This window comes from Paenibacillus sp. FSL P2-0173 (genome assembly GCF_038008045.1).
Classification (GTDB): Bacteria; Bacillota; Bacilli; order Paenibacillales; family Paenibacillaceae; genus Paenibacillus; species Paenibacillus polymyxa_B.
The window spans coordinates 1-729102 of record NZ_JBBOYK010000004.1; the positions used below are offsets into that span (position 1 = coordinate 1).

Consider the following 729102-nt stretch of genomic DNA (forward strand, 5'->3'; position numbering starts at 1 on the left):
GTTGAAACTGACGAGATAAAAATATCTCTTGTTTGATTTTGCGAACAAAATCCGTACTCACTCGTTGTTCAGTTTTCAAAGATCAATCATTTCCGGACATATCAACACCCGGAATATTAATATATCATACTTTGGCGATTCATACTACTGGTAAATAATACCTCACAGGTGATCCTTTGAATTTTTGAAGTCCATCTAAATATTACATCACAGCCTATCTTACGGCCGGATAAATAATATATCATTTAGATTTGCTGATTACTACATGAAAATTACACCAATTAATAACCAAGTTATCAAAATCAGTTCTATTACTTTACTGCTCATACTTTCGAATTTGCTATTCTTCATTTCTACTATATGATGCCTCCCCCTTTCAGTTCCAAAAGGGGGGATTAATATTGAAACGTTCCAATAATAATTTACAAACATTTTGGAACGTGAAATAAACTAATTTAGAACCGTTCCTAAAAGTATACTTTTTAGAACAGGTGAAACTAACAACAGCAGTGCCTGTTTGGCACTGCTGTTCCTTAACTTCTCATTTTTCAATTTCAAAACCGGTTACCCTTCACAAATCACTGCTTGTTTTATTCCTTGCCTCCATAAACTCTTTTTAATTCCTCTTCCTTCATGTTGAACGAATGGATTTCTTCAGGAAATTGTTTGGTTCGCACATCTGCTGCATAGGCCTGAATGGATTCTGATATAGAAGCATCTAGTTTTTGATAAGACTTCACAAACTTGGCCACACGTTCAACACCGTAGCCTAAAATATCATGGTAAACGAGAACTTGAGCATCCACATTCAAGCCAGCTCCGATCCCGATTACAGGTATAGTCAAGGACTTGGCAACCTTTTCAGCCAGCTGCTTCGGCACGCATTCCAACAATAAAGCAAAGGCACCGGCAGCTTCGCACTTTCTCGCATCTTCCAGAAGACGTTGAGCAGATCGGGCATCTTTCCCCTGCACTTTATAGCCACCTAAGACACCGACAGACTGCGGCGTCAGGCCCAAATGGGCACAGACAGGAATTCCGGCTCTCGTCAATGCAGCAATATGTTCGATAACCTCACCGGCTCCTTCCTGTTTTACAGCATGGGCACCGGCTTCTTGGACCAATTGGCCGGCATGGATTAAGGTGTCCTTCACCGTAAGGTGATAACTTAGAAAGGGCATGTCCGCCATAATAAATGTGTTCTTTGCCCCTCGTTTAACTGCTTTAGTATGATGAATCATATCTTCAAGCGTAACCGGGACGGTGGAATCGTAACCCAGTACCACCATCCCGAGAGAATCGCCAACCAAAATGATATCTACGCTACCCTGTTCTGCGTGCTTAGCAGAAGGATAATCATAGGCAGTCAGCACAACGATTTTTTCTTCGCGCTGCTTCATGTTTATAAAATCCACGGTTTGCTTCATGAATATTCTCCTGAAAATGAAGTATTGAAGTTAGGAAGCAAGTTCTTTCTTGGGTAATAGATAAGTCATTATAACGGCCAAAACCAGAAGAAAAATAGCCGCGTAAAATGCGCTGGAATAGCTGTTATGATGAGAATATAGTAACCCTGGAATATATGACCCTAAAGCTGAACCTACCTGATGCCCCAAAAATAACCATCCAATAATGAATCCTACCCGATGTTTGTTGAAATGCTTGGTAACCAGCAGTTGAGTAGGCGCTACTGTTGCAAAATCGACTAATCCAAATACTGCCGCAAATATAAGAAGCAATACCGGTTCGTGACTGACCAGTAAAAGAATTAAAGACAGACTGCGAACACTATAAAGGAAAATCAGCATTCGACGACTGCTCCAGCGATCGGCCAAATATCCTGACAGTATGATGCCGGCAATGTTAAAAGCGGCTAAGATACTGACCGCACTCCCGGTGACTTGAGTTGAGAACCCATGGTCATGTGCGAAAGGAATCAAGTGGGTATCCATTAATCCCGTAGTTGTAAAACCGCAGATGACGAATGGCATAATAATGAACCAAAACTTATAATCGGCAAAAACACTCCATGGGGAAGAATTTTTGTTTTCAGCTACGGTATCGCCTTGTTCATTGACGCCGCCATACGGCGAAAGATTTTTATCAGCAGGTTGATTTCGTAATAAAAAAACAACCACCGGCACGACTAAAAGCAATAAAAACAATCCCAGTACGACAACCGTCCCTCGCCAGCCCATAACTTGAATGAGCAAAAGAGAGCCCGGAACCATGATCATTTGCCCGACTCCGAAACCCGCTTCCACGATCCCCAAAGCAAAACCGCGCTTAGCTGTAAACCATTTCGTCACGATTGCTGCAGCTGCTACATTGGAAGCTCCCCCCTACGCCTAAGGAAACAAAGAAACCATACAATAAAAATAACTGCCATGATTGCTGAGTCATAGCAGTCAATATGACGCTTACTCCGACTAAAGCCGTGCTCCCTATCACAATCATTCTCGCGCCATATCGATCGATTAGTCGTCCCACAACAGGTTGAGAAAGGCCATACACGATAAAACTGACGGTCGAAATCAAAGAAGTCATACTTCGGTCCAGGGAAAATTCGTTCTCCCAAGGAATAATAAATGCGCCAAAAGCCAATCGCACGCCTTGGACAGCAAACAGCGCAAAGAACGTGGCAAATAGTACAATCCATCCATAATGCAATTTCATTTCAGGATACTCCTTTACTCAATACATACGAATAAAAAAGGTCTGAACTGCTATTTTAGTCCGTTCAGGCTTTTTTATAGGTGATCGAGATGCAGTTCAGATGTAGCATAGAGAACTGCTGTACCGCCCATCACGACTCTGTCGCCTTCCAGACGACAATACAAAGTGCCTCCTCTAGGGGACGCCTGCCGAGCCACCAATTCGTTCTTCCCTAATCGTCCTGCCCAGAATGGAATCAAATTACAATGAGCCGAACCGCATACCGGATCTTCGTTGACATTAAGTTTTGGGAAAAAGCTTCGCGAGACAAAGTCGAACTGACTGCCTTGAGATGTCACATTGACCCCTAGCCCATCTGGCAGCTGTTTAAGCTTCGAAAAATCCGGGGTTAACTGACGAACTTGATCCTCGTTTTCTAATAGAAACATCAGATCACGACCTAAATAGGTTTCTATAGGAGTGACTCCGAGCGCATCGACCATATCCTGAGTCAAAGCAAAAGATTCCGGAAGCCGATTCGGGAAATCCAATTCAAACAGATTTTGTTTTTTCAAAACAGTCAGGATCCCGCTTAACGTATGAAAAACAAACCTGTTGCTGTTTGGCTCATAAAACTGAGCGAGAATAAAAGCAGTAGCCAAAGTCCCATGTCCACATAGCTCAATCTCTGCTGCCGGTGTGAACCATCTTAACCGATAATCTTCACCTTCTTTAACAGCGAATGCTGTTTCAGAAAGATTATTTTCGGTTGCGATGCTTTGCATCGTTGCTTCCGGAAGCCATTCTTCCAAAATACATACGCCCGCAGGGTTCCCTTCGAATACCTTTTCCGCAAAAGCATCTACTACATAGTATCTCATCCTTCTCCTCCTTTTTTCGCTAATAACACTTAAAGTGTTATGTTATGATGAAACAATGTAGACATTATAAAGGACTTATATGTATAACAATCAACTAGATGATATAACACTTGAGGTGGTTTCGTATGCACATCTATATTCAGCGAAACAATGGGATTTCAATTACTCGGCAAATTGTGCTGGCCGTGATTGATCAAATTTTATCCGGTTTCCTGCAGGAAGGTGAAAAATTGCCTTCTGTTCGAGTACTCTCCAAGCAGCTTAATGTCAGTTTATTAACAGTAGTCAAAGCATATCGCGAATTAGAGCAGCAAAATTTTCTTTATTCCGTACAAGGCAGCGGGACATTTGTCCGTAAAAAAAACAATGATATTGAGACTGCCTGCATCGAAGAACCATTAACTCAGGACTGGCAATTGTCGGTTCCGGATTATTTACCGCGCTCCCAACTCGCTCAATTTCATCATGTGCCGCAAAAAATTCACTTGGCTTCTTCCATGGTCGATCCCGAATTGCTTCCTAACCGACATTTGAAAACGGCGTTTGAACACTTGATTCAAGAAGATGGAACCTTTTTATCGCGATACGGTCATACTCAGGGCGATCAACAACTTAGGCTCGCTATGCAGCAATATTTAAGCGGTCTAGGCGTTTACACGCAAATTGAAAATTTGTTGGTCACGAACGGTTCGCAGCAAGGAATTGACTTAATTGCTCGAACATTCGTAGGTCCTGGGGACGTTGTGATTCTTGAAGCTCCGACATATCCCGGAGCTATCGATATTTTCCGAAATCGAGGCGTTACGATTCTAACCGTTCCTCTCGACCAAGAAGGAATGCGTTTGGATATTTTGCAGCAATTATTTGATAAACATCATCCTAAACTTATTTATACGATTCCGAATTTTCATAATCCGACCGGTGTCTTAATGAGCCATAAGCGAAGAAGGAAACTTCTGGAAATGGCGCAAAATACACAAACACTTATTATCGAAGACGATCCTTGGGGCGAAATCTATTATGATCAGCACCCCCCTGCTCCAATTAAAAGCATGGATGAATATGGACATGTTATTTATTTAAAAGGATTGAGTAAAATATTGGCACCCGGCTGTAGGATCGGCGTTTTATCGGCTTCAGGTTCTATTTTCAAGCGAGTGTTAGCTGCAAAAGCTAACGCGGATTTAGGTACTCCATTGGTGACTCAAAAAATACTGCTTCCTTTTCTCGAGCCTTCGATTGTAGAAAGTCATATGCAAAACTTAAGAACGACACTGAAAATAAGACGCGATTTAGCGCTTGAAATTCTGTCAGAGCGCTGCCCGAAAGAAGTGTCTTGGATGGTGCCACAAGGAGGACTTAATCTGTGGCTTAGCCTTCCGGAATGGGTACAATCGCATCTTGTTCTAGCAGAAGCCAATAAAAAGGGAATTTCCTTTTTGCCGGGATCCTCCTGCTTCTCTGTTGAACATGAGAATCATCATATCCGATTAAGTTTTTCGTTCGTCAGTCAGGAATTGCTTCGTGAAGGCATAACGACGTTATGCGAAATTTTAGCGGGCATCATTTTAAGTAGAAAAAACTCGCATTCCTCTCCTTATTTTTAAATATCCTTGGGCCGCCTCGAAAAGAAAACACAAAGAAGACTGCCTGAAGCTTACTTCAGCAGTCTTCTTTTATGATCCCACCTATCGGTTTTGTCATGCATCCATAAATCCAGTTTTATCGGCTTCGGTAATAGCTCGAATCACTCGGCAGGGATTACCGGCAGCTATAACATTAGCCGGGATGTTTTTAGTTACGACACTCCCGGAACCAATGATCGAATTGCTACCGATTGAGACTCCAGGATTAATATGAACACCGGCGCCGATCCATACATCGTCTCCTATGGTTACTGGTTTCGCATAACAACCACCATTTCTGCGTTCAACGGCATCTGTTGCATGATTCGCGCAATAGATTCCAACTCGAGGCCCGAACAAAACATCATTACCAATCATAACTTCCGCGCAATCCAAAATCACGCAATCATAATTTGCGAAAAAGTGATTGCCAATCGTAATGTTGAACCCAAATTCACAGCGAAAATCATTCGCAAAATGGACGTCTTCTCCGCATTTCTCTAGCAGCTTGTCTAAGATTTCTTTTCTTTCCTGCTTATCATCGCTGTTATTGTACAGCTTGGTTAATTTAGACGCTTTGTGTCTTGCAGCACTACACGCCTCCGAATAATCGTTGTACATTTCTCCGCTTCTCAATTGCTCTTTTAAAGTCACTCAAGCACTCCCTTTCGTCTGACTTTATACCTAACATTCTTTTTATTATCTAATATTATATGACTTATAATAACTTATATAAAAATAAGGATCAAGTTGCCAAATCTACCACACAACTCGATTCGAGTTAACAATTTAATGTATAATTGGTAAAAACAAGTTAAAGTCAATGCAGCATGGAACAACTTCATCGGTCTCTAACATTACCGGTTTAAGCGTGGCGACTTGCGGAAACGTCATCAAATCTCTTGTACAAACCGGAGAAATCATTGAAGTAGAAATGGTTGAATCTCACGGTGGCCGGCCAGACGTTATAAGTACAATGCCAACCATTCGTATGTTATCTGCTTATATGTGAAAACAGAAGGAGGCCTCCATTCTCTTACGTACAGGATCGTCAACCTTCTGGGCGAGAGTAACGCAAAATTATGATGAAGATCAAACATGCGCGATCGTGACCTTTCCTAAAGATAATTTCCCTGGTTCGGGTTTCATTGTCGACGGATATCTTTTAAAAGGAAACACGGAATAATGCAACCCCAGTTGGTACTTTTATATAGCCTAATGGCGGCAGAGAATGTGAATTTTCATAATATATCCGCGTTGACGACCCGATTGTGTTAGTAAGCCAATAAAGCTTCGGCAATTATGTGCCTTCCAGCATGACGGATCGTTATGATGCGTTTGTTCATCTCGACCGGACCATCTCCCTTCAGCCACTGCCTATCCTTCATCCGGTTGCAACGGATGCTTTATTTTCAGAGTAACAGCTCGCAAGAACCGTCTGTGGGATACAAGGTAGCTGGGTATAGTTTACCGTCAGGCTCCGGATTATAATTATATGACTGGCTCCAATATAAAACAGCGGCAGGCTCGGACTTTATTTTTATCAGTCTGAGCCTGCCGCTGTTTTATTGAACTAACGTGTCCCTTTAATTCAATAAACACTTCCTGATTTTTGGTGAAAAGCGTTAATCTTCTTTTGATGGGCGGTACGTCAATTCAACTGCTCCGAATGTAAGGTCTTGGTATAGACATGCTTAAGAGACATCGTGTTGATGTTATCTGTAAACAAACGCTTTTCACTCATCCGCCGCTTCCAAGCACCAAGATGTTTCTTCCGGGTTGCTCTTAAGGTTCAAAACTTCTTATCACCTCATTATAATACTTTGATTCAAGAGATACCCAATCTATTCACGGATGGTTCTCACCTGTGACAAAACTGTCGGATGCTAGTTGCTAGTTCTTCCGCATGAGTAAGGACAAGCATATGATCAGCTCCTTTGATTTCGGCAAACCTAATCGCAGGTACACGCTTGAAGTGCTCGGCGATATTATACATATCCGGCCATTCTATGGTTCCTTGTATAAATAACGTACTCGTTTGGTTTTATGCTTAGTAATTGAGTTGAAGATACATATTTCCTGTCTTGATGATTAATACAAGTAAATCACGTTTACAAAGGAAAAAAGACAGGCAGAAGATTATAAATTCACTAACAATTTAGGGTAAACATAACCTAATTGAAACCGCCCATCCAATAACCGGATGGGCGGTTTTTACATACTACTTTCCTGCTCCTTTATCACCTGCTCAATCCCCAACAGAATCAGCTTCAAGCCGAACTCAAACGCCCCGTCGGTTCCCATCAGATTGAACAGCCCGTTCGTGAACATCCTCCGAAACAGTCCCACATCCGTCTCGCTCATGGAGTCCAGAAGGCGAATCATCTCCTCACCCGGATGCGCTTTCTGGTCCTTAAAGATAGCGGAGACATTGCGCTCATGCTGATAATCGTCTAGAACGAAATAGAAGACATAGTTCACAAGCGTAGTAACCACTTGCATTTTCTGCTCTTGCTCAAGCGGCGTCGATTCCACGCAGAGCAGCATACGGTTGGTGAACCGGATGATGTCCGGTTCGTGGGGCAGCGTCATCATCATGAGCTGCGTGGAGCAGGGATATCGGCTGAGCACGCTCCGTACCGTTACCGCAAGCCCCGTCAGCTGCTCCTTCCATTCCCCCTCGGAGTGGAACTCTTCCAGAATCATTTTCGATACCTGGTTGGCCAGACGCTGGTAGAGATGCTGTTTGCTCTTGAAGTACCAGTACAGAGAGGGAGCCTGAATCCCTAACCTGTCGGCCAATCGTCTCATGCTTAATTTCTCGATGCCCTCCTCTCCAAGAAGCTCCCACGAGGTTTCCAAAATCTTATCCTCCGAAATCTGAGGTTGCTGCTTTTTCATGTCATCCGCCCTTTTATCTAACAGTGTAAGTTTATGCTTTACAGGTTCATTGGTTCATGATACCATCTAACACTGTAAGGTACAACCTAACAGTGTTAGACTGAAAGGCAAAATAAATAAAGAAAGTAGTGATCCGCATGGATGCAGAAAACCTCCATTACTTTGAAAAAGCACCGGTCGCAAAAGCCGTAGCTCACTTCGCTATACCAATGATGCTAGGCACGTCAATGAGTGTCATTTATTCCATCTTAAATGCCTATTTCCTTGGTACACTGGGCAATACTGCTATGTTAACCGCACTCGCACTAACCTTGCCGTTATTCGCGATCATTATGGCGCTAGGCAACTTGATAGGCATGGGTAGTGGCACATTCATCTCCCGTTTGCTGGGAGAGAAAAAATATGACGATGTGAAGCATGTGTCTTCATTCGCCTTTTACAGCAGTTTAGTTCTCGGTCTTATCGTAATGGCGGTCGGTCTCCCGTTGATCAATCCAATCGTTCATGGCCTGGGAGCAACGTCTGGCTCCTTCGGATTCACGAAGGACTATGTCACGATTATGCTTATTGGCTCACCATTCGTCGTATTATTCTTCACACTGGAGAATATCGTGCGTTCGGAGGGTGCAGCAATCACGTCGATGATCGGTATGATTCTCAGTGTTGTTATAAATATTATTCTCGACGCGTTAGTCATCTTCGTGCTCCATTGGGATGTGATCGGCGTTGCGTCTGCTACGGTCATTTCTAACTTGGTTGCGAGTGCATTCTACGCCTTCCATATGGGATATAAGAGCCAATTCTTAACCGTCTCCGTAAAATGGTTCAAGGCTACCAAGGACATTCTGAGCAATGTATTCAAAATCGGAGTTCCCGTCTTTATTATGAGTATCTTTTTGGGTGCAATGTCGCTCATCTTTAACCATTTTCTTGTCGAATACGGGGATCAGGCCGTAGCGGCTTACGGAATTTCATCACGTTTATTGCAATTTCCTGAGTTTATTCTGATGGGCTTATGCGAGGGAGTCGTGCCGTTGATTGCCTTCTCTTTCACAGCGAATAAATTACGCATGAAGAATACCATTGGATTTACGATCAAAGTGATTGTGGCGTTAGCAGTCGTATTCGGCATTATCGTCTATTTGATTTCCGACCACTTAATTGGTTTATTTACAAATGACTCGCAATTAATTGGAATGGGCAGCTACATTCTACATGTGACGTTCCTATCCTTGTTCATTACAGGAATGACCACATTGTTTACCGGGATCTTCCAAGCATCAGCGCAAGGAACTGCCGCGTTTATTATGTCAATTATTCAAGGGATTACTCTGATTCCTGTGTTGTTTATCGCCAATCAAATGAACGGCTTCCACGGGGTGGTCTGGTCGCTTGTCATTGCGGATGCGGTCGCATTCCTTGTTGGTGCCATCATGTTGTATGTTTTGCGGACCAAATTGCAGCCAGAATTGGATAAGTTAGTACAGTAGAAAACATATAACACCCAAGAAGGCAGGATAAGGACACTCCCCGATCCTGCCTTTTTTAGGTACGTGGACGGGGAATAAGGGCAATTGTCATTTAAAAAAGGAAAATGCCCCCTACCTGCACGATCTTGCTTATTCAGCGCCCCCATCGCCACACTCATCGGAAAGTTCTTACCTCTGAAGATCATCGTTCCCAGCGCAAACTTCGAAACGAGCAAACCCGTGCCTCCTAATCCCTTATATTTCACTTTTCAAACCCTGTTCTAAATTCAAATATTGTTTCCCGTTAGTTGAATCATTTCTGTGATTGATCCACCTTGTAGATTCTTCTGGTAAGCGCCTCGTCATCATCTGTCCATGATATTTGGAGCTGTTTGCGGGTTTTTGAGTGCAGGCAGTAGAATGCCATCGATTAGCGCTGTGAAGAAAGGCTTGTCGAACGGTTTGCGCTGGATGAGTCCGCGAAAGGAAGCCATTGAAGTAATGACCTGGCAAGCCATCTCAATGTCCGCGTGAGCGGGAATTTCACCGCGGACGACGGCTCGGTTCATAAGCTCGCGGTTCACAACAACCCATGGCTCGAAAATCCCGGCTGTTCCTGCTTCGGCAAATTCCGGATGCTGCAAAAAGGAGCCTAGACCCGCTAAGACTCGAAATTTTCGTTCTTCTTCCGCGATCGATTGCGGCTTCAAAAGCACGAGGAGATCTTCGCGCAAGGTTCCTGTATCAGGCAAGCTTTCGAGCTCAAGATGATTTCGATTCATCCAGGCCAAGGCGTTTCGGACTAACTCCGCCTTGGAAGACCAGCGGCGGTAAACCGTCGCCTTCCCAGCCTTTGCTCGAGCCGCGACCATGTCCATTGTCATACCATCGAAACTCGTATCGGCGAGGATGTCGATTGTCGCCTCAAGGATTTTATCATCCCGCGTGTGATCTCGCTTGCGGCCCAATGTTTGCACAGGCTTTTCAGCCACACGGCGTTCCGCTCGATGCAAGGGATCTGAACAAGTCCGTTAATAGGATCACAGGTCAACCTCAAATGGTGCTCCAACGCAACCTCCGCTGCATACTCAATCTGGTCGATACCCATATCAGACAGATCTGCCAGTGCAGCCGATGCCATAGAGCAAGCAGTGCCAACCTCCCCCTGGCAGCCGCATTTAGCACCGCTGATGGAGGCGTTCTGCTTGACCAGATTGCCAATGAGCCCGCCTACTGCCAGAGCCCGGGGGATCTGTTCGTCCGAGACATGCTTCTTTTGCTGCATATAAAGGAGCGCGGCCGGCATGACACCACTGGCCCCACAGGTCGGGGCCGTTACGATTGCACCGGCGGCGGCATTTTGTTCGCTGACCGCGAAAGCATATGCGCTGACAATCCTGTTTTCCCGCGTCTCCGGGCTCTCATCAATATGCCGCTGATTATAAAGAAATTGCGCCTTGCGTTCTCATGGAGACCGCCTTCCAGAATACCTGTGACTGAAAGCCCCTCGTTGACCGAATGCTTCATCGCTTCCCAAATCCCATAGAAAAAATCCCATATCTGTTTGCCTTCACACTGCTCGACGTAATCGCTTAGGCGGATATTGTTATCTTTACAAATTTTACTAATTTATACAAAACTATTCTCCCTATAGACATCGGGCGCCAGCATCTCCTCCCGTCCCTCAATAACGATGTCCCCGCCGCCGATACTTACAGCACGCATGGATGTTGTTTGCCGCCCGTCTTTGTAAGCAAAAAAATCAATGGTATTGGGATGGGGCAGAATAAAATCTGCGTGTGGAACAAATTCAATCTCCGTTGGAAATGGTGACAGTGCTTTAATAATGGCCTTGTCCGTCATATGGCCTTTGCCTGTTTTTGCAAGGGAACCATAAATCAATGCCTTGAATCGTTCGGCATCCTCATTTTCTGATTTGAAGATTCTGGCGGCTTTCTCCGGCCCCATTGTATGGGGGCTGAATGGTCCACTGCCAACCTTATAGAGTTCTGTCAAAGATTTCATAGCACCCTTACATCCTTTCTCAGTTTTCAGTTTTCTTTGGCATAAGATCTTCCTACTGCTTGACCAATATAAACGTTCGGCATCGTTTAAACTATCGCTCGTTCCTCTGAAAACGTTCCTTGATTTTCATCAGCCTCTCAAGAACACCCTCTTCATCAATGGCCATGTCATACAATTGGTGAGTAAGCTGGAGACCTTGATCGTTGGCAAGGGCTTTTTTCCATGTGTGCGACACAATCGAATGAGTAAGATGTCTTACAAAGCGAGGTGCCTGCATGATCATCTCTGCCAGTTCCCACGCACGTGGAAGAAGCTTTTCACGAGGCAGTACCTCACTAACCAGACCGAGGTCTAATGCCGCTTGTGCATTAATATTCATACCCGTGTATGCGCAAAATGCCGCTTTCTTGATTCCCAGTATATTTTGAAGTGCTAAGACGATTCCATCTCCAGGCGGTACACCGCCTAGGTAATGAGCATCGAAAAACTCTGTGCCTTCAGCACAAATGGTAATATCACAAAGCGTTCCCATTTGCCAGTGTGAGCCTGTACCATTGATCACCCCAATTGTGGGGATGTCGATGCAATAGATCATATTTTCAATCATTCTCAACGATTCATGATATAATTCCAGTTTCCGGTTATTCGGCCAATCCATGAATTTTGTTGTCCAGACTTCAGGATTGCCTATTTGCCACAAATCTCCTGTCCCTGTAAGGATCATCACCTCATTTTCAGGGTCACGGCCAACATCTGACCATACATTGCCATATGCAGTTTGGGTCGCCCAGTCAAATTGAAGAGGTCCCCCGCGAGTGTGCATACGCACTTCGAGTATGCCGTCACGGCGAGTCATGAAGAACAAGTCCTTGTACTTCTCCGAATATTTTTCGAATCTTGTAGGTCCCGCCATATCCCTATTGAACTTCGTTGCCCATTAGACGTCCTTGCATCTTCATCAGTCTCTCAAGAGCACCTTCTTCATCAATAGCCATATCGAACATTTGGTGAGCAAGCTGGAACCCTTGATCACTGACCAAGGCTTGTTTCCATGGACGGGATATAATTGAATGTGAGAGATGTCTCGTTGAACGTGGTGCCTGCATGATCATCTCCGCAAGTTCCCAAGCACGTGGAAGGAGCTTTTCGCGGGGGAGGACTTCACTAACTATGCCTAGGTCCAATGCGGTTTGACCATTGATATTCTTGCCAGTGTAAGCGTAATATGCTGCTTTCTTGAAACCTATCATGTTCTGCAGCGTGAGTAACATTCCATCTCCGGGAGGTGTGCCTCCCAGAAAATGAGGATCAAAAAAGTCCGCGTCTTCTGTACAAATAGTAATATCACAGAGAGTTGCGAGTTCACAATGCGTTCCCGGCCCATTGATCGCCCCTATTGTGGGGATGTCAATGCAGAATATCAAATTTTCAAGCAGTCTCAGCGATTCATGATACTGTTCGAGCTTCTTTTGCTTCGGCCAGTCCATAAATTTTGTATTCCAGACATCAGGGTTCCCTATTACCCATTTATCCCCTGTTCCAGAAATGATCATTACCTCGTTTTCAGGGTCACGGCCAATATCTGACCATGCATGGGACCATGCAGTATGGGCTTCCCAAGAATGTTGATACGGCCCTCCGTCGGTGTGCAACCGCACTTCAATTATTCCGTCACGACGGGTCATTAATAGAAAATCTTTGTACTTCACCGAGTACTCTTCAAATTTTGTTGGTCCAATCATACGTCGCTCAGTCATTTCAATTCCTCCTAGTTTTGTTTAGATATTATCTATTACTTTCAAGCCAATCTCTGGCGAAAGCAGCGTATGCCGCAGCCCCTTTATAAAGTACCTCATCCGAGAACATCGTCTTTGGATGGTGCATAGGGTAACCATAACCTTCTTCGGTATTGCCTGCGTTAATAAACACTGAGGTACTTGGCACCGCTTGTGATACAAATGCGAAGTCTTCTGATCCCATTAATTTACCACCGGGTATCAATTGTGTTATACCGATAAAGGAACTGGCGCCAAAAGTGTTGGCAATAGTAGTTCTCATTTGATGGTTCAGCCCGCTTTCCGTTTTCACCTCAGGACAGCCCCTGGTATAAATCACATCCACCTTTGCATGAAAAGTTACTCCAATACCTGCAGAAATTTCGTGGATACGGGTTTCCATTTCATCCCGCAATGCGGCGTTAAATGTGCGTACGCTGCCTTTCATTCTGGCAGTATCGGGAATCACGTTGTTTGTACTTCCACCTTCCATCACTCCAATTGTAAGAACTGCACTCTCCATTGGCGAAATTTCACGGCTTACGATCCCCTGCAGCGCCAGATGAAGATGAGCAGCTACATTTAATGGGTCTACTGCGGCACTAGGCATCGCTCCATGTGCGCCCCTTCCGCGGATGATTACTTCGAACCAATCAGAAGAAGCTGAAATCGCTTCTCCGGCCTCAGGCACTACAAATTGCCCGGCAGGAATTGGCATTCCAGTCAACACGTGAAGCATCATGGCTGCATCCACTTTAGGATTTTCGAGAATCCCATTCTCAAGCATCATCTTTGCCCCGTGCAGAGTCTCTTCACCCGGCTGAAACATAAGCTTAACCGTCCCGCGAAGCTGCTCTTCGTTTGCCTTCAGGATCTCCGCAGCTCCCAACAGCATGGAAGTATGCAAGTCATGACCGCATGCATGCATGTTTCCATTCAACGACGCAAAAGAAATATCCGTTTCTTCTTGAATGGGCAGCCCATCCATATCCGCACGAATAAGAATCACCTTCCCGGCATGTTGTCCGCCGATCGTAACCGTTAGACCTGATTCTCCTACGGGAGTGGGCTTAAGACTCATCGACTCCAACACCTCTTTTACGTAGGCAGTCGTCCTGGGCAAACTTAAATCAAGTTCCGGAATCGCATGCAGATGATGCCTGTACATGACCAATTTTTCCTGCAGCTGATGGGCCATACTCAAAAAGTCTCCAGCTTCTTCAATCACAATGAACATCTCCCAAAACACAAATTGAATGAACGTAAGAACAGAGTAAACATCCCCCCCTTCTTATTTTAAGACTTTTTAAGAACAATTTTATCGTACTTTTAAATTTATTAAATGTAAAGAGAAAATAAGACATTTTAAGAACGCTTTTTTTTGGAGGCTACCGGAACATTGAAATATCACATTTATTGTGATATAACTCTTTTGATTGAACTGTTTATGAAAGGAATCTACCATGAAAATCAAGCTGGGTATTATCACGCCTGAGACCCATATGGACTATTTCCGCGCCATTGAAGAAGAAATGCGGTCGGTATGTCAGTTCCGTTTTCTTACGATCAACAACTTCCGGGAAACAAAAGACATATATCTTAAAAACTTAGGTTCGGTAGATGGATTTGTTATCAGTGGCAGGATGCTTTACGAGTCAATTGATAAGGAATGCTTGGATGAAAAAGTACCTATTCACATTTTGCAGGATAATGAAAACCTTCTATATAGGGAACTTTTCCGGCTACTGGTTACATATCCTGAGCTTGATATATCTAGGATCTATGTGGATTATGCGTATATTATCGATTCTTTCAGTGAATTCCAACAATACCTGACTCATGAGGGAAAGCCCATTAACAACGACGATCTGCTCGAACGGGTGGAAACAATGCTCGAAAACCATATCACTCTGTGGGAAGATAAGAAAATAGACCTGTCCATCACGGCGTTCGGCCACTTTGTTCCAGAACTCAAAAAGCACGGAGTCAGATATATCTTAATCCGGCCCACTTTGGAAAACGTTAAAGAGACCATAAGAGAGATCATCAACGAGATTACCATCCTCAAGCTTAAGAGTCAGAGGGCAGTTGTCGCATGCTTATCGACCAAAACGGCGGAACCGCCATCTGAAGAGCAGCTTCATGAGCTAAAGGTCCTTGTCGGCAGATTTCTGCGCAGCGTGAATCTGGCAGACACGGCCCAAATTTCGGAAGGCTTTGTCAGACTATACACCACCTATGGAAATTTCATGAAAATCACCTCTAACGCGCATAACTGCACCCTGCTGGAGTATCTGGAAGAGCGCATAAGCGACAAGGTGAAGATCGGGTGGGGCTCAGGGCATGAATATTTTCAAGCTAACATTAACGCCACCAAAGCTCACAGACAGGCGGAAGCCTTTACGGGCAGCTGCAGCTTTTTTATAAACGAGGATCAGAAGGTTATCGGCCCAATGCGGAGCATGAATGTCATACAGTTCTCTGAACAGGGGGACCCGGAAATCATCGCGTTAGCCAAAACTATCGGAATAAACAACATTAACTTGCAAAAAATCATGTCCTACGCAGAAATCATGAGAACAAATAAATTATCCTCTGAGGATGTTGCTCAATGCCTGTCCATGACCGTCAGAGGTGCAAACCGTATCCTTAACAAAATTGAAGAAAGTAAATACGTACAAACGGTATTTGAAAAACGAGTCAACAGTAAAGGGCGACCAAAAAAATACTACGAACTGTTGTTTCTCGACAAAGAAGGGCGCAAATTAAGCAGATGACACGCATTGTTACGTTTGCCATTTCGACTTTAAATTAATGGCAAAAAAGGCACATTTTCAAAACTGAAAACGTGCCTTTTTTGCGCTTAATTTACCAAGTCAAATCACTTATGATCGATTCATTTAAACCCTATCTATCAGACAGCTCTCAAAACCCGCTTATCCCGTGAGACAGTCCCAACCGCGCCTGTTCGTTGAACAGCTTGTGGTTGAGTGATTACCACACCGTTACGTCAGAACTCCCACTACTTTGATACCCCTCTGTTGCTAACACCTGGTAAGACCAGCTATTCCCCAGATTCATTCCTTTGCTCGCCCATGCTTTCACGTGGTTGCTGAAAGTGATCGTGGAGTTACCCCCGGTCGGTCTCTTCGACTGTCGAACACTCCAGTACTGAATAAACGTCGTTTTTTCGCCTTCAATGGAAGGGGCGTCGTATCGCATTGTTGTGTAGATGTCATATGTGCCCCCATCACTGGTCACCGTACCTTTATACGTTCCGGTAGGTCGATAAGTCCCCCAGCTATCAACGACATAATATTCGATGAGTGAGTTTTTCGTCCACCCGTAGAGAGCCAAGTATCCATTACCGGACGGCGCCCAGACACCGGCATTGTAGTTAATCGTTCTGTTTGGTGATCCAGTAGTCCAGCCTTTCCCGACAACAAAATTCCCGGTATCCTTCCATGTTACGCTGTAATTACCGCCTGATCCATTAACAGCATTGACCGTCCCACCGCCATCGGTCCAATTTTGCCAATAGTCTGTCGCTGCACTTGAGGTTGTTGCAAACAACCCAAAACTCATGGAAGCTGCAAGAACTACCGTCATCATTTTCTTACTAAAATTAAACATAATCTACCTCCTAAAATTTTTGTGTTTGTCCCATACACCTGCTTGTTAGTTGATTCTGTTTGTAACACATCTCTTATCTGTGCATATCCCGTTTTTTTACTTTTACCTCCCTTATGTGTAAATTATAGAATGATAGCGTTTGCATATAAACCTAGCAAATTAAAGCTTTAACTCTATTATGTTTAGCTCTCTTTGAATTTTATAGAAGCCGTTGAAGGGTAATCGAGTTTCGTAACGTTGGAAGAAGGTCTTCGCTGCTTTTAATTATTCGAGCAATATGCGAATCTATTTTTATGTCGGATTTTTTAGATATTCATCTAATCGGAAACAATATAAGTTCTTGTCCCAAGCTGAAGACAAGAACTTATATCGTTAAAACCAAAAAGCTGCCAATGGCAACTGGGGTCAGTCCCGTCGGTTTCCCATATGGAGTTTTTCCAATGTCAATTTTAAGGAGTGCAATTCAGTATAAAAAAACTGGGGTTTGAGAGCGAAGGCATATTAAAAAAGGACAAAATTCTGTCCGATGGTAATTACCTCAACACAGTTATGATGGGACGACTTAATGAATAATTCCAGCAAAAAACCTCCTGTGAATCATCACGGGAGCTTTTTTTGCTGTGCATGTTATGCCTTTTTACCTGTAACGTTTAGGATTATCTGTCTGATCAAGAATAAAGTCGATACTCACCTTGTGGAAATCTGCCAATTTGATTAAGACCACACTTGGGACGTCCAGATTCCCATTTTCATATCGGGAATAGGTTGTTTGTGAGATACCTAAAAAGTCGGCCATGCTCTGTTGTGTTAAGTCTTTGTCCTCACGTAAATTGCGAATTCTCTTATACACTGCTCATCACCCAAGCAAAGTTTACTCCATGCGAAAACTGCATATTGATTTTTATGCGTTTTTCGCATAAAATTTATTTATCTTCAACTTTACCTTGAAATCTTGAGTTGTCCCTTCATATGCAAAAGCTCTTAATGGGGACAGACGGATTCTCCTAAATTCGTTTTATTAAAGTGTATATTTCCCAACGAAGCATATAACAGAATATTGAAATATAGCTCCTGCGGTCATCATAGAGCTTTATTTTGCATGCTATTCTTTTTACCGGTACAACGTTCAGGATCATCTGTCTGACCAAGAATAAAGTCGATACTTACCTTGTGGAAATCTGCCAATTTGATTAAGACGACACTGGGAACGTCCAAGGTCCCATTTTCATATCGAGAGTAGGTCGTTTGTGAGATATGTAATAATTCAGCCATGGTCTGTTGTGTTAAGTCTTTGTCCTCACGTAAATCGCGAATTCTCTTATACATTGCTCATCACCCAAGCAAAGTTTACTCCATGCGAAAACTGCATATTGATTTTTATGCGTTTTTCGCATAAATTTATTTAAAGAGTATAACAAGTGGAATAAGAACGGAGTGGGCGGAATGGTGCTGTACAAGCGATAGCGTTCGCCTTTGTGGCCGGATTTCAACCTTCTTAGCTTGATTAAGAAATCCGGGCACAACAGCGATGGGAAGCACCATCCGACCGCGTAGTGGCGCCGTATGTACATCTTTAGCTCAACTTATATAAATAATCAGTATTCATAAGGAGGCATGATGAAAATGATTTTGGAGGATATGTATTATGGGAATTGGCGTCCCAGTGAACAGATAAATTCAACCGACCCTGAATCTCAAAAAGTGAATCAAAAAATTAGTGATCTCATGGAGATGTTGAAAAGCAAATTACCAGCAGTCGATTTTGAGTCAATTGAAGTCATGTTTGATTTATTAAGCGAGTCAACTTCCCTGCACTCAGCAGCATTCATTCACGGGTATCGGACGGGGGCATTAACGATGATTGAAGTATTTAACGGGGACAAAGAAATTGTTGACGTAATAGATAAATGATGGAGGAGTTATGGTGGTGAGCCCGTTACGCATGCAGATTGTTCTTCCGATCGCTGTTATCCCTAGATTTCTCCTCAGTAGAATATAAACTTAAAGGTAAAATCCGGGGATAACAAAACGAATGGAGGGGCTCCCTAGCCTCTGCCTGCGCCCCCCAGCGCATTCATCAAGAACTCATAAATTTCCAGTTCGTTGATTTTATCGCCATCGGTCACTATGTTATGCTGAACTTGCAGCCCGTTCTTGAACACGGTGAACATCCGAGCTGTCCTGTCCGCATCGATTGAAACAGGGATAGCTCCATTCTGCTGTCCGACTTCGATCCACGTTTTGGCAGTGAGGATAGATGCTTCATGATAACGTTTCAGAATGCCAGCCACGGCGGGCTTATCCTGTTGGCTGAGTAGATAAATAAAAATCAGGCTGGCAGCGCTGTCCCCACTACCAATGTTACGAAGCCGTTCAGTTAAGGTGTTAAGCGGGGACTTGATTCCTTCTGGTCCTGCGGGAGTCCGGGCGACAGATTCAAAAAAGCGCTGATTGGTTTTCGCCATTCCCGCCTCTAGAATCATACCGAACAATTCATCTTTGCTTTTGACATAATGGTAAATGGCTCCTTTAGTCAGTCCGCTGCGATCCGCAATATCCTGTAGTGTCGTCGCCCGACAGCCTTTCTCCATAATCATCTCTTCGGCAATCTCAAGCAGCTTTTTTAGACTGTCGTTCATTGCTTTGTCTTGCATAATCTTTTACCTCCCGTTTGTCTGTCTTTTTATTCGTTTAATGAAACCTATATTCCACCAGATCGTCAAACCAATAAGCCCGTAGGTGAAGAACGGCGATACGACCAGAAAGGTCGGTATCGACAGCGAATATACCAGCACAACTTTGATGAAGGCTTCCAGCAACAGGCTGAGTCCCCACACCGCCGTTATCAGGCGGAAATTAAAGCGATAGCGCGGAAGTTTCTCCCATTTATCGTTCATCTGTGGATTATGGCCTGTGAATCTTTCGGCAAAATAATAAATTAATGGTCTGCTAAAAAACAGCGAACCTAGAAACACCACCCCCATAATACCAGTCACATAAGACTCCCGCAGCAAAATGAAGCGTTCATCACCGCCCAAGAGAACAGCAACAACACTAAGAATTAGGCCGAGAAAAATGAATCCGGAGAAAGCATCTGCTTTACGGGTCCGTATAAGGCTGTAGATCGAGTCGCATAGCGGTACAAGTGCAGCGATGGACAGAGCTATCAGACTGCTTGTGTGTGGAATTAATAGACGATAAGCCAAATAAGGCAATACGAGGTTGATGATTAACGTAAAGATGATTTCGTTGCGAGATTTATTCATGATCGACTCATCCTCTCATCATTTAAAACCTACCTTCGGTAGGTATCTTTTATTTTACATACCTTCGGTAGGTGTGTAAAGATTAAAAAATATTAATCTCTATCCTATATACCAGTTAAGGATTTCTCCCCCTCACTAAGTTAGCTGTACACGCGCTTAAATCTACATATTGCCCAAATGTGGTTACACAGTTCACATCCCTGCAACTACAAAAAGGGAGATGGCACTGGCCATCTCCCTCTCTTATTCTAACTCCACATTACTTGCTTAAAAACATATTGCTTGCCAGATGGTCAGTGAGCGGAGCGGCAGAATTGTTCTGAAGAAGCGGAGCGTTCGCCTTTATCCCCGGATTTTCACCTTTAAATTTCTATTCCAATGAAAAAATCCGGGGATAACAGCGATCGGAAGAACAATCTACACCCCCAGCGCCTCCCCGACACACACCCAACAAGCAACTATATTTTTAATCCCCCACCCGATTCAAAAACACCTTCGTCCGTTCCAGCTGTGGATTGTTGAAAATCTGCTCTGGTGTACCGGATTCTGCAATTTCTCCATTATCCATAAAAATGACACGATCCGCCACATCTCTCGCAAAGTTCATCTCGTGGGTCACGATGACCATCGTCATATGTTCCTCAGCCAGCTTTTTGATAACCCGCAGCACCTCACCCGTCAGCTCGGGATCAAGGGCCGAGGTCGGCTCGTCGAACAGTAAAATATCAGGGTTCATCATCATTGCCCGGGCAATCGCCACACGCTGCTTCTGTCCTCCCGACAGTCGGGATGGATACGCATCTGCTTTATCTGCCAATCCGACTTTAGCCAGCAACTCAGCGCTTTGGCGACGCAGTTCAGCCTTGCTCACCTTTTTCACCAGCTTCGGAGCCAGCTCCAGATTATCCTGCACCGTCAAGTGAGGGAACAGATTAAAATGCTGAAACACCATGCCCATACCGGTAGTAATGCCCTTAATATCACCTGCCGGAGCGTACTGACCGTTTTCCACCAGTGCTTTATCATGAATGCGGATCGTCCCGCCCGTCACATCTTCCAGGTGCACCAAACTACGGAGCATGGTACTTTTTCCTGAACCTGAAGGACCGATGACGGCTACAACCTCGCCCGCTTTAACGTTAAAGCTCACTCTTTTCAGAACGTCGAGCTTGCCGAACGATTTTTTCAAATCGGTAACTTCTATTGCATTAGTATTCATATCTCGACATTCCTTTTACTCGAATTTAAAACGTTTTTCCAGCGCCCTGAAGAATAGCGTCAGCACCAAAGCTAACAACAAATAAATAACCGCCGCTACAACATAAGGTACAATCGAGAAATCACGGTTTACAGCCGTATTGGCAAAATGCAGCAGTTCCGGTACCGCTACTGCATACAGTAGTGCCGTATCTTTTACCAGTGTTGTCGCCTCATTGGTTACCGCAGGCAAAGCAATCCGTACCATTTGCGGCACAATGACTCTAATCAGCGTCTGCGACTTGCTCAAGCCAAGCACTTGCGAAGCCTCGTATTGCCCTTTATCAATCGACAACATCCCGCCTCTGAAAATTTCTGCAAAATAAGCTGCATAATTCAGTACAAATGCCAGTACCGCAGCCGTTGTCCGGTCCAATACCAGATACTCCCCAATGACAGGCAACATCGGCAGACCAAAACAAAAGAACAATAATTGCAGCAAAAGCGGCGTGCCGCGTATAACATAAATGTACGTATGCATCAGCCAGGCGATTGGCTTAATCCGGCTTTTGGCCAGTAAAGTAACGATAAAACCCAATGGAATAGACAAGATGAGCGTGATGAAAAATAAAATAACCGTCATCTGTGCCCCTTCAAGCATAGGCTTCATAATTCGTAAAATATATTCCATACTCATAACCTTCGACTCCTAAACCCTTAGTTCGATACACTTCGTATTAATTTAATACTTTATCTTCACCAAACCACTTTTTCGAAATTTCAGCAGCTTTTCCGTTCTTGTGCAGCTCATCCAAAGCGGATTGCAGCTGCGTCAACAGCTCTTCATTCCCTTTTTTCACACCGATGCCGTATTCCTCAGGGGCCAGTGATTCATCAAGCAGCTTATACGTCCCTTGTTCCTTCGACATATAGTACTTGGCAACAACTTCATCAATGACCACCGCATCCAGACGTCCGGTTTTCAAGTCTGTCAAAGCGAGAACATTATCCGGGAACTCGGACACTTGCTTCAATTTACTTTTGATCGGATTTGCATCCAATGCATCGGCTGCTGAAGACAGCGTCTGGAGTCCGACCGTTTTGCCCGTCAGATCAGCCAGCTTGGAAAGACTGGAAGTAGTCGGAATGACAATCACCTGACTGTTTTTCAGATATGGCTTCGTGAACAGCACTTTTTCCTTACGCTCATCCGTAATGGTGTATCCATTCCAAATGAGATCAATACGTCCGCTGTTCAGCTCGGATTCTTTGGCAGACCAGTCAATCGGCTGAAATTCCACCTGTTTACCCATTTGTTCCCCGGCCGCTTTCGCATAATCAATATCAAAGCCGGTCAGCTCGTTATTTTCATCTCTAAAGCCCATCGGGGCGAATTTATCATCAATTCCAATAATCAATTTACTGTCATCCTTACCGCCGGAACATCCGGCCAACACGATCATCATCAATCCAATTAACATCGTAAACATGGCTGCTTTTCTCATCTTATTCCCCTCCAACAATGGTGACCCCCGTATCCAAGAACAGGTGGCAAACGCTTTAGTTCGTTAACACGTTATCAGAGTATCATCATAACACACCGCAGGATACTCGTCGAGAGGAATGAGCGGAATCTTAGCCTTATATAAATGGAAAACCTGTGACGAAAATTTGACCGTTGTTCTATAATGTAAAACCTTACCTTGACATGTCACCTAAACCGTCTTATTATTTCCTAGTATTCTTATATACTTTTATTCATTTTAAAATTTCAGCAGCAATAGTATGTAAATCAGCTTGATAGACAGGAGAAATAAAGCCCCATGTACATTTTAAAGCGTCTTTTTACGATGTTCATAACGTTGTGGATTATCGTCACTTTAACGTTTATCATCATGCACATCATTCCGGGTGATCCGTTCTCGAACGATTCCAAAACGATTCCGGAAGCGGTATTGCAAAACATGCGTGCCAGGTACAATCTAGACAAGCCGCTCGCTGTGCAGTATGTGTTGTATCTAAAAAATCTGCTAGTGCTGGATATGGGCCCGTCTATTCAATCGAAAACGACGGACGTCAATATGCTCATCGCCCGAGGTTTTCCACCTTCTGCATTGCTGGGTATTCAATCCATCGTGGTCGCGATTATTGCAGGTATTTCGCTCGGAACACTGGCTGCTCTGCACCATAATCGACCACTGGATTATATCTCGATGTTTATCGCCATTGTTGGTATTTCCGTACCCAGCTTCATATTGGCACCGCTGTTAATCAAGTACGTTGCCGTCCAATGGCACCTTCTTCCGGTCGCCTCATGGGGAACCTGGCAGCATACGGTGCTCCCGTCGCTGGCTCTCGCTGTTTCACCGCTTGCCGTTATCGCCCGCTTTATGCGGACGAGTATGCTGGAAGTTATGCATGAGGAGTACATACGCACTGCCAAAGCAAAAGGGTTGTCCTCTTGGGCAGTAGTCATTCGTCACGGATTACGCAACGCGTTGATTCCGGTGCTGTCCTTTATCGGACCGTTATTCGCTTCCGTTATTACAGGTACCTTTGTCGTTGAAAAAATATTCGCCATTCCCGGCATCGGTAAATACTTCGTAGACAGTATCTTTAACCGGGATTATCCAGTGATTATGGGGACGACCATTTTCTATAGTGCCATTCTGGTCGTTACTTTATTTTTAATTGATATATCCTATCGCCTTGTCGATCCGCGAATCAAATTAGACAGCAAAGGAGATTAACATGAAAGCAGCACCTACTGTCGAAAAGGACAGCCTGTTTAGTCTTGTAGACCGTAGCCAGATCCCCACCCCCACGTTGACCAGACCCAAAGAATCACCCTGGCGGGATCGGCTACGCAGACTTTTTAACAACAAGCTTGCTCTGTTGGGGCTTTCTCTACTTATTATTATTATTGTGCTGGCGATTGTTGGCCCTTCCATGGTTCCTTATGCACCCAGTGATCAATCCCTTTTGAAGACGAATCTTTCTCCTTCGGGAGAGCACTGGTTTGGCACGGATGATCTGGGGAGGGACGTATGGGCACGCACATGGGCCGGGGCTAGAATTTCACTTATGATCGGCTTTGCCGCTGCTGCCATTGATTTGGTGCTTGGCATTCTCGTCGGCTGTGTTGCTGGCTATTGTGCTGGGCACGGTAAAACGGGCGACCGGATCGACAGCATTCTCATGCGTATTATTGAAATTTTGTATAGTATTCCTTATCTGCTGGTCATCATTCTGCTGCTCGTCATTATGAAGCCAGGCCTACTCACGATGATTATTGCATTATCTATTACTGGCTGGGTCGGTATGGCCCGTGTAGTGCGTGGGCAAATCTTACAGCTGAAGCAGCAAGAATATGTGTTAGCAGCCCGTAGCTTGGGGACATCTCATTCACGTATTATCTTCAGACATTTGCTACCGAACGCAGCGGCAATCATTATTGTAAATTTGACGTTCACTATTCCGTCGGCTATTTTTGCCGAATCGTTCCTGAGCTTTCTCGGTCTGGGGATTCAGTCTCCTTCGGCCAGCTGGGGGACGATGGCTAACGATTCCCTTGGCGTTATTTTAAGCGGTCAATGGTGGCGCCTATTCTTCCCCGGGCTGATGATATCGCTCACCATGCTGGCGTTCAATACACTTGGAGACGGGCTTCAGGATGCACTTGACCCGCGCTCACAACATTAACAACAGAGAAATCCAAATTGGACAAGGAGGGGTGTCACCATGATCCGCAGCTTCTCGCCTAACCGCAGGAAAAACGGCAGTTCCTTTATCGAAGTGCGCACACGCGGCATACCTGCGGGAAAGGAGGATGAATAAATCCCGGTACGTATACCTTATTTTTGGCATAACTAATCACAGTAATGGAGGAAAACCACGATGAAAAAAATGCATTGGATGACGATCATCTTACTTTTGGCCGTAACGGCTTTGGCTGGATGCTCTGGTACTTCGGACAAAACAGCAAGCAACGACCCGTCCGCTGCGCCTCAAGCAGATATCCCGCAAGAAATTACTGCCAATCTGGCAGGTGGGGAGCCTTATACGCTAGACCCTGCTTTCGCATCAGATACAACGTCCTACTTTGTGATTGATAACTTGTATGAAGGGCTGTATACATACGATAAGGCCGGTAAAATCGTAGAAGGCGCTGCCAGCAAAGTAGATGTATCTCCTGACGGCAAAACCTACACCTTTACTATCCGTGATGGTGCAAAATGGTCGAATGGTGACCCACTGACAGCTAAGGATTTTGAATACTCCTGGAAACGGGTACTGAATCCGAAAACAGCTGCCTACGATCCTTCTGCCCTCTACTACATCAAAGGTGCCGAAGCGTACAACACAGGCAAAGGTAAAATTGAAGACGTGGGAGTTACAGCCAAAGATGATAAAACTCTTGTAGTTGAGCTGAAATCGCCGCTGAGCTTCTTCCCAACGATCGCAGTGGGTCATGCCTATCTGCCAGTAAACCAATCGGTTGTTGAGAAAAATGACAAATGGGCAGCAGAAGCGGGCACAATTGTCGGCAACGGTGCGTATGTAGCCAAGGAATGGAAACATAACGAGCAAATTACGCTGGCTAAAAACGATCAATTCTGGAACAAAGATGCCATTACGATGGCAACGATTAATTTTAAAATGGTTCAAGACTCCACAACTTATTATCAAATGTATAAAACGGGCGATCTGGATCTGATTTTGAGCCTTCCCGTGGATACACTGGATCAGGAAAAGAGCAACAAGGAATTCCTGTCGCATCCATCTTTCAGTGTGTACACCTATTCTTTTAACGTAAAACAAAAGCCGTTTGACAATAAAAAAATCAGACAGGCCATCGCCTACGCGATTGACCGCGAAGCACTGGCTACCAGCGTAACCAAAGGTGGCGAAACTCCGGCTTACGGCTATGTTCCATACGGAACAACAACGCCATCCGGCAAAGACTTCCGTGATGAAGCACCGAAAAAATACTATGAGTTTGACGCTGCAAAAGCGAAACAATCGCTGGCCGAAGGTCTGAAAGAAGAAGGTTTGACCAAGCTGCCACCGATCACCTTCAAATACAACACTTCGGACAAGCATAAAAAAGTAGCTGAAGCGATTCAGGAAATGCTGAAAACAAACCTGGGTGTTGAAGTGACGCTGGAGAATCAGGAATGGAAAACGTACATTGATACCTTTAAACAGAAGAACTTCCAGATCGCCCGTATGGGCTGGGAAGGAAACTTCCTGGATCCACTCGGCGTATTGGGGCATTATACTTCCAAAAATTCGAACAACTTTACCAACTGGAGCAACCCGGAGTATGACAAACTGATCGAATCCTCAACCTTTGAGCTTGATCCGGCAAAACGCTTTGAACAGCTCCATCAGGCAGAAGACGTATTGATGGAAGATCTGCCGATTATTCCGATCCAGTTCTCTGCGGACACGGCATTAATCAGTCCTAAGATTCAAGGTATCGTATTTGATGCTCGTTCGAACCCAGACCTGCGCTTTGCGAAACGGGTCGAAAAATAATGATTTTACGTTTCGGGATCTCTGCCCTGATTGTCGGTACTTTAGGAATTCTGTACGCCACACCCCATCTCTTGTATGGTCGTGAAAACATGGCTACTGCAAATCTGCTATTCCTGTTGGGGTTGCTGGGCTTGGTGATCGGTGCAATCTTCCACGTTCTGCAAAGCGGTTTTCTAACCCTCTTCCTGCGGGGATTTGCCGACATCAGACAGTTGTTCATTCGTCAATCCAAGGCATTACGAGAGGAAAATGAGCGTTTGCGTTCCGATGAATCTCTGTCAGCCTGGAAAACATCCATGTTCCGCCATCTCAAGGTATACACTTCGGGGTGCGGGACAGGGCTTATCCTTTGCTCGATGATATTAATGGGGATAAGCTAGTTAGGTGTATGAAAGCTTTCTCGCGGTTGGTGGGCGCTGCGCGTGCAGATTGTTCTTCCGATCGCGAACGCTACGCTTCTTCAGAACAATTCTGCCCGCTCCGCTGGCAACCGCCGTAGAGCTTCCATACGTTTTAGAGGTGTGTAAATGAAAAGAGAGAGTTTCGCAAAGCGTTTGCTAGCGGAACTCTCTCTTTTTGCATTTTTTATATTAAACTTTGAAAAGGGCTCATATTACAAGACTTACTAGCCTTAATAAATATGCTTTTCCTTGGCTTCTTGCAGCCATAACGGGAACTCGTTAAGCAATAGTTCGTACAATTCATTGTCTTCCATAGATTCGATATCTTGAATTTGAAAGAAGTTAGCGTTATCTACCACACGGCCTTCTATGTTGTCCAGCTTCTTTAATACGCCAAAATCGGACTCACCCACACCGATAAATTGCCAGAAAATCGGCTCTCCTGACGAATCAATGACTGCGTTATCGATATTATCTCCTTTTCCACGCTTCACACCGCCATCATTAATAAAAATAACAAAGGCCGGATCAGAAGAGGGTTCTTCCTTGGTGTATTTGGCGATGACATCGCGCATCACAGGCGGCTCATCATTGCGACCGAACTTGGGCAAATAATCATTGGACAAAATATGTCTTTCAACATAGTTGTCAACGTCATTTTCGGTAACGGACGGCAAACGTGAAAAACGGTGATCATACACCCATACGTCCAGTACACCATCATCATCCAAAGAACTCGCTACTGCAACAATTCGTTCCAACACCTTTTGAACGGTACCATTTTTGTACAAACTTCTCATAGATCCTGAAATATCGAGCACCAATCCAACTCTCGCAGTCACATTTGTTAGATTCTTTTTAGTCAGTACCAGTTGCGCATTCTTTTTAAGTAAAGAAATACCGCTCATGTTCCCCACGCTCCTCTATGATGTTTGCGTTTGTACGCCTACTCTACCATCTGCGTCGTTCGTCGCCTCTCAGGGGAAAGTCGCTCAATTCTCCGAGTTGGTCATGTGCAGCCTTATAAATGCGAAGAATAGCTTGTACCTTGTTAAAATCATTGTCTTCCGGACCGAATCCTTCCATATACATTTTTTGAATGATGTTTTGGAAGAAATCCATACGCTCGCGGACAGAATCCTGCTCGATTTGCAGTACCTCTTCAAAGCTGTGTGTCTCAGCAAAATCAGACAGCTCATCAAACTCCTGTTCCTGATATCGCTCTCCCCGAGTTTCGGGATTGAGATCAATAGAGGTACGCAGGGTTGACAATAAAATATTTTCGCGCGCCAGCATGACATGAAAATCTTTGTTCTTAAACAGATCCGTAACGATCAGACGGCACATTTCCTTGTTCTGCAGCAGAATCCCGTCAAAAGGATGCAGCGTCCACACACCGTAGTTAAAAAATAAATTAAAATTGAAGTTGCTGCTTCCATACTGATATACAATGTTGATTTTCGATTCGTCGATGATTTCAAATGAAAATTCCAGCATGCATTCTCCTTTGGGATTCCAATATTTAACTCTATCCTATCAGAAAATGCATGATTTTCAATAAAAAATTTTATTTCACAGAATCATTTAACTCCACAATTGAATCTGCTTTTTCGCTGCTGACAGCCACGAGTAAATAGACAATCACACACCCTAAAATAAAGGACATCATACGCTCGCTCTCTCCTTTTGTCATTCGCTTTTTAAGAGTTTATGCACGAGAATGCTATGTATGTTCATCATGTCCTTTATTAGCTACTGCCAAACCAAAAAAGACGCCTTTCGGAGTCATCCGGCGTCTTTTAATAGATTGGGGCTATTATTCTACATTGTCATCAGTTCAAAAACGAGCTTAAACCCTCAGAAGAATTGCTATCCTTCAGTGTTTTGGATGGTTCTTTCCCTTCGATCCCCAAGCGTTGGCTAAGGTTGGCATTGATTGCTGTCATTTTACTTGTGTAATCATGGCAGCTTTCAATAATTTGGCGATTCGATTTTTCAGACAGATCCAAAGCAGATACCAAATCACCAATCGCCTGATTCACAGCCTCCAGTGACATAGAAGGCTTGCTAAGCAGATCTGTCGTTCTCTCGGTCGTCGTTTTGAGAAGCTTCGCATTTTCCTTGAATTGATCTTCAATCGTACGGTTGGTCGCATCGACGGCTGAAATGATTTTATCCTGATCCGCCAGCGCCATCGCGATCATAGCCGATACAGTGATCAGATTCGATGTTTTATCAATCGCATTATTTACAGAATCAATCAGTTTATCATTGTTATCATTAATAATATCCGTTGCTGCAATCGCCTGATTGTATAACAAAATCATTTCTGTCATCGACTGTGTACGAGTAACCACCTTGCGCAATCCCCGCTCCAGATGTGGCTTACGGTTTTCGTTTTCCGGCTTGGCAATCTCGGTCTCAAACAGTTCTTTCAAGCGATTACCAAAGGCAATCTTCGTCTGTAAATTGTAGATTTCTTCAATGGAAGCCTTCTTCAACTGTCTCATGCTGACGATGTTTTCTTCCAGATTATCCTTACCATCTCTCAAGGCAGTAATGATTTTCTCGATGTTCGTCTTCACCGACTGATACTTGTAAATGTAGTTCTTTAACGGGCTTTTACGCAGGAGCTTGCCAAAAAAGCTCACATTTTTGCTCTGCTGGAGCGTTTCGCATTCATCACGCAGCTTTAAGATCATATTGGATACCTCAGCCCGATCACCGGACATGAGGTCGTTTACCGGACGATCCAGCATTTTAAGGGTTTGCCCCGCACGTTCCTGCGTTTTAACCCCCAGCTTACCGATATCATCCATTAAGGTATCCAGGCTCATGACATCGCTTTGTGATACCTTCTGAATCAGCTGTGAAGCCTCCTCAGTCACCTTTTGTTCATCTTCTTTTTTCAATTCAGCCCATGGGGTCGCCATACGCTACCTCCTATTCTGAAAACAACTGTTACCCAAGTCTAATCGTTGTTATTCAGAGCAGCTATACTGCTACTTTTTTATTTTCTCAAAAAATCGCCTACAATTCGGAACTGCTATATCGCTGGTGAATAAGCTCCGCTTTGCTCTGTAATTCCAACAGATCCTTATGCTCCACCGTAGATACAATTACTGATATTTTACTGTCCACATCCCGTAATCCATTTAATAATGTCCTCCGGTTGGTCCGCTTCGCATCGCCGCTGAGCCGAAGAAATGGATTAATCAGTCCGTTCAAATCCTTCAAAATCAATCTCCGAACCGTATGATTCACTTCGCTGTTGTTCAGTTCATGCAAAAGTGGAATGACCCGCTGCAAACGTGCAAATAGAGCCAGCGCCTTCTCGACAATCTCGTTATCAAGCGCATCCTTCTGTCCCTCGGAGATCACCATATCCTCCAGTACCTCCAAATACTCCATCACCTGAGCAAATTCACTGCTCACCTGATCTGGTTGACGTACTTGTCCTGTCATAGACTCCGGTCGAACAGCAGCTTCCTTTTCATGCTGATGTGTCTCAGCGACCTGCTCCTGCACCACCGGAATCACGGAACCGGTCAGATTGGGGCGAGGATGGCGAACAGCCATGATGGCGCTGTATCCTCCCAAACCAATGATCGGAATCGCCAAACACACAAACAGTGGCAACCAAAAACTTAGTAAAAGCGCAATCAGGTAGCTAACCACAGCAATCGTGGCACCCCACATTTTTGACGTCATAGCTTGTACCTCCTGACGTAAACCCTTACCATATTGTAGAAAACAATATTTATGTGTGTCAATGTACGGATTTACGTATGGTGATTGGCTGCTCGATATGACTGGCTAAAATGTCGTATTGCGGATGAAGTGAACCGATCTCATGACCCAAAGCCGATTTCACCGCTAGATAAGGAAAATTGATACCAGACAAACATGATACATGAAGTCCTCCGGACATCCGCGGATTGATCTCTAGCAGCTTGGCATGCTCGCCGTTATATTTTACCTGAATGTTATAATTGTACGGAATGTGATACGCCTCAGCGACCTTCTGTGCCACCTCCAACAGCTCGGGATGCTGCTCCAGCAGCCGTAATCGTCCTCCTGCCTTCCTACGCGGAACTGCCGCTAGCAGCTTTCCGTTCCGGTCAGCCAGGCAGTCAATACTGTATTCGTATCCCTCCAGCAGCTCCATCACCATCAGATTGGGAAATGATTCTGTGGATGACAATACTCGGTGTGCTTCCTCGAACGAAATATGATTCAGCGCATGACCGAACAGTTCCTCCAGCGGATTACGTTCATTGTCGATGATACGAAAGCCCATTCCGCCTTCTGCATTACATGGCTTGAAGCATACCTTATGCCCACGTGCTATTAACGACTCATATGCCTGTTTAAACTGCTCGGCATTGCTGGCAATGGCATAATCGGGAATCGTGACAATGTCCTTTTGACGAATGGATTCATAAAACAAATCCTTTTCCATCAGTTGCTCCAGCAGTTCGGTATCTTGGCATACCATCACTTTTGTCCCAATATCATCGAACAAATAAAGATGCTTGCTAATATCAAGCATATTCCACCGTGGGATAAAGACATCAATTCCGTGCCGCTTGCAAAAATCAGCGCAAAATTGTGCGTACTCCACACCACTGGTGCGAGGCTCTACTTCAGCCACATCACTGGCCTGTAGCGCCATGTGCTGCGGATCTGAGTGTGTCGCATAGATCTCGAACGGAATACCGTCCTCATTGTTACGAATAGCATTCATATAATGATACGCCACTGAAAACCAGCGGTTAAAATACACCTTAACCTTCTTCACAGAGCCACGTCCCCTATCTATTCTGAAAATGAAGTTTGAGCTGCGAATACACTCCGGTGTATTGCATGAACATACGCCATGATTTCGTCCGCTGCATAAACCCCCGACACTTCTGTAAAACGGTAATTGACCTCCAGCTTATCCCGCAGCTGTTCCCGATACAATTCACCATGACGGGGAGCAATCGCATAATCGGCATAGTCCAGCAGACAACGGTCCAGCAAAGAGTCACCGGACGCAACCACAGCCCCTCCATTCGTGAGATTACGGATATGCTCCACGGCTGCCTGTTTATTCACAGCCGCAGGCACCAGATATATCTTACGACCTTGAATGGATACCTCCCAGCCCATTTCACGCATGATTCGTGCCTTCTCCAGCACCTGTTCCAGCGGCATACGATCCCGTTCAATCATGAAAGCATAGAATAACTCGTCGCAAAAGCGTTCGTTTACGACCCAGTCTTCATCCAGCACCTGTCCGAACACCTGACGAGCTTCTTCCACATGAGCACCATCACGGCGTACTTGTTCATGAATACGCCGATTCCACTCTCGATCCACCTCGCCTCCGACGATGATGTTTCCACCATTACTCGTCACGGCATATGCGGGAACCAACTCCGTCTGAAACACAGTGATTCGTCTATACTGTTCTATCGTCCGAGTCGTCACGGGCATAAACATCACATCTTCAGGCAGTGTCTTTAGCAATTGCAGGGCTTGTTCAGAAATAAAAGCCGACGTCGCCCCGTCTATCTGTTCCGCAGGCAACAGACCAGGGGATTCCAGCGGTACGCCAAGCGAACGTTTGGAGTAAATCAGTGTCTGATCCAGATCACTTGCGTAGATCATTCTTGTCCCCCCTTGAGCGGCTTGATAATTCCGCAGCAGGAATAAGTCAATCCTTCAAATACCTCTACAGGCACTCCACGATCCTTTGCCAGCAGCATAATATGCTGAAGATTCGGATTATCTTCGCGGTCAATCAGAATTTTCCACGGCACTCTGCGCAGCAGTACACGAGTCGTCTCCCCCACTCCGGGCTTGACCAAATTGATATCCCGAATACCAAATGCCTGCTGAATCGCCTCAATATCCCGTAAGCCCTGCCATGTCACCGCAGGCGGATTCAATGTCATTTGTTCAGCGTATGCAACGGCCGTTTCAGCCACGTCTTGAAAGTACCCGGATACCGTATCCACAAACGTATTGGACTGATCCACTGACCGCCAGGATTCATAAAATTTGGCTCCATGGAAATCGTCAGGGCCTATGAGATCGTCGCGTAATACCGTCCGACTCATCAAACCTGATACAGTCGAATTCAGACAAGCACTTGGAATCAAATAATCTTCTCGTGTACCAAAGGTTTCCGAACATCTGCCCGGATCGGCCAGCACCGCCAGATCATCATTTAGACGCAACCCGTAATCCGCGTTCATCTCACGACAGGCCTCAATCAATACCTGGCGAATCGCCCCTTTCCCCGTCCATCCATCGACAAACTGAAGTTCAATCCCCAGTCCATGCTGCTGTAAAATGTATAAAATCGCATTCCGGTCAATGCCTTTGCCACGAATAATAGAAATGCTGTAATGCGGCAAGGATACGCCATACTTCCAGTCAATATAACGCTTGATCAGGATACCAATGGGCGTCCCTGCTCTGGCAAGAGAAACAATCGCCGTGTTCAGGCCTCTTTTTCTCACAATCATCTCAGCCACAGAAGCTGCCGCTAATGCAACCTTTTCGGCAGATTGGGCAAGCGTTTCGTGAAACAATGCAATATACTCTGCTGTGGGCTCGTATTCCACTGGCAGCATTTCTGAATAATGGACTCCCGACTGAATCGCCTCTTCACGATCCTCCGTCCCTTTTTCCAACGTAACTCGGCTCAAATCCTTCAATAAAAAAGTGACATCCGAGGCAGGATAACTGCCCAGCGGTTCGGGCGGATGAATGTTCTTCTGCTGTATTTGCTCCATGAGTGCTTGCTTCATATCCGCGCTCCTTTACTCTCCTGACTAGTTAAACCGTTAAAATAAACGACATGCACTTTATCGCAGCCCAGACGGGTCAAAGCCTCCAGCATGGGGTTCATCCGCTCTGGGTCCGACTCCCTTTCCATCAAAACGAATATTTCGTCATACTGACCGGGGTCTACATTATAAATAAAATTGCGTATCGTACTGTCTTCAGGTGATGGATATGTCACGCCACAGGCGACTCCATACCCTTCTTCGCGATGGGGATACACCGGGCTGCGTGTCGTCGATTGAAAATACACATTCAGACCTAACTCTGCTGCAATCCGCATTGGAATGTACATGAATTCGCCTGTGCCCATAACCAGCGTGCGTTGCCCAGAACGAAGTTGGTTCAGTCGTTCAGCTGTACGCGTGATTTCTGCATCCAACGCTGAATTGTCAGCGGATTGTAGACCAAAACGGCCTGTATATTTTAGATAAGGAGCTGTATTGGCGTATCCGTCCGTTGACATGGAACTGTGTACTACCCGCTCAAAACCGGAAGTATCCTTTTCAAAACGGTGGTCAATTATCCCAGAAGCGTCTTTATTAACCTCTGCCATGCTAGTGGCTGCATGTTCTGGGTGCCCAGCCTGTCCAGCATATTCTGCGTGATCCAATATGGGTACTCCCTGTACCTCAATCTTTCCTTTGAGCAAGCTTAAAGGCGTAATCGTAATGCCTAGCTCTGCCTCCAGATCAGTGAAAGCCTGCTCATCGCTGTCTGTCCGCCAATCCAGTAACGAAGCAATCACATACTGTTTACGCGGAAAATGCTCCTGAATATCCCGTATGATATTAAGGGTTGTTTTTCCCGTCGTAATTTCATCATCTACCAGCACAATCGGGCCATCTCCCGCAAAAGCATCTTCATCCAGTGCATAGCAACGATGATCAACAGCGTGCGAATGCTCTTCTTCAAACCGAATAATAGGCCGAAGGCCCGGAATATCCTCGCGCGTCGTATGAATATACGAGGCTCCGTCGTCAAACAACCGATACATGCTGTGTCCCAATGCTGTAGCCGTCTCGGCAAAACCAACAAACTTGATCGGCTCCGTAAAAGCAAAAGCTAGACGTTCATCCATCAGCTTTCGGTAGGCCTCTTTCGCATAGTCCGGGTCAAGAAGTCCTCTCACGGCCTCTCCAATCAGTTCATCCATTTGTTGTCCTGCCTGCGGGACAAGCTCCTTATATAGTAGAATCGCCAGCGCCGCACCACTGAGCAGAGAAGTGTATGGGTTTACCGGAATATGCTTGCCCAGCACCTTGCTGACAAACAAAAACGAACGCTTTTTATTGACCCGTGCCGCCATCGCAAACAGCTTGTCCACAGGAAGGCGGAATGGATTATGCGTCTCCGTAATTTTAACGCTGAACTGCTCCAGGATTGGCAGCAGATGTGTTTTCGTGGTTGGGTAAGAGACTGACAAAATGTTGTTGTTCATGTAACACCCCGTATACTTTTGATCTATTGATAATACGATGAGCCCAATTCAAATGCGGCTTAATTTCATTCATTTTGTTGGCATAGGTACTTTTGAATACACCCAGACTACCGTCGTTACGCTCAACAATTTCAAGTGCATCCATATACTCTTCATGTGTCACCGCATACATGGCCTGTACCGGTTTAATATGGGAGGGATGAATAATCGTTTTGCCGATAATCCCATTCTCTTTGTCCATCATGACTTCTCGAATCAGTCCGTCTACGGCATCTGAGATGAAGTCCATCCGCAAGTGTCTTCCCGGCTTTCCAAGTGCATCTTCGAAAGGAGACACTCTTAATTGAGGTTTAAAGACACGTTCTCGGTGAGAGAAATATTCCCATACAGGACCGGAAATGACATAATTTGAGCCCACGCGTCCAAACAAGTTAATAATATCTGCGATGCAATCCCGAATGACGGCAATTTCATAAATCGTAATATCCGGGCTGCGTCTCAAGCCATACAGACTGGAGAAATCGGTTGCCCCAATTCGTACATTGAGCACATATTCCTGGTACTCGTCTAAAATCTCTTTAATCGACAACAGCTCTTTCCAGCGGGTTTCCCGATAAATAATTTTAGAGCTTTCAAGGATCGGTAATCCGTACAGCACAGGCATGTTGCTTTCGTTTCCTGCCCCTGTATGCATATTTCGATTAAATTCAGCAATGAGTGAAAAATACGCCCGTCCATTATCAGAAGAGAACTTGGGTAAGACAAAGCCCGTGAGCAGCGACAAAGATTCTCCCAAACCGTTCAGCAGTCGTTCCAACTGCTCCACAGAGCGCACACGCACAAATAACAAAGGTAATTGCTGTTCACTCATCATCCCCGTCCGTACATAGGATAATAGTTGAAGCAGCTGCTGTGCCAGCGATTGTTCTGCCTGTCCGACTTGGTGATCCCCTATAGCATCCTCCAAATCCAAAATGACCGTTGTTAGTCCTTCATGTTTTCCATTTTTGATCTCTTCCGCTACCTCCGAGCGGGTAGCAGGCATGTACAAAGCTGCTCCTATTGCATAAGCCAATATACTTTTGGGAGAACGGTTATGAAACTCCAACGGTGGAGTATAAAAGATCGCTTCTACTTCCTCAGAGGTTAAATCATTAAAATATTTCAGGGCCCTTCCCCTCCTCTTGCTCTTTCTTGCCTGACTGAAGCCCTGTGCTTCGGGTATAAAAGAAATCCCCCCTTAGTTTCAGGAGGGATTTCGCTATACTTTGTACATTAAGCCTCTTTGTCGGCCTTTTTCTTTCTTTTCGCCGAGCTGATAACCATTGTGCCTACAAAGACAGCAATCAAAATGCCGAAGAATAAAACCTGCGACATATGAAAGCCAAAAGCAGCAGCCAGCATTTTACCCCCGATAATGGCGATCATAATAAAGGCTGTCTGTTCCAGTTCCGGAAATTTATCAATGAGCTTGAGGAACACTTGAGCAACACCACGCATCATCAGAACGCCGAGAATACCACCCAGGAACAGAACCCATACTTTCTCGCTCACACCGAAAGCAGCAATGACGCTGTCAATACTGAAGGCAATATCCATTAGTTCGACCATTAATACGGTTTTCCAAAAAGAAGTAGGTTTGTTTTTCACTTCTCCATCACCTTCGGACTTGAATAAGCCCTTATAAGCGATATAGAGCAGATAAGCCGCACCCAGTACCTTAATCAGTGTGAACTTAATCAGGAATGTACCCAAGCCGATAGCCAGGAACCTGAATATATACGCACCCAAAATCCCATAAAATAAGGCTCTCTTCTGTTGTTCCTTGGGTAAGTGTTTAACCATAACTGCGAGAACCAAGGCGTTATCCGCCGATAAAAGTCCTTCCAGCAAAATGAGAGTTCCTATAATCCCCCAACTCACTGGATCAGTAAGCGTAGCTACAACATCACTCCATGAAAAGAAATGGCCATAGTTTTCGCTGATATTTTTAAACAAATCATTCAACATGAAAAAAGTGCCTCCGATAATTCAATTTATTTGCTACCCTGCGACCAGCGCATGCCCCAGTTATAGGCCCGATCCAACTCACGATGACCGCCATAGAACTGCACGAGTCTTTCAATGCTGAACGTTTCATCGTTTACATTTTGAATCATGGCAATCGCACACATCCCTTTGCGATTGTCATGTTCATTCATGTGAACGATAATGTCCGGCCCATCCTTCTGGTACAGCGTGACTACCCCGTCCGCTTGTGACCAGTTCGTGACTCCTTCATAGATGAAGGTGAATACCAAAATTCGCTTAATTTCAGAAATTTTAGCACCATTAATGCGAAGATTTTCCCCTGTTTTCACAGAGCCTGTACGGTCGTCGCCATCCAGAGCAATGTACGGGAAGCGATTTAGAGAACCGAAAACTTCCCCGAGCGCCTGCACAACGCCTTTATCTCCGTTCTTCATCTCATACAAGCAGCCCAGATCCAGATCGACACCCTTGGAGCCGCGATTGAAAAAGCCCTTGCTTTGCTGCACCTGATTCCAGTTCAGATTGATCAGGATTTCACCCAATCCGCCTGAGCCTTTTTTCAGGTTGATGGTGTCGCCCTTCTTCTTCAGCTCAATTTTCCGCAGATTCAGATTCACCGGTGTTGCAGATGGCTCTGGCTTCGGAGCAGGTGGTACTGGTGGCGGCGTTGGTGCTGGCCGAGGCGCTGGAGACGGAGGTGTAGGCACTGGCGTGGGAGGAGCCGGACTGTTTTCCACTTCAATCCCAAAATTAACGCACAACGCATCCAATCCACCGGAAAAACCTGCGCCAATCGCGTTGAATTTCCATTCCCCGTTATGTCGATACAGTTCCCCAATGACAATCGCCGTTTCCACTGTAAATCCACTGTCCAAATTAAACCGCAAAACCTCTCCGCTAACCGGATGAGCAAAACGAATGAACCCACCTTGAACCTGTCCAAAATTTTGCCGTTTCTGATCCGCATCATAAATCGTTAGCGTAAACGCAATCTTCTCGATGTTTGCAGGAATTCGCGTCAGATCAAGGGCAAATTGCTTTTTGTCACCGGACTGTTGTCCGTCTGAATAGGTGATAAAGGGCGTGGTCGGATTGTTGTAAAAAATTAAGTCCTCATCGCCCGATACTTTTCCTCCAGGACCCAGCAAAAATGCCGAAGTATCCAGCTCCAGAGACGCTGGGGACTCCCAGCCAATCCCTACGTTGACATGGGTCAGGCCCGGATTTGTTTTCGTCAAATCCGCCTTCTGTCCCTTTACTACGATAACAGCCATGATTGTGTCACCTTTCTGTCCGTTTGTCATGTGTCAGCGTACGCTAATGTAATAGCTTAAAAAGAAAGGGTAGCGCCCTATGGACACCACCCCAAGTGGATATTATTGAGCGTCCAAGCCATAGTTTTTAGCAAGCGCACCCAATCCACCAGCAAAGCCACTACCGATAGCCTGGAATTTCCAGTCTGCATTCTGACGGTAAAATTCACAGAATACGACGGCCGTTTCGGTGGAGAAATCTTCTCCCAAATCGTAGCGCAGCACTTCACGATCCGTTGCCGCATCTACCACACGTACAAAAGCATTGGACACTTGACCAAAGTTTTGCGCGCGTGCCTCGTAATCATAAATGGTAACCGTGATCCCGATACGGTGGATGTTCGCAGGAATCTTCGAGAAATCAACGATGATTTGCTCGTCATCCCCATCGCCCTCACCTGTGCGGTTATCGCCTGTATGAGTAACCGATCCTGCTCCGCCTGTCGGGTTGTTGTAAAATACAAAATCATCCGCAGCTTTGGCTTTACCGTCTTCATAAAGTAGGAAAGCCGAAGCATCCAGGTCAAAGTCCGCGCCACCACTGTATTTATTCGTATCCCATCCAAGACCTACAACGACACGAGTCAAGCCGGGATTCGTTTTGGTCAGATCAATACGCTGTCCTTTGGAAAGGCTAATGGTCATTCCGCATACCTGCTTTCTTTGTATAGATTTTTTACGCCAAACCGTAATCGCGCGTCAATCCTGCAAGACCATCTTGGTAGCCGCTACCAATGGCATTGAACTTCCACTCACCGCTATGACGATACAGTTCGCCTACAACAACGCCTGTTTCGATCGAGAAATCTTCTCCCAGATCAAAGCGGACCAATTCTTCATTGTTTGCTTCGTTTACAATACGAGCGTAAGCACGGGACACTTGTCCAAAGTTTTGGCTGCGTTCTTGTGCTTCATAGATTGTAATCGTAAAAGCGATCTTTTCAACGTTAGCTGGCACGCTACCCAGATCAATTTTAATTTGCTCGTCATCTCCGTCGCCATCACCTGTGCGGTTATCCCCTGTATGAATGACAGAGCCGTTCTCATTTTGTGGGTTATTAAAAAAGACAAAGTTCTTATCGGATTCTACTTTACCTTCCGCATTAGCCAAAAACACGGATACGTCCAAGTCAAAATCTTTACCGCCATCGTATTTGTTTGTGTCCCAACCGAGACCAACTGTGATTTTAGACAAACCTGGATTTGTTTTCGTCAAATCGATTTTTTGACCTTTGGATAAGTTAATTGCCATGAGTAAGAACCCCTTTTCACATTAAGTTTTGTATGAGCAACCTAAAATTACATATAACGCTGAGCCAGCACATCAATATGTACGGCATGGGTTCCTTCACCGATTGCAGCAAACTTCCATTCGTTGTTATGACGATAGAGTTCTCCACAGACCAGTGCGGTCAGCCCTTCATAATTATCAGATAAATTAAACGTCACCAGTTCCTTGGAATTAGCACCATCCAGAATACGGATATACGCTTTCTCGATCATGCCGAAGTCCTGTTTCCGGTTTACGCAATCATATATATTCACAACAACAAGCACTTTGTCGACATTGGCAGGAATACGTGCCAGGTCAATCGCAATTTGTTCATCATCACCGTCGCCTTGTCCGGTCAAATTATCACCGGAATGCACGACAGAGCCACATGGACTTTTTTTATTGTGGAAACACACTACGTTATCTGACTGAGTCAGTTTTCCGTTGGCGTCCAGCAAAATGGCAGAAGCGTCACAATCAATATTGGGTTGCTTCTTGAAGCCAAAAAATCCTTTGGACTGTACAGGGTCCCATCCCAATCCTGCTATAACCTTGGTTAGTCCTGTGTTTCCCTTGGTCAAATCAATTTTCTGGCCCTTGACCAGATTAATTACAGCCACTGATTAACACACCTCCCTTCCGTAAAATTTACAGACTAAATTCAGACGGATTCAAACCAAGCGCGCCGCAAATCTCAGCCACAATTCGCTGCTCATTGGTATCAAAGTCACCATCAGCTGCGCCAATAGCGCTACATACGCCAACGACGAGTCGGCCTACTTCAGGCTTGCCATTCAATTTACCAATCGCCTTCAGTGCTTCCTGTTTACCGATTTGAGGTGAAAATTCAAAGTTCGCTACATAGTGATTGAAACGGTTGATGACCTCACCCATATCAAACACTTTCAATTCTTCACTGATATTTATGTATCCGGCCATTTTTGTTTTCTCTTCCGGACTAATCGTACCGTCAGCAAATGCTACTAACGCACAGCCTGCAACAACAGCTTCCATAAAATCTTTATTCTTAAACTTCTTAACTTGGTCTCCAAGTCCTTTTTTAGTTGTATTCAACCAATTTTTAAATGTACTCATGTTTCCCTCCACAATTACGTATTTGGGTAAAGGTATCCTAGTTAATTTCTTCCTTTACTATAACCTGAATTACGATCTTTTTCTACAATAATATACAAAAATACGGTAAATCCGATCTATTTATTATTGGTATCCTCTCTATCTTTAGCCCTATTTCTACATAAAACCCTCTCTTCCATCATCCATCATTTGGTACCCCAATTGCAAGTCTGTGAAATGGTAGAGTTGATAGAAAGGCACAGCCTTCCAATTTCAACAGAAGCACTGTGCCTTTGACCATAATCCACGGTTTATCCATCTATAAATTTAGTTCTACTTAATTTTCACTTCTCTTTGGATATGTATTCTATCTATTTAATATATCGGTTTTCCGAAAAAATTGGTAACCAAAAAATCTACAGACTTCTCCAGCTAGCGAGTTTACAGTTTCCACCTGCTGCTCACCTGTTCCAGAAAAAAAGACTGTAGATTTTATAGATACTCCTATTCACGCTATTATCGTTCACAGCTCAAGACCTAGTTATAATCCTCCCAATAGCGATACTCCATTTCATTCTCACCTTTGGTGACGATGATCATATTTTCAATATGTCCGGTTTCTTTATTCGTTCGGTAGATCATGGTACGAGTTTCGCCCTCATCGGGTACAGAGAAGAGTACTTTGTCACTGAGCATGCCGCCACCAATGCCGACGACGTGTTCCCCCCACCCGGAGGCTGCGCCAGAACCGATGCCCGAACCTGCCCCACTAACTCCAGCCCCGCGCGACAAAATAAGACCTATTCCATATCCGGTGACGGTCTGGGCCGTTTTACCTAGAGCGTGCTCTCCGGCTGATTGGGTATGCTTTTGGACCCAGTAATCGTATTTATCCGTATTTTGCTCATAACTCACAACATTCCCTTTTTTATCGATAGATATATCCGTTTTGCTTCCGTCTTTACCTGTCAGTTCGGTGACGGCGACAAGGGAATCGGATGTGATCTTGGAGGTCTCTCCTGTATTGTAATCTGTACGGGGAACTGAGTCCTCATATTGCAGCCACAGGACATTCATCTGGTCATGAATTTTCTGCATAACCTGCTTGTCGCCGATGGCCTCGGCGTTTTTCAGCAGTTCCTCATATTGATGATATTTATCCGCGTCTGCCCGATCCCATTTGTCTATGTTTTTGGGCTGTTTGGCAATTTCACCATCATGATCTCCAGCCTCTCCACTGCCTGCCAGCGCTGCGCTAGCGTTCATTGCCGCTGCTAGGGCTGTCCAGAAGCCACGTGTGCTTTCACCATCCGCATTTCTAAACTTCGAAGCGATGCTTTTCAGCTCAATTTCAATGGATTGAACCTTATTTAATACAGAAGAAAGTGTATATTTAGCCGTACGATAGTCATTATAAAAACGATTCCTCTCCATACCATCCCACTGGCTGTGAAGGCGGTTCATTGTGCTATCCAGGCCGTTTAACTGGTTATACAGTGTGCCGTGGGCATTGGCAAATTGGGAGGCCACGCTGTCCAGCTGCTCCGGTGTGACTTGGATTTTTGTCATGGTGATCACATCCCATCTATGAAAATAGGAGATAGAAATTATATTTTACAGTAATCCTTATTTCATATTGTAAGCTATAGAGGTCGGACATTCATGAGGATTTATACGTATTTGTGTATTCAGAAGCAGTTCCTTTGATATAATGAATCCATATGAGTTTATTTCGACAATACATTATTGAAAGTCAGGTGTAGGGACATGTCAGACAAAAAAATTATCTTTTTCGATATCGACGGTACATTACTGGACGATGACAAGAAAATGCCGTTAACGGCAGAAAAGGCCGTCTTTGCTTTGAAAGAGCTGGGACATGAGGTGGCCATCGCAACAGGCCGTGCGCCTTTTATGTTCAAAGATATCCGCGAGCAGTTGGAAATTGACTCCTACGTCAGCTTTAATGGGCAATATGTCGTGCTTCGCGGGGAAGTGGTCGCTACCAATCCGTTGAACAGAGAAGCCTTGCAAGCGATGACCGATCTGGCCCTCACACATAATCATGCTCTCGTATATATGGATCATATGGACATGAAGGCCAATATTCCTAACGATGAGCTTGTGGAGAGATCAGTCCAAACGCTTAAGGCCAAGATTTCAGTTGGATACGACCCGCTCTATTTCCAGGGAAGAGATATTTATCAGACGCTGTTGATGTGTACAGCAGAAGAAGAGCCTTTCTATGAAGCGGTATTCAAGGCGTTTGACTTTGTGCGCTGGCATCCGAGTTCTGTGGACGTTGTTCCTCATGCTGGCTCCAAAGCGAAGGGCATTCGCGAAATTACATCCAGACTGGGCATTGCCGATGAAAATCAATACGCCTTTGGCGATGGCTTAAATGATGTCGAGATGCTGACAGCTATACATAACAGCGTCGCGATGGGCAACGGCTGTGATGAAGCCAAAGCCGCAGCTAAAATGGTCACAAAACGCGCAGATGAAGACGGTATTTTGTACGGACTGCAAAAGCTTGGCTTGTTAAGCTAATAGGATTGCTGATAGACTGGGCATGTTTCGGGAAAAATAAAGTCTGTTTAAAGACTTACATATGAGAAAATAGGAGGTTGTCCTTAAATATGGAGACGGAAGGCTTACGCAATGTCGAACAGCTAGCCATGAAGAAGTACAAAATTTATAAGCAGAGCCTACTCCGGTATTTGGCACGTTCCATGCTGGCGAGTATGTTCATCGGGTTCGGCGTTATTGTAGCCTTCAAGACGGGCAACTTTTTTTACATGGAGCATTCTCCATTCACTTATCCCATGGCGGCACTCACGTTCGGAGCGGCCATCATTCTGATCGCTTACGGCGGCGGGGATTTGTTTACAGGTAACACCTTCTATTACACGTATGCTGCGCTCCGTAAAAAGCTGCGCTGGGGGCAGGTGCTTCGATTATGGGCTGCCAGCTATGGTGGTAATTTGCTGGGTGCAGGGGTATTTGCACTCCTTATTTACTTGACCGGGCTGTTTGACTCCTCCAGCGTGAACAGCTTTCTACTGAACGTGGTTGAGCATAAAATGGAAGCGCCTGCAATGCAGCTATTCTTCCGAGCTATTTTGTGTAATTGGCTGGTCTGTCTTGCCTTTTTTGTTCCAATGTTTATGAAGGAAAATGGCGCAAAGATGTTTGCCATGATGCTGTTTGTGTTCTGCTTTTTCATTTCGGGATATGAGCATAGTGTGGCTAATATGTGTACTTTCGCCATTGCGCTCGTGTTGGATCATCCGGGTACGGTTTCTATCGCTGGTGTGATCCATAATCTCGTTCCGGTTACGCTCGGAAATCTGGTTGGTGGCGTGCTGCTTATGGGGGTTATGTACTATTCGGTGAATCTCCCGTTTTTGGACGAGGAAGAACACTAAAAAAAGAAGCCGTGGGACTTAGGTTCCACGGCTTCTTTGCGTTATTTTAGTAATAGAGCAGATGCTTTCTTGCCTTTTATCCTTCTTGAGCAGGAAAATGGATAAACTCCTCCAACTCCTTGAACAGCTTCTTGGGATTAACATTGTCAGGTACAACCAGAGTTAGCGGCTCATCCAGCTTCAGCACATACATGCCTAAAATGGATTTGGCATCTGCCATGCCGCTTTTGCCATGAATCCAGATGTCATAGGTATAATTCGAAACGATTTGATTGATTTTTTCAATATCCTTCACGTCTTTTACCTTGATGGGTGTCATCATTGCACAGCACTCCCCTGTATTGAATTGGGGCTTACGAAACAAGCCTTAACATCACTTTACCCCATATGAAGCCTGTTGCAAAATCCTAATTTAGAAAATGACATGCGGCGCGGAGCTGATTTTCCAGTAGCTGCCGACCTTTTCAAAATTCACGGTGATTTTCGCATTCGGCTGCTTGGTTTCTGCCGGATAAGGCACGGTTAGCAGGTAGCTGCGCTTCACCGGAGTCATGGTTACCATTTTCGCCGTAGCCCGGCTGAACTCTAGCAAATTGCCACCATCTGCGTTCAACTGAGCTAATCTGCCGTTAACTTCAACGAAAAATTTACCGACAAATTGCTCACTGGCCTGCTTTGTGTAAGCCTGCGTCAGATAGCTGATCAATTTGGTCTTCGTGCCGATGTCCTCGGACAGATAGCGGTAGCTTTTACCGTTCAACTGGAACGACTCACCTACCGGGCTGCCACCACTAATCGCATACTGATAACGAGACTGCGCCTCCAGCACTAGCGGAACCGCACTCTCGTGGTTCAGCTTGTCCAGCTGCGTCGGTTTCACGCTGGTAGCCGCGGCTGCTGGCGCCGAAGTGGACGGCTGTTGCGGCTTAGACGGCTTCACAGTCGACGGTACGGACGGAGCAGCCGCTGGTGCTACCGATGTAGATGGACGCTGTGCTGGTGCAGACGGAGCTACTGGTGTAGCGGCTTTAGCAGAACCTGCGGCTGCAGCCGGGGTAGAGGCGGCTGGAACCGACGGCGCTTGCGCCGGGGCTGGCATCGTAGCCGATGCAGACGCTGCCGGTGCTGGCACCTGGGCCGGGACGGATGCAGCCGGATTGGCCACGCTCGGTTGCGTCGCTTCCGCTGGAGCGGTCACGGCGGGCGCGGCAGCAGCGGCCTGTGCCACGCTCATAAGTGTGGCCGCAATGCATAGTGCGGATAGCTTCGTATTTATTTTCATACTCATATACACCTCCATAATCATATGTCTGCATAAACTGCACACGTTTCTATTATAAGAATTTCGCTTCTCGATTGGGTTGCTAAATTGTTTCTATTTGCCTTTTTTTGTTCATTCTGCACGAAGTTTGTCCGTATTTGCCGGGGACGGCTGTTCTGATTGTTTCAACTGCTTTGCCTCCATCTCTTCCAAGGATAGCGACAGTTGCTTAACAGATCGGTCCAGCTCCTCCAATCTGCGACTCAAAGTGACGAGGATGTATTTTAACAGAATCAGACTTAATGCAGCAGGGAATCCGACATTAGTTACGAGCTCGATCATGCCTTCAGTCGTTAAAGAACTCACAGATTCCGCCTCCTTTTTCATACATATGTTCCATCAATAAGAACTAATGTTCCCATTTTTATGGAAATCATACGTTATCTTTTGGGCTCTCATGACAAAAAGAGCTCCAATTAGCTAGGAGCCCTCTCTGTTTTTGTTCATTCTACCTGCTTTCAGACCACTTTCGAACGACATATCAAGGAGTATATATATTCGGCTGCTGGGGCTTGGACATCCCTTCTCCCAGATAAAACCCGGTGTGCGGCGGCTGATTATAAGCTACGTTCTGCCAGGCAACACTCAGGCGATACACTGGATCATGCATAAGCGTATAGAATCGATGTTCTGACTCGTATGGTGTTGTGTAGATCCGCAGCGCCGAATTATCACTTTTGCGCCAAATGACTTCCTCACGCCAGTCACCGAAGAGATCGGCCTGCAAGGACGGTGTTCCTTTGGTTCCGTTATTGGAACTCGTTCCTGTTGCCGTAAGCAAGTTGGAAGTAGTCGAGTTCGTATAGTTCCACTTGTCTATCTTTCCAGCGCTTGATGAGGTATGATCCAGCAGTTCACGGAGGAGATCCCCATCCCACCAGATGCCAAAATTAATGGAAGACGGTAGCGTGTTGGTGATGAGCTGCCCCTTGGCTGAACGCAAACCAATACCCGGTGCCCACTGCTCGTTCCCTTTGGTCCGCGGGTCAATGTCTGCCGACATGCCTCTTCCGGTATCCTTGCCTGTATTTACGCCCCATAAAATATTTCCATTACGCGGGTCGTACATGGCAGCTCCGTAGGTGGCATTTTTGTCCTCGTTCACCTTGAACACTTCATAACCTGAACGGTCGGGGTCCAGATCGCCAACATGAAGTGCATCTCCATGTCCCATCCCCGTGTTAGCCAGCTTCGCTCCGTTATCGTCTACAACCAGCGAGCCATACACGATCTCATCCTTATCATCTCCATCCACATCCGCCACGCTCAAACTGTGGTTCCCCTGTCCAGCCGTCCCGGCATTGGTGGAGCTGTTGCTGTCAAAGGTCCAGCGTCGGCTCAGGTTTCCGTTCCGCCAATCATATGCGACCAGAACGGTGCGGGTGTAATAACCACGTGCCATCACTATGCTGGGTCTCACGCCATCCAGATAAGCAACCCCGGCGAGAAAACGATCCACACGGTTACCATAATTATCTCCCCAGCTCGATACCGTTCCGCGCGGTGGCACGTAGTCAATCGTACTAAGAGCCTTGCCTGTATCACCTGAGAACACAGTTAGAAACTCAGGACCTTTCAAAATATATCCGCTCGTGTTTCGATAATCAGCCGAAGCGTCCCCAATCTTTACACCTGCACCATCCACTGTGCCGTCTGCTGTTTTACATACGATCTCTGCTTTACCATCTCCATCAAAATCGTAGACGAGAAATTGCGTGTAGTGAGCTCCGGCCCGTATGTTCCGTCCCAGGTCGATCCGCCATTTGCGTGTTCCATCCAGCTCGTAGCCATCCAAAAATACATTTCCCGTATAACCGGATTGCGAATTATCCTTGGCATTGGAAGGGTCCCATTTTAACACAATCTCATACTCGCCATCCCCATCCAGATCCCCTACGCTGGCATCATTGGCATGGTATGTGTAGTTCACATTATCCGGAGTTGTGCCTCCCGCGGGCTGCTGGATCGGAACATCCAGGTAGTTGTTGTTCCATACCTTCACCGCAGGAGAAGCGCCCTGCTCTGCTCCATTGACCACGGCACGAACGGTATACGAAGATGAGGTCGTACCTGCCTTGTCCAAAAAGTTGGTTCTCGATGTAATGGGCGCATCGTTCACCTTGCTTGTCCCTCTGTACAAATTAAAGCCGACCGAATCCGCTTCCGTGCCCAGCAAGCGCCAGCTCACCAGTACACCCTCAGGCACCTTAACAGCGACAGCTCCCCGGCTTAGCTTTTCCATTTGCCTCGTAGAGGCAGCAGAGACCTGGCTATCCATCGGGGTGACCACTCCACTCAACATTACACCGAGACAGAGCAACGCAGTATACCGAAACCTTTTGTTCATCTGAATCATTAGCTCCTTTCATGGTTTGTATTTTCAATAGATTTATTTTATGTGACTGATAAGTTATTGTTATTTAAATTTTATGATAGCGCTTACATAAATGTAAAGGGACGAATACGTCCTTTTTGTTCAAAAATCCGGGCTAATGCTTTAAAAATCAGAGGTCCATGAATAATCGTTCTTCATCCGCAATGCTCTGGATATCCTCCGAGCTGATGCTGATATACTGATAGCCCTCTGCCTGTTGTTTTTTCAATGCAAGTTCTTTCATAAAACGTGGGCTGCCCTCTCCCGCATCCTCATCGTAAACAAGCAATAAACCGTCTGTTTTGCGGAAAAGGAGTTCATCCCGTGCCTTAAGTTGCCATATTCCCTGATAAGGCTGGCGGCTGACTACTCCCACATAGTCAACTTCGGCACAAATCTGCTGAAAATATTCCTTTTTGTCCTCTTTCCATTTTTCTTCCATATTTTGATAAGCCATCATAATAGAGCATTTGAGGTGGGGATATTGCTGTTTTAGTGCAGTAACGACCTCACAGGCCCACAAGTCCACCCCGTATTGGCCGGGGGTAATCACCCATTCCAACCCTTCTTCGACCAGGGGAATAAGCCTGCCTGCAATCGCCTTTTTAATATATGGAATGCCTTCGTGCTTCTGACTGAAAATATTCAGCTCATGGGCACGATAGCCCGAAACAAGCAAGTTTTTCATCTTCTCAACGTCCTTCTCCGATTATCATAAAGGTTATTGTACCACTTCAGAGCAGACCACTAAACACTTCGTTTTTTGGAGGAACGAATTGAATATAACGCAAAAGACGAACCTCTTCCAATTGGGCTGGATCAGGTTCGTCTTTTGGAGTTTGGTATTCATTCATGCTTTTTGGGTGCCTAATGAATTCTTATTATCTATTCTGAGCATAATCCTCACTTGGTATTTTCATTAAAACGACATACAGGCTGGACGTAGTATCTGCGCCGTTGCGATAAGCAAAATGCTCGTCTCCGGTGATATGAATGATATCCCCTTTGACTACCGCCGCTTCCTTATGAATAATGCGTTTGGTGAATTTGTTCTCCTGATATTATTGAAATTGGGTAAGATTATTTTTTTCCATTCCCTATCACTCCTCAGACGATTTTATGCGGACATCTTTAATTCTAATGTTGCTACTAAATATACCGGCATCACTACTTAGCTTGAATGACGGGTAACTAGGGTCTGCCTCAAGCCGCATTCTGCTATCGAACTGCTGCTCCTGCTGCTGATCTACCCAAAAAGAATAAGGCTCAGACTGAACTACTTTATCAGTTGTATTCGGTGTAGTGACAACCAAGATGACGAGTACGCCATTGCATCCACAATCCTCTGTGTCATAAAACAACTTGAACATTCCCGGTCGTCCTGAAAGGGCCAATTCTAGTCTTTCAACGGACAAGGAATCCAATTCTAAATGTATGCTCATGAGATGAATTCTCTCCTTTGTAAATGAGATGTTTGGAGCCGTCAGCTCCATAAAGACTAAATTTTAACTATGTGTTCATTATAGTCATGTTTTCGTATGTGTCTATGTGACTGCACTCACTGCTATCAATGAACTCTTACATAAAAAGGCAACCCGATTACACCGGGTCACCTCCGTCATCTCTCATCTTATCTAAACCAACATTCTAGTCACAACTTCTATCCTTTGTAAAAAGGATTATGACCTGTGCCTTTGCCCGATGGCATCGCCCCAGGCACCCCGTCCGCTTCAAGCAGCGGACGGACAATGAGCTTCACCGGCCATTCCCTGCTCTCGAATACCGCTTGGAACAGCTCGGCCCGGTCAGCTTCGGGAAGCAGCACCACCCGTAGCGCTTCCTTCCACGCCTGCTCGGTGATATCCCATAATTTCGCTTCCGGGATAGGATACACCTCGCTTAGCGCTTCCATAATCGCAGCCAGGTTCACCTGCGTGCCCAGCGACTGCACATAGAAGATCAGCTTGCGGATCGTCTCATTATACAAGCTGTTCGAGTATCCCGGCCTGATATGATAACCTGGGTCCGCAATGCCGTGTTTGTCCAGATACGGCTGATGCAAACGTACGGAATCGTGGTCACGGAATAATAGGCCGTTCACCTGTCCGTCCCGCAGGACCACGCAGCAGTTCTGACCGTGAATTTCGGGTACAACGCCTACCTTGAACAGCCGCATCACCACATCATAGAATAACGCAGTCAGATTGGTATAGAATCCTATAACCTCTTCACTGGTTAACTCTCTGCCCAACAGGTCGGATAACATATGGCGACCTTCCAGCGTCACCCCAAGCGCAGCCATGGGAATAACCTGGACACCTTCTTCCAGCAACTTTGGCGGATAGATGCGAATCTGGGCGGCCAGATGGCGAGGATGATCATCGAACAATCCCATGGATTCCGGCATGTATCCCCACCAATTCCGTTCCTCGCAGAGCCACACTTTACCTGTGAGCGATTCATCGCAGGCCACCGCCTGTCGTAACATCTTCTCTCCAGCCAGACCATTCAGTAGCTTCACCACCGGGAGATAGCGGGCGGCCCCGAGAGACAACACACTGACCGGAAGCTTGAGCATCTGTGTGGATCCTTCCATCGGGGCCATCGAGCGCAGGGACGATGTCGCCTGAACCTCTCCCAATTCAATATCCAGTACAACGATGGTACCGTCCGCGATCTCTCCGTTGAAACGTGGCAAGATGATATGTTCCATCTGCCATGGATGTACTGGCATGGGCATGTATTCTTGCAGATTCAGGCCCTTCCGGGCCAATTCTGCTTCCAGCCTGCTCCGCTGTTCTTCATCCAGTACATCCAGTGTGGACAATCCTTCCTTACATCCCTGTTGTACGGCATCCCAACGCACCGCCACCCATCGCAGCGGGATCTCCTTCCTGAATTCCGCTGCATACCGGGTCACATCCGCTTCTGTGAACCCCACCTTGGCCTTGGAGGTGGGGTGAAATGGACGATCTCGCAGCGCTGCAACCTGCTCTCCCTTGGTAAACCAATCGTAGGCATTGAACGGAACTTGTTCTCTCAGACGTTGTACCTGCTGGAGTCCCAGTGCCAATTGCTCGGTGGCTATTTTCACGCCTGCGAAGAATTCCGCAACCCCGGGATGCGCGTATGCTTCATCCGAAGGCGTCATCCGAAGCACAGCCTGTCCTACGACTGCCGGAGATTCAAGAAGCTTCCAGCCTCCATCCGGTGTCTCTCCATAGACGGGTGAACCTTGTACCCATTGATATCCCTGCCTTTTGCCTGCTTTCACCAGAAACAAAATCCCTTTCTGATGCAGCATAAGCTGTCCACTATGTCTACCTGCCCCATTCTCATCCTGCTTATCCTTACCTGCGACATTGCCGTCGGTTCCGTTCCCCGTTCCCCATCTGCTCTGCGAAGGACCTCCATTACCATCCCCCAGAAACATTCGGCGGAACGGTTCTGGTGAAGTAGAGAGTTCAATGAACGGATGCCCTTCCAGCGGAAGCAATTGCTCGGCCAGAAATGCATTGATCAGATCCTCCATAATCCGGCGCTCAGCGTCTTGCAGACTGGCACGCTTCATCACTGTTGACATGGTTATTGTCCTCCGTCAAATAATGGAATGCCGGGTGCGGATGACCCAGAAAATCATGATGCGAGATGGTCCAGCAATAGGCTCCCGACTTCTCGAATACAACAATATCGCCTACCCGCAGCCGCTCTACTTCCGCATCTGAATGCATACGATCCTTGGGTGTACACAGTTCTCCGACCACGTGAACTTTGTTGTCCCGTACCTCTGGTCTTGCAAACGAATGCCCCCAACGGTCCGTAGACATAATGTGAAACGGATGGTTGTGTCCCCATGATGCGGGCAAACGATTATGATGTGTACCTCCTCTTAACACGGCAAAATGCTGACCATGCGATGTTTTGATGTCCGTAACCTCTGCCGCATAATAACCGTGGTCAGCGACAAGCATGCGACCCGGCTCAAAATACAACTGTATGCCGCGTGAAGCAAGGCGCCCTCTGGCTTCACTGCGCTCAATTAAGGATGTGAACAGGGACCAGTCAAACCCGGGGCTACCATCATATGTGACGCCAAACCCGCCTCCGGCGTTAATTACTTCAAGATGCAGGTCATATGCCTGCTGCCACATCTCCACCTTTTGCAAATACATCTCAATCATCTCGGCATGCAGTCTCGCGTCCACATTGTTCGATAACGAGTGAAAATGAAATCCGCATAAACGCACCAAACCCGCGCCTTCCTCACGAATGACCCGGACTGCTTCTTCCACGCTCTCCTCATCCATGCCAAATGGACTCGGACCGCCGCCCATTACAATCCGGGTCCGCGGCAATGTGCTGCTTCTCAGATTGATCCGCAGCAGAATGCGGACTTCCTGTTCTCTCCTTGTAGCAATGGTGATGACACGCCGCAGTTCCAGCAGGCTCTCCACATGAATGAAACTCACCTGATGCTCGATAGCCTGCTTCAACTCACTCTCCTTTTTCCCTGGACCGCCAAACAGGATTGGAACCTCGCTACTTACACTCCTCACCTTGAGCAACTCACCAATGGAAGCTACCTCGAACCCGTGAACCCAGGGCAGCAAAGCCTCAATAATTCGAGGATCCGGATTAGCCTTTATGGCATAGAATAGCCGCGTGCCTCTGGACAGCGTATGCAGCATGTGACGGACCTGCTCCTGAATACCAACCAGATCGTAAACATAAGCACATACCGGATCTTCACTATCTCTTTGCAGTTCATGGATCATATTCCATACGCTTGATTTCATATCAGTCCACCCGCATTTCCATAGTCATTCCGTTTCTGTTCGTATGCCCGAAAAGCCGTATTCCGGTCATCGCCCAACACGTATATGTATACCCCTCGTTCGGCCCACAACGCCATGCCTTCCTGGCTTCTGGCCACCGTTGCATACGGTACCTGGCACTGCTTCGCGGCTTCGTATAATGCGCCTAGCGCACGCTGCACGTCTGGATGTTCCGTCTGCCACGGTACACCAAGTGATTGCGACAGGTCTGCCGCCCCCTCTAGTACCCAGCTCACCTGGGGATGAGACAGAATGCTCGCACTTTGCCGGACGCCCTCCACACTTTCGATCATCGGTACAACCATCACCTGTTCATTCGCTTCCTGAATATACCCGGTGAGTGGATACTTGCCGAATACCCCCGGTCGCCCACTGTTCAGACTCCGCATGCCAAGCGGATGATAATACGCATGACGAACCGCTTCCTCCACCTGCTCCCGCTGTTCCACATGAGGTATGACGATGCCTTGTGCGCCGCAATCCAATACCTTTAGAATCTCTACTCGCTCTACCTTCGAGATGCGTACCAGCGGGGTCATCCCTGCCAGTTCCGCAGCACGAACCAGCTCTTCCACCGATTCCATATTCGTTGCGGCATGTTCCAGGTCGATAATTACAAAATCATACTCCGCATGTCCAATCATCTCAATGATGACCGGTTGCGGAATGGAGACAAAAAGACCGAACACCGGCTGTTTACGTTCAATTTTCTCCTTCAGCGTGTTGGTTCTCATCTGAGAACGTCCTTCGCCAACTTCAGCGGATTGCTGGCCTTACGGAAATACAGTTCCCCATCCCCATACAGGCGGCGCTTGGTCATCTCTTCAATCAGCGCATCCTCGGCAAAAAGATCAAACCACTCGAACCGTTCCTCGTACTCCGGGTGCTCCCGCTGATAGTCCACAATCGTGGCCGCGCACAGCTGCCAGAACGCTTCTTCCGTCAGACCGAAATTCTCCAGCGTCAGCGCAATATCCGTCATGCAAATAAAAAAGAACGCATCATACGTATAGTCCCGGACTTCCGACACGTCACCCGCGTAGATAAAGGAATACCGATTGAACTTGCGGTGGGTCTCCGGTTCGGGGTGCAGCTTCGGGGCTCGTTCTGGATTCAGCAACTTCTCGGGTACATAGCGGACACCATCATGAAGGTCCTTGATGATGATCCGTTTCGGCAGATCATTTTCCAGCACCAAAATGATATTCTGGGCATGCGATTCCAGCGCGATGCCGTGTGCATAGAGCAGATGAATAATAGGCAGCGATACCGTTCTAACGAGCGCTTCACTCCACTTCTGAATGCCATGATGCTTAACTGCACCCTGGATAAACGGTACCCCGTTCGACTGTACCAGCATAAGTGCATTTAAGGGCCAGGCAGTCTCGCCTTCTTGCAGATGAACAGATACATTTTCACGCCAGATCGCCCCTGTTGTGCCATACGCCCGTCCATACTGGATTGCAGGCAAATTCTCGTACCGGAGCGAGAGTCCCATGATCTCTTTCAGAATGGAAAACTCTTCCCGTTGCAACAACTCATCCTCTCGAATGAGTGCTTCCAGCCAGTCGCTGATTAGCGGTGCATTCTGGGTCGTATGCTGTGCCAAAATGCGTATGCTCGATGTATTGGTAATACTCAGCGACAGCTTGAGATACGGTGCCTTCGAATTCATCCGGTTCGACAGGGAACGAATGGACTGCTGGGCGCGATAGGTTGAGTCCGAAGGGCCGAGAAAAACGATATCTCTGTCCATTCGTTGCCGGGCAAACACCGATTCCAGCTGGTGTTCCCACTGCCACGGATGAACAGGAATGAATATATAGCGTTTACCCTCCGTGTCTTCCGACTGAAGTATCTGATTAAATCGGCTGATATCCTCCTCTGTGAGATGTTGTCTCACCAACTGTTCTGACGTGTAGCCTGTGGAAAGAGCCGTTTGCACAAGTCCTTCTTTCACGGCAATCCAGTATACGGTCACATCCGAGTTAAACTCTGGACCATAGGCAAGATTGTCTTTTAGGGTGAAGCCAAGCCTCGATTTGTAGCTTGGATGGTAGAGATGACCATCGCTCATATGGCTTTCGAGGGCATCATAGTGCAGGTCTTCATCCGGAATCTTCTCAGGCAGCAAAGCCCGGCACTGACTGTCCTTCGCCATCGTCTCCAGCAATTCCTGAATGAAGGCCGTCACATTCGCACCCTCCAGAAGGTTCAGTACCATTTCCTCCAGAAACAGATCCAGATCGGTGCAGGGAACGCCCTCTCTTCGAATCGAGCCCTTCGCCACCTTCACTCGGCCAAATGAAAATTTTCGCTCCGCCTCACAGCTGTATGTCACAGCCTGCCCTGACGTACTCCGCCCCACAGTACACCATTCGTTTTCCCCCACCTTACAGTCAAGGATACCCTCGAACCACATGGCTTCCAGCGCCTGCCGCATGATCCGTTCCTGTACATCCGTGTATACTGCCGTCTTGTGACCTTTCTCAGCCCTGTACCCTATGAACCCCACGCCACTTCACTCCCTATTCGGTTCATTATATTGCTCACCGGCACATACGCCGGGGTCTGACTGATCCCCCTAAGACAGCTCACCAGATTTTGTTTCGCCAGAAAACTGTCCGCGGTCAGCAAATGCTGCACATACACGTTTCCAGTTCGATCCAGTTCCTTCACAAGCACTTCGCGGACCTTTGCCCAGAAATGCTCCTCCGATACGTTCACATCCCTTGCCATCGCATGAATGAGGGAACCCAGATGATTGATAATAAAGTAATAGGATGTCCTCGCCCAAGCCTTGTCCCGTGGATAAAACAACAATCTAGAGGGAGCGGTATCCACCTCATGGATCAGCCCCTCATCGACACTGACTCCTTCCAAGTCACGCACGATAAATGCCTCAGGCATTCCGTCTCTTAGCGTCACGAGAGTATTTTGCAAATGAGCTTCAAAGTGAATGCCTCGCTCTCCGGCCGCTCGTACAATGGGCAGCAAAGACAAGGTCAGATAACGTGCAAACCAGCGCTCGGCTTCAGCACGTACGCCACCCAGCATCGTCATAAGTCGTGATTGCATTCCCGGCAAGGGGGCTTCTACCAGACTCGACAGGACATATGTACATTCCGGGTCAAACTCAATCGGTCTGTATGCGACGGTAAACAGACTCGTTAATTCTCCCTCCTGAAAGTCACAAGTAGCTACACCTGTCTCATAGGCAATCTGCGTATGCTGATCTGCACCGAAGCAATTCTGCTGCTTGATGTACCTGGAGGCGTCCAGCGTCCTTCGCATCTGCTCCGCACTATTGGTGCGAATCATGTTGGTAATCTGCATGTTCAGCGACAGCTTGATATTGCAATTCAGCTCTGGAATATAAACGGTGCGTACCGAGGAGGTCGGGTAGGCCTTCGGCCCGCCGCTGCCCATCGGAATGAGTTTCTTATCCAGAATATACTGCTGGACCTCGGACAAGCCCAACACGTACGCATACTGCCAGGGATGGATAGGCAGTAGTTCATACTCATCCCCATGCTCACCCCACTCTGCTTCCCAAGCTTGTTCCACATGCCCGTGCAGGCTGGCATGCAGATTGATCCTAGTGTAATCATCCACCCATTCCTGCATGTACACATCCTTCCTCACAGCAACGTAACAGAGTTGGAACGAGGTACGCAGTTCTGGGCTGTACATCCGTACGTCGTGTTCGGTGAAGCCTTTGGAGTTTTTCGGAAACGGGTGAAAGGGATGACCATATACCAGAGACTGTTCAGAAGTACAGTAATCATATATGCCAAGTCCAGCAGCCTGCTCGATATACAGCGCAAGATTATTCACGCTGTTATCTACCTTTTCCGCAAAATCACGCACATCAGCCGCATGGGTCAACCTGCCTTGCTCATGCCGGCTGTTTCCATACGCCGTGTCTTCACTCAACTCCCGTGTGATCCAGCGAACCAGGTCCTGATAATGCACCGCTTGCCCGTGCTGTTGTACGCTTCGGTACTCATGCTCTCCCATAGCCGAGTAATACGCTAATTGTCCGGTTATCATCACCCCGCTGGCCTGAAAAGCAACTGCGTACGTCATCGCATTCGGATCAATCCGAATGTCGCCCTCCTTCTCCACCGCAAGCTCCCGGATATAACAATTGAGCAGCAGCTTACAAGAGTGTATATTCGCCTGCTGCTCTGCTTCAGACCTGAGCCTGTTTTCCATCTCGAACAATGTTGCCAACCTTCTTTCGGGTTATAAATAAAACAAGGGACAAGGTCACAGGATGGCACAGCCGAGACCCATACTAATCTCTTTCAGTGCCGCCCATCTGGCCGTATCTGCTGGTGTTCTGACCCGTTGAACCATTAGCAGACTAATCATCCAGAGTACCTACACTGCTGACCAGCAGCGGAATGCTGGATGGATGCCACCGCTTGCGGCGGGCAGGCACGTCCATTCGAATATACCGATCACACCATAGGAGCAAGAACAACGCAAAACGCAAGCGGGCTATTGAGCCAGAACAAGCAATGATTTGCCCTTATTCTGCAATCGACTTTTCGAAATGATGTTCCATCTGAAAAAGATACTCCAGGTACAACCGGACGACATCACGTGTGGTCCCCCCAAAGGGGAAGACATGGTGGGTCAGGTCCGGCAATGCGTTGACTTCCAAAATGCCTCCCTGATCTCCTGTCAGCGGCTGGCGGATATTCTCACAACGGATATCAATGCCAGCCACATCAATCCGGAGGGCTCCTGCGGCCTCAATTGCCATTTGTGCATTGTCAGGAAGAATCGCTTCCGTACAGTCCATATAAAATTCACTGATGTTCCCGGCGGCCGAATTGCGAAGATCATATAGCTCGATCTCCCTTCCTGCCGCAGGTACCTCCTCCAGTGTGATTCCCTGTCCAAGCAGAACCTTTCGCAAAGGCTCTGCGTCTTCATTAATCTTGGGAAAGGCCTCGAACTTCCCTATACTGGTATGCTGGATTCGCTGCTGATTCAACATTCGAATCAACGCCCGGATGGTTGAGGTGCCGTCTCCTTCTACATAGACAGGTCGATACTCATTTACTGCCGCCACTTCCCCGTTAATGACCAGTACCCTGTAATCCACACCCGTTACGAATTGCTGCAGCATGATGCTGTTACTATGGGTACCCGCCCGGGCAATAGCCGCTTCCAGTTCCTCGTTTGTTCGAACGTCCAGTGTCACACCTGCACTGCCGCTTGCGTCCAGCGGCTTCACTACAACGGAACGATGCAGTTTCAGAAACTGCGTTGCCTTGTCACCCATTGCCTCGATAACGATAAACGGCGGCACAGGCATTCCCCGCTCATGCAGTAGCATATTACAAACCTGCTTGTTCTTGGCGAGCAGTCCAGCGATCAAGGGTAGACGATGCGATCTGGTTTTATTAATGACTCTGCGCTTATCCCCATAGGATAATTCCAAAAAATCTTCACATTCTGCGAGAAGTGGCTCGCAGGTCATTCCCATTTCTCTTGCTTTGCTTATGATGAGTCGGTTTTGCAGATTATGAATTCCTTTCGGAAACAATGAAAATCCTCCCCGACCGAATGAAGGCGTTCGCTCCTGGTTGTGCTTTCATCGGATTGATTTGATGGAAATAATATTGATAATGATTATCAGTTTCAAACAAAATCTATTTTATGGCAATTTCAGTCACCTTGTCAATAATAAGCTTTTTAGGAAAAATAAGATGGTTTTTGCAGGGAGAGAATCCCCAAATGAAGGAGTGTTCATGGAACAAAGGGCACAACAAATAAGGCAAGCTCTGAATTTCGTTATGTCATAAGCTTGCCTGTGCTATTCGCTGTATTGAGATGCAATGAAGTATAGGCTGGGGATGTGGATGATGATCATCGGCATTAATGCTTTAATTTGGGGCAGGTTGGGCAGTAATCTTCTGGATCATCTGCAGCGAGATAATAGAAACAACAGGTTTTGCGCACACGAATGGGTGTATCTGAGACAGCTGTTGCCCGCTTGGGCGTGTTAAACTGCTTGAGCGGATTACGGGATTCACCAAAGAGATGTGCAGGTGCATCACGAATTAGATAATGGAAGTCCTCTTCGACACGCTGCTTTTCTTCAGGCGTGGCTCCTTCAGCAAACTTGTTCTCATAGAGCCAGTATACGTAAATGGCCGTGTTCTCCCACAGGACTGAACGTGAAACCCGCGTTGCCTTGGACAGCGATTGCCACACCTTGGCCAGATTACCGGCGAACATCTGTTCAATCACCTGATCTCTCCATACGCCACGCTGATCCGCCTCCGGTGAGGTCGTCTGCCAATTAGTCAGACGAGCCTTGGGGAGCCATGCCTCCCCCTGATAACTGGATTCGATCGTGCCGTTGGCAATCTCATAATTTAGGCCTTTGTTGAAGCGTGACATGGCATAGAGACCCGAAGCCAAAATCAAGTAAGCATACCGTTTAGCAAAGAGAGATACAGTAGCCGTTTCAGAATCCGTCTCAAAGATGCTACTCACCCCTTGCAAATAGTTCAGGCTTTTGGACGGGTCCAGCAAGTCCGTAAATGGCATCGAAAATGTACGATCTGTCGAAGGCTCCCAGGTCAAACGGTATTCGGCAGCCAAGGCCTGCATCTCTCGATCGTCAAGCCAAGTGGCTGTAGCGTGTGGTTTCATTTAACTTCCTTCCCTTCCCGTGCGGAATGCACATTGGTGTGCCAAACAGCGGATCAACCGCAATGTCGCACTCCATCTGGAAGACCGCGCGGACCATGTCCTGCGTAACAATGTCTTCCGGTTTTCCTTCCGCGTAGATGGACTTGTTGTGGACAGCCACGATATGGTGAGCATAGCGACACGCAAGATTCAGATCATGAAGAACCATCACTATGGTGCGCCCCTCCCGTTCATTCAAATCGAACAGCAGATCCAGAATATCAATCTGATGGGTCATATCCAGATAAGTCGTTGGTTCATCCAGCAGCAAGGTCTCTGTTCCCTGTGCGAGTGTCATCGCAATCCAGGCACGCTGGCGTTGTCCGCCGGATAATGCGTCCATGGGCCGATCAGCCAGAGCAGTCAGATGTGTGGATTCCAGCGCGAGCCTGACCATGCGTTCGTCCTCACCGGACCACTGTTTCAGCCAGGTCTGGTGTGGGTACCGTCCTTGCCGAACTAGTTGGTTCACTGTCAGTCCCTCTGGAGCAGAAGGGCCTTGCGGCAGAATGGACATACGTCTTGAAATTTCCTTGGTAGGCAACTTCGCAATCTCCTCGCCATCCAGCAGCACCGAGCCTGAACTGGACTTCAGCAGTCGCGCCATCGTTCGCAGCAAGGTGGACTTTCCGCAACCATTGCTGCCAATCAGGACAGTAGTTTTCCCCTTGGGAATAGTCAGGCTCAGATTCTCAATAATAGGCTCTGCGCCATAGGCGATCGTAAGGTCCTTGGCTTCCAGAATACTCACAGCATTCTCCTCCTCAAAACTGATTTCGATTCTTGAACAACAGATACAGGAAAAACGGTGCTCCTACCCCGGCGGTAAATACCCCTGCCGGAACATCGAGCGGCAGAAATACCGTACGGGCAATCAGATCAGCAGCAAATACAAGCAGGGCACCGACCAGTCCCGAAACGATGAGCATGCTGCCGAACATACGCCCTACCAGCTTCCGGGCAATATGCGGCGCAATCAGACCGACAAAACCAATCGTCCCCGCGACAGCTACAGCACCCCCGGCCAGCAGTACACTGCACAGTAGCAGTGCTGAACGATGACGCTGTACAGTGACCCCCAGCCCGGTGGCTAGATCATCCCCGAATTCCTGTGCGTTCAGACTACGGGCAAACCAGATCGCCAACGGAAGCACGATTACAATCACCGGGATGATCGTTCTGACATCGGCCCACGATGCGCCATACACACTTCCCGTCAGCCAGATATACGCCTGACCAGCCGTATAGAATGGACTAAGGATCAGCATGAAGGTCGTCCCGGCCCCCGTAATGGCTGACACTCCGATTCCGATCAACACCAGTCGAATCGGGCTTACTCCTTTTTTCCAGGCAAGAAGATATATGATGATTGTGGTAATCATCGCCCCCATAATGGCAAACAGCGGCAACAGCTTGATACTGATGGTTCCACCCAGCAGGGTGACAAAACCTACAGCGGCAACGGCAGCTCCTCCCGTTATCCCGATCACATCTGGTGAAGCGAGCGGATTACGGATAATCCCCTGCAATAGGGCACCGGACATGCCCAGTGCTGCACCAACAAGCAACGATAACAGCACACGCGGCAGCCTTAGCGTCAACACGACAAAGTCATGATCGCCTGCGCCCAGACCGAAAATCGTCTGCAGCACATTCAGCGGAGATATGAAATCATTACCCACACTGGTTCCTAGAATGGATGCAATCAATACCAAAACCATACAGATTCCGATGATGAACAGCGATTTGCGCTCCATTTGCAAGGATAACGTATCTTTTTTATTGCGAAAAGTAATCATCTTCCTCATATCTTCGTCCCCCCCTTGCGGGCAATATAGACGAAGAAGGGACCACCAATGAGTGCTGTCATAACGCCAAGCGGAACTTCCTGCGGCATGATGATCAGCCGTGCAACAACATCCGCCGCCAATAACAAAATGGCGCCGCCCAGAATGCAGTAGGGAACAAGCCAGCGGTAGTCGTTGCCAACAAACGCCCGCATGATATGTGGTACAACTAATCCTACCAGACCAATCGAACCGGCCACTGCAACAGAACCTCCGGCCAGCAATACCGTAACGACTCCCATAAGCAGCTTAACCAGTAGAACATTCTGTCCCATGCCTTTGGCGATATCATCACCGGTCAGGAGCAGATTGATCGCCCGGCCCATAAACAGGGATACCACAATGGCAACCGTCATATATGGCAGTACAGGATACAGCATGTCGAGTGTCCGACCGCTCACTGAACCTGCAAGCCAGAACAACACGTCCTGTAATCCCGTTCCATCCAGCACCAGGATTGCCTGCGTGAACGAAGCAAAAAGTGCAGAGATGGCGGTACCCGCCAGCACAATCTTGATGGGAGTCAGACCATCACGACCGATGGACCCAAGCGCGTACACAATCACTGTTGCAATGGTTGCCCCAGCAAAACCAAACCACATCATCGTACTGAGCGAGGACACCGACAGCACCACGATGGCAATAACGATAAAAAAGATGGCGCCCGCATTGATCCCAAACACACTTGGTGAAGCGAGCGGATTACGAGTTAGCGCTTGCATGAGTCCTCCCGCCACCGCCAAACTTGCACCAACAACAGCGGCAATAATTGTGCGTGGTAAACGTTCTGTCAGAAGTACGACATGCTCCACTGAGCTTTCGTCATAGTGTTGTAGTGCATCCACTGCTATTTGAAATGTTATGTGTGTGCGTCCCAGTATCATGCTGGCTACACAGGCGAGTAATAGTAAAATGAATAAGCCGGATAGTCCATACATCTTCGTACTTGCCTTCGTAAAAAGGGGAAACATATTCTCACTCTTTCATTCGTGAAATGCAAAAAGACCTGCCTGCCCATACACTTCGTATACGATGTCCTGGTGCATGGCAGGTCTTGCTCCCATTAATTCAGATTGAACTGCTTGTATAGGTCGTCCAGCATCATGTTGGCCGATGTGTATCCGCCTCCCATGTTCCAGGCCACTTCATCAACCTGTACCAGCTGGTTATTCTTTACCGCATCGAGATTTTTCCAGAGCGGACTGCTGGTCCAATCCTTATAATTCTTCTCAATAGCTTCTGTTTCCGTACCTGAATTGAAGTTGAAGATCATATCTGCGTTCATATCCGGGATGTTCTCTTTCGAAGTCAACTCCACACCCCAGGTGTCTTCATCATGTCCAGGCGGTCTGGTAAATCCAAGCTCTTTCAAAATTTTCCCGGCGTATCCCATATAGAAAATGCGAACCTGATCGGCTCTGAAATTCGTAATAGTCGCTTCAATAGGAAGACGGTCACCCATTTTGCCTTTGAAATCCGCTACCCTTGCATCCCAATCGGCAAGCAACTTGTCCGACTGTTCCTTCATATTCATCGCTTCACCAGCCGTCTTTACCGTCTCTTTCCAGTCAAACAACGTCTCGGTAACTACCGTTGGAGCAATCTGGGACAGTTGATCATAGATATCCTCATGTCTTGTTTTGGTGGCAATGATTAGATCCGGCTTCAACTTGTTGATCTCTTCCAGATTCGGCTGTGATTCCTGACCTACCTGCGTCACGCCATCCAGATCCGCTTTCAAATATTTATATACGGGTTGCTGAACCCAGGATTCCACAACACCCGTTGGCTTCACACCAAGTGCAACAACAACATCATTGGCACCCTGAAACAAGGTTACAATCCTCTTTGGAGTTCCCTTAATTGTCGTTTCACCCATGGCATGTTTGATAACTCTGGTCTGCTCGTCCGCACCACTGCCTACTGTATTGCTCTTATTACCACTTGCAGACTTGCTTGAAGGGTCAGTTGTCCCTGTAGTTCCACCCGAGGCACAACCAGCCAGCACCGATATCATCAGAATAAGTGCTATATAAATATGTAGCTTTTTTGTCAATCCAAACATGTAGTTCAACTCCCCCTTCTCATCCTAATTGATATTAAAAATCATTATCAATTGTATTGTAATTCAGTTGAGTACATTGTTCAAGCATATTGATACTGCTGTGGAAGAACTCCCCGTGCCTCTAGTTTCATGTTGAAAATCTCCTTGTACAGTAAAGGCTTGGATGAATACAAAATGCTCAGTATACAAAAAGGTGTAACCCTCCATAGTTGTTGGGTTACACCTTTATAAGAATTTATGACCTGTCTTCAACAGACAGCGATCGCAGACAAACATACCGATTAAGGTGTATGTCTGCCTACATATTGATAAGTACCTTTCGGGTATGCAATCCACTCATCCTGCTGATTAAAAACGGGTGAGCCACATGATATACCTTGTCTACGAACAAATGTCCCACCTTGAGGAAACAATTGATTCTGCGAATGAGGCTCTCCAATCACATCTACCACAGTTTCATGATATTTCAGTACATATGCGACCGTATTAAATTCACTTGGGTTGTAGAAATGACCCTCTTGATTAAAATAGGCAACATTCGTGACATCCATGAAATCGTAAAAGATGCTGTTTATGATCAGATACGGAATTACTGGATTAACCGGATATAGCGCTATGCTGGATACGTTCATACGGTTCTTGTTTTTCATGAATTGGTGAACCTCCAGCTCATATCCTTCGATTTTATGAGAGAAGTCACATTCTCGGTTGTAAAACAATTGCAGCACGATGCGACCGTCTCCACCATCGACATATTGTGAAAAAAACAAAAGAAATGCCTCCTGTGGTTCCTGATGAACCTGAAATATAGTCGCTCTGCCAGCAACTCCTACGACCTACTTAAGCTGGACTCTTAAAAAATTCTCGAGGGGACAGGAGTCTCCTTGGTGCTACAAAGCATACCGTTTATGGTGTATGAGTGCCGACATATTGATAGGTCCCTTTCGGAAACGCATTCCACTCATCTGGCTGATTATAGGCAGACGATCCGTAGGATATTCCTGGCTTGCGGACGAACGTTCCTCCTTGCGGTGCAAACTGCTCATGCGAATTTGGATTTCCTAATACATCTACCACTTGTCCTTGGTATTTTAAAACATATGCAACGGTATTAAATTCGCTCGGGTTGTAGAAATCGCCCTCATCATTGAAATACCAAGCATTCGTAATATCCATGAAATCATAAAAGATACTGTCGATGATTATATATGGCATGGCAGGATAAAGCGGATTAATCGGTAAAGTGGTAACTTTCATTTGGTTTGTTTTCTTCATCCATTGATGAAACTCAAGTGAGTAACCGTCTGCCCGATGGGAAGGGTCTCCATTCCCGTTATAATGCAATTGCAAAACAATTCTTCCATCCCCGCCATCCACATATTGCGAGAAATATACAGCAGGCGCTTGCTGTGGTTCCTGTTGGACCTGAAATACAGCAGCCCTTCCATCTGCTCCTACTACCCATACCAGTAAAGGTTCGGGAGAAAGGGGGATAGAGGTGCCCATGAGTTCTACAGGACCGAGGAATGTCGATGATGGCGTTCCTCTATATACCAGGAATTTAGATTGTCCTGGGAAATAACTGGATAGATCCACGGTTCTGTGCGGCAAGCCATATTTAACCCCAATCGGAGTGATACCGCCGGAAACCAGCTCCGCGTTGCGTGTATTCAACGTGTATTGAACTGAGCCACCCCGATCATCCGCAGCCGTAATAGTAATTTCAGCAAGGCCGCTGCCTGTACCCGAAGCCAGTGTTAAAATGCTGCCATTAAGCGATGCACTCACCAACGTCGGATCACTGGAGCTGACTGTAAACCGAAGCTCATCCCCATCCTCGTCGTTGAACAGTTGTTGCAGATCATAATCCCTTTGTTGTGTAACTCCGGGGGTCAATACCTGCTCGTTTATAGCCGAAATGACTTGAGGAGCATGATTGAGCTGAGGCATGCTGACGGTAACCGGGAACGTCGCTCCCTCTGCACGTCCGTACTGATCATACACACTGAGTGTTACACTTGTGGTCCCTACACTCACTGGGTTTAGCTGTAGTTTCTGACCATTCATATGGGCCGTAGCAATTCCTGGATCATACGTGTCTGCTGTCACTGACAGGGATGCTAGATCCCAGTTCAACAGGAACGGTGAGAGATCCAGTTCTGATGCAGCATCTCCCAATTGAAGCAACTGCTCAGGAATTGCTGTAATAACTGCATTTTCCAATAGATGAACCTGTAGGTCTGTGCTAATCTCTCCGCCTCTATCGTCTTTAGCCGTGATGGTAATCACGGTATTGCCGCTAGTCAGTCCATGAATGACAAGCTGATCATTTTGAACTGTAGCAGCTGCCACGGCTGGATCAGACGAACTGATTTCATAACGAATCGGATCATGATCCGGGTCAGCAAAGATGGTGGACAGATCCACGGTTCCGTCAGCCTTGCCTAAAATCAGATGTACCGCGTCTGGTGCACGGGTTACTACCGGGCTACTGTTCGGTATAGGCAAAATTGTTACAATCAAGGTAACTGTATCTGTTCCATCCTTGCTGTCGTCTGCCGTCAGGGTAATACTTGCGCTCCCCGCTTGCAGCGACTGCAAAGAAAGCTGATCTCTCGTTATGGCAGTCTGCACGATAGAAGCATCCGAACTGGTCGCTGTGAACACCAGCGGGTCACCATCTACATCCGTAAATATCGTGGAAAGATCCAGCGTCGTATTCGGCTGACCCAATGTGACGGTTAGCGGTTGAGGGTCTTGTCCATGCGGAGCATGGTTAGGAGTGCCCTGAACCGTTAGCTTGAATTCAATCTGCTTTTGGCCTGTGCTGCCATCTTCTCCTTGCTGTCCGTCATTGGCAGTGACATGAACGATCGTACTGCCCGCGCGAAGCGGACTCAAACGCAATTCATCTCCTGTAAGCACCACCGACGCTACAGCAGGATTATCAACAGTAACCTGATACGTTAAGCTAGCATTTTCCGGGTCCTGAACATAGTCGTTCAAATGCAGTACCGAGTCGGACTGTCCCACAGTAAGCGCCTGATCTGGTATATCTGCAGATACAGGATTGCCATTCACGATAATTTTGAAGGTAGACGACACCCTTTTTCCCCGTCCATCATTAGCCGATACACTGATGGATGCTTTTCCGACACTGACCGGCGTAAGCTTTAATGTATTGCCCGATACGGACGCCCGTACGATGCCGGATTGAAGAGAAGCTGCCGAGAAGGTCAAGGTATCCCCATCAGGATCGGTAAAGAATTGGCGCAAATCGTACAATTGTTCACCAGTGCCTTCTGTAATTACACGCTCAACAGAAGCATTTACAACTTCCGGTGAACGGTTAGCACTGCTGGATGAACCAGATGAGCTTCCAGAAGATGAGGACGTGCCTGTTACACTTGCCACAGCTAGGCCCGTAACAGCGTTGGAAGCTACTCCGGTACCCAGTGTGACCGCAGATACCTGTACATTTCCACTCACATTTACTCTAGCTGCCGGGTTGCTGACTTGAATATTTTCAATACTACCTGTAGTTTTCAATTCCAAAGCACCCGTCCCGGTGACGGTCAGCTGCTGGATTGTGCTATTACCTGTCATCTCGACGGATTGGCTGCCAGTTACCTGAACGGTCTGAACCGTTCCCTGAAGATTGACATTTTCCGCCCCTTCATTAACATTCAGCTGCGGCAAGGAAGCATCCGCGCTAACCTCAATGCTTGCGCTGGATTGCACGTTCATGACTGTCGCGCTTGCGGTACCACTGAGTACAACGTGAACGTCCGGCTTTGTGACATCCATTTGCGTCAACGTTGAGCTATCAAATACGACTGTATTGTTATCTCCGCCGTTGATATGCGTCTGTCCCTGTACCTGTACATCCTGTGCATAAAAATCCTGCTGCACCCGGGCATCCACCGTTAACTGCTGTTCCACTTTCAAATGCAGCACCGATGTAAAATCCCCGGCGATCACCAAATCTCCGTTCAGCGTAGAGCCGTGTCCATCCAGCACAACGTTGCCGCTGAACTCCGCTTCGCCGTCACGAGCCGAAGTCCCACTGCTACGAAGCTCCAGCCAAGTAACCTTGTCCACCGTCCGGCCTGTGGCATGGAAACGGATGCCTGCGTTGCGCAGCGCGGCCTGATTATCCGCGTGAAAAATGCCGCGCAGCGGCTCTGCAATGTCATAAGCGATGCCATTGATCCGTATCTGCTTGCCGTCCATTTCCTGGAGCTGCAAAGCACGCTCCTGTGGAAACAAAGCAGATACGAGCAGGCTGGCCGCATCTACGCGGCTTACCGAGTCTTTGGCGTGTAGATTTCCGCCAAATTCACTCATCAGCCCGTCATTCAGCGCCGCCCAAATCATCGGGGTCGCCCACGGGCTGGCGTCCTTCCACGCCGTCGGCAGCGTCTGCGCCGACGGCGAGTCGGTTGTGCTGGCGGGCGTGCCCGCAGACGTACCCGTCCCAGCGGACCTGACCAACAGCGCGACCAGTTCTTGGGCGCTGATCAGGTCATTCGGACGGAAGTGTCCGTTGGCGTCTCCTTGCATCAGCCCGGCCTTACGGGCTGCCTCTATAGCCGGGCGCCCCCAGCTATCGGCGGGCACGTCCGTGAAGGAGGCAGCGCCGTCCAAGTTGCCCGTCGGAAGCTGCAACGCTTTGACTAGCAGCACGGCTAGCTCCTGACGTGTGAGCTTCTGCTCAGGTCTGAGCGTTCCGGCGGGATCGCCTTGGATAATCCCGAGTTCACGGGCTTTTTGTAGTTGTTCCAATTGCTGTGCTGTAAGCTTCTGTACATCCGTCCAGGTGGCAGTATTGTTCCGTGTGGACCCCTTGGATACGGAAGCCGTATCTATCACGGTAGCTTGCTCTGCTCCGGCAGGAAACGAGGGGGTCAGCAGCAGCAAAGCAGCTGCCAGCTGAGCGGTTAACTTCTTATTTTTCATGGTGCAATTCTCTCCCCACCGATAAATGTAATCATGTATTCAAAATCTTAGGATACGTATGTTTTACGGCCGAGGACGACCGATAAAGTCTCCTAAATTAACAGGGTAGTTCGTCCCTTCCACATTCCATTCACCAGATTGATAATGGTCTGGATTACCAATGACCGTACCGCTATTCCGTCCCAAAGCCTGCCCTTGACCAATAACTGCGATATCTATAAGCGTGTTGTTGTAATACAGCTTAAGCGTAACAGGTTCCGCATTGTTATTTTGTAACTGCAGGAAGGTAAAATACCAATCCTCCGATACGAACGAACTCAAATCATTCGCAATAACAAATGTTTGCCCAGGCATAATCACATCCCCGTCATTGGCGTTTATGATAATCGGGTCTGGTTGGTCGGATCGCTCAATCCATATTCTATTTTTCTCCAACGGTCTGTTGGTAGGGTTATACAATTCAATCGCCTGGTCCAGATAATCCGGTTCGCCTTGCCACACGACTTCGGAAATGAACAAGTCTCTTTTCTCAACAATCACTGGAATCGTAAAAGATGTCGTTTCACCACGATTATCATTTGCTGTAATCGTAAGGAACGTCATACCATTACGCAAAGGTTGTATGAAAAGTGCATTCCCTTCTACCTGCCCCCCTGCCACCAATGGATCAGAAGACACCACAGTATAGGTCAGCGTGTCTCCGTCCTCATCAGAGAACATATCATTCAGCTGCAATGTTTGCTGACCATCTCCCGGGTCCAAATATTGAGGTTCAGGCACACGGGTCACTACCGGACGATGATTTACGGGTTGAGGAGCTTCAACTTGGAGCATAAATGAAGTGAAAGAAACGCCCCCACGACCATCATTCGCCGTAATTCCAATCATCGTAATACCAGCATTATGCAGTGTTACAAAGGAATCTTCTCCATTCTCTACCACACTGCCTACTAGGGGGTTGGAGGAAGTTATGGTATACGTCAAGGTGTCGCCATCCTGATCCATAAATAACGAGTCCGGATACAGCATCAGCTTGTCCTGCAACACATTAGCAACTACGATAGGTAAATGAGGTAAAGCCACAGGTATGTGATTCTCAGGCTGCGGATCAGGCAAAGGCGCATTCACCATAGCAGCAAACTGAAGTGAGGCTGTACCTCCCTTGCCGTCATGGGCTGTTATCGTCATTAGACTAATGCCGGCTTGAAGCGGCGTAAGCATAAGCTGATCGCCTGTTACTTCTCCTGTGGCCACTTCTCGCGAAGCCGATTCCACCGTGTAGGTCAGTGCATCGCCATCCTCATCGTTAAACAAGTCAGACAGGCTAATCTGCTTGCCACCTTCATTTAAGAGCAAAGGAATGTCATTTAGGCTGTTGCTCGCGACAGGACTGTGATTAATGTCCTCCTCATAAGTAGAACTGGTCACTGTATAGCTGAAAAACACGCTCGCTTTACCGCCTTTTCCATCCTCTGCCGTAACAAATACCTGTGTGCTTCCTACTGATTTAGGTTTTAGTGTAAGCTGTTGATTTGCCACTTCTGCTTCTGCTACGTATACATCCGAAGTGACCGCATGGTACGACAGTTCATCCTGATCGGCATCGTAAAACACATTTTTCAAATCCACTAGCGTATCTCCAGAACCCAAAATGGCATATTGATCGGCAGGAACGATAGCTGAGACAGGTACATGATTAGATGTTGGCGTTGGATTCGTTGTAGAACTGCCACCGCCACCACCAGATGAACTTTTTTTAGTGCTTGTTGAGGATGTATCCGAAGATGCACCCAACGTGGTATCACGTATAATTTGAGTCTCTGTTCCCCGCTCCGCAAGACGGGTCTGTACAGTCTGTATCCCATTGGCGAGACGTACCTGTGTATCGGCAAAATTCAGTTTAAGCTGCTGCCATACACCACTTCCCTGAATCTGAATAGGCTCATGCGTATCCACGATCATTTCGTTTACGTCTGCATGAATCTCTACATTTTTGGCACCCCGCATCAGGGTTACCTGAGGTAACGTATCACCTTGAATACGCACATAATCTGCTGCAATAGCTAACTTGCCTTTAAATTCTGTCCCTTTGCTATACAAAGTCACCGGTTGTTGGGCTGTACCACTTTGCACAATTTGAAGTGCTGACAGATCAGCTACGTTTCGGTTCGATGCCTGATAGGTCAGGGTAGCCCCTTGAAGCGCCGGCACATTGTCTGCTCCAAACAGTTGCTTCAATTGCTGGCCGATCAAATAGGGCTTTCCATCCATATAGGCGATATCCCCGTCGATACGAGATAGGATTCCCGTCCGTTCACCCGATTGGAATACATTCACCAAAAAGGCTGCGATATCCTGACGTTTTACCTGTACTTTAGAGTCAAACCGATTATCCGGCGTATCCATTAATCCCAGTTTGAGAGCTGCCTCTACGTTGCTTTTGGCCCATGCGCTCACCTGATCCCCATCAGAAATGTCCTGAACATCTCCGCCTTGAACATGGGTTCCTCCAATCGCTCTCACCAGAATGGCTGCCAATTCCTCACGACTCACTGCAGCATCCGGGCGGAAAGCACCTGATTCATCTCCGGTCATTAGACCTGCCGCACGTACAGCTTCTATATAAGAAGCTGCCCAACTCCCCTGCGTATCCTTAAAAGTTACTGCTTTCTCCGTTGCGTCAAGCTTAAGTGCATTAGCCAGCAAAGCTGCCATTTCCTTACGCGTTAACGGTTGATCTGGACGGAAAGAACCATCTGGATAACCCGTGATCAGTCCTTGCTTCACAGCCTCCTGTACCGCCTGTAATGCCTGGGATGACATAGTGGACTGATCTATAAAAGATACTGTACTGGCTTTAGTCACAATCGCTGACGTCTCCCCTTTCGTTTCCGCATGAACAAGCTGGGGCCCCCATGCCATACCTGCCAGCAACGTCACCATCAGCACTTTTTGCCATTCTTTATTCGTTTCTTGATTCATCAGACTCTCCCCCGTGAACGGTTCATTCTTGTTATTAGTGAAAAGATCTTATCATCCGCCTCTGAACCAATTCTGAACAATATTAAAATTTTATCTTTTTCACAGTCTGGACTTTGTAGCAAATGAAAAAAGAGCGCTCAGCCAGATGGGCTAAGCGCTCTAAAACTTCTATAAAACGTTGATGTACATGCCTTGTCAGGAAACCGTAGGATTCCATTGAAAGGTAGCTGCGGACTTGGATGGAAGGGTAGATTTGAAAACCTTATTTCCCTGCCGAACCTTAAATGTCTTTGTGTTCTCTCCCGTATTGGCGGCAATCAGGACAAGCGTACCGTCGGGGTTGCGATAAGCGACCGTTTCGATACTTCCACTATAATGTGTAGAATCAATACGTACCGCACCTGGACGGACAAATTTGCTGGCGTGCCCAATCGCATAGTACTCCACATTTTTCGTAACTGCACCGCTTAACGGGTCGATGGTCACTACACCTCTACAGTTGGCGCAACCCCCATTGGTCGGACCCCCGGACGGGTCAAGTGCGATATTCCAAAAGAGGACATTTTGCGACCAGTTTCGGGGTGCACCAATGATCAGCTTGGACATATCCCAGCTCAAATCATCTCCAAAGCCCGGACTCCACGCTCCCCCACTACATTCTGTCATATATACAGGTTTATCAGGAAAAGCATTATGCACATCTGTCATCGCTGTGGGCTCTCCTTTGTAGCAATGAAAGGCCGTTCCGTGCGTATAGCTTCGAGCCTGTTCATCTCCTAACACGGTCTTGACATATTCGCTCCCTGTTTCCCAGTTATGGTCAAAGGCAATAATGTGAGTAGATAAATGGTTTCGATTTAGGGTCGGGCCCAGATATTGTTTAATAAAATTCGTCTGTTCTGCTGCCCCCATACTCATGCTGGGATACTTGGGCGTAGTGAATTCTGGCTCATTTTGAATGGAAATCGCCTGAATCGGAATTCCCTCGTTCGCATACGCCTGTAGATAACGAACAAAATAGTCAGCATACGCCTGGTAGACACGCGGATCGGTATAGTCCAAATACCAGCCGTTATAAATCTGCTCCCCATATTTCATCCAGGGCGGAGCTGTCCATGGGGTTCCCATAATCTTTAAATCCTGGTTTCTTCTCAAGATTTGCTTCAGCACATCGATCACATCCCGATCCTTGGCGATGGAGAAATGATTCAGCTCATAGTCCTTGCCTGTTGCCACATCGTCATAGGTATAGCTGCCAGGCTGTCCCTGCTCATCTACGGAATAATCTGAGGCTCCAATGGTATGGCGAATATAACTCAGTTGAATGCCACTGGCTGTAAACAAATCATTTAGCAGCTGATCACGCTGATTGGCAGACATGCCATAATTCATCAGGTATGCGGACGAACCGGACACCGCTGCTCCAAACCCTTCCATCGTCTGGTAACGAATATCTGGCTTAATCTCAATCGTCAGTGTATCCGCATTCGCTGCATTTTCTTTACTGTGATCCTTATCCCAACGGATCGGGGTTTGTTGGGTTAGGCGATTCGCCGGATCGGGTGTTGTTAGCCACATGTTGACGTTATTTTCTGCTTTCGGCCCCGGAACATTCCGTATAGCCATACTGGCCAGGACCGCACAGATCAAAATGGCTACTGCAGCTATAAGCAGCCAGATGTCAGTACGTCGTTGCTTTTGGAGTTTCTTCATCTAACGTCCTCCTCTCCCTATCATTAACCTATCCCCATCCTCCCTACTATTTCAGCTTTCACTTGGGTCTCCCTTTGCATACATATGGCAAAAAGAGAGCCGGTGCTTGTGCCCGCGCTCTCTTGAATATAACCATTTTAAAACAAATGTAACGGGATTACTTTTTTGCCTTTTCTGTAGAGGTTGCCGGAATCGTAACACTTCCTGTCAGTCGTAAATCCTGAGAGGAACTGCCCACATAAATGGGCACTTCACCCGCTGGCATAACCCATGCTTTGGACTTTTCATCCCAATATGAGAAAGCTTTCGGGTCGAGCTCAATGCGAACCTTCTTCTCTTGACCCGGCTTTAACTCTACCTTGGACCAGCCTGCCAGTTGACGGGATGGAGTCTCTACGTTTGTCGGAAGCTTACCGTTGTACACCTGTACAACCTCAGCTCCGGCTGTTTTACCCGTGTTCTTCAATTTTAGCGAAACTTCGACGGAACTCGTACGATCGGATTTTTTTCCACTCGCATGCTGTTTTGTTTTCAGATCGCTATATCCGAATGTCGTATAGGATAAACCGTGTCCAAAGGAGAACGCCGGTTGAATACCCGATTTCTCATACCCACGATAGCCTACAAAAATACCATCTGAATAGTCACCTATACCGTTCACACCCGGAAACTTCTCTGGTGAGGACACGGGTGTAGACTGCTCGTTAACCGGGAAGGTTACCGGCAACTTACCCGAAGGATTCACATCCCCGAATAAGACGCGTGCTATAGCATTCCCTTGCTCTTGTCCAGCAAACCATGCTTGTACGATGGAAGGGACTTTGTCCTGCCAGGTATCCATTTGCACGGCTCTGCCGCTCATTTGTACGACAATAGTTTTCGGATTTGCAGCCGCAACCGCACGGATTAGCCGATCCTGATTGTTCGGCAGTTCCATATCGGAACGCTCAACATATCCTTCGCTCTCATACGTACGCGTAACAACAATCGCAACATCCGATTTTTTCGCCAATTTCACAGCGTTGTCAATCAGCTTATCTGACGTATCTGCCGGAGGTTCCCAGCCCAGACGAACCATACCACCGGAATCACGACCATTTGTCGGATAATCAGCGCGGTATTCAATACGTATCTTGTGCTTTTCACCCGCTTTAAGGGAGATGTTCTTCTTCGTAGTGCCAAGCTTTTCACCTTGATTGTCCACGAAAAGCTTATCGTCAAGATAAAGCTTGCTTGATCCCAAACTGGTTAATGACAATGCATAGTCACCATCCTTGGGAGCTGCAATTGCCCCTGTCCAGCGTGCAGATATCAAGCCGTTCAGTGTCGTTGGTGTATTTGGAACTTTAGGGGACTTCGCATTGAAGCCCTGATAATTATAAAATCCAAGGTTCATATTGACTTGGTCATCATTGCGTACAAGAATCGGATTGCCTTCCATCTTGTTATTCTTCCAGTATTCGCCTCGAAGCCCCTGTTCGCCATCTCCATAAGTCGCATATCCAACACTGATATCCTCTTTCTGATCAGATGTAGTCAACAGTGAAGACGGAACAGCCGATGGGCCAGGCATAATGTCTCCTGCAGAGATCGGGTCTGTACCCGGTGCATATTGAACGGTAACACCTTTGCCGACACGATTGCGGATGCCCTCTAACGGACTCACGGTATACGTCGGGTTCACCAACGAACTACCTCCGCCTGCCACAGTGCCGTTATCTGCATCGGGGCCTATCACAGCAATGGACTTGAGTTTATCTTTAGACAACGGTAATGCATTGTTTTTATTTTGAAGCAGTACCATACTTTCCTCAGCCAATTGACGGGCTGTCTTGCCATGGTCACGGGCATCAATTTGATTATTTTGAGCCGGGTGATCGAATAAACCTTTGCTGAACATTTGCACCAAAATGCGCCCAGCCTTATCATCAATCGTTTTTTCACTTACCTTACCATTTTTGACAGCCGCCAGCAGCTGATCTCCCCATTTACCATAAGGGGTCCCCGGTGTTTCCAGGTCCAATCCGCTATTTGCCGATTCGACTGTACTCAGGTTCGCACCGTAATCACTCATCACGAAGCCCTTGAATTGCAGTTCCTTCTTCAAGAGGTCCGTCAAAAGAGTTTTGTTCTCACAAGCAGACTCGCCGTTGACCTTGTTAAAGGAGCACATTGCCCCTCCCAAATCTGCCTCGGCGATGACTTCTTGAAACGGGCGTATGTAAATCTCATGCAACGCACGGTCACTGACTTTGACATTCGTCGTGAAGCGCTCTGTTTCCTGATTATTCATAAGGTAATGTTTCGCAGTCGCCAAAACAGGGTGGCTTTGTATACTTTTGACATAAGCGGTCGCCATTTGCGATTGCAGTAGCGGGTCCTCACCCATAGATTCAAAGTTTCGCGATCCCCATGGAATACGGGCAATATCCATCCCCGGTCCAAGCGCCACATTATGAGTTGTATTAAAAGCCTCGTCTCCAATCAAATCACCATACTGTTTGGCAGCTTGGGTATCCCACGTTGCAGCCAACGCAATTGGAGCAGGCAACGCAGTAGATTGCTTGTCCTGCACATCTGGATTAGCGATGCGCACACCCGCTGGTCCATCTGCCATCGTCAGCGCCGGAATGCCCAACCGCTCCATCGAATTATTATAGAATCCATAGTAATTGTTGACCTTGCCAGTCACCAAATCTATTTTTTCTTCCAGCGTCATTTCCTGCAGCAGCAACGCTGTCCGTTTCTCAGCCGACAGGGCCGTGTTCATCCAAGGCCGATCTGTCTGGCTTCCTGCCGCTCCTGCAATATTCATAGGTCCGATCACAACAGCCGCGATAACTGTCATCATCACCATACGGAACAACCATGTTGATTTCACTTTCACGTTTGTAATTCCTCCTTGATGTTAGATCATGAGGTGAATGCCTATTCAACTCTCACAGGCTTGCAAAGGCTCTCGATCCTGCGAGCTCCGACAAGAATCCAGAGCCACGGGATAAGCAAGCAAGTCAGCAAAAGCCGCAATGGCTCAAGTGACACGTTTACCACCCTACCGTACATTTTCGAAAATTTCATTGAAAGTTTTTGGAAGTACAGCACTAGGACCTTCATTCTTTTTCATGAAAAGAGAGCGTTAACAATTCAGTTAACCGATAATGAAATTACACTTTTGTAACTATTTGATGACGGTTTTTTAACTAATTTTAATCCATAAAAATGATTCATATGTCCCACTCTTGACTTACTCATATGGCGTTACCTAGCGTGCGACCAAAGTCGCTATTTGAGAATTGGAAATACTTATGTATAAGGATTTTGCAAAATCCTGGTATAAAAAACAACGCTCATAAACAAAAAAATTCCAGAGAACCTGAAAGGTCCCTGGAATTAATGTGATTATTCAAACGGATACCGAAGCCCCCATTGTGAACGAATCTGATCCATCAGTTTCATAATTCCTAACGATTCATCTAAAGAAATAGTAGAACTTTCGAGCAAACCTTCGTTCAAGCAACGCCCGACTTCTTCTGCTTCAAAGGCATAGCCTGTAGAGGATCGGTCATCCTGAAAGTTTTGTGCCTCTTCACCGTCCACAACTAAAGTAGCAGATGTGCTGTTCAGGAATGACGGAATGTGGATATAGCCCTTTGTTCCATGGATGTATGCCTCATTCGTCAATCCGAGACGGACTGCCCCGTTAAGCATAGCCGTGCGTCCTTTTCCATAATCCAGCAAGATCGAAAATGTCTCGTCAACGCCTGTCTCCCCGATATGAGCAGTGCTCCATACATGCTCAGGTTCAGGGCCGAAGACCATTGAAGCAAAAGAAACCGGATAAATTCCTGCATCTAATAGAGCACCTCCGCCCAGCTCAGGGTTCAAAAGCCGCCCCTCCGGGTTCCAATCTATTCGAAAACCAAATTCCGCCTTAACCAGCTTTACCTCGCCAATGTGTCCCGCATGTATCCACTCCCGCACTTGGCGAATCGGAGGCAAAAAACGTGTCCACATTGCTTCCATCAGGAATAGCTTACGCTCACGTGCAAAGCCGATCATTTCCTCCAATTCTTTGCTGTTGACGGTGAAGGGTTTCTCACACAAGACTGCTTTGCCCGCCCGAAGAGCCGTCAGAACATTTTCTTTATGAAAAGGATGGGGAGTCCCTACGTAAATAGCATCTACCTCGGGATCTTGTGCTAATTCCTCATAGCTCCCGTAAGCCCTTGATATTTGATGCTTAGCTGCAAATTCGGTAGCGCTTTCAATAGTGCGTGATCCAACAGCATACCCTTCTCCATTCGAAACATGCGCCAAATCCGCCACAAATTGATCTGAGATCCAGCCTGTGCCGACAATTCCCCATTTGATCTTTTTGCTCATACTTGTGTCCCTCCCAGCAATTTGGTTAACGTTACTTGCAACATACCCTTTTATTCTAGCAAACGCCTGTCCTAAACAAAAGAAACATTTGCTAGACGACGGTTTCTTTTGTGACCCAGCAGCATCTTCATTTATACCCATTATTGAATGACGTATCTGTAAAACTTTTTATCCACTTTCATGACTGGAAAACCAATCGGCAATTCTCCTGGAGCTATACTAACAAAGCCGTTCTTCTCATAGAAACGATGAGCTGCTACGAATTGTGGTGTTGTTCCAAGATAGATTTCTTCAATAGACCTTACCCTGGCCCATCCTATGGCATGATGCAATAATTGATTCGAAACATTGAATGTTTTACCTCTATAGTTTTGTTTTACAAACATTTTTCTGAGTGCTGTCTTACGGTTCCCAATATCTAACAAAGCTATAGTCCCTACTACGGTTTCTTCACTAAGAGCTACCCAGAAGTTGCCGTTACCACGCTGATAAAAGTTTTCAATATCAAGCAAATCTGGCTGATCTTCTTTGGTTATGGCGATATTATATTCATCTTTTTGAATATGTAAAATTAAATCGACAACTTGTGATTGATACTCGGTTGAGTACTCTTTTAGAAAGATACTATTAATCATCGTTGTGTTCTCCTATTATCGTCAATTGTTATACTGTTAGATTCTCATCAAACCACAGAGCCTAAAATATTACCCATATCTCCTTATTCGCGCTCGATACACGCTCAATATTAAATAATTCAACCTCCGCAACTAGACTAAGTTTCCACCTACACAGTAGAGGATTTGAAACCATTGTCTAGGTGCGAACGTTGAGTTAATTATGAATCTCTATATATCAGAATTCTATTCTACGCTTGAAGCTGTGTAAGAATTTGCGGGTCCTTGATCTTCTGATCCTCGGCCAACAACACAATTTTGGATAGAATCTCCGCTGTTCTTGGGTCTTCGTCCAGAAACGGCAGGAAGATGCGTCCACGATGCTGCGAATGCACCGGAATAATATGCAGTGCTCCCTTCGCTTGCTTATAGACACCCCCGCTTCCCAGATGCACAGCATATTCGCCAAGAGTCCCATCTACACGTGCATAATTCCCATCCAAGCGTACATTGCTAATTTTCAGCAGGCGAAGTGATTCCTGCACAATCACCCTACGCATTTCAATGGTCGTCAGACTGGCCTCTGGATCAACGCCGCCTACATGGGCAACACTGACGACCAGATCCACGTCCCGCATAACTTCGGAGAACAGAACAGGAGGAACTTCGTCCAACGGTACGCTCTTATACGTTGTCCTATCAAAGAACTGTACTGTCTCCAGCGTAGGAGCCTCGGTATCCGCTGGTGAGAACCAGTCTGCCATGGCATACAGGTTCGCAATCAGATTCTCGGCATAGTACACCTTCTGGAGTCCGTCCTCATAGCTGACTGTCCATTGGCGACCTTTCAATAGGGATACCGTTTTATTCGGCTGTACCTGGTGTCCTGAATATCGACGGGAAACTGTCGCATTTGCACGTTCATCAGCATTCAGCAAGTACAGCTCACGGAACACCTGCTTAAATGGCTGGCGTATCTGGCGGTCGAATAAGTCCTTCTGGAAGTCGCTCCAACGACCACTTTCGAACAAATGAAGGGGATGAGCAATAATCAGCTTGTCCTCTTCTCCTATAGTATGCTGTTCAGCAAAAGGAGCCGTCAATACCAACGTTTCCTCATTAAAATATCCGAGGTGATCATCGGCCTTGAAAACCAGTGTTCGCACCAACGGAGCAAGCACAGGATTACCCAGCAGTCCTCTCAATTCCTTCACCATAAAGGTCGTACCAGACTCCATAGAGCGTTCCAATTCTTTGCGAGCTCTGCGGTACTGATCCACTAGATCTCCTTTAAGCTCCTTCAGCGACGTAACATACTCATCCTTCTTGAAACGAGCCGGAATGGATTTCAGCGTCTTGCCTTTGCTGACAATTTCAATATCTGCCGCTCCTTCAGCATCAATGACGAGCTGCACCGTTGTAGCCTCGTCCAAAGCATGTGGCTCAAAATAAGACCGGAGATCATCCAGCTTACGAGCTTCCATGTCCCATACGAGACGGGTTACATCATCATAACCTGCGTTACGTGCCAAATTCCCGAGTGCAATCCGTGAAACCAGTGCCTCACTGGCCTTACGCTGTGCCCCAAATTTTTTGCTTTGTTCCAGAAACCTCTGGATAAAATCATAACGTTCGCGTACATCTGGTTCAGGCGGCTGAGCAAGTGGAATCAGACTGTAGGTCAGCAAATGGTCTTTGTTTCGCTTGTCCTCCACTGATTTTTCCATTTCACTCCGTTTGAGTTTACCCAGCGTCGCATCCGCAAACAACTGGGATCGACGATGATTGGCTCCAGCTGAAATATACTTGGCACAATCGTACAGCAGATCAAATCGTTCCTCGCCCAACGTCTCATAGGCCTCATGAAACCAGTGAATATCGAAGGCACCATCATTAAAATCTTGCGGAGCAATCGGCGAATAATGGGCTACAATCGTTTCCTTCTCGGCCGAAAAACCTTCATTGATATGTGCATGGAAATACCATGCCGCACTGCGAAGCCCTTCCCAACCGAGATAGTCTGCTACAATCTCAATCCACTGTGGAGCATACATAGCAGCCTCCAGCAGACGTTTATCCGTAATTTTAGTGTTTTTCAGCTTTTCCTTGAGCAATGTGGCATCCTCGCCATCACTCGGATAACATGCTTTGAGCAAGTGGCTGAACGATTCTTTTTTGGTAATACGATCACCGTAGCCGTACACATAACCACGCACAAACGTTTCCTTGTCGAGACCCTCCAGAATACGGATGAAATAATCCATACCTTCAAATTGGCTCAATCCCATAACCTTTGGCGTAGCCTCGGTAGGCAAATCTCCTCGAACCAATTCAACCTCTAACAGTCGATCAATAACCGTGCGACGTATTTCCAAAAATTCATGTTTGCTAGAAATCCATGTATTGCGGGCATTGGTTAAGGAACTCATATGTCTTCTGCTTTCACTACCGGCCAGCAGTTCCCGATAGACTTCCCCTACACCGATCAACCCTTTTTCATATGCTTTGAAATAATCCTCCAGATCCAGCGGAGAATAAAAACGATTTTCCGCTCCTGGCAGTTCTGCGTAGTTCACAAAGGTATGGAAAAAGCGCTTAAAGGACTCACCATCATGAACCTGCCCCTTCTCCAGCGCCACCCACGGGCCGGACAATAGATGGAGCATTCCCATATCCTCTACAGGTCTGTCCTTAGGCACGCCCTGCATTAGTGAATTTAAAGCAAGGTCAATTACGTCAAATGTTTGGTCACCGGATGTGTCCATAAAATAAGCATTAACTAATGTGCTTACCTGATCGGAATAGGTCAGCTCTGCCATCCACTTCTGAACCTCGTTAATCCGATCCAAAGGATACATTTGCTCAGCGAAGTCTTTACGCCATCCTTCCAGCAGCTTGTGCTTGCTTTGTTCTGAATAGTTCATGTTAAAAGAAAAGTATCGATAGTAGCGATCCAGCGTTCGGTCCATAGGCTCCAATCGGTCATAAAAAACAAGCTCCAGCAGTTCACGCGCTTCCATGCCGCTTTCCTGCAAATAACGGTCCCACTCCTCATAGAGAGGATATAAAGACAGTCTAGAATCTACTTCTTCATCGACCTGAACCAGCCGTAGAGGACGAAGGTTCGTCCCAATAAGCAATGTATCTTTGTAGCCCGAATAATACTCCGCAGTATATTCCACATCACGATGATGATGAACAAGCTCATCCAGTCCGCTCAAGAACTGCTTGAGCTTCTCCAATGGACTAACAAAAACATCGGACAATCGAAAATCACCCAGATCAACTTTCTCTTCCAACCAAGCTTCCTTGACATTCGGATCGTACAGGCCAAAACCGTTAGCCCCTGTATAAGCATCCTCCTGTCCCAGCTTGGACAGCAGTTGCTCCTCTTTGGCTGTGGGTTGCTGAATGATATCCGCCAAAGCCCGCAGGCTTTCATACTGTTCGGCACGATCCGGGTCTGCATATATCTTCGTCAATACTTCCAGTCCACCCAATCGTTGCAGCTCCGCCTTAGCACGAAGCAAGCGTTCCAATGAGCCAGCCAGCGGCCCTTCCGATTGTGAGAGCAACACACCAATGACACTTTGTCGCAACGATCCCGTCTTGAGCTTTAATAAGGCTTCCATTTGTTGCATTTCTGGTTCCGACAGCGTCAGCTTACGCGCCTTGGCCACAGCGAACTCACGGATACTCATACTTTTGTCAGACAAACTGGAAAAAATAAAATCACGCTGTACCGTATCCTCAGGGTTTTGCACAAAATGGTTCAACAGTTCGCCACGCAGATTAGGGCTAATCTGTTCCTTTAAGGCTATGATTTCCCCAATCCAGGAAGCGTCCATATCATAACCAGCGAGATACAGCATTTTTTGAATAGGTGCATCTGAGCGGTGATACAGATTTACAAAATCCAGCACCTTGGAGGGCTCGGTGGACTCACCCTTTTTCATATGTACAAACAGGTTATGAAGTCGTTCAAAATCCTTACGCCGCTCCTCTTTGCTCTCCAGCAAAGGAGTGCGCACCACTTTAACAATCCGATCCGCGACCGTCCCGCCTTCTATCCATTCATAAAAATAATTGCTTGTATAGTTCGTCAATATCCAATATTGAAGCTCCGGGTCCGTTTCATCCAGATATTCTCTCGCGATTCCGAGGCGCACATCCTTGTTGTCACTGTTAGACAGTACATAAAGCGCTACGATCTTCTGGTAGGGTGCTCCCTGCTCCATGAGTTTCTGAACCTGTCCATACAGATCACGTTCCTCATGTACTGCAGTAGCCCACAAACTCATATATACTTCATTAGCATTTGAGCTGGTCAGCCATTCTTGGCGCAGTTCACTACGAGTCAATGCTTCATATGCCTGCTCGATCAGTTGACGAACGACCCGCTGGTTGGCGGACTCCAGCCCCATGCCCGTCCATACTGCAAGCGCCCGCACTACCGAGCTGTAACGAATGAAGCCTTGGTCGATGATCACCTTTAACAGATATATTAGAGCCTCCGGGGTTCCTTCATCCATTTGTTCCACGATACTTTGGCGCAATCCCTCCTGGAGCTTGGCGGCTGCCAAGAGCTCGCCGATCATGCGATAATTCTCCTCCTGATGACTCAGGAGCATGCCTTTAATCATATTGCGCGTAAGTAACGCAGCCTGATTATCTCCATAAATAATAGCTTTTAACGCCTCAAGCACCTGTAAATTATCGTTATCCAGCTCATAAGCAATCCAGTCACCAATCGTTTCCTGAATCCGGTAATCCCTGCCTGGTTCATAATCCTTTTTTGTTAAATAATCCATTACAGAGAACCCGATACAGTCCATTCGAATCAACTGCACCATTCTTTTATAAATCCGGGAAGTATGGGCCGTAATATCCGAAGTGCGAAACGGTTTTCGCGCATACCCTGTGCTGTATGGATATTCAGTCACATGCTCTGTTAGATGGGCGAATACATCGCCCGCTGTTTGTCCAATTAGAGCACGTAATACCTCTGTCAGTGGCTTAAACAGCGGTTCTCCGCTTTCTGTCGCCCGTTCTTTTAATATTCGCTGACATTCGTTAAATGGCTCCTCGTTCTCCTGTATGTAATGAAGCTTCCCCAGTTCCACAACATACTGGGCTAACTCCTGTTGTTGTCCATCCAGTTGCGCCGCGCGCTCCTTCAGTGTGGTGAAATATTCTTGCTCATTGTTCTCTTGATGCATATTTCGTTTCCCCCTCTACCATAGGCCTCCAGCCAGCATTGTGAAGCGTATAAATACAATCTCATTCCCATCCTTAAGTGACAAAGGAGCATCCAGTTCAATAATTTCCTCGTCACATACAAAAACTCTGTATAAACCATCTTCAAAAGCCTGCATCGCCGTGTTCACAGCATCCTTAATATCCGGGACACCCTCATTATATATGGAACCGAATCCTACTTTGCCTATCTCGCCTTGTGCCTGAACTTCCTCTCCCGTGAGGAACGGAATCAGCGCGACACTCTCCTGCTTTTCCCGTAGCTTTTGAACATTCAGAGCAACGGTTGCAGTAATCAAATCTCGCAATGTTTCTGGAGCAGGACTCAGTTCTAATTCCTGTCGTGCGAGTGCGGGCTTGCGCTTTCCCAGACTTTTTACAGTTACAAACAGCTTCATGTCGTTCCCCTTCCTTTTTATTCACGCTTTTGGCCCGTTGTCAGCTGAATTTTTTGACCCATATAAAAACACCGTTAACGAAATCGAAAACGAATGTTTGTTCGTATATTTATTTTAATATGTTCCTTATCATTACTCCATCGCCCTTTATGACCAAAATTCGCAGCGGTGTAACACCCTAAAATCTTAAAAAATAAGACTTTATACCCTGTTTTCGATCATTCCTTTCCATATTAAGGATGAAAAAAAGACCTGCACAAGGGAGACCATCTGTTCTTCACAGACTTCCTTCCATTATACAGGTCGTATTTCATCATAAAACGATGTTTCAACATACTTATTTCTGGATTTTGCAAAATTCGATTCCAGTCGCTCCAACGTGCAAGATATAGACGAACTAAACCATTTCGATCTATATCTTATTCATTGGAAGTCGCTTATTGGATTTTTGCAAAATCCTCATTTATTTAAAATGCTGGAACAACGCTGTCCTTGTAATTATCCTCAAAAAATTTACGTACTTCCGGTCCAGTCATTCGCTTTGCCAGCTTTTGAATAGCATCGGAATCTGCATTATCCTTACGCGCTACCAGATTAATGGCAAAGTGCGTATCGTCTTTTTCGGTAATCAGCGCGTCCTTCTTCGGTGTCAGACCGAGCGGCTTGGCATATGCGGGATACATGGCAGCCATGTCCACATCATCCAGTGACCGCGCCAGCATCAACAAATCCACTTCTTTAAACACGAATTTTTTCTTATTCTCAATAATATCAGCCTGTGTAGCATTATAGCCTACGCCTTCTTTAAGCTTGATCAAACCGTTTTGCTCCATCATTACTAAAGAGCGTCCGGTATTGGCCGGGTCATTGGCAATAGCAATGGTCGCACCTTCGGGCAGGTCTTTAATGTTCTTGTATTTTTTGGAGTACGCGCCATAAATGGCATTGTAAATTGGTTTTACCGCTACCAAATCGGACTTGTTGCTTTCATTATATTGTTGCATAAAAGGAGCATGCTGAAAGAAGTTAGCATCCACTTCATGGCTTGCCAATGCGTTATTCGGTTGGATATTGTCTGAAAGCACGACGATTTCCAGATTGACTCCGTCCTGTTTAAGCAGCGGCTTCACGATATCCAGCACATCTGTCATCGGTGGGATTAGCGTTGCTACTTTCAAGGTCACTTCTTTTTGGGAAGTTGCTTCTTTAGACTGTGTTTCTGGAGCAGCCTGCTTTTGACCACCGCATCCGGCAACCAGTAGCATAACGACAGCAAATAGTGTGAGTAGTTTCAAGTTCGTTTTCATGTTGTTTTTCCGACTCATTTGATGAGGAACCTCCAAGTAAATTGTGATTGGGAAGATAAAAATGAGTTACAGTACAGCCGCAGCCGCTTCGCGTGCAGATTGTTCTTCCGATCGCTGTTGAAATGGGATTCTCTCTGATTTATAACACAATTTATAGGTTAGAATCCCATTTCAAAGGCGAACGCTGACGCTTCTCCAGAACAATTCTGTCCGCTCCGCTTTTGAGGTACTGTAAAGTCATTTTTATTTCCCATAGTGGGTGGTGCAAGTGTAGCGAAAAGTTACATTTTTGCCCTATCGCTTGTCGATCCGGCGGGATATGGTGCTTCCGGTGAACTGGATCGTTTGTACGAAAATAATCATGACGACGATGGTGAACGCCATCAAGCCTGTTTCAAAACGCTGGTAACCGTAGCGGATGGCAAAATCGCCTACCCCGCCGCCGCCCACAATGCCCATCACCGTGGAGTAGGAGATGAAGCTAATGGTGGACGTGGTCAAACCCAGTACAAGCCCGGAACGAGCTTCCACGTACAGAAATTTAAAAATAAGCTGGAGGGTGGATGCCCCCATAGAAGTAGCGGCTTCAATTACACCCTTGGGCACCTCAAGCAATGATTGCTCCACCAGCCTCGAATAATAGGCGATGGCCACCACTGACAAGGGAACCGTTGCAGCCATCGTGCCCAGCGCCGTCCCTACGACCAGACGTGTAAATGGAATCATAAACACGACGAGCAGCAAAAACGGGAACGAGCGGATGACATTGACCACACTGTTCAATAAGGTGAACAGCAGTCGATTTTCATATTTTTGCCCTTTGCCGCACAAATACAAAATCGTTCCTGCCGGAAGCCCTAACAGTACAGCTGCTGCGATAGAAATCCCCACCATGATAAACGTCTCCCCGATGGCTTTCCATATCTCTGACTGGTATTGCACAATGATGCTCAGCATTTCATTCATCAGCTTCACCTGCTTCCGCTGTTGAACCTACCGCAGCGTCAACTACACGTTGCGTTGAAAGCAGCTGCCCATCCCGCATTTCTGATACACGGGTACAAATATTGCGTACCACGTCCATATCGTGCGTTACGATTACAATGGTAACTCCCAGTTCCCGGTTGATCTCCCGTAACACGCCCAGAATATCCGCGGTCGTCTGCGGATCAAGCGCCGAGGTCGGCTCATCACACAGCAGCACCGCAGGTCGATTCGCCAGCGCTCTGGCTATCGCCACACGTTGCTTTTGGCCTCCGCTCAGTTGTGCCGGATACTGTTCTGCTTTATCAGCTAAACCGACGAATTGCAGGCATTCGCGCACACGTTCCACTCTCTCTTTTTTCGCGACACCTGCCAGCTCCAACGACATTGCCACATTTCCACTGACCGTCCGATTGTGAACAAGATGATAATGCTGAAAAATCATCCCTATCGATCGCCGCGCTTCACGGAGACGTTTTTCCGGCATGCGAGTCAAATCTTCCCCGTTTACAACCACGTTTCCCTCATCCGGCCTTTCCAATACATTCATCAACCGGAGCAACGTAGACTTACCGGCACCGCTGGCACCTATGATACCGTGAATTTCCCCCTCCTCCACTTGAAGGGACACGGATTGAACCGCATGAAATTGGCCGCTTGAGGTGGTATAATGCTTGCTTACCTGATGCAGCGTAATCATGAAACCTGGCCTCCTGATGATCCATTTCTCAGGGAAAATGTAATAAGCCCGCCAGCCCAGGCGGGTCTGTACGAGCCGTCAATTCCCATTGCATTAATATACCACAGAGCAGAAAACGGGCAAAGCCTTTTGACAACAATTAACGTACATCCCACACCCCCACGTAAGGAAAGCAGATACCGAGTCCCCAAGCCAGCGTAAGCATGATGACAAAATAGAATATGAACACAATATCTACAGCCGAATAGCCAATCGCATAATAATACGTGCGTTTGGTTTCATTGGTAAAACCCTTGGCTTCCATGGCAATAGCAATTCGCTGTGCACGCCGGATACTTTGAGCGAGCAGCGGAATTGCATACCTGCGAAGCGTGGCATACATATTCCATTTGGACACATGCTGATGTAAACCTCGAATACGATGGGCTTGTCTCAATGCCTGGAATTCCTCCACCATCATGGGCATCAACCGCATGGCTGCCAAAAAGCTATACGCATACTTCGGAGAGAGCCTCCATTGCTGCATCAGTGAATAAAAAAGGTCCACTGGACGAGTCGTTAAACCAAACAGCAACCCTACCGCCGCCATACTCAGCGCACGAAAGCCCAGATGTATACCCCGATAAAAGCTTTCCTGCGTAATATGGATCAGGCCCCATGTCCACCAGGTCGTCACCCCTTTGCCGAACATCATCATGCCCGTTGAGGTTGAAATAAACACCAATATAAAGGGAGATCCATACAGCAGCAGCCGCTTCCATGGATGGCCTGACCAGACAAGCAGCAGCAGCATAGCACACGCAACATTAAACATGACATTCGGATCATGAATGACTATAACGACCACAAACAGTATGGAAAACATAACGAGCTTTAGGCCCGGATTCACACGATGCAGCCATGTTTTATGATGGGGAAAGGACAGGTTCATACTGTAGTTCCCCTTTCTGAATCCGCCATATATCGGTACAATATCGATGGACAATTTCTGGGTCATGCGTGACCATCACAATGGCCGTGCCTGCCGCTCTCAGCTGCTCCAACATATCCAGCATGACAAAGGTATTACGCGCATCCTGCCCAAAAGTCGGTTCATCCAGCAGCAGCACTTCCGGCTCACGGATCATAGCCGTAGCAATACTCAACCGCCTTTTTTGGCCCAATGAAAGCTGATACGGATGACGCTCGTCCAGCCGCTCCAGTCCGAACTGTACGAGCATCCGATCGACCCGTTCCCGGCACTGTTCAATGGTGAACAAGCTCTTGGGTAACGAATACTCTAGTTCCTTTCGTACGGTGTGTGCTACGAATTGCAGCTCGGGATTTTGAAACGCGAACCCGATACGCTCTGCCAGTTGTTCCGTACTGCCTGCCTCAATTCCGCGCACGCTATAACGTCCCTGTGTGCGAAGTAAGCGCATCATGGAGAGCAGCAGTGAGCTTTTGCCAGCCCCGTTTTCACCGACCACGCCAATCCAGTCGCCAGGCTTCACCTGCGCATGCTCCACATAAATCACTGAACTTAAACCGCGGAGGCCACTAAAATGTTCCAGCTCCAGCAAATCAATCCCTGTACCATTCCCCGTACCATTCTGCTGTGTCACTGATTCACTCCAACGCGGCGAAGACGATTCACTCCATACTCCCGGGTACCACACGCCATACTCGGACAATGCCTGCCGCTGCCCATGAAATACTTCTTCCGCCCTTCCATCCGCAATGATCTCCCCTTGAGCAGAAAGCACCACAATCCGGTCCACATCATGGACAATTTCATTAATTTTATGCTCCACGATCACCAGTGTCTGGTCTACCGAAATGTTTCGAATGGTATCCCACACCTGTGTAGTACCTTCCTCGTCCAACAAAGCCGTGGGCTCATCCAGAAAAAGCACTTCTGGCTCCATAGCCAGCACAGACGCAATCGCCAGCCGCTGTTTCATTCCCTGTGACATGCTGCCAATGGGCATGTGTATATCATCCGTTGATAGACCAACCTGTATCAGCAGCTCGCGAATACGGGATCGCATCTGCTCACGAGGAACCTGATTATTTTCCAACACAAAAGCCAGTTCCTCGTCTGCATATGACATACAAAACTGCGTATCAGGATCTTGAAATACAATACCTGAGACACTTGGGATTACAGCAGCATCGCATTTCATAGGCACTTCTATCGTGCGTGGAATCAGACCGCTTAACACTTGGAGCAGCGTTGATTTACCGCATCCACTCGGTCCCAGCAACAGCAGCTTTTCCCCCTTGCGGACAGACAAAGACATATTGTGAAAAAGCAGCTCCTGCTCACCGGGGAATTTCAACCGAAGACGGGTGATCGAAGCCACCACATCTTCGGTTGCCTGGCTCATCAATCCAGCCCCTTATAATCTTGTTCCGTTGCGGGTCTCAAACTTCGCGTGACTCCGGTTACCTCCAATGCCCTAGCCAGATAGAACGCGAATACCCCGGCAATCACAATGCTGCCAATCATGCGAAAACCGATATACAAAACATAGTTCCAGGTCGAAAGCTGATCAATATACCCGTAGCTGAAGTCTAAAATCAGAGAAGCGACAGCCGCCCCGGCCGCAGCTAGCGAAGCAACCCACAGGTTTGCGTTCCGATACAGAAAAGCCGCAAAAAATAGCTCCGCTCCCAAGCCTTGCAGCAGGCCATAGTACAAAGTGGACATCCCCCATTCGCTTCCCAAAAAAGCACTGACCGTTGCCGCTGCCACCTCTGCCAAAATTGCAACACCCGGCTTGCGAATGATGAGATAAGCAAACGTGCCTGCCATAAACCACATGCCATACATCAGTTGCTCGGCGTGTAGACCGAATGGTTTCATCAAATCATAGGCAGGTCCCCATATTTTGTAGACTAACCCGAACACAACAGCGATCACAATCGTGACCAAAATATCAGTCAGCTTCAACCCTTTGGACGCTCTTACAGCAGTATTCATTATTGCGTGCTCCCCTTATCCTTATAATTGGCCTCTTGGCCATAAAAAAAAGCTTGTCTGGAGCTGAATCTCCAGGCAAGCTTTATGCGCAGTAAAAGGTGAAGCACCATACAAAACATCATTAGTCGATATGCCTTATATAACCAGTAGTCTAAGCTACTACACTGATACCAAGCCAAAGTCAGGGTCAAGGTAAAATGCTAGGACATACATTGAATCTATCGACAACCGCTAAACAAGCGGCATTCCTGTATAGTGTTCTTGGTTTCTCTACGCTGGCATTACCCAGATCAGATTTCACGGTCAGTGGCAAGGGCCACCCTCTCAGCCTGACTTTCTCAAGCTCCCGACAATGCTTTTTTAATTCACTATAATATATACCACATCTATGGCTTTGACAATCCTATAATCCGAAGAAACGTTTGGCTGTCTCCGTCGTGGCGATTTCAATCTCCATCATGCTTCGGCCTGTACATTCGGCAACCGTAGCAGCAATGTGAGCGAGATACATCGACTCATTACGCCCTTCTTTAGGCTTCACGGGCAAATTACGCGGGGTCAAAAATGGAGCATCCGTTTCAATCATCAGACGGTCCAAGGGAATATCTCTGACCAGTTCACGCAGATGTTTGCCACGCCGTTCGTCGCAAATCCAGCCGGTGATCCCGATATACAGTCCCATTTCTACATACGTATGCAATTCCTGTTCCGTGCCGGTAAAACAATGCACTACCGCTTTATCGACAAGCCCTTGATATTCCCGAAGCATAGCAACAAAATCCTCATGTGCATCTCGTTCATGCAGAAATAACGGCATATTTAGCTCACCCGCCAGTTGGATTTGCTCCCCAAACCATCGGCGCTGCACATCGCGCGGCGAAAAATCACGGTTATAGTCCAATCCGCATTCCCCTATGGATACGACCTGCGGCTGACTCGCCAGCTGGCGGAGCTGCTGAATCGTATCTGCGCTGCAGTCTTTGGCATCATGGGGATGCACGCCAGCTGTCGCATACAGCTTGCCCGGATAACGTGCTGCATACTGAGAAGCCTCCCGACTGCTGCGGACACTGGTCCCGGTAATAATCAGGGGTGAAATTCCTACAGCTGCGGCTCTCTCTACCACCTGTTCCCGATCCGCATGAAACGAACGGTGCATCAAGTTCACGCCAATATCAATTAACGGTGTACCCCTTTCCATCTCAATCCCTCCTTCGCAAACTACAATCTCGGATCAATCGGCTCCGATTCCAGAGATAGCGCGGCAAGGACGCATTCATGAATACGATCTACCGTATCCTTGCGGACAAAACGTTCCACGCCTTCCATACCAAGCGCTCCTTCCATCAGGGCATGACGCTCCTTTTTGTTCGTTCGACGCTGCTTCAGACGCTTTAAATTCTCAGGGGCAAGATAATCCATACCGTAAATGATGTGCAAATACTTCCGGCCTCTCACCTTGATTGCAGGCTGAATCATCTTGTCCCGATTTTTCATCAAAAAGCGTTCCGGCTTGATCACAATCCCTTCATGACCATCCTCTGTCATCTCGTTCCACCAGCGAATGACCTCTTCCTCGCTTGCTTCGTCCGTGATAACGCGATACTCTGTCTCCATAAACAGGGAAGACAGCCCAGCCAGCTCCCGGTTTTGCTCCATATGCCAAATATGAGAATGGTCGAAAAAAGTCTTTCCGCTGTGTGCCAGTGTATGGAACGGTGCAATACGAATTTCATCCAGACCGTCCACATCCCAGCAATATTTTTGAAAAGCCTCTTGAAACGTTACGGCATTCGCGTACTTCTGTTCCATTTCCTCCAACCAGTCTCCAACCTCTCGACCTGCAACCTTCGCCTGCTTCAGCTTGTCTACCAGCTTACTGCGATCCAGCAGGGCTGCCTCCCCCACATGCGCATACTGTGCAGCAATCAGTTCCCTAGCCTTGAGATTCCACGGTACAATTTCCGCATCCAGCAATACAAAATCCGTCTGGTTCCGTTCAAAATATCCAGCAGTCCGTAGATCCACATTCAGCTTCTCCACCACTTGCTTCCCAAGGCTTTGTTCAAAGAAAGCTCTCCCACTCCGACTGTAGATCGCGCCCAATGTCGGGTAGCCTACATATTGAACAGCGGCCTGTTCGTTTTTGAATAACAGTAGAATAGCTCGGCTACCCATATGTTTTTTCTCGGCCACCATCGTTTGTACTCCTTGTCCTCGATAATAAGCTAGCGCCTCACGTGGATGCTCCAGATATCCTTCCTCTGCAGACACCGCTGGAGCAGGGCTCATCGTCGGTGGAATATACACCAGCTCCTCCATGGGTACAGTCACATGTGACACAGTATCTATAGCGGATTTGATCCATTCTCCTTGTACGCGCACTTCGCCATACGATTCCGTCAACACACTGTAACCAGCGATTAGCTTGCGTAAATTCGGCGGGGAAAACCGTTTTCTCTGCCACCGGACAAGTGGGCTATCTGGATCATTCGCATAATTCTCATGTGCCGGAACGCTGACAAATTCCTTTTCCGGATAACGATAAGCGGTCAGCATCCCGCCAAATACCACACCCTGATCAATATTCACCGTCTGGTTCACAAGGGTAGGTTGCGGTCTCGGATCATGTCCCCATACTACTATTTCTCCCGATTCATGGTCTACGAACCAATCCTTGCGGATCGGTGTTCCGTTCGCATCCTGTCCTTCCGTATCTCCATAGCGGCAATAATCAGAAATACGTGCCGACTGTTTGCCAATAAAATGATCCTTAATCCCGGCATGAGCCACGACCACGTGTCGCAATCCATTTCTGCCAAAAATAAGATGAGAGGGTGCATGTAGCAGAAAATCTCTCAACTCGCTTCTAAGCTGTTCCGCCGCTGTCTTGCCCGCTTTTTGTTCATATTGGGCCAGTTCCTCTGCAAATCGTTCATCGCCATGACTGAGAGTCACCTTTCTCCCATCGAGGTAACGGCCGATTTTCCAGCCATGATTGCTGTCAATCATATACGCTAGTCCGGCATCCACGTGCTTTTTCCAGAACTGCACCGCTTGTAACGATTCTGGGCCACGGCTCATCACATCCCCGACAGATACTAGTCTTCTACCATCTGGATGATGGTATAGTCCTTCCGTATCTTCCGTATATCCTAGCCGCTCTATCACTTCCAGCATCTCACGGTAGCACCCATGGATATCACCAATGATGTCAATACCTGAGCCAATCTCATGAAACAGTGGCTGCACACGGCGAACAAAGTTCATTTCTTCTACATCCTTAAGAACATAGCAAGCGTTAAAGCCTTCCTCACGGATACCACGCAGGTTCCGCTTTAACAGCTGTGCCTGCTGCTTGACCCGTTGGCGGCCACGCGGATGCTCCCTGCCTAAATCACGTTCCAGCAGCACAGATTCGGGTACATCCAGTACCAAGGCCATAACAGGAACGTGCGCCTTGGCTGCCAGCTGTACATATTTCTGGCGATCCTCAGCGTACAAATGAGTGGCATCCACAACTGTTAGCTTATTCAAGCGACAGCGCATAGCCAGAATCGTATCCATCGCCTCAAACGCCTTGGCTGACATTTGCTGATACTCATAGAACAGTACGTCGGATTCCAGCCTTGGAAGTCCACTCCAGTCTATAAATTCCGTATCTCCGACCAGCTTGCGAAAATGATCCGAGGATACCACTTCTGTCTCCAGTAGAATCCCTTCGCACACCAGCCTGTCCAATAATGTGGTTTTGCCACTGTTGGAGGCCCCCACCAACACAACCAGTCCAGCATGCGGTAAATGAATCGTACGTTTGGATGAATTGCTCATGCTTCCTTCTGCTCCTTTCTGCGCGTAAATATAGCCATTTGGGTCGGTTGTCCAAAGCCTTCGATCTCTTCTCCGATCCCCTTCAGCGCTACCGAATAAGGAGCTTCCTCAATCCACTGCTCACATTGTTCCTGAAACTCGCTTCTATTCCATTCAAAACGGTGATCGCCATGCCGCAGCTCTTGCTGGTTCATACGATATACCTCATTATATTCACGATTGGGAGTCGTCACGATCAGCACATTTGGCTGATACTCCGTCACAATCGTCTTCATCACCCGGTTCAGACGATGCTCGTCCACGTGCTCAATGACCTCACATAGGATCATCACATCTTTGCCCCGCAATTGTTCATCATAATAAAAGAGAGAGCCCATCATGGGTGTAGGAATGATCGCGTCGGTATGCCTCTCCAGCTTGGCAAAACGCTCCATGGCTCTCACCTGTGCATACGCAGACGGCTCCACCGCCCAAATTTCTTCAATGCCCGTCATTCGGGCCATCCGAGCCGAAAGCTTCCCTTCTCCTGAACCAAAATCTACGATTTTCTGTCTTCGACGCAGCTTGCGAATCACGTCCATAATAGCTTGATACCGCAGCTCATTCAGCCGTACAGTAGGCTGTTGCTTCCCTTCCTCCTGTGGCTGTTCTTGCTGTTGAACCTGTTCGTGCTTATCCTTTTGAGCTTGGACAGTATGTTTTTGAGTATGTTTTTCAATATGTTTTTGAGTACCTATTTCAGCAGAATCTGATTGCTCAAATTGCTCAATCAGATTGGTAAAACGAAGCGTGCGTCGAATGATGAGCTCGCGTAGCGGATGCTCTGGCAGCCAGCCTTCACCGTAACGTCTCAGCTTGTCAAACTCTTCTTCACTAATATAGTAATGCTTATAATTATCCAGCACCGGAATCAACAGCAATAACTGACGCAGCGCATACTGCACCGTCTGGTGGCCACTTAACGTGACATATCTGACGGTGCTTCGATTTTTCAGCTGAAAAGAATAATCTGCTTCCCCTCGTTCTATGGCCACTTGATAGCCCAGCGGAGCGAATAGCCCCTCCACCACTGAATCCGGCAAATCCGAAGCAACAGGCCCAAACGATAACTCCAGCGCAAAAGGGTGCGTCACCCATCCTGCATAATCTTCTTTGGGTTTACCGTTCAGGGCTGTGCCAAGCGAGCCACGAATATAGGTGCAAAATAAGCTGCTAGTTACAAACTCCCGGTCATTAATATATTGTGTAATATCATAGCTGTCCGGACTGTTTTTGACCAAATCAATTGAATCTGGCGAAGCCTGAATGACGATCTCAGCCTCTTCCTCGGTAAAAACAGTGTATACCATGCGTACACGTGCGCCTTTTTCTGTGCGATCATACGTATTGTAAGGATTCTTAGCAAGCAAATGCGAAATCATCCCTGCATTCGTTCCGGTTGCTTTTAGCGTAATGTGCATACTCCACTTCTCCTTCCCAGCTTATGCATTCCATACTTCATTCACCGCAGCGCGGAACAAATCATCCAACTGCTGATCACGTCCACTCTCCATATGCTGAAGCAAGGGCGCCTTTTGTTCAAAATAAGCAATTTGCTGCTGGATAAAATCATTCACCACCGAAAGCCCTGGCTCCATATCCAGTTCCTCGCCCGCTTTTTTACGTTGTAGCAAATGCCCGATCACCTGATAAAGTTCTGTATCTGCCGGAATTAATTCCTCTAGCAAGTCTACGAATTTCATCGGAGGCATGCTGTTGTAACGTTCAATCCAGCCACAGGCCAGCAGTGGGCGCAGTACATAAAAATACTTTTTAATCTTCACCTGTTCTCCTTGCAAATAATCCCGATAGTTCCCCCGCGCCATATTCAGGTAATGGTACACACAGGACTTCGGAGAGAAGGTTAACGGCGATATCGCACGAATCTGGTCAGCCACTGAATACTGCTCCAGATAGGGAATCGGAGATTGCAGCCATTCCAGCAAAGGCGGATTGGACTTGCGAAACAAATGGAGTGCCTTTTTCAAATCCCAGCCGTTCATATCCAGCAAATTGCTGATGGGTCGCTCAATCACATCCCGCTTATCAAAGATAGATAAATACCATTCTACGGGTCTTACATAGATAAATCGTACATCATAGTCACTGTCCTGTGAAGGAAACCCCCATGCCCGACTGCCTGATTCACAGGCGTACACAATGCGCACCTGCTCCGCCTGCTCCAATGCGCGCAGCTCACGCAAAATCGTCTCGCACATTTCCGGTTGAATGAAACCCTGCCCATGCTTCACATCTGTCATGTTGTCCCCTCCCTTATCATTAAAGTATTTCCCGAATCTGTTCTCTAATCGACTCCTCCGTTTCAGCTACCGATAAGCGGCGAAGGCGCTCTGTCGTTTTCTCTCCCCACATCTCATGATGCTTTATTTTGGAAGTCGTGAACATGGTGAAAGTATTACAAAGAAGAGTAATTCCCCTTTTTCCTGTTTCCCTTCCCTGTTAGAATAAAGGGATACTTGCTTTCGGAGAACGGCAACAGAAACGGGGAATGCATCATGGCGAGAGAGAGTTTTGATAAAGAAATTCAATTCCTGCGCATGCTCACACTGACCAGCGGCGCTTATAATCGGCAGCAATTTGCAGACAGACTGGGCATTTCAGTGCATACCTTTGATAAAACAATCCGGCGTCTCAAGGAAATCGTCCAATCCGTACAACAGCAGTTGCCTGAGGACCAGGGACATGATTTTAATGAAATGCTGCGCTTTAATTATTATGAATCCGCTGATCCATTACTACTATTCTTGTTTCGGGCCAAATCGCTCAAAGAATCAGAAAGCGTCCGCTTATCTCTTCTGCTGACAGCGCTACAGTCACAGCCTCTGACCACTATGGAATTGCTGGATGCTTGCTGCAACGGGCTGCCTTCCGACAGTTCGCTGCCGGATGAGAAAACGATTCGTTCCGATCTGAAATATCTGGTCGAAGTCGGCGTGGTTCGCAAGGAACCCGGCGGCAGACCTTATCGCTATGCTGTCCGCAACGATCTGGTGACAGGACTGACGGACGAGGAATTACTGGACTTATATGATTTTGTAGACATTATGGCCAACACCCAGCTTCCCTCTGTTCAGGGATATCTGTTGCGAGATCATCTAAAAAAAGCCATGCGCCGTCAGGCCGGAGATCGGGAGTTGGCCGAACCTTTTTTATATAAATACCACTATTATTCACGCATTCTGGACGAAGCCCATATTCATCCGCTTCTACACGCCATTCGGCAACGTCGCTGTGTAACTTTTTTATATTTTTCGACGTCCAAACGAAGCATGTACGGGTCACAGAACACAAACCCGCTGTTTGAAAAAGAGACGGAGGGCCGTGAACATACCATTCTGCCCCTGCAAGTCATCTATGATCATCAATATGGACGTTGGTATGTTCTGGGTCATGTAGGCGGTAAAGGAATCATGAAGTTTCGTATGGAGGGCATGACTCAATTGGTGGAGGGCAAGCCTGTACCAGAGCAGTTTCATGCCGACCTGCTAGCGGTGTTGGAAGAAAAAATGCGGTACAGCTGGCTTGTTGATACCGGTCGTCCTGTGAAGGTACGGGTACGTTTTTTTAATCCTGAGGGCGCGAAGCGCAACTTTATTCGGGAACGTGTACTGTCACAGGGACAATGGGGTACGATCGCGGAGGAAGAAAGTGAATCCTTTATCTATGAAATCACAGTGAATGGAATCACCGAGATTAAACCGTGGATTCGCAGCTTCGGATCAAGCTGTGAAGTATTGGAGCCTCAGCGGCTGCGTAAGGAATTCAGACAGGAATGGAAGGAGCTGCAAGCCTATTATGAGCCTGTTCGAGAAAATATTTAACTATCAGATCGTCTCTCGGCTGGATGAATCGGGCGCTTTTGCCACCACATCGCAGGAAAGAGTCTGGCTCCAATCTATGCTGACAGACTCGGCAGCAATAGAGGCTTTCACCCCGTCTACGCTTGATAAGCTTCGGCAGATGCTCGCAGACGACGAGCCTCTGGAGGCCGATGGAAGTTTGCGGGAAAAAGCAGGTATCCCTGCTGTCTCCGTATATCATCCGCTTCTGCTCACATTGCGTCCGATCCTACGCTCCCGTTCAGGCATCTGCCTGAGCTACAGGTTGCGCAACGGGCGTATGCATGAACGGATGTCGGGTTTTCCATATAAGCTGGAGTTTTCCATGGTCAAAAAAGAATGGAGCCTGCTGTGGTATAACCGCAGACACCGCGCGCTCATGTCTACCAAGCTGTCTAATATCGTGAACGTCACGGAAGATGAGCTTCTGCCTGAAGAGGCCGAAAAATTCACCCAACGTATACTCGGTATACTGGAGTCGCGAAAAGAACAGGGCATCATCGAAATTATTCCTGTATACAACGGAGAAATGTCCCGTATTTTATATGCTTTTTCCTGCTTTGAAAAAGAAGTCGAATATGTTCAGGAAGCAGATACCTATCGTATTACGCTCACTTTCCAGGCAGACGAATGTGAATATGTACTATCTAAAATCCGTTTCCTTGGCAAACGTGTCAAGGTCGTCCAAGGCTCCCGGCTGATTTCACGAATGAAGGAAACAACGGCCAAGGCCCTTGCACGCTACGAAGAGGAATAGCTACTCAGGCAATATGAGATGCATCCATGTAAATAGGCCCTCCCTCCGTCTGTTAATGAGACGAAGGGAGGGCCTATTAAACTACGGTTCGTATAAACGAAGTCATACACTTACATCCACATACGCCTGCTGTAACAAACGGGTCCGCAGTACGAGTTTATGGCAAGGCTTGTCCGCGCGCACTGACATACAATTCGTACCATTCCTCACGGGTCATCAGCTCACTCTGGCGTTCCGCATCCTGACATGCCTTGATTCGTTCAGGATTGGCGCTGCCAATGACAGGCTGAATCCGTGCCGGATGTTTCATAAGCCAGCCAAGGACGATCGCTTCACGTGTCGTTTCCTTTTCAGAAGCCAGCTTCTGCACCAGCTCTGCCGTCTTAACGACATGCTCAGGCTCCCCTTTCAAAGAACCTCCGCTAAGACGTCCCTGCGCCAGCGGTCCCCAGGCTTGGAGCTGAATATCCTCGGTTTGGCAATATTCCAGCAAACCTTCGCCAAAATGTACATTCGTCCCCGCCTGCTGGTTCACATGTACTGTCTGATCTACAAAATGCAGATGCGCCAGGCTCATTTCCAGCTGATTAGCGATCAGCGGCTCCGTTAGGCTCCGCTCCAGAAAACGAATTTGGCTTACATTCATATTGGAAACGCCAAAATGCCGTACTTTGCCAGACGTCTTAAGCTCGCTGAACGCCTTCGCTACTTCTTCCGGCTCTACCAGCGGATCGGGGCGATGCAGCAGCAGGATGTCCAAATATTCCGTACCCAGACGCTTCAGAATACCATCCACGGACTCCATAATATGTGCATATGAGAAATCAAAACGGCCCGGGAGCGTACCATCCGGCAGAAAAATGCCGCATTTGGACTGAATTACGATTTGTTCACGCAAGCCCGGCTGTCCCTTTAAAACCCGACCGAAAATTTCTTCCGCTTTCCCCATACGATAGATATCCGCATGATCGAACATCGTAATCCCAATGGATTGTGCAGCTTCTACAGCTCTTTCCGCTTCAACGACATGCGCCTGCGTAAACGGTGCATGGCTCCATTCTCCACCAAAAGGCATACAACCGAGCGCCAGCCGACTATCGGAGATTCCACGTTTCTGTAAAGGCATAATCTTCATGCTGCTCCTCCTTCAACCCTCAAAATATTCCCTGCTTTATCCACATATGAATAGTTCGTGAAACCGCTATCACACACCTATTTTACCACTTACTTACGGTCGTGTATCACTTTGGTCCCAATCCACATCTTTTTATCCGAATATCCCCATGCTCAGATAACGCTCTCCGGTATCCGGGGCAATGCAAAGTACCCGTTTGCCTGCTCCCAAACGCCGAGCTTCCTGAATCGCCGTCCATATCGTAGCTCCGCTAGAGGGGCCAACCAGAATCCCTTCCTGGGCAGCAATCGCCCGTGTCATTGCAATCGCATCCTCATCGGAAACCTGCACGATTTCGTCATACACTTCCGTATTCAGCACGGTGGGAACAAAGCCTGGACTGGTGCCAACCAGCTTATGTGGACCGGGTTTTCCTCCAGATAGCACTGGCGAGCCCTTCGGCTCAACTACAACAATCCGCAGATCCGGCAAATGCTGACGCAGCACTTCACCTGTTCCCGTAATGGTACCGCCCGTTCCCGAAGAAGCGACGAACACATCCAGCTTTCCTTCCGTCTGTTCCAAAATTTCAAGTGCTGTGGTCATACGATGGATATCGGGATTTGCCTCATTTTCAAATTGATGCGGGATAAAACTCCCTTCAATTTCAGCCCCCAGTTCGAGTGCCTTGCGAATCGCTCCTGGCATCCGTTCTTCCGCTGGTGTCAGTACGACCTCAGCCCCGTAGGCTTTCAAAATATTGATCCGTTCCTTCGTCATATTCGAAGGCATCACCAAAATTGCACGGTAACCTCGGGCTGCCGCATTCATCGCAAGACCAATTCCCGTGTTGCCACTCGTCGGCTCAATAATGGTGCCTCCCGGCTTTAGATGTCCTGCCTTTTCCGCCTCGGCAATCAGGTTGCCCGCCGCCCGATCTTTAACACTGCCGCTTGGATTAAAATACTCCAGCTTCACATACACTTCCGCATCCTGCGGCCGTGTGAGCCGTTGGAGTCTTACACAAGGTGTATCTCCTATTAAATCTGTAATACTATGTACCACTTTAGGTGCCATTGTTATATCCTCCTTGGATCGTTCCTTACAGCGTCATTTTACGATCTTAATATCATACTACCAAAATAACATACTTGGCTCCTTCCTACCTGTCGCTTTTGTAAATTACATAAAACTTATCAACTTAGTATGTAAAATTCTTGCAAAATGGGTCGCCAGATATCGCCTGTAATGATATACTCGCATTACTATTTTTTCAGGAGGATACAAGACACTTATGAGTAATCAAGAAAATATGACAGCAAATCGCTTCCCCCCCTCCTTGCTATGGTTGACCCTTGGTGCCTTCGCCATCGGCATGACCGAATTCGTCATTATGGGACTTCTGCCCAATGTAGCCCATGATCTTCATGTTACGATTCCGCAAGCCGGGCAGTTAATCACCAGTTACGCGCTTGGTGTGGCCATTGGCGCACCTGTGCTTACCGTATTAACCCATAAGGTACCGCAGAAAAAGCTGCTATGCCTCCTAATGACCATATTCATTTTAGGCAATCTTTTTTCCGTCATTGCTCCCAATTACGAACTTCTGATTGCGGCCCGTATGGCTACTGCATTATCGCACGGAACCTTTTTGGGAGCCGGTTCCCTGATCGCTGCCAGACTGGTTCGTCCTGACAAGCGCGCGGGTGCTATTTCTATGGTGCTGACCGGTTTGACCGTGGCGAACATTATTGGCGTGCCCTTTGGTACCTTTATCGGACAACAGCTCGGCTGGCGTGCTTCCTTTGGAGCCATTGTGGTCATCGGCTTGATTTCTCTCTTTGGTATCATTCGCTACATTCCGGTGATTCATCAGGACAAGCCTTCCAGTCTCAAACAAGAAGTCAAAAGCCTGTTTAATCCAAAAGTGCTGCTGATGCTGCTCACAGGTGCAGTCGGTTGTGGTAGCCTGTTCACTGTCTTTACGTACATTACGCCTTTGCTTACGGATATTAGTGGCTTTGCCGAGCATAGCATTACCTGGATTCTCGTCCTGTTTGGCCTAGGGGTAACGATCGGCAACATCGTTGGCGGCAAGCTCGCAGATTGGAAACTACTTCCATCCCTGATCGCAAACTATGCTGTGCTGGCTATTATTTTGGCCATTCTGACATTTACGCTTCAAAGCAAGGTATTGGCCGTCATCACAGTCTTTATCTGGGGCATTGCTGCGTTCGGCATCATGCCGGGTATTCAGGTTCGCATCATGAATCTGGCCTATGAGGCTCCTTTACTTGCCTCTACCTCCAGCCATTCCGCATTAAATCTGGGCAACGCAGGCGGTGCTTTTATCGGGGGAGTTGTTATTAATCAAATGGGGCTAGCCGCTATTCCATGGGTTGCATCGCTAATCACTGTCGGCGGTCTGCTACTCATGATAGTTAGCTACATTGAGGATCGCAAGACGGCTCATACTGAAGCGATAGCTGAGATACAGTCATAGAATCGTTCAGTTTGTTGGACAGTGTCAGCTATTAACCGGAGAGCAATGAATGGCGGCAAATCTCTAAAAACAGCAGGTTGGAAGTAAACGAATGGTTCATTTTTCATAGATTGAGAGATATTGTCCACTCTCTTCTTCTAAATTCCTCATAGTATGACATTGTAATACAAATTTATGAGGAAAGAAGTGTGTATGATGAGCCTTTTTTTTACAAACAACACGAGTAATACCATCTATGCCGCCTATGCTTATCCTAGTTCCGACTGTCATCCCACCAATTATTCTAAAATGGGCTGGTATCGGATAGAACCTGGTGATACGAGAGAAGTATGGAGCGGTTCTGTCGGGGGAACCACATTCTATTATTATGCTGAAGATCACTCCAATTCGTGGCGTGGTACGTACCGCACACGGCTTCCGAGAAGCACTAGCAGTGATTTTCATTGGTGTTGGAACTATAGCAGCGGATCATCCAGACGAGTGGGGATGCGTAGACTTTCCATTGACTCATCTGTAGACAGTTACACTGTCGAGTTCGGCAGAACCAGCCAACTGTCAACAAAGACAACTCATAAAGCATTACCTTCTAAATCGGAGGACTCCGGCATTCGCAGAATTCCGAGAAGACCGGCTCGCTTTAAAAAAGGAACCCCGGTTCCAGTAAAGTCCAAACGATAAGTCAAAGAACCGAACCGTAACCCGCATGATGGATATTTGAAAAAAAGTGACCACCTTGCGGGTTATTTTTATTTCACTCTGGACATTCAGACGCTTGTTGCAACCACAGTGTTTTGCCTCGCCGTTCAGCTTAACCAATGATCAAAAAAGTCCCGATAGCCCTGCTTCATCACCTGACTTGAAAACTTTTCCATAGCGTATGCCTGATTTTCTGTAGAAACCCGGCGCGGTGAGGCGGCAGCCATATTGACCAGCTCGAACCAGTTTTTCTCATTCCCTGAAAAAGAATGCGTAGAGCTGATATGTCCATAGCAAGGATGCTCTGGCTTCACGACGATTTTACCCATAGCCAGCGCTTCGGTCAGTGGCATCGCGAACGTATCAAATTTGGAGCAGCTCCAATACACCTTTGCCGTGTTCATCAGTGCAAACACCTCATCTTGCGTCAACGCAAATTGAAGTTTAACATTGTCCGGGATATCGTACTTCTTCATACTTTCCCTGTAGCGTTCACCGCCAAATACCATATAGACATCCTTGTCAGGATTATGCCTCGCATACTCCAGCACCAAATCCGGACGTCGGTTCTCCTCATCTCTACCAATCCACATCACCCGGTTCTCTACCACTTGCGAGGGATCAAAATGCTTTTCCACCAGCCGCTCATTAAATCCGATCGGGATGACTGTCACGTCGGTTACGCCAAACTTCGAAGCCATCTCCTGCTTGAGAAAGGCAGTCTGTACGATAGCCTTGTCCACGATCTGATAAAAAGGCTTCATCATCTCGTAGCCTGTAAGTGCCGGATCAGGAAAACTATGCGGAAAAAGCACGCTGTTTTTAAAAAACATGTTCAAATAGGTAAAGCCAGATACCGTATAAATAACGTGCTCAATCTGCTGCTCATGGAGTTGGTCCAGAACGACGTCATAGTTGACCAAGTCGCCCTTTTCGTGCTCATAGCCAGGAAGCCAGTCATGGCTGCTCACATGGCGCTCTGGTGATACAAATACGATGTCCACCCCCAATTCCAACCCGATCTGCTTCAGACGTTCTGCAAAAATACGAGGACCCTGTGCTTCTGCAAATTGTATTTTTCTCATGACCAAACCGACTTTTTTCATGGATTTATTTCCCACCTTCTTTTACTAACTAAATACAGTCTATGTCTTAAGCTACTATCTACATTGTTGGGCTTGTCCCCAATCCATCATTGCTGCACATTGGTTCAAACAGGCTAACGTTTCATCCAACTGGGACTCTAATTGCTCTTTTGACCACTTGTCGCCGTTTCTATGCAGGTTCGTTCGAATCCTTTGCAAATCACTTGTGATTAACAACAGCATCCAGAGCGAAAATACCACCGCAAACATGCCATATTCCAGCATAAATGCCGTTCGATCCACACTTATCCCCAACAGCTCCAGCTGCTCCACGTATGTGTCCAGCATACGAATACGCAATTCGGACGTCATCCGTCGGGGAAACAACGGATGGGACATGTCGATCAGGTGATATACATCCCACAGCGGTGTGTTCAGATGAGCATGCTCCCAATCCAGTACCATAAGCCGTTCCCCGCTCAGCGCATAGTTCCCCGGATGAAGATCACCATGAGACAGTACTAGCTGCTGTGAAAAAGATAAATGCTCCAGCTGTACATACATACGCTGCATCTGTTGCTTAGATAATCCCAGTGAGCTGCAAAGCTTTAACACATCCGGCTTGCGCGTGTATAGCTCGGAAACCATCTCCTGAATGAGTGGCTTCGGTCCCCGCAGCGGCATCCCAGCAAAACGATCCGTCGGCAAAGCATGCCACCATGCAACAAGTCCAACAGCTCGCAATAGAGTTTCGTCTGCGTGTAGATGATGTAACGGACCAAGGTCCTCAAAAACCATCCATTCTCCTCCGCCGTCCGCACCTGTATCAGACCAGGCTAGCAATCGGGGATAGATCGGTGATAACGCAGGAAGCACATGCGCATTCACCCATCTCTCCCGCCCCTCCTGATCATCGTTGGTTAGCGGTTTGAATATATAACTTTCAGAGGAAGACACGTAAAAACGTTCCACATGCCGACCATTCGTACCTGTATATAAAATTTCACGATTCCGCACCAGCGTATCATTCAAGGTGCCGTCAACATTCACATATTGATGAAAAGGATTCATAGCCACCCAACTTTTTTGTATAAAATGTAATAGCACGATCATATCACAGTCCTCGTTCCGAACGAAGTCCAGATCATCTTGGGGTAACTCGCCGTACCAAAAAAGGGGCTTGTCCAATCAGATCCACACGACCTGTTGGACAGCCCCTTATCATATCTCTACTCCTATCTTACTCCGATTAATATTGAGTATTGCCGGACTCGCTCGTATTACTGGATTTAAAGCCTTTGAACAATTGTTTCACATTGTGATAACGAGTGTTCGTAATTTTAGCTTTGCTGTTAGGACCGTCCGATCTCAGAATTGAATCCTTAACGTTGGAAATATCCGAGTTATCCAAAGTCATATTCACTCTGAATGTAGAGCCCCCAAGTTGGCGAACCAGCTTTCCGATATCATCGGCTCTAAAGTTTTTTATGTTAATCGTGCCTTCGGCATTAATTTGGAATACTTTATCGTACGCATGGAACGCTCCACCGCCCGTAATGTTTACCGTGCCTGGCTCTTTAAGCGTCAAGGCATCTTCACCTACATCCTCCCACGTTACGTTGGAAATAGTTCCGTTGCCATACACATGTACACCATCCGCAGCAGGGGCAGCGATGATCACATTTTTCAAAGTTGCATTATTTTCAAGCTTGAAAATAGGCTTTTGAGCCTCTTTCTGGCTTCCGTCTCCCAAGGTATCGGGATCAGCCACTACAGTCTTGCCTTTACCATCGTATACTTCTCCAGCTTTAACAAGTATGGTCTTATGAACGACTTCTGGAGCTGCATGTGCAGAATAATTGCCGACAAATAAAGCGACCAACATTCCTGATAAAGCGATACTGATTCCCTTTTTCAATACTTTAGCTGTGTTTGTTTTCATTTCAATTCATCCCTCTCGTAGATATTTTTTTTATTCTTGTCAATTCTTCGTTGACTAGAGCGCGTAGACCGTATCACCACCTTCGTACAATGAACCCATTGACCGATACACGTCTAAAAGGCGTTATTTAACTATTTGCATATGTATACTTGGTTTTTGGTTCAAAGCAATTTTGTCTCCTAATTAATATAAAGCACAAATTGTAAATAGAGCGATTACATTTACAATTTGCATAACTCTATTATAATCATACTTCCAGTAATTTCAATATATTTTCCGCCAAAATATGTCCTTTTTTTCAATTAAGTACACAATATTGCCTCTTTTATACTTGTACAAGTTTATTTTTTGACAATTTACGCATCAAATTACTGAGTATCTAGTCTCTAATGCGTGCTCTATGTCACTACAATGGTAATCAGAACCTTATTTCGTTCTATACCTCATTTTTGATGTAGTCTATACTATTGAATGACACGTTTGATGAACGTATAATGTATTTAGTGCTTTGAAGCGTCACATCTCAACATTACTGGTGAGAAAAGAGTGGTTATCGTGCAAAACAATAGTGAGATTCCATTAAAAGAACAAAATATTGTGCTCATCGGCTTTATGGGTGTAGGCAAAACAACGATCGGTTCCCATCTAGCGCGCAAGCTGTATCGCGATTTCGTGGATATTGACCAGGAGATTGAACGAGAATACAACATGCCAACAACAGAGATTTTCAAAACTTATGGAGAGAAGCGTTTCCGTGAGATTGAAAAAGAGCATATTTTGAAGCTATGCAGCAACACACGCCTCAAAATCATTTCCGTTGGCGGTGGTGCATTTTTACAGGAAGAGGTGAAGCAAGCTTGTTTGGCTTCATCGATTGTTTTCTTCTTGGATTTAAATTGGGATTCCTGGAAAGATCGGCTCAAGATGCTGATTGACACCCGTCCCAATCTACAAAACAAGACTTTAGGGGAAATTGAGGATCTCTTCCGTTCCAGACAGGACATTTACGCGGTGAATCACTCCAAGATCGATACGGATCAGTTGGATGCGGAAGAAGTCGCAGACTATATTATTCAAACGCTGAATCTAGGTTGGGAGTTGTATGAACCTACTCGGGGATTGAATTAAGAGTTACACAAAAAGGAGGGCTCGCATGCTTACCGCATGGGGGCCTTCCTTTTTGGTTCACTGCGGATATATTACTGACTAGCGAGTAATGCCTATCCATCTTTTAAGAATGGTTATGCAGCACCGTCAATATCTCTCTCAGTTCAGTGACAGGAATCTGCCCCGGTGCGGAAGCTTTCTTAGCAGCACCAAAGGTCAGAGCCGAACCAAACAGTTCTCCGGTCAGGCGGCTCACGACACCTTTCCCCGCCATCGACATCGTAATAATCGGCCGATCTGCATGCTCTTCTGCCATGGTACGCGTGGCATCCAGCAAAGTGAGCACATCGGCTGTATTGGTTGGCATCACTGCTATCTTAGGCAGATCGCCTCCCAATTCCTGCGCCTTACGTAACCGGGACACAATCTCCTCCTTCGACGGCGTCTTATGAAAATCATGATTAGATATAATCACATATACATTATGCTTATGTGCTGCTTCTACCAGCGTCTTCACATCAGCTTCCTCATTAAAAAGCTCTACATCAATAAGTTCGACTTGCCCCGTTTCGGCTACTGTACGGTTCAATTCCACATAACTCGCTGCACTGATTTCCTTTTCTCCGCCTTCCCGAGCGCTACGGAACGTAAATACGAGCGGAACATTTGCTAAAATAGACCGAATTTCATGTAAGGCAGCTTTAACCTTTTCCAGATCCTCCACATGCTCGAAAAAATCGACTCTCCACTCCACGATATCCAGGTCGAGCGTACGTAAATAAGTGGCCTCTTCCTTCAACTGCTCCAACGTTTCTCCCACCATGGGCACACAAATTTTTGGCGCTCCTTCACCGATCAGAACATCTTTCACCTTTACGATTTTAGCCATCTCTATCTCACTCCCAAATTACAGTTTCAAGTCGAACATGTACAATAATTCATAGTATAACGCATTCTGAATAAGCATGCAGATGATTAGGTCCAGTCGTCATTTATTTGGTATCAAGTACGATTTTAGGGGACAATTTGCGACTTGCTGGAAAAACTAAACTGTACCGAAAATTAACAAACACCGCCAGTACGATCCCTAGCACATTCACAATAATAGCTAGCATAAAAACACTCGATATCTGAGAATGTTTCAAAAGAAAGCCTGTAAACACGGGAATGACCGTGTATGACAGCGAGGTTGCTGTATACACAAACCCGGTAATCTGTCCTTTTCGTTGACTAAAAAATTCACTCATTACGGTTAATGTCAGCTGAAGTACACCTGATATTGAAAACCCAATGACGCTCGCACAAATAATGGCCGCAGCCCCTGACTTGAATAAGAGAAGCGCTCCAAAAGCCAAGAGAGAAATACATGGATAAATAAGAATAATGTGAACAGGTTTAACCCATTTTCTTAACACAATTACTAATACAAACACGGAAATCAGTGAACCGACATTGTAATAAACTAATAATCTGAGAGACTCTGATTGGGTCATACCGATAAACTGTTGTCCAAAAGTAGGCAGCCATAACTGCACAATATAAAGCAAAGTCGGTCCGGTAAATCCGAGCAAGATAAGGCATACCCCTTCCTGCCAAAACCGCGGCTTACTCCGATCATTTGCCTCCAATTTTCCCGCTTGCTCAACGCTCGATACAGAAGTATCACCAACTGGCTCCTTGGGTGACTGAACCCGCATGTCTGGGAACTTCATCTTGAACAGGTAAATTGCATTCAAAGCAAATATGAAGGCTGGTAAAAAGAAAGAGAATCCGTAGAAAATGTCGTGATTCATAAAAAAGATAATCATTAACGGTAAAAATGCCGCCCCGATGGATATAAAGCCTCTCACCAACACTGTAGCCGAACCAGAGGATTGGGGGAAAGCTTCGATCAGCGCTGGATAAGTACCTGAATCAAGAAAAGAATTCGCTACGCCTGCCAGCACTGCCAGTACGATCGCCATCTCAAAGCTGGGACTCAGCGGTATACCGACCAAGAATACAGCCATTAGTAGCCCTGCTACCACAATAAACGGCTTACGACCATAACGGTCGGAGAGCACCCCGGATATGTACAGGGTAAACAACCTGCCAAATCCCATCGCAGAAACCAAGAGACTGATGCCCGCCTGATCTGTATGCAAATGCTCTGTTAAAAAGGACATGTGGGACGCCAGCATAATATTAAACATGCCGAACAAAAGATAGTTTACATAAAGGCCTGTCGCCACTGGAAAAGAAGAACGTTTCATCATGAATTCACCTGCTTTTGTAAGTAAGTCTTGTAGTATTAAAAATGTGAATCATTTCACATTACCTGTGTCGATGATGAAGTATAGAACACATTTTAAGATTTATCAAGTTTAAATATTGCGGGACCCCAACCTAGACGCGCTGATGCGTTTTCAGATAAAACTCCTTGCCGTAGCTTAGTGCAAAGTTCCGAAAGTCCACTACTGCCGGGGATAAATATCTATTTTTGATGCTGGCCAGGTAGATAAAACGCTCGTATTCTGGATTTACAATAGGCAATGTTTTGACGTTAAAATAATCTAACGATGAAATTCGAGGCATAACCCCAATTCCGTAATTGACAGACACCAGCCCTGCCATTGCTGTATCCTCTTCAATCTCGCAAATAATCTGTGGCGTGACGCCCGCTTTGACAAACAAATTCTCAATAATGGGCCGAACCCCACTCTTTTTGTTGAAGAAGATCACCGGATAATCCGCTGTATCCTTGAGATCAATTTGGTCTAGAGTCGCCAGTGGATGATCAGGCGAAACAATGACAACCAGTTCCTGCTGAGCCAACGGAATAAACTCCACATCCGGTTCATTTTCCATGTGAGAGCAGAACGCCACATCATAATGTTCCTGCTTCAGCCCCTTGATAATATCGTTCGTATTCCCTTGGTGAAACGAAAAGGAGATATCTTTACGGGCATCTAGAGCTGAAAAGGCCTGAATGATCGCTGGAATGAAGTGTGAGCCTAACGTGTAAATGAACGCCAAATCTATATTTCCATGGCTTGGACTCACTAGCTCCCGTAAATTGTGTTCTCCCTTTTCTAATTCATCCATCGCGTGCTCCACATACTTCAGGAAAAATCGTCCGTATTTGTTTAACCGAATATTTCTCCCCTGCTTCTCGAACAGATGAACTCCCAAATCTTTTTCTAATTCTGAAATCGCATGACTTAAACTGGGCTGAGTAATACATAGTCGCATAGCTGCCTGGGTAAAATGCTCCATCTCTGCAAGTACACGAAAATATTGTAAGTGCTTCAGGTTCATAATTATGTAATCTCCTTCTTTAATTCATATTTTAAATTATAGACCCAAACTATGAAAAACGATAGAAATATGCATTGGATTTATAACAACACTCCTTATATAATAATGACATAGAAAGAATGTGAATAATTTCACTTATTTGTAGGCGTAATGCAATACCGCTGGACGATGCCTACCTAGGCCATTGATCTAAAATTTAAGTTGGGAGTTACACTTATGAAAAATCCTTATATCAGAATGGCAGCAGGGCTTTACATCAACTATTTTCTTCTGGGTATGATCAATGTTATTCTCTCGTCGAATATGAGCTTCCTGACCGTCCAATTGAACACGGATAAAGCAGCCATCGGCTATCTGGTGTCCGCGATTGGGATCGGTAAGCTGCTCGCTCTCGGGGTAGCCGGAAAAATGTCAGACAAATACGGAAGAAAACCACTCATTGTTATTGCATCATTTGCTTATTTAATCTTTCTGATTGGCATTCCGCTTGCACCTAACTATTCGCTGGCATTCGTGTTTGCCATTATCGCAGGGCTTTGCAACTCTATGATGGATTCAGGAACGTATCCTGCATTAATTGAAGGCTTTGGAAAAAAAGCTGGATCTGCAACTGTACTGGTCAAAGCATCCATCTCTATCGGTGCTATTGTGATTCCGTTCATGATTGCATTCTTTATTAATCACGATATGTTCTATGGATATTCCTTCTTTATTCCAGCAGGGATTTATCTGCTGAACGGTATCTTCTTATCGATGACAGCTTTCCCCAACCACAAAGCTGAGGAACAAAAGGCTCCAACCGAGGCTGCTCAATCCACAGATACTTTCCGCAGCGAGCCTAAGTTTTGGCAAGAAGGTTTATCTCTGATTATTATCGGTTTTACTTCTACTGTATTGTTCATGATCGTGCAGCTATGGCTTCCTACCTTTGGACAAGAGGCCCTGGGCATGGACAAAGCCAGTGCCATTAAACTGCTGAGCTACTATAGTATAGGTTCATTGGTTTCCGTTATTTTGTTAGCAGTGGTACTTGGTAAATTCATTAAACCGATTACTGTCATGATTGTATATCCGCTTATTGCCCTACTTTCTTTGTTGGCTTTAATTACATGGCACAATCCTGTCGCTACTTTGATCAGTTCATTCTTGATCGGCTTGTCTACCGCAGGCATATTCCAAATTGCCCTCACGGTTATGACGGAATTTTTCCGCAAGAACAAAGGCACTACGACTTCTCTCGTGAACATAGCAGCCAGTCTTTCGTTCATCCTGATGCCTTTGGCTACCGGGGGCATGTCCAAAAGTTTGGGAATTACCTCGGTATTCATTCTGGATATTGCGATTGCTGTAGTCAGTATTTTGCTGGCCGTGTTTGTTGCTTATCGATATAAAAAAGTATTTCATTAAACTACACAGATTACTTGGAGGCTTATATCATGAAAAATGCTGGACGTATTGACGGAAGAACACAACTAATCGGACTGCTTGCTACACCAATCGGACACTCTTTGTCCCCGGCTATGCATAATCTTGCGTTTGAAAAGCTGGGTCTAAATAACGTGTATATGGCCTTTGAAGTAGGAAATGAACAACTTGAAGAAGTGGTACGGGGGATGCGCGCTCTGAACATACGCGGTTATAACGTGTCTATGCCTAATAAAACAGCTATTCTACAGTATCTTGACGAGCTGGACGACAGCGCTAAATTTACAGGTGCCGTCAACACCGTCGTGAACACAGATGGTAAACTGAAAGGCTACAGTACAGATGGATCTGGTTATGTTCGTAACTTGCGTGAACACGGCATTGACCTGAAAGGTAAGAAAATGACACTTGTCGGCTCTGGCGGCGCAGCTACACCGATTGCTATTGAAGCGGCTCAAGCAGGTCTGGCTGAAATTTCAATCTTTGCCCGTAACGATCAGTTCTTTGCTCGTGCAGAAGAGAATGTCCGTATTATTAATGAAGATATGAAACACGCCCAAGTTAAGGCGAATATCTATCCATTGGAAAATCAAGAACAGCTACGTGAAGAGATCCGCACAAGTCATATTCTCGCTAACGGTACAGGGGTTGGTATGAAACCGTTAGAAGGCAAAAGTGTGATTGAAGATGTGTCCATGCTTCGTTCCGATCTGATCGTAACCGATGTAGTGTACAGCCCAGCTAAATCCAAGCTGATGGAGCAAGCCGAAACCGTAGGTGCAACCGCCATTAACGGTCTGGGCATGATGCTGTGGCAGGGTGCATTGGCCTTCGAACTGTGGACAGGCCAAGAAATGCCAGTCGCTTATATTAAAGAACAGCTTTTTGCTGACAAGCTGTAAACATAAAGCTACTAACAAACGCATCAAGCAATGAATTCCTTCTATTATATACTCATTTATGTACTCAAAAGACTATGCTTGGCAAATGAACACTTCTGCCATGCATAGTCTTTTTATTAATCCTTATAAGGGTCAAATTCATTAGCCCCAGCCATGCATACCCCAATAGGCTTCAGTTCATGCATAACTTCCACGGTCTCAGAATGAGCATCCAGTACCTCGCGCAGTTTACGGTAGACGAACGGGCTTTCATCTGTACCGGCTCCGCGCAGCTCGACACTATAGTTCCGAACGGCCTCCTTCATCTGTACGTCCGTGATTTGTCCACCACTCCGTGTGCGGGTTTTCCAATTCATTTTACCAGCTGCCTGGGTACGACTCATAATACGACCTGCCCCATGAACTGTACTATAGTAGGAATCCCGATTTTCTACCGAATCTTTTCCGCGTACAATCACCGAAATATCGCCCATGCTTCCTCCAATAAAGCCCATCTGGCCAGGTGCCGAGGGAGTAGCGCCTTTACGGACCACAATGGTGTCACGCCCATCATGCTGTTCTTTCCATGCGTAATTATGGTGGTTATGCACAGTAAAGTCCGCTTCGGTCCCCATAATACCAAGCACTTGTTCTATCACATAGTCACGTCCCGCATACGCATAGCGTCCGGCAAGGCGCATCGCACGGTAGTACATATCCCCCAACTCACTGTTCATATCCAGCAGCACAGGCGGCTGATCCATATGTTCTCCCGGCGCCTTTCCGAGAAACTCTCGTCCAGCGGCCAAATTTAGAAACCCACTTGCTGTTTTGTGTCCAAAGCCCCGGCTGCCGAAATGATTGGCAATCCAGACCTGTCCTGTCGCTTCCTCGACGAATACATCAACAAAATGATTACCACTCCCTACTGTACCCAGCTGTTCTCTCGCCAAGGACTTCAGTTTGTCATGTTCTTGTTTCCCAATCGCCGCATATACTGCCCAATCCGGGTCATCGAACAGCTCATGGTCTATCTGAATTGCATTCACACGACCTACGCCAAACGAAATATGACGTGCAACCTCATCCATCACGGCTGAAATACGCGGCATAATATCTGCTGCAAACAGCTTGGTTCTTACCGCCTTATTTCCGCAACCGATATCATACCCGACACCTGAAGGCGAAATTTGTCCGTCATACACCATCACACCGCCAATCGGCTGGCTGTAGCCTTTATGATGATCTGCCATCAGCAGCGCTTGAATCACATTACCGTTTTCGGCACATGTATGAGCTTGAGATAATGCCCCTGGATCAGGTGCTCCCCATACGCGTACTCCATTGATTTCTTGATAAGCCATCGTCGTTTCATCCTCCTGTAAGTCACTCCATGTTTAAACTTGTAAAGTCGTTAATTGCATTATGTACGTTTTACCAGCTTCCGAACAGGGCGTAAGTATTACAAGTACAATAGTAGATATCCCCTAAGAAAATGAAAAAGGATACCCATGCAGCCAACCAGACTGTAGGATATCCTTTTATGATCATTTAGAAACTATTAAATCAATTATACTAATCTTTTTTGATGATTCCGAATTGATCCACAATAAAAGGCTTGGCATCATTTTTGTTTTGATCAATTTCATACGTTACGGCTGTAAGTTTATTTCCGTCTACAGTAATGCCAACAAAATTCTGTACCTGTCCACGTGTTGGTCTACGATTGTCACTCGGATCTGGGCCATATACTGCCGCATGATTCTCTTCAGCTAGTTCAAAGAGATTATAGTACTTATCTCCAAGTTTTTCACTTGGGTTTTTGTAGTAGACTTTGGGGCCAGCGGTTGCTGGGATGACATAGATACTTCCATCTGGATTCACACTATATTCAATCGTCTTTTCATTTAATGTATCTTTTAATTTTGTTGGCGTTGTTGCTTTACCCTCTTGGTTGATTGGTTTCGTACGAGCGTAAATATGATCGTGCCCTTGCACGACAAAGTCGATATCAAGTTCGGCCATTAGTGGAGCGATTTGGTTACGAACTCCATTCTTATCCATGATGTCAGAATCTGTTGCATGATTAGAGGTAGTGTAAGGACCTTTATGAATGTTAACAATGATCCACTTTGCACCTGCCCTTTTTGCTGCTGCCGCATCTTTCTTTAACCATTCGACTTGAGCTTCAGAAAAATTGGCATATTTCTCTGAGTCCTCATTGGAGTTCAGTACGATAAAGTGAGCATTGCTGTAATCATAAGAGTAGTACGCTCCTGTTTTAGTAGCGGAACCAGAAGGTTCGTTAATATTAAAGTGATCATAAAAAGCGTAGTTCTCATCCTCGTGATTACCCGCTGAAGGAACAATGGTTGTATTCAAAAGGCTTTTTTGTGAATGCCCCAGCAGCCAGTTCCACTGCTCTTCTTTGGTACCCGTATCTACGATATCTCCGTTGTGGACTACAAACTGAGCATTTTCTACGGTTTGAAGTGCTTTTTCGAGCGTCTGTGAAGACAATATGGCTTCATCTTCGCTTTTTGCTTGTGTATCAGCTAGATCGATGAAGGTAAATTCACCGCTCTTAGGAGCCGTTTGAAACGTACCTGTTTCGCTCCATATCCCGCGCGCTGCATCACCCACACGATAATAATAAGCTGTGTCCGCTTGAAGACCTGTAGCTACAGCTTTATGGACAAGCTCTTCTGCAGAATTGGTCGATGGAGAGGAAGTGCCTTCAAATGTAAGAGCACTCGTAAAATCAGCTTCAGAAGCCGTTTTCTTGATTACTTGAACAGTGCTGTTCGTGAAAAGTTTTGAAGTATACCAAGTAAATCCTTTGGAGACTTTTGTGTCTCCATAAAATGTAGCTGTAACTTTACTAATCCCTTGATCTGTGTTCCCTGGTGACTCAGCATGGACAGGTAAGGCTGACATGCCAGTAATCAAACCTAGTGCAAGAGCAACAGACATAGATGTTGCTGACCACTTTTGAAACTTCTTAAACATGTGTACACTCCTCTTTGCAGTTAATATGTAAAAGTTATAACTATAATCATAACAATCAAATGTTAATACGTTGTTTTTGGAAATATAGTACTTTGTAAAAATGAGGTTATGAGTGACCTAGCGATTGAGGAGCAATGATAGCAGCTTATAAGAAAATGAAAAAGGATATCCATGCAGCCAAACAGACTGTAGGATATCCTCTTCAACTATAACACTCATATTAGACGGCTCTGCTATGCCATGTGTGGACTTGGCTTACTGTGCCGCTGAATGCGTACGCTTAAAATCTTCCTTCACCGCAACCAGTAGTGTTTCATTCACCAGTAGCTCCAAGCCTGACAAGGCTAACGCCTTGGCTCCAATCACTAAGGCTTCCTCACCCTTCTCAGAGCCAGCCGCTTCCCTGAATTCTACCGTATGAGCGATGAGATCATCCGGACCGATCTTAATGTAAGCATGTGCAGTCGGGATAACATGGCTTACATTTCCCGCATCCGTCGAACCCAGTCCGGCACGAGGGCCACGATCCAGCTGTTCTCCCAGCGCTTCCAGTTCACGACCTACTACCTCATCCAGGGTATCGTTCAGAATGAAATCACGCACTTCATTTTGAAAACGTTCGATTTTCACAGAGGCTCCTGTTGCCAAAGCAGCAGCATCTGCGATATGGCGAACTTTCGTGGAAACCTCCTCTGTGCGCTGCCAAGTACTTGCCCGAATGAAAAAGCGTGCCGACGCATAGTCCGGAATGATATTGGGCGCGTCTCCTCCGTGCGTAATGATGCCATGAATACGCACATCGGTCGGCAGTTGCTGACGCAAAGCATTAATACCGCTGAACAACTGCAGCACTGCATCGAGCGCATTGATTCCCTGCTCTGGTGATCCTGCGGCATGAGCCGCTTTGCCGTAAAAATGAAAATCTAGCGGATCAACTGCCAGACTTGGTGAGGTCAGCCGGGTCACACCAGATGGATGAACCATCAGTGCAGCATCAATCCCTTCGAACAGCCCGTGCTTCACGAAGCTGCCTTTTGCACTGCCATTAGGACCGCCTTCTTCCGCTGGTGTACCGAACACATACACCTCACCTCCCGTTTCGTCGATCACCTGCGCCAAGGCGATGGCTGCTGCCGTGCTTGCGGTTCCGATAATATTGTGGCCACAAGCATGGCCCAGACCGGGCAATGCATCATATTCAGCCAAGTATCCGATTTTCGGACCTGGTCTAGCAGAAGCCTTACGGGCAACAAATCCGGTTTCGTGTCCCGCTACATTCCGAGTTACCTCAAACCCCGCTTGCTCCAAAATGCCCGTCAGTGCCTGGGAAGCCTGAAATTCTTGATTGCCGATTTCGGGATTAGCATGAATAAACCGGCTCGTTTCCGTGTAAAGCTGACGAGAATCCTCAATTTCCTCAATAATCCGCTGTCTATGTGTATCGACCGTATTCGTTGTACTCATCGCAATCTCTCCTCGTTTCGAAAATAGATTAGTATGCTTCCAACCCTACTTCTGTTCAACATTCTTATTTCTTTTGCGCTTTAACATCTGCTACCAGCTTATCCAATGTGGCCTGTAGCTCTTCGGCAGACTGGTCTAGCACGACGTTAGCTCCTTTGGAATCCTGTTTTACCGCCTCGGCTACATCAGCATCATGGTACAAATCCACGATCGTTTTGTAAGTTGCATTATCCTTATCCTCCGCACGGGCAGCAAACACGTTCACATATGGCTTCGCTTCTTCGCTGCTTGCATCATCTTTGTAGATGGCTCCATCCAGCTTGAGCCCGGCATCTGTAGCAACACCGCTGTTCACAGCTGAAGCGGCTACATCAGACAAGACGCGCGGCGTCTGCTGGGCGACAACTGGGACAATCTCCAGCTTTTTAGGATTCCCTTCGATTTCATCCGTGGTCGGATACAGGCCCGCATCCTGCTTCAACTTAATCAGCCCTGCAGACTGGAGAAGTTTTAAAGCCCGTCCCTGATTGGAGGGATCATCCGGTATAGCAATTTTGGAGCCGTCAGGAATATCCGATACGTTTTTGAATTTTTCAGAGTACAGTGCCATCGGAGCGATAATCGTTGCACCAATAGGGACGATATTCACATCATTTTCTACATTAAACTGACTGAGAAAGGCCAAATGTTGAAAGGAGTTCAAATCTACCTCTTTATTGGCGAGCGCCTTATTGGGTAATGTATAATCCGAGAAACTGATCAGCTCAATTTCAATATTTTTGGCCTCTGCTTTCTTCTTGAGCACATCCCAATACGTGTCCTCAGATCCTGAAACCCCGATTTTAACATGTACTTTTTCATTTGCATTTGAGCCCGAACCGTTAGCTGAGCAAGCAGATAGAACCGCTACACTAAGAATAGCCAGTAAACCCAAGCGAAATATTTTTTTCATTTTCATTTCCCCTTTAATCGTTATGTATAATACTCTGTTCCCATTAGCGCCGTAGAAATTTACGAGACAAGTAGTTCCCTGCATATTGGGCGACCTGTACAAAAAGGATCAGCAAAACAATCGTGACAATCATGACCGAAGTATCGAATCGTTGATAACCATAGGTCATTGCCAGGTTCCCAAGGCCTCCTCCGCCCACCGTACCAGCCATGGCAGAGAAATCAATCAAGGCCACGGTAATAAACGTCAACCCTAGAATCAAAGGTCCCAGCGCTTCCCGAATCAACACACCCGTGATGATCTGAAATGGAGTCGCTCCCAGTGCCTTGGCAGCTTCTATCATGCCCGGATCAATGGAGACCAGATTATTTTCCACAATTCTCGCTACAGCAAAGGCCGCTACAATAGTCATTGGGAAAATAGCCGCCGAGGTTCCAATCGTGGTTCCCATGATTAAACGCGTAAACGGGCTAATCGCCACTAAAAAAATGATAAACGGAATCGGGCGAATGATATTAATCAGCAAATTCAGAAACATAAACACAAATTTGTTTTCAAACAAGCTCCCTTTACGTGTCACATACAGTACTAAACCAATCATAAGCCCCAGAATACTGGCAAAAATCAGCGTGACAACAACCATCAAAAGCGTTTCCCCTGTAGCCTCCACTACCTTGAGCCAAAATGTATCCCAATTAACTCTCATGATCGACGACCTCCCTGACCTCCACCGTCGTTCGTAGTTCCTCCACGACCTTGTTAACTTCATTGTCTGCACCGATTAACTCGACAATTAAGCTTCCGAACAGCGCTCCCTGTAGCTCATTAATACTTCCATATACAATGTTGTAATCCAGATTATGCTTCCGTGTCGCTCTAGAAAGCACCGGTTCACTGGTCGCCCCACCCCGAAAAACAAGTCTGTACAATCGGCCAGCGTGATGCTCCCGAATCTTGCTCAGCAGTTTGGGTGAAAGCTGATCATTCAGTACAGAGCGAATAAAATTTTTCGTCGTCTTCGTCTGTGGATTGGCAAATACATCGAACACACTGCCCTGCTCAATCACCCTACCATTCTCCATCACCGCCACACGATCACAAATACTGCGAATCACATTCATTTCATGGGTAATGAGCAAGATCGTAATCTGGTACTCTTCATTTACTTTTTTCAGCAGCCTCAATATATCTTCTGTCGTTTCCGGATCGAGGGCCGAGGTCGCTTCATCACAGATGAGAATATCGGGCGAATTCGCCAGTGCTCTGGCAATGCCGACCCGTTGCTTTTGCCCTCCAGATAACTGCTCCGGATAGGAATCCGCTTTATCCTCCAATCCAACAAATTGCAGCAGTTCCTTAACACGAGCATCTATCTGTGCCTTGGGCAGTTTAGCCAGTTTTAGAGGATAAGCCAGATTCCCATATACAGTACGAGAGTTAAACAAATTAAAGGTTTGGAATACCATCCCGATCCGTCTTCTTAAATTTCTTAGTTCCTTGGGTCGTATCTGAGTAACATCCTGATCATTAACGACAATTCGTCCCTCTGAGGGGCGTTCCAGTAAATTCACAAGCCGCAGCAGCGTACTTTTACCTGCACCGCTAAAGCCAATCACGCCGAAAATTTCTCCTTTTTCAACCGATAACGAAACCTTTTCGAGTGCATTTACCTTACGATTGGGTAAGGTAAATATTTTGCTAACCTGTTCAAACTTTATCAAACTGCTTCCTCCTTACGTCTACAATGTATGTATTCCTCCATCCTATTTAAGTAATCCGGTGGATTTAATCGGATTTACACCCTAAAAAAACTCCCTAATCTTCGTTTGACCGAAAGTGGGATTATTTAACTGTATATTGCATTGTTAACACCTTAAGACAAGAAGGAGAATCTGTCAATAAAAAATGAATATAGCCTTCTGACTCCTGTCATTACAATTGCTTACACTTTTAGGGCTACAAAGCCAAATAAGGCTAACCGTATATTTGCAAAGTTTGCAAAATCGGCAGCCCTTTGTGCATTGTAATCTTGATCATTCCACTGACTAATGTGTAGAAGTATTTTTCAAATCTGCTTCATAACGAAGGCCGAATTGTTGTCTTGCCTCCTCCATCACTTCAGCGACTGTAAGTGAACACTCCAAGGAGTTAATGGAACTGTTGCGTTCACCACTCTTGATCAAATCAATAAATTCCTGAATTTCATAATACATTGGCTCACGCGTCTGAGCTTTGGTCAGATCCTCAATCGTGCCGTCCCGATAATGAATTTTCACCTCATAGGGCTGACTGATTTTGTCGATCACCATCGTTCCATTCTCACCCTGAATTTCAGCAGGCAGATAGGAATCTGTAATTTTGGAATACATGACGGTAGCATCCATATCAGGATACTTCATCACGATACTGCCCTCGCCATCGACACCAGAGGATAAAAGTACACCCACCGCCCGAACCTCCTCAGGTTTGCCGAACAAAGTCACCATAGGATACAAGCAATACACTCCAAGGTCCATCAAGGAACCATTGGAAAAGGCCGGATTAAACGCATTCAATACCTTACCTTGCTTAAAAGCATCAAAGCGTGAGGAGTATTGACAGTAGCTTGCAAAATAACGCCGAACCCGGCCTATTTTATACATATGATCCTTTATTATTTTAAAGTTAGGCATAAGTGTGGATTTAACGGCCTCCATCAGCAGAACATCGTTGTTGCGCGCGGCTTCGATCATGCTCTTCACCTCTGCTGTATTAGACGCAAAAGGTTTCTCACACAACACGTGCTTTCCGTGATTCATACATAAGATCGCCTGCTCCGCATGTAAGGAATTGGGGCTGGCAATATATACGGCATCGACCTGATCACTTGCGGCCATTTGCGCCAGGTCTGTAAAAACCTCCGGCTGGCTGTTATATTTGTCAGCAAAAGCTTTGCCCTTATCCTCTGTGCGTGAGTACACCGCCGTCAGGGAAAATTCGTCCGTCTCCATCGCAGCTTGAATAAACCTCTCTGTTATCCAGTTGGTTCCAACAATACCAAAACGCATCACAGTATCCCATCCTTCCCGTGAGTCATTACAATTCATATGTACCTATTCTCGCATTCCAGCCTAAACTTGTCCACTATACCGTTAGTCATATCTCATGCTTTAACATGTTCATTCGACAAAAAAAGACTGTAGTCTATCAGCATAATTTATACTGATTGTACCACAGTCCCTGTTATTTATTTGGGGTTATATCTCTATTTTTTTGATATTACTTTTCCTACTTCTTCCAAAATGGCATCCATGGAAGCTGGGTCGTGTACATCATATTCATCAATGTTCAGACGCAGTACAGGACAGGCATCAAATTCGTTGATCCAATTGGAATATCTGCGATGCATTTGCTCCCAATAAGAACGCTCGGTCTGGATCTCCATCTCGCGACCGCGCTCCTCAATCCGACTCAGTATGGAGGGCAAACTGCCTTCCAAATAGATCAACACATCAGGGTGCGGGAAAAACGGTGTCATCACCATCGCCTCAAACAGGCTAGTATACGTTTCATAATCGGTAGGGTTCATCGTTCCCTGATCGGCATGCATTTTCGCAAAAATGCCTGTGTCCTCATAAATAGAACGATCCTGCACAAAACCTCCACCAGACAAGAAAATATTCTTTTGTTCCTTGAAGCGTTCCGCGAGAAAATAAATTTGCAAATGAAAGCTCCATCTTTCGAAATCGTGATAAAATTTCTCCAGATAGGGATTATGATCGACCTGCTCCAAAGAGGTTTTAAATCCAAGGCGTCCGGCCAAAGCACCAGTCAGCGTGGATTTACCTACACCCACTGTACCCGCTACCGTAATCAGGGCATTCGCAGGAATGTTGTAATTATTCACTATATAAGCTCCTTTACATCGGAAACAATTTGTTTAAATTGTGCCTGGTTTTCTACAAAATCAATTTCATTCCCGTTCACGGTCAATATACGAGGGGAAGGGGACTGTTCAGCGAGAAACTGAATGCCTTTATCATAATCTATTATTAATTGCTCCAGATAGGCGGGGTCCATCTCCTGTTCAAAAGAGCGTGCACGCTTGCGAATTCTCCCCAGCAAGGTATCCAAATCTGCTTTAATATAAATGATAATGTCTGGCTTAGGCATATCATCCGTGAGCAGATGATAGATTTGACGATATTTTTCGAGCTTCACACCCTTAAGCGTACGTTCAGCAAAAATCAAATTCTTGTAGATATGATAATCAGAAATAACGGGCTGAGCTTTCTCGATATATTGCAGACCAGTATCCTCCAGCTGCTTATACCGATTGCAGAGAAAGAACATTTCCAGCTGAAAACTCCACTCATCTATATTTTGATAAAATTTATCGAGAAATGGGTTCTCCTCGACAATCTCTTTGATTATCGGCAAATGTAGCTCGGTTGAAAGCATCGAAGCCAACGTCGTTTTACCTGCTCCGATTGGCCCTTCAACGGCTATAAATGGGGCTTGTTTCATGCAGTTCTGCTCCTCCTTGTACTCCAGTCCATCCTGTGGACAACTATCCTATTGTATCACAAGGTAGTACGCTAAAGGCATACCAAATCTATGGATAAAACAAAAAAAACAGAGCGCTACATTTTGCTTCGTAGCGTCCCTGTTTCTCACTTAAACCAACCTTTTTCATTAAAACGTGTAATCGCCTCGATCCGGTTACTGACACCCAGCTTATCGAGAATGACTGAAATATAATTGCGCACCGTCCCTGTCGTTAAATACAGTTCACCAGCAATCTCTTTTGTATTCTTTCCGTCAGCAATAAGCGCCAAAACGGTCTTTTCACGCTCTGTTAGCGGGTTGACTTCGGCATAAGCATCATCGACCAGTTCTGGAGCGTAAATACGTCGACCTGCCATAATACTTCGAATGGAGGAAGCCAGCTCTTCACTGGGACTGTCCTTGAGCAGATAACCGTGTGTCCCCGCCTTGATCGCTCGTTCAAAATACCCGGGGCGAGCAAACGTAGTTAAAATCAGTACCTTGCAGTTCAAGGCTTTGAGTTCCTCAGCCGCATCCAATCCGCTCTTAATCGGCATTTCGATGTCCATAATGCATATATCCGGCTGGTGCAGCTTCACCAGTTCTATAGCTTCTTCCCCGTTGCTTGCTTTTCCGACTACTTTCATGTCCTCTTCCAAGTCTAGCAGGGAGGCTAGAGCACCCAGCAGCATACGCTGGTCTTCTGCAATAACAATTCGAATCATGGCCCCACCTCCTCATTCGGCTTTTCAGGGATATTGGGCACTTTAATGACCAAGGTCGTTCCCTGATCTGAGCGCAGCTCCATACATCCGTTCACGAATTCGAGCCTTTCCTTCATTCCTTGCAGGCCATTTCCACGAAGGGTTCCATTTTCTCTCACAGCACCGACTCCATTATCCTGAATCCGAAGAGTTAGTTCCTTACGAGACGGCTCAATAGTGATGGAGCAAGCGGTGGCTCCACTGTGCTTAACCACATTTGTCACTGCTTCCTTCATACACATACTAAGTACATTTTCATTCATTAATGATGTATGCTCCAGCTTCGGGTCGCCCTCCAAGGTCAATTCAATGTGAGCAGCCTTTAAGATCTGCCGAATACGTAACAGCTCATCCTCTAGTCGCATACCTCGCATTTGAGTAACCATTTCCCGCACCTCTTTTAACGCGCTTCTCGCCGTGAGACGAACATCGTTAATTTCAGCATGAGCACGCTCCGGGTACTGATCCATCAGTTTGCCCGCCAAATCGCTCTTCAGCCCGATGAGTGACAGCTTCTGACCTAAGGTATCGTGCAGGTCACGCGCAATTCTTTGCCGTTCCTCCAGCTTAATCAATTCCGATATTTTCTTATTGGCATCCTCTAATTGGACTTGGAGCCGATCGCTTTTGTTGCGATTAAAATTCGTAATCGGAAGGAGAATCACACCGATCAGATTGAGCAGGATAAAAGGAATCTGTTTAATAAAAACGGGATTCTGAGATACAAAACCGTAATTGATCAATCCAATCGTAATAACCATTAAAATGATATACAGCGTCGTAAATGCAGCCTTACTTTTAATATTACCGATCAGATAGGCGATAAATATGGAAAAATACATATAGCTAAACAGCAGTGTCATGGTAATCGATATGGCAATCTGTACACTGGTCCAAAAGTATATGAGCCAGCCTTTTGAGACAAAAGCCAGTACATAACATGCAAAGAATACCAAAATAATAGCAGTACCCAGAATAATATGACTTGTAGATGAAGAGCTAAAGTAGTAAAAGGGCAGGATATAAAAGACGACCCACACATAAGGACTAAGCCCTGTATTTCTTTGGAAAATCTGATACCACTTTTGCATTCTGCCACCCTCTTCTACTTCACATGACTTATATCCCTTATCTTATCATACCACTGTTTCGTCTGCTCGAAAGCACCAAAGGTAAAGCCTTTCCTGTGAACCGCAAATGAACACTTTGATTAGAAGCCGTCCATTTTGCGGGAACTGATCTCAAACTTAAGCCATTCGCTGTACACTCCACCCACTGCACCAGATCGTGCTTTGAAATGGGACTGGTCTATATTTCTGATCAGCTCGTTCATGAATTATACATACCTAACGTTATTAAATTTCTTTTCTATATCTTTAGCAAATTTTCCGCCCTCATCGGCTAAATGTTTTCTCATAAAGAATCCACCAAAACCATTTATCCATGCTGCAAAAGCCAGTAGCCGAGATGGAAAGTCCGCTCCAATCGTACAACTAAATTCGCAAGAGTTGTTATCAACAGGCGTGACCTTCATTTCCCATGGAACTCCAACGATGGCGGGTATCCATCGCCATATATATGCTTCTGTCTTGTCAGAGTAGAAACGCAAATGATCCTTTGTGTGCTCTTTTAATTGATAGTGCTGAACAATCATCTCATTCCCCATATTTTCCACATTAACCATATAGAATTCACCATCTTCAAAATAACTGCCCATTGCCTTGTGAGCTTTTGAAAATGATTCATATTCAGCTGGAGTCATCTCAGTTACCCATTTGTACAAATCCACATTTTTAGCTGCAATCTGCAATTTAAATTTCTTTGTCATTCTCATCTTCATTATCCTTCTTTCCTGTAATTTTTCTTGTGAGTTCATCGTGCCAATTCATAATCATTTGAAAATATTCTTTGCCAAACATCAACGTCGCGTGCTCATATACACCCATCTCATGAACGTGCTTCTCTTCTATCAAGGCAAGCTTGTTATATTCACAGGCGACAGTAGTTTGAAAGCTGGCAATCAAACGAACAACCTCAATGTCGTCAAGATATTTATAGAAGAAAAGCTTACTCAAATACTCATAATTAAAAGGAGAAAAAGTACACGGTGTTTTTAACCATTCTATAAATTCACTCTTCCCTTTTTCCGTAATACCATATGATTTTTTGAATCTGCCTTCCTCTACCACTTCTTCATACTTGATAAGCTCCCCCTTTTCCATTTTTTTCAGCATAGGATATATGCTTCCGAAGCTGGCATCAATAAAGTTGGAAGTGCTTATCGTCATCTTCTGCTTGATTTCATATCCTGTCATATCCTTTTCGCAGAGGAACCCAAGTATTACATAAATCAACATAAAATCTATTCCTTCTTTCCTGACATAGTGAATTATCCTTCTGAAATCAAAGGGAACTTATCTCTGTTTACATGTAGCTAATTTATATATATATAATCGAGATATATCGTTTCGATATATAGAATGTATAGGTTGACAATCGATTTGTCAATAGCGCTTGCTAAAACAAAGAATGAAAGTACTGCATTTTCAATATAAACAAAAAAATCTAAAAGGATGTTATCCCTTTAGATTTCTCAAAGTAAACTGCAATTTTTCAACATCTCTTCAGAAAAGTTTTGTACAAAGTTATTTTCTTTCTGTGCTTACAACAGGTGTAGGGATGGGTTTCGTAACTGCAACACGTTTGCTGAGGAGCGGCCTCACTTGTTTAAAGGTCAAAAAGGTTTTCGTATTTTCATCCCAAAGTCGGAACTTCAAAGATTGCAGACTGCTACTCACTGTGATTGTGGTTGCTTTTTGAAGTAACGGTGTCGCTTCATGCGCTTTTTCCAAATTGTAATTTGGCACTTTAGGACTCAAGTGATGAACGTGATGAAATCCGATATTGCCCGTAATCCATTGCAATACTTTAGGAAGCTTGTAGTAAGAACTGCCTTCTACGGCCGCATTAATATAGCTCCACTCTTCATCGTGCTCAAAATACGAATCCTCAAATTGGTGTTGTACATAGAACAGCCAGATTCCCAACATACCAGATACAAAAAAGATAGGTGCCTGTACGAGAAGGAAGGCCTGCCATCCAATAGCCCATGACAACAGTGCATACAAGGCAACGATGGATATATTCGTCACATAGGTGTTCATTTTTTCCTTGCGTTTGGCTGTCTTGATATTAAAGCGATAGGAAATCAAAAAAGTATAGATCGGACCTAGTCCAAACATAACCCAAGGATTTCGATATATGCGATAGGCCAGCCGTGTCCATGTGGAAGCCTCTGTGTACTCTTCTACCGTAAGCACCCACATGTCACCTGTGCCTCTTTTATCCAGATTACTGCTGGTTGCATGGTGGATTGCGTGACTATTTTTCCATTGGTGATAAGGACAGAGCGTAATAACACCTGTAATCGTTCCCACAATGTCGTTCAGCTTGCGGCTTTTGAAGAAGGATTGATGACCACAATCATGAAAAATAATAAACGTCCGTACCACAAACCCCGATGCAACAATGGCAATTGGAAGTGTCAGCCAGTACGAAACCGACAGACTAAGATAAGCAGCATACCACAATAGGATCAGTGGACCCAAGGTATTGATGAGTTGCAGAACGCTGGATTTTGTGTTTATTTTCTCGTAGGGAGCCATATTTTTTTTCAATTGGGCTAATGGGAGTTGTGTCATACTCATTATGATCCTCCTTTAAAATGACGCCTATACCTTGATCCTGTTAGGCGTACATGTTGATCTAATCTCAGTATAAGGTAAAGCCTCTAGGCGATGTAGTCATAAACGTCAGCTCGGGTATATGACATTTGTCATATAGACAAGTAACACAACCCGTTTTCCAAATGTTCGCGGGTTTCTTTTCTGATGATTATTTGTTAAAATATAAGGTATAATAACGCTGTATGTGACTGGCGAAGTCAGTGGAATGAACCACGAGGGAGCATACAAAAAAAGCGTACCGTTCGCCTGGGAGAAGTATTTGCAGAGGATTCGTCTGTCTTGACGACCTTGTGCAAATACTTTTTTTCGTTTTAAGACCATGACACCCTGTTGATAAATCATGCGATAAATTCAGAGGAGGCTCGGACTATGGCTATAATCATGAAATCCAAAGAAGCAGCAGAGCAAGTATATGCAACGATCCGTTCACAGGTAGAAAAAATGAAGCAGCAAGGACACCGTCCCCATCTGGCGACCCTATTGGTAGAAGGCGATCCGGCATCTGCATACTATGCCCGGACCAAGCAAAAAATAGCGGAGAAGCTGGGCATCTCATTTCATCTCCATACTTTTGATCGTCATGTTAGCGAAGCCGAGCTACTGCACCTGATCGGCAGTCTGAACGATGCATCCCATGTACATGGCATTATGCTGGAACTGCCGCTTCCCCAACATCTTTCTGCCTCCGTTATTAAACAATCCATCGCCCCCTACAAGGATATTGATGGAATAACACCTGATAACAAGCTGGCTACCGTAACAGGTGACGCCGGACTATATCCCGCAACACCTCAAGCCTGTATCGAGCTGCTCAAGCATTACGGTCACACCTTGGCAGGCAAAAATGTCACGCTCGTGGGCATCGGGCAGACAGTGGGACTTCCCCTTTTCCACATGTTGCAAAGAGAAAATGCCACCGTTACCGCCTGTCATGCAGGTACGCGTGATATTGCAGAGCATCTGAGCCATGCAGACATTGCCTTCGTCGCAGTCGGATGCCCTGATGTGATTACGCAGGATATGGTCCATCCCGGTCTGATTCTCGTGGATGCAGGAATTAACGAGACGCTGGAAGGAAAAATCGTGGGTGACGCTGCTTCAAACGTGGGTGAAAAGGTACATGCCATTTCTCCGGTTCCCGGCGGTGTTGGCACCTTAACGACTGCGATTTTGTACAAAAATCTGCTCAAAGCGATACATCTGCAACACTACTCCAGAGAGGTGGTCTATTCATGAGTGAACTGTCGTGGAACAATTCCATCGGACATTTTCTGAAAGAGGCTGCAAGTGCAGCGCCTACCCCCGGCGGAGGAAGTGTATCCGCACTAGCTGCGGCACTAGGCGCGGCTATGACCTCCATGACCGCCAACCTTTCACAAGGAGAAAAATATGCGCACATCCATGAAAAAATCACGGACGTCATTAGCAGCATGGGAAGATTGTCTACACATTGTGAGGAACTAATGGTCGCAGACATCCAATCCTTTGAACAGTACATGACCGCGCTGCGTTTGCCCAAGGAAACAGACGAAGAAAAGCGCTATCGTACCCATTCCCTACAGACAGCGGTGATCGCTGCCATTGAGGTACCCATGCGCCTGCTGGAAGTATGCCGGGACGGATTGTCGCAAGCCTACAACATTGTGGAAATGTCCAATAAAAATGTGATTTCAGATCTTGGCATCGGCGCGATCCTGTTCGAAGCAGCAGCTCAATCTGCCCTGCTTACCGTCGACATTAACCTTGCTTCGCTGAAAGACTTGGATGTCAAATACTCCTATGAGACCAAGACAGCCGCACTCATCCGTGAAATCGGACAAATCAAAGAACAAACCTTGTTGATGGTACGCAGTCGAATAGCGAATTAGTCTGCTCATAACCGTGTTTAACCTGTTCTAAAACATTTCTTCAAAAAAATAACTGATTGGATACAAAAAGAAGATACTATCGAAATTACGACGAAATAGTAAATAAAAAACCAGTCCAAACATGATTCGTGTTGGACTGGTTTTTTATGCTATATACTGCGTGTATTATGCGACTTCCCATCTGTTTTGGACAATTCGTCACAACGCAGAATCTCACACCTATTGTTTAACTTTATTCTCTTTTTCTCTTTCGACCAGCATATCTACGATCATATCAATTTGTCCAGTAATAGCGATTGGATCATAGCGATAATACGTATCAAAATCGTTAAAGAACACTCTATTGTTCTTCACCGCAGGAAGATTCCCCCACACAGCGGACGATTTCAGTTGCTTGAGCGCGTCACCCTTTTTCTCCGGGTCATACGTAGTCAGGAACATATAATCTGCGTCATACTGTGGCAATACCTCCATCGAAAGCTGCACCGTTTGTTCCTTGGAGTTAGCTGTTTTCTTTGGCATATTCAGTTTGAGCGCATTGTACACAGCTTGTCCGCCGCGCCCCGCATTGTCGCCAAAGATCCAAAGTGCGTGCTTGTCCGTCAGCTCATACAGACCGAAAGTTGCCTTTTCGTCAATCACACCTTTAAGACGTGCACGACCTTCAGCGGCCTTTTTATCAAATGCAGCAATAAATTGCTCAGCCTTCTCCTTTTCCCCGGTGATATCTCCGAACAGCTTGACCGTATCATAGATATTAGTCGTCGTACCGTACGGAATGTATAGGGTAGGTGCGATTTTAGACAAAGCCTCATAATTCGTATCCTTCATAACCACGATCAGATCGGGTTTGAGTTCCAGCGTCTTTTCCAAATTGGTCGGATCACCCACCTCTTTGGTTCCTTTTTCCTTCAGCAAATCGGTCAGAAAAGGATTTTGAAACGCAGTCGGCTCCACACCCACCACGTTAGCACCCACGGACAGCAATTCTCCACCGTAAAAATCCGTTACAATGCGCTGTGGCTTAGCAGGAATTTGAATATCCCCTTTAACCGTTTTAAAGCTTCTAGTCTCTCCAGTAGAAGCCGACTCTTGCTTATCTCCTGAAGATGAAGCCGGATTACTTCCATTATTATTTCCGCCGCAAGCGCTGATGAATACAGACAATACAAGTAACATAGCTGTTATCATAAAATACGATTTTCTTTTCAACTGATTAGCCCCCTATATATTGTGAAGATGATCTTCCCGATACACATGATAATGATTATCAATATCGTAAGAAATATATCAAGCGTCGTCCTTACTGTCAACTGAAAAACGAACTTTGCATCATTTCACTTTAAAAATGAAAAGACCTGCCAAAATGATGGCCAGGTCTTCTTTGTGGAGCCGTCTCAAAACCTACACATTGGGGCTAGGTTGCTGAAGGCTGCTTTCTGGTGATCGCTGTTTTGTTTTATATTCTTCTCCCCAATCCTTCATCAGGTTAATAATCGGGATCAGCGTTTTTCCAAATTCAGTTAGAGAGTATTCGACCTTGGGAGGAACCTGTTGGTAGACTTCACGGTGAACGACTCCGTCCTCTTCCAGCTCGCGCAATTGGAGTGTCAGCATACGCTGGGTAATTCCCGGACAGATCCGCCGAAAATCACTAAATCGCTTAGTCCCATACATGAGATGATATAAAATAATTCCTTTCCATTTGCCCCCAATCACGTCCAGCGTGTACTCAACAGGACACGCCTGATCATTTCCAGCGGTACATTCCCCAAAGCCGCCTTTCCGATTGCGCATAGGCTTTTCTCCTCCTTGGTATCATTTTATATACTACAGCACATTAATGTGCGTACTTCAAAAACGATCATGTATATTCTAATATTAAGCATGTTACTTGGTAAGCGTCAATTTTAATCACATCCATAAGGAGTGGAATAACGATGGAAACCTTAACTACTACTAAAGATCAAATCTTATCTGCATACGAGTTCAGACATGCAACGAAGGAATTTGATAGCCATAAGAAAATTAGCGATTCTGACTTCGACTTTATTCTTGAAACAGGCCGTTTATCCCCGAGTTCGTTTGGCTTTGAACCCTGGAAATTTGTTGTCGTTCAGAGTAACGCTATGCGTGAGAAGCTGCTGCCTTACTCTTGGGGGGCCCAAAAACAACTGCCAACAGCCAGCCATTTTGTACTCATCCTCTCTAGACTTCCTGAAGATATGGTAGCCTCATCCGATTATATCAAGAGTATGATGGAGAACGTGCAGCAATTACCAGCTGAAGTGATTCAAGGCAGAGAGAAAGTGTATGATGCCTTTCTAAAGTCAGATTTTGGGCTGGAGGAAAATAAAAGAGCCTTGTTCGAGTGGGGCTGCCGACAAACCTACATCGCACTGGGCAACATGATGACTGCCGCAGCTCAAATCGGCATTGATTCCTGTCCTATCGAAGGTTTTAATAAACAGGAAATCGAACGCATCCTCTCCGAGGAAGGCATTATGGATGCCGAGCATTTCGGTATTTCTTGTATGGTGGCATTTGGATACCGTCTCAACGAACCGCGTGGCAAAACTCGGCGATCTGTAGATCAGGTTATTGAATGGGTGTAAAATCTTTTTTCTAAAACAAAGGGGCGTGCCACAACCATTTCCATGGCTGTTGGGACACCCCCTTTTCATAAAACCTCAAGTCTTAAAAATTCTGTCATTCCAACTTACTGATAATTTACTTCTTCCGCGAAATAGATTTCCTTCAAACGATCCTTTACGCGCTGAATTTCATCTGCTGTTAACGGAGCTGTAGGATGCAGCTTAAAGTTCCTTCCAGTAACATAGCTTACATCTGTGTTCTTATCCAGGTTGTATGGTGTCTTTGGAACCGGTGTGCGGGTATAGTCGGTAAAGTCAATAATGGACCATGCCGCATCTCCATCCTCTTTGGATAAAATAATCCGCTGTGAGGCATTTTCGGTCCACAAATAGCGCAGATTCGCTGGTGAATTATTGGAATCCATAGCCGTCTTAATACCTGAGCCTCTAAACATGAGCGTAAACTCCGTATGATCATTACTCAATCCAGCTACCGATTCATAAATCTGTTTCAGCCCGTCCACGCCCACAATCTCAACCTCACGGTCAACAGGGAAGTGCTTCACAAAGTTTTCCCATATTTGAGACATGTTATGGTTTTTGGCAAGCCAGTTGACATCCAAAATAATGGACATGTAATTTACTGTATTCAAACGTTGATACGGGTTATCTAAATATTGCTGTGCTATATACAGTTGTGGTGCCGCATCCGTTTCCGTCACATATGGATCACCTGGATGGAGAGTCCAGCGTGAAGAATCTTTGGTATAACGCGACCCGATGGGATCAATCGAAATCGAGTTCATAAATACGATACCGCTATTATTTGTAAGCCCCTGTGCCGGAACAATCGGATTATCCTTATGGGACCAGTAAGGCATCAAAGGTGAACCCTCACCATACATGTTGTTCACATTATACTGTGTAGCCGACCACCCCATCGCTGAGGTAATCTTAAAATGATCCTTAAGCCATTGGGCCTGCTCAGGATTCACCGTAAAGCCGGTCAATGATTTAGGCAGATACTTCCGATATTGGTCTGTATCCATACTTTCAAACACCGAAGGTGATCCCAACGAACCAGATTGGTGCAGCTCATTGAGGGCATTATAACGATACATATACAACCACTCGTTCATCTGTGCTTCCCATTCAGGAAGATCAAACAGATTATTCGGATACCCATCCAAAATCCCGACTTCATCGCCATACTGATCCACGTATTCCAAAACCTTTTTAAGCTGCGGACGATTTGATTCCACAAAAATAAATCTATTTTCCATGGCCCACGTCACTTTTAAGTTGGTACCAAAGTGATCCATCAGCAATTGACGCGACTGCTCAATTTGCTCTACCGTGGTCGTACTGCCCGCATCTTTTCCCTGTAGCATCATGGAGATAGCAAAATATTGCTTTTTGCGTGCTCCTGGTACTACAGTTAACTCGGCATCGGATATGAAGTGAATTCCCTGAGAGGGTGATTCAACCTCAATCTTGAATGGAATGACAGAGTTCAATGCAGGAATCAGATGCAGGTTGGCAATATGTCCATCCTCGTCAAATATCCCTCTGGAATCCTCTATACGAAGCTTCAAGTCTGACGGCAATAGACCGGACGGTATGACCTCTCCCTTTGCATTTTGAAATACATAGGGCATGCTCCAGGCTGTAGGGTCTAGAGTAGTGGCCTGTGAAATGGTGTACGTCGCCAAGTATACGGACCTGATTACAGTCGGGTCCTCTACCGGAGGAGTCTTCCCTCTCACGATCAGCTTGGTCTGTGCTTTAAGTACCCGATAAGGTTTAGCAATGGTGACTTCCATCTCTACAGGAATATAACCATCAGCAGCAGGTATATTTTCGGAATGCGCAATTTTCCCATGTTCATCAAATACACCTAATGTATCACTAAATGTGTAGGTGACACTTGTGACGCTAACAGCGGGAATGCTTACCAAGTGCCCTTTATTGTAGAGATCAAAGGACAGCTGATACGAAGGATACGTTTCCGGTTGATTGACCAACTCGGGCGCCTTGATTACTACCTCATCCACCACGAAATCCGACGAATGATCCGGTGGTTCTGACGGAGTCACTGGCGGTATGATTGGTGGTATCACTGGCGGTGTCACTGGTGGTATCACCGGTGGTTTGGGACTAGGTTCTGGTCGTATAATTGGCGGTTCCGGCTTCGGCTCTGTTGGTGTTACCGGAGATACCGGTGGATCGGGTCTTGGACTATGGCTTTTAGGCTCTTCGATCTCCGGATTCGCACGCTGGTGACTGATTTCCGGCGCCAGGTCGACCACGATCTTCCTCGATTCCGTTGGACTGGCTGGCTGATTCGTCATTGCAGTTCCATTTCCTAATGATTCCAGCAAAAGCTTAGCACGTTCTCTCAGACCGTCACCGCCTAGCCATATCCGATATGCTACCAGTGTAGCATCCTGCCGTCTCACAGACTCTTTGGGATGGAAATAATGATTCGTATCCCCCTCGATCAGCTCCAACCGTTCCATCAGCCATACGCTCGTTTGTGCATAGTCTGATATATCAGCCTGATCCACAAAACTAGATCTATCGGAAGCGCGGGTATCTTCAGGAACGCCGAAATACCTGGCATACCACACCGCCATATCCTGACGGGTCATATTATGCTTTGCACCGAATAACTGATCACTAATTCCCTTGGTAATGTTCTCTGCTTGCAAGGTCTGCACATAGGGTAGAGCCCACGGTGACACATCACTAAAAGAAGCAACGCTTTTGTTAACCGAAGTTCGTTTTAAGGTTTTAACGAAAATGCTCGCCCATTCCTGCCTCGAAATAAAATGCACAGGTCGAAAACTACCATCCTGATAACCCGTAACATACCCTTGAGCAGCCATGGCTTCAATTGCATCAGCTGCGTAGGAATGTTCGATATCGTTAAAGACCCTGTCTGCAAAAACAGGCACAGTATGTATACAGAACAACCAAACAGCCAGTAAAGCAGCGATGTACTGCCTAATTTGTTTTAACTTTTTTTCACATTTCATATTATTTGGATCCTTGCACCTCCTTTACGATATAGCATCAGGTCACTTCCACCTGCACTTCTGTTTCAACTCTGAAAATTATCTCTTTTGTTTTCAAACGGATTTCATTTCAATTAACACCAAACTGTATATACTTGAATTATCGGAATAATATCCCTAGGATTGAATAAAGACAGCAAAAAAAGTAGTTATAGATTACGGTTCCATCCGTAAAATTGTCATTATTTTAAAGGCATATATCCCGATCTTTTAAAATGGTTTTCATTGGGAATTAAATTTCCAGCATTTTTTCATTACTAAATTTTCTAATGCGAGCATCACAATAAAAAAGATAACATCATGTATAAAGCACCATACACAATGTTATCTCTTCTTTTGTTTTTATTGGCTATCTCCATCAGCTGTTGATTCTTTGTTGCCAGCACCCTTAAAAACATAATAATAACCTTCTGAAATCCCATCTTGCGGATAAGCTGCAGGATCTTCGCTGGTTACTTGACCTACAAGCTCCTGATTCTTAAACGTGTGAGGACCTTCCTCTATTAGCGCCTCAGCAGACATCCCACTGATAAGTCTTACGGTACTGGACCAGAATGTAACTAAATATATATCGTTAGCATTAAATTGAAAGCGTCCTTCACTGGGTGTCCCCTCATAAAACAGCTCAGACAAAGAAGCCGCTTCTGACCCTCTCATAAAAATTTGAATATCACTAGTTCCATTCCATCTATGAGGAATTCCGCCTCTGGGATTTATATACTCTACAACCTCAGGCTCTTGATCGCGAAGAAAATCAGTAACTGTAAATTTGTACACATCATCCGTTATACTCTCGGTTACAACTCCAGTTGTTTTCCCTGTTTTATAGCCACTGAAATCTCCATACACATTTGGGGTTTGACTTAAAGCTGCAAAAAACCTTTCCTGATCCATATATTCGACTCTTCCAGGTACCGCAGTCAATCTATATGTCTTGACCTCAGTGCCCTTGTACTTATCCCAAGTATATTCTGTAGCTGCATAAGATACTCCACTGTTCCAGCTCACAGATGCCACCATGAGAATACCTATCATCAATAATAATGGCCATTTTTTCAACACCATACCCTCAACCTCTTTCTCAAAGTACACTCAAATCATTATTAGCATTATAGCTTTTCAACAGTTCTATTAACAGTTAAATATTAGAAAAAAGTGTGGATGATTTTTGTCACCTATGAGCTACAAAATTTCCTTGAACAACTGGCAGCCCCTGTCCACTTTACTTTATGATGGATGGGTAGCAGAACATAATAAAGGCATTATGGAGAGAGAATACTGGGGTCTATAACGGCTTTATTCCAAGCTAGGATTTTCGGAAATTTATACGTATTGGTATCAAGTTAAAACATGCATTGAATAAGCTATTTCCCTGTATTCTGCTGATCGGTTGCTGCTTTGAGACGTTTTTCCATTTCCGTAGACACCATAATGTTTAACAGACCCATGAGATTATTTGTCTCATCTCTTGCTTTTCGATAGGCAGCAGTGAAGACTTTTTCATTCGCGGCAGGGTTTTTAATGTCACTTAGTTTCTTCCACTCGGGCTTAACGCGTTGATCGTACATATCGTACAAGCTGATGTCTGTAGGTGTCTGGGCAACAGGCATCATAGACTCAAATTTCGAGGCAACCTTAAAAAATCCCAGCGTATTTTGGACCGATGGACTAGAATAATCATGCGTCCTCATCGCTTCTTCTAAAATATGAAGTCCCTCGCGTGACAAATAGAGCATTTTGACGAGTCCTCTTTCTGTATTAGAGGTTTCCTCCCACTTCTTGTAGGACTCACCTGGAGCAACTCCCTCTGTAAAAAAATTATAAGCTTCATGAATAAATTCATCTGTATTCAGGTGGATGGGTTCTTCTGTATATAAATTCACGACAGAATCACTGTAATTTGCAATGTTTACATGTTTCCCGGTTGGATCGGAAACCCGCCGAATCGGATGATCCTGTACTCGTACCAGCCCATAACGATCTGCAAAGGTAAGAAGCTGCTCCTGCGTCGTATTTAACCCTATTTGTCCTGCTGGCCGATCGGGCTTCGTTGCTTCTTTAGCCACGTCGGAATACGTCTTCCCATTACCTTTTGTAGCTTGGTCTGTAGTATTGCTCACAACACCATCCACACCAGCCTGTTCCGCATTGTCCACCTTGGCATTCTGTGTAGTCGTAGTCGTTGCCGTTGCTGCTCCAGTCGTAGATTCACCTTCAATTTGCTTCTTGGAGTCACCGCATGCAGTCAGCAAAGCAGCTAAACTTATTACAGCAGTCAACAAAATAATATACGCTTTTGCCTTCATTAGTACCTTCCTCATTTCCTTATGTATCATTCTTTATACCTTTGCGGTCTGATTGTAGCCTTCAATAATATGGAATTAATCTTATCAAAAATAAAAATGAGGGAATACTGGACCATACTCCTGATTATCTTCGATGATTCTATAGTAATTCGTTGTTTTCTGAACTAAAGTCGTGGCTCTCAACCTATATAATGGGCAAATTGCCCGTTGACTTTCGGAATACTTGATCCTCGGTACTACTCCTGCCTGTTCAAGTTACATTATAGTTGGTTCCTAGTTTTCAAAAGCCGATCGTGCTGTTTTAAATCAGTAGGTTGTGTAAATCGAATATTACAAACGAAAGCACCTGTAATTCATATAGAAATAGATGAATTACAGGTGCTTTTCTATTAGTTAGTAATGAGACTCCCTATTTTATTATTTTTATGAATATTTTCCGTTCCGGCTTCCAATGCAGTTTTGTAATATGAGCATTTATGTTCAATAACTTCCATTGTTTTTTTAAGTTCTTCCATTTGTGCTTCTACAGTAGCTTTTCGTTCCATAAACATGTCATATCTTTGTTGTAGTGTGGAATCCCCACCAGAACACCAATCAATGAAATTTTTAATTTCTTTGATCGGCATCCCGGTGGATTTTAGACATTCAATTATTTTTAAAGCGTCGATATCGGATTCTTTAAATAATCTTGTTCCGCTAGATGTCCGTTCTACAAAAGGCATAAGTCCCTCCTTGTCGTAGTACCGCAAAGCGTATGCTGTAAGATTCAATTCTTTTGCAACTTCGCTGATAGAATATGTCTTCATCATGTATCTCCTATTCTTAATGACATAGACTTCGAGTTAACTCTATGATATAAGGGGGATTCTATCAAGTTATTTGTAGAATGTCAAAGTCCCCTTATAGGAAAAGTAGAATCAGATGCTATCTAACGAAATATAATTAGCTGTAATGAACCTGAACCTGTACGAGCAGAAATTCCCAAAAGGAATATAAACTTGCGCTTGACTTAGAGTTAACTATAAGGATTAACATTGATTTGCAAGAGAAAAAGTATAAATGGAAATGAATGAAGGGTAACTTCAAGCGACTTCAGCTAGTTTTCAATTTATACCGATATAACTGCATTCTCTTGAAAAATAGAAATAATTGGAGGCTATTTATGATAACTGCTAAAGCGCGAGCTGTCGATGGCCCAGACAAACCGTTTCGATCGGCTGAAATTAAACGACGGGATCTTGTTTCACACGATGTTCTGATTGAAATTAAATATGCCGGCATATGCCATTCTGACATCCACACTGCTCACGGCGAATGGGGGCCAGTGAACTACCCTCTCGTACCTGGACATGAAATTGCAGGGATTGTCACGGAGGTAGGATCTGAGGTTACAAAGTACAGAGTTGGTGACCGGGTAGGGGTTGGCTGTATGGTCGATTCCTGTGGAGAATGTGAGAACTGTCGTAAAGGAGAGGAACAATACTGCCTTAAAGGAAATGTCCCTACCTATGCTGGTGTTGACAAATACGGCGAGCCTACACAAGGCGGATATTCTACCCACATTGTCGTAACTGAGGATTTTGCAGTGAAAATTCCAGATAACATTGAGCTAGACGTGGCTGCTCCATTACTTTGTGCAGGTATTACGACTTATTCACCGTTGAACCGCTGGGGTGCTGGTCCAGATAAGAAAGTGGCCGTTGTGGGAATGGGAGGCCTTGGCCATATGGCTATCAAGATTGCACATGCTATGGGTGCTGAGGTAACCGTTCTATCACAAACATTAAAGAAAAAGGATGATGGCTTGCAATTTGGTGCGGATCACTATTATGCTACAAGCGAACCAGAAACATTTGAAAAGCTTGCTGGGCACTTTGATTTGATTATTAACACGGTAAGTGCTGCCATCGATATGGATGCTTATTTTGCACTACTCAATCTAGATGGAACTTTGGTGAATGTCGGTGCCCCTGGGGAGCCGTTGTCACTAAATGTGATGTCCCTTATCGGACATCGCCGTTCATTTGCTGGTTCAATGATAGGAGGCATCCGTGAGACACAGGAAATGTTGGATTTTTGTGCAAAACACAATATTGTTCCTAAAATTGAAGTGATATCGGCCGACCAGATTGACGAAGCCTACAAACGAGTGTTAGCTTCTGATGTGAAGTATAGATTCGTGATTGACATTAGCACAATGTAAGCTATGTAAATCATAAGTTGTACAAGTGATTTTAATTTTGAAGGTGTCCCCAAAGTATTACTTGGGACACCTTCACTTTATTCTGTGTACCATCCTATTGTCTATTTCCTCTATTTTGTATTTATTTGTAATTCAAAGATTCTACCCTTAGAATATAATACATTAGGAATAAATAGGAAGGGGGAACTTATCTATGTTCAAGAAAATGGATATTTACAGAATCCTCACTTTAATATTTGCTGTAGTTGTTATGATCTCTTCCTCTTTATCACTCGCATACCCAGACACCTATAGGGACTCATACAAAATCGCGCAATTTTTTCTAGGGTTTATATTTTTATTTTCTGGAATTACAGAGTTTAAGGCTAACCGTAAGAGTATAGCAATAATGAACTTCTCAGTTTCCCTTCTCACTTTTTTTGTCTCTATATTTACACTTGTAGTGCGAACAGGCTAACCACACGGTTCTATACCTCAGTAACAACCCTCCCATAGCCCTCTCCCTCGTCATGTAAAAGAAAAGCCGAGCGAACTCAGGATCATCTGAATTGCGCTCGGCAAATGTTACGTATTTAGCAATTTTTTAGTTTTCCTCTAATTCTTCAATTCTCTGCCGCTTTCCTATGCCAAAGACAAAATATCCAATAATGACGATCGCCATGAATGTTGCCCCGACAATCAACGACAAGCGTGTGTCTGGATTAAACCACATTCCAACGATCACCAGCAACAAAAAGATAATGGTAATGTAATTACTGATCGGAAAAAAACGAGATTTAAAGGTGTGATCCTTCATTTCGTCTTTCCACTTTTTCCTGAATTTAAATTGACTGATGGCTAATGCAAACCACGGTACCATGCCTGGAAGAACACTGGCGCTGTAAATATACAGAAACAGTTTGGAATCAGGCATTAAATAGTTAAATAATACCCCTACCAGCAGCAAGGAAATGGTCGTTATTATACTATTTCTAGGGACGCCGCTTGGAGAAACTTTCCCGAAAAACTTGGGAGCTTGTCCGTTCTTAGCCAACGTGTATAACATTCTTCCCGCACTGTAAATACCACTGTTACAACCAGACATCGCAGCTGTAAGTACAACAAAGTTAATGATACCCGCAGCAGCCACAATTCCTACCTTGGCAAAAGTCAGAACAAATGGGCTACCGATCTCGCCTATTTGGTTCCAAGGATAAATCGTAACAATGACAAAGATTGCACCCACGTAGAAAATCAGAATACGCCAGATGATGTTTTTAATGGCTTTTCGCAGTGTCGTTTTTGGATTTTCAGCTTCACCTGCCGTAATACCCACCATTTCTATCCCTTGGTAAGCCGCTGTTACAATACAGAGTGCAAACAGAAACCCTTTCAAACCACCTGCAAAGAAGCCGCCATGGCTGTACAGATTGGATAGACCTATCGGTTGTCCACCGTTACCGAGTCCAAAGAAGATCATCCCCGTACCAACTACTAACATGAAGATAATGGCGACAATTTTAATCATCGCAAACCAAAACTCAAATTCCCCATAAAATTTCACAGCCGCCAAATTGGCCAATGCAATAATAATTACACCTGCCAAAGCCGGCAACCATTGCGGGATATCTGGGAACCAGTAGCCCACATATACCCCAATCGCAGTGACTTCCGCCATCCCTACGGTAACCCATAAAAACCAATAGCTCCAGGCGGTCAAGAAACCGGCTAAAGGGCTGATATATTTATGAGCAAATGTAGCGAATGAGCCTGTCACCGGTTCAAGAATCAGCATTTCCCCCATGATCCGCATGACAAAAAACATAATAATCCCAGCTAAGAGATAAGCCAGCAGCACTGAGGGACCTGCCCATTTTATCGTACTTGCCGATCCCATAAACAAACCGACGCCAATCGTACCTCCAAGCGCAATCAACTCAACGTGCCGTGGCTTTAGCCCTCTCGTTAATTGTTTCGATTCCAAAAGAACGCTCCCCTTCGTATATGTTCATCATCAAACGCTAATGATCCGGAAAACTGTCCCCAAACATTATTAACTTTTCAGACTGACGTGGTCGTGAGTGAACGACAACAAAGTAGTTCCACGATTCGTAAATATACCAGAAAACCACGTCCTATTTACCGTCCAAACCTTACTGTTTCTAAGACCGAGTCCGTAGCATTAGATGCATTGTATGACAAAAAACGCCTAAATACAACTGCTAATTAGCAGACATTTTTATGCATGAAATGGAAAGGAAGGCTATTCATATTTTCTGAACAATGGTCAATTTAATGTAATGCATTAGAGTGCTAAACAAACATATTTCTTCAATGATAAATATCACGATATTAAGTCTATTTGAAATCCCAGATGAAGATATAACTGGTCAATGGATTGATGCAAGTGGCGGATCTCATCTATAAAATTGAAGGGTTCAAAGCCTAGCTAAAGATCAGGCTTTTGAACCCGCTTATTCAATGATGAATGAATATGTATTTATTTGAGATTTTTTATAAAATTTTTCTGATCCTTGGTAAACATATAGCCACGTCGTTCATAGAACCTGTGAGCCTGTATCCGACTTGGGTGAGATAATAGTTTGATCCCAGAAAATCCATGGGACTTTCCCCACTGTTCAAGACGCTCAATCAACATGCTACCTACACCTTGATTTCTATACTTTTCTTTAACAACAAATCCTAGTACATTTACCAAAGATTCAGAAAAAAGTAATTCATATGGGCTTCCATGAATATATCCTAATACCTCGTTATTTTCTTCATAAACAAAGATCATATCTTTTGATTCCTTTGTAATCAATTCAATCTTCTCTTTTACTTTTTCTTCAGGAAATAGATATAGATTGGGGTTAAAATCTTGGTTCAACAAATAAATGTCATGATAATCAGATACCCTAATTTCCCTAACATTTTTTTCTTTCACTTTTGAATACCCCCTATTTTCATCATACGATGCTTTATGTCTAAACTCATTAATCCTCGCAATCTTGACCGTTAAAACAATTCAGCATCCCAATAAATGCTTCAAGTTTGGAATCCTCCCATGTTGAAATACGTTGATAAAACTCATTTTCTTTTTCTTTTAAAGCTTCCAAGGCTTTTCCACGACCATTAGCTGTCAGGGATATCAACACCCCCCGGCGATCCTCAGGATGAGTTTCACTTTTTACATATTCCAATTGCTTAAGCTGAGTAACAAGACGGCTGACAGAGCTTCGATCCATAGCGGTGGATTCTGCCAAAAATGTAGCGCTTGCCGGACCGTACGAAAGAAGACAGCGTACGATCAGAAAAGCCGCAGGTTGTAATGATGGATCGAAAAGTGCCGCAGTTTTTACATTGAGTGCATGTGACGCGCTTATAAGTGCATTAAGTTGTTCACCAAGATTCAGTTCTAATTGCTCTCTTGTAGAATTTGGATGTTGAGTTTTATTATCCATATGTCTCCACCTTATTTAAATTAGTATGAATATATTTGACATATATCAATCAAAATACATATACTTGATATATGTCAATCATATTTTCAACTTTGGTAAGTGTCAAGCAGAAGATCTACAGTATAAAGCATCCACAACCGTAAAGCGTAGACATGAATAAGAATGTAATTAGATCGAGAATTTGGAGGATGATGTATATGTCGACATACCCGATTATTGTAATCACTGGTGCTACTAACGGTCTTGGACAATGGGTAGCAATTGAATTAGCCCAACGCGGAGCACATCTAGTCTTAACAGCCAGAAATGAAAAGCGTGCTGAAACGACTAGAAATATTCTGAGAGACTTGGCGCCAAGTACAAAGGTAGACTTTTTTTTCGGGGACCTGTCTCTTATGAAAGATGTCAAACGTATTGGGGATGAAATTAAAGCTAATTATCCAAAGATTGATGTATTAGTGAACAATGCTGGATTACATGGATTTGAACAGCGAATAACCTCAGAGGGTTTGGCAGAAATGATAGCCGTAAACTATCTTGCCCCGTGGCTGTTAACGCATACACTACTCAATTCACTAATGGAATCCACAAATGCTAGGATCGTCAATGTAGCTTCTGAAGCGTCACGCAACCATGGTGAATTAAAATTACCGGAGGATTTAATAGATACATCTGCATTTACCGCAAGAGGTTCATCTAAGATATACGGAAAGACTAAACTTCTTAATATCATGTTTACAGAAGAACTTGGACGTCAATTGGATGGAACCGGAATCGTAGTTAACGCACTTAATCCAGGCTTTAACGTTACCGGCCTTGGCCGTGAGTTAGGATTTTCTTCGGTACTTGCAAAAATATTGAACGCTTTGCATATCGGAGACCCACGGAGAGGAGCAGAAATTATTATTCGTTTAGCAACAGAATCCCAATATCAAGAAGTGACAGGCGGGTATTTTAATGTTGGTACTGGTAAGCTGATTGTGCCGGCATATCCTGGTGGGGATAGCAAGATGCAACGCCTACTTTGGAGTACTACAACCGAATTATTACGGCAAAAAGGCGTTATGGAATGAAATAGAATCTAAAATCGAACAATGTCCCCCCAACGAATGGTTCATTTTGTAAACTAAATCTCTCTTTTAACCGATAAATACATATGTTGGTTCTGTACTTAAATATCTCCTCCCATCTTTACATATTCAAGTACAAACGTGTATTTTTCTAAAAGGGGGCTTTCTATGAACTATCTAGACGAGCATATACTTAGCCTCAAAGCTAAAATGGTGGATCAGAAGACAGCTAATAACGATAATGTGAAATCCATCCCAGCTCAAACCCAGAAATCGGAACTGGACGGTTCCATGTTTGAAGAAACAAAGCTACTTCATGTTGAAAATGATTATCTCACGTTGGAGCCCATTACAATACTACACGGAGAGATTGGTTTCTACATCCCCAAGTCCTTCACTCCTATGCCAATGGAGCAAGCTATAATCAAATATCCTTCAGAGCATCGACCAAAGGTCATTTATACCTCATCTGAGGAGACCATCAATATCACTTTTAATCCTACAGATACCGCTCTGGAAGCGGAAGAACTGCCTGATTTTGTAGAGCAAATGGCGGATATTTTACGGTCTGTACAACCGATTCGCAACTGGTTAGGTACCGAAATGGTCACCAACTGTTCCGGACTTTCAGTTGGGCAGATTCGTTTTGTGGCGGCGGGGATCGACGGTAATCTATACAACAAAATGCTGCTCTTCATCCATAATGGACGAGTTGTCATAGGTTCCTTTAGCTGTCTGGAGGCAGATCTCGAAGTCTGGTTACCTGTAGCAGAATACTGGGTTCAATCCCTTTCTGTCCTTCCACCCTCCATCTATTCTACAAATGAGAAAGGAATGACTACACCATGAGTCTGGGATACGATCAAATTCAAATTCACCCTTATGAACAAATTGATCTGGAGGAGCTTACCTTAACGAAAAAAATTAACGAGCATACTCGGCTTTATTTTACAGGTATTATCCCCGAAGACTTGCAAGACAGCTATGTGGAAACGACAGAAAAAAATACCATCATTGAAGTCAGTCAACAAGATGAATCTGGCGCAAGCAAACCGCTATTTAGTGGGATTGCCCTCTCGGTCGAGGTAAAAGTCGTGCGAGGTGTGTACTATCTGGAGGTGGAAGCTATTTCCCATACTTACCGGATGGACATGAAGCAGCGTACTCGTTCTTTTCAGTATACGAAAATGACGATTCCTCAAATGCTGGAGCACATAGGTAAGGACTATGAAGGACTGGATGTGATCGACGGGGCTACCGGCGGAGAAGCCATCGGACGGCTTGCCATTCAGTATCAGGAGACAGACTGGGCGTTTTTAAGACGCATAGCCTCCCGTTATCATACGAGTCTGATGCCTGTAGCCCGTTTTGACAGTCCCAAATTTTATTTTGGTATTGAGGACAGCCCTGCACAGGCGATACTGGATCATACCCGTTATACCGTACGTAAGCAATTGCTTCCTTTTCGTTATTTTCAGGAGAATGAGCAAACCCAACTGAGTGAACACGATTTTATTTTTTATGAGGTAGAAACGGATGAGGTACTCGACTTGGGCGCTCAGTTGAATTTTCAGGGGCATAACCTGTATGTGATGGAAGCCTACACCGCCATGAGTCAAGGACTGCTGCGGCATCAGTATGTGTTGGGTTCTTACCAAGGATTTCGGCAAAAAGGCTACTACCAGGATAAGCTGGCAGGAGCCTCATTAAGCGGTATTGTGCTGGACGTACGTCAGGATCAGGTGCGCATTCATCTGGATTGTGATGAACAACAGGACACAAACCAAGCACACTGGTTCAACTATTCTACTGTATACAGTGGCGGTGGCCATACCGGCTGGTACGTCATGCCAGAAAAAGGCGATTCAGTTTCCCTCTATTTCCCCGGTAGTCGGGAAGAAGACGGCGTTGCAGGTAGTGCCGTGAGAAGGGCAGATCGCAAGAGTACGCATAACCATTTTTCCAATCCGCAAATGAAAATATGGCGTACCCCGCATGGCAAGGAAATTCGACTGGGACCGGATGAACTGGTCGTTACAGGTAAGGACGGCGCTATTTATATCAAACTGGACGATAAAGAAGGCATTCATATTGCGAGCAGCAAACAGGTGAATATTACGGCGGGAGGCAATCTCAGCCTGTCTGCGGGAAAGACGATGAGTCTGTCCGCAGGTAGTCAGCTCCGTATGGATTGTAATGGTAGTCATATTGAATTAAGCGGATCGGCGGATATGAAAGGCAGCGAAGTGAAGTCGAATTAAGGATGATTAGACATGGAAAAGCAAACAGATGTGTTAGATCAACAACAAACGGCTCTTCATCAGGCTTGGTCTTTCATTCGCAAAGAATGGGCGTTGACATGTAAATCAACACAAACACAAAGATTACAGCATATAGTAGAACATTTTCGCGCCTTTTGTGAGCTGGTTCGGCAAAAACAACTCACAGGTCGTAAAGGTCATATCGGTTACATCACCTACTCTATGCTGCGCACCACATGGCTTGAACAGAAGCCCGTTTATCTTGTTGAAGCTACGGATGCCTTATGGATGCTTGATGCTGAGCCCGTTCAGTTGGAGTACGATGCAAGTTGGATTTTTCTCTATTGGACTCAATTACGTGAACAACTTGGGGCTGAAACTTTGAAGCAACAAGTCTCCCTTTCCGAACTTGAATTGGAACAGATCATGTTGGAAGCAGCGGGATATCTTCATACGATGATCGTTAGTCTAGTTCGTCAGGCTATGAAGCAAGCAGTCCACCTACCAGAGTTTGAGGCGTTGGATCGTGAAGAAGCTTTTGAGATTCGCGTCGGAGAGTATATGGATCATAGTGTCTCCGTGTATCGGGAAGATCGAAGACCCGTGGATGCAAACATAATAAAGTCTTGGCTGGAGGAAAAAGAAGAATCGGCCTACAGCTACCAAGCACTGTCTCAAGTTCAACTGTCGGATGGAAATTACAGTTCCTTGGATTTTCGCTATACAGTCTTTCGCCAGATCGGGATGCAACAAAGTCAATTGCATCACTGTATCCTCGTAGGCACGGTATGGCAAGAAGCTCAGCTAGATGGAACCGACCTTTCGCACAGCCTGCTTCATGGAGCCGATTTCAGTGGCTGTTCCCTGCAAGAGGCTGTACTGGACGAAGTGATAAGCAATAGCGAATATGGATCGGATGCTTGGCTGGATTGGGAACCGTTAGGATTGGATGGAGTGAATTTTACAAGAGCTAATTTACAGGGAGCTAGTTTTCAACATGCACAGCTTCAAGGAGCTACTTTCCAAGATGCCGCGCTGCAAAGAGCTTTATTTAACAGCGCGGATCTAACAGGTGCCTGCTTTGTAGGAGCCGATGTTACTGACGCTTCGTTTATAGGTGCATGTTTAGTAAACGCTAATTTTACAGGAGCAAAACTACACCGGGTAAGCTTTACAGATGACCAACTAAGCGAAGCCATTGGCCTTGCTGCTATAGAAGCGCCCCTGGCTACACAGATAACAGATGCAGTGAGTAAAGGGGAGTGGATGTCATGAGGTATTACCGACTCATGGTGGACGAGCGCGTAAAGCATCGGGTGGAGACTGCGCCCCTGTCTCCCTTGCAGGTGGAGGATATCCTTTCGGGTCATACCCTTCAGGCGGAGGATACTCCCCTGTTTCTAGCAGTACATACAGATCCACGAACCGTATATCCGGATTTTCTGGAGTTCCCTTTGCCACTGGTTTCAGACTCCATGAAAGCCCTGTTGGAAAAATATATGCCGGAGCTGGAATGGAAGGCCGCTATACTTACCGATTTTCAGAAAGCCAGGCAGGATGTGTACTGGGTACTGCGTCCACCTGTGGTGGATTGTCTTTCCTCACAAACCGAGTGGTATCCCGACCACACCTTGAAGCAATTGGTACTTAAACACGGGAAAATCGAATCCTCTATATTTCGGATTGCCGGCTTGTTGGAAGCACGTATCTATATCAATCTCGCGGTAGCGGAAAGTCTGCTGCGTCGTCCATTTACAGGTGTTCGTGTGCAAAAAGTAGAGATGGCCACAAAGGAGGAATAATCCGTATGGAAGAAGCAAGTGTGCAGCCTGGAACAGGTGCGAAAAAAAGCTATGTCGTGGCAGGTGCGATTTTAAGCTGTAGTTACGGTACACAGCCCACGCGTTTGAAGCGCCCTTTTAGCCATGGGGTGTATGTCAAAAATAAAGCTCAGATGAATATTGGAGATTATGTGCCCGGAGTGAACATAAAATCTTTTGGGAATTGCTCCAGTCCGCTGAATCCGGCTGTGCAAGCCAGTGAGATGGTCGATATTTATGGGGTGAAAAAGGCACCGTGTATTCCTGTCCTTACGATGCCTTGGCTGAACGGAAAAAGCGACATGCGCATCGAAGGCCAGCCTGCTCTTACGCAGAACTGTACGCATCAATGTCTTTATTGCGGACACATACAGATCGAAAATGACGGTCAGGAACTGGATTAATCAGTCGCAACCTACCACTATAAAAACAAAATGCGTTGGTGAGAGATTGGCTATCTTCTCCACCAACGCATAATATAGGTTATCTTCAAATAATTCGCTCCACATCAGGTACCGCAAAAGGTTCGGTAAGGACAGGTGGATTCCTCAGGCAATGTAGAGTAAATTTCCTGTTCGGTAGAGTAGGCATAAGGGTTCGAAAGAACTTCAAGAAGCTTCTCCATCACACGGTAGTCTTCTCGTTCCACCGCAGCTTCTAGTGCTTCTTCTACCCGGTGGTTGCGTGGAATGATTGCAGGATTGCTGCTGCGCATCAGCTGATACGAGGAGGCTTGTGATTCCTGCTGTCTGCCTAGTCTCGCCTGCCATTGCTCGTGCCACTGGGTGAATTCCGCAGCACTGAACAGAACCGTATCCTCCAGCTTGTTCAAAGTTAGGGCACGGAAGGTATTGGTGTAGTCGGCACGATGCTTCTGCATGATACTCAGCAGATCCTCAATAAGAGATTCATCCTCCTGCTCTTCGTTAAAGATCCCCAGCTTCGCCCGCATTCCTGCAAGCCAATGATGGTGAAACATTTTTACAAAATCTGAAATTGCATGCTCAGCCAGTGTGACAGCCTGCTCCCTGTTGTCATGCAGCAGTGGCAAGAGCGTCTCAGCGAATCTCGCGAGATTCCACGCAGCAATATGCGGCTGATTGGCATAAGCATAGCGGCCCTGCCTATCGATGGAACTGAACACCGTCTCAGGATTATAGGTATCCATGAAGGCGCAAGGACCATAATCAATGGTTTCTCCGCTAAGGGTCATATTGTCGGTGTTCATCACCCCATGAATAAAACCAACCAGCTGCCATTTGGCAATCAGCTCGGCTTGACGCTTAATCACTTCCTGAAGCAGTGAAAGGTAATGGTTTTCGTCATTGGCAACTTCCGGATAGTGTCTTTCCAAGGTATAATCAGCCAGAGCACGGAGATCTTGAGACGTGCCCCATGCTGAGACGTATTGAAAGGTTCCGACGCGAAGATGACTGGCAGCCACACGGGTCAGAATGGCTCCGGGCTGCTCGGTTTCCCGGATGATCGACTCACCCGTGGATACGACCGCCAAGCTGCGGGTGGTAGCAATATCCAGCGCATGCATCGCCTCACTGATGATGTATTCGCGAAGCATCGGACCAAGTGCCGCACGGCCGTCACCACCACGGGAGTATGGCGTTCTGCCTGAGCCCTTGAGCTGAATATCAACCCGTTCACCCAAGGGATTGATCTGTTCGCCAAGCAGCAGAGCACGTCCGTCTCCTAACATGTTAAAATGCCCGAATTGATGCCCTGCGTAAGCTTGAGCAAGAGGCATAGCCCCTTCAGGAACCTGGTTACCGGCCAGCTCCGCTACGCCATCATTCCCTTGCAGCGCCGTGCCGTTCAACCCCAGTGATGCTGCCAACGGATGATTAAGAATGATCAGCTTTGGTGAGCGGACAGGAGTTAGGTTGAGCTTTGTAAACAATGATTCCGGCAAACGAGAGTAACTGTTGTCGAAGTTCCACCCTATTTGATCTGCTATTTCTTTTTTCTCCGTCATAGTGGCTCCTTTTCTGCTGCGGTATCTTAGGTTTTCCCATTTTAGTTTTTACTTCTGCCCATTTATTATCCAATTATGAAACATGGAACATACAATATGCTTTTTTATTATAATCGATTATCAAACATTAATTGTATTTGAATACCGAATGGGTCTTCAATAATACCGTAGGCTTGGCTAAACACATTATTAGATAAAGGCACAATAATTTTCACTCGATCATCTGTAATTAAGCTATCATAAAAACGTTTAATTTCTTCTAGGTCAGCACTTTGAATACATAATGAAGTATTATTCCCTACTGTATATTCTTCACTGGGATTCATTGTATCTTCTGCTATCATTACTTTTGTTTTTCCGATGGATAAGACTGAATGAGAAATATAATTTTTATTTTCATCCGTAAGCTGTATGGAGCTGTCACGTTGGGCCATGTCTTGATAGGTAACCAGAAACAATTCCTCTGCGCTGAAGTGTTTTTTGTAAAAATGTATAGCTTCTTTTGCCTTTCCGTTCATGGATAAGAAAATAGCTACTTCTAATGTTGTACTCATGGTATCAATCTCCTTTTATATGTGCTTTTAGTCAGATATCTTATGAATTTGATATATTCCCTTGAACTTATTATCATATAAAAAGGTATCAAAATATGACACCTTTATAAGGAGATTTAGATGAAGAAATCGGAAAGATTAAATGACATGATCAGATACTTAAACAGTCGAGAGTTCTTTAATTTAAATGACCTAATGGATAAATACCATATTTCAAAAAGTACAGCTCTACGTGATATTAGTTCATTGGAACAATTAGGTATGCCTATTTTTTCGGAACATGGCAGACATGGACGATATGGTATCTTAAAAAATAGATTGTTATCCCCCATTATTTTTACAATGGATGAGGTATATGCGCTGTACTTTGCAATGTTGACGTTAGAAGCTTATCAATCCACCCCCTTTCATTTAAGTGTTAATCAACTCAATGAAAAGTTTGAACACTGTCTTTCTAAAATACAAATAAACCAGATTCATAAAATGAAAAAGGTTTTACAATTTGAAACATATCAGCATAATCATGTTAGTCGTTATTTAGATAAAATTCTAACAAGCATTCTTAATGAGAGTACCTGTAAAGTTAAATATGTAAAAAATAATCAGAAAAAAAGTTACTATATTCAATTTTTCAAAATTTCCGCTAAGTTTGGTCAATGGTATGCTACTGGAATAGAGTTACATACGAATAAATATAGAGTTTTCAGATGTGATCGAATAACCTTTATAGAAGATGAGGAGAGCAATTCTCGCTTTTCTATAGATGAACTCCTTAGTCGTTCATTAGAAATGTATCAATCTGAGAAGAGCATTGACTTTGAAGTAGAGATTGTAGAACAAGCCAAGGATATTTTTTATAAAGAACATTATCCTTCTATGAAAATAGAAAATGGTGATAAGACAGTCATTAAGGGATTTTATAATCCTGGAGAAGAGGAGTTTATCGCTCATTATTTTATGAGATATGGTCATTATGTACGATCAGTGAAGCCTGAATCTTTAAAACAGATTATTAAAGATAGAGTTGAGCACCTCTTAAACCACTATCAAAAATTATAAGGTAAAAAGGCTTTTAAGGCAGAATCCAGAAAACTTCACACCCTTTAGGAGATCTTTGGTCTATTTCATTTACATTCTAGTAAAGAAAAGGAACCTGCAAGCTCCTTTTCTTTACTAGCTATGACATTTGAATCATGGCTTCCGTTTGGCGATAACAGCATAGGATACCGTTCTTGTGAATCCAGTTGGATTCCATGCAGTAAATACCCATCTGTCTTCGGCCGCGGAATAATTATTGAGAAGAAACCCTTGTTCATTTCCAGAGAAAGTCCATGCACCGCTAATCAGATTGTAGGCGTTACCGTTAATCGTAGTGCTTCTAAAGCTATTAGGAGAAATAGTGATCGGTGCGAAAGTGAATCGTGCGAACCCATCTCCAAGTTGAGTTACACGAATGGCTTTTTTAAGATTCATAATCACGTGACTATTTTTTTTCAGTTTTTTTCCCAACTTTGCTTCTGTTTTTTTAATTTTCATTAAGGTTGCCTTTCTCAAAGAAATCATCTCCTTAATTGTTTTACTTATAGTTAATGATGGAGTAGATACTTTTGAATGGACAAAATCCCCGGTAAATTGGCTTGATTTTCTGGAGGTGCGGAAACAAAAAGCCCTTCCTTAAAATAAAGGGGGGCTTGATACCGCTACTTCTCATATTTTCCGTTCCTATACCGATTTTGTTAAGCCGATATGGGTGATCATGGTGTCATACGGTTCTAATTCCATGGTTTGTTTGCCATATTCCGTATCAATCGTCGTTCTTTGAAGTTGATCGCTATTGTTAATAACAACCAACATTTTACTTTCTGGATAATAAGCACACTCTGTATATAGGTTATCCGTAATGTACTTCGTTTCATGTAACTCATTGCCTGCAAAGCGAATCAAATTCAGCAGCAACCTTGTATTTTCCCAGCTGAGGAAGGTATATCAACCCTTTAACTTATTATCCCTTCATTAATTGCTTTTTCATATAAAAGATTTAGCACTTTGCTTTGCTTCTCAGATGGAGCCCCTAAAGAACCTACCGCCATTTTTTCTAAGATATCCATCTGTAGTCGTGAAACATTACTGACTGATTGATACTTTATAAAATGTTCAAGCATTTTTGTCCATACCTGTCTCTGCATGTTCACAACAAAGATTTGAACCTCTATACCACTGGTAAGCTTCTTATCTTTCCTTACTTCACGCTTAATATATTTACTCTCTTCCTTTTTAATTAAAAGTGAATTATCTAGTTCTATACCAAGATCAAGCTTCTGTATTCTTTCCCAACATTCACGTTTCTTACACCACTGAGCTATATTCGCAGATCCGCCAGGTGGGACTGTAATGGAATCGTAAACTTCCTTTGTTATTGTATTGATAACAGGTAATAGGTCTTTAGGAAGTTGTTGCTCTTCCCAAATCGAATTAAAGTTAAAGTACCTTCCTGTTTTTTCTACCAGCTGTGACAAATAAGCAATAGTATAGGTAACTGTCTGTGCTCGAAATCCTCCATCATACCACGACGCGTTAGAAATCAATTTCTCTACGTTCTTAAACAGAATAATCCGTGCTACAGCATCTTTGAAATAGCTCTCAGTGATAGCAAGATTATCCTTCTCGAGCCACTCTGTAATATGATCTGCAAAAGAAGCAAAGCTGTACTGCGCCCCCTTGGATACAACATCTGGCTTTCTAAGCCAGGAATTTTCACTTTTAGATAGAAAGGTCTTGTCAATGAGATGAGCTTTTGGATTTTCGAGCTGAAATTTAGTTTTTTCTGCTTTTGTCAGATATGCCTGTTCGTTAAGATATTCTCCCCTTACTCTTTCATAAAACCAATGTGTTCTACGTTGCGATCCTCCTACACTTGGGGCCCACACACGCTGTGAATTGCTCTTCATTTCTTTATGATATGGATTATTAGAAAAAAAGTCAGACTTATTTACTTTATTTTGAGTATTGGCATATTCAGAGACTTTTGATACAAAATCATATTGTTTCTCTTTCTCTTTAACTACTGATAATTTCATTTGAACTATTACTTTAGATACATCTAATTTAGAATTTTTTTTAGCTGCATAGATAGATGATGTAGTTTGTGCACCATTTACAATCTGAAAATCAATAATTTTAGAAATTTCCCCCTTATTATCAAACTCTACTTCACTTGCAGTTGCTGTAATACCATTGTTGTAGGCGAAGAATAGTTCAGGAGTAAATTCAATCGTGTTTCTAATGCCTTTATTCACACCGCCCTTAAACTGCAAGAAAGTTCTAACATTTTGCTCAAACAGCTTTTGCCCGTACTGCTCATATATCCCAACGAGGTCCTCTCCTGTTAAAAAAGACAAAAAGGACTGGTACTCTTGAGAACTAGTTGGAATTTCTAAACATGGTAGTTTTATATTTATTTCAAAACTACTTCCGTTATACTCCGAAAGATAAATTTTATGAATATATTCAATATCAATTACTCTCAAGTCTACTAAAATGCTATCCAGCTCTTCAGAGGGTAGATCTGTCAAAGTTCTCGTCATTTTCCCGTCAGACATTACAACCAGTTTAATCCTACTTATTTTTCCACTATGGGCGTATTGGTGAATATTGTAGGCCATTGAATATGCATCAGATGTTTCTTCCAAGTCTCTATAAAAACCACGAATACTTCTTTGCACAAAAGTTCTAAGTCGATTGAACTTTATTGTGATATGCGTTTTTGTTAGCGTCTCAATACGATCTTCTTGGAAAAAATGATGGACCAAGACAGTAAGAATTTCTCGAGTTTCGTCATAGTCATATCCGTGAACTTCAGTACCTGTCTTTGAATAATCAGCCGCAGTATAATCGCTAGTCAGTTCGCCTATGCTTACTAAAGCTTCACATGTGTTTTCGAAAAAAGCCTGACTTCGCATTAATCCTCTGCTCTCTGCATCGGCAAGAATACTCTGTAAAAAATCCTGATGAAATTCCTCTAAACTGATCACTTCTACTCCCTCATTTCAGAAAGTTATCCAAGCTTATTTCAAACTCTGTGCATCTAGAAAGATCCACAGAATATTTGACTGATGTTATTGAAGCTTTAACATCCTGCGGTATAATCCTTGGAAACTCATCCTTAACGCTGAAGATCCGTTGATTATCCACTATAAAGCTATTTAGTTCTTCTATTAGAGTTTCAGGGGCATATCCATATGCTAAAAGCTTAGATTCAAATAAATCTAAATCGTTATTTGTTCCGTTAATAATTATAATCCGTCTAATATCTGCGGCGATCTCTTCAATTGAAGTTCCATTCTCAGAAGCTGTAAGTGCATACGATGCTAAATATATCGAATCCTTTTCACTGTAGAGCTGTTTCAACGAAGAAATATTCACAGTATCTCCCTTAGAAGTTCTGTACGATTTCACCTCAAGTGCAGCATCATCAAGCAAAAAATCTTGTTTATCAAAATCAGGGCCATTCCATGCTAAAATGGCCTGTTGAACACCTAGCTTTGGGATAACAATGTTCATTAGACAAAAAAGTTCAGAGAATAATCCCATCTGCTGCTCTATGGATAAAGACAAACGCTTATCCTGCTTCAGCAAATGCTGCCAACGTTTGAGTCGAAGTTCAATGGCACTGATCATTTCTTTTCCATTAGGATTATCACGAACTACTTTGATTAGATCGTCACAAAGTGTATGAAAGATCTCCCAATCTTCTTTGTTTTGTAGAATTAAGAAAAAATCAGTTTGGTGAGCCACGGAACTATCTATAATTAATTGAATACCTTTGAGACTAATTTTGTCATCGACAAATTTAACACTGTCTTTCGTTTGAATTCGCAACCCGTAATTACCTTGAGGGCCTATGATCCAAAATAAGTTGTGAGGTGTGTCAGCATCTGCACGTCTTTGGGATTGTTTTTCCATTCCTGTCCAGGGCTTATTCTTGGTTATCATCAAAATCTTCCTCAGTTTCATTTAGTAAGTTTTTAATTGTTACACTATTAATTTTTACCTTTACGGTCCTTTTTCCACTCTCAATGCCCCCTGGGAAGCTGATTCCAAAAGCAGCCAAATCCGATTGAGAGGGAAGATTATTCTCTCCATTTTCTTCCAAACTAATTTCTCCATCCATAATGTGAAGCATGAGAAGGGGTCTCTTGAGTTTGCTTCTAGCTGCTTTTCGATCATTTCCACACTCTTGGCGTTCTTCTTCTGAAAGAGAAATAAATTCAGCACTGCCACTTGAAACCTGCCTATTTCTTACTTCTAAGTGATCAACTTTATGTGTAAATTTACGTCTTTCTTGCTTTGTCTTAATTTTACTTGCGACGAATTCTTTCTCACTGCTACCGTTATACAAAGCAACATCCCATTCTGTTTCCATCTTGCGCACGTATTCCTGAACAAATTCAATAGGCATTCTGGAATTCAAACCAAATTGATCCGAAACTACAACTTCGAAATGATCTAAGAAATATTCAATAACTTCCTTATGGACATTTTTCCAAAGATAGCTTTTAAAAGTATTTTCTGTTTCAATAGAGTCCGACCATTTTTCAGCTCCATACTTATCTTCTAATTGATCGACAAGACTCTTGATTAACTTAAAATTTTTCTTATTTGATATAGGATTGCTAGGAATCCAACTGGTTTCTTTCAAAGTACCATCAAGCTTCATTTCAAAATAAAGATCCTTGCTACTCTTTTGCTTATTCCTAGCCGTAACTTGGAGACCACTATCAGGATGATATTTTACGGATAACCCAAAATCTTCAGGAGTCATTTTAGCCTTTGCCATTCGATTCAGATCATCTACCAAGTCTTCTGTAGCTTCAATAATCAGTCTAAACCTAGTAGCGACTTCTTCAGGCATGTAAATATAACAAAGATCTTCATAATTTGGACGATAACCAAACCATCTTCCCATCTGCATCAACGTATCATAAAACACTGTGCTTCTAATAAAATAACTAATGCTTAAGCCTTCAACCGTATACCCTCTTGATAAACTTGTTCCGCCAATAACAATGGCATTGGTGGCTGTATCGTTCCTATATACCAGCGGAATTTTAGTGTTGTTATGAACTTCTCTTACTATAATAGAACTAACAATATCCACCATGCTATGAAGAACCTTTTTCCACTCAAACTCCAATCCAGAGTACCTTAGTGCGAAAGTATCCTTTAAATCTTGAAGCATCGGATGCTTTGTCTCTACAGCGTCTAATCTTCCATATGCATTCACAGCTTGCTGCATTTTTTCTACGTATTCTTTTATGAGAGAACTGACTCGTTCATGAATCGCTGTAAACCGGGTTACATGTACTAACATGCTGTTATGCTTATCCCCTTGGCCTCTAAGTTTTCTAATCGCTATATTAACGAAAAAATGGCGAACAGCATCATACAAACTATCAGGCAGCTCGCTTATAGGCTCACCTTTTTTATGTGTCATTGGTAGGGATTTAGAATAATCTTTAATTTTCACGATGTTTTTTTGTTTAGGATCTAAGAAAATCTTTGCTGCTCCAAAATAATTGGTCGGTGCTTTAAGGGCATAAATAAAATCCTTGGGAAAAATATCTTTGCCTACATCATCATTTGAAGCTTCATGATCAATAAATATATTGGCATATGGGGTAGCCGTATAAGCTACATAGGCACTCTTATGAAACAAACGCAGGAGCTCTCTGAGCCGCTTATTAATAATCGTAGGATCTTCTTCACTGCTTGTATTAATCGACGCATAATCAGACTCATCATCAATCATAAGCATGGCATGTTTGGCAATTTGTCCTCGATATTGCGTCTTCAGCCAATCAATCACATTTTTTAGAGTATTTGAATTTTTTTTGATGACTAACAGAATAGGCGTGCTGATATTATCAAGGTTAATCCCCTGCTTATTTCTATCTGCATCTCGTTTATTAAAGTCTTGTTCTGCTGTTGTCAAACTGATCGGAAGCATTTCAGATCTCATATCTCCAAGTTTACCCACGCCGACAGGAATGCCTTTGTCTTGTCCAATAAAGGCCTCATTCATACGTACCTGAGTCTGATCTCTTAGATTGTTCATCCCTCCAGCAATGACTACAATAAACTTATACCCTGCATCAGCTGCTTTACAAACCAGTGCTGAATAGTTGCCGGTTTTACCTGACTGTACATGTCCTACTACCATTCCTAATCTTTCAAATGCTTGTATGGAATCGTTCATAGGGTTTTCAATATTGTCCATGACTCTGTCTGTGTCTTCGTCCGTTGTTTTCACGACTTCTGGTGCCATGGAGCGGCTCATATGATCTTTATATCGCTTCCAATAGTATCCACTGCATTCTTGTTTAACTTTTCCTGTCCACCATGTTGTATCTCTCTTCTGCTGTTCTTCACCTTGTACTAGTATGCCTGCCTCCATTCTCACATCAAAGTGAGTTTCCAGCTCACGCTCCATCCGAAGCCAGTCTTCTTTTGAAGGTTCTATCAAATCGGAGACCGACAAGATCATTGAAAACATGGAAATTCCTACTGTAGATATAATCGTTTTAGCATTTTGTATTTCTTCTTTAATTTTATCTTCCGGGAGAACTCCTTCTACATCCTGAAGCTTCTTAAGAATAAAGTTCTTTATTGCCTGATAACTATTAGTGTCCACCCTTTAATAACCCCTCTCGGTTCTTAAATATCTCTGTTTTAAGCAAATCTTTAATAGCATCTTCACTTAACCCTGCTGCTTTTAACTTATCTGCTAATTCTCTAATATCTTCCTCCGTCATAAGTGTCTCCTGTTGCACCTCATAAGGATTCTGCTGCAGTTGCGCTTGAATGGCTTCCAGCGGCAGATAGGCTTGTAGCCCTTTTAGATACATGTCCAGTAGCTGACGGTTTTCTCCAGTTAAATCATCCTGCAGCTTTTCCAGCAGAGGGTGCTCTTGATTCAAAATAAAGCGAAAACCTGAGTCATGAGGAACGAGCTGCCAAAACTTTGTTGTCGTCTTATCTTCAATCTTTTTTCCTCTTCCTGTATAAGGTCTTGAACCTTTTTCTGTAACTTGTCTAATAATTCTTTTAAGATCGTTTTTTATCTCTGGAATTGGACTTGCTGTAGACTTTTTAATATCAATTCCCCAGTATTTGTCCTGCTCATTTGTAATATCAATTTTAATCCTGACAAGCTTATGAGCATCATTTGCTCTATGAAGCCCCCACCAAGTGCCGTAAATAAGTAATCTACGAGATCTATATAAATAGAATCCTTGAGATCTTGTGTACCCTTCATCTGTGGCATACTCTTCGTATTCCTGTTGTGACAATTTAGAATGATGCGGAAGAATATACGGTTGAATAGTAATTGTTGACTTTCCTATTTTTAATTTCTCATTCGTAAGTTGCTGTGTAGCTGGATGATTGATATTAAAAGGATTAAACGGTACTAAAGGATTATTATTGATCTGTATATTAATCGCCTTTTGTTTAGGTCCACCTTCCAAAAACTGATGGAATACAAGCGACAAATGCCTCCTTAAATTCGTGATAACAGAAGATAATTCTGCCTTACTTACGCTATCTATTCCTTGCCATACAATAAGTGTTCCGCTGTCTTGGTTTTTTAGCTTTTTTAACATAGGCAAACTATTTAACTGAGTTAGCGACGGAGCAAGTAGAATCCACTCGTCTGCATCTGAGATATAATCCAGATCCCACTGTCGAACCGAAGTTTTTTTGTTTTTCTTAGAAATTACTGTTAGACGTTTACATTGGGAAAAAGAAGCTGTTTTCAGTCCCAATCCAAACCTGCCTAAGTCAGACTTATTTCTGGCTTCATTGGGATTTTTAGTGCCCAGACGCATAGCTTCAATTAGTTCAGTAGTGGCCATTCCATTGCCATTATCGAGCATACAAAAAATAAGCTCTGGTTCTTCAAACATCTGAATATGTATTTCCGATGCTTGTGCTGCAATACTATTATCCAAAACATCTGCTACAGCTACATCAAATGTATAGCCTACATCCCGTAGCGACACAATAAAGTTCCTGATATTAGGATTTATGACTTCCTTTTTCATATATCCACGCCTTTTCAGTATGCTTTCAAATCATAAAAGTTAATTGATAAATTGTTTATTGCTTATATTAATGGACTAAGGGTTAATTTCACATTACTATATAATCTGCTTATGAGCTGTAATAATGAAAGAAATATCCTTCTATTGGAATACTCTGAAACAATGGTTTGACCAAAATTAAAAAAATTATCCTGGCGCTCTACCAAAAATCCATATCATGTACTCGTAGCCGAATTTTTACTGCAATAAACCCATGTAAGAAAGGTTGAAGAGTTATACAGATCTCCGCTTTCTAGTTTCCCTACTATGCAACAAATTTCTAAGGCTTCAGAATCATGATTGGTTGAAATAATTAGTCCTATTGGTCTAATTTACCGCGCATCTAGAATTAAATCAACTGCTATTCAAATATCTACTAATTTTAATGGAAAAGTACCAGATAAATTTGATACCAATGTCATTAGGTTATTTATAAGATATTTTGATCTCTCTTCTGACAAATCCTTTCCAAGAACCGACAAAATACTAGCCTCGAAAAATAGAACCCTGTATGTTTTCAACTTTGACTTCAAGACAGCGAATTTAGCTGTACTGGACTTTGCTGGGATGGTTTGCACAACGGTCAACCCTAGGTGCAAGAATGCCTTCTAAATGTTCAATGTATTCACTATAATAAAAGATTCCCTACTCAAATAGAGTAGGGAATCTTTTATTATATATCTACAGTTTGAAGCGGTGTAATTACATCTTTTAAAGACTCTACTGGAGAATGCCCTAAATAATAGAGAAGCTGATCTGCTACAGCTCTCCCCAACAGAGGAGGTACTGCATTTCCTACCTGCTGATATTGAGCATCTTTGGCCCCCATAAACACAAAGCTATCTGGAAAAGTTTGTAACCTAGCAGCTTCTCTTATACTTACAGCCCTATTTCTTACAGGATGGATCCACATAGATTTTCTGATATTCAAAACAGTCCCGGAAGGAGTGTTATAGTTCAGCCGCAGATAAACCGTATTTTGTGTTCGCTTCGGATTTGAATACGTATCTTTATAAGAATCATCTAGGTGGTGAAAATTTTGTCCCGGCTGTAGCATCTTAAATCTCTGAAGTGCAGTTTCCCTTGTATCAGTCATAATATGATTTCTAACGTCTCCGATTCCTGCCTGTAAATACTTCAGCAATGGGTTTGCATTTTCAATATTCGCTTTAACTAAAGGCTGATCTTCCTCCATAAGGACCAAAGGCTCTACATTTTCAAGATCCTCAACAGCATCCTTCACAGTATAGAATTGCTCCGTACTTTTAATAATGGGCTCAGGTAGCTTTATCTCTATATTTTCGACTAATTTATTTTTCACACCAACAAGGAACAAACGCTCCCTTTGCTGAGGAGCTCCAAAATTAGCAGAATTCAAAACCAGCTGATCCTCATTAAATTTATAACCTAAGCTTTTAAACTTTGCTTTTAGATAATCTAATACAATATATGTTTGAAGATTTACAAGAACCTCATTGTGTTCTGAGTAAAATTGACCTGCTTTTAACCCGTTAATTTCAATTTCTCCTGCTCGCATGATGATCTGCTGAATAGCTATAACTTCGTTTAGACATGAGAAAACCTCTTCTAATGAACTTTCCTCATTCTGTAATAGATCCTTCAACTGCATCCACTTCTCTTTATACTCTGGACTCCAGTAATACTCATGCAGATCTTCCCAATTACTATAGAAGCTTTTAATCGCGACGCGGGTTTTCTTGAGATAAACTTCTGCTTCTTTTTTCTTACGGTATAAATGATTCAGTTTGGAAAATAGAACTTTATTTCCGACTACATAACTAGGTAGAGAAACCCGTAACGACTCATTTAAAAAAACTAAAAGCTCAGACTTAAGTGTATTAACTTCCCCCAAGGAGACTTTTTCTTCCGATGGTACAAGTCGAAGTTCAGCAACCTCCTGCTCGTCATGTGAAGATAAGAAAAATTTATGCTTATTGGACTTAAGTTCCTTAACATTCTCCATAACAAAACCATCTGGATTAAGCAGTTCAATAGCTTTGACAAATTCTTTTACAAGCTGATTATTGGCAGAGATTAGTGCTGCCTTTTGTCTGTTTGCATTAGAAAAACCTTGGCAGGGGGGACCACCAAAAACAATATTGACTTTTCCTGCCCCCATTCTTCTGCATTCATTAAGAATTTGGTTGTAATCAACACTTCTAATATCACCATACATATTTACGTCAGGGTGATTTGCTAAATAGGTTTGCTGTGCTGATTTATTATTCTCAACGGCTACTGCTATTCGAATCTGGCCGGTTTGTATAAATCCTAAACTTAAGCCACCTGCTCCAGAGAAAAGATCAACAGCTACCAACTTACCACTCATTTCTGTGAACCCTCCTCAATCAAGAACACGCGTTCTCTTTAAAAGCAGCTTACCATACTCACCTACAAAAAACAATCAATTACTTTACAAGGATTCTATTCTACCGCGAAATTGCGTTAATGACCAGCATAGAAAGAGCCTGCCTATTGGCAGACCCTAGCTTTCTTATAGGAGGTTATTAAGCTTTGTTTCAATTAGCACCTCTAATTCTGATCGATCAAGAGCATCTAGAATGGTGACCCCACCAAGCTGGTTAATGTACATCATTAAACTTCTGAAGATATCTCTGCTTACTGCTACACCTTCGATTTTATCTTTCTGATGGATAACAGATAATATAGCTCGAGTGATGTCCCGATTCCCAGAGAATACACGTTCAAGCAAACTTTGAGCAATATCCAACTTGGATAAGAGCATAGCGGTAAGCTCGAAAGGATCTTCCCTCTCTTCATCATAGGACACATAGCCGTACCACCATAGTCGGGCAATTCCGTTACGAACGAGTGCTCTACCTTTATTCGACATAAAAAAATAACGTTCTTTTATCGCATCTTCAGGTTTCTCTTTATTTAAGTAGGATTCTACAGGCCATCTTTTACGCATATAATTCCAAAAAGTTTGATGAGTCAGATGCGTCCACATCCGCTCATCGCAAGCTTGGATTAAAGTTATATCTTTTAATGTTGAATACACCTTTTTAGTATTTTCTAAGTCAAAATGAACAGTTGAGCTTATTGGCATGTGTAGGTCTATATCCTCTACTCGAATCTTTGAAGTGAAACTCCAGGGCTCAGACCCAAAATACTCATCCAACCAAGGAATGTTAGAAGAATAATACGGAATATTATGTTTTATATTTGATTTTATATCGTCTAATGAACTGTCGCTTACATAATGTAAATTCAAACTTTAGCACCTCAATCTTCCTCTAAATTCATTAACGCTGAAAAAGACTGACTAAGTGGATCCCCAATCAGCTTCTGTGCAATTGAGATTGTAGACTCCTGCTCAAAACTGTGAGAACCCAATTCTATCCCAAAATCTTTTAGTCTTAGCAGAATAACCTGATACCACCGGCACTCTTCATAGTCAATATCCGTCTCCTCATGTCTCAGCGTCTCAAGAATGGATACTAGAGCCGGAATAACAATTAACGAAGAAAGGATGGGTTGAAAGCTGGCATTTAAGGAAATAGACTTATAATAATCAAAGTTTTCTTGGGACAATTTGATGATGATCTTATTCCCGGAGGAATCTACTTCAATAGCTTGCGCATCTTCACTACGATTAGGTTGAATGGAGAAAATCGACGGAATTCGCTTTAATGGGTCAATATCTTTTTCAGCAAAAAATGATCTTTCAGCATCAACAGCAAGAATATCCCCCTTCCTTATTTGAAAGCTGTATCCTTCATAGTCAGGGTGAAACTCAGCCAGTTCGTAGCTTTCTAAATCTTCTACAGCTATTATAAATGCACAGATTTGTACTTTCCCTTCAATATCTTGGGCAGAAAGGCTAAAGTTAAAATCATTATCAAAAGAGGAAAATATTTTACGATAACGCGTTGTTTGGCATTCAAAATGAAATGCAAACCTAGCTTTATGATCTTTTATAAGCTGGTTTATCCCTTCACTGCTTGTGACACAGTATGCATTAAAAATATATGAACTGTGAGTTTTAGTATTTTTAAGGGAAGCCTGAAAATCGCTGTTAATAAAGTCATCCGAATTATAAGAAAGTACGGGATGTGGGTACTGTCTTGAACTAATTTGCATAGACAGCCACCTCCAAAGCACAGCGAAGAGGTTCTTTAAGTGTAATAGTTATCACTGTTCGCTCATTCCTATCAAAGCGTACTGGACCGATCTTTACATCATTCTCTATATGCACATTCACCTCAAACTGCTCTGCGGAACGTACCTTAGCCTTTTCTCCTCCGACTTCCCCTATAATATTAACTCCAACATATCCATATCCTCCCTCATTAGACTTAAGAGTCATCTTATATGTCCCTTTACCAGGATCAGTGCAGAAGATTCTGGATTGAGTTATTCGCAAATTTTTATTTACTTTGGGCTGTAATTGTTTTTCCTCTCCTGATACCTCCGATTCAGTATTACTATCTTCGTCCGAATTATCATCATGATTGGAATCGGACGGATCATGTTCTTCAGAATCCTTTTCCCCATTGCTCTGTTCAGTGATATTATCAAAAAAGTCTATTTTATTAATATCAGGGTCTACACCAGAATCAAGGTCGCTTTCTTCTGCCTCTTGTTCGTGGTCATAGCCTGGTAAATCACCTTTACTTGTTATGTTTACAGTATTCGGCTTGCTCTGCTGGTAATTTACTTGAAGCTCAATTTCTTTCGGCTCACTTTTCTCTCCCTCTTCTGCAACTAATGCAGGGGCCGAGCTACTGTCCTCACCTTTGTCAGGGAGATACTCGCTCAGCCCTTCAACATCTAATTCTTCAACGGCATTCCCTAGCGAAATTGATCTAATTTGCTCATTCATCCAACCGTATAATCTTTTTATAATCCCTTTTGCATAATTTGGATCATCATGCCGTTCAGCTTCCCAAGCAGTATGTGTAGGAGGCTCTATCTTCCGAAGAAATTCATTAATCTCATCCCCATCTGCAATTAAGACGCCGGAGAATTTAAATGGAGTTCGGAAGTTGCCTTTATCATAGATCTTCATTCCAGTACTTCTAACCATTGCTACTCTTTTAGGTGCATCTTTTCCGGGAAGTATATACATTCGTATCTCCCCAAAACCTTCAAAGTTAGTGAGTACAAACTTAGATGTATTAGACAACGTATAAGCCTCATAATAAGAATAGGACAGACAGTCTGATTCGCCCTTCGTGTATTGTCCCAGGATACTAGGAATTGTTTCAGCATTAATCTCTGTTTCTCCAACTTTTACTATCAACTTTTGATCCAAGATAGCAACAAAAAAACTTTCTAAAACAGAGCGAATAACCTTGGTCTCCCACTCTTCTTCCGCATTGAATCCCGCTATAAATACATCAGTTCCTGTTTCATCTCTTCTGAAAAATTCATTGATCTGTTCTTGAATAAGTATTGGTTCATTTTTCTCTACTTGTCCGTAATAACCGGTCCCCTGAGTAGGTTCTCCCTTCTCATCATAGTGAGTGACAAGCTTGGCTACACCCTGAAACGCCTCAATGCCATGTTGATCCTTAGTGCTGTAAAAAACGGTCCTGAGGTCTGAGCAGGCAAAAGGGGCATGTTTTCCAATACCAAAGGAACCTCCCGACTTGGAATCTTTGTTTGAGGAGCCAACCGACTTGATTAGATTATGCCATCCTCCGTGATGACCTTGACTTGCCCCAGTTAGTCCGGTTGTATTGTAGTCACTTATTTTCAGAAATTTGATTGTTTCTGCCTGCATAATGTTTAATGCTTGCTCAAAAAAACTGACTGTCTTAGCATTCTCTTTCCAATAATCCAAACTTCGATTTATAACATTGATGAACATATCTTTTCTGGGGAAAGCCGATGCAGGCAGTTCTTTAATTTCAAACTCCACTCTAACAGGTTCGATACTCCCAGAAACTCTAGCATCGCAAGAATTTTGGTTAATCTCTCGGGCGAGTGAATCCCAAGGGTTCCCCTTAAATGTTTCAATACCTGCATCGTTAAAACCAGTAACTTGTCCGTAGTTGTTAGGAGGAAAATTCCAGTTTATCATTATCGCACTCCCTGCTCAATCAAATTTCTTCTGCATTCTGCTGCTAACTTCTGCACCAAGTCAACTGTGACTGCGTTGCCTACCTGCTTATACTGCTTACCTTTGGGCATACTTTTCGGAAAAGAAAAAAAGGAATCTTGAAATCCTTGTAGACGAGCGCATTCAATAGGTGATAGCTTCCTTATTCCCCAATCATCCTTGATCACCGGAACGTTGTGCCCACCTTCCCCCATGTTTGCTGTCAGGGTAAAGGCGGCAGCACTCTTATTCTCTCGTACATAAGCCCTACGCAACAAATAGACGGAGTCATCACTACCTTCCGCTATTTTGTTTGCGAACATTCTGCCGTACTTGCTGTTCAAATCAAAGTAATACTCTTCATCTGCCTTTTCATGTATATCCAGATACGCTCTTACGTCATTAATATCTTCTAAGGCCTTAGGAAAATTGAATGTATTCATTTTGAAGTGCTGCTGTGAGAAGGCAACCATATATAGTCGCTCTCTATTCTGCGGAATATCGGTATGCTCCTTAGTATTCAGAACTACTGCATTACTGCGATGCGAGATCAAGTTTCCTTTCTGATCCAAAGGAATTCTAAACCAGTATCCAGCTCTTTTAATTTCTTCTTCGATTGTATTGATGGTATTTTTGTCATCGTGATAGATCAGATTCTTTACATTTTCCAGCACAAGAATTTTAGGTTTCTGTTCTCCAAACTCCTTAATCAACCGAATTATTTCAAAGAACAACTGTCCTCTAGGATCTTTAAATCCAAGCTTATTACCAGCAAGGGAAAAAGACTGACAAGGAAAGCCGGCAGTTAGAATGTCGACCGGCTCAAGCTCATCCGCTTTTACTGAAAGCTCTTCTACCGATTTTTCGATCAGCCTAGTATCTGGGTAATTATGGCGATACGTCTGCGAAGCATAGCTGTCAAATTCATTTGCCCATACAACATCAAAACCTTCATTCTTGAATGCACGGCAGAATCCACCTATTCCTGCAAAAAGACTTCCTACCGTATATTGACTATGATTTATTAAATCCAAAGATGCCCACTCCAAAACAAGTTAAATTTAATTCTACATTTTTTAAGAACTCGCTTAAATCACAATATAAATTCTACTATATTAATAATAGATGAGAATTATAAAAAATGTAATACATTTGGCGTTCTCTTTTGTCCTTTACTGCCATGAAATCCACAGATAAGTAACTAGTATTTTCCACATCAACTAGATAAACTGTATCTAATTCTGAGTATACGATGATATCACATAGACGATCAGGTAAGGATGTGGTACAGAGATTGCTTCCTTTTCGTAAATATTGCAGCAAAAAGCTCAAGCATCGGCAGGATAGCCTCAAACTTGAGCCTCTTCAATATTATAACTTTGAATCCTTTTCCGTTCCTATACCGATTTTGTTAAGCCGATATGGGTGATCATGGTGTCATACGGTTCTAATTCCATGGTTTGTTTGCCATATTCCGTATCAATCGTCGTTCTTTGAAGTTGATCGCTATTGTTAATAACAACCAACATTTTACTTTCTGGATAATAAGCACACTCTGTATATAGGTTATCCGTAATGTACTTCGTTTCATGTAACTCATTGCCTGCAAAGCGAATCAAATTCAGCAGCAACCTTGTGTTTTCCCAGCTGAATTCGAAAGAAGGAAGGTATATCCCCTTTCCTTTACCAAAGGCATGAGTAGACAGTGTTATCATACCACTCGTTTCTTCCACTACCGCAGCTGACCCATCAGTAAGATAAATGCTATTCTTTGGCGTTATACTGGCTCCTTCAGGCACCAATCCATGCTCATCCCTAACCTCATAAGTCCATCTTCCATGACCTACTCTGGAGCCTGTATCCTCATCCAGTCCAAGAACATGTGCCATTCTGAAAAAGCTGTCGTGACCTTCAACCGCAGAAGGCTGGTTGATGCCAATAAAGGTACCACCCTCATAAACCCATTTCGTCAGTAAGTCCACACACTTGTTGTCATTCCAGTACTCCCCACCACTCCATGCTGAACCAGCAGAGCCGGCATTGATCACTACATCACAATCCTGTAGAATTCCCTGACGGATATCTTCAAAATCAATGAATTGCACTTCAATCGGCAATCCGGATAAAGCCTCATTGACATGAATCAAATCATGCATATACGTTTCATGGAAATGTCCGGACAATGTCCACGATCTCAATTTTCCCCAACTATGCAGAATAGCTACCTTCGTCTTCATGTGATAGGGCTTGCCTTCATGGTGCAGTTCCTTAATTTCTCTGAACTCATTGGCAATCTTTTCGATGTAATCGCAAAAATCCGGGTAAGGCTCTACAAGATGCAAATATCCGCCCAGTCCAATCCGGTCAATAGGCTCCCGCAGCAAGGCGCGCCGAATATTAATCCAATACTTTTTGGCATCCAGCGTGGGGTTCCCCCCTTCCATAAAGGTAGGAAGTCCGCCTAAACCAACCGGAAATAAGTATGGATGCAGCCGAATCTCATGCGTATTCACTTTTACACCTGAGCAAAGTCTCGCCTCGTAACCTGAGAACACACATTTAATCAACCCGTCAAATCCAAACTCTTGAAAACGGTCATTGTAAGGCTCCATACCAACCCAACTGTCATCATAGAAAACATAGGCCAGCTTGTCGTGCCTATGCACAATGTCAATTAATTTCTTGCCAAATTCGATTACAAAATCATTGATAAATGCCATCCAATCCAGCTTGCGCTGCTCAGCCGGGATATGACTGACGCGGTATTTCCCACCATTCACAAAATCCTCGGCAGTCATCGAATACCCGTATTTCTTGGCAAACAGATCAAGCGCTCTTGAACTTACCGTAAAATCGTATGAACCCCAGTCAGAGAACAGATGGCGATTGCGCTCATTACTGCCCCAGATCCAGGCGAAATTATAAAATAAGGAGGTAAACCGAACAACCGTGGTTTCCTTATGATGGAGACACCAATCTTCCATCCAATCCAGCAGATACTTTTGCGTTTCTGCATAGACGGGATCAATCTGCATCAAATGCTCTTTGTCCCAATGATTCGTTGTGTGATTGTACATGGAAATCTCTTCCCAGATCCGGTAGGCCATGAAGCTTACGGTGTATTTATGCCAAGGAACAATTCCGGTAATGACTACATTTCCGGATTCCCTTTCATAATTCCACTGTTCTCTTGGAACTTCCTCCCCGGTCGTTCTGTCAAAAACCTGCCAATAGTTAAACGCCTCTTTGGAATCATTAACTTTGAATTGTTCAGCAAAAAAATCCTCCATCAGATAGATGGATACATAATCTTGTACAGCTACCTTCGGATTTGTAATTAAAAAACACTGCTGCAGCTTGTCAAGATTGTGGGACGCCCACTCGTTATGATCTCTGATGATACAGATTGTCGAATATATGCCGTACCCAGCGTTAATAATCTCGTCGGACAATTGCGTGCCGTCACTATCACGAATGACATCGGCACCCCACCGTTCAGCTAATTTTAGGGTCAGCGCCTCATAACCAGATTCTCCCGGTAGTGTAAAGGCCCCCGTTGTTTGTTTAGACAACTTCGATCCCTCCTAATTCAACATATCGGATAGAAAAGCCAACGCCAAGCCTTGTCCCCAGCCCTGAATCCAGTCTTTTGGAATATTGCGATACCCATCCCGATCTTTCATAACCGCTGTGCCGCCCGACACACCTAGTACCCGTCCGTCCTCGCTAATATGGTTCAAGATGCCGTCCAATGCCTTTTGCACGTATTTGGTATGCAGCGGATTGCCGTTATTGATCATGGCTGCCGCGATTCCGCAAGATGCAGACACCTCCTCGTAGGACTCCTCGTCATCCAGTACCGTCCGCCATAGGCCGTTCTCCGTTTGAACACCCTTTAGTGCCGCCAGTTGATCCCGAAGCGAACACTCCACGTCCATGCACTGCGGATATAAATACCAGTCCTTCAAATGAATTTTAACTTGCGACATGGTATAGGCTCCCCAAGCATTCGCTCTCCCCCAGAAAAATCCGGACATGTGATCCTGCTTGACATTATTGTAGCCATGGTACCAGAAACCGCTACTAGGGTCTTGCAGGTATTTGATATGCCAGTAATATTGGTTTAAGGCGTCCTGGATCATTTCCTCATCCTTTAATTTGGTTCCTACACGGAGCAGAAAAAATGCCGCCATAAACAATGTGTCCGCCCATGCCTGTTCTGGAAAATCATTAGCAACGGATACCGTATGCTGCAGAACATTGTCTCCGAACCTGAGAGCATGGTTCCGAATATAATCCACCTTGCTCATCACAATATCCCAATATTTCTGGTCCCCTGTTTCTTCATACAATGTGATCAGCATATGACCCATGGCACATGTGTTTACCGTCCAATGCGGCAGCCCCAGCTCGATATATTCATCTGCCCATTGCACAAGCATATTCAAATACTCTTTATTTCCAGTTTTTGTATAGGCTCTGGATACCCCATAATAAGCCACACCGCAAGGCCAGTCCCACGTCAAATCCATCGCCATTGTTTTTCTGACGACTTTGTCGATAACTATTAACATCTCTTTCTTGTCATAAGTTAATTGAAGCATCTATGTTCTCCTCTCTTTCGCACACGCCCCCAAAGGCGCTTGAGAGCTGTTCGTCACTGTTTTGAAAACGCTTTACTTATTCCATTGTACGCAGTAAAATAGTCTCCATCTAAGCATATTCGCAACAAAACTGTGCAATTCCAATCATTTATGTGATGATTTTGCAAAAATCCAATAAGCGACTTCCAATAAACAGTATATAGATCGAAATGGTCTAGTTCGTCTATATATTGCACCTTGGAGCGATTGGAATCGAATTTTGCAAAATCCTGATATATATAGGCTGGTTAAAATCAAAGTCATGGGAGTATTGGATATGCCCAGAAAAAAGAAGCCCGTTATAGAATACCGACACTACAGCTTGCCCATAAATTTCCCTGTCTTGCTATTAAGCGGTGAGCGTTGGAAGATTTCCGATATTAAAAGTGAACATCTCCATTTCCATAACCATTTGGAGATTGGTATATGCTATTCGGATAGCGGCATCATGGAGATCAAAGGAGAATCTGTACCCTTCAAAGCTGGCGATGTGACCTTCATCCCCAGGTATCTTCCTCATACCACGTATAGTTCGCCAAATACAGCCAGTCTTTGGTCTTATATCTTTTTTTCGCCAGAGGAGCTCTTTCAACATTCATTTAAAAGTGCTTATAGCAACTTCGAGCCGAATTTGTGGGTAGTGAAGGGTATGAACTGTATATTGAATAAGGAGCAACATCCCAAGGTTTATACACTTGCGACTTCAATCGTAGAGGAATTAAAACAGCAGAATCCTTACTATCAGGAAAGTGCCTACGGCTTATTGCTATCCCTTTACATAGAACTCCTTAGAATTCATTCCAGGAATGAACTGTTGGCAGATCAAGAAACAGAGCATAGCCTGAAAAGCGATTTTGTCATTTCTCCGGTTCTGGAGTACATCACGAAAAACTATATGAACCCCATTACTATGGATTTTTTGGCCGACCTGTGCCATTTAAGTACAACTCATTTTCGAAGAAAATTCCATGAAATTATGGGGACGTCGCCTCTCGATTTCCTAAACAGCACTCGAATCGAAGAGGCCTGCAAGCAGTTAAAAAGCACGGAGGATTCTATTCTTTCGATCTCTGAACAAGTCGGTTTTCACTCCATTTCCAGCTTCAACCGTTGCTTCTCCAGGCTTATGGGAAAGCCGCCCAAAGAATGGCGTAAAGGGGCGCAATCCGAAGCGCAATCCGCGAAAGCGTCTATACTGGAGTTTACGGGGTGGGTTTAATTTTACCAAACGGAATCAAGCAGCTCGTCCACTTCTCGAATTCGGGTCACCGATGGTGTTTGTATAAGATTGCCTTTGACCATGACCATAGCTACATCCGACAAAGCTTTTATGTTGTTCAAAGGGTTTTGCTCCATCACGATTAAATCCGCCTGTTTTCCGACATCAATGCTCCCTGTAAGGTGATCAATGCCTAAGATTTCCGCATTAGATTTTGTTACCCGTTCGATGACCTGACCCGCGTTCAGTTTCGTTTGTCTCATAAAGTGGTCCAGTTCCCGCCAAATATCATAGTGGGTGACGTAGGACATTGCGGCATCCGTTCCAACCCCAATTTTGATATGATGTTCCACAGCCTGTCGCAGTCCCTTCAGCATAGAGTCGTACACAAGCCGGGAATTTTCCTTAACAGTCTCATTCACCTTCGTTAGGCTCGTGTCCAATTTCGCAGCAGGATACGCAGCCTGCATCATAGGAATCAAGGCGGTATAGCCCTTTAATGCCCTAGGATTGTTTTTGTACAGACTTATGATCTCCTCATCCATCTCCGCACCGTGTTCAATGGTATCCACTCCGCCCTTTAGCGCGATTCTAACGCCTTCAGTACTTTCCACATGGGCCGCTACACGCATACCGATTTTATGGGCTTCCTCGCAGATGGCGGCAACCTCTTCCTCCGTCATTTGCAGGCGGCCTGCTTCACCGACCATGTTGGCATCGGTTACCCCGCCAGTCACGCATATTTTGATTAGATCTACTCCGTTTTTCACATTAATTCTTACATTTCTTCTCGCTTCCCATGGCGAATCGCCGATTAAAGCCAAATAGGGTGCCCCATGACCGCCTGTTACGCTCAGAAAATACCCGGACACCAAAAGATTGGGGCCAACAAACCGGTTTGTTTTAATTTCATCTCGGAGCTGTACATCAGTGTAAAAAAATTCACCGACGCTGCGCATCGTGGTTACACCGGAATGCAGTGCCGTCAGAGCATTTTTCTTGACCCGTTTTTTTAACACACTTCGGCCCAGCCTCGTATCCAAAATATAACGGAATGTAAAATTCAGCAGCCCTTCGCTTGCAGACAACGTAAATGGCTTTCCATCTGCAAAAAGATGGACGTGTGCGTTGATGAGGCCGGGCATCACATATTTCCCCGATACATCGATCGTTTGATAATGGCTGGGAATAACCAAATCGCTTGTCTTCCCGATCTCCTGAATCAGCCCGTCTTCGTGAATTAAAATCGTCATCATTTTTTCAACGTCTTTTTTCGCGTCTCCATAAATCACATTGCAGTTCTTAAATGCATAGCCTGTTCCCATCGTTTCTCCCTCCTGCTGCGCTCATGGTGTTTAATAATGAATTACTTATTCATTTTTGGGATAAAAAAATATAGGGACTGTCTTGATGCCAGAAAAATGATAGACCGTCCCGCAAATAATCATTCCTACTTGTCGACATTACTCATTCAAGCTTTTTAGTCCATGCAGCCTGTATAGACTAAGTGCCTCAAAAATCCGTTTCCGGCTATCGGCGCTCATATCCCTCTTCAATAAATCCAAAGTCATATGGATGACATTATTGGCAATGATGTTCAGCAAAATCATATTCTCATCAGTTCCGATTTCATATCTTTTATAATTTTTTTTCAAATAAGGCTTCTTGGTTTCGATCATCAGATCGATCAGTTCTTTTTTTGCATCGCTGTAAATCGTCCCTTTATTTTTTTCGAAAATAATGACGATCTGCATGCTATATTGAGTTAATAGGTTGATTTGTTCCTGAACAATGGCAGATTTTTTTTCGTTATTGGTTTCTTCAAAAAAAGTCTGGTTATCGATATGAATGCTTTCCACTAACACATTCTTCAAATAATCCACTAAAGACGGTGGAACAACCGAATAAAATAACTCTTTTTTATTTTTAAAATAAGTATAAATATTTCCGACAGAAATTTGGATTTCATCCGCAATATCGCTCATTTTAGCATCTACAAAGCCTTTTCGAAAAAATACCTTTAAAGCGGCTGATTCAATTTCTTTTTTCACTTCATCTTTTTTTGCCTGTATGATGAACACCCTCATTCAATAATGAATATACCATTCACTTTTAGTGTAGTTCAGTGGCTTAGAATTGTCAAACGAGAGCAAAACAACAGAAACTTTGACAGTTACGATAGGTGATAATTCCATTGCCGAATATAAAAAAACAGGGAAAAGACATGACGGAAACGGATTTGCCCCGTTCTCCATTCAACCTTTTCCCCGATTTTTTTCAAGTCTCTATCATGGCTTCAGTGAGGACAACCCTGATATGACGTGCCCCCATCAATGAAAGTTATTTATTTTCATAGAGTGCTACGCCGTAGTTCATAAAAATACTGCACAATGGGATGCTTTAACTTCATCTTCCCGGTCATGTTTAAAATTCGCTTTTTTCCTACTCGTCTGTCCACTAAAGCTAGAATATTCAATAAGATATCATTACTCTCTAAGCTTTCATCTATAGAAGTAGTTAAAAACTTATTAGCTACAACATTAAAATTAGACTTGCTTAATGAGGCCTGTGCTGACAAAAGCTCCTTTGCATGCTCTGATATTTTTCTACCTCTTGCAATTACTTGTAGACGATCCTCCGGAACATTCCCATTAGTATCTTTTCTGACCGCTTCAATTTCTTCATTGCTGATAGGAACTTGGATATCTGGATCATTCTTGATTTCCAACTCCGTCTGATACCATTTGATTGGACTAGTGATATCATTCATATTGAGTATGTTCTTCTTATCTACAGTTATATAACAAATTCCAGACTTATCAGGCAAATAACGGTAACTGGTCGCTCGGTATTCGACCCTTCCGTCTAACGCAGGACAGCGGAAGCTCTCCAGTTGTTGCTTCAATTTACTCCAGGACATATACCCTCCTATGTTTTCAATGCCTACTAACAGCCCGTTCCCCAACTTGGCAATTTAATTTCCACGTTACTCTACCTCATCATGTTCCTTGCTTCCAAACTCATCAAGCAATGTACGCACTTCACTTGTTGATTTGGCGTTCATTAAGCTGTTTCTGAGTTCACTTGCCCCTCGGAATCCACGGACATATATTTTGAAGAAGCGGGCGAGAGGGCTGAACGAACGTGGCTCCTGCGCTGAATAATGATCATGGAGATCTAGATGAAGCCGCAGCAGTTCAAGCAATTCCTCACTGCTGTGTTCCTTCGGCTCCTTCTCAAACGCAAATGGATTCTGGAAAATACCACGCCCAATCATAATGCCATCCACACCATATTGCTCAGCGAGCTTCAAGCCGGTCTGACGGTCCGGAATATCTCCGTTAATGGTCAGCAGTGTATCTGGTGCCACCTCATCACGAAGTTTCTTAATCTCCGGAATCAGTTCCCAGTGAGCGTCTACTTTACTCATTTCCTCTCTTGTCCGCAGATGAATGGACAAATTCACAATGTCTTGTTTCAAAATATGGGTCAACCAGTCGCGCCATTCATCTACGGCAGTGAAACCGAGCCTTGTTTTTACACTGACGGGCAGTCCCCCGGCTTTGGCGGCCTGAATGATATCCGCTGCGATTTCGGGACGGCAGATCAGGCCGCTTCCCTTCCCATTCTCCGCTACATTCGCTACAGGACAACCCATATTAATATCGATGCCTTTGAAGCCTTCTTTCGCCATACCGATGCTCATTTCACGGAAATATTCCGGCTTATCTCCCCAGATATGGGCCACCATGGGCTGTTCATCCTCTGTAAAAGTCAAACGCCCGCGTACACTTTTGTTCCCCTCCGGGTGACAATAACTCTCTGTATTCGCAAACTCCGTAAAAAACACATCCGGTCTGGCTGCTTCACTTACGACATGGCGAAACACAACATCCGTCACATCTTCCATCGGTGCCAGTATAAAAAAAGGTCGTGGCAAATCACGCCAAAAATTATTCGTCATATCAAAAACTCCTCTATAAATACCAGGACAAATCTTTGGTCCCAAAATGGTAAAGCTAACCTGTTCATGTCCTTGCTTCTTCTTCACATATAACACGTTTAAGCAACGTAGTTCAAACGGCAGTATATGTTAAGCATAGACATCTAAATGAGTATATCATACCCAAGAGAGGAGCAGACTCCCCAAAAGACTCGCAAAAAAAGGAAGAGCGCCGCCCCTCCTTGCCATCTTCTATAACGTACTGCGCCGCAGTTCATAGTAATACTGCACGGCATAACTTCCCCCAACTTACGCCGTTCCCATGCGAATGGCTTAAAAAAGAGAGCCGAGGAATAATATCCTTGACCCCTTTCGTCAATTTCTACACATGAATACCCAAAATTTTCAGCTGTTCATTGATTCTGGCTTCAAGTTCAGCGATTTCTTGTTTATCTTGCTCTAGTAGCTTATTTACTTTATCAAGGTCAATGACTTGCTCTTCTTCAAACGTATCCACGTAGCGAGGAATATTTAAGTTAAACTCATTTGCTTTGATTTCTTCAAGTGATGCCACATGAGCATATTTATCAACATCTACACGATTTCGGTACGTTTCTATAATCTTATTGATGTTTTTATCAGTAAGTTTGTTTTGATTTTTACCTTTTTCAAACGCCAATACACCTCAACTATTAGTCTTTTCTGACCAATAGTGAACAACACTCCACATGTATCGAGACGATGGAAAGGATATACTTCCAATTCATTTAAATGAATATCATTCAATTGCCTCTATTTTCTTTTTCATCTAAGCTAACATACTCTCTTTTTAGCAAAGAATAATGATATTGATCGTATATCGAACCATCACTAAACCAATAATGCTCTCGATAAGTCCCCTCCAGCTTAAAATGGAATTTTCTATAAATTTTATGGATGCTTGATTACATGCCGCAACCGTTGCATAAATTTTATTCAACTCCAAATCCTTACGTTCAAAAATAGTGCTTATAAATAACTCAAGTAATACATTTGCATGTCCTTGTTTTCTATGTTTTAAAGGCAAGTAATATCCGATCTCGGCACTTTTATTTCGAGAATTATAGTCAAAAAGCTGTATCTTGCCTACACGTTTATTATTGTTACTTTTATCAACTAAGATATATATTAATAGCCCATTCGCAAGTCTCTTCAGTACATTCACTTTATAATTGTTATATGGAGGTAGTTCGTTTATGGGTCGGCAAGTATGTTGCTCTTTTTCGGTTTCAGTAAGACTCCAATCATATAAGTCTGGTAAGTAATCTTCAATATTCCCACTATTTAAAGGTACAAGAACCCATATCATTCTATCACTCCATTATTAAAATTAGATCGATTTTGGTTTAAGTATCTGATTTGGCAACACGAAAAGCATCGTAATGGCAAACCATGTGGCGTATCACCTTATTTCCATATTAGCGCATGTTACACTTCCCTCCCGTATCACCTGCTTCCAAAAATACACATAGTAAATCCCTCAACCAATGGGTCATTCTGTAAACTAAATCTCTCTTTTAACCGATAAATACATATGCTGGGTTGTTTATTAAATATCACCTCTCGTTCCTTTATGCCCAACAAACCTTGTATACATATCTATCTTGAATTTGTACTCATTCGCGGCTTCTATAATTCAGAAGCGAATGCAAGATGACATACTTTACTTGGAAATACCTATCGCATCTAGAAAGGAGTCATGAACTCACTTGAGCGTATTTTCAGATGGGATCGGATATGAAAGCCTACGCTTTTATGGTCCCTTTCAGCCACTACACATTGAACTACTTCAAATAACACGTGCCATCAACGATCATGCCTATTTACACATCAGTGGCATGCTCTCCGAAGAACAGGGAGCGGCTTGTATTGGTCAAAATATGGAGCAAGAGCCGATTGTGATTCGTCAGTTGAATGATCAGGGACAATCGCTGAGAAGGCTGTTCCATGGGATTGTTACACGGATGTCCGTACACTGTGTGCGAGGCGTGTATACATTTGAACTGGAGGCCGCTTCCCATTCATACCAAATGGATATTAAACATAAAAGACGCTCCTATCAAGATATTCACCGCACCTATGATGATCTGGTCACAGCACTGGTTCGAAAATATCAGTACGGAGATGCCATCGATACGGTAAGCCACTATGCCAAACTAGAGACATTTGTTTTACAATATGATGAGACCGATTGGGCGTTTTTAAAACGTCTCGCTTCTCGCTTTGGTTCCGTACTTGTGCCAGAGGTAACCGCAGCCTCGCCCAAGGTTTTCTTCGGGATGCCAGAAGGGAAGCAGCATAAGGTGGAACGAGATGTATTTTATCGTGTTCGAAAAACGTTTCATGAGCTGGATGCGGAAAAGCCCGGAGAACGTGCTGGCTCGTATGTCACCTATATGATCGAAAGCCTGCAATTTTATGCACTAGGCGACCTCATCACGTTACCTATTGGACAAGGCAAAGAGCTGGTCGTGGTTCGAGCCGTGACAACCTTAGCAGATGGCTTACTGCGTACCCGTTACGATCTTCAAGCCGAACAAGATATCCGCTATGCCCGGTATGAAAACAATCAGGCCACCGGAATTTCGCTGACAGGAACAGTGCTCAAGGTACAGCATGATTTTGTACAGCTTCAACTGGACATCGACCCAAAGCAAGATCCTGCCAAAGCCTGCTGGTTCCCTGTAGCAACTCGATATGTAGCTGAAGAACATAGTGGCTGGTACGATATGCCTGAGATCGGGGAACAAGTCGAGTTATATCTGCCTACACATCACGAACAGGATGCCTATGTGACAGATTCATTACGACAACAACGCCACGCGAATGGACAGCCCGATATGAAGGTGTGGCAACACGTGCAAGGAAGCGGCATAGAAATGTCTGAGCAAGAACTGACCCTGTCCACCTCGGATGGATTTTCAATTACACTAAATGAAGATGGTGGCATTACCGTTAACAGTCCGGGGAATGTGCAGATTCAGGGTGGTCATGTGAAGCTCGATGCAGGTGAGGAACTATCACTGGAAGCTGGCACGGCGCTATACTTAAAAGGTGGAGCCAGCAGCATGGTATTGGATGGTGAGACAGACACCAAAGCCCCAGTGATTTATCAAGAAGGTACGGTAAAAGCTCCAGTTTTCGTAGCTGACCTTCCTCCTGTACCTGAGCCTCCATTGATGAGTATTAAAGCCTATGAAGCGGCTCAAACTGCAGCAACAGCCAAAGCTTCATCCAGCAACACTCCTACCGCGAAAGTGACAAGTCCAGTAGCCCTTCAACAGGCCAAAGCCTTGATGGGTACGGTATCTAAGCTTTTAGGCTCCATTCCGGTGATGGGAAAAGTGGCTGGTGCTGTTATAGGAGCACTAAGTGGGCCTGCGGCGGGTGTCATTCTGAAAGCAACCGCAGCGATCCCTGTTCGGAGCAAAGGAACTCCTACAATAGGAGACGGTAAGGGAACCAGAATTCATCCGCTAAAATACTTGGCTGGTTTAACAATGCAGGGACTGGTCAGTCAATACGAGTATGAGCGAGCTCAGGAAGCCTATTATAACAAGTGGATTTTGGGGAAAGTGTTTACAAGTGCTCGTCATGTGTCTCATTCCGGTGGAACATTGGAGCTGGTTCAAAACTTGCTGAAAGAGTCTAAGATGATGGTTCATGCGTATCAGCAGGTTCCTAAAAGTGTTCGTGAAAAATGGATTAGGGATTATATGAAGCAACAACCTCCTCCTCATAAGCCGCTTTCCCCAGAAGAAGAAAAATTACAGAGAGCAAGAAAGTATGCGCAAAGTATTCGTGACTGGGAAGCTAATCGTCCCGAACCCCCTAAAAAAAGCTTTGGCGAGGAAACCACACTCTTTTTCCAGGGCATGGAGGAAACAGTTCAAGCGAACGTTGAAGGCTTGAAGCAGTTAAAAGATGCTCTTATCGAGCATCCTGTGGATACTATAAGTACTATAGTGTCGGGCCAATATGAAGAGGCAAAGGGAGATTTGGTATTTGCTAAAAATTATGTTTTGGATCAGGAAAATGCCAGAGATGAGTATCTCAAAGGTTTAAAAGAAGACGATAAACGGATGTTAGAGAAGGGCCAAAGTTACATGGAGGGTGAGACATTAGCTGGGATGCTAATTAGCTCTCTTCTGGGTAAGGGAAAAATAAAAGGTGGAAAAGGGACACATCATAATTCCAAAGATGTTCCAGAACCAAAACCCCTGAAGCCAACGAATGAACCGAAATCGAGTCTAACTAAAACTGAGGGGACGGGTAAACCTAAAACCAGAATAGATATTATGAATACGGTTCAAGCGACACTGAGTCCTGCTGCGAAGAAAATAAAAGAATTAGACCCGGATGCTAAAGTGGGGTATAGAGGTTCTTTGGCAACAGGCCAGAAAGGCTCACATAAGGGGAACGCGCCATTTGATCCAACGGACTTTGATATTGATGCATTTATTGTCAGTGATAAGCTGGCTTCAAGATTTCGGATTGATGACAAATGGAGGTCAGGGGCAAAAATTAAAGAGGTTGAACAATTACAACGGCAAGCCGATAAAATCCTTAAAGAATCTTTAGATGGTCTAAGGAGAGTGGATAAGAAAGGGAGACCAGACAAGCTTACTTTTCGTATATTTACGCAAGAAGAATATAACCAAAAAATTAAAGCAGGTACTCAAATAATTGATAATGATTAGGAGAAAAATTAATATGAAAAAATACCCTTACTTTACTTGTTCTCTACCAATAGAATCTGAGGAAGATATCTTTGGTGTTGCAAAGATTATTTCAGATAAACTGGTTGGTGGTATTCCATTTGGTGGTTTAGAAGATTACATTTATGAAGAAGTACCGGCAGTATATGTTAATGCCAATATATTGGGTTTTGAGTTAGTTATACAAGGGTATGGAGGTGAGGGTGGATATATACTAGAAGTCAATCCAAGCCCATACACTGAAGGCCCAGATGATGCTGAGAGAGTGACGGTAGAAATAACAAGATACATTGCCTCACTTTTAGAAGGAACGGAAAAAATAAAAATAAAATATGAACAAATTAATGAACAGAACTATATTGAAATTTCTGAATAGTTCATTTTTTTACGATTAAAAAGCTACCCAAAGCTTGTTCCGACTTGAACCTATGAGTCGGAATGGGCTTATTTTGCTTACAAAAACAATGACTTGCCATTCCTCCCCATCAGAGTTAACATACACACACTTCAACCACGGGAGGGAAAATGTACTATGCTAAATTGGCCAGAATGGTTTCTGGAAGCATTACGCCAACGTTTTTATCAATTAGAACACGCCAGAGAACAACAGGCTTCATATTCAACAGAGGACAAAAATCTATTCGCTCAAATTGAGCAACTGAAAAGTAATCAAACTGAAGATATTCAACATCTGCTATCCGAATGGGAAGAAATCATAGGCTATCAGTTAAGCCAAGACAAACAATCCATCTATATGGAAGGAGTAAAAGACGGGATTCGATTGATTCTTCCCGTCATACACCCCACAGTCACTAGTTAGCTTTTGTTCACTTTAGTCTATGATTTTTTTAGTCCAGTATTTAATCTATACTCATTCCACTTTTCAAGGTAAAAACAAAATGCGCTGGTGAGAGAATGGTTATCTTCTCCACCAACGCATTAAATAGTTATCATCAGCAGCTCATAAAAACGGTCAATTTCCGTTCATTGCTTACTATTTTTCTTACGAATCATACCAAATAAAAAAAATAATAATAAAACAGAGAACAAAAATGTATAACCTATTAGCAAGGGTTTTAGATTAGATTCTCCTGTATTGATATATATTCTTCCTACTAGAATAAGAAGCATAATTAATGATAGTCCAAAATTTTCACGGTTATATTTCCTTGTCTTATATTTAATAATTCTATAAATCAGAAAAAATAGTAGCAAGAAAGATACTATTGAGATAATAACGAAAACCATATTTGCATGTCCCCCTTTAAAATAAAATTAGCAAAGGTTTAATATCACCTTTACTAATTTTATTACTCTTCAGCCGAAAATTACATACGTTGAATATAATTATATGCTTGTTTAAGACTTGATCTAGCTTGTGAACGATCATTAACCACACTCCAGTAAGTCCAGAGCCAACTAATCCTACAACTGTTTCCCATGTAACTGCCGCTACACCAAGAGCAATCAAAGTTTGAGCCAAATTATATTTCATACTGGCATGAGAAGTAGCAAAAGCGTTTATGTTACTTATAACTAGGGATGTGTATGGACCTGTGATAGGGACATTTGTTTTGGAAACATGGCTCCCATCTGGTCCCCAACTAGTCCATATTTTAAAATCATTATAACTAAAAAAGTTATATGTTTTATAGTTACCATAGACGATCCTCTGGAACAATTCCCTTGGTATCTTTTCTGACCGCTTCAATTTCTTCTTTGTTGATAGGAACTTGGATATCTGGATCATTCTTAATTTCCTGCTCCGACTGATACCATCTGATCGAGCTCGTTATATCACTCATATTGATTACGTTCTTTTTATCTACAGCAATATAACAAATTCCAGATTTATCAGGTAAATACCGATAACTGGTTGCCCGGTATTCGACCCCTCCATATAACGCAGGACAGAGGAAACTCTCCAGCTGTTGCTTCAATTTGCTCCAGGACATGTATCCTTCTATGTTCTCAAAGCCTACTACCAGTATTTGCGGCTGTCAGGCTTTCTTTTTGAAAGATGAGACAATTTATTTAAATCACTTTGTATCCTACATTCATTTAATCTGTTTTCTGTAGCGCATGGGCCATAAAATCCTTAACCAGCATCGCCACGCACTCCACATGCACCGTATGCGGAAACATATCCACAGGCTGTACTTCCACAGTACTATACCCGCCATCCTCCAATATCCTTAAATCCCGTGCCAATGTGCTTGGATTACACGATACATACACCACGCGCTCTGGCTTCATCTCCAGAATGGTGTCGAGCAGGCGTGGATCACAGCCCTTACGGGGCGGATCGACGACGATAACGTCGGCGGTGATGCCTTGCTCTTTCCATGCAGGAATGACATCTTCGGACGCGCCTACCTCAAATTTCACATTACGCATTTCGTTCAACAGCGCATTACTCCGTGCATCGTCGATGGCTTCTTTGACGATCTCCACCCCGTACACCTGGTCCGCATGCTGAGCGAGGAACAAGGAGATCGTGCCGATGCCGCAATACGCATCAATCACTGTTTCTTTGCCCGTGAGCCCGGCATATTCGACGGTTTTGCTATACAGCACTTCCGTTTGTACGGGATTCACCTGATAAAAGGATCTCGCGGAAATCGCAAACTGGACGTCTCCAATGTAGTCGTAGATCACGTCACGACCCCACAGTACACGAGTCTCGTCGCCAAAAATAACGTTCGTTCGCTTCGTATTCACGTTCTGGCATATGCTTGCCACGTGTGGAATATGCTCACGGATACTCCCGATCCACGCATCAGCGTGCGGAATATCTCGTCCATTCGTGACGAGCACCAGCATCATTTCACCCGTGCGAAAAGCGGTCTTTACAACGACATGGCGCAGTAGCCCACGTCCGGTTTCTTCATTATATGCACTGATGCCCAGCATTCGGCCAATCTCTTTCACACGTGCGACAACTTCGTCATTACGCTCGTCCTGAATGAGACAGGTGTTCATATCCACAATTCGATGGCTGCCGCGTGCGTAGAAGCCGCCGACAAGCCCGCCTTCGGTGACACCAATCGGCACCTGGGCTTTGTTGCGGTATCGCCAAGGCTCACTCATACCGAGTGTAGGATGCACGACTACGCCATGTACACGCGACATGCTGTCGGCATTTCCATCCGTATTCATGGCCGAATCAGAAGTCGTGACTGTATCGGCCTCACCATCTGTATCCGCAGAAGCAGCCAAAACCTGTGCAGTATGCTCACTGGGCTCTGTAGCCACACTCAGCTTCCCGATACGCTCCAGCACATCCACGACATGCTGGCGTTTCCAGCCCAGCTGCGCTTCGTAGCTCATATGCTGGATCTGGCAGCCACCGCATTGATCGTAGATGGCACACGGAGCTGCAATTCGGTCAGGGCTAGCCTGCGCGATATCTAGCAGCTTGGCATACCCATACTGCTTTTTCGTTTTCAGCACCTTTATCCGTACCTTTTCACCCGGTAACGCACCTGGAACGAACAACGTAAAACCCTCGACACGCCCTACACCCTCGCCATCGTGGTTCATGCCGATGATGTCTATCACGGCCTCATCATTCTTTTGCACAGGCAGATCGGTACGCTCTACACTGGATCGGATACGTTTGGAAGCATCCTGACTTCGTCCACCGTTGGAAGAACGACGAGTATCTCGTCCATTTTCCCTTTTCTTCTGAGCCACTTCATTCATATTTCCATTTTTATGTTTGATTTCGGCTTGAAGCAGCCCATTTCCAGCTCTAACCCGAGACTGTTCCGGTTCTCTCTCTCTTGTCGCCTTCATAGTCTTTTTGTGCTGATTTCCTTGAACAGGAGTTGCTGTCGCTGCATTCCGGCGGCTTTTTCCACGTCCGCTACGGTTATTCGTCATGATTGTCACTTCTTTCTGATCTTCTTTTCATACGGTATATACAATACTAACGTCATCCAAGTATACAAACATCAACTCGAAAATGCCGTTACTCCCCACGGAGAACGGCAAGAACCAATATGTTCACAAAAACAACTACCTACTCTGCATTCCGTATACCATATTGCGTTTTCTCCCGGAAACAGAAGCATTTCCTACTTATTTCTCACCGGAAAACATTCAAATGATGAGGTAAATTCCGGAAAGTCGCTGGCAAAGTGCCGCCCAGTTCGCCATCTAGATTAAGCTGGACGTAGCCGGGTGAGGTCACTTCCATGTAATCTGTTTTAAAATAAACAATCTTCTTATCCTGCAAATGCTCACCACGCAGCGCAAGTGTTACCAATCGGATCATTTCCGCCAGATTGCATTTCCGCACAGCGATGACGTCAAGCAGCCCATCATCTATTGTCGCCCCGGGAGCAAGCTTTTCAAACCCGCCCACCGAATTCGTATTCGCAATCAGGAAGAGCATAAACTCGTCGTGGATCACTTCCTGACCCGAAGCCTTGATAATCAGCTCCTGTGGAGCAAGGCTGACCATCTTCTCCATGCCTTTAAAATAATACGCCAACTGGCCAATCATCGTTTTTAGCTTGCTCGGAACTTCATACGTAAGCTCGGTTAAAGTCCCCCCGCCTGCAATGTTGATAAAGTAGCGGTCGTTCGCTTTTCCGATATCCAGTGGCTTCGGATTTTGACGAATAACTAGGTCGCAATAATCCTCCCAGTGCTTGGGGATGCCCAGTGCCCTGGCGAAATCATTCGTCGTCCCCAAAGGAAACACACCCAGGGGCGGGCGGTTTTCTCTTTCAGCCATCCCGTTAATGACCTCATACAATGTACCGTCGCCACCAGCGGCGATAATCATGTCATACCCACGCTCAATGGCCTCTATTGCGGCACGCGTTGCGTCCCCTTCACCCGTAGTTGCATGGCAAGAGGCTTCAATACCACCTTCATCCAGGCGCTGCAAAACATCCGCAAGACGACGCTTCATTTCCTCACGCCCAGAGGTCGGATTATAGATTAATCTAGCTCTTTTCATTCCGTTACGCCACCCGTATATTTAATGATATTTATATTCACATAGCAGTTCATCACATTCAGTCTGTACAAAATATCATCATACTGGAAAAAGACCTCTTTTACAATAAAAGAAGCCAGACTTTGCCCAAATAAGGAAATTTAAGGCTAAGATGACGCTATAGCCGAACTAGACTACCTATGACTTGACCTTGCTTGCTTCTGCACACTTTGCAATAATTCACGAACTTGTCTATCCATCCAGCTTGTGAGCAAAGGATGCGGCAATAAAGGATCTCCTGAATAACGGTATTCGAGCCCTTGCAAGCGTTTAGGAATTATGTGACTTGTAAAATATCCCGAACTCAAAAATAGCGGTGCCACAATAACATCATGACCCCGCTCCTGATTCCAATACGCTGCCTTGTCGTACACACTCTCGGGATTTAGCAAAGCGTGGTCCGTGATGATACCACTCACGCCTTGCACCGTACGGGCCAACGAAGAAATCCCCTGCTCCCAGCGCTGAAAAAAGCCGTTGTGCACACTGCCGTGACCTACGAGTAAAATAACCTCTCTCGCAGGGTCGGCCGACAGCGGGCGAACCTTGTCCCACACCATGCGGGCAACATCTTCTCCATCATCCAGCGGGCTGCCAAAATGTACTCGCGCCTTCATTCGAAACGGCTTCAAATCTGTTTCTTTGTCCGGCGCATCTTTGACACCCAGCGCATAGCTAATCTCATCTACATGCGTACTGCCTGATGACACAAACAAAGGTATAACCAATATATCTGTTACACCCAAGGCTTCCAGATGGTCAATACCATTTTGAATCAATCTTTCTTTAACCGTTTCCAAAAATGAAACCTCTACCGGTATTTCTTCCGGCAAATGGAGCTTTGCAACTGCCTGATCCACCTGTTCCACCCAATAAGGCTCCCTAGAGCCGTGGCTGATTACCAGTATCCCAGGGCTCCGCATTAGCGTCCCAGACGTTCCAAAGTCATTTTATACCCATCATTACCATAGTTCAGGCAACGTTTAACACGTGAAATGGTGGCTGTACTGGCCCCTGTCTCTGCTTCAATCTGATTATATGTGCTGCCTTTGCCTAGCATACGGGCAACCTCTAGACGTTGGGAGAGGGATTGAATTTCATTAATCGTGCACAGATCATCAAAAAATACATAGCACTCTTCCAAATTTTTAAGAGTTAAAATAGCTTCGAACAATTGATCAATACTTTTATCATTAAGCTTCTTAAGCTGCATGGATTATCATCTCCCAAGGTTACGATCTCTCCTCATTGTACCCGAGGAATAGTCGCTTTTTCAAGCATTAACGGTTTCACGCATTACAGAACAACATTATGACCATAGAAACGTACCGTACGAATGCCCAAATCCGCTTTTATACCTGATTTCGGGACACGCGCCTAAACCCACTGTGCGTTTGTAACATACAGTAGAGTATCAACCTGCAAAGGAATGTGATCTCATGCCTGGACACTACTATCATCGGAGGCCGCTACAGCGTTCCCTTTCCGATCCGTATAGTTCATCTCCTTATCCCGGACTCGATCCATACAACGAGGTTCCGCAAGCCGGTTCTTCCGGGCTGGTTCCTTACGAGGCGCCAGCGAGTATTACGGATTCTGCCGTGGTCACACCAGACCCGGTTCCAGCCAAAGGAGGACTGCTTGGGGGTCTTGGCAACCTCAGTAATCTCAACGAAATCAAAGGCTTCATTGACCGTATGGGTGGTATTGATGGAATTGTTGCTACAGTCGGCAAGGTGCAAAAGGTCATGTCCAGTGTGCAGCAATTTGCTCCAATGGCGAAGCTGATTATGGGTTCGCTCCCAGCATTCGGCAAATCCGCGAGCAAAAATTCTGCAACAGATATCACCGAGGAATTGGATGAATACACACCACCACGCCCACGTCGGAAAAAGACGCAGCGCAAAAGCACCACTACCCCACGCAGACGTCCGCGCAAGCGCAAAAGAAAGTAGACTATACTATTTGAACCAGCCTCGGCGCATAAACCAGACCACCATTGCAACACTCAACAAAAACATGAAGAACAGTACGCCAAAATATCCATATTTCCAGCCCAACTCGGGCATATTCGAAAAATTCATACCATAGATTCCTGCAATCAGCGTCAAGGGCATAAAAACGGTCGTAATTACGGTCAGCGTCTTCATAATTGAATTCATGCGATTGGAATTGAGCGATATATAACTGTCCCTCAGGTCGGCTGTCATCTCGCGGTCGGCCTCCAGCATGTCTGTCAGCTTCAATAAATGATCATATATATCGGTAAAATAAGCCATATGGTCTCCTTGGCCCTGCACATGCTGCGAATTCAAAACTCGGTACATCAGATCACGCATGGGTACGATGGTACGGCGCAGCTTGAGCAGCCTGCCACGCAGGTCAAACACCTGCTTCATTAATTCCTCTACGGATTCGCGACCGCCCAAGCCCTCCAGCTCGGCTAATTCATCCTCAATCATAAAAAGGCTCGGAAAATAGTTATCTACCAGCTTGTCCATCACCGTGTAGGCTGCAGCCAGCGGTCCTCGCGACCATATTTTGCGTTCATTCGCATGCTGGACAATCCGCTCCCAGGCTTGATCCAGCTCCTCTAACTCATGATGGTGATATGTAACCAAAAAACGACTGCTAATAAACATATCCACTTCTTCCGCAGCTAACGTATCTACATCAAGCGCATGCACGACCAGAAACTGCACATCCTCGTAATAATCCAATTTGGGACGTTGCAGAACATGCATACAATCCTCCACAGCCAATGGGTGAAAATGAAAATAACTCGTCAGCAGCTCCGTCTCGCGATCTGTAGGCTCGCTAAAATCTACCCACATCCATATATAATCCTCCATGACGATCTGATCCAATGGTTTTCCCACTGTTACCTGATGATCATGACCTATAGCCAATGTACGTATCACCGTACGTCCCCCTCGCTTACACTTCCGTCTGATATGTTATTTATATTTTATATAAGCCAATTAACATTATACAAATCTCAAGTTCTAAATTCCTTTTAATAAAGAAAAGGATATCTCCGGGCCAACATGCCTCCCAAGATATCCTTATAAAATAATCAATTCATTATAATTAAATCTTTTTCACAAACCCCGTGCTTGTCGCTTCATATCCAAACCGTTCCTTTAGCCCAAGCTTCCGCTTCCTGATTTAACGCCTTGCCGATGCCTTTATTACGATGTTTTGAATCCATCACAAAAACGACGATACGCGCGTAATCTTCATCTCGCTCTCTTCCCCTATACTCACTCATTCAAGAGTGAGGCAGGCTCTTTGCACGAAAAGGAGCAATCAGCGAGTCGTAGCGTAGCGGTCCATTTGAATCTGTAGAAGCGGCAGCGTTCGCCTTTGCCTCTGAATTTTCACCTTATAAGGTCTTATACAATCCAAAAATTCAGGGGCAACAGCGATCGAAAGATCAAATGGATCGCGGAGCGTCTCCTCACAACGAGATCCCCGCCTACATCCACAAACCCTGCCTCATTTTTAACCCTCTTACAATACCTTCTCCAAGAAACTAATGGTCCGCTCATTTTTCGGATTACCAAATACCTCTTGTGGCGTTCCTTCTTCTACGATGTAACCACCGTCCATAAACACGACACGGTCGCTTACTTCGCGTGCAAATCCCATCTCATGCGTTACGATCATCATCGTCATGCCTTCACGCGCCAGATCTTTCATTACGCCGAGCACTTCGCCCACCATTTCAGGATCGAGCGCCGAGGTAGGCTCGTCAAACAGCATAATGTCTGGGCTCATTGCCAGCGCACGTGCAATCGCCACACGCTGTTTCTGACCGCCGGAAAGCTGTCCTGGCAGTGCATTTGCCTTATCGGCCAAACCTACACGATCCAGCAGCTTTATCGCCGTTTCCCGCGCCTCTGCCTTGGACTGTTTCCCCAGTTCAGTCGGCGCGAACATAATGTTCTTGAGCACGGTCATATGCGGAAACAGATTGAAATGTTGAAATACCATACCTATATTTTCACGGACTTTGTTAATGTCCACGTTTTTGTCACTCAAGTTGTAGTCATCAACAATGACCTCACCTGCGGTAATTTCTTCAAGCATGTTCATGCAACGCAAAAACGTACTTTTCCCCGAACCAGACGGGCCAATGACACACACAACTTCGCCTTCACGTACTTGCATGTCGATGCCCTTTAGCACTTGATTACTACCATAGCTTTTTTTCAGGTTTTTAACGATAATTTTACCCACGGCGAACTCTCCCTTCAAGACGGTTGGAAATTTTGGTCAGGACTGTAATGACGATAAGATACATCACCGCTACTACCAGCCAAATATCAAAGGATTGGAATGTCCGCGCAATAATGATCTTACCCGATTGGGTCAATTCGACCAAACCGATAACAGACAAAATGGACGTATCCTTCAACGTAATAACCAACTGATTGATAAACGACGGGATCATGATTTTCACAGCTTGTGGCAAAATGATTTTAAGCATAGCCGTCCGATAGGGTAGACCAAGCGAACGAGCTGCTTCCATTTGTCCCGGATCAATGGACTGAATACCACCACGGATAATCTCAGTTACATACGCACCCGCATTCAGGGATAACGTCAATACAGCCGCAACAAAAAGCGGCATTTTGAAATCCAGTGCCTGTGGAATACCAAAGTAAATAAAGAAAGCAAGCACGATCAGCGGAATACCGCGGAATATATCTACGAATACAGTTGCAATACCACGGAACACCTTGTTATGGCTTACTTTCATAAAGCCAAACACCAACCCTAGGATAAAGGCTACGAGTAAAGATACAAGTGTGTACAGCAACGTATTTCCCATGCCCTTAATCAGCGAAGGCAGCGAAGCGGAAATCAGGCCCCAGCGGCTGGTTTCTACAGGCGCCACACCTTTACCCGATCCGCCAAGGTATTTAGCCAAAATTTTATCGTATTCCCCGCTATTGCGCAGATTAACAAGCCCTGCATTAAATTTCTCCAGCAACTCTTGGTTCTTGCCTTGGTTAACAGCAAACCCGTAAGAAGCACCTTTTTCCTTATCTGTTACCAGCTTAAGGCCGTTATTCTGGTTTACACCGTATGCCAGTACCGGATAGTCATCAAAGCAGGCAACCGAATTACCTGTTTTAACTTCATCATACATTTGAGAAGAATCGTCGAACGGTACTGTAGTAAAGCCGTATTTGGCCTTAATGGATTCTGCGAATGTGTAACCTTCCGTTCCTGTTTTGACAGCGACACGCTGTCCTTTCAAGTCCTCATAGCGTTTAACCGTATCATTATCCTTGCGGACCGCCATGACGACGCCTGAATCAAAATAAGGCTCGGAAAAATCAAATTTCCGCTTGCGTTCATCGGTAATACTCATCCCGGCAATGACACCATCCACTTGATTCGTTTCAAGGGCCTGCACTGCCGCGTTAAAGCCAAGGGGCTTAATGGTATATTCAAAATTCTGATCCTTGGCAATAGCTGCCAGCAAATCCATGTCGATACCGACAAATTTACCATCTACATCTTCAAACTCAAAAGGCGCGAACGTTGTATCCGTGCCGATATCATACTTTGTTTTATTTTCTGCATGTGCCACTACACCGAAATTACCGGCCAGGGCAACCACAAAAAACAAACAAATCATGAGTGCTATTAGTTTTCTAGATTTTTGCATAATTTCCTCCAGTCAGTTGAACGGTTCAAAGTTTTCTGTTTATTCTACAGGAGTTATTAAAAATTGACTACTTTGATGTCAGGTATTTTTTGAAAAACGTTTCATGGAACTATCTGGATGTGTGAACTTTGAAGAAGCAGTTTTATCCCAGAATGCCAATAAGCCCCTGCCGCAAAAAGCGGACGGAAGCTTATTGTGTATTCTATAGTGTGTACCTTTTTTTCAAGAAATAATAATGAACTAAAAAAGAATTTTGAAAATCAATCCAGATAACAGTGCAGCAATCGGTATGGTTATCACCCAAGTAATAATAATTCGACCGGCCAGCGACCAGCGCACAGCGGAAAAGCGCTTCGCAGAACCCACACCCAAAATAGCCGAAGTAATGGCATGAGTAGTACTTACGGGCAAATGAAGCAATGTAGCTGTGAAAATAACAGAGGCTCCCGAAATGTCAGCTGCGAATCCGTTAATTGGCTCGATTTTAAAAATCTTGGTTCCCATCGTCTTGATGATTTTCCAGCCCCCGATAGACGTACCCAGCGCCATGGCTGTTGCGGCTGAAATTTTTACCCACATGGGTACTTCCAAATGGTCCTGATACCCCGCCGAAACGAGTGCGAATGTAATAATCCCCATCGCCTTTTGAGCATCATTCGTACCATGCGTGAACGACTGAAGCGCTGCTGTAATGACCTGCATTGTACGAAACCCTTTGTTCACCGTATGCGGACTACGATGAGCGAAGATATATTTTAAAATCATCATCACGATGTAACCGACAACAAAAGCAATCAACGGGGAGAAAATAAGTCCTTCGACAATCCCGATGAAGCCGCTCCAGTTTAATTTATCCGATCCCGCACCTACATACACCGCTCCAGCCAATGCACCAATCAATGCATGAGAAGAGGATGAAGGAATACCGAACCACCAGGTTAAGAGGTTCCAGATAATCGCAGCGATCAGCGTCGCAATGACGATATCAATTCCATTCGTAAGCTTGGTTGGATCAGCGACACTTCCACCAATGGTCTTCGCAACCCCTGTAAACAATATTGCCCCGAGAAAGTTCATGACCGCAGCCATAATAATCGCACGTCGCGGGGTCAATGCACGGGTCGATACCGAAGTTGCAATCGCGTTCGCCGTATCATGAAAACCATTAATAAAATCAAATGCCAGAGCAAGAAAAATAACAATACCCAATACCAATAAACTTGTATCCATGTAAAAGGACTCCCTTACGAGTTACGCATAATGATGGATTCCAGCATATTTGCAACATCCTCGCATGAATCCGTTGTCGTTTCAAGGCGTTCGTACAATTCTTTGCGTTTAATCAGTTCAATAGGGTCAGTTACAGTTGCAAACAGGTTTTTAATGCAAATACGCAACAATTCATCCCCCTGATTTTCCAAATCATTCAGGCGAATAGTGTATTCACGAATGGCCAGCAATTTTTTCTGTGAAAGCAAATGCACAGCTTTCTGAATTTCGTAAGCTGATTGACGCAAAATATCAGCGAACTGCACAATATACTCGTCCGGCTCCGTAATATTGTACATATAAAAACGAGAAGCCGTCGCTTCAAGACCGTCCAACACATCATCCATGGTTGTTGTCAGTTCCATGATGTCGTCGCGTTCCAACGGCGTAATGAAGGTCTTGTTCAGCTCAGTAATAATCGTGTGTGTGTAATCATCACACTTATTTTCATACTTCTTCATTTCATTTGTAAACAAAGTTACATCCTGAAGATTTGAAGTATGTTGGGCAAAATAATCGGCTGCTTGCACGATCGTATCTGCCATATTTTCCAACGTCTCGAAGAATATATCCTTTTTCTTCAATCTCATAACGATTACCCCTTTACGAAAATATCCGCAACCTGTTTCGACTGCAATAGACAACCTTTGCTATCTTATCACACTCATCAATGTTTTTGTAATGTTTGTAAAAGCAAATTTCATGATATACGTATACATTGCCCGACATGGAAGGTCATTATCCGACATTTTTTCCCTAAAAAGGTGTATTTCGCTTTCTAATTTGCTTCTATGGTTACATGTTCCTTTAGTGAAGTATCTGCAGGTACCACATGTATATAGGATGTACCTGGTGTTAACGGGATTTCAACCCCATTTTTCATAAAACGAATCGCATCGCCTGGTGTATGTTGCCACTCAGCCTGTATTAACCGTCCTTGTTGAAACACCATGGCCTCTCCGCTACCGTCCAACTCAACACTTAATCTGCCTACATCATCCAACGTTCGATGTCTAGCGCTCATCACAATGACATTGGCTGCTGAGAGCTGTTGGTTATTATTTTGATCCACATGTGACTTTTCGTTCACAAAACGCTTATATTGTTGATCCGCTGGATCATAGGTATAAGATACCCGATAGCTTTTAAGCAAAAACCGAATTTGTAAAGATGCTGCAGTCTCGTCCACCATAACTGGGGTTTCACCGGATTTGAGGTAAGAATATACTGGAACGTCCGTCTGCTTGGCATACCCTTTACTATCGCTTCCTTTGCGCAGTCTGTTCACGTCTGTGTATAAATTATGTGGAGGACGACGATCTTTGCTTCGCCAGAAGTAAGCCCCTCCATTTGAAATCTCATCCAGATGTTCCTTCCGCTGCTGCTGTAAAATCGCATAGGCATCTGTGCTTCCCCCTGCGTGTATCGGCAACGCACCATAGGTTTCGCCCAGCTCAATCAAATACGGTCGAATGCTACGGACCGGTCCGATCTTTACATCTCCGCCATGACTTTGGAAAAAAGCGACCAGACGGGTAATCCCACCTTCTGCAAGAACTTCATATACCATGTCTGCCTGGCTAAGTCCTGCCTGTGGACGTGCAGCCGGAGCATTGTTGATCATGACAGCGAGCGGTCGCTCCAAAACTGGCTGCTCCACCGGAAGACCGGTGAGCGGAGCTGTAAATGCCGGAATAGACTGCTCCTTCGGCGGTTCAAGTGCCTCCTTCTCTGTTTCTTGCTTGGTCAGTTGGGGAACGGATTCAGATTCACCCGTATTGGACATAGCAGAACAAGACATCAGCGTCATGCATAACAGAGCTGAGGCCATCACACGCAACCAATGATTTCGTTGGGAAATGGGCCCGGACAAGTTCATCCCTCCACTTAGTTATTTTTCTCATTATAAGCTTTATTTCCTGTTTTTGTCTTGATTGAAGCATGACCAATCTATAGAATACTTATCTGAAGACATTAAAATTTAAAAAATATTTAGACTTTGTGATTTTTATCACAAATAACTGTAACTGAACCTACTACAATAAAGGTGTAGCAAAGATGATCATCCCCAACAGAATGAAATACAACCAACATTATAGATTAAGAAAGAGGAGTGGTTTGAATGTTTAACAGCTGGTTACGTGAGAACAAAGTCGCAATGTGGTTGCTGACTGTAGTACGGGTTTATCTAGGGTATGAATGGATGACCCACGGACTTGAAAAGCTGACAGGTGGATTCGATGCAGGCGGGTTTATCTCGGGGGCCATTGCTAAAACAGGTGGAGACCATCCCGCTGTACAAGGCTGGTGGGGATCGTTCCTGGAAGCCTTTGCCCTGCCGAATGTAGGTTTGTTCAACGTCCTGATCCCATTGGGTGAGTTCTTGGTAGGGGTTGGCCTGCTTCTCGGTACATTGACTACACTGGCTGCTTTGATGGCTATGGTTATGAACTTCTCGTTCCTGTTCTCGGGTACAGTAAGCACCAATGCAATCTACCTGCTGTTTGAAATCTTCCTTGTAGTTGCTGGTGCAAATGCCGGAAGAATTGGCTTTGACCGTTGGGTACTGCCCTTCCTGCGTGGACTGTTTCGTAAAAATAAAGATACCTTTCCAGCTGACCCTAGCCGAAAAATAGCTTAAACATCCCAAAATAACCGTTATCCTCCGGGGTAATGGTTATTTTTTTGCGCTGTTATGCTCACAAGGGGTCTTTCAGCTCCTTCTAACTCGAACTCTTTTATCGGATTCATCATCCCCCCAAACGTTTACAAGTTGGATACAACATGGAATGCTCACGATACATTTACCCTATACACTACAGTTACATCAAAGAACGTAATGGAGGGTTATATCATGAAAAAAATTACCAAAGCCTATCTCATGCTCGCAGCCGTAACTTTCACAGTGCAGACTATGGGATTGGGATATACGACATCAGTCAAAGCGGCGACGTCTACTACGACATCTCAGGCAGAAAGTGTACAACTTATCTCCAAGACCTTCGAGCAGCTACTACGCCAACCCGACAAGCTACCTCAGGCATTCACTTATTTGCAAAAGCATATTCAATCCATTCCAGCCTCTCAAGCTACCATCATGGTGCTTCATCTGGAAAATGCGCAGAACCAGCAATTGGATTCCTATGCAAAGACCTTATACCCGGCCTCTGTTCAAACCAAAATAAATCAAATCTATAAACCCGGTGATTCGTTCACAAATGTAATCAGCCGTTCAAGCGATGTGAACCTGAAAAAGTTGCTAACTCAAACAAGAGATGCCGGCTACAAACTTGAAACTGCAGAAGGCATGTACTACCCAGTCATCAACTATGAAAAATATAAAGTCTTCGGGAAGCACACCACGACAGATATCCGCAGCTATATTGACATCATGGCGATGGAATCCGGACAGGCGGCTACCAAGGATGCCGCGCTCCGTATCGGCTATCAACAGTTAGCCGGACGAGTGCTGGCACAGGAGGCATTTTTAAACCAATATCCTCATTCCAACCGTACACAAGCTATAAAAAAATTGCACGATCTGTACTTCTTCTATACTTTCTATGGCACGAACAATACGCCATTATTCGATTATGATACCGGAAAGATTCATCCGAATGCCAAAAAAGGGTATCAATTCGTCGTTCAACGTAATATGGATTCGAAGAGTACCTACATTCAAAAGCTGAAAGCATTTATGACACTATTGGATCAAAATGGAGATCAGCGTACTACGCAGGTATCCACTTGGCTAAAAAAGAACGTGCCTTCTAATTAATCAAAGACGCAAAATACACAAAAGAACTTCCATTCCCACACACCATGTGGATTCGGAAGTTCTTTTTTTACATTTACGTATCACTTTCTTGACCAAAAGCCCAACAATTGAGACTCAACGAGCCAAGGACATACGACTGAAAAAGCTTATGCGCAGAGCGCTCATGATCCGCAGCCCCCATCGCATAAAACAAAGGTGAAAAATGCTCTATTCCATAAGAAGGTACCGCCTGTTTGGCATATGGAGCCTTCTTGTCATATTGGAATAGGTGACGCAAATTCCAGTCTTGGAGCTGCTGTGCAATCCAGTCATCATATTGAACGGCCCAATCGGCTGGCTCACTCGTCTGCTTGAGTGTCCGCAAGTTGTGGACCAATCCGCCGCTACCGATAATCAAAATCCCTTGTTCTCGCAAAGGCGCCAGCATCCGTCCAATCTCGTATTGCTCCTGGGGAGCGCGCCGAGAATCAATGGACAAGGGTACGACCGGTATGTCCGCATCAGGATATATATGCCGCAAAACCACCCATGCTCCATGATCCAGTCCTCGGTTCCGAACCGGCTGGTGGAACAGGTTATGCTGACTGAACAGATGCTCTATCTCCTCATACAGCTTCGGATCGCCTGGTGCAGGGTAATCGATTGAGTACATTTCTTCGGGAAAGCCATAGAAATCGTGCAACGCTGCATGCTGATCATCCGCGCCAATACATTGATCGGGGCTATCCCAATGCGCTGAAAAAATGACAATTCCTTTGGGTCGGGGCAGGCTCGCGCCCAGCTTTGCAAGAAAGCTGGTATATGCGTTATTTTCTACAGCCAGTGTCGGTGAACCATGCGCAACAAAAATTGAGGGTAATGTCATCGCTGCCAACCTCCACACGCCAGTATAGTGTTACTCTTCCATTTTACTCCGGCGGAGGCGCAATTTCCAATACAATCCGTTACACACTGAAATCAGATCATCCAGTGCTGCCAATCCCGTTGAATATTTTCCTGTTCATCCAGCCATTCAAGTGTCCGATCAATGAGCCGTTGCCGCTCTTTACCTGACGAGAAAGTGTGATCCCCCTGGAAAATAATCTCTTTATCACAGCGTCCCTCTGGACGCATCCAGAATATCTTTTGAAACAGAAATGCATAATCCACAGGAATAATATCATCCGAGGTGCCATGAACAACGAGCACATCTCCGTTAAATTTAACGGCCTCCTGGAACGGCTGAAATTGAGCTAACGACTCAAAATAAGCAGGCGTAAACTTATAGCCCAAATAGTCGGCATGACCGGTTTTAACAGACTCATCGTACACGCTTCGCTCCGTAATTTTGACGATGTCGTTGAATGGATAGCCCACTGCTGACCAAAGAACCAGATTTTGTACTCTCTTATCCCGTACGGCTGTGAGAAGGGCAACCGCGCCCCCCAGACTGTGACCGATCAGCGTCACCTTGGTTGGGTCAATGTCCGCACAATTGACGGCGTAATCCAACACGGTACGTGTCTGATTAATCATGGATTCGAGCCCCTGCTTGCCGTATTCACCTGTGCTTTCCCCACAACCGGCAAAATCAAAGCGCAGGACAAAGTATCCCCCTTCGGCCAGTTCACGCGCAGTCTTGACGAATAATCGATCTACTCCGATACGATTGCCCACAAAACCGTGACATATAACAACGAGGGGAACTCGTCTCTGACGCTCTCCCTCATTTGTACGGTTTGGATAATGAATTGTTGCGGCCAGCTCTTCATGTTCAAAGCGAATTCCAATTTGCCGTTCCATCCTGATTCCCCCTGTTTCAAGCTTCACTACACATTTATGAATTCAAGCTCATATAGTAACGTGGAATATCCATCCAGGATATTCATTCACTTTAATTCCGATAAGTTTAATAAGTTTTATAGTAAAGTCAGTCTATCATCGCCCTGCTTCCTTGTCAACCTGTCAGTTCACATCGTTAAAAAAGTAAACAAATAGCGCTCCCCGGTGCGATTCCGGAGAACGCTATACTACACTTATTAGAGTGAATCCACTACATTAAAGTAGACATTCGTTATTCGTAGCTGTTCCTAAACATTTGGTGGGTCTCCGTTCGTCCCTCCCACTCCAGCTTACAAGAGGCGCCGTTATGTTCATCCTCATGCCACAGGCTGCGGTAGTTCTGTGCACCTAGTTCACCTGCAAATTCTGTATCCTCAGCCACTTCAATATCGTCCAGTATACGGTAGGTTGGAGAAGTTCCTTGAACACTCCGGTGACTCACATTTGTAGACGAGGCCACCCCGCTATTCCTGTTCGAAGCGTTTGCTAATCGTTTTTGGACTGAATAATCTGCCTGGTTCTCCAGTTTCATGATGCCACACCCTCTTAACGTTTATATTCAGGTTGCTCTATGTGCTCACCCTGTATCCAGTTTGAGGAGAATGCAGCGGTAATATACATTTTATAGATAAAGTCTTTTGCCATCCGACGCTTCCTCACGTATACTGTCTTTGTTACGAAATGGCGGTTCCATCAGCTAGGGATACGCTCATAAAGCAGGAGGAAGAAATGAATAAAGCAAAAAATTATACGCTTATTGCATGGATTGCCTTGTCTATGTTTTTTTTGACACAGGCAATTATCGGATGGTTTGTCACCTTTACAGGTGGGGATATCAAACCCTTTGAAAAAATCAGCCTATCCACCCTTATCATCATCGCCGCAGGAGCCATTCTACTCGTTGAAGCCCTGATGAATTTTATGGACCGTCCCGAAGAAGGCGAGGAGACACAACAGCCAGACCATGCCCCTGTAAAGCCCCAGATGAATCTCAAATCCATCTTGATGTATGTTGTGTTAGTTGTCGTGATTCTTGTCGCCGGACTGGCACTGCGCAGTGTACTGCCGGTATTCAGGATCTCACCTTGGGTAAATTTAATTCTCGCCGCCATCGGCTTTATTGGACTCAAACCGATTTTTCTGCGTAAAAAGCGTTCATAGCCCGCAATTCTCATTATATGGAGCTGCCTCATTTTGGATCATAGCAGCTCCTTTTCATTTCGATCAGGCAACCGACTTACAGCTTGAGCGTGCGCCAAAAAGCCGTATTCCTGGCCTGCAAGAAGCTGCATGGGGGAATACGGCTTGATATACTTTAAAACTTATTTGGAAAATAGTTGTTCTGCATTATCCAGAGCAATTTTATGTCCCATCGCGGAATAGTCCAGCCAAGGCTGTCCGTCCAACATGTAGACATGCCCTTGCTTCACCGCTTTGAGACCTTGCCATACTGTATTTCCTTCCAGCTGTTTGTATACCTTTTGGGCATCCGCGCCTTTACTGATGATAACAAGGATCGCATCGGCATCATAATCCGGTAAAACCTCTTGGGAAACAACTTGATAAGCCTTGTTGATCTTTTCTACACCCTTGGCTGGCTTCAAACCCAAGTCCTGATACAACAGCGGTCCTACGGGACGCTTCATCCCCATAACACGAACCTCTTTCGCCGTCACACGTACAGCCATAACCGTTCCGTCCCCAATTTTTGAATGAATCAGCTTTTTGACTCGTTCCTTCTGTGTATCATAATCTTTTAGAAATGCGTCTGCCTGTGCTTCATGTTTGACCATAGCAGCTATTTTTTTCAATTGATCCTTCCATGTGCCTTCATCCAGATCAAAAACTTCGGTCGGCGCAATTTTTTCAAACTTGGCCACATCGGTTCCCGAATATTTTTTGTCCAAAAAAATATGATCAGGTTGAAGTTCCAATACCGCTTCCATATCCGGGTCTGTGACAACACCTAGCTTACGGGTACTTTGAAGACGATCTTTTACATGGGGCAGAAAATCCTTCACATCTCCACCAATGACCGAACCAGCCGGAGTAATGCCCAATGCCAGCAGGTTGTTTGTCAAATGAATAGACATCGAAGCAATGCGCGAATCCGCACTAATGGTTGTCTGCGCACTGCCAGCCGCTTTCGTATCGGTAGCCTGTTTGTCGGCTGCTTGTCCGCAAGCGGACAGCATGATCATGCATACAACAAGAGTTGTGACTACCCATGAACGTTTAAAATCAGAACCCTTAAATTTGTGCTTTCTCATGTTACTCTCTCCTATGCTACAGAAACTCTACATTATAATGATCAATATAGAAGGCTTCTGCTTAGTTATTAATTTCAGCGGGTTGCATCATATGATTTCATATGTACCTATTCCTTCTGTCATTTTGTTCGGGACAACAGGAATAAAAAGTACGGAGCTCCTACCACAGCAACCACCACACCTGCGGGAATCGCATTCGGCTGAAACACCGAACGCCCAATCGTGTCTGCGGTGACCAGAATAACGACCCCGACCAAACAGGCTACTGGCAGCAAATGCTGGTACATCGGCCCAACCAGACGGCGAGCCAGATGAGGCGCAATCAGCCCAATAAAACCGATGCCTCCAGCCATGGATACGCTGGCACTGGATAGAGCCACGGCTGCGCCCAGCAGTAATAGACGCTGGCGCTTCACATTTGTGCCGATTCCAGCTGCGGTCTCGTCGCCCAACGACAGATTGTTCAGACTGCGCGTCTGCGACAGAACGTAGGGTAATACAATGACTATCCAAGGCAACAAAGCCGCTGCGTGTATCCAATCCCGGCCCCAAACGCTGCCAGCCAACCAACGTGCAGTAAATGCGTACGTATCCTCATCCAGCCGCAACGACCAATACAGCGTTATGGCGCTAAGACCCGAGGCTACACCGATGCCGGACAAAATCAGACGCACCGGCACGATTCCTCTGCTGCGGTTATAGGACAACAAAACAATTAGCACCGCCGCAATGACACCTCCTGCAAAGGTAAACAAGGGGATCAGAACGGCGGCCGATCCGTCCAGGTCGCGAAAAAAGCTAACGAACATCACCAGTCCCAACGCAGCCCCCGCATGAAGACCGAGCACTCCCGGATCAGCAAGTGCGTTCCGTGACAAGCCTTGCATGACCGCCCCGGCTGCGCCTAGTCCCGCTCCAGCTAGCACCGTTACAGCAATACGTGGCAGACGATATTCGAACAGAACGATATGATCACGTCCGTTGCCACCGCCAAACAACGTATCCAGCACACGTAGCGGTGGAATACGAATCGTTCCGGTATTCAAACCCAAAACAAGGACAGCAAAGCTGATCCCCGCCAATACCAAACAAACGAGCCAAGCCTTTTTCGTTCTTGTGTCCCCAATCCCTAAAGAGCGACTCACTATAAATCCCTCCTTTCCTTACGGGCGAGAAAGAGGAAAAAGGGTACTCCGATAAAAGACACCATAATCCCAATAGCTAGCTCCTCTGGCGGATTTGCCATTCTCGCTCCCAAATCTGCCAGCACCAGTAATACGGCTCCCAATAACGCAGACAGCGGCACGATCTGGCGATAATCCACACCGATTAGCTTGCGAGCGATATGTGGGATAACCAAACCTACAAAGCCGATGGCTCCGGCAGCCGATACAGATAGGCCGGCCAGTACCACTACAGTCAGCAGACCCAAAAGCCGGATACGCCTGAGATTCAACCCAAGGTTTAACGCCACCTCATCGCCCATCGAAATCAGCGAAATGGAACGTGCCAGCCCCATAGACCAGGCGATCACAATAAGCAAAATCGGTGCAAGAATCTCAAGCTGCGACCATTTAATCCCGGCTACGCCACCCGCATACCAGAAGGCTAAATCCTGACTTAGATCAAAATAAATCGCAATCCCCGAAGTCATGGAACCTAACAAGGCAGCCGTCACAGCTCCAGACACCGTCAATCTCATAGGTGTCAATCCTCCCGGTGCAGATGCTCCCAGACCAAATACTAGTAAGGTACTCATCAGCGCCCCCAGGAACGACAATACTATTAACGTCCCATAAGGTAGATTGGGGAAAAAGGCAAAACTCACTGCAACTACAAACATCGCTCCTGCGTTAATGCCCAGCACACCTGTATCTCCCAGCGGGTTTCGTGTAATACCCTGAATCAGAGAGCCTGCCACCGCCAGCGCAGCTCCAATAACAGCTGCACCGAGTACACGCGGTAATCTCAGCTCGTGAATGATCTGATGGGTCATTAGCGAACGATCATAGTGAAATACTGCCGACCACACGGTGCTTACGGTCAAATCCTTGGCTCCGAGAGAAATGGCGGCGAATATGGCCAAAGCCAACAATACAGCCAAAGCTGTGAACAACAACGCCTGCCGAACCCTACCCGTTCGAAGCACTGGACGTGCTGTTATGTCTACTTCAGGAACTGCCCTCTCTGTCAGAGCTGTATGTTTGTCCATGCTGTCTTTGGACTGCATTTGGTGAGGTCACTCCCTCCATACCTGAAAATCATCACGTCTCTTATAACGATAATGATAATTATTATCAACTTGATACATAATAGCATGTTTCTATGACATTGCAAGCCAAAAACTGTTCCCCTTAGGAGGAACAGTTTTTGAATATATCTATATGATTTTACTGCACAAATGACTCCAAACGGTCCTCTCTTTAGTACGTAGGCCAGCCTGCCGAATCCCATTTCAAATCACTAATCAGAAGCTTTGGATTTCCACCATCAGTGGCATCATAGGCATGACGTGCAATCACACTGTTGTTATAGACAGATTGTCCACCCGGTCCCTTCCAACGGTCATTCCCTGCATCCAGTATCGTTCCACCGCCATCCATCAGGCTTTTGCCGCTCTTGTCCACATACGGTCCGGTAATACTAGTAGAGCGACCGTAAATAATCTTATAATTACTGTCTACGCCTTTGCAGCAGTTATCAATGGAAGCAAACAGATAATAATAGCCGTCGCGGTATGTAACATGTGGCGCTTCCAAACCACCAGCCGTACGCTTGGCGATAGAATAGATCTGGCCCGTAGGCTTCATCGTATTTTTATCCAGTCGAGTCACTTTCAAGCCTGAATTCCATGAACCAAAGGAAAGCCACGGGTTACCGGAAGCGTCAATGACGAGATTCGGGTCAATAGCATTATAATCGTTAGCATCCGTCGTACGCAGCACTAGTCCATCATCTCTCCAGCTCCCCGCGCCAATGCTCGTTGCGGAAGCTAGTCCGATAGCCGAGGTCCGGGCACCAAAAGTAGAAATGGAATAGTACAGCCATACCCGTCCATTATACTTTTGAGCATCCGGTGCCCATACATCGTTAGTCTTTTGCTTAGGTACATACGATTTCCACCATGATGGCGGCGACAGGAATATTTGCGGCAATCTGTAAAAATTGCGTCCGTCGTCCGATCTTTGAACCTGTATCCCCTGCCCTGTGGAGAAAATATACCATGCGTTGCCTTCCTTCGTAATGGACGGATCATGCACTGCCACATCGCCAGTTAACGCCCAATGCTCTGCGGATGCAGATGGCATCACTGACAGCATTAAAGCAGCCGAGGTTACGGCAGCAAACGCCGTTCGGGTCAATTTACTCTGTACTGATTTTTTCCATGCTTTCAACATTCTTTCGCACCTCCGAATGAGTATCTTATAATGAAATTCAGGTGACACACCTATTACATTAGTGTTTATACTTATGAAGTTACCCATATATTAACCTATCACATTCAGTTTTGTAAACGCTTTATTTCAAATAAAAAGAAATTCATAAACTACGCATAACAATATACATACGAGGATTTTGCAAAATCCTGATACAAAAAAAAGAGCCCGTAGGCTCCTTTTCAAATTAACATATTAAATAGATTTTCGTTTTTGTTTAGTTCCGTATATTTAAGCCCCTTGCGGTTCATTCGTTCAATTAAAGGAAGATAGTCTTCCTTGTGGAACAGCTCAATGCCGACCAGAGCGGGTCCATTTTCCTTATCATTCTTTTTCGTATATTCAAACCTAGTAATATCGTCGTCCGGTCCAAGCACATCCTGTAGAAACTCACGCAGTGCCCCAGCTCTTTGCGGGAAATTCACCATAAAATAATGCTTCAGTCCTTCGTAAATGAGGGACCGTTCCTTAATCTCCTGCATACGATCTATATCGTTGTTACCACCGCTGACGATACAGACAACCGTTTTGCCTTGAATCTGCTCGCGATACAGATCAAGTGCTGCAACAGGCAGTGAGCCCGCAGGCTCCACAACAATCGCATTTTCATTATACAGCTCCAGAATCGCGGTACATGCTTTACCTTCCGGTACCTTCACAATATCGTCCAAGGTATGCTTACAAATATCGTATGTCAGCTGACCCACACGCTTCACTGCAGCTCCGTCAACAAACTTGTCTATTTGATCCAGTGTAACCACCTTGTGCACACGCATCGCTTCCGTCATCGACGCCGCGCCGAGGGGTTCCACGCCAATTACCTTGGTGGACGGACTCACGGTTTTAACATACGTACCTACGCCTGCCGCCAAACCGCCGCCGCCAATCGTTACGAACACATAGTCCATAGGTGTATCTAGGCTCTCCATCACTTCCATCGCAATCGTACCATTGCCCGCAATAATTTTCGGCTGATCGAACGGATGGATGAAGGTCATTGCCTGCTCGCTGCACACCTTCATGGCCTCGTCATAGGCATCGTCAAACGTGTCTCCGGTCAGAATGACCTCTACACTGTTACCGCCAAAGCGACGAACCTGCTTGACCTTCTGATTGGGCGTTGTACTCGGCATAAATATTTTACCGTGGATACCAAGAGCATTACATGAAAAAGCCACACCTTGCGCATGATTCCCTGCACTCGCACACACGATTCCTTTTTCCATTTGCTCAGGGGTCAAGCTACGGATCATGTTGTAAGCTCCACGGATTTTAAAGGACCGCACGACTTGGAGATCCTCTCTTTTCAGATACACATTACAGTTATATTTGGCCGATAGGACGGCATCCCTCTGTAAAGGTGTACGTACAATCACCTCACGCAGCATATGATGCGCTCGTACAATATCCTCCATGCCAACGGTTGACGCCATGGTCGGGTCAGTTTTCTGGGTTTCTGTTGGTTCCATAGGTTCTCCACGCTCCGCCTGAATATTTCTGTATTTGAGCATTTTGCATAAATCCCAAGAGCGATTTCAAATCAGCAATATACAGATCGAAACGGTTTAGTTCGTCTATATATTGTACTTTTGAGCGTTAGGAATCGAATTATGCAAAGTACTGTATTTGAAATCTTTCAAATATCATACCACGTTTACCCATAGCTTGTGCAGATGATAGTCATGAAAATGAGAATGAAAATCAATCGAATCTAAAAAAAGGCAGACCGGGACAATGCCCGATCAGCCTTTTCTGACGTTGCACATTTCTTGTATTCCATTGCTCTATTTAATACCCTTCCGATTATCCTTTTACTCCGCCTGCCGTCATCCCTTCAATAAAGTAACGCTGGAAGAACAGGAACACGACGAGAATCGGTAAAATAGCCAAAACGGATCCCGCGATCAGCACATCATAATTGTTGCCATATGGCGTCAGCAGACTGGACAGTCCAATTGGCAGTGTCAGCATGTCGTTGGTACGCAATACAATCATCGGCCAGAGGAAGTTATTCCAACTGTTCATCGCCTGCAAAATAGCCATTGCTGCAAATGCAGGCGCCATCAGAGGCATCATAATCCGCACGAAAATGCCATATTCTGAACAGCCGTCAACCCGCGCAGCATCCATGAAGTCCTTGGGAACACCACTCAAATATTGACGGAAGAAAAAGATCGGGATCGGCGCGACGACGAAGGGTAGAATTACGCCCCATACTGTATTAATCAGCTTCATGCCAATCATTAGCTTGTAGAGCGGCAGCATGATAATTTCTACCGGGATCATCATCACGACCAGCACCAGTGTGAAAATCACATTTTTCAATCTAAAACGGTACATCTCCAGACCGTAGCCTACCATCGCGGACAATATCAGACATAACACCGTAAACAAGACGGTAATAACAATACTGTTCCAGTACCATTGAAAATAATCCGTCGTCCCCTGAAAGATGAACGCATAGTTTTTCAAGGACATGATGCCCCACTCCAGCTTAAGATTCAAGCCGTAGCGCAGCAGCTCCGTCGATGGCTTGAACGAGGCAAGCGTCACGGCAAATAGCGGAAACAGGGCAAACCCGGCAAACAGAATGAACAGGACAACGAGCAATGCGGATAACGAGCCTTTTTGTTTCTGAGCCATCGCTTAATCCTCCTTCCGGAACATGCCGAAAAATTTGAGCTGGATCAGGTTCAGCACGAGTGTAAATACAAGCAATACAATGCCTACCGCAGCTCCAAAGCCCATACTGTTCTGCTCCAGACCTTGGCGATAGAGATAGCCAACAATCGTTAAACCAATATCGTTCGGGGAGTTATTTCCGTTCCACAGCATGTAGCTCTCCGTGAACATGGATAACCCCGCATAAATGCTAATCGTAAATACGTAGATCGTCACTGGTTTCAGCATAGGAATCGTAATCCGCCAAAATGAATCGAAACGACTGGCTCCATCAATCTGCGCAGCCTCATACAACTCGGGAGGAATGTTCTGGAGTCCCGACATGTAATACAGCATGTTCACGCCTAACCATCTCCACAAGGCCAGCACGATCAACGCTAAAAAGCCGGTGTTCGCGTTCATTAGCCATTTGTAAGGCTCCAGACCGAATACCCCCAACAGGGAGTTCATCAGCGAACCATCCAATTCCCCGAACATGAGGCGGAAGATCGTTCCTGCTACCACCACTGAGGTTAGTGCAGGGATAAACATCACGGAGCGAAACAACCCTCTGCCCGGCATTTTAGGCGAATTCAGCAATACCGCCAATACCAGCGGCAGAGGAATCAGCACGACCAGGGTAAGGAGCGTGTACAGGACGCTATTCAATATCGCCTTTCCAAACGTAGGATTGATTAAGTCCTTATAATTTTCCAGTCCAACATAAGTTGTTATCCCTGGCAGGACTTCCTGAAAGCTCATAATGACCGTCGATATGACCGGATAGGCAAAAAATAGCGCAAAGGACAGTAAAAATGGAAGGACAAACACATACGGTGCCGTACGGCTGGAATGAATAAAGCGACTCCATCGGCTTCTGGTCGGACGCTGAGGTTGTGGCGGCTGACCTGTCGGTACATTAGCGTTCGTATGAACGGGCGTTGCCATGAATCTCACTCCCTTTCCTGTTGGGGTCTATCTCAGTTCATCTGCCAGCTCATGTAGCACCGTGGCTGGATCTTCGCCATTCTGTAGTGTCCGATAAAGTATTTTATTGCGCACAGCACTGGCGATATCAGGCGTTTTCGGTCCAATATGCACCGCATTGATTTCATCTTTGACTTCGATGAGCGTGTCAAAAATATTCGTTCCGAAATACTCCGTAAATTTATTCTTGGCTTTAGCTTCCGGCAACGTCCACACTTCACTACGGATGGGATCAAAACCTAGCTGCTTCCAGATCTCCACATTCCCTTGCTTGGATAGCTTGGCAAAGGCCAGAAAGCGCATCGCCAGATCCTGGTGCTGCGATTGGTTCGTGACTACTGTTCCGGTTCCACCCATACCCGCTGAGCGAAAACCACCTTTTTCCCACGCTGGCATGGGTCTGATGATAATTTTACCTTTTAGGTCAGGCATGTAATCCGTAAAACGTCCCATATACCACATCGGCATCCATACCGAAGCGGCCCCACCTTTGTTCATAAATCCGTAGTATTCCTCCATGTGATGCCCGCCGCCCGGTGCGGGAATAGCGATTTTGTCTTTTATCATCTGTTGAAGAAACTCGAGTGTTTTAATATTGGTTTCGTTATCCAACGTCAACTCTCCCTTGTCATCCAGAAAATCTGAATTTTGCTGGGAGATCATCGGCCAATAGCTCCATAGGTCATTCGTTTCTAAGGTCGCCATGGGCTTGCCTGTTTTCGCCAGTACTTGCTTGCCTGCAGCAGCATAGTCTGCCCAGGTGACGATGGAATCCGGGTTTACCCCCGCCTGGTCCATAATCTCTTTATTGTAGTACATCACTTCGGCCCCAACGTGGAAGTCAATGCCGTAATATTTACCGTCTTTGCCGTAAATCTGTACTCTGGAAGGCACAATGTTATTGATCTCGGGGTCAATCACCGGATTGAGCGGGACCAGCTGCGGTATGCCTTTGAGGAAATTACCGATCTTGTTCACCTCGATATCCGCGATATCCGGCGCTCCCACCCCCGATTGCAGCGCAATCGACAGCTTACTGTGATGGTTATCATAAGGAAATGTATTCGCTTTCAAATTAATCAATTCATCAGGGTGCTGTTGGTTCCATTGGTCAGCCATTTGCAGAAAAAACTTCTCATGCAGTTCATTGAACGTCCATAATACAAGTTCTGTTCCCGGCCCATCCTTTTCATCGGTCTTGAAAGAACAGCCTTGCAGCAGTCCAGCCATCAAAACCACCGCCATAAGCATCAAAGCCATGCGTTTTCTTCGCAGCAGCATATCCTTCCCCCTTCGCATGATGAAATCCTAATTCGTAAATGATTGCGCTTTCTTTTATTATTTAACATCAACACAAATTAGTTTACAACAACATTATTTATAAAATATTTATTTTCAACGCAGATTAGCGTCTCCTTTGCATTATAGGGGGAAAATGAATTGAATGAGGCTATGATGATTTTTGCATAAAAAAGAGGCCCCACTCGAATTGAAACTCGAAGTTGGGCCTCGCTATTTTAACTACTCTTGGGAATGGGCTGCTTCGTCCTTCACTTCTTCCCGAAATGATCTAATACTTTCTTTACGACGATTATTTTTTTCTTCGATCTGCTTACGCTCCTCGTTGCTGATTTCAGAGGAAAATTCGTTTAGATATCCTTCAGCTTCATGCAGGTTCTGCTGTGTGTTCTGAATACTTTGTTGCAAATGTTCAACATTATCGGCTCGATTATCTGGTTTTGCCATTCGTTTGTCGCCTCCTAATTATGGGGTCGCTCAGTAGAGCGCTAATCCGTAGCTTGATCGCTATCGGATCATTTTATGCACTAAAATGCTCCCCAAACCACTTTCCTGCGGCTTCGGCTTCAGTCCGAGTCAATTGATGACCATTGCGTTCCCAATATGCTTCCACCTGCGCTCCGGCCCCTTCCAATAATGCTTGCAGCTCCTGAGATTCCGAAATTGGAACAATGGGGTCATTCTCACCGGAAGACAAAAATACAGGGATACCATTCAAAGCGGGCAAATCCAGCCCACGCAACGGCACCATTGCATGGTGTAAAATAGCTCCACGTAACGCTTTTGCATCGTGAAAGAGCATGCTGGCGGCTATGTTTGCACCATTGGAGTAGCCAAGAGCCACCACGTTATTACGATCAAAATCGTATTGCTCTGCAGCTGTGTCCACAAATTCGCTCAGTTCTTTGGTGCGAAATACGAGATCCTCAATGTCGAACACTCCTTCTGCCAAACGGCGAAAGAAACGCGGCATCCCATTTTCCAGCACATTTCCTCTCACGCCTAATACAGAAGCTCCCGGTGCTACCATCTCAGCCAAAGGTATCAGGTCTTGTTCGTTCCCGCCTGTACCATGCAACAGCAAAATAACCGGGGCTTGCGGATGATTTCCTTTACGAAATACGTGTTTCATTTATATTTCCTCCTCATTTTTTCTTTAAATTAAGATTCTTATTTTTAGTATAAATTAATTATAGCCAACTTCGCTGCCTTTTACAAACCTAATTAGTCTGATCTACATCTTTTTTCTAAAATGATGCCTTGTTCCATTGACATGTAGTATAGCTCTATTTTACTATGGTGTTAGATATTTAGAATATTATCTAAATATCTAAAGGAGGAAATGTATTTTGAACGATGCCTTCAAAGCTTTGGCTGATCCGACCCGGCGTACAATCTTACAGCTTTTAAAGGAGAAAAGTATGAGCGCAGGTGAAGTGGCTGAACATTTTCAAATTAGTAAGCCCAGCATCTCCCACCATCTCAATATCCTGAAGCAGGCTGGGCTGGTGCTGGATGAACGACAGGGGCAAAACATTATCTACACCCTGCATACAACGGTTGTGGCGGATGTCATCGGTTGGATGTTCAGCATCGCCCACTCCGATACCCCTGCCCAGAAAAATGTGAATCATATCAAGGATACGGAGGGATCTGAATGAAATTTCGAATACATTGGAGCTTTACAGATGTTTTGACGACTTTGATTGCCTTATCACCTGCTATAGGAGCTATATTGATGTACGACCGACTTCCCAATGTTCTAGCCTCGCATTTTGGCTTTGACAATACAGCAGACGGGTATATGAGCAAAAGTGGTTCTATTATCATGCTCGTGCTGTTGGGTCTAGTACCGCTGGTCATTCGATTGGCACGCTACATGGACCCCAACAGAGCTAATTATGAGAAATTTTCAAAAGCCTATGAAGTTACGCGTGCAGGTATTTCTTTGGTTCTGGCTGTAGCTGGATGGGGGATGCTGCTGTATAACCTGAACATACGACTGCAAATGAATACTATAATTTTGGGGGTAATAGGCCTGCTGCTGCTGGTGATGGGTAATTATATGACTCAGGTGCAGCCGAACTATACCTTCGGTATCCGCACTCCGTGGACTCTGTCTAACCCCGAGGTATGGCGTAAAACGCACCGTTTCGGTGGACCTATGATGATGCTCGGTGGTGCTTCGGGTTTGGTGGCGGCATGGGTCGATGGAGTGGCGGGAACGGTCATTTTTCTATCCATGCTGATCATATCCGTCATCTCTCCCATACTCTATTCTCTCTTGTTGTATCGTAAGCTAAACCAGTAAGCAGACAAAGCCAAACCTGAACCTAAAAAAGGAACCTCCCCAATCCACGTAAACGTAGAATTAGGAGGTTCTTTGTACATTTAATCTTAATATTAGAACAGCAGCTTATCGGGATGCGTGCCTACACGCTCATCAAGATGAAGACCATTGATTCGTTCAATATCCTCAGCCGTCAATTCAAAGTCGAATAAATCAGCATTTTCGCGAATACGATGCGCGGTTACAGATTTGGGAATCGTCACAATCCCCCGATCCAGATGCCAACGCAAAATAACCTGCGAAGAGGTTTTACCGTATTTGGCAGCAATCTCAACGATGTCCGCTTGCTCGGTTAATTTCCCCTTCATCAGTGGACTCCACGATTCAAGCTGAATCTGGTGCTCCCGGCAGTATTGATGCAGCTCTTGTTGAGTCAGACGAGGGTGAAGCTCCACTTGGTTGATGACAGGAACCATGTTGCTGTCTTTGAGGAGGTCTTCGAGATGGTGAACTTGGAAGTTACTAACTCCGATAGCGCGTACGCTTCCTTCTTCATACAGTCGTTCGAATGCCTTCCAGGTTTCCTTGTACTTATCCTTGCCAGGCCAATGAATGAGATACAGATCAATGATATCCAGACCCAGCCGCTTACGGCTTTCCTCAAAGGCACGCAGTGTTGAATCGTAGCCTTGATCCTGATTCCATAGCTTGGTGGTTACAAACAGGTTTTCTCTAGCCGCTCCACTATCACGAATGGCTTGTCCAACCAGTTCCTCGTTGCCGTAGATCGCCGCTGTATCAATGTGACGGTAACCGACCTCAATAGCTGTTTTGACCGCTTCGTAGACCTCATTGCCTTCCGCCTTGTAAGTACCGAAACCAAGCCAAGGCATCTGAACTCCGTTATTCAGTACAGTTGTATCCGCAATGTTCCCCATGTCTATTCCTCCTGTTCCTGATTATGAATTATCCAACGGGATGATTACAGTTTAGTTGCATCCTGAAAAGCATTCACTTGAAGCGGAGCAGCCAACAATTCTTTAGCCGCGGCAACAAATGCCTGGAAATGGGCAGAATTATTATGGAAATCTACAGCAGCAGCATCTTTCCACTCTTCAACCATCGTAAATGCGTTGGGATCATTCAGATCCTGCATTAACGTGTAACGTACATTGCCTTCTTCAGCTTGGGATGCGCTGATCAGCCCTTGGGTTTGTTGCAGAAAAGTCTCTCTTTTTTCAGGTAAAACTTTCATATCGGCATGAATAATAATCATATTATGTTCCTCCTCGTATTATGTAACTATTTCTATTATAGACCATTCTTTCGACAGAATAAAAGTGCGGGCGTTTCTGTAATACAGTAAAATGGATCGTATGGGGGAGAAGATCAGCTGATCCGTTCCTCCTATATTTTGTTTAACGGCGGTGAAGGCATGTGCGTTTTCAGACAAAGCTAATGGTATTTATATCTCTTTTAGTACTGGTAGTTACCGGGCTGTTGGGATTATCCTTTCGATATATGATCACCTCCGCTCTATATGATGAAATCGGAGAAAGGGCGCTCACCGTCGCCAATACCCTCGCCGTAGATGCGCAGGTCAGAGACGCTCTGGAGCAGACTGAGACGACGCAATTGCGTTCGCGTATCAACGAGGTCATAAAGCCTGTCCAAGCCAGCAGCGGTGCTGATTTTATTACTATTGCTGATCGTCATCTCATCCGGCAGTGGCATGTAAACCCGGAGCGCATCGGCACGCCTATGATAGACCCCATGAATGATAAGGTACTGCAAGGGCAGTCCTTTATCACTGAATCGACGGGTTCTCTCGGACCGTCAATACGCGCCAAAACAGCCGTTTATGATACGCAAGGTAAGGCCATCGGGCTCGTCTCTGTAGGTTTTTTAATGACAGATGTGCAGCAAAATATTCGTACATACACATATGCATGGCTCTGGTTTATGGTGGGCGCGCTGATGATCGGCATATTGGGAAGCCTGGTTATAGCGCAACGGGTTCGACGCGCACTGCATGGACTGGAGCCAGTGGAGATCGGACGGTTGTACCAGGAAAAGCAAGCCATTATTGAGTCCATCGGCGAAGGAATTATCGCGGTTAATAGTAACGGACAAATCACACTTGCCAATCCACAGGCAGCTCGCTTGATCGGACTCCCCGCGGAAACCTCTATCTACGGATGCGACCTTCGTCACTTGACAGGTGTTCCAGATGTACTGGTTGATATGCTTGTTGCCGATTACACAGTAGAGCATTCAACGATGGGGCCAGATCAGGGACAGGACATATGGAATAAGGAAATTGAGGTCCAGCAGCGAATTGTAGTCGTCAGCCGTGTGCCGATCCAGGATCGTTCCGGTCGCATCATGGGCACAGTTGCCAGTCTGCGTGACAAGACCGAACTGCTCCACATGACACAACAGTTGACAGAGGTCAAAGATTACGCGGAAGTACTTCGATCACAAACACACGAATACGCCAATCGGCTGTATCTCATATCCGGCCTGATTCAGTTGGAGTGTTATGACGAAGCGGTGGACTTTATCACCCAGGAATCAGAGGAATATCGTGTACACAGGCCGATTGGCACAGCTCTCCTAACCGATTCAATCATCGCCAGCCTACTGATCGGTAAGAAGAAACAGGCGCTGGAAAAAGGGGTTTTACTCCATTTTGATATTAAAGGAGCATTCTCAACCCAGTCTCCTACGTTGGAGTGGTCCTTTCTCGCTTCCATAGCCGGAAACCTGCTGGACAATGCCATGGAAGCTGTTGCGATGTCCTCCATCTCTGACGGACAGGTCTGGTTCCGGCTTGAAGAAACGACTGAAGCCATCATCGTCGAAGTTGCGGATAACGGATCGGGAATTTCGGACGATATCCAAGAAAAGCTGTTTGTCAGGGGAGCTTCGACCAAAGCAGATGCAGGACATGGATATGGCCTTGCTCTCGTGCTGGAGTACACTGAACGAATGGGCGGCTCTATTGAAGTGCATGAACGGCCTGGTGGTGGAAGTATTTTTGAGGTATACATTCCTTTACATAGGACAGATATGAGTAATGATGCAAAAGGAGGTTATGCCCATGAATGAGCGGGTTTTATCGGACATTGAGGTTCTTATTATTGAAGACGATCCGCGAATTGCGGAGATTAACCGCCGATTTATTGAAAAGGTGGATGGGTTCACCGTATGTGCAATCGCAACGAACGAATTTGAGGCAAAACTTCAACTGGACGTGCTCCGTCCTCCTCTAGTCGTGCTGGATGTTTATTTTCCTGATACGGATGGTCTAACCCTGCTATCGTTCATCAAGCAACACTATCCGGGTACAGATGTTATTATGCTGACTGCCGCCAAAGAAGCTGAAACAGTGGTACAAGCCGTTCGAGCAGGCGTGTTTGATTTTATCGTAAAGCCGCTTATATTCGAGAGATTGCGTGCGACCTTGGAGGAATATGCCCGATTTCGGCGACAAATCACAACATGGCAAGAGGAACAATCCACAGTCGAACAATCTGAAATTGACAGTTTGCTTCAAAGCGCGGGCACCGGTCGGATGGCGGGGAACGGAGTCGGAGAATTATGGGCCAAAGGCATCGATAAAGTAACTTGCGACAAAGTGCTAGATCTCCTGAATCGACGGGGTGAGGTGACTACAGGTACAGTGGGAATTGAGCTGGGTATGAGCCGTTCTACAGCCAGAAGGTATCTGGAGTATTTAGTGGAAAGTGGCGACGCGCACCACGATCAGGTGTACGGAACCGTCGGCAGACCGGAGCGTATCTATCGGCGACAGCGGAGGGATGCATAAACCACCCAACTCTGATGTCCTGTTACTTCCCCCTCTTCCTATTCATAATTTTATTGAATTTAATTCACTTAATCGATCAAAACGGTTTAAATGACCACATTATTTACGTCCTCCTTCCCGATTGCTAGAATGATCAACAGTTAGTTGATTGATAATGATTATCAGTTTCTCTGATAATCATACTGGAACGGGGGATAACGTATGGCAACACCGAAACAACCACTGCGCACAGGCATGCTGCTTGCAGCGATCCTGGCACTACTGACGGTCATTATGGCGGGATGTGGACGCCAGTCACAAGATAACAGCGCAGTAGCACCTCAAGCAACAGGCGACACTCGAATGATTAAACATGAGATGGGAGAAACCAAGGTTACAGGTACACCCAAAAGAATCGTAACCCTGGAATTCTCTTTTGTCGATGCCACAACCCAACTGGGCGTTACTCCTGTCGGCATAGCTCAGGAAAATGACGATGATATTGATGGGCTGCTCGGTAAGAAAATCAACTTCACACCAGTAGGCACGCGCAAACAGCCAAACCTGGAAACGATTAGCTCCCTGAAGCCGGATTTGATTATTGCCGATCTGAATCGTCATAAAAGCATATACAAAGAACTAAGCGAGATTGCTCCGACCATTGTTCTAAAGAGCCGCAATTCCTCCTATGAACAAAACCTGGCATCCTTCGGTGTCATCGCCGATGCGTTGGGTGAGAAGGAAAAAGGCGAGCAAATTCTCGCTGCGCATAAAGCTACCATGGAAAAGTTAAAAGAAGGCATCAAAGCTGGCGAGTCACGTAGCGTATTGCTAGGGGTATTCCGCTCTGATTCACTATCGGCTCACGGTGCTTCATCCTTTGATGGACAATTGCTGGAGCAAGCAGGTATTCACAATGCCCTTCAAAATACAAGCGAGCCTACCGTCAAGCTGACGCTGGAACAGATTGCACAAGCGGATCCTGATGTGATCTTTTTGGTGGAAGCCGATGAGAAGCTGATTGCGGAATGGAAGCAAAACCCGCTTTGGCAAAACATTACGGCCGTCAAAAAAGGGGAAGTTTACGAAGTGAACCGGGCACTATGGACCCGGTACCGTGGACTCGGCTCAGCCGAGAAAATACTGGAGCAAGCCATTTCGCTTCTGTATCCCGCGCAAAGTAAAGGAGACGGCTCCCGTTGATCGGACAAGTCTCACGCGACCGGCTGAATAAGCCGGTCTTCTTTGCACTTATCGCTGCGTTGCTGGCTGGATTGCTGCTCAGCGTGGCGATTGGCCCAGTCAGGATGGACATCCCCACCATGCTGACTGCGCTGTTCACCGAGCATCCGTCCAAGGATCAGCTCATTGTCTTGACGGTACGCCTACCGCGTGCCGTTATTGGCCTAATCGTCGGGGCGGGGCTCGCCGTGGCCGGAGCCCTGATGCAGGCCATCACACGCAACCCGCTGGCCTCGCCGCAGGTATTCGGGGTCAGCTCAGGCGCTTCGCTGGCTGTCGTGCTGTCCGTCGTGCTGCTGCCGAATATCGGATCGTCCGGCAGCATTTATTTTGCTTTTGCCGGGGCCATCGCAGGCGGCTCCTTCGTATATGCGCTGGCCGGAACGGCGGGCATGACGCCGGTTAAGCTGGCCCTTGCCGGGATGGCCGTGCATCTGTTGCTGGCCTCCATCACCCAGGGACTGCTCGTGTTCAACGAGCAAATATCCGATGTGCTGTATTGGCTCGCCGGAGCCATCGATGGTTCCACTTGGGCCGACACGCGTCTGGTGCTGCCATGGTTCGCCGTGGGTATGATCCTTGCGCTGGCGCTGGCCCCCTCGCTATCTGTGCTGAGCCTCGGGACGGAAGTCGCACAGGGATTGGGACAAAACGTACGTCTTGTCCGTCTACTGGCCTCGGCCTCAGTAATTATGCTGGCAGGCTCTGCCATAGCGGTAGCCGGGTCCATCGGCTTTGTGGGCCTGATGGTGCCGAATATCATCAAGATGTTTACAGGCGACAATTACAAACGGGTCATTCCCCTGTCTGCAATCTGCGGAGCTCTGCTGCTGACATATGCAGACGTGCTTGGACGATTTATTGCATTTCCTTATGAGTCGCCCGTTGGTATTGTAACGGCGCTGGTGGGTGCGCCCTTCTTTTTATATCTGGCGCATAAGAACGGGAGGACTTCACGATGAAAAAACTGTGGATTTTACTCGCACTAATGCTGGGTGTTGCTTTTATAGCTATAGGCGTGGGCAGCACCTACATTACGCCCTCTGAGCTGATCACAGCTCTAACTGACCAGAATGCCTCTTCCTGGTTCATCGTTCACCACTATCGGCTGCCACGTGGTCTGCTGGCCATCATGGCCGGAGCTGGGCTGGCAGTAGCCGGTGTTCTGCTACAAGGCATGATCCGCAACCCGCTAGCCTCGCCAGATGTGGTAGGTGTATCCAAGGGGGCCGGCTTTGCGGCGGTTCTCGTCATCGTACTGCTACCCTCATCCCCAGTGGCGCTGTTGCCTGTAGCGGCCTTTGTCGGTGCCGGACTAGCTGCACTGTTGCTCGTACAGCTTTCGATGAAGGGAGGCATGCGTCCCAATATGCTAGCCTTGACCGGACTGGCGGTGGGCGCTATTTTTCAGGCTGCGACCGATTATATACTGGTCAAGTATCCACTCGAAGCCAGCGACACGCTCACTTGGCTAGCTGGAAGTCTGTGGGGAAAAGGCTGGGACGAAGTGTATGGGCTACTGCCGTGGTTAATCGTGTTGCTGCCTCTCGCCTATACCCTACAGCGTAAGCTCGACATTATGAGCCTAGATGAAGAAAGCTCTGCTGGGCTGGGACTTAGCGTGAAACGCGTGCGTACAGGACTGCTAGCCGTGTCAGTCGCCTTGGCTGCCTCCTGTGTTGCTGCCATCGGCTCCATCGGCTTTATCGGACTGCTGGCTCCGCATCTGGCACGGCGGTTATTTGGGAATCGCCACCGCTATCTATTGCCCGGCTCGGCGATGATCGGCGCCCTGATTCTCGTCCTTGCTGACGCGCTGGGACGAGGTCTGAAGCCGCCGCTCGAAATTCCCGCTGGCATCGTGACAGCCGTCATTGGCGCGCCATATTTTCTGTATCTATTGCTGCGGGAACGCAAACAAAAAGGCAGCGGATAGGATTAGGATAAGAAGTTGCGCAGCGATGCTAAACGCAGTACTATACTTTAGCGTTTAGCATCGCTACCTGTACACCGATACGCCGATTAACTTCTTCTCTAAACGATTCATCATGCAGTAACCTCTTTTTAAAAACATTTATCATTTCAGGAAAGCTGGCATTTGTGCTAGGGTCCAAATCGTTAAAAAAGACAGCTAGCTCTGTCGAATGCCCTTCCTTATCTGTCGCATACATTGCCAGTGTCAAAACGTAAGCCGTGGAGCCTCCTTTTTGCCCAGTATGTTTCAGGAATTGCTGGTTTTCAGGAAGAACCATAAATGGTTCCTCCATGACCTCGGACAATAACTTTTGCTCAGCTTTTGTGAACCCTTGACGGCGGTTCAGCTTACTCATTAAAGAGGCATAATCGGCTGTCGTTGAAGCTATAAAACGATCCGTATTAATACGGTCATAATCCTGATCATACCAGGTCTCAATATCTGCGTTTTTCTTGTAAGAACCACTCACATCACGGCGCAGCTTGTTATGAATCACGCGGGCATATCGGCGAAACTCCGTGTCCGACATCGCCTGAATGGCTTCTTTGGCAGAAATATTATTCTTTGTATTATTCCAATTCTCACCTTGTCTCTCCTTCATCCATTCGTAGGGAATCAAAATGGAGGATACAAACGGATAAATGGGATCATGATTTTGCAGCCCCATTTTGGCTCTCGTCCGATTGATCGCATCCACCCCCAGTTTGTCCATTAAATACTCCGCATTGGCGTTGGAACTAAATTGAATCATCCCCTTGGCGACGTCTCGTACAGATACAGTTTCATTCTGTATCCGCCCTTTAGCCTCCATATTCTGTAGCCACGCCGTATGAGCACCGCCATCCAAACCCGGCAAATAAAACCTTTCCAGCGAAATCAGCTTCACTCTGTCATCCGGGTTGATCTGATCCACCGCCGCTTGCTTGGCATATTCGATCGCAATGATTGTTTTGACGGTGCTCGCCAAAGGCATCATCCGGTTTTCCTCTTGGCCTGCCAGCTTTTTTTCATCTCTCAGAATCGTAATCGAAACTTTTTCTGCATTCTCCTCCACAAAATGAAGTAAACGCGTGGCAGCATCCTGTTCCTTTGTTTCACCCTCAACCTCGGCTGCAATCGCAGTTGTGGGCCGGACGGTATTCGGGGGATTAGCCACTTGATTCTGCATGAAAGATAGTAATCCTGTTGCCACTCCCATAACGATGAGCACTGTAGCCAAAATAGTTGCTACTATGATAAGGCGCTTTCGTTTCACTATAACCTCCCCCTGTATACACTTCATACACAGGTTTATTTTCCCATTTTTATATTTCAATTTCTATTTTAAACGAAAACACAGTACAAAAAGTTTCATTACGTGTCATATTTTCAAATAACATAAAAAAGAGAGCCTCCTGTACATAACACAGGCTGACTCTCTTTCATTACCCTTCGACACTTATGCTGGATAGGGTACTTCGGTTCCATTCAATATGAGGTGCATCCGAATTTCTGCTTTTAAGGAGTCGGATACTGCACAATATTTTTCCTTACCCATCTGAATCGCTTTCCATACGCGGTAATCTGGAATATCTCCATCTACATGGAATGTCAGATCAATCGCTGTAAAGCCTGTCGGCATTTCTTCCTTGCGCGTACCTTCTGCGTCAATATCAATACGAGTAATGTCCGACAAGAAACGATCCAAAATCATTGTGATATCGATCCCCATACATCCTGCCAGACCTGCCAACAGCAGTTCCATGGGAGTCATCCCTTTACCATCACCGCCATAAGCCGCCGTAGCATCCATCCCTACAGAATAACCGGATGGTCCCTCCGAAGTAAACGCGCGTTTGCCGTGCCAAGTTGTAGATACTTTCATGTTCAAAGGCCTTCTTTCCATCTTAATAATCTATGATTTATCCTCGATCTTACTTTAAAATTCGCTGATTTGTCGTAAAAATTTCTGTGTTCTCTCATGCTGGGGAGTGTCAAAAAACACCTGTGGCGCTGCCTCCTCCAAAATGATACCATCTGCCATAAATATAACCTTGTCTGCCACCTCGCGAGCAAATTTCATCTCATGAGTAACGACGACCATCGTCATTCCGTCTTGAGCCAACTCTCGCATAACACCCAGCACTTCCCCTACCAGCTCGGGATCAAGCGCCGATGTCGGCTCGTCGAACAGCATAATCGCCGGGTCCATCGCCAGCGCACGTGCAATGGCTACCCGCTGCTGCTGTCCACCGGACAGACGTGAAGGATGTACATCCTGCTTATCCGATAACCCCACCCGCTCCAACAACCGTTGTCCGATGGACATAGCCTTGTCGCGCGGCATTTTTTTTACTGTCAGCAGTCCTTCAATGACATTGCCGATTGCGGTTTTGTGCGGATACAGATTGAATTGCTGAAACACCATCCCCGTCTGTTTGCGAATATCACGAATGGCTGCTTGGCGGACACGAACGTGAGCCGTAGCATCTACCTCAATCCCATTCACCTCAAACTTGCCGGAAGACAGCTCTTCAAGACCGTTCAGGCAGCGCAGCAAGGTACTTTTACCTGAGCCGCTCGGGCCGAGTAATACGACGATTTCACGAGCGGCAACCTGAAAATCAATGCTTTTCAGAACCTCTACCTGTCCGAATCGTTTACCTAATCCGTTTGTTGTTATCATCATCTATCATCTCCACCTTAATAAGCTCGAGCCAGACGCTTTTCCACCCGCTCCAGTATAGCGGAGAATCCAATGCTCATAATCCAGTACATCAGGCCAATTTCGAGCAGAAACGGCATGTAGAGCAAATACTGTGCCTGTAAAAGCTGTGCCTGTCGCATCAATTCACTGACCCCGATAACCGACACCAGCGACGTTTCTTTAAGCATACCTACAAATGTATTCCCCATCGGTGCAATTGCAATGCGTACCGCCTGAGGAAGAATAATGCGCCACATCGTTTGACCGGGCGACATTCCCGTCGCATAAGCTGCCTCGGTCTGTCCCTGGGGTACGGCTAAAATAGCTCCACGGAACGTCTCCGATAAGTACGCTCCTGTGTTAATACTGAGTGCCAGACAAGCAGCCGTCAGCGATCCGAATGATATGCCATAATCATCCAGTCCATAATAAATGACCGCAATCTGCACCAAAACCGGCGTCCCCCGAATGATCGATACATACATGCGCGCCAGCCATCGAACGGGTCGATTCCCCTTCAACCGGGCCACAGCAACAACCAAACCAATGATTAGGCCAAAAAACATAGAGACAATCGTAATATAAAGCGTATAATAAGCACCCTTTAATAAAAAAGGGACGTTCTCCCACATTAATTCAAGCATCGGTTATATTCCCTTCTTTCAGACGAGTGGCCCCATGTCAGCATAAAAGCCAAGACTGGAGCCAGACGCCTCTAACAGGCTTACGTTATTCTTTTGGCTCCTCGCCAAACCATTTTTTGAAAATTGTTTTGTAAGTGCCGTCTTCCTTCATTTCCTTCAAAGCCTTGTTCAAGGCTTCTTTGAGCTCAGGAGTTTTCTGGTTAATGGCTACACCCGCTTGATCCGATTTAATCGGCTCGCCTACGGCTTTAATTTGGAACCCGTTTTTATCAATAATGGGCTTGAGAGCATACAGATTGTTAATGGTTGCGTCAATACGGCCAGAGTTTAAATCCTTTAAGGAAGTAATGACATCATCATACGTTTTAATCTCAAAATCGCCTACCTTCGGTAGTACTTCATTCCGCAGATAAGATTCATCATTCGTTCCCAAGCCGACACCAATGGTTTTGCCTTTAAAGTCCTCCAGCTTGGTAATATCATTTGTTTTGCTGTTTACGATAATGTTTACATTGTTTGTGATATAAGGTTCTGTGAAGTCAATGGCCTTCTTACGATCCTCTGTGATCGTCACCTGGCTAATCACTGCATCGAATTTTTTCTTTTGCAAACTTGGAACCAGTCCCGAGAATTCTTGTGCCGTGAACTCCGGTTTCACTCCAATCCGCTTCGCCAATTCTTTGGCGATATCCACATCAAATCCATCCAATTCCTTGTTGTCGTTCAAAAAATTGTACGGCGGATAGGTGCCCATCATGCCTACCTTAATTACACCAGCCTTCTTGATTGCTTCGAGCTGGTTACTCGCTGCCACATTACTGCTACCCGCTCCATTACTAGTATTAGAAGCTTCTGGCTTAGTACCGCAAGCGCTCAGCACAAGGCTGAACAATGCCAGAGCCATGAGTATAGTTACCAAGAACCCTTTTTTACGTGTTTTCATGTATCGTTCTCTCCTGTCTGGATGTAAATGATTGAGTTCTTCTATGTGATTTGGCTATATTATTTGTTGCCAACGCCCCATTCATGCGATGTTGCACATCTAGCTTTGACCTAATAGTCCATAAAACTCAAAATTAGCCGCCTCTGCTGCCAATCTTTTAGCAGTTATCTGCGTGATGTGGTCATGTGTTCCCTCTGAACCGAATAGCCAGCGTGTAATGACACCTTCGATCATACTCATGAGTAGTGCCGCCCTTAATTCGACATCCAATTCAGCAGGCAACATGTTCAGCTCGATCGCTCTTTCCATATTGCGCCGGAATGCCTGCTCCATCGCGGCCCTTGTCTCTCGGATACTCTGGCGCACCGGTTCATCGACACCGCTGCCGATCAGCAGCAAACCCATCAGATAGCGGTTCTCCAATGCAAAATCAAATAACCGAACAAACAGCGCCTCCGATGCCTTAACCATATCAGCCAGCGTTCCCGCATCACGGCGATATCCCTGTCCAATCGCTGACAGTAGTTGTTCACGACCGGTAGCGATAATCTCCAGCGCCAGTGCCTCTTTGCTTTTAAAATGCCAATAAAACGTGCCTTGGGCTACTCCCGCCTCTACCACGATATCTGAAATCTTCGTTTGATGGTAACCCTGCTCGGCGAACCGCTTCAATGCTATGTGAAGAAGCTGTGTTCTGCGGTCTGTTTCTTCTCCCGCGTGCTCGGCAGGTTGGTCATTTGAGACGGTCTCGGACTGCTTCGCCTTCCGTGGCTGCATGGGTTTCCTCCTCCCGATTGATCAGTCAGTCAGTTTTGTATTTTTAATCCTATAGGATAAGTATACTTTTGTCAAACGAAAAAAGAGAACCTCCACAGAGGTCCTCTTTATCCTATATATTACTGCTACAGCAATGCTTTTGCCGCAATATCCGTACGGTTTTGTTTACCTTCAAAGGTAATACGATCCGCCTGTTCGTAAGCTTTGTTCCGTGCCCCGGCAATATCACGTCCCAAGCCGACCACACCTAATACACGTCCGCCGTTCGTTACCCACTCACCCTGTTCGTTGATGCCTGTTCCAGCATGGAACACAATGGCTTCGTCTACCTGTTCCAATCCGTGGATAGGTACGCCTTTGGCGTAAGCTGCAGGATAACCTCCGGATGCCAGCACCACGCACACCGCCGCTTCATCCTTCCACTCAATCTCCACCTGATCCAGCGTACCATTTACAGCAGCAAGAAATATATCGAGCAGATCGGATTTTAAACGAGGCAGAACCACTTGAGTTTCCGGATCACCGAAACGTGCATTAAACTCAATGGTCTTTGGCTTGCCGTCCGGCGAAATCATCAATCCAGCAAATAATACACCTCGGAACGGACGCCCTTCAGCAACCATAGCCTTGGCCGTCGGCTTAATAATCGTCTCAATAGCTTCCTCAATAATGGAATTGGCTATGTGAGGCAACGGAGAATACGTACCCATGCCACCTGTATTCGGCCCTTTGTCACCATCAAAAATTGGCTTGTGGTCTTGCGCCGCAGCCATCGGACGAACCGTTTCACCGTCGACAAAGGAGAGAATCGACATTTCCTGACCAGCCAGAAACTCCTCGATCACGACTTGTGCCCCGGCTTCACCAAACACCTTGGCCACCATAATGTCAGAGAGAGCCTTTTCCGCTTCCTCCATCGAGTACGCGACCGTTACCCCTTTGCCTGCCGCCAGTCCGTCTGCCTTGATGACGACTGGGATCGGTTGCTCCTTCAAGTATGCATGTGCTTCCTCGTAAGTATAAAACTTGCGATAGGTTGCTGTCGGAATATGATATTTATGGAGCAAATCCTTCATGAAGATTTTGCTGCCTTCAATTTCAGCTGCATTTTTACGCGGTCCGAATACTGGAATGCCTTTCGCTTCAAAAGCATCCACAATGCCATCTGCCAGCGGATCATCGGGACCAACCACGACAAGTCCTACCTTTTTGGATTCCGCCAGCTCTGTCAGCGCGTCAAAGTCACTCACCGGAATCGGCACGCACTCCGCTAACTGTCCGATACCAGCATTGCCTGGTGCGCAATAGATTTGCCCGGCCTTGGGGCTTTTCTTCAGCGCCCACACAATTGCATGTTCGCGGCCGCCCCCTCCGATAACCAAAATATCCATTCAGGTGTTTCCTCCCGCTCCCATTAGATTGTTCAGGTGAAAATGCTGCTGCATCCTCAACTCATACAAGTTAGTGCTTGAAATGACGTACGCCTGTAAAGACCATGGCAATGCCGTATTCGTTAGCAACCTTGATGGACTCTTCGTCTTTGATGGAGCCGCCCGGCTGAATAACTGCTGTAATGCCTGCTTTAGCTGCCAACTCCAACGTATCGCCCATCGGGAAAAATGCATCGGATGCCAGTACGGCACCTTTTGCTTTGTCACCGGCCTGCTCGATAGCAATCTTGGCCGCACCGACACGGTTCATTTGTCCTGCGCCTACGCCAATGGTCATATTATCTGCCGCCAGTACGATGGCGTTGGATTTCACATGCTTAACAACTTTCCAGCTAAACAAAAGCTGTTTCAGTTCTTCCTCGGATGGTGCCCGCTCCGTTACAACTGTAAGTGCATCCGAGTCTACAGCGTGAATGTCATTTTGCTGAACTACCATGCCGCCTTCAATGGAAGTCACGACGAAACGGCTCTCTGCTTGTTCAGACCGGGAAAGCTCACCCAGATCAAGCAAACGAATATTTTTCTTTTTCGTTAAAATCTCCAATGCTTCTTTCGTAAATCCCGGTGCCAGTACAATTTCCAAAAAGATCTCACTCAGCTTATTCGCTGTATCACCATCAATAATCCGGTTAGCCGCTACGATGCCACCAAAAATCGAGGTTGGATCAGCTGCATACGCCTTGCTGTACGCTTCATAAATACTGCTGCCGATTCCCACACCGCAAGGATTCATATGCTTAACTGCTACTACTGTAGGTTCGCTGAATTCTTTAACGATTTGCAAAGCAGCATTAGCATCATTGATGTTATTGTAAGACAGCTCTTTGCCGTGAAGTTGTTTCGCTGTTGTCAGTGTACCCTTTGCCGCCAATGGCTCACGGTAAAATGCCGCCTGCTGATGCGGATTTTCGCCATAACGCAAATCCTGAATTTTTTCATAGGTTACGGTGTATCGCTCAGGCAACGGCTCGCCTGTCACATTCGACAAATAATCGGATATCAAAGCGTCGTATGACGCCGTATGACGGAAAACTTTTGCGGCCAAACGCTTACGGGTATTCAGTTCCGTATCGCCATCCTTACGGATTTCCTCCAACACTGTGCTATAGTCATCAGCATCGACTACCACACTGACAAAAGCATGATTTTTTGCCGCAGAACGCAGCATCGTTGGACCGCCGATGTCGATATTTTCAATCGCGTCCTCATAAGTTACACCGGGTTTGGCAATCGTTTCCGCAAAAGGATACAGATTCACAACGACCAGATCTATATAACCCAATCCAAGTTCTTTCATCTGACGCTGATGTTCTTCATTATCCCGAACAGCCAGCAAGCCGCTGTGTACCGCAGGGTGGAGTGTTTTAACACGTCCATCCATAATTTCAGGAAAACCCGTTACCTCGGAAATGCCGATGACGGGAATGCCCTCCTTCGACAACAAGCTGCTCGTTCCCCCTGTCGAAACGATCTCCACACCCAATTTGGACAACTCGCGGCAGAATTCCACGATCCCCCGCTTATCCGATACGCTGACGAGCGCTCTTTTAATACTCACCCTGTCTCCTCCTTTAGCTCTTTCAGAATTTTGCAAAATTCTCTTTTATCATTTTATTTCCCGAGAAATATCGGAAAATGCCTGTACAGCATCCTTGATATGACAATGATATGACAAATTACAATCATTCTTAGAGAAGTGAAATCACTTTGCGACCATTTAATTGGATTTTACCTTGGGCCAATTTGCCAACTACCTCTGGATATAGCTGACGTTCCACGGATTGAATGGCTGCGGATAAGGATTCCGCTGTATCATGGTCGTCAACTTCCACGACACGCTGGGCAATAATGGCCCCCGTATCCATGCCCCCGTCCACAAAATGAACGGTGACGCCACTTACCTTGACCCCATAGGTCAATGCCTGTCCAACAGCATCTTTCCCTGGAAATGCCGGAAGTAGTGACGGATGAATATTAATGATTTTTCCTGCGTAGGCATCAACCATGACGCTGGATAGCAAACGCATATAGCCAGCTAACACGATGAGATCAATTGATTTCTGATCCAGTAAAGTCACCAGTTCACGCTCATAGTCTTCTCGAGAAGGATATTCCTTGGGTCGAAAAGTATGGCACGCAATTCCAGCTTTCTGTGCTCTAGCTACGGCAGGAGCCGCAGGCTTGTCACAGATGAGCAATTCTACCGAGGCGCCGCCCAGTTCTTCTCGTGCAGCCGCATCCACCAATGACTGAAAATTCGTCCCCTCGCCTGATGCAAAAACAGCAATCCGGTACTCGTTCATTACACCTCGGCTCCCGTAAAGGTCACGATAGAACTGCCTTCCGTTACTTTTCCGATTACATATGCAGCTTCGCCCTGTTCCTTCAGAACTTCCAGTGCAGTCTGTGCATGCTCTTCGCCTACAACGATTACCATTCCAATTCCCATATTAAAGGTTGTGAACATGTCTTTGTTGGAGATTGCGCCTTTTTCCTGCATGAGCTGGAAGATTGGCAAAATCGGCCAAGTGCCGTATTCTATATCCACATTGACGTGATCCGGTAACACTCTAGGGATATTTTCAATAAAACCGCCACCTGTGATATGCGCCATGCCTTTTACTTTTACCTTGTCCAGCAATGCCAAAACGGATTTCACGTAAATTTTCGTCGGCTCCAGCAGTACATCGCCCAGTTTGCCGTTCAAGCCTTCGATTTCATCATGCAAATCATACCCCTGCTGTTCCAATAACAGCTTGCGAACCAGTGAGAAGCCATTGCTGTGTACTCCGCTGGAGGCCAGTCCGATCACTGTATCTCCGGAAGCAATGGAGCTACCGTTGATGATTTTGCTTTTATCTACAATCCCTACCGTGAATCCGGCAATATCATATTCACCCTCGCTGTACATCCCTGGCATTTCTGCGGTTTCACCGCCGACCAGCGCACAGCCCGATTGATGGCAACCCTCTGCGATTCCAGCGACTATAGCTTCAATTTTCTCGGGTACAACCTTGTCACAAGCGAGGTAATCCAGAAAAAAGAGTGGCTCCGCGCCCCCGACGATAATGTCGTTTACACACATCGCAACCGCGTCAATACCAATGGTGTCATGACGATCCATTGCGAAAGCAAGCTTCAGCTTCGTGCCGACACCATCGGTACCGGAAACGAGTACAGGCTCATCGTACTTATCCTTATTCAGGCCGAACAACGCACCGAATCCGCCCAAGTCCGTCAGCACTTCGGGACGGAAGGTACGTTTAACGTGCTTTTTCATCCGTTCTACTGCTTCATTACCGGCAGCGATATCTACCCCTGCGTTTTTGTATGCTTCGGACATTCATGAACACTCCTTCAAATGATTGACCCTCCTAAGTCCTCCCTAACAGGGAGGATTCCATGGGGCTGCTCCCCCTGGACCCCTCAAGAGTCGGTCAGATGTGTAAGGTTGGGTGCTGCTTGGTGGTTGGTTCGTGCTGTGAGTCGCGTGTTGTCCTTTGTATTCGTGGGCTATACCCGCGAATACAAAGGACACGCTTTAGTGCAAGGCCGCCTATGCAGTGGCGGCGGGGCACGTCCCGGGCTGTTTGCTTCGCAAAGGCGGGGACGTGCCGGTCAAATAAGTGAGCAGCGCCAACGGGCGGCTTACTTATTTGACCATTGAGGCAGGCAGCTTCGCCTTGCCTGCTGTTGAGCTTTGCTTCGCTGGCTCAACCTTATAAGAGCAGGGTGACTTTTTGTGAGTCACCGCTCCGTTAAAAACTCATGGCATGAAATAGTTATGCCATGAGTTTTTAACTGCCTTACCTATCCTCTTCCCCGTGGGAACAGAAGAGGTACAGTCACTGCTGCAAAATGCTGCACACCTGAGGAACGGAGCGGGTGGAAGGATTCTGGAGAAGCGAAGCGTTCGCCTTTGCCGCTGGATTCTAACCCTCTAAGGGTTATTCCAATCCAGGAATCCAGCGGCAACAGCGATCGGAAGAACCTTCCACACGCGGAGTGGCCCCCTCAAAACCGACATCCCCATTCCTGCCATGCACCACTGTGCTTCTTTTGTTCCCTTTTCTCAACAACTACATCCGAACTTTTCTTCACCTTTGAAATCTACCTGAGTCGGGTAATCATTATCGAAACAGGCTAGGCACAAGCCGCCTTTGTAATCCTGTTCGTTATATCCTCCTACAGCGGCAATCAAACCCTCGGCGCTCATAAAGTAGAGCGAATCGGCGTTAATTTCCTCACGAATTTCCTCGACGGTTTTGGACGAAGCGATCAGTTCCCGGCGATCCGGCGTGTCGATGCCATAGAAGCACGGGTTTTTGAAAGGCGGTGAGGTAATACGTACATGTACCTCCAGTGCCCCTGCATCCCGCAGCATATTCACGATTCGACGGGATGTAGTGCCCCGTACGATAGAATCGTCGATCATAATGACTCGTTTACCTTCAACAACACGGCGTACAGCGCTCAGCTTCATTTTCACACCCTGCTCGCGTAGCTCCTGACTCGGCTGAATGAAGGTACGTCCAGTGTATTTATTTTTAATCATACCCAACTCATAAGGAATACCTGTCTGCTCTGCATAACCAATCGCAGCCGAAATACTGGAATCCGGCACTCCTGTCACCAGATCCGCATCGACAAAAGCTTCCAGCGCCATCTGGCTCCCCATTCTTTTGCGTGCAGCATGAAGATTGGAACCATTCAAATCACTGTCAGGACGGGCAAAATAAATATATTCCATCGCGCACAGTGCTTTACGATGCTTGCCTTCACTGTAACGGTCTTCGTGCAGACCATTTTTGTCCAACACCAACAGTTCACCCGGCTCGATATCGCGCAACAGCTCTGCTCCAATCGTTTCCAAAGCACAGGTTTCGGAAGCAAACAAATATGCATCACCTAATCTGCCCATCGTCAACGGACGCAAGCCATTGGGATCAGAAGCGACCAGCAGTTTATCATTGGTCATAATGAGAAAAGCAAATCCTCCGACGATACGCTTCAATGCATCTTTGGCGGCCTCCACCAAATCCTTGGACGATCGTGCGATCAAATGCGCCACTACTTCTGTATCGCTGGTTGTTTGAAAAATAGACCCGCCCTGCTCCAGCTCATGCCGGATTTGCAAAGCATTCACGATATTCCCGTTCGTAGCTACCGCTAGATCCCCATCACGATACTTAAACACCAAAGGCTGTGCATTCGTTAGCTTACTGTCTCCACTTGTCGAGTAGCGCACATGTCCTATGGCAATATCGCCTGTCAGCGAAGCCATCAAATCTTTATTGAATACTTCTTTTACAAGCCCCATTCCACGATGATAATGGAACTCGTCGCCACTGCTCACACAGATGCCCGCACTTTCCTCCCCGCGATGCTGGAGTGCATGCAATCCGTAATATGCTAGGGAAGCGGCATCGGAGTGTCTATATACTCCAAACACGCCGCATTCCTCTTTTAATTTATCAAACAGCCCCTCTTTACCAGAGCCTTCATTATAATAATCTCCAGTCCACAACGTCCGTGCTGTTATTTCATCAGACATGGAATGACATCCTCCCAGATTTGCTTCAAACTGGCGACTGCCTCGTTCAAAGCGGGTTGTCCGTTCACCTCAACTGTCAATTGTGATCCTTCAACTTTTCCTAATACGGTAACTGGCACTTCCAAACCACGCAGATGTGCTTCCAGAGCAGACGCTTTATCCGGCGATGCAGATAACAAAATACGGGATTGAGTTTCGCTAAACAACGCATGGTCAGGACGCAAGCTCGTTTCTACGTTGACCTGTGCTCCCAATCCGCCGCTAATCCCGGATTCTGCAAGCGCTACAGCCAATCCGCCCTCTGCCAAATCATGCGCAGATTGTACCAATCCGGTCTGAATCGCTCCCAGTACCGCAGTCAGCAGTTTTTTCTCTACGTTCAAATCCAGCTCAGGTGGGCGTCCCTCGGATACACCGTGTACGACAGCTTGGAACTCACTGCCTCCCAGCTCGGCCTTCGTTTCCCCCACTAGGAAAATTACATCACCTTCGGCTTTGAAGCCTTGTGTCGTAATATGATCTGTATCATGAACCAGTCCTACCATACCGACAACAGGCGTCGGATAGATGGAGCCTTTGGCATTTTCATTGTACAAGCTGACATTGCCCCCGATAACAGGTGTATCCAGTACACGGCAAGCCTCTGCCATACCGTCCACGGCTTTTTCCATTTGCCAGAAAATATCCGGCTTTTCAGGGTTACCGAAGTTCAGGTTATCCGTAATCGCCAACGGCTCGCCGCCGGAGCATACAATGTTACGCGCTGCTTCGCTAACTGCAATCCGTCCGCCCACCTCTGGATCAAGGTATACATAACGTCCGTTACAATCTGTCGTCATGGCGAGCCCCTTACGAGTTCCGCGCACAGTCACAACAGCTGCATCCGATCCCGGACGAACGGCTGTACTCGTGCGAACCATGTAGTCATACTGCTCGTATACCCATTTCTTACTGGCTACACTTGGTGAAGACAGCACCTTTTTCAACGCACCGTTCAAATCCGTCACTTCAGCGTAACGCAGTGTGTCAATAGCAGCATTTTGCTCATAATAAGCAGGGACTTCGGAAGGCTTGTCATAAATCGGACACTCGTCAACCAGCGCCGTCACTGGCATATCTCCGACCACTTCATTGTGATGGAACAAACGCAAACGACCATCATCCGTCACTTTACCGACCTTGGCACAAATAACACCCCAACGCTCGAAAATTTCCAGTGCCTGTGCTTCATCCTTAGGCTCTACTACGAACAGCATCCGTTCCTGTGATTCGGACAGCATCATTTCATAAGGTGTCATGCCCTCTTCACGCTGCGGTACCTGATCCAGATACAGCTCCAGGCCGTTGCCAGCCTTACTCGCCATCTCCGCGCTGGAGCAGGTAAGTCCTGCGGCACCCATATCCTGAATACCCAGCACAATACCGCTGTCGATCAGTTCCAGACATGATTCCATAACCAGCTTCTCCATAAAAGGATCGCCTACTTGAACCGCAGTCCGGTTCGCTTCAGATTCCTCTGTCAGCTCAACCGATGCGAATGTCGCTCCGTGAATCCCATCACGACCTGTCGGCGGGCCCACATAGAACACCGGGTTACCGACCCCTTTAGCAACACCACGCTGGATTTTATCATGGTCAATCAGTCCGACACACATTGCATTAACGAGCGGATTGCCTTCGTAGCTTTCATCAAATACAACCTCGCCACCTACAGTCGGAATACCGATACAGTTCCCATATCCCGCAATACCAGATACCACATGCTCGAACAAATATTTCACACGGTCGCTCTCCAGCTTCCCAAAACGCAGAGAGTTCAACACCGCGACAGGTCTTGCACCCATGGAGAAAATATCACGGATGATACCGCCTACCCCAGTCGCTGCCCCTTGAAAAGGCTCCACAGCCGACGGATGGTTATGACTTTCGATTTTAAATACAACCGCTTGGTTGTCACCGATATCTACAATGCCTGCGCCCTCGCCGGGTCCCATCAGAACTCGCGGACCGCTCGTTGGAAAACGACGCAGCAACGGCTTAGAGTTTTTGTAAGCACAATGCTCTGACCACATGACACTGAATACGCCAATCTCCGTATAATTCGGCTGACGTCCCATGAATTCACAGATCAACGCATATTCACTGTCCGATACACCCATCTGCTGATACAGTTTATGTTCGGCAACCTGCTCTGCCGTCGGTTCCTTAGCGGACACTTGCTGCGCCATGTCGATCCCTCCAAGCATTCAAAATAGATGTAAACATACGTTTGCCGTCATCCGTTCCGAGCAATGCGTCCACCGCGCGTTCCGGATGAGGCATCATGCCCAGCACGTTTCCTTGTTCATTACAAATCCCTGCGATATCCGTCACGGAACCGTTTGGATTATCTCTATACGTAAATACGATCTGGTTATTCGCCTGCAAGCGAGCCAGCGTCTCATCATCACAGTAATAGTTGCCTTCGCCGTGGGCGATCGGAATGACGATCTCTTCACCAGCAGCGTAATCTTTTGTAAAAGGTGTTTGGTTATTCGCAACCTTCAACACCGTATCATGGCAACGGAACTTCATCGACAGATTACGGCGCAAAGCGCCTGGCAACAGCCCAGCTTCAGTCAGAATTTGAAAACCGTTACAGATACCTAAAATGTATTTCCCCTCAGCAGCCGCTTTGGCTACTTCCTTCATCACCGGAGCAAACCGGGAAATCGCGCCGCAACGCAGGTAATCCCCGTAAGAGAAGCCTCCTGGAACAAGAATACAATCATAAGGCGACAGATCCGTCGCAGTATGCCAAACATAATCGACAGGTTCACCGACCGTGTCCTCTACCGCCTTATAGCAGTCAATATCACAGTTGGAGCCCGGAAAAACCAGAACTGCAAATTTCATGGAATCAGCCCTCCAGTTCGTAGCGGTAGTCTTCAATGACCGTGTTGGCCAACAGCTTTTCGCACATCTCAATGATGCGCTTTTCAGCACTCTCGCGGTCTGTTGTATCCAGATTCAATTCCATATACTTACCAATTCTGACGCTGTCCACTTCTCCGAAACCCATAGAATGCAGTGCGCCTTGCACCGCAACCCCCTGCGGGTCCAAAACGCTTTGCTTAATCGTGACATAGACTGTTGCTTTCATCATGTTCCTTCAGTTCCTCCTCCGAATGAGTGAATCCTTTTGGTTGAATTATGATTACTATTTACTGTGCCGTCAGACGCCGCCAAATATCCGTATATCTTGCAGTTGTTTCTTCTACGACCTCAGCAGGCAACGGATCGGGCTTGCTATTCTTGTCCCAACCGGATGATGCCAAATAGCTTCGTACCGGCTCCTTGTCCATGCTGTCAATCTCAACATCCAGCTCATACTTTTCCTGAGCCCAAAAACGGGATGAATCTGGAGTGAAAATTTCGTCAATCAAAATCACCTTACCGTTAACAAGACCAAACTCAAACTTGCAATCGGCTAAAATAATCCCCCGCTTCTCACAGAAAGCACGTGCAAATTCGTACAACGCCAGGCTTTTTTCTTCAAGCTCGCCTGTCAATTCAACTCCGACCAGCTCTTTCATCTGATGGAGAGAAATGTCCTCGTCGTGTCCAACATCATTTTTTGCAGCCGGTGTAAATAAAGGCTTGGGAAAGCGCTCATTTTTACGTAGCCCCTCTGGCAATGGAATGCCGTTCACCTCACCGTTCTGCTCATACTGACGCCAGCCGCCTCCGGTAATATATCCGCGCACCACACACTCAATGTCGATGCGTTCAGCCTTCAGCGTGACCATGATACGGTCCTTCAGCAACTCTTTATTCTGTTCGTCGATCACATGCCCGAGCTTGTTCACATCGGTGTGCACGACATGGTTTTCCAACAAGTCTTTCGTCTGCTCAAACCAGAAAGCGCTGAGTTTATTCAGCACGTTCCCCTTTTCGGGCACGGGCGGCTCTAACACATAATCAAAAGCCGAAATTCGGTCCGTCACGACAATCAGAAAATGCTCTCCGAGATCATACAGTTCACGCACCTTGCCTTTGTACAAAAGCGGCGCATGGATCAGACCTTCGGCAGTAGACAATGACATTTCATTACACCTCTTTCAAAAGAGTATTACCCCTCCTAAATCAACCTTGCCCCTCCTAAATCCTCCCCTCAGGGAGGACCCCCAGGGCTGCTGCCCTCGGGACTCCCGCAAGGGTTGGCTAGTGAGCAGGGGATGACGGGTTACTGGAGCTACGGTGGAGTGAGCGCGTTCCGCTGGATGAAGGCTTGTTGGCACAAGCCCTCATCCAGCAACGCTTTTACGTTAGTACAGATCGACGTTTTTACGTATTAACAATGTATTAACGCTTCCGACTCTAAGCGACAAGTTTTATGCCGCTTACAGCTCGATCGTGGTTCAGCGTCTACATACCGCCAAACCATTCTGCCCGTGGCCGTAGCTCGGCATGCCGTGCAGCGAGCATTGGGCTTCGCCTGTTGTGCGCATATGCTACGCATGCGCACGGATACGGTGGCTCAAGGCTTCGCTTCTTGAGCCTGCGCGTGCTCGTGAGGACCGCGGGCTGTTTGCTACGCAAATTCGGCAGCCCTCACGAGAACGTTGCCTGCGATAGAAAAGCAGTGGAACACGCTTTTCTATCGTTCTTCGGGGTGGTGCGGCATCTTATGTGCCGCACCACCCCTAGTTCTGCTCCCTCATGAAGGTTGGTGCTGGAAGCAGCGGAACGGACGGAATCGTTCTGGAGAAGCGTAGCGCTTGCCTTTGCCTCTAGATTCCAACCAATATCTGGTCTTATACAATCACAGGAATCCAGTGGCAACAGCAATCGGAAGAATGATCCGTTCGCGCAGCGGCCTCACCACGCTCTTTATACCCTCCCAAGCGCCAACCAACCTTCCCTCCTACTCCCCTAATCCCAGCTTTTTGAAGATCGTATCCACGTTCTTCAGATGCCAGGCTGGGTTGAACGCGTCCTCGATTTCGTCTGCGCTGAGCACGGCAGTAATTTCCGGGGTCGCCTCGACGATTTCGCGGAATTGGCGTTGCTCTTCCCACGCCTGCATAGCACGCGGCTGCACAGTATCGTAAGCTTTTTCACGACTAAAGCCTTTGTCGATCAGCTTGGTCATAATACGACCGGAGAACGGTACGCCGTACGTACGGGCCATATTGCGCTTCATATTTTCAGGGAAGACCGTCAGATTTTTTACGATATTACCAAAACGGTTCAGCATGTAGTTCAACAGCATCGTTGCATCCGGCAGAATGATGCGTTCTACGGAAGAATGCGAAATGTCGCGTTCATGCCACAGGGTTACGTTCTCATACGCCGATACCATATGCCCACGAATCACGCGTGCCAGACCGGAGATGTTTTCACTTCCGATCGGATTGCGTTTATGCGGCATCGCGGAAGATCCTTTTTGACCCTTGGCAAAGGCTTCTTCCACCTCACGGAACTCACTCTTTTGCAGAGCACGGACTTCTGTAGCAAATTTGTCCAACGATGTGGCGATCAACGCCAATGTTGCCATGTATTCGGCATGACGGTCGCGCTGTAGCGTCTGTGTAGAAATCGGTGCAGGCTTGGTACCCAGCTTGCGGCATACAAATTCTTCTACAGCCGGGTCAATGTTGGCATATGTTCCCACTGCACCGGACATTTTACCGTATTGTACTTGGTCAGCCGCAAAACGAAAGCGTTCCAGATTGCGCTTCATTTCCTCGTACCACAATCCCATCTTCAGTCCAAACGTTGTTGGCTCAGCATGTACTCCGTGTGTACGTCCCATCATCGGTGTATGCTTGTAAGCCAATGCCTTTTCCTTCAAAATTTCAATAAAATTCAAGATATCACGTTCCAGGATTTCATTCGCCTGCTTTAACAGGTAGCCCAGTGCCGTATCAACTACGTCTGTGGAAGTCAAACCATAATGTACCCATTTGCGCTCGTCTCCAAGACTTTCGGACACCGTGCGGGTAAAAGCAATGACATCATGTCTTGTCTCCTGCTCAATTTCATAGATCCGTTCAATATCAAAACTTGCATTCTTACGCAGAGCCACAGTATCCTCTTTGGGAATAACTCCTAATTCCGCCCAAGCTTCACAGGCACACAACTCTACTTCCAGCCACGCTTTAAATTTATTTTCTTCCGTCCAAATCGCTCTCATTTCCGGTCTGCTATAGCGTTCGATCATGACTATTTATTCCCCCAAATATTGGTTTGTTCAATCCATTCCAGCGCTTGTTCCGCATCCTGGCACAATAGATTAATATGTCCCATCTTTCGGCCTGGCTTGGCTTCACTTTTTCCATACAAATGCAGCTTGGGTACAACATCCAATCTTTCAGCTTCAACATCCGATTGCGCAAACCGCCGAACCACGCCCTCCAAATGCTCACCTAACACATTGACCATCACGACGGAAGTCAGCAGCTTCGTGCTGCCCAAGGATAAACCGCAAATCGCACGTATGTGCTGCTCGAATTGCGACGTCGCGCATCCCTCCATCGTGTAATGGCCGGAGTTATGCGGTCGTGGTGCCAACTCATTAACGTACAATTGTCCATCTTCGGTGACAAACATCTCCACAGCGAGCAGTCCCACCGCACCCAGCGACTCTGCCACAGCCAGCGCCAACTTGCGTGCTTCCTCCTGGACAGGTTCTGGCACACGCGCAGGCACAATCGACGTGTGCAAAATATTGTTCACGTGAATGTTTTCGGCAGGTGGAAAGGCTTTGGCTTCACCGTTCGTGCTGCGAGCTACAATCACCGAGATTTCGCAGCGAAAACGGATGAACTGTTCCAATACCAGTTCTGCACCGCCTCCTGCCAGTTGTTCGTAGGCAGCCGTGGCTTCCTCCGGTTGGCGAATGACCACTTGTCCCTTGCCATCATAACCACCGACTGCTGTCTTGAGCACACACGGTACACCCAGTTCAGCTACCGCTTGAACCATATCCGCAGGACTGCTGATTTCACGATACGGAGCGACAGGGACACCAGCAGCTTCAATAGAACGCTTCTCTCTCAGACGATGCTGGGTTGTGTACAAAAGACTGCTGCCTTGCGGAACGCTGGATTCCTGTTCCAAAAGTGCAGCCACACCCGCGTCCACATTTTCAAACTCATACGTGATCACATCGCACCGCTCAGCCAGCTCTCTGGCTGCATGCTCATCATCATAGGCAGCGCGGATTTGTTCTGACACCTGTCCACATGGGCTATCCGGTGTAGGGTCCAGTGTCACAAAGCGATATCCTAGATTGGTTCCCGCCAGTACAAGCATTCTTCCTAATTGCCCGCCTCCCAAAAGTCCAATCGTTGTACCAGGAGGTCGGATACGGCCTGTGGGTTCACCTGCCCCATTCATAGCGAGTCACTGCCTTCCAGCACCTCATCACGGATACGGTCGCGTCTCGCCAAAACCCGTTGGCTTATCTTTTCGTCAAAAGCGCCTAATATTTGTGCTGCCAGCAGCCCTGCATTCGTAGCACCTGCCTTACCGATTGCCACAGTGGCAACCGGAATACCACCCGGCATCTGCACAATGGAGAGCAGGGAGTCCAGACCGTTCAGAGCCTTCGACTGAACAGGCACACCAATGACCGGCAAGGATGTCTTCGCAGCCACCATCCCTGGCAGATGCGCAGCCCCACCCGCTCCAGCAATAATGACCTTTAGTCCACGCCCGGCGGCCTCTTCTGCAAAACGAAACATTAAATCCGGTGTACGATGGGCTGAAACTACTTTTTTCTCATATCCGATTTCAAGCTCGTCCAGCACAGCACATGCATGCTGCATGGTGTCCCAGTCTGATGTGCTGCCCATAATGACAGCGACCTGCACTGACATGTCCTTCACTCCCTGTTTATCAATAAGCGCCAAAAATCCGGCACTCGAAAATAACGTTATTTTCAAGACACCGGACTACGAAAAAACAAACGACAGAGCCTCTTAAAGGCATGCCAAAAGCAAGCCTCTTCCACCGCATCCAATGCGGCTTCAGCCGTATGTCTCCCGTAGTCCGGAAATTTAAGGTTTCCAGGTAGAAACTTCCGGGCCATATCCCCGGCATTATACGAGTTAGCATTGTGCCTATTCCATACCCAACGATATTCTTTACAAGTATGATCGTGGTCAGTTTCGGCTCAAACATGTGTACCTTATTAAATTGTACCTAAAGTTCATTTTTTATCGACAATACACTTCCTAGTTTAACAATTCCCTACACCTTATGTCAACTTGAAAACGAACATTATAATAACCATACAATAGAATGTTCGTGTTTAACAAAATCAACACCCTTATATACCCATAGGTCAGGACTATTGTATTACATTTAGCTATCTCTCACCTATCCTGATAACAGCGAGCGCACCGCATTTCACTGACAAAAATAAAAGTCGGCACTCCCTATACAGGCAGTAAACCGACTTTTACTTTTTTATTCAGTTATTTTACGACCAGCACAGGAATACGCGCATGCTGCACCACATTGTGGCTTACGCTACCCAATACGAATTCACGGATACCACCTAAACCGCGGCTACCAATCACAATCACATCGAAGTCATTCTCATTGGCATAATCCAAAATGACTTCGGCTGGCGAACCTTGAATGAGCTCCACCTTGGCATCTACGCCCTGCTCAGCAAGCCGCTTTTTAACTTCATCCGTAGTTTGTTCGGCCAAATCGTAATATTCTTTATTCACCGAAGCTGGAATAGGAGCCAAACCTTCGCCCATAAAAATCCGTGGAAAATCAAATGCTGTTACCACCTCAAGCTGCGAGGACGGTGATGCCTTGACCAATTCAGTCGCCTTCAACAAAGCCTTGTTGGATGCATCCGAACCGTCATAAGCAAGCAATATTTTTGAAAATAGCATAATACGCACCTCTTCCTCATTCAGTTTGTTGATTCCAAAGCCTGAAATATGTAGTCCTGTTGTTCATGCCATGTCATCACTGGATGGCTGGAGTAGTCTTCTCACTCATCATTAAACTTCCCTATGAGAACCTAAACTCCTCCCCTTTACCGTAAAAAATACCCATACAGCAATGCGTTCATGAATAGCAACGCAGGAATACCAAATCTGAAGCTCATATGCCGTGTTTTATGGCGTTTACGGTACATGGCAATTAGCACGCCTAATGCTCCCCCGATCAGGGCCAGGAAAAACAACGTCCGTTCAGGTACACGATCGCGATGTTTACGTGCTCTCTTTTTATCTTCCGACATTACCAGATAGCCTACTGCATTGATAAACAGCAGCCATACCAACAAGCCTGTCTGCAATGTCTCTCCTCCTTTTGCACACCTACCAAGTTCAGGATTAGGCCTTATATAGCGCTCCCCCCTCATTATAACCCCACCCCTTTTACAGAAACAACGCCTCCCCTGACTTGGATAGTGCTTTTGCGGAAATAGTAAGGTGGCATAAGGGCGATCCCCGAGTGCATCTATTTCGTCTTAAAGGAGGGACTACGATGGAAAGCACCCATGAATACGTTGAAAAGCTGCGAGAAAATGCAAAAAAGGCAGAACGCAACCGCAAACGAGGAAAAGGAACTCCCAGCGCCAGCTTGCCGACAAAACAGCATACCAACAATCCTTGATCAAGGAATCTGTATTAAGCTGTATAGCCACGTTATTAACGTATAGTATCAACTTAACCTTGCAGCTTTTCCTGAGAATTGAGTACAAGGTAAACTCCGTTGTTTAGCTTCCACAATAACAGCAAGCAGACTCCTTATGAGATATCTGCTTGTTGTTTTTGCAAATATTTTTTTGAAATCGATTACATTTATAATAAACAAGTTCTAAAGTCATATTCCCTAACATAAGTGTTGACTAAAAACAATTTTACACCCTATAATTCGTGATATTAACGTAATTCGATAAATTATTTGTCAGTTAATCTATCATTAATATTTGAGGTTTAAGATTGGAGAGGAGCTTTATATGACTAACATGAAAAAAATGACGATGATTCCCCTGTTGGCTAGCTTTATTCTCGGAAGTACCTTGTGGAGTGGTGGATTTACCGCCAACGCTGCGGCAGCAGCTACAACCAGCACAACTGCACCTACTTCTGCCACTACAACGTCGGACAAATCCGCAAATCCTCAAACCAATCATTTACCCAATATTAAAATACTTGCCACGGGAGGGACCATTGCAGGATCATCTTCCGTCAATACGGATACGACCGGCTACAAAGCAGGAGCGTTAGGTGTGGAAACTCTGATCAATGCCGTTCCTGAGATGAAAAGTATTGCAAATGTCAGTGGTGAGCAAGTTGTTAATGTAGGTAGCCCCGACGTTAATAATGAGATCCTCTTAAAACTTGCCAAACGTACCAATGAACTGCTTGCCAGAGACGATGTAGACGGCATTGTCATTACACATGGCACAGATACATTAGAAGAAACCGCTTATTTCCTCAATCTTGTTATCAAAAGCGATAAGCCAGTAGTTGTCGTTGGCTCTATGCGTCCAGCTACTGCCATCAGTGCCGATGGTCCCTTCAACCTGTATAATGCAGTGAAAGTCGCCGGGGCTTCGGCCTCTAAAGGTCAGGGTGTACTCGTCCTGCTGAACGACCGTATCGGTGCAGCAAGATATATTACTAAAACAAACACAACAGCAGTCGATACGTTCAAGTCTGTGGAGCAGGGATACCTTGGAGCTGTTGTGGGTGATCAAGTGTACTACTACAACAAATCCACGCACAAGCATACGACTTCTTCTGTATTCGACATCTCTAACCTGACTCAACTGCCGCAAGTAGATATTTTATACGAGTATCAAAACAATGGTCGCTATCTATATGATGCAGCCGTAGCAGCTGGTGCCAAGGGTATTGTCGTAGCTGGTTCCGGTAATGGTTCCTTGTCCAAGACCTCCTCAGAGGGCGCAGAGGCCGCAGGTAAAAAAGGAGTGATCATTGCCCGCTCCAGCCGCGTGGGAAGTGGAGTTGTGTCCCCGTCAACAAAAGACGCGGCATCGAACTTTGTGTCGACCGATTCGCTTAATCCGCAAAAAGCACGGATTTTGCTCATGCTTGCTTTGACCCAAACACACGATGTTAACCAAATTCAATCCTTTTTTAATGAATACTAAAAGCAGTCATCCCAAATCAAATAAATAGATCATCTTTATTATGAAAAAGAAGCAGCGATTACGGTTGACCACCGTAACTGCTGCTTCTTTTTTTTGCGAGACAATTCTAGCATTAGTAACTATTTCATCTGATATCCAATCGTCTTGGTCTTAAACAGTAATTCGTTGTTCCTCCCATGTAGCATCAAGACTGCTGTTTGGGAATCCCATTCAAGCTTGGAGGATATTTCGCTTGCTTCTCTGGATGAGGAGCGATTTCTTCCTCCAGAATACTTGATTTATTTTGCTGATTATTGATTTTAAGCGACTTATGCTTGGGCATAAATACTCACCTCCTCGGATTACCATGCCAAGGAGTGATCGTTTTTATACCGACGTATACCTGCTGATTATGTTGACTACAGCACTTTTGGTCATCCGTTATTTGCCCTGCTTTTGTTCCATCGCTGCTTTTAGCAAATCACCCAAACTGGAGCCAAAAGATTCCTGCTTTTCAAATTGTCTTACTAGCTTTTGCTGTTCCCGTTTGTTTACCCGCTGCTTGTCATTATCCAACGTCTCAGTAATGCCGCAGGGCAGGCATCTTACATATAGCCCTGCCTTGCCCTCTTTCATTTCCATTTTCTTATGACACTGCGGACAACGTCGATTGGACAAACGTTTTTCCCCTGAACGACGGTAACCGCAATCCGCACTTGGACATACAAGGAACTTTCCTTTCTTCCCCTTCTTCTCCAACAGCTTTGTACCACAATCAGGACAATGACTATTCGTCACGTTGTGGGGCTTGTACTCCGCACTGCTATTTTTTACAGTGGAAACCAACTCTTTCGCCATAGCACGAATAGAATTCAAAAACGGTTCCGGTTGTCCTTGACCACGAGCAATCCGTTCCAGCTCCGCTTCCCAACGTGCCGTCAGTTCGGGCGTTCTAAGCTGTGGAGCCGCCAGTTCAATCAGTTGCTTACCTTTCCCTGTGGGATGCATCACGTTCCCCTGACGCTCAATCGTATCCGAGCTGACAAGCTTCTCAATCAGATCGGCACGGGTAGCAGGAGTACCCAGTCCATGCTTTTCCATCTGAGCGAGCAGGGCTGCTTCTGTATACCGCTTCGGCGGCATCGTTCGCCCAGCTCGTACAAGACAACGTTGTAACCGGACTGAATCTCCTTTTTGCAGCTCAGGTAAAATAACGCCTTGTCCATTGTTTTCCCGATCCTCTGCTTCTTCATCATCCATATCATAATGGTTCGCGTCATATACAGCAAGCCATCCGCTATCTTTTACCGTTGTGCCTTTTACCTGAAACGTCTCCTGCTCCACCGTTACTGATACGGCTACAGCATCATAACGTGCAGGTGGATAGAATAGACTGATAAAACGTCGTGCAATCAGATCATACAGTTTACGTTCCTCTGGGCTCAACTGATTAAGCAATAATGTCTGCTCAGTAGGAATAATCGCATGATGATCCGTGACTTTACTGTCATCCACAATTCGCTTTGTGATTGGTAGGTTGTTACGCAATAGCGGACGTGCCAAGGAAGCATATGGACCTACTGCTACACTACTGAGCCTTTCCTTAAGTGTGTCCACCATATCGGATGTCAGATAACGGCTGTCCGTACGTGGATAGGTCACCAGCTTATGCTGTTCATACAGACGCTGAAGCAGATTAGACGTTTGTTTAGCCGAAAAGCCATAGCGCTGATTAGCATCTCTTTGCAGCTCCGTTAAATCATACGCTAGCGGGTGAGGCTCGTTCTTTTCGCTCTTTTTAACACTCGCAACTGTGCCTTTGGCCCCCTCAAGCCTGCGGCGCAAAGCCTCTGCTTGAGTGCGGTCAAACATGCGTGAATCCCCGCTCTCTGCCCGCCAAGTTGCCTGAAAATCGCCGAAATCCGCCGTCAAAGTATCATATTCCTGAGAACGGAATTCGGTAATTTCTTTCTCACGCTCCATAATCATCCCCAGCGTTGGCGTCTGCACTCTTCCAGCCGAAAGTTGGGCGTTATAACGACAAGTCAACGCGCGAGTTACATTGAGACCAATCATCCAGTCTGCTTCAGCTCTACAGCGAGCCGATTCATATAAACGATCAAACTGCTGACCAGGCAATAGCTTTGCAAAACCTGCCTTAATCGCCTTGTCCGTCTGCGAGGAGATCCATAAGCGCCGGAAGGGCTTTTTCCAGTTTGCCATTTGGATGATCCAGCGTGCCAACAATTCTCCTTCACGAGCAGCATCTGTTGCCACGATAAGCTCTCCAATGTCCTGCCGCTTCATGAGCTGCTGCACAGCTTTGAACTGATGGTTACTTTCGCGCAGCACCTTTAACTTTGAACTCTTCGGAAGAATAGGCAGGTCCTCCAAATTCCAGGTCGCATACTTAGAATCGTAATCCTCCGGCTCTGCTAAGCCGACCAAATGTCCCAGTGCCCACGTCACCACGTACTGGGGTCCTTCTATATAACTTTTATGCTTCTCGCGGCTACCCATCACACGTGCAATCTCTCTGGCCACGGACGGTTTTTCTGCCAATACCAATACCTTCATGTTACGCTCCTTTCTCTCATAGTGTTAATTATACCATCCTGCCATCTTACGATAAATTCTAATGCCAACGGCTCTTATTAACATGATCCTACATACTATTGCTATTGCTTCTACATCAGTTAGGATAACTTACAAATCAGGCACACTCCATTTTAATAGCAGACCCGCATAGGTGAGTCCTCCCCCAAAACCATATAACAATACATGTTGTCCATACCGTAAACGTCCATCATCCAAACCACACTGCAAAGCCAACGGGATGGATGCCGCCGATGTATTACCATACAACTCTACGCTGGTCAGCGTTTTTTCCAAAGGTACTGTACTTCTTTCACATATGGACTCGATCATTCTCAAATTAGCGCTATGAGGGACAAACCAGTCAAGATCCTCCCTCTTCATATTTGCCTTATCCAATAATCGTTCGATTCCCGTTGGAACAGAGCGAACAGCCCATTTATAAACCTCGCGTCCATTTTGAGCAATAAATCCATGGTCTTGCAGCTTCTCTCCATCCAAATGATCAGATAATCCCACACGGTAAAGATGCGCTCCCCCTTGCCCATAAGTACCTATATCAGAAGTTAAAAATGATCCTTCATCCTCGTCATATTCAACAAGTGCAACTCCTGCACCATCTCCAAAAAGTATACACGTTGTCCGATCCGTATAATCTGTAATTTTGGACAACGTTTCGGCTCCCACTACTAGCACCTTACGATGCAGACCACTCGTAATAAGGCCATTTGCCAAATGAAGTCCATAGGAAAAACCTGCACATGCTGCACTAATATCCATTGACCCCGTGTTCGGAATATCAAAATGAGCCTGAATACGTGAAGCCGTGCTTGGAAAGTAGTAATCAGGTGTACTAGTCGCTACAATGATCATCTCAACATCGTTTATATTTACGTCATACAGGTTAATCATACGTGTAATAGCTTGTATACATAAATCAGATACATATTGATCTTCAGCCGCAATTCGTCTTTCACGCATACCCGTTCTTTGTACAATCCACTCGTCACTAGTGTCCACAAGCTTCTCCAAATCGGCGTTTGTCAAAATACGTTCAGGCACATAAGTGCCAAAGGCCGTAAGCTTTGCTTTTGAATTCAACAATTTGATCACTCTCCTTTGTAATCCTTATTCACATTATAACACCAGATACTAATACCTGGTACTAAATTATTTTAAAAACGTTTTCTTATTTACTAGTTAATATCCACTTATCCAGTTGAACTTATAACAAACTCACTTTAAATAAAATCCCTCTGCCTTTTAACGCAAAAAAGAGACCATGATCTTCAGAAGATCATGGTCTCTTTTGTTTGTTGCTTGGCGACGTCCTACTCTCCCAGGACCCTGCGGTCCAAGTACCATCGGCGCTGGAGGGCTTAACGGTCGTGTTCGGGATGGGTACGTGTGGAACCCCTCCGCTATCGCCACCAAACATGAATTTACATTATAAATTCTTTAACAGGAATCAGCATCGCCAAATGCTGTGTGTTCGCTTGTTTCATATAAGCTACTTGAGCTTATACAATACAAAACTTACACCCTGAAAACTGGATCCGAAACTTATTTGCGTTTTATTTTTAGGATAAGCCCTCGACCGATTAGTATTGGTCAGCTCCATGCATTACTGCACTTCCACCCCCAACCTATCTACCTCGTCGTCTTCAAGGGGTCTTACATACTGGGAAATCTCATCTTGAGGGGGGCTTCACGCTTAGATGCTTTCAGCGCTTATCCCTTCCGTACATAGCTACCCAGCGGTGCTCCTGGCGGAACAACTGGTACACCAGCGGTACGTCCATCCCGGTCCTCTCGTACTAAGGACAGCTCCTCTCAAATTTCCTACGCCCACGACAGATAGGGACCGAACTGTCTCACGACGTTCTGAACCCAGCTCGCGTACCGCTTTAATGGGCGAACAGCCCAACCCTTGGGACCTACTTCAGCCCCAGGATGCGATGAGCCGACATCGAGGTGCCAAACCTCCCCGTCGATGTGGACTCTTGGGGGAGATAAGCCTGTTATCCCCAGGGTAGCTTTTATCCGTTGAGCGATGGCCCTTCCATGCGGTACCACCGGATCACTAAGCCCGACTTTCGTCCCTGCTCGACTTGTAGGTCTCGCAGTCAAGCTCCCTTCTGCCTTTGCACTCTTCGAATGATTTCCAACCATTCTGAGGGAACCTTGGGGCGCCTCCGTTACTCTTTAGGAGGCGACCGCCCCAGTCAAACTGCCCACCTGACACTGTCCTCGCACCGGATCACGGTACCAAGTTAGAACCTAGATACGATCAGGGTGGTATCCCAAGGATGCCTCCTCTCAAGCTGGCGCTCAAGATTCAACGGCTCCCACCTATCCTGTACAGATCGTACCCAAATTCAATATCAAGCTGCAGTAAAGCTCCATGGGGTCTTTCCGTCTTGTCGCGGGTAACCTGCATCTTCACAGGTATTAAAATTTCACCGGATCTCTCGTTGAGACAGCGCCCAAGTCGTTACGCCATTCGTGCGGGTCAGAATTTACCTGACAAGGAATTTCGCTACCTTAGGACCGTTATAGTTACGGCCGCCGTTTACTGGGGCTTCGGTTCATAGCTTCGCCCGAAGGCTTACCACTCCCCTTAACCTTCCAGCACCGGGCAGGCGTCAGCCCGTATACTTCGCCTTGCGGCTTCGCACAGACCTGTGTTTTTGCTAAACAGTCGCTTGGGCCTTTTCACTGCGGCCCCCTCGGGCTATTCACCCTACCGAGGCACCCCTTCTCCCGAAGTTACGGGGTCATTTTGCCGAGTTCCTTAACGAGAGTTCTTCCGCGCGCCTTAGAATTCTCTTCTCGCCTACCTGTGTCGGTTTGCGGTACGGGCACCTTCTCCTGGCTAGAGGCTTTTCTTGGCAGTCTGAGATCATGACCTTCGCTACTACAATTTTCGCTCCCCATCACAGCCCAGCCTTACGATGTGCGGATTTGCCTACACACCAGCCTCACTGCTTAGACGGACATCCATCAGTCCGCGTCACTACCCTACTGCGTCACCCCATTGCTCATAACGGATTACGGTGGTACAGGAATTTCGACCTGTTGTCCTTCGACTACGCCTATCGGCCTCGCCTTAGGTCCCGACTTACCCTGAGCGGACGAACCTTCCTCAGGAACCCTTAGGCTTTCGGCGGATCTGATTCTCACAGATCTTTTCGTTACTCATACCGGCATTCTCACTTGAATGCAGTCCAGCGCTCCTTACGGTACACCTTCAACCCGCATTCAACGCTCCCCTACCCCTGATGCAAGCATCAAGCCATAGCTTCGGTGGTGTGTTTAGCCCCGTTACATTTTCGGCGCAGAGTCACTCGACCAGTGAGCTATTACGCACTCTTTCAATGGTGGCTGCTTCTAAGCCAACATCCTGGTTGTCTGTGCAACTCCACATCCTTTCCCACTTAACACACACTTGGGGACCTTAGCTGATGGTCTGGGCTGTTTCCCTTTCGACAATGGATCTTAGCACTCACTGTCTGACTCCCGGAACTAAATCTATGGCATTCGGAGTTTGACTGAGCTTGGTAACCCTTGCGGGCCCCGCACCCAATCAGTGCTCTACCTCCACGATTCTTTTTTCCGAGGCTAGCCCTAAAGCTATTTCGGGGAGAACCAGCTATCTCCGGGTTCGATTGGAATTTCTCCGCTACCCCCACCTCATCCCCGCATTTTTCAACATGCGTGGGTTCGGGCCTCCAGTGCGTGTTACCGCACCTTCACCCTGGACAGGGGTAGATCACCCGGTTTCGGGTCTACGTCCACGTACTCATTCGCCCTATTCAGACTCGCTTTCGCTGCGGCTTCAGCTCTTCACCTTAACCTTGCACGGGAACGTAACTCGCCGGTTCATTCTACAAAAGGCACGCCATCACCCATAGATCGGGCTCTGACTTCTTGTAAGCACACGGTTTCAGGATCTATTTCACTCCCCTTCCGGGGTGCTTTTCACCTTTCCCTCACGGTACTGCTTCACTATCGGTCGCCAGGGAGTATTTAGCCTTGGCAGATGGTCCTGCCGGATTCATACGGGGTTTCACGTGCCCCGCACTACTCGGGATCCGTCTCGGAGAGAACAAGTTTTGAACTACAGGGCTTTTACCTTCTCTGGCGGGCCTTTCCAGACCTCTTCATCTAACCGGTTCCTTTGTAACTCCATGTGAGACGTCCCACAACCCCAAGGAGCAAGCTCCTTGGTTTGGGCTAATCCGCGTTCGCTCGCCGCTACTGACGGAATCACTATTGTTTTCTCTTCCTCAGGGTACTTAGATGTTTCAGTTCCCCTGGTCTGCCTCTATTCTGCCTATGTATTCAGCAGAAAGTGACTGTCGATGAAGACAGCCGGGTTTCCCCATTCGGACATCCCCGGATCAAAGCTTGCTTACAGCTCCCCGAGGCCTTATCGTTGTTCGCCACGTCCTTCGTCGGCTCCTGGCGCCTAGGCATCCTCCGTGTGCTCTTTGTAGCTTAACCTAGACTTTTCTTTCAAAGAAAGAAAATGTCGATGTTCGATAAAGAATGATTTTTGCCAAAGGCAAAAGATCTTTCCTTACCTGCTACCTTTATTTCACTTGTTTACACAAGATCAGCTTAAAGGAATATTCTAAAACGCAATTTCGTTTCGGTATCCAGTTTTCAAGGTGCAAAGCTGTAAATAACCAGCTTTTTTGAGAGTTTGAGCTCTCAAAACTGAGCAACGAGTGAGTAACAGGCCTAAACCTGAGTTTTGAAGCTTACGCTTCATATTTGAATGTTTCCATTGCAGGAAACGATTCTCCATAGAAAGGAGGTGATCCAGCCGCACCTTCCGATACGGCTACCTTGTTACGACTTCACCCCAATCATCTACCCCACCTTCGGCGGCTGGCTCCCTTGCGGGTTACCCCACCGACTTCGGGTGTTGTAAACTCTCGTGGTGTGACGGGCGGTGTGTACAAGACCCGGGAACGTATTCACCGCGGCATGCTGATCCGCGATTACTAGCAATTCCGACTTCATGTAGGCGAGTTGCAGCCTACAATCCGAACTGAGACCGGCTTTTCTAGGATTGGCTCCACCTCGCGATTTCGCTTCCCGTTGTACCGGCCATTGTAGTACGTGTGTAGCCCAGGTCATAAGGGGCATGATGATTTGACGTCATCCCCACCTTCCTCCGGTTTGTCACCGGCAGTCTGCTTAGAGTGCCCAGCTTGACCTGCTGGCAACTAAGCATAAGGGTTGCGCTCGTTGCGGGACTTAACCCAACATCTCACGACACGAGCTGACGACAACCATGCACCACCTGTCTCCTCTGTCCCGAAGGAAAGGCCTATCTCTAGACCGGTCAGAGGGATGTCAAGACCTGGTAAGGTTCTTCGCGTTGCTTCGAATTAAACCACATACTCCACTGCTTGTGCGGGTCCCCGTCAATTCCTTTGAGTTTCAGTCTTGCGACCGTACTCCCCAGGCGGAATGCTTAATGTGTTAACTTCGGCACCAAGGGTATCGAAACCCCTAACACCTAGCATTCATCGTTTACGGCGTGGACTACCAGGGTATCTAATCCTGTTTGCTCCCCACGCTTTCGCGCCTCAGCGTCAGTTACAGCCCAGAGAGTCGCCTTCGCCACTGGTGTTCCTCCACATATCTACGCATTTCACCGCTACACGTGGAATTCCACTCTCCTCTTCTGCACTCAAGCTCCCCAGTTTCCAGTGCGACCCGAAGTTGAGCCTCGGGATTAAACACCAGACTTAAAGAGCCGCCTGCGCGCGCTTTACGCCCAATAATTCCGGACAACGCTTGCCCCCTACGTATTACCGCGGCTGCTGGCACGTAGTTAGCCGGGGCTTTCTTCTCAGGTACCGTCACTCTTGTAGCAGTTACTCTACAAGACGTTCTTCCCTGGCAACAGAGCTTTACGATCCGAAAACCTTCATCACTCACGCGGCGTTGCTCCGTCAGGCTTTCGCCCATTGCGGAAGATTCCCTACTGCTGCCTCCCGTAGGAGTCTGGGCCGTGTCTCAGTCCCAGTGTGGCCGATCACCCTCTCAGGTCGGCTACGCATCGTCGCCTTGGTAGGCCTTTACCCCACCAACTAGCTAATGCGCCGCAGGCCCATCCACAAGTGACAGATTGCTCCGTCTTTCCTCCTTCTCCCATGCAGGAAAAGGATGTATCGGGTATTAGCTACCGTTTCCGGTAGTTATCCCTGTCTTGTGGGCAGGTTGCCTACGTGTTACTCACCCGTCCGCCGCTAGGTTGATTAGAAGCAAGCTTCTAATCAACCCCGCTCGACTTGCATGTATTAGGCACGCCGCCAGCGTTCGTCCTGAGCCAGGATCAAACTCTCCATTAAAGACCAACCGAAGTTGGTTTATAGAAAGAGCGATAAGCTCATTTTGAAACTGACGAGATAAAAATATCTCTTGTTTGATTTTGCGAACAAAATCATTTTACTCACTCGTTGTTCAGTTTTCAAAGATCAAACATTCTTTTTCGTTGATTTAGCTTGTCACTTCATCAACTCTTATATCATATCATGTCCGAACCAACTTTGCAAGCATTTTTTTGAAATCTTTTTTTGTAACACTCGCTCGCAACATTGTATTTCTTGGCCGGAATTAGAATATACCATATGCATATCCCTATTGCAAGCATTTATTAGATAAGATTTCACAATGCTTTATTTATTATTCGTTTTCCTTCTATATAATAGCTTCTTTGTATCTATCTGCGTCTAACTACAAAAAAAGAACCTCTTCCCTTAAGCAACAGGAAAGAGGTTCTGTGCTCTATATCTACTGATTATTCGGAGCCCATAAAGGCAAAGCGGATCACTACAATAATAGCAAGCACCCACATGAGCCAGTGAATTTTAACTTTATTGCTGGTAAACAGATTACTGAACACAGCCAGCACAACGTAAGACAGAATACCAGCAGAGATACCATTCGCGATTCCACCTGTGAAAGGCATTAGCACGATGGTCAAAAATGCAGGAAATGCCAACAGGAAGTTATCCCAGTCGATGTTGCGAACCTGACTCATCATTAGGACCCCAACGATAATCAGAGCTGGAGCAGTAGCGGCAGAAGGCACAACCAGAGCCAATGGTGCAATAAACAGGGCCAACAAGAACAGAACACCTGTCGTTACAGCAGTCAGTCCGGTACGTCCGCCTTCTTCTACCCCTGCGGAGCTTTCTACGAATGCTGTAATCGTACTTGTACCCAATACTGCGCCGGTACTTACGCCAACAGCATCCACCAGCATCGCTTTACCGATAATTTTCTCGCCTTTTTTCTTATCTTTCATTATACCCGCGCGTGTAGCTGTACCTACCAAGGTACCGAACGTATCAAACAACTCTACAAATGTGAAAATGAAAATGATATCAAACAGACCAATATGCAAAGCTGCTTTCAAGTCTAACTGACCTACAGCCAAATTACTGAAATCAGGAATCCAGTTGCCTGTTGTCAAGCTACTCAGATTTGTTACTCCCATCGGAATACCGATTAATGTAGTAGCTACGATCCCTATCAGCAATGCACCTTTGACCCGAACGACCATCAGTGCTGCGATAATAAGCAATCCGATTAGCGCCAGCAGTGCATCCTTTTGATGTACCAGACTTCCCAGAATCAAATTAAAAGCATGACCCGGAACCGGCTGACCAACATCTGTCCCTGGAACGATGCTCACCATAACCAGATTACAAAGCTTGAAGCCGACAATCGTAATAAACAAGCCGATACCCACTGTAATGGCTGTCTTTAAATTTTCCGGAACCGCAACAAGCAGCATCTGTCTTACTCGTGTCACGGTTAAAATCAGAAAGACGATACCGGATATAAATACAGCGCCAAGTGCCGCTTGCCAAGTAATCATGCCATTCGAACTCAGGACTACAGTCATAAAATAAGCATTCAAGCCCATACCCGGCGCCATGCCGATCGGCACATTAACGAATAAACCCATCAGTATGGTAACCAAACCTGCACCTACCGCCGTAGCAAAAAAGACAGCTTCACTGGGCATACCTGCTCCAGTCGGACCTAAAAAAGTATTGTTGACCACCAGAATATAAGCCATGGTCATAAAAGTAGTAATCCCCGCAATAATCTCTGTGCGGACGTTCGTGCCATGTTCCTTTAATTTAAAGAAACGCTCCATGAGTCGTAATTCCTCCTACGCAAAGCATACTCGTATTGTTATCGTTCGTTTGAAGTAATATTCGCATTCATATGCGCTATATTATTACATTCGTTATTTTAGGCTCTCACCTACTGCTTGTCAACAGAAAAAGCGAATGTTACAAATTGAACACATATGTATTGTTCGGAAAACAGAAAACCCGCAAGCTATTATTCAGCTGACGGGTTATGATTTAGAGGAATCAGAGATTTTTGTACTTATCAAAGGCATTCGCTGTGTCTGGTATATTTTCCAGATAAACGATCTTACCTTCCGCATCCAGCCGGGCCTTGTCCACTCCAGTAAGTGTATAAACTTCGCCTGTTGCTTTTTTACCACACACTGCCCATTTGGTTTGATAGGTATCAGGTTCTCTGGGTACAGGTTTCCAACCTTCATACATATGCTTGATTTCGAGCGATCCCTCAAAGAACATATTCAAGAAGCTTTTCCAACTGTCCATACCTTGTTTTCGATCACCATTCAATACAAACTCAATCTTCTCAGAAAAAAGGCTAATTAATCGTTCTCTACTCTTCTCGTCATCTTTTGCTAAATCATAGTAGTGAAAATATTCTTCTAAAATCTTCATCGTGTGCAATTCCTTTCGTGCTGTATATGTGTATGCGTCCTTATGAGAAGGTTATTGCAATTTTACCGACAGCGTGGTGAGTTTCGCTTAAAGCGTGTGCGTCATACAAACCTTTTTGTGAAAAAGGAAACGTAGCTCCTACTACCGATCTTACTTTCTTTTGCTCCAACAGATCGGCAATTTCCTGTAGTTGCTGTCCGTTGGGCTCCAGCCATATATTTTGGGCCGTTACGTTGTACTCCTTCACCAGCTCTTCGTCAAAATTGCTGACAATGGATATGATCCGTCCGGTATCCCTTTTCATTACCTTAAAGCTATTCTTCTGAACATCCCCACCCATCGTATCGAACACCACGTCCACATCAGATAAAACTTCCTCAAAACGAGTTGTACGATAGTCAATGATTTGGTCGGCTCCCAATGAAGCAAGCAATTCATGATTACGCTCACTGGCTGTAGTAATGACATAGGCTCCGGCCTGTTTGGCAAACTGGATAGCAAACATGCCTACGCCACCTGCACCTGCGTGGATTAATACTTTCTCCCCTTTGGTCAGTTGACCATGTGTAAAGAGCGCCTGCCAAGCAGTCAACCCCGCCAAAGGTACAGAAGCGGCTTCTTCCCAAGAAGTTGAGGCAGGTTTACGTGCCAGCAAGTGATCATCCACCAAGGTATACTCGGCATAAGTACCGAACCGTGTGGTGTCCGGGCGTGCAAACACTTCATCTCCCACTTTCCAATCGGTGACCTCGCTGCCTACTTCCGAAATAGTGCCGGCTACATCCCAGCCTAAAATAATCGGGAACTCCCAATCCATCATTTGTTTTAAGTAACCTTCACGCAGCTTCCAGTCAATTGGATTGATGGAGGTAGCCGCCACTTTGACTACAACCTGATGAGCCTGTGGTGTAGGAGTAGCCACTTCTCTTTCTTTCAATTCATCCTTGCTTCCATACTGATCTATAACGATGGCTTTCATATTCATTTCCTCCTCGCACATTTACATATTCTTTACATTGCTAGACATACGCTGTAGCACATCTGTCAAAGCCACAATTTCCTCATCTGTAAACTTACAGAGCAGCTTTTCCTGAAAGGCTTGTCTTTGCTCTGACAAAACTTGCAGCTCTTGAACCCCTAATTCGGTCAAACATATATAGGTCACACGCTTATCCTGCTCTTTTTTACTACGTAAAATCAGACCTTCCTCTTCCAGCCTTCTCAGATGTCGGGTTACTGCTGCACCATCCAGAACGAGCAGGTGTTGGAGTTCCAGCTGACTTAGTTCCTGACGATGATCAATATGATACAAAATTTCAACCTTGGTAAAGCTGGTTTTTAACTGTGCTTCAAAGGCGTTATTCATTTCTTTACACAAAAGATGCATGCGATAAAACAACTGGCTTTTTTCAGAGCAATGTTCGATGACAAACCCTCCTCCTAATACTTGACCTATCAATTGATATATCAAGTATTATACACCCCCTCTAAAAATAAACAAGCCCTGAGACAAGTCTATATATACAAATCCTACAATCACAAAAAAATGCTCAAGCTAAACGAATAAGCCTGAGCAATCTAGAATTTGTAGTTAGTAGGGTCATTGGATAAAACGATGAAATGGTCCAAATTACAGTGTATTCATAAATCCGATAATACGGGCCGCCATCCGCTCGTGGCCTGCCTGATTCGGGTGCAGGCCGTCAGGAACACCATTTTCCCCTGTAAAGTACATCTGTTTATGTACAGGCAATAGTGGTTGAATTCCGGCGATATTCCACAGATCGCAGCACGGGAAAGAATAAAGTGAGGCCACTTCTCTCACGGCCTGTGCATACGCGCTATAGACTTGACCAGTAATGGCATTAGGCAGATGCTCAGGAACCGTATCACTTGATCCGTGAGGCGGAGTCAAAAAGACGATCAGCTTGTCCGGGTAACGGTTAATTAGTCCTTCGGCAATATGCTTGAGCGCACCATAAAACGTACGCGTTTCTGTCGATGGCGTATCCAAGCTACCGAACGGTATTTCTCCCATCGAAAAATCGTTTCTTCCCCCCATAAAAAAGATCACGTCTGCATGAGGGTTCATTTTCTCATAACGCTCACACATCGGTTCAAAACCGCCGCTGGCTACACTGCTGCCGGATATGCCGTGATTCTCAAAGGTTAGGAATCCCAGTGCGTCGCTCACAAGGTGGGGGTAAGGCTTTTCTCCATCACGCAATTCATATCCAAACGTAATGCTATCGCCCAGAAATACAGCATGGCTGCCTTGGTATTTGCCTTGATTGATTGTCATTCGATATCTCTCCTATCTATTAGATCGTATTGTTGATTTCGATAAATTTATGTTCAATCGCTGTCATTTCGTGATTTGACCGGGTTATTAAATATGTATCCATGTAGCCGAAGGTTGGGGGAGCGGGCAAATAGGATGTTACTTTAAATTGCCGCGCCAGCTTTTTGGACATGAGGGTGATTCCCATTCCCATCAAGGAAAATTGCACCATCGTATCAAACACACCGACCTCCACCACCTCGCCATGGGTCAATTGCATGTCCTGATACATCTTCTCTAAATACGTGAGATACAGGCAGCCATCCGACAATATGATAATAGACGCTCCTTGGAGTACCTGTTTGAGATCCGAGCCTTCATGTATGCCTTTCCCCACCAGCACCAGTTCTTCACGGCATATTTTTTGATAATGAATATACGGGTTGGCGGGATACCCTGTAACAAAAGCAATATCGAGTTCGCCGTCAAGGATCAATCGCTCCATTTCCGTCGTGGTTCCGGTTTTTAATGTAACCGAAGCCTGCGGATACAGCTCATATACCTTCGTGAGCGCCCTCGTTGTTTCGCCCGCCACGATGGACTGCATGGTACCGATGCGCAGCTTTTCCTCCTGCGGTCTCATTTTCATCTCCGTGTCTTGCCATAGCAACAACATTTGCTTGAACTGAGCATACAAGGTTTCTCCTGCGGGTGTCAGCTCCATACCACGGGGCTTTCGGTAAAATAACGCTGTGCCGTAATGGGCCTCCAGCTTCTTTATTTTGGCCGTCATATTCGATTGCAGGTGATTCAACTTTTGTGCTGCTTCTGTCAGGCTTCTCAGCTCTGCCACCGAAACAAATGCCTGCATATTTTCAATATCCATCCCTTCACCTCCCATCAAATAAAATGATACCTGTATCATAAACAAGCATTATTATTTATGAGTTAAGTGTATTATATTGGCCTTGGATGCTATTTTCCACCCTCATTTTAAAAATCAGGAGGTATGGCAACATGATCAAAAAGAAGATTCGTGTAGGTATCGTAGGAGGTTCGATGAATAATAAATGGGCCAGTCAAACGCATATTCCGGCTTTGCTCAAGCACTCGAACCTGGATATCACTGCCGTCGGTACCTCTCGTATGGAGAGTGCGCGACAAAGCGCAGAAGAAGTAGGTGCGGCACTAGCTTTTGATGATTCCAAAAAGCTCGCAGCTTCCGAGGATGTGGACATGGTCGTGGTGAGCGTAAAAGTTCCCCATCATTACGAGGCGGTGATGGCGGCAATTCAAGAGAGAAAGCATATTTTTTGTGAATGGCCCTTGGGGGCAAACACTGCGGAAGCTGCTGAAATGGCCAAAGCGGCGGAACTGGCAGGCATTCATCATACCGTCGGCTTGCAGGCACGGCAGGATCTTGAAGTGCAAACGATGAAAAAGCTCGTGGAGGGCGGAGAGATTGGTGAAATTATATCCTGTCATATGCAAGTAGCTACTCCCGGCAAAGGAGGACAAGTAAATCAGGACACTGCTTATCTGCTGAATAGAGCCAATGGGGCTAATCTGCTCACGATTAATGGCGGGCATTCCTTGGATGCGCTGCAATACATCGTTGGCGAATTCCGCGAGCTATCGGCCATCACATCATCTCGTTATCACGAAGCCACTATTCAGGAAACGGGTGAAGTCATTTCCAAGGATACAGCCGATCAGATTCTGATTCACGGAATATTGGAAAAAGGAGCACCGGTATCCGTTCACATTCAAGGTGGAGTGAGTTCTAAGTTTGAGATAGAGATTCAAGGAAAAAAGGGCATTTTGCGTTTGTCACAGAATCCTTCGCTTGGGCATGTTCAATTCGGGAATCTAACGCTCGAAAAACTTGTGTACGATCCAAGCAGTACGCAGAGTCATGGTCCTAATGGTGCTTTTGAACAAATAAGTATAACTAGAGAGCCTAATATAAGCCTGGATTTCCCAAGAGAAGGGGTAACCCTAAATGTAGCCAAGGCTCATTATGTTTTTGCCGAGGATATTTTGACACACACCCGTCTCGCTCCCGATTTCAACCATGCCTTAAAGCTGCATCAGCTACTGGACCGCATTGAGGAATCGGCTGCAACTGGGAAAAGGATCGTATGGTAAGGTAGTATTATAAAAAAGAACCTTTAACACCACGATAGATGTGGAGCTAAAGGTTCTTGATCTTTTAAAATCATGCATTCTCGACCTTTATACTGTCATTTTCAACCAAAATAACTTCCGCGTTGCTGATTGGATATAAATTTAATTGGCTGCCATATTCCTCAATGATGCTCTCCACCGCTTTTTTAAACGGGATGTTCGTATGGTGGGGGACTGGATAGAATTCAATTATCCCGAGCGCAATAAAGGAATCCAAAGCAGGCGCCTCCTCCACATTGTCCATAAGTCGGGCATATTCGATATTCGGTGATAAAATCATCGAACCTGCCGATTCGCCTATATATAACTTCCCTGCATTAACTTCATCAGCAATGATTTTGTCAGCCCCGGTTCTTCTCAACTCTTGAAGTAAATAAAATGTGTTGCCTCCGGTAATATAAATATAGTCATTTTCTCTAATTTTACTCTCTATTTCGTTCAATGTTGCTGTGCCGATTTCGATTTCATCCACGACTAATCCTAAGTTCTCTAATGCTTTTTTCCCTGAATCCACATAAAACTTAACTTTCTCTGGAATACTTGCGGTTGGGATGAAGGTGACTTTTTTTCCTTCTAAGTTTTCACCAGCGAAATGGACTAAGCATGGTGCAACATCCTTAAATGAGGACGACAGAAATAATTTTTTCATCTCTTTATTCTCCTTAGAACAGCGTTTAATAAAACGAGATATGCAACACTTTAATCTAGGTACATTATAAAATATATTAGTATCAAAACATGACACCATTAGAGCATGACATGAAAAAGAAGTGAAAGTTTAATTTCATACTTGATTTAAGCTATTTATAGCTTGAATCTAATAAAACCATATAAAAAAAGGAGACATTACCATTGAATAATATCTCCTTTTTTCAGCTTCATATTCCGTTTTGCAACAATAAATGACTTCATATCTCCGCCGCATGAGGCAATGCTGTTCGCCTTTAGCTAACCCCCGTCGATTGAGGTTGCCGTACAGTAAACTTTCCCGAGCAAAGGTTCGACCTGGCACCCGTAAAAAAGACTCCAACCGCATAGCGATATTTCGCCGATACGGAGGAGTCCTGATGTTGTATTGGTAAATCTTAAAGGATTGATGGTTACGGCGCGGGAGTCTCCGCGTTTATTCCCACTCAATCGTTGCTGGTGGTTTGGAGGTGATATCATACACGATGCGATTCACGTTATCCACTTCGTTTACGATACGTACCGAAATTTTCTCCAGCACATCCCAAGGGATACGTGCCCAGTCGGCGGTCATACCGTCGATGGAGGTTACTGCACGAATACCTACAGTGTAAGAATACGTACGAGCATCGCCCATAACGCCAACACTCTTCATATTCGGCAAAGCGGTGAAGTATTGCCAGATTTCCCGGTCCAGACCGGCTTTAGCAATCTCCTCGCGCAAAATGTAATCCGACTCACGAACAATGGTTAGCTTGTCCTCTGTCACTTCACCCAGCACACGAATGGCAAGACCCGGACCTGGGAACGGCTGACGCCATACAATCTCAGGTGGCAGTCCGCATTCTTCGCCGACTTTACGCACTTCGTCCTTGAACAGGGCATTCAACGGCTCGATCAGCTTGAACTTCATGTTCTCCGGCAAACCACCCACATTATGATGGGATTTAATGGTCTGTGCCGTTGCTGTTCCGCTCTCTACAATATCCGTATACAGTGTACCTTGTGCCAGGAAAGTAAAATCGTCGAATTGAGAAGATTCTTCCTCGAACACATAGATAAACTCGTTACCGATGATTTTACGTTTTTGTTCCGGATCATCAACTCCTGCCAGCTTGGACAAGAAGCGCTCACGTGCGTCAATTTTGACAACTTTCATATCAAATTTACCAACGAACGTCTCCATTACACTTTCGGCTTCACCTTTGCGCAGCAATCCATGGTCAATGAACATACACGTCAGTTGGTCACCGATCGCTTTGTGAATAAGCATCGCTACAACAGAAGAATCCACGCCACCGCTTAAGGCACACAATACTTTCTTGTCGCCAACCTGTTGACGAATCTCACGAATTTGATCTTCAATGAACGATTCCATGGTCCAGTTGCCTTCACAACCACACACTTCATAAAGGAAGTTGCTGATCATCTCGTTACCTTGAACGGAATGACGTACCTCTGGATGGAATTGCACCGCATACAGATTCCGCTCCAGGTTACTCATCGCGGCAATCGGCGCACTCTCTGTTCCTGCATCTAGTGTAAATCCGGTTGGCAGATCTGTAACGTGATCCCCATGGCTCATCCATACGGTTTGACGAGAATCCAGTCCTTTAGCCAAGCGAGCATCCTGATTGAATTGCACGTCTGCTTTGCCATACTCACGCTTGCCCGCACGTTCTACCTTACCATCCAGTTGGTGAGCCATCAGTTGCATGCCATAGCAAATACCAAAGATAGGAATGCCAAGATCATAAATTGCCCGATCCACCTGAGGAGCATTGTCTGTATATACGCTGGAAGGTCCGCCTGAGAAAACAATCCCTTTTGGCGCCAGCTCTCTCAGCTTCTCCGCAGGCGTATTGTATGGAAGGAGCTCGCTATATACACCGAGATCCCGAATTCTTCTTGCGATTAACTGGTTGTATTGTCCTCCAAAATCGAGAACTACAACGATTTCATTAGGCTTATTCATTACCGTGCCTCCCTCAATTGTTCGTTTCATTATACGCAACGATAAAACAAGACGTCAAGAAATCAACCGGAGTTGAGTGGGCATGAAAAGATTGTTAAAATGAATTGATTCTAAAATACTCAATCTGTTCGTAGGAGTGTAAACGATGGATGTGCTGAAGTGGATCGCGCAATTGTTCGAAGAATACGGCTACGGCGTCCTTTTTTTCGGCTTGCTGCTTGAGTTTATTGCTTTACCTTTTCCCGGGGAAACCACAATGGCTTATGCGGGATATCTTTCCTATGCCGGTACCCTGGATTTCGGTAAACTGGTGCTGCTAGCTTTCTTGGGCACAACCATCGGTATGACTATTACCTACTTTATCGGAAAGTGGGCTGGACTCCCCTTTATTCAGAAATACGGTAAATGGGTTTTGTTATCGCCGGACAAGCTTCAGAAAACACAAAAATGGTTTCAACGATATGGATACTGGCTTATTTTCCTTGGATATTTCATTCCCGGTGTCAGGCATTTTACCGGTTATTTTGCCGGAATTATTGCTCTTTCTTTCCGTAAATTTGTCTTGTATGCTTACAGCGGTGCTTTATTCTGGGTCATCCTCTTTCTAAGCATCGGCAAGCTGTTTGGTCCCCAATGGGATGTCATTTTCCATTTGGTAGAGCTGTATGCACTGCGAATTGCGGGAGTCGTTGGGTTTATGATCCTGCTGTATATTATTTACCGGTGGAGAAACTTTCTGATTAGTTGGCTACGCAAATCCGAAAAATCAGTGAAAACCAGCAACAAGGATGACACGGAGTAGTCAAACTCCTGCTGCCTTACGACTACGGGTCCTTGCATAATACATTGAAATCACGATAGATATCACAACAAACCCCGCGCCTCCACCCAAGCCCAACATACGCGGCTCCATCATTTCAATCGCCACCCCTGCTCCAAACATAGACAGTCCGATGATACCTTGGCTCCACGCCGTCAGCATGCCCAACAATGGACCCTGTAAATACAATGGGGTCTCTACAATGGGGTCTCCTGCATTAATAATGTATCCAGACAAATCGCCCCCACCCCGCCAGCCAACGAAATTAAGAAGTAAATGGCAACCGCCGCCCATACGTGATAAATACCGCTTAATCCCATAAGTAAAATCCCTTCCAACCAAAAGGCACACCAGTCCTCCCTTCAACAAAGAACGACTGAATAAACGCCCTATTGCATAGCTGGCAACCAGACCCGCGCCCAAAGCGGCGTAAAACAATCCGATCCCGGCATCGCCCAGCCTGAATTCCTGCACTGCATATACACTGATCAGAACATTATCAATGCCATTGAGCATGGGAACCAGCAACTCAAATGCAACAACGACTTGGAGAGGAACGGATGCACGAATACAGTCCAACATTCGCGATCTGCTCCGGTTTGGATGATCTAACAACGAAGGGCTTTTATGTGGTTTAACACAGGAATCCTCCCTGTTTATTTTCTCCTTCATGACAGGTGGGAATGCAATATTGCGAACGATCAGACCTGCGGTAAAAAAACTTGCTGCGTTCAGTATAAATGCGGCTTGTGGTCCAAAGAGAGCAGATATGATGCCTCCGGCAGCAGCACCAACGACCAGCACCAGCCCACTCATCACTTGCTCAAGACTGTTCACTTTCAATAACTCCGACGGACGAACAAGCAGCGGGATGGATGATTTACGAGCAGGAGCATACACCGCTTCTCCGCAAGCTAGAAGGGTACTAACCCCATAAATGATCCATATATCCTCAGGACTATGAACACTTAAAAAACCAAGGGCTACCAAGCCTCTGAATAGATCCGTGGTCATCATAAGTGTACGCCGGGATATGCGGGTAATAAGCACACCCGCCGCAGGTGACAGGACTAAAAAAGGAATCACTCGCAATCCCAGCATGATACCTACGCTGAATCCTGAACTAGTAAGCCGATAAATCAAAGCCAACAAAGCGATCTGACAGAAACGGTCTCCAATTCCGTTAATGATGCCTGCGGCAAATAACTTCCTGTATTGCCTGTCTAACATTTTAAACAGCTCCATATCGATAGAATTCTTTTATTATATATAAATCTAATTAGTTATTTGTCTAATTTATAAGTTTACTATACAACCGTCAAGGCATAAATCCATATATTCAGAGCATACTAAGCCAAGAAACTCCAATATCGGAGGATTTTACGTATGCCAAATCAGAATAAAAGTTGTCCAGTTACTCATGTGTCCTCTAACTTGAGGGATAATGTAAACCATATTGAAAGCTCCTTTGGAAACAGCGGAGATTTAATCATTAAAGAGCTATTATGGATGCAAAAATGGCCAGCGGCTTTGTTTTATATCAATGGTCTGATTAACACTCAATTACTCCATGATTCCGTTCTGCGTTCATTAATGCGGGAAAACGAACATCATGTACCAGAGGGCGCGGAACCATTCGACTATTTAAAGGATCAAGTATTGATTGCTGGTAACTCAGGTAGTTTGGAGGAAATGGATATTACTGGTGTTTACTGTACTATCGGGAATAGAGGCTTTTAGTCGCGTTAGTGAGATGCTGTTATCTGTATATGTATTCATTTTCTGTGGTAACGGCTTGATCATTCCGCTTCTATTATGGGGTGTTTATCTCTGCAAGCAAAAGTGGAAGCATCGGCAAAACACATCTGGAAATTAACAAAAACCTTTTGAAACCAATGCGCCTGAAAGCACGATCCGGTTTCAAAAGGTTTTCTTTGGTTCTTCACTTACGCCATATCCTGAATGTATGCCATTGCAGCATCAATATGTCCTTTCACTCTTAAACCACGCCATTCATGAATTAGGATACCATTTTCATCAATAAGGAACGTAGACCGAACTATGCCCATATACTGCTTGCCGTACATCTGTTTTTGCTGCCATACACTATACGTCTCAGCCACCTGATGCTCTTCATCAGATAACAACTGAAAAGGGAGTCCGTACTTTGCAATAAACTTGTCATGCTGTTTGAGTGGATCAGGGCTTATCCCCAGAATCACCGTGTTCAGGTCTTCAAACTCCGCATGTTTATCCCGAAAATCACAAGCCTGGGTCGAGCAACTAGAGGTCAAATCCTTGGGATAGAAATACAACAATACCCTACTGCCTCGATAATCAGACAGCTTGACACGCTTTCCCTCACTCCCAGGCAATTCAAAATCCGGTGCCTCTTGCCCAATAACGGTAGATGTCGTGGACATCTCATCATCTCCTATCTTGTGGGGGTTCTTATGTGATCCGCCCTATGAGCCTGCGCCCCTGTAACGGCGAATCCCCCAGTTCCATGCCAGTAAGCCCAAGGTCAGAAAGACAATCCCCATCACAGGAGTTAAGAGCGCCATATGGCGCATGTCCTCTCGGTGAAGGAATAGGGAGGCTGGATATACACCAACAAAAGCAAAAGGTAGTATCCAAGTCAGCACAACCTGAATGGCTCGGTTATAGATCGTTACTGGATAACGTCCGTAGCCCTGAATATTGTACATGAGCGGGATAATTCCTGTAGGCGCATCCGAAAAGAATGAAAGAGAAGTCAATATGGTGTAAATGCCCGTATAGATTGCCACGGCACTTAGGCTCAAAACGATCAGCGCTGGTACGAACCACCACTCCATAGCCAAATCCATCTGTGCCCCGCTGATTCCCATAATAATCAGACCGATCACTGAGCCCACCAGCGCAGGCGGATCCACATTTTCAAGGAAAATCTGGAACAGATTATACGCGGGACGGGTCATTACCCGGTCGAGTTCACCTTTCACAATGTAACGCTCGCTAAAGTTCCAAAGGTTGACAAAACAACTGAATAGTCCGTATGGAACCATGAAAAATCCATAAACGAACACTACTTCATTTTCACTCCAGCCGCCCAAACTGTCTGTATGCATAAAAATAACCAGGATAAAAATAAGATTTGTGGCCTGAAACAGCAGGTCTGAAATCACTTCTACCCAAAAGTCGGCTCGATAGGTGAGCCGTGACTTCATGTAATTTTTTAAATATTCGCTAATGAGACCCAAATAGTACATCATCGGCTTACCCTCCCTGCACGAACAGACGTCTGCGCGCCAGTCGCCAAATGATGATCATCGGCACGAGCAGAACGACCAGCCAAATGATTTGGATACCCAGTACATTCCAGATGCCAACGCCTTTTACACGTCCCGTAAATACAGAGCCCGGCAAATAGGTAATCGCCTGAAACGGCATCCATTGGGCGATCGTCGCCAGCCAGCCTGGAAACAAACTGATTGGCAAAATCAACCCAGAAAACAGATCTACAACTACGCGCTTCATACGCATCATGCCCTCATTATTTTCGATAAAAAAGGCCGTTAACCCCGTAATAATATTGATCTGAGTGTTGATCATAAAGCTAAAAAACAGCATGACCAGAAAACCAACCCAGGCTACCGGATCCGTGGGAAGCTTTACCGGAAATAGCAGCATCGCAATCGCCATGCCTGGAATCATAAACAGCAGAAAACGGAACATTCCCTCGCCGAGTCCTTGCATAAATTTAACAAGTACATAGTTATAAGGTCGGATCATCTGAATTGCAATGCTTCCATCACGTATATCCGTCGAGATTTCACGATCCAGATTGTTAAAATAAAAGGCTCTCGCCATCCACGATACTGCTACATACGTCGTCATCTGAGCAGCGGTAAAACCTCCAATGCTACCCGCATCGCCATATATCGCTTTGTATGTGAAATAATATACGCCAATATTCATGCAATAAATAAGGATTCCTGAATAATAGTTCACACGATACGCAAGCATCGTGAGAAATCGGATACGAATAAAATCGGTGTATACGCTAAGCATGAACTTTGGCCTCCACTATCGGATTGCCCTGGCGTTCCGCCGAACCAGACTGATAGATACTGCGGACGATATCATCCGTGTTGGTTTCAATGATTTTGATATCCGTAATATCCGTGCGACCGACTACGCAAGCGAGAACATCCGATACATTAATATGAAGAGGAATCCATACTTTGGCAGCCAAATCATTATCCATCGTCCAAGCCAGTGGCATATCAGCAGTCCATGCCTGTAATTGTTCCAACTGGGTCGATGTGCCGAACTGGAACCGCACTTCTCGACCTGTCCCCCAACGCGCCTTCAGATCCTCCAGACCACCATCATAAATGATATTTCCATCATCCAGCATAATGACGCGCGAGCACAGCGCTTCAATATCCTGCAAATCATGGGTTGTCAGCAAAATAGTCGTACCATAATCCCGATTCATGTCCTTTAGAAACTCGCGGATTTCGGACTTTACCATAATATCGAGCCCAATGGTCGGCTCGTCCAGAAAAACAATGGACGGATTGTGCAGCAAGGCTGCTACTAACTCACAGCGCATCCGTTGCCCGAGACTAAGCTTGCGTACCGGGCGGCTTAGCAGATCCTGCAATTGCAGTCTCTCTACCAGCTCATCCAGCCTACGTTTGAAGTCCGTGGCCGGAACCTGATATACTTTCCGCAGTAGTTGAAAAGACTCGATCACACCGATGTCCCACCAAAGCTGGCTGCGCTGACCGAAAACAACACCAATGTTGCCTACAAATTTCTCGCGTTCCTCATAGGGGACATAACCGCCCACCTTGAGATGTCCCGATGTCGGCACGAGAATGCCTGTCAGCATCTTAATCGTGGTGGACTTTCCGGCGCCGTTCTCACCGATATAACCGCATATTTCTCCTTGCGGAATACGGAAGGATATATCTTTGACCGCGGCTACCTCGTTGTATTCGCGGGCGAATAAATCAAGGAAGGCACCTTTTAAGCCCTCGCGATTTTTTTGAACCTTAAATGTTTTGCGCAGATCCTGCACATCAATTGCCAGCATGTTATACCTCTCAATCAGGATTTGTAAAATCCATAGTTAAATTGATTGTGCTCCAAAAAGAAATTATAATGTAATGAACTGAAAAGCGAAAGGGAGAGCATCCATGACAAGCAGAACCAAAAGGACGATATGGTCGGTTCTAGCCGTGGTAATCGTCGCGATTGTCGGCTTTGCCGTGTACTATTTTACATCCATTTATAATCAGCTGGATAATCTGCATAAAGAGGGCGCTAACTCCCCCTTCAAAAATGTAAAGCAGGTCGATCAGGTTCGTACGCCAGAACCGCCCAAGTGGGAAGGTACCGATATGGTTAACATTTTGCTGATGGGTGTCGATGGGCGCGGTATCCAGAAAGGGGAAGTTCCCCGATCAGACAGTATGATGGTCGTATCGCTGGACCCCGTTAAGAAAAAAATCCACCTGTTCTCTATTTTGCGTGATACGTACGTGGATATTCCCGGCTATGGAAAAAATCGAATTAACACCGCCATTACTCACGGACCCAACACAGCCATGAAGACGGCTGGCGATCTGTTAGGCATCCCGGTGCAATATTATGTGTACACGGATTTCCAGGGCTTTATCAAACTGGTGGATGCCGTAGGCGGGATTGATTTTGAAGTGGAAAAGGATATGCATTATACAAGTAATGCGGATAAACATCAGTACGATATTGATTTGAAAAAGGGCATGCAGCATCTAGATGGCAACACGGCACTTCAATATGTGCGGTTCCGCCACGATGCAATGTCCGACTTCTCCCGATCAGGACGGCAACGCGCATTTTTGGAGGCAATAGCCCAGAAAATGCAGACCACGACTTCCATCGCTAACTTGCCAAATATTTTAGAGCAGGTTAACCCGTTCATTGACACGAATCTCAGTGTTAACGATATGTGGAAGCTGGCAAATGTGGGGTACCAAAGCAACTTTGCAGGCAGCGAACAGGTTCCACCGATGAAGATGCTCGGAGAAGAGAATGTGGGCGGCGCGGCAGTTCTTACTGTCCGCGATCCGGAAGAACTGAAAACGTATGTGCAGGATATATTTAATAATCCACCCGCACAAACACAGGAACAAAATAAGGATCAGAATGAAACGAAACAGCCAGACAGTGCATCGTCTACCAAGAAGGATAAAGCTTCTTTTACAGGGGGCAGTAAAACCAGTAATGAGGATGCTTCCACACAATCAACAACAAAGACAGGACAAAAAGAGCTATAATGATGTATGCAGGGGCAGCCGTGAACGCTGCCCTTTGGCGTGTGTATACCCTATTTTAATGAACGGAAAGGAAGTTTTTGATGATGAAACGGGAAAACTCCGAAGCACTATATAAAGAAGCCCTGGAGCATATTGTCGGGGGCGTTAACAGCCCTTCACGCTCCTTTAAAGCTGTGGGCGGCGGCGCTCCAGTATTCATGAAACGCGCTAAAGGTGCTCATTTCTGGGATGAGGATGATAATCGGTATATCGACTATTTGGCGGCTTATGGCCCTATTATTACTGGACATGCCCATCCCCATATTACTAAGGCTATCAGCGAAGCGGCCGCGAACGGCGTATTATACGGAACCTCAACGGTATTGGAAATCAAACTGGCCAAGATGCTGAAGGAAGCAATTCCTTCTATGGACAAGGTCCGGTTTGTGAATTCTGGCACAGAAGCGGTTATGACAACGATTCGTGTTGCACGGGCCTATACGAAACGGAACAAGATCATCAAATTTGCCGGCTGCTACCACGGTCACTCGGATCTGGTACTTGTTGCCGCAGGCTCCGGCCCTTCCACGCTAGGCATACCTGACAGTGCAGGCATTACGACCAACATTGCGAGCGAGGTTATTACCGTACCATTCAATGATCTCGACGCGTTACGCCAAGCCTTGGAGCGTTGGAGCGACGATGTGGCGGCAGTCATGGTCGAGCCCATTGTCGGTAATTTCGGCATGGTCATGCCGCAACCCGGTTATTTGGAAGGGTTGTGCTCCATGGCGCGTGCGAACGGCTCACTCGTCATTTATGACGAGGTCATTACCGCATTCCGATTCCACTTCGGTTCCACCCAAACGTATGCAGGTTTGGACAACCATGATGCGATTCAGCCAGATTTGACCGCGCTGGGCAAAATCATGGGCGGTGGTCTGCCGATTGGTGCCTACGGCGGCAGCAAGCACATCATGGAGCAGGTTGCCCCACTCGGCCCAGCTTATCAGGCGGGTACGATGGCGGGCAACCCGGCGTCCATCTCGTCAGGCATCGCCTGCCTTGAAGTCCTTCAAGGAGAAGGCGTGTATGAAGAGATGGAACGTCTGGCTGTGAGGCTGACGGACGGTATCCAGTCCTCTGCCGAACGCTACGGCGTGCCATTGACGATCAACCGAATTCGTGGAGCGTTCTCGACGCATTTCTGTGATCATCCGATCACGAATTACGCGCAGGCGCAGGATACGGATAGCGAAGCGTTTGCATCCTTCTTCCGTCACATGCTGGATCGCGGTATTCATCTGGCACCATCCAAGTACGAAGCCTGGTTTCTCACAACAGCGCATACGGATGAAGACGTGGATACTACGCTGGAAGCGGCGGACGATTCGTTCCGGGCGATGTCACAAGGTAAGTAAACTAAACAGTAAGTTGATAAAATATGAATAGGATAAGAGCTGGAAGTAGTCTTAGGGATGGGTATCCGACCTCTGGGACTTCGTTCCGGCTTTTTTTCATTTCACAACTGTACCCGTACAGTTGCAGATTTTATGGATTGTATCAAGTTATGCCATCCGGGTATATTGAGAGAACCACAGGTTAAGGTCATTATTACGGAGGTTTATTATGAACAGTCGTTCCAGAAATGGAGCCGCCTATCTGGCAGCTCTCAGCTATGCAGCTATACTTGGATTTTCATTTTTATTTGTAAAATTGACAGTCACAGAGGCGAGCCCGCTGGATGTGATCGCCCACCGCTTTGCGCTGTCTTTTATCGCTTTGACCATTCCCGTGTTGCTCGGTTGGATCAAGATCAACATCAAGATGCGTGACATTCTGCGCATTTTACCACTGGCGCTGCTCTCGCCATTAGTGTATTTTCCACTGCAAGCCTTCGGGCTGATGAGCACTTCTTCATCGGAAGGTGGAATTATCCAAGCAACCGTTCCCATCTTTACGCTGCTGTTAGCTTCCTATTTTATTAAAGAGCGTACAACGGTAGTCCAGAAGATTTCCTTACTGCTCTCTGTCTTTGGCGTGGTTTTTATATTTGTGATGAAAAGCGGAGCACCGCTAGCATCCAATAGCTATGGCGGTATTCTTCTGCTCGTGCTTTCTGCGATATGCCTATCTGGCTATAATGTGCTGGCACGACCATTAACACAAAAGTACAACCCAATGGAATTGACCTACGTTACCTCTATTTTGGGATGTATCGTTTTTAACGTGGTGGCACTGGGATATCATGCCATAGACGGCTCCATGAGCGCCTATACCGCTCCACTGGTGAAGCCTGGTTATTGGATGGCACTGATTTATCTAGGCATTCTGTCTACCCTCGTCACCTCGCTGTTATCGAGCTTTGCCTTGAAGTGGATCGAAGCCTCCAAAATGAGTGTGATCGGCAATTTATCCACCCTCATTTCCATGATTGCCGGTGCTTACATTTTGAAGGAGCAGCTCGCCTACTATCACATTATTGGGGCTGTGATGATCATTATCGGCGTGTTGGGTACCAATTTCGGAGGACGAAAAAACTTCACGCCAATCAAAACAACTTCGGCAAAATCACAAAAAACGGGCTAAAAATAGACACTCATTTGCCTGCAAAAAAAGAAATCTCCAGGCTGCGCAATTCCAGCCGAGAGATTTCTTTTTTCATTTCTTAGTCTTCGTCGCATTAGATAGGGTACGCCATGACACTCATTAACGCCAATTCCGGCTGTGTCGTGTCCAATCTGCTATATTGTACGATTATGGGCACATCGCTAGTGACCGTAATTGCGTAAGGAATACCTACCGGAATCTGCTCGCCGGATTTCTCCAACGAGGCTGTTCGGATATGACGGGTTCGTCTTCCTTCCACCACCTCGATCAATCCCTCCAATGGCTCGCGGTCTTCAAAATAGATGTCCATACTCAGATTTGCCACACGGCTCCCACAATTCAGCACGCATATACTCTCATGACTGAGCAGCTCACCCCGGCTTTCCGGTGGAATATACCCATCGGGGATGACCCAGAATAGGCTGCCTCGCGGCTGATTAGCTACTTTTTCATGAGAAAGCTCCTGAGAAAGTTCAGTATCTCCCATGCTATCGGCCTCCTTTGACCTATGAATACTTTCGTTTCCCTATGTCCCTTCTTCTAGCCATACGGATTCTCCTTGGTACGCAACAGTTGAGCCAGAAAAGCAAGCGCCAATCCCTGACCCCATCCCTGAATGCGTTTGTATGGAACGTTTCGATAGCCGTCAATATCGTTCATCACAGCAGTTCCCGCGGATACACCCGTTACTGTGCCGTCGTCCTTAATGCGGGAAAGAATACCTTCGATCGCCTTTTGGGTGTATTTGTTAAACAATCTTCCTTGCATAAGCAAGGCGGTCGCAATTCCTGCCGAGCCCGAGGTTTCCAGATAAGAGGTATCATCGTTCAGCACCGTATGCCACAGCCCTTCTGGGGATTGCAGCCGCACCAGTGCATTGAGCTGGTCACGCAGCGAGCCGTCGATGATCATATAAGATGGATGCTGCACCTCCACAAGTTTCAGCGCTTTTGCCATCGTGAGGGCTGCCCATGAATTGCCGCGCGCCCAATATATTCCTGACATCCGGCTTTGATTCGCATGATCCCATCCGTGATAATACAGATTCGTATCCGGGTCCTGCAAAAATTCTTCATGCCCGTGATATTGACGAATTCCATCCTCCCAATACTCCTTGTTGCCTAACAGATGACCGATGCGCAGCAAATAATAACCGGCCATAAACATCGTATCCACCCATGCTTGCTGCGGAAATACATCATGAAGTGAATTCACCGTATGCTGGAAAATGCCGTCGGCAAACCGCTCCGCTTTTTTGGCCAAAAATTCTGCCATCTCGATGGAAATATCAAGATATCTTTGCTCACCTGTGGCCTGATAAAGCGTCAACAAACAGTGCCCGACAGAAACGCCGTTCACCGAGAGAGACGGAAGCCCATCCTCGATATTTTCGTCTACCCATTCTTTTAGCTTGGTCAGATACTTTTCGTTCCCTGTCGCTTCATACGCTTCGCATACTCCGTAAAAGGCTACTCCGCCCGGCCAATCCCAGCTGTAGTGCATTTGAAAGGTGCGTTCTACTACCCGGTCGATCACCTGCTTAACTTGTTCTTCATCAAAAATCAATGCAGGCATTTCCACGTCTCCCCCTTTGGTAAGTTTCACGTGAGTTACCTCCTTGACGCCCGTACATGAAAAGGTCGTCCTTCAACGTAAATACATGCGCAGCGGTTGCAAATCCAGTTCCTTCACAGCATCCACCACCATGTCTGCAATACGAACCGCGCCATTCTCATGAAAATGCGTGTTATCCTCTAAGCCGCCGGAAAAGTTCATGTATTCACCAGGCAGCAACCACATAAAAAGCTCTTTACTCTCTTCGGGACCCAGCTGCTCATATAACTCCTGCGTGCGGGCAGACAAATCAATCAGCGGTACATTCGCTTCTTCCGCCAGCTCACGAACCGCTGTTACATAGTCACCATGTGTGTCAGATAGCGTACCATCCTCGTTAAAATAGCGACGATGTACGGGCGTGACCAGTACCGGGCTTGCCCCATGGCTTCTTGCGCCGTCGATATAGAGGCGAAGATGCTCCTTGTAGGTTGTAAAAGGCTCTGTAGCCCGCTCCGGATCAGGCTTCTGATCATTATGACCGAACTGGATGAACAGGAAATCTCCTGCCTTTATTTCGCCCAAAATGACACCCAGCCGTCCTTCGTCCACGAAGCTTTTGGAGCTTCGTCCCGATACGGCATGATTATCCACGCAGACATCATGTTTGAACAGGGCGGGCAAAGCCTGGCCCCAGCCAGTATACGGATAACCGGATGCGTCATGATCCGTAACCGTGGAATCTCCGGCTAGGAATAGCCGGAGGGTCTGTGGCGCTGGCGCAATCTCCAGCGCATTGAGCCTTGGCGCGGTGCCTGATACGGTGAGGCGCAGTTTGCCACCCCGGACAGGCACCGCAAACAGGGCTTCGGTGAACTGGCCTGGCAGCGTGTGCACTGGGGGAAGCATGTGCTTGCCTTCACCAGCCTTGAGTCGCGTGAGCGTTTCCGCCTGCGAATCGCCGACCAGTATAGTGACAAGATACAGCCCGTCTGGCACATCTACAACAAATGCAGCGTTTAGTGGAATACAAAAGCTGCTTCGCAGCCGCGTGCGTGCATCCTTGGCTGCACTCTGCCTTTTCCGACCGTACACATGCTCCGTAGTCTCAAAGCCATAGCCCTGTTCAGTTGTATATAAGCAATCCGAAGACATTCCCTTGTAGCCATCCGCAGGCTCCCCCGGACCAAAATCAAACTTCCACAATTTACTCACCTCTCAGCCATCGCCCTCAAATCCCGTCCATTCAATCGCACAAACCCGGATGCCTTCCATTTCCACTCGTAAGCTTCATAACTCACGCTATGGATTTTGGATCTTACCCCTTCAAACCACTCGTACTCATTCCTTCTACAATTTGCTTCTGGAATGCGAAGAATACAGCGATAACTGGAAGCAGGCTTAGGATAGACATCGCGAACATTCCTCCCCAGTTGGAAGCCGACTCGCTGTCGAGGAACATCTTGAGTGCAATAGATACGGTATATTTCTCTGGCGAATTCAGATACAGTACCGGACCAAGCAAATCCTCCCACTTCCAGTAGAAAGAGAAGATTGCCGCTGTAGCCAACGACGATTTAAGTAAGGGTAAAATAATTCTGAAATACAGCCGGAACTTGCCGCATCCGTCAATCGTCGCCGCCTCATCCAACTCTGCTGGAATCGTCCGTATAAACTGCACCATCAGAAAGATGAAGAACGGCATCCCGAAGAAGGAGGGTACCACTAACGGTAAGATCGTATTGATCCAACCGAGCTTGGTGAAAATAATATATTGCGGTACCAGTACCACATCCCCTGGTAGCATAAGCGTCACCATCATCAAAGCAAACCACAAGTTACGCCCTTTGAATTTCAAGCGTGCGAAGCCAAATGCGATCAATGAGGAGGAAAGCACAGCTCCAATCGTTGAAATCACCACGATCGTGAGCGAGTTCAGAATGTACGTGCCAAAGTTGTAGCCAGTCGTCCCTTTCCAACCTGTTACATAGTTTTGCCAGATCCATTCTGTAGGGAAAAGCGAGGATGCCGTGACGAATATCGTCCGACTTTCTTTAAACGAGCTGAACAGCATCCAAAAAACGGGATACAGCATCAGGAGCGCCAGTGCAGCAACCAGTATGTGATAAATTGGCCATTTGACCGTTTTCCATGCCATCAGTATCAGCGCCCCTTTTCCGTTTCATAAAATACCCAGTATCTGGAGGTTATAAATAAAATCGCTGTCAGTATCCCAATCATAATGAGCATGACCCAAGCCATGGCTGCCGCATATCCCATGTTGCTGAACATAAACGCCTGCCGGAACAGATACAGTGAATGCAGCATCGTTCCATCCATCGGGCCTCCTTCGCCCTTAGAAATAACATAAGCCGGGACGAAGGTCATAAAGGCGCTGATCGTCTGCATAATCAGATTAAATAGAATAATGGGGCTAAGCAACGGCAGCGTAATACTGAAAAATTTTCGTACTGGCTTAGCGCCATCTACACTGGACGCCTCGTACAATTCAACAGGAATGTTCTTCAAACCTGCCAGAAAAATTAGCATGGAGGAGCCAAATTGCCATACGGACAGGGTGATCAGCATCGTAAGCGAAGCATCCGGATCACCAAACCATTTCACCGGGGTCGCCCCTAGAGTCGAAAGCAGGCTGTTCACTATGCCGTTATTACTGAAAATGTTCCGCCACATAATCGATACCGCAACGCTACCTCCGATAATGGATGGCAGATAGTACATCGTCCGATAGGTGCCGACCATGCGTGATTTGGTATTCAAAATCATAGCCACAAACAGCGCGAAAATCAGTCGCAACGGTACACCGACCAATACATACGTAAACGTGACCCTGATCGAATTCCAGTATTTCGGGTCGCCTGTGAACATCTTTTCGAAGTTACCCAGACCAATCCATTTGGGCGGGGTGAACAGGTTGTAGGTGGTAAAGGACAGATACAGCGAAATAAACATTGGAATTAACGTAAACGCCAGAAAGCCCACAATAAAAGGGCTGATAAACGCATATCCGGTCATATTGGCTTTCAAGCTCTGATGATTTCGCAAGCTCATCAAGCCTCCCTTCTGTTGCATTTAAAGAATTAGTAAAACTTTATGTTGTCAATAATTCGTTGTTATGAGAATAATATCGTGATGTCTGCAAAGGGTGCTTATGCAGTTGCTTCGTCGAATCAACCGTGCGCAATCATGTTTTGGACTACGCACGGTTAACTTAACGAAATGTTCCTTCGATCCTATCGATTCTTATGCTAAAACGTTGTCAGATATCCTAAAGGTCTCATTACGCTTATTATTGCTTGTTATTCGCAAGGATGGTATTCGCATCAGCCCGGAATTTGGCCGCTGCGTCTTCAGCCGTCATCTGTCCGAAATTGACCTGCTCAATGTAATCGGTCAGAGTCGCAATCACTTCCGGCGATCCGACTGGTGGCGGCGGGCTCATTGGAGAAGCCTTCGGCTCCATGGAAGCTACAAATTCAAACACCTGCTTCGTAGGCTCGCTCAACTCTGGTGCAACAGCTTCCTTGATTTTGGCGGAAATCGGTACGCCCCGTTCGCCTTTAATCAATTTATTCGCTTCTACATCGTTCATCCAGAAATCAATAAACTTAGCGGCTTCATCCTTCACCTGTGAACGGGAAGCAACCGTCCAGTACATCGTAGGCTGCATATATACGCCTTTTTCCATATTCGGCCCAAACATCGGAGCCAGTGCCATTGGGCGGTTAACGACCTGCTGTAAGCCCACATACTGATTGGACCACTGCCAAATACCGATGCCTGTTCCTTTTACGATATCGGATTCCTCAAGAATCCCCTTAGTCTGGTTCATGATTTCAGGAGGCGGGGTCGCTCCCTTCTTAATCAGATCAGCCAATCCGCTAAAGAAGTCAACAAACAGCTTATCGTCGTCATACCCCAATCCTGTTCCTTCCGCATTGTAGAGAGTCTTTCCTTGCGTACGCAAATAGTAGTGGAAGAAAATATCGGCAGCCATCGAGCTGTCAAAGTATACTTTATTGGAACCAGCCTTTAAAGCCATTTCTTTGTATTGATCCCATGTCCAGTTGTCAGGAATTTTGTCTATACCCGCTTTTTTGAGCAACGCCGGATCATACTGGAAACCCAGAACATTAACACCGGTTGGGATACCATATTGCTTTCCAGCAATTACGCCGGTTTTGAGTACATTTTCGGTCACATCAGCGACCTGAATTTTTTGATTCAAGTAAGGCGCGAGATCCTCCAGCTGACCATTTTTTGCATATTGGCTAATGTACGAAATGTCCATTTGCACGATATCCGGCAACTGATTAGCCGCAGCCTGCGGAGCGAGTTTTTTCCAATAGTCATCGAAAGAGGCATATTCCACATCAATCGTTACATTTGGATTTTTCTGCTTATACAAATCAACGACCTTTTGCGTGTATTCATGACGCGTATCCGATCCCCACCAAGCGATACGTAACTTTACTTTCCCGTCTGCACTTGTGCCCGAATTGCCGCCGCCCGCTCCGCTACATGCCGTCGTCAAAACGAGCAGCATAGCTATGATCAGAAACCATCCCTTTTTGCCCACCTATCTCTCCCCTTTTCGCTGTTCTAGAAAGGAGCCAAATTACGAGTGACAACGCACTTTCGCAATTTTGATAGCGTTTACATTAGCTCCTGTTGTTATTTTCCCAAAAGCCGAGAAACATTGGAATACACAAATCAGGTTTCCTGGGTTTAAAAAACAGTGGGACTCCATACGCTCATCCCCGTTCATGTGATTTAATGTACTCGGAAGGCGTCATACCCGCCCACTTTTTGAACACTTGGCTAAAATATTGTGCGTTCCCACCGAAGCCGAACCATTCCGCCAGCTCAAACACCTTCACGTCTCCTGTCTCCCGAATATGCTCAGCCGCACGTTCGATCCGATAACGATTGACGTAGTGTGAGAAGTTTTCCCCCGTCACCTTTTTGAATATCTTCCCTAAGTAGTCGGAATTCATATACAGCATTTGACCTGCCACTCCGTTCAGCGACAAATCGGATTTTCTGTAGTTTTGCTCAATAATAGTGATCATTTTATCAACGGTGGAAGATTGGCGATACACATTACTTTTATAATAGATTGCGGTCATTCGTTCGGCAGCTTCCTGTACAAATGATTTGAGACATGCCAGCGTTTTTTGCTCTGCCAGCACCACCATTCGGCTCGTAAACGCCGCACGCTCTTCTTCGGGGCATATACGGATCATAGCGGCATAGAGCTGAAGCACATAGGAGCGGGTCACGGAAATTTCCAGCTTCATACGGGACAGAATACCGAACAACCGATCCACTTCCTGTGCAACCTCCACCGTATTTCCAGCCTTGATCAGCAGACCGAACTTCTCCTCGTCCAGCTCCAAATCTGCCATCTCCCGGGTATCCTCAGCCGCTAAATCCTCCTTCGTAATCAGACTGCCTTCCCCGGTGTAAAACCGGTGATTCATACAATGCAGTGTCTCCCGATACATCCCCCGTGAATGCTGCATACTATCCGACTCACTAACTGCGACCGTTACCTCCAGCTTGTAAAAGCGATGAAATGTCGCACGTACCGCTTCAATCTGTTTCATAAACCGTGACGTGTCATCCTCACTTTCCAGCACGATGAGCAATTGCCCCTGCATGGTCGTACTGAGCAAGACATCATCCATCAAATCTGCCGCTATATTTTGCAATGCAAACAAATGCTCCGGCTCATGGGATTCCTCCACCCGCAGCAGTAGCATTCGAACCTGCTTATCTTGCAATTCAAGTCCGAATAACCGCTCATAAAATGCGATATCGCGGCTACCGTAAGTTTTATAGGAAATAAACTCCTTCAAAAAGTGTTCCTTCACATGAGGCAGCATACGCTGAAAATCTAGCTTCATCCGGTTTACAAACTGCTTGCGTTCTTCCTGCTCTTCCCGCTCCTGCCCCAACTCGGTCAGAGCCTCATGAATTTGCCGCTCATTGCATGGCTTCAACAAGTAGTGCTTCACCCCGTATTGCATGGCCCGACAGGCATAGTCGAAATCTTTGTAACCAGACAACAGAATGAAACGGACGTCTGGAAAATGCTCCGTCGTTTTGGCAACCAGTCCGATACCGTCTAGTCCAGGCATAGAGATGTCGCTAATCACAAAGTCAGGCGGGCTGGCCTGAATCTGATCATAAGCCTCAATCCCGTTACGTGCCGTACCCACCAATCTCGTTCCCGCTTTACCCCAATCAACCACCTGCGATATGCCTTCCAAAATCATACGCTCATCATCAACCAGTAGCACCTTGTACACGACCCTGATCCCCTTTCACATATGGAATACAGACATGAATCGACGTTCCTGTTCCTGACTCGCTATGCAGCTCTATCCCCCAAGGTGTACCAAATGTCAGGTTAATCCGTTCTTGAATATTCGTAAGTCCAATGCCCTGCCCACGAGTCGTGACCTGCCCGCTCCGCAGTTTTTCCAAGAAATCCGGCGTCATTCCCGGTCCGTCATCTTCAACTCGCAGAAATAGAGCCCCCTCGCTTTCTCTCGCAATAATAGCAATCCGACAGGGTTCAATTCGCGGCTCCAACGCATAATGGATGGCATTCTCCACCAAAGGCTGAAGCGTTAGCTTCGGAATTTGCGCATCCATCAGTTCTTCCGGGACATCCAGATGGAAAACGAGACGCTCATCAAAACGTGTTGTTTGGATCGTTACGTAGCTCCTTACAATATCCAGTTCTTTTCGAAGCGGAATCAGTTGCTCTTCAAAACTGACCGCACTACGCAATAGAAAAGCAAGTGCTTCCACCATCTCTGAAATCCGATCCTGCTTGTTGGCCTTGGCGAGCCAGTTCACGGATTCCAGCGTGTTGTATAAAAAATGTGGATTAATCTGTGCTTGTAGTGCCTTTAGCTCTGTTTCCCTCAGTAATAGCTGCTTGGCAACATTTTCATTAATGAGCTCACGAATGCGGCGAATCATTTTCTTATATGTCCGATGTAGCAAGCCTACCTCGTCCTGTGTGGAAAGGGGGACCGCGCCAAGTGCTTCTTCTTCCAAACGGTCGAGATCGCCTTTTTCTATTTTACGCATGTTCTGGATTAGTTGAACGATCGGTTTGGTAATGCTGCCTGACAACCTAGCTCCCAGTGCCAATGCAATAAGAAGCATAATGACAAAAATAGCGCTTACAACTTCTTTAATGATCGTAATGCTGCGAAACATATCATCGAAGGGGGTCATATGCAAATACGTCCAACCCGTATAAGAGGATTTGATTTGAGCAGCGAAAAAGGTTCCTCCTGAGTAGGTCGCAATCCCGTAAGGCTGCTTCCGACCAAGCTCGGCCTGAATATCACTCTCACTCAATAGTGGTGTTTCGGGATAAATCATCCGCCTTCCATCTGTAATCATCAGTTGTCCGTCACGGCCGGAGGTTTGCACGCGGTCCGCTACAATCCGGTCAATTCGCACACGAATCGCAAGCGTTCCGAGCCCATTCAGCGTAAAATTGGAATCGGTAAAGGATTTGAATTGCCGAGCTGCCAGCAAGGAGGAATGGCCTGCCGCATACCATGCATTGGAACCGTCATGTTCGTCTGCCAGCTCCGACAGGGTGGATCGAAGTTCTTGGGGAATACCTTCGCGGTTGCCCGCACTCATGACCTGTCCCTCTTTATCGATCACTATCATAGAATAGACATAGGTCTCAGAGCCGGCAAAGGCGACGAGCCTATTCGTTATTTTTTTACGCAGCACCATTTTGGCATAAGGTGACGTTTCCTTTTCCAATTGCAGCAAATAACGTTGAAGCTGCTCGTCCGTTGTTACCTTGAAAGTAACTTTTTCCACATCCTTCAACTCATTTTCTATACCGATTGAAGAAATATTGAGTACTTCGGATGTTTTTTTGTACATTTGATTATCATAAATATGAAATACGTACTTAAGTATGACTGCAACTACTGCAAAATTAACCAGCATAAGCACCGTAATCAGTAGTACCATTTTATGATGGATTCCAGCATTTTTGTAAGCGCTTTTAAAGTAGGTAATCAGTGAATGTCGCCTCCTTTATAACATACAAAATACCCCATGCCTTGGTCATTCGGCAAGAGGTATTTGTATTTGCTTAGCGTTGATCGGTTGGTTTCGATTTGTCCGCCTTGCTCATATATTCGTCGTATCGGTCATCAAGTTCACGTGCCATACTCCGGTATTTACGCGTCTCCTCAACAATGGGATCGATATGAGTCTGAACCCGCACCTCATATTTAGGGCTGAGCCGTTCCCGCTTTTTGGCCTCATTCTCACGAATTTCGCCTTCCGTCAGCAGTTCACTGAGCTGGCGTTCCAATTCTTCGGATTGGCTCATCGCGATTTCCTCCTTCAGGATGATGGTCTACGTAGAATTATAACCCGGTTGCGTCTGCTTCTTTCAGCACTTGAATAAGTTGAGAATGAATAGCTGTATTCGTAGCTGCAATATGCCGTACACTCAGGTCATAAGGTCTGCCCAATGTATCGGTGATGGTACCGCCTGATTCCTGTACCAGCAAAGCGCCCGCTGCTACATCCCACGCATTCAAACCAATTTCGCAATAAGCCGACAGCCGTCCTGACGCTACATAAGCCAGATGCAATGCTGCCGATCCCAGCGCCCGAATGCCACGTACTTGAGGTGTAAGAACCTGCGTAATTTTCATATTTAGCGGTTGTGCATACGTACGGTCCGGTGGGAAGCCGATGCAGACCAGACTATCTCCCAGTGTTTCTTCTCTCGATGCTTGCATGCGATTGCCATGCACATACGCGCCTTTTCCTTTTTCCGCTACAAACATTTCATCACGGGACGGATCATAAATGACCCCGACAATCACCTCGCCACGATGGGCCAAGGCAATAGACACACTGTAATACGGCAGACTGTGTACAAAATTGGTAGTGCCATCTACCGGATCAATAATCCATAAATATTCCTCTTCACGGGCAGCCTCTAATGCGCGGGCCGAAGCTTCGGCTCCCGGCTCTACACTCTCTTCACCCAAAATAGCATGATCGGGAAAATGGGTCAGAATCAGTCTGCGAATCATCTGCTCTGCACCTTTATCTACCTCGGTCACCAGATCCGTAGGAGACTGTTTGGTATTCAAATGTTCAACAGTTCCCAGTCTGCTCTTAATCCATTCCCCGGCTTTGGATGCCGCGTTAATAGCCACGGCAGTATAGCTTTTTCCTGATACGATATAGGGAACCTTTTCGTTTTCATGTTCGTTCAACGTGTTCACTCTACTTTCTATATCATTGTTACGTGGTTTACGAAGCTGCCCTACAGCACAGTCTCTTAACCATCTCTGTTTCATTACAAGTTTGCTAGTTTACACATTCTAGTATACACAATAAACTGCATAAAGTTTCTCTAAATGGGAGCTTTATCCGCGAAATGCCACTTTCTAAGGCATAATTTCTACGGAAGCCCCATCCAGCACTTTAACCCCATTGTCTTCCTGAAGGCGCAGTTCATTCATCAATCCGAATAACGCTTCATCCTTAAGCTTGGCTTCAAGCATGACATCAATTCGATCCGTATATCCGGCAATATTGCGCAAAAAGGTAAGCAACGGCTCCACTAGAACACCCTCCGCATGGCCCCGGGGATCTTTTTCACTTTTGGGACTGGACGCATGAATTTTGGGCGGCAATGGATAATCAGCAGAAGATCCGGCTTGGGCCAACTCCCCTTTCCAAGTATCCAAAATACCCGGCCATAGCTCCCACGGCTTTTCCCCCTCATTATTCACCCATTGATGATGAATATCGAGAACCATCGGCAACCCCGTCAATTTGCAAGCCTCTAGCGTTTCCACCGCATTGAACGTTTTATCATCATTTTCCAGCGTTAACCGTTCTCTTAACGAAAGATCCAGCGCACTAACCTGCTCTACAAAACGCTGGCCTGAGGTCACCTTATCTCCGTATGCACCACCAATATGAATGTTGTTCTTGGCTTCGGCACCGAGCCCCATGGCCTCCAGCATCGCTTTGTGGTACTTCAGATCATTAATGGAGCTCTGCAACACCTCAGGACGGGGAGTGCTTAACACTGTAAAATGATCGGGGTGAAACGATACCCTCATCCTATTCGCCTTGACATAGTTCCCTACCTCTGCAAAATCAGCAGCAAGCGCCTGAAACGGGTCCCAATCCCGCAGATCCTGATGGGTCGCGAGCGGAATCAGCTTAGATGAGAAACGATAGACCTGGATATCACTCGCGCGATTATGGCGCAGCAGCCTCAAAGTATTATGGAGATTTTCGGCTGCTATCCGTTCTAGCTTGCGGATCGCAGCTTCTCGGTCTCCAATCTTGTTAAAGCTGCTCATTGTCATGGTTTTAGAGGGGGATGCATTTTGCACGGTAACCGACATGGCTACATAACCGAACCTTACGATCATAGGGTGTCTTCCTTTCAGCAGTCGCAGTAGATGGTAAGGCCGCTTTCGTTCTGTGACCTAAAACCCTTTTCTACTGATCATACCCGGAAAAGCACCTGCTGATTCGGTGTTATCGCACAAATTGCAAGAAGGAAACAGCTAGGATTGCTGCTGTGCTCCAAAAAACATTTCATCCGCCAATGCGGTCTGAATTCTTGCTTCCTCTTCATTCAGCTTACGAATGAGAATCATTTCAACTTCGGTCACTTCATCGCCCTGGAAATTAATTTCGGCGATACAGCCCACAATCTGCACGATGGCTACTGCCACGTTATCCACGCTGTAAGCGATGACCTTCTGGCCTGTCGGAAACACGCGCAGCCCGGATTTAACCATCTTGCCACGTCCGTATTCCAGCAGTTCGTAAAGTTCTTGTTCGCTCTTGAATTTGCACACTGAGTTAAATTCAGTTTGAAAGCCCATGTGTAGCCGCCACCTTTCATGATTAAGGGTTTAGTGTTGTGCTCAAAGATATGCCATTTATATGAACAAAAAGGAGAGTGATCAGCTCCCCTTTGTTTCGTTTATGAGTTCTCGTAGTGCAGTGCCGACCTGCGCTCATAACGCTCCAGTGCAAGGGCAATCATGCGGTCCAGCAGACTTGCATAGGATACGCCTGTTTCTCTCCACAGTAATGGATACATACTGAATGGTGTAAAACCAGGCATTGTATTCACTTCATTAATAAGGATATGTCCGTCCGAGCGTCTGACGAAGAAATCGGCACGGGAAATCCCGCAGCCTTCTAGAGCGCGGAATGCTTGCAATGCGGCTTCACGAATACGATCTGCCACTTCCTCATCCAACGGTGCCGGAATAAGCATTTCCGATTGGCCATCCGTATATTTGGCAGCGTAATCGTAATAATCACTCGCCGATACAATTTCACCCGGTACCGAGGCAATCGGCTCATCATTGCCCAGTACACTGACCTCAATCTCACGGGCATCGACGTACTCCTCAACAATCACCTTTAGGTCAAATTGCAAAGCCAGATCTACAGCCTTTTCCAGCTCTTCTCGGTTGCTGGCTTTGGAAATACCGACACTTGATCCCAGATTGGCTGGTTTGACAAAGCAAGGATAACCTAGCTCGGTTTCCATGTTACGTACCAGATCATGACTGGTTTGGGCCCACTGTGTACTATTAAAATAACAGTATTTCACTTGCGGCAATCCTGCATGCTCAAACAGCTTCTTCATGACGCCTTTATCCATACCTGCTGCCGAAGCCAGCACTCCCGCACCGACATAAGGCATATCCGCCATTTCGAACAGACCCTGAATCGTTCCGTCCTCGCCAAAGGTACCGTGCAGCAACGGAAACAGCACATCCAGCGTCTGCTCTCCGTACAGCTTGCCGAACAATGTATCTAATGCCGCCTTGGTGCCACCCTCTGCGCGTTCCAGCTTCAATTGCTCTACAGAAGCCAGAGGAGCGCTTAATAGCGCCCCTCTACGCCAATCGCCAGCCTTCGTAATATAAAAAGGAATAATCTCGTATTTCTCATAGTTAAAAGCGTTCATTACCGCATACGCTGTTTGCAACGAAACCTCATGTTCGCCCGATTTGCCACCGTACACCAGCCCTACGGTCAATTTTTGATTTGCCATGCCTATCCTCCGCTTTCCTGCTTTCGTCATTGTGACTGATTTGCATCACTGTACCTGTTATCCATCATCTCATTTAAAAATAGTCGGCGATGTGATAAAAGCGATATACCGTGTTGTCGGTCCACGCATACGAATTTTTATAGTCCCAATAACGATGTCTGGAGCTTACCGTATGTGCATTGACTAGCGGCATGCCGCCCGCATCAAAGGCCGTGACCACCGTGCTGTGCTGGAAGGTTCCGTCACCATCCCAATCGTAAAAAATGACGTCCCCCAGCATGAGCTGCTCTGGGCGACTCACTTGCTCAGCAGTCAACCCCCATGAACTGGAGCCCAAATACCGCTCCAGACTGTTGGAAACTGCCCAACTGTAGCTCCACAGCTCACGTCCGGCAACCCGTCCTTTATACCACCAGCCCGATTCTCTTTTACCAGTATAGTGGATCGGTGCTCCCCCTGCAAAGAGGCATTGCGAGATATAATTGGTGCAATCCACATCAAAACCTTCAAACTCCGGATTGAAGCTATCCCACCACTGATCTGCATAGGCCGCTGCTTCTTCGCGGCGATATCGGCTGGGACGTGCTGATGAGCCGAAGCCCAGCACACCGCGATTCAGCAGCGGCAGATTTCCTCCTTGATTAAACGAAGCCTGTTCAAAAGGAACCTCTCCCCCCGCTGGCTTCCTTTCTGCCGGATCGCGCTCAATTCTCGCTACCTGCCAGGCTTCACCCTCGCGTGTGAACGTCAGACGCTCCCGTTCAATCCGATCCTCCCGGTGAGTCATCCCGCCCTTTTCATAAAAGAGTCGGACATGCAGTTGTACATCTACCACAGCCTCATCCGGGGTATCCTGCACCATTCGTAGCGGCTTGGCGCGTGTCTCGCTGCGTAGGGGAACAGCATCCCGTTCGTTGTACCACTGCTCCAATCTGGCCGCACGTGCTGCTCGTTCCATCCGCTGACCCACCTCCAGATACTCATCCGGCTGCGGTACACCATTCACTTCACTGCGATTGTATTGATTCACGTAAGCAAAAAGGGCCTGTTTCCATTCCCGCTCCCCCATCCCAATCCCTCCATATTCGTCCCGCTATCCTTTTCCGGGGATAACCGGAATGATGTATAACTTCCTTTCTTCCCTCTCTGGTCTGATATGCTCTCTATCTATAAGTATGAATCTCTAAAGCTTGGTATGAACATCGAAACGCGAGGGAGCGGAACGTTTTATTTTCCAATCTGCAACGCATCATTTAGGCCAAAAAAACTTTACGGAACCGTCTGAAAACGGTATACTTAATCCAAAAGCAATCATTTTGAAATCACGTTTCATCTAATGAAACAAATTACATTGATCGCAACCTCTAACACGTAATGAACCACTGAAGATGTAATTGAGAACGCAACCAATTTAAACCAACTGTGCAAGACGTCGAAAAAACGACATCCCTATTTTCCCCCAAGCATCCACTTCAAGGAGGTAATACTTATGTCAGGAAAAGATCAATTCTCCATTGCCCGTAGTCTCGAAGTTAACGGTAAGCCTTATCGCTACTATAGTCTTAAGGCACTGGAGGAACAAGGAAAGAGCGGTATTGCCAAGCTGCCTTTCTCCATTAAAGTGTTGCTGGAAGCCGCGGTTCGCCAATTTGACGGACGCGCCATTACAGAAGAACATGTGCAACAGCTGACAGGATGGGCTGAGGATCGTGACACCAACAAGGAGATTCCGTTCATTCCTGCACGCATCGTGCTTCAGGATTTTACCGGTGTCCCGGTGGTTGTCGATTTGGCAGCTATGCGTGATACGGTGAAAAAAGCGGGCGGTGATCCGAAACAAATCAATCCGCTCGTCCCTGTCGATCTCGTTATCGACCACTCGGTCATGGTCGATGCTTTCGGTACCAGTGATGCGCTGGATTACAATATTAATGTAGAGTTTGAACGCAACGAGGAGCGGTACCGTTTTCTGCGTTGGGCGCAAACGGCGTTCAACAACTTCCGCGCCGTTCCGCCATCCACCGGTATCGTCCATCAGGTCAATCTGGAGTATCTCGCCTCCGTGGCCGCCACCAAAACCATTGACGGCGAAACAGTCGTCTTTCCAGATTCCCTCGTGGGAACAGACTCCCATACCACGATGATTAACGGCCTTGGTGTTGTTGGCTGGGGTGTCGGCGGGATTGAGGCAGAGGCGGGTATGCTGGGGCAACCGCTGTATTTTGTCACTCCCGATGTGATTGGCTTCAAGCTGACAGGCAGTCTGACGGAAGGCTCTACCGCCACCGATCTGGCGCTCACTGTAACGCAAATGCTGCGTAAAAAAGGCGTAGTCGGCAAATTCGTGGAATTTTACGGGCCTGGTCTGGCTAACATCAGCTTGGCTGACCGTGCGACAGTTGCCAACATGGCACCGGAATACGGCGCAACGATTGGCTTCTTCCCTGTCGATGCGGAAACGCTGGCCTACCTGCGCAGCACCGGACGTTCCGATGAGCAAGTAAGCCTCGTAGAGGAATATTACAAGGCGCAAGGCATGTTCCGCACATCCGATACGCCGGACCCTGTATTCAGCGATACCATTGAGCTGGATCTGGCTTCGGTTGTACCGAGTCTCGCGGGACCCAAACGTCCGCAGGACCGTGTTGAGCTTAGCCGCATGAAAGAAACGTTTGAAGGCATTATCCGTACCCCGGTGGACAAAGGCGGCTATGGACTGAGCGATGAAAAAATCGCACAGAAGATTCCTCTGACCCATCCGGACGGCTCCACCAGCGAGTTGGGTACAGGAGCAGTCGTTATTGCAGCTATCACAAGCTGCACGAATACCTCCAATCCAAGCGTTATGCTCGGTGCGGGCTTGCTGGCCAAAAAAGCAGTGCAGCGCGGGCTCAAAAAACCAGGCTATGTTAAAACAAGCTTGACACCAGGCTCCCTCGTCGTGACGGAATACCTGCAAAAAGCCGGATTAATCGGACCGCTCGAAGCCCTCGGCTTCCATGTAGCAGGTTACGGCTGCGCAACCTGTATCGGTAACTCCGGCCCACTTCCTGACGAAGTGAGTCAAGCCATCACAGACAATGATTTGACGGTTGGAGCAGTCATTTCCGGCAACCGGAACTTTGAAGGTCGTGTGCATGCGCAAGTAAAAGCCAACTATCTCGGCTCACCGCCACTGGTTGTCGCTTATGCGCTAGCAGGCACAGTGAACATTGATTTGGTGAATGATCCGCTCGGTTACGATCAGGACAATCAGCCTGTCTACCTGAAAGATATCTGGCCAACCTCCGAGGAGATCAAGGAAGCCATCAGCCTGTCTCTCAGCCCGGATATGTTCCGTCGTAAATATGAGAATGTATTTACTGCCAACGAAAAATGGAACTCCATTCCGGTTCCTGAAGGCGAACTATATGAATGGGATGAAAAATCAACTTATATTCAAAATCCACCATTCTTTGAAAAACTTCAGGATGGCGTGCAGGATATCAAGGAAATCCGTAATGCCCGTGTGCTTGCCCTGTTGAATGATTCGGTCACAACCGACCATATCTCACCAGCAGGCAACATTTCTCCTTCCAGCCCGGCAGGACTGTACTTGAAGGAGCATGGCGTGGAACGCAAGGACTTCAACTCCTACGGCTCCCGTCGCGGTAACCACGAGGTCATGATGCGCGGTACATTCGCCAACATCCGTATCCGCAACAATGTGGCTCCAGGTACTGAAGGCGGCGTGACCAAATACTTGCCAACGGATGAGGAAATGTCCATCTATGATGCATCCATGAAATATCAGGCAGCCGATCAAAACCTGATCGTCATTGCTGGTAAGGAATACGGCACAGGCAGTTCCCGTGACTGGGCGGCCAAAGGTACGCTTTTGCTGGGTGTTAAGGCTGTCATTGCCGAAAGCTTCGAGCGGATTCACCGCAGTAACCTGGTCGGCATGGGTGTACTGCCTCTGCAATTCCAGGAAGGCTATGGCTGGTCCAGCTTGGGTCTGAACGGTCGTGAAACGTTTGACATTCTTGGCATCGACAATGACGTGAAGCCTGGTCAAGAGCTTACGGTTGTGGCTAAACGCGAGGATGGCACGAAGTTCGAATTCCCGGTAATTGCCCGTCTGGACAGCACTGTCGATATCGACTACTACCACAACGGTGGTATTCTGCAAACCGTATTGCGTCAAATGATCGAAAGCTAAGTTTATGAACTTCATATGTGAAGAACCCCCGTTTTGCAGATAAAGCTGCAATCGGGGGTATTTTTTTATTTATATAAACCGAACTTAAGAGTTACCTATAGCGCCACTGCGCAGTCGGATGGTGCTTCGCTTGTACAGCACCATTCCGCCTACTCCGTTTTGATGTTCATTTTTCAAGTTCATCTTATTTATATAAAACAAAAAAAGTCGATCCCTCAGGACCGACTTCTAGCCACGTTCTCTTATAACCCTACCTTCGCACGCGAGTTACTTCGAAATATCCAAAAAGCCCTCTCCGAACACGTCCCGCACGTCATGAATGGTGATAAATGCTGCTGTGTCGATGGCTTTCACTATCTTTTTAAGCGCTGACACCTCTTGTTTACTAATGACGATATACAGCACTTCTTTTGGATTTTTAGTGTAATATCCGTGGCCTGACAGGACGGTAACTCCACGATCCATTTTCGTGATGACCATCTCGGCAATTTTATCTTGGTGCTCCGAAATGATCATGACCGCTTTTTTAGGGTTTAGTCCTTCGATCATGAAGTCCATCACCTTCGTACCAACGTACAAAATAACGATAGTTAGCATCAATTTTTCTGGACCAATAATAAAATAGGAAGAGAACGCGACAATCAAATCAAAAAACAGCAGGCCATAGCTGATATTCCAATCCAGATACTTGTTGGCAATTCGGGCTAAAATGACCGTTCCCGCCGTAGTGCCACCTACACGTACAATTAAGCCAATGCCGACCCCCACCAAAACTCCGGCAAATACAGCATTAATCGTCGGCTCATGCGAATCAATCCGCCAGTTGACCGTTAAATGTAGAAACAGCGAGTTAAAAGCGACCGCAATTATAGTGTACAGGGTCGTTCTCTTGTCCAAAAATTTATATCCGACAATCAACAGCAAGCCATTGATCACCAGATTGACGATCGAGGGAGACCACTGAAACAGGTAGTACAAAATGATCGTAACCCCTGTAACGCCCCCCTCACCAAACTCATTCGGGATCACAAACAGATTAACAGCTAGCGCGAAAAAAAACGCACCCAGAATAATAAATGCGATATCTGCAATACTTTTTTTCATATATGCTCTAATCCTTTCTCTAACATTTCAAAGGATGAATCGCCAGATGGATTGGCTGACTCTTGTTGCCAAAATACGCTGACAACCAGTTCATGGTATCTACTACCAAACATAAAGTCAATACAACTTTGACACTTTAATTCGCCACCAGACTGCCTCAATCCTGACTTGGATTCCGCAAAATTCTCCTTTTACAAGGTTATTCGACAAAATAACACAATCCCGACTACTAAACTAAGAAAACGGGCCTCTAGCCCTTGTTTTAGACCTAGGCACATTTTCCTCTAAAACGACCATCCTCCTAATCGACATTTTGGACACATATGACCATCTTCCTGTTTTATGTCAAAAGCGTTTTACTTTGAAAAAATGTGGGTATAATGATTGAAACATTACCAAGCAACCTACATAGCATCACGACATCAAGTACATACAAATAGTCCTATACAGACGTCCTAAGCAACTCAATCTGAATTTGACAATATGGAATTGGAGGAATGACCTACATGAATACAATGAACTTAACCGTCCACACCCTGATGCCCTTTCACCACCAATACCAACGTGCCAACGCGGTGAGTATGCAGAAGAAAGAAGATAGCTCGGAGAAGAAGCTCAGCTTTCAGGACATTTTGAATGAAAAAATGGGTAAAAAATAAGGCGCCGTTTATCCGGTTGCAAGATCCCGCTTTACATAAGCTAAAAAGCCGTAGTTCCCTACATCGACTGTAGAGAACCACGGCTTTTTTAATTCATTTTTCCTAAACTCACACGTTCGTTTTACTGACCTCCATCCCGATACTGCTCTGCCTTCTCACGCATCCCGGCAGCTACTGCTTCTTGAGTGTTCAGCCCCTTATCCGCTGCATAAGCGCGAATGTCCTGCGTAATGCGCATACTACAAAATTTGGGACCACACATCGAGCAGAAATGTGCTTCCTTGGCGCCCTCTGCCGGTAGCGTTTCATCATGGTAGGACAAGGCCCGCTCGGGATCAAGCGACAGATTGAACTGGTCCCGCCACCGGAACTCAAAGCGTGCCTTGGACAAAGCATCATCCCGCTGCTGTGCCCGTGGATGACCCTTCGCCAGATCGGCAGCATGTGCCGCAATTTTGTAGGTAATGACACCCTCGCGGACATCATCCTTATTCGGCAGACCCAAATGCTCCTTAGGCGTAACATAACACAGCATGGACGTCCCAAACCAACCGATCATCGCCGCCCCGATGGCTGAGGTAATATGATCATATCCGGGGGCAATATCCGTCGTGAGCGGCCCCAAGGTATAGAAAGGAGCTTCCTTACAAATCTCCATTTGTAAATCCACATTCTCTTTGATTTTATGCATAGGGACATGTCCTGGCCCTTCAATCATGACCTGAACATCATGCTTCCAGGCGATCTGCGTTAGCTCGCCCAACGTTTCCAGCTCTGCAAACTGTGCTTCATCATTCGCATCATAGATGCTACCCGGACGTAGACCATCCCCGAGAGAAAAGGCCACATCATAGGCTTTCATAATTTCGCAGATTTCTTCAAAATGCGTATACAAAAAATTCTCCTGATGGTGCGCAAGGCACCAGGCTGCCATGATCGACCCACCACGGGATACGATTCCCGTCATTCTATTCGCCGTCATCGGTATATACCGCAGCAATACACCCGCATGAATTGTAAAATAGTCCACTCCCTGCTCCGCTTGCTCAATCAGCGTATCGCGATACAGCTCCCACGTCAGCGCTTCTGCTTCGCCGTTCACCTTTTCAAGTGCCTGATACAGCGGTACAGTCCCAATCGGTACAGGAGAATTCCGAATGATCCATTCACGTGTTGTATGGATATTACGGCCTGTGGACAGGTCCATAACTGTATCCGAGCCCCAACGCACAGCCCAGGTCATTTTTTCCACTTCCTCCTCGATGGAGGAGGTAACCGCAGAATTACCAATGTTCGCATTGATCTTCACGTGAAAATGACGCCCAATGACCATTGGCTCACTTTCCGGGTGATTGATATTCGAAGGCAAAATGGCTCGTCCAGCAGCCAACTCCTGCCGTACAAACTCAGGCTCCACCCCTTCGCGGATCGCCGCAAATTCCATTTCGGGCGTAATGATCCCTTGCCGCGCATAATGCATTTGCGTCACTGTACGACCTTGCGAAGCACGAAGCGGACGGTTGGTCACGCCGGGAAATTCAACTGTCTCCCGTTTGGAGCCAGGTTTCAGTCCATTATCCTCCGGTTTGACGGCGCGTCCCTCGTAAGCCTCCACATCGCCCCGTTCCAGGGCCCAAGCTCGCCGTAATGGAGGCAGGCCCTGACGGATATCGACCTGATAGGCTTCGTCGGTCATGGGACCGCTCGTATCGTACACACGCAATGGCTCATGATGCTCCGTGCCCTGCGGCGTATGTGTAGGATGAAGAGCAATTTCCCGCTCTGGCACGGCAATGTCCGGCCGTGAGCCTTGAATATATACCTTACGGCTCCCTGGAAAGGGCGTTACCCCTCTGGCTTGCTCCCCGTTTGTCTTCTCTACCTCAACTTCTTTTGTTCCTACCAATCTTACTTCTGTTGATTTCAATTCTGTTCCTTTTGTTCCTTCTACTTCTGTCGGCTTCATTGTCCATTCCTCCCGTTTCGATGAAATGACACACCGATCCGGAACCATTCCCAGGGTGGCGCTGATCTATGCAAAAAAGCCGGTTCCCTAGGGAACCGGCTAATCTAACGAGGCAGCTATCCAGACAGTACGCATGTGGAATAATCCTATTCCAATGCGCCACTGTAGACAGCAGCCGCGTATACATTTCAATGGCCGATTACTTCCCTACGCTGGTATGATCCAGATCAGGTGCAAAGGGTCCGGAATCTTGCACGATTCCATCTCAGCCCGGCATTACAGGCTCCCCCAGTAACTGTGATACTTCTATTCACATGAGGCGGCTATAACAGATATCCCGCCATCCTTACCAGACTACTTTAAATTTATGGCTTTGGCAACCCTTCTAGGTTCCCTTTACCAAGGAGACGCTCCCCATCAAATCACTCTGCTTGCTTCAACTGTGTTCATTCTTGTTACGGAAGCATAAGCCCCATTTCCTTCGCCGCTTCAATCAAAATCGGAGCAAAGTCATGTAGCGTCTCGGGTGCAAGCCGACTGACCGGACCGGATACAGATAAAGCCGCAGTGACCTGTCCCTTCCGGTTTACAATTGGGGCAGCCACAGCAGCAGCCCCTGGCTCCCGTTCTTCATAGCTGGTCGCATAGCCCTTCTCGCGAATGTCCTGCAGCTGGGCTTTATAGACCTCCGGGTCTACTGAGGACGGCCATTCATCCCCGCTTAGCAGGGCTTCCAGCTCCTGCGGCGGCATAAAGGCTGCCAGCACTTTGCTGGAGGCCCCTACAGCCAGCGGCATACGCGCACCTACAGGCGCAACCCTGCGGATCGCCTGATTGCTCTGCACGGCTTGTATGCGAATACGCATGCTGCCGTCACGTAAGTACAAGCTGACCGTCTCGCCCAGACGATCACGTAGTCCTTCCATTGCAGGCTGTAACAACACCGCCGGCTCGTCGCTTTGGGACAAGTGCGTGGATAGCTCCCAAATGCGGAAGCCAAGTCGATATTTTTCCGTTTCGGCATTCCGAACGACAAAGCCCCGATCCTCCAACGTAGTCAGCAGCCGATGAACCGTGCTTTTATGTAGACCAATTTTGGAGGCAATCTCCGTCAGGCCAAGATCCGAATCTGCGGTAAAACACAGCAGTATATCAAGTGCACGCTCTACAGCGCGAACGGTTAATTTACGGTCTTCCATCGTGAACCGCTCCTCTTGTATCCATATTCGTTTCACACTATGAAACATGGTTACATAAATTATATAGAATAGTCGCGGCTACTGTAAACCGATGTTTTTGTGACAACCATATTACAGAACGAGAACAAACATCGACAATTCTTTGCATCATTTTTACTTTTCCGGTTCAGGCGTTGACTTTGGATAATCCCCATCATACGATAATAGGTATCTATACGGATCTACACTACTATTTTCAAGTGGAATTATACCTAAATTCTATGAAACGAAGATCAATTTTATATAAGGAGGCTCTTACATGATTTCGACATCCCAGCGCAACGCTCAGCTACAGACCGCTGTTCAGGAGCCGTCCACCCCACTCTTTAATCCCCGTCTGCTGCGGTTCAAGCACGTTGTGATTGCTCTGCTGCTGTCGGTCGTCTTTTTTCTGTTGTTTTGTTTTATTGCCTTGCATGCTTACATCGCATGGGTACTTACGAATCCCACCGTTGCACCACTGTACTCTAATCCGATGCAGGCCAAAAGCATGCCTTATGAGGAAGTCAGCTTCCCTGCCAAGGATGGTAGCCGCATGGTACAAGGCTGGTATATCCCGGCGGATCAATCGCGGAAAACGATTATTTTCAGTCATGGCTATGGGGCTAACCGCGAAGAAAGCTGGATTCCCATGTATGATCTGGCGCATTATGCCCACAGTTTGAACTTTAATGTGGTCATGTTCGATTATGGATTTGCGTCACAAAACAGCAAAGCAGTCGCAACCGGAGGCAAAGCAGAATCCCAACAGCTCCTCGGAGCAATTCAGCTTGCGAAGCAACGCGGCTCGTCGGAGATTATCGTATGGGGCTTCTCCATGGGGGCAGGAACCGCTCTTCAGGCGGGCTTGCAAACCAAGGATGTGGACGCAATGATTTTGGACAGCACCTTCCTGCTGGAGCCAGATACGCTGTACCATAACATTCACAATCAAATTAATCTGCCAAGACATCCGTCTTTGGAAATTCTGGAGTTGCTGTTTCCAGTCTTGAACGGAACCAGCTTGCATCAAATTCCATATCAGGAAGTTAAAAAGGAAAACTATCCGTTCCCGATCATGTTTGTGCATGGTACACAGGATGAAAAAGCTCCTTATCCTATTGCGGAAAAGCTCGCTGCCAATCAAACCAACCCGCTTTCCAGTGTATGGATTGTTAAAAACGGGATACATGAGCTTATTTTCAGAGAGCACCCTCGTGAATATTTGCGACGGGTATCGACGTTTCTAAGCAGTGTACAGGAGCTGGAGGACAAGAAAACCATCGCTGATGCCCACAAACAAACGACTACGAAGTAAATTTTTCGAAGAACTGTATTCTATTCTTCGCCTGGAAGAAGCCTGCCTATGGACACTTAACCCGTGCCGTAGCTGGGCTTCTTTTTCGTTTTCCATGGGTATTCATTGTTTTACGTAACAGATGTGACCGGATTAAGGGAGTTCATAGACATATTCCTGATGAGACAGCGAATATACTGGGTACGTATGCATCCAGGGCAGATCTGCCAGATCCGCCGGATAGCCATAGTAGGATACGGGAGGTAAAAAAACGATGCTGAGTACTTATGGGTCTTTCCTGCCCTTACGTGTGCTGGAGGAAATTCGGCATTGGAAGCAGCAGGAAAGTTGGCATGTGGAAGTGATTAAATCCGCTACCGAGGGATTGGAGCCAACTTATGTACGGTTGCTGGATGATTGGCGGACTGTATTCGAACAGACGGAACGCACCGCCATAGAGTTGCTAGAAGAGCAACGGAGCGTACTCGATCCGGCAGATCAGGCGTGGCATCAGGAATGGAAACAGATGTCGGCTGCTCCACAAGCACATACACACGAATTCACTGGACATTCAAAACAGTCAAGGGGATTAGACGCATCATCATCTGTAAAGATGCCATTGTCAGAGTCAGCCTTAAACTCTCAGCCTGACTCACAAGAATTAAATCGTCGACTGGACGATTTGCTGCAAACCGCAAACCGTCAGTCACAGGAGTATGTACGACAGCTCGGTCTGCTGAGCGAGCACAGTCATGCATTGCGTCAGCAGCCAAAATCTGCCGGAGTTGTATTACACGCGGCACATGAAAGCCAATATTTCCTAATCTCGACAACCCCCTTTCAAGAACCTGGCTCCATCGCAAGGGCTGCTAGGTTGTATCATGTAGCGGCAGAGGGTGAGATTTACCCAGAGGAAGCGTTTCGAGAACGGCAGGCAGGCATAAGGGGAGAAGGCGCATGGACGACTAAAAGCGTCAAGTCCAGCCAGGCACAACCTTCGGCAACGGAAAAAACCTCAATCGGCCGCTCGGTTCCTATTGGGGGACATCGGCTACCGCCGCTCCCTTACCCCTATAATGCGCTTGAACCGTATATTGATGAGAAAACGATGCGTATTCACCATGATAAGCATCATTTGAGCTATGTGAATGACCTGAATAAAGCGGAAAAGAAGCTGGAAGAAGCCCGAAAAACAGGTGATTTTGACCTCGTAAAACATTGGGAACGAGAACTGGCATTCAACGGCGCAGGCCATTATCTGCATACTCTTTTTTGGACGATCATGAGTCCTAAAGGTGGCGGAAACCCAAGCGGACCGCTGGCTGAACAGATTAAAAAGGATTTTGGCAGCTACGATGCATTCAAAAAGCAATTCAGTTCGGCAGCCGAAAAGGTCGAGGGTGGCGGCTGGGCTATCCTGGTATGGAGTCCACGCGCGGGACGGCTTGAAATTTTGCAGGCCGAAAAGCACCAGAATCTGACTCAATGGGAGTCCATTCCGCTGCTGGCGATAGATGTATGGGAACATGCATATTACTTAAAGCATCAAAATGAGCGTAACAAATACATTGAGGATTGGTGGCATGTCGTTAACTGGCCTGAAGTGGAAGCGCGCTACGATCAAGCCTCCAAACTGAGATGGCAACCCTTCTAAGCTTCTAAGCTAAAGAAAAACTACACCTGCAAATCGTATCGCTCTCTGAGCGCTGCCATTTGTTCGGTCAATCCTTCCGGTTGTACCACCCAGCCATCGGCAGGTAAAATGGCTGTCCGGCTCTCAACGACACGGCGCAGAGATGCCGTGTACGCCTCAACAGACGGCACTCCAGCCAGCTCTGCCAGGCTACCCATCGTTGCTGGATTCACCCGGGGGTAATCCTGCTGCTGCACGCCTGCCGATGTGTCCCCGGCTGCCTCTGTATAGAAATGCTGCACCGCCTGTGCACGCTCTGCACCGCTGCCCTCAATCATCACGAAGGCTGTGATGATATACGCCTTGGCTTGGCGCCGCTGTGCAATGCCGCAAAACTTGCGGCCCCGGACGCTGACATCGTAATCCCCGGGACAGAAGGACCCGAGGATTTCTCCGGTCTGCGCCTCGCCAGACCACGGAACCAGCGCATCGGCAATTAGCGCTGCCATGAGCCGAAAATCCTCATGCAGGCTGATGGCCCGCTGTGGATTCGGCAGGATTAAGGACAGGTTCAGTACCCCTCTGTCCAGCATGACGGCTGCTCCACCCGAGGGGCGTACGCATACCGAGGTTCCCGCGTTGCGCACTCGTTCCATCGCCTGTGGGGCGTAGGGAAGCCTGCGGTCCCGGTGACCGATCACAAGCGCTGACGGATGCCGCCATAGATGCAAAATGGGTGTAGCTCCTTTCCCTACTTGCCGACAAGCCAGCTCCTCCCAAGCCAGCGGAGACAAAACATTCTCCTGAGTGGCCGCGAGTGGCGTTTCAAACCACTGTAACTCAGGCAAAGCTGTTGTTTTTTCCGTTGATCTATGTACATTCTCCATACGTTATCCCCTATCTATAAAAATAACTGTTATCCATAGGCAAATCGTAATTTTAAGGCAGCTATCCCGTCGTCTCTATTTCTGATGTTAACAAAAAAAGGTGGCTACGCCTATGCGTAAACCACCCTTTTTTTGTTCATCACATAAACGTCTTGCGATGTTCGATCAATCCTTGAGCAGCGACAAAAACTCTGCGCGCTGCGCTGCATCATCACGAAACGTACCGCGTACCGCAGACGTTACCGTTTTGCTACCAGGCTTTTTGACACCTCTTGCACACATGCACAAGTGCTCGCCTTCCACGACCACCATAACCCCGTGAGCGGAGACCGCTTCATTTAAAATATCAGCGATCTGTGATGTAATACGCTCCTGTACCTGCAATCGGCGGGTCACTGCCTCTACCAGGCGTGCAAGCTTGCTCAGTCCTACAATTTTGCCGCTGGGTACATAGCCGATATGCACTTTTCCGAAGAAAGGAGCCATATGGTGCTCACACTGGCTGTAATAGACGATGTCCTTCACGATCACAAGCTCCTCGTGATTCTCGTCAAATGTCACACCCAACGCATCCCGGGGATCAACCTCATAACCCGCAAATATTTCCTCATACATGCGCGCAACGCGTGCCGGTGTTTCCAACAACCCTTCACGCTTGGGGTCCTCACCGATCAGTTGTAAAATCTGCTCCACATGGTACTCGATTTTATCCCGGTTATCCGCAGCTTTGCGGTTAATATAATCTTTTACGCCAGCCACAGTAATCCTCCTCTATGCAGCAACCTCATGCGGCATCCGTGCTCACGTTGCTCATTATTTCCGACGGCCCTGATTTTTACGCGGACCAGGCTGATTTTTGGAGAACTGTTGGTTCTTCATCATCTGCTGGGCTTTTTGCATTTGTTTCCCATTCAGGTTGTAACCCATCTGTTTGGCCATTTTTTGCAGCGTTTCAGGGTCGTTTTGCATCTTTTCAAGCTGTTTACGAAGATAATAAGCACCGATGAAAAATCCCCCAACCAAACCAGCAATCAGGGTAATAATCGGAATGACAATATTCCACACCACGAAGTCGTCACCTCTGTATATTTATATGAAACATCTTGAATTGCACGAACCTATCATAGCAAAACATGGGACAGCTAGCAAATCACTTTTTGCAAACATATGTCCTTATTGTTTCTCCAAATCCAGCAGCTTCGTCTTGACTGGTAAGCCTCCAGCATAACCGACCAAACTTCCGTTTGCACCCGATACCCGGTGACATGGAAACAGAATGGGTAACGGATTTTTGTTATTGGCTCCACCCACAGCACGTACCGCCTTGGCTCGTCCGATCGATTCTGCAATATCTTTGTAGGACACACTTTGTCCGTACGGAATATTTTGTAATGCACGCCATACCTGCTCTTGAAAAGGAGTGCCTCTCAAATCATAGGCTATACTGAATTCCCGTCGTTCTCCCGCAAAATATTCACGCAGTTGGTCCGCGGCTTCGCGCAGTTTTTCCGGCTCCTGCACATAGACATATTCCCCAATCCATGTTCGGGCCCATTGCTGAAGCAGTGCTTCCTTTGCATGAAAAACGCCATAGTCTATTCGGCACAGCCCCCGATCCGTAGCGCACAGCGTCAACGTGCCCACAGGTGTCTCCATCTCATCATAATAAATGGTGGTTGGACCCTGTGAATCTCCGGCCGTTACTTCTGATTTTGGTAATTCAGACGCCTTTTGCTGTTCTGCCTGCTCTTGTTCCTCTAGTTTGGAATGCGCTTGCGCGATCATTTCGCGTACTTGCTCATGTTGTTCCTTCTCTGATGCTTGCTTGATCGCTGTCATAGCGTTCTCCCCTCCTATTCGACTCAAAGCCCACGCCGCCGTGCCTCGTAGCTCGGGACGCGGATCATCCAATAAAACCTCCGTTAACTTGGGCACCGCGCTGATATCCTTGAAATTGCCCAGTCCAATGACTGCATTGCGTTGAATGGGCTTCTTCCCCCGCCAAGCCGCCGCACTTTGTCCAAATCGGTCTTTGAATTCACGGTTGCTCAAATCCAATAACGGCAGCAGCAACGGCTTCACAATTTCAGGATCGGGTGTAAGCTCGGGATGGTGATCCCAATTGAGACCCCGATTTTTGGGGCATACCATTTGGCAGGTATCACATCCGTATAGCCGATTCCCTATCTTCCGCATAAACTCCTCATCCAGAAAGCCCTTCGTTTGCGTCAAAAAGGACACACACCGCTGGGCATTCAGCTGTCCAGGACCCACAAGCGCGCCCGTAGGACAGGCATCCAAACATTTGGTACACTCGCCGCAACCATCCGTTACCGGTTCATCTGGCTGGAAAGGAATGTTCGTCAACAGCTCACCTAGATAAATCCATGATCCCAGCGTCGGTGAAATCATCATCGTATTTTTGCCGCTAAAGCCAATCCCTGCGCGTTCCGCAACGGCTCGATCCGACAATTCTCCGGTATCCACCATGTTTTTCAATATGGCATCAGGTACCCGCTCACTTATAAAAGCCTCAAGCTTTTCCATCGCTTCGCGTAGTACCAGATGATAATCTTTCCCCCAGGCTGAACGTGCCAAAATACCACGGTACTTCCCCTTGTCCGACTTCGGCGGGTCCTTCATTTTGGAAGGGTACGCCACCGCAATAGCAATCAGAGATGCAGGCTGTGAGCCATACAGCTCCGGGTAGATCCGCTTATCAATATCTGGCTCTTCAAAGCCGGATTCATAGCCTTTCGCACGATGCTCTTCCAATATAGCTTTCAGAGACAGAAAGGGGTCGGCGGATGCGAACCCGATGGAGTCGATACCCAGCCCTGGAGCTGCCTCAATAATTTCCTGCTTGAGCGAAGCCCAAGTCGAAGCGGTTCCGGCAGCCGCCTGAGTCAATCCGCGTTGCATCCGATACTCACCTCTCTTCCACTTTTTATCATTACAGATATGAGGATTTGCAAAATTCTCATATCTCAAATTTCAACAGAAAATAGCAGCAGATGCTACCGTAAATTTTTAACAGCACTGGTCGCCAGAAAATCACAGCGATTATTCAGTTCATTGTCACTGTGCCCCTTAACCTTCACATATTCAACCTCATGCTTACCCATCAGTTCCCACAATTCTTCCCATAGTTCCTTGTTCTCCACTGGCTGGTTTTTACTGTTGCGCCAGCCATTACGAAGCCAATTCTTAATCCAGCCCTGTTTGAAGCAATTGACGACATAGGCAGAGTCACTATGTACTTTCACATGGCAAGGCTCCTTGAGCAGCTTCAGTGCTTCAATCACGGACTTGATCTCCATACGGTTGTTTGTCGTCATTTTCTCGGCACCCGACAGCTCCTTACGATGTTCCCCATACAGCAAAACAATCCCCCAGCCCCCAGGACCGGGATTTCCCGAACAAGCACCGTCGGTATATACCATCACTTCTTTCATCATCCTCTTCCTTTCCTAATCGGTAACCGCCTGCTCCGTCATGGTCCTGATCGGTTCGGACGTGTTCCGCATTAATTTCAGACTTTAGTTGCTCTATAGCCATTTCCACTCAGATATCGGCCAAAATATAAATTCTGCACGTCCCAGTAAATCTTCAGATTTAATGCTTCCAAAATAGCGGCTATCCTTGCTCGCTGCAATATGGCGATTATCTCCCATGACAAAAAAGTGCTCCGGCTCCACCGTAAAAGGACCATAATCACCATCCTCCACGTCAGAGTTGGTGTAAGGTTCATTTAGCAGTTCACCGTTCACATACAAATGATTATGTTCAACTCGGATTACATCTCCGGGAATACCTATGACTCTTTTCACTAAAAATCTTGGACTCGACAGCTTGGAATCGGGATCTTTTAAAATCACAATGTCCCCCCTGCCCGGATCATGAAAATTATAAACCAGCTTGTTGACGAACAAATGCTGGCTTTCCATTAGCGTCGGCTGCATCGAATGTCCTCTGACCGTGGACAAGTTAAATACAAACAGGTTCAGAAGCAGCAAGACGACCATGGCAATCAGAAGGGTGACTAACCAATCGCGTATGTAACCAGAGTGACCTGCTGGTTTGGACGTTTCCGGCGAGGGAAGCGGGCCTGGCGAAGGAGCCAAAGCGTCCATGATTAAACCTCCTTAACCCTGTTATAAATAGAAAAGCATATCCCGTACCCGATTGCAACGGTTACTCAGATATGCTCTAAATGTAAATATTATACTTAATGTTATTCAATTCTCTTTATTTCGATTCCCGATTAATGAGGCGCCAAAATACTCAGCTTCTGAAAAGCCTGTAAAATCTGGCTTGCTCCATAGCCCATCGCTTCGTACAAAGGCATGGCCGCACTGTTATGCTTGTCCCCTGCTACCCAAATACGGCTAACCTTACGTTGCTGAAAACGCTGCTCCATGGATTCCACAAGCGATTTGCCGATTCCCATCCGACGACGATCCGGGTGAATAGCGATACGATAGTAACAACCATCATTCTGATCGATCGTGCCGATCAAAGCACCAACGATCTCACCCTCTTCTTCTGCAACGATGATCAAACCGGAATCCCACGAAAGCTGACGGGCAAACGCACTCACCGTCTCTTTGTAGCACTCCTCTGACAAGGCAATTTGCATGAGTTCCGTTACTGAGTTCACATCACTTAATTGAAAGGAACGAACGTGCATAAGTAATATCTCCCTTTTCGTAAGCATAATAAAAAAATTGAGACAGCACCGTCATTTTTACATAAATCCTTAAATTTCTTATCATGGTGTTAATCACAAGGCATTATGATAAAAATGCATACGATCTGCTATATATGAAATGAAGAACAGGAAAAGGGTGTATGCCCTCAAGTTCGTCATGTCATAGACATGACAGATTATAGCAGACGACAAAAAAGCCGAAATTTCTGCTTCCTTGACCATTAAACCATACTTTTTGATGGAATACATCCCTTTTTCTCATGTAAGCGCTGTATATAAAGCGTTTACATTTCAATGTTCACAATTCACCTCTTATTACCTAGGTATTATGTATTCCAATCGGGTTTTTGGACATGCTAGCTACCAGGCCGTATTGCCCAGTTTGCTATTTTACAAACAAAAATGTTGATTAAATAGGCTGAATGCGGTTTAATATAACTGTCGAGGGTATTATTACATAGGAACACTTACCCAACCATATAACCAGGAGGGATTTTACTATGGCATTTCAATTACCAGAACTTCCTTACGCAAAAGACGCACTGGAACCGCACATTGATGCACTGACAGTAGAAATTCACCATGATCGTCACCATAACACATATGTAACGAACTTAAACGCAGCTCTGGAGAGCGCTCCTGAACTGCAAAGCAAAAGTCTGGAGGATCTGATCTCCAATCTGGACAGCGTTCCTGAAAGCATCCGCACTGCGGTTCGCAACAACGGTGGTGGACACCACAACCACAGCCTGTTCTGGGAAGTTATCGGTCCTAACGGCGGTGGACAACCGACAGGTGCTATTGCTGAAGCAATCAGCAACGAGCTGGGCGGCTACGACAAATTTAAAGAAGACTTCACTAAAGCAGCTACAACACGTTTTGGTAGCGGCTGGGCTTGGTTGGTTGTCGGCAAAGATGGCAAACTGGCGATCACTAGCACTCCAAACCAGGATAGCCCGCTGTCCGAAGGTCTGACTCCAGTACTTGGACTGGACGTTTGGGAGCATGCTTACTACCTGAAATATCAAAACAAACGCCCAGACTACATTGCAGCATTCTACAATGTAATCAACTGGGATGAAGTAAACAAACGTTACGCGGCTGCAAAGAAATAAGCCAGTAACAACATCTCTATCCTATAATAAAGGGCTGTCTCAAAAGTAGATTTTCTACGAATGAGACAGCCCTTTTGGCATTCCATGGTAAACTGGTGGAGATGATTCTCAAATACAGCTCTGGAGGTTGATGGATGCAGACTTTTTTTCGTTACAACTGGATGATTCGGGAACAATGGTACCGCTGGTGTGAAGAGGTGTCGCAGGAGGAATTACTGAAACAACGCGTCGGCGGAGTCGGCAGCATTCTAAAGACACTCTTTCATATCGTTGATGTGGAGTGGAGCTGGATTCAAACGATTCAGGGCAAACCCGACTTTCAGGAGGACTTCTCTCTGTATGATACGCTCGACAAAGTCCGTGAGCTGGATGCAAAGTTTCGACTCGATGTCGAGCCGTTCGTGCTCGCCTGGCATGATGGTCTGGAACGGAAAAGGTTTGAAGATCACCTCCCGGACGGCAGGATTGTAATTGATGCCTGGGGCGAGGTGATGCGTCATGTCATCGCCCACCAAATCCACCATATTGGGCAGTTGTCCATATGGTCTCGGGAGCTAGGCAAGCCTCCGGTTTCGGCCAATGTAATCGGCAAAGGGCTAATTGAAAGCGATGGTGGCATCGATTAGCTTTAACGAACATACAAGTATATTCATGTGACTCAGAGCCGTCCTCGGTCTTTTTTAACGACTGAGGACGGCTCTTTTACTTTTTCATCTATACTCTCTTGTCCATTCCACGCATATTCTCTTCTTTTAACCGTTTTCATAAAGCCTGATTGTAACTGATTAAGTTATTCAACTTATCAATACTCTCTTGGTTCAGAGTGTTGACCTCTTGCTCTTGATAGCACCGTAAGCCAATGTAAATAATGCTCCACATAACAGGGCAATAAGATGAGCGATGAGATAATTCATATGACCATGGTTCTCTGACGCTGCAATTGCAAAGCCAGGAAGAGCCGTGGTTCCGAATCCTATGGCTGTCAGCTTGCTTAAATATACATATGCTCCCGCAATCATTCCTCCAAGGCATCCAGCAATCAGGGGGAACTTATACTTTAAAGTGACCCCGAAGATCGCTGGTTCGGAGATTCCAAAAAGTACAGACCCGAATGCAGAGTAACCCATTTCTTTAACCTTGGTGTCTTTGCGATTCAAAAGAATATACCCCAAAACGGCGCCCCCTTGAGCCATCAAAGCTACTGATGCCAATGGGTTGATAAAATTTCTGCCTGTATCGGTTAACAGCTGCGCTTCTACCGCACCCATAACATGATGTAAGCCTGTAATAACAATGATCTGCTGAATGCCTGCAAAAAACATAAAACCGAATATCCCAAGGTTTTGCGTCATCCAAAGCAGCGAAACGGTGACCAGACTGGCTAGCTCTCGCCCAAGAGGGCCGATAATCGTAAACAATAGCAGGGAAGAAATAAAGACCGTCAGCAACGGAGCCAAAAATAGTTTAATCATGTCTGGAACCTTTTTGTTAAAAAACTGATCCAACTTGGCTACCACATATCCCATCATTAGAGCAATAATAATACCGCCCTGAAATCCAACCAACTGTACGGGAAGGCCGAAAAGACTGATCGATTCCGGATTTTGACTTCCTTTAGCTACCTCAAAAGCATCTGCCAGTGCCGGATGAAGCATAATCGCACCCAGCACAAGCCCCAGAATAGGACGACCGCCGTATCTCTTGGTTGCGGAATAAACAACAAGCAGCGGCAGGATTGTAAAAATACCCGTGGAAACGATTTGAACAAAGCGATTGATCCCTTGAAAAATTGGATACATCTCCACAATCGACTTAGGACCAAATAACCCCTTCTGACCTAACAGCCCGGTTATCCCCATTAACAATGCGGCGGCAAGAATTCCCGGCATGATCTCAATGAAGACATCTGACAGCGATTTAATGGCTTTTTGAAAAGGATTTTGCTTTAGTGCGGACTTCGATTTGACATCACTTAATGACATATCTTCTGTTCCGGTCAGTTTGGAGAACACGGCATAGATGTTATTGACCAACCCTGCTCCAAAAATGATCTGCAGTTGGTCCCCCGCTATGAAAACGCCTTTAACCAGATCAATATCTTCAATCTTTTTTAATTCCGCTTTTTCATTGTCCTCAAGTACAATTCTTAATCTTGTGGCACAATGGGCCACACCGATAATGTTCTCTTCACCACCGATATATTTTAAAATTTCTTGAGAAATTTGCTTATACTGCTTTTCTTTTGCTTCCATCTAGTAAAACCTCCTCTAGCTGAGTCAGATGTCTTCTTTAACAAATCTCCAGAACATGCCTAAAAAGTCCTGCTTTACCCTGGCAAGCGTTATGCCGACATGCATTAATTCATCACCGCCGAACAGCTCACCGGTTTCTACATTTCTATAAACGTAGTCTGGATTCAGACCTTTGAATTTTAATGTTTTAATCGCGGCAGCAGGTTGGGATAAAATCTTGAAATAGCTGGCCGCCATTTCCGTTTGATCCTCTGATACAAAGCTCCATGCGGCTTCATTTTCATCAAACGGATTAATTATTCTGTAAAACTTCCCAAATTGAATGAGCGATCTCATTTCTTTATATAGAGCTATCTGTTTTTTTACTATTTCTTTTTCCTCAACGGTTAATGTCGTCAAATCTAGCTCATATCCAAAATTCCCGGCCATGGCGACATAACCTCTTGTCTCCAAGGGAGTTATTCTGCCCACTTGATGGTTGGGTACTGTGGAGACGTGTGCCCCCATGGTAATTGGAGGGTAGACAAGACTTGTTCCCCATTGAATTTTCAGTCGGCAAATGGCATCCGTATTGTCACTCGTCCAGGTCTGAGGCATGTAATAGAGCATACCGGCATCAAAACGGCCTCCTCCACTAGAACAGCTCTCGAATAAAACATGGGGAAACTTTGATGTAAGCTCTTCCATAATATTATAGAGTCCCAGGATATAACGATGCGCAGTCTCCCTTTGTCTCTCAGGCGGCAAGGCTGCCGAACCCACATCCGTCATGTGACGATTCATGTCCCATTTTACATAAGTAATTGGAACGTCCGATAAAATATCGGAAACCGACTTAATAATGTACTCACACACTTCCTTCCTCGATAAATCCAACATCAGTTGATTTCTTCCCAACGTATACGGACGATCAGGGACATGGATACACCAATCTGAATGCTTTCTGTATAAATCGCTGTCTATGGATACCATTTCAGGTTCAAACCACAAACCAAACTCCATACCCAGATTTCGTATGCGGTTTGCAAGATCCGGCAATCCATCTGGAAGTTTGCGACGATCCACCACCCAATCGCCTAATGAAGTATTGTCATCATCCCGTTTTCCAAACCACCCATCATCCAGTACAAACAGCTCCACTCCTACACTTTGAGCCTCCTTCGCCAACTGCTCAATCTTGTCGGCATCAAAGTTAAAGTAGGTGGCTTCCCAGTTATTAATCAGGATCGGCCGCTCCTTGTCACGAAAAGGCCCACGACATAATCTGCTCCTGTATAATTCATGATAAATTCTCGACATGCCGCCCAATCCATTTTCGGTGTATACCATGACCACTTCTGGCGTTTGGAAGGATTCCTCCGGTTCAAGCAGCCATGTAAAATCAAAAGGATTAATCCCCATCGCGACTCTTGTGTTCCGATAGGAATCTACCTGAGCCTGGGCCGTAAAGTTCCCGCTGTACACCAGATTAAAGGCGTACACTTCACCCTGTTCTTCATCTGTTCCTTCTCTTACAAGTGCCATAAAGGGTGCCTGTTGAGGGCTGCTGGCTCCACGGCAGCTGTCTACCATTTGAATTCCGGGTAAAATTTTTCGCCTTGCTATATTTTTTTCATTATTATGCGCACCGTACAAGGTAATTAGTTCGTATTCATCATCACGAAAATCCACACTAGCACTTAACGCTCTAAGCAGTTTTAGCTGCTGTCGACCTTCATTATCGAAACGGACTGAACGGGTAATGACATCCCACTTTTGATAAAGGCTATAGGATAGTACAATCTTTACATCAATTAATGGGTCTTCAAGGACGATTTCCAGAGTTTCTACTTCGCCATCATCCTCTGCATAAGTAGAAGGAAGCCCTCTCAATTTTGACTTGCCTTGGTAAACCTGATGTTCTTTATACCGAAAGTCTGTCACGGTAGAACCATTCTCCAATTGAAGCTGATACGCAGGAATTCTGAAATCACTATTTCCAAATGATGGATACTCTTGTGGGATGGTGTCCAGTGAAAAGGCTCGATCCTCACCATCCGGATTGGGTGAAAATCCTCTATCCATAAAGATGATCTTATTGCTTCCCCGATAGTTCTGAATTTTCTTTCCCCAATACAGATGGGCTAAATAACCATCTCGTATAACCTGCATGACATAACTCGTATTGCTGCCTTGTAAATGGAATAAAAGATTCTCTTTATCGATGTGTATAGTCATAGCAACCCCCTTATAGCGCCAATAGTACGTTTTTTCAAAATTATAAATTATGTTGTTTTCTTATTGTTTACATCCTAATAATAATTGAATAGTTTTAATAATTATATGGAATAATGTAGACTCTATATGAAACGGTGTGATAATATACAGAGATGAATTAAGGGGTGAAAACAAATGAGTTCGCACTTTTCCAATCATTCCTATAACAACCTGGATCTCAATTTATACACATGTGGCAAAGAAAGCTGTACCAGCAAGCACTCTTATGGTCCAGCCATTCGAAGCGGGTATATGGTGCATTATATTTTAAAAGGAAAAGGGATCTTTAAAGTCAACGATAAAATCTATCATTTGGAGAAAAACGATGCTTTCTTCATTGAGCCGAAGGTTTTAATTTATTATGAAGCAGATGAAATGGACCCATGGGAATATGCCTGGATTGGTTTTATTGGGGTGCAAGCAAAAGAATATCTAAGCCGAACCTGTATCAATAGGGACAATCCCATTTTCCGGTTTGAAGCGGAGGGTAGCCTTGCCCGCTGTATGGAGAGCATCGTCGTTTCTTCTACACTGAAATCCAACAAAGACCTGCTGCTTGCATCCAAGCTATATGAATTTCTGTATTTGATGTTTGAACATTACCCTAATCAGGAAGTCAACCATGAAGTAAGACAGCAGCGGTATATTAAAGAAGCGCTTCTCTTCATTCAGCAAAACTATTCACACTTCATTACCGTAAGTGACATTGCCAAGTACATTTCAATTGACCGTTCGTATTTGCATCGTTTATTTAAACAGCAACTAAATAAGTCACCGCAGGAATTTTTATTACATTTGAGGATTGAAAAATCGTGCTCCCTATTAAGAAATACTTCCCTTAAAATCGGGGATATTGCGCGGTCTGTAGGGTATAAAGATGTACTCCTATTCTCCAAAATGTTCAAAACGGTCAACAAGGTGACTCCATCCGAATACCGAAAAAATCCCCAATAATAACACGCTTCGTTCGCAATTAAATTAGGCATATTCATTCCAAAAACAGAAAAATAGCGGCAGTATGGATCAACCTCATGTCCATACTGCCGCTATTTTTTTAACTACCCTCTTTTATGGGCAAAACCTTTAGTTTGATAATTAGTTCTCTTTTTGCTTCGCATAATACTCGGTGATCAGATCAAGGAACACCTTGGGAAATGCCAAGGTGGCCATATCCGCCTCGCTGATCCAGCGGTACCCCGCTGGCAGCACATTGCGCGTGTACTCCGCCTGCTCTGCCAGCGTAATCAACGCCCCCGGCTTCGCTCCGGTACTGTAGCTGGCCCGCTGCTCGGCAGCCAGCGGTTGTCCTCCCGCCTCCCCGGCAGGGGCGGCGACCTCTTCACACTGGAACACACGCAGGTTCCAGTGAATGTGGCTGAACGTGTGCTCCGCCTCACGTACAAACCGCACCGGGCGCGCAAGCACGCCCTCTGCCAGCAAATGAGCCGCCAATTGGTCCATGGCGGGCTCATCCGGCACCGGGCCGTTGTAGCCCTCCGGCCCGGCAAGCTCATGCGGCAGCTCCCACATGCGGGCCAACAGGCCCTTGGCCGGGCGCTGCCGTACGAGCAGGCGGCCGGCGTTCGCTCCGCTGCCCTCGATGAGAGCGACGGAGCGCGGCTCCAGCCGCGGCGGCTTCGCCTTGGTCTTGACTGGCAGTGTCTCCTCGCGACCTGCCAATCTGCCCGAGCAATGCTCCATGACCGGGCAGGTCAGACAATGAGGCGACTTCGGCGTGCAGACCAGCGCCCCCAGCTCCATCAGAGCCTGATTAAAATCAGAGGCTCTTCCTTCGGGAATCAGCTCCCGTACCAGACTTTCCATATGCGCCCGCGTGCTACCCTTCATAATATCCTCTTCAATGAGAAAATAACGCGACAGCACACGCATCACATTCCCGTCCACAGCAGGCTCTGGTCGGTTAAAGGCGATACTCATAATCGCCCCCGTCGTATACGGGCCTACTCCTTTCAGTGCAGCGACAGCTTGTGTATCATCCGGTACCTGCCCGCCGTGAAGCTCAACTACTTGTTTTGCCGCAGTTTGCAAATTCCGGGCCCGCGAATAATAACCCAGCCCTTCCCACAGCTTAAGCACATCCTCTTCGGGTGCTTCCGCCAGTGCTTCAATTGTAGGAAAACGTGCAATAAAGCGATTAAAATACGGAATGACCGTATCCACACGCGTCTGCTGAAGCATAATTTCCGAGATCCAGATATAAAAAGGATTCCGATGGCGGCGCCACGGCAAATCGCGTTTGTTACGTGTATACCAATTCAACAGTTCAAAGCTGAAATAACGCTTTTGTTCCAATGTATTTGTAGTCATCACATCACATCTCCTTATATTCGACAATCACAAAAGCAGAGGCAATGTTAGGCTGATGTGTAATACTCAAGTGAATGCTGTAATTCGAGTCACCTGTAGACGGCAACCTCAGTCTATCCCACGCGGATGAAGACAAATAAACTACTGGCTTCCCCCCAGGTTCCGGTAAAATATCCATATCGCCGAACCCGATGATTTGCCCAATTCCACAACCGAAGGCTTTCGTTATCGCTTCCTTGGCGGCAAAGCGCCCTGCTACGAACTCCGTTAGTCTACCCTTGCGTTCCACAGCAAGCTCACGTTCTGCCGGGGTCAGCACACGATTCAAAAACGAATCTGCATATTTACCTGCCAAAATATTAGCCATACGGCTTATTTCCAGCACATCATGTCCAATTCCGTAGATCATTTGGGTATTCCCCGTCCTTTTTACTTTACTGGATCTATTGTAACAGTGCGTCCACACCCTGGCGAGTCACAAAAGCGTAAAAACGGCACCAAAATATGTTAAAATAAGAAAGGCTACAGGTGAATGTTTTGAAATTCAGCTGATATGCCCATTTAAAAAAATTCCCGTAGAAAGGAAGGATAGGATGTCAGAAACCATTATTGTTGAAGCAGGAACAGATGCGGTGATCCGGGCTTCCTGGTTTCCCGCTAAAAATACAGCCAAAAGCCTGCTCATCATCGCTCACGGCTACAAAGGATTTAAGGATTGGGGCATGTTCCCCTATATAGCAGAAGCATTGAGTATGGATAACCATGTTGTGACCTTCAACTTTTCACATAATGGCATAGGTGAGGATCTAGAGAATTTTACCGAGCTGGAAAAGTTCGCACGCAACACCTATAGCCGCGAACAAGAGGATTTGGAACTATTGCTATCCAATCTGAGAGCACGTCATGAGTTCAGAGAATTGCCGTTGTTTCTGTTAGGACATAGCCGAGGCGCGGGGAGCTGCTTTGTATATGCTCTAGATCATCCCGGTGAGATTGCTGGCGTCATTTCATGGAATGGCGTGACAGATCTTGATCTGTTTACTTTACCGCAAAAAGAAGAAATGCGCGCCAAGGGGCGCAGCTATGTGGAAAACGCCAGAACCGGACAACAGCTTCCGCTGGATGCTGTCATTCTGGAAGACCTGGAACAAAATCGCCAGCGTTTTGCCATTGTAGACAGACTTGCCAACAGTCAGCTCCCAGCTGTACTGATCCAGGGAACCGAAGATTCCAAACGTCTACGGGAAGGCTCTGCCCAGCTCACATCCGTTCGTCCCGACATCGAATGGGTACAAATTCAAGGCGGAACTCATACCTTTAATACCGTTCATCCATTCCAGGGAGGCAGTCTTCCGCTCGATCAAGCGATTACCGAAACTCGCCGCTTCATTGAGTGGATCGCCAATTAATTATTGCCCCTTCAATACAAACGGCGATCCGCCGGGCGGATCGCCGCATTTATTTACTTCAGGATTTTGCAAAATTCGATTCCATTCGCTCCAAGTGCAATATATAGACGAACTAGACCATTTCGATCTATATATTATTTATTGAAAATCGCTTATTGGATTTTTGCAAAATCCTCACTTGAGCATTTTACAATTCCATAATGATTAATGCTTACACTCCTGGGATGCTTGTCCGCTTATGCGCTGTACGTGTAAAGAAGCTTTCCAGCTTTTCGCGTGCCGCGGGGTCAATTTCCTTGCCTTCTAGGTAGTCGCTGTTTGCTTCGTAGGAGATCCCCAGTTCTTTTTCATCCGTCTGGCCTTCCCACAATCCTGCTGTAGGCGCTTTGTCCAAAATGGCCTGCGGAACTCCGAGATAGCTGGCCAGCAAGCGCACCTGACGTTTGTTAAGCGTGCTAAGTGGCGTAATATCGACCGCTCCATCGCCCCATTTGGTATAAAAGCCTGTGATGGCTTCTGAAGCGTGATCTGTGCCAACGACGAGCAGATTCAGCTCATTCGCGAGTGCGTACTGAACCACCATACGTGTTCTTGCCTTTACATTCCCTCTCACTTGCGGAGTAATGGAACGCTCCAGACCGATATCCTTTAACGTATGCTCCACTTCCACGGCAACCTTGTCCACGGCTTCCTTAATGTTCGTTTCCCCAGCATATTTCAGGTCGAACGCTTTGGATACCGCGTAGCTATGCTCGATATCTTCCTGTTGGCCATATGGCTGGAATACACCCAGCGTTTTGTATTCGTCCCCTTGCTCCTGCGTCAATTCATCTGTAGCCCGCTTGCACAAAGCGGCTGCTACGGCACTGTCAATCCCGCCACTGATGGCGATCAGCAGCCCTTTGCTTCCCGTTTTCGTTACATACGACTTGAGGAAATCCACACGCTTGCGGACCTCCGCTTCTACGTTAATCGTAGGCTGTACTCCCAATTCAGCAATAATCTGTTCCTGCAAACTCATCAGATAAGCACCTCTTTTTTAGGAATTTCCTTCACAAGCCAACATGCAAAAGCCCCGGCAAGTTTCGCAGGCGAAAAATGCGGGGCATAGCTTGAGCAGTCTTACCGGCAAAAACGATCAAATGCACTGGTCAAATCAGCAGCGATCTGATCTGCCGAACGATCCTCCACCTGATGACGCTCGATGAAGTGAACCAGCTCGCCGTCTTTCAACAGCGCGATAGAAGGGGAAGACGGTGGGTAAGGTGCGAAAAATTCGCGAGCCTTTGCTGTTGCTTCCTTGTCCTGTCCGGCAAAAACCGAATACAGATGATCTGGCGTAAGATCATGCTTCAGTGCTTCAGCCACACCAGGGCGGCATTGGCCTGCGGCACAACCACATACCGAGTTCACAACAACCAGCACTGTACCTTTAGCATTAGGCAGCTTGGCCTCCACATCTTCAGAAGTACGCAGTTCCTGAATCCCAAGATTCGTCAGTTCATCACGCATTGGCTGAACTGAATCTCTCATATATTGATCGAAAGACATAGACATATTCTTTCACTCCTTTTCCAAAAATCATGTATACTACGTTTCTAATTTCATCCTTTGCCGTAGTAAAGGCATGGACATCTAAACTTCATTATACAATCTTTTTCACGTAATTTGCAAAAATCCGGCTATATATTTGCACGATTATTTCTGTATCGAATTCATGACAGGAAACTCAGAATGATCCCGGTAAGTCGGAACGGTTCTGCGCAATCGAACTTTAAACTGCGTGCCCATTCCCTCCACCGAATCTACGGCAATTGTACCGTGATGACGCTCCACTATACTTTGACATAAGGCCAGACCTAGACCTGTACCTTTCGTTTTCGTAGTGTAAAAAGGTTGGAACAGCTTTTCAAGCTGCTTTTGCGGAATTCCCGGACCTGTATCCTTTACTTCCATTTCCACGAAATCCCCTTCCTCATGAGTCGAAATGGTCAGCACTCCCTTTTCCCCCATAGCTTCCATCGCATTACGTGATAAATTAAGCAGCAGTTGCTTCATTTCCTTAGGGTTCAAATGCAGCATCGTCACATGATCCTCTAACTTTAGCTCAATCGTCTGTCCCCTCAGATTCGCATCTGCCCACAATAAAGGCGTCAGTTCGCGAATAATATCATGCAGATGACATTGCTCCTTCTCAACAATTCGATTCTGGGCCAGTGAAAGAAAATCGTTAATAATCCCGTTCGCCCGGTCAAGTTCCTCCATCACAATGCGGTAATAATGGTTGAGGGATTCTGGGCTTTTCTCACGCATAAGCTGTAAAAAACCACGCACAACCGCCATCGGATTACGTATTTCATGAGTAATGCCTGCTGCCATCTGTCCAACCAGACTGAGCCTTTCAAAATTACCCAGCTCACTGCGCAGCGTCTCCAGCTCTGTAATATCTTGCAAGGCGATAATGACACCTGTCGTTTGGTTTGCATGTTTATCCCGAATAGGAAGGAAACTTGAGAAGAATACTTTGGGGGTAACATTTATAAAATCAGCCCCCGCCTCTCCTTCCAACGCTTTCGCAACTCGTTCGTTAACCGCAGGCAAAGCGCTAAAACCATATAACGAGGTGAATGGACGACCTACTACCTCAGGCAGCGTAATGTAGGGATCGTAGTCCCGATAGAGTTCCAGCATCGTTTTGTTCATATGTATAACTCGTTCTTCGCTGTCCAAAGTAACAAGAGATAACGGCATCAAATCCATAACTTGACGCAGCTTATCCACTTCAATTAAATATTTGCTCGTAAACTCAGTCACATCACGCCGTAACGTCAGCTTCTCAAAGGCATTATGCATCAGGCTCACGACCGTAAAACTTGCCAGTACCCCTGCACCAATATTCCAAAACGTTGTAAGTAAGTCAGGAATGTATACCGCAATATCCTGTTTGCCCCACAGTAGCGGAAATATCGCCTTAAACAGCATATCAGCCACAACATATGCGGAGATCAGGAGCTTTTTGTCCAACATTGTTCCTCTTTGAAAAAACTTGACATGCAGGAGCATAAAAGGAAAAAGGATAAAACCCGTGCCCACGTACATCGGGGACATTTCTGTTGACTGGGCTATAATTAGGACTCCCATCAGTGCGGAAGCGGCGAGCACGAAGGCAGTGCGACGTCTACCGTACATGATGCCAACTGCAAGGGGAATAATACCGAGATTGGAAGGTAGACCATATGGAGACTGATATTGAAAGAGTGTACATAACAATATGGCTGGCAAGCAACACAAGTACAGTATTCCTTGATTGGGTCCAGGAAGCAGTTTGCCACCCCAAACCTTTTTCTTATCCCCATAATCCGTTAATATAGAGAAAAAACCCGCCGATATAACGGCAAGGAGAACTTGGAGCACACTTTCCTTCAACGCAATTAACAAGGACTTCTCCCCCTCATCATCTTTCCTTGACGCCGTTAGTTGAATTAAAGCACAGGCTACAATATATTACAATATATGTGTTAAAATCCCGGTGTAGAACGACAAAATTTGCTAAATACTAGATGTTTATAAGAGGAGCGTTTTTACGCAATCCATATCCCTACAATTGAAAGATATACGCGTTACTGTACTCGAAAACTATCTAAAGTGACGGTATTACGTTATGATGAACAATCGGTTACACCGTTCTGAATGATTTTGAAAATTTGTCGACGAAAAGGAAGAGGTTAATGACTTACGACGTTATTGTGATCGGAGGCGGCTCAGCCGGATTAATGGCTGCTGCTGCTGCCAGCGGTGAAGGTGCCAAGGTGATTTTGCTGGAAAAGGGAAATAAACTCGGGCGTAAGCTGGGGATCTCTGGTGGAGGCCGTTGCAATGTCACGAATGCCAAAGAGCTGGACGAACTCATACGGCACATTCCCGGCAATGGCCGATTTCTGCACAGTGCACTGGCGGCTTTCGGCAATCGGGATATCATCGCCTTTTTTGAACAGTTGGGTATAGCCTTAAAGGAAGAAGACAACGGGCGTATGTTTCCAGTGACGGACAAAGCCAAAACAGTTGTCGATGCTTTGATCAACAAGGTACGCTCTCAAGGAGTCGAGATTCGGACAAGCTGTCCTGTTCAAGAGGTTATTTACAATGAAGGTCATACAGCTGGGGTGCGACTGCGTTCCGGTGAAATCCTACATAGCCGTAATGTCATTGTAGCCGTTGGTGGCAAATCCGTCCCGCATACAGGCTCGGAAGGTGACGGCTATGCATGGGCAGAACAAGCAGGGCATACCATTACGGAGCTGTATCCAACAGAGGTGCCGTTGACCTCAGGCGAGACGTTTATCCAGACGAAAGAGCTTCAGGGACTATCCTTACGCGACATCAGTCTGACCGTATGGAATGCGAAGCAAAAGAAAGTTGTCGTCCATGAAGGAGATATGATTTTTACACATTTTGGTCTATCTGGCCCGACTGCTTTGCGGTGCAGTCAGTTTGTCGTCAAGGGAATGAAAAAGGATAAGGTGAACACGGTGTTGTTGACTCTCGATTTGCAGCCTCACAAACATGCCGATGAAGTCTACCGTGAGACGCTGGAATTGGCATCGGTCGATGCTAAAAAAGCGATCAAAAACGTGCTTAAGCCTTATTTACCGGAACGCTTAATTCCATTGTTGCTCCAGCAAGCCGAACTGCGTGAGGACTTGACCTATGATCATATTCCTAAGCAGCAGTGGCAAGAACTTGCTCATCGCATTAAGGCGTTTCCAATCCGTGTGAACGGTACGCTCTCTCTGAAGGAAGCATTTGTTACCGGGGGCGGTGTGAATTTGAAGGAAATTAATCCGAAAACAATGGAGTCCAAGCTGATGCCTGGATTGTTCTTCTGCGGTGAGATTCTCGATATTCACGGTTACACTGGAGGTTATAATATTACAGCGGCGTTTACGACAGGGCATACAGCAGGAACCCAAGCGGCCGTAAGCGATTAAGACGCTGCGCGTAGGATTTGATCTTACGATCGCTGTTGCCACGGGATTCTCTTGATTATATAAAACATTTAAGGGTAAGAATTCCGTGGCAAAGGCGAACGCTGTCGCTTCTCCAGATTCAAATCCTCCGCTGCGCTGCAAACCGCCATTACATCCGCATTCTTATAGGAAAAGTAGGAAGGAAATCAAAAAGACTTAAATCAGTCATGTTACTGATTTAAGCCTTTTTTTAAAAATGGCGTAAAGAACAAGCTCCATCTTGTTTTGACATTTGCCGCTATTTAAACCTCAATAATGATAGGTAAAATCATGGGTCTTCTCTTCGTCTGACTGTAAATAAACCGGCCAACATCATCTTTTAACATCTGCTTAATCAGTCCCCACTGACTCATTTCGATTTCTGTTAACTCGTTCACTGTGGACATAATCGTGTCGTGGATCTGACTCATGAGCTCTTCGGAATCCTTAACATATACAAACCCTCTTGATATGACCTCTGGTGTTGCGAGCATTTGCTTCTCGTTTTTACTCAACGTCATCACAATAATCAGCATTCCGTCTGATGAAAGCTTTTTACGGTCTCGCAGTACAATATTACCTACGTCCCCTGTCACCAATCCGTCTACCAAACTATTGCCGGCTGATACTTTGGGCCCCAGAGATGCCCTTCCCTCTTCGATTTGAACAGTGTCACCGTTATGGACGATAAATACATTCTCCATCGGAATCCCTACAGACTCCGCTAGCTGACGATGCTGATACAACATCCTGAATTCACCGTGTATGGGAATCAAATACTCAGGTTTCATCAGGGTCATCATTAATTTTAATTCTTCCTGGCTGCCATGACCGGACACGTGCATCCCTGTGGTACTGCCTGATCCATAAATAACGTTGGCGCCCAGTACGTACAGGTTATCAATGACCTGGGAAAGATTCCGTTCATTCCCGGGTATGGCTCCTGCAGCAATAATTACAGTATCACCAGGCAAAATTTCGATTCTGGGATGCAGGGAATTGGCTAGACGGGACAGTGCAGCCATTGGCTCACCCTGACTTCCTGTACATAAAATAGCAATTTCTTCTGCAGGAAACCGTTCTGTTTCTCCCGCCTCAATCAACAAGTCCTCAGGCATGTGCAAGAAACCCAGCTCCTTAGCCACTGACACCACATTTATCATGCTGCGACCCAGTAGAACGAGTTTTCTGCCTGTTTCTACAGCCGCGTCAATGACTTGTTGGACACGGTTCACATTGGATGCAAACGTAGAAATAAATACTTGCTGTTTGGCTCTGGCGAAAGCATCCAAAATATGTCCGCCAACCAAACGCTCTGAAGGAGTAAATCCTGGCCTTTCGGCATTTGTACTTTCGGAGAGCAGCACTTTTACCCCCTTCTTTCCTATTTCAGCCATGCGATGAAGATCGGGGAAAGGTCCACTAACGGGAGACATATCGAATTTGAAATCCCCGGTATGGACCACATTTCCTTCCGGTGTCTGAAAAAAGACACCCAGGCAATCCGGGATACTGTGGACGGTAGTGAAAAAGGATGCCTGAATCGTTCCCGCTTGAACGGTTGAATCCGCATCTATAAGATGAAGCTCAGCATCACGTAAAAGGTTGTGCTCCCTTAACTTAATTTTAATTAATTCGATGGTGAGCTTTGTTCCATAAACGGGCATATTAATCTGCTTCAGCAGATAGGGAATACCTCCGATGTGATCCTCATGCCCATGAGTCACAATGAGCGCTCTGACTTTATCCTGATTTTCCAGCAGATAGGTGACATCCGGCACAATGAGGTCAATACCAGGCAAGTTCTCATCAGGAAACTTGGAACCACAATCGATAACGACAATATCCTGATCGTATTGGATAAAATACATGTTTTTCCCGATTTCATTAACACCGCCTAGAGCAGCAATGAGTAATCTATTATCAGCATGCATCAATTTTATTTCCTCCTTAGGAAAATGCTATCCATATTATTCATTTTCCACGTAAACTTATGCACAAAAAGAAACCCTTGTCTCTAAAAGACAGGGGCTCTCACTTGATTTATTAGATACCCACCGCAGCCGAAATAGCAGCAAAAATAGCAGCAACTAACCACAGGATCGGGAATAGCTTGAAGATTACCTTCAGCCACTGTCCAAAGCTGATCCGGGCAATGGCCAATCCCGCCAGCAGTACTCCGCCTGTCGGTGAAATTAGATTGGTTAACCCGTTACCGAATTGGTACGCTGTGACTACTGCTTCACGATTGATACCTACAAGATCGCCAAGCGGTGCAAGTACAGGCATGGTTAGTGCTGCTTCCCCCGAAGAAGATGGGACCAGGAAAGTAATAATATTATGTGCAACCAACATAATGGTAGTGAACAAGTAACTTGGCAATCCTTCCAGAATGCTTGCGAGTGCATTTAATACGGTATCGATGATCATACCCTGCTCGGCGATGATCAGAATTCCGCGGGCGAGACCTATGATCACTGCAGCGTAGATGAATTCTCCACACCCTTTTACAAAATTCTCAGCTATTTCCTTCTGGCTCATTTTAGTAACTACCCCGACAAAAAGACCGAGTGCGAAGAAAAGGGCACCAATTTCAGTCATATACCAGCCTTTGGACAAAATTCCCCAGACAATTGCTCCAAGCGTTACAATAAATCCACCTATTATTAATTTGTCCCGAAACGTGAAGACGACGTCCTCACCTGTATTTTCTTTTATAAATTGCTCACGATTTATAATATCACTCTGAAAAACAATGGATTTCTCCGGATTTCTCTTAACCCGATGCGCATACCACATCGTAAAGGCAATAGAAATCATAGTAAATACAAGCCATTCAATAAATCTCAGCCAGAGCTGAGGATTCCCCTCCACTCCTGCGATCCCCTGGGCAATCAATACTGAAAATGGATTAACAGTCGAACCAACATAGCCAATTTGCGTTCCCAGAAATAGAATGAGAATAGCAGTCATAGAATCGAAGCCTAGGGCAAACATTAACGGAATAAAAATCGCATAAAGCGGAATAATTTCTTCGCTCATCCCAAAGGTAGAGCCTCCGAGACTGAATATAACCATGGCAATTGGAATAAGCAGAATCCCCTTATTCTTCAGCCGTCTGGCAAGAGCTGTCAGGGCACGATCGATGGCTCCCGTCTGCAGTATAATCCCGAAGGAGCCGCCCACAATAAGGACAAAAGAGACGACATCCGCGGCATTGATAATCCCCTCAATAGGAGCGCTTAGGATTTGAGGGAGGCCTTGTCTTAAATCACCGTTCTCACCAGTTTTGGGTACAGTGTGATAGGTTCCCGAAACGATCGCCGTTTTGGTCACGCCGTTTACTGTCACTTCATGACGCTCAAATTGTCCGCTGGGCACAATCCATGTCAATGCGGCGACTGTAATAATAATCAAAAATATTAAAGTATAGCTATGGGGCAAGGATAATTTCCATTTCATATTCTTGATGTTCATGTTTATCCCTCATTCCAAGAATGGTTATACGTAACCTTCCCTCCCATAATGGTCAATATCACTTGGGCGTCCCTGATGTCACCAGCGGATGCGTTAAGGAGGTCGCGATCAAAAACGGCGATGTCAGCATATTTTCCAGCCTCTAGCGTGCCTGTAACCTCTTCCATATAACAATGTTTGGCTCCATTAATGGTCCATGCCTTTAAAACTTCGGATGGCGGCATCCCCCGATCGGGATACCAGCCTCCAGCAGGTGATCCGTCCGGAAATAACCGATGAGAAGCTGAGTACAGTGAATCGGGAACACTCGTGATAAATAAGGGCAGATCAGTCCCAATGGTTATTGGCACATTAGCCTCCAGCATAGATTTATAATTATAAAACCGATTTTCATTACCTTTGCCTACCACAACAGGCATATAGGCCTCTTCATAGGTTGGATTCAGTAGCAGGATTTGAGCGTAGACTTCGGCAAAAATTTCGTTTTCGCCCATTCTGATCAGATCATCTGGATGAGGATACTCTAGATCACTGATCGAATGTCTGATAAGGTTATTACCTTGTTGTTCGCGGCATTTTTCAATCATGGATACCGCTTGGCGAATCGCAGCATCACCTTCTGCGGTTAGACAGCATTTGATACCTTGGCTGTCTGCTTCCAGCACAGAGGCTTCAATCTTTTTGTAGTCAACCGTCCTCAAAGTCGTTACTCCTGGCATATCTGCGTAAGGTTCCAGCATGTCCCCCGTATGATCTGCTACGACACCGTCAAGCATCAGCTTGTATCCTTGGAAACGAATAAGGTCTCCATTATAAAATGCTTTATACTTCATACCGGTGGCAATATCAAGCGATTCAACAACGGGTTCAAGCGAGAAATGAAATCTGAGCGGCAGTTCCCCCGTTTCTTTCAATTCTTCTAGAATCGGCAGCAGCTCGCTATGCCGGTCAAAGCCAATATCTTTTATGGAAGTAACTCCTCGTGCAGCTAGTATGCGGCAAAACTCCAAAAACTCTTGTTTGACAAGGCTGTGGTCCTGCATCATAGCTTGGAGTAGCAAAGCTCGTGCCTCAGCACTGCATTGATCCGGCAAAAATTGATATTTCTCCTGAGCCAGTCGGTTCATCCAGCAGTAGCTTTTATTTAGGTTAATGGCAATTACCGCCCGATCAGGGAACAGCTCGTCCAACAAGCTTTGCTCAGGCAGCTTGCCCCATCCTTCCTCGCTCCACCCGTAAGCGGTTACATCTTTCCCTGGCGGAAGATTGTTTGCCGCTTGTAGCATTGATTCCACTGCTTCTTCAATCGAGGCTGCATGAGTCAAATCCACGCCCCGATGCATCGACATATATCCGGTAAAAAATACATGGTTGTCATGAACTCCTGGCATGATAAAAGCATCACCCAAATCACAGACAACCGTTCCCGCTCCTATCCAAGCTTGTGCTTCCTCGGGACGCCCCACTGCTGCAATACATTCTCCTCGCAGTGCAATAAACCCAGGCGAGGCTTCATTTTCTAAGCCATTAAAAATAGCATTTGACAGTAAAACTTTGTCCGATAATGTGTCATTCTTCCCTTGCACAATTTCACCCCCTCATTATTTATCCGCCCTATAACATAACGTAATATAACGTTATAATATTGCTTCTGCTTCTCTTATGAAGTGGAAGCAGAAGCTGCGCCGTACCTGAATAACATTACCTAACAGGCAACGGATTTATATTGAGAATTGATAACGGTCTCCAATGATGTACTGCTTACCTACATGAACGGGGCTTCCATGCTGATCATAAATAATCGTGTGCATGTAGAACAACGCCTGTCCGATGGCCGTCTCCAGCAGCTTTGCTTGGTATTCATCCGCCAAAGCGATTTGTAATATCGTCTCTCCCGGTTGGTTAGGATCGATGCTGTATTTATGACGCAGCAGTTCGTATACAGAGCCCTCCAACTGTTCTTCCATTAGAAAAGAAAATCGGTCATAAGGATAAAAATTATTCTCCAGCATTAGCGGTCGATCACCGGCGTATCTCTTGCGCTGAATAAATAACACTTTTTCTCCTTGTGGCAGCTGCAACTGATGTGCAATTTTCTCATCTGCTTCTATGATTTCACGTTCTGTGACCACACTGTGTGAAGAGAGGCCGTTGGATTTGCAGGCAGCTGTAAAGCTGATAATATGTTCAATCTTCCGCCCAATTTTGGGTACATTGACAAAGGTACCTTTTCCTTGACGTTTGGTCAGATAACCTTCATGAACCAATTCGGCAATTGCTTTTCTTACGGTAATTCGACTTACATTGTAGGTCTCGCTTAGCTCAGTTTCGGTCGGTATACGACTTCCCTGCGTAAATGTTCCATTATGAATAGCGGTTTTGACTGCTTTTTGTAATTGAATATATAATGGCTCTGCTTGGTCTGAATTCAACATAATGTGCCCTCACTTGTCATATAACGTTATATTACTCCCACTTAGAGTATCAAATGTTACATATTCTTACAAGTGAAGATATTTGAAAATAATTTTTTAGTAGCAGACGCCGTATCCGAAAGAACCTTCTACCAGACAGCTCTGGGCGGCAACCCTCGAGCCTTCTGCCATAGCGTCCTGAATGTTGCTATTTTTTAAAAAACTCAGTAAAAAGGCGGTTATATAAGAGTCTCCTGCCCCCATCGTATCCACAGCGTCAACGGAATCAGGCATTTGAAAATAGAACTTAGTACCATCATAGGCAATAGACCTATCTCCACCGCGTGTGGCTACCAGGATTTGCCCCTCTTTTTTTCGATTGGAGCGGATATAGTTCTGTGTCTCTTCATCCGTCATATGGCTGCAAGAGAAGAAAGCGAAATCGGCATACGCAATATATTTCTCCACTTGTGCATCTACGAAATCATCCGAAAAGTCAAAAGAAAGAGGGATTCCCAGCGTCTCCAATTCAGGCAGCAAGTGCCCTGTATGACTGTACAAGCCGGTGTGTATAAGGTCGAACCCGCCAACATAGGCCTTGTCTTCTTCACTCAGCTCCAGCGGATGGAGACGTGTAACTCCTCCCTCATTGCTGCCCAGAAATACTCTGTCTCCGTCTTCCAGGGTTACACGTGCGCAGCCGTTCTCACCGCTGTGATATCTGCACCGTGAAATGTCAATTTCCAGCTCACGGAGAATGTGTTCTACATGCTGCGCTTCGTTATCATCTCCGAATACTCCTATAAAGGCTGCATCTACTCCCGCTTTTTTGGCAAATACACTGAAATTAAGCGCATTGCCGCCAGGATACATCATGTGCAGATGAACATATTTATCTACCACATTATCGCCAATGCCTAGAACTTTCATGATGGTTTCCTCCTGTTGGTAAGAGCGCTTAGTAAGCTACTTTGCCCATATAACGGCGAGTTTCCAGTGGGTGATTGCGTACATTTGCGAGTGCTTCACGATAAACACATACAATGCTGTAAAATAAAACCGGGTTAAAAAACTCGACGACCTCGTCGGCAATGGTTCCGATTCCAAGCTCCTTCGCATCGATCACTTCCACTTTCTCGGCATATTGACTCAGGAAAGTCCGTGCCCGCTCATCCAGTGCCCGTGTGCGTCCTTCGTTGATCATCAGAATAAATGGAGTTTCTTTATCCGTTACTTCAAACGGACCGTGGAAAAATTCACCGGAATGGATTGAAGCCGCATGGAGCCATTGCATTTCCATCAGAGAACAGATAGCAAATCCGTAGGCATGTCCATAAGAAGCTCCGCTAGTCAGAATATAGAAGAGATCTTCATTGCGATATTTGTCAGCGAATACACTGGCACGCGGTTCAACTTGTATTTTTGCCCGGTTAATAATTCCATTGATTGCTCCCAAGCCGTTCTGGAAAGCTTGATAATGCACATAGCCTTCAGCGATTTGAAGCAGCTCAACAGTAAGCTCTAAAATAATAGCCATAGGGTTATTTTTGACATCGCTCTCATCTCCCCATTCGTAGAGGAATGAATAATCGGAATAATTGAGCAGTGTCGCTTCACTATTGTGGGTTAAGCCGATGGTGTAAGCGCCTTTCTCTTTGGCTGATTTAGCAGCCGCAACCGATTCCGGCGTGTTTCCACCATGGGAGCAGACGATGACTACTGCGTTTTTACCTAAACGTTTTGGCAGCGCGTGCACAAACTCATTCGCCGTATACATGCCTGCTACCAACTTCTTTGCTTCACTATCCAGAAAATATTTTGAGGGATACATATCGACTAATGAGCCCCCGCAGGCTACTAAATAAACCTCAGAAATCTTCCCACTCGCTTGTTCATAAATCGTTTGAACCGTCTGATGTACATTCATTGTTATCTCTCCTTTTTTATATAACGTTATATAACGTATTGTTTACGAGATAAATATAAGCGCTTTCAATAAAAGTGTCAAGCCCAATTATTCGATCAAATAGACTTTTTTTATAACCTGTCATTAAAAAAACTCTAATCCTTTTGTGTACGGGATTAGAGCTCCTTTTTTAGTTTTAATTGATTGATAGTGGTTGGCAATAACGAGGCTACTCCTGCAATATACGTACAAAAAAATGGTCTTACAGATGGGTTTGTCCGAATAAACTAATATAGACAAATACATAACATCAAATAATACTCAAGGAGGAAAAAGGACATTAATACGTTTATCAGTTATATTTTTCTCGGTTTGTCACTTTCCGCTCCCATTGGACCGATTAATGCCGCACAGTTGGATCGAGGTATTAAGAATGGGTTTTGGCATGCCTGGTTTATTGGTCTTGGTGCAATAACCGCAGATATAATCTATATGTTGCTTGTTTATTTGGGAATGATCCACCTTCTTAATGCCCCGTTTGTCAAAGCTTTTTTATGGATGTTTGGTTTTTTCGTACTTGTGTATACAGGTGTTGAAAGTATTAAAAATGCTGGCGTGATTTCAGAATCTGAATTAAGGGGAAATGGTAATACCCTAACCAACTCATTTCTAGCGGGTTTCCTGATGTCATTATTCAATCCCCTCTCCATCCTGTTCTGGCTTGGGATTTACGGGTCCATACTCGCAAACGTCGCTAATACATATCCAGTACAACAGCTAATGATCTTTAGCGGAGCGATTGTATTAGGTGTGCTACTCTGGGATGTGACTATGGCAGCCGCTTCAAGTATTTTCCGTAGGTTTCTAAAAACCGGATTGCTTAAAACCATCTCTTGGATGTCTGGATTATCTCTTATCGGTTTTGGCTTTTATTTTGGTGTACAAGCATTTCAATTACTTTTTTTACACTAACTCTTTGGCTTCTTGGCAAAATTACCGAGATACCTTCGTATGTTTTCGGCGAATCCATTGTACGATAAGGTCACATATTGCAATTAACAAGACAAGCAATAAGCTGATGTAAACTCCCGGGCGGCTAAGCTTATGAAAAAATGATCCGACCACGGCCATAGCTATCAACAATAATCCAATCCAACGTTTAATATGGTTTGATCTACTCGATTCCAGTAGCTTACCTGAAGACAGCAAAATAAAGCACCAATTATACAACAGCATTAAACCCGCTGCAGTAGTGATATATTCATATACTTTTCCCGGTAGTAGCAACGACATTACGATGGCTGAGATTAATCCAACGGAGATCAAACTAAGTGCATATAGAGGATATTTACCCTTCCACTTCCGTGAAAATAATGTGGGTGCATCTCCTTCCTGTGCGAGTGTAATCATCATAGATGTCTCTGCATATAGGGATGCTGTCATTGTTGAGAACCCTGCAATAATAAGCACTCCATTAAATAAATGAGGCATAAAAACCAGATGATCGCTGCTGAGCGCAAGCACAAAAGGACTTTCTTTCGGGTTAAAGGCACTTAATGGCACCATAGACACAGCCAGACCAATCGAAAGCACATACACTGCAACCAGTGTAACCAGCATTACTTTTCCTGCTTTAGGTGCATCCTCCGGTTTTTGAAGCCGATTTGACATAATTCCGAGCACTTCAATACCTCCGTATGCATAAAAGGCAAAAATAAAAGATGACCACAATCCTATACCGCCGGTAGGGAAAAACTCTTTGTAACTGATGGGGAACTTTGGATTATATTTTCCTCCTCCGATCCAGCCTGCCAAAAGAGCAACGGCCAAGACCAGAAACATAACAATAGCTGCCATCTTAATGATGGCCAATACATTTTCAACTCGATCAAAACCCTTATTGCCAAAAAAAACAATCACAAGCCCTAAAATCCCGAAGCCTGCCGCAAAGATCCACATCGGTACCTGAGGAAACCAAAAACGTGAGAATATAGACAACGCAGTTAACTGGCTCCCATTAATAAGGAGTTCCGAAAACCAATATACCCAGCCACTGCCGAATCCTGCCCAACTTCCAAATGCTTTTTGGGCATAGGAACGGAAGGAACCCTGTTCAGGATGATCTGCCGTCATTCGCGAAAGAGCATCAAACACTACATATGTTCCAACCGCTGCCAAAAAGTATGCAATCAGTACGGCTGGACCGCCAATAGAAATCGCTAAGCCGGACCCCAGAAAATATCCTGTACCGATAGTACCTGCAACTCCTAACAAGCTAAGTTGCCACCATTTTAGTTTTTGTTCTTTTTGCATATCAGACGGTTTGTCCATTTAAAAAATCACCCTACTCCTGAATTTTGAGACAGATCTCTCCATTATTTAGATTGCCCTCTCCAATATATTTCATGTGAATGAATGACTCTTCTTTATCAATAAAAAAGCACCAGCTAACCCGCTGGGACTGACCCCCGTTTGTGAGACAGGGATCAAAACACCTTGCAAGTTTAAGCAGCCAGTCGCCTGTAATCCACCGGCGACTGGTTATTTAGTTTCGCTTGAATCCGAATTGAGTTATAGTAGGTGATGTAGTCTCGAACGGTCTGTTCAACGATTGCAGTCGTTGTACACATGAGATCTTCGAGGTAGAACGTTTCAGACTTTAATGTGGAATGAAACGATTCGATGGGGGCATTATCAGCGGGCGTTCCTTTACGGGACATGCTCATGGTAATGCCTTTTCCCTTTACTGCAGCTTGATAAGCCTGTGACGTATATACGCTTCCCTGGTCGCTATGGAGCAGCATACTTGTCCGTTTTGGAAGTTGATTCAGCGTATCCAAAACCAAGGACGTATCTTGCTTGTCCGCTATACTGTAAGCCACAATCTCCCCGTTGTACAGATCTAGAATGCTGGAGAAGTACAACATCTTTCCGCCAAATGGTAAATAGGTGATGTCCGTGACGAGCTTTTGCAGGGGCGCCTCTGCATGGAATTGCCGCTTCAACAGATTTTCTGCTGGATGAGCGGGCTGCCCAGTGGCCTTTCGTTTCTTCATCCTCACGCGGCACTGTAGCCCCTCACGCTGCATCATCCGCTGAACTCGTTTGTGATTCGTTCTTTGCTCTCTCCGAAGGAGTGCGGCGATTTTCCGGTAACCATACCGAAATTTATGACGGATGCAAAGCTGCCGGATTTTCTCTACCGTAGCATCTGTACGCTCTGTCTCCACGCTTGCTTTCCAGCGGTAGTAGGTAGCTCTTGCGATCCCGAGCCATGCACAAGCCTCAGACACCGTCACTTCTTCTCGAATGGACTCGACCCAGGCAATGACGACTTGAGGTTCCACCTCCTTTCCAGTTCCTTGTACTTTTTTAGCAGGTCCAGTTGCTGCTTCAGGAACCGGTTCTCCGCTTTTAATTTTTCGAGCTCCGAAGAGTGTTCCGGACCTTTTCCGTAGCTGTACTGTTTACCCACAGGTTGCTCCAGACGATGCACTTCGCCTTTTCGATACCACCTCATCCATGTTTTTAGCTGTGTCTTATTCCGTATTCCCAATTGCTCCATAACCTCTCTTACTGGAACTCCTGCCAATCTCATTTCAATAGCTTTCATCTTTATTTCTAAGGGGTAACTCACTCTCGTTGCCAACGTAAAAACACCTCCAAGGTTATCTCCATATCTTACGACATGGCTCGATTCTCTTGAAGGTGTTTTGATTTGTCTCACGTTATGGGGTCAGTCCCGCTCAAGGTTTACTGGTGCTTTTTACTTCACAAAACATTTGGAACATAAACATCGCCTAATCGACATAGCGTCATCATTTGGGTCAAATATGGATGCTTCCAGAAAATCCATCCACTTCGTCTTCCGGTTGTTGATCAGAGCTGACGTTGTGCTCCCCAGTTGTGTTGCTGTACGTTCGAGAGGAACCGTTTTTATACGCTTCACTCCAATCCTCGTTGATCGTGTGCGCCGGGATAATCCAGTCCTCCGGGCTATAACCTGGATTTTGTACACCGACATTTCCTTGCAGATCGGGAATTGCATCCGGTCTAGAGAAAAGAGTTCCTACCTCAATCATACTTCCTTCATAGGCTTGGCAAATCTCCAATGCAGACAACACATCCTGGTTCTCAATATGAACACTGAGACCTGTGTCACCATTTGTGCTGGCGGAGTATCCAATTTCCTTTAATGTTTCACAGGCTTGGGTGGCTTGCTGCGGATCACGAAATTGAAAACGGAAAGAACCCGTATCCATGTGTTTCATCTCCTCTGAAGTAGCTTATTTTGTTAATTGGGGTTCATTAGGTTAGGTATGTTATTTTTAATATAACCAACCGGAACAGTATTTTTACATTCAAAACCTTTATTTTTCAAAAATTTACTTTAAAGCTTTGAAATTAAATAGTTAAAAAAGCAGCTACTGTGACAAATCGCATGTTTTCGCTACGTAAATCCCTTTATGCTAGTAACAAGGGTATGGTTGCCCGGTCATCCGAGCCGAGCGGTCAAAGGATGCCCAAATCCATACATAAAGGCGGAATGAAGATGATAGATTACCGAACATTGGTGACACAGCAATCCATGCATTTGTATAGCGTGTTTGCCAAGTCATTCAAAAGTGTAAACGAACATGCGGTTGCTGGCATCAAAACGGTGGGCTTCAACCCAACGGCCTTCGCCGTGATGGAAGTTTTATATCACAAGGGCGCGCAGCCAATCCAACAAATTGGAGCAAAGCTACTTCTGCAAAGCGGAAATGTCACTTATGTTATTGACAAGCTGGAAAGCCGCGGTTATTTGCACCGTCACCCGTGCGACCAAGATCGTCGGATTATATATGCAGAATTGACGGACGAAGGACAACGTGTCATGGACGAAATTTATCCTGATTATACACGTCAGATTGAACGTGCCTTTAGCGGAATCAGTGAAACCGAAAGAGATCAACTCATCGGCTTGCTTAAAAAATTGGGCCGTAGCGCTGATAACCTGTCACCTTATCACAAATAGAACGAATAGTAATTTTAGCAACTGATCGTTTGTGAATAAACGAACAATCTTATAGCTGTGCTAAACGAAAATTTAGATTTACACAGAAAAGTCCACCCTTATATTCATGGGTGGACTTTTCATATACCTGAATAGAGCGAAATATGCCCAAGCTTACGAGCAGCATAAGTACCTACTATCGACTAAAGTGTTTGACCACTACATTATTAAAAATTGCTGGACCGCCATCGGAAAACAGAGTGATTTTCTGATCCTCTAACCGTGGAAATATTAAAGAGGAATAAGCTACTTCTCCACCATCGACAAACACTTCAATACTGGTTTTATCGACGAGAATGTTCAGGTGTACCTTTTTCTTATCGGGATCAAATGGCGCCTTGCTCTCTACATATTTTCCACTCTGATCCGGCTGCCCCGTGTTCGCTCTGTTTACGTAAGAGTATTGACCGTCCACTGAGACACCCACATCGACATGACGCTTGCCATCCGTCGACTCTCGAAGCCTCAATCCTACATTTTTAATCGTGGACCAAGATACATCCGTCTCTAGCTGATAGGCATCGCCTGCTACCGGAAGCCGGTGAGCACCCTCTACTTTAATCGTTCCTAATGATTTTTTGGATGTTTGGAATCGCTCCAAATTGGGTACCGGCTGTGAAACCAAACGATATCCAGCATCTGCCGTATGTTTCAGTCGAATTTGGCGAACAATTGAATCCATTCCATTAAAGCCTTCCTTTAGGGTAGGCGTGTTATTGGCATAATCCCAATTGTTCATCCAGGCCAGAGCATAACGGTGACTATATTTATCTTTGTCTTTTCCTTCCTCGAACGTAACTGCACCATACCAGTCAAACCCATAATCCAGCCACTCAGGTTCACTGTGATCAGGGAGAAATGCTTCTCCATTAAAATCTCCCGTCCAGTAGGCATACGTATTGGGTCCGCCTGTTGATTTGCTATTGGCGCTCACGCCTAGAATCCATTGATAGGTTCCATCATCCGCACGCATCCGGTAAAGGTCAGGACATTCCACAAGTCCGATATTTTCCGTTTGAAAGCCGCTCGTATACCGCCAATTCTTTAAATTATCAGACTCATAAAAGCCAATCTTTGTTCCCTCTGCCATGACCATCACCCATTGATTACGTTGAGTATCTCGGATGATTTTGGGATCTCTGAAGTCCTTTGTACCGGGGTTGGACATCACAGGCTTGTTGCGGTAAGAAGTAAACGTCTTGCCTTTGTCCTTACTGTACCACAAAAATTGTTCCTGCTTTCCGCCATCTGCGGAGGGCTGCGTCACAATGGCTACTAGAGTGCCTTTTCCAAAACCCGCGGTATTATTAACATCGATCACGACCGAACCGGACCAAGGATCTCCATTCGGGTTCGTATATTTGGGAATCGCCACCCCTTCATCTTTCCAATGTACCAGGTCGGTTGATGTGGCATGTCGCCATTCTGTACCGTTCTTTTTGGGATAGTCACGATTATATAAATAGTAATAATGATATTTTCCATCAAAATAAATGGGCCGTTGAGGATCATTCTTCCACTTATCCGGAACAGTAAAATGATAGGATGCCCGATAGGTCGGTGTTGTATGCTTACTTTGATTAGCTTGATTTTTGGGAATTGCAGCAGGTTTTTGGGGTTTGGCTGCATCCTTTTGGTACATACTCCATCCCATAGCTATAAATATAGTTAAGCCTGTGATGATTACAACGGATCGTATCCAAATGCTCTTGGGAGCTTTTTTTCTCATTATGACGATCCTCCTTACCTCTCATTGCATTGTTATGTATCGTCCGACGGACGGCAGATCGGTAAGCTACCAAACCGCCGCCTTCGGACATACTGCATATACCTACTTATTTCTTCCCATACTCATTTGGAGATTCTTTTTTGTCATTCGTTGGATCAACCGTGATTTGCCCTTGCTCCAAAATACCGTTTTTCACAACAGACGTTTTCGAGCCTTTAATATTCAGCAGGAAGCTTGGCGCGAAAGTAGATTTGTGATCCGGGAAAAGCCCTCGATTAGTCATATAACTCGAAACGACTACGTTATTGCCTTTGCCTTGCGGGATAGCAAAATGGGCATACGTCCAGGTAATATCATCACGATCCAGATCCTGATGAAGAACGAGACCGGTTCCATTCAACGGTTTATAAGGCCCTGTCAAGGAAGTAGAAACATAACCCAGCATGTAAATATCATCGTCTCCGATCGCATCTACAGTCACCTTGGAACCTCTCGTACTCGTAAATAAATACCACAAACCGTTCATTTTGAACACATTCGCCCGTTCAATTTCATCTGTTACCAGATTGGAAGCAATCAAAGGAGGCATTACATTTTTTAACGTATAATCATCATTCAATTCAACGATGCCCAGTGCGCCGTTCGCCAGCTCAGCTCCTTTTTTCTTAGGACTTTGCTGCAGATTAGAAAGCTCTTCCCTGAAGAATTTCTTATTGCCGCCATAATAAGCTGAGTTTTGAAGCGAATCTTCGCCTTGGTAGCCTGTCTCTGTCCCTGTATTGGCTTCAAATATAATATATTTGTGGCCTTGATCCTCGACATAGTGAGGGTCTCTAAACGTATGGTTATCCATATCCACTCCGACGCTTTGCTGCACATTTTGATAGGTTTTCCCATCTCCACCGTCATAGATCGATTTCAAATCCTCGACTCCATCTACTTTCAGTGTCTTATCGTCAGGCTGAGAGACATTAATTTGAGCCGTGCTCAAGGTTTGCTTGCCGTATAATTTGTTATTCGGATCATAGGGCTGTCTGCTGGTATAAAATAAACGTACTTGTCCATCAGAGGTTAAGGTAGCTGAACCTGACCATTCTTCTGACTGATTTTTTAGAATCGGATCGTTGGCAAGCAATTTATCATTGTCTTTAAATACTCTGCCGGCATTTTTCCAGCCGCTCAGTGAAGTATTGCCCGCTTTTTGATAGAACAGGTATATGAATGTATCCTCGCCTCTTTTAGGATCGCCTGCCAATCCAAAAACGATATTATACCCTTTGTAATTGGCTACTGTGCCATCGGCATTTTGTAACGGCCAAGAGTCCCAGACATCGAAATCAATTAGCTTGCCTGAGCTGTCGCGACCAATAGCAGAAGGAATATTCTTAATTGTAGACGCATCGAAGGACGGAACCTCATATTTTTCTTTGCCTTGCTGTTTGAAAATATTCAGCATGTCATTACGCGTAATTTGGGTAAATGCATTGTCTGTTTTGAGATCAGATGCATCATTTTCCTCGGCAAAAGCCTGAACGCCGCCTCCTAACAGCAAGGTAGTTGCTACTGTTGCAGTGGCTGCTTTACTGAACCATTTGTTAAACTTCAAGTACTCCATCTCCCTTAATCTAATTATGCTTCTAGATTTGAAACCCAACTTTTTGGTTGGTAGGGCCATTTTATATGGTATGTCAAACGATTGATATAGACTGAAAAGCCCTATTATGTGAGGTAAGCAAACAGGTGCCTCTTGAATTTCATCCTCATATTTTCCTAGTAATTTTCTGAAAATTCCTATATTTTTCATTTTTATTACATTCAGAATAATTTGCTACTTGATTTTTTTCCGTGTCCCATTTTGCTAGGTTGGTTGCTTCATTCACATGCAAAATCGTTCTAAAATAAATCATACAAAGCCCGATTTGTAAGCGGGTTCAAAAAAATGGTTCCTTAGTACCCTACAGCTCAATTCAGAAACATATTTTTTGTTACAATTTCTTAAGACTTTTTTACCATTTTGTTACCTATACCCTATGAATATATAGCAACTCTAGGGGGTTTTTATCTCCTTTTTGTATACTGGGGAATTTATCGGTCCTATACGAGGTGGCTATTTTGCTGAATCAGTAGGAGGAGAGACCATTGCATAAAGAGACAGCCCGGACCCTTATTTGGTGTACCGGACTGTCTCTTTATCATGAAAGATTTATATTATTTTTTATGCATGTTCTCTTTGTGGTGTCTTTACGCGCTGATCTGCCTCTTCTTCAGTGCCCGGCGGACGGTTCCGCAGTCCGAGGACGACAAACCAGCTAATAACCGCAATAACGACCATGATAACGAACAGGGAATGCAGACTGTTTTCCAATACAGAACGAAGTAATCCGGCAACCTTGTCACTTAGACTCTGTGAAGCATGAGGTGCAAGCAGACCGTTAATATCCTCCTGCGTTACCCCTTGCTGTGTAAGCTGTCCGTCTGCTGTCTGGGCAGCAATGCGATAATTCAGCCATGAACCGAAGGCTGCAACCCCGATCGTTTGCCCCAACGTGCGCAGGAATGTATTCAAAGCTGTAGACGCGCCACGCAACTGGAACCCGACCGAGGACTGGGCAATAATCGTAAACACAGTCATCGAGAAGCCAAACCCCAGTCCATACAACAATGTAGACAGGAACAGCAGCCAGATCGGAGCCGTTTGGCCCATCAAGGTCATGACGAAAGCCCCCAAAACAATCAGGGTCAGCCCAATCAAAGAGGTTCGACGTGAGCCCAGGGTCAGCAAAATGCGTCCTCCGATCATGGAGCCAAATAGCCAGCCTACGGACATTGGAGCCAGCGCGAGACCAGATGAAGCGGCATCTCCACCGTGTACACCTTGAATCCATAGTGGAAGATAGCTAGTCAGTCCGATCAGCAGGGTGCTGACTAACAGTGCTGCGGCACAGGAAAAAGCGATATCCCGTATCCGAAATAGCTTTAGTGGCACCATCGGTTCCTGAGCGCGTTTTTCGATAACCAAAAACAGAATCAGGAACAAAATGGCTACGGCAGCCAAGGCCAACAATTCAGGAGAAGCCCAGCCGATATACTGCCCGCCCAGTGCCAATACGAGCAAGAGGGCCGTCATCCCGATGGTAAAGGTAACCGCTCCCGGCACGTCGATACGCGCAGTACGCTTGCTTACCTGTTCCCGCAAGTAACGGGCGATGAAGAACATAGCCAGCAATCCAAAGGGAACGTTAAAACCGAAAATCCACTCCCAGCCAAAATAGGTAACCACATAACCACCCAAGAGAGGCCCGATCAGGGAAGAAATCCCCCATACGGAGCTAATCATGCCTTGGACTTTGCCGCGTTCCTCCATTTTGTAGATATCACCGATGATGGTAAAAGTAACAGGAATGACACCACCCGCACCAATACCCTGAATGGCCCGGTAGATAATAAGCTGCTCCATACTACCAGCCAGCATACAAAGCAAAGAGCCAAGTACAAACAACGAACAGCCGATTAAAAATATGGGTTTTCGGCCAAACAAATCGCTAAGCTTGCCGAAAATGGGTGTGGTCACAGCCATAGTCAGCAAATATGCCGTAAAAATCCAACTGAGCAAATTCACGCTGCCCAGCTCGCTAACAATCGTCGGTCCCGCCGGACCGATAACCGTTCCTTCAATTGCGGCCAGAAAAGTGGCCAATAGAACACCTGTCAGCACGAGTCCGCGCTTCATGGGTTTATCGTTTGCCAAGCAAATCACAAATCCTTCCCTTATAAAAACTGTGTTGTATCTGTGCGCGGTTTGCCTTTCCAGATTGGATTATTACCCGCACTGCATAATCGTAAACAGGCGGCCTATATAGGCCGCCTGTTTTGTACGATGTATATATATTATTGTCTACATGTCGTTAATTTTTGTCAACTGTAATCGTATGATAAATCTCACTATTTTCCACTTTATAGAGATGACCCTCTTCCATGCACAGAACATCGCTGGCAAAGCTTTCAGCCACCTGCATATCGTGGGTGATGACCAGAAAAGCCGAACCTTCGGCAGACTGCTCTGTGCACATACGGAGCAGAATTCTCGCCCCTTCGTAATCCGTTCCTGCGGTAGGCTCATCCAGAATGTATAGCTTTTTGGGCAAGATGAACTGTGCCGCAACGCTCAACAGTCTTTTTTCGCCTCCACTTAGTAGGTACGGGGAGGCATCCAGTCTGTGCTCCAGCCTGGCGGCGGCCAGTAAGCGCTGCGCCCGTTCCACATATGCGGCGGGAACCGGCTCCCCGGTCCGTAAACCAAGCTTGGCGCGCACGCTGTATAAGCACTCCTCCCACACCGTTGCAGCTGCAAACTGGTGCTCTGGCTGCTGGAACACATAGCCGATTCCGGCAGCCAGCTGGTGAATTGGCAGCTTCGCCATATCCTGCCCCTCCCACCGCATGCACCCCTTCGGTGCTGGGAGCAGGCCCATGAGCAACTTGCCGAGCGTGGTTTTACCCGAGCCGTTCTCACCCAGCAACACGGCTCGTTCACCGGGCGCAAGAGCTAGGCTCACTCCCTTTAGCGCTGCCCGCTGGCTACCGGGATAGGTGAAGGTCAATCCCTTCACCTCCAACAATGGCTGCCCAGCGCGGTCTGCCGCTGAGCCGGGATTCACCTCCGGCTCACCCGTCATGTCTCCCCTCCCTGCGGAAGAGGGGAGCAGCCCCAAAGCGGCCAGCTGCGCAACATGTTCGCGCAGCAGCGTTTCGGGCGGACCCTGCAGCTGCACGGTCCCGCCCTTCAAGACGATGACGCGCTGCGCTGCCCGCACGCCATCGTCTATGCGGCCGGACGCGGTAACCACCGTCCGACCCGCCGCGTGGAGCCGCCGACATAACTCTACGAAGTCGCGTACAGCCGGCGGGTCCAACTGCGCAGCTGCGTCGTCGAACACGACCAGCGGCGCTTCCAACGCCAGTACCGCAGCAATCGCGGTGCGTTGGCGCTGGCCTCCCGAGAGGCGCCGCACGAAGGAGTCGCGCTCGGGAGCTAGGCCGACGGCTTCCAGCGCAGCAGCAATGCGCTGCGCTATTTCTGCCGGAGGCACGCGCAGGTTCTCCGGCCCAAAAGCAATCTCATCTTCGACGATTCCCTGCACCAGCTGGGCATCCGGGTCCTGAAGCACGACGCCAACAGTGGTGGCGACAGTAGCCAGATCAGCGATATCGGGGTCCATCCCGTACACGGTCAGCTCCCCTGTCCGTTCGCCCTCACCGGAACGGGACAATCCACCATGAAGCAGCTGACATAGCGTAGACTTTCCACTTCCACTAGCTCCGACAATGGCTACATGCTCACCCACCGCAATGTCCAGTGTCAGACCATGTAACGCTGGCTCTACCTGATCATCATACCGATAGCCAAAATTCTTCAAGGATACGGCTATTTTACGGCTAGAATTATAATCGCTATGTTCAATCATAACTGAAATATCCTCGATCCCCATTGTTGAAGATATAACCACATGCATAGCCACGGCTATGCACGTGAAGCGCGTCCCAGTTCAAACCGTTTTAACAGTCCCGTACGATTTAAGGCATCGCCCAGCACTTTCGTCAGCAGACCGCACAGGACAATGCCGCTCAGGATACGAACGACCAGTGCAATCGTCAGCACCTTCCACCCCCAATGCATATAGCCAAACATATTGGCTGCGACAATAAACCACAGCGGAACCATAGCCCCACCCACTAGCATCAGCAAAACTGCGTTCCAGCGCCGATACCGCAACAAGGCAAATACCAACTCAGCCGCAATCATATAGCAGACAGCCGCCGCGATAATAGAAGCAATTCCATAGGCGGAGCCCATAAAAGACTGCACTACCGCGCCAAATGCATAAGCAATAACCGCCGTACCCGGCTTACGAATAATATAATAGGCCAACAAGCCGTATATCATGTACAGCCCGACAATAGCGGAAGTTGCGATAGGCCCTCCCAGACTGTTTAATGTTTTGTTAATGAGCGACAAATACACGGTCATGACGCCGTTCAACGTGGCCAGCATCGCCATGAGTACGATATCCAGCGTTGTAAACTTTGCAAACATACGAGATTCCTTCATATGTATTTCTTGACTCCTCTCCCTATCTAATCTATAAGATTACAGCTCTGATCCTTGTACAAGCTGCTACTGTATAAATGTATTCATTTGCAGCCTTATTGTCAACCTAATTATATTTTACAGGTTGACAATAAGAACAAAAATAAGAGGCTTCACTTTATAAGCTCCACCATAAAACAGCCGTAGTTAATACAGCAGTCACAGCACATAAGTTGCCTACACGCCCATTGTTCAGTGTACGAAGATATGTCCGTTCTGCATAAGCGCCGAAACCTTTGCCCTCCATAGCCAGCGCCGTCTGCTGAACCCGTCTTACAGCATTCACCAACACGGCAGCCGCATACCCGCTCCACCATGATAACCGATTGCCCCACCCTCGTGGTGGTTCCTGTCCACGAACACGCCGTGCTGCCATAATTGTTCGCCCTTCTTCTTCCAATAAGGGGAGAAACGTCAGTGCCACTGAAATACCGAACGCAAACCGATAAGGAACACGCAAGCGCAGATTCAATGCCTGCACAAAATCTCGGGGATCCGTCGTCGAGAGATAGATATAAGATGCCAAAAACAACACAAAAATCCGCAACGTTAACGCCCCTGCGATATCCAGTCCCTCTGCTGTAATGACAATGGGTCCCCATGAAGCCACGGTATGTCCTTCTCGAATCGCTAGGATAGACAGTATAAAATACGGGATACCTAAACCAATCAGGAACGACATAGCCCGAAGTTGGCGTGCTAAGGTCAAACGTGCGCCCAAGCCAGCCACAGCAATCAGTACAGCCAAGAGTGCTGCTTCCCGCAGCGTCGAATCCCAAGCCATTGACAGGAGGCTAAAGCACCCCACCCATATTAGCTTACTTAACGGCCCTAGCCTGTGCAGCGGCGACGAACCGCCGTTATACTGAAACAGCATTTCGTTGTGCCTCCAGTCTGAGCCATTCTTCATGCAGTAAAGAATACATCAGCATATCCTTAAAGCCTGTAGATGTATGCTGTACCTGCCGCAACAGTCCTTCCTGTGTCCAGCCCATCGAGGACAGCAGGGCTTGCGAGCCTGTATTACGCGGGTCCACCAGCGCTTCGATCCGATTCAACCGAATCGTGTTATACCCGAATGACAGCACCAAGCGTAGCGCCTCGGTCATGTAACCCTGACGCCAATAAGGCTTGGCTATCTCATAACCAATCTCGGCTTTATAAGCTCCCTCCGTCTGCCAATAATTAAACCCACAGCTTCCAATCAACTTCCCATTCTCCTTCAGTTCTATTCCCCAGCGCAGCGCATCCTCCGTCTTCGCCAGCTCATTCAACAACTCAATCATATCCTCTGCATCCTCACGTCCTGACATACCAGAAAGGTTCATATAACGGTGAACCTCCGGGTCAGACCAGCAAGCGAACATCGTAGCCGCATCCCCGCTTTCCATCCTTCGCAGCCGAAGACGCGGACTTTCCAGCGGTGGTATATGCCCCTTACATGCATATGCACACATGTTCAATCATCCTTCCAACATTAAAATGACAATAAATATACGCTACATTTAAGCATACACCTTTAACAAACACAACCTTATTTAAAGCTGAGAAGCTTAAATATATAAATAGCCCTCCTGTTCCTAGGATTAGGAATTAGAAGGGCATCTTCTATATTATAAGAGATTAAACTGTGCGAGCTTGTCTTCCAAATCAAAATTATCGAGCCTCTAAGCCTTTAAGAAGAGACTCGGGTATTGGTGCGAGTCGGTTTCTTCACAACATCCTTGTACAGTACGCCTAGCATCGACTGAATTTCCTGTAATTCATCGATCCCTGCACCGGTAATGCTAAACATATCATCATGCGGTGTCAGAAAGTTTTCCTGCGTCAAGTTTTCAAGCTCCTGCTTGACCTCACGTTCTCCTACACGGTAACCGCGTTCTTCCAACACAGGTTGAATATCTCTTACCGTGAGATCGTTCTGATGTGCATAAGAAAGCATCTGTATACGGATAAACAAGTTCTGAACATCTGCATGCATAATTGCAACTCCTCCCTGGCCTAGGCCAACCATGTTACACTGTTTTTACCCATAGAGGATAAGCTGGAAACAGATGAGGGCAACCCTTGCTGGATTACTTTCTATACTGTTTGCCCCGCTAAAACGTATAGCTTATCCCCTTCCCAAAATGATTCTGTACAGAGGTTAGAGTACGGAGATACCAAAAGGTTACAGAGTGATTTTTCACTTGACTGAATATATACAATCGTTATATCTTAAATTAATTAACCAATGGTAAAAGCGAATTGCATAATTACCTATTTTTGACGATATATACAACAGTTAATGTAAAAATTTAATGTTAGGAGCGTGAACTCTACATGTTTCAAACCATACCTTACGAGGGCACACGTCATGAACAATTCGAATCGGTTCTCGGACAACTCCGGGCACTTATTCATGATGAATCCAATACCATTGCCAATCTGGCGAATGCTTCAGCACTACTTGGTCATTTCCTTCCAGATATTAACTGGAGCGGCTTCTATCTTTATGATGGTACTGAGCTTGTACTTGGTCCTTTCCAGGGCTTACCTGCATGTATACGGATTCCATTGGGACGTGGCGTATGCGGTACCGCAGCAGCTGAGCAACGAACACTTGTTGTAGATGATGTGCATGCGTTTCCAGGACATATCGCCTGTGACGCTGCTTCCAATAGTGAAATCGTTATTCCCCTTGTCAAGAATGGGGAACTGATTGGAGTGCTGGACATTGACAGCCCGCTAAAAGGCCGCTTTGATCACGAAGATCGTGTATTCCTAGAGGAATTTACGGCTATTCTGGTGTCTAGCTTGTAACCAAAATTGTGCATATATATGGTCTCCCTTCGCCACAATAAATGAGGGTCTGAAACCCAAAATTATGCGGCGAAGGAGATTGATGATTCATGTACAACAACATGGCTCCACAACAACAACTTCATCAATGTGAACAAATCATGCAGCAATTGGTACAACAAACACAGCAAGGAACTGCCATGTATCAGCAGTTGCTGCAACAGGAACAACAAAATGCATCCAGTCTTGAAAGCCTGGTGCAACGTGAACGAAGTGCAGCTCAAATGATCCAAACTGCAATTCAGCATCACCAGCAGGCTATGCAGCAGTACCAGCAAGTTATTCAACTGTGTAGTCAGTTGGAAAACTCCATCCGTTCCAGCAGTCAAATGACTCAGCCCGGATTTGGCGATAGCTACGCCTCACGCAGTATGCAACCATCCTCCTATAATGCAGGAAGCCACATGAATCACAGCTTCCCGCAACACATGGGGACGACTGGACAGCATTATGTAAGCGGTAGTGGCATGCAGCAGTACGGAAACAACAGCCAGCAAGGCATGAGAGCGACACAAAGCAGCATGTAAACTGCTCTACACACAAAAAGGGTGAACAGCAGGCCATCGGAATTGGCTTGTTGTTCACCTCTTTTTCAGACCTTTTACAGCCCTTCTTCCCCGCTTTGTTAATTTAATTCCCGTTCGGCTAGAACCTTCATCCCGTCTCGCAAATACTCAGCTAGTCCGGGGCGATAGCCTTCATACATTTTACTGAAATCCTCATGCTCCACATACAAGTCTCCCAGCCCGCTATAAATTTCTGCTGTAGGAGTATAGAATCGGCTTACCCATTGAAGATGACGGCGGATCAGCGCCTGTACTTCTTCACTATTATGCTTCAATCCTTTATTCATGGCTTCAGCCAGCTGCCGATGAATCTGATCAGCCTCTGCCTGTGAATCCAAATAATCCTCTTTGCTCCAGTTCTTTGTCGCCGTCTTGCTTTCCTGAATTGTTTCCTGAGCCTCTTGACCATAACGGTCTGTCAAATCACGTTCGTACATTTCCTGCTTTTCCGGGTTAAACCCTTGGTACATGTGCTCTGGTTTCATTGCTTGTTCCCCTTTCAAATGAGCCACCGTTTCGTCGATGGTCTGTAGGAGAGTATGCAAGCGGAAGACTTTGGCCTCGACCTTGGCTCGATGCTCCTGTAAAACCTCAGCTTTTTGTTCCTTGGTTTGCTCCAGCACCTTTCCAATTTCAGATAAAGGCAAATCCAGTTCCCTGTACACCATGATTTGCTGAAGCCTCAAAAGTTGTTCATGTTCGTAATAGCGATATCCATTATTTCCAATATGATGCGGTTTCAGCAATCCGATTTCATCATAATAATGCAAAGTTCGTACGCTGATTCCCGACAGATTAGATACTTCCTTTACCGTATAGGCCATTCCGCTTCACCTCCCTTGCTTGACAGTCTAGTGTCTCACGTGGCGTGAGAGTCAACACCCCCACTTGCCCACCTTGGTACTACACTTTTACCCGTTAAGCGTGTGATGAACCGTCCCTGTGACAAGGATACAATCAATTCTTTTGTTTAAAGATCGTGATCAGACGACTCATATATTCACGCATATTTACAATTAAATTCGAGTCGCCATCATGAAGACACCAGTTGTACATGACCCCACGAGCTGCAATAAATAAGTAGTCTGTCATCTCTTCGGATGTCATGCTTTGATCCAACTCTCCTGCAGCTTGTCCTCTCTCTATAATCTGTTGAAGTATATTTTGCATATCACGACCCTTAGTAATGAAAAGCTTGTTATTAGTTGTATATAACTGTTTCACCGTCTCTAAACCAATATTCTGATTATATTCCGCATAAACTTCAAAATATTGAATAATATCCTGCACAATACTTTCTGAAGGTGGTTCATTCTTAAATTTCAATTCAAAGTAGCCATCCGCCTGCGCATACATCTCCACCAAAATATCACTTTTAGTCTTGAAATGATTATAAAATGAGCCCACAGACACTCCGGCCCTCCGGCAGATATCCTCAATTTTAATTTTTTCCAGACTCTTTTCATGCATTAGCTCTAATGTACTGTTATATATATTTTTTTTAGTCTGCAGGCTTTGCAGCTTTCGTCCACTCAATTGTTGGTTTGGCATTTACCTACTCTTCCTTTCTATTCTAAACATTCCTATCCTCGATGCCTTGTCCATGTTACTTAATTATAATAAGAAATGCTGTTTTGTTTAATTGTGAAAACAATCACATAATAATGTCCACTACCGTCCTATACTGAATCCATTCAATGAATTCATTCACTGAATGTATTCATTGAAATGGTCGATTCATAATTAGGAGGCATTGTTATGAAAGAAGAGCATCGAATTTTATTTGAGCCTATGAAAATTGGAAAACTAGAAATTAAAAATCGGTTTGTCATGGCTCCCATGGGCCCTGGTGGGCTTTGTGATGCCGATGGCACCTTTAATGAGCGCGGCGTCGAATATTATGTTGAACGGGCAAAAGGCGGGACAGGACTGCTCATTACAGGTGTAACGATGGTTGAGAATGAAATTGAGAAATGTGCCCTGCCATCAATGCCCTGCCCTACTCTAAACCCCTTAAATTTTGTTAAAACGGGTAAAATGATGACGGAGCGGATTCATGCATACGGCACAAAAATATTTCTACAATTATCCGCAGGCTTTGGACGGGTAAGCATCCCTTCAATTGTAGGTAAAACGGCTGTCGCTCCCTCTCCTATCCCTCATCGCTGGCTTCCCGATGTAATCTGTCGTGAGCTAACTATCGATGAAATTCACACCTACGTCAGAAAATTTGCGGAATCTGCGGCTATTGCCAAAAAGGCAGGCTTTGACGGTATTGAAATCCATGCGGTTCATGAAGGCTATTTACTGGATCAATTTGCGATTTCTTTCTTTAACCATCGGAAAGACCAATACGGCGGAAATCTGAGAAACCGCTTAAGATTTGCCATAGAGATCGTCCAAGCCATCAAAGCCGAATGTGGACAGGATTTCCCGGTATCTCTTCGATACAGCATCAAAAGCTTTATTAAAGATTGGCGTCAGGGTGGATTGCCAGGCGAAGAGTTTCAGGAACAGGGACGGGATATTGAAGAAGGAATTGAAGCGGCCAAAATATTAGAGGAAGCTGGATATGATGCTTTTAATGGTGATGTTGGTTCGTACGATTCATGGTATTGGGCACATCCACCAATGTATCAGGAAAAAGGACTCTATCTTCCTTATAACAAAATTTTAAAAACCATTCTAAAGGTACCTGTCATTACTGCTGGCAGATTGGATAATCCAGACTTGGCCAGCAAGGCTATACGTGAAGGAAAAACCGATATGATTGCACTGGGTCGGCCATTGTTGGCTGATGCTGACATCCCCAACAAAATCAAGGCCGGGAAAATAGAAAAGATTCGTCCTTGCCTCTCCTGCCAGGAGGGCTGCATGGGTCGATTGGCATCTTTTGCAACGATTTCATGTGCCGTTAATCCGGCTTGCGGCAGAGAAAAAGACTATGCACTCGGAAAAGCAGATCAGTCCAAAAAAGTCTTGGTGATCGGTGGAGGACCCGCAGGATGTGAAGCTGCCCGTGTAGCTGCTATTCGCGGACACCACGTTACCTTATTCGATAAAAATAACCGATTGGGAGGTAATCTGATCCCGGGTGGAATTCCAGACTTCAAAGAAGACGATCATTTACTTGCGACCTGGTATGAAGGGGAGCTAAAGGATTTAAAAGTTGACGTCCAATTGAATACCGAGGTTAATCGGACTACCGTAAATGAATATGCAGCAGATGTTGTTATTTTTGCTACCGGCTCCTCTCCCAAAACCTTCTCCATTGGTACATCTACTAAGGTGTATTCCGCAGAAGAAGTTTTGCTTGGGAAAAAAGATCCCGGTGCTTCCACCGTAATTGTCGGAGGTGGGCTTGTGGGATGCGAAACTGCACTTTGGCTTGCTGATCAAGGTAAAAAAGTAACGCTGGTGGAAATGCAAGAAGATATTTTAACCGTCGGCGGCCCCCTGTGCCATGCAAATGAAGATATGCTGCGTGACCTTGTTGCATACAAGGATATCCATCTCCTGACCAACGCCAAAATTGTCGATGCCAACGATCAAGAATTCGTTCTTCAAAATAAAGATGGTGAAGAAACGATTCTAAACGCAGATTCAGCGATTCTGGCTGTAGGATATACTCCTCAGCAATCGCTTTATGAAGACATCCAAAATGAGGTTTCCGAGTCCTACTTAATCGGCGATGCCAAGCAAGTACAAAATATTATGTATGCTGTCTGGGACGCCTATGAGGTTACTAGAAATATATAGTACCCCGCTACCTCCAAAGCCGTTTACTATGTAAGCAGGCGGCTTTGGCTTTTTTACCTTTGCAGCAATTGCTTAGTTAAGAGAGGCTTTTCCCCATAACCACATGATCATAAAAAGCTATCTTTTGAATAATTTTCTCCAAATTGTGCTGCGTTTGTGCCACATGTGCTTCCACTTTCTTTTTGTGGGCTACAAGGAAATCTCTTCTCTCTTGGATTGTGGCTTCTCCTTTTACATTTAGCTCAAGGTATGCCTTAATTTCTTCAATAGTCATCCCTGTATCTTTCATAGCCATAAGGAACCTAATCCAATCGATTTGTTTTTCGGTATATACCCTTCTTCCACCTTCATCCCGACCGACATCAGGTAATATGCCTTCTTTTTCATAATAACGAAGGGTAGATGCGGGCAATCCGCTCTTGATTTGAACTTCTTTAATGGAGTACATGGTTATTCCCCTCCTCGTTCTTTTAATTTCTCTTCAAGTCAGCTTTAACGATAAGTATAAGTTTTCATAGTAAAGAGTGCAAAATTAAGATTCCGATATTCGTCTAGCAGAAAAGCTAGCCCTCTCCCTGTCCTTCTTCTCTCAATTTCCCAATACAACTCCTAACATTCTCCTCCGGATGGTTCACTTCCCAATGATCCAACAGCCCATTAACCTCCTCATCCAGAGGGTACAGCCGATAATAAAATATGGCAGCTCGTAATTGGTGATGCTCTTCGACAGGTTCATCGTCGGGCCAGTGGTACTCTTGCTTGCCATTCCCATCGGTAGTCCCTATAGCTCCATCCAGCAAGGGAGAACGGCCTTCTAACCCTTCACCACGGGCAATTGCTTTGAGAAAATCGGCATGCCTCATGGCAACATCCGGCGAACAACGGTACAAATTCTCGAAAATATCAAAGGCATCAATCGGATCGTATTCCAGATTCTCAAGGAAATGCCTTTGCAGCAGCGAAGCAACCTTCTTATTGCCCGTCAGTCCAGACAGAAAATAGAACGTGGGCATCTGTGCCTCATAACGAAAATCGTCGACATGGCTGATAATATCGTCCACAATCTGGTCGGTCTGAAGACCTTCACGTGCTAATCGAGTTAGTATTCGCACCGCCTTATACTGCGTCCAATCGTACACACCGAATAGCAGTATCCAAATCGATTGCCACTACAGCTTTCTTATTCTTCTTCCAAAACTGAAATATTCTCATATGTAATTCACAGCTCCTTATCCCGTGTTACTAACAATTTCATTGCCAACTAGAATATTCTTTATGAATATATATCGGAAATTCTTTATAATCTCCTCAACACGTTTTCTCCAACAATAAAACATATTTTGGAAATTACTTGTATACTTTTCAACAGTTTACTAAATATATGCGATTGCTTCTCTAAGCCTATTCTTTTTTATCATAACTATTTAGTATTATAAGGATATAAAAAAAGGAGGTTATCATTTGAAAAGTACAGGTATGACACGTCCCCTAGATGCGTTAGGCCGTATCGTTATCCCCAAAGAAATGCGAATTTCCATGGATTATAATGTGGGTGATCCTGTTGAGATTTTTGCAGATGAGGAAACTGGTATTCTCGCCTTTCGAAAGTATACTGGGGTGACGTGTAAAATGTGTGGTTCAACAGAACAATTAACTTATTTTAGAGACAGCTTTATTTGCGGGGAATGTATTGAAAGTTTAAAAAAGGGAATACATTTTAGCCCTATCCTAAGACCAGCCAAGTCAGCTTTATCCAACTCACAACGATCTAATAAAGAGTCCAAACGTCTGCGGCGATCGACACAACAGATGATCGAAAGTCTAAAAGAATTAATGCAAAAACACCCCAATGCAGCACAGCATGAATATGCCAAAATACTTGAGGTTTCCCAAGCCCGTATATCCCAGCTCAAAAAAATGCTCTAACTACAGCTTGATACCCTACATAGATATACACCAGAGATTTCATCATGTGCAGCTACTTTTGAACCGTGATACGCAGCATCATAGCTAACCGACAAAACGCATGAACGTCCATACGAAAATTCCACACTAGGTATAAAGAACTAGTGAATGACTTGCAAGCGAGAACGCCTATAAGCAGAAGCTGTGCTACATTTAATAATGGTTCCTGAATTAAAAAATGACCTTCTTTAATTAGAGAAGGTCATTTCATTTATTTATTCATTTTTCTATAGTAAACCACCACACACTTCTAATGTTATTTTTCAATTAATCCACTTTAACCCCAATAATGTAAAAAAAATTTTACAACTATGATTTATCACAAAAAAAGTAAAACTGTTTTTACATATGGTTGTAAATAAGGATGGGTGAATCTAATATGAACAGACCTGCTCAAATTATTTCTATTCTTATATTTTCCGTAAGTGTAAGTGTGTTTGCTGGTTGTGGAAAGCAGGAAACAACGGATACATCTACCAATGGAACAATACCAACAACCTCAGAAACGGTAGTAAAAGAAGAAACAGATCAACCAGCCGCCCTGCAAAACTTGGACGAGATCAAATGGAATGATGTTAAAGACCCTCTAATTGAGGATGCCATGATAGCAAAACTCAAAGCAGCAATAGCTGCCTTCGTGTCAAAAGATTTGGATCAATTCCATGCTGCGCTCGGTCCAGACGTTGGAACAGGTCACGATTACCTCTTCGATCATCCGGTGAAGTTTACTGGTATTGCTGAAGCTATGAAAGAAAATAATCGGATATTGATACCCATTGTAGGGGAACGGCTGAATAATGAAGAAGGATATTCACCCGATATACGATATATCTTTTATTTTGAAAAAGATAAAGATGGTGCATGGCAAATTGTTTCAATTGATTAACTAAATTCTCTAAGATGCATTTATCTCGATTTCATCCATGATGCTATAAACCAAATGCTTTTCATTCGTAAAGGTATGTTTTTAGTAGTCGCTAAAAGCACACTTTTTTGGGACAATGAATTTTTCCAAAAAAATATCTTGTAGCAACATTGCCCATTCCAACAAGTACGTTTGCACATATGATGTCACAAAATTCAATCTAAAGGAGAGATACACACCTTGTCTAAACATTCTTCTCATCGTTCGATGGGGCCGTTACAACCACATTTCGCGACCACTACTGAAGTGAGCAATTTTGTTAATTTATGGGGAATATTTACTGTGAATGGTCAACAGATCGTTGCTTTTGTAAAAAGCGTAGATCCCGCTAACAAATCAATGTTAGTGCTATATCCTAATGGTACACAATCATATATTGATGTAACTCAAATCAGTCAGGCACAAGGCCCTTATCCAAGTATGCCTTCTATTCCAGGACAAAGCAGTGGTCAGGGCGGTCATCAAGGCGGTGGATCGCCTTGGCCTCCTCACGGTCAAGGCGGTGGTCAGGGCGGTGGGTCGCAGTGGTGGCCTCAACATGGTCAAGGCGGCGGTCAGGGCGGTGGGTCGCAGTGGTGGCCTCAACATGGTCAAGGTGGCGGTCAGGGTGGTGGATCACAGTGGTGGCCTCAACATGGTCAAGGTGGTGGATCACAGTGGCCTTCCGGTGGATCTCGTAGCGCCAATCGGAAAAATCGGAAAAACTAATACCCAACCCTTATTGTAGCAATTGCCGTTTGCCATGAGAGAGTGTCGATTGGAACACATTCAATATTGGACCAAACAAAAAGGCGTCGCCTGCAAATGCACGCGATGCCTTTTGGATTAGCCACTGGCTACTTCGATTCCCCTAATTCTTAATCCTCTGCTCCTAAACATATTTCCATTAGGCTTTGCTGGCCATGTCTGCAATCTGGCGAAGCCACACTTTACGTGTATCCTCATCGGATTGGGGTACCGACTCGAAGAACAGATGATACATGACGTCAAGCCCACAGTATTCAAATATACCTTTGTCGGACGTCAAGCGAAGTGCTTGATCCATGCCATTGCTAGCATATTCCGCATGTGATTTTCCTTGCGTATTGAGGATAATAGCTTTCTTTCCCTTGAGCATTCCCATCTGCACTCCATTTACATATTTATAAGCAAATCCATAAGAGAATACACGGTCAATATACCCCTTCATAATAGCTGGCATCCCCGTCCACCAAATAGGATAAATAAAGGTGATTACCTCTGCCCATTGCAAAAATTCCTGTTCCCGTACAACATCTTCTCCGATTCCTTCAATGACCTCGCTGCTGCTAATCACAAGTTGAAAGTTGATTGCATATAGATCACGAACAACCACATCATGTCCTTTTTGCTTTAGCCCCTCGACTGCTGTGGTCAAAATTGCATGATTAAAGCTTCCCTCGGATGGATGTGCGTAAATAATAAGATGCTTCATGTTCTCTCCTCCATTTACTTTAAAATAAGTGATTGATCAATTACTTAACTACGTACTCCTTCAATCAACTGAATATGCTCAATCCATAGTTCGGAAAAGATACGTTTGAGTAAACTTTAGCGGTATCCTGCTCATGAATATCACCTCCGTTGCTTATTAATCCAGTTAGTGATTGATCAATCACTAATGATTGGCCTCAGTATAGTATATTCCTTTTTACTTTGCAAGTGCTCTTTGTTCAACTTTATATAAAAGATTGTAAAAAGATCTGATCCCAAAACAGTGTTATTATCGCTGTTCAAAGTAAATAAAGTCCCCCAGTTGGTTTTAAACAGATTGATGTCCATCATGGTGTGATATCAAGCAATCACTTAATATGACTTTATAATGTCATATTATAAGGTGTATGCTACTGAGAGAGGTGAAGCGTATGCCGTTAAGCAGACATTTTGAAATCGTTTATATATTACTCCATAAGAAAAAAGTGACTGCTGATGAATTGGCAGAGCATTTTGAGGTTTCCACACGAACGATTTATCGGGACATAGATGCCTTAAGCGCAGCTGGGATTCCCATCTACAGCAGTAGAGGCAAGGGTGGCGGAATATCATTGATGGAGGGTTATGTCTTTAACACCTCTTTACTGTCCGAGCAGGAACAAGATGATATCTTAATGGCCCTTCAGAGTGTGGCTACAGCTACCATCCCACAGGTAGAAGAAGTGCTAAACAAGTTGAGTAGGCTTTTTAAAAAAGACATGGGAAACTGGATCGAAGTAGATTTTTCGCCATGGGGAAGCCAAAACAGCCAGAGACAGCTATTCACTCTTATACGCAACGCAATAATCACAAGCCGTGTTATAAAGTTCCGCTATTATAACGTCGCCGGGGAACAGAGTTATCGTAGCGTCGAACCTGCCAAGCTCTTGTTTAAAGATAAATCCTGGTATGTGGAAGGTTACTGTTTAAATACCGAAAGTCATCGTGTATTTAAGATTAGCCGAATGAAAGAGATTGCAGTTACCGAAATTAGTTATGAGCCAAGAACAGTCGTAGCATCTACAGACACAAAGATGAACGACTTGCTTCATACCATTGAAGTAACTCTTCACATTTCTGCTCAAGGAGCTTACCGCGTATACGATGAATTTGCCGAGAAAACAATTACTCAGAAGGAAGACGGCTCTTATACCGTCACGGCACAATTTCCTGTAGGCAATTGGCTGGACAGTTATCTGCTGTCCTTTGGTCCCCTCCTTATAGAGGTTAGTCCCGAACAAGTACGTACAAGAATATTGTCTCATTTAGAAACGATGAAAAGAAATTTAAATGATCCTCTATAATATGACACCATGTAGTCATATTATCACTGCTATGATGAGTTTGAAGTTATCGCTCACAACATACTCACCATAGGAGGTTGAAGGATTAATGAATCCACATAAAACCATGCCACCGGCAGTAGAAACTTACTTTACATCAGCGAACAAATCCCAGCTTGAAGTATTTACTTCCGCTTTCGATAAAGATGCGTTGATCTTGGATAATCATCGCGAAATCAAAGGTATGGAAGCCATAAAATCATGGTGTGAAGCAGAAATATTGGAGCCGAATGTCACCTTCGAGATCGTGGATATGGATGACAGTAATAATACCATCGTCGTAATTGCGAAAGTAGACGGAGACTTTGATAAATCGAATCTTCCCGACCCACTCCTCCTTAAACATCAATTTCTAGTAAACAACAATAAAATTAAAGAACTGATTATTACACTTCCATAAAGGAATTTAAAAAATAAGAAAGGGAAAACGAATATGCCTGCTTATGTTGTTTTTATACGTGAACAGAGTACCGATCAAACTGAACTCCAACTCTATTCTCGGAGTGGAGATACCTAGAGGTATTCCTCAACCACATTGTAAAATTTAGGAGGAATTATTCGCATGAGTTTTCAATTAGAAAGCATATTAAGTGAGTTTAAAGGCAAAAGGGCCTTGGTCACAGGCGGTACCAAAGGAATGGGAGAGGCTATTGCTAAGAGACTTACGGCTGCAGGTGCTACCGTAATAACTACGGCTCGAACGACTCCAGTTAATTTAGAAAATCCAGACCTGTTTATTCCAGCCGATATTAGTACGCCTGAAGGTGTAGATCAAGTAGTAAACAGTGTTCTTGAGCGCCTAGGCGGTGTAGATATTCTTGTCAACAATGTTGGAGGCTCGTCAGCCCCATCCGGGGGAGCTCTTATCTTGACAGACGAGCATTGGCAGCAAACTTTTAACGCCAATCTGTTTGCTGCCGTCCGTTTAGACCGTGGACTGCTGCCGGCTATGGTGGAAAAGGGTTCCGGTGTTATTATTCATATTTCATCCATTCAACGTCGCTTGCCGCTATATGATGCAACATTGGCTTATGCTGCAGCCAAAGCAGCTTTAACTACTTACAGCAAAGGGTTATCCAAGCAGTTTTCACCTCAAGGCATTCGTATTAATACAGTTGCGCCAGGCTTTATCGAAACGAAGGCAGCACAAAGTTTGATTGATCGGATTGCTGAGACGACAGGTGACCGAGAAAGTGCATTAAAGCAACTGATGGACTCGTTGGGAGGAATTCCAATTGGTCGTCCAGGACTACCAGAAGAAGTCGCTGAGCTTGTTGCTTTTCTGGTATCCGACCGGGCCGCTTCAATTACAGGAAGTGAATATAATATTGACGGTGGAACAGTTCCAACGGTTTAAAACTTTATTTTCATCTGACAATCACGCAGAAGGTGCCAAAAAAGCCTATCTAATGAGCAGACATACGCAAAACGTATTATCTATGTTCATCAGATAGGCTTTTAAATAACCACTACCGTTTAATAACGATCAGCTTTGTTTCCAGCATTTCTTCCATGGCATACTTTATGCCTTCGCGTCCGGTACCACTTTGCTTCACACCACCATACGGCATATGATCAACACGGAAGCTTGGAATGTCATTGATCATCACGCCGCCAACCTCAAGCTTGTCCGCTGCATCCAACGCGGTCGTGATATTACGAGTGTAAATTCCCGCCTGCAGGCCATAGATCGAATCATTTACATGGTTTACGGCTTCATCTATAGAGCTAACAGAATGAATCAGCACAAGCGGGGCAAACACTTCACGACAGGACACCTTGGAAGTAGGGTCCACATTAAGCAAAACCGTCGGCTCCAGAATACCTCCCTTGGCTTGGCCCCCCAGAGCGATCCTTGCGCCTGCTTGAACCGCTTCTTCCAGCCATTCACGGACACGTTCGACATCCTTGGCTGAAATAAGCGCGGATACATCCGTGTCCGGCTCTAGCGGATCTCCAATTTTTAAACGTTGAGTTGCTTCTATAAATCGGGATACAAAGGTATCATACAGTTCATCGACAACGTAAATACGTTGAACTGAGATACATACCTGCCCCTGATTGGCAAAGGCTCCACTCACACAACGGTCGATGACCGCGTCTACATCCGTATCACGGTCGATAATAACGGCCGCGTTGGAACCCAGCTCCAGCGTGACCCGCTTCAAGCCAGCCTTGGAGCGAATTTCTGTACCGACCGCCGGGCTACCGGTAAAAGTGATATAGCTGACGCGTGGATCAGTGACAAGTACGTCGCCAATGGTTTTACCATCGCCGCTGATCACGTTAAGAGCGCCCGCAGGCAATCCAGCCTGCTCCAGCAGCTCCGCAATCAAGTAAGCCGACAACGGCGTCTGCTCCGCAGGCTTCAATACGACCGTATTGCCTGCTGCCAGCGCGGGACCCACTTTATGAGCAACCAGATTCATCGGGAAGTTAAATGGTGTGATAGCTCCTACTACCCCTACAGGTTCTTTGAGCGTGTAGGCCATACGACCCTCGCCGCCCGGTGCGGCATCCAGCGGAATGGTTTCCCCGTGAATCCGTTTGGCTTCTTCAGCTGCGAACTTGTAGGTTTGCACCGTCCGGTCAACCTCCGCCAGCGCAGCCTTCCATGGTTTGGATGCTTCACGTGCAATGATGCGCGCTGCATCCTCACGCCGCTCTTCCAGCAGGTCAGCCAGCTTCTCCAAAATGGCTGACCGCTGGTGCGCTGGCATGGTCCGCATCTCCGAGCGTGCATCAGAGGCCGCCTGAATAGCAGCCTTGGCATCCTCTGCTGTGGCCTCTGCCACCTCAGCAATGATTTCCCCGGAATACGGTGATTTCAACGTCGTGTACGATGAAGCTGCTTTCCATTCTCCACCGATAAATAAATGCTGCTGCATGCTTTTTCCTCCTTCTCTTGATATCAACGTTCCTTTTACCATCTATTTTACCGTCAACACCGGACAAGGTGCATGCTGAATCACCTGATGGCTCACGCTACCCAGTATCATTTCAGAAACAAGTCCTTTGCCCCGCGTTCCCATAATGATCAAATCCGTCTTTTCCTGCTTTGCACTTTCGCAAATGACACTCGCCGGATCACCGTGACCCGCCAGCATACGGTAAGAAATACCCTCGTCCTTCAAATAGTCGGATGCTGGTTCCAAGATATGACGACCTTCCTCTTCGATTCGCTCATCCACATCAACCCCAACCGGGGGCTCATTCATGGATAAAGCCGGGTTTACATGTAATACAGTCAGATGTGGATTCCCCTGAAGCTGCTTAGACAACGTTTTGGCTGTCTGCAACGCATTCATAGCATGTTCCGAACCATCAATCGCGACCAGAATATGTTTGTATTCGCTCATACTCTTTTCCTCCTCAGAAGTTCGATCTTAGTGTGCATCCACCTGAATATCCTGCATATGTCGACGACGTACGATCAGCACAGCTACGCCAATCAGTACCATCAATGCTCCAAAATAAAATGGGGTTTCTGCTGAGTACCACTCTGACAGCTTCCCTGCAAGCCACGGCGAAATTGCCCCGCCCAAAAACCGCATGAAGCTGTAGGCCGCAGATGCTGTCGAGCGCTCCACTGGAGCAGCCTGCATAACAGCAGTTGTAATCAATGTATTGTTAATCCCCAGAAAAATACCAGCCACAATGACGGCGACAATGACAGTCGTTGGTGAACCAGCTACCGTCCCGATCGCCATAACACCTAAATCAATGGCAAACAGCGTCAGCATGATACTAATGGAAGATACCACGCTCAAGCGTGCTTGAATCTTCGGTGCTACAAACACCGAGGTAAAGGCCAGCATAATTCCCCAGCCAAAAAACACATAACCCAAACCATGCTCGTCCAGATTCATTACATATGGAGAATACGCCATCAACGTAAAAAATCCAAAGTTATATAACAACGCTACAATACCGAGCGTGAGCAAAGCCGGATAACTGAGCGCTTTGAACGGATCGGCAATGGAACCGCGTTTTTTGGGCTTTGGAATGGAAGGCAGCATAAACGTAATGAACAAAAATCCCACTACCATCAGTCCGGCTACACCGAAAAACGGACCGCGCCAGGAAATGGAACCTAACTCACCGCCCAGCAACGGACCCACTGAAATCCCGAGGCCCAATGCCGCTTCATACAAAATAATTGCTTTAGCTGTTCCAGAAGTGGACAGACCTACAATCGCAGACAACGCTGTTGCGATAAACAAAGCGTTCCCCAAACCCCAGCCTGCCCGGTAGCCCACAATTCCGCTAACTGTACTGGCTGTGCCGCCCAGTCCAGCAAACACAATAATAAATAAAATCCCGGTTAGTAGTGTCCATTTGACACCCAATCGACTAGATACAACGCCTGTAATCAGCATCGCAACGCCTGTTACCAGATTATAGCTGGTGAACAGCAATGACACTTGGCTTTTCGTAGCATGAAGCTGATCAGCAATGGCCGGAAGAATCGGATCGACCAATCCCAGACCCATAAATGAAATAACACAAGCAAAGGCGACTGCCCAGACCGCTTTAGGTTGAGACAGCAAGCCTGAGCGTTCTTTTAACTCTTCAGGTAATGCATGTTGTGAACTCATATTATGATGTTACCTCCACATCTGAATGTAAATGTTCTTGTTATGACGGGTCGTGATCAAGTTCATCATCCAGAAGAACCTTGCGTTCACGCACCCTAACCCGTAACTCCTCCAACTCAGTCTGGAGCATACGGATGCTGTTGATTTTTCCCTCCATTAATTCCAACTGCTCGTTCAATGTACTTTCCATATCCTCCAACATGGCCCGTCGCTCGTTCGGTTGCAAATGCTCCGTTCGCTCGCGATATTCCTCCCGCTGACCCTTAAGCATTTCCGCTGCGGACATGTAACGCTGAAGCTCTTGCAAGGAGAATCCAAGTACTTCCTTGGCACTCACTATTTTTTTTAGTAAGTCCACATCCTCCTGCGTATACAGGCGCATATTTCCTTCACTGCGCTGCGGAGAGGGCAATAAGCCGATTTCCTCATAATAACGAATGGTTCGCTTGGTTAATCCGCTTTGTTTGGCGACCTCATCAATTTTATACGTAACCATGACACCCACCTTATGAAAAAGATTATATATAAATACTACGCCTCTATAACGTTAACGTCAACGTAAACTTCAATATAAAAAAAACCGCCTCTAATTGGAGACGGTTCCTATTTTGACTAGTACGGTCATAGACCCGAGCATCGGTGCTCAAGCCCATGAATATAGCTTTAGATGAAACAAGTACGAGTGATGATAACCAGTAAAATGAAGAGAACCAGAATAACACCAGTGGAGGTGAACATGTTACAACCGCCACAACCTCTATCTACTTCACCCATTTCGTATTCCTCCTCCCTACTGATTCCAGCAAATCTCCCGAATTTTAAATCCTTGAGCTACGAATTAGATGATAAATGCTTTGGAAATAATAACGAGCAGAATGAAAAGTACCAGAATCGCTCCTGTAGATGTAAAAGCTCCATAACCAGCGCCTACTCCAGACATGGTGATTCCTCCCTTCATGGTTTACAAGAGCATCTTATGCTTATGCCATCATCCATGATAGGGACAAATGCCGCGCCTGCCGCCCAAATCTAGGTTGGGGTTGTACTGTCCTGTTATTCTTCGGACCCGAGCATGCCGTGATACAGGAGGTTTCGTGCCTGCTTGGCAAGCACAGACGGACTTTCACGTCCAGGCAGCAATTTAGTTAACGTCAGCCGTTCAATCAAGCCGATCACGCATTCTGCTGTCAGTTCAGGGTCCAGTTCCTCACGGCAGGAGCCCCATCGTTGCGCCGCCAGCAGATGCTTTTTGATATGCTCAGCCATTTCCGCCTTAATACGCACCGAATCTGTCGCCTGGTAAAATCCGACACGAGTGATCGCCGGATTATTAGACAACACGCGAAAAATAGCTTCCAGAAACACCTGTCCCCGTCTCAAAATTTCAGCCTCGCTTAGGTCTGGGCCTATCTTCATGCTTTGTACCGTATCATTCACCAAAGTACCGAAGCTCTCCACAAGCTCCTCGTACAACTGTTCCTTGCTTTCAAAATGAATATAAAAATCCGGCTGCGTCAATCCTGCACGTGCCGCGATCGAACTTACCTTTGTCTGATAAAACCCCGTCTGAGCAAACTCTTCAGCCCCCGCTTCCAGTAACAACCGTCGACTCTCCCGACTTCTGACTCCTGCTCTCATCACGGTCTTGCCCCCTTACGCCACAAATCTATCGTATTATAAAGTTCCTTTGCAGTAAGAACAACGGGCTTGAGGATGATATATACCTGTCCTTCAAAAGTCCTAATACAGAAGGACTGAACGTTTTGGAAAATCAAGGGCATCTCCCTACAAGGTATAATTAACCAATCTGACGGTGAGCGAGCAGGAATTATTACGTGGAATTCAAATATTTATACTTGAGGATTTTGCAAAATCCTGACTTTCGATATATATCAGTGATGAGGACAATATTTGCGCATCATCTCAATCGTTGTCAGATCATCATCCAACCCCCGTTGTTGCAAGCCGTCGATAATTTGCTGACGTTCCTGATCTTTAACATTTTGACCGAATTTAAACTTGGCAGTCCATTCCTCCGGTACAATTTTGATCAGAGCGACCCCTTTTAAACGTGAAGCATACCGAGAATCGCTGGCATCAATCGTGTCATACCCGCCTTCCGGTTGCAGCTTGCTCATAAAAATGGAAAAGGCCGATGCTTTTTCTTCCAGATCCACTACATGCTCCGCATGACCACGCACGGTAATACTTTTAAAAAATGAAGTCGCCGGACATGCCATATGTTCATCCGTAAAATAAGACGGAATGAGCGCATATTCTTTGGCGGCTGAAAAAGTAACTCGATTATCTTCTTTCATCCGTTCCATCTTTTCTCCAGCACGGCTGCCATGAATATAAAAAACGCCATTTCCATAAGCGAAATTCAAGGGAACCACACGCGGAAAACCATCCTCGCTGTTCATGCCTAAAAATCCGAAACTGACCTCGCTTAGAAACTGCTCTATTTCCTCTAGTTCTGCTACCGTAAATTCTTTTCTTCTCATAGGGAACTCTCCTTCCATCTATTGACTAATGATACATTTCAGATTATGTTGAAAATGGATTCATAAAAAGATCCAATATGAACGAAAATGAGTGGCCCAATCGAAGGAGAAGAGTATGGATATTACGATTGCTTATCAGCGTGCGCTTCAAAAGTATCATTTAAAATATTTGGCATTGTATCATGCTCTTCGTGAGGGAATCCTCAATGGCTCCCTTGCCAGTGGTACGCGTCTGCCTTCCACTCGTGATCTGGCTGTGATGTATGGAATTTCGCGAGGGAGCGTTAAAGAGGCATATGATATGTTGTTGGCAGAAGGATATATAGATTCGGCAGTAGGCAGAGGAACCTTTGTTATGGAACAGACAGCGGTGCTGCCCGACAAATCTTTAATCAACCAGCAGAACCAGAATTCACCTGTTGTAAAACAAAAAGCCCCTGCTCTATCAGCTTGGGGACAACGAATCATGCAGATCGAAAGGGAACGAAACTTACAGCGGTCTCCTGCTTCTGCTACAAATAGAGACAGTGCGCAACAGCCTTTGATTTCTTTTCAGGCAGGAGAAGTTGTATTGGAGGGCAACTCACAGATCGCATGGAAAAGCGCAATGACTGCCGCTGGAAAGGATCTGCAAAAGCCCTCGGCTGACGCGACGACTGCACCAGTGAGCGGTGATGAATGGCTGCGTGAAGCGATTTGCCATCATGTTGGCAGAACACGCGGAATTACGGCCACGCCGGATCAAGTCGTATTATGCAGTGGTTCCATGGAAGTGATCACGTTATTAAGTCAGTTGCTTATTCATGAACAAGATCGAATTGTATTGGAGAATCCCTGTTATTCCGGCATCTACCGTGCAGTTACTGCCTCAGGCGGACAGATACATGCTGCTGAGATGGATCAACATGGAATTGTCCCACAGGATTGGGATTCCAAACTCCTATTTGTTACACCTGGACGACAGTTTCCAACCGGTGCAGTGTTGCCATTAACACGCCGTCAACATATTTTGCAATGGGCAGCATCCAAGGGAGCGTGGATCATTGAGGACGATTATGACAGTGAATTCCGTTGGGCAGGACGACCCATTGAACCATTAAAAGCACTGGATCGCACAGAATGTGTCATCTATGTCGGCTCCTTTTCCAAAAGCATGTTCAGCAGCCTTCGACTCGGGTTTGCAATCTTGCCCGTTGAATTAGCCCAAGCGCTGACAGCTGCCAAACGACTATACGATCCCCTGCCGCCTGCCCGCTTGGAACAGCGCGCACTGGCACGTTTTATGATGCGCGGCGACTACGTTCGCCATGTGCGTCGGATGACTCGAATATACAGATCACGCTACGACGTGTTCCAGCGTGGAATACAGCAGTTGAGCGAACTATTTCACTGGCATCAGAACGATTGTGGACTACATGCCTATGCCATCTGGAAGCAGGAGTCTGCCCAGTACCATCATTTGATGCAGACAGCACAATTTTACGGAGTCACATGGCGTGATGCCGCCGATTACCAACTGACACCGGGACCTCCATCAGCCTGCTTTATCTTTGCCCATTTAACGGAGCAACAAATTGTTGAAGGGTTTAACCGTCTGCGCCAGGCTTGGGACCATATTAAAAATCAATGAGGAGTTCCCTTATTTAATCACTAGCCCCAACAGCCCTACAAATGATGAAGCTTGATGCGGTGAGATGATGCAGCCATTCAAATCTTCTATATCCACCTGTAACCCATCAAATTCACAATCGCTCAGATCAATCCCGTTGAGCTTGGACCCCGATAGCATCGCTTGATCCAGATTGCAACGGTTAAAAAAGGTTTTTTGTAGTGTTAAATGATACAGATCGGCACTTATTAAAGAACAATCCTCAAAACCAACTTGCTTAAAATTAGCAAAACGGAACATCGAATAATCCGCTAAGCAATCCGAAAAACGAACGTTTTGGAGCCTGCTTCTGGAAAAGTCTGTTCCAAGCAATTTGCAGTTTTTGAACTCTACCCGATGGATAAAGGAACCGGAAAAATGAACATTAGACAGATCGCATTTATCAAAAATGACGTCTGTCCATTCACTTTCCGGTAATGACGATTCCATGATCGTTACATTTTTAAAAGTCATCTTCTCTAATGAAACCTTAACCGCTTCCACATTATCCAAAATCATATCTTCTACAGACCCCATACTATATTCGCCTTTGGACCGTAAGGAATACATTTCTTCGTTTAGTACGGGCAAGTCCGCAGGAATTTTCGGCAACTCCATTTTAATTTTCATAATAACTCTACCTCCACGATTGAGAGCCCTCTAGGACATCTATATGAATCTATTTTCTATCAATTCTCATACATAGGGTAGCAAAAGTATTTCTCACACATATATTAACGTAGTGAGCACGCTCACGAACCTTTGTTAGGAGGTTGATAGCATGGCAGTACAACTATCTAATCAAGTGTTCTCCATCTCTGTCGGAGATTACGGCGATCTCTCTTCCTTACGGCTGGTAGGGGACACTTTTAATACCAACTATGTCATGAACAGCTCCAACGCACCTAAACAGAATACGTCGGATCATCAGTGGCTGGGTGAACTGATGTTCACCTATCGTCTCGGCAACGGAGCGTGGACTCGGGCATGGACAAGTAATTCTGCTGATGCGCGCCAGATCACCTCTTCTGGAAACAGTGTCCAGGTAGCCTATCAGAATTCATCAAACAATCAGGGAATACGTAATTTCATTTTACATGAAACTTATTCGTTGGTTAACGATTATTTGCATTGGCAAATGAAAGTAACGAACACCTCTAATCAAACACTGGAGATCGGAGATTGGGGACTGCCGCTTCCGTTTAACGAGTACTGGTCCGGCGGCAATAATGAACAAATTTATGAAACCAGAGTACTCTCACACTCCTTTGTAGGCCATAACAGCTCCTTTATTACCGCTGGACGACCTAGCGGCATCGGACCGTATGTACTGCTGATCCCTGATGCCTCAACGGGTGCTGGTCTCGAATATCAGGACCATTGGAGAACTGAGGAGCATCCCGGCAGCACATGGGCTATGGAGCAAGGTGGCTGGTCCGAAGGACTGAATGTGTTCTATATCCATTCCAATGTCATCAAGAGCACCAACCGTGGCTATCTTGGAAGCACCAGTCTGTCGCTGGCTCCTGGTGAAAGCAAAACGTATGCCTTTAAATTTTACAAGGTAGCGGACGAGCAGGCTGTAAAGGACAGGCTGTACAGTGAGGGACATGTGGATGTGACCGTGGTTCCGGGTATGATTTTCCCGACGAATCTCAAGGCCAAATTCGATCTGCATACCAGCAAATCCATTACCTCTGTCACAGCGCAATATCCGTCTGAAACGACCATCAGCTATCTGGAAACAGCCCCTACAAACCATAAAATATATGAACTTACACTGGGACGACTGGGACATAACAATATTACTGTAAACTATGGTAACGGCGAAAAAACCGTTCTCCAGTTCTATGCCATCGAGCCAGTCGAAGCTGCACTTCAGCGTCACTCTACCTTCATGGTCAACAGCACCCAATGGAACGTGCCGGGCGACCTGAGGGACAAGGTCTTTGATGACTGGATGATGCAGTACAAGGCTAGACGCAACAGCTTTGCTGGTTACTGGGGCTGGGGTGATGATTGGGGACTAACTCACGGCCAGTTTCTGGCGGAGAAAAACGTTCAGAAGCCCGTGGCATCTGAGATCAAGGCAGTCGATGATTATTTGGAAGTAGCCATCTGGACGAATTTGATGGAAGGCCATCATACCGATTATCTGGTCCCTGATTTCCTGATGCCGCAGCCTAACACGACACCAACGTACCGTGGCTATGCCTATCCGCACATTTATAATACGTTTTTTAGCATGTATAAAATTGCCAAGCTGTATCCCAACCTGATCAGCTATCGCAATAGCAAAAACACATATTTGCTACGTGCTTATCGTATTTTTAAAGCGTTGTATGAAGGCCCTGTTGCTTATAACTGGAGCACGGGACTCATGGGTGAGCTAACTACACCTGATATGATTAAAGCGCTTCAGGAAGAAGGCTTGACCACCGAGGCTAACGACCTGATTGGCAAAATGGCTACCAAGTACAACAATTTCAAAAACACCACCTATCCTTATGGCTCTGAGTATAACTATGACAATACAGGCGAAGAAGCCGTATATACACTCGCCAAAATGAACAACAACACGACGATGATGAGCAAAATCAACGCCAAAACGCGTGCTGCACGCGGTCATATGCCTGTCTGGTACTATTACACCGATCCGGTCACCATCACCGGAGAGAATTGGTGGAACTTCCAGTACACCACCTCACTGGCCGGCTATGTGATGGATGACTGGACACGTCGGCATTCGTCCAAGCCCGAAGTGGATCAGCGTCTATCCTATGCCGCCAAGCTGGCGAACATCGGAGCGATTAACTCGGGACAGATCAGCTCTGATCCTGCCAACATCGGGGCGGTATCGTGGACATATCAGGCGGGCAAGGGCAATTACGGCGCACTCGGTCTGGACGGTGGCCCTCTCTTTAACGGATGGCGCGGCATGTCCGGGGAAGCCGATCTGGGACTGTTTGGAGCCATCAAAATCCTAAGCTCGGATGTTGCTGTAGATCCAATATTCGGCTTGTTCGGCTATGGCTGTGACGTTACAGAAAGCAGTAACAGCTACGCGATTACTCCAAAGGACGGTGTATTCCAACGTCTGCATCTGATCACCCAAAAGCTGAGTTTGGAGCTGAATCGGGATCAATATAGCTTGGCCATCGTGTCCAAGTCCAAGAACAACATCCGTCTGACACTGAAAAGTATGACCTCAGGCACGACTCATACCACCGTTATGAGCTTGACCGGACTCGCGGCAGGTACGTATGACGTGCTCGTAGACGGCACAAAAACCGGGTCAGTCACGGCTGCTAACAGCTCTGCGACCACGGTCAGACTGAATATTGGTACGGCAGCCAACTATGATATCCGTATCCAGTCGAGTACAGACAACCCGTCTCCCGCCGGAGACATTGTAGCCCGTTATGAATTTGACGAAACGGCCGGATCTACCGCAGCCGATTCGTCAGGTTATGGACAGCAGGCCAGTGTAAGTGGAGGCGCGTGGGGCGCCGGACGAAAAGGTAATGCCCTGCACTTTAACGGTACAGACGCCTATGCTAGCCTGCCCGGTGGTATCGTTAGCAGCATAAATGACTTTACGATTGCCGCGTGGGTACGGGTGAACACGCATAACGGCTGGGCACGCCTGTTTGATTTTGGAGCAGGCACGGATCGGTATATGTTTTTGACACCCAAGGCCGAGGGAACTGGCATGCGCTTTGCTATCACCGTCTCGGGGAACGGAGAGGAACAACAGTTGAATGCGCCAGAGCTGGCAACTGGGGTTTGGAAGCATGTCGCCGTGACTTTGTCAGGCAATACTGGAATGATGTATGTGGACGGTGTAGAGGCGACGCGTAACACCAACATGACGCTGAAGCCTTCTAGCCTTGGACTGACAGACCGGAACTATATTGGGAAATCCCAGTTTGATGATCCCTATCTGAACGGTGCAGTGGATGAACTGATCATTTACAACAGAGCCCTGACCGCTCAGGAAATCCGGGGCTTGGCCTCGGCAAGCAGCACCATTACAGCCCATGATGAGGGAGCCCGTTCATATGCCGAAGGAGCAGATTAGAATACATTTATGCATTCATTCATGCCGTTAACGTTTTAGATTGTGAATGATTTGTACTGTGAATCATTTGTGTCGTGAATTATTTGCGTCGTAAATGATTGGTATCGTGAATGATTCTTGCTTATATTAGCTCTACCCCCGGATTTCTTAAGTTAAGTCTGTAATCAGGGGAGAAATCCGGGGAGATGATGCTTCCGAGCGAGCCACCCTATGGAAAGCATTTAAAGCGACCGCCTTACCGGGGCGATCAGCGGCAACTTTTCCATCTGGAGGGCGTTTAGCTCCGTCTAATGCGTGTCGTTCTTGGTCTTAAGCGAACCAGTTCCTCACTGGTGAGCTGCCTAGTATAAGAGCGAGGGGAAGATCCTGTATCTACCCTGAGCACCCTGCCTGCCCCGTTGGGGCGGGCTACCCGTGTGTTGAATACCTGCATGGCCCACTGCACCGGAAAGGCTATGGATAAGCGACCATCTGCCGTGCCTGCATAGTTGACCGCAGCTGCATAATTATCTGACTGTCTGAGCCATACAGAGCCGGAATCCCCAGGTAGTGATACGGGAGTCGTACCTCTAATAACCGTCTGATCTTCGAAGGTCAGTAAGCCCAACTCTCCACCATAATTGATTTGCAAGTCCGTATAGACGGACTCTACCGTGCCATTGACCCGCCCGGTCGTACGCCCTACCTTCTTCAATCTTTCCCCTATGCGATAAGCGGTCACATGACCCGGAATCGCTCCTACTGTAGCATAACGCGGATTGAGCAAGTTGTTACGGGTCGGAAGCGAAAGCGCCGCATCAATCAGGTTCGTTCCGGTGGGATTCAAGCGTACGTAACGATAAAGCCGTCCTATACGATCCTGGGCAACCGTCCCCCCATCGGCTCCGCCTGGCTGAATTGTAGCCTCTCGATTGTCTGTATTGGAGGGATTGAGGACATGGTTATTGCTAAAAAGATAACGTGTCGCCGGCGCTCCAGTTGGGGCAACGATGAGTCCGGTTGAACCGGAGCCTTCAATCGTCCCGACACTGTAGCCGGCGATGACCGGGCGTATGCGCACTTTGTAGTCCGTGGCATTGGCTCTGATCTTTCCAGTCTTTACAATTCGGACTGGAACGTTCGTTTTCTTTCCTAATGCGGTGGCCGACAGGAGTCCAGTAGAGGCCGACGCTAAACGGTCCGTGTACACAATGACAGCGGCTCCTCTTTTGGGATGAGCAGGGTCCCTGTACCCTACGCCAATGCCGTGGACACCGGACATTTTTAAAACTCGCTTGGCCATCCGCTTTTTCACTTGAAGCGCGGCCGAGAAGGTAGCCAACATAATCATCTCCTTTTACATTCAGATGAAATATTGTATGGCTAAGGCCGCTTCGCGTTCCATTTGATCATACGATCGCTGTATTGAAAGGCATATGAAAACATTCCAAAAAATGGTATACTCATTTCCGAAATTGACATCTTATCATTTGATTCTGGTGTTCAAGGAGGTACTTTATGTTTTCAATCATGTTGACATATAGCATACAAGCAATTGTAATTTTACTGATTATCTTTGAATTGTTGAGAAATAACAGAAAAAAAATAGGCTGGGGATCACTTTCACTGCTTTTATCTCTTCTTGGTATGGCTGTTTCTTTCGAATTCGGCAATTACATATTGGGAGACCAGTTGCTTTCCTTTTTAGGATTGCCCGCCTGGTCTAACAGTGTTGATAATACTAGGTTTCACTACACCATTTTTCTATCCAGTATTTTTTTTATTCCCAGTTTAATCATTGGATATAAAAATCCTAAGGAGTTTGGAGCTACAATCGGAAAACGGATTTCTAGTATATATCTATTTTTGATCATCATTTCGCTTCTATTTTTTATTATCAGTATTTTGCATAATTGATTTCCAACGCTCGTAAGTACAATATATAGACGAACTAAAGCGTTTCGATCTATATATTACTGATTTGAAAACGCTCTTGGGATTTATGCAAAATGCTTATTATCAGCATTTGCTCGAAGTAACGTTGGGTGTACAGTTGTTCCAAAACAAAAGCCTTCCTTGTTTATAGGAAGGCTTTGATCTTTATGTTGTGAAGGCGATGGGAAATACCATCTGACTGCCCGCCGCCTCCAGTTATCCCTTAACCGCTCCCTCCGCAATGCCCTCCATGATGAATTTCTGAAAGAAGGCGTAGATCAGGATAACCGGGATGGAGGTCAGCACAAGTGCGGCCAGAATAAGCGACCAATCCTTGTTGTACTCTCCAAACAGCATATTGGTCGAGAGAATCAGGGTGTAATGGTTTACATCCGTCAGCATTAACAATGGAAGCAAAAAGTCGTTCCAAATCCACAGAAAATCCAAAATCGCGATGGTAACTGTGATCGGCAGCAGCAAAGGAAATATAATGCGAAAGAATGTTTGAAACTCATTACAGCCGTCCATTTGCGCGGATTCTTCTAGCTCACGTGGGATGGATTTGACGAATCCATGATACAAAAAGATCGCCATATTCACACCCAAGCCGATATAGATCAGGGCCAAGCCGTACGTACTGCCCTGAACGGACAAATCTTTTGCCATTCGCGTAAGCGGTATCATAATAGAGTGAAACGGTACCAGCATCGATGCGACAAACAGGAAGAAAATCGCACTGCTCAGTTTCCCCTGTGTACGAGACAGCTTGTAGCCTGCCAGTGCCGAACAGATCACAATGCCACCAATGCCGATAAAAGAAATAATCGTGGAATTAAGGGCGCTGTTCAGCAAATGAGTCTGATGAAAAGCCTGACTGTAATTTTCAAAGTGAAGCTTCGTGGGCAGCGCCGTAAAGGATGCAAACATCTCACCCTGTGTTTTAAACGAGTTAATTACCGCCATGTAGATTGGGAAGAAGGACACGACTGCGCCCACGCACAGAATCAGCGTAATCAACAAGGAATTGGCTTTCTTCAGCCTCATGCCTCCACCTCCCTCTTCTTCATGACACGCAGCTGAATCAGGGTGAAAATGAGAACGATTGCGAATAAAATAACGGATTTGGCGCTCGCATAACCATAACGGAAGTTGTTGGAGAAGGCCTCCTCATAAATGTTCATCGTAATCACCTGTGTACTGCGCCCCGGCCCCCCGCCAGTCAGTCCGTATACGACCTCATACACTTTGAAGGCACCATTCAGCGTCAGGAAGAAACAGATCGTAATCGCATGAGTAATCATTGGCATCGTTACGCTTCGCAATGTCTGAAATGCGTTCGCCCCGTCAATAATAGCAGCCTCCTTCAAGCTTTGTGGTACACCTTGAAGCGCAGCCAGATAGATGATCATCATATAACCGACACCATTCCAGAGCGACACGATAATAATTGAGAAGAAAGATACTTTCGGATCGCCCAGCCACGATTGGCCCAAAAAGGCGATAGCCGTCTTTTCGGCGATCTGTGGCAGCACGGAAGAAAAAACGAAGGTCCACATAAATGCGCTAATAATGGTACTGATCATATTGGGCATGAAAAATATCGTCCGAAAAAATCCTTTGGTACGTGTACGCGACTCAATCAACACTGCCAGTGCCAGTGCCAGTACATTTTGCAGCACAATCATGACCAATACGTATTTAAGGGTAAACCAAAGGGAATTGAGAAAATCGGGGTCTTCCTTCAACGATTCCACAAAGTTCCCCAAGCCGATAAAGCTGTAATTAGGATTCAATCCGTTCCAGTCTGTAAAGCTGTAGTACATGCCGCTGATCGTTGGAATGAGCAGGAAGATAGCATAAAAGATCAGCGCCGGGGCTGTAAACGCCAGTAACATGACGTATTTTTTATAGATTTTAAAAGGCATGGAGTCTCTCCCTCCCGGTGTAATTCTGTAGGTTACCGTTACTTGTTCACTTTGTTATACGATTTCCATGCCTTATCCAGCGCCTTAATTACGTCATCCTGCGAGAGCTGACCAGCATAATAGGATTGTAGCGATTTGCCTGCCTCGTCCTTAACCGCTTGCGGGATAGATGGATCTTGGTACGACTTGCCTGCTTTCACGTATTCGGTAGCGTCATTAACCCAAGGATAGCTTTTAAACGTATGCACTTTGGAGATCGGGTTAAATTTCAATGCTTCATAGAACGCGCTAGAATCCTTGTCATCCAGCACATAGTTAACAAAGTCGAGCGCAACCTCCTTATTCTTGCTTGTAGAGGATACAGCCAGCGAAGTCGAAGTGGACAAATTAATCAATGTCGCATTGGAATCGTCATTGATCGGCAGCGGTGCTACCCCAAAATCCATCTTCGGATCCGATTTTAAAATCGTTTCCGCAAACCACGGTCCTTGAATCCACATCGCCGCTTTACCCGAGGCAAACGCAGCCGATCCATCATCCCCGCCGATTTCCAGAGCCTTGTCAGTACCGTTGCTATTCACCAGATCAATAATATCGAACATGCTCTTCATTTCGGAAAAAGAGCCTTTATCCTGATTCATCCGGTCGATAAAATCCTTATTCTGTGTGTTCATCATTGCACCTGCCGTAAGTGGCACAAACAGCTGTGGAATCCAGGATTCCTTGTAGGACAACAGGAACGGTTTCACATTATTCGCTTTCAGCTTCTCGACCACAGCCTTCATTTCGGTCAACGTTCCCGGCGGCTGCAAATCCAAATCCTTAAATATCTTTTTATTGTACAAGTAGCCCCATGAGATCGTTTCCAAGGGAACCGCTACGACCTTTCCGTCTTTGGTTGTCACCGAAGGCTTCACACTATCCATCAATTTGTTAACAAAAGGCTGACCGGACAAATCCTCCAAATAGCCCGCTTTATAAAACGGAGGAATTTCATTCACCGCGTGCAATGCAAATACGTCCGGCGCATCGTTGGATGCGAGTCTTGTCTTCAAAATTTGTGCGGCGTTGTCAGCAGGCGGCATCTCCAGTTGGACCGTAACGTCGATATTTTTATCTTTCTTCTCTTTCGCTACGAACGCATTAATGTATTTATCGTAGTGCTCCTTCAAACGGGGCTGAGCAATAAACATTTTGAGATTCACCGTTTTGCCGTCTCCACCGGAACCGCTGCTGTCACTGCCTGAAGAATTCGCTCCACACCCGGCCAATAACGTGCCAACCAGCATCGTGCTCAATACACCTTTCCACACTTTCATGAAAAATGACCTCCCCTATTTTGAAAATAACTGTTACCCATCGGCAAATCAGCTGTTATTCAAAGCAGCTATGCCGCCGGTCTTCAACCTCTATTCAGCTCTGTGCGAACTTCGTAAAGGCCAGTTTCCTTTGTACTGCTTTTTTTGTATACGCTTTCATTATAGGATGGGAGGTCACTTCTGCCATTGGACACCCTTAGCTTATTGAATTGGACTTTTTTAAACTTCCTTCCTCATTTCACCGGGTGCCATGCCAAAATGCTTTTTAAATACCCGATAGAAATAAGACACATCCTCATATCCTGCCATCTCCGCAACTGCTTTAATTGAAATCTGTTTATTGGCCAGCCATTCCCGCGCCTTTTCCATTCTTCGCTCTACGATGTAGTCCGTTACATTTTGACCATACTCCTGCTTAAATACCTTGCTCATATACTCTTTGCTCACAAAAAAGTTTTTCGCCAACTGCTCCAGTGTAATCGGCCCAGCAAAGTGACTGTCGATATATCGCCGTACCTCTTCTAAATTCAGTTTGTTTTTGTATTTCCGCTGCCGAATGAGCTGATCCAGTTCCTGAACATAGCACGACGATACGAATTCCAGCGCATGTTCTACAGAGGACACGGCATCCTGCGGCAGTGGAAATCCTACCTTTGTCGTAGAATTATCCAGCCCGTTATCCGCTGCGAGCTCTTTCAGCAGGGAAAGAAGCTCCTGCACCAGCCTGCCTAGCATATGTGGACTTGGTGCTCCATAACTCTCCAACTCCTGCATAACCTGCCTGCAGGTTAAGTTCACCCCGTCACAGTTCAGCTCATTAAAATAAAGACGCAGCAGTTGCTTATACCGGGTCAACCTGTGAAAAAACTCATAATCCAGCTCTGTCGCTTCTTGCTGCTGTTCAGCCACCTTGACCTCCAGATCGTTTTTGCATTTGAGTAGCACTGCATTCAGCTCTGCAGGATTGACTGGCTTTAACAAATAATCGACGGCCTTATAACGGATGGCATGTTTGGCATACGCAAAGTCATCATATCCACTCACGACAATGATTTTCACATCAGGACAATGGTTATTTAGTGCTTGCAGCAACTCCACTCCGTCCGCACCCGGCATGCGCATATCAGTAATCACAATATGGGGAGCTAACTCCCCGACCAGCCTGAACGCCTCGTCCCCGTCTTCAGCCTCACCCACTACCAACATTCCAAGTTTTTCCCATGTGCCAAATGTCTTCAGAATATCACGGTTCCACGGCTCATCGTCCACAATTAATACTCTGATCATACTTTTCCCTCCTCTGCTGAGGTGAATGGAATGCGGATGGTGACACGTGTACCGACTCCCTGCTCACTATCTATCGTCACTCCGTAGTGCACTCCAAAATTCATCCGTATGCGTGAAGACACATTGCTCAATCCGATATGACTACCCTGCGCCCAGATCGGTTCCTCCGACGCGTTTTCCAGCTTTGCCCGTAGTTTTTCCAGCTTGTCCGGGGCCATGCCGTTTCCATTATCGCAAACCGTAATACACACATCTTGTTTCATAATCTCCACCCGAATCCCTATTTGCCATGCCCCCGCCTTTCGATCAAGACCGTGCTGAAAAGCGTTTTCCAACAATGGCTGAAGCGATAGCTTAGGCAGTCGAATATCCATCGCCTGTTCTTCCGACTCCACCTGGAACACCAATCTTTGTGGAAATCTCCGTTGCTGGATGCGCATATAGTGTCCCACATGGTCAAGCTCTGCGCGTAAAGAGGCCAAATCCTGAGGTTCCCGTACCACGTAACGGAACATCTCACTCAGCGACCGAATGACTTCATAGGTGTCCTCCGGCTTTTGAGAAAATACCATACTTCCGATCATTTGCAGCGTATTTTGCAGAAAATGTGGATGAATCTGCGCTTGGAGCGCTTTCAATTCAGCCGTCTTTTTTTGCAAATTTATACTGTATTCCGCCTGAATATGCTCGCGAATTCGGCCTGCCATCCCATGCAGACTTCTTTCCAGCAGCCCAATCTCATCCGGGCGTGTACTTGGCTGTCCAATCGGTCCTTTGATCATATCCAGCTCCTGTACGGAACGCGCCAAATGAACAATCGGACGTGCAGTCCGCCATGCGATGAAAACGGCAATGCAGATGGAAACCAGAATTGAAATCACGCCTACGATAATACCATACAGCATGGTTGAAAAGGCACTGTGGTTAATGGAGGAAGTGGGTACGATTTTGACCAGCTTTAGCCCAACTACATCCAGATCATTATAGAACACATAATGTTCAGCAGTTTGAATCACTCCAGGGCCCGGCTTAACGTCACGAAGAGCTGTCAGCACACCTGCAGGTGGAGGCGACTGCCGAGCCTGTGCTGGATACATGACCCTGCCATCCGCATCTGTAATAAGCACCTGATGCTGATCCCCACGTCCCAGCAGGCCCAGCGTCTGATCGAATTGCGACCACAATACATCCAATGAAATAGCTCCCGTCTGCTTCTGATCTTCGAAACGCCGAATACTGCGCGTCAAAGTAAAGCGTTCCGGGTCAGCAGAGCTTGGACGAATCGAATAATCCTTATTCGCTTGCCACATCTCGGCATACTGTGGGGGAATACCGCTCACTGTCGTAATTTCATTTTGCATGCTATTAAAGGTAAACAGGGTTTGCGATTGCTTCAAATAAAGCTGGATGCCGATCACATGACTTCCGGCCGAATAATACACATTCGCCATCGTATTCAGCATTTTTCGCTGAGCATTAAATTGGCTCGAAAGATTGTCAGGCTCGCGCTCATTCAAATAATCGCTCAGATCAGGGCTGATCTGAATGCTGTAAATCAGATGATTCAGACGATCTAGCTGGTCGCTGATATAGATCCCCGTCCATTTCATATTGGACATGTTCGTCTCTACCACTTCAGTTTCCATGGAAGCTCTACTTTTTTCCGCAGCCAGCACCGTGACAGCAATGACCGGCAGCACAGATAGAACAATCATCGTCAAGATCAGCTTAAGCTGAATGCTGCGTCGATACGGGGCCGTCAGCGCCCGGAACCAGCGGACTGCTCGGGTTGGCATAGCGATGCACTCCTCTACTCAGCCATATGCGAAAACGCCCCGCAATTCGCAGGGGCGCTTCATTTACCGGATACTCCCGGAGAATACCTATATGATATTATTCGTAAGTTGGTTTAAGCTCATTATTCATCATTTACACTTCTTCGATAATTATAACACCCCAAGGCTCTAATGGAAGCGTTTGTCCTTGGATAACTGTACGCCCCCCGATTAACTCCTTGCCGTCTCCATGTGGGTATACCACCGAGCCTGCTTGTTCGGAATAGTTAAAATAGTACCGGATTGTCCGTCCCAGCTCATTCGTGCCGGATTTAACAATGATCGGATAAGACGTTTCCTGATCCACTCCCCATACTCCCGCCTTTTTGGCTACAGAGCTGAATAGTTCGCGGATGACCGCCGGGCTGACGATACAGCCGATGTAGGTCGCTGTTCCCTGACCATAGCGGTTTTGCGTAATCGCGGCATATTTTCCCCAATGCGGGTGATCGTAATAGGCCAACACTTCGGCGGTCGTCGGGGTAATCAGCTCCATCCACGTATCTACCTGATTGTCCTCTGGTGCCACCTCAAAAGGATTATTTTTGAGCGTCACCTTCTTCGGCTCCACGAACAAGCTGTAATGAATGCCGCAGGCTTCGCTAATCACGCCCGGCTGCCGGGACGTTCTCACCTGCACATGCTCGTCAGTAAATCCGCTTCGGAATGTGTATACTATATGACCACCTTTCTCCACATATCGGTTCAGCTTCTCCAGTAGTGCGTCTGGGGCAGAATAGAGGACCGGGACGATCAAGAGATCATAGTCGTCAAACGATTCTGTACCTGGATGAACAATATCCGTCCCGATATTCAGTTTATACAACTCGTCATACAAACGGCGTACGATGTCATTGTAATTCAACGGGCTGCTCATATTAAATTTAAACCAGTCAATCGACGTCAATGCTTCGTTGCTGACCAGAATCGCCGTTTTATTTTTCTTTTTCAAGTTGACCAAATGCGGAGACAATCTTGCAAAATCCTTCCCTATGGTCTGTGCTTCCTCATACACAGGATTCGGTTCAAAATCATGGCTGAGCAGACCCTTCCAGTAGGTTTCGAAGGAATTATGGATGGAATGCCAGTGCCAGTATGCCACCATATTGGCTCCAGAAGCCAGATGGCTGAACGCTTGCAGACGCAATTGCCCCGGATAGGGAACCCAGTGGGTAAAAGCCTGCGCTTCCGTTTCCAGCACTAGATAGTTGTTATTTTTCGTCGAACGCGCTACATCGCCACCGAAGGAAATTTCAATTCCGGTCAGATCATCCTGTGATGGATGGTAAATATCCACCCCAGTCACATCAAAGGCTTGCGATGCCGCAAAGTGATCCACGTCTGGCTGAACACCAAAGGAATGACCTCTCCATTCAAAATCAAAGTTTTGCGTAACAAATTGGTCTTCCCGCTTATATTCATTCACCAGCGCGACCTGCCATGCCAGGAAATCCGTCACCAGCTTGCGCTGGAATTGGGAAAAGGCTGCGCCCAAACTTCCATTAATCGTTCCGACCACCGAAGGAAAGTCCTCCCAGCTATTGATGCGATTACTCCAGTAGTCCAGACCAAATTTGCGGTTTAGCTCCTCCAGCGATTCGAACCGCTCCCGCAAATACTTTACAAATTGCAATTGCACATTGGGCCCACTCGTGTGGTAATGCTTGGTCTCATTATCCGTCTGAAAGCCAATGACCGCCGGATGCTGACTCACCCGTCCGATCAGCTTGCGTATGATTCGCTCAGTATGGAACAGGTACACCGGGTTCGTAATGTCCATAATCTGGCGAGCTCCATATTTGCCCGGACCTTGAGGCGTTGTTGCCAATACATCAGGATGCTCCTTCACTAGCCATGTGGGTACGGCATAGGTGGGCGTCCCCACAATGACTTCGATACCCGCCTTATGCATGGCGTCCAGCACCCGATCCACAGAGGTAAAATCAAACACGCCATTTTGCGGTTCATGCGTACTCCAAGTGGATTCGGCAATCCGCACCACGTTGATGCCCGCATCCTTCATCATTTGGATATCCTGGTCCAAACGGTCATATGGCATATACTCATCATAATAGGCAACACCGTACAGTAGCTTTTTCATCAAGTCGTCCTCCAATTAGGTTCGTAATAGGGTATGTGGAGCTATATAAGGTTATTTTCAAACACCGTGGCTGTTATGCGGTTTTTTCAGGGATGGAACGGATATCGTCTTGTCGGCAACACCCTGCTTCGCAGAATCTGCCTGTTGTAGATTTTTTTTCGCACTTGCCAGCCAGCCTTCTACGTCTTTTTCTTTAATCTTGTACAGCCATGCAAACAGACCTGCCGTAATTAAGGCCCCCACTCCAGGTACTACTGCATAGAGCGCGAATATCCATGTGAGAACCTGTCCGGTCTGCGGTACATTCGGGACATAGCCTGCAAAGGCAAGCGCATAAGCGACGATTCCACTGGCTGCCGCTCCCCCCAGTTTTCCTGCAAACGTTTGGGTAGCAAAAGCGGTACCACTGGCACGTACGCCTTTTTTGAATGCGCCATATTCCACACAATCGGCCGTAAACATCGGTACCATGAGCTGTGGTGCAGAGCTGAACAAACCGAAAAGAACCGCAAATACACATACGACAACAGGGTTGCTGTAACCGATTACAAATAAGGACAAGCCCGTAGTAAACAATCCAATCAAGCTGACGACATTCACTTTCCACTTGCCGAATCTTTTAATAATTGGTGGTAAAATCAACGCAGTGAGCAGCTGCACACCCAAGGAAATGAACATGAGAATGGAAATATAAATAGGATTTTTCAAGTTGTATAAGGCAAAGTAACTGACGACAATCCCTTGCAGATTGGTCATAGACAGCATCATAAACGACGTCAGGTAAAATAAAAGCTGCTTGTTTTGCAATGGATACGTCATAATTTGCTTGAGCGTAACCTTCTCCGCCTTGTTGGAATACCGTTCTTTGACATTAAAGCGAGTAAAGTTCATGAGTATCAAACCCGCTATGGCAACAATCAGTGCCAAAATTGGCCATGATATCTGATTGGCCACAGCTACCGAAGATGAGGAGATGACCATAAAACCCAAGAAGACCATCGTCCGGCCTCTGGACATTAACAGATCACGTTCATGCGTATTTTTCGTCATCAGTGTAGCCAACCCAAAGCCAGGCGCATCACTGATCGTATAACACATTTCCCATGCCAGATACGTGACGGCGATATAAATCACCTTGGCGGTAAGCGACGCATCATTAGGAACGAGAAAAATAAGTACAGTAAGTATCGGCAAAATGATGGAAGCCAGATTCGTCCACGGTTTGAACAAGCCGCCCTTCAGATTGGCCCGGTCAATGATCACACCGAAGATCGGAGCGCTAAGGGCATCCCATATACGGGCTAGTACGAATAAAGTACCGATAATAGAAACAGATATGCCAACATAATCCGTATAAAATAGCATCGCAAAAGAGGCGACCAGACAGAGAATTGCGTTGCTCCCCAAAAAGTAAACGTAATACGATACACGTTCTTTCGATGTTGTTTCCATAGCTCCTCCTGATTACAATATGGCATCGCTTTCAAAAAATCTACATATAAGCGCTTTCTTTTATGTAAAAGCTTATACTATAGCATTTGTAAACGCTCTTTTATTATAGTTAAATGTTAGATACAATGAGATTGTCTAAGCGGTGTAAAATTTGCCCTAATCGAAGGTGATCTGATGATATTAAATCCTGATGTTGATCCAGCTCTATTCCACGATTGCCGATGGCTGCCCATTATTGACTGGAATGTGAAATTTTTTGGCGCCCATATTCACCGGGTCAAAGCGGATTGGTGCATGCCTGAGGAATCTCATATCGGTTTTGAAATTGCACTCATTTTAGAAGGTCGTCAGGAAACGATTATGGAAAATAACGTATATTCAGTTGGGGAGGGTGATATTTTAATCATTCCGCCGGGTTTCAAACATGTGAGTCAGTGTGTTTCCCCAAACGGCATGTACTATTTTAGCTCTCATTTTAATGTCGATGATCCATTGTTCCGTCAGGAAATGATTAAGAGCAATCAGCTCTTTTTCCCAGCGGGTACTGAAACGAATACCAAGCTGCAAAAGGTCGTCCATAGCTGGATTGGCATGGTGCAAGAAAGCGGAGAATATACGACAGCAGACCGTTTTCGTATGCAAATTGCCTTATTTGAGCTATTCGGGATATTCTCGCAAATGATATCTACCGGTTTGGAGCCCAGAATTGCGCCTTCATCCGTTCAATATGCCAAGGCCATCATGGAAGCCATTCAATCAAGGTTTAAGCCTTATCGGGAAGATGAATCTGGCGAGCAAGCGTTCCGCCTTGAAGATGTGGCGGCTTCGCTCGGGATCAGTCCTGGCTATGCCCAGGAAGTGTTCCGCAAGGTATACGGCTATTCTCCACGTCACTATCTATCGGAGACCAAGCTGCATGAGGCTAAGGTGCTGATCCAGCAGCCCAATCTGCCACTCAACAAGGTAGCTTCCCTGCTCGGATACTCCAGTCTGGCTCATTTTAGCAGACAGTTCAAGCGCTGGACAGGCACCAGCCCACTTAAATATCGTCAGACGTTAAAGCCGATTACTGATGCACAAAGGATTTAAGATATAAGGACGGATAGCAAGGGCTCCACCGTGTTATTCATACAAAAAAAGAGCGTGACACCGAATATTGCGGTTGTCGCGCTCTTTTCACTCTATTTTCTATAAGCTCTACCGTTGCCTTAATGATCTAAAATCTTGACTAAGCTCTCATTACTCGAATCACAGCCTAATATCCCCTATATGCTGGTGCACCACATACATCATCCCCATCAGGAATACGGCCAAAGCCAAGTAACCGATGCCGAATTTCCAGCGCGATGATGCGGGTACTTCGTAATATTTATCATTTTCAAACGGAATGTAATCAATCCCACACAGCAATCTGAGCTGGTACGCATCCGGCGTCGGTATATGTTCCACACCGTTCAGCCATACATGCTGGACAAGACACTGCTGTGGCAGCAGAAGCGTCTGTTCCACATCCAGACTTTCCATATACACCGTCACATATTGCTGCCCCTCCAAATCCGAGTAGGTATTAAAAGATAATCTGCGCGTGTGCTCCGGTCCGGGCAGCGGATATCCTTGCTCATACAGATGCTGTACGTTCACCAGCGGCTTTTGCAAAAAGGATTGGACCTTAACCTCCTCTTTATTGCGTTTAACATATTTTTTGTACAAATCGTAGGCAAAGAACGCCCATATCAAGAAAAATAAAAAGGATTTTAAATATACTACGACTACAATTCCACCCAATAGGCCCACCAGCCACAGCCAACGCGTCACTGCCGTGGAAATCCGTCCTCCGTCGAGCGGATGAATCGGCAGCAGGTTGATCAGGTTCAGGAAAAATCCGACATACGAGAGCGCATACAACAGGGGACTGTCTGTTGCATAGGCTCCTGCGTATACCGCCATAGCCCCAACCGTCCCCAGTAACGGGCCGCCCATGGCTACATAAGCCTCTGTCTGCGCATCCAAAGGTTGCCGTTTCATTGTGATCAGCGCGCCGAGAAAAGGAATAAATAACGGTGCTGATACGGGAAGCCCCTTGCGCTTGGCGGCCAATACATGTCCCAGCTCATGCACAAACAACAGCAACACGAATCCGACCGCAAATCCCCACGGGTAAATGATCGCATATGTGCCAATCGTTATCGCCATAGATATCAGCGCACCGCCAAATTTACTGAATTTTAAAAGGGCAAGTAACGACTTACCTTTCAGAAGAAGCAATGCTGCTGCACTACCAAGGTACCATTTGGATGAGCCGGATTTGGAATCGGTCTTTTTCTCTTCATTTTGCAAAAGTATCCGCCTCCTTTCTTTAACACTTCCATTGTATCCTGCTATGTGCAGCTTGTAAAAACTTCTCTAACCCACAGATAAGCGAACTGGGGCAGCCATTTATATTATTCCTCGTATTGTAGACATCCTCCAATGTAGGATGTTATATTGGTGCTGGGTTAGATGCCCTATTTTGTAAAGGAGGTTTGCTCTTTCATGTGTACTCACTACATGCGTCTCAGATAAAAGGATAGGCTTTTCAATGAAGCTCAACCCGTTTTTTTATATGGAAGGTTGAGGCTTGTTTAAGTTACCTTTTTTTAAACTAAATCTGAACAATGAGGTGTGTTTCATATGACTGAAAAGCGTTCCTTGACTAACTCAAAAGACGTTAGTGATATATTGGCCCTTGCCAAAAGCAACGGGCTTCACATACTACATGAAGGATTAGAGCTCAACGAGTCCGGGCTAGATTTCCGGGCACTATTCGCCAAAGACATTCAGGGTACCCCTTGGGTTCTACGTACACCGCGACGAACAGATGTGGTCCAATCAGCCGCTTACGAGCACAAAGTGCTTCAGTTGATTCGGGATACTCTTCCTGTAGCGGTACCGGATTGGCAAGTGTATCGTCCAGAGTTCATCGCCTACCCTCAACTGGAGGGCACTCCTGCCGCTACCATTGATATGGAAACCAAAAGCTACGTATGGTTCATCAATCCTGAGGCTCTGACGGAAAGATTCGTTGCTTCGCTCGCTAAAGCCCTAGCCGCGTTGCACCGGACGGATCACCAACAGGCAGCAAATTTCGGTGTCCGCGTAAGGCAACACGACGAAGTTCGGCAATTGATGGACCAGCGGATGAAGGAAATAAGGAGCGTCTTTGGTGTATCTGGCGAGCTATGGCAACGATGGCAAACCTGGCTGACAGACGATAGCTACTGGCCGGAATATTCCGTACTTGTACACGGTGATTTGCACCCAGGCCATATTTTAGTCTCTTCGAATACAGAGGTTACTGGAATGCTGGACTGGACCGAGGCCGAAGTAGCTGATCCGGCGATTGATTTTACGAGTTACTATACTTTGTTCGGAGAAGTAGAGCTTACTCGTTTATTGAAGCTTTACGAGGCAGCAGGCGGACGTGTATGGCCGCGTATGAGCGAACATATCGTTGAACTGACCGCGGCTTACCCTGTGCTTATCGCCGAATTCGCCCTCAAATCCGGGCTAGATGAATATATGGAGATGGCACGTAACGCGCTGGGTGTCCATGAGCAAGAAGAAGGACTGCCCGACATATAATATAGCTGTAGCCACCTGGCAGGCTTTGGTTCAATGACTGACCAAGGCCTGTTTTTTTCTGCTCTCCTTTTTTTGTAAAGTTACGTTTCGCGCCCAAGTGTCCATCCTCCTGTCTGTTCTGTTATCATGTAAGAAAACGGAATAACTCAGGAAAGGATTACGAATCATGAGTTTTGAACTTACCCGGCGAGCCATCAGACAACTATGCAGTCAAGCTGCTTATGACGACGGGGATGCCTATTACCGGGCCAAAAGAGTGGCCTTTACACAAATAGATCATGATGAAGGGGTATACGAAGCTACGGTCAAAGGAAGCAGCTTTTATGCTGTTGCGGCGATGATCCGATCCAATGGAAGTATCCGAGCAGAGTGCACCTGTAGCACATTTCAGAACACCGGACGATATTGCAAACATATCGCTGCTGTTCTCCTTAACGCCCATGATATACGCCGTGGAAAAAGTCTGTCTGTGCGCTCCTATGCCTCCAGACTTCATCCCGGTACCGCCCCAGATACAGCAGGAAGCATGGATTCAGACGGCATGTACACATCTACAGATGCTCCATATGATCACACTGCTAGAGCGGCACGATCCTCTGACATCACACAAGGGGATCTCCAGCTGACCGACAGTATGTTAAAACTATTTGACCGCAAGAGACCGCTTCGCAGCACGCCTACCCTGCTGGATACTCGTGCAGTCTTGGATTTTCAATTCGTCATCCGGCCTTTTGCCTACGGTTACCAAAAATATATGTTTGGTGTAGAAATGAAAGCTGGCCCCAAACGATTATATATCGTCCAGAAAATTCGTCCGTTTCTGGATAGTATTGACCGTGGGGATAGCTACATGTTCACGAAAAGCTTCTCGTACGAGCCTGAGTTGTACCGCTTCCGACCTGAACATGACGCTATTCTCCAGCAATTATCCCAGGTGTGCCACCATGAGCGTATGATTCGGGAAACCTCAGGCACGTATTCATCTTCCAGTAGCCATATGAGCGGCGAGCGAATGCTCCTCATTCCGCCTGCGGCTTGGGAAAAGCTGCTCCCCTTGCTGACAACAGCACAGGGCGTCTACTTTGAAATTCACGGAAACATGAGCGAGGGTATTCCCCAGTCCGACCTGATGCTTCCACTGCAATTTGAATTTGATGAGGCCGGGGCCATAACCGAAGGCTACCAGCTAAGCATACAAGGATTGGATGACTTGACCATCATGGAGGACTATGGTGTCGTCATTGCCGATGGCAAGCTTGTCAAACAGAAGGCCGATCCCTTACGGCGTTTGTCCGAGCTAAAACGGATGGTAGAGGTACACCACAGGCGAAAAGTTCTGATTGCGCCAGAGCAGATGGAATCTTTTATGGACAAGGTTGTACCCGGGTTAATGAAGCTCGGACGTGTTCATATGACTCGGTCCGTCTCAGATCGGGTCACACAGCAGCCATTGAAGGCAAAGCTATATCTGGACCGGGTAAGAGACAAGCTACTGGCAGGGCTGGAGTTCCAATATGGGGATATCATCATCAACCCGCTGGAAACAGATGCACGAACTCCTGGTAACGACCGAATTCTGATACGTGATGGGGAACAGGAGCAGCGGATTTTAGAACTGATGGAGCATAGCTCCTTTGCCAGAACAGACAGCGGATATTTTATGGAAGATGAAGATGCAGAGTATGATTTTTTGTACCATACTGTTCCTCAACTGGAAAAGCTGCTGGACGTCTATGCTACAGGTGCAGTCAAAGCGAAAATAAACAATACTCTGCCTACCCCAAGGATACGGGCGGAATGGGATGAACGTACGGATTGGCTTGAATTTAAATTTGATATGGAGGGCATTCCGGAACCGGAAATTCGCAAGATGCTCAAATCGTTAGAGGAAAAACAGAGATATCACCGTCTGCCGAATGGTGCCTTGCTGCCGTTGGAAACAGAGGAGTACAAGGAATTGATTCGGTTCATGAATGAAACAGGTATCCGCAAAAGCGATCTGGATGCAGCGCAAATTCGTGTTCCCGTCACGCAAGGACTGTACTTAATTGATCCTCACGATCATGGAAAAAACCTGACTTTGGGTAAAACCTTTCGCCAGCTGCTGGAAAATATACGTAACCCAGACCATCTCGACTTTCCAGTTCCAGACATGCTTGCTCCAATCTTGAGAGATTATCAGGTTTACGGCTTTCAATGGCTTAAGACATTGGCGCATTACCGTTTTGGGGGCATTTTGGCAGATGATATGGGGCTGGGTAAAACGCTGCAAAGTATCGCCTTTCTCGTCTCAGTATTGCCGGAGATTCGCAGCCAGCAGCTTCCAGCCATGATCGTGTCCCCTGCATCACTGGTGTACAACTGGCGGAATGAGCTGGAGAAATTTGCTCCACACGTCCGCGTCACTATCGCAGATGGCAGCCCAGAAGAACGCGGCCGGATCATACGGGATGCCGCCAGTTATGACGTCGTCATTACGTCCTACCCGTTGCTACGGCGCGATGCAGATGTGTACAGCAAGCCATCGTTTCATACGCTCATACTGGACGAGGCGCAGGCTTTCAAGAACCATGCCACCCAGACGGCACAAGCTGTTAAGGATGTAAAAGCCCGTTACCGTTTTGCCCTGACAGGAACGCCTATAGAAAATACATTGGAAGAGTTATGGTCCATATTCGACGTTGTATTTCCTGCGCTATTTCCCGGTGGGAAAAGAGTGTTTCACAACCTGCCTCGAAATGTGATTGCCAAGCGGGTTCGTCCGTTTTTGCTGCGCCGTCTTAAGAGCGATGTCCTCAAGGAGCTGCCGGAGAAAATCGAATCCGTGCAGGTATCCCGGCTTCTGCCAGATCAAAAAAAGCTGTATACAGCCTATCTGGCCAAGCTCCAGCATGAAACATTGAAGCATCTCAACGAGGAAGGATTTCAGAAAAATCGGATCAAAATTCTCGCAGGTCTGACCCGACTTCGTCAGCTCTGCTGTCATCCAGGCTTGTTCATCGAAGGATATACGGGAAGCTCCGCCAAATTTGAACAGCTGTTGGAGATCATTACGGAATGTCTCAGCTCTGGGAAACGGATACTCATTTTTTCACAGTTCACTACGATGCTTCAAATGATCGGACGTGAGCTTGCTCGAGAAGGGGTGTCCTACTTTTACCTGGATGGGCAGACTCCCGCTCCGGAACGAGTCGAGCTGTGCAGTCGCTTCAACGAAGGAGAACGCGAGCTGTTCCTGATTTCCCTAAAGGCAGGAGGCACTGGCCTGAACCTCACCGGCGCAGATACAGTCATTCTGTATGACCTATGGTGGAATCCCGCTGTAGAGGAGCAGGCTACCAACCGCGCACACCGAATGGGTCAGAAAAAAGTCGTGCAGGTTATTCGTCTCGTCGCCCAAGGTACGGTAGAGGATAAAATGTATGAGCTGCAACAAAAAAAGAAAAACATGATCGACCAGGTCATTCAACCGGGGCAAGAAACCCTTTCGGCACTGACCGAGCTGGAGATTCGTGAACTGCTCATGATCTAGCCAACTCTTCCACGCTTATTTATACGTTAGTATGACAATTCCACATGCAAAAAAAGGTCCAATCACGGTAGAAATCTTCCCGCATTGGACCTTTTTGCTTCTAAATATGATTGTTTGGATCGAGCAGATTAATCCTGTTTTAATACTCTAGGTTCAATAGGAACCAGGTTAGACTCAATCTGGGTGCGCTGAGGCTCATACCATTCAGGCAGCATCAGCTTATGTCCTAACTCATTCAATTCCTCATCCACGGTAAATCCGGGTGGATCGGTTGCGATCTCGAATAAAATACCGCCCCGCTCGCGGAAGTATACGGCATTAAAGTATTGGCGATCTACAATACCACTGGTCCCAAAACCATGCTGATGAACCCATTCGTTCCACGCCTGATGCTCCGTATCGTCCTGCGCGCGCCAGGCAATATGGTGAACCGTACCGGCGCCGCCATTCCCCCACGGGACATCTTTGACCGGAATGTCGATCAGGTTGCCCAAATCACCTGTCGCCTGATAGCGGATGTAGCCTGCATTTGCGTCTTCTCCGATGGGAGTCATCCCCAGGACGTTCTCCAACACCTCTTGCGTATGCTTGGAATCCGCACTGTACAGTACCGCCCCGCCAAAGCCCTTGATCGCTTTATCCGTAGGCACGCCGCCAGCTGTCCACGTGTTCACCGGGCCATCTTCCCGCTCCACCAGCTCCAGATGCAAGCCCTCGTTGTCTCGGAACTGGATGAATGACTCGCCAAAACGAGTGGCCTTCGTGAAAGACACCTTCAAGCTGTGCAGACGGTTTTCCCAGTATTCCAAAGCACCGGACGGCACGACATACGTCGTAATCCCGACCTGTCCACCTCCAATCTTACCCTTGCGTGTACCCGGAGCTGGAAAAAAGGTAATGATCGTTCCCGGGCTGCCCTCTTCATTACCAAAGTACAAATGGTATACTTCTGGAGCATCAAAGTTGATCGTCTTTTTAATCAATCGCAGACCAAGTACGCCTGCGTAAAAATCAACGTTGCCCTGCGGGTCTCCTGCAAAGGACGTGATATGGTGAATTCCAGCGGTTTTCAATGACATCTTTATCACTCCTTCATTAACATGATGATTTATTTACAAAAATGATTTACAAATTTCAAAATCCATTGTAGCTGACAAATTGTCCAACCGGCTTGCGGTATCCCCGTGCCCGCTGACCCGATTCGTCCTCTTTACCCAAGGTAATCATCATCACGGGTACAAATTGCTCTGGAATATTCAGTACTTCCTGCACCTTCGCCGGATCAAAACCGATCATCGGGCAAGTATCCCAGCCTTTGTCCTTGGCAATCAACATCAATTGCATAGCCGACAGGCTGGCATTACGGATCGCTTCTTCTCTCTGGAAGACAGGTCCCCGCTCGCGATAAAACTGAGTTACCGACTCCACTGTACTATCATATTCCTGCTTGCTCAGGACACCTAAATTCAGGAAGCCTTCGTTGAGGTCAGCTACCTTGGTATAAGCTTCTGTATCCCCCAGCACTACAATGGTCGCCGAAGCCGTTAATATTTTATACTGCTTACTTGCCTCATCATGCAGTCTTTGTTTGGTATCTGCATCCTGCACTACGATATAGCGCGTATGCTGTAAATTAAAAGCCGATGGAGCAAACTTCACCAACTGAAATATTTCTTCTAGTTCTTTTGCATCTATAGTAACATCAGGAATAAATTTAGAAGCTGATCTTCTCTCTTGAATAATATTCACCAGTTCGCTCATGTTAAGTTCCACTCCTTGATATTATTTTCAAATAAATTATCTTTAAATTAAGAATATATCTATTCGTGTTTTCTGTCAACTAAAACTATAATCATGTTAGTAAGTATTTTTGGATACAACCTAAGGGCTTCACCAGCCCTTTACAAATCCGTTGCCCGTATCCTCATCGTAATCGCTTCGCGTTGCGCTTTGGTTAAGCTCTTGAAGACTAGCTCATACGAATGGTCGATCATGCTGTACAAATCCTCCAGTGGGAAGGTAGCATCAACCTCAATCGTATTCCAATGCTTTTTATTTAAATGATAGCCTGGCTTAATTGCCTTGTTTTGTTCACGCAGATTTACCGCAATGATCGGATCACATTTCAAGGATAGGTGGCTAATGCCGTCCTTTTCAGATAATAGAGCAAACATCTTGCCTCCAACTTTCAGTACTAGCGTTTCAGCACCGAATGGATAATCCTTAACAGCCTCTTTTTGGCTCAGACCATACGCTACAATTTGTTCATACACCAGCCTTCACTCCTCTGCTTGATTCATCATCTATGAAACGATTTGTGCCCTATTATATCACGCTCTCCACATACAATAGTCCCATGTTACAATTAGAATTCTATCGGGAGGGTCAATCCTTTCTATATGAATTTATCGACCGTCCGTGACCTCATACACGTCCTGATGATTTAGCAATATTTCACATACTGTATCTGCAAGCTGACAGCCCTTCACTTCCGAATAGGAAGTTGGAGGGGCTTGTTTTGTTCATATAGTAGAGAATGTTATGCAACAGCCCTATATTTTGGTATACTTCCGTGAGAGGCTGTATCGATACATTCGAACGGTACTCTAGTTACTGTAATTCAATATGTAGATGTGTGAGCCTATGGAGGTGAACTCGTTGGATTTTGCTCTGATCCGCAAGGACCGAGACAAAAGAACGGTCGCAAATTGACTCTTTTTTTGCCTTTCGGACCTTTTTAGCCATGTGCTGAAAGGTTTTTTTTGTGATCTAAAATAAAGGTAGGAAAGGATTTGAATGCAACCATGGCAACCTCGAAAGCACTTAATATTTTGCAATTGAAGAAAATGAAACGAGAAGGTTCACCTATAAGTATGATTACGGCGTATGACTATCCATCTGCTCGTTTGGCTGAGGAAGCCGGGATCGATATCATCCTTGTCGGTGATTCCGTAGGTAATGTGTTATCTAATTATAACTCCACACTGCCCGTCACTATGGATGATATGGTCTATCATACACGGTCTGTCGTGCGCGGTGCGGAACATACTTTTATTGTTGCGGATATGCCATTTATGACGTACCACGGGAGTAGTGAAGAAGCCCTTACTAATGTGCGCAGGCTCATGCAAGAGGGACATGCCCATGCCGTGAAATTAGAAGGGGGCATGGAAATTTGCGACACCGTGAAGCGAATTGTTCAATCCGGCGTCCCACTACTGGGGCATATCGGACTTACACCACAGTCTGTGCATCAAATCGGCGGATACTTCATTCAAGGTAAAAACTCACAGGCCGCTGAGCGCCTTCTAAATGATGCCCGGGCCCTGGAGCAAGCGGGAGCTTTTGCCATCGTGTTAGAGCTGGTGACAGAGGAAGTGGCGAAGAACATCACCCAGGAGATATCTATTCCGGTCATTGGCATCGGTGCGGGGAGATACTGTGATGGCCAGGTTTTGGTGTATCATGACATGCTACAATACTCAGCTCCTTACCGGGAGAAGAAGTTCGTAAAAACCTATTCGGATATAGGTGCTTTGATTCGCAACAGCATCGGGCAATATGTCGAAGACGTGAAGAATCGTTCTTTTCCAGGCGAGGAGCATGTTTTTAAGGCAGATGAGAACGTAGTAGAAGGACTATACGGGAATACAAAAGTAAAGGCAGGGACCCTATAATGCGATTTCTGATTGTAGGTGCAGGGGCGATTGGAGGCTATTTCGGGGGACTTCTTGTTCAAAAAGGAGAAGACGTGACCTTCTTCGTACGCCCTTTAAAAAAATCTCAGTTGGCAAAAGACGGTCTGATTATTAGAAGTGTTCATGGAGATTTCCAGACGCCAATCCGTGCTATTACAAATGGTGAAGACGCCGATCCGTTCGACTGTATTATCATTTCAGTTAAAGCGTATCATCTTCCCCAATTGCAATTCGATCTTGAGCCTTATGTCGGTGATCATACCATGATTCTTCCGTTACTTAATGGTTACGAACATTTTGACTTTTTGCGCAAACAATTCGGATCTGAAAAAGTGCTGGGCGGACTTTGTTATATTGAAACTACGTTGGATCATGATGGTTCTATTGTTCAGACAAGTCCGTTCCACCGTATCGTCTTCGGTGAATGGAACGGAGTGCAATCAGAGCGTACACAACTGCTGCTGAATCATCTTGATCATGCAGGCTTCACAGTGGCACGAAGTCACGATATTCAGCGTGAAGTTTGGCAGAAATATATATTTGTTGCCAGCTTGAGTGCAATTACAACACTGATGGATGCCTCGGTTGGGACTATACTTGCCACGGCAGAGTCACGTGCTATTTACGAAAAGCTGCTCCATGAGATTGTCACACTTGCTCGCAACGCGGGGATGCCGATTGATTCAGAGATGGAAGCTCATACACTGAAAACGATGGAATCCTTACGACCTGAGATGATGTCATCCATGCAACGCGATATGCTTAAAAAGCTTCCGATTGAAGCCAGTCATCTACATGGTTCACTGCTTGCATTGGCTGCAACCAGTAATACTGTTTACCCCATACTCGAAACGGTATATGCCCGATTAAAGGTATACGAGAGCTTATTGGACACTGTCTAAAATTCAAACTTTAAAATCAATTAAAAGAGGAAGCGGCAGCTTCGAAGGTGAAAATGAAATCTTAGACTGCCGCTGCTTTTCCTTTATTAAACTTCAAAAATCTAAAGAGTTCCTGTGCTTGAGCATGCTTGCTCAAGCCCTTGAAGTAATGCTTCTAGCTCCTGCCTAGTTTCAGCGTTTGTAATTTCACCTTCCTGATTTAGCTTCAAGGTGATATGCGGAATAATGACCTTTCCATTCTTTACAATCTGTGCATTGATCATTTGCAATGTGAGCAGCAGCGAGGCATGCGCAAGATGGCCGCCCATAGGAGACGGTGACGCGCTAATGACCGCTGTAGGTTTATTTACAAATTCACCTGAAGATACGAGCCAATCCAAGGCATTTTTCAAAGCACCCGGCACACCATTCCCATATTCCGGTGTACAGATCAGCACTCCATCCACTTGTTTCAATTGCTCCCGTAGCTCTTTTACGGAAGCTGACCCCTCATCTACATCCAAGTCAGGGTTAAAATGCGGGAGATCCCCCAATCCATCATAGACTGTGAATATCATATTTTCAGGAGCCAGCCCAATAGTAGCCTTCATAAGCGCTGTATTGGAGGACTTTTGACGAAGGCTACCCGATATAGCCAATACCTTAATTTTCTGTTCCATCCGATCATCTCATTTCTTTTAACTTGATCTAATCTTGCATATTCAGTGTACTATAGCTAACAAGAGAATTAAAAAGCAAGTGAGAATGCATTGATAATGCCGTTGGACACCTCCTGCATGATGATGAGCGTCAGCGATTTTTTCCTATGAACAAAAGGGCAATAAAAAAATGCCTGCGGCTTCGCAGGCATTCGTGATGAATCAATAGTCACTATACAAGGGTGGAATCTGTAGTGCTGAATCAAGTATCCTTCTCTTGCTTGCGTTTTATCCCAATCAGATCAAGGAAGAAAACAAACAACGGAATACCTACAATCAAGCCCCAAATTCCAATCAGATGCTCAGAGAAAATAAGTACGACAAAGGTAAAGAAGATCGGTAAATTCGTTTTGGATGACATCAGCTTCGGATTTAAGAAATAGGCCTCAATCGCATGAATCACCACGATCAGAATAACTAGATAAATCACATATTGAATGCCGCCGACACTGAAAGCGATCAGGCCGAGCGGTGCCAGTGAGATAAACACACCTGCCACTGGAACCAATCCAAGTACGAAAATGATGAGCGCAAGACCAAGCAGATTAGGGAAGCCCATAATCCAGAGTGCAATCGTGGTCAATATACAGTTAATAAGTGAAATCAGTAGTTGAGCCTCCAATACCTTCCCGAACGTATCCAGAAACATACGGCCAAAATGACCCACTTCCTTGAAAAACCAACCCAGCTTGCTATCTACAAACGTAGCTGTAAAACGTGTAATATATGATTTTTCCATCAGGAAGAACAAGCTCAAAATAATCGACACCAGAAGCTGTGTTCCCAATTGACTGACCTTCATCACTGCACTCAGGCCAGGCTCAAATAGCCGCTGAACATTCAGCGTGTCCATAAATTCGATAATCGTTTCGTTCCATTGATTACGATCAGGATACATATACGCTTGCTGAATCATGAGATACACCTGCTTGACCTGTACAACGATTAGCGGCACCATTCTGTAAACGCCCCACACCATAATCAGAATTAGCAACCCATACACCAGTAGCAGCACGATCATCGACGGCACATTGACGAACCGCTTGACCAGCTTATTCACTCCGTTATATATACTACCAATCAAGATCGTAAGCAGCAGTGTTAACAACATAATATTCATCATGCTTCTTAACATAAACAACAGCAAAACGATTATCGCAAGGACGGCTACCCGCCTGACGCCCGCATGATTCATCCAGTTTCTTACCATTCGTCTTTATTCCCTCTTTCCCACTTGACTGTCAACTTTGCAATCTTCCTGAGCATCAATTTTCTCTTTTTATCAATTTACTGTTAGCGATCAATAGAGAACCTACCATGACTAGGATAGCAATAGACCACCAGAATGTATTTTTAGCATCATCATGATCTACAATAATGAGCCTGATGACAGCCGTGATCCCAATATAGATAAAATAACGTAATGGAAAATGAAAATTGGTTTTAAAGTACTTAACTATTAATGCTATGAATTCAAAATACAAGAAAAACACAAGCAACTCTTCCGTGAATTCATAGTAATTTTTGTCGGCCTCTGTGTACAAAAAAACATAAGAAAAAATGGACCATGTTTCTTTTAGAAGTAAGAAGCTTAAAATCAGCCCGACCAGAAACAGCGAGATATTCAAGATCATTTGCAGAAAACTAGGTAACTTCTCAATATACTTCATTAATGCATTCAATACAGATCCCCTCACTGGTTGTACAGTATCTTTATTTATATTATCGGTGGTATACGTGAAAAATGCTACATTACTTTTGAGGTCACCTTAATGAAAGTTTATATTCGCCCCTGCAATATAACCAATGGAGATAAAGATAAGCGTCCATATCAGAGAACCTGCGCTTGCCACCAGCATATATTTTCGGACAGGCATCGCACTAATGCCCGACAAATAGCTTGTCGCATGTCTGACTCCTGGGATAAAATAACCAAACAAAATGGTCCATAACCCAAAACGCGCAAACCACCCCTTAACTCTTGCAAATCGCTTCGGTGTCAATCCAACCCACTTGCCGTGCTTATCCACCAAGGGCTGACCCAGCTTTTTGCCTAGCGTGTAGCTGATCATCATCCCTGTCATTGCACCGATGAAGCTGACTAATATAGACACCGAATAATTCAGTACCATGATAGAGGATAAATAGCCGACAAAAACCATAATAATTTCATCCGGAACCGGTAGACCGATAATCCCAAGAGCAAGAAGAGCAAAAATAGCGATATATCCGTATTGTGTAATCATGCTGATGACCCATTCCATAGGAGAGCCACCTCCTGACCGATTATTTTTTGAAGGACGGAAAGGGAATACGGCTAACCATCAGGAACGACAGCACTACCATTAATGCAAGCAACAACCCCGGCTTCAAATGCTCACTCCATAAAAACATAAAGGACAAAATCACACCCGCCGCCGTAATCGGCATACCTACAAAGCCTTTGCTAAAAGCCATTAGGTTGAATCTTGCCAATCTTACCGCACCGCATATGACAAACAAAACAGCCACAAGCGGTCCTATCCAATGGGTATCTCCCAGTTTGTATAACAAGATCAAGAAAGCAGGGGCAACCCCAAATGAGACAACATCCGCCAGCGAGTCGAGCTGTTTGCCAAAATCACTGGAGCAATGCAACAGCCTTGCCAGCAAACCGTCTAATACATCCCATAAAGCAGCCACCACCACGAGAATAAAAGCGGTCATGTATTGCTCATGAATCGTAAAATACAGGGATAAGACCCCTGCCCCCAGGTTTGCAATCGTGAATAGTGAGGGCAACCAATTCCATTTCATACTCCTTAACTCCTTTGCCGTAGCTTAGCCTCCGAATATAACAACAAAACGGACGCCGTCCTTGGTATTCTCCACCTTATAGCGGAATTCGTGCAAATCTAAAATTCGTTTGACGATCGACAGCCCCAGTCCTGTCCCACCCGTCTGGCGGCTACGTGACAGCTCGGCCCGGTAAAAACGGTCCCATATCTGCTCCAGTTGATCGTCAGGAATGGTCTCACCTTTATTTTCAATGGAAAAAAACCGGATTTTCTCAGCGCCTTCGATACGAATCGTGATTGAGCTTCCTTCCTCAGCATGCCGTATGGCGTTGACAACAAAGTTGATAATCACCTGTTCCATCCATCCTACATCGGCATGAATCGGCATCTCATTGGCGGGGATAATGACCACTTCCAGCTTTTTCTCCTTCAACAGATGGAATAGCTTGTCCACGACTTCCTCCACCAGCTCACTCAAGATAAAGGTCGTCTTGCGGAGCTTGAGGGTTCCAGATTCCAATTTAGCGAGGTCCAGCATATCTTTGACCAATCGCTCCATTTTGTCCGCTTCCTCTACAATGACTTTCATATAATGATCCTGCTTCCCGGCGCTAACTCCATCTTGTAGTCCTTCTGCGAAGCCTTTAATGATACTCAGCGGGGTTTTTAGCTCATGAGAAGCGTTGGCAAAAAAGTCTTGTTGCACAGCCTCCATCCTCTGTTTCTGTTCCATGTCCTCGACCAATTGTTGATTGACCTCCTGAAGCTCGCGCAAAGCCGTGTCCAGGTTCTGGGACAGGGTATACATGCTGTAGGACAGGCTGCCCAGCTCATCATTCTGCCGGATTGGTGTATGGGCTGTAAAATCGAGCTTAGCCATTCGCTTGGCGGTATTATTCAAAGCAATGAGCGGACGGGTCACCATCCGGGAATAGAACAGGGACAAAATCAGAATGAGTGCAAATCCCCCGATCCCTAGGTACAGATAAAACCAGCGCAGAGCTTCATTCGTCTCACTAATTTCCTGCAACGATGTCACTGTGAACAGGAGGTCGATCTCGCCTGTGTCCTGACGAACAGGATGGACTATGACTGCATTACGTACCCCTGTCCAAGGTTCCGTCCAATCTTCCTCCAACACTTCGAAATTCTTAAGTTTCTCCAGATGCGCCTGTGATAAAGGGAACCATTCCTCCAGCGCACCAAACAGTAATCCTTGTCGCTGACTCCATGTTTTCAGATCTGGCAGTGCAATCTCTGTCACCGTACCGGATAACCTTACACTGTCATCTGTGCCAGCCGCTTGCGATGTCGTTCCTATATTTTTGAAACCAGGCTTCTGAATGCCTAATGGATAAATTAAGTTGGGGGAAGTGATGCCGTCAGTCCCCAATACCTCACCTTCAACCGTTACCGTATCACCGGGCTGAATCCGGGCAGCTCTCAACTCATCTCCGTACTCGCTCATAAACAGAGACAGCGATATCTTAACAACTTTACCATCTGCTGTTCTGAGACTGATATGAAACGCATCATCCAGCTTTACTTTGCCGTCTAGGGTAACAATCGCCAACTGGTTCTTATTCTGAAGCATAAAGCGAGCTGCCTCTCGCGAAACCCTGCCCGATCCCCAAGCCTCCTGGACATAACTTTGACCGAAGCTTTTCAAACGGCTTTCCACACGACCAATCTTCTGTTGCTGATAAAAATTTTCAAAAAACAGAAATTGACTTAAAATCACCATACCGTAAAAACACAGGAAAAACACAACCGTCATAATGAACAACTTAAAGGTAACTCCCCGTTTGTTCATTCTTCCTCCTCAAACCTGTAGCCTGTACCAAAAACCGTGCGGATATGGCGTGATTCACGGCCTAGCTTACTTCTCAGCTTTTTGATATGAGTATCGACAACCCGTGTGTCTCCTTCAAAGTCGATGCCCCACACCCGGTTCAGTATCACATCCCGTGAAATGACTATGCCTTTATTATGTATAAGCAGCCGCAGCAACTCATACTCCTTGGGCGTCAGCTCGACTTCCGCCTGATCCACCTCAAGTCGATGAGCCATCGTATTGAGAATGGCAGTGCCGAATCGCAAAATATGCAACTCCGGCTGCACATGTCCTTCCACTCGCTTCATCAGCGCGTTTGCGCGGGCGATCAACACCTTGGGGCTAAAAGGTTTGGTAACATAATCATCGGCTCCCAGTTCAAAGCCTAATATTTTATCATCATCACCGGATTTGGCTGTCAACAAAATGATCGGCACACCTGAACGGCTGCGTACCTGGCGGCACACCTCCCAACCATCCAGCTCCGGCATCATAATATCGAGTATAATCAGGTCCGGCTGCACTGAATCAAACCAGATTAGTGCATCTTTTCCATTACCTGCTTCATAGACTTCCCAATTATTTTGTTTAAAATAATCAGCAATAACTTCACGAATACGTATTTCATCCTCCACGAGAAGAACCCTTTTCTTCAATCGACTTCCCTCTTTCGTCATTCTAGGACACCAGCATATCAAAGACATGTGTACTTTATGTGTTCTTGATACCTCTTATCAGCAGAACTTCTCATCAGCAAATTCGACCTTGGATTAGGGCAAATTTGTCTTGGCTCAGACCATCTCATCTCCTGTGATCCTACCCTATAATAAGAAGAGATACAAAAAGCCTGAACAGGAGGGTAATACATGAGTAATCAAACCATTCAGTGGTTTTCCACTTCTAAAGCTAAAGCTTGGCAATCCCAAGCTCATCATCTTACCGATACCCAAGATAGTGCCAACCTAACCCTTACGGGAGAAACACATCAGCTTGTCGAAGGTTTTGGTGGCTGTTTTAATGAATTGGGTTATGTAGCCCTGAACCATTTGGAAAAGGACGAACGAGATCGGGTGCTTCATTCTCTCTTTCATCCAGAGGGCGAGCACAAATTTGCAATATGCCGACTTCCTATTGGAGCGAGTGACTACGCGCTGGAGTGGTACAGCCACAATGAAACAGACGGCGACGTGGAGATGAAGCACTTTTCCATTGAGCGTGATCACCAATATCTCATTCCTTTTATTCGGGAAGCGTTACAACTCAATCCTAACCTGAAGTTGTTCGCTTCACCCTGGAGCCCGCCGACATGGATGAAATCACCGAAAGCCTACAATTACGGCACTCTGCGCTGGGAAAAGGATATTTTGAAAGCGTATGCATTGTACTTTGTCAAATTTGTTCAGGCTTACCGCGAGGCAGGTATTACGATCCATCAGATTCATGTTCAAAATGAAGTCATTGCCGATCAGAAGTTCCCTTCCTGTGTATGGACCGGGGAGCAGCTGCGTGAATTTATTCGGGACTATTTGGGCCCTGCTTTTGAGGAACACGGACTAGATACGGAAATTTGGCTGGGGACCATTAACGCTCCCGATCCGTGGGAGGAATTAATGAAGAAGACTTCTACCGGATTCGATGAGTATGCCCATACCGTATTGAGTGACCCCGAGGCCTACAAATATATTAAAGGCGTAGGCTACCAGTGGGCAGGCAAAAATGCCATTCAGCGCACCGTTGCCAGTTATCCTGAGCTTCGTTACATGCAAACAGAAAATGAATGCGGCAACGGAGAAAACTCATGGGACTACGCCAAATATGTATATAATCTGTACCAGCACTACTTCAGCAATGGTGTGAATGCTTATATTTACTGGAATATGGTTTTGGAACCGAAAGGCAAGAGCACATGGGGCTGGGAGCAAAATTCGATGATTACCGTTGATCCCGCGGATCGAAAACCTGTCCTGAATCCAGAGTATTATGTCATGAAGCATTTTTCTCATTTTGTATTACCAGGTGCCCGACGCATCGGACTTCGTGGCTCATGGACTGGAAATGCAGTTGCTTTTCAAAATACAGACGGGCAAAGGGTGGTGGTCATCGCCAATCCGTTCAAGGAATCGCGTGTGCTGAATCTGTCTCTCGGTGAAACAACACACCGCTTGGAGCTGGAGCCGGAGTCCTTTAATACTATCGTGATTCCTTCTTAACGCCACAGATTTCTGGACTCTTCCAGCTTGCACACATCATTAGGTACCCCTGTCCGGTCTATAAGTGTCCAAGCATATGTATAGTTTCCAAAATGGACGTATATCCTTTTGCGTATAGTAGCTATAAATAGTATACTTGGAATAACTATGGTCAGGAGGTCGATGAATATCACTACTGTAAAAGACCGGATTGATTTGAAGCTGATTAATTGTGATAAGGAATTGACTCTCGCGGTCATCGGTGGAAAATGGAAGCTGATTATTTTGTGGCATCTCGGTATGGAAGGCACCAAGCGGTTTGGTGAATTGAAGAAGCTAATCCCCCATATTACGCAAAAAATGCTGACCAACCAATTGCGCGAGCTGGAGGAAGATAAACTCATTCTTCGTAAAGTCTATCCCGTCGTCCCTCCACATGTGGAATATTCACTGACGGAGCATGGCGAAAGCCTGATTCCGGTACTGAGAGCAATGTACGATTGGGGATCAAACTATCGCGAGAACGTGATTTGGAAAGAAGAAGAAGCGATTCAGGACGTCACACCCGTGTGACCAGCAAAACAAGCATTTTGCAAAATGCTGAACTATATTTTTGTAGAGACGACCCTGGGGAGATCTGGGGTTGTTTTTTTTGTGATATAAAGACGTTCCCCAAGATAATAAAAGAAATGGATGCAAGTATCCGTTTCCATTGGCATTAAAGCTCGTTTTCCGCTACATATCCTCATTTTACACTTGTATTCGTGATTTACATTACATCCGCTGTGACGTATGATTCTTCCATCCCTATTTACAGTGAATCCGAGAAGGAGGCCGTTCTAGCATGAGCATGACGCTTGCCCAGCCCACAACATCCCAAGCGACCCAATTAAGCATTGGTTCCATGGAAATGATTCAATACGACTATCGTCAATTTCCTGACTCAAAACCTTATCAACACCATTGCTGTGGCTTGCTTACTATGTCGTGTAACGGCGCTCAAGGTCTGGCGGAATATGAGCTGCCTGAAATTAAAGGTGCCTTTGACCTCGTCCGCTGGGCTTCCGTGTTTACCTCGCTCAAGGGTCTGTCCTTAACCGAGGCTGAGCAATATATTCAGCACCATGCTGATCACTGGGGGCCTGATAAAACAGAGCTAGCTCTATCTGCCTTATCCGATCTGACTACCCATGCGAACCTGCACATTCTCTCCCCATCAGCGACCATACTCCCCCCTCGGATTAGTCGTTCATATCTTATCGAGCATGGTCTGGTCTACTATTCATTCTAAATATCGTCCACAACTCCATTAGCAATCCACTTTCCAGTTCACGTAAAAAAGCCTGAGACTGTTTATCACAGGCCAGGCTTTTACACTTTCAGCACAGAGTTGATTACACTTGCAGTTTACCTGCACGAATATCGTCTGTCATTCCTGCATAAGGTGCTTGGGAAATTAATTGTTCGTTGTTCACACCTGCATTTTCGATGAATGTAATATCTGCAAATTCAGGAACCACATACTTCGGATATGTTTCATACTTTTCACGCGATTCCTCCATCAGCGGAATAAAATCGTTTTGATAGCGCACAGTGATTTCCGGATGCTCATGAACCCATTTAGGAAAGAAAATAATGCCGTGCATACGTTTTTCCTCAGGCATAAAATTCAGAGACACGTCAGTGCCTGTTGGTTCGGTCCACGATACTTTATACACATTTTCCACCAGCTTCACCAGATTGACCTTCTGATCACGTACCCAGCGGCCGCCTACCATACCACTATGAATGCGATAATCGATCGTATCTTCATTTTTAATATATATTTCGTACTCCCAACCATTCTCATAGGTGTAGATCATGTGGCTGCCGATAAACTTGTCCATCTTGCATCCTTCTTTCCTAAATTATAAGTTTTTATGAATTGAGTAGGAGACCAAAAATAAAAATATTCAATTCAAAACATGTAATGTTAAACATGTTATTAAGTGCATATAAATTGTAGCACTATGGTATACTAGTGTCAAATAATGTTTGACAAGGAGAACTACGTTGAAACGCACATTAAAATACGCCATTTTGGGCCTGGTTCATAAAGAGGAAATGAGTGGCTACGATATTACAAGTCAATTCAAGAAGGAAATCGGACAATTTTGGAGCGCCAAACACAGTCAGATTTATCCTGAGTTAAAAAGGCTGACCGAAGAGGAGCTTATTGAATATCGCACCTCCATTACAGGAGCCAAGCTGGAAAAGAAGCTGTACTGCATCACCCCCAAAGGAACCCAAGAGCTGACCGAATGGCTGTTGAGCGCCAAAGAGTTACCGGAAACGGAAAAGGATGAGTTTATGCTCATGCTGTATTTCTCAGCAGCCATCCCCAAGGAAGAGAACAAGCGATTGTTCGAGGACCAGATAACCAAACGTAAAGAGAAGCTGGAGTATCTGTACGAAAGTAAAAAATCCCTCCAACAGCTGGACGAGAACCTTCAAGCCCCCGGTTCTAATCAATTTGGGCATTATCTGGTGCTGAGCCGTGCCATTAATCGGGAAGAAAGCTATATTACGTGGCTGGAAGAAACACTGTCCCTGTTTGAATAGCCTAAAAAACCTTCAACGCCACGTAGATTCGTGGTATTGAAGGTTTTTCTAAATAGGTGCAAACTAGTCTGCCGTCGTAATCGAAGAGCCGTAATCTTCAATATGGATATCTGTGCTAAAACGTACAGGAATGGTACTAAAAATGTTATCCCAATCCTCTTTAACCTTACGCCAAACTTTAGGATGCTGAATCCTCAACGCTTCTCCGAAACCTCCAACATCAACCTGCAGCTTTTGCATTTTGGCTACAGTTTGTTCAGTTAATGAATTCACTCTCTCTTGAAAGATACTCTCTTCTTGTCCGAGCACATCATTGCTACGCAAATTTTCTTTCTTGTTAAAAACCTCGGAAACGCGTCCCTCTGAGGTCATTTTTACTTGGAAGGAAATGTCGCCCCCCTGAACGATGGCCTTGATCCTGCTTTTCACCGCTTTGATCTCATAGGCTATATTTTTACCGGTTTGGGGATCACTACTTTTCAGCACGCCTCCAACCAATTGGCCTTTGATCCACATGAGGCCCTCGACCTCTGACTCATTCAGAAAACCACCGTAGGTTTGTGTCTTTCCCTTGATGATTCCCGCACCTGCGAGCTTGATTTCATTCTCCGCCGTAATGACATTGGGCAATATAAAGCTTCTTTTCCCCTTCATGGGCCCGACCACTTTAACCAAAGCCACGGGCTTTATCAACCGCGCGTTCCGTTTACGATTTTCGAAAATATCCTTTAAGATATAGGCAGGAATTTGACCAGGAATTTTTTCCTGAAGCGCATTGCCCGCCTTGTCTGTACTAATCAGCAGCTGGACGCTGGGCCGAATGTCATTATCCCCCAAGAAAAAGTCCAGCAGCTCATACAATGGAATTTTGCGAAGCAGACTGGAGCTGATAATAATCGTTTTCAAATGTTGTCCGATAGGCGGTCGGTTGGTTCGCAATGAAATTTCTCTTAACATTTCAAAAACGGAATCCCCCGTTTCCGTAATATTAAAAAACTTTTTAGCTTGTGGGGAGGAGCTGTTGGAGCCGCCGCTTTCCTCTGGGATGATAAATTGAAAGGTTCCGGTGATTAACTCTTTTTTCGGATAGTCTCCTCCTTTCCGTTTAATTTGTTCTTCTTGTGAAGATTGTGACACTACATCCATAGCAATGCCCGTCTCCAGATTTAGATCCTCCACCGGAGAGCTGCTCCAGCAGCCTGAAAGTGTACAGCATGTCAGGAGAGCCACCATTCCGAGTAATCCTGACTGGACTCTCTTCATGACCGCACCCCTCTCCAATGAGAAATAAGCAGCAGAGGGAGTGGAAGCAGAGCGAATAGAACGAAAGCTGCATTCCCGATCATCGTTCCAAAAGAAAATAACTCATTCAGATTTTTGGGAATTTGGGACAGGACGTAGATGAACGGGAGCAAAATAAACAGCGCCTTGGAATAAGAGCTATTCAAAATTTGAGAAACTCCGAGCGAAGCGCAATAAAAAGCAATACTGAATGTAGCAAAAATTTGCATGATCCAAATGGACAACAATAGGGATTCGAACCGTTCCAATAACAGATACTCCACTTCAAAGGAGCGGGCCAAGTCTAAAAAAGGCCAGGTTCTGGTCATAACTCCTTCCACCGAAAAGGCGCCAATGCATAAGATCAGCGTAGCTGTATAAAAAATGGTCGAGATCCCGATTGCCAGTCCGACCGCCTTAGTTGCTTTCTCCGGTTTTTCCATCCGACAAAGAATAAACAGTAGGCACTCTGTCCCCGTTAGGGTCAGGGTTGTAGTCTTGAGCGCTTTAATCACTGGCATCACACCCTCGGACAAAACAGGACGCAAATTATTCAATTCGAAAATATTCAAACTCAGCAAACATATCAATAAAAAGATAGCTGCCGTAATCGGGAATATAACTTGACATATTTTACCCAATGTACCTATCCCCCCCAAGCAGAGATACAGAGAGATCCACATAAAGGGTGCTGAAATAGCCCATACTGGAGTTCCTTCAAGCAAAAAGAACGACGTTACTTCCTCCACAGCTCGGATTTCGTATGCAGCTATACAAATAAAATAGATGACGAACAAGATGCCCAACACTTTGCCGATGGCTTTGCCAGTTATCCGCTGAACATACTGGTAAAAGGTGCTTTCTGGAAACCGTGAACTTAGTTTGACTATAATCCATCCGAACAGGAAAGTGGCAGCCCCTGCTAAAATGACGGACATCCACACATCCGGTGTTTTTGCAGTTTCAACGGCTACTCTGGGAAGAGTAAGCAACCCGGCAGCCAGCATAAAGCAAAGCACGATTTCCGTCGTCTGTAACGTTGTAATTTTATCCGTTTTTTTCCCACGGGCCATCTTGCTCCCTCCTGTGTTGTTGAACTCATCCTTGTCGCTTAGGGTCTTTATGCTTCAATAGAATGGGTCTATTTTTCATAAATTGTAACGGTGCTCGCAAAAAGTAATCTTTCCAGTCCTTCAATGAACGGGGGGCCGTTAAGCTAAGATATGGCACGCCGAAGCTGTGTAATTTAGCCATATGAATGCTCAGCATCAGGAAAAACATGATCACTCCATACAAACCGAAGATAGCAGCCGTGAACATGGCCCCAAAACGAAGAACACGCATAGAGATCCCGGCGCTGTATACAGGTGAGGCAAAGGAAGAAATCGCCGTGACCGCTACCACAATAACGAGAATCGGACTCACAATCCCGGCGTCAACAGCGGCCTGTCCAATAATCAAACCGCCGACGATGCCCATCGCTGGACCGATGGGTTTGGGGAGCCGAAGTCCTGCCTCGCGTAAAATTTCGATGGAAATTTCCATAATCAGGGCCTCAATCAGCGTCGAAAACGGAACTCCCTGTCTCGCACTGATAATGGAAATGACCAACTTGGTTGGAATCAGTCCGGGATGAAACGAGATAAAGGAAATATAGAGCGCCGGGGCGAACAGAGATATCGTAGTTGCCATAAAACGAAGAAATCGAATAAGCGACCCCGGTATCCATCGTTCATAGTAATCTTCGGGAGACTGGAGCATCATCCCGTACGTCACAGGCATAAGGAGCGCAAAAGGTGTACCGTCCAGCAGAATCGCCACACGTCCCTCCAGCAATGCAGCCATGACCCGATCCGGTCTCTCCGTATTTTGAATTTGCAGAAAGGGGCTAAGAAAATTATCCTCAATAAGTTGCTCCACATAGCCCGACTCCAGCACCTCATCCATATCAATGGTTTTGACCCGCCGCTTCACCTCATCCACAAGCTCCGCGTCGGCAATGTCTCTGAAATACACCACCATCAGCTGCTTTTCCACTCTTTTGCCGACTTTAAAGGACGACATGGCTAGTTCCGTACTTTCTCCATGCCTGCGCAGCATCGCTGTATTATCGCTGAGTATCTCTGTAAAACCGACTCGCGGTCCCCGCAGCACCGATTCCGATATGGGGTCTTCCACCCCTCGTGTATTCCCTTTGGGTGTACCCAGCACGAAAGCACCCGGTATGCCCTGAATCAAGAGTATGACTGAACCGAACAGCACCTTTTGCAAGGAGAACTGCACCTCTAACGTATGCTCTGTCTCCGATACCAGCATAACCTGACGAATAAACATATCCCGAAGCTCTTCTCCTCTCGGGAGATCTTCCCCCTCTTGCCCGGAGCTGCCCCAATCCATCAACGGCTTTAAAATATTCTGATCCATGCCAACCTTGTCCGTTAATCCATCCACAAAAAAAAGTGTGCCTACAGCGTTCAATTTTTCCAGAAAAATAGATCGTTCGTTCACGTCTGACATATCCGTAACTGCTTGTCTGATTTTTGCTACATTGGCTTCATAATCTTCGGTAAAGGTCCCTTTTACCTTCTCAGCCTCACTTACAGACGGATTACGATCTGCATGCTGCGAACGGTCTTCTTCTTCTAAAAGCTTTAATCGTTCCATACGTCTGCTCTCTCGACCATCCATCGCTCTAATTTGTCGTACCGTCAGAAAAATAATCAAAGGGATGAGGAACAAAAAGAAAGCTTCCATCCATACGTTCCATTTAGGCATATGAGTTCCGATGACCTGCCACACACTCTTTCCTCCTTCACTTCCATAGGATTTGTATATAGATTTACCTGGATTAGAAAAAAGATGCATGGGCAATGGAATAAATTTCTTTACTCACAAAAGGAATAAAAAGGTGAATTTGATAGATGAACTGTAGTGCCAAAAGTGGAATTACATGATAATATCTATTCATTCTATGACTAATGTCACAAATTTATTGAATTCGTGGGCCATTATTCGAAACTAAAAAGGAGTTGTAGGTATGAAGAATCATTTTTGGAAGAAAGCCGCTGTGTTGAGTTTGTTAGCGGTCATTTTGTTAGGGGGAACGGCGATCAGTCCCAAACAGGCACATGCAGGTTATGAGCCTTATATTGGGGAAATTACGGTGTACCCGTACATGTTCGCTCCTAAAGGTTGGCTAAAATGCGAGGGTCAGCTCTTATCTATTTCGCAAAATACAGCACTGTTCAGTCTGCTGGGCACTAATTTTGGCGGCGATGGAATGAGCACATTTGCATTACCCGACTTGCGCGGGGCTTCCCCGTTGCCGAATGTAAACTACTATATCGCAACCGAAGGGGTTTACCCATCCCGCCCTTAATGAATGTGTTCATCGGTGGGCTAATTAATGAAGAAGAGGTGATGGCGTGCTCGAAGGCAATAACTTCACACGCAACAAATTGAAACCGTATCGCTTGCTGGTTCCATTGCTGCCATTTATCGGCGGTACGTTCCTGCTCATAGGGACGAATGAGGTTCACGCTGCCGGTTGGGAAAATGTGGTGCTTAACAAGCCAGCCACATCCAGTGGCTACAGCCAGCCCTATGATCCCTCCAGAGCTGTGGATGGGTCAATCGAACCAACAAGCCGCTGGTATCAAGCCAGCAACGGTGAAAAATGGATTCAGGTAGATCTGAGAGACTGGTATATCGTAGATCGATACGTTGTTACAGGTATGGGAATCCATAACGGGTGGCAGGATCAACGTGATCCATACAGTTTCCGATTGCAAACAAGCAGCAACGGAAGTAATTGGGTGACTGTTGATACCGTCCAGAATAATGAGAGCTCTAATGTTGAAAAGAACATTGCCCCTGTAACTACACGATACTTGCGATTATATATTGATCAAGGAAATACAAGAAACAATCAGTGGGCTTCCATCATGGAATTCGCAGCTTATGGGGAGCGATTGCCCGTTCCACAGGCTCCGGGGCATTTTACAGGAACCAAAAATGGAAATACAGTGGAGTTAAGCTGGGATGCTGTTCCTTATGCAACTTCATACAAAGTCATACGAGATAGTGTAACGCTCTATTCAGGTAACTTAACCCAATTCATAGACACTTCAGCATTGCCGCCAGGTGAAGCCCTTTACACGGTTCAGGCCGTGAATGCTAAGGGGGAGAGCACTCCCTCAGAAGTTAAAGTGAACATACTTACCGATGCCGAGAGAGTTGCACAGGCCAAAGCTGCTCTTGCATTAGGCTTCGCATCTGGAGATACAGTTGATTCCGTATCCCAAAAGCTGACACTGCCACTCGCTGGATTGAATGATACGACGGTGAGCTGGAGTTCGGATACTCCTGACGTCATTACGAACGAGGGGGCTGTCACACGCCCGCGGTACGATCTGGGTGACCGAAAAGTAAAACTGACAGCTACGATTGCGAAGGGAAGCGCCTCGGATACTCAAACTTTCGAAGTTACCGTACCGAAGATAACTGCACAAGATACATTGGATCAAGCAGCAGACACCCTCTCGCTTGGCAATTTGTCTGCGGTAACAGAGAGTATTTCTCTCCCTTTATCCGGTTATGGTGGAGCGCAGATCGAATGGTCCTCGTCCAAACCTCTTGTCATTGCAGCAGATGGAACACTCACCAGACCCTCTTATAACAGTGGAGATACGGATGTTACCCTAACGGCTACCCTGCAACTTGCAGGCTTAACGAAAACAAAGAACTTTACTGCGCATGTACTCAGTCTGCCCATGAGCGATACAGAAGCCGTTGACGCAGCATACAGGGCGCTTGAGCTGCCAATGACTACAGTAACCGGAGACGTATATTTGCCAAAAGACGCTCTGCATGGTGTTCAGGTGTCATGGTCATCGACTCAGCCCCAGTTCTTGGATCATACTGGGCATGTAACATTCCCAAGCTATGTGCAGGGCGATCAGACCATCACGCTGGAAGCAGTTGTGTCACGAGGCGGGGTTGAGCTACGAAAAACATTCAGCCTGCTCGTGCCTGCACTGCCCGTAAGCGCTGATGAAGCCGTAAATTTGGCAGCTAATACACTGAATTTAGATTATCCGCAAGGGATTAAGGATTCCATCGCTCTGCCTCGTACAGGAGCATTTGACACCCAGATCGACTGGTCTTCGGATCAACCAGATATCCTCAGCAATAGCGGTCAGGTGAATCGGCCTAAATATACAGACGGTGATATGAATGTACAGTTAATTGCCATTATTTCTAAAGGTACCGCTTCTGTACAAAGAACATTCACAATCACAGTGCTGAAGGCATTACCGAATACACCTTACGTACGATTGAACGGCAGTAATCCAATTGTTCTGGAAGCCGGTGACAGCTTCACTGATCCGGGAGCCAGTGTACTGGACAGCGTATACGGCAATATCCTGATCCCTGAGCTTTCAGGTAACGGGAATGTCGATATAAATGTACCCGGTGTATATGTATTGAACTATGCTTATAGCGACAATGGAGGTTGGACAGCGGAGCCAGCAGAGCGCCATATAAACGTGCTGCCCCGTGCTGTTAGAGCCGCAGCAGGCAATGGGGATATAGCCTCTGTGGTCGTTACAGGTGCCTTACCAGGCGCACGGCTTGAACTGTACAATGCCCAGCAGGAGCTTATAGCGGAAGGAATCGCTTCGGGAGAGGGAAAATATACATTTACACCTGTGCCTGAAGGAGCCAGCTACTATGTGCTACAGAACGTAAATGGTATGAAGAGTGCCCCGTCAGGGCTAGTATATCCGCAAGGGTTAACCGCGCAGCGCGTTGCGGATTCCATCACAAGCATAACAACTCCTACAACAAGTGACACACTGCTCAGGTTGCCTGTTGTACCTGATGGTTTCCGTGTGACCATCAGCAGCAGTAGCCAGCCAGACATCGTGCGTACAGACGGAACTATTGTTCAAGCAGATACTCCTTCCGTTGTAACTATCATGCTGGATGTTATGAGGGTAAGCGATGGTTCTCGTGCGTTGACGCAAGCCATAGAAGTCACCGTCCCTGCCAAGGTAATTGCAAACACAGGCAAATCTAACAAAGATAAGAATGAGGATCTATCTGCTTTCGTACCACAGATCGGAATTTCCGAACAAGGGAAAGAGTTTTCCCTCTTTGTTCCTTCGCCGGCATTCCTGGATGAGCAGATACAGCAAGCACTTCGCGAAGGCAAAGCATACGCAGACATTCGTTTGGAGCAGGAGAAGCAACTGAGTCGTGTTATCCTTTCTCATTCTTTACTGAATAAATGGGATAAGATTGGTGCATCGGTAATATCCCGATATGGTACACTGATGATATCCGGTGACACCTTAACCCGCATGGCCTCAGGCCAGCAAGACGTTACATTGTCATTCCAGCAGGTGGATGTACAACGTGCACAGCAGATCCGTGATTGGGCTGAGCAACAATCCAGCCTGACGCTGATGGGTCCGGTTACAGACATCAAAGCCAATGTGACAGGAACCTCGTCGATCATTCTACCGCTGGATAACGAATCCTTAGGTGAGTTACACAATGCAGAGCCCCAGTTCTCCATTCTTGTTATTCATGAGAATGGCGAGCGTGAGATTCTAAAAGGGACTGCTGTAATGGATTCAAAAGGGATTTTGTCGGGTGTGAGTGTCAATACGACCGGGTTAGGTACCTTTGTCGTCGCCACAGACGCAAAGTCTCAAACCGATAATGCCAGTGTGCAAAATGACCAAATCAATTCGTCAGATTCGCAAGAGCTAGCTCAGGTATGGCCGGATGTACAAGGCCATTGGGCAGCGAAGTCCCTGCAATCTCTTGCAGACAAAGGCTGGATACAAGGCTATAAAGACGGCAACATACGCCCTGAGCGTGCTGTAAGCCGTGCAGAATTTGTAGCCATACTGACCAGAGCATTGGGAACTGCTGGAGATGAGAGCCCTTCTACCTCATTTACAGATATGCAGGGACACTGGGCTGGATCAGCCGTGGATTCTGCTCATCGTCAGGGATGGATTCAAGGGCTAACCGCTCAAACTTTCGGACCTGATGAGAGTCTTACCCGTGAGCAGGCGATGGTGATCCTGTCACACGCGATGCAGAATCAGATATCCATTTCCAGTACTACTGCACTGCAATCCTACAAGGATGAGCAGCAGATTTCAGCATGGGCCTCCGCAGCATTTCAAAATGCAGTATCCTCCGGTTGGATCAGCGGTTATCCAGATGGAACACTCAAGCCAAAAGCAGCCATCAGCAGAGGTGAGATGGCTGAACTGCTGGTACGTATTCTTAAATAAGACTTTTCAAGCTTCATACATCAGATGAGTATAAGCAAATACAACGCGGCCTCCAAGCTTTTCGGGGGCCGTATTTTTTTATGTATATTTTATGTACAAGCCTCCAACAATCATTTTTGCTTGTTTATTCACCCTTTTCGCTTCAGTAAATATATTATGAATATCTGCGAAGCGGGGCGATGAACCACCTATCACCTCTACAGTAGGAAGAATGATAAGGAGGAGATATTTGAGCATGAAACATAAAAAACCGTTCAGGTTCAGTGGTGCTTCAAAAAAAGACGAAGACTGTAAACCAACAAGAGTAAATAAAAGTATCGAAGCTCTTCTCAGACTGATTAATGAATTGACCGCGATCATCCCCGTCGTATTCGCAAACCCCTCTGCGGCTAATGTATCTTCCTTGCAACAGATTTTAAGACGTTTGTTGTCTCTGGCGAAAAGCTTAAGACTTAGAGGCGGGGTTAAGGCAGACTTGCTGGCAGCGCTGGAGCTTGCTATTGTTGCGTTAGAAGCTACACCTTTCTCTCCGATCGGCGTAGGTACTGCACTGCAACAATTGCTGGATGCCCTATTGTCCATCGTTTTACAAGAATCCCTTGATCCTGCTCTTAAAGACAGCTTAATCAGCGCGATCAGAATCGCTGGAACGACGGTTAGCAACGTATTAGGTGAAACATACTTGTCAGGGGAGTCCGGTGCACAAGGACCTCCTGGACCTGTGGGACCCGGCGGTGCGCCTGGACCCGCAGGTGGACCAGGGCCACAAGGGCCTCCCGGACCTATCGGCGCCGCTGGACCTATCGGAGCACCCGGACCTGTTGGCCCTGCCGGGCCCGTGGGGCCTGCGGGGCCCATTGGAGCGGCTGGACCTGTTGGCGCCGCCGGGCCTATCGGGGCCGCTGGACCGGAAGGCCCGGCCGGACCTGTCGGCGCCACGGGTGCTGCGGGCGTTACAGGGATTACCGGAGCCACCGGCTCGGGAGCCATCATCCCGTTTGCTTCAGGAGGACCTGCTATACTGACAACTGTTCTTGGCGGAGTGGTAGGAACCACAAGTTTGATCGGCTTTGGGAGCTCAGCAACAGGTATTAGCCTCGTAGGCGGGGTCATAGACCTGACAGGTACACTTGTAGGACCTCTGATTAACTTTGCTTTTTCCGTACCACGGGATGGCGTAATTACATCTATTACTGGTTACTTCAGTACAACAGCTGCATTAACTCTCGTGGGTTCAACTGCGACAATTACTGCCCAGCTGTTTAGTTCCCCAACACCTAATAACACTTTCACAGCAGTTCCGGGAGCTATCGTTACATTGGCCCCTCCACTGAATGGCATTGTTGCTTTGGGAACGACCTCTAGCGGCATTACTACTGGTTTGGCTATCCCCGTAACCGCACAGACTCGTCTGCTCCTTGTCTTCTCTGCAACAGCTACGGGACTTTCCCTCGTAAACACTATCGTAGGTTATGCAAGCGCAGGCGTTACCATTACCTGATCCAAGACGAAAAAAGGGCCCCACAGGATTGTTCCTGTCGAGCCCTTTTTATTTGTATTCCAACAGACGAACTAAACCGTTTCGAACGATATTTTTACTTCTTCTCCCTCTTCACAAACGGCGAACGTTTTAATTTGTCCGTGATCAGGCTCTTGAACGATGCCCGTCTGCAGATCAATTTTCCAGTCATATAAAGGATCATAGATATAATGACCAGATACTATAGCCTCTGTAAGAGGACCTCCTTTGGGATGAGGACTGCTATTTTCAACGGCATAAAGCTCATTCTCCGAAGTGCGGAAAACAGCAATTTCAGTACCTTTGATATGGATGGTACGCCCTATTCTGATCGGAAAATCCTTACTATGACCGACGACAAGCCATTCGGCATTTTTGATCATTTGCTTGATCGCTCCCTTCCTCAGGCATTTTAGATACAATTACACAATAGACGGGGTGACAACCTCGAATAAATTTTTGCGTGAATCCTCATCATTGATGATCTTTTTCCAAGGGTCTTCGACCTGTTGTAATGCAAATTCGATGCGTTCTACTAAAGCTTGTCGATGATCTGTATCATGAACGACAGCCTTCTGAATCTCCTCCAGACCGATCCGTTCCACCCACTCCGAAGTACGTTCCAGGTATTGTCCTGTTTCCCGGTAGAGTTGCATTACGCTTCCTACAATATCAATCAACTCGGCGTCGGTTTTTACTTTACAGAGTGAATCAGCCAACCGCGCTTTAATACCGCCATTACCACCGATAAAGATCTCCCAGCCCCCATCATTACCTACGATTCCGATATCTTTGGTACATGATTCCGCACAGTTGCGTGGACATCCATTAACCGCTAATTTGAATTTTGCCGGGAAATCCAGTCGTTCGAATTTCCGTTCCAACACTTCTCCCATTCCCATCGAGTCCTGTGTGCCAAACCGGCAAAATTGTGATCCAACACAGGTTTTAACTGTACGAAGTGACTTCGCGTAGGCATATCCCGACGGCATATCGAGTTCTTCCCATACTTTAGGCAGATCCTCTTTACGGACACCGATCAAATCAAGCCGCTGTCCTCCTGTTACTTTAACGACCTTAACGTTGTATTTAAGAGAAACATCTGCTATCTTCTTCAAATCTTCTGGGGTCGTTACACCACCGTACATTCTAGGAACAACTGTAAACGTTCCATCCTTTTGAATGTTCGCGTGCAATCGCTCATTTACAAAACGGGAATCTCCCTCATTTTCATAGGTATCCGGGTTAATCATTCCCAGATAGTAATTCAGCGCTGGCCGACATTTGGAGCATCCTTCATCATTATGCCAACCCAGTACATTCATAACTTCACGCGTTGTTGTCAGTCCTTTGGTTTTGATCGCTTCCACAATCTCGTCCCGACTCAAAGTTGTGCAGCCACATATTCCTTGCTTGGCTGACGTCTTGAAGCTGTCTCCAAGAACGTACTGCAGAATTTGCTCTACAACCGGCTTACACCCTCCACAGGAACGCGTTGCTCCGGTACATGCCTTAATTTCATCGACTGTGGTCAGTCCATTATCATTAATCGCATCCACAATCGTCTTTTTGGTTACACCGTTACAGCCACAGACAATTTCGTCATCAGCCATCGTTTCAGCGGATAATGATTTCGCCCCGTCCTTGCTGCATCCAGTACCCATGATCTGTCCATATATCTCATCTGTCATCAATGTTTGCTGACGCACATATTTTTGAAGGCTAGCAGATTCGCTCACATCGCCAAACAGTACAGTTCCAACAATCTTATTTTCACGAAGCAGCACTTTTTTGTATGTGCGCTTCCACTCATCCTTTGCCACAATCACCGTATGTTCAGGCTGGGTTATGAATTCGCCAGCTGAGAAAACATCCACCCCTGAAATTTTGAGCTTGGTGGAAACCACCGATCCCATATAACCTTCAGTATCCGCACCTGCCAAATGTTTGGCAATTACACTCCCCTGTTCAAACAGCGGAGCTACCAAGCCGTAACAGGTTCCGCGGTGTTCAACACATTCCCCTACAGCATATACATCCGGCACGGAGGTTCTCATCAAATCATCGACTACAATACCACGGTTCGTTTCCATACCACTTTGCACAGCCACCTGAATATTAGGTTTGATCCCGACGGCCATAACGACCAAATCCGCTTCCAGCTCGCTTCCGTCTGAAAACCGCAGTCCTTGTACCCGATCTTGACCGTACACCTCCGCAGTTTGCATTTGCATAGCAAACTTGATTCCCTGGCGTTCTAGTTCTGTTTTCAGCATCGCAGAGGCTTCCCGGTCCAGCTGGCGTTCCATCAAATCCTCCATTAAATGAACGACCGTAACATCCATACCCAGGTTGACCAAGCCTTTAGCTGCTTCCAGCCCCAATAGGCCTCCACCAATGACAGCTGCCTTTTTAAAGGTCTTTGCTGCCTCAAGCATTGCCGAGCAATCGGCGATATCTCGGAAACCGATGACACCCGGTAATTCTTTACCCGGAATAGGCAGAATAAATGATTGTGAACCAGTAGCTACCAAAGCTACATCATAATCAATTTCCAGTCCGTCTTCGGTGCGAATCTTCTTGTTCTCACCGTCAATGCTTTTCACCATTTTTCCTGTATATAAAGTAATCCCTTGATCCGCGTACCATTGCAAATCGTTCAGTATGATATCATCAATCGTTTTACTACCTTCCAACACATAAGAGAGCATGATCCTGTTATAGTTCGGATGCGGCTCATTTCCCAGGACCGTAATTTCATACTTATCCGTTAATTTCAAAATTTGTTCGACCGTATTGATACCAGCCATCCCGTTCCCTATAACCACAAGTTTTTGTTTACTGTTTATCATATACCGGTTCCTCCATTCATTCGACGATGCTTCCTATCCGACGACATCTCCTACGTTCCTATGAATATTGCTTATGCTTCTATTTTAATGCAGCAGATAGAGCTATATGTGATTAGAATCACAATGTAGTTCAAATTAAAAATATTTAGGGATTTCCCTATTCTGCTTCAAGGGATAAAGGTAAGCAGCTGAAATTGAGTTAAAAAAAAGGACCAGCTAGCTGGTCCCTTAGTTTAATTTATGAATGATGGACTTTGACTCAAATGGGTGAAATATTCAGCAACTTCCCGTGCAGCCCGGGATGGACGCCAGCCGCGATTTTTTCCATCTGTGTACTATGAACCATAAGAAATTTATTTTTCTTAGTCAGCAGTAGGTTCCCCCGGCTACCTTCTCCCGCTTCAAGTGGCATATTCGTTCCTGCCGGAAGGATCACAATCGTCAAATATCCTTCACTGTCAACTTTACAGGGAGCATAATGAAGTGTCGTTGAATATATCTCGACAACCGTGTTTTTAGGCTGAAAAAACACCTGAACATTTGCACTGTCATAGGAATTGTCCTCAATGTCCTGTACTCTGCCGACAAGATGAATACAGTCTGTAGCGGCAATCACCACCTCGCTGCCCTGATGATATTCCAGCCCGGTCAGACCCGTATTCTGACCTGCGCAAAAACCAGCCTGAATTGGAAGTTGGCCGTACACCTCATCTTGAATCCGGTGAATTACACCGAAGTCTTCGAGTTCTGCGACCGAAGGTACATAATGGTTTCCCTGATCGGGTACGCTGGTCGTTTCTTTTGCATACTTGATAAGCTCTGTGGTATTAAAATGAGGCAGCAGCCTTCCATACGGGCGGAATGCTTCGCTCATTACCTCATAAATAACCAAAGGTGCATTGATTTGATTTAGTCTTTCCGTAGTCTTCATAGCTTGACCTCCAGCAATGAATCTCCTGTGTACACTCGGTTATTTCCCAGCACCTTAACGTCAGAGTATTCGGCTGTATTCGTCACAATAATCGGTGTAGTCATGTCATAGCCCAGAGCTTTAATTGCTCCAATATCAAACTCGACCAGCAGTTGACCTTTGGTAACCCGATCCCCTTCTGAGATATGCGTTTTAAAATGCTGTCCTTTCAACTTGACGGTGTCCATACCGATGTGAACCAAGATCTCCGTTCCTCCATCCGATACAATACCAATCGCATGGCCTGTACGGAAGGCATTAGCTATAGTTCCGTTGAATGGAGAGAGCAGTTTGCCATCCTCAGGCACAATAGCAACGCCTTTACCCATGGCTCCAGTAGAGAACACTTCATCAGATATCTCGGATAACGGTTTGACAGTACCCGTCAGCGGGCTGGAAATATTCTCGTTCGTTAGCGCAGGAGCTGGGGTTGCAGCTTCTTTCTTCTCTTCATGGACTGCAATCATTTCTGTTTCCATGGAATCATTAAATCCAAAGAAATACGTGGTAATGGCTGTGAATATATAAGCTACGATAATGGCAATTACGAATCCGGCAAATCCTGTGCCGAAGAATATCGGCAGGGATGCCAAGCCCGGTATACCTGGAGCAATTGCCACGGAACCCGCCGCACCTGTGATTGCCCCGGCGATAGCGCCCCCGATAATAGCCCATACGAACGGTTTTTTGTAGCGGATACTAATCCCGTAGATGATCGGTTCCGTGATGCCAAACAAACCTGTTATCGCTGCAGGCCCGGCAATCGCTCTCACTTTTGGATTTCTGGTTTTAAGGAATACACCCAGTGCCGCACCTGCTTGTGCAAAGTTAGAAGGCGCAAATAATGGTTTCAAAGTATCATGACCGTATACCGCAATGTTATTGTACATGATAGGAATAAACGCCCAGTGGAGCCCCATAACAACTAACATCTGCCACCCGGCACCTACAATGACTCCCGCTACAATCGGACTCAAATTGTATAAGAAAGTGTAACCCTTAGCCAGCCCCAAGCTCGCATATATTCCAATTGGTCCAACCGCAATCAGAGTCAAGGGAACAATGACCATCAGACAGATAAGTGGCGTTATAAAATTTTTCACGCTATCATGAATTACTCTATTCAGGAATTTCTCAAGAATGGATAGCAACCAAACCGCGATAATCACTGGAATAACCGAAGAAGTATAACTCATAAGAACAACAGGAATATTGAAGAACGAAATATCCGTTTTATCGTTATACAAAGTAATAATATTCGGATACACCAGAGCCCCTGCTACCGCAAGCGCAACAAAGGTATTGGCTCCAAATTTCTTCGAAGAGGTCACAGCAATCGCGATCGGCAGGAAATAAAAGATACTGTCTGCGGCAGCGAACCAGATCGAATAGACACCACCTGTTTTGGTGAGCCATCCTAACGAGACGAGCATTAATAAAAGCCCTTTCAAAATCCCCGAAGCTGCCAGTGCCCCCAAAAATGGTGTAAAAATACCGGAAATAATGTCCACCGTTTTGTTGAACCAGTTGCCTTCAGGAGCAGCGGATGCATTCGATTTGTCGTCATCTCCAAGGCTACTGATCTTTAAAATGTCTTTATATACGTCCCCTACCGTATTTCCAATGACCACTTGATATTGTCCACCGTTTTCAACAACTGTAATAACCCCGGGAATATTTTGTGTTTGGTTCTTGTCGGCCTGATCCCTGCTATTTAATTTAAATCTTAACCGAGTGGCACAATGCACCAAGCTAGAGACATTTCCTTCTCCGCCAACGGACGCTAAAATGTCTTTTGCCAGTTTTTCATCGGACATACTGCTCGCTCCTTTAATCCTCATTTGGCATCTATGAAAGTAAACGTTTACATTGATGGTGGTAATTCAAAGACTCTACGCGCACTCCAAGGAGTACGAAAAGAATATAGAGTCTCTGAATTACACGGGGTCAATCGTTACCGGCTTCTTCCTACCATTCTCTTGATTGTATGTCTGCGTCCTTTAATGGACAGCGCAAGCTGGTATACGTTCTCAGGAAGAGGTGTTCCTGCATAACCACCATCTCCAATGGCATGAATATCCGCGCCCGTCTGTTTCATCATGAGTGCGATCCAGGCAATCGTTTGAACATCTGCCCCTTCAACTGAGCTGTTCAGGAAAGAAAGAGCAAGCGTTCCGGGTTTATATGAATGGACAAATTCTACACATTGTCTGACGTGCTCCACTGTAATACCATGTCTGGAGCCAGGTGCAGGCAACGTAATAACGTCAGCACCAGAATCGATCAAGTCCTTAATAATTTCATTGGAAGGTCTCTCGCTCAGTGGATCACCCAATACTTTCTCAATGGTTCCGTCTTCCCATTTTCCGGCGCAGATCAGGATTTTGTCTCCCAGTGTTTCTTTTGCCAGCTTGGTAGCCTCAATGATCCGTTCAAAGGTTGTACCTGCGGAAGGATTTCCTCCCAATACGATAAAGTCAGCTCCAATCTCTAAGGCACGCAGGAAGTTCTCTCTGGAAGCGATTCTTCCTTCTTTGGCCTCCACATATTGTTCTCCCGCAACCTGAGCATCCGGGCTTGGACACTCAAAATAAATACCGAGCGGAACACCGGCCCATTCCTTGATTTGCTTCAGGCTATACGGCTTATCAGCCAGCTTGCCATGCTTCATTTCACGCAATCCGATATTGGATTCTTCCTTGATCATATCAAAGCCATTCAGCATAACCATATCTGCGCCGTAAGCTGCTTGGATCTCCGCATTGGTAACGCCATCGACCAGGCCGGAATTCAGCATCACATGATGCTGTCCCATAATGACGCGCCCTTCAGAAGCCAGAATGGATTCTTTTAGATCTGCTGCGCTAAATTTCAAAATATCCGTTTTCGTGCTTGCGATTAATCTTTTTGCCAATGTAATCTCCTCCAAGTCATTTATGTTTTAAGTGGTCGTTCGTCAGCACAAATGCTGTTCCTCGATGTCGGATATCATCTTGATGCGGTCGCCATGGCGTCCTCCTTCAAACTCAGCCTCCAGCCATGATTTCACTATCATTTTCGCCAATTCGCTTCCGACGACACGTGCACCGAATGCAAGAACATTTGTATTGTTGTGCTGCTTGGACAGCTGTGCAGAGTAAGGCTCGCTGCATACTACAGCCCGAATTCCCTTGACTTTGTTGGCCGAGATGGATATTCCCACGCCTGTGCCGCAAATCAGAATGCCTGCGTCAGCCTGCTTTCCGACCACAGCCTCTGCAACGAGCTTTCCATACTTCGGATAGTCGGTTCTTTCTGAAGTTTGCGGTCCATAGTCCATGACCTCATGACCCAGTTCATTAAGATAAGTTGAAATCGTCGTTTTAAGCTCTACAGCCACATGGTCGCTACCGATGGCAATTTTCATGGCTTTATTCCTCCCCGAATTAGATATTTTTTAATCTGTTAATGATGGTTTTGTAAGATTCTTCTTTACCAAACAAAGTGGATGTCCCCAGTACGAATCCTTCAACCCCGTAGTGTGCCAATTCGTTGATCTTCTCTTCGGAGATAGCCCCATCAACCACGATTGTATAATTCAATCCCTTTTCGTGTTTAAAAGCTTGCAGCGCTTTAATCTTGTCGTTCACGAAGGGTAAATATTTTTGCCCTGCAAAACCCGGATTTACGGTCATGACCAACACATAGTCAACCATGCCAAGTAAAGGTTCTACTACAGCAATGGCTGTCCCCGGATTAAGAGCGATTCCCGCTTTTACCCCTCTTCCAACAATTCGGTCAATGGTGCGCGTCGGGTGCATATCGGCCTCCGGGTGAAAATAAATGATGTCTGCACCCTTATCAGCAAATAAATCAATGTAGGCGGAAGGGTTGTCTATCATCAGATGTACATCCATTGTTTTTTGGGTTTGTTTACGGATAAACTCCAAATCCTGAAGCCCCATTCCGAAATTAGGGACAAATCTACCATCCATAATATCAATATGATAAATATCCACATTGGCTTCTTCCAGCGCGTTTACTTCATGTTCCAAGGAGCTGAAATTAGCGCACATCATGGAAGGACATAATAACATACTCATTCATAATCACCCTTCTTCTAAAATAGAGTAAACGATTACTCAAACGACATAATCTGTTTTCGATTTTCCAAAAAGCAGCAGTTGATCTTTATGCCCTTTTGTATTGAATAAATCAGTAGAGAAAACGTTTACCCATTGAAAAAAATAACAACAGTTCATGGCTCGAACTCCATCACTTGTTGGTTTCTCACACATCATATGGATTCTGAACTCTCTTGGGTAAACGATTACATTTAACATAATTAAAGTTATCATTTTCTGATATTGTTGTCAAACCATTTTTTTGTTGGAAATTAAACGGGAAAGTTTACAGCATAATAGAGCACAGCTCGACCATCTTACTCTGGAGAGGTAAAACAGTACCTATGCTCACCTCTCCCTTGGCTAATGCAAGATGATATCTGACCACGAAACTAGGTGGTACTGCGTTGTATCAATCGTACTGGGATGGAATAATGCTGCTCTTGTTCCATCTTGTCTCCACTCAGCATACGAAGCAGCATACTGGAAGCTTTATCTGCAAGTGTTTCTTTATCCTGTTCAATTGTAGTCAATGGTGGATTACAGTATTGGGAAATTGTGTCATTATCAAAACCCACTATCTTGACTTCACCGGGGACCTGTACTCCGAATTTCTGTAACGCCAGTAATCCGCCCAAAGCCAACCAGTCATTAGTTGCAAAAATACCGTCAAACCGCAGTCCTTTTTCCAAGACATGTTTAATAGCAGCCTGTGCGGTCTCCAGAGTAGGCCCATCATTGCGAACTGCAACCAAGCGGTCCTCGGATGGATGCAGTCCATGCTTTTGCAGAGCATCTTTATACCCGTAAAGACGCTCATTAACAGAGGATAGATTGTTTTGCTTGGTCAACAGCAAAATTTCCTTGCAGCCTTTGTTAATCAGCTCCTCTGTCGCCAAAAATCCACCCTCATAATGATTGGACTCAATAAAAGCTACGTTCGTATTAATCTTTGGTCGTCGGTCAATACATACAATTGGAATGGGACGTTTAAGCAATTCCGCAGAAAGCTCCTCCTGACCCGAAATGCAGATCAGACCATCTACCATTTTTCCATCCAAAGTTTTCAAATATTCTCGTTCCTTCTCCGCATCTTTAGCAGTATTACATATAATGGTAGAATATCCTTGTTTAAAAAAGAAGCTTTCCACTTTTTGTACAATGACTGAAAAAAATTCATTATTAATATCCGGCACCAAAACGCCAATCGTCTGTGATTTACTCATCCGCAGGCTTTTGGCGATGCTGTTAGTCTCATATTGGTACTTTTGGATTACTTCAACAACCTTCTGCCGTGTTTCCTCAGAGAAGCGACCATTCTCGTTAATCACACGGGAAACCGTAGCTACAGAAACTCCACTTAACCTGGCAATATCCTTTATGGACACTTGATTTTTTTTCATATTATTTCCCTCAAATAATTATATTGAGTAAACGTTTTCCTGATTGGAGATTAACATAATCCTAATATGGGTGTCAACTGACACACTAGCATAGAAAGAGTTTTCCGCCAAAATACGAAGAGACCACAAGTCAACATACCATTTAATGAGTAAATACAACCTTTATAAGGAATACTTTAGGAACAACTTGTATCTTAAGGAAAAATGAATTAATCGTATGGAGGTGATCATCATGTGGTCTAAAATAATTTCTTATATTCCAAGCTGGAGTACACTCTTTCAAGCAGGCCTCGCGTTGATTATTCCTTTAGGGATTTATTATATAAACACCTCGATTTATTCGTTTGTTGGCAGTAAGGGAGCGAAATCCAAGCATTCTTCTGGTCGTTCTCTTTCCGACGAACATAACGAAGGCCACGCTGATCAGCAGCATGAACCAAGCTCCAAAATTACAGGGAATTATGATTCCGACTTAAAGTCGATCCAAGAAGCTATAGGCGAAAATAGTGATGTGCATTTTCGTGAGTTTGTAGTAAAGAAATATCATGCACGGTCCGTTTTAGTCTTCATAGATGGTATGCAGGATGAAAAGCTAATGAGCAAGCAGGTATTGGAGGTCTTGATGTTTGACGGCCAGCAGGCCCCACAGGAACAGCAGGAAAGTATAAATAGCTCTTTTATAAAAGAAAGCTTGATGCCGCTTACGCAAATTAGTGAAGTTGCTGATATGGAGGACCTGCAGGAGTCTATACTTTTAGGGCATACTGCCTTATTAATTGAAGGAATGAAGGGAGCACTGCTGGTAGGCTCGCCTAATGGCGCCATTCGCTCCGTCAATGAACCAACCTCTGAAGCATTACTTCGGGGTCCCAGGATCGGTTTTACGGAGGTATTAAGTGAAAATACTTCGATGCTTCGACGCCAAGGCATAAACAAAAGTCTGGAAATGAAGAAATTCCAAGTGGGAAGCCGAATCAAAAAAGATCTGGTTGTCGCGTACATCAAGGATATTGTGAATCCGGATCTCCTCGAAGAAGTAAACAGCAGAATTTCAAAAATAGACATGGACTTTTTAGCTGAATCCGGTTATGTGGAGCAACTTATTGAAGACAATTATTTAAGTCCGTTCCAGCAGGCTCACAACACTGAGCGCCCCGACCGTGTCATAAGTGCTTTGTTGGAAGGAAGAGTAGCGATTCTGCTGGATGGTACTCCCTTTGCACTTATTGTTCCGGTGACCTTCAGTATGCTACTCCAATCTCCCGAGGACTATTATGAGCGCTGGATTCCAGGGACACTTTTACGCGTGTTACGATTTTGCGGAGCTTTTATAGCGCTTATGGGTCCTGCTTTATATATCTCTTTCATATCGTTTCATCCCGGTTTGATTCCAACCAAGCTGATTATTAGCATCATCGAGACCCGTCAAGGCGTTCCTTTTCCATCTGTCATAGAAGTTATGATTCTGGAAATCTCTATCGAAATCCTGCGGGAAGCCGGCATACGATTGCCCAAACCTATCGGTCCTGCCATGGGCATTGTGGGAGGCTTAGTCATCGGCGATGCTGCTGTCAATGCGGGCATTGTTAGCCCGTTCCTGGTGATTGTGGTTTCGGTTACTGCCATCTCTTCGTTTTCGATACCGACATATAGTGCGGGCATTACCTTGCGTCTTTTGCGTTTCGTCGGCATGCTATTTGCAGCAATCCTGGGCATGTTTGGAACCGTATTGTTCTTTCTGTTAATTTGTATCCATCTGACGAAATTAAAAAGCTTTGGCGTACCGTATGTGACTCCCTTCTCCCCTATGCGTCCAAGCGACTGGAAGGATGTGTACATTCGAGCCCCTATATCTCTGATGAAACGAAGACCCGTTATGATGAAAACTCAGCAAAGCAAGCGCAAATCATAGCACCCGGAGAAAGGAGGAAGGATTGTGTTTAGACGTTCTGATGATAAGATTACATCCAAACAGGCGGCAGTATTCCTGACCAATACGGTATTAGGCGCAGGGATTTTGACACTGCCGAGAGGTGTAACTGAAACGGTAAAGACTCCGGATGCATGGCTCTCTGTCCTGCTTGGCGGATGTATTGTCATATTAGTGGTGTTGCTCATGGTAAAATTAAGCCAACAATTTCCCGGAAACACTGTGTATCAATACTCCAGGAGAATCGTCGGTATCATTCCAGGAGGATTTTTAAGTCTATTATTAATCATATACTTTATCATCATCGCTGGCTTTGAGATTCGTGTTTTAGCTGAAGTGACGATTTATTTTTTGCTTGAAGGGACACCCATATGGGCGATTGTGATTCCATTCATCTGGGTGGGAAGTTATCTGGTTTTTGGAGGTATTAATCCCATTGCGCGGTTATACCAGATTGTACTCCCGATCAGTCTCTTCTTTTTACTCATCTGTTTTGTCCTTAGCCTAAGGATCTTTGAAATTGACCATCTTCGTCCTGTATTGAGTAGCGGTATTCTTCCAGTAGTTAAGGGGCTAAAGTCGACTGTCCTTGTTTTCACTGGATGTGAAGTCATCATGACACTGGTCGCTTTCTTACAATACCCTGAAAAAGCCATAAAGGCCATGGTAGTGGGAATCAGCATCCCTTGGGTATTATACTTTTTGACCGTAGTTATGGTAGTTGGCGGGTTATCGGTGGACTCTACTATGACAAGTACCTGGCCCACCATTAATTTAATGCGCAGCTTTGAAATCTCCGGATTTCTTTTTGAACGTCTTGAGTTTCCGTTGCTGGTAATCTGGATGATGCAAATGTTTTGTAATTTCTGCAGTTTTTTCTTCAATGCATCCTTAGGTGTCTCACAGGTATTTGGCCTTAAATATCGTTATGCGATTTTCGGCTTAATCCCAATTATCTTTATCTCCACAATGACTCCTGTTCGTATGATGGAAGTGTTTAGCCTAGGCGATGCGATCGGATACATGGGAATCATTTTATTTTTTCTGGTCCCGGTACTTCTCTCCATCGTTTTCATGATCAGGAAGAAGGGAATGAAGCAAAATGTATAGGCAACAAATCCTATCTTTGCTGCTTGCCTTCATTCTCCTGGTAACTCAAGCCGGTTGCTGGAGCAGCAGAGAAATAGAAGAACTAAGCATGTATACAGGACTGGCTCTGGATAAGGGTGAGCCCAGCACAGTGGAAAAGGACCTGGAAAAGGAAGGCAGCCGTTACTTCAAGAAAAATAAAATTACTGCCACTGTGCAAATCGTCCCCAAAAAGACTTTTGGAAACACGGCAAAACAAGGTGGTGGACAAGGGCCAAACTATATTAATATAGCTGCCACCGGGGATTCTTTACTTGAAATCTTCCGGCAATTATCCCTCCGTCTGGATCGCCCGATTATTGGTCACCATCTAAAGGTCATGGTGGTTTCCACCAAATTGGCAGAACAACAGACGATGCAGCAATTGATGGATTTTGTGCTTCGTGATAATGATATTCGTCCGAGTTGTTTTGTTTTCTTAAGTAAGGAACGTGCAGCTGATACCTTAGTTACCAAATATAAGGACGAGGTCCCATCCATTCATATTCTGTATATGCTTCGTAATCATTTCAGAACCAGCAAGGTGATGAGGGGAGTCAATTTGTCTGAATTGGATGGGTTGATGCACTCCAAAAAAAGCTATATATTGCAAAACATTTCTGAATCCGATGGGGAATTAGAATTTTCGGGTGCTGGTGTTATTAAAGGAGACACCGGTCACTGGATCGGTAGTTTGGGACAACAAGACGTAGAGAGCATTGCATGGATTAAAGGTGATGTTGAGGGCGGAGCTGTCAAAACGTATGACAAGCGGAATGAAGCTATAACTTATGAGATCAAATCGGTAAAAAGCAAAATAACAGCTAAGGTGACCGAGGGTAACGATATCTCGTTTCACGTAAAAATTGAATCCAAAGGACGTTTAATCGAAAACTGGGATGAGAAAGTGAACCCGACAGAGACACGAAACATGAAAGAGGCTGAGAAAGAATTTGAAAAAGAAGTGACTAGAAGGATTAAGTCTCTTATGCACAAATTACAATCAGAATATAAAGTCGATGTCGCCAGTTTTGGTGAACGTTTAAATATTGAGCAGCCTCAAGTGTGGAAAAAAGTAAAGGATGATTGGGATTACAAATTCAGCAAAATACCCGTAACCTTCGATATAAAATTATCTATTACGGATTTAGGCTCATCTGCCGAATGAAAGAGTCGAATTGGCCTTATATAAAAGCCAATTCGACTTAAGATTCGCGGTTGTCTTCATAACCATCCAACACTGCAACGGTCGCTCCTGAATTTCCAGAAGCGGCTACACGCTTAATTCAAATTGATTTTAAATACATCCCCTGCATGGCCACCTAAAACGATCAAGCCACCTTTGGGCAGTACAACCGAATTGTTATTGCTAGCAGTTGAAAATTGTACAACCGCTCCGTTTTCATCATAGACAGCGAAGCCTCCGCTTTTTGGAAAATCAACGGTCATCGTTTTATTGGCTGAGTTTTTATCTATTTTATACCATGTGGCTTGGCCATTAGATGGTATGGTGTACACTGATTTTCCTCCCAAGATAGGTTTAACAGCATCTTCACTGATATAGGATTGTCCATCTATGGTTAAATACTCCGAACCATCCTTGGTATAAAAATTCAGATCAAATGCATCTCTTCCACTCATAACAGGAATCTCAACGGCATTTACTGCTTTATTCTCATCCACAATTTTAGTACCACTTGCGTATCCATCATGATCAACGGATATTTTTTTTGTTATAAATGAGGGGGCCAGATAAAATATGGAAGATATCTTTTCATCCAAAGCATAATAATTTTTCCCGTTTCTATTTTCCCATGCCTTTTTAACTGTAGTATTTAGAGGATTGGCATCAAGCTTTTGATATTCATAAATCACCATAACCATTTGGCCTAATCCCGGAAAGTTTAAATAAATGTTAGCCTTAATATACGTTTTCCCGTTTTTTTGTTTGTCAAAGCTTACGGCTACACTGCCATCACTGCTTTTGAATTGTCCATCACCTGTATACACATATTTTTGCGCCGGGACGAATCCATCCAAAAAAGCAGGTAAATCAAACTCACCGTTTTTAATCTCTACATTGATGGTTGTACCCACAGAACCGTATAATCCCGAATAAGAAAGTAAATCAGATGGCATTTCCACTTTTACAGGAGCCTCAAATGTTTTATCCGGTATGATGTCTTTAATGATGCCCTTATCTTTTAAAACTTCCAATAAAACGTTAGAAGCAAAAATACTATCTAAGATGGAAGACCCTCCAGATGAAAGCACAGCCATAGAAATTTGATGCTCTGGTATGGTGATCAAAGTAGAGTGATACAAAACAGTATCCCCACCCTTGGATAGCGCAGTTATTCCGTAATCACTAAACGGTGCCAACTGAACCGCATCCCAGCCAAGCCCATAATTAAAGCTGTTTGTCTCTTCAGGTACCCATATTCCTTTTCGATATTCATGACTTTGCATGGACTTCGCCGATTGTGCAGATAAAATATCGGGTCTGTTCCCCATTAATACTTCTGAAAACATAGCCACCTCTTCTGCGGTAGAGTATAAGCCCCCTGTCCCGATGACATTGGCATTTTCAACGGGTAAGGCCCCCTCAATCGCAGGAAAATAAGTTTTGGACAGCTTTTGTCTGTCAAACTGATCGAGTGGTGTTTTCGTAGAGTTCAAACCCAAAGGGGCACTAATATGCTTTGCCAGAAATTCGGTATAACTTAGACCACTCACCCGTTCAACCAATATTTCAAGCAATTGAAAACTATCATTACTATATACAGAATATTCACCGGGGTTGGATTTTAAAGTCTCTGATCGTAATCTCAGCAATAGCTCATCATGATTTTCTGTATCATTGTCATTAAATAACATACTATTTTTATAGTGGGCACCGTAAAGACCCAACGAATGATTTAACAGCATACGCGGTGTAATTTGTTTGTATCTTTCATCAGCCATTGTAAAGTCCTTAATGTATGTTGTTAGCGGCTGATCAATATCTACCTTATGGGTATCCACCAGCATCATCGTTGCAGCAGATACATACATTTTGCTTGTAGAGCCTATACCGAACATCGTATCCTTGGTGATTGGCTCGTTGGTTGCTTTATTCTTTACACCCACGCTATCCGATAATACGATGTTTCCATGGTCCCTAATGGCATACTGCACACCGCTAGCACCGTATTTGGATACCAGCTCCGAGGCCAGATTGCGAGCCTTTTCCTTAATGGGTTCAGGATTGTCTTGAGCAAAAGCATTCGTCATCGGCAGTACAAAAAGCATAGCCGAAATGAACACAGCTATTATTTTCTTCATTCCATATTTCCTCCTCTTATGGGTTCCCAGATTATTACTGGACTGATCATACTATGAACGAGGATTCTATATAAAAAAGTCACCCTGAAACGAAAAAAACAATCCCTAAACAGCAAGATGTCTAAGAATTGTCCTTATAAAATGGCAATAAAGCCATATTATCGAATACTTTATTTTTTGTTTCAATGGTCATATTCCCACCGTATTTGTCACATATTCTGGATATATTGGTCAAGCCAATGCCATGTACATCCGGGTTTGATTTTTGACTATGCAAATGAGCCACTTCATTCTCCACATGATTCAGGATGTGAATGAAAAGCGCGGACTCATTGGAATGTATTTTAATAAGAATGTACCTATCATCCGCAATCTTGACCTTTTTAGATGCTTCTATGGCATTATCCAGCATATTGCCCAGAGCGACACACAAGTCATAACGTTCAATATTTACTTTTTGTGAATACAAGTTAAGCTGAGTATCTACCTTGATGCCATTGGCCTGAGCAATATTAAGACTATTTGTGACAAGAGCATCTATAACCAGATTACCGGTATTAACCCTTTGATAGGCTCCTTCGATTTTATTTAATGTAACCTTAATATGTTCACTCGCCTCAGCCAATTCATTTCTCTTGATACATTCTTCAATATACAAAAACTGTTGGTGTGTATCATGAATGATTCTTTTCATATTTTTGAAGCTGTAAACCGTTTTTTCGTAGTTAGCATCTTGGTAGTCCATCTGATGTTGTAATTGAGCATTTTCATGCATTAATTGAAATTTTTCAATGATATTATCGAAAATATATATGATAAAAACATTTAAAAAAATAAAGCTAATAATAGAACCAAAATAATACATATTCTTTTCACTATAAACAGATAAAACATTGACCTGGTATAAACTTATGATGGGAACGATTAAAAATAAAATATAGTAACGATGCTGCAAAGGGAAGGTTCTGCGTTTGGCAAATAGCCGTATAATCTGAATGACAGCAAACATGATAATGCAGCTGAGTAACATAACCTTAGAGGATATCAAGTGATCTTGCCCACCCAAATGGCTAAAGTTGCTAATTTTAACGGAGCATACAGCATATAAAATATAAAGAGATATAAAATTAACGATGGTTATCAATACAGCATAAAGGATAGAAAAAATGATCTTTGTCTTTATTTCCACTGTATAAGATTGCGCTAAACTAAATATGACAAGTAATGCCAAAATCGAGGATAGCGTAGGAGACAGATAAACACTTAAATATAAGATGTTCAGCAACCCGAAAATAATGAAATATATGAATCTATTTGGCTTTCGATTGGACTTATCCAAAACCGAGTTAAAGTAAAAATTCACTTGAAAGCACATCACCAGTACAACACATAGGTTAAGAAGCAGGTAGCTATATTCCATCATATTAATGCATCTTCATGATCATAAATTTGGTATATAGATCTTTAACTTCTTTTATTTTAGAACGCCCAATAGGTAACTTCACATCATTTGACATCAAAACATCACCGCCAGCAAATTTTTTCACATGAATTAAGTTTATAATAATCGAACGATGAATTTGTAGAAAATTATGTTCTTTTAATGCTGAAGCATAGTCCGAAAGAATCCCTTTGCTATCATAGGTTTGAGTAGAGGTTACAAAATGCAGTTTGTTTTTTATGGTTAAGCTTTTGACCACTTCAATACTAATGATATCATCATATTTTAAAAGCACTTCCTCATAAGCTGACTTGATAATAACGAATTTTTTATCGAGAGATTGAAAGTATTTACACAGCTTTATCATTTTTTCCTCAAAGATATGGGGAGCAATCGGTTTTATTAAATATTGAAATGTAACTACGTCAAAACTTTCCACCATATATTCAGGGTAGCTCGTTAAAAAAACAATCTGTTCATCCAGGTGATTTAAATTCCTTATTTTTTGGGCGGTTTGAATTCCGTTTATGCCATTCATTTCAACATCCAATATTAAGATATGGAATGGAGATTCATGGTTTTGATAATGAGATACCAGCTGTTCTCCTGAGTCGAATAATTCAACTTTAAATTCTATATTGGTCTTTAACGACAAAGTAATCAGCATATTTTTAACAAGTTCTCTGTGCTTGTGCTCATCATCGCAGATAGCCACTCTATACATAAATAACATACACCTCATTCCCATTGCACTGATCATGGAATTGTATTCTAAACAGTATATAACCTTTTAATATTCTATAAACAGCTTTTGGATAAAACGCAAATTCAAATCCCTCAAATGCCAGTATACAAGCTGCTCAGCAGCTGCATCCAAGGTAAAAAAGAAACCCTCGTCTTCAAAAGACGGGGTTTCTTAACTGTTTTATTGATCGTTATTTAAAAAAATCAGTTCTTTTCTCTTCACCGTGGGAACGTCTGGCAAAGTCGACAAATTGGAATTTGTCCAACCGATGCCTTGACTCGGTATACTGGAACAAGGTGGTGTCCTCCAGATAAACATAGTTACGTACTACGACCACATGAGTGTAGTTCTGAAGGTCCATCAGCCTATGATCTTCTTCATCTGCATTTTCTACGGAAACCACTTTTTTGGCATAACTGATTTGAAGATGGAGTTCTCCCTCCAAATATTCGTAGATGGACCCACGACTAATTTCCTCGGTAAGCACAGGTACAATGTCTGATCGAAAGTAATCTTTATCCAGTATGACGCATTCACCCTCAATCTCACGCGCACGAATAACTTTCCAGACCAAATACTTGTCTTTGTTAATCTCAAGATGATTAGCTATGTCATCTGGAACTGGAATTAAATGATTTTCATGTACAATTGTTCGTGATGTACGCCCAATCCGTTCAGACATTTCCTTGAAACTGACCAAGCCTCCTATAGGGAAATCCATCCGTCCAATATCCAGAACAAAAGATCCTTTAGCTTTTATTTTATGGATATACCCATTTTGTGCAAGCAAGTGAAGTGCCTTACGTACGGTTTCGCGAGAAGTGTTATACTCTCGGGCCAGTTCATTTTCAGATGGCATTTTCGTGCCTGGAGCCAATTCGCCTGTCTGGATTCGTCCCGAGTACTCCTGATAAATTTGCAAAAATATATTCTTTGTCAATTTTCATCACCACGTTCATTGTAGCATCCTTTCACTTCCTATTCACTAAAATAGGCTGTACGATGAATCTGACTTAATTGGTATTGTCTGATGAAGAATTCAAATGAATTCTCATTAAGGTATACTGCAAATCGTCTGCCTCACCCGGCAGTTCCTCAACCGATTCAATCATACTCTGACCATCCGGGACAATGACTGGTGTAATGACGGGATATCCGGATTTCTGAATCAGATCACGGTCAAATTCCATCAATAGTTGCCCTTGCTCCACGGTTTGATTGGTCTCCACATGCATGGTGAATCCCTCACCCTTCAGGGACACCGTGTTAATTCCCACATGTACCAGAATCTGTACACCTGTCGGATGCTCTAAGATCAAGGCATGCTTGCTTTTCACCATGATGTGAATGACTTGCCCACTGAAAGGGGCAAGAATTTTGCCATCCTTCGGTTCCACTGCTATACCTTGACCCATCTGCCGTTCGGCAAAAGCCGGGTCAGGAACTTGTTCTAACGGTACAACACGTCCTCGTACGGGAGTCCTCACTTCAAGCACATCTAGTGCGGTATTTTGCGGAAGCGAGTCTTTCCTTACGGAATCATTGGCTGGTGCAGCCTGACGGCGCTTAGTTAACAACTTGCCATACATTAAAGTTAAAGCAAACGGCACAATTAACACGATCGCCATCCCGATGAAGAATACACCCCAGTTGTTTGGGAAAATAGACAAGAAGCCTGGAATCCCGCCCACACCAATGGAAGAAGCCATCACATGATTTACGGTGAGCAATATACCTGCAATACCGGAACCGATCATTGCGAATACAAACGGATATTTATATCGGATATTCACTCCGAATATGGCAGGCTCGGTTACACCCAGAAATGCAGACACTGAAGAGGTAAGAGCCAATCCTTTTCCCTTTTGCTCCTTCAATACCAGCATCATTGCCAGTGCTCCGGCACCCTGAGCGATATTGGACAGCGCCAGCATCGGCCAAAGGAATGTTCCACCCTGCGTACCAATTAATTGCACGTCCACCGCCAGGAAAGTATGGTGCATTCCCGTAATCACGAGCAAGGAGTACAAGCCTCCATAAATCAGGCCTCCCAGCGCAGGAGCCAAATCGAAAACGTATACAAGACCAGACGTAATGGCATTACCAATCATAAAAGTAACCGGACCGATCACTGTAAAAGCCAGAAATCCCGTTATTAATAATGTAATCGGTGCTACGAGTAACAGCTTAAATGAATCCGCTATCTTCTTATTTAGGAATTTCTCAATGTGGGCGAGCACGTAAGCGGATACTAAAACGGGTAAAACCTGTCCTTGATAACCAATCTTGTTCACTTCCCACCCAAACAAATTCCAAACCGGAACGGTGCCCTTTGTAACCGCATCCGCATAACCGTATGCACTTAGCAGATCCGGATGAACCAGAATCAGACCCAGTACGATCCCGAGTAAAGGACTGCCGCCAAACCTGACAACGGCCGACCATCCAATTAAGGCAGGTAGAAATGTAAATGCGGTGCTGGCAATGGTGTTAATGATAGCAGCAAAGTCGGTCCATTGAGGATAGACCTGAACCAAAGCCATTCCTTCGAAGAAGATTCCCTTACCAGTCAAAATATTATTTATTCCAAGCAATAAGCCTGCAGTCACGATTGCGGGCAAGATAGGGATAAAAATATCTGCCAGCGTCTTGATGGCACGCTGAATTGGATTTTGTTTTTTGCTTGCCGCATTTTTGACATCGTCTTTAGAAGCCCGACTACCTCCTGTAATGGAGATCATTTCGTCATATACCTTATCCACCAGACCTGGGCCAATTACGACCTGATACTGTCCTTGTGAAGAAAATTGGCCTTTGACCAGATCATTTTGTTCGAGTGCATCTTTGTCTACCAGCTTATCATCATAAAGGGCAAATCGCAGACGAGTTACGCAATGCGTAGAGGCCTCTATGTTGTCTTTGCCACCAACGGCTTTTATAATGTCTTCTACCTGTGATCTTTCAATCGCCATTTAGCCCACTCCCTTAACGTTCGCTCATTTTAAAGCAGCAACCCCGGTTATCAAAGATAACGTGCCCGTGCCCGGGGTGCTACTAGATGTCTCCATACTATTCACTAAGTCTACAAACAATCCACATATATGAAGCATATGGGGTCAAAGAGATCACTTGTTTTAGCTCCGGGGCGTGCTGAGTATTACCAATTAAGAACTCAGCCGCATCCAACGCTTGATTTTCTAAACATGAATAAAATGAATCCGGTATACGGAATTGCGTATCCTGTCCGCTAAAATTGGAGATGACGATCAAAGTCTCCTCTTCATTGCTGCGTTGATAGGCATAGACCTGAGGATGAGCTTCGTCCAGGCGTAGATAATTCCCATCGGTAATGACTTGCACCGTCTTACGCAGATGAATTAGCTTACGGTAATGGTGATAGATAGAGTTCGGGTCCTCTAACTGAGCCTGAACATTAATCTGTGGATATCGTTCATCTACCTTAATCCAGGGAGTACCTGAAGTGAAGCCCGCATTGCGAGTGCCATCCCACTGCATCGGTGTTCTCGAATTATCACGAGACCGCTCTCGAATGATATTCAATGCTTCTTCTGCACTTTTGCCTTGCTCCTGTAAGATACGATACATATTCAGAGATTCAACATCCCGAAACTCTTCAATGTCTGCCCACTGCGGGTTGGCCATCCCAATCTCTTCACCCTGAAATATATAAGGCGTTCCTTGAAGACCATGTAGCGTGGTTGCCAGCAGCTTGGCGCTTTCCGCATGATATTCGCCATCATCCAAAAAGCGAGAGATTGCCCTTGGCTGATCATGATTATTAAAAAACAATGCACTCCAGCCACCGCCCTGTTGCATGCCCGTTTGCCAATCCGAGAATAGCTTTTTCAGCATTTCAAAATCATATGGCATCAATTCCCACTTTTGTCCATTTGGATAATCCACCTTCAAATGATGAAAATTAAAGGTCATGGACAATTCTTTTCTCTCTGGATTGGAATAACGGATACAGTGATCCAGTGAGGTGGAGGACATCTCACCCACAGTGACGCTATTCTGTTTGGCAAATACTTTCTCATGTAACTCATGGATGTATTCATGCACATGTGGACCGTCCGTATAATACTTACGTCCGTCGCCAGGAGCCGTGCTTCTATCATCGTCCGAGAATTGCTGATCCTTGGAAATCAAATTAATGACATCCAGTCGGAAACCACTGACTCCCTTCTCAGCCCAAAATTCCAGCAGATTGACAGCTTCTTGACGGACTTTGGGATTTTCCCAGTTTAGATCCGCCTGAGTCTTATCAAACAGTGTCAGGAAATATTGGCCTGTTGCCTCGTCATATTGCCAAGCTGGTCCACCAAATTTGGAAACCCAATTGTTTGGAGGTCCACCATCGGGTGCTGGATCACGCCAGATATAGTAGTCCCTATACTCACTATCCTTAGAAAGCCGTGCCTCCTGGAACCAGGCATGTTCTGTGGAAGAATGGTTAACCACGATGTCGATCATTAGGTACATCCCACGCGCCCGGATTCCCTCGCTCAATTCTTCAAAATCCTGCATTGTTCCATAATCGGGATTAATCTGGCAATAATCGGCTACATCATACCCGTTATCACGTTGTGGTGAGACATATACAGGCTGCAACCAGACAATATCCACACCCAGTTTTTTTAAATAATCCAGCTTTTGCGTCAGTCCTCTTATATCACCGGTTCCTTTGCCCGTTGTATCGTTAAAACTTTTGGGATAAACCTGATAGACCACTGATTTGCGCCACCAGTCCTTATCTTGAGGAATTAAAGTCTTGTTCATTGCTTCCATTCATGCTCATTCCTTTCTTGCGAAATGAAGTAGCGTAAAAAATAATATAACGCTTTCAACATCTTGTATATACAAGATTAAGTCATGTATATACAAGTTGTCAACAGCTTTATCTATTAAGGTAATACCCGTTTTGCAGCTAAATGATCAGGAGACTCATCCATTCTGTCCGATTGTATGTTATGACTCGTAGAATAAGCTCAATTCACACGAAAAAAGGCTCCTGCCTATAGTCAGGAACCTTTCTTTTCTATGATGAATAAGGTACTCATTTACATCCATATCGATAGTGCACTATAAAGGAGCAATAAGGACATTATGATATTGAAGGAACGCTCATGCTTATTCAAGAAACGTTGAAACACTGCGCCAAAAATCGCCCAGCTCACTACAGCTACAAAACCAATACAAGTCAGGAGTAATGAAATCGTAATAAGCTCTATATACGATACATCATAAGGCATTACAAACGTTGAAATGACCGTAATACCATACAAAATGATTTTTAAATTGATAAATTGTAGCAACAGTCCTGATTTGAAGGAATATCCCTCATTGTGATCATTATCCTCCGTAGAGGATTTGCTCTTTGCAATTTTCACCGCCAGATAAAGCATATACAGACTGCCGAGAACATTCATCCAGATCTTAACCCGTGGCAAAAAATGATACAAAGCAAGATTAAAATAGCAGGCTAACAGCATAATGGCGAAACAACCTGCTGTTACTCCCAGCAAGAATGGGAATGCTTTTTTCAAACCCAACCGCCTGGCACTGTCTAAAGACATAATATTGTTGGGACCTGGCGTAAAGCTGCTAACAAGTGCATAAGAAAGGAACGGAATAAACGGCATGCAACAATCAACTCCCGTATGTTATAATTGAATGAAATGTACGTTGAGACGTACATTTGTACTTTATGATTGTACAATATGTTCTTTATAAAGCACAATAGGAGCGAAGAATTATGGAGAATATTAATCTGATTTTAAGTAAAAATTTGAAACATCTAAGAAATGAAAGAAAATTAAGTTTAGATAAATTAGCTGATCTGACGGGGATCAGTAAAACGATGCTCGGTCAGATTGAGCGCGGAGAATCTAATCCCTCGATTACAACCGTATGGAAAATTGCGAACGGCTTGAAAATCTCTTTCACTGCTCTGATTAATGAACCACCTTCAGATGCAGTAGTCGTTCCTAAAAGCAAAGTACAAGTGCTTGAAGAAAATAATCAATATCGGTTGTATCCGTTTTTCCCCTATGAAGGCAGTAGAAATTTTGAGGTCTACACCGTAGAGATTGAAGCAGGCGGAGAACTGAGTTCAGCGCCGCATCGTGAAGGTACAGAAGAATTTATTACGGTATTTGAGGGTGAGATGGTGGTAAAAGTCAGTGAGGAAATATACACGGTTAAAGCTGGAGATTCGATCCGCTTTAAAGCAGACCGCCCACACATTTACTATAATCTAGGAGAAACCCTGGTTCGGGTGAATATGATTATTTATTACTCTGTATAGTTCAATCTTGAAGACCATAAGTATACAAGTCTTTAAATTAAATGATCCTATTAAAATAAGGAGCGCTTTTAATAGGATCATCGGTACAAATATTAAATGATTTGCCTGTATGCTGTTTAGGAGATTTTAATTTGCTTTATCACTCGTGCTGGATTTCCAGCTACAACCACATGATCTGGAACATCCTTGGTTACTACTGCTCCTGATGCTACTACGACATTATTACCTATCGTAACACCGGGATTAATAACTGCTCTACCGCCGATCCATACATTGTTGCCAATCGTTACAGGTTTCCCATACTCTGGGCCAGCGATTCGTTCAAACGGATCTATGGGATGAGTCGCTGTGTAAATATGGACTCCTGGAGCCATGAAACAATTATCTCCAATGCGCACTTCGCAAACATCCAAAATGGTACAGTCAAAGTTGGCGTAGAAATTTTCCCCAACATGGATATTGTATCCGTAGTCACAGCGTATGTTGGGTTCCATACCTATATTTTCACCAGTTGATCCGAAAAGCTCCTTAAGTAACTTTTCACGGTACTCACGATCCGTCTCTGCCGTCTGATTAAAGAGACGTACACATCTTCTCGCATACTCTCTTTCATTTGTTAATTGAGGATCAGCAGCTACATAAAGTTCTCCATTCATCATCTTTTGTTTTTCCGTTTTCATAGTCATGGGACAATCCCCTTTATATTTTAATCTGATTTTTTTCTTTCATCCCAATAGGTTGGGCTGCGCCCGATATCAAGCCAGCAACAATAACGCCAACAAGCACTACAATCAAGGCATGTAGAAGTCCAACATGTTCACCTAAAAACCCTAAGCTTGGAGGGCCTACTAAAAAGGCAATGTAACCGATCGTGGCTACGGCTCCAACCCGGATAGCTGCACCACGAGGATCGTCTCCGGCAGCAGATAAGCCCACAGGAAAACCAAGTGAGGCTCCAAACCCCCATAATACGACGCCCAGTCCGGCCATGAGGTAATGCTGTCCCCAGATCACTAGAATGATACCGATAGCAGCCAGGACAGCACTCCCTTTCAACACAGGGACACGGCCGTATTTATCCAGTATGAATCCGCCAGTAAAACGTCCAATGGTCATCGCTGCCACAAATAGTCCATACATATAGGAACCTGTTAAAGAATCCACGCCATAACCATCTACCATCGTTAGCGGCAGCCAGTCATTCGCAGACCCTTCTGCAAACGCCATACCTAACACGATGATACCGATTAGTAAAATCCGTCTTTCTTTCCATACAGCAAGCTGCGCCTTGAGATTAGATCCGACCTTTTGAGTAGGAACTTCTTTCTCTATACCTGTATCGCGGGGCAGAAAACGATAAAAATAGAAGGTTACCGCTGCAATCATGATAGCCATAGCTCCAAAATGGACCACAACAGGTATATGTAGCGCCGCTGCTCCAGAGCCAATGATCGCACCTACAAGTGTACCCATACTAAATGAACCGTGAAAAGCGGGCAAAAGCGTTTTTTGCAATTGATTTTCTACCGCAGAACCTTCGACATTAAGAGCTACTTCTGCTGTCCCATAGCCACCTCCAAAGATGACCAAACCAGCAAACACGATGCTCGTGAGCGAAAATGCAGTTCCCAACCCTACAATGACAAAACCGATCACAATCAAAATCGCACTTACCAAAATGACCGCCCGTCCACCTATACGAGAAATCATATTGCCTGCACTAAGTAGTCCCACTAAAGAACCTGCGGCTAATCCAAAAATTATAATTCCCATTTCGGCAGTCGAGACATGTAAAATATCCCGTATAATAGGCGTTCGAGACACCCAGGAAGCAAAAGCTACACCTGGTAAAGCGAATAACAAAAATAAAATATTACGAATTACCCGAGGATTCATGGATGGTTCTACTGGCATTCACTTATCTCCTTATCACCACTTTTTATTAACCTTTTAATAAGTTATATTATAATTAGTCATTCTATTCGTATCCAAACTATTTGTCAAAAAGAGAATTATAGTCATAGATCGCTATTGACCGTCAGTTGTAAACATATTAAAAAGGGCCTGAGCAGGTAGGGCATAAGCATTCACCACCTGTTCAGACCTTATTAGTTAAACCATACAAGCTCTATACTGAATCAGCCTTGAATTATCATTTGTGCTCTTCTTCTATTTTCAGTCTGGTTTCTCCCAGCAACCCTCCATCTGCTGACGCCTGAAGCAACAACTCACCAGCCACATAACCGGATTGTATAACAACGAGACACCTTCCCCTGTGTGTTCGTCTCTCATTCCCCTTGAAGGATTCATCGCTGGTGAGATCACCATTGTCTATTCCAAGGATACGACCATCTCCCTGCAGTTTAAAGATTACATCAAAATCCTGGTTAGGTACGATGATCCCGTTTGGGTCTATGACCGTTACTTCCACATGAGATATCTCATGCCCATCAGCAGGTAGAACCGTCCGATCGGCCTCCAACTTTAGAGCATAAGGAGCCCCGGCAGTGGTCAGTTCATGCTCACAAACCTTCTCGTTTCCATTGCGACCCACAGCCCGGATTTTGCCCGGTGTATAGGGAAGCTCCCATAGGATTAAATGATTAGGGTAATCCACTAGCTTCCTCTCACCGTATGATTCATCATTCACGATCAATTCCACACTCTCACAATTAGTGAAAGTAACCAACCGTATCAATTTTCCACCGTATTCAGGAAATGTCCAGTGATCTTCCATAGCCGGAGATTTCCAGTGCATCGTCCATGTCGGATTAAATTCCGATTTCATATGTTCGTTAAATGCGGCTATGTGCACAATAGGCTGATCAGACCATAAACTTTGTTGGAGATAAGATACTGGTTTGCGGAATCCGCAAGTATCAATCAGACCCGAAGACCACCCTTTGGAGGGATAGCTCGTTTCTCCCAAATAGTCAATTCCACTCCAAACAAATTGACCGATCACATAATCATGATTAGCGACATCAAACCAGGGATTCATAGGCAAATAACCTTTAACCCGGTTATCCTTACCCCGATAGTATGGGAATGTTTCTGTTCCAAGGATAAGCGTATCCGGCATGGCCGCTCTATAGTGCTCATACCACTGCTCCTGATAGTTTACCCCCAGAACATCCACTCGTTGTGCCAGCTGTTTGGTATGCTCCACTTTGGCCTCAATCGAACCCTCACGCAAGCTGATTGGTGTATTATGCGGCTCAAGTGCACATGTAACTGGTCGAGTCGGGTCTTTTTCATGGCAGAAACCCACAAGTTGCTCCAACATTTTGAGCATGGATGGCTGACCTTGATTCTCCACTTCATTCCCAACGCTCCACATGAAAACACTGGGATGGTTCCTGTCTCTGAGCAACATTGCTTCCAGATCTTTTTCCCACCACTCATCATATAAATGCTCATAGAAAAGAGACTTCCATTTGTCAAAAGCTTCATCAACCACCAAGAACCCCATCTGATCACATAAATCTAATAATTCGGGCGCCATCGGGTTATGAGCAAAACGAATCGAGTTACAGCCCATTTCTTTCAGCCTCTGCAGCCTTCTCTTCATGGCTGTATCATGGTAAGCAGCCCCCAGACAGCTTAAATCATGGTGAATGCACACTCCCTTTAGCTTTAAGCTGTGCCCATTCAGCAATAAACCTTTTTGAGTGTCCAGCTTCACTTCTCTTATACCAAAAGGAGTACAATAACGATCCACCTCTGTATTGTCGCAATAGATCGTCGTCTGGGCTTCGTAGAGCACTGGGTTGTCCGGTGACCATAGTTCTGGCTCTAAAACTTGCGCTTTTTGCTCTATTTCCCTCGTTTCACAGCCCAAAAGAGTTACTCGGTTTTCCACTTTTCCTTTGATCTGTCCCTGTGAGTCCAGCATTTCAGTCATAATCGTACACTCTACGGCATGCGCGTGATGATTAGTGACCTGGATTCTGGCAGTCACCTTGGCTTCATCTGGCGAAATTTCAGGTGTGGTAATGTAAGTCCCCCATTCGGTTATATGAATATAATCCGTACAAATCAGCCAAACATTACGATAAATACCGGCCCCCGAATACCATCTGTCAGGTGAAAGAATCGTATTGTCCACTTTGACGGCAAGCACATTCTCCTCATCCCACCGAATATATGGAGTCAAATCATATTGAAAGCTAACATATCCATAGGGTCGCTTGCCCACAAAATGCCCATTGATCCAAACCTCACTGTTACTGTGAATGCCATCAAATTGTATGTATACACGCTGTTTTGGAGAGGAGGGCTTCACATTAAAATGCTTTCTGTACCATCCGACAGACCATCTCGGCAAATAAGCTTGATTGCCACCATACAGCATATGTGGATCAAAGGACTTTTCAATGCTCCAATCATGAGGGACATGAAGGAGCCGCCAATGCTCATCGTTATAGTCCATTTTCTCAGCACCTGCATAATTACCTTCTATAAATTTCCAATCTATTTTGAATGGCATAATCACTCTGCTTCCCATCATCTTGCCTCCATTTCATAAAGTGGATGAACGGATATAACAACAGTGCGGGATGACCATCACAAAAGACGTGTTCTCATTACAATATTTGATACACCGGGCGATCTTCTATAAAGTGTACGGGGAGCATTGGAAATTGGGCGGAAAGTACATCTGCGAGATACTTCATCCCAGGTGCTTCACTTTCAGCATGTCCCAGCATGATAAGTGCTTTACTTTGCCCTTGATAGACAGCATCTTTAACATATTCTGGTGTTTCCCATTCTGGGCCCTCACCGGCAATGACTAAATCCACATTTTCATTTAGAAATAATGGAATGGCTAGTTCACCACCTCCCCTGTATCCTACTGAGATTCCCACTCGTTCACATGGCATGGAAACCTCGCCAGCCACCCGTACATAACGAATATGTAGTTTGGCTTTGATATATTCAGCGATCTCCTTAACCTCCATAGCCGGAATAGTCAAAATGGCGGCCGTCGGCTGCTGTTTCACAATGTAGTTGTGCCAGCTAAGCGCCTGAAGAAGCCCAACCATCACTCCATCCGGTTGATAACGATGTATGGCGTCATGAAACCGATAAATGCCTATACCTGCATCGGCAATGAGGCGAGATTTTTGCAAAAAAACAGGATCATGTAGTAAACATTCATGCATTCTCTGATGACTATAAAAGATGCCTTCATGCGTAATGATAAAATTTGCACCTAGAGAAATAGCTTGTTCTATCACATACTGCGAAGCGGAGAAAGCGGTTACAATTCCTTGCACCTCAGTATCTATATATCCTGGGTCCAGTAGATCTACGGTGGTGTTGGGTATGCTTATTCCCTTGGTCAGATGATTCACAATCTGACCCATAGTCATGGTCATACACGTTCCCTCCTCATGGATAATGCATATCAATTGTACCATTTTATTTCAATCATAAGTGCTATTCTTTCTAGCAAAATAGCCAGTTCCAAAGGAGCCAGCTGTTTTACGAATGGTTCTATTATTTATACAGAACTCCTAAAATGGAGTCGATTCGTTCTTTTGCTCCTTGCCAGGATGTCATGACGGGGAACTCATATTGCTCTCTTACTCTCAGATTCCATGGATGAGGAATGCAAAGCACCTTTTTCCCCTCCTCTAGCGCAGGCACTAAATTATGAGGACCATCATCAATCAGGAGATCATAGTTAATCAGGTTCTTTCGTTTACATGGGAAAAAGTTCTCAATCGGAATGAATGGCATATGTCTTTGAAGCCAGTTCCATTTCTCTACGACGGTCTTGGGTTCTGCCGCTGTCACAATAATGACATCAAAAGCATTGCAAAGCTTCTCCATCTCTTCTACAACATACTCGTCATACAGTTCAAGTTCCTCAAACAAACCCGGTCGCCCATAAAATACATCATGCGTGCTCTTGGGATGACGTAGATGATCGGTGTTCCAATCTAACATTTCTTCATACCGAAGCGTATGAGTGGGAAATTCACTATTGTTATGGTATATGGCTCGTTTGACGAGATGACAGATGGTATCGTCCATATCGACTGCAATGATTGGTTTTCTCATCAGCTTGCCCCTATTCACTCTGGTAAAATTTTTCACAAGAATATCATACTATAATTTAATATCGCGGTGAAGCTTAGGTATTGCTGGCCGATTAGATCTCGCCTTTATTCAAGATAATTAGCCAAGTACAACGTTAGGTTTATCTACATAAATCAGATATATTAAAGCAAAAAAGTTAGGTTAGTTTTATTAAAATAAACTAAATTTCAAACAATTATAAGCAATAAATACAATCAAACCATAGAAAATCACACTTAAATAATAAATCTATGTGTTTATGATTAGAAAACACAAAAAATAACTAAAAAAATCAATTGAATAACAAAAACTCAAATGATAGAATAACAAAAATAACTTTTCTCCAAATTGAAAACGATTAATTTGTGTTTAGCTTACTGCTATTTACACACTTACATACCTACTTCATCTCTGTATAGCAGGAAGTTGAATAATATATTTAGGGAGGAATAAAAATGAAGGTATTGTTAAGAAAAGCATTATTGTCTGGACTGGTCGGCTTGCTCATCATGATTGGTTTAGGAGGAGTTTTCTCCAAGGTAGAAGCTGCTTCAGGATTTTATGTAAGCGGTACCAAATTGTATGATTCTACAGGCAAGCCATTTGTTATGAGAGGCGTCAATCATGCTCACACATGGTACAAAAATGATCTTTATACAGCTATCCCGGCAATTGCCCAGACAGGTGCTAATACCGTCCGAATTGTCCTTTCTAACGGAAACCAGTACACCAAGGATGACATTAATTCCGTGAAAAATATTATCTCTCTTGTCTCCAACCATAAAATGATTGCTGTACTTGAAGTTCATGATGCTACAGGCAAAGACGACTATGCGTCTTTGGATGCAGCTGTGAACTACTGGATTAGCATAAAGGATGCTCTGATCGGCAAGGAAGACCGGGTTATCGTAAACATTGCGAACGAATGGTATGGTTCTTGGAATGGAAGTGGTTGGGCTGATGGATACAAGCAAGCGATTCCCAAGTTGAGAAACGCAGGTATCAAAAATACGCTCATCGTCGATTGTGCCGGATGGGGACAATATCCTCAGTCTATCAATGACTTTGGTAAATCTGTATTTGCAGCTGATTCTTTGAAGAATACGGTATTCTCCATCCATATGTATGAGTTCGCGGGTAAAGATGTTCAAACTGTTCGAACCAATATTGATAACGTTCTGAATCAAGGACTTCCTCTGATTATTGGTGAATTTGGCGGTTACCACCAGGGAGCAGACGTCGACGAGACAGAAATCATGAGATATGGCCAATCCAAAGGAGTAGGCTGGTTAGCCTGGTCCTGGTATGGTAATAGTTCCAACCTTTCCTACCTTGATCTTGTAACAGGACCTAATGGCAATCTGACGGATTGGGGAAAAACTGTAGTTAACGGAAGCAACGGGATCAAACAAACATCGAAAAAAGCCGGTATCTACTAAAAACACATTAAGAAAATAAAAAATACTCATGTATTCACTGGCCCCTTACTTTATGTGAAATTAGTCTGGAAAGGAATCACCATGTAACCTTCTGGGTTATATGGTGATTTTGATTTCATATACAGGCACAAGGCTAACCGAACCGATATCTACAATACTTTCCTTTGTCGTCTCTTTCCAGCCAGCCATGGTCGTATTGCTATTGAGAACCTTACCTTTTCGAATGGAAGAAACATATACGTACAACCCTTGCTCGATGAGCCGATGCTCAAATGCTTTCAAACCTATTTCCCAGGTCGTATGGTTGCAGAAATTATCGTTGATCAGTTCGCCATCAATAAAAGCATAACCGATATCTCCAGTATAATGGATACGCAGCAGAGCTTCCTTGATTCCGTGAAAGGCATCTAATTCGAAATCAAGGGTAAATTTATCGTTATTTATCCTTTTCAAATTGAAATGAATTTCTTTCTTAGGAGCCTTTAAACGATATGTTTTGAATACATTGTTTTCTGTTATTTCAAGCAGTTCTCCACCGGAAATCGATGTGAATGAGGCGTCAAAATCCGGGAATACACTCAGGGTTACCATTTCTTGGTCCGTTGATTCCAGCCTTAGATTGCCCTCAGATACAAGTAGATTGGCATTTGTCAAAATGACTCTGTCCCGGCCTTGCATGTTTACCTTCCAAAATGTAAGACTTTGCTCATCAGTCATCGTGTAGATGGCAACTTTTTGACCACTTTCAGATACCAGATGGATGAGACTATCCTCCTCTTCAGCAACCTTAATGATCGTGTTCCCATCTAATTGCTCTATCGAACCTTTGTCGATTGTGGCACTGATTATATCTTTTGACTCCATTACATACGTTCCTTTCATACCCTCTGGTACAAAGAAAAAATAATATGCTTCTCCATCCTCTTCTATCCTTGTTATCAGCTGTGCCGTAGCATATTTGAGCTTCATTCCATCTAAATTGAAGTTAAATGGCAATATGGCAAAACTATCACGTCCTAACGTCAGTTCACCTTGGCTAGGGATTACAATTGTTTCCTCGGGTAGCTCAATACTCACATTAAAATCGCACAGGTCGTAATTTTCGACATGGTCTTGAAAATTATTTAGAAACAGGTAACCCGATCCGGCACTGGATCGCACTGCATATCGTAACGTATCCACATCATAAGGGTCCATCTGGGACGTATCCCCTGGCAGAATTGTCTTTGTTAGTGAGAATTGCTTTTGGAACGTTGAAAAAAAGTAATGCTGCAGCTTTGTTCTTTGGTATGATTCCCTTACTTGGCCGAATTCGCCGATCATAGCGTTGAAATCATAGGATATTTTAGGAGTGGCTAGATCATTTGTGAACGGGTTAACCTTACCTCGAGGATTGGAACCCCCATGATACATGTAGTATCCGATCAGGTTACAGCCTTCTGCAACCTTCATGACAGTCATCGCTGGAACACTACGGTAGGGAAATGCGAACCGGTATTTATAAAACTGAACCATGCCGCCACCCATTTCACAGCAAGCGTACGGATAGTCTTCAGGCGCGTATTGAGGCTCAAAATTGTAGCTCTTTGGAATCTTGTTATTATGCTTGTCTCGGAAAATGTATTCCGGTGTCGCAGGATGCTCGTTCATCCCCTCCATCCGTCCCTCTTCGTAGTAGATCCATGGCCAATAGGCATACCCGCCCCATAATGGCAGCATATCAGGTACAGGAGTTGTCGCTCCTCCCCATCCTGTGCACGTATAGATCGGAGTATCAATCCCTGCTTCCAGAGCTATTTCTTTAAGTTTTAACATATGCGAGTTGCCGTCACTTCCACTGTTTAACCACATATCATTAATTCCTACAGTCAAGGCCCACTGGGCAGATGAATGATTATGTTCATTTTCGATTTGGGTGCCGATAATTGGCCCCCCCTCCTTATATAACAACCCTTTAACCTGGGTACCGATTTCGTTATACATTCTTCTTGTATAGAACAGATACCCCTCATCATTAGAACGAACCTCAAATGGTCGACCGAATAACCAATCCGGCATACCGCCGTTTCGAATTTCCCCATGATCAAAGGGTCCGATCCGAATCATGGAGTATACCTGATGCTTGCCGCACAACTCGATGAAACGACGAAGATTTTTGTTCCCACTCCAATCAAAAATACCTTCAACTTCTTCATGTAGGTTCCAAAAAATATAAGTGGCAATGATGTTTACGCCGCCCATTTTTATTTTAATAATTTCGTCTTCCCAATAGCGTTCATCATAACGGGCATAATGGAATTCACCACAAATACCGAAAAAGGGCTCTCCATCCTTCTCCATAAAATAGTTGGTGAATCCGATTTTCTCTCCTTTGGGATTGGTGCCGCCAAGTTTGATATGTCCTTTAACAATATGCTTTTGATCGTCTTTGACTGTAACCCGATAGTTTCTCATGGAGTTCACTCCCCTCACTCGTTAATCTGAATTCAAGATAAATTGATTCCATTTGCGCTGCCAAGCGATATCATTCCAGAATGGATGATGGGGAGCACAGTTAGAGCAGAGGGTCATTCCCCAGAACCCAAGTGCCATTCCTTTTCGCAACACATATTCAGCGATAAATTTGCCGACTGGGCCTTCTTCAAATTGGGCATACAGCGGCGTGTAGCCTACATAACCTTCTCCTATGACTATTGGAATACCGGAATGACGAGTCCATTCATGAATTTCTTCTAAACGGGTGTCGGCCTTCTGCAACATGGCAATTTTATGGTCTCCATACCGATCGTACAAAAATAAATCCCATTGGTCGGGATCTACCCAGTCGTGTAAATAAATAAGCCTCATGCCGACTGGATTGCCTTCCATCCGCCAATTCTGCTCCGGAGGCAGGGTCCACTTTGCAAATGGAGGAGCATCTTCTCTTAATAGGGATTGTACGAATGGATTGGGGAACGGCGCCAACTCATCATAAAGCCCTGCCGCTTCCATAAGCTCATTGAGCACCCCTTTAATATAAAGATGAAAATGGGCAACCTGCATATTGCGCGCGACGTAAGCTTTAGGGTAGGCTTCATTTAACGTATAGCTTGCCGTCATCATAATATCGGGATGACATTGGCGAAGATATTCAATCGCTTCTTCTACATAGGGCTGCATGGCTTCAATAAGCGCTGGTACATTCGTTTCGGCTATGCCTTCAGACGTCCCAACAGCGTTTAACTGCCCAAATTCCACTTCGTTATGCAACTCTGTATAGATGATCTGGTTCCTATAGCCTTCTGCTGTGACGAAACGGATCAACTGATCCATTGATTTTGCAATGGCCATGAATCTCTCCTTAGGAGGTATTGCAGCTAATTCATCTCTAAGCTCAGCATGAGCCAGAAAGCTGGGACTCTGCTGATATTCCCAAGAGGATAACATAATGTAACAGTTATGAGCCTTTGCTTGTTTAAACAGTTCAAGTAAATGAGCATGCCCGTCCAGCACTGCGCCGCCACGACAGTTATACCAACGCGTACGCTGACCTACTTCCCCAAGGTTAGCAAACTCCAAGGGTCCAGGACGTTTGCCATCCGCTGTAAACAACATGAATGGCATAGCACATATTCGGATCGTATTGTACCCTCTTTCGACCGCTTCTTTAAAACGGGCTTCAAGATCGCTGTAGGGCTCACCTTCTTGCGTCATTGTATACCAAGAAAAGTCCCACATGGTGATCGTCAATTTGCGCGGTACATTTCTCATGAGATTACTCATTTGATTTCCCCTCCCAGCTCCAGTCCATATGGTTCAATGCTCCTTGATGGTTAGCTTCCAGCTTAAGCACCGATTCAAAATGCAAGATAGCTTCGTCCTGTCGTCCTAATCCAAGCAAACCAAGTGCTTTCATATAAGTACAATGAACCTGATTACGATTATTCAGGTCATCTTCAAAGATGAGAAAGTCGGGTAACGAAACCGCAAAATAATCCATTTTCACGGGTTCGAACAAGTGCCTTTCGGCGTAATCAATGAGCTTGTTGAATCGACGATTGCCTTCCTTCGCATAACCAAGTTTCTGCCAGGCCAATCCTTGGTAAAATATCATATCCGGCTGTTGATCGTTATAATACATGGCGTTAATGGGTTCCCCCTGTCCTTGAGAGGCCGTGGAAAAAGCCTGCCTTGCCTCATCTGTTAATTTCAATAGCTCATACGCACAGCCCAAATAATAGTAGATATCGTTATCTTGGGAACCCTCTAGCTTACCTTCGCCAAGATTCTCTGGATACACTAAAGCCTCCCGCAGCCCTTTTACAGCCTGCTCAATCTGCCCATACCTCAGGTCGGACTTCGCAAGCTCTACCTTGGCAAGCCTATACTGTCCAGTTACCTTCCCCTCTCCACCCTCCCATGGATGAAATATTCTCCCTGTCAGCAAGGACAACGCTATTTTATGCTGCTTCATCGTATTGTGAACGGTTACATATTCCAAAAACAGATCATCGCGAAGCTTTATGATTCCCAGATAACTCTCCATTAGGTTCAATCTGTCGTTGGGCTTGATGTTCTGCTTCTTATACAGCTGGTCAAGCTCATAAAGAACACGTGCGTCTGAAGTATTGCACGCAAAGGCCTGCTCTAACGAATGGCGAGCCTTCTTTACTTGGCCTTGTTTGTTAAAATATCCAAGAGCAAGATTACGGTGAACAACGGGGTAAGTATCGTCAATGGAACGAGACGTTTCCCAGCTGGAAATGGCATCCCAATGCCGTTTCTTGTCATAGAGTAAATTACCTAAGTAATAATGCGCCTTTCCATCCCCCGGTCTCGTTCGAATTGCAAATTGTAACACATCCAACTCCAACAGACTGTTAGGAAAGCAGTAGTCGGGAACTGCAACTGCGGCCTGCGCGAGAGCATTATTCGCCTGCTCATGCTTGCCGATTTTAGCATAGCAGAAGGCCTGAACGTAATGCAGCATAGGGTATGTTTTCGCCTGCTCTGGAGCTTTTTCCAACACACATACTGCATCCTCATAGAGTCCCGCCGCTGCATAGTCCGATGCTACTGCTATATAATTATGCACATCTCCACGCATCCATTTTTCCAGCTCTTCGAAGACCGTTTTAGCATCATCTCGTAACCCGAGAGCCTCTAATGATAATGCTTGCTCACGGTAAGCTCCAAAATCGGCGATATCGAGCTTAATTGTTTCCTTGGAATAGGCTATTGCCGCTTCGTAGCTGCCAAGCTTACGAAGAATAGCCGACTTCAGGTTGCGTGCTTTGTAGTTGCGAGCATTTCGGATTATCGAACGCTCCACCAGCTCCAACGCTTCTTCATAGTTCCCTTTTTCTGTCGCAATCTGTGCCAGTGAGAAATACCCGCTGTCTTGCCATGCTGCACTCCATACTGATTTATAAAATGCAGCGAACGCCTCATCCATCCGCTCTTGGTATTTTAGCGACAAGCCAAGCTGGTAGTAGGCCTCACCGTCATAGGGATTAGAGTTACGCCAGGTTACCCGCGAGATAGCTTTACGAAAGCACTCTTCACTTTCTGAATACAACCCTCTACGAAGAAGCAACGTACCATATGCCACATTTATGCGGCTGTCATTTTTATCTCTTTTCAGGCCCTCAAGATAATACGCCTCGGGTTCAAAGGTAGCATGACGGTATTGCTCCAAGTGTTGTCCTGCTAAATATAATTCTTCGTTCGTTCTTAATTCCTCCGGTTCTGGCAGGGGGGCGGCAGCAGCCGGCATCTGTTCAACTTCCTTTTTCTTCGGCTGATAGCTAATCAACTCCCTTCCGGTCGCGTCTTTGACGGTTAAGCATAGTTCATAATCCTCATCCTCAGCCAAAATAACTGTCTTCTGCATAAAGGCCTTATTAGGTGTCAGATCTAAGGTTTCTTGGATATAAACTTTCCGCTGACTACTTAATTCCACAACAGCGTCACGAAATGACGAAGTTACATAGACTCCAATCTGTGCTGTCCCTTCGCTGCGATTTAATTCCAAATTAACGGCTGCGTCAATTGAAGCGTTTTTGACAATACCAATATGTTTGTAAGGCATAAAATACTGCGAGAACGATTTTTCTTCATACGGCTGAAGCCAAGTGAAATCTGGTTGGTTATCGGTATATACCCCCGTCATCAACTCGATGTAGGGGCCGTCTTCGTCTGTTAGATTCCGGTCCCATGCTTGGCCGAATTCGCCATTTCCCCATGTCCATTGCTTTTTTCCGGGAGAGATATGATGGTTAGCCACATGCAAAAGCCCGGCTTGTTTCATATGGTCGTAACCACCTATGAAATTGTAATCCGATTTATAGGCCATATATGAAGTGGGGACAGGAATATTTTTGTATCGGGAGATATCTACGCCTTCAGAATAATCCATTTTATAATAAGTGCCTGTAGCGATCGGGAAACGGGATACATCTCGCTTTCCATGGTCGAACACGGCTGATACGTCTGGAGGAAAAACAGATTGTGTGTGCTCATGTACCGCTACGGCTGGATTGGCCCACCATAGAAACGTTTGAGGCTCGGCAGTCCGGTTGTATAGCTGGGCCCCAACTTTAAGGTATGCTTTATCCGGTTGGAGTGTAAATCCAGCTGTTACTTTCGTGCCGAACATACGATCAATTTCGCTCACCCATACCGTTGCGCTTCCGTCCTCATGTTCTTCCAACTTGTATTCAACGGGTCCATAAGTGTTGGGACGGTGATGCTGCGGCCAGTTGAACTCAATCCCTCCAGATATCCACGGCCCCAATAAGCCCACAAGCGCTGGTTTGATGACCCTGTTATAATATACAAAATCGTAACCGTTGGTCTTGTCGACCGCACGATAAATGCGGCCTCCCAGCTCTGGCATGATCTCAATGCGCAAGTATTTATTTTCCAGAAAAACAATTTGGTAATTTTCAAGTTTCTTCTCATCCTCAATTTTATCAATTACCGGATGCGGGTACACTCGACCGGAACTTCCCTGGTAGACACGTTTCTCCAGAAACATTGGATTTTTGTCGGGTTTGCCAATTCCATACGTGGGGATCTGCACGGTTTCCTCCCACACGCGTGCCTTAGCGTCGAAGATGCTCAATTCCATCACTCCCTCATAGTCGCTCTTATATTCAGAGCTTACAAGTAAGTGACAGTACAGACAATTGACAATCCACTGTTTATGATGGACTATATACGTATTTCATCATTAGAGCCGCCTAAGGCTAGGAGATGGATAGATTATGAATAAGAAAGCTGATGGATTTGAGGGTGAAAAGTTATATGTCCTTCCACCCTATATGCTGGATAAATTAAATATGAATCCGCTTACAAAAAATCTATATATTACGGATATAGGCTGCTTCAGCCATGCCCGCCATCATTTTCGTGAAAGAATGCACGGATGTGACTCTCATATATTCATCTACTGTGCCAGCGGAAAAGGTTGGATACGAACAAAGGATGGCCTAACGATTGACATGACGGAGCGAAGCTTTGCGTACATTCCCAGGGACATGCCACATGCTTATGGGGCTGACGATGGAGATCCTTGGACGATTTACTGGTTTCATCTTAAAGGGGACCAAGCTGATGATTTTATGGCATTATTCGAGCCTTTTAAAACGTATATTTCGATGGCCGCCAGTGATGAAGTCAAACTACTGGAGCTATTTCATCAGTGTTACGACCTTTTACTGAACAAATCATACTCCATCATACATTTAGTTCAAGTATCGCAAACTGTCCGTTATCTGCTGAGTTTTGTTGTTTCCGTTGCATTTCGCAAGGAAGACAGTACGTACCAGAGTCATGTGGATAAGGCAACACGCTATATGAGTGAACAATTGGAATCCACCCTTTCGCTTGAGGAGCTTAGTCGGCATGTTCAGGTATCCAAGCAGCATCTGAACTTGATATTCAAACAATCCACCGGCTACTCTCCTGTCGATTACTATTTAAGAATGAAGATACAGAGGGCCAGTCAGCTTTTGGATTTGACGAATGCTTCTATTAAAGAAATCAGCATACAACTCGGTTTTAGGGACCCTTACTACTTCTCCAGGCTATTCAAAAAAATAATGGGCTGCTCTCCTTTGGAGTATCGAAATAATTTGAAGGGTTGATCTATGTTCATCAGGAGCGTTCAAATTTGCTTCTATCGGGCTACCGCAAGGTCACAGATCATTTACGAATCAGGGGTGCAAGGTCTATACTTAAGGTTAAAAAAGGAAGTTTTGTATGCTCCTCACGTTGAATCGAAGACTAAATGCAGCTATGCCGCTAATTACACCAATCAGCATTCTAATTGGCGTCCTGATCGGTACGCCGTTGTCACAATATACCGAACTCTCTCCCTGGCTGTTTGCATTCATGACCTTCGCGGGCAGCATCAGTATGGGGTTTAAGGATTTTGTCCATGTGATAAAGCATCCTGGTCCGCTGATCGCCTGTCTGTTTATTCTTCACCTGGCCATGCCGCTTCTCGCCATGATGCTGGGCCATTTGGCCTTCAGTAATGATCCTTATACGATCACTGGACTTATTCTTGGTGCAGCTATCCCTACAGGTATTTCCAGCTTCGTGTGGGTCAACATCTATAAAGGCAACACGGCGCTGACATTGGCGATCATTCTAATTGATACGATTTTGGCCCCATTCGCCGTGCCGGGCATCATGTCCCTGCTGATCGGAGCGGATGTGCATCTCGATACCTGGGCGATGATGCAGAGTCTGTTCTGGATGATTGTCGTTCCTTCGCTAATCGGCATGGTATTGAACGAATGGACTAAAGGGAAGATCAAGCAGGTATGGGGACCTCGGCTAGGCCCGTTCTCCAAGCTGGCTATGGCTCTTGTCGTCATGATTAACGGATCTGTCATCGCGCCTTATCTGGTCGATTTTAATCTCAAGCTTGTTGGAGTATGCCTATCCATAGTCGTCCTTGCTTCCACTGGATATGCGATCGGTTATCTGATATCAGGGCTGATGCGGTGGAATAATGCAGACCGTACGGCGCTTGTCTTTAACGGCGGCATGCGTAATATTAGCGCGGGAGCTGTGCTGGCCATCACCTATTTCCCGGCCCCGGTAGCACTGCCTGTTGTACTCGGGATGATTTTCCAGCAATCCACGGCATCTCTGGTCGGATTTCTGCTAAGTCGTCGCGACCACGGCAACGCCAAGGAAAAGCGCAATACGGCCTCTGTTTCTTAAGCAAAGGGGATTAGCGGTGGTTCCAGATGATGAAACTCCTCCTTATGCGGAGGAGTTTCGAAAGGGCGTTTCTATGCGCACATGGTTGGGAGCTTAATTAAAACATGCATGCACAATCATGTAAATGTTCACTTTCCAATCATAACATTTCTATTGAATCGTCTAGGGTAATAAACTAAGCCCCTGTAAAGAGCCTTTCGTGGCACAACGTTCAAGCCACATATTACCCTAAGGAAACTAAGAACGATATACACAGGTTGCAAAGTCTAAAATAGCTTTTGCGTAAGAGTTTGAAATTGTGACTTCACTCCATCTTTCTGAAGTTCTGATTGTAACACCTGATTAAAGGTTTGAAGTGCACGCTGGAATTTATTTTCACCTAATTCCGTAATCCGAGTATACACACCTCGTCGATCATCCTCGCATGTATATCTTTGTAAAGCCCCGCAGTTTTTGGCTTCCATTCTCACTACGAGTCTCGATGTCGCACTTTGACTTAATCCCACCAATTCTTGAAGTTGCTGCAGTCGTAATTTTTTTTCCTCGGAATTGGATATAAAACCCAAAACATAAAACTCCTTCAAGGATAAATCATAATTTTGTAGTAGAGCTTGTTCTAACTTATCATTTAAAGTGGAATGGATGTGAGACAAAGACAACCATACATCCAAGAGTTCGTTTTCATGTTGCAAGTTTAGACCACACCATTCTATGTTAAAGTATCTCCACTAAGTTTATCCTATTGTATCAAGCTTAAATGGAATGGTCAAAACTCCTACAATATTTTAAATATTACAACCCGTCATCACCGAACCAGTATGCAAATGCAGCATAATGATTCTCGTTTCAGAGCGTCCACTTATTGACAGTAATCCACCTTAACTATCGTCCACGGATATTACATGGTTTATATGTGTTATTGGTCGTATGGTTGGGTTCACTCGAAATTGGTATGTACTACAAAACCAACATCTTCTAAATAAGGTGGGCTAACTCCGCTTAACCACAGGAACATATTATCAAGTGGTTAGGTGAAATCATTTTACATAATTTTCTACATTGGCAAAGTAAAGATTACTTCAAGTGGATCTTTACCTTCGAAAAAATATTCATACAATTTTCTGACTTCCATCGAGTCTAATTCTTCTCCTTGTATGTTGATTAACCTATCCAACTTTTCTAAAATACTTACTTCCTTTGATGACAACACCTTTGACTTAATAAGCGTGTCTTTCATATTAGGAAGTAACCCTCTTGGCCAGCAATCTTCATACACACCTCTGTATGAATCATATAAGAAAGTGATCTGACTTATTCCCGCATATTTCCGAACGTGTGGATGCACTAATAATAAAAATTGAGCGACGATTCCAGAACGCTAGCTTATATAATAGGCCTCTTGTACTTCCTTCATTAAGTAAGATTTGGCTTCTACAGAATTAGCAAAATAATTGATGTACATTCTTGAGAGAACACTTATTAAGTGTTCTTTCTCTAAGTTCTCCTCCAACTTCTTAATTATTTCTTTTTCACTAATCCCCGCTTGTATAAACCCTATTAAACAAGCTGACATCCCTTTCACATTAACAGCTTTTTCAGCTATACATAACATATATTTATCAAAAGTTTCCTTGAGGTAGTTTTCACTAAATGAGTTTGCCTTCTGAAGTGGAGGAAAGTAAAGGGGATTTCCAAAAATAAATTTATTTAATCGTATATAACTATCATAAAATGAAGATATTAATAGCAGCTCGCCTCATTCCACATTTCCCTTAATTCTCAAGTAAAGTTTGATTCTAAAGAACCGTTTTATTTGCGGAATAAAGCACTAGTAATGATACCATACGCTTTTTGTTGCTATAAGTTGTTTTTTTCAAAAGGAGAAAAAAACAAAAAAAGTTTAAAAAGAGGTTGGCTTAATTCTACTGCCCACTTTTTAACCTAAAAAAGCGACGATATCGACGAAAGCGTCATTCTACGCCAAAGTCAATACCGTCGCTCTTTTCTAAAGAGATCTAGTAAATAACATGTCAACCTTAACCTTTACAAAAAAATCTTCCTTACTGCCATAATTCAAAAACCGTTGAATGAGCATCTACTCCCCTTCCCTGTGGCCAGGTATCCCATGTATCTTTTAGTAACACTATAAAGCTGTGACCTGTCATCAAAAGTGTGCCTTTCTATCTTGCAGACTAGTGTGATTTTTAGAAAACGGCTCATAAGTCATTCAAAAAATTCGCTGCACTTGATTTGCCAATCTGCCTCCCCTAAAATTGAAACTACTCTGGCAAAGTATAAATAACATCAAACGGATTCTTATCTTCAAAAAATTCTGCATAAAGTTTTTTAGTTTCTCTTAAATTTAAATTCACATTACTTCGTAATAAGCCACCTAATTTCACCAATACATCTGCTTCCTTTGGAGTTACTATTTTCTTTGCTACTATTTTTTCTGTGTTTTTTGGAGTTACCCACGCCCAATCGTTCACAGCAGATTCAGTAAATGGATATCCAAAAGATAACGAACTGATATGAGCATATTCTGAACACAACGGATGCACAATTAACAAGAAAGCTCCAATTACCGCTGAACGATATCTTATTCTTTGTGCTATTTGAACCCGTCGAGCGAATGACTCTAGATGGCTAGGTACATCCCCCCATTTAGAGCGGCCCATTGAAACTAATATTTCGATGGCGAACTCATGATCTAAGTTCTCAGCTAGCTGCAAAAATATTTCATTGTTAGTAGAGCCCGCAGCGGTAAATGCACCTAAACATCTTGCTGCTTCCTCAACGTTAGTCGCGCCTCGTGATAAAAGTCCTACATATTCATCTAAGAATTCATTTCCAGTGACATAATCAGGAGACTCAACAATGGTCTCAATTAAAAGTGCCTTTGTGCTTTCCACCTTAACTAAAGAAATCATATTAACAAGCTGAATATAGTAGTCACCTTCTAATTCTTCTAAATTACATTGATTCTTTAGCAACTTCAAAGCAGCTACTAAAATACCATCATCTCCATCTACTGAAGCGTTGGTTATCAACTCCATAATTTTTTTTACCATATATCCTTCCCTCTCTCTTTCCCTGATTTCATCAAAGGGTATTTCACTTCAATTTATAAATGATTCTGAATAATTTTCCACTCTATAACACCATTTACTTCCTTATAAAGAAGCCTCATTTTATTCGATGACCCTGTGTTTTCTTCGACGAGATCAAGGCTATTCCATCCATCGTCACGGGGATGATCTCTAAAATCAGATAATCTTTGCGCTGCAGCTGAATCTCCATTTTTGCGGGCTACAAGATCATTTAAGTGCTGATTAGCTATTCTCTTTTCATCCCTGGTAAGATGCCTACGTACTGGATTCTGTGTTTTTTTAGCTATCCTTATATCTAATGAAATCAAATCATTAAGTGCATCTCTGGGCTTCATATTAGCATGTTTAATTCCTAATAATTTCTCTGGTGGTATAGATTCTGTTTTAGTATTTCCCGTCCCCTCAGAAGAATGATCATCCTTCTTATGCGATCCCCCTGGTGAAGCACCGTCATCTTTAGAATGCTTCTTTCCTTTCATTCCAACAATAAACGCAAATGCTGCATCTACTAACAAATGGGCATTTTCTTGTTTGGATCTGTTTATCGTTTTTTCATAAGCAGCATCTGGATCCGTTATGACATTAACGATGTTATCTGCTACGTCTTGCTTTGCTTGGAAGTTATCGGCCACCATTTGACGGATATCTAGATTAGGAAAATTACGTATTCGTTCCCATGTCGCTTCTACACTCTCATAAGCAGAGTTTTTGATTTCATTCAGCACAATCCGCTCAGTCTCATTCAGGTCTTTCATAAAAGGACTTTCCCTATACGGCCCATACTCTTTTCTATATTCGTCAATTGAATTCAGAAAATCAATTAGATATTTCTTCTGTTCCGTCGTGTATCCTTTCATATCATCCCGATACTTGGAACTCATCAAAGCTCTGTCACTATATCGAAAATGGTTGTCCGTCTGCCGCTGATGTTCCATTAATGCGACTATATCTGTGGAGAGATCCTGATTATTATAATAGGCATTCAGCGCATCCTCAAACTGTTGATCCACATTTCTTTGATACCATCGTTCCCGTATATCAGGGGGAATATCACTATAGGCTTGGACGGAGGCTTGACTGACTCCCTTTACATAGTTGATGAAGTCATGTATGGATTGTACTTCTCCATACCCTCTGGCACTCGTCCATACCTTGCCGAGAAAATCCATCGTCGCATGCCGTTCACGGGCCCTCTGTTCCTCCGCGTGTGCATGTAAGGTTTGAGCAGCAACCTTGGCCGTCTTCCCCAACACCACTCCCCAACCATGGGAAGGGACGCTGGCAATCATGGACAATCCTGCTGCCGCATATTTAACTATGGATGACGGTCCAGAGGAAGCCACTTCGGAACGAATCGAAGCTATTTTTTGACTTGCTGCTTTCGGTATGGCACCCAATACAGGAATAGACGCAGCCACATCACATACTTTCTGGGCTAATCCCAATACGCCATCGAGTAGACTAGCCTTCGGTGAATTTGGAGTGTTTACGGCTGACTTAACGGCTCCCCCATCTTTCGATGTAACGCTTGAATTGGAGCTTCCCCCTGTACTGCTGTTTGCTGCACTTTTTGCCGCCTGCGCCTCCGCATAAGCTTTCATAGACATTAGTGGTGGTTCCCAAATCGGTGCTAAATCAGCAACAAAAACCGATCCTTTAACCGTGCCTTCAAGCTGTACTTTAGCGGACCGTATATCTGTTTCCCCATCCAACACCAAGCTACTGCTGCCCGCTTTGAAATAAATAGCCTCGGCAGCTTGAATATTCAGCTCCCCGTCTGCATGCAAGGAGAGCGTCTTACCTGCCGACAATGACAATTCATGTTCACTGACGACCTGAATACCCGAACCATTCATTGAAATGTGAACCTGTTCCGATTTAGCCGTCACCTTCAATTCACTGGCACTCAGCTTGATGTCCTTGCCATGAGGAGTCCCCCAATACTTGGTGGCTGGATCAGTGAGCTTGGGGGACGAGCTTCGCCCTTGTCGTATGGAACTTGCCGCATATCCATCCGCCTCCTGCTCTGTAGGGAAGCGGACAGATACTGTATCTCCTCGTTCCGGCATGACGTACCAACCGCTATGTCCTTCGGCGGTATAACTACTGGCATACGGAAACCACCACGCCTTATCCCGATCTTGTTTTTCATCCACTGTAAGATGAACACGGATTCGGCCTGATTTGGCTTCTATTACACGTCCTTCGAATGAAGCTCCTGTGAGGTGAAGGCACAAAATCTCTGTTTGCTGAATTCCCTGTTCGTGAACCAGTTCATATTCGTGTAATAGCAACCCTTTCCGCAATTCAGAAGTGACTTCTGCCACCATCCATTGCTCACCATTCCAATTCGTGAGGTCTCCGGGCCTGGCAAACGTTTCACTCTCCATCATGTAGCTGAATTCCGCTGTCCTTTTCGGATCAAAACTACGTCGAGTACGGTAAACCGGATGCTTCATCTCAACGTACTGCCCCTCAGGCATACCAAACCAGAATTTAGGTCCATTCAATGAGATCTCTGGGATCAACACCGTTCCAAACCGGGAAGCCATCCGTTTGAGAAAGGCCCAATCCGTCTCTCGATATTGTAAAGTAAATTCATGCAAGATAGTACTATCTGTTATGTTATCAATAACATCGGCCTGATTGTACTTCTGAATGATTTGCTTGATTAAATTTCCGTAGGGCATTAAGGTATCCTGATAAGAACGCGTTACAGGTGTAATATCCAACTGAATCGTATGAGAAACGGCTTCAAGCTCCACATAATAGATGCCACGCACCATCCGTGTTTCTGCATGGACCAGTAAACCATGGAACAAAATGCGTTCAGGCTGACCATTCTCTGTTTTGGTACGGATAATGACCGGTTCGTTATCCTGATCCTGTTCTATGTAATGATCTCTCTGCTCTTCATCTAACCATCCACTGATCTTTAACCGGGCATGGTCATTTAATTTTCGTTCAATACGCAGTTCGCTTATCGTTTGAAGAGGATATGGGCCTGTACATTCCAACTCCGTATACGTTAACATCGTTTGTGTGTGATTCAACTTGTACCTCCTTACTCCAGCGTCTGGCCATCGTCTGTAATCCGAATCATTCCCCCGTATAGGCACGCATTCGAGCATTGATCCAGCAAGGCTGGTTCTCCCTCCACAAGCACATCACTTTTGCCGCCGATCCAGGGTCCGGTGATGACCGGAACACAGTTCGCTTTTTTCACCCCGTAGATATCCACCATGTCACTGCTTTTGACCGCTGGATTAGCTGGACAGGAGCAACGACCGAAATTGCTGATATTGGTTCCTGGCAAGTAATCTGTAACGTTCATTTGCGCTTTATCTTTTACATATACTCCGTGACTGAACGGACGTTTGAGACGTGTCGGTTGCGTACCAAAGCTGCAGCTTAAGATCGCCCCAGCAACAACATATCCTTGTTTACTTCCCCGTCCAGCTTGAATAGGTTCCTTATCGGAATGAGACTTATTTGCCATTCTTCTATTCCCCCTTTCATTCCTTTCTTAGTTCGTCTTCACTTCACTGCCCAGAACATTCGTCATTCCGCCCAGCGATACGGTGCTGCCTTTGCTAGTCATTTGAATTTCATTCCCTGCCGTGATTTTCACTTTACTACCAGAATGAATGGAAATATTTCCCCCTGCCGAGAAATGAATCTGTTTGTCGCTTACAATATGAATACCCTCTTTCTCATTTAACTGTATATACACAGTTCCCTCCTTACTGGTGATTACAATTTCATCGGGAGTTAATTTGATTTCCTTACCGTGGGCCGTACGAAATAATTTGATGTCGGGATTAGCAAGAGCATGCTGCTCTACACTCTGATTCTTTTGGCGCAAAGATGTACTTGCCATGCCTTCTTCTTCCCGATGGGCGGGGAAATAGAGTAGCACGGTATCTCCCAACTCAGGCATCACGTACCATCCGCTATGTCCTTCCGCAGTATAAGGAGAAACATACGTGAACCAGTGGGCCTTCGTAGGGTCTTGAACGGCATCTATATTCAAATGTAATTTGATACGATCTCGCTCTACCTGAATGACTTTACCTGGTAAAGACAGACCGATAAGCTGTTCGTTAAAGACTTCCTTGTGCCTCAACCCCTTGTGAGAAGTTAAGGTATACACGTGCTGCAGTACACCCTTTTGCATGTGAGTATCTACCTTGTACACGTACAAGCTTTTACCTTTAAAGGTAACGGTGCTGCCTAACTCCAAAACTTGCTCCGCCTCAACCAGATAATCAATAAAATCATGCTCGTTTACATGTGCTGTATCATTGCCGTTAAAATAACGATAATCCGCAACTCGTTTACTGACGGTATAATGATAATTCGTTAAATCAAGTCCTGACGGGGTCTCCTCAACACCAAAATAACACTTCGGCACATCAAACACAGAGGCAGGCGTGAGTGAAGTATGATAACGCGAAGCGATCCGCTTTAGGAACTCCCAATCTGTTTCACGATATTGGACCGCTATGCGACCTAAAGCTGCTCCCCCTGTAGCCGAATCAATAATGTCAAAACCGGGATAATTCCCACCTACAGCCCGCAGCAATTCCTCTACCTTCATATTTTTATCTTGAAAGGACCTGTCTTTTTTGCGAATATCCAGTTTATACGTGTGTGATATAGCCTCGACCTCCAGGTAATACACATCTCGGACAGCTCTGACTTCCATATGAAGTACCGTTCCGTTAAATAGCGGTGTTGGTGTTCCTGCCTCATCCAATTGTGATACACAAACCGGAGAATCGGCTTCGATCAATTGAACATAACTGTCCTGTAATTCTTCAGGTAAAATAGCTGTAAAAGAGAGCCGGGTATGCTCATTCAACCGCTTGGTCATACGCAATTCCTGAATACTCACCAATTCAAATGGTGTAATTTGCAGCCGATCATATGTAATGTTAGTTAATGTCATAAGAGTTACTTTCCTTTCGCTCGGGTTCGATTTTCAATGTTAGCAGCATACTGCGGGCAACGGGCTTCCAGCTCACTATTTCTTCTTCCGTACAGTTAAACGCACACATTAGCGCCCGTCCTTCCAATACTGTAAAAAAAGATAAATTATACATACGAGCATTCCATACTGGCGTCATGAATTCGCAGTATCCTATTCGATTCTCTCCTACCTCCAACACTTCATGGCCAAACCATTCGGTCAACTTCTGGGTTTGTTTTACCACCTGAGCCATCTCATCCGTAAAGTCCTCCAACTCTTCTATTTGCAACGGGCTTTCGGTATGCTTGAAGGTTAAGTTAATCGTGCCTGCCTCATTAGTGAAAATAAAATCTGGGCGATGGTGAGAAGGATATTTTAATAGCTGCTCATCAATTGGCATATCCCGAAAGCTCTTTGGCATTGTTATACTGATGCGTTCATCCACTAAATACCGCTGAGCAAAAACCAAACTTTCCCCTTCAAGCTGCATGAATGTTTGTAATGTTTGCCCAAACGGCTCCTTATCGTGTGCGTGACTTAAAGCTCCATCCTCAGTTAAGGATGGATTATTTTCGGCATTTTCTGATGTTACCGTATGTAGCAAAGAAACAATTTTCTTATCCAGATGTTCCACAAATATCTCCTCCCATTTCGTTACTGCATATCGACTTCCTGAAAGGAGATACCACTCGTTCCCCTCCGCAACAGACTTTCTGCTAATGCCAAATTTACTAATGTACAGGTTTCACGCAAACCTTGAACTTGCAATAAGGGCCTTCCCTCGGTGCGCTCTCGATCTACTACCAACTTCATCAATGTTCCTCCGGGATGAAATGTACTTAGCTCACCTACACAATTCACTAAAGGGGGCTGAATCATCCAGTACAACTTTTGCTGAGAACGTTCCATATCCCGAAACAAAGCCATACGACTGAAGAGGCTCGGCGTATAGACCTGTAACAACTCATGTACAGAATCAGATACCATCATCCTCGAACCCATCAGAATATCAGGGTAAACCGTGTAATCGTGACCCTTGATCTTAAACTGTGCAGCATAAGAAAAGGGCCATTCCGTCCAATTATTAATATTTACCATCTCTGCATTGGCCTCTTCGTCCCATATGGGAACAGCAGAATACAACATCCGATCATCATGTTGACAAAGAAAATACTCCACTATGCCACGTCCCTTCCATTGCGCCTGTCCTACATGGTTTCATCCAAATGAAGTTAGATCCCGGGCAACTGGATGCATCCCTAAACTAAATCGGGTTCCATCCAGCACCGCCCCTTTGAAACAGGCCCCCTCTATAGCTGCACCAATGAAGTCGGCCCCCTGCAATATAGCCCCGGTGAAATCAGCATTCTGTAAGTAAGCGCCCTGAAATGTGGCTCCTGTAAGATCTGCTCCTGCAAAACTTACGGGTTGAAAACCAGGTCTTTCCCATCGTTCAGACTGGTATATTCCAGGTACAGCTACTGCATCTCGAAAAGACGTTCCTCTTAAGTTGGCCTTTTCAAAACGTGCTTCTTGAATCAAACAATCGCTAAAGTCAGCTTCTATTAAACATGCTTTATTCCAACAGGAGCCAATCAAATTTCCTCCTGTAAAAACACCATTGATAAAAGAACTTTCACTCAAATCGGCATATTGCAGACGTATTCTCTCATAATTTCCTTGAGACCCATCGATCTTGCGGAAAACTTCATGTATGTAGTCGTAGGGCTTTTTTTCCTCTAGCCAGTCTTTAATCACAATGGAATCTTTGACACGCACATCTCGTTTATAAATGACTTCACTTCGATCTAAATATTCTCCGACTCTCAGTTCGAATACATCTTCCAACTCTATTTCATGAGCAAACTGAATATCATCGAACCATTCTTCTGTGATACTAAAACGCGCCAAAGCAATGATATATTGATGAACATGTACTGCCACGTGCAATTTCATCCTCTGAATATCATCTAATCCGATTCTTCCACCATATTTCTTAGCGTGCTTGCTTAATTCAGTCTCCCACTCGTCCAAATAGCAAAAGGCCCATTCTGCATCATAAGTATCCCGGCAAGTATGGCGATCCATAAACCATCTCTTATCCATCGCCTCCACCAAATAGGTCGCCCTTCCGTTTGCTAATTCGGTACGAAGCATGGAATAAGATATATATCCCAAGGCGTGTTTATCACCTTCTTGCTGCATCAACTTGACTTTCTCAAATATCTGCTCCAGTGAATTGCAAAATGTCTTGGCTAAAGCATGCTTACGATTTTGAAAAGAGGCTTCCAATGCGAATAACATTCGATGCTTTAGGGGTTCATAGATCTCATTTTTAAAATGTCGAAAGACCTCTTCACGATTCACGCTCTATCTCCTTTCTAGTCGTCACATTTACATAGGCTGCACGCCTCAATTAGTTGGTTATCTTAAACCGAAGTCTAATTTTAATGATATGTGAAATCATAATTTTCAAGGGTATATTTAACAGTAAATCATCCTTATGTATGTATCGGACAAATTAGTGATTTTGTTTACAGAAAGACCCATAACTGTACTCAATGAAAAAGGGGTGGGTTCACAATTGAACCCACCCCTTCCGAGAAATTAAATATTAATATTTTCTATTATTTTCATGATTAGTTTCTCTTTTTCAATTCTGTTCATTGATTATCTTATAGCTCAGTTTATTTAGGCACCATGATCAGAGCCGATGAATACCGAAAATCGGACTGTATTCTCTTTATCTGGTATCCTGTTTGATCAGTCCGTTTTAATTATAACCCGGCACTTTCTATGACTATAAATATAGAGTATCAAGAAGGCTATCTACTTTACTGTTTGTGAGACTGGTTGGGTAGGACTGAATACTCGGTCAAAACGGCGCATCAGTCCTTCAAGCGGGCCGACAGGAAGCCGCGCAATCAGCCAGCCCAGCAGTAGTGCCGCCACTCCGATAATCAGGTCGCCGAACGGAACGCCTTCGAGACTATGCCCGATTCCTATCAGATCAAGAATCCAGACCACCGCAAACTGAATGGCATACATGGTCAGCGCCACGCGCCCGACTGCCGCAAAAGGCATTAATACAGCGGAAAATTTCTTCGCCACGAAGCATGCTAGTCCCAATACCAGAAACGAGATTCCCAGGCCTATAATCGTCTGGAATGACGAAGCGGTGTGCGGAGCCGACTGCAACAGCATATGCCACATCGGTGGTTCCGTGTTAAGCGGCCAAATTGCGTATTCATCCGGCTGCATAGGAGCAATTCCCTGTGCGCTGATCAGCCATTGTTCAAAACGAAGGCTCCAACCTGGAAGCACAAAAGTGGCCAGCGTTTTGCCTATCACAAGCATAACAATACCGCTGCCTGCGAGTATGAGAGCTGTGCGTATCCTGGTAAGGTCAAAGCGGCCAATGGCCATGCCGGCAACAAATGCAGGAGTCAAGGCGAGAGCAGACATCGGACCTCCCGCGATATCACTAAGAAGATAAGCTTTCGAGAAAATGCTTGATCCAAGAATCATTAGCGGCGGAGCCGTCACGAGCAAAACTACTGCTGTTGTAACAATTGTGCGGGTCGAACGGCGAAATAACATTAGTGCCAACACAAACATAGCTGCATAGGCAGGCAAAATGACACCATATGGAGTGTTCAGCATAATAAGCAAATATCCAATAATATCAACAAATACGGCGCGTGCCAGCATTCGCGCACGGAAAGCGGCCGTATCCGCTCCCCGCTCCATCATGCGCTGTGCCATAATGGAATAAGATATACCCCCGCACAATACGAATAATAGTGTCGTGTTTCCGGAAACAATCGCAGAAACGTTTGGGTTCGATCCGAAGTGCTGCAAGTACATTCCCAGCACCGCCAGTCCTCGTACTGCATCAAGTGCTACAAGACGCCCGGTGCCCCGCCTTCTCCTCGACTCTTCTACAGAGCTTCGAGAAGGAATATCGCTTTGTGTACCGTCGTAGGATGTATTGGATATACCTACCGTATCTACTGCTTTTTCATCCAATTTATTAACAACCGTCTTTTCATCTACTTGATTTTCATTCAACTGGCTGTTTACGGAAGAAGCTCGTTTTTTAATATTTTCCTCTCCCTCATACTCTCTGACGAATCTGCTCATCAGCTTTATACTGCTTAGCAACTTGCATTCCTCCCTGAAATACTGAATTCACATTTTTATCAACCTGGTTATGCAGAGGATTGATGTCACGCTATAGTCCAATATATCCTGCAGATGTCGCTAAAGTTTGATCAAGTTGTAAACAAAATGTCACAGTAGGCGAAACCGTTTTATCGCAAAAACAACCTTATTCGCAGTTGATCACTGGAATAAGGTTGTTTGCAATATCATTAAAAGTCACTCAGTATTTTCCGGCGACGGCATTAAAAATTGAATTGGCCAGTAGTTGGAATTGCTGCTGTGAATGAGCGCCATTGGTTAGATCATTGGAGAAAACAGTAAGATTCTTTTTGTTTTCCTTATAGGTGAAGGCCATGATCCTTCCTCTTGCAGCATCGTGACCTGGCCACCAGCCCGCTTTGAAGAAGTTTTCTTTATTACTAATGGTTGCAAGAACTTTTGCGGCTTTAGGTAGTTTCGTAATGTAAGAACCTGAAATGGTGTAGAAGTATTCTTCATTATCGTAAGGGGCTGTAATCACATGATCCTGTTTGACATTTGCCAGGAAGACCCCTTAGCATCTTTCCCACGTCGGTTCAGCAAACGCAAATTGAGGAACCCGGTTTTTCACATTAGAAGGTTTAAGAACTTTGCCAACGGGTCTGTTATTGCCGAATGCCGTTATATCAAGATAGTATTTGGCTGCCAGCGGATGCAGATCGTCATAAGCCACTGCGAAGTCACCGGCTTCATAACCGGCTCCGCTCTTCATAAGCATGGTGACGTTTATTCTTTTTTTTAGCAGTTCATTGACCACTTAGATGGCTTCGTTATTTGTATTTCGGATTAACACATAGATGGAATGATACAGCATCTCTGTTACCGGAGAGGTTTTGTCCGCAAATACGCCAGCTTCTTTAACCGCATCACGTTCAAAACCGCGCAGATCCAGGAAATCCTGCACAATCTCACCTACTACGGAAGCATAGCTTTTCCGTCTGGACCGGTTCCTGGCTTACAGCGGCCGGCGCATCAGGCAAAGGTCGGGCTTTGACGTATCCGTCTTCCATGAAGCCAGAATCAAAACAAAGGCAATAACGATTACGGAAAGGCCTACCTGGGTGCCCGACACCTGACCTGCGCATTGAAATCAGACAGATCCAAAAAGTCCCAACAATAAAAAGAAATTTAAGGATTAGTGCTTAAAAAGAAGCTCTGTGCAGCAACGACTTCACAGAAGCTTCACTCTTGTTTAAAATTATTAGCTATTTCTTTTATGGAGTATCCTTGGACTAGGCGCAATTAAGTACAGTCCTTTGCTAGTCATTACTTACCATCAAAAAAATCCGATCGACTTCCTCTCGAATTTTCAAATCCAGGGTAACCCAGTGATAATCAATTAGTTCTCTATGTGAAGAGTATCCTCCCATCTTTTTTCATTTCTTAATAAATCTATAGCAAGATTTTTGGCAATTCTCAAAAGATAAAACGGATACGATCTTTGGGCCAGTCAAGGGAAGCACTTATAAACCGAATTAAAGCATTCGTGCAACAAATCTTCGGCATCCTGTTTGTTATGCACTATTCTCAAGGATTTCCAAAGAGTTCTGATTTATAAGATAAAAATAGATCCTCTAAATCTTTAATGTCCATATTTTGCTTATTCCTTCCGTTCTGTTTGGTTACAGTGTTCTCTTGACATAAATAACATAGAAATTTTTATCATCTGTCTCCTCAGGCTTTTGGACGAGCATTTGCTGATTCAAGTACTTTTCAACAAATGGCTGCATCTTCAATATCTGTAACATTTTTTAGAGAGGATTCGCTCCCTTTGGATTCGTTATTTAATTTGTCGGTTGATACTGTTTTTATTTTTTCTGCAAATTCAATCGTTTTTACTGGCTGTGGTTTACTACTGAAGATGTCAGAGAGTTTTAAAATATTTAGAACAATACAAATGATAATAATAAACAGTAGTCTTCTTCTCTTAATCCGATGAGCTCTGGTTCTATTATGCGTATAGCTTTTTTCCATAGTATATGTTTCTCCAAAATCTAGAAGCAGTTTACGTTTTATTTTGCGATCATGTGCCAATAAAATTATTCGTATCTCAATGCATCTATAGGCTTCAAGCTTGCTGCTTTATAAGCTGGATATACCCCGAATAGAATGCCTGTACCTGCGGAGCTGAGAAACGAATATATGATAGGCGAGACCGTAAATTGAATGGCCATATGAGAAGTTGCTTCAATTATTTTGGATGCTGCTATACCAGTAACAACCCCGAGGATACCACCCATTAGACCGAAGATAACTGCTTCTGACAGAAATTGAATCATAATATCTCTTGGCTTGGCACCGATAGCTTTTCGAATCCCGATTTCTCTCGTACGCTCTATAACTGAAACCATCATAATATTCATAATTCCGATTCCCCCTACCACGAGCGATATCGCGGCTACACCTCCCAGCAAGTTGCTCATGATTTTATCTACACCGAAAGCTGCACCTACTGCTTCGGACAGACTTGTAACTTGAAATTGATCCGGTTCTGAAGGTTTTAGCTGGTGCGTCACACGCAAGCTTTCCAATATGTCTGAATGAGCCTGATCCATCAAAGCTGGTGACTTGGCGGACACATCCAGAGTGACAATATTCTTCTCACCCAAACGGTTCATCATAGTGGTAGCAGGGATATAAATTTGATCATCACTACCGTAGCTTAAGTTCGTAACTGGCTGAGTATCCAATACTCCGATCACTTTGAAAGGGATCTGTTTAACTTGAAACGTTCGTCCTAATACATTTTGGGTATCTCCACCAAAAAGACGTTGAACCGCTTGGCTTTCAAGGACGGCGACATTCATGCGTTTATCCATCTCATCGTTGGTAAATGTTCTACCCTCGGCAAAGGAAACCTTTTTGACCTTATAGAATGAAGCGGAAGTCCCTACAATAGTGGCGTTATAGTTATATCGCCCCCACGTAGCTTTTGAATTGCTCGTTATATTTGGCATTAATGCATCTATAGACTTCTTTTGTTCCAACGCCTCGATATCAGCCCACGTAAATGAGGCCAAGTTGCTCACAATGACTTCTTCTTCAGTCATTGGCATGGCTGGAGCAACCATAAGCACGTTATTTCCTAATTTGTCGATTTCCTCCTTAATACTGGCCTTAGATCCATTTCCGATTGCCATAATGGCAATAACCGCCGCTACCCCAATAATAATACCGAGTATCGTTAAAAATGAGCGCATCTTGTTGGTGGTTAAGCTATTCATAGATACACGGATTGTTTCCATCAAATTCATAGGCTTACCATCCTTGATGAAATTCGTCTATTCGTAATACGCTCATCTCGTTCAATATTACCATCCCGAAAACTAATCAATCGTTTGGCATATTCAGCAATTTCCAGCTCATGCGTGACCAAGACGATGGTTTTTCCCAGCTCATTCAAGCCTTGGAACAGCTCCATAATCTCGACGCTCGTCTTCGTATCCAGTGCTCCCGTAGGCTCATCCGCCAGCAGAATAACAGGATTATTCACCAATGCTCGGGCAATGGAGACACGTTGCTGCTGACCACCAGAAAGCTCATTAGGCTTGTTATACATTCGTTCTGCAAGACCAACGCTACGTAGTGCCTCCACGGCTCGTTCCCGGCGTTCCTTGGCAGGTATACCTGCATACATCATAGGTAGCTCTACATTTGCTAATGCTGTAGTTCGGGGAAGTAGATAGAATTTCTGAAACACAAAACCCAGTTTCTGATTTCGAATCTCCGAAAGCTCGTTCTCACGAGCATCCAATATGGAGTACCCATCCAGGTAGTACTCTCCGGTATCGGGATGATCAAGACAACCAATGACATTCATCATGGTAGACTTGCCCGAACCAGAAGGTCCCATAATGGCAACAAATTCACCTTCGCTAATAGATAAATTAACACTGCGCAGAGCCTGAATCTTCTGACCGCCTACCTCATACATTTTTTTCAGTTCTTTAATTTCGATAACAACTTTATGGGATTGATTTTCTCTCATTGTGCCTGACCCCCATCAGGGTCTTGACCCTCTTGACTGCCATTGGAACCAGCACTACCACTCTGAGGTGGAATAACAATGGTCTCGCCTTCCTTGACACCGGACTTGATTTCGGCCTGATCCGCTGTATAGACACCTAGCTTCACTGGCCTGAATTCATAATCTGCAGGGTTAGCCGGGTTCTTCGCTACATATACTCCATCCACTCCACCTTCGGATCTCAATGCGAACAGTGGCACTGTAAGCGTATCTTTGTGCTCAGCCAACTGGAGCGATACATCTATATTCATCCCTGACTGTAGCTTTATTTTTTGGCTATCTAAAGATAATTCAATTTTGTATGTAGTCACATTGGATTCAGTAACCGGCTCTGGAGATACAAAGAGGACTTTGCCTTTAAATTGTTTGTCCGGGAATGAACTTGTGTGCATCGTAGCCTGAAGCCCAGTCCTCATTTTAGCAATGTCACTTTCGTTAACCTTGGCACTAACCTTCATAATGCCTGTATTAGAGTTGTTCATAACAATAAAAGGTGCTGTAGGACTGGTACCCACATCGCCGTTGACCTTCATGATTATTCCATCCCATGGCGCTGTAGCCTGTAATTTGTTCAGGACACTTTTCTTCTGTTCCAATTCCGTTTCCGCCTGTTGTAAAGAAGCCTGTGCGGATTGAATGTTGGAAGCATCAGGCGGGGACTGTGCAGCTCTTAATTGTATTAAAGCTGTTTTATAGCCCATTTCCGCCTCCTCAATCGCCTGAGCTTGGCGGTTCTTTGCCTTTTTATATTGAAGTTCAACATTATTCATATCCAATTTTTCCTTATCCAGGTTTTGCTTGGCCGTCGCCAGGTCACTTTCTGCAGCTGCATCATTCTGAACTAGATAAACCTGGTCATCATAATCCTTTTGTGCTTTATCCAAAGTCACCTTGGCCGCCTCTTTTTGTGCAGTGGCTTCCTCTAAATCCATCCCGTCCTTGGCTGTTTTAATCGCCATCTGTGCCTTTAAGACATTTGCCTTCTGGAGCTCAATATCACTGGACTTCGGTCCACGCTTGGTTTCCTCCAGCTTGGCTCGGGCTATCGCTACATTGGACTCAGCATTTTTAATTTGTAACCTGGAATCGGAATCATCCAAACGAGCCAGCACCTGACCAGCCTTGACACTATCTCCTGCTTTGACATTGACAGCAATGAGCTTGGCACCCTCGACATTTGTAAAATTAATATTCACTTCCTTAGATGCCTGAACGGTCCCAGTCACTTTAAGCGACTCGGTCATGTTTGTTTTCTGTACCTGTACGATCTGGTTCACAGGACTCTCCACGGGCTTTTCCTGCCCCTTTTTCATATAAACAAAACTTCCAATTCCCGCTATAATAACCAAGACAAGAATACCTATGATCCCTTTCAATCTTTTTTTCCTTCTTAACACTTGCAAAGCATCTTTCTTTTCTGTTTCCGACAATGTTATATCCCCTTAAAATGTATTTTTTCTAAAACCTATACGCTCCACGGCTTGTTTAAAGCATGTTGCAGCATTGTCATTTGAACAATTAGTTCATCCTTATTCCGTTCAATTTGCTTCACTTTTAACTGATTCGTGGCGACCTCTGTACCTGTAGCAAATCCTCGTTCCTTTTTTTTACGAGATATATCTAATACTTTATTAGTGTTCTGCAGATTACTTTGCATTTGTTCGTATTGTTCATAACTCTGCTGTAAGTTAAAGTACATACTCTTCAGTGTTTCTGCTAATTGGTCCTTGGTATTTTCCAATCCGCCTTCTGCTGAATCTACTTCAATCTGTTTAATTTCATAATCATCATTTCCTGAGTTCCACGTGTAATATTTAACTTCCATCTTTGCCAGCTTGACAGCCTCCTCCTGCCTCCATACCGAAGGACTCGCCGAGATGGCACGCGTCACAAGCGTATCTAAATTCGTGTTATCCATCTTCCGGTAAACAGGTCGATCAACCAGTTCATACACCGTACCTTGAGGTTGCCCCATTTGCGTATTTAGTGAATCCATCGCTTTTCGAAGCGCAGCTTTTGCAATCTCTACATTCTTTTGTGCTTCTAGTCGATTCTGAGTAATGGTGCTTTGATCACCTGGAGAAATTTTCCCACGGTTGGCTTTCGCCTCAGCAGCTTTTTCCTCCAATAACGCAAGCGTAAGTGCATCCTCACTGCTCTTCACTTTGTTATCAGCCAGAAGTACATCATAATAGTTTTTCATTGTAATGTAGTCTGTCTGATCTTGGGCTAGCTCGATTTGCTTCTTGGATTCGAGATAAGAAACCGTCGATGAGGCATACCCCTTCCAAGCTGAGCTACTAGCCGCATCTTCCTCACCGTTGCCTGTACCTGCCGGAATAAAATCCAAATTCTTACCTGCATTTTTTAGGTTAATCCGGTTACGATCTATCGTTTGCTGGGCTTCCTTCAAGCTAAAGCTATTTGATCGTGCCCATTGCTGGGCTTGACTCAGTGTTAATTTCACACTTGTATTGGAAGACTGCTGCTGCGCCTCTTCTGCTTGAACAAAGGACGCTGATAAAGAACTGGCCGATAAGGCCAATAGCAATAAAATCAACATGTGTTTTTTCATAGAACCGCCTTCTTTCCAATTTTTATATCTTTATATAAATACGTTGTTATACGAATCTTATATTTTCCTCAATATTAAAAGTATAAGATGGAATGATACTAAATATTTTTAACGTTATAAGGGGCCAAATTGCGTATTCATCCGGCTGTGCAGGAGCAGCTCCGTGCACACTTACCAGCCATTATTCAAGGTGCAGACTCCAATTCGGAAGTACATAAGCAGCCAGTGTTGTACGAATAACAAGCATAACGATACCGCTGCCTGTGAGTAAGAGAGCAGTTCGCATCCTGGTGAGAGCAAAGCGACCAATGGCCATACCAGTAACAAATGCAGGAGCCCAGGCCAGAGCAGACATCGAACCTCCCGCGATATCACTAAGAAGATAGGCGCTCGAGAAAATGCTTGATCCAAGAACCATTAGCGGCGGGGCCGTCACGAGCAAAACTGCTGCTGTTGTAACCATTGTGCGGGTCGAACGCTTTTGGAATAAACAGTATCCTTAATTCTTGTCTCCTCCACATACTCTCTGACGAATCTGCTCATCAGCTTTATACTGCTTAGCAACTTGCATTCCTCCCTGAAAATACTGAATTCACATTTTTATCAACCTGGTTATGCAGAGGATTGATGTCACGCTATAGTCCAATATATCCTGCAGATGTCGCTAAAGTTTGATCAAGTTGTAAACAAAATGTCACAGTAGGCGAAACCGTTTTATCGCAAAAACAACCTTATTCGCAGTTGATCACTGGAATAAGGTTGTTTGCAATATCATTAAAAGTCACTCAGTATTTTCCGGCGACGGCATTAAAAATTGAATTGGCCAGTAGTCGGAATTGCTGCTGCGAATGAGCGCCATTGGTTAGATCGTTAGAGAAAACTGTAATATTCTTTTTGTTTTCCTTATAGGTGAAGGCCATGATCTTTCCTCTTGCAGCATCGTGACCTGGCCACCAGCCCGCTTTGAAGAAGTTTTCTTTATTACTTATGGTTGCAAGAACTTTTGCGGCTTTAGGTAGTTTCGTAATGTAAGAACCTGAAATGGTGTAGAAGTATTCTTCATTATCGTAAGGGGCTGTAATCACATGATCCTGTTTGATATTCGCCAGGAAGACCCCTTCGTATCTTTCCCATGTCGGTCCAGCAAACGCAAATTGAGGAATCCAGTTTTTCACATTAACCATCCCCATATTTCCATAAGCAATGTAAGGCTTACCTTTCTCGACAAATTTATCGGAATCGAATGTATTCACCAGCACATCGGCATGCTGCTGATCATCGGTCACTTTAAAACCGAGATTTTTGAGCACATAAGCCGGTTCGCCGAGAGCGGCTACCGTAGAAGGTTTAAGAACTTTGCCAACGGGTCTGTTATTGCCGAATGCCGTTACATCAAGATCGTATTTCGAGGCCAGCGGGTGCAGATCATCATAGGCCACTGCAAAGTCACCCGCTTCATATCCTGTTCCGCTTTTGGATAGCATCGTAACCGCTTTGCCGGATTTAAGCAATTCATTAACCGTTTTGATGACATCGTTATTGGTGTTTCGGATTAAAACATAGGCAGAATGATTCGGCATTTGTGTTGCCGGAATCGATACGGAAGTCACCGGAGAAGTTTTGCCCGCAAACACTCCGGCTTCTCTAATCGCATCACATTCAAATCCTCGTAGGACTGGAAAGTCCTGTACAATCTCGCCAGCTACGGAAGCATAATCTGAGACGTCAATACCATCATATAAAACCATGTTTGCAATGCCGTGTGTGGCCTGATGCATATTTATGATAAATGAACCTGCAGGGTAGGTCTTGCCAGCAGCACTTACAGCTTTTGTCGAGCGTTCAACCTTTACTCCATTGCGGATAAAATATTCAATCATCCGGTAGGCTTCCAGCGGATTTTTTTGAAGACTTTTATCAGTCGGCAAAACGTAATATTCAGGGAAAAAATTCTTATTACCGTGACGCGGGCGGCCAATGACTTGATTTTTTGCATTGACTAGATACCGATCTACGGCATGATCATCCATATTATTAATTCCACGTTCATATATTTTCAGCTGGTTCAAAAATAACTTTTCTTTCTTTTCCATAACATAATCGGTTGCTGCAGCGACACTATAGTACAATGCTTTGGTCGACTCCTCATTCGATTCAGGTGTTTCCAGCGTATGTCCCATTGCACCATGGTGCATGGCGAAGACAGCTGTATAGGCTGGAGACGCATCGTCCCATCCCGAAGCAGTTCCTTTGGAAACATATTTAGGATTTTCGGCCGTTTTACGATGTTCTTCATAAGGAATATGGTAGTAATCATACTTCGTGTTTGCAATACCTGCTTCACCCATCACTTTTGCCTGTTCTACCATGTTATCCATAAGCAAATCGTATTCAATATTCGGATTGTGAGGCGGTGTGGTAGGCTCAATCAGAAAATTCTTATCAAACCCATGCAGATCTAGGAAAGAAATCGGCGACCATCTGGCGATTTGCTCTGTTATACTGCGTGTTTCAGGCTGAGTTTGATATGAATTATCCCGATTCAAGTCAAAATATTCAGCATTAGAACGTTCGGTATGAACCCTTCCATCCGGATTCTCCGTATACAGGAACAGGAAAAATACATGATCAAGCGCATCATCCAAATTCAGAGTTACCGTACTCGATTTTCCATTGGACGAGGTAGTTTTGTACGTAACATTTTTATCGAGGGCCATTGTCTTAAAATAATTGATAATCGCATCAAAGCCCGGCGCTTCATTTGGATGAATATTGTTGATCCAGATGGGCACTTGATAATCTCCGAATGCACCGGATTTAATATCGTTCTCCAGCTTTGCAGGATGATTCAGCATGTCAGGATGAGTTACATTCTGATATTTGTCAATCGTTGCTTTATCTTTGGCAAGCACAGTCATATAAATATCGCGGCCTTCCACGGATTTGCCGATCGACATCGTTTTAATGTATCTGTTGTTTTTTTGAGCTGCCTGTGCCGTAATCGCATCAATCTCCGGCTTCAGTTCGTCATACGTGCGGAAGCTGTCGTACGGGACCAGTTTCATGGGAGCACGGGCAACAGTTTTTCCGTTGACTGCTGCAGCCAGTTCATAGGTTCCCATCAATGATGCGTACAGTGGACGCTGCAGACTCGGTTCGGCAAGATTCTCCGTACCGTAAGTAAGACCGAAATTGATATTGGCAGTGACTTCTCCGTTTTCTGCTTTGACCTGAGTAACGGTGATAAAGGGAGCGCCATTATAATCGCGATTCTTGTATGATTTCCATTCCGATAATGGTTTTCCACCATATGTCCAGCGTATTTTTTTTATATTGGTCCCCTTCGGAAGTTTAAATCTAGCTTTAATTGTTCTTTTCTTCGTCATGGATGCTACATTGTTATCCAATTTCAGTGTCCGGGTATTTTCACCTTGCGTTGAAATTGTTTTTGTTGGTTGACTCTGTTTATCGTTCAATAACGTGCTTTTTGCACGCTGTGTAGCATCAGCCATAGCCATGTGCGGAGCAGTGATCTCCAAAAGCATTGCGGCGGATATGGTTAACACCAAGCAGAACCTTACTATCGGTTTCGTACCCATTCTTTTTCCCCCTATTTATAACCGAAAGACCATGTTGTACTCTTCTTTATTCACAAAGAGCATTTAACAGACTATTGTCCGGCAAATGATGATTTTATATATTGTCCAATCCTATTCAAAATCTGTTTTCTACTTTTGTTCGGAAGGATTGTCTGTAATCGAGTTAGAAGCGTCGGAGTTTATGATACTTTGCACAAATTGCTTCAAATCCGTTCGACTTTTTACGTCCAGAACAGCCGCTCTGCCAACATAGGTTTCTTTTAACAGCTTCATTGGCGGTATTTGTTCATTTCCCTGTAATGTACTTTGATACCCTACCGAAGCCAAATTCCACATATCAGAGACTGACAAATTGGTATCGATATACGGACTGATTTCCTCTAGAATGGAAGGAAACTTCATAATGGAAGTCGTTGTTTTTACCTTCTCGGCTAATGCCGTAATCAATTGCCGCTGTCTTTTTGTTCTGGAATAATCGGACATGGCATCATGACGAAAACGGACATATTGAAGCGCCGTTTTGCCGTCGAAATGCTGCTGTCCCTGCTTTAAATTAATATCATACTCATGCTGATCGGCTTTGCTCTCATAGTACATATCCTTTTCGACATAAAAATCGAGTCCGCCTACAGCATCCACGAGTTTAATAAACCCCTGGAAATCCGTATATACATAAAAATGAACAGGCACCCCCAGCAATTCGCTGACTGCTTTCATCGCCGTATCTGGCCCATGCGTAACAGCGGTATTAATTCGATTTTTGCCGTACCCGGGAATATCCGTATAAGTGTCTCGAAGAATCGAAAATACATGAATATGCTTATTGGCAGGATTCAATGAAACGACCAACATGCTGTCGGATCTGGGTATCTCGCCCTTGTCACTTCCACGGGCATCCACACCCATCAGCAGAATGTTGACAGGCTCGGTTCCCTCCCACTCCGGAGCTTCCAGAGCTTCGGCATTATCGGTGCTTACTTTAATGAACGAGGAGTTTGCCGGTGTTTTGTTAAGTCCTTCTAATCCTTTGTAAATGGACAAGAAATAGTAAAAGACAAAGATTACAGCAGCGACCACAAGTAACAATGTTACAGTCAATATCCTCTTTTTCCTCTGTGTCATGTCATTCTTCCTTTCTGGATGATGAACGCCCCTGCCCCTTTCTGTATTTAAGATTTTTGCAAGGCTGCTACGAGAAGTGAAGTGTAGTATCGGCTACCATCTGGTTTTAAATGGACGCCATCTCTATAAAAATATTCATCTTTGCCTACACTAGCCGAATACCAGTCCACCACGCTGACGTTACTGTATTCACCAGCGACCTGTGCAATCGTGTCATTCGCCGTGTCTTGCCAGCCTTTCGGCACCCGGGTGGTAACCAAGATTACCTGTCTGGCTCCAGAAAGGGATTGCAGTACGTCGCGCAGTTGGTCTTTGCTAAACGGACCGTTGGTGCCGAGTTCGATAATGACCTGGTCTCCCAGTTTGCCTTGGGCGGACAATTCATTAATGACTTTTATAGCTTGAGACATCTGCCGGCCAACCTTGCCGTCAACCGTCATATTCGGAAGCTGCTCTTTTAAATAAGGCTCAATTCCGACCGTAACCGAATCTCCAATCATCGTGACGCCCTCGCCGTTTAAGGAAGCGGATGGTTGAGCTTGTTCTCCGCTGGTGCTGGAAGCCGCACGCTTTTGTGCAGCGGGCTGCATCGCATCAAGATTGTATAGAGAAGAATCCTTGCTGCGTGATTCGTTATCATCCGAATTTTGCTTTGCGTGCATATGGAGGCCGATGGCTCCTAAAGCGATAAGGATAACCATAAAACCCCCTAATGTTTTTACCATCCATCCATTTTTTTTGTTCATACCTAGTTCATCCTTCCCTTTAACATGCTAGTAGGTTTTATCTTGTTTGATAGCATCAATCAAAAACGAGGCATAATACTGAGCGCCTTCTGGTTTCAGATGAACACCATCGTCATAAAACAGATCGTTGCGGTTTTCGCTGGCCGAATACCAGTCGATAAGCCGGACATTTTGAAATTCACCAGCAATTTCACGTAGATTGTCATTTACGGTATTCTGCCACCCTCTCGGTACTCTGGTCGTTATCAGATAAATGTGCCGGGAATCCTGCAGTGAAGCCAGCAAGGACTTCAGTTGACTCTGGTTAAAAACGCCGTTGGTGCCGAGTTCAATAATAATTTTATGGCCAAGTTTGCCCTGTGCCCGCAGGCCATCAAGCACATCCTCGGCCTGTGACATTTGCCGTCCCACCTTGCCATCTATGATGATACCGGGAAGCTGTTTTTCCAGAAACGGGGCGGCATCCAGAATGACAGAATCTCCAATCGCCGTGACCCCCTCTCCTTCTGCGGAATGGCCTGTATTTTCAGCGGAATGATTTTCAGCAGAACAGCCGGATTGCAGCTTTTCTGTCTGGACGGATTCCCGGCTTACGGTTGCTGGCACATCGGGTACAGGATCTGGTGAATCCGTCTTCCATGATGTCAGGACCAGAATGATGGCGATAACAATTACGACAAGACCTAGTTGGCTGCCAGCGCCTGATCTGCGGAGTGATTTTAGGCTGGTCCCAAAGGTCCCGCGGCGGATGGGCTCTTCGATGTATCTGTAGGAAAGACCCGCCATTATGAAACTGACCATTACCTGCAGAGCAATGCGCATATAGCTGGCATCTTCGGTACTTACCGCGGGACTTGATAAAATAATGACCGGATAATGCCATATATACAGACTGTAAGATCGCTTACCGATCCAGCTTAGAGGCCGGCAGCCGAGCAATCGTTCCAGTCGATTGGCCGGATGAACAAGTACAGCAATAACAACTGCAGTAATGAGTGATAAATAAAGAAAACCGCCGCGATACAGCGAATCATCAAACTGGTTGGTCTGACCGATCAGGATAAACAGCATTACAATGCCCAGTACGCCAGTCATATCCAGCATGGTCCGGGACGAAGAAGATACATTGTCGCTCAGTCTCCAGCTGGGCCAAATTACCGCCAGAGCCGCTCCGATTAAAATGGCAAACGCCCGCGTGTCCGTCCCGTAATACACCCTGCTTGGATCGGTTCCGGGTTCGTATATAACGGCCATTGCTATGGCGGATACGGCGGCGCAACCCAGAATGTATAACATCAGTCTGCCTCGTCGCGGTGCAAGGCACAGACCGATCAGTAGAACAAGCGGCCAGATTACGTAAAACTGTTCCTCAATGGAAAGCGACCAGAGGTGCCCGATTGGAGAAGGCGGGCCAAAGCTCTCAAAATAGGAAACATGATGAAAAATGAGATACCAGTTGTTTACGTAAAAAAGCGAGGATACAAAATTCCCTCTTAATTCCTGCAGTCTGGAGAAATCGGTAATTAAAAACCACAATGCCACTGCAGTCATCATAAAGATCATTGCTGGCAGTAGTCTGCGCATTCGTCTTATCCAGAATTGCACAATAGAAAAACCGCTGCGCGTCCTCCATTCAAAAAGGATCTGATCCGTAATTAGATATCCTGACAGGACGAAGAAAATCTCCACTCCCAGCAGCCCACCCTCTGCCCATCTGAAATGAAGATGATAAGCAATAACAGCAAGCACGGAGATGGCCCTTAGCCCATCCAGACCGGTCATATAACGTTTTATGGGTTGATTCAGGTGCAAATTCCGGTTTCCATTCACTATGGTCCATTCCTTGTCCTTATAGGCTAATGATCTTGCTTCATTTACTATAGAAAAAAGATGTCGCTAAAGTTTGATCAACATGTAAACAAATTGTCACAACGGTTGCAAAAAGAAAAACCTTATTCCGGCTGAACAACCGAAATAAGGTTTTTGACATATACAAATATGGCGATCCTAATCACTATTTCAATTCAATGATCAATGACTCCTTGCTAGGAGAATCTGTTGGCGCAGTCTGCGAGGAATCCAATTGCTTTTGTCCTTGAAGCAGTACACTTTTATTGTTCGGATTCCAGTACATATGCGTCGGCAAAATTCCGCGATACACCGGTTCGTTGTACATTATATTTCTTCCTTGCACCTTGCCTACGTAAGTGACATTTTGATCATACACGGTGTATGCGATATTTTTCCTGTCAGGCGAGAATTCAAAATCAAGCACTTTTTCCAGAATGACGGAGAGCTCTCCGTTTCGCTGATCATATTCGTACAATGAACTATCCGTTCCGAGAAACACAAACTGGTCGTTATTCATCCAGGCTACTGAATCTCCACCAAACTGACGCTCGTATTGAAACTCAATATTATTCCCGGAAACCTTCCCCATGGTTAACACCTTTTTCTGACCTTGTTTTGCACGAAATAACTGCAGCAGTACGCTGCGACCATCATTTGCAAGGTTAACACTCAAAAGCGTGTCTCCCTTTAGGATACCTTTTAACTGATATTTGCTGGAAGTTTGAGCCCCCATATCGTAGATGTACAGGCTATCAGCTCCATTATCAACCGGGTTTTCTACCAGGTAGCCGATATACGAACTGTTGGCAGACCAGGAAACATATTGTACATAAGAATCGTTTCTGGTACTGATCCTGTCTATTTCCTTTTCTTTGCCATCCTGCAAGGAAATAAGCTTTAAGGTTGTCTCCGAGGAAGAACGAGAAAATTCGCAAATATATTTACCATCGGGAGAAAGTATAGTATTGGAAGTTACATTGCCGATTCCGGGTATGGCCTTGCTCTGCTCATACGGATAAGTTAAACGTTCCAGCGTGCCTCGCTTCAGTATGGTCATGGCTCCTAACGAAGCGATGACAGCATCTGCAGACGACCAGCCCAGCAGCTGACCCGTATTCACAAAACGATCCGGAAGCCGATATATTCTTTGGACCTGAAACGGCCGAGAGCTTTGATCGGCACTGGAAACTTCATTGCTGTCGGCGATGACGACGGTCTCTGTTTTTGGTTCTGAACCGCATCCTGACAGCAGTAATACCACGACAGATACGACCAGCAGCATTACAAAATATTTATATTTATTGCCCATTATTCATTCTCCGTTCCCCGCGGTTTCCAGAGCTTTAAATTCCACCGTTACGATTGTTTCATTATGCTCGTTTGTAATCATGATGGAACCTGCCAATTCTTCAACGATGGATTTCACAATACTGAGCCCCAAGCCTACACTGCCTTCTTCCGCACTGTCGGAATAAGCCGGATAAAATGGTTGTAACAAGCGTGACAGATGTTCTGCCTCAATCGGATCGCTTGGATTGCTGAAGATCAAGCGGATCTTTTCTTCTGACCGCACCGCTTTTACCGATACTGCCGAAAACGGCAAACTGTATTTTATCGCATTATCTATCAAATTAATGAACAGCTGTCTAATTCTGTCCCCATCGGCCAACGTGATCAATTCCTCACTAATCTCATATTCAATGGTCTTTTTATAGCGCTGTGCCCGGATCGTCATTGATTCACACACATCCCGCAGGATCAGCCCGATATCCACCCGCTCAAGCTCATTGATCATGATATTTTTGCGTGAAACTTCCAGCAGTTTTAGCACCATCGCATGCAGGCGCCTGCTCTCCTCGATAATATGATTCATTCCTTTATCAAAAAAAGCACGATCTTTCTCACCGTTCAGCCTGATCAGCTCTGCATATCCCAGAATGGAGGTTAACGGCGTTTTCAGTTCGTGAGTGATATTGTCAAAAAAGCGCTTTTCCTGCTGGTGAAGTTGCTTTAAATGGTCCCGGTCCTTCTCAATAATATGAATCTGTCTACTAATTTGATCAATCATATCGTTAAAATTTTCAGCCAGTCGGCCAATTTCATCTCTGCGTTTAAAATGAAGGCGGATATCCAGATTCCCGTTTTTCACCTCGGTGGATGCTTGCGTCAGTCTGGTCAGCGGGATGGTAATATGCCTGGAAAGAATATAGGAAAACAGAAAGGCTGCCGCAAAAATCGCCAAGGCAATATAGAGAGTAATCTGCCGAATCTGTCCGGTTTGTTCGTAGAGTGAGCTGAAATCTTTGTAAAAACGCAGTATGCCCACCTTTGAACCGTCTATAACAACCGGATAGGAGAAAAGGACAGTCGTCTTATTACGATCATAAGTAATGCTGTACGCTGTATTGCCATCAATCGCCTGCTGTAGATCGCTTTGCATTTGCTGCTGAAATAAGGAGCTGTCCGGGGCATAAAGCAATTTGCCTTTCACCGTATATACGCCAACACTGCTGTCCGTGGTATGGTTCAGATCAGTTGCTATCTCCCTGGCAATCTCTCCAAAATACAGCTCATTGCTGCTGAAATGGTTAATCAGGAAAGCCTGGCGCACATACACATTGCTATTGTTTTTCAGTCCGACCAATTCGGAGGTAACCAAATTCTGATTGCTTGTCCGGATAAATTCCTTGACTGTCTGATTAAGCACGACAAAAGAAAACGAAAAAATCAGAAAAAAACCGATCAGAAATTTGATGCTGATTTTACGTATCATGCTTATCCACCCATTTTTTTAAATTTGTACCCGATTCCGAAGACGGTAGTAATGCATCCAGTGGCATCCAGCTTTTTGCGGAGTCTTTGGATATGCGTATCAACCGTACGGGTATCTCCGGCAAAATGATAACCCCATACCAGATCAAGCAGTTCGGAACGTGTAAAGTTTCTGCCCGGATGTTTAACCAGCATCATAAGCAGGTCAAATTCCTTGGGGGTCAATTCAACGGGACGGCCCTCTTTTTGGACAAGCCGTTCTTCTTCGATCACTTCAATATTTTCAAACCTAATGACGGCTTTCGCGGCTTCTTCCCTGTCCGGGCTGCTCGCCTGCTCCACTCTGCGCAAAATGGTTCGAATGCGTGCAACAACTTCGCGCAGATCAAAAGGCTTGGTAATATAATCATCGGCACCGAATTCAAGGCCGAGAATCTTATCGGTAATATCCGATTTGGCCGTAATCATGCAAATCGGTATGTTATAGTCCATAGTCACCTTTTTGCAAATATCTAGACCGCTCTGGTCAGGCAGCATCCAATCCAGCAGCAGCAAATCGGGCTGAAACGACTGCAACTCATGCATTCCCGCTGCTCCGCTGGCCGCTGTGCGTGTCTGGAACCCCTCCATAGAAAGCCCGTACGAAAGCAAGTCGGCAATCGGGGCATCATCTTCAATAATAAGAATCTTTGCTTTATTCATAGCAATCCTCATCTCTATTTTTAATACGGCAGGTTTATGACATTGTCCATTATATTAATCATTCAGGGGAAAACAATCAAATGTATATTGTAAATGTTTTTACGTAAAAAACCACGCGCAAATGACTGCGCATGGTTTTGATTACAGCATAGAGAGCTATGAAATATTCGGAAACAAAAGGAGGCTGCTTTAGCGATCCAATAAATTCAAGGAAATATAATCACATGTTTCCAACAAGTATGACATCTTACAAACTAGTAATTATTAAACAAACTATTTCTCCCGTTTAGACTCGGTGCATACTACAATTAATCTTAATTATAATTGCAGATAATTTTTATTCAGTAATTCCTCTTCTAATAATTACTCACATGTGTGGTGTCATAATTAATGAGAAAACAACAGCAGAATACATGCATTATTTGAGGATCATTTTCATAATTAATGAGAACTCATTGACTCGAAGTTATTAGATCTGCCCTAATTTTCATATTTCATGAGAATATCCACAACTCTAAAAATGAGTATTTATACAATCAATAATTTGTATAACTTCTTCTTTGTCAATTATGATGATTTTTCTCGTATAATCTGAAAATTTTTTCATTAAATATGACACCTCTCTTCGGACGATAAAGTTGTGTACCAGTACCCCTTGGCGTATCAACGTTTTTAGCTTATTATGTGGTTCTATATATACAATAAAGTTGTGTACTAGCGAGTCAACTAAAATTTGTGCGATAAACAATAAAATTGAGTACCAAAATCCAATATCTTTGATAAGGAATTCTCTATCTTTTTTATATATTTTTATTAATTGGTTCAGAACAAAGGACCTTTGGACCATATTTTCACAAAAAAAACCAAGCTAACGATTATAAGATGGACTTTTTCTTGTACAAAAAAAGAGTCTGCCCTTGGGCAGACCCGATACAAATGAACAGTCTCGTGCAAGTTGTGCTCAGATAGATTGAACCTGCTGGATGGAGGCTGTTTCAATTCGGATTAATGAAAGCGCATGCTCTACCGATGCCGCTGCTTCTTCGGGGGGACTCCCCCCTCCCAAAAAATATCCTATATAGTTTTTGTTGCTAGTCGCCGGGACGAGCTCCGAGTGTTCTCCTACATCTAAACTGATTCGATGGATTCCATCCATATGCTCCGCCTCGTTTACTCCATTGACGCTCATAATGACGACCTTTCCTTCCACTTGTGGCAGCAACAATTTTATGCAGCAGAACGGATATTTCACCTTCTCTTTCACATAAGGAATGTCGAGCAAATGACACACGGTAGCACGCTGCATGTTGACGCCTGTGGTTAGCCGAACCATATCCCAAATTTGATTGCCACCGTATCGTGTGTGAGACTCGATAATGTACGGTATGCCTCGCCGTAGCTTGATTTCTGTATGTGAGGGGCCTTCAAGATGTCCAATGGAAGTGAGTAAACTGCATACCGTTTCTTGAATAGCCTCTCGATCTTCCATTTTCAAAGGTGCGGGTAACAGGTGACCAGCCTCTATGAAATAAGGCATTACCACCTCTTTGGTTGTGATTGCAAGCACTTCGTGCCTTCCATTAGTCGTCAGCACCTCAACGCTGTATTCTTCCCCGTCGTCTATATACTCCTCAATCACCAGCGTACCATCCAATATATATTCATCCTGCTGTGTGCTATGACGCAACGCGTCTTCAATCTGTTCGAAAGAGCGGATAATTGAAATCCCCCCCTACCTTACTGGGCTATTCAAAAATATCTCTTGATAATCGTATAAGATGGACTTCTTTGTTTTCTTGTTTTCGGCCGATTATTTCGTGATAAAGTCAAAATGATCAGCGTTAAAGTTCAATTCCCTCACCAGCTTCAAGAACTACCCCTACCCCGGTCGGCAGTAACGAAACAAAGAAATGGGGGTCTTGCTTAATGAACGGAAACGTGTTGAAATGGATCGGTACAACCTGTTTGGCCTGAAGCCATTCTGTAGCCACTGCGGCGTCTTCTGGACCCATAGTGTGATTGTCCCCGATGGGTAGAAAAGCCAGGTCAATTGCATTGCGTTCTCCAATCACCTTCATATCGTAAAACAGGCCTGTGTCCCCGGCATGAAACAGCGTTTTACCTTCGGCGGAAAACAGTATTCCCGTGGGCATCCCCGTATAGATAATTGTTTTTGTTTCTTTGTATACATGACTTGAACTATGAAAAGCTTGTGTCAATTTTACTTTCCCAAAGTCAAATGTATACGCTCCGCCGATGCTCATTGCATGTGTACGTACGCCTTCCCATCCGAGAAGGTCCGCCAGTTCTGCCGAAGCAATAACCAGCGCGTTGTTACGTTTGGCAATCTCTACGGTATCTCCCACATGATCGCCGTGCCCATGGGTTAACAGAATCACATCCGTCTTTACCGTGGATGCATCCAGGTCCGTATTGGCGTTCCCTGTAATAAACGGATCGATCAGAATGATTTTCCCGAGGGTCTCAATTTTTACAACAGAATGTCCATGATAGGTCACCTTCATTATGCTTCCTCCTTGAATTCATTGATTGTTGCCGGGTTTTCTGCGGGTGAAGATCATATAACACGCAACTGCAACCATGTTAGATAACACAATAATTAGGCCCATGGGTATGGCCAATTTACCCCCACCGAGGCCGGTCAAAGGTGCCGCCAGTCCGCCCAGTACGAATGAGATCAGACCAGCAGTGCTGATGCGCTGCCGGCCGCTTGTCCATAGTTTTGCATCGCAAGGGAGGAACCGGTTGTGGTTACGATACCGACGCTGGAAACGGTGAAAAATAGAGGGGTGCAAACGGCATACAGTCTCCCACCACTGATCAGCACAATGAATAAGATTAAACCACTCACAGTTGCCAGCGTAATTTCGCTTATAAACAGAGTTTGCCCGCTAATGCTCACTGACAGTCGCCCTGTAATCTGACCTGGAATGATTAGTCCCAGTCCGTTCAGGGCAAACAGTATGCTGAATAGCTGCGGAGACGTACCGAACAGATTTTGAATGACAAACGTGGAGCCGGAGATGTATGCAAACATGTTTTACGATACATGCTTCATCATTGCTTAGAAGTTTTGCGCTGCTGTACGTGCTTGTCCAATGGCTTCGGCTTTGATCTGAGGCGCACGCTCTCCTGCTGAAGATATACCCTCGATGTATAGATGATCCACGTCAGTAATTCCCACAAAATTCAGTACGGTTTTCAGGTGACGGCTGCCGTTCTCCCGATCAGCGACAGGACCTGCGGAGTACACGCCGCCACTAGCTTGGATGTGGAACGCTTTTTTGTTTTTGAGCAGGCCGACCGGGCCGTTTTCGGTGTATTTGAATGTTTTAGCTCTGACACAGAAGGAATCAATGTATGCTTTCATCACCGGAGGATATGAGAAATTCCACATCGGTGTCACGAACACATATTTGTCTGCGGTCACGAACTCCTCCAGGAGTTCATTTAACTGAGTTACTTTTTGCTGCTGTTCCACTGTCAGTTGATTGAACGTACCGCCCGTTTGCAGCTTGCCCCACGCTTCCAATACGTCAGCATCAATGTACGGAATGTTGCGTCGATACAGATCCACATGAATAACCTCATCCTGTGGGTGGCTTTCGCGATAAGCTTGTACAAATTGTTCGCCGGCAGCAAGGCTGTAGGATGCTTCCGGGTTACCAGGGTGAGCAGTAATATATAATAATGTTGACATGGTTATGACTTCCTTTCTTATATAAACGAAATTTATGATGGGTAATGAGTTAGGCGAGGAATGGACCAAGACCATTGCCATACGACCAGTTTTCTTTCGTAACCTCAATAAGATTGATGAATACATCCTCTTTACGAATACCAATCTTCTGATGCAACTGCTCGGCAAGTGCCGCGTAAAAATCTTTTTTCACTTCATCAGAACGACCGATGTTCAAAGTGATTTGAATGATAAGAAATCCATCACTTCTTTCAATGTCGAGACACGTTGGATCAAAACTCAAATTTTCGCGATCCAGTTCTTCAATAATCAAAAACCGATCGTTTGCAGGTACATGCAGTTTATCCACGACAGTTTGCAAGACAACTTCCCCGATCTGCGTTTTCTCTTTACTCGGACGACCCTTCAGTGTAACAATGCGAGTTAAAGGCATCAGTGTTACCTCCTTGTTTTGTTTATGTTGATATGGATTATTTTATCTGCTACAATCCAGAGCACGAATGTACATAAGTTCGTGTTTGTTCGTGTGTTCAAGTTGCTCAAACTATGAAATTCAGGTGATTGAATGGATGACAGTAAATACGCAAAAGATTGGCCCCATGAATGGATCAAAAAAATTCGTACGAGACCTTCCAGACAAGAGACGTCAAAAAAGATGCGGCAAGTGGATCTGGCGAAGCGGGTTGGTGTTGATCCAAGGACGGTACAGCAATGGGAAAGTGGAGATCGTCTACCCAGCATCGGAAACCTCAAGCAGATTATTCAGGTTTTTTGGGAAGAAGGGTTGTTTCTGAAGGGAGATCCTCGCCAGGAAGCTGAACAGCTTTGGATGGCTGTAAAGCGTTTATCGGAAGCGCGTTCAGCCACGAGACGCGAGTTTGAGGATTTTGATAAGGCCTGGTTTGATACGCTGATGACAACCAAAGCAATACAGCCGGAGACAGGCAAAGAAAAGCGAGGTACCGCGGTCACGGCACCAGCCCGATTACGGAAGATGCCATCCACCTTTGTTGGACGACATCAATCCAGAGATGCCTTGGCGGAGCAGTTAACTCACCACGCGCTAGTTTCCATCATTGGATCTGGTGGAATCGGCAAAACGTCCCTTGCTGTCGAACTGGCTTCGACGCTTACGGAACGTTTTCCGCAAGGCATCTGGATGTTTGAATTTGGTGCAATCAGTGAAGCGCATGACGTGGGTCCGTTTCTTTTATCCACGCTGGGGCTGTCAAACCAAGGGAGCCAGCCCGATGTACAAGTTGTACTGGAAACGGCAATCAACCGTAATATGCTATTTATTTTCGATAATTGTGAGCATCTCATTGATGTCATCGCCACGGTGGCCGAGTCTCTTCTGGCAGAGGCACCAGAGTTATCCATTTTGGCGACCAGTCGAGAGCCACTTAACATTGCAGAAGAGTATGTTTACCGAATCCCTCCGCTTTCTTTTCCCGTGGATGAAGTCACACTGGATGAACTTTCCGAAACGGAATTGATAAACTATGAATCCGTACAACTGTTCCTGGAACGAGCCAGCATTCAGGCTCCCCATTTTGCGGTCTCCCTTCCCCATCTGAAACGGATTGCTTCGATATGCAAGAAAATTGGGGGCATCCCGTTAGCGATTGAGCTTGCTGTGGCACGAATGAATATGCTGACCCTGGAACAGATTGAAGAACGTCTGACGAATCAGCTGACCCTGCTGACCGTAGGCAAACGAACAGCCACGCCCCGGCACCAAACGTTACGTTCAACAATTGACTGGAGCTATAATCTACTTACGGGCAGGGAACGTCTTTTATTAAGACGGCTTAGTGTATTCGAAGGAGGTTTCACACTGGAGGCGGTGGAAGGAATCTGCATCTGTGAACCAGACATACCCGATCGGGAAGACCGCATAACTGTGGTAGACGTGGTTGATCTCTTGTCGAGCCTAGTTAACAAGTCTCTAGTCTCCACACAAATCAGCTCGCACTATGGCTCCATTCGCTATTTTCTGCTGGAGGCCATCAAGGAATATGCGAGTGACAAGTTCCGTGAAGAATCCGATGATCGCAAGCGAGATGCTCTCTATGAGCGTCATGTGAGGTATTACATGAAGTACCTTCTACAGGCTGAATCCCAATTTCGGAGCATTGAACGTGAGTCCTGCATCGAGGCGGTAAGACGGGAATATGCCAATCTGCGTTCTGCACTTCAATGGTCTTATTCAAGTGTTCAGGTCCGTCCTAGTGGTCTTCATATGGCGGCGCATCTGTATTGGTTCTGGCTTCACGAAGGCAGGTTGAAAGATGGGTTGTTTTGGTTGGAGAGATTTCTGTACACGGAAGAAGAAAGCCATGCCTTTCGTACGGATTCAGCCAAAGCGTGGCATGGATTGAGTATTATTCAATTTATACAGGGCCATACAAAAACAGCTATGGAAGCAGCGACACGAAGTGTGGAAATTGCCCGTGAACAACAAGAGATTTCCCTGTTAGCCTCATCCCTGCGTTTGCTCGCTTTTCTCCACATTAAGCAGAATTGTATCGAGGAAGCGGAAACGGTTGTACAGCAGAGTGCAGACTTGGCGAGAAGCGCTCATGACTCATGGAATCTTGCCTCTTCTCTGCATGCATACGGCAAAATACGGCTGGAACAGCACCGATACAATGATGCTTCCGTATTGCTGAGAGAAAGTGTACATCTCTTTGAAACGGTACAGGATCAGTGGGAAGTGTCCGGTCCCTATGAATGTCTTGGGTATACCGCTTTGAAACTCGGGAAGCTGGATCAATCAATCGAATATTTCAAGAAATGCATTGCCGCAAGCCAAATATATCGAGGGTCCTGGGTTCTCTCCCGAGGAATTGAGGGGTTAGGGATTACCTTATGCGCTCAGGGAGCGCTGACCGATGCAGCGATCCTTCTTGGAGCAGCCGAGAAAGGTCGTCAAGCCTATGATGAGGGTAGCATACCCAATTTTCCTGACGAACATCGTAAGAGTGTAAGCGCCATTCAGCAGGGTTTGCAGGAACAGGAATGGTATAGATGGTGGAACAAAGGGAAAGAGATGACCCAAGCTCAAGCGCTTGCCTACGCTTTGGAGATATAGAGGGTTGCCAATCGAATGAATAGATAAACTAGACGAACCATCGCTGTCCCCCTTGAACTACAAAGTGATGAAATTCATTTGCTTGTGGCCAAAGGGATTTTTTGATAACAACAAAAGTCGCCATAACACAACATTAAGCAAAACGAGCATACCTATGTTGTGTTGAAAAAGATTCTGTTTCCGCAAGTCAGGTAACCAGAACTGATCCAGGTCGGAATCACTGAAGGTGCACCCTCGCTAACAGTTTTTTCAGAAGTACAGACGGGTCATTACCTCGCACTAAAATTGTTAATAATCCTGATTCACTGGAAAATAAAGCATTAAAGATATAAACTTCGAATAATCTTTTTTCTTGAGCCCTCTCATATGATGAAAGTAATTCAATTTGCGCCTTGGAAACCACGTTGAACCAGAATAACGAGTGCACAGCAGAACTATGGTTACGATACCAACAAAAACCGGACTTTTCACTGGTTTACTTTACGGGCTGTGACAGCTTCGCTGGTACTACCCCGACCTACAATATACGCCTCCTCAGCCAGAGAGCAAGAAGCAGCTTGTCGCCAAGCTGGAGGAAGCAAGGCGCCACATGCATGAGATTGGGGCGTCGCTGCAGAACATAGACCCAGGGCGGCTGGACGCTCTCTTACAAACTGCAGTGTTATTTGGCTAACGGGACACGATGTTGAATGTTGACCACAACAGCGGCCAGTCTAGGATTTTATTTTCGCTTCCTTATCTGCCGCTGTTGCATTTGTCGGATCAGTCGAAAAACATATTTCTCAAAAGCTGACGACCTTTGAAATGGACAATCGCGTAAAATCAGCAACTCCAGTCTACAACTTTATTTTCTTCGAACATCAATTATGATAATTTTCTCGTTTAATCTAAAAATTTTCTTATTTAATATGACACCACTTTCTTCGAACAATAAAGTTGTGTACTAGCGAGTCAACTACAATTATTTCCCCCTGTGCGGTATACAATAAAGTTGTGTGCTTTAATCCATTATTTGTAATATATTTATAAAAAAATAGTACTAATAATATAATTAAACTACTGAATTTAATTCATTTTTTATCAATATGTGTGCCCGTCTTTACCTTTTCTAATATTTCTTTACGGGGTAACGTCAGGAAAATGCGGAATTACAACGTTAAGGAAATCCTCATATTAAAAGCCTGATTTTTCAATAAATGCTGGGAAATAAGACTTTTTTCGTTACTCCATTACAGCGCCCGTTTCAAGAAAAACCGTTTATGGTTTAGCTATAGGTATTAAGATTTCAAAATGAGGGTCGCTTGAGTCTGAATCATTTGCCTATTTTTCATGCTTTAAGCTGCTATTATGGAGGAGAAAATGAAACTCAGGCCTCCGGTTGCCTTAACAAATAATTTCCTCTCGTGACCAGTCTCTTGTGTGTTTCAATGTAATATCGATAAACTTTGATAGAGCGGGGGAAATCCACTTGTTTTTATGATAAACAACTTGGGCTGAGATCTGTTTAAGATCACCTTTGCAAGGAATAACCTTTAACCTTCCATCCTTGATTTCATTAATTACAGTTATTAATGGTAAACAAGCAATACCCAGCCCACTCATTACGCAACGTTTTATCGCCTCAATACTCCAAAGTTCCATCGTGTTGGAAAGTAAGATTCCTCTTTCTCGAAGATATTCTTCAAACATGGTTCGATAACTGCATTCTTTCTCATTCGTGATCAAACACTCGTTTAACTTTTGGTTTTCATAGCTTTGATCTAAAACATTCAGCGGGTTGTCATGACTTCCAACAAGGACAATAGGCTCGTCCAATAAAGAATGTACGATTAAATCTGAATCCTGAAACGTTGGCATCATAAGAAATGCAATATCTGCACTACCATTAAGTATTGCTCTCTTGTTATCTCCGCAAGTAGCGTTACTTAGAATGATGCTTACATGGGGAAACTTATTTCTATATTCTCTTAATATAGGTTCAAGTCGATAAACCGTTAAAGATTCAGGAGCAGCAATCCTTAACTCGCCTCTTATTTCATCACCATCATTTACAATGCTTTCGATTTTCCCGTAAGTATCCAAAATTTCTTGAGTATAGTGCAATAATTTCTTGCCTATATCAGTCAATCTTACCTTTCGACCCATCCGATCAAATAGAGGTGCACCCAAATGTTCTTCAAGTGCTTGAATATGAGAAGTGACCGTGGATTGAGTGTAACCTAAATGTTCTGCTGCTTGTGTAAAGCTACCAAATTGAATAACTTTTTTAAATGTAATAAAATGACGTATTTCCATCAGTTCACCAACTTTCAATTTAATCTCACTTCTATAGTATCAAAAAAATCAATGGATAACTTCTCGAATTTCAATTTTACTAACAATTAGTTCCGGGTTAATCTTAAGGAAATTTGAAAACAGAAGGATATTATGTGAAAACCATTCTGGACGTACCTTTTAATTAAGGTATTTACAACGCTAAATAGTCAGGGAGGAGAAATGACATGACGGAAGTTAAAATCAAAAAAATCCCCTAAACTGGGATGTGTTAGTGTCAAAGCGTCAAGGTCTCAGTAGAGATTTACCAGAAGGACAAGATTTGCTGAAGTGGGTGGCAAATACGGTCACGCTTATCTATGGTGAACAAGACGCAGTCCTCATTGATACATTTCTTACTATTAAAGAAAATCAAGCATTGGTAGATTGGGTTGTCAAAAGTGGTAAAAACTTAACCACAATCTATATCACTCATGGTCATGGTGATCATTTCTTTGGTATAAAGATGCTTTTAGATCGTTTCCCTGATGCAAGAGCGATAGCAACTCCAGATGCTGTCAAAGCCATGCAAGAACAAATATCTCCTGAATCTTTCTGGCATAAACTCTTTCCTGGTGAGATACCTGAGGATCTAGTCGTCGCTCAGGAACTTGAAGGAAGTGAGTTCGAGCTAGAAGGACAAAAACTTATCGTGGTGAATACTGGGTTTACTGATACTGGAGATACAACGTCTCTACACGTCCCATCAATTGATTTAATCGTTTCAGAGGATGCAACTTATAACGACATTCATCTTTACTTGGCTGAAACCACTAACGAAACTCGAATTGAGTGGATAGCTGTGCTCGACAAACTTGAGGTACTAAAACCACGTGCAGTGGTTGCTGGACATAAGAAACCCGAAAATGAAGATAATCCCAAAATTATCGCCGAGACACAAAATTACATCCGAGATTTTAACCGATTGAATGAAATAACGGAAACAGCACAGGAGCTCTACCATAAGATGTTAGAACTCTATCCAAATAGAGCTAATCCAGGTGCACTTTGGGGAGCAGCAAAAGCAGCGAAATCTTAATAAAAGGTATATATAATAGCATTCTTTTAATAAACACGGTTGGAGGAGTTAATAAATGATTACGGTTTACGATGATAGTTATAAAGAAGAAGTCATTAAATTAATATTGCATGTACAGAATGTCGAATATGAAGTGGGTATTAGTCTTAAAGAACAACCGGACATTCTGGACATTCATTCAAATTATATAAATGATGGCGGTAATTTTTGGATAGCGTTAAATGATATCGGAGAGGTCGTAGGTTCAATTGGTTTGCAAAAGAAAAATAAGGAGGTTGCTGTATTAAAGAAATTTTTTGTTTATAAAGACTACCGTGGTAAAGAATTTGGGACAGGAAAAAAGCTTTATGAAGCACTGCTTGATTTTGCTAAGAAACAAGGTTTTTCTAAGATAATTTTAGATACCCCATCTAAAGCCACTAGGTCACACGGTTTCTATAAAAAGGCTGGATTTAAAGAGATTGATAAAGAAGATTTGTCAATTAAATATGATTATCCTGACCGCAATTCAATTATATTTCTATTAGAACTATAACAAAAGGAAAGAAGGTCTTATTTTTATGGAATAGTTAAACGGAGGGTTTGTCTTTGAAGAATAAGATTATATTGTTTTGTTTACTAAGTACTGTATTACTCGGAGTAATGAATAGTTTCTTTTTTAATTTAGCTCTCGTACCAATTGCTAAAGACTTAAATATTTCTATATCTTTTAGCAGTTGGTTTATCTTAGGGTATTCAATTATGGTTACAGTAGGTTCAATAATATACAGTAAGCTTGCTGAAAGCATTCAATTAAAAAAACTATATCTATTTGCTTTAGTTATCTTTGTTCTTTTCTCTATCTTGGGCTTTTTTATGGATCATTTTTATTTACTTGTATTATCTAGAATGGCACAAGGAGTCGGAGGGGCAGCCTTTATTTCACTGACAATGGTTGCAATTATAGATGTACTTGATCGAGCATTATTACCGATAGGTCTTGCTTTTATAAGCTTTGCTATGGCTTTAGGATCAGGTTTAGGACCTTTACTGAGTGGTATTATTCTATCCATAACGGATTGGCACATGTTATTTTTATTTATGAGTTGTGCAATAATTTTTATACCAATTTTATATTTTACTTTTCCAGAAAATAAGGTAGAAAATAAGACTCCATTTGATTGGTTAGGGACGTTTTATTTATTATTATGTATTCTCTTTTTATTATGTGCCTTGAACATTAATTTTCTTTTTATTGTTTTTTGTAGTTTATTTTCCCTAGTATTCATTCGCCATATCAATACCGTTTCTTACCCAATTATTGATAAAAAAATATTTAATAATACAATTTTTGTTAGAATAACTAGTCTTAGTTTTTTGTTATTTTTTTTGCTAGGAGCAAATGTTTTTCTTCTCTCTTATATTTTTTCTTATACTTTTAATCCCATACAGTCTGGAATCCTATTTTTTATAAGTGCTTTAATAGGAGGGTTTGCAAGTATAGGGATTGGGAAGAATATGACTAATAAAAATGTGAAAAAATTCTATAGAATAGGATTATATATTTTTTTCATAGGTTATTTAATTAGTATTTTTAACTCAAAAATAGGCATAGTATACATTTTAACAAGTGTTTGTTGCTTCATTGCCTTTTCTGTTGTACAAGTTGCTTTAAATAATTTATTAGATTTGGAACTGAAAGAATCCAAGAAAATAAGTATTGGTGTTTATAATTTATGCAATTTTATCGGTATGAGTATTGGTGTAGCATTATTTAGTAAATTAGTTATTATATTTAATATAAATATTTGTTTTATTTTTTTATTAGCGACTGTGATTACAAAAGGATTCATGTCAAACAATATTAATACAGCAAAAGGAAACTAGTACTGAGTGAAACTGAAGGGATTTTTCAGACAGATCGGTCATTGGCTGGTTAGTTAATCAGCTTTCCAACATACCCATTTATATTATTCCTTTGGATAGTAAAATAATATTTAACAATGGTAAGGAGATAACTGGATATGAAATATATTCGTTCAATACCTGTAGTTAGTTCCTAAGAGGGGTACGGAAACGATTCGGGGATTGAGAGGCCACATATAAAATAATCCCCAGTTATTATAGCCCTTTCTCCTCTATTTCCTTTAAAACGCTGCCTGACTAACCCCTATAATAGTACAAATTTCCTTTACAGTTTTATCTGTTGTTTTTCGTAATTCAATTGCATGGTTCATTCCTGGGTGTTTATCTGTATTTTTTTTTACCCTTCCTCGATATTTTCCCTTTTGCTTAGCCAATTTTATCCCCGAACGTTGCTTTTCTTTAATCATTTCTCGATCTAGCTCACTGAATACTGCCATAACAGTTAAAAAGAATTTACCAGTAGGTGTTCTTGTATCAATTCCTAAGTTTTAGATAATAAAATGTATGTTTCTTTCACGAAGTTGTTCAACCAGCTGCAACAACTGTCAGTATTTCGATCAAGACCTTCCATTCTAGTCACAACTAAGGTATCATCGGCAGCTATCTTGGAAAGAAGTTCACCCAATTGATGCTTCTGTTTAGAAACACCACTAATTTTCTCCTTTTACAATTTCGTTCACTCCAAATTATTAATCATCACCATTTAAAGTAGAAATGCCTTGATCCATCGGTACTTCTGATGAGTCAAGGCCCCCACTCTGTCCAAAACATATATTAAATAAAATTTCATTTATTAATTACATTTCTCAGCTATAATGGTTACTCACAAAACCACTCTAAGAAGCTAAAAACTAGTCCAATCACTGTTTACTGATGCATAAATATTCATTTCTCACTAATTATGAAAAAAAATTCTCATTAATTCTGAAAACATTCTCATTAATTATGACACCACACATCACACATCTGTGAGTTACCATTATAGTTGAGACTAATAAAGCAAAGAAAAGGCCATTTTTATGGCTACAGATGAGATTAATTACATCGTTATTTGAGACTTTTCATAATTATCATGGTTACGAACGAGACTTTTGGAAATAGAAAAATTTGATTTCCAAATTCACAAAAGTTTGTACTATCTCAGAATATAAAAAGCAATTTCCCCTTATGTAAAATCATGAAACCCTCCTTTACAAAACCATTCACTTTGAGCCATACTCTCATAAAATGCTGTTTGCCAGGAATTTGGATGATGCTTCGCTCGACTTACAGCCTGCTTGCTTAACTCATCTCTTAAATCCTCTTCTATTAGTTCATTCCAGTAGTATACTTGACCCAGAATTTCATCTACTGCATGTACACTATAAAGTAGATTTAATTCAAAAGTTTCAAAATGATACTCGACACGTCTAGCTTTTTCCTTACTCCAATTTATTGGGGAATCGATATAGAAATTAATAATTGGAGGAATAGAGTGTATTACTTTTGCGAATAAAAAGCGTTCATCCCCTAAATCATCGAAATATGGATGTAAAGTTGTTTGCTCATTTGAAATTGGAGCTGCATCTAGTTTTTTCTTATTACATTGATCACACGCTGGAATTAAATTAATTGGTGTAACAACAAGGGATGGGTACATCGACTTAGGCAAAAAATGATCCAACGAGGAAACTTTGCGCTGACCACATATAGGGCAGGTCCAATTTGTCGATGCATTCATCAATTTATCATATATCTCTCTGCCGGGAGAATCCTTGTCAACCATTCTTTGTGTGTATACGGCCTCCATTTCTTTAATACTAACGCCTCTTACTGAACAAAGTTCGTCTTTAAATGCGCTTAAAGAAGAATCTTCTGCTAGTCTCTCAAATTCATCTTCTGCCAATTCAATATCAGGTAGGCAAGATTTTAACCTATCTTTTAATTCTTTTTTTCTTACTTTGCTAATACACTTTGTAAAGACTTCAGATGCTATTTGTGTTGGTTTATTTATTTTTCTCATTTATCTTTTTCCTCCGTCACCATCAGTGCTCTTAAAATTGCACGTGCCTGCATCCCTAACTCATTGTTAAAATACTCTAGCGCTTCTTGATAGCTGTCAGTTTTATTAGCTACATCTTCTAACAATTTATGAAAACCTGAGTTTGTTAATTCAAACGAAAATACTTCTTTTGTTATAATATTTATATTCTCACCAAAGGTTTCTACTTCAGGGCGTTCAAACTTTAAGTTACTTCCGCTACGGTTAAAAATCCAGGCGCATTTCCTAGGAATTTCTTGTAAAATAACAGGCGAGTGTGTAGCAATAATACCAACACCATTTCGTTTGACAAGTAAATTCGAAAGTATTCTTGTAAAGGTGGATAATAAAGGCGGATGTAAATGAGACTCTGGTTCATCCAATAAAACAAGTGAAGACTCTTCGAGTTCCTCAATTAACTTGGATATGGTTAACAAGACAATACTGTGCCCTGAACTAAACTTTTTGCATAAAGGTAATGCTCTTTTTTTAAAACTATTTTTTAATAATTCTTTATCTTTAGATTTTAGTTTTCTTCGTTCTTTTTCCACGAAATTTAGTAAAGTCTCTTCATATTTGGATGTAGTTGAAAGTAATTCTACTACTCCAGAAGCAGAGAAAACAGGATCAGTATTGAGCATCTCAATCGCTTGCTCAAGTCTTGCTCTTTTTGAGGGTATCTCTCTACAGGTCCATAAGCTTTCAACTAATTCATTACGGAGATTCTCCGTACTTTTAGTTATAATTCTCTCTTCTGTACCTTTTACTGTTGTCTTAGAAGTACCACTCTTTTTTCCCAGCGATCTTTTCAAACCGATGTAGGAATATCGAATTTGTTTAGAACTACCTTTCTGATTTTTCAGAAATTTAGCTTCATCAAATGCACTGAAAGAGATATAAATAATATTTTCAAATAATTTATTACCTTCATCCAGCTCAATTTCAGATTTAAATTCACCGCCAACCTCATTTTTCCCTTCACTCATAAGTGAGTCAACCATTTGATTAAGTAAGTGTGTTTTCCCTACTCCATTCCTACCAATTATAGCGTACAAATTCGTAGGGGGATTAGAATCAGGTTCAGTAATAAATTCAAGCTCATGTAACATATCAGCTTCATTCCCCCTTTTAGATAGAATGTATTTAAAGTTATAGTTCGATAAAGCGGAGTCTCCTTTTGCAAGCAAATGAAATTCTTCACTTACCTTTTCAACCCCTATATCTCTCAAAAGGGCCCGTTTAGTTACCCACTCACTTGTGCATTTTTCAAAAAGAACCAGATTTAAAGAAATATCATTTAATCTTTGTAGTAATTCATCTCTAAATACATCTCCCATACGATTAAGGTTCTGATAATAATATTTGTCTTGGCCTATTGAGAAAAATTTCTGGCCTAGAGAGTCGAACTCTAATGGAATGTTAACCCTATCCTGCCCTTGTACCATATCAAATTCGCCAATTTTTACTGAACCTATGTAAATTACTTCATCTCTTTCATCTTTATAGAATAGTTGATAAAGAACCCGAAACTCCCACCAGTCATTCCAATTATCGACTACAAGATAAATTGAGCCAGCTTGTTCATATTTTACATTACTACTGACTGGAAGAACCTTAAATTTCATTTATGCGCCTCCTCCATAAACTTAGATAAACTGTCTTCGCAAGCTTACTTTACCGATCAATATCAATTCTCATCAATTGATCGCACACTTTAGTTATATTCACGGAAATTGTCCTCTTCGGGATGAGGAACCATCTTTGTTGTATTCAACAAGGATGAACTTGGACGTCATATGTGCGTCCAAAGATATATTAATGGACTAGATTTTCATTACCAAACAAGTGGGGGCCTGAAAAACTCCATGGTTAGAGTTCAAAGAGGTACCGATGTGACTTGGAGAATACATGTAAAGCCAGCAGGCTGTGGTTAACTCTCAGTTGAAGATGCCGAAAATGTGTTTGATCCGGCATCTTCTCATGGTTATGTTTAAAAGATGGTTAATTGAACGAACAAAGAAGGAGAACTAATAAAACCTATACCATGCCCCTACACTTAGCAAACCTGTAATATACTTCATATCCATTTTTTATACGTTCATAATTATAAACAGATTCTCGAATTTTCCATAATCTTTTTCTTCCATAGAAGGAACATTAATAAACAAACGTTCTTTAGCTCTGCTCAAACCTACGTAGTTAATTCGATGTTCTTCATTGTCATGCATACTCGAACTTAAAAACATATCAAGGTCCCTACTCGATTTTAGAATAAGAAGGACATTATCGAACTCGTCTCCCTTTGCTTTGTGAATAGTCCGATGCTCACTTGTATCTTCAGATATATTTACACATAATGCAATTTGTTCATAAGTATAATCCTCATAGAATGTTTTGGCAGCCCCTCTTACCAACTTCGAAATTTCTGGCTTAATATCGCTTTTGATAATATTATAGAAATGTAACAACGCTTGGTCTTTGAAGATATCATATTTATTAAGCAACAGGGAAACATACTTTAAAGCCTCTTTTTTCCCTTTAGTCTCATCATTAGCATCCTTAAATTCGCATTCAAGTTCTCTGATAGCTTGTTTAAAATTTCCTTCACGAGCATATTCAGTAGCTTTTATACAAGCGATAATTATTTTGCTTCTATAGTGATTGCTTTTACTTGCTTTGTCTTTGTTGGATAGCTCCTCAATCAATTCTTTATTTAATACATCTCCTATAATTTCTTTTTTCATTGAGTTAGAAGTTACGTTTATTCTTGACAATGAATGCACAACAGAGTTAAAACTTAAATCTCTTGCAATTTTTAAGGCTTTTAAACTTTCACCGATAACAATCGTTGGTTTGGCCCCTTCTATATTTCTGAAAGGAACCTGTGTGATATCTTGTCGAATACTATTTAATAACTTAATAATTTGGTTAGTACTTCTTCTATTCTCAACCATTACATAATCAACAATGTTCGGTAACAGAAATGAGCGAAACTGCCCTGGCTTTGCACCTTGAAATCCAAAGATGGACTGTGCTTCATCGCCAATAATTCCAATTCTCGTTTCATTTGTACCAAGCATCTTCAGAATTTCTGTTTGTATGGGGTGGGTATCCTGGAACTCATCAACTAAGAAGTAAGGAAACTTAGCTTGTAAGACCTTTAGTATGAAGGGATATTTCTTAATGAGCTCGTAGCTAAAAAAAAGGACATCATTGTGATCTATGATACCTTCTTTCCAATAAAGCATCTTGTAAGCTAGCATATCTAATTCAAGAAGATCCAAACATACTTTGCTTAGATTTCTACGTTCTTCTTTTCCATGGTTCAGAGCCTTATAGTAAGCTTCGCTTCTATTGCCGACGATTATTAACTGTTTTTTTTCATCTAATTGATAATGCCAAGAGTATAACCAATTGAATAAAGCAACTTTATTATCATCTAAAGTTGTCAATTGTTTTATCGTAAAAGGATGTCTAAATTCAAGAATTTCAGAGTGGTTCTCCAGCCAATGCTTTACTTTTTTCATATGGACAACTTGGTCATCATGTCCGTCCAATTTCCTGATATTTAATTCATACTCTTCAGCAAGAAACACAGCGTACGGTTTTATAACATGTTTATATAAAAAGCTATGAAATGTTGTAACTTCTACTTGTTCAGCGTTGGTTCCTAAACGTTTTAAAATGGTTTCTACTGCAATATTAGTGTAGGTTATACATGCAACTTTACGTGTTTGCTGCAGTCTTTTTGAATGATGCAGAATATTTTGAATATGCTTCACTAACCAATATGTTTTACCTGCACCTGGACCAGCTGATATTCGAATATGCTGCTCAAAATTTATTAATGTCTCTGAATTTATAATAATCATTGGCTTATCCATGCGATAGCTTGTTTAATGTATTCAGGGACATTAAATTCATGATAATCAGAGGTCCCTTTTTTAGAGAGGTTCTCTTCTAATACGTAAGCTAATTCCAACGCATTTTCTCCTTTCCCGACTGAATTGAGATAGCGAGTTGCTATAATATTTTTGCATTTTTGATCACTATTCCATAAGGTATTCTGATCTATACTCTCCAAGATCCTCTTATTTTCATCACTTTTTCGTAGTGTCTCTTTATAATTATTCAGCGCATATCCATTTCTATATAATTCCATTAATTCTTTAATTTCAACTTTATTTTGCATAGAATCAGTTATCAATAGCTCCAAATTAGGATTCGCTAAAATTAACTCGTATTCGAATGTTTTTCCTTCTTCTACACTTTGACTGAAACCAGCAATATTCTTGATTGGATCTGGCTGATTTTTAAAGGAAGCTGGATTTCTTTTGTACTCATAAATAGAATGATTAATATCATACTCAAATGGGTAACATTTTTTGAAACTAGTTCTTGATCCTATTTTCTTTCTTTCAGGATCTCGATCTGTTAAAAATGCCACTTTTTTGTTCAATGCATATGGGTTTTCTCTATCAAATAAGTATAAAAAATGCTCAAAATATCTTCCTCCAACATTTATAATGGCTATATGTTTTTCCTCTAATGATATACCTTCATAGTTAGCTAAAATGGATAACAACAGTTGCTCTGCTAATCCTTCTACAAAAATGACTCTCTGAGCAAAAAGCATATCGGATTTTGTTGCATCTAAAAACCGTTGAACATATCTTTTGCTATTTTCATCGGTTGGAAAAACTCTCCCTGGATACCCTATACTTGTTTTCCCAGATTCATTGTGTAAGCATATCAACTCGTCTAAAGAAACAGAGGAAGTAATATGTGTAGAATGTGTAGTTACAAAGATCTGTCTAACTTTTTTGTCTGTTTTGTTCTTTTTTAAAAATTTCAAAAACTGATATTGCATTGCTGGATGTAAATGGGCTTCTGGCTCCTCAATCGCCAATACAGGAAAAATTTTAGCGTTACTCCCTAAATAATTTCCATCTGAGTTAACTTGCATTTTAGCCAAAAGTAAAGACATAAAAATCAAATTATTATAGCCTAGTCCATTATGTGTTGCCGGAATTTTAATACCAGTGTTATATTCAATAATTAATCTAAGAGCTGAAAACATCTCCACATCTGAAATTTCTCCTTCGAAATTAGGGTTAGCCTCGTTAAAAGATGCACCTGTATCTTTAGCATAAGAAAGTATCTGCTCTTTACCCAGCTCCATTCTCTTTTGAAGATCTGATAGAAGAGAATCCGCTTTGTCCGAAAACTCCTGTTTCTTTTTCTTGAGCTCATTTCTTCTTTCAATTTCTGGTGTCCCTAAATCAGATTTAATATCGTAGTCCATAAAAAAATCTAATACATCCCGAAGAAGAGTATTCCTTCCTGTTAGCATGTCCCTCTCCACATCGCGTATTGCGTCCAAAAATTGAAAATCAAACTTTTGTAATGATTCTTGATCCGCAATATTTTGGGCGACAATACTGCCCCCCCATATTCTATAAACATATAACCTTATAAAATTATGCTTTATTAATTTCCATGCTTGATCTTCATCTGATGCACTCGAGATTGTATCTAAGTATCGTGCCTTTTCTTTCTCCGGCAAAGTAAATTCATAAGTCAACAATGCCTCATAGGGCTCATCTAATTTGGTTAACCAATTGCCAACAGTAACTAGATCATCTGAATTCAGATCTTCTCCGATACTTTGTTTGATAGTTATTGCAACCACTACTTTAGGAGGCGCCTCTTTTAACTCGTTGAGAGATATACTTTTGTTAAAATCATATACATCCAATCTTTTTGTCCCTTTTGAATCCAATATCAAAGCTAGGGCTTTGAACAGGTTAGATTTACCTGCATTATTATGCCCAATGATGACATTAACTCCATCTCTAAACTCTATGGTTTCACTTTTGAAATTCCTGAAATTTTCAAATTCAATTTTCGATATATACATATTTGTCTCCCTTACCCTAATTGATGAAGTCTTAATACTATTTATCGGTAATATTTCCTTATTTGTATAGTAAAATCAAAAAAAGAACCAGTATACACCGATTCTTTCTTCTATTTTCAAGCGCCAAATACATCGGACCATCCAAGAGTTTGCGCTATCCTTATTAATAAAGGGTTAATGATGTAAAATATCACAGAATCGCCCACAAAAGCTCATTAAAGATATTTTCTATTTTATAATTTTTCCAACTATAGCCTAAGAGACGCATTTAGCACATATGCTTTCACGTTAGTTTTATAATTAACTGATAGTTGCTCCGCTTGAATGTTGAACTTATTTCTTGCATCCTGAAGACTTTCCTTTGAAAGCTTCCATTGTGGGCAATAAAACCAACCAACTACGTATAGCCCGTGGGTACAAAGATGATTATCTTGTAAATATTGCTCTATCAGTTGTTCTTGCATAGCATAATCCACTTTATGGTGCCAGCATCCCTTGACTTCAATTATAATGGAGATAGGATCGTAGTGGCCATCTTCGTCTGGCTGTTTAACTGCATCAATTATAATATCCGGTCGTTGCCCTTTTCCCTGTCCATATCCGCGACGAATCTCAATTTCACGATTTACAATAATTCCTCGTCCGCATAAATCATCATACAAATGTTGTTTGACGAAATTTGAAAAATCATTTTCATCGACATGCTTAAAGCTACCGTCCACCTGTTTATCCCACATCATCCTAGCTGATGGGGTGATCCCTTGAAGTTTATCCTCGAAGCGTTGTAACGACTCAATAATCAAATTGATAAGCTGTTCAGCGTTCTCTACGAGCCTACTATTTTTGTTGCGTACCATATCGCCAATTACCTTAGGTGGATGCGGCTTCCATGTCATTCGAAGGTAATCATTCTTAACATAGTTCCAACTTTCCTTTGCTTCCTTTAGTTCAGGCAGTAAATCTGCGATTCTCCGTATCTCACAAAAGGATCGTTCTGTCCCTATCTCTTCAAGTCGACGAAACACACTTTCATTCCATTCCTCTATAGAATTTGAATTAAATTTCCTATCACCTATCGGTAACTGAATACTATTATGTATCCATAATAAAAAGTCACCTAATTTTTCAGGAGATAATTCCTTATTATTTACAAAATCATCCAAGTAAAGATTGTCTCGCCAACTAGATGCAAATAAGCGCATAACTTCGTTGCCGAACTGAATATCAATGTTAAGACAATCCCAAACCGTATCCCATCCAGCATCCTTAGCATGCGTCATTAGTATACAAGTTGTGATAATACTACGGTCTCTAGCTTCCTTTTCAATTGGTAAAGGGAGCTTAAGTAGTGACTTTGCATATTTTTCCGCCGGTAAATATTGTCTATCAAAGAGAATACTAAGAATTATGTCAGTTCTTTTTATGGTCAAGTCATTCAATTTTACCCAATCAAGCATGGCAGCTCCTAGCTCTTTATTCCAAAAATCATAGCAGAAGTTACTCGGGAAATGACTTAAGTTTTTTTTTTGATTTATCATATATATAAATGCCTCTGTAGCTAATAACGGATAATTTTCTGTGGCAAATCGTTTTATATCCCTTTCTATGTCACTAACTCCCCATACATATATTCGAGGCTCTATAATGATCGGCATCCACATACTCCATATACTTATAGGTAGAGCTTTTAAACGTTCGTGACTGTATTCATATAAAATTTGAAAAGCCGTTCTACCTGCAGAAATTTCTTTTTCTTCAGAAGAAACAGACCATTCATCTTTGGAAAGAACATTCATTAACAAGTAAGCCTCAGCTGCTCTTATTAATGATGTTTCTATCGAAGAATCATTACATAGATATCTATAAACTTCACTTTTACAATCAAATAACTCCAAATCTAAATCAAAACAATCGCAGGTAAACTCTATCCATTTCCTTACAAAAAGTGGAGACTCTATATCTAAAGATATTGCTAATGGCTTTAGTTTTTCAGCATTCTGTTTCCACCCAGTCCTATTCATAGAGGTCCGAGAACTCTTTTCCTTCTTCGTAAATGACCTGAAAAGCCATTGAAAGCGAGTTTTAATCTTAAAAGGGCGATTTGACTGAATACAGTCCTTCAACCAAATTTCATCCCGATCAATAAAAATAACATTTTTAATTTCCTTTAATTCCACGACACTTAGAACTTTTTTTTCACAAATAATATTTTGCAGCATCTGTCTTCGTAAGTTATCGTTCTCCTTGTCTTGAAAACTAGACATTAGATCCTTAAATGATAATCTTTCTTCATAATGGATATACAAAAGCTGATACCACTTATATTTTATATCCCAGTTAAATAATGATTGACTAGAATACAGCAACAATAGATCTGAAATTAGGGAAAATGAAACTTCATTTTTTTCCGGTTTGAATATCACATACTGCTTAATTGCCCAATCAAGTGCTTCCAAAGTTGTACTCAACTCTAGATTATTCATTAATTCCTTAATAGTATCTTTTATAAAAGTTGCATCTAACTGAGTGCGATGACTTAACAGTAGTAACAATTCATTAGTCTGCAAAATCCCACATTTCACTAAATTCTCGATCACGCTTCTAAATAAATGAGCATCAGAAAAATGTTTAGTCAATGCTAGATGTTTCAGCTTCCAAAATTCTTCAAAGCTCGCATTCCTCATGAATGCGTATATTGCCTTAGCCTGCACGTTATACTGAGTAAATTCAAATATATGCAAATAATCATCATGAAGGCCAGTAAGTCCACATTGAGTTGCAATTTCGATTGCAAGAATTACTGCTCTCTCTCGATTGTTTAGTTCGAAAATAAACTGTCGAATATCTTCTTCTAGCCCAGGATAGTTTAAAGACGAAAATATACGGTAATCAATGTAAGCAGAATAGTAATAATAATCGTTTGCATTATCGAGAAAAGCTTTGATGAAGGAACGTCTTCGATCAGCGCATATATTAGAAAAATCGCATAGGAACAATACATCATAATCTTGTTTTAAAATGAAATCAAAAATTTCCGGATTCATACCCGCGAGCCATGCTGCAGTAGCATGAAATTGGGGAGCCAGCTTTCCAGGATAATCAGAATGGGATAATAGATCTAGTATTTGCTTTACTGTGGTGTAGCTATTTAAATAAGATGCCGTTAAATATTCAGCAAATGTTAAATGCGTCCACCGAAAACGTTCAGCATCAATTGAATTGAACAAACCCGTTTGTAATGTTTCTAATAATTCATCATCAGCAATTAAAGGAAAAGCAGCTCTGATATCTTTAATATCTAGCTCACTTGTCATTTTACGCCTTAAAGTTATTTTATTATTAATAGAGCTGCGATTCGCTAATATTGTCATAACCGCTAATTGAGAAGCAATTCTAAACTTCTTCTCTTCATTGTGTCTACCCGCGTTATTTCTTTTGCGTTTTCTTGAAAGATTTACTTCATTGCAGTATAGCCTACACCCTTGCTGATATATCTCAATTTGCGATTCAGGTAGGCTCATTTCTGTTTCATCATAACCTTCTAGTATAAAAAACAGTGTAACAGGCTTTACAAGGAAGGAAACGATCCCCTTACTTTCTGCTTCCTCTAAGAATCCATGTGGTTCTATGCCATTACTTTCAAGGACATCCACTATATTTTGCTTACATAGAGGGGCCAAGTGATATGTAGAGAACTGTTCTTCCGACCACATTGTTTTAAGTTTTTCGCCTAGGTCGTCAATCCAAATTCCAGAGCGACATGCTAAGCGAAGCTTCAATCTGTGAACGTGGGGGGAAATAAGGTCCAATTGCTTTCCCAAATAGTCCACCAAATTCTCAAACTGCATTAAAGACTCATCAAAGCTGTCTACAAAAAGGTAAAGAGTATGAGCACCCTCTACCCATTGTTTAAAAAATGCTCGATCAAATAGTTCATCATTGAAATCGTCTCTATTTGCAACATCCCGCAAGTCAATAAATCTAACATCATCTTCAGTTCCCTTAATCCTAGAATGTTCCGATTCATATGCCCTTTTTAATGTATCAGATTTACCAATCCCCGGTTCACCCAATAAAATTAAACAACCCTTATATGAGATCGAACTAAGAGTTGAAACTAGCTCATTCGTCTCTTTAATTTTAAATTCGTTTAAGTAACCATTTTTATCTAAAGGCGGTATCTCTCCCGCTTGATACCACAATCGTTGCCAATTATAATTCTGCTTCATTAGATCACCCTGAACTTTTTTAATATACCAAAATTACGAGGCGTAAAAGATAAGAAGCCTACTACAGAAATTAATTTTCTATCCTTCATTATAAGATGATATCTAATTTAAACAGAGCTTTTTATCTAGGATAGTTTCGCGTCTCATTACTCATGAAATGGAGAGCTTCGCTACAGAATTCACAAACTTATCATCTCAGATTGGTTTGTATTCACCATGAAATGATAATGATCACAAATAAAAAATATCTTTTCTTCCCTCGTGCAATCATCGAAATCCCTAAGGCTACTTATTGACTTTTATTATATGAATTAAATTCTTCCCGTGCCCTTTCTATATAGTAGCTGACAGCAGGCATTACGCTGCATATATATGATTGCTTCACTTTTAAATAGTTGTAGATATCTTTTGATAACATTTTCTCGCCTGCATATCCTTTAACATACTCTTCCGCCTTACTAATAAGCAGATTTATCCTATTCTCCAGACGCCTCTTAGCTTGCGTTTTCTTTGCATTTTTTATATAGATATGATAGTTCCATTTACGTATCGTATTTGTAGATACACTTATTGCCTTAGCTATCTTCTCAATAGTAATCGTTTCATTTGTCACAATCATTCTACTACATTCATCTGTTATTTTTTGATATATTTCCTCCTTATATATTCGACTAGCTGCCTTCTTCTTACGAAGAACAAGCTCCCTCATCACTTGTAAATGATATCGATATGTAAGAAAATGATTAACACTACTCCAGCAACTCCATTTTTCAATCTCCATTATGATCTTACCTTTTTGAATGGCCTGAATAAAATCACTTAAAAGTTTATTTTCAATAGTTATCTCTGTACGTCTCATCGTAAGCACTCCACGTGTACGGAAATAGGCAAGTATATGTCGGCAAGTACTCCGTGCGAACCCCGTATAATTCATCATCTCTTTTAATTCCATCTCTCTAAAACCATACTTCCTCAGTGCATGGAATCCCTTTAGAAATGGGTCTTTGTATTCCAGTTCATTATTCGAATTGAATGCAAATAAACAGCCACAATCCAAGCAAGCTACGTGATAAGTATATTTGTCTCCATTCCTTCTATATTTTGTTGAAGTCCCTGTCTTGATTAAAGATCCCTTTTGGTTGTAACTTTTACACCAAGGCGATAAGCAAATCAATAGCTCTTTTTTACTTCTCCCTGTCCCTTGTATTGCCTTCTGAAATAAAGAGGGCACATCTATTCTGGCAAATGAATTAAAATCCAAACGGTTTAAACGCATCACTTCAATTAAAAATTTGATGTGAAAACTTCTCTCTCGAGCTAATGTCCTGCGAGCATAGCTAAGAAGGTCATTAAGTGAAATGTCCCCAACCAATTTCAAATTAGCTTGAATAATGCTTTTATCATATGAGCAGTTGTAATCATTCATAATGTAAAGAACTTTTAGTGCTAATTCTGAATTTGAATAGTGTAACTTCGTAGGCGACAACATTTGTTGCCATACTTCCGCAATCCATTTCTCTTGTTTGATAACTTCTTCAGAGCAAAATTCCTGAAGTTTTTTCGTATCAATGGTCAATATACCATTTGTTTTGTACATATTTAATTCTTTCGACGTTGTGAACTCATCTGAAGGGAGATTCTTAAGTAAAAAACAATGGTGTATTCTGCACCTCGTAATCGCCTCGACTCTTGATAAAAGCATATGAATATTTTTTTCTCTAAAGCAAATAGGACAATAATAATTATCTCTACGTAACAAACCTCTTAAGAAGCGAGATTGTGCATGTTTTTTACTATGAGTGAATTTTTTTATAATAAAATAAAAGGTCATTTCAAGGAGTGTATTGCTAGACTGCGCAGTAAGTCGAGCCAGTTTAGCTATATTTAGAGAGCTTTCAGGAGTAAAATCAATTAAGTATATATGTATTATTTTTGGATTATAAGTATTCTTTGGCTTCACAGCCTTCCATAAGGTTAAAAGATCTATCCCGTTGGCATCGGCACACCGGGACATATAACTACTAAGTGATTCTCCTCTAAATGGCTTCAAACGTATAGTAAACATTTTTCATCCCCAATATAAATAACAACCATGCATCACCATTAATACTGGGGATAAAATTCACTTATTTAATCAACCCAAGTATTTTTTTTGTGATATGATGAATTGTTTCAACTTCTTCAATTTTACGGCTGAGTAATAGCGAAGTATGTATCTCAAGCAAAAGATTTTTATCTTTTAGAGAATCGGTAGTTTCCAGATTTTCAAATCGAAAAAATTCGGTAGGCCTAATTTCTAAAGCTTCCATAATTTTTTCAAGTGTCTCAAGTGATATATTTCGCTCTCCTCGTTCCACACCACCGATATACGTTGACTGCAATTGAGCTTTTTCACCAAGTTGTTCCTGAGTCATAGACTTTTGCTTACGAAGTTCTCTAAGCCTTTTCCCAACCAATCTAGTAAAATTCGTCATATTGACCACCCCTATTTCAGGGTAGGTAGGTCAATACGCCCGTTAAAGACCAACATACTATAAATACCATTGAAAAAAGAACTTATGAGTATTATATTATATCTTATAACACCAAGGAGATACAGACATGAAATCCTTACCGACTCAGATTGTGATTGAGAATGTGCTACAAAGTAAAATGCGTGGGAAGGTTGCATATCAAGGAGCATTATCATCTAGCGCGGCTCTAAATATATCTTATGTAAAACCCTATAATGATCCCTCCAATAAAGGGTACCAGCGCCCCGTCGATACGAAAAGATGCAATGATTTTGCTGTTTATCTCTCTAAAGGAGATGATGCTCTATTTACACCTATATTGTTAAACGCAGCAGGCCAATGGGAATTCCACTCCTATGATCGTATAAGGCCTTCATTCGGTCGTTTAATTTGCAAAGGAAAAGCCTCATTAATGGATGGACAACATCGTTTAGGTGGGATTGAAAGATATACGCAAGAAACTAATTCGGAAATTAATATTCCTTTTTTAACTTTCCATAGTTTAGATGAAGATGAGGAAATAAAACTCTTTGATACTATCAACACAAAAGCCAAAGGAATAGGCCCTTCATTGAGTAAATATTTACGAAGAGATTCAGATGAACTTAGTTGGATTGCTACTGAATTGCTTGTTAGGAGAGATAGTCCTTTTTATAATATAGGCAGCATCATTGGCAAAAGGACCAAAGGCCGCCATGTAACACTCCAGAACTTATATCGCACTCTGCATTTCCTTATAAAAGAACCAAGTGTAGTTTTAGCAACCAAAGAAGAGAAACTTGTTTTAACCATTAGTTACTTTGATTCCATTAAAGCAGCACTGCCAAGTCAATGGATCGACTATCAAGGATACCGTTTAACACATATCGTCTGTTTAGATGCATTGTCTATTGCCGGCTCAAAAGTGCTGAATATCTGTCTAAGTGAATCAAAGAAATTCGATATTAAACTCATTAGCAAGCATACCAAAAAACTAGCTACTATTGACTGGTCAACTGATGGTTCCCTCAAATATGTTAAAGGACTTAGTGGCTCAAGGACCCTAGCTGAGGAGCTAGAAGAAATTATGTTGTAGATTAATTTGTCAGAATCATTTTTTCAATAAATGTAATATTGGTTCAAAATAGTTCAGATACCTTCTTATAATTGTTCCCTCATCTTCTCTGGCAGCTTATTCAATACAAAATACCCACAAGATGGGTACTATAGTATGTGTCCATCTTGCGGGTATTTTCGCCCTATCTATTTATTAATGAACCCAATGTCAAAGATGTGCTTAAACCCACCTGAAATGCGGTTTTCGTCATATAATCGTAAGGGAAGATCTGCCTTTGGCATCCAAATACGTCCTAATTCTATTGATGCTGATACAGGTGCAGCTGGGAAAACATGCAAGTAATTATCATGCCCATGTTCTTTTTTTATTCTATCCATAAGTAATCTGTAAGTATGACGGAGTTTTTTAAGTTGCTTTACTCCCTTTAGATAATCATTATTAGGGGTTTGGATAGTTAGAGTCCAAATAGATGTGTCTTCTCCAAGAATATTTGTTATTCTTTTATTCTCTATAGTACCACTCAAAGATATATTTAATGCTACCTTACGTTGAAAAGAATGTGGCTCTTGAACAATATATTCAAAGTCTTCGCTATAATCCAGCCACTCCCATGTTGCAGGTTCCCGATGTAATTGATATACATCTGCATCACATATATCGGATATCAAAGTACCCAACTCAATTAATAATGGCTGAGGTGCTAACCCAAAAACAGACAGGTGCTTGATATCGCCTAGATCTATTCGGCGCTTAACCTGATCACTAAATTGTCTTCTTAACTGTTCACGTTCAAACATCCAATACAGATCAGCGTTATCATGCAAAGCACTGTTTCCCAAACTTAACTCTATGGCTGGTTTTTCAGCGGGGTATTTTCTTGGTATCATTGCAGGTGAAGCTTTCTCCAAATTTATCTGTACATGATGTTGACCAACGTTCGCACCATATAACAAAACGTGGCTCTGCATATCCTCAGTGATACTTGTTAACATCTCAATTCTTAATTCATGATCTTGTTTCATCTTACGAAGTATATTCGCAGAGTGCTCAGCGACCTTTTCCTTGTCTATTAGACGATGATGTTTATCACACATAAGCATAAGATTTGTAATGTCGCTCTTCAACTTATCAGATAACTCGGAGTCCCCTCTTGGCCCATCAGGTTTATCTGCTATGATGTGAGCAATATACGATAGGTTAAACTCTACTTTTGTTAATGGATCAAGCCAAAGTGGCTCGTTACATCCTTTATATTGACATCGTCCAGCGGCTTTTCCCCAAAGTCGAGTCTTAACCTTCTCTGGTATATATGAAACTGACAGTTAAAATCCCCCCTATTTACGCTCCTTTTTAAAACTGCATACGATTAGTTTTAGACTGTGTATATTCTGGGTGAATTCCTTCTCCAAGCCATTCACCAGTAGCATGCCATATTTCATAAAAATATAGCCACATAGAGGTCCATGGAATAATAGTTTGGTGTATCCACTTATTTTTATTCCATTCCTTTGAAGCAGGATAATACAAACAAAGCCTTTTTTGATCGAACATATGAGGAATCTTCTCTCCTTGTCGTGGCCTTAAACAAGGGTCAAGAACCTGCACTTTAGGAGAGCTACCTAATGTATACTCAATAGAAACGGTGTAAATTTGACTTAGCTCAGTTGGTTTTAGCTGACCAATCCAAGTCAATTTTTCTCTAACGAGCGTTACTTCTGATCTAGGAAATGCAAGTTTCAGTGCTTGGTATTGTCTTGCAGTATCAATACTTGCATTCCTAAAAAACTTCCTGGCTGCTGAGCTCTTTTTTCTATGTGTATGTCTCATCCAGTCAGTTCCCAAAAAAAGTATTTTTCTTGATTGGTATGCTATCTGTGAGTCCAATAGTCGTTGGTAGTATTATACCCGAAGGAGCTATGGAAAGCTGTCCATTGGTACGCATAGCTTGTTGGTAAGTGGCATGATCTTTAAGAGTACTTTTCATTAAATCTTCTCCAAAAAGACCGCTCATTTCTTTTCCAAACTTATCTAAACCATTGATATTAAGAATGGTATCCCACTTAGTACTGAAGTGGTGTATAAAATCCACAAAATGAGTATATAGACTTGGATCTTCCTCCCACCGTTCACTTAATAGTTCTTTATGATTTTTAGGATTATAGACACGGATTCTACTGCAGTCTCTAATTTGCTCCTTGATACCATCTAAAATTCCTTTCATGGTATCGTAAACTGATCCTTGTCCTTTGTAGTGGTGGGCAGCTAAAGTAGTAAGAACAATACTTATCGGTGCAATTTTGACTTCTGTTTGAAAATAATAATCTCGAAATCTTTTCAACATTTGCACAGCACGTTTTAGGGGGGGCTTCTCATCAATTGTTTCTAATTCAGGAAGGCGCTGTACCTCGGCCTTCTCGATAATTTCAAAGTTCCATGGTGTATAATTTTCAGCGATTTTTTGAAACCACTCTGCGTATCCTTTTGGATTACTGTCCTTCCAATTAGCAGCAGCTCGATCTGGAACTACTATACAATGTTCATGGACTCCTGATACCGGAATAGCCGGTAGAATATCCATATGAAAGTTATTGGCATAATTGATCCGAACACATCTATTTTTAAGTTCTACTTTGTCACGATAAACGCCATGATTATACAAAACTTTATATACGTTTTGTAAAAACTCAACTGGACTTTTAATATTTTGAAAACGGATGTTGTTCACTTGCATTACAAAGTCCAAGTCAAACTCCTGACTACCAAACGGCCGTACAGTCGTTCCTATTCTTAAAGATCCTTGCGGGTAGATCTGTAAGTCGCTTTCTTTGAAATATATGCTTTGTTCAAGTACTTTAGAGACAGCATGATATGAGCACTCAACCGTTTCATGCATAGATGGACTGATCTGTAGTTTTGAACACATCCTATGAAGTAACATTTCCAACTGTTTATTTGTTTGATAACTATTTTGTTCTATTACTAATGCCAATATTTTTCCCCCTCTAATTTGAGATTTCAATAATTTTATTATTAACTAACCCAATTCAATTAAACAGGGTAGAAGTATTACGATTATATTTAAAGCAAAACCAAAAAACGAATATATGTTCTGCATGTTAGTTTCATTATAATTAAAAAACATCTCGACTTCAACAATATATAGTAAAAAAATCTATTTATCAAATAAAACAACACAATATATAGTCTAATCAACTCTGGGGAAGAGATGAGATAATTGAACCAGTGAATTTTGAATGTAAAAGGATGGATAGAACGAAGACGCTTATACATGCTATTTTGCAACAAGGCTTCAGGTACACTATCTTCATCATTTTCTAGATGAATTTACTTATACAAAATAGAACTAACTGCATTATAAAGCGGCTAGTTCTTAATTCTTACGTTTTTTGAGGTTCACATGAATTTCTATTAGTGTGGAAACATTCATTTATCATTTTGGAAAAGCGTAAGTTTAATCTTTCCTCACTCCCCACTGGAATAGATAAAAATCTCAAGCTCAACTTATTACAACAACTAAAATTAATCCGAAAGGATAATTTAACCGTAACCACCACGACCATTAATAACTCCGTGACTCGTCATTTAACAACCTATGAGAGTGGTAATTACTAATCTCTTCTTCTATAAGATTTTTCAATAGTCTGTACCCTTTTACAAAGATATGCGTATAATTCATTTCCCGAGCAACTGCTGATATATTAACAGCATTATTTTTCTTCTCTACTTTTTTTATGGCTTCTCTTATAAGAAATCTATTCCTTTCTACAATAGATTTCTTCAACTCATAGTTATGCGCACTTACTGAATGTCTTATAAAGTTTAATAGATCAGGATAATATTTCTTAATATAATCGCGGTTTCTACCTATCCGTTTATAAATGCTTTGACTTGTCGCTGTTTGAGAAACATCCAATGCGTTTACTAGTGATTTGGACAATTTGTATAATTCCCTTTCTTCTTGTATACCATTCATTAACATTTGTTGTTCCTTACTCTGCCCGATTTTAGAAACAAGACCACGTGACTGAAGGAGTTTTTCTGAGCAACCTAGTACTTTAGCTATTTTAGAAATGCTGACGTTCTCATTAGTTTTGGCCATTTCTTTGAGTACTTTTTCGACCCTTATATTTAAATCTTTATATTTTTTAAGTGGCTTCTTTAAATCCGATATTTTGTAAAGGAAATACTCCTGTACATCTGTATTCGCATAGTAATAACTGTATTCTATTACCGACCATCCGAATAGCGCCTGGGCTTTTCTATATCTAGTTTCTGGATAGGTATGTGAATCACAATCCAACTGCTTAAAATATTGGATTATATCTTCAGGAATTGAATGTGGAACATATTTAGATAATATTTCTTCCTTTAATAGATGCCGATATGCTAAATAACCAACAATCTCGCTAATTCGATACATATTAGTACCTATATTTCTTAATATTTGACATCTGGTAAACCCCTCAGAAGTCAACTTCTGTACTTTAATTATGATTTGGATTTTATTATCAATATTTAGCCAAGCTGAAGTTTCAGTGTGATATCCATATTTCATAAAACAATCATTGCATATATAATAATAATTATATCTGACTTTTGTTTTTCTAGGCTCAATTCGATTATTTATCAATATTATCTGTTTTGATTCTCCGAAAGAAGAACACCATGAAGCTAAACATTGACCAGGTTTTTGTTTTTCTTTTGACTTATATATATTATTAACGTATACACTTGGCACCTTAAGTACAGAGAATTCTTCAATACTCATGTTGCATGCATCCAAAATAATAAATAATTGTTTCCAATCTATTTTTTTTACGCACGAAACTCCCCTGACGAGAGAGACTAAATTTTTAATTATGCTTATGCTAATGTGTTTTATAGCCTTACGATCATACTTATGGGATTGATTCTGTCCCAGATATAGTACCTTAACTGCTAAAGACTGTTCCAAAGATAACTGTCCTATGGTTTGGCTCAATTTCCTATTCGGATCAAGCAGGAATTCCCACCTTTGATATAATTTCAATTGTCTCTCTCTTATATCCGAATTTAAAATATAAGCTTGGCTAGTTGTGAAACTTCTCTCACTTTCTGAATGTGTACATATTTTGAATGATTCAAGATCATCTTGATAATTGAATTCCCTGTTACAATACTGACATTCTGATAACAGTATCATATTATGTTCAATGCAGATCTCTATATCTTTAACTTGCCAGATAAGCTTAAAAAAAACATCTCTTTTTATGCACTCTGGACAATAATTTCGGGACTTTTTATGAAAAGCATTATTCATAACTGTAGCTCGATCAAAATCTTGATATGGATCTTCCAGGAATTTAGAATGTAGATTATAAAGAGTTAGAGACTGTACCTCCACTCTGGACAACCCCAATAGGTTCCCTAGCTTTCTATGATCTACCATAGTATAATCGAAATCCAATCGAAAGTATTGATTAGATCTCAAAGCATGCTCAGATCCAATATGAGCTTTTTTCCATAAATCTTTGATATCATATTTGTTCAAGTTAGCTGATCGAAGTAAATAAGAAGTTAGTGACTCTCCTTGTTTCGGTATTGGCCTGATCGCGATTCTTTCATTACTCATGTTATTGAACCTCATTAATTTCAATTAGATACTAGTGTTGGCTCTGTTAAATGGTCAATTTCTCCAAATAAATTGTATTTTGCACGCTCAATTAACTCAACATTTAATTGAGATTTTGATATATCATGAAAATCCGATTCAAACACCCCTAATAATCGATAAGCCTCAATTATAATGTTGTGCAAATAGCGTATACGCCCTTGGCAGTAAAAATGAAGAAGAGCAGGAAGACCCGTTTTCACGTCTCCCAGTCCTATTGGTGCTGGTGGTTGTAGTATTTCTTCTATTTGCACAAGTAGGTTTTGAAATTTTTCATCGCAATTCTCGAATCGAGATATCCTTTCTCGTCCAAAGCGTCCGATATACTCATCTTCCATTGTCCTCAGACTTTCAATTTGGGGAGTACCCATACAAACTAAACAAACCCTACCCTCATTGGTCAAATCCTTAAACATCTCCATAGCCTCTTGATTATCAAATCGCTTCGTACGCATAATGAAATTCATTTCATCAAAAATGATCATTTCTGTACGTTGTTTAACAAGTAAATGGAGTGCTTGGTCTTTTAAATAGTTTACACGTGCATCTGATCTAACGATGGGTGCGCCTAAAGCTTTAATAATTCGTTTGTAAAAATCCATTTGTGTAAAAGGATAAGGAAGTTTTACCCGAATAACAGGAGCTATATCTATTTCTGCATCTGCTTTTTCATCGTATATTGTGAACCCAGGATTCTTTTTAACATACCTTTTACTAATCTGTGTTTTCCAAACACCAGACAAACCAGTTACCATTAAATGACGAGGGTCCTCATTTTCAGTCCCTGCTTTAAGATGAGTCCTCATAGAGTCAAACCGATCCCATACACGAGTTACTTCCTCATGCTCAATGAATAAATTTGCTATTCTCTTGGCAAACGCTTTCGCCTCTTCTATGCTCACGATTCTTTCGACTTCCTTTCTTGTTCAGCATGTTTAGCCATAAGAAGTAGCTGCTCTTCCATGCTTCTAGCATTTTTTTGATTGGTAGTTTGTTCATCCAGATATGAGTTTGTAATGCTCACAGTCACACTAGAACCTAGCTTTGAAATTTTTTTGAAGATTGTTTTACGATTATTGAAGCCATCACTAATTTCTTTAGCAATTTTTTCAGAAGCCCTCGATATTTGTTTTCGTCCTGGAATCATTCCCTTTTTTTGTTGACCTTCCTTTTTTAATAATTTTCTAATTTGTTTATAAGTATAGTCATTCATACCAACAACTGATTCATAAGGAGGGCTGGAACATTGGAGCTTAATAAACTCATTAGTTTTAGGATGTAATAAATACATTATAGATACATCGTCGATATCCATTTTAACTTTGTATTTTACATCTCTCTTTGCTACCAGATCATCCCCGTGATCCCATTTGTAAATCCGATTATTCCAACGAACTCCATCACGTGTATAAGGTTTCTTATCAGTTAGCAAAAATTCAATTTTATAACGTTCTTCTTCATCTTTACTGATCCAATCTGGATAACCGACCTCTTGAATACCTTCGTAATATCTCAACAAAGGTGTATTGGTCTGTATAGGTAACCCCTTATGCTCTTTAATAGGATAAATATCAGTTAAAAAAATAGTCAATATTCTGCGTACCTGGTCTAATGTAAGACAAGCATCTTTTTCTGAATCTATATCCCCACGATCAAAAATATTACTCTTTGTCGTTCCCAAAATGTTGTGAATAAGCTGACTGTTTATGGTTTGAAAAAGCCGCTCTATAATTGCTCCGTATCTGGGCAGCCTTACGGGACGATGCATGATCTCAGATTTTAAGGACTCATTAACCAACCTTTTAATATCCGAACTTTTAAAATCCATACCGTTATCTACATAGATTACATTAGGAATGCCAAAAGCCTCCCACTCCATCTCTGTATCCAACTCTTGTTTTATATTTTTAACAAACACTCCATGTTGTATAGCCTTACGTACAACATTTATTGAAGGTGGCTCAAATGATACATAGAGACACCAAGGCATTCTGCTGTACACATCAATACCCAATGTGATCCATGGGCGCATAGTAGCACCTGTGATAGGATCAATAGCTTGCAAGTCCAATTGAGTGTGGTCGATTTGTATCATATCTAGTGGGTACATAGCATCACGATCAGCATAACCACGCGACACCTCATCGTAGTTCGCTTTAGCTAGTTTTAGGTTTCTCAATCGCACTTTTGCCTTTTCATCTATTCGATCGATCAGATCGGAGATGGTTGAATAACTAATTTCGTCTTCATCTTCTTTTGCACATCGATTGTTAATTTCCTCGCTAATAGAGGCCTTGGACATTCTGTACTTGTTTAAATACTTTTTTTCAATCACATCTTTAATAATCTCCATTTGTTTTTCGTTTTTCCGAATGATTAATGTATCCAAAACAATATCCGGTTTATCTGGATGGCAAATCACTAACCGTTTATTGTCCTTTCGACCTCCATACCCTTTCCCCTTATCTGATATAAGTCCTTCTAATCCCCCATTTTCTTTTTGGTTTTCCATTTTTCTATAACTTGAAAGGTACCTCATCAGCGTGGCTCTAGACACTCCTCTGTGTTTTGTAATTCTATGAATTAGAGTTTCTTGATGCAATTCCTCTAAGATTTCATCAGATTGTAAATAATGCACATACTTATCCATAAATTGTTGTACTACCCGAAACTGATTGGCTTTAATTTGTTCTAATAGCAATAAGGGCTGTATCATTTCAAAACGTTCGCTAACTTCTGCACGCTTTTTCTCAGTAAGGGTCGTCAAAAAGCTATATCCCTCTCTTTCTTTCCTCATCTTTTTCATAGAGGACTGTGGCACGAAAGTAGGGTGTGCTACAAGAGCAGAAAACCTCATTTTAAGTTCTTCCCCATCAGGACGTTTGATTATGATCTCTGGCGGATTAATCGCGACTACCTTATGTAGTTTTCCATAAAGCTTGAATTCAGAATAAAGATTCAGTTGATTGAATGCCATTATTAGGTAATCCCTCTCTTATCGTTTTCATAGATAACATCTGCTCATTAAGAGACACTCGTGTGTGTGATGTAATCCTTTCAGTAACATCAAAATGAAAGGTTCCTCTGGCCATAAGGAAATAAATAATAGGTCTAATCAACAAAGGATCAATATCTCCCTGAAAAGACCGAGATACATCTTCTATGCTCCCTGATTCCATACACTGCATTCTGTACGCTACTTTCTGCATCCACTGATCATAATAGGTACGCTCCTTTAAAAATCCTTGTAAAAACCTGATATTCCAAGATAATTGGTTTGGCATTTCTTTGGGATAAATTACTTTATACTCCCAGCCTTGTTTGAGAGCGTACGAATTGCAATACTTGTTAATCAGTTGTTCTTTATCATCTGGCCCTTGTTGAGAACTATGTTTTATCTGATAAAGTAAAGGGATGGACTCCTGTCGGAAAACAAGTACATCCGAAATATGAGTCCAGGTAGTAGTCCCAAAAATGCCACTCCCCTCTTTAATAGGTACTTCAACTGATTGAACATAGTACCGAACGACATCTCTATCCAGTTCTAAGAAATAATAAAATAGTCGCTCTCCTAAAGATTCATATTCTACCGGTCGATTCATTTTTTCACTATAAAAACTTCCGATAATATGCGCGTACCAATTACTTCCCCGATTATTCACTTTTCTTTTGGGAACATAAAGTTGGTCTTCTCTTATCCAATTTTTATTCAACCAATTTTCACCTGACAAGCAATCTACCCCTCCTTTTATATAAAAACACCAGAATATACCAATTATAACTAACTAATTGATTAGAATATAATGGTCTTAATCTGATAAAATAATAAGTAAGATAAATATGTGCTGATACTAGAGTAAAGTATATTTTTTAAGTTTTATTTTGATATTTTTTTCATTTTCAATTAATTATATCCGAAAAACGATAATAAGCAATGAAGGCGGTGTAAATAGTGAATATAATTGGTGACAATATTAAGACTGTTCGCAAAATAAACAGTCTTAATCAAATTGAATTTGCCAAAGTCCTTGGAATCTCTCAAGGCACCTTAAGTGATATAGAATCTGGAAAAAGTAAGCCCTCACTTGAGACACTAATATCTTTATTAGAGAAGTTTGATGTTAATTTATATTGGCTTATTAAAGGACAAAGTTTCTTCGAATCCAAACTAAGAAAAACAGAAATTAAAGACAATTTAAGAGAATCAATTATTTTAATAGAAAATGAACTCAAAGAATCCTATCTTCAAATTCCGTTTTTAGATTTGTATTTGTTACGTGATGAATTATTTACAACCAAGATTAGTAACAATGAAAACAAACTACTAGGTTTGTTTCGCCGACTAAAGCCGAAAGACCAAGAAGATATCATTTCTTTTATTGAAGTAAAACTTTCTAAAAACAAAAAACAAACACCTTCCATATCTTAAAAATCTTAAAAATAATAGAGAAGAACGAAAGATAATCTTTTGTTCTTTTCTCCTACACTCAATATTCATTGTAAATTGAAACTGTTTGTTACATTTGTCGTCCAATTGATATATGTTTTATACATATCTATAAGTAAGGAGTTTTGAAATGCGTAAACATATTCAGTATTTTTTCCTAAAGTCCATTTCCTTTTCTTTATTATTCACCCTTATTTCCATATGCTCTTTTATTGGAGGTTCAAAATTAATCGAATACATTTTCGACTATACTTCAGATCATACAATCAGGGCTTTAGTTTACGGGACTATGGCCTCTTCTGTAATTGCTTTACTAGCAACTTTGGTAACACATATATTCTGCCACTTCGTACTAAAAAAAACAGACTTCACTAGTTGGTTTAGAACTGTTAACCTGCTAATTATTTACTTTACAGGTCTAGGAACTGCTATTGTTGCAATGAAAAGTTTACTGTTGAAAAACGGCTTAGTAACAGGCCATGAACTCATTTTCCAAGAACAATTTAATATGTTCGGGGTAATTTTCTTTATAGCCCTTTTCAACTATAATATTTATAACTCTCTTTTCCTTGCTAAAGATATACTAGGATTCAACGTAGTAGTAGCTTTCATAAAAAAGAGTTTGCGATCTATTTACACAAATTTACTTTACAGAATAAGAAACTAATTCTCTGTCCTCTTATAATCTTATGAGATTATAAGTACTCAACATAAAGAAGAATGCTTTTCAACTTGTCTCATTTGTTGCTATTACTTCAAATTTCACATAGCTACGCACTTCACTCTTAAACAAATTACAATGTGTAATTAGATGAAAAGAAAAAATCCTTGCATAGCAAGGATTTTTCAAAAAATTATCATTGTTGATGTCTCAAACATGTACCGTTAAAAGTCTCATTTATTAATGAAATCTGTCTCAACTATAACCGTTACTCACAACATCGACAACAGCTTCTTAAATCTTGTAAGCCTTCATAGCTTTTCTTAACTCTTTGAATGAAGGACGTTTACCATACATTAAGACACCCGTACGGTAGATCTTGGCAGCCAGCCAACCGAACAACAAAATGGAGGCGACCAGAATACCAAGTGACAGCCAGATTTCCAGCAGGCTCGCCCGCTCCAGACCAATCCGCAGCAGCATGACAGTCGGCGAGAAAAATGGGATGTACCCGGCCACCTTAACGAAAATCGTATCAGGTGCGGCGATATTGAAGATACCGATATAAAAGGCTGCTAGTGACAGCACGGTAATCGGCATGATCGCCTGTCCCAACTCCTCGGTACGGCTAACGATGGAGCCCACCGCAGCGAACAATACTGCGTACAGAAAGTAGCCGAGGATGTAGAATACCAGACCATAACCCAACACCGCGATATTCAGTTGCGACAGATCCAGCCCGGCTGAGCTAAGAATGACATTATTATGCGGCAGCATAAGGTTGGCACATACAACGGCTGCAAAAACAGCAATTTGCAGCAGGCCGACCAGGAAGATGCCGATAATTTTTCCGAACATCTGGGTCAGCGGTGAAACGCTTGTGATAAGAATCTCCATGATACGTGAGCTTTTTTCCGATGTCACCTCTGCAGCAATCATATTTCCCGTCATCATGGAGGAGGTGAAGAATAAAATCATCAGTACATAGACCAAACCATAGTTAATCATAGAGGTTTCTTTTTCCTCTGTCCCCACAGCTCCTCCTGCCTCAGATGGACCGTCTACTTCCCTGCTATCCACCATTACAGGTGTGCTAATTTCACGAATTTGATCGCTGGTCAATGCATTGCGGCCCATAATGGCTTTGACCTTAGCTTCCTGAAGTCCCGTCTGCAACAATGTAATTACAGCAGGAGATGGCTCTTTTTCTACAGAGACGTACTCCACTTTAGGAAACGTGTCTCCCTTAGTGGCAGGCTCCGTGAACTGCACGTAACCTTGCAGCTCCCCGTTTTTCAAGGCTTGCTGCATTGCCAGCGTTTGTACGTTGTCATAACGCACCCAGATGGCTGCCGGGTTGGATTGCTTCTTGGTGAATTGCTCCAGCTGATTCGCCACTTCTATCCGGCTCCCAGCAATCAGTCCCAAGCGATGATGCTCGGCTGCCGTTGTGCCCGAACCTCCTGCCCCATCTCCTTTAAACAAAGAAATCATATACGGCAGATTCATACCAATTGTAATGAGCAAGGCCAGTACCAGCGTTGTAATGATAAAAGATTTGGTTCTCGCCTTCTGACGAAACGTAAAACCGATCACCGTACCCAGTCTATTCATGGGAATCACCCACCTCTCTTATGAAAATCTCGTTCAGCGTAGGTTCCTTGATCTCAAAATGCTCCACATCCGTTTGCTCCAACGCCGTTTGTAAAATCAACTTCGCCGCATCCGGCTGCTCAATATGCAGCATCCAGCCGCGATCCATAGGCTCTGCACGGCGCACGCCGGGCAGCTGCTCCAGTCCGTTCACTTCACCTGTAGTAATGAGACGAACTTTTTCACGTGGGTAACGGCCCTTAATCTCCTGCACACTTCCCTGCACAACTGTATTTGAGCGATGCAAAATCGTAATATGGCGGCATAGTTCCTCCACATGCTCCATGCGGTGGGTCGAGAATAAAATCGCAGCCCCATCATCCCGCAGCTCTTTCACCGTATCCTTAAGCAATTCAACGTTCACCGGATCAAGCCCACTGAAGGCCTCATCCAAAATAAGCAGCGTCGGGCGATGCACTACAGCAGCAATAAAACCCATTTTCTGCTGATTCCCCTTGGATAGCTCCTCAATCCGCTTGTCGTAATATTCCGGCACCCCAAAGCGCTCCAGCCAGTAGCGTAGACTTTTGTCCGCCTCCTTGGCCGACATGCCGCGCAGCCTGCCCAAATAGTTAATTTGCTCGCTCACCTTCACCTTGGGGTACAACCCTCGCTCCTCAGGCAAATAACCCATCGTCCGTTGGAGCTCCTTGCTGTAGGGCTTGCCCTCATATTGAATGTTTCCTCCATCAGGGTAAATCAGGCCGAGCACCATGCGCATCGTTGTCGTTTTGCCTGCTCCATTGCCTCCCAGTAGTCCGTAAATCTCCCCGCCGTTCACATTCAGCGAAATTCCGTTCACCGCCGTGTGGTTCCCATATTGCTTCACGACCTCTTTCAATTGCAGCATGCTCATGATTACTCCGCTCCTTTTTTCTGCGTATATATCTCCGCATCTTCTGATAGTTGTCCCGCAGACCAATGTACTAAAATATCATCCAGTTCCAAACGCCGCACACGGATGGGGCGTATGCCCGCTTGTTCCAATATGGCGCTGGTCTCTCCGGCTGCCAACGTTACAATTCGTTGCAATCCGCCTTCGCTCTCCGTCTCTACCACTCCCGGAAGCTCCGATGCCTCCTCTGGCGTGCCTTCAAACCACATTTCCTTGCTATTTTCGAGCAAATGGTCTTTTTCCAGCTTGCCGAGCAGCCTGCCATCATGCATCAGAACAATATAATCCGCCAAACGCTTAATCTCGTCTATAATATGAGTAGCAATAATGACCGTCGTTTTGCCGTTCTCCATACAATCCCGCAGTTCTTCCAGCATGATTTTCCAGGCAAAAGGGTCTAAACCCGACGAAGGCTCATCCAGCAGCAACAAACGGGGGTGAGGCGCCAAGGCTGCAGCCAGCTCAAACTTACGGCGCTCTCCCTTGGACATACGCGATAATTTCGTATGCTGAGGAACCTGAAATCGTTCCATCAGACGCTGAAAACGTGTTTCATCCCAGCCGGGATACCACAAGGCTCGAAAAGCCGCTGCTGCTTCTGCTGTGAGTCGATCTTCCTCACGGGTTGGCTGCTCTGACACATACCCAACCCATTGTCGTGTATCTGCCGGCATGCCGTCTGGATACGCTTGACCGAACCAACGGATTTCACCGAAATCCGGGTGGATAAGCTGAGTCAGCAGGTGAATCAATGTACTTTTGCCCGATCCGTTATGTCCAGCCAAAGCGACTACATATCCCGGTTCAATGGTTAGATTAATCGGTCCAATTTCCCGGTTACCCCGGGTTTTATAGACCTCGCTCATCTCAATAATGGGTGTTTTTATCTGTATCCCCATAGGAACTTCCACATGATGATTTACATCGTTCTTCACGGGCGTCACTCCTTCACTTGGACTTCATACCTTCTCTTCACCATTTCTGCGAAAAGCTCCCACAATTCCTGTTCTGTCATCTGCACAGCGATGCCTGTGTCAATCGCCGTTTCCAACGCCTCAGTCACTGCTTTAAGGCGGTAACCTGAGCGCTTATCGTCCTCAACCAGAGCTACGAAGGTGCCCGTCCCCTGCCGGGTACGAAGCAAGCCCTCGTTCTCCAAATCCTGATAGACCCGCCGGACGGTGATGACGCTGCAGCGGAGCGTTCCTGCAAACTCCCGAATGGAGGGAAGCAGCGTTCCCGCTGCAATCTGTCCGGTTACGATGAGTGAACGAAGTTGCTTTTCAATTTGTGCATACAGCGGTTCCGCGCTATTCTCATCAATTTGCACTGGTATATTCACCTGCTTCTCCCCCCTTTTTATCTATCTTTGTACACATACCGCTAAGTTAAGTCCCGTTTCATAAGCCTACGCTGTGTCACCTTATAGGACACCCACATACCCAGAACTCCTGCCAGCAACGCTCCCCACATCACCGGAGACAACAGCTGCCATTCCTTACTATAAAATGCCGTTATCGATACCAGATTGGCCCCACATACTCGAACTATAATCGTAACTATCCCACAAATAAGCATGATGACAATGGATATCCAAAAGTAGGATTTTCCTTTTTTAAGAAATTCCAAATGAATATAAATGGCTTGAATCAGCATGCCGTAGCCTATCCAGGTAAGTGCAAACGATACAAAGAAACCTGTACTCGCATATACCCGAAACGTAGCTGACAACGTAAAAAAGAGAGTGAAAAATATTACACTATTCATAACAAACGCCAAAAGCGCCTGTTGAATTCGACTCATAATCACCGCATTCATCGGTATAGGCAAGGTGCGGAAAAAGGCTAGCATATGCGTATAGGAATCTTCCTGAAGATATTTAAATGCACGACGGTTATAAATGAATCCGAGAAACGGAATCAGCACCAGCATGATAAAATCGGCTACTGGACTCAAGTTTCCACGCTCATCCCAATGCACACTTACAGCAAAACTCATGGTAAATCCCAAATACGCAATAAACAGCAATGTCCACAGCATGACATATGGATTGTTGCGAAAATCGTGCCGGGTAATCTTCCATGCCTGCTTGATGATTGTCATTTTCTTATCCTGATCCCTTCTGCACTGCCTGTAATGACGACCTCATTCTCTCTTCATACGAAGTTGTTATTACAGTAATCAGTGTTATTACTGTATATATCCTTATACACAGTATATAAACCATGAATTACAACTGTCAACACCTGAATGTAAATTGTGCGTACAATCACAAAAGCTCGCCAGGACCTATGCTACTCTGTAAATGATAAACGTTCTCAATCAAGGGGATGAACAAATGGATAAGCTACTGCACTGGGATGAGCCGATATTTAACCTTGTTAGCCGTTATCCCGAAGTGAAGGACATTATGGTAGAGTTGGGTTTTCACGATATCGCCAAGCCTGGCATGTTACAAACCGCAGGTCGTTTTATGACACTGTCCAAAGGTATTTCATTAAAAAAAGTAGCTATGGAAACCGTGGAACGCACGTTTTTGCAACATGGTTTTACCATTCAAAAATAAAGGAGCTAACGATCATGAGCGAGCTAATTAACAACCGTGAACATACAGCACAGGAATTAACGGAACGCCAACAAACGCTAAAGGAAATTATAAAAGAATTACATGCCGGGAAAAGCGTGGAGGAAGTCAAAGCGCGTTTCGCAGAGGCTGTTGGCGGAGTAAGCGTAGCCGAAATTTCGGCTATGGAGCATGCATTGATGACTGAGGAGGGAATTCCCGTATCGGAAGTGCAGCGTCTTTGTTCCGTGCATACATCGATATTCAAGGGTTCCATTGAGGATATCCACCGTCCTTCAGGACCAGAGGAACAACCGGGACATCCCGTTCATACCTTCAAGCTGGAAAATCGGGAGATCGAACAATTGGTCAACTTCAAGTTGTCATTGCACGCGGACCAATTTCAAAAGGACGACAGCCCCAAAATCATCTACAAGCTACTGGAAGATTTAAGTCTGCTGCTCGATCTCGACAAGCACTATAGCCGCAAAGAAAATCTGGTCTTTCCTTATCTAGAACGCTATGGAATTTTTGGCCCAACCAAAGTCATGTGGGGTGTGGACGACAGCATTCGTGCTGCGATTAAGGAGGCAAAGAGTCTGCTCACCGAATATAACGGAGATCGTGAACAGATTGGGAAGGCACTTGCCCATATCATGAGCGAAGTGAATGAAATGATATTCAAGGAAGAGAATATTTTGCTGCCGATGGCACTCAGTAAGCTGACAGAGGATGAGTGGCTGAAAATAGCCCGTGAAAGCGAGGAAATCGGGTTCTGCCTGACCGCTCCCGAACGTGAATGGATACCTGAACGGGCAGAGGAACCTGCAGAAGCCCTTGAGCAAACGGAAGGCACATCCGGAACACCGCAAGGCTTCGTGAGATTCGAGACGGGGATTGTATCCGTACAACAATTGGAACTACTGTTGAATCATCTACCCGTTGACCTGACTTTTATCGATGAAAATGATGTTGTTCGCTATTTTTCCCATGGTAAGGAACGAATCTTCGCGCGCACGAAAGCCGTCATTGGTCGTACCGTACAGAATTGTCATCCACCCCAAAGCGTGCACGTCGTTGAGAAGCTGCTGGAAGATTTTAAAGCAGGCCGCAAGGATGCTGAAGATTTTTGGATTCCAATCAAGGACAAATTTGTCTACATCCGTTATTTTGCCATCCGTGATGCTGAGGGCCACTATCTGGGAACGTTGGAATTTACGCAAAATATTGCACCGATTCGTGCTTTGGAAGGACAAAAGCGTATTCTATCCGAATAGTATCCAACCGTAAGCCAACATGTTCAGGTTTTTGCCACTCATATTTATAATATGTTGTTCTACTATAAGTTTGGCCCCCAGCCTTTCATAAAAAGTACATGTTGGATTATCTGCTAGCACCCATACGATTACAGAGTGAATATCCATACTATTAAAATGTTGAAGCAGACGTAAAAATAGTCTCTTCCCCAAGCCTAAACTATGGTATTCACTCAAAACGTAAATAGCCGTTATTTCTCCCCCATACGGGGGATATTCACCTGACTTTTCTGGACCCCCACTCACAAATCCGATGATTTCCCCCTTCTCATTTTCAGCAACGTATACCCGATGGCCGTCTTCACTGGATAGATTCGCATTCCACAGTTCTGTTCTTTGCTCATAGGAAAGCTGTTCCAGAACCTGGGCAGGCATTATATCTTTGTACGTCGTCCTCCAGCAATCTACGTGCACCTTGGCGATGCCCTCGGCATCTGATATCGTTGCTTCCCTGATGTTCATGTGAGTTCCACTCCTAGTTTCCAATATTATGCACTCTATTATATCGACGATCCAAATCTTGATCTATAATAAGAATATTCATTGTTTAGTGAAGTTGGATAGGATAACCGTTCACTACACTACTCGTTCATTACTGGAGGATTCGACTTGAATAAAATCGTTTCATTTTATGTGCCGCTTGGCATTTCGTCATTAATTGCTGCACTAACGCATGTCATCGTCAATGCCGTGCTTGCTCGTTCGGAACATCCTTCGTTTACATTAAGCAGCTATGCGGTCGCCGTCAGCCTGTGCCTACTGTTGGAAACTCCGTTAACCGCTGTACGGCAAATGACCACGAAATTCGGTTATGATCGCAAGTCCGTTCATTCTATCGGTATTTTATGTACGTTCGTCGCTGTGGCTGTATTGATCATAGGCTGGAGCATCGGGTTGACGCCCGTAGGCAATCTGGTCTTTCAATATGTATTTGGTGTGTCCCCAGTATTGATCGAACCCACCAAGAACGTATTTCAGGTTCTTACTTTACTATACATATTGGTAGCTGTCCGTAACATATATCAGGGACTTATTATTAACAAGCACCGAACGGCATGGATGACATTCAGCTCGTCCATACGTATTATCGTGATGCTAATTGCTTCCTGGTTTTTGATCCGTGCTGGCTGGACGAATGACGGACGAGTCGGTGCTGCCATTTTTATTGCAGGTATTCTCATAGAGCTGGTCGTTACTTTTTTAGAAGGCCGGGTTCTCAAAAGAAAGCTGCCTCCTGACAACGCGGAGCAAACCATCCATCATGCGAAGCATCTTCTACCTTTTTATCTTCCTTTGCTATATTCGGCGCTGGTGCTGGTTATCCTGAATCCTTCCATCCAAGCTGCGCTGAACAATACAACTGATCCACTTTTGGCCGTGGCATCCTTTTCTGTAGCACTGCAAATCCTAAATCTATTGGTCTGGTTTTGCAGCTCTTTGCATCAAATTGTGATTCAATTTTATACGTCCAAGCGCAGGGAAGTGCTGATATTTTTGAGCTTTTTGTCTATCCTGTCGCCGCTGCTACTACTGTTACTTTCCTTCGGATTTGCTGGCGATCCTGTGTTACGGAATGTATTGGGATTGGAAGGAAAATTGTTGCTAGAAACCAGAGGATTGCTTCGCATACTGGCTGTCTATGTCGCATTTTATCCTTGGGTGGAATATTTTATTGGGCGTTCGATATTGATCGGCAATACCAAACCTATCTTTATCGGCAGGCTGTTTTCTGTAAGCTTTGCGATTCTCGCGCTTATTCTGTGTATCTGCTTTTTTTCAGGACTGGACGGCAAAGTGGCGGGAATTGTGATGGCTGTTTCCTCCCCTGTCGAGCTGGGTATTTATCTGTTGCTTTACCGAAAAATCTCAACAACCACGATGAATGTGTCATCCTGAAAAAACTTACCTAGAGAGCCTTATGCAAACGCCCCGCACATTGACTCCCTATGGCACAACTCTCTTTTATGAGGTCAAAATATAAGGGCCGTTCTTTGTAATCGCAATCGTGTGCTCGTATTGAGCCCCCCAACTGCCATCTGCTGTGCTGATGGTCCAGCCATCGTCCCCCCAGAGCACGGCCCCCTCGGTTCCGAGGGTAAATACCGGCTCAATGGTAATCACCATCCCTTCGCGCAGTGGTAATCCCGTTTTGGGACGACCGTAGTGCAGAACCTCTGGCGGCTCATGCATTTGGCGGCCAATGCCATGCCCGATCAGAGGCTTGACGTTGCCGAACCGCCGCCAGCCTGCTGTTTTTTCCACAGCATGCCCGATATCCCCCAACGTCCTCCCCGGGCGGGCAACCTCGATACCCCGTACCAATGCCTTATGGGTCTGCCGCAACAGTCGTGCTACCGGGCGGCTAATGTTACCTACCGCATAAGTCCATCCTCGGTCAGCCAGCCAACCATCTTTGTTAACCACAATGTCGATGGTCACAATATCCCCATCATGAAGCACCCGCTCCGAGGGAAAACCGTGACATACCACCTCGTTGACCGAAGCACAGGTGGCATAAGGGAAACCTTTATAGCCCTTTTGTTCAGGCGTGGCTCCACGCTTGCTTAAAAACTGCTCCACCCAAGCATCGATTTCAAGCGTTGTAATTCCCGGAAGAATACGACTTTCCAGCGCACGATGGCAATCTGCCAAAATACGTCCGGCCTCCCTCATGTAGCCGATTTCCTCCGGTGTTCGTATCGCTATCTCTATTGGAATCCGCCTCCTTTGAGCATACAAATTCACTAAACCTATCCCATTGTATGCACGGCGGACACAAAAAAACCGTCTCCTCTGTGGATAGACGGTTTATAAAAGTCGTATTTCTAGTTTTTCGGGTAATCGAACCCTTTAAGATACTGAAGAATTTATGCGACCGAGTTCGTTTTCCACCACCATGGTCAACTCTTCCTCATACCCTCCTGTAATCCGGTATTTTCGCACATATTCCTTTACAAATTTTTTGGGATCCTTAGGCCGGAAAATTCGAGTCATTTCCCGCAGACTTTCCTTAACTTCATTGTGACCTTTCGTTGCCATGTAACTCCCTCCCAAAACGTTGAAAATAAGTGCTCCGTTGAAGAGAATGCCGAAAAGTATTGATGTCCTTATGCAGTGAAGTAGTATGTCTAATTGCAGCTTAGGTCGGGAACACCTTATACAAGGCATGTACCTGACACTATTATTAACCGATTTTCTTTTGGCTGAATCACTACCCCATTATAACATATTCAGATACAGCTTTCAGCTTTCCAGTAAATTTACATTGATTTTACCTATCTTTTACGCATCATGTCATTTGGGGTACTCAATCAGCTGTTGCACAGGAGGTATACCTTATTTATCGGTTTTTGGAGTGTATGTGTTTGGGGTAAAATAAATAAACATAACAAGGAGGGAAAAGGATGCGCCGCTATGCTCCGCTGTTCACTGCACCTGTTGCCCGTATGTCTGCCCTGAACATAGGAACTTGTGAAGAGGAGGGCATCAATGTCTCCCTACTTGATCAGGCAGACCGTGAAATCCAAGCCAAGTTTCCTAAAATGCACAGCTTCCTGCTGCTGCGCCACGGCAAACTGATCTGGGAACGCTATTATAATGGGCATGAAGTAAGCTCTCTGAACGATTTGCGATCCGCAACCAAAAGCTTCACTTCCACGCTCATCGGCATAGCTATGGCTCGCGGTGATATGCCCGGGCCAGAGACGGCTGTGCATAAGCTGTTGTCTGAGTATTTACCTAGGCGGAAGGAAACACTGCTAGAGCAGATTACGATTCGCCATCTGTTGACCATGACATCCGGCTTGTATTGGCAGACGGGCAAAAAGCTCGGAGAAGCTTTTATCCACCGTTTTCATCGCAGCAAAAGCTGGCCGTCCTTTGCCCTACGTTTACCTGTACAGGAGGACCAACTCGGTGTATTCCAATATCGTAGTGTTGATTCTCACCTGTTGTCCGTGCTGCTGACCCAATGCTGTGGGATTGACGCCTATACGTACGCTCTCCAGCATCTGTTCGAACCCTTAGGTTTTGGAAGAAGTGGTTGGGCACAAGATCCAGAGGGCTACACCATGGGACACATCGGGCTATATCTGACATCGCGTGACATGGCTAAATTCGGCGATTGCTGCCTTCATCAAGGCAGCTGGAACGGAAAAGAATTGATTCCGGCCGATTGGCTGCATCAGGCGACACAGCGACAGGTTGAAGGCTATCCAGAATTCGGAGATTACGGATTCCAATGGTGGACAGGACGACTCCACGGCATCAACTACGCGTGTGCGCACGGACATGGAGGACAGCAAATTTATCTTGTGCCAGAAGCGAACGCAGTCGTGGTATTTACAGCAGACAGCAAGGTGAGCCGTTGGAAAAATCCGCGAACACTGCTGGAGCGCTACGTTTTGCCAGCCGTATCCTCCCTCAACTTAGAACGTTCCTGATATGAGCTTCATGTGCTTATTGAATATAGGGGGCTAAACAATCATGGAAGTCTCAGCACCAAAAATTCTAATATTATACGCCAGTTACGGGGAAGGCCATGTGCAGGCCGCTCGGGCAATTATGGGCAGTTTGCGAAGACTCGGACGCTGCGAGGTACAACTTCTCGACCTGATGGCTGAATCTCATCCCTGGTTGAACGGTCTGACCAAATTTGTATATATGCAAAGCTTCAAAACCATTCCTCAGCTTTACGGCTGGGTCTATAACATCACGCGCGGTATGCAGGCTAAATCGGCCTTCGGCCATGTATTGCATTCATTCGGAATGCGTCAACTTACGATCACTCTGAAAAAGGAGTTGCCGGATCTCGTGATACATACGTTCCCGCAGCTCGCGCTCCCGGCGTTACGCCGCAAAATGGGAATGAATTTGCCTATTGTCAACGTGGTTACAGATTTCGATCTGCATGGGCGCTGGCTGCATCCCGATATTGACCGCTACTATGTAGCCACTGAGGATATTCAGCAGGAAGCCGCCCAGCGGGGAATACCTATCGAACGCATTATCGCTACGGGTATTCCGATTCACGCTTCTTTTTATAACATGTCTGCCGACGAAATTCCTGTTCAGGAACAGGTAATTCCATCACTACAGTCTGAGACTACTACGCTACTCATTATGGCTGGCGCCTATGGTGTGCTATCCGGCATACTGGATATCTGTCGGCAATTAAGCCAGCTTCCTCAGTTGCGGCTACTGATCGTCTGCGGACGTAACCAGCAACTGAAAGCAGAAGTGGATGCGCTGTATGCAGACCACCCAAACATTTACACCTATGGATTCGTGGACTTTGTTCCAGCACTTATGCGTGCGAGCAATCTGGTGATTACGAAGCCCGGCGGCATCACACTCTCGGAAAGTATTGCATCCGGTTTACCTATTCTTGTGTTCAAGCCCGTACCCGGTCAGGAGCTAAATAATGCTCTGTATTTGCAGCAAAAAGGAGCTGCCCGTATTGCTCGCACTACGGAGGAGCTGATTCAGCATTGTCTCGACCTGATTTCCACCCCCTCTCTTGCCGAAGAGATGATGCAGGCGATTGAGCTGCTTCGTAAACCTCATCCCGCAGACCAGATTGCCGAGGATATTTTGCATCAGCTTGTGGATAAAAGACCTTCCGTCCGGACAAATTAACGAAGAATAAAGTCAGACGGAGGGGATACCTATGGAACACAAAGGGAAGGATTTGCTCCCACTAACAGGAGAAAAGGTAGAAGTGGATGGTGTTTATATTGATGAGGATGGACATGAGCAGCATTTGCACAGAGGTCAGCATTTTCCCGCTGATGTTGTTCTGGGTACTTCCGAGTGGAAAATGACCGAATACGCCTTTGATAATCATCATGAAGGACGTACTGATGAACGACTTATCCCCAAAGAGGACGATGAGGATAAAAAGGGTAAAATCACACATCCACGCCGTCGTTTACAACGCGGAGATCGCTAAATAAGACAACTTATCCACGGTTAATACCAATCTGTTGATATTTTGTGGACAATCTGTGTGCAAAATGAGCTTAATCGCTATATTGTCTACAGTTTGTGCACAATTTGTGCATAACCAATGCTTATTTTGTGGACAAGTAGTGGCGTATAGTGGATAAAATGCGTACAACATGTGCAAAACCTGTGTATAACCCTGTGAATGACTGAGCGAATCCTTTTCGTTCAGTCTTTTTCGTGTTTTTATACACATTCCCTGATTGAACTTTTTCTGGCGTTTCGGGCATATCTTTAATTCCTGTCCTCATAGCTTGTATAGTACGGATAACTTATAAAGGGGGATTTGCCTGACATGTCAGTCTATAAGTCTTCCACGGGATTGGATGAAAATATAGCAGCTGTCCTGTGCTATCTGTTCGCATTTATTGGCGCACTGGCCTTTGTCATGCTGGAAAAGAAAAGTCGATTTGTATTATTTCACGCGCTGCAATCCATATTTCTGTTTGTCACCCTCATGATCGGGCATGTGCTTGTTGGATTCATTCCGCTGCTCGGTCCTCTGCTCGCTTCCCTGCTAACGCTGGCAGGCCTTGTATTGTGGGTCATCCTGTTAATTCGCGCGGGACAAGGCAAGTGGCTCAAGCTTCCCTGGGTAGGTGATCTGGCTCTTCATCAAGCCCGGCAGTTGTGAAGACAACAAAAAACCTTGATCCTTAGCAGGATTCAAGGTTTTTGCTGTTTCGATGATTACTTTTTATCGCATGTTCGCTTCTTCTGTCCTATATGAATGTATCCCAACTTATCTGGGTTAACCATTAAATAAAAACTCTGAATATGCTCCCCGTCCGGTGTCAGTCTGAGACATAAGGTTTCTCTCACTTTTCCATCTTCCAGAAATGCCAGCTGGACCTCGCCATTGATGACGGTGTGGAACACATCTCTTTCTCGTAAAACGGTTAATACCCGACGAGAAGTCAACAGGGCAAGAACGCCTTTGCGCACAACCATCGGTCTCATCACCGTATGCACATTACCTCCGCCATCTGACACGAATACAGGTTGTTCAGCCAGTAGTTCCAGCATAGCAGTCACATCGTAGGCAAGAAAGGCGGTTGTAAAACGTTCTAGTAGTTTTATTCGGGATGAGTTATTCATATTACGACTGGACTGAGCCTCAAGAGCAGATTCTCCTGAAGATAGAATACGACGGGAGCGACTGAACAACTGACGACAGTTGCTCTCAGTCTTCCCCAGCAATTCCGCAATATCTTTGTAATCATATTGAAAAGCTTCCCTCAGCACAAAAACAGCCCGCTCTATCGGCTTTAGCTGCTCCAGCAAAACCAGAAAAGCGTAAGATATCATGTCTTTACGCTCTAACCAATCCGCAGGGAGATCTGCGCTTTCACCCAACGGCTCCGGCAGCCACTGTCCTACATATGTCTCTCTTTGCTTGCGCGCAGAGTTCAACAGATTCAGACACCGATTCATCGTCATTTTGGCTACATAGGCTTTGGGATTGTGTATATCATCCAGGGGCTTATTCTTCAGCTCGACAAAGCAGTCTTGAACTACATCCTCGGCATCCGTAACCGTTCCAAGCATGCGATAAGCAATGGCAAAAGAATATTTGCGATATCTCTGATACAGCTCCTCCAGATTTAAATCCACCGATTCTTGTTCAATTCTGTGTTCTTTGCCAGACAAAGCATAGCCCCCTGTTCATTTAAAGAATGCCCGGATACATTCCCGTTGCAATCGCAATCCGGTTCCAACTGTTAATCACGTTAACCGCGGTAATCAAATCTACGTATTCTTCCTCTGTAAAATGTTCTCTGACCCTATTGTACAAATCCGTAGGTACCCCTTGTTCAGAGATACGGGTAACCGCTTCAGCTAATTCAAGCATAACACGTTCTTTTTCCGTGAACAAAGGAACCTCCCGCCATAAGGCTAGCTGCAAAATGTGGTCAGCATAATCCCCCAGCTTGAGCAAATCCTTCGCATGCATATCCAGACAATAGGAACATCCATTGATTTGGGATACTCTAATTTTCAGTAGTTCGTACAATACTTTGTCTGTAAAACGACCGGAAATGTATTTTTCCATCTCCATCATTACCTTGAATGTGCTAGGACTCACTGCTCTGTGATTGAATCTCAAACTCACGATACATCGCCTCCATTATTGGTTTACATATAGAAGACAAATGAACATGTGATTTTGTGACAAAGTGCAATACATCAATTGGGAATTGCCCTCCATTGACATAGCATGTATTATAGATAAATGATTTTATGTAAAGAAGGTGAGCACTCATATGAGCGGAAAAGGTATTATAAAAGAGTTTAAAGAATTCGCTGTACGAGGTAACGTGATTGACCTCGCGGTCGGTGTTATCATCGGTGGAGCGTTTGGCAAGATTGTCACTTCTGTGGTAAACGATATTATCATGCCTCCGATTGGTAAACTTCTGGGCGGCATGAATTTTCCAGACTTGTATGTAGCTTTACGAGCTGCCGATCCTTTAAATGCTGACGGTACACGCATGACTTTGGCACAGGCCAAGGAAGCAGGGATTGCAGTCCTCGCCTATGGTCAGTTCATTAACGTCCTGCTGGACTTCCTGATCGTAGCCTTCTGTGTGTTCATGCTGGTCAAAGGGATTAACATGCTGAAACGCAAAGAGGAAGAAAAACCTCCTCAGGAAAAAGCGATCAAGGAATGTCCACATTGCCTATCCGAAATTCCTGTAGCCGCTACCCGTTGCGCACATTGCACTTCCAAGCTGGAGGGGTACGTCGAAGCACGCTGACTCAACCCACACCTATATGACTACAACAAACGGCTTAAGACGATGTACCGTCTTAAGCCGTTTTGGTATGGTGTGAGAGATCTGATTAGTTGAAATTGGTGATAATGCCACGGGGTCTGACGGGCAAGCCCTCAGCGTACAGATGGGAAACATCACCGAAGCCGATGCAACGGGGAACTGCCCATTCCTGAGAGCGCTCATCAAACAAGATCGTGGTTACGGAGCTAGGCGGCATCCAAAAGCCGGACCAGACCAAGGCCAATGGCAGCTCCAACAGATGAGCAAGCCAGGTCAGCCCGAAGCCGCCATGACAAAATACGGCCACCTGATCTTCGGTGTGCTTCAGAATCCGGTACCTGCCCTCCACCCGCTCAAAGCCTTGCCGTTTCAGGAATTCATCGGAATGAAGCTTCAGCCGCTCGAAGGTTTCGGGACTCTGCGTTCCCTGATAATAGGAAATCTCCTGCCAAGAGTCATGAGTCGGCAGGGGCATTTCGGAACGGATCACTTCACCTGGCAAATCCCAATGGGAAAGACGGCCGTATGGAGTTTCCTCCAGCTTTAGAGCCAGCTCCTGTGTCCAGTGTTCCACTTCATGAGTCATACCCAGAGAGTCGGCGGTGTAGCGCATTGTATCCAAAGCCCGCCCCAAAGGAGAGGCATAAATTCGATCCAGTCCGTGACTGGAAAGCCGTTTGGCCAGTGCCTGGGCTTCCAAATGCCCCTCCGGCGTGATGGTGTTATTGGGGTAATCGGGGTCTGCGTGTCGGATAATATACAATCTCATTATTGGTTCTCCGTTCCTATGAATGGCGACAGGATCGCTTTATCTCATTCCATCGATTAGTTCTCCTGATCTTTAACGTTTATTCAGCAAATTTTCCAAAATCGCGCGCAAATCCCTGTCTTCCTGGTAGACTTCCTCACCTGTATCCAGTTCAATAACCCGGATATATGTATAATTAGCTCTGACATCGACTGGTTTAAAAATCAATTCCTCCGGATTGTCTGGGCGGACATCATAGCCCATATTTTTGAACATATCCGTGATTTGATCAATCCCCGGCTTGCCTCCGCTTTCCAGCATAATCAACCCGCGCAGTTCCTTGGGTTCCTCCGGATGCATGACTCGAAAATGTACTATACATTCCATGTAAAATCGCTCCTTTCAATCGTAAATCTGTGTGATGTTGCAAATCCTCATGTTCCCAGCATACCCCAAATGCCACTCCACATTCCACACCCGCCTTCATATCGTCAGGACAGAAAACACGTTATACTGTAAAGTAGACCTTTGATTTCTGCTTACTATAGGAGGAACCACGATGACTAGCGAGCTTCTGGATATCTACGATGATGAAGACAACCCTCTTGGCACAGCCTCGCGACAAGACGCACATGCCAAGGGATACTGGCACCATACCTTTCACTGCTGGCTAGCACGAGACACTTCGACAGGCCGTCGCTTGCTGTTCCAACAGCGTCAGGATACGAAGGACACCTTCCCCGGATGCTACGATATTACAGCAGCCGGTCACTTGAAGGCAGGCGAAGATATGTCTCAGGCGGCTCGTGAGCTGGAGGAAGAACTGGGCATTCATGTTCCCTTTGCCTCATTAACACCGCTGATGACCGTTCGGTATGAAAGCAAAGGTACCGCACAGGGCACCTCTTTTTGGGATCGGGAGGTTAGCTCGGTGTTTGGACTGCTATCGAACCAGCCATTGGAAGCTTATCACCTCCAGCAAGAAGAAGTAGCCGGACTGTACGAAGCAGATCTTGACCAAGCACTGGCCCTTTTTGAAGGCCATATTCCCTTTATCGAAGCCCATGGCATTACGTCGGGGCCAAATCCAGAAAAAAACCGCCGCCTGATTACATCGGATCAATTCGTGCCTCATAAGGCGGGCTATATTACATCTATATGCCGGGCACTGATGGAACTTCCTACCCGGTAATCTTTAGCTATTCTCCAGCTGACATATATTTGCCGATAATGCCTTCATACCGCCAGCCATACCGGGTCGACAGTTCTCTGCCCATATCATGCTCCAGCTCATACAGAATAAGATCCTGAGCAAAATGATTAAGCAGCAGGCCTGTCATTACCGGATGCTCGGTAATAAGCGCCTGTGTCGGGCAATTCTCTCCCCGCATACCCAGCATGCACCAACGCCGATCAATAACAAAAGAAAACTTCCGCCCTGCTGGTTCCTGTCCGTCTGTACCAGACCCAGACGGTAACCACGGTCCCATCATGCTTTCTCCGTTATCGCAGGACCAGAGCAGACGCACACCTCGACCCTCAGCTTTCTCCAACTCTGTCCGCAGCAGCTCAGCTTCCTCGCGCCACAAATCCAACACAATCTCATGCTCTGCCCGTTCCAATTCACGTGTCAGACTTTCCAGCACCTTCCGATCGCCTTCCGCATTATAAAAGGTCGGCTTGGTTGGTTCTGTTCGTGGCATTTCTTTCTCCACTGCGCGTAGGGACTCCTGCATTTGTCCTTCGATCATCCGGGTCAGTTCACCCGGTGGCAGCATGCTGTAACGTACAGGCTCTCCAGCACTGGTTCTGAGGTATCCCTGCCCGGCCAAACGCTGTAAAGCCGCGTACACGTTGGAGCGCGATGCACCCAGACGCTTAGCCACTTCATAGCCGGAAGCCGCATTTTGCCTCGAAAGCTCGACCATAACCTTGGCTTCCATTTCCGTAAAACCCAGATTCCGCAGATGATGCAGCAAACGCTCCATATATTCTGTTCCCCCTATGCTGCCCGGCGTTATGTCTGTGTCCTGCAGCAGCCTGTTCGGCTGCGTCAAATCTGTTCAGCTCCGCAACGCGGGCACCATTTGGACCCTTTAGGTAGTTCTGCAGTACAGATTTGGCATTTTACATTTTCACGTACTTGTGCAGACGGCATTGCCGGCTTCTCGGCCCCGGAGTTGTTGGCCTTCCAATACCGGATTCGCTCGTCCAGCTCTTCCTGACGCTCACGCTCACGTGCCAGTTCTTCAAGACGACGGTGTTCTTTTTCCAGCTCTTCCTGACGGCGGCGCTCCCACTCTTCGTCGAATGCCGCTTTTTCTTCCGGTGTAAAATCAGACACTGTGTAATCGCGGTCTAGTCCCGCGGGTTCCTGTGTTTCATACCGCTCATCCTGTTCCTGTTCATGCCGATCGACTACTTCATGTTCTGCATACTCCGTGTAAGCAGGCGCAGCATCCTTCACTACCTCTGGCTTGCGCAGATCAAAAGAATAGACGTCTGTTGGCACCTCTTCACGCACAGCAGCTACTTGTTTGGAGGCAGTCTGCCCTTCATTCAGCTTGCGTCCGCATTTGGGACAAAAGTTCGCATCCAGTGGTACAACCGCTCCACAGGTGCATAAATGAGCGTTTTTTAATTCTGCAATTCTACTGCGCAGCTCGTCAATTTCATCCTGAAGCTCATCACATGCAGTGGATAGCTGTGTCATCTCGGTTTCTGCCACCGACATGTCGGATGCGCGGTAACCTTCGTAAAAGATCTGACCCATTCGTAAGAAATGAACATCCATTTCCTGCTGAATCGTTGTAATTTGTGAATTGATCTTACTAATCTCGACAGCATGCTGCGCCTTTTCTGTTGCGCGATTAGCGCCTTCCTTTATACGTTGAATCAGCTTCATCGTTATTTCCTCCCCATTATCCAGCCGGATTTCACTATACCGTCCGTATATCCCAAAGTTTTTTTCTGTTGGCAAACCTCGAACTCCTGTATAATGGAATGCGGTCATATTGCCTGTTTGAAGGCTATTGGCATTAGCGTCAACGTATTGACGTTCTGTCGCTCCGGCAAGATCCGCATGAATTTCAGCATTATTTTAGTCCATCGCCTTGTTCTTATCGTCAGCTAAAGCTGACTAGAACTCTATCATACCAAAAACTACCCCCATTTGTGAAAATGGAAGATTTTAAGAACGAAAGGGGTTTCAGGATTATGGACCCAAATCCTTCTTTTTACCCCCGACCCATCGGGGTTCCTTATTCAACGTCGAGCCCTCAGGCACGTCGTGCTTCCATGGATACCAGTATGACGCTGGTGCCCGACACCGACCAAGACTCGGCCTATTTTCGTGCTTTAGAGAACGCCGGCATTCACCTGAACCGCCCGCAGATCCAGGCCGTCCGCCACGGCAAAGGCCCCCTTCTGACCCTTGCAGGGGCTGGCTGCGGCAAAACCACAGTGCTGGCTGCCCGCGCAGGCTACCTGATGGCGATGCGGGATGTCCCTGCATCGTCCATTCTGCTGGTGACCTTCACCAGCAAGGCAGCTGCCGAAATGAAACTGCGCATCGCGGGATTACCCGGTGTGCGCCCTGCCGCTGCACGTGCAGTTCAGGCTCGCACGTTTCACTCATTCGCTTTGGCGATGCTGCGTCATCGCGGCGTGCAAGATGAAGTGTTCGGTGAAACGCAGGCCCAGCATACCGTCATGAAAATGATGCTGCGGCAGCTTGGACTCAGCGAGGCTTTCCAGCCGGAAAGCCTGCTGTCTGCCCTCTCCGCCTGGAAAGCGGAAGGCCGCAGCGCGGACGAGCTGCCGGAAACCGTGCGCGAGGAATCGGATGCCAAGCGTGCCATGCTCGCCTATGAAGCGTGGAAACAGGAGCGCAATAAAATGGATTTTGACGATATTCTGCTGCGTGCCTCCGCACTGCTGCGTGACCCGGATGTGCTTCAGCCGCTTCAGCGGCGTTTTTCACATATCATGGTCGATGAATTTCAGGATACGAATGCCCTGCAATATGAGATGGTGCAACGATTGGCTGCCCGACATCGCAATCTGATGGTTGTGGGGGATGATGACCAGACGATCTATACCTTTAATGGGGCACGTCAGGAATCCATTCTAGAGTTTGATAAGGTCTATAAGGATGCAAAGGTCATTACCCTGGATATTAATTATCGCAGCGATGCGCGGATTTTGGGGCTGGGCTCTAACATTGTCGCCAAAAATGTTCATCGACGCTCCAAGCGTCTTTCGGCTGCCGGGCGTGAAGGCTTGCCGCCGCAGTTTGCCACCCCATCCGGACCCGAGGAGGAAGCGGGGCATATTGTTACCCATCTACTCGGACAGGTAGAGGAAGGTCGGCTGCGCTACCGGGATATCGCTATTTTGCACCGGACAGCCAGCGGAAGCCGGTCTATTTTTGAGCAATTAATTATGCGGGATGTCCCATTTATTCAGTACGGAGCAGGGGCTGTATTTTATGATCAGTCCCTGATTCGTCCCTTAATGGATCACCTGCGCTTGTCGCTGAATCCCCGGCGTATGGAATCCATTCCGAGCACTCTTGGGCCGCTGTACGTCTCCCGTGAGGCGGGTATGGAATGGATTATGCGCAAGGAGAAACAGCAGGCTAAAAAATACCCGTTGATTCATCTCAGCCGCTGGGATCGACTACGTGATTTTCAGCGTGAGCAGGTGAAAGAGCGTATTCGTCTGATTCGCAGTCTCACTACAATGAAACCCGCCTATGCCATTCAAGAAATGCGGCGCATCTTTTATGACAAATATTTGGAAAGCGGAGATACGGGCGCGTGGACTCATTATAAGGAAACGATGCAAGAAAGTCTGGAGGAGCTCGAAACGGCAGCCAAGCGGTTTGACACCGTGGAGGCGTTCGTCAGCTTTGCGGACGAGCTTTCCGAGCGTCACCGCCAAATGGAATCGCTGCGCAGAGAGGAAGACAGCGATGCTGTTCGGCTCATGACGATCCACCGCGCCAAGGGGCTGGAATTCCCTTGCGTATATTGGATCGGAGCCAGCGAAGGCATTCTGCCGCACAGCTCGGCGCTGCACAGCGAGCTGCCGGAGGATCGGCGGGCAGGCGCCGCCCCGACTACGGCTGTGGATAACGATGCAGCGCTTGAAGAAGAGCGCCGCCTCGCTTACGTGGCCGTCACCCGGGCGAAGGAGTTGCTGTACATCACCTCTCCCGCCTCTAATCATGGCAAGCCTGCCGCCGTGTCACGCTTCCTGCTGGAAGCCTATGGGGTCACCCCTGAGGTTTCCAAGCCAGAAGCACGCCGCAGCAGCTTCGGCCAACCGAAGGGTGCTTCCGGGTATAGCAGCCGTGCTGGCGCTGGATCGCCAGCGTCTGGCACAGCGACCCGCGTGAGCAGCAGGCCGGGACCAAGCAGCGCTACGGCACGGACGACCTCGTCGGTGGCAGGGTCTTCGGCAGAGCCACGTATCAACGTGCCCGTGTGGAAATGCACCGACGGCGCCTGCAAGGCGTGGATGCGGCGCGACACAACAAGCGGACGCCGTACAAGCGCGGCTAGCACAGGCACGCCGCCGGTATGCCCGCTCTGCGCCTCCCCGATGACAGAGGGGACACGCAGCATCCCAGCCAGATAGGTATAAGGCGTATAGCTGGTATTGGAGAACTGTGCTTTTACTGGATTGGTGACACTCGTGATTTCCAGCCTAAACTGTTGCAGATTTTAATGAATCAAATAAGCTTTAGACAGACCAATAAAAGAAAAAGCGGCAGACTAGGACGTGAAAATAAAGTCCTAGTCTGCCGCTATCTGTTTCAACTTGCTATTGAAGGATCGTATCCCGTTAGGTTCAATGTCCTGCCTGTTGTGAAGTTATATATTTTACGGATTAAACAGCCGATCAATCATCCAATAGCTGTTCCATCAGGTAGTTTGATATCTGGTTTCAATAAAACCACATCCCCCTTTTCGGGAATTCCTCCAAGGACTAACACCTCTGAATTAAAGCCTGCTATCCGTCGAGGTGGAAAGTTGACTACACCTATGATTTGTTCCCCTATAATATCTTCAGCCACATATCTTTTTGTGATTTGTGCACTCGAAGCTTTTATTCCGATATCTTGTCCAAAATCAATTTCAAGTTTAATAGCAGGTACTTTTGCTTCTGCAAAAAACTCAGCTTTAATTATGGTTCCAACTCGAATATCTAGTTTCAAAAAATCATCAATCGTTGCCATCTAAACATTCTCCTCATCGATTGTTTTCTTCAATTTCGCGATAATGAATTTCAAATTTAATATTTTGCAACCGTAGTATACTTTAAAGATTTTGCCCAAAAATACATCCCCATACCGAATAAAGTCATGAGTCCACCTATGAATTGAAATGCAGAGATTATTTCTCCCAAGAATAAGTAGGCGAGAATTATGGCAAGAACAGGCTCTCCAATAATACCAACTGAGACCGTAGTTGCACCCATCGATTTCAACAACAAATTAAAAATATATTGTCCAAAAATAGTTGGGATTACTGCAAGTAAAAAGAAATACATCCAATCCGACGAGTCATATTCGATCAAGGAATAATGATTCAACAAATTGTAGACCAGCATGACGCTGCCACCAATAAAAAAAACAATAACACTATATAAATTTGCATTTATTTTGTGGCTTACTTTCTGTCCTGCCAACATATATGCTGAAACCAAGATTGTTCCTACTAAAGATAATCCATCTCCGATTAATGCCTCTCTCGAAATCCCTATGTCTCCCCAAGCTATAATGATTGAACCGACAAGAGCGGCGATCAAACAAAGAATGGTCAATATATTTGCTCGTTCTCTGAACATAAAGTATGAACCCATCATTACAAATAAAGGCTGTAAGGATAAGATGACCATGGAACTCGCAACTGAGGTATATACTAAAGATTCCATCCAGAATAAGAAATATAACCCGAGAAAAAGACCAGCTATGAAAACAGTACTCCAATCTTTTTTGTTCATTTCTAAGGAACGAAACATTTTCCAAGGTACAAAGGGAAGCATTATGAGTACTGACATATACAATCTGTACATCCCAGCCACAGAGGTTGGAGTATCTGAGGATTTTATCATGATAGATGAGATAGAAACAGACAGTATGCTGATTAAAAGCAAAATATACGGATGAAACGGTAACGACGATTGATTTATTTTCACATATACGCCTCCAAGATGTCTTATCCAATCGCCTGTGCACAGGATTGTAATGATAAGCCGAAGATCTGGTATAATAATATCACCACTTTTATTTTATTTGTGTAACTATATCTTTAATTTATATAGAAATATCGTCATCAGAAAGGACCTCGCTAAAATGGAAAAACAATTGCATGAGACCATTCTATATCCCGATGCTTCATTTCCATACATCATGTACACCCATACTATTCATGCAAGTAGTCCTGAGGGTAGAGGATTCAACGATTTACATTGGCATGAGGAACTACAAATCACTTTGGTTACCAAAGGAAAGCTAGTGATACAAGTTAACGGCATTGATCATGAATTAGAAACAGGTCAGGCCATTTTAATTAATAAAGGTGTTCTTCACGTTACTACACACCTTACACATAACGGTCAATATGTCAGCTTTAATTTCCCTGAGAAGCTGCTGGCCTTTTATGCAGATAGTGCGATGGAAAAAAACTATGTACTGCCTTATACAAACTCTCTCTTATTGTCATTAGTAATCAAAGGAGATGCTGAATGGCAAATTCAAATACTGCAAATGCTTTGGGATATGAAACAGAAATTTGATATGAAAAAAAAATGGGGCTGGGAATACGAGGTTTCCATCAAAACGGCACAATTATGGTTAGTCTTAATATCTAATATTTCGCTGTCTTCTGAGGAAGCACCTAAATACATGAAATTGCAACAGGAGCGACTTCAATTAATGCTCAGCTTTATCCATCAAAACTACTCAGACAATATAACACTGCAAGAAATTGCTGCTATAGCACATTTAAGTATTTCGGAATGCACTCGTAGTTTTAAGAGAACTATTCATATGACACCTTACGACTACTTAATTAAGTACCGTATCAAGAAAAGCAGTGAGTTATTAATTTCAACAGATTCTACAATAACTGAAATAGCCCACAGAGTGGGGTTCAATCATGTAAATCACTTCATTCAGTCTTTTAAGAAACATCATAAAAAAACACCTAATGAATTCCGGAAATTTAGAAATGAATTCATTAATTAAGGAATGAAGCAGCCGTCAGCGTAACGACTTACTCTGTTGATGATCCTGTTTTCAATCAACATTCAAATGTAACTCCTACATCTTCCTCAGTTTCATGTCATTCATCATTCGTATAAAAAAATGGCTTCCCCCTCCTCAATCAGTACAGCTGCTGTACGCAAAATGCCCCTTTTCATATAAAAAGGGGCATAACTCCATCGATTGTTTTCTCTCTTTCGGCAATTATACTGTTGTACTGATGCTTAAGCCTTACCGGACCTTATTGCCCGAAGCCTGAACCATCCACTTTCATAGTCTTTCTGTCTGTAGAGAAGAGGGAGGCCCAACTTCATAAGCCGATCCCCCCCATGGATAGACTTTTGCCCGCTATTTCCTGACTTAACTTCATATTCGAGCTCTGGATTTAGTCCGTCAAGGCGCAGGGCTCGCCAAGGCGCGTTCGGGACAGCCATCACTTGGAAATAGTAGACGATGGCATCCTCTTGGTCTTCAGAAACAAACATCCAAGCCGATTCGTTATCTTCAAACGGGTTCTTTAAGCGATACAAGTCACCTTTCTGTACTAAGCCACGTATCTGCTTGTATACTGCGATTTGGCGTTTGACCGTCTCTTTTTCCTCATCGGTGAATTTCGTGAGATCAAGCTCATATCCAAAATTTCCGGACATGGCGACATCACCTCGAAAATCAAGGGGCGTTATGCGTCCAACTTGATGGTTCGGAACTGCCGAGACATGCGCCCCGGTTGCGCTTACAGGATAGACAAGGCTAGTTCCATATTGGATTTTCAGGCGTTCCACCGCATCGGTATTATCACTAGTCCAGACTTGGGGCATGTAGTAAAGCATTCCTGGATCAAAGCGCCCTCCGCCACTTGAACAGCTCTCGAAAAGAATATGCGGAAATTCGGTGGTGATGCGCTCCAACAGCTCATACAATCCAAGAACATAGCGATGGGCAGTCTCGGATTGGCGTTCCGGCGGCAGAGCAGCGGAACCGATTTCCGTCAGGCAGCGGTTCATATCCCATTTCACATAAGAGACTGGCACGCTGGAGAAAATGGCAACAAGCGAATCGTAGATGAAATCGCGCACTTCCTTGCGAGTATAGTCCAGCACTAGCTGCCATCTGGCTTCGCTGCGCCTGCGTCCCGGAACGTGGAGGCACCAGTCCGGATGCTCCCGGTACAACTCACTGTCCGGAGAGATCATCTCTGGCTCGAACCAGAGCCCGAATTTAAGACCCAGCCGATTGATACGGTTCGCGACATCCGCGAGTCCGTCTGGCAGCTTCCGACGATCCTCGTACCAATCGCCGAGAGACGAATTGTCGGAATCCCGTTTTCCGAACCAACCGTCATCTAAGACAAATAGTTCGATGCCTAGCTCAGCCCCCTCTTTCGCTATCGATACCAACTTATCTGCATTGAAGTCAAAATAGGTAGCTTCCCAGTTATTGACCAGAATAGGGCGTTCTTCGTCCCGATATTTCCCTCGGCAAAGTCGAGTCCGATACAAGCGATGATACGTCCGCGACATATCTCCCAGTCCTTGACCGGAGTAAACCATAACGGCTTCTGGCGTTTGGAAACTCTCCCTTGGGCTCAGTAACCACGAAAAGTCAAAGGAGTTCACGCCGATGTTAAACCGTGTAGAGCCAAATGAATCTATTTCCGCTCCCGCCTCAAAGCCCCCGCTGTACACGAGGCTAAAGCCGAATACCTCACCATAGCTTTCCGTTGTTCCCCGAGTGACCAATGCAGCAAAAGGGTTGAGTTGATGGCTGCTCATGCCCCTTTTACTATCAATTCGGGTTTCACCTTGAAGAATCGGTTTGCGGGTAATATTCCCCTCCCGAGCCCATGCTCCCGAAAGATACATGAACTCTAAATCGCTTTTACCTGAAAAATCGACACTGGCACTTAGAGCACGGAGAAGTCGAAGATTCTTGGCTCCCGTATTACTCAAACGAGCCGAACGAGCGATTACGTTTCGATCCGCGAAGACGGTGTAAAGAAGAACAACTTTAAGACCTGAAAAGTCATCTTTTAACTCCAGTTCCAACGTATCCGCTTCGTCTTCATTCTCGGTATATACGGCCGGAAGCCCGGTTAATGATGGCTTTCCCTTGATGATCCGGTAACCGTCGTACTTTAACTCCGTGATACGAGTTCCATCTTCAAGTTCTACTTGATACGCAGGGTTACGGAAGTCCCCACTCCCATACTGCGGGTACTCTTGCGGTAGCCGATCCAATCCAGCCGTCGCAGAAGTGTGAAGCAATAGATCGGTCATTGATTCGCGGTGCTTCAGCCTATCTCCCCAATATACATGCACAGGAAATCCATCCACAATCTGAATAATATAACTCATGCCCGACGACTGTAGATGAAACAGCCCCGTTTGCTCTTGAACAATGATACCCATTGGAAAAACAACCCCTCCCTCTAGATCATACCCCTCGGAAATCCGCACCTAAAAAAGGACATAGAAGAACCTTTTTGTAACACCACCAACTAAGTTCACATGGTGTAAAGCTTGATAAGCTCCTCGTTAGTCGCAATAGGTTCTACAGAAATGATATATTAAACTAAGATATGAAGTACATGGCATGGTACTCACTATTCATGTTATAATGCTTGATAATTTACATAAGGAGATTTAGCGTGATAGAATATTTGCCACGTAGTAAGCAGCACTCTGAATTGTATCTAACTCAGTTTGGCATGGAGGAATGCATACCGGGGCACTTTTTTGGACCTGCGATAAGAGATCACTATCTGCTCCATTATATTTTGGACGGAGAAGGCACCTTCGAGGTCGGTGGGTCCAATTATCGCTTGCGGAAAGGTCAGTGGTTTCTAATCTGCCCCCAGGTCATCACTTTTTATCAAGCCGATGCAGTGAATCCTTGGTCTTATTGCTGGTTTGGTTTTAACGGAGCACTGGCAGAAACGCTCCTCAAGCAATCAGGCCTAACGATGACGCATCCAATCCTCTACTTTGAAGGAGACCATTTGATTTATCAATATTTGCAGCTAATGAATGAATCAAGTGGATGCCATAAAGCTCGGGAAACCAGACTAACCGGTCTGCTATGCTTAATGTTATCGGAGCTTATAGAGTTCGGCCCGGTAACGCCCCCCGAACAAAAGGAAAGCCGGGCGGAAATTTACGTGGAAAAAGTGAAGGATTTTATTGAAATGAATTATGCTCAGAAAATTACCATTGAGCACATTGCAAATTTTATCGGACTCAATCGAAGCTATTTATGTTCGTTATTCAAACAACAAGTAAACACAAGCATTCAGGATTATTTGGTTCGCTATAGGATCAACAAAGCATGTGAAATGATGGGAAACGCTGAACTTTCGATAGGTGATATTTCCCGTTCAGTCGGCTATAACGACCCTTTACTCTTCTCGAAAATTTTTAAAAAGGTAAAGGGATTCTCCCCCAAACATTATCGAACTGAAACCCATGCTCAAACTCAAGCCGACTACTAAAAATACAATCGCTGACTCATTTGGAGGATGGGACGACATCAATTCAATGTTTGTCACCTAATCGGCATGGACTCCAAGAGCAGAGATGACGTTCTACCCGACTACTGGTAAGAGGCCTCTTACGAACAAAAAAGATCAGCCAGAAAAACTGGCTGATCTCATAAGTTTATTTTGTTGTAGTTTGTCCTTCCAAATAAGAAACCGGCTCTTTAACCTCTACTTTGGTACCGCCAAATTCATCTTTAATGTATTTTTGAGTATCCTCGTTATGATAGAGATCCGCTAACTTTTGCAGCCCTTTGTCATTCGCCTTATCAGATGAAGTAACCAGGACGTTAATATTATTTTTGGTTGCCTGACTGATTTCCTCATGGAACAAGGAATCTTTCAGTACATTCAGACCCCCTTCTAAAGCAATTGTATTCCCAATCAGCACCAAGCCTACATCTTGAATCACTCGTGGTCCTGTTTTGTCATCAATTAGTTCAAATTTCAGGTTTTTAGGATTGCTAGTAATATCATTGACAGTACCCAAGGCATCATTAAAGTCAGCCTTAAGCTTAATCAAACCGGAGGCTTCCAATAACTTTAAACCTCTTGCTGTATTGGCCGGGTTATCTGCCAAAGCTACCAGAGCCCCGTCGGTCACTTCATCGATGCTTTTGAATTTTTGCGAATAAATCCCCATAGGCTCCAGGTAGGTTGTGGCTATAGCCTTCAAATCGGCTTTGCTCTCTTTGTTATAGCTAACCAGGTACGCCCACGATTGGAATGCATTCACATCTACTTCGCCTTCTTTGGTCGCATTGTTCGTTTCGATTCCGCCGTTAATTTCTTTCACTTCAATGTCCAGCTTGGCATCCTTGGCGGCCTGGGACTGGGCAATATGCTTCCATATCTGGGCGTCAGAGCCCATGGAGCCGATGACTACTTTTTGCGTTTCCGAACCGGAAGCGGCGCTGGAGCCATTGCTGTCTGAACTTTTATTACCGCATCCTGCAGCAACTAATAATAAACTAATCCCTAATAGTAAAACGAACGATTTCTTCATGTTGTTTTCCCCCAGATCATGTATGCTAGTGCATCGTCATTCCACCTGTAACATTAATCGCTTGTCCTGTCATATATGCAGAGAGCGGACTGGCCAGAAACAGCACCACATTGGCGACATCCTCCACCTCGGCCGTTCTCCCCAAAGGTACCTGTGAACAATCTTCTTCGTATATTTCTTGAGCGGTCATTCCGCGAATGACGCCCCCTTCAATCCGTTCACGATGCTTCATCGGCGTTTCTACGATACCTGGACAAACCGCATTCACCAAAATTTGATGCGGAGCAAGCTCAATGGCCATCACCTTGGTCAAGCCGAGAACCGCATGTTTGGAAGCACAATATCCGCCCATGGCCCGATATCCATTTTTTCCAGCCTGCGAAGCAATTTGGATAATTCGTCCTGGTTTGCGCGCATCCACCATTTCCTTGGCAAACCGTTTGGACGCTACATACAGCCCAGTTGAATTGATCGAAAATACTTTCTCCCAATCAGCCAACTCACTATCAATGACATAATCCATCGTAGAAGTACCAGCGCAGTTCACCAATATATCAGGCACTCCCGCTTCGCTGATTAGTAGATCGCACCATCTTTCGATATCATCCGGTTTGGATATGTCCAATTGCGTTTCAACCAACTGTGGATTGACCACTCTATACGGCTCTTCATAAGAAATATCAGCAGAAATCACTTTAGCTCCGCTTTTAATGAAAAGCTCTACAATTCCCTTGCCTATGCCTGACTTGCCGCCTGTCACTACCGCTGTCTGATGAGATAGGTCAATCGAAATCATAGATTTTAAAATACTCTTTCGAAAGGATCGCGGCTAATACCCGCCTCTAATACAATCTTCACATATTCCTGCGCTGAAAAAAGAGAGTGGTCCTTGTAGTTCCCGCATTCCAAAGCAGTAACAGCCGGAACCTCTGTCGTTTCCAGAATTCTTTTCAGGGTTTTTTCCAAAGCGAGTGCAATTTCCTCTGGCTCATGTTCATTCCACAAAATCAAGTAGAACCCCGTTCTGCATCCCATAGGAGAGATATCAATAATTCCTTTGATTTCATCTCTCAGGTACGTCGCTAATAAGTGCTCCAGCGTATGTACAGCTGCTGTCGGAAGTGCGTCTTCATTAGGTTGTAAAAATCTCAAGTCATACTTTTGTACTGTGCTTCCTTTTTCGTCATGCTCTACTCCCGCTGCTCTTACATAAGGAGCCTTTACAATCGTGTGATCTAATTGAAAACTTTCTACTTTTGCCATTTTTCTTTTCCTCTTTTCTGTAATTTATATTTTTAATCTAATGATGGATACTCTACATTTGTGATTTTTTAAGAAAGAATTAAATGCTTCAAATCAGCATTTTTGTAATTATACATCGGATTACTCGGTTTTACCACCATAATTCTTGTCGTATTTCTTTTTTCTTTGACCGTCTCTCCTTTGCCTGTAGGTTTTGACATAGTGTACAATGTATACGATAATGCATTTTTACGAAAAAGATCGAGGACATCATAAGCCTCATTTAGGAGAATGCTCTGTGAATGAACCGGATTGGAAGCACCTGAATGCTGTCCCATTACCCTTGCAGGAATTTCAGCTACAGCTGGATCAAAACAGTGTTAACGCCAAGCAACTAGAGGAGTGGAGAAAGATTCCCGTCCTTTATCAGCTGGCTCTGGAGGAATTAAAGAATAAAATTAAGCTGATTCAGACGGAATGGAAGCTGTTAGACGGTTTTAGCCCGATTGAGCATATTAAAACCCGGATCAAAGAGCCCCACAGCATCGTGGAAAAGGTTCGGCGCAAAGGGCATGAAGTGACCTTGGACAATATATTGCGTGAAATTCATGATATCGCGGGAATGCGCGTGGTATGCGCTTTTGTGAAAGATATTTATCGTCTGATGGATCATCTTCACACACGGGAAGATATTCGTATTCTGGAGGTCAAGGACTATATAGCCCATCCTAAGCCCAACGGCTATCAGAGCCTGCATGTCATTGTGGAAATTCCGCTGATCCTGTTTGAGGGCACACGCTGGATCAAGGTTGAAATTCAATTGCGCACATTGGCTATGGATTTCTGGGCCAGTATGGAGCATATTTTGTACTATAAGTTCGATAAGAAAGTGCCTGAACATGTCGTTAATGGATTGACCGAAGCCGCACGTGCAACCTACGAGCTGGATCAGAAAATGCTGAAGTTGCGCGGCGAAATTTTATCGCTTAGCGAGGAACAGGGTGCGGAAGAATCCCCGGCGAAACAATCCGAAGAGTCGTCCTTGAAGACACTCTCCCTCCCTGCAGATCACGCCACTTCACGGCCACAAACCTGCTAAGTTTTTGTGCACAAGATAACTTAAGAATTCAGTCGAGGCTGCAACAACTATGGTTCATTCTTACGCTGGATTCTTATGTATTGGGTATAAATAAAGAGTCATCAAAACCACGTTCATCATGGTTTTGATGGCTCTTTTACACATTTTTTCGATCAAATATTACTGCTTGTCGCGAATTTCTGTGCTGATTTTCTCTACGATGTCCGCAATGCTGAGTGATCCCAGATCGCCTTCGCCGCGTTTACGAACCGCTACAGTACCGGTTGTTTTTTCATTTTCCCCGATAACGAACATATATGGAACCTTCTCCAATTGCGCCTCGCGGATTTTATAACCAAGCTTCTCATTGCGAGTATCCACTTCGACGCGCAGACCTGCTTTCAGCAACGCATCCTGTATCTCATTGGCAGTCTCGATATAGTTCTCGGATACTGGCAACAGCTTCGCATGAACAGGAGCCAACCACAATGGGAATGCACCTGTAAAATGCTCAGTCAGGATGCCCATGAAGCGGTCAATCGAACCGTAGATGGCACGATGAATAACGACTGGACGGTGCTTCTGGTTGTCCTCGCCCACATAAGTGAGGTCGAATTTTTCAGGCATTTGGAAGTCCAATTGGATCGTTCCGCACTGCCAGCTGCGTTTGAGCGCATCGAGAATGTGGAAGTCAATTTTTGGACCGTAAAATGCTCCATCTCCCGCATTAATACGGTAGTTGATGCCCAGGTGATCCAGCACGTTTTGCAGAGCTTGTTCCGCTTGATCCCACAGTACTGGCTCGCCCATAAAGTCATCTGGACGTGTGGACAATTCCACTGTGAAGTCAAAGCCAAACACACTATACATTTCGTTAATCAGCTTAATTACGTCTGTAATTTCTTGTTCAATCTGACCTGGTGTGACGAAAATATGCGCATCATCCTGACAGAATGTACGAACACGCATCATACCGTTCAACGCGCCGGACAGCTCATGGCGATGCACTTGTCCAAATTCGGCTATACGAATTGGCAGATCGCGGTAGGAGTGAAGCTCATTTTTAAACACAAGCATATGCCCTGGGCAGTTCATCGGTTTCAGAGCAAATGTAGTTTCATCCACTTCGGAGAAGTACATGTTTTCCTTGTAATGCTCATAGTGTCCCGATTGTTCCCACAGACGATTGTTCATCATCAGCGGTGTACGTACTTCCTCATAGCCATGCAGACGTTGAATGTCACGGGAGTAATCTTCCAATGCAGTGCGGACAACCATACCTTTAGGCAGGTAGAACGGCATGCCCGGTGCTTCTTCGGAGAACATGAACAATTCCAGCTCTTTACCCAGCTTGCGATGGTCGCGTTTTTTCGCTTCTTCCAGCAAATGCAGGTGCTCATCCAGTTGTGCTTTTTTCGGGAATGCTGTTCCGTAGATACGTTGCAGCATCTTGTTGTTGGAATCGCCTCTCCAGTATGCGCCCGCTACACTCAACAGTTTAAAAGCTTTGATGCGGCCAGTAGATGGCAAATGCGGGCCACGACACAGGTCAAAAAATTCGCCTTGATCATAGATTGTAATTTCCGCTTCTTCCGGCAAATCACGAATCAGCTCCAGCTTCAGTGGATCTTCCAACTCTCCAAAAATACGAGTGGCTTCCTCACGGCTAACCACACGACGTGTAATCGGCAGATTTTCCTGTGCGATCTTCGTCATTTCCTTCTCGATCTTGGCCAAGTCGTCAACGGACAATGGGTTTTCGATATCAATGTCATAGTAGAAGCCGCTGTCGATGACCGGACCGATACCCAGCTTCACGTTTTTCTCACCGTAAATGCGTTTGAGCGCCTGAGCGAGCAAATGCGCTGTACTGTGGCGGTAAATTTCCAGACCGTCTGCACCGTCCAGCGTAATAATTTCAAGGTCAACGTTCTGATCCAAAACGGTGTTCAGATCTACAGCCTTCCCGTTCACTTTACCTGCTACTGCGTTCTTTTTCAGCCCGGAGCTGATCGAACCCGCCACGTCGGCGATCGTTACGCCCTGCTCGTACTCGCGTACGGCTCCATCCGGCAATTTCACTTGAATACTCACGATTAAAGCCTCCATTTCAAATTGTGTGCTATATCAAAATTGAACGCAAAAAAACGCCTCTCTCCCTCAAGGGACGAGTGCGTTCAGCTCGTGGTTCCACCCTAGTTCGGCCCGCTCCTGTGCGTACATTTATGTTCATCGGAACATACTCATGCACGACATGCGTGACCCTCCATTGGTATCCGTTAACGGGGATAAAGCGGTAGGCGCTTACTGATGTTACTGCCAGATTGCACAGCTACATGTTCAACGTCACGGCTACAAAGGGGTAACTTCACATGCGGTTGCCGGAAAAGCTCTCAGCCTCGTCTTTTCTCTCTGAACGGCCCTTCAAGGAAATCATGTCTTTGGTCAATGCCTTGAATATCACTATATGCTACAGCATTATAGATCAAATTCGCAGGTATTTCAAGTGGGCGTTTATGTAAGTTCATGCCTCCTATGCATCAGCTAGCTAAGGGAGCTCATGTGCCCATATTTACACAGCTCTAAAAACACTATAATATATACTTATCTAGACGATACCGTACAGAAAGGGAGAAGGAGAGATGCCTAAAATTATTGTCACAGAAGAACAATGGATTCAGAAAGGAATCGAACGTTTTGAACAGGGTGGGATTGATCAACTCGTAGTTGAGAAAATGGCCGTTGCTTTAGGGTGCAGTAAGAGTAGTTTTTATTGGTATTTTAACAATCGCAGCAGCTACATTAGACAGATTGTGGAGACATGGAAGGAACAGACGACACAACAGGTTATTGCAGCGTCCATCATCCATGCTGCCGCAGATGAGCGGATCAGAGAGTTGTTAACCCAGATGTTCGGAAAGACGAAACGAGGAGATTTTCTGTTTTATCTGCGAAAACTGTCATTGAAGGATGATAGTTACCATTCCCTGCTCAATGAAGTCGAACAGATGAGAATGGAGTTTATGAAGCAGCTTTTAATACAGAAGGGAATGCAGCCAGAGAAAGCCTTTCAGAGATCATGGATGTTGTACCATTACTACTTAGGTTGGTATGAGCGTCACAAGCAAGAGACGTTAAATGACGAAGCCATTCAGCAACATATTCATATGATTTGGACAGAATGGATTTCGATTTGAGGAGGATATCACATGTTGGAGTTACTTACATGGGCAGTTGGCGGAATTCTATGGGTACTGAGCGGCATGCATCTATATTGGGTATTCGGCGGACAAAAAGGTGCAAAGGCAGCGATCCCAAGCACAGGAACGGCTTTGCTCTTTGAGCCCTCCAAGATAGGGACATCAATTGTAGCTATTCTACTAGCTTTAGCCGCTTGGTTCGTACTAGAACTAGGTGGAGTTACACAATTCCTGTTTTTCAGTACCTTTCATTCCTACGGTGCAGGCTTGTTGTCGTGCGTATTTATTTTACGTTCTATAGGAGATTTCAAATGGGTAGGGCTTTTCAAGAGAAAAAAAGGAACTGTTTTTGCAAAGTGGGACACTGTGCTCTACTCGCCCCTTTGTTTTCTCTTGGGAACAGCCATTTTAATCATTATGTTTTTGCGTACGGCATAGCTTAAAGCTGACCTCTATCAGGTGGTTTGTCTCTTTCGCACGTCTCCACTCGTTTCTTTCTCAGTGAAAAAGTACAGCAAAGCCAGTACAGGCAGGACGACTCCAATCAGAGAACTGAAATTCCAACCTCCTAACGCATACGACCAACCCCCTAATGATGATCCAATCGCTCCGCCTATGAAAAAAATAGACATGAATAATCCGTTCAAACGCCCTCTCGCTTCACTTCCCAAGGAGTAAATCACACGTTGTCCAAGTACAAGGTTTCCCGATACAGCCATATCCAGTGTAATCGCTGAAATAAAGAGAAGTACGAGCGCAACGGTCGAATGACTTTGAAAAAGATAGATGAGCAAAAAAGACAAGGCTGCAATGATCATAGCTAACCCGGTTAAACCTTTGCTCCAGCCTTTATCAGCCAATCTCCCAGCAATCGGAGCAGCTACTGCACCGCCTACGCCTACCAAAGCAAACAATGCAATCCCTTGTTGAGACATTCCGAAATCATCCGCCAATCGTAAAGGAACAACAGTCCAAAATAGGCTGAAGGCCCCAAATAGGCAGGCTTGATAGAGGGCACGGCGACGCAATGCAGGCGTTTGTTTTAAAAGAGTGCCTAACGAGAAAATCAATTTACTGTAAGATACCGTAGGCACAGGCTTGCGCTCTGGAAGAGCTCGCGAGAGCAGAATCGTCAACAGCGTCAAGACAATGGCTGACAAAATAAATACGGCTTGCCATCCCCAGATGCTGGTGATAAAGCTTGCTACTGGCCGTGCGAACATAATGCCTAGCAAGAGTCCGCTCATGACATTCCCAACAACGCGGCCGCGCTGCTCTTCGGATGCTAAATAGGTGGCGTACGGCACCAGTATTTGGGCTACCACAGATCCAATTCCAATGAATAAGGATGCGGTCAGGAACAACGGGGCATTGGTGGCAAAAGCGGCAACAACCAATGCACAGACTGTGATGATTAGCGATATGACCATGAGCCGTCGATTTTCAATAATGTCGCTGAGCGGTACGATAAATAGCAATCCCACCACATAACCGATTTGAGTCAAGGTGACAATGAAGCCCGCTGCTGTAGAAGAAAGACCCATAGCAATGTGAATAGGTCCTACAAGGGTTTGAGCATAGTACAGGTTGGCAACAATAAGGCCGCATGCGGCTGCCAACAAAAACATCATCCAATTTGAGATACGGTTACTTTCTAAGGCTTGTTGTTCTCTTTGCATGATAATCCTCCTCATTAATTTAAATACTAAACGTATAGTTCATTAATTTGATAATCAAATAATATACTGAACGTTTCGTTTTGTAAATAGGCGAAATCAACTTTTTTATTTCACATAATATTTGATATACTGAACGTATAGTTTATTTTTCGCGTTTACTTATATCCGTTAAGAAGGTGAGCATTCCAGTGCAGAGCAAAAGAGGACGTCCACGTAATGTCGAGACGCAAAAATCTATCCTTAACGCTTCCTATGATCTACTGTTGGAGCAAGGCTTTGGGGCGGTTACGGTAGAAAAAATTGCTGAGCGAGCGAAAGTTAGCAAAGCCACCATTTATAAATGGTGGCCTAACAAAGCTGCAGTAGTGATGGATGGCTTCCTGTCAGCCACCATAGCAAGATTGCCCGTGCCCGACACGGGTTGTGTATTAGATGACATTCTCATTCATGCCACGAATTTAGTGCGGTTCTTAATAAGCCGAGAGGGTAAAATCATTACAGAGTTAATAGGCGAAGGGCAACTTGATTCAGGATTGTCAGAGGCATACCGGACCCGATATTTCCACCCTCGGCGACTTGAGGCTAGGCTTCTTATTGAGCGCGGAATAGAGCGCGGAGAATTGAAGGAAAATCTCGATATTGAATTATGTATCGATCTCATTTATGGGCCGGTTTTTTATCGATTGTTGGTAACTGGTTATCCATTAGACGATTCCTATGTGCGACAATTAGTCATACATGCGTTCAAAGGAATTGGCTTGGACTGAATGACGTGGCATTAAGCAGTTCTCACAGAGTATCCTCTGTGAGGGCTGCTTTTTCTTTTACCTGCCACGATCCTCTGGCTAACTCCTGATTTGTTTATTCGTCAGGGTCTATACTAATTTTTTGCAGTAAATCGATAAGAAGCTCCTCTTCCTCTTCGGATAGATTGTAGACAAGGCTGACATTGGACTCGTCCAATATTCCTTGTAGGACAGGGGAAAATTCTAGCGCCTTGGCCGTAGGAGACAAAAGATGGGAACGGCGGTCATTTGGGTCTGTTTTCCGTTCAATGTAGCCTGATTCCTCCAATTGTTTCACAGAGCGTGCCGTGGTTGCCTTGTCAAATTTAAGTTCATTCGTCAACTGCTCTTGTGTAATGCCCGGCCGCTGCAAAATGAGCTTTAAAAAGCTGTGTTGTCCTCCACTGCCGATTCCGTAAGGAGTCAGTTTTTTGGACAATATTTTTTGATTACGACGGTACAGGTGGGAAATTAGCTTTCCAATCGGTTGTTTTTTTCTCATCAAATACACCTCATTGGCTTAAAAATGACACATCCCCAGTTGGGACCAAAGCAAAGTTTACAATAATATTGTTGCACACGCAACTAATTTGCTGTACACTAGAACCGTTCATTTAGTTGCGCGTGCAACTAAATAGAAATTGTTAACGATAACGAGGTGTAATGATGAGTTCAACTGCTATAACGGCTACAACCTATCAAGAGAATATCGACGTCCAGAAGAAACGTTGGCTGATTTTAATTGTTTTGAATCTGTTTACATTTATGTCCACATTGGATGGAAGCATCGTCAATATCGCTCTTCCTGTGTTGTCTCGCACGTTACATTTACCCGTGGCACAGATTGAATGGGTGACAACCGCCTATTTAATGGCGATATGTACCGCTATCTTATTTTTTGGCAAGCTTGGAGATATCGTTGGTAAAATCAAAATATTCAAAATCGGCACAATCGTATTCATTCTTGGCTCCCTATTGTGCGGTCTTAGCTCTTCGCTCTCTATGCTGCTGATTTCCCGTATTATTCAGGCGTTTGGAGCGTCCATGACCATGGCGAACAGCCAGGGGATCGTGACAGATATCTTCCCGTCCAATGAACGGGGCAAAGCGCTTGGCCTCATTGGAACCTTCGTTTCTCTGGGTAGTATCGCCGGGCCAAGCTTGGGCGGTATTATTGTCTCGTCGCTGGGCTGGCAGTATATTTTCTGGGTCAATGTACCGGTAGGGCTGGTCGCTGTCTTTCTTGGCTGGAAGCTTTTGCCGAAGGATTTGATCAAGGTGAAAGATAAAATTGACATTCCCGGTAGCTTGGTGTTTGCTATTTTTATTCTCACTTTGTTCGTCGGATTGTTGCTGGGACAGCAGGTCGGGTATGGAGACAAACGTATCGTTGCTTCGCTGGTGGTGGCTGTAGTTGCTTTTGCCATGTTCATTAGGTTGGAACTTCGTCGTTCTGGGCCGCTGTTACAGCTCGCGCTATTCAAAAATCCGTTATTTTCGCTCAGTATTTTGTGTGCTTTTCTGGTGTTCGTCGCTAATTTTTGCTTTAACATCATTTCGCCTTTCTATGCGCAGAATATGCTGAACTTGTCGCCTTTTCATGCCGGCTTCCTGCTGATGCTGCTCCCCATCTCGATGGTTATTGTGGCCCCTCTCAGCGGTGCGCTTTCCGATAAAATCGGATCTGAACTGCTTACATTCGCCGGGCTGGTCGTTATGGTCATTGCCCAGATTGGATTGGCCCAACTGCATGCAGGCAGCTCCATCCCGCTCGTGGGTCTGTGGATTGCCATGCTGGGCATTGGCAGTGGTTTATTCCAATCGCCGAACAACTCGCTGATTATGTCCACGGTACCCCGCACACAGCTCGGCTCAGCCGGGAGTGTCAATTCGCTGGTTCGCAACGTCGGTATGGTTGTGGGGATCACTTTGGCCACATCCATCCTCTTTTATATTATGAGTAAAGAGGCTGGTTATCGGGTCACCGGCTTGGTCCCGGGTCATCCAGAAATTTTTCTGGCAGGCATGCATGTAGCCTTTATGACGTCCGCGTCCATCTGTCTTGTGGCGGCATTGTTAACAGGCTGGCGGCTGATTGGGGCTAGACGGGCAAAAACGCAGCAAGAAAAGGGATAAAGACCAAGAGAAGAAATAAAGCGTCCGTAGACAGAACAATAATCGTAGGATTAAGATGATGAGTATTGCAGTACAAACACGGCATTAAAAGCAACATTTACAATTTTAAAAATGTGATACAAGGGTGGCGCTTACATGAAATATTGCTATGAATGCGGAACAAAATTGATGGTGAAGGAGTGTGAAGGCGAGGGCCCTATCCCCTTTTGTCATACATGCCAGGTCTTTCGTTTCCCGATATTCAGCACTGCGATCAGTACCGCTGTATTGAATAGTCAGAGAAATAAGGTGCTGCTCATACAGCAGTACAATATTCAGGGCTTCATTTTATTGGCAGGTTATGTGAGCAAGGGTGAATCCGCCGAGCAGACATTGGTGCGTGAAGTTAAGGAAGAAGTAGGATTACAAGTCGATGAGTATCAATATATGCGCAGTGAGTATTTTGAACGAAGCAATACACTGATGCTGAATTTTGTATCCATTGTGAATGACGATCAGTTGGATGTTCTTAGTACGGAGGTAGATCAAGCACGTTGGTTTACACTGGAGGAAGCCAAGCAAGCTATTTTGAAAAACAGCTTAGCGGAATCCTTCTTGCTGACCATTATTGAAAAGATTGAGGCAGGATTCATTTGAAGTGATATAAGCGTGGCGATGCCAAAATGATGAATTTACAGAATATATTGAATTGCTAAACCGCAAGATGGCTGCTCTTCAAAGGAACCCTCTTGCGGTTCACAGCATGTTTATACTCTTTGTCATTGCTGGAATTTCAGCTATTCCCCTCACATCCCCTACATTTCTACTAAACGTCCATTCTCTTTCCATGATTGCAGTATTTTCTCAAGTACCCACTGATTTTTGTAGCCGTCCTCGAATATGGGAGCACGATCCACAGATTTTCCCCTTGCCAGCTCAACAAAATCTTCATAAGCCGTATGATTATAGATTACAGGGACAGCCCAAGTCTCGTATTCGGTACCCGGGTGTTCCAAGTCACGCAGCACAATGCGGATACTTTCCGGGTTATTGAGGCTGGCGTGCAGCGTACCAAGTTCTCCATAGATATCGACTTCGATATCGTGCCGTATGCCGATGGCATTTTTATGAGTGATAAAGGTTCCCACGGTATTGTCGCCTACGATGCCATGAAAGGCAGCAAGATCTTCCACATCTACTTTTACAGGCAGACCCGTGATCGGATCGAACCGCTCGGGTGTAATGGTATGTAACAGCGCTGCGACACTTTTAAATTCACCCACCAAAAAACGGGCCAGATCAATGATATGTGAGGCTGTATCCCCCACTACTCCAGAACCAGCCTTGGCTAAATTGTGACGCCATGTATATGGATGCTGACGATATGGCGCAAATGCATCCATTAGATAACGAAATTGAATGTTATAGATTTTACCCAGCTTTTGCTCATCCAGCAGTTGCTTGGTATATTGGAAGGCCGCCCCGTAGCGATGCTTATAGTGAACCAGCAAAGGCACCGGATTCGCTTTGTATAGCTTTTTCAACTGATCCGCTTCTTCCCATGTAAGAGTCAATGGTTTTTCTGCCAGTACAGCTTTGTGTTCTTCCAGCGCAATACGAATAATGTCAAAATGCACATCATTGGGTGTCAGCGACAGAATCGCATCTACCTCTGGGTCACGGATTAATGCTTCATAATGGGCGTACCGCTTGGAAGCAGGTAGTTGCAATTGTTCTCCGATAGCTTGAAGGCGATTGGGATTCACATCACTAACGGCCACAATAGATACCCCCGAGATGGTGTGCAGTGATCTCATGTGATATTCAGCGATCAGACCCAGGCCAATGATACCCATCCGAACTTGTTTGGTTGGGGAGGTGGAGGTACTCATATGTTCAGAATTCCCTTCTCTTCTATTTGGTTTGAACTCTGTAGCAAATTCCTTTTTGCTATGCAGTATCACCCGTTGCTTTGTAGAATAGTCCCCACAGGAAGTGATCGTCACAACCTTCAATTCAACAGTCTGATGCCGGGCAGTGAATACAATGTTCTATAAAAAAGGATCTGCAGCTCCGTTGTCCGGTGTTGCAGATCCTTTGTATCCCTTCTCTATATCGACTACATCAAAAATGTACCTACCACAAAAGACACCCCGACGATGACCGAGCGCAGCAGCTGTGCCAGAGCCACATTGCCGTTGGCAATTTCCTCACACACTTTGGTACGCGGCGTCACCAGATCAAAAATCACATAGACCAGACACAGCACTACAATGCCCACAGCCGACCAGGTTAGCATATCTAGCCATGAATGACTGCTGTACGACACCATTCCCACGATGATACACAGACCTAGCAGCTTTGCACCCATATAGATGCCTGCCGCCTCATTGCCGCGTGCGATTTCTTGATTATCGTTATAACGTGTCAGCAAGCTGAACACAAAATAACCTACGATTAAGATGGCAAACAGGATAAGCAGGCCGATACCTACATTGCCCAATGCGTTGCCCAAACTGATATGAGAGTCCAATTTTCTTCCTCCTTATGATACTTCAGGATTTTGCAAAATCCTCACTTGTGAAAATAACAGATATGTTCGAATATGGTACATTGTTTAATTCAGCTTATATAACGGGCGGATTAGGAGGTACGGTGGCAACAGCGGCGGCGCAATAATAGGCCATATCACCTGTTACCTTTTCACCGATTCGCGGCAGGACACCCGCAAAACGCCCCCCGATCACGAATATGCCTGTCAGCACATAGCCGTGAAATAGCCCTTCCTCGGTCTGTACCTCTGCGCTCTGCATCGGCCACAGCCGCTGATAAATCTTAGGCTGTCCCTCGTAATAAGCGGCAATATGTGCGGCTTCCTCCTGCTCAGGCGTTCGTGGACCATCAGCTTGGTGAAGCAGATCAGGGTTGTCAGTCTGCGCAGGTTCAACCTCTCCCAAAGCACCTTTCAGCATCTCTTCGGATTGAGGATGTTCAATCAAGTGCGTCCCTTTACCCTCCCGCCCCCATATACCTTTGGCCACATAAGGCTCTTTATTTTGCATAAACACCGAGGGTTCAAAATACGTAGGCAGCAGGTAGGTTCGTATCACCTCCAGCTCGCGATCGTCAAACAAGCGAAAACCACAGAACTCTGGTGTCTGCTCATTGCGCTCATATAGCGACCACACGGTTGCGGTGAACCCTTTGCTCTGGGTAATGATATGCTGCGGCGGGTTGATTAATCCTATTTTCCCGTCTGCCACCATATCCATTAGCGCCTGCCCCACCTCAAGCCCCGTATCCTCCTCCCGGTCATCAATTAGATATTCCAGCGGATACAGGCGATAGAGAATGTGGATCTGCTCTCCCCGGTGATACAATCCTTCATTCGGGATAATCTCCAGTTCTTCCAAAGGCGCATAAACCACTTCAAACCCGGCTTGTTCACATAAATGCATAATATATTTGGTGTTCGTCTGATCCTCGATGTGCCAGTCATAGCAAGTGAAATACACCTTTGTTCCTAATCCCTTATTGCTATAAAAATGAATGAACTCCGTCAAGGCAGACTGAATCGCCTCGTCCATTCCAGATGAGGGTCCATGTAATGCATTGTCATCCGCCGATATTCCATCCCTACTCAGCACCTCCAGCAGCTTTCCTTCGAGATAAGCCACCTCGGGAATCCCGGTTGGGGTATCGGTGTTATTCTCTATGCACTTGATACCCGCTTCCCCCACAATCCAGTCCTGGCGGGTTATCCCATCCGGCTCGGCCTCCATTCGTGCAGCACGCAGCAAGCCTGGATGAATCCCCAACCGTTCCACCAGGTATTCATCCGGCATATAGCGCTGGACGAATTGCTGAACCTTGCGATAAATACGATGTACCGCCTCAGAAGCAGTCTGAAGCTCTGCCAGTTCGCTTTCCCGATATACCGTTAAGGCCGGCACGCAATAGGATTTACCATACATGCGATGATACGGAATTCTACGGCTGATTTCACCCTTAAAAAGCTCATCATGTTCATAAGGCAATTGCCGAATCGTACGCATGCTCATCTTAACCCCCAGAGAAAAAGCCGCTGCGTGAGCCGCTGCTGCCAAAACCGCTGTGTGAGCTGGAAGATGAGGATGAGCTTTTGCGGTAAGAACTGGAAGATGAACGACTACTATGGTATGAGGAACCTCCACTATAATATGTCGATCCACCATAGTAATACCCGCTGCTGCCTGAATCCCGACACGCCGTTTGTTCCGATACAGGAAGCTCATCGCAGTCATAATACTCGTCGTCACCGCAACCCGTCAGAGCGGCCGGGACAGCCAACATCAGGGCAAAGGCCGCCATCCGTGTACGAGAGCCGGGCTTGGATTTCATTTTTTCCCAAGAATGCTCCATCACAGATCGACCTCCTTCACAAACAGATGTACCTTTTTCAGCTGAGGGTCCAGTACCGAATATATAAATTCATATGTTTTGCCACCCAGTACTGTATAGTGATCTAATAGTCGTTGGGCCAACTCCAAAGTAAATACCGAGCCTTCCCGCTGATCCATACTACGGAATGCAGGTTCATGCCATATCCAGTACATTGCACTGAATGTGGAAGTGTAACCTCCCTCACTGGCAAGCACGAGGTCTGTGATGGAGGCACCGTAAGGCTTTGCGCGTTCCCCTGTAAATTCAGTCACATAGACGGAATGATCCGTATGTTCCTCACTTTCATTCGAGATATGCGACCATAGTTTGTCATGGAGACGCGTAGCGTCTACAAGCTTGCGTAGAAACAGCTCATCTCCCGATACGGATTCCCGTGTCAGGCTGCGCAGTTCCTTTTGAGTGTCTTCCGACCATTCGCGATACGTTAATGAATAATAAATGATGATTCCCTTCCCTTCCTGTACGCTTCTGTCATGAGGTTTGCAACAAATCAAAGCGCTTCTGTCGTCGTTCACTATACGAGATTCTACCTTGAAAAGGTTCAATTTGGAAGAAAAACACGACAAAAAGCCGCAATCCCTAGGATTACGGCTTGATTTTAGCTGCTACAGCTTGATATTGTTCTCGTCGAAATATTCCTCCAGCGTCATCCCCTGCTTGGCTACATCCTCCGCAATGTCTATTCCCACATAACGGATATGCCAAGGCTCGTACACATAGCCGGTTACATCTTCCTTACCCTTCATATAACGAATAATAAATCCGTATTCCGGTGCATGTTTTTCCAGCCATTCGCCTTCCTTGGAAGCTCCGAAGGATTGCTCCAGCACATTACCTACGCTTGGGCTGGATACATCAATGGACAATCCTGTCTGATGCTCACTCGTACCCGGTACAGCGCTAACTTTAGAGGCATATTCCTGCCCCTTTGTCTTTACATTGTTGTTGAAAATAGATACCTGACGCTTATAGGAACGGTATCCCGATACCGCACGCAGCTCAATGCCGTCTTTTTCCGCACCGTCGAACAGCTTCTCCAGTGCCTCTGCCGCTTCCTTACGCAAATGCCGCTTTTCATGCGGTCCCTCGAAGGAAAATGGCACCTGCGGCTCCACCAGGTCATCGGGGACATAGCCTACAGGCAAGCTGCGCTTTTTGTTCACAACGACTGTATCAGAAGTCGCATTAGTGACGATCGCGGTTCCATCCTCTTCCTTAACCGTGGCTTGCAGCGCACTCTGGCTCCGCAACGCCATCACAGGGTCGGCCTGTCCACTTTCTGTACCTGCAGAGGCTTGTCCAGCGCTAGTGCTGCCATTGCCCGTATCCGGCTGGGCGGAAGGCTGTACATTCTCCTGTACCGCTGTAGATGACTTCAACGGCTCGCTTTCCTGTCCACCTGATCCTCCCTGCTGGCAGGCTGCCAGTAATAGCCCTGGCAGGATCAGCCCTGGAATGAGCGCTTTGGTCCAGCGCTTAGATGCTCGCGTCTGTTGTATATGTCGTTTCATGCTGGTATCTCCTCCAATATTGCAATTGATGCATGACTTGCCGTCACTTTTCCGTTTCCCCATTGTAACTGAACTTTTAGCACTCTTCGAAGCCATTATCCCGTTCGATGAAGGCGAATAGACTCGAAAAAGGAAGTATATACCCGAATTGTTACGGAGTATGACGTTTTTGCGGGATTGCAGCTCGGGCCCGCTCGGCTACCCGTTCACGTATGAGTTTCAATGCCTCTTCCGCACGGGGTAAACCCGGCAGCAAAGCCGTAATATCCGCTTCCTTCTTAGGAGCAAGCTTCTGCGGCAGACGAATCTCAATCGCATGAAAGCCCGCACCGGGACGATGCAATGCTCCTTCTGCCGCAGACTCTGCAATCCATTCGCTAATCGCTGCCGATCCGCTGCGTCCGCCTTCCGGCCGTGAGGTAGACTCAAGCGCGGGGGATGTCCCCTGCACATGGGATAACTCTCCGGCCCAAGCACTAAATACGTACTCCAGCAACTCTTCCCGCGACATTCCGATCAGTTCCAGACAGGTCTGCGGATCGCTTTCCAGACCGGCTTGAAGAGCTTTCTTCACATCGTCGACTACACCCACGCCATCCTCCATGCTGGAAGTGGCTGTCTCAGCTGCTAGCTGAACGACCTCATCCAGCGATAGACAGGTTTCCCCTTGCAAAAAACGATAGATATCCAAAGGATCTGCTTTTAGCTGCTCCAGCCATGCCTTCCGCTGTTCGGGGTTTAGTACAGGCGCTGGGCCAGTCCATTGGACAGCATGTGTGGAAGGTACACCCGTTGATTCGCCTTCCAACCCCAATCCGTCTAATTCCGCTATCCATTGACCGTCAGTTACTTTTAGCTTCACTTGCGGCCTCGTCATCGCCTTCATCCTTTCTCTGCTCACTCAATCCATACATCATTTTGCAACGCAATCAGACCGCGCAATTCATCATCAGACATTTCGGTGAGCCAATGTTCACCGGAGCCGACAACCTGCTCGGAAAGTGCCTTTTTGCTCTCAATCAGCTCGTCGATCCGCTCCTCCAGCGTACCTTGGCAAATCAGCTTGTGCACTTGTACATTGCGGCTTTGACCAATACGGAATACGCGGTCCGTCGCCTGGTTTTCCACTGCTGGATTCCACCAGCGGTCATAGTGAATGACATGGCTGGCACGTGTCAGGTTCAGACCCACGCCACCTGCACGCAGGGAAAGTACGAATATATTCGGCCCTTCTCCCTGCTGGAAGTTGTGAACAATTTCATCACGTCTGGTTTTCGCCAGTCCTCCATGCAGAAAATACGGCTCTTCCCCGAAGATTTTGGCCAAACGAGAGACCAGCAATTCTCCCATCGACACATATTGGGTGAATATCAGCGCCGATTCGCCGTTCTCGCGAATCGTCTCTACCAATTCCAGCAGTCGCTCCATTTTGCCCGAGTTTTCAGTTTTACCACTATCAGCCCGACCCGGAATGATCAAACCCGGATGATCACAAATCTGCTTCAACTTGGTCAGCGAAGACAGAACAAGCCCTTTGCGAGCCATACCGATCTGCCCATCCAGTGTTCCCAATAATTGATCCACCACGCCCCGATACAATCCGGCCTGCTCTGGTGTCAGTACACAGTAGGATTTCAACTCCAGCTTCTCTGGCAAATCCTTGCGTATATCTGGGTCGCTTTTGAGACGACGCAGCATGAACGGGGAGACGAGGCGATGAAGCTCACGCAACGCGGACCCCCGCTCCTCTCCCGCCAGACTGTAACGCTGGCGGAACGAAGACGCCGTACCGAGGTAACCTGGATTCAGGAATTGAAAAATAGACCACAGCTCGCTCAGCCGATTTTCTACCGGAGTACCTGTCATGGCAATCCGGTGTGGTGCAGACAGCTTCATGACGCTTTGTGCTTGCTTTGTTCGTGCATTTTTTATATATTGCGCCTCATCCAACACGATGGAGGACCAGTATACCGCAGATAAATCGCTGCCGTCCCGGCCCGCCAAATGATAGGTAGTGAGGACGATATCATACTCACGTACACTTTCCTGAAACAGCTCGCCGTGGAGTCGCTGGTTGCCATGGTGAATATACAGCGACAAATCCGGTGAAAAGCGCTTCAACTCGCGCTGCCAGTTGCCGAGCAAGGATGTCGGACAGATGATCAACGCCGGACGTTGATCATCTGCGCCGATGCCACCGTCGAGCAGGCAGGTGATGACTTGAATCGTTTTACCAAGTCCCATGTCGTCCGCAAGGCAGACGCCAAAGCCCAATCCGCGCATTGCAGCCAGCCATTGAAAGCCGCGCTCTTGATAGGGCCGTAATGCGCCATGCAGCGTCTCCGGCACAGGCCGTGGCTCTACCGAACGGAGTACGCCGCCCTCAGCCAAAGACGCAAGCAATCCGGCGGATTCCGCGCCAAAGATGGACAAGCCTTTCCATGAGGCCTCGCCTGCACTTTCATTTTCTGCAGCCAGATGCATCCATTCGGACAAGCTCATCTCACCGTTTTCCCCGCGCTTGATAAAGCGCAGCACCTGACGGATTTCCTTGGGATCGACCTCGATCCATTCCCCTCCGAGACGTACATACGGCAAATTGGCCGCGACGATGCTTTCCAGTTCCTCCATCGTCAAAGTCGTATCACCCAGCACAGCCTCGGCATCAAACGAAATCATGCGGTTAATGCCGACAGACGATGTATCGGCAATCACACCATCTGGCTTGGCACCCTGTTCTGTCGAACGCATTTTGAGCCGCAAGCCTGCACGTCTTCGGCCCTCCCGGCTCCAGCGTGAAGGCATTTGCACGGTGATACCGTTCCTTTGTAATGCGGGAACGGCTTCCGTCAGGAAGCGGAAGAACAACTCTGGCTCCAGTGTCAGCCCCTCGGGGTAAGGACGATTCAATGCTTCTTGCAATATAGGTGCCGCTTCAGCCGCCTGTCCGAGCCTCATTAACAGTTGCGCCTGCACTTGACGATATACAATTCCGCCTCGAACCAGATCACGTTCAGGATGCGCCCACAGTGCCAGAGCAGGCAGTCGCAACCCCGGCTCAGCATCGCTTTCTGCCCAAAAGGTAATGCGCCATTCCTTCACACTCTCTTCCAGCGAAGGCTCCAAACGAAGGCACAACCGCAGTTGCCCTTCTATAGGCTCTTTGTCTTCCCGTTCCGTGACAGGCATTGCGCTTCCCTCAAGAGAGGACGCTTGAAGCACCAGCTCCTCCATCTCCGCGGGCGTTCCCTGAATCGCCACCGGGCGGGAACCTGTCAGCAGACTGTTCCACCACAGCTCTGCCAGCGGCGATCCTCCGCGCCGATACTCTGCGCGATATCGGCCCAGCTCACGGTCTGATGCTGCCAGCACCGCGGTCGTTTCCGCATGGATGACCGCACACAAGAAGGAGTACAGCACGATTCCGGCTGCATCCTCACGTGTTTCAGGCTCCTTGCCCGCAAAAACAGCCGGAGCCGCCATACAAACAGCCGGCATTGCAGCAGCCAGCTCATAAAAGCGGCGTATGTCCTCCTCTTGACACAGTCGAGGAATCCACACCCCGACAGCCGCTTCCGGACCACGACGGCGCGGTCCCGATGGACGCGCCTCTGTAAGCGATGGCGCAATTTCGCCCCGCTGCATCAGCTCTAGCGCGAAATAAGCAGCTTTTTGCCAATATTGCATTTCCTCGCCCAGCGTAATGCCCGATGCCGCACAGCCCTTCTCGTCCATGCGGGTCAACAGTGCCATCGTCTCGCGCGGTTCCAGCGCCAAACCCTCCAATGTACGCCCCAGCATGGAACGTCTTTTGCCACCTCTGCCCGCGGTTTCCACACGAGCAGTGTTCGGTATCCGTACCTCAGCAAGACGCAACGCAGCCTGCCGAAACGGCCGAAGGTCTCCCTTTAGCGTCAGCCTGCGGATTACACTGCTCCACGCATCGATACGTGGTTCCGACGTCTCACCAGAAAAGCAAAAAAACACATCTCCGAGCCATATTCCATAAAGCGGTTGATTCATATCTGTCTCCCGTCCAGCCTTTTGAATTATTACTCTTCATCATATACGAAAACGGGCTCTTTTCAAAACTTTATCACAAAAATAAATGGAAAGTCATAAGTTAATAACCTTAAATATTCATGTGGTTAACTATAAATAAGAGAATCAATTTACAGGATTAATTGTCTTTTTCTTCATCATCTGCTTTTGCATCCTTCAGATAAGGGTTCAGGCTGTCTTGCAGCAATTCCTTCACCCTCATCCGCAGTTCTTTCGGATATATGACCTCGGCCTCTGGCCCGTATTTTAGCAAAAGTCGGGACACATATCTAAACTCTTCGACCGGAATATATCCCTGCCATTCCTGACCCTGCCCTTCTTGATGGGAGACACTTTGGAAGAGAGCATCTGATCCGGCCAGCCTGGCACCCAATGCGGTAAAATTTATTTTGGTTGGAATTCCTATACGGGAATCCTCCGAAGCCAACCATTCCTGAAGTGTGGGAAGGCTGTCCAAGGTTTCCTCCAGCATCGTTATTGTGATCACCCGATCTGAACGGTACAGAATGATGCGATCTCTGCTATGCGCTGGCATATACCAATATCCGTGATCAAAATACAGTCCAATCGGATATACTTCGGTCCACTTTTCACCGGAAACCGAGCGGTAATGCATGTTCACCCGGCGCTTATTCAGCGCAGCCTCCAAAATGATTGAGGTGTAGGGTGACTCTGCGTGAGTGGGTAGCATACGAAAAGAAATGTACTCCTTTAATTGATCAATACTGTCCTGCACATCCTGTGGAAGCTCGGCATAATAGTGCTCGGATAAATGTCCACGAACCGAGCCAAAAGGGATATCTGGAATGTTCTCCAACAGTTGCAGCATGAGGAAAAGACCCAAGGCCTCGTCACGAGCAAGATGAAGGGGAGGAAGAAGCCGATTGGGAAGTGCCCGATACCCACCATGAGGACCCATTTCGGTATAAAGGGGTAACCCGGTCTGCTGCAAATAGTCGAGATCTCTTTGTATCGTTCTGACGGAGACACCAAAACGTTCAGCCAACTCACGCGCCGTATATTTTTTTCGGGAATCCAGTATCCTCATAAGAGCAATCCTGCGTTCGTTCATAAGGTACCCCTCGATTCAAAAATTAATTTAAAATGAACGTTTAACTACGACATACTATGTCATAAATACATTGTAACATTAGGATATAGAAAGGAGTGAATGAACTATGAAGGATTTGAAATCAAACGCAGTTGTGCTGTATATTGCCATGAGTCTCGATGGGTATATCGCTTTGCCGGACGGTTCGGTGGACTGGCTGTATGATGTTAAAGGGGATGGCGGGGACAATGGATATGCCGACTTTTACGACACCGTTGGTACAGTGCTGATGGGCAGGCTGACGTATGAGGAAGTATTGAAGCTCTCAGATGATTTCCCTTATGCTGGAAAGCCATGCTATGTGTTCACACGAGCATTAACGGAGCAACAGCAGGCGCCACATGTTACATTTACGGACGAAGCTCTGACTGAACTGGTTCCACGTCTACAAGGACAATCGGAAGGTGCGGTATGGCTAGTCGGTGGGGGCCAGTTAGTTCAGGCCTTCTTACAAGCTGGACTGCTGGAGAAAGCTATCATTGCGATCATTCCCAAAGTGCTTGGACAAGGAATACCGTTATTTCCAGAGGGAACGCTACCAAGTACGTTTGAACTCCAAGAAATAGAACGCCGCGGGGATATTGTTCTTCTCCATTACCATATATAATTAATTTTGCAAAAAAGCCTTCATATTTCAGGACCATACAATCTCCCTGAAATAAGAAGGCTTTATCGCGTGCTTTTGTTCTTATTTGGTCTTCAAATTATCCCATGTTTTCTGGAAATCCTCGAATAGCTTCCCGGCATCCGATTTACCTGCCACATAAGCTTGCATCTGACTTCCGAATTCTTGCTGTGCTCCTTCAGGATAGCGGCTAAAGAACCAGCCCAACAGTTTGTTTTCCTTACTGTATTTCACCACTTCCGCACCCAGTTGGCCCATATCAGCCTCTGCCCCTTCGATGCTCTTGAATGCTGGAATAAACTTGAATTCCTTGGTGATATACTTTTTACCCTGCTCGGATGTCACCATCCAGTTTAAGAACTCCTTCGCCTCGGGTTTGACAGTCGAATTTTTATTAACCACCCAGTTGTTGGCGACACCTACAAACAGCTTATCTCCGGCTGTTGCGTCTTCACCAATCGGCATAGGTAAAATACCCAGATTCAGCTTCGGATTAATACCGTCAATTTGGACCTGAGTCCAGTTCCCTTGCTGCATCATGGCAGCCTTTCCAGTGGCGAAGTTCGTTACCTGCGTGTTGTAATCGGTCGTGAGCGGCTTCGAATTGCCATACTTCATTGTCAGATCAAACAGCTTAACCCACTCGGCGAATACAGCGTTGCCCGGAATCTTTGCAGTTCCATCATTCAGTCCCTTAACGAAGGCCGAAGGGTCTGGCTGATTGGCAAATGCCACGTTCAGCAAATGATTGCCTAACACCCAAAACTCCTGATATCCATTAGAAAATGGAGTAATCCCTGCAGCTTGGAGCTTTTGCGCAGCTCCCTCCAGTTCGGACAATGTTTTAGGGGTCTCCGTAATCCCCGCCTTCTTGAACAAATCCTTGTTATAAATAAAGCCGTACCCCTCCAGATTCATCGGCTGGCCATACAGCTTGCCGTCTTTGGTCATCGGCTCTTTGGCGACATCCACCACATCGCCAACCCAAGGCTGGTCAGACAGGTCCTCCAAATATTCCAGCCACGTATCCAGCTCGCGGTAACCTCCTACGTTAAAAATATCCGGCTGCTCCCCGGAGGCGAACTTCGCCTTTAACGCCGCACCATAGTCACTGCCCCCGCCCACGGTCTGAATGTCGAGCTTGATCCCTGGATGAGACGCTTCATATTCCGCCTTCATGCGATTCAGCGCTTCTGCAATCTCTACCTTAAACTGAAAAATGTGAATTGTTTTTTCCTTCACTTCCTCTTTGCCTGCGTTTTGTCCGCCACTGCTGTTACAACCTGCCAAAACCAGGGCAAAGGCCGCGAGAAGCAAGATGAGTGCTTGAGCTTTCTTTTTAAAAGTATGCGTTTTCATTTTCATGTTCCTTTCTATTCTAAATTCATATCAGATGAACTCGAAAAATTCATGTGGAAACGGAGCAAACGGAAAACGGAATGGTGCTGAACAAGCGATAGCGCTCGCCTTTGTCTCTAGATTCCCACCTTTATTCGTTTATTCAGGGGAATCTGGAGGCAACAGCGATGGTAAGCACCATCCGTTTGCGGAGTGGCCACCGTGTACATTTTCAGCTCATCCCACACTCAACCTTTGACCGAACCAGCCATAATACCTTGTATAATATATTTTTGCATGGCCAGAAAGAATACGATGACAGGCAAGATGCCCAGCACCAGAGCAGGCAAAGCCAAATCCCACTGCTTCGTGTATTGTCCAAAAAAGGCATAGGTAGCAATCGGAATCGTGCGCAGTTCAGCCTTTTGCAGTACCAGAGAAGGCAGGAGATAATCATTCCAAATCCAGAGCGTATTTAAAATAATAACAGTTACCATCATCGGTAGCATCAACGGATACACAATTCGGAAAAACACTCCGTAAGGCGTACAGCCGTCCACCGTAGCTGCTTCTTCCACCTCGACTGGCACACCTTTGACGAATCCATGAAAGAGAAAGATCGACATTGGAGCTCCGAATCCCAGATAACAGATTACCAGACCACTTATACTGTTCATTAAATCCAGTGTACTTACAACCTTGACCAAAGGAATCATCACCGATTGAAAAGGAATGACCATGGCAGCTACGAACAGGCTGAACAACACCCGATTATAACGCGTCGGACGCCGGACCATTCGGTAAGCAGCCATTGAGCTGATCAGTACGAGCAGTAGATTACTAATTACCGTAACCACGAGTGAATTCCATAAAGCTTCGGGAAAACGCGTGATGCTCCACGCTCTAGCATAGTTGCTCCATACAAAGGTTTGTGGCCAGGCCGCAGAATCGGTGAGCAGGTCACCAAAGCTTTTGACCGAATTCACGAATAAAAAGTAAAACGGGACGAGGAATAACAATGCGACGAGGATCATCACCATCTCGGTCGCCCATGTTCCAAAGCGGTAGCGCTTGCTTGTTTCCATTTACGCTTCCACCTCCCGACTTTTCGTCAGTCGTACCTGAAGGCTCGTAACCAGAGCAACAATGATAAAGAAAATGAGTGCTTTAGCTGTTCCCAGCCCATAACGATTATTCACAAACGCTTCATTGTAAATATTGAGTGCAACCGACTCTGTGGACCCGAAGGGACCGCCTTTGGTCAGTGACAAATTGAGATCGAACATTTTGAATGACCATGATATCGCCAGGAAAAGACAAACCGTAACGGCAGGCATGATTAAAGGAAGTATAATCGACCGCAAAATTTGCATCCGGCTTGCTCCGTCAATTTCGGCTGCTTCCAGCATATCGCGGGGCACATTGGTCAGGGAAGAGATATAAATAACCATCAAATACCCGGCAGTTTGCCAGATAAACACGATGACAATGCCCCAGAAGGCCGTGATCTCATCTCCCAACCAGGACAGATTGAAGAAGGACCAGTTCGTGCTCTCTCCAATTGCTGCAAATCCCTTGACGAAAATAAACTGCCAGATAAAGCCCAGCAACAGACCTCCGATCACATTAGGCATAAAAAAGATGGTCCTCAGTACATTTTTTGTTTTCAGCGGTTTGGTTAGAAAGTACGCCAGCAGAAAGCCAAAAATATTCGCAGCCACCACTCCTACCACCGTAAAACGGACCGTAAACCAGAACGCTGTCCCAAATTTGTCATCATTCCATAAAATGTGACTGAAATTATCCAGCCCGACCCACTTTGCCTCATTGGCTACCCCATTCCACTCTGTAAAAGAATAGTACATTCCGAGCATAAAAGGGATTACAATAATGATAACGAAAAATAACGTCGACGGCCCTACAAAAATCCATTGCTGGAGCCATTGCGACGACTTGGCGCGATTCAATCCGATCCCCCCCTTTTGTTGTCTGTTGGTGTCTGGAACGCTCCCTTACGGCTTTCTTTCAGCAGCATAATGCTTGGTCCGTACGGATATGCGATTCACATGTTCATTATGTCGAATAAGCGCTCTGGAGAACACGTAGGATCGTGAACCATTAGGGGGGAAAATATTGACCTCTGGCTCGCCTTGAATTGTGAAAGGAGCTCACTGCATGAAATTTCACAGTATTCGTTCCCGCCTGATCTGGTTTTTGCTCATTGCGGTCACTCTGCCGCTGCTGCTGTCGATGACTATGACCTTTGTTCTCACCAAGCAATCCTTGCGGGAGCAGGCCACACAAGAAAATGAACGGCTTATTTTTCAGGGAATTACGAATCTGGATAACTATTTACAGGGACTGAATCGCGCGTCCATTGGAGTCTATAATGACCCCCATTTTCTGCGTAATCTGGCCAAAATTCCGGATGATTACCGGGCCGTCGCTGAAATTTACACCACACTGCAAACGATGATGAATGCTTCGTCAGGCATTGACCAAGTATATTTGCATTCTTTTGAGGCTGGGCAATCCACGTTGATTACCAGTACAGTCCCGCTACGGGAATTCCGACTGGAGCCCTTTACTGGCTCTATTCATTACGGCCCTTCCGGACTATTCATACAGCCTTCGCACATGAAGCATTTGTACGGCTTTTCGGCGGTTTCCTATGCGGAGCACAGCACAAAGCGGCAGGTATTTACACTTCATCGGGCGATTCGGAACATTCCTGCCTCAGAGACGCTTGGGGTACTGGCTATAGATGTTGATCTGGAGCCGCTGCGCAGTATTTGCCGTCAATTGTATGATGCGGATACAGAGGAACTGTTTTTGATCGATCGGAACGGAACGATCGTATATAGCGGAAAAGAAGCATCGATTGGAACACACTGGAAGGAATCTGGCCTGCTCAATCGAATTTCTAAAGAAGGCGAGCACGGAGTGATTGAGGATGATACAGCACTGCACGTGTACGGCAAGCTGGATGCCAATCTGTCAGGCTGGACGCTCGTCAAGAAAATTCCACATCGTACGCTGTATTTACGGGCTACCCGCCTGACTCAGATTAATGCGGTCATTACAGGCGCAGCGTTGCTACTTGTCATTGTTGCCACGTTATGGATTTCGATAAAAATCACGGAACCTATTAAGCGACTGACTCGCTACATAAACCAGATTCAGTCCGGTCAACTGGATGTAGACATTCGGGCCATGAGTAACGATGAGATCGGAGTACTGTCGCGCCGTTTCAGACAGATGATGGATACTATCAATAACCTCATTTTGCGGGAATACAAGCTGGAGCTGGCTAACAAGACACATCAATTGAAAGCGCTTCAAGCACAGATTAATCCTCACTTTTTATATAATACGCTACAGTCTATTGGAACCCTGGCCCTACAGCATGAGGTGCCGCGAATTTATTCTCTGCTCTCTTCCCTTGCCAAAATGCTGCGTTATAACATGCGGGACCATACGGTAGTTACACTCAAGGAAGAAGCCGAACATGTAAAACAATATCTTGATTTACAAAAGGAACGCTTCGGTGAGCAATTAGAGGTCACTTACCAGTGGGAAGATGAGGTGCTAAATGATCGGGTGCCAAAAATGATTCTCCAACCGTTGGTGGAAAACTACTTTAAACACGGTGCCGATCCCCGGCTGGGGCCCGGTGAAATTCGCATTACAGGCAGCCGAATCCAGGAAGGCATTGTGAAAATAACAGTGGAAAATAACGGAATTTCCATTCCACAGGCCGATTTGGAGCAGCTCCAGCATATGTTAAAACGTCCGCTGAAAGCCTACGAGGAGCCGGACACTAGCGAGCAGGACTCCATTGGCCTTCGTAATGTTCTATTGCGTATTCAGCTTCACTCGGAGGATGGTTCTAACACCCTGTGCGTAGACAACATTCTGCCTCATGGCGTCCGTTATACACTCGAAATTCGTACTGAAGTCCCTATGGAAATTCATATTAAGGGAGAGTGATCTGTCAATGAAAGTCCTGATTGTAGATGATGAGAAGCATGTACGCCATGCCATACGGATGCTCGTACATTGGGAAGCTTGCGGTGTGAGCGAGGTGATTGAGGCTGAGTCGGGCGATCAGGCGATTGAGGTCATTACCGCCCTTTCCCCACCTGTTGTACTCACGGATATGCGGATGCCCGGCAAGGATGGAGTAGCACTGATGGAGTGGATTCAAGTCAATTCCCCAGCAACCCGAGTCGTGGTGGTCAGTGGCTATGATGATTTTGACTTGGTTCGACAGGTCATCCGCCGGGGAGGCATGGACTATATTCTTAAGCCCGTGGATCCAGTGGAGATTAACGAGGCTCTAAATAAAGCCACTCAAGCCTGGCGGACGGCGGAGCAAGACCGGAATAGGCAGACGATGCAGGCCATGGAGGTCAATCGGATGAGGCCGCACTATGCTGATAAGCTCCTGACTGAAATCGTTTCCGGTATAGCGAATACCCCTCTATCCATTACGCCCTTACGTGAGGAGCTACGTCTTCCTGCAGCTATTCAGATATGTAATGCAGCTGTGATGAGTACCACTCAGCTGGATGCCGATATACTGGACAAATATAAAACGCGCCGTGCGCTTTTGAGCTTTTCCCTCATTAACATCTGTAACGAATTTCTCGGAACTTCTCAAACCGGAGTTGCATTCCGTCATCTGGAGCGTATGGACGAAATTATTCTGCTGTATTGGGGCGAGCCATCTCGTTGGCCGCTGCTCTTGCAGGATATTCACACAGGGATCAAAACGGCTTTGCGGTGTTACATGCACATCGGGGTTGGCTCTTTTGGCTCTTTTGGCGCTTTTCCCATAGCGGCAGCCACTGCCTACCAAGAGGCACGGCAAGCGTTGTGGAAACGGGATGTGTTGCAAACCGCCGACTGGATGCACCAGAGTTCCCAGACACGGCAGAGCATTCGTCTTCCCCAGTTGCCTGAGATGGAAGAGGAACTGCGGCTTAGTGCGCTCAGCTGTAATGCCAATCGTGTGTCGATAGCGGTAGGCCATTGGATAGCAGCCGTAGCCGAGCTGCCTTCGGTGACAGCAGAGCAGCTAGCCAGTTGGAATCAGGAGTTGGACTGGATGCTGGCCCGCTGGCTGAATGACAGACCTGGAGATATCGATGGCGAGGAACTGGCAGATGAGTCCGGCTCCATTCATGCATTGCCGGTCGACAACCGTGGCACGCTTTCCCTGCCCTTATGGCAAAGACAGGTTGAAAACCGACTGCTGGCAGCCGGTCAGGCGCTTACACCAAGCCATAGCCCAAACAACCCGACCATCCGTGATATTGCCCGCTATCTGGATGCACACTATAACGAGGACATTTCTCTACAGGATATGGCGAGCCGCTTTTATCTCAGTCGGGAATATATTTCTCGTAAATTCAAGCAGGAGTACGGGGTTAATCTGTCAGACTATTTGTGTCAGATCAGGATGAGCAAGGCAAAGCTATTGCTGCTAAATGACAAGCTGCGCCTTCATCATATTGCCGGTATGGTCGGGTATCAGGATGAAAAATATTTTGGCAAGGTGTTCAAAAAACTGGAGGGGGTCACGCCCGGCGAATTCAGAAAACGCCATTCTGCAAATCCTCAGCCGTGACCGCATACAGCACGTGATCTTCCCACACACCATTAATCTTCAAATAGTTGAGAGCCAGCCCTTCGCGGCGAAATCCTGCCTTTTCCATCACTCGATTGGAAGGCGTATTTCTTGGCATCACTCCAGCTTGAATACGGTGTAATTCCAACTCGTTCAAGGCGTAGCGTACAATATCCTTCACTGCGGAAGTCGCATAGCCTTGTCCGTGGTATGCAGGATCTACAAAGTAGCCCAGATTGGCATTTTGAAAGGGGCCTCTAGCGACACCCGACAGCTCCATTCTGCCAATCAGCTTATTATTTTCCAGCAAAAAAAGTCCAAACGTATATCCCTGTCCGGCTTGTGCCGCTTCCAAACCGTTGGAAATCAGACGCGCCTGTTCTTCCAGCGTAAAGTAAATTTCAGGTCGTTCTGGTTCGAACGGTTTGAAGAAATCAAAATTTTCACGTCTGATCTCTAATAAACGTTCTGCATCATTTACTTGTAACAGTCGAATCTGTAGCCCCGGATGGGTAGACTTAATCAAAATTACGCCATTAGCTTCATGCAACATTGTCAGTTTCCTTCTTTCTCAGTTATTCCTATATTATTGTGTTCATGGTCATGAGACAGGAAAATACCCCAGGTGCATGAGAGCAGCCTAGGGTATCTCCATCATTCAAAATTTAGTCCGTAACAGGCATCCAGCCTGGAAGGGTCGTCAATACATTCCACAAATAGTCAGGAATGACTAGCTCCTGCTGAGCTTGTTTGGATAATGTCGTGCGAATGGTATCTTCTGTGCCGTTTTGCACCTTCTGAACCCATTGCGGCTCCATCAAAAGCGGACGTCCCAGCGATACAAGCGGTACACCTGTCTCCAGTGCTGCAAGCGCCTCGTCCGGTGTATTCAGCGACCCGACTCCCATAATCGGCACACGGTTACCTACCTTCTCATGGATGAGAACGGTACGTGACCGTTCGTCACTACGGTCACGGAACGAACCACCAAAGAAATGATTTACGGAAATGTGCAGGTAATCCAACCCTTGATCCGCCAGACGGTCTACAAGCACCATCGTATCATCCAGCGTAATGCCTGGCGTGTGTCCTTCCTCAGGAGACAAGCGGTAGCCGAATATGAATGGACGCTTCGCATGCTCTGCGATCACTTTCTTCACTTCGTGAACAATCGCCAGCGGAAAGGCCAAGCGTTTCTCAAGGCTTCCTCCCCATTCATCAGTACGAATGTTGGAATGCGGGGAGAAGAACTGCTGCACCAGGTAACCGTTCGCTCCGTGAAGCTCCACACCATCATAGCCTGCTTCAATCGCGCGGCGAGTCGCTTCGCCATAGGCACGAATGACGCGGTGGATATCGTCGGATGTCATTTCACGCGGCACAGGCGCGCCTTCTTTTTCCTCGGCTACTGCGCTTGCACTGATCGGCTGTCCATCTGGAATTTGATCCGGTGGACACAGGCGGCCACCATGATAAATTTGCAGGATCGCTTTCGCGCCCTCCTGATGAATCGTATCTGCCAGACGGCGCAGGCTAGGAATCATTTCATCCTTGTCCGCACCGAACTCATTAACAAATCCTTTGCCATCTGGAGTTACATACACACAAGCGGTAATAACCGCGCCCACACCACCGGAGCGTTCACGGTAGTATGCCAGTTCCTCGTCACTGACTTCACCATTTTCGTGGGAAGCAAAGTTAGTCATAGGTGCCATGGTAATACGGTTCTTCAACGTAACACCGGATGGCAGGGTAAAAGCTTCAAATAGAGAATTATATTTTGGGTTCATTCGTTCTCTCTCCTTCAGTTTAAATCAGATCAGATAATATAAGGCTGTTAAGCATGAAGCCGAATATGAATTGGATGCAGTTTTCCTTCCATAACGAACTCAAACTACTGTTGCTTACTTAAATACAGTGGTTGTAACAACCACAGTATAATGATCCGCAACTATAAAGTCAAATCTATCCTTTCTGACCTTCCCCAAACTGTTCGAAAAAGCTGAACCGCAGCCACTTGTCACAAGCCACTGACAAAGCTTAATGGTTGCCGGATGTGCTGTTCTTCTCCTCCCGGCGGGAAAACCAGGTCGCGAGCAACGAGCCGGAAATATTATGCCACACGCTAAAAATCGCACTCGGTACAGCAGCAATCGGATTAAAATGAGCTGCTGCCAGCGCAGCGCCCAGTCCGGAATTCTGCATTCCCGTTTCCAGAGTAACAGCTTTACGCTTGGAAAGATTCATACCGAATAGCTTGGCAAACCAATATCCGAGCAGGAACCCGATACCGTTATGCAAAATAACCACACCAAAAATAATCGGACCTGTCTCCAAAATCTTGCCTTTGCTGCCTGCAATCACAATAGCCACGATGAGCATAATCACCAGTGTTGATATGAGCGGCAGCGCCTGGACACTGGCTTCTGCCTGTTTGCGAAATAGCGATTTGACGATAACACCCAACACAATGGGGACAATAACCACGATGAGAATATCCATGATCAGCGACTTCGCATCAATATTCATCCAACGTCCAGCAAGCAGGTTAATCATGGCCGGGGTAGCTAGTGGAGCAATCAGCGTCGATACTGAAGCAATCGATACGCCCAACGCCACATCGCCTTTGGATAAGAGCGTCATTACGTTGGACGCGGTTCCACTCGGGCAACAGCCTACCAAAATGACACCTACCGCAATATCCGGTGGCAGCTGCAATACTAATGCCAATCCAAAGGCCAGAAACGGCATAATCAGATAATGTCCGACCACACCAATAGCCACATCCACTGGACGCCGGAATACTTCACGAAAGTCAGCCGCAGATAAAGTCAGCCCCATCCCGAACATGACAATGCCCAAAAATAACTGTATGTATCCTTTCAACCCTGTAAACGCCGCAGGAAAGAAAAATCCCAAGCATGCAAATAAAAGTACCCAGATGGAAAAGGTTCCTCCTACAAATTTCCCTACTTTCTCCAAGCCATTCATTCTACTTATCTCCTTACTTCTATATAATTTGAATTTGAGGAAATTCAGCTTATATAGTGCTTAAAATTTTCACCATTGTACTACATATGACTGCATATACATACAACTTTTTATGATTTTACCGGGATCAAGAAACTTTTTCCGGTTAGGACATATTCGAAAGCAAAGTGGGTATATTCATAATAGAAGCTTGTGACCAGTCGGTCATTTTTGGATCATCATTCGTTGTGGAGGAGATATCCCTATGTCACGAAGCCATCCGTATAAATGGTGGAATATTATTGCATTTATCGCTGTCGTTCTCGTTAACGTTCTGGCTTCTACACTTCCTATCGGTGGCAGAAGCACTGCTGCTGTATCCAACATGTACCCAACCTTGATCACCCCAGCGGGTTACGCTTTTTCCATCTGGTCGGTCATCTACGTACTGCTCGCCTGCTTTGTCGTGTACCAAGCTACACCTACAGGGCAAGCCAAGACAAGCGTTCAGTCCATCGGTATTTTTTTTATTCTAAGCTGTCTCTTCAATATCATCTGGATTTTCCTCTGGCAGTATGTATACGTAGAGCTGTGCGTCATCGTCATTATTCTATACTTGCTTTCCTTGAGCGTCGTGTATGTACGTACCCGCACGCCGCAGCCAACCCGCGGAGAAATGTGGTTCGTCAAGCTACCGTTCAGCCTGAACCTCGGTTGGGTATCTGTTGCTACTATTATCAATATTGCAGTGGCACTGGAAAAGAATGAATGGAGTGGCTGGGGACTCAGCGATACGACATGGGCGATCATTATCCTGCTCATCGGCACCGTATTGGCCATCATGGTCAGCTTCCCTTATCGCGACAGCATTTATCCTCTCGTATTTGTATGGGCCTATGTCGCCATCGCCGTCGAGCATCCGAACAATGAAAATGTACGGCTGGCTGCATTGATCTTGGCGGCAATCATTCTGGTGTACGCGCTATGGCTATTCTTTGCCCGTAATCGAGAACGGGATTAAAGAAAACGAATATGATCTCCTAGCCAGAACAAGCGAGCTTGGGTCTGAATCATCTAGCCCAAGCTCGCTTGCTTTGTTTATTCATTTTAACCATGTGATTAGGTATAGACTTTAATCAAATCTATAAGCTTGCTTGTCGAGTGATCTGCATTCATTTTCTTCATATTGATAATATAATCCGACCTTTTTTCATACAAACCAAGAATCATGTCAACAAATCGTTCAGATTCCAACTCTTCTTCTTCTAAAAACTCACAAAAGCCTTGCGCTTTAAATGATTTGGCATTTAGAATTTGATCTCCCCGGCTGACTGCCTTTGAAAGAGGGATCAATAGCATAGGCTTCCGCAGCGTTAAGAATTCAAAAATGGAATTTGAACCCGCCCTAGAAACAACCATATCTGCCATCGCCATAACATCCGCCAGTTCATCATTTATGTATTCAAACTGCTTGTAGCCATACATATGAATGGAATGATTCACTTGGTCTTTACCACAAATATGCACGATTTGAAAATGAACGAGCAAAGCCTCTAAATTCATCCAGACCATCTCATTGATTTTCTTAGAACCTAAACTCCCACCCATGATTAGAATGATCGGCTTATTTCGAGTAAATCCGCAATATGTCAAACCTTTGGCTGCCTCCCCATCTTTTAGTTCATCTCTCACAATAGCACCTACATACCGGGTATGCTTAGAGCGAAAGTACTGAGTGGTTTCAGGAAAGGTAGTACAAATTTCTGTAGCAAATATGCTGGAAATCTTATTAGCTAATCCAGGGGTAATATCTGATTCATGAATGATTACAGGGACTTTATTCAACCACCCAGCCAATACCACAGGAACCGAAACAAACCCGCCTTTTGAAAAAATAATATCCGGTTTTTCTTTTCTTATAATCCGGTACGCTTGAGAAATCCCCTTCAGCACTTTAAAAGGGTCCTTAAAATTATTCCAATCAAAATATCTGCGCAATTTCCCAGTTGAGATACTAAAATAACGCACATCTTCCAGTCCAGAAATCAATTTTCTTTCAATCCCTTGTTCAGAGCCTATGTATTGGACACTCCAATGTTGTTCCAGTAAGTGAGGAATCAAAGCTAGGTTTACTGCTACATGTCCTGAAGAGCCTCCACCAGTGAAAATTATTTTTTTAATCATCTCCACCTCCACTCTGTATTCAAAAAAAACAAAACACATTAAATTTGAGCAACCGGGTGCCTCTATTTAATAGGGACACCCGGTTGCCATACAAACTTTTTATTTTATGAACGGACCTTTCAGACTATTCGCCCTTCAATGCAATGACTTCAATCTCCACCAGTGCATCCTTAGGCAGACGAGCTACCTCCACCGCACTGCGTGCTGGATAGGGTTGCTCAAAGAAAGAACTGTACACCTCATTGACGCTGACAAAATCGTTCATATCCTTCAGGAATACAGTCGCTTTCACAACCTGGTTCATGTTGCTGCCTGCCGCTTCCAGAATGGCTTGGACGTTGCTCAAGGACAGGCGTGCCTGCTCCTGTACATCCTTACCAAACTCACCTGTTGCCGGATTTAGTCCAAGCTGTCCCGAGGTGTAAATAAACCCGCCTGCCTCTACCGCTTGGCTATAAGGGCCGATAGCACCGGGTGCTTTTTCAGTAGCAATTGTTTTTTTCATATGGGTTGGATTCTCCTTCCTGATACTGGTTCACCGTATTATAGCATGTGAAGTCCAAAGCCACTATTCCGTGCTACGGATTAACGCACTTGATGAATTAGAGATTACGATAGATGTGCCGCAACATACAAACCACCAATAAAACACAAATAACGCCGCTGCTGCCCGAATCATCGGGCAGCAGCGGCGTTATTGTCATTTTAATCCTGTCGTGGTTTTACACGTTCTCATCAGGAGCCGTTCCTGTAACAGGTTCCTCATCATCGGATGTTAGCTCTGCACCAATGACCCGAATGATGTCGTTCGGATAAATATGTACGCCGCTCGCCTGCGCAAGAGCGATTCGTACCATGGCTCGTGCGATGACCGAAGCCGGGATAGCGCGGTAGGAAGCGAGCTTGCCCGTCATCAGACCGTCCAGCGCTTTCATGACAACAGCGGCAGCGGCTTCGCCCATACGTCGTTCAGGTCTCGCGCCCAAAATCAGCGACGGACGGAACAAATGCAGCGCAGGCAGCCCGATAGCGGCAAGCGCCTCTTCAGCCTCACCCTTGGTGCGGTTATAAAACACGCGTGAATCTGGATCGGCCCCCATCGCTGAGATAGCTAGCATCTGTACAGCACCAGCCTCTTTGCCCAACTGGGCAGCCAGCACCGGATAGTCCAGATCCACCAGACGAAACTGCTCCTTGGTGCCAGCTTTTTTCATCGTTGTCCCAAGGCAGCAAAAAACATCATCCACCCCTTCGAAGGCAAACGCCGCTTTCTGTGGCTGTTCCCAATCGATGAGCGCCTGCTCCAGCTTGGGATGCTTGATGTCTAACGGACGTCTGCCCATAACCATGACGCGGTTGTATTCCTTTTGCACCAGCAGCTCTCGTACAACATAACCCCCGACGAGCCCTGTTGCACCCACAACGACCGCTTTACGTTCCATGATAGACCTCCTTTGTGCCATAACGCTCCTGCTCCTACAATAGCGATTAGGTTAATTTAAAGGGTTGTTCGTCCGCCTCCTTGCTTACGGACGGACACATGGGTAGGTACAAGGAAAACGTACTTCCCTTACCCTCCTCACTTTCTAAACGGATAAACCCGCCCAACAAGCGGGAAAAATCACGGCTGATGGACAATCCCAACCCGGTTCCTCCATATTTACGATTAATGGAACCGTTCGCCTGCTGGAATGCCTCAAAAATAACGTGTTGCTGAAGCATGGAAATACCGATGCCCGTATCTTTTACAGCAAATACAACCCAATCTCCCTCCTGTCCCTTTCGATCCAGATGCTGTGTACTCATTTCTAGCAATACACGTCCTTCATGAGTGAACTTAAAGGCGTTGGATAACAGATTACGCAAAATTTGCTGTACACGTTTAGAATCGGACCGAATTTCATTCGGTATAGGCTCATGCTCCTTTAAGCTGAATTCCAGGTTTTTATCCTTCGCAGTGACTTCAAAATGCATCATCATCACCTGCGCAATCTCACGCACATTGACTGGCTCACTTACGATTTCCATGTGCCCAGCCTCGACCTTGGACAAGTCCAAAATGTCGTTGATCATTTGGAGCAAATCATGCCCCGAGGCATAGATGAGATCGCTGTATTGGTATAACTCGTCCTCATCCAGTTCTTTTCCCTGCTCGTTGATAATCTGCGCCAGATTAATGATGCTGTTAAGAGGTGTACGTAACTCATGCGACATCGTTGCCATAAAATCCGATTTATATTGGGAAGCCATCATCAGTTGCTTGGCACGTTCCTCTAGAATGACCTTTGCCTTCTGCAACTCATCTCGCTGCTCTGATAACAACTCATTCGCCTGCTTAATCTGATGATTCCGCTGTTGTTCCATCTGAAAGTCCCTTAAAATCAGAGCAAATAAAAAACTGAGGACGATGCCGATTGGCAGTGTAAGAGGAACAACCTCCGCTACATAATAGCGCCAGGGAATGACGCCCAGACAGGCAATATTTAACGTATTTACGATATTAACCGCTAAAATGGTCACCGATGCCTTAATAATCAAACGCCAGGTGGAACGGCGCATCCAGTAGTTCAATCCGGCGCACAGGACGCCCAGAATGCTCATATTCAAAAAGCCGACCCACGCCGCCATATGCAGACCGAAGGTAAATCTCGTTAGTCCGATTGCGACCCCAATAATAATAAGCGTATAGGAGCGGGGATACACCAATGCCGCGATAATCAGCGGTACAAAACGCAGATCAAAAATAACCGTTTCACTAAAGTTAAAACCAAAACAAGAGCTGACCCATCCGCCAAATATCACTAGCAGCACCGAGCTGACATATTTGAACCGCGAAGAGGTACGACTCAAACCATATTTATAAATCACGTTCGCCACATAGGCAACGGCAATCAGCATCCCTAAATTCATTAAAAACATCATTGAAAATTGCATGGACTCACACTCCCATAGCGCAAAAAATTGGATGCCAGGCCTATGTTAACCGCGTTTGCCTTTCTTGTACATCATAACATGAAGCCCCATCTTTCGACATAAAAGATGCTTACATTCCTATATAAAAAAGCGAACCTCAATGGCTCGCCCTGTTGTGCTGATATATACAGAGTCAGCTTGTGATGCCTTTGTTCCGGCGCCACTCCTTGACAAATAATTCGGCAAAATAAGGGTCCCATTGGGTTCCCTTTCCCTCTTCCAATATCATAACCGCCTTCTCTTCCTTCATACCTTGCCGATAGGGACGATCAGACGTCATCGCATCATAAGCATCCGCTACAGCAATGATTCGCCCAAATAAGGGGATATCTTCCCCAGCGAGCTGGTCAGGGTATCCCTTGCCATCATAACGTTCATGGTGCGATCGCACGCCGGGCAAATAAGGGGCCATAGCATAAGCTGGTTCAACTTGCCGGAGAATACCCTCTCCCATAACCGGGTGCATTTTAATCTGATCAAACTCCTCGTCCGTCAGCTTGCCGTCCTTGAGCAGAACAGCGTCAGCCACGCCGATTTTACCGATATCATGCAGCAAAGCTGTTTTGCGCAGCAAGTCGAGGTCTGTCTCATTCAAACCTCCCTTGCGCCCAATGAGTACGGAGTATTCAGCCACACGCAAAGAATGTCCTGCGGTATAGGCATCTCGCGCATCCAGCGCTGCCGCCAAGGTGGCGAAGTAGCTGTCCAGTAGCTGACCGTTCTTTTCTTCCCGTTCCTTCAGGCCCTCGATCATCATGTTAAAGCCTTCAACCAACTCGGCAAATTCGTCGGAGTACAAGTCGCTGGCATTACTGTTCAGGCGGCCTTCCCTCACTGCATTCATTTTTTCCAGCAGGTGGTGGATCGGCTGTTCGATCTCACGGGTCAACAACCTTCCTCCCAGATAAGCAAAGGCTACACCAAAAATTAAAATCGTACCCGCCCATGCCCAATAGGAACTCGAATCCGTCGCCTCCAAACGTTCCAGGCGAATCTGTGTAGCTAGACAAAATAAAAACAGAGGAAAAGCACCAATGAGCGTCGCGCTTAACTGAAATTTATGCCGAAGCGATAGTAGGACTCGTCCTCGCAGGGACAGGTTTAATCCATATTGCTGATAGGTTCGATCACGGATTTCCTCCAGCAGCGGCTTGATTGCTCTCATTGTCAGGAAAAATTCAACCAGTGCGTGCATCGAAGCAACCAGACAAGCTCCTATACAGGCGATTCCTACATAATACAAGGGAAAGGTAAGTTGTCCAGTATGTATCATCCATAAGGCAATGACGGCTGCCGGGATAGAGAAACCCAACAAATGCGGTCCAACAATACGTAAAACTGACAAATTAGGCAGATGATGAACCCGGATATACACCGCTTCTACATCCTTGAGTGTTTCCTGATTGCCGTAAAAAAAACGATGAACCGGTCTCAAATGCATTCGAAACACTATGGTTTCACAAGCAATCATAATGACGCTGGAAAATGCAATAATTTTAACAAGACCCAGAATTTCATAGTGGGCTACATTTAACGTGGAAAATACAAAAATCATACCTACCAACAATACAGCGATAAACGAACCTATAATATAGTTCAGGATAACATGCTGAATAAAGCGCTTATAGGTCGGCAAATTGCTACCCCTCTTTTCATCCGTACACTCTAAAATATCTTGTGTATTCAATATCGGAGTCCAACCATCAAAAGTTTACCTTCTTGCTCGAGCATTTTACATAAATACGAGGATGGCTTTTAATCTGCAATTTATAGATGGGAAATCATCTTATTCTTAACTAAGAAACTCTCGAGGGAAGAGCATTTTAGCCAACATTTTTTCCAGTCTATAATCAAAAAGCCAAAAATGACTTGTGTTTTATAATCATTCTTGCTATACTATTGGAGTATGTATTAACCCCATAAGATTCCACGCAACAAGCTATTACTCCTAATCACCGTATGGAGCTTCTCCTAATTTTATGTATAACCCTAATGTAGAATTTTGAGCTTTTGCCGAAGATTTTCACATTCACACTGGCGCGGTCATCGGAGCCGCAAGGACGAAAGAGAGGTAGGGCTTTTGTCGTTTGGAAAATGAACAGTGGAATCACACTGCCCCTTATGAACATGCTGACCATATAATGCAAGGTAGCAGGGGTTGAATATATATTTTGCCATCAAACGATGAAGTTTGAGCAGGCCGTGCAGTATATGCAAACTGCACCATCCTCCGGATGATCCCCGGGGGATTTTTCATATACATAAGCGTATCTATGAACAAAAAAGTGGCCCTGCCGATACATCGGCAGGGCCTATAGCTTGATCAAAAAGGGGTTAATAGGGTCATTATAGTCTCGCTTTCTTAAAACTAAATGATATGCACCTTAAAAACTCATTAATTTTCCAGTTTTATATACCTTCTAATAATTCGTCCAGTATTCTGTACCATCGGGCGGCATCGTTTGCGTAGTGGAACGTCTTGTTTCCGCTTGGGTGCGCCTTTGGGTCGAGGGACGCTCCCACCCTTCCAGTAAAACAACATGCTGGGTACCCGAATTGTTTTCCCAAGTGATGTAGCGCTCCTGTTCCATATGTCGCAAGGCGACTGTAATTTCAGCATCTCGCTTGCCCGTTTTTACGGTCAATTCCGCCATTGTGGGCATGTGGCGATGCTGGGCGAAATAATTATACAAAATACGTAGCAGCTTTCGTTCCAAATCTGGCAACATCGTCTTCCCCCCTACAAAGAACATATGTTCCCATTATAACATATAAAAATGCACCCTCCTACTGGAAGATGCATTCGGGCTTGTATGCCCATGTTGAATTTAGTTTTTTTCCTTCTCCTGACGACCGACAGAGCGCAGCCACCAAGCGATTCCACCCACACTTCCAAGTGCCAGAACCGTTAAGAAAATAATATAGAACAAATGAAATGCACGATCACTCATGGCAATCGCCTCCTTACTTTATGTATACACTTTCCAGCTAAGCCTGTAAACCTCTTTTTAGTCCCACATTCTAAATTTCCCCAAAAACTCGACAATAGATACTTGCTTGAGATCCATCGGTGCATACTAACTAAAAGTGGTTAATACCAAATATGAGACAGACCAAGGAGGTTATCGAATATGAAATTCCTATTGATCGTAATCATCGTCGTGCTGATCGTTGTGTTGCTTATGAGAAGACGCAGATAAGCGGAGACATCCTGCATGGTTAAAAAGGAATACAAAAAGGGCTTTCGGCACATCACCGAAAGCCTTTATTCATCTGAGGTTAAGGCTAAATTACGCCTTGTTCTTCTTGTTATATTTAATAAAAGCAATTACAAGCGCTACAGCAAACAATATTCCGCTGACCACCCATGTTGTCAGAAATGCCATACCCAAACCGACATTAGACCCCATCGTCGGGTGATTCATGGCAGTAAACACTGATCCCTGCATCATAAATATGGTACAGAACAAAACAACGGGCGCTAAAATAATCGTGCTTGCTGTCTTCCGAGTACCAGATACTGCGATCACGCACAGAGCGGAAATCACCAAGATCACCCAATATATAACTGCTTCCCAAATCACTGAAGTGCCCACCTGCTCAACCTCTTTTCTATCCATTCGTATATGCCTCTTCTATTGTAACAGACGTCACACAGTGAACCAAGCCATAATTTGATCAGAAAAGGGGTAAACCCTGCGGATAACGTAAATAATGTACAGTAGCGATCCTACACCAAAGACATGAAAGGAAATGTTCACTCACGTTCAGCCATAACCGAATACGTCTTATAGCCACCATCAACGTTCCTCACCCGATAACCGTATTGAGTCAAAATTCGGGCAGCAATATAGCCTCGCAGACCGACTTGGCAGGATACCGCGATCTCTAGATCACTGGGGATTTCTGCCATCCGCTCTCTAATCTCGGCCAGAGGAATATGAATCGAACCTGGAATGGCCCCTGCCTGTAGCTCCACCGCATCCCTAACATCAATAATAAGACCACCATTGCGGTGAAAATCATCAACTTCATGCCACTGTATCGTTTGGACCAGCCCATCCATGATATTCGAAGCCACGTAACCCGCCATATTCACAGGGTCTTTCGCTGAAGAATAAGGAGGTGCATAAGCAAGTTCAATATCAGCCAGTTCACGGACGTTCAAATGGCCACGAATAGCCGTCGCAATGACATCAATCCTTTTGTCTGCTCCATCAGCTCCAACAGCCTGCGCCCCATAGATCATCCCGTTTTCGGGATTAAAGAGCAGCTTCATAGCAATGGGTGATGCGCCAGGGTAATAGCCGGCATGTGAACCAGGATGAATATGAACAGCCTGATAAGGAACGCCCAGCCGCTGTAATGTTTTTTCATTATTACCTGTAGAAGCTGAAGTCAATGCAAAGGTCTTAATTACGGATGTTCCGAGCGCCCCATCATAAGAAATTGCCTGACCGTTAATATGATCCGCTGCCAAACGCCCCTGACGATTGGCTCCCCAGGCTAGCGATACCATCGTTGCAAACCCATGATTGCGGTCTTTGACCTGAATGGCATCCCCTACCGCATAAATGGCCGGATCGCTGGTTTGCAGTTGGGCGTTGACCTGAATGGCGCCGCGAAAACCAAGTTCCAATCCGCTTTGCTTGGCCAACTCATTTTCAGGAACAACACCGATCGCCAGAATAACCATGTCCGTCTGAAGCACACCCCCGGAAGTCAAACGAAGTTGTGTACCCTGCCCTTCAAAAGCCGTGACTCCCTCCTCTAAACGCACCTCCACCCCGTTCAGCCTCATATGCTGTTCTACCCATTTGGCCATTTCAGGGTCCAGCGGATTCAATAATTGTTGTCCCATATCAATAATGGTTACTGCAAGTCCACGCTCCCGCAAATTCTCGGCCATCTCCAGCCCAATAAATCCGGCCCCGATCACCGTGACGTGCTTTGGATGCCTTTCATCTACATATGCCTTAATAACGTCCGTGTCATGAATATTTCTTAATGTAAATAAATTCATAGCTTCATGTAATCCAGGAATGTCCGGTATCATCGGTTTGGCTCCCGGCGACAATACCACAATATCGTACGGCTGCTCATCTGTTTCCCCTGTAATCATATCGCGGAAATGGACGAGCTTCTGCTCGCGGTCTATTTGTATCACTTCTTTCAGTACCCGTACATCTATATTAAAGCGGTCTCTTATCCCTTGAGGTGTCTGAAGAAACAGCTTCTCCCGCGCATGGATTGCCCCGCCAATATAGTAGGGAAGGCCACAGTTTGCAAAAGAAACATGCTCTCCGCGTTCAAACAAAATAATCTCGTCTTCCTCATTCCATCTACGTAATCTCGCAGCAGCAGAGGCTCCACCTGCTACCCCGCCAATAATAACTATTTTCCTACCCATTTCTTCCCCTCCTTATATACCCTACGGGGTATAATATATACCTATGGGGGTATGTTGTCAATACGCAAAAAAGACGGAGGTTGCCCCCCGCCTGATAAACATTGAACGAATACTGATCTGGGTCGAAAAATCACTTGCGAATGCTACACGAATGCTCTGTCACACTTGGTCTAAGAAGTGTTCGACTACCACTACTGCTGGCTGGCTGCGATCGCCTGCTCCAGATCGTACAATATATCGTCTATCGCTTCTGTCCCGACAGATAGGCGTAACAGCTCTGGTTTGACTCCGGCAGCAACCTGTTCTTCCACATTCAACTGCTGGTGCGTTGTGCTTGCCGGGTGAATAATCAAAGACTTGGAATCACCTACATTCGCCAAATGAGAAAATAACTTTACATTCGCAATTAGCTTGCTTCCCGCCTGGCTTCCACCTTTAATACCAAAGGTCAGGATTGCTCCTTGTCCTTTCGGCAAATACTTTTGAGCTAATTCATAGGACGGATGGCTCGGCAACCCGGTGTAGCTGACCCACTCCACATCCTTGTGGCCTTCGAGATATTGCGCTACCTTCAAGGCATTTTGACTATGTCTTTCCAACCGCAGATGAAGTGTCTCCAAGCCCTGAAGCAGCAGCCATGAATTAAATGGAGAAATGGCAGCTCCCAAGTCCCGCAGCAATTGGACCCGTGCCTTGATAATATATGCGATAGGTCCCACCGCCTCGGTGTAAACAACTCCGTGGTAGCTCGGGTCCGGCTCGGTCAGTCCTGGGAAACGACCACTCGCTTTCCAGTCAAACTTGCCGCTGTCCACGATCACCCCACCAATAGACGTACCGTGTCCGCCAATAAACTTCGTTGCAGAATGCACGACAATGTCCGCTCCGTATTCAATAGGACGCAACAAGTAAGGACTTGGGAACGTGTTATCCACAATCAGCGGAATACCATATTCGTGCGCAATCGCCGCTACAGCTTCCACATCCAGTACATTGCCCTGTGGGTTGCCAATCGTTTCGGCAAATAATGCCTTCGTCTTATCCGTAATGGCTTTGCGGAAGTTCTCCGGATCATCCGAATCAACAAAATGTACTTTAATGCCCAATTTCGGCAGTGTTGTAGAAAATAGATTATATGTACCGCCATACAGACTGGAGGCCGACACAATTTCATCCCCAGCTCCTGCAATGTTCAGGATGGAGAAGGAAATCGCCGCCGCTCCCGAAGCCGTTGCCAACGCGCCAGCCCCGCCTTCCAACGCAGCGATCCGTTGCTCGAACACATCCGTGGTCGGATTCATCAGACGCGTATAAATGTTGCCGAATTCTTTCAGCGAGAATAAATCAGCCGCATGCTCCGCATCCCGAAATCCATATGAAGTGGTTTGATACAACGGAACGGCGCGGGCAAAGGTAGTAGGATCAATTTGTTGTCCGGCATGGACAGCGAGAGTTTCGAATGACAGCTTGCGTTCTTCTGACATGGTTATTTCCTCCCTTGTTATACGTGCTGTATGAATCGTCTCTTCCTGTATGCGTACTCATGGATGATTTTTCAATCATTCTCGCACAAAAAGAACGATTTGGGAAGATAATTCTCATTATTCAGGTAGGATATTATAATTTTATTGTAATATCAGGTTTCAGATCGGAAGGTTTTGCCCAAATGCTCCCCCAAACCAAAATAATGACGGAAATTATAGATGAGTGGGCTCCACTTTGTCGGATCAATATGGTTCTCACCGAGGATCATATCCTGATGAACATGCACCTGTATGGCTTGAGTTTCGACGATCGCAAAATAAGGAGAATGGTTAGGGATTCTCACATCCTTCACCTTAGCTTCAATTTGAATAGGGCACTCCCTGATTCGGGCGGGCTTGACCCTATTCGACTCAATCGAAGTTAGTCCGCTGATCTCATACTTATCTTTATGGTGCATAAATCCATGTTCCTTCTTTTCCGCTGGAACAGGATTCTTGCCTGTATAAGGAGCCAAACGTTCTACATTTTCCCACATTGAAGGCCCCGGGACGTTGATTACACATTCGGAATGCCGCTCCATATTTTCTAATGCTTTGCCACCTGTTCCAATGCCTAGTACCACACAATCTCCTAATGCCCACGAGGAGGAAATGGGGCTAATATTGGTTGTTCCATCCTCATTCAGCGTATTGAGTAAAATCACAGGGGTTCCGTAATATAAAATGCTAGGGTTAATCGTTTTAACGTCTGGGCTATGATTCATCTCATTCATCTGATTTATTGGGTTCATCATCTCTTCTCCTTCTATTCAGATCTACCTCCCTATTGTAAAATATAAATATTTCAACCTTCATCGAAGTATGGATTACAAAGGGGGATAACCGTGCCATGAGCACCAAATCAAATGTAGCCATGATTGCTTCTCTTGTAAGCGAGCCTTCCCGTGCAGCTATACTCACCGCTTTATTAGACGGCAGGTTCCACACGTCAAGTGAATTGGCCCATATGGCAGGCATCAAACCGCAAACGGCCAGCTTCCATCTGGCTAAAATGACCGAGGCACAAGTCATTACTGTGGAAAAACAAGGGCGTCACCGTTACTATGGCATTCAAGACCCCGAAGTTGCCCAGGTGATGGAGTCACTTTTATCCATAGCTCCACCTGTCCCCATCCATTCATTCAAACATGCCTCCGAAAACGAGGCCCTACGGTTGGCAAGAACTTGCTACGATCATGTTGCGGGTCAATTAGGCGTGCAGCTCATGAGTTTTTTCATTAAAAAGGGGATTCTTTCCGAAGATCAGGACGGGCTTCATATCACGGAACAAGGAGAGACTTTCTTCACTGACTTTCAGATTGACCTTACACAAACAAGACACAAGCGCCGCTCCTTCTCACATAAATGCCTGGATTGGAGTGAACGACGCCATCACCTTGCAGGTGCTTTAGGAAATGCACTTCTGGACAGATTATTCGAATTAAATTGGATCGAGCGTCTGCCTACAACCCGAGCGATACGTGTTACAGCCGATGGTAAAAGAGGTTTTAAAGAGATATTTTCGATAGAGGTTGACTAGATCATCATAGTTCTAATCATTTCTTAATCCGCGTCGGATTTTATGATTGGAGACAAGGCCAGTTGTTTTCTCGTCATCGGACGGACATAGGCATAATTGTTTTTTGGAGCCTTTCCTTTTGTCACACCTGCTTTATATCTTCCAGCTCCAGCCGGGACGGCGACCAAGGTTCCGTACGCTCTCATCGCACGTTCAATCGGGAAAGATACGGAACGCGTTCCGTCGGTAGATCCGGCAAAATGGACCGCGGCCGCATAGTTATTCAACCGATCGTTACTGTCATTCAGCCATACGGAACCCGAATCTCCAGGCCCAGTTCGTCCCTGGGTAAAACGAATGACGGTTTGATCACGGAAAATCTTGATTCCCGAATCGCCTCTCACCCTTTGTTCCACGCCAATCGCCTCCACGACCCCTCTGGCGAAGCCGTTGGTTTTTGCCATTCTTTTAAACGTCATTCCCAGACGATAGCTTAATAAGTGTCCAGGTACGGTAATGAGGCCTCCACTCTGGTTAATCAGATACCTTGGGTTAAGCAGACTGTTTGAATTGGCAATAGCGATGGCGGAGTCCTGAAAGTTAACCCCTGTCGTAGTAAGCGGGACAAATTGAAAAGCTCTCCCGATCTGATCCGCCGTTCTGCCCCCATCTGCCGGAGAAGGCTGAATGGTATTGTGAAATTGGTTTGTATTCGTCGGGACTAGAACATGGGCATTACTCAAAATAAACAGTGTATTATTCTTAATGACAATGAGCCCACCGGTCCCTCCCGCAGTGGTGGGAACCGTCGTTCCTACACTAACCGCACCGGGCACAGGACGCCATCTTTGGCGAGGGTTCGTTTGGGTAGGAGCCGCCGCTTCCATCTTGAAGGAGCCTGCACCTAGAATTCGGATAGGAATCGCAGAAGCTCGACTTATATCTTTTGTTACTGCCTGCAATTTGGTTTGTGTCACAGCCGAAAGATTTCTCAAGGTATATAACACAATCGCCGCACCCTTTGCCGGTCTATTGGGATCAGCATAACCTACGCCAATCCCTGTTACTCCGTTCCGCTTTAGCATCGTTCGCCAAATCCGACTTTTCAATTTGAAGGCTTGATAAAAGGTAGCCAAAGCCACATACATCCCCTTTTCATAGTCAATGATGTATATACATATGACTAATCGGCACATCATGACTGTGCGTTTCCCTAGAACAATGAAAAAGGTGTGGGCTAGATGAACTGTTCATTGATCAACCTTCCTTGAAAAACCCTACCATTTCTTTAAATGATTGCTGGGCTGAGTGTACGTTATATCGGGGAGAGTACGGGTCACTGAATCCGTGCTGTCCACTGAATTTATGTACCCGGATATTACGGTTGTCTAAAATTGAAATGAGCTCATGCACATTAAATGATGGTTCTTCCTGTGGGAAAAAAAGCAATGTTGGACAATGTGGAGCTATTTCTAAATAATTTCGAATACGAGAGCCATAGTATCCTACGATTCCATCAACATACTTTTCTTTACTACACAGCCAGGCAATCGTTGCCCCTATGCTAAAGCCGACGATAAATACCTTTTTATAACGAGCTCGAATACTTAATAATAAACTTTCGATATGATAGAAAGCGCGGTCAAATCCTATATTATCCATAAAATTGGTGTAGGCAGTTTCCTCTTGCGAATAGTCATAAGGTGTTTCCTTGCCTAGTAAATTTGGACAAATGACGTCATAACCCTGATCCGATAATAGGCTGCAAAAATTTTGTATATGCTGGTTAATCCCATAAATCTCATGCAGCACAACAATTAGGGTGTCCGACTTTTTATCTATGCTTATCATATTGTCCCCCTAACCAGGCTTGAATATGGGAAAATAATTCATTCGGATGCGCGTATTTATACTTAGCTGCCACTTCCGAGGATAACCGTTTGAACAACTCCAAGGATACGATCAGTGCTTCCCAACTATGATTGGGGTCGTATTCCCCAAAAGATTTTTTCAAATCAGCAACGACATCTTGATCAGCCCATTCATTTATGAATTTCCCTGCATGCCAAGTATCATATTCCGATCCATGTACAGCTTTTGCATGCCACTCTATCATTTGCAGCAATAATTGTTTACAGTCCGTATCTCTTTGCTTAGCTACCCACAGATCATTGCGCAAAATTTGTTTAGCCACATATAGAGAGGCGAAGCAATACATATTAACAACCTGTAGATAAGCACCTTCAGATATCGGAGGAGTACCTGGGATCGTAGTGGTTTGAGGGATGATTTGGTTTCCATTTCCCGTCTTATCGAGCAGCATCCTAACCCCACGCTGAAATCCTTCAGGAATATGCCCATTTTTGATTATATGATCCAGATCAGAAGTATGACGGAATAGAAAATCAACCTCAGCCCCTTGGTCAAAGAGAACTAGTTTTTCTGGATCTCCTTTTGCCGTTCGAAACATAAAGCTGGTCCAAACCTTGCCGATGTTTAGTAACCATTGATCATTTTGAAGATAGTAATCTGGATTCGTTGAAAAGACGACTACATCCAAGTCAGAAAACTCATCAAAAGGTTTGTCCTCTCTTGCCCGGGACCCAACGATATAAACCGCAATAATTTCTTCATTAGAGATTCCCCATTCGGATATACGCTCCTCAAGCACTTCGTAAGCATTATTCATTACAATATATCCTCCTTTTTTAGAAAACATTATATCCAATCCAATAATTACGGTATATATTTTTTAGTTAACATTGATATACACCATTCATCAAATCAATTTCCCAATCTTCAGCCTGTGATATAATTCTTTCAATATTACAGTTTGGAAGGATGGTGCAGATGTCGGAGCAGCGAGTATACATCCGGTTCTCTGAGGAGACGGACGCCGCAGAATTGACAGCAATGTACAAGCGCAATCGGGAATTCTTTGAGGAGTTTTCGCCAAACACCCAAGAGAAGTACTATACGGAGGAGCACCAGCTCCAGACGATTATTAAGAGCAAGGCCGACATGATGGAGGACCGGAAATATTCCTTTGTGGTATGTCACAAGGAGGACGACCGGATTATAGGCAGCATAGACCTATCTTTTGTGGTGAGGGGACCGCTTCAGAGCTGTATGATCGGATACAGCCTAGACCAAGCATATAACGGCAAGGGTTATACGACGGAGGCGGTGAAGCAGGTGGTTCGCTATGCTTTCGATGAGCTAAAGTTTCACCGGATCTTCGGGGAAGCCTCTCCTCGTAATCCAGGATCCATCCGTGTGCTTGAGAAGGCTGGCTTTCACAAAGAAGGCATCTCTCGAAGTAACGTAAAGATCAACGGAAAGTGGGAGGATCACCAGGTACTGGCGATTATAAATCCGTCTGAGGATATCTAGTTTAAAAGGAGGGTATTATGAAGTATCAATCAATCAAACTACATGAAAAGTTATCTAAGTTTAGTGATCATTGGTCTCCGAAAGTTATTGGTGAAATGAATGACTATCAATTTAAATTGGTGAAAATAGTTGGGGATTTTGTATGGCACGATCATCAAGATACCGACGAGGTCTTTATTGTACTTGAGGGCGAGATGTTCATTGATTTTAGAGATGGACGGGTACAGGTTTCTCAGGGAGAAATGTTTATTGTACCTAAGGGGGTCGAACACAAGCCATTCGCACATCAGGAGTGCCATATCATGCTAGTAGAGCCGAGAGGTGTAGTAAATACTGGAGGAGCAGAGTCAGAATTAACGGCAGTCAATGATATTTGGATTTAAAATGCAATAATGACGAGCTTTAATACAGAATAAACATACGTATTTTGTGCTAATTCGAGAAAGGAAAGGTATGGTGGATGATAAGAAACGCAGAATTTAAGAATAGTTATGCAGGATGGCGAGAAGTAGAAATAAAGGATTCCTCCCTAGGCATTACATTTCCCATGATGGTAATGTATCCAGCGGACGAACCCGAACAAATAGAGCGATTGGGTCCATACCAGTTAGAGTTGGCGAGAGAGGCAGATCTATCAGAAGGAAGATTCCCTTTGGTTATCATCTCTCACGGTACTGGCAGTACGCCGCTTGTGTATCGGATTTTGGCGCAGCATTTAGCACGCAATGGTTTTATTGTCGGCATTCCAGAGCATCCATTTAACAATCGAAATGACAATAGTTTGGAAGGAACAGCACAGAATCTTACCTATAGACCTAGACACCTTAATATGGTCACCGACTGGTTTTTCGATAGTATGCTGTTCAAGGACAAATTAATACAGAATGCTGTGTCTCTCATCGGACATTCCATGGGCGGTTACACGGCATTAGCGGCGGCGGGTGGCGTGCCGACTTCTTTGCCTCACGAGACCTCGGACGGAAAGCCCCAGCTTATAGAGGTTACACCAAATTACCGAGTAAAATGTCTCGTTTTACTAGCGCCAGCGTCGGTCTGGTTTCGAGCTGAAGGTAGCTTGCGTGCAGTTAATCTACCTATCTTAATGGTGGATGCAGAGAAGGATCAGTACACTCCTTCTTTACACGCTCGTTTAATATTGGATGGCGTGCCAGATCCTAAGAAGGTACAATACAAAACAGTAAAAAACGCCGGGCATTTCTCCTTTCTGAGTCCTTTCCCGGAATCGATGAGGACTCCGGCCTTTCTCCCATCGCAAGACCCTCCCGGCTTTGATCGCGAACATTTCCATAGGATGCTTAATGCTGACATATTGGATTTTCTATGTACTCATACACGTTAGTTGGATGACAACAGCGGCTGTCTAAGAACTTTATTTTTCAGGTCTTGGTCTGCCGCTGTTTGATTTTTGTTCAGTCTAAAGCTTTATTTCCACTGGATATTTTACAGAAACTGTATTCTTTTTACAGGGCTCTCTCAGTGCATAATTTCTTTCTTATTTACCTTAACACCTGATAAGGATTGATCAAACATATCGAGAATAAAAAGGAACCTCTCCGCTTCACGAAATACATGATCGGCCAATAAAGGATGGATAATGCTTTTTATTCGGCACTCGTCGATTAAATCACGCGCTGTTTTCTTAAAATCACGCAAAGACTTCACAGAGATACGGTTCTCATCAACAAATTGACTCAGGAGTGGAACGGTTTGTGACTGTGGCCGCATATGACTTAGGTCAATCGCTTGAAACATCAGCATATCAAAATCATTACTAAACTCCCTAGCTTGTTCAACCAGTTTACGTTCGGATGGATCAAGTAAATGGCCTATAAATTTTGCATGATCGGCCATAATTTTTAAGAAAAATACATTTTCATCAATAATTGCATCGGGTAATGGTTCAAGCTTCCCTGAATTGAGTTCTCCTAAACGGTTTCTGAAATAATTGGCTTCCCGGCTTATGTGATCTACCAGTAAAGGAAAATTGGTTTGTCCAGGAAGCTTGCATTGTAATATAAGGCCCAATACCATTCTCTTAAATGCCCAAATATTCGTCGCCGCATTCTGAACTTCCGTATTAAACTCTTTGATTGTATAAGGATCTGTCTCGGTATTAAATTCATTCGACCTTTTCTCAATATCCTCAAAAATGGCGTAGAACCGATTGGCTTCTGTTTTAAGTTGAGTATCTTCCGCTCGAAAACCTAACCCCAGAAAAAAGGAATGCTCCTTCATGATCCTGGACCAAAATCGTATTTCATCTAATGAGCGTGAAACGAATGCATCCAATCATATCCCTCCTCTATGTGAGCAAAAAAGCACTTACTTAGTCATATGGAATATGCCTTGTCATTATGAATATCGAATCCCACGCCTAATCTAATTCCGAAGTTGAGCTATTGAGACTCGTAACTCTGTTACCTTATTTATGTACGTGAAATATTTCTCTGTACTAGCTATTGACCGTCGGAGTTATTAATCATTCCGGGCGCTCTCCTGATACTAGGTGTATTCGAAATTCAAGCTGGTCTCGCATAAAAATTTTACCCGCTATCTTAACTGATTCTGGCTTAATCTCCGCTACTATTCCCCCGTAATCCTCAAATGTCACACGCAATTCCTCATCAACGGATACAACGTATACATGTGCCTGGACCAAAGCAGCTCCAAACAACTCCATGTCTGTCCTCAATACTTTATATGTGCGTTTCACGATGATCACCTCAAATATTCCATTCGGTGAACCATATATGGATTCCTTCTGCTTTAAACATTTCTGTGTATGTATCCATTGTTTGTTATGGTGTTTAACCGGATGTTTCTTCGAAACCTCCAATCTAATGACTAGTGCCTTTATACTTTCGACGACCTACGTTCCCCTAAAAAAATTAAATTCCATAATAATACTCATATTTGAATTTATATCATTTAATGTTTGGACAATTATTCCAATCTAATTCTATAATTCACTTGTTATTACATATATTTAGGAGGAAGTCATGAACAATATTATATTCAAAAAACTAGGAACAATAGTGTTAGCTCTTCTCATTGGAGCTTCGATGTTCTCATTGTTCCCTACCGTTACAAAAGCTGAGACTACAAATGTGACTTGGAAAAACGGGTCTGTAGTAACTACTCTTGACGGGGGAGGAACAAGCGATAGAGCGACAGTGGGGAAAACAAATGGGAAATGGTATTGGGAAGTAAAGGTAAACCATGTTGCCTCATTCGTAGGGATAACAGGTGAATCAGACCGACAATATCAAGCTATTTATGGAAATAGTGGTGAAATCATCAATAACATTACCTCACCAGTAAAGATAGGTTACAGTTCTGGTTTTGGAGTTGATACCACTATCGGTATTGCATTGGACTTAGATAACGATAAAATTGTTTGGTACAAGAATGGGGTTTCCCTCGGAGCTAATTCCATTAAACCATCTGAACTAGAGGGGTCCCATATTTTCCCTGTGGTTTTAAGTGGAACTGCTCAGAAAATAGCTTTTGAGGCAAACTTTGGAGCAAGTGATTTTAAATATCCAGTTCCTGAAGGATTTTTACCTTATCAAGATTCGGGTACATCTACAACACCGGATCCATCTACAAAGCCGGATCCATCTACTACACCGGATCCGTCTACAAAGCCTGATCCATCTACTACACCAGATCCGTCTACAAAGCCTGATCCATCTACTACACCAGATCCGTCTACAAAGCCTGATCCATCTACTACACCGGATCCGTCGGATACAGATGGGTCCCAACCAGCTGGTGACCGTGCTATTCTGACTGTAACGATGGACAATGGATTTGATAAAGAGTTCGATCTGAGTAAAAAAGAACTGAATGCCTTCATCGCGTGGTATGACGCTAAAGATACTGGTAGAGGTGCTTCTTTCTTTGCCATTGACAAGCACAATAACAACAAAGGTCCATTCAGCAATCGCAAAGACTACGTAATCTTCAACAAAATTCTCACATTTGAAGTAAGCGAATATTCAACTAAATAAACATGACGAAGGACTTCATATCGGCTAATATGCCAATGAAGTCCTTTTTTACCGTTACCCTAATCTCGAAATCACGCCTACATTGCTATACTGGATGATACATTTTTCCTAGACTAAAGCTTTGCAACCCTACACTTGGCCCCCGACCTTGTTTGTACTTAGATCAATATTTTTAGTGTACACTTTGTTATTAATAAGACTAATGATGCTGTTAACTACAATTGAAGTAAGTACCGTTAACAACGTTAGCCACAACAAGATCAAGATAGATACCTTGGGAAAGAAAATAATACTCTGAAAATAATAATAACAAAAAAAGGTGTGAGTTAACCAAATATTCATTGAATTTTTACCTAAGTAAGCGAAAGGTCTGGCTAGTTTTAATTTATTCATTAAATGAATACTAACGAGGATAAGTACAGGAGCTATTATCATATCAATCGTTGTCTTCTCAAATAATTGACTCGTGGTACGAAAGTGAAATAGCACTATAATTATTATAATATCAAAAAGTATGTTATTAAATATGATGGAATTATAAATCTTACTCATCCATGAATACAAATTATATTTAGCAAAGAACAACCCTATCATAAACGGCAACTGCCAATACATAATACTGTAATAATTTCCTTGTGAATATGAATTATAAAAAACAAGGCCGGAAATGAGTAGAGTTACCCATGCATTACGTTGAAAGGCTTGGAAGGTGACCGGAAAAATTAATAGCAGCAGAATATAATCATATAAAAACCACCACTCACCATTATATGAACTGGATAGGGCTATAAAATTCCGCAAAAAATCCATTATTGAATTATTTTGAAATCTATCAGAATTTCCAAAGAAGTATAGACCAGCTGGAATAAAAAGCAAAAAAACAACCCAGTAATTTATCATTATTTTGCTTAATCTTGTAAAGCTTTTTTGCATTAAATGATGTGGATTTTGAACATTGCTCTTATATAAACCATAACCACTTAGAAACAAAAAAATGGATATTGCTATTTGTCCAAAATGCCCTACATAAAATTCCCCTCTTTCATGAAATAAACTAAATAATGAAACATAGTCGTACTTTAATCTGTCAGGAAAAGCAAAAAGATGATGAATCAAAAGGAGTATTACAGCAATACCTTTTGCAATATTTGTTTCTTCAAGTTTTAATTCCTTATCATTGTGCACACAATATCCTCATTTCTAGTTGTACTTGAATAGAGATATATTAGCACAAACAAAAAATATAGAATATTTATTTTTTTTAATACCATTACACCCTCCATTTTTATACAAAAAAATGCGGTCTCCAAAAGCCAATAGACCACGCTGTTCCTGAGTTTGTAAGTTATTGGTGAGGGGGATAACCCCCGGCTTTGCGAAATCGCCTAATTTGATATAATAAGTAATTTATACAATTTTTATCAATACAGTGCGTCCGATATCATATACTAATAAAAGGCCTCTAGAATAAAAAAAGCCACTGTTTATTATCCTTGTTGTTAAAACTTAAAAGTATTATGTATTCAACACTAATATTCGATAATAAAGGTAACAAGATAAAATGAGCAACTACCTCAACCGATGAGGACACTCACAGGAGAATTCGTCATGTTAAAAAAAGTTTTATTCATTGCTCTACTTTCTGTAGCTCTAACAGCTTGTGGAAGCAATTTTAAAGAAACAACGACAAGGTCTGAGTCTTCAAGTACATCCTTTGCTACTGAACAAACAGTAAGCAATGAAAATACTGCTCAGCAAGCATCTACAAATGAGGTCACAGATAAACAATATTTATTTGCTGAATTCTTGAAAGATGGAACACCCGTGTTAACAGAAGATCAAGCTTCTATGGAACAAACCTCTTATGACTTCATTGCTAAAAACAGTGACTTATTTCCTTCCACAGATAAAAGCAAAGTCATTAATCTAGTAGACAAATCCGTAACAACAAAACACTTAAATAAAAATTTGAACTTATACTTAAACAAATTTGTAAAAATAAGCGGGGATGTAATAGATATAGAAGAAGATAACATTCCTATAGGGACAACGGCTATCGTTTATATTAGTGATGAAAATGATAATACAGTAATGGCAGTTTATCCGGGAGCAAGTGGAGAAATTTTTGAAGGAGACGTTGCTACAGTTATTGGAGTTCCTATCGCTAATTTTTCATATGAAAATGTTTCAGGTGGCTATACGAATACTACACTGTTAGCAGCTTCCTTTCTCGCGAAAGAAAATCAATAAATGTTAATCATGTAAGCCCTTCGGGGCTTTTTCTTTTAAGCAAAAACAGAATTAAACTGTTACGTTCCATTGTTAAAAAGTAATTATTTTACTTATTATTTAATATATGCATTAAAATGTTTAGACGATACATATTGAAACTGCTAAACTCGCATAAATAATACATAAATAAGGAGAGATTATTTTGAAACGAGTTATTTCGTCATTATTGCTACTGGGATTTATTACTCTAATATGTTTTAGTTCCTCGACATACGCTGCTACAAAAAACGTAGTGTGGGAAAAGAGCCAGTCTGTTTCGGCCACCGTAGATTCAAGTGGAACTAAAGCAAGTGTGGGAAAAACCAAAGGAAAATGGTATTGGGAAGTCACAGTAACAGCTCAAGCAAGTACCACAACTGGCATTGGTATCGTCGGTGAAGGTAAGCAATACAATGGACCAGGTGCAGGAGCTCTTCAGAACTGGATGTATTATGCTGCAAACGGAAACACTTTTCCGGGGATCGTTTCTTCTGGAAAGACCTACACATTAAAGGACGTTATTGGTGTGGCTTTGAATATGGATGATGACAAGATAAGCTGGTATAAGAATGGTGTATTCGTTTATACAAGTACCTTTAAACCAAGCGATCTTCCAGGAGAGATTGTGACTCCTTCGATCACAGGTGGTTCAGCTGGCAGCTTTTCGTTTGACACAAATTTTGGTGCGACTCCATTCACGCACAGTATTCCCGAAGGGTTCCTCCCCTACCAACAACCTGAAAATTCATTAACTCTTAATGCAACAGGGAATGAAGAAAATATTCAATTGCAGTGGAATGAAATAACAGGAGTCACTACTTATAAAATTGAAAGAGCACTAGCCCCTGGGGGTCCGTATGAAGAAATTGCCTCAGATATTTCTGGTACTTCTTATACTGATAATAAAGTTGAAGAAAACACTACCTATTATTACGTAGTTTCTGCGAATATCTCCATGGATCAAGTTGTATCCAATGAAGCAAATGCTTTTGTAAAGAAATCCACGCCCGATCCGTCTGATCCAACCGAACCAGAACAACCTAGTGGTGACCGTGCCATCTTGATTGTAACGATGGACAATGGATTGGATAAGGAATTCGATCTGAGTAAAAAAGAACTGAATGCCTTTGTCGCTTGGTATGATGCTAAAGATGCCGGTAGAGGTGCTTCTTTCTTTGCCATTGATAAGCATAATAATAACAAAGGTCCATTCAGTAACCGTAAGGACTACGTAATATTCAATAAAATCCTTACATTTGAAGTAAGCGAGTATTCAACGAAATAAACAACAAGAGAGGTAGACTGTCCACTGTGCAGGACTCAAGATGCCTCGCGGCTTAAGTGGATCAGAAACCCACGCAAGGTTGCTTACAATAAGGTGTACAATCGCAGCATGTTTGATATATTTAAAGTGATTAGGAAATTGTTCAAAAGAAAAAAGCTCTGCCGACCCATAAGGTTAGCAGAGCTTTTTATCTAATCTAATTTCGGGTAGATTATGAAAGAAAGAAGTCGTTGAATTTGATTGATGGGTCATTATCATACAATTCTTTTCACAAAATTAAACCCAACATGATTTAAGGATGATAACCAAGAGGATATAGAGCACCAAAATGGCCGCTGTAGAAGTCCACACACCGCAAACAGCTGCACCTGCACATCCGCTCATAGCTTTAGCCCTCCTTTATTTTGTCGTCATTTTAATATATGTGTAAATATGTTTTATGACCGGGCATTCAGGTAAACATAAAACACCCCATTTACGTATGCCCGCGGAATATTAGGATACTTTCCAATCGCTTGCTGATATCTTTGTTAATATGGGAGATGGGATATACACCGTGAAAAAGCCATGCTTAATAGTTCCTGATTGTAAATCTGATACTTACAGTTTTGATCCAACACCCAATTCGCAAATCCTACAGCTTTAGTGTAGCAATGATAATCATAGGGATTAATTTTAAACTCAAGAATATCCAGCATAATCTGATTCTCTTCATCTGATAATTCCAAACCCAACTGGCTAAACTGTCTTTGTCGAATTCTCCGAGCAGTGGCGTCTTGTATTGCTTTGTGTTGATTGGACACTTGTCCTTTGTGTTGACGATAATACAATAAGTTTATGGGGAGGTTCGCTATTTGTACCTGTGAAGCTAATCGGTTCCACATTTCGTAGTCTTCGGCATGAGGATAATTACTATCATATTGAATGTTTAGCCGATGTATCATGCTATTGCGTATTATTGTGACAGGATGGCAGATACAGCAATGAAATAACAACCATGTTTTAATTTCTTCATGACTGGCCGGATTCACCTTAAGTACTCCTCCACTAGAAGTAGTAAAAGCAGCACCGCATACATCAATTAAAGGATTTTGATCCATAAATGATATTTGCACATCCAATCGATCTGGCGTAGAAATATCATCGCTATCCATACGAACGATATATTCACCAGTTGCCCTATTGAATCCCTCGTTTAAAGTAGCGACCAAACCTTGATTGGTACTATGAAAGATTTTAACCACTCTAGGATCTGTTATCTGTGAAATAAGAAAAGCAGATCCATCTGTTGAGCCATCATCAATAATAATTAATTCAAAATCGGAATAGGTTTGAACTAAAATACTGTGGATTGCTTCCCAAACAAAAGCCACAGTATTATAAACTGGCAGTATAACTGAAGCTCGTGGCACAAGAAGTTCCCTCCATTCTACATTTTAAATTAAGAAAATATTATTTTACATAAAAGCAACTTCCCTATTTTTCTCGAAAACTAGTTCTTCATATATTTATGTTCTAAGTATATGTATTGGAATACGTTTCGAGGCGGCTTCTTGGTAAAAAAGGTCCTAATAAAAAGAACTTGTAGAACTGACAATATAATTTCCTCCTTTAAAAAGATTATTGAAATAAAATAGGATTATTGTAAATTTTTCATTCATTAACCACCTTACCTCCGGCCTACGCATTACGAGTGCTTCGTAATAGAATCAATAGAACTGAGCTTGTGGGAGAACGTATTTCGGTTCGACATACCGACTGCATTCATAGTTGTATTAACGATTCATTAAACCGATAAAAAAGCTTTCTATACCACCCTTTGGGGTGATTATAGAAAGCTAATCTGCTTTGCAGCTATAGCGCTCACTTAAAATTTTCCAGGGAACTGTTTGACAATGCCTTCTGTCAGGATGTCCGCTAAATGAATCATATGGATCTCGTTTTTATCGGTTGATGCAATACCCGCTTTCCAATCTCCTTTGATATAGTCAAGGACTAATTCCGTAATCAACTGAAGGTGCGTATACAGCATATCTTGTAGTGTTTTAAACTGCCAGTTTGGATTCGCTGCACTTAAAAATTTGGCGATATCATCGGCGTTTGTACGCCAATCCGCCTCTAGCTTTTTCACATCCGCCTGATTACCCGCTTTAGCAGCCGCTACAATTTTCCCTGCGATTAGAATATGCTCCCTCAGAAGATCAGTCAGCTTATTACCAGCGGCTTCCCCATAATAAGGCTTGATCACATTGCCTATATCTTGCTGGTTCCGTAAAAGCCGGTCCAATACGTCCTTCTGATCTTGAAGATTAGATATGGCGCTGACAATATAGTTCCTCGTCCATATCGTATGGTCGATCCATACCTTCTGCATATCGCCTTTCAGTTGCACCATTTTGGAACTTAGGCAAGTAGAATCCTTCTCCTCCCCTACCTTCGCTTGCGCGACTACTAACGGAGTCATGCTAAAAACGAGCGCCAAGGTTAACGGCAATGCCAACAGCCATTTGTTTTTCAATTCATCTGCTCCTCTGTACTTTTGGAATAAAACAGGCTGTCTTATTATGGTTCAAATATCCGTTTTTAATTCAAAACACAAAAAAAGCCTGCCGGTGATTAGCCAGCAGAGCGACTTTATATACGCTTCAAAACATGAAATCATTAATGCAACAACAACCATTATCTTCATTTTTTCAACATACGTATTTAGCATGCCCAATAGAACTTATTTCATATACACACATTAATTCTTTACTACTGGGAATCATAAATTTGTACATCATTAAAATAAACAAGGAGTGGTTTTATAATGGGTATCCTAAGCGGGAATCCAAAAGACGAGCCCATGCATTACGGAGAAATTTATAGTGTGTGGCAGTTGTCAGCGTTAGCGAAAGGCAGCGTTTCATTTTACCAAGCATGTTTAAACCACGCAGGAGACAAAGAACTCAAAAAAGTACTGGATGATCTTATTGATCAAGCTAAACTGGAAATTCAAGAATGCGACGCAATGCTTACTGATAATGGAATTGCCCCAGCTCCTATTTTGCCTGAAAGACCCCCTGTGAAACTTGAGGATATCCCGGTTGGTGCAAGGTTTACTGATCCCGAAATTGCAGCTAAAATCGCATTAGATACCTCTGTGGGATTGACATCTTGCAGCCAAGCTATGGGTCAATCCATTAGAGAAGACATCGGGGCTTTATTTGCGAAATATCATCTAACTAAGACTGCTTTGGGAGTCCGTATTCTAAAAATGAACAAAGAAAAGGGTTGGCTAATACCTCCTCCTCTTCAATTAAAAAGACCTGAACCAGTTAAAGCCTAAATTTCCTGTACGATCTTCAACACACCGTTCCTTAGATTGTTCAACAAAAATCCCCGCCGACCAGTTAAGGTTTGCGGGGATTTAATCTTATTTAGAGTATTTACTTAACTTCACCGTTTGATATTTTGAGCAGATGTCTCCTTTGTAAGATATAAGGAGATAACAAGCCTAAAGCTAAGGACACATGCAATTGTAGTTATAATATGAATTGATTGGGAGAAGAATGCTCACTCCAACAAAAAAGCGCGTCCTCCAAAAACTTGGGAGCCGCGCTGTGCTTGAGTTTCATTGAATGCTGGTGAAGGGAATTGAACCCCCGGCCTACGCATTACGAGTGCGTTCCGGTACAGTTCAGGATAGATTAATGAATATCTAGAGGATGCCGTGATAAGTGGCATCCTTTTGTTCGCTAAAGGACAGTTAGGTCATAGCTAGTGCTACAATCGGCATGAGAGAAATTTCTCGAATAAATAAAAGCATCTTTTAGAAGGATTTTTCAATAGATAGATTAACTCAATTACTAAGGCTTGAACCAACAAAATCCATAGAGTGGTGACAAGGATGGCAGTCGGTCTTAGCTATAAAAAGGAAAAGCATTCACATCCTTGACTTTCCCCTGCACGGGAAACTGTATACTCACATTATGTTATAGATTGGAGATGATATTTTGTTCAAAATCAGTGCATTTTCCAGGCTAAGCAAGGTCTCCTTAAAAACACTGCGTTATTACGACCAGATTGGCATACTTAAGCCGAGAAAAGTGGATTACGATACGGGCTACCGTTACTATTCCGCAGATCAGCTTCTTGAGCTCAACCGAATCTTAATCTATAAGGAATTGGGTTTTACATTGCCCCAAATTAAACAGCTGCTTCAGGAAGATATTTCATTGGAGAATATTCAAGGCATGTTTAAGCTGAAAAGAAGCGAAATCCAGCATATCATCGATACGGAACAAGCCAAACTCGTCAGGATTGAGGAGCGGATGCAGCTTATAGAAAAAGAGGGGCAATTCGAAACGGGTCAAGAAATCAGAGTCAAAGCAGATGGTGCTCAATCGTTTTTTTATCAGAAAACATGCGGGAAAGAAGAGGACATTCCGGATTTGTTTCGTCAATTTGATCAGTTATTAACAACGGAAATTCGCCAGCTGATCCAAGGCCCTCAGGTTGTTTTGTGGAAAGACATCGACGGAAAAGAGGATGAGTTTGAGTTTGAAGTCGGTTATTTTTTAACCTGTGAGCTGCGGTCATTTCCAGAACCGTTTCGGCTACGGACTCTTCCTCCTGAACCGATGATGGCTACAATGGCTTTTCATTCAAATTCAAAATTTGATGGTGCGGCCTGTGTTCATTTAGCTAAATGGATTGAGAAAAATAACTATCAGATCAAGGAAAACGAATTAGGTAGGGAACTATATTTACCGTTAACTCCAGAACGAGATGCACAATTCATAGAAATACAAATTCCCATTATAAATAGATAACTGAAGAAGGCGGAGTGGGGTAAATTGAAAAATAAGCGGATCATCTATGTCCTGGCACTGGCTGTTTTTCTGATTGGAACCATTGAATATATTATTACGGGAGTCATTGAGATGATCGCTGTGGACTTGGGAGTATCTACTTCAGAAGCTGGGTTATTGGTGACTGTGTTTGCTCTCGCCGCGGCCATTGTCGCTCCGATTTTGATTGCATTAACGATCAATGCAGATCGCAAGAAACTACTAATGACCACCCTTGGTGTGTTTATTGCCAGCAACGGACTTATGTTTGTAGATCTTGCTTATGAAACAGTACTATGGATACGAATTATCCAAGGGGCTAGCGGAGGAATCGCTACCGTTGTAGCCATGGCAGTAGCGACACGACTCGTTGAAAAAGAAAAAAGGGGCAATGCCATCGGTATCATTTTGATGGGGCTTAGCAGTTCGCTAGTGCTTGGTGTTCCCATGGGCACATTTTTTAGTGAGATGTTTGGATGGAGAGTGCTATTTGTTTTAATCGGATTATTAAGTGTTCTTCCATTACTTATCATCTATAAAAAAGTTCCGGCAATCAAAGAAGAAGAAAAGGTTACCCTCAGAATGCAGCTCTCTATTTTAAGAAATCCAACCATTCTGATGGCCTTGGTTATTACGTTATTTTATGTCGGCGGCTATTCTACACTGTTTACTTATATTACGCCTTTCTTGCAAGCCACGTCCTCTCTTTCCATGACAGAAATTAGCGGTGTTCTGTTCCTGGCGGGCATTTGCAGCTTTGTCGGATCAAGAGTGGGCGGACAATTGGCAGATGCAAAGGGATCGAAATTTACCATTTGTCTCGGGCTCATCTTACAAGGGGCGACTCTTCTTTTATTCGCTCTAGCCGGAGTCAATCTCTTGGTATTAATCTTGGTTTTAATGATTTTTATGTTAGCAACTTGGAGTATTTCCCCGGCCCAGCAACTTTATCTGGTTACTCTGGCGCCTCGAAATCCGGACATTGCTCTTAGCGTAAATACTTCGTTCATCCAATTTGGTTTTGCACTGGGATCTGGATTAGGCGGGCTAGTCATCAGTCGTACATCTGTCCTATATTTGAATTGGCTGGGTTTTGCCGCTGTAAGCATAGCTTTACTTCTTGCCATCTTACTATTTAAAAAAATGAGCAGTAGGACTGGAACCCCTATTGTTACTAAATAAGAAATGGACTGGACACCCACATCCAGTGCAATTTCAAAGATGGTATATATCGTCTTAAAATACAGATCCTAGCTTAATGTAGCTGCAAACAGTTCTATATCCGATTTTGACACTTTATATGTATGATTCATGCTGATCACCTTGATAATTGATTCGGTGAACGATGTAGTAATTCCTTCAACAAAAATCCCCGCCGACCAGTTAAGGTTAGCGGGGATTTGCTTTGCTTACGTTTAAGCACCTCCAATGGTAACGTAAGGCTGAATACTATTGTGGTGGTTAAGGGCTTGATCCGGCACAGTAACAATAAACAAAAAGCTAGCCGCGATGATCAGCAGTACCATTTTTTTTAACATTGGTCATCCACACCTTTTCAATGAAATTTAAAAATGCTGCTTTAGTTTCTGAAACCGCATAATCCCGAAAATGTAAAAACAAACCCATACAGTTTATAAAATTAGTCTCATTATTTAATGTATGATAACTTACCATTGCATACATCAAATGTTTAAAACCATCAATGTAAGAGCCTCGATGTAAATAATAATAAGCTAACTCGTAACCAAACCACGCGATATAATCCGGTATCACCTGTTGGGTATACATATCATCTGATGATGGTTGCTGTTGTGCAAAAGCGTTTATTTCGGCTTCAAATTGTTGAAGTATACCTTCCACATCTATGTTATATTGGTTTGCTGAAATTATAACATTCAACAGTTTTGAGATTTTCTCATTCTCGTTAGTGGCTGATGTCACTGCAATATATTCAACATAATCTTGAAGCACACTTATATCTCCTGACAACAGTTTATATACGTAAGTATTACCTTCTGCCCAACTTTTAAACAAGCTAACCCAGTGTTGAGTGTCGTCGTCAGTCTCTTTGACCCAATCTAGATTAGCGTAGGTGTATGTATAATCTAGAGCTTGTTGATAGTCGCCTTGGGCTTCACAGACACTTGCACACAATAAATCGGCATATGAAATATATACAAACAACGGGCGACTTAGCTTCTTGGCAGACTCATCACGCTCTCGACTCTCTTGTTGATGTTTTAACGAATATTGAGCTTTCGCTTTCTGCTTCATTTTTTTCGCCGCTTCATCTACCTTGTTCCATTTACGCAAAGACCTGTACACATTAGCCAAGTCCTTCAATGCATCAAGCTGGTCTATTTCATCTAGGCGTTCAACAAAAGCTTCAAATATCGTAGCTGCACTGAGATTGCGACTTTGATCGTCTCCAACTTGAATCGTGAATATACGATATTGACAGATGGCTAAACGTTCAGAATGTTGGTACTTCTCCGCTTCAGCTACGCCCTCATAGAGCAGCAATGCAGCCTCATGTCGTCCCTGTGCTAATAGTACTTCTGCTATATCAAATAGTTTAGGCGAATAGAGTACGTTGTCCATAATGCTTCCCACCACTCGACGGATCGCATCCAGCTTGTCCAACTCCGCACAGCGAAACAAAAACGGCTCGATTCGTCTCATATTCGGGGGAGTGTCGATGATGTAGTTTTCTATAAATAAGTCGTAAAAGTAGCCCTCCGGTAAATCCATAGCTTCAGTAATTAGGTCAAGCTGGTTAACAGACATAGACTTATTCCCCGTCACAATAGCACTTACTATTCCCCTATTCATGCCTGCTATATGCCCGAATTGCGTTAGACTCATGCTCTCTTGTTTTAAGTATCTGTCTAATTCTGCTCGTATCGTAGGTGTATGCTTCATGCCATAGCCACCCTTCGCATAAACTTTCCATAATTTTTAAAAACATACTTCATTTTTCACCAAAATTAACCACCTGTCAATATACTATGCAACTAATGTAAGAATTCGATTTTTAGCATGAAACAAAACAAAGAACTAATTATATATAGCATAATAATCCTACTAAAAAGACCTCAGCGTAGAAGATTGTCCAAAACCACAAAAAAGCGCGCCCTCCAAAAGCTTGGAAGCCGCGCTGTGCTTGAGTTTATAGCTATGCTGGTGAAGGGAATTGAACCCCCGGCCTACGCATTACGAGTGCGTTGCTCTACCCCTGAGCTACACCAGCAGGTCAGTGTAACTGACAACAAAAACTATTATACTCTTAGTTACATAAAAATCAATCACTTACATCAACTTTTTCAACTAGGATTTGGATTTAGTTCGGTAACATTTCCTGTCGCGGTGCCCGATAGTTTCTCTGCGACGGAACGGAGCTTTTGGTGGCTGGAGGAAGGCTTGTCACGGCGATCATCTATTTTGACCGAGGTGGAAACACGCTTAGCTCCAGACAGGAATGGCGCTTCGTGCAGCGCAGCAATGGCGGTGAACACATCGTCCAACGAACCTTCAATAATCGTACTCATGGAGGTAAGCTCATAGGTAATTCCTTTTTGCGTCTTCAACACTTTTTGCATCTGGGCAACGTAGTCGCTCAGGCTTGTACTCCCCGTTCCAATCGGGATCACTGTCACTTCTGCAATAGCCATCGCCAAGTTCCTCCTTTTAATTTAAAATCGTCACTTCTTTAAAAATCTAAAACCTCAGTCCGATAGAACGAGCAACCTTATTTCACAAAAAAAGTTCATATGTATGCTGCTTGTTTCTGTAGGAAACATCTTTATCATTCATTGTACCGTTCAAACTGCCTCAATTCAAATACAGCCCGCGACTTCTCTGCATATTTTGATTTTCCATTCCTTTTCCTTTACGTATGGCTTCGAATGTTGCTATAATACTCCTTGCACTTATTTGAAATTTTAAGTTTATACACACAATATGTTGGGTTAAATATTCATAACACGTCTAAATATAGTGATGTAGCCGATAAATCGTACGGGAACCATCTTTTCCCCCTTCATTGGCAGGTGCATCGCTATTTCTATGTTATTGGATTACATACAGCCCCCAAATGCTGTCTGACCATCGCTTTTTTCGCCATTATCTTCTCATCATGATCATTTTCATGCTATTCCCAAGTATGATTCCAAATCAGGAAAGCGAGGAATTAATCCTATGCCACAACTCGTAACCAAACCAAACAATCGCCAGTTGGCTTTTGATGAAATACGCATTTCCGTATATGCCGACCGTGTACTCAGCGGGCTGGACAAGCTGGATAAAGATCGTCTCATTCGCGGTGTAACTAGCAAGCTGCGCCGGGACGAAGTCACGGGGGATGACATCAGCAACGCGTTTGCGATGGCTGCCCTTGAATTGGTTAGTAAGGAAGAACCGGACTGGAAATTTGCCGCTGCACGTGCTTTGCTCACTTCCTTGTATAAAAAAGCTGCTACTCACCGACGTTACAAATCCTATGCGGACGAGCCTTACGGCGCTTTTTATCCGCTGATTACCGATTTGGTCCAAAAAGGAATTTACCGTCAAGAACTGCTCGACTACTATACCAAGGAGCAGATTGATGAGCTGGGCGATTCCATATTGCCGAAAAATGACCTGCTGTTCGATTATATCGGGCTATTAACGCTGTCTGAGCGCTATTTGGCCAATGATTTTGATGGACGCGTAATGGAACTGCCGCAAGAACGCTACATGATCATCGCGATGTACCTGATGCACCAAGAGCCTGCCGACAAGCGTATGGAGCTGGTCAAGGAAGCATACTGGGCGATGAGCAACATGTACATGACGGCAGCTACACCAACCATGTCCAATGCCGGAAAAAAGGTGGCCGGACAGCTCTCCAGCTGCTTTATCGACACCGTAGACGACTCCCTGGAAGGTATTTTCGACTCCAATACGGATGTAGCCCGTCTTAGCAAAATGGGCGGCGGCATCGGCGTGTACCTCGGTAAAGTACGGGCGCGCGGGTCCGATATCCGTGGACATAAAAATACAAGTTCTGGCGTCATTCCGTGGATTCGTCAGCTGAACAATACAGCTGTTAGCGTAGACCAATTGGGTACTCGCAAAGGTGCAATTGCCGTATATCTGGACGTATTCCATAAGGATATCCTCGCGTTCCTTGACCTGAAGCTGAACAACGGTGACGAGCGGATGCGTGCACATGACGTGTTCCACGGCGTATGTCTGCCCGATCTGTTCATGGAGCGGGTCGAAGCACGTGGTGAATGGAATCTGTTCTGTCCGCATGAAGTGAAGAAGGTGATGGGCTGGAAAGATGACAACGGTCGTCCACTGGGTCTGGAAGATTTTTATGATGAAACCTTCGGTTCAGGTACCTTCCGCGAAAAGTATGAGGAGGCGTCACAGCATCCCATTCTCTCTCGTATTACAGTGCCTGCCATCGACATCATGAAGCGCCTGATGAAATCACAACTGGAAACAGGTACACCGTACATGTTCTATCGTGATACGGTAAACCGGGCCAACCCGAACCGCGCCCATGGTATGGTATATTCCTCCAACCTGTGTACGGAAATTATGCAAAACCAATCTGCAACTGTAGTGGAAAAAGAAGAACTGGTCACCAAGGACGGACAAACACGCATTGTTATTTCCAAAATTCCTGGCGACTTTGTTGTTTGCAACCTGAACTCCATCCATCTGGCTCGTGCGGTTCCGGCAGGTGTGCTGGATCGCCTCGTACCGATTCAGGTACGTATGCTGGATAATGTTATTGATATCAACAACATTGAAGTGCTGCAAGCACAATATACGAACAGCCAATATCGCGCTGTCGGTCTGGGTACATTTGGACTGCATCATCTACTCGCACTGGAAGGTATCCGTTGGGAATCCGATGAAGCGGTAACCTATAACGATCATTTGTATGAAAAGATTAACTACCTGGCAGTCAAATCCAGCATGGAGCTAGCGAAAGAAAAAGGCCGTTATGCGAAATTCGAGGGTTCTGACTGGTCTAGCGGGCACTATTTCACTTCCCGTGGCTATACGGACGGTACACGTGAAGGCAAATTTGTCACTACGTCCGAGTGGAGCGAGCTTGCAGAAGAAGTCAAACAAAATGGTGTCCGCAACGCATGGCTGTTCGCCATCGCGCCTAACGGTTCCACGTCTATCATCGCAGGCTCTACCGCCAGCATTGATCCATTGTATGAGTTGCTTTCCTATGAAGAGAAAACAACTTACAAGATCGCTAACCCAGCACCGGACTTGAACGAGAAAACCATCTGGTACTACAAGACAGCTTTCTTGCTGGATCAACACGCTTCGATCAACATGGCTTCTGCACGTCAGCGTCATATTGACCAAGGCCAAAGCTTTAACCTGTATGTACGGCCTGATATTAAAGCAACTGAATTTTTAGAGCTGCACATCCATGCCTGGAAATCAGGTATGAAATCGACCTATTATGTACGCAGCCGCGCACTGACGATTGAAGAATGTGATAGCTGCGCATCCTAAACTAAAGGAGAGAAGCTCTCATGCAGTTACAGAAGATTTTTAACACGGAAGCGCCAAATCGCTCTACCCGTATTATTGAAGGCGAAAGCTCCGGTATTTTGAATTGGAACGATATTCGGATGCCGCATATGTACAAACTGTATAAAGTACTGCTGCTGAACCACTGGATTCCAGATGAAATTCCGATGTCCAAGGACGCGTCCCAGTTCCCTGTGCTGGATGCCGAAGAACAGCGCACCTTCAAAATTAACATCGGCCTGCTGGCTGTGCTGGATTCCATGCAAACGATGTTTGTCGGGGATGTAAAACGCTATTTTACCGATTCCTCGCTGGAAGCTATTTCGGCGATTATCGGGCAGCAGGAAGTGGTCCATAACCAGTCCTACTCCTACGTTCTGTCTTCTTTGGTGTCAGATCAGGAACAGAAGGAAATTTTTGAATACTGGAAAAACGATCCTGTCCTGCTGGAGCGTAACACATTCATCTCGGATATTTACCAGGAGTTCCGCGATGAGCAGAACCCGCAAACCTTTTTCCAAGCGATGGTAGCCGATTTGATTCTGGAAGGCATTTTCTTTTACAGTACATTTGCTTTCTTCTACAATTTGGCCCGTGATCAGAAAATGATGGCGACCAGCCAAATGATCTCGTATATTCAACGTGATGAAAATCAGCATTGCTACTTTTTTGCTGAAGTGTTTAAGCAGCTATTGTCTGACTTCCCTGAGCTGAACACCAAGGAAAATACGGACTATGTCTATCGTATGATTAACCGCGCTGTGGAGCTGGAAACGAATTGGGCGCATTATACGCTCAAAGAGGTTCGCGGCATCGACTTGAACGAGCTGAGCGATTATATCAAATACATGGCAAATATGCGCCTGAGATTGCTTGGTATGGACAAAGCGTACGAAGGCGTAGATGTAAACTGTATGCCTTGGATTAAACCATTCTCAGACGAAGCGCTAAATGCGACAAAAACGGACTTTTTTGAAGCAAAATCACGCAATTATGGCAAGGTCGGAGATGACAACGGATTTGACGATTTGTAAGTTATAAGATACAGCCTTAACTCGGTACTTACCGGGCTAAGGCTTTTTTCATGAGAATTTACGCAAATACGCAAAAAAATCATGAAACATCTGAATTACTATTCATATTTTCCTATTTGTACACGATATATATGAAGGTGAAAAAAACATAGTAAGGAGCATATTATGAAAAGCAGCGTTAAAAAAAGAATGGGATTACAATCCAAACTCTACTTCATCTTGCTCATTCCTTTAATAGTGATTGGCGTCATTGTTCTGTGGACGACCAATCAATCTATCCAAAATGCTTCTCTATCAACCATGCAGCTAAACAATGAAACGCTGGCAAAGAACACGGCACAGTTACTGGACAAGTCCGCAGTCAAGAGCTTAAACACTAATTCATCTGAGCAAAGCAGCGAGTATAAGCAGCTTCGGAACGAGTTAAATACGCTCAGGTTGCAAACTGGAATCCTGTACATCTATATGTACAATCGGGTTGGAAATGAGTGGAAAATTACAGTGGATGGAGCCGCATGGGACGACAAAGACTACAGTCCATTCGGAACTCCTGTAAGTTTTACCCTTAAAGAAACGGAAGAGAAATTAAAACAAGGGGAAACGGTAACTACAGATATTACAACGGACCCTGAGTGGGGGACGATGTTTTCCTCCTTTACTCCCATTAAGGATACCGATGGAACCATCATTGGATATTTGGGAATCGACAGATCCCTGTCCTCTGTGACTGAAGTATACGAACATACCTTGCCTGAGGCCTACCGATTAGTTATCCCTGTTATCTCCATCATTCTGATCATCTCAATTGCGGCTATGATGCTGGTAACCCGACGGATACTGCGTCAGGTGAGATTTATTAAAAATACACTGGAGCAAGTAGCCGACGGCAACCTTACGGTTACATCGTCGCAAGTAACATATGATCAGTTAGGCGAAATCAGCAAATTGACGAACAAAATGGTGGAAGCCATGTCGAATATGATTGTGGATATTCAAAGCAGTTCAAGCACACTCCAGCACGCATCGGAGAATATCGTCGTGACAACGGAAGGAACACTCCACCAGACTGAGGAACTGTCCCGTACACTCCAGCAAATTGCCGATGTCTCTATTAACCAAGCGGATCAAGCGGTGGAATCGGTTCAACAATCTGATCGATTAGGACAAACGCTGGATGAAGTCGGAAGCCATGTGCAACAATTTACGGATACGGCCCATCATCTCAATGAGGTTCGTAATCAGGTAGCTAGTGAGCATGAACTGTTATTAGAGAAAGGACGAGAAAGCGCCTTGCGTATCAAGCAGATGCAGCGCATGTCACACGCGTTAACCGAAAAATCCCGCGAGGCGGCTAACATCGGTCAGCAGGTACAGGGCATCGTAAAGCAGACGCAGATTTTGTCCTTTAATGCCTCTATTGAAGCCTCACGTGCAGGCGAAGCTGGCAAGGGTTTTTCTGTGGTCGCTCATGAAATGGGACAACTTGCCCAGCAATCCGCCATATCGATTCGTGAAATCGATGAAATCTTAAGAAGCTTTGTTGAGCAAATTGAGCAAATGGGTGATCAATTTGATGAAAACATAAAGACCGTCAATGAACAAGAAGTACAAATTTCGGTATGTCTACAGTCTGTTGACAAAGTCACCCAGGTTTCACAGGAAGTTCAGGAGTTAGCTGCACATCTGGCTCAATTGACGGCAGAGATGCAAGAGGTACGTCACAGCGTAGATCAACATTTAAATCACACAGCCAGCGCGGCACAGCAGACTGCCGGAATGACAGAAGATGTATCAGCAAGCGCTCAGAAGCAGGCCCTAGCGGTAAAAGAACTATCCGAAGTAGCCCGCAATCTGACCACACTATCAAACAATCTGCAGCGACATGCTGACCAGTTCCGGGTGAAAAACGCTGAATAGTAAAAAAGGGATTACCCATGCATGATGAATTGTGACTCGTAAGATGAACCTTTGAAAAAGCGTTTCTTTTACGGGTCATTTGCGTTTTCAACAGATGAATACAAGATGTGTCTGGAGCGGATCAGTGGCAGATGATCTATGCGTGCGTGTCGACTAAGAGGCACTTCTTTTCTTTACATACTAAACATGCATCTGTGCTGATTGCCCATGATTGGCTATTTGCGGCTTCAGTTCATCCATGATGCATTCAGCCGCTTCCTCGCCAGCCTCGACGCATTCAGGCCATTTTGTAAAATCAAACGCCGCAATATGTCCGACTTCAGGGCGAATAACAACGTCTGCTAGCCGGAGACTATTATGCTTTCGTTCGGCGGTCATCAAGCTGTAAGAGCGGTATACAACTTCCACCATATTTCGCGGCGGCTTCTTTTCATGTCCCCGTGCCACATCAACAGCAATTACTAAACAATCTGCTTCCCGACTCATCTCTTCTACAGGCAAATTGTTTAATACCCCTCCGTCGACCAGCATATTGCCTTCATGCATCACAGGAGCGAATAAGCCAGGAAACGCCATCGTAGCCCGCAGTGCTGTCACCAAATCACCTTGTTCAAAAATGAATTGCTTGCCTTCCAGTAAATCGACAGAAACAGCTTCAAAACGGATAAGAAGATCCTCAATCTTCTGCGTATGCTGTCCATACTGCTGCAGTAGCTCATTCACCACCGTATTCATGCTGTTACCGCCAATTAAACCACGATGGCGTATGCCGATATCCAACAGGCGGTATTTAGGTGTCTTTTTAATACAATCCAATAGAGCATCCGTAGGAACACCCGCCGCATAAAGTCCGCCAACAATGCCGCCCATACTCGTACCGATGATACAATCGACCTGAATCCCGTGTCTTTCGAACGCTCTCAGTACCCCCAAATGAGCAAGTCCTCTGACTGCTCCCCCACCCAAAACCAATCCTACCTTCGGCATATACGCAACCCCTTTACATGTATTTACTGCATGCGTCCAAACACACAAAAGACCCAAAAACTAAACGTAAGGAGGCCAGCTTCCTCTCCTCACAAATGACTCATTCCTGTTATATTCAAAAATGAAAAGCCTCGCTTAGAAAATCGGAAAGCAACCCTTTTTCCTCGTCAGAAAGATCCGAAATGGATTGCAGAAAACGGGAAACCAGCTCCGTAATTTCAAGGCCTAGTTCATCGTTCATCGTTTGTAAGGCCATACCCAACACAGTGCCAACAAACATGGTCATGCCCATTTCCTTGCTTGGCGCTGTAAGGACAATCTGCTGAATCCAGGGACCTCTTTTACCTCCCAGCTTCTTCAAGTACATCAAAAGCAGCCCTATAATATAGGCGCAAAAATTGATTCTGACACTGGCTTCAGGAATTTCAGCCCAAATTTTTCGGACCGCCTCATTGGGACCTGTATTGTTCAAATCCTTGAGCAGTCCCGAGATATTCTCGACGGTTTTTTTCCAATCCACCAGATCCACTAATTCATTCCGGGACTGGTTGAACAAATCCGAAGCTTTATCTGTAGGTACAAATACAACCTGTGAACGTCCGGTTACCTTGGTATTCACCTCATAGCTGCGCGTAATAAACCCGAGCTTTTCAATTTCTTTCAGCATGTCATAGGCCGTCCACTTACTAACCCCTAATGATTTAGCCAAGGCCTCATAATGAATAGGTAGTTTTGTTTTTTGGTACAGTTCCACTAATGTATGCAAAAATTGCAGTCGGCGTTTAGTAAGTGACACGATAGCGTTGTAACCTCCCTGTGTAATTCTCTATGAATTCGTTTTTGGGTTTTTTGTGTCTAAATATTAGCACTGAATACCCATATAAGCAAGCCTCATAATGATTATTGATTCTCACACAGCGGGCTGCTCTTTTACATATTTCCTTTTTAATTGGCTTGTGTTATATTTTTATCCATATTGTTTTTTGGTTTTTTTGGTCTTTACGGTCTTTTGTGTGATTATTTTATTGGAGGGAAACGTTCATGCAATCAGCTCTCAAGCCCAACGGCATTACTATTACGGGTGCAGGATTCTATGTACCGGCATCACTATTCACCAATTTGGAATTAGCCGCATCTCTGGATACATCCGATGAATGGATCACTCAGCGAACAGGTATCCGTCAGCGATATATCGCAGAAGCATCCGCAGAAACCTCTGATCTTGCCGTCCTGGCTGCAACTCATGCTTTACACCGTGCTCAATTATCATCGGAAGATGTGGATCTTATTGTAGTGGCAACGTCCACCCCTGACTATGCTTTCCCTTCCACGGCCATGTTGGTCAAGCAAAAGCTAGGAAGCCGCGCACCTGCATTCGACTTATCGGCAGCCTGCTCCGGTTTTGTATATGCCCTCTCGATCAGCAGTGACATGATGAAGGCGGGTGCATACCACAACGTCCTGGTGATTGGAGCAGACAAGTTCTCCAAAATCGTAGATTGGCAGGACCGTAATACCGCCGTTTTATTTGGAGATGGAGCAGGTGCTGTTGTCCTTCAATCTCATCCCGGTGCTTTCTCGTCTTTTTCCTTGCTTGGCTCGGAAGAACGTGGAGCAGACATGCTGATCTCCCCCGTCACAGGGCCTATTACAATGCATGGACGAGAGGTTTTCAAGTTTGGGGTGCGCATTCTGGAATCTATGCTGACTAAAGTTATGGAGGAATTAAGATTAAGCATAGATGATATTGCTTTGATCATTCCGCATCAGGCCAATATCCGAATCATTGAACATGCGGCAGTTAAGTTGAAAATTCCACTGGATAAGTTCTTTATAAATATCGAAAAATACGGAAATACGTCAGCTGCTTCTATTCCCATTGCGCTCGCGGAAGCTATGGAACAGCAGCGAATTCAAGCTGGTGATATTGTCGTCCTGGCTGGCTTCGGCGCAGGATTAGCCTGGGGTGTTCAAGTTATTCAGATCGCATAAATTCTTCAGTTCAACAGACAAAAAGGAGTAAACTAAAATGGAGCATTCGCAAACGTAGCGAGTGCTCCATTTTTATGTTTTGAAAGCCAAGCAGAGTTCACCTTTATCCGAGTAGGTGCATACATATAACCTAGAAGTGTGTATTCAAGCACTCCAGACTCATACCTGTTCTTATGATGGAGGTAGCGCGGCTGTTTTCACCTGTTTCGTATAAGAAGGATAGCCTCCCGTATGCTGGAGCATTTCGATTTCACGCAAAATACGCGGCAAGTCAGCGACCGAGTTCATCACGATGTGGGCTCCTGCCCTTTTCAAACCATATACACTCTGTCTGCGCCGTTCCTCAGCCACTCTGTCATCCGCTTCATGGCTGGTCGTTTGAGCTGCGGTCGTCACGCTTTCGTTATGGTTCAACACACCAATCGTCCATACACCGGCGTTCCGTCCCTCTTGCATATCGGCTACTGTATCTCCTACTTTCACAATATCGCTAAGTGGGAATACCTGCAAGCGATGTGCAATTTCATAGATCATCCACGGATAAGGCCTCCCCTGCGAAACTTCACAAGGGGCTACCATACAATCCAACGTATAGGGTGACTGTGCAGGCGTAAACTTGTGACTGAGCATTTCCATCGGACAGGATGCAGTGGCGCCTGACTGAATGCGACGATCCTGCAACTCCTGCAGCGCCCTGTCTATACCGATAGCAGGCTCAGCCCCTTGGATCAAGGAGCGGAGAACAGGGACAAGCTCAAGATAAATATGCTCAATATCCGCTCTGCCAGGATGCGCACCAAAGCACTCCAGCCATTTTTTCCGAACCTCTGAAAGTCCCAGCACATTCGCAATATGATCCCGGATCGGCATTCCTCGCCCATGAGATACCTGTTCTTCAGTTACCTGTATACCTTTCCATCTGAAAATGTCACGCATTCCCTGGGTTAAGCCTCGTCCTCCGGGGTCTAATAATGTACTTTCGAGATTAAAAATAACCGCCTGTATCATGCAATCCCCGCCTTTCCGTACCGCGGCTATCCGCAATCTTTATTTTGCTTAGGAACATGATACACAGCTAACGTAAACTGAAGTGTCGTAAACGGTAAGCGGATTGTAATTGAAAATAAATTCCTTGATTGGTTATGAATACCGAGTTTGATAAGAGGAGGAGTCGCAACATGAGACAGCCTTGGAATGAATTTAATTCCAAAATGCCTTGGCGGATGGAGCTTGGTTGTTATGCGCTGAATAAACTGGCCTGTGGAGGATTGGTTTTTGGTCTCTTATGGGTCTACTGCTATCTGACAGAGGAAATAACAGGAATTCCTCTGACTATAGCAGGCAATAGTGGTGAACTGACCGCGCAGCTGTGGGCCTATGGTTTTGCCCTTCCTGCCGCTCTTGCCGCTGATGCGCTACGCGATCTTTTACCCTGGCTTCGTAAGCCCGAGCAGCTCACCCTATACCTCGCTGCAGGATTCAGTGTCTTTCTCCTGCTAGGTTCTTTGATGTCGCCTGCCGGAACGGGCATTTCATGGAGCAACGGCATAGCAGGTGCAGGGATTACACTCCTGTATTATGGAGGAAGGTACTGGCTGAACCGTGAATATGGATTACAGATCATGCTGGCCTTCCTCCTGCCACTGCTGCTATGGCCTATAGGGCTTCAATAATGTCGCCAGCTATCACAGAGGCAGGATGCTGGCGATGACGTGCGGCTGTTTCTCCAGCCGCACCATGCAGATACACGCCAAAGGCTGCTGCCTGCGCAGCATTCAGACCCTGGGCCAGCAAACCTGCGATGATGCCTGTCAGCACATCGCCCGCACCGCCTGTCGCCATCCCAGCATGGCCTGTGGTATTGACGTAGGCTGTTCCGTCGGGACAAGCGATGACAGTGCGCGCTCCTTTGAGCACCAGCGTGACCCCACGTGTTCGGGCGTACTCCCGGGCATGGGTGATGCGGTCACGCTGCACCTCTGCTGTCGGTATGCCCAGCAGACGAGCCATTTCACCGGGGTGCGGCGTTAGTACGACCGCCGCACTTCTCGGCTTCCAAGCCTCCAGCTCAGGCCCCGCCGAGGCGAGGATGTTCAAGGCGTCCGCATCAAGCACGAGCGGACCGCCGTATTCTTCCCACAGGCGGCGCAGCCAGCCAGTGTCCCCTGCAAAGCGGCCGAGGCCGGGGCCGACGGCCAGCACATCACGTACCTGCGCGAGCTGTAGCAGCTCGTCTGCGGAGTCGGCATTCCATTCGCCGTCTCCGCCTGCTGCTGCGGCAGCGAGCATCAGTTCCGGCGCGGCGCCAATGACGCGCGGCAACAACGCCTCGGGCACCGCCCACGTGACAAGGCCGCTGCCGATGCGCAGGGCTGCACGTGCGGCCAGCAAGCCCGCGCCGCTCATGCGCAGGCTTCCGGCCGCGACGAGAACATGGCCGTAGGTGCCCTTGTGCCCGTCCGGCACGCGGCTGCGGCTTACATCCACATCCAGTGCAGCGCGCAGCGTGTCACGGGTCAAGAGCCGCAGCTGCACGCCACACTCACGGGCAAGGCCGGGTGGAATACCGATGTAGCGTACCACCACATCGCCTGCAGTCCCGGCGCCCGGATATTGGACGAGCCCACGCTTCAAGTAGGCGAGGCATACGGTGACGCGCGCACGAATGCACGGCTCGTGCAGCGTACCTGTGTCGGCGTCGAGGCCGCTAGGCACGTCTACCGACACAAGCGGCACGCCGCTGGCATTGGCCTCGCGGATCAGCGAGGCGTAGGGTTCGCGCGGCGGGCCTTGCGTGCCCGTGCCCAGCAGGGCATCGACGATGCCGGAGGCGCCGCGCAGGTCGAGGGTATCCCGGCCATAGAGGATAGCCGGGATACCCAGAGCCGCGATGATGTCGCGCTGCGCAGCCGCTTCACCGCGCAGCGTGTCTGGCGGCTCGACGTACACAACGGTGACGCGCAGCCCTGCATCCGTTAGATGGCGGGCTACTACCAGTCCGTCACCACCGTTGTTGCCTTTACCTACGAGGATATACCAGTGTTCTCGTTCCCGTAAGTCATGTCGTCCTTGACTCCACGACTCTGTCCGTATAACACCGCCATGTCCAGGTATATCCCCCGGCCCTGTGTGTGTAACCTCTTCTGCCCACTGCGACCCTAACACTTCAGCACGCTCAATCCCACGTGCTAGATCAGCAATGCCTACTGAGAAGCCGCCATTGCTCTTCCCACTTCTCTCGGCACATAGCTTCAATACCTCGTCAGCTACCGCGCGCCCGGCATTTTCCATCAAGGTAAGGGCCGGGATACCCAGCCTGTCAATTGTGTACCGATCCAATTGCCGCATTTCTTCGGCGGTCACCATATACATGCTTTTCGCCTCCCATATGGCTATCCCTGCTTATTAATACCCGACTGTAAAACGGGAATTGACAAATTCCCCTTCTACTAACTCATCAATCAGGGCTACCGCATAATCTTCGACCGAGATACGGCTATGGCCTAATTCGTCAACCACCAAATGATCCAAGCCAATACGGAACTGTCCTGTACGTTTTCCCGATTCAATCATTCCGGCAGGACTACAATAGGTCCAGTCTACATCCGCAGCGCGGTACAGCTCCAGTGCATCTGCATGGGCAGCCGCCAGTGGCTTCACTTCCTCCGGAAACTCGGCGGTATCCATGAGGCGTTCACCGTTTTCTGTTTTCAGACTTCCCGCTCCGCCAACGACAAGTATGCGCTCCGCGCCGGAACGCCGGGTTCCTTCCAGCAAAGAACGAGTCGCTTCGAGCAGTTCTTCCTCTTCTCCAAACTTGGGACCGTACGCGCTAATGATAGCATCGTGCCCTTTGGCCACTTCCGTAACGGAATTCGGATTTAGAATATCTGCTTGAACCACCGTCAAGTATTCACTTCGCTCCGTCACACGTTGGGGGTCGCGGACCGCTGCTGTCACTTCATACTTGCGCTTGATTGCTTCCTTTACTAACGCTTGACCAATGGTTCCAGTTGCTCCAAAAATAATAACTTTCATATAAATATGCCTTCTTCCTGTCTATAATTTACTTACTGTTATTTATCCGTTTTATCTCCAGCTTAAACCCGTGCAAGATATCGATTCGATGTCTCATGATCTTCTGTTGCAATTTTTATATTTTTATCCATACCGAATCTACCCTCCTGCTTGTATCTTGTCTATTTTACCAAAAAATACTTCATATATCCTGGTCAAAGGTATACAAGCCCTTGAAATGCCTGTGTAGTCTGTGCAATAGTGTAGAAAGAACAATGGAAGGAGGGATTGCGGGTGTCCCCGACGGACTTCGCGGCGTTAGCCGCATATATCTCACCCGGTCTGATTGCCTTCCTGCTGGCGTTATCTTTGCTGGTATGGCTGTATATTCACAGTGCAGCCCAGCTTCGAAATTCGCGTCAGCAGCGGCTGGAAGAATTACAGGAATCGCTGCGTATCTATGGACGATTAGCTGGTTGTCTCCAAACCGCTACCCAGAATGGGTTCAATAACAGCGAAAAGCAGTACCAGAACGGACTCATCCACGCTCTTCAGGAAGCCAAAGCTGCTCCCTATTTGACCCCTCACCTTCAAGAGCAGGTTCAAGCATCCCTTCGGGAATGTGATACGTTCCGCAGAGAATTGCTTCTCAAATCACTGGAGCGTGAAATGAACAAACTCATCGAGGAACGGCGTCTGGTTCTGCTGGAATCTCATGCTCCGGGCTGGGGAACAGCATTGTGGAAGCTATTACGTCCAGCAGCTGGTCCGTTGGCGCTGGCAGGAATCGTCTGGTTGGTCTCAAGGCTGGTTGTGGAACTGATAGCCTCCAGCCATGTCGATGTTAGTCTGCCCGACACTGTACAATCTGCCTCATGGCTCATAGGGTGTGCATGGATGAGATTCGTTTCCGGCTTGATCGCCCTACTGTATGTATACCGGCTGATGACCCTGCGCAGGCAAAATGATCTGGACGTGACGGCATCCCATTTTCCAACAAGCCTGTTGTGCATGGTGATCGCCGCTGTCGCTCTGTTTCAATGGATCGGACCGGAAGCGTCTCCCTACATACTGGCTGTGCAGCTTGTGCTGTTCTTGATTGGCTTCCGACTTACCCGAGGCCGCTCGCGCAGTGATCGTCCTTATGTTGGTCACCCCGGCTTGATCAAGGCAGATGCTTCTCAACATCAGGATGTACACGCAGCAGATAAAGATAAAACAGCTGCCTCTTCTTTGGCAGAAGAACATATCCGGTCCTAACACCAATGGCACATGACTCTATCCCATATCCACCCTGCAAATCACATACCATCACAGGACATCCCAACAACAAAGAAAGAGTTCATGGGGTGTCCTGTTTTTTGAACAATTTCCGGCTTTTTGAGGGGTTAGGCTTGTGCCAGTGATCAAGGAAAGGGTATATTGTTTATATAAATGTAAATCATATCGTTTTTTATGTATGATTATTGAAAAAAATCCATATATGTTAAACTACCATCAATTTATGATGTGCGTTAGAATTGGAGGAACTATGCAACTGGACATTTCTGAAAAATCACTTCCCGTTTATGAAGCGCTGGCCAGTGAGGTTCGGCTAAACATGATTGTTCTGCTTGCGGAGAAGCCTATGAATATACGTGAGCTGGCGGAAGCGTTGGGGCTCAGCAGTGCGATTATGACGATGCATGTCAAGAAACTGGAGAGAGCGTCCATTATTTCGACCAAAATGCTGCCTGGACGAGGCGGGGTACAGAAAGTGTGCTCACTGGCTACAGACAAAATTGAAATCGCCATGCCACGCTACCAGCAGGATGTACGACAATTCCATCAGACGGAGATTTCTGTCGGACACTTTACAGATTTTGAAATACAGGCGACCTGCGGACTGGCTACCGTCGAAAAGATCATTGGTGAATTCGATGAGCCTCGTTCATTCTTGGACCCTGAGCGCTTCAATTCCAAAATTCTGTGGTTTAGCCAGGGATATATGGATTATAAGGTGCCAAATTTCCTACTGTCCAGCCAAAAAGCTGAGGAACTGGAAATTTCGATGGAACTATCATCCGAGGCCCCTTTTACCAATGATAATTGGCCTTCAGATATCACTTTTTTCCTAAATGATGTGAATTTGGGTACATGGACCAGCCCAGGGGATTTCGGGGATAACCGTGGTAAATACACACCTGCATGGTGGCCTGATTTTATCAATCAATATGGTCTCCTTAAAAGACTTCGCGTTACCTCCGAAGGTACCTTTATGGATGGCAAGCAAATATCCGACGTGACTTTAAGCCAAGTGCTGATTGATCAGAAGCAATGGAAATTCCGCATTGCCATATTGGATGATGCCCAGCATGTTGGAGGGGTTACCCTGTTCGGTACCGGATTCGGTAACTACAATCAGGATATCCTGTTCCGTTTGTACTACAAACATACAGAAAATCATGCCAAAACAGTAGCGGTAGAAGCTGGCGATAGCAGCAAATAGCTTTTAGACCACTTCAAGACCTGAACACGGCGTTTGGCCCATGCCTTTCATGGGAAACAAAGCGCCGTGTTTTATTTTTCATCCACTTATATCGTACTCTTTTGCCACATGCTATCCGATTAGCGAACAGGTTCAATACATACAGGTGAAGGAACCTCCAGCACATATCCCGTTCGGGTCAGCCGTCCATCCTCACTATGGATGGCAAAGGATACGATGTTGTTTCCATCCTGATTCGCTACTACCAGATAACCGGACAAGATGTTGAAGTTACGCGGTGTGCTGCCGAAGGTTTCCACCCATTCAACCACCTTCAGCTTGCCGCTGTCCAGATCGACATGGTATAGCACGATGCTATCATGGCCGCGGTTTGACACATACAAAAAGCGTCCACAGGGCGTAATCCGAATATCGGCTGCTGTATTTTCTACATCTATAATGCCTTCTGGCAGTGTGGACAGGCTTTGCAGCAATGTAAGCTCACCATTACGTTCGTTATAACTAAACACAGCGACTGTATTGTTCAACTCATTGGCGACAAAAGCATATGGACGCGAAGGATGAAAAACCAGATGACGCGGTCCAGAACCGGGTGGCAAATCTGTCTCACGATGGGTCACCAGTTTTCCATCCTCTGTCAAACGGTATACCACAATCTGGTCCAGTCCCAGATCACATACCATGGCATACTGTCCTGAAGGATCTGGAATAATCGAATGCGGATGTGCCGCATCCTGGCGGTCCTGGCGAATACCTGAGCCGGTATGCTGAACTTGCCCCGACATGTCTCCTAATCCTCCTGCTTCCGTCGCAGGGAACACAACGGCATTGCCGCCTGAATAGTTAGAAGCCAGCACATATCGTCCATCGGTTGTTACGGAAACATAGCAAGTATGCGCTCCCTCCGTCCCTTTTCGATCCAAAGGATGTAATTCCCCCGTCTGGGCATTCACCTGATACGCATACAGCTCGCCTCCTTCTGTTTCACTGGTAGCATACAGCTTCGTCCCATCCGGGTGTAGAGCGAGAAAAGAAGGCCTCTCCATTCCTTCCACACCTCCAACAATGCGCAGATCACCATTGGTCACACACAAAGCACATACATATATTCCTCTTTCCTGACGAGACGCATAAGTTCCTGTATAAAATAACTGCTCATTCCGCTCTTCCATCGGCTCTCATCTCCTTCTAGCTGTTTTTTTACATATTATCTGGCTTTTAGCTCTACTATTTGTCTTGTTGTAAACTCATCATGCATTATTACCCAAGATTCTGTCGTTTCATTAACGTTTCGCGATGTATGCAAAAAAAATAGCCTCCTTCGGCGCCATCTGCGGTTCACAAGAACGTCACAGTTCACACCAAAAGAGACTAATTTCACGAAAAGAACAACATTAAACCGCTGTGGTTTGCGTATCTCTGCTTTTCCATTTTACAGCCAGACCCAAACTAAGAATGAGAATGGCTGCCCCAAAAATGTATGGCAAATTGATATGCACCTCGAACAATGTACCCGCAAGCGCAGGTCCTAGAATATTACCAATACTCATATAAGCATTGTTCATGCCAGCTGCAACTCCCTGCTCATCCCCCGCCATTTTGGATAAAGCAGTATTAATGGCTGGCCGAAGCAACGACGTAGCGGTAAAGAAGATGAGCGATACCCCGAGTACATAATAAAAGTTGCCAGAGAGCAGCATAAGCACAAGGGAAATCGCCGAAAACAGAAAGGAACCGATGATGACACCTTTTTCGCCAAAACGGTTTAACATCGGACTGATTACCACAGCTTGAATCACGGTTCCGACCAGTGCACCTACGGTAATAATGATAGCAATATCACGCTCATTATAATGAAACTTCCCCGTCACAAAGAAAGGAAACATCGTTTCAAAATGTGTCAGTCCAAAGGTTAAGGTGAATATCATAATCAGCAGCATAAAGTAAGGCTTGCGGAAAGAAAGGGCAAACTGTTTAATCACATTGTCCCGTTTGGCCTTGACATTCCGAAACTTCAACTGTTTTTCCAGTGATAAGGTTTCGGGTAGCATAATCAAGGAAATCAGTGCAGCTACGCCCGATACGGCCGCCGAAACATACAAGGGCGTACGAATCGAGATATCTGCCAGCAAACCGCCCACACCAGGACCGATCACAAAGCCAAGAGACATGGCGGCACCCAACAGCCCCATTCCTCTACCGCGATTGTGGACCGTTGTAATGTCAGCAATATAGGCCATCATCGGAGGAATCATAAAGGCTGCCCCTGCACCACCCAGTAAACGGGAGATATACAATGTGGTCAACGATTCCCCAATAGCAAACAATACAGAAGAAGCCGTCATGATTACCAAACCGATAATAATCATTTTTTTACGTCCGTATTTATCGGACCATTCTCCCGCTAGCGGCGAAAACAGGAATTGGGTTAAGCCAAACACAGCAACCAAATAACCACCCGTTTCACCACTGCCTCCCAAGGAGCTCATAAACTTAGGGAGGATCGGAATAATGAGGCCAATTCCCAGCATGGCAATAAACATATTAATCATCAAAATGACCAGCGGTCCCATTTTCAACTGTTGTGAATCTGACATGTTGCGTTTTGTCCTCCTCAGGTTCTTTATTTCGTATACGAAAATCTTATTTTGCAACCATTTCAGCAAAACTCTTCATTATATTAATAGAGCGAGAGACAAATAACAATCATAAAATACTTCCGATAACCCTGAATCTTTCCTTTGACAGGACAGCAAAAAGGAACAACCTGAAATGGCGATGTTGTCCCTCTCATACGAACGACCAGGGTGAATTTCTGGAACGGTCTGGCGGTCCCTACGATCCCTATTGTGGATCTTCGAATAGCTCCTGTATCATCTTTTCCTTGTTATTCAGAAATTGCTTGGTGATGATAAAATGATCGGTTTCCTCCAGTGTCCGGATGTCGATCCCTTCATGTGTCAGATGATACAAGATGGAATCTGGATACGCCATCAAAATGGGGGAATGAGTAGAAATGATAAACTGTGAGCCCTGCTGCACCAGCTCGTGAATCCGTGCAAGCATGGCCATCTGGCGCAAAGGCGATAACGCAGCCTCCGGTTCATCCAAAATATACAATCCTTGTCCTCCAAACCGATGCACAAAGGCAGCAAAAAAAGACTCGCCATGCGACTGCTCATGCAGCGATTTGCCTCCGTAGGAGTTTCGAATAGGTGGGCCTCCACCTTCGCGATCCAGCTCGTCGATATGAGTCGCCACATTATAGTAGCTTTCCGCCCGGAAAAAGAAGCCATCCCTCGGCTTTTCTATCCCTCTCACCAGCCGGATATGCTCATGCAGTGAGGAATGCGTGGCTTGTGTAGAAAAATTAAAATTTTTAGTACCGCCCTCTGGATTAAATCCCCACGCGACCGCGATTGCCTCCATAAGCGTCGATTTACCTACACCGTTTTCTCCAATAATATAGGTAACGGAAGGATGGAATTTAAGTTCATTCCACTGGTGTAAGGCTTTTAAGTTAAACGGATATTGGCTCTTGTCAGCATCTGGAGGCCATATCAGCTCCAGGCGACGTATAAAAAGATTACGATCCCATATACTCATGTCCAGTTCAGCTCCATTGCCAAGCAATTCACTAGGTTTTCCATTATTATATTGGAATTATTTACAGCAATCAAACTGAAACCCCATTTCGTAACCCTTCTGTTGTTATTCAAACGATTATTACAGGTATAATATATAGTAATGTTCATCGGGCATGAAATCTAAGCACTTCATTCCGTGTACATCTCATTCTTTTCCAAGCAGGTGAATCTATGAAATCTAATCACAAACCGATTCAATCCTTTAAAATCGTACAGTTCGTGATGACCGTCTACAGGCAACGATTGACACGTATTCTGCTACCACTGGCTGTACTGGCTTTTATTATATGGGAGGCCGGACGAGAACTAAAAGACTTTAATCTGGCGCGTATGCTTCATGAGCTGCGGCGAATGGATGCCACCTTTCTGATCGAGATTGGCTTGTTCTCACTAGCTGCCGTGGCGGCTATGAGCGCATACGATTACGTAATCAGGCATCATTTCAAGCTTCAGGTCAAGCCTGGAACGACATTTCGCTATGCCTGGATCTCCAATACCTTCAATAATGTCTTTGGTTTTGCAGGCTTTACAGGAGCGGGACTTCGCACAGTGCTGTATAAAAAAAGCGGGGTGCCGTTGGGTGTCATCACCTCTGCGGTCGTATTTCTTTCGCCAGTCGTCATTACCGGACTATCTTTGCTGGCTTGGGGAGCCATTGTCCATCTGTATCCGGTACAGCCTGTACTGGATGCTCATCCGTGGCTTCATTGGGCGCTGTGGGGAATGGCATTGTACCTGCCGCTATTTCTGATCATGCAGCGCTCCAAACGGTACTCCACATGGTTCAACAAGGGAGAAGGACAGCTTTCCTGGTCCACCATCTCCGCTTCCATCAGTGCTTCCCTGCTGGAGTGGCTGTTAGCTGGCCTTACCTTTGCATGGATCGGCTCGCACTTGCTCCATGAACTGCCGATGCATGCTGTGTTCGGCATTTATGTGATAGCCGCGATTGCTGGGTTGATCAGTCTTGCACCCGGAGGGGTCGGGGCATTCGACATCATTGCCCTGCTCGGGCTGCAAATGGCGGGAGCCAACTCAGATCGGGCACTGGCTGTGCTGCTGGTCTTTCGTGTCTTTTATTACATCATCCCGTGGCTCATCGGCTTGGTATTAGCCGCGCTGGAAATGATTCCGCGTAACGAGCGCCTGAATCAGCTAGCTGAGACCGGCTGGGACTACTCCCTTAATGCGTGGCAGAAGGTATGGGGCTGGCCTGGTCAATTCCGGTTTTTGGCAGATCTAGGAGTATGGGCGCTTGGTAAGCTGGTACTCATCTCCGGCGTGGTGCTTCTTTTGTCGGCAGCTACGCCAGGTCTGTTATATCGGCTCCGTTTTGCTGAGCATTTGCTCAGCCTGCCCGTCATGCGCTTGTCGCATGAAATCTCAGTCATCATCGGGATTATGCTTGTCGTCCTGTCCCACGGAATCTCTCTGCGTATTCGCAGAGCATTACGACTGACATTGATACTGCTGCTGGCCGGCGCCATTTTCACCTTCATTAAAGGTCTGGATTTTGAAGAAGCCTTATTCCTACTATTCGTGGCGTTAATGCTATGGATCTCGCGCTCGCGGTTTTATCGGGTCAGTGCACCACTGAATCGGCACAATATTTTAATATGGGGCGGATTATCTCTACTCGTAACTGGGGCTTATTTTATCATTGGGGCAGGCTCCAATACTCCGTTTATGCGCCATTTGCACGCCAAGGTCCATCTGGACTTTTTTATGAACCGCAGCGATTACGGAGTTACTGCCGTGTTTAGTCTGATTTTGGCATGGGTATTCCTGACGGTGTACTTCTTTCTTCGGCCTCAGCGTGGTATCAGCAATCTACCCGACGCGCAGGAGCTGGATAAGCTAAAAGAATTTTTGGAACGACAGGGTGGTAATCTCGTTTCCCACATGCTTTTTCTGGGCGATAAATATCTGTATTGGACCAAAAATGAACAGGTCGTCATTCCCTATGCTCGCAGTCGGGACAAACTGATTGTATTAGGTGACCCACTCGGTCCAAAAGAACGCGTGAGTGAAGCGATTCAGGAATTTCAGCGGTTCGCAGATCGGTATGCGTTAACGGCTGTATTTTATCAGGCATCACCGGAGTATTTGTCCATCTATCACGAGAACGGCTATCGCTTTTTCAAACTGGGCGAGGAAGCACTGGTGCCGCTGGAATCCTTTACACTGACGGGCAAAAGCAATCAAGCGCTACGCAGCGCCAAAAACCGCTTTGACCGCGATGGCTACTCGTTCGAAATCATCCAACCTCCTCTAGAGGCGTCACTGATTGAGGAGATGCGACATGTTTCGAATATTTGGCTGGACGGGCGCAAGGAGAAGGGATATTCACTCGGCTGGTTCAAAGAGCCCTATCTTCAGTTGGCTCCGATTGCATTGCTAAAGGACTCTGAAGGGAAGGTCATCGCTTTCGCTACGATGGCCCCTGCCTATGATCATGGACGGACGGTCTCCATTGACCTGATGCGCCACTTGCCTGACACGCCAAATGGCACGATGGATTATTTATTCACACGGGTCATTGAGTGGGCCAAGGAGAGTGGATATACGACATTTAATCTGGGAATGGCACCGCTGTCCCAGGTAGGGCAAAGTGAAAAGGCATTGCGCGAGGAAAAGCTGGCTCGACTTGTTTTTCAATACGGGGGACATTTTTACGGCTTTCAGGGGCTTCGGCGCTTTAAGGATAAGTTCAAGCCGCAATGGGAGCCGCGTTATCTGGCCTATCCGGCTTCTGTCTTTCTACCGATCCTGACGCTGGAGCTGGTATATCTCGTGTCCAAACGCTCGGACTAAACAAAGGGCTAACCAAAAGGCTTTTGACAGCCTAACACGACGTAAAAAAGGGTGTTCCCCAACCACGAACGGTTGCAGGAACACCCTTTTACATTCACAAATCTTCTTAGAAGCTACCTTTTACAACAACTTCAGACAGTGGAAAACGTCCTGATGGACGTGCTGGTACTTGTGCCTTACCTACGCTAATAAGCAGGGTTGGCAGGTAACGTGCCGGAATATTGAATTGCTCGATCAATTGTGCTGGAATGAAACCGCCCATTGCGCAAGTGTCGTAGCCCAGAGATTTAGCAGCCAGCATAATGTTTTGTGCTGCAAAAGCAGAGTTCAGGATGGCGGCATCGCGAGCTACTTGCGGGTTTTGGTACGCGCCGTTGATTTGACCTACCAATGCGTCACGGATTTCCGCTGGCAGTGCGCCTGCTTCTACCGCTTGATCATAAATGACGGTGTTACGGTTTGCTTCCAAATCACCCAATACAGCAATCGTAACGGAACTTTCCACTACTTGACCCTGATTGTAGGCGATAGGTAGCAATTTTTGCTTGTCCGCTTCGCTTTCGATGACAAGGAATTTCCAATGTTGAAGGTTCCAAGCGGAAGGAGCTTCTATCGCGGCAGTCAAAATAGCCTCCAAATCTTCCTCTGGCAATTTAAAATCCTTAACATAGCTCTTTACCGCGTGTCTTTCACTAATAGTAGATAGAGTTTCATTTTTTGGACTGCTCGACATTCTAGGCACTCTCCTAATTTCTTAATATATATCTAACTTGAATCCTCATTAACTTCCCAAACTACTGCAATTATAAAAATGATAGTGAATGATGTCAATATGTTTAAGTATGACCCTGCACTCAAAATACAGTACAATACGGATAAAGACATGCATATCGGCATATGCCTGCCGATGGGACAAGACACGGGTGAGTTCATTTTGTTCTCATTTGAATTAAAAAAGGAGCGTTACTATGATTGGATCGTTTAAAAAAACGGATATTGCTTTGTTTGCCGCCTGGGTTGTAGCTTGTGTGGCAACTTTGGGCAGTCTGTATCTCAGCGAGATTTTGGGGTATGAGCCTTGTAAGCTGTGCTGGTTTCAGCGCATTCTGATGTATCCCCTGACCCTTCTGCTCGGAATTGCATATTTTCGAGGAGATTCGGGGATACGTCGTTACGTCATGCCGTTGGCTATCATTGGAGGCGCGATTTCGGCCTATCATTTTATCATTCAGCGCATCCATGCAGCCGCCAAAGCAGCTGCGCAAACTTCAACTTCCTGCGGCAGAGTATCCTGTGAACAGGATTACCTGAACTGGTTCGATTTTATCACCATTCCTTTTCTCGCACTGATCGCCTTTATCCTTATTATTGCAGCCATGGGTTATATCATGCGTCAGGAGAAAAAATCAGCTCAAGGAGAGGTACAAGCAAAGGAACTCGCATAAGTATGAAAGAGACCTAATTATAGGACCCGTTACCACCAAGAGGCGTATAATCCGCTTGCCCAAGGAAAGACTGTAACTAAATATATCCATTGCATATGTGCTATAATGTAAAAGGTTTGCAGTCTGTCCAATAACGCTTATATTCCTTATAGAGGGGGCCAGTCCATGTTTCATATTAGCACCCCATTGCTGCAATATGGCGCAACCTTCGGTATGATCTTAATCGCTATATCGGCTATTTTCATCCGTATGAAGACAGGTCATCGCCCGATTAATGCCAAAAAAATCATCATCCCACCGCTCGGCATGAGCACCGGTTTTATGATGTTTGTGGTGCCGGAAGTACGGGTTCCCTGGCTTTGGGCGCTAGGCGCTTTTCTGGTCGGCTGGTTTATTTTTTCTTACCCGTTGATCCGCAGCACCAAATTTGAATTGCAAGAAGGGCTGGTTTTCGTGCAACGCTCACGTACCTTCTTTTTTATCCTGATCAGCCTGCTGATCATCCGATTGCTGTTGCATGAATTTATTCAGCATTACATTACCATTCCGCAGACAGCAGGGCTATTTTTCATCCTAGCCTTCGGGACCTTGTTACACTGGCGGCTTCGTATGTATTTCCAATATCGTCAGTTCGTTCCGAACGAGGCGGAAGTTCGCATCTGACAAACAGGTTTTTAACATGCATGCTCGCATGTTGCTGTATAGACCAAAAAGACACGTTCTCCTAACAGGAGCCGTGTCTTTTTGGTCTTTTTGGTCTATCAGGTCTACATTATGCATTCCGGAAAAAGGAGCTACTCGATTGCGTCCCTCTGTCTTCGCAGTGTACAGCATTCGATCTGCCTGAACATGCCTGGGACTGGAACGGACATGCAGCGGATGCTTATAGCAAAGGAGACCGTCCTCTGGACAGCCCCTTTTTCTGTAACATGTCTAGCTCATTCAACCCGTTAGTCTGTATGCTACCGATGGATGCCTGCTTTATTGCTGGGTCAAAATAATCGGACCATCTGCTGTAATGGCCAGCGTATGCTCGTATTGCGCAGACAAGCCGCCGTCCAACGTACGTGCGGTCCAGCCGTCCGCGTCAATTTTACTGCGGTATGTGCCTGTGTTGAGCATCGGCTCAATTGTAATGACCATGCCCTCTTTTAAGCGTGGTCCACGGTGCGGCGGTCCGTAATGTGGAACCTGCGGTTGCTCATGCATCTCTTCCCCGATGCCGTGCCCAATAAATTCGCGTACGACCGAGAAGCCTTCCGCTTCCGCATAGGTTTGTATCGCATGGGAAATATCTCCGATCCGGTTACCGATAACAGCTTGCTCAATCCCTTTATACAGTGATTCCTTGGTAACGTCCAGCAGCTTTTGCGCCTGCTCAGACACATTACCTACCGCATACGACCAAGCGGAATCTGCCAGCCAGCCATTCAGATTCACAACCATGTCGATCGTCACGATGTCCCCGTCCTTCAACGGTGTCTTATTCGGAAAGCCGTGGCAAATCACATCGTTAGGTGAGCCACATGTTGCAAACTGGTAGCCGTTATAGCCCTTTTGCTCCGGTGTTGCGCCATGCTTCTTCATAAAGGATTCTGCGAAAGCGTCGATTTCCAGTGTCGTAATGCCTGGCTTGATCATTTTGGCAATTTCCCGGTGGCAAGCAGCCAAAATGTCTCCAGCTTTTTTCATATTTTCAATTTGTTCTTTGGTTTTAATGATAATCATTAAACGGTCTCCTTCTTTTCCGTGTTCGTTCCACTTTTCACTGCTTCTTTTTTCTGCTTCTATTGTAACGCTAAAAGCAGCGAAATGGAACCGATGTCAACTGACACCGTTTACAAGGATCTTAAACGGGGTATATAATACTCCATAACTTGTATACCAGTATGCAAAATTATTTCCAAGATAGGAGTATCCTATGAAATATCCAACAACCTGGTTACAGGGCGCATCGCTTGGGGAAAGGATTGCTTGTGAACTCCGGCTTCAGATTATACGGGGCATTCAGACGCCAGGTACTGTGCTATCTGAGAATCAGATTGGTGCCGATTTTGGTACCAGTCGTTCTCCGGTGCGTGAAGCCTTGAAGGCACTCTCGGGCGAAGGACTGATCCGTTTGGAGCGCATGGGGGCGGTTGTCGTCGGCATGACACCCGGTGATATGGAGGAGCTATTCGATGTGCGAATGCTGATTGAGCATTTTGTTGTACAAAGGTATGTACATAGTGATAATGCCACATTGGTGACTGTTCTGAATCAGATGATTGACAAAATGGAAGTCGCTCTCAAGTACAGAGATGTTGTTGAATTTTCTCTTCAGGATTTTAATTTTCATGAGGCTCTGGTTCTGGAAGCAGGCCATACCCGTATTCTTCATACCTGGAACGGTATGAGACAGTTAATCCTGACGGTCATGTTAGCTGCGACAGAACAACGATTTGCGTCCAACATCGAAGAATCACAAGTCACGATTCACAAACATCGAACCTTTGCAAACGCTTTAAGTCAAGGGAATGCTCAAGAGTTGTCGGGATTTATTGAGGATCATTACCGAGATACCCGCAACGCGGTTAACGACAGCGTCCTGTCTCCCTACAGAAAGACATCGTCCTAGCCGCAACATGCGTGACAAAGAGCCGATGTACCGCGCTTCATGCGTTTCTTGCTGGCGCGGTTCTCTTTTACATTAAAGTTGTCGACAAGTATACATTTAGCTACACATATATGAATAAGGAGGCATACCTTCATGAACACATTATTCGGCTTGAGCCATAACGCGTCCCTGCTCATATGGGCGCTAGTTACCGTCATTCTTTTGATTTTGCTGATTGCCAAATTCAAATGGAATCCCTTCGTTTCACTGCTGCTTTCGTCGGTATTTCTCGGACTGGTTAACGGGATGCCGGGACATGAAGTTACTGCCTCCATCACCAAGGGGCTCGGCAGTACGCTCGGCTCCATCGCCATCGTGATCGGTTTAGGCACCATGCTCGGTAAAATGATGGCAGAATCCGGCGGTGCCGAACGCATCGCGACCACACTGATGGATCGTTTTGGTGAAAAACGCGTTCATTGGGCGATGATGATCGTAGGCTTTATCGTGGGTATTCCAGTATTTTTTGAGGTTGGTATTATTTTATTAATTCCCATTCTGTTCACGGTTGCCCGTAAAATGAATATGTCTCTGCTGAAAATCGGTATTCCGATGCTGGCAGGACTATCGACGGTACACGGCCTTTTGCCACCCCACCCGGCTCCGATGATCGCGATTGAAGCCTTTAACGCCAATATTGGACGCACGATAGGATATGCACTCATCGTGGGCATCCCATCCGCCATTATTGCGGGCCCGGTCTTCGGCGCTTGGATCGGCAAAAGAATCATGGTCAGACCTTCCGAGAGGCTGGACGAGCAGTTCAGAAATACGACGGGACGGTCGCTGCCTCCTTTTTGGATTACTCTGTTCACCATTTTGTTGCCTGTTATTCTAATGCTTAGCGGATCAGTCGCTGAAATCGTAGACCCGGCCAATACACATCCGCTCACTGTATTTTTCAAATTCATTGGTGATGAGGTTATGGCATTGCTGATTGCGGCCGTGTTTTCTTTTTTCTCGCTAGGCTATGCACGTGGTCTAAAGAAAGAGGATTTGTCCCGTTTTACCAGTGAATGTCTGGCACCAACAGCCTCTATTATCTTAATTATCGGGAGCGGCGGTGCATTTAAAACGGTATTGATCGACAGTGGTGTAGGTCAGGCCATTGCAGCGGTCGCTACAGGAGCCCATATGAATGTGATTGTATTTGCTTTTCTGGTCGCTGCGCTCATTCGTATAGCCACTGGATCAGCGACAGTCGCGATGACGACAGGCTCCGGTATTGTCGCACCTGTGCTGGCACTTACTCCCGGCGCGAATGTCGAACTGGTCGTCCTTGCTACAGGAGCCGGGTCGCTGATCTTGTCTCATGTGAATGACGCCGGTTTTTGGATGATTAAAGAGTTTTTCAATATGACGGTTCCGCAGACTCTAAAATCATGGACCGTTATGGAAACCATCCTCTCCCTGGTCGCTTTCGGTTTGATTATGCTGCTGAGTGTGTTAATTTAACGATAATGAGCTAATAACGGTAAGTGAAGGGGAGATTGAATATGACAGACACCCGATATATGATCGGCGTCGATATCGGTACGACCAGTACCAAAGCGGTGCTTTTTGAAGAAAACGGCAATATTGCCGCCCAGCACCATGTGGGCTATCCGCTCCATACACCTGAGCCGGATGCGGCAGAACAGGACCCGGAAGATATTTTCAAAGCTGTCGTGACGACGGTGCAAGAGGTCATGAAACAAAGCGGAGTGTCAGCCGAGCATGTGCTGTTCGTCTCCTTTAGTTCGGCCATGCACAGTGTACTGGCGGTGGATAAGAACGGCAAACCGCTGACCGCCTCCATCACTTGGGCAGATAACCGTAGCGCCAAATGGGCCGAAGCGCTCAAACATGAATACAACGGACACGACATTTACTTACGTACCGGAACGCCCATTCATCCCATGTCACCGCTAACGAAACTGATGTGGATTACACGGGATTTACCGGATGTTGCGGCCCAGACGTATAAATTCATTTCCATTAAGGAGTACGTCTTTGCTCGGTTGTTCCACCAATATGTCGTGGATCACTCGATTGCCTCCGCTACCGGACTCATGAATTTGCAGCAGCTGGATTGGGACGAGGAAGCGCTGCACCTTGCAGGTGTGACGAAGGAGCAGCTATCCGAGCTGGTGCCGACAACGCATGTGCTCAAAGGGCTGGATGAGACCTATGCGCATGACATGGGCCTACTGAAGACGACTCCTTTTGTGATCGGGGCCAGCGACGGTGTCTTGTCCAACCTCGGTGTGAATGCGATCAAACCTGGAGTTGTCGCTGTTACCATCGGCACCAGCGGAGCCATCCGTACCGTAGTTGATAAGCCGCTCACGGATGCCAAAGGGCGCTTTTTCTGTTACGCCTTAACCGAAAAGCTGTGGGTCATCGGCGGCCCGGTGAACAATGGAGGTATAGTCTTCCGCTGGATCCGGGATGAATTTGCAGCCTCCGAGGTGGAAACGGCCAAACGACTGGGACTTGATCCATATCATGTGCTGACCCAAATTGCGGAACAGGTACGTCCTGGCTCCGACGGTCTGCTCTTTCTTCCATACTTATCCGGTGAACGTGCGCCCCTGTGGGACCCAAATGCTCGCGGCTCCTTCTTCGGTCTGTCCCTGCGTCACAAAAAAGAGCATATGATTCGCGCCGCTCTGGAGGGTGTGCTGTTCAATTTGTATACCGTCATGCTCGCCATGGAAGAAGTCATCGACAGACCGTCAGTCATTCACGCCACTGGTGGATTTGCACGCTCGGAGCTATGGAGACAGCTCATGGCGGATATTTTCGATCAGGAAGTCATTATCCCCGAAAGTCTGGAAAGCTCATGTCTGGGCGCAGCTATTCTGGGCTTGTACGCGCTGGGACGGATTGATTCGCTGGATGCTGTGTCCGGTATGATCGGTACCACTCACCAGCACAAACCTGTAGCAGAACACGTGGATATTTATCGCGATTTACTACCGATTTATATCCGCATTTCACGTAAATTCGAAGAAGAGTTCAAGGATATTGCGGAATTTCAGGCCAAGTCCCTACAATCTTAAATTAGTGGAACCTGTTCTAACGCTGCTGCGTATTACCTTTTTATAAAAACCTGTCTATGTCAGTTGGGCAGGGTAAGAAGGAGGATTAGACGATGCTTAAACAATTACTGCACCGCCTGCTACATTCCACCTCTCATTCTCATAAGCGGCGATACAGCAGCTCAGACCGTTATTACGAACGTGAACGTAAACACCATTCTTCTTCAGACGGTTACAAGAATAGCCACAATGGGCACCGATATTACAAGGATAAACGCCGTCATTACTCCAGTTCTTAGCCAAACAACAAGAAGTAGCGACGGAATAGAGCGTACCACAAGAAGCATGCCACAGGCTCCTTCAAACCCTATAAAGCGAAGACCCTTCTCATCTCAAGGGCCTTCGCTTTATTGTTGTGCGCCCTTCGTTATGCAGGGCAACATCTGTGCATTTTACAGGAAATCGGTTATGACCGAAATTACAGAAACAGGGTTTTAGAGATGATCACCAGCAAAATAAACAGAACAAGAATCGCTCCTACAGAGGTCCATGCTCCTACGCCGCAACCCATACCGCCTACTCCACACATATGACTCATTTACAACACTCCCTTCGCTCATTTACAGAATCATTGTATGTAGACCTGGTCAAATGCGTAAGGGGGGCATTCCCCCATTTTTGCGGCGAATGCCTGTTTATTTTTAGGGACTAACGTTATGGGTCAACCTCAAGCAGCAACAATGCTTCCTCCAGATCTTGCATAAACTGTCGGCTATTCTCATAACGTGGCCGAATCTGAAAAAGACGCTCCAGCATTTGACGCACAGGTGAACTCAGTTTCAATTCTTCCTGCCAGCTTGCTGGCGGTTGATCTGGCTGAGGCTCGTAACTGCTATACAGCATAAAAAGCATTAAATGTCCGACATCGTACAAATCGCTGTAGACGGCGACATCTTGTCGCTCGGGTGCGCGCTTTTCCAGCATGGATTCGGTAAATACATCTTCCTGTCGCTCTCCCATCGCCAGAGCAAGACCAAAGTCGATCAGGTAAGGCTTCCCCTCGCGGTGAATCACATTGGGAATGCGGATATCCCGATGGATATAGCCCCGTTCATGCACATGCAGAACTCGCTCCATTAACTCCAAAATGTAGACAACGCATTCCTGTTCTGTAAAGGAACGCTCCTGTTCAAATATAAGCTCCTCTAGCGTCATGCCAGAGATGTATTCCATGACCACAACTATTCCGTTCGAATGCTCGACACTTTCGAGTAGCTTCGGAATATTGGGGTGTTCCATCTGCCGCATAATATGAGCCTCTCGCTGCAATAGCTGAACTGCCTTCGTCCGTTTGCTCGGTCTGGGCAATTTCACCGCCACCTCTTGTCCGCTGTGCCGATCCAAACAGAGATAGGTCAGACCATAGCTCCCCATGCCTAAAAGCGAACAAACATCATAACGTCCGCTCAGCAAGTCACCAGGCTGTTTCGGATAATCCATCCATGATTCAAATGCGTTCCGCAACCAAGCAAACATACTTATATCCTTTCCTCTACATGCCGCAGCAACGTTTCTTATGCGGCTTGTTCGTATTCTTGTATTCCGTTATTATACCATCCACGATAAAAGACCATCAGAACCGGGAAGGTCTGATGGTCTTTATCAGAAAAGATGCTGGTTATGCCTCTCTGCGTCTGCGCGGTGTCAGACCAAGCCAGGACAACAACGAACTGCGCGATTTTCGTTGCCTGCCCTGGTAGGTACGCAAATTCGTAATTAACTGCCGGTCCCGTTCCTCATCGATCCTTTCTTTCATCCAGCGTTTTTGATCCTCCAGTTGGTTAGACAGGTTGATATTCTTTTCCACCAAACGGCTGTGCTCTGCTTCCAACTCCTCCAAACGGCTCCGCATTTCCAACAAAGCGTTTTGCACCATGTCCTGCATCTGCGCCAGTTCCTGTGGCTCTACGGACTCCTGCGTTTGTACGGATACAGGTGCTTGCTCCAATCTATACTCAATGGTAGATGCCAAAGTCTGGAACTCCTCCTGCGACTGTAGCTGCATCATGGGTTCCTCTGACAGTTCCTGAGCATTCATTTCATCCTGTAACTCTGTCAGTTCAACCGTAGCAGCAGCTTGCGCCTGCATGACCGTCTCTTCCCTGCCCTCAGCCGCCGCCATTATTTCTTCCCAGGTTGCGGTCAGTGACTCAGCATCCGAGATGGGTGGCAAGCGGAATTCCTCATCCTCCATTTGAAAGGGAGCGGTCACTCTCTCAAGCACCACCTGAACCGCCTGCTCCATCGTCATATGCTGTTCACGCAATGCCCACCGCATCACCTTCAAGCACTCAACATCCTCAGCACTGAACATTCTCGATTGATTCGCGGAACGCTGAAACACATACCCTTGCTCCTCCAGCGCCGCTGCATATTTACGAAGGGTACTCGCCCCGATTCCCAACTGCTTTGCTGCTTCCGTCGTCGATTTGCTTTCTTCCATTTAATCATTACCTCCCCGGATGGTATGGAAAGAAATTAGCTTGTATATGTAGAATTCGCGAAATCCATTGGAAACCCTTTGGCAAAAATGTTCTAATATTGCAGACTGCTAAGAACCTTTGTCATAACGGAATATTTGTAGAAATACAAGAAACGACATTGTAAGAGAATACTTTCGTTTTATGTACCCTTCAGACTCTTTAAAGAGCGTCACATAAATGTCACACTTTCATGATTTCTATGGCACCATTCCTTCCATCAACATGGTCCATGTTATAATTTATACAGCGGTCACCTTAAATATAAATTGAAACGTCCTCTCCTACCTTCCAGTAAAAGTATTGATAATTTACGTTCATTCTACAATTAATCCTAGAAAGACACCTCTATTTACAGTTCATTTTTAATTTTCCAGAATGGAGACAAAAAAATGGATATTTTCAAAAGATCAGCAATATGTTATGTTATGTAACGTAAAATGGATTTCAGGCATAATTTGTAGCATATTAACGTTCGCTGGAACGAGGAGGCAACATAGATGAAGGGGAAGGCAAGGAAAGTAGCTATTGTCGGCGCGGGAATGGTCGGTTCGAGCTGTGCCTACTCAATGGTTAATCAGTCCATTTGTGATGAGATCATGATGATTGACCGCACGTATGATCGGGCTTTGGCCCATGCACTGGATCTGTCCCATTGTATGGATTTTACGTCCACACGTACCAAGGTACGTGCAGGCACGTATGCAGACTGCACGGATATGGACGTTGTGATTATAACGGCTGGAGCCAACCCTAAACCGGGTCAAGACCGCCTATCTGTGCTGGATGACGCAGTGCTTATTACCAGAGAGATTGTAACAGCGATTATGGAGGGTGGTTTCGACGGTATATTCGTCATTGCCGCTAATCCTGTCGACATTGTAACGTATATGGTACAAAGTATATCCGGTCTGCCGCGCAACAAGGTGATCGGCACGGGCACCTCCATTGACTCATCCCGACTCAAGACGTTGCTTTCTGAGGTGTTTTCCATAGATCCGCGCAGCGTACAAGGATATGCGCTTGGCGAGCATGGCGAATCCCAATTCGTTGCCTGGTCACACGTCACGATTGGTGGTAAGCCACTCTTGCACATTTTGCGTCAGCATAAGGAACGATTCAGCCACGTCGATCTGGACGACATTGCCCGTAAAACTCGGGATGCAGGCTGGGAGATCTTCACCCGCAAAGGGGCCACTTATTTTGGTATTGCCAATGCGCTGGCGTACATTACTCGTTCCATTTTAAATGATGATGGTAAAATTATAGCGGTCTCTGCTGTATTGGACGGCGAGTACGGACACACCGATGTCTGCACGGGCGTTCCGGCGATTATCGGCAGCAGAGGAATTCAAGAGGTCATCGAGCTGGAGCTAAGTCCGGAGGAACAAGCGAAGTTCGACGCCTCTTGCCACCTTATCAGCAATAATATTCGTGCCATTTCAGGCCTAGTGTAAACCAATAGAGTAAGCATCTTATTCAGAACACGAACCTGTAGCACAGCAAAAAAAGCTCCTTACCCTAATTTAGGATAAGGAGCTTTTTGCAGTCCTCGTATTCCGCACTATATCTCTTTATAACGAAATACTGTCAGTCCCGCCAACGTAAATACGACAAAGCTACCCATTATAACCATCAACAGTGTGTCAGTTGGCACCATGAACGCCCCAAAGTTGTCTCTTCCACTCGGCATCATCGCCAATAAAGGCTGTGTCCATGGATAGTACGGACCGTAGGTTTGAGAATTGGCGACCAGAATATTTGGCACGGTGAAGACGAAATTCAACGCAAGCGGTGCAGCAAAGCTGGACCACAGGAAGGACACCATCAACTGCAACGCAGCCAGCGGCAGGCAGGCTACCCAGCCGGCGAGCAAACTTTGAGCGATCACGGCCCATGGAATCGGTCCGTTCATACCCTGCACAGCTCCAACACCCAGCAACGCTCCTCCGAACAGTAGCTGGGTCAATCCGACCATAGCCATAATGATGGTCAGCTTGGCCGCATACAGACTCGTGCGGGACAATGGCAATGACATCAGCTGCTTCCAACCGCCGCCCCCATGCTCGAATCGGCAGACCAGAGATGCAAATACGGCGGTCAGCATCGGCATGAACAGCAGCGCATGAACTGTAAGCATGGCAGACAACAACACCTGCCAATTCCCTCCCGGGTTTGCCAGCAAACCAATCAGGACGGCAATCGCCGGGCTGACGAGCGCAAGGAGCCAGACGGGCGATTTCGCCATTTTCATACGTTCAACAGAAAGCAGCCGTACATATCCTCCGAACATTACGCCACATCCTTTCGGCTAAAATGGGCCGCTGTCAGCAGGCTCAGAAGCACACCCGTTCCGCACCCGACGGACGCAAACATCCACGCTTGAGGTGCAACCCATGCGAATTGAGGCCAGGCCAACGGAAACCATTCGGACAGCTGTGAAGCAAACAAGCTGCCGATGCCTAACGTAATGCCCAGTGTTACAGGCAGAGCCTGATTATGGAACGTGACCGTTAACCACAACAATAATACGAGCATAGGCAGCGTGCCGCCTAAAGGCCAAAATCCAAGCCGCAGTAATTCTCCAATCGGCGCCGGCTCTCCTCCGAAGCCGAGTAGCATGCCCAACACCCACGTCCCTACCGTCAGGAGTACACAGGACACACACAGCATCCCGATCGCCAGCGTCAGCTTGGCCATATAGACGCTGAATTTGGAAATCGGCAAGGCCAGTAGCTGCTTCCAGGAATTAGACATATGCTCCACATTCGCCAACATGGAAGCGACCATAGTGGCTCCTAACACCAGCGCAAGGGGGACAAACATAGCGATGTTATCCATCAAGGATTCCCACAAATGGCCCTTGTATCGCGGAATCAGATAGTCATAGCGGAGTCCAAAGTTCAGCGCCTGCATCGCCACCAGCCCAAGGGGACCGAGAAACACCAGGAACCAGATTCCCTTTCTGCGTGCTTTGAGCAGATCCGCCGTGAGCGCCCGCAGCATCATAAGGAAGTTCCTCCTTTGCCCACCACTTGCATGAACATATCCTCCAGCGATTTGCGGCGTTCCTCCACACGGTATACGGCATGCGTATTTTCGACCAATCTTCTGACCAGCAGCGCAACAGCCGCATCATTCATGTTCTCGAAATCCAGCGCCGATCCGTCCTTCACTGAATGGTAGCCCTGCTCACGCGCAATCAACTGGGCTGCTTCCGGTTCCGACACTACGATCCGAATTCCGCCTGCCGATTCCTGACGGAGATTATGAATCGTGTTTTGAAAAACAAGCTCTCCTTCTCGGATAATACCCACGGTATTCGCCATATGCTCTACCTCGCTCAACAGATGGCTGGATACCAGCACGGTGATCCCCCGTTGCTTGGGCATCGCCTGAATCAATGTGCGCATTTCCTGAATACCCTCCGGGTCCAAACCATTCGTAGGCTCATCCAAAATGAGCACTTCGGGATTCCCAAGCAGGGCTGCTGCAATGCCAAGTCTCTGCTTCATACCCAGGGAGTAGCCTTTGACTGGACGTTTGGCATGCTTGGTCAGTCGGACGACCTCCAACACTTCGGCAATGTTTTGCTTGGGTACATTCAAAATACGGCGAATGGCCTCCAGATTTTCAATTGCGTTCAAATGACCATAATACGAAGGATACTCCACCAACGAGCCGACTTTACGCAAGATATCGAGCTTATGTCTGCGAATATCTTTGCCGAATATACGGATCGTTCCTCGAGTTGGGCGAATAAGTCCAAGCAGCATGCGGATCGTTGTCGTTTTCCCCGCTCCATTGGGACCCAGAAATCCGTAAATATCTCCTCGAGCTATTTTCAGGTCCAGCTGATTAACCGCCGCGCGGCCTTTGTATATTTTGCTGAGACTGTTCGTTTCAATAATGTATTCGTTCAAGTTCCTCACCTCGACACCTATCGTAACGTGCCAAGTTTAAAGCCAAGGGAACTCTGAGTTTAAGTTTTGTTTAAAAAACGAATTTTTGTCCCGGCTGATGAACTGAAAATCTCCCTCTCCAAATTCATTTCGCGAGCCAGCAGTTCTGTAATCGCCAAACCAATCCCTGCCCCTTTTTCACTGGACTGTTGCTCCATACCGGGCCCTTTATCTGTGATAACCAATGCCTCTGTCCCATTATCTTTCTGTACTTGAACACCGATATATCGGCCTGAGGCAGCATGGCGAACTACATTTTGAAAGAGATTGTCCAGCAGACGACGGAAGCCTTGCTCATCGACATTCCACACCATGCTATGTTCGGGCAGGTCGATATCCACTTCAAAGCCCTCCTTTTCCCACACCGGATACCAGCTGGCTACACACTCCCGCACTAGCCGCAGGATATCACGTGGTGTGTTATTCATAGTGTATTTTCCACTAGCTAGCAGATTATAGGTGAGCAGATTGTCGATCAGACTCCCAAGGTCTTTTAGCTTGTTTTCCATCAGTGTAATCGACTGTTTCCCTCGGCTGCTCAGATTTTCACCATCTAGTGTATACAGATGGCTACGCACGACCGTAAGCGGCGTTCGAATATCGTGTGACAGATCCGCGACCAGTCTCTTCCGCAGCTCTTCCTCCTGACGCTCACGTCCCCGACTCTCGGCCAACTGCTCAACCATCTGATTAAATGCTTCCTCCAGCTTGCCGATTTCATCCGGGCGTCCAGTGGTAACAAGAATAGGCAAGCCATCCTCTCCTCGCTGCGACATGGCGGCCTGAAGCTGCAACAGTCTTCGCCGAATGCCTCCAAAAAACAGAAGAGATACGAATATAAAAGTGCCCAGAATCAATACGATAAAAAAGAGATAGTACATCAACATGCTACTATCTGTAGGTGGCTGTTCAAAGAACGAACGAGGCACTTTTAACACCATATAGCCCTGATTCACATCATTCTTGCCCCCGCCAATAAAGGCTACTACCGTAAACGGCCCCTCATAGCTTGCTTGCTTCATAAAAGCTATAGCCTGCGCAGCGTTCCATTGTTTTGGCATGTTAGGTTGTGTCGGTAACTCCAACCTTGTTCTACCTGCGGTATCCACCCAAAATATTTGTGATTTAGGGAACATATCTTGTTGTATTTTGCGCAGATGGGCTGAGATTTGCTCTGGTGCGGCTCCCTTCAAGGCTACAGCTTCGCGATGCCAGCTATTTTCAGTATGGGTAGCAGAGGGATAGTAAGCGTTTTTAGGCTTGAGCTCCGCCCCCCAATTCAATAACACGCTATATATCAAGGCTGTAACAGGCAACACAATGGGCAACAGCATCATAGCAACCACAATAATGACCAGATAACGGAACAACAGTGAACTGCGAAACCGACCTCCCTGACCCGGCCTAGAGCTGGGGTGTAGCCTCCTCCAATCCTTGCGCGTCCTGCTCATTATGCTTTCACCCGATATCCTACACCACGGATCGTCTCAATGATGCGGGGTGCCGCAGGATCAATCTCCAGCTTTTCGCGAAGGTGTCGGATGTGGACCATTAAAGTTTTGTCTCCGTCAATATATGGGTCCCCCCACACTGCTTCATACATTTGCTCTTTTGTCATAATTTGGCCCAAATGCCGCAGCAAATAAGCAAAAATGTGATATTGCTTGCCTGTCAGTGTAATTTCCTCCCCGGTATCACGGTTCATAATACGGTTATCAGGAGAGAAGACAGAGAGATGCCCCAGTTGTAAGGATTCTTCCGGCACGGTTCCCGATCGGCGCAGCAAAATCTCCATACGTGCTATGAGCTCGTCCGGGTGAAAGGGCTTGGTTACATAATCGTCGGCGAAATCCAGTCCTTGCAGCTTATCGTCAATGGATGTACGGGCAGACAACATGAGAATGGGAAGCTCCGGGTACTCTTTTTTGAGCCGCTTCCCCATGGTGAATCCATCCAGACCGGGTAACATCACATCCAAAATCACGAGTTGGCACGTACGGGCTGCTTCCACAGCCCCCTCCCCGCTGCGAAGCCATACTACAGCGTAATTCCGCTCTTCCAAATACTGATGCGTCCAAGCACCAATATCCTGGTCATCTTCGATGTATAACACATTTGTTTTCATCATGGGCACCTACTTATCGTTTTTCTTTTATGTAATGGGCATTATAGCATTTATGGTACATGACCCACTTAAAAAGGTTAATAACTACCTTATACGACATACGCTTCACGAGCATTCAAATTTGAATGCTCGTGAAAAAAGGAGGCCTACCCGATGCTGCTGGAAGCGATATACCATCACCCGAAACGCAATTGGGCTTTTGGTTATAATGATGAAACGATATTTCTACGGCTACGTGCGAAGAAAAATGACCTGAATACCGTTCATGCTCTCACCGGAGATAAATACGATTGGGACCGCACCCGACAGCTTGTCCCGATGTCCAAATTCGCTACCGATGGCAGGTTTGATTACTATGAATGCAGCGTAAAACCTACTCATCGTCGGCTGAAATATGGATTTTTGCTAGAAGACGGTGAGGAACGTATTTGGATGAACGAGGACGACTTCACCACCCTGGAACCTCAAAACGCAGACAGTCTGTTCCAATATCCGTTTTTGAACCCGATTGATATTCTGAAGCCACCTGTATGGGTGAAGGATGCTGTATTTTATCAGATTTTCCCGGAACGTTTTGCGAACGGTGACCCCTCCATCAGCCCAGAAGGTGCAGAGACATGGGGCGGAACGCCACAAAGAGACAATTTTTTCGGTGGCGATCTACAGGGGATTCTGGATCACCTGGATCACTTGAACGAGCTAGGGATTAACGCCATATATATGACCCCTGTCTTCAAGGCAACGACCAATCATAAATATGATACAGAGGATTATATGGAGGTGGACCCGCATTTCGGGGACAAAAAGACATTAAAAAAACTGATCGATGCCTGCCACGAACGAGGAATTCGGGTGCTGCTTGATGCGGTTTTCAACCATTCAGGGCGTACGTTTAAACCGTTCGTTGACGTGCAGGAAAAAGGCGATGCCTCACCTTACAAGGACTGGTTCCATGTACATAGCCTTCCCCTGGAAGTGGTGGATGGCACACCGACTTATGATACATTCGGGCTGGAACCAATGATGCCCAAGCTGAACACCGAACATCCTGAGGTGAAAAAGTACCTGCTGGATGTGGCAAAGCATTGGATCGAAGAAATCGGCATCGATGGTTGGCGGTTGGATGTGGCAGACGAGGTGGATCACGCCTTTTGGCGGGAATTCCGCACTACGGTCAAGCAGGCCAATCCGGATGCGTACATTTTGGGTGAAATGTGGAATGAATCGTCTGAATGGCTTCAGGGGGACCAATTCGATGCAACGATGAATTATCCGTTCACCTACGCGGTGAATGATTTTTTCGTCAAGAAAGTGACCGATGCCCAAAGCTTTGCCTTCGCCATCGGACGACAGCTGGCCCGCTATCCGCAGCAAGCATCCGAGGTTGCCTTCAATCTGCTGGATAGCCACGACACACCACGCCTGCTGACACTGTGCGGGGATGACAAGCGGCTGATGCGACTGGCCGCCCTGTTCCAGTTCACGTACATGGGCGCACCCTGCATCTATTACGGCGATGAGATCGGCCTGGATGGAGATGCCGATCCAGGCTGCCGCAAGTGTATGGAGTGGGACACCGACAAGCAGGACCGCGAGCTGTTCGACTTTTACCGCGAGTTGATTGCGCTTCGTAAGGGGCACCCTGTCCTCCGTGATCAGGGAAGCATCACCTTTCTGGAGGCACAGCCAGAGGGTACCTCACTTGCCTACGAGCGCCGCAGCGAGGAAGAAGTAATGCTCGTGCTGCTCAATCGTTCCGATGAGGATCACGTTTTTGAACTGGACATTCCTGAGCAGGAATGGCAATTAGCTTTTGGCGAAAGCCAGTTGTCCAAAGGAGCGAAGGGGTTGCACGCCAAGCTTCCACCCTACGGATACGCTGTACTGAAGGCAGCACCTGCTCGGTCAGTAAATCCTGCTTAAGAGGACGATGTCAAGGCGGGAAGCAAGGCATCCGCCTATATAGGCGGATGCTGATGAAGGTACCTGCCGAATACGGCAAAAAAAGCGAAACCACCGGGAACAAGATGTTTACTTGTTCCTGATGGTCTCTTTACGTCGAATAAGAACTTCTATCCAAGCCGTTTATTTATTTTTAACATCTGTTCTTACTACCCCAACATCCGAAGCATTGATCGAAATGGGGTTACCGCCTTGTCCTGTCTGAGCTGAAGAAGATTGTCTGACGACCACCGAAACTCTTTTATTCTTAAATCCAGTTCGTCTTGTTCTCCCCAATGCAATACCTCCTTAAATATATACGTGAGTTCCTTAAACCTCTCAATTACGACTCAACCGTGAAGAGATATGCTATATGAATATGCCACTGTAGAAAACAGGTAGCGGCGAATAGCGGATCATAGAGAAAAGAGGCTCGGTGATTCACACAAAAAAACGAAATTTCCATCCATGCAAAAAACCGCTCCAAGGAGATACCTTGAAGCGGTTTTTTAGCGCTACCTGAGCCAGTAGAGCAGTTTACGCAGGTAGCGTCTGTGTTTTCAATTGCACGTACAACTGGTGCGTCACCTGCTGCGGCTCAATACCCAACTCATCTTCCAGTATTCTGACGAAGCTTTCATAATGCTTTTGAGCAGCGGTATAATCGCCCAGTTGGGCATAGGCGGTCAGCAGCAGACCGCAGATATCGTCTGAGTACGGCTCCCGTTGCTGGAGGCTGAGTAAGCGCTGAACAGACTGCCGGGTACGACCTGAGCGAAGCTCGTCTCTCGCCAGCTCAGAAGCACATGCCAGATACATACTGCGCAGCTTCTCCCTTTTTGCATACGCCCACGGGTAATCGTACTCCTCCAGATAGTTGCCACGGTATAGAGCCAACAGGCTCTCAATACGCGGCGTACCGCCGCTACCGGATGCAGCCCATTCGGATATTCCCCGCTCGAATAGCTCCACATCTGTAATCCAGCCATTGCGGTTCAAGCGGTAGCGATCCAGATTGTATTCCAGCTTCGTATCTTGCATCCGTTCTTTCAATGCCTTGCGGATTTGGTAAATGGACGTGTGCAGGTGAACAACAGCCTTGTCCAAATGATATTCAGGCCATAGCGCATCCAGCAATTGTTCTTTGCTCACCCATTCCCCTTCATGGTGTAGTAAAAAGGAAAATAGCTCCTGTGACTTTAATGTGCGCCATTTGAAGGGTTTCGCTCCTACGGCTTCCTGTCCATCCTCCAAAATTTCAAGCTTTTGAAAACAACGTACCTTGGGGGATTGCTCTGCTGCAACTCCCAAGCTGGAAGAACGGGGATCAGCCAGCGTGGCTGCAATCCGATCTAACGTTTTGGATAGCCGCCGGGCATGAACGGGCTTTAACAAGTAATCCAGTGCTTGCAGTTCGAACGCTTCAATAGCATATTCCGAGTACGCGGTCACAAAGACGATATGAATATGGGAATCCAGCTGTTGAATCCACTCGGCGGCCTCCAGACCATTCATCTCTGGCATTCCGATATCTATAAAAACAATATCCGCACGTTCTACCGCCAGATGATCCAGCCCTGCTTGTGCAGACGTATATTTGCCCATTACCGTTAACCGTCCGTCCGCCTCCAGCAACCGTTCCAAGTAGGTTAATGCCGACCGCTCATCATCAATCAAAATCGCCTTCATTTGTGTCTGTACTCCCTTCCTGCTGCAACCATCCATCATGATGCTCTATTTACATGCTATCTGCTTTATCCTTACAATTTTTAATTCCTTATATTTTATATATCGTATCATCGCGGACGCGACATTAGCTTTTCCGACAAATGTACTGTACTTTTTTTATTCATCGGTATTCCGGGGCGAGATCGTTTCCGGCACACGGAAGCTTACCGTCGTCCCTTGCATTGAATTACTTTCAATCCGCAATCCTTCTCCATACATATGGATAAGACGGCGATGGATATTCCGCAGTCCCACGCTGGAAGATACATGATCCTCCGACAACAGCTGTTCCAGTCGCTCGGACGGAATCCCTACGCCGTCATCGGTCACGCTGACTACAAAATCGGTTCCATCCTCCTGCACAACCACTCGCACGGTTCCACCTGTTGCCCGTTGCATCACACCATGTCGTATCGCATTTTCCACGATGGGCTGAATGCTTAATGGCGGGATAAGCGACCGGATGTTCCTTCCTACCTCTACGGTCACCTGCAAACGTTCTTCAAATCGTGCTTTTTCCAGTGCCACATACGATTCTACCAATTCCAGCTCCTTGGATAACGGTACCGTATTCTCCCTGTTCTGAAAATCAAAACTGCCCCGCAAATACTGACTCAGCTCCATGAGCAGCTCCGCTGCTTTATCCGGGTCTACGGCTACGGTCGATACAATAACATTCAATGCATTGTACAGAAAATGCGGCTTGATTTGTGCCTGTAAAAAGGCCATTTCCGAACGCACCGCTTCCTCCGCCGAATGACGCATGTTCAACAGCGTGCGCACACGCGCCTTTAATTCCTCAGCATCAACAGGCTTACGTAGAAAATCATTAGCTCCCGCCATAAAACCCGCGCGGATATCGCCGGGCAGGTCGCGTGCCGTCAGCAGCAACACTGGTAGCTCGGACAGGGAATACCGTTCCCGTATCCGTCGGCACAGCTCAATACCGGACATTTCCGGCATCATCCAATCCGTAATGACTAGGTCAAATCGGGTACGGCCATTCAGCATGTGAAGTGCCTCCTCGGCATGATCCACTGCCACCACGCTACAACCTGTGGTATATAATAGCTCCTCCAGCACCCGAAGATTAACCTCATCATCATCCACAGCCAGCACTTTGTAGGGAACAGTCTGAACTTGCTCTTGGGCATCCTCTTCATGCGGAATCACATTCTGACCCGACGTCACGCCAGGCTGCAATATAACCGCAGACGAAACATCTTTTTGAGCTTCATGTGCCAACGTTCCGGTCTGCGCCAAGGGTAGTGTAAAATAAAAGGTCGAACCCTTGCCCAATCTAGATTCTACCCGGATATGACCACCATGCAGCTCCACTAGACGACGGACTATGCCTAATCCAAGCCCTGTTCCACTGTATCCTTCATCCTCAGCATTCGCCCCTCGGTTAAAAGGTTCAAATATATGCGAAAGATGCTCCTGGGCAATACCGGACCCGGTATCCTTCACACTGATTTCCATTTCGCGGTTCCCCGCTTTGGCAGAGATTACGATTTCGCCTTCCTCCGTAAATTTCACCGCATTACCCAACAAATTGTACAAAATCTGAATCAGCCGATCCTCATCCGCATCCACCTTGGGTAACGAATTGGGCCATTCTTTGACGAATTGCAGCTTTTTCTTACCCACCGTATGACCCAATACCTCCAGCACGGAATTTACAGCTGCCTGTACATTAACAGGCCGGCGATTTAAGGCTAATCTTCCATTTTTCAAATTAGAAAAATCCAGAATATCGTTAATTAAATAAGAAAGTCTGCGTCCTACATTCGCAATCAAGGACAAGTTGTGCTTTTGCGGCTCATTGAATTGTGCCCCGTAACGGTCTAGCATGGATTGAGCGATATTAATAATTCCATGTAGAGGAGTGCGCAACTCATGTGACGTGTTCGCCAGGAATTCGTCCTTTAACCCATCCAGTGTTAGCAACCGTCGTGACAGGTTCTCAACCTCCATAAACGAATGTACAAAACGTTTGGCCAGCAGAAGCGTTTGAGCCAATACGAATATGAGCATTTCATAGGCTGTCACCCCGCGCACATCTCCCCAGCCCAAAATATACACAAAACTAGTCACTACAATCATAAGTATGCTCATAATACTAATGACTAGCAGTGCAGCGTCATCCGTCCGTTGAAGAAGTCCACGAATCAAGATCAGTAATACATATCCCACACTAACTACGCCAAAAAGAAGAATAAACGCTTCAAAGGATGAGAGTATCAGTGTAGGCAACATTAGCCCCATACCTAGCATCAGTGCGGTTGTAATATTATAGAGGCGCAGCACGATCCGATTCATAACAATCTGCGTCGAAAGATGAACATACCGGATCAAAAAATAGTAGAACAGCGTTGAAGAGAACGACTGTATTTTCAGTATCCATTCATAAGGTAAGTCCGGTATTCCCCAGACCAGCAGCTTTTCTCCATGTGTCAGAATGTAAAATAAAGCCGCGATGCAAAAGCATCCTAAGTAAAGCAATGCCTTCTCCTTTTTACGTAAAAGATACAGCATGATAAAAAATACGGTAGGCATAAAAAAACCCGCTATCAGTACAGTGTCCTCTGCCATTGCAACTTCCCGGCTATGCGTAATACTCTCGTAATCCCCAAATAACAATGGGTAAATGATCCCACCGGAGGAATAACTATAATTAGCCACATGCACGGTAATATCTACCGATTGTCCATCTACCGCTGCAAATCCAACATAAGGAGCATTGCCCTGCTTGCCTTTGTCGGCAGAAACAGAGGGAATACCACTCGCTCCTACCTCTGCTCCGTCAATCCATACTCGGCTGGAACTCCGAATGTTTTGCATATAGATGCCGTACAGATTTTCCGCTTTTTCAGGCAACAGGATACGAATATGATAGGTTCCATATCCGGTCGCCTGTCCCTCAGGCATCCACTGATTCCATCTACCAGGCACATCCACAATCTTGGTAGAATATCCCGTTTCCATCCCCAATTCTGAAGAACTCTGATGATTTACCCAATCCTTATCTTGCAATTCATGAAAGGCTGAAGGTTGCACAAGCTGGTTGGGGTAAAATTCCCACTCCCCTCCCAGCTGTACAGGGCCTTCCTTTTCGGGATGCCAATTACGCAAATTTATAACGCCGTTATGAGCTTTCCAATGACTGTTTCCAGATAATACACCCGACACCAACGGATACACCGGCAACGCAACCGCAAGCAGAAGTATAATAAAAAATAAAACACCCTGTTTTTTCATAAATCCCCCGCTCTTTTCAATATCGTCTATCTTTTAGTATCGGTTATTCTAACCAGCTGTATTAGAAGCGCCCCCCATGCAAAAAGGGACGCCCGCCGCAGACAAAAATCTGTGCGGAATCGTCCCCTTCTATACATCCTTTACTTCCTTTATTTCCCTTATTAAGGAATCATGCCTTCATCATTACCACCGCCAGGAATCGAGCCTGAATCGTCTCCGCTGTTATCGCTTGGTGGCGTTGCTCCACCACTACTGTCGCCGCTTCCTGTTCCGCTGCTATCGCTTGTTGGTGTTGCTCCACCACTACTGTCACTGCTTCCTGTTCCGCTACTATCGCTTGGCGGCGTTGCTCCACCACTACTGTCGCCGCTTCCTGTTCCGCTGCTATCGCTTGGCGGTGTTGCTCCACCACTACTGTCACTGCTTCCTGTTCCGCTGCTATCGCTTGGCGGTGTTGCTCCACCACTGCTGTCGCTGCTTCCTGTTCCGCTGTTTTGTTGCTGGCTGGCTACAAAATCTTTATACTCCTGAATCGCATCTTCCAGATTCATATAATTTTTCTTAATTTCCGGCATAGGATAATACTGGTCCAGACGATTGAATGCATCCACTACTCTGTGAAAGTAGACCGTCGTAGGATCTGTACCATTTGCTGTGAGCAGATTGTTCGCAATGGTCTTGAGCTCATTGATATCATAATCAGTTACTATCCATTTGGACTGGTAGTTCGAAAACGCTGTAATCAAATCCGTGTTAGCCTGGTCTACCTGCAGCTGTGTGCTATCCGGAGTATTAAGCACAAGGCTTGCCTGATTAATTTGCCCTTGAAGTTCTTCGTTATCTTGTTCGGTATAATGACGGCCGAACGTCTGAACTTCATTATTAGCTAAATTTATGTTGTAATTCAACAACGTGGTATCCACCGCTATTGGTACGGCATACTGGCTCTGTACCTGTTGCAACTCCTCGTATACAGGAACAACGTCTTGTAATTCAAAGCTGGACAAACCCAAGAAGATGGAGGCATGCTCTGATGCAGAAGACAAGGCTTGCTGGGCTTCAGCGCTTAATGCACCTGAATTTTGCACCAAAATTCCATTGATCGATGCCTGCATTTCAATGATTTCGGCTCTCAATTGTAGTCTTTTCTCGTTATATTTTTCAATATAGGTCCCTTTAGCCTGACTTAATTGATTATAAGAGATCACCAATTGCTCCTCAGGAGTAAACGGCATAATGAGTGCAAAGTTGGCTTGTGCTGTTTGTTGCTCTAAAGACAGCATTTCCGTATTCAAGTAATTACGAGCTACAGGGTTAGACAGCAGTTTTAGATGAATGTCTTGAACCAGCTGCTGCAGTTTTTCCCGAATTGTAGCAGGCACTGGAGCAGTGAATTCCGCAAGTCTTTGACTCAGCTCCATGTTCAAGGTCAATACGTCCTGCTGCGTCATAGCGGTGTGCATCTTCTCTGTATATTCCTGAATGAGGTTGCCCAGTTCAACATTTTGAGAGCCACTCTGATCGTAGATAACCTGCGCTTCTTGTAAAGTATTTTTAAGCACTGAAAAGTCTGCTGCTTGCAATGCCAGAAATGCTTCTGTCGTATCTTTTATTTTTCGTGTCCATTCGTCCAACTGCTCAGTTGTAGCTAATGGGTTCACATATACACTTAATCCTTCCCTCACTAAGGACTTGTAACGCGCTTTGTCAGTTTTCATATTCTCCACACGATCCGTTACATCGAGAAAATGCAGATAGGTATCTCTGAGTTTTACTGATGCATTGTAGACTTCAATTACTCGACGTAGGCTTACTACTTCCCGATCCACAATATTTTGAGGAGCATTCCCTTCCAACACATTGTTACCAAATTGAATAGCTTGTCTTAGTGATTCATCCCAAAGAGGCGGGAATTCGTCGCCAACCATTTGATTTTGTTCAAGGGTAGTCGAAGCTACCTGAATCAGTCTAGTTAATTCCTGTGTCCCAATCACTGGTTCTGTGGCTGAGGCTGTGTACACAGAAACATCCTGCTTCAATGTGCTGAGCGCTTGATCTACCTCTGCCTGTGTAGCTGCTGTATTGTTCAGTACCAGCATAGCTTGATTGATTGCTATGGACAGGCTTTCCTTCGCTGCGGCCGTGTAAAGCGCCTGATCCGTTCCACCCTCACCTGCACGCTCCAGTAGTTCTTTGGCTGCATGGACTTCTGTCTCCAGCTGACTGCGGTCTACGCTGATAATGTCACTATCGTGTTTTTTCTTATCTTTGCTATCTGTGTCCGTGACAACCGATCCAGCAGAGGATGAGTTCTTCGTACCATTTACGAGACTAACAGCTTCTTTCATCGCATCATAGTTAATGATAACATCCTGCGGCTGTTTTTGTTCCGGCAGGTTAAGCTGGTTGATTGCAGCCCCCTTAGCCAGCGTAATAAAAGGAACACCCACATATTGTGATGCATCCAGCAAACCAATACTACCGCTAACCAACAGCTTGCCCAGTCCCTGTTGCAACGAAACGCGGCTAATCGCGGCATTTCCTTCGGTCACGATCGATGCATCATCTTTCAGCGTCAGGTTGTCAATCTTCGTTGTCCCGGTTGCTCTCAGCTTGGCATCCTTAGAGCCCAGCTCCACACCGGACCATGCCGTATTTTCTAAAATGGCCGATACAGGCTGATTCCCTGTACCTTTGATTTCCAATACCCCTGTGGAGGACATGTTCTTCAAGGTTACCGAGCCATTAACGATCAGGCGCCCCTCAAAAGACACACCCTTGCCATCAAAAACGCCACCGTCTGCGTTAATTTCCAGCTTATTCACACCTGTCAGCGTACGCAAGTTACGGTTAAGGTCGAATTTCGCCCCTTTTAATACAGCTTTGTTATTTTCACCGAACAAACCTTGCAAAGACCCTTCCAACTGGTAAGGGATATTTCCGATGCGAACGGTATTGCCCTCTGATTTCACTTCTCCTACCGGATGATCCAGCAGGCTGACGAATACTTCTGCACCACTCTCCCGGTTCAATGGATTTTTCAAATCCGTTGCAGAAGCATCCTCTGATAACAGACCGTAAGAGCGGGCAACCTGAACTGCATTTTGCTGTGCATTCGCTGTGCTGGCATCCTGTAAGTCCATTGCACGTACTAGCGATACGATCAGTTCTTCCTTGGTAATGGCATCCCCCGGACGGAACAGTTCCCCGTTGCCTGTCATATACCCGGCTGCACGTACAGCCTCAATATAGGGAGCGCCCCATGCATCGGACGATACATCCATAAAAGAAGTTTGCGGCTGATTGTTAACTTCCAACTGGAACAGACTGCACAAAATTTTAGCCGCCTCTGCGCGGGTCAAATTCTTTTGCGCCATAAAATCGCCCTGCTTACCGCCTGTCATCAAACCCAAGGTGCGAGCTTGTGCTACAAATCCAGTTTCGCTTTGCGTATCTGCTGTTGCTGCATAAGCAGTCTGAGCGCCGCCCATCCAAGGCAGAGATACGATTGAGCCTGAAGCAATACCTAATACCATCGCAGATGCAATCCATTTATTTCGTTTTACAAGTTTCAACATTTCCACTCCTAGACGCTATTTATTGGCATATATCCTGCTTTATCAAAGTCTTTAGTCATGTTTAGTTCTACGGATTATGCAACCAAGGAACTATGCTAAGAGAATTATACGAAGTCCCACTGAACCAATTCTGAACAATAAGACCTATATGATGGCATCACGCAACAAAATCGCTTGACTTGGAGTGAACTCCAAATGTAATAATATCCGGTGTAAGTAGCTGGAGTAGACTACATTTGAAGAAAACAATATCTAGGAAAGCGAGGTATAATTAAATGGACTATGTGAAACTTGGAAATACCGGTTTGGATGTATCCCGGCTTTGTCTTGGGTGTATGGGCTTTGGGGTTGCAGAACGGTGGATTCACCCATGGATACTAGATGAAGAGCGCAGTCGTCCAATTATAAAAAATGCCCTGGAGCTAGGTATTAATTTTTTTGATACCGCGAATGTATATTCAGATGGAACTAGCGAAGAAATTGTTGGACGGGCTTTAAAGGATTATGCGAATCGAGATGAAATTGTCCTCGCGACAAAGGTTCATTTCCGTATGCATCAAGGCCCGAATGGTGCGGGACTTTCCCGAAAGGCTATCATGAGTGAAATAGATAAGAGCCTTAAGCGACTGGGGACAGATTATGTGGATCTGTACCAAATCCATCGCTGGGATTACAATACCCCTATTGAAGAGACGATGGAAGCTTTACATGATGTTGTGAAGGCCGGGAAGGCAAGATATATTGGTGCTTCTGCCATGTACGCATGGCAGTTTCTGAAGGCGTTACATGTTGCTGAAAAGAATGGATGGACCCAATTTGTATCAATGCAGAATCATTTAAATCTCTTATATCGTGAAGAGGAAAGAGAGATGCTGCCGCTTTGTAAAGAAGAAAAAATCGGTGTGATTCCATACAGCCCGCTTGCAGGTGGAAGATTGACGCGTGATGTGCAGGAAACAACACATCGTTCCGAAACCGATCAGGTTGCGAAATCTAAATACGATGCGACTGCCGATACCGATCGATTGATCGTGGAGCAGGTTGCGGCCATCGCAGAAAAACGTGGAGTTCCTCGCGTTCAAATCGCACTTGCCTGGTTGCTACAGAAAGAACCGGTAACAGCTCCCATTATCGGTGCTACGAAAACGTCTCATCTCGAAGATGCAGTAGCTGCTCTTTCGATTACGTTAACACCTGAAGAAATTGCATTGCTGGAAGAGCCATATGTTCCTCATCCGGTAGTTGGCGCTCAGTAAATATGGATGAAATGAAAGTTTCGAAATAAGAAACAACAAGAACGCCCTATCCATTTACATAGGGCGTTTCTTGATCAGAAATCAGGAGGTGAAGTCTGCATGTTGATCGCAGAAGTAAGCAAAAAATTCGAACTATCTCAGGATACACTCCGCTATTATGAACGCATCGGACTTATTCCGCGTGTGAACCGTAATAAAAGTGGAATCAGGGATTACACGGAAGAAGACTGCAGATGGGTTGAATATATCAAATGCATGCGAGGCGTAGGGCTTCCCATTGAAATTTTGATTGAGTACGTTAGGTTGTTCCAGCAGGGTGATGAAACGATAAATGCTAGAAAAGAACTCCTAATGGAGCAGCGTAAGCAGCTCATTGCAAAAATGGCAGATATGAACAACGTATTGGAACGCATGGATTATAAAATTACAAGCTATGAACAGACAATAGGTAAAAAAGAAAAACATCTAATTTAACCCCTACGTGCTTTGCGGGAGAGCAGGTTCCCCAAGGACTGAACACCTTGAACAAACAAGACTAGAATGATGACGGTAATCAGCATAACCAGCGTATCAAAACGTTGATAGCCATACGCGATCGCCAGATCGCCAATTCCGCCTCCACCGACCGCACCAGCCATAGCAGTAGCACCAATCAGACCAATGGATGCTGTCGTTAACGACAAAATCAGAGAACTGAATGCCTCAGGAAGCAAAAAGTATCGAATGACCTGGAATGGAGTCGCCCCCATCGCATCTGCTGCCTCCAGTATCCCCGGATTCACCTCCAACAGCGAGTTTTCGACCAGCCTGCCGATATATGGCGCAATATATACAATCAAGGGGACAATTGCCGCACTGGTCCCAATGGATGTATTCACAATCAGACGGGTTAACGGAATGATTGCAATCAGCAAGATAATAAAGGGTAAGGAGCGAACAATGTTTATGATTGGATTCAAAATATTGTGCAGCCATTTGTTCTCGAGAATTCCGCCCGGACGGGTGATGACGAGTAAAATACCGATAGGGATACCGATCAGGGCACCAATGAATAATGATATGCTGACCATAAGCACGGATTCATACAAAGCTTCCCACAGTTGATCCCAGGTGATCGTAGTTCCTGTAATCATCATAGACTCTCTACCTCCTGAATATGGACTCCTTTGCTCTTGAGAAAATCAACAGCCTGCTGAACGGCATGCTGTCCGCCGCGCAGTTGGATCGTCATATAGCCAATTGTCGTTTCTTGAATCTCCGTCATGTTGGCAAACAAAATGTTCACGTGGATATCATGCTGCCGAATCAATTCATGAACCACCGGATCAGAAGCAACCTGCCCTATAAATTCCAGCTTGTATATTCGCTGCGATTCTTGCTGTTCGAACGTTTGCAGCACACTCTCGGGTACCGTATCGTGAATGACCGTGCGTACAAAGCTCTGTGTCGTTGGGTGCTGCGGCTGCCCGAATACCTCCAGGACATTGCCCTGCTCGATGATTTCCCCCTTTTCCATTACGGCTACCTTATTGCAAATTCGCTGAATCACCGACATCTCATGGGTGATGATCAAAATGGTGATCTTGTATTCCTTATTGATTTTGCGAAGCAAGTCGAGAATTGACTGTGTGGTCTGCGGATCAAGTGCCGAGGTTGCCTCATCACAGAGCAAAATGGACGGGTTGCTCGCAAGCGCCCGTGCAATCCCTACACGCTGCTTTTGTCCGCCGGAAAGCTCGTTGGGATAGCTATTCGCCTTGTCCGACAATCCTATGAACGCCAAAAGCTCTTTTACACGCCCCTCTATTTCCCGTTTGTTGCGCTTAAGCAGCACCAACGGAATTGCAATGTTGTCGAACACTGTTTTCGATTCCAGCAGATTAAAATGCTGAAAAATCATTCCGATCTTCTTCCTTACCTTCCGAAGCCCAGAGGTCGAGTAGGTATTTAACTGCCCCCCCTCAACAAGAACCTCTCCGCTGGTTACTTTCTCGAGACGATTGACCAAACGGATCAGCGTACTTTTCCCTGCGCCACTGAATCCGATAAACCCGAAGATATCTCCTTTATCCACTTTGATATTTATATTTTTTAACGCTTCAATACTTAGGCCTTTTCTCACGTAGGTTTTGGATACATTCCTAAGTTCAATCATGAGTCCTAACTCCTTCCGTTCTCACAAGTATGTAAAATGTTCTGAGCTGATTGCTTTTCTTTGGCATGAACGATCGAATTAAATCCGAGTATTCTAGTAAGTTTTATAAAGTATACTACTTCGATTTAATATTCATGTCAATATGTGTTTTGAGTCTGGTTAGTCCATGTCCTTGCATAAATCAGCATGGTATTGCAGATGGTATGGAATATGCCGAAGCATACACACCTTACCCGTACGGGACGGAAGCGGAGGAACATAGATGAAGCGAATATTTACCTTGTGGCTATGCGTTGCAGTTATGGGGATGTTGGCAGTTACGGCGGAACCCGCATGGGCTACTCAGACTGTTGACGGACAGCCTTATCATTTTGGATTTAAAAAAAGTAAGGGAGGGGAGCTGCCTTCTATCGCACAAGAAGGCTTTATGCACCTGATCAAAAGACAAGGTGGCATCTTTCTGGGGGATACGACTAAAAAAGAATTATTTCTCACTTTCGACAACGGCTATGAGAATGGGTATACTCCGAAAGTGCTGGATGTATTGAAGGCCAAAAAGGTCCCAGCCGCCTTCTTTGTGACAGGGCATTTTGTAAAAGACCAGCCTGCTTTGATGCGACGCATGGCAAGTGAGGCTCATATTATCGGAAACCATTCATGGAGCCATCCTGATATGAGCACCATTTCTTCGGCAGAGATCCGGTCTGAGCTGGATCGGGTACGAAATGCATCGGCAGAGCTAACCGGGCAAAAAGAAATGAAATATGTCCGACCGCCTCGCGGCATTTTTAGTGAAAAAGCATTGGCTTCCTGTCGAGAAGCCGGATATACGAGCGTATTCTGGTCTGTAGCTTACAAGGACTGGGACACAAATATTCAGCAAGGAACGGACTATGCCTATCGTCAAGTCATGCGTCAGCTCCACCCTGGTGCGGTCATTCTGCTCCATTCCGTATCCAAGGACAATGCCGAGGCGCTTGCTTCTATCATCGACGAGGCTCGCAAGCAAGGGTATGAGTTTAAAAGTCTAGACGACCTTAAGGTGAAACATTATCACTAAATAGTAATTGAATTTAATGAGTCGATATCATAATGAGCCCGATCCACACCTGCCCATGGTAGCCAGTGTGAATCGGGCTTTTTAGTTTACGACCAAGGAAGGTAATGGATATAATGACTGTAAGAAATGAATTGGAAAGCACTATTTTTTGGAGGTACATCATGCATTTTGTATTTGATCTGGATGGAACGATTTGCTTCAAGGGGCAGTGTGTGTCGGATAAGATCGCAAGCTGTCTGGAACAATTGTCCCGAGCGGGACATGAAGTCATTTTTGCCTCGGCACGGCCGATTCGCGACATGTTACCCGTACTTCCTAAACGCTTTCACACCTATGCTCTGATTGGTGGCAACGGCTCTATGATCTCCCAACAAGGCAGTATAACTCACGTGGAATCCTTTTTACCAGATGTGAAGAATGCCCTGCTCGCACTACTGGAGGAACACCAAACCACCTACCTGATTGACAGCGAGTGGGATTATGCATATACGGGAGCAGCTGATCATCCTATACTCAACAATGTGGATATCAGCAAGTTGGCGCAAAAGCTGCCTTTGGCTTCCCTGAAATCCATCGTAAAAATGCTCATTTTAACTGCTGACGATATGGATGAGCTGGCCGCCAAGCTTTCGCCGCTCGGCGTGGTCATCCATCAACACCGTAATGAACAAGTGCTGGACATCAGCCCGCAAAATATCCATAAATGGAACGCACTTCAGAAGCTTGGTGTGCAGCCCCGTCAATTTATCTCCTTCGGCAATGATGCGAATGATATACCGATGTTCAGGGAGGCACACCATGCTGTCATGATTCATCAACATGCTGAACTGGCTGCCTTCGCGACTGAATCGATCCCTAATGAGGGGGAAAATCAAGAAGACCTGATTATCGCCAAAATACGTGAGTTGGCTGAAACAGTTACCATTTAGCCAAACGCCAAGAAAGGGAAGGTCTCTCTATGAACCTTCCCTTCCTTTTACCATTCTACAGATAGCAACGCCTATTGCACGCTTAGCTTATACACTCGGGCTTCATAGGGGCGCAGCTTCAAGGCATGCAGTTGTTCCCCTTGTACCGGCTCGTAGTTGGACAGCAGCAACTCCGCTTTAGCAACAGGAAAGTCCTCCTCGGGCCAGTGGTACACCGGATCACGATCAAAGAAATTCAATATGACCAGCAAACGCTCTTCTCCCAGCAAACGAGTGAATACATACAGCTCCGTATCTAGCGGCAACAGCAGCTTGTATTCGCCATAGACTATGACCTCATGTTGTTTGCGCAGAGCAATCAACTTGCGATAATAGTGGAAAATCGAGTCCGGATTATTTCTTTCTGCCTCTGCATTAATGTGCGTGTAGTTATCATTAATCTTCATCCACGGCTCTCCATCGGTAAATCCGGCTGAAGGTCCAGCATTCCATTGCATGGGAGTACGCGCATTATCCCGACTTTTCCGCCAGATCTCTGCCATAATCTGTTCCTCAGACTCACCGATCTTCCGTTGCTGCTCATAATAATTCAACGTTTCCACATCCCGATAATCATCAATTGACGGGAATGCGATATTCGTCATGCCAATTTCCTCACCTTGATAAATATAAGGCGTACCCTCTAACATATGTGTGAAGGTTGCCAGCATTTTGGCTGACTCTACGCGATATTGTCCATCATTAGCAAATCGCGAGAGGGCCCGCGGCTGATCATGATTGTTCAGATAATTGGCATTCCATCCTTCCTCATGAAGCACTGTCTGCCAGCTGCTCATTATTTTTTTCAGCTCCACCAGTGTCCACGGCTTGGGTTTCCATTTTTCCGTCCCTAGCCCTTGTGCATCAATAAACATGTGTTCAAACTGGAAAACCATATTCAGCTCATGCCGCTGGTCCCCCACATAATCAAGCGCCTGTTCCGGTCCTAAACCAGACGTTTCGCCAACTGTCATTAAGGGATAACGCTCCAGTAATTTTTCATTCAGCATCCGTAGAAGTACATGTACCTGTTCCAGATTGGAAAAGAGCTGATAGGCACGTACCAAGGTTCGTTTGTCAGGATTATCGGCATCCGGCAGCCCCTCCGCTTTGACAATATGGGCAATGGCGTCAAAACGGAAGCCATCGACTCCCTTTTTCAGCCACCATTCCACCATGCGGTAGAGCTCGCCCACCATCTCTTCATTTTCCCAGTTCAGATCTGGTTGATGCTCGGAATATAGATGCATGTAATATTCGTCTGTAAGCTTGTCATATTTCCACACTGAACCGGAAAAATACGATTCCCAGTTGTTTGGATATCCGCCATTTTTGCCTGTTCGCCATATGTAGTAGTCCCGCTTCGGATTATCCTTGGACGAGCGTGACTCCGTAAACCACGGATGCTCATCCGATGTATGGTTTAATACCAAATCCATCATGATTTTGATGCCTCGTTCATGCGCCTGGTGAAGCAGTTCGTCAAAATCCTCCATCGTTCCAAACTCATCCATAATGGCATAATAATCGCTAATATCATATCCGTTATCGTGATTAGGCGATTTATATACCGGACAAATCCAAATTACATCAATACCCAGCTCACACAAATAATCCAGCCTGGACAAAATGCCTCGCAAGTCTCCTTTACCGTCTCCGTCAGAATCCTGAAAACTGATCGGGTAAATCTGATATACAACGGCTTCCTTCCACCATATTTTTCTAGGCATGTTTCCCTCCTGTAGCTTCTCTGTACATCCAATAGCTTATGCTCTTAACATACACGCAATACCTGTCTGCGAATCGTTGGTGTAGGGGAACAAGAGTATTGTAAGCTTGCTTCGACGCATTAGCAGAGCCGCTATAACCTACGGAGATTTATTTTAAAAAAATATTTTGCAAAACAGGTTGTAAAAGTGGATCTGGCGTTACCTATATTTATGAGCTGCCCATATACATGTACTCAAAGCGGTGCCACTTTTGAATAAAAGGAGGAACTTACATGAACCATCGACCCAAGGAGCCAAAGGATCTGATTGTGGAAACTACTGTGATCCCGCCCAACATCCATGTGGATGTGGAGTCAGCCACTGAGGGGGGAACACGCCGCCTGATGCTTAGCGATAACCCGGAGACGCTTACCCACGTGACGGTACCTACCGAGCAAGCCACCCTGTGGCATGACGTGGTTCGCACGACAACCCGAACAGTCAAACATCGCATTTTCGGCTGGCATTATAACAAACTCGGCAGCGCTGTTAAACTGGGCATCACCGTAGAGAACAGAAGCGCCGCTAAACTAGAAGTACGACATATTGAACGTGCCCTTAAGATTGTGCCTGAGGACGGCAACTGGATTATAGATGTCGGGCAGTCTATTGCCAAAAGCTGTTTGGCGGGTACGATGGAACGTCTGAAGCCAGCAGACCGTCATAAATTCGGCAAAAGCACCGCCCTGCTGGAGGAATTTGAGCTGGCCGAAGGATCGCTGGCCGGATTCATCTATGACCTCACAGTAGAATTTGCTGAAGGCCACGGTACGCTGGATTATGTGATTCGCACCGTGATCAGCAAGGATACGCAGACGGATCTGCGCCAGATTCATATGGATGCGCTTCCTCCCGTACCTCCACCACAGGCGCATCCACGAGGGGTGTGGTCCTTTTCCGAAACGAATGCGCGGATGCCAGAGTACGTGGTCGGGCAAAGCGCCAACTACCGGGCGTGTGCCACCAAAAAGCTGAACGGCGAGACTCCTGCCGATCTGCTGTTTACCGGGGCACGCAGCGAGCTGGGGCCTGCGCTAGATAATCGCGGACAATTCGGAACCATATACAACGCGACGATTCCCATCGTTAATGACAGTGACGAGGTACGTATCGTACGAATCTATGCCAATCCACGTGGGGGCGCGTTCGCCGGATCTGTACGTGTAGATGATCGTGTATATGGTATCCCTCTGCTACGAGATAATACCAAGGTATGCCGATTGGCTGATATCAGCGTCCCTCCCGGCAGATCTAGCTATGATCTCAGCTTCATGGTTGCAGGGAGCGCAACCACACCCTTGGGGCTATACGTCATTACACTATAGCTGTGCTCACGATGACTGAATGAGCGAACGTGGAGCCAAAATTTTCACAGAATATGGTCTGCTCTATAGTAAATGGAGCTGTCCCAAAGCTGGTTTTAAACTTTATTGGACAGTCACGCTTCGTCATTAGTATAAAAAAAGCGCGAGTGCAAGGGTTATTATCCCCCTGTAGCTCGCGCTTTTTGGTTCATGCTCACCCATTTGAGCAGGTTATGGTCAAACGAAGGCACGTAGTCCTCTTCGCCGCCATACCCGGCATCGGCGATGACCATACCCGGTTACCCGGTTTGTGTCAGAATAAATATCGCTCTATTTGAACCGCTGGACCTGCCTCGAAGGCATAATGGTCAACTCTGGAATATTGACATGCTCCGGCTGCTCTAGTGCATAAAGGGCAGCTTCTGCAACATCATCGGGATGCAGCGGCAAAACGCTCGAAGCAAACGCCCGAATTTCCTGCTCGGGATATCCGGCCACCTGCGAAAATTCCGTCGCCACCGCCCCGGGGTGAATCGCAGTTACACGAATTCCTTGCGTACTGGTCTCCAAACGCAATGCAGAGGCTATGGCACTAACGCCGTACTTGGTAGCGCTGTATAGTCCTCCTCCGGCAACCACTTCCTTCGCTGCAATAGAGGAGATAATGACAACATCCCCCTTGGCCTGTTCCCTCATTGGCTGAAGTCCGTACTTCAGTGTCAGAACAAGACCGTGCACATTCGTCTTGTAAAGCTCCTCCCACCTTTCCAGTTCCACTTCTGCCAGTGGGCTTCGATACCCGAAGCCGGCATTGGCAACGATAATGTCAAGCCGTCCCCAGCGTTCAAGAATGGCGTGGACCGCCTGCTGTACGTCTTCAGCTTTTTGGATATCGGCAGGTATTGCCATGACCTCGTACAATTCCTCTTGGTGCAAGTCGCGAACCAATTCATCCAATCGTTCCTGACGGCGTGCCAATACAGCTACATACACGCCTCGCTTTGCCAGTTTTTTGGCAATCGATGCCCCAATGCCGCTGCTTGCGCCTGTTACCAAAGCTACTTTCCCGGCCAGGCTTTCCTTCGCTTTCCAGGATAATCTCAATTCATCCAATATCATGTTATACCCTCCCCAAGCTTATTTGGTTAAAAGCACACGATGAACACCCTGGCTGCCTCCAGGAGCTGTACCTATATATAAATATCCGTCATGGTTTACAGCCGTGGTTACCCCATAAAGCGAGCCTTCAGGATCATGCCAGCTTCCGATAAGTTTACCCTGCGGATTAAGCTCCACAGCAAGCCCATGCTTCACAGGTGCGCTTGCACCGCTGAGCAGCGATTGAGGCAATTTGGCCATCATTCCAGCCAGCCACGGGCTTCCATGCATCTGATCTACAAAGGGAATACGTGTTGTGAAGAGACCGACCCAGAAATGGCCTTGATCATCACGCGTAATGTTATCCGGAAAACCGGCGAGATTATCCGCAAAAATATCCGAAGTTCCCTTCTTCGGCCCTTTGAGCCAATATCGGGTCAATTGGTAGTGATACGACTCTGCCACAAGCACAAAATCTTCGTCCGCAGACAAGGCAACCCCGTTCGCAAAATAAAGGCCTTCCAACAGAACTGTCGTCTGCTTGGTCGCCGGATCATATTTCAGCAAACGTCCATGTGGCTTGTTCTCGGCGATTTCTTTGAAGACTACACTGCCATAATTGGAGGTGTCAGAAAAATAAATGGTACCATCTTTGGCAATATCCAGCTCGTTGGCCAAATAGATCGGTGTGCCGTCGACTTGATTGGCCAACACCGTCACGTTTCCGGAAGGATCTACCGACAGCAGCCCCTTCTTAACATCCGTAACGATCAGATTTCCACTTGCGTCAAACATAAGTCCATTGGGCGTTCCTTTGGTATCTGCATATAGCTGGGCCTTTTGCGGATTGCCCTTTGTATCAAAGGCAACCTTATAAATTTTCCCGTCGGAGTCTCCCGTATATAAATTTCCTTCCTTGTCAAAGGTGATAAATTCCGGAAACTTAGGGGCAATTGTAACAAGCTCTGCGGAGCTGAGTTTGTTGTTTTGTTGCCATGGACCCGCTTGTTCAAAAGAGGGGGCCGAAGGTGCAAGCCATTTTGCAGGCTGGACAGGGGAAGGGATGAGCATAAAAATAACCACTCCCAGAAGGATTACCGCCAACAGCGATAATCCGGTTCTGCATACCCATTTACGCGGTTTCTTAGTCTTTCTTCCTTGAGAATCTTTGACAGATAAATCGGGTTTACTGGGCATTAGAGTGCCTCCTATGTGATGTGAATAATATTTCAGCATTTTGCATAATTCGATTCCCAACGCTCGAAAGTACACTATATAGACGAACTAAACCGTTTCGATCTATATATTGCTGATTTGAAATCGCTCTTGGGATTTATGCAAAATGCTCATTTATATTTGAACGACGATTTTACCGAAATACTGTTTTCCTTCAGCCAAAAGTGCGAAGGCTTCGCCGATTCGGCTGAGCGGGAATACCCGGTCAATGACAGGATGTAAACCATGGCGGGAAATGGCACGATTCATGTTTTCGAAATGTTCCCGGTTACCGACTTGGCTGCCACGAATCGTCGCAGCCTTCTGCAAAATGCTGGTGACATCAAACTCAGGAATAGTCAAGCCCGATAAGAAGCCGACCATGTTCACAGTCCCTCCGGTACGAAGTGCATTGATGGATTGCGCCATTGTTGCCGCTCCCCCTACATCCAGGACATGGTCGACTCCGCCGTCTGTCAGCTCCAGAACCACCTTATCCCACTCGGGAACTTCCGAATAGTTGATTGTCTGCCATGCGCCGAGATCCTTTGCCCGTTCCAGCTTGTCATTGCTGCTCGATGTGATAATTACCCTTGCTCCCGCCATCAGAGAGAATTGAAGCCCAAAGATGGAAACACCGCCTGTTCCTTGCAAGAGCACCGTATCCCCCGCTCGCAGCCCACCGGATTCCATCAGCATGCTCCATGCGGTTAATGCTGCAATCGGCAAGGTGGAAGCCTCCTCCCAAGAAAGGTGATCCGGAATGGCGACGACCCCTTCTTCATGCAGAACGATATATTCAGACGCCACTCCACTGAGCGGGCCTCCCAGACTGTCCTTTAAGACCTCCGCTCTCGTGCTCCCGCCAATGAATTTCTGTTGTAAATTTGCCGCTACTCTTTGTCCAATCTGAAATTTTGTCACCCCTTCGCCCACAGCTACAATTTCACCCGCTCCATCAGATAACGGAATAAAGGGAAATTGAATGCCGATCGGCATTAGCCCGTTGATAATCACCAAATCACGGTAATTCAGGGACGCTGCCCTTATGCGGATCAGAACTTCCAGCCGTCCCGGCACCGGTATGTCAAGTTCCGTCAAGGTTAACTCTTCAAAGCCAAAACCGTCTTTCAGTTGCACTGCTTTCATTTTGGTTGTCCTCCCTGTAATGTTAAACTTTTTACCCAGTATGGATACAGTGTATTGCGAAAGAAACACCGTTTCTTATACAATACACTGTATCCAATTGTCTTCAAGACGTCAATCTTTACTTTAAAAATAAAAACGGTCGTAAACTGCCTCCGGGCTTTTAACGTTCCTTACCAAGTAAAATTGGAGACTGGGTGGCTTCGCTTGTCCAGAACTTACTCAGGTGGGCAAGCATACCAAAAAACGCGAGTTGCAGGGGTGAAATAACCTCTGCAACTCGCGTTTTTTACATTAATGGTGATAAAGCGCTGTCCAATAGAATTGGAATTTGCTTATGCCACAGCCTTATTTAAGCTCCAATTTTTATAAACTACGTCTACTTAAATTTGTTCCTGACTATATTACGCTACTAAGCATAAAATTGGAGGGCGGACCAGGCTCCGGCTTGCCAAACAAATAACCCTGAGCCAGTGACACACCTGCTTCACGACAAAATTCAAAATCCTCCATCTGCTCTACGCCTTCAGCCAACACTTGGCCTCCAAAACGAAAAGCCGATTCTACAATCCCTGTAATTTGCCGCTTCTGATCACTGTTACTATGACAGCCGTCAATTATACTGCGGTCAATTTTAACATAATCCGGCTGAAGGCAATTCATAAGCTCTGTCGTAGAATAACCTGCCCCCACATCGTCCAGGGCTACCGAAACTCCTCGATTGCGATATTGATCAAAGATATGATGCAAAAAATTAAGGTCGTCTATCTCTTCCGTTTCTACGACCTCAAATACAAAATCCTTCGTACTCATGGATAACCGATCAATCGTCTCAAAGGTGTGATTCAAGCAATAAGCCGGATTATAAATGGTGGAAGGGAGAAAGTTAATAAAACGTTTAATTCCCGCCGGAAGGCATGTTGCACTTTTTTCAATAGCGGAAATACGAGCCGAGCGATCCAGATGAGCATGCAAGCCAGCTTCACGGGCGATTTCAAACAGCCGGAAAGGCTGAAAAGGTCTCTCTGCATGTGACGGACGCAGCAAAAACTCAAACCCGATAATATCCAGCTTGTGATCAACAATAGGCTGCATATGGCTGGAAAAACTTTGATCCTTAATAATACTCACGATATCTGGATGTTGCAGTCTGGCTTGCAATTGACTAAATAGAAGCCAGTCCTCATATCCTTCGATATAATGCAAGCCCGTTACCACAACTTGCATATGGTTCAGGTATTCCTGCGGCAGACGAGCCAGTCCGTTAACCAGCTGTTCCAGCTCTGAACGGCTGTCAAAGCGAAACTCTATGCTGCCCTCACGCCCATGTTCCTGCTTCAGTTGTTCCGATAGCATACCCAAACCATCTAATGCTGGAGTAAGCGACACCCTGGAATGCCTAATTCTGAGCAATCCTTGATCCTTAATAGGTAATATGATGCTGCAATTGCTGCATGTCATAATGGTCCTCCTCGGAACAATTTTCCGGTTTTTTCACCATTATATCACAAATAACTAGAACAAAAGCACTATATAATTACGTGTTTTTACAAAAAAGTAGCTTATTCTTAACGACAACTTAGGACTTAAGTACATATTCGACAAAAATCAGAAAACTTTTTGCAATCATGATAAATTCGGGGCTGTTGTTTTTGGCATCAAAAAAAGCAGCAAATCTCTTGGTTAAAGAGACTTGCTGCTTCATTCTGATATTGAGTGGAAACTAAAATCCGAAGTTATTTGGACGCCTTCGGCTTCGTTGTTTTAGCTGGTTTAACAGCTGCAGGTTTGGTCGTTTTAACAGCTGGTTTTGCTGTTGCTTTCGCGGGAGCCACAGCTTCCTTTACAGGAGTGGTTGCTGCACTAGGCTTAGCGCCAGCTTTTAAGCTGTATTTGGCAAAGCCGTCTGCCGCGCTGCTCAAGTATGAAATTTGTTGATTTCCTGCCAGCACGTCTTTGGCATCAGGAGAGGACTCGAAAGTAACCTTTGCCTGACCAAAAGGAGCAATAGACCAATTGCCGTCCGCCGATGGATTAATCGTTCCGTTCGTACGGATATAGTCAATAATGACCTGGCGACTTTCATCCGGTGCTGCCATCACAATTCGTTTGCCATCTGGGTTAGCCAGTTTGGATGAGGAAGCACGATAGTTATTGGTAGCTACGATAAATTTCTGCGCAGGATCAATAGCCTTCCCATTGTATTGCAGATCCTTGATACGATGAGCTGAAGAATCAATTATAGTTCCCTTGGCATCATATCGTGCAGGCTGAGTTACATCAATCTGGTAATTCACACCGTCAATGACATCAAAATTGTAGGTTGGGAAATCTTTGTTGATCAGCGATTGCTCCTCAGTTTGCTTTGGATCAATGCGGTTGAACTGACCTGCAGACCACTCCAGCCATTCCTGAATTTCAGCACCGGTCACTTCTACAGCATGAACCGTGTTCGGATACACATACAGGTCGGACACGTTTTTAATCGCTATCGTACCTTCAGGAATGTTGGTGTAATACTCGGCTCCGTTTCGACCACCGGCCTTGAATGGAGCGCCTGCCGACAATACGGGAAGATTTTCGTATTCGGTCCCTTTAAGATGGTTTTGAACATACCATTTCTGTGCATTCGTCACAATTTGAATGGAAGGGTCATCCTGCACTAATGCAAAATAACTGTTAATCGGTGCAGTCGTTGTTCCAACAGGTTGGCGAACATAATCCAGCGTTCCTTGATGCTCTTCCTTGATCGAATCTGTCAGTTTGTAGTCAGGAGTAAACTGCACAGCCTGGTTAGTGGTACTCACAACCGGACGTACTTCAGACTGAGAGTTAGTTACGTTCCACTCGCGGTTTCTCTTTTCCAGGCTCAGGTCAATAATACCCAGATCCTTGCCCCATGAGGAAGCTTCCACAGCCGGTACGCCGTTAATGGTTCCTTTATCTAGATCTACACCCTTCATTTCTTTAAAATCAGGGCCGGGGAAAGATTTATGAGCATGCCCAAACAAAATAGCGTTAATTCCGTCCACCTGGCTTAAATATTTAACGGCATTCTCCATCATTGGCGTTTGCGGCACATCCTCATAACCTGTGTGCGCAAGCACGACAATAATGTCAGCACCTTCCGTCTTCATTTGAGGAATAAACTTTTTCGCCGTTTCCACAATATCCTTCGTAACGACTTTATCCTTCAAATTGGCTTCATCCCACTGCATAATTTGTGGTGTGACCAAACCGATGACGCCCACTCTAAGGATGTGCTCTTGGCCCTTCTCGTCCGTTACCGTTTTATCAAGAATTCGATAAGGGGTAAAATAATTTTTAGTAGCTTGCCCCCCCTTGTCAACATAAACATTCGCATTTACGTAAGGAAAATCGGCTCCCTTGAGCGATTTCTCCAGAAAATCGAGACCGTAGTTGAATTCGTGGTTACCCACTGTCGCCGCATCATAGCCCATCAAGTTCATCATCTTGTAGACTGGATGGACACCGCCTTCTTTTTCATAGGTTTTGTTTCTGGCCATATAATCGCCTAATGGATTGCCCTGTAACAAATCACCGTTATCGAACAGCATGCTGTTTCTTGTTTCACTACGCGCCTGTTGGATCAAACCAGCTGTGCTAATCAAGCCATATTCGTTGGTTTCTTTGTCTGAATAGTAATCATAGTTCATCAGCGACGCATGAATATCCGTTGTTTCCATGATCCGCAAATTCACCGTAGCGCTATCGCGAGAATCGCTAGCTGCCCAGGATGGAGCGGCCGAAAACACCAGCATGCTACAAGCCACAACTGCTGCTGTAAACCCTTTAAACCAATTTTTACGAAATAACAAAATATACCCCTCCTCATTAAGGTGTATGCCTCATATACATACTTTTGCACATATATGTAAGCCTTGAACCCACCATTTCTATTTTAATCCAACGCCAGATAAAAGAGTAGTCATTTACTTAAATTATTTATGAAAAAATAATTAATTTTCTCAAAAAATAAAAAGCCAGCAAACCTCCTAAAAAACTCGGAGATTCACCGGCTTATCCATTTATATTCGTATTACTTCTTCCAAACCTGGCGCTCAGATTGCTGACCCACATACTCAATGCGTGTCGGATTCACGTCCAGAATGACATAATCGGGATCATCCGGTCCGGAAAACCATTCCTTCAAGGAATCGTTCCACACTTGTTTGCGCAGCCCCTCATCAGCTGTGATCTGGACGGTAGCCTCCACTTCTACGACTTCCTTCGTACCGCCAACTTCATAACCCAGCAGCAGATAAGCATTCGGATTGTCCTTTAGCTCCTCTACTTTATGCGTTTTGCGATCTGTCGCCAGATGAATGTTCATTCCATCGTTAAAAAGGGCCATATAGCGTACTTTCGGTTTGCCACCCTCTACCGTACCTAACGAGCAAAATTTGTTGTTATCCAAAGCCTTCACAATGGCTTGTTCCAGTTGGTTGCGATCCAATGTTTCCGTTTTACCCACAGTACAACAACTCCTTTTCACGAATTAGAATTCTCTACGGCCACGCCATTGGGCACCAGCCCATCTGAACCTACTTGCGTAGCTGTTCTGAAAATAACATGACCGGATCGAATCGAATTGATTCATGCTCATTTTCAGATCAAAGCTCACAGTAAAAGTGTACCCTGTCGTTCGGCAAATGAACCGTCACCTCTCCCTTCATGCTGGACAGACCCGCATTCAAGGCATATAATCGTCGTAGTAAACCCGAATAAATGAACCCATTAAACCATACAATGCCAGGGGTGCTGGAATCGGCCGGCTGAGAGTGTGTCCCAAGACACTGACCCTTACAACCTGATCTGGGTAATGCCAGCGTAGGAATGCTTAAGCAAGATGTGCCTTTTTTACATAGGACCATCCCTTACTTTGGTATATACAAGCGCAAGCGTCCCCGGAAACTCGGGGCGCTTTTTTTGTTGAAGATTATGTTGTTGGAAAGATCGCATCCGGCAGATGTTATTTTTAGAAAATGGGGAACTTAAGCTGTCTGATTGGACGGATAACGGGTAATTAAAGGAGAGAACACAACGATGAAGCGCATGAAAATGTTAAGCCTGGGACTGATCAGTCTGTGGCTCATGGCCCTGACCCTGACCGCTTGCGGTGGAAGTCCCCCCACATCCCAAGAAGCGGCTCCCGCTACCGACACTCAAACGTCTACTCCGGCAAAGGGGCTCAAAGATGTTAAAGTCGTGCTCGACTGGACACCCAATACGAATCATACGGGACTCTATGTCGCTAAGGACAAAGGATTTTACGAAAAAGCGGGTTTGAATGTCCAAATTGTTCAACCTGGCTCAGGCGGAGCTGATCAAATGGTTGCTTCTAATGCTGCACCTTTTGGTATCAGCTACCAAGAAGGCGTCACACAGGCTCGTACGCAAGGCGTGCCGCTTGTATCCATCGCTGCGGTGATTCAGCATAATACCTCAGGCTTCGCAGCCCCGGTAGATCGTGGAATTAAGAGCCCGAAAGATTTTGAAGGTAAAAAATACGGCGGTTGGGGCTCTCCCGTAGAAGAAGCGGTCATGAAATCCATCATGGATTCAGACAAAGGCGATGTGAGCAAAGTGAAGATCATCAACATGGGCAATGCAGACTATTTTACAGCCGTGAAGCGGGATATCGACTTTGCCTGGATTTTCTACGCATGGACCGGAATCGAGGCCCAGCTTCGAGGTGAGCCATTGGATATGCTGTATGTAAAAGATTATTCCAAAAGCCTCGATTACTATACACCTGTAATTGTGAGCAACGAACAGACAATAAAAAATGATCCCGAGCTGGTCAAAGCGTTCATGGACGCTACCGCACAAGGCTATGAATACACTATCGCTCATCCGGAAGAAGCCGCAGACATCTTAAGCAAAGCTGTACCGGAGCTGGATAAAAAACTGGTACTTGCCAGCCAAAAATGGCTAAGCCCGCGTTATCAGGACGATGCCGCGCAATGGGGTGTGCAAAAACCGGAGGTATGGCAAAACTATTCGGACTGGATGTACGAACGCAAGCTGCTCAGCAAGCCTTTGGAAGTCGATAAAGCCTTCACAAACGGTTTCCTGCCCAAGCGTTGATCATTTGTTAAAACGCTAAATAAGACTGAACTAGAGAAGTGAACGAAGCGCCACTACGCAGTCGGATGGTGCTTCCCATCGCTGCTGTACCCAGATTTCTTTTATGAATATCCAGAGGTTGAAATCTGGGTACAAAGGCGAACGCTAACGCTTGTACAGCACCATTCCGCCCACTTCGTTCTCGTTCCACTTGGTTTATTCTTTAGTTTCTCATATTATCTAAGCGCTAAGTAGGTGCGCTTGTGTGTTAAAAATGCCACACAAACCAGCTTTAAAAATAGGGTGTTTTTAAGGCGGTTGGCAGCGTAGTGGTTCATTTGAATCTGGAGAAGCGCAGCGATCGTAAGATCAAATGAAACGCGAAGCGGTCTCCCCGCCTTAAACCACCATATTTTTTTAATAACACTCCAAATAAAGGACAGGTGAATTTGCATGGCTAACACACTGCTCAGTATTCAAGTAATCCCTAAAACTCCTAATAACGAGGACTCTTACCCGTATGTAGATAAGGCGATCGAGGTCATTCAGCGCTCCGGTGTCAAACATCAGGTGAATCCATTGGATACGACCATGGAGGGCGAGCTCGACGAGTTGCTGAAAGTGGTTAAAGAAATGCACGAGGCTTTGACGGAAGCGGGCAGTCCCAGCGTCATTTCACAGATCAAAATCGCACATAACCCACAAGGCATCAGCATGAACAAGCTGACCGAGAAATATCGCCCATGAATCCGAAAGGCAAGAACGCATCCTGGTGGAAAAGCGTATGGCCGCCCTTTGTGGCGGTCCTCTTCTTTTTAGCGGCCTGGCAGGGGGCGGTTTCCTATTTGCATGTTGAATCCTGGCTGCTGCCTGCTCCATCCCTCATCGTACAAGAGGGCATAGCCCAGACGGCGCTGCTTGGTGCCCATACATGGGCTACGATTCGTCTGACACTTGCGGGATTCGCGATAGGGACAGCAACGGGACTGTTGATCGCCATCGTTCTTCATACGATTCCTTTTCTCAAATCCGCCCTGTATCCGCTGCTTATCCTGAGCCAAAACATTCCAATCATCGCCCTGGGACCGCTGCTCATGGTGTGGTTTGGTTTTGGGGTGCTGCCCAAGCTGATGGTCATTACCCTAGTATGCTTTTTTCCTGTGGCTGTAGCGGCCATGGACGGGCTGACTCGAACAGACCGTACGATGATGAACTATATGCGGATGTCGGGTGCAAGCCGCATGGCTATTTTTATGAAGCTGGAGCTGCCACATTCCCTGCCGCAAGTCTTTTCTGGCGTTAAAATTGCTGCTACCTATAGTGTGATGGGTGCGATCATTGCGGAATGGATCGGAGCTAGTGAAGGAATTGGATATTATATGCTGCTGCAAAAATCAGCCTATCGCACGGACCTCATTTTTGCCGCCATCGGCATTATTGTTACACTCAGCTTACTCATGTTTGTGGTTATTTTACTACTGGAGAAATGGCTGGTTCGCTGGAAACCCGATCGAGAGTAGCTTCCTCCTTGAATTACATACAGCAAAGAAAGGACGTGGCGCGTATGAGTCTGCATCCGACTGACTTATCATCACACAACGTGGCTAATGAACAACGAACCGGGGAACAGCAGAGACGATCAACTGCTCCTCCTGCTTTGGAATTGGACGGGATCAGCCTCGCCTTCCGCGAAAAGCGAAGCCTACTGCCCGTACTGCAGGATGTATCCCTCACAGTCAAGCCAGGAGAATTCGTTTCCCTCATTGGTCCGTCAGGCAGCGGCAAAAGCACGCTGTTTCACATCATCGGCGGGCTACTCAAACCACAGCAGGGACGTATCCGTATGCACGGACGGGACATGACTGGTGAACGTGGGCATATCAGCTATATGCCGCAGCAGCCCGCCCTTTTCCCGTGGCGTACCACGCTGGACAACGTACTGCTTGGGCAGGAAAATGCTCCACGTAAAAATACAGCAGTACCCCCTCAGTACGCCAGTGAACGCGAGCGTCGCAAAGAAGCCTTGCAATGGCTCGAACAGGTTGGACTTGGTAAATTCGCCAAGGCGTATCCACATACGCTGTCTGGTGGAATGCAACAGCGCGCAGCCTTTCTTCGCGCACTGCTCAGCCCACAGGAATTAATGCTGCTGGATGAGCCGTTCAGCGCACTCGATGCGCTGACACGTGCAGACATGCAGCAATGGTTATTACGGATGTGGGAAAAGAACCGCCGTTCTGTGCTGTTTATTACCCACAGCATTGAAGAAGCGTTGCTGCTCTCCGACCGCATCTATGTGCTGTCGGCGCGACCTGCTTCAGTGGTGCATGTCGTAGATGTCCCTTTTCCCCGCCCGCGTAGGGAAGAAATCACCCTCGATCCACTCTTTATTGAATGGAAGCGGACCATGACCAGCTGGATGCGCGAGGAAAAACATAAACTGGACGGCGACATGGACAATGCTCAGAGCGTCCACAAGAATATCCCGGAAGATGGATTGAATCGACATGAGTGACGTAAAAGTTCGATGTGCATTGAAATGGAACAGCCAAACAAAGCCAGGCTTGGATTTGACCGCAATTGGACCCGCTCCATTGATCGACGCGCATATTCATGTAGACAGCTACCCGCCCGAACAACAGGAATTATTGCTCGCTTCACTTGCCAATAGCAGCGTCCAAGCCGTGATAGCCGTGTCGATGCATCTGGGCTCCAGCCGAGCCAATCTGCAGTTAGCCAAGCGTTACCCCGGGCTGGTACGACCAGCCTTTGGCTTTCATCCCGAACAGGCTCTTCCACCGCAAGCTGAGCTTGAACTCTTGTTCAACTGGATGGACGAACATGTACAGCAGATGGTCGCCGTGGGTGAAGTCGGCTTGCCCTATTACAATCGGCTGGAAGCCTCACAGAGCGGTTCACCTTTTGACCTCGCTCCCTACATAGTGCTACTAGAGCGCTTTATCCAGTTTGCAAGCAAGCATAACAAGCCCATTGTCCTGCACGCCGTTTATGAGGACGCAGACATCGCCTGTGACCTTTTGGAACGTCATGGCATCACACAGGCGCATTTTCACTGGTTCAAGGGCTCTACCGCCACGATCGAACGTATGGCCCGGAACGGCTATTATGTCTCCTTCACACCGGATCTCTTGTACGAAGAAGAGATCCGCAGTTTGGCAAGACAGTATCCGTCTGATCAGATCATGGCAGAGACAGATGGTCCTTGGCCGTTCGAGGGACCTTTTACTGGACAAGAGACACATCCCCGGATGACTGCCGACGTCATTCGTGCGTACAGCAAACTGACCCATCAAGATGAATCTGCCGTCCGTCAATTATTTTATGAAAATACGAGACGCTTTTACTCACTATCTGATTGATAAAGGCATACCAGCTATTTACTGACTGGAAGGTTTACAACCACAACATGCAACCAAAGCAAAGAACCTCCTTATTTACGCGGGACTTCATCATACGTAAATAAGGAGGTTCTTGTATTTTCAAACGTATATAGCTCAAATACTACTTGTATTTTGCAGAGTTTTTTGTCGCCACTCAGCTTTTATTGCTTCAAGAAACCCTTCTGTTCCAAAAATGGCTTCAACTGCAAGCGCGCTGGCTCGGTCAGTCTCGCAGCCATTTGCTCAGACCATGGCGTAGAGCGTTGACCGCCTGTACGTTCCTTCAAATATTCCGCTGATGTGTGATCGTATACCTCTACAGCTTTCATCGTCTGATTTTTGTCGTAACCGTTCATATGCAAAACACCGGACAGTGGAAGACGTGGACGCAAGCCCGTTTCCTGATCCGGTACACCAATACACATACCGAACACTGGATACACCAGCTCTGGCAACCCTAACAACTCAGATACCTCTGCTATTTTAGTACGAATGCCGCCGATGTAGACGATGCCCAGGCCCAGTGATTCAGCGGCTACCGCTGCATTTTGTGCGGCTAACGCGGCATCAATGGTCGCAACCGTATAATTTTCAACGGAACCTTCATAGGAAGGCTGACCTGGCTGATGGTGGAGCGTGACCTGCTTCAAACGATACAGATCTGCGCACCATACCAGAAACGCGGGGCATTGCTCAACGTAAGCCTGCCCTCCTACCAACTCGGCCAGTTTTGTTTTTAAAGAAGGCTCGGTAACGGCAATAACGGTATATGCCTGCACATTGCTGGACGAGGATGCCATTTGGCCAGCTGCCACAATAGCTGCGAGCTGCTCGTCGGTAACGGCGTCTGACTTGAACTTTCGCACAGACCGGTGATTCATCAACAAGGAAATCGTATCATTCATGACTGCTTCACTCCTAATCCATAATATAAGCTCTTTATCTACTTCAAGCTGTGAGTATACGAAGAAGTTCTTGCATGCTTGCATGGCACTCCTACAAATATTATGGAACTTTCGCGAATGATAAGCAACCTGACGTGATGAAAGTTGAATGGTTTAAAAAAACAAACGCAACAAAAAGCAAGCACGCAGAAAACCAATTGTGCGTACTTGCTCTATACTCTGATAATAACTTTATCTCGCAACAGATGTCCGACAGTACGCTATCCTGCTAATACATCCATACATTTACAGCTTCACCCGTTGGAGACGCAGTGCATTCAGCACGACCGAAACAGAGCTAAATGCCATGGCTGCTCCCGCCAACCATGGGGCAAGGAAGCCCAAAGCGGCAATCGGAATACCGATCACGTTATAACCGAGCGCCCAAAACAGATTTTGCCGTATGTTTGTCATGGTCCGGCGGCTCATTTCGATTGCATCAGGAATGCTGTTCAGGTTGCCACGCATGAGGGTAATATCCGCCGCCTCCATTGCCACATCCGTTCCCGTGCCCATCGCCATCCCAATATTAGCAGTAGCCAGCGCAGGCGCATCGTTAATACCATCCCCAACCATAGCTACGATCATGCCCTGCTCCTGAAGCCGTTTCACTTCTTCAGCCTTTCCTTCAGGCAGCACCTCCGCCAGCACTCGTTCAATTCCAGCCTCGGCGGCAACAGCCCGCGCAGTCCGTTCATTGTCACCCGTAATCATGATCACTTCAATGTTCATCGCGCGCAGACGGGTAACTGCCTCCCGTGACGTTTCTTTAATCGTATCCGCCACGGCCACCAGTCCAGCATAGGAACCATCCACAGCAACAAGCATCGCGGTTTTCCCTGCGCTTTCCAGCTCATTCATATGCTGCTCAGCTGAGTCATCTATCGCGATGCCTTCCCTGCTCATCAATCGGCGTGTACCCGCCAATACCTGCTTACCTTCCACATGAGCCTTCACACCATAACCCGGAATATTTTCAAAATCTGTCGGTCCTACCAGCTCAATTCCTCGATCTGCAATCCCCTTTACAATGGCTTCCGCCAGCGGATGCTCCGAGCTTTTTTCTGCTGCACCGAGCAACCGCAGCAAATCGTTTTCAGCCAAGCCGCTTGCACCAACCATAACATCTGTCAGCTCTGGCTTGCCGTTCGTAACTGTTCCTGTCTTATCCAATACCACTGCGTTGACTGAACGGGTCATTTCCAAATGCTCGCCGCCCTTGAACAGAATACCGTATTCAGCGGCACGTCCCGATCCTGCCATAATAGACGTTGGGGTTGCCAATCCGAGCGCACAAGGGCAAGCAATGACGAGAACTGCAATCATTTTCTCCAGTGAGCCTGCAAAATCAGTCGGCGTCACAAGGAAAAACCAGACGATAAAGGCCAACACAGCGATAACAACAACAATGGGGACAAAAATACCGGAAATCTGATCCGCAATCCGCTGAATCGGAGCCTTGGAGTTTTGCGCATCTTCCACGACCTTAATAATACGGGCCAACGCCGTATCACCACCCACACGCTCAGCCTGGATACGTAGTACCCCGTTTTTATTGAGCGTCGCCCCTGTAACTGCGGAACCTGCTTCTTTTTCAACCGGAAGACTCTCACCACTTAACATAGATTCGTCCACTGCCGAACGTCCGTCCACGACCACACCATCGACAGGAATTTTCTCGCCGGGTCGTACAATAAAGATATCCTTCACACGTACCTGTTCGATTGGTATATCAAGCTCTTGTTCATCACGTACTACACGTGCCGTCGTTGCCTGTAGACTCATCAGGCTCTTGATCGCCTCGGACGAACGCCCTTTGGCTACCGCTTCGAACCATTTACCAACCAAAATAAGCGTAATTAGCACCGCGCTTGTCTCGTAATACAGCTCTGGCATGGTCATGACAGGCATTCCCGCCATTCCCTCCATGACATCAGACGGACGCAGAGTAAGGTACAAGCTGTAAAAATAAGCCGCAGATGTACCCAGTGCAACTAACACATCCATATTCGAACTGCCGTTACGAAGCGCTTTGTACGCGCCCACATAAAACTGCCAACCAATGACGAACTGAATCGGCGTTGTCAGCACTAGTTGGAACCATGGATTCAAGAACAGTTCTGGCACATAAATCCATGATGTAAAGGAAAAATGAGCCACCATTGCCCACAACAACGGAAATGACAGCACTGCAGACACAATCCACTTCCATTTTTTACGATGGATATCCTTACTGCGCACATCCGCAATATTGTCCTCAGCGCTCTGCGGAATCGCTCCGTAGCCTAGCTGTTCAATCTTGCTCACCAGATCACCAACCGCAATACTCCCAGCTGCATATTCCACATGAGCTGTTTCCATCGCCAAATTTACCGTGGCACCTGTTACACCAGGCATCCGATTCAATCCCTTTTCAATCCGGGTTGCACAGGCCGCGCAAGTCATGCCCGTCACATTCAGATTGGCTTCTTCACTTACAGTTCCAAACCCAAGAGAAGCAATTTTATCGCGAAACTCAGGGATCTCCACCTGCTTGGGATCATAGGATATCGACGCCTGCTCCAAAGCCAAATTCACATTAGCCTGTGCCACACCGTCTATTCGATTTAAACCTTTCTCAATACGGCTTGCGCAAGCGGCACAAGACATCCCCGTAATATGAAGCGTTGTCTGCTTGTCACCGTCGGTCGCACGGTTTTCCATGGTAATCCTCCTCCTATACCCCAGTGGGGTATATCATATCCAAAAAGAAAAAGCTTCTAATATGGAAGCTTCTCCTTCGAAACAAGTCTGTTCACACATAAAGCATCTTCAGCTTAAACAACATCATAGCCCTGGTCTTCAATGGCTGTTTTCAGAGCCTCAACGTTCAGCTTGGACTCGTCATATTCTACATTCACTTGCTTCGTTTCGAGGCTGACCTTGCCGGTAGCGCCAACTTTCTCCAAAGCTCCTTCTACTGCCTTCACGCAATGATTGCAGCTCATGCCTTCTACGTTCAATGTAACTTGTGCCATTTTCTTTTCCTCCTCAGGGATACTTCCGTACCCATAATGTGTATGAATACTACTCTTAACGGATTAGCTTCTTGACCGTAACCAGCAGCTCGTCAATCACTTCCTGCTCTCCTGCCTGCATGCGCTCAATGACACAGCTTTTCATATGCCCTTCCAGCAGCAGCTTACCGACACCATTCAGCGCGGACTGGACAGCCGCAATCTGGTTCAGTACATCGTCACAGTAGGTATCCTTCTCAATCAAGCCCTTAATTCCGCGAACCTGACCTTCAATACGGTTCAACCGGGATACGAGGCTGTTCTTGAACTCTGCCGAATGATGACTTTTTCTAACTGTCTTTTCCCCATCTGTTCCACAGTGATTCTCATGGACTTCAGTGTGGGAAACAGGTTGCTCCTCAGCCATACATCAGCCTCCTGTGTGGTGTATATATGCATTTATGCATTTGTTATATCCTTATCATAATATACCCCCATGGGGTATGTCAACATACTAGAAAAATGTCACTTTTTCGCCCTATTTTAAGCCTTCGCGCGTGCTTCCTTAGCAAGTACGACAAAGCTTAATAGCGCACCAACCTCGGCTATAGCTATAACGATCGCCATCGGTACGGGAGTTGTTCCACTCCCCAAACCTACTAGCGGTGAAGCGATGGAACCAAGCAATAGAGGCAGCAAACCAAGCATGGCGGACGCACTGCCTGCGGAGCGCTGTTGACTCTGCATTGCCAATGAAGTCGTCGTTGTACTTACAATCCCTACGCAGGAAACGACAAAAAACAGAGGAACTAAAACAGCAAACAATTGACCTCCGATAAAGGCTACAGTAAGCAAGCTGATTCCGGCTACAGCCGCAATTACCAGACCCGACAAGAGTAACTGTCGTTCGCTGAAGCGACCCACGAGTCTACCCGTCAACTGCGAAAACAGTACAATCCCCAAACCATTCACTGCAAAAATGATGCTATACGTCTGAGGAGAAACCCCGAAAATATCCTGAAGCACGAATGGTGAGCCAGCGATATACGCGAACATCGCTCCTGTAATCAGCGCCTGTGAGAAGGCATAGCCCATAAAGCGTCGATCGGCAAACAAGTGACCGAGTGTTCCTAGCGTCTGCTTCAAGCCACCGGATGAGCGGCGGTTAGTTGGCAACGTTTCTGGCAAACCCAATACGACGGCAATCAGCATAGCCACGCCGACTACACAAAGCACCATGAATACACCACGCCAGGAAACAAAGTTCAAAATGACACCGCCCAGTACTGGTGCAGCGATGGGGGCCACGCCGTTCACCAGCATAAGTAGTGAGAAAAAACGTGTCAACTCTTTGCCCGAGTATAGATCACGGGCTACAGCTCTGGAAATCACGATCCCCGCCGACCCCGTAAGCCCTTGAATAAAGCGAAGCACAATGAGCATACCGATATTCGGCGCAAACACACATAACAGCGAAGCAGCAGCGTACAGAATGAGCGAGATCACCAGCGGTCCTCTGCGACCCCTTACGTCGCTAAGCGGACCAGCAACGATCTGGCCAACGGCCAGTCCCAACAGACAGGCGGTTAAACTAAGCTGCGCCAGCGAAGTGGTCGTATGCAAATTGTTCGCTAATGTAGGCAGCGACGGCAAATACATATCTATGGACAACGGCCCGAAAGCACTCAATGCACCCAGGACAAAGGCGATCCATAATATTCGCGATTTGGTCATATCTGCGGCAACCATAACAGTATTGGATAACCGGTTCATAATAATAATCATCCTTTTCAAAAAAATATAAATAATTACTTCAATGTATCATGATATCACTCATTTCGTCTGGCTTCGAATAATTACACGCTAATCCGCAATTTTTTTTCAAAACTGCTATATATCAGGCAGGAATTTACCAATTTCAGGTCGAATTATACGGTAACCAAAACAAAAAATTTGTGGAATCTGGAGAATGATAATGGTCTATGATGGAGTGCTACTAGGTCTCATTGTAGGTCTGTTCAGAGGAGGCTGGCGGCAAGGTCTGATCCGTTTCAGTCAAATTCGCCTTATAGCCGGCTGGATGTTCCCCGTGCTGCTGCTGGTACAATTCATTATTTTTTATTTCCAGGAAAAGTGGGCTTGGCTGGCAGCCATTAACGGGTATCTATTTATGGGAGTCTACGTGGTTGGATTGATATTTCTCTGGTTGAACAGACATCATAAGGGATTCAAGCTTATTATAATCGGCGTATTGATGAATTTTATCGTTATGGCGGTGAATGGCGGCAGGATGCCGGTCTCGTTGAGCGCTTCGGAGGTGCTGGGTCCCTATTATACAGATATGCTTAAATCCGGAAGTGTCATCTCGAAACATTACATGATGGATGCGAGCACGCGTCTATCATTGCTTGGTGACATTATTCCTCTCTCCAAGCCCTATCCCCGCACGCAGGTAATTAGTATTGGAGATGTTGTCATGAATTTCGGGATGTTCCTGTTTATCCAAAGCATTATGGTCGTGAAGAGAACTAAGGATAAGCAGCAAGAAACCAATCCCCGCCACGCCTAGTGCACACCTTATTCCAAGGAAGGGAGGGAACCCTATGAAAAACTTGAAATACTCCCGTGTGATTATCAATGCTATTATCGTAGCTTCTGTCATAATTGCTTTGACTTCCGGTTACAAAATCGGGGGCTAGTCACCGATAAGAAAAAAAGGAAGCACAGGCTCAACAAAACAGGCTGGATTCCGGCCTGTTTTTTCATGTGAAATTTTCGATTACAAAATTGTAAATTATCCCATTCACCCCTGGTAGCTTTGACATCAAGATACGACAAGGCAGGAGAAGAAATGATGAGTATAATAAAAAAGCTGCAAGAACGGGTTACCGCGACGGGAATATATGTGTTTTTCATATGTTTGGCAGGCGTGATCGTCCTCCTGTATACGAACCAATGGTCCTTTTTGCACTATACGACAACAGAGTGGGTCACGATCTATTCCCTATTGGGAGCAGTTCTGATTCTGGAGCATTTTACATTCCAGCTACCACCGGCCAGTAACAAGCAGTCCATGGATTCCTCCGTGTATCTGGCTTGTATTTTTGTGCATGGCACCGAAATTGCTATTCTGATTTTGTTGTTAAATGTAATCATTGCCATGTTCCGGCACACAGAGCTGTCCTGGTGGAAGCATACCGTCAATTTTTCCATTTACGCCCTTTCCATTTTCCTGTCTTCAACAGTATTTGAACTAAGCGGCGGAACGCAGGGAGCTTTAAACCAAGATCATTTCGCTTCCTACCTGCTGGCGTTGATTTGCTACTTTGCGGTGAACACCATCACACTGGGCATCTACTTTTATATCGCATACAAAGGGTCCTTCAATGAGCTTAAACAGGCTTTTTTGGCTGAATCCCTGCTCGTATACTTATGTACACTCATTCTGTCTTTGGTATTGACTACACTGATTTATAACAACGGCATTTTAGGACTTTTGCTGTTCCTTGGGCTAAGCATGCTCCTGTCTCACGCATTCAAGCAAATGTTCACGCTGTATCGGGAAATCGAAGAAAAAGCGAACATGGATCGCAGAACAGGGCTATACAATCACAGCTACTTTGAAAATACACTTGAAGCTGAATTGAATATATCCCGATCCGAGAATACTCCTCTCAGTCTGGCGCTGATTGATATTGATGATTTCAAAAAATACAATGATCATTTCGGTCATCTTAAAGGCGATCAGCTACTGGGATTTCTCGGTGAGTTTCTTAAGAAGGAAACCTCCGGCACCCACATCACCGTATCCCGCTACGGTGGAGAAGAATTTACTCTGCTTATGCCCGAGCATACCGCTGAACAAGCATATGAAACAGTCAATGCTATTCGAAAAAGATTAAATGATTCTCGTTATGAGGGTGTTGAAATTTTTCCGCATGGCTGTCTGTCCTTCTCCGCAGGTATTGCACAAAGTCGCATTGACATCTACGACAAGTCACAGCTGGTCGATCTGGCGGATAAAGCCCTGTACTACGCCAAGAAACAGGGCAAAAACATCGTTCATACGCACGGAAGTTTAAATGAAGTGGAGCGCGAGGTCGATCTGGGGCAGGATATTCGCGATCTTGAGCAGCAGCTTAATTTGTTCTTGTACAAGGATATTAACACTTTCAAGCATTCCAAGCGGGTTTTCAGATATGCAGCAGACATGAGCGATGTACTTCAGCTCGGACCGGAGGATAAGCGGCGTTTCATACTAGGTGCCCTCATTCATGACATTGGTAAACTGGAGATTCCCTGGAATATCCTCAATAAAAAAGAGAAACTGTCCGGTGAGGAATGGCAGATGGTGCAAGCGCATGTCATGTGGGGCAAACGTATTGTCGAAGCCAACGAACGATTCATAGATTTGGTTCCTTTTGTGGAGCTGCATCATGAACGTTATGACGGAGGAGGCTATCCGTTTGGCTTTAAGGGCGAGCAAATTCCACGTTTATGTCGGATGCTGACGATCATCGACTCTTTTGACGCGATGACAACCGAGCGCCCCTATCAACCCACCAAAACGTTCGAGGAGGCCATTGAAGAACTACGTGCCTGCTCGGGTAGCCAATTCGATCCCAAACTAACGGCTATTTTTATCCATTATATTCAACATAAGCAATCTGCTTTCACGGATCTCATGGAAACAGGGCTCTAGTTCCTTCATAGGCTCTTCCTCTTTGCCCCTAGCGTGGTTGAAATCGTCCTGAATTCAACCACGCTAGGGGTTTTCATATGATTGGCATTTTGTATAATGCTTATTATTTCAAATTTCATATAAATGTCATAATTCGCTCCATCTATTCACGCTATATGCACTATGATTAAGATAGGAAGGGGTTTGTCCGTATAAAATGTTACAAATGGGGATATCCTCGCTTCAAGTAATCGAGAGAAGGTGACTTCACAGGCATGTTGTACCTGTCCAGACCAGCCCGTGTGGCTTGTCTTTTATTGCTGTGTCTCCCCCTTCTGATCCTGTTTCCTCACTCTTCGTGGGCTCATGCATTTGTCATTGAATCCAGTCCGACCGAAAATCAGGTTTTGGACAAGTCGCCTTCTCAGGTGACCATCACCTTCAATGAAGATTTGCAATCTGCCTTCATGTCGATCAAAGTGACCGATGAAACAGGCAAGCGGGTCGACACAGGAAAAGCACAGCTTGACCCGAATCACAAATCCACCATGGAAATCCAATTGATTCCAGGGATGAAAAATGGAATTTACTCCGTCAATTGGAGAGCTTTATCCGCAGACGGACATCCGGTTAATGGAGTTATTCCATTTCAAGTAGGCAGCGGTTCCAATGCGCCTACCCATCAAGCTGCCGCATCTGAAGGCTCAGGGACATCACGAATCGACTTAATCGCTGTCCGTTGGTTTCTTTACATAGGACTATCGCTGCTTTTTGGAGCGATTTGTTTCCGGCTGTTCATCTTACCGAGCATAAGCCAAGACAAGAATCGAAGTGAACAGCATAAGCAAAATCAGCGGCCCTTTGAAACATTGCCCCGCTGGACTAAGTTGCTATGGAGCGGCTACGGCATAACGTCTGCCGCCATTCTGATCAGCCTGCCACTTCAGGCTTCATGGGATGCCGGGGTTTCCATCAGGGAGGGCTTCTCATTCCCGATTCTGGGAGAAGCTCTCCAGTTTACTGGAGCCGGACAAATTTGGTTTATCCAGATGATTCTCGTGCTACTCCTAAGCGTAACGCTGATTTACGCGCTGGATCACAGCATTTCGAATCGCCAGCGCCGTCTTTGGGGCTACAGCTCAGCTCTCCTAACGCTATGCCTCATGCTGTCCAAAGCCTTTGTCGGCCATCCGGCAGCGGCTACGCATCCAGCTCCAGCCATTGCGGCGGACTTCGTCCATCTCGCGGCAGCAGCCTTTTGGATCGGCTCACTTGCCGTCATGGTCGTGTGCCTGCCTGTTGCCGGAGCAGAGTTGCCCGTATCCGAGCGGGCAACTCTGCGACAAGCCGCCTTGCGCCGCTTCGCCGGCTGGGGCATTGCGATGGTGGCAGCGTTACTCGCCACCGGTATATATGGAGCCGTGCTGTACATTCCGGCTCCCTCCATGCTGCTGAACACGTCCTATGGACTCGTTCTGCTCGGCAAAGCAGCGCTGCTGCTAGTCATGCTGGTCTTCGCGGCCAGCCAGTTCCGCAGCGCACGGCAAGCGGCGGCGAGCAAGCGAGCCGCTGGGGGATTGCGTGCCGAGTTGTCCGTCGGCCTGCTCGTGATGCTGTTGACCGCGGTGCTCACTCACCTGTCACCCGGCCAGGCACCTGCTGTACCGTTTGAGGAGACTCGCACTACGGGCGAATATAACGTTACACTGGCAGTCAGCCCCAATGCTGTGGGCAGCAATGAATTTAAGGTATCCGTTCAGGATAGCAAGGGTGCTGCCGTTTCGGGAATCCAGCAGGTCACGTTAACGCTCACTCCAGCGGACCCTGACCAAGATCAACAGGAATTTGTTCTGCCCGTAAAGCAACAACAACCATTCCGCAGTCAGGAATTGATGACCTCCGAAGGAACATGGGCGGTAAAAGTACATGCTCTGACGGCATCACTCGATGCGGTTGATGCTGAATTTACCCTGCATGTAGGCGGTAAAAAATAATTATTTTATACTTAAAAGGAGCGAAATGAATATGAATACAACGATTCAAACAGCAAAATCCAGATTTTCCAGGTTTGCAACCTCTGTGGGTCTAATTGCGGCGGGTGCCTTACTTTTTGCAGGCATGGCCAGTGCACATGTGACAGTTAAGCCTTCTATTTCACAACCTAATGCATGGGAAACGTACACATTGAAAGTACCCGTGGAAAAAAACATTCCAACCACCAAAGTCGCCTTGAAAATTCCGAAAGAGGTCGTTTTCAAACAATACGAGCCTGTACCGAATTGGAAGGTAGCCACCGAAAAAGACAGCTCTGGCAAAGTAACCACCGTAACCTGGACGACTGAAAAAGACGGCATTCAAGCGGGTCAGTATCAGCGTTTCAGCTTTGTAGCGCAAAATGCAGACCAGAATACCGCAGCAGCCTGGGACGCCTTCCAATATTATAGTGACGGAAGTATTGTGGAATGGACAGGCGACGAAGGAAGTAACAACCCTCATTCCATTACCGAAATCACGGCAGATGCCACGTCCGCAACTCCTGCCCCTGCCGCAGACAGCGGACACGATTCGACGGGTACGGCAGCAGGCCACGCGAGCACAGATACGACTAAAGATAGCAGCAGTCCCGCACCTGCTTCGAACAATGCTGTAGAAGCTGCCCCTGCTGCTTCTGCTCCTGCCAGCTCTACTACACAAACGACAGCACTCGTCCTCTCGATCATTGCAGTCGTTCTTGGTGCCGCAGCTGTCGGCATTGCACTCAAGCGCCGCAAGTAATCTGGGTTACGTATAAAGTTAAGATCGTTTTAAAAAGAAAAAGCTGACACCTAGTTAAAGGGGTCAGCTTTTTTGTATGAAAGAACACGATTAATATTCAGCTTTAATACATATTCAAATTCATCTCATCCTATTATTTCACATTCACCTTTCTATCATTTTTTTGGTAAAATGGTAGATACCTCACGATTCTAACATGATAGCATTGCAATCTATTGAGCATAGGAGATCATAGGATGAAAATCGTAAATAAGGCTCTGTTATCTAGCGCTATTTTCCTGAGTACCGCAGCGGGCATCTATAGCCCCTTGGCACAAGCCGAGACCGGCAAGATCAGCATTATGCTGGACGGATATCCATTACCGTTCCCCGTACAACCTGCCATGATGAACGGCACGACCATGGTTCCCTTTCGCGCTATTTCTGAGGCTCTCGGCATTACAGTGAAATGGGATCAAGCCAGCCAAAGCATCACTGCTACCAAAGCGCAAGGCTCTGCTACCAAACAGGTGGTTCTAAAGATGGGTAGCCGCAATGCCACAGTGGACGGACAAACGGTTCAACTAACAGCCGCTCCGCAAACCGTGCACGGCAGCACCATGATTCCGCTGGGCTTTTTCGGGCAGCAGTTTGGAGCCACGGTGAACTGGAACCAGGGAACACGGACGGTCTCCATTACATCGCCACGTGAAGCTATGTATACAGTAGGCTTCTATGCGCTGTCTTCCTTTGACCAAAAATCCAAAATACCGGATTTTAACGCAGTTGCCTTCGGCTGGAGTCGAATTGATACGAACGGACAATTTACGACAAACGGCAAGGAATACAAATGGCCTCAAGCCGCTGGAACCGTAACGCCGGAGTCCATTGTGCAGGAGGCAGACAGCCAGGGGACTTCCCCTTACCTGATGGTCTATTCCGGAGATGGCAATCACGAACTGACCAAGGTTTTGGAAAATGCGCAGCTTCAAGAACAAACCATTTCCCAAATCGTCAGTACCGCCACCGACAAACAATTTAAAGGCATTACGCTAGATCTGGAAGGATTGGGCTGGAGCGGCGATAAAGCCAAAGCGCGTTCAGACTACAACGCCTTTATTCAAAAGTTATCGGCCAAAGCGCATCAGGCTGGACTCAAGCTCACCGTCGTTCTACATCCGCTGAACAGCTCTTACTCTGGCTATGACTACAAAACGCTGGGCAATCTGGCGGACGATCTGATCATCATGGCCTATGATTACGGACAAAAGGCTACGCCTGAGCCTTTGGATAAAGTGGATGAAGCCATACAACTGGCCTTGAAGGAAACCTCGCGCGACAAGCTCATTTTGGGGATTTCGATGGGTAGTGAAAAAGATAGCACCGTTAACGCCAAGATCGGTTTAGCCAAACGTTATGACCTCAAAGGAATCGCTATCTGGCGCTTGGGCATCATTGGAGAAACGGCTTGGGCGCAGATGAACGAAGCCATCGAGTTTAAATAAGTGTACATTTTATCTAAATAACCCAGACCTTATTCCGCCCGCTAATGATTTCTTATGCGTCTTCTATGAAATCATTTGGCGGGCTTTCTTTATGCCCTTTAACAAAAGTGCTTGCCTGATTTGGAAGTTGTCGTCACAGGCTCGCAACCCTGTTCTCCATAGAAGATCCCCCAGTCTCTCATAAAATCCAGCAACGGCCTTAACGTATCTCCCAACGGGGTAAGCGAGTATTCGACACGCGGTGGGTTCTCATTATAAATTTCACGGTGCACAATGCCATCTCTCTCCAGTTCACGCAACTGCAAGGTTAGCATCCGCTGTGTAATATTAGGCAAGGTCCGTCGAATTTCGTTATAGCGCCGCGGTCCTGTCGTCAAATGATACAAGATGACTCCCTTCCACTTGCCGCCTATAACCCCGACGGTTTTCGCTACCGGACATCCAAAATTAACGCTAACTGCATGTTCCATCTCCTGTGCCATGTATACCCCTTCTTTCTGTAGAATGTGTAAACCAATAGCCCCAGACGCATGACAAGGAACAAATATGTGCGTACTTGTTCCCTGCAAAAACTTTCTATATGATAACTATATATTCGATATCAGCTCTCATTATAGTAGCAGAAAACCCATAGAGTACCAACTAAACCCATATCAAAAGGAGTACATTTTATGTCTAATACATCAGCTAAAAAACAGGAAATTCTGGACGCCTTTCTGTTCAGGCACGCCACGAAAGAATTCGATCCCAATCGCATCATACCAGAAGAGGATTTTCAGTTCATTCTCGAAACCGGGCGACTTTCTCCAAGCTCCGTTGGTTTTGAACCATGGCAGTTTGTAGTTGTACAAAATCAGGCATTGAGAGAAAAGCTGGCTGCAGTTTCCAGCGGCGGTCAAAAGCAGATTCCTGCGGCTAGCCACGTCGTCCTGATTTTGGCGCGCAAGGATGTTCGTTATGATTCTCCTTACGTGGAGTATATGTATAAAGAGGTTAAAGGTATGTCTGAGGAGGACTTTGCCTCACTGCCAGGCCGCTATAAGATTTTCCAGGGTGAAAATCAACGCTTACTGGAAAACGAACGTACGTTATTTGACTGGGCTTCCAAGCAAACCTACATTGCCTTAGGCAATATGATGACAGCGGCGGCTCAGATCGGTATTGATTCCTGTCCAATTGAGGGCTTTAACTACGATCAGGTGCATGCCATTTTGGAGGAAGAAGGACTGCTAGAAAACGGGCTGCTCGATATTTCAGTCATTGCTGCCTTCGGTTATCGCGCTCATGAACCCAAGCGGGAAAAATCCAGACAACCGCTGGAAAAGGTCACCCGCTGGATTCTGTAATCTAATATCCCGAGTCTCTCCCCCAAGCACTGAACACTGAAGCATCAAAAAAGCGGGCTTGCGGCACTTCATCTGAATGATGAACATACCGCAGCCCGTCTTTTTTAGGTCACTTCAATCTCTATTAAAATACCCTTGGAAGCCAGGTTATCCAGGCACTCCTTCATATACTCATCGTCATGCTCCACATATGCACCCGCGCCTGCCAGTTCCTCACCCAGCTCCGCCTCCCAAGGCTCACACTGCTTACCGCGATACAACGGCTGTTCCCATAGTGGATCAACATTGTACCCTCTGCTTTTCATTTCGTCCATAATGAGCCTATGATAGCGCACCAGCAGCATTGGGTGATAATCGAACACATAATTCACGGTGGCGTGTGGCTTGCCCCACCCATTCCCGCGCAGGGCACAGCACTCACGATGTTGCCCCAACAGTTGCGGACGGGGTAACCTGTCGATTAAATGTTCATGCCAAAGCCTCATGCTTCCACAACCCTATCTGTAGCTTTTTCTGGTCTATTGGATTAGCATACGGATACCTGTCAGCACAATGCCGATCAGGAAGCCTGTAACTGCGCCGTTAATACGTATCCACTGCAAATCCTGTCCCAGTTTGTCCTCCATCAGTGCAATCAGGGATTTGTTATCCATTTTGTCTACATTTTCGCGTACCAAGTTACCAATTCGACTATGGTTGGCTTCCACCAGTCCAGTAATACCTTCCACAATTCGCACATTGATCTTGTCCAGCAGCTCGGTATTCCCTCTTAAATCAGTCAGCATCCGATCCAATAGCGGTAAAATATAGGTCTGCACATAGCTTCCGTCTTCCATGTAGTCCAATAAGCGTATACGCAGTTCTTCCATTTTGCCCAGCACTGACGCATCGCCTTCCCAGGCTTCAACAAGGCTATCCTTCCAGCCGTTCAACCCTTCCTGAACCGTATCTTTCGTCGCCAATCGGGTCACCTGTGTTCTCAGACCATCCAGCACGGCCTGGCGGCGCGGGTGCTCTTCCCTTTGCAGTTCTGCTACCTGATCCAGCAGGAAATGACGAATCATTTCACCCATACGCTCTTCGTTCAGATAGCCTAGGAATGCGTTCAAGGCAAACTGCATCAGCCCGCTCACCTGCAAACCACTAACAGCCTGCATCCCTAAGGTGCCCAGCGTATAACCCGTTTCGGGTCGCAAAAGCCAGGACTCTGCTTGCTCCAGCGTGTAATCCAGTGCGCGGCGATCATAGCCCTTCTCGCTGGTCTGACGAGCAAGCGCCTCTAGCAGCGGTCCGGTGTCAAAGTCAGTCACCTGCCGCTTGAGCTCTGCCACGATGACCGGAGCCAATTCCGCGAGCGGGAGCGACTGGACGAGACGCTTGGCAAGAACATCTATGGATGCCGCCGCCTCCGGCGTGCGCATTCCTTTTTCCACACCGCCCAGTACCAAATCGGCCAAACGAATATCTGCAATTTTAGACGCAATGCTGTCTTTGTTTAGCAGGTTATTTTCCACGGTACTCACCAATGCATTCGTGAGCTTGTCCCTATTTTTAGGAAGTAGCGCCGTATGTGGTATCGGAATGCCTAGCGGATGACGGAACAAAGCAGTGACAGCGAACCAGTCTGCCAGTCCCCCTACAAGTCCTGCCTCAAAAGCTCCGGCTAATAAACGAGCCCAGCCATATTGCTGGAAGGGCAATGTGGCTGCAAAGCCTGCCCCTAGAATAACGAGCGACCAAGCCGCTGCGGTTTTCGTACTTTTTGGTTTTCCCATCCTGTAATCCTCCAAACTGACTGTCGAGTAAGTAAAGCACTATACCTGTATTACCCATCATATCATTGCCCGTGTCATTTCCAAAGTTGAAAGCACTTTTGATGAAACGCGCAAGGGCACTTTTTGCGTAATTTTTTATGCATATATCTCTCTTTTTTACATTCATGTTTGTGAACAAAATCACAGTACTGGGCCCAAACTCTTATTTTCAATAATAAGCCTTACGAACCATTTTAACAAAACCAAGTCCCAATTTTTTTAAACCGAAAGGAGAAGTGAACAAGAAAGTTGAATGGGCATAAGATACCTTTTTTCAGTACCATTTTGGTATTTGACCTCAGAAAGGATTTGAATCCATGATAACCCCAGATTCTTTCAACAGCATTCGACTTTTTCATATGGATTATCAGATTAAATATCCATAAAAAGCGAGACTCCCATAAAGCTCACACACATAATTTGATATATAGACATATTTGTTGTGATAAAATAAACTTTTATAAATAGGAAATCATGTTTAATCAGCCATTATATATTGGTAAATCAAACCAAGATATGCTAGATAAAATTGCTTTTTTGTAAAGGAATTGAATATGACAACAGACCAAAAAAACAACGTGGGCCTCTGGAATGGCGATCCGGTCGTAATTGTACGCACTCCCTCCGCTTTTGCCAAGCAATCCCTTTTATATATCCAGGAATTAGGCTACTTCCAAAAAACTTCTGCTTTTACGATGGAAAGGAAAGAACTTGCCTCTTTTTTGCTTGTCTTTACGTTGTCTGGTAAGGGAGAATTACTGTACCGGGGCAAGAAATATATCATAAAACCTCAAGATTTGTTCTTTATTAATTGCGAGGAATATGTTCAATACAGCACCTCCGGTCATGAATCCTGGGAGTATATCAGCCTGTACCTGTATGGCAACCTGATCGAAAATTTTTACGAACAATTTGCCAAGCATAATAAACCGGTCATTTCCATGCATAATCCGCATATTATATTGGATAAGCTCCATGCTCTGATTTGCGGGCAGTCTGACAGAAGTCTTTCCGCTGAGCTGCTAACGTCCAGGCTCATTGGTGAAATACTAATGTGCATTTTGCAACATCCCTATGATCATCCGCATGTGAATGCTGAAACCCTCAGCGAAGTACGCCGGGTACAACAATATTTGGATCAGTCCTACTGTGAGCGAATAACACTGGACTCGCTGGCAGACATGTTTGAATTAAACAAGTTTAATCTGGCTAAAAATTTCAAAAAGCAGATCGGTTTCTCTCCGATTGATTATCTCATTAATGTCCGTATCACAGCCGCTCAAAGCTGGCTTAAAACCAGTGACATGTCCATTGTGGATATCGCAAGGTACGTAGGGATTCCCAATACGAGCCATTTTATTAACCTATTCAAGGAGCATGTAGGAGAAACACCTCATTCCTTCCGCAAAAAATGGGGGAACCGTTCCAAGTTGTAAATGAGAGGTTACATGAAATCAGTTTGATAGATGATAGACGCACAAGCTATTCAAGTTAATGGCAAAACTGTCGAAAGGCAGTGACGCAAAACTATAGGGCCTTCCTATCCGGATGGCAGCCAGCTACCAGATGAACGAGCTTTTTATTATGTCTTTTTTACATAGATCCATCACAAATTGCTATGCCTCTCTCGAAGAAAGCCCTGATCGCTATGATCAGGGCTTTTTTTCTATTGGGATAGTCATGTCTGCCTAGCATGCTGAATATACTAATTTTGAACTAGGAGGAGGGAAGGAAAAAAACATAACCGCCGAAGCATTGCCATATTACGATGAATAGGAGAATCACTTGGAGCATGAGAACAAAAATAAATGTAATGATCATTGCCTTATTGCTCATTGTCCAAAGCTTTTTCAGCGCAACGCTGGCTTACGGAGATGCTCCAGCCCCAGAACTGCCGCAGAGTGCTGTATCTGATCCTACACCTACCGTTACAGATGCTGTATACGTTGTCCCAAACCTTGAACCTCCTGGGGAGATTCCTTCAAACACGGTCCCCTTCGTTCAAGGAGCAGTCAGTTCAAAGTCTCAACATGATGCAGCTCCGCAGAGCATACTAACGAAGTTGAACCTGACCGACGAAACAGGGCGTGTCATTGATGCGGTATATAGTCCTGGCAGCCAATTCGACATCGGATCAGCCATCCAACTAGGATATGAATGGGAGCTTCCTGACAATACCTATAAGTCAGGGGACACCTTCACCTTTCATTTACCAGAACAGTTTGTCATCTACTCTGATATCTCATCTCCGTTAGTCACTACCGACGGAACCGTGGGATACTTCACAGTAGATCGTCAGGGCAAGGTTATCATGACCTTTAACCAATATGTAGAGAATCACTCCAATGTCAGCGGCAAACTACAAGTTAAAACCGAGTTTACGAAAGAAACCGTGAAAGGCAGTACAGAGATCATCATTGCGATTCCGATCAAAGGCGGGGTACAAACGGTCATCGTGAATGTAAAACCCCAGTCAGGGCCAACCCTAAGCAAACAAGGGAAAATAGAGGGCACCAATCAGATCGACTGGACCATTGATGTGAACAAACAACTAAACACCGTAAAGCATGCCCTCATCACCGATCCAATTCCTTCAGGGCTGGAACTCAGAGGAGACTCTATCCGGCTCTATCATCTACAAGTCAATATCGACGGCTCGACCGTTGTTCGAGACCTAGTGAATGCAAGTGAATATGCCATTGAAGCAGATCAAGCCGGGACAGGGTTTGTGATTCGTTTTCAAGACGATAGCATTAACACGGCCTATCAGATTCAATATTCCACGCGTATTATTGGCGATAAAACTCGTTTCTCCAACACAGCAACGCTTTCAGGAGATGCGATAGAGAACGTTGTTGCTACCGCTACTGTTCAGGTGGAACGTGGTGAATTTTTGTCCAAAAAGGTTGAAAAATATGATCATGCCACACAAACACTCTCGTGGGCCATAAGATATAACTTCAGCGAGACAAAAATCCCCGAAGCCAAAGCTCTTTTAATTGATCATTTCAATAAAACTCAAGAATTGCTGCCCGGTTCTTTGAAAGTATTTAAGGGAAACACACTGGAGGAGCTCCCATCGTGGGCGTATACTGTCATCCCAGTTGATTATCCGGACCGCAACGGCTTCAAACTTCAATTCAACTTCGACGTAGATTCAGCCTATACCATCCGATACCAGACTCAAGCCAGAGGCCGTGTCTATGATAATGGAAAAGTTATAAACATCATAACCTCGGATGGAACGCAGAAGATTGTATCGACGGAAATCATAAGCGGAGTTATGACTAAAATGTATGACACACCCAATTACAACACCAAAATCATACCTTGGGTGATTACCATCAATACAGACTTGTACATCATGAAAAATATTGTCATTCAGGATGTGTTTCCAAACGGGGGCTTGGCTTTGTTACCGGACACCCTGAAAATTCAAAGTGTTGACGGAACAACGGAGCTACGTGCGCCCACGGATTATGAGCTGGTTCCGCTATCACAGGACTATAAACAAGGATTTACGCTCATTTTTCATAAAACCATTCAGAAGGCTTATACAATCAAGTATTCAACCACCTATAATAATGACTGGAAAACGGATACGACGAAGCCCGAGTTTCGTAATAAATCCCATATAGAATACCAGTTTGAAGACGGAGAAAGATCATCGCAAGGAGTGGAGTGCCCGATCTGGCCGGACTTTATGACACAACGAAACGGTGCCAAGCAAGGAAGCTATAATGCAACCTCCAAGCTCATTACCTGGGACATTAAAGCTAACTACAATCGCAAGATCCTGAATCACGCGGAAGTGAGAGACCCCTTGTTGCAAGGTCAGAAGTTACTGCCCGCCTCCGTAAAGGTATACGATATGACCTTGCTGGGATGGTGGGATGGCGTACAAAAAGGGGCTGAAATCCCGGCAGATCAATACACCATTATTCCTCCCTCCGAGCAAAATGGTAATGAATTGCGTATCCAGTTCAAGGAGCAGATACAGACTCCCTACTGGATTACCTTTCAAACTTCATTGGAAGGAGAACTGATTGAAAAAGAAATCCACAATCAAGCCCTTCTACTGGATGGACAAAAAACAGTCTCTGAATGGGCAGCGCAAGTCGCGGTACCTCATGGCGGAGAATATGTATCTAAAGTCGGTACACAAAATGGAAATAAGATCGATTGGAGCATCCGCATCAATGAAGGACAGTCCCATGTATCTAACGCTAAAATTATAGATCAGCCTAGCAACAATCAAATCCTAATTGAGGATTCCTTTCATTTGTACTCTACAATCATCGCTGCCAACGGAAATACCACCAAAAGCACCGAGTTGATTAGAAACCAAGATTACAAGCTGTATATCAAGACAGACGCTCAAGGCCAGCAAACTTTTGAAGTTACTTTTGCCAAGGATATTTCCACTGCTTTTATACTTGAATACCAATCGTTCATTCATGCTGAAGACAAAGCCAAGGTGAGTAATAAGGTTGCCTTTGAGGGGGATCGCTTGACGACAGAGATGCGGGAAACCAGCCAGGAAATCATCGTACGAACGTCTTCCGGCTCCGGTTCTGGCGGGGGTGTGACCGAAAGTCTTGAGCTGACCAAGGTAGATCAGGATATGCCTGACAAGGTACTGCCTGGCGCACAGTTTGCGCTCTATGATAAAGGTCAAAAAAGAGCCCCGCTCATTCAGACCACCAATGCGGAAGGCAAAATCATCTTTTCCTCCTTGCTTCATGACGATTATATCTTGGAAGAATTGGCAGCACCGGAGGGCTATAAAATCACCGAGGGCAAGCTCGAGATCAAAATAGACGCAACACTGCGGCAAAGCTCTGGCGTAAAGAGGGTTGTGATCACCAATCGTAAAGAAAAGAAAAACGAACCAGGAACGCCTACTCATCCAGATCCTTCACCCCCGTCCGGAGGCTCAGGTAAAAAACATGACAAAGATCCAGAAATACCCGATACTCCGTCTATAACCGTTCCACCGTCATTGCCAAAATCTCCGGAGGACATACTCCCTCCACAGGAGGAACCTGCGCCTATACCGCCGGAGCCGCCAGCCGTCATACCTCATCAAGATCCTCCTCCTCCACTGGATTCGAAAGACGATCCCGAACCTAAGATCCGTCTCAAGGTTCCGGGAAAAGAACCTGAAGAGCCGGAGGATACACCTGCGGTACATCAATTGCCCCAAACAGGTGAAAACAGCCCCGTTCCGTTCTATTTGACAGGCATAGCGATGGTTATGTGGGGCGTATTTTTGAAATTCAGACGAACAAACAAAAAATAAAACCGATCACCTGCCCTGATCTCCCGGCTCATTCCATTCCCGATTGGAATGAGTCGGGAATGGGGCATTTTTTCAAAAAATATGTATAATCCGTACTTTGCTTAGGGGAGGCGAGATTGCTGAGTCTGCGTAAACTTTCCTACGTATTTATTGTGTTAGGCTTACTTTTTATTTTGTTTCCTAAAGCGACAGAATGGAATGAGGATCAGGAACAAAGCAAGCTATTAAAAGCAGCAGAGCTACCATCTGGAAAAAGCGACGCGCTATGGCCCCCCAGTCTTACAGACAGCTATGCTCGCTTGTCCACTCGTCTTACAGAAGTTCCGGTTAGTGAAGCACGACAAAATACTTCCCCATCCCCTGCTCCCATGGTAAGCGCTAATGAACAAACTCCCATAGCCACTATTAGTATAAGTCGTATTGCTTTAAAGCTCCCTGTATTGGAAGGCGCAACGAGGATAAATATGAGACACGCGGCTGTACATATGCCGGAAACGGGGACGCTGGGACAAGCGGGGAATGCCGCCATTGCTGCTCATCGAGCCCGTACCTCTGGACGTTTATTTAATCGTCTAAATGAATTGAAGATCGGGGATAAGATTGTTGTTAACGCTCGGGGTAACCAATATGTATATAGCGTTTATAGCCTGAAGGTGGTCGATCCTACGGACGTGTCTGTTCTGAAAAGCTTCAAAAAACAAAAGCTGCTTACACTGATTACATGTGACCCTCTCGTAAACCCCACCCATCGTCTCATTGTTCAGGCGAAACTAAGCACCTAAAGCTATTTTAAAGCCCTATTTCTATGAGTAAACATAAATCAGGCGGGCCATTCCTGTTCATTACAGAAATACACCCGCCAATGCTCACATCATGATTCAGTTGGATTCTTGGCAATCAGCTTGAAATCATCAAAGTGGAATCCTGGTGCAACCACACAGGTTACCAGCACGGGCTCATCCCCAAGCGGACGTGCCGTTTGCCATACTGCTCCTGGAACGAGTGCTTGTGGATGCTGTCCTGCCTCCACATCCGCACCGACGATAATCACAGTTTCTTCACCAGGCTCTTCTCCACTTCCACCCAATTTCAACTCTACAGGGCTTCCGCTATGATATAACCACAGCTCATCAGAATGGACCACATGCCACTCGGAGAACTCACCCGGATGCAGCAAGAAATACGTAGACGAAGCTGCAAAGCGCGGACCGGAATACACATCCGGCAGTACAGGCTTCGGAATTTGGAAATGGGCCTTCCACATCTCTTTGTACCAGCCGCCTTCTGGATGGGGCTCCATGCCCAATGCCGTTACTAGCGGTGAAATAGCTTTCGTCATTGTCTAACCTTCCTTTACCCTAAATTCCTTCTTCCCTACTGTAAAACATAGCGTTGCTTTTGTCACGTTTCTCCCTTGGCATGTCGAGGATCAATAGTTTGTGTCAAATTTAATAACATAAAATTACGGATATTTATTCGTTTTCAACATATAAATAACAGTTTACTAGCAAAAAACACACCAAAATACATTACACGTAAAGTTTAGTGACATAAAATCTTGTTTTTTATTGTAAGCTTATAGTATCATGAGAGAAATTTTTAAATTCTAATAGAGCTTGATCATGTCAATCCGTCTACTAAGCTATGTATCCAAGCCTAAAAAGGGGTGAGCTCTCTGATCCAGTTTCGCAACGTCAACAAGCATTACGGTCACTTCCATGTACTCAAAGACATTAATCTTCAGATTAAGGAGGGCGAGGTCGTCGTAATCATCGGTCCCTCCGGCTCGGGTAAAAGCACCCTGCTTCGCTGCATCAATCGTCTGGAAACGATATCGGATGGGGAGCTGATCGTTAACGAGATCCCTGTACATGACAAAAAGATTGATATCAATGCCTTCCGCCGTAATATCGGGATGGTGTTCCAACATTTCAATCTGTATCCCCACAAAAAGGTGATTGAAAACATTGTACTGGCACCTATGAAGGTACTGGGCATCTCGAAAGAAGAAGCTACTCAAACAGCCATCACCTATCTAAAGCGCGTCGGAATCGAAGAAAAGGCACAGAGCTACCCCGCTCAATTGTCCGGTGGACAGCAGCAGCGGGTCGCGATCGCCCGCGGGCTCGCGATGAATCCAAAAATTATGTTGTTTGACGAGCCTACTTCAGCACTTGATCCCGAAACGATCGGAGAGGTACTGGATGTTATGCGCTCGCTCGCCCATCAGGGCATCACAATGGTCATTGTCACTCATGAAATGGGCTTTGCACGTGAAGTGGCGGACCGCGTGATTTTTATGGACAAAGGACAAATTTTGGAAGACAGCCAACCTGTCGAATTTTTTCAGAATCCGGGTGAAGAACGGGCTCGCCTGTTCCTGAGCCGTCTGATTCATCATTAATAGACTACCAATGTAGCGTAAATCGAAAGGGGAATGTTCTGATGAGAAAAAGATTTCAATGGAGTACTTTGGTGCTGGTAGCTTTATCTTGTCTGCTCGTCTTGGCAGGCTGTGGAGGCAAAGAAGGAGCGGCAACGTCGGGGAATGAGCCGGCAGCAGCCAACGGGCTGGAAGCGATCAAACAGCGTGGCAAACTGGTCGTTGGTGTGAAATACGATACCAAGCTGTTCGGACTGAAAGACCCGGCTAGCGGAAAAGTAGAGGGCTTTGATATCGACATCGCTAAGGCTGTAGCCAAACATATTTTTGGCGATGAAACCAAACTTGAACTAAAAGAAGTCACGTCCAAAACACGAATCACCTTATTGCAAAACGGGGACATTGACGCCATTATCGCGACGATGACCATTTCGGATGAACGTAAAAAGCAGGTTGATTTCAGCGACGTCTATTTTAACGCCGGGCAATCTCTGCTTGTGAAAAAGGGGAGCCCCATCACCGGGCTGGAGTCTCTGACCCCGAATACCAAGGTGCTCGCCGTGAAGGGCTCTACTTCCGCCAAAAATATCCGTGAAAAAGCACCTGAAGCAACGATATTGGAATTCGAAAACTATCAGGATGCTTTCAACGCCCTCAAAGCAGGTAAAGGAGAAGCCTTGACTACGGATAACTCTATTCTGCTCGGCATGCAGCAGCAAGACCCGAATTATACTCTTGTAGGCGGGAACTTCACAGAGGAACCTTACGGCATTGCAGTGAAGAAGGGGCAAACCGAACTGCTACAAGCTATTAATGATACGCTCAAGGAACTGAAAAGCAACGGTGAATACAATAAGCTCCACGAGCAATGGCTTGGGGTTAAACCCGAATAGTATTCTTGTGAAGGAGCCGCGATTGCGAGCTCCTTCCTTTCTTAAGTCTGGATAAGGAGGTAAATTCGCAGATGCTTACTTTTGATATCAACGTACTTTTCGATCATAGCGACCGTTTCAGAGAAGGCTTGCTTCATACCGTTCAAGCTAGTGTCATTGCCTTGATCGGAAGCTTTATTCTGGGGGCTATTATTGCCATCCTCCGAATTGCGCCTTTTAAATGGCTGAACTGGATTGGTACCGTCTATGTAGAGGTCATCCGCAATATCCCATTGCTGATCGTCGTACTGTTTTTTTATCTCGGACTTCCTACTTTGGGCATCCCTTTGGACGGATTCGTATCTGGAACGCTCGGATTGACTGTATACACAGCCTCCTTTATTGCTGAAGCCATACGTGCCGGCATTCAATCTGTGCCCAAGGGGCAATTTGAAGCGGCAAGGTCCTCCGGGTTGAGTTACAACCAGACGATGATCAGCATTATTTTACCGCAAGCCATCAAAATTGTACTGCCTGCGATCGGCAACCAATTCATTAATCTGGTCAAAAACTCTTCCGTGCTGGCTATTGTGGCCGGACTGGACCTAATGTATTACTCGGACCTCATTAACTCGGATACCTTCCTGCCCATCACAGTCTACGCCATCACGGCGCTGTTGTATCTTATCTTGACGGTTCCGCTTAGCTTTCTTGTACTTTATATGGAACGGCGTCTGTCCAAAACATCCTAAGGAGGGAAGCCCGTATGGATTTCGGTGGATTGTTTGTGTGGCCTAATGTGCGTTTTATACTGGAGGGCTTCCTGCTCACACTGGAGGTTGCTATTTACTCTATCGTGTTCAGCTTCGTTCTTGGTATCTTATTCGGCATTCTGCGCTATACCCGCTTACCTGTTATTTCACAGGTTGCAGCCTTTATCATTGATCTCATTCGCAATCTTCCATTATTGCTCATTATTTTCTTCATCGGCATGGTTTTACCATCCATCGGAATTTCGATTTCCCTCAAGTGGGCAGCCATTACAGGCCTGTCGATCTTCGAGGGAGCCATGATCGCCGAGATTGTGCGCAGCGGTCTGAATTCGGTCCATAAAGGACAGGTGGAAGCCGCACGTTCCTCCGGTTTAAGCTATTCTCAAACCTTATGGCATATCATTCTGCCCCAAGCGCTTCGTCGCATGGTGCCCCCGATTGTCAGCCAGTTCATTTCCCTATTCAAGGATACCTCACTGGCTGTCATTATCAGTTTGCCGGAGCTGACGCATAACATTCAGATTGTCGGTGGGCAAAATCAATCTTTTGTCATTCCAGCCCTGCTGTTCGCAGCTTTCCTGTACTTTGCTGTCAATTACAGTATGTCACTGATTGCACGCAGGCTGGAAGTTCGTACACATTAAAGCTCCTGATACTCATCAGGGTTGCCACTAGTTGGAACGCACTGTTAGTACAGCTTGTATCTTTTCAATCAATCGCTTCAACGCTTCTCCCTGATAACGGCCAGACTGATAAATCAACTCTAGCTGACCCTGGAGCACGCCGCACAAAATAGGTACAGTGCAAAATTGTGAGCGATCCAATTCTGCCGCAAGGGACTCCGTCTGTAGGGTTACGGCAAGTCCCTCCTGTACCCAGCGCAGGATTGAAGGTATGGAATTTGTCTCCAAGACGGTTGCAAAGGGATACCCGCGATCACGGAAGCACTTCTCAATCAGTTTCCTGCCGGGATGACACTCTGGCTGCATCGCCCAGGGTACATGCCTCAATTCGTCCAGCGTAATGGAAGTACGGTTGGAAAACACATGCTCTACCGGAACAACAAGACAGTATTTCTCCGTACGAAGAGGAAGCTGGACAAGCCTTTCATCCGTACCCGAATGCAGCGTAATGCCAACATCCACTCGGTTATCCAGCAGCTGTTCTGTTACATCAAATGATGGATGGATGTGCAGGCTGACTTTAGGAAATGACTGATGAAAATGGATAAGCATTTCTTGCAATGGTTCCTCCAGCTCCGGTAATGCGATACCAATCCGCAAACTCCCGCGTTGCTCGGTGCGCAACTCCTCAATGGAAGCCTTCGCTTGCTGTAAATCCTTGAGCGCATGTGCACTATGTTGCAGCAACAATTTCCCGGCATCTGTCATTTTTATTTTCTTGCCTGCACGGTCAAAAAGCGTCATGCCCAATTCCTCTTCCAACGCCTTAATTTGCAAGCTAAGCGTGGGTTGGGAGATTCCGATCTTTTCCGAAGCTTTCGTAAAATGCAGTTCCTCGCATACGGCAATGAAGTATTGAAGCTGACGTATTTCCGTCTTCCTTCTCTCCCTTCGAGAATCCCCAGAATGATTGCATTAAAAGGTCAAAAGAAGCGCAAAATCGGATCCATCCGGTTCGCGCTTCTTCTTCAGGTTGTTGCGCTTTTTTAGATTATTGGGCTACTTCGGCTTTTTCCGCAGTCAACGTAATATTCGCAAACGTGTCTGCATCATACTCCTTGCCACGGGTAATATCGTAATTGGCTACCCGATTATTCACTGCCTCCAACGAGTAACGGAATAACGTCGGCACGATTGGCGCCTCCTCGCTCATATACGCCTGCCACTGATTGTATATATCTTTACGATAATTGTCGTCAAAGGCTTTCACAGACACCCCTTCCTGCAACAGCTTATCATTCTCTTCACTGGTAAAGCGCGAGTAGTTAAAGCTGGCTCCGCGTCCATACAGCCCACTAGGGTTTACATCTGTACCTGTACTCCATGCGCCGCCAAAAATATCAATGCCGGGGTCATCCTTCTGCACACGATCATAGAAAGAATTGAACTCAAGCAGACGACCGTCCACCAGCTCGACATGAAGTCCGACATCCTTCCAGTTTTGCAAATAAAACTTTGCCAGCGATTCAGCTGTCGCATCTCCGCTCATTGCCGCATAATGGAGCACCAGTTCCTTGCCCTTAGGGTCCTCACGGTATCCATCTCCATTGGTGTCCACATAGCCTGCCTCGTCCAGCAGCTTTTTCGCCTTGTCCGGGTCATACGCGATGCCCTTTGCATTTATATCATGATATCCCTTAAAGGCAGGCGGAATCAGGGATGTTGCTGGAATCCGAAGTCCATGATAGAGCTGCTTGCCGACCTGCTCATTATTCAGCGCATAGCCGAGGGCCTGACGCAATGACTTGTTCGCCAGCTTGGCGTTCGGGTCCATGATATTTAGATTCTTGGCCTGATCGAATTTGCCCATCTTAAAGCCCACATAGCTATAAGATAATTCCTCCTGACCGAGAAACTGTACATTTTTCGGATTACTGGCCTCATTGTAACGGGTGGTTGGATAGCTGGCCCAATCGACTTCTCCACTTTTCAGCGCCTCGGTAATGACATTCGGGTTCACCACCTTCAGATGAAGACCATCCAACTTGGGCTCACCGTGGAAATAATCTTCATTTTTGACGAATTCCACAGATTCACCTGTGACCATTGATTTAATTTTGAACGGTCCATAGCCAATCGGATTTTTACGGACAGGATCAGATCCGGCCATATCTTTCACGGGGATATTCTGAAATACCTTTTTCTCCAGTGGTGTAGACCAAAGTCCCGATTTCACCGAAGGATTAGGTTCCTTGAAGTGAATGGTAACCTCTTTCTCATTCAGCACCTTGATGCCAGAAATGGTTTTGGCCTTACCCGCGTGATAATCCTCCATGCCCACAATGTTGGTCATAAAGCTATCATAACGAGGACCTTCGTAGTCTTTATGACCGATCACTTCATAGGAAAAAGCATAATCCTCTGCCGTTACGGGATTACCATCCGTCCAGTTCAGTTTGGGATCAATTTTTACAGTCACCGCCTTATTGTCTGGGGAAAAGGAAATCGTCGCCGCTCCTTTATTGTCAATATTTAGATTGGAGTCAATCGAAAACATAGAAGGGTAGAAAAACTGGAAGACTTCAAAATCAGGATTGCCTTCATAAAATACAGGATTCAGAATACCTTCAAAAGGGGTATCAGACACGAGTGCATAATTGATGATGCCACCCTTAATCGGGGCCTTATCGTTCTTGATCGCCTTCTCCAGCGCTGTGGCATTCACCTGCTTGCTGTCGGACCCTGTGCCGCCTGTACCGTCAGACGATTTCCCTCCATTCGAAGCGGAAGGCGAACCGCTGCATGCGGCCAGAGAAAGCACCAAAATTGCAGATAGAACAGGCAGAATTCCTTTTTTCCAGTGTTTAACCATTGTAAATCCCTCCTTGTCATTGTCCTTATCCTTGAACTTCGGTTAACCCAATCGTTGTCTGGCATCCGTGGCGCGTTTGAGCGCCTGGCCAATAAAGTTAATCGCCAGCATTAGCACCAAAATAAGCAGTGAGGCAGGCAACCACATCCACCAGCTATTCTGCAAAACATCCGGGTCATTCGCATAACTCACCAGTGTACCCAAGCTTGGAGTAGATTCCGGTAAGCCAAAACCGAGATAAGAAAGCCCGGTCTCAATCCCGATATTTCCCGCGAGGCTGAGGGTCAGATTGACGATCACGACCGAGCTAAGATTAGGCAGCACGCCAAACCAGATGATTTTCCAATTGGGTGTGCCAAGGGTTTTGGAAGCCTGCACATAATCCAGTTCGCGCTCCGACAACACCTTGGCCCGGATCAGACGTGCTTTTCCAATCCATAAAAAGGCAGTCATAATGAAAATAAAGGACCCTATGCCGCTTTTGGGTACAATGCTGACAAATACGATGACCAACATCAGAAATGGAAGTACCAGAATAAAATCAATGATCCGCATGATGATGTTATCGACCAGCCCCCCATAAAAACCAGCCAGCAAACCTAACGTTAAGCCAATAGCGGCAGATAACAATGTAATCGTAAAGCCGATCGTGAAGGAATTGCGGGCTCCAATGACCAGCTGGCCAAAAATATCCCTGCCCGCTCGATCTGTGCCCAGCCAATGCACTGAGCCGGGAGCTTCACGGATTGCGCCCAAATCCACCGTCGTGACTACATCCTGATTTACAAACAGGACAGAGGCATATATAAAGATCAAGAACAGAATTACAAAGCCAATGGAAACCAAGGCCATTTTGTCACGCACCAGCTCACGACGCAGTACAGACCAACTGGATGGTGATTTACGAATGATTTCCGGCGTGAAGACCTCCTCCACCTGTATAGACACCATAATCCCTCCCTTTCTCTAGACTTATTCGCTATTCAATTCGAATGCGGGGATCGACTTTGCTCAGGATGACATCAGATAAAAGGGTCCCTAATAGCGCCAAGAAGCCGGAGACCATGACCAGTGCGTTCACGACTGAAAAATCCCGTTGAGTGATGGACTGGAGAAATAATTGTCCTAACCCCGGATAACCGAAAATAGATTCAAGGAAAATGTTGCCTGCAATTACTCCCGTCAGGTCATAGCCCAAAAAGGCAGCAATCGGCAATAGAGAGTTTTTGAAAATATGGCGGGAATAAATTTTACCTTCGGGCACCCCTTTGGAACGCGCTGTTTTCACAAAATCCTTCAGTCGTGTGTCAATGACCTCATTGCGCAAATACTGAATCGTAGCCGTTGTACTGAGCAATGCGCCTGTAACCGCCGGTAAAATGAGATGATACGACTTGTTCACGTAATATGACCATGTCCCCGGCTCCACGCCTACATCCACACTGCCGCTGGTTGGAAACCAGCCGAGCCTGAATCCGAATACGTACAGCAGCAACAACGCGAGTATAAATAGAGGTGTGGCAAAGCTGAGATAGGTATAGCCCACTACGGTTTTGTCCAGCAGACTATGCTGATAACGACCGCTGAGTACGCCGAGCGGAATGGCGATCAGATACGTCAGAACCAGAATTACTACGCCCAGAAAGAACGTGTTTCCCAGACGGCTGCCAATCAGATCGGTAACGCTAATTTTATGTACATAAGATTTGCCCAGATCCCCGTGAGCAAGCTGGACGAGCCAGTTCCCATACTGCACCCACACCGGGTCATTCAGTCCCAGTCTTTGTCGCTGTTCTTCCAGTACGGCCGGATTCAGATTGGGTGTCGAAGTAATAAGTCCTGTCAGTGCATCCCCCGGCATAGCCTTAGCCAGGAAAAATATAAGCACGCTCAGTGCAAAAAGTTGAGGGATCATAACCAGCAGCCGACGCAGTGTAAATTTCCACATTTCTGTACCCCCCTTATGGTAGCGCGACTTGATGGGATGGACTTACTGATTTTAGTGCAAACGGCTTTCCACTCACGTCTAGATGTTTGGGCAGCTCTGTTTTGTAGGAGGATAAAAGCATTCGCCTTTTTTGGGCATTTTCCAGCCGTTTTGTAGGATCAATATTGGGAATGGTTGCAATGAGGCGCTGGGTATACAGATGCTGTGGACGCTCATAAATGTCTTGCTCGCTCCCCTGCTCCACTAGACGGCCCCGGTACATAATGCCGATTTGGTCGCACATATGGCGGATAATACCCAAGTCATGACTGATGAACAAATACGTCAAATTAAATTCCCGTTGCACATCCTTCATAAAATTAAGCACCTGTGCCTGCACGGAAACGTCCAACGCCGACACCGGCTCATCAGCAATGATCAGCTTGGGGTTTAATGTCAGCGCACGCGCGATCCCGATCCGTTGCCGTTGCCCCCCGGAAAATTCATGCGGATATTTGTAGGCTGCATCGGCGTTCAAGCCGACCTTTTCCAGCAACGTCTGTACTTTCCTCCGTTCCTCCTCACTGCTCAGCCTTTCAAAATTTCGCAGCGGTTCAGCAATGACATCCAATACGCGCTTGCGCGGGTTGAGCGAAGAGTAGGGGTCCTGAAAAATCATCTGAATGTCTCTACGCAGCGGATGACGGTTGTTACGGCTCAGAGCCGCAAGGTCCTTTCCCTTAAAAAGAATCCGTCCGCTCGTCAGCTTATTTAGACCGATGATCGTCCTGCCTGTCGTCGTTTTTCCACAGCCGGATTCTCCCACCAGCCCGTATGTCTGGCCTGCCTCAATGCTGATCGACACGCCATCCACTGCTTTCACCTGATCGATAACACGCTGGAAGAAACCACCGCGCACCGGATAGTGGACCCTCAAATCATTTAACTCCAGTAGTGCCATGAGCAGCTTCCCCCTTTGCCTCGTCTTCAAAATGAAAATGCTGGTAACATGTACAACGGACCCAATGTCCAGGGGAAATTTCATTTAGTTGGGGATGGTCTTCATGCACTCCCTGCTGAATCCAGGGAATACGCGGGGCAAAGCGACAGCTATTGCGGGGGATATCTTGTAATGAGGGAACAATGCCGCCGATGACATGCAGTGATTCCCCCTTGGTATGCGATCCCGGCATGGAAGCAAGCAAAGAACGCGTGTACGGATGCTGTGGATGCCTGAATAATTCAAAAACATCAGCGCTCTCCACGATTTCTCCGGCATACATGACCACCACACGGTCGGCTACTTCTGCCACAACACCAAGATCATGCGTAATCAAGATAATTCCGCTCCCACTCTCCTGTTGAAGCTGTTTGAGCAAGTCGAGAATTTGCGATTGGATCGTTACATCGAGCGCAGTAGTTGGTTCATCTGCGATAATAAGAGAAGGTCGGCAAGCTATGGCAATCGCGATCATCACACGCTGACGCATCCCTCCTGACAGTTCATGCGGATACTGCTCATACACACGCACAGGATTCGGTATATCTACGCTTTCCAGCAGCTCCAGCACACGTTCCCTTTTTTGCTTCGTAGATAGTGACGTATGATAATCAAGATTTTCCTCAATCTGCTTACCAATGCTCATTAACGGGTTGAGTGCTGTCAGCGGGTCCTGAAAGATCATGCCAATGCCCGCTCCGCGGATTTTATTCATTTGCCCTGAAGAAAGACGGTTCAGGTCCGTGCCTTTAAAAAGGACCTCTCCCTCTACACGAGTGCGTTCCATGTCATGCAGTTGTGCGATCGAAAGCGCCAGCGCGCTTTTGCCACAGCCGGATTCTCCGACTACAGCCAGCACTTCATTGGGGTTGACCGTCAGATCCAGATGGTCGACTGCGGGGTGATATTGATCCTTGATGCGAAAAGATACGGATAATCCTTTAATTTCCAACACGGGTCCGGTATTCAATGCGCGCTTCCTCCATTCTCCATGGTCTTGTCCCGCTTATTCTCACCATGTTTGATGTTTAAAACCTCTCATGAACATTACATACCGTTTTTGTCGGAATAATTTGAATACATCCTATCACCAGTATATGGATATATCAATTAAGATTATGCTATCAACATCATTTAAAAAATCAATGATCCAGCAGTAGCGCGGCCTTTCTGGCACAAAATGTAATGAAATAACCAACCACAGGTTAATTTTCATCACAAAAAAAGTCGCCTGATCCCTCTGCAGGGATCAAACGACTAACTAATACCAGCTCACATTGAGCTTCTGGCGATAATTATGAAGCCGCTCCATAGGAGCCAGACTTGAACGTTCTAGGATCGTACCATTTGTAGCCTGCTGCTGGAGCAGACCAAGGCTCAGGCTGCGGTTCTGTGGAAGCCGCAGGCTCCTCAAATGGTAGAAGCTTCGTTGGCTGATCCAGAGTCAAACCTGCCACATCAGACAATTTCGTGTAGTCCTGCTTCCATGCAAGCCATTGAACCGTTTGCACCAGGAAGGTGGAATCATCCACTTCTTTAAAACCATCATATGTCTTCTTCGACTGTCCGTTTTCCTCACGCACATATTTCGGTGTAGCATCTTCTACAGGGGAAGAATCACCGATGAACGCTGCCTTGCCTTGACCTACCTTGGAAATAGCAGCATAAGGTCCTTCCGCACGGCCCCCGCCGTTATAAACTCCCTGGTCTACCGCATTACCCCATTTTTTCGTGCCTGAAGGGATATAAGCAATGCCTTTAGCCTTGGTAGGATCAATAATAGCCAGCGTAGATCCTGCATGCATTGCAATCGAGCGCACACCCTTGGTAATGCCGAAAGATTGATCTGCGGCTACAATGTCGGTAGCATTCACATCACCCAGCGCATTGTAACGGAAACGAACGCCAAAGTTGGCCGCCAGCCAATCGGAGCTTGTTAATCCTTGCATCGCCGGTGATGCAGCTTCTTCTGCAGTCATGCCCTTGGCCGGATTAGTATAGGCTCCACGACGGTAACCATTCATAACCTCGGAGGAATCCCAACGGTTTTTGTTACGGTCCGCATTATAATGATCGGAGATGAAGAAGACGCTCCCCCCGCTATTCACGTATTGCAGCAGGGCAGCCTGCTCGGATGCCTTAAAGGCAACATTCGCTTCACCAATAATGAACACATCATATTGGCGTAACTTATCATATGTTATAGCCTGCTCTCCATAAGTAAAAGGAATGGGACGATTCAATTGGTCTACCGTAAAGCCTACATTACGCAGTCCATTGGCAAAGTCGGAGAAGGCGCCTTCAATGACCCAATCTGCTGCACCAGCGGTCTGTGCGTGCGTATTATCGAACAGCACCTTTTTGCCTTTTCCATCCGGCAGTGTAGTACCGGGTTGACCCGGGTTGCCAGGTTCGCCTGGTTCCCCCGGCTCGCTTCCGCTCACCAGTTCAACAGCACTTGGACTTTTCACTCCACCAAAATTATTGTAGGCGCCGAGTGTACCCGTCACACGAATTTTGCTGCCGATCAGCTCAGGATGGCCTGATAGCCCATATTGCCCTCTGTACGCTGAAGTCAGCTGTACATCCAACAGATTAGACGTATTACGTTCATTTGCCTGATCGGCAATCAGTACGTTAAAATCATTCGCGAACGGGGAAGAAAAGTTAGCCGTTTTCGATCCGGTAGCATGTCCGACGATGTAACCTTCCACCGTCACCGTACCTCCACTGCTTTGGCGCTGAAGTGCTTCGGCTACTGTCAATGCTCCCTCCGCCTTGACCTGACCGAATGGAACGAAGATCCCAATCAGCAGTGATACGATCGCTGCTAGATGCAACATCCCTTTTAAGCGTGAACCTGTGAATCGCAAGCCTTTTACCATACGTCAATATCCCTCCTATGATTTCCATAAATATACTTGTCCTTTATCAGATTAGCCGCCAATCTTCTAATTCCTTCCTGGTTTCATCCATAATTATGTAAATTTTAATCTTTTTTATTGGAAACGCACCTGTTTATGTAAAAATTAAACCTGTGATTGACACCGAGCACGGCATACATTACGCTAAGGAAGACATGTAGAACGGTATACGCGAATGAAGATGACGGGAGAGTCTGTCCAGGGAGCCTACACTCTGGCGGCACCGAAGGAGCAAGACGTCAGCACCCGGCTGACGGATAATCTCTCAGGTCCATGTATCGTCATCTGACGCAACTCTGGAGAGAGCGCAAGCCACCCAAGGGGTAAGGCGGTAAGAACACCGCACGAAACTCTCAGGTAACGAGGACAGAGATAAGGGAAACTTCCTTATCCTGTCCTTTTTTGTGCTCACATTGTGCGTCAGCATTAGGAACCGTCATAACCGCGCAAAGACGCGGAAATACCATATAGTATGGTATTAGAACATACAGGGGGCCACACCATGCGTTTCAAAGATGTATTTTCTATTATCGGTCCGGCCATGACCGGACCTTCCAGTTCACACACCGCAGGCGCGGTGCGGCTCGCACGCGTTGCCCGGCACTGGCTCGGGGCGCAGCCTGACCGTACCCGCATGACACTGTACGGCTCCTTTGCCGATACGTATAAGGGACACGGTACAGACCTGGCGCTCATCGCAGGGCTGCTTAATTACGATACGGACGATCACCGGATTCCGGATGCCGAGCAATGGGCAGAGCAAGCCGGGATGGCCGTGGAATTCGCCGTCAGCGGACTCCCCGCGCCTCATCCGAACACTGTCCGTTTCGAGCTGTGGAAGGGCGAGGATCAGCGCACACTGTTGGGCTCCTCCATCGGCGGCGGCAGCATCCATGTCCAGCAGCTTAACGAATTCCGGGTCAATCTGACCGGGGAGCTGCCTACGCTGGTGCTTCTCCACTCGGATAAGCCCGGTACATTGGGCGCGATAACTTCAGCGCTGGGCGCGGCCCACATTAACATTGCCTATATGCACGTAGATCGCAAAGGCCGGGATGGTGAAGCACTCACCGCCATTGAAACGGACAGTTCTGCTCCAGCTGAACTGATTGCGGAACTGCGTTCTTTACCTCATATGTATGAAATTAAGATGATTAATTTGAAAAAAGGAGCTGAATCCGATGCGGTTTAGCCATCTGCATGAAATCAGCGCTTTATGCGCTGAAGAATCCACCACAATTGGCCGCTTGATGATTCAAGAGCAGGTACAAGAGACGAATACAACGGAGGAAGAAATCTTTCGCCAAATGTCTGATTATTATGAAGTCATGAAGGAAGCCGTTCATCGCGGTCAGACACAAGACACCGTATCCCGCAGTGGATTGACGGGCGGTGACGGCAAGCGCCTAGCCGAGTATCTGCGGTCAGGGGAAACCTGCTCCGGCGATGCCTCCGCGCTCGCCATGGCTTATGCCCTCTCTGTGTCGGAGGTTAATGCATCCATGGGTCGCATTGTCGCCACGCCTACCGCAGGCTCATGTGGGGTTATCCCTGGTGTGTTCATCAGTGCGCAGGAGCGGTTCGGCTGGGATGATGAGCATATGGTGAACGGCCTGTTCGCCGCTGGAGCCATTGGCTACGTGATCGCCAACAACTCCTTCATTTCTGGCGCGGAGGGAGGCTGTCAGGCTGAGATTGGTTCAGCTATCGGGATGGCTGCTGGCGCTATGGTCGAGCTGCGTGGTGGTACGCCTGAACAGGCTGTTCACGCCGTGGGCCTCGCTCTTAAGAACACACTCGGCCTGATTTGCGACCCCGTCGCTGGACTCGTGGAGATTCCGTGCATCGTGCGCAACGGGCTGGGAGCCGTGACTGCGCTTGCCGCAGCGGATATGGCTTTGGCGGGTGTGCGCAGCGCTATTCCGTCTGACGAAGTCATTGACGTGATGCTTGAAGTCGGCAGTGCGATGCCGTCGAAGCACCGCGAGACCGCCAAAGGCGGCTTGGCTCAGACGCCGACTGGCAAGCGTTTGACCGAATCACTTACACGCAACACACCGACCAAGAAGGATAAGTCATAATTTATAAGCGGTAGCCTCCTTAAAAAAAAGAGCAAGCATGTCGTCCTTGGACGTATGCTTGCTCTCTTTTTTACTGAACGGTTACCTGTATCTTCGTCATTTTACCTGCATATTTCACAGTAATTACTGCTTTGCCCTTGCCCTGTGCCTTAATGTTACCGTCTTTGACGGTCGCAACAACAATTCTGGACGAGGACCAGACAGCCGGTTTGGAAACATCCTTCTCCGACTCATCCTTATACGTGGCTGTAGCCGTAACCTTGGCCAGCTGTCCTGCCTTCAAATTCAAAGCAACTTCGTCTGTTTGCAGGTATTTAAGCGTATCAACATCCACGGGTACGCTGATTACCTTCCCGCCAAACTTCGCCTGAATGTTAGCTTTACCGTAGCTAACCGCAGTAACCTGACCCTTTTTAACAGTGGCTACCTTATAATTAGACGTTTTCCATTCAGCTTGGGCCGTAACGTCCTTTTCTTTACCATCACTCGATTTAACCACAATCGCGATGGTTTTTTGATCTCCGGATTTAAGTGACAACGCGATTGCATCCGCTTCAATCTTTTGCGCTACGTCCACTTCTACCGTAAACGTAATGTTTTGCTTGCCATATGAAGCAGTCACCGTTGCCTTACCGCTACCATTCGCTTTGATCAAACCTTCGCTAACTTCAACCACTTTTACATTGCTCGTTGTCCAGGTGGCGTCCTTGGTTACATCTGTTTTTGTACCGCCACTCTTAACTCCTGTTACTTTCAGTTGCTTCGTTTCCTGAGCACCAAGCGCAATTACACGCGAGTCTGTTTCCAGACGGTCTACAAGGCCTACTTGTACGTTAATCGTCAGTTTTTTGCCATTATAGGTCGCTGTAATAACCGCTTTACCAGCGGATTTACCCGTAATCGTTCCTTTGGACACAGAAGCAATATCTTCCGCGCTTGAAGCCCATTCTGCATCCTGTGTTACATCTTCCTTACGCCCATCCGCATAAGTAGCCGTCAAAGTTGCAGTATAGTCCTCATCAATATCAATCGTTGCCGTTTTGGAGGACAGAGACAGATCACCGGGTACATTTACGGATACCGTAGCTGTAACTGTTTTGCCACCATAAGAAGCGGTGATCGTAGCTTCACCTGTTTTATAACCCGTGACTTCTCCCGCACTGACAAAAGCGATATCTTCATTGCTGGACTTCCACTCTGCCTTACTTGTGATATCTTCTTCCGTACCTGTTACATACGTTGCGGTCAGCTTGAGCTTTTTGGATTCCTTGGCATTCAGGCTCAGCTTGTCCTCACTCAAATCCAAATATCTGGAGGTTTCGACATCTGTCTTGATCGAAACAGTCTTATCTCCATACTTAGCGGTCACCGTAGCCGAACCCGCTCCAATGGCCATAATCGTTCCCTTATTCACAGTCGCAATTTTTTCATCGCTTGATGTCCAAGTAGCTTTATCTGTGATATCCGTTACCGTCCCATCCGGGTAAACGGCAGAAACTTGTATTTTTTTAGATTCATCCAGACGGAGAAAAATATTGGATTCGCTGGCTTTCAGCTTATTCGTTTGATCGACATCTACCGAAATCGTAGCGGACATCGTGCCATATTTACCTGTAATTGTCGCCTTTCCCGCGCTGTAGCCGGTAATGGTGCCTTTCAGTACATCCGCCACAGCTGCATTGCTGGAGCTCCATTCAGCGGACTCTGTTACGTCCTGTACCGATCCATCCGGGAACGTCGCTGAAAGTTTAACCTTCTCAGTATCCTTCAGCAAAAGAGAAACCTCTGATGAACTGACATCGAGACGTTTAACCTGCTCCACCTGCACAGCAATGGTTACGGTCTGTTGACCATATACGGCCTTAATATTGGCTGTACCTGCTCCTTGAGCGGTAACCAATCCGTTAACTACTGTGGCTACCTTTTGATTATCCGAGGTCCAAGTAGCATCACCCGAAACCTGAGCTGTTGTATTATCACTGTATGTCGCTGTCAAATCAACCTGTCCTGTACCGCTTGAACGCAAGTTCAGGCTTTGTACACTGGATGTCAGCGCCTTAACCTTTTTCGTTACATGTACCTGAACCGATTGCACCTTCTCTTTATAGGTCGCAACCACGGTGGCTTCCCCTTCAGCCTTGGCCGAAACTGTACCGTTATACACGGTAGCAATAGTTGTATTATCACTTTTCCAATCCGTGCTTACGGTTACATTCGAGGTTGTCCCATCGCTAAAAACAGCAGTAGCCGTCAACGCAGCCGTATCTCCCTGCTGCAAAGTTACCTCGTTAGAGGAAAGGACAATCTTGGAAAGCACCGCATCCGCAGCAGATGCAAACCCTGCATATGATGTAAAACTTGAAATCAGGATGACCAACGCCAGAAAACCGGACCATCTATTCTTCAAAATCTAATTCCCTCCCATTCCAAAACTTAAATTAAGGATTTCGCAAAATCCTTACACCTACGTTTTATGTCGTCATATGGAAAAGAATAGTTTAGGCTTCGAAGGAAATTTGGTCCTTATTAACTAGATCATTTCTGATAAAGATTAGACATTACAATTTGTGTAGCTTCAGAGCCATAGTGAAGAGTTTTCTCAACAGATCCTCAACCTCGCATTTACAAACAGCTATAAGCTGCTGCGCGAACTCTCAAATGATGGTATTCTTCCATATTAGGAGCCAGTTGGTGCATATAAACGACGGAGAATTGTTCGCTTGGATCTATAGAAACCCAAGTGCCTGCTACTCCCGTCCAGCCAAATTCTCCAATAGAACTATTTGCATGCCCAGCCGCTTTATCAATTAACGTGCGCACGCCCAGTCCGTAACCATAACCTGTATGATATGAATTAGTAAAATCCAATAATTGATCTGTATTCAGATGATTGGTGCGCATTAAATCAATAGTTTTTCTCCCTAATAGCCTCACACCATCTACCATACCTCCATTCGACAGCATTTGTGAAAATGTAAGGTACTCCTTAACTGTCGAATACAGACCTGCGCCCCCACTTTCATATATAGCATCTGGTTGATGATATTCATCCAAGAAACCCTCTATTTTTTCTAGCTCTCCGGCGTCTGTTCGTTGGTAAAAGGAGGCCATTCGCGATTCAATATCTCCACGATATCGGTAACCTGTATTGTTCATTCCAAGCGGATCAAATATTTCATCCTTTAGGAATTGCCCTAATGATTTACCTGAAATCACTTCAATAAGACCTGCAACCAGGTCATGTCCATATCCGTATAACCAGCGTGTTCCTGGCTCAAATGAAAGTGGAATCTCAGAAAGCGCTTTAATTTCTGTGCGCAGATCATACTTCCCCTGCTTTTCCTTTAACGTTCTAAGGACCTTTTGCATTGCCCGTCCTGTCTCTGAAGGCTCGGAAGCGTAAGGAAGACCCACACTCATATTGAATATATGCTTAATTAAAATGGGATTCTCCGCCTTATCCACATAGGTGTATCCGTTAGGAGCGGTTTTGAATACATGCGCATTACGATATTCGGGAAAATATTCATACAAGGGCTCATTCAACAAAAATTGCCCGCGTTCGTACAGCATAAGTGCAGCCGCACAGACAACAACCTTTGTCATGGAAAACAAGCGATACACTGTATCCTCAGTGATTGGCTTTCGGGCTTCCAGATCAGCATATCCATGATATCCTTCATACAACACTTTACCATTCTGGGCAATGGCACAACCGCAACCTGCTGGCCCATTTGCTACGAAATGTTTCAATAGCTGATCTACCTTGTCAAAACGAGACATATTCATCCCTCCTATTTTTCCTTCAAAAGAAACAGGCTTCCCCTCGCGCTCTAATTTCCTGTTCCAACAAGCTCAGCGCGATCCCTTGTAAGCGCTTATTCCCCGCATTTATTTTAACGGTAAACTTGGTAAATACATAGATTATTTGTCATAATCAGATGGCTTTACATTAACAGCTCGGCCACCGTTTCCTTCCAGCGATGGATCACCGATTCCGGTTCCTTGAGACGGACCGTGACACCCGTCAAGATATCCGCATATTGGGCCGAATCTTCTCTGGCTGCAAAAACATGAGCCGCAAATCGCTCACGTACATGCTTGGCTTCGGGCAAAGCAGGCAGATGTTCCAGCGACAACCGCACATAATGCGCCTTCCCCCCGGTAAACACCGCAAGCGTCGCCTTCCTGGTACGAATCATGTTGCCCGTCGTGGTCGTGCCTGGCCATAGTGCCAGACGCAAATTCCCCTCGTCCAGCGCTACAACTTCGCCCACACTAATCATCGCTATGTGCGGCCACTGATCTTCCGTGACCGTCAGCAGCATCATTGCTTCATGCTGCTTGTCCTCCAATACCTTACCGTCCAGTAGCGTGAACAGTTCCTTACCGATCCTTGGTGTCTGCATGAAGTATAATCCCCTTTACATTTGGCCTATAACTTCAAAGTACCATAATTTACGGCTGCTTACGAACGACCCTATATCCGCTCTGGAATAGGAGGAACATGAGCAGCATTCGGAATATCTTTGGGGTTTACCTTGAACGCCGATTTATACTTTGCTGGATCAGTAATGCTATCCGGTTCTGAGGTCCGCCATGTGAACAGGCATACAGGGCACAACAAAACCTCCCAGGCGCCTTTAACTGGCGAGCGGGTAACAACCTCCGAACGATTAGATTCACAACGGGGACAAATATGCATCTGTCAGCACTCCTTTAATCTTTTTTTGTTTTTAAAAATATTTAGCGAAGCATTTGGCTCAACTTTTTCTCCCATTCTGCTACACCCAACGGGGAATCGAGCGACTGCGAGTAATGTCCTCTAATATCCGGTGCTACAGGTGTCGTCGCATCCAATATCATTTTGTGCGTCATACCTGCCGGGTCAGAACCGGGGTCAAGCGGTAAAATAGACAAGCCTGGGACTATGACAGTATCATGCTTTGGATGAAGCTTGGTGGATAAAGCCCACATGACCTGCGGCAGATTGAACGGATCGACCTCCTCATCCACCACAATCACCAGCTTGCAATACCCCAATCCATGCGGAGTCGTTAACGCACGCATTCCCACAGCCTTTGCAAAGCCGCCATACCGGGTTTTCGTGGAAATAATAGCGACCAGCCCATGCGTATACATGGCATTAACGGCTACGATTTCATTAGGAAAAGCATCCTTAAGCTGCTGAAACAACGGTACACTTGTATTCACACCGATCATATAATCCGTTTCCGTCCAAGGCATCCCGATGTACAGATGCTCAAAGATAGGCTGTTTGCGGTGATATACACGATTAATCTGAATGACTGGCATCGCGCGACCGCCGGAATAGTGACCTGTGAATTCACCGAATGGACCTTCATACTCACGTTCACCTGCTAACACTTCGCCTTCCAAAATGACCTCGGCTCCCCAAGGCAGATCCAGATCTGCATTCTTCGCTTTGACCACACGATAAGGCTCACCCTGAATGGCGCCCGCCATCTCATATTCGGATTGATCGTACAGCAGCGGCGTAGAAGCAGCCGTTGTAATCACAGGCTCACATCCGAGGGCAATAGCCACCTTCAGATTTTCGCCGCGCTCCTCAGCCTGACGGATATGGATCGCAATATCATGCTGTGGTACAGGCTGGATGCCCAAACGGTTCTTGCCTTTCACCTGCATCCGGTATAAGCCGACATTTTGCTTACCGTAGGTGTCCGGATCATCCAGATCGCGTGAAACTAGAATTGCTTTATCCAGGTAAAATCCTCCGTCCCCCTGATTCAAACGAAACAACGGCAAAATATCAAACAAATTAATATCCTCTGTAATCTCGACTTCATGAAAAGGAGCGGTTTCTTCCCGCTTCACGGGCACCGGAAATTGTTCATAGCGTCTGGCAAATTCAAAAAACTGCTCCTTGAGCGGCGTGTTTTTGGGCAATCCCATCATGAGGGCATGATTGGGCCAGGAGCCCATCACATTCATTGCAATACGAGCATCCGTATATCCATAGATGTTGTTGAAAAAGAGAGCAGGCGTCTTATCTCCAAGATTGTTTAATGCTCTGTTAGCTGCTGCGAGGTCCGGCTCCGGCTTTACCTCATCGCTGATCGTGAGTAATTGTCCCTCCTTTTCCAAGGTGTGTAGAAAATCGCGAAAGTCTTTATAAGCCATTGTTCATTCTCCTTCGTCTTTCGATTTCTCAATTCTGGTGCAGCCTGGAGTCATTCTGCTTCATTCCATCCCAGCGTTTGGCTGCGGTTGTGACAATACCGAACTGATCCAATGCACGAAAAACAATATGATCCACTAATTCCTCGATACTTGCAGGATGATTATAAAAGGCAGGCATCGGCGGCAGGATCATCACGCCCATACGTGACAGCTCCAGCATATTTTCCAGATGGATACTGCTTAATGGTGTTTCCCTGGTCATGAGCAGCAGCTTCTTTCGCTCCTTCAGTATCACATCCGCTGATCGGGTAAGCAGGTTGTCCGCCATACCTATACGAATAGAGGCAAGGGTCTTCATGCTGCAAGGAGCGACGACCATGCCGTCTACTCGAAAGGAGCCGCTGGAAATACGCGCAGCCTGATCCTTATACGAGTAGACTGCATCCGCCATTGCCTCCACTTCCTTCACCGTGTAGCCTGTCTCATAGGGAATGTTCGCAATAGCCCACGGGGATAGCACCAGATGGCTTTGGACTCCAGCCTCTCGTAATTGTTGTAATATACGGATACCGAAGATCGATCCTGTCGCTCCCGATATTCCTACAATGATTTTCTTCATATGTCCCCTCCTTCCACCCCATCGTTTTATGTTCACCCATGCATTACTGTCAAAAATTATACGCCTGTTCCTTGCACACGAAAAATATATATAATATATGGAATACATACTTTAAAAGTATCCAAATTGAAGCGTTGTTTAGAAATAAGGAGGAATCCCAATGGACATGAAGCATCTGCATTACTTTTGCGTCATCGTGGAGGAAGGGCAAATCACCAAGGCCGCCAGAACGCTCAACATGGCCCAGCCTCCGCTGAGTCAACAACTCAAAAATATGGAGGACGAGCTTGGCGTAAAGCTGATTTACCGTGAAGGAAAGAAGTGGGAGGTAACCGAGGCCGGATATACACTGTATACACGCGCCAAGCGATTATTGGCTGAAATGGAGGACACCTGTAGAGAAATTGGGGAGTTTGAAAACAAAGTAACCGGCACACTTGCTATAGGCACGTCATCCGCCTGTATGTCTCTGATTACTGAACAACTCAGCCGCTTTCATCAGGATTTTCCAGAGGTATACGTTAAAATAGGACACGGAGACACACATCATCTGGAAGAACTGCTGCACCAAAATAAAGTGGATCTGGCCCTGCTGCTGCTTCCGGTAGATGACAAATCGTACCATACGATTGAACTGGAGGGCGTTTCTTTTGTTGCGGTTCTTCCGTGTGAATGGGCAGATCGCCATCCCAGTGGGGAAATTACATTACAGGAAGCTGCCAGCTATGACCTCTTGTTGGGACGCCGAACAGAAGGACACGGACTATACGAAACCGTCATCCGCAAATTTCAGGAACACCATCTTATTCCGCGCGTCGTACTGGACTGTCCTGAAATATCGACCATTCTCTCACTCGTTTCCACAGGCATGGGAATTACTATCATTCCAGACGCTGGCTTGGGACAAGAATACGGGGACAGATTTCGCACACTCTCCATTAAGGAGCCATTCCCCTTCACACGGCCTGCCGTCGTATGGCGCAAGGATCGTTATTTATCCAATGCAGCTCGCAAATTTGTTGAACTGCTACAAGCTGGAGACACGAAAAAGACTGCTCCCGAGTAGATGCTCTACCGCTCTACTCCTGAAACAGTCTGATGCTTGAAGAACTTCCTTCATTCGGTCGTTGATACCGCCTTATTTGACTCCCTGATGTCTATACTCGGTTGGAGTCATTCCACATTTGCGCCGGAATACCTGTGTAAAATGCCTCATATCCTGATAGCCGATCCGCTCTGAAATATCAGCCAGTCGCAGATGAGGATCACTGAGCAGCCGCTTCGCCTCCTCCATACGCAAGCAAATGACGTAATCCTTGTAGCCTTGTCCCGTCTTTTGCTTGAATAACTGGCTGAAATACACCGGATTCAAAAATACGATTGAAGCCACCTTCTCCAGCGACAGCTCCTCTGTAAAGTGAGCCCGAATGTATTGCAATGCCACATCTACCGTATGCATGCCTTTGCGGAGACATTCTCCTGTATCCGCTGCTGCGGCTGCAATCTCCTCTGGCGTACGTCTTAGTCGCGCCACCTCTTCAGGTATGGAGGAAAAATTGTGATGAACACCCGAACGTGTAATTTGTAGGGGCACCTTCACATAACGCTTCAAATGGGATTCGAGCAACGTCTCTAGCCGTGCGGCCTCTGCCTCATCTCTTACCCTTGCAATGCCCAGCAGACTATGGCGGTCTAGACTGACGACAAAGCCGCTGCCTCCTGCCTCAATGAGCTCGGACAGTACATTTTCAATCATAAAATGCTCCAGATGTGTCTGCTTGTGATCAGGTTCCATGCGAACTATGAAGAGATGGAATTCCGGATAATTTTCGACAAAAGGCTGTATATCCAGCTTGCCCGTATCCAGTCCAAGGGCATAGCGTTGGAAAACGGCTTCACGCAAATAAACCATATTGGATTTGAGAAGCCTACCCTCGTTCGCCTGCTGCGAGGCCACAAGCGCTTCGGCTGCCAGTATTTCAATGCATTCCAGCAGCTTTTTTTTACCAATCGGCTTTAACAGGTAGTCTTTGGCACCCAGCTTTACTGCTCTTTGTGCATAATGGAAGTCGGAATGGGCCGAAATGACAACCCACTGCAGATGAGGATGCTTTCGCTTAGAAATACGCATGAATTCCAGACCATCCATACCGGGCATCAGGATATCAGTTAATACAATATCTACAGGATGCTCCGCCAGAATGCCTGCTGCCTCCTCGGTGGAAGCAGCGAGATGAATGCCGCAGGTTGGTAGAGCTTGGCCAATGGTACGCCGAATCCCCTGCCGAATCATATTTTCATCGTCAGCTATCAGAATATTCATGTTTCTCCTCCTTCTGTGGCAGAGGCACACTTACAGTGGCTGTTGTTCCGGCCCCAGGTGCGCTAGAGATCCGTAGGCCGTACTCTTCTCCGAACATGTGCCGTAGCCGTAAATTTAGGTTTTGCAGGCCGATGCCTCCCGCCTGCCCGCTGCCCGCCTGTTTGCCGGGTTCTGCCAAAGCGACCTGGACCACCTCCCATCGTTCGTACTCCATCCCTGCACCGTTGTCGATGATGTGCAGGCTCAATACACCGTCATATTCCTCCGCTCTGACGAGCAGCTTGCCACCTGTATCCGCATGAAGAGGCTCCAGTCCGTGCTTCACTGCATTTTCAATCAATGGCTGTAAGGTCATTTTCGGCAGGCGGATATCCATCCATCGTTCATCAATGCTAATGTCTACAGATACCCTACCCTCCAGCCGAGTTTGAATAATGGTGAGATAGTGCCCAACCTGCTCCACTTCTTCACGAAGGCTTACATCGGCCCCCTCTTCCCAATGGCTGCTGTAACGGAACATATGGGATAAGGAGAGGACCACCTCTCCGAGCTGATCTTGTCCCTTTTCATCCAGCATCCAATAGATCATATCCAGCGTATTATACAGAAAATGTGGATTGACCTGCGTCTGAAGCGCGTGCAGCTCCGCATTTTTTTCGCTGACCGATGATATACGCACCAGCTCAATCAGCTCTGCAATCCGTCTTACCATATGGTTAAAAGAAGTAGCTAGCTGATTAATTTCTTCATAGGATTTGGTGTTTACCGTATGACGGAAATTTCCTGTCTCTACCCGCTTCATTTCCCGAATGACTCGCTTGAGTGGAAGGGAAATGCCTCTGGAGACGATAGATGCAATTAACGCCGACACAATAATAAGTATAGGTGCCACGATAAATAAGTACCTTTGATTTTGCACCAACTCCACGTTCAGATCCTCACTAGGTGTCACACTAATCACAGACCAGTCGGCAAACGGCAACTTGGAAGCGATTACAACTCTTTCATTACTTCGATTTACAATAACATCCTCCTCCGGTACCTGCTGCTCTAGATTTTGCAAATCCGGTGGCGGATCAGAGGAAGTGGCCGACACAATTCGATTTTCATGACCCAACAAATATACCTGACTATTGGTGCCCAGCCGCAAATTGTGGAGAGCGGACAAAACAGAACGCGGCTCAGCCTCAAACAGGACAATACCAATCGGCTTGTGTTCATCCAGATCATAGAGCTGCCGTCCAAACGCAAACACGGGTCTGGTTTCCACCTGATCAATGACAGAGTGAGGATACACGCCCAGCCATGCAATTTTGCCCGCCGACTTTCGAATTTCCTTATACCATTCCGTATGTTCGTAATGAGTATCAATGACATTCATATAATTGCCATAGTTATATACCTTGCCTGTGTCTGTGATGACATGGATGCCAATCAGATCCTCACGCGAATAATAGATAGCGCCCAGAATATTCGTAATCGTACGTTCGTTGATGTAATTGACAGCAGGTAAATCACTACTATCCGTCGTCAACAGACGAACCAAATCCATATTGTTGCTGATCGATTTGGAGAGACTGTTATAGCTGCCGAGTAGCAATTCGAACAGGCCTGCCGTCTGGGATACATTTTTACGCGCCAGCTCGCTGACCTTATCATGGAACTGCACCGTAGTACGGTTGTAAAATAATAGACTGACCGCCAGCACAATGCCGGACATGCTCAACAGGAACAGAACAAACAAGCGGTATTGAATGGATTGAAAACGGCGCAGCATACCTCCGTGCGCTCCTTTCGCATCGGCCGCCTATCCTTTAACCGCTCCCGCAACCATGCCCTTGGTGATATTTTCGGACAGAACAAAATAAATAATAATGACCGGTAAGGCACCCATGACTAGAAAAGCACCAATATTACCGTAGTTCACAGAATACTGGCTGACGAACGTATATACGCCGAAAGGGAGAGTTTTGAGCTTCTCGGACGAGATAAAGGTGGCAGCCATAATGTATTCATTCCAGATGTTAATGAAAGTTAAAATACATACCGTCATGATAGGCGGAATCGAGATGGGTAAGATTACACTGCGGAAAATACGATAAATGCTTGCTCCGTCAATGTAAGCGGATTCTTCAATTTCGTGGGGAATGGACCGCATAAAGCCGGATAGGATGAAGACCGCAATCGGTGTCTGAAAAGCAATGTAGGGTAAAATCAGTGAGAAATACGTATTCAGAATATGGACGTTTTTAAACATCACCATCAGCGGCAGCAGCGTAGCTTGCATCGGGATCATCATCCCGATCAAAAACAAAGTCAGCACAACAGCCCCGAAGCGCCAACGAAAACGTGTAATCGCATAAGCAGTCATCGAGCTTAATAAAATGACGAAAATCATCGTAACCCCGGTCACCAGTACACTGTTTCCTAAATAACGCAAGTAGCTCCCTGATTCATAGGCTTCCTGATAGTTGTGCCACTGAGGCACTTGAGGGAGTGCAAAGAAGCTTGAGCTCAATATCTCTTCATTCGTCTTCAACGAATAGGTCAGCAGCCAAAAGAGTGGATACAGCTGCGTGACAATTAAGATTGCCAATAAGGAAAAGACTCCCGTTTTTTTTAAGGCATTCAACAGTTCCATCTCCTTTAGCTTACCTTATTTTCGATTCGTTTGAAAACAAAATTTATCACAATTGTAAATGACAAGCAAATCACTACGAGAATTGAAGCTAATGCGCTGCCATATCCGTATTTCATCGATAAAAAGGACATATTGTACATATACGTAGATACTGTATCCGTTGCATGAGCTGGTCCTCCACCCGTCATCACCCAGATCAAATCAAATGATTGCAGGGAGCCGATAAATGCTAATACAATTGATATCTTGAAAATAGGTACAATGAGCGGCAGCGTAATATAGCGGTCTGCTTTAAATCCTTCAGCTCCATCAATTTTAGCTGCTTCGTACAGCTCATTCGGTATATTTTGCACCCCGGTAAACTGGATAAGCAAATGATAGCCAAAATACTGCCACAACGATACAAAATACAGGGCGTACATCGCTATCTGCGGTTCCGTCAGCCATGAGCGTGTCCAGCTTCCCAGCCCAATCGCCAGCAAAATACCGTTCAGCATTCCACCCATCGAGGCTGGATTATAGATCGTCTTCCACAGCTGCCCGATAATAACCACCGACAGAATAACCGGCAGAAAATACATCGTTACCAGCGTATTGGCCTTACGCACATAGCGATTAAGCAAGATCGCCAGCAGCAGACAGAACGGAATTTCCAGCATGGAAAACACAGCGAACATCATAGTCCGTTTCACGGACGGCCAGAACACTGAATCTGCTGTAAAAATCCGTTCAAAATTAGCCAGCCCCACGAACTTTGCCTCGGCGATTCCGTTCCAATCCAGCAATCCGCAATACACCGACACCAGAATCGGAACAAATACCATACAGGTATACAACAACAGGCAGGGTAGCACGAAAACGGCAATGGTACGTGCTGGCACCTTCAGTACATTCATGCTCTAATCTCCTTTGTGTTGATTCTGAACATCTTCTGAGGATGCACAACCTACATGATTTCCAATCAGGGAAGGAGCACTCTGCCCCCTCCCTAGTGTCAGCTACTTCAGGATTTTGCAAAATTCGATTCCAGTCGCTCCAAAGTGCAATATCTAGACGAACTAGGCCATTCCGATCTATATATTGTTCATTGGGAGTCGCTTATTGGATTTTTGCAAAATCCTCACTTATTTATTCGCTTCAAAAGTGCTCTGATGTTCCTTGGCAACTTGTGCAGAGTCTTCTTTTTGCACGAACAGGTTTTGAATGCTACTCAGATGCGCCTGCGCAATAGCCGGATTCATCGTATTATCAAAAGCGAGATCGCCCCCTTTTACATTCTTGAACAGCTCATTAAGACTAATCGCTAACTCGGAGTAGCCCGCTTCCTTCAGATCACCTTTCATTTTCTGACCACTGCCAATCGCATTTTTCAGATCAAACTGAATTTTGGGCATCTCCGTAATAAAATAGTGCAGAAAATCCTTCGTCTCCTGTAAATGTTCACTGTTCGCAGATACCGCAAATGCGCTGCCCGGCGCAATTACATACTCATTCACATCACCCTTGCCATTCACCGTAGGGAATTGAAACGCTCCTACCTTACCTGCTACCGAAGAAGCATCAATTGACCCCGTTTCCCATGTACCCATGATATACATCGCGGCTTTTCCTGTTTTAAAAATATTACCGCCTGCATTATAGTCAATAGATGTAGCTCCATCCGGGAAAGCTCCTGCCTGCACCAATTCCTGAAATGCATCCACCGCTTCCACAAAAGCCGGGTCGTTAAACGTCTTTTTACCGTCCAGTACATCATTGAGAAAATTCGGCCCTTCATTTGTACGCAACAAAATATTCATAAAAAGGAGGGAACCCGTCCATGAATCCTTTTCCCCAATGGCAATCGGAGTAATTCCCTTCGCCTTCAACGTCTTGACCGTCGTAATCAGCTCGTCAAAGGTGGTCGGCAACTTCTGGATTCCCGCCTGCTTGAACAGTTCTTTATTGTAAAACACCACTTCTATATTGTTACCGTCCGGAAAAGCATAGAGCTTATCGTCGAAGCTATAGTAATTAAGAAGTCCATTCTGAAACGTATCTTTTAACCCCTCTTTATCAGCCACATCGTTTAATGGAGCCAGCAGCCCGGCATCTACGAATGGCTTCATCTGTGCAGCTGGGTTTACAATCGTGATATCAGGTACTTCCTTCGCCGCTGCCTGTGTTTTCAGCTTGAGCTTTTGTTGATCTGTATTTAGCGAATCCAATTCAATTTTGACATGAGGATGATCCTGCTCGTATTGACCTACAATTTGCTTAATCATTTTGTACGAAGGGGTGCTCGGATCAGGATTAATGTTCTGAAAGGTAATCGTAACATCTTTCGTTGCGGTGCCTCTGCTCGGTTCTCCTGAATTTCCCGGACTTGCGCTTTGTCCGTTATTACAAGCTGCCAGCGTCAATGCCAAGGCGCTCGCCATCACAATGGCAAACGCTTTCATTTTTGTTCTGCTCATGGTCTTTTTCCTCCTCTTGTTGAAGCATTGCGCAATTTGCCCTCCTTATTGGTGGACACTCAATGCCCGCTTGTTCTTTTCATTATGTTCCATAGAAAAGACGTGAACAATGCGTGAACTTAAGGAGAAGGGTTTGTTTTTTCAAGCCCTCATTTGCGTGCTTCAAAATTCATTCATATCATAACTTGCAATTTATCTAGAACACAGGCATAATATGAATAAGATCATAGTTTGATAATGATTATCATTATTAAATGATAAATACACATAGACTTTAAAGGAGGCAGGACCGCAGTGAAAGAAACTTTTAATAAAACCTCCCTGCATATTGATGATTATTTGGATCTTCTCAATCTTGCCGTACAAGTCGGAGATACAAAGTGGCAAAAAGAAATTACCCGTAAACTTCAAGCCTTGAGTGTCCTTCAGACAGAACAGGTTGAAATAGATTAACTTCCCCAGTTAATACTGTCCTCAGTTAAAAATGCTGACTAAGCACCACTATACAAAGGACAACCAGGATACCATACAACTTTTGACCGAATCCACGATAATGATCTTTCATGTGAATGATAAATGAATCGGTTATAGGAAAAAGAGCACAGCCCGTTAA

At 45.3% G+C, this 729102-nt stretch carries 632 protein-coding genes, 2 tRNA genes, 3 rRNA genes, 6 pseudogenes and 7 riboswitches; of the genes and pseudogenes, 178 read left to right on the forward strand and 465 right to left on the reverse strand.

From position 1 onward, the window contains the following. Positions 1-590: 590 nt before the first annotated feature. The 3 genes and pseudogenes from panB (MKX30_RS19930) to MKX30_RS19940 all read right to left on the reverse strand — a co-directional run bounded on the left by panB (MKX30_RS19930) (position 591) and on the right by MKX30_RS19940 (position 3536). Positions 591-1427 carry a 3-methyl-2-oxobutanoate hydroxymethyltransferase gene (gene panB, locus MKX30_RS19930; RefSeq protein WP_341063325.1) on the reverse strand — a complete coding sequence of 279 codons (837 nt, stop codon included), beginning with the start codon at positions 1425-1427 and terminating at the stop codon, positions 591-593. A gap of 30 nt (positions 1428-1457) precedes the next feature. Then, positions 1458-2676, reverse strand: a pseudogene (locus MKX30_RS19935) (MFS transporter). Between the two features lie 74 nt (positions 2677-2750). Then, positions 2751-3536 (reverse strand): PhzF family phenazine biosynthesis protein, encoded by a 786-nt coding sequence (locus MKX30_RS19940; RefSeq protein ID WP_023987233.1) that lies wholly within the window; start codon positions 3534-3536, stop codon positions 2751-2753. 125 nt (positions 3537-3661) lie between these two features. On the opposite strand from MKX30_RS19940, the gene pdxR (MKX30_RS19945) reads away from it, so the two are divergent. Further along, positions 3662-5143, forward strand: coding sequence for a MocR-like pyridoxine biosynthesis transcription factor PdxR (gene pdxR / locus MKX30_RS19945; RefSeq protein ID WP_023987232.1), 1482 nt, complete (start codon positions 3662-3664; stop codon positions 5141-5143). A gap of 93 nt (positions 5144-5236) precedes the next feature. Here pdxR (MKX30_RS19945) and MKX30_RS19950 read toward each other — a convergent pair whose 3' ends face one another. Together MKX30_RS19950 and MKX30_RS19955 are read right to left on the reverse strand one after the other, a co-directional pair. Next, positions 5237-5815, reverse strand: a complete 579-nt coding sequence (locus MKX30_RS19950; RefSeq protein WP_023987231.1) for a sugar O-acetyltransferase — start codon at positions 5813-5815, stop codon at positions 5237-5239. Positions 5816-7375: 1560 nt separating this feature from the next. Beyond that, positions 7376-8062: a TetR/AcrR family transcriptional regulator gene (locus tag MKX30_RS19955; RefSeq protein WP_023987230.1), complete on the reverse strand. Its 687-nt coding sequence runs from the start codon at positions 8060-8062 to the stop codon at positions 7376-7378. Positions 8063-8199: 137 nt separating this feature from the next. Here MKX30_RS19955 and MKX30_RS19960 point away from each other — a divergent pair, with 137 nt between their 5' ends. After that, a complete protein-coding gene (locus MKX30_RS19960; RefSeq protein WP_341063327.1) occupies positions 8200-9552 on the forward strand; it encodes an MATE family efflux transporter in 1353 nt (450 codons plus the stop codon). A gap of 344 nt (positions 9553-9896) precedes the next feature. Here the strand turns inward: MKX30_RS19960 and MKX30_RS19965 are convergent, their stop codons facing one another. The 6 genes from MKX30_RS19965 to MKX30_RS19990 form a co-directional block, all read right to left on the reverse strand. Continuing rightward, the gene (locus MKX30_RS19965; RefSeq protein WP_196773809.1) at positions 9897-10415 is read right to left on the reverse strand and encodes a TetR/AcrR family transcriptional regulator; all 519 of its coding nucleotides are present in this window, start codon (positions 10413-10415) and stop codon (positions 9897-9899) included. Continuing rightward, a complete protein-coding gene (locus tag MKX30_RS19970) occupies positions 10412-10960 on the reverse strand; it encodes an L-serine ammonia-lyase, iron-sulfur-dependent, subunit beta (RefSeq protein ID WP_226887844.1) in 549 nt (182 codons plus the stop codon). The genes MKX30_RS19965 and MKX30_RS19970 overlap by 4 nt, the downstream gene beginning before the upstream one ends. 200 nt (positions 10961-11160) lie before the next feature. Continuing rightward, entirely contained in the window at positions 11161-11556 is a 396-nt protein-coding gene (locus MKX30_RS19975; RefSeq protein ID WP_023987224.1) for a serine dehydratase beta chain, read from the reverse strand. 91 nt (positions 11557-11647) lie between these two features. Continuing rightward, positions 11648-12412, reverse strand: coding sequence for an enoyl-CoA hydratase/isomerase family protein (locus MKX30_RS19980; RefSeq protein WP_226887840.1), 765 nt, complete (start codon positions 12410-12412; stop codon positions 11648-11650). Positions 12413-12473: 61 nt separating this feature from the next. Then, positions 12474-13313 (reverse strand): enoyl-CoA hydratase/isomerase family protein, encoded by an 840-nt coding sequence (locus MKX30_RS19985; protein ID WP_023987222.1) that lies wholly within the window; start codon positions 13311-13313, stop codon positions 12474-12476. A gap of 28 nt (positions 13314-13341) precedes the next feature. After that, a complete protein-coding gene (locus MKX30_RS19990; protein ID WP_034095150.1) occupies positions 13342-14568 on the reverse strand; it encodes a M20 metallopeptidase family protein in 1227 nt (408 codons plus the stop codon). A gap of 226 nt (positions 14569-14794) precedes the next feature. Here MKX30_RS19990 and MKX30_RS19995 point away from each other — a divergent pair, with 226 nt between their 5' ends. After that, positions 14795-16108, forward strand: coding sequence for a transcriptional regulator (locus MKX30_RS19995; RefSeq protein ID WP_341063329.1), 1314 nt, complete (start codon positions 14795-14797; stop codon positions 16106-16108). Between the two features lie 217 nt (positions 16109-16325). On the opposite strand, the gene MKX30_RS20000 is transcribed toward MKX30_RS19995, so the two are convergent. After that, positions 16326-16964 carry a glycoside hydrolase family 11 protein gene (locus MKX30_RS20000; protein ID WP_023987219.1) on the reverse strand — a complete coding sequence of 213 codons (639 nt, stop codon included), beginning with the start codon at positions 16962-16964 and terminating at the stop codon, positions 16326-16328. 471 nt (positions 16965-17435) lie between these two features. Between MKX30_RS20000 and MKX30_RS20005 the strand changes: the two are divergent. Next, positions 17436-17537 (forward strand): annotated as a pseudogene (locus MKX30_RS20005) (GNAT family N-acetyltransferase); the annotation flags it as partial. Between the two features lie 64 nt (positions 17538-17601). Here MKX30_RS20005 and MKX30_RS20010 read toward each other — a convergent pair. Continuing rightward, on the reverse strand, positions 17602-17814 hold the full coding sequence (locus tag MKX30_RS20010; protein WP_023987218.1) for a helix-turn-helix domain-containing protein: 213 nt from the start codon (positions 17812-17814) through the stop codon (positions 17602-17604). A gap of 230 nt (positions 17815-18044) precedes the next feature. Next, the gene (locus MKX30_RS20015; protein ID WP_023987217.1) at positions 18045-18290 is read right to left on the reverse strand and encodes a helix-turn-helix domain-containing protein; all 246 of its coding nucleotides are present in this window, start codon (positions 18288-18290) and stop codon (positions 18045-18047) included. 297 nt (positions 18291-18587) lie between these two features. Between MKX30_RS20015 and MKX30_RS20020 the strand changes: the two genes are divergently transcribed. Beyond that, complete coding sequence (locus MKX30_RS20020; RefSeq protein WP_076295760.1) at positions 18588-18875, forward strand: DUF6809 family protein; 288 nt, start codon at positions 18588-18590, stop codon at positions 18873-18875. Between the two features lie 134 nt (positions 18876-19009). Here MKX30_RS20020 and MKX30_RS20025 read toward each other — a convergent pair whose 3' ends face one another. From MKX30_RS20025 to MKX30_RS20045, 5 genes are all read right to left on the reverse strand, one after another. Then, a complete protein-coding gene (locus tag MKX30_RS20025; protein ID WP_028542081.1) occupies positions 19010-19618 on the reverse strand; it encodes a TetR/AcrR family transcriptional regulator in 609 nt (202 codons plus the stop codon). Positions 19619-19624: 6 nt separating this feature from the next. Then, positions 19625-20230, reverse strand: a complete 606-nt coding sequence (locus MKX30_RS20030) for a VC0807 family protein (RefSeq protein ID WP_028542080.1) — start codon at positions 20228-20230, stop codon at positions 19625-19627. A 466-nt stretch (positions 20231-20696) separates the two neighbouring features. Then, complete coding sequence (locus tag MKX30_RS20035; RefSeq protein ID WP_028542079.1) at positions 20697-21449, reverse strand: amino acid ABC transporter ATP-binding protein; 753 nt, start codon at positions 21447-21449, stop codon at positions 20697-20699. Between the two features lie 15 nt (positions 21450-21464). Then, a complete protein-coding gene (locus MKX30_RS20040) occupies positions 21465-22124 on the reverse strand; it encodes an amino acid ABC transporter permease (protein WP_023987212.1) in 660 nt (219 codons plus the stop codon). A 40-nt stretch (positions 22125-22164) separates the two neighbouring features. Beyond that, a complete protein-coding gene (locus tag MKX30_RS20045) occupies positions 22165-22932 on the reverse strand; it encodes an amino acid ABC transporter substrate-binding protein (protein WP_053324731.1) in 768 nt (255 codons plus the stop codon). Positions 22933-23250: 318 nt separating this feature from the next. Here MKX30_RS20045 and MKX30_RS20050 point away from each other — a divergent pair, with 318 nt between their 5' ends. The 4 genes from MKX30_RS20050 (at position 23251) to MKX30_RS20065 (ending at position 27348) form a co-directional block, all read left to right on the forward strand. Next, on the forward strand, positions 23251-24177 hold the full coding sequence (locus MKX30_RS20050; RefSeq protein ID WP_023987210.1) for an ABC transporter permease: 927 nt from the start codon (positions 23251-23253) through the stop codon (positions 24175-24177). Between the two features lies 1 nt (position 24178). After that, on the forward strand, positions 24179-25129 hold the full coding sequence (locus MKX30_RS20055) for an ABC transporter permease (RefSeq protein WP_053324730.1): 951 nt from the start codon (positions 24179-24181) through the stop codon (positions 25127-25129). 195 nt (positions 25130-25324) lie between these two features. Beyond that, positions 25325-26968 carry a peptide ABC transporter substrate-binding protein gene (locus MKX30_RS20060; RefSeq protein ID WP_028542077.1) on the forward strand — a complete coding sequence of 548 codons (1644 nt, stop codon included), beginning with the start codon at positions 25325-25327 and terminating at the stop codon, positions 26966-26968. Next, a complete protein-coding gene (locus tag MKX30_RS20065) occupies positions 26968-27348 on the forward strand; it encodes a DUF3899 domain-containing protein (protein WP_028542076.1) in 381 nt (126 codons plus the stop codon). Before MKX30_RS20060 ends, MKX30_RS20065 begins: the two co-directional genes overlap by 1 nt. A 251-nt stretch (positions 27349-27599) precedes the next feature. Here the strand turns inward: MKX30_RS20065 and MKX30_RS20070 are convergent, their stop codons facing one another. The 16 genes from MKX30_RS20070 to MKX30_RS20145 all read right to left on the reverse strand — a co-directional run bounded on the left by MKX30_RS20070 (position 27600) and on the right by MKX30_RS20145 (position 42907). Further along, a complete protein-coding gene (locus tag MKX30_RS20070; RefSeq protein WP_071559138.1) occupies positions 27600-28277 on the reverse strand; it encodes a vWA domain-containing protein in 678 nt (225 codons plus the stop codon). 43 nt (positions 28278-28320) lie between these two features. Beyond that, positions 28321-28866 carry a hypothetical protein gene (locus MKX30_RS20075; RefSeq protein ID WP_023987205.1) on the reverse strand — a complete coding sequence of 182 codons (546 nt, stop codon included), beginning with the start codon at positions 28864-28866 and terminating at the stop codon, positions 28321-28323. 335 nt (positions 28867-29201) lie between these two features. Then, positions 29202-30302: a toxic anion resistance protein gene (locus MKX30_RS20080; RefSeq protein WP_023987203.1), complete on the reverse strand. Its 1101-nt coding sequence runs from the start codon at positions 30300-30302 to the stop codon at positions 29202-29204. 97 nt (positions 30303-30399) lie between these two features. Then, complete coding sequence (locus tag MKX30_RS20085) at positions 30400-31080, reverse strand: hypothetical protein (protein WP_068938757.1); 681 nt, start codon at positions 31078-31080, stop codon at positions 30400-30402. Positions 31081-31138: 58 nt separating this feature from the next. Beyond that, on the reverse strand, positions 31139-32170 hold the full coding sequence (locus MKX30_RS20090; protein ID WP_071559140.1) for an ATP-grasp domain-containing protein: 1032 nt from the start codon (positions 32168-32170) through the stop codon (positions 31139-31141). Between the two features lie 17 nt (positions 32171-32187). Further along, positions 32188-33024, reverse strand: coding sequence for an HAD family hydrolase (locus tag MKX30_RS20095; RefSeq protein ID WP_103744797.1), 837 nt, complete (start codon positions 33022-33024; stop codon positions 32188-32190). Then, on the reverse strand, positions 33021-34172 hold the full coding sequence (locus tag MKX30_RS20100; protein WP_069080961.1) for a cysteine protease StiP family protein: 1152 nt from the start codon (positions 34170-34172) through the stop codon (positions 33021-33023). The genes MKX30_RS20095 and MKX30_RS20100 overlap by 4 nt, the downstream gene beginning before the upstream one ends. Then, positions 34169-35515 carry a phosphoribosyltransferase family protein gene (locus MKX30_RS20105; protein ID WP_341063592.1) on the reverse strand — a complete coding sequence of 449 codons (1347 nt, stop codon included), beginning with the start codon at positions 35513-35515 and terminating at the stop codon, positions 34169-34171. The genes MKX30_RS20100 and MKX30_RS20105 overlap by 4 nt, the downstream gene beginning before the upstream one ends. A 52-nt stretch (positions 35516-35567) precedes the next feature. Further along, positions 35568-36755 carry an HpcH/HpaI aldolase/citrate lyase family protein gene (locus MKX30_RS20110; protein WP_341063336.1) on the reverse strand — a complete coding sequence of 396 codons (1188 nt, stop codon included), beginning with the start codon at positions 36753-36755 and terminating at the stop codon, positions 35568-35570. 167 nt (positions 36756-36922) lie between these two features. After that, positions 36923-37657, reverse strand: coding sequence for a TerC family protein (locus MKX30_RS20115; RefSeq protein ID WP_023987196.1), 735 nt, complete (start codon positions 37655-37657; stop codon positions 36923-36925). A 26-nt stretch (positions 37658-37683) separates the two neighbouring features. After that, on the reverse strand, positions 37684-38952 hold the full coding sequence (locus MKX30_RS20120; RefSeq protein WP_023987195.1) for a TerD family protein: 1269 nt from the start codon (positions 38950-38952) through the stop codon (positions 37684-37686). A 102-nt stretch (positions 38953-39054) separates the two neighbouring features. After that, on the reverse strand, positions 39055-39636 hold the full coding sequence (locus MKX30_RS20125; protein WP_023987194.1) for a TerD family protein: 582 nt from the start codon (positions 39634-39636) through the stop codon (positions 39055-39057). A 31-nt stretch (positions 39637-39667) separates the two neighbouring features. Continuing rightward, the gene (locus MKX30_RS20130) at positions 39668-40243 is read right to left on the reverse strand and encodes a TerD family protein (RefSeq protein ID WP_023987193.1); all 576 of its coding nucleotides are present in this window, start codon (positions 40241-40243) and stop codon (positions 39668-39670) included. A gap of 47 nt (positions 40244-40290) precedes the next feature. Beyond that, positions 40291-40884 carry a TerD family protein gene (locus MKX30_RS20135; RefSeq protein WP_013308969.1) on the reverse strand — a complete coding sequence of 198 codons (594 nt, stop codon included), beginning with the start codon at positions 40882-40884 and terminating at the stop codon, positions 40291-40293. A 28-nt stretch (positions 40885-40912) separates the two neighbouring features. Then, entirely contained in the window at positions 40913-41359 is a 447-nt protein-coding gene (locus MKX30_RS20140) for a tellurite resistance TerB family protein (RefSeq protein WP_023987192.1), read from the reverse strand. A gap of 516 nt (positions 41360-41875) precedes the next feature. Next, positions 41876-42907, reverse strand: a complete 1032-nt coding sequence (locus tag MKX30_RS20145; protein WP_103744801.1) for a WXG100 family type VII secretion target — start codon at positions 42905-42907, stop codon at positions 41876-41878. A 198-nt stretch (positions 42908-43105) separates the two neighbouring features. Here MKX30_RS20145 and MKX30_RS20150 point away from each other — a divergent pair, with 198 nt between their 5' ends. Beyond that, complete coding sequence (locus tag MKX30_RS20150; RefSeq protein ID WP_023987190.1) at positions 43106-43888, forward strand: Cof-type HAD-IIB family hydrolase; 783 nt, start codon at positions 43106-43108, stop codon at positions 43886-43888. 89 nt (positions 43889-43977) lie between these two features. After that, positions 43978-44766, forward strand: coding sequence for a formate/nitrite transporter family protein (locus tag MKX30_RS20155; protein WP_071559145.1), 789 nt, complete (start codon positions 43978-43980; stop codon positions 44764-44766). A 76-nt stretch (positions 44767-44842) separates the two neighbouring features. Here MKX30_RS20155 and MKX30_RS20160 read toward each other — a convergent pair whose 3' ends face one another. The 36 genes from MKX30_RS20160 to MKX30_RS20340 form a co-directional block, all read right to left on the reverse strand. Continuing rightward, positions 44843-45088, reverse strand: coding sequence for an HPr family phosphocarrier protein (locus MKX30_RS20160; RefSeq protein WP_023987189.1), 246 nt, complete (start codon positions 45086-45088; stop codon positions 44843-44845). A gap of 90 nt (positions 45089-45178) precedes the next feature. After that, positions 45179-46048: a DL-endopeptidase inhibitor IseA family protein gene (locus tag MKX30_RS20165; protein WP_023987188.1), complete on the reverse strand. Its 870-nt coding sequence runs from the start codon at positions 46046-46048 to the stop codon at positions 45179-45181. Positions 46049-46159: 111 nt separating this feature from the next. Next, a complete protein-coding gene (locus MKX30_RS20170; RefSeq protein ID WP_023987187.1) occupies positions 46160-46393 on the reverse strand; it encodes a hypothetical protein in 234 nt (77 codons plus the stop codon). Between the two features lie 175 nt (positions 46394-46568). Continuing rightward, on the reverse strand, positions 46569-48434 hold the full coding sequence (locus MKX30_RS20175; RefSeq protein ID WP_023987186.1) for a rhamnogalacturonan lyase: 1866 nt from the start codon (positions 48432-48434) through the stop codon (positions 46569-46571). A gap of 157 nt (positions 48435-48591) precedes the next feature. Next, positions 48592-49149: an SLOG family protein gene (locus MKX30_RS20180; protein WP_023987185.1), complete on the reverse strand. Its 558-nt coding sequence runs from the start codon at positions 49147-49149 to the stop codon at positions 48592-48594. Between the two features lie 412 nt (positions 49150-49561). Further along, on the reverse strand, positions 49562-49903 hold the full coding sequence (locus tag MKX30_RS20190) for an iron-sulfur cluster biosynthesis family protein (RefSeq protein ID WP_160789140.1): 342 nt from the start codon (positions 49901-49903) through the stop codon (positions 49562-49564). A gap of 218 nt (positions 49904-50121) precedes the next feature. Next, on the reverse strand, positions 50122-52044 hold the full coding sequence (locus MKX30_RS20195; RefSeq protein ID WP_341063339.1) for an IucA/IucC family protein: 1923 nt from the start codon (positions 52042-52044) through the stop codon (positions 50122-50124). After that, positions 52004-53257, reverse strand: coding sequence for a type III PLP-dependent enzyme (locus tag MKX30_RS20200; protein WP_339201505.1), 1254 nt, complete (start codon positions 53255-53257; stop codon positions 52004-52006). Before MKX30_RS20200 ends, MKX30_RS20195 begins: the two co-directional genes overlap by 41 nt. Further along, positions 53254-54030: an HpcH/HpaI aldolase family protein gene (locus MKX30_RS20205; protein WP_339201504.1), complete on the reverse strand. Its 777-nt coding sequence runs from the start codon at positions 54028-54030 to the stop codon at positions 53254-53256. The genes MKX30_RS20200 and MKX30_RS20205 overlap by 4 nt, the downstream gene beginning before the upstream one ends. Further along, on the reverse strand, positions 54027-55811 hold the full coding sequence (locus tag MKX30_RS20210) for an IucA/IucC family protein (RefSeq protein ID WP_076265223.1): 1785 nt from the start codon (positions 55809-55811) through the stop codon (positions 54027-54029). Before MKX30_RS20210 ends, MKX30_RS20205 begins: the two co-directional genes overlap by 4 nt. Continuing rightward, positions 55799-57514 carry an IucA/IucC family protein gene (locus MKX30_RS20215; RefSeq protein WP_256703682.1) on the reverse strand — a complete coding sequence of 572 codons (1716 nt, stop codon included), beginning with the start codon at positions 57512-57514 and terminating at the stop codon, positions 55799-55801. Before MKX30_RS20215 ends, MKX30_RS20210 begins: the two co-directional genes overlap by 13 nt. Positions 57515-57833: 319 nt before the next feature. Next, positions 57834-58859: an ATP-grasp domain-containing protein gene (locus MKX30_RS20220; protein WP_023987178.1), complete on the reverse strand. Its 1026-nt coding sequence runs from the start codon at positions 58857-58859 to the stop codon at positions 57834-57836. A gap of 332 nt (positions 58860-59191) precedes the next feature. Beyond that, positions 59192-59974, reverse strand: coding sequence for an IucA/IucC family C-terminal-domain containing protein (locus MKX30_RS20225; protein WP_341063342.1), 783 nt, complete (start codon positions 59972-59974; stop codon positions 59192-59194). Beyond that, positions 59943-60764 carry an ABC transporter ATP-binding protein gene (locus tag MKX30_RS20230; RefSeq protein WP_341063343.1) on the reverse strand — a complete coding sequence of 274 codons (822 nt, stop codon included), beginning with the start codon at positions 60762-60764 and terminating at the stop codon, positions 59943-59945. The genes MKX30_RS20225 and MKX30_RS20230 overlap by 32 nt, the downstream gene beginning before the upstream one ends. 13 nt (positions 60765-60777) lie before the next feature. Then, the gene (locus MKX30_RS20235; protein WP_075153799.1) at positions 60778-61821 is read right to left on the reverse strand and encodes a FecCD family ABC transporter permease; all 1044 of its coding nucleotides are present in this window, start codon (positions 61819-61821) and stop codon (positions 60778-60780) included. Continuing rightward, a complete protein-coding gene (locus MKX30_RS20240; protein WP_023987173.1) occupies positions 61818-62831 on the reverse strand; it encodes a FecCD family ABC transporter permease in 1014 nt (337 codons plus the stop codon). Before MKX30_RS20240 ends, MKX30_RS20235 begins: the two co-directional genes overlap by 4 nt. A 92-nt stretch (positions 62832-62923) precedes the next feature. After that, entirely contained in the window at positions 62924-63925 is a 1002-nt protein-coding gene (locus MKX30_RS20245; protein ID WP_028542061.1) for an ABC transporter substrate-binding protein, read from the reverse strand. A gap of 281 nt (positions 63926-64206) precedes the next feature. Next, on the reverse strand, positions 64207-64695 hold the full coding sequence (locus tag MKX30_RS20250; protein WP_069081283.1) for an RTX toxin: 489 nt from the start codon (positions 64693-64695) through the stop codon (positions 64207-64209). Between the two features lie 136 nt (positions 64696-64831). Further along, positions 64832-68884, reverse strand: coding sequence for an S-layer homology domain-containing protein (locus tag MKX30_RS20255; RefSeq protein WP_341063345.1), 4053 nt, complete (start codon positions 68882-68884; stop codon positions 64832-64834). Positions 68885-68947: 63 nt separating this feature from the next. Further along, complete coding sequence (locus MKX30_RS20260; RefSeq protein ID WP_341063347.1) at positions 68948-71866, reverse strand: S-layer homology domain-containing protein; 2919 nt, start codon at positions 71864-71866, stop codon at positions 68948-68950. 195 nt (positions 71867-72061) lie between these two features. After that, complete coding sequence (locus tag MKX30_RS20265; RefSeq protein ID WP_341063348.1) at positions 72062-73579, reverse strand: glycoside hydrolase family 30 protein; 1518 nt, start codon at positions 73577-73579, stop codon at positions 72062-72064. Positions 73580-73736: 157 nt separating this feature from the next. Further along, on the reverse strand, positions 73737-76466 hold the full coding sequence (locus MKX30_RS20270) for a glycoside hydrolase family 3 C-terminal domain-containing protein (RefSeq protein ID WP_341063350.1): 2730 nt from the start codon (positions 76464-76466) through the stop codon (positions 73737-73739). Between the two features lie 512 nt (positions 76467-76978). Beyond that, positions 76979-77962 (reverse strand): Gfo/Idh/MocA family protein, encoded by a 984-nt coding sequence (locus MKX30_RS20275; protein ID WP_071559239.1) that lies wholly within the window; start codon positions 77960-77962, stop codon positions 76979-76981. Between the two features lie 140 nt (positions 77963-78102). Beyond that, positions 78103-78597 (reverse strand): GNAT family N-acetyltransferase, encoded by a 495-nt coding sequence (locus MKX30_RS20280; protein WP_103744805.1) that lies wholly within the window; start codon positions 78595-78597, stop codon positions 78103-78105. Positions 78598-78827: 230 nt separating this feature from the next. Beyond that, positions 78828-83795, reverse strand: a complete 4968-nt coding sequence (locus MKX30_RS20285) for a DUF4132 domain-containing protein (protein WP_340959972.1) — start codon at positions 83793-83795, stop codon at positions 78828-78830. Between the two features lie 15 nt (positions 83796-83810). Continuing rightward, positions 83811-84230: a hypothetical protein gene (locus MKX30_RS20290; protein ID WP_023987163.1), complete on the reverse strand. Its 420-nt coding sequence runs from the start codon at positions 84228-84230 to the stop codon at positions 83811-83813. A 467-nt stretch (positions 84231-84697) separates the two neighbouring features. Continuing rightward, entirely contained in the window at positions 84698-85555 is an 858-nt protein-coding gene (locus MKX30_RS20295; RefSeq protein ID WP_028542052.1) for a MetQ/NlpA family ABC transporter substrate-binding protein, read from the reverse strand. 276 nt (positions 85556-85831) lie between these two features. After that, positions 85832-86503, reverse strand: a complete 672-nt coding sequence (locus MKX30_RS20300) for a methionine ABC transporter permease (RefSeq protein WP_028542051.1) — start codon at positions 86501-86503, stop codon at positions 85832-85834. Further along, positions 86496-87221, reverse strand: coding sequence for a methionine ABC transporter ATP-binding protein (locus tag MKX30_RS20305; protein WP_049828456.1), 726 nt, complete (start codon positions 87219-87221; stop codon positions 86496-86498). The genes MKX30_RS20300 and MKX30_RS20305 overlap by 8 nt, the downstream gene beginning before the upstream one ends. 139 nt (positions 87222-87360) lie before the next feature. Next, complete coding sequence (locus tag MKX30_RS20310) at positions 87361-88152, reverse strand: energy-coupling factor transporter transmembrane component T family protein (protein ID WP_028542050.1); 792 nt, start codon at positions 88150-88152, stop codon at positions 87361-87363. Then, positions 88127-89590, reverse strand: coding sequence for an ABC transporter ATP-binding protein (locus MKX30_RS20315; protein WP_023987158.1), 1464 nt, complete (start codon positions 89588-89590; stop codon positions 88127-88129). Before MKX30_RS20315 ends, MKX30_RS20310 begins: the two co-directional genes overlap by 26 nt. After that, the gene (locus MKX30_RS20320; protein WP_023987157.1) at positions 89590-90186 is read right to left on the reverse strand and encodes an ECF transporter S component; all 597 of its coding nucleotides are present in this window, start codon (positions 90184-90186) and stop codon (positions 89590-89592) included. Before MKX30_RS20320 ends, MKX30_RS20315 begins: the two co-directional genes overlap by 1 nt. A gap of 249 nt (positions 90187-90435) precedes the next feature. Next, positions 90436-90545, reverse strand: a riboswitch (TPP riboswitch). 44 nt (positions 90546-90589) lie between these two features. Beyond that, on the reverse strand, positions 90590-91387 hold the full coding sequence (locus MKX30_RS20325; RefSeq protein ID WP_220027089.1) for a TatD family hydrolase: 798 nt from the start codon (positions 91385-91387) through the stop codon (positions 90590-90592). 20 nt (positions 91388-91407) lie between these two features. Continuing rightward, positions 91408-94017, reverse strand: a complete 2610-nt coding sequence (locus tag MKX30_RS20330) for a polynucleotide kinase-phosphatase (protein ID WP_341063352.1) — start codon at positions 94015-94017, stop codon at positions 91408-91410. Next, positions 94014-95477, reverse strand: coding sequence for a 3' terminal RNA ribose 2'-O-methyltransferase Hen1 (locus MKX30_RS20335; protein ID WP_341063353.1), 1464 nt, complete (start codon positions 95475-95477; stop codon positions 94014-94016). The genes MKX30_RS20330 and MKX30_RS20335 overlap by 4 nt, the downstream gene beginning before the upstream one ends. 21 nt (positions 95478-95498) lie before the next feature. Beyond that, a complete protein-coding gene (locus tag MKX30_RS20340; RefSeq protein ID WP_254349086.1) occupies positions 95499-96317 on the reverse strand; it encodes a nucleotidyltransferase domain-containing protein in 819 nt (272 codons plus the stop codon). A gap of 255 nt (positions 96318-96572) precedes the next feature. On the opposite strand from MKX30_RS20340, the gene MKX30_RS20345 reads away from it, so the two are divergent. Next, a complete protein-coding gene (locus MKX30_RS20345) occupies positions 96573-97898 on the forward strand; it encodes a helix-turn-helix transcriptional regulator (RefSeq protein ID WP_338533273.1) in 1326 nt (441 codons plus the stop codon). Continuing rightward, positions 97873-98673 (forward strand): WYL domain-containing protein, encoded by an 801-nt coding sequence (locus MKX30_RS20350; RefSeq protein WP_069081298.1) that lies wholly within the window; start codon positions 97873-97875, stop codon positions 98671-98673. Before MKX30_RS20345 ends, MKX30_RS20350 begins: the two co-directional genes overlap by 26 nt. 157 nt (positions 98674-98830) lie before the next feature. On the opposite strand, the gene MKX30_RS20355 is transcribed toward MKX30_RS20350, so the two are convergent. Both MKX30_RS20355 and cysK read right to left on the reverse strand, forming a co-directional pair. Next, on the reverse strand, positions 98831-99808 hold the full coding sequence (locus MKX30_RS20355) for an aldo/keto reductase (RefSeq protein ID WP_341063354.1): 978 nt from the start codon (positions 99806-99808) through the stop codon (positions 98831-98833). Positions 99809-99940: 132 nt separating this feature from the next. After that, entirely contained in the window at positions 99941-100864 is a 924-nt protein-coding gene (gene cysK, locus MKX30_RS20360; protein ID WP_076295780.1) for a cysteine synthase A, read from the reverse strand. A 217-nt stretch (positions 100865-101081) separates the two neighbouring features. Here cysK and MKX30_RS20365 point away from each other — a divergent pair, with 217 nt between their 5' ends. Both MKX30_RS20365 and MKX30_RS20370 read left to right on the forward strand, forming a co-directional pair. Then, positions 101082-102290: an MFS transporter gene (locus tag MKX30_RS20365; RefSeq protein WP_023987147.1), complete on the forward strand. Its 1209-nt coding sequence runs from the start codon at positions 101082-101084 to the stop codon at positions 102288-102290. A gap of 192 nt (positions 102291-102482) precedes the next feature. Next, positions 102483-102968: a DUF1036 domain-containing protein gene (locus MKX30_RS20370; RefSeq protein WP_158451748.1), complete on the forward strand. Its 486-nt coding sequence runs from the start codon at positions 102483-102485 to the stop codon at positions 102966-102968. A 125-nt stretch (positions 102969-103093) separates the two neighbouring features. On the opposite strand, the gene MKX30_RS20375 is transcribed toward MKX30_RS20370, so the two are convergent. From MKX30_RS20375 to MKX30_RS20385, 3 genes are all read right to left on the reverse strand, one after another. Further along, positions 103094-104092 (reverse strand): glycosyltransferase, encoded by a 999-nt coding sequence (locus MKX30_RS20375; RefSeq protein WP_053324699.1) that lies wholly within the window; start codon positions 104090-104092, stop codon positions 103094-103096. Positions 104093-104146: 54 nt separating this feature from the next. Then, the gene (locus MKX30_RS20380) at positions 104147-105184 is read right to left on the reverse strand and encodes an aminoglycoside phosphotransferase family protein (RefSeq protein ID WP_341063357.1); all 1038 of its coding nucleotides are present in this window, start codon (positions 105182-105184) and stop codon (positions 104147-104149) included. 136 nt (positions 105185-105320) lie between these two features. After that, positions 105321-106013, reverse strand: a complete 693-nt coding sequence (locus MKX30_RS20385) for a pectate lyase (protein ID WP_023987144.1) — start codon at positions 106011-106013, stop codon at positions 105321-105323. A 555-nt stretch (positions 106014-106568) separates the two neighbouring features. Here MKX30_RS20385 and MKX30_RS20390 point away from each other — a divergent pair. Continuing rightward, positions 106569-107141: a shikimate kinase gene (locus tag MKX30_RS20390; RefSeq protein WP_023987143.1), complete on the forward strand. Its 573-nt coding sequence runs from the start codon at positions 106569-106571 to the stop codon at positions 107139-107141. Between the two features lie 103 nt (positions 107142-107244). Here the strand turns inward: MKX30_RS20390 and aroD are convergent, their stop codons facing one another. The 3 genes from aroD to MKX30_RS20405 all read right to left on the reverse strand — a co-directional run bounded on the left by aroD (position 107245) and on the right by MKX30_RS20405 (position 110417). Further along, positions 107245-108009 (reverse strand): type I 3-dehydroquinate dehydratase, encoded by a 765-nt coding sequence (gene aroD, locus MKX30_RS20395; protein WP_023987142.1) that lies wholly within the window; start codon positions 108007-108009, stop codon positions 107245-107247. A gap of 103 nt (positions 108010-108112) precedes the next feature. Continuing rightward, positions 108113-109375: an MFS transporter gene (locus MKX30_RS20400; RefSeq protein WP_080751598.1), complete on the reverse strand. Its 1263-nt coding sequence runs from the start codon at positions 109373-109375 to the stop codon at positions 108113-108115. 130 nt (positions 109376-109505) lie between these two features. Next, on the reverse strand, positions 109506-110417 hold the full coding sequence (locus MKX30_RS20405; RefSeq protein WP_023987140.1) for a LysR family transcriptional regulator: 912 nt from the start codon (positions 110415-110417) through the stop codon (positions 109506-109508). Between the two features lie 216 nt (positions 110418-110633). On the opposite strand from MKX30_RS20405, the gene MKX30_RS20410 reads away from it, so the two are divergent. Both MKX30_RS20410 and MKX30_RS20415 read left to right on the forward strand, forming a co-directional pair. Then, positions 110634-111824, forward strand: a complete 1191-nt coding sequence (locus MKX30_RS20410) for an MFS transporter (RefSeq protein WP_076160067.1) — start codon at positions 110634-110636, stop codon at positions 111822-111824. Positions 111825-111853: 29 nt separating this feature from the next. Next, positions 111854-112744, forward strand: a complete 891-nt coding sequence (locus MKX30_RS20415; RefSeq protein ID WP_341063358.1) for a shikimate dehydrogenase — start codon at positions 111854-111856, stop codon at positions 112742-112744. Positions 112745-112860: 116 nt separating this feature from the next. On the opposite strand, the gene MKX30_RS20420 is transcribed toward MKX30_RS20415, so the two are convergent. From MKX30_RS20420 to MKX30_RS20490, 15 genes are all read right to left on the reverse strand, one after another. Continuing rightward, on the reverse strand, positions 112861-114087 hold the full coding sequence (locus MKX30_RS20420; protein ID WP_209941021.1) for an RtcB family protein: 1227 nt from the start codon (positions 114085-114087) through the stop codon (positions 112861-112863). Positions 114088-114298: 211 nt separating this feature from the next. Continuing rightward, entirely contained in the window at positions 114299-115732 is a 1434-nt protein-coding gene (locus tag MKX30_RS20425; RefSeq protein ID WP_341063360.1) for a metallophosphoesterase family protein, read from the reverse strand. A gap of 255 nt (positions 115733-115987) precedes the next feature. After that, positions 115988-117196 carry a M20 family metallopeptidase gene (locus MKX30_RS20430; RefSeq protein ID WP_341063361.1) on the reverse strand — a complete coding sequence of 403 codons (1209 nt, stop codon included), beginning with the start codon at positions 117194-117196 and terminating at the stop codon, positions 115988-115990. Between the two features lie 64 nt (positions 117197-117260). Further along, positions 117261-118148 (reverse strand): MetQ/NlpA family ABC transporter substrate-binding protein, encoded by an 888-nt coding sequence (locus MKX30_RS20435; RefSeq protein WP_341063363.1) that lies wholly within the window; start codon positions 118146-118148, stop codon positions 117261-117263. Between the two features lie 43 nt (positions 118149-118191). After that, positions 118192-118854, reverse strand: a complete 663-nt coding sequence (locus tag MKX30_RS20440; RefSeq protein WP_023987133.1) for a methionine ABC transporter permease — start codon at positions 118852-118854, stop codon at positions 118192-118194. Continuing rightward, positions 118844-119869 carry a methionine ABC transporter ATP-binding protein gene (locus MKX30_RS20445; protein ID WP_023987132.1) on the reverse strand — a complete coding sequence of 342 codons (1026 nt, stop codon included), beginning with the start codon at positions 119867-119869 and terminating at the stop codon, positions 118844-118846. The genes MKX30_RS20440 and MKX30_RS20445 overlap by 11 nt, the downstream gene beginning before the upstream one ends. Before the next feature lie 324 nt (positions 119870-120193). Next, entirely contained in the window at positions 120194-121195 is a 1002-nt protein-coding gene (locus MKX30_RS20450) for a Gfo/Idh/MocA family protein (RefSeq protein WP_028542036.1), read from the reverse strand. 197 nt (positions 121196-121392) lie between these two features. Further along, positions 121393-122034, reverse strand: coding sequence for a deoxynucleoside kinase (locus tag MKX30_RS20455; RefSeq protein ID WP_013308920.1), 642 nt, complete (start codon positions 122032-122034; stop codon positions 121393-121395). Further along, positions 122034-122654, reverse strand: a complete 621-nt coding sequence (locus MKX30_RS20460) for a deoxynucleoside kinase (protein WP_023987130.1) — start codon at positions 122652-122654, stop codon at positions 122034-122036. The genes MKX30_RS20455 and MKX30_RS20460 overlap by 1 nt, the downstream gene beginning before the upstream one ends. 146 nt (positions 122655-122800) lie before the next feature. Next, positions 122801-123400, reverse strand: a complete 600-nt coding sequence (locus tag MKX30_RS20465; RefSeq protein WP_013308918.1) for a response regulator transcription factor — start codon at positions 123398-123400, stop codon at positions 122801-122803. Then, positions 123397-124530, reverse strand: a complete 1134-nt coding sequence (locus tag MKX30_RS20470; RefSeq protein ID WP_076160035.1) for a sensor histidine kinase — start codon at positions 124528-124530, stop codon at positions 123397-123399. The genes MKX30_RS20465 and MKX30_RS20470 overlap by 4 nt, the downstream gene beginning before the upstream one ends. A gap of 119 nt (positions 124531-124649) precedes the next feature. Beyond that, complete coding sequence (locus tag MKX30_RS20475) at positions 124650-124772, reverse strand: hypothetical protein (protein WP_256026584.1); 123 nt, start codon at positions 124770-124772, stop codon at positions 124650-124652. Positions 124773-124775: 3 nt separating this feature from the next. Further along, positions 124776-125273 (reverse strand): hypothetical protein, encoded by a 498-nt coding sequence (locus MKX30_RS20480; protein ID WP_023987128.1) that lies wholly within the window; start codon positions 125271-125273, stop codon positions 124776-124778. Then, positions 125251-125796: a PadR family transcriptional regulator gene (locus tag MKX30_RS20485; RefSeq protein WP_068938576.1), complete on the reverse strand. Its 546-nt coding sequence runs from the start codon at positions 125794-125796 to the stop codon at positions 125251-125253. Before MKX30_RS20485 ends, MKX30_RS20480 begins: the two co-directional genes overlap by 23 nt. 288 nt (positions 125797-126084) lie before the next feature. Next, positions 126085-127146: a fatty acid desaturase gene (locus MKX30_RS20490; protein ID WP_053324689.1), complete on the reverse strand. Its 1062-nt coding sequence runs from the start codon at positions 127144-127146 to the stop codon at positions 126085-126087. Between the two features lie 213 nt (positions 127147-127359). Then, a riboswitch (ZMP/ZTP riboswitch) is annotated at positions 127360-127444 on the forward strand. A gap of 110 nt (positions 127445-127554) precedes the next feature. Here MKX30_RS20490 and MKX30_RS20495 point away from each other — a divergent pair. Further along, positions 127555-128421, forward strand: a complete 867-nt coding sequence (locus MKX30_RS20495; RefSeq protein WP_023987125.1) for a bifunctional 5,10-methylenetetrahydrofolate dehydrogenase/5,10-methenyltetrahydrofolate cyclohydrolase — start codon at positions 127555-127557, stop codon at positions 128419-128421. Continuing rightward, the gene (locus MKX30_RS20500; RefSeq protein ID WP_075153780.1) at positions 128418-129053 is read left to right on the forward strand and encodes a cyclodeaminase/cyclohydrolase family protein; all 636 of its coding nucleotides are present in this window, start codon (positions 128418-128420) and stop codon (positions 129051-129053) included. Before MKX30_RS20495 ends, MKX30_RS20500 begins: the two co-directional genes overlap by 4 nt. Before the next feature lie 219 nt (positions 129054-129272). Here the strand turns inward: MKX30_RS20500 and MKX30_RS20505 are convergent, their stop codons facing one another. Both MKX30_RS20505 and MKX30_RS20510 read right to left on the reverse strand, forming a co-directional pair. Then, entirely contained in the window at positions 129273-130265 is a 993-nt protein-coding gene (locus tag MKX30_RS20505) for an ABC transporter substrate-binding protein (RefSeq protein ID WP_023987123.1), read from the reverse strand. A 192-nt stretch (positions 130266-130457) separates the two neighbouring features. Further along, the gene (locus tag MKX30_RS20510; protein ID WP_023987122.1) at positions 130458-130850 is read right to left on the reverse strand and encodes a winged helix-turn-helix transcriptional regulator; all 393 of its coding nucleotides are present in this window, start codon (positions 130848-130850) and stop codon (positions 130458-130460) included. Between the two features lie 143 nt (positions 130851-130993). Here MKX30_RS20510 and MKX30_RS20515 point away from each other — a divergent pair, with 143 nt between their 5' ends. After that, positions 130994-131668, forward strand: a complete 675-nt coding sequence (locus tag MKX30_RS20515; protein WP_023987121.1) for an NAD(P)H-dependent oxidoreductase — start codon at positions 130994-130996, stop codon at positions 131666-131668. 104 nt (positions 131669-131772) lie between these two features. Here MKX30_RS20515 and MKX30_RS20520 read toward each other — a convergent pair whose 3' ends face one another. From MKX30_RS20520 to MKX30_RS20535, 4 genes are all read right to left on the reverse strand, one after another. Then, positions 131773-134685, reverse strand: a complete 2913-nt coding sequence (locus tag MKX30_RS20520) for an S-layer homology domain-containing protein (RefSeq protein ID WP_341063366.1) — start codon at positions 134683-134685, stop codon at positions 131773-131775. A 381-nt stretch (positions 134686-135066) separates the two neighbouring features. Then, positions 135067-135789 (reverse strand): hypothetical protein, encoded by a 723-nt coding sequence (locus MKX30_RS20525; protein WP_165179455.1) that lies wholly within the window; start codon positions 135787-135789, stop codon positions 135067-135069. A gap of 299 nt (positions 135790-136088) precedes the next feature. Continuing rightward, positions 136089-137030, reverse strand: a complete 942-nt coding sequence (locus tag MKX30_RS20530; protein WP_341063367.1) for a hypothetical protein — start codon at positions 137028-137030, stop codon at positions 136089-136091. 389 nt (positions 137031-137419) lie between these two features. After that, complete coding sequence (locus MKX30_RS20535) at positions 137420-137836, reverse strand: MerR family transcriptional regulator (RefSeq protein ID WP_023987117.1); 417 nt, start codon at positions 137834-137836, stop codon at positions 137420-137422. 356 nt (positions 137837-138192) lie between these two features. Between MKX30_RS20535 and MKX30_RS20540 the strand changes: the two genes are divergently transcribed. Both MKX30_RS20540 and MKX30_RS20545 read left to right on the forward strand, forming a co-directional pair. Then, a complete protein-coding gene (locus MKX30_RS20540; protein ID WP_341063369.1) occupies positions 138193-139233 on the forward strand; it encodes an NAD(P)-dependent alcohol dehydrogenase in 1041 nt (346 codons plus the stop codon). Positions 139234-139483: 250 nt separating this feature from the next. Next, positions 139484-139690 carry a DUF3953 domain-containing protein gene (locus MKX30_RS20545; RefSeq protein ID WP_233903882.1) on the forward strand — a complete coding sequence of 69 codons (207 nt, stop codon included), beginning with the start codon at positions 139484-139486 and terminating at the stop codon, positions 139688-139690. Between the two features lie 126 nt (positions 139691-139816). On the opposite strand, the gene MKX30_RS20550 is transcribed toward MKX30_RS20545, so the two are convergent. The 3 genes from MKX30_RS20550 to MKX30_RS20560 form a co-directional block, all read right to left on the reverse strand. Beyond that, the gene (locus MKX30_RS20550; protein ID WP_023987114.1) at positions 139817-141196 is read right to left on the reverse strand and encodes an amino acid permease; all 1380 of its coding nucleotides are present in this window, start codon (positions 141194-141196) and stop codon (positions 139817-139819) included. Between the two features lie 516 nt (positions 141197-141712). Next, the gene (locus MKX30_RS20555; RefSeq protein WP_028542025.1) at positions 141713-142159 is read right to left on the reverse strand and encodes a GNAT family N-acetyltransferase; all 447 of its coding nucleotides are present in this window, start codon (positions 142157-142159) and stop codon (positions 141713-141715) included. A gap of 49 nt (positions 142160-142208) precedes the next feature. Next, positions 142209-142676: a MarR family winged helix-turn-helix transcriptional regulator gene (locus MKX30_RS20560; protein WP_075153775.1), complete on the reverse strand. Its 468-nt coding sequence runs from the start codon at positions 142674-142676 to the stop codon at positions 142209-142211. Positions 142677-142873: 197 nt separating this feature from the next. On the opposite strand from MKX30_RS20560, the gene MKX30_RS20565 reads away from it, so the two are divergent. The 6 genes from MKX30_RS20565 (at position 142874) to MKX30_RS20590 (ending at position 148231) form a co-directional block, all read left to right on the forward strand. Next, positions 142874-143749, forward strand: a complete 876-nt coding sequence (locus MKX30_RS20565) for an SDR family NAD(P)-dependent oxidoreductase (protein ID WP_023987111.1) — start codon at positions 142874-142876, stop codon at positions 143747-143749. Positions 143750-143914: 165 nt separating this feature from the next. Then, positions 143915-144595 carry a hypothetical protein gene (locus tag MKX30_RS20570; RefSeq protein WP_028542022.1) on the forward strand — a complete coding sequence of 227 codons (681 nt, stop codon included), beginning with the start codon at positions 143915-143917 and terminating at the stop codon, positions 144593-144595. Further along, positions 144592-146007 carry a phage baseplate assembly protein V gene (locus MKX30_RS20575; RefSeq protein WP_028542021.1) on the forward strand — a complete coding sequence of 472 codons (1416 nt, stop codon included), beginning with the start codon at positions 144592-144594 and terminating at the stop codon, positions 146005-146007. Before MKX30_RS20570 ends, MKX30_RS20575 begins: the two co-directional genes overlap by 4 nt. A 12-nt stretch (positions 146008-146019) precedes the next feature. Next, positions 146020-147282, forward strand: coding sequence for a pentapeptide repeat-containing protein (locus MKX30_RS20580; RefSeq protein ID WP_028542020.1), 1263 nt, complete (start codon positions 146020-146022; stop codon positions 147280-147282). Further along, a complete protein-coding gene (locus tag MKX30_RS20585) occupies positions 147279-147809 on the forward strand; it encodes a hypothetical protein (RefSeq protein WP_028542019.1) in 531 nt (176 codons plus the stop codon). Before MKX30_RS20580 ends, MKX30_RS20585 begins: the two co-directional genes overlap by 4 nt. 5 nt (positions 147810-147814) lie before the next feature. Next, the gene (locus MKX30_RS20590; protein ID WP_013308879.1) at positions 147815-148231 is read left to right on the forward strand and encodes a DUF4280 domain-containing protein; all 417 of its coding nucleotides are present in this window, start codon (positions 147815-147817) and stop codon (positions 148229-148231) included. Between the two features lie 104 nt (positions 148232-148335). Here MKX30_RS20590 and MKX30_RS20595 read toward each other — a convergent pair whose 3' ends face one another. Next, on the reverse strand, positions 148336-149814 hold the full coding sequence (locus MKX30_RS20595; RefSeq protein ID WP_341063372.1) for a protein adenylyltransferase SelO: 1479 nt from the start codon (positions 149812-149814) through the stop codon (positions 148336-148338). A gap of 107 nt (positions 149815-149921) precedes the next feature. Beyond that, complete coding sequence (locus MKX30_RS20600; RefSeq protein ID WP_028542017.1) at positions 149922-150368, reverse strand: VOC family protein; 447 nt, start codon at positions 150366-150368, stop codon at positions 149922-149924. 120 nt (positions 150369-150488) lie between these two features. Between MKX30_RS20600 and MKX30_RS20605 the strand changes: the two genes are divergently transcribed. Beyond that, entirely contained in the window at positions 150489-151427 is a 939-nt protein-coding gene (locus MKX30_RS20605; protein WP_340959945.1) for a helix-turn-helix transcriptional regulator, read from the forward strand. A gap of 132 nt (positions 151428-151559) precedes the next feature. Here MKX30_RS20605 and MKX30_RS20610 read toward each other — a convergent pair whose 3' ends face one another. From MKX30_RS20610 to MKX30_RS20670, 13 genes are all read right to left on the reverse strand, one after another. Beyond that, the gene (locus tag MKX30_RS20610) at positions 151560-151931 is read right to left on the reverse strand and encodes a hypothetical protein (protein ID WP_226887842.1); all 372 of its coding nucleotides are present in this window, start codon (positions 151929-151931) and stop codon (positions 151560-151562) included. A 159-nt stretch (positions 151932-152090) separates the two neighbouring features. Further along, the gene (locus tag MKX30_RS20615; protein WP_341063375.1) at positions 152091-152324 is read right to left on the reverse strand and encodes a 1,3-beta-galactosyl-N-acetylhexosamine phosphorylase C-terminal domain-containing protein; all 234 of its coding nucleotides are present in this window, start codon (positions 152322-152324) and stop codon (positions 152091-152093) included. A 38-nt stretch (positions 152325-152362) separates the two neighbouring features. Then, positions 152363-154399 carry an AIPR family protein gene (locus MKX30_RS20620; protein ID WP_341063377.1) on the reverse strand — a complete coding sequence of 679 codons (2037 nt, stop codon included), beginning with the start codon at positions 154397-154399 and terminating at the stop codon, positions 152363-152365. A gap of 10 nt (positions 154400-154409) precedes the next feature. After that, complete coding sequence (locus tag MKX30_RS20625; RefSeq protein WP_341063379.1) at positions 154410-155360, reverse strand: PD-(D/E)XK motif protein; 951 nt, start codon at positions 155358-155360, stop codon at positions 154410-154412. After that, a complete protein-coding gene (locus MKX30_RS20630) occupies positions 155344-158058 on the reverse strand; it encodes a Z1 domain-containing protein (protein ID WP_341063382.1) in 2715 nt (904 codons plus the stop codon). The genes MKX30_RS20625 and MKX30_RS20630 overlap by 17 nt, the downstream gene beginning before the upstream one ends. Further along, on the reverse strand, positions 158048-159469 hold the full coding sequence (locus MKX30_RS20635; protein WP_341063385.1) for an ATP-binding protein: 1422 nt from the start codon (positions 159467-159469) through the stop codon (positions 158048-158050). The genes MKX30_RS20630 and MKX30_RS20635 overlap by 11 nt, the downstream gene beginning before the upstream one ends. Before the next feature lie 712 nt (positions 159470-160181). Then, positions 160182-161858 (reverse strand): DNA cytosine methyltransferase, encoded by a 1677-nt coding sequence (locus tag MKX30_RS20640; protein WP_341063386.1) that lies wholly within the window; start codon positions 161856-161858, stop codon positions 160182-160184. A 165-nt stretch (positions 161859-162023) separates the two neighbouring features. Then, the gene (locus MKX30_RS20645; RefSeq protein ID WP_341063388.1) at positions 162024-162764 is read right to left on the reverse strand and encodes a DUF6339 family protein; all 741 of its coding nucleotides are present in this window, start codon (positions 162762-162764) and stop codon (positions 162024-162026) included. An 11-nt stretch (positions 162765-162775) separates the two neighbouring features. Further along, complete coding sequence (locus MKX30_RS20650) at positions 162776-163633, reverse strand: hypothetical protein (protein ID WP_341063390.1); 858 nt, start codon at positions 163631-163633, stop codon at positions 162776-162778. Beyond that, a complete protein-coding gene (locus MKX30_RS20655; RefSeq protein ID WP_341063392.1) occupies positions 163623-165578 on the reverse strand; it encodes a hypothetical protein in 1956 nt (651 codons plus the stop codon). The genes MKX30_RS20650 and MKX30_RS20655 overlap by 11 nt, the downstream gene beginning before the upstream one ends. Beyond that, positions 165578-166630, reverse strand: a complete 1053-nt coding sequence (locus tag MKX30_RS20660; RefSeq protein WP_341063393.1) for a DNA cytosine methyltransferase — start codon at positions 166628-166630, stop codon at positions 165578-165580. Before MKX30_RS20660 ends, MKX30_RS20655 begins: the two co-directional genes overlap by 1 nt. A gap of 363 nt (positions 166631-166993) precedes the next feature. Continuing rightward, the gene (gene gnpA, locus MKX30_RS20665; RefSeq protein WP_341063395.1) at positions 166994-169168 is read right to left on the reverse strand and encodes a 1,3-beta-galactosyl-N-acetylhexosamine phosphorylase; all 2175 of its coding nucleotides are present in this window, start codon (positions 169166-169168) and stop codon (positions 166994-166996) included. Positions 169169-169180: 12 nt separating this feature from the next. Further along, positions 169181-170200: a glycoside hydrolase family 88/105 protein gene (locus tag MKX30_RS20670; protein ID WP_071559271.1), complete on the reverse strand. Its 1020-nt coding sequence runs from the start codon at positions 170198-170200 to the stop codon at positions 169181-169183. A gap of 316 nt (positions 170201-170516) precedes the next feature. Here MKX30_RS20670 and MKX30_RS20675 point away from each other — a divergent pair, with 316 nt between their 5' ends. Next, positions 170517-171458, forward strand: coding sequence for a helix-turn-helix domain-containing protein (locus MKX30_RS20675; protein WP_071559272.1), 942 nt, complete (start codon positions 170517-170519; stop codon positions 171456-171458). Between the two features lie 2 nt (positions 171459-171460). Here the strand turns inward: MKX30_RS20675 and MKX30_RS20680 are convergent, their stop codons facing one another. From MKX30_RS20680 to MKX30_RS20705, 6 genes and pseudogenes are all read right to left on the reverse strand, one after another. Next, complete coding sequence (locus MKX30_RS20680) at positions 171461-172783, reverse strand: metal-dependent hydrolase family protein (protein ID WP_341063397.1); 1323 nt, start codon at positions 172781-172783, stop codon at positions 171461-171463. A 138-nt stretch (positions 172784-172921) separates the two neighbouring features. Next, positions 172922-173509 carry a TetR/AcrR family transcriptional regulator gene (locus MKX30_RS20685; protein ID WP_341063398.1) on the reverse strand — a complete coding sequence of 196 codons (588 nt, stop codon included), beginning with the start codon at positions 173507-173509 and terminating at the stop codon, positions 172922-172924. A 299-nt stretch (positions 173510-173808) separates the two neighbouring features. Beyond that, positions 173809-174378: an SF0329 family protein gene (locus tag MKX30_RS20690; RefSeq protein ID WP_341063399.1), complete on the reverse strand. Its 570-nt coding sequence runs from the start codon at positions 174376-174378 to the stop codon at positions 173809-173811. 66 nt (positions 174379-174444) lie between these two features. Next, on the reverse strand, positions 174445-175422 hold the full coding sequence (locus MKX30_RS20695) for a tRNA dihydrouridine synthase (protein WP_028542008.1): 978 nt from the start codon (positions 175420-175422) through the stop codon (positions 174445-174447). Between the two features lie 361 nt (positions 175423-175783). Continuing rightward, positions 175784-176077, reverse strand: a pseudogene (locus tag MKX30_RS20700) (N-6 DNA methylase); the annotation flags it as partial. Between the two features lie 153 nt (positions 176078-176230). Next, positions 176231-176749 (reverse strand): GNAT family N-acetyltransferase, encoded by a 519-nt coding sequence (locus MKX30_RS20705; protein ID WP_081384274.1) that lies wholly within the window; start codon positions 176747-176749, stop codon positions 176231-176233. A gap of 400 nt (positions 176750-177149) precedes the next feature. Between MKX30_RS20705 and MKX30_RS20710 the strand changes: the two genes are divergently transcribed. The 3 genes from MKX30_RS20710 to MKX30_RS20720 all read left to right on the forward strand — a co-directional run bounded on the left by MKX30_RS20710 (position 177150) and on the right by MKX30_RS20720 (position 180978). After that, positions 177150-180140, forward strand: coding sequence for a contractile injection system protein, VgrG/Pvc8 family (locus MKX30_RS20710; protein WP_341063400.1), 2991 nt, complete (start codon positions 177150-177152; stop codon positions 180138-180140). 13 nt (positions 180141-180153) lie between these two features. After that, the gene (locus MKX30_RS20715) at positions 180154-180534 is read left to right on the forward strand and encodes a hypothetical protein (protein WP_076160002.1); all 381 of its coding nucleotides are present in this window, start codon (positions 180154-180156) and stop codon (positions 180532-180534) included. Between the two features lie 156 nt (positions 180535-180690). Beyond that, positions 180691-180978 (forward strand): hypothetical protein, encoded by a 288-nt coding sequence (locus MKX30_RS20720; protein WP_076159998.1) that lies wholly within the window; start codon positions 180691-180693, stop codon positions 180976-180978. Positions 180979-181819: 841 nt separating this feature from the next. On the opposite strand, the pseudogene MKX30_RS20725 reads toward MKX30_RS20720, so the two are convergent. From MKX30_RS20725 to MKX30_RS20745, 5 genes and pseudogenes are all read right to left on the reverse strand, one after another. Continuing rightward, a pseudogene (locus MKX30_RS20725) lies at positions 181820-182113 on the reverse strand (SF0329 family protein); the annotation flags it as partial. Between the two features lie 106 nt (positions 182114-182219). Beyond that, positions 182220-184043 carry a 23S rRNA (uracil(1939)-C(5))-methyltransferase RlmD gene (gene rlmD, locus MKX30_RS20730; protein ID WP_341063402.1) on the reverse strand — a complete coding sequence of 608 codons (1824 nt, stop codon included), beginning with the start codon at positions 184041-184043 and terminating at the stop codon, positions 182220-182222. Between the two features lie 205 nt (positions 184044-184248). Beyond that, positions 184249-185130, reverse strand: coding sequence for a diacylglycerol kinase (locus MKX30_RS20735; RefSeq protein ID WP_013308843.1), 882 nt, complete (start codon positions 185128-185130; stop codon positions 184249-184251). Positions 185131-185303: 173 nt separating this feature from the next. Continuing rightward, entirely contained in the window at positions 185304-186092 is a 789-nt protein-coding gene (locus MKX30_RS20740; protein ID WP_341063404.1) for a sirohydrochlorin chelatase, read from the reverse strand. Further along, positions 186092-186382 (reverse strand): YerC/YecD family TrpR-related protein, encoded by a 291-nt coding sequence (locus MKX30_RS20745; RefSeq protein WP_007428885.1) that lies wholly within the window; start codon positions 186380-186382, stop codon positions 186092-186094. Before MKX30_RS20745 ends, MKX30_RS20740 begins: the two co-directional genes overlap by 1 nt. A 226-nt stretch (positions 186383-186608) precedes the next feature. On the opposite strand from MKX30_RS20745, the gene MKX30_RS20750 reads away from it, so the two are divergent. Next, on the forward strand, positions 186609-187124 hold the full coding sequence (locus MKX30_RS20750) for a tyrosine protein kinase (RefSeq protein ID WP_076159976.1): 516 nt from the start codon (positions 186609-186611) through the stop codon (positions 187122-187124). A 6-nt stretch (positions 187125-187130) separates the two neighbouring features. Here the strand turns inward: MKX30_RS20750 and corA are convergent, their stop codons facing one another. The 7 genes from corA to MKX30_RS20780 all read right to left on the reverse strand — a co-directional run bounded on the left by corA (position 187131) and on the right by MKX30_RS20780 (position 193994). Further along, a complete protein-coding gene (corA, locus tag MKX30_RS20755; RefSeq protein ID WP_025721203.1) occupies positions 187131-188090 on the reverse strand; it encodes a magnesium/cobalt transporter CorA in 960 nt (319 codons plus the stop codon). Positions 188091-188293: 203 nt separating this feature from the next. Beyond that, positions 188294-188440: a GNAT family N-acetyltransferase gene (locus MKX30_RS27430; protein ID WP_445671565.1), complete on the reverse strand. Its 147-nt coding sequence runs from the start codon at positions 188438-188440 to the stop codon at positions 188294-188296. 242 nt (positions 188441-188682) lie between these two features. After that, the gene (locus MKX30_RS20760) at positions 188683-189411 is read right to left on the reverse strand and encodes an amino acid ABC transporter ATP-binding protein (RefSeq protein WP_075153752.1); all 729 of its coding nucleotides are present in this window, start codon (positions 189409-189411) and stop codon (positions 188683-188685) included. Continuing rightward, entirely contained in the window at positions 189404-190852 is a 1449-nt protein-coding gene (locus MKX30_RS20765) for an amino acid ABC transporter substrate-binding protein/permease (protein WP_341063407.1), read from the reverse strand. Before MKX30_RS20765 ends, MKX30_RS20760 begins: the two co-directional genes overlap by 8 nt. A 240-nt stretch (positions 190853-191092) precedes the next feature. Continuing rightward, entirely contained in the window at positions 191093-192082 is a 990-nt protein-coding gene (locus MKX30_RS20770; RefSeq protein ID WP_023987085.1) for an inorganic phosphate transporter, read from the reverse strand. Between the two features lie 14 nt (positions 192083-192096). After that, the gene (locus MKX30_RS20775; protein WP_007428879.1) at positions 192097-192711 is read right to left on the reverse strand and encodes a DUF47 domain-containing protein; all 615 of its coding nucleotides are present in this window, start codon (positions 192709-192711) and stop codon (positions 192097-192099) included. Between the two features lie 188 nt (positions 192712-192899). After that, positions 192900-193994 carry a DUF3048 domain-containing protein gene (locus tag MKX30_RS20780; RefSeq protein WP_069080215.1) on the reverse strand — a complete coding sequence of 365 codons (1095 nt, stop codon included), beginning with the start codon at positions 193992-193994 and terminating at the stop codon, positions 192900-192902. Positions 193995-194243: 249 nt separating this feature from the next. Between MKX30_RS20780 and MKX30_RS20785 the strand changes: the two genes are divergently transcribed. Both MKX30_RS20785 and MKX30_RS20790 read left to right on the forward strand, forming a co-directional pair. Then, the gene (locus MKX30_RS20785; RefSeq protein ID WP_023987083.1) at positions 194244-194762 is read left to right on the forward strand and encodes a DoxX family membrane protein; all 519 of its coding nucleotides are present in this window, start codon (positions 194244-194246) and stop codon (positions 194760-194762) included. A 213-nt stretch (positions 194763-194975) separates the two neighbouring features. Next, entirely contained in the window at positions 194976-195899 is a 924-nt protein-coding gene (locus MKX30_RS20790; protein ID WP_341063410.1) for a hypothetical protein, read from the forward strand. A gap of 73 nt (positions 195900-195972) precedes the next feature. Here the strand turns inward: MKX30_RS20790 and MKX30_RS20795 are convergent, their stop codons facing one another. From MKX30_RS20795 to MKX30_RS20805, 3 genes are all read right to left on the reverse strand, one after another. Further along, positions 195973-196764 (reverse strand): dioxygenase family protein, encoded by a 792-nt coding sequence (locus tag MKX30_RS20795; RefSeq protein ID WP_023987081.1) that lies wholly within the window; start codon positions 196762-196764, stop codon positions 195973-195975. A gap of 92 nt (positions 196765-196856) precedes the next feature. Then, positions 196857-197681 (reverse strand): alpha/beta hydrolase, encoded by an 825-nt coding sequence (locus tag MKX30_RS20800; protein WP_023987080.1) that lies wholly within the window; start codon positions 197679-197681, stop codon positions 196857-196859. Between the two features lie 271 nt (positions 197682-197952). Further along, a complete protein-coding gene (locus MKX30_RS20805; RefSeq protein ID WP_023987079.1) occupies positions 197953-198252 on the reverse strand; it encodes a hypothetical protein in 300 nt (99 codons plus the stop codon). A gap of 197 nt (positions 198253-198449) precedes the next feature. Between MKX30_RS20805 and MKX30_RS20810 the strand changes: the two genes are divergently transcribed. After that, positions 198450-198881 carry a hypothetical protein gene (locus tag MKX30_RS20810; protein ID WP_013308831.1) on the forward strand — a complete coding sequence of 144 codons (432 nt, stop codon included), beginning with the start codon at positions 198450-198452 and terminating at the stop codon, positions 198879-198881. 161 nt (positions 198882-199042) lie between these two features. Here MKX30_RS20810 and MKX30_RS20815 read toward each other — a convergent pair whose 3' ends face one another. The 10 genes from MKX30_RS20815 to MKX30_RS20860 all read right to left on the reverse strand — a co-directional run bounded on the left by MKX30_RS20815 (position 199043) and on the right by MKX30_RS20860 (position 209506). Beyond that, positions 199043-199990, reverse strand: a complete 948-nt coding sequence (locus MKX30_RS20815) for an ABC transporter substrate-binding protein (protein ID WP_076265194.1) — start codon at positions 199988-199990, stop codon at positions 199043-199045. 119 nt (positions 199991-200109) lie between these two features. Then, positions 200110-201135 carry a FecCD family ABC transporter permease gene (locus MKX30_RS20820; RefSeq protein WP_053324661.1) on the reverse strand — a complete coding sequence of 342 codons (1026 nt, stop codon included), beginning with the start codon at positions 201133-201135 and terminating at the stop codon, positions 200110-200112. Next, positions 201135-202220 (reverse strand): FecCD family ABC transporter permease, encoded by a 1086-nt coding sequence (locus MKX30_RS20825; RefSeq protein WP_081391198.1) that lies wholly within the window; start codon positions 202218-202220, stop codon positions 201135-201137. The genes MKX30_RS20820 and MKX30_RS20825 overlap by 1 nt, the downstream gene beginning before the upstream one ends. 193 nt (positions 202221-202413) lie before the next feature. Continuing rightward, entirely contained in the window at positions 202414-203388 is a 975-nt protein-coding gene (locus tag MKX30_RS20830; protein ID WP_023987074.1) for a glycoside hydrolase family 43 protein, read from the reverse strand. Positions 203389-203609: 221 nt separating this feature from the next. Continuing rightward, entirely contained in the window at positions 203610-204896 is a 1287-nt protein-coding gene (gene ilvA, locus MKX30_RS20835) for a threonine ammonia-lyase IlvA (RefSeq protein WP_069080226.1), read from the reverse strand. A gap of 334 nt (positions 204897-205230) precedes the next feature. Beyond that, positions 205231-206070, reverse strand: coding sequence for a carbohydrate ABC transporter permease (locus MKX30_RS20840; RefSeq protein ID WP_023987072.1), 840 nt, complete (start codon positions 206068-206070; stop codon positions 205231-205233). A gap of 3 nt (positions 206071-206073) precedes the next feature. Next, complete coding sequence (locus MKX30_RS20845; RefSeq protein ID WP_023987071.1) at positions 206074-207036, reverse strand: carbohydrate ABC transporter permease; 963 nt, start codon at positions 207034-207036, stop codon at positions 206074-206076. 27 nt (positions 207037-207063) lie between these two features. Then, complete coding sequence (locus MKX30_RS20850) at positions 207064-208356, reverse strand: ABC transporter substrate-binding protein (RefSeq protein WP_071559281.1); 1293 nt, start codon at positions 208354-208356, stop codon at positions 207064-207066. Between the two features lie 240 nt (positions 208357-208596). Next, entirely contained in the window at positions 208597-208821 is a 225-nt protein-coding gene (tlp, locus tag MKX30_RS20855) for a small acid-soluble spore protein Tlp (RefSeq protein WP_013308822.1), read from the reverse strand. A 73-nt stretch (positions 208822-208894) separates the two neighbouring features. Then, positions 208895-209506: an alpha/beta hydrolase gene (locus MKX30_RS20860; protein ID WP_068938544.1), complete on the reverse strand. Its 612-nt coding sequence runs from the start codon at positions 209504-209506 to the stop codon at positions 208895-208897. Between the two features lie 217 nt (positions 209507-209723). On the opposite strand from MKX30_RS20860, the gene MKX30_RS20865 reads away from it, so the two are divergent. Together MKX30_RS20865 and MKX30_RS20870 are read left to right on the forward strand one after the other, a co-directional pair. Next, entirely contained in the window at positions 209724-210035 is a 312-nt protein-coding gene (locus MKX30_RS20865; RefSeq protein ID WP_013308820.1) for an autorepressor SdpR family transcription factor, read from the forward strand. Further along, positions 210032-210685, forward strand: coding sequence for an SdpI family protein (locus MKX30_RS20870; protein WP_076265192.1), 654 nt, complete (start codon positions 210032-210034; stop codon positions 210683-210685). Before MKX30_RS20865 ends, MKX30_RS20870 begins: the two co-directional genes overlap by 4 nt. Before the next feature lie 92 nt (positions 210686-210777). Here the strand turns inward: MKX30_RS20870 and MKX30_RS20875 are convergent, their stop codons facing one another. Together MKX30_RS20875 and MKX30_RS20880 are read right to left on the reverse strand one after the other, a co-directional pair. Continuing rightward, positions 210778-211602 carry an aldo/keto reductase gene (locus MKX30_RS20875; protein WP_023987067.1) on the reverse strand — a complete coding sequence of 275 codons (825 nt, stop codon included), beginning with the start codon at positions 211600-211602 and terminating at the stop codon, positions 210778-210780. A 44-nt stretch (positions 211603-211646) separates the two neighbouring features. Further along, complete coding sequence (locus tag MKX30_RS20880; protein ID WP_013308817.1) at positions 211647-211940, reverse strand: putative quinol monooxygenase; 294 nt, start codon at positions 211938-211940, stop codon at positions 211647-211649. A gap of 161 nt (positions 211941-212101) precedes the next feature. Here MKX30_RS20880 and MKX30_RS20885 point away from each other — a divergent pair, with 161 nt between their 5' ends. The 5 genes from MKX30_RS20885 (at position 212102) to MKX30_RS20905 (ending at position 217653) form a co-directional block, all read left to right on the forward strand. Next, positions 212102-213775, forward strand: a complete 1674-nt coding sequence (locus MKX30_RS20885) for an ATP-binding protein (RefSeq protein WP_023987066.1) — start codon at positions 212102-212104, stop codon at positions 213773-213775. Then, complete coding sequence (locus MKX30_RS20890; protein ID WP_023987065.1) at positions 213768-214496, forward strand: response regulator; 729 nt, start codon at positions 213768-213770, stop codon at positions 214494-214496. Before MKX30_RS20885 ends, MKX30_RS20890 begins: the two co-directional genes overlap by 8 nt. 201 nt (positions 214497-214697) lie before the next feature. Continuing rightward, on the forward strand, positions 214698-215678 hold the full coding sequence (locus tag MKX30_RS20895) for an ABC transporter substrate-binding protein (protein WP_341063416.1): 981 nt from the start codon (positions 214698-214700) through the stop codon (positions 215676-215678). Beyond that, positions 215675-216679: a FecCD family ABC transporter permease gene (locus MKX30_RS20900; protein WP_023987063.1), complete on the forward strand. Its 1005-nt coding sequence runs from the start codon at positions 215675-215677 to the stop codon at positions 216677-216679. Before MKX30_RS20895 ends, MKX30_RS20900 begins: the two co-directional genes overlap by 4 nt. Then, the gene (locus MKX30_RS20905; protein ID WP_071559285.1) at positions 216676-217653 is read left to right on the forward strand and encodes a FecCD family ABC transporter permease; all 978 of its coding nucleotides are present in this window, start codon (positions 216676-216678) and stop codon (positions 217651-217653) included. Before MKX30_RS20900 ends, MKX30_RS20905 begins: the two co-directional genes overlap by 4 nt. A 40-nt stretch (positions 217654-217693) precedes the next feature. Here the strand turns inward: MKX30_RS20905 and MKX30_RS20910 are convergent, their stop codons facing one another. From MKX30_RS20910 to purM, 10 genes are all read right to left on the reverse strand, one after another. Next, positions 217694-218947: a serine hydrolase gene (locus tag MKX30_RS20910; RefSeq protein WP_341063418.1), complete on the reverse strand. Its 1254-nt coding sequence runs from the start codon at positions 218945-218947 to the stop codon at positions 217694-217696. Positions 218948-219130: 183 nt separating this feature from the next. After that, positions 219131-219556, reverse strand: coding sequence for an OsmC family protein (locus MKX30_RS20915; RefSeq protein WP_023987060.1), 426 nt, complete (start codon positions 219554-219556; stop codon positions 219131-219133). 54 nt (positions 219557-219610) lie between these two features. Next, positions 219611-220360, reverse strand: coding sequence for an amino acid ABC transporter ATP-binding protein (locus MKX30_RS20920; protein ID WP_316243319.1), 750 nt, complete (start codon positions 220358-220360; stop codon positions 219611-219613). A gap of 14 nt (positions 220361-220374) precedes the next feature. Further along, the gene (locus MKX30_RS20925) at positions 220375-221022 is read right to left on the reverse strand and encodes an amino acid ABC transporter permease (RefSeq protein ID WP_013308808.1); all 648 of its coding nucleotides are present in this window, start codon (positions 221020-221022) and stop codon (positions 220375-220377) included. Positions 221023-221107: 85 nt separating this feature from the next. After that, positions 221108-221965: a substrate-binding periplasmic protein gene (locus tag MKX30_RS20930; RefSeq protein ID WP_341063419.1), complete on the reverse strand. Its 858-nt coding sequence runs from the start codon at positions 221963-221965 to the stop codon at positions 221108-221110. A gap of 99 nt (positions 221966-222064) precedes the next feature. Further along, positions 222065-222742, reverse strand: a complete 678-nt coding sequence (locus tag MKX30_RS20935; protein ID WP_160789185.1) for a TetR/AcrR family transcriptional regulator — start codon at positions 222740-222742, stop codon at positions 222065-222067. A 125-nt stretch (positions 222743-222867) separates the two neighbouring features. Continuing rightward, positions 222868-224133, reverse strand: coding sequence for a phosphoribosylamine--glycine ligase (purD, locus tag MKX30_RS20940; protein ID WP_023987055.1), 1266 nt, complete (start codon positions 224131-224133; stop codon positions 222868-222870). Positions 224134-224203: 70 nt separating this feature from the next. Then, a complete protein-coding gene (gene purH, locus MKX30_RS20945) occupies positions 224204-225751 on the reverse strand; it encodes a bifunctional phosphoribosylaminoimidazolecarboxamide formyltransferase/IMP cyclohydrolase (RefSeq protein WP_076265187.1) in 1548 nt (515 codons plus the stop codon). 130 nt (positions 225752-225881) lie between these two features. Then, complete coding sequence (gene purN, locus MKX30_RS20950) at positions 225882-226496, reverse strand: phosphoribosylglycinamide formyltransferase (protein ID WP_076265186.1); 615 nt, start codon at positions 226494-226496, stop codon at positions 225882-225884. Continuing rightward, complete coding sequence (gene purM / locus MKX30_RS20955; RefSeq protein ID WP_053324651.1) at positions 226496-227536, reverse strand: phosphoribosylformylglycinamidine cyclo-ligase; 1041 nt, start codon at positions 227534-227536, stop codon at positions 226496-226498. The genes purN and purM overlap by 1 nt, the downstream gene beginning before the upstream one ends. Before the next feature lie 138 nt (positions 227537-227674). Here purM and MKX30_RS20960 point away from each other — a divergent pair, with 138 nt between their 5' ends. Next, the gene (locus MKX30_RS20960) at positions 227675-227860 is read left to right on the forward strand and encodes a hypothetical protein (protein WP_143757184.1); all 186 of its coding nucleotides are present in this window, start codon (positions 227675-227677) and stop codon (positions 227858-227860) included. A 405-nt stretch (positions 227861-228265) separates the two neighbouring features. Here MKX30_RS20960 and purF read toward each other — a convergent pair whose 3' ends face one another. From purF to MKX30_RS21010, 10 genes are all read right to left on the reverse strand, one after another. Then, positions 228266-229747 (reverse strand): amidophosphoribosyltransferase, encoded by a 1482-nt coding sequence (gene purF / locus MKX30_RS20965; protein WP_023987052.1) that lies wholly within the window; start codon positions 229745-229747, stop codon positions 228266-228268. Further along, positions 229732-231975, reverse strand: coding sequence for a phosphoribosylformylglycinamidine synthase subunit PurL (gene purL / locus MKX30_RS20970; RefSeq protein ID WP_023987051.1), 2244 nt, complete (start codon positions 231973-231975; stop codon positions 229732-229734). The genes purF and purL overlap by 16 nt, the downstream gene beginning before the upstream one ends. Continuing rightward, positions 231953-232642, reverse strand: coding sequence for a phosphoribosylformylglycinamidine synthase subunit PurQ (gene purQ, locus MKX30_RS20975; RefSeq protein ID WP_023987050.1), 690 nt, complete (start codon positions 232640-232642; stop codon positions 231953-231955). Before purQ ends, purL begins: the two co-directional genes overlap by 23 nt. A gap of 4 nt (positions 232643-232646) precedes the next feature. Beyond that, positions 232647-232892: a phosphoribosylformylglycinamidine synthase subunit PurS gene (gene purS, locus MKX30_RS20980; RefSeq protein WP_013308797.1), complete on the reverse strand. Its 246-nt coding sequence runs from the start codon at positions 232890-232892 to the stop codon at positions 232647-232649. A gap of 58 nt (positions 232893-232950) precedes the next feature. Then, positions 232951-233832, reverse strand: coding sequence for a phosphoribosylaminoimidazolesuccinocarboxamide synthase (locus MKX30_RS20985; RefSeq protein WP_025719826.1), 882 nt, complete (start codon positions 233830-233832; stop codon positions 232951-232953). Positions 233833-234653: 821 nt separating this feature from the next. Further along, positions 234654-235952: an adenylosuccinate lyase gene (gene purB / locus MKX30_RS20990; RefSeq protein WP_013308794.1), complete on the reverse strand. Its 1299-nt coding sequence runs from the start codon at positions 235950-235952 to the stop codon at positions 234654-234656. 2 nt (positions 235953-235954) lie between these two features. Then, the gene (gene purK / locus MKX30_RS20995) at positions 235955-237130 is read right to left on the reverse strand and encodes a 5-(carboxyamino)imidazole ribonucleotide synthase (RefSeq protein WP_341063424.1); all 1176 of its coding nucleotides are present in this window, start codon (positions 237128-237130) and stop codon (positions 235955-235957) included. Continuing rightward, entirely contained in the window at positions 237127-237612 is a 486-nt protein-coding gene (gene purE, locus MKX30_RS21000) for a 5-(carboxyamino)imidazole ribonucleotide mutase (RefSeq protein ID WP_023987047.1), read from the reverse strand. The genes purK and purE overlap by 4 nt, the downstream gene beginning before the upstream one ends. Positions 237613-237760: 148 nt before the next feature. After that, positions 237761-237862, reverse strand: a riboswitch (purine riboswitch). Positions 237863-238212: 350 nt separating this feature from the next. After that, positions 238213-238647 (reverse strand): universal stress protein, encoded by a 435-nt coding sequence (locus tag MKX30_RS21005; protein WP_023987046.1) that lies wholly within the window; start codon positions 238645-238647, stop codon positions 238213-238215. A 146-nt stretch (positions 238648-238793) separates the two neighbouring features. Continuing rightward, positions 238794-239057 (reverse strand): DUF1294 domain-containing protein, encoded by a 264-nt coding sequence (locus tag MKX30_RS21010; RefSeq protein WP_339201455.1) that lies wholly within the window; start codon positions 239055-239057, stop codon positions 238794-238796. Between the two features lie 191 nt (positions 239058-239248). On the opposite strand from MKX30_RS21010, the gene MKX30_RS21015 reads away from it, so the two are divergent. Both MKX30_RS21015 and MKX30_RS21020 read left to right on the forward strand, forming a co-directional pair. After that, positions 239249-239377 (forward strand): DUF4023 family protein, encoded by a 129-nt coding sequence (locus MKX30_RS21015; protein ID WP_023987044.1) that lies wholly within the window; start codon positions 239249-239251, stop codon positions 239375-239377. 346 nt (positions 239378-239723) lie between these two features. Continuing rightward, a complete protein-coding gene (locus MKX30_RS21020; protein WP_339201454.1) occupies positions 239724-240884 on the forward strand; it encodes a type II asparaginase in 1161 nt (386 codons plus the stop codon). A gap of 184 nt (positions 240885-241068) precedes the next feature. Here MKX30_RS21020 and MKX30_RS21025 read toward each other — a convergent pair whose 3' ends face one another. From MKX30_RS21025 to MKX30_RS21080, 12 genes are all read right to left on the reverse strand, one after another. Beyond that, the gene (locus tag MKX30_RS21025; protein WP_023987042.1) at positions 241069-241206 is read right to left on the reverse strand and encodes a hypothetical protein; all 138 of its coding nucleotides are present in this window, start codon (positions 241204-241206) and stop codon (positions 241069-241071) included. A gap of 98 nt (positions 241207-241304) precedes the next feature. Next, positions 241305-243440 carry a DNA topoisomerase III gene (locus tag MKX30_RS21030; RefSeq protein ID WP_341063425.1) on the reverse strand — a complete coding sequence of 712 codons (2136 nt, stop codon included), beginning with the start codon at positions 243438-243440 and terminating at the stop codon, positions 241305-241307. Between the two features lie 129 nt (positions 243441-243569). Further along, positions 243570-244562 (reverse strand): ketoacyl-ACP synthase III, encoded by a 993-nt coding sequence (locus tag MKX30_RS21035; protein WP_076265178.1) that lies wholly within the window; start codon positions 244560-244562, stop codon positions 243570-243572. Between the two features lie 214 nt (positions 244563-244776). After that, positions 244777-244893, reverse strand: a 5S ribosomal RNA gene (rrf, locus tag MKX30_RS21040). A 146-nt stretch (positions 244894-245039) separates the two neighbouring features. After that, positions 245040-247964, reverse strand: a 23S ribosomal RNA gene (locus tag MKX30_RS21045). 309 nt (positions 247965-248273) lie between these two features. Beyond that, positions 248274-249829 (reverse strand): 16S ribosomal RNA (locus tag MKX30_RS21050). The 16S, 23S and 5S rRNA genes sit together here, the layout of an rRNA operon. Before the next feature lie 449 nt (positions 249830-250278). Further along, positions 250279-251649 (reverse strand): NCS2 family permease, encoded by a 1371-nt coding sequence (locus tag MKX30_RS21055; RefSeq protein ID WP_023987039.1) that lies wholly within the window; start codon positions 251647-251649, stop codon positions 250279-250281. Between the two features lie 223 nt (positions 251650-251872). Beyond that, positions 251873-252262: a nuclear transport factor 2 family protein gene (locus MKX30_RS21060; RefSeq protein WP_023987038.1), complete on the reverse strand. Its 390-nt coding sequence runs from the start codon at positions 252260-252262 to the stop codon at positions 251873-251875. 40 nt (positions 252263-252302) lie between these two features. Continuing rightward, positions 252303-253241 (reverse strand): NADP-dependent oxidoreductase, encoded by a 939-nt coding sequence (locus MKX30_RS21065; protein ID WP_341063427.1) that lies wholly within the window; start codon positions 253239-253241, stop codon positions 252303-252305. Positions 253242-253262: 21 nt separating this feature from the next. Further along, positions 253263-253733, reverse strand: a complete 471-nt coding sequence (locus MKX30_RS21070) for a MarR family winged helix-turn-helix transcriptional regulator (RefSeq protein ID WP_023987036.1) — start codon at positions 253731-253733, stop codon at positions 253263-253265. A gap of 159 nt (positions 253734-253892) precedes the next feature. Next, entirely contained in the window at positions 253893-254564 is a 672-nt protein-coding gene (locus tag MKX30_RS21075; protein ID WP_023987035.1) for an SGNH/GDSL hydrolase family protein, read from the reverse strand. Between the two features lie 19 nt (positions 254565-254583). Then, positions 254584-255429: a LysR family transcriptional regulator gene (locus tag MKX30_RS21080; RefSeq protein WP_076265274.1), complete on the reverse strand. Its 846-nt coding sequence runs from the start codon at positions 255427-255429 to the stop codon at positions 254584-254586. 131 nt (positions 255430-255560) lie between these two features. Here MKX30_RS21080 and MKX30_RS21085 point away from each other — a divergent pair, with 131 nt between their 5' ends. Further along, positions 255561-256691 carry a Gfo/Idh/MocA family protein gene (locus tag MKX30_RS21085; protein WP_341063429.1) on the forward strand — a complete coding sequence of 377 codons (1131 nt, stop codon included), beginning with the start codon at positions 255561-255563 and terminating at the stop codon, positions 256689-256691. A gap of 70 nt (positions 256692-256761) precedes the next feature. Here the strand turns inward: MKX30_RS21085 and MKX30_RS21090 are convergent, their stop codons facing one another. Then, a complete protein-coding gene (locus MKX30_RS21090) occupies positions 256762-257379 on the reverse strand; it encodes a Type 1 glutamine amidotransferase-like domain-containing protein (protein ID WP_076295349.1) in 618 nt (205 codons plus the stop codon). Positions 257380-257853: 474 nt separating this feature from the next. Next, positions 257854-259392 (reverse strand): glutamine-hydrolyzing GMP synthase, encoded by a 1539-nt coding sequence (gene guaA / locus MKX30_RS21095; protein ID WP_023987031.1) that lies wholly within the window; start codon positions 259390-259392, stop codon positions 257854-257856. Between the two features lie 145 nt (positions 259393-259537). Here guaA and MKX30_RS21100 point away from each other — a divergent pair, with 145 nt between their 5' ends. Further along, positions 259538-260194, forward strand: a complete 657-nt coding sequence (locus tag MKX30_RS21100) for a DedA family protein (protein WP_341063430.1) — start codon at positions 259538-259540, stop codon at positions 260192-260194. Here MKX30_RS21100 and MKX30_RS21105 read toward each other — a convergent pair whose 3' ends face one another. Further along, a complete protein-coding gene (locus MKX30_RS21105; RefSeq protein ID WP_341063431.1) occupies positions 260195-261442 on the reverse strand; it encodes an MFS transporter in 1248 nt (415 codons plus the stop codon). 156 nt (positions 261443-261598) lie between these two features. Here MKX30_RS21105 and MKX30_RS21110 point away from each other — a divergent pair, with 156 nt between their 5' ends. Further along, positions 261599-261952 (forward strand): spore germination protein, encoded by a 354-nt coding sequence (locus tag MKX30_RS21110; protein WP_068939403.1) that lies wholly within the window; start codon positions 261599-261601, stop codon positions 261950-261952. 206 nt (positions 261953-262158) lie between these two features. On the opposite strand, the gene bcp is transcribed toward MKX30_RS21110, so the two are convergent. The 4 genes from bcp to MKX30_RS21130 are packed head-to-tail and all read right to left on the reverse strand — an operon-like array spanning position 262159 to position 265298. Then, complete coding sequence (gene bcp, locus MKX30_RS21115) at positions 262159-262635, reverse strand: thioredoxin-dependent thiol peroxidase (protein WP_341063432.1); 477 nt, start codon at positions 262633-262635, stop codon at positions 262159-262161. 42 nt (positions 262636-262677) lie between these two features. Then, positions 262678-263466: an ABC transporter permease gene (locus MKX30_RS21120; RefSeq protein ID WP_080710685.1), complete on the reverse strand. Its 789-nt coding sequence runs from the start codon at positions 263464-263466 to the stop codon at positions 262678-262680. A gap of 4 nt (positions 263467-263470) precedes the next feature. Then, entirely contained in the window at positions 263471-264265 is a 795-nt protein-coding gene (locus MKX30_RS21125; protein ID WP_053324641.1) for an ABC transporter permease, read from the reverse strand. Beyond that, positions 264258-265298 carry an ABC transporter ATP-binding protein gene (locus MKX30_RS21130; protein ID WP_023987023.1) on the reverse strand — a complete coding sequence of 347 codons (1041 nt, stop codon included), beginning with the start codon at positions 265296-265298 and terminating at the stop codon, positions 264258-264260. The genes MKX30_RS21125 and MKX30_RS21130 overlap by 8 nt, the downstream gene beginning before the upstream one ends. Before the next feature lie 103 nt (positions 265299-265401). Between MKX30_RS21130 and MKX30_RS21135 the strand changes: the two genes are divergently transcribed. The 3 genes from MKX30_RS21135 to MKX30_RS21145 all read left to right on the forward strand — a co-directional run bounded on the left by MKX30_RS21135 (position 265402) and on the right by MKX30_RS21145 (position 269091). Next, positions 265402-266523 (forward strand): LCP family protein, encoded by a 1122-nt coding sequence (locus tag MKX30_RS21135; RefSeq protein WP_023987022.1) that lies wholly within the window; start codon positions 265402-265404, stop codon positions 266521-266523. Between the two features lie 83 nt (positions 266524-266606). Then, positions 266607-267923 carry a glutamate-1-semialdehyde 2,1-aminomutase gene (locus MKX30_RS21140; RefSeq protein WP_023987021.1) on the forward strand — a complete coding sequence of 439 codons (1317 nt, stop codon included), beginning with the start codon at positions 266607-266609 and terminating at the stop codon, positions 267921-267923. Positions 267924-268131: 208 nt separating this feature from the next. Then, complete coding sequence (locus MKX30_RS21145; RefSeq protein WP_071559300.1) at positions 268132-269091, forward strand: DMT family transporter; 960 nt, start codon at positions 268132-268134, stop codon at positions 269089-269091. Positions 269092-269185: 94 nt separating this feature from the next. Here the strand turns inward: MKX30_RS21145 and MKX30_RS21150 are convergent, their stop codons facing one another. From MKX30_RS21150 to MKX30_RS21215, 14 genes are all read right to left on the reverse strand, one after another. Next, positions 269186-269599 carry a sensory rhodopsin transducer gene (locus tag MKX30_RS21150; protein WP_028540999.1) on the reverse strand — a complete coding sequence of 138 codons (414 nt, stop codon included), beginning with the start codon at positions 269597-269599 and terminating at the stop codon, positions 269186-269188. Positions 269600-269652: 53 nt separating this feature from the next. Further along, the gene (locus MKX30_RS21155) at positions 269653-270687 is read right to left on the reverse strand and encodes a glycoside hydrolase family 88/105 protein (RefSeq protein WP_068939430.1); all 1035 of its coding nucleotides are present in this window, start codon (positions 270685-270687) and stop codon (positions 269653-269655) included. A gap of 72 nt (positions 270688-270759) precedes the next feature. Beyond that, a complete protein-coding gene (locus MKX30_RS21160; RefSeq protein WP_341063594.1) occupies positions 270760-271872 on the reverse strand; it encodes a rhamnogalacturonan acetylesterase in 1113 nt (370 codons plus the stop codon). A 112-nt stretch (positions 271873-271984) separates the two neighbouring features. Next, positions 271985-272824, reverse strand: a complete 840-nt coding sequence (locus tag MKX30_RS21165; protein WP_023987016.1) for a carbohydrate ABC transporter permease — start codon at positions 272822-272824, stop codon at positions 271985-271987. A gap of 5 nt (positions 272825-272829) precedes the next feature. Next, positions 272830-273738 carry a carbohydrate ABC transporter permease gene (locus MKX30_RS21170; protein WP_023987015.1) on the reverse strand — a complete coding sequence of 303 codons (909 nt, stop codon included), beginning with the start codon at positions 273736-273738 and terminating at the stop codon, positions 272830-272832. A 238-nt stretch (positions 273739-273976) separates the two neighbouring features. Continuing rightward, entirely contained in the window at positions 273977-275266 is a 1290-nt protein-coding gene (locus MKX30_RS21175) for an ABC transporter substrate-binding protein (RefSeq protein WP_023987014.1), read from the reverse strand. A gap of 175 nt (positions 275267-275441) precedes the next feature. Then, positions 275442-277001: a response regulator transcription factor gene (locus MKX30_RS21180; RefSeq protein WP_023987013.1), complete on the reverse strand. Its 1560-nt coding sequence runs from the start codon at positions 276999-277001 to the stop codon at positions 275442-275444. Continuing rightward, positions 276979-278709: a sensor histidine kinase gene (locus MKX30_RS21185; RefSeq protein WP_023987012.1), complete on the reverse strand. Its 1731-nt coding sequence runs from the start codon at positions 278707-278709 to the stop codon at positions 276979-276981. The genes MKX30_RS21180 and MKX30_RS21185 overlap by 23 nt, the downstream gene beginning before the upstream one ends. Before the next feature lie 124 nt (positions 278710-278833). After that, on the reverse strand, positions 278834-279076 hold the full coding sequence (locus MKX30_RS21190) for a hypothetical protein (protein WP_076293115.1): 243 nt from the start codon (positions 279074-279076) through the stop codon (positions 278834-278836). A 37-nt stretch (positions 279077-279113) separates the two neighbouring features. Next, a complete protein-coding gene (locus tag MKX30_RS21195; RefSeq protein WP_023987010.1) occupies positions 279114-279980 on the reverse strand; it encodes an inositol monophosphatase family protein in 867 nt (288 codons plus the stop codon). A gap of 174 nt (positions 279981-280154) precedes the next feature. Further along, entirely contained in the window at positions 280155-281156 is a 1002-nt protein-coding gene (uvsE, locus tag MKX30_RS21200) for a UV DNA damage repair endonuclease UvsE (protein ID WP_053324638.1), read from the reverse strand. A gap of 138 nt (positions 281157-281294) precedes the next feature. Continuing rightward, entirely contained in the window at positions 281295-281618 is a 324-nt protein-coding gene (locus MKX30_RS21205; protein ID WP_023987008.1) for a hypothetical protein, read from the reverse strand. Positions 281619-281719: 101 nt separating this feature from the next. After that, positions 281720-282808: a D-alanine--D-alanine ligase gene (locus MKX30_RS21210; RefSeq protein WP_068939418.1), complete on the reverse strand. Its 1089-nt coding sequence runs from the start codon at positions 282806-282808 to the stop codon at positions 281720-281722. 73 nt (positions 282809-282881) lie between these two features. Next, positions 282882-283877, reverse strand: coding sequence for an amidase domain-containing protein (locus MKX30_RS21215; protein ID WP_023987006.1), 996 nt, complete (start codon positions 283875-283877; stop codon positions 282882-282884). Between the two features lie 420 nt (positions 283878-284297). On the opposite strand from MKX30_RS21215, the gene acnA reads away from it, so the two are divergent. Next, positions 284298-287009: an aconitate hydratase AcnA gene (gene acnA, locus MKX30_RS21220; RefSeq protein ID WP_341063438.1), complete on the forward strand. Its 2712-nt coding sequence runs from the start codon at positions 284298-284300 to the stop codon at positions 287007-287009. Positions 287010-287276: 267 nt separating this feature from the next. Here acnA and MKX30_RS21225 read toward each other — a convergent pair whose 3' ends face one another. Then, complete coding sequence (locus MKX30_RS21225; protein WP_023987004.1) at positions 287277-288113, reverse strand: YitT family protein; 837 nt, start codon at positions 288111-288113, stop codon at positions 287277-287279. A 506-nt stretch (positions 288114-288619) separates the two neighbouring features. On the opposite strand from MKX30_RS21225, the gene MKX30_RS21230 reads away from it, so the two are divergent. Further along, positions 288620-288772 carry a hypothetical protein gene (locus MKX30_RS21230; RefSeq protein WP_010348453.1) on the forward strand — a complete coding sequence of 51 codons (153 nt, stop codon included), beginning with the start codon at positions 288620-288622 and terminating at the stop codon, positions 288770-288772. A 121-nt stretch (positions 288773-288893) separates the two neighbouring features. Here MKX30_RS21230 and thiC read toward each other — a convergent pair whose 3' ends face one another. Together thiC and MKX30_RS21240 are read right to left on the reverse strand one after the other, a co-directional pair. Beyond that, entirely contained in the window at positions 288894-290738 is a 1845-nt protein-coding gene (gene thiC, locus MKX30_RS21235) for a phosphomethylpyrimidine synthase ThiC (protein WP_023987003.1), read from the reverse strand. A gap of 187 nt (positions 290739-290925) precedes the next feature. Further along, positions 290926-291038, reverse strand: a riboswitch (TPP riboswitch). 155 nt (positions 291039-291193) lie between these two features. Then, positions 291194-291937, reverse strand: coding sequence for an IclR family transcriptional regulator (locus tag MKX30_RS21240; protein ID WP_023987002.1), 744 nt, complete (start codon positions 291935-291937; stop codon positions 291194-291196). Positions 291938-292235: 298 nt separating this feature from the next. Between MKX30_RS21240 and MKX30_RS21245 the strand changes: the two genes are divergently transcribed. Continuing rightward, positions 292236-293273 carry an alpha/beta hydrolase gene (locus tag MKX30_RS21245; protein ID WP_023987001.1) on the forward strand — a complete coding sequence of 346 codons (1038 nt, stop codon included), beginning with the start codon at positions 292236-292238 and terminating at the stop codon, positions 293271-293273. Positions 293274-293526: 253 nt separating this feature from the next. Beyond that, a complete protein-coding gene (locus MKX30_RS21250; protein ID WP_340981570.1) occupies positions 293527-294906 on the forward strand; it encodes a Fe-Mn family superoxide dismutase in 1380 nt (459 codons plus the stop codon). A gap of 20 nt (positions 294907-294926) precedes the next feature. On the opposite strand, the gene MKX30_RS21255 is transcribed toward MKX30_RS21250, so the two are convergent. The 7 genes from MKX30_RS21255 to MKX30_RS21285 all read right to left on the reverse strand — a co-directional run bounded on the left by MKX30_RS21255 (position 294927) and on the right by MKX30_RS21285 (position 300462). Then, positions 294927-295772, reverse strand: coding sequence for a lipoate--protein ligase family protein (locus MKX30_RS21255; RefSeq protein WP_341063440.1), 846 nt, complete (start codon positions 295770-295772; stop codon positions 294927-294929). 165 nt (positions 295773-295937) lie between these two features. Next, the gene (folE, locus tag MKX30_RS21260) at positions 295938-296531 is read right to left on the reverse strand and encodes a GTP cyclohydrolase I FolE (RefSeq protein WP_013308743.1); all 594 of its coding nucleotides are present in this window, start codon (positions 296529-296531) and stop codon (positions 295938-295940) included. 54 nt (positions 296532-296585) lie between these two features. Then, on the reverse strand, positions 296586-296840 hold the full coding sequence (locus tag MKX30_RS21265; protein ID WP_013308742.1) for a YneF family protein: 255 nt from the start codon (positions 296838-296840) through the stop codon (positions 296586-296588). 105 nt (positions 296841-296945) lie between these two features. After that, positions 296946-298694, reverse strand: a complete 1749-nt coding sequence (queG, locus tag MKX30_RS21270; protein ID WP_028541010.1) for a tRNA epoxyqueuosine(34) reductase QueG — start codon at positions 298692-298694, stop codon at positions 296946-296948. A gap of 95 nt (positions 298695-298789) precedes the next feature. After that, a complete protein-coding gene (rnhA, locus tag MKX30_RS21275) occupies positions 298790-299227 on the reverse strand; it encodes a ribonuclease HI (RefSeq protein ID WP_023986996.1) in 438 nt (145 codons plus the stop codon). Between the two features lie 93 nt (positions 299228-299320). Continuing rightward, positions 299321-299905 carry a signal peptidase I gene (gene lepB, locus MKX30_RS21280; protein WP_023986995.1) on the reverse strand — a complete coding sequence of 195 codons (585 nt, stop codon included), beginning with the start codon at positions 299903-299905 and terminating at the stop codon, positions 299321-299323. Between the two features lie 131 nt (positions 299906-300036). Beyond that, on the reverse strand, positions 300037-300462 hold the full coding sequence (locus tag MKX30_RS21285) for a GNAT family N-acetyltransferase (protein WP_023986994.1): 426 nt from the start codon (positions 300460-300462) through the stop codon (positions 300037-300039). Between the two features lie 521 nt (positions 300463-300983). Between MKX30_RS21285 and MKX30_RS21290 the strand changes: the two genes are divergently transcribed. Continuing rightward, positions 300984-301598, forward strand: coding sequence for a superoxide dismutase (locus tag MKX30_RS21290; protein ID WP_023986992.1), 615 nt, complete (start codon positions 300984-300986; stop codon positions 301596-301598). Positions 301599-301732: 134 nt separating this feature from the next. After that, a complete protein-coding gene (locus tag MKX30_RS21295) occupies positions 301733-302224 on the forward strand; it encodes a DinB family protein (protein ID WP_028541012.1) in 492 nt (163 codons plus the stop codon). A 192-nt stretch (positions 302225-302416) separates the two neighbouring features. On the opposite strand, the gene MKX30_RS21300 is transcribed toward MKX30_RS21295, so the two are convergent. Then, the gene (locus MKX30_RS21300) at positions 302417-303850 is read right to left on the reverse strand and encodes a PTS transporter subunit EIIC (RefSeq protein ID WP_028541013.1); all 1434 of its coding nucleotides are present in this window, start codon (positions 303848-303850) and stop codon (positions 302417-302419) included. A 24-nt stretch (positions 303851-303874) separates the two neighbouring features. Next, a complete protein-coding gene (locus tag MKX30_RS21305) occupies positions 303875-306067 on the reverse strand; it encodes an alpha-galactosidase (RefSeq protein WP_341063441.1) in 2193 nt (730 codons plus the stop codon). Between the two features lie 174 nt (positions 306068-306241). On the opposite strand from MKX30_RS21305, the gene MKX30_RS21310 reads away from it, so the two are divergent. Next, entirely contained in the window at positions 306242-307060 is an 819-nt protein-coding gene (locus tag MKX30_RS21310) for an AraC family transcriptional regulator (protein ID WP_076295360.1), read from the forward strand. Between the two features lie 141 nt (positions 307061-307201). Here MKX30_RS21310 and mutY read toward each other — a convergent pair whose 3' ends face one another. Then, a complete protein-coding gene (gene mutY, locus MKX30_RS21315; protein ID WP_341063442.1) occupies positions 307202-308434 on the reverse strand; it encodes an A/G-specific adenine glycosylase in 1233 nt (410 codons plus the stop codon). 4 nt (positions 308435-308438) lie between these two features. Continuing rightward, positions 308439-308843: a holo-ACP synthase gene (gene acpS / locus MKX30_RS21320; RefSeq protein ID WP_076295362.1), complete on the reverse strand. Its 405-nt coding sequence runs from the start codon at positions 308841-308843 to the stop codon at positions 308439-308441. Positions 308844-309027: 184 nt separating this feature from the next. Here acpS and MKX30_RS21325 point away from each other — a divergent pair, with 184 nt between their 5' ends. Further along, positions 309028-309843 carry an alpha/beta hydrolase family protein gene (locus MKX30_RS21325; RefSeq protein WP_053324629.1) on the forward strand — a complete coding sequence of 272 codons (816 nt, stop codon included), beginning with the start codon at positions 309028-309030 and terminating at the stop codon, positions 309841-309843. A 211-nt stretch (positions 309844-310054) separates the two neighbouring features. On the opposite strand, the gene nadE is transcribed toward MKX30_RS21325, so the two are convergent. The 3 genes from nadE to MKX30_RS21340 form a co-directional block, all read right to left on the reverse strand. Continuing rightward, complete coding sequence (nadE, locus tag MKX30_RS21330) at positions 310055-310864, reverse strand: ammonia-dependent NAD(+) synthetase (RefSeq protein WP_075153725.1); 810 nt, start codon at positions 310862-310864, stop codon at positions 310055-310057. Positions 310865-310965: 101 nt separating this feature from the next. Further along, positions 310966-311400 (reverse strand): BrxA/BrxB family bacilliredoxin, encoded by a 435-nt coding sequence (locus MKX30_RS21335; protein ID WP_023986978.1) that lies wholly within the window; start codon positions 311398-311400, stop codon positions 310966-310968. 141 nt (positions 311401-311541) lie between these two features. Continuing rightward, positions 311542-313281 (reverse strand): two-component system sensor histidine kinase NtrB, encoded by a 1740-nt coding sequence (locus MKX30_RS21340; RefSeq protein WP_076295363.1) that lies wholly within the window; start codon positions 313279-313281, stop codon positions 311542-311544. Between the two features lie 290 nt (positions 313282-313571). Here MKX30_RS21340 and MKX30_RS21345 point away from each other — a divergent pair, with 290 nt between their 5' ends. Next, the gene (locus MKX30_RS21345) at positions 313572-314831 is read left to right on the forward strand and encodes a BaiN/RdsA family NAD(P)/FAD-dependent oxidoreductase (RefSeq protein ID WP_076295364.1); all 1260 of its coding nucleotides are present in this window, start codon (positions 313572-313574) and stop codon (positions 314829-314831) included. Between the two features lie 281 nt (positions 314832-315112). Here the strand turns inward: MKX30_RS21345 and MKX30_RS21350 are convergent, their stop codons facing one another. The 6 genes from MKX30_RS21350 to MKX30_RS21375 form a co-directional block, all read right to left on the reverse strand. Next, the gene (locus tag MKX30_RS21350) at positions 315113-316783 is read right to left on the reverse strand and encodes a ribonuclease J (RefSeq protein ID WP_023986976.1); all 1671 of its coding nucleotides are present in this window, start codon (positions 316781-316783) and stop codon (positions 315113-315115) included. 112 nt (positions 316784-316895) lie between these two features. After that, positions 316896-318326 carry a YfcC family protein gene (locus tag MKX30_RS21355; protein WP_023986975.1) on the reverse strand — a complete coding sequence of 477 codons (1431 nt, stop codon included), beginning with the start codon at positions 318324-318326 and terminating at the stop codon, positions 316896-316898. Between the two features lie 2 nt (positions 318327-318328). Further along, on the reverse strand, positions 318329-319912 hold the full coding sequence (locus MKX30_RS21360) for an amidohydrolase (protein ID WP_075153724.1): 1584 nt from the start codon (positions 319910-319912) through the stop codon (positions 318329-318331). A gap of 135 nt (positions 319913-320047) precedes the next feature. Next, positions 320048-320761, reverse strand: a complete 714-nt coding sequence (locus MKX30_RS21365) for a GntR family transcriptional regulator (protein ID WP_023986973.1) — start codon at positions 320759-320761, stop codon at positions 320048-320050. 96 nt (positions 320762-320857) lie between these two features. Further along, complete coding sequence (locus tag MKX30_RS21370) at positions 320858-321670, reverse strand: PfkB family carbohydrate kinase (protein WP_023986972.1); 813 nt, start codon at positions 321668-321670, stop codon at positions 320858-320860. 28 nt (positions 321671-321698) lie between these two features. Then, the gene (locus MKX30_RS21375; RefSeq protein ID WP_053324625.1) at positions 321699-322667 is read right to left on the reverse strand and encodes an SIS domain-containing protein; all 969 of its coding nucleotides are present in this window, start codon (positions 322665-322667) and stop codon (positions 321699-321701) included. Between the two features lie 318 nt (positions 322668-322985). On the opposite strand from MKX30_RS21375, the gene MKX30_RS21380 reads away from it, so the two are divergent. Further along, positions 322986-323618, forward strand: a complete 633-nt coding sequence (locus tag MKX30_RS21380) for a LysE family transporter (RefSeq protein ID WP_081047444.1) — start codon at positions 322986-322988, stop codon at positions 323616-323618. A gap of 21 nt (positions 323619-323639) precedes the next feature. Here the strand turns inward: MKX30_RS21380 and MKX30_RS21385 are convergent, their stop codons facing one another. From MKX30_RS21385 to MKX30_RS21395, 3 genes are all read right to left on the reverse strand, one after another. Beyond that, positions 323640-324977 (reverse strand): amino acid permease, encoded by a 1338-nt coding sequence (locus MKX30_RS21385; protein WP_316243292.1) that lies wholly within the window; start codon positions 324975-324977, stop codon positions 323640-323642. A gap of 173 nt (positions 324978-325150) precedes the next feature. Then, positions 325151-326295 (reverse strand): IS3 family transposase gene (locus tag MKX30_RS21390; protein ID WP_110455586.1). Its coding sequence is split into 2 segments (ribosomal slippage): positions 325151-326022 and positions 326022-326295, totalling 1146 coding nucleotides; the frame shifts between segments, so codons are not numbered across the junction. Between the two features lie 178 nt (positions 326296-326473). Next, positions 326474-326908 carry a hypothetical protein gene (locus MKX30_RS21395; protein ID WP_023986968.1) on the reverse strand — a complete coding sequence of 145 codons (435 nt, stop codon included), beginning with the start codon at positions 326906-326908 and terminating at the stop codon, positions 326474-326476. 290 nt (positions 326909-327198) lie between these two features. On the opposite strand from MKX30_RS21395, the gene MKX30_RS21400 reads away from it, so the two are divergent. Next, entirely contained in the window at positions 327199-327663 is a 465-nt protein-coding gene (locus tag MKX30_RS21400; protein WP_013369372.1) for a MarR family winged helix-turn-helix transcriptional regulator, read from the forward strand. A gap of 175 nt (positions 327664-327838) precedes the next feature. On the opposite strand, the gene MKX30_RS21405 is transcribed toward MKX30_RS21400, so the two are convergent. The 8 genes from MKX30_RS21405 to MKX30_RS21440 all read right to left on the reverse strand — a co-directional run bounded on the left by MKX30_RS21405 (position 327839) and on the right by MKX30_RS21440 (position 337560). Then, positions 327839-329431 (reverse strand): glycoside hydrolase family 32 protein, encoded by a 1593-nt coding sequence (locus MKX30_RS21405; protein WP_341063445.1) that lies wholly within the window; start codon positions 329429-329431, stop codon positions 327839-327841. A gap of 106 nt (positions 329432-329537) precedes the next feature. Next, complete coding sequence (locus tag MKX30_RS21410) at positions 329538-331037, reverse strand: glycoside hydrolase family 68 protein (RefSeq protein ID WP_023986966.1); 1500 nt, start codon at positions 331035-331037, stop codon at positions 329538-329540. Between the two features lie 609 nt (positions 331038-331646). Further along, on the reverse strand, positions 331647-333161 hold the full coding sequence (locus tag MKX30_RS21415) for an MDR family MFS transporter (RefSeq protein WP_023986965.1): 1515 nt from the start codon (positions 333159-333161) through the stop codon (positions 331647-331649). Positions 333162-333336: 175 nt separating this feature from the next. Beyond that, positions 333337-334896, reverse strand: coding sequence for an ABC transporter ATP-binding protein (locus MKX30_RS21420; RefSeq protein WP_341063595.1), 1560 nt, complete (start codon positions 334894-334896; stop codon positions 333337-333339). Positions 334897-334952: 56 nt separating this feature from the next. Then, on the reverse strand, positions 334953-335540 hold the full coding sequence (locus MKX30_RS21425) for an ECF transporter S component (protein WP_341063447.1): 588 nt from the start codon (positions 335538-335540) through the stop codon (positions 334953-334955). Between the two features lie 157 nt (positions 335541-335697). After that, the gene (locus MKX30_RS21430; RefSeq protein WP_023986962.1) at positions 335698-336456 is read right to left on the reverse strand and encodes an energy-coupling factor transporter transmembrane component T family protein; all 759 of its coding nucleotides are present in this window, start codon (positions 336454-336456) and stop codon (positions 335698-335700) included. Next, positions 336440-337036: a GNAT family N-acetyltransferase gene (locus MKX30_RS21435; protein ID WP_023986961.1), complete on the reverse strand. Its 597-nt coding sequence runs from the start codon at positions 337034-337036 to the stop codon at positions 336440-336442. The genes MKX30_RS21430 and MKX30_RS21435 overlap by 17 nt, the downstream gene beginning before the upstream one ends. A 218-nt stretch (positions 337037-337254) precedes the next feature. Continuing rightward, the gene (locus MKX30_RS21440; RefSeq protein WP_028541032.1) at positions 337255-337560 is read right to left on the reverse strand and encodes a hypothetical protein; all 306 of its coding nucleotides are present in this window, start codon (positions 337558-337560) and stop codon (positions 337255-337257) included. 341 nt (positions 337561-337901) lie between these two features. Here MKX30_RS21440 and MKX30_RS21445 point away from each other — a divergent pair, with 341 nt between their 5' ends. Together MKX30_RS21445 and MKX30_RS21450 are read left to right on the forward strand one after the other, a co-directional pair. Then, a complete protein-coding gene (locus tag MKX30_RS21445) occupies positions 337902-338381 on the forward strand; it encodes a GAF domain-containing protein (protein WP_023986959.1) in 480 nt (159 codons plus the stop codon). Positions 338382-338470: 89 nt separating this feature from the next. Further along, positions 338471-338947 (forward strand): hypothetical protein, encoded by a 477-nt coding sequence (locus tag MKX30_RS21450; protein WP_023986958.1) that lies wholly within the window; start codon positions 338471-338473, stop codon positions 338945-338947. A 98-nt stretch (positions 338948-339045) separates the two neighbouring features. Here MKX30_RS21450 and MKX30_RS21455 read toward each other — a convergent pair whose 3' ends face one another. Both MKX30_RS21455 and MKX30_RS21460 read right to left on the reverse strand, forming a co-directional pair. Beyond that, complete coding sequence (locus MKX30_RS21455) at positions 339046-339810, reverse strand: MerR family transcriptional regulator (RefSeq protein WP_340959479.1); 765 nt, start codon at positions 339808-339810, stop codon at positions 339046-339048. Positions 339811-339943: 133 nt separating this feature from the next. Then, on the reverse strand, positions 339944-340537 hold the full coding sequence (locus tag MKX30_RS21460; protein WP_069080927.1) for a TetR/AcrR family transcriptional regulator: 594 nt from the start codon (positions 340535-340537) through the stop codon (positions 339944-339946). Between the two features lie 207 nt (positions 340538-340744). Here MKX30_RS21460 and MKX30_RS21465 point away from each other — a divergent pair, with 207 nt between their 5' ends. Continuing rightward, on the forward strand, positions 340745-342745 hold the full coding sequence (locus MKX30_RS21465) for an oxidoreductase (RefSeq protein ID WP_053324616.1): 2001 nt from the start codon (positions 340745-340747) through the stop codon (positions 342743-342745). Positions 342746-342821: 76 nt separating this feature from the next. Here the strand turns inward: MKX30_RS21465 and MKX30_RS21470 are convergent, their stop codons facing one another. Next, positions 342822-343193 carry a MerR family transcriptional regulator gene (locus tag MKX30_RS21470; RefSeq protein ID WP_013308707.1) on the reverse strand — a complete coding sequence of 124 codons (372 nt, stop codon included), beginning with the start codon at positions 343191-343193 and terminating at the stop codon, positions 342822-342824. A gap of 115 nt (positions 343194-343308) precedes the next feature. Beyond that, the gene (locus MKX30_RS21475; RefSeq protein WP_254349247.1) at positions 343309-343884 is read right to left on the reverse strand and encodes a hypothetical protein; all 576 of its coding nucleotides are present in this window, start codon (positions 343882-343884) and stop codon (positions 343309-343311) included. A gap of 322 nt (positions 343885-344206) precedes the next feature. On the opposite strand from MKX30_RS21475, the gene MKX30_RS21480 reads away from it, so the two are divergent. The 3 genes from MKX30_RS21480 (at position 344207) to MKX30_RS21490 (ending at position 346343) form a co-directional block, all read left to right on the forward strand. Further along, positions 344207-344671, forward strand: coding sequence for an AbrB/MazE/SpoVT family DNA-binding domain-containing protein (locus MKX30_RS21480; RefSeq protein WP_023986953.1), 465 nt, complete (start codon positions 344207-344209; stop codon positions 344669-344671). Positions 344672-345089: 418 nt separating this feature from the next. Beyond that, positions 345090-345596 (forward strand): hypothetical protein, encoded by a 507-nt coding sequence (locus tag MKX30_RS21485; RefSeq protein WP_076160562.1) that lies wholly within the window; start codon positions 345090-345092, stop codon positions 345594-345596. Positions 345597-345815: 219 nt separating this feature from the next. Next, positions 345816-346343: a hypothetical protein gene (locus MKX30_RS21490; protein ID WP_071559321.1), complete on the forward strand. Its 528-nt coding sequence runs from the start codon at positions 345816-345818 to the stop codon at positions 346341-346343. 178 nt (positions 346344-346521) lie between these two features. On the opposite strand, the gene MKX30_RS21495 is transcribed toward MKX30_RS21490, so the two are convergent. Next, the gene (locus MKX30_RS21495; RefSeq protein WP_341063452.1) at positions 346522-347088 is read right to left on the reverse strand and encodes an NAD(P)H-dependent oxidoreductase; all 567 of its coding nucleotides are present in this window, start codon (positions 347086-347088) and stop codon (positions 346522-346524) included. A gap of 430 nt (positions 347089-347518) precedes the next feature. Here MKX30_RS21495 and MKX30_RS21500 point away from each other — a divergent pair, with 430 nt between their 5' ends. From MKX30_RS21500 to MKX30_RS21510, 3 genes are all read left to right on the forward strand, one after another. Next, positions 347519-348430 (forward strand): helix-turn-helix transcriptional regulator, encoded by a 912-nt coding sequence (locus tag MKX30_RS21500; RefSeq protein WP_316243287.1) that lies wholly within the window; start codon positions 347519-347521, stop codon positions 348428-348430. Between the two features lie 88 nt (positions 348431-348518). Then, complete coding sequence (locus tag MKX30_RS21505; protein WP_023986948.1) at positions 348519-348869, forward strand: nuclear transport factor 2 family protein; 351 nt, start codon at positions 348519-348521, stop codon at positions 348867-348869. Positions 348870-349031: 162 nt separating this feature from the next. Beyond that, a complete protein-coding gene (locus MKX30_RS21510) occupies positions 349032-349826 on the forward strand; it encodes an SDR family oxidoreductase (protein WP_023986947.1) in 795 nt (264 codons plus the stop codon). A gap of 112 nt (positions 349827-349938) precedes the next feature. Here the strand turns inward: MKX30_RS21510 and MKX30_RS21515 are convergent, their stop codons facing one another. The 7 genes from MKX30_RS21515 to MKX30_RS21545 form a co-directional block, all read right to left on the reverse strand. Then, on the reverse strand, positions 349939-351357 hold the full coding sequence (locus MKX30_RS21515; protein ID WP_053324612.1) for an aldehyde dehydrogenase family protein: 1419 nt from the start codon (positions 351355-351357) through the stop codon (positions 349939-349941). 42 nt (positions 351358-351399) lie between these two features. Continuing rightward, positions 351400-351828, reverse strand: coding sequence for a universal stress protein (locus MKX30_RS21520; protein ID WP_023986945.1), 429 nt, complete (start codon positions 351826-351828; stop codon positions 351400-351402). Between the two features lie 27 nt (positions 351829-351855). Then, positions 351856-353067 carry an MFS transporter gene (locus MKX30_RS21525; RefSeq protein WP_264454193.1) on the reverse strand — a complete coding sequence of 404 codons (1212 nt, stop codon included), beginning with the start codon at positions 353065-353067 and terminating at the stop codon, positions 351856-351858. Positions 353068-353107: 40 nt separating this feature from the next. Next, positions 353108-353563 carry a MerR family transcriptional regulator gene (locus tag MKX30_RS21530; RefSeq protein WP_023986943.1) on the reverse strand — a complete coding sequence of 152 codons (456 nt, stop codon included), beginning with the start codon at positions 353561-353563 and terminating at the stop codon, positions 353108-353110. A gap of 342 nt (positions 353564-353905) precedes the next feature. Next, positions 353906-354007, reverse strand: a complete 102-nt coding sequence (locus tag MKX30_RS21535; protein ID WP_023986941.1) for a hypothetical protein — start codon at positions 354005-354007, stop codon at positions 353906-353908. 113 nt (positions 354008-354120) lie between these two features. Next, on the reverse strand, positions 354121-354705 hold the full coding sequence (locus MKX30_RS21540; RefSeq protein ID WP_023986940.1) for a TetR/AcrR family transcriptional regulator: 585 nt from the start codon (positions 354703-354705) through the stop codon (positions 354121-354123). A gap of 254 nt (positions 354706-354959) precedes the next feature. Continuing rightward, positions 354960-355571, reverse strand: coding sequence for a pyridoxamine 5'-phosphate oxidase family protein (locus MKX30_RS21545; RefSeq protein ID WP_023986938.1), 612 nt, complete (start codon positions 355569-355571; stop codon positions 354960-354962). A 115-nt stretch (positions 355572-355686) separates the two neighbouring features. Between MKX30_RS21545 and pdxR (MKX30_RS21550) the strand changes: the two genes are divergently transcribed. Continuing rightward, positions 355687-357201 (forward strand): MocR-like pyridoxine biosynthesis transcription factor PdxR, encoded by a 1515-nt coding sequence (gene pdxR, locus MKX30_RS21550; protein ID WP_028541039.1) that lies wholly within the window; start codon positions 355687-355689, stop codon positions 357199-357201. Between the two features lie 9 nt (positions 357202-357210). On the opposite strand, the gene MKX30_RS21555 is transcribed toward pdxR (MKX30_RS21550), so the two are convergent. Further along, the gene (locus MKX30_RS21555) at positions 357211-357849 is read right to left on the reverse strand and encodes a pentapeptide repeat-containing protein (RefSeq protein WP_053324610.1); all 639 of its coding nucleotides are present in this window, start codon (positions 357847-357849) and stop codon (positions 357211-357213) included. 151 nt (positions 357850-358000) lie between these two features. Here MKX30_RS21555 and MKX30_RS21560 point away from each other — a divergent pair, with 151 nt between their 5' ends. After that, positions 358001-361300, forward strand: coding sequence for a DUF5695 domain-containing protein (locus MKX30_RS21560; RefSeq protein WP_341063459.1), 3300 nt, complete (start codon positions 358001-358003; stop codon positions 361298-361300). A gap of 277 nt (positions 361301-361577) precedes the next feature. Here MKX30_RS21560 and MKX30_RS21565 read toward each other — a convergent pair whose 3' ends face one another. Further along, positions 361578-362624: a hypothetical protein gene (locus tag MKX30_RS21565; RefSeq protein ID WP_028541041.1), complete on the reverse strand. Its 1047-nt coding sequence runs from the start codon at positions 362622-362624 to the stop codon at positions 361578-361580. Positions 362625-362797: 173 nt separating this feature from the next. Between MKX30_RS21565 and MKX30_RS21570 the strand changes: the two genes are divergently transcribed. Continuing rightward, positions 362798-363196: a hypothetical protein gene (locus MKX30_RS21570; RefSeq protein WP_160788758.1), complete on the forward strand. Its 399-nt coding sequence runs from the start codon at positions 362798-362800 to the stop codon at positions 363194-363196. A 234-nt stretch (positions 363197-363430) separates the two neighbouring features. Here MKX30_RS21570 and MKX30_RS21575 read toward each other — a convergent pair whose 3' ends face one another. From MKX30_RS21575 to MKX30_RS21605, 7 genes are all read right to left on the reverse strand, one after another. Continuing rightward, positions 363431-364258 (reverse strand): carbohydrate ABC transporter permease, encoded by an 828-nt coding sequence (locus MKX30_RS21575; protein ID WP_013308681.1) that lies wholly within the window; start codon positions 364256-364258, stop codon positions 363431-363433. After that, on the reverse strand, positions 364255-365139 hold the full coding sequence (locus MKX30_RS21580) for a carbohydrate ABC transporter permease (protein ID WP_023986930.1): 885 nt from the start codon (positions 365137-365139) through the stop codon (positions 364255-364257). Before MKX30_RS21580 ends, MKX30_RS21575 begins: the two co-directional genes overlap by 4 nt. 38 nt (positions 365140-365177) lie before the next feature. Continuing rightward, the gene (locus MKX30_RS21585; RefSeq protein WP_023986929.1) at positions 365178-366458 is read right to left on the reverse strand and encodes an ABC transporter substrate-binding protein; all 1281 of its coding nucleotides are present in this window, start codon (positions 366456-366458) and stop codon (positions 365178-365180) included. Between the two features lie 219 nt (positions 366459-366677). Continuing rightward, positions 366678-367745, reverse strand: a complete 1068-nt coding sequence (locus tag MKX30_RS21590; RefSeq protein WP_069079771.1) for a response regulator transcription factor — start codon at positions 367743-367745, stop codon at positions 366678-366680. Next, a complete protein-coding gene (locus MKX30_RS21595; RefSeq protein WP_338533217.1) occupies positions 367742-369541 on the reverse strand; it encodes a sensor histidine kinase in 1800 nt (599 codons plus the stop codon). Before MKX30_RS21595 ends, MKX30_RS21590 begins: the two co-directional genes overlap by 4 nt. 133 nt (positions 369542-369674) lie before the next feature. Next, complete coding sequence (locus MKX30_RS21600) at positions 369675-371681, reverse strand: beta-galactosidase (RefSeq protein ID WP_341063464.1); 2007 nt, start codon at positions 371679-371681, stop codon at positions 369675-369677. A 57-nt stretch (positions 371682-371738) separates the two neighbouring features. Beyond that, positions 371739-373133, reverse strand: a complete 1395-nt coding sequence (locus tag MKX30_RS21605; RefSeq protein ID WP_075153715.1) for an MFS transporter — start codon at positions 373131-373133, stop codon at positions 371739-371741. Positions 373134-373307: 174 nt separating this feature from the next. Here MKX30_RS21605 and MKX30_RS21610 point away from each other — a divergent pair, with 174 nt between their 5' ends. After that, positions 373308-374222, forward strand: a complete 915-nt coding sequence (locus tag MKX30_RS21610) for an AraC family transcriptional regulator (RefSeq protein ID WP_023986924.1) — start codon at positions 373308-373310, stop codon at positions 374220-374222. A 159-nt stretch (positions 374223-374381) separates the two neighbouring features. Here MKX30_RS21610 and MKX30_RS21615 read toward each other — a convergent pair whose 3' ends face one another. Continuing rightward, positions 374382-375470: a site-2 protease family protein gene (locus MKX30_RS21615; RefSeq protein ID WP_023986923.1), complete on the reverse strand. Its 1089-nt coding sequence runs from the start codon at positions 375468-375470 to the stop codon at positions 374382-374384. 333 nt (positions 375471-375803) lie between these two features. Between MKX30_RS21615 and MKX30_RS21620 the strand changes: the two genes are divergently transcribed. Together MKX30_RS21620 and MKX30_RS21625 are read left to right on the forward strand one after the other, a co-directional pair. Continuing rightward, on the forward strand, positions 375804-376754 hold the full coding sequence (locus MKX30_RS21620; protein WP_340859139.1) for a macrolide 2'-phosphotransferase: 951 nt from the start codon (positions 375804-375806) through the stop codon (positions 376752-376754). A 166-nt stretch (positions 376755-376920) separates the two neighbouring features. After that, positions 376921-380286 carry a DEAD/DEAH box helicase gene (locus MKX30_RS21625; protein WP_341063466.1) on the forward strand — a complete coding sequence of 1122 codons (3366 nt, stop codon included), beginning with the start codon at positions 376921-376923 and terminating at the stop codon, positions 380284-380286. A gap of 128 nt (positions 380287-380414) precedes the next feature. Here MKX30_RS21625 and MKX30_RS21630 read toward each other — a convergent pair whose 3' ends face one another. The 3 genes from MKX30_RS21630 to MKX30_RS21640 form a co-directional block, all read right to left on the reverse strand. Next, positions 380415-381365: a ring-cleaving dioxygenase gene (locus MKX30_RS21630; protein ID WP_053324602.1), complete on the reverse strand. Its 951-nt coding sequence runs from the start codon at positions 381363-381365 to the stop codon at positions 380415-380417. Between the two features lie 55 nt (positions 381366-381420). Further along, complete coding sequence (locus MKX30_RS21635) at positions 381421-382047, reverse strand: nitroreductase family protein (protein WP_023986919.1); 627 nt, start codon at positions 382045-382047, stop codon at positions 381421-381423. 140 nt (positions 382048-382187) lie between these two features. Next, positions 382188-382559, reverse strand: a complete 372-nt coding sequence (locus tag MKX30_RS21640; protein ID WP_023986918.1) for an MmcQ/YjbR family DNA-binding protein — start codon at positions 382557-382559, stop codon at positions 382188-382190. 531 nt (positions 382560-383090) lie between these two features. Between MKX30_RS21640 and panB (MKX30_RS21645) the strand changes: the two genes are divergently transcribed. Together panB (MKX30_RS21645) and MKX30_RS21650 are read left to right on the forward strand one after the other, a co-directional pair. Next, the gene (gene panB, locus MKX30_RS21645) at positions 383091-383963 is read left to right on the forward strand and encodes a 3-methyl-2-oxobutanoate hydroxymethyltransferase (protein WP_341063468.1); all 873 of its coding nucleotides are present in this window, start codon (positions 383091-383093) and stop codon (positions 383961-383963) included. Next, positions 383963-384886, forward strand: a complete 924-nt coding sequence (locus MKX30_RS21650) for a ketopantoate reductase family protein (protein WP_071559333.1) — start codon at positions 383963-383965, stop codon at positions 384884-384886. The genes panB (MKX30_RS21645) and MKX30_RS21650 overlap by 1 nt, the downstream gene beginning before the upstream one ends. Positions 384887-384987: 101 nt before the next feature. Here the strand turns inward: MKX30_RS21650 and MKX30_RS21655 are convergent, their stop codons facing one another. From MKX30_RS21655 to MKX30_RS21685, 7 genes are all read right to left on the reverse strand, one after another. Continuing rightward, entirely contained in the window at positions 384988-385545 is a 558-nt protein-coding gene (locus tag MKX30_RS21655) for an NADPH-dependent FMN reductase (protein WP_071559334.1), read from the reverse strand. Between the two features lie 241 nt (positions 385546-385786). After that, positions 385787-386794, reverse strand: a complete 1008-nt coding sequence (locus MKX30_RS21660; protein WP_023986914.1) for an AI-2E family transporter — start codon at positions 386792-386794, stop codon at positions 385787-385789. A 55-nt stretch (positions 386795-386849) separates the two neighbouring features. Further along, complete coding sequence (psiE, locus tag MKX30_RS21665) at positions 386850-387266, reverse strand: phosphate-starvation-inducible protein PsiE (RefSeq protein WP_025723919.1); 417 nt, start codon at positions 387264-387266, stop codon at positions 386850-386852. Between the two features lie 87 nt (positions 387267-387353). Further along, the gene (locus MKX30_RS21670) at positions 387354-387848 is read right to left on the reverse strand and encodes a DedA family protein (RefSeq protein ID WP_013308662.1); all 495 of its coding nucleotides are present in this window, start codon (positions 387846-387848) and stop codon (positions 387354-387356) included. A 22-nt stretch (positions 387849-387870) separates the two neighbouring features. Then, complete coding sequence (pssA, locus tag MKX30_RS21675) at positions 387871-388380, reverse strand: CDP-diacylglycerol--serine O-phosphatidyltransferase (RefSeq protein ID WP_023986912.1); 510 nt, start codon at positions 388378-388380, stop codon at positions 387871-387873. A gap of 24 nt (positions 388381-388404) precedes the next feature. Continuing rightward, complete coding sequence (locus tag MKX30_RS21680; protein ID WP_069079776.1) at positions 388405-390174, reverse strand: sensor histidine kinase; 1770 nt, start codon at positions 390172-390174, stop codon at positions 388405-388407. Beyond that, positions 390171-390851 (reverse strand): response regulator transcription factor, encoded by a 681-nt coding sequence (locus tag MKX30_RS21685; RefSeq protein ID WP_028541060.1) that lies wholly within the window; start codon positions 390849-390851, stop codon positions 390171-390173. Before MKX30_RS21685 ends, MKX30_RS21680 begins: the two co-directional genes overlap by 4 nt. Positions 390852-391061: 210 nt before the next feature. Between MKX30_RS21685 and MKX30_RS21690 the strand changes: the two genes are divergently transcribed. The 3 genes from MKX30_RS21690 to MKX30_RS21700 all read left to right on the forward strand — a co-directional run bounded on the left by MKX30_RS21690 (position 391062) and on the right by MKX30_RS21700 (position 393675). Next, positions 391062-392405, forward strand: a complete 1344-nt coding sequence (locus tag MKX30_RS21690) for a glycoside hydrolase family 30 protein (RefSeq protein ID WP_279835506.1) — start codon at positions 391062-391064, stop codon at positions 392403-392405. A gap of 162 nt (positions 392406-392567) precedes the next feature. Further along, positions 392568-392957 (forward strand): winged helix-turn-helix transcriptional regulator, encoded by a 390-nt coding sequence (locus MKX30_RS21695; RefSeq protein ID WP_023986908.1) that lies wholly within the window; start codon positions 392568-392570, stop codon positions 392955-392957. Positions 392958-393228: 271 nt separating this feature from the next. Then, on the forward strand, positions 393229-393675 hold the full coding sequence (locus MKX30_RS21700) for a hypothetical protein (protein ID WP_028541062.1): 447 nt from the start codon (positions 393229-393231) through the stop codon (positions 393673-393675). A 103-nt stretch (positions 393676-393778) separates the two neighbouring features. Here the strand turns inward: MKX30_RS21700 and MKX30_RS21705 are convergent, their stop codons facing one another. Further along, entirely contained in the window at positions 393779-394270 is a 492-nt protein-coding gene (locus MKX30_RS21705; protein ID WP_013308656.1) for a phenolic acid decarboxylase, read from the reverse strand. A gap of 166 nt (positions 394271-394436) precedes the next feature. Here MKX30_RS21705 and MKX30_RS21710 point away from each other — a divergent pair, with 166 nt between their 5' ends. Beyond that, entirely contained in the window at positions 394437-394985 is a 549-nt protein-coding gene (locus tag MKX30_RS21710) for a PadR family transcriptional regulator (RefSeq protein WP_068941356.1), read from the forward strand. Between the two features lie 63 nt (positions 394986-395048). Here MKX30_RS21710 and MKX30_RS21715 read toward each other — a convergent pair whose 3' ends face one another. From MKX30_RS21715 to MKX30_RS21725, 3 genes are read right to left on the reverse strand one after another with little or no spacing between them, the layout of a single operon-like run. After that, the gene (locus MKX30_RS21715) at positions 395049-396248 is read right to left on the reverse strand and encodes a Ger(x)C family spore germination protein (RefSeq protein ID WP_028541064.1); all 1200 of its coding nucleotides are present in this window, start codon (positions 396246-396248) and stop codon (positions 395049-395051) included. Beyond that, positions 396245-397339 carry a GerAB/ArcD/ProY family transporter gene (locus MKX30_RS21720; RefSeq protein ID WP_028541065.1) on the reverse strand — a complete coding sequence of 365 codons (1095 nt, stop codon included), beginning with the start codon at positions 397337-397339 and terminating at the stop codon, positions 396245-396247. Before MKX30_RS21720 ends, MKX30_RS21715 begins: the two co-directional genes overlap by 4 nt. 25 nt (positions 397340-397364) lie before the next feature. Then, the gene (locus MKX30_RS21725) at positions 397365-399065 is read right to left on the reverse strand and encodes a spore germination protein (RefSeq protein WP_316243276.1); all 1701 of its coding nucleotides are present in this window, start codon (positions 399063-399065) and stop codon (positions 397365-397367) included. Between the two features lie 238 nt (positions 399066-399303). Between MKX30_RS21725 and MKX30_RS21730 the strand changes: the two genes are divergently transcribed. The 3 genes from MKX30_RS21730 to MKX30_RS21740 all read left to right on the forward strand — a co-directional run bounded on the left by MKX30_RS21730 (position 399304) and on the right by MKX30_RS21740 (position 405083). Beyond that, positions 399304-399645, forward strand: coding sequence for a phage tail protein (locus MKX30_RS21730; protein ID WP_023986902.1), 342 nt, complete (start codon positions 399304-399306; stop codon positions 399643-399645). 46 nt (positions 399646-399691) lie between these two features. Beyond that, positions 399692-403582, forward strand: coding sequence for an immunoglobulin-like domain-containing protein (locus MKX30_RS21735; protein ID WP_341063471.1), 3891 nt, complete (start codon positions 399692-399694; stop codon positions 403580-403582). 235 nt (positions 403583-403817) lie between these two features. Continuing rightward, entirely contained in the window at positions 403818-405083 is a 1266-nt protein-coding gene (locus tag MKX30_RS21740) for an exosporium glycoprotein BclB-related protein (RefSeq protein WP_341063473.1), read from the forward strand. A gap of 71 nt (positions 405084-405154) precedes the next feature. Here MKX30_RS21740 and nirD read toward each other — a convergent pair whose 3' ends face one another. The 8 genes from nirD to MKX30_RS21780 form a co-directional block, all read right to left on the reverse strand. Next, positions 405155-405484 carry a nitrite reductase small subunit NirD gene (gene nirD / locus MKX30_RS21745; RefSeq protein WP_023986899.1) on the reverse strand — a complete coding sequence of 110 codons (330 nt, stop codon included), beginning with the start codon at positions 405482-405484 and terminating at the stop codon, positions 405155-405157. Between the two features lie 39 nt (positions 405485-405523). Continuing rightward, positions 405524-407953: a nitrite reductase large subunit NirB gene (gene nirB, locus MKX30_RS21750; protein WP_023986898.1), complete on the reverse strand. Its 2430-nt coding sequence runs from the start codon at positions 407951-407953 to the stop codon at positions 405524-405526. A 259-nt stretch (positions 407954-408212) separates the two neighbouring features. Next, a complete protein-coding gene (locus MKX30_RS21755; protein WP_023986897.1) occupies positions 408213-408884 on the reverse strand; it encodes a DUF4867 family protein in 672 nt (223 codons plus the stop codon). Beyond that, positions 408881-410740: a beta-glucoside-specific PTS transporter subunit IIABC gene (locus tag MKX30_RS21760; protein ID WP_068941344.1), complete on the reverse strand. Its 1860-nt coding sequence runs from the start codon at positions 410738-410740 to the stop codon at positions 408881-408883. Before MKX30_RS21760 ends, MKX30_RS21755 begins: the two co-directional genes overlap by 4 nt. Positions 410741-410877: 137 nt before the next feature. After that, complete coding sequence (locus MKX30_RS21765) at positions 410878-411837, reverse strand: DUF7916 family protein (protein ID WP_023986895.1); 960 nt, start codon at positions 411835-411837, stop codon at positions 410878-410880. Between the two features lie 42 nt (positions 411838-411879). After that, positions 411880-412329 carry a ribose 5-phosphate isomerase B gene (gene rpiB / locus MKX30_RS21770; protein WP_023986894.1) on the reverse strand — a complete coding sequence of 150 codons (450 nt, stop codon included), beginning with the start codon at positions 412327-412329 and terminating at the stop codon, positions 411880-411882. A 19-nt stretch (positions 412330-412348) separates the two neighbouring features. Beyond that, positions 412349-413005 (reverse strand): ribulose-phosphate 3-epimerase, encoded by a 657-nt coding sequence (rpe, locus tag MKX30_RS21775; RefSeq protein WP_341063474.1) that lies wholly within the window; start codon positions 413003-413005, stop codon positions 412349-412351. A 413-nt stretch (positions 413006-413418) separates the two neighbouring features. Further along, entirely contained in the window at positions 413419-414429 is a 1011-nt protein-coding gene (locus MKX30_RS21780) for a LacI family DNA-binding transcriptional regulator (protein ID WP_068941340.1), read from the reverse strand. Positions 414430-414661: 232 nt separating this feature from the next. Between MKX30_RS21780 and MKX30_RS21785 the strand changes: the two genes are divergently transcribed. The 3 genes from MKX30_RS21785 to MKX30_RS21795 are packed head-to-tail and all read left to right on the forward strand — an operon-like array spanning position 414662 to position 418655. Further along, positions 414662-416341 carry a spore germination protein gene (locus tag MKX30_RS21785; protein WP_279835501.1) on the forward strand — a complete coding sequence of 560 codons (1680 nt, stop codon included), beginning with the start codon at positions 414662-414664 and terminating at the stop codon, positions 416339-416341. Positions 416342-416365: 24 nt separating this feature from the next. Beyond that, positions 416366-417469: a GerAB/ArcD/ProY family transporter gene (locus MKX30_RS21790; RefSeq protein ID WP_068941337.1), complete on the forward strand. Its 1104-nt coding sequence runs from the start codon at positions 416366-416368 to the stop codon at positions 417467-417469. Further along, positions 417462-418655, forward strand: a complete 1194-nt coding sequence (locus MKX30_RS21795; RefSeq protein WP_023986889.1) for a Ger(x)C family spore germination protein — start codon at positions 417462-417464, stop codon at positions 418653-418655. Before MKX30_RS21790 ends, MKX30_RS21795 begins: the two co-directional genes overlap by 8 nt. A 113-nt stretch (positions 418656-418768) precedes the next feature. Here the strand turns inward: MKX30_RS21795 and MKX30_RS21800 are convergent, their stop codons facing one another. The 7 genes from MKX30_RS21800 to MKX30_RS21830 all read right to left on the reverse strand — a co-directional run bounded on the left by MKX30_RS21800 (position 418769) and on the right by MKX30_RS21830 (position 428660). Beyond that, positions 418769-420811: a serine hydrolase domain-containing protein gene (locus MKX30_RS21800; RefSeq protein ID WP_341063476.1), complete on the reverse strand. Its 2043-nt coding sequence runs from the start codon at positions 420809-420811 to the stop codon at positions 418769-418771. Positions 420812-420932: 121 nt separating this feature from the next. Continuing rightward, entirely contained in the window at positions 420933-422234 is a 1302-nt protein-coding gene (locus MKX30_RS21805) for an ATP-binding protein (RefSeq protein ID WP_341063478.1), read from the reverse strand. 1 nt (position 422235) lies between these two features. Continuing rightward, positions 422236-422976, reverse strand: a complete 741-nt coding sequence (locus MKX30_RS21810; RefSeq protein WP_071559341.1) for a LytR/AlgR family response regulator transcription factor — start codon at positions 422974-422976, stop codon at positions 422236-422238. A gap of 211 nt (positions 422977-423187) precedes the next feature. After that, entirely contained in the window at positions 423188-423937 is a 750-nt protein-coding gene (treR, locus tag MKX30_RS21815) for a trehalose operon repressor (RefSeq protein WP_028541078.1), read from the reverse strand. A gap of 73 nt (positions 423938-424010) precedes the next feature. Beyond that, positions 424011-425969, reverse strand: a complete 1959-nt coding sequence (gene treP, locus MKX30_RS21820) for a PTS system trehalose-specific EIIBC component (RefSeq protein WP_053324583.1) — start codon at positions 425967-425969, stop codon at positions 424011-424013. A 97-nt stretch (positions 425970-426066) separates the two neighbouring features. Beyond that, positions 426067-427806 (reverse strand): alpha,alpha-phosphotrehalase, encoded by a 1740-nt coding sequence (gene treC, locus MKX30_RS21825; RefSeq protein WP_341063481.1) that lies wholly within the window; start codon positions 427804-427806, stop codon positions 426067-426069. Positions 427807-428078: 272 nt separating this feature from the next. Continuing rightward, positions 428079-428660 (reverse strand): LysE family transporter, encoded by a 582-nt coding sequence (locus tag MKX30_RS21830; protein WP_023986882.1) that lies wholly within the window; start codon positions 428658-428660, stop codon positions 428079-428081. A gap of 113 nt (positions 428661-428773) precedes the next feature. Here MKX30_RS21830 and MKX30_RS21835 point away from each other — a divergent pair, with 113 nt between their 5' ends. Continuing rightward, entirely contained in the window at positions 428774-429325 is a 552-nt protein-coding gene (locus tag MKX30_RS21835) for a helix-turn-helix domain-containing protein (RefSeq protein ID WP_023986881.1), read from the forward strand. A 116-nt stretch (positions 429326-429441) separates the two neighbouring features. Here the strand turns inward: MKX30_RS21835 and MKX30_RS21840 are convergent, their stop codons facing one another. The 5 genes from MKX30_RS21840 to MKX30_RS21860 all read right to left on the reverse strand — a co-directional run bounded on the left by MKX30_RS21840 (position 429442) and on the right by MKX30_RS21860 (position 435394). Next, positions 429442-430011 (reverse strand): sugar O-acetyltransferase, encoded by a 570-nt coding sequence (locus MKX30_RS21840; protein WP_028541083.1) that lies wholly within the window; start codon positions 430009-430011, stop codon positions 429442-429444. A gap of 13 nt (positions 430012-430024) precedes the next feature. Continuing rightward, positions 430025-431239, reverse strand: a complete 1215-nt coding sequence (locus tag MKX30_RS21845) for an MFS transporter (protein ID WP_445671566.1) — start codon at positions 431237-431239, stop codon at positions 430025-430027. A gap of 238 nt (positions 431240-431477) precedes the next feature. Beyond that, positions 431478-433832: a glycoside hydrolase family 2 TIM barrel-domain containing protein gene (locus tag MKX30_RS21850; protein ID WP_341063598.1), complete on the reverse strand. Its 2355-nt coding sequence runs from the start codon at positions 433830-433832 to the stop codon at positions 431478-431480. A 79-nt stretch (positions 433833-433911) separates the two neighbouring features. Continuing rightward, positions 433912-434706, reverse strand: coding sequence for a Nif3-like dinuclear metal center hexameric protein (locus tag MKX30_RS21855; RefSeq protein WP_053324579.1), 795 nt, complete (start codon positions 434704-434706; stop codon positions 433912-433914). Between the two features lie 121 nt (positions 434707-434827). After that, positions 434828-435394: a 5' nucleotidase, NT5C type gene (locus MKX30_RS21860; RefSeq protein ID WP_023986876.1), complete on the reverse strand. Its 567-nt coding sequence runs from the start codon at positions 435392-435394 to the stop codon at positions 434828-434830. Between the two features lie 473 nt (positions 435395-435867). Between MKX30_RS21860 and MKX30_RS21865 the strand changes: the two genes are divergently transcribed. Further along, positions 435868-436851 (forward strand): glycoside hydrolase family 5 protein, encoded by a 984-nt coding sequence (locus MKX30_RS21865; RefSeq protein ID WP_053324578.1) that lies wholly within the window; start codon positions 435868-435870, stop codon positions 436849-436851. 96 nt (positions 436852-436947) lie between these two features. Here MKX30_RS21865 and MKX30_RS21870 read toward each other — a convergent pair whose 3' ends face one another. The 3 genes from MKX30_RS21870 to MKX30_RS21880 are packed head-to-tail and all read right to left on the reverse strand — an operon-like array spanning position 436948 to position 443962. Beyond that, a complete protein-coding gene (locus MKX30_RS21870; protein ID WP_341063484.1) occupies positions 436948-439305 on the reverse strand; it encodes a beta-galactosidase in 2358 nt (785 codons plus the stop codon). Positions 439306-439326: 21 nt separating this feature from the next. Further along, a complete protein-coding gene (locus MKX30_RS21875; RefSeq protein ID WP_028541090.1) occupies positions 439327-440613 on the reverse strand; it encodes a cellulase-like family protein in 1287 nt (428 codons plus the stop codon). Further along, positions 440606-443962 (reverse strand): DUF5107 domain-containing protein, encoded by a 3357-nt coding sequence (locus tag MKX30_RS21880; protein WP_341063485.1) that lies wholly within the window; start codon positions 443960-443962, stop codon positions 440606-440608. Before MKX30_RS21880 ends, MKX30_RS21875 begins: the two co-directional genes overlap by 8 nt. 136 nt (positions 443963-444098) lie before the next feature. Between MKX30_RS21880 and MKX30_RS21885 the strand changes: the two genes are divergently transcribed. Beyond that, positions 444099-444980 carry an AraC family transcriptional regulator gene (locus tag MKX30_RS21885; protein WP_053324575.1) on the forward strand — a complete coding sequence of 294 codons (882 nt, stop codon included), beginning with the start codon at positions 444099-444101 and terminating at the stop codon, positions 444978-444980. Positions 444981-445095: 115 nt separating this feature from the next. Next, positions 445096-446070 (forward strand): bile acid:sodium symporter family protein, encoded by a 975-nt coding sequence (locus tag MKX30_RS21890; RefSeq protein ID WP_338533201.1) that lies wholly within the window; start codon positions 445096-445098, stop codon positions 446068-446070. A 266-nt stretch (positions 446071-446336) separates the two neighbouring features. Here the strand turns inward: MKX30_RS21890 and MKX30_RS21895 are convergent, their stop codons facing one another. The 30 genes from MKX30_RS21895 to MKX30_RS22040 form a co-directional block, all read right to left on the reverse strand. Then, positions 446337-446762: a MarR family winged helix-turn-helix transcriptional regulator gene (locus MKX30_RS21895; protein ID WP_338533200.1), complete on the reverse strand. Its 426-nt coding sequence runs from the start codon at positions 446760-446762 to the stop codon at positions 446337-446339. A 1587-nt stretch (positions 446763-448349) separates the two neighbouring features. After that, the gene (locus MKX30_RS21900) at positions 448350-449141 is read right to left on the reverse strand and encodes a hypothetical protein (RefSeq protein WP_053324574.1); all 792 of its coding nucleotides are present in this window, start codon (positions 449139-449141) and stop codon (positions 448350-448352) included. A 53-nt stretch (positions 449142-449194) separates the two neighbouring features. Continuing rightward, the gene (locus MKX30_RS21905; RefSeq protein WP_341063487.1) at positions 449195-452233 is read right to left on the reverse strand and encodes a phage baseplate assembly protein V; all 3039 of its coding nucleotides are present in this window, start codon (positions 452231-452233) and stop codon (positions 449195-449197) included. A gap of 11 nt (positions 452234-452244) precedes the next feature. After that, a complete protein-coding gene (locus MKX30_RS21910) occupies positions 452245-452679 on the reverse strand; it encodes a DUF4280 domain-containing protein (RefSeq protein WP_068941311.1) in 435 nt (144 codons plus the stop codon). Positions 452680-452706: 27 nt separating this feature from the next. Next, the gene (locus tag MKX30_RS21915) at positions 452707-454131 is read right to left on the reverse strand and encodes a phage baseplate assembly protein V (protein WP_341063489.1); all 1425 of its coding nucleotides are present in this window, start codon (positions 454129-454131) and stop codon (positions 452707-452709) included. Then, complete coding sequence (locus tag MKX30_RS21920) at positions 454118-454786, reverse strand: hypothetical protein (protein ID WP_069079805.1); 669 nt, start codon at positions 454784-454786, stop codon at positions 454118-454120. Before MKX30_RS21920 ends, MKX30_RS21915 begins: the two co-directional genes overlap by 14 nt. 20 nt (positions 454787-454806) lie before the next feature. After that, complete coding sequence (locus tag MKX30_RS21925; protein WP_226887798.1) at positions 454807-455250, reverse strand: hypothetical protein; 444 nt, start codon at positions 455248-455250, stop codon at positions 454807-454809. A 120-nt stretch (positions 455251-455370) separates the two neighbouring features. Further along, a complete protein-coding gene (locus MKX30_RS21930; protein WP_069079807.1) occupies positions 455371-456519 on the reverse strand; it encodes a pentapeptide repeat-containing protein in 1149 nt (382 codons plus the stop codon). Between the two features lie 462 nt (positions 456520-456981). Further along, positions 456982-458316, reverse strand: a complete 1335-nt coding sequence (locus MKX30_RS21935; protein WP_341063493.1) for a DUF418 domain-containing protein — start codon at positions 458314-458316, stop codon at positions 456982-456984. Positions 458317-458536: 220 nt separating this feature from the next. After that, complete coding sequence (locus MKX30_RS21940) at positions 458537-458836, reverse strand: hypothetical protein (RefSeq protein WP_341063494.1); 300 nt, start codon at positions 458834-458836, stop codon at positions 458537-458539. Between the two features lie 33 nt (positions 458837-458869). Next, complete coding sequence (locus MKX30_RS21945; RefSeq protein WP_076265439.1) at positions 458870-459073, reverse strand: hypothetical protein; 204 nt, start codon at positions 459071-459073, stop codon at positions 458870-458872. A gap of 39 nt (positions 459074-459112) precedes the next feature. Further along, the gene (locus tag MKX30_RS21950; protein ID WP_218639123.1) at positions 459113-459259 is read right to left on the reverse strand and encodes a hypothetical protein; all 147 of its coding nucleotides are present in this window, start codon (positions 459257-459259) and stop codon (positions 459113-459115) included. A gap of 809 nt (positions 459260-460068) precedes the next feature. Next, positions 460069-460329: a hypothetical protein gene (locus MKX30_RS21955; protein ID WP_069079683.1), complete on the reverse strand. Its 261-nt coding sequence runs from the start codon at positions 460327-460329 to the stop codon at positions 460069-460071. A 65-nt stretch (positions 460330-460394) separates the two neighbouring features. Beyond that, entirely contained in the window at positions 460395-461609 is a 1215-nt protein-coding gene (locus tag MKX30_RS21960) for an ABC transporter permease (RefSeq protein ID WP_053324567.1), read from the reverse strand. Beyond that, the gene (locus MKX30_RS21965; RefSeq protein WP_053324566.1) at positions 461606-462343 is read right to left on the reverse strand and encodes an ABC transporter ATP-binding protein; all 738 of its coding nucleotides are present in this window, start codon (positions 462341-462343) and stop codon (positions 461606-461608) included. The genes MKX30_RS21960 and MKX30_RS21965 overlap by 4 nt, the downstream gene beginning before the upstream one ends. Continuing rightward, a complete protein-coding gene (locus tag MKX30_RS21970) occupies positions 462340-463812 on the reverse strand; it encodes an efflux RND transporter periplasmic adaptor subunit (RefSeq protein ID WP_076265437.1) in 1473 nt (490 codons plus the stop codon). Before MKX30_RS21970 ends, MKX30_RS21965 begins: the two co-directional genes overlap by 4 nt. Positions 463813-463847: 35 nt before the next feature. Further along, positions 463848-464957: a TolC family protein gene (locus MKX30_RS21975; RefSeq protein ID WP_341063496.1), complete on the reverse strand. Its 1110-nt coding sequence runs from the start codon at positions 464955-464957 to the stop codon at positions 463848-463850. 181 nt (positions 464958-465138) lie between these two features. Continuing rightward, a complete protein-coding gene (locus MKX30_RS21980; protein WP_264454219.1) occupies positions 465139-465312 on the reverse strand; it encodes a hypothetical protein in 174 nt (57 codons plus the stop codon). 430 nt (positions 465313-465742) lie between these two features. After that, entirely contained in the window at positions 465743-468556 is a 2814-nt protein-coding gene (locus tag MKX30_RS21985; protein ID WP_341063497.1) for a M14 family metallopeptidase, read from the reverse strand. Between the two features lie 129 nt (positions 468557-468685). After that, positions 468686-469678, reverse strand: coding sequence for an LCP family protein (locus MKX30_RS21990; protein WP_341063498.1), 993 nt, complete (start codon positions 469676-469678; stop codon positions 468686-468688). A gap of 47 nt (positions 469679-469725) precedes the next feature. Next, positions 469726-470424 carry an SGNH/GDSL hydrolase family protein gene (locus MKX30_RS21995; RefSeq protein ID WP_028541104.1) on the reverse strand — a complete coding sequence of 233 codons (699 nt, stop codon included), beginning with the start codon at positions 470422-470424 and terminating at the stop codon, positions 469726-469728. 27 nt (positions 470425-470451) lie between these two features. After that, the gene (locus MKX30_RS22000; RefSeq protein ID WP_075153699.1) at positions 470452-472254 is read right to left on the reverse strand and encodes an acyltransferase family protein; all 1803 of its coding nucleotides are present in this window, start codon (positions 472252-472254) and stop codon (positions 470452-470454) included. A 184-nt stretch (positions 472255-472438) separates the two neighbouring features. Beyond that, a complete protein-coding gene (locus MKX30_RS22005; RefSeq protein ID WP_341063499.1) occupies positions 472439-473584 on the reverse strand; it encodes a hypothetical protein in 1146 nt (381 codons plus the stop codon). Positions 473585-473587: 3 nt separating this feature from the next. Next, positions 473588-475048, reverse strand: a complete 1461-nt coding sequence (locus MKX30_RS22010; protein ID WP_341063500.1) for a HAMP domain-containing sensor histidine kinase — start codon at positions 475046-475048, stop codon at positions 473588-473590. Positions 475049-475050: 2 nt separating this feature from the next. Next, on the reverse strand, positions 475051-475749 hold the full coding sequence (locus tag MKX30_RS22015; protein ID WP_028541108.1) for a response regulator transcription factor: 699 nt from the start codon (positions 475747-475749) through the stop codon (positions 475051-475053). A 961-nt stretch (positions 475750-476710) separates the two neighbouring features. Next, positions 476711-477475 carry an ATP-grasp domain-containing protein gene (locus MKX30_RS22020; RefSeq protein ID WP_341063599.1) on the reverse strand — a complete coding sequence of 255 codons (765 nt, stop codon included), beginning with the start codon at positions 477473-477475 and terminating at the stop codon, positions 476711-476713. A gap of 115 nt (positions 477476-477590) precedes the next feature. Beyond that, positions 477591-478274, reverse strand: coding sequence for a metal-dependent hydrolase (locus MKX30_RS22025; RefSeq protein WP_068941283.1), 684 nt, complete (start codon positions 478272-478274; stop codon positions 477591-477593). A 173-nt stretch (positions 478275-478447) separates the two neighbouring features. Further along, positions 478448-478807, reverse strand: coding sequence for a hypothetical protein (locus MKX30_RS22030; protein ID WP_341063501.1), 360 nt, complete (start codon positions 478805-478807; stop codon positions 478448-478450). Positions 478808-478834: 27 nt separating this feature from the next. Continuing rightward, positions 478835-479470, reverse strand: a complete 636-nt coding sequence (locus tag MKX30_RS22035; RefSeq protein ID WP_023986849.1) for an FMN-dependent NADH-azoreductase — start codon at positions 479468-479470, stop codon at positions 478835-478837. A 49-nt stretch (positions 479471-479519) separates the two neighbouring features. Next, the gene (locus tag MKX30_RS22040) at positions 479520-479903 is read right to left on the reverse strand and encodes a tautomerase family protein (RefSeq protein WP_023986848.1); all 384 of its coding nucleotides are present in this window, start codon (positions 479901-479903) and stop codon (positions 479520-479522) included. Between the two features lie 132 nt (positions 479904-480035). Between MKX30_RS22040 and MKX30_RS22045 the strand changes: the two genes are divergently transcribed. After that, positions 480036-482564: a helix-turn-helix domain-containing protein gene (locus MKX30_RS22045; protein WP_209940910.1), complete on the forward strand. Its 2529-nt coding sequence runs from the start codon at positions 480036-480038 to the stop codon at positions 482562-482564. A gap of 1383 nt (positions 482565-483947) precedes the next feature. Here MKX30_RS22045 and MKX30_RS22050 read toward each other — a convergent pair. Continuing rightward, positions 483948-484877 (reverse strand): LysR family transcriptional regulator, encoded by a 930-nt coding sequence (locus MKX30_RS22050; RefSeq protein ID WP_341063502.1) that lies wholly within the window; start codon positions 484875-484877, stop codon positions 483948-483950. Positions 484878-485112: 235 nt separating this feature from the next. Between MKX30_RS22050 and MKX30_RS22055 the strand changes: the two genes are divergently transcribed. From MKX30_RS22055 to MKX30_RS22065, 3 genes are read left to right on the forward strand one after another with little or no spacing between them, the layout of a single operon-like run. After that, a complete protein-coding gene (locus tag MKX30_RS22055) occupies positions 485113-485916 on the forward strand; it encodes an MBL fold metallo-hydrolase (RefSeq protein ID WP_341063503.1) in 804 nt (267 codons plus the stop codon). Between the two features lie 55 nt (positions 485917-485971). After that, entirely contained in the window at positions 485972-486451 is a 480-nt protein-coding gene (locus MKX30_RS22060) for a GNAT family N-acetyltransferase (protein WP_341063505.1), read from the forward strand. Between the two features lie 53 nt (positions 486452-486504). Continuing rightward, the gene (locus MKX30_RS22065) at positions 486505-487782 is read left to right on the forward strand and encodes an MFS transporter (protein ID WP_028541115.1); all 1278 of its coding nucleotides are present in this window, start codon (positions 486505-486507) and stop codon (positions 487780-487782) included. A gap of 260 nt (positions 487783-488042) precedes the next feature. Here MKX30_RS22065 and MKX30_RS27435 read toward each other — a convergent pair. The 8 genes and pseudogenes from MKX30_RS27435 to MKX30_RS22110 all read right to left on the reverse strand — a co-directional run. After that, positions 488043-488507: pseudogene (locus MKX30_RS27435) on the reverse strand (recombinase family protein); the annotation flags it as partial. Between the two features lie 479 nt (positions 488508-488986). Further along, positions 488987-489823: an HNH endonuclease gene (locus tag MKX30_RS22080; RefSeq protein ID WP_341063506.1), complete on the reverse strand. Its 837-nt coding sequence runs from the start codon at positions 489821-489823 to the stop codon at positions 488987-488989. Next, on the reverse strand, positions 489820-491466 hold the full coding sequence (locus MKX30_RS22085) for an AAA family ATPase (RefSeq protein WP_341063507.1): 1647 nt from the start codon (positions 491464-491466) through the stop codon (positions 489820-489822). The genes MKX30_RS22080 and MKX30_RS22085 overlap by 4 nt, the downstream gene beginning before the upstream one ends. 465 nt (positions 491467-491931) lie before the next feature. Then, positions 491932-493725 carry an ATP-dependent helicase gene (locus MKX30_RS22090; protein ID WP_341063508.1) on the reverse strand — a complete coding sequence of 598 codons (1794 nt, stop codon included), beginning with the start codon at positions 493723-493725 and terminating at the stop codon, positions 491932-491934. Further along, positions 493710-495761, reverse strand: a complete 2052-nt coding sequence (locus MKX30_RS22095; protein ID WP_341063509.1) for an ATP-dependent nuclease — start codon at positions 495759-495761, stop codon at positions 493710-493712. The genes MKX30_RS22090 and MKX30_RS22095 overlap by 16 nt, the downstream gene beginning before the upstream one ends. A 248-nt stretch (positions 495762-496009) precedes the next feature. Further along, entirely contained in the window at positions 496010-499990 is a 3981-nt protein-coding gene (locus MKX30_RS22100; RefSeq protein ID WP_341063510.1) for an NACHT domain-containing protein, read from the reverse strand. Positions 499991-500279: 289 nt separating this feature from the next. Continuing rightward, positions 500280-502055 carry a TniQ family protein gene (locus MKX30_RS22105; protein WP_341063511.1) on the reverse strand — a complete coding sequence of 592 codons (1776 nt, stop codon included), beginning with the start codon at positions 502053-502055 and terminating at the stop codon, positions 500280-500282. A gap of 61 nt (positions 502056-502116) precedes the next feature. Further along, positions 502117-502464, reverse strand: a complete 348-nt coding sequence (locus tag MKX30_RS22110) for a helix-turn-helix domain-containing protein (protein WP_341063512.1) — start codon at positions 502462-502464, stop codon at positions 502117-502119. A gap of 127 nt (positions 502465-502591) precedes the next feature. Between MKX30_RS22110 and MKX30_RS22115 the strand changes: the two genes are divergently transcribed. Further along, positions 502592-503578 (forward strand): DGQHR domain-containing protein, encoded by a 987-nt coding sequence (locus MKX30_RS22115; protein ID WP_341063513.1) that lies wholly within the window; start codon positions 502592-502594, stop codon positions 503576-503578. A gap of 167 nt (positions 503579-503745) precedes the next feature. Here the strand turns inward: MKX30_RS22115 and MKX30_RS22120 are convergent, their stop codons facing one another. The 7 genes from MKX30_RS22120 to MKX30_RS22150 form a co-directional block, all read right to left on the reverse strand. Further along, the gene (locus tag MKX30_RS22120; RefSeq protein WP_341063514.1) at positions 503746-504684 is read right to left on the reverse strand and encodes an SAVED domain-containing protein; all 939 of its coding nucleotides are present in this window, start codon (positions 504682-504684) and stop codon (positions 503746-503748) included. 226 nt (positions 504685-504910) lie between these two features. Next, on the reverse strand, positions 504911-505387 hold the full coding sequence (locus MKX30_RS22125) for a hypothetical protein (RefSeq protein WP_341063515.1): 477 nt from the start codon (positions 505385-505387) through the stop codon (positions 504911-504913). A gap of 4 nt (positions 505388-505391) precedes the next feature. Next, positions 505392-506549 (reverse strand): nucleotidyltransferase domain-containing protein, encoded by a 1158-nt coding sequence (locus MKX30_RS22130; protein ID WP_341063516.1) that lies wholly within the window; start codon positions 506547-506549, stop codon positions 505392-505394. A 591-nt stretch (positions 506550-507140) separates the two neighbouring features. Further along, a complete protein-coding gene (locus tag MKX30_RS22135) occupies positions 507141-509192 on the reverse strand; it encodes a TniQ family protein (RefSeq protein WP_341063518.1) in 2052 nt (683 codons plus the stop codon). Positions 509193-509212: 20 nt separating this feature from the next. After that, positions 509213-510133 (reverse strand): TniB family NTP-binding protein, encoded by a 921-nt coding sequence (locus tag MKX30_RS22140; protein WP_341063519.1) that lies wholly within the window; start codon positions 510131-510133, stop codon positions 509213-509215. Further along, entirely contained in the window at positions 510130-512208 is a 2079-nt protein-coding gene (locus MKX30_RS22145) for a hypothetical protein (RefSeq protein ID WP_341063520.1), read from the reverse strand. Before MKX30_RS22145 ends, MKX30_RS22140 begins: the two co-directional genes overlap by 4 nt. After that, positions 512177-512962 (reverse strand): hypothetical protein, encoded by a 786-nt coding sequence (locus MKX30_RS22150; RefSeq protein ID WP_341063521.1) that lies wholly within the window; start codon positions 512960-512962, stop codon positions 512177-512179. Before MKX30_RS22150 ends, MKX30_RS22145 begins: the two co-directional genes overlap by 32 nt. 221 nt (positions 512963-513183) lie before the next feature. On the opposite strand from MKX30_RS22150, the gene MKX30_RS22155 reads away from it, so the two are divergent. Continuing rightward, entirely contained in the window at positions 513184-513660 is a 477-nt protein-coding gene (locus MKX30_RS22155) for a helix-turn-helix domain-containing protein (protein ID WP_341063523.1), read from the forward strand. Between the two features lie 973 nt (positions 513661-514633). Here the strand turns inward: MKX30_RS22155 and MKX30_RS22160 are convergent. From MKX30_RS22160 to MKX30_RS22180, 5 genes are read right to left on the reverse strand one after another with little or no spacing between them, the layout of a single operon-like run. Continuing rightward, positions 514634-515953 (reverse strand): ABC transporter permease, encoded by a 1320-nt coding sequence (locus tag MKX30_RS22160; RefSeq protein ID WP_076265175.1) that lies wholly within the window; start codon positions 515951-515953, stop codon positions 514634-514636. Then, positions 515946-516848 carry an ABC transporter ATP-binding protein gene (locus MKX30_RS22165; RefSeq protein WP_023986841.1) on the reverse strand — a complete coding sequence of 301 codons (903 nt, stop codon included), beginning with the start codon at positions 516846-516848 and terminating at the stop codon, positions 515946-515948. The genes MKX30_RS22160 and MKX30_RS22165 overlap by 8 nt, the downstream gene beginning before the upstream one ends. A 2-nt stretch (positions 516849-516850) precedes the next feature. Beyond that, positions 516851-517786 carry an ATP-binding cassette domain-containing protein gene (locus MKX30_RS22170; protein ID WP_071559696.1) on the reverse strand — a complete coding sequence of 312 codons (936 nt, stop codon included), beginning with the start codon at positions 517784-517786 and terminating at the stop codon, positions 516851-516853. A gap of 41 nt (positions 517787-517827) precedes the next feature. Continuing rightward, the gene (locus MKX30_RS22175) at positions 517828-518229 is read right to left on the reverse strand and encodes a GntR family transcriptional regulator (RefSeq protein WP_023986839.1); all 402 of its coding nucleotides are present in this window, start codon (positions 518227-518229) and stop codon (positions 517828-517830) included. A 41-nt stretch (positions 518230-518270) separates the two neighbouring features. Next, positions 518271-518990 carry a hypothetical protein gene (locus MKX30_RS22180; protein WP_071559367.1) on the reverse strand — a complete coding sequence of 240 codons (720 nt, stop codon included), beginning with the start codon at positions 518988-518990 and terminating at the stop codon, positions 518271-518273. A gap of 235 nt (positions 518991-519225) precedes the next feature. Here MKX30_RS22180 and MKX30_RS22185 point away from each other — a divergent pair, with 235 nt between their 5' ends. Both MKX30_RS22185 and MKX30_RS22190 read left to right on the forward strand, forming a co-directional pair. Then, the gene (locus tag MKX30_RS22185; RefSeq protein WP_023986837.1) at positions 519226-519453 is read left to right on the forward strand and encodes a DUF1858 domain-containing protein; all 228 of its coding nucleotides are present in this window, start codon (positions 519226-519228) and stop codon (positions 519451-519453) included. Positions 519454-519467: 14 nt separating this feature from the next. Beyond that, positions 519468-520727, forward strand: a complete 1260-nt coding sequence (locus MKX30_RS22190; protein WP_071559368.1) for a DUF438 domain-containing protein — start codon at positions 519468-519470, stop codon at positions 520725-520727. Here the strand turns inward: MKX30_RS22190 and MKX30_RS22195 are convergent. Then, positions 520716-521228, reverse strand: a complete 513-nt coding sequence (locus tag MKX30_RS22195; protein ID WP_341063526.1) for a GNAT family N-acetyltransferase — start codon at positions 521226-521228, stop codon at positions 520716-520718. The genes MKX30_RS22190 and MKX30_RS22195 overlap by 12 nt on opposite strands. Positions 521229-521375: 147 nt before the next feature. On the opposite strand from MKX30_RS22195, the gene MKX30_RS22200 reads away from it, so the two are divergent. Then, positions 521376-522662: a hypothetical protein gene (locus MKX30_RS22200; protein ID WP_023986834.1), complete on the forward strand. Its 1287-nt coding sequence runs from the start codon at positions 521376-521378 to the stop codon at positions 522660-522662. A 66-nt stretch (positions 522663-522728) separates the two neighbouring features. On the opposite strand, the gene map (MKX30_RS22205) is transcribed toward MKX30_RS22200, so the two are convergent. Further along, a complete protein-coding gene (gene map, locus MKX30_RS22205; RefSeq protein WP_080751590.1) occupies positions 522729-523511 on the reverse strand; it encodes a type I methionyl aminopeptidase in 783 nt (260 codons plus the stop codon). A gap of 105 nt (positions 523512-523616) precedes the next feature. Next, positions 523617-523805: a hypothetical protein gene (locus MKX30_RS22210; RefSeq protein ID WP_007428354.1), complete on the reverse strand. Its 189-nt coding sequence runs from the start codon at positions 523803-523805 to the stop codon at positions 523617-523619. Positions 523806-524170: 365 nt separating this feature from the next. Between MKX30_RS22210 and MKX30_RS22215 the strand changes: the two genes are divergently transcribed. The 4 genes from MKX30_RS22215 to MKX30_RS22230 all read left to right on the forward strand — a co-directional run bounded on the left by MKX30_RS22215 (position 524171) and on the right by MKX30_RS22230 (position 527403). Then, the gene (locus MKX30_RS22215; RefSeq protein WP_071559370.1) at positions 524171-525208 is read left to right on the forward strand and encodes a serine hydrolase domain-containing protein; all 1038 of its coding nucleotides are present in this window, start codon (positions 524171-524173) and stop codon (positions 525206-525208) included. Positions 525209-525251: 43 nt separating this feature from the next. Beyond that, positions 525252-526403, forward strand: a complete 1152-nt coding sequence (locus MKX30_RS22220; RefSeq protein WP_341063528.1) for an MGDG synthase family glycosyltransferase — start codon at positions 525252-525254, stop codon at positions 526401-526403. A gap of 31 nt (positions 526404-526434) precedes the next feature. Next, positions 526435-526716, forward strand: coding sequence for a hypothetical protein (locus MKX30_RS22225; RefSeq protein WP_023986830.1), 282 nt, complete (start codon positions 526435-526437; stop codon positions 526714-526716). Between the two features lie 348 nt (positions 526717-527064). After that, the gene (locus MKX30_RS22230; protein ID WP_023986829.1) at positions 527065-527403 is read left to right on the forward strand and encodes a DUF4870 domain-containing protein; all 339 of its coding nucleotides are present in this window, start codon (positions 527065-527067) and stop codon (positions 527401-527403) included. Positions 527404-527459: 56 nt separating this feature from the next. On the opposite strand, the gene MKX30_RS22235 is transcribed toward MKX30_RS22230, so the two are convergent. Beyond that, positions 527460-528419 carry a sigma-70 family RNA polymerase sigma factor gene (locus tag MKX30_RS22235; protein WP_028541124.1) on the reverse strand — a complete coding sequence of 320 codons (960 nt, stop codon included), beginning with the start codon at positions 528417-528419 and terminating at the stop codon, positions 527460-527462. 19 nt (positions 528420-528438) lie between these two features. After that, positions 528439-528882 (reverse strand): carboxymuconolactone decarboxylase family protein, encoded by a 444-nt coding sequence (locus tag MKX30_RS22240; RefSeq protein WP_023986827.1) that lies wholly within the window; start codon positions 528880-528882, stop codon positions 528439-528441. A gap of 151 nt (positions 528883-529033) precedes the next feature. Between MKX30_RS22240 and mscL the strand changes: the two genes are divergently transcribed. After that, complete coding sequence (gene mscL, locus MKX30_RS22245; protein ID WP_341063529.1) at positions 529034-529528, forward strand: large conductance mechanosensitive channel protein MscL; 495 nt, start codon at positions 529034-529036, stop codon at positions 529526-529528. Positions 529529-529613: 85 nt separating this feature from the next. On the opposite strand, the gene MKX30_RS22250 is transcribed toward mscL, so the two are convergent. Then, the gene (locus MKX30_RS22250; protein ID WP_023986825.1) at positions 529614-530315 is read right to left on the reverse strand and encodes a histidine phosphatase family protein; all 702 of its coding nucleotides are present in this window, start codon (positions 530313-530315) and stop codon (positions 529614-529616) included. Between the two features lie 72 nt (positions 530316-530387). Continuing rightward, a complete protein-coding gene (locus MKX30_RS22255) occupies positions 530388-530681 on the reverse strand; it encodes a hypothetical protein (RefSeq protein ID WP_023986824.1) in 294 nt (97 codons plus the stop codon). Between the two features lie 172 nt (positions 530682-530853). On the opposite strand from MKX30_RS22255, the gene MKX30_RS22260 reads away from it, so the two are divergent. Then, complete coding sequence (locus MKX30_RS22260; protein ID WP_341063531.1) at positions 530854-531486, forward strand: NUDIX hydrolase; 633 nt, start codon at positions 530854-530856, stop codon at positions 531484-531486. A 7-nt stretch (positions 531487-531493) separates the two neighbouring features. Here the strand turns inward: MKX30_RS22260 and MKX30_RS22265 are convergent, their stop codons facing one another. Together MKX30_RS22265 and MKX30_RS22270 are read right to left on the reverse strand one after the other, a co-directional pair. Continuing rightward, positions 531494-532282 carry a TrmB family transcriptional regulator gene (locus MKX30_RS22265; RefSeq protein WP_028541127.1) on the reverse strand — a complete coding sequence of 263 codons (789 nt, stop codon included), beginning with the start codon at positions 532280-532282 and terminating at the stop codon, positions 531494-531496. 65 nt (positions 532283-532347) lie between these two features. Further along, positions 532348-533199, reverse strand: coding sequence for a zinc ribbon domain-containing protein (locus tag MKX30_RS22270; protein ID WP_341063600.1), 852 nt, complete (start codon positions 533197-533199; stop codon positions 532348-532350). 311 nt (positions 533200-533510) lie between these two features. Here MKX30_RS22270 and MKX30_RS22275 point away from each other — a divergent pair, with 311 nt between their 5' ends. Continuing rightward, positions 533511-535937: a UvrD-helicase domain-containing protein gene (locus MKX30_RS22275; RefSeq protein WP_341063532.1), complete on the forward strand. Its 2427-nt coding sequence runs from the start codon at positions 533511-533513 to the stop codon at positions 535935-535937. Between the two features lie 268 nt (positions 535938-536205). On the opposite strand, the gene csaA is transcribed toward MKX30_RS22275, so the two are convergent. Further along, positions 536206-536538: a chaperone CsaA gene (gene csaA, locus MKX30_RS22280; RefSeq protein WP_341057883.1), complete on the reverse strand. Its 333-nt coding sequence runs from the start codon at positions 536536-536538 to the stop codon at positions 536206-536208. 56 nt (positions 536539-536594) lie between these two features. Beyond that, on the reverse strand, positions 536595-537500 hold the full coding sequence (locus tag MKX30_RS22285; protein WP_341063533.1) for a DMT family transporter: 906 nt from the start codon (positions 537498-537500) through the stop codon (positions 536595-536597). A 157-nt stretch (positions 537501-537657) separates the two neighbouring features. On the opposite strand from MKX30_RS22285, the gene MKX30_RS22290 reads away from it, so the two are divergent. Beyond that, positions 537658-538551, forward strand: a complete 894-nt coding sequence (locus MKX30_RS22290) for an AraC family transcriptional regulator (protein WP_341063534.1) — start codon at positions 537658-537660, stop codon at positions 538549-538551. A gap of 242 nt (positions 538552-538793) precedes the next feature. Here the strand turns inward: MKX30_RS22290 and MKX30_RS22295 are convergent, their stop codons facing one another. Beyond that, a complete protein-coding gene (locus MKX30_RS22295) occupies positions 538794-540977 on the reverse strand; it encodes an alpha-galactosidase (RefSeq protein WP_023986816.1) in 2184 nt (727 codons plus the stop codon). A gap of 239 nt (positions 540978-541216) precedes the next feature. Here MKX30_RS22295 and MKX30_RS22300 point away from each other — a divergent pair, with 239 nt between their 5' ends. Then, complete coding sequence (locus MKX30_RS22300) at positions 541217-542056, forward strand: AraC family transcriptional regulator (RefSeq protein WP_028541133.1); 840 nt, start codon at positions 541217-541219, stop codon at positions 542054-542056. A gap of 166 nt (positions 542057-542222) precedes the next feature. Here the strand turns inward: MKX30_RS22300 and MKX30_RS22305 are convergent, their stop codons facing one another. The 3 genes from MKX30_RS22305 to MKX30_RS22315 are packed head-to-tail and all read right to left on the reverse strand — an operon-like array spanning position 542223 to position 544370. Further along, a complete protein-coding gene (locus MKX30_RS22305; RefSeq protein WP_023986814.1) occupies positions 542223-543107 on the reverse strand; it encodes a MetQ/NlpA family ABC transporter substrate-binding protein in 885 nt (294 codons plus the stop codon). Between the two features lie 25 nt (positions 543108-543132). Continuing rightward, positions 543133-543903, reverse strand: a complete 771-nt coding sequence (locus tag MKX30_RS22310) for an SDR family NAD(P)-dependent oxidoreductase (protein WP_068941250.1) — start codon at positions 543901-543903, stop codon at positions 543133-543135. Between the two features lie 5 nt (positions 543904-543908). Then, entirely contained in the window at positions 543909-544370 is a 462-nt protein-coding gene (locus MKX30_RS22315; protein WP_007428584.1) for an S-ribosylhomocysteine lyase, read from the reverse strand. 277 nt (positions 544371-544647) lie between these two features. Between MKX30_RS22315 and MKX30_RS22320 the strand changes: the two genes are divergently transcribed. Continuing rightward, positions 544648-545448, forward strand: a complete 801-nt coding sequence (locus MKX30_RS22320) for a GTP pyrophosphokinase (protein ID WP_076295410.1) — start codon at positions 544648-544650, stop codon at positions 545446-545448. A 159-nt stretch (positions 545449-545607) separates the two neighbouring features. Here MKX30_RS22320 and thrS read toward each other — a convergent pair whose 3' ends face one another. Then, on the reverse strand, positions 545608-547521 hold the full coding sequence (thrS, locus tag MKX30_RS22325) for a threonine--tRNA ligase (protein WP_341063536.1): 1914 nt from the start codon (positions 547519-547521) through the stop codon (positions 545608-545610). A 548-nt stretch (positions 547522-548069) separates the two neighbouring features. Here thrS and MKX30_RS22330 point away from each other — a divergent pair. Both MKX30_RS22330 and MKX30_RS22335 read left to right on the forward strand, forming a co-directional pair. Beyond that, positions 548070-548624 (forward strand): TetR/AcrR family transcriptional regulator, encoded by a 555-nt coding sequence (locus MKX30_RS22330; RefSeq protein WP_341063537.1) that lies wholly within the window; start codon positions 548070-548072, stop codon positions 548622-548624. Between the two features lie 12 nt (positions 548625-548636). Then, the gene (locus tag MKX30_RS22335) at positions 548637-549065 is read left to right on the forward strand and encodes a DUF3995 domain-containing protein (RefSeq protein WP_071559378.1); all 429 of its coding nucleotides are present in this window, start codon (positions 548637-548639) and stop codon (positions 549063-549065) included. A gap of 17 nt (positions 549066-549082) precedes the next feature. On the opposite strand, the gene MKX30_RS22340 is transcribed toward MKX30_RS22335, so the two are convergent. Then, on the reverse strand, positions 549083-550306 hold the full coding sequence (locus tag MKX30_RS22340; RefSeq protein WP_068941243.1) for an MFS transporter: 1224 nt from the start codon (positions 550304-550306) through the stop codon (positions 549083-549085). A gap of 188 nt (positions 550307-550494) precedes the next feature. On the opposite strand from MKX30_RS22340, the gene MKX30_RS22345 reads away from it, so the two are divergent. Then, positions 550495-551073 carry a TetR/AcrR family transcriptional regulator gene (locus MKX30_RS22345; RefSeq protein WP_023986806.1) on the forward strand — a complete coding sequence of 193 codons (579 nt, stop codon included), beginning with the start codon at positions 550495-550497 and terminating at the stop codon, positions 551071-551073. 94 nt (positions 551074-551167) lie between these two features. Here MKX30_RS22345 and MKX30_RS22350 read toward each other — a convergent pair whose 3' ends face one another. After that, positions 551168-551593: a MarR family winged helix-turn-helix transcriptional regulator gene (locus tag MKX30_RS22350; protein ID WP_023986805.1), complete on the reverse strand. Its 426-nt coding sequence runs from the start codon at positions 551591-551593 to the stop codon at positions 551168-551170. 164 nt (positions 551594-551757) lie between these two features. Between MKX30_RS22350 and MKX30_RS22355 the strand changes: the two genes are divergently transcribed. After that, the gene (locus MKX30_RS22355; RefSeq protein WP_341063601.1) at positions 551758-553227 is read left to right on the forward strand and encodes an MFS transporter; all 1470 of its coding nucleotides are present in this window, start codon (positions 551758-551760) and stop codon (positions 553225-553227) included. 135 nt (positions 553228-553362) lie between these two features. Next, on the forward strand, positions 553363-553863 hold the full coding sequence (locus MKX30_RS22360; protein ID WP_254348749.1) for an NAD(+) diphosphatase: 501 nt from the start codon (positions 553363-553365) through the stop codon (positions 553861-553863). Between the two features lie 158 nt (positions 553864-554021). Here MKX30_RS22360 and MKX30_RS22365 read toward each other — a convergent pair whose 3' ends face one another. From MKX30_RS22365 to MKX30_RS22405, 9 genes are all read right to left on the reverse strand, one after another. After that, positions 554022-555098, reverse strand: a complete 1077-nt coding sequence (locus MKX30_RS22365; protein ID WP_071559383.1) for a Gfo/Idh/MocA family protein — start codon at positions 555096-555098, stop codon at positions 554022-554024. A gap of 227 nt (positions 555099-555325) precedes the next feature. Beyond that, positions 555326-555739, reverse strand: a complete 414-nt coding sequence (locus MKX30_RS22370; RefSeq protein ID WP_023986801.1) for a DUF350 domain-containing protein — start codon at positions 555737-555739, stop codon at positions 555326-555328. A 94-nt stretch (positions 555740-555833) separates the two neighbouring features. After that, entirely contained in the window at positions 555834-557267 is a 1434-nt protein-coding gene (locus MKX30_RS22375) for a glutathionylspermidine synthase family protein (protein WP_341063540.1), read from the reverse strand. Between the two features lies 1 nt (position 557268). Further along, positions 557269-557607, reverse strand: a complete 339-nt coding sequence (locus MKX30_RS22380) for a hypothetical protein (protein WP_023986799.1) — start codon at positions 557605-557607, stop codon at positions 557269-557271. After that, complete coding sequence (locus MKX30_RS22385; RefSeq protein WP_226887799.1) at positions 557607-558164, reverse strand: hypothetical protein; 558 nt, start codon at positions 558162-558164, stop codon at positions 557607-557609. The genes MKX30_RS22380 and MKX30_RS22385 overlap by 1 nt, the downstream gene beginning before the upstream one ends. A gap of 90 nt (positions 558165-558254) precedes the next feature. Next, the gene (locus MKX30_RS22390; RefSeq protein ID WP_023986797.1) at positions 558255-559160 is read right to left on the reverse strand and encodes a M15 family metallopeptidase; all 906 of its coding nucleotides are present in this window, start codon (positions 559158-559160) and stop codon (positions 558255-558257) included. A 151-nt stretch (positions 559161-559311) separates the two neighbouring features. Next, positions 559312-560037: a phosphoribosylglycinamide synthetase gene (locus tag MKX30_RS22395; protein ID WP_341063542.1), complete on the reverse strand. Its 726-nt coding sequence runs from the start codon at positions 560035-560037 to the stop codon at positions 559312-559314. Between the two features lie 20 nt (positions 560038-560057). Continuing rightward, the gene (locus tag MKX30_RS22400; protein WP_069079827.1) at positions 560058-563183 is read right to left on the reverse strand and encodes a DEAD/DEAH box helicase; all 3126 of its coding nucleotides are present in this window, start codon (positions 563181-563183) and stop codon (positions 560058-560060) included. Between the two features lie 157 nt (positions 563184-563340). After that, positions 563341-564294, reverse strand: a complete 954-nt coding sequence (locus MKX30_RS22405; RefSeq protein ID WP_069079826.1) for a helix-turn-helix transcriptional regulator — start codon at positions 564292-564294, stop codon at positions 563341-563343. A 106-nt stretch (positions 564295-564400) separates the two neighbouring features. On the opposite strand from MKX30_RS22405, the gene MKX30_RS22410 reads away from it, so the two are divergent. Further along, positions 564401-564940: a dihydrofolate reductase family protein gene (locus MKX30_RS22410; protein WP_069079825.1), complete on the forward strand. Its 540-nt coding sequence runs from the start codon at positions 564401-564403 to the stop codon at positions 564938-564940. An 81-nt stretch (positions 564941-565021) separates the two neighbouring features. Here MKX30_RS22410 and MKX30_RS22415 read toward each other — a convergent pair whose 3' ends face one another. The 3 genes from MKX30_RS22415 to MKX30_RS22425 form a co-directional block, all read right to left on the reverse strand. After that, positions 565022-566317: an ABC transporter substrate-binding protein gene (locus MKX30_RS22415; RefSeq protein ID WP_069079824.1), complete on the reverse strand. Its 1296-nt coding sequence runs from the start codon at positions 566315-566317 to the stop codon at positions 565022-565024. Between the two features lie 227 nt (positions 566318-566544). Beyond that, complete coding sequence (locus MKX30_RS22420) at positions 566545-567381, reverse strand: carbohydrate ABC transporter permease (RefSeq protein WP_023986791.1); 837 nt, start codon at positions 567379-567381, stop codon at positions 566545-566547. Continuing rightward, positions 567382-568263 carry a carbohydrate ABC transporter permease gene (locus MKX30_RS22425; RefSeq protein WP_023986790.1) on the reverse strand — a complete coding sequence of 294 codons (882 nt, stop codon included), beginning with the start codon at positions 568261-568263 and terminating at the stop codon, positions 567382-567384. Positions 568264-568471: 208 nt separating this feature from the next. Between MKX30_RS22425 and MKX30_RS22430 the strand changes: the two genes are divergently transcribed. Continuing rightward, positions 568472-570286 carry a sensor histidine kinase gene (locus MKX30_RS22430; protein ID WP_023986789.1) on the forward strand — a complete coding sequence of 605 codons (1815 nt, stop codon included), beginning with the start codon at positions 568472-568474 and terminating at the stop codon, positions 570284-570286. Positions 570287-570293: 7 nt separating this feature from the next. Further along, a complete protein-coding gene (locus tag MKX30_RS22435; RefSeq protein ID WP_023986788.1) occupies positions 570294-571928 on the forward strand; it encodes a response regulator transcription factor in 1635 nt (544 codons plus the stop codon). On the opposite strand, the gene MKX30_RS22440 is transcribed toward MKX30_RS22435, so the two are convergent. The 3 genes from MKX30_RS22440 to MKX30_RS22450 all read right to left on the reverse strand — a co-directional run bounded on the left by MKX30_RS22440 (position 571894) and on the right by MKX30_RS22450 (position 574919). Further along, positions 571894-572481 (reverse strand): GNAT family N-acetyltransferase, encoded by a 588-nt coding sequence (locus MKX30_RS22440; RefSeq protein ID WP_023986787.1) that lies wholly within the window; start codon positions 572479-572481, stop codon positions 571894-571896. The genes MKX30_RS22435 and MKX30_RS22440 overlap by 35 nt on opposite strands. A 112-nt stretch (positions 572482-572593) precedes the next feature. Continuing rightward, positions 572594-573718 (reverse strand): NADH-dependent flavin oxidoreductase, encoded by a 1125-nt coding sequence (locus tag MKX30_RS22445; protein WP_023986786.1) that lies wholly within the window; start codon positions 573716-573718, stop codon positions 572594-572596. Between the two features lie 250 nt (positions 573719-573968). Further along, complete coding sequence (locus MKX30_RS22450) at positions 573969-574919, reverse strand: bile acid:sodium symporter family protein (protein WP_023986785.1); 951 nt, start codon at positions 574917-574919, stop codon at positions 573969-573971. Positions 574920-575163: 244 nt separating this feature from the next. On the opposite strand from MKX30_RS22450, the gene MKX30_RS22455 reads away from it, so the two are divergent. Beyond that, positions 575164-575919, forward strand: a complete 756-nt coding sequence (locus MKX30_RS22455) for a tryptophan-rich sensory protein (RefSeq protein WP_053324525.1) — start codon at positions 575164-575166, stop codon at positions 575917-575919. A gap of 98 nt (positions 575920-576017) precedes the next feature. Here the strand turns inward: MKX30_RS22455 and MKX30_RS22460 are convergent, their stop codons facing one another. From MKX30_RS22460 to MKX30_RS22510, 11 genes are all read right to left on the reverse strand, one after another. Then, entirely contained in the window at positions 576018-577082 is a 1065-nt protein-coding gene (locus MKX30_RS22460; protein WP_341063544.1) for an undecaprenyldiphospho-muramoylpentapeptide beta-N-acetylglucosaminyltransferase, read from the reverse strand. Positions 577083-577206: 124 nt separating this feature from the next. Next, complete coding sequence (locus MKX30_RS22465) at positions 577207-577587, reverse strand: RidA family protein (RefSeq protein ID WP_013308546.1); 381 nt, start codon at positions 577585-577587, stop codon at positions 577207-577209. Positions 577588-577804: 217 nt separating this feature from the next. Beyond that, on the reverse strand, positions 577805-578524 hold the full coding sequence (locus MKX30_RS22470; protein ID WP_341063545.1) for an NAD(P)H-binding protein: 720 nt from the start codon (positions 578522-578524) through the stop codon (positions 577805-577807). 46 nt (positions 578525-578570) lie between these two features. Next, positions 578571-580016 (reverse strand): ATP-binding protein, encoded by a 1446-nt coding sequence (locus MKX30_RS22475; protein ID WP_023986781.1) that lies wholly within the window; start codon positions 580014-580016, stop codon positions 578571-578573. Between the two features lie 172 nt (positions 580017-580188). After that, positions 580189-581691, reverse strand: a complete 1503-nt coding sequence (locus MKX30_RS22480) for an HD-GYP domain-containing protein (protein WP_341063547.1) — start codon at positions 581689-581691, stop codon at positions 580189-580191. A 784-nt stretch (positions 581692-582475) separates the two neighbouring features. Then, a complete protein-coding gene (locus tag MKX30_RS22485) occupies positions 582476-582784 on the reverse strand; it encodes a hypothetical protein (RefSeq protein WP_023986779.1) in 309 nt (102 codons plus the stop codon). A 99-nt stretch (positions 582785-582883) separates the two neighbouring features. After that, entirely contained in the window at positions 582884-583006 is a 123-nt protein-coding gene (locus MKX30_RS22490; protein WP_023986778.1) for a hypothetical protein, read from the reverse strand. A 339-nt stretch (positions 583007-583345) separates the two neighbouring features. Beyond that, positions 583346-583675, reverse strand: a complete 330-nt coding sequence (locus tag MKX30_RS22495) for a hypothetical protein (protein ID WP_023986776.1) — start codon at positions 583673-583675, stop codon at positions 583346-583348. A 137-nt stretch (positions 583676-583812) separates the two neighbouring features. After that, positions 583813-585465, reverse strand: a complete 1653-nt coding sequence (locus MKX30_RS22500; RefSeq protein WP_341063548.1) for a CoA-disulfide reductase — start codon at positions 585463-585465, stop codon at positions 583813-583815. Positions 585466-585656: 191 nt separating this feature from the next. Then, on the reverse strand, positions 585657-586949 hold the full coding sequence (locus tag MKX30_RS22505) for a homocysteine synthase (RefSeq protein WP_023986774.1): 1293 nt from the start codon (positions 586947-586949) through the stop codon (positions 585657-585659). Positions 586950-587101: 152 nt separating this feature from the next. Next, the gene (locus tag MKX30_RS22510; RefSeq protein ID WP_069079815.1) at positions 587102-587740 is read right to left on the reverse strand and encodes a flavin reductase family protein; all 639 of its coding nucleotides are present in this window, start codon (positions 587738-587740) and stop codon (positions 587102-587104) included. A gap of 98 nt (positions 587741-587838) precedes the next feature. Here MKX30_RS22510 and MKX30_RS22515 point away from each other — a divergent pair, with 98 nt between their 5' ends. Next, positions 587839-588528: an ArsR/SmtB family transcription factor gene (locus MKX30_RS22515; RefSeq protein ID WP_069079814.1), complete on the forward strand. Its 690-nt coding sequence runs from the start codon at positions 587839-587841 to the stop codon at positions 588526-588528. 23 nt (positions 588529-588551) lie between these two features. On the opposite strand, the gene MKX30_RS22520 is transcribed toward MKX30_RS22515, so the two are convergent. From MKX30_RS22520 to MKX30_RS22530, 3 genes are read right to left on the reverse strand one after another with little or no spacing between them, the layout of a single operon-like run. Then, positions 588552-589706 (reverse strand): hypothetical protein, encoded by a 1155-nt coding sequence (locus MKX30_RS22520; RefSeq protein ID WP_341063550.1) that lies wholly within the window; start codon positions 589704-589706, stop codon positions 588552-588554. Positions 589707-589764: 58 nt separating this feature from the next. Then, positions 589765-590358, reverse strand: coding sequence for a dienelactone hydrolase family protein (locus MKX30_RS22525; RefSeq protein ID WP_023986770.1), 594 nt, complete (start codon positions 590356-590358; stop codon positions 589765-589767). Further along, positions 590342-591196, reverse strand: coding sequence for an aminoglycoside 6-adenylyltransferase (locus MKX30_RS22530; protein WP_049828376.1), 855 nt, complete (start codon positions 591194-591196; stop codon positions 590342-590344). The genes MKX30_RS22525 and MKX30_RS22530 overlap by 17 nt, the downstream gene beginning before the upstream one ends. A gap of 161 nt (positions 591197-591357) precedes the next feature. Here MKX30_RS22530 and MKX30_RS22535 point away from each other — a divergent pair, with 161 nt between their 5' ends. The 3 genes from MKX30_RS22535 to MKX30_RS22545 all read left to right on the forward strand — a co-directional run bounded on the left by MKX30_RS22535 (position 591358) and on the right by MKX30_RS22545 (position 593260). Then, a complete protein-coding gene (locus MKX30_RS22535; protein ID WP_028541170.1) occupies positions 591358-591900 on the forward strand; it encodes a GNAT family N-acetyltransferase in 543 nt (180 codons plus the stop codon). A gap of 17 nt (positions 591901-591917) precedes the next feature. Next, positions 591918-592283: a cupin domain-containing protein gene (locus MKX30_RS22540; RefSeq protein WP_028541171.1), complete on the forward strand. Its 366-nt coding sequence runs from the start codon at positions 591918-591920 to the stop codon at positions 592281-592283. A gap of 77 nt (positions 592284-592360) precedes the next feature. Continuing rightward, complete coding sequence (locus tag MKX30_RS22545) at positions 592361-593260, forward strand: alpha/beta hydrolase family protein (RefSeq protein ID WP_071559398.1); 900 nt, start codon at positions 592361-592363, stop codon at positions 593258-593260. 134 nt (positions 593261-593394) lie between these two features. On the opposite strand, the gene MKX30_RS22550 is transcribed toward MKX30_RS22545, so the two are convergent. Together MKX30_RS22550 and MKX30_RS22555 are read right to left on the reverse strand one after the other, a co-directional pair. Beyond that, a complete protein-coding gene (locus MKX30_RS22550) occupies positions 593395-594210 on the reverse strand; it encodes a DUF2935 domain-containing protein (protein ID WP_076158829.1) in 816 nt (271 codons plus the stop codon). Between the two features lie 190 nt (positions 594211-594400). Then, positions 594401-594634 (reverse strand): hypothetical protein, encoded by a 234-nt coding sequence (locus MKX30_RS22555; protein WP_028541174.1) that lies wholly within the window; start codon positions 594632-594634, stop codon positions 594401-594403. 286 nt (positions 594635-594920) lie between these two features. On the opposite strand from MKX30_RS22555, the gene MKX30_RS22560 reads away from it, so the two are divergent. Further along, positions 594921-595934 carry an SPRY domain-containing protein gene (locus MKX30_RS22560; protein ID WP_341063554.1) on the forward strand — a complete coding sequence of 338 codons (1014 nt, stop codon included), beginning with the start codon at positions 594921-594923 and terminating at the stop codon, positions 595932-595934. A gap of 129 nt (positions 595935-596063) precedes the next feature. Here MKX30_RS22560 and MKX30_RS22565 read toward each other — a convergent pair whose 3' ends face one another. Next, positions 596064-597119, reverse strand: coding sequence for an acyltransferase family protein (locus MKX30_RS22565; protein WP_341063556.1), 1056 nt, complete (start codon positions 597117-597119; stop codon positions 596064-596066). Positions 597120-597542: 423 nt separating this feature from the next. Between MKX30_RS22565 and MKX30_RS22570 the strand changes: the two genes are divergently transcribed. Continuing rightward, positions 597543-598184, forward strand: a complete 642-nt coding sequence (locus MKX30_RS22570; protein WP_076295425.1) for a hypothetical protein — start codon at positions 597543-597545, stop codon at positions 598182-598184. Between the two features lie 184 nt (positions 598185-598368). Next, positions 598369-599490: an SPRY domain-containing protein gene (locus MKX30_RS22575; RefSeq protein ID WP_076295426.1), complete on the forward strand. Its 1122-nt coding sequence runs from the start codon at positions 598369-598371 to the stop codon at positions 599488-599490. Between the two features lie 276 nt (positions 599491-599766). Here MKX30_RS22575 and MKX30_RS22580 read toward each other — a convergent pair whose 3' ends face one another. The 3 genes from MKX30_RS22580 to MKX30_RS22590 form a co-directional block, all read right to left on the reverse strand. After that, positions 599767-599874 carry a hypothetical protein gene (locus MKX30_RS22580; protein WP_023986758.1) on the reverse strand — a complete coding sequence of 36 codons (108 nt, stop codon included), beginning with the start codon at positions 599872-599874 and terminating at the stop codon, positions 599767-599769. A gap of 146 nt (positions 599875-600020) precedes the next feature. Beyond that, positions 600021-600902: a glycosyltransferase family 2 protein gene (locus MKX30_RS22585; protein ID WP_053324514.1), complete on the reverse strand. Its 882-nt coding sequence runs from the start codon at positions 600900-600902 to the stop codon at positions 600021-600023. 455 nt (positions 600903-601357) lie between these two features. Further along, the gene (locus MKX30_RS22590; RefSeq protein ID WP_339201364.1) at positions 601358-602008 is read right to left on the reverse strand and encodes a glycosyltransferase; all 651 of its coding nucleotides are present in this window, start codon (positions 602006-602008) and stop codon (positions 601358-601360) included. Between the two features lie 291 nt (positions 602009-602299). On the opposite strand from MKX30_RS22590, the gene MKX30_RS22595 reads away from it, so the two are divergent. After that, positions 602300-602818, forward strand: a complete 519-nt coding sequence (locus tag MKX30_RS22595) for a DUF3231 family protein (RefSeq protein WP_053324513.1) — start codon at positions 602300-602302, stop codon at positions 602816-602818. A gap of 296 nt (positions 602819-603114) precedes the next feature. Here the strand turns inward: MKX30_RS22595 and MKX30_RS22600 are convergent. Beyond that, positions 603115-603175, reverse strand: a tRNA-Thr gene (locus MKX30_RS22600). A 310-nt stretch (positions 603176-603485) separates the two neighbouring features. Between MKX30_RS22600 and MKX30_RS22605 the strand changes: the two genes are divergently transcribed. Both MKX30_RS22605 and MKX30_RS22610 read left to right on the forward strand, forming a co-directional pair. Continuing rightward, positions 603486-604304, forward strand: a complete 819-nt coding sequence (locus MKX30_RS22605) for a MerR family transcriptional regulator (protein WP_023986754.1) — start codon at positions 603486-603488, stop codon at positions 604302-604304. 24 nt (positions 604305-604328) lie between these two features. Next, the gene (locus MKX30_RS22610) at positions 604329-605504 is read left to right on the forward strand and encodes an MFS transporter (protein WP_028541186.1); all 1176 of its coding nucleotides are present in this window, start codon (positions 604329-604331) and stop codon (positions 605502-605504) included. 318 nt (positions 605505-605822) lie between these two features. Here MKX30_RS22610 and MKX30_RS22615 read toward each other — a convergent pair whose 3' ends face one another. The 3 genes from MKX30_RS22615 to MKX30_RS22625 form a co-directional block, all read right to left on the reverse strand. Beyond that, positions 605823-607244, reverse strand: coding sequence for a transcriptional regulator (locus MKX30_RS22615; protein ID WP_340959408.1), 1422 nt, complete (start codon positions 607242-607244; stop codon positions 605823-605825). Positions 607245-607500: 256 nt separating this feature from the next. Then, positions 607501-607572, reverse strand: a tRNA-Thr gene (locus MKX30_RS22620). 73 nt (positions 607573-607645) lie between these two features. After that, on the reverse strand, positions 607646-607993 hold the full coding sequence (locus tag MKX30_RS22625; protein WP_013308518.1) for an MTH1187 family thiamine-binding protein: 348 nt from the start codon (positions 607991-607993) through the stop codon (positions 607646-607648). Positions 607994-608519: 526 nt separating this feature from the next. Here MKX30_RS22625 and MKX30_RS22630 point away from each other — a divergent pair. The 3 genes from MKX30_RS22630 to MKX30_RS22640 all read left to right on the forward strand — a co-directional run bounded on the left by MKX30_RS22630 (position 608520) and on the right by MKX30_RS22640 (position 613822). Continuing rightward, positions 608520-610853 carry a ribonucleoside-diphosphate reductase subunit alpha gene (locus MKX30_RS22630; protein WP_023986751.1) on the forward strand — a complete coding sequence of 778 codons (2334 nt, stop codon included), beginning with the start codon at positions 608520-608522 and terminating at the stop codon, positions 610851-610853. A 20-nt stretch (positions 610854-610873) separates the two neighbouring features. Beyond that, a complete protein-coding gene (locus MKX30_RS22635; protein ID WP_023986750.1) occupies positions 610874-611905 on the forward strand; it encodes a ribonucleotide-diphosphate reductase subunit beta in 1032 nt (343 codons plus the stop codon). A gap of 165 nt (positions 611906-612070) precedes the next feature. Next, on the forward strand, positions 612071-613822 hold the full coding sequence (locus tag MKX30_RS22640; protein ID WP_023986749.1) for a methyl-accepting chemotaxis protein: 1752 nt from the start codon (positions 612071-612073) through the stop codon (positions 613820-613822). 180 nt (positions 613823-614002) lie between these two features. On the opposite strand, the gene MKX30_RS22645 is transcribed toward MKX30_RS22640, so the two are convergent. Further along, entirely contained in the window at positions 614003-614809 is an 807-nt protein-coding gene (locus MKX30_RS22645; protein WP_341063559.1) for a patatin-like phospholipase family protein, read from the reverse strand. A gap of 115 nt (positions 614810-614924) precedes the next feature. Beyond that, on the reverse strand, positions 614925-615605 hold the full coding sequence (locus MKX30_RS22650; RefSeq protein WP_341063560.1) for an Lrp/AsnC family transcriptional regulator: 681 nt from the start codon (positions 615603-615605) through the stop codon (positions 614925-614927). Between the two features lie 245 nt (positions 615606-615850). Here MKX30_RS22650 and MKX30_RS22655 point away from each other — a divergent pair, with 245 nt between their 5' ends. Further along, positions 615851-616801 (forward strand): beta-ketoacyl-ACP synthase III, encoded by a 951-nt coding sequence (locus tag MKX30_RS22655; RefSeq protein ID WP_025723691.1) that lies wholly within the window; start codon positions 615851-615853, stop codon positions 616799-616801. 171 nt (positions 616802-616972) lie between these two features. On the opposite strand, the gene MKX30_RS22660 is transcribed toward MKX30_RS22655, so the two are convergent. Continuing rightward, positions 616973-617809 carry an HAD hydrolase-like protein gene (locus MKX30_RS22660; RefSeq protein WP_023986748.1) on the reverse strand — a complete coding sequence of 279 codons (837 nt, stop codon included), beginning with the start codon at positions 617807-617809 and terminating at the stop codon, positions 616973-616975. Positions 617810-617979: 170 nt separating this feature from the next. Here MKX30_RS22660 and MKX30_RS22665 point away from each other — a divergent pair, with 170 nt between their 5' ends. After that, positions 617980-618474 (forward strand): hypothetical protein, encoded by a 495-nt coding sequence (locus MKX30_RS22665; protein ID WP_023986747.1) that lies wholly within the window; start codon positions 617980-617982, stop codon positions 618472-618474. On the opposite strand, the gene MKX30_RS22670 is transcribed toward MKX30_RS22665, so the two are convergent. Next, positions 618458-620173, reverse strand: coding sequence for a bifunctional ADP-dependent NAD(P)H-hydrate dehydratase/NAD(P)H-hydrate epimerase (locus MKX30_RS22670; protein ID WP_076265165.1), 1716 nt, complete (start codon positions 620171-620173; stop codon positions 618458-618460). The two genes, MKX30_RS22665 and MKX30_RS22670, sit on opposite strands and share 17 nt — an antisense overlap. Before the next feature lie 33 nt (positions 620174-620206). Then, positions 620207-620839: an NAD(P)-dependent oxidoreductase gene (locus tag MKX30_RS22675; RefSeq protein WP_023986745.1), complete on the reverse strand. Its 633-nt coding sequence runs from the start codon at positions 620837-620839 to the stop codon at positions 620207-620209. A gap of 273 nt (positions 620840-621112) precedes the next feature. On the opposite strand from MKX30_RS22675, the gene MKX30_RS22680 reads away from it, so the two are divergent. Both MKX30_RS22680 and MKX30_RS22685 read left to right on the forward strand, forming a co-directional pair. Beyond that, complete coding sequence (locus MKX30_RS22680; protein WP_076265164.1) at positions 621113-622078, forward strand: hypothetical protein; 966 nt, start codon at positions 621113-621115, stop codon at positions 622076-622078. A gap of 271 nt (positions 622079-622349) precedes the next feature. Next, a complete protein-coding gene (locus MKX30_RS22685; protein WP_023986743.1) occupies positions 622350-623306 on the forward strand; it encodes an ArsR/SmtB family transcription factor in 957 nt (318 codons plus the stop codon). Positions 623307-623425: 119 nt separating this feature from the next. On the opposite strand, the gene MKX30_RS22690 is transcribed toward MKX30_RS22685, so the two are convergent. The 3 genes from MKX30_RS22690 to MKX30_RS22700 all read right to left on the reverse strand — a co-directional run bounded on the left by MKX30_RS22690 (position 623426) and on the right by MKX30_RS22700 (position 626912). Next, positions 623426-624478, reverse strand: coding sequence for a lactonase family protein (locus MKX30_RS22690; RefSeq protein WP_023986742.1), 1053 nt, complete (start codon positions 624476-624478; stop codon positions 623426-623428). A 222-nt stretch (positions 624479-624700) separates the two neighbouring features. After that, positions 624701-625903 (reverse strand): MFS transporter, encoded by a 1203-nt coding sequence (locus MKX30_RS22695; protein ID WP_028541191.1) that lies wholly within the window; start codon positions 625901-625903, stop codon positions 624701-624703. Positions 625904-626150: 247 nt separating this feature from the next. After that, complete coding sequence (locus MKX30_RS22700; protein ID WP_023986740.1) at positions 626151-626912, reverse strand: AAA family ATPase; 762 nt, start codon at positions 626910-626912, stop codon at positions 626151-626153. A gap of 212 nt (positions 626913-627124) precedes the next feature. On the opposite strand from MKX30_RS22700, the gene mprF reads away from it, so the two are divergent. After that, on the forward strand, positions 627125-629767 hold the full coding sequence (gene mprF, locus MKX30_RS22705) for a bifunctional lysylphosphatidylglycerol flippase/synthetase MprF (protein WP_023986739.1): 2643 nt from the start codon (positions 627125-627127) through the stop codon (positions 629765-629767). 106 nt (positions 629768-629873) lie between these two features. On the opposite strand, the gene MKX30_RS22710 is transcribed toward mprF, so the two are convergent. Then, complete coding sequence (locus MKX30_RS22710; protein ID WP_023986738.1) at positions 629874-630500, reverse strand: nitroreductase family protein; 627 nt, start codon at positions 630498-630500, stop codon at positions 629874-629876. Positions 630501-630599: 99 nt separating this feature from the next. Between MKX30_RS22710 and MKX30_RS22715 the strand changes: the two genes are divergently transcribed. The 3 genes from MKX30_RS22715 to MKX30_RS22725 all read left to right on the forward strand — a co-directional run bounded on the left by MKX30_RS22715 (position 630600) and on the right by MKX30_RS22725 (position 631875). Further along, entirely contained in the window at positions 630600-630752 is a 153-nt protein-coding gene (locus MKX30_RS22715) for a hypothetical protein (RefSeq protein ID WP_023986737.1), read from the forward strand. Continuing rightward, on the forward strand, positions 630736-631212 hold the full coding sequence (locus MKX30_RS22720) for a disulfide oxidoreductase (RefSeq protein ID WP_053324504.1): 477 nt from the start codon (positions 630736-630738) through the stop codon (positions 631210-631212). The genes MKX30_RS22715 and MKX30_RS22720 overlap by 17 nt, the downstream gene beginning before the upstream one ends. Before the next feature lie 165 nt (positions 631213-631377). After that, a complete protein-coding gene (locus tag MKX30_RS22725) occupies positions 631378-631875 on the forward strand; it encodes a CcdC family protein (RefSeq protein WP_023986735.1) in 498 nt (165 codons plus the stop codon). A 318-nt stretch (positions 631876-632193) separates the two neighbouring features. Here MKX30_RS22725 and map (MKX30_RS22730) read toward each other — a convergent pair whose 3' ends face one another. Further along, positions 632194-632940 (reverse strand): type I methionyl aminopeptidase, encoded by a 747-nt coding sequence (gene map, locus MKX30_RS22730; RefSeq protein ID WP_023986734.1) that lies wholly within the window; start codon positions 632938-632940, stop codon positions 632194-632196. A 193-nt stretch (positions 632941-633133) separates the two neighbouring features. Here map (MKX30_RS22730) and MKX30_RS22735 point away from each other — a divergent pair, with 193 nt between their 5' ends. The 4 genes from MKX30_RS22735 (at position 633134) to MKX30_RS22750 (ending at position 637190) form a co-directional block, all read left to right on the forward strand. Continuing rightward, positions 633134-633829, forward strand: a complete 696-nt coding sequence (locus MKX30_RS22735; RefSeq protein ID WP_069080452.1) for a GntR family transcriptional regulator — start codon at positions 633134-633136, stop codon at positions 633827-633829. A gap of 132 nt (positions 633830-633961) precedes the next feature. Continuing rightward, positions 633962-635323 (forward strand): GntP family permease, encoded by a 1362-nt coding sequence (locus MKX30_RS22740; protein ID WP_069080453.1) that lies wholly within the window; start codon positions 633962-633964, stop codon positions 635321-635323. Between the two features lie 41 nt (positions 635324-635364). After that, a complete protein-coding gene (gene gntK, locus MKX30_RS22745; protein ID WP_069080454.1) occupies positions 635365-636912 on the forward strand; it encodes a gluconokinase in 1548 nt (515 codons plus the stop codon). A gap of 92 nt (positions 636913-637004) precedes the next feature. After that, positions 637005-637190 (forward strand): hypothetical protein, encoded by a 186-nt coding sequence (locus tag MKX30_RS22750; RefSeq protein WP_071559410.1) that lies wholly within the window; start codon positions 637005-637007, stop codon positions 637188-637190. 179 nt (positions 637191-637369) lie between these two features. On the opposite strand, the gene MKX30_RS22755 is transcribed toward MKX30_RS22750, so the two are convergent. The 3 genes from MKX30_RS22755 to MKX30_RS22765 form a co-directional block, all read right to left on the reverse strand. After that, on the reverse strand, positions 637370-637489 hold the full coding sequence (locus MKX30_RS22755; protein ID WP_013369112.1) for a hypothetical protein: 120 nt from the start codon (positions 637487-637489) through the stop codon (positions 637370-637372). 116 nt (positions 637490-637605) lie between these two features. After that, positions 637606-638427 carry a serine/threonine protein kinase gene (locus tag MKX30_RS22760; protein WP_071559411.1) on the reverse strand — a complete coding sequence of 274 codons (822 nt, stop codon included), beginning with the start codon at positions 638425-638427 and terminating at the stop codon, positions 637606-637608. A 142-nt stretch (positions 638428-638569) separates the two neighbouring features. Next, complete coding sequence (locus MKX30_RS22765; protein ID WP_071559412.1) at positions 638570-639394, reverse strand: MerR family transcriptional regulator; 825 nt, start codon at positions 639392-639394, stop codon at positions 638570-638572. A 537-nt stretch (positions 639395-639931) separates the two neighbouring features. Between MKX30_RS22765 and MKX30_RS22770 the strand changes: the two genes are divergently transcribed. Next, positions 639932-640888, forward strand: a complete 957-nt coding sequence (locus MKX30_RS22770) for an L-lactate dehydrogenase (RefSeq protein ID WP_023986728.1) — start codon at positions 639932-639934, stop codon at positions 640886-640888. 107 nt (positions 640889-640995) lie between these two features. Here the strand turns inward: MKX30_RS22770 and MKX30_RS22775 are convergent, their stop codons facing one another. The 5 genes from MKX30_RS22775 to MKX30_RS22795 are packed head-to-tail and all read right to left on the reverse strand — an operon-like array spanning position 640996 to position 645518. Next, positions 640996-641724, reverse strand: coding sequence for an ABC transporter permease (locus tag MKX30_RS22775; protein WP_069080457.1), 729 nt, complete (start codon positions 641722-641724; stop codon positions 640996-640998). Beyond that, on the reverse strand, positions 641724-642440 hold the full coding sequence (locus tag MKX30_RS22780) for an ABC transporter permease (protein ID WP_023986726.1): 717 nt from the start codon (positions 642438-642440) through the stop codon (positions 641724-641726). The genes MKX30_RS22775 and MKX30_RS22780 overlap by 1 nt, the downstream gene beginning before the upstream one ends. Continuing rightward, positions 642437-643354 (reverse strand): ABC transporter ATP-binding protein, encoded by a 918-nt coding sequence (locus tag MKX30_RS22785; protein ID WP_023986725.1) that lies wholly within the window; start codon positions 643352-643354, stop codon positions 642437-642439. The genes MKX30_RS22780 and MKX30_RS22785 overlap by 4 nt, the downstream gene beginning before the upstream one ends. Before the next feature lie 59 nt (positions 643355-643413). Then, the gene (locus MKX30_RS22790) at positions 643414-644844 is read right to left on the reverse strand and encodes a sensor histidine kinase (protein WP_341063563.1); all 1431 of its coding nucleotides are present in this window, start codon (positions 644842-644844) and stop codon (positions 643414-643416) included. Further along, positions 644844-645518, reverse strand: coding sequence for a response regulator transcription factor (locus tag MKX30_RS22795; RefSeq protein ID WP_341063604.1), 675 nt, complete (start codon positions 645516-645518; stop codon positions 644844-644846). The genes MKX30_RS22790 and MKX30_RS22795 overlap by 1 nt, the downstream gene beginning before the upstream one ends. 153 nt (positions 645519-645671) lie before the next feature. Here MKX30_RS22795 and MKX30_RS22800 point away from each other — a divergent pair, with 153 nt between their 5' ends. Beyond that, positions 645672-647441 carry an alpha-glycosidase gene (locus MKX30_RS22800; protein WP_341063564.1) on the forward strand — a complete coding sequence of 590 codons (1770 nt, stop codon included), beginning with the start codon at positions 645672-645674 and terminating at the stop codon, positions 647439-647441. 162 nt (positions 647442-647603) lie between these two features. On the opposite strand, the gene MKX30_RS22805 is transcribed toward MKX30_RS22800, so the two are convergent. The 4 genes from MKX30_RS22805 to MKX30_RS22820 all read right to left on the reverse strand — a co-directional run bounded on the left by MKX30_RS22805 (position 647604) and on the right by MKX30_RS22820 (position 656026). Continuing rightward, a complete protein-coding gene (locus MKX30_RS22805) occupies positions 647604-647756 on the reverse strand; it encodes a hypothetical protein (protein ID WP_167348614.1) in 153 nt (50 codons plus the stop codon). A 240-nt stretch (positions 647757-647996) separates the two neighbouring features. Next, the gene (locus MKX30_RS22810; protein WP_023986721.1) at positions 647997-649148 is read right to left on the reverse strand and encodes a response regulator; all 1152 of its coding nucleotides are present in this window, start codon (positions 649146-649148) and stop codon (positions 647997-647999) included. 156 nt (positions 649149-649304) lie between these two features. Next, positions 649305-652448 carry an ATP-binding protein gene (locus MKX30_RS22815; RefSeq protein ID WP_076265152.1) on the reverse strand — a complete coding sequence of 1048 codons (3144 nt, stop codon included), beginning with the start codon at positions 652446-652448 and terminating at the stop codon, positions 649305-649307. 161 nt (positions 652449-652609) lie between these two features. After that, on the reverse strand, positions 652610-656026 hold the full coding sequence (locus MKX30_RS22820; RefSeq protein ID WP_341063565.1) for an S-layer homology domain-containing protein: 3417 nt from the start codon (positions 656024-656026) through the stop codon (positions 652610-652612). A 275-nt stretch (positions 656027-656301) separates the two neighbouring features. Here MKX30_RS22820 and MKX30_RS22825 point away from each other — a divergent pair, with 275 nt between their 5' ends. Together MKX30_RS22825 and MKX30_RS22830 are read left to right on the forward strand one after the other, a co-directional pair. Next, positions 656302-657282, forward strand: coding sequence for an aldo/keto reductase (locus tag MKX30_RS22825; protein ID WP_068941055.1), 981 nt, complete (start codon positions 656302-656304; stop codon positions 657280-657282). Between the two features lie 99 nt (positions 657283-657381). Further along, positions 657382-657756: a MerR family transcriptional regulator gene (locus MKX30_RS22830; RefSeq protein ID WP_023986717.1), complete on the forward strand. Its 375-nt coding sequence runs from the start codon at positions 657382-657384 to the stop codon at positions 657754-657756. On the opposite strand, the gene MKX30_RS22835 is transcribed toward MKX30_RS22830, so the two are convergent. Together MKX30_RS22835 and MKX30_RS22840 are read right to left on the reverse strand one after the other, a co-directional pair. Next, a complete protein-coding gene (locus MKX30_RS22835; protein WP_023986716.1) occupies positions 657753-658418 on the reverse strand; it encodes a methionine ABC transporter permease in 666 nt (221 codons plus the stop codon). The two genes, MKX30_RS22830 and MKX30_RS22835, sit on opposite strands and share 4 nt — an antisense overlap. After that, entirely contained in the window at positions 658415-659437 is a 1023-nt protein-coding gene (locus MKX30_RS22840) for a methionine ABC transporter ATP-binding protein (RefSeq protein WP_341063567.1), read from the reverse strand. The genes MKX30_RS22835 and MKX30_RS22840 overlap by 4 nt, the downstream gene beginning before the upstream one ends. Positions 659438-659699: 262 nt before the next feature. On the opposite strand from MKX30_RS22840, the gene pdaA reads away from it, so the two are divergent. After that, complete coding sequence (pdaA, locus tag MKX30_RS22845) at positions 659700-660497, forward strand: delta-lactam-biosynthetic de-N-acetylase (RefSeq protein WP_341063568.1); 798 nt, start codon at positions 659700-659702, stop codon at positions 660495-660497. Between the two features lie 161 nt (positions 660498-660658). Next, positions 660659-661426 carry an HAD-IIB family hydrolase gene (locus MKX30_RS22850; RefSeq protein WP_341063569.1) on the forward strand — a complete coding sequence of 256 codons (768 nt, stop codon included), beginning with the start codon at positions 660659-660661 and terminating at the stop codon, positions 661424-661426. A 71-nt stretch (positions 661427-661497) separates the two neighbouring features. On the opposite strand, the gene MKX30_RS22855 is transcribed toward MKX30_RS22850, so the two are convergent. Next, a complete protein-coding gene (locus MKX30_RS22855) occupies positions 661498-663195 on the reverse strand; it encodes a glycoside hydrolase family 13 protein (protein WP_341063570.1) in 1698 nt (565 codons plus the stop codon). A 272-nt stretch (positions 663196-663467) separates the two neighbouring features. Between MKX30_RS22855 and MKX30_RS22860 the strand changes: the two genes are divergently transcribed. Beyond that, complete coding sequence (locus tag MKX30_RS22860) at positions 663468-664559, forward strand: hypothetical protein (protein WP_341063571.1); 1092 nt, start codon at positions 663468-663470, stop codon at positions 664557-664559. Between the two features lie 309 nt (positions 664560-664868). Here the strand turns inward: MKX30_RS22860 and MKX30_RS22865 are convergent, their stop codons facing one another. The 6 genes from MKX30_RS22865 to MKX30_RS22890 form a co-directional block, all read right to left on the reverse strand. Next, entirely contained in the window at positions 664869-665657 is a 789-nt protein-coding gene (locus MKX30_RS22865; RefSeq protein WP_341063572.1) for an SDR family oxidoreductase, read from the reverse strand. An 18-nt stretch (positions 665658-665675) separates the two neighbouring features. Beyond that, entirely contained in the window at positions 665676-666833 is a 1158-nt protein-coding gene (locus tag MKX30_RS22870) for an SMP-30/gluconolactonase/LRE family protein (protein ID WP_341063574.1), read from the reverse strand. 153 nt (positions 666834-666986) lie between these two features. Beyond that, entirely contained in the window at positions 666987-668000 is a 1014-nt protein-coding gene (locus tag MKX30_RS22875) for a zinc-dependent alcohol dehydrogenase family protein (RefSeq protein ID WP_341063576.1), read from the reverse strand. 396 nt (positions 668001-668396) lie between these two features. Continuing rightward, positions 668397-669458 (reverse strand): EAL domain-containing protein, encoded by a 1062-nt coding sequence (locus tag MKX30_RS22880; RefSeq protein WP_071559423.1) that lies wholly within the window; start codon positions 669456-669458, stop codon positions 668397-668399. A 275-nt stretch (positions 669459-669733) separates the two neighbouring features. Beyond that, positions 669734-671836: a bifunctional 2',3'-cyclic-nucleotide 2'-phosphodiesterase/3'-nucleotidase gene (locus MKX30_RS22885; RefSeq protein WP_071559424.1), complete on the reverse strand. Its 2103-nt coding sequence runs from the start codon at positions 671834-671836 to the stop codon at positions 669734-669736. 221 nt (positions 671837-672057) lie between these two features. After that, entirely contained in the window at positions 672058-672492 is a 435-nt protein-coding gene (locus MKX30_RS22890) for a pyridoxamine 5'-phosphate oxidase family protein (protein WP_071559425.1), read from the reverse strand. 270 nt (positions 672493-672762) lie between these two features. Continuing rightward, positions 672763-672872, forward strand: a riboswitch (TPP riboswitch). Between the two features lie 192 nt (positions 672873-673064). Between MKX30_RS22890 and MKX30_RS22895 the strand changes: the two genes are divergently transcribed. After that, a complete protein-coding gene (locus MKX30_RS22895) occupies positions 673065-674108 on the forward strand; it encodes an ABC transporter substrate-binding protein (protein WP_053324486.1) in 1044 nt (347 codons plus the stop codon). Between the two features lie 7 nt (positions 674109-674115). On the opposite strand, the gene MKX30_RS22900 is transcribed toward MKX30_RS22895, so the two are convergent. After that, the gene (locus MKX30_RS22900) at positions 674116-674298 is read right to left on the reverse strand and encodes a hypothetical protein (protein WP_155613642.1); all 183 of its coding nucleotides are present in this window, start codon (positions 674296-674298) and stop codon (positions 674116-674118) included. 242 nt (positions 674299-674540) lie between these two features. On the opposite strand from MKX30_RS22900, the gene MKX30_RS22905 reads away from it, so the two are divergent. The 4 genes from MKX30_RS22905 to MKX30_RS22920 are packed head-to-tail and all read left to right on the forward strand — an operon-like array spanning position 674541 to position 677467. Next, on the forward strand, positions 674541-674834 hold the full coding sequence (locus MKX30_RS22905; RefSeq protein ID WP_016818835.1) for an MTH1187 family thiamine-binding protein: 294 nt from the start codon (positions 674541-674543) through the stop codon (positions 674832-674834). Then, positions 674831-675607, forward strand: a complete 777-nt coding sequence (locus tag MKX30_RS22910; protein WP_341063577.1) for an ABC transporter permease — start codon at positions 674831-674833, stop codon at positions 675605-675607. The genes MKX30_RS22905 and MKX30_RS22910 overlap by 4 nt, the downstream gene beginning before the upstream one ends. 44 nt (positions 675608-675651) lie before the next feature. Continuing rightward, the gene (locus MKX30_RS22915) at positions 675652-676602 is read left to right on the forward strand and encodes an ABC transporter ATP-binding protein (protein WP_264454786.1); all 951 of its coding nucleotides are present in this window, start codon (positions 675652-675654) and stop codon (positions 676600-676602) included. Beyond that, complete coding sequence (locus MKX30_RS22920) at positions 676595-677467, forward strand: TatD family hydrolase (protein ID WP_075153605.1); 873 nt, start codon at positions 676595-676597, stop codon at positions 677465-677467. The genes MKX30_RS22915 and MKX30_RS22920 overlap by 8 nt, the downstream gene beginning before the upstream one ends. Before the next feature lie 182 nt (positions 677468-677649). Here MKX30_RS22920 and nfsA read toward each other — a convergent pair whose 3' ends face one another. The 5 genes from nfsA to MKX30_RS22945 all read right to left on the reverse strand — a co-directional run bounded on the left by nfsA (position 677650) and on the right by MKX30_RS22945 (position 683201). Continuing rightward, positions 677650-678393, reverse strand: a complete 744-nt coding sequence (nfsA, locus tag MKX30_RS22925) for an oxygen-insensitive NADPH nitroreductase (RefSeq protein ID WP_341063579.1) — start codon at positions 678391-678393, stop codon at positions 677650-677652. 285 nt (positions 678394-678678) lie between these two features. After that, on the reverse strand, positions 678679-681135 hold the full coding sequence (locus MKX30_RS22930) for a heavy metal translocating P-type ATPase (protein ID WP_068941044.1): 2457 nt from the start codon (positions 681133-681135) through the stop codon (positions 678679-678681). Positions 681136-681248: 113 nt separating this feature from the next. Beyond that, positions 681249-681449, reverse strand: coding sequence for a copper ion binding protein (locus tag MKX30_RS22935; protein WP_013308457.1), 201 nt, complete (start codon positions 681447-681449; stop codon positions 681249-681251). A gap of 55 nt (positions 681450-681504) precedes the next feature. Then, positions 681505-681855, reverse strand: coding sequence for a metal-sensitive transcriptional regulator (locus MKX30_RS22940; protein ID WP_013308456.1), 351 nt, complete (start codon positions 681853-681855; stop codon positions 681505-681507). Positions 681856-681971: 116 nt separating this feature from the next. After that, complete coding sequence (locus MKX30_RS22945; RefSeq protein ID WP_069080873.1) at positions 681972-683201, reverse strand: multidrug effflux MFS transporter; 1230 nt, start codon at positions 683199-683201, stop codon at positions 681972-681974. A 202-nt stretch (positions 683202-683403) separates the two neighbouring features. Here MKX30_RS22945 and MKX30_RS22950 point away from each other — a divergent pair, with 202 nt between their 5' ends. The 5 genes from MKX30_RS22950 to MKX30_RS22970 all read left to right on the forward strand — a co-directional run bounded on the left by MKX30_RS22950 (position 683404) and on the right by MKX30_RS22970 (position 690368). Then, the gene (locus tag MKX30_RS22950) at positions 683404-683997 is read left to right on the forward strand and encodes a DUF5317 domain-containing protein (protein WP_025723384.1); all 594 of its coding nucleotides are present in this window, start codon (positions 683404-683406) and stop codon (positions 683995-683997) included. A 282-nt stretch (positions 683998-684279) separates the two neighbouring features. Continuing rightward, positions 684280-686130: a bifunctional diguanylate cyclase/phosphohydrolase gene (locus MKX30_RS22955; RefSeq protein ID WP_081365925.1), complete on the forward strand. Its 1851-nt coding sequence runs from the start codon at positions 684280-684282 to the stop codon at positions 686128-686130. A gap of 254 nt (positions 686131-686384) precedes the next feature. After that, positions 686385-688103, forward strand: coding sequence for a copper resistance CopC/CopD family protein (locus tag MKX30_RS22960; RefSeq protein WP_023986693.1), 1719 nt, complete (start codon positions 686385-686387; stop codon positions 688101-688103). A 31-nt stretch (positions 688104-688134) separates the two neighbouring features. Continuing rightward, positions 688135-688884 carry a YcnI family copper-binding membrane protein gene (locus tag MKX30_RS22965; protein ID WP_071559430.1) on the forward strand — a complete coding sequence of 250 codons (750 nt, stop codon included), beginning with the start codon at positions 688135-688137 and terminating at the stop codon, positions 688882-688884. 236 nt (positions 688885-689120) lie between these two features. Then, positions 689121-690368 carry a stalk domain-containing protein gene (locus MKX30_RS22970; RefSeq protein WP_023986691.1) on the forward strand — a complete coding sequence of 416 codons (1248 nt, stop codon included), beginning with the start codon at positions 689121-689123 and terminating at the stop codon, positions 690366-690368. Between the two features lie 98 nt (positions 690369-690466). Here the strand turns inward: MKX30_RS22970 and MKX30_RS22975 are convergent, their stop codons facing one another. Beyond that, positions 690467-690850, reverse strand: coding sequence for a winged helix-turn-helix transcriptional regulator (locus MKX30_RS22975; RefSeq protein WP_023986690.1), 384 nt, complete (start codon positions 690848-690850; stop codon positions 690467-690469). Positions 690851-691039: 189 nt separating this feature from the next. On the opposite strand from MKX30_RS22975, the gene MKX30_RS22980 reads away from it, so the two are divergent. After that, positions 691040-691714 carry an NAD(P)H-dependent oxidoreductase gene (locus MKX30_RS22980; RefSeq protein WP_028541224.1) on the forward strand — a complete coding sequence of 225 codons (675 nt, stop codon included), beginning with the start codon at positions 691040-691042 and terminating at the stop codon, positions 691712-691714. A gap of 104 nt (positions 691715-691818) precedes the next feature. On the opposite strand, the gene MKX30_RS22985 is transcribed toward MKX30_RS22980, so the two are convergent. Both MKX30_RS22985 and MKX30_RS22990 read right to left on the reverse strand, forming a co-directional pair. Next, positions 691819-692199: a TIGR02328 family protein gene (locus MKX30_RS22985; protein WP_023986688.1), complete on the reverse strand. Its 381-nt coding sequence runs from the start codon at positions 692197-692199 to the stop codon at positions 691819-691821. Between the two features lie 33 nt (positions 692200-692232). Beyond that, the gene (locus MKX30_RS22990; RefSeq protein WP_068941032.1) at positions 692233-693489 is read right to left on the reverse strand and encodes a DUF445 domain-containing protein; all 1257 of its coding nucleotides are present in this window, start codon (positions 693487-693489) and stop codon (positions 692233-692235) included. 593 nt (positions 693490-694082) lie between these two features. Here MKX30_RS22990 and MKX30_RS22995 point away from each other — a divergent pair. The 3 genes from MKX30_RS22995 to MKX30_RS23005 all read left to right on the forward strand — a co-directional run bounded on the left by MKX30_RS22995 (position 694083) and on the right by MKX30_RS23005 (position 699612). Continuing rightward, complete coding sequence (locus MKX30_RS22995; protein WP_028541226.1) at positions 694083-694964, forward strand: AraC family transcriptional regulator; 882 nt, start codon at positions 694083-694085, stop codon at positions 694962-694964. 50 nt (positions 694965-695014) lie between these two features. Continuing rightward, positions 695015-695095: riboswitch (cyclic di-GMP riboswitch) on the forward strand. A gap of 225 nt (positions 695096-695320) precedes the next feature. Then, a complete protein-coding gene (locus tag MKX30_RS23000; protein ID WP_341063580.1) occupies positions 695321-698830 on the forward strand; it encodes a collagen binding domain-containing protein in 3510 nt (1169 codons plus the stop codon). A 116-nt stretch (positions 698831-698946) separates the two neighbouring features. Continuing rightward, entirely contained in the window at positions 698947-699612 is a 666-nt protein-coding gene (locus tag MKX30_RS23005) for a class D sortase (protein ID WP_023986684.1), read from the forward strand. Between the two features lie 89 nt (positions 699613-699701). Here the strand turns inward: MKX30_RS23005 and MKX30_RS23010 are convergent, their stop codons facing one another. Further along, the gene (locus MKX30_RS23010) at positions 699702-700169 is read right to left on the reverse strand and encodes a cupin domain-containing protein (RefSeq protein ID WP_013308442.1); all 468 of its coding nucleotides are present in this window, start codon (positions 700167-700169) and stop codon (positions 699702-699704) included. 327 nt (positions 700170-700496) lie between these two features. Here MKX30_RS23010 and MKX30_RS23015 point away from each other — a divergent pair, with 327 nt between their 5' ends. From MKX30_RS23015 to MKX30_RS23030, 4 genes are all read left to right on the forward strand, one after another. Then, the gene (locus tag MKX30_RS23015) at positions 700497-701234 is read left to right on the forward strand and encodes an amino acid ABC transporter ATP-binding protein (protein WP_028541228.1); all 738 of its coding nucleotides are present in this window, start codon (positions 700497-700499) and stop codon (positions 701232-701234) included. Between the two features lie 41 nt (positions 701235-701275). Next, on the forward strand, positions 701276-702106 hold the full coding sequence (locus MKX30_RS23020) for a transporter substrate-binding domain-containing protein (RefSeq protein ID WP_028541229.1): 831 nt from the start codon (positions 701276-701278) through the stop codon (positions 702104-702106). A 71-nt stretch (positions 702107-702177) separates the two neighbouring features. Next, a complete protein-coding gene (locus MKX30_RS23025) occupies positions 702178-702837 on the forward strand; it encodes an amino acid ABC transporter permease (RefSeq protein ID WP_023986681.1) in 660 nt (219 codons plus the stop codon). Positions 702838-702851: 14 nt separating this feature from the next. Beyond that, positions 702852-703502 (forward strand): amino acid ABC transporter permease, encoded by a 651-nt coding sequence (locus MKX30_RS23030; RefSeq protein ID WP_028541230.1) that lies wholly within the window; start codon positions 702852-702854, stop codon positions 703500-703502. Positions 703503-703529: 27 nt separating this feature from the next. Here MKX30_RS23030 and MKX30_RS23035 read toward each other — a convergent pair whose 3' ends face one another. The 8 genes and pseudogenes from MKX30_RS23035 to MKX30_RS23070 form a co-directional block, all read right to left on the reverse strand. Then, the gene (locus MKX30_RS23035; protein WP_254664456.1) at positions 703530-704285 is read right to left on the reverse strand and encodes a LysR family transcriptional regulator substrate-binding protein; all 756 of its coding nucleotides are present in this window, start codon (positions 704283-704285) and stop codon (positions 703530-703532) included. A 6-nt stretch (positions 704286-704291) separates the two neighbouring features. Further along, positions 704292-704411, reverse strand: a pseudogene (locus tag MKX30_RS23040) (LysR family transcriptional regulator); the annotation flags it as partial. Between the two features lie 121 nt (positions 704412-704532). Beyond that, the gene (opp4A, locus tag MKX30_RS23045) at positions 704533-706353 is read right to left on the reverse strand and encodes an oligopeptide ABC transporter substrate-binding protein (RefSeq protein ID WP_028541232.1); all 1821 of its coding nucleotides are present in this window, start codon (positions 706351-706353) and stop codon (positions 704533-704535) included. Between the two features lie 42 nt (positions 706354-706395). After that, a complete protein-coding gene (locus MKX30_RS23050; RefSeq protein WP_023986676.1) occupies positions 706396-707304 on the reverse strand; it encodes an ABC transporter permease in 909 nt (302 codons plus the stop codon). 28 nt (positions 707305-707332) lie between these two features. Continuing rightward, a complete protein-coding gene (opp4B, locus tag MKX30_RS23055; protein WP_023986675.1) occupies positions 707333-708301 on the reverse strand; it encodes an oligopeptide ABC transporter permease in 969 nt (322 codons plus the stop codon). Between the two features lie 13 nt (positions 708302-708314). Beyond that, complete coding sequence (locus tag MKX30_RS23060) at positions 708315-709241, reverse strand: ABC transporter ATP-binding protein (RefSeq protein ID WP_028541233.1); 927 nt, start codon at positions 709239-709241, stop codon at positions 708315-708317. After that, a complete protein-coding gene (locus MKX30_RS23065; RefSeq protein ID WP_053324471.1) occupies positions 709219-710250 on the reverse strand; it encodes an ABC transporter ATP-binding protein in 1032 nt (343 codons plus the stop codon). The genes MKX30_RS23060 and MKX30_RS23065 overlap by 23 nt, the downstream gene beginning before the upstream one ends. Positions 710251-710575: 325 nt before the next feature. Next, entirely contained in the window at positions 710576-712165 is a 1590-nt protein-coding gene (locus MKX30_RS23070; protein WP_053324470.1) for a DUF6359 domain-containing protein, read from the reverse strand. 214 nt (positions 712166-712379) lie between these two features. Beyond that, positions 712380-712495: riboswitch (glycine riboswitch) on the forward strand. 211 nt (positions 712496-712706) lie between these two features. Here MKX30_RS23070 and sdaAB point away from each other — a divergent pair. Together sdaAB and sdaAA are read left to right on the forward strand one after the other, a co-directional pair. Then, complete coding sequence (gene sdaAB, locus MKX30_RS23075) at positions 712707-713396, forward strand: L-serine ammonia-lyase, iron-sulfur-dependent subunit beta (protein ID WP_341063582.1); 690 nt, start codon at positions 712707-712709, stop codon at positions 713394-713396. Further along, positions 713386-714285 carry an L-serine ammonia-lyase, iron-sulfur-dependent, subunit alpha gene (gene sdaAA / locus MKX30_RS23080; protein ID WP_013308429.1) on the forward strand — a complete coding sequence of 300 codons (900 nt, stop codon included), beginning with the start codon at positions 713386-713388 and terminating at the stop codon, positions 714283-714285. Before sdaAB ends, sdaAA begins: the two co-directional genes overlap by 11 nt. Positions 714286-714355: 70 nt before the next feature. On the opposite strand, the gene MKX30_RS23085 is transcribed toward sdaAA, so the two are convergent. From MKX30_RS23085 to MKX30_RS23110, 6 genes are all read right to left on the reverse strand, one after another. Further along, a complete protein-coding gene (locus MKX30_RS23085) occupies positions 714356-716692 on the reverse strand; it encodes an Ig-like domain-containing protein (protein WP_341063584.1) in 2337 nt (778 codons plus the stop codon). 215 nt (positions 716693-716907) lie between these two features. Beyond that, entirely contained in the window at positions 716908-718068 is a 1161-nt protein-coding gene (locus MKX30_RS23090) for a serine hydrolase domain-containing protein (RefSeq protein ID WP_341063585.1), read from the reverse strand. Between the two features lie 164 nt (positions 718069-718232). Beyond that, the gene (locus MKX30_RS23095) at positions 718233-718694 is read right to left on the reverse strand and encodes a hypothetical protein (protein ID WP_069081122.1); all 462 of its coding nucleotides are present in this window, start codon (positions 718692-718694) and stop codon (positions 718233-718235) included. 71 nt (positions 718695-718765) lie between these two features. Continuing rightward, the gene (locus tag MKX30_RS23100; RefSeq protein WP_053324466.1) at positions 718766-718990 is read right to left on the reverse strand and encodes a non-oxidative hydroxyarylic acid decarboxylases subunit D; all 225 of its coding nucleotides are present in this window, start codon (positions 718988-718990) and stop codon (positions 718766-718768) included. Positions 718991-719031: 41 nt separating this feature from the next. Then, positions 719032-720450: a non-oxidative hydroxyarylic acid decarboxylases subunit C gene (locus MKX30_RS23105; RefSeq protein ID WP_341063586.1), complete on the reverse strand. Its 1419-nt coding sequence runs from the start codon at positions 720448-720450 to the stop codon at positions 719032-719034. 28 nt (positions 720451-720478) lie between these two features. Beyond that, complete coding sequence (locus tag MKX30_RS23110; RefSeq protein ID WP_013369033.1) at positions 720479-721069, reverse strand: flavin prenyltransferase UbiX; 591 nt, start codon at positions 721067-721069, stop codon at positions 720479-720481. 160 nt (positions 721070-721229) lie between these two features. On the opposite strand from MKX30_RS23110, the gene MKX30_RS23115 reads away from it, so the two are divergent. Continuing rightward, positions 721230-722135 (forward strand): LysR family transcriptional regulator, encoded by a 906-nt coding sequence (locus tag MKX30_RS23115; protein ID WP_341063588.1) that lies wholly within the window; start codon positions 721230-721232, stop codon positions 722133-722135. A gap of 72 nt (positions 722136-722207) precedes the next feature. Here MKX30_RS23115 and MKX30_RS23120 read toward each other — a convergent pair whose 3' ends face one another. From MKX30_RS23120 to MKX30_RS23140, 5 genes are all read right to left on the reverse strand, one after another. Beyond that, on the reverse strand, positions 722208-723392 hold the full coding sequence (locus tag MKX30_RS23120; RefSeq protein ID WP_341063590.1) for a response regulator: 1185 nt from the start codon (positions 723390-723392) through the stop codon (positions 722208-722210). Then, on the reverse strand, positions 723373-725169 hold the full coding sequence (locus MKX30_RS23125; RefSeq protein ID WP_023986664.1) for a sensor histidine kinase: 1797 nt from the start codon (positions 725167-725169) through the stop codon (positions 723373-723375). Before MKX30_RS23125 ends, MKX30_RS23120 begins: the two co-directional genes overlap by 20 nt. Positions 725170-725199: 30 nt before the next feature. Next, the gene (locus MKX30_RS23130; RefSeq protein ID WP_013308419.1) at positions 725200-726033 is read right to left on the reverse strand and encodes a carbohydrate ABC transporter permease; all 834 of its coding nucleotides are present in this window, start codon (positions 726031-726033) and stop codon (positions 725200-725202) included. 5 nt (positions 726034-726038) lie between these two features. Continuing rightward, the gene (locus MKX30_RS23135; RefSeq protein WP_341063591.1) at positions 726039-726929 is read right to left on the reverse strand and encodes a carbohydrate ABC transporter permease; all 891 of its coding nucleotides are present in this window, start codon (positions 726927-726929) and stop codon (positions 726039-726041) included. Positions 726930-727157: 228 nt separating this feature from the next. Further along, the gene (locus MKX30_RS23140) at positions 727158-728489 is read right to left on the reverse strand and encodes an extracellular solute-binding protein (protein WP_071559440.1); all 1332 of its coding nucleotides are present in this window, start codon (positions 728487-728489) and stop codon (positions 727158-727160) included. 294 nt (positions 728490-728783) lie between these two features. Between MKX30_RS23140 and MKX30_RS23145 the strand changes: the two genes are divergently transcribed. Further along, positions 728784-728942 (forward strand): hypothetical protein, encoded by a 159-nt coding sequence (locus MKX30_RS23145; RefSeq protein WP_179085475.1) that lies wholly within the window; start codon positions 728784-728786, stop codon positions 728940-728942. Positions 728943-729102: the final 160 nt, after the last annotated feature.

Excerpts from the sequence above, each read along its gene's own strand:
- MKX30_RS20125 (WP_023987194.1), bottom strand. The coding sequence starts at position 39,636 with ATGACCATTAGCCTTTCCAAAGGACAGCGTATTGATCTGACCAAAACG.
- MKX30_RS21860 (WP_023986876.1), bottom strand. The coding sequence starts at position 435,394 with ATGAGAAAACCAATCATTGCAGTCGATATGGACGATACCATCTGTCAT.
- MKX30_RS20935 (WP_160789185.1), bottom strand. The coding sequence starts at position 222,742 with ATGCAGCCACGGAAGGCGAAGCAGTCCGAGACCGTCTCAAATGACCAA.
- MKX30_RS23035 (WP_254664456.1), bottom strand. The coding sequence starts at position 704,285 with ATGACGCTTTTTGACCGTGCAGGCAAGAAAATAAAAATGACAGATGCC.
- nfsA (WP_341063579.1), bottom strand. The coding sequence starts at position 678,393 with ATGAATGATACGATTTCCTTGTTGATGAATCACCGGTCTGTGCGAAAG.
- MKX30_RS20840 (WP_023987072.1), bottom strand. The coding sequence starts at position 206,070 with ATGGCTCAGAAACAAAAAGGCTCGTTATCCGCATTGCTCGTTGTCCTG.
- MKX30_RS22330 (WP_341063537.1), top strand. The coding sequence starts at position 548,070 with ATGCCTAAAATTATTGTCACAGAAGAACAATGGATTCAGAAAGGAATC.
- MKX30_RS20100 (WP_069080961.1), bottom strand. The coding sequence starts at position 34,172 with ATGAAGCAAGCACTCATGGAGCAAATACAGCAGAAGAACATTCATCCG.
- MKX30_RS21385 (WP_316243292.1), bottom strand. The coding sequence starts at position 324,977 with ATGGACAAACCGTCTGATATGCAAAAAGAACAAAAACTAAAATGGTGG.
- MKX30_RS20345 (WP_338533273.1), top strand. The coding sequence starts at position 96,573 with ATGGCGAGAGAGAGTTTTGATAAAGAAATTCAATTCCTGCGCATGCTC.
- MKX30_RS22340 (WP_068941243.1), bottom strand. The coding sequence starts at position 550,306 with ATGCAAAGAGAACAACAAGCCTTAGAAAGTAACCGTATCTCAAATTGG.
- MKX30_RS20140 (WP_023987192.1), bottom strand. The coding sequence starts at position 41,359 with ATGAGTACATTTAAAAATTGGTTGAATACAACTAAAAAAGGACTTGGA.
- ilvA (WP_069080226.1), bottom strand. The coding sequence starts at position 204,896 with ATGGAACCAACAGAAACCCAGAAAACTGACCCGACCATGGCGTCAACC.
- MKX30_RS20195 (WP_341063339.1), bottom strand. The coding sequence starts at position 52,044 with ATGTCAACAGTGATGAAGCGTGCCAGTCTGCAAGACGCTGAGCGCCGG.
- MKX30_RS21335 (WP_023986978.1), bottom strand. The coding sequence starts at position 311,400 with ATGTCTATGTCTTTCGATCAATATATGAGAGATTCAGTTCAGCCAATG.
- MKX30_RS21135 (WP_023987022.1), top strand. The coding sequence starts at position 265,402 with ATGACAAGCAGAACCAAAAGGACGATATGGTCGGTTCTAGCCGTGGTA.
- MKX30_RS20370 (WP_158451748.1), top strand. The coding sequence starts at position 102,483 with ATGATGAGCCTTTTTTTTACAAACAACACGAGTAATACCATCTATGCC.
- MKX30_RS21595 (WP_338533217.1), bottom strand. The coding sequence starts at position 369,541 with ATGCCAACCCGAGCAGTCCGCTGGTTCCGGGCGCTGACGGCCCCGTAT.
- purL (WP_023987051.1), bottom strand. The coding sequence starts at position 231,975 with ATGGCGCAGCAAGTGTCCGCTAAGGAACCGACGGCAGAGCAGGTTGCC.
- MKX30_RS20720 (WP_076159998.1), top strand. The coding sequence starts at position 180,691 with ATGCTAAATTGGCCAGAATGGTTTCTGGAAGCATTACGCCAACGTTTT.
- MKX30_RS22465 (WP_013308546.1), bottom strand. The coding sequence starts at position 577,587 with ATGAAAAAAACAATTGCTACTGAAAAAGCACCCGGTGCTATCGGCCCT.
- MKX30_RS21965 (WP_053324566.1), bottom strand. The coding sequence starts at position 462,343 with ATGAGAGAAAATCAATCCCATAAAGTTGTTATCGAAATTAAAGAACTG.
- MKX30_RS22435 (WP_023986788.1), top strand. The coding sequence starts at position 570,294 with ATGAAAGTCCTGATTGTAGATGATGAGAAGCATGTACGCCATGCCATA.
- MKX30_RS22690 (WP_023986742.1), bottom strand. The coding sequence starts at position 624,478 with ATGGAAGAGCGGAATGAGCAGTTATTTTATACAGGAACTTATGCGTCT.
- MKX30_RS21100 (WP_341063430.1), top strand. The coding sequence starts at position 259,538 with ATGGATGTGCTGAAGTGGATCGCGCAATTGTTCGAAGAATACGGCTAC.
- MKX30_RS22980 (WP_028541224.1), top strand. The coding sequence starts at position 691,040 with ATGTCTAATACATCAGCTAAAAAACAGGAAATTCTGGACGCCTTTCTG.
- MKX30_RS20500 (WP_075153780.1), top strand. The coding sequence starts at position 128,418 with ATGAGTGAACTGTCGTGGAACAATTCCATCGGACATTTTCTGAAAGAG.
- MKX30_RS22210 (WP_007428354.1), bottom strand. The coding sequence starts at position 523,805 with ATGGCAACGAAAGGTCACAATGAAGTTAAGGAAAGTCTGCGGGAAATG.
- MKX30_RS22100 (WP_341063510.1), bottom strand. The coding sequence starts at position 499,990 with ATGAAGCAGAATTATAATTGGCAACGATTGTGGTATCAAGCGGGAGAG.
- MKX30_RS20260 (WP_341063347.1), bottom strand. The coding sequence starts at position 71,866 with ATGAATCAAGAAACGAATAAAGAATGGCAAAAAGTGCTGATGGTGACG.
- MKX30_RS20035 (WP_028542079.1), bottom strand. The coding sequence starts at position 21,449 with ATGAATACTAATGCAATAGAAGTTACCGATTTGAAAAAATCGTTCGGC.
- MKX30_RS21740 (WP_341063473.1), top strand. The coding sequence starts at position 403,818 with ATGAAACATAAAAAACCGTTCAGGTTCAGTGGTGCTTCAAAAAAAGAC.
- MKX30_RS22215 (WP_071559370.1), top strand. The coding sequence starts at position 524,171 with ATGCGCCGCTATGCTCCGCTGTTCACTGCACCTGTTGCCCGTATGTCT.
- MKX30_RS21885 (WP_053324575.1), top strand. The coding sequence starts at position 444,099 with ATGAATAAGAAAGCTGATGGATTTGAGGGTGAAAAGTTATATGTCCTT.
- MKX30_RS22870 (WP_341063574.1), bottom strand. The coding sequence starts at position 666,833 with ATGCCCAGTAAACCCGATTTATCTGTCAAAGATTCTCAAGGAAGAAAG.
- MKX30_RS22040 (WP_023986848.1), bottom strand. The coding sequence starts at position 479,903 with ATGCCTTTAACTCGCATTGTTACACTGAAGGGTCGTCCGAGTAAAGAG.
- MKX30_RS22165 (WP_023986841.1), bottom strand. The coding sequence starts at position 516,848 with ATGAGCATGCTGCAATTGAAAGAGGTCGTGAAGCAATATGGGAACCAC.
- MKX30_RS21325 (WP_053324629.1), top strand. The coding sequence starts at position 309,028 with ATGTCAGAAACCATTATTGTTGAAGCAGGAACAGATGCGGTGATCCGG.
- MKX30_RS20490 (WP_053324689.1), bottom strand. The coding sequence starts at position 127,146 with ATGAGTATGACACAACTCCCATTAGCCCAATTGAAAAAAAATATGGCT.
- MKX30_RS21055 (WP_023987039.1), bottom strand. The coding sequence starts at position 251,649 with ATGGAGCGTTTCTTTAAATTAAAGGAACATGGCACGAACGTCCGCACA.
- MKX30_RS20375 (WP_053324699.1), bottom strand. The coding sequence starts at position 104,092 with ATGAAAAAAGTCGGTTTGGTCATGAGAAAAATACAATTTGCAGAAGCA.
- MKX30_RS20635 (WP_341063385.1), bottom strand. The coding sequence starts at position 159,469 with ATGAAAAAGGAAGTCATAAATCCTAATATCAGGAACTTTATTGTGTCG.
- MKX30_RS21655 (WP_071559334.1), bottom strand. The coding sequence starts at position 385,545 with ATGGAACAGAAAATTAAGGTATTGGCTATATCGGGTAGCCTTCGTCAA.
- acnA (WP_341063438.1), top strand. The coding sequence starts at position 284,298 with ATGTCAGGAAAAGATCAATTCTCCATTGCCCGTAGTCTCGAAGTTAAC.
- MKX30_RS21030 (WP_341063425.1), bottom strand. The coding sequence starts at position 243,440 with ATGAAGGTATTGGTATTGGCAGAAAAACCGTCCGTGGCCAGAGAGATT.
- MKX30_RS20810 (WP_013308831.1), top strand. The coding sequence starts at position 198,450 with ATGAATAAAGCAAAAAATTATACGCTTATTGCATGGATTGCCTTGTCT.
- MKX30_RS21105 (WP_341063431.1), bottom strand. The coding sequence starts at position 261,442 with ATGTTAGACAGGCAATACAGGAAGTTATTTGCCGCAGGCATCATTAAC.
- MKX30_RS19965 (WP_196773809.1), bottom strand. The coding sequence starts at position 10,415 with ATGACAATGGACATGGTCGCGGCTCGAGCAAAGGCTGGGAAGGCGACG.
- MKX30_RS20650 (WP_341063390.1), bottom strand. The coding sequence starts at position 163,633 with ATGCAAATTAGTTCAAGACAGTACCCACATCCCGTACTTTCTTATAAT.
- MKX30_RS22160 (WP_076265175.1), bottom strand. The coding sequence starts at position 515,953 with ATGAATAGACTGGGTACGGTGATCGGTTTTACGTTTCGTCAGAAGGCG.
- MKX30_RS20535 (WP_023987117.1), bottom strand. The coding sequence starts at position 137,836 with ATGAAGACATATTCTATCAGCGAAGTTGCAAAAGAATTGAATCTTACA.
- MKX30_RS21155 (WP_068939430.1), bottom strand. The coding sequence starts at position 270,687 with ATGCCTGCATTGATTTTTGATGAAGAACAAGTTAAGCAGGTGATCGAC.
- MKX30_RS22420 (WP_023986791.1), bottom strand. The coding sequence starts at position 567,381 with ATGGAAACAAGCAAGCGCTACCGCTTTGGAACATGGGCGACCGAGATG.
- MKX30_RS21780 (WP_068941340.1), bottom strand. The coding sequence starts at position 414,429 with ATGAAAAAAAATCAAGTGTCCATAAAGGATATTGCCAGGTTAAGTGGA.
- MKX30_RS22770 (WP_023986728.1), top strand. The coding sequence starts at position 639,932 with ATGAAGGGGAAGGCAAGGAAAGTAGCTATTGTCGGCGCGGGAATGGTC.
- MKX30_RS21495 (WP_341063452.1), bottom strand. The coding sequence starts at position 347,088 with ATGAAGCATCTTATTATTTACGCACATCCATCCGAGGGAAGCTTTAAT.
- MKX30_RS21900 (WP_053324574.1), bottom strand. The coding sequence starts at position 449,141 with ATGGTAAAAAAAATTATGGAGTTGATAACCAACGCTTCAGTAGATGGA.
- MKX30_RS20565 (WP_023987111.1), top strand. The coding sequence starts at position 142,874 with ATGTCGACATACCCGATTATTGTAATCACTGGTGCTACTAACGGTCTT.
- MKX30_RS22005 (WP_341063499.1), bottom strand. The coding sequence starts at position 473,584 with ATGGGCAATAAATATAAATATTTTGTAATGCTGCTGGTCGTATCTGTC.
- MKX30_RS22660 (WP_023986748.1), bottom strand. The coding sequence starts at position 617,809 with ATGATACAGGCGGTTATTTTTAATCTCGAAAGTACATTATTAGACCCC.
- MKX30_RS23010 (WP_013308442.1), bottom strand. The coding sequence starts at position 700,169 with ATGACGAAAGCTATTTCACCGCTAGTAACGGCATTGGGCATGGAGCCC.
- MKX30_RS22775 (WP_069080457.1), bottom strand. The coding sequence starts at position 641,724 with ATGTTCGGAGGATATGTACGGCTGCTTTCTGTTGAACGTATGAAAATG.
- MKX30_RS22625 (WP_013308518.1), bottom strand. The coding sequence starts at position 607,993 with ATGGCTATTGCAGAAGTGACAGTGATCCCGATTGGAACGGGGAGTACA.
- MKX30_RS22405 (WP_069079826.1), bottom strand. The coding sequence starts at position 564,294 with ATGAACGAACGCAGGATTGCTCTTATGAGGATACTGGATTCCCGAAAA.
- MKX30_RS21060 (WP_023987038.1), bottom strand. The coding sequence starts at position 252,262 with ATGAAGATTTTAGAAGAATATTTTCACTACTATGATTTAGCAAAAGAT.
- MKX30_RS22675 (WP_023986745.1), bottom strand. The coding sequence starts at position 620,839 with ATGAAAGTTATTATTTTTGGAGCAACTGGAACCATTGGTCAAGCGTTA.
- MKX30_RS20055 (WP_053324730.1), top strand. The coding sequence starts at position 24,179 with ATGAAAGCAGCACCTACTGTCGAAAAGGACAGCCTGTTTAGTCTTGTA.
- MKX30_RS21080 (WP_076265274.1), bottom strand. The coding sequence starts at position 255,429 with ATGGATATTGAAAATATGCAGGCATTTGTTTCGGTGGCAGAGCTGAGA.
- MKX30_RS20320 (WP_023987157.1), bottom strand. The coding sequence starts at position 90,186 with ATGAATACTGCTGTAAGAGCGTCCAAAGGGTTGAAGCTGACTGATATT.
- MKX30_RS22470 (WP_341063545.1), bottom strand. The coding sequence starts at position 578,524 with ATGGAACGTAAAGCGGTCGTTGTGGGTGCAACAGGGCTCGTCGGGGGT.
- pdaA (WP_341063568.1), top strand. The coding sequence starts at position 659,700 with ATGAAGCGAATATTTACCTTGTGGCTATGCGTTGCAGTTATGGGGATG.
- MKX30_RS22525 (WP_023986770.1), bottom strand. The coding sequence starts at position 590,358 with ATGATAAGCATAGATAAAAAGTCGGACACCCTAATTGTTGTGCTGCAT.
- MKX30_RS20775 (WP_007428879.1), bottom strand. The coding sequence starts at position 192,711 with ATGAGATTGAAGAAAAAGGATATATTCTTCGAGACGTTGGAAAATATG.
- MKX30_RS20120 (WP_023987195.1), bottom strand. The coding sequence starts at position 38,952 with ATGGCTGTTATCGTAGTAAAGGGACAGAAGGCGGATTTGACGAAAACA.
- MKX30_RS22395 (WP_341063542.1), bottom strand. The coding sequence starts at position 560,037 with ATGACGAGGCCGCAAGTGAAGCTAAAAGTAACTGACGGTCAATGGATA.
- MKX30_RS20520 (WP_341063366.1), bottom strand. The coding sequence starts at position 134,685 with ATGAAATGTGAAAAAAAGTTAAAACAAATTAGGCAGTACATCGCTGCT.
- MKX30_RS21430 (WP_023986962.1), bottom strand. The coding sequence starts at position 336,456 with ATGCTGTTTCAGTATAACGGCGGTTCGTCGCCGCTGCACAGGCTAGGG.
- MKX30_RS20735 (WP_013308843.1), bottom strand. The coding sequence starts at position 185,130 with ATGAAAAGAGCTAGATTAATCTATAATCCGACCTCTGGGCGTGAGGAA.
- MKX30_RS21185 (WP_023987012.1), bottom strand. The coding sequence starts at position 278,709 with ATGGTACTACTGATTACGGTGCTTATGCTGGTTAATTTTGCAGTAGTT.
- MKX30_RS21370 (WP_023986972.1), bottom strand. The coding sequence starts at position 321,670 with ATGAAAGTTCTAGGCATTGGCGATAATGTGGTAGATAAATATGTTCAT.
- MKX30_RS20715 (WP_076160002.1), top strand. The coding sequence starts at position 180,154 with ATGAAAAAATACCCTTACTTTACTTGTTCTCTACCAATAGAATCTGAG.
- MKX30_RS23090 (WP_341063585.1), bottom strand. The coding sequence starts at position 718,068 with ATGTCTCGTTTTGACAAGGTAGATCAGCTATTGAAACATTTCGTAGCA.
- MKX30_RS21510 (WP_023986947.1), top strand. The coding sequence starts at position 349,032 with ATGAGTTTTCAATTAGAAAGCATATTAAGTGAGTTTAAAGGCAAAAGG.
- MKX30_RS21460 (WP_069080927.1), bottom strand. The coding sequence starts at position 340,537 with ATGCCAAACCAACAATTGAGTGGACGAAAGCTGCAAAGCCTGCAGACT.
- MKX30_RS20030 (WP_028542080.1), bottom strand. The coding sequence starts at position 20,230 with ATGAATAAATCTCGCAACGAAATCATCTTTACGTTAATCATCAACCTC.
- MKX30_RS19980 (WP_226887840.1), bottom strand. The coding sequence starts at position 12,412 with ATGACTCGCCGTGACGGCATACTCGAAGTGCGTATGCACACTCGCGGG.
- MKX30_RS20845 (WP_023987071.1), bottom strand. The coding sequence starts at position 207,036 with ATGGCAACGCCCGTTCATACGAACGCTAATGTACCGACAGGTCAGCCG.
- MKX30_RS21110 (WP_068939403.1), top strand. The coding sequence starts at position 261,599 with ATGCCAAATCAGAATAAAAGTTGTCCAGTTACTCATGTGTCCTCTAAC.
- MKX30_RS22750 (WP_071559410.1), top strand. The coding sequence starts at position 637,005 with ATGCTTAAACAATTACTGCACCGCCTGCTACATTCCACCTCTCATTCT.
- MKX30_RS21500 (WP_316243287.1), top strand. The coding sequence starts at position 347,519 with ATGCCGTTAAGCAGACATTTTGAAATCGTTTATATATTACTCCATAAG.
- MKX30_RS20655 (WP_341063392.1), bottom strand. The coding sequence starts at position 165,578 with ATGATAAACTGGAATTTTCCTCCTAACAACTACGGACAAGTTACTGGT.
- MKX30_RS21525 (WP_264454193.1), bottom strand. The coding sequence starts at position 353,067 with ATGAGTTCACAACATGCATTACCTGAAGAGTTAAAAGAACGCTCAGGC.
- MKX30_RS22960 (WP_023986693.1), top strand. The coding sequence starts at position 686,385 with ATGTTGTACCTGTCCAGACCAGCCCGTGTGGCTTGTCTTTTATTGCTG.
- MKX30_RS21400 (WP_013369372.1), top strand. The coding sequence starts at position 327,199 with ATGATAGATTACCGAACATTGGTGACACAGCAATCCATGCATTTGTAT.
- panB (WP_341063468.1), top strand. The coding sequence starts at position 383,091 with ATGGCAACCTCGAAAGCACTTAATATTTTGCAATTGAAGAAAATGAAA.
- MKX30_RS20155 (WP_071559145.1), top strand. The coding sequence starts at position 43,978 with ATGGAGACGGAAGGCTTACGCAATGTCGAACAGCTAGCCATGAAGAAG.
- MKX30_RS22740 (WP_069080453.1), top strand. The coding sequence starts at position 633,962 with ATGAACACATTATTCGGCTTGAGCCATAACGCGTCCCTGCTCATATGG.
- MKX30_RS22830 (WP_023986717.1), top strand. The coding sequence starts at position 657,382 with ATGTTGATCGCAGAAGTAAGCAAAAAATTCGAACTATCTCAGGATACA.
- MKX30_RS21025 (WP_023987042.1), bottom strand. The coding sequence starts at position 241,206 with ATGCCCAAGCATAAGTCGCTTAAAATCAATAATCAGCAAAATAAATCA.
- MKX30_RS20585 (WP_028542019.1), top strand. The coding sequence starts at position 147,279 with ATGAGGTATTACCGACTCATGGTGGACGAGCGCGTAAAGCATCGGGTG.
- MKX30_RS27430 (WP_445671565.1), bottom strand. The coding sequence starts at position 188,440 with ATGAGTGAGTATAGGGGAAGAGAGCGAGATGAAGATTACGCGCGTATC.
- MKX30_RS22440 (WP_023986787.1), bottom strand. The coding sequence starts at position 572,481 with ATGTTGCATGAAGCTAATGGCGTAATTTTGATTAAGTCTACCCATCCG.
- MKX30_RS22825 (WP_068941055.1), top strand. The coding sequence starts at position 656,302 with ATGGACTATGTGAAACTTGGAAATACCGGTTTGGATGTATCCCGGCTT.
- MKX30_RS21670 (WP_013308662.1), bottom strand. The coding sequence starts at position 387,848 with ATGGAATGGGTCATCAGCATGATTACACAATACGGATATATCGCTATT.
- MKX30_RS22880 (WP_071559423.1), bottom strand. The coding sequence starts at position 669,458 with ATGACATGCAGCAATTGCAGCATCATATTACCTATTAAGGATCAAGGA.
- MKX30_RS20795 (WP_023987081.1), bottom strand. The coding sequence starts at position 196,764 with ATGACATTACCCTCAATTTTTGTTGCGCATGGTTCACCGACACTGGCT.
- purK (WP_341063424.1), bottom strand. The coding sequence starts at position 237,130 with ATGAATGGGGCAGGTGAACCCACAGGCCGTATCCGACCTCCTGGTACA.
- MKX30_RS21630 (WP_053324602.1), bottom strand. The coding sequence starts at position 381,365 with ATGTCATTGAAAACCGCTGGAATTCACCATATCACGTCCTTTGCAGGA.
- MKX30_RS22250 (WP_023986825.1), bottom strand. The coding sequence starts at position 530,315 with ATGAGATTGTATATTATCCGACACGCAGACCCCGATTACCCCAATAAC.
- MKX30_RS19990 (WP_034095150.1), bottom strand. The coding sequence starts at position 14,568 with ATGTTCATTGTGATTGAAGAAGCTGGAGACTTTTTGAGTATGGCCCAT.
- treP (WP_053324583.1), bottom strand. The coding sequence starts at position 425,969 with ATGGCGATTGAAAGATCACAGGTAGAAGACATTATAAAAGCCGTTGGT.
- MKX30_RS21570 (WP_160788758.1), top strand. The coding sequence starts at position 362,798 with ATGTTTTCAATCATGTTGACATATAGCATACAAGCAATTGTAATTTTA.
- MKX30_RS20860 (WP_068938544.1), bottom strand. The coding sequence starts at position 209,506 with ATGAAACACGTATTTCGTAAAGGAAATCATCCGCAAGCCCCGGTTATT.
- MKX30_RS22945 (WP_069080873.1), bottom strand. The coding sequence starts at position 683,201 with ATGAACCGGTTATCCAATACTGTTATGGTTGCCGCAGATATGACCAAA.
- MKX30_RS22195 (WP_341063526.1), bottom strand. The coding sequence starts at position 521,228 with ATGAACATCAGGGAAGCAACGATATCAGATGCCGAGGGCATCGCCAAG.
- MKX30_RS22415 (WP_069079824.1), bottom strand. The coding sequence starts at position 566,317 with ATGAAAACGCATACTTTTAAAAAGAAAGCTCAAGCACTCATCTTGCTT.
- MKX30_RS21470 (WP_013308707.1), bottom strand. The coding sequence starts at position 343,193 with ATGTACTCCATTAAAGAAGTTCAAATCAAGAGCGGATTGCCCGCATCT.
- MKX30_RS22615 (WP_340959408.1), bottom strand. The coding sequence starts at position 607,244 with ATGAAGCATACACCTACGATACGAGCAGAATTAGACAGATACTTAAAA.
- rnhA (WP_023986996.1), bottom strand. The coding sequence starts at position 299,227 with ATGAAAGAAGTGATGGTATATACCGACGGTGCTTGTTCGGGAAATCCC.
- MKX30_RS20695 (WP_028542008.1), bottom strand. The coding sequence starts at position 175,422 with ATGACGAATAATTTTTGGCGTGATTTGCCACGACCTTTTTTTATACTG.
- MKX30_RS22570 (WP_076295425.1), top strand. The coding sequence starts at position 597,543 with ATGTTAAAAAAAGTTTTATTCATTGCTCTACTTTCTGTAGCTCTAACA.
- MKX30_RS21695 (WP_023986908.1), top strand. The coding sequence starts at position 392,568 with ATGAATATCACTACTGTAAAAGACCGGATTGATTTGAAGCTGATTAAT.
- MKX30_RS20290 (WP_023987163.1), bottom strand. The coding sequence starts at position 84,230 with ATGAAGCTGTTTGTAACTGTAAAAAGTCTGGGAAAGCGCAAGCCCGCA.
- MKX30_RS22510 (WP_069079815.1), bottom strand. The coding sequence starts at position 587,740 with ATGAACCCAATAAATCAGATGAATGAGATGAATCATAGCCCAGACGTT.
- MKX30_RS22840 (WP_341063567.1), bottom strand. The coding sequence starts at position 659,437 with ATGATTGAACTTAGGAATGTATCCAAAACCTACGTGAGAAAAGGCCTA.
- MKX30_RS21680 (WP_069079776.1), bottom strand. The coding sequence starts at position 390,174 with ATGAACAAACGGGGAGTTACCTTTAAGTTGTTCATTATGACGGTTGTG.
- MKX30_RS20800 (WP_023987080.1), bottom strand. The coding sequence starts at position 197,681 with ATGGAACGGCAAATTGGAATTCGCTTTGAACATGAAGAGCTGGCCGCA.
- MKX30_RS21285 (WP_023986994.1), bottom strand. The coding sequence starts at position 300,462 with ATGCACGTTCGTTCCTTTCAATTAAGTGATGTGAACTCAGTAACGGAA.
- MKX30_RS20920 (WP_316243319.1), bottom strand. The coding sequence starts at position 220,360 with ATGATGATAACAACAAACGGATTAGGTAAACGATTCGGACAGGTAGAG.
- MKX30_RS20595 (WP_341063372.1), bottom strand. The coding sequence starts at position 149,814 with ATGACGGAGAAAAAAGAAATAGCAGATCAAATAGGGTGGAACTTCGAC.
- MKX30_RS23050 (WP_023986676.1), bottom strand. The coding sequence starts at position 707,304 with ATGGTGTCTATACAGGTGGAGGAGGTCTTCACGCCGGAAATCATTCGT.
- MKX30_RS22695 (WP_028541191.1), bottom strand. The coding sequence starts at position 625,903 with ATGTCAGATTCACAACAGTTGAAAATGGGACCGCTGGTCATTTTGATG.
- purN (WP_076265186.1), bottom strand. The coding sequence starts at position 226,496 with ATGAACGAGTACCGGATTGCTGTTTTTGCATCAGGCGAGGGGACGAAT.
- MKX30_RS22105 (WP_341063511.1), bottom strand. The coding sequence starts at position 502,055 with ATGTTTACTATACGTTTGAAGCCATTTAGAGGAGAATCACTTAGTAGT.
- purB (WP_013308794.1), bottom strand. The coding sequence starts at position 235,952 with ATGATCGAACGCTATAGCAGACCGGAAATGAGAGCGATTTGGACGGAA.
- MKX30_RS20485 (WP_068938576.1), bottom strand. The coding sequence starts at position 125,796 with ATGTTGATTTATGTAATACTTGGGTTCCTCTGCGAAAAGGATATGACA.
- MKX30_RS19960 (WP_341063327.1), top strand. The coding sequence starts at position 8,200 with ATGGATGCAGAAAACCTCCATTACTTTGAAAAAGCACCGGTCGCAAAA.
- mscL (WP_341063529.1), top strand. The coding sequence starts at position 529,034 with ATGAGCGGAAAAGGTATTATAAAAGAGTTTAAAGAATTCGCTGTACGA.
- MKX30_RS21990 (WP_341063498.1), bottom strand. The coding sequence starts at position 469,678 with ATGACACAGAGGAAAAAGAGGATATTGACTGTAACATTGTTACTTGTG.
- MKX30_RS20905 (WP_071559285.1), top strand. The coding sequence starts at position 216,676 with ATGAAAAAACTGTGGATTTTACTCGCACTAATGCTGGGTGTTGCTTTT.
- MKX30_RS22595 (WP_053324513.1), top strand. The coding sequence starts at position 602,300 with ATGGGTATCCTAAGCGGGAATCCAAAAGACGAGCCCATGCATTACGGA.
- MKX30_RS21760 (WP_068941344.1), bottom strand. The coding sequence starts at position 410,740 with ATGTCCGATGAAAAACTGGCAAAAGACATTTTAGCGTCCGTTGGCGGA.
- MKX30_RS22090 (WP_341063508.1), bottom strand. The coding sequence starts at position 493,725 with ATGGATAAGCCAATGATTATTATAAATTCAGAGACATTAATAAATTTT.
- MKX30_RS22095 (WP_341063509.1), bottom strand. The coding sequence starts at position 495,761 with ATGTATATATCGAAAATTGAATTTGAAAATTTCAGGAATTTCAAAAGT.
- MKX30_RS21020 (WP_339201454.1), top strand. The coding sequence starts at position 239,724 with ATGACTAACATGAAAAAAATGACGATGATTCCCCTGTTGGCTAGCTTT.
- treC (WP_341063481.1), bottom strand. The coding sequence starts at position 427,806 with ATGGAAGCAATGAACAAGACTTTAATTCCTCAAGATAAGGACTGGTGG.
- MKX30_RS22460 (WP_341063544.1), bottom strand. The coding sequence starts at position 577,082 with ATGATTAAAAAAATAATTTTCACTGGTGGAGGCTCTTCAGGACATGTA.
- MKX30_RS20105 (WP_341063592.1), bottom strand. The coding sequence starts at position 35,515 with ATGGCGGCACGGGTCAATAAAAAGCGTTCGTTTTTGTTTGTCAGCAAG.
- MKX30_RS22530 (WP_049828376.1), bottom strand. The coding sequence starts at position 591,196 with ATGAATAATGCTTACGAAGTGCTTGAGGAGCGTATATCCGAATGGGGA.
- MKX30_RS22225 (WP_023986830.1), top strand. The coding sequence starts at position 526,435 with ATGGAACACAAAGGGAAGGATTTGCTCCCACTAACAGGAGAAAAGGTA.
- MKX30_RS21555 (WP_053324610.1), bottom strand. The coding sequence starts at position 357,849 with ATGAAAATTAAAATGGAGTTGCCGAAAATTCCTGCGGACTTGCCCGTA.
- MKX30_RS22940 (WP_013308456.1), bottom strand. The coding sequence starts at position 681,855 with ATGGCTGAGGAGCAACCTGTTTCCCACACTGAAGTCCATGAGAATCAC.
- MKX30_RS20240 (WP_023987173.1), bottom strand. The coding sequence starts at position 62,831 with ATGTTTCCCCTTTTTACGAAGGCAAGTACGAAGATGTATGGACTATCC.
- MKX30_RS20765 (WP_341063407.1), bottom strand. The coding sequence starts at position 190,852 with ATGCAAAAATCTAGAAAACTAATAGCACTCATGATTTGTTTGTTTTTT.
- MKX30_RS21250 (WP_340981570.1), top strand. The coding sequence starts at position 293,527 with ATGCTGAGTACTTATGGGTCTTTCCTGCCCTTACGTGTGCTGGAGGAA.
- MKX30_RS20930 (WP_341063419.1), bottom strand. The coding sequence starts at position 221,965 with ATGAAAACACGTAAAAAAGGGTTCTTGGTAACTATACTCATGGCTCTG.
- MKX30_RS20785 (WP_023987083.1), top strand. The coding sequence starts at position 194,244 with ATGTTTAACAGCTGGTTACGTGAGAACAAAGTCGCAATGTGGTTGCTG.
- MKX30_RS20545 (WP_233903882.1), top strand. The coding sequence starts at position 139,484 with ATGATCTCTTCCTCTTTATCACTCGCATACCCAGACACCTATAGGGAC.
- MKX30_RS21145 (WP_071559300.1), top strand. The coding sequence starts at position 268,132 with ATGAACAGTCGTTCCAGAAATGGAGCCGCCTATCTGGCAGCTCTCAGC.
- rlmD (WP_341063402.1), bottom strand. The coding sequence starts at position 184,043 with ATGACGAATAACCGTAGCGGACGTGGAAAAAGCCGCCGGAATGCAGCG.
- MKX30_RS21590 (WP_069079771.1), bottom strand. The coding sequence starts at position 367,745 with ATGATCAGAGTATTAATTGTGGACGATGAGCCGTGGAACCGTGATATT.
- MKX30_RS21125 (WP_053324641.1), bottom strand. The coding sequence starts at position 264,265 with ATGCTTAGCGTATACACCGATTTTATTCGTATCCGATTTCTCACGATG.
- MKX30_RS21240 (WP_023987002.1), bottom strand. The coding sequence starts at position 291,937 with ATGGAAGACCGTAAATTAACCGTTCGCGCTGTAGAGCGTGCACTTGAT.
- MKX30_RS23105 (WP_341063586.1), bottom strand. The coding sequence starts at position 720,450 with ATGGCTTATAAAGACTTTCGCGATTTTCTACACACCTTGGAAAAGGAG.
- MKX30_RS21625 (WP_341063466.1), top strand. The coding sequence starts at position 376,921 with ATGAGTTTTGAACTTACCCGGCGAGCCATCAGACAACTATGCAGTCAA.
- MKX30_RS21140 (WP_023987021.1), top strand. The coding sequence starts at position 266,607 with ATGAAACGGGAAAACTCCGAAGCACTATATAAAGAAGCCCTGGAGCAT.
- MKX30_RS20470 (WP_076160035.1), bottom strand. The coding sequence starts at position 124,530 with ATGCAAAAGTGGTATCAGATTTTCCAAAGAAATACAGGGCTTAGTCCT.
- MKX30_RS21755 (WP_023986897.1), bottom strand. The coding sequence starts at position 408,884 with ATGAAGACTACGGAAAGACTAAATCAAATCAATGCACCTTTGGTTATT.
- MKX30_RS22515 (WP_069079814.1), top strand. The coding sequence starts at position 587,839 with ATGAGCACCAAATCAAATGTAGCCATGATTGCTTCTCTTGTAAGCGAG.
- uvsE (WP_053324638.1), bottom strand. The coding sequence starts at position 281,156 with ATGATCGTAAGGTTCGGTTATGTAGCCATGTCGGTTACCGTGCAAAAT.
- MKX30_RS21305 (WP_341063441.1), bottom strand. The coding sequence starts at position 306,067 with ATGACTATACACATCGATAAAGAGAATCTTTTATTCCATTTACAAGGC.
- MKX30_RS22990 (WP_068941032.1), bottom strand. The coding sequence starts at position 693,489 with ATGGGAAAACCAAAAAGTACGAAAACCGCAGCGGCTTGGTCGCTCGTT.
- MKX30_RS20435 (WP_341063363.1), bottom strand. The coding sequence starts at position 118,148 with ATGAAAAAAATATTTCGCTTGGGTTTACTGGCTATTCTTAGTGTAGCG.
- MKX30_RS20330 (WP_341063352.1), bottom strand. The coding sequence starts at position 94,017 with ATGAGCAATTCATCCAAACGTACGATTCATTTACCGCATGCTGGACTG.
- MKX30_RS21365 (WP_023986973.1), bottom strand. The coding sequence starts at position 320,761 with ATGTTGAATTCAGACCAAGCAGAGCCATTATATATTCAATTACAAAAA.
- MKX30_RS21530 (WP_023986943.1), bottom strand. The coding sequence starts at position 353,563 with ATGGTTACGTATAAAATTGATGAGGTCGCCAAACAAAGCGGATTAACC.
- MKX30_RS21960 (WP_053324567.1), bottom strand. The coding sequence starts at position 461,609 with ATGAATTTGATGGAAACAATCCGTGTATCTATGAATAGCTTAACCACC.
- MKX30_RS21395 (WP_023986968.1), bottom strand. The coding sequence starts at position 326,908 with ATGGATACGGGTTCTTTCCGTTTTCAATTTCGTGATCCGCAGCAAGCC.
- MKX30_RS22135 (WP_341063518.1), bottom strand. The coding sequence starts at position 509,192 with ATGAGTAATGAAAGAATCGCGATCAGGCCAATACCGAAACAAGGAGAG.
- MKX30_RS22080 (WP_341063506.1), bottom strand. The coding sequence starts at position 489,823 with ATGAGAAAAATAAATAAACCAACACAAATAGCATCTGAAGTCTTTACA.
- MKX30_RS20280 (WP_103744805.1), bottom strand. The coding sequence starts at position 78,597 with ATGATTAATAGTATCTTTCTAAAAGAGTACTCAACCGAGTATCAATCA.
- MKX30_RS20415 (WP_341063358.1), top strand. The coding sequence starts at position 111,854 with ATGAAAAATGCTGGACGTATTGACGGAAGAACACAACTAATCGGACTG.
- MKX30_RS21350 (WP_023986976.1), bottom strand. The coding sequence starts at position 316,783 with ATGCATGCTGATAATAGATTACTCATTGCTGCTCTAGGCGGTGTTAAT.
- MKX30_RS21700 (WP_028541062.1), top strand. The coding sequence starts at position 393,229 with ATGAGCATGACGCTTGCCCAGCCCACAACATCCCAAGCGACCCAATTA.
- purD (WP_023987055.1), bottom strand. The coding sequence starts at position 224,133 with ATGGATATTTTGGTTATCGGAGGGGGCGGCCGCGAACATGCAATTGTG.
- MKX30_RS21795 (WP_023986889.1), top strand. The coding sequence starts at position 417,462 with ATGTATAGGCAACAAATCCTATCTTTGCTGCTTGCCTTCATTCTCCTG.
- MKX30_RS22640 (WP_023986749.1), top strand. The coding sequence starts at position 612,071 with ATGAAAAGCAGCGTTAAAAAAAGAATGGGATTACAATCCAAACTCTAC.
- MKX30_RS20355 (WP_341063354.1), bottom strand. The coding sequence starts at position 99,808 with ATGAAGATTATGCCTTTACAGAAACGTGGAATCTCCGATAGTCGGCTG.
- purS (WP_013308797.1), bottom strand. The coding sequence starts at position 232,892 with ATGATGAAAGCAACAGTCTATGTCACGATTAAGCAAAGCGTTTTGGAC.
- MKX30_RS22305 (WP_023986814.1), bottom strand. The coding sequence starts at position 543,107 with ATGAAGAAATCGTTCGTTTTACTATTAGGGATTAGTTTATTATTAGTT.
- MKX30_RS21975 (WP_341063496.1), bottom strand. The coding sequence starts at position 464,957 with ATGAAAAAACACATGTTGATTTTATTGCTATTGGCCTTATCGGCCAGT.
- MKX30_RS21800 (WP_341063476.1), bottom strand. The coding sequence starts at position 420,811 with ATGAAGAAAATAATAGCTGTGTTCATTTCGGCTATGCTTTTTGTACTG.
- MKX30_RS20190 (WP_160789140.1), bottom strand. The coding sequence starts at position 49,903 with ATGAGCATACATTTAGAATTGGATTCCTTGTCCGTTGAAAGACTAGAA.
- MKX30_RS22820 (WP_341063565.1), bottom strand. The coding sequence starts at position 656,026 with ATGTTGAAACTTGTAAAACGAAATAAATGGATTGCATCTGCGATGGTA.
- mutY (WP_341063442.1), bottom strand. The coding sequence starts at position 308,434 with ATGACTACAAATACATTGGAACAAAAGCGTTATTTCAGCTTTGAACTG.
- MKX30_RS21635 (WP_023986919.1), bottom strand. The coding sequence starts at position 382,047 with ATGAGCGAACTGGTGAATATTATTCAAGAGAGAAGATCAGCTTCTAAA.
- MKX30_RS22085 (WP_341063507.1), bottom strand. The coding sequence starts at position 491,466 with ATGAAATTTAAGGTTCTTCCAGTCAGTAGTAATGTAAAATATGAACAA.
- MKX30_RS20050 (WP_023987210.1), top strand. The coding sequence starts at position 23,251 with ATGTACATTTTAAAGCGTCTTTTTACGATGTTCATAACGTTGTGGATT.
- MKX30_RS20440 (WP_023987133.1), bottom strand. The coding sequence starts at position 118,854 with ATGAGAGTTAATTGGGATACATTTTGGCTCAAGGTAGTGGAGGCTACA.
- MKX30_RS21810 (WP_071559341.1), bottom strand. The coding sequence starts at position 422,976 with ATGTATAGAGTGGCTATCTGCGATGATGAGCACAAGCACAGAGAACTT.
- MKX30_RS22930 (WP_068941044.1), bottom strand. The coding sequence starts at position 681,135 with ATGGAAAACCGTGCGACCGACGGTGACAAGCAGACAACGCTTCATATT.
- MKX30_RS21120 (WP_080710685.1), bottom strand. The coding sequence starts at position 263,466 with ATGATGTACTATTTGGGTCTCATTAGCGAATATTTAAAAAATTACATG.
- MKX30_RS20985 (WP_025719826.1), bottom strand. The coding sequence starts at position 233,832 with ATGTCATTGTCTACTGCCGAAGGTCTGATCCATGCGCCGCTTTTGTAC.
- MKX30_RS22455 (WP_053324525.1), top strand. The coding sequence starts at position 575,164 with ATGTCACGAAGCCATCCGTATAAATGGTGGAATATTATTGCATTTATC.
- MKX30_RS21880 (WP_341063485.1), bottom strand. The coding sequence starts at position 443,962 with ATGGAATTGAGCATCTTCGACGCTAAGGCACGCGTGTGGGAGGAAACC.
- MKX30_RS19975 (WP_023987224.1), bottom strand. The coding sequence starts at position 11,556 with ATGAAATCTTTGACAGAACTCTATAAGGTTGGCAGTGGACCATTCAGC.
- MKX30_RS22265 (WP_028541127.1), bottom strand. The coding sequence starts at position 532,282 with ATGGAGCGTTTGCTGCATCATCTGCGGAATCTGGGTTTTACGGAAATG.
- MKX30_RS21605 (WP_075153715.1), bottom strand. The coding sequence starts at position 373,133 with ATGGAAACAACATCGAAAGAACGTGTATCGTATTACGTTTACTTTTTG.
- MKX30_RS22735 (WP_069080452.1), top strand. The coding sequence starts at position 633,134 with ATGAAATATCCAACAACCTGGTTACAGGGCGCATCGCTTGGGGAAAGG.
- opp4A (WP_028541232.1), bottom strand. The coding sequence starts at position 706,353 with ATGGTTAAACACTGGAAAAAAGGAATTCTGCCTGTTCTATCTGCAATT.
- MKX30_RS22710 (WP_023986738.1), bottom strand. The coding sequence starts at position 630,500 with ATGTCGAGCAGTCCAAAAAATGAAACTCTATCTACTATTAGTGAAAGA.
- MKX30_RS21785 (WP_279835501.1), top strand. The coding sequence starts at position 414,662 with ATGTGGTCTAAAATAATTTCTTATATTCCAAGCTGGAGTACACTCTTT.
- MKX30_RS22635 (WP_023986750.1), top strand. The coding sequence starts at position 610,874 with ATGCAGTTACAGAAGATTTTTAACACGGAAGCGCCAAATCGCTCTACC.
- queG (WP_028541010.1), bottom strand. The coding sequence starts at position 298,694 with ATGCAACGCGGATTGACTCAGGCGGCTGCCGGAACCGCTTCGACTTGG.
- lepB (WP_023986995.1), bottom strand. The coding sequence starts at position 299,905 with ATGGACGCTTTGGCTCCTTCGCCAGGCCCGCTTCCCTCGCCGGAAACG.
- MKX30_RS21730 (WP_023986902.1), top strand. The coding sequence starts at position 399,304 with ATGAAGAATCATTTTTGGAAGAAAGCCGCTGTGTTGAGTTTGTTAGCG.
- MKX30_RS22910 (WP_341063577.1), top strand. The coding sequence starts at position 674,831 with ATGAATCCGAAAGGCAAGAACGCATCCTGGTGGAAAAGCGTATGGCCG.
- pdxR (WP_023987232.1), top strand. The coding sequence starts at position 3,662 with ATGCACATCTATATTCAGCGAAACAATGGGATTTCAATTACTCGGCAA.
- MKX30_RS22350 (WP_023986805.1), bottom strand. The coding sequence starts at position 551,593 with ATGAGAAAAAAACAACCGATTGGAAAGCTAATTTCCCACCTGTACCGT.
- MKX30_RS23100 (WP_053324466.1), bottom strand. The coding sequence starts at position 718,990 with ATGCATATTTGTCCCCGTTGTGAATCTAATCGTTCGGAGGTTGTTACC.
- MKX30_RS21225 (WP_023987004.1), bottom strand. The coding sequence starts at position 288,113 with ATGAAAAAAAGTATTGCAGATATCGCATTTATTATTCTGGGTGCGTTT.
- MKX30_RS20790 (WP_341063410.1), top strand. The coding sequence starts at position 194,976 with ATGAAAAAAATTACCAAAGCCTATCTCATGCTCGCAGCCGTAACTTTC.
- MKX30_RS20025 (WP_028542081.1), bottom strand. The coding sequence starts at position 19,618 with ATGCAAGACAAAGCAATGAACGACAGTCTAAAAAAGCTGCTTGAGATT.
- MKX30_RS22255 (WP_023986824.1), bottom strand. The coding sequence starts at position 530,681 with ATGGAATGTATAGTACATTTTCGAGTCATGCATCCGGAGGAACCCAAG.
- sdaAB (WP_341063582.1), top strand. The coding sequence starts at position 712,707 with ATGCGTTTCAAAGATGTATTTTCTATTATCGGTCCGGCCATGACCGGA.
- MKX30_RS21875 (WP_028541090.1), bottom strand. The coding sequence starts at position 440,613 with ATGAGTAATCTCATGAGAAATGTACCGCGCAAATTGACGATCACCATG.
- bcp (WP_341063432.1), bottom strand. The coding sequence starts at position 262,635 with ATGTCCACGACATCTACCGTTATTGGGCAAGAGGCACCGGATTTTGAA.
- MKX30_RS21355 (WP_023986975.1), bottom strand. The coding sequence starts at position 318,326 with ATGAACATCAAGAATATGAAATGGAAATTATCCTTGCCCCATAGCTAT.
- MKX30_RS19985 (WP_023987222.1), bottom strand. The coding sequence starts at position 13,313 with ATGACTGAGCGACGTATGATTGGACCAACAAAATTTGAAGAGTACTCG.
- MKX30_RS22905 (WP_016818835.1), top strand. The coding sequence starts at position 674,541 with ATGGCTAACACACTGCTCAGTATTCAAGTAATCCCTAAAACTCCTAAT.
- MKX30_RS22875 (WP_341063576.1), bottom strand. The coding sequence starts at position 668,000 with ATGAAAGCAGTGCAACTGAAAGACGGTTTTGGCTTTGAAGAGTTAACC.
- MKX30_RS20215 (WP_256703682.1), bottom strand. The coding sequence starts at position 57,514 with ATGGAAAACAGGCTCAGGTCTGAAGCAGAGCAGCAGGCGAATATACAC.
- MKX30_RS22935 (WP_013308457.1), bottom strand. The coding sequence starts at position 681,449 with ATGGCACAAGTTACATTGAACGTAGAAGGCATGAGCTGCAATCATTGC.
- MKX30_RS20245 (WP_028542061.1), bottom strand. The coding sequence starts at position 63,925 with ATGTTTGGATTGACAAAAAAGCTACATATTTATATAGCACTTATTCTG.
- MKX30_RS22715 (WP_023986737.1), top strand. The coding sequence starts at position 630,600 with ATGTTTAAGTATGACCCTGCACTCAAAATACAGTACAATACGGATAAA.
- MKX30_RS22915 (WP_264454786.1), top strand. The coding sequence starts at position 675,652 with ATGAGTCTGCATCCGACTGACTTATCATCACACAACGTGGCTAATGAA.
- MKX30_RS20460 (WP_023987130.1), bottom strand. The coding sequence starts at position 122,654 with ATGAAACAAGCCCCATTTATAGCCGTTGAAGGGCCAATCGGAGCAGGT.
- MKX30_RS20925 (WP_013308808.1), bottom strand. The coding sequence starts at position 221,022 with ATGCTTGAATTAATGTGGGAGAACGTCCCTTTTTTATTAAAGGGTGCT.
- MKX30_RS22010 (WP_341063500.1), bottom strand. The coding sequence starts at position 475,048 with ATGATACGTAAAATCAGCATCAAATTTCTGATCGGTTTTTTTCTGATT.
- panB (WP_341063325.1), bottom strand. The coding sequence starts at position 1,427 with ATGAAGCAAACCGTGGATTTTATAAACATGAAGCAGCGCGAAGAAAAA.
- MKX30_RS21150 (WP_028540999.1), bottom strand. The coding sequence starts at position 269,599 with ATGGGAGATACTGAACTTTCTCAGGAGCTTTCTCATGAAAAAGTAGCT.
- MKX30_RS20340 (WP_254349086.1), bottom strand. The coding sequence starts at position 96,317 with ATGACAGATGTGAAGCATGGGCAGGGTTTCATTCAACCGGAAATGTGC.
- MKX30_RS20825 (WP_081391198.1), bottom strand. The coding sequence starts at position 202,220 with ATGCAGTCCAAAGACAGCATGGACAAACATACAGCTCTGACAGAGAGG.
- MKX30_RS21295 (WP_028541012.1), top strand. The coding sequence starts at position 301,733 with ATGCAGACTTTTTTTCGTTACAACTGGATGATTCGGGAACAATGGTAC.
- MKX30_RS21690 (WP_279835506.1), top strand. The coding sequence starts at position 391,062 with ATGAGTAATCAAACCATTCAGTGGTTTTCCACTTCTAAAGCTAAAGCT.
- MKX30_RS20150 (WP_023987190.1), top strand. The coding sequence starts at position 43,106 with ATGTCAGACAAAAAAATTATCTTTTTCGATATCGACGGTACATTACTG.
- MKX30_RS20625 (WP_341063379.1), bottom strand. The coding sequence starts at position 155,360 with ATGATAACCAAGAATAAGCCCTGGACAGGAATGGAAAAACAATCCCAA.
- MKX30_RS22380 (WP_023986799.1), bottom strand. The coding sequence starts at position 557,607 with ATGGAGCATTCTTGGGAAAAAATGAAATCCAAGCCCGGCTCTCGTACA.
- MKX30_RS21520 (WP_023986945.1), bottom strand. The coding sequence starts at position 351,828 with ATGAGCGAATACAAACATATTCTGGTCGCGATTGATGGTTCGGAACAT.
- MKX30_RS22535 (WP_028541170.1), top strand. The coding sequence starts at position 591,358 with ATGTCGGAGCAGCGAGTATACATCCGGTTCTCTGAGGAGACGGACGCC.
- MKX30_RS21215 (WP_023987006.1), bottom strand. The coding sequence starts at position 283,877 with ATGGGGGAGCGGGAATGGAAACAGGCCCTTTTTGCTTACGTGAATCAA.
- MKX30_RS22755 (WP_013369112.1), bottom strand. The coding sequence starts at position 637,489 with ATGAGTCATATGTGTGGAGTAGGCGGTATGGGTTGCGGCGTAGGAGCA.
- MKX30_RS20915 (WP_023987060.1), bottom strand. The coding sequence starts at position 219,556 with ATGAAAGTATCTACAACTTGGCACGGCAAACGCGCGTTTACTTCGGAG.
- MKX30_RS20510 (WP_023987122.1), bottom strand. The coding sequence starts at position 130,850 with ATGCGCAATCGGAAAGGCGGCTTTGGGGAATGTACCGCTGGAAATGAT.
- MKX30_RS21560 (WP_341063459.1), top strand. The coding sequence starts at position 358,001 with ATGGCAGTACAACTATCTAATCAAGTGTTCTCCATCTCTGTCGGAGAT.
- MKX30_RS22125 (WP_341063515.1), bottom strand. The coding sequence starts at position 505,387 with ATGAGACATACACATAGAAAAAAGAGCTCAGCAGCCAGGAAGTTTTTT.
- MKX30_RS20530 (WP_341063367.1), bottom strand. The coding sequence starts at position 137,030 with ATGAAGGCAAAAGCGTATATTATTTTGTTGACTGCTGTAATAAGTTTA.
- rpe (WP_341063474.1), bottom strand. The coding sequence starts at position 413,005 with ATGAGTATGTTATTATGTCCTTCCATGATGTGCGCTAATTTCAGCTCC.
- MKX30_RS23000 (WP_341063580.1), top strand. The coding sequence starts at position 695,321 with ATGAGAACAAAAATAAATGTAATGATCATTGCCTTATTGCTCATTGTC.
- MKX30_RS20085 (WP_068938757.1), bottom strand. The coding sequence starts at position 31,080 with ATGACGTCAAAAATGTGGGGTGCCACGATTGCTGTGGTTAGCTACCTG.
- MKX30_RS21715 (WP_028541064.1), bottom strand. The coding sequence starts at position 396,248 with ATGAAGAGAGTCCAGTCAGGATTACTCGGAATGGTGGCTCTCCTGACA.
- MKX30_RS21300 (WP_028541013.1), bottom strand. The coding sequence starts at position 303,850 with ATGGAAGCAAAAGAAAAGCAGTATAAGCAAATTTCTCAAGAAATTTTA.
- MKX30_RS22670 (WP_076265165.1), bottom strand. The coding sequence starts at position 620,173 with ATGTATATGGTGACCGCCGAAGAAATGCGGCAATTGGATCGGTACACA.
- nirD (WP_023986899.1), bottom strand. The coding sequence starts at position 405,484 with ATGATCAAAAATGCCGAATGGCTTGTCGTCGGTCATAGTAAGGATTTT.
- map (WP_023986734.1), bottom strand. The coding sequence starts at position 632,940 with ATGATTATCATTAAAACCAAAGAACAAATTGAAAATATGAAAAAAGCT.
- MKX30_RS22355 (WP_341063601.1), top strand. The coding sequence starts at position 551,758 with ATGAGTTCAACTGCTATAACGGCTACAACCTATCAAGAGAATATCGAC.
- MKX30_RS21845 (WP_445671566.1), bottom strand. The coding sequence starts at position 431,239 with ATGCCAGTAGAACCATCCATGAATCCTCGGGTAATTCGTAATATTTTA.
- MKX30_RS21580 (WP_023986930.1), bottom strand. The coding sequence starts at position 365,139 with ATGCCTTTTAAAATCTATAAAAAATACGTCATGTTACTGGCGTTTACA.
- MKX30_RS22045 (WP_209940910.1), top strand. The coding sequence starts at position 480,036 with ATGGATGACAGTAAATACGCAAAAGATTGGCCCCATGAATGGATCAAA.
- MKX30_RS21865 (WP_053324578.1), top strand. The coding sequence starts at position 435,868 with ATGAAGGTATTGTTAAGAAAAGCATTATTGTCTGGACTGGTCGGCTTG.
- MKX30_RS22365 (WP_071559383.1), bottom strand. The coding sequence starts at position 555,098 with ATGAGTACCTCCACCTCCCCAACCAAACAAGTTCGGATGGGTATCATT.
- MKX30_RS20815 (WP_076265194.1), bottom strand. The coding sequence starts at position 199,990 with ATGAGAAAGCACAAATTTAAGGGTTCTGATTTTAAACGTTCATGGGTA.
- guaA (WP_023987031.1), bottom strand. The coding sequence starts at position 259,392 with ATGAATAAGCCTAATGAAATCGTTGTAGTTCTCGATTTTGGAGGACAA.
- MKX30_RS21995 (WP_028541104.1), bottom strand. The coding sequence starts at position 470,424 with ATGAACAAAAAAAATGGATGGATGGTAAAAACATTAGGGGGTTTTATG.
- MKX30_RS23125 (WP_023986664.1), bottom strand. The coding sequence starts at position 725,169 with ATGCTGCGCCGTTTTCAATCCATTCAATACCGCTTGTTTGTTCTGTTC.
- MKX30_RS20690 (WP_341063399.1), bottom strand. The coding sequence starts at position 174,378 with ATGTCCTGGAGTAAATTGAAGCAACAACTGGAGAGCTTCCGCTGTCCT.
- MKX30_RS20430 (WP_341063361.1), bottom strand. The coding sequence starts at position 117,196 with ATGAGTACAACGAATACGGTCGATACACATAGACAGCGGATTATTGAG.
- MKX30_RS22295 (WP_023986816.1), bottom strand. The coding sequence starts at position 540,977 with ATGGGTATCATTGTTCAAGAGCAAACGGGGCTGTTTCATCTACAGTCG.
- MKX30_RS22360 (WP_254348749.1), top strand. The coding sequence starts at position 553,363 with ATGAAATATTGCTATGAATGCGGAACAAAATTGATGGTGAAGGAGTGT.
- mprF (WP_023986739.1), top strand. The coding sequence starts at position 627,125 with ATGAAATCTAATCACAAACCGATTCAATCCTTTAAAATCGTACAGTTC.
- MKX30_RS20575 (WP_028542021.1), top strand. The coding sequence starts at position 144,592 with ATGAGTCTGGGATACGATCAAATTCAAATTCACCCTTATGAACAAATT.
- MKX30_RS22560 (WP_341063554.1), top strand. The coding sequence starts at position 594,921 with ATGAACAATATTATATTCAAAAAACTAGGAACAATAGTGTTAGCTCTT.
- MKX30_RS22450 (WP_023986785.1), bottom strand. The coding sequence starts at position 574,919 with ATGAATGGCTTGGAGAAAGTAGGGAAATTTGTAGGAGGAACCTTTTCC.
- MKX30_RS22400 (WP_069079827.1), bottom strand. The coding sequence starts at position 563,183 with ATGAATCAACCGCTTTATGGAATATGGCTCGGAGATGTGTTTTTTTGC.
- MKX30_RS22290 (WP_341063534.1), top strand. The coding sequence starts at position 537,658 with ATGGAAAAACAATTGCATGAGACCATTCTATATCCCGATGCTTCATTT.
- MKX30_RS22655 (WP_025723691.1), top strand. The coding sequence starts at position 615,851 with ATGCAATCAGCTCTCAAGCCCAACGGCATTACTATTACGGGTGCAGGA.
- MKX30_RS23095 (WP_069081122.1), bottom strand. The coding sequence starts at position 718,694 with ATGCAGACACCAAGGATCGGTAAGGAACTGTTCACGCTACTGGACGGT.
- MKX30_RS22115 (WP_341063513.1), top strand. The coding sequence starts at position 502,592 with ATGAAATCCTTACCGACTCAGATTGTGATTGAGAATGTGCTACAAAGT.
- MKX30_RS21015 (WP_023987044.1), top strand. The coding sequence starts at position 239,249 with ATGGAAAGCACCCATGAATACGTTGAAAAGCTGCGAGAAAATGCAAAA.
- MKX30_RS23060 (WP_028541233.1), bottom strand. The coding sequence starts at position 709,241 with ATGGCACTACTGGAGTTAAATGATTTGAGGGTCCACTATCCGGTGCGC.
- MKX30_RS23020 (WP_028541229.1), top strand. The coding sequence starts at position 701,276 with ATGAGAAAAAGATTTCAATGGAGTACTTTGGTGCTGGTAGCTTTATCT.
- MKX30_RS21805 (WP_341063478.1), bottom strand. The coding sequence starts at position 422,234 with ATGATGGAATATAGCTACCTGCTTCTTAACCTATGTGTTGTACTGGTG.
- MKX30_RS21840 (WP_028541083.1), bottom strand. The coding sequence starts at position 430,011 with ATGACTATGAAAACGGAAAAACAAAAGATGATGAATGGAGAACTTTAT.
- MKX30_RS20015 (WP_023987217.1), bottom strand. The coding sequence starts at position 18,290 with ATGTATAAGAGAATTCGCGATTTACGTGAGGACAAAGACTTAACACAA.
- MKX30_RS20580 (WP_028542020.1), top strand. The coding sequence starts at position 146,020 with ATGGAAAAGCAAACAGATGTGTTAGATCAACAACAAACGGCTCTTCAT.
- MKX30_RS20115 (WP_023987196.1), bottom strand. The coding sequence starts at position 37,657 with ATGTTGAATGATTTGTTTAAAAATATCAGCGAAAACTATGGCCATTTC.
- MKX30_RS20285 (WP_340959972.1), bottom strand. The coding sequence starts at position 83,795 with ATGCATCAAGAGAACAATGAGCAAGAATATTTCACCACACTGAAGGAG.
- MKX30_RS20400 (WP_080751598.1), bottom strand. The coding sequence starts at position 109,375 with ATGATGAAACGTTCTTCTTTTCCAGTGGCGACAGGCCTTTATGTAAAC.
- MKX30_RS20165 (WP_023987188.1), bottom strand. The coding sequence starts at position 46,048 with ATGAAAATAAATACGAAGCTATCCGCACTATGCATTGCGGCCACACTT.
- purQ (WP_023987050.1), bottom strand. The coding sequence starts at position 232,642 with ATGAAATTTGCAGTTCTGGTTTTTCCGGGCTCCAACTGTGATATTGAC.
- MKX30_RS20610 (WP_226887842.1), bottom strand. The coding sequence starts at position 151,931 with ATGATTTCTTTGAGAAAGGCAACCTTAATGAAAATTAAAAAAACAGAA.
- MKX30_RS20750 (WP_076159976.1), top strand. The coding sequence starts at position 186,609 with ATGCCTGGACACTACTATCATCGGAGGCCGCTACAGCGTTCCCTTTCC.
- MKX30_RS21165 (WP_023987016.1), bottom strand. The coding sequence starts at position 272,824 with ATGGCATGGAAAACGGTCAAATGGCCAATTTATCACATACTGGTTGCT.
- MKX30_RS22760 (WP_071559411.1), bottom strand. The coding sequence starts at position 638,427 with ATGTTTGCTTGGTTGCGGAACGCATTTGAATCATGGATGGATTATCCG.
- MKX30_RS21855 (WP_053324579.1), bottom strand. The coding sequence starts at position 434,706 with ATGACCATGACTATGGGTCAGATTGTGAATCATCTGACCAAGGGAATA.
- MKX30_RS22220 (WP_341063528.1), top strand. The coding sequence starts at position 525,252 with ATGGAAGTCTCAGCACCAAAAATTCTAATATTATACGCCAGTTACGGG.
- MKX30_RS23115 (WP_341063588.1), top strand. The coding sequence starts at position 721,230 with ATGGACATGAAGCATCTGCATTACTTTTGCGTCATCGTGGAGGAAGGG.
- MKX30_RS20705 (WP_081384274.1), bottom strand. The coding sequence starts at position 176,749 with ATGATATGGGTTCTTGTACCTTTAAATAGTGGGAATATTGAAGATTAC.
- MKX30_RS21620 (WP_340859139.1), top strand. The coding sequence starts at position 375,804 with ATGACTGAAAAGCGTTCCTTGACTAACTCAAAAGACGTTAGTGATATA.
- MKX30_RS21660 (WP_023986914.1), bottom strand. The coding sequence starts at position 386,794 with ATGGTAAGAAACTGGATGAATCATGCGGGCGTCAGGCGGGTAGCCGTC.
- MKX30_RS21600 (WP_341063464.1), bottom strand. The coding sequence starts at position 371,681 with ATGAAAAAGCTACTGTACGGTGTTGCCTATTATGATGAGTATATGCCA.
- MKX30_RS20310 (WP_028542050.1), bottom strand. The coding sequence starts at position 88,152 with ATGAACCTGTCCTTTCCCCATCATAAAACATGGCTGCATCGTGTGAAT.
- MKX30_RS22505 (WP_023986774.1), bottom strand. The coding sequence starts at position 586,949 with ATGTCAGAAGAACGCAAGCTGTCATTCGAAACTCTCGCTGTCCATGCC.
- MKX30_RS20495 (WP_023987125.1), top strand. The coding sequence starts at position 127,555 with ATGGCTATAATCATGAAATCCAAAGAAGCAGCAGAGCAAGTATATGCA.
- MKX30_RS21065 (WP_341063427.1), bottom strand. The coding sequence starts at position 253,241 with ATGAAAGCCATCGTTATAGATCAGTATGGAAGCAAGGATGAATTGAAA.
- MKX30_RS22190 (WP_071559368.1), top strand. The coding sequence starts at position 519,468 with ATGAGCGAGCTAATTAACAACCGTGAACATACAGCACAGGAATTAACG.
- MKX30_RS22180 (WP_071559367.1), bottom strand. The coding sequence starts at position 518,990 with ATGACAATCATCAAGCAGGCATGGAAGATTACCCGGCACGATTTTCGC.
- MKX30_RS22025 (WP_068941283.1), bottom strand. The coding sequence starts at position 478,274 with ATGAAGGTGACCTATCATGGACATTCTGTTGTAAAAATTGAGACCCTC.
- MKX30_RS21915 (WP_341063489.1), bottom strand. The coding sequence starts at position 454,131 with ATGACATTAACTAACATTACATATGATCGGCTGCAAATTACACCATTT.
- MKX30_RS21455 (WP_340959479.1), bottom strand. The coding sequence starts at position 339,810 with ATGGCCTATACGGTAAAGGAAGTATCTAATCTGTCGGGAATCAGCGTA.
- MKX30_RS20405 (WP_023987140.1), bottom strand. The coding sequence starts at position 110,417 with ATGAACCTGAAGCACTTACAATATTTTCGTGTACTTGCAGAGATGGAG.
- MKX30_RS20095 (WP_103744797.1), bottom strand. The coding sequence starts at position 33,024 with ATGATCTACGCAAGTGATCTGGATCAGACACTGATTTACTCCAAACGT.
- MKX30_RS21945 (WP_076265439.1), bottom strand. The coding sequence starts at position 459,073 with ATGCTTATGAAGAGCGGAGCCGGTTATGAAGCCGGTGACTTCGCAGTG.
- MKX30_RS22700 (WP_023986740.1), bottom strand. The coding sequence starts at position 626,912 with ATGAGTATATGGGATCGTAATCTTTTTATACGTCGCCTGGAGCTGATA.
- purM (WP_053324651.1), bottom strand. The coding sequence starts at position 227,536 with ATGTCCGAAGCATACAAAAACGCAGGGGTAGATATCGCTGCCGGTAAT.
- aroD (WP_023987142.1), bottom strand. The coding sequence starts at position 108,009 with ATGGCTAAAATCGTAAAGGTGAAAGATGTTCTGATCGGTGAAGGAGCG.
- MKX30_RS21890 (WP_338533201.1), top strand. The coding sequence starts at position 445,096 with ATGCTCCTCACGTTGAATCGAAGACTAAATGCAGCTATGCCGCTAATT.
- MKX30_RS23120 (WP_341063590.1), bottom strand. The coding sequence starts at position 723,392 with ATGAATATTCTGATAGCTGACGATGAAAATATGATTCGGCAGGGGATT.
- MKX30_RS22375 (WP_341063540.1), bottom strand. The coding sequence starts at position 557,267 with ATGAGCATGCGTACGATTCGGCAATTGCCTTATGAACATGATGAGCTT.
- MKX30_RS21910 (WP_068941311.1), bottom strand. The coding sequence starts at position 452,679 with ATGGCAAATAAGTCTCATTCCGATAAGGAACCTATTCAAGCTGGACGG.
- gntK (WP_069080454.1), top strand. The coding sequence starts at position 635,365 with ATGACAGACACCCGATATATGATCGGCGTCGATATCGGTACGACCAGT.
- MKX30_RS22970 (WP_023986691.1), top strand. The coding sequence starts at position 689,121 with ATGAAAATCGTAAATAAGGCTCTGTTATCTAGCGCTATTTTCCTGAGT.
- MKX30_RS22500 (WP_341063548.1), bottom strand. The coding sequence starts at position 585,465 with ATGGGTAGGAAAATAGTTATTATTGGCGGGGTAGCAGGTGGAGCCTCT.
- MKX30_RS22310 (WP_068941250.1), bottom strand. The coding sequence starts at position 543,903 with ATGATTTCGATTGACCTATCTCATCAGACAGCGGTAGTGACAGGCGGC.
- MKX30_RS23030 (WP_028541230.1), top strand. The coding sequence starts at position 702,852 with ATGGATTTCGGTGGATTGTTTGTGTGGCCTAATGTGCGTTTTATACTG.
- MKX30_RS21310 (WP_076295360.1), top strand. The coding sequence starts at position 306,242 with ATGAGTTCGCACTTTTCCAATCATTCCTATAACAACCTGGATCTCAAT.
- MKX30_RS21005 (WP_023987046.1), bottom strand. The coding sequence starts at position 238,647 with ATGCTATTTTCAAAAATATTGCTTGCTTATGACGGTTCGGATGCATCC.
- MKX30_RS20425 (WP_341063360.1), bottom strand. The coding sequence starts at position 115,732 with ATGTTTAAGAAGTTTCAAAAGTGGTCAGCAACATCTATGTCTGTTGCT.
- MKX30_RS20450 (WP_028542036.1), bottom strand. The coding sequence starts at position 121,195 with ATGCGTTTTGGTATTGTTGGAACCAACTGGATAACAGAGAGGTTTATT.
- MKX30_RS22645 (WP_341063559.1), bottom strand. The coding sequence starts at position 614,809 with ATGCCGAAGGTAGGATTGGTTTTGGGTGGGGGAGCAGTCAGAGGACTT.
- MKX30_RS21545 (WP_023986938.1), bottom strand. The coding sequence starts at position 355,571 with ATGAGAAGAAAAGAATTTACGGTAGCAGAACTAGAGGAAATAGAGCAG.
- MKX30_RS20065 (WP_028542076.1), top strand. The coding sequence starts at position 26,968 with ATGATTTTACGTTTCGGGATCTCTGCCCTGATTGTCGGTACTTTAGGA.
- MKX30_RS21705 (WP_013308656.1), bottom strand. The coding sequence starts at position 394,270 with ATGGACAAGTTTATCGGCAGCCACATGATCTACACCTATGAGAATGGT.
- MKX30_RS20410 (WP_076160067.1), top strand. The coding sequence starts at position 110,634 with ATGAAAAATCCTTATATCAGAATGGCAGCAGGGCTTTACATCAACTAT.
- rpiB (WP_023986894.1), bottom strand. The coding sequence starts at position 412,329 with ATGAAAATTGCCATCGGTAGCGACCATGTGGCTGTAGAGCTTAAAACG.
- MKX30_RS20850 (WP_071559281.1), bottom strand. The coding sequence starts at position 208,356 with ATGCTGCTGCGAAGAAAACGCATGGCTTTGATGCTTATGGCGGTGGTT.
- MKX30_RS21505 (WP_023986948.1), top strand. The coding sequence starts at position 348,519 with ATGAATCCACATAAAACCATGCCACCGGCAGTAGAAACTTACTTTACA.
- MKX30_RS21515 (WP_053324612.1), bottom strand. The coding sequence starts at position 351,357 with ATGCAGCAGCATTTATTTATCGGTGGAGAATGGAAAGCAGCTTCATCG.
- tlp (WP_013308822.1), bottom strand. The coding sequence starts at position 208,821 with ATGGCAAAACCAGATAATCGAGCCGATAATGTTGAACATTTGCAACAA.
- MKX30_RS22545 (WP_071559398.1), top strand. The coding sequence starts at position 592,361 with ATGATAAGAAACGCAGAATTTAAGAATAGTTATGCAGGATGGCGAGAA.
- MKX30_RS21565 (WP_028541041.1), bottom strand. The coding sequence starts at position 362,624 with ATGTTGGCTACCTTCTCGGCCGCGCTTCAAGTGAAAAAGCGGATGGCC.
- MKX30_RS20890 (WP_023987065.1), top strand. The coding sequence starts at position 213,768 with ATGAATGAGCGGGTTTTATCGGACATTGAGGTTCTTATTATTGAAGAC.
- MKX30_RS21205 (WP_023987008.1), bottom strand. The coding sequence starts at position 281,618 with ATGGGCTTTCAAACTGAATTTAACTCAGTGTGCAAATTCAAGAGCGAA.
- MKX30_RS20745 (WP_007428885.1), bottom strand. The coding sequence starts at position 186,382 with ATGCAGCTTAAGAAGCTTAATGATAAAAGTATTGATCAATTGTTCGAA.
- MKX30_RS22230 (WP_023986829.1), top strand. The coding sequence starts at position 527,065 with ATGTCAGTCTATAAGTCTTCCACGGGATTGGATGAAAATATAGCAGCT.
- MKX30_RS20670 (WP_071559271.1), bottom strand. The coding sequence starts at position 170,200 with ATGCTTCAATTAACTTATGACAAGAAAGAGATGTTAATAGTTATCGAC.
- MKX30_RS22185 (WP_023986837.1), top strand. The coding sequence starts at position 519,226 with ATGGATAAGCTACTGCACTGGGATGAGCCGATATTTAACCTTGTTAGC.
- MKX30_RS21415 (WP_023986965.1), bottom strand. The coding sequence starts at position 333,161 with ATGAAGCGCGGACTCGTGCTGACAGGTGTTCTATTGGCCACTTTTCTG.
- MKX30_RS22145 (WP_341063520.1), bottom strand. The coding sequence starts at position 512,208 with ATGGCATTCAATCAACTGAATCTTTATTCTGAATTCAAGCTTTATGGA.
- MKX30_RS22780 (WP_023986726.1), bottom strand. The coding sequence starts at position 642,440 with ATGATGCTGCGGGCGCTCACGGCGGATCTGCTCAAAGCACGCAGAAAG.
- MKX30_RS23025 (WP_023986681.1), top strand. The coding sequence starts at position 702,178 with ATGCTTACTTTTGATATCAACGTACTTTTCGATCATAGCGACCGTTTC.
- MKX30_RS22490 (WP_023986778.1), bottom strand. The coding sequence starts at position 583,006 with ATGAGTGATCGTGCATTTCATTTGTTCTATATTATTTTCTTAACGGTT.
- MKX30_RS21575 (WP_013308681.1), bottom strand. The coding sequence starts at position 364,258 with ATGAGGCTGAAGAAAGCCAATTCCTTGTTGATTACGCTGATTCTGTGC.
- MKX30_RS20175 (WP_023987186.1), bottom strand. The coding sequence starts at position 48,434 with ATGAACAAAAGGTTTCGGTATACTGCGTTGCTCTGTCTCGGTGTAATG.
- MKX30_RS20675 (WP_071559272.1), top strand. The coding sequence starts at position 170,517 with ATGCCCAGAAAAAAGAAGCCCGTTATAGAATACCGACACTACAGCTTG.
- MKX30_RS20830 (WP_023987074.1), bottom strand. The coding sequence starts at position 203,388 with ATGTTGAAAGCATGGAAAAAATCAGTACAGAGTAAATTGACCCGAACG.
- MKX30_RS20325 (WP_220027089.1), bottom strand. The coding sequence starts at position 91,387 with ATGGAAAGGGGTACACCGTTAATTGATATTGGCGTGAACTTGATGCAC.
- MKX30_RS22850 (WP_341063569.1), top strand. The coding sequence starts at position 660,659 with ATGCATTTTGTATTTGATCTGGATGGAACGATTTGCTTCAAGGGGCAG.
- MKX30_RS20045 (WP_053324731.1), bottom strand. The coding sequence starts at position 22,932 with ATGAGAAAAGCAGCCATGTTTACGATGTTAATTGGATTGATGATGATC.
- MKX30_RS20475 (WP_256026584.1), bottom strand. The coding sequence starts at position 124,772 with ATGAACGAGCTGATCAGAAATATAGACCAGTCCCATTTCAAAGCACGA.
- MKX30_RS21170 (WP_023987015.1), bottom strand. The coding sequence starts at position 273,738 with ATGAGCTTGCGAAATCATCAGAGCTTGAAAGCCAATATGACCGGATAT.
- MKX30_RS22975 (WP_023986690.1), bottom strand. The coding sequence starts at position 690,850 with ATGGCACAGGAGATGGAACATGCAGTTAGCGTTAATTTTGGATGTCCG.
- MKX30_RS21190 (WP_076293115.1), bottom strand. The coding sequence starts at position 279,076 with ATGAGCCAATCCGAAGAATTGGAACGCCAGCTCAGTGAACTGCTGACG.
- MKX30_RS19955 (WP_023987230.1), bottom strand. The coding sequence starts at position 8,062 with ATGAAAAAGCAGCAACCTCAGATTTCGGAGGATAAGATTTTGGAAACC.
- MKX30_RS20130 (WP_023987193.1), bottom strand. The coding sequence starts at position 40,243 with ATGGCAATTAACTTATCCAAAGGTCAAAAAATCGATTTGACGAAAACA.
- MKX30_RS21980 (WP_264454219.1), bottom strand. The coding sequence starts at position 465,312 with ATGTCTGCTCTGGCCTGGGCTCCTGCATTTGTTACTGGTATGGCCATT.
- MKX30_RS20365 (WP_023987147.1), top strand. The coding sequence starts at position 101,082 with ATGAGTAATCAAGAAAATATGACAGCAAATCGCTTCCCCCCCTCCTTG.
- MKX30_RS22485 (WP_023986779.1), bottom strand. The coding sequence starts at position 582,784 with ATGTTGCCAGATTTGGAACGAAAGCTGCTACGTATTTTGTATAATTAT.
- MKX30_RS22035 (WP_023986849.1), bottom strand. The coding sequence starts at position 479,470 with ATGTCAACATTATTATATATTACTGCTCACCCTGGTAACCCGGAAGCA.
- MKX30_RS21090 (WP_076295349.1), bottom strand. The coding sequence starts at position 257,379 with ATGAAAAAATTATTTCTGTCGTCCTCATTTAAGGATGTTGCACCATGC.
- MKX30_RS20000 (WP_023987219.1), bottom strand. The coding sequence starts at position 16,964 with ATGTTTAATTTTAGTAAGAAAATGATGACGGTAGTTCTTGCAGCTTCC.
- MKX30_RS21450 (WP_023986958.1), top strand. The coding sequence starts at position 338,471 with ATGTACAACAACATGGCTCCACAACAACAACTTCATCAATGTGAACAA.
- MKX30_RS20335 (WP_341063353.1), bottom strand. The coding sequence starts at position 95,477 with ATGCACATTACGCTAAAAGCAACCGGAACGAATGCAGGGATGATTTCG.
- MKX30_RS20300 (WP_028542051.1), bottom strand. The coding sequence starts at position 86,503 with ATGAATGAAATGCTGAGCATCATTGTGCAATACCAGTCAGAGATATGG.
- MKX30_RS20180 (WP_023987185.1), bottom strand. The coding sequence starts at position 49,149 with ATGAAAAACTTGCTTGTTTCGGGCTATCGTGCCCATGAGCTGAATATT.
- MKX30_RS21540 (WP_023986940.1), bottom strand. The coding sequence starts at position 354,705 with ATGAGAGCAGGAGTCAGAAGTCGGGAGAGTCGACGGTTGTTACTGGAA.
- MKX30_RS21130 (WP_023987023.1), bottom strand. The coding sequence starts at position 265,298 with ATGCTGGCAATTGATGTGCAGGATCTGCGCAAAACATTTAAGGTTCAA.
- MKX30_RS22835 (WP_023986716.1), bottom strand. The coding sequence starts at position 658,418 with ATGATGATTACAGGAACTACGATCACCTGGGATCAACTGTGGGAAGCT.
- MKX30_RS22765 (WP_071559412.1), bottom strand. The coding sequence starts at position 639,394 with ATGGAAGAAAGCAAATCGACGACGGAAGCAGCAAAGCAGTTGGGAATC.
- MKX30_RS21420 (WP_341063595.1), bottom strand. The coding sequence starts at position 334,896 with ATGATTGAACATAGCGATTATAATTCTAGCCGTAAAATAGCCGTATCC.
- MKX30_RS23110 (WP_013369033.1), bottom strand. The coding sequence starts at position 721,069 with ATGAAGAAAATCATTGTAGGAATATCGGGAGCGACAGGATCGATCTTC.
- nadE (WP_075153725.1), bottom strand. The coding sequence starts at position 310,864 with ATGAGTTTGCAGGAACAGATTATTGCTGAATTGGGAGTACAGCCTACG.
- MKX30_RS22060 (WP_341063505.1), top strand. The coding sequence starts at position 485,972 with ATGATTACGGTTTACGATGATAGTTATAAAGAAGAAGTCATTAAATTA.
- MKX30_RS20600 (WP_028542017.1), bottom strand. The coding sequence starts at position 150,368 with ATGAGTACAACATTAGAAGTAGCTATTTTCTTATCCATGAACGGAAAG.
- MKX30_RS22860 (WP_341063571.1), top strand. The coding sequence starts at position 663,468 with ATGAACCATCGACCCAAGGAGCCAAAGGATCTGATTGTGGAAACTACT.
- MKX30_RS22030 (WP_341063501.1), bottom strand. The coding sequence starts at position 478,807 with ATGTTTGCATACATCTCCGGCTCCACGTTTGTCATTCAAAATCTGTTC.
- pssA (WP_023986912.1), bottom strand. The coding sequence starts at position 388,380 with ATGAAATGGAATTGGTTGCCCTCACTATTCACGATTGCAAACCTGGGG.
- MKX30_RS21850 (WP_341063598.1), bottom strand. The coding sequence starts at position 433,832 with ATGGGAAGCAGAGTGATTATGCCATTCAAAATAGATTGGAAATTTATA.
- MKX30_RS21585 (WP_023986929.1), bottom strand. The coding sequence starts at position 366,458 with ATGAAAGTGTGGAAAGGTGTATTGAGCACGATGCTGGTTGGCACGTTA.
- purE (WP_023987047.1), bottom strand. The coding sequence starts at position 237,612 with ATGTCAGTGCAGGTCGCTGTCATTATGGGCAGCACATCAGACTGGGAC.
- MKX30_RS22335 (WP_071559378.1), top strand. The coding sequence starts at position 548,637 with ATGTTGGAGTTACTTACATGGGCAGTTGGCGGAATTCTATGGGTACTG.
- MKX30_RS22110 (WP_341063512.1), bottom strand. The coding sequence starts at position 502,464 with ATGACGAATTTTACTAGATTGGTTGGGAAAAGGCTTAGAGAACTTCGT.
- MKX30_RS21720 (WP_028541065.1), bottom strand. The coding sequence starts at position 397,339 with ATGGCCCGTGGGAAAAAAACGGATAAAATTACAACGTTACAGACGACG.
- MKX30_RS20880 (WP_013308817.1), bottom strand. The coding sequence starts at position 211,940 with ATGATTATTATTCATGCCGATATGAAAGTTTTACCTGAAAAAAGAGAG.
- MKX30_RS22445 (WP_023986786.1), bottom strand. The coding sequence starts at position 573,718 with ATGAACCCAAAATATAATTCTCTATTTGAAGCTTTTACCCTGCCATCC.
- MKX30_RS20295 (WP_028542052.1), bottom strand. The coding sequence starts at position 85,555 with ATGAGTCGGAAAAACAACATGAAAACGAACTTGAAACTACTCACACTA.
- pdxR (WP_028541039.1), top strand. The coding sequence starts at position 355,687 with ATGGATATTACGATTGCTTATCAGCGTGCGCTTCAAAAGTATCATTTA.
- MKX30_RS21075 (WP_023987035.1), bottom strand. The coding sequence starts at position 254,564 with ATGACAATCAATCAAGGCAAATACCAAGGCAGCCATGCTGTATTTCTG.
- MKX30_RS22810 (WP_023986721.1), bottom strand. The coding sequence starts at position 649,148 with ATGAAGGCGATTTTGATTGATGATGAGCGGTCGGCATTAACCTACTTG.
- MKX30_RS22815 (WP_076265152.1), bottom strand. The coding sequence starts at position 652,448 with ATGAAAAAACAGGGTGTTTTATTTTTTATTATACTTCTGCTTGCGGTT.
- MKX30_RS20420 (WP_209941021.1), bottom strand. The coding sequence starts at position 114,087 with ATGGCTTATCAAGAAATCAATGGAGTACGCGTATGGGGAGCACCTGAT.
- MKX30_RS20265 (WP_341063348.1), bottom strand. The coding sequence starts at position 73,579 with ATGAAGAAACTCCAAAAGCAACGACGTACTGACATCTGGCTGCTTATA.
- opp4B (WP_023986675.1), bottom strand. The coding sequence starts at position 708,301 with ATGTGGAAATTTACACTGCGTCGGCTGCTGGTTATGATCCCTCAACTT.
- MKX30_RS20070 (WP_071559138.1), bottom strand. The coding sequence starts at position 28,277 with ATGAGCGGTATTTCTTTACTTAAAAAGAATGCGCAACTGGTACTGACT.
- MKX30_RS20875 (WP_023987067.1), bottom strand. The coding sequence starts at position 211,602 with ATGGGGAACATTGCGGATACAACTGTACTGAATAACGGAGTTCAGATG.
- nirB (WP_023986898.1), bottom strand. The coding sequence starts at position 407,953 with ATGATAAACAGTAAACAAAAACTTGTGGTTATAGGGAACGGGATGGCT.
- MKX30_RS23135 (WP_341063591.1), bottom strand. The coding sequence starts at position 726,929 with ATGAATGTACTGAAGGTGCCAGCACGTACCATTGCCGTTTTCGTGCTA.
- MKX30_RS20570 (WP_028542022.1), top strand. The coding sequence starts at position 143,915 with ATGAACTATCTAGACGAGCATATACTTAGCCTCAAAGCTAAAATGGTG.
- MKX30_RS21435 (WP_023986961.1), bottom strand. The coding sequence starts at position 337,036 with ATGTGTGCATATGCATGTAAGGGGCATATACCACCGCTGGAAAGTCCG.
- MKX30_RS22720 (WP_053324504.1), top strand. The coding sequence starts at position 630,736 with ATGATTGGATCGTTTAAAAAAACGGATATTGCTTTGTTTGCCGCCTGG.
- sdaAA (WP_013308429.1), top strand. The coding sequence starts at position 713,386 with ATGCGGTTTAGCCATCTGCATGAAATCAGCGCTTTATGCGCTGAAGAA.
- cysK (WP_076295780.1), bottom strand. The coding sequence starts at position 100,864 with ATGGCACCTAAAGTGGTACATAGTATTACAGATTTAATAGGAGATACA.
- MKX30_RS20040 (WP_023987212.1), bottom strand. The coding sequence starts at position 22,124 with ATGAGTATGGAATATATTTTACGAATTATGAAGCCTATGCTTGAAGGG.
- MKX30_RS20020 (WP_076295760.1), top strand. The coding sequence starts at position 18,588 with ATGATTTTGGAGGATATGTATTATGGGAATTGGCGTCCCAGTGAACAG.
- MKX30_RS20350 (WP_069081298.1), top strand. The coding sequence starts at position 97,873 with ATGAGCCTGTTCGAGAAAATATTTAACTATCAGATCGTCTCTCGGCTG.
- MKX30_RS20590 (WP_013308879.1), top strand. The coding sequence starts at position 147,815 with ATGGAAGAAGCAAGTGTGCAGCCTGGAACAGGTGCGAAAAAAAGCTAT.
- MKX30_RS23130 (WP_013308419.1), bottom strand. The coding sequence starts at position 726,033 with ATGGAACTGTTGAATGCCTTAAAAAAAACGGGAGTCTTTTCCTTATTG.
- MKX30_RS22725 (WP_023986735.1), top strand. The coding sequence starts at position 631,378 with ATGTTTCATATTAGCACCCCATTGCTGCAATATGGCGCAACCTTCGGT.
- MKX30_RS21465 (WP_053324616.1), top strand. The coding sequence starts at position 340,745 with ATGAAAGAAGAGCATCGAATTTTATTTGAGCCTATGAAAATTGGAAAA.
- MKX30_RS20305 (WP_049828456.1), bottom strand. The coding sequence starts at position 87,221 with ATGATTACGCTGCATCAGGTAAGCAAGCATTATACCACCTCAAGCGGC.
- MKX30_RS21835 (WP_023986881.1), top strand. The coding sequence starts at position 428,774 with ATGGAGAATATTAATCTGATTTTAAGTAAAAATTTGAAACATCTAAGA.
- MKX30_RS22520 (WP_341063550.1), bottom strand. The coding sequence starts at position 589,706 with ATGATGTGCCGATTAGTCATATGTATATACATCATTGACTATGAAAAG.
- MKX30_RS20640 (WP_341063386.1), bottom strand. The coding sequence starts at position 161,858 with ATGAGTGGTAAGTTGGTAGCTGTTGATCTTTTCTCTGGAGCAGGTGGC.
- acpS (WP_076295362.1), bottom strand. The coding sequence starts at position 308,843 with ATGATCTACGGAATTGGACATGATGTGCTGGAAATAAGCCGTATGGCT.
- MKX30_RS22685 (WP_023986743.1), top strand. The coding sequence starts at position 622,350 with ATGCAACTGGACATTTCTGAAAAATCACTTCCCGTTTATGAAGCGCTG.
- MKX30_RS21245 (WP_023987001.1), top strand. The coding sequence starts at position 292,236 with ATGATTTCGACATCCCAGCGCAACGCTCAGCTACAGACCGCTGTTCAG.
- MKX30_RS20075 (WP_023987205.1), bottom strand. The coding sequence starts at position 28,866 with ATGCTGGAATTTTCATTTGAAATCATCGACGAATCGAAAATCAACATT.
- MKX30_RS21440 (WP_028541032.1), bottom strand. The coding sequence starts at position 337,560 with ATGCATGCAGATGTTCAGAACTTGTTTATCCGTATACAGATGCTTTCT.
- MKX30_RS20805 (WP_023987079.1), bottom strand. The coding sequence starts at position 198,252 with ATGAAACTGGAGAACCAGGCAGATTATTCAGTCCAAAAACGATTAGCA.
- MKX30_RS21485 (WP_076160562.1), top strand. The coding sequence starts at position 345,090 with ATGAACAGACCTGCTCAAATTATTTCTATTCTTATATTTTCCGTAAGT.
- MKX30_RS21210 (WP_068939418.1), bottom strand. The coding sequence starts at position 282,808 with ATGGCAAATCAAAAATTGACCGTAGGGCTGGTGTACGGTGGCAAATCG.
- MKX30_RS20080 (WP_023987203.1), bottom strand. The coding sequence starts at position 30,302 with ATGGCGACCCCATGGGCTGAATTGAAAAAAGAAGATGAACAAAAGGTG.
- MKX30_RS20225 (WP_341063342.1), bottom strand. The coding sequence starts at position 59,974 with ATGAAACCACACGCTACAGCCACTTGGCTTGACGATCGAGAGATGCAG.
- MKX30_RS22895 (WP_053324486.1), top strand. The coding sequence starts at position 673,065 with ATGAAGCGCATGAAAATGTTAAGCCTGGGACTGATCAGTCTGTGGCTC.
- MKX30_RS20480 (WP_023987128.1), bottom strand. The coding sequence starts at position 125,273 with ATGAGAATGACAAAGAAATTTAAATTGCAGATTGCAGCTAAAAATGTG.
- MKX30_RS21870 (WP_341063484.1), bottom strand. The coding sequence starts at position 439,305 with ATGAGAAACTATCGGGTTACAGTCAAAGACGATCAAAAGCATATTGTT.
- MKX30_RS22430 (WP_023986789.1), top strand. The coding sequence starts at position 568,472 with ATGAAATTTCACAGTATTCGTTCCCGCCTGATCTGGTTTTTGCTCATT.
- MKX30_RS20540 (WP_341063369.1), top strand. The coding sequence starts at position 138,193 with ATGATAACTGCTAAAGCGCGAGCTGTCGATGGCCCAGACAAACCGTTT.
- MKX30_RS21345 (WP_076295364.1), top strand. The coding sequence starts at position 313,572 with ATGACTTACGACGTTATTGTGATCGGAGGCGGCTCAGCCGGATTAATG.
- csaA (WP_341057883.1), bottom strand. The coding sequence starts at position 536,538 with ATGGCAACGATTGATGATTTTTTGAAACTAGATATTCGAGTTGGAACC.
- MKX30_RS23070 (WP_053324470.1), bottom strand. The coding sequence starts at position 712,165 with ATGGTAAAAGGCTTGCGATTCACAGGTTCACGCTTAAAAGGGATGTTG.
- MKX30_RS20145 (WP_103744801.1), bottom strand. The coding sequence starts at position 42,907 with ATGACAAAAATCCAAGTCACACCGGAGCAGCTGGACAGCGTGGCCTCC.
- MKX30_RS21085 (WP_341063429.1), top strand. The coding sequence starts at position 255,561 with ATGATCAAAAAGAAGATTCGTGTAGGTATCGTAGGAGGTTCGATGAAT.
- MKX30_RS20465 (WP_013308918.1), bottom strand. The coding sequence starts at position 123,400 with ATGATTCGAATTGTTATTGCAGAAGACCAGCGTATGCTGCTGGGTGCT.
- MKX30_RS20605 (WP_340959945.1), top strand. The coding sequence starts at position 150,489 with ATGAAGAAATCGGAAAGATTAAATGACATGATCAGATACTTAAACAGT.
- MKX30_RS22580 (WP_023986758.1), bottom strand. The coding sequence starts at position 599,874 with ATGAGCGGATGTGCAGGTGCAGCTGTTTGCGGTGTGTGGACTTCTACA.
- MKX30_RS20385 (WP_023987144.1), bottom strand. The coding sequence starts at position 106,013 with ATGAAAACAAACACAGCTAAAGTATTGAAAAAGGGAATCAGTATCGCT.
- MKX30_RS20060 (WP_028542077.1), top strand. The coding sequence starts at position 25,325 with ATGAAAAAAATGCATTGGATGACGATCATCTTACTTTTGGCCGTAACG.
- purF (WP_023987052.1), bottom strand. The coding sequence starts at position 229,747 with ATGTCTGATGAAATAACAGCACGGACGTTGTGGACTGGAGATTATTAT.
- MKX30_RS22965 (WP_071559430.1), top strand. The coding sequence starts at position 688,135 with ATGAATACAACGATTCAAACAGCAAAATCCAGATTTTCCAGGTTTGCA.
- MKX30_RS22270 (WP_341063600.1), bottom strand. The coding sequence starts at position 533,199 with ATGAAGCTGATTCAACGTATAAAGGAAGGCGCTAATCGCGCAACAGAA.
- MKX30_RS22995 (WP_028541226.1), top strand. The coding sequence starts at position 694,083 with ATGACAACAGACCAAAAAAACAACGTGGGCCTCTGGAATGGCGATCCG.
- MKX30_RS22800 (WP_341063564.1), top strand. The coding sequence starts at position 645,672 with ATGCTGCTGGAAGCGATATACCATCACCCGAAACGCAATTGGGCTTTT.
- MKX30_RS22170 (WP_071559696.1), bottom strand. The coding sequence starts at position 517,786 with ATGGGGATACAGATAAAAACACCCATTATTGAGATGAGCGAGGTCTAT.
- MKX30_RS22855 (WP_341063570.1), bottom strand. The coding sequence starts at position 663,195 with ATGCCTAGAAAAATATGGTGGAAGGAAGCCGTTGTATATCAGATTTAC.
- MKX30_RS20770 (WP_023987085.1), bottom strand. The coding sequence starts at position 192,082 with ATGGATACAAGTTTATTGGTATTGGGTATTGTTATTTTTCTTGCTCTG.
- MKX30_RS21255 (WP_341063440.1), bottom strand. The coding sequence starts at position 295,772 with ATGGAGAATGTACATAGATCAACGGAAAAAACAACAGCTTTGCCTGAG.
- MKX30_RS21375 (WP_053324625.1), bottom strand. The coding sequence starts at position 322,667 with ATGAATGTACATCAGACGGTTCAAACGATTTATGAACAAGCGAGTGGG.
- MKX30_RS22390 (WP_023986797.1), bottom strand. The coding sequence starts at position 559,160 with ATGAAACGACATATACAACAGACGCGAGCATCTAAGCGCTGGACCAAA.
- MKX30_RS21535 (WP_023986941.1), bottom strand. The coding sequence starts at position 354,007 with ATGTCTGGAGTAGGCGCTGGTTATGGAGCTTTTACATCTACAGGAGCG.
- MKX30_RS21290 (WP_023986992.1), top strand. The coding sequence starts at position 300,984 with ATGGCATTTCAATTACCAGAACTTCCTTACGCAAAAGACGCACTGGAA.
- MKX30_RS20525 (WP_165179455.1), bottom strand. The coding sequence starts at position 135,789 with ATGGTGTTGAAAAAATGGCCATTATTATTGATGATAGGTATTCTCATG.
- MKX30_RS22865 (WP_341063572.1), bottom strand. The coding sequence starts at position 665,657 with ATGATATTGGATGAATTGAGATTATCCTGGAAAGCGAAGGAAAGCCTG.
- MKX30_RS20200 (WP_339201505.1), bottom strand. The coding sequence starts at position 53,257 with ATGAAATCAAGCGTATGGAATATGATCCATGAACTGCAAAGAGATAGT.
- MKX30_RS20870 (WP_076265192.1), top strand. The coding sequence starts at position 210,032 with ATGAAATTTCGAATACATTGGAGCTTTACAGATGTTTTGACGACTTTG.
- MKX30_RS22630 (WP_023986751.1), top strand. The coding sequence starts at position 608,520 with ATGCCACAACTCGTAACCAAACCAAACAATCGCCAGTTGGCTTTTGAT.
- MKX30_RS20380 (WP_341063357.1), bottom strand. The coding sequence starts at position 105,184 with ATGATCGTGCTATTACATTTTATACAAAAAAGTTGGGTGGCTATGAAT.
- MKX30_RS22790 (WP_341063563.1), bottom strand. The coding sequence starts at position 644,844 with ATGAGCAGGACGCGCAAGGATTGGAGGAGGCTACACCCCAGCTCTAGG.
- MKX30_RS19940 (WP_023987233.1), bottom strand. The coding sequence starts at position 3,536 with ATGAGATACTATGTAGTAGATGCTTTTGCGGAAAAGGTATTCGAAGGG.
- MKX30_RS22410 (WP_069079825.1), top strand. The coding sequence starts at position 564,401 with ATGAAGGATTTGAAATCAAACGCAGTTGTGCTGTATATTGCCATGAGT.
- MKX30_RS21830 (WP_023986882.1), bottom strand. The coding sequence starts at position 428,660 with ATGCCGTTTATTCCGTTCCTTTCTTATGCACTTGTTAGCAGCTTTACG.
- MKX30_RS20895 (WP_341063416.1), top strand. The coding sequence starts at position 214,698 with ATGGCAACACCGAAACAACCACTGCGCACAGGCATGCTGCTTGCAGCG.
- MKX30_RS22315 (WP_007428584.1), bottom strand. The coding sequence starts at position 544,370 with ATGGCAAAAGTAGAAAGTTTTCAATTAGATCACACGATTGTAAAGGCT.
- MKX30_RS20235 (WP_075153799.1), bottom strand. The coding sequence starts at position 61,821 with ATGAGGAAGATGATTACTTTTCGCAATAAAAAAGATACGTTATCCTTG.
- MKX30_RS22985 (WP_023986688.1), bottom strand. The coding sequence starts at position 692,199 with ATGAGGCTTTGGCATGAACATTTAATCGACAGGTTACCCCGTCCGCAA.
- MKX30_RS22275 (WP_341063532.1), top strand. The coding sequence starts at position 533,511 with ATGGACCCAAATCCTTCTTTTTACCCCCGACCCATCGGGGTTCCTTAT.
- MKX30_RS22665 (WP_023986747.1), top strand. The coding sequence starts at position 617,980 with ATGAGACAGCCTTGGAATGAATTTAATTCCAAAATGCCTTGGCGGATG.
- MKX30_RS20205 (WP_339201504.1), bottom strand. The coding sequence starts at position 54,030 with ATGAGAACCAACACGCTGAAGGAGAAAATTGAACGTAAACAGCCGGTG.
- MKX30_RS22795 (WP_341063604.1), bottom strand. The coding sequence starts at position 645,518 with ATGAAAACAAATGTGTTATACATCGAAGATGACCAGGATATTGGTGCT.
- MKX30_RS22015 (WP_028541108.1), bottom strand. The coding sequence starts at position 475,749 with ATGAATAAAGCAAAGATTCTTATTATTGAAGATGATGCCCCGATTGCC.
- MKX30_RS22495 (WP_023986776.1), bottom strand. The coding sequence starts at position 583,675 with ATGGATAGAAAAGAGGTTGAGCAGGTGGGCACTTCAGTGATTTGGGAA.
- MKX30_RS20560 (WP_075153775.1), bottom strand. The coding sequence starts at position 142,676 with ATGGATAATAAAACTCAACATCCAAATTCTACAAGAGAGCAATTAGAA.
- MKX30_RS22920 (WP_075153605.1), top strand. The coding sequence starts at position 676,595 with ATGAGTGACGTAAAAGTTCGATGTGCATTGAAATGGAACAGCCAAACA.
- MKX30_RS22955 (WP_081365925.1), top strand. The coding sequence starts at position 684,280 with ATGATGAGTATAATAAAAAAGCTGCAAGAACGGGTTACCGCGACGGGA.
- thiC (WP_023987003.1), bottom strand. The coding sequence starts at position 290,738 with ATGAAGCCGACAGAAGTAGAAGGAACAAAAGGAACAGAATTGAAATCA.
- MKX30_RS21425 (WP_341063447.1), bottom strand. The coding sequence starts at position 335,540 with ATGAAGGAATCTCGTATGTTTGCAAAGTTTACAACGCTGGATATCGTA.
- MKX30_RS20515 (WP_023987121.1), top strand. The coding sequence starts at position 130,994 with ATGGAAACCTTAACTACTACTAAAGATCAAATCTTATCTGCATACGAG.
- MKX30_RS21650 (WP_071559333.1), top strand. The coding sequence starts at position 383,963 with ATGCGATTTCTGATTGTAGGTGCAGGGGCGATTGGAGGCTATTTCGGG.
- MKX30_RS21445 (WP_023986959.1), top strand. The coding sequence starts at position 337,902 with ATGTTTCAAACCATACCTTACGAGGGCACACGTCATGAACAATTCGAA.
- MKX30_RS21610 (WP_023986924.1), top strand. The coding sequence starts at position 373,308 with ATGATATTAAATCCTGATGTTGATCCAGCTCTATTCCACGATTGCCGA.
- MKX30_RS22950 (WP_025723384.1), top strand. The coding sequence starts at position 683,404 with ATGGTCTATGATGGAGTGCTACTAGGTCTCATTGTAGGTCTGTTCAGA.
- MKX30_RS20275 (WP_071559239.1), bottom strand. The coding sequence starts at position 77,962 with ATGAGCAAAAAGATCAAATGGGGAATTGTCGGCACAGGCTGGATCTCA.
- MKX30_RS20315 (WP_023987158.1), bottom strand. The coding sequence starts at position 89,590 with ATGAGCCAGGCAACCGAAGATGTGGTGGCTTCGATCACCCGTCTTCGG.
- MKX30_RS21955 (WP_069079683.1), bottom strand. The coding sequence starts at position 460,329 with ATGGAAAAAAGCTATACGCATAATAGAACCAGAGCTCATCGGATTAAG.
- MKX30_RS19995 (WP_341063329.1), top strand. The coding sequence starts at position 14,795 with ATGAAAATCAAGCTGGGTATTATCACGCCTGAGACCCATATGGACTAT.
- MKX30_RS20255 (WP_341063345.1), bottom strand. The coding sequence starts at position 68,884 with ATGAAAAATAAGAAGTTAACCGCTCAGCTGGCAGCTGCTTTGCTGCTG.
- MKX30_RS22540 (WP_028541171.1), top strand. The coding sequence starts at position 591,918 with ATGAAGTATCAATCAATCAAACTACATGAAAAGTTATCTAAGTTTAGT.
- MKX30_RS23140 (WP_071559440.1), bottom strand. The coding sequence starts at position 728,489 with ATGAGCAGAACAAAAATGAAAGCGTTTGCCATTGTGATGGCGAGCGCC.
- MKX30_RS21985 (WP_341063497.1), bottom strand. The coding sequence starts at position 468,556 with ATGGGTACGAAACCGATAGTAAGGTTCTGCTTGGTGTTAACCATATCC.
- MKX30_RS20740 (WP_341063404.1), bottom strand. The coding sequence starts at position 186,092 with ATGCGGAGCCCTGGGATACTGGTAATCAGCCACGGCTCTAGGGAGCCT.
- MKX30_RS20680 (WP_341063397.1), bottom strand. The coding sequence starts at position 172,783 with ATGGGAACAGGCTATGCATTTAAGAACTGCAATGTGATTTATGGAGAC.
- MKX30_RS22475 (WP_023986781.1), bottom strand. The coding sequence starts at position 580,016 with ATGCAATTTTCAATGATGTTTTTAATGAATTTAGGGATGCTGATTGCC.
- MKX30_RS21925 (WP_226887798.1), bottom strand. The coding sequence starts at position 455,250 with ATGGTAAATATTAATAATTGGACGGAATGGCCCTTTTCTTATGCTGCA.
- MKX30_RS22260 (WP_341063531.1), top strand. The coding sequence starts at position 530,854 with ATGACTAGCGAGCTTCTGGATATCTACGATGATGAAGACAACCCTCTT.
- MKX30_RS21230 (WP_010348453.1), top strand. The coding sequence starts at position 288,620 with ATGAATACAATGAACTTAACCGTCCACACCCTGATGCCCTTTCACCAC.
- MKX30_RS21405 (WP_341063445.1), bottom strand. The coding sequence starts at position 329,431 with ATGAGAAAAAAAGCTCCCAAGAGCATTTGGATACGATCCGTTGTAATC.
- MKX30_RS20160 (WP_023987189.1), bottom strand. The coding sequence starts at position 45,088 with ATGATGACACCCATCAAGGTAAAAGACGTGAAGGATATTGAAAAAATC.